A 922,746-nucleotide genomic window follows, 5' to 3' on the forward strand; every position below is an offset into this window, starting at 1 on the left:
TTTTGAAAGAAATGGGCACTGGACTGCTTGTCACAGAGCTACTGGGACATGGCATTAATCCGGTTACCGGCGATTATTCGCGAGGCGCCTCCGGATTCTGGGTTGAACGCGGCGTTATCAGTCATCCGGTGGAGGAAATCACCATCGCCGGCAATCTCAAGAAGATGTTCCACGGAATCATCGCAGTCGGCACTGATGTTATCGTTCGCGGTTCGAAGCAATGCGGTTCGGTATTAATCGACCGCATGACGGTTGCAGGCGGCTGACGACGCTAAAAAGCTGTTACATCAGAGGGTCGGTAACGCCTAATGCGCTTATCGCAATCATTGCGATTGCCCCGGCTGCTATCAAATAATACAGTGTCGGGATAATGGTCATGCGGATAGTTTCCCCTTCGCGGCCGAGCAAGCCAACTGTCGCAGAAGCAGCGACCACATTATGAATCGCGATCATATTACCGGCGGCTGCACCGGCTGCCTGCACCGCCACCAACAGTGCGCTGGACACTCCGATCAATTGTGCGGTATCGAATTGAAACTGCGCTAGCATCAGGTTCGACACGGTGTTGGATCCGGCAATGAAAGCACCCAACGCTCCCACTGCCGGCGCAAAGAACGGATAGATTGCGCCGACGCTGTCCGCGACAAGTTGCGCCATCGCCTGCGGCATCGCTGGCAAGCCTGCCAGGTTCTCGCCGGAATTGATCAGGATACGCACCATCGGTACCGTGAAAATTAATACAAAACTGGCGCCGAGCAGTGTTCGGGCTGATTCTTTGGCCGCCATTTTGAGTTCGGTGAATTGCATGCGGTGCAGGAAAAAGGTTATCAGCACCACCAGAATCATCAATCCGCCGGGCTGATACAATAGCGCAATACTCCCGGAAATGCCGGTTTCGCCGAGGATATCGTCCCAGATCAACACGCCATGCTGATTCAGAAACGCTTTGATCCCGTCATTCACCCGTGACAACACCAATAACAACGCCAGCAAGAAATACGGGCACCACGCCAAAACGATCGGCATCGGAGTTTTTGCAGCTAAATTCTCCAGCCTGAAATCAATACTACCGAGCCATACCGGGGGCCAGTCGGCAGGCAGCGGAAAGTCCCAGGATTGTTTGGGAATCAGAAAACCGGCACGCGCCGCTGGGACCACGATTGCCAATCCAACCATAGCGCCTATCAACGAAGGGAATTCCGGCCCTAGAAAAACACCCGCCAATGCATACGGCACCACAAACGCCAATCCGGCGAAAATCGCAAACGGCGCGACTGCCAGCCCTTCCCGCCAGGAACGATGCGTGCCGAAAAAGCGCGTCAGCATCAGACACATCAACAGCGGCATCAGAACGCCTGCAACCATATGAATCAGTGCAACTTCGGACGAGATCAGGCGATAAAACACCTCCCAGCTAGAGTTCTCGGCGGCCAGACGGTCACTGATGGCAGCCTGATCCAACCCACCGGTAATACCGACCACGATCGGCGTACCGACGGCACCGAACGATACCGGTGTCGACTGCACCATCATCCCGGCCATTACCGCCGCCAACGCCGGAAATCCCAGCGCCACCAGCAGCGGCGCAACCACTGCCGCCGGTGTGCCAAACCCGGATGCGCCTTCGATAAAACATCCCAGCAGCCACGCCACAATCACCACTTGCACGCGCCGATCCGGGCTGATGCCTGAGAATCCGAGACGGATTGCGGTAATCGCACCGGAGTGCTTCAACGTATTAAGCAGCAGAATCGCGCCGAAAATGATCCACAAAATCGCTCCGGTCAGAATCAATCCCTGCAAAGCGGATGCGATCACCCGATTGACAGTCATGTCCCACACTGTCAGCGAAATGATGACGGCAACGGCAAACACCAGTGGCATCGCCCGCCGCGCGGGCCAATTGAATCCCACCAGCAATACCGCAGCCAAAAGCAGCGGCAAAAACGCCAGCATTGAAAATATCGACGGTGGCATGATTGAGTCCGGTTAACGTTTTTTCAATACAAAAACGAATTCATCCGCATCTTGCGATATGGATAGCAGTTCATGACCGGTTTGTTCGGCGAATACCTGAAAATCAATGACCGAGCCTTTATCGGTGGCGGTAATCCTTAATAGCTGCCCACTCGACATCGTGGCAAGCGACTGCTTGGTACGTAAAATCGGCAGTGGACATAGCAATCCGCGCGCGTCCAATTCCTTATCGATAGCTTGCATTTTTTAACTTATTTGTTGGGTTAGAAATTCAAGAATAACCGCTATTAGCAGGCAGACAACCAATTTAACATGCCGTGAGATTTTTATCACAGACTGCAACATTGGTTCTTTTTATACTGGTAAAAACTACTAAAAGCTTTCCCACCTTTATTGCACACTTCTCTTAAGCAGGGGGCTATATGTCATTCTTCCACCGCTTTCTAAAATCAACAGACAGTAAATTCAATCGAATCTTCCTGCTGGCATTGCTTTCAATCAATCCGGCACACGCAGCGTCGCTCTTATTGGATAGTTTCGATGCACCGGCGCCAAGAGAATTCACCGTGATTACCACAGCCGGGGATTTTGATACACCGGGCGCAACCGGTGAAATTCAAACCGCAACGCCATTCGTGCCCGGAGGTATTCGTGAAACCTTTTTGCACGTCTACAACAATCCGCTACATAGCGCATCCGTGCTGCAAGTTGGCGAAGGTAATCTCAGTGTCGCGCAAGGAACGGGCGCTATGGCTGAAACGCTGATTAATTACGGCGCTTTCACCCGGCCAACGGGCGATCCGTTGGTCGGCGGACCGCTATTAAACCTGGATCTGTCTGATTATAACGCGTTGCAATTCAACTTCACCGGCGTGGAAGATGCATTAAACCTTGTCGCGGTGTTTTATACATCTGCTCCGTTGGATCCATCCAGCCCTCTTTATTATTCGCAGTCCGGACTCAATATTGCCCCCGGCATTCCGGGAGGTCCGCTGTCGGTAAACCTCGGCGTGTCCAACAATGCAAGTTTCAATTGGGATCAGGTGGATGGTATCGCGATTCTTATCAATCGTTCCGGACCGATACCGAGCACTTCCTATACGCTGGATCAAATCAGTTTTGAGACCATAACGCCGGTTCCGGAACCGCAAGCCTGGATCATGCTGCTGATCGGACTCAGTGTGCTCCCCTTATTCAGATCCCGTAGCTCCCGACATTTACTCGCCGGATCCTCGATCAAACGCTGATCACCTCCTGGCTGGGCATTGAAGAACCTATCGCAATCTGTCGTCGCAACGATCACAAGCAGGATAGCACCACGACAATCCGGTAGTTGCTATTCGATGTCCAGCCAATTTTTTTCTGTCCTATTCTTCGCTGAAAAGCGTAACTACGAGATTTGCCAAGTTCGATGATAGAAAGGGCTTATACAAAATACCCCAGTTGCTATCCGCTTCGATCTCTTTTAAGTATACGGAATCCGTCTGATTGGCTATCAGCAGGATTTTGAGGCTGCAAGATTCCGTAAGCATTTCTTTTATCGTATTGAACGCTTGCTGACTCTCCGTGCCAGCGACGTGCAAGTTAAACAGCAACAAATCGTACCTCGTCAAACCTTCGCCAGACAATTGTTCAACTGCCTGTCCGATACTTTCCGCAGCAGTTGCCTGCCAGCCGCACGATCTCACTATCTCGGCCAGCACTTCCCGCGTCACCGCTCGATCATCCACAACGATCGCGTTTAATCCGCGCAACTTGTCCGGGATCGCAAACCAAGACTGAACACCGGTTTCCGGCAATTGCAATGTGACAGAGCAGCGGAAGCAACTGCCTTTGCCATATTTGCTTTCGACCGAAATATCCCCCCCATTTGCCGCGCCAATCTGCGCGATATGGCAAGCCCTAGGCCGGTTCCGCCAAACCGGCGGGTAATGGAGGAATCCGCTTGTGAAAATGCTTCGAAAAGATAATCCATTTGTTCCGGCTTGATCCCGATACCACTGTCGCTCACGCTGAAAACCAATCGCATGGCACCCGGATCATCCGTATCTTCGATGGTAATGCGGATAATCACTTCACCCTGGTCGGTAAACTTGATCGCATTATTAATCAGGTTCACCAAAATTTGACTCAACCGCAACGGATCTCCGGAAAAGTATCTGGGTACAGCAGGCGCGACATAAAACATGACATCGATAGCCTTATCCTTTACCGCCGTTGCACCAATCGCGGCTAAATTCTCCAAAATTTTTTCCAAATCAATCGGAATGTGATCCAATTCAATTTTGTTGGCTTCGATCTTGGAATAATCCAGTATATCGCTGATAACGCCCAGCAATATTTTGGAGGACCCTTCGATATTCCGGAGAAACATGCTTTGTTGAGAGTCGAGCGTGGTTTTTCCCAATAAATAGGCCATGCCGATGACTGCGTTCATCGGGGTGCGAATTTCGTGTGACATCATCGCCAGAAAACGGGTTTTCGCAATGCTGGCAGCTTCTGCCTGGTGACGCGCTTCAATCAGCATTGCTTCACGCTCTTTTTGTTCTGTAATATCCTGATGCGTGCCAAACATCATGAGCGGCTTACCATCGCTTGTCCAGCTCGTGACCTTGCCGCGGTCTAATACCCATACCCAATGCCCCGCCTTATGGCGCATGCGGGCTTCACATTCATAAAATGGAATCTCTCCGGCGAAATGCGCTTTAAGCAATGCTTCGGATTGCGTCAAATCCTCCGGATGCGCGTAATCAAGCCAAGTTCCGATCGACGTTGGAGCCAATTCTTCCAGTGTGTAACCGATAATTTCAGCCCAACGTTGGTTGAAAATCACTTCTCCGGTTTGCACATTCCATTCCCAAGTGCCGACATTCGTGCCTTCAATGATGTTGGATAGCCGCAGGCTTTGATACTGCATCTCCTTTTCACGCAGTTTCCTTCCGGTGATCTCCCTTGAGGAGGCATATATCAATTGTTTTCCTGAGATTTCGATTCGTTGCGCGTTGATCTCAACGTCGATAATGGTGCCATCCTTGCGGCGATGCAGTGTCTCGAAAACCCGGGGGGTTTTCGAGACCTCGCGCACGGCATCGATCAGTTTATCTTTCGGGATCATGGCATCCCAATCCATAACATTGAGCCGGGCGGTTTCTTCGTTGGAATACCCGAGCATCTTCGCAAAAGAGTGGCTGAATTCCACAATATTGCCGTCTTCATCCAGAATATGCACGCCATCACTGGCATGCTCCAGCAAAGCGGAGAATTTTAGCGAGATATTTTTCAGCTCGGTAATATCCGTTGCATAACCGTTCCAGATAATACTGCCATCCGCTTGCATTTCCGGTTTTGAGTGCGCATGTATCCAGCGAAATTCTTGATGAGCTGTAACAATGCGAAAAACAGCCTGCCAATCGTCTAAAGTATTGGCGGATTCCTGGATCGACCGGTTGATTGGTTCGGAATCTTGCGGATGAATAATCGTAAATATCACTGAGGCATCAGCCACCACACTCTCAGGTGTCAAGCCGAAAATTCCGGTAATGCCTTTACTGGCATACGGCACACACATGCTCCCATCCGGGAAACGCTGAAACTGGTAAATAAAACCGGGGATACTGTTGGATAAGTCCTCAAGAAATTTGTGGCTCTTGATGAGTTGCGTCTCCAAATTCTTACGCAGGGTAATGTCAACCAGAGTAATTAAAAATTGCTTTGACGCCATATCTGACCCCAAAGGTGAGGCCGAAGCGATTACGCTACGCTGAGATCCATCTTTACAACGGATAACAACATCTAGCGGCTCAAATATAGTATTGTTCTTTGACGAATTCTCAAGACGATCCTTCCAAGTGTCCTCCACCCATTGGCGATAGACCGGGTCCGGGTATGCTTTGGGCCACCAATCAGCCAATTTCGGAATATCTTCCAAAGTATAACCAAACACCCGGATAAAAGCCTTATTAAGAAAGACGATATTCTGTTGATCATCATTGATTGCTTTTGGTACTGGTGATGAGTCAATGATGGCATAAAGCCTGGATTCAGTTTTTCGTAACTCCGCTTCAACCCGGCTACGTTCGGTAAATATCACGCTGACAAATTGTGCTGTCAGCGAAATTGCCAGGATAAATACATTCATGTCGAGAATATGCAGGATTTGTTCGGCGACAAAAGGACCGTATCCGCGCGTTGTCTCAAACAATGCAAGGATAGTAATCACGCAACAGATCAGTGATACCAAGGCCAAATCGCTTTTGATCGCAATCCACAGTAACAGCGGCACATAGATAATCAGCGCCAGCGCGATGCCGCTGAAAACGGTATCGCCAAAAATCAGCCAGGTCGCCGGTAACATCGAAATCAGGGGCCACATCGCACTGGCGATGGACCGGGAAAAATTTTTCAAGCCGCCGGTAGAAGAAAACAGCACCAGCAGCAAGGGCGCGACCAGGAATTGACCGAGGCAATTCCCAAACCACCAGTTGATCCAGACCAGGAATAAGCCTTGCGAGGGTTGAATGGCATCAAAATAATACAGTGCCGCTGTGCCGAAGGTGGCGCTGAACGGTTGCAGAATAAAAAAAATCATTGCAACAAAACGCCCAAAGTGCTGCATGCTGTTCAACCCTGGCTCTATATTCCAGCGCTTGAACAAGGCCACTCCCAGAATCGCTTCGATGCTATTGATCAGCGCAATAATCATCGATGGCAGCACGCCCAGCCCGGTACTGATCGCGAGCGCCAGTTGTCCAATGAAAATACCTGGCCAAACACGCCGCCCGAATAAAATAATCATCGACAGCGCAATGCCTTCGGAAATAAAAAAAACCGGGGTGACAATATAATGCGATACGGCGATAAAAAAACTGAGATGACCGAATACAAAATATAAACAGGCAAGCCCGCAAAGCGGAAAAAAATAACTTCGAGTGAAAAGATGATCGTTACTTGCCATTCAATAAATCGGTTGTAACATCGCGGTGATAGTTTTTTTGAATATGAAAAATCTTTGGTAGATTACCACGAGTACCGGTATTGACAGCAATGTGCGTTGATGTGATTGTTCGGTCAACCGGCAAAATCAACCGCAAGATCACAAAAAGCGCCTTTTGCCTTTTCTGATTACGCAATCGAAGATAAAATTTTTTGTTATGCTGGTAAGCAATTATCTTGAGGTTCAAGACGGCGGATCCCGTTCAATATCGGGAAAATCGCGGATGGAACCATTTGCCGGCGTCTATATCACAGCGTTATGCTTTATTTGATACTTATTGTCATTATCATCGCCGTCATTGTCGGGCCTTCTTACTGGGTTAAACATACGCTCACAAAATACAGCACTCCGGAAGACCGCTATCCCGGCACCGGTGCGGAATTGGCGCGTATCCTGCTGGATTGGGCAAAATTGCAGGCCGTGAAGGTAGAACTAACGGACCAAGGCGATCATTACGATCCAATCGCAAAAACAGTGCGATTGACGGCGGATAATTTTAACGGTAAATCGTTGACTGCGATCACCGTCGCCGCGCATGAAGTCGGTCATGCAATTCAGGACCGCGATGGTTATGCGCCATTGAGGTTACGTACACGCTTGGTAGAAATCGCTGCACCGGCGGAGAAGCTGGGTGCGGCCATTTTGATGATCGCCCCGGTCATTACCGTCGCTACCAAAGCTCCGGTCGCAGGCGCGCTATTTCTGGCAGGTGGTCTGTTAACATTAGGGTTTGCCACCATTATTCATTTCATCACCTTGCCGATGGAACTGCATGCCAGCTTCGCTCGCGCATTGCCGATGCTGGTGCAAGGCGGATATCTGATTGAAGGCGATGAACCGCATGCCCGGAAAATATTGCGTGCAGCCGCCTGGACTTACGTTTCGGCATCCCTGATGACACTGCTCAATATCGCCCGGTGGTGGGCAATTCTCCGGCGATAGTTGCAGGCAGCCAACAAAATCCATTGCCTTGTGGCATGCCTTCTTGACCCTGTCATATAAGCAACTTACCATGTGAAAGTTAACACTATAAATCTTACTAGTTAAAGGAAAAATATGATGTATTGGGTTAGGCATCAAAAAACAAATAATATGCGCGGTTTTACGCTGCTTGAGTTGCTTGTAGTCATGGTTATTATTGGTTTACTCGCTGCCTATGTCGGACCAAAATACTTTTCTCAGGTCGGCAAGTCCGAAATCAAAATGGCGCAGGCGCAAATCGATGCGCTCGAGAAAGCTTTGCATCAATACCGCTTGGACGTCGGCAGCTACCCGGCCACCGAGCAAGGCCTGGCGGCGTTGGTAACACGCCCCAGCAACGAAGCAAGATGGCAAGGGCCCTATCTATCCAAACTGCCTCCAGCCGATCCATGGGGACGCCCCTATGTTTATAAATATCCGGGGGATCGCGCCGAATTTGATTTGCTTTCCTATGGCAAGGATGGACAACCCGGCGGCGAAGGTGAAGCGGCTGATATCACGAATTGGTAAAAATATCTAATGCGGTTTGAAATAAAAGCAGTCATCTCCGGACAAGGAACCGTGCATCTGGAACTGGAAGCGAACAGCGAGGAAGAAGCGCGCCGCCAGGTCATCGAGCAAGGCGGGATGGTATTGAGCATCCGCCGCAGCTTCTCCGGTTTCTCGCTGAAATCGAAAACACGCTTTCCGCTGGTTCACTTCAGCCAGGAATTGCTGTCGCTGCAGACCGCCGGATTAAGTTTGGTCGAGAGTATCGAAACGCTCTTGGAAAAAGAGCAGGATGCCAGCAATCGCAAAACCATTCAAAACATCCTCGCACGGCTGTACGAAGGGGTCACTTTCTCGCAAACGCTGGAAGAATATCCGCAGGCATTCCCGCCGTTGTATATCGCCACTGTTCGAGCCAGCGAGCGCACCGGCGATCTGGCGGAAGCGTTGACGCGGTTTATCACCTACCAGACACAAATGGATTTCGTCCGGAAAAAACTGGTCGGCGCTTCGATCTACCCGGTATTGCTATTGGCGGTCGGCTTGTTGGTGTCGGTGTTTCTGATGGTCTTTGTCGTTCCCAAATTCAGCGCCATTTATGACGACATGGGCAGCGACTTGCCTTGGCTTTCGCTGTTGCTGATCAAATGGGGGCAATTCGTGCATGATCGCGGCTGGGAATTGGCTATAACATCGTTCACGATACTGGGTCTGTTAATTTATACCGTCAGCCGCCCGGCATTCCGCGCTAAAGTCATGCAATTGCTATGGCGCATCCCCGCCATTGGCGAACATATGCGGGTTTATCAACTGGCGCGGTTCTACAAAACCCTGGGAATGTTATTACGAGGCGGCATCCCGATCACGCAAGCGTTGGAAATGGTCGGCGGTTTGCTGCAATCGCATCTGCGCCCCAAAGTAGCGGCCGCTGCCAAGCACATCCGCGAAGGCAGAACCATCTCCAGCGCAATGGAAATGGAAGGTTTGACGACTGCGGTCGGCAATCGCATGCTCCGTGTCGGTGAACGTACCGGATTAATGGGCGATATGATGGAACGCATCGGCAACTTTCATGATGAGGAAATCGCCCGTTGGGTCGAATGGACAACCAAACTGATTGAGCCGCTATTAATGGCGTTCATCGGTATCGTGATCGGCGGTATTATTATACTGATGTATATGCCTATCTTTGAATTGGCAGGAAGTATTAATTGATGGAAACTTCCTCGCAAACAGCCAACAATCCGGTTCTTGATCTCAACCGGTTAGCCGAAATCAGGCGTAAGGCGGCAATGCAAGGCGTTTCGGTGATCCAGATACTGGAAGAAGAAGGCTTGTCTCCCGATGCATTGATGCAGCAGCTCGGCCAATTGATGCATATGCCCGTCCTCGAAATGAGGGCCATTCATACATTGCAGCCAGCCTTCGATATCCTGCCGTTTGCGGAAGCATTGGCGCATGAATGCGTACTCTTTCATCGCGGCGAGCAGCTGGTATTCGCGATCAGCAATCCTTTCTCGGGAAGACTGCGTTCCTGGGCCGATGAGCGATTCGACCGCGCGGTTGAATGGCATCTGGTTCATCCGGCGGACTTGAGCGCTTTCTTCACCCAGCAGGAAAAAACCATGCGCGCGATGGATCAAGTCCTGCCATCTGCTGAACTGAGCAATATACAAAGCGGCGTGGAAGACTTATCGCTGAAAAGTATCAATGAAGGCACCAGCCAGGTCGTTCGTCTGGTGCATTCTACGCTGTATGACGCGCATAAATCACAGGCCAGCGATATACATTTGGAAATGACCATCGGTGCATTGTCGATCAAATACCGGATCGATGGGGTGTTGACACATATCGGCGTCATCCAGGGAGGTGATTTGGCCGAGCAAGTAATCTCCAGAATCAAAGTAATGTCTGAATTGGATATCGCAGAACGCCGGGTGCCGCAGGATGGACGATTCAAAATCTCTATTCAGGGGCGGGAGATCGACTTCCGGGTCTCGATCATGCCGAGCATTTTCGGTGAAGATGCGGTATTACGGATACTCGACCGCCAAGCGTTATCGGATCAACTGGAAGGTTTAACGCTGAATCAATTGGGATTCAGCCAGTCAGCCATCGCCAGTATCCGCCGTTTAAGTTCGGAACCCTATGGCATGCTGCTGGTCACCGGCCCGACCGGTAGCGGCAAAACCACTTCGCTCTACGCCGCTATTTCGGAAGTCAACAAAGGCAACGACAAGATCATTACCATCGAAGATCCGATCGAATACCAGCTTCCCGGCGTTTTACAAATACCGGTGAACGAGAAAAAAGGCTTGACCTTCGCCCGTGGCTTGCGCTCCATTCTGCGGCACGATCCGGACAAAATCATGGTCGGCGAAATCCGCGATGCGGAAACCGCGCAAATTGCAATCCAGGCGGCCCTCACCGGTCATTTGGTATTTACCACCGTGCATGCCAATAACGTTTTTGACGTGATCGGCCGGTTCTCCCACATGGGTGTGGATCCCTACAGTTTCGTATCGGCTTTGAACGGCATTGTAGCGCAACGTTTGGTGCGGCTGCTTTGTTCCCACTGCGCCGTCGACGAACGGCCCGATGACGGTTTGATTGAAGAATCGGGGATTCCATTGGATCAAGCGCATCTCTACCATTTCCGCAGCGGCAAGGGATGCGGGCAATGCCGCGGCAGCGGATATCGCGGCAGAAATGCGATCGCCGAGATACTCCTACTGAACGATGAAATTCGCGAACTGATCGTGGCGCAAGAACCGATCCGGCGCATTAAAGAAGCAGCTCGCGACAACGGCACCCGCTTCTTGCGCGAAGCCGCATTGGATATGGTCAAACAAGGGTTAACCAGTCTGGAGGAAGCCAATCGTGTTACCATTGTGGCGTGATCGGATTCAGGTGTTTCTGGCACCCTCAAGACTGGATTGGGTGCGCCTGAAACGTGGCTTTAAGCCGGTCCAGCTCGACAAAGCAACGCTATTTTTTGAACCGGATGGGAACGCCCCGGATTGGGATGCAGCGTTACGGCAACTAGACCAGGTGCTCTCCGGAGGATCCGGGACCCAGATAGCCATCGTGCTATCCAATCATTTTGTGCGTTACGCGGCGCTTCCGCCGCAAAGTGAAATCAACACACCGGAAGAAGTAAAATCCTATGCGCAATTCCGCATGCAGGAAATCTATGGTGAGCGGGCGGAATCCTGGGTACTCAGCGTCAGTAACTGGAATCCGGTGGATGGCGCGGTTTGCGCTGCGATTCCACGGGATTTGCTGACGCGGCTGGAACAGCTGATGGTTACTCATGGATGCAAGCTGCAACACATCGAACCGTATTTGGCGTCGGTCTACGATCATTGGTGCGCGCATTTGCAAAATGAAAAAGTTTATTTGGCAGTGATAGAAACCGGCCGCATTTGTATCGCCATATCCTATAATGGCAAATGGCAAAGCATCCGGAATCAACGAATTCTGCATAACGCCGCCGATGATTTACTCGCTGCTTTGGATCAAGAGGTTATTTGGTCCGGTACCAAAGAAACGCTGGAATCAGTGTATTTATTTGCTCCCGAATACCCGGGTTTGACATTGCCATCGCAAAGCGGCTGGCAGGTTGTTACCCTACCGCAGAAAAATCTGCCGGTGCCGGCTTATTACCCCACCGTTACTGCTCATCAATCCGACCAAAATCAATGTCCCGCTTAAGATTAAGATTTCCTTATCGCGAACAAGCCGCACCGCAGCTTGACATGCTGCTGTTAGTGCTGGGTTTGGCAGCCATCGCGGGCATATTTCTTCAGTTCCGCCATCAAGCTGAAGAAATCAATTTCTGGAGCAATCGGGTCGAGCGGATGGAAAAACAACAACAGCAAAAAACTGCGCCGCGCACGCGCGCGACTTCGCGCATACGTGAATTCAGCCAGGAAATCGGCAAGGAAGTTGCGCAAGCCAATACTGTGATCGATCAGCTTAACTTGCCCTGGGAAGAATTGTTCGACTCAATCGAACATGCGGCAACCGAAGATATCGCATTGTTATCGTTGCAACCCAATTTTGCCAACCGGACATTACGGTTGAATGGTGAGGCCAAAAGCATGGCGGAATTATTAGATTTTGTCGAAGCATTGGAACGTGAATCGGTATTTGAAAATGTGCACCTGTTGAATTACAAAATCAAACAAGATAATCCGCAACGGCCGATTATATTTCTGTTACACGCCGCATGGATACAAGCTTCCTAAAAAAAGAACTGCCGTCTATTCCGTGGAACCGGATCCTGTTGCTGCTACGATGGCATACGGGACGTTTGGGCAATGCCGGCAAGATCGGCTTCGGTTTGATCGTCGCTGCCGGTATTTATTTTGTTCTCGCGGTACTACCGCAAGAGACGGAATTGCAGAAACTCAAGGACCGGGCAATTTCCCTGCAAGCGCAAGCTATTTCGAAAAAATCCGCCACCGACACTACCGATCTTGAAGCGGGGAAAAAAATGAGCAGCGATCAAGCGTTACAAGTGTTTTATGATTTTTTCCCGCGCATTGATTCATCACCCTTCTGGATCCGCGAGTTGACCGGATTAGCCCAGAAACAAGGTGTCGAACTGGCAAGCAGCGAATACCGCTTAATCAATGAAAGTGATGCCCGCTTAGCACGCTACGAAATGATTTTGCCGGTTAAAGGCAGTTATCCGCAAATCCGCGCTTTCATCGCGGAGGCCCTGGAAACCGTTCCGGCAATGGCCATATCGGCGATTGCCATTAAGCGTGAAAGCACGGTGTCTGAAAGGCTGGATGTGCGCTTGGAAATTAACCTTTATTTGAATAAATAACGACATGGATGCCGCTGAAAGAAAACGGAAAATCATCATCGGAAGCGCATTGATCGCAACATTAATCGCGGCGTTACTAGTCGAAGACGAGGAAGAACTCGCATTCCAAATGCCGGAAGCGCCGCTGCAGCCATTCAGGACAACGCAGGAAAAAAACCGGAAACCGGAACCCAATACTGCACAACTGGACGTTAGCAAGCTGGGGCAACGGAAATTTAACCCTCAGGCAGGGGAATTATTTGCATCAACCACCTGGATGCCGAAACAAGTACTCATCAACGATCCTGAAGAGCAGGAATTCAAGCTCGCACAGCCGGTCAAAATCGCACCGCCGGCCCCAACAGCGCCCCCTTTACAATTTAAATATACCGGCAAAACCATTGCGGACAATCAAACCTGGGTTTTTCTTTCTCGCTCGGGAGAGAATTTCATTACTAAAATCGGCGGAAAAATAAACGATCAATACCGTTTGGATGCCATCAACGACGATACGGTAACCGTTACGTATTTACCGCTCAATGTGAAACAAACCCTCACGATCAATCAAAAACTGGCAGGAAACTTCCGATGAGAAGCTGGAAACTAATCGTTCTGATCATGGTGTACCTGGTTCAATCGGGATGTGCGATCAACAACAAAACCTTCAGTCTGCGCAACCAGGCATTTGACGATGGTAAGAAACTGATAGAACTCGGTCAGATTGAGGAAGGTATCGCAAAATTGGAACAAGCGCGCCGCGAAAAACCGGAAAACCAGGAAATCCAGGCGGTAACCGCCCGCTTACGCGATGAAGCAATCACCAAGCTGTTGTATGAAGCTGAAAGTATCCGGTTCGGCGGCGACTTAACGCGCGCCGAGCAAGCGTATCAACGCATTTTGAATCTTTATCCCTACAACGAACGCGCCAGGGAAGGCATCGAGTTAATCGTATTGGAGCGCCGCCATATCGCTAAAGTCGATACCGCAAAAGCACTGCTGGAACGCGGCGAATTGTCTCAAGCAGAGACGCTCGTCCGTGCTGTGTTGCAAGAAAATCCCCAGCAATCGCATGCCCGTCAATTGATTTCGGAAATCAATTTACGATTAGCCCGGCCAGAGGTAACCGACCTGGCGCTCGAATCCGCTTTCAAGAAAGCAGTGACCATGGAATTCAAGGACACCGATTTGAAAACAGTTTTCGAACTGATGTCGCGCACTGCCGGTATCAATTTTGTGTTCGACAAGGATATTCGTCAGGAGGCGAAGATTTCCATATTTGTACGGCAAAATACCATCGAAGATATCCTGAAATTGATACTGGCAACCAATCAGCTCGCATACAAGGTGCTAAACAACAATTCGCTGCTGATTTATCCCAACACGCCTGCCAAACAAAAGGATTATCAGGAACTGGTGGTAAAAAGCTTTCAGGTCACGCATACCGACGTCAAACAAATGGTGGCGATGGTCCGGGGCATCGTCAAAGCCAAGGACATTTACGTGAATGAGCAGCTCAATCTGTTTATCATGCGCGATACCCTTGAAGCCATTCGTTTAACCGAGCGTTTAGTCAGTTTGAATGATTATGCTGAGCCCGAGGTGATGCTGGAAGTAACCATTCTGGATATCACTCGTACCAACAAATTTTTATTAGGTCCCAATTTTCCGCAATCATTGCAGTTTAACTACGCCGGCAGCGCCGTCGCCGGTGCAGCGCCTGCCACGCTTCTCAGTAACTTCGGTTTTTCCGGCCTGAAGAGCTTCGGCATGACCAATCAGGCAAAAATCGATTTTCTGCACAATCTATCAACGGGGGATATCCTGGCGAACCCCAGGATTCGCGTGAATAACAAGGAAAAAGCGAAAATTCACGTCGGTACCAAGCAACCTTTTTTCACCGCCAATGTGCAACCGGGGGTAACGGCGATCGTGACGTCCACACCGACATTTATCGACTTAGGCGTTAAGCTCGATGTGGAACCGCGTATCGGATTAAACGACGATGTCACGCTTAAAGTGACTTTGGAAGTGAGCTCCCTGCTAAACACAATAACTGGCCCGGGTGGGGCAACCGCTCCTGTAGTCGGTACGCGGAACGCCGAAACCATTCTGACGATCAAGGATGGTGAAACGCAAGTCATCGCCGGACTCATCGATAACCGGGAATCCAGAAAAGTCGGCGGTCTGGCTGGCTTATTGAATATCCCTGGATTGGATCGCCTGACGTCCAATCAAGATATCGAGAGAACAAAAAATGAAGTAGTGCTACTTATTACCCCGCGCATTGTGCGTAACATCCCAAGACCGACCAACCTGGAAAGCGAATACCATTTCGGCACTGCCAGCGAAGCGGGCAAGTTGCCGGTGGCGATCAAGAAAACCGAACCGCAATCGTTAGCCATCGCACCGGCAGGTTCCGGTCCGGGGGCTGGACGGGCGATGCCGAATCCGTTCGCTGCTGCCGCCGCAGACGAACTCCCTCCTGAAATGCCGAATCCGTTTGCCAGTGTTGCCGCCGCTTCTTCGCCAACGTTGACGTTGCAGGCGCCGACCAATGTCGGCATGGGTAAAGAGTTTTCCGTCAATGTCCGGTTGGTGGGCGCGAAAGCGACGGTCAGCTCCGAATTGCAACTCAATTATGAAGCCAGCGCGTTGGAAGCACTCGATGAAGGCGACAAATCCGGCTCTCGCACCATCCGGCTGGGTAAAGACCAGCCTGCGGGTATGGCAACGCAGATCCGTTTCAAAGTCATTGCGGCTAATCCCGGCACGACCGAAATCAATCTCCAGAATGCAGTCGCGGAAGATAAGGAAAATGGCGAAGCCGTCGAAGTGACGTTACCGTCGCCGGTCACTGTTAATATGAAATAAAACGGATGTGTTTGTTTAAAATTTCTGCAAAGCATCGAGGCTTTACTTTGATCGAGCTGTTGGTCGTGGTGGCGATTATGGCCATTCTTGCGACCGCTGCGCTGCCGCTGCGCGAACTCATGGTAAAACGCGAGAAAGAACAAGAATTGCGGGTTGCGTTGCGGCAGATTCGAACAGCGATCGATGCCTACAAACAAGCAGCCGACGAAGGAAAAATCGCCAAAAAAGCCGACGAATCCGGCTACCCTCCGCGGCTCGAGGAGTTGTTTATGGGGGTGCAGGACATCAAGAGCATCGACAAAAAGATCATCTATTTTCTGCGCCGCCTGCCGCGCGACCCGATGTTCACTGAGCTGGATGTAGCCGGTATCGAAATCACCCCGGCTGCCGATACCTGGGGTAAACGCAGTTACGAAAGCCCCTGGGACAGCCCGAAAGAAGGCGATGATGTTTATGACGTCTACTCACGTTCCGAAGCCATTGGCTTGAACGGCATCCCCTACCGCGAATGGTAATCAGCATGCCTCCCCCTCGAAAAGTTTCAGGTTTTACGTTGATCGAGCTGCTGGTAGTCATGGCGATCATCGCGACACTGCTAAGTATCGTTGCACCCCGCTATTTCGGCGCCATCGACAAAACCAAGGAAACCGTTCTCCGCCAGGATCTTGGCATCATGCGCAATGCCATCGATCAATTTTATTCGGATACCGGCAAATACCCGATCGACCTCATGGAACTCGTTGATAAAGGCTATATGCGCAAGGTGCCCATCGATCCATTTACTGAAAGCGACCAGACCTGGATTGCCATTCCTCCCAAAAATGAATCCGAATCCGGGGTTTACGATGTGCATAGCGGCTACAACGGGCGGGCGCTCGATGGCTCGTATTACGAAGAATGGTGACAGCGCCAGTACCCACCCATCAGCCATTGCTTCAGCGCAAACCATGATTCAACGATCGCAAGGTTTTGTGTATCTCTGGGCCTTGTTCGCAGTCGCCGTTGCGGGAATTATCATGGCGGGAACCGGGCAAGTCTGGCAAATCAAGTTACAGCAAGAAAAAGAAGCCGAATTGCTGTTTATCGGAGAACAATTCCGCAAAGCGGTAATGTCATACTATAACAGCCCGGGCGGCACCAAAGAATATCCGAAATCATTGGAAGACTTGATCGAAGATACGCGCCTGCCCGTGACCCGGCGGCATTTGAGAAAAAAATTCATCGACCCGATCACCAACACCGCTGAGTGGGGGCTGGTCGAAGAAGCACCGCCCAATACCGGTTCCGTCGCAACTTCCAATGTTAATGTGCGGATTACCGGGGTGCACAGTCTTTCCGAGAAAAAACCGGTCAAAAAAGAAAAATTTCCGGAACACTACAAAAAATTCTCCGAAGCATTGACTTATCGCGATTGGAAATTCGTTTATAAACCGGGTGATACCTCCAGCTCAACCACCCCCGCCTCCCAGCAACAAAAAACCAATACACCTGGCGCTCCTTCACCATTTGCGCCGCAGTCCCCAACTGCAACCGGCGGATCATCGCCTTCAAGGCCTTCATCCAGCGGGGGTGCTTCCCCCTTTTCGCAGCAACAATCAACAACTCCCAACGCAGGTACCGGCATACCCAGTTCCCCGTTCGGTGATTGATATATCACCCCTCTTCTAGGACAAATGTCCTATTTTTAATGATCAATCAGTGGTACATTTGCACTGCAATTTAAGTTGCTTTTGACTATTTGTAGAATGGGGTTATTAAGCTATTCTCCACAAAGCAATATTAGGTTGCCGAAAATAAAAATGAAAATTGAAATAGGGTCATGCATTTTTTACGGCGGATGCTTTACCAACATTGCAAAAGGGACAAGACGGTTAATAGACTTATTCCAGTGATTATCTCAATTACGCAGTGAATGGTTTCTCATTCATAATTTTTGAAATTCCTCGTCAGAGGTTATTAGCAATACAGTTGAATTTTATTAAAAATTTTCTTGGAGATTGGAAATGAAACTAGGTTATCTCGTTACCATTGCTGCCACTGCAGCTATTTTCTCAAACACCGCACTGGCTTTAGGCACCGCAACCATCCATCTGAATGGCGGAGATTATATTCAATCCGGATCGGTGACCAACACATCGGCACCGGGCGTTGACATCGTAAAAGTTGTATACGATCTCGGCACACAAGCTGACGGCATCGCCATTTGGGAAATCTTTGGCAGCACCGGTTCACATTCAAACTTCCTGACCGGAACTCATTATTCGACCGAAACCTGGGATGGATTAAGCGTCATCAGCGGTAATACTTTCAATTTCAGCGGTTTGGATATCGATTTGATCGTAACCGTAGCGCCGCCGGTTGTTTCCAGTGGCACCATACCTTCACCTGGTGGTCCTAGCCTTGCAAATGCAAGCTTCAGCGTTTACTTCAGCGATGGTTCGTTTGGCACTGCGGAATTGCTGGAACAAGATTGGAACGTAAGCCAGGATCTGGTCATCACCGCCGTTCCGGAACCTGAAACCTATGCCATGTTACTGGCAGGTTTAGGATTATTGGGTTTTGCTGCTCGCCGCAGACAACAAAACGTTTAATCGCAACTGAAAACAAACTAAGCGTTATACCGCATTGAATGATGAGTTTCTGAAGGCTATAACGCTTAGCAAGCTATTGATTTATAAAGTTAAAAGGAACATCCCGATAAGTAAGGAAACACTTGACTGTTTCAGGCAATAGAGTAGTGTAGCAACCGTAATCAATACGAGAAAAATCTAAATACTCTCATCTTGATTGCACAAACTTTCAACAATATTAATTATAAACAAAACACGGAGGAAATGATGAAATCAAAAATTCTAATGTCTTTATTGGCGTTATCTTTTGCAGGATTTACCGGCGCCGCAAGCGCAACAACTATTTATTTTAATAACACCGAGTGCCCTACATGTTCCAGCGGATCAAATGTTGTCGGCAATGAATGGAGTTCTTTCGGCATATCGGTAAGCAATGCTTATTGGTACATCGACGGTCGTGACACCTTTGACACCATGGGGTTATCGGTATCGCCTACCCCAGGGATCATCACCTTGTCATCCGTTTCTAACGGCGCAACCATTGATTACTGGGTAATCAGCGGACATCGCGGTGTTTATGAAGCATTTGACTCGGCTCACGTTTCACTGGGAAGTCTCGCTGTTGATGCAAGCTCTGGCGATGTATTAGGCACCCACTCATTCTTAGGCGCTGTTGCATCCATTGAATGGACAGGCTCTACCGGATTTTCACAAATTTCTACGCTGACCATTTCTCCGGTTCCAGAACCTGAAACCTACGCAATGTTACTCGCCGGTTTAGGATTATTGGGTTTTGCAGCTCGCCGCAGACAACAAAACGTTTAATCGAAATCAGTCTTAAAAAAGAGCACCCAAGTTTGGGTGCTCTTTTTATTTCATGCTTCCCTATCTCTCCCGGATTTTACTCGGTTCCAGCGTTCCGATATGCCGTCACTTGAATCTCGATCTTCATTCTCGGATCCGATAATCCTGCTGTCAACATCATCGCCGACGGTCTGACATCGCCCAAGTATTTGCGCATCACCGGCCAGCATTTCTCGAAATCGTCAGTCTTGGGAAACACGTAGGTCACCCGCACCACATCTTTCATGCTCGAACCCGCTTCTTGCAACGCCAATTCGATATTCTTGAAACATTGCTCAGCCTGTTCCAGCAAGTCATCCGAAATCGTCATCTTACTGTAATCAAAACCGGTGGTGCCGGAAACCAACACCCAGTTATCCACTACGACTGCGCGCGAATAGCCGATTTCCTTTTCAAAGGTTGAACCTGAGCTGATGAGTTTTCGTGTCATACTGTATTTTCCTTATTCGGGTTAAAAATAATTGCGTAAGATACTACACTAACAATGCAATGAACCACTCGCGAAGCAAGTTTTTCACGACCCTCTCCAATTGATCGACAATCATGGCCTTCACTTTCTATTGGCATGACTATGAAACATTCGGCGCCGACCCCCGATACGACCGTCCGGCCCAGTTTGCTGGCGTGCGCACCGATGATGCATTGCGCGAAATCGATGAACCGCTGGTAATTTACTGCAAGCCGCCGCGCGATTACCTGCCGCACCCGGAAGCTTGTCTATTGACCGGCATCACACCGCAGATTGCCGATGCGCAAGGATTACCGGAACCGGAATTTATTGCGCGCATCCATGCCGAATTTTCGCAACCGAATACCTGCGGAGTTGGTTATAACTCGCTGCGTTTCGACGACGAGGTCACGCGTTTCACGTTGTACCGAAATTTCTACGATCCCTACGCACGCGAGTGGCAGCAAGGCAATTCGCGCTGGGACATCATCGATCTGGCGCGCATGACGTACGCATTGCGTCCCGCCGGAATCACCTGGCCGCAACATGAAGACGGACAGCCGAGTTTCAAACTGGAAGATCTGGTCGCCGCAAACGGTATTGTTCACGAATCGGCGCATGATGCATTGTCCGATGTACGCGCCACCATTGCCCTGGCGCGCCTACTGCGTACGCAACAACCCCGCCTCTTCGATTGGCTTCTGCAGTTGCGTGATAAACGCAAGGCGGCCGCGCAACTGGATCTCACCAGCCGCAATCCGGTGCTGCATACGACGCGCATGTACCCGGCCAAAACCGGTTGCACGTCGCTGGTCATGCCGTTGATCACTGAGCCGGGCAACAACAACAGCGTGCTGGTGTATGACCTGCGCCACGATCCGGAACTGTTCTTACCGCTGAATACCGATGAACTGAGTCAACTGCTGTTTACCCGTAGCGATGAATTGCCCGAAGGTCTGCAACGGTTGCCGGTGAAATCGGTAAAAATCAACAAATGTCCGGCATTGGCGCCGCGCAACACGCTTGATCCCGATGCCGCCGGGCGCATCGCGCTCGATCTGGACAAATGCTACCGGCACTGGCAGACACTCTGCGCCTATCCTGATTTCTTTCAGCGCGTGGGAACTGCGTATACCCTTCACGCATTTGAACCTTCCGGCGATGTCGATGTGGCGTTATACGACGGCTTTCTGGATAATGCCGATGCCGCATCATTAGCCCAAATCCGGCGCGCGTCACCAAGACAACTGGCCAACATGCGTTTCGATTTTCATGACCGGCGATTGCCCGAACTGCTGTTCCGCTACCGTGCTCGCAACTGGCCGGAAACCTTAACGCCGGATGAAAGGGAGCGATGGGAACGCTTCCGCTTGCAGCGGTTGACGCAAGCAAACAATGGAGGAAATCTGACGGCAGATACATACAGCACGCACATTACGCAATTGCGTGACCGCTATAAAACCGATGGGAACGCACTAATCATCCTGGATGAACTGGAAACATGGCGTAGAAACCTGCTAAATGCATGAATTTCTTCAATTGACAGGTATTCCGTTATCAGCAAAGCTGTTGATCCGGATAACCATAACAGAACGCACGCCATCCATGATCATGATAAAATTTTGTTTTTTAGATCCAAACCGGCTTTCGCCCTGCCACACCCGCTTTCCATCATGAAAAACAATTACCTTGAGAGAATATTGACCGCGCAAGTTTACGATGTCGCGATCGAGAGTCCGCTGGAACTCGTCGCCAATTTGTCCGGGCGTATCCACAATCAGGTGCTGTTGAAGCGGGAAGATTTGCAGCAGGTGTTCTCGTTCAAGTTACGCGGCGCGTATAACAAGATGATCAAGTTACCGCCTGCCGTGCGAAATCGCGGCATCATCGCGGCTTCCGCTGGTAATCACGCGCAAGGCGTAGCGCTGGCCGCGAAAAAACTGGATTGCTCCGCCACCATCGTGATGCCGGTAACCACGCCGCAAATCAAGGTGCAAGCGGTGATGGGACATGGCGCCACCGTCGCGCTGCACGGCGATTCGTATAACGATGCTTATGAACATGCCATCCAACTGGCCAAAGAAGAACAGGCGACATTTGTTCATCCGTACGATGACCCGGATGTCATTGCCGGTCAGGGAACCATCGGCATGGAAATTTTGCGCCAGCATACTGGCGCGATTCATGCGATTTTCGTGCCAATCGGCGGTGGCGGGCTGATCGCCGGTATTGCGGCGTATGTCAAACGGTTGTATCCGAAAATCAAAATTATCGGCGTCGAGCCGGTCGATGCCGATGCCATGTACCGTTCGTTGCAAAGCGGCCGCCGGGTCAAATTAACGCAAGTCGGGTTGTTCGCCGATGGCGTAGCCGTGCGGCATGTCGGCAAGGAAACCTTCCGCTTGTGCCGGGAACTGGTCGATGAGGTAATGCGGGTCGATACCGACGCCATTTGCGCGGCGATCAAAGATGTGTTCGAGGATACCCGGACCATTCTGGAACCCTCTGGCGCCTTGTCGATCGCCGGTATCAAGGCGTACGTCGCGCGTGAAAAAATTCAGCATAAAACGCTGGTGGGAATCGCTTCCGGCGCCAACATGAATTTCGATCGGCTGCGCCATATTTCCGAGCGCGCCGAAATCGGCGAGCAACGCGAAGCGGTGATGTCGGTCACGATTCCGGAACAACCCGGCAGCTTCAAAAAGTTTTGCAATCTGCTCGGCGCCAAAAGCATCACTGAATTCAATTACCGCTATTCCGATCCGAAAGTCGCGCATGTCTTTGTCGGCGTATCGGTGCGCAATCAGGAAGAAACGCAGCAACTGATCAAGGAACTCAAACAAAGCGGCTTGGCGACCGAGGACATGAGCAACAACGAAATGGCCAAATTGCACGTGCGTCATCTGGTCGGCGGACGGACGCATGCGGTCAAGAATGAAATTGTTTACCGGTTTGAATTTCCCGACCGCCCCGGCGCATTGATGAACTTCCTCAACAACATGACCCACAACTGGAACATCAGCCTGTTCCATTACCGCAATCACGGCGCCGACTATGGCCGTGTGCTGATCGGCATCCAGGTCCCGCCGGAAGAGAAAACCGATTTCCGGATGTTTCTCGACCAACTCGGCTACCGCTATTGGGATGAAACCAAGAATCCCGCATATAAATTGTTTCTTGGGTAACGCCAAATACTCTAAAAATCTGTTTCAAAGGTAGCCTGTCGAGTCACAGGCCTGTTCGCTCTCCATCATTTATAGATAGGAAGAGTATTTAGTGTTACAACAGCCCCCCCCTGGCGTTATGATCTTTTACTTTCTGCGGGAGCAACAGATCTTCTAGCTAAGCGAAACGCTGTATGTATCATACCATCCAGCATGAACAGCCAAGCGCACCCCAGAAGCCGCGCTGATCGCTGGCAGCCACGGTGTTTTGATAGGCACGCCCATGGGCGTGGCCGTGCACAGCGCAACGGGATGCGCAGCCGCAGTTTGTTTGAGCGGCTTGGTGTGACATTGCGGCACTGACTGCCGGTTTAAAATAACCGCCGAAATGATTGACGGGCGACCAATCCGGCATGGCGGGTGGCAAGGATGGAGAAAGCGTACTGAATTCATCATCGCCATAAACAATCCGTCCGCCAACCATTGTGAGTACAGAGACAAGCTGCCGGATTTCGCTTTCCGGAATGCTGAAATAATCCGCGGACAACACGGCGAGGTCGGCATATTGACCAACCTTAATTTGACCTTTGATACCTTGTTCGTTGGAGAACCAGGTATTTGCCTGTGTATAAAGCCGCAATGCGGTTTCACGGTCGACAAGATTGGCCGCCGGATACAACGAAAGATCACCTAGAGTCTTGCCGGTAATAAGCCAATACAGCGTATTCCAAGGATCGTAACTGGCAACGCGGGTAGCATCAGTGCCTGCGCCAACGTTCACACCCAATTCCAGCATACGCTTATAAGGCGGCGTGCGTTCTGCGGCTTTACGCCCGTAGCGTTGCACGAAAAATTCGCCCTGATAAGCCATGCGATGCTGGATAGCAATGCCGCCGCCCAGTTTGGCGATACGCTCAAGATTAATGTCGGTGACGGTTTCTGCGTGATCGAAAAACCAGTGAATGCCATCGAACGGAATGTCGCGATTCACTTTCTCGAACACATCGAGCGCGCGTGAGATGGTTTCATTGTAGGTGGCATGCAAGCGGAACGGCCAGCGATTGCTGACGAGAATGCGCACCACGGCTTCCAGATCATTTTCCATGTTTGGTGCCATATCCGGGCGTGGCATGCGGAAATCCTCAAAATCCGCTGCGGAAAACACCAGCATTTCACCCGCACCGTTGTGGCGGTAATAACCATCGCCGTCGCCAGGCTTCAGCATGTTGGTCCATTTGGTGAAATCCGCAATTTCTTCTCCGGGTTTCTGTGTAAATAAATTGTATGCAATTCGTAACGTCAGCTCGCCAGCTTTGTGCAGATCTTCGATGATTTTGTAATCGTCGGGATAATTCTGATAGCCGCCACCGGCATCAATCACGCTGGTCACGCCCAGGCGATTCATTTCCCGCATAAAGTGGCGCGTCGAGTTGATCTGATAGTCATACGGCAGCTTTGGACCTCTGGCGAGTGCTGAATATAAAATCAATGCATTGGGTTCCGCCAACAACAGCCCCGTCGGCTCTCCATTGGCATCTTTAGCAATCAAACCGCCTGGCGGATTGGGCGTGTCGCGATCGTAGCCGCAGGCGCGTAATGCCGCGCGGTTCAGCAGAGCGCGGTCGTAGAGATGCAAAATAAAAACCGGGGTATCCGGCGCTACGGCATTGATTTCATCGAGTGTCGGCAAGCGTTTCTCGGCAAACTGCATTTCTGTAAAACCGCCTATAACTCGTACCCACTGCGGTGCGGGCGTGCGCGCCACCTGCTCCTGCAGACGGCGCATGGCATCGGCCAACGAAGGGATGCCGTCCCAGCGCAATTCCAGGTTGTAATTGAGTCCGCCGCGAATAAGGTGTAGATGCGAATCGATCAAACCGGGAATCACACGGCGGCGGTTAAGATTGATCACTTTTGTCTGGTCATTGGCAAAGCGCATCACTTCGCTGTCCATTCCTACCGCGATGAAATGGCCATCCGAAATAGCAGCAGCCGTGGCCTGTGGATTCTGCCGATCAAGCGTGGTGAATTGGCCGTTGCGCAATATCAGTTGCGCTTTAAGATTATCCATTGAAGACCCTTCTGAAGGTTCAGCCGCAAACGTGCCAGTTTTCGAAAGCAGAAAAGATGCACTCGCTGCCTGCAAAATACGGCGCCGGCGCAAATTTATCCCACGCTCACTCATGAAAACCGGTCTCCCGTTGTAAACTTGCTGACTTACTTCTTAGTGATGGTGAAGTAACTCGTCATTAGGTTCCGATAGTTAGGTATGTAACTAGAGAACAAGGCACCTAAGCCTTCAACATCGTTACGCCAATCTCGATGCAATTCGCAAGCCACGCCAAACCAGTTCATCAATTGTACGCCGGCCGATTGCATACGCGCCCAGGCTGCATCGCGTGTTACTTCATTGAAAGTACCGGAGGCATCAGTAACTACGAATACTTCATAACCTTCCTCGATTGCAGATAGCGCCGGAAAAGCGACACAGACTTCGGTAACCACGCCGGCGATGATTAGCTGTTTGCGGCCGGTCTTTTTGACTGCGTTAACAAAATCCTCATTATCCCAAGCATTGATATTACCGGGGCGCGCAACATAAGGCGCGGTTGGGTGCATTTCCTTAATTTCCGGCACCAGCGGACCATTGGGACCATCTTCGAAACTTGTAGTGAGAATGGTTGGCAATTTGAAATACTTGCCACAAGCGGTTAGTGCCAGCACATTGTTTTTGAACTCATTCGGTGAGAAATCTTGTACCAGCGAGATCAATCCCGCTTGATGGTCTACCAGTAATAAAACCGCATCATCCTTGGAAAGCCGGTTGTATTTAAATGTCTTATTCATTGTTATGCTCCTTACGGTAGTTGGTTGTGAAATGATTGTTTAATACAACGCATAGAAGCGGTCACTGATGATCTTGCCATCCTTCCAGTGCTGTACCGCTACTTGATCGAATTTCTTGTGACCGAAATCTTTATGCTTGTATTCATAGTGCCACTCGGTCATCGTTACGTTCTCACCTATCGCGGTCGATACAATTTCCGATTTAAGCCATGCCTCAACGCCTTTGAATAGCTCAGATTCCCGGTCTTTGGCTTGCTTTAAACCTTTTGCTACCACATCGTTTTTTTCGATAACGATGCAATCGGAGTGGTAATACTTGTCCATTGATTCCAATATCTCACCTTTTAGAATCATCCTATTGAAGTCATTGAGTTTTTCTTCTAAGTTCATTTTGAGCGCCTATACAAAATCGTGATGATCTCTCTTTCATTGAAGAAGCATAATGCTCCCTTAAGCACGACTGTCACCGTTATAGCCATTAAGTGCGGCAAGGCCCGCCAATTGCTGGTTCATAAGCACAAACTCCAGAAATTGATTAGTCTGCATGATAGAGTAATACCACCAGAATTAATTACAAGTACGCACAAAAAGGATACTGCCAAAAACAAGGGGATTCAGAAATGCCAACTAAAGCAGTGTGTTGTCCCGTTGAAGTGACATTGAAGGTCATTGGAGGGCGATGGAAAGTTCTGATTATTCATAACTTGTTGGGAGGTGCTATGCGATTCAATGAGCTCCAAAGAAACTTGACTGGAATTACCCACCGCACTTTAAGCCGACAGTTACGCGAAATGGAAATGCATCAATTAATTGTCAGAAATGATTTCAACGAAATTCCTCCGCGTGTTGAATATTCGCTATCTCCATTAGGGCATTCGCTTAAATCCATCTTGTTTGTGATGGATGAATGGGGAAGGAAATATCGTGTCGGAACCAAATAATTCGCCACAACAATTTGCAGACTTTCTCTAGCTACGGGCTATGCCGTTAATGAGGCGGCGCTCGCCATCCGCAGCACAATCCTTCGCATCCACACTTTAGCAATCACTCAGGCAATCTGACTTGATGGGGGACGATGAACGCATAGCCGCTTCCATTTCTAAAAGACCTTGCTTTACGGTCTTTATTCCGCCTTTGATTAAATTTGATAACAGTTAAGCTATCGTCAATACCGGCAAACCGGGCATCAAATGTCATTGATTAGCATGCTTAATTGAGCAAGTCAGGCAGTACTGGAGGAAACGATGGAAAACAATTTTTCTAAATTTGGATTAACAACCGGATTGGTTGCGATCGGCAAAAAATTGCCCGCGATTACGCTCCCCGAGAAAAAAAACATTCCAAAACAGCTTTCGTCGCTCAATCATTATTGGATGGCAGGCGGTGCCGTGGTCATTCTCACCGTATTGCTGATCGTCACGCTTATTATCGGTTTGCAGCAAGCCCGGCATTCCGCTACCCAGCCGGAGCTCGCTTCGCAATTAAAAATTCAGCATTTACAACTGGCAAAAACCGCGCGACAGACACTGACAGGCGGCGAATCAGCATTTACGCAACTGCAAGATCAGCAACAACGGCTCAATCAACTGGTGAATTTGCTGAGCGCAGGGAGCATTTACTCGAACGGCGCCGTGATTAATGCTACCGATGACTCCTTATCACAAAGCTTGGAGGCATTTCAGAAAAGCTGGCTGCAGAATAACCAGAGAATACAATCGATTATAAACCAGAAAGATGCGCTGCTGAGACTTCGCCACAGTATTAAAGCAATCCAAAGCATTGATAGTCAGTTACGCCGGCGCAGTGAAGAAATTATCGGCCGCATGTCGCAAATCGGCAATATGCCGCAGGAAATCCGTGCAATCGAAGCTATCCGGATGCACGCGCGCGACGTGGCCAAAAATGTGAAAGCGATGCTGCCGGTCGAAGTGACAGTGACGGAGCTATCGACGCAATTGACACATGATCAAGCGCAAATTTCAGCGCTGATGCAAGTATTAAGCTTGGGTGCAAATGGATTAGGCGCCGCTTCCAGCAAAGATGAAACGATCCAGGATTTGTTATCGCATCTGTATGCCTCGCTGCGGAAATTTGACGACCATTTGCGCATCATTCAGCAAGAACTACCGGCGGCGTTATCGATTCAGTCTGCAATCGACGAAATAGCCGACCATGGCGATACCATGCTAAACAGCACCGATGCGCTGGATCATCACATTCGCGCGCAAATCTCATACACGGCGTCACTGTTCGACGGTCTGCTGCTGTTTCTGGCCGCATGTACCGGATTGGCATTGATCTATTTTATCCGCGCCATGCGCCGCAACGCGCTGGATCAAGACCTCTGCAGCAGAAATGAAGTGGTGAAAACACAAAAGGCCATGGTAAAGCTACTCGACGATATGAAGAAAATAGCAGACGGCGATCTGACCGTGCGCACCGACATTATCAACCCGACAACGGGCGCTATTGCAGATGCCATCAATTGTACGATTGAAGAACTGCATACACTGGTGGAACAAGTCAACCAGGCCAGCATGCTGGTAGTAAAAGCCTCCAACCAGGCGCAACAGGTTTCTTCCGGATTATTGACGGCGGCCCAGCAACAAACCGCCAAAATCGAACAAACCACCATTGCGGTTTTAGGCATGACCGATTCGATCGGAGAGATTTCGGACATGTCGACCGAATCCGCCAAAGTTGCGAAGCAATCGCTGGCTGCTGCGGAAAAGGGCACCTTGGCGGTACGCGAATCAATCGCCGGTATGAATGAAATCCGCAGCCACATCCAGGATACTTCAAAACGGATTAAGCGCCTGGGCGAGAGTTCTCAAGAGATCGGCGAAATCGTTGCATTAATCACCGATATCACCGAGCAAACAAATGTATTGGCTTTAAACGCCGCGCTCCAGGCAACCGCTGCCGGAGAAGCCGGCCAGGGATTCACCGTGATCGCGCAAGAAGTACAGCGTTTAGCCGAACGTTCGGCGGAAGCCAGCAAACAAATCAGCGAATTGATCGCCACGATTCAAGGCGACACCCAGGATGCCATTACTGCGATGGAAAGAAGCACGCTGGGCGTGGCCAAAGGCACCAAACGCTCCGATGCTGCCGGACGGGCTTTGGAAGAAATTGAGAAAGTTTCAGCGCACCTTGCACAGCTCGTGACAAACATTTTTGAAGTCACCAACACCCAAACCCGGGCGGCGCACAAGGTGGTTGCCAATATGGAAGAAATTCTTCATATTACCCGGCAAAATACTGAAGGAACCTTGAAAACCACTGGATCCATCAAACAAATAACCGGCTTTGCATCCGAATTGAAAGCTTCGGTCTCTAATTTTAAGGTTTGATGCTGTTTTGATCTCAACAAGAATTGACGGTACTGAATAATGAGTGCTCAACCGAAACTGAATATTGCTTCGATTATTGGTATCAAAGACGGAATCCATCAGGTTTTCGCCTTGATGGACCAGAATCTGGAGGTATATCGCAAGCATCCCGATAACGATAAATTTATCAGGGATTGCCGCAACTATATCCATCAACTGGATGGATTGCTGGAGATGCTGAACTTAAAAAGCATTACCGTCGTCACCGAAAAAATGGAGCAACTGGTCGATGCGCTTATTTTTAAGAAAATCGAACCCAATCCGGCAATATTCGATGCATTGAAGCTGTCCACCAAGGCGCTGTTATTTTATTTGAACGAGTTGATCGACGGCGCGGAAGAAAATCCGTTACGGCTATTCCCGGCGTATCGCGAATTAATGCAAGTTTACGGTTATCAAAATGCGCCTGAAAGCGATCTATTTTTTCCAAGACTGACCGGAAATCCGGCTTTAAAATCCGAAGCAATCCATATCGATGCTGCCGCTGCCAAGCTATTGGCCAAGAAATTAGCCGCGGATTTTCAGGCAGGCTTGCTGAAATGGTTGCGCGATCCTTCCAATCAAAGCGGTTTGCAACAAATGGCTGCAGCCGTTGGCGCCATCGAAGAATTTCCGGGAACAGCCGAGCAGCGTTCATTTTGGTGGGTTACCGGCGGTTTTCTGGAAAGCTTGATGTCTCTCGAAGCCGAGCAGATCGATTTACCGGTTCGCCGCTTATGCGGAAAAATCGAACAGACGATCCGTCATCTGGCTGCGGGCACGGCCAGCGAAACTTCCGTGTTATTGCGTGAATTGCTGTATCACATTTCCCAGAGCGAATCGGCTGGACAGCGCATTAACGACATCAGGCAGTGTTATGTCTGGCCTGGCCAAAACTCCCGGGATGATGGTCGCACTTTTGAAGAAACGGAATCTTTAAACCCAATCCTTGAACGGTTACGTAGTACGCTGATGCAAACCAACGATATCTGGCGTGAATTTTGCGCCGGACAAGAAAGCAGCTTACCGTCGTTACTCGAGTACATCGATTGGCTTGAACATCAAGCCAAGCAAACCGATTGTGCGCCATTGGTCAAATTAATTGATGCCATCGGTAATACCGTCGCTTATCTGCACGCGCAGCCGCAAGATATGAATGAAGAATTGGCTATGGAAATGGCCACTGCGTTGTTGCTGATTGAAAGCATCATCGACGACTTCGACAAATTGTCGCCCGACTTGCCGCGTCAAGTGGACGTACTCACGTCGCGCTTGATCGGAATCACCGCCGGCGATATCAATATCAATGAACTACCGGCATCACCGACATTCAATACGATCTCCAGCAAAACCCAGGAAGTCGATATTCAATCACATGTCGCACAAGAAATTCTGGCGAATCTGAATCAAATCGAAAGTATCCTGGACAAGTTCTTTTTTGAACCGTCCAAACGTTCGGAATTATCCCTGCTTCCTGAATTCTTCAAGCAAATATCCGGCGCGCTGATCATGCTCAATCTGGAGCGTGCCAATACTTTATTGAACCACTGCCAGAATTTGGTCAATAAGCTGCTTAACCCGCAATATCAAATCGTCGAAGCCGAGCAAATTTTGCTGGTCGATGGTTTAAGCAGCTTGAGCTTTTTCATCGAAGCTAGCAAAAGCGGTCAACCCGATAGTTACCACATTATCGAAGAAGCGCTGGCGTTATTCCGCATCAAACCGATCCTGACAAGTTCACCTCAGCCGGCGGAAAAATTGGAAGCTGCACCCACCATCGCAGCAGATACCGCAACCGCGCAACCGCAGGCTACGCAGAAAAATCCTGAGTTACTCGCGATTTTCCTTGAAGAAGCGGAGGAAGTGCTGGCCGAAATCGCCCATGAGTTGCAGCAATGCCGTCCCAATGCAAGCAATGAGGACGCATTGCGCAATTTGCGGCGCGGATTTCATACGCTCAAGGGTAGCGGCCGCATGGTAAAACTGGAGGAAATCAGCGACATCGCCTGGAAAGTGGAACAAGTATTAAATGCCTGGTTGCAGGCAAGCAAGCCTGCTTCTGCAGCATTCCTTGATTTCATCAGCCATGCGCATCAGGCTTATTCCGGCTGGTGCCAAGACTTACGCCGGCAAGACACCACCCAGGTAGATGCCGGTGCTCTATTGCTCGAAGCGCAAGCACTGTTGGCTGAGTTGACAACACCGCAACCGTTGCCGGCGGAAACGCAAGCACCGGTTACTCATCCTGCAGCCGCTAAGCAAACTGTGAACGACGCAACTGAAGTGCAACCGGAGCAAGCGCCTGCATCGCCGATTCCAGCTGCTGTTGAAGCACTTGTACCGGCTAAACCGCCGGTTACCGAATCGCTCAATCCGGAATTAATACAGGTATTCCTTGAAGAAACTGAGGAATCCGTTCCTCAAATCGGCGGTAAACTGCGCGCCTGGCGCATGTTACCGCAAGACGAAGATATTCACCGAGCCATGCTGCGATTGTTGCACACCTTGAAAGGAAGCGCCCGCATGGCTGGGGCTCTGCATCTGGGTGAGTTAATCCATGCCATGGAAAGCCATGTTGAATCGGCATTCCGTGAACGCAATATTTCGGATACTGCATTAGATCAATTAGAAAGCCAATTTGACGCGATTTGCGATCAGATCGAGCAACTTCACAGCCATGAGATGGGAACGGCGGCAGTCAAGCAACAACTGGCTCCGGTGGTCATTTCCGAGCCCGTGCAGCCGCCTGCCGAGAAAGCCGAGGCGTTGCATTCCAAAACGATCGTGCGCATCAATTCCGGACTTATCGACCGGCTGGTTAATGACTCGGGAGAAGCGAGCATTTTGCGCTCCAAAATAGAAGCGCAATTACAAAGCTTCAAACAATCGTTGCAAGATCTGGCTGAAAGCACCCACCGGCTACACGACCAGTTGCGCGAAGTCGAAATCCAAGCAGAAACGCAAATGCAAACACATCTTGCGCAACAACAGGACAACGAACCCTCCTCGTTTGATCCGCTCGAATTCGATCGTTTCACCCGCTTCCAGGAATTGACGCGCATGATGGCGGAGAGCGTCGATGACATCATCACCGCACAAAAAAGCTTGCGGTCAACCCACACTGTCGCCGAAGAAGCAGTCGCCCAGCAAGCATCTGTCAATCGGCAGTTACAACAATCGTTATTGCAAATTCGTACCATCCCGTTCAGCAACTATGCCGAACGGTATTATCGTATTGCCCGGCAAGTCGCCGAGGATATGGATAAGAAAGCCCAATTGGATATCCAGGGTCTGGATGTTGAGATTGACCGCAATATCCTGGAGAAAATCAATCCGCCGCTGGAACACATGTTGCGTAACGCCATTGCACACGGTATCGAAGCTCCGGTAGAGCGGCAGCAAGCAGGAAAACCGGAAGCGGGACAAGTGTCGGTTCAACTGCGCCAGGAAAGCAACGAAGTCATCATCACCGTCAGTGACGATGGCCGCGGTCTTGATTTACCGCGCATCCGCACCGAAGCACAAAGGCTTGGATTAATTCAACAGGATGAAGTCCTCGATGAAGACAAAATCATCTCGCTGATCTTTAAACAGGGACTCTCAACCACCGATACCGTCAGCGATATCGCCGGCCGCGGTATCGGCCTGGATGTGGTCAAGAATGAAATCTCGCTGCTAGGCGGCCGCATCAGCGTCGCTTCCGTTCCCGGTCAAGGAACGGCTTTCACCATCCACTTGCCGCTGTCGTTATCAGTCACACAAACTTTTATGGTCAAGATCGGCAAACAAATCTATGCAATTCCGGCTTTCATCGTCGAACATCATCGCCAGTTCGATCCGGGCACTTTGAACAGAATCTATCAGAGCCATTCGATTGAATTCAATGGCAAGAAATACGGTTTCGCGCATCTGTCGCATCTGCTGGGCGAACCCAGCACCAATCCTGCCACCAATCAATCCGGCCCGGTCTTGTTCCTGCACAGTGGCACGCAACATCTCGCCATCCAAGTTGATGAACTGATCGGTGACAGTGAAATTGTCGCCAAGAGCATCGGCGATCAGCTTGCGCAAGCACCGGGCGTTGAAGGCGCGACCATCACCGCGGACGGTGAAGTCATTCTGGTTCTGAATCCGGTCAAGCTGATGCAACGAAGCGATGTGCAGCAAGTTTTCAGTACGCCGGTATCCGTTTCAGCCGCTGCAAATCAAAACCCGGTCAAAACACCGACGGTACTGGTTGTCGACGACTCTCTGACAGTGCGAAAAGTAACTTGCCGTTTGCTCGAACGCGAGGGCTGCGATGTCTTGATTGCCAAGAATGGCGCGGAAGCAATCAGCATCCTGAAAGAAAGTATTCCGGATGTGATGCTGATCGATCTGGAGATGCCTAAAATGAACGGCTTCGAACTCATTAAAAACGTTCGCAGCAACCCGCAAACTGCCGCCATTCCGGTCATTATCATTTCGTCCCGCACCGCGGAAAAACATCAAAAAATCGCTAAAGACTTAGGGGTTAACGTCTTCCTCGGCAAGCCATACAAGGAAGAGGAATTGCTCGGCCACTTAGCGAGTTTTGTAGCGCGATGATCTTAAGGAAACGCTGATTAATTCGGCGAACGAGATGAAGCACGAGGCGCACGGCGCACAGCAATCGAGACATATCAACAAGATAGGCGAGGGAGCGAGTACCGCGCAACGAAGTGATTCGCTCGTATAGTCAATTAATCAGCATTTCCTTAAACCATGCTTGCCATCAGTTATTACCGTCACACCTGGCATTGAGAATTCCGGGAATCTATCATGATTCTCTGCAGCGCATGCTGATTAACTCCACTTCTTTCGCACAAATTAATTCACACCGGTTATACATAAATCTTTAAAATCTCGTGTTTTGGCTAAGGCCAATTTGGCAACTGAAGCGTGCATGATGAGTTGCACGCTGATTCAATCAATCCACGAGAGGTTACTTTATGAATAAACATCTTTTATCAACAATATTCGCCGCGTCTTTAGGCTTAGCAGGAATACAACCGGCACTGGCAGAACCGGTTGCAGTGGACGGCAATAGCATTTTTATCATCGATAACAGTGTAGCGGGCTCCCAAATAGTCGTCCGAAATCTCAATAATGGCAAGTTAAACGCCTGTTTAGCGAATGCCGGCCAGAATCTGCTTGAATTGAGCACCAATACCGTCGCGACTGATATTCTGATCAAAAATGGAACTGCAGTTGTGACGACTTATAATGATTCCAGCTTGGTGACCGACGTTAAATTAGTCGATGTCACGAGTTGCCCGATTGTCAGCGCCATTGATATGAGCGAATGCTATGCCATTATGGACGATGACCGGTTAACCATACCCTGTCTCAAATATGGCTCTAGTGTGATTTCGGTTATTATGAAACAGCGCGGTCATTCAATGAACTTCGAATTTGATTCTTATAAACCCAATAAAGGTAAAGGCCGGAAACACGACGATTAATTTTATAAGATGCCGGAAAAAATTTACCCGGCATTTTCACTCAAGTGGTAGTCCGATTGTTCGCTCATAGCGACCTGCGTCTGACTACCATTTTCTCTTGCATTCCCGCACTTCAACTGGTTAGTTGCGCCATCAAAATTAACATTTGTTGCTAAAATTTTCACTTGACAAATAAAATAATCCACAGATTTAAAAAGTGACAAATGTCATCATCAGATCCTCACATAGAAATCAAGAATATCTTATAAGATACTGATAATAAATATATAATTATAGTGTTAAATTATTAATCAATCTAAGGAAAACCCTTAGAATATCAAGACATAATCGATTCAAGTCGGCAATTATTCACAAAGTTATCCACAGAAATTGTGGATAATGAAAAAAATCTTATGTGAAATAATGCGATAACTCAATTTGAAAAGAAATTCATGCTGGATAAGTAAATATTTTTCGGAATCATGAAGTTGAGCCAGAACGAGATTTAAATACCTCACCCCAAGAAATTTAAGAAAGTCATTCCTATTTTCAATAGCATAATTTTTTCCGTTTGATCTGTTGATAGCGACACAATAAAGCACCCCACCGCAAGCAGCGAGGTATTAAAAGCGCTCTTCAGACTGCTGGTTTTCAACCAGCCTTCGCCCCAAGGGGCGAGGAATTAAACCCGGAAGAGATTAAATGCTTCTGCGATAAATCGAGATCCGCTTTTCTATCATTGTAAATTTATGCAATTATATGATTTATAGAAATAATTAATTAAATATGGGAAAAGCACGACTGAAAAAAGGAAAATTCTGATAGACGCGTTCATGACTTTACATATATTTATTATGTCCTCCGTTAATTTATTTGATTCACGACCCCGGTCAATAAGAAAAATTATCAAATAAGATTTCAAGAGATAGTTCGGACCCAATACGTAAGCAGAATTTTTCTGCCGGTAAAAATGAATTATCTCTGACACCCCAAATTCACGGCATGATGCTGGCCGGCTCAAGATTGACTCGATTTTTATTTTTTCAGCGAAAGGAGGAACCACAAAGCTGGCTAATCATCTCTATTCACAGTGCACCACAATTCTATGCATAAAGATTTGGTCATTTTCGCGTTGGAACAAATGTGCTTCGAAACTTCCAAATGGCAATGACCGTAATATTCTAAATAATCCTATTCGAGGAGGATCTCATTATGAAAAAAAACATGCTATCAGCAATATTCGCCGCATCTCTGCTTGCACCAACCACCCAGTCTGTACTTGCTGAAAGTGTCGCAGTGGAAGGTGACTCCATTTTTATTCTTGATAATAGTGTAAGTGGCTCTCAAATAGTTGTTAAGAACCTCAACACTGGTGCACCAAACTCTTGCCTTGCCACTGCTGGCACCAATCTTCTCGCTTTACCCGATGGCACCCAAGCAACCGATATCCTCATTAAGAAAGGTACCGCAGTTATTACTACTTATAACGATACAACGCTAGTAACTGACATTAAATTAGTTGATGTTGCAAGCTGTCCACTTACTTCAACAGTTGATCTCAGTGAATGCTATGCAACAGTCGAGGATGGTAAATTGACGATACCATGCCTCGAATATGGTTCCGACATAATTTCTGTCGTACTCCGACAACGCGGCAGTTCAATGAATTTCGAGTTTGAATCTTATAAGCCTAAAGGCCGTTAATAATGCAAAGGCACAAAGGACTGTTAACACTAGATTAAAAACCCTCTTTATTTAATCTGTACTAACAAAAAATTTAATCAACATTTTATTAATAAGACGGGTAAATTGAAGTAGCAATTTCCCGTCTTTTTTCAAAACATCACATCTCAGATACTTTGTATCAGCTTCCTAAAAGAAGAAACTTTTTCTTCTTGACTTTTTGAATCATCCACAATTCAAAAAAATGACAAATATCCCTTCCAGAACATCTAATCAAAATGAAATTAAATTAATAAATATATGATAAGTATCACATAATTAATATGTTAGATATTTAATCAATCTAGGAAAAACCCTTACAGTTTAGGGAGGTTATCAATCAAAAAAAGGAATTATTCACAAAGTTATCCACAGAATTTGTGGATAATGAAAAAAATCCCATGTGAAATAATGTGATAACAATTTTTATGGTTAACTAAGAGTCAATCACTGAAGCTTTAAACCATTCGGTGCTAATCTTTCCGATCCTTAAGCAGCTTTTATTTACCACACCCAAATCTACCAACCAATTAATTATTAGCGTTCAATTGTTTCTAAGGAAGCACTGATTAATTCGCCGAGCAAGATGAGATGCAAAGCGGATGGCGCGCAAGAAACGAGACATATCAATCGGATAGGCGAGTTTCTGAGTACCGCCCAACGCAGCAAATCGCTTGCGCAGGCAATTAATCAGTGTTTCCCTAATTGATTTCTCCGGAAAAATAAATCAAAAGCTTATTTGTGATAAACCATTAATTCAATTCATATAACATATGACTTGACACCAAATTCCAAAACTCTTTTACTCAGTCTTTTTCATGTAGTTGTATACTCCCAACCATCTTTCCGGCAGCAAATTACTATGGAAGCATTCATACAGAAACTCAGACGTCGAGCTGCAATCCAGAAATACCTTGCATTTCTTGCTCTAGCCGGTGCGGTGGTTATTGTCTGGATCGGTACCGATTACTTTATCCATGAGTCTCCCAAAATTGCTGCACAAGACATCGAACAACAAAGAAAACTCATTCCTTCACAAGATATCATTGCCCGATTAGCCAGTCTGAGCATGAGCATTTTCAACAATGCCAAGCAATTGGATGATGCGGAAAATGAACTGTATAGAATCCAGAATATTGTAAGTTATGACGGAAATTATAATTTAGGAGATATTCAAAGCACTTACTACTTCAATTTCACAGAACCGCGCAACCTTTTTTTCTCCAGAACCTATGGACCATTCGGTCCCTTAACGCAAAAGAAACTAAGTAACTATGATTGGGAACTTGGAGGTCTCACAAAAAAGAAATTAAATGAAATAGATTCTCTTTTGAATGATATAAGAAATGCCAATACCTTGCTTGGAAGCGAGAGTGCTATCGACAAATATCATACAGACTTGCAAATCTTGCAAGATAGGAACAAGAAACGCCTTGAAGAACTCATTCATAGAACTGACAAGTTCAAAAAAGACCTTGAATATATGCGGAATACAATGAAACAAATTGGAGAACCCAACATAGATGCTAATCTTAAAAATACATTCCTACTCAACGACTTTGAGGAAATACGGGATTTAGAACAAGTTATCAAAGAATTCGATAAAAAAATGAACAGTGGCGAATTTCAAAGGGAAGCCGAAGAACATATAAAAACGATGTTGCAAACCAACAGAGCGGTTATTGAACAAATTGAGGCGTTTAAAATTAAGGTTATCAGCAATCGGGATTTGTACCAGGAAAAATTGCGGAAACAAGAAGAATTGGTCAATAAACTCCGCACCGAGAAAGCCAATCTGGAAGCGGAAAAGGAATTTATCGTGTCCCTTCGAAGTGGAGACGAGCCGGTCATGGCCGATAGCAAAGTGGCATTCCATGTTTCCACGAACATTGCCCGCCTTGGCATCATGATCGTCACACTATTTCTGGCTCAAGTATTCATTTCAATCTACCGGTATTTGACGAAGATCTCGAATTTTTACCACGCCAGAGCTGACGCACTTGAGATATTGACGACGGACACGCTAAAAAATACCGATTTGCCAGGCTCAATCGAAATGTTTTCCAATATCTTTTCACCGGAAAAGGTTGACTTCGGAAAAATACCCCAAGCACCGCTTAATGAAGCGATTAAAAGCGCGCAATCGGTTTTTCCCAAATCCTAGCAGCACCAATCACGCACAGCTTTTCCACTGATCTTGCTGCTTGATTAACTACTTCCACGATACAAGCGATGTAGGTGTTCCTGAAAACTGCTACTGGTGCCGAGAGGGGGAATCGAACCCCCATGATGTCACCATCGCGGGATTTTGAGTCCCGTGCGTCTACCAATTCCGCCATCTCGGCCTGCGGTTGAACTGTCTGATTGAATCAACAGAAGGCGCAATTATCACTGAAATCCCGAACTACAGCAAGCCGCACCGGTGGAAAACCCGGCGCAGCCGGTATAATAGGCAGCATGAAAACTCAGGATTTCGATTTTTACCTGCCTGCGGAGCTGATCGCACAATTCCCCGCCGAACAACGCACTAGCAGCCGTTTGCTCTATCTGGATAGTACCGCTCAACGATGGCAGGATACGTTTTTTTCCAGCTTGCCGCAGTTTCTGCGCCCTGGAGACGTGATGGTGTTTAACGATACTCAGGTGATTAAAGCTCGCTTGTTTGGCAAAAAAGACAGCGGCGGTAAAGTGGAAGTACTGGTGGAGCGGATTTTGGATGACCGTCATGTGCTGGCAGTAATTCGCGCCAGTCATGCTCCCAAGCCGGATTCCCGGTTGTGGCTGGCAAATGCGATACCGGTCACCGTGATCGAACGCGCGCAGGAATTTTACACGCTGCGTTTTGAGCATGTGCAATCAGTGACAGAATTACTGCAATGCTACGGCCAATTACCGCTACCCCCATATATCAACCGGCCTGCAACCGATTCCGATGCGGCACGCTACCAAACCGTTTACGCCCGCAACGCCGGAGCAGTCGCGGCGCCAACCGCCGGCTTACACTTTGATCAGCACATGCTGGATCACTTGCAATCGCTCGGAGTTACAATTGCCTATGTCACATTGCATGTCGGTGCGGGCACGTTTCAACCAGTGCGCGTTGACAATATCGCCGAACACACCATGCACAGCGAGACCTACCATATTCCGCAAACCACAGTAAATGCGATTCAAAACGCCCGGTTATCAGGCGCCCGGGTTCTGGCGGTCGGCACCACGTCATTGCGTGCTTTGGAAGCTTGCGCATCGACGAATCAAGGACAATTGGCCGCCGGTTATGGCGAAACACGGATTTTTATTACGCCGGGCTATCGATTTCAAGTGGTTGAACGGCTGCTCACTAATTTTCACTTGCCGCGCTCAACCTTGCTCATGCTGGTATCCGCATTTGCCGGCATGGATAATATCCGGCAAGCCTATCAACACGCTATTAATCAACGATACCGTTTTTTCAGTTATGGAGACGCCATGCTGATCGAGAGAGAACAATGATTTTTCAATTACATGCTACCGATCATGGCGCCCGCCGCGGTACCCTGACATTAGCCCACGGCACTATCGAAACGCCGGTTTTCATGCCGGTAGGAACCTACGGCGCGGTTAAAGGTATGTCACCCGATGCGCTGCAAGCCATCCATGCTCAAATTATTTTGGGCAACACGTTTCATTTATGGCTACGCCCAGGTCTTGAAGTTATCGAAGCGCATCAGGGATTGCACGGCTTTATGGGATGGCAAGGACCGATTTTGACCGACTCCGGCGGATTTCAAGTGTTCAGTTTAGGTGATCTGCGAAAAATCACTGAGGAAGGCGTACATTTTCAATCGCCGGTAAATGGCGATCGTTGTTTCTTATCGCCGGAAGAATCGATGCGGATTCAACGTGTGCTTAATTCCGATATCGTGATGATCTTCGATGAATGCACACCTTACCCGGCGGAAGAAACAGCCGCGCGGCAATCGATGGAACTCAGTCTGCGCTGGGCGGAGCGCTCCAAGCAGGCGCACAGTAATAATCCCAATGCGCTCTTCGGTATCGTGCAAGGCGGCATGTACGAACATCTCCGTGAACAATCGCTCGCAGATCTGGTTAACATCGGCTTTGACGGCTACGCCATCGGCGGATTGTCGGTCGGCGAACCTAAAACCGAAATGCAACGCATCCTCGAACATACTGGACCGCTGTTGCCTGTCGATAAACCACGGTATTTAATGGGCGTCGGCACACCGCAAGATATCGTGCATGCCGTAGCGCAAGGCATTGATATGTTTGATTGCGTATTACCGACGCGCAATGCGCGAAATGGCTGGTTATACACACGCGAAGGCGTGCTCAAGTTGCGCAATAGCAAATACCGGTTGGATACCTCACCGCCCGATGAACAATGCAGCTGTTATACCTGCCAGCATTTCAGCCGGGCTTATTTGCATCACTTGCAACGCATCAACGAAATGCTGGGCGCTCACTTAAATACCATCCACAATTTATTCTATTATCAGCAGTTAATGGCGGATATACGAGCGGCGATCGAGAACAAACAATTTGAAGAATATGCACAAGAATTTCTGGCATAAGCGGTCATCATGCTAATATGTGCGCTTTTGGTATAAGGAGATTATGATGCTGATTAGTGACGCATTTGCTCAAGCCGCTTCGACAACACAGAATGAAGCCGGTTGGGTGGCATTATTACCGATGGTCGGTATATTGGTTCTGTTTTACTTTTTGTTAATCCGTCCGCAAGCGAAACGCGCGAAAGAACATAAACAAATGGTGGAAGCGCTGCAAAAAGGCGATGAAGTCATCACCAACGGCGGCATCCTAGGACAAATTCTCAATGTTAGTGAATCCTACGTGATTATCGAGATTGCACCAACCATTGAAATTACCGTTCTGAAGTCTTCGGTACAAACCCTATTACCCAAAGGCACACTGAGAAGTATTGAACCTAAAGGCAAATCCTCAAAAACCAAAGCACCCAAAACAGACAATAATAAAATCGAACCCGTTGCAGAAGCACAGGAAAGTAAAAATCCCGATGCTGAAAAACAATAAAGGACTCTGGCAACTATTTCATAATTGCCAAGCTTTTGTCTTAATAACTATTTTAATTTTCTAATTTTCGACTGATATCCATGAACCGCTACGCACTTTGGCAATATCTGATTATTGCGGTTTCACTACTACTAGGCTTGCTTTATACGCTGCCAAATTTTTATGGCGAATCGCCAGCTGTTCAGATTTCACCGTTACGGGTCAGCGTTAATACCGATACGGCTTTGATGCAACGTGTAGAAGACGCTCTCAAACAAGCCAATCACGAAACAACTGGAATTTATCTTGAGGAAGGTAGCGTCAAAGTACGATTCGCCGATACCGATACGCAAATCAAAGCGAAAGATCTTTTAGAATCGACGCTTGGCAATGACTACATTATTGCATTGAATCTGCTGCCAAATTCTCCGCAATGGCTGACAAATTTGGGTGCGCTCCCCATGTACTTGGGGCTTGATCTCCGTGGCGGTGTCCATTTCATGCTGGCAGTGGATATGGACGGTGCGCTGGACAAGTCGCTCGATCGATACAGTGCGGATATACGAGGCACTCTGCGCGAGAAGAAAATTTCCTACGCTGGATTGGAAAAACACGAGAAAAAGCTGACCATCAAGTTTCGCGATGCTGAAACGCGTAGCCAGGCTGAGGCGGAACTCAAAAACAATTTCACCGATCTCGGGTTCAGTTATGAAGATGCCGGTAACCGCTATCATTTAGTGGCAGCGATCAAACCGGACGCACAGCTTCGCATGCAAGATGCAACCGTGATACAAAATATTACTACGTTGCGTAACCGGGTGAACGAGCTGGGTGTTGCCGAACCCATTATTCAGAAAGCCGGTGCGGACAGGGTCATTGTTCAATTACCGGGGGTGCAAGATACCGCCAAAGCCAAAGAGATTCTCGGACGGACAGCCACACTGGAAGTCCGTATGGTTGACGATGAGCACGACCTGGATGCTGCAATCCGCGGAAAAGTTCCATTTGGCACCGAGCTTTACGAAGAACGCGGTGGTATCCCGATACTTGTTAAAAAACAGGTGTTGCTGACCGGCGAGCGCATCACAGATGCACAGCCCGGCTTTGACAAAGATAACCAGCCAGCCGTACATATCAACCTGGACAACAATGGTTCGCGCATTTTCAAGCAATTGACGCGCGAAAACGTCGGCAGAAGAATGGCGATACTTCTGATCGAAAAAAATCATACCGAAGTAGTTACGGCGCCAGTCATCCGCGAAGAAATCGGTGGCGGACGTGTACAAATCAGTGGCCGCATGACCAGTATGGAAGCTCGCGACGTCGCATTGCTGCTACGTGCCGGAGCGCTTGCCGCACCGATGGATATCATAGAGGAACGCACGGTTGGACCGAGCCTTGGTGCAGATAATATCGCCCGTGGTTTTAATTCAACTCTCTACGGTTTCCTGGCCGTTGCAATCTTCATAGCCGTTTACTACACGGCTTTTGGCGTAATCTCGGTACTTGCTCTGGGTTTGAATTTACTGTTGCTAGTCGGTTTATTATCCATTATGCAAGCCACATTAACACTCCCCGGCATGGCTGCGCTTGCCTTAACGGTGGGGATGGCGATTGATGCGAATGTGTTGATCAATGAAAGAATCCGCGACGAATTACGCAGTGGATTATCCCCGCAACTTGCAATTCATGCCGGCTATGAGCGTGCTTTCGGAACGATTTTGGACTCCAACATTACCACGCTGATTGCCGGGATTGCATTGTTCGCTTTTGGATCAGGCCCTGTTAAAGGATTCGCAGTGGTACTTTGTCTGGGCATTCTCACTTCTGTTTTTACAGCAATTTTCGTCTCTCGCGGCATGGTCAATCTGATGTACGGAAGCAGACGCAAACTGGACTATGTGCCAATCGGTAAAATCTGGATACCTGAGAATCAAACAAATCATAAAACGATTGCTCCTGAAGAAAAGGATGTTAAAAAGCTTCAAGCTTCAGAAACATCCGGCGCATTAGAAAAATCTGATGTCGAACAACCGGTTAAGACTTCAGATAATTCTGGTCAAAGCGATAATACTTCGTTTCAATCCGGAGAGAAGCCTGCAGTTAAAACTAAAGGCAAACGCAAATCTGCGGAAAACAAGCAGTCCAAGTCGTAATTAATCGGAATTTAAGGAAGTTACAATGGAATTATTTAGGTTTAATCGTGACATTCCCTTCATGAGCTGGAGGAAAACAGGGGCTGTGATTTCAATCACAACATTTGTTCTTTCTGTTATCTTTATTGCCACGAAGGGATTGAACCTCGGCGTCGATTTTACCGGCGGCACGGTTCTTGAAGTCGGTTATACCCAAACAGCCGATCTTCAAAAAATCAGAAGCGTTTTATCCGATCTTCAAATGCCGGATGCCAGTGTGCAAAACTTCGGTACCTCACGCGATGTTATGATACGTCTACCGCTTCGACCTGAAATTTCCAGCGCGCAGTTGTCCGAGACAGTTTTGGCCGCGCTTAAGCAAGCTGATAGTACCGTTGAAATGCGCCGCGTTGAATTTGTGGGTCCGCAAGTAGGTCAAGAATTACTCGAGAATGGCGCACTTGCGCTATTGTTTGTGTCATTGGGTATAGTCGCTTATCTCGCGATGCGGTTCGAATGGAAATTCGGCGTTGCGGGCATCATCGCTAACTTACATGATGTTGTGATTATCGTTGGTTTTTTTGCATTTTTTCAGTGGGAATTCTCGCTGACAGTATTAGCGGCAGTCCTGGCAATCCTGGGTTATTCAGTGAACGAATCGGTGGTTATTTTTGACCGAATCCGGGAAAATTTTAGAAAACAGCGTAGAGCATCAATATCTCAAGTTATTGATAATGCGATCACATTGACTATGTCGCGCACAATTATTACGCATGGCAGTACTCAGATGGTCGTCATTGCAATGTTATTGTTCGGAGGCGAAGTTTTGCATTATTTCGCGCTCGCTCTCACCATCGGTATTCTGTTTGGTATTTATTCATCAATAATGGTTGGCAGTTCCATACTGATGCTGCTCGGTGTGAAACGTGAAGACTTGGTGAAACTGGAAAAGAAACCACTCGAAAACGATGGCGCAGTGGTTTAGCTTATTTTAGCTCGATTTTCTCTCTATACACCATGAACAATCATTTCGTTATCGATTCATCAAATCAACAAGCAATTCCGCACGGAGATTAGATAGGTTTGATCACCGACATCATCACCTGGATTGTAAGTACAGTCAGCACCTTAGGATATTTAGGAATTTTTATCCTGATGCTGATTGAGTCAAGTTTTATCCCATTCCCCAGTGAAGTAATCATGATACCGGCAGGCTACTTAGCGTCTAAAGGTGAAATGAATATGCTTATTGTCATTGGGTGCGGAATTTTGGGTAGTCTATTTGGCGCACTCATTAATTATTATTTAGCAATCCGTTTAGGACGGCCTCTGCTCCTGCAGTACGGAAAATATGTGATGTTTAAGGAACATCATTTGCTGCAAATGGAAAGTTTTTTTGCACGGCATGGACATATATCGACTTTTACAGGCCGCTTAATTCCGATGATTCGTCAGTACATTTCGATACCGGCTGGCTTGGCTAGAATGAATTTGTCGATTTTCTGTTTCTATACCAGCCTGGGGGCCGGTATTTGGGTGATTATTCTTTCTCTATTAGGCTATTTCATCGGTGAGAATGAAATGCTGATCAAGGAATACTTAAGAGACATCATTATTGCGCTTGCTCTTAGCTGTGGAATCGGCATTACGATTTACTGGTTTTATCAACGACGCAATAATAATCGATGAGGAATCGTGGAAGCACAGTATTCGAGCAATACTCTGAATACTGTGTTCCTGTTTTGTTAACTTCTAATTGATTTAAGCAGGATTGGCGCCATCGGATTTACGTTTGCGCATCATGAAGAAGGCAGCTGCACCGGCAACCACTAACAAAATCGGTCCAATGATCACTATCTTAGGTGTTGGCCTTCCTTCCCCGACTGAGAACGGAAACCGTGATACATACTCTTGCGGTCCGCCCGACACTGTTACCAATCCCACAAACTTTCCCTTCTCCGGAAAGGTATGGTCTATCGTAATCGAGGCTGTCGGGTATACTTTTGGCGGCAAATGAAATACTGTGATCTCGTCAAGATTCGCTTCCGAACCGGTGTCACGAATTATCCTTACTTCCGTTTTCAATGGTCTCAGTTCTTCTTGTATATAATCCAGCGCTATCACGGTCTTGCCGATTTCCGGTATGTCTTCGCAAAATTCCTCTTCTTGCGACAGTGGCTGGTAGCCGGTAAAGTGCATCCGGTAAGGTCCTACCGTCAATACACACATATCCTCAGCCAGCGCCAGTCCGCCGTGCGCTTGTGCTTGTGAGGTAAACATGATGCTTGCTGCCACAAGGGCTGTTATTACTATTTGCTTTATTGCTGTGCTTCTTTCTACTAACATCGCTAGGATTCCCCGTCTTTAGTTTGTTTGTTGATTGATGTTTTTTCTTCCCCGACTGCCGGTGTCTTTTCTCCGCTATCGACTTTTTCAGTTCCTTTCGAGCTGCGTGAGGCTATCCAATCCCTGAATCGTCTTGAGCGGATGAGTTTATACCCAAGTATGGCTGTCAGCAATAGACCCACCACCGGCCCGATCGATGCTCTGAATACTTCCGCATAATTGATCATTTCAACTCGCAGATGATATTCATAGTGCAGGGGTGGCACGCCTTCGGCTGTGACTTGTATCAGGTATTTACCTTGTTCCAGCTCTTTCTGCATGCTGATCACTCCGTCCTGATATACCGCCGGACGCAAATCCGTGACAGTTTCTCCTTCTACCCGATCACCTCTGATTATCTTCAGCCCAATCGGCATTTCTCTTAGTGCAGGATCCACTAAGTCTATGACCATGATCGTACTTCCAATCTTGGGTATGTCAGTGCAGTAGTGCCCTGCTTTATCCACTTGAGGCTGATAGGTGCTCAGGTGGATTATGTTCTCGCCTATCCGGCGCATGCAACTGTCATCTTCCATGTCTACCTTGCCATGGGCGCCGGCTGTGCCTGTGTAAAATGTCATAATAAGCATAAAGGCCGCAATCCCTGCTCGTGCTATTTGCCTGACCACGACAAATCCTCCTCTCGCGTTAGTGCCTCTATTTTTGCCAGTTCTTTTGTCTGCATTCTTTTGTTGCATCTTAAGTTTTCTTTGTTCTCTACCCATATAAAAAAACCGGTACACCGGCTGTCTTGCGACAGTGGTGTACCGGTGTTTTGACTCGCCCTAGCTTATAGCTTGGTAAAGACTGGAATTACCGCGCCAGCAATACTGTTAATATAACGATTGCCTTCGTCATCCCATGTCATTAACAACCCGCCAAAACGGCTTTCAGGGTCACCCAACAGCGCCATCAAACGTTGTACTTCCCACAACGCGTCTTTGGCTTCCATCTTAACTTCACGGGTTTCTCCTGGTTCAATACCTCTTTCATCTTCCATCGTCAAACCTGTTGCTACCAGTTCGCGTGGATAGTCAGGATCCAGGTATTTACGTCCCAAGTCGTTTACAAAACGAACACCCGCTGTCGTGAACTCGCCAATGTTAACTGTCGAGTCACCGTTGTTGGTGATTTCCATCGTCACACGCAGTGCACGTCCAGGTACGTCGTAGTTAGCATGCGTTACCTTGATCGCAACCGGATTCGGTGCAATCGGCATCGGTTCTACTTTCGATTCACCCGCTTGGATCGGTACTGTGTATGGATGTACGCTTTCGGTATAACGATAGCCACCCCATACCAGTGCACAGGTCAGAATCGCTACTGCCATGCCTACTTTACGGTCCATTGGATCCAGCAGCAGTTCGTCACCGTACGCTAACAATACACGGCTACGTGGCAGGAACATCGGACGTGCTACATAGTAGCCAATCCAGAAACAGCCCAGACCTAACCATACCAAGTGCCAGAATACGCCATTGCTGAAGTTGAATGTTTCCAGATCAATGGTTTTACCTGTCAGGGTGGTCACCGGATTGGTGAAGTCATCCCAGTTGCCTGAAATGTTCATCCAAGATGCAGGGCCAGCAATCGGGCCTGCTTCTTTGACGTTCACCATTGCGTGCATGTGATGACGTCCTGGAATCCTTGCTTTCAGTCTGACTTCGAATTCATAGTCACGACCAATTTGCAGCGGTCCAGAAATGAACGTCGGTTCGCCGTTCAGTTTGGTGCTTAAACGTACAAACACCGGGCTCGGGCTACCAATGTTGAAAAATGCGCGTTCCGGTTTACCTACCGCACGTGGCCAATCTTCCGCCAGGTGAAATTTACCAGTGATCGTCGCAATGTCGTTCACTTTGGTGACTTTCGGTTGCCATTTCAGGTCGTACCATTGAATCGTACGCATACGGAGAAACGGTTCTTGTGAACGTTCACCGTGCGCTGCCGCTGTCTTGACATCTACCGTCAGCGTCAGTGCCAGTGAGGCCGCTCCAATCGCCGCTCCATACAGGCCTAATACGCCCAGCTTAAATATGCTTCTTATATTCATTATCTAATCCCCTGTGCAAAGCCTTTTTCACCAAATGCGGTTACGTCGTTCTTCATAGAGATGCGTCCTCTTTCTCCTTTAACATAGAAGAATGCGGTGCAGTAGATCTTGCCAAAGTACCACCATACGCAGTACATCAACATCGATACAAACGCTGCGAAGAATGCCGCGATTACCGTGGTGTGACCACCAAAGGTACGCAGTGAGCCTTGTTCAATCAGGCGTACATATTCCGGTGTACCGGTACGTACATATAAGAAGCCTGTGTAGTCAGCTACTGATAACAGTACGCCTTCTACTACCAGCGGTAAGTGGGTTGGTCCAAAAATCGGCCAGTTGCCAGGATAGAAGAATAATCCCCAGAATCCACCGCCTAACAGAGCTGTGATCAGCCAGTTACCCGTCAACAACAGAACGGTGTCCAGCATCAATGCGCCTGGTATCATCGTTGATGGCAGTACAAAATTCAACGGGTAGTGTGACCACCAGTAGAATCCCCAGTAACGGGTCAGCCATTCGCCTACTAACAGGCATACGATACACAGTGTCGCTCCGTACGATAAACGATAGTTTACCCACAGGTAATATTGCAGTGCTGCACAATACATTACACCTACGATCGGTGTTACTACCGGCCACCATTGACGGTCTTTCCAGTCAAGCCAGAAATCCCAGTCACCTGCCAACAACATAAAGTGCATGTGGAATGTACCTACCAACAAGATGCACAGAATCGGAAAATATACCGCGTCGATATATCTGGACATCCGGATCGCTTCCGGCGGCATCTTTGCCGCTGCTAAAATTTCGTCTGTTCTACTCACTAGACCCTCCCTTCTTCATTTCGTGTGATATTAAATATGAAAACTCGACGATTCCTTTTACTTCCCTTTTTATCGCCTGCCTTAGCTCGTTTCCATCAATTCTCTTTACAGCCATTTCCACTGCCACACCTCTACTACAGGTGTGGCAGTCTTCATTCAGAAATTAAGGAACAATTCTGTTGTTCAGAATTTCGCGGCTGGCGCCGTTCCAGGTTACGTCTGTCAGGTTAGAGTAACGGGTGATAATTTGTGCTGCGATACCACCTGAGAATAAACCTGCCCAACCCAGAATCACAAAGCCCCAGTGCAATGGCGCGCTAAACAGCTCTTCCATGAACCAGAATGCATGACCCCATTCGTTCAATCCTACGTTCGGCAGAATCATCAATGGGCCAGCAATTGCCATTACCAGCGGGAATGATGTGCCGCGGCTGTACAGTGGCAGACGGGTCATCGCGTACAGGTATGAAGCTACGCCACATACGATGTACATCGGGAATGAGCCATAAAACACCACTACGTGACTTGGCGTAAAGCTCGTGTCACGAATAATCACTTGGTGCCAGCTTGCATCTTGTTCGGTGAAGAAGCTGCCGCCCCAGTAAACACCAAACAGGTATACACCCAGCCACATCATCCAGTAGAAATAGCGTTTGATCTCTAACTTGGTATCCAGGTTGTCTAATTGTTCTTTGGTGTCACGGGTTTTTAAAATCCAACCCCAGGTGACCAATGCAAACAATGGCATCAGGGTCATGTGTACGCGCCACAGTCCCATCCACACTTTGTCAAATTCCGGTTCCATCGAGTCCATTCCGTGGGAATACGCAAATGTCCTTTGAAACCAGATCCAAAATATCGCTACCAGTAGCATGGTGCCCATGCCCAGTTTGTAGTACTTCGAGTCGTACCACAGCGACATGTCATAGCTCGCGCTCGACGCGCTACTCGTTGTGCCATACGTTGTTGCCATCTTTCTACCTCCTATCTGTTAATCAAAACTACTTCTCTTTTCTTCTACTGCTTCTAATACTAATTAATTAGTACTGCTTAAAATTTCGGCAGCTAAATTAAACTCCTTTTCCCTTCTAATTTAACTACGCCTCTCAGGCTAGTCGACCTTGGGGTCCAAAGTCAAGTCATTTGTCATAAAATTACCTTTTTCTAAGTCAGGTTTTATTCCACAAACTGCCTGTTTATACTTTGAAAACAAAAATTAATTTCATATTCCAGAAGTTAATTCTAATCGTTTGTATGAACTTGAAACAGGATAATTAATTTTGCTGCAAAGTATGGGTGCGTATTATGCTTAATAAACCCTCCGCAGTAAATGGTTTAGTCAGATATCCATCTGAACCCGCCAACCGACCCCGCGCTTTATCAAATAAACCATCTTTACTTGAGAGCATAATGACTGGAATTGATTGATAAGTTGGATTTTTCTTAATTAACATGCATGCTTGATACCCATCCAACCGCGGCATGGTGACATCAATAAAAATGATATCAGGTTGATTATCAATAATTTTCGACATTGCCACGAAACCATCTTCAGCCAAAATGACATCACACCCAAAGGGGCGCAAAAAAACTTCAGCACTTTTTCGTATTGTATTGCTATCGTCTATTACCATCACCTTAATGCCTTTTAAGACATCGGTATTATCCACTCAAACTCCTTAATACTTGCATACAATTTTAATAACTTACGATTCTTCCTTGCCTCGCATACGTGCCTACCTGACTAGCATTAATCTTATTTTCTCCAGAATGCCGGAATAAAAATTGCCAGTACCGTAAAAAATTCCAGTCTGCCTAATAACATGGCAAAACTGCATATCCAGATTTGAAAATCAGACAATGACGCATAGGTTGTCGCCGGTCCAATGCCTCCAAGACCAGGACCGAGATTATTTAGGCAAGCAACTGCAGCTGAAAAGGCTGTAATTACATCCAAGCCGCTCAGTGTCAACAGTAATGTCATTACAACAATGCTAGTGGCATACACAAACAAAAACACCAATACCGCGAGAATCACTCGATTTGCCAACAGACTTCGGCCCAATTTTGCTGGAATGACCGCATTGGGATGCATAATCGTAATAATTTCTCGATAAACTTGCTGGTACAAGATCCGCGCACGAATCATTTTGATGCCGCCACCAGTTGATCCGGAAGAAGTGCAGAAACCTGATAAAAACAACATCCATAACGGAATGAATATCGGCCAGAGGCTATAATCAGTATTGCTATAACCAGTTGTCGTCGCCACCGAAACGATATTGAAAGCCGCATAGCGCAGTGCTGTGAGCGGTTCCGGATAAAACCCGGCGAACCATAGATAAAAAGCCAATCCCAAGCAACTGACCAGGATAATTAAAATATACCAGCCGACTTCGGAATCATAACGATAAGAAATTAAGCTCTTTGCCCGCCAAGCCAGGAAATGTGTTGCAAAGTTGATCCCGGCAATCAGCATGAAAAAGATCGCAACCGCTTCAATCAATGGAGAATCCCAATAGCCATAGCTGGCATCGTGCGATGAAAATCCTCCCAATCCCAGCGTTGTAAAAGCATGCATCACGGCGTCAAACCATTCCATGCCGGCCCACCTATAAGCAACGATGCAAATCAAAGTCAAACAGGCGTAAATGGACCAAAGACCCTTAGCTGTCTCCGCAATACGCGGAGTCAGCTTATTTTCCTTCATCGGCCCCGGAATCTCGGCATTTAATAGCTGTCGGCCACCGACGCCCAGTAGCGGCAGAATTGCGACCGCCAATACAATCAACCCCATACCGCCAAGCCAGACTATTTCGCCACGCCATAAATTGATAGATGGCGGCAATTTGTCCAATCCGGACAAAACCGTGCCGCCGGTCGCAGTCAAGCCTGAAACCGCCTCGAAATAAGCCATACTGATACTGAGTTGCGGCAAATACAATAGTAGCGGTAGCATCGCAAAAGCGGGCAGCACTGACCATACCAACACTACCAGCAAAAAACCGTCCCGGGTTTGCAATTCACGTTTAAAAGGACGCGTAAACAACCACATCATCAAGCCGCATCCGAGCGTAATTAAAATCGATTGCTTAAAAACAAATCCTGCGCCGTCTTCACCCCATAGCGCCAAGCAAAGTGGAATCAACATCGTTAATCCGAATACCAACACCATTTTGCCAAGTACGTTAACAACAACAAGCAGTCGATACATGGATTATTTTTCTACAGAAAGCCGACATTAACCTGAAATAGCTTTTCCACTTCGCGAATCATCTTGCGATTGATCACAAACAAAATCACATGATCTCCCGATTCAATAACTGTATCATGATGTGCAATAACAACCTTGACCGCACCCTTAGAAGCATTTGCCGACTGGCCTGATTCATTGTTTAAACTATCACCGGACCATCCATCCGATTTGGCTAAACCACGGACGATAGCACCAATCGTTGCACCTTTCGGCAATTTGATCTCATCGATCCTGCGACCAACTACGTTGGACGATTTTGCGTCGCCATGCGCCACCAACTCCAGAGCCTCCGCCGCACCACGCCGCAGACTATGCACAGCGGCCACATCGCCATGCCGGACATAAGCCAGTAAAGAACCGATGGTAACCTGCGCCGGTGAAATTGCGATATCAATCCCGCTACTTTGAACCAAATCGACGTAAGCACCTCGATTGATGAGTGCGATTACCTTATGCGCTCCCATACGTTTTGCCAGCAGCGCTGACATGATGTTATTTTCATCATCATTCGTCAGTGCGCAAAACATATCCATTTCAGCGATGTTTTCATCTTCCAGCAAGGTTTCGTCGGTAGAATCCCCATGCAACACCAACGCATTACTCAGTTCACCGGCCAGTCGCTCACAGGCTTGATAATTGCGTTCGATGATTCTGACCTGATAATCTTTCTCCAACGTTCCGCCAAGCCGTCTGCCAATTTTGCCGCCCCCGGCAATCATTACATGCTTGACCGGTTCATCCATCCTGCGTAATTCCCGCATAACCGCGCGAATATCTTCAGTTGCCGCGATAAAGAACACCTCATCTTCTGCTTCGATGACAGTATCCCCCTCTGGAATTATCGGGCGGTCTTTACGGAAAATAGCCGCAACCCGGGTATCGACATTCGGAACATGCTTGCGTAATTCCTGTAGCTGCTGACCAACCAGCAATCCTCCTTGCAACGCACGAACCGCCACCAGACTCACCTCCCCCGACGCGAAATCGAGCACTTGCAACGCTTCCGGAAATTCAATCAGTTTTTCAATATATTCCGTGAGAATTTGTTCGGGGCAAATCGCAAAATCCACACAAAAATTCTCGGTCGAGAAAATTTCAGGATGTTCGAGATATTCCGTGGATCGGATACGGGCAATCTTCGTGGGGGTATTAAATAATGTAGCGGCGAGTTTACAAGCAACCAAGTTGGTTTCATCGTGTTCGGTGACCGCCAATATCATATCCGCGTCATGCGCACCGGCGCTAACCAGCACCGAAGGATGCGAAGCGTTGCCCGCAACCGTGCGTAAATCCAAGCGATCTTGCAAAAGCGCCAAGCGCTTCGGATCGACATCAACCATGGTGATATCGTTGGCCTCGCTGACCAGATTCTCTGCCACGGATGTGCCTACTTGACCGGCACCTAAAATAATAATCTTCAATTCAGCGACCTATTTCTTTGCGATTTTCCCGCACCCAATCCCGCCACTGCGCAAATAATACGGGATCCAGTGCGGCAATCACCGAGCGATGCCATATAGGGCTAGTCCAATAATCATCATGCTCAAAACCGCACATATTGCCGCCCGCTTCCGCCAGAATCAAAGAACCCGCTGCGTAATCCCACGGCTTCTGTCCACCGTGCAAGTACAAATCAAAATAACCGGCGGCGGTATAGCACAACTCCAATGCGCAAGCGCCAAAATTCCGCTGCGACGCAAATGGTGGATAAGCGGCCACTTTGGCAGCGAAACTCCGGTCCAGTCGCTTCAAATCCACATTCGCCATCGCACTCGACATTGGGGGCGCATGTTTCTTAAGAGGTAATGCGATACCATTTAAAAATGCACCATTACCTTTGGTCGCATAAAACATCTCATCCGTCACAGGGTTATAAATCACGCCAAGCACACTCTTTCCCTGCTCCATATAGGCCACGGACGTGGCGAAGTAAGGCAAGCCGTTATAAAAATTCGATGTTCCATCGATCGGGTCGATACTCCATAGTCCCGGCTCCCCCTTAATCCATTGAGTTTGCTGCTCCGCCTCGGTCATTTCCTCACCCATCGCTGCAGCTGGACGGATTTTCTGCAATTGATCTAATAGCGCATGTTGTGCGGCTACGTCCGCTTCGGTAAAAAAACTGCCGTCCGATTTGGTTTGCCGGCCCACTCGCAAATAGCGCGGCATAATCACTTCCTGAGCAACGTCTCTGACCGCCGAGATCACTTTTTCTAGCACAGCTACTCCGAACGCCATTTAATCGAACAACCGATACTGGGAATTTGTTCGGCCGGACCACGGCCAGTCTTGGCAACTTGCAGCATCGCTTCGAACAAATCCCGGCGCACATCCGCAGGCGCCGCTTCTTTACGGGAAGCATCGAGGCGTCCGCGATATTGCAATTCCAGATTGCCATTGAATCCAAAAAAATCCGGCGTACAGACCGCGCCATATTTCTTAGCGATTTCCTGCGTTTCATCCCACACATACGGGAACGGATAATTCAATCGCTGAGCCACGAGCTTCATGTTCTCAAAAGAATCTTCCGGATAATCCGCCGGATCGTTGGACATGATGGCGATGGCATTGATGCCATGCTGCCTTAATTCATTAACATCACGGATAATACGATCCTGCACCGCCTTAACATACGGGCAGTGATTGCAAATAAACATGACTAAAAGTCCGTTTTCCCCTTTTGCCGAAGCCAGGTTATAGCGTTTGCCATCGACACCCGGCAAATCAAAATCAATCGCCTTCCAACCGAAATCACAGACTGGCGTCTCTAAACTTGCCATATAACTTACTCCATCGATTAAAAATTATTTCAATAATTGTTTGCATAGCAGAATCATTAATATTACCAAGTCAATGCCTAGTGCATAACATGCTATATTATCATGACTCTATTTGTTGAAATCGCCGCTCCAAGGCAACGACATCGAACATGCACGCTCGTTTCTACCATCCTGAAGCTATCACCGCTGGACAGATGATTGAGTTATCGTCTGAAAACAAACATCATGCCGCGCGGGTACTACGCCTTAGAAATGGCGATGCGATCACGTTATTCAATGGTCGCGGCGGCGAGTATAGCGCGCGGATCGATTCCATCAGAAAAGATAACATCGCGGTATTGGTTGATAGCTATCAAGACATCGACCGGGAATCGCCATTACACATCGAACTGGCCCAAGCCATTTGTGTCAATGAAAAAATGGATTGGATCATACAAAAATCGGTCGAATTCGGCGTAACGCAGATCCAACCGGTATCCACCGCTCGCAGCATTGTACATCTGTCAAATGAACGTTCCGAGAAACGACTGCAACATTGGCAAAAAATCGTCATCTCAGCATGCGAACAATGTGGCAGAAATCAAGTGCCGCAAGTATTTCCACTGATCACTCTGCCGGAATGGCTGAGCCGAAAAAAAATGCATCGCACCACGCAAGATATTCTTATCATGTTATCCGCTACGGCGGCACAAAGCTTGAAAGATCTACCCGAACCGGCAGCCGATGCTAAAGTGGCTCTTGTTATAGGTCCCGAAGGTGGATTCACCGAGGAAGAAGAACTCGCGATTGAGCATTCGGGCTTCGTGCCACTGCATCTGGGCAGCCGCATTTTGCGCACGGAAAGCGCCGCGCTCGCCGCAATTGCGGCGATGCAAGCGCTTTGGGGAGATTACTGATGACGGCCGTCAATAATAAGCCGGATACAACCGCGGAATTTGTCGCCTGGTTTCGTTCCGTAGCACCTTACATCCATACCTTTCGCGGCAAGGTCTTTGTCATCGGTTTTAGCGGTGAAATGATCACCGATGCCAAATTCGTCAACTTCATTCATGACATCAACTTGCTTGCCAGCCTCGGTGTACGGCTGGTTCTGGTTCATGGTGCCCGGCCGCAAATTCAATTGCGTCTGGACGAATCGCAATTGGAAACGCAAACAGTCCAGGGTATGCGCGTCACCGATTCCGCCGCGTTGCAATGCGTCAAGGAATCGGTCGGACGAGTACAGCACGAAATTGCCGCGCTGCTTTCGATGGGATTGCCGAATTCGCCGATGGCCAACGCCGCGATTCGGGTCACCTGCGGCAACTTTGTTACCGCCTGTCCGTGCGGCGTCATTCAAGGCATTGACTTGATGCATACCGGCAAAGTGCGCAAAATCAACGCGCCAGCCATTCATTCGCGCTTGGAACAAGGCGACGTAGTACTGATTTCGCCGCTCGGCTACTCACCCACCGGCGAGATTTTCAATCTCACGATGGAAAATGTGGCGACCGAAACCGCCATCGCGCTCCGCGCCGAAAAATTGATTCTGCTGCTGGATACCGTCGATTGCACCGCATCCGAGGAAAATAAGACAGGAAAATTGCCGCGCGAACTGACCGTCGCCGAAAGCAAGTTATTGCTGGAGCATAAAATTCCAACTGCTACACCTCTTGTACCGGATGCCTTATTGCCCGCATTGCAATCAGCAACCAAAGCTTGCGAAATGGGTGTCACCCGCGCGCATTTGGTCAGCCGCCATTGCGATGGCGCCATCTTACAAGAGCTGTTCACCCATCATGGCATCGGCGCCATGATCACGCAAGAATCGTTGCAAGCCCTCAGAAAAGCAAAAATCGAAGACGTCGGCGGCATTTTACAATTGATCGAACCACTCGAAACCGAAGGCATTCTGGTCAGGCGCGGCCGCGAACTGCTGGAAATTGAAATCGACCGGTTTACCGTTTTCGAGCACGACGGCATCATTCTCGGCTGCGCGGCGCTGTACCCATTCCCCGAAGAACACGCCTGTGAACTCGCCTGCCTGGCGATTCACCCGGATTACCGCGATCAGGGGCACGGCGAGAGCTTGCTTAAACACATCGAAAATAAAACGATTGCGCAAGGCATCCACAAACTGTTCGTACTCACCACGCATGCCACCCATTGGTTCATCGAACACGGATTCAGCGTAGCCACACCCGCCGAACTGCCGAAAGTCAAACAGAATTTATACAACTACCAACGCCGATCAAAAGTACTGATCAAACACCTCAGCGATTAGCAAAAAATTTACACGAACGGTTTACGCAATGAAACGAACGTTTCATAATGCCGTTTTTTTCCAAGGACGTATCCACAATGGCAAGAATGGTGAATTGCATCAAATTGGGCCGCGAGGCCGAAGGCTTGGACTTCCAAACCTATCCCGGCGAACTCGGCAAACGGATTTTTGAAAACGTATCGAAAGAAGCCTGGAATCAATGGATCAAACACCAGACCATGCTGGTCAACGAAAACCGGTTGAACCTATCCGATCCCAAAGCACGCAAGTACCTGGCGGAACAAATGGAAGCTCATTTTTTTGGGGAGGGTGCAGAACAGGCGGCGGGTTATGTGCCTCCGGAGAACAAATCCTAAAATTGTTAGAGTTTTTCAAATCAAATATTAAATTTCATTGAGAAACTCACTCCTCAAAACAATTCTAAATTAATTTGCTATAAAGACTCGATTTCCTTAAGAGTTTTTCCGTTTTTGTCTTTCCAAGCAATAAGCCCGTTCGCATGTCCCCCATGAATCACAGCCGCCGCTGCACTCGGGCTGGTAAACTCCGCATCTCGTGAAAACACCAAAGTATCACCATTGATTTCGAGTACTCCATCTTCTCTTAGGCGATGTCTCATGTTCATAACCCAAGGCCATTTGTGCGATGAGGCTCGATCATTCAAAACAGCTTGCGAACCTTTAAGAACTACAAAACCGTTCGGAACCAGATGGCCTTCCGCTTTAATTCCTTTGATCTCGCATAACAGCTTTTTTTGCTCAGATTCAGCTACGGCCAATGCTGCAGCAGGCACGAGCAAATCAACACCAAGAACAGGCAATAGCTGGTTGATTTTCTCCAGAAATATCTCCATGTCCTCTCTATCGGATTCTGGCAGTCTCGCTCCGCTACTTTGACCGTTTGCGACCACAGCTCGTCCGGACTTACGTCCCTGATCTATCAGTTTTCCTTCAAGAAAGCGGATATGCGCCTTAGTCAAGTTCTCGTCTTTACTGATAAAAAAGATAATTTGATTCCAAAAATCTTTTTCCAAATGAGCTTTGATTCGATCGCGAATGCACTCAGCTTCACCGATATAGATAACTGATTTTCCAGATTCAGGATCAGAACCGGTCAGGAAATAGATACCAGCGCCTCCGGATTCTTCTCGCGAAAGAATACCTTCAAACTCACTTCTTGGGCCAGCAACAGCTTTCCCAGTCCAGTTCGACAATTCGGCAGTGCGAAGCCGCTTCGGATCACCCTGAGCTAGAAATATCTTGATTGTAGCGCTAGGCATGTAATAAAGCAGAAAGTGTTACAACAACTTTCCAACTTTCTGAGTTGAGATTCCTATGATTGACAATGCAAGTTGCACTATCAATCATAGAAAAATTGAGAACAACTAACTTAGGAATTACTTAATAACCGCGTTCAACTCGCCTTTGGCATAGCGATTGGCCATGTCTTCCAGCGAAATCGCCTTGATTTTGCTGGCTTGGCCGGCGCAGCCGAAAGCTTCGAAGCGCGCTTTGCAAATTTCTTTGGCCGCAGCGGTCGCTTCTTTCAGGAATTTGCGCGGGTCGAAATTGCTTTTGTCGGTTTCCAAGCTGCGGCGGATCGCGCCGGTCATCGCCAGACGGATGTCGGTGTCGATGTTGACTTTGCGCACGCCGTATTTGATGCCTTCCTGAATTTCCTCAACTGGGACGCCATAGGTTTCCTTGATGTCGCCGCCGAATTTGCGGATGATTTCCAGCCATTCTTGCGGAACCGAGCTGGAACCGTGCATCACCAGGTGGGTGTTTGGAATGCGCGCATGAATTTCCTTGATGCGTTGAATCGCGAGAATATCGCCGGTGGGTTTACGGGTGAATTTGTATGCGCCATGCGAGGTGCCAATTGCGATCGCCAAAGCATCGACGCCGGTTTTACGCACAAAATCGGCGGCTTCTTCCGGATCGGTCAGCAGTTGATCATGCGATAACACGCCTTCCGCGCCGTGTCCGTCCTCGGCTTCGCCCATGCCGGATTCCAGAGAACCCAGGCAACCCAGCTCGCCTTCTACCGAAACGCCAACCGAATGCGCAATGTTCACAACATCCGCCGTAACGTTGACATTGTATTCGTAGGTCGACGGTGTTTTAGCATCCGCTTGTAGAGATCCGTCCATCATGACACTTGAGAAACCACTGCGAATCGCATTCACACAAACGGATGGCGATGCACCATGATCCTGGTGCATCACGATCGGAATATGCGGATACGCTTCAACCGCTGCTGCGATCAGATGACGCAGAAACGCTTCACCGGCATATTTGCGCGCACCGGCAGAACCTTGCATGATGACCGGGCTGTTGCATTCGTCGGCCGCTTGCATGATCGCTTGAATTTGTTCCAGATTGTTGACGTTGAAAGCCGGCAAACCATAGCCGTTTTCCGCCGCATGATCTAGTAATTGTCTGAGTGATACGAGTGCCATTTAGATCTCCTTATAAAATATCGAAATAAAATTCTGTGATGCATAAGTATAAGCGATTATTCTGCATGATTGCTGCTTGAATCATCAACCTGTACGCATCGTGCCCGGACGCCAAGAGCTTCTGCTAGCTCAGGCTGGATCAAGGCCTTGTCTTGTTTTCCATTCACCGACTTTGATAATTTTCATGGTATTGGTACCGCCGGTTTTACCCACCGGTTCGCCAATGGTCATTACCATGATATCGCCGTTGCGTACCACTCCGCGACTGAGTAATTCCTGCTCGGCTAAATTCAGAATCTCTTCCGGATCATTCAATCCCGCGCCAAACTCCACCGGATAGACACCACGGAACAGGGTAACGCGCCGGCGGGTTTCTTCATTCGGACTCAGTGCAAAAATCGGCACTTTGGAGCTTCGGCGCGACATCAGCAATGTGGTCACGCCGCTTTGCGTCAGTGCAGCGATCGCACGAACGTGCAGACCGCCAGCCGTATACATGGTCGCTCTGGCAATGGCTTCTTCAATTGAAGACGGGTTGATGTTTTGCATGCGCCGGTCGACGTTCACCAGATATTCCTTTTCCGCTTCCAGGCATACTCTGGCCATCGCCTCAACGGCTTCAACCGGATATTCTCCGGCAGCGGATTCTGCCGACAACATTACCGCATCGGTGCCGTCCAGCACTGCATTGGCCACGTCCGAAACTTCCGCCCGGGTTGGGATCGGATTGGTGATCATGGATTCCATCATTTGCGTTGCCGTGATAACCGTTTTGTTATTCGCCCGCGCCGAACGGATCATGCGCTTCTGCAGCGCGGGAACCGCTGCATCGCCCACTTCTACCGCCAAATCACCGCGCGCAACCATGATTGCATCGGACGCATCGAGAATATCGTCCAACGCCAGAATTGCTTCGGAGCGCTCGATCTTGGCCATAACCATGCCTTTTCCGCCCGCTTCTTGCAGCAAAGAACGCGCCTGACGGATATCGTCTCCGGAACGGACGAACGACACCGCCAGATAATCCGCGCCAAATTCTGCGGCGGTTTTGATATCCTCCAAGTCTTTACTGGTCAGCGCTGGCGCGCCCAATCCGCCGCCCTTGCGATTGATACCCTTATTGTTTGACAGGATTCCGCCCTGCTCGACCACGCAAAATACCTGATGTCCTTTTACATGCGACACCCCCAGCACGATACGTCCGTCGTCCAGCATCAACGTGGCGCCGGTTTCCAGATCGTTCGGCAGCTCTTTATAATCGAGGCCGACTCTTTCTTGATTCCCGAGTTCGCAAGTCGCATCCAGAATAAACTGGTCGCCCACTTCCAGGCGGATTTTTCCATGCTCAAATTTACCGACCCGGATCTTCGGTCCTTGTAAATCCGCTAATACGCCCACGGTAACCCCGGCTGCCCGGGCAATCGAGCGGGTCATTTCAGCAAATTCTATATGTTGTTCCCGCGTGCCATGGGAGAAATTGATCCGAACAACATCGACGCCGGCCCGGATCATGCGTTCCAGTATTTTGGGATTGCTGCAGGCAGGTCCCAGCGTTGCTACAATTTTAGTTCTTCGGATCATGTTCTTCTTGACGGTTAGTTTGCACGCATTTCCAATATCTCTACTGCCGGCAATTTTTTCCCTTCCAGAAATTCAAGGAAGGCGCCGCCTGCGGTTGAAATATAAGAAACTTTGTCATAGATATCGTACTTCTGAATCGCTGCGATGGTATCTCCACCGCCCGCCAGCGTGAAAGCCTTGGTTTCCGCAATGGCTCGCGCGATTTTCTCGGTTCCTGCGCCGAACTGATCAAATTCAAACACGCCCACAGGACCATTCCATACCACCGTACCTGCTTTCATGATAATATCTACCAGTTCTTGCGCACTTTTCGGGCCGATATCAAAAATCATATCGTCGTCGGAGACATTGCCGGCATCTTTCAGTACCGCCGGTTCGTTGGCATCAAATTTTTTGCCGACGACAACATCAACCGCAACCGGAATCGATGCATTGCGTTTCGCCATTTTCTCCATCAATGCCTTGGCAGTTGGAACCAGATCATCTTCGCACAATGATTTTCCGACATTCTTACCGGTCGCTTTCAGGAAGGTATTCGCAATGCCTCCCCCCACTACCAGTTGATCGACTTTTTCGGATAACGATTCGAGCACCGTCAGTTTGGTAGAAACCTTCGAGCCGCCGACGATCGCGACCATCGGACGAGCTGGATTCAGTAATGCTTTCGTCAGTGCGTCCAACTCTTCTGTCAGCAGGATGCCCGCACAAGCAGTCGGCGCATATTTCGCAATGCCATGTGTCGAAGCTTCTGCACGATGCGCCGTACCGAAAGCATCCATGACAAAAACATCACATAATTTTGCGTATTTCTGCGAGGTTTCTTCAACGCTTTTCTTTTCGCCCTTGTTAAAACGGCAGTTTTCCAGCACTACCAATTCTCCGGCAGCCACATCGAAACCGCCGTCCACCCAATCCTTAATCAAACGAACAGGTTTGCCGAGACGATCCGCGATATTATCAGCAACCGGCTTCAGTGAATTTTCCTCAGTCCATACGCCTTCTTCCGGACGTCCCAAGTGAGAGGTTACCATCACTTTGGCGCCTTGCTTGAGACAATGATTAATCGTCGCCATGGAGGCGGTAATACGGGCATCCGAGGTCACTTTGCCATCTTTCACAGGCACATTCAGATCAGCGCGTATAAATACGCGTTTACCTTTCAGGTCAAGGTCAACTAGTTTAATAACAGACACGGTAAACTCCAGAATTGTCTTTAAGAAAGTACAAAGGATAGCAAACGCTATCCTTTATGTCTTAATGAATTAAAATTCAAAGTGGTGCGCGCAATCAGGATACAGACCACGATAACACCACTGAGGTACGAAATTACTTGGCAACGGTACGAACCATCTCCAGCACTTTGGTGGAATAGCCCCATTCGTTGTCATACCAAGCGACAACTTTGACAAAGCTTTTATCCAATGCCATCCCTGCTTCGGCGTCGAAAATCGACGTGCAGCTTTCACCGCGAAAATCGGTCGATACCACTTTTTGATCGGTATAACCCAATACGCCTTTCATAGAACCTTCCGATGCGTCTTTCATCGCTTTACAAATTTCGTCGTAGGTCGCTTCTTTTTCCAGTTCACACGTCAAATCGACGACCGAAACATCCGATGTCGGTACACGGAAAGCCATACCGGTCAGTTTTTTGTTCAGTTCAGGGATTACCACACCCACTGCTTTAGCCGCCCCGGTCGATGACGGAATAATATTTTCCAGAATACCGCGGCCGCCGCGCCAATCTTTATTGGACGGACCATCCACGGTTTTTTGTGTAGCGGTCGCTGCATGGACGGTGGTCATCAGGCCACGTTTGATGCCCCATTTATCGTTCAACACTTTGGCAATCGGCGCCAAGCAATTGGTGGTACAGGAAGCATTCGAAATAATCGCTTCGCCTTTGTACGATTTATCATTGACACCATAAACAAACATCGGCGTATCATCTTTCGATGGTGCCGACATAATGACTTTCTTCGCCCCGGCAGCTAGATGCTTTTCACAAGTCTCTTTGGTCAGGAACAAGCCGGTCGATTCGATCACGACCTCCGCACCCACTTCATTCCACTTCAATTCCGCCGGGTCTTTGATGGCTGTCAGACGGATTCTTTTGCCATTGACCACCAGCGTGTTACCGTCGATCGACACATCACCGCTAAAACGGCCATGTACCGAATCGTGCTTCAACATATACGCCAGGTAATCCGGTTCCAGCAAATCGTTGATCGCAACGATTTCAATGTCTGGAAAATTTTGTACTGCCGAGCGGAAAACCATACGCCCGATACGACCAAACCCATTGATACCCACTTTTATTGTCATTCTATGCTCCTTAAATAAAAAACCTGCGCACCATAGCTCAGATCAAGTCAAACGAGCCATTGTGCTTAAAATGTTATTGATTTAGAGAATGCTCTTAACCGTTTTGACGACATTCTCGACAGTGAAACCGAAATGTTTAAACAGCACATCCGCCGGCGCCGATTCACCAAAGGTATCGATACCGACCACTGCACCGTCCAAGCCGACGTACTTACGCCAGAAGTCGGTTACCCCCGCTTCGATGGCCACACACTTGATGCCTTTAGGCAACACACCATCTTTATACGATGATTCCTGGCGATCAAACACATTGGTGCACGGCATTGATACTACGCGTACATGAATACCTTCATCAGCCAATGCCTTTTGCGCATTCATCGCCAAACCGACTTCGGAGCCGGTAGCGATCAATATGGCTTGCGGTTTGCCATTACTCGCTTCAGACAATATGTACCCACCTTTATCGATCAACTTGATAGTCGCCGCATCGCGTTTCTGGAATGGCAGGTTCTGACGGCTGAAAATCAAGGTCGAAGGACCGTTTTTACGCTCAATCGCACGCGCCCATGAAACTGTGGATTCCACCGTATCGCAAGGACGCCAGACATCCATGTTCGGAATGTAACGCAACGTCGCCGTTTGTTCGACCGGTTGGTGCGTTGGTCCGTCTTCACCTAAACCGATGGAATCGTGCGTAAATACAAAAATATTGCGAATCTTCATCAATGCAGCCATGCGTAATGCATTGCGCGCATATTCCGAAAACATCAAAAAGGTCGCGCCATAAGGAATCAAGCCGCCATGCAGTGACAATCCGTTCATCATGGCGCTCATGCCGAATTCGCGCACACCATAGTACACATAGTTGCCGCCGTTATTTTTGCTAATTCCTTTGGAGCCTGACCACAACGTCAGGTTCGAACCTGCGAGATCGGCGGAACCGCCAATCAATTCCGGCAACACTGGTGCGAGTGCTTCAATCGCATTTTGTGAGGCTTTACGACTGGCTATGGTCTCTGCTTTGGCGTTGATCTGGTTAACAACGCTTTCAACGTGATTCTGCCAGTTAGCCGGTAGCTCCCCAGCCATGCGGCGATTGAATTCTGCTGCTTCCGCTGGATATTTCACGGCATACTCTGCAAATTTCTCGTTCCATTCGGTTTCCAGTCTTTGGCCTTTCGCTCTTGCATCCCACGCACTGTAAACTTCTTGTGGAATTTCAAAAGGCGGATGATGCCAGCCGATATGCGGACGAGCAGCAGCAATTTCCGCATCGCCAAGCGCCGCACCGTGAACGGAATGAGTGTTAGCCATGTTTGGTGATCCCAAGCCTATGACTGTTTTACAGCAAATCATGGTCGGTTTGTCGTTGACTTTTTTGGCAGCTTCAATGGCTGCTTCAATCGCTACCGGATCGTGGCCATTAACATTGGGCACCACGTGCCATCCGTATGACTCGAAGCGCTTCGGCGTATCGTCGGTAAACCAGCCTCCCACATGGCCGTCGATGGAAATGCCATTATCGTCGTAGAAACAGATTAATTTACCCAAGCCCAGCGTCCCCGCCAGCGAACATGCTTCGTGAGAAACGCCTTCCATCATGCAGCCATCACCCAAAAAGACGTAAGTATAATGGTCAACAATATTGTATCCCGGCCGGTTAAACTCGGCAGCCAGTACTTTCTCCGCCAGCGCCATGCCTACTGCATTAGTAATACCTTGTCCAAGCGGACCGGTCGTGGTCTCGACACCTGGCGTGTAACCATATTCCGGATGTCCGGGCGTTTTGGAATGAAACTGCCGGAATTTCTTGATTTCTTCCATCGGCAGATCGTAGCCTGTCAGATGCAGCAATGCATAAATCAGCATTGATCCGTGCCCGTTTGATAATATAAAACGATCGCGATCAGCCCATTGCGGATTGCCAGGATTATGACGCAGGTGATGAATCCACAGCACCTCAGCAATTTCAGCCATACCCATCGGCATACCGGGGTGACCGGAATTGGCTTTTTGCACGGCATCCATCGCCAATGCGCGAATCGCACTGGTTAAATCCCTAAATACCGGCGCGTCAAAATCCTTAAATGTCCCCATCGATGCAAACTCCCTAATATTTTCAAAAAACAATATAAAAGCGCGTATTATCGCTTAAGAAAAGGGAGATCACAACCATAGACAAGCAAATTACCCTTTAAAGCAATTTGCGTAACAAGCTAATTCCTAGATGGAATCAATTACCGCGCAATTTGATGCCCAGTAATTTAATTTTACGATAAAGATGAGTTCTCTCCAGTCCGGCACGCTCGGCTACCCGTGTCATATTGCCATTTTCTTGATCAATCAGCCTTTCAAAATATGTTTTCTCAAACAAATCCCGTGCTTCTCGTAATGACAAATCCAAAGGAATTTCAGGTGCGACCAATGTGGAAGATGATTCCGGAAAAACCATCGCTTGCTGAACCGCTTCTGCTGAGATTTCATCTCCAGAGCACGTCAACGCTAACGAATGCACCACACCCGTCAACTGTGTCAGATTGCCCGGCCAATCGTAATTCCGCAGGCAATTCAGCGCTGCTGTGCTAAATTGCAGCACCGAGGGCGCTTCACCCGATTCCACGAAACGCGACAATATCTGGCTGGCTAGCTCCGGAATATCCTCGCGATGCGCTCTCAGCGCGGGAATACCGATGCTCAGGCTGCTCAAAACTTCGTATAACTTAGGATGATACGCACCTTGTGCCGTTAATTCCGCCAACGGCTGAGAGGTTGCGCAAATAAGCCGCACATTGTATTTCTCAAGCTTGCTGAGCAGCAACAGCAAACCTTTTTGCGCTAACTTACTAATTTCTCCGACATCTTTAAGAAAAAGCAAACCGCCTCGCGCCAGTTCCAATAAATCCAGCGGCGATTCAGCCAACGATGTCAGGTTTTCAGGCTCCACCCACGGAGTATTCGGACGGTGCAAAAAACGGGCGCATATTTCGGCTCCCACACCAGGCTCTCCCATGAGCAGCACGGGTGTCTTCAAGTTGGCAACTTGCTCCAGTCTTTTCCTGAGATCGGCAATTAATTGTCCTTTGCCTAAACTGGCAAGAGAGAGCGCCGATTGATGCTTGCTCTGCCCGCCTCGTAATGCTTTACTGACAGTGCTGAGCAATTTCTGCAACGGGATCGGTTTCTCCAAATAACCGAACGCACCGATGCGAGTCGCTTCGACCGCGGTATCAATGGTTCCATGTCCCGACATCATGATTACCGGCATCGTCAACAACCCGTTGCTCGCCCATTCTTTAAGCAAAGTAATGCCATCGGTATCGGGCATCCATATATCCAGCAGCACCAGATCCGGACGCGTCTGATTTCTCCATACACGTGCTTGCTCGGCATTCTCTGCCAGCGCCACCCGGTATCCTTCATCACGCAAAATTTCGGATAGCAGCTCGCGTATGCCAATTTCGTCGTCAACAATCAGTATCGTATTGTTAGTTATCATTTACAGTTTCTCCGCATCCGAAATCTAATCAGCTTATCTTCAACTGTCAAATTTCACGATTACTAGCAAAAATAAATTCTTAGCACCGGAGGTTTCCGAATGCGATGATTTCATTGATCGTTTCTATTATTAGCAAGTTATTCCCATTTCTAGCCATTTACTAATTTACTGTTTCCGCTTGTTTGGTTTTTTTCTACTGCTGGTAGGATAATTGAAATTTGGGCGCCATGCGGTTTGATGTTTTCAATATGGATCAGCCCTTCATGTTCCTCAACGATTTTCTTGACGATCGGCAATCCCAGACCGGTTCCCTTAAGCTTAGTAGTCACATAGGGTTCAAATACCCGCGCCTTGATCTCGTCGGAAAAACCACAGCCGTTATCGCGTACGCTCAATTGCACGCCACCATGGACCATCTCGGTTTTCACCGTAATTAAAGGTTCTGGTTCATCCAGCAGCGCATCTTGCGCGTTTTGCAACAAATTGTGCAAAACTTGCCGCAATTGTGTCGAGTCTCCTTTAATCGCCGGCAAATCTTCTGCCAATTCTTGCCTGATTTGCACATGCTTGTTTGTTTCCGAGGCCATGCTGGCGGTTTCATACAGCGACAAAACCTCCCGGACCAATCGATTGAAATCAAGCTGGCGTAATTCCAGTTCAGGAACGCGCGCGTACTGGCTAAATTCATTGACCATCCTTTTGAGCGCTTCCACTTGATTGACGATCGTTTCGGTGGAACGCCTCAATATCTTCGCATCTTCTTCACCGAGTTTATTGATCAATTTATGTTGCACCCGCTCGGCAGAAAGTTGGATCGGTGTTAAAGGATTCTTTATTTCGTGCGCAAGGCGGCGCGCCACCTCACCCCAAGCAACTGCGCGCTGAACTTGCAAAAGATTGGTAATGTCATCAAAAACCACTACGCCGCCACCGCCCGACAGCTTGGGTAATCGAGTACCCCTCAAGAGCAAAACCTGATTATGACCATCCTCCGAGCGCGTCAATTGGCGCTGCCAAACACCCAATTCTTCGGAATTAAATCCTTCCCTGATTTCCGCAACCAATGCATCGAGCCGCGGTTCTTTGCCCACACACCCTTCAATGATTGAGCCATCCAGACTGATTAACGGCACTTGCAAAATTTGTTCCGCGCTTCGGTTCGCTTTGGACAAAACTAATTGTTCATCAAACACCAGTACACCGGATGAAAGATTAGCCAGTATACTTTCCAAATGCGCGCGCGCTCTCTCAACCGCCTGCTGATTGTGCTGAGCCGCCGCGCGCGCTTCTTCAAGCTGTTGCGTCATCAAGTTAAACGATTCCGTCAGCACGCCCAATTCATCCCTGCTCTGCACCAAATGCCGACGGCTGTAGTCACCTTGCGCGATCGCGCGCGTACCTTCCGCCAACATGCCGAGTGGCGCGCTTAACCGTTCACTCAATAACGAAGCGGACGCTAACGCAGAAAATAACGAGAGCAATAACGCCAGTGTCAGCGTAACGCTATATAACCGGGTTAAGCCTTGCCGGGACAAAGAAAGCTCTTGATAATCCTGATAGCCCGCTTGCACGCGTTCTGCATCTTTCGCCAATTGCCGAGGCACTGGCTGCAACAACTGCAACATGCGGATATCTTCTTCCAAACTCAGCACATTAACTGGAGAAACAACCCGGAGATACAATCCCTTGCCGGGAACCGATTCGATTGCGCTATACGCTTTCTGAATTCTGATATGGCGCAAGGCCGCGGCATTCGGCGCATCCGGAAACAGCGCCGAACTACTGTCACTGGAAAAAGCGATTACCTTGCCGTCTTGATTGAATAACGTCGCTTCTTCCACCTGTGATTGCAATAACAATTCGTTCAGCACCAGTAACGGCGGATTGGAGGATTCGGTCAAAACCAGCGCGGTTGCCTGTGCTTTTTTCCGTAACTCAGCCAATAAATTCTCCAGCATGGTATGCCCCAGATTCAAACCGCCTTCCAGCGCCCGGTCGACTTTAACATCGAACCACGATTCAATGCTCTTTTCGAGAAATTGCACCGACACGGCATAAACCAGTGCCCCTGGCAGTATCGCCATCAATGAAAAAATCAGCATTAAGCGAAGCGCCAGCCTGGAACCGAAAACACCCGACTTGAGCCGCCGCCTGAATCGCCACAACAAAAAACCCACGATCACCATGAGAAATAGTACAAAGGCGATATTAATCACAAGCAACAAACGGTATTTCCGCTCAAAAAATTCGGTATTGGCACCGGCTGTGGCTAACAGGAAAAGCATCACGGCTCCCAGCCCTGCTCCCACAATCAGCACGTATTTCATTACCGGTCCTTGTAGTAGAATGGCTGTTCGGGTGCCGGTAGCTTCATACGCCATTCCAGTTTTTCCGAGCGCAAACTCCATTGATTCGATCCAAGCGCTTCGACTTGAAATGGTTTCGGCATGCGCGTCAGATCGAGCCATATCCGTATAGACGCAAAATAATCAGCATCCTGTTTTAGCTCGGCTTTGACAGTCACCGGATAATCGCGTAATTGCCCCAATGCCTGTAAAGCTTCATTCAAAGTGTTATAGCTTTGTACGAATGAAGGGTGATTTAAATGATATTGCCGTGTCAGCGCATAGTAGCGAAGCCCCACGCGATATTTACTGCGCGCAACTTCTTCGTTCAACCAGTACCAGCGCGAATCAATCATACTGAATTTAGTAACAAAATAAAGCACGATGCCCTTCTCGAGCGCTTGTTCCAAAGTCGCATTCAGTGTAATTTCAGAGTCCAAACTCATTTCATAACCCTTGTCGGTTGCCGCCAGACTGAAGGATCTGATATGAATGTTTTCCGCTTGAGCAACGCTCAATGGAAGCAGCAGCAGTAACAGCACAAACAACCAAGCGATAGGCAGCGGTCCATCGCCCCGGCAAGTGTCAGTTTTTTTGCAGCAATGCATAGAAAAAACCATCATGTTGAATATTCGGTAACAGTTGACCATCGTCCAAGGCTTCCTCAGTTAATGGCAATAAACGCGCATCCAAATGCGATTTAAGAAACTTCTCGATCTGCAAGGCATTTTCTTCAGCAAAAATTGAGCAAGTTACATAAAGCAACTTACCATTCTTATTTAAAATTTGCCACAAAGCATTCAAAATTGATTGCTGCGTTTTTGCAAACCTGATCAAATCACTCTCGCGGCGCAACCATTTAATATCCGGATGACGGCGCACCACACCGGAAGCCGAACATGGCACATCCGCCAATATCCGGTCATAGTACCGCCCATCCCACCAGTCACTGGTTTTAGCAGCATCGCCGCAGACTAAATGCTCAGCAGTCAACTGCAAACGTTCAAGATTCTGCCGCACCTGTTCCAGCCTCGAAGAATCGTTATCCAAAATCGTTAGCAACACATTGGCCGATTCCAGCAAATGCATACTTTTCCCTCCGGGCGCAGCACAAGCATCCAGAATCCTCATCCCATCTTTAACATCCAGAAACGGCGCCGCTAACTGTGCACCGGCATCTTGAACACTGACCCAGCCTTTTGTGAAACCGGGTAATAGCTCCACCGCTAACGGCTGCTCCAATTGCAAAGTATTCGAACCAAGCCATCGGGCTTGAATCGCATTCTCCGCCAAGAGCTTACGATAATCCGCCAGCGGAATTTTGCGTTGATTAACTCTCAAGGTCATGGGCGGACGTTGATTACTTGCTTCCAGAATCACCTGAAAATGATGCGGATATTGCTGACGTAATTTGTCGACCCACCATTGCGGATGCGAATAACGTCCCAAATCTTCAGCCGCTGCTTGCGCCACGATGCTTTCTCGGTGCCTGATAAAATTACGCAACACTGCATTCACCAACCCTTGCATTCCTTTTCCACCAGCCAAATGCCGTGACGCCGATACTGCCTGGTCAACGATAGCGTAGGGTTGGGCTTTGCTGTAGCGCAATTGATATAAGCTTACCAATAACAGATGAGCGAGATTCTTATGATGAAGCGGTTTCTTTAGTAAACGATTCAGAATGGCTTCCAGTTGCCCATAAAATCGCAATACCCCATAACTGAAATCCTGTATGGCACCTTTTTCTTGCTTGGATAGTGCCGGATCAGTACGCCAGAGATGCGTCAAAACTTCGGTCAAACTAGCGCCGGCCAGTACTTTACCTACTACGGATGCTGCAGCCAGTTGTGTTTTAATCATGTGCAGATGCGGAATTACCGCTAGCTTCCAGAAACTCACCGAGAATTACCTGATTACCGGCCAGAAAGTCTGCGGCGGTCATTCTCTTGCCACCGGATTTTTGCATCGCTTCTATCCGCAATGAACCCGAACCGCAAGCCACCAGGATGCCATTCGCGCCGAATGCGACAATCTCACCTGGTTTACCTGCTCCTTCATGCGTTGCTGAAGCTTGCCAGATTTTCAACAAATTGTTCCGAAAAAAAGAATAAGCACCGGGACTCGGATTAAATGCGCGCACCATTCGATCAATTTGCTGCGCGGTCATCCGCCAATCGATCTCTGCCTCGGATTTGGTAATTTTAGCGGCATAGCTCGCTTGGTCCCCATTTTGAGGAATAGGTATCAACTGGCATTGTTGCAGTAACCGCAATGCTTCAACGATACTCTGTCCCCCCAACAAACTGAGTTTGTCGTGTAACGACTGGGTAGTGTCGTCCGGTGCAATTGCAATCGTGTGTTTCAACAACATATCGCCGGTATCCAATCCGGCATCCATTTGCATAATAGTAATACCGGTCTCATGATCACCCGCTAAAATAGCGCGCTGAATCGGTGCAGCGCCTCGCCACCGCGGCAATAGGGACGCATGAATATTCAAGCAACCAAATCGGGGAATAGCAAGAATCGCTGGCGGCAAAATCAATCCATACGCCGCTACTACCATGACGTCTGCATTCAACGATTGCAATTGCGTCTGTGCATCGGCGCTCTTGAGTGATGTCGGTTGCAATATTGGAAGATGATGTTGCTGCGCGAGCAGTTTGACAGCACTCGCGGTCATTTGCATGCCTCTACCCGCAGGCCGATCAGGCTGAGTTAGCACCATCACAATAGTATGTCCTGCCTGTATCAGCGCCTCCAATGCCGTCGCTGCAAATACGGGGGTGCCAGCAAAGATGATTTTCATATTTATGGAGAATAACTTGATAATGTGATAGCCGGGATTATTAAGTTGTTAGCGCAAAAATTGGCAATTCCAGCCATTTCCAGCGTTAAAACTTCGATTTTTTCTGTGAATCACATGCTACATAGTACTACGCTGTTTTTTCTTCAACTTCGCGAGCGTTCGAGTTTGCTTCAGTTTCGACCAATATTCAACAAACACTTTTCCTTCCAAATGATCCATTTCATGCTGAATACAGACTGCCAGCAGACCATCGGCTTCCAAAACGAACGATTCATTTTGTGCATTCATAGCTCTGACTGTCACTGATTCTGCGCGATTCACTTTGCCATAAATCCCCGGAACCGACAAACAACCCTCCTCATAATCTGAAAAACCGCTGCTTGCAATAATTTCAGGATTAATGAACACCATTAACTGATCTCTGGTATCGGAAACATCTATCACAATGACACGCTCATGCACATCGACTTGTGTAGCCGCTAGCCCTATACCGGGCGCAGCATACATCGTCTCCGCCATATCATGAATCAATGCGCGCGTTTTGTCGGTTATTTGATCAACGGGAAGTGCTTTTTTATGCAGCCTTTCATCCGGATATTGTAATATTTTAAGAATAGCCATAAAAAATTGTATAGTTTAGTAAACTCAGTTACCGATTTAGACCGTATCATTTGCAGGTTATTCTGTACCCTTACCAACCAGTCACCGGGAACACCCATGCAAAAGCTTATTATAGCTACGATTTTTCTTCTAAACTCGCTTAATATCGCTACTGCAAGCGCGAACGATAACATTCTGCGTAGCGACTCACCCAGTCGCTACGTCGTTGTACCCGGCGATACGCTGTGGAGCATCGCCTCAAAGTTTCTGAATGACCCCTGGCGCTGGCCTGAGGTTTGGGGTTTTAATCGTGAGCAAGTAAAAAATCCGCACAAAATTTATCCCGGCGATGTCATTCTCTTAGAAAAAACACTCCTGGGTACCCGTCTAAGGCTGGCGGGAGACGAGGAAGGAATCAGGACTGTAAAACTCTCTCCAAGAGTACGTAACGAGCAGTCAAGCACAGCGGCAATCCCAAGTATTCCGGCCACTGCCATAGAGCCTTTTTTAAGACAGCCGTTGGTTATAGAAAAAGACAGTCTGGCCAACGCACCCTACGTATTGGGATCCAGTGAAGGCCGTTTTGTTTTAACGATGGGCAGTAAAGCCTATATCCATGGTCTTCCCAAAGACAAAGGCATGACCTGGCAAATTTTCCGCCCCGGAAAAGCGTTAAAAGACCCCGATCAGAAAGGTCTGATTCTGGGATATGAAGCAATCTATTTGGGAAATGCCAAAGTCGATGTGTACGACACGATCAGCACAATGACGATTACGCGTGCGCCCGAAGAAATTCTGAAAGGCGACCGCTTGGTTCCGGCACCCGATACCCTATACAACAATTATGCGCCGCACGCACCCGACTTTCCGGTTAAGGGTAGAATTATTTCGGTATACGGTGGTGTCACCGAAATCGGGCGCGGCGACATCGTTACTCTTAATAAAGGCGAGGCGGACGGTTTGGAAATGGGGCATGTACTTGCCATCTACCGCAGAAGCCAGGTTAAATCACTTAAAGGTGAAATGCTCCAATTGCCCGATGAGAGAGCCGGATTGGTTTTTGTTTTCCGTGTCTTTGAAAAAGTCTCTTACGCCTTGGTTGTACAAAGCACACAACCCATCCGGACGCTTGATGCTGTCAGAACACCCTGAAGTTGCTCATGATGAAACAAGCAACAGATATCGAATCATGGTTAAGTCTGACTTTAATTGAGGGATTGGGCGGAGAATCCATCCGGCGGCTTTTGGTTGCTTTCGGCAACCCTACTGCAATACTATCGGCGCCTATTATCGCGTTGGAACGCTTTGTAAAAAAAAACATCGCCGCACGCATCAAGCAAGGTCCTGATCGCGACAAAATCAACCATACCCTGAAATGGCTCGAAGACCCGGCTAACGCAATCATTACCCTCGCTGATACGGATTATCCGGCACAATTACTGAATATTGCCGACCCGCCTCCCTTGCTGTACTTTAAAGGCAAACGTGAGTTATTGCAGCTCCCTGCTTTAGCGGTCGTGGGAAGCCGTAATGCAACACCACAGGGTTTATTGAACGCGGAGGCTTTTTCTGAAGCAAGCAGTAACGCCGGTCTATGCATCATCAGCGGCATGGCTTTAGGTATCGACACCGCCGCCCATCAGGGCGGTTTACGCGGTGCGGCTGCCAGCATCGCTATCGTCGGTACCGGATTGGATATTGTGTACCCGGCAAAAAACCATCCACTCGCTCACAGATTAGCAAAAGAGGGAGCATTGATCTCAGAGTTTCCTTTGGGAACTCCCGCGATCGGAAGGAATTTTCCGCGGCGTAACCGTATCATCAGCGGCATCAGTCAAGGCTGCCTTGTGGTCGAAGCGGCTTTACAAAGCGGATCTTTGATTACAGCGCGCCAGGCCTTGGAACAAGGCCGGGAAGTAATGGCCATCCCCGGATCCATTCATTCGCCACTATCAAAAGGATGTCATGCATTAATTAAACAAGGCGCGAAACTGGTTGAAAATACCCAAGACATTCTGGATGAATTAAATTTTTTGCCATTGATCTGCCCTCGGAACAACACCGGTAGAAAAGAAATTGATCCGGTAGAATCGTCTGAGGATACGGTATTACTTGAATACCTCGGTTATGATACCGTTGACATCGACACTTTATGCGCGCGTAGCGGCTTGACTGCGGAAGTCGTATCAGCCATGCTATTAACACTTGAGCTTGATGGCCGGGTTAGCAGTTTACCGGGAGGATGCTATCAGCGGATTCAATAATAACTACTGACAACTCGCTGCATTTATTTGGAAAAACTCCAGCAATCTACAAAGCACTATTATGTTCGACATACTTGTTTATTTATTCGAGAATTATTTTGATTCAGGAAGTTATCCTGATTCCGCCACATTAACGCGGAAACTAGCCATGGCTGGGTTCGCCGACGAAGATATCAGCGAAACCTTGAACTGGCTCTCTGAACTGGAACGCCACGATATCGGCAATTATCCTGCGAGTTTTGCTGAGAACGATTCGTTCCGTTGCTACACAGAGTACGAAATGGAGCGAATTGACACGGAAGGGCGCGGATTCATCTTTTTCCTTGAGCAAGCCGGCATTATCAATCCGTTGCAGCGGGAATTATTGATTGATCGGGTGTTGGCGATGAATGAGGATTCTTCCAGTCTGGAAAAAATTAAGCTGATTGTTTTAACTGAATTGTGGATTCAAAATCAGCTCACAGACGATGCAATTTTGGAGAAATTATTAATTGTAAGCGATTCTCATTACCGGCACTAAGTACGCGGAAAACTACCCACGCCATTCATAATGGTGAGTAGAGTTAACCATGCATCGACATCGTGCATGCTTGCAACTTTGAACAGAAACGCTTATCTACCTGCAACATCCGATCGTTACAGCGGATCAAGATTAGTAAACATTTTTCTCCAGAATATTCATGGGCAAATCATTAATTATTGCTGAAAAACCTTCTGTTGCAGCGGATATTGCAAAAGCGCTGGGTGGTTTCACCAAACATACTGATTACTTCGAAAATGATCAGTATGTCGTATCTTCGGCGATCGGGCACTTGCTCGAATTAGCCATTCCTGAGGAATTCGAAGTCAAGCGCGGCAAATGGAGTTTTGCAAATCTCCCCGTCATACCGCCCCATTTCGCCTTAAGTCCGATCGAAAAAACATCTTCCCGCTTGGCGCTGTTAAATAAACTGATTAAACGCAAAGATGTGGATGTGCTGATTAACGCTTGCGACGCGGGACGTGAAGGGGAGCTGATTTTTTACTATATCTTACGCCATGTCGGATCCAACAAGCCTGTCAAGCGATTATGGTTGCAATCGATGACACCGGATGCGATTCGTGAAGGGTTTACCAAATTATTAGATAACGCTGCCGTTCAATCGCTGGCAGAGGCCGCTGTTAGCCGTTCTGAGTCAGACTGGCTTGTTGGAATTAACGGCACACGCGCCATGACCGCTTTTAATTCCCAGGAAGGCGGATTTCATAAAACCACGGTTGGTCGCGTACAAACCCCGACGCTGGCAATCCTTGTAGAGCGTGAAGAAAAAATCAAGAAATTCCAGCCGCAAAAATACTGGGAAGTCCATGCTACTTTTGCAACAGCGACCGACCAATACGCAGGCAGATGGTTTGACGAGAAATTCAACAAGAATGCCAATAATCAAGAGTTGAAGCCCGAGCGGTTGTGGGAACAATCCAGGGCAGAATCCATTCGCGACAAATGCTTGGGAAAACCGGGAATAGTCAGCGAGGAAAGCAAACCCAGCAAAGAAATATGTCCTTTACTTTACGACCTGACAAGCTTGCAACGAGAAGCTAATAGCCGCTTTGGGTTTTCCGCCAAAACAACGCTCGGATTAGCGCAGGCTCTATACGAAAAACATAAAGTATTGACATATCCACGGACAGATTCACGTGCGCTGCCGGAAGATTACATCGCTACCGTCAAAGATATCCTGCAAAGCCTTAAAGATACGGACTATGGAAAGTTTTCCCGGCAGATTCTCGATTCCAATTGGGTAATTCTAAATAAGCGGATCTTCAATAACAGCAAGATCTCCGATCACTTCGCAATTATTCCGACGGCATTGACTTCAGCCAAGTTGAACGAAGCGGAAGCAAAACTCTATGACTTGGTCATGAAACGCTTTCTGGCTATTTTCTTTCCCGCTGCCGAGTATCTGATTACGACACGGATCACGCGAGTGGAAACAGAGCCTTTCAAAACCGAAGGAAAAGTGCTGGTCAATCCCGGTTGGCAAGCGGTGTATGGAAAAATGGCCAAATCCGATGAACAGGAAGAAACTGTTTCACTGGTTGCGATAAAACCGGGCGAAACCGTAGCCACCGAAGACGTCACAATTGCCGCCCACCAAACCCGCTCTCCCGCACGCTTTACTGAAGCCACGTTGCTTTCAGCCATGGAGGGCGCAGGAAAATTCGTTGAAGACGAAGAATTACGTGCGGCTATGAACGCCAAAGGACTGGGAACTCCGGCTACGCGCGCCGCCATTATCGAAGGGTTGGTCTTGGAAAACTACATCCAACGTGAAGGCCGTGAACTACATCCAACTGCTAAAGCTTTTTCGCTCATCACGTTACTACGCGGTTTGAAGATCCCGGAATTGATCTCCCCCGAATTAACCGGAAATTGGGAATTTCAGTTGCGCCAAATTGAGCAAGGTCAATTGAAACGCAGCTCATTCATGGACAAAATTGCTGAGATGACCCGGCATATCGTAGAGCAGGCCAAAAGCCATCGCGGTGAGACCATATCGGGAGATTTCGCGATACTGAAAACACCCTGCCCGAAATGTGGTGGCAATGTTCACGAAACCTATAAAAAATTTCAATGCCAATCCTGTGATTTTGCGCTCTGGAAAATACTGGCAGGCCGTCAATTCGAAGTTGCCGAAATGGAAACTCTGATCACCCAGCATGCAGTGGGCCCGCTTCAAGGCTTCCGGAGCAAAATGGGACAATCGTTTAACGCAATTATCCGGTTGACCGACAATTTTGAAATGAAGTTTGATTTTGGCAATGAAGATCAGAATCAGGAAGAAATCGACTTCAGCAATCAAGTTTCCTTAGGAAAATGCCCCAAATGCGGTCACGCGGTTTATGAGCATGGGTTGCATTATGTTTGTGAAAAAGCAGTGGGTGCAAACAAAACCTGCAGCTTTAAAACTGGAAAGATTATTTTGGAGCGCCCGATCGAACGCGAGCAGATATCAAAACTATTGGAAACAGGAAAAACCGATTTATTGACACGATTCATTTCCAAAAAAGGCCGGCCTTTTTCTGCGTACCTGATCAGAACCGCGGATGGAAAAATTGGATTTGAATTTGAACCGAGAGCTCCCAAAAAAACGATGGATACCAAATCCAAAATAAAGACTTCAAAAACCAAGACTACTCGCAAAACCGCGACTTAATCTAGAAACCAGGATGTTTGGCTTTTGGTTTATTGCCATCCTTGATTTTTTGCGGCAATAACCGGGGCCAATCAAACAAAACTTCCCGATCATTGCCATTCTATCCAGCAATACATCACTAGCTATAGAATTTAAGGATGTATTTGATAACGCCGCTCGAACCCATAATAATCATGATTAGCCCGCCGACAATTGCAGCACCTTCTACGATAATGGAAAAAAAAGCGCGCGACGCATTATCAAACTCTTCTTCTCCTTGGGCATTTCTCCGGTCTTCTCTGCGCTGTTTTACCCATAATTGCAACCAGATCGCAACCGGAATAACCAGCAAAGAGAACATTAAAGCAATTTCTGCATCTTCCATTCATTAACCTCTTTTACAATTAACTATTTTTAAAAACTTATGGTTACATACGCAAGTTACGAGCCGCACATGACATCGCCAGACTCATACTAACCCGTTCACTTATCGCTTATCGATCATCAAAAATCAATGATGATAGATTACCTTAAACTGCATAGTCTAATAAAGATTTTTTCCCGGCCTCGAATGATCCCTGAAAAAATATGTTTTTGATACGCCAATAAAATTGCGCTAAAAATATTCTTTATGGGATATCATCTACCAATTTCAACATTCAAGACACTATGAAATGGCTTGATCTTCCATTTTCAAAAGTAGCACGCGGCAGCGTAAAGCTACCGGGTTCCAAGAGTATCTCCAACCGGATTCTGTTGTTAGCCGCATTATCCGAAGGCACCACGTATATTCATGATTTATTGGCGTCTGATGATACTGCGCGCATGCTCGACGCCCTTTCTAAATTAGGAATAACCATTACGCAGTCATCCGGTCATGATTATTGCGTAGCTGGAACCAACGGCAAATTCCCAGTGATTGAAGCCGATTTATTTCTTGGAAATGCCGGTACTGCATTCCGCCCCTTGGTCGCTGTCCTATCTCTGATGCAAGGGCATTACCGTCTATCCGGTGTACCGCGCATGCACGAACGCCCAATTGCTGATTTGGTCGATGCGTTACGGCAAATCGGTGCAAGTATCACATACTTGGGCAACCCCGGTTATCCCCCTCTGGAAATCGGGCCCCCCAGCATGCAAAATCGGGATGAATCGCTGACAGTTAACGTGAAGGGTAATGTTTCCAGTCAGTTCTTAACGGGGCTTTTGATGGCTTTGCCATTAACCGGGAAACAGTCTGTCATCAATGTATCCGGCCATTTAATTTCAAAACCTTATATTGAATTGACGCTTGCTCAAATGCAGCGGTTCGGTGTTGAAGTCGAACAGCATGATTGGCAACAATTTGTTATCCCGCCGCAGCAAATATATCGCAGCCCCGGCAAGATTAGCGTTGAAGGTGATGCTTCTTCAGCTTCTTATTTCTTAGCTGCAGGCGCAATTGGACAAGGACCCGTTCGCGTTCAGGGAGTAGGTCGTGATAGTGTTCAAGGCGATATCCGGTTTGCAGCTGCACTAGAAATGATGGGCGCAACAATCACGATGGGAGATCATTGGATTGAAGCGAGTAGCCCAGCAGTCAATGGAAAAAAACCTCTGCACGCCATCGAACTCGATTGCAATCACATTCCGGATGCTGCCATGACACTGGCCGTTACTGCCTTGTTCGCCGAAGGCACTACCGTGCTACACAATATTGCCAGCTGGCGCCTAAAAGAAACCGACCGGTTGACAGCTATGGCTAACGAACTTCGCAAGGTAGGCGCGATCGTCGAAGAAGGATCGGATTACTTACGCATCACTCCGCCTGTTACCGGGTTAACCCCGGATATCGCCATCGATACTTATGACGATCATCGCATGGCGATGTGTTTCTCACTTGTTTCCTTTGGGGTGCCGGTTCGTATCAACGATCCCGATTGTGTTGCAAAAACCTTCCCAAATTATTTTGAATTATTCTCACAGCTTGTTCACACTTCATAAAATATACTTTGTTTGACAACCGATTTCATGCTCAAAACACCTGAATGAACATTCATACTATTCCCGTCATTACCATTGATGGCCCATCAGCATCCGGCAAAGGAACCATTGCACAGCTCGTTGCCAATAAGCTCGGATTTCATTATCTCGACAGCGGCGCGCTGTATCGATTAGTTGCATTAAAATCGTTGCAATCCCACGTTGATATTGACGATATTTTGCAACTTGCCGATTTAGCCAGAAAATTGGATACTGTTTTTAAGGATCAGCAAATTTACTTGGATGGAAAAATCGTTACCGATGAGATCCGCTCGGAACAATGCGGTAACTTAGCATCAAAGCTGGCGGCTTATGCGCAAGTCCGTACTGCGTTGACTGAGCGCCAGCGGGCATTTCGTCAACCTCCCGGGTTGGTGACCGATGGCCGGGATATGGGATCGGTTATTTTTCCCGATGCGATTCTTAAAATCTTTTTAACCGCAACTGCTGAAATTCGCGCACAAAGACGCCATAACCAGTTGATAGAGAAAGGAATAAGTGCTAACATTTCCGACCTTTTGCAAGATATCGAGAAAAGGGATGAACGCGATAGCAATCGTAGTATTGCACCTTTGCTGCAATGTAGTGACGCACGATTACTGGATACCTCATCGCTAACCATATCTCAGGCACAGGACACAGTGCTCGCCTGGTATAATGAAATCTGTGCGAAAACCAGCGCTTGAAAACAAAATTTTCAGTTATTTCTTAGAAAACTGACTTTTTGCATCAAGCATTTTTTAACTAACCCGGTCCGCTGGATTTTTTCCGGAAGGACTGTTTAACTAGGTATTTTACGAATGACTAATGCTTCCCCTGCTACCCAGAATTCCCCTGAAAGTTTTGCTCAACTCTTTGAAGAGAGCCTCACACGCCAAGAAATGCGCATCGGCGAAGTTATTACCGCCGAAGTAGTTCGCGTTGATTACAATATTGTTGTCGTCAATGCAGGGCTTAAGTCCGAGAGTTTTATTCCGGTCGAAGAATTCAAAAATGATCGCGGCGAAATTGAAGTAAAACCCGGAGATTTTATCAGTGTCGCCATCGAATCGCTCGAAGATGGCTTTGGAGAAACACGCCTTTCCCGCGATAAAGCAAAACGACTGACTGCGTGGCATGATTTGGAAGAAGCCATGGAAAGCGGAAAAATTGTGACCGGAATGGTCAATGGCAAAGTAAAAGGCGGCTTGACAGCGATGATCAATGGTATCCGTGCTTTTTTGCCAGGCTCGCTTGTCGATATACGGCCGGTAAAAGACACCACACCTTATGAAAATAAGGAAATGGAATTCAAGGTTATCAAACTGGACCGGAAGCGTAACAACGTCGTTGTTTCCCGGCGCGCTGTCCTGGAAGCGACGCAAGGCGCTGATCGTGAAACTTTGTTATCCAATCTGCAAGAAGGTGCTGTTGTTCATGGAATCGTGAAGAATATTACGGATTATGGCGCGTTTGTGGATTTAGGCGGTATCGATGGTCTGTTACATATTACCGATTTGGCATGGCGCCGCGTAAAACATCCTTCCGAAGTTGTCACCATCGGCGATGAAGTCACTGCCAAAGTTCTTAAATTTGATCAAGAAAAAAACCGCGTATCCTTGGGTATGAAGCAGCTTACCGAAGATCCTTGGGTCGGATTATCACGCCGCTATCCCGCACGTACCCGTCTGTTTGGAAAAGTTACCAACCTGACTGATTATGGTGCGTTCATCGAAATCGAACAAGGTATCGAGGGTTTGGTTCACGTTTCCGAAATGGATTGGACCAACAAGAATGTTTATCCGTCGAAGATTGTACAACTCGGTGACGAAGTCGAAGTCATGATCCTTGAAATCGACGAAGAACGGCGCCGCATTTCTCTCGGCATGAAACAATGCCAGCCGAATCCATGGGAGGAATTTGCTGCCGCTCATGAAAAAGGCGAGAAAGTTCGCGGGCAGATCAAGTCGATTACCGATTTTGGGGTATTTATTGGACTCCCTGGCAATATCGATGGCCTGGTGCATTTATCGGATTTATCCTGGAACCAGCCTGGAGAAGAAACGGTTCTGAACTACAAGAAAGGTGATGAAATTGAGGCGATAATCCTATCCATCGACGTTGAAAGAGAGCGTATCTCGTTGGGTATCAAACAGATGGAAGGTGATCCATTTACCAGCTTTGTCGCAGAACATGATAAAAACAGCATCATTGAAGGCACGGTTAAATCCATTGACGCCAAAGGCGCTGTCATCGCTCTGACCGATGAAGTGGAAGGATATTTGCGCGCTTCCGAAGTCTCTCGCGATCGCGTGGAAGATATCCGGACCCATTTGAAAGAGGGCGATAAAGTTGAAACCATGATTATCAACGTCGATCGCAAGAACCGGACGATCAATCTTTCTATCAAAGCAAAAGACAAGTCAGACGAAACCAGCGCCATGCAAAAAATTAAAGCGCCGACTAATGCTGGAACAACCAGCCTGGGCGCGCTTTTAAAAGCAAAAATGGATAGTAAGAGTACTGAGCAATAAGGAATTTTATGACAAAATCTGAATTGATTTCTCGACTTGCGGCACGTTTTCCGCAGCTAGTAACTAAAGATGCCGAACTTTCCGTTAAAACGATTATCGATGCTATGGCTAAAAGCTTAGCTAAGGGCGAACGTATTGAGATTCGTGGTTTTGGAAGCTTTGATCTCAATTACCGGCCGCCACGTATCGGTCGTAATCCTAAATCAGGCGAGAAAGTCAAAGTACCTGAAAAATATGTCCCGCATTTCAAGGCTGGCAAAGAGATGCGCGAACGTGTTGATTTCAAAGACAAGAAGTAAGTTTATTTCCGATCACGAGAAATTTCTGATGTATTACTTCAGTTTTTCGTGATCGGTTGTTGTAATGAGTTGCTTTTAGTTTTTTATCAAAATTCATAATTTGTGTGGGCTAATTTTATCATGCTGAAACTAATCACCTGGTTTTCTCGCATTTTTGTCTTTGTGGTGCTTGCGGTGTTTGCTTCCAACAATACGCAACCGATAACGCTGCAATACTATTACGACAAGTCAATCGAACTGCCTCTTAGTGTTGCTTTGCTGATATTCTTCGCTGCAGGCGCGCTGATTGCTGCTGTTGTGGTCCGATGCCGGTGTCATACTGAATAAACCGATTTTTCTATTCTTGCATGCCTGAATCACGCATCATTCTCGCACTGGATTTTTCATGTGAAACGGATGCGTGGCAATTGATTGACAGACTGGAGCCGGGATTATGCCGGTTGAAAGTCGGGAAAGAACTCTTCACTGCAGCTGGCCCCAGATTTGTGGAAAAACTTATATCCAAAGGTTACGATGTTTTTCTCGATTTGAAATTCCACGATATTCCCAACACGGTTTCGCAAGCATGTAAAGCCGCTGCTGCGCTCGGCGTATGGATGGTGAATGTACATGCGTTAGGCGGGCGGAAAATGATGCTGGCGGCACGTGATGCAATACAGACACCATCAACGAAATTAATCGCGGTCACTTTACTGACAAGTCTGGATAAGGAAGATCTCGCAGAAATCGGTTTACAAGGTCAACCTGCTGATATCGTTGGGCGCTTGGCGCACTTGGCAAATGATTGCGGAATAGATGGCGTTGTTTGCTCCGCTCAAGAGGCGGTTCAACTTCGTCAAACATTGGGGCATCGCTTCTGCTTGGTTACACCCGGAATACGGCCTGCGGATAGTCAGGCTGGCGATCAAAAACGTATTACGACTCCTACTCAGGCCATTATCAATGGCGCCCATTATTTAGTAATCGGCCGGCCAATCACGCAAGCACAAGATCCGCTCCAAGCATGTCATCGGATTAATGCCGAAATCGCGCTTTTGCAAGTGTGAATTAAATTTAACATCTTCTGAGTTATTACTTTCACGCATTCAAGCTAATGACCGGATTACACAATCTGCAGCGCTTTCAAAATAGGCAAGCGCTTTTCCGAGAACACAACTGCTTGGTGCGTTAATTCGGCGATATTTTCTTCGGATGTTGAAAGGCTCTTGCCTTCTTTAGTAAGCCGCTGATTCATGATCTCCAGATGCTGCCAGACAAACTTAGCCCATTCTTGCGGTTGCTTGAATCCTTGATTACGAGCCAGCAAAAATAATTGCTGAAAGCGGTTAACAGAGATGCCGCCGCCGGTCACCGGACTTGCAAGGTAAGCGATATCATTGCTGCTGCGACTCTTATTTAGAAAGGTAAGATTCAGTTTATCTGTGGTCCGCTTCGCTTTATGGCTGATTGTATCTTCTTGCACCGCCCCCAAATCGCCTTTACCTGTCAATATCATAACTGCTTGCAGCACTTGCGCAAACACCAGTCCCTCTCTTTTCATTTCATGCTCGATTTGACCGAGGCTGCGTGGCTTATGATCTGCCAGCAAGTCTAATATAGGACGGTAAACATTTTCGTTGAGTGTCGCTTCGCCGCGTGCACCGCCTACTTTTAACTCTACCAATGATTTCTCCGCTGTCAGCAGGACGCGCTGCGCTCTGAGTTGCTCACCTCGGTCAAATGTGCCTAATTGGCGCTCACCCTTAACCCAGTAATCACGGCGAAATTGTGTATTGCACATAAAATCCCGGACTGATTGCCGAAATGTAGTATCCTGTAATTCCTGCAAAAGGGCTTGTTGTTCTGCGCTGAGATTCACGGCGTCAACATGATCGGTATAGTGCGCGGAACATGCAAAACCAAGTTTTGCAGCCGAAAGCCATTCTGATATACGAGCAAACGACATTGGATGCCAGTCCCGATTAAAATATTCATGTGCCAGATAATGACGGTTCTGTTCTTTCATGCGCTTGATACGTTCAACTAGCTGTGGATTGACCTTGCTATAAAGCGGATCGGTAGCCAGCATCCGTTCCACAAAGTCTAATGCCGCATCAATACGGTTCGTGATCCCCTGTCCGCTGGAACCCATGACTTCCGTATGTAAGTTAAGTAACTCGCGCATCGGCACCATACCCGCCCATCCCGGCTGTGAGTTGTAGCTGATATACAATACCCCGCCAATTTTTAATTTACGCCGCAGAAAATCGACAATGACATGGCGATTTTGATCGTTTATCCAGCTCCATATCCCATGCAAGCCGATATAGTCAAATTCAGGCAAATCCGCGCGAGAACAAAAATCTTCAAATGCTTCATCGTAAAGCGTTGCATTTGTACCAGCAGCAGCTGTTATTTCTTGAGCAAAGCCAGCTTGGCTTGGGTTAAAATCTGTTCCATACCACGATACTTGCGATGCAGCTGCGTGAATTGCGATGCTTATTCCCTGACCAAATCCAAGCTCACATGCTGTTCCCACTTCAGGTAATACTTGTCCAGTTGCGAGAAATGGCAATTTGAGTCGCTGCGGATTCAATTCAGTGTAATACCCGTACGTGTACTCGATATCAGCCACGTACCCTGCGGTCCAGTCGGTCATCGAAATTCCTTCTACTTAATTTATGCTTTTGAAATGATAGCCGATTATCGGCAATGAAAAACCCCGCTTCTTTTACAAGAAGACGGGGTTTTAATTTTCATCTTAAAGGCAAAGCCGGGGCCCGCCTTTTATTGATTAGAAGTTGATGTCAACTTCAGAGATACTGGTGATACCCGTTAATTTGATAGCTATATCGTCAGCAGCCGTGAAGTTCCCGTCTTTATTAGCGTCGACAAATACGTAACTATCGCCGCCAATAAGTGTGTAAGCTACACCACGATCACCGGCCACAGAACTAAAGAGATCAGCAATGTTGGTTAGATCGGTTGTATTGCTAACTATCGCGCTAACATTCTCGACCCCGCGTTGCACACCCGTGAAACCAAAATTGGTGAGATCTAAGCGATCAGTTGTCGCGGTACCACCAATATCAAACTTGGTGATGTCATCAAAACCTGTATCGGCACCAAGCGTAATCTTACCGTCTTTGCTGGTATCGGTAAGCTGTGAATCGGTCGCAGCTTTTAATACGAAGGTATCGCGAGCCGAACCTGTTGATGCTGTCAGATCAATCACGTCAGCCCCTTTACCGGAATAAATCGTGTCACCGGTCGCCGTTGCTGTGTAGGTGTCCACTCCTTCGGAACCGGTATAGGCAACACTTTTAGCGTGTGTAGAAAAGTCTATCGTCACATTTCCAGTCGAACCACTTGCATTTACCTTGGTTACCACACCGATGGTAGTTGCGCCGGAAAGATCGACAGAAGCATCGCCGGTAATCGTTAAAGTTTCAGCCTCGGCTGCAACGATTTTCGCGGTCAGCGTATGTTCCGAAGCTTTCAATGCATCGGTACCACCATCTAACGTGCCGACTTTAGCTTGGATCGTTAAATTCTCAACACCAGCCACTGTCACAGTTTGTGCATTAATATCACCATCGGCCCCATTATCTTTGTTGCCGTCATTAATCGTGGCAACCAGAGTAAAGGATTCAGCGGTTCCTTTGGCAGTCGTACCGGTATAGTCCTTGCCGGTCACGGTAATATTTTTCACAACATCGAAACCTGCATTTGTTTCTGCTTCACTCGCAATGTTCAATACGAAAGTATCCGGTGCATTTTTGAAATCAATGTCACCAGCCAAAGCACCGGCAATCGCTTCATCGATCTGCACCGTAGAAAAACTGTTCAACGAAACATCGTAATCCCCTTTGCCGCCGGAAACATCCAGGGTTTCGAAACTAGTAATGTACTTGGAAGTGGTGGAATCTAATTTAGAACCATCGGTAATATTGATGATATCCGTACCGTCACCGCCATTCACGCCCTTATCGAAAGCCGCTAAGTTAGCGCCTACGAAAAGCGTATCGTTACCCGCGCCCAAATTTGCAGAAGAGCCGGTCGTAGCGATTGCATCGGCATCAATCACATCGTTACCGCCACCCGTCGTAATGGTTACGGCCTTACCAGCGGTAAGCTCGGCTTTGATAGCGCCTGTCGAGCCGGAAGCATCGAAGGTTGTAACTGCTGCCAGCGCCGCGCCTGTCAGATCCACCGAGCCGCTGCCAGTAATAGTAACCTTGGTCAAAGATGCACCACTGTCGGTAAAGGTAAGAGCGTTGTCACCAGACGCAGCGATCGTTGCAGTCGTAATCGCATCGGCATTCGTCGAATTAACATCCACATAGGCATTATTTGCCGTGATATTGGCGGTGGTCACTTTGCTGGCATTATCTTTACCCAAATCCAAAACAATATCTGCCGTATCGGTGCCAACCGTATTCAGATCCAAAGCGATCGTAGTCGCAGTGCCTGCTGTGCCGCCGATATTTACATTTTGCTTCTGATTCTTGACAGCCAAGGACGCGATATCACCGATATTATTTACAGTACCAGCCGTGGTGCTGTCAATAACGGTCACTGTGGTTGCGCCAGTGGTGTTGGCCAAATCCAGTTTTGCACCACCATCTGCAAACCGTACGTTAATCTTCTCGATATTTTTGATTGTCGAAGCCACTGTGGCATTTTCAACCAGCGTTGCATTGAGAGAATCAACACCAGCGCCCCCATCGATCGAATCGACGCTTTGCAGTGTATTGGTCAGTGTGCCGGAAACATTCTGCGCAGCAGCTTCGAAAACATCAACCCCTGCAGTACCAGTGAAAGCCGCACCGCTGTCTTGATTGACGGTAAGCGTAAAGGTTTTTCCAATTCCGCCAGATCCATCCAATATCGCTTGCACATCTTCATCTGTATAAGGCGCTGTACCGGTCACGTTGCCCAAAACTTTTTGTAGCGTATCAAAATCGGTCGAAGTACTTACTTTAGAAAAAGCATCCGCAACCTTGGCTTTATTTTCCAGCAAGGTCTTAGCTTCGGTAAATACCTCGTCTGTCGTATTTGATAGAAAAGTTACCGCATCGTAGACGATGTCGCCAAAGCTATCGCCTGCTTCGAGGCGATCATGAAAATAGTCATGCGCCTGCGCACCCGCAGTACCTGCATCACCATCCGTCAAACCAAAATTTTTCATCAGCACATCGACTTGATCTTCAACGGTAACTTTACCGGCCAAAATGTTTGTAGTAAAAATCGGGAGAGTTGCTAACGCGTTAGACAACTGCTGAATGGTTCCACCATTCGAAACAAAATTTGCCAAATCAGTCAGATAAACCCCGCCCGGTGCTGCATTGAACAAACCTGCAACAACCTTCAAAATTTCTGTTTTCTGTGCATCATTTATAGCCATGGGGAGCTCCCTTGATAAAAATTAAAATTAATTACGAAAGTAAATTACTTGCAAGTTTTCACTTTTCACTATGTCTCTTTGCAACCTCTGCGAAACCAGCAATTTCCCTAGCAGAAATTACCACAAAAGCCAAGTTAAAGTGCATTCTGCCCAAAACAATCTCTCAATGCAAGTCTGCTACGGAAGTTTTCTATTGAATTGTTGCTAATTTGCAACATTTTTGTGAAGAATAACAGCAATGATTTTAGGTCATTAATCTGAAAAACCATAAAGGCGGACGGTTTTTCCAACTTGAATTGCGAATCCCGACTACCGACGCTCAGTAAAATATGGTAAATGACCACACCCCAAGCTTTATCGCAAAAACACAAGCGTTCAAGAAGATGGCTTATTATACAACACAACATCCATACCTTGGCATTATCTAATGCAGACTTCCGAACAACCTTTATTGATTCTTATTTTTCGCATATTATACACACAAGCTTCTTGTTATATTCTTTATTCAATTTCTTGCAGCAATCCAAATTCTCTTCTCCAGGTAATATCATTAACCTGTGGCAACACCGCCCGTTGATCGTGCAAATGATCAAGCGGGAGATCATCGGCCGGTATCGCGGCTCTTTTTTGGGAATATTATGGTCATTCATCAATCCCATTTTGATGCTTGCTATCTACACGTTCGTTTTCGGTGTTGTTTTTAAGGTGCGGCTCGAACCGCAAGCTAATGATATTTACGAGGATAAATTCACCTTCGCACTGTTGCTGTTTACCGGTTTGATTCTATTTAATTTATTCTCTGAATGCTTATCCCGAGCGCCCGGATTAATACTATCGAATGTTAATTATGTGAAAAAAGTAATATTTCCTCTCGAAGTCTTGCCGTTGGTTTCTCTCGGATCGGCCCTGTTCCACGCTGGTATCAGCTTCCTGGTATTGATTATTTTTTTGTTGGTCGTTAATCATCCCGTTCATTTAACGATGATATTCCTGCCCATCATTGTGCTACCGTTTGTTTTACTCACGATGGGATTGTCCTGGATACTCACTTCGATCGGTGTTTTTGTACGCGACATTGGCCAATTTATCGGCCTGGTCTTAACCATGCTGCTGTTTCTGAGTCCGATCTTTTACCCTGCTTCGGCGCTGCCGGAATCCATTCGCGATTATTTATTCCTGAATCCCTTAACATTCATCATCGAACAAGCGCGAAGCGTCATTCTCTACGGTCAAACGCCTGACTGGATAGGCCTGAGCGCGTATTATGCTCTAGCTGCCTTCGTTGCTTGGACAGGATTAATCTGGTTTCATAAAACCCGGAAAGGTTTTGCAGATGTCCTTTAATATGGTTGATCCCGAGCCGGCGATAAAAGCCTGTAACTTATCGAAGTGCTATCAGTTGTATCAGCATCCCAAAGACCGGCTTAAGCAGTTTTTATGGCCTCACCGATGGTTAGGATTACGGGCTTTTTTTCGTGAAGTGCATGCGCTGCATGATGTCAACTTAACCGTTATGCCTGGAGAAGTGGTTGGAATTGTCGGTCAGAACGGCTCCGGTAAATCCACGTTGTTGCAATTGGTGTGCGGCACACTCACACCTACCAGCGGAGAAGTTAAAGTCAATGGCCGGATTGCCGCGTTATTGGAACTTGGCGCAGGCTTCAATCCGGAATTTAGCGGGCGTGAGAACATTCTGATGAGCTCGGTGATTATGGGATTGAGTCAAACAGAAATTGACGATCGAATGGAAGACATTATCGATTTTTCGGGTGTCCGGGATTTTATTGACCAGCCGGTGAAAACCTATTCCAGCGGCATGTATGTGCGTTTGGCTTTTTCCGTTGCGATTAACGTGGACCCTGATATCCTGGTGATTGATGAAGCTTTGTCGGTCGGTGACGGCGCTTTCGCCCGTAAATCATTTGCGCGCATCATGCAAATGCGCGATGCCGGAAAAACCATCTTGTTTTGCTCGCATTCGTTATTCCAGGTGGAATCGCTGTGCGTCCGGACGATCTGGATTAATCACGGCCGGGTAATGATGGATGGCGACTCAGCCGGAGTCGTGACAGCCTATCAAGCATTTCTTGACCGGAATACCGCTAACTCCGCAAGTGAAGCGCCTGCCATCCCGACCAGCAGCACCATCGCCACAGAAAGTACTGAACAACCTGCCGGCACTGCCCGGTTGCTGAAAGTAAAGCTGCAAGAAATTGATACGGGCGCACAGCATGCTATCATCATGAGCGGTGAATCCAACGTGCAAGTTTCGATTGCCTTCGCTTCCGATCCCTTGCTGCCTTGTCCCAATGTTGCAATGACATTGCAAACACCGGATGGCCGCACGATTGCAAGCGCAGCCACGTGGGAAGATCAGTTTATGCTGGAACGGACAGCGGAAGGAATGGGCGCAGTCAGTCTTAAATTAGATCAAATACCGTTACTGAAAGGTGATTATCTGATTAATATCTATCTAATGTGCGAACGCGGCATCCACATATACGATACCGCAGTTGCGGCAGCAACGCTTCAAGTCAAACAATCAGGCCGCTTACAGGGTTATTTTGCAATCCCGCATCGATGGGAAAATACGCTGAATGGTTAGAGTATGACGAAATCAGTAGAGCAGAAAATAATCAAACCGGATTTGCAGCTGTATCGGCACACGGATCATGGGGTGTCCACCGGCGCAATTTTGCCGCCACCATACAGGAATCTTCCCTTTCCGTTAAACGTGTACGCGTACGCCACGATGCTGCAAGAAGGCGAAGCCGCGGAGTATTATGATGGCCTATTCCCTACCCGCATTCCCCATTTTCTCGCAGCACAACGAGAGTTTGCGGATTTGATTTTGAACAAACTACCACCGCCCCCGGGCCAGATCCTCGAAGTCGGCGCCGATCTGAGCACCGTGTCGTCACTGCTAAACCAACACGGTTACAAAGTCCAGAAAATGCCCCCCGCTGTTCAGCAGACAGCTTATCCTCAGGGCTTCTCAGCAACGGATATTCCTGTTACTAATCAGGCACTGGAGACGTATAAAGCGGAGCAGGAAAGTTTCACTGCCATGCTGTTGCGAGACGCAACACAAGCTATCGAACCGTTAACAATACTCAACAAAGCGCAAGATTTGCTGGCACTCTCCGGGCATCTGCTGATAGCGGGTGAATTCCTGCTGAAAAACGATGCAACAACATGCAATATCAAGAAACTTCCACAGCTTGATCATCTGATCACATTGGCCGGCCGGTTCGGTTTTGAACTCATCGGAACCACCGATCTATCCGCTCGAGCCACATCGGCACTGGATTATCTGCTGCAACTCGTCGCCACGCATCGGCAACGATTAATCAAGGATTTGTCACTAAGTCATGAACAACTTGCAGAGCTCGAACAATTCAACCGGACTTGCCGCGGCTTGTACAGCAACAATCAAATTGGCTATGCGCTCTTGCAGTTCAGAAAAAAAACGCAACCGAAATGGCGTTTACAGCTTCTGAAAAAAAATCAGATCCCGGAACTGTTTGAGCTGTTCAAGAGAACATTCAACCATGACATGACCCCGGCAATCTGGCATTGGAAATACAATTCCATCCCCGGACGGGAAATCGGCGTGTGGCGGGAGCGTCAATTAATCGCTCATTATGGCGGTATCGCGAGAAAAATTCTTTTCTTTGGCCAACCGCAAACTGCGGTGCAAATCGGTGATGTCATGGTGGATAGCAGTGAGCGTGGCACATTGACGAAAAAAGGCCCCTTCTTCCTGATGGCCGCGACTTTCCTGGAACGCTACATCGGCTACAACAAACCCTACTTATTGGGATTCGGTTTTCCAAACGAACGTGCCATGAAAGTTGCGGAACGCCATGGATTATATGCAGAAGTCGGAAGAATGGCCGAATTCTCCTGGAATCCGCTACCGAAATGGCCACGCATCAAGTCCCGGCTGTACGCAATTGACCAAGCAGACGATCATTATGCCGCTGGCGCTGTCAACCATTGTTGGCAGCAAATGGCTAATGATTTATCCGAGTCTCTCGTCGGCATTCGCGATTGGTCTTATTTGCAGTATCGTTACCTGAATCACCCCTCGAATCACTATCAAATCGTACTCGTAAAAAGCCGCTTTGGCGGAAAAGCGCGTGGAATTATCGTGCTGCGTCATGATTCCAGCGGCTGCGAAGTAGTCGATCTGGTCGCAGCGCTCAACGAAATTCCTGAATTAATTGTACACGCCAGGCGGCTGGCGGGCATCAACGGCCATCGACGGCTTTACTGCCGGATCACGGAAAATTTTGCAACACCATTTGCCGCCACTGGCGGCATCCAGCAAGCTTTGGATTTCCGCATTCCAGCCAGCATCTGGGACTGCGCGCCAGCCATCGAATTGTTACGCGACCGTTGGTGGCTCATGTCCGGAGACATGGATTTCCGTTGAACCATCCGCATTCATGAAAATTCTCATGGTTACCCGCGAGACGAGGGCCGACCAGCGCTACGGCCTTGGCCGCAGCCTTGCGCCTTTGCTTCAGGAGTTTCGCTGCCGCGGAATTGCTATCGATTATCTATGCCAAGCTGACTTGGGACAACGTGCTTTAATTTGGCAACGCCGCTGTTTTGCTATCGGCTCCTTCCTGTTTGGCAAATGGCCGACACGTACGAATTTCCCCGTGCTGCTCCAAGTTCTGCTGGAACGGTTCAACATGGGACGCCTTGCCGCCAAACTTTCAGCCACGCAGCGATATACGCACGTGCATTGTCATGACCCTTTTATCGCCGCCGGCTTGCGTTTTTTTTTGCATTTCTACTCTGGCCGCTCCATCGTTTGGGGCATCACCGAACATGGCTTCGGCTGCTATGCGCAAGCAATTCATGAAGACGGCGTGCACATGAATCCGAGCGTCATGCATATTATCCGCCGCTGGGAAGCACGCACATTGCGCGCTGCATCCTGGGTAATCGCGCCGACTCGCCGGTGCCTTAACCAGATTGCGAACGACTTGAGAATTTCTCCACTTCCTGATAACTGGCATTCCATCGTACATGCCCGGCCACCGGTCAATCGCTATAGCCGTCAAGAAGCGCGGCAGCGGCTTGGCTGGGATGATACCGCTATCTATATTCTCAGCGTTGGCCGCATCGCTCCGGTGAAACAGTTTGCCATGCTCATCGAAGCATGCTCCAAATTGACTCTGGAAAAAGATCTGCAACTGGTCATCCTCGGCGAAGGCGATCACCGGCTATTGCAACAGCAGGCACGGCAACTGCAATTTCAACGTGAAATCCTGTTCGCGGTCACCGACGATATCGGTTTGTATCTTTGCGCCGCCGACTTGTATGTCAGCGCTTCGGCGTCGGAATCGTTCGGCCTGGCAAATCTGGAAGCGCTAACCGCAGGCACTGCCGCGGTGTGCACCGCAGTAGGCGGCGTTCCGGAAGTTACCGGCGATGGCGCATTATTATCCGCACCCGACACCAATGCGCTTGCAGAAGCGATGCAGCGCATGTTAAACGATGCTCCACTGCGCCAAAGGATTGCCCGGAAAGGCCGGGCAAGAGTTGAAGCGTGGCCCGATATCGCTAAAATCACCGATCACTATGAAACAATTTATCGCCAAGCTGCAGCAAGCTAGAATCGCCCGCCTGGATCTGTGTCCCTTACCAGCCATGCTCACTCCGATTGAACATGGCGCCGTACTTGTTTTCGCGCCACATCCGGATGATGAGACTCTAGGTTGCGGCGGCGCCTTGGCGTTGCTGCGGCAGAAACAATGTGCGATAAAAGTTGTTTTCGTCACCGATGGCGCAGGCGCGGGCAGCCTGGACGCCGATGCCCCCGCCATTCGCCGCAAGGAGGCGATAACTGCCTTGGCAGTGCTGGGAATTGACGATATCGAATTTCTCGATGAGCCCGACGGGAATTTTCGTAACTCCACTCGCTTTGAAAACAAAGTCCGCGATTTACTACAGCAATTTCAACCGGATTGGCTGTTCGTGCCTTCGGTGCTTGATTATCATCGCGATCATGTCGCTATTGGCCAAGCCGTTCTATCCTGCTGGAAGAAATGGAAAACATCGGGGCGTGCATTCATCTACGAAATCTGGTGCCCGCTGCCTGCTACCCATGTCATCGACATCGGCAGTGTGATCGAAATCAAGCGGCAGGCCATTTCCTGCTACGCCTTACCGCTCGCGCATTGCGATTATCTTTCCGCCAGTTTGGGTTTAGCGAGCTACCGGGGTCTTTACTTGCCTGGCAAGCGAGACGGTAATTATGCCGAAGCTTTTACCGAAGTGGAAAAAAAAGCCACTTTTGAAAGCTTACAACAAAAAATGCTAAACTTACGGCTCTATCTTGAAAGCCTATTGAAGCGTTAAACTTGGCTTACCTCACGCGTTTAAGTGTTTTCTTTCCTAAATAATTCCGGAATTCCAAGATGCCTGTAGAAAACGGCGTTGTGCATCCTCTTGTGAGCGTCATCATCCGTAGCATGGATCGACCAACGCTATCAAAAGCACTGGATTCTATAGCCGCGCAAACCTATCCAAATATTGAGATTATTATTGTCAATGCGTTTGGCAAGAATCATAGGGCTTTGAGCACTGAATGCGGCAATCACCCGATACGGGTAGTGAATAATCAGGAATCTCTGAATCGCTGCCAAGCTGCCAATATCGGATTGCACGCTGCTAGTGGCGATTACCTGATTTTTCTCGACGACGATGACTGGTTCTTACCGCATCACATTGAAATATTACAGCAGATTCTTTCCTGCAATGAAGCTGCCATCGCCGCCTATGCCGGAATACAATGTATCAACGAGTTTGGCGAAGAAATCAGTCGTTACGCCGAAAACTTCGACCCCATCCAGTTGCGCATTGAAAATTTCATTCCGATTCATGCCGTACTGTTCAAACGCAAAGCATTGAATAACGGCGCTCACTTTGATGTTGCTTTGGAGCTATGCGAAGATTGGGACTTCTGGCTACAATTAGCGGAAATGGGTAATTTCAAATTCGTTCCGGAAATTGGAGCGGTTTATCGTATTCAAAAGGGCGCAGGATCGGGCATACGAGACAACAAGGTCCGTACCCGGCAAGTGATGACCGCAATATACAGAAAATGGATCTCGCGCTGGAGCGATGACACATTATGGTCCGTTCTGGAATACGCTCGTTACCATAAAACCGCTATCGCTAGTGAACAGGCGCGACTGAAACTCGAGCAGATTATCGCTGATCGTGATCATCAAATTGTAGCATTGATGAATTCCACCAGCTGGCGCATAACCAGACCAATGCGCGCTATCAGTTCGCTTTTCAAGAAAATATTGACGAGTGATTAATGTTAAGTACAAAAACATTCTTAATTCAATCAGAATATTTTCTAATCACTTTCCGCAATTGATAGAGGAACAATGATAGACACTGAGGTACTCAACTTAGACGCAACCGTCGGCATCATCACGCGCACAAAGGACCGGCCTGTGCTATTAAAACGGGCGTTGGAGAGCGTCGTCAATCAAAGCTACGAAGACTGGCAATTGGTAATTGTCAATGATGGCGGCGATCCTGCGGCGGTTGACCGGCTCGTGAATCATTTTGCAGTACAATTGCGTGACCGAGTGTCCGTCATCCACAATCCAGTTTCTCTCGGTATGGAAGCTGCCAGTAACAAAGGCATACAATCGATTAAAACACGTTACCTGGCGATCCATGACGATGACGACAGCTGGGCGCCGGAATTTCTGACGATCGCTGTTGCTGAAATCGAGCATATCCGTCAAAAATTTCCACAAGTTGCCGGTGTCGTCACCCTTGCAAATGTCATTTATGAACGGGTCGAAGGCAACATCGTTCATATCGACAGAACCGAACCTTATTGGAGTTCCGGAAAACGCGGATTCGTGTCATTTGCCGAACTATTGGCTGATAACCAGTTTGCGCCAATTCAATTACTGTTCCGCTATGATGCAGCAGAAGCAATCGGTTTTTTTCGAGCGGATTTGCCCGTCCTCGGTGACTGGGATTTCAACATCCGTTTGTTATCGCGCCATGACATTTTCATCATCCCGCAATTTCTAGCGTTTTATCATCACCGAATTACGGATCAGAGCGGATACGGCAATACCATCCACGCTGGCAAGAGTCAGCATGAATTGTACGCCAAGATGCTTAAAAACGAATGGTTGCGGCAAGACATCCAGGACCGGCGATTTGGTATCGGGATGATGATCGCCTTGCAGCAAGGAATGCGCTCGTTGACTGAGACCACACAGTCACTCCCTCAATCAATTCAGCCACGCCAGGCAATCCGCATGCGGCGTTTCTTTAAATTGATCGGGCTGTGGTTGTTGTCCGATCAGAAAATTGCCAGCATTAAAAAATTTTTTCAAATTTTACGCTCGGAGGGCCTTCGCAATACGGTGCATCATATTAAGGCCTGGTATATCAGCCGCGGTGGTAATTAATAGTGTTTCAGGAATAGATCGCGCATGAATAATGACGAGTTACTCAGACATTACACGGCCAAACTGACGAAATTCAAGATTGTTTCGTTCGATATATTTGACACGTTGATCCATCGTGCCGTCCATCGGCCAACAGATCTATTTGACACCCTCTCGGCCAGGTTGCGGCACAATGATTTCGGCTTGATGTATCCGGAAATTGCGAGCGGTTTTGCTCACAAAAGGATCGCGGCGGAAACTGAAGCACGAGCTCGATTAACAGCAACGCTTGGTACGCCGGAAGTTGGATTACAGGAAATTTATGACGTCCTTGCGGAACATCTCGACTTGTCGCAGGAACAGCGACAATATCTGATCGAACAGGAGCTGGAGCTGGAAGAGCAGTTCTGCCATCCGAATCCAATCATGCAGATGCTTTTCCCATTGGCCGGGCAAAATGACCGGCGCATCGTGTTATGCTCGGATATGTATCTTCCGCCTGATTTCATCGAAAAGTTACTGACGAAATGCGGCTATATCAAGCCTTACACCTTGCTGGTTTCCGGAGACCGGCGCAAAAGCAAGCATGAAGGATCCATGTATCATGAAGTACTGCAGCATTTCTCCGCGCAACCGCACGATGTGATTCACTTTGGTGACAACGCACATGCGGATGTCAAGATTGCAAAAAAAATCGGCATTCAACCGGAATTCTTCAATTATCTACAAGACCGTGTCGAACCCCGGCTTCGGATACCGTTGCAGAAACCCGCACAAGACGGACATGTATGGTCGCTGATGGCGGGTTCGATCCGACAGTTGCTGATGGAAAAAACGTATGACTTCTGGGAAGATGCCGGACTGCAAATATTCGGTCCGCTCATTCTCGGAAAAGTTTTATGGATGACGCAGTTGGCACGTCGGCATCGTATTGAACGCATGTTGTTTTTTGCCCGTGACGCCTATTTATTTCATAACATTTTTGAACGCTATCAAGAATTACTCGGTCGACAGGTTGAGTTAAAATATTGTTTTTTTTCTCGCGCGGCATTACTGCTTCCTAGTTTTGTGGATATGCCACCAAACCGCGTTCTACATTTATTCAGCGGTAAAATAACCCGTTCGGTTAGCTATCACCTCCGTAAACTGGGTATCAATCCAAATCTTCATTTGCTGCAAATTAAGCAAGCTGGATTTGAATCAGAAGATGAAATGGTCTCCAACGGAGATACGCGGATGCTCGGTTTACTGAACTCGCTATGGCACAATATTCTTCTCGAAGCCAAAAGAATCCGTTCACTCCCACTACGCTATGTGAACGAGCTTGCCGAGGGAGCGACGAATTTGGGAATAGTTGATATCGGCTGGACTGGCAACATGCAAGGCGGATTCGCCAGGTTGCTACAACTCACGCGGGTGGATTTCCAAATTTATGGATACTATCTGGGAACATTCGACATGTTGTCCCAAAATTATTTACCGAGAAATAATTACCAAGGCTACCTGGTTAATGAGAATAAACCGGCGGAACTGTGTGAGAGCCTTATCAACGGCGGCGTGGAATTACTCGAGTTCGCTTTGATGGCCCCTCACGGCACTACGCTCGGTTACCGTGAGCAAGATGGCCGAATTGTTCCGGTGCTCGAAGAAAACAAAGCGGATCAGGCGGTCCAGGAATTAGCCCAGCGCGTGCAAAGCGGTGCGTTGGATTTCATCGACCGGGTTTTACCGCAAGTTCTGGCAATCGGTATCGATAGCTTTGTTTCCCAGCGATGGGCCGACCCGTTCTTCCGTTTGGTCAACGATCCATCCTGGGAAGAAGCCAATATGCTGGGTGAACTAACCCATTCCGACACAGCCTCCGATACCAGCAAACGTTTATTCATCGCTGAAAAGTTGCCGGACAACCTTATCCGCAAACGTGGCAAGGAATTTCGCGAAGCACGGCAGCGCGCTTATTGGAAAAAAGCATTCGACCTGCGCAATGCATAGACCCATCCCATGAATACTTCACTGAATAAACCGCTCATCAGCGTTGTCATGCCGGCCTACAACCACCAGGCTTTTGTAGCTGAGGCGATCCGCAGTGTGCTGACACAAACGCTGCAAGACATCGAGTTGATTATTGTCAATGATGGTTCCACCGACGATACTGAAAAGGTGATTCTGGAATTTGCAGATTCGCGCATCCGCTATTTCACGCAATCCAATCAAGGCGCCCATCATGCGCTCAATCGCGGCATCTCATTAGCGCAAGGCGAATATCTCGCTATTATCAATTCCGATGACGTGTTTATCACCAATCGATTGGAAATTCTACTAAACACATTACAGGACAGTAATCTGGATTTCGTTATTTCAGATATCAATTTGATTAACGAGCATTCCGAAATCATCGCCGATTCTTCCCATTGGTGGCTGACATGGTATGAAGATCTCAAACGAAAATATCAGCAAACTTCATCGCCAGCCGCCACATTACTTACCGGAAATTATGCAATATCATCGTCCAATTTTTTCTTGCGCATGAACTTGGCAAAAAAGATCGGCGGCTTCCGGCCGTTTCGTTATATTCTCGATTATGATTATGTATTCCGCGCAGCACTGATCAATCCGCAGACTTTTTCCTTCCTGATTAATCAGAAGTTACTCAATTATCGCTTGCATTCCAGCAATACCATTTTAGAAAACCGGCTTCTCGCCAATATCGAAACCCGTTATTTTATCAAGCAATCGATCAGTAAATACTTCGGTGATGAACTGCGCACGCCCGTTGCTTATTTGAGTAAAGTCGACAATTACATCAAAAAGATTCAACAGAATAACTTTAATCAACATCTTGATTCGTTACGTCATCAATATGATCAACTGCAACATCAATATCATCAACTGCAACATCAATATCATCAACTGCAACATCAATATCATCAACTGCAACATCAACACCATCAGTTGCACGACCGCTGCGAACTGTTGATGCAACAGTTGGCGTTATTCGAAAGCTCTAACAGTTATCGAATCGGCCGCATGATGACCGCGCCTTATCGCTGGTTCGTGTCAAAGTGGTCAAAAACGTGATTTCCAAGCGCCCGCAAGTCATTCGTACCGCAGCAGATTTACGCATAGAAATCGAACGGCATAGTCCGCAAATAAAAGCCATCGCGATAGATATTTTCAATACCGTTCTGGAACGGGATACTGTTACGATCGAGGACTACCATAAAATGTTAGCCCGCCGGATCGTCCGCACCCTGATGGATCGTTTCGACATCGATCGCACCGTTGAAGATATCATCGAATTGTTTAAAATAATTGAAAATAATTCAGAACCCTCAGCGATAAATGCACAACCATTTAGTCCCTATCGATTTACCGGTTTTGCAGAAACATTAGCCAACGATTTAATAAAAAACGACCAGATCCGGATAACCGCACTCACCGAAAGAATCAGCGCACACCTGCTTGCGGTTGAAACCGAGACATTTTTTGCCAGGCTCGACATAGCCAGGATATTGGAATGGCTCAATTATCAAAACATACGAGTTATCGCCATTTCCGATATGCCCTTTGATCCCGCGCATTTACAAAACATCTTCAAGCGTCAAGGATCTGCTGTTCACTTTGATCACGTTTATGTTTATCCGCCGCACAATTCCGTAAATCAGTCACAGCAATTTTTTACAGCCCTATTGCAGCAACAAGAGCTACACCCGCATGAATTGTTTTACATCCGCAGTGCTCGCCCATCCAATGCGCGGGTACCGGCAACAATGAGTATCCCTACCGTTATTTATGAAGACATCGCCTACAGCAGACAAACTCAAACCATACGGATTTACCGCCACCTCGCCCAAAAAAACGCTTACTGGCGTGGCCGCCATTTAATGCAACTTATCCGTCCTGCAGCCGCCCGGTCGTTTCACTTTAACTATGGTTATGAAATTTTAGGACCGATCTATGCAACCTTTATTCTGGGTGTTATCGAAGTAGTAAAACAACACCATATCAAGCGGGTTTTCTTCCTGGCCAGGGAAGGCGAGTTGTTCATGAAGCTATTCAATGAGCTTTGCCCTGATTTTTTTGAGCCGGATCAAATACCATCCGCGCATTATCTTTATGTATCCCGGCAATCGACTGCTTCTGCGGCAGCACACCGCGGATTAAGTCATGAAGTGGCGATCACCCCGTTATTCAATCCCAAACAACAAGGATGGCACTCGATCTTTCAAGCATTTAACCTACCGCCGGATGCATTTACGTCGGTTTGCCGGAATCACGGCTATCCTGAAATCCGGCAGCCTATTGCCGATTGGGAATCGGTTCAATTCAGAGAAATGCTGGATGACGGGGATTTCCAAACGACAGTTCGGCAGCATGCTGAAAAGAACTGGCGATTACTACAGCAGTATTTGATACAACAACAATTTTTTACTGAAAAAAAAATAGCGATCGTGGATATCGGCTGGAATGGCACGAGCCAGAAATTTTTGCAAGAAGCTTTTGGGCAAGATGAAAATTATCCCCATGTAATGGGACTTTATTTCGGATTCATTGGCGGCAGAAAATACCAGTTTGACTCTAAAAAAAATACCCTATTGGGAATCCTGTGCGATGAACGGAACAAAACCAGACCAGGGGATATTTTTAGCCGTTTTGAAGAAATCTTTGAAGAAGGTGCGCGTGCGCTTCACCCCACCACGATCGGCTACCAATTCGATCAACAAAGCGATACGATAATACCCATTTTCAAACCGCCATCCGGTGACACTGGCAATATTGAATCGACTAACAATCATCGCATTGCTGAAATTCAAGCCGGGGTCCTGGATTTTACCAGCGAGTTTGCGCGTGCAATTGATTTGACCGGTTATCGCCTTGATGATATCAAGCCTTTCATACTCACCTTGGCGGAGAGAGCGGTCGCATTTCCAACTGCTGAAGAGTGCAGTCAGCTCATGCAACTAGAACATTCGGAAGATTTCGGCACAGAAAATACCATGAATTTTCAGCATGAAAAATTCAACAACAGAAGCGTCTTGTTAAAACCAAGAAATTTCATCCGGACATTGAAAAACGCCAATTGGAAATATGGCACTGTCGCATCGCTGAGCTTTCCGGGATTCAATACCATTCTGAGACTTTACGATTTGTTTAAATCAAAATGATTAAGAAATTACTGTTTAACAACCAGCTCGATCTTAATGCATGTCCCAGTGGGCAGTTACTCAAAATTTTTTTGATTCATAGAATCTCTTGCTTCCTCTCCAGGAACCCCAAAAAACAACTACCTGTAATGCCACAATGGATGGATTTTGTGCTAATCCTGCTGATACACCGCTGCTATCCGATTTTTCCCTTTTTGTTCCGCTGGCCCTCGATTTTTTCACAATGGATAAAACACCAATAAAGCACCCCGCCGCAAGCGGCGAGGTATTAAATGCGCTCTTCAAACCGCTGGTTTTCAACCAGCTTACGCCCCAAGGGGCGAGGAATTAAACCCGATAGAGATTAAAACGCCCGCAAGTTACAGACAGGAACATATACATTGAAGCCATTGTATGAGGACATCGTACCGATTATCGTTACTTATAACCCTGACGAAAAAACGCTGATTGCCAGCATTGACGCATTGCTTGATCAGGTTAAAACCATCGTCATCGTCGACAATGGTTCAATCAAGGAAGTTGCGACGATACTGCAACAATTGCGGCCAACACAACCCGATGCACTCTGCCTCCTGGCATTGCACCAAAATTTTGGATTGGGAAAAGCCTATAATGCCGGTATTGCAATTGCACGCAAGTTGCGTGCGGTGTTTGTACTGCTGATGGATCAGGACAGCATTCCGGAACCGGCAATGTTGCAAGAATTACGACGGGTTCATGCGAGCCTGTTCCATCTGGGAAAACAGGTTGCCGCAGTCGGCGCGAGCTATCGAAACCAAACTCATCAAGGGTTAGCACCTTTTACCCGGTTAACGCCGTTCGGTCTCGCAAAGATTCATTGTGAGGCACACAACGATTACGTACCCACCGATTTTCTGATATCTTCCGGGTCCTTGATTTCGATCCAGGCATTGGATCAAATCGGCGGTATGGATGAAGAGCTTTTTATCGATCACATTGATACCGAATGGTGCTTCAGAGCACGATCCAAAGGATATGAAGTATTCGGTGCGTGTCGTGCGGTCATGTCCCACGCTTTGGGAGAACGCCAGATTCGTATCTGGCTGGGTCGGTGGAGAATCATCGCGTTCCACCAGCCGTTTCGCTATTACTATATGTTCCGGAATAGCGTGTTACTCTGGAAACGCGCCTATATGCCCGATACTTGGAAGCGAGCGGATAAATTGCGCATTCTGTCGGCTTTTATTTTTTTTACGATATTTTCACCCAACCGCCTTTCCAATCTTCAAATGATGTTGAAAGGCCTGTGGCACGGATTTAATCATCGCAGCGGAAAACTCTAGTAATTGCTTATTATTAATCCAGATGGATAATAAAACAGATCACCGTCAACCGGTATCCATCGTCACCGTCAATTACAACGGCGGCTCGCTGCTGAGTCAGTGCGTGCACGCTGTTCGTGACCAAGCGCGGGAAGTCATTATTGTTGACAATGCTTCGTCCGACTCAAGTCTGACGGAGCTCGAGCACCTTTTTTCCTCCAACGATCACTTCCAAATCATTCGTTTGCCCCATAACCACGGATTCGCCGCCGGTTGTAATACCGGCCTTAGCGCATCAACGCAACCTTATATTCTTTTCCTGAATCCGGATTGCATCCTGCAGGAAAATTCATTACAGCGCATGGTACAAGTAATGGAATCGGATCTGCGGATCGGCATGGTTGGCGGGTATCTTGTTAACCCCGACGGTTCCGAACAGGGCGGCGGGCGGCGTGCCATTCCTACGCCGTGGCGGGCTTTTGTCCGCGCTTTCGGTTTATATCGTTTGGCAAAATTCTGGCCAAAAGTGTTTTTTGATTTTCATCTGGATCAACAGCCTCTCCCCCTAAAACCTGTCGAAGTGGAAGCGATCTCCGGCGCATTGATGCTGGTGCGGCGTCAAGCGATTGATGATGTCGGTTCCTGGGATGATCACTATTTTCTGCATTGCGAAGATTTGGATTGGTGCATGCGGTTCAAACAAAAAAACTGGAAAATCGTTTTTGTGCCGGATGCGCCGGTAATACATCATAAAGGCACCTGCAGCCGTTCCCGGCCTTTTTTTGTTGCTTGGCATAAACATAAAGGCATGGCACGGTTCTATAAAAAATTTTTCCGTCAGCAATATCCTATTGGATTGATGGCCATTGTGACGGCAGGCATATGGCTCCGCTTTGGCGTCACCGTCATTTATTACGTTCTCAGAATGTTACCGAAAATGGGTACCCGGACATGAATGAGAAACAAGCGGGAGTTTTGGGTGCGACCAGTTTAGCCGGTGAATGCATCCTGCGGCAATTGGTGCAAAATGGCTGGCATGTAAATGCGTTTTCCCGGCGCGCAATCACTCACAGTCACCCGCAAATTACTTGGAAACAGATTAATGCACCCCGCCCGGCAGGCTATGATAATGATCCCATTCCCTATTGGTTATGCGCGGCTCCCATCTGGGCTTTACCCGAATACTTTAATTTACTAATAGCCTACGGCGCACAACGAGTTGTAGTATTATCTTCCACCAGCCGCTTTACCAAGGAAATTTCATCCGATCCATTAGAAAAGAAAATTGTGCAGCAATTGATAACGGGCGAAGGTGAAGTGCAAGCATGGGCAACCAGGCATAAAATTGATTGGATTATTTTGCGGCCCACATTGATTTACGGATACGGACGCGATAAGAATATCAGTGAAATCGCTGTATTCATCCGCCGGTTTGGTTTTTTCCCTTTGTTTGGCGCTGCGCAGGGATTGCGGCAACCTATTCACGTCGAAGATGTTGCTTTGGCTTGTTGTAGAGCACTTGATACTTTAAATTTGACTAATCGTTCCTATAATCTTAGCGGTGGAGAAGTATTATCATTTCGGGAAATGGTCCGGCGCGTATTCGAAGCGCTGGATCTTCCCCCAAGAATGTTCACGGTGCCAATGGGACTATTTAAACTAGCACTTTGGGGATTGAAGTGGCTGCCTCGTTATCGCAATTGGTCGCCAGCAATGGCTGAAAGGATGAATCAAAATTTAATGTTCGATAGTTCGGAAGCGCAGCGGGATCTTAACATTACACCCAGACGGTTTAAAATCATGGCAGCAGATCTGCCATGTTCATTCAAGCAGTAAACAATTCATATCCATGCAATGTATTTTCGCAAGCAATCAGAAAAAGCACACCTTCATGACGATTAATAACCGATGAAAATCAAATTGAAAGCGCCGCAAAATGAAGTTGCGCTTGCATTAGCCAGCTTTAAGAAAACCTTCCGGAACATCGGTGTTTTTAGCGCGGTGATCAATATGTTGATGCTCATGCCAGCCATCTATATGCTGCAGCTCTATGACAGCGTATTGACCAGCCGTAATGAAATGACATTGTTGATGTTGACACTGATCATGCTCGGCGCGTACGTTTTTATGGGCGCGCTCGAATATGTGCGCACCTTTGTTTTGATACGCGTAGGTGCACAACTCGACATGAAACTGAATCGGCGTGTCTATACCGCCGCCTTTGAAGCCAGTTTGAAGCATGGCGATACTAACGCCGGTCAGGCTTTGAAAGATTTAACCAACATCCGGCAGTTTCTTACCGGTAACGCGTTATTTGCTTTCTTTGATGCGCCTTGGTTCCCGATTTATTTATTCGTGATCTTTATGTTCCATCCGGCGCTGGGTGTGTTTGCGCTATGCGGCACCACCATATTGATTATATTGGCTTATATCAACGAGAAAATCTCACATCAACCGCTGGCCGATGCAAACTCGGTCGCAGTTGCTTCCACCAATTTGGCCACGAACAATTTGCGCAATGCTGAAGTCATTGAGGCGATGGGCATGCTGCCCAATCTTCAATCCCGCTGGTATCAATTGCACAGCCGTTTTCTTAATTTGCAAGCAGAAGCCAGCGAGAAATCCGGCATCGTCACGGCCCTATCCAAGTCTTCCACTGTCGCATTGCAGTCCATGATGCTGGGCCTCGGCGCATTATTGGTGCTGGATAACAGCATTACTCCCGGTATGATGATCGCCGGATCGATTCTGCTGGGCAGAGCGATCGCCCCGGTTCAGTTATTAATCAGTGTATGGCGACAAATCGGCGGGACTCGCAGCGCTTATGAACGGTTGGTCAAACTGCTGGATGACAACCCGGCGCGGAAAGCCGGAATGGCGTTGCCCAAGCCCCAGGGACAGATTACTGTTGAGAATGTCACAGCAGCGCCGCCCGGCAGTAAAATACCGGTGATCAAGGGGCTTAGCTTTTCTCTCCCTGCTGGCGAAATTCTGGGGATCATTGGTCCGAGCGGTTCCGGAAAATCAACCTTGGCACGCTTGCTGGTCGGCGTATGGCCGGCTGCTGCCGGAAAGGTCCGGCTCGACGGCGCCGATGTGTATCTTTGGAACAAAGATGAGTTAGGACCGCACGTGGGTTATCTGCCTCAAGATATCGAGTTATTCGCAGGGTCCGTATCAGAGAATATCGCCCGCTTTGGCGAAGTCCATGCGGAAAAAGTAATCTTGGCTGCCAAGCGCGCCGGTGTTCATGAAATGATTCTTAACATGCCGGAAGGTTACGATACGCAACTGGGTGATGGCGGCGCCGGATTATCCGGCGGACAAAAACAACGTCTTGGTTTGGCCCGGGCAATGTACGACGACCCTTCTTTGATCGTTCTTGATGAACCCAATTCGAATCTTGATGACACCGGCGAGCAAGCGTTGCTGGCGGCGATTATCGATTTGCGCAAGCGTGGCAAAACCATTGTGCTGATTACGCATCGCACCAGCATCCTGAGCGCAACCAATAAATTGTTGCTTTTGCATGATGGCACCGCAAAGATTTACGGCCCTACGCAACAAGTTATTGAAGCGCTTACCAAGCAACAACAGGCGCAATTGGCTCAGAAAAAAGAAAACGCGCCAACGCAAAACCAAGCGCCCCAAGCAAACGATACGAGCAATACTTAACAAAACGATATAAATATATGACGGCTTTTCTTACCATTGAAAACACTCTGATACTCGACCGGAAATTTTCATGAAGCTTGTGGCCGATAAAAAAGAAACAGTGACCGAGAGCACTCCGGTCCATCTACCCAACCAGGTCCATACCGACGATACCGTTTATACTAAACTCGGTTGGTGGATCGTTTTAGCCGGTTTTGGCGGATTTATTCTATGGGCAACCTTTGCACCGCTGGATAAAGGCGTACCGATTTCCGGTACCGTAACAGTTTCGAGTCACTTGCAGGCCGTGCAGCATCAGACCGGCGGCATTATCGACAGCATCCTGGTCAGAGAAGGCGATCATGTGAAAATTGGCCAAGTACTGGTTCGTATGAATGATGTACAAATCAAAGCAAAAGCGGAAATAACCAGAAATCAGCTTTATACCGCGCGCGCCATCGAAGCGCGGTTATTGGCCGAACGCGACGGCAGCAACGAGATCATTTTCCCGGATGAATTGCTGGTGCTGCATAGCGATAACCGCATCGCCAATAACATGCTCATCCAGAATCAGTTATTCACAGCACGCAAATTGGCCTTGCAACATGAAATAGCCGCTCTCGACGAGAGCATCTCCGGTTTTAAATCACAGTTGCGAGGTCTGGAAGCGGCACAAAGCAGTAAAAATCAACAATTAAAGCTATTAAAAGAACAATTGGATAATCTAAGGGAACTGTCACAAGACGGTTTTGTGCCACGAAACCGCGTTTTGGAGATCGAGCGCACTTACACGCAGCTTCAAGGTGAAATTTCATCCGATATCGGCAATGCAGGCCGCATTCAACGCCAAATAGCGGAGCTTGAGCAACGCCGCATTCATCGGTTGCAGGAATATCAAAAGGAAGTACGCCAGCAGTTATCCGACATCAAAAAAGAAGCGGATGCGCTCAGCAGTCACTTGCAGGCACAGGAATTTGAGTTGGCGAGTGTCGAGGTCAAAGCACCGGTGGACGGCACTGTAGTCGGAATGAATGTGTTTACCGAGAGCGGCGTTATCGGTCCAGGATTCAAATTGATGGATATCGTACCGAGCGATGACGTACTCGTTGTCACCGGACAGGTTCCGGTTCATTTGATCGACAAAATTTACATCGATCTTCCGGTCGATCTCATTTTTACGGCTCTCAATCAGAAAAAGACCCCGCAAATTCCCGGCATTGTCACACAAGTATCGGCTGACCGGCTGATCGACGATCGAACCGGATTACCATTTTTCAATATTAAAGCCAAGGTCACTCAGGAAGGTATGAAACTGTTGACTGATCAGCAGATCCGCGCGGGTATGCCGGTGGAAGTATTCATCAAAACCGGCGAGCGTTCATTGATGAACTATTTATTCAAACCGATCCTTGATCGTGCCCACTCAGCGCTGAGCGAAGAATAATCACAATGAAGTCTGTCTTTCTTAAGCTGTTGCTAATTATCGGTATATGGATCTTTCTGCATACTGCAACGCCCGCCGTTGCTATGAGCCTACTGGATGCTTATGAAGCGGCATTGAATCATGACCCGACTTTCCGCGCGGCAATGCACGAAAACGAAGCGGGACAACAAGCAGAAGCTATCGGTCGCGCAGGACTCTTACCGAGCCTGAACGTCACGCATGCGCAAAATAAGAATTCGGGTACTTTGACACAAGGTAATGTCACCGAACCTCTCAATTTTGACGGTCAGGTCAGCACCCTAACGCTACGCCAACCTTTGTTCAATATGGAAGCCATTGCGGGCTACCAGCAAGGCAAAGCAAAAGCCGATTCCAGCCGCGCTAAATTTGTCAGCAATAGCCAGCAACTCGTTGTCCGGTTGGTTGAAGCCTATGTGGAAACATTATTGGCACAGGATCATGTGACTATCGCCGAAGCCCAACTGGAAGCCCTCGAAGAACTTAAGCGCGTAAACGAGCGCATGTTACAGAAGGGTGAAGGCACGACCACGGATGTACTGGAAACGCTATCGAAACATGCGATCGCGCAGGCTAAATTGATTGAAACTAAAGACGAGCTGGAAATCGCAAAGCTTAAACTCGAGGCCATTGTCGGACAAAAAATTACAAAACTGGACCGGCTCTCTCCATCTTTTAGCACGCAGTCGGTTCAATTGCCGGATTATGATAATTGGCATAGCCTGGCACTCGAGCAAAATGCGGAATTAATAACTCAGCGACATACGGTCATTTCCGGTAAAGAAGAAATTAAGAAAAACCGCGCAGGCCATATGCCCCGTCTTGATTTTGTGGCCAGTCTTACAAAAAATCAACGCGGTTCATTTATTAATCGTGGCCTGGATGCAGAATTCGGTACAGTGGGCATCGAAGTTAATATGCCGCTTTATTCGGGAGGCCGCGTTAGCGCCCTTACTACGCAAGCCACAGCAAATCATGCTCGTGCTGAGGCTGATCTTGATGCGATGACCGATAAGGTTCTCGTGGAACTTCGCAAACAATACAATCTATTGATAAGCGGGGTTAAAAGAATCGAATCGCTGGAACTTGCGGTTAAATCAGCGGAGCTATTGGTAGAAGCAACGCAGAAAAGCATCCGCGGCGGCATCCGCATCAATTTGAATTTACTGGAAGCTCAGCAGCAATTGCATACCGCACGGCGTGATCTCGCTCAGGCAAAATACGGCTATTTACTCACTTTCCTTCGCTTGCAACTGGTTGCCGGCACGCTGGCACCGGAGGATTTAAGAAATATTGCAAGCCACTTCAAGACTGGGGGATATTGATCTAGTAACTGATCGATTCTTTCAATAACCATTCATTGCCAATGCAATCAACCACAATTCATAGCCAATCAAAATCGCATAACCGGCAAGAACCGAATAGTTAATATGCCGTACTCGAATCCCCTTGAACAAATAGACTTCATGATGGATTATCAACATGACAAGAGCCAATGACGTGAGGGCAAGCTTAAAGGCCACAAACTTTTCTGTACTATCTTCGATTAAAACCTCCATAAACCAATTCAATTCTTTACCGCCATTGGCAAGAATATTGAGCGTCAGAAATGCATCCATGGCACTTAAAAAAAGGACCGCGATCGCACACAGCATTAGATGGCCGGCATAACGATCAACATATACCGGTTTCCCTCTAGAAGTTATTCGACGCTCGCCCATTCTGCGGCCATTTCTGATTCCCAAATGATAGGCGCAAAAGAATGGCATCTCTTGACGCCGCTCTTGCCCCCGAATATTTAAAACTGCAATTGAATCTGTCATGTATCACCCTCCCTTTTATCATCTAAAACTTATGTCCCTAAGTTTTAGACCGAACTTTAGTTTGAGAAACTAATATAAATAATACAGCGCATTATGAAAAACGTTAGTGTAAAACTACATGTTGAGCATTGCAATAACCTTTTTTCAGGTTTTCCAACAAAAAAATTGACATAGAAGGTCATAACAAGTTCTAATACGCGGTTCTATATTGACTAAATTATGAGACTAAGATGAAACGCACATATCAGCCATCAGTTACAAAAAGGAAGCGTACGCATGGTTTTTTGGTTCGTATGAGAACGCGCAGCGGTGCTGCGGTGATTCGCGCTCGCCGTGCAAAAGGGCGTGCTCGCCTCAGTGTATAATTGCCAGTTAAATTTCTAATAATTTACTGAGAATCACTTCTGTTAAAACGATGCAAATTACGCCGAGCAACAGATTTCGCTGCGGTCATAAATTTTAAGCATCAAATTAGTGGAAATTTAATCCAAATTTACGCAAAACCGAACGAACTCGGTTGCGCGCGGTTTGGATTAATAGTTTCTAAGAAAATTGAACAGCGCGCGGTCAAACGAAACTGGATTAAGCGAATATTACGCGAAGCCTTTCGGAAGCACCGGTTTGAGTCTGGCACTCAAACATTGGACTGGGTTTTTCGAATGAGGCGCTCAATAAACAAAAATGAGTCGATAGAACTGATCTCGGAAATGCAATTACTAATGTTTCAATTACAGCAATGTCACGATTAGTTATCGCTTTGATTAAATTCTATCAGTATTGTATCAGTCCTTTCTTCTCACCCTCATGCCGTTTTAGCCCAACCTGTTCCCAATACGCTTGTGAGGCATACAAGAAATATGGTTTCATCCGGGGAACACGTTTAAGTGTCTGGCGTATTCTGCGATGCAATCCCTGGAATAAAGGTGGTTACGAGCCTGTGCCCTAGCGATTTTCCAATCACACTATCTTTGAACTCATCAACAAAATTATTGAGATAAAATCTATAGAACAGTAAATGCTCATTTTATCGCTTGCTTAACTGTCACTTTATGGGATGTTTGTTCTAGAAAAACAACTTGATTAGAAATAATGGAAACAAGAAAACTTATATTAATTATCATCTTCTCCACGTCATTACTTTTTTTGTGGGACTCATGGCAGAAAGAAATTTATCCTCCAGCCTCTCAAGCACTGCCTGGAGGAACTTCGAGCGCCACCAATCAGCACCATGATCCTTTACCAGTACCCGGCGATGAATTAACTTCCGCGACAAACGAATCCGGTGTGGCTTCCAAAGTGGAAGGTGTCAGTCCTTCAGTCACCCCCAATCTGTTTACCATTGGTGAAAAAATACAAGTGCAGACGGATATGGTTGTCGCTGAAATTGATACGGCAGGCGGCGATATCCGGCAACTCGGTTTGATCTTGCATCCGTCCAGAGAAGACATTAACAAACCCTATGAGTTATTGCTAGATAAAGCAGCACGATTCCAGGTATCCCAATCAGGCCTAATCGGCGACGGATTACCCAATCATAAAACCAAATATTCCGCAGAGTCTAACAGTTACCAGCTGGAAGCTGGCCAGGATAAAATTGTCGTGCGCCTGACGGCTCCCGAAGAAAATGGTATACAAGTAACCAAGTCATATACCTTTCATCGCGGCAGTTATGTTATCGATGTCGGATTTGAAATTGCCAATCATGGCGAATCAACGATTATTCCGTTTTCCTACTTCCAAATGCTCCGGGATGCGAACGAACCTGCTGGAGCCGGCGCATTGGTTCATTCCTATACAGGCCCAGCGATGTATACGGACACGGAAAAATTCCTGAAAATTAAATTTTCCGATCTGGATAAAGGAAAAGCGGAGTATCCGACCAATGACGATAATGGCTGGATTGCCATGCTGGAACATTATTTCCTGACAGCCTGGCTACCAACTCCTAACACGCCCCGTGAATATTTTGCCAAGCGTTTGGCGCCCAACCAGTATACTGCCGGTGTAATTGCACCTGTTGGCGCGATTGAGCCGGACCAGGTCAAGAATATCTCTATGCCGTTTTATGCCGGTCCGCAAGAACAGGACAAACTCGCCGAATTAGCCCCCGGACTTGAATTGACCGTGGATTACGGTTGGCTAACAGTACTTGCCAAACCCTTGTTCTGGTTACTATCCTTCTATCACTCATGGACAGATAATTGGGGAGCGGCGATCATTCTCTTGACTGTCACTGTCAAGCTTCTGTTCTTTCCATTGTCCGCCGCTGGTTATCGCTCAATGGCAAAACTCCGGGTTGTCACACCGAAATTGCAACGTATCCGTGAGCAATACGCCAGTGACCGGCAACGCATGCATCAAGCCATGATGGAATTTTACAAAGAAGAAAAAATTAATCCCATGGGAGGCTGCTTACCTATTCTGGTGCAAATACCGGTATTCATCGCGCTGTTCTGGACACTCATGGCAGCCGTAGAGTTACGATACGCACCGCTTGCGCTATGGATAACCGATATGTCGGTACCCGATCCCTATTACGTTTTACCCGTAATTATGGGGATCTCGATGTGGGTGCAATCGAAACTCAGCCCCACTCCGACCGATCCGATACAAGCGAAAGTCATGCAAATAATGCCCTTTGCTTTCAGTATTTTCTTTTTCTTCTTTCCAGCAGGGCTCGTGCTTTATTCGTTGTGCAACAATATCCTTTCGATCGCTCAGCAATGGCAAATCACCCGCATGTTCGAAAATAAAGCGGAAAGCGAATCCAATAAGGATAAAAATAACAGAAAAGGCAAGGGCAAGCCTGAGCCGGTTTCCGAAAAGCCTCTGCTGACCGCCAATGCGGAAAATGAAACAACGGCAACCGAGACAACTGCGGTTGTAAGCACCGAACAAGAGGTGAAAAAACAAACTCAGCCGGCGGCAGCAACATCCAATAAAGCTAAAGCACCTGCAAAAGCTAAAAGCGGAGCTACTCCTAGGAAAACCAGAAAGAAATAGCGCTTTCGTTCCACATGGCCGGTTTTTCTCCTGAAGAACCGGCCGGATATTTTCAGATGCAGTCTTTCGGAGTCTATTGATCTTAAGCACTGATATCATTGCAGCCATTGCAACCCCGCCAGGTCGCGGTGGGATCGGGGTAATTCGCATTTCTGGCAAGAATTTAACAAATCTTGCAAAAGTAATACTCGGACAGCTTCCAAAACCACGTTTCGCCAGTTTCTGCAATTTTCTGGATACTGAAGGTCAAATTATTGACCAAGGCATCGCCCTCTACTTTCAAGCACCTCATTCATATACCGGTGAGGATGTGTTGGAACTGCAAGGCCATGGCGGCCCCGCCGTGATGAATCTACTGCTCACCAACTGTCTTGCAGCAGGCGCACGTTTAGCGCAACCGGGTGAATTTACATTTCGTGCTTTTCTCAATCATAAAATCGATTTAATTCAGGCCGAAAGTGTAGCAACCATTATTGAAGCCAGTACCAATGAAGCTGCCCGGTGTGCGCTAACTTCTTTGCAAGGCCATTTCTCAACCAGAATAAATGAATTAGTCAGCGCATTGATAACACTGCGCATGTTTGTCGAGGCAACCCTGGATTTCCCCGAGGATGAAATCGATAATATTAACACCTTAAAAATTAACGAGAAGCTGTTGCAAATTCATAGCAAATTGGAACAGATAACATTGTCAGCGCAACAAGGAAATATATTGCAGGAAGGTATCCGGGTGGCGATTGTCGGTGCTCCGAATGCAGGAAAGTCGAGTTTATTGAATCAGTTGATACAAGAAGAAGCGGCCATAGTCACCGACGTACCCGGTACTACTCGCGATACCATCCAGCGTACCATCAGCATCGCCGGTATCCCGATTCATATCATCGATACAGCAGGTCTTAGAGAAACGGCTGATATCGTCGAAAAAAAAGGCATTGAACGCACGCATGCCGTGATCCAGAACGCTGACATGGTTCTCTATTTGATTGACATTAACCAGAACCGAATCAATTCCGTAGATCCAATCCAGCAAGCGCTCCCAAGCGACAAGCCGCAAATCACGATATTCAATAAAATTGACTTAATTAACCAGCAGCCTGAAATTAGAGAGCTGGCAAAGGGTCCCGCTATTTATCTTTCTGCGAAAACCGGAACCGGAATCGAGCTGTTGCGACAGAAAATACTGGATTTAGCCGGATGGCGATCCGGGGTGGCGGGAGAGGGTTTATTTATGGCTAGACAACGTCATCTTGAGGCTTTGAAACTGGTTCAATCACATATCATGACTGCGCAGTCAATGACCATGCAAGAATCTCCACTGGAAATTCTTGCTGAAGAATTGCGGCTGGCGCAAGATACTTTATCATCCATTACCGGGGAATTCACTGCCGATGATTTACTGGGTGAAATTTTTTCCCGCTTTTGCATCGGAAAATAATTAGCAGCTTTTATGTGTAGTAATTCAGACTTGATCTGACAGCAGGGTCTTGCCAAGAGGTGGGATTACCCGGTTTGATAGAGGTGCGAAACTTTATCAACCAAACGCGAAAGCGAAAAGGAGTAATCCCATGAGTAGTGTTCAACAGAAAGTCATCAAACACAAGATTGGTCTGCTTAATTTGGCAGCCGAACTTGGCAATGTATCCCGCGCCTGTAAGGTGATGGGTTTTTCCCGCGATACTTTCTATCGCTATCAAGCAGCGGTAGAAGCAGGGGGCGTTGAAGCGCTGATCGATGCGAATCGACGCAAGCCCAACATCAAGAACCGTGTAGAAGAAGCGACGGAGGTGGCGGTCACTGCTTTCGCCCTGGAGCAACCGGCTTTTGGTCAAGTCCGAGTTTCCAATGAACTGCGCAAACGCGGAATCTTTGTTTCTCCGTCTGGTGTTCGTTCGGTGTGGCTGCGCCAGAATCTGGAGTCGTTCAAAAAGCGTTTGTCGGCTTTGGAAAAGCATGTCGCCGAGACCGGAACGGTGCTGACTGAGGCGCAGGTGCAGGCGCTAGAGAAAAAACAGGACGATGATGTGGCCCATGGTGAGATCGAGACCGCTCATCCTGGCTATCTCGGTAGCCAGGACACGTTTTATGTCGGCACCCTCAAGGGTGTGGGGCGGATATACCAGCAAACCTTCGTCGACACCTATTCCAAATGGGCGGCCGCCAAGTTGTATACCACCAAGACACCAATCACAGCGGCTGATTTGCTCAATGACCGGGTACTGCCGTTCTTCGCTGAGCAAGGTATGGGCGTCATCCGCATCCTGACCGACCGTGGCACCGAATATTGCGGCAGACCGGAGAGTCACGATTACCAGCTCTATCTGGCACTGAGCGAGATTGAGCATACCAAAACGAAAGCCAATCATCCTCAGACCAACGGTATTTGCGAGCGTTTCCACAAAACCATCTTGCAGGAATTCTACCAAGTGGCATTCCGGCGCAAGATCTACCACTCGATCGAGGAGTTACAACACGATCTGGATGAATGGATGGCGTATTACAACAGTTCGCGTACTCACCAAGGAAAGATGTGCTGCGGACGCACGCCAATGCAAACTTTAATTGACGCAAAGGAGGTATGGAACGATAAAATCACCGCATTGAATAACTGAATTTGATCTAACAGGCACATCGTCAAATCGGGGGGGCTGTCAGATCAGGTCGCGATTACTACATTTTATGCAAACCGACTCGCTGCAAGCCGATACCTTGATTTAGAACTTTTCTTTGAATCATGCGGCAATTGTTCATATTCATACCAGCGTTGCTTGATTTCTTGACGCTTTTGAACCGGCAATTGCTCCAATTTCTTGAATCTTTCCCTAGCTTGTTTTCGCTGCTCAGCGGTCAATGAGTGCCAGCTTTGCATTTGCGATTGAACACGCTGTTGTTCGTTCGGATTCATCTTGGGATAGCGCTTGGCAACACCTAACCATTTTTTCTTGCGAGCCGACTCCATACCATCCCATGACTCCCTCAATGGTTCCAAGATTTTCTGCTGTTCAAGTGTCAAATCTTTCCATCGCGGCTTGCCTGATTCAGCGAAAGCTTCAAAAGAAAAAAATAAAAAAAGACTGAGAAAGGTAATTAATCGATATCGAGCCATTTCTCAAACTCATTATCAATATAGGCATCTACCGGTAAGTCGTCCGCTAAAATTTGAACATCAATTGCTGCGTTACGATCGTGTTCAAAAAATTGTGTAATAAACACATTCATCACGACAAAAATAATCGTCAATAACAACAGCAACTTCCCAGAATCGAAATGAACACCATGACGCCCATAAACCGAATTGCCGCGACCGGAATTGATTAACTTCAATGGTTCAGGTTCACATTGTTCCAGCGCTGCCCGGCGGGCGGATTGCAGCCGGTACAAAGTACTTTGCTTTACCGTTTCGTCAGCACTTTGATCCAATAGCTTGGCAACTTTCTTCCCAAATTCATGCTCGTTCATAATTCCACTCCTTTTGCTTTGAGTATTGTAGCTAAAGTATGTACTGCACGGGAACAATGTGTTTTAACACTTCCTTCCGAACATTTCATAATAATAGCCGTTTCCGCTAAACTCATCTCTTCCCAATAACGCAATATAAAGGCTTCCCGTTGACGAGGCGGAAGAATTTGAAGCGACTCTTCAATTAGCGCAATAAGTTGTGCTTTCTCGATTTGCGCATCGGGACTATTGTGATCCTGATTAACTTGTAAGGTTTCGAGAATATCGAATTCTTCTTGATTCTTATCCTGGTCCTTAGGGGTAAACGATGAAAATAGCGTAGTCCAAAGCGTGCGGATTTTTTGCCGGCGGTAATAATCACGAATGGTATTCTGCAAAATGCGTTGAAACAGCAGCGGCAACTCCTCAGGGGGTCGAGCAGCATAATTCACTGTAAGTTTCATCATGGAATCCTGCACGATATCCAGTGCGGCCTGCTCATCATGAACTGCAAACATGGCTTGTTTATAGGCGCGCCTCTCGGTTTCAGCCAGAAAATCTGAGAGTTCTTGTCGAGTAGCCAGGATACCAACCTTTAGGAATGTATAAAACGCATGCGTGAAAGTTTAGAATAATCAATGTAAAATTTTTGTAAAATGGGTGGTAAATTGCTTCATAAAAACGCCATTTCTTTAACCCAAGTTAATAAAATATAACTTGATAGTCTTTCCCAATAAATCCAAGGCGAACATCATTACCAACCAGTCTAAAGGCTTGCTATCATGCAACAACGCATCGTTCACTGCCCACAATGCGGTAAACCTGTGATTTGGCAGACTTCCAGCTTTTTTAGGCCGTTTTGTTCCGAACGCTGCAAGTTGAATGACCTAGCACAATGGGCGCAAGAATCATATCGCGTTCCGGATTCTCGAACAGACCCGGAAGACAACAATAGCACTGAATAGAAATGATGAACGAATCAATCTATGATCAGAATCGGGAACTTCAGCGCAAGCTGGATCAACTGTTAAAGCAAGCCAGAGCCAATGAAAAGAAACAAGAATTATATGAAACATTCGGCTTTGAAATCATCGGCGCCAGCACTCCAAAGCAGTTGCGCGATTTGTTGTTATCTCAAATCGTTAGCCGTTTCCAGCTATTAGATGGCGTGTTATGCCTTATCGATCATCACAAAGATACAGAACGATTATTTTTTGAGCGGGACGAAGAAGCACGCTTACAACTTGAAAACAAGCTGCTGATACTAGACACCCTAAAAGATGCAGGAATCATCCAATCGCTGGTGAACCGCCCTTTGCTAGGAGCGGAAGCGCTCAAAAAATACCCTTGGATGATTGCCAATCTGAAAACCAGAAATCAAATCCGTAGCGCCGCATTCCTACCCTTACTGCGTAGCGATCGAATCATCGGTGCATTATTATTGCTCAGTCAAGATCCGCATCGTTACCAAGAAGGCATTGGGACACTTTTTTTGCAAAAGTTGTCTGCAATGACAGCGGTAGCGGTGGAAAACTGCCTGAATCAACAAAGACTGAAAGAAATCAGTTATCAGGACGTGCTTACTCAAGCCTATAACCGGCGTTACTTTGATCTGAGATTTAAAGATGAAATCGCCCGATGCGTCCGTTGGGACGATGATTTGATCTGTATGTTTCTCGATGTCGATTATTTCAAGAAAATAAACGATACGCATGGTCACCAAACCGGTGATTTGGTACTGCGACGGATGGTCAGTTTAATCAAGGAACAGGTAAGATCGTGCGATATCGTAGCGCGCTATGGGGGTGAGGAATTCGTGGTCGCGCTACCTTCCACCTCCTTGCAGGCAGCGCATGAAATCGCGGAACGCTTGCGTTTGGCGATATGTTCCACACCCATGAGCTTTCTGAACAAACAGTTTAGAGTGTCAGTTTCAATCGGAATGGCCAGCCTGAGAGGTCTGTTAACTGCACAACAGCATGATCTTGATTATATCTGCTCAACGTTGCTCGACAGCGCGGATAAGGCCCTTTATGAAGCCAAAGAAGGCGGCAGAAACCAGGTGGCGGTATACGCAAACCGCATTCTCTAACTCGGCTCCCCGATTCCCCGCATCATTGCAATTCCGTGCGCACCAAACTCTTGCGCTATCGCGAGATCGGCTAAACACATTCCTCCCAGCGCGTAAACCGGCAACGAATAATCGCGAATCAAAGCAGCAAACCTGCGCCACCCCAAGGGCGGCATGCCGGGATGTGTCAACGTCGGCTGCACCGGCCCCAGCACGGCAAAATCCAAGCCCAGCCGGACGGCTGCATCAAGCTCTTCAATGTTATGACAAGACGCTCCGCACAATCCGTATGTCGGCTCCGGGCGGCACGGTATAGTCATCAGTTGCGACGCAGTCAAATGCACGCCATCCGCCCCAAGCTCCCGTGCCAATTCAAAATCGCCGTTAATCAATACCTTTGCTTGTGAGCGACGCGCCATTGTCAATACATCGCTCGCAAATTTTTTTAAATCGTCTTTAGCCATCTGCTTCTCTCGGACTTGCAACAAACGCACACCATGCAGCAACGCTTGTTCAATTCTTTCCAATGCTGACTGAACGCCCATCTCAGCAGCATGAGTAATGGCATAGACAGGTGGCAGCAACAGCGACTGCAAAACCGCGCCATTGGCGGGAAGCATAGGGGACACCTCGATCCGATGCGGCCATTGCCAGCTTACTTCCTGTTTCTCCCTTGGCGTCAAACTGCCTTCCCATTCCACTACCCGGAAAAAATGCAAACGCACCGTCGCATGCGAATAAGCGAAAACTCTCGTTATCCAGGGAAAAGCATGATTCACATGAATACCGAGCTCTTCCCACAGTTCACGGGCCAACGCTTGCATCAGCGACTCACCTGGTTCAACCTTGCCGCCGGGAAACTCCCAATAGCCGGAATACACTTTGCCTTCGGGCCGCTGTGCCAGCAAAAACCGTCCATCCGGCTGAAAGATCACCGCTGCGACGACCTCCACGACCGGAACCGAATGATTGTCATCAACGTGTGTAACGGAATTCATGAACGCCTGATTCTAATGCCGGGTTTTCTGTCGACCTGAAAAATCTTTTGCAAATTGCCACGCCACTCGGCCACTGCGTGAACCGCGCTCAATCGCCCATTGCAAGGCTTCGGTGCGAGCCCGCTCGGTCATTTTTTCGGCTATTCCGAAATAATCCAGCCAGTAACGCACAATATCCAGATATTCATTCTGATTAAACGGATAAAACGACACCCACAAACCGAAGCGTTCCGATAGAGAAATCTTTTCCTCAATCGCCTCGCTCGGATGCACCTCATCGCCCAAATGTTTTGTATCGAGATTATCATGCATAAATTCCGGCACCATGTGACGGCGATTCGACGTCGCATAAATCAGCACGTTATCCGAAACTGTCGCAATCGAACCATCCAGCACCACTTTCAATGCTTTGTACCCCGGCTCGTCGGTTTCAAACGATAAATCATCGCAAAACAAAATAAACCGCTCCGGACGCTGATAAATTCTTTGCACGATATCGTGCAAATCGACCAGATGATGTTTCTCCACCTCGATTAAGCGCAAACCATCTTTGGCATATTGATTCAGCAATGCTTTAATCAACGATGACTTACCAGTACCGCGCGCACCGGTCAACAACACATTATTCGCTGGAACCCCACGCACAAACTGCCGCGTATTCTGATCAATACGCCGCTTCTGCTGGTCGATGCCGCACAATGCATCGAGCGTAATGAGATGCGGATGCGTGACCGCTTCGATAAACCCGGTGGATCCCTGACGGCGCCAGCGAAAAGCCGGTGATGCCTGCCAATCCGGTTCCGGATGAGAGTGCGGCAGCAACTGCTCCAAACGGTCCAATAGCTTGTTCGCCCGTTTATACCATTTATCCCAATCACTCATCGCATTTTCTACCGGTAATCAACTGCGGTAGCTGGCATTGATTTTCACGTAATCGTAGGAAAAATCGCAAGTCCACACCGTAGTCGAAGCACTGCCGCGATTCAGCACGACACGAATGGCAATCTCCGCTTGGTTCATTACCCGCTGGCCATCTTCTTCACGATAATTCGACGCTCGCCCGCCCTTTTCCGCCACCAGCACATCATCGAGATATAGTTGAATGCCATCAACGTTTAAATCATCGACACCGGCATAACCGATTGCCGCCAGAATACGGCCCAGGTTGGGATCAGATGCGAAGAAAGCGGTTTTGACCAGTGGTGAATGCGCGATGGCATAAGCTACTTTGGCGCACTCATCCTTGCTTTTACCGTCTTCGACTTGCACGGTAATGAATTTGGTTGCGCCTTCGCCATCGCGCACAATCATTTTCGCAAGCTCTGCCGCAACCTCGGTGACTGCATCCTGCAGCAAACAAAACTCTTCGGTATGCGGATTATAAATTTCTTTATTTCCCGCCTTACCGGTAGCCATCACAATAAAGGCATCATTGGTCGAAGTATCGCCATCCACAGTGATGCGGTTGAACGAACGATCGGCTGCATGTTGCACCAGCTTCTGCAACAAGGGTTGAGTGATCGCCGCATCGGTCGCGACATACCCCAGCATCGTCGCCATATTCGGGCGGATCATCCCGGATCCTTTGGCAATGCCGGTAATCGTAATGGTTTTGCCTTTGATGGGTACTTGCTTGGAAACCGCTTTCGGCACGATATCAGTGGTCATGATCGCGTGCGCCGCATGGAACCAGTTATCTGCTTTGCGATCCGCTACCGCAGCGGGCAATCCCTGGATAATACGATCCACCGGCAACGGTTCCATGATCACGCCAGTTGAAAACGGCAACACCTGTTGCGGAGCCAAACTCAATAGTTTGGCCAATGCCGCACAGGTCGTTTGCGTATGGGCTATTCCCGATTCTCCGGTGCCGGCATTGGCATTGCCAGTATTGATCACCAGCGCCCGCACCGATTGCGCCAGATGCCGCTTCGCCACAATCACCGGCGCCGCGCAGAAACGATTCTGCGTAAACACGCCGGCAACCTGGGTGCCTTCAGCCAATGCCATCACCAGCAAATCCTTGCGGCCGGGTTTCTTGATACCGGCTTCGGCAATGCCAAGCGTTACACCCGCAACGGGCAACAACTGTTGAGGAGATAAAGAGGGAATATTGACAGGCATAGTAAAATCTTTGCGATGTTTAAAATGCCGCTATGCTACCGTATCTTTGCCGGATTTTCAGAATTTCGTAAAACTGTGGCTTATCCGGCACATGGAACCTCTTATCAGTGATCCAGCCAAATTCTATTACACACCTTGTTTAAGGCTCGCTTCGATAAAGCCATTTAAATCGCCATCCAGCACGCTTTGGGTATTTCCAACTTCAACATTGGTTCGCAAATCCTTAATTCGGGATTGATCCAAAACGTACGATCGAATTTGATGACCCCAGCCAATATCCGTTTTAGATTCTTCCACCGCTTGTTTCTCTTCATTGCGCTTACGCAATTCCGCCTCATACAATCGCGATTTCAACATCGCCAGCGCGTCTGCCTTGTTGCGATGCTGCGAGCGTCCGCTTTGGCATTGAACCACGATTCCGGTTGGATTGTGCGTAATGCGAATGGCCGAATCGGTCTTATTAATATGCTGCCCGCCCGCACCGGAAGCACGGAATGTATCTATCCTTAAATCGGCAGGGTTAATTTCAATTTCGATATTATCGTCCGCCTCCGGATACACAAATACACTTGCAAACGATGTATGACGGCGATTGCCCGAATCGAAAGGTGATTTTCGCACCAAACGATGTACCCCGGTTTCCGTGCGTAAATATCCATACGCGTAGTCGCCCGTCACCTTTAACGTTGCACTTTTGATGCCGGCAACATCTCCCGGTGATTCTTCCATGACTTCTACTTGCAATCCTTGCCTTTCACAATAACGCAGGTACATACGTTCCAGCATTGCGGCCCAGTCTTGCGCTTCCGTCCCTCCCGAACCCGATTGGATGTCTAAAAAACAATTACTTGGATCCATCGGACCGGAAAACATCCGCCTGAATTCAAGATTGGCGACGGCTTTTTCTATATCCCCGACATCAACTGCAATGCTCTCAAGCGCCGATTCGTCATTTTCCGATTTAGCCAGATCAAACAATTCCTGAGCATCCTGCAATTGCCGATCAACAGACTCCAGGGTTAGCACAGTGTCTTCTAATGACTTTTTCTCGCGGCCGATTTCCTCAGTTCGCTTGCTATCGTTCCAGATAGCCGGATCCTCAAGCAGTAATGCCAGTTCACTCAGTCTTGTCTGCTTGTTCTCGAAGTCAAAGAAACCTCCGTAATTCTTTGGCCCGGCCATCGAGATCCGCAAGTTGACTCGATAATGCATTAATACGTTCAGCTTCCATAAATTTCACCCCATTTAAAGGCAGGTATTATACCTGTTACGGATTTCCAATATCGTAACCATGCTCGTAAGCAAGTGGCTGACCCCAAAAAAGGTCATAAATTCCAAGCAATCGCAAGCCAAAAAAAATATAATAGCTCCTTAGATTGCTAGTAACTCAATTATTTCGTTGATAAATTTATTTTCGCTGAAGATCCCGCCATGTCTAAGTTCATCGCATTAATTCCGGCTGCAGGCTCGGGATCCCGGATGGGCAACGATGTTCCCAAACAGTATTTATCGTTGAGCGGCAAACCGATGATCTATCATGCAATCAATACCCTATGCAGGAATCCATCGATCGCTCATGTTTTGATTGTGCTCGCCCCTCACGATTCAGAGTGGGATAAATTCGACTGGTCTGAGTTTTCCGATAAATTAAAAGTGTTGAAATGCGGTGGCGCAACACGGGCCGAAAGTGTCCTTAATGGTCTGATAACTGCTCAAAGTGCGCATAACATCGATCCGGAAGATTGGATTCTGGTGCATGATGCAGCCCGGCCATGTCTATCACAATGGCAGCTCGACAACTTAATTGACGAACTGGCGGAAGATGCGGTGGGAGGACTACTCGCCATTCCTGTAGCTGATACGCTCAAACGCAGCAACAATGAAACCCGTGTAGCGCGCACCGAACCTCGAGAAAATCTGTGGCAAGCGCAAACACCTCAAATGTTTCGTTATGCTCTGCTTGCCCAAGCATTGCAAAATGCCATCGGAATACCCATCACGGATGATGCCAGCGCGGTTGAAGCCATTGGATTTCACCCCAAACTTGTTGCAAGTGACTCATACAATTTCAAAGTCACCTACCCCAATGATTTGGCATTAGCAGAATTAATATTACAACAAAGGAATAGCCAGTGACCGCAATGAGAATAGGACAAGGTTTTGATGTACATCAATTGGTTGAAGGGCGTCAATTGATTATCGGCGGCGTTACGATTCCGCATGACAAAGGATTGCTGGGTCATTCGGATGCGGATGTACTTTTACATGCAATCTGCGATGCGCTGCTGGGCGCTGCTGCATTAGGGGATATCGGCCAGCATTTTTCCGATACCGACCCTCGTTTTAAAAACATCGATAGCCGCTTATTGCTCCGCGAAGTTTACCGCTTGCTGGAAAACAATCACTATACGCTCAGCAACCTGGATGCGACCATAATCGCCCAATCTCCCAAAATGGCGCCTTTTATTCCTGCCATGCAGCACAATATCGCGCAGGATCTTAATACTCACATCGGCAATATCAACATCAAAGCCAAAACAGCGGAAAAATTGGGAGCGCTTGGGCGTAAAGAAGGCATCGCTGCGGAAGCGGTCTGTTTGATCATTCGTACACAACAATAAGCGTGACTGATCACAACGCCGCACCTGAGAAACAATCAAGCCGCGTTTTTTTTGCTGCCTTTCCAAATAAAATCATTCAAAATAAACTGACACGGAAAGCCGAAGAATTCCAGGCTATGTGTGGCGGCCGCATCATTAAAGCGCATCACATTCATCTCACATTATTATTTCTCGGCAACGTAGACACGGATCGCATTGATGCCCTACTTGAAGCCGCAAAAAAAATTTCTGCGAAAAAATTCGAGCTGGAACTCAATAAAATCAGTTATTGGAAACACAACCAAATCGTTTTTGTTGGAACGGAACATTATCCCGATGAATTGTTCGCGCTGGTTGAATCACTCAAGAATTCGCTCACAAAGGCCGGATTCTTATTTGACGGGCGAGACTATAAACCGCATGTCACACTTATCAAAAAGGCTTCTCACCGCGTTGATAGTCAACCGATAAAACCGGTTGTGTGGCCTGTCGGCGAATGGCATCTGATACAGTCGCAATCCGGCCCCAACGGGGTCGATTATATTCCTCTCGCACACTGGCCCTTGAAATAGCTTACGCATGTATCTTAGCAACTTCATCCATTTTAGCGAGTATTGCCCTTGAAACTCCTTGCCATTGAAACTTCAACGGAATTCTGTTCCGTTGCATTATTGTCAAACAATGGAATCATTGCAAAAGAACTCCAGGCCGGCCAACAGCATTCTGAAATGCTGCTGGATATGATTCAAGAATTATTATCAACTGCCAACTCAAATTTACGCCAAATGGACGGAATTGCTTTTGGCGCCGGTCCAGGCTCCTTTACAGGCTTACGCATCGCATGCGGCGTAGCACAAGGCTTAGCCTATGCCGCCAACCTGCCCATCGTTGGAATTAATACGCTCGAAGCGTTAGCGCAGAAAACGGCAGCGCCATTTGCGGTTGTAGCGCTTGATGCTCGCATGGGTGAAATTTATCATGCCGCGTATCAGAAAATTTCCGATTCCCATTGGAAGATTATTAGCTCGCCTATGCTGTGTTCACCAGAAGATGCCCCTTTACTACCGGGTAATGAGTGGGTAGCGTGCGGCAGCGGTTTTGATGTTTATCACCAAAAGTTATCCACATTTTATTGTGATACTATCCAGCAAATTCACCGTGGATTTCATCCTCATGCCGCAGAAATAGCGCAACTCGCGAGGTATCAATTCGGCGAAGGAATCCGCTGGCATCCTGCTGATGCCAGTCCGGTTTATATACGTAATAAAGTCGCTTTGACAGAAAGAGAACGAAAAGTATGACTTTGCAACAAGCCTTTGAAATTAGAGCAATGCACCCGACCGATTTGGATCGAATCATCCTGATCGAAAGGGAAATCTTTCTTTTCCCGTGGTCACCCGGAAATTTTGCGGATTCAATTAAAGCCGGTTATCTTTGTCACGTCATGGAGCTGGCCGATGCTATCGTGGGTTATGGAATCATGATGATGAGTCCCGATGAAGCACATATCCTCACATTAGGAATCGCCGCAGACTGGCAAAAGAAAGGTCTTGGAAGAAAATTGCTGCAATACCTCATCGAAAGCGCCCGCAATTTGAATGCTAAATCGATCTTGCTGGATGTGAGAGAATCTAATCACGGCGCAGCGCAGCTCTATCAACAAATGGGTTTCCAGCAAATCGCGACGCGTAAGGGCTACTACCCGGCGATGTGTGGACGTGAAGATGCGCGCGTCATGCAATTGATACTATGAATAGCAGACGCACGCGCGTCCTCAAAGAACTGAACTTGCTTCCGGTATGGCAGCAGAAATCGAATGTTTCAGAGCGGGATAACCGTTCGCGTGAAGCATCAGATACCCAGGAAGAATCCTCCGGTATGATTCACTCAGCCGGGGACCACCAACCCATCCAAGCATCCGATCAAGCGACTTTGATTATTTTAAAACAGGCAGTTACCGATTGTTTCCGCTGTCAATTAAGTGCTACCAGAACTCATACGGTTTTCGGTATTGGCGATGAAAATGCGGATTGGCTATTTATTGGTGAAGGACCCGGTGCGAAAGAGGATGAAACCGGAGAACCTTTTGTCGGACAGGCTGGCAAGCTGCTCGATCAAATGTTAGCGGCGATCCGGTTAAAAAGAGGTGATAACGTCTATATTACAAATATCGTCAAATGCAGGCCGCCCGGCAACAGAAACCCTTCTTTAAACGAAGCCCGGCAGTGCGAACCCTATCTCATGAGTCAAATAGAATTAATCAAGCCCAAACTCATCGTTGCATTGGGTAAGGTTGCTGCGCAAAACCTGCTCAAATGTGACGACAGCATCTCAAGTTTGCGCGGAAAAGTGCATCATTTCTCTAACATCCCGCTGATTGTTACCTATCATCCGGCTTATTTGTTGCGATCGCTGCCGGAAAAAGCAAAAGCATGGAAGGATTTGTGTTTCGCAAATGCGACGATGCAATCATTAAAATAAAATTCTCGAGCCGAAGCTGTTGGTTATTCGCAGAAAATTAATGAACCTTTCTCGCACCAATCAAATGCAGCGAGTCTTCTTTACTTTGATTCGTTAAATGCCATTTCCTGATCAAAGTCATCATGACTGACACGAACAAACCGAACGCTGCGATCACAATATAGATATGTACTTCAAAGAAAATCAATAATGCGTAAAGTGACAGCATCATCAAGATGCTTAAATTCTCGTTAAAATTTTGTACCGCAATCGAGTGTCCGGCGCCCATCAGGATATGGCCGCGATGCTGCAACAACGCATTCATCGGCACGACAAAGAAACCCGCCAAGCCACCGATTAACATTAACAACATAATCGCAATCCATAAATCTCTAACAAGTATCATCACGATTACGACAATCCCCATTGCTATTCCCAAAGGAATAACTTTTACCGATTGCCTCAGTGAAATCCACTTGGCGGCCAAGATAGCGCCTGCGGCGATACCCAAAGCCACCACCCCTTGAAGCTGGGCTGCCTGGTTTAATGGATAATCCATCGCCACTTCGGCCCATTTCAGCACAATAAATTGTAATGTGGCGCCGGCTCCCCAGAATAAGGTGGTTACCGCCAGCGATATCTGGCCGAGTTTGTCGGACCATAATAACTTCACGCAGTGACTGAACTCATGCACCAGATAGAGCGGGTTTTTTTTGGGAATTCGATGATCGACACCGGTATTCGGAATATACAGATTAAATGCCGCTGCTATGGAATAGATCACAGCAATGATGAGAATACTGCTTTCCAGCACATTATCGATACCTGTATTGATCAAAGGAAAGTCAATCTCCAAAAGCACACTAGCCACGGTTGGCGTAATCAGCACCCCGCCCAAAACTGTACCCAGAACGATCGATGCCACTGTTAACCCTTCAATCCAGCCATTTGCAATCACTAATTTTTCGGGTGGCAATAACTCCGTCAAGATGCCATATTTGGCGGGAGAATAAGCAGCCGCTCCCAAACCGACTACTGCATAGGCAGCCAACGCGAAATACTGATTCATGGCCATGAATAGCAAACCACAGCCTGCTATTTTGATGGTATTACTAACAAACATGACCCGCCCTTTCGGCATGGAATCTGCAAAAGCGCCGACGAAAGGCGCGAGAATGACATAAAACACCACAAAAACAAACTTCAGCATCGGTGTTAGATAGGCTGGAGCATGTAAATCAATCAACAATGCAATTGCCACAACCAACAGCGCGTTGTCCGCCAGCGATGAAAAAAATTGCGCTGCCATGATTGTATAAAAACCGCGTTCCAAACTTTTTCCTTAATCTGTAATTTTTTTATTTTAGACAAGCCATTTAAGATCCGACTTTCCCATGGAACCAGTCAGAGTGATAGTATTAGCCACCTAACGTTTTTCAGCCCGAGAGATTAGCACATTATGCTGATTATCATCGCATGAACGCTTCAAAGAATATTTGGTGCACCAAATGAAGGTTACGATCGTTATATCCTGGCTTAGTTGAATTATTTATCTTTCTAAATCGATGCCACGTCCAATACAAGCAACAATTGATATTTCCGCTTTGAGTCAGAACTTAGCAGTTGTCCGTCAATATGCAACAAAAGCACGAATCATGGCTGTGATAAAAGCGGATGCTTATGGACATGGACTATTTTCGGCAGTAAGCGGACTCAAAGCTGCAGATGGTTTGGCGCTGCTCGAACTGGATGCGGCCATCGAATTACGGAAGGCCGGTTATCAGCAACCGATTCTTTTATTAGAAGGTTTCTTTTCTTCTGAAGAATTAGCTGAATTTCAGCATTATCAACTGAGCGCGGTTATTCACCACGAGGAACAAGTTGCCATGCTGACAAAGTCAAAGCATGCATTGGACATCTTCCTGAAAATCAACACCGGGATGAATCGCCTTGGCCTAGTTCCTGATAGATTCTCTAAAATCATCGACCGCCTCATCGAGAGTCGCTGTACCAAAAGCCTAACGTTAATGACGCATTTCGCGAGCGCAGATATCCCTGCGGAAAAAGAAAATGTAATTCGTCAATTTGAAAGTTTTCTCTCCATTACTCAGGGCTATCATTTTCCCCGTTCTGTCGCAAACTCTGCGGCAATTATCCGCTATCCAGAAGCGCAATCCGATTGGGTACGCCCTGGAATCATGTTATACGGGTCTTCACCTTTTTCAGATAAAACCGCATCCGAACTTCAGCTAAAACCAGTAATGACGCTCGCGAGCAAAATTATTGCGGTTCATGATTTACAGAGCGGCGACAAAGTCGGTTATCACGGTCTCTTCGAGGCAGATCGACCAATGCGCATCGGAGTCGTAGCATGCGGCTATGCTGACGGATATCCGCGACACGCACCTACTAATACGCCAGTACTAATCAACAATCAGCGGAGCAGATTATTGGGGCGGGTATCTATGGATATGATCGCGGTAGACCTCACAGATATCAATAACGCAGGGCTGAATAGCCCGGTGATCCTATGGGGAGAGGGATTGCCTGTTGACGAAGTAGCTCACTATGCCAACACTAACAGCTATGAGCTACTTTGCGCTGTTGCTCCAAGGGTTGAAAGGAAAATTGCGTCGTAGGAGCGCATCCGACCCCATTCAACCCCGGTAACAACAAATTATTCGACTTTTGCTTTACTACGCAAATCTTGCACCACCGTTGCGAATTCACGTTGTAACACGCGTTGTTGAATATTTTGTTTAACTTCCTCAAACGGCGGCACCGCCATCGGACGGATATCCATTAACTCGATCACATGCCAGCCAAAAGAAGTTTGAACGGGTAAATCCGTTCTACCCCCTTTCGATAATTTCACCAGCGCTTCAGAAAAAGGCCGGACATAGGCAGCCGGTGGACTCCAGTTAAGTTCACCGCCATTCTCTTTACTACCGTCATCCAGTGATTTTTGTTCCGCTAATTTAGCAAAGTTGGCGCCTTTTTTCAGCTGAGCAATGATATCCAGTGCTTCACTCTCGCTACCGACCAGAATATGGCGGGCTCTGTACTCTTTATCCCCCATTTGCACCTTTAGCATTTCATATTCCTTCCGCAAGGTATCGTCACTGACAATATTGTGTTTAATATAGTCGGCTTGATACGCTCTTACCAATACGGCCTGACGCGCGATTTCAAGTTGCGATATGACTTCCGGATCCAGATCCAATCTTTTTTTAACGGCTTCCTGCGCCAGAATTTCTTCAGCAATTAAATTTTCACGCAGCGCTTTTCTCATTTCAGGTCCATCAGGTTGCCCTTGTGCTACATTTGCTTTAACCATCAATTCCAAACGCGCTTGCGGAATCGCAACACCATTAACTTTTGCCATCACCCCCTGAGAATGAGCCGAGACGGCGGTAAAGCCTAGAAAACTAGCTACTATTATTTGTGAGACTCTCATCAAACGCATGGAATTTCCTCTACTGTAATTAAAAAAAATTTCTTAAAAAACTAGTGCATGGAAAGTATACGCTTTAACCGAATGCACGTGAATATTTACCTAACCTGTTATCTTCATAAGTATTTTAAGTTCCTGAAAAAGCAACACTCGGTTAACACTCATCAAAATTTAGCTTGGTAAAACTTTTTTAAAGGGCTTAACAGTAACTTTTTGATACACTCCGGCACTAACATAGGGATCCGCATTTGCCCAAGTCTTCGCAGCTTCCAAAGATTCAAACTCGGCGACGATCAGGCTGCCTGAAAAACCCGCGGGGCCCGGTTCCAAACTATCAATTGCTGGAAATGGGCCCGCTAAAATTAACCGGCCTTCATCCTGCAATGCTTGAATTCTGCTTAGATGTTGCGAACGAACCGCCATCCTTTTTTCCAGGCTATCCGGCACATCCTCTCCGTTGATCATATATAACATCTTTATTTTTTACTCACTTGATTATTGATTTCGCTTTTCACTGTCCCTTGATCGATATCATCCGCATTCTCGGTTGCCAATAGCGTTGTATCTTTTAAATATTTTCCTAGGAAAATTATCTGCGCCACTATAAAAACAAGCATTAAGCCGGTCGCTCCAAAAAGCTTAAATGATACCCAAGTATCTAAAGGAAAACTAAAAGCGACAAAGAGATTGATGCAGCCCATGATCGCGAAAAAAACAATCCAGCTAAGATTGAGGATATTCCACACAGTCGTTGGCAATATCATCTGTTTCTCAAGGGCCGTCTTGATCAGATTCTTACCAAACAACAAATTGGATATGAGCAGCACTGATCCAATCAACCAATAAAAAACTGTCGGCTTCCATTTTATAAAGGTCTCATCTTGTGAAATTAAAGTTGCACCGCCAAAAACGATAATTACTGCCAAATTGATCCACATCATTTTCTCGATTTGACGATGGCGTATCCACAGCCAGCCAATCTGCACAAAAGTTGCAGCTATTGCAACAGCGGTTGCAACAAAAATATCGTAATATTTATAAGCTAAGAAAAATAATACAACTGGAAATAGATCAAACAACAGTTTCATCAAAATCCACCATCAATTGTTTGCAAAAGTCACCAGAGGAGTAGCCGTGTAATTTCGTTTTACAACAATACCGCGGGTAATCGCGCAGTCAAACTGTTTCTTTCCTTCGTTGCTTCACCCATTAATGCATATCCGAGTAAATTCCCAGCATTGTCTTCATAGAACGCTTTAATGCCATGCTCATCTGCTTCCACCCTCCATGCACCGTTAATCCCAAAATCAGGCGGTGAAACAACGGTCGGGCATGACGGAGTTTTCACAATCACAGGCATTGCCGGATAATGAACAGGCGTAGCGTGTCCAGCAAGTGTTGCAGCCAGCGCCCGAGCTGCATGCGATATAGGCATCACGAACGGCAATACCTTTCCTTCAACCTCAGCACAATCACCCAAAGCATAGATATCATTTACCTGAGTTTGCAGCAACCTATTCACAACAATTCCTCGATTCACCGGAATCCCCGCTGCTGCCGCGAGATGAGTACGCGACCGCAATCCAACTGCTGATAAGACAACGTCCGACTCAATAGAGTTGCCATTTGCCAGAATCAAACGCAAATGTTCTTGCACTTGATCAATCGCGTTCGTTGAAGTGTTTAGATGAAAGACAACACCCACATTCTCAAGCCTTTTCTGCAAAAACGCCCCACTATCAGGAGGTAAAAGGCGCCCTAGGGGTTGTGTGCCAATATCAATAATATCCACGTGATGGCCGGTTAATGCCAAGTCATTTGCAAATTCACACCCGATTAAACCCGCTCCAATAATGCTTACTCTTTTTCTCTCATCCAATGCTGCGCGAAATTTTTTGTAATCATCCAAATCGTTAACCGTCAGCACTTTTTCTACACCACTGCCAGTTAACGGCAAACGAACTTGATCCGCACCTAAAGCTAAAACCAACCGGTCGTAAAAGACGCTCTCATCATCAGCCAAAATCAACTCTTTTTTTAGATGATCGAGCGCTTTCACACGACAGTAAGGACGTATCACAATTTTGAGTTGCGTCGCCATTTGAGTGGCGTCGCTATTCAATAGCATATCAGGGGTTTTTCCTGATGATAGAGCATTCGACAACATTGGTTTGGAATAAAAACCACCATGATCGGCTGACAACATTAATATTGGTATCTCGGCATCAAGCTTACGAAGTTCCCGTGCTACTCCATAGCCAGCCAAGCCACTTCCAACTATCACTATCTGATTGACCATTAACTTATTTTCCAAATATTCTAAATTCTCTAAATTTCTTACAAATCTCTAAGGAACCCGACTTTTAAGCCCCTTTATTCATCACTGCTCATTGAATGCTCACATAACGAATCAATGTGTCATCCATTAAATCACAAATTTTATATTGATAATTTTTTATCATTTCTTACTACACCACAAAAACAAAACACACTGGTTAATGGATATTAATCCAAAAAACCAGTGTGTTTTGTTTTTAAACCATTAAACTTGAATACACATCCACAATAGATAAGCATTCAAAGTTCAAAAGAAATTATTACCCTATTTATCCTCTCCACTGTTTTTAACCAGACTTTCCCGCCTCTGGGTATAGGCATCGCGAATAAATTCATATTTATCTAAAGCAGCTTCTTCAAGTGTCTTGTCTTGTTCAAGGAATTGCGCACGATTGTTAAATGTCCGAGCTGTTGCAACTGGGAAGCGTAATGCCGGTGAGTTAATATAACTGACATTATTCAAGAACACACCTGTCACCCCTTGTGTAACGGGATCCATGAAGAAGCTATCCACCGCCAGTCCGAATGTATCACGAGCCGAACTTGGTCCCAAGAAGGGCAATACAATATAAGGCCCGCTTGCGACTCCATAACGTCCCAAAGTTTGACCGAAATCCTCATTTCGTTTATTCAGATTAACATCACTGACCGCGCTGATATCACTTGCAATATCAATCAGACCAAATACTCCGAATGTTGTATTAACCAACAGTCTTGCGCTACTAGCCAGCGCACTTTCATAATTTAATTGCAACACGGAGTTGGTGATCACCACAACTTCATTGAGATTTGAGAAAAAATTCCCCACCATCAATTCCAGTGGATCCGGCATGATCCTCTTGTATTGCCTAACTGCCGGATCAAACACATTATCGTAGACCCTTTCGTTGAAATTAAAAACCGCGCGATTCATTGGCTCCAGAGGATCATAGGGACCATTTTGGTCATTCATCTTTGTTGAAGCGCAGCCACTTAAAAATAAGCCGGAAACAAGTATCGCAATAGCTTTGGAACGAAAAATATTAGTCATGTTCTTATTTCTTTTAGTAAAAATTTGGCAGATCTTGCCACATTTATAAAACGGGTTCAATAGGCTTAAATTTTAAGGCATTTTGAACCTTAAGCTGATTCACTCTTCTTTAATCTCAAAAATTTATTAGCATTTATTAAACCAAACATTAAGCATTATGTATATACGACAATGCGATTATGATACTTGATTAAATTATTAATACGTTAAATAACGCCGTAACACAATACCATTTTAGCCTCAAGACACTTCCATTCCATTATGCCTCAATAACGCGTCCAGTTCTGGTTCGCGTCCGCGAAAAGCAATAAATGACTCCAATGCAGAACGGCTGCCACCCACGGCAAGAATTTCCTCAAGAAAGTGAGAACCTGTTGAAGCATTGACCACACCATCGGCAGCAGTTTCTTCGAACATGCTATAGGCATCGGCCGATAGTACTTCCGCCCATTTATAACTGTAATAACCGGCCGCATAGCCTCCTGCAAAAATATGCGCAAAGCTGTTCGGAAAACGGTTAAAAGCTGGCGGGATAACCACCGCGACTTCACTACGGATATCATCGAGCAACTGCAGTACTGTCTTATCGACATGCGCTTTATACTCGAAATGCGCAAGCATATCAAACAGAGCAAACTCAATCTGCCGCAGCATTTGCAATCCACTTTGAAAGTTTTTTGCCTTCAGCATCTTATCGAACAACATTCTGGGCAGAGTTTCTCCGGTGTCAATATGCTGGGTCATTCCAACTAGCACATCCCATTCCCAGCAAAAATTCTCCATAAATTGGCTCGGCAATTCGACTGCATCCCATTCTACGCCATTGATACCGGATACCCCGAGATCTTCAACTTTCGTTAATAAATGATGCAATCCGTGTCCAAATTCGTGGAAAAGAACAATCACCTCCGCATGCGTGAATAATGCCGGACGCGATTGACCGTTTATTGCAACAGGCGCTGAGAAATTACACGTAAGATACGCAACGGGTATCTGTATCGATTGCTGCTCGGCCTCTTGTCCATCAATCCGTCTGCGTGTAATTGCATCATCCATCCAAGCTCCGCCACGCTTATTCGGGCGCGCATATAAATCCAAATAAAATTGACCGATTAATTGGCCATCAGCATCATGAATATCAAAAAACTTAACATCGGGGTGCCAGCATTGGATATTACGCGTAGGGTCCGCTTGGGTAATGCGGATACCATAGAGTTTTTCCACCACACTGAACATACCAGTTAACACCCTGTTTTCAGGAAAGTATTGTTTAACTTCTTGGTCAGAAAATACATAACGCTCTTCGCGAAGTTTCTCGCTAACATAAGCCAGATCCCAAGCTTCGAGTGTTGTCAGATTTAAGTTCTCCGCAGCAAATTCCTGCAGTGCTTGCAGATCCCGCATAGCGTGCGGTTTAGCCTTATCCGCCAATTTTCTCAAGAATTCTAGAACTTGCTGGGGAGACGTCGCCATTTTCGTAGCTAATGAAACTTCCGCATAATTTTTATAACCCAGCAATTGAGCCGCTTCCTGCCGGAGCTCCAATATTTTATTGATAAGCGGCATATTGTCTTTGCCTAGACCGGCTTGGTTATCAAATTCACTGGCTCGGGTTGCATACGCTCGATACATCTGCTCACGAAGCTTACGGTTATCCGCATATTGCATTACTGGCAGATAGGATGGCATATGTAAGGTAAATTTCCAGCCTTGCTTAGCATCCGCTGCCGCTAGTTGCTGCGCTGCTTCTAGCACATCTGCCGGAATACCTGCCACAGATTCTTCATCTTCAATGATCAATGAATATGCATTGGTAGCATCAAGCAAATTATCACTGAACTCGGAGGACAACTTCGACAATTCTTCCTGGATTTGCAAAAACCGCTGCTTTTTCTCCACCGACAATTCCGCACCACCCAAACGAAAATCTCTCAGCTCATTGTCTATGATTTTTTTGCGTGCCGGTGCTAGCTGTTGATATTCTTCGCTTGCTCGTAATTTCTTAAATTTTTCGAATAACAGCACATCTTGCGATAACTCGGCATAGAATTGCGTGATTGCTGGAAGATTAGCATTATAAACTTCACGTAATTGCGGACTATTCATGACCGCATTCAAGTGCGATACCTGTCCCCAGGCTCGGGATAATCGTTCATTAGCATTTACAATCGGCTGGACAAATGTTTGCCAAGTCGGGTTGCCGCTGTCCGTTTTTACTTTTTCGATTACTGCGCGATTTTCTGCTAACAGTATCTCAATGGCTGGCGTAATGTGCTCATTTCTAATATCAGCAAAATGCGGCAACCCGGAAAAATCTAACAAAGGATTTGACATAAGAGTTTCAACTACTCAGTTAATAACGAATGATTAATTTATTTGAGATTGCACAAAAGTGTGTCAGTTTTCATAAACAATTTGACCGTTCACCAAGGTATATTTAATAACCCCGGGCAATTCCATTCCCATGAACGGCGTATTTTTCCCCTGGCTCGAAATCGCGGGTGCAGTCACCTTCCAATACTGATCCTGATCGAAAATACAAATATCCGCAGCGCTTCCAACCGATAGATGACCGGCATCAATCCCCAATATTTGGGCTGGTTCGGAAGTAATCTTAGCTAATACTTTCGCTAACGGCCAACGCATTTCTTGACCCCATTTCAACGTAAGGGGCAACAGCAATTCCACTCCTGTCGCACCGACCTCGGATTGTCCAAATGGCAACAATTTCGCATCTTCATCAACCGGCGCATGATCCGAACAAATGGCATCGATAGTACCGGCCAACAGACCATAACGCAATGCATCCCGATCACTGGAGCTTCGCAACGGCGGCATCAGATGACAGTTGGAATCAAAAAACCCGATATCCATATCCGATAAATGTAGATGATTAATCGATACATCACATGTCACCGGCAATCCTTGTTGCTTCGCCACGCCTATCATTGCCAGGCCTTCGGCGCTGGAAATCCGGCACAAATGCACCCTCACACCTGTCTCTTTAGTCAGCAGAATAATATTGGAGATGGCGACAGTTTCGGCGCAAACCGGAATAGTCGGCAAGCCCAAACGGGTTGCAACCTCTCCGTCATGAGCGACACCGTCTCTCGTAAGACTGATATCTTGAGGGCGTAACCATACACTAAACCCGAATGTCGACGCATAGCGCATTGCCTGCATCAATACCCGCAAATTATCCAATAAACCATCCGGTTGTCCAAAAACCACACATCCGGCATCATTTAACTCGGCCATTTCTGTCAATCGTTCGCCCTTTAACCCTTGCGTCAAAGCACCAATCGGGTAAACATGCGCCTGATTCAAACTTTTCGCGCGATGTTTCAGCATTTCCACCAGACCGGGTTCATCCAGCGGCGGATCGGTATCCGGCGGGCAAGCAATACTGGTCACACCCCCGGCAACCGCTGCATTCATTTCGGACTCTAAAGTTGCCTTATACTCAAACCCGGGTTCGCGCAAACGCACGGACAAATCAACCAGCCCCGGACACACGATCAATGATTGCGCATCGATGACGCGATTCGCCTGAAATTCATGCGGCGCTGCACCGATGGTTAAAATTTTACCTTTGGATATGAACAGGTCTTGAATACCATCAACCCCATTCTTAGGATCAATCAGCCGTCCGTTTTTAATATGAATTTTCATCGTATAACGTTAAGCACCTGCCAAGATAGACATCACTGCCATGCGAACAGCAATGCCGAATGTCACCTGCGGCAAAATCACCGATTGCGCGCCGTCAGCGACAGCGGAATCGATCTCTACCCCACGATTCATCGGCCCGGGGTGCATCACAATAGCATCGCGCCGCGCTAGGGACAGTTTCTCCGGGGTCAATCCGTAATATTTGAAATATTCCTCAGCACTGGGTAAATTGGCGCCCTTCATCCGCTCATTTTGCAGGCGCAACATCATTAGCACATCGATATCCTTTAACCCTTTCGACATGTCATGGTAAACATGCACACCAAGACGCTCGACCATTTTCGGGAGCAATGTTTTTGGTGCAATTACACGCACTTCCGGCACCCCCAAAGTTGTCAACGCATGGATCTGCGAACGCGCTACCCTGGAATGCAGGATATCGCCGATTATCGCCACACGCAGGCTACGGAAATCTTGTTTATAACGGCGGATCGTGAACATGTCCAGTAACGCTTGCGTCGGATGTGCATGACTGCCATCACCCGCATTAATGACATGGATGTCCGAACGAACATGTTTTGCAATTAAATGGGCTGCGCCGCTCTGCGCATGCCGGACAACGAACATGTCGGCATTCATTGCCGAGAGGTTATTCACTGTATCGAGCAATGTTTCACCCTTCGATTGTGCCGATACCGCGATATTCAAATTGATGACATCCGCGGACAACCGCTTTGCAGCAATTTCAAATGTTGTTCGTGTACGTGTACTGGGTTCAAAAAACAGATTGAAGATCGATTTACCTCGAAGCAAAGGGATTTTTTTAACATCCCGCTCGGTCACGCCTACGAATGATTCCGCAGTATCCAGAATATTCAGCAAAATTGAAGCCGGCAAACCTTCCGTGGTCAGCAAATGCTGCAACACACCATGCTCATCCAACTGTGGGTTTCTATTAATCATTCAGGGAGGTTCTTATCGTATAGATCAAAACTCAACTTCCCGTTTTCATCACGCTTGAGCTCCAACATCTTATCCGCTGGCAATGCGAGCTCGATCCCGACATATTGCGCAGCAATCGGCAGTTCTCTGCCTCCGCGATCTACCAGAGCCGCCAAACTGATTGAGGCAGGGCGGCCATAATCGAATAGCTCGTTGATCGCTGCGCGAATCGTACGCCCGGTATTCAACACATCGTCCACCAGCAAAATGTGCGCCCCCTCAACTTCAAACGGTATTTCTGAAGGCTTCGTTTGTGAGTGCAAGCCGATCTTGTCAAAATCATCCCGGTAAAAAGATGCACTGAGTATGCCAAACGGCTTCGCAATAGCCAATTCCCGGTGCAACCGCTCCACCAGCCAGACACCGCCGGTGCGAATACCCACGAGTGAAAAATCTTTCGATTGATTCACCCGAATCTTTTGTGCAAAGCTTCTGAAAACTTCCTCAGCGTCTGGCAGTTGCATGTTGTTCATCAAAAAATGATTGCAGAATTTGTTGCGCAGAAAATTGATCCAAAAAAGGTTTTTGCTTTATTCCGAATATCCCGGCCGCATTTAAAGAAGCACTTGCGATTTCGCTGGTATACCGCTCATCAATCATAATCACTTTAATTTTAAATCGGCCTTCTAATCGGCGCGCAAAACGCTGACTAAGGTGCGTTAACTCATGTACGGTTCCGTCGCTATACACGGGCAATCCCACCACCAGCAACACAGGCTGCCAGGTTTCAATCAATGTTGCAATCTTGGCAAAGCGCCGCTCCGTCACTTCCGTGTCAATGGTCGATAACGGATTTGCCACACCTAGTGCCGTATTGCCTATCGCAACACCAATACGCTTCTTGCCAAAATCAAAAGCCAAAACGACCCCGTCAGACAATTGTTTCTCTGTTTGTTGATACTTGGTCAAACTTCGGGAAAAACAATCCGTCACCGTCACGACGAATTGTTATGCATGTCCGACTTCATTGGAGATATTCGCATCTTGAATCCCCAGCAACTGCATTGCTGCCGGCAGCCGTTCCTCCGATGGCAAGTCAAATAAAACATCAGCCGTGGCCGGTACGGTCAGCCATGCATTTTGCGCTAATTCATGCTCGATTTGGCCAGCAGCCCAGCCCGCATAGCCCATTGCTATAAGAACTTGATCCGGACCTTCTGCATTCGCAATCGCTTTCAAGATATCCAGGGATGTCGTCAACCCCACTTCCTTATTAACCACAAGCGTCGACTGCCAGTTTCCTATAGGATGATGCAACACAAATCCGCAATCCAATTGCACTGGACCACCGAACAACACCGGTATTGCTTCGGCTTGTGAAATGGTTTGCGGAATTCCGAGCTGTTTAAAAAGATTCACCAATGTTAAATCTGTAGGACGGTTGATGACAATACCGAGCGCTCCTTGTTCGTTATGCTCACAAATATAAGTCAATGTTTTGGAAAAGACAGTGTCCACCATTGTTGGCATCGCAATCAAAAAATGGTGTGTCAAATTGACATTTTTCATAGCAAAGACTCTAAATTGTGACGTGAATATTCACTGCCTAACTTCCCGTCTAAATCACGAAGTTAGCTTATACCCAATATGACGTATGAGTCATTACTTTTGATCCAAGTTTCATCGTAATTTTTATTGGGAGCGGCAATTCCGCCCCACCATAAGACAACGCCATTGTTGCGTGGCTCGCTTCATCAATTTTCATTTGCGCGACAATTGCACGGCTTTTTTCATCCTGATCGGGTAAACGTTGCAAATGTCCTGCCAAGTGTTCCCCTACTTGATGCTCGGTTTCCGCAAGAAACCCAAGATTCCATTTATCCCCGAGCAATCCAGCGATAACACCGATTGTAAACGATCCACCATACCATAATGGATTCAAAAAACTTTTACGGCCACCCAGCTCCGCAATCCGGCGTTCAGTCCATGCCAGATGTTCCGTTTCTTCTCTGGCTGCTTGCATCAAGGTCTGCTGCACCACTTCGTTTCGCGCCGTTAAACCTTGCCCTTGGTACAGTGCTTGAGCACAAACCTCACCAACATGATTAATCCGCATCAATGCACATGAAAGCCTTTTCTCAGCATCGGTCAAATCGGCTTCCGGCAAATTATTGCCGGGCACAGGCCGGGCGGTTTGAGCCGGGGTCAATAAAGTTCGCAAAGCACTATCAAAGCCAATGATTAATTTATCAATATTGATCATAATCTTTAAAATCCACGTAAGGAAAGAAAGGTTCTGCTGCGACACAAGATGGTTATTCAAGTATCTAGAATCTCTGAGATACCCCGACTAAAAATCTGTTTTTATTATAATTCCAAACCCATCTGTCTTGCCAGTAATGTAACCGAATGCAATACTTCAACTTCTATTCCATTTTCAAGCAATCCGTTTGCGATATGCATGCTGCAACCAACATTTGACGTTACCAAGTAGCGGACTCCACTCTCCTTGATCGCAGTTATCTTGTCATCGCGCAACATTTCTGAGATTTCCGGTTGATCTATAAAGTAAGTTCCGGCAGCACCGCAACATTGATCGTTATTGGCTAGCGGTTCTACTTGCACACCCGGTATGCGTTCGAGCAATTGATACGGATATCGCTGCCCATCGTGTACGTTACGAAGACTGCAAGGATCATGCACTAGAATCTTCTCCGCCAACGGGGTGATTTCAATGCGCTCCCATCCTTCACTAAATACAAGAAACTGACTGATGTCGACTATCCGGCCGTTGTGCTTGTCAACGCCAGACTCGATCAGTTGCGTTGCACATCCGGATGCCGTGCTGATAATAGCTTGAATATGGGAACCGGCAAAGGCAGTTTGATTGATTCTCGTAAATAAGCCGGCTTCATTGATCGCACCGCGATGCTGATGCAACGCACCACAGCAAGTCTGATCGTTGGGCACATGTACGGTATAACCCAAGTAATTCAACACAGCGATACTCGCATTTAATGTTGTAACATCCGTCAACCTTGCCACACAGCCTAAAAACAATCCAACCTCGCCGCGACAGTTTCCAATCGCGGGATATTGCTTCTGCCATTGATTCCCGATTGTAGCTTCGCCTTTTTTTACTGCCGCAAGCGGAAACTTTACCGGCGGAAGTTGCGACATCAATTTAAGCAACGTATTGTCCGCTAGAAATTCTATTTTTCTGGCCAACTGAAACCAGGCTTTTTCTTGTGCCAAAGAAAATAAGCGGCGCAAGTAATCCAGCCGAGCCGGATGGGATAGCAACAACCGCAAGAACCAATCTTGCAGACTCGTTCCTCCGCCTGAATTTTCAATTTTTGATTGCCGTATCAGATGCCGTGCTTCATCGATCAATACGCCATAACGAACATCATTCGGACAAACAGCCTCACATGCTCGGCATGTCAAGCACCGGTCCATATGCTGAATAAATTTCGAATTTAGCGGAATCCGGTCACTTGCAACCCCATTCATTAAAGCAATACGCCCGCGTGGAGAGTCGGCTTCCGATTTCAGCAATCGATAGGTTGGACAATGCGGCAAACATAATCCGCAAGATACACATCGATTGGATTCTTCAATAATTTTATTTTTTGTTATATCTTGAGACAATTAAACAATTCTTTTAGAAAATGGCTATTTATCGCAGTGTTATCTATCCTTGAAAACCAGAACATGATAACAACCAAAGGTATCTTATTACTTGTCAATTTTACAAAAATTATTGTAAAATAGAAGATTACATAACACTTTTGCTACAAAATTCTATGGTTATTATCAGATTGGCGCGCGGTGGTGCAAAGAAACGTCCTTTTTTTAACATGGTGGTTGCGAACTCACGTTCACGTCGTGATGGTCGATTTTTAGAACGTATTGGATTTTATAATCCCAGAGCAGCAGGTGGTGAAGAACCGCTGCGAGTTCAGTTGGATAGAATTGCGTACTGGCAATCGCAAGGTGCGCAATTATCGGCAACCGTATCCCGGCTCGTCAAACAATTTGTCGCCAATAAAGAAGCTTCCTCCAGCAACACCAACAAATAAGCCAACTGAATCGATGGTCATCATGGGCCACATCATGGGTCCATTTGGTGTATATGGTTGGATAAAGATAAATCCATACACGGAACTCATTGATGGTCTCATGGATTATTCAACCTGGTGGCTCGGCAACGATGATATAGAATGGCAACAAGTACATGTAACAGACGGCCATATTAATGGCCAAGTACTGGTAGCGCAACTAAGAGAATACTCTGATCGTACGCAAGCTACAAAACTTAAAGGATTGCAGGTTGCGATTCTGAGAAGCCAGTTACCAGCGCTTTCTCAAGACGGTACAGATGGTTATTACTGGTCTGATTTAATCGGGGTTGAAGTTATTAATTTAAAAGGTGAGCGGTTAGGTAACGTTGTCGGTTTGTTTGAAACGGGCGCCAACGATGTGTTACGTGTTCAAGCAGCTGATAGAGAACAAAAAGAAATCCTCATTCCTTTTATTGAGCAGTTTGTTATTGAAGTAAATCTGAAACTTTCCAGAATTACGGTTGATTGGGGCATGGATTATTAAGGTACCCGAATAATGCCTTTTGAATGCGATGTCATCACGTTATTTCCAGAAATGTTCGATGCCGTTACCAATTACGGTGTAACAGGAAAAGCTTTCAGAAACGGTATCATCAACCTTAATACCTGGAATCCGCGTAGCTTTGCATACGATAATCGTCATAGCGTAGATGACAGCCCCTACGGCGGAGGGCCAGGTATGGTGATGATGGCGCAGCCGTTGGAGGATGCCATTGTTCAGGCAAGAACGAGACAAACCGGATTAGGCATTTCGCAAACTGTAGTCGCTTATATGACGCCTCAGGGAAACCGGCTTGATCATCCTAAGGTTACAAAACTGAGCAGGATGCCGGGCCTGATTTTATTATGCGGCCGCTATGAGGGTATTGACGAACGTTTAATCAGCCGCCAAGTGGATATGGAAATCTCTATTGGTGATTATGTTGTTTCCGGCGGCGAGTTAGCCGCGATGGTTCTAATTGATTGTATCATTAGACAAATACCGGGTAGCTTAGGTGATCCGGAATCGGCAAATCAAGATTCATTCGTTGATGGATTACTGGATTTCCCGCATTACACGCGTCCTGAAGTATATAAAGATGATCATGTCCCTGAAATATTGATGTCTGGAAATCACGCGCAAATCCGGCGCTGGCGTTTGCAGCAGGCACTGGGTAGAACATGGTTAAAACGCCCGGATCTATTGGAGCGAAAATTAGAACAGTGCGGTATAACCTTAGACGAAAAAGAGTTGTTGGAAGAATTTAAACGGACTTGTAAATTTAGATAGAATCAGCTGAGAGGAGAAAGAAGGAAATGAATATTATTGAACAATTAGAAGCAGAAGAAATAAAACGCCTAAACAAAGAAATACCTGATTTCTCCCCGGGCGACACTATCATTGTCAACGTCAATGTGGTTGAAGGCGATCGCAAACGTGTACAAGCGTATGAAGGAGTTGTTATCGCGAAGCGCAATCGCGGCCTTAACTCAGCTTTTACAGTTCGCAAGATTTCAAGTGGAGAAGGCGTGGAGCGCACTTTTCAAACATATTCTCCATTAATATCAAGCATTGAAATCAAACGCCGTGGCGCCGTTCGCCGCGCAAAACTGTATTACTTGAGAGATCGCGCTGGTAAATCGGCCCGTATTCGCGAAAAACTTCCGGCCCGCCTTGGCAGTACCACCAATAGCGCACCAGTGGAACAAGATTCTGCTGCATCAGAATAAGTAATAGACCAAACAAACGCAGCAACAGCAGTAGAAAGCCAATCACATCAATAAAAAATCCCCGTCATTATTCCTAATAACTGACGGGGATTTGATAGTTAGCCGCTGTTCTTATCTTACTTGAGTAACTCCTTCACATTCTCGGGAGGCCGGCATAGTTTAGCCTGATCGCCCCGGACCACGATAGGGCGCTGCATCAAATCCGGATTCTCGACCATTGCTTTGATAATCTCGTCATCGGACGCCCCAGCTAAGTTACGCGCCGCGGGCTCGTCCTTACGGAGCACATCACGCACCGGCAAATTCAGTTTTTGAATAAGCTTGCGCAATTCCTCGACTGTTAAAGGAGCTTCATAATAATTAACAGAGTCAAATTCCTGGCCGCTTTCTTGTAACAAGGAAATGGTCGCCCTGCATTTACTGCAAGTAGGTTTCTGATAAATGACAATCTTTTCACTCATAGCAACGCAACTGATACAGAGAGATAGTAATAAAAAAGCATCTCTTTAATATTATTTAATACCGCATTCCGCCGAGATTGCTTTATAGGCCGCAGTCGATCCGCTCAACCCAAAAGTATCAACCGTGCTTGTTCCGCGCGCCGATGCCCCCTTAACTACCAGTGAATTACCGCGCTTGATCGCGTCCGTAATTTTATTGTCAGTGGCTTGATCAGGCGCCCAGGCTGAATCATCCTGTGTAAAAAGCCGGAAGCTTTGATTATTCACAGTTACAGTCGCATCGCTGCCCGGTTTATAGGGATAGCCGGCGATATAACTGAAAACATTCGTACTTTTTTCCGCAGGGCGGTGCGTAACCAGCGCATAAACATCACCACGTTTTGTGTAATTGCCTTCAGACTTTTTCGGCTGACTCACCATATAACAAACTTTACTATTGTTCTCCATGAACATATAGGCGGTCCAGTCGCCATGCTGTCCTAAAAGCTTCGGTTCGGCGGCTTGTATCGAACCAGAAAATGCTAAAACAGCACTCGCAAATATCAATTTTTTAAATTTCAGCTTCATTTTCTAATGGCCTTGAAAACTATATCGTTACGACTTCAGCAATTGACCGACTTAAGACGCCAGCCCTAAGTCCAACTTACCAGTCATGGGTAAGCAATGATCAACAGCCTTCCATTTTATATATGAAAAAACCATTTTTGTTAATTTCATCAATGACATTTGGGGGCGCGCTTTGGCTATGACAAAAGCTGCATTCCCTGCTCGTAACGACAGCATCACCTTCTCCGACCGTTGCAAGCCATTGTTTAGCGTATTCAACTGCTTTTTGATCATCTTTCACGGCAGTAAACACATCGAAGTGCATCGTATGCCCATCTTTTGCCTTTACATAGGTATCATAAACATGAATTTGCATAACATTCCTTCCAAATAAATAGATTGATAAATAAATCTTGTGCAGCGCTACGACATACCGCTCCGTGCATTTTTCATCCCCAACTATACCAATTAATACACCAAACTGCCAGGAGATATAGTCAGACTACCAATGCCTGAATTGTCTTCGAATCACCGCGCTTGCATGAAATCCGCGCGCTTGTTGAACCCAATTACCGGAACAAAGCAGGAAGACGATAACGGCGGATTTCTCCCTGGAAAATTCGGAAAAATTCTGAATGCGAGATAAAATGTAAGACAGATGGCTTGCTGTCCCCGAAACCGGCCAAAGTGATTTACGAGTACACCAAATGTAGCGGATCATTTTCCCAATCAACGATTCAATACTTTTCTCGAAAAAAATTTTACGATGATTGATGATGAACCTAACTCCGTTGATGGTTTTATGAAAAAATGGACCAATATCCTATTGCCGATCCCGGATTGGCTAAATATCTGGGTTGCGAACAACCCCACGCACTTTCCCACGATAGACCAGCGAATGGCATTGATAATCGATTTGGCAAAAATCAACGTGCAACAAGGGGGTGGCCCCTTTGCGGCGGCTGTTTTTGAATCTGCCACCGGAAAGCTGATAGCGCCGGGTGTCAATTGGGTTGTCCCGGGAAAATCCTCGCTGCTGCATGCCGAAATTATGGCGCTCGCTTTGGCTGAGCAATCGCTCGGCGATCATGAACTGGCTCAGTCTGGTGGATTTGAACTGATCACCAGCGTGGAACCTTGCTGTCAATGTCTGGGAGCTTTAATATGGGCTGGTGTCGCTTCGGTCGTTTGCGGCGCCCGCTCGGAGGATGCGCAGGCAATCGGATTTGACGAAGGTCCTCGTCCCGCAAATTGGATTCAGGAACTGCAGAGAAGAGGCATTGCTGTAACCACCGGAATCATGCGGCCGCAATCATTAGAAATATTACAAAGCTACACTGGAGAGCTTTACAACAGCCGTTTGCTGGGTTCAAATCCCAAGAACTGACGGTCGCACGAGCGGCATGTAAGATATCCCACGTAACAACGCAAAGAATAATAAGGATAATTTTTTGAAGCGCAAATTGTTACAACACTGCCTCTATTGTTTCATCATGTCGGCAACGATGACCGGCTGCGTATCTGCAACCGTAACCGCCGTCAATCTCGGTTTTTCTGATGAATATCTCGAACAGTGGCTCTATTCCTGGAGCATTGCTTTCCCTGTCGGATTTATCCTCTTATTATCGCTATCCCCGGTATTCCGAAGCATGATCGATAGAATTTTTCGCTAGGAAAGCGCGTAACAAAACCCGCGAACACTACCCGGTCTGATTGATTTCATTTCGGAAAATCTGCCGTAGCAGCGTATAATTGCGCGAATTATTTCGTGGCTGCGATCATTGAAAAAATTGTTGCAGCCACTGCCTGAAAGACATCTCATACAAATAAATCGAATATGACTCAAGAAAACCAATCGGCGGCTACACCACTCGATGAAAATCAAATTATTGCCGAGCGCCGCGCCAAACTGACCGAATTACGCCGAGCAGGCAATGCCTTTCCGAATACTTTCCGGCGCGAGCATTTGGCAGCGGATCTGCATCGGCAATACGATGACTTAACCAAGGAACAACTGGAAGAATCGCCGGTTACCGTCAAAGTGGCCGGGCGCATGATGCTCAAGCGCGTCATGGGCAAAGCCAGTTTCGCCACCATTCAGGACATGAGCGGGCGCATTCAGCTGTATGTCTCAAACGATCTGACCGGCGAAGCGACGCACGCAGCCTTTAAACATTACGATCTGGGTGACATTCTATGGGCGCAAGGTTCGTTATTCAAAACCAAGACCGATGAGCTATCGATCCGCGTCACGGATTTACAATTACTGACCAAATCGCTGCGCCCGCTGCCGGAAAAATTTCATGGTTTAACCGATCAGGAACAAAAATACCGCCAGCGCTATCTCGATCTGATTACCAACGAAGATGCGCGCAAGGTTTTTACCGTACGTTCCAAAGTGATCCAGGCGATGCGCGAGTTTTTTGTCGCGCACGACTATCTCGAAGTCGAAACACCGATGATGCACCCGATTCCTGGTGGCGCTACGGCGCGGCCTTTCGTCACCCATCACAACGCGCTCGATATGGCGCTGTATTTGCGCATCGCACCTGAACTGTATCTGAAGCGGCTGGTAGTCGGCGGCATGGAAAAAGTATTTGAAATCAACCGCAATTTCCGTAATGAAGGCATCTCGACCCGGCACAATCCGGAATTCACCATGGTGGAATTCTACGAGGCGTATCAGGATTTCACCTACTTGATGGATTTCACCGAGAAAATGCTGGCGCAAATCGCGCAAAAAGTGCTCGGCACCACCGAAGTAACCTATCAAGGCAAAACCATGGATCTGGCGAAACCGTTCGCCCGCTTGACCATTACCGCGGCGATCAAGCAATTCCACCCGGAATATACCGACGCGCAATTGAACGACCGAGACTTCCTGATCAACAAGCTGCAAGCGCTCGGCATTCATTACAACCCCAAAGACGGCATCGGCGGCTTGCAACTCTCATTGTTCGACGAAACCACCGAGCATTTGCTGTTCGAGCCGACATTCATCGTCGATTACCCAGCGGAAGTATCCCCTTTGGCGCGGCGCAACGACAGCAATGCCGAAATCACCGACCGTTTCGAACTCTACATCGCCGGACGCGAAATCGCGAATGGATTCTCGGAATTGAACGACCCGGAAGATCAAGCCGCGCGCTTTCTGGAACAAGCCAAAGCGAAGGAAGCCGGCGACAGCGAAGCCATGCACTACGATGCGGATTATATTCGCGCTTTGGAATACGGCCTGCCACCGACGGCGGGAGAAGGCATCGGCATCGACCGGCTGGTCATGCTATTGACCGACAGCCCCAGCATCCGTGACGTGATTTTGTTTCCACAGTTGCGGCGCGAGGATTAGGGAAATGCCGAGTAATTCGCCATCGACTATGAAGCACACTATTTAAGGATGAATGATGTTTAGACATGGCTTCGCATGGCGCGACTAACAAAGATTCCTCACTTCATTCGGAGTGACGAATAAGGATTAAGGATAAATTTAGCTAATTTTAGTTAAGCGCTTATATCTTACGTCGAAGACTTATGCCAGTATCAGTAAACGCACAGCAAACAGATATTACAGCCTATGCGAACATTCTTGATGAGGTGCGCATACGGATACTCAGCATAAACACAATCGTATCTGGAACGAAATCGCTTCCGACATGGATCACTGCTGAACTTTGCTATGTTCAACTGCGCATGCTGTGTGAACTTGTTGCATTGGGGTGCCTATTGGCCCATGGTGACATCGAGGCCTCCAAGGAAAAGAAACTTCAAAAGGAATATGGGGCTGACGACATCCTCAAACGTCTCGAACAACTTCACCCAAACTTTTATCCTCATCCAATCATTTGCACGTTCTCTCCAGATAGTATCCATATTGAGCGCGTCGAGTCGGGATACTTAACCAAAGAAGAATTAATCTCCCTCTATCACAAGTGTGGTGGCCACCTCCACCGGGGTAGTCTATCGAGCATATTCCACACTGCGAAACCGAAGCAACCGCCAGCGGTTGAGCGTGCACTCTCATGGGGTATGAAGTTCTCAAGTCTATTAAGCCAGCACCACATCGCCTCGCATACTAATCAAAAGCACTTCTTGGGCTTCTTGTCGCATCATCAAGCCAATGGAAACGCATTTGTAGCAATCGCGCAATCGCCCGAGCTCGATCAGAATCTTTAGCACGGTAGGTTGGTCTGCCGAAGCAGGTAGCCCGGATAAGCTTGCGTCATCCGGGATAAATTTTCAAACTTCAATACCGGAATCAAACTCGTCATTCAATGATAAACTGCCTGTTAATGAAGGTTTCGGAGAGATATCATGCCCGATAAGATGAAATGGATTCTGGAAAATATCAAGACATTGTCGCTCCATGAAAAAGCGACGCTTGCGCATTGCCTGATTTCAAGCTTGGATGATGCCAACGAGGAACATGTCGATGAAGCGTGGATTCAAATCGCAGAACGCCGGTTCGCGCAACTTGAATCCGGTGCGGTGAAACCGGTTAGCTGGGAAGGAATAAAGCTGAAATTGAACCGTGAGCTGTGACAAACGTTTACTTTCATCCTGAAGTTGCACGAGACATAAATGAATCGATCGTCTGGCATGAATCGCAGGCAAAAGGATTAGGCGGTGACTTCATCAATGAGCTTGAAAGCGCTTATGCAGCCATCGCCGAACTTCCTGGTGTATGGCCTCAATTCGGAAAAGGGTTCCGGCGTTATATCCTTACCCGCTTCCCATTTGAATCGACGCAACCCATGCCAATTCGTCACACAACTTGGTGCGCACTTCAATCTATTACTCCGTTTTTTCAGATTGCCGGGTTAATTTGGACAAAGTTTTCACTTCTTCCAGCAAATGCCTCAATGCCTTGTTAACCGCTTCATCGTTGGGGAAAGCTTTCGCAACATCAGGCTCAAGAACCACGACATTGGTTTCTGCTTTGATACGGCTTGCATATTTGCCGCGTATAATTTTATCGAAATCAGATCGTTTGTACTCTGGCCGGAGTTCGTCCGTCATTTCAGGTTTAACCTTCTTCATAAATTTTCCTCTCAGAATTTGTAGCCAATCGCGCTGATATGATCCGGATCGAATTGCCGCTTTCTGTGTGTGCCACCGCCAGTAAACGACCTTGAGAAGAAATGCCAAACGTTACATATCTTTCTTCATCTTCCGAATGATCGGGGTCGCGGGTAGTTGCGGAAAATGCATCACGCAATACACTGGATGCTTCTTCAAAAGTGACGCCATGTTTACGGTGATTAAGCACAGCTTTCTTCGCATTCCACTCAAAATGCATAAATACCGATGTATCCTTGCTATTAGTGCAGTGCAGCAGGTTGGGCTGCCGAAGAAAGCCCAACATCACACTGTATGGGAATGTTATGCAGCAGCTTCAATATCCCACCCGGGAAAAACCAGTACCGCAGGGTGGCATTTGAGGGCTTTAGCCAATATTTTGGCGCGCTCAATTCCCAAGTTGATTTTGTCATGCTCGATGGCGGAGAGGGTCGATTGCGGAATGCCGGTAAGGGCAGCCAATTCATTCTGGCTTAATTCCTGGAGTTCGCGGATAATTTTTACCGACTCACCGACCGATACGTCGCATGTTTTTTTTGCCAGTTGATATTCGTTCATTTTTTCCTCCGGTAATCGTGCGGTGAAATTTGTTCAACGAGAACATACACTTCATTGTTGATGATTTTATAAATAACCCGGTACTGCTGATTTAGCCGTGAAGATCGATAGCCATTCCATTCACCGGCTAACGCTTCGTCAGCAAAGCCTTTGATCAGCGCTAATCCTTGTTGTCCGGAGATTGTGACCACATCCTTCCATTTCTCGTATTTCTTCAATACCGCTATCGGACATAATCTTAATTGCTTTTCAACACGTTTATGCTCGTAAACTTTCCACATACCATGAATGGTATGTCAGGCTTTTGATAAAAGCAATGATCTTTCGTTCACTCCACATTTCAACCGACACTTCCTCCGCATTCACCCCATCAACGCAAGCTAATAATCGGCCAGCTATTTCTTTCCGCGTGGCTTTTTAAGGTCGGATCGGGATCGACCGCGACCGGGTGCGTGACTTTACTGAGTAGTGGTAAGTCGTTCAACGAATCGCTGTAAAACCAGCTGCGCAAGAACGACAGCCAGGTCAAATTGTGCGCATCCAGCCAGGCTTCCAGCCGTTCGATTTTGCCTTCTCGGAACGACGGCGTGCCGGTGACCCGGCCGGTGAATTCACCGTCTTTCTCTTCCGGTTCGGTGGCGATCAGATGTTCGATGCCGAGTGCGTGGGCGATGGGTGAGGTGACAAAGCTGTTGGTGGCGGTGATGATGATGCACAAGTCACCGTCGAGCTTGTGCCGTTCGATCAATTGGCGTGTTCCGCGCGCGATCAGCGGCGTGATTTTTTTCTGCATGAATTCTTTGCGCCAGGTTTCCAGTTGCGTGCGCGGATGACGCGCCAGCGGCTTGAGTTGAAAGTCGAGAAATTCGTGAATATCCAAGGTTCCGGCTTTGTATTGCTCGTAAAACTCGATATTTTTCGCTTCGTGCAATTCGCGATCCAATGCCTTCTTTTCAATCAAAAATTGCGCCCATTGAAAATCACTGTCGCCGGCGATCAGCGTATTGTCCAAATCAAATAAAGCTAAATTCATGTAGCCACCTGTAATAATTCTCTTAATAAAGGAATGGTAACGGGACGCTGATGAACCAGCGAATAGCGGTCCAATGCTTCCAGCGTCATCAGCAGTGACGGCAAATCGCGCCGTCCGTGCCGCAGCAGATACCTGCAAATGTCGTGTGATAACTCAAAGCCGCAATCCGCAGCATGCGTTCTCATCGCCTGAATTTTTTCTTCGTCGGTCAATTCGTGAACTTGGTATACCAATCCCCAACCGATGCGCGTCACTAAATCCTGACGCAGCTTGAGAAACATGGGAGCGGCGGAGCCGCTCATCAGCAATCGTATACGGCCTTCGTCGCGTACGCGATTATAGAGATTAAACAATGCGATTTGCGACGGCTCATCCAGGCTATCGATATCGTCGATTGCAATGCAATCGGCATCGCTTTCATCGACAATCGAGAAGTTACCGTGTTTCTGGGGTTTGCAATATATCGCTTTTAAGTTCATTTGGGTATAGGCCGTGACGGTTGCCTGCAGCAAATGGCTTTTACCGCAACCGCCCGCGCCCCATAAATAGACAAAGCGTTCCGGTTCGCGTTCCGCCAGAAGATTGTGCAGCATCTGGAGTAATTCAACGTTGCGGCCGGGTTGGAAATTTGCCAGTGTTGGCGACGGCACCGGTTTAATGTCTAACAGCAATTGGTGCATGATCGTTGCGCAATGCGTGTTACGTAACCGCCTAATTATAGAAATTACTGCTGATATAGCGTTGATGCAGATGGCGCAACCAAACCAGCATGATCGCGCTGACCGGCAATGCCAGCAAAATGCCGAAGAACCCGAATAATTGCCCGAACGCCATCAACGCAAAAATGACCACGACCGGGTGCAAGCCGATACGATCGCCGACCAGCCAGGGCGTAATCAGCATGCCTTCGAGCAATTGCCCGGCACCGAAAACAATCCATACTGGGATCACGCCTGACCAATCCTGGAATTGCATGATTGCGGCGAAGGTTGCCAGCGTCAAACCGACGATCATGCCGAGATACGGCACGAACACCAGGATTCCCGCCACTAACCCGATCGGCAGTGCAAATTCGAGCCCCACCAGCCATAGGCCGGTGATGTAGCAAATGCTCATCAATACGATAACCGCTAACTGGCCGCGTAGAAATTCCGCCAGAATCCGGTCGGTTTCGTGCGCCAGTTTCGAGACTTGCTGGTGCCAATAGCGCGGAATCATTTCATCGATTTGTGCGATCAGCACATCCCAATCGCGCAGCAGGTAAAACAATACCACCGGCACCAGCAGCAAATTGACCAAAAATTCCACGACCGCCATGCCGCCGCTGGTTAACGACGGCAGGATTTTAGCCGCGACGCCGCCCGCGCTTTGCCAATGCTCCGATACCGCTTCTTTCAGAACTTCCATATCCGGTTCAAGGCTGATGTCCAGCCTTGCTTCCAGCCACGGAATAATATGATTTTTGAGCATGTCGAGAAACGCCGGCATTTTATCCAGCAATCGGCCTGCTTCTTTTTGAAACAGCGGGACCATGATCAGAATCAAAGCGCCGAATGCGACGAGCGATAACAACATCACCAAAATAGTCCCCGCGGTGCGCGGGATGTTGTTGCGAGCCAGCCGCGATACCATTGGATTGCAGATGTAAGCGATCACTGCGGCGAGCAAAAAAGGCGTCAAGATCGGACTGAGCAGATACAGCAACCCGCCGGACACACATGCCAGCAGCAACCACCAGAGATAATGCAAGTCGTTGGAGTGTTCTTCGCTATTCATCGGCAGAGTTAGCTTTGGCCTGCTTTGGATTTCAGCGCATGGCTGGCGAGATTTTTACCGAGCTCCCAGATCGAGCCCGGTACTTGATGCGTATCGGCAATGGTTTCAGTCAATGCCCGCACGACACGGTCGCAATCTTGCTGCGTCAGGATCAGCGGCGGCAGCAGCTTGATCACGTTCATGCCGTGTCCGGCGACTTGCGTCAGGATGCGATGTTCTTTGAACAACGGTATCGTGATCATCTGGCAGAACAATCCTTTGTTAGCCGCTTCCAGCATCATCCATGCAGCTTTGAGCGAGAAACTATCGGGTGATTTGAACTCGACCGCAATCATCGAGCCTTTGCCGCGCGCTTCTTTCAGAAATTCGTATTGATCGGTTAATGCATTGATCCGGCCGATGATGTCCGCGCCAATTTTAGCGCTGTTCTCGACCAGCTTTTCGGTTCGGATCACTTCCAGGCTTGCTAGACCTGCAGCCATCGCCATATTATTTTTCGAGAATGTCGAACCGTGCACCACTGCGCGATCCATGCGATTAAACACGCTTTCCATGATCTGTTGCGTCATCATCACCGCACCGACCGGCACGAAACCGCCTGACAGCGCTTTCGCCATGCAAATCATGTCGGGTTTCACGCCCCAATGTTCGACTGCCCAGAATTTCCCGGTACGGCCCAGGCCAGTCTGGATTTCGTCGGCGACAAACATCGTGCCGTATTTTTTGCACAACCGCTCGACTTCGGGCAGGTAATGATCATCCGGGATGTTGACGCCCTTGCCCTGGATCGGTTCGACCACAAACGCCGCGACATTGCGGCCGCTGAGCGCTTGTTCCAACGCTGCCAGATCGTTGAATGGCACCGACCCGCAATCTTGCAGCAATGGCCCGAAACCGTCCTTGAAAATCTGCTCGCCGTTCAGCGACAGCGCGCCCATGGTCAAACCGTGATACGCGTGATCGCAGCAAATGATGCGGTTACGCCTGGTTACATAGCGGGCGAATTTAATCGCGGCTTCGACCGCTTCGGTACCGGAATTACAAAAAAACGCACGCTCCAGATTATCCGGCACCGTCGCCAGAATCTCCTTGGCCAGCAAACCGCTCAGAATTGACACGTCCATCTGCACCAGATCCGGCATTTCCAGCGACAGCACTTCTTTCAATGCATTGACAATCACCGGATGGTTGCGTCCGAATGCATACACACCGAACCCGCTCAACAAATCGAGATATTCGTTGCCTTGATCGTCGTAAATATACTGCCCCACCGCGCGCTGATAGTTTCGGTCATAACCGATCGTCTTCAGCACACGCACCATCTGCGCATTCAAATAATGCTCGTGCAAATCAAACTTATCGGTACGATGTTGGGATAACAAATGAGCGATACTGAAAGACATGAACAACCTCGGTGTAGGAAGAACGGCCAGCAAAGCTGGAAAAAGAATTGATCGGCTCCACTAAAGAACTGCTGCAATGTAATAAGTTGACAACAAAAATTAGCGCAGATCATACCATTCCTACACATATTTTTGCTGTTAAAAACATGAGATCGTTCGGGAAAAGAAAGTCCGCTTGCGTCTATCCGGATGTCGATGTAATAAAACCACGAATTCAATCATCTAAACTATTTTTTGCTCAAACACGAGCGATGCGATCAATTGAAAGGCTTTAAAAAGAAGTATGACTGTTATTGAACTGGATTAAAACCCTTTTTTTAAGGGATCAGCAACATTATGCGGCAAGAAAAAATGCAATCCAATCTTTGGATTTCAAGAATTGGATTGCATCATCGATCCGTGGATGTTGATGAGGCTCGGCTCGCTCAGCAACAATCAAACAATCTTTTTTTATTTAAACAAATCACTGTCGACAAACTCTGCTTTGACCAGTGACCAGAAGTCGTCGGCGAGGCCGTTTTCGATATAGGCATATGGCAGCCAGCCGTAGCCGTGGTCGCCCCAGTCCTTGCCCCATGAGTTGCGAATTAACAATGCGCCTTTGGTGGAGCCGATCTTTTTCTGATCGTCGTAACCGACCGCCAGCACTGCGTGTCCGCCTTCCAGCGCGTCGCCCTTGCCGGGATATGGAATCTCTCCCTTGCCGTCACCAGCGCCGGGTATCGAGCTATAAACGGAGAATCCGAACATCGATGGCAGATTGGCCGCCAGATTCTTTTTGACATTCGCAAGTAACGCGCTGGTTGAAGTACCGGGCGGGTCAAGCCGGTAGTAGTCGATCGCTTGGTAGCTTTGCGCGTATGAAAAGCAGAAACTGGACGGATCGTCGTTGAACCGTTTGACATCGTACGGCCAGTATTTTTCCGGCGGCACGCCGAACAGCACCAGCGCTTTCATAGTGTCGCGCAGGTAAGCGCCGTCGTCGCCGGTAAAACCGATCAATTGACGCGTAACCTTGTAGAGGAATAAGCGCGAGGCGTCGATGTGCTTTCCAAAAGCACGGCGTTCAAAATACTCGACCATACCCACTCCGGCATGCGCGGTGCAAGAACCGATCGAGCCTTGATCTTCGATCGGTGAACAATATTTACGCAGATCGACGCTGGCCGGTAACGATTTGGCCGCTTTTTTCAGCGGCGAAGATTTCGCTAATACTTTGGCGACGGATTCGGTCGATTGCGTATGATCGCGCATATCCGGCAAATCTCTGTGCCAACCTAAACTAAGACCATGAATTGATTTCATTTTTAATCTCCAAAAAAAGTGGATCACTTGCCTCACTGGTACAGCGCCAACACCGGGGCCGAGTAATATACCCGCCTCATAAAATTTATAAAAACTTTTGATCTATCATGCACTTAATCATATATCTTCAGTTGAATTATCAGTCTAATCCCTTGGAGAACTGAAGTAAAGTAAATTAAGCGCTGCTGATCGCGCATTTCCGTACCATGAGGGTCCGGCATTTGCGGTAAAATTGCGCTTGAGCGTAACACAAATCTTTTATTCGTTTGAGAGTTCAACTTGACTTCCAGCAATTCCAATCCCCCTGACGCGAAACATCTTTCTTATCGTGACGCCGGTGTCGATATCGATGCCGGCGATCGCCTGGTAGAAAATATCAAACCACTGGCCAGGCGCACCTTACGCCCCGAAGTTCTGACCGGCATCGGCGGTTTCGGCGCATTGTTTGAAATTTCCAAGCAATACCGTAATCCGGTGTTGGTGTCCGGCACGGATGGCGTGGGCACCAAGTTAAAACTGGCTTTTCAATTGAACCGGCATGATACGATCGGTATCGACCTGGTGGCGATGAGCGTAAACGATATTCTGGTACAAGGCGCAGAACCGCTGTTTTTCCTGGATTATTTCGCCTGTGGCAAATTGAATGTAGAGACTGCGACCCAAGTGATCGGCGGCATTGCAAAAGGCTGCGAATCGGCCGGTTGTTCGTTGATCGGCGGCGAAACGGCGGAAATGCCGGGCATGTACCCGCACGATGAATATGATTTGGCCGGGTTTGCTGTCGGCGTCGTCGAGAAAGATCAGATCATCAGCGGCGCGTCGATCAAAGCCGGCGATTGTGTGCTGGGCATTGCTTCCAGCGGCGCGCATTCGAATGGTTATTCGCTGATCCGTAAAATTATCGAAAACAGCCGCGCCGATTTATCGATGGATTTTCATGGTCAAACGCTGGCAGATGCCATCATGGCGCCGACGCGCATTTATGTGAAGCCGGTGCTGGCATTGATCAAACAATTACCGGTGAAAGGCTTGGCGCACATTACTGGGGGCGGGCTAGTAGAAAATGTGCCGCGTATTTTGCCCGATTCGCTCATGGCGGAATTACAAAAAGATGCGTGGCGGATTCCACCATTATTCCAATGGTTGCAACAGCAAGGCAACGTAGCCGATGCGGAAATGGCGCGGGTGTTTAATTGCGGTATCGGCATGGTGATCGTCGTTGCGCCCGAGCATGCGGCTGATGCACTCAACAGTTTGCGTGCGAATGGTGAAACCGCTTGGCAAATCGGTGAAATTAAACCGCGTATGGCAGATCACGCAGCTACGGTGTTGGTGTAGCGAGTGATTGCTCCGAAATGAAATCCCTAGTGATCCTGATCTCAGGCCGCGGCAGCAATATGCAAGCACTGCTGGAGGCGGGTCATCCTTTGGATAGCATTACGGTGATCTCTAACAATCCTCATGCAGCCGGGCTGGAAATTGCCAGAAGGTATGGTGTTGCGACGATTATCCTCGATCACCGTTCTTTCCCGGATCGAGAGACTTTTGATATCGCTCTGGCGGAAAAAATTGATGCCTGTAAGCCCGAATTGGTTGCACTGGCCGGTTTCATGCGTATACTGAGCGATCGCTTTGTACAACGTTATCAGGGCCGGTTAATGAATATTCACCCTTCCTTGCTTCCGGCATTTCCCGGTCTAGGAACCCATGCGCGAGCACTACAAGAAGGCGTCAAGATCCACGGTTGCACGGTTCATTTTGTCACGCCGGCACTGGATCATGGTCCGATTGTGATTCAGGCCGCCATCCCAGTGCTGCCGGACGACACCGAACAAACCTTGGCCAATCGTGTATTGACGCTCGAACATCGCATCTACCCGCAAGCGGTCCGCTGGTTTATGGACGGCAGCATCCGGCTGGCCGATAACTGCGTGGAAGTCATGCATTCCAGCATCAACAAAACAGTGCTTTATTCTCCGGAATTGCCCGAATGAAACTCGCGGCCTTGTTGGCTATTACATGGTTGCTCAGTTTTCCGGCATCTGCGACGGATCTGCCGTCCCGTATTGAAATCAACTATCACGTGGTAACCGATATCGGCGAAGGTGAAATCCATGAAGTCATGGAAATTCATCATACCGGCGATCACTATCGTTATACGATTAACAGCGTTGCACAGGCAACCGGTATGTACAAGTTGATCGAGCCGAATAGAATCGTTCGCCATAGCGAAGGTTTTGTTTTTGAACAAGGCTTGCAACCGGCCCGCGCTTACGAAAAGCGCGGAAAAGACACACCCAGCGTGGCTGTTTTCGATTGGGCAGATGACAACATCGCGCTCAGTCACACGGGTCACGAGATCACGCAGAAACTACCGTACGGTACGCTGGATCGTTTGAGTTTCTCGTATAACTTTATGTTTACTGCGATTCCTAAAAAGCATGTGGAACGTTACGTCGCCGAAGGTCATAGTTTGCGGTTATCACGTTTCACCGTGACCGAAGAAACCCTCGATACACCAATGGGTGCAATCAAAACGATCGCATTAACCCGGCAGGAAGAAAAAGGCTCCAAGCTTAAAAGAAAAATATGGCTGGCCTTGAACAATCACATGCTGCCGGTGCGCATCGTTTCGGTCGAGGAAAACGGCCGTGAAATCGAGAAAATAGCTAGACGAATTAATATCAGCTATAAACCGGGACGTTAGTCCTACCCCGTAATTGATCTCAGATATTTAATAAAATTCATGCGTTTAACTTCTTTTCAACTAGATACAGCGATCGTTGCCACGCGCACCGTATTGCCTTTGGAATATCCTGCCGATGCGATCCTGCGGCGTTTTTTTCAAGACAATCCGAATCTAGGCGCGCAAGATCGCGCATGGATTGCAGAAACGGTCTTCGGTATTCTGCGTCACCGTTTTTTTCTTGAACGCCTGACAGAGCTGCCGACACCCCGTGCGCTGGTATTGGCTTATCTCGTGAAGTTTCAAGGAGTCAATTTGCGTGAACTGACATCGCTGGTGAGCGAAGCGGAAGCAAAGTGGCTGACAGAAATTAAGGCCGTCAAAGTGGATACCATGCCGCTAGCGATCCAAGCGGAATTCCCCGCATGGCTTGTGGAGAAATTGCAGGCATTTATGCCCGATAGCGGGATTCTGGACCTCGGCTTATCGCTACAGAAGTCGGCGCCACTTGATTTACGTGTCAATACGTTGCTCGCGAAACGTGCCGAAGTGCTTGACAACCTTCAGCAAGAAGGAATTCAAGCGCAAGCGACGCCCTATTCTCCATGCGGTATCCGCTTGAATGGCAAACCGGCGATTAACCGGCATGCTTTGTTTTTATCAGGAAAAATCGAAGTTCAGGACGAAGGCAGTCAATTACTGGGGTATTTGCTGGCGCCCAAACGCGGTGAAATGATCGTCGATTTTTGCGCCGGAGCGGGTGGCAAATCACTACTGCTAGGAGCTCTGATGAATTCCAAGGGTCGCCTGTACGCCTTTGATGTTTCGGAAAAACGATTGAATAATCTGAAGCCGCGTTTCAAACGTTCCGGTTTATCGAACTTGCACGCGCAGCGGATAGAAAATGAGAATGATCTTAAAATTAAACGCCTGTCCGGAAAGATCGATCGGGTATTGGTCGATTCGCCGTGCAGCGGACTTGGCACGCTGCGCCGCAATCCCGACTTGAAATGGCGTCAATCGCCGCAAAGCATCGAGGAACTGAAAGTCAAACAAACGGCAATTCTGAATGCCGCCGCTGCTTTGCTCAAACCGGGCGGGCGTTTGGTATATGCCACTTGCAGCTTTTTGCCGGATGAAAACCGGCAAGTGGTACGGGGTTTTCTTGACACACATCCGCAATTCAGACTCCTGAACTGCGCAGAAATCCTGGCGCAGCAAAAAATTCCATTAGATACCGGCGAATTCTTGCAATTGTTTCCTAAGCAGCACCAAACCGACGGCTTTTTTGCCGCAGCGTTGGAACGCATCGGAAATCTTTAACCCGAAAACGATTTTTCAGAACTTTCCGACGATTTGTCCGCGGATTGCAGCAATACCGGCAAAATAATCAGCACGCAAACAATCGTTATCAACAATCCGATCGTCAACAACAACCCCATGCTGGAGGTGCCCTGGTGCATGGAAAATACCAGACTGCCGAATCCGACCAGAGTGGTCAATGCGCTGTAAAAAATTGCACGCGCGGTGCTGGTATGCAACAGGCTCTCATAAACCACGCCGGAACGGCTCCGGTGCACCATGTGCAAGCTGCTGTCGATCCCGATTCCGAGTAACAGCGGCAATGCAATGATATTGGCAAAATTGAAAGGTAAATCCAGCAAAACGGTACCGGCGCCGGTGAATAACGCCGACAACAGCAACGGTATCAATACCAGTACCGTGGAACTGATGCTTCTGAGCATGATCCACAGCGCCACGATCACACCCAATAACGCCAAGCTAAATGCATGAATAAAAGCATCCACGACCGCTTCGCCGGCCTCCAGGCTGATCACCGGAATCCCGGTAGCTGACGGTGCAATCTCTTGCACAGCACGAACAAACCGTCGCAGCGCATCGTTATCATTGATGTTTTCTCGCGGGTACACAGCGATGCGATAAACGCCATCGTTGCCATGCCAAAGCTCCCTAATCGCGATGGGCAGCGCCGCTTCGTCGAAAGGCTGCGCTGAAAGCGCCAATTGCAATCGCTGGATCGAGCCTGGCAGTAAGCTCAATAAATCATCATTGAGCACACGAAGCTGTTGCGCTTTTCCATCACTGACACCCCCTGTGGCGGTAGATTCATCCAAATGCCGCGATAAATTAATGAGCGATCCGTGCAGTTTGCGGGCGGAATTGGCCGCCACATGCTCCGGCTGTTCATTAACAAAGCGTTCGAGTGAGATTCTCAGCCGCTCCAGCGCACCACGCTGCTCTGCAACCGTATAGTGATCGGCAATCAAGAACGCTGTCGGCGAAAACGAGATCGGTCCCAAAATCATCGCCATTTCTTCAATCAACAGGCTTTTTTCTTCCTGTTGTTGCGGCACCATATCCAGCATGCTGATCACGCTTTTAACTTCCGGCAAGGCGCTGACGCGTTTCACGATCGGTTCGATTTCTTCAGGATCATTCACCAGAATATTAATATGCCAAGGAGAATCCTCGGTGCTGCCGAGTAGTTCCTGGAATGTCTGCACAGATTCCGCGTGAGGGTTATTTAAATTCAGCAAATTATAGTCGAATCTGATTTTCGGCAACGCCAGGATCGATGCTGCAATCGCTACTACGGTCAGGCTATAGACTAATTTGCGCGAATGTCGCGGCAAATCCAATAAATGATTGATAGATTGGGTTGAGTCCGGTGATTTTCTGGTTTTTATCGGAAAAATTCTTTGTAATGCAGGTAGCAATGTCATTGTGATCAGGAAGCTGATCAGCATGCCGGTGCCGGAAATCAAACCCAGCTCTGCAACTCCGCGATACGTGGTCGGCATGAAAGCATAAAACCCGATCGCTGTTGTAATCGCGCAAGCCAGCAGCGATTGCCCCATATCACCGCCGGTTTGGTTCAACGCCTCAGCAAATGGTTGATCAGGATTTCTTAGTTCTTCCAACCGCAGCAGGAAATGAATCGCATAATCGACCCCAAGACCAATATATAGCACTGCAAAAGCAATGGAAATCAGATTCAAGTGCCCGACGGCGACGGTCGCAAATGCCGCGGTCAATAATAATCCAAGAATCAGAGCAATAATCACTGAGACGATTGCTCCGGCAGAGCGAAAAGCCAGTAATAAGACTGTAGCAACCAGAGCCAGCGCCAACAAGCCGGCATCTTGCGCTCCGTGCATCGCGCTGTTAAGTTCGTCATGTGCCAACGCGACTTCGCCGGTAATACGTAGTTTTTTAAATGCATCGGATGCAAATCCCATCTTTTCGGCTTCGCTTCGAATAGCGGCGATGGGTTCTTCGGCGGCAAAAATTTGCGAATAATCCAGTTTAGGCTTGGCAATGATCAACTCTTGATAGGTATCTTTTTGCGCTTCGCCGCCCAGCAACGCCTGCCAGGATAAGGCACGGGATTGCCCTGCAACCCGGGCATCCAGTGTCGCGCTGACCGCTGTGAAGACGGATTCCAGGTCGAGTTTCCGCCCTTTGCGTAATTCTTCCGCAGCGTCCGTCAAGACGGCAGAAAACGTATAAAGTGTCGGGCTTTCCGCGATACGGGCAATCAACGGTTGGGCCGCTGCCAGATAATCGGAAATGCGGCCTAGCTCATCTAGGTCTTTAAAAAATAAGCCATTCTTCTCGAGGAAAGGCTCACCCGCCAAATAATAGATACCGGAAAAATGCGGATGATCATTATTCAGAAAAGCAGTGAATGTTTTGGCAACCTCGTGCACCTGTTCAGGGGTGGGTGCATCCAGCGCGATCAACAGGGTATCTTCATACTGCGGAAATGATTTGATATAGCGAATATGGTTCGCGCGGAAAGGAACTTCCTCAGAAAGCATATCGGTGGTATCGGTATGCACACCAAGATTTTCAGCGGTATACATCGCGCTGAATGCTGTCAGAGCCAAGATTAATAAAATAATCCAGACCGCATACCGGTACGAAAATATAGCCCAGCGCGAAAAAAACCGGACACTGAAGCTTTGCTGGCTAGGCACTTTTTACTGCGCCTGGAGAAAAATGAATAATCCTCATTGCGGATTCTGCCGGGTCGATGCGATTTTTTCCTTCAGCATATCGATTAACGCTTGAATTCCGCTGCGTTGCATGATGGCGCGATATTCACCACGTTTGATCGCGAGATCACTGACACCATCGAATAAAATATTGGAGATGCGCCATTGGCCGCGATCCTGATGAAGCACATAATCAAAATTGACCGTTCCACCGTCCGATTGAGTTAATTGACTGCGCACCAGAACCTGCTCGCGCGGCAATTCGCGCTGTTCAATGATTCGGAATTGTTCACCTTCATGATGCGTAAATCGTCCGGCGTAGGTGGCGATACTGAGCTGGCGGAATGTGTCCACCATCAGATCTTGTTGCGTTGCGTCTAATTGCGACCAATACGTCGCGCCCAAGATCGTCTTGATAATGAGATCGACGTCGTGAGATTGATCGATCACTGGTTCCAGATATTTATAACGCCCGTCATAACCCAGTTTCTCGCCATCCTGCATGACGTGCAATAACGATGATTGCAAATATTGAATCACCTGTTCCGGGTTTCTGTTTTCTGATTCAGCGGTGCCAAACGCCGATGAAATCGGCAAAAGCATAACCAGTACCAAGCACCATCCAAAAATATTAACCATTTGTTTTGCTTTCATAACGGCGGTCTTTCCAGCTAGCGCGTTCTCCACGCCAGTAACGCAGCGCTGATGTCCATGTCATTGCTAAATATAACGTGCCAATGACAGGTAATCCAAGACACCAGAAAGGAGAACGCTGATAATAAGATAAAGTCGGTAGATAGGTAAAAAACATGGCGGCCCACACCAGCATGCACATCAAGAGAATTTCTTGCTCGGGCGCAAACACAAATGCAAAAGGAGCCGCCCAAAACATGGCGGTCATGATCAATGTACAAATAACCAGCAAGGTTATCGAATATCTTAACTGGGTATAAGCGGTTCGGGCAACCATTTCCCAAATCGGTTTTAATCCATCATAACCACGGTGACTGCGCGCGGCATGACTGAGTCCGAGATAGGTACGTAAACCGGCATGCTTGATACGAGCGGCTAATGTGCAATCATCGATCAAGGCATCGTGCAGGTTTGAAAAAGCCCCCACCAAACGCAGCGCTTGAGTCTCGACCAGAATACACCCGCCGGCTGCGGCTGCTATCCGCGAGGAGGGTTTGTTTGCCAATGCGAAAGGATACAACAGTTTGAAAAAGAAAATAAAAGCGGGCATTAGCAACCGTTCGATAAAATTCAGCATCGGCGGTTCAGCCATCAGCGATACCAAAGAAAGATTTTCCTGGCGGGCTTTTTGATGCAGCTCTGAGATTATTCCTGGAGCAAGTTCAATGTCAGCATCCAACAATAACGTATAAGGCGTTTTGACTGCTCTTAATCCTTGTTCCAGCGCCCATAATTTGCCACTCCAGCCTGCCGGGGGCGCTGTACCTAAAATGACCGTGGCACCGCCTTGCCGGGCTTGTGCGGCAGTATCATCTGTCGATTGATCGTCAATTACTATGATCGTCATACCGCTACCCTGGGACCCGATACCACGGAGGGTCTGCTGAATATACGGACCTTCGTTACGAGCCGGAACAAGCACGGTGATATCCTGCAGGGCTTGGTTCAATGCTCCTGTCCGTTGCGCTTCAATTTTTTCCCGAGTGCTCCAAGGTTTCCACGGCAATAGCATCAATGACCACCAGCATATTGCACCGAAAATTGACAGATATAAACCTACCTCCACTCTGATTCCCGCATTCAGTAGACCCAAAAAGCGCTTGCGTATCTTTTCCTGATTACTTATTGATTACAGATACCCTGATGTCAGAGAGCTTTTTGGCTGTTTGCGCATCTTCCGCGGCCCATTTTGGAGCAGGTTCCTCAACCATCGGTCCGGTTGTTCTCGGGCCTTTCATAGAAGCTATGAGCGCCTTCCATGGATGCCTCAGGGTATCTTCAACAGCGGTGGCTTCATATCCGCAATGGGCCATACATTGAGCACATTTGGGATTATTGGCGGTGCCGTATTTTTCCCAAGGCGTATCGTCCAGAAGCTCTTTAAACGTTTTGGCGTACCCTTCGTCTGATAATAAATAGCAAGGTTTTTGCCAGCCGAAGACATTGCGAGTCGGATTGCCCCAAGGGGTGCAATTATAATTTTGATTACCAGCCAAGTAATCTAAATACAGCGCGGAATGATTCAAGCGCCATTTGCGTTTCAGTTTTTTACCCAATTCAAAAATGCCGCGGAACAATTTTTTGGTATCCTGGCTTTTGATAAAAACATCTTGCTTGGGTGCCTTTTCATAACTGAATCCAGGTGCGATGGTCGCAGCTTCAACACCAAGCTCCATAGCGTAATCAAGAAATTCAGCCACATCTTCCGGTGTTTCTCCTTGAAAAAGCGTGCAATTCACGGTAACCCGGAATCCTTTTTCCAAAGCTAACTTGATTGCTTCAACCGCACGGTCAAAGACACCTTCCTGACAAACCGAAGCATCGTGACGCTCTTTCATGCCATCGAGATGAATGGAAAAAGTTAGATAAGGAGAAGGCGTGTAGTCACTGATTCTTTTCTTCAGCAGCAATGCATTGGTGCACAAATAAACATATTTCTTACGTCTAATGATGCCCTCGACAATTTGCGGCATCTCCTTGTGCAACAACGGTTCGCCACCAGGAATCGAAACCATCGGAGCTCCGCATTCATCGACGGCTTGCATACATTCCTCATAGGAAAGCCGCTGATCGAGAACATCTTCCGGATGAGCGATTTTTCCACATCCGGCACACGCCAGATTACAGCGAAACAAAGGTTCAAGCATCAGCACCAGCGGGTACTTTTTAACACCTCTTATCTTTTGTTTAATGAGATAAGTACCGACCGCAATCTGCTGGCGTAAAGGAACACCCATGAATATAACCTCCCAAAATACTTCTAAAGCAAAAGAATGACCAAAAATTTTGGTACGAAAAAAACCGAAAGGCAAACATAACCTGGTTTGCGCGGTAGCAATCAGACGATCTGGCGTTGCTACATGGCTTCTTGAACACTGAAAAGGCGCTGTAATAAATGTAACTACAATCTGAATATTCCGAACATTTACAGCTCTATAATTAGCTGAAAAGGCATTAAAATCAGCATTCCAAATTCAACTATAGAACATGAACCCTTCGATAGCAAATATTTTATAACAGCTTAGAGAATTTATTACGTGCAACTATCAAAAAAACCAATCAAGCGTAAATTTATTATGAAACAAAACAACACACCAGGAACTGTAAGCTCCTGGTGTGAATGATCCTGCAATAAGGCTTGACGCGTTATTCGAACGAAACACCGAGTGCGCGAAGCGTTCTCTTGTTAATTTTTCCGGGAGCTATACCATTTTGTTTCTGGAAACTTTCGATGGCGGCAACTGTTTTGGCACCACTCACTCCATCAACAGGTCCGGGATTCAATCCTGCATCCACGAGCGCTTGCTGAATTTTTTTCATCAATGCCGGGGTCGTTTTGACAACATCATCACCGTCATCCGCTACTTCAACAGCGGCAACACTAGCGGATTCCTCTTCAGTAGCAGCGGCGGCTTCGTCGGTTGATTCGATACTTTGTAAACTCTGCACGTCTTCAATCGGAGTTGATTCCGCAGCTGGTGCAGCAGCCGGTGCCGGCTCAGGTGTTGCGGGTGCTGCAGCCGGTGCAGCAGCAGCTTGATCATCCTTTGGGGGTAGCGGTTTTTTTTCAAAAATAGGTTTGCAACCAAATAACAATCCCACTGACAAAAAAAGTATCGTGTAAGTTGTTAATTTATTGGTTTTACTAATTCTCATTACTATTCTCCATGAAAAATTTAAAAAAATCATTAAATGACGCAAGTTACGCATTCTAATGACCAGCTTCTTTATCTTCCATCTGTCTCCGAATAATCCACGAAACCATATTCATTTAATTGTTATATTTATAGCGTCATGAACTAACGCATCCTACTGCGATGCGAACTATCACACTTTTCTAATCATAACGCAATCTAAAAAAAATTGACCAATGAGGGGTTTAACGCCACAAAAAATAGAAGAATCATATGCTTAGTTGGCGGTGGACATAGTCATATTGCCGTCATTAAGCAGTTTGGAATGCACCCGTTTCCGGGCGCAAGTTTAACGCTTATCAGCCCGGATGCGTTGACATCCTATTCCGGAATGATTCCTGGATTGATCGCTGGACACTATGCGTTTGATGAATGCCACATAAACTTAAAGAAACTTTGCCGATGGGCCGGGGTGCAATTTATCGAAAGCAAGGTTCATGCGCTGGATCTTCTAAGCAGACAGGTAGTTTGTGATCGCCGCCCTCCTGTGCATTATGATTTGCTGTCCATCAATACAGGTTCACAACCGGCGCTTCACCAAATTCAGGGAGCCACGCACTATGGTCATCCCATCAAACCGATCAAAAGTTTTTTACAAGGATGGCAATCCTGGCTCGGCTCAAGCTGGTATTCCCATCAGCCGCCGCGCGTGGCGGTAATCGGAGGAGGAGCTGCCGGAATCGAAATACTACTAGCCATGCACTACAAAATGCATCGCCAGTATTCAAGACAATCGGATTTCACACTGGTCTGCGCCGATCGGCAAATTCTCGGCACGCATAACAAGCAAGTTCAGGATTTTTTTGACCAAAACTTACGATCGGCGGGTATTAAAATAATCCGCGGGAAGCGGGTCATAGCGATCGACGGGCAGCAGATATTTCTCGATGATCAGACTTCACTGCAATACGACTTCGCTGTCTGGTGCATTCATGCAACAGCCTCACCTTGGTTGAAAGAAAGCGGTATTCAATGTGACGAAAAAGGATTCGTCATGGTGGATCAGAATCTACGGAGTATTTCGCATGCGGAAATTTTCGCCAGTGGCGATGCAGCGTCGTTTTGCCCAGTCTCATTGCCCAAAGCGGGAGTATACGCGGTACGGCAGGGCCCCGTCCTGGCGAAGAATATTGCCGCGCTGTTACAGAATCAGCCACTTTCTCCTTATCAACCTCAACGGCGTTATTTAAACTTATTAACCGCGGGTGAGCGTTATGCCGTTGCTTCCTGGGGAAACTTCTTTGCCAAAGGTAAGTGGGTATGGTATTGGAAAAATCTGATAGATCGCTCATTCATTTCACGATTCAACCCATAATCACCGGACGGTAACGATAGGCCGGATGCAGCTATTCGATATAATCCCGTAAATTTTAAGCTTCTAGGCATCCAGCAACGCCGTAACCAGCTTGGTTTCTATTTCCTGATATTGCGCGTTGCCATTGCGGGATGGTGAAGGCTCCTGCCATGAGGGGTTCTGCCGCAAAGTGCTGATCATCTTTTGCCACTGATCCGGTAATTTCTCGGTATCCGCTTTATCCACATGCAGCGTATCTTGCGCGGCATGACCACGATGCATCAATTTCTTCAGCAAGTGTTTCTGGCGCAGGTACAAAATTTGTACCGTGGTTTCATCGGCGCATTGCCATTTGGCACCTTTGACGGTTGCTTTGATTTCATCGCCGTATCGCTTGAAAGTGGACCAGCCGGCGCCGGCAAGCGCACCCAATGCACTGGCAGCTCCAAGACTCATGCCACCAACCATTAAATCAATCCCGGCACCGGCAGCAGCGCCTTTGGCGGCCGCGCTACCAACATCCAAGCCATAAGCTTTTAGAATACCGGGTGCGAAAATATCCAATTGCCATTGACCATTGCTAACAGGAATGTTCTGAATCGCCACATCCTTTTCCGAGAAGTTGAAAATCGTCAATAAATCATGCAGACACTGCCGTTCTGCTTTGCGGACAAATTCCTGCAGCCGGTCTTCAAGCAAAGTATGCGCGATTGCGTGATTGTTAACCGTTTTGCTTTCACGGTAGCAGGCAACCTCGACAATCAATTCGACAACGCGCCTGGCGCCCGATAGGCACAACTGATTCCAAAGCCTGGCGCGGTAGTCGATGAGTTTTTGCAAATGACTGTACTGCGATTCCAGCAGCGATTGCATTTTCTGATACAACCGTTTTTCCGCTTCAAATGCAAAAGCGACCGTATCGAATTCCAGTGTTGCGTGCATTTGATAGGCCGACAGATATTCACGCCATTTGCCAAGCTCCCGTTCATGACCGGCAATGAAATTGAAGACCGGGATTATCGGTTTTCCAGCCTGCGTCAGAACTTCCAATTCCAGGCGGTATTTTTCCAGGAATGGTTCGCGGACATCAATGATGTATAACAAAATGTCGCTGCGTAACACTTGGCGCAAGACCTTTGCCTCCTGCTCCAACGGATCGTTGACCGTGACCTGTGTAACGAATTGCTCCAGAACTTGCGAAGGCCGTAATGTTGCTGATTTAGCCTGAAGTTTTTTTATATGGGCAAATAATGCCCGGGAATCCTCCAAACCGGGGGTATCGTACAAATTCAAAACCGGTGTATTGTCGGCGGAAATCGTGGCTTGCTCCACATGCCGGGTGGTGCCCGCAGCATCTTCAATCACGCCAAACTCCGTGCTGCGGAGCATGGTACGGATTAGCGATGTTTTGCCGGTATTGGTATGACCGACCACCGCAATGTGCAGGAGCACATCGGTTTGCGTTTGCCGGGGATTATGGACAATCATGATTTATCGCGTAATAACATGTTCTGCGGGAATACCGCAAGCCTCGGCCAGCCGGAACCAGGCAAACTCACGAGCGCTGGTGACCGTTGCCGAAGGTTTGTTCAACAAAATCAACCAGGGTTTCGCATGGCTGCTATCGACCAATTCTTTGATCATGCGCTGAATTCCCCGATCGGGTAAGCGATGCGCAGCGACACCCAGCAGCAAGGGAGCGCTTAAGTTCCTAATCATTGTTATGGCTTGATCATGCGAATCTTGATCAATGATATTAAGACGGCAAGTGACCGATTCCGGCCAATGCGTACTGTCGTCCAGTTCCACGCCAATCGCTTGCGCATTGGCTGGAATGGCCACATGTTCCGGCGGTCGGGCAATTTCCGCAGGCTTAATGCCGGCCAGCGGATCGGCATCGATGACTTCGGCTTTCACTTCACGCGCCATGAGGCGCTGACGCAATTCAATGTAATAAGGCAGGTAGAGATCCAGCTTAAAGCGTCTTTCAGCCCATTGCTGCATGATCCATGAAAAACCAAGCAGGAGCAGCCGCGGAAAAATGCCATAAACCAGCAATGCGCCAATTAAGAAAACCGCCCATGCCGTGCGCGTTTCCGCGTCTTGTTTACCTGCTCCAATGCGGCTCGCCGCGGTCTGCGGATCATTCGGTATTTTTAATCCCAATGCTTCCAGCGGCTTACCAATTATTTGCGTCAATTGCGGCAAAGCGCTATCGGGCAGAATGGTTGTACCCCAGATGAAGTTGTATTGTTTAGCCATCATGATCATGATCAGCAAGACCAATCCTGCTGTCAGGTAAGCCAGCCAAAACTGATGCGTAAGAACGCTGATGCGCCATTTGCCGACAGCGCCGGTTAAACAACTTTCCCACCAGGCATGTGACGCCAATGAAGAAACCGTGGGGTCTTTTTTGTGGCGGTAAGGCCACCAACTGACAAACTGTGCCACGATGCCGCTACTCAAGCTTTGCAAATTTAACGTGATGCCCGATAGCCACAATAATAAAGAAATCGTGTTAAATCCGAGCAGCACTGCAAGCAACCAGTAGATATTCAATGTCGTCGACTCGCTGACCGCCTGGCTGGCCGCCAAGCCGCCTAAAACCACCGCGAGCGTCCAGCAAATCCAACGTGCACGGACAAATTGCTTATTTGGCTGCTGCAACGCATCCTCCAGCGCATTTTCGCGGATCAACTGCTGGGCGCGAAAAGTAAGCCGGTTAACAAACTGACGATAGTTGAAATTCCCGTTGACGGTACCAGGCATATCGCGAATACCGGCATACGATAATTGCTCCGGCTTCGCCGATTCGATTGCTCGCAATTGTTCAATGCGTACCAGATCAGCAAAAACATACTTTTTTACAGACATTTCCCGGTTAATTCCAAATGGTGAGAGTCAAAACATTACAGCGGCTGATTGGAAGACACTTCACGGTTCAAATACAATAGGCATCAGATTTTTGCGTAAAACAGGCTAAAATTCGTAATCAACATTCAAAATTATGGCAGGAAATTTCATGAAACCGGTAGTAATTTTCAGACATATTCCGATCGAAGGGCCCGGCTATTTTGCCACATTTCTCGATAACAATCATATTCCGTGGCGCTTGATCAAAATCGACGCCGGAGAAAAATTACCGGACAGTGTCGAAGAATTCAGCGGCCTCGTATTTATGGGCGGGACCATGAGTGTCAACGACGATTTGCCGTGGATCGAACAGGAATTATCGCTGATCCGTCAAGCGGTCGCCGCGGATGTGCCGGTGCTGGGTCATTGTCTGGGCGGTCAGCTCATGGCCAAAGCCCTGGGTGGCGTCGTTACCGCCAATCCGGTCAAGGAAATGGGCTGGGGCGAGGTTACCGTGCCGGACAATCCGGTGGCGCGTGAATGGTTCGGTGATTTGACCAGCTTCAATTCGTTTCACTGGCACGGCGAAGCGTTTAGCATCCCGCAGGGCGCTACCTGTATTATGTCGAGTCCGTATTGCGAAAATCAGGCATTTGCAATGGGCATGCACATGGGCATGCAATGCCACGTCGAAATGACCGAACGCCTGGTCATCGACTGGTGCAGCGTCGGCGCGGAAGAACTCGCCAGCCTGAATCAACCTTCGGTGCAGTCGTTGGAGGAGATTGAAAAGAATCTGCCGGAACGTATCGCTGCACTGAATACGGTAGCAGAGGGGTTGTACCGCAAATGGATTAGAAATTTGAAATAATTTATTTGAAAAATAAAGCACCCCGCCGCAAGCAGCGAGGTATTAAAAGCGCTCTTCAGACTGCTGGTTTTCAACCAGCCTTCGCCCCAAGGGGCGAGGAATTAAACCCGGAAGAGATTAAAAGAAAATGAAATATTGTATTGCAGAATTCAATCCGTTCATTCCAAGCTCGCTAACCATTCAAGTGGAAGTTCTGAATTACCCTTATTTGTCATTTCGAACACAGAGAAAGATGCTGACAATCAAAACTATAAATTTTCGCTGTACTCGAAATGACAGATATCTGTACATTCTCCCGGTTACACTCAAACTACCATTTCAGCAACACCCACGATGGTAACTGTAATTTCTTGATGCGCTAAACCATCGAAACTAGAAACGGTAAAGCTATCAGTCAGCGTTTCCCCGGTATCCAATTCTTGAATAGCGCTTTGATTATTGTCAGCCATGTACTGCCATGCACCCGAAGCATCGATGCTGAATCGGCCATAACCGTGATTACCCAGCGTGTTGGTTTGCTGTATAAAGCTGGATTCTCCGGCATCTAGGTCACTAATACTCAACGACCCGATCGCGAAAAGATCAGCCCGGCTATCGTTTAATAGCACTGACACAGCATGACTATTTGCATCGGTTGTAACGATGTCAGGACGATAATCTCCATTAACATCTGCCAATGCAACGCTATTGGGACTGAATGCACCCACGCTATATACGTTCGCGGCACCAAAGCCGCCTAGTCCATCACCCAGCAGTACCGATACGTTGTTACCAACATAATTCGACGTGACAATATCTGCATTGCCATCACCATTCACATCTGCCAAAGCAACACTTCTGGGTTGGACCGCACTCACGCTATAAATATTGGCCGCGCCAAACCCGCCAATGCCGTTACCTAACAGTACCGACACATTGTTACTACCTACATTTGTCGTAACAATGTCAAGCTTGCCGTCATTATTTACATCACGCATTGCGATATCAAAAGGAAAGGCGGAACCCACGCTATACAGACCTGTCACACTAAAACTTCCGAGACCGTTACCCAATAACACCGACACGTTGTTGCTATTATAATTTGAGGTAACAATGTCCGGCTTGTCATCGCCATTCACATCGGCCACGGCAAGGTTATAGGGGATGGATGCACCTACACCAAATACACTGGGCGGGCTGAAAGTGCCTGGACCATTGCTCAATAGCACCGATACGGCGCCACTTCCAGTATCGGCTGTAACAATATCAGGTTTGCTATCGCCATTAATATCCGTTATTGCTACTCCAAAGGGACTAACTGCCCCCACACCATAGAGACTGGCTGCGCCAAAACCACCATGACCGTTACCAAGTAATACGGACACGGCGTTGCTACCTGCATCAACCGCCACAATATCCGGTTTGCCATCCCCGCTTACATCTGCTACCGCGACATTTTGTGGATAAGAAGCGCTCACACTATGTACGCTGGGCGTGCTAAAAGATAAGATTTGATTAGCCAGATTGGTATCTTCCGTCACGCTGGCGCTGGACACGCCGGAAATAACCGGCACTTCACTTGTACCGAGAATATTCATGGTTACATTTGTCGTTGTACCATCGGCACTGGTAACAGTAAAGCTATCCGTATAAGTGGTGCCGGCTGCAAACTCATCATGTGCGCTGTCAGTTGTGTAAGTCCAAGCACCGGCATTATTGACGCTGAAAATACCGTACGCACCTGCCGTAGCGACTTGGGCAACAAAGGTATTCGGACTATCAATATCGCTAATACTGAGTATGCCGCTGGTGGTCAATATTGCGTTGCTTTCGGTCAGCGGTACGATTGCCGAGCTCAGCACCGCAGCATCATTGGTGCCGACAATGTAGAGCGTTACTGTGGAGGTGGAGCCGTCGGTACTGGCAACATTAAAAACTTCTGTGTAAATAGTGTCCGCGACAAACTCGTTGTGCGCACCAGCCGTATAAGTCCAAACCCCGCTGGCATCAATTGCAAAAGTACCATAAGTGCCCGCAGTGCCTGCTTGCGCTAAGAAAGACTCAGTCGTATCAATATCACTAATGCTAAGGGTACCGGAAGTACTCAGTGGTGCATTGGTTTCGGCCAAAGGAACGATTGCCGAACTTAAAACGGATGGATCGTTTATCCCATTGAACTGTACTGCTGCAGTTGCCCAACTGAGCGTGTTGCCGCGCGTAACTGCGTAGGTAAAAGTATCTGTGAGCGTCTCGCCTGTTGTTAGTCCCTGTAGCTGAGTCTTAAAGGATTCGGAAACCGTACTGATATCATAGCCAACCCTGCCATCGGGTGTGATCCAGATAAGGGCGCCGTTGTTACTCCGGTCTGTGCTGGTTTCCCGGGTTCTTGCGGCATCTTGAGTTAATAGATCAGTAGCAGCATTAACACCATCATCTAAAGACCATAGTGATATTCCTTTTCCACCGCCATCATTGCTCATCACATCGAGCGTTACAATATTGCTTGAATCTTCCGTCAATCCTGTATTAGTGAACAAATCATTCTGTGCTTGCAGTTTATTTCCGGATTTTGGATTTTCAGTTTTTGCCATGACAGTTCTCTCCATTTAAGATTTAATTTAATTCAACAATTCAATGAAAAAACTTCTAATCACAAAGAGTAATCACAATTTTTTATTGTATTATTTATCTTTGTAGAATAATTATATTGATAATTATCAATATAATTAGATTCAAGGTTGAAATGCCATTTTTAATCAAATGAAGAGAGCTATAAGAACTGATAAATAATGAGTTATCAATGAAATTCTATTATCCAGAACTTGCTCAGTCTAAAAAATGCTCACCCAGCAGCAACTTCAAAAACTTCTCTCGCGTCGCACTGGATGAATCGCGATAGAGTTTGTACTGCGCATGCTGATCGGGTTGTTCCGGGTTGATTTCGATACCCCACAGCGGTGCGGTTGTCGTCGGTAAATTGGAATAGCGCACATCGACCAGCACGTCCGGTTGTTGCGGGCGAATCGCGAGGAAGCCAGACGAGAAATGACTGAAGCGCGCGATATCTTGCGCCAGCACCGATGATGCCGGTAGTCTCAGCAAGTCGCGCTCAAGCACAAATTTTTTGACCGATTCGCCAGAGTAGATAAGCGGCTCGGAAAATAAGCCGACACGGATGGCATCCACGTAAAACCTGCCTTCAAATTCGTAGATGGATCGCCATAACACCAGATTAGCGAGTGTCGGTTTAACCAGTAACTGTTCAGCTTGATGTCCGCGCTCGGCAATTAATGTTTGAGCAACGGTTTCGGCGCGATGCATTTGTGTCCAGCCAAACGACAAATAAGCAGCAGCAAGCATTAAACCGATGCGTGCCATGGCATGGTTGTATTTTTTAAAAGCGATCACAGCTGCGATTAGCAAAATCAGCGTGAAGGCCGGGTCTAGTACCGAGATGATATTCAGCGCAATGCGTGCATCGCTGATCGGCCAGAGCAGATTCGTGCCATAGCTGGTGAATGCATCAAGTACGCCGCTCAAGCAGTAACCCAGAAAAGCAAACAAATATATTCGAGCAAACGGCAAGCGCTTACGCAAGAATGGCCATAGCACCAGTGCAACCACCAAAGCGCCGAGCGGAACAAAAAATAAAGAATGGGTAAAATGCCGGTGAAATTCGATATTCAACAGCGGATCGTTTTCTGACTGAATCAAAATATCCGCATCCGCTGCAATCCCTGCAATAAAACCGATGCCTGTTGCTAAGCGAATTTCATCCCGATGCGCATTCGATTGCGCCATCGCGGTTCCCAGTAACCCTTGAGTCAATAAATCCATAGCGGTGTTTAGTGTTATTAAGCTGGTTTAAATGCTAAAAAGAAAAAAATCGTTTAAAATATCAAAAGGGGTAAAGGTTATAGTTTAATTGCTTTTTTCCCTTTCATCCGATGGATGAACGAAATTCAAGCAAACATTTCGTTTGCGATTATCATCGACACCAGGACAATTTCTAGTACAAATGTCCTAGATAAAAGGTTGTACAGTACTATTTTTTTAATCTAATAATTAAGTTAGCATTCTCAGCGTAGTTAATAAACTATATTTGGCTTCAAAATTCAACGGTTTTCTGTTTTATTTGCTGTAAATGCTTTAACCTTAAGAAAAAGGAGTTTCAATTATGACTTTCAAGAAAAATACTATTTCACAAGTGGTAGCGGTTGCATTATGCGGAACCTTCGCGGCTGCAGCTCAAGCTGCACCAGTTGTTATCAGCAATTTCAATACTTCAGCTGCAATCGCTGACGCAGGTTACTTTTCTGCTACAGCCCCAGGCGGTTTAGGTATGAGCTTCATGGGCCGTGAGTTTGTTAACCACGGCACTTGGGCTTCCAACTATTCTTTAAGCGTTGGTGGAGCGCTTGTTGCAGTGGCTGATGAAGCTGTTGGTGGCGATACCAGCAACCCATTGGGTGCTGTTGCAATACCGGTTGGCACTGCAGCTGAAGTTAATACCAATCTGCCTTTTGGCGTGAATGGCTGGACCTTTACCCAAACCGTATCAATTCCTGCTGATGGTCACGTTTCCGTAATGGTTAACCTGACCAACAATTCTGGCGCAACTGCTTCGGATGTGTTGTGGGGCGTTGGTGTTGATCCGGATCAAGGTATCCCTGTCGGCGGCGGCTTTGGTACAACCAATGAAATTCTGGCTACTGGCGTAACCGGAACCGCAGTTAGAGCAACAAGTTCCGATGGCTATTCCTTAACGCTGAGAAATACCACCAGCGCGGGTGCGGACGATATTGCTGCTTATGTTGATACGGTTTTCGGCAGCTGCTGCGCACCAATCGATCCAGCATTTATTTTCACAACTGCACAAGGTGTAGGTTCTTACGGTTTTGCTGATCATTCTATCAATCTGGCGTTTGATCTGGGCGACATTGCTCCAGGCGAGACGGTTACCTTTGGCTATGAATATGTGATGGCCGTACCAGAACCAGAAACCTATGCCATGTTGCTGGCTGGTCTTGGTTTGATTGGCTTCTCATTGCGCCGTCGTAATGCTTAATTCTTAGTTAGATATACAAAGAAAAAAGCTAAGAGATGTAATTTAAACAAGCCACAGAGAGAATATCTCTGTGGCTTGTTTTTTAGTGTTACTAGATCTTCTATGGTTCTAGGAAGTAATTGATATCCACGATTGGTTCTAAAATTTTGGGTTGATCGCGAGCTGTTACATTAAAAGAAGGCAGGACTGTTTCAAGAAAAGGGACTATTGAACTGGTTGATCCGCTGGTATGCGTAAAACCACGATTGCGCACGATATTTTTCAGTTTAAACATAGACCCAGCAGCGTTGTATTCCAATATCAAGTTATTGGTGAATGCAAAAATGAGGCTGGTGTTAAATGTTGAAAGCGGATTTCTTCTGGCACTCAAGTCGGTATAGATTGAACTGACAACGATTAATAAATCTTTGCCATTAAAAAAAGCGGTTGCAGTTATTGAGTCAAGCGGTTTCGGCAGGCCGTCAAATTCGGGAATCCCAGCATATCCAATCGCAGTTTCGCTATCAATACATATCACCGGATTATTATTAACTATTCGCGGAATTCCACCTGTTAAATTGAGTCGATACAGTCCGCTGCCAACATCTTCTATCACTTCGAATCTGCTTTGAACGACAATGCTGCTGGGGGTTGGATCATTTGCATCCGTCGCGTTCAAACATTTGAATCCGCTGTAAGTAATGCTGGTTCCCAAAGCAGTCTCATGCAATAAACAAGACACTAACAACAGTATTAGCGGTAATTTCATTGAATCGCCCCCATTTCTGCTATGTAAACGCTTGGGATTATATACTCAACGTGGAGAACGGAAAAACTATATCAGAGCGCGTAGACGGGCAAACACATCGCCGACGTATTGAATTTGTTCCTGTGTATGCGCTGCATTAACACTGCAACGAACCAGAGACTTCCCTTCCGGTGCTGCTGGCGGGAGAATCAGGTTGACATAGATATTGTTTTCAAGCAATTTTTGCCAAAGCATCAAAGCCTGTTGAGGGGTATCGACGATTGCTGCAATCACCGGTCCTGGATCGGGGCCGAGCGCATATCCGGCTTCTTTAAGCTGCGTATAAAGTTGTGTACAATTTCGCCATAACTGCTCGCGCAAATGATTTCCTTTTCTCAGCAATTCCAGTGCGGCACGAGTGGAAGCGATCGTTGCAGGGGATGGCGAAGCCGTGAAAATATAGGGATGACTGACATAACGCAGTTGTTCGAGTTGCGGATGATTACTGACACAAAAGCCACCGATGCTACAGAGGCTTTTACTGAAAGTGCCCGTGATAAAATCAACGTCTGCCAGCAGTCCGGTTTTCTCGACCAGTCCTTGCCCGGTTTCTCCTAATACCCCCAGAGAATGTGCCTCGTCGAGAAGTAAAATACAACCATAATCTTTCTTTAATTTCACGATCTCTGCCAAAGGCGCTTGGTCTCCAAGCATGCTGTAAATTCCTTCAGCGATAACAAGTGTCGTTTCAACCCGGCTACCCAGTCTGCGTAACCGCTTTTCCATGTCGGCCGGATCATTGTGCTTAAAACGAATAATATCCGCGCCGCTTAAAATACAACCATCATAGATGCTGGCGTGTGAATCTCCATCGATCAGTACTGTATCTCCTGGTCCGACCAATCCGGAAATGGTACCCAAGTTAGCCTGGTATCCAGTCGTAAACACAATGCCGGAATTGCACTGATAAAACTCGGCGAACTCACGCTCAAGCGCACGATGGCCGGAATAACTGCCATTAGCCATTCTCGATCCGGTTGTTCCGGTCCCCTCGTTATCAATCGCTTCATGAGCAGCTTTGATACATTCAGGTGCAAATGTTAATCCCAAGTAATTATTGGTACCCAATAAAAGCACGCGACGATTCCCAATTCTGGCTTCGGTTGCGGAATATACTTCTTCAATCGGAACCCCGAATGCGCCGACACCATCGGGTAGGAGTGCTTTTCTTGCTGCAGCCGCAGCATCCAGTTTCTCAAGCAGATTCATTATGATGCAAATTTAATTTTATAAACTAAGTCAGCGAGTTCTCGTACTGTTTGAACATCCGCTAATGCATTAATTGGGATTGAAACATCAAATGTGTCCTCAATTTCCATAATAAGATTAAGTAACTTAATTGAGTCTATTGATAATTGGCTTATCAGGTTAGTGTCGGGTGTAATATTTACATCAGAATTGGTCAGAGCGCTTAGCCGATCACAGAGAAGTATTGTGATCTCGTTATAATTACTGTCAGTCATAAATAGAATGATTATATTTTTGAATAATTAGACCATTTCCGTCAGAACATCCTGCAAGCGAATTTTGGGCTTCCATGCGGGTAGCGCTTGCATTAAAGGAGCATTGTCGCAAACCCAATTGCTATGTTGCAATTCATTTACTTTCCCCGGTGTCAGCATCGGAGAATAACGAAATATACGGGACAGCATGAGATTTGAGTACGCAATGCAGCGAATGAGTCTATTTGGTATCGTAACACAGCGTACCGGTCGCTTCCATCTTTGTTCTGCTATATTCGCCAATTGCTGGTAACTATAACCATGCGGTATACCATCATCAAGCTCAAAGATACCGCTAACATTATTTTCTGCTGCGAGCCAAGCCAGAATGGCAGCAACTAAATCAAACACGTGAAGTAATCCAACCCGATTATTGATACTTCCCACGACGGGTAGAAGCCCGCGATGCATGGCGGAAAATAGCGGCTTAAGCTCTTTATCGCCCGGTCCATAAACGGCCGTAGGACGTAAGATAAGCCATTGCAGTTCATCTGAGAATTTCATCAGTTTCTGCTCAGATAAATATTTGCTGCGTGCATACCAAGATAAATCAGGTTGACGTGCTGCCAAGGATGAAACTAATAAAAAACGCGGATAGGGTTTCCGATTGGGAAGAACAGAAAGAATGTTTTCCATTCCTTTGATATTGACTTGTGAAAAGTCTTCGAGGGAGCTTCCTCTTACGCTAGCTGCGCAATGAATGACTGCCGTTGCATCTTTGACTAATTGATCCAAAGCGCTGAGATTATCAAGATCACCATGAATCCATTGAATTTCTTTTTTCAGGCAAGGTCGGTCTGTTCGTGTGAGTGCTCGAACCGACCAACCCTCCCGGATTAATTCTTGTACTAGTACGCTTCCTATGAAACCAGTAGCACCTGTAACGGCTACTAATTTAGGCATATACCGCTTATCTGTCGCCCGATTCTACAAAAGAAAGCTGGCTAGAAACATTTGTTCTTTGAATATAGCCTTGCCTAGCGGCAAAGCGAGAAAGCTTTCCAGACGAAGTTCTTGGTAAAGTATGAGGTGGAACCAGTTCAACAACACAATTTACACCAAATGCCATATAAACAAGTTGTTGCAACCTGGTTGTCAATGATTGTCGCTCTGCAACTGTGGCAAGCCTGCATTCAATCACTAACACAATAGTTGTGATGCCATCTTCGTCGTTGATACCAAAAGCTGAGGCTTCGCGTGATCTTACTTCTGGTTGCTGTTCCGCCAGTTCTTCAATATCTTGTGCACGAATATTACGGCCATTGACTATAATGACATCTGTCCGGCGCCCTGTAATATACAGATCTCCTTCAAATAAGAAACCAATGTCTCCAGTGTCGAGCCAATTACCAGCTTTAAGCGCTTTATCGGTTTCTTCCGGATTATTGTAGTATCCGGTCATTAGACTATCACCCTGTACCAACACACTACCAACCATCTTTTCAGATAACTGCTGGCCTTCTTCATCTACAATCTTAACAGTATGACCAGGCAAAGGACGTCCACAATTAACGAATTCATTGTATTTGCGCCCATCTGCTTGCAGCCTCGCAGCCATCTTCTTATCGATCAGTGTCTTACTGTCAACTTGAATACTTTTGCATCCTTCACCAATTGTTGAAAAGGTTACAGCCAGTGTTGATTCTGCAAGACCATAGCATGGAAGAAATGCGTTTTTGTCGAAACCCGCCGATGCAAATTTCTCAGCAAAGTTTCTTAAAGTGTCGGGACGTATCATTTCAGCGCCAATACCGGCCGCTCGCCAGCAATTTAAATCGAGTTCCTTAAGATCAGATTCTCTCACCCGTAAGGTACAAAGTTTCAAGCCAAAAGGTTGGCTAAACGCAACGGTACAACGATTCCGACTAATTAATCGAAGCCATTGTAGAGGTCGAATTGCAAAATCCCGGGTTGCCAAATAGTCGACGGAAATTTGTGTCACCATTGGAGCCAAAACCAATCCAACCAATCCCATATCGTGATAAAAAGGCAACCATGATGCTGAGCGATCAGTAGGTCTGATTTGCAAGCCATTCCGAACAATCCCCTGCAGATTGCTCATTAAAGCACGCTCAGTGATAACAACCCCCCGAGGTGTGCGAGTACTACCCGAGGTAAATTGCAAATATGCAATTTCATCAGGATGATTCGGAAGGAAATCAATCTCTTTCGCTGGCGCTTCACCGAGTTTTCCAGGCGTTCCAACCCATTTGACATGACTTGCTTCAGCAGCCGCTTCTTCAAGGAAACTAATATAATCAAGATTTGCTAATGCAATACTGGCCTGACTGCTGTCAAGCATACCGCGCAACTGTTGAACATAGATTGCATGACTACCGAGATTAACAGGTATAGGCATTGCAAAAGGTACTAAACCAGCATAGCGACATGCAAAAAACAATTCGATAAACTCTGGCGAAGTATCAGCAATTATCGCAACACGACTACCCGGCAGCAAATCAAAACCAGCTAGATTTTGCGCTAAAGCGCGAGCATTTTCTCTGAGTCTGCTATAGGGCAGTACCGAGCGTAAATTACCTTTGGCATCGTAAAAATTATAACCTGTCGTGCCTTTTGCTGCGTATTCCAATGCACTCGTAAGAGTATCAAAACCAGCCAACCTCTGAGACAGCGAGTTAAGGGTTGGTGTTGGCGTTAGTTGAATTTCGCTTGAAGGTTGAAAATCAAACGCTTGCGTTAGCGGAGCGTTCAACTTGGTTATTGTCGAACTCAAGATCTTCCCCTCGAAGTAATAGTGCTTGTTATCTTACTTTCCAAAGCAAGATATACCGGTTGAGCGTGCCAACTCTTATTATTAATTGCTGATGACGATTTTATTGCTGGCTGAAAAATTTTCATTCAAACGCTCACCACTTTACATTGCTTAAAAATATGAGTGTGTCATATTTGACCACACCGCAGCTTATATAAGGAGCTTTTTCATGTCAAGGCAATATTGGGAATAGTGTTGCACCAAAACAACATTTTCGATAACTAGGTCTTCTTTAATGCGACACAAAAACCTTCGATTTATTTATGGCCATTCAGGCAACTCTCTTCCAGATTATTTTCTAATGCAATCTCAACACGATTTCTACCTCGATGCTTCGCTGAATAGAGTGCTTTATCAGCACGACGTAATAGCGTAGTAGCGTCTAAGGTGTCTGGAAGTGAACCAATGGCAATGCCTAAACTTATGGTGACCGGAATCAATGAATGGTCGGCTTGAATTGCCTTGCATGCAACGGCAGCACGAAGCCTTTCGGCTGCTTTTATTGCACCATCCCGATCATAGGGAGAAATGATCGCCAGAAATTCTTCACCGCCGTAGCGGCCTATATACTCATGCGCACGCGCTGACTGGGTTAATCGGTTGGCGATCTCGCATAATACAGCATCGCCAGCAAGGTGGCCGTATGTGTCGTTGATATTTTTGAAATGATCAATATCAATCATGATGACCGCAACCTCATAACCGCCGCGTTTAGCTCGCTGTATTTGCTTGTACAAAATATCGAATATCGCCGTGCGGTTAAGTAATCCAGTCAACACATCATGAGTAACGCGCTGTTCCAACGATTTTTTTTGCGCCATGAGTTGCTTGTTCTGCTTGATACCTCGATACAACTGTGTTTTCTCAATTAAGGCAGACAGCTGACTGGCGATTTGTAATGGCAAGCCTTGATGCAGGTTCGAATCTTTAAAGACATTTCTTTTACGACTGGAAAAGAAAACAAATCCAATTACCTTTCCCGCTGCAAGCAATGGACAAATGAGACATGAACGTATTCCTTCACGCAAAATTGCCTGTGTCAGCCGGGACGAGGAATACTCTTCAAGGTGGGAACTCAGATCATTAATAATCAACATTTCCTCAGAATTGAGGATAGCCCGCAGCGCCTTGTCGGTCATTGGAATTGATTGACCAATATTCAATATCAAATGCTGATAACAAGCTCGCGACCAATGCACCTTCAGTTTACTCCCTTCACCCTCCAGTAACGCCAGAGTGATGCGGTCATAAGATAAATGTTGCTTAAATGACTCAAAAATATGATTCAATACATCAATCAAGTGAAGATTGAGATTGCATTCAAGCATTATTTGATAAAGCGACTGTGTTCTCTCCGACTGTCTCTTAAGATAATCGGAAAGCGCTCTCAGAGACCTGCCCAAATGTCCGATTTCATCGTCGCCAACTGGAATATCCGGCGCAAAATCACCGCGCGCCATCGCTTCCGCAGCTTTTTGCAAGGCAAGAATCCGATCATTCTTTTTCATTTTTTGCTAACCGCTCATGGAGTAAGTTAGAACAAATCGCTGCCAATCACCCTCATTTACAAATTCAATTGATTTGAGTTTTTCTCAAATTATTAATTCAAAAATATACCGCAATGAATCGCTCTGCTGTTAAGAAAAACGCGCGCTTCAAAAAGATTTTCATAATGGTGCTTGATAGTTGAATATTTATAAACTCTCTCAATGCTAAAATGAACCAAAACACGGTTTTATGCAAACAATAAAATGATAGGAATTTTAGTGATTACACATGAAGATCTGGGCGAACATCTAATTCGCTGCGCCAGTCATGTTCTAGGAACGAGACCGCCGCAGCTCGCGCATCTCGGTGTTTTTGTGGAAGATGACCCCGATACCGTGCTTGCCAAAGCGCGCGACTTATTAACACAACTGGATAGCGGAGCAGGTACGCTGGTCATTACCGACATGCTTGGTGCAACACCCTGTAATATCGCCAGTCGTTTGATTCAGGCGGGAAAAGTGGAATGTCTAGCAGGGGCTAACTTGCCAATGCTAGTAAGGGTATTGACGTATCGCACCGAGCCGCTTTCGATAGTAACTGAGAAGGGATTGAGCGGCGGTCAGTGCGGGGTGGTGCACATCAAAGCGGAATCGTGATCATGCAAATCAAAGAAGTTGAAATTGTTAATAAACTCGGTTTGCACGCACGCGCATCGGCCAAGTTGACCAAGCTGGCCAGTCAATTTAAATGCGAAGTCTGGGCCACCCGCAATAACCGGCGTGTCAATGCAAAAAGCATCATGGGGGTGATGACGCTTGCGGCCAACAAAGGCTCCCGCATTCAACTTGAAACCGAAGGAGACGACGAAGTGGAAGCAATGGCTGCTTTAACTGCGCTGGTTGAAGATTATTTTGGTGAGGGTGAATGAGCTTTATTCTGCAAGGCATCGGCGTATCGGAAGGCATAGCCATCGGGCATGCGCATTTAGCTGCACCCGCTGCGCTCGAGGTAATTCATTACCTGGTTCCCAAGCAGCAAGTCGATAAAGAAATCGCTCGGCTCGATAGCGCATTTGCGGTAGTACGCAAAGAGTTTGAAACCATGCAAAAATCAGTGGCTGACGGGCATGCACGCGCTGAATTCAGTGCTTTTCTGGATTTGCATTTAATGATTCTGGATGATCCGACACTGTCAGAAGCCACGCGCAGCATCATCGCACAAACATACTGCAATGCGGAGTGGGCTTTAACGCAACAAATGCAAGTGTTATTGGCGCAGTTTGAAGAAATCGAGGACGCTTACTTGCGTGAACGCAAAGCCGACGTGATGCAAGTGGTTGAGCGTGTGCTCAAAGCCATGCTGGGTCATCCCGGTTACTTGCCGGTCGCATCGAAATTGACCGGTGACAGCATCCTGGTTGCACATGACTTAAGTCCCGCCGATGTGATGCAATACAAACAACACCAATTCACCGCATTCCTGACCGACTTGGGCAGCCAAACCTCGCATACCGCGATCGTCGCACGCAGTCTTAATATCCCGTCAATTGTCGCCCTGCATCACGCCCATCAGTTGATTGTAGAGAATGACTGTCTGATCGTCGATGGCACGCAAGGCATCATCATCGTCAACCCCGATAAATGCGTGCTGGATGAATACCGATTGCGGCAAAGCCAGCTTGAACTGGAAAAGAAAAAGCTGCAGCGTCTTAAAACCGTCGCGGCGGTAACATTGGATGGCACACCAATCGATCTCTTCGCCAATATCGAGCTACCTGACGATATTGTTCAGGTCAAAGAAAGCGGTGCAACCGGTATAGGATTATTCCGCAGCGAATTTTTATTTCTCAATCGCGACGATCTGCCGGGAGAAGATGAACAATTCGAAGCTTATCGGACGGTTGCCGCAAAAATGCAAAAACAGCCGGTGATCATCCGCACATTTGATCTCGGAGCGGATAAAAATCTGAAAGGCAGTGAACAAGTGGCAGCCAATCCGGCGTTGGGCTTACGCGCAATCCGCTTAAGTCTGGCGGAACCAAAAATGTTTCATACGCAACTACGCGCGATTTTGCGCGCTTCAAAATATGGCGATGTGCGCATTCTGGTGCCAATGCTGTCGAATGTCACAGAAATCGATCAGACCATGCATCACATCAACTATGCAAAACAAACGCTAAGAGACGACAAGCTTCCATTCGACGAGCACATTAAGATTGGCGGCATGATCGAAATTCCTGCAGCTGCGCTAAGCCTGGAAATTTTCATGCGCAAACTGGATTTTTTGTCGATCGGCACCAATGATCTCATTCAATATATGCTGGCAGTCGATCGCATCGACGATACCGTCGCACATCTTTATGATCCGCTCCATCCTGCTGTTTTATGGATGATTTCACATATTATTCAGAGCGCCAATCGCGCCAAAGTGCCGGTATCGATTTGCGGAGAAATGGCGGGTGATAAACACTTCACCCGGCTGTTACTGGGATTCGGATTAAAGCAATTTTCCATGTATCCGGCACAGTTATTGAACGTCAAGAACCAGATCCTGAAAAGTCATTTACCCGATATCATTCCGTTAGCACAAAAAATTTTGAAAGCCGATCAGCCTGAAAAAATGAACGCATTACTTGCCAAAATGAATGAGCATTAAATGTTTCACAGGGTCGAATCAGAGTTTTCCTTAGTGAATGTCCTTTTTTTTGGCGATATAATGACCCGTCTGTTATTCAGCCGTTACTTAGAAATTTCCCGGTAAGCAATAAGATAAATGCAAGATTCAAAATCAGTCGGTGTCGTAACACCGCAGTATGTACAGGTCGACAAACCGCTGCTTCTGAAAAGCGGCGCATCGCTCGACAGTTATCATTTGGTGTATGAAACCTACGGACAACTCAACGCCGCGCGCTCTAACGCGGTATTGATCTGCCATGCGCTGTCCGGCAATCATCATGTAGCGGGCTATTACGCGGATAACGAGAAAAGCATCGGCTGGTGGGATAATCTGGTGGGTCCTGGCAAGCCGATAGATACCAATCGTTTTTTTGTGATCGGCGTGAACAATCCGGGCGGTTGTCACGGTTCGACCGGCCCAGCCAGCATTGATCCGCGCACCGGCAAGCATTTCGGCGCGAATTTTCCGATCGTCACAGTGGAAGATTGGGTCGAGGCACAAGCGCAACTAGCCGAGCATTTGGGCATTGAGCAATTCGCCGCAATCGTGGGCGGCAGCCTCGGCGGTATGCAGGCCATGCAATGGACGCTGGATTATCCGGACAAAGTGCGCCATGCGTTGGTAATTGCGGCAGCACCCAGGCTGACCGCCCAGAACATCGCGTTTAACGATGTCGCCCGTCAGGCAATCATGACCGATCAGGAATTTTACGGCGGCAATTTCTATGCACACAACACGCTGCCGCGACGTGGCTTGCGGCTGGCGCGCATGCTGGGACACATCACTTATTTGTCCGACGATTCCATGGCGGCGAAATTCGGCCGCAGTCTGCGCAAAGGCGAACTGTCTTTTGGTTTTGATATCGAATTTGAAATCGAATCGTATCTGCGCTATCAAGGTGACAAGTTTGCCGATATGTTCGATGCCAACAGCTACTTGCTGATGACCAAGGCACTGGATTATTTTGATCCGGCGGCAGCGTACGACGGCGACTTGAGCGCCGCTTTCCGGGTGGCCAAGGCGAATTTTCTGGTAATCTCGTTCACTTCGGACTGGCGTTTCTCGCCCGAACGCTCGCGCGAGATTGTCAAAGCGCTATTGGATAATGAAATCAATGTGAGTTACGCGGAAATCACCGCCAGTCACGGGCATGATTCGTTTTTGATGGAAACGCCTTGTTACCATCAGCTTGTTCGCGCCTATATGGACAATATTCCTATTTAAGCAATGTTATGACTGAAACCACTCCTCCCTCGACTGCTGCGTTACGCCCGGATTTTGCCGCGATTGCCGAATGGATCAAACCGGGATCGAAAATACTCGATCTGGGCTGCGGCGACGGCTCACTGTTGCGCTATTTGCGCGATACCCGCAACGTTTTCGGCTACGGTGTGGAAATCGACGATAACAATTTGCTAAGCTGTTTCCGTAACGGCATCAATGTCATCCAGAATGACTTGGAAGCCGGGCTGTCGAGTTTTGCATCGGGTTCGTTCGATTATGTCATCCTGTCGCAAACCCTCCAGGCGATGCGTCATACCGAAGGTATCATTCAGGAAATGCTGCGTGTCGGCAAGGAAGGCATCGTGTCGTTTCCCAATTTCGGTTACTGGAAAAACCGCATGCAGGTGATCGCCGGTCATATGCCGGTATCGGAAACATTGCCGTATCGCTGGTACGATACCCCCAATATTCATCTTTGCACCTTGGGCGATTTCGAGGCGTTATGTCAGCAATGCGATGCGCGGATTCTGGAACGGAAAGTGATGAACAATCTGTACCGCCCGGTTAATTTTTTGCCGAACCTGCGCGGCATGCTGGCATTCTACCGGTTCGAACGGCATAGTTGATCAGTGCTGTGCGCTTTAGAAACACCAGCACCATTACATACTGCTAAAACGCGCTTGCGACGATCCTAAACTTTCCAATGCATTTATTTCCGCCGCGCTAAAACCCGCTTGCTGTCTGGCCTCATAATGAAATGGGCCAGCAATTTGTCCGCTGAAATGCTGCGATACCAAATGATGGAACGTTTGCTCGGCATCGAGTCCGCGTTGTTCGCACAAATACTTGAACCAATGCGAACCGATCGCGACATGCCCTATCTCATCCCGTAAGATGATTTCAAGGATAGCCGTCGTTTTACCATCGCCCGCTTGCCGCAGGCGTTGGATCATCCCCGGCGTCACATCCAATCCCCTGGCCTCCAAGACGCGCGGCACCAGCGCCATGCGCACCAAGGGATCGGATGCCGTGCGCACCGCCATATCCCACAAACCGTTGTGCGCCGGAAAATCGCCGTAATCGTGGTCAAGCTCGTTCAATCGCCGGCGTAACAATTGGAAATGGTAAGCCTCCTCCGCGGCAACCTTTACCCAATCGCTATAGAACAACTCCGGCAAGTCACGAAAACGATACACCGCATCCCAAGCCAGATTGATCGCGTTGAATTCGATATGCGCGATCGCGTGGATCAACGCAATAAGCCCTGCTTTGGTGCCAAGCCGACGTTTCGGCACCTCGCCCGGCATTACTAACTCCGGTTTGGCCGGATGCCCCGGTAACGAAATAGACTCAGGACTATTTGCCGGTTGTAATGTTAACAATCCCATCCGCCATGCTTCCGCGGTTTGCTGTGTCAGCCGCAATTTTTCCTCGACATCGCCAGTCATTAAACAGCGTTTCGCGGAATCGAACAAAGTACTCATAGCGCAATAACAAGGTGGCTAGCTACGCAAAAAAAAGGGCAGCTATCAGAGAATTAGTACAAATTTAGCATAAATGTACTACCAAATCAGTAACATCAGACTATAGGTTTTAATTGAACGTGTAGATAGAATCGTGCCAGCATTTTGGTTTCCTATTTTCCAATACTGCCTAACTATTTAGCAAGCATTTGATTTCTTATTATTTTAGAGTGATGAAAATGAAACAATCAAAAACAATCATAACAACTGCGCTTGTACTCGCAGGCTTATTCGCTGCTTCGCAAACGCAAGCAGCGGTGGTTACATTTAATTTCTCCAGCAGCAATGCATGGACAACCAGCGATTTGGTATTCACTTCCGGATCCGACTCAGTCACCGTTGGCGGTTTCCGCGGCGGAAATAATACTACCGTTTCAAGCACTCGGTCATTCATCGGCGCCAATTCCGCAGGATTGGTCGTATGTTCTGGCGGCGGTTCCAATGCCGGCGGCTCGGCAACTGGTTGCTCCGGAGACGAACATACCATCGACAGCAATGGCTCGGATGAAGATGTGAAATTTACTTTCTCGCAAGAAGTGACACTGCTTTCAGCGACTTTTAAATATTGGGACGGCAAAGGAACCAGTACCAGCAACATGGACGATTTTTCCTTGTTCGTGGGTTCTACGCCGGTATTTACCGATCAAACCATCGTAACCGGCGCCAGCAATGGAACGGCGACGTTCGACTTTACTTCCGTAGGCGGTGATTTGACCGATTCCGTTTTTTATATCGGTGCTCGCGGCAGCGAAGATAACTTCAAACTGTACAGCCTGACCGTGGAAATTCCCGCAGTACCGGAACCATCGACCTATTTGCTGATGTTATCGGGCTTGGGTCTGCTCGGCTGGAAATTCGGACGCAAAAGCTTGCAAGCATAAGTTAGCAATTAGTTAAGTAAAAAGCTCAAAGGAAAACGCGAAGGTGAATTCACCTTCGCGTTTTTATTTTGACTTTGGACAAGCAGCGATAATCTGCTAGTCTGTCATCTTTCCAACCACATACCTGCCGCCATGCATAACATTCCTCACGATCCGGCTCTGCATGTCTGCTTGCCGGAAGGACAACCGGTTTTACGCACGGTGCCAATGCCGGCGGATACCAACTACGCAGGAGACATATTCGGCGGCTGGATCATGTCGCAAGTCGATATCGCAGGCAGCATCCCAGCGATCCGCCGCGCCCGCGGACGGGTGGCAACGGTTGCAGTCAACTCGTTTGTATTCAAGCAACCGGTCTTCGTTGGCGATCTCGTCAGCTTCTACGCCAGTATCGTCAAAATCGGCCGCACCTCGATCACCGTCGACGTCGCCGTCTACGCCCAGCGCGGCGTGCGCGAAGGCGGCGAGGAAATCTGCATCAAAGTCACCGAAGCGGTGCTGACTTACGTCGCCATCGACAACAACCGTAAGCCAAGGGTGGTGCCGGAGGAGTAAATTTTGACGCGGCTTAACCATCAACGTGATGGGGTTACACAACGAGAATATCATGGGTCTAATTTTATTAACGGTTAGTGATGGTAGCTGAGACATTGAACAAGCTTCGTTCTGAAGTAATGCGACCGGAAGCAGAACGTGCCGAATTGGCGCATGCTTTGGTTAAAAGCTTCGATGCACCTAATTTTGACAATGCTTTTAAATCTGCACTCGATCTTCTCGAAGATGAAGTTGTTCCTCTCACAAACTTATCCAGTGCAACAGGTGTCAGCGAGATCAAAAGACCCATGCTCAGACGTTTTCCCTATGATATAGCTGTACGGGACTTCCGATAAAATTATTGCCATTGCGATGGCGCACTATTCCCGGTAGCAGGGTATTGGCGGAACCGTTAATGTGAATAACGTCGTTATTGAGCAAATATCATCCGGAAACAAAAGGAAGTGAAGGTGCTTTTTCCTTAATATCGGTACCAATGATGTGATTTGTGGTTTAGTCTCTATCGCGAATAGTAGAGCAATAAGCAAAGGTATTGCACCGGAATTTGCTGGGCTAAGCAGAAGCGACTCTTAAAAGCAATTCGTTGAGCGGTATTTGCATTCTTGGAAGTCCAATAATTTCAAAACCACGTATGGTAACTATTCTTTGAAAGTCAAATTCTACCGTATGAAATTTGCAATTCGGTGGAATCTGAATTTGTGAAAGATCGAGTGTAACGAAAACGTCATTTGAGCATTGAGTTATTTCAAATTCGCCTAAATCGATCTTTTCAACATAAGCATCCCGCATAGTAGGCTCTATCTTTGGTGCAGCATAAGCGACTACTGATGGAATTCTGAGTTCTTGTTTTCGTAGTGTGAAATTTGCGGAGAAATCTAAAGCAGCTACCGGCTTCCCATTAATTACTAATTTTTCATCGCGAAGTTTAGCATTGAACTTGCCGGGATACCTTTTGGGGTTATTTTCATTAATTTTTTTAGATGCTATTTCAAAAATACCGTAAATTGCATCAGACTCTGCATGCAAATATTGCTCTATTTGAGTAATCGTCACGCTATCGAGGTGTTCCTGGAGGAATCGGAAGATCAGACTTACTTCTGTAAATTCGAAGAAGGTTAACCATATCTGTGTAAGTTGGCCCCAGGAGGAAATTTCCTCTTCTGTTAACGTTACTAGGTCACGCAATATGATTCCAAATGCTTCTGCTTTTTTTATTGCGCCTTCTGTGAATCCAGTTGCAGATACAGCAATGACAGCATCTGCCCTAAGACTGATCCGACGTCCTATCAACTCTTCAATCCACTTGACGTTCTGTTTCTCTCGATGAATTCGACATTCAACAAGAGTTAGTTTTTCTTCACATCTAATGGTTATATCGATCTGCCTAGGTTGCCCAGAGTTATCGGGATCTGAAATACGTTCGTTCCAAGTAACCTCGGATCCCGGTTGCTCCAATAAGTCATGAATACGTTTAATACACTGCTCGAACTTTTTGGGTGTCTTAACTTCTCTAGTTGTCATATTTCAAGTGACTAATATACTTATTTTAATGAGTATTTGTCTCTAAAAATGTAATATGCGATTGGCTATGTTGTAACAACCAAATAATCGGTAACCCAGGATTAGGATTCTTACCCAACTGATCCAACAACCGCCGCTTCTTTTCTCCCGTCACCACCAGCACAATCCGTTCGCTGTTTGCCAGCATTTCCATTGAAAGACTCACACGCAGCGAAGGCGCAATCGGTGGGGCGACGGCGACGCAGTGATGCGCCGACAACGAATTCGGGTTCATGCCGGGGAACAGCGAGGCGATGTGGCCGTCTTCACCTAAACCAAGCACGGTCAGGCTGACCGGTAACGGCAGACGATCGAGTCGTTGCTGAATCGTTTCGATGGCGTCGAATGGAGTGTCATGCTGGGTCTTCAACCCGACGAACGTCGCGTGTTGCGGAAGGTACTGCATCAGGCACTGTTTTACCAGCCGTTCGTTCGATTGCTCGTCATCAACATCAACCCAGCGCTCGTCCGACAATGTGACGGTGATCCGGTCCCACGGCAGTGGGCGTTTGGCAAGTACCGGCAGGTAATGGCGCGGGGTACTGCCACCAGGGACGACGAGCGTGACTTGCGGTTTTCGGCTCAAGCTATCGAGCAGCGCGGTTGCGGCGAAGTCGGCAAAAGCCTGGCTGAGCGATTCAATATCGGGATAAACCTGGCGCTGCAGCGGCATGTGAGCGTTATTGCACCAGACCGCGCAGATCCGGCACGGTTTCGATATGCGCCGGGAATGGATTGGGATCGCCGGGAAAGACGCGCCCCAGGAATGCGGTGTTGTTGGCTTGCGCGCCTTCCAGATCGGCCATCGCGTCGCCGATCATCAGTACCGACTCGGGCTTCAGGCTGTGCGCCGACAGGATTTCCGCGATGATGGTTTTTTTCAACGCCGGAGCGCCGCGCACATCGGTGAAATAAGGCGCGAGGCCGCGGCGTTCGACGATGGCTTTAAGTTCGATTTCCGGCGTGCCGGAAGCGACAAACAGCGGGATTCTGTCAGACTGCTGACGGATCAATTCGATCGCGCCGGGCACTGGCTCGGCGGCGATCACCGCTTCGACGACCAATTCGGAAAAGCGGATATCCAGTTGTTGCTCTTCCGCTTCGGTCAATGGCGGCTGGTGCAGGAAATGTTCCTGGAAGTGGCGGAACTTGCGATAACGCGACATGCCGCCGTTTTGCGTATGGAATTGCACTACTTGCGCGACGATTTCCTCGCCGTAAGCGCGATACAGTTCCGCGAACGCCTGTGTTTTGATTTTTCCCGATTCGACCACGACGCCGTCGAAATCGAAGATGATGGCTTGCCAGTCGAAGTGTTTCATGCGTTATGCGCGGTTATCCGGGGTTGCCGGCGTGGTATCGTCGCTGCCGTTACCGACATGCAGATCCTGATGGATTTCGCGCAGGCAATCGAGCAAGCCTTGCCCGAGATCGACGTGTTCGTTCAACACCAGCTTGCGGCCGATGCGCGGCTGAAACGCGTACGGTGTGATTTTGTAATGATGCACGGTGTTGGCTTCGTCAAAATGCAGTTCCACCGGCCACGGCATCATTTCAGAAATCATCGTCATCACATCACGGATGCGCAGTTTCTCTTGACCGGTCAGTATCAGGTGGCGATTGGCGAATTCCGGTGCCAGCACTTGTACGCTCATGCGCGCGGCGTCTTCGACGTGGATATATTCGCGCATCGCTTCGCCACTGCCTTTATAGGTAATCGAATGGTGTTCCACCGCTTCGCGCAACATGCGGTAAATACCGTTGCGGCGGTCGGAACGGCGTCCGTACAGCGAACCGTAACGCAGGATGTTGTATTCCAGGCCGTAGCGATCGAAATAAGTTTCGGTAAAACGTTCCGCCGCTTGCTTGCTGGCGCGGTAAAACGAGCCGGATTCGGAATAAACATACACCGTGCTGGCAAACACAAACCGCCGGGCGCCGGCGACGCGGGCGGCCTCGAGCGCGTGCATGTTGCCCAGCACATTGATGGTCGCGGTCGGAATCGGCTTGTCGTGCGCTTCGTCGATGTCAGCAATCGCGGCAAAGTTATACACGATCGAAGTTCCTTTGGCGGCTTCGACAACTTGTTCGAGATTCATGATGTCGCCGACGATCATTTCCTGGTTGCCTTTCAGAAACGGCGACGCCACCCGGTCGAACAACCGCACCTGATAACCGGCTGCGGTCAAGGCATCGGCGACATGGCTGCCGAGAAAACCGCTGGCACCAAACACAATTACTTTTTCATTGGAGATTGCTGTCATGAGATGACGCCTGTTTGAATGAGTCCTTGCAATAAATTGTCCGCCGCTTCAATTTCCATGCGCTGACGCGATTCCCGCGCCAACGATCCGACATGCGATGTCAGGGTGATATTGCCGAATTCAAGCAGTGGACCTTGATACGGTTCCTGCTCAAACACGTCGAGCGCGGCGGCGCTGACCTTACCCGATTTGAGCGCATCGACCAGCGCATTCTCGTCGACTAGTCCACCGCGCGCAGCATTGATGACAATCGCTTCCGGCTTCATTGCGGCAAAAGCCTTGGCGCCCAACAGATGATGGCTATCGGCGGAATACGGTAAATGCAATGTGATGATGTCGGCGCTGGCCAGCAACTGCTCCAGCGATACCCGCTCCACCCCATCCGGCACTTGCGTTGTGAACGGATCGTGCGCGATCACGCTGGCTTCGAATGCCTGGCACAAGCGTGCAACGCGGCGGCCGATATGGCCCAAGCCGACAATGCCGACAGTTTGCGCCGCCAGCAGCCGGCCTTGCGTCCGCGGCCACTCTTTCTGGCGGACAGCGCGGTCGATGGCAGCGGTTTGCCGCAACAAACTCAGAATGAATGCCATCGTCAATTCCGCGACCGCTTGCGCCGGTGCTTCCGGCGTGTTCAACACGGTAATGCCGCACTGCTTGGCGGCATTCAAGTCGACGCTATCCAAGCCGGCACCGCAGCGGGAAATGACTTTCAGTTGCGGCGATGCCTGAAATACCCGGTCAGTGAGCGGCTCGATACCGGCGATCAAACCGGTTGCGCCATTACTCAGTAACTCGATGATTTCATCTTCGGTGAGTTTGCGTTTGTGCGGATTGGTGACGATACGCATGCCTTTTTGCAACAGTTGTTGCAGCGGCGGATTGTTGTCGATGTCGAACGACGAAGTGGAAATAACCAAAGTATTCATTATTTTTTCAGTGCAGCGCGAATGATTTGTAAGTGATTGCGGCAAATGGCGTCGAGAATGCGGATATCCAATGCGTATCCGAGGAAATTGAAACCGGCTGCGATGCGCTGCTGCAAGGCTTGCGGATCGGGTTCGATGACATGAATACCACCGGGTTTTCCAGCGCGGCATCCGGCTTCCAACACATTCGCGATGGCGGCTTGCACGTCGGGATGATTCAAGTCGCCGGGGCGGCCCATCGAACCGGATAAATCGTACGGACCGATGATATACGCATCAATGCCGGGCACCGCAAGAATTTCATCGATGGCTTTGACAGCATCGACATGCTCGATCATGACGACGATCACCGCATTGTCTTCCAGCCAGGCGCGGTATGCCTGAAAGCTCGCGCCGTAGCCTTGCGCACGCGCCAGCCCGACGCCGCGTTGTCCGCGTGGCGGGTAATAGACGCCGTCGACTGCCGCTTTGGCATCGGCGGCCGATTTGATCATCGGCACCATAACACCGGTCGCACCGGCATCCATGACGCGCTTGATCTGATCGGGATGGTTCGACGTCAGGCGCACTATCGCCGGACATTGCTTGGCATCGAGCACCTGGATAATCGCTTGCACTTCGCTCAGTTCCAGCACGCTGTGTTCGGTATCCAGCACCAACCAGTCGAATCCGGCGGATGCCATGATTTCGGCAATCGACGGATGCCCCAGCGTGACCCACGAACCGATGGTTAATTCCGAGCGATTCAATTTTGCTTTTAATGACATGGCGATCCCTGATTCTAGTAATGGGAGAGCAACGGATCGGACGCCATCAATTTCTCGACGCGCTGCAGATCGGCCATAGTATCGACCGCTTGCGTGTTGTATTCGGTATGCACCATACGCACCGGCAAGCCGTGTTCGAGTAACCGCAACATATCGATCGACTCCAGTTGTTCCAAAGGCGTCGGCGTCAGGCGGGTGTATTGAAACAACAGATCGCGGCGGAACGGAATGATGCACACTTGCTTGTACGCGGCGGTATTGGCAAATCCGCTTTTGGCCAGCGTCGGAATCGGACGGCGCGACATATACAACGCATTACCTTTCTGATCCATCACAACTTTGATGGTATTGACGTCAAGATAGTCGGCTTCCTGGTCGATTTTTTTGACCAAATTGACACAACCCAACTGCGGATCGTGTTTGAACGGCGCAACAGCGGTATCGACCATGTTCGGGTGCGTCATCGGCTCGTCGCCTTGCACCATCACGATCAAATCCGCATCCAGGTTTGTTACCGCTTCGGCAACGCGGTCGCTGGCGCGTTCGTGGGTGTCGGCAGTCATAATGACTTTGGCGCCGAAACCTTCCGCAATCTCACGGATTTCTTCGTCGCAAGTCGCGATATAAGTAGCATCGATCGATTGGCTCATAGCGACGCGCTTGTAAATATGTTCGATCATCGGGCGGCCGAGGATTTTCGCGACCGGCTTGCCCGGAAAACGGGATGAACCCATGCGGGCGGGAATAACAGCGATTGTTTTCATGAAAATTTCGTAGGTTGAATGAATGGGCGGGTTAATAAAATTAGGTGAAAAACGATGTGCTGATTATCAGGTTTTTCTACTGTTCTGAGCAATATTTATTGTTGATTTTTGCGGGTTTGTTGCATCGGTGGCATTATTTTTCGCAGGAGTTCGATGCGCTGCTGGTAATTGAGAGGTTGCCAGAGTAAAATGGCGCGCTTTACGGAATCTACTGTTAAATCTAGGAAAAACTTGAGATGTTGCGTTTCCTGAATATTATGACCACCGAAACACAGTCATGAAAGCTCTTTTTTTTCTACGTCACTATAACGATATCGATCATGTGACACCGGTCATTTACAAATGGATCAGTTCCGGCCATCAATGCGATGTGGTGTTGATCGGCTCCACGCAATTCCGCCGCGACTTCCGCGTCAAATATTTGAGTCAACTACAGGGCGTGCGCGTTGCGCACATGAAAGAACTGTTCCCGCTGCTCGAGTACGTCAAATGGCGCTTGCAAATGCTGATGCTGACGCGCAATGTCCGGCGTATCAAAGTGATCGGCAGAATCGCTGAAAAACTCGCCGAACGCTTCGACGAACGCCAACGCGAACCGCTGTGGCGGCACACCGCCGAATTTCTACTAAACCGCTGTTTTGGCAACGATACCAAAGGCGTGGTGGCATTTGACTGGATCGAGCGCAATTCGGTGATCTGTGTCGAATGGGTGGAAGTCGTCGTGGCGATTGCCAGGCACCGGGGTTTCGGCACGGTTTCGCTGCCGCACGGCGACAGTCCGCATTACAGTCAATTGATCCGCCGCGGCGAACGGCGCGTCGAACCCGATGTCACGTTTTCGGCAGCAACCATCTTCGATCGGGTGGTCGTGCCTAATGAGTTATGTTCGGTGCGTTTCCGTCCATTCATGAACGAGCGCCAGTTGGCCGTATTAGGCTCACCCCGCTATTGCGAAGAATGGCTGAAAATTCTGTCCGGCTTGATGCCGCCGTCGCCGCTGGTGCGCTCCAACAGCCGGTTGAAAATTGTCATGTTCCTGCGCAAAGCCAACTTCACCACCTTCTGGGAAGAAGTCAGCGAGGTAGTACATCTGATCGCCGAGTTTCCCGATGTCGAACTGATTATCAAACCGCATACCCGTAGCGGCTGGAAACAATCTCTGACGACCGACAGCTCGATCAAGAAACTGCCAAATATCCGGGTTGCCAGCGACGATGCACATTCGGTGCATTTGATGAACTGGGCCGATGTCATTATCGATTTAGCCACGTCCGTGGTATTCGAAGCAGTCCGCGCGAAAAAACCGGTGCTGGCTGCGGATTATCTGATTGCCGCACGCTCCGCCGTGGCCTATTACATGCCGGAAACGGAACTGAAATGCCGCGACGATGTGTACGAAAAAATCAACGGTTTTCTAACCAATGGAACCGATGCTTTCTACATCGAAGAGCACCGGCAACGTTTCTTGGATGAAATGCTGGATTATCCGGATGCCAACGTATTGCCGCGCTATGTAGCGCTGCTGGAACAAGCGGCGGGCTGACTGCATCTTCTTGGCCAAGATTTACCCGCTAACAAAACGTCAGACCCTGAGGTGGTGAAATGCGAGCAAAAGATATACTGAACGAGCTGGTGGTGGCGGCTTACAAATTAAAAGGCGGCTATACCGACGTCACGGTCAGAGGCCAGCATCTGCGCATTTCCGTCGACCACTTGCGCACGCTTAATCGCGCCCAAACCTATTCGAAAAAAGAACCCGATACCCTCGACTGGCTGGATAGCTTTGAACCGGGGTCGAATTATTTCGATATCGGCGCGAATATCGGCCAATACTCATTGTATCCGGCGAAGAAATACGGCAGCCAGGTAAAAACGTTTGCGTTTGAACCGCAGAGCAATAACTATTACGCGCTCAACAAGAATATTTATCTGAACAATCTGAGCGAACATATTTTGTCCTACTGCGTCGCGGTGTCCGGGAAAAGCGAATTTTCCAAATTGTATATTCCCAAATTCATCCCCGGCGGCAATCGTTCGCAATTCGGACACGAAGACCTGACGAACATGAAAATGGCGGCCACGCATGTGCAAGGCATGTTCGGCGTGACGCTGGATGATTTGTGCAGTTGCTGGGGGTTTCCGTACCCGAATTACATGAAAATCGACGTTGACGGCATCGAAATTCCGATCCTCGAAGGCGCAGCGGCGGTGTTGAAAAACCCGGCGCTGAAATCGGTCATCATCGAACTCGGCACCGCGACCGAACAGGAAAAAGCCATCGCTTTGATGCAGCAAGCCGGTCTGATAGTCACGCAACGGCCGTCGAAGAACTGGGGTGAATCGTATTTGATTTTTGGCAGAGCATGATTCTCAGGGAACCTCGAGAAATTCAGAGTTTTAAACAAAGCGTGGCGGGAACAAAAAATATTGACGCAGCACATGGACGATATGTAAGGAAATAATTTTTGTGAGCAACGATGTATTGTGACGAAATATGAGAGACCTTTGCACGGTGTCATGAGCGGTACGAGAATAAGGCAAAAATTTGCGAAAAAGCGGAGTTTACACGAGGTAAATGAGCATTTTTCGCGAATTTTTAACGCAATTATCGTGTCGCGCAGTAACCGTGCAAAGGTCTCTATGAATTTTTAGGCTAACCGATGAGTGATCGCATTGCTCCTGTCATCGATGTTGTCATTCCTGTTTACAATGCGCCGGAATTGACCCGGCGCTGTATCGATTCCGTTATCACCCACCTCAGCTCGTCGATCCGCACCATTCATATCCAGAACGATTCATCCGGCGAAGAAACGCGGTCGATGCTCGATCATTTACCGTATCCGTCAGTGCAGGTTTTTCACGCGCCGGTCAATCAAGGCTACGGCAAATCGGTGAACGATGCGGTGGCGCGCTCCGATGCCGAACTGGTGCTGGTGCTCAATTCCGACCTCGAAATCAGCTCGAATTTTCTGCCGCTGCTGTGCGGCGCATTGGCGGCCGATCCCAAGTTGGCTGTGATCAGTCCGAGTGAAACAGCGATGCCTGCGGAAAAAATCAACCGCTACCAGCGGCAACCGGGCGGTTATATTGCGACTTATCGCTTCAGAGGTTACGGTTTCCTGATCCGCCGCGCGGTTTTCCTGGCGATGGGCGGGTTCGATGCGCAATTTGGCCGAGGTTATTACGAAGATACCGATCTCGGACGCCGCTTGGATCAGCAGGGCTGGCGCATGGGGTTGCATCCGGAAGCAATAGTGCGGCATAAAACCGGTGCTTCGTTTGGCCGCGGCAAAGCATACCGGGAATTGGTGGAGCGCAACCGCAAGCTGTATTTCTCACGCTATCCGCAAGCGCAACACAATGTGCTGGTGGTATCGGGCGCCGAAGTATCGGCTGAATTAAGCAACGCGATCGAACAAGTGATGCGCCAAGGCGGACGCTTGCATTGGCTGACGCCGGAACGGCTGCCAAAATTATCTTGCTTGCAAATGCAGAATAGTGAATTGAGTTTGCGCGGGCTGCTGAAAATCCTGTTGCGCGGCTGGTCGCGAGAAGATAAGCGCATCACCGCCATCTGGTTATCGCCACCGGTTGCTTTTTGGGCGCGAGGATTGTTGATGCTATTTGGCCGTTTGCGGCGGCTGGAAATACGACCATGGCAATGACCGGATCGATACTGACTGACAATCGCCGGGAGTGGTTGATCCGCCTTGCATTGGTGGTTTTTTGCGCCGGCCTTTGGCGTAACGAACTGAATTTCGTTGCTTTTCCTTTGCTTGTCATTGCCTGGGTACTCGACGGTGGTTTGAATCGATTGCTTCACGCACTTAAACAACCGCTGATGCAGGCGATTTTGATACTCTGTTTATGGTTGCTGGGCGGTTTGATGTGGAGCGACGAGCCTTGGGATGGCCGGTTAAAGTGGCTGAAATATTTTATCTGGCTGCTGCTGATTCCTCTTTTTGCACTGCTGACCAAAGCACGTTTGCCGTGGGCAATTGGGGCTTTGATCGCGGGTTATCTGACGGCGCTGGGATTGGGTATTCATCAGTGGCTGGTGATCGGCGAACAAGGTATCCAAGCATTGAACATGTCGTATTTGAGTTTCTCCGCCATGCTCGGCGCCGGAGCGATCGTGCTGGCCGGGCTTGCCTGCATGAGCCGGTCGCTGCTATTGCAACTGGTGTTGTGGACGGCGGCCATCGCGTTGATTTACGTTCAATTTCATCAGTATGGGCGGGTGCTTTTGCTGGCTACGCTGGGCGCCATCGTGCTGCAGGTTTATTGGCGCTATCGTATCAACCTGCGTAAATTTGCCGCAATTTTTATCGCGATTGTGATCACCGCCGGAATTTTTGCCTACACCAGCCCGGCTTTTCAGGAGCGGATAAAACTGGCGCAAGGCGATATCGAATTGCTGCAACAAGGCAATTTCAGTTCCAGTCTCGGTTATCGTTTGGCGATGTGGGATGTGGGATTGCACGCGATCGCCGAGCATCCGTGGACAGGACTCGGAACCGGTGCGCCAGCGCGTTATTTCGATACCACGATCCAGACGTACAAAGACGGCTTGTACCGTGATTTACCGGCGTTTCAGAAAACCTCGCATTATCACAACGATTGGATCGAGATCGGCATGCATATCGGGATACCGGGAATACTGATCTTGTTGTTATTTTACTGGGGCTGGTATCAGGCTTTTCACCGGAATGGGCTGGTGGTGCTCGGCATCGGCTTGGTGAGCTATGCGATGCTGGCGGGGCAAACCGATGCTTTTCTGATTTTTAGCCGGATGCCGGTGTTATTGCTGAGCATTACCGCCATTGCAATGGCCTGGCAACGGCAACCAGCGGATACTTGAACGCGATGCAACCAGAACCGATCGCTACTGAGTCAAACCCGGTTTGTTATTTGTGCGGACAGCCGGGTGAAGTGTTATATCCCCATCTGACCGACCGGTTATTTGGCGCACCAGGTGAGTGGACACTTAAACGATGCCCGTCACCAAGTTGCGGTTTGGTCTGGCTGGATCCCCGGCCAACCATCGCAGACATTGGCAAAGCCTATAAAACTTACTATACCCACGATCATGCCGGTCACCGGCAGCTCACGCGCATGGCGCGCATCGTGCGCGGCCTGTTGCACCCGCTCAGCGTGATCTTGTTGGGATTGCGCCAGGAACGCCGCCGCTACAAACGCATTTATCTCGATCAGACATTGCCGGGACGGTTACTGGAAGTGGGCTGCGGCAACGGCAAGCGCCTGGCGCGAATGCAAAAATCCGGCTGGCTGGTCGCCGGACAGGAAGTCGATCCGCTCGCGGCAGATCACGTGCGGCAAAAATATGGAATCGCGGTGCATTTGGGATCGCTGGAAACGATCGACGCCACAGAACCCTACGATGCGATTATCATGAGTCACGTGATCGAGCATGTGCACGACCCGCTGGCAATGCTGCAAACCTGCCACCGCTTGCTCAAAAAGGATGGCGTGATCGTGCTGCTGACGCCGAATACCGCCAGTTACGGTCATCGCACCTTCACCGCCGGTTGGCGCGGCCTCGAACCACCGCGGCATTTGCATTTGTTCAATCGTGTAACTTTATCGCAGCTCGTGGAAAAAGCCGGATTCGGCGGCGTGCAAACCTGGACCACGCCGGTCGGCGCGTACGGCATCGGGCAAAGCAGCCGGTCAGCGGCGGAATTAGCGGATACCGCGCAGCTAAACACCGGTCGTATCACGGTTCGCGATGTGCTACGGGGATTCCGGTTTCAAGTCGCTGCCAGCTTGCGTTTCCGGTTCGATAAAAACTCTGGCGAAGAATGTGTGCTAATCGCCAAGAAAATTTCTTAAGGGCATCTCTGAAAATTCATATTTTGTTACAATACTTCGTTGATCACAGAAATATTCCCTTACATATCAATTATATGCTACGAAAATATTTTTAGCTCTTGCCTCGTCTTGTCTAAAACTCTGAATTTGTAGAGACGCCCTTAACTTTCGCTGATTTTAAAAATGAACAATCAATCTAACCGATCCGGCATTGCCCCGGTCGATCCGCTCATCGAAACTTATATGCGCGAGCTGTTGGCGCATACCGATCACCCGGTGTTGCTGGATATGGAAGATTATGCACGGCGCAATAATTTTCCGATCGTCAACCGGCTGGCGGGTGTTTTTCTCGAAACCCAGGCGAAAATGATCGGCGCCAAACGGGTATTCGAATTCGGCAGCGGTTATGGCTATTCGGCCTACTGGTTCGCGCGCGCGGTCGGCGACGATGGCTTGGTGATTTACAGCGACTCAGACACACAGAACCGCGAGCGCGCGCAGCAATACTTAACGCAAGCGGCGCTGTGGCAACGCGTGCAGTTCAACACCGGCATGGCGCAGGAAGTTTTTGCCCAAACCGAAGGACTGTTCGACATTTGCTATAACGACGTCGACAAACACGCCTACCCGGAAGTCTGGCGGCTGGCGAAAGACCGGATCCGCCCGGGCGGACTGTATATTGCGGATAACGTGCTATGGCGCGGACGAGTCGCGATGGACACGTATCAAGACGCGTCCCCAGGCTCCACCGCAGCCATCGCCGAACATAACCGGCTGATTTTCAAAGACCCGGACTTCGACGCATTCATCAATCCAACGCGCGATGGATTGGTGGTAGCGCGGAGGAAGTGAGTTGAAGGTAAGGGTACCCGTTGCGAGATTTGAAAAACTGTAGGCTATGTGATTGTTTGCAGCCCTTGCCAAGAACCCATCGACGGCTCCCTGAAGCTCCTGCTTCGTGAACGGTGGGGTCAGTGTTCCCAGGTCTGTGGATTCTGTTTTCGCTAAGTACGGGAACATCGGTATCGCATTGCGCGCCCAATAAAGCAAGCGCCCAGCTACCGGAAAGATGTCGATCAGCTTCGTAACAACGACATGCCCCTCAGGGAAGGGCTGAAAGTCCAGGCGGTGGAGATGATTACCGATCCACCACCGCAGCTCAATATTGAAAGCGTCATAGTGCGTGTCCCGAGCGATGGACAAATTGCGTCACTGTGCCGCTACGGCGACAATGACGGCGTTCAGATCGAGTGGCACTTCAACTGGTTGCATAACTTCCAAGCTCAGGGGTGCTGCGCGATGAAAGCCACGCAGCGCCCGTGTTGATCAACAGGTTAATCGTTAAACAATGGTTGCCGCCTTTTCATCCAGCTTGAACTTGAGCAACTCGATATTGAGTCGCTCCAGTGCTTCCTTCAGGTCGGAAGCTAGGAGTTCATCTTTTGGCAGAACTATCACTCTTCTGCATTCATTCGATGTGCCGTGAACCATAAGCTGTCCGATAGCTGCGTAAACGTCGGAGCGCGCTGTGCTGGTTTTAACTTCAAAGACCTCCACTAATTCGTCGGAAACCGCAACCCCCATGTCTATTAGGATATTTTTGACCAAGCGACCACCTTTTGGCAATAGGCTCGAGCTTCGCCAGGAATAAAGTGCATCAACAACCTCACCATGTCGCGACAGGTAGTCAATTTCTTGTGATCGTTTGCCTTTACGCCTACCTCGGGACTCAGAGAAAAAGTCTTCGAGTTCTTTCTTCTTGCTCTGGAACGCGGGCGAATCCAAATCACCCGCCCGCACGGCTTGTTTGAAATTGGCAATAATGTCGATGTAACGAACAGCAGATCGGCTTGCTGCGACACCTTCGATAGGCATTACCACTACGCCCTCTCTGATACCCCCAGACGAGTCCACAACGTCGATTGGGCGCTGATCGCTCCATGCCAAGAAGGCAGCCTTCCCAACCCCCTTGGTCCCACCGCCAACACGACCCGAGTGCAGGAGATAAATTGAGCCTGTGTCGCTGTCGCGAGCGAAGAAGCCGGCAACCTGGTCATTACGGCCTTCGTATGCGGTATTGATCTCGACAGCAATTTGTAGATCGGCGTCATTTCTAAATATGCCGAACCAGTTTAGTCGTCGCGGATTCGGGATATCTTCGTCATCGTAATCCGAAGACCAGTACCAGTAGCTTCCGTCGGTAAGAACTTTCGCATCGAAAGTTGTACCACCGGGGTAGCCGATGTTCTTTACTGATTTCGTTTTGAATTCGTGGCGAATGGTCATTTCCAATTTGCGCTGCGCCTTCGCGATTTCTTCTTTGGATTCTATGAGTGAAAACATCGGATTTCTTTAACTTCCTTATGTGCTGTGCTACAGCCGCTTTGATACCTAACTTGAACTAGATGTCTGAAATGAAGTAATCATATTGCATCATAAATCACATTCAGTAATGTAAGATTCCTTTACTTCCTTAATGCAACTGATTCAGATTTCATCACATGAAGACATTACGGAGGCATCGATTCCACCGGTGCCAATGGTTTTTTGGTGACATTAGGGCTCAGTAATTTTATGCCGGATTGGCCGTCGACCTTCAACTGCTTTCTATCGATCTTGCCATTCTGCAGCGCTTCTTCGCTATAGGTATAATGCAATTCGGCGGTAAATCCTTGCACGGTCACGCCAAACACATCCGCCAGATACTGAAGAAAATCCTCGGACAGAGCTGCTTTGCAGGCATAGACGACTATCACCGCATCTTTCGCGAAGCGGGCTTTAACGTCTGACCAGGGGACCACGGTTCCGTCATCCTTCAAAATCCCATTTTCCTTAAATCCTTCCAGAACCCCGGCTTCCAATTCTTCGTCGAAATAGACACCGTCGTTTTCGATCCGGCCTTGCAACCCGATGCTGTCGCTGGCGCCGTGGGTTACAAAGTTTAACCGGGCAATGCTGCCTTTGGGTTGCAGGTATACCAGGTTGATGAAGCTGGCGGAGTGATTAACGATGTCATAGCTCTTTCCCTTCGCGCCGCTGTTTTTGATTGCCGCGGCAAAATCCTTGGTGCTGGGAAACCATTCGTCGTTTAGTAATGCATCGATTTCCGCTTGTTCCGACGGCCAGGGATTCGGAAAATCCCCCACCGCCCAGATTTCCAGTGTTTGCACCCGTTTTTTTGAGCCGAGCACTTCTTCCGCTCTATCCGTCACCCGGTCGCGGACGGCATCGAAACGGATAGCCGCTTTGTTTAGAATGCGTTCAAGCGTTGTTGTCATCCTGCCCGCCTTGTTCGCCTTCCTTCACGGCTTCCGGTTCACAGCAGAAAACCTTGCGGAACCGTTCCGCTTGCTGCTCGTCGCCATTGGCTACGACATCGCGCCCCAGCGCTATCCTGGAAATTTCTTCCTGCTGCAACGAATTCTTCAGCGCCATTTCGCGGATTGTCTCGGTTTGCAAGCTCGCCGAATACGTATCGAGCAGCCCTGCTTGCGGATCGCCGCCGCGGCCCAGGAATCCATCGACCACAACCCCATCGGTGCGCATGGTGATGACGTTTTCCTTAAGCACCACGCCTGGCACTTCGATGAATTCGCGTCCTTCCAGCCGTGTTTTCAGCGATTTATTCACCCGCAAGTAGGATACGTTCCTGGGCAAGCGGATATTCAATCCCGCAATCGAAGCCGCCGGAAATTCGAGATTCACTTGTTCCAGAAATTGCTGCGGCGTATCGCGGTAGTCGAAGATAAAGAACAGTTCGCGGATGATGCCGCTCAGGATGCGTTGCCGTGTCTGCGGATCGTCGGAGAAATACGCATCCAGGAATTTATCGAGCTCGTGGATCGCATATTGCGGATAGGGCCCCGGCGATTCATCGTACAACGCGATCTTCACGTCGGTCAGATGCAACACCGAGATGTATTCCTGCACCATCTGACGGAACACGAGATTCAGCGTGCGGCTGACGTTGACGTTTTCGATCTGGCGTTCGATGGTACTTTCCGAGCCCGCTTCCGAAGTTGTCGAAGAACTTTGTTCCTGACTGGTATTGATTTCCACGTCGCGCTTTGACGAAGCGCGGGCGGAATGTTTGAACAATGCATTCGATACCGTGTTGGCAAAGGATTCACGCGCGCTTCGCGTGCCCCATTCCCCGCTGACTTCTTCCGAGGATTCCGAGCCGCCGCTGCCGCCGGCTTCGACCAACCCCCACAGCACGTTGGCGCTGCCGCTCCCTTCTTTTTTGTTATAGTTTTTCTGCGAATTCAGAATATCCGCTTCGGTTTCGGTGTATTTGTTCGACGACTCGCTTTGCAGGCTATTCTCGAAGTCGATGGCCGCTTCCTCGGTCACGGAATCCAGCACCGACGATCCGAAATTGACCTTGGATTCGTCCTTCTGAATGGTTTTCTGGTAGGTCTTGAGCGAGATCTTGGTTTTCTCGCCGGGAAATAAAGAAAAGGTTTTAATCACCCGGCCCGCGCCATAGTTGCCTAAAAAAGTGGAAATCTGCAGCTTCTCGAAGAACAGGATTTTTGGAAACACCCGCGATGGCGGGCGCGGTTTCGGTTGAATAATGTCGAAATTTCCGGAAAACCCGAGCATGCCTTCGCTCGGTTTATAAATGAAGCTCGCGGGATATTGCTCGTAAACTTCCGCAACCGCCTTGAGCGTGTTCACCGTCGCTACGCGATCGCTCTTGGATACCAATGTCAGATTGTCGATGCGTAAATCCGGTCCGACCGGCCGAGGCCGCTTGACCTTCTTTTTCTCAACATTCTCCCGGAGTTCTTTCAGAGTTGCGGCGTTAAGAACATTCTCATCGATATCGATGGAAATGACGCTGACACCGACATGGTTGGTGGATTCAGGGATCGAGTAATTCAGCCGGGGCGCTTCGTCAGCATCCTCTCCCAAGCGAATAAAAGGGGCACCGTTCTCGCTCATTGCAACCTCCTGTGATTCAGTGTTATCAAAAACGCCAGATTAGAGATCTTCGGCTAATCAATGATTTACAGACAGCAATTGCACGACTTTCAGAAATGAGCTGTTAGTGTAGAGAAATGTTGATTGAATGTAAATTTAGCAATGACTCGATAACCTCCGGTAAAGGCTGCTTGCATCATGAAATTCACAGACCACGAAAAGCGCGACATCATCCGCGTGGCAATCACCCTTGAGAAAAAAGGGGACCTATGCAGAACCCAAAAGGCGCTTCACCTCGTTTTTCCAAATTCCCCTTCTGCCATTCTAAATCCGGGTACCCGTTGGTTTCCGACCGATGAGCGTTACGCAAAGACAGCATGGACAAGCTGGCACCGGCATGAACGGTTGATTTGGGCGGCAAAATTTCACTGCGAAAGAACATCTCTTGCTGCCTGCAAGCCACTCAAGTACGCACCATGGGCTGTTCCAAAATAGTCCTCGCTGCATGCTTCCCCAGCAAAAAAGAGCCTTCCCTCAAGAGGACGCGCCAGTGCGTTACGCATAGCGGGTGTTGAGTTCAGCGCATTGAATGAATACGAGCCGCGGGCAAAGCGGTCGGATGCCCAGCGCGTGATCTGATAGTCAACTGGATTGGGTATGTTGTTTCCGAAGATCGTTTTCAGCGTCGCCATAGCGCTTGAAACAATGCTTTCGTCTGACCACGCTTCAATTTCGCGCCCATGGTCAGCTGCGTTGAAACCTAGCAGTACGGGCAATTGTGTTGCACGTTTGAAGCTCACCCACTCGGTCCATTCACCGTGGCGTTCCGGGACATACTCAAGCCAATCCATGTCATCGGGCCAAAATGCTTGCGGAAAGCGAAGGTAGCACTTGTTCAACACCCCCATACCCAGCTTGCTGATGGCATTTCGCTTCGCTTCGGGCAACTCCGGAACGAAGCGCACATCATTGTGTTGCAACACGCCAAGTGGCAGCGTGACAACAACGCGGTCAGCGACAAACTCGTTGTCTGCGGTGTGGACTCTGACCTCCGGCTCCTGCCGCTGGATTTCCTTGACGACCTGAGATAGCTTAATGTCAACATCCTGCGCCAAATGCTCGGTGATGACCTTGAATCCCTGAGCAAACAGAGCGTCATCACCGTCGAATTCTGTTGCGCTGTCGTACCAGTGTGATGAAAGGCGATTGGCACTCCCCGCATACTCTTGCTCAATTTCCCCCGATATGCAGAAGTTCAGGAAGCGCAGCGCTGCCGGATCGCCTGCAAAGTTTCGCTCCAGCAAAGCGACCGCCTGCCTGACAGAAGTATCTGCATCCGAGTTCTGGGCTTTGCGCAAGCTGTCGAACACCTGTTTCCTGATACTATCTAGCCGGGACTCTTCCGCCTCCGAGAGTAACCGGCCATCGGTATTGTAAATGGCTGTTCGCTCGTAGCTTGTGGCCAAGCGCTTCGCTCCCAATTGATCGGCCAAATCCGTAATCGGATTGCCTGTGACCCCGTGTATCCAGGTTGCCCCTAAATCAAGGGGCAAATCAGGCCATTTGTTGCTGGTCCAGATGCGTCCACCAATCCGGTCTCGCGCTTCCAATACAACCACCTGATGTCCTGCCCGCTTGAGCTCTCTCGACGCAGCAAGCCCGGCCAGCCCAGCACCGATGACCAGAACTCGCTGACTTCCTTTCATAACGCCCTTATCACGCCCGCCGCCAAATGCGCCGGTACTGCCACCCAGCAGTACCAAGGCCAGCAATTTCAAAAACTCACGCTTATTCATTCCGAACCTCACACACTGACATTGCCGTTCAACGCCTGAGTTAAGCCGCCCCGCAGCGGGGTGGCGGACGCGTGCTAGCGTAGCGTAGGCACGTGGCCGACGCCACGATGCGGGGTCGGCTTGAACGAATTGTTAGGCCTTTGCCGGTTTTCCAGCCTGAGCCTTCTTTGCGGCGCGCTCGGCCTTTCTTTTCTGAAACTGCTCAAACTTTTGCGCAAGCAGAAAAACGTAGTCAATGATTGCATATGTAAAGGTCATGACATCGTTCGCATCCTGGGCGCTGATTTCGGTGTCGGTAGCGTGCGCAGCATTATTACGTTGATCCCGAAGCTCTTCTCCCCATTGATAAAGCCGAGCATCAATAACTCCTAGGTCACGCAATTCTTTCAAGCCTCCGCCCAAGTAACTATCTTTTGTCTTGTAATGTCTACAAATCGCCTCAAGTGATCTTCCGCACATTGCTGTTGCGGCTAAATAAGCGCCGGACTGGATGCACTTTTCAGCCTCTTCGATTGATTTTTTTACAATTTCAGGAATATCCGATCCGAGAGCGCGTGTTGGCCGAGGATAAACCCGAACGGGGCGCGACCAAACGGACTTGTCATTTACATAGTCTTCTTCAGATTTCGCTACGAGAGCCGAATTACATGAAGGGCATTTTAGGAGAAATGTCTTTGTTGCGAACAGGTCTTGATCGTTGTGCTCAAATAGCACTTCTGCATCAACTTTTGCTCTGCAAAGGTTGCAATCTATGAGCATTTAAAGATTCTCCACAAAGGCCTAACTACAATTAGACGTCCGAAATGACGTGATATATCGCGTCAGAAGTCATGTCTAATAATGCAAAATTCATTTTATCCCCTTAATTTTATTGCGTTGCTGTAGATTTAGGTTTCATTGCATGAAAATGTTAGATCCACAGCTCAAAACTCTAACTTTGCGAGATTGAGGGTATTTATGCTGATAATTGATAAAGTTTGATAGTAATCGCTTGCGCGAGTATTTGGAAGTGTTTATGGAGCGAAAATACCTCGCAATGATTAGCCTTAGCAGGCCATTGAAAAACTATCTGCATTGCCGCTACGGTGTTAAAAACAAGCTCAAAATGCTCATTTATTACGCATAAACTGCGCTTTTTCGCCTGCTTTTGCCTTGTATCGGCTGCCTCGAAAACGTTTTTCAACGGCCTGCTAGGGAAACATTGAAATTGCTTGCACAAGCGATTTGCTGCGTTGGTTGGTGCTCAAAAACTCGCCTATCAGATTGATATGTCTCGTTTCTTGCGCTCCATCCGCTTTGCATCTCATCTTGCTCAGGCGAATTAATCAGTGTTTTTAGCATTTTGCACAATGATGAAATAACTCAATTCGGCGGATTGCTGGCCGCTTCGGAAATAATCGATCCATACTGAAGTATCCACCAACATCGCCATTACCAGTGCGACCGAAGATTGTCGAGGTCGATAAAATGTTTGCCGTGGCCTGTAAATACCACGTCGGAAAATTTCATAATAACTCTGGATAACGCAAGATTATCCGGCTACTTGCTGTACTGTCCTTCATTTCCTAGTTTTCCATTTAGCCACCATGCCCGATATGGGCCGTGATATTCGACCTTGCCATCTCTGACGATTTCACGCCAGGCTTCAGAAACATCCGGGATGGTCTCGCCGTTCGGTTTAGTACCGGCAGGACAACCGATACCCTCACCGGCAAACGAGTTGCCACTGAGCGTAAGCAATGCAACGAGAATTACAGCAAGAATGGCGCGCATGGAAAAACCTAACGCTCAGCATCAGCAGCGGCGCGGCAGCGCCGTTCGCATAGCCCACTGCACGGTTAGTCCATGCTCCACAACTTACCTGGCTTTCGCTTTTGCTCATGAAGATCGGCACCGGCAATGCGGTCCCAGAATCGACCACCCACCTTCTGCTCGGCGTCGTAGGTTGCAACCAAATAGTCCTCGAGACTTCCGGTGAGCTTCTTGTTCTCCATTTCAAAGGTCCAGAGACTGAGACGGCCTCGGTTGTCCTCCGCCAGTATGCTCTTTACGAACGCATGGGGGATCGGTACATCAATTCCATACTTGTCGTTGGCGTCTCCAATCGTTTCAACCGCTCTGTCGAAGTAGAAAACCGGGGCCGTTAGGACGTAGGTTTCGAGAATGCTTTTCTTGTCGTTCAACTTGCGAACGGCGCTCTCAAGCTCACGCCACATGCCTCTATTGAAGTCTGGTTGCTGTGGCGACATATTGGAGAGAAGAAACGTTTCGCTGTTCTGAATTTCCAGCTCATCATGATTTGCGCTCCCGACAAGGTGGCCGCGATCGTATCCGCTACCCTTGTACGCATTAAGGCCGGCACGGAATCTGCGAGGAATTCGAATGTCTGCCCGGAAGTTATCGCTTCGATCCTCTACTTCCCACTCGAACATTGCGTTCGGATTGACAATTTCGAGCACCCATTTGGCCTGCCTGAAGTACCACGAATAACCGATGGTAAAGTACCGCCCAGGCAGTATTTCGTCGCACACGGGGGCGCCGTAGCGAAGTTCGCGTTGTATCTGAAACAGATCCATGACTATCTCCTCATTGGTTAATTGGCTAATGGGCGAAGACGTTGCGCAACAAGCCTATCATAAAGCTAACGGGCGCGCCGCTTTTGGCGCGCCCCCTTGAGCACCATGTTGGACAATGCCCTCTCAGATGGTCGCATACGTGATCCGTGCTCCTGGGTTCAATCGTCATGCTCCAGAGTTATGACGACATTTCCCTTCTTGCGCCCGGTGTCGACGTAGCGGTGCGCCTCGGCGATCTGCTCGAACGGATAGCGCCGGTCAATAACCGGTTTGAATTCTCCCGCCTCAGCCAGCCCCGCGAGAAAACGCAAATCTTCCGCGCGCCCGGTTGCTGGCCCAGCGATGACTTTCTTGCTGCTCGTCATCGACACCCATGGAATCCGAAGCATGTCTGGCAGCCCGGCTAAAACCATAAGAAGGCGTCCTCCTACCTTCAACGAAGCTTTGCTACGGGAAAACGGGGCCGTGCCGACGGTATCGACAATGACATCATAGGTTTCACCATTCTGTGCGAAGTCTTCTCGGGTGTAGTCGATGACATGACTGGCACCCAACGATCTCACCAGTTCCATGTTCGCGGTACTGCACACCCCAGTGACAATTGCCCCGAAGTGCTTGGCAAGCTGCACCGCAGCTGTGCCCACCCCTCCGGAAGCGCCATTGATGAGCACTCTTTCCCCGCTCTGAAGTTTTCCTCTTCGGAGGAAATCCAGCGCCGTTGTTCCGCCAAAAGATAGTGCAGCGGCTTCGTCGTAGGTCAGATTGGCGGGTTTTAGCGCCACCGCTCCGTCCCCCGGCATGCATTTGTACTCCGCATGACACCCCATGGCGGCATCGCTGAACGCAAAAACTTGGTCACCGGCTTTGAATTTCCTGACACCTTCGCCGACCGATTCAACAACCCCGGCCAGTTCCGACCCTAGTATGGGTTGCTTGGGTTTCGAGACTCCAAATACCAGACGCATGATGAGCCTGAAGCCGATAGGTACATTGAGACTTCGCACCCTCCAGTCGCCTGATGTGACCGTTGTCGCATATGTTTTTATCAGGATTTCATTGTTCTTGGGCGTGGGCTTTTCGACCTCCTTCAATTGAAGGACCTCGGGCGACCCATATCTTTCATACACAACTGCTTTCATGCGTTATCGCCCTCGAGAGTTTGCTTTGATCCGCAGTCTTCCACGTTGTCCAACACAGCAATTTAGCGGCTGCACGCTGACGTATCACGGTCCGCTGCAATTGCTTGTTCGGCGGCTGGCACCGCACTCGACTCTTCAGCCGAAGAAACACGCATAGGCGTCCTCATCGACAAGCGCACAGAATTCCTCGATCGAGTCCACTTCCAAGGCCGGCTCGTAGCCGTGCCATTTGAGGTCGCCACGCATCCAGAATACCCGCCACACCCTGCGGCTGCGCACAAACGTTGCCTTTGCAACCGGACTCTCATGCTTCTCCCCCGGCTTGCCATGCCATGCAGGTCGCACCTCGAAAATCTCAACGCTTTGACCGGAGATACGTGAACCAAGGTCCAGTTTTTCCCGGATGTGAACAGGCGGCCTACGCTTGACCATGAACGCATCCAGCGCCTTCCGAACACGAGCCAGCTCGATCTCGCTGAGAGCCATTACTGTGTCGCCGAATGTTTGAATTCACCGGACTTGCGCGGCTTTATGCGCAAGGTCCGGTGGAATGATGGGTTAGAACTCGCGTGAGTCATTCGCCGGTGAGAACCAAAACATCATCGCCGTCGACCCGCAGCCAACCGGCATTTGACAACACCAAGACGCGGGCGCTTTCCGGTGTTTGCTTTGCACAAAGAACAAGGCGAAGCAAACCAAGGAGATCAATGGTTCGCATTACCAAAACACGCATATGAACAGCGTGCTTAACCTGTTCTGTGGCAATCTCCTGATTCTTCTCCGCAAGAGACCGAGCAGCCTTAATGTTCGTATTGGCGATGAGAATTGCCGGAAATCCCTCGTCAAACCCAGACCGTTCTCGATGCGAGTCTGTTTGATTGATATTTTCGCGCTTGACGCCGCGGTTAATGCCTTTGACTTCGCAGACGGCAATTACCTTGCCGTCTTCCCCGATAAGTTTCACGTCTTCGCGGAACTCATCGACGTTGTCGACTTTTATTCCAAGGGTGGCCGTTAGCATTGCACTGACATTTGAAACTAGCTCAGGCCCCGTTTGCACTAACGCAGCCTTGAATGCTGTCAGTTGCTCAATTCGCTGGTCAATGCGTGATATCTCTTTCGATAGTGCGGCTCGCTCTTTGTCTAGCGAAGGTTCTTCGGAAAACTGAAAATCAGTTGCCCATTCAGGTACAACTACGTGGATCTTGTTGTGGATAGACGTAATCGCGTCAATGAGCAGATTGAAATACTCGGAGACAACCTCAGGGCGTGCGTCGGGTACTAGAGATGGTACGAAATACTCTGCCCGTTCAAGTAATAAACCTACAGGAGCTTGCCCCACCGTAGCTAATACGCGACATTCGAGGGAGTCGTTGTGGTTCTTGAAATAGGTGCTAGCAGCGCCAAAGACCTCAAGGAATCGCTTGAATTCATCAAGTATTGGCTTGACGTGCGCAGCGCGGTTGCGGAAATTCTCACGATAGAAGTGAGAGTAGTTGAGGTGGTATTTTGCGAGATCAGTACCCGAGAAGAAGGCGAGCTTCCTTCTTTCGCTTGTCCAACTCATCCACGTCGTATGCATGGCTCAAGTACGAGTTCATGTAGTCGGATTTGCGTTCAAACTTCTCAAATACGCCTTGGAACACTACAACCCCGTCGTACTCATGGAATCTACGAGGGGTTCCATATGCCTCAAAGAATATTGAGAAATTGCGCCCTCGAAGGGGCTCTGCGGGTACAGGAAGGCGCAGCTTTTCGATTCCGAAAGCAAGAACGTTGTATTGCCGTTCAGAGGGCGCGGTCTCGGTCATTTTGGCAAACGGAAGCGAGTTCTAACTACAATTAGACGTCCGAAATGACGTGATATATTGCGTCACAAGTCATGTCTAAAAATGCAAAATTCATTCTATCTCCTTAATTTTATTGCGTTGCTGTAGATTTAGGTTTCATTGCATAAAAATGTTAGATCCACAGCTCAAAATTCCATCGTTACAAGATTAATGGTATTCATCCCGATAATTGATAAAGTTTGATATTAATCGCTTGCGCGAGCATTTGGAAGTCCCGCATTGATTAGCCTTAGCATTTTGCGCAATGATGAAATAACTCAATTCAGCGGATTGCTGGTCGCATCGGAAATAATCGATCCAGACGGAGGTATCCACCAACACCGCCATTACCGGCGCGCCCGAAGATTATCAAGGCCGATGTCCAGTCCGATTTTTCCCTTGAATTGCTTGAGTTCCGAGATTCTTTCCTTACGAATTAACTCTTCCAGCGCCAATATGATCACCGCCGTTTTAGTTTTAGTGCGGGTTATTCGCATGGCCTCGCTTAAAAGGTTTTCCGGTATATCCAGGGTGGTTCTCATCATGTCTCCTATATCATTCCTATGAGCATAGACAATGATGCATATAAGATCAATAAAATTAAATCCTTATCACAATTATTTATCGCAAAAAGCTACCACCGTTTTAATTTGCCTTGCAACGCTTCGCTCAAAAATGTTTGCCGTGGTCTGTTAATACCACGTAAGCAAATTTCATAATAACCTCGGATGACGCAAGCATATCCGGTCTAGTTACTAACCCAATATCCCCTTTATCCAAGCAGCAGTGACAAAAATCCCCTTTTCTGACAAAAATACAGTGCGCCCGGTGCATTTATTTGGCAAAATTGCCCTATTTGCAGATAACCTTTCACTTACCGGGGGAATAAAAATGAAATATAAGAGTCTCGACGAGTTCAGCGCCTACGTGGCTGAGCGCAATCCGAATCAACCAGAGTATATGCAGGCGGTTACGGAGGTCATTGAAAGTTTGTGGCCGTTTATCACGGAACATCCGCGCTATGCCGAACATGGTTTGCTGGATCGGCTGGTTGAACCGGAACGGGTGATTATATTCCGGGTTTCCTGGGTGGACGATCATGGCGAAGTGAAGGTTAACCGGGGTTATCGCATTCAGCACAGCTCGTCGATTGGTCCGTATAAAGGCGGTATCCGTTTCCATCCATCAGTGAATTTGTCGATTCTTAAGTTCCTGGCATTCGAGCAGACTTTTAAGAACGCGCTGACAACGCTGCCGATGGGCGGCGGAAAGGGCGGTTCCGATTTCGACCCGAAAGGTAAAAGCCCCGGCGAAGTGATGCGTTTCTGCCAGGCATTTATCAGTGAGTTATTCCGTCATATCGGTTCCGATACTGACGTACCGGCCGGAGATATCGGCGTGGGCGGACGCGAGGTCGGTTTTATGGCGGGGATGATGAAGAAATTATCCAATCGCGCGGATTGCGTGTTTACCGGCAAAGGCTTGAGTTTCGGCGGATCGCTGATTCGCCCGGAAGCAACCGGTTACGGCACGGTTTATTTTGCGCAGGAAGTGTTGCAGCATGCCGGGCGCTCGCTCGAAGGCATGCGTGTATCCGTGTCGGGTTCCGGCAATGTGGCGCAGTTTGCAGTGGAAAAAGCCATGTCGCAAGGTGCCAAAGTGGTGACGGTATCGGATTCCAGCGGCACGATCGTCGACGAAGCGGGCTTTACGCCGGAAAAACTGGCGGTGCTGGCGGAAGTGAAAAATCATTTGTACGCGCGCCTGGATGAATACGCCAAACGTGTCAACGTCACCTTCCTGCCGGGCCAAAAACCGTGGCATATCCCGGTGCAAGTCGCGCTGCCATGCGCCACGCAAAACGAATTGAACGGCGACGACGCCAGAACGCTGGTCAAGAACGGCGTGATTTGCGTGGCCGAAGGCGCGAATATGCCGTCGACTGCCGAAGCGGTCGAATGTTTCATTCATAACAAAGTGTTGTATGCGCCGGGCAAAGCCAGCAATGCCGGCGGCGTTGCGACTTCCGGCCTGGAAATGAGCCAAAATGCGATGCGTCTTTCTTGGACACGCGAGGAAGTGGATGCACGCCTGAAGGAAATCATGCAGGCGATTCACCGATCCTGCCTGAAATACGGCACCAAGCCTGACGGCAGCGTCAATTATGTCGATGGCGCGAATGTTGCCGGATTTGTCAAAGTGGCGGACGCGATGCTGGGACAAGGCGTTATTTAACAGGCTGTTAAGGGAATTCTGAGAACCGCCGTCTGAATTCCTAGATTTGAACGAGATATCGGGCTCTTTCCGCGCCGCCGGAAGAGCCCGATTTCATTGTAGAATAGCGATACAACGTTTTTTTCATCCTGTCAGTGAATCCGCACGGTTAATCGCTATGAAAAATTTTGTTTTCACATTGATACTATTAGCGTTCGTTGGCACATCAACGGCAAGCCAGGACAGCGATTTCCTCATTGCTCGCGAAGCGTTTCAGTCCGGTAATGCCAAACGCCTGGATGAATCCGCTGCGAGACTGAAACGCCACGTGTTGTGGCCGTATGTCGATTATTATCAGCAGCGCATGTTATTGCGCACCGCCGATACTGCGGCGATCCGCTATTTTATTGCGCGTTACGATGGCACTTTGGTCGCCGACCGGATGCGCAGCGATTGGCTTAAGGTTTTAGGCAAGAACCAGCAATGGCCGTTATTCGACGAAGAATACCCGTTGGTGGTCAACAAGGATACCGAGCTGCTGTGTTATTACTATCATCGCCAACTCAACCATAAAGATATTTCGGTGCTGCCGGATATCCGCGCGTTATGGCTCACGCCGACCAGCCTGCCCGATAGCTGCACGCCGGTGTTTCAGTCACTCATCTACGGCGGGCAACTGACCGCAGATGATATCTGGAAGCGCATCCGGCTGGCGCTGGAAGAGGGTCAGACGAGTGTTGCCACGCACATCAACCGTTATCTTTCCGGCAGTGAGACGCTCAACAGCGCCGACTTGAACAATGCCGCCAAAAATCCCCTCCGCTATCTCGAGTCCTTAAAAACCATCAAGACCCGCAGCGACCGTGAGATTGCCTTATTCGCGTTATTGCGCCTATTGCGCAACGATACCAATCCAACGTATGTGCAATGGCTGAAAATAAAAAATCAGTTGACCGCTTCCGATCGTTCCTATTTCTTGTCGCGATTGGGTTATCGCGCAGCCATGCGGCACGATCCTCGTGCTTTGGATTGGTTCAGTGAAGCGCAAAACACCACGCAATTGTATCCTCCCTCGGATTTGGTGCTCGGCTGGCAGGTGCGGGCGGCGTTACGAGTTGGAAACTGGGATGAGGTGTTGAGAACCATTAACCGCATGTCCTTGACCGAGCAGCAAGTGGATACCTGGCGCTACTGGAAAGCGCGCGCTTTGTTGGTGAAAGGTCATACGCTGGACGCCAACACGATCCTGATGCCGCTCAGCGATGAGCATAGTTTTTATGGACAATTGGCGCGGGAAGAGCTGGGCACGATGCTCACCATCGCCGACAAAACTTACCGCGTCAGCAATGCAGAAGTTGCAGCGATGGAACGCAACCCGGGGATCCAACGCGCGCTGGCGTTTTCGCGCATGAATTTGCGCACCGAGGCGATGCGCGAGTGGAGCTGGACTATCCGCAATTTCAGCGACGCCGAATTGCTGGCGGCTGCCGAAGTCGCGCGCCGCCAAGGTTTATACGATCGCGCGATCAATACCGCCAACCGCACGGTGGCGCAGCATGATTTCAGTCTGCGTTTTTTATCGCCGCATCGCGAAATGCTGCGCAAGGTATTGCAGCAACATGAACTCGACGAAGCGTGGGTGTACGGATTGATCCGGCAGGAAAGCCGTTTCATCGCCGACATTAAATCGCACGCTGGCGCCGCCGGTCTGATGCAACTGATGCCGGCCACTGCCGAATGGGTTGCCAAGCAATTGGGAATACCGAATTTCCGCCAAAGCCTGGTGGTCGATGTCAATACGAATTTGCGGCTGGGAACGTATTATTTGAAACATGTGCTCGGCACCCTGGATAACCAGCCGCTGCTGGCCTCCGCCGCGTACAATGCCGGGCCTGGCCGGGCCAGGCGCTGGCGTGACAATTTCCTGCCGCTGGAAGGCGCGATTTACGCCGAAACCATCCCATTTAACGAAACCCGCGATTACGTCAAGAAGGTTCTGAAGAATTCGATGTATTACGCCAAAGTTCTGGATCACCGGAATGAACCGACCCTCAAACAGCGCCTTGGTGTCGTGCGGGCTGCAAAATAACCGCCGGAGCAGCGCTCCGTCCTTTTTAACTTGAGAAAAAACTGTGAAAACTTATCTGGTGGGTGGTTCGGTTCGTGACGAACTGTTAGGGTTGCCTGTCCAGGATCATGATTACGTGGTCGTGGGCGCTTCGCCCGAGGATATGGAACGATTGGGTTACCGTCCGGTAGGGAAAGACTTTCCGGTTTTTCTGCATCCTCAAACCAATGAGCAATACGCGTTAGCACGTACCGAACGGAAAATCTCACGCGGCTACAAAGGATTCGAAGTATTCACCTCCCCGCAAGTCACGCTGCAGGAGGATCTGGCACGGCGCGATTTGACGATCAATTCGATCGCCAAGGATGAAACCGGTCATATCATCGATCCATTCAATGGCGTTGCCGATCTGGAAGCGGGAATATTACGTCATGTCAGCCCGGCTTTTTCCGAAGATCCGGTGCGTATTCTCAGAGCCGCGCGTTTTGCCGCGCGATTCGGCTTTCGCCTTGCGCCGGAAACATTGGCATTGATGAATGACATGGTGCATAACGGCGAAGTCGATGCGCTGGTACCGGAACGTGTGTGGCAGGAATTGGCGCGTGGATTGATGGAACAACATCCGTCGCGCATGTTTTATGTGTTGCGGGAATGCGGCGCGCTCGCGCGGATTATGCCGGAAGTCGATGTGCTGTTCGGTGTGCCGCAACCGGCGCATGCGCATCCCGAGATCGATACCGGCGTGCATATCATGATGGCCATTGATTATGCGGCATCGAAACATTTCTCGCTGCCGGTGCGCTTTGCAACGCTGATGCATGATCTCGGCAAAGGCACCACGCCGCCGGAAGAATGGCCGCGCCATATCGGGCATGAAGCACGCAGCATCGAATTGACCAGAAATTTGTGCGAGCGCATCCGGGTGCCCAAGGATGCCCGCGATCTGGCGTTACTGGTCGCCCGTTATCACGGCGATGTCCACCGCGCGGAAGAATTGCGGCCGGCAACCGTTGCGGATATGTTGCAAAGCGTCGATGCGTATAGAAAACCGGCCAGGTTTGAAGAATTTCTGCAAGCTTGCGCTTGCGATTTTCATGGCCGCCCCGGATATGCCGGCAAACCTTATAACCAGGCGGAGCGTTTAAAGAAAGCATTGGGGGCGGCGCTACAAGTCGACGCCGGCGCGATTGCCGCCGAACTGAGTCAAGTGGTCATCAATACTGCGGAATTACCCGCCGCCATCCACAATAAAGTGCGCGACGCGCGGGTTGCCCGCATCAGAGCTGAATTCTCCAGTGACAGCGCTGATAACCCGGGATCCGCCAGTTTATGATGTTCCCGGAATCTTTATTTGCGGCGCTCCAAAATAATACCCTTGCGCAAGATCAATACCCAGGTTTTTCACCATTTCCAGAGTAGCGGCATCTTCGACGAATTCCGCCACCGCTATCTTGCCGAGTCCGCGCGCGACTTCAGCCATGGATTTGACGAAAATTTGATTGTCGTGATTATTGGGCAGATCACGGATAAAACTGCCATCGATTTTCAGAATCTCGACGCCTAAATACTTCAAGTAACCAAATGTTGCAAAACCGCTGCCGAAATCATCCAGGCATACGAGGCAACCGGCTTGGTGAACGGCTTCGATAAAGCGCTGCGCGTCTTGTATATCCGATACCGCCGCAGTTTCGGTTAACTCGATGATAAGCCGGAAAGGATCTACGTTTTTTTCGTTGAGCAAATGGCGGATATATCCAGGAATCGTCGGATCATCGAAAGTCCTTCCTGAAATGTTAATGGCCACCGGTGATATGTCCGGATGCTGCGCCAGCAATTCTATGCTGCGCTGAATCACCCACCGGTCAATGGCGGCAATCTGCCCGTTTTTCTCTGCAATCGGAATGAATTGGCCAGGTAATATCAAGTTATCAGGATCATTGGCATCACGCATCCTTACCAATATCTCCAAGTGAGACAACGTATGATTGGCGGTGTGATACACACCTTGGAAATGAATTTCGAACAAATCCTGTTCAAGCGCTTGCGCAATTCGGTTATACCACGTCAAGCGATGCATCATGGCTTCCGAGGTTTTCCGGGCCGGATCGTAAATCGCCCAGGTATTTTTGCCTTGATTTTTTGCTTGATACATGGCGGTATCGGCATGGGCGACCAAATCATCCGCTGTTTCGCCATGATCCGGAAAAATCGCAACTCCGACACTGGTTGTCAGGCGAATATTGGTTCCGCGAAAATGTAACGGAATGGATGCAATTGATTCAACAATTCTGCCCGGCAGCCTGCTGAGATCATCATTCGGTTGCAGCAAGCTGAGAATGGCAAACTCATCGCCACCCAAGCGGGCGAAAATTTCGATATGACGGACGATGCTGGAAACTTCACCTGCGGCGCGAATCAATACCGTATCGCCAGCACTGTGACCAAAGGTATCATTGATGTATTTGAAGTCGTCCAGATCAAAATACAGCAAGGCGAATTTTTGATGGCTGCGTAGCGATACCGCAATCAGGCTATCGAGTTCTTGCTGGAAACGATGACGGTTAAACAAACCGGTCAACGGGTCGCGCTCGGCCAAGTATAGCAGTTGCTGCGCGGTTTGCCGTTCTTGGGTAATATCTTCAAAAATCCATACCCGTCCGATCATTTGCCCCTCAATATCATTGACGGGGTACGAAAACTGTGTGAGCAGCCGGCCGTCATTGAGCTCAAATTCAAACTGCTCACTGATTTCGCGCAGATCCGGCGCTTTAAAGATATGTTCCGATGCGTGCATCGGCTGCACGACATGTTGGAGAGAGTGTTCCAGCACAGTTTGGGCTGATTGCGTTAATAAGTTTTGCTGATCAATGATATTCCACATGCGCAGAAAAGCCGGATTGACATATTCAATCCTCTGCTCGATATCCTCAAACAAGATTCCGATCTTCATGGCGGAAAGCAGCGCGCTCATGCGGCTTTGTTCCCTCTCTGCAAGTATCCGCAATTCACGTTGACGGGATATTGCAAGCCTGAGCTGCTCATCAGTCTGCCGTTGGTACGTGATATCCACCATTATGCCTTGCAGCAATGAGGGCTTGCCTTCCGTGTCTTTCAACCAAACCGCCTCGTCACGAACCCAGGTAACATCGCCATTCTTTTTAAAAATACGGTATTCAGCGCGATAAGGCAAACCAATGGTCGAACTGGCCGACAAACTGGCTGTAATGCGCTCCCGGTCGTCGGCATGTATTTGGTCCAGCCACAATCGCGGATTATCAAGCCATTCTTGCACGCTGAAACCAAGCTGTGATTCAATCTGCGGGCTGACGAAGATTGTCAGGACATCAGGATTAAAAGCCGCGATATAGGTCACTGCAGGAATCTGTTCAATCAATGTGCGGTATTTCGACTCAATGCTCATGCGTTCGGTTATATCGCGTGCATAACCGACGATGCCGATGATCTCACCGCTGGCCGAGTTACGCAGCGGTAATTTGATGGTATCGAAACAACGTAACTGCCCATCCGCTAAAGTAGCGAAATCGTTCGGGTTATGGATACGCTGACCGGCAATGGCCCGATCGTCATCCGCGTGAAAACCGCGAATATTCTGGAGAGGATCCCCATAACACAAATAATCAGGCCAGAAATCGGTGTCGGCTCTGCCAAGCATGGCTTCCGGCGTCAACCCCCGACTACTGGCGCAGGCTTCATTGACGAGGATAAAACGATGCTGCTTGTCTTTTGCAAAAATCCAATCCGGCGTGGCATCAATGATAGTGCGCAATAGATTTTTCGCTTGATTGATCGCCTCTTCCGCACGTTTGTGGTCGCTGATATCCTCCACCGTACCCACTGCTTCAGTGGCTACACCAGCATGATCGAAGGTAATCTCAGCGCGCTCCCTGACCCATTTAATTTGTCCATGTACATTGATGCGATGATCGATATCATAAGCAGCGCCTTTTAAAGCGGCTTGCCAGGATTGATTGACGAGCGCCCGGTCTTCCGCAACGACATATGCCATGAAGTCTTCGTAGGTCAGGGGAATGTCTTTTTCGATCCCGAACATTTGGTATGTTTCTATTGACCATGTAATGATATTTTGCACCAAATTTATATGCCAGCTGCCAACTTTTGCGATCGCTTGGGCGCGATTGAGTGTTTTCTCACTTTGCTGCAAAAAAATTTCTTTGGCTTTCCGTTCACTGATGTCGGTATGCGTCCCCAACATGCGTAATGGCCGGTCTTGTTGATCCCATTCAACGATTCTTCCTAGCGAGAGAATCCACTTCCAATCGCCTTGCTTTGTCAACTGGCGGAATTCCACTTGATAATCGTCGCGCTTACCATGGATATAGTCTTGGTAAATTTGATAGACAGGATGACGGTCATCGGGATGCATGCGTTCGCGCCAGCTGGCGTTTGTTTCGGTGAAGGTTTGCGGATCATAACCGAGCATTTGCGCATACTCAGGATTAACAATGGCTTCACCGGTTTGCACATTGAGATCATAAAGACCTTGATTTGCTGCTTGCAAGGCTAAACGCAACCGGGATTCACTATCGCGCAAGTGCTGCTCTACTTGACGTCGGCGTGACTGAATGCCGATCATCATCAGAGTGATCAATGTGATGGTTAATACGAAAATACACAATATCAATTGATCAATTCGCGGATTTCCCAAGGCAAAAGGCCCGGAACCGTTCGCGGTTCCGATGACAGCAAAGAAGGAAATAGCCAAAACCGCGATATATGCACCGAGCGCGTTAAATCGTAAACCTGCCCATACCAACGCGGGAAATACCATAAAAGCCAGCGGCAGCATGAATTGATCGGTCATTAAGATACCGCCAAATATCAGCCATGCCAGAACAACACAGATTCCTAAAGCAATGAGATATTCCAACCGGATTGGTCTCGAATGAAATAGGGAAATGATCCGCCGAGTGGAACAAAATAACAGCAATGGCGTAAATACCATAATGCCAACCGTATCCCCAAGCCACCAGCCGAACCAAGCTTGCGGTATTGAATCCGCTGTTATTTTTTCATCTGCAAACAGCGCGGCAACGCCAATACTCGCGGTAAGAATCATACCGGCGGGCGCAGACAGCAAGAAAGCCAAAACATCCCGCCCGCGCACAAAATTATTCTCAAACTTGCTCAGCCGCTTGAGCATCAAGGCGCCGAGCAACGGGCCGGCCGCATTACCGAAAGCGATTTCCATTGCGGTCAACAAACCGAGACCGCCTATCGAGTAATTAACCGCAAACGCCCCGAGCGCTATGGCAGGCCAATACCACAATCCCCACATTAGTAGTGCTGCAAGTGCAATGCCAGAAGGCGGCCAGAACAGCGTAATGCTGGAACCCATGTATGGAATGCTTAAGCCGAGCTTTCCCCCGATGAAATAAGCTGCGGTCAGCAATAAAAACCGCGATGCAACGATAGTGAAGGATTTCTTGGGGTGATGACCCATACAAAACCAATATCTTAAGCGGAATTTATTTTAACATTGATTCAGAACGGGCTTGCTTTCTAAATTGTGGTTTACCCGAGGGAAATGCTCATTAATTTGCAGCACAGGCGCATCACTTTTTAGTGCGACACGCTCTCTTTTCCGTGTGCCAGCAATAACCACTTTCAAAAGAAAATTTCTCTAAAACCTGCAGGTATCGGAAGAATCTATCAAACAATACCCGCCGGATTCTTGAGACAGGATTCACCAAGGTACTGCGGGTGTTAAATAAACTCCACACCCGTTTGTTGCAAACCGGTAAGGTTGATATTGATTTCGTTGATATCGGTATTGGCGGCAATTTCCAGCAACTGCGCTTGACTCAAGGTTCCGCCGCTGCCGGATAATAACTTGACGTAAAAATCATGCTCGGAAGCAGACGGTAGACTGCCCACAACATTCTGGTAGACCTTATCGACAAAGGCATCATTGGACAACCCTATGACGCCAACCACCAGTTGCGATACCGCAAGCATACTTTGCCCGGAATCAAATAGATTCAATCCGATACCGACATAATCCGGATGTTGCGCAATGGTCGGCGCATCGAAAGCCGCACCGATAAGGCGGACCGTGTTGCCAGCGGATTGGCCATCGCTAAGATCCACGGCTATTTTCTTATCCGTGAATCTAAACCGCTCTATTCCAAAAAGCGTGTCATTACCATCGGGACCGGTCACGCTAAAACCGGTGCTGGTGCCAGCAACGGTATAATTCCCCCGGCTGCTACTGAAGATCGCGGTGTCTGCACCGAAACCACCGCTTAATTTATCGTTGCCGCTGTTACCATTCAGTGTATCGTTGCCGCCTGATGCGACAATAAAATCATCTCCGGAGGTACCGGTCAAATTATCGGGGCCGTCTGTTCCCGTAAAGATATTACTCGGCACCGTTCCGGTACTACCTGCGAAGTTTTTCGGCGAGTTGATGCCGGTCGAACTATCCGGATTTAAGGAAGTCACTCCATCCACCGGCAAATTGGCATACGACAATCTGCCGTTATCCATCCCCGGAAAATTGACAGTGCCTCCGGATAAAAACAGAAAACCGTTAGGGATGATATAGTCCGGCGTCACGATGCCTAAGTCTGCAAATCCTTGAGTTGCAACCAGCACCGTTTTGTTGAGGGTTGCAGCACTGGGAAGATTGGTCGTAATGTTGTAAGTCTTAGTAACGCTGCCATCAGTTGATGTAATGGTACGTCCCGCCCACAAATGCTGCGCATCAGCGTCACCCATGAACTCGATAAATTGAATGGTGCCATCCGCATTTGAATAGACTTCGTTGAGGTGGAAAACGTGGTATGTCATGGTATTGCCCTCCAGAGGTAAAATTAGGGAAACGCTGAGTAATTGGCTACACAAGCGATCTGCTGCGTTGGGCGGTGCTCGAAAATTCGCCTATCACTATGATATGTCTCATTTTCTGCGCTCCATCCGCCTTGCATCTCGTCTTGTTCTCCGAATTTTTCGGTATTTCCTTAGGTAAATAAGTAAGTTTTAGGGTTTTTTGTTAAACATCAGTGGCGTTACTTTTTTTTCCACTGCCCGTCAATTTGAATCCAGGTCCCCGCAGGAACGGTTTTAAAGATTTCAGCTGCATATACCTTGGCCACTTCGTCAACATCAATACCCTGAGCAGCGGCTTTCTCTTGATAAATGGCCCGGCGTTTTACATTGATCGCATCCGCTTCCGCTTGAGCCTCGGGTTGCCGCGCAATGACATAGCCATTATAACCTTCGCCAATCGCACCTGAAGCACGGAGATCCTCAAGACTTCCCGCTTGGATCGGTGAAGTAAACAGTGTCAGAATCAATACAAAAACGATCGTAAGGCTGGGTAATGGTTTCTTTAAATTTGTTGTCTCAATAGGCTGCACATTAGTCTCCTTGTAATATTACTTCTAGAAGATGCCGGGATTGGCTGCAATATCTTTTTTGGCTTCTTCCTCAAGCTTGACTCGGATATCAGCATCCAGTTTGATATTCAAATTAATCGTGATGGGTTCCTGCGGCGATTCCACTTTGACTGTTGGCGCGCAAGCTGTGATTACCAAACAGACAAGAATCAGGCTAACCTTCGCGATCACTATTTTAGCCACTTGATCAATGTTGCGCATGATTGCACTCCTTTTTTGTAATGAGCCCCTGTTGTACTTTTCGATGGGAGCCAGTTATGAACATTATGTGCTCCATGGCTACAATTTAGCGCCGCCAGAATTAACGGAGTATGAATGAGCCGCGCAGAATTTCATGGGACAGGTTATACCCTTGGTTAATCGTTTGCAGAATTTTATCAATATCGGTTTCCAGTTTAATATTGAGCCGGAACGGCTGTCCATTTTTAACGTTGGGATTATTCCCCAATACTGAGAGTTTGACCACCAAATCATGCAAATCCGACTTATCAAGATTCAATGAAAGTTCTGTGTAATGAAACTCTTGCACCGCTTGCAGCAATAGATTCATTTCTTTCCCCGCGGAAGATAGCATTTTCGAGGCTTTCTCTGATTTAAAGCGCAAAATTCCCGGTGATCTCGCTGCAAGGTGCCCGTTTGTGACCGTCAATACATTATTTTTTAATGTGATCGGAATTTGACCATCGAGCTGCCCGCTTCCGGCCAACCCTTCGATCTTAATCAAATTGAAGAAGGTTTCGAGATCGATATCTTCGATGCGAAGCAAGATATCGGTCTGTGCCGCCGCCGGATCAATAATCGTCGGCACCAAAGACACCATACCGTTGATCACGGAAAATTGCGCTTTTTGTATTGCCAGACGGGGTGGCGTCGTACCTTCGATATGATAAGAAATCAACACGTTCTCCAACGGAATTCCGGAATCAATCCGGCGGATCGTAATCGATTGATGCCGCGCACTGCTTAAGGTGATTAAATTATCCAAATTGAGCAACACATTCAAATCGCTTAACTTTAGAGTTTCACGCGTCAGAGACAGATCCCGTATTTCGAATTCGGCGCCGCTACTTTGCACCCCGTCTTGGTCCCATCGGAGCTTTGCGGATGCATTAATTTTTCCACTGACATCTTGCAACTCTGCCAGGACTGGCAAAAGATCGCCGGGCTGCAAAGCACCTGGTGAAAAACTGAGCGGCACGATCTCAGCTTTCAATCTGCCTTTGCCTGTATCAGTCGAATAATTCCCTGTCAGTTTGAAATAGTCCAACCCGGGTACGCCGCCCGAAAACGCCAGCGAATAAACAGCAGGTTTGCCGCTCTTAGCAATATCACGAATCGCGCCGGCAAAAGACATTGCCGCAAACAACGGTTCCGGCGCGAGGTGATGCAAGCGGCCAATCGCAAAACTTGCGACTTCGTCATCTTCCTGATCATTCAGGCGCAGGACAACCGAAATATCAGATGCCTGCACCTGCGATGGCAAGTTAACAGCTGCATCACTGATCGCCAATGTTCCCCGGTATTTTTCATCCGCATCCAGTTCTCCAATCAGAGAAATTTTCCCAGGGTAAATCTGAACTTTGGTCAATTTTGAATCGGAGCGTTCATCTTGTATTGTCAAATTGGCAGGAAGAATCGAAATAGTATGCTTGACCTTGAGTCCATGCGTATCTTTCGCGAGTTCCAGGTCTGCCCGATCGATAGAAAGGCCTTGAAAATCCCTGATTTGCAGGGGATAGCCGGTATGGATTGCTCCCAATATGATGCGCCCTGGTTCGCGCAATCCCATTTGCAAGGAAGATGGATCGAATTTGATCTGAACCGGAATGGAAACTGCGAGTTGCTCGAGTTTCAGTGTATCGGCAGTGACTTGACCGTCAACGATTCTGAAATCCACATCACCCAGCATCGCATCGGATGATCTCTGCAACTCCCCGGTCAGGGAAATTTCATCAAATGACAATTCGGACGCGAATGTTTCTACCTTTTGCAACAACTGGATACCCGATAATGTCGTATTTGTGAGTATTTGCTGCGGTTGCAACGCTGAAAATGTAAAGGATGTTTCACTGGAGAAATTTGCGATTTTAGCTTCCGGTAAATCGAGCTTACCCTCCGAAACAATGACTTTGCCCTGGAGATTCCCCTGAAGATCAAAAGAGGCTTTAAAAATTGTCGTTACCTGAAAAAATGCAGCAGCAGTTGCCGCGCTCAAGTGTATCTCTTGCTTACCGGATTGTATCGCGCCGATATGACCGGATAGAGCCAGCGTGATGTCTCCCGCTGCGGTGCGCAGATAAATGGCGGCGTCGCTGAGATCTAATTCCGGCAACCACGGTATGGAAATTTTTAATTGTGCAGCCGATGTCTGGGATTGTGGTATGGTGAAATTGAAAGCGCCATCAGTTAAATCGATAGTGACTTGCAGACCGCTGATCAAAACCAAAACCGGCTTTCCTGCCAGGAGATCTTGAAAATTCCACGCAATTTGAAGTTTCTTGAGGCGAAATTCGCTGTTTTTCCCAGCCGCTATCTCCTGCAATTGCAGAGAATTAAAAGAAACATCTGGAATTTCAATCGACTGCAACGGAAAACCACGCTGACGCAATTGATCGCTGATAATGGATTCAACGATGGCGTAACGGAATAAATAAAGCCCTAATACGGCCACAATGATAAGGCTGATGAACGCCAGCAATACGGCTTTTAGTAGTTTGCCCATTGAATGGATTAAAATAATGGCCGTGAAAATTTTTATATTATCGTGATTGACGGTTTTCCTATTTTTGGGAAAACCTTAACTAACAGCGCGCAAGCAATTTCCTTGAATCTTAATCCGAAGCGCTGCAATCGCACGATAGAGCTATACAGTATCGAAGAAGTTAACAAACCTTGCAACAAGGATTTTACAAACCCTGTGCGGTTTATCACACAGACTTAACTGATTTCAGGAATTTATAAATGTTTATCGTCGCTGACATGCCATGCTAACGATCCAGTCGTTGACTTACTTGCAAGGCGGTGTCCCGTTATTGGAAAACTGTAATCTGCAAATTTTTTCCAATCAGCGTATCGGCCTGGTCGGCCGGAATGGTTGTGGAAAATCCACATTATTCAAGTTAATCCGGGGTGTTATCAAACCGGATAGCGGCGAGGTAAGCATGCAATCGGGCAAAACAATTGCTTTTGTTGAGCAGGAGATCATCAATTCCGAGTTGCCCGCAATAGAATTTGTGTTGGATGGCGATGTTGAATTGCGGCAGCTCGAAAGCATATTGTCGCGGGCGCAGCACGATACCGCCTGGTTTGAAGCGCAGCAGCGTTATGAAGCGATCGGCGGTTACACCGCTCGATCACGGGCGGCGCAGCTACTCGATGGGTTAGGGTTCGAGAATTCGGCGCTGGAACGTACAGTCAACCATTTTTCAGGTGGCTGGCGGATGCGCTTGAATCTTGCGAGATCATTGATGCACCGCGCCGATCTGCTGCTGCTTGATGAACCGACAAATCACCTGGATCTGGAAGCGATTCTTTGGTTGGAACAATATTTATTGCGCTATCCGGGCAGTTTGATAGTGGTATCCCATGACCGCGAATTTCTCAACACCTGCGTTAATCGCATTGCCAGCATTCATAACCGGTCGATTGAAACTTATAGCGGCAATTACGACGATTTTGAACGCGCTCGTGCGGAACATCTGGCGCAACAAAATCAGGCCTGGCAACTGCAGCAAAAACAGATTGCACACATGGAAGATTTCGTGCGGCGTTTTCGCGCCAAGGCCACCAAAGCCAAACAAGCACAGAGCCGCATCAAAGCCCTGGAACGTTTGGTGCGTCTTGCGCCAGCTCATGTGCAAGATGGTCATTTCGATCTTGAAATAGAAGCGCCTGAACGAAGCCCTGATGTACTGCTACGCATTAAAAATATCAGCTTCGGCTATAGCAATGTCATGTTATTCCAACAGGTTCACCTCACATTGCAAGCGGGTTCGAGGATTGCCCTCATGGGCCCCAACGGCGCTGGAAAGTCGACATTTATTAAATTGCTGACCGGGGAGATAAAACCGCTCTCCGGCACTTTGGAACACGCCGAAAATATTCAAATTGGATATTTCGCACAACATCAATTAGAAAATCTGGATGGTTCGAAAACACCGCTGCAACATCTGCAGGAAATCGCGCCACTGCGAACCGAACTGGAGTTACGAACTTTTCTGGGACGGTTCGGGTTGGGCGGCGATAGCGAGAACCGCCCGGTTGGCAGTTTCTCCGGTGGTGAAAAAAGCCGGTTGGCACTGGCCATACTCGCCTGGCAAAAACCGCATTTATTGTTGCTGGATGAACCGACTAACCACCTGGATTTGGATATGCGCGACGCACTGACGCTGGCGCTAGAAAATTATACCGGCGCGGTCATATTGGTTTCGCATGACAGGAGTCTGGTACGCGCAGTCGCCGATGAATTGTGGCTGGTCGCAGACGGTAAAATACAGCTACTGGATGGTGATCTGGAGGAATATAAAAATTGGCTGGAAACCCGTCGCGCGACGGAAGAAACAAAAACGAAACCTGCAGCGCAGCAAAAACAATCCCTGGCCGCAGCCAAGCCAAACAAAAAATCATTGTTGTCGAAACAATCAAAACTTGAGACCGCCTTAGCCAACGCACAGCAAGAATTATCCGAGATAAACCGGCGGTTAGCGGATCCGGCTACTTATGCGAATTGCCCGCGGGAAGAAATTGACCGACTTAATGCAGTTTACTCGGCGCTTGAGAAAAAAATAGCGGATCTGGAAGAAAGTTGGCTTGAGCTGGAATCAGCCCTGGAAGAATAAGTCAACGGCATAAGCCGTTACGTAACAAGCCGCTACGGATTAGACCTGCATATTCATGATTTCCTGGTAGGCGGTGACTAATTTATTCCGCACCTGGACCATGGACTGAAACGACACGTTGGCTTTTTGCAGGGAAATCATTACTTCATGCAAATCAACATTGGCTTGATCGCTGACAAACTGCTCAGTCATCCTGTCCGCATTCTGCTGCGATTTATTGACCTGATCGACCGCCGTTTTCAACTTTTCGCTAAAATCAACGCTTGCAACCTCATCGCTTTTCGGTTGTTTCTTAACCCCGGAAGCCAGCTCCGAAGCTGCTTGCAGTTGCTGCAATATATTGTCAATCCCTGATTTATCCATGATTTATCCCTACGCGCATCTTAAAAGCACCGGCAACCCCTAACCCGGCCGAAAATTCTATCAAATCAAGTTTATCTGTCTATAGGAAAATGATAGTTAACTTGTCATGCGATACTGCTGTAATTTGTATCGTAATGTTCTTTCCGAAATTCCGAGCTTCTTAACGGCCAGTTTCCGGGAACCATTAACCGCAGCCAATGTTTCCAAAATATGTTTGCGTTCCAGCGATTTAATATCTGCTTCCGCTGCTGGCTCAGCTGTTTGATTTTTTGCCTCAGCTATCTCGGCAATTTCATTTGCCGCCACCGGCAAATGAATATGTTCCGCATCAATTAGATTGTCTGTCGCCAGAATCATCGCTCGCTGCATGACATTTTCCAATTCCCGCACGTTGCCGGGCCAGGCATACCGGGTCAGTTTATCAATGGCTGCCGGAGTCATCCTGTACGCCGGTTTATCTGTATTGGAAGAACTGCCAGACAGCGCACGAAGTGCCAAAGGCTCGATGTCCAAAGGTCTTTCGCGCAATGGCGGAATTTCGATCGGAAACACGTTGAGACGATAATAGAGATCTTCGCGAAACCGGCCGCTTTTAACCATCGCCGGCATATCGCGGTTTGATGTTGCCAGCACCCGGATATCCAGCTTAATCGTTTTGTGCCCGCCGACTCTTTCAACTTCCCTTTCTTGCAGCACTCGCAGCAATTTTGCCTGTAGTTCCAGCGGCATCTCTGAAATTTCATCCAGCAATAACGTGCCGCCCTCCGCCTGCTCGAATTTTCCCGGTTGAGCCTGCGAAGCTCCGGTAAATGCGCCTTTTTCGTAACCGAATAAAGTCGCCTCGAGTAAATTTTCCGGAATAGCAGCACAATTGATTGCGACAAATGGCTTAGCCGAACGTGAAGAATGCAGATGAATGAATCGGGCTATTACCTCCTTGCCACAACCGCTCTCGCCTGTCAGCAACACCGTCGCAGGCGATTGCGCAACACGCCGGGCAAGGGCTAACAACGATCGTGTCCGCGGATCTTTGGCGACTACTTTATCATCTTGTTCAATCTCCGGCAGCGCATGGCGCTTGACATGCGCTAAAAGGCTCCCTGGATCAAACGGTTTTAGCAAATAATCGCAGGCCCCAGTTTGCATTGCAGCCACTGCCCGCTTGACGTCACCATAGGCGGTCATTAACAAAACTGGCAACTCGGGTTCAAAAGCTTTAATTTCCTGTAGTAGCGCAAACCCGTCGATAGGCTTCATTTGCACATCGCTGACAACCATCCCGATTTGACGCTCTTTAAGTATTTTCATTGCATCAACACCATTAGATGCAGCCCACGTCTGGTAACCGGATAGTTTCAGGGTAGCACAAATTGCCTCTTGTAAATCCTGATCATCTTCTACCACCAGAATCGGCAGTGTTCTCATACATTAATCTCCTTTGCTTCTGGGCAGATGCACGATAAATTCAGTTCCCGTGTCAGGCGCAGAATGAATCTGGATGCTGCCGCCCATTGACTGGACAACACTTCTGGCAATAGCCAAACCAAGCCCGGTGCCCTCTGATCGGGTAGTAAAAAAAGGCTCGAACAACCTTTCCTGCAGTGACGAATCAATACCAGGACCAGTGTCATGAACATTCAGGGTAATGCGCCCCTTTTCCAAGCTGGCGGACAGTGAAATCACACCACCAGTCGGTGTTGCCTGTACAGCGTTCTCGAGAAGATTCATCAATGCTCCGAACAGTGCCGGCCGATCCGTCATGATCTTTTCAGATCCGCAACAATCCGAAATATTCAGTTGCAGTTTCTTTTGCTTCACCTGCGGCTCAATGACTTGTTGCAATTCTGCTATCAGACTGCTTATCTCAACCGTTTCAAGCTGATTTGACTCGCCTTTTACAAAGCGGAGCATGTCTTTGGTTAATTGCTCCAAATGCAATAAGCGCTCAATTGTTTTCGCTGCAAATTTTTGCCGTTCACTGGAAGTCAGCGCATCGCTACCGAGATGGTTCGCATAAATGAGTGCGGTTGACAGCGGCGTACGCAATTGATGCGCAAGATTCGCCGCCATTTCCCCCATAGCAGTCAACCGCTGATTTCTTCTGAATTGTTCCTGCAATGCGTATGCATCCGTAATGTCATTAATCAGCAAGATTCTTCTGCCAAGCGTATCCGCGGCGCTACTTTCTACGCGGATCCGGCGAGACTCTGAAGGTTTATCCGATTTGATCAACCACTCATTGACGAGCATCGTAGCTGTCAAGCGTTCCTGAACGACCCGACTCCATCCCAGACCAAGCAAAGGTTCTCCCAACAAGCTGATAGCTGCAGGATTTACTTGTTCAATACATTCCTGCGCGTTCAATGCGACAACCCCTCCTGGCAGTGCATTTAATAACAATCCCAATCGTTGCGACAGATTCTCTTTAGCAACCAGTTGCTTATGCAATTCTCCATTGGCAAGTGCTAATTCCCGGGTCAGGTGCGCAACTTGACCCTGCAATTCCTGATAGACGCTCGATAACTGCTCGGAGACCTCATTAAAAGCTGCAAATGCGCGTTGCAGCTGCGCTTGATCATCCAATATATTATTGATTTTGCTAATTTTATTTATCTGCACGAAATTTAAATTCAGTGAGTAGAAACTAACTGTAGCTTAGCATTGAAGACTATCCCGCTATTGATGCGAATAAGGCGGACAAACCTATTCTTTTTAAACAATCAGAACTTACAAAGTTGCCGATAATCATCAATTCTAAAAAGTCTATTAAGACTGAAAGATTGACAGCCAATTTTTTTACGGCAGCGCAATAGCAAGATTGAGGATTCCAGTTCGATTGATAAAGCCTATTTTCGAACGAACTGGATTTCCATATTGAACGGAAATTGAGCATTTAAGCAGGAGAGCAGCGCGTGGCAACAGTACCCAGTGAACCTAATACGACAACACCTACCTCCGCATTCAGGCTGGAACAGTTCAATCAGTTGTCGAATCAAAAGAAACTCGGGGTCATTTTATCTGCTGCGGCAGCTATCGCGTTACTCGTGGGCGCTTTGATGTGGAGTCAAACACCGGAATATCGCGTACTTTATTCCAATATCCAGGACCAAGACGGCGCGGCGATTATCAGCGCACTCCAGCAGATGAACGTGCCTTATAAGATTTCTGATAATGGCGGCGCTATCCTGGTTCCTGATAAACAAGTCCATGAGGTGCGGTTGAAATTGGCAGGGCAGGGATTACCTAAAGGCGGCCTTACCGGTTTCGAAATCATGGAAAATCAGAAGTTCGGTTCGAGTCAATTCCTTGAACAAGTGAACTATCAACGGGCACTGGAAGGTGAATTGGCGCGCTCGGTGCAATCGTTGTCCGCAGTACAAAGTGCACGCGTGCACTTAGCCATCGCTAAACCTTCAGTATTCTCCCGGGAACGGCAGCAACCCAGCGTTTCCGTTTTACTCAATTTGTACCCAGGCAGAGTGCTGAGCGTAGAACAAGTCAGTGCCATTGTGCATCTGATGTCAAGCAGCGTCCCCAATTTGCCCGTAAAAAATGTAACGGTTGTGGATCAGAACGGCAATCTATTAAGCACTCAAAACGACAAAAAACACGATTCCAGGTTCGATGCCAAGCAATTAGAGTATATCCAAGAAATTGAAGAAAACTATATACGCCGAATCGAAGCCATTTTGTCGCCTATTACGGGAGCGGCCAATGTCCGGGCTCAAGTAACCGCCGATGTCGATTTTTCCCGGGTTGATCGTGCCGAGGAAATTTACCGGCCCAACAATACTGAATCCGAAGGCGCTTCGATTCGAAGTCAGCAAACTCATGAATCAACTTCGATTGGTTCAAAGTTCGACGGCGGAATCCCAGGCGCGTTGTCTAATCGTCCTCCTGAGCCAGCAACTGCGCCAATTGAAGCCGGAGGAAAAAAACCCGGGGATGAAAATGCGGAAGGTGAAGAAGGTGCCAATAAGGAAGTGCCTCCGATTCCTACCGACAAGAAAAAAGAATCGACCACTAATTACGAGGTCGATAAAACCGTTCAACACACCCAGCAATCCAGCGGCAACATCAAGCGATTATCAGCGGCTGTCGTAGTCAACTACAGGAAAAAAGTCGATGAAAACGGAGAAGTCACTTACGAGCCGCTCAGCGCGGATGAAGTTAAGGAGATCAATAATCTTGTCCGGGAAGCCATGGGCTTTAACGAAAAACGGGGAGATTCATTGACGGTTACGAATAGCATATTTACCGACGACACCGCGCCGGTACTGGAAGTACCGCTGTGGAAAGATCCGGATGTCGTTATGTTCGCGAAAGATTTTGGAAAACAATTGTTAATAGCCGCGGTGGTATTATTTTTCTTGTTGAAAATTTTCAAGCCGTTCTTGAAAAGCCTGGCACCCCCTCCACCGCCGGCTCCTGAATTAACGGATCAGACTGCGGCTTTAGCAGCCGATGGAACACCCATAGAAGGATTGCCCGAACAAATGGATGGCGCCTCCATGCAGCAAGCATTACAAAGATCCATATTCGAAGAAAATTTGAAACGAGCAAAACAGCTCGCGATGGATGAACCTGCCATCGTGGCGAATGTTGTCAAGGATTGGATGACTAAAAATGGATGACGAAGGAATTAAAAAAAGTGCAATTTTGCTGATGACCCTGGGAGAACAGGAAGCCGCATCTGTCATCAAGCTGCTCGGACCTAAGGAAGTACAACGGTTGGGCGAAACGATGTCAAAATTACAAAACATCACGCGCACTGAGATTGAAACCGTCGTCACCGAATTCTGCAGTGAGGCGGAAGGAAGAACAACACTCGGACAGGACTCCGCCGATTATATCCGCAAGGTACTAACCAGTGCGCTAGGAGATGAAAAAGCGGCCAACTTGATCGATCGCATTTTGCAAGGCGGCGATACCAGCGGCATTGAAGGATTGAAATGGATGGATGCGCCATCGGTAGCCGAATTGATCAAAAATGAACATCCGCAAATCATCGCAACAATTTTAGTGCATTTGGAACGAGATCAGGCCAGCGAGATTTTAAGTCTTTTCACCGAGCGATTGCGTAACGACGCTTTATTACGTATTGCTACACTCGATAGTATCCAACCAAATGCATTGCGTGAACTGAATGAAGTATTAACAAAATTACTGTCAGGCAGCACCAGCATTCGCAAATCCGCCATGGGAGGGGTGCGGGCAGCGGCTGAGATTCTCAACTTCGCGCCATCCGCTCAAGAAGCCAGCGTCATTGAAAACATCAAACAGTATGACGAAGAACTGGCTCAGAAAATTATGGACGAGATGTTCGTGTTCGATAACCTGATCGACATCGACGATCATGGTATCCAATTACTGCTCAGGGAAGTTCAATCGGAATCCCTGATTATCGCGTTGAAAGGCGCGCAAGAAGAATTGCGTCAGAAAATCTTTAAGAATATGTCGCAGCGTGCCGCTGAGGCTCTCCGTGAAGACCTTGAAAGCAAAGGACCGGTTCGTGTCTCTGAAGTTGAAGCCGAACAGAAAGAAATTCTTAAGGTGGTTCGCCAGCTGGCTGACGATGGACAGATTGTGCTGGGTGGCAAGGGCGATGACGGATTCATATAATCGACCGGCTCCAATATTTACCTGCTATTCGGCACAAATTTGAAGGTTGAGCAAAATGATTACAAGCGACTTTATTCCGAAAGACAAACAAAACGGCTATCAGCGCTGGGAGCTGGATTCCTTGGAAACGCCCGAGTTCCAGGAGAAAGATCAAGATCATGAAACCGAAAATCCTATCGAGGAAGAACTGAACAAGGTTGTACCTCCTACCGAAGAAGAAATAGCAGCGGTTTTTCAGCACGCTAAAGAAGAAGGTTATGAAGCCGGCCTCCAGGAAGGTAAATCAGCGGGCTATAAAGAGGGCAGAGAAATCGCGGAAACCGAAGTTAAAGCGGAAATTGCGCGGCTTCAAATGCTGTTATCAAAGCTGGATCATGATCTTCATGAGATCGATCAACAAGTCGCCAATGATTTACTCGATCTGGCTATCGCACTTGCCAAAAAGGTCGTAGCACAAGCACTGGAATTAAATCCCAAGCTGATCATTCCGGTCGTACAAGAAGCGATCCGAAATTTGCCTAACGTCATGAATCATCCCCGGCTTTTTTTACACCCGGACGATGCAGCCCTGATCAATGCGCATCTAAGCGATCGGATGGAACAGGATAACTGGCAAGTTCGCGAAGATCCACAAATCGTCAGAGGCGGATGCCGTATCGAAGCGGGCGGCAGTGAAATCAACGCAACCCTGGAAACACGTTGGCATAGAGCGCTTGCTGCGATCGGTCAGAACAGTGACTGGTTCGATGGATCAGAATAATATGACCCGCCTTGAACAATGGAGCGGTTTCCTGCGAAACTCTGCACAACTGGTTGCACCCGCAAACCCATATCTATTGAGTGGAACAATTACTCGAGTTGCCGGATTGGTCATGGAAGCCGTCGGACTCCGGTTAGCGGTCGGCAGCAGCTGCATAATATCTCTCTCAAACGGTCACCAGGTATCGGCGGAAGTAGTCGGATTCGCGGGCGAGCGGATTTTTTTGATGCCGTCTAGCGATGTCTACGGATTATCGCCGGGCGCCAAAGTTGTGCCGGCCGAAATCACTGTAGAGCCGCCGCAGCTTGGACACTTGAAACACCCGCGAAGACGTGCGGCCGACCGGGCCAAACATATCACCGCCGGACCTGAGCTGTTAGGCCGGGTATTGAACGGCTTAGGCGAACCGCTTGATCGCCTCGGTCCAACGCATGCGCAACATAGCGTACCCTTATACAGCCGCCCTTATAACCCCTTAGAGCGGATCCCCGTGACTGAACCGCTTGATGTCGGTGTGCGCGCGATCAATACGCTGTTGACTGTCGGACGAGGTCAGCGCATGGGATTATTTGCCGGTAGCGGCGTTGGCAAAAGCGTGCTGCTCGGCATGATGGCGCGTTACACCTCTGCGGATGTCATTGTGGTGGGATTGATTGGCGAACGCGGACGCGAAGTTAAGGAATTCATTGAAAATATTCTCGGTGAAGAAGGACTCGCTCGTTCCGTCGTCGTAGCGGCACCTGCCGATACTTCGCCGCTACTGCGTTTGCAAGGTGCGGCCTACGCCACCGCAATCGCAGAATACTTTCGCGATTCCGGCAAGCATGTCCTGTTGATCATGGATTCTTTAACCCGCTACGCGATGGCGCAACGGGAAATTTCCCTGGCAATCGGCGAACCGCCCGCGACTAAAGGCTACCCGCCATCGGTTTTTGCCAAACTGCCACAATTGGTCGAGCGCGCCGGCAATGGCAATCAGAAAAATGGCTCCATCACTGCTTTCTATACCGTATTGACCGAAGGTGATGATCAGAATGATCCGATCGCCGATAGCGCACGCGCCATTCTGGACGGTCATGTGGTGTTATCGCGCAGACTTGCTGAAGCAGGCCATTATCCTGCCATCGATATAGAAGCTTCAATTAGCCGCATCATGACCAGCATTGTCCCGCAACAGCAGGTCGATATGGCACGGCAATTCAAATCGTTGTATTCACGTTATCAACGCAGCCACGATTTGATCAGTGTCGGTGCCTATGTTGCTGGCTCTGATCCTGAATTGGACCGGGCGATCAGACTCTACCCAGCATTTGAGAGATTTTTGCAACAAACGATGACGCAGCAGGAAAGTTTTGATACGAGTATTGCAAAGCTATCGAAGCTATTTGAGTTCGATGGCAGCCGCTAATCGAACGCTTCAGCAAGATGTCCAAACCGTCATCTCTAAAAATTCTGCAGGATTTAGCCAAACAGCAAGCTGACGCCGCGGCCAAACAGCTTGGCAAGCTCAATTACCAACAGCAGGAAGCGGAAAAAAAATTACAACTGCTTTTGCAATATCGCAGCGGCTATCAATCAAACCTTGAAAATACCAGCGGACAAGGAATTGACCATATCCAGTGGCGCAATTTCATTGCTTTCATGAGTAAATTGGATGCTGCGATTGCCGAACAACAGCAAGCAGTACTGTATATGCAAAACAAGAAAACAGCGGGAAACAACGAGTTTTTGTCCTGCCAACGCAAGTTAAAGTGCTACGACACACTCGTTCATCGCCAGCAGCGCACCATGATGCAACAGCAACTGAAAATTGAACAAAAATTGCAAGACGAATTTGCCTCAAACACGACGCGACAAGCTCCCTATCCGCCTAAATCCGATTCATAATTTAACTGGGTTCCATTGAACTGGTATGGATATTGCAGGACTTCATCTGAAATTAACCCAATCAGCGAGAAAAATTTATGCTAAACATGTCGGTTGCACCTTCAATAAAAGCGCCAGCAGGTAATCCCGCCGCCATGCCGGATTCTGGTTTACTCGGCGCCTCGGAGCCTGTTTCGGAAGAATTCAGCAACATCTTGGAACGTGAAGTTTCACAAACAGCCGATTCGCGCCAGCAATCCACTAATGGCAACAATGCCAAAACCGAAGATCAACCCAAAGAGGCTGAAACTACGACGGCTGAGAATGTCAATGTCGAGACAGCCAAGACTTCAACGGCTGAAAACCCCACCAGCTTTATCCAGAATCTGTTGACCGATCCAACACTGGGATTCAGATCCAACCAACCAATCGATCAATTGAGTAAACTGCCGGAGCCGGTATTGAAAGCGCCTTTAGCGGATATATTGGGAACAAAGCTACCAACCCAATTGAATCCAATGGCTTCTCACAACAGTGAAGCGGCGCTCAATCCAGCATTTCCTGCCGTTAACCAATTGTTGCAGCAAACCCAAGCTGCTGGGAATTTGAATTCCCAGGCCAACCAATTCTGGCAAATGATGGAAACGGCAAATTCTGCCGCCAACGGCAGATTATTACCGTTAGCTAATGAATTGAGCGAAGCCATCACAATTGATACCAATGAATCGCTTCCGTCAATTTTCGAAGAATCGAATGCTTCACAATCGCAGGGTTTAAGTAATACAACGATCACGAGCTCATCCACCGCTTCCACAAGCGAAGTTCACGTGCATCAGCCTGTTGGTCAAGCCAAGTGGGGAGGCGAATTTGCGCAGAAAGTTGTATGGTTGACCTCACAGCAGCAGCAAGTTGCTGAAATTCATCTGAATCCTGCGCATCTAGGCCCCGTTGAAGTAATGCTGACGATTACCCAAGATCAGGCAACTGCACAGTTTTTATCACCTCATTCAGCGGTACGGGAAGCCATTGAACAAGCCTTGCCGAAATTACGCGAAATGATGGCTGAGAATGGCATTCAATTAGGTAATGTAATGGTCGGCTCCGATTCGTTTCAGCAGGAAAATAGACAGCAGCACGCCGGTTACTCCGATCGGGGTAATCCCCATATGACGGATTCGACCCAATCAAAATCCACCAATCAAATCGAAGCAATAGCGGCACCTGCCAGACATCAAGGCATTGTGAACACCTATGCGTGATCATCGGAGACCTTTGCACGGTGTCATGAGCGGTACGAGAATAAGGCAAAAATTTGCGAAAAAACGGAGTTTACATGAGGTTAATGAGCATTTTTCGCGAATTTTTAACGCAATTATCGTGCCGCGTAGTAACCGTGCAAAGGTCTCCATCGATGAATTCGAGTTTAACCACTGGCGCGACTTACCACGCGCTATCAATCGCTGATAGCGCGCTGAATATCTCCATCTCAAAATCTCAACCTTAATTCCATCTGAGGACGATAGCTCAGCGACTTCAGGCCGTGATTCACGTAAATCGGGATAACTGGAAATAAGCGATATTATTTCATTGTTATTTGCGGCATCAATGGATGCCACAGTCAAAGATAATTGATTTCGTCAAATTTGGAGTTAAACAAATGTCGAAATCAAATACCGCAACAGCAGCACCAGCCGCCGAAGGCGGCAAAAGCAAAAAAGGACTCATCATAGTCATATTGATCGCAATCCTCGCAATCGGCGCAGGCGCAGGCGGCACTTGGTACTTCATGCAGCAGGCTGGCGATGAGGAAGCCGAAGAGGAAAAACCAAAACCGAAAGCAAAACTAAAACCCACTACCTTCATTGACCTGGAGGTGTTTACGGTCAATCTCCAACCGGAAGAAAGCGGCCAGTATTTGCAAGTCGGTTTGACTGTGAAAGCCAGAGAAACCGAAGTAGTGCAAGAAATAGCCAAGCAGATGCCGTCCATACGCAACCGCATCCTGATGCTACTGTCCAGCAAGAAAGCCGTGGAAATCTCCGGGATTAACGGAAAACAGCAGTTAAGCCAGCAAATTGCCGATGAAATCAGGCAATCGCTCGATTCCGAAGACCTTCAGGAAGACGTCCGGGAAGTATTATTCACTTCCTTTGTAATTCAGTAATTCGCAAATGTCCGAAGATTTCCTCTCACAAGAAGAAGTCGATGCACTCCTCAAAGGTGCAACGGGTGATAGCGATGAAGCTCAGGAAGAGGAAGATAAAGGTGGTGTCCGTCCGTACAACATCGCGACACAGGAACGGATCGTTCGCGGACGGATGCCGACCTATGAAATCATCAATGAACGCTTTGCGCGGTTACTGCGCATCGGGTTGTTTAATTTCATGCGGCGTACGGTAGATATTGCCGTCGGTCCCGTAAAAGTAATTAAGTTCAGCGAGTTCGTGCGCAACTTGGTGGTGCCGACAAACCTGAACATGGTTCACATGAAACCGTTGCGCGGTACTGCCTTACTGGTTTTCGATCCCGATCTGATTTTTCTGATCGTTGACAACCTGTTCGGCGGTGACGGCCGTTATCACACGCGGGTTGAAGGAAGAGATTTTACTCAGACCGAACAGCGAATCATTCAACGCTTGTTGGATGTCGTCTTCGAAGAATATGAGAAGTCCTGGAAATCAGTCTATCCGGTCAATTTCGAATACATCCGTTCCGAAATGAACCCGCAGTTCGCCACGATCGCCACGCCGAATGAAGTGGTCGTTTCCGTTACATTCGATATCGATATGGGAAACAAAGGGGGCGGACTGCATGTGTGCATTCCTTATTCCATGGTGGAACCGATCCGCGACATTTTGTATAGCGCGCTGCAAGGCGATCATATGGAAGTGGATAAACGCTGGATCAAGCTAATGTCACAACAGGTTCAAGGCGCCGAAGTTGAACTGGTTGCAAATCTTGGGCATACGAAGGTCACCTTCGAGCAAATTCTAAGCATGCAAGTGGGGGATATCATTCCACTGGAAATCCCTAAAACGATTACCGTTAATGTCAGTGGCGTACCGGTACTGGATTGCCGCTACGGCACAATGAACGGGCGCTATGCGCTAAAAGTAAATTCTCTGATTTCACAATCGGAAACTGAAAATTAATTGGAGCAAATATGACTGAACCAACCACCAGCGATCAAGCGGAAACCGATGACTGGGCAGCTGCTATGGCTGAGCAATCAGCCGCCACACAAAGTGATGCGCAAAATGAAGAAAATCCGGCTGATGATTGGGCGGCTGCTATGGCTGAGCAAGAATCGGCCACCAACCCATCGGATTCGCAATCCTCAGGTTCAGCGCTCAATGCGCAATCGGCATCAGCATCAGTTTTTCAGGAATTTTCAAAAGACGGCGGTGACAATAATACCCGTCATGACATCGATCTGATTCTCGACATTCCCGTTCAGATGACGGTTGAATTGGGCCGCACCAAGATAGCCATTAAGAATTTGCTGCAGCTTGCGCAAGGCTCTGTGGTCGAGCTCGACGGCATGGCCGGCGAACCGATGGATGTGCTGGTTAATGGCTGTTTGATCGCACAAGGCGAAGTCGTTGTGGTCAATGACAAATTCGGTATTCGATTGACCGACATCATTACCCCCAGCGAACGCATCCGCAAACTCAACCGCTAGAACTGAACCATGTTGAACCGATCCCCGGCTTTACTGTTAATGCTTTCCCTTCCGGTATTTGCCGATACCGCAAAACCAAATTATGTGCCGCCGCCTTCTGTCATATCCACGGATAACATGCTGCAAATGATGGGCGGCTTGTTATTGGTGCTGATGATCATCGGCGCCGCTGCGTGGTTGCTGAAACGCTTCTCGTTGATACCGGCAACCGCAGCGGGCGTCATCAAGGTTGTTGCGGCCAGCGGTGTCGGCCAGAGAGAACGCGTGGTCGTGGTCGAAATTGATAACACCTGGCTGGTATTGGGCGTGGCGCCGGGCCGGGTAAACAAGCTGCACACCCTACAAAAGCCTTCAGAAACCCCCGGTCCCGCTCAAGCGAATCCAGCGGCGGATGCTTTTGCCGATCAACTAAATCAGAGTATCCATAAAGATCATGCTTAATCGAGCCAGTATAGCCCTTCATACCTGTTTTCTGCGCATCATGAATCTTTTCCGCTGCAAAGCGAATACTTTACCGTGCGGAAATGTCCGCATCCTGGGTAAGCGCCGGTTGTTACAAATCCTATTTCTTGCACTCGGTTGCGTGGCTGTTCCGGTTTTTGCGCAAAAATCCGGCTTCCCGGCATTTACCAGCTCACCCAATCCTGACGGTAGCGCAACCTATACGCTGAGTCTGCAGACGCTGCTATTTCTGACTACCTTGACGTTTCTACCCGCCGTGGTGCTGATGATGTCGAGTTTTACCCGGATCATCATTGTATTGTCCTTACTTCGCCTTGCGTTGGGCACGCAATCCTCACCACCGAATCAAGTGCTGCTCGGCATCGCGCTGTTTCTGACTTTTTTTATCATGTCGCCTGTAATCGACCGGGTTTATCACGAAGCCTATGTGCCGTTTTCCGAAGATAAAATCAATATCATGCAAGCAGCCGAACAAGCCAGTATCCCGATAAAATCGTTTATGCTGCACCAAACTCGGGAAACGGATCTGGCCCTTTTTGTGCAGATCTCCGGCAGCGAGGAAATCGAAAGTCGTGACAACGTTCCGCTGAAATTATTGGTGCCCGCATACATCACCAGTGAATTAAAAACTGCATTCCAGATCGGTTTTGTCGTATTCATTCCCTTTTTAATTATCGATCTGGTGGTATCCAGCGTGTTAATGGCCATGGGTATGATGATGTTGTCACCGATGATTATTTCATTGCCGTTCAAATTAATGCTTTTCGTATTAGTGGATGGCTGGCACCTGATCATCGGTTCTTTGACGCAAAGCTTTTTTACTTGAGAGGAAACTTATCATGACTCCAGAAGGTGCAATGACAATCGGCCGGCAAGCGCTTGAGATTACCTTCATGATTTCCGCGCCTCTACTACTGTCGGCGCTGGCAACCGGCTTATTGGTGAGTATTTTCCAAGCGGCCACGCAAATCAATGAAATGACCTTATCTTTCATTCCCAAATTATTGGTGATGTTTCTGGTAATGGTATTGGCCGGGCCATGGATGATCGCGATCATGACGGATTATATGCACCGGCTGTTTTCCGGCATTCCCTGGCTGGCGGTCGGTTAGTATCCGTACGGCCATTTCGCAGATCCGATTCATGAGCGGTTGCACCGGCCATCCAATTGAATCCGTATCATGATTAATATTTCAACAGCGGAGCTGAACGTTTTACTCGCCGCCTTCCTGTGGCCGCTCAGCCGTATTCTCGCATTGGTAGCCTCCGCGCCGATTCTGGGAAATCCCAGCATCCCGGTTCGGGTAAAACTGGGATTGGCGGTCATGATCACCATTCTGGTTATGCCGATGGTAGAGAAATCGTTGCCGCAAATTGACCCCGCATCCGGCGCCGGCCTAATCATTCTGTTGCAACAAGTGCTGATTGGCGTCGCCATTGGTTTTGTCATGCGCATCGTTTTTGTTGCAGTAGAAATGGCCGGTGAAATAATCGGTTTGCAAATGGGTTTAGGGTTCGCCATCTTCTTTGATCCGCAAAACTCCGGTCAGATCGATATCATCGGCCGATTCCTCGGTGTAATAGCGAGCCTCGCATTTCTGGCGATTGACGGTCATTTGATGATGATCGCGTTGATTTCGCAAAGTTTTAGCACCTTACCCGTCGGAGTCGATGCAACAACCGATGCAACCTTTTCGACACTGGCGCAATGGGGTAGCGAAATTTTTAAATCCGGCTTGCAATTGTCGCTACCGGTATTAACCGCATTATTAATCACCAACCTGGCATTAGGGGTTCTGACCCGGGTGGCGCCGCAATTAAATATTTTCGCTGTTGGTTTTCCGTTAACACTATCAATCGGGCTTCTGGTCCTGGCGATCAGCATGCCTTTTTATACCCCCATCTTGGAACAGTTGGTGCATGAAGGTTTGAATCTCATGATGGGCGTTGCGAATGTGACCGAAATCCCTATGCCATAAAATTTCCGTTTCTTTTACAAGCAATTATCGCGAATCGGAAAAACACAGGTTTTGCAAAAGATATACAGACATTTTCCCCTGTTTATCATCACAAGCCCATCGCTCAAATACTGTTACAGTGATTCTCTGTTTGGTAAAAGTTGCAAATACCAGCAACAAATTCGATTTTACGCTTTGGTTATAGACATATGACATTTAAGTCACGGCTCTTCAGCTCGTTGCGCAAACTTTCCGCTTCGCAAGAAATTCATTTCGGCGAAGATACTGCTGCGTCCACGAACGATACCCCATCCGGCGATACACCGGATGGTGAGCCACAATTAGCGTCGGCTGATGATATCAAGCATCTCCTCGACACCGCCTATCGCGATCGCATCAACGCCCAAGATCATGCGATCAAAGAAGCGCATAAGCGGATCGAAGCGGAAAACCGTGCGCGCGTAGCTGCCGAAGCCAGGGCGCGCGCTGAAGCAAACGCCAGAATTGCAGCGGAGACAAGGAATCAGGCCGAAACCCTAGCAACCGACCAAGCCCGGGCTAGGGCAAAAGCAGAGACATTAGCGGCGCGGGAAGCCAACGCCCGGCGGGAATTGGAATTAAAAGCCAAAATACTGGCGGATGAAAAGATAAAAGCCGAGAAGGCGCTCAGCGCATTGCTCGAAGCCAAGATCAAAGCAGAAGCTTCGATCGTCGAGAAAACGCAAAACCGTATCGAGCAAGAAGCTGCCGAATTAGATGCGGCACATGCGACAGCACTCAAAGAAAACGAAGCTGCCGAAGCTGCCAGAATACGCGCCCAAGCAGAAGCAACAGCGCGTCTTGCAGCGTCTGCGGCCATCGAAGCTGAAACCAACGCGGCTGCATTAGCTGCGGCAAAGATTCAGGAATCGCAAAAGCAACTGGCGTTGGCCCTCGCCTGTGAAGAATTGGAAAAACAAGCACTGGAAACCCTTCAAATCCGCACCGCATTAGAAGCGCAGCGGCAAGCGCAAGCAATCCAACGCTTGGAAGCCGAGCGCAAAGCCAAAGAACGGGAAGAAGCGCGGCTGGAAGCAGAAGCGGCAGCCACCCGGACAGCTTTGGAAAAAGTCGAAGCGGAGGAAACCGCAGCGGAACAAGCACGAATCCGGGTCGAATTGGACAAACAAGCGATCCTTGCCGCACGGGATCGCGCTGAAGCCGAAAAAGCTGCAGCGGAAATAGCAGAAGCCATTACCGCAAAAGAGCGCGCAACGGTGGATGCTATCAACATGAAGCTGCAAGCGGATAACCAATTGCTCGTGGAAACCGAACACCGGAGGCAGCTTGCAGCGGAAGCGTTGGCAGTTGCCGAAGCAGCTTTGCTAACCGAACAAGCCGCCAATCAAGCGGCTTTGAAAAAAAACAAGGCCGAATCTGCTGCGACCAAAGAATATCAAAAGCGCATCAAAGCCGATGAAGCTGCTCTTCAGGCGGAAACATTGCGCAAAGAATCCGAGAAAGCCGCAAGAATTGCCGCCAATGAAAGGTTAGCTGCGGAAAAACGATTAAAAGCAGCGGCAGAATCAAAAGCCCAAACAGACACGCTGATCGCGCAAGAAATTCAGGCAAAAGCGGATTTGGAACTTCGTTTGCAGGAAGATGCCGAGCTGCGCGCCAAAGCCATGACCGATGCCAAACAAGCGGTTGCCGAACGTTTGGAAATCGAACAAAAAATTACCGGTTTGGCGATCACCAGAGCACAAGCGAAAATCATCGCAACCAATAAGGCCAGAGCGCAACTGGAAGCGGAAAAAAACGCCACCCGCATTGCGCTTGAAAAAGCCCGGAAAGAATCGGCAGCGCTCGCCGCCATGCAAGAACGCATCACGCTGGAATCCGCAGCTTTGGAAGTTGCCGCAGCACGGGAGGCTGTGGAGTCGATGGCGAAAGAAGCGCTTTTTGCACGCTCGCAAGCGGATAAGGAAGCGACCGCAGCCGCGACCGCCAGAATCCGCGCCGAAATCGCCGCCGCCGAACGCTCCCGTAACCGCATCGATACAAACACAGCCAAAAAACCGCAAACGGTTGGATCGTTAACCGGAACACAAGCAACTGCTCGCGTGCCGATCAAATCCAGGCGCTAACAGGCCGTTGAAAAACTATCTGCGTTACCGCTACGGTGTTAAAAACAAGCTCAAAATGCTCATTTATACCGCATAAACTGGGCTTTTTCGCCTGTTTTTGCCTTGTATCGACTACCTCGAAAACGTTTTCCAACGACCTGCAAACTATTCCACGCGCCGTTACTGACCGCCTGACAACGATTAAACCAGCCACAATAATGCCAGACCGACACCGGCAGCAGTTGCCAGCATGCCGGAAACGCATTGTTTCGCCAGTAACGGATTGCCGACGAAGAAGATCAAACCGAGCTTGAAACCGGTGTTGGAGATAAATGCCAGAGAAATAGCGGTGATCGCTTGCGTGGCCTCCAATTTATCGAGTTCATACAAACGCAAACTCGAGAGCGTGATGGCATCGACATCGGTCAAGCCGGAAATCAACGCGACGGCGTACAAACCGCCGCTCCCGGCAATGTCCGACAACCAGGTTGATAAAAACAGCACGCTGCCGTAGATCAATCCAAAAGCGGCGGCGGCTCGGATTTCGGTAGGGTTTTTGACTTCCGGCAAGGTGACTTCATGTTGCTGGTTGAGTTTATGCCACCAAAATGCCATCACGCCGGTTCCAAGTAAGAAACCACTGCCCAGTACCGGAATCAATTGCGGCAAAATAGCCGGAGATGCGACCGCGCTCAGAATCGCCAAACGGATCAGCACCGTTAGATTGGCAATCAAGATGACGACGACCGCAAGCTGGGTGAAATCCTGGTTTTCCACGCTGCGGCGGGCATAAACCAAGGTCGTGGCAGTACTGGATACCAGCCCGCCGAACAAACCTAGAACCGCACCGTGACGTTGACCGATTAATTGCATCGCTACGTATCCGGCCAGACTGACGCCGGAAATTAACACCACCATCAGCCAGATTTGATGCGGATTGATCGCTTCATAAGGCCCCAGATTCTTATCCGGCAACACCGGCAAAATAATGAACGTCAGCACCGCGAATTGCAGCGCGGAAATCAGATCACGGCGGCTAAGTTTGGCGGTGATGCCGTGCAATTCCGCTTTGAAGTACAGCAACACCGTAGTAATGATGGCCAGCATGATCGCCAGCGTATCGTTGCCGTACCACACCGCCGCGCCCAAACCATAACAAACCAATGCGGCGGCGATGGTGGTGGTTCCGGGGTCGGCGCTGTCGTCTTTGGCTCGCGCATAGGCGGCAATCATCATCACGCCGACAATCAATAAGCCGCCTAACAGCAGCCACGGCGTGGCTTTTTCCGACAGCATTGCGGCCAATGTGCCGAACAGCGCGACCAAAGCGAATGTCCGCAACCCAGCCCGAGACCCCGGGCTGCGCTCGCGTTCCAGTCCGATCAGCAAACCGATTGCAAGGCTGGTTACGAAATGCGGCAAAGCTTCCAATTCGCCATTCAATGTAAATTCAGTGTGCATCGTCAATTACCTGGTTATCCGTATAAAACCAATGCTCCAGCAGAAATTGCAAGGATGTCTTGCCATTATATTCATTGATTTGTAAGCGATAAACCGCATCGATCACATCCGGCAGCGGATCGTGATGAAAAAACAGAATGCCGTCGAAAGATTCCGGCGATTTTTGCGGTCTTTGCACCGATTGATCCTGGTTACTCGATATTAGTTTGCGTAATTTCAGCTTCAAGTGTTTTTCGCCGACGATGCGCTGGCTTTCGACAAAAAAACGCGCGTTAAAAGAAGGCTGCGGAAAACCTTGCCCCCATACCTGGCGTTCGAGCGTTTCCGCCAACTCCAGATTGATGTCAGTAAACGCCAGGTCGCCGTCGGTTTCGATCACTCGCGTCAGGTCGGCGGGCGTCAGCAAAGTTTGCGCGACTTGTTCAAAAGCTTCGTGGAATGCTTCGAAATCGTTACTCTGGATGGTCAATCCCGCCGCGGCGGCGTGACCGCCGAATTTACGCAGCAATCCGGGATGTTGTTTCGAAACCAGATCTAACGCATCACGCAAGTGAAAACCATTGATCGATCGCCCGGAACCCTTCAGCTCACCCTCGTTGCCGGGCGCGAAAATGATCACCGGCCGGTGATATTTGTCCTTGATGCGTGACGCTAGAATACCGATCACACCTTGATGCCAATCGTGATCAAACAAGCAGATGCTATAAGCAGCCTGAAATTCCGCGCGACGGTTTTTAAGCTGCTCGTCGAGCTTGAGCAACGCACTATCTTGCATGTTCGATTCGATTTCGCGACGCTGCCGGTTTAGATCGTCCAGTTGCTTGGCAATGTTGGCGGCATAAGCGTCATCATCGGTAATCAGGCATTCGATGCCAAGCGACATATCGTCCAGCCGTCCGGCGGCGTTCAGACGCGGCCCGAGCATAAACCCCAATTCATACGTCGACAACTGCCGGAAATCGCGCCGCGACACTCCGATCAAAGCATTAATTCCGGTACAAGCACGGCCTTTGCGGATCCGCTGCAAACCTTGCTGCACCAGAATCCGGTTGTTGCTGTCGAGCTTGACCACGTCAGCGACGGTACCCAACGCGACCAGATCGAGAAAACCGGCCAGATTCGGTTCCGGCAATGCAGGCCCGAATGCGCCACGCTGCCGCAGCTCCGCGCGTAAAGCCAGCATCAGATAGAAAATGACACCGACACCGGCGATATTTTTGCTTGGAAACTCGCACCCCGGTTGATTGGGATTGATGATGGCTACCGCGGCAGGCAGTTCGTCGCCAGGCAGATGGTGGTCAGTAATGACCACTTGCAGGCCCAAGCGGTTGGCTGCGTCAACGCCGGCAACGCTGGCAATGCCGTTATCGACAGTAATCAGAATATCCGGTTGCTTAGTTTCATGCGCCAATTGCACGATTTCCGGCGTCAGGCCGTAACCGAATTCAAACCGGTTCGGCACCAGATAATCGACGATCGCGCCGAATTTACGCAAAATGCGGATGCCAACCGCGCAAGCGGTGGCACCGTCGGAATCGTAGTCGGCGATGATCAGCAAACGCTTCCGTTCCGCGATGGCGTCTGCGAGAAAAGCAGCGGTGGTTACGATATTCTTCAGCTCCGCGAATGGAATCAGTTGCGCCAGTTCGGTTTCAAGCTGATCGGGATTGTCGATGCCGCGTGCGGCGTAAATGCGCGCCAGCACCGGCGGCAAACCGTTGCCGCGGAGTGTCTCGAACGATTGCGGATCATACGGGCGAGTAGTGATTTTGGACATGTCCGGGCACTTAAGAAAAAACTGAATAATTGGCTAGACAAGCGATCTACTGCGTTGGGTGGTGCCCGAAAATTCGCCTATCACTATGATATGTCTCATTTTCTGCGCTCCATCCGCCTTGCATCTCATCTTGTACTCCGAATTATTCAGCATTTCCTTAACGAACGTACAGAAGTTATCGGGATAATCCCGTTATTTTGCCGGGGATTCGGCAGCCGCCGCAAGTTTTTCCACTTTGAGAACATGCAAGCGGCGGCTATCGACACGCTGTACGGTGAATTTGAACGGCTCGATCACCACTGATTCGTTGCGGTTCGGCACGCGGCCAAACTTGTTCATTACCAGGCCGCCAATCGTATCGTAATCTTCGTTGCTGAAATTCGCGCCAAGCACGTCATTGAAGTTTTCGATCTCGGTGATTGCCTTGACGCGATAGCGTCCGTCCGCTTCCATGACAATATTGTCTTCTTCCTCATTGAAATCGTATTCGTCCTCGATTTCGCCGACAATTTGCTCGAGCACATCCTCAATCGTCACCAAACCGGCGACGCCGCCGTATTCGTTCACCACGATCGCCATGTGATTGCGGTTGCTGCGGAATTCTTTCAGCAACACATTCAAGCGCTTCGATTCCGGGATAAAAACCGCCGGGCGCAACATGTCGCGGATATTGAATTCTTCGGGGTCGGCGTAATAACGCAGCAGGTCTTTCGCCAGCAGAATGCCGATGATTTCGTCTTCATCGCCTTCGATCACCGGAAAACGCGAATGCGCGGCTTCGATCACAAACGGAATGAAATGCTCGGGCTTCTTGCTGATGTTTACGATGTCCATCTGCGAGCGCGGCACCATGATATCGCGGGCCTGCATTTCGGAGACTTGCATGACGCCTTCGATCATGCTGAGCGCGTCGGAATCGAGTAAATTGCGCTCAAAGGCGGAGTGTAACAGGGTAATCAGTTGTTCGCGGTCTTCCGGTTTGCGGATCAGCAGTGCGCCAAGCCGTTCAAACCAGCCGCTTTTAGGTGGGGGTTCGTCCATAGTTTTAGTGTTTAAGTAAAAAAACCTGATCATGAGGCCTTGCACGGTTACTACGCGGCACGATAATTGCGTTAAAAATTTGCGAAAAATGCTCATTTACCCCGTGTAAACTCCGCTTTTTCACAAATTTTTGCCTTATTCTCGTACCGCTCATGACACCGTGCAAAGGCCTCATCATAGTAGTCTGTGTGTTAACGCTGCTCTGCGTAAGGATCGGGATAACCGAGCTTCGCCAGAATCGCTATCTCCAATTGTTCCATTTCGGCGGCTTCGGCATCCGCCATATGATCGTAGCCCTGTAAGTGCAAAATGCCGTGCACCGTCAGATGCGCATAATGTGCAATCACGTCCTTATGCTGTTGCTGCGCTTCTTGCTGCACCACCGGAGCGCACAACACGATATCGCCCGTCAGGGGTTGGGTATCGTCGTACACGAAAGTCAATACATTGGTGGCATAATCCTTGCCGCGGAATTGCCGGTTCAAGTCGCGGCCTTCGGCTTCATCGACCAACCGCAGCACCACTTCGGCGTCGCGCTGCAATGCGGCTTTAACCCAGCGGCGGAATTGCGGCCGCGCCGGCGCTTCACTGGATTCTGTCGCATATTGCACCATCAGCTTGAGCGATTTCAATGTCAGTCGGAATTCCGCTGTTGTTTGTCGCGCTTGTCATAAGCATTGACAATCCGCTGCACCAGCGGGTGCCGCACGACATCATCGGTCAAAAAATGCGTGAACGCGATGCCGCGGATCTCTTTAAGCACTTGCTGCGCATCCACCAGTCCGCTTTTTTGATGCTTGGGCAAATCGATCTGCGTCACGTCGCCGGTAATCACCGCCTTCGATCCCAGTCCGATCCGCGTCAAAAACATTTTCATTTGCTCCGGCGTGGTGTTTTGCGCTTCGTCGAGAATGATGAAGGATTGATTCAGCGTGCGTCCGCGCATAAACGCCAACGGCGCGATTTCGATGGTATTGCGTTCGAATTGCTTGCTGGTTTTGTCAAATCCCATCAGATCGTACAGCGCGTCGTACAACGGCCGCAAATACGGATCGACTTTCTGCGTCATGTCGCCGGGCAGAAAACCCAGCCGTTCACCCGCTTCCACCGCCGGGCGCACTAAAATCAGCCGCGATACCAAACCGCGTTCCAGCGCATCAACGGCACTGGCAACCGCGAGATAGGTTTTGCCGGTCCCGGCGGGCCCGATCGCAAAAGTGATGTCGTGCTCCTGAATTTGCTGCAAGTATTGCGTCTGACGCGGGGTTCGGCCGTGCAAGTTGCTGCGGCGGGTCAACAGCGATGGTGATGCCGCTGGTTTCTCCATGAGATTACCCATCGGATCATCGCTTTTTTCCGGCGCTTCTTGCGGGTTCAGCGCTTCGATCAAACCGAGTTGGATCTGCTCCAAGCTCAGATGCTGTTGCGATTGGTCATAAAAATTGCGCAACACCTGCGCCGCCAGTCTGGTTTGACCGGTCTTGCCCGATACGCTGAAATGTTCGCCACGCCGTGAAATGGTGACATCCAGCGCGGTTTCAACCTGTTTCAGGTTTTCATCCAAAGCCCCGCACAAATTGGCAAGGCGTTGATTGTCGGCCGGTGTGAAAGAAATTTCGAGAGGTGCTGGTTTCAAAATCTAGCTGTGTTATTACAATAACGTGATTCTCTCAGCGGTTGCGATACTTTGCAAGTACCAAAACCCTGTTTAAAACAGGCCTTTTCCCCGGAATGGCTTCATCGATGGCGCTGCAAAGGGCTATTCATCGACCATTTCGCCGCGCAATGAATGCGCGCGCGCTTCGGTAATGCGCACGTCGACGAAACAGCCGATCAACCCCGGATCACCCGGCAAATTGACGACGCGATTGTTGTCGGTGCGACCGGCCAGCTCTTCGGGATTTTTCTTCGACGGCCCGTCGAGCAACACGCGCTGCACCGTCCCCACCATCTGCTGGCTGATTTTGCGCGCTTGTTGCTGAATTTGCGCTTGCAGCCGCTGCAACCGTTCCAGCTTCACTTCTTGCGGCGTATCGTCGGACAGATCCGCCGCCGGTGTACCGGGGCGCTGGCTGTAGATAAAGCTGAACGATTCGTCGAAATTCATTTCCTCGATCAGTGCCATGGTCGCTTCGAAATCGGCTTCGGTTTCGCCGGGAAAGCCGACGATAAAATCCGACGATAACGAAAGATGCGGACGGATTGCGCGCAGCTTGCGAATGATCGACTTGTATTCGAGCACGCTGTAACCGCGTTTCATCGCCGCCAGGATCCGGTCGGAACCGGATTGCACCGGCAAGTGCAAGTGACTGACCAATTTCGGTAATTGCGCATACGACTGAATCAGGCGCGTGGTGAATTCTTTGGGATGCGAGGTGGTATAGCGGATGCGCTCGATGCCGGGAATGTCGTGCAAGCATTCCAGCAATAACGAAAAATCGGCGATTTCGCCGTCATCCATCACGCCTAGATAAGCATTGACGTTTTGCCCGAGCAAATTGATTTCCTTCACGCCTTGATCGGCGAGCACGGCGATCTCTGTCAGCACGTCGCCAAGCGGGCGCGACACTTCCTCGCCGCGCGTGTACGGCACCACGCAATAACTGCAATACTTGCTGCAACCTTCCATGATCGAAACAAACGCAGTGACGCCTTCGGTGCGCGCAGGCGGTAAATGATCGAATTTCTCGATTTCCGGAAACGTGATATCGACTTGCGAACGGCCGGTGGAACGGCGGGTTTCGATCAATTGCGGCAAGCGATGCAACGTTTGCGGCCCGAACACCACGTCGACGAACGGCGCGCGGCTCACAATCGCCTTGCCTTCCTGGCTGGCGACGCAACCGCCGACGCCGATCAATAAATCGGGATTACGCTCTTTCAAGTGACGCACCCGGCCCAGGTCGTGAAACACTTTTTCCTGCGCTTTCTCGCGCACTGAACAGGTATTGAACAAAATAATATCGGCTTGCGCCGGATCGTCGGTTGCTTCCATACCGTACGCGGCATGCAGCACATCGGCCATTTTCTCCGAGTCGTACTCGTTCATCTGGCAACCGAAAGTTTTGATATAAAGCTTGTTACTCACGAATCCACTGACATCCACTTAAAAAAATAAAAACCGCCGCTGCGGCGCGGGCAACTGCTGACCTTGACTTTCCGCATCCTTGACCTCGTCCGGCGTCAAAAACCACACCCGCTGCAAATAACCGGTCATATCGAGCTGATAGCGGATCAACCCGGAATAGCTCGCCATCGACGGCATAATAATCAGATTATCCACCCCGCGAATCTGCCCGCCCGGCCCCATGATGAACTGCATCCCGTCGATGGTGAACTGCGGAAACGACACCGCCGTCAAATTGCCGAGCCTGCTGTCTTCCGGAAACTTGCGCGTTTGCTGCGCCATCGCCGGTTGCACCAACAAAGCGCACAGCACCACCAGACCCCATAACCGGATTCGCAGGTGTATCATCATATCAGCACTCGCACAGAAACCATCGGAACTCGAGAAAACAGTCAAGAAACATGGATTTGGATTCTAAATCACTGTCAGGTCTTTGAGGGCGTAATGATACGCGAAAGCGAAAATCGATAGCAATGATTTTGTCGCGGTGAACACCTTGCACTTCCACTGATTGAAACAAAATAGCGCATTTCGCCGCACCGGTTGGTATATGCTTATCACCTCAATTACCGTACCCATCCACTCCAGCGAGGACAAAGCGATGACAAAACCCGGTCAGCCTGATGCCAACGAATTGAATATCCCGGAACCGATCAGAATGCATCCGGCATGGCAACGCCTGGAAGAGCAGCGCAAATGGTATGCGAGCAAAAGCGCATCCTGCAAAAATAGGTACCAAGGACTCCGCATTGCACAAGTCGCCTGCGCGGTGATGATCCCGGTTTTCAATCTGGCCGAACCGAGCATTGCCAAATGGCTGACTGCTTTGTCCGGTGCCGCCATTGCGCTCCTCGCGGGTATCGAGCAAATCAACCAATATTCCACCTTATGGACGGCCTACCGCTCAACCGCCGAGCGCCTCAAACACGAAAAATTCCTGTTCCTGTCTGCCGCCGGCCCGTATCGTGACCAGGATGAACCCGCGCGCCTGACCTTGCTCGCCGAACGAATCGAAGAACAAATCTCGACCGAGCATGCCAAGTGGATCAATGCCACCAACCAAGCTACGCAAGATAAGAAACAAAACCCTGGCGCATGACGCTGCACGGGATGCCTCTGCATGGCCTTTTTATATCAGAAAATACAGATTACCGATGAATATATCTTTTATAGCGAAATCATTTGCCTTAAAATAAAATTTCCAAAATTCGCATGCCAGTTTTTCCACCGCCTCAAGACGAGGCAAATGATCTCATGGCGGTTCTGGGTACCGAGAGAGAACTTAATAAAAACCAATCGAAAAGGATAAAAGAAATGATCAAAAACCATTATTCAATACTGATTGCCGGAATTTTATCGGCATCAATCGCAATGTCTGCCAATGCAGGAACAGAATGGACCATCAAAATATTTGATGGCGTTGAACTGGCGGATATTAATAATTCTGGGCAAATTGTTGGCAGATATACCGGAACAAACCAGCATTTTATTACCGGACCAGACGGTGAAGGAATCATCAAGACTTTTGATTTGAGTGGTGGGTGGGTTAGCGCCATTAATGATTCAGGGCAGATCACTGGTATCGGTGGTGGTATCGGCGCATTTATTACCGATGCAAATGGCGAAAACTTGCGTTCTATCGGAACACTTGGGGGAAAGGATTCTTTTGCATATGATATCAATAATTCTGGGCAAGTCATCGGTACATCAAGTACGCTCGGGGGTGATTCCCATGCGTTCATGACCGGACCGAACGGTGTTGGAATGATTGATCTAGGGACTCTTGGCGGGAAGAACAGTTATGCACGGGCGATCAATGAATCAGGGCAAGTGGTGGGATGGTCAGAAACCGCTGATGGATCTGTTCATGCATTCATGACAGGCCCTAACGGGATCGGCATGAGAGATTTAGGCACTTTGGGTGCACGTAATAGCTATGCTAGCTCTATTAACGATCATGGGCAAGTTGTTGGCAATGTAGATGATCCGTTCTATCCCAATGCCTATACTCCATTTATCACGGAGTCAAATGGTGAAGATATGGATTATCTAAGCCCAATCATGGATACTACTTTTTCTCCATCGGACGGAGAAATCAATAATTTCGGGCAAGTAATATTTAATCCCGGCGAATTCAGTAATGCAATGTTATATAGTGATGGAATTTTCACAAATCTACTAAGCTTACCCATTCTTTTCGAATTTTTCATGCTATTTGCAAATGGAATCAACGATGAAGGTCAAGTTATCGGTAACGGACTCATTCCGTTTACAGGTCAATCTGCATTCTTGCTAACGCCTATAACCCCAGTTCCAGAACCTCAAACCTACGTGATGTTGTTGGCGGGGCTTGGATTGATGGCATTCAGGAGAAACAGGTTGTTTAAGCTGACAAACTATTGATCCCGCAAACAGCAAGTATCCCGGAATTCTGCAAGTATCTTAGCCTGTCATTTATGAATCAAGGTTTTTCCAATCCCGCCGGTTCAAACACCGCCAGCGATTCAATATGCGCGGTGTGCGGGAACATATTGACGACGCCGGCGGCGCGCAGTTGCCAGCCGCCTTTCTGCACCAGGATGGCGGTATCGCGCGCCAGCGTTTCCGGGTTGCACGAGACGTAAACAATGCGCTGTGGTTTAGTGGGTGTCGCCGCCAGTGTTTCGGCGACGGCCAAAGCACCGGCGCGCGGCGGGTCGATCAGTACGCGGTCGATACGGCCGTGGATTTGCAGCAGTTGATTCCAGTCACCCAGCGTCCATTTAAACAGATCGCGTGCAAAGAATGCAGTTTTTTCCGCCAGACCGTTTTGCCGTGCGGCTTGTCCGGCGCGCGCGACCAGCGTATCCGCGCCTTCCAGACCGATTACCTGGCGCGCACGGGTGGCGAGTGGCAGGGTGAAATTGCCCAGACCGCAAAAAAAATCGGCGACGACCTCGTCTGGCTGCGGTGCCAGCAGTTCAACCACGCGGCTGACCAACTGCCGATTGAGTTGATGATTGACTTGGGTGAAGTCGGCCGGTACGAAGGGCAGGGTAATGCCGAATCCGGGCAATTCCAGCGTTAACAGATCGGCATCGGCTTCCAGCATCGGTGCCGCGGTCTGCGGATTGCCGGGTTGCAGCCACATCGACACGCCATGCTGGCGGCCAAACGCGAGCAGCGCTTCGCGGTCTTCATCGCTGGGCGGATCGAGCACGCGCGCCACCAACACGATGGCATGGGCGCCGACCGCCACTTCGATCTGCGGCAAGCGGTCGCGTATCGACAAACCGGCGATCAATTCGCGCAGCGGCATCAATAAGCTGGAAACCTTTTCCGGCAACACCGCGCACGATTGCATATCGGCGACAAAACCGCGCACGCGTTCATGAAATCCGATCAGTTGGATACCCTTGCACCGCACGAAACGCACCGACAATCGCGCCCGGTGGCGATAACCCCAAATAGGGCCGTCGACCGGCGGCAGCAGACTTTCCGGCTGGATTTTGGCGGCATGCCACAGCATTTCTTCCAGCGCTTGCTGTTTCAGCGCCAGTTGCGCCGTTGCATCGAGATGCTGCAACGAGCAGCCGCCGCACGCGCCTTGCGAGAAACCGAAATGCGGACAACTTGGCGTTACTCGTTGCGAACTCGGCTGCAGCAGTTCGATAAGCCGACCGATATGGTTACGCGGTTTCGATTTCACCACTTCGTACCGGATCCGCTCGCCCGGCAGCGCGCCACCGATGATCAGCGGTTTGCCGCCGTGCTGCGTAATTCCTTTGCCGTCGAGTTTCAGCGACTCGACATTCGTTTCGAACCAATCGGTCATGACGGTTTACGGTTAGGGAAACGCTGATTAATTGTCTGCGCAAGCGATTTGCTGCGTTGGGTGGTGCTCAAAAACTCGCTTATCCGATTGATATGTCTCGTTTCTTGCGCTCCATCCGCCTTGCATCTCATCTTGCTCAAGCGAATTAATCAGTGTTTCCTTAGGTTGATAGAACAAGCCGGTGTTTCAGTTTGCCGCTCCCGCATCGTTGCCCGATTTACTGCCGTTGCAGCGGATGGTAAACACATCGACCAAGCGGAAAACCGGCGATTTTTCCTGGGTAAAATCTTCAACCGGCTGATCGATGCCGATGACATAGCCGGTCAAGCTATCGTCAGTCAATTTGAAACGGATCATGTGCCGGTAACGTTCGGAGCGGCTGCCGCCGCCGGCTTCGTTATTGTGACCGTTAAATGCTAAAGCGGCGGCAAAATACCAGCCCAGCCAAATACAACTAAAAACCGCACCTGCGAGAAATGCAGCCAGCAGCCGCAATCCGTCGACCGGGATAGGCTGGCCATGAGTTGCGGCGATCAACGCAAAAATTCCGACCACAAACCATGCAGCCAGCAGAAAATATCCCAGCCTGGTTTGATCGCTCAAAGGAAATTCTTTATTTACCAAATGATCCAGCGCAAAAATCCGCCCGGCCAGCCATGTTGCCGCTGCTGCTGCGGCGGCGATGATCAATAAGCTCATCCAATCGGCATATAGCGCCAAACAGACCGGCACCGTTAACAACAAAAACGTGCACCAAGCGGCAATCAGCGCCAGCCGGATTTTACCGGCTGCCTTGCTGAATAATTGTCCGCCCCAGAAATAGGCAACCGCGATCAAGCCGGCTGTCATGATTAACCACACGATGACGATCAACAAATTGAATGTCATGACGGACGTCGAATAGGTCCCATAACGCAACATGCCGAAAATCAGATAGGCGGCGGCTAATACGCCGTATCCCCAGAAGGGTAGCGCTTCCAGAGCCATCTCCGGTGCGATTCCAAGTTTTTCATAAAAACCGGCAGGAAAAACAGAGGTGTCACGGTGCGTTTTGTTGCGTTGATTCAATATATCCCGGTAGCGGCGGCTTATACAAAGCAGTAATATCGCGACCACACTCGACATCACCATCAGCAGACCGGCCATCAACGGATGCGGCTGATCACGGTTGATCATCAGTAACATCAATAACAACATACCAACCAGCACCGGTGCCATGAATACTGCAACGCTTTTCCGCCATGCATCGGCGTCGGCCTTAAGGTTGGCTTCCAGCAACACAACCGGCGCCGTGACTTTTGCCATGAATTTCTGCAGCTTGCCGGATTCCTTTTGCTCACCCGTCTGCTTCGGAGGTTTCGCCGCTCGCCACATGATGAGTAGCAAAGCCGCGAATAAGCCGATGGCGATTAGATGGAAGCAATAGCTGCTATTAAAAAAGCCGGCATTCGCCCCGGAAAGATCGACGTGCAGGGCCGATTGGATTCGTGACAATAGCCCGTCATTATTTGCAAGCACCGGATGAAAACCGTTAAAAATCTGCTGAAAAACCGATACGGTGCTTTGCGGAATCGTCAGCGCAAAATAACTCAGGAATGCCACCAGGCCACCAAACAACCAGATATAACCGCCTTGCCAGACCGTCAGCGGATTGAGCAAAGCCCGCGTAAACAACTGGTGCGAATCTCTGCGGTGCGGATAATGCACGCGCCTTGGCACTTCCGCCATATCGGTATGGCTCGGATGCAGAAACGCGCCACCGCCACCGGCCACCACCGACGCATAATTGGCAGACGTGGCATTTTTTTGGTCGCTGCCCCAATAGCGCTCGTAGTGATGCGTATCCCCGGCAATATCGAGGCGGCATTTACCGTCCTCCAATTTGCCCGCGTGGCTTTCGATGAAACTCGGCTCCAGGCCGAGTCGCTGGAAGGTATTCACCAGCGCGCCATCCGGTTTCGCCCATTTGCCGAAAACCGTGCTCGGTTCGGGGGTCACGACGATTAATTTTGGCGGAACGTGCTGCTGCAATTCCCGCTGCACAGCCTCCTCACGGCTGCTATCGAACAGTTCGCCGGTTTCGACCAGCTTCTTACAAAAGCTGGACACGAAAAACGCTTGCTGACGCTTGTCCAGCTTTCCATCTTGCGAATCGAGCCCCCATAACCGCCAGCCGAACGGCAATTGCATATCGACATAGCTCGCATCTTGCGTACGAACGAAACCTTTCAAACCAAGCTGCGGGTCTTTCTCATCGTTGTCAGTTCCCGTATCCAGTGAAACCGGCTCGCGGAATTGCCGGTTAAAGCCATCCAGCGCATCGTAATAATCATGGTTGGCGGGAATACCGTAAATCGGCCGCCGGTCGACGATTTGACCGTTTTTGACCAGATCGTCGTAGGCGCAATTGAACGGGGTTTGAAAGCGCTCCATCAACGAAACCGTATCGGCGACATGATAGGCAGTATCGCCGCCGACAAACAGAAATTCCCCGCGCGGCAGCCGTTGCGCGTGGCCGGCGTCCCCGGATAAGGCAACGGCGTCTTCCGGGCGCTGGTCGGTGCTGTCAACGACCCAGAGATCGCTCATGCACAAATAACCGATGTTGTAGACAGCCCGCATGCCATCGCCGGTATCGGCGATGAAATCGAACCAGTAAGCATCCTGGGCGTGGTCTTTATCCGGCGCTTGAATGACCGTCGCTTTCATCCAGTCTTTGGGATCTTGCTTGTCCCCCATGAAGGTGTAAGCCGCGATCAATTTCAGCCCTGCCAGCAGCTCTCGCCCCAGCAACCATGCAACAGGCGGTTTAAACTTGGATTTATTACAATTGCCGGTATCGTTCATGGGGGGTAACCTTCGATTCGGTAGTTGAAGACAATGGCGATGTTCACACTCAAGAAAAGCTCAAGCATTGTAGCCGATATTTACACTTACTTTACCCAGCATCGGCCTTGTCGCCCGGAGGAAATAAATCCTCCGGAAGGTCTAGCAGGCCGTTGAAAAATGTTTTCGAGGCAGCCGATACAAGGCAAAAACAGGCGAAAAAGCGCAGTTTATGCGGTATAAATGAGCATTTTGAGCTTGTTTTTAACACCGTAGCGGCAACGCAGAGAGTTTTTCAACGGCCTGCTAGGGAAAGTTGCTCAGACTATCGCCAGCTCAGCACCACATAACGCGATACGTCTTCGTCACGCACCAGCAGCAAGACTTTATTGTTGGTGCTGCTCTTCACCGCCTGATCAAACTCGGCGGCGCTGTTAACACTTTTGCGGTTGACTTCGAGAATCACGCTGCCGCGGCTGATACCAGCCATCATCGCGACCGATCCGGGCGCCACTTCGGTGACGATGACGCCTTTGCCGGGTTTGATACCAAACTGCCGCGCCACTTCGGCGGTAATCGACTGCACCGTGATACCCAGCTTGTCACTGGCTTGCGAGCCTTCCTGCGCCACTTGCTTGCTGTCGGGAAGCTTGTCGATATTCACTGAAACCGTGCGCTGCTTACCGTCGCGGATGATGTCGAACGTTACTTTGCTGCCCGGTTGTTCCGCCGCGACGCGATTGCGGAACTCACCGGTATCGCTGACCGGACGGCCCTGGAAATTGAGAATGACATCGCCGGGCTTGAGACCCGCTTTTTCAGCCGGTGAATTCTTGGTCACTTGCGCGATGAGAATGCCTTTGTCGGTGCTCAAATCGAACGATTTCGCCAGATCCGGCGTCAATGGCTGGATCATGATGCCAAGATAACCGCGCACCACTTCGCCCTTCTCGATCAACTGGTTGGCAATGCGTTCCACCAGGTCGATCGGAATGGCAAAACCGATCCCCATATAACCGCCGCTGCGGCTGAAAATCGCGGTATTCATGCCGATCACTTCGCCGTCGAGATTAACCAGCGGCCCGCCGGAGTTGCCGGGATTGATCGCCGCGTCGGTCTGGATGAAATCTTCATAATCGTTGATGCCGAGCGAAGTGCGGCCTTTGGCGCTGACCACCCCGACTGTCAGCGTATGGCTCAGGCCGAATGGATTGCCGATCGCCACCACCCATTCACCCACCTCCAATTCGGAATAATTGCCAAGCGGAATGGCCGGTAAATCACTCGCGTCAATTTCGATCACCGCGATATCCGATTTCGGATCGGTGCCTTTGATGGTCGCATCGAATTCCCGGCCATCGAGAAACTTGACGCTGATTTTGTCGTTGCCCTCGACCACGTGATTATTGGTCAGGATATAGGTTTTTTTACCCGGCTTGGCCGCGGCAAATACAAACCCCGAGCCTTGCCCGACCACGGAACGCTGCCGTCCCGGTTGTTTCTTGCCCGGCTCGTTAAAACGTGGCATGTCGGGAAAGCGGTCGCCAAAAAACCGCTTGAAAAAGTCATCGCCGAACGGAAATTGCTGACCGTCTCCAAACGGAATGCCAAACGGTGTCATCTGCGCCGCCTGGGTTTCCCGCTCAACCTGGATCAGCACCACCGACGGTGATACTTTGCGCGCAACCGCGGCAAACGCCTTACTGGTTTGCCGCAGACTTTCAACGCCGTTTCCTTGCGCCTGCAATTCGAGCGGCATCAGCAAAACGGCAATTAACACAATGAAAAAATTACGATACCGAATCATTTTATTCGCTCCTATGTTCAAATTTCGTTACGATCCCAGCTTGCCATAATTGGGGGTTTTGGTTCCAAATTACAAGCAAGCGATATGCAATCAGCAAATCTGGTAGTATTTTTTCATTTTAGGGGAAAACGCATGATCATTGTTATTTCACCGGCAAAAACACTGGATTTTGAAACGCCTTTGTCGACACAAACGCATACACAGCCGGATTTTCTCGACGATTCAGCGCTGTTGATCGATGCCTTGCGGAAACTGGAGCCCAGCGAAATCGGCGCACTGATGTCGATCAGCCCAAAACTGGCAACGCTCAATTCCAATCGCTATTTCGCCTGGAAACGGCCGTTCACGCTGAATAACGCCAGGCAGGCGATCCTCGCGTTCAAAGGCGATGTGTATACCGGCCTGGACACCGATACCCTAACAGCCGCTGATCTGGCGTTCGCGCAAAATCATTTACGCATTTTGTCCGGGCTTTACGGCGTGCTGCGGCCGCTCGATTTGATGCAGCCGTACCGGCTGGAAATGGGCACCGCGTTCAAGAACCCGCGCGGCAACAATCTTTACGAATTCTGGGGCGACACCATCACCCAAGCATTGAACCGGGAATTGCAAAAACAGCAGGATGCCGTCTTGATCAACCTGGCGTCGAACGAATATTTTCACTCGATCAAGCCGGACCAACTGAACGCCCGTATCATTACGCCGATCTTTAAGGACGAGAAAAACGGCGTATACAAAATCATCAGTTTTTTCGCCAAAAAAGCCCGCGGCATGATGAGCCGCTATATCATTCAAAACCGGTTGACCGACCCGGAAGGCATCAAGAATTTCACCGTGGCCGGTTATCGCTTCAGCGCGAGCGACAGCGGCGCTGACGAATGGGTGTTTACCCGCGCCGAAGTTAAAGCAGCCTGATTATCGTAATCATGATACGTTTTTTATCCGACACACCATGAGTAACCGATCGCTCATCGAATGGGCCAGAAACTACGTGAACTTATCCAACGATCACCGGCTCGATCTTATTCATTCATTATTCGCGGAAGATGCCACGTACACTTCCGCCTTCTTCGGCGAATACCGGGGACGCGAGGCGATCCACGACATGATGGTTCGCTTTTTTAGCCGTTTTCCCGACGCGCATTGGTCTGTTCCCGATTATCGGGAGATTGAAAACGATGGTGTTGAATTCGCCTTCACCATGACCGGCAGCAATGCCGAATCCGGCGAGAAAGCCGAGCGGCACGGCTTGGAGAGGATTTATTTCACGGCGGAAGGATTGATCCGGCATATTGCCGTGTTCAAACCGGAGGAATAATGCAGATGTGACCTCAACTTCAAACGAACATAACAACGGCGGTAATCGGTCATAGGCCGTATATGTTTCAGACTCAGTGGAATAACAATTGGGCGCGTTCCTGGCAATTTGCCGGGAGCGGTTATCAACTTCGCTTACTATTGATCCGGCCAGATTAAGTTTGAAGTTTCAAGCGGCATATTTGACCCTCGGATCTTGAAAGAAGCTTTTGACCCGTTCGGGTGATTGTTCAAGTTTAACCATGTGTTCGGTGGCAGCGAGTTTGAGTTTGGCCTTGGTGCGCACCGGCACTTTCGTCCCGATGGCATGCTTGAGGTCGGCATTGAGGCGTTCCTCCGGATTCAGTTCCGGGCTATAGCTGGGCAGGTAGAACAGCTCGATTTTGTCTTGTCGTTCAGCGACCCATGCCTTGACCTGTTTGCTGTGATGAACCCGCAGATTGTCGAGAATCAAGAATACCTTCTTCCCGGCATCCTTGATCAGCGCTTCGAGGAATTCGATCAGCCTGTCGGCGTTGAAGGCCTCGTCGATGATCATCCAGCGTGTTTTGCCCTGATTCGTCACTGCGGCAATCATCGATAGCTTCTGTCGCGCACCACCAGTCGCGTAGGTGACTGGCGTCTTGCCTGCCGGAGCATAGCAACGACCGCGCACATCGGTATTGACCAAGGCAGTTTCATCGCCCCAGTGAATCTCGCCGCCTTCCGCCTTGGCGCGCTTCTCAATTTCCGGGTATTGCTCGTTGAGCCAGGCTTGTACGGCTTCAGGCCGCTGCTCATAGGCCTTCTTGATCGGCTTCTGGGGAGTGAAACCCCAACGTGACAGATAGTTGCCTACGCCGCGCACCGACAGCTTGATGCTGTACTCCCGCTCTATCAGTTGCATGACCGCCGCCCGATTCCACAGCGCAAATTCCATCTTCAGTTGCTCCGGGCGCTTGTCACAAATGATCTTGCGGATGGCTTGTTCCTGTTCCTCTGTCAGTGCCCGCCCTTGACCAGCACGCTTGCCTCGCATCCCTGGCTTCAGGGCGGAAAATCCGCCTTCTTCATACCGATCTATCGCAAACCGAACTGTCGGATACGAAAGCCCACTGAGCTCAACAATTTGCATCACGCCGTAGCCCTTGCGATGCAACCGCACCACTTGCTTGCGCCGTTCATGCAGTTGCTCCAGCGTCGAATATCTTGCGTCGTCTTTTTCCATTTCAACAAGATGGGGGGCGATTCATAAATTTCAAGTATTATTGTGCCGAGTCAATAAGGAGTTTCTGAAAAGGTAGCGAGCGACGGCCAGACAAGGCGAAATCAGGTTAAAAAGCGCAATTTACAAGAAGTAAATGAGCATTTCGAACCTGATTTCAACGCAGCATGACCGAGCGCAGTAGTTTTTCAGATCTTCCCTAAGGAAACACTGATTAATTCGGCGAACGAGATGAAGCACGAGGCGCACGGCGCACAGCAACCGAGACATATCAACAAGATAGGCGAGGGAGCGGGTATCGCGCAACGAAGTGATTCACTCGTATAGTCAATTAATCAGCATTTCCCTAAGTTCCGATCACGCCGCCATCATCCTTGGTAATCACAATCACCGAGGAGCGCGGTTTCGCTACGGACGTACCGGTAAAGGTGGTCGGACCGTTGTTTCCGTTATCCGGCCAGGTTGAATGATCGGTAAAGCTGGTTCGCCAGTCTTCACCCGGATGCTGAATGCCGACAAACATGCTACGTCCGTCCGGGGTAGTGACCACGCCGGTTACCTCGCAATTCGGCGGGCTGGTCAGAAAACGCTTGGTTTCGCCGGTGGCAGGATCGGCGCACATCATGACGTTGCCGCCAATGTTGACCCAATCGCCTTTGGCATCGCCTTGCTGATCGGTCTGAATCCACAAGCGGCCATCCCGGTCAAACCACAAACCGTCGGGAGCGCCGTAATCGTCACCGTTGATATTACCTTTGTAACCGTCGGCGCCAGTGGAATTGTAGCTGCCGCCCAGCACTTTGACTGACGCCTTATCGCCGCATTGCGCGAAGATATCCCAGCTAAAACCGCTGGCACGGACATCCGCATTGTTTTCCCGCCAGCGGATAATATGACCGTAATCGTTATCCGGCCGCGGATTGGCGGCATCCACCGGCGGATTGGAACTGCCGGCATTGCTGGTGCCATCGGCCTTGTTACTGGAAGCGGGCTTATTGCCGCGGCGGCTGTTATTGGTCAGCGTCATATAGATTTCGCCGGTGGCCGGGTGCGCCGCACCCCATTCGGGGCGATCCATCATGGTCGCGCCAAGCCGGTCGGCTGCCTGACGGGTTTTAATCAATACTTCCGCCTGGCTGCCAAAACCGTTTTCGGGGGTCAGCCCGTTCTGACCCCAAACCAGCGGCAGCCATTCGCCGCTGCCGTCGGCATTAAAGCGGGCAACGTACAGCGTGCCCTGATCCAGCATATTGGGATCGGTGGCTTGCGGGTTGCCGTTCCATTTCTTGGCGCAAACAAACTTGTAAATATACTCATTCCGCTCGTCGTCGCCCATGTAAAAAGCGACGTTGTTATAGCGGTCGATCACCACTTGCGCGCCTTCGTGCTTTGTGCGTCCCATTGCCGTGCGTTTGACCGGCATACTCCAGGGATTGGTCGGATCGATCTCAACCACCCACCCGAAACGGTTGGGCTCATTAGGGTGCAAATCTGCGCGGAACCGTTCGTCCACTTCATGCCAGCGATAGCCGAAGCCGCCTTTCACCACGCCGTAGCGTGTTTGTCCCTTGAGAATATTGAATTTGCGATCGATATCCAATTCACCGACAACATCGCCGGTTTCATTGGAAAAATAACCGTTCCAGTTTTCTTCGCAGGTCAAGTAAGTGCCCCACGGTGTGAAACCATGCGCGCAGTTGTTCAAGGTCCCCAATACACGCTTACCGCTGGAATCAGCAGCGGTTTTCATGAGCGCGTGACCCGCTGCCGGACCGCTGATCCGGCACGGCGTGTTGCCAGTAATGCGGCGATTAAGCGGCCAGTTGCGATTCACCGACCATTGATTGCGTTTCTTCTCTACCATGACGATATTCACGCCGTGCGCCGCTTGTTGCGCGCGCACCATTTCCAAAGTAATAGAAGTTTTGGCGTAATCGGAAGCCGGAGCGATATTGTTGACCAACGGCGGATCGCAGTATTCGCTATTGCTGACCAACAGCCCGCGGCGGTTGCCTGCCAATCCCGGCAACGGAAAATAATGCATGCCGTCGGTATGCGCACCGTAGCAATGCAACTGAGTGGTTTCGTCCATCGCCGAAACGGTATCCCAATGCGGTTCCTTGGTAATAGAATCACCCCAGGAGATCAATACCTTGGCGGTGTAACCTTCCGGTACGGTCACTGCATCCGTCATCGGTAGTAAATTCGGCGCAACCGGGTTGAAACTGATCGGCGCAAGCGGGGATGGCGCAGCTTCGGCAAGATCGGTCATGCTGCCAACCACGGCTGTTCCCAATACGGTGATTGCGGTAATGCCCGCAGTGGTGCTGACGGATGATTTGAGAAAATCACGGCGTGACAACGTATGTTGTTCGATAATCTCCAACATCGATAGATTGCCGCTGTCATTTGTTGTCGAATCATTGGTTTTTAATTTGCTATCCGGGTGCAAGTTGCTGCTCATTGTTTCCTCCTTAATTGAGTCAAAGCCCAGTAGCACTTTACCCGATGAAGATGGCAGCTTAATTACACCCAGATTAAAGTTTCCTGATAGATATCTGATTGTTTAATGATCACAAAAAAGAGAGGAGCTTACGCCATCCCAGCTGATTTGATCCGGCATATTGCGGTTGATAAGCCAGTAAACAATTCTGAAATGGCAAAGTAAGCACTCAATCGGCAGCAGTCACTGCCTTGAAGAATCAAAACGCAATTTGCATGCGAGAAAGCAAGACTTTCTCGGTAGGCCGATGACTATCGACTGCCCCCTGGTTAAAATGCGTTTGATTGTAGTCTATTTGAAATTTCACATTCCGGTTGAGATACCAATTGATACCGACACCGTAATCCTGGGCTTTACTCACCGAGTGGTCCCAATCGAATAAACCATGCGCAGATGCTTTGGTATCAAGGTTCAGCACCGAGTATCGCGTCACCAATTGCACAGCGCCAAGCGATCCGATACTTTCCAGAGACAAGGGATTGTTAGGCCGCATTCTTCGAAAAGAAGCGTTGCCATTTAACAGCACCCACGATAGTTGAACTTGAAAAGCATCATTCGTAACTTTGTCGCTAGCCGCGCCGAGCCTAATATTCTGCTGAGAGATCGTGTACTCACTCATAATTCCAAACGGCCCTAAATGATAATAGAGTTGCGGGCCAATTCGCTCCCGGCTGCCATCGGCATAAGCCCCCGGCACGTATGTAGCAATCAATTGTTGTCCCGGTGAAATAAAGACGGGTAAGTTTGCATCACCGGCCTGGCTGCTGCCGTGCTGTGTTCCATAACTATAGGCAATACCCAGTCCCAATCCTTCCAGAAATTCCGGTCCGCTATGTTTCAACGGATGCGCAAATACGCGAGCGACAAAATCAATGCCGCTGCTATCTGAATTGATGATACTGCCACGCAAACCGGAACTGTTATCAACGTTTCCGCTAAAAATGCCGAGCTGATACTCGGTCGTGTCCCAAAGAATTTCACCGAAAATTTGTGCACCGATTTCACGATTGGGCGCCAAATTAGTTGGAAAGGCGCGTTCGTTAAAAGCCAGCGCCGTAGCTGATTGCAAACGCTCCAAGCCAAACGGCGGTTTGAACTTGCCGGCGCGTAAGTTTAACGACTTCACGAAACGGCGCTCGGCATAAACATCTAAAATGCCCGGTGTTGCGGCAAAACTCGGCATGATATAGAAACTATAGGCCTTGCCAAATCTAACTTCTAGCGATGGTTGAATACGCCGTAACAGCAAATTATCTTTTCCCAGGTCGACACCATCTTCAAAGTAACTGCGCGAATCCAATTGCAGAAAACCACCTAACCGGATTTCATTGCGTCCTTTGTTCCAGCGATATCCGGTACCGGAGTCTCTAAAGAAAAATCCGGATTTTCTTCTTTTGCTTTTTTTCTTGTTAGCAGTATTTTTCTTGACCGACGGGTTTTGGAAGGTATCGGATGTATCTTCTTGCGCATATCCGTCCGTTGATCCGAGTAAGCAGTATGCAATAGCCATCAGCATGCTTATCAGAAAAATTTTCATCATGAACTCTAGCTTCCGGGTGCATGACTACCGCATGCTTAGATGCAATTAATTGTCAATGCGCTTGAAAAAGTAAGCTGACGACGCTCGCAGGAGGGAATGGTTGCATCGTCAGCAAACAAAAAATCAAAGGCTCTCTCACCCATTTCACCACGCCGCATGCTGATGGAAAACGAATGCGGCGAATCGGGGAGCAGTTGCAACGAATAATTTGTCGACAATCCTAAAGCACGGGCTTGTATCGTCATCGCTTCAATCCATCGTTCTCCTCGCTCGATGCGGGTGCTGCCTTGCAAGTGGTCAATCTTCGATGACTGATTAAGCTCATTATCACGGCGGCTATCTCGTTCTCCGATCAAAACACATACGGGAATCTGTAAAAATTGCTCCGGATCGAAGCGCACCAGCGGCAGGCTATAGGATTGCATGATCCCTTTCGGAAATTTCAACGATTGATCGGGGAAGGTATACCAACCTGCGGCTCCGAGCGCGGCTTTGGCTACACGGTGCGGGTAAACCATCATATAACGATGCGCAAACTGAGCGCCGCCGGAATAACCAAACAAATAAAACTTACTTGCATCCGCACCAGTCAGCCGAGCAACTTCCGCTACGATGGCATTGAGTGCAATATCCGCGCGCTTCCCTTTACGTCCCAAGCGCTGATAATCGGGAAACTGATCTTCTGGAAAATACGGTGCAATCAAAACAACACCATATTTTTCAGCAAATGCAGCGAATTTCCTGGCGTGCTGCTTGGCATTCCGGGAAATCCCATGCACGGTGACAAAAATTTTAGCGTGATCCTCGACCCGCTGCGGGATGTAAAGAAAATAGCTTTGCTGCAAATCGCTTTGCAAGCGGCGTTTCATTGCAACTCCACGCTCCAGTGCCACCCGCGAAAGAGCTGCACTCTGTTTACCATCCGTAGTCGTGGCATTTGCGGAAGACATCAAGAAAATCATCAACGTTACCCTCCAAACAATTCGTTTCAAACAGCAACTGCTTGTTGAATCCCGAACAACCGCGCGGCCGGACCGTTTCCGGCAAGAATTTCTGCGGGCGGACCTGCTTCGAGCAATTGCCCTGCAGCTACATACCAGATCACGTCAGCCGCCATTAGACGTTGCAACTGGTGTGTAACCATTAGTACTGTTCCTTGAAAATCCGCAAGAATCACATCCAAGACTTTGCTGGCCTGTTGATCCAGATTGGCATCCACTTCGTCAAGCAGCAGCAACGCCGGATTTCCTAATAACGCGCGCGCTAATGCAATCTTTTGCCGCTGCCCAACCGACAAACTCAACCCTCCTTCGGTAACGCGTGTTTTTTCGCGATTTGGTAATTGCGCCAACAGCTCATCAATACCGCACAACCGCCAAACTCGTGCAACCTCTCTATCCGGTGCTTTACGCCAACGGTAGCGCAGATTGCGATCAATAGTGCCGCGTAATAGCGGCAAATCAGGACTGACCATAGCGATCGCACGGCGGATTGAATCCAGGCTATGTTCAGCAAGATTCTGACCGTCAAGCATTACGCGACCTTCCTGTGGATCCATCAACCGGGCTGCCAGCGACAGCAGCGTAGATTTACCCGCTCCGTTTGGCCCGACAATCGCGACTATCCTGCCGGACTCAGCTACCGCGCTAAATTTGTTCAACCCCCCGGTAACGCAAACCGCATCAAATTCCAATCGCCCGGAACCCTTGATTAAATCAGGTGCATTTCCCGATTGTGAAGCAAGTGAAGGACTGTCCAAAAATTCCTGAATCCTCTCTCGTGCAATCGATGCGCTATGCCAGTACTCCTGAACACGCCCCAGATCCCGCAATGGCGGCAACAGTATTCCAACGATGCTGATAGCAGCCATTACCGCACCGACACTGGCGATACCGGCATATATGGCAAACATTCCTGCCAGTAGTGTCATTGCCGACGTCATCGCCACCGAGAATTCGGTAATTCCCAAAATCTGACCGGCCACGCGCGCACGCGCGATCATCGACTCTTGTAAAAACTGTCCCTGGCGGATAAGGCGTTGCCGCTCCCGATCGACTTGACCAAATACCTGAACCACCGCGATACTTGCAACTTTCTCGTTAACATTGGCAGCCAAATTGCTTAGCCGGCGACGCGATTCAATCGCAGCAGCCCGCATCCGTTTCCCAAAAAGATACGTAAGCCAGACACCTGTGGCCAGCGATACAGTCACAGTTAAAGCTAATTGCCAGTGAATAATCCCAAGCAAAACCAGTGCTGTTACGGTCGATACCCCCGCAACTGACAACCTGGCGAGCCCCATGCTGATCCAACGGCGCAGCGAAGTCATATCGCCGACGAATCGCAAGGAAACGCCACCACGACTCCGTCGTCTGCAAGATTCTAGGTGTCAACAAACTAAGGCAGTCGTACAGCAACACCCGGACCTCCGCAGCATAATGCTGTCCTATCGATTCTGCGTCTACACGCTCAAGCATGCGTAACCAGCTAATGCTAGCTGCTGCAACAATCAAACCAGCCATCAGCAATAATACGTAAAGATTGAAGGCCGGATACTCAGAAGTCAAAAACCCATCAAACAATTCCTTGACCGACCAAGCGGTTACAACCGCCAGTGCGGCTTGTGCCAAACCATTGCCAACCAGCCGGATAAACAAATTTCGGCGATATCCGTGGAAAACCGAAGGAATTTTCATATTATTCATTATGATATGAACATGAATCGGATTTAGTGGCTGAGACTGGATGCCGCTAGCCGGCCAGCACACTATAACCGAGCGATTGTCTCTGCTGCACTTGTAAAACATCAGCAATAGTACCCGATGAGAGTGCTGCCTTATCGAGTACCGGCAATCCAAGCGCCTTTTCTGTTTCAAAAATCGCTAGCGGCGATGCGGTCAATCGGCCACTGATCCCTTTGAGCGGTAATTTTTTTTGCTCTAACAGTTCTGCTCCCGCCACGGCTCCCATGGCATCGCCTGCCGCAAAAATCAGGCTGTCAATGTTTTTTGCAAAAACCTTCGAATTCAGCAATGCGGCTGTCTCCCGTTGCAATAAACCATCCGCGATTTCAAAACAATTGCGTTGATATTGGCGGCGCTTAGATTTGTCACCAGGATTTCAATAATCTGGTCGACTTGCTCGGCCGATAACAGGTAGGTTGATGGATAGCCGGCATGCGTGAAATCCAGTGTTAATTGTGAACCGGCATCGGTCATGAGCCATGTATCCCGGCCAGAACCCGTGCCTGTGATTTTGGCGGCCCCCACCCGGAAACCCGCATTCGCCAGACCACGAATCATGCAAGTAGCCGTAGTCGTTTTACCAGCATTCATTGAGGTACCGAAGACCCCGACGGTATACGGCCGGGGAAACAAATTGACGAGTTTCGGCAGCGCCGTATCTTTTATGTTGATCCGGCAGTGATTGCTATCCGCTAATAAACCAATCGGCTCAATTTCCGTTGGTGTTTTGACACTTGCATGACGGTAATTCATGCGCGCCGCTAGACCTCCGGAAGCAACCAGATCACAGGATCCCAAATCGTCCGGCACATGCGCTTCATACTGATCCGGCGCATAACGATTGCCATAGCATACGATAATCTCATCGCCTACGAACAACGCTGCCCGCCGCCCGTGCGACAGCTCCAGGCCGGAATGATGGCCAATCTTGGTGACCTTAGCCAGCACCAAATCACCGACATGAGGAATCACATTCGCTCCACTCATCAATGCTACCGCTGTATCCAATTTCTGATTTCGTGGGGTGTACGCCAATTTGGCTTTCAATAGGCGCTCTTGGGTAATAAAAGAGAGGTTCATTTAGTTTTTCCTTTATAAACAGAATCCCACTCCATTGGAATTCATTTGATCAATTTAAGAGAATCGCCTCTAAAACTTTCCAATAAGCCTTTAAGCTTTGGCGAGTTACTGAAAAAAGGCGCAACAATCCCCTCTGCGGCAACATTCCCTAGTGAATGACCGCGCTATTACTATCCGGTTAGAAACGATTTTTGGATGGAAGGGGCTTGCGCCCCTTCCGATTGACTGTTGATGGTTAGCTCAACACACTCACATCATCCCAGCTGATTTGGTCCGGCATGACACCGACAAGGGTGATTGAAACATCAGAACCAAAGTCGACGATGAAGTTTTGGCCGTCATGGCGTAAGTTTGTGACGAAACTGGCCAGATGATCGCGTGAGGTCAAACCCAAACCAGTATCGAATACCAAATCATCATCCAGCGATTTAAAATCGACAATGCGCAAGTGCGATGCTTCGCGAATCACAAAATCGTCGGAACCATTGCCGCCGCTGCAGTCTTCACCCGCGCGTACCGCGATAAAATCATCACCGTCCGTAGGTGAATACCGCAGCGTACCGGGAAACTTCGGCACGACACCTGTGGCATCTGACGATATTTGCCACTGTTCTGAAATACGCACAAACAACTTATCGCCATCCGCATCTGCATAGCGCGTAATCTCAGTACCAAAAGGTTTTACTTCGGTACGCACAACATCACCATTGGCTTCTACGACATACGTCTCGGTGCCGTCGTCATCGATGGATTTTGGCTTCAGAACGCCATCCTTCAGTTCATACACCGCAGTGACTTTACCGTCCACAATGTCGAATTTAAATACTTTATGACTGTGTCCGGATGAACTGTCATCATCATCAAAATCATCACTTCCTGAACTCATGATTATCTCCTTCGCTATTAATGTGATAAATACAACTTTGCATCTATATTACACCTATTTATAAACTATCCCGCCCAGATTGCTAAGAATCACTGAACCGGATTTCGTTGCGCCGCTGTCAGTTGGCGGCCCCATTGGGCCGGTAAATTTTGCACCCAGCCGTTATAAACCAGCGGAATTGGCAATATCCCTTGTCCGCCCATGCCCGGATGCGCCGAAATGGTGTCATCAATGGCAGTGTTACCTGCCGCAAAGAGCCCCACTGCGCCGACAATGACCGCATCGGCTGGATTCCCATCGTTGTTCGGATCGACATCGATGATCAGCATCCGATTCGAAAATTTGCTGGTGACGTAGGCATAATAACCGCCGCCTTGCTTAGCGCCGTATTGCACGCCGTGACAACCCGGATCGCAAGGTAACATGGCTACCACCTCATCGGTTACGGTGTTCACGATTGTGATCGTACCGGTCAGCGTATTGGCGGTTACCATGTTTTTTCCATCCGGTGATACCGGTGTTTGAATCGGCAATGCGCCAACCGGGCCTGTAATGGCTCCAGTAATGGGATTGTAGTTTGCTATCAGATTGATGTGTTTTATTACCCGATGGGTGTCCATATTGATGACCGTGATGGTGCTATCGAGCAGATTCGCCACGTAGTACTTGCTGGCATCCGGCATCATCCCGGTGGCCAACGGATGGCTGAGCGGACCACTGACCGGCAAAATGGCTTCGATGCGATCGCTGTGGAAATTGTATTGCGTGGAATCGCCGTTCAATACATTAGGGGTTACCATGATCTTGCCGTCATGACTCATCCAGTGCGCATGCGGATTGCCTCTGCCGATATCGACGCGGCGCAATACTTGCGTGGCAAGCGGCGTAAGTTCCATCACCGAATCGGTCCGCACGTCGCCATTGTTGGTGATATGAATCAGATCGGAATCGGTCAGCGTCATGACATGAGCCGGCGCTTCGCCGACCGAAACATTGCGGATCAACCGGCCGGTTGCGCGATCATAGACCGTCAATTTCTTATCAAACCACTGCGTCACATAAATCACGTTTTGATCTTTATCGGTCCACATGTTATGCGGATTGTTCATTTTGATCGACGGTAACGCCACTTTGCGTTTGACCTGCCAGGATGCGCCATCCACTGCAGTCACCGTTCCCGGTTTTGATTTTCCCATCGTTTCTTCGAACTGCGTGGCGACCCAAATTTCACCCACAGCAGGTGTCGCTGGCTTAGCTAGGGGTTTGAGCGCAATATCGTTGCCGTAACGGGCATTGAGTACCGCGGGCAGGTTCACAACGCCAATGTCGACCCGTACATCGACATTCGGGTAGGTGATATGCCAAGGCGCATTGCTTGCATAGTTCTGCCAGTTTCCCGGATTGGTCGCGATAAAGAAGGTGCGCAATAACCGCGTGGCCAGATCGCTACTGCTGGGAATCTTGATACCATTGATCAGACTGAGATTGGCTCCGAGATCCAAACCTGCGGTGCTTGGATCGTCGACAATCACTGCACCGAACATGTAGGGATGAATGCTGCAAGTGAAGACGTACAATCCCGGTGTTGTCAGCGTCAAACTGTCGCCGCCTTTCTTGGGTTTGGTGTTAAAGGGCATGCCGGTCGCTCCGGTCGGGTAGATCAAACTGGTCCGGGTATGCACCGTATTCGAATTACCAGAAAAATTAACCCGCACCCCGGGTGCCGCAATGGCAATTGAACGATTACCGGCAACTACCGTGCCGGTGTCAAACCAGCGCCCCGGATGATCGGTTAATTCAAAATTGACTTCATTAGCGCCAGCAAAAGCGGTATTTGCCAGCAACATTATTAGCGATAAGGTCAGCAACGCAATCGAGATACAAGCCTTCTTTATTGCGGACACTTCGAACATAAAAACCTCCCTCTTTAAAATATGCAAAAAGCATGATTGGGTTTACCGGATAACAATCCGCTTAAAATTTGCCGGCAGATAACCGTGTAAAAATCTCCCGCACAACTGAACTATACGTGGGAAAAATTTCCATGTCAATATTCTGTGTAACAATTTCCCACAATCAACTATAATGCTTGCATTTTTATGTGAAATTGTTTTTCATCCATCAATCAATTTATGCATGGCGTTCGTACCAATTCCTATTCAACAATTGTGATCGTGGCATTGCGCCGGATATTGCGGCCGTTGGTGAAACTGATGCTGGCAAAAGGCATTACCTTCCCGTTCTTGTCTGAATTACTAAAGGGTTTATTTGTAGAAGTTGCTGACAGCGAATTCAGAATCGACGGTAAGCCTTCGACTGACAGCCATTTGAGCTTATTGACCGGCATACACCGTAAAGATATCAAGCGGCTACGAACTTGTTCGCATAGCGATGCCGAAACAATCCCGCAGGCTGTATCTCTGGGTACGCGTCTGATTAACTTATGGAGCAGCGATCCGCGTTTTCTCGACGAAAATAACCAACCCAGACCATTGCCGCGTTTTTGCAAAGACGGCGGTGACATTTCTTTCGAAGGATTGGTCACCAGCGTGAGCTGCGATATCCGCTCACGGGTGGTGCTGGATGAGTGGCTCAGGCTGGGTGTTGCCCATTTTGACGAAAACAACCGGGTGTGCCTGAATACCGCAGCATTTATCCCAGCCAACGGATTCGAGGAGAAAGTTTATTATTTCAGTCATAACCTGCACGATCACACAGCAGCAGCAACCAGTAATCTGCTCGGCGACAATCCGCCATTTTTAGAACGAAGCGTATCTTACGACGGACTCAGCGCCGATTCTGTCAAGAATCTTGCAGAAATATCGGAACGACATGGAATGAAGGCGCTGCTCTCCATCAACAAATCGGCAATGGAGTTTGAAAAAAACGATACCGGCAAAAACATACCGCAGCATCGTATGACCTTCGGTATTTATTACTACACCGAACCGTTTAAACCCGAAGCACCGGTCGATGAAAAAACAAAAGAAACATCGCCCACGCCAGACGATCACCCCCAAGCCAGATGAACAATAACCTCCCGCCCGCCCTTCGGCTTTTCATTGCACATTTCACAAGCGCTGTAGCGATCACCCTGTGCTTTTCTGGCAGTGCATTTGCCAAGAATAATTGCGATACCCATGCGTCAACAATTAACCCTGCAGTGATTGCGCAGGCGGATTCCGGGATCGGCGGTACCGGCATAGCGCCCGCCGAATCGGGCATTGGCGGCACTGGGCTGCATGCAGGCGGTATCGGTGGCACCGGCAACCTCGCCGGCGGTATAGGAGGAACCGGCCAGGTTGCAAGCGAGGGCGGTATCGGCGGTACTGGCATCATCGGTATTATCACCGGTTTCGCCAGCATCTGCGTGAACGGTATCGAAGTACATTACGATAACACCACGCCGATTCAAATTGACGGCCGTTCGGCGACCATTCGCGATCTCGCGGCAGGGCAACTCATCGCCGCTCAAGCGCTTGGCAGTGGAACGGAACTTACCGCCCGTCACATCGCAGTCACTCATGCCGCGATTGGTCCAGTCAGCTCGATCGATCATGACAAAGGTGAAATACGCGTATTAAATCAGACCGTACAAATTACCCGCCCGGAAGATCGCGACAGTCTATCCGCTTTAAAAACCGGCGACTGGGCTCAGGTCAGCGGCCACAGGCTTACCGGCGGCGCAATCGTTGCATCGCGGATTGACGCCATACCGCCACGACCGGAAGCGAAAATCAATGGCTACATCACCCACATCGACAGCCACGGCTTTGAAGTCAACGGCACGCGTGTCAATTATGGAACGCAATCGCCAATTGCGGAAATTTCCCGTGGCATGGAAATCTCGGTTAGCGGTCACTGGCAGGGTGACAACTTGCGAGTACACGATTTCGCATTAGAGCCGACCCGCCAAAGCATCGGAAATGTGCAAAACATTGTCATTGAAGGATATATTCATGCGCTGGATGACAAATCAATCAGCCTGGGCAACCGGATTGTGACACTTGATTCCGGAGCTCAGATTGCGGGTGCCTCAAGAAACGAACTGCGGCCTGATCAGCGTATTCAAATCAGCGGTCCGGTAGGATCTGATCAGCGCATTACCCCCGAACGAATTGAAATAAAACAGGAACAATCGCTGTATTTGCAGCAGCGAATTGATCACGACACCATCGATAGCCGTCAGCAAGATCAAAACAAGTCTAGCAAAGACGAGCCGGCGCTCAAGTCGCTCGATAGCGGCAAAGACGGAAAAGACCGTGGCGATAAAGACAGCGATCAGAAAAATTCCGGCAGCGGCGAATTGAAAAAGGAAAGCGGTCATTCGTCCGACAAACAAGGTAATTCTGACAATAACGCCCGCTTAAACGATCACGACAAGCCATCCGGAGATGAAAGAAAATCCGATCGATCCGAATCGTCCGGACACGAAAAATCAGGTGACAGTCAAGTCTCAGACAGATCTGAAAAAGCCAGCGATTCGCTCCGTGATGGGGAAAACCAGGATCGAAACGATCGGGATCAGGTCGGACACTCCGATCGGGATTCCGGCCATCGCGATACCGATCATCTTCGCGATAATATCCGCGATATCGATGTTCGCGAGAACGTCAGTGATCGCCCCGAAATTCCCGACCGGGATTTTAGCCATCGTGACAGGGATTTCGATCGATAACCCACAAAGTTACTTATCACTTATGAATTAATATTTTAGTATTCAATCAATTAGATTGCATCTGCGGAAACTATTCATTTACTTTTTAATAAAATATATTTATCCTGCGTAGGAATATGAGCAGATAATTTGTAGGAAACGCTCCTTTCTTTATTTCCAGCAAATATTCATTATTCATTCTCGAGAAAATCCGAGTACGCCAATCAGCTTTGAAGTAACTGCAAACATTACTAGATTCTTATGTATCGCTCTTTATCAACACTTGCTCTTGTCATACTTTTGTTAGTTCCATTCTCTGCCGTTGCCAATGGATTAAGTTTCAGTACGGCAACCGATTTCACCACCGGTAATTACGGTGGCGCCAGTTCAACAGATATTTGGTACGTCCCTTTTACCGCGCGCTACGACAAGGATCGCGCTTCTTTTCGGTTAACGATCCCCTATCTCAACATCTCGGGGCCCGGAAACGTACTGGGACCCGGTATCGGTGGCGTTGATGGGCGCGGAACCATTATCGGTGGCGGGCTTACCGGAGTGAGTTCTGGCAGTGGCGGTGGTGTCGTCGTCTGCGATGAAGACAAAGAAAATTGCTCAGGAAAAAACCCGGGGCGGAGCGACGACAATTCGGGGCCTGGCGGTGGCGGAGATGACGACGATGATGATTCTGGTGGCGGAGGCGGTGACGACGACGATGACTCCGGAGGTGGCGGTGGCGGTGATGACGACGACGATTCCGGCGGTGGTGGCGGAGGCGGAGATGACGACGATGATTCCGGCGGTGGTGGCGGAGGCAGCGATGACGACGACGATGATTCCGGCGGTGGTGGGAGTGGAGGCGGCGGTGACGACGATGATGATTCCGGCGGTGGTGGAAGTGGAAGCGGCGGTGACGATGACTCCGGTGGTGGTGGTGGCGACGATGACGATGAAGACGCCGGCAGCGGAGTTTCCAGAATAAAACTCAGCAAAGTCAATGCTGCCGGTTTAGTTGGCGGCATCCCACTGGGAGGACCGGATCTGCCGAATTCCACACGCTCGGGTTTAGGTGACATCATCGCCGCATTCAGTTACAACCTGATTGATCACGCACCGACCGGCATCATTTTCGATATTACCGCACGCTTGAAAATCCCTACTGCCAGCGAAAGTCAGAATATGGGAACCGGCAAGGTCGACTACGCGATTCAGGGCGACTTGTTTAAAACAATCTCCAAATTCACGCTCAGCGCAACCTTGGGGTACCGTTTTCTGGGTAATCCCAGCGGGATTACGTTTCATAACGTGATATACGGTGGCGCGGGTGTCGGCTATCAACTATCACCGACGGTCACTGTCGGTACCAGCTACCACATGGGGCAATCACCTGTGAGATTGGAAGACAGCAGGGATTTAACACTGTATTTGTCGCAGCGAGTAACCAATCATTTCAGGCTCAATATTTACGGTTTACGCGGTTTCTCGGATCGCAGTCCTGATTGGGGCGGCGGCATCAATCTGCGCTATGTTTTTTAGAATAAGGGCCGCTCGCGAACGCTTTTATTCAATAAATGCAATCATGAACCCAGTAAACCGTCCGCTTTGCGCTTGGCCAGCAAGCAAATGAGATCGCAACCAATATGTGCTGCGGCTAATGCAGTGATTTGACCATGATCATAAGGCGGCGACACTTCTACGACATCCATACCGGCGAGATTAATCGCAGTGAAGCCACGGATAATACTGAGCGCTTGCGCAGTCGAGAGACCGCCGCAAACCGGTGTACCGGTGCCGGGCGCGAAAGCCGGATCGAGACAGTCGATATCAAAAGTCAAATAGGCTGCACGATTCCCCACAATCCGTTCAACTTCGGCGATGACCGCATCGGTGCCATGGCGGTGTACCCAGGTCGCATCCAGAACATGAATGCCCATAAAATCATCATTCCAAGTGCGAATACCGATTTGCACCGAGTGCCTCGGATCAATCAAACCGTCCCGGACAGCTTTATAAAACATCGAGCCGTGATTCAATGAATTTGGCGATTCGTCTGACCAGGTATCGCTATGTGCGTCAAAATGAATCAAAGCCAGTGGCTCTCCAAATTTCTCCGCGTGCGCTTTGAGCAGCGGGTAAGTCACATAATGATCGCCACCAAAAGTCAGCATGCGCGCCCCGGAATACAAAATATGCCGGGCGTGATCGGCAATCGTTTCGTGAATCGTCATCGGATGATGCACATCGAGATAGCAATCGCCATAATCGATCACGGCCAGATTTTCAAATGGATCAAATCCCCAAGGGTATGGCTTCAGAGAAGCAACCTCGGCAGATGCCAAACGGATTGCTTGCGGCCCGAACCGGGTGCCGGAACGATAAGTCACCGCCAGATCGAACGGAATACCGCTGATCACTAATTCCGCTCCGCTCAGGTCCTTGCTGTAATTGCGCCGCATAAAAGAGAGCACGCCCGAAAAAGTCGGCTCGCGTAACATGCCATAGGGATTATCACGCGCGATCGCGCCATTGATCTTGATTGAATCATCGCTTGTCATAAGGGTTCCTTTGCTAACTGCGGCATAAATTTCTCGGTTAATTTGCATCCCAAGTTGTCCATCATATGTTTTTGCACGCAACAGATTCAAGTGCTGCTGTTCAAATAAAGAACCGTGGTTGGATCTCTATGATGGCTTGACGTTATAATCATTGCGTTTGAGCAATGAATGTTTCTAAATGTTATGCAATTTCCAATTAACCCCAAGTATATCGTTACGATGTTGCTATCAGCCGGATTAGTGAGCGGTTGCGCTTCGATGTTTCCCGGCAGCTCAACGCCTGGCCCTGAAATACGCGATCATCGCACTCCGAATCTTAATGCAGCTTATAACAGGCCCTATAAAGTCAAAGGGGTTACCTATTATCCATTACGTTCTGCATCCGGTTATCGGGAAATCGGCCATGCTTCCTGGTATGGCTCGGAATCCGGCAATCGCACCGCCATGGGCACTCGTTTTGTGCCGCATGGTTTAACAGCCGCTCACAAAACACTACCGCTACCGACTCGGGTCAGAGTCACCAATTTACACAATGGCCGTTATGTAGATGTTATAGTGAACGATCGGGGGCCTTTCAAAAAAGGCCGGATCATCGACTTATCGCACGGTGCGGCGAAAAAAATTGGATTGCACGGGATCGCCAAAGTAAGAGTCGAACATCTGAGCGATAAAATCAGTCAAATTGAAAAATAAACCCTGGCAATCGCACTTGAAGTAGCTCTTCTAGCTCAGCGCTAAACATTCTTTTCAAAGATATATCATTATATTACCTCTTTAAGCGATTCTCAGAGTTGTTTAGAATGAATAGACAACATTAGTTTCTCTTAAAGGTGGGTAATAACAATGACGACACGAAATATACCGCCTGAACGTGCTACCGCGATGCTATCGCTGATCAAGGAATTTCAATATCTAGCGCCCGGAGACATTGAAATCATTGCCAATGCCTGCCAGTGGCATCGCTACGAGGCAGGCTGTGAAATCGTACGCTATCATGATCATACCAACAGCGCCTTTTTCATCGTGCAAGGTGAAATTCGCGTGATGTATCACGGACTATCGGGACAAGAAGTCATTTTGTGTGATTTACCGACTGGCGAAATGTTTGGAGAGCTGACCGCGATTGACGGTCACCCGCGCTCGGCCACTGTCAAAGCAAGAACCAGCGTATTATTGGCATCGATGTCTGCAACCGATTTCCAGAACTTGATATATTCTAATCGCCAAATTGCGGAAACCATCCTTAAACGCTTAACGGGCCAAGTGCGCCGCCTGACCGAACGTGTTTATGACTACAGCACCTTGGCGGTCCGTAACCGCATCCAGGTGGAATTATTACGCCTTGCAAGGGATCACGTCACTTCGTCAAACACCGCCATCATCTCTCCGGCGCCAACACAAACTGAAATCGCGAATCTGGTGAGCACTCACCGGGAAGCGGTATCACGAGAGCTGAATAATCTGGTCCGAGACAAGTTGATTATGCGGCAGGGACACGATCTGCATATTCTCGATGTCGCCAAACTGATCGAAATGGTCAATGAAGTACGGGGCGGTTTCTAATCGGAATCTTTTCGCCACAACGCCTAATTATTTGTGAGGGCACGCCTAAATGTGGCAAACTTCGTTGTCAAATTAAATTACGGGTATTTTATTCGTGTCCCCCTATGAACTGTTCATTGGATTACGCTATACGCGCGCCAAAAAACGTAATCACTTCATCTCGTTTATTTCATTAATTTCCTTGATGGGCATCACATTGGGAATGACAGCGCTGATTACTGTCATGTCGGTGATGAATGGATTTCAGAAAGAAGTTCGCGCCAGAATTTTAGGGGTTGCGTCGCATGTTCAAATTGGCAGTTTTCAAGGCAATGTGCGCTATTGGCAGCAGATTGCCGACGAAGCAATCCAGCATCCGGCGGTGGAAGCTGCGGCGCCTTTCGTCAGCGCTCAAGGCATGGTGTCGCACAATCAAGTGGTACAAGGCATTCTGGTGCGTGGAATCCTGCCTGCAATGGAAGATAAGGTTGCTGATTTCTCCAAGACGATGGTCAGCGGTAAACTCGATGATTTGGTGCCGGGAGAATTCGGTATCATCATCGGCATGGAACTGGCACGCACCATGGGTACATTTGTCGGCGAAAAAATTGTATTGATCTCGCCGCAAGGACAAGTGACACCGGCAGGTATTCTGCCCAGATTAAAACAATTTACCGTCGTCGGAATTTTTGAAGTGGGTCATTTCGAATATGATTCGGGTCTGGCATTGATTCACATGTTCGATGCGCAAAAACTGTACCGCATGGATAACGATGATGTGTCCGGAGTGCGTTTAAAATTGACCGATTTGTTTTTGGCGCCAAAAGTAGTGCAAGAATTACCCGCGATGCTGTCAATCGACAGTTATATCAGCGATTGGACCAAACAACACGCGAACTATTTCCGCGCCATTCAAATTGAGAAACGCATGTTATCGTTAATTCTGGCATTGATAATCGCAGTTGCTGCATTCAATATTGTCTCCACCTTGGTAATGGCGGTCACCGATAAGGAATCGGATATCGCGATTCTCAGAACGCTGGGCGCCAGTCCGCGCAGCATTATGAAAATATTCATCGTTCAAGGCACGTTTATCGGTGTCTTCGGTACCGTGCTCGGCGTTGCCGGCGGTATGCTGCTGGCGTATAACGTCGGTGAGGTAGTCGCTTTTATAGAAAGCTTATTCAATATTCAATTTCTGTCTCGTGAAATCTACTACATCAGTAAGATTCCAACGGATCCGCAGATGTCGGATATTACCACCGTTGCTGTTACTTCATTTATATTGAGTCTGCTGGCAACTATTTACCCTAGCTACCGGGCTTCCAAAGTTAATCCGGCGGAGGCGCTCCGCTATGAGTGATGCCGTTATTGCTTGCCGCAATCTGACCAAACAATTTTCACAAGGCGATTTGTCGGTACCAGTGCTCAAAGGGGTCAACCTGGACCTGCAGAAGGGAGAGATGCTGGCAATCGTAGGCGCTTCCGGTTCCGGCAAGAGCACCTTGCTGCATGTACTGGGAGGATTAGATGCGCCTACAAGCGGAGACATCAGCATCCTCGGTCAAAATATCGCAACAATCAATGAAGAGGCGCGTTGCCAGTTACGCAACCGCTCACTTGGTTTTATCTATCAATTTCATCACTTGCTGCCAGAATTCAGTGCATTGGAAAATGTAGCGATGCCTCTGCTAATCCGTCGCTTAGCCTCCGGAGAAGCCTACGATCGCGCGGCAGAGATGCTGAAACTGGTTGGTTTAGGTCATCGTTTTACGCACACACCCGGTGAGTTATCGGGTGGCGAGCGTCAACGCGCTGCCGTTGCCCGGGCGCTGGTCACGAACCCGTCTTGTATCCTGGCCGATGAGCCAACCGGAAATCTGGATCGGCAAACTGCGGAAAAAGTATTTGATCTGATGCTGGAATTGAATCATAAAATCAGCGCCAGTCTGATCATCGTGACGCACGATCAGCGCCTGGCCAATCGCGCGCAACGAATTCTGCAACTTATTGACGGTGTGTTAAGTGATGTTCCCAGGTCGTAAGGATCGTTTCAATCAATGATGACTTCATTTATGTAACTCCCTCAAATGCGTACACTCTTTACGTACATTATGGTTTTTCCCCGGCGCAGTATTTTTGTGCTGGCGGCGCTATTGATTGCCGGTATTGCAGAAGGTTTGAGCCTGACTGCTTTGTTGCCTTTAATCTCGATTGCGGTAGGTGACTCAGGCAACACCAGCGATTCCGGTATTGGCAAGTTTATGGAAAAAACACTCCAGGATATTGGAATTGAGCCGGCTCTGGATACAATTTTAATCATTATTGTCGGCGGTATGTTTTTTAAAGGGCTGGTATTGCTGTTAGCGAACCGCCAGGTCGGATATACCGTCGCGCATGTCGCCACCGCTTTGCGGCTTGACCTGATCGAGGCTTTGCTCGCCAGCCGCTGGCAATATTACTTACGCCAACCCGTCGGCTCACTTGCCAACTCGGTCGCTACGGAGGCTTACAGAGCAGCTAACGGCTTCGAACACAGTGTCAATGTCTTAGCACTCGCCATTCAAGTACTGGTATACGCCGTCGTAGCATTATTCATTTCATGGGAAGCCACCCTGGCATCTTTAGTCATCGGCTTATTTTTATTGATCGTGCTGAATCGTTTGGTCAGCGCAACCCGCCGCGCCGGAAACAAACAAACCCGGCTATTGCGCGATTTGCTGACTTATCTGTCCGATGTGCTGGGCTCGGTAAAATCGTTAAAAGCCATGGCAAGAGACAATGTCGCTGATGCCATATTGCACGAACAGACGCAGCACCTGGAAAAAGCCACGCGCCGTGAAGTGATGAATAGAGCCGCTCTAACTGCTCTCCAAGAGCCGATCTTGGCTGCATTAACAGCCAGCGGCTTATACATTGCCTTGGTAGTATGGGAATTGTCTTTACCCGAAGTAATGCTGATGGTTTTTTTGCTGACTCGCATACTGGGATTACTCAATAAAACACAGCGCCGCCATCAGCAGCTTGCAGCGCAAGAAAGCGCTTATTGGGCTTTGAGAAAAGCCGCCGAAGAAGCGCGTAAAGCAGCGGAAAGAACAACTGGCGTAATACAGCCAACGTTATATCAAGGTATTACCCTGCATCATGTTAAGTTCAATTATGGGCAAAAAGTCATATTTAACGACTTAAACATCGAAATACCGGTCAATTCGTTTACAGCAGTCATGGGACCTTCGGGTACCGGTAAAAGCACATTGCTGGACTTACTATGCGGATTGACCGAACCACAGTCCGGCGAAATCCGGATTGATAATGTTCCTTTACAGGATGTCAACTTGCGGCAATGGCGCCATATGATCGGCTATGTTTCGCAAGACACGATTTTATTGCATGATACCGTGATGAATAATATCCTCGTCGGAGAACCAGCCTTGACGGCTGCCGATGCTGAGCGAGCGCTGCAGCAAGCCGGTGCATGGGATTTTGTCAATGCCTTGCCGGAAGGGTTGCAGACGGTTGTCGGGGAACGTGGCGGACTGCTTTCCGGCGGACAACGTCAACGTATCGCTATCGCTCGCGCATTAGCGCATAGACCGTCATTCCTGATTCTGGATGAGCCTACCAGCGCACTGGATCCCGAAAGCGAGCAAACGATTTGTGAAACATTGCAGAATCTGGCCAAGGATTTAACGATTATTGCAGTATCTCACCAACCGGCAGTCATCAATGCTGCCGACCGAGTCTTTATGCTGTCTGACGGCAAAGCGGAACCATTGTCGCAACCATCCAGTCTGCAATAGTAAATAGTAATCACCAAAGCTTTGCGTAAGAACAATAGACACTAACGCAAAGTTACATGAAAAAAACCAATTCAAGAGTATTTCCCGAACGATGAAATTACATTTACTGATCCCGGATCTATTCTGGCCCGATAGATTTCAGCCTGAAATTTATCAGGACCTGCCAGCTCCGTGCTTATCGAAGCTACTATCTAAAAGTGATCTTGCCGTCGAACCAGCGGAAGATATGGAATCATGGCTTTGCAAGCAATTCAATATATCCCAGCAACAGTGCAATTGGCCAATTGCGCCTCTAATGTTGCATCGGGACGCCCCCGAATTGACAAAATCCAATAAAGATTTCTGGTTACGTGCCGATCCTGTGCACCTGAGGATCGAGCAAAATCATATTATGTTAGCGGATAGTCAAGCCTTCCAAATCTCGCAGCAAGAAGCCGAAGAAATAGTCGATAGCATTAATCGCAATCTTGCGGATCAGGATTTTTCTGTCATGCCATTGCGCCCTGATCGCTGGTACGCTCGAATGCCTAACCTGCCAGTAATGCGCACATTTTCCCTTGATCAAGTAACTTGCAGAAATATCAACAGCTATCTTCCTTCCGGCAGCGACAGCATCCGCTGGCACAAATTATTCAATGAAATTCAGATGTTGTTGCATGATCACCCGGTTAATCAAGCGCGAGCATCCCGAGGAGAATTGGCCATCAATAGTGTTTGGTTTTGGGGGGCGGGACAAATGCCGCAATCAGTAACTACAGTGTTTGCACATATTTATAGCAACCATGATTTACCGCAAGCGCTTGCATTGGCAGCAGAAATCAATAGTTCTGAGCTTCCCGGCAATGTTTTCGAGTGGATACCAATACAACATTCCGGCACCCAGCTGGTCGTCTTGGATGCTTTACACAGCAAAGCAAGATATCGAAATGGTTACGATTGGCGAGAAACACTCAGAACACTTGAGCAGCAATGGTTTTCACCTATCTACCGCGCATTGAAAGAGAGAAAAATTAGTCAACTAACAATTACCGCATTAAATGAAACCGGCACTTTGAATTTTACTATCCGACCGGCTGATCTGTGGAAATTCTGGCACCTCAATCAACCACTCACGGCACACAGCCAGAAACATTAGTTTAGTGTACATAATAATTTGACGATACTGATAATCAGAATTTCAACTGCTTGACCAGTTAAAAAAGCAGTCATTATAGAGAAGGAATTACAGTGCAAAAGAACAATCCAGTCATTAAGATAAAACCCTATATTGCGATCTCGTTCGCACTCATACCCGCAATAATTCTTGCACTCAATTCATTCTTTTCAGCAGAACTGGATTTATCATTTTATGGATCGGCTGCATTATGGCTTCTTTTGATACTGGCAATCTTAGCTACCATCGCTCAAATATCGCGTGCAGAAAAAAATATCACAGATTACTCCGTGCAACTCCAAATCAGTAAAGAAAGGCTTGGTAACGAAATAAAACATCGACTGTGGGCAGAAAAAACCGCTTCTGAAAATAAAATAAAATCACAGTTTATCGACGAAAATATTCCGGTGATGTTAGCTTATTTCAATACTGAATTTCGTTGCCGTTATCACAATCGCATCTTTCGTCGATGGTTTGGCCTCACAGCAGATCAAATTGACGGCAAGCCATTAAAGGAATTCTCCGGAGAGGAATTTTCTTCTGCAATCGTTAATCGTTCGAAAGAGATCCTGGCAGGAAAAACGATTCATAATGAGCGCATCCTCAAATCAACGAAAGGATTCCCATACATATTCACGGAACAATATCTCCCGCATCTCGATAATAAAGGGAAAACGGTCGGGTTTTACACATTGCATACGCCACGTGCCCAGGAAAAAAGCCGAATATCTCCCAAGAGTAAAGCTGAAGCCTCAAATGATATCGTATCAGCCAAGCCTAGTGAATCTCCTGGAAGTGCTACAAAAGACAACGCCAGTATTCAACAAATCGATACACAAGCTGCAAGCTCAGGGATTTCAGCAGCACGGATAGCTCAAGCGATTGAAGGTGGAGAATTTAATCTTTACTGTCAACCAATAGCCTCGATAAATTCGTCTACCGCATCGTCACATTATGAAATTTTAATACGCATGCACGAAGAAGAGAGTAATCTGATGCCAGCCGGCTCATTCTTGCCTTTGGTCGATCAATTTAAAATGATGCCGAAATTGGATCGCTGGATAATGAATCACATCCTCCAATGGCTCGCGGCTCATCCTAATTCCGATCGGGTTTTTTATATCAATGTGGCAAAAGATACCTTGAGCGATCATACTTTTCCCTTGTTTATTCAAGACCAGATTAATAAAACAAAAACTTCAGCTGCCAATATCTGCTTTGAAATCGAAGCTTCTGATGTTGAATCCGATGTAAACAATACCGTTAATTTTACTCAGAAAGTCCGAAATATTGGCTGTCTCGTATCGCTATGCAGCGTCAGCGATGATTCAGAAATATCCGGGTTACTGAGTAAATTCACGGTTGATTGTTTAAAAATTGATGGCAGCTTAATCTGCAATATTTTGCGCGATGAAGAAGATCTAGCCAAAGTACAAGCGATTAATAGCTTTGCTCACCAAAACAACATCAAAACAATCGCCGAACTGGTCGAAACCGACGAGATTATTGCAAAGCTTCGGGATATAGGCGTTGATTATGGGCAAGGATTCGGTATTGGTAAACCGCACCCATTCACGGAACTTGATCAAGAAAATCAAAAAGGGTGATGATCCTGATCGGATAATCACCCTTTGCTGAGACGCAATTAAAGAATGCTTTCTTACAAGGCCTTGACCATATTTTCTACAACTTTCTTCGCGTCACCAAAAATCATCATTGTCTTATCCATATAAAACAGATCATTATCCAAACCGGCATATCCAACAGCCATACTTCTTTTAACAACCATGACTGTGCGAGCTTTATGCGCATCCAAAATGGGCATACCATAGATAGGGCTTCCAGGCACGTTTGCAGCAGGATTAACTACATCGTTTGCACCTAAGACCAGCACGACATCCGTATTAGAAAAATCGCTGTTGATCTCTTCCATTTCCTGAACTTGCTCATACGGGATTTCAGCTTCAGCAAGCAGCACGTTCATGTGACCAGGCATACGGCCTGCAACCGGATGTATCGCAAAACGAACATTAACGCCTTTTGCATGTAATTTCTCAGCCAGCTCCTTAACAGCATGTTGCGCACGAGCTACTGCCAAACCATACCCTGGAACGATGATCACACTATCCGCATTTCCCATCAAGAATGCTGCGTCATCTGCGCTACCGCTGCGATAGGTTTTCTGAACGCCACTATCAGCGGCTGCCGTACCGCCATCACTACCAAAGCCGCCTAAAATCACCGACAGGAATGGTCGATTCATCGCTTTACACATGATGTAAGAAAGAATCGCACCGGAGCTGCCCACAAGCGATCCGGCAATGATCAGCATGGGATTGCCCAAGGAGAAACCGATACCTGCCGCAGCCCAGCCGGAATAAGAATTCAACATTGAAATGACTACCGGCATGTCGGCGCCGCCGATCGGGATGATAATCAGGAACCCCAATACAAATGCGATGGCTGTCATCGCTATGAAAGCTGTCCAGTTGGTGGTATCGCTAAAGAAAAACCACAAACCGAATCCGATCATCACAAGCGCTAAAATCAAATTGAGTGCGTGCTGTCCACCAAATACAATCGGTGTGCCACTCATCCGCCCGGAAAGTTTCAGAAACGCAATCACAGAACCGGACCAGGTCATGGCACCGATAAACGTACCCAGAAATAACTCCAGCTTGCTTCCGGCAGGCAGTACCTCCGGCAAGCCGAACGAAACCGGATTATTGACCGCCGCAATCGCAATGAAAACTGCCGCCAAGCCCACCAGTGAATGCATAAATGCGACGAGTTCGGGCATTGCAGTCATTTGCACACGCTGCGCGACAATTGCGCCGATAATGCCGCCGACTGAGATACAAGCGAGGATCAATAACCAATTCTGGGTAAGCGTTAAGGTTGTGGCAACCGCTATCGCCATACCAACGATACCGAACAAGTTTCCACGACGGGCGGATTCAGGCGAGCTTAAACCTTTTAGTGCCAGTATAAAAAACACTGAAGCTACTAAATATGCAAGTGCTACCATATTTGCTGACATTTATGCGCTTCCTTTTTTATCTTTTTTCTTGAACATTTCCAGCATTCGTTGACTCACCAGAAATCCACCAAATACATTAATCGCAGCGAGCGTTACTGCCGCAGCGCCTAACCAAACGCCCCAGTCGGTTTCCGCCGGTCCCGCCGCCAACATCGCACCGACAAGAATAATCCCTGAAATCGCGTTGGTCACGGACATTAATGGGGTGTGCAATGCTGGCGTAACGTTCCAAACCACATGATAGCCAACAAAAACTGCCAGCACAAAAACCGTTAGATTGATAATAACTGGATCAACGTCACCAATCATATTGACTCCTTAATAATTCGTTTACTGATCGATCGCAATGAAACAAATGAAATTAATAAATTAACCAGCAACTGCTCCATCCGAACAAAGCAATGTCCCGGCGATAATTTCATCCTCTCGATCGATTTTGAGAGCGCCATTTTCTGGATCAAGCATCAAGTTAAGAAAGTTCATCAGATTTCGTGCGTACAATGAACTCGCATCCGCTGCCACCAGTCCGGGAAGATTCGCAATGCCGATCAAATGCACACCATGCTTAACAACCGTCTGGTTTAATTCAGACAATGGACAATTGCCGCCCGCTTCAACCGCCATATCGACAATCACCGACCCTGGTTTCATGACTCTCACAGTTTCTTCTTTAAGCAAAACCGGAGCTGGACGGCCCGGAATCAAAGCAGTTGTGATGATAACGTCTGCCGCAGCTGCTCGTTCATGAACCAGCTCGCCCTGACGGCGTTTGTAATCCTCGGACATTTCTGTTGCATACCCGCCAGCAGTTTCGGCTTTTGCTTTTTCCTCATCGCTGAGCGGCACTTCTACAAACTTAGCGCCCAAACTTTCGACCTGTTCTTTCACTGCAGGTCTGACATCGAAAGCCTCGACCACGGCACCCAGCCTTTTCGCTGTTGCGATCGCTTGCAAGCCGGCAACACCCGCCCCTAAAACCAAAACCCGTGCAGCTTTCACGGTTCCTGCCGCAGTCATCAGCATCGGAAAGAATTTTTGGTATACGTTTGCCGCCATGATGACAGCTTTATAACCTGCAATATTCGCTTGCGATGACAACACATCCATACTCTGCGCGCGGGAAATACGTGGCAATTTCTCCATCGCAAACGCCGTTAACCCATGCTGAACTAAAGCCTCTACACCCTCTTTCTGATGAGGTGCTAACAAACCGATCAAAACCGCATCTTTACGCATCATCGCTAATTCCGCAGCCTCCGGACCTCTCACTTTAAGGACAATTTGCGATTGCGCATATAATTCAGCAACATCGGTTACTATTGTCGCACCTGCTTCTTGATATGCCGAGTCCGGTATGCTGGCACCCGCGCCAGCGCCTGACTGTACCGATACCTTATGAACACCCTTGGCAGTATATTTTTTCACGGTCTCCGGTGTCGCCGCTACGCGCGTTTCACCACCGCGAATCTCTGCTGGTATGCCTATTTGCATTGATTATCTCCCTATTCTTTCCAACCTGCTCGCAAAAAATAACTCTATTGTGTTCATTTTTTAATGAATTGCGGATTATAAATCAATTTATGCGCAATGCATTAATTGGATCTGGAAAAAACTTTGGTATGGCTTGATTTTTTGACTGTTTTCAACTTTTTTAAGAAACTTCACCGAACTCATTCCGGAATTGCTGAGTAATCCGGTCTAATGCAGGTGGAATTTTAGTCAACAACAACTCTGCTTCATCCCAGTTATTATTCAAACCTGCTTTTTCGAGCGCCTCACAAAGTTCTGCAAAACCCGATGCACCGATGGTTCTAGCCGATGATTTGAGCTTATGCCCCAAACGTCCAAGGGCGGATAAATCTTTTTCGGCCTGCGCCAACCGCATCTCTATTAAAGTGCTATTGGCCACTTCAATGAATTTAAGTGCAAATTTCGAAACCAGCGTGGCATTGTTATGAAACATCTGGCGCATTACCGCGATATCAACGGGTGAAACATCATCCGGCATTGCTTCTTTATTACCTGTCACTTGAATTCACACTCCAGTTTTTAAGCAACGGTCGATCCAACGGCTTGTCAATTTTTCCTGTACCGTATTCTGACGCAAACGTGTTGCCAATCCTGGAAAATCAACTTGATCCAATGGTTGATCTTGATTGAAACACGAAAAGACGTAAGTAATTTTTCCGGTATCTGGATCCTGATGCGGCTGCAAACATTGCGCGCAGACCTCTTTCATCATGCATTGCATCGGCGAATTGATTGAGCCGATCGCAAAATGATCCGCTTTCAAATACGGTTTTAACTGATGATGGCGGGCAACTCCGACAGCGGCCATCATGCGATCCGAACCAATTGCGATGATATGATCGGCATCCGACAATGCCACTGGTTGTTCACCTAATTTTCCGCTGGCGTAAGCTTCCATGGCTTGCACAATATTGCCTACATAGCTTTTATCCTGTGGACGGGTAACGGTGAAACCGGGCGATTCATCGCAGCACCAGACTACGATATCCGCCGCCGCTTCAATTTCAGCGACTTTATAACGATCGATCAATTTTTTATAACCCGCGAAGTACAATACTCTCGACCCGGCTGCACGTGCCGCGGCGCCGATAGAAAAAAGCACCGCATTGCCAAGTCCACCGCCAACCAAGACCACAGTTCCATTCTCCGGAATTTCCGTCGGTGTACCGGTAGGTCCCATGAGCACAACCGGCTCACCCGGTTTTACCAATGCGCAGAGATTGGATGATCCTCCCATTTCCAATACAATGAGTGAAACCAGGCCACGCGCAACATCTACCGAAGCACCGGTTAAAGCGAGCCCCTCCATCGCCAATCGGGTATCTTTGGCGACCGGCGCTAATGTTGAAAAATTCTGGAAACGATAGAATTGCCCTGGCTGAAAATGTTCTGCTGCCATTGGCGCATGAACCACCACTTCAATAATATTCGGAGTCAGCCTCTCCACTTTGTGGATCGTTGCACGCAACCGGTTATTCAGTTGTGCAAAGAACTGTTCCGCCGATTGGCCGGATGCCGGTTTGATACGCTCCAGCACGCGATTGACGACCGGATAACCCTGTTTCGCACTCGACATCGCCTTCACGACATTTCCCGAATACGAAGGATGCAAATCACCGAAGAAACTAATAAAACGACCATCCTGACTATCCCTGTACCGGCTCATCAATACAATCGGCACCTCCGGTTTGGGATTGCCGTAAGCCGGTTGCGCCGGATTGCCATCTTCGTCGCACGCTGCAAAATAGCGGCCATCCAGTTTGAATAATTTTTCATCTTCCCTCGCCAGCACCGTGTTAGGTTGCGTACCCGCGGCTACCAGCAATGCCCGTACCGGTAGTTGCACTTTGCCGGCGTCATGCCATTGCCCGCTGTCGTCGCATTTCTGCACGGCAAACTGCACCGATTGCGCATGACCCCAGACATCGACATCCACCCGCACAGGCGTCATACCTTCAGCAAACCAGATACCTTCCTCCAATGCTTTTTCCACTTCTTCGTGATTCAGCGTATAAGACGGGCTGTCAATCATGCGTTTGCGGTAAGCCAGGGTTGCACCACCCCATGACTGCAATAATTGAACAATTCGCGCCGGGCGCTGTTCCTGTTCGGCCGCCTGCCGCTCTGCACGGATCGCGCGCGCATGCGCCAGGAACTCATCGGCGATTTCTTTTTCTTCCTCATCCCATAGCTCACGAATTGCCGCTTCGCCTTGCGCCGCCGACAAAATTTCATAGCGCTGCAAGAATTTTTCAACCTGCACCGGGTAATAAGCCAATGCTTCAGTCGCGGTATCAATTGCCGTTAAGCCCCCGCCAATCACGACAACCGGCAAGCGCAACTGCATGTTCGCAATCGAATCGCTCTGCGCGGCGCCCGTTAACTGCAAAGCCATCAGAAAATCCGATGCCGCGCGGACTCCCCGGGCCAATCCGTTCGGTAAATCCAGCACGGTCGGCTTTCCCGCGCCAGCCGCTAAAGCAACGTGATCGAAACCCATGGCAAAAGCGTCATCGGTTGTCAAAGTCCCGCCAAAACGAACACCGCCGAACAAAGCGAATTCCTCTCTACGCTCAAGCAGCAAGCGGATCAATTTCAAGAAATTCTTGTTCCAGCGTACCGTGATGCCATATTCAGCCACACCGCCAAAACCGCCCGCTATGCGCTGATCCAGATTTTCTTCAAGTATGCTGGCCTGTTGAATTGCCTTGAACGGCACCCTTTGGCCTAATTGATCCACGCCTGAGATATCCGCCGGCAACGGCTCAATTTTAAGGCCGTCAATTCCAACCACGGTATGCCCCTCGTTCATCAAATGATGTGCCAGCGTATATCCGGCCGGTCCCATGCCCACCACCAGTACTTTACGACCGGAGGCAGGCTTCGGTACGGGCCGGCGCAAATTCAAAGGATTCCATCGGGTTAGCAAGCTATAAATTTCAAAACCCCACGGCAACGCCAGCACATCTTTTAGCGTTCGTGTTTCAGCTTGCGGAATATCCACGGGTTCCTGCTTCTGATAAATGCAGGATTTCATGCAATCGTTACAGATTCGATGGCCGGTGCCTGCACACATCGGATTGTCCAGCACAATCATCGCCAAACTGCCAATCGCCACACCTTGCGTCTTCAGTTTATGAAACTCGGAAATGCGTTCTTCCAGGGGACAACCGGCAAGTAAAGCGCCCAGTTCGCTGCGTTTAAAAGTAACGGGTTCATCCGGCGATTTGGGTTTTTGTTTGAAGCCTTTCGAGCAGGAATCCTTGCCTTGTTCATGACACCAGATGCAATAATTCGCTTCATCCAACGCGCCCATTAAATCCGTTCCGGCATCGGTCAGAGCAAAGCCATTACGTTCGCGCACATGGCTTAAACGATGCACCGGATAGCCTGCGGAATCATCTGTCTCCAGAGACAGTAAATGCTTGAAATCCAGCTTCGCGGGTGATTTGAATAAAATACCTTGCCGTGTATGTTGCTGCCCTTCAGGTGTTCTCAATGCCCAAGCGGCATAGTGCAATGCCTTATTCAAACGCGATTCATTGTCAGCTTCCGCATCCATCCATTGCGCGACTTTGGTCGCAAAAGCCAGCTCCGAAAAGGATTCGCCAAATTCCGCCGCCAGCTCTTTTTCCAAAGCGATGCCATCAATGCCCGCCAATTCTTCATCACTGACTTTTCCTTTGGCGCGGCGCTGAACAAACTGACGCTTACAAAAATAGAGCGGGGCAAGCTCATGATGTTTTGCGGCCAGTTGCTGCACGTCATTTTCGATATTGAACAGCCGGGCAATAAAATCTTCCAGCCAAGGGGCAATATCGATCAATAAAGCCGACTCGTCTTTTGGCAATAATTCATCGGGACTCTTGCGCGCAGACTCAAGCCGCTTGTACAGCGCGTCATCACCGGTACGCAAAAAATCCAGAAAAATTTGATCCAATTTTGCCAAGCCATTGCGCTGGTACAAATCGGAAATTGCAAAACCAAAGCTAAAGTTCGAAGAAGCGGTTTTTCCCTGTTGTGTGTGCAACGTTGCATCCATGTTTGTCATTAATCCAATTTTTAATCGTTATTATTCTATCCTCACCTGAAAAATCAATCGATCATAGGCATTGCAAACAAATGCCTTGTACCATCCCTGATTTTTCATTCAATATCGCTATTACCATTTGTTCTCATTGTTATTATCAATAATTTAACCTTTAAACCTTCCCAAAGGAAACACTGGCAATTACCTGCCGCATCGTACGAGAAATCGCAGCGCAATTGAAACACGCAGTTCCGTTAATCGGCGCTTCCCGGTTTCAGCCATTTCAAAAGAACTTCAACCAGCAGATCGGGGTCGATTGGCTTTGCTAAAAAATCATTCATTCCCGCAACATGGCATAATTGCTTGTGATGCTCATCGGCATTCGCTGTCATTGCGATAATAATTAGCTCGGACCATTGCGGATTAGCGCGAATCATGCGAGTCGCTTCCAGACCATCCAGAACCGGCATTTGAATATCCATCAAGATGCAATCAAAAACTTCTTTTTCCAGAATATCCAACGCTTCCTTACCATGATTCGCAATTGCAACCGTCGCTTCGTGATATTCCAGAAGCCATTTTGCAACCTGCTGATTCAGCTCATTATCTTCGACTACCAGGATATTAAAGCCTTTTAACCGCTGATGCATAATTCTCAGTCAATCACTGGGATCTCAATCGCCAGAAACTGAAATCATACCGGCTGCAACCGTATTATTGCTGCTTTCATCGATAATAATAAAGCTTCCCGTTGCGTGGTTTCGCGCATAATCATCGCAAACAAGCGGAAGTTGCACTTTTATCCCGACATGCGCGATGTCGTTCATTTTCAGTGAGCTGACCGTCTCTCGATCCATGGTGTTGACATCGACACGATAATCAATTCGAGTGATTACCGCCTTTACAATACGCGTCGTCTGCTTGATCAGGTACTTGCGAGCGGTATCCAGCGGCTGCTCGGATAGCCAGCAGAGCATGGCATTGAACTCTTTGTTAACCAGAGGCGTATCACCGGTTTTGACTAATAAATCACCGCGTGAAATATCCAAATGATCTTCGATTGTCAACGTAATTGACTGAGGAGCAAATGCTTCATCGACGGGACCTTCATAGTTGAGAATCTCTTTGATGCGGGATGTCAAGCCCGAAGGTAAGACGGTGATGGAATCACCGGCTCGGATCGAACCCGATTCGATGCGCCCCATGTAACCGCGAAAGTCATGCAACTCCTTGGTTTGCGGCCGGCATACCCACTGAACCGGAAAACGGAAATCGTCGCGATTGATGTCATCCTCGATCGACACGGTTTCGAGCAAATCCATGAGCGTCGTGCCTTGATACCAATCGAGATGATCGCCGCGCTCAACCACCATATCGCCGTTGAGAGCCGACATCGGAATGTAAGTAATATTCCGCAAATTAAGGTTAACCGCAAAAGCTGAGAAATCCTCGCGAATTTTTTCAAAAACCGCTTGCGAATAATCGACCAAATCCATTTTGTTGACGGCAACCACCAAATGCGGAATGCCGACCAGATTGGCCAGGTAAGCGTGACGGCGGGATTGCGTCAGCACTCCCTTACGCGCGTCAATCAGAATGATTGCCAGATTAGCGGTGGATGCTCCCGTGACCATGTTACGTGTGTATTGCTCATGGCCTGGCGTATCCGCAATAATAAATTTACGTTTCGGTGTCGCGAAATAGCGATAAGCCACATCAATCGTAATTCCTTGCTCGCGTTCGGCTTGCAGACCATCGGTCAACAGCGACAAATCAACGCCCTGCAAACCGCGTTTACGCGTGGTATTGGCAATGGATGTCAATTGATCTTCGAAAATAGATTTCGAGTCGTGCAGCAGACGGCCGATCAGGGTGCTTTTGCCATCATCAACACTGCCAGCCGTGATAAAGCGTAGTAATTCTGTTTGATCAAGCGATATTTTTTCAATGATCGACATTTAGATATCCTTCGGAAAATCGTAGCGCGTAATATTAAATTTCAAACAAACCGTTTGATTTGTTAAGCATGAAAATGGAAGTAATTGGCTGAAAGCGGCACGAGCCCGGTCATCGGTTTCCGTCACTGCAACAATGCTAGAAATATCCTTCTTTTTTGCGTAATTCCATCGATGCTTCCGATGTTTGATCGTCCATACGCGTAGCACCGCGCTCAGTAATCCGGGTCATTGCGGTTTCAGCGATAATCTCGTCTACGGTAGCTGCTTCCGATTCCACCGGACAGGTACAGCTCATATCTCCCACGGTGCGGAACCGCACCATGATTTTTTCCGTTTGCTCGCCTGCTTGCGGCTGCACCAAATGGGATACGGGGAGTATCCCGGCATCGCGCCGGATAACATCGCGTTTATGCGCAAAATAAATACTCGGGACTTCCAGTTTTTCGCGCGCAATATATTCCCAAACGTCCAATTCCGTCCAGTTACTGATTGGAAAAACCCGGATATTTTCACCTGGATGCGTGCGGGTATTATAAATATCCCATAATTCCGGGCGCTGATTTTTCGGATCCCATTGCCCAAATTCATCCCGGAAAGAAAAAATCCGTTCTTTCGCCCGCGCTTTTTCTTCATCCCGGCGCGCACCGCCGATACATGCATCGAATTTGAATTCGGCGATAGCATCCAACAGCGTGACCGATTGGAAAGCATTCCGGCTCTGTGTCTCTGAACGCAACACCACCCGGCCTTTCTTGATCGAATCTTCCATACTGCGCACGATCAAGCGTTCCCCCAATTGCTTGGCGCGGTAATCGCGAAACTCGATGACCTCGGGAAAATTGTGCTCAGTATCGATATGCATGAGCGGAAACGGGAAGCGGCCAGGGCGGAACGCTTTTTCAGCCAGCCTTAACATCACGATGGAATCCTTGCCGCCGGAAAACAGCAGCACCGGATTGGCACACTCTGCCGCCACTTCACGCATGATATGAATCGCTTCGCTTTCCAATGCGTCAAGATGGGTAAATGTGTGATGACTCATTATTTTTTTCTCTCAACTGATAAAAAAGGATCATTTCTGATCAGATTGCAGTAAAGATTTACCACAATCCAACCCTATTATTTTAATGGAATGACTTTCCCGGTATGCAGTCCGCATTCTTTGGTTTCCGGCGCTTCCCACCACCAGCGTCCGGAACGGATATCTTCGCCAGGTGTGACTGCACGTGTACAAGGCGCGCAACCGATGCTGGGATAAAATTTATCATGCAACGCGTTATATGGCACATCAAAGTGCTTGAGATATTGCCAAACCTCCGCATTCGACCATTCCAGCAACGGGTTTACCTTCTGCATGCGGTTATCCACATCATAAGCCGAAACCTTCAAACCGGTCCGGGTAGCCGCTTGCTCACGGCGAATTCCTGTTACCCAGGCGCGTTTTCCTTGCAAGGCACGGCGCAATGGCTCGACTTTGCGCATATGGCAGCATGCTTTACGCAATTCGATACTCTCATAAAAACCGTTAACGCCGTGCTCCGCAACGTAGGACTCAACTTGTTTTACATTAGGGAAAAGAATGCGCAGCGGTTTTTTATACTTGTTCCGCACGATTTGCATCAAATCGTAGGTTTCTTGCGGTAAACGGCCGGTATCCAGGCTGAACATATCAATATCCAGTTGAAAACGTTCAATGATATCGGTCAATACCATATCTTCCGCCCCCAAGCTATTGGCAAACGTTACGGGCGCGAAATCCGAAATAGTTTCTTTCAGAATTGCCACCACTTGATCAATTTTTTCTTGTAATTCAGTCATTAGTGGTGCCCGCAACCAAGTTACCCTTACGCTTCACGCGCCGAAATAGCGGTAATTTTTGATCGATCGCAGTTTGATAAACCTCGGAAAAATCACTTAACCCTTTTAATGCCTCTTCAATGCTTCGATCCGGGCGTGTTGCAAAAGCGTCAAAGCCGATACGCTGCATGTAAAACAACTGGTCGCGCAACACATCACCGATGGCGCGCAATTCGCCGCTATAACCCAGGCGGGCGCGCAGATTGTACGCAATCGAATAACCGCGCCCATCGGAAAATTTAGGAAAATCGACTGCAATCACCGAGAATTTTTGAATGTCACCCTTCAATTCTTCGGGACGTTCATCACTGGCGAGCCACACCCCGATTTCCGGACGCTGCTGCAATGTTTCGCGTTGCGCTTGCCAGACTTTCAACGGAACGATGATCTTTCCCGGCGCGACAGTCACATGCTCAGGCGCTTGATCCGCTTCCAGCCGTAATACCACCCAATCATCCGTCACAATGGTTTTATTTTTAATGATCGCACCCATTAGAACCTCGGTGAATAGTAGGGAATATCATATTGCGCGGGGACCACGACGTGCGGATCCGTTACTTCTTCTTGCGCGACAAATTCCGATGCATATACATGGTCTTTGAAAGGCGCATGACCAATGCGGCGCACCGTGTCAATAAAGCGTTCCCCGTCGACGCGCTCGCGCTGATACACTTGGATCAAGCGTCCAATCACTTCCGGAACTTGATAAAAGGTAAACGACGGACCGAGAATCTTGCCGATGGAACTGTCGTTGCCTTCCGATCCGCCGATCGATACTTGATACCATTCGTCATGATCTTTCTTTTCCACACCGGTTATACCGATATTGCCGATATGATGCTGCCCGCAGGCATTCACACAACCGGAAATATTGATCGAAATTTCACCGATGTCATACAAATAATCCAAATCTTCAAAGCGCTCGGCAATCAACTTCGCCAACGGGATTGAACGGGCATTGGCCAGCGTGCAGAACTCCGCGCCCGGACAACTGATCATGTCGGTTAACATGCCGATATTCGGAGTCGTCAATTCGTAGCGGGTGGCTTCCTGCCACAGGCTGATCAAATCCTTCTGGCGTACATCCGCCAAAACCAAATTTTGTTTATGCGTAATACGTAATTCGCCAAAGCTGTAACGATCCGCCAAATCGGCAACCGCATCCATCTGTTCGGCCGTGGCGTCACCCGGCGCATTGCCCGGTTTCTTCAATGACAAAACCACAATGGCGTAACCAGGAACCCGGTGAGGTAGAACATTCTTCGCCAGCCAATGCGAAAATGACCGGCTGTCCGCTTTAAATTCGTTCAATCGCGAATCGTGATCAGGTAATGTCTCATACGCCGGATCGGCAAAGAATGAGACAACGCGATCGACTTCCTCGGCTGTCAATGTGCCCGGCCCATCCTTGAGATCGGCCCAATCGGCTTCAACCTGGCGCTTAAACTCGTCAATCCCTAATGCTTTCACCAAAATTTTGATGCGCGCCTTGTATTTGTTATCCCGGCGGCCGTATTGGTTATATACCCGCAGAATCGATTCGACGTAGGTCAGCACATGTTGCCACGGCAAAAAATCCCGTATTTCACTGCCGATAATCGGGGTACGGCCCAATCCGCCACCGACCAGCACGCGAAAACCGATTTCACCTTGTGCATTTTTGGTCACTGCCAAGCCTATGTCATGTGCGTATATCGCGGCGCGATCATCTTTCGCGCCACTGATGGCGATTTTAAATTTACGCGGCAAATAGGCAAATTCCGGATTGAAAGTGCTCCATTGTCGCAAGATTTCAGCATAAGGACGCGGATCAACGATCTCGTCTTGCGCCACGCCGGCAAATTCATCCGAGGTAATATTACGCACACAGTTTCCTGAGGTTTGTATCCCATGCATCTCCACTGACGCGAGATCCGCAAGAATATCCGGCGTGTCTTCCAGCTTCAACCAATTGAACTGGATATTCTGGCGCGTTGTAAAATGGCCGTAACCCCGGTCGTATTTGCGAGCAATATGAGCAAACATGCGCATTTGTTTCGATGAAATCAAGCCATACGGCACCGCGATACGCAGCATATAGCCGTGAATTTGCATGTACAAACCGTTCTGCAAACGCAAAGGAATAAACTCCTCCTCCTTTAATTCACCGGAAAGGCGGCGGCGTACCTGATCACGGTACTGTTTTACCCGTTCATTCACAATTGTCTGGTCATATTCATCATAGCGATACATCGTTGTTTTCCTCACTAAGGATTCATAAAGTTAGGAACTAAGGCACTAACTGTTCTCATTGCTATAGGTTTTGGACACCGGCAGTTTTAGCGCAGCTTCCAACGGAAATTTGGCGCCGTACTTCATGATATGGTCGACATCATCATCTTCATCATGCCTCAATGCCATGCCAATATAGGCATGCTCGCCGGATTGGCCAACTACAATGCCTATGCGTCCACCGCAACCATTAAACCAGGTTACCTGTTTAGGCTTATTCTCAATATTTGTACTCATCTCAATCCTTGTTTGTTAACTGATTGCAATATTATTCTTTTTGTTCGATTGTAATGAACAATCGAGGGAAAATTCATCAAACTGCTTCCGTGCCACAACATTCTGCGCGTGAAACCCGGCATTTTACCAAAAAAAACATACCTCAACCGCTAAGGATCAATATCATTGGCACGAACCGCGCCGCTTTCAAAAAAACAATTGGATCCTCATCCAAAACGCAGCTACAGAAGCACTACAATCAGTTATATTCTTATTGCCTTTTTAACCGGGCTGCATCATAGCAATTCATTTTTATAATTCAAAATAATATTATATTAGACTGATATAATTTTTTATTATTACCGAACATCATTTAATGAAACTACAACAACTCCGTTATCTCTGCGAAACCGCCAATCATAATATGAACTTATCCAGGGCGGCCAAGAATCTGCATACTTCGCAACCCGCCATCAGTAAGCAAATCCAGTTGCTGGAAGAAGAACTCGGCGTCGACATTTTTCTGCGCAATGGCAAACGCATCGTCCGCATTACCCCTCCCGGCGAACAGATCATAAAAATCGCAACGCGAATGCTCCGCGACGCAGATAATTTGAAAAGAATCGCCCAGGAATTTACCGATGAAGCCGGGGGCACATTGACTATCGCGACAACCCATACCCAAGCACGCTACGCACTGCCGCCCGTGATCAAGCAATTCACCGCGCGCTATCCCAAGGTCAGACTGATTCTGCGGCAAGGCAATCCAATGCAAATTTCATCATTGGTTTCTTCCGGAGAAGCGGACATTGCGATTGCGACCGAGGCAATCGAACATTTTCAAGAGCTCGTCATGCTGCCTTGCTACGAATGGAACCGCTGCGTCGTGGTGCCACCGAAACACCCACTATTAAAGCTAAAAAAACTCACATTGGAAGCAATTAATCAATATCCAATCATCACTTACGATTTTGCCTTTACGGGACGTTCAAAAATCAACCAAGCATTCGCCCGTAAGGGATTGGAACCCAATGTCGTACTCACCGCCATTGACTCCGACGTCATCAAAACTTACGTGGAACTAGGGTTAGGGATCGGGATTCTGGCCAACATGGCTTTTGACGCCAAGCGGGATAAGCAATTAAAGTCAATCGACGCCAGCCATCTCTTCGAACCGAGCACAACGCGCATCGGTATCAGCCGTAACAGCTATATCCGCGGTTACGTTTTCGATTTTATCGAAATGTTCGCACCGCATCTCGACCATGCGGCGATCCAGGCAAAACTCAAAAACCATCAAACCGAAAATTAACGAATCCACGCGTACTGTCGGTATTCACAATTGCCAACATGGATATCGCGCAACTGCGCGTCCTCGATACCGCCCTCGAAATGGGCGATAAAAACCCGCATGGTCTCTTCATGCGCAACCACTAGCAGCGCTTCATCTCGCTGAACACGCAGCCAGTCGATAAAACGCAATACCCGCTGCTTGTGATCCAGCAACGATTCGCCGCCATTTATCCGAGCGCGTAGCGGATCATGATCAATTGCCGCAAAGTAATCCGCCACCGGCTGACTTTCAAAACCCGAACGAATGTCGGCCAAATCGTCATGCACCTCAATCGGAACGGCATGATAGCGACTTACAATCTCCGCCGTTTGCCGGGTGCGCGGCAACGGCGAAACCAAAATACGGCTTAAAGCTACATGTCGTAACCGCTGCGCCGCCGTTTCCGCTTGTGCAATCCCCGTTTCGGTCAAATACACATCACGAGCCGGATCGTCGTTACATAATCCCAGATCATTATAATTCGTGCGCCCGTGGCGCATACAGTAAAAGTGCATGATTCCTTTCCAACCCAATATTTCCAATCAACCGGAAACGCATTTCAGAAGTGTTCTCCCGCCGATTCCCGGTAAGATTCAACGAGCATCGAAGTGATCGCCCAAGACGCTCTTCCAATTCAAATCCACTGACATACTTCAAACCCGCAAATCGTTCAACCGGAAAAAAATTACGCTGCACCTGCATCCAAAAAAACAGTTACTGCGTATCTCCTAATGACGGTGACAACAATCGCAAATATGCACCGCTTGTATATCCGATTAATCATTCAGGGGAACCATCATGAAACTCGCACGAACAGTATTACACCCGATGATCGCTTTCGTTGTGTTAATGAACGCCACCAGTCTCTACGCATTCAACCCACCGGAAGGCACCCAAGGCCGTTTCTTAGTGCCGCGCACGTTGTTGCTGCAACCCGGGATTACCAACTCCGACATTTCTCCCTCCTTTGGTAATCCCGGTTCTTTTTCTGAGTTTGTTAACAATATCACGCAACAGGAAGGATTGCGCATTTGCTTCTACGAGCTTGAAGTCGACGTACGCAACTGCCAGTATGCTTTTCAGAACAATATCCCTGGCTATAACGAATGCGTCACGATGGCAGGCGAAGCCCACACCAGTTGTTTGACCTGGGTGCAAAAACTGCCGGTGGAAGAAAATCAGAATTAGCAACCTCCGAACTGACTCCCTAGGGATAGCGCCTGACTCAATATCGCAGCAGCAGTCAGGTGCTATTTATTGAAGATAATAAATTCTAAGAAGCTGAATATTCCAGCCCTCCATTGACATATCCGTTTATCAATCGTATATTCAATCGCATTATTAGGAATGCGATTGATCATGATTACAGCCAACGATTTAAAAACCAAAGGGATCGCCTGCGTGGAAGAAAGTCTGACGGATAAAACGGAAGACATCATCACCGTGCGCGGCAAAGAGTGTTACGTCGTAATGAAAATCGAGCAATACCACTATCTACGCGAAATGGAGCTGGAAGCCGCCGTTCTCGAAGCTCGGCAGGACATCGCAACCGGACAATTCAGCAAAGAAACTGTCGATCAGCATGTCGAAGATATTTTCGCCAAATGAGCTACACGCTCATTTTCACCGATAGCTACAAAAAACGCGCGCGCCGCTTCGCGCAAAAACACCCGGAACTTAAAGAACCCTACCGCAAAGTGCTGGAGTTGCTCAGCTACAACCCTTTTCACCCTTCACTGAGAATCCACGCACTTTCCGGCAAGTTAACCGGATTGCACTCGGTATCGATCAATCTCAGTTACCGCATCACGTTGGAAATCATGATTACTGAAAAAGAAATCATTCTGGTGAATGTCGGCAGTCATGACGAAGTGTATCGGAGAGAATAGCGAGGCTTCTTTACAGCAACCCATCATTCCAGCGCTAGCTATTCTTGGATGATGGTTCGATAGCGCCACTCTGAAATTGCAACACCACCTCCCCAGGCAATGCAGCATCAAAATCTCCCGGTATTTTCAATTTTCCTTGGAAAATGCCCAAACTTCGAGCAGAAGGTGCACTATGCAACGGCACTAATTTGGCAATCGGCTTCCCGGCTTTCGCGATGATAATTTCTTCGCCGGCTGCTACCTTTTCGATAAGTCGGGATAAATGAAGCTTTGCTTCATGTATATTGACGGTCAGCATATTGATTTCCGTATTGTGTGGGCTAACTTAGCTAAGTTCAGTCACTTCAACGTCTTAAACCGCTGATCAACTATTCGAATTCGTAGCGTTGTTGGCGGTTGCATCGTACAAACTTCCGGAAGCATATTTATGAATAATACTGGCGATTAAAGTTTGATAGGGTATGCCTTCTTCCATGGCTCTTTTTTGGATTGCCATGAGGTCTCTGCCGGATATCCGGATATTAATCCGCTTATCTTTTTTAAATGTTTGCGCAGCGGCTGTTTCAATAAATTTCTTGCGGTCAAGCGAAAGCTCCGATTGAAATTCCCCTGACTCAAATGCCGCAACAAGCGCTTGCTCTTCTTTATCGAGTTGAATTTTTTTCATCATTTACCTCCAAGGTATTGCTTGGTTGCCTTCCGACTGGGTACCACGGTTTTAAGGAAAATTTCTTCTTCGGTTTCCACATAGGGAACTAAAAAAGCATAGTCACCGATCGCAACGACAAAAATCCGCTGATGCGGATACTTGTCTTGATTCGGGTGAAACATATCATCCAGCAATCCACCGGATTGCAGAGAAAAAATAACATTTTCGAATGAAATACCTCGCTCTTCAATTAGTTTGCGATTCTTATCGGAGTCCCAATTGATTGGTTTCATGGTCAAAACTGTAGCACAATTGTGTGCCTATCGCCTTCAAGAAGCTTTTATTAGAAAACAAATTGAATTTAGTAGTATAGCAATCGCAAAATGCAAAACTCTTATCAGAGATTTTTTATTAATTGGTTAAAATTCTAAAGAAACTAAGGCTTTTTCTTTGATGAATTGTTTGTGTCATCAAAAGGAACGCGAGTCGCTCCAAGAAATTGTGCAGAATAATGACCACTGCGTGTTGCTTGATCGCTTTTCCAGTATCTATAACTAATTCCATCGATATTTCGATACTTTTCTGCAAGCTCATTTTTTCTCGAATCATCTTTATAGTACAAACACAATACGTAATCACCATCGGCTGAAAAACCCTTCAGTGGAATTTTAGCTTTATGAAATCCATTGTTTTCTATTTCATTTATTGCAATCCGCTGCAAGAAATCGCGATCGCTTGAAAAGAAAAGATATTTTCCTGTGATTTTGTACGATGGCATTTCTTTACTTAAAAGATAGAACCAAGTATCACATACAGAAGTATCAATCTTGTCTGTAAACTTTACACGCCCTTTTTCAATAAACTCGTCTCTATCCATAAATAATTTAACTCCAGTAACACTTGATCCACATTACAAATAACTCTGTTAGCTGTTAAGACAACTACCCCGCCTTCCCATCCACCCTTGCACTCCAATAAATCGGCGCAAACTTGGCCGCCCACAATCCAAAGCATGTTAGCCAAACGAACGCCGCAAGCACGTAGAACATCGGCGCAATCGCCGGGATGAGATCCGCCAGAATGCGGATTACGGCGGTTGCCTGGAAACCCAGGAACAGCAGCCAGGTGAAGCGGTCGAGTTCGAGTGGCCGGCCGGAGTGGCCGAGGGTAACGCGCGAAGCCATCGCGAGGATCATGCCGGAGAAGAAGCCGATACCGAGCGCGTGCAGCGGGGCGAGTCCCAAAATAAAGCTGCCGGAAGTGAAATACACCAGGCTTTGCACACCATACATGAGCATGGCGACGCCGAGCCAGGCAAACGAGATGTGCAGCACCGCCAGCAGGCTGACTTTAAAGCTGCGCTGCAATTGCCAGCGGTACGACAAATACAGCGCGCACGCGGCCAACGGGAAGTCAACGAGCCACTGATAGGCGGTGAGTTCCAAGCACTGCAGCAAACCGTGCCCAGCAATGCAGCCGAGCATCAGCCACAGCATCCAGTACGGCCGCACCATTTCGTAGTTATCCAATACGCGGCTGGAGAAAAACGGAATCATGCGGTGCGACACCGTGAGCACAATCGGTAGCAGGAAAAACCAGAACCCGGCAACGCGGGCGAAATCGATAAGCGCGGGGCTGTCACTGACCAGCCACAACAAATACGCCGCGACACCAAACCAACCCATGACCAGCGCGACGCTGGTGACGCGAGCATGACGCTTGTCCTCCGCCGGCGCGGTGAACAGGATACGCAGCAGCACGTAAACCGCGATGCTCCAGCCGGTCAGCATCAGTTCCACGCCGGTAATGCTGATGATCCGGTGTGTGAATAATCCCACATAGAACAACGCCACGCCGCCTGCCATCAGCACGCAAGTCGTGACATATTCGCGCGGCTTTACTTTGTCGCCGTTCATCCAGTTCGGATAGGTGGTGAACAGAAAACCGAAAATAAAAAACGGGAAAAAACCATAAACCATCAGAAACGCATGCGCCCAGGTCGGCGCGACGTTCCAGAAGGTCATCGAACCGGCGATGCCGTAACGGCCAGCCAGATCGAAAATCCACCACAGCACCGTCAGCACGCCTTGCAATGCGCCCGCCAGAAACAGGCTGCGATGCGGCGCAGCAGAGAGGTAATCACGAAAGTTGAGCGGTTTGTCGATTGGGTTTTCCATAGCGTTTTTTCTGCCATTGTAAGTGGTTGATGGAGCTAACTATCTGTTTCATTATCCAATCCAATTATTTCTCTTCACTGCGGATATTTGCTATCATGCGTGTCCCGCTGGTGTTCAACGAATTTTCATGCTTAATATCGATCTGCATTGCCACTCCTCAATTTCCGATGGTGTATTAACCCCGGCCGAATTGGTCGAGCGCGCTGCGCAGCGCGGCGTTGAAACATTGGCCTTGACCGATCACGACGATATTGCCGGACTTGCGGAAGCGCGTCAGATCGCGGAAGCCAAAGGCATTGATTTTATCAATGGTGTTGAGATATCCGTCAGTTGGCGCGGACGCACGATCCACATTGTCGGATTGGATATCGACCCGAATTATGCCCCATTGGCCGAGGGTTTGGCAAAAGTGCGGGAGGGCCGCGCGCAGCGTGCCCGGAATATCGCCGCGGAACTGGAAAAAATCGGCATTCAGGGCAGCCTGGAAGGCGCCTACACCTTTGTCGGCGTCCGCAGCCTCATCGGCCGCACGCATTTCGCACGTTTTCTGGTCGAACGAGGCTATGCCAAAGATGTTAAAACCGTGTTCAAAAAATATCTGGTCAAAGGGAAACCCGGCTACACTCCGCATGAATGGGCGCCGTTAAGCGATGCCATTGATTGGATACGGGGCAGCGGCGGCCGGGCGGTCATTGCACATCCAGGGCGTTACGATCTAGGTAAAAACGTGTTGAACGATCTGCTCGATGAATTTTCCGCGCTGGGCGGCTCGGCCATTGAAGTGGTCACATCCAGCCACACCCGAGAACAAATGCAGCTTTTTGCACGTCATGCCAACGACAGGAATTTATTGGCCTCCTGCGGTTCGGATTTTCACGGGCCGGGAGAAAGTCACTTCGATCTGGGACAATTACCGGAATTTCCGCTGGAGTGCACACCCGTCTGGCATCACTTTAGAACCTCAGCCACCGCCGAGCTTATCGATTGACGCACTGATTTAACTCTCTTATCCACCGTACAACCGTTTGCCGTGGCCCAATTTTTCGCGATTCATACCGACACCCCTCATTTGCGCTTGATCAAACAAGCGGTCGCCATCGTGCGCAGCGGCGGCATTATTGTCTATCCGACCGATTCTTGTTATGCGCTGGGTTGCCATTTGGGCGACAAAGATGCGATGACACGCATCCGTGCCATCCGGCAAGTGGACGAGCGCCATCATTTCACGCTGGTTTGCCGCGATCTGGCGGAAATCGCCACCTACGCCAAAGTCGACAACAGTCAGTACCGCTTGCTGAAGGCCACGACACCCGGCAGCTATACCTTTATTTTGCAAGCTACCCGCGAAGTGCCACGGCGCATGCAGCATCCGAAACGCAATACCATCGGTCTGCGTATTCCGGATCACCCAGTGGTTCAGGCATTGCTGCAAGAACTCGACGAACCCTTGCTCAGTTCCACGTTGATTCTCCCTGGAGACGAATACCCGCTGAACGATGCCGAAGAAATCCGCGAACGCCTGGAACATCAGGTGGAGCTGATCATGGACGCCGGATCTTGCGGGATCGACATGACTACGGTTATAGACCTGACCACCGATGTGCCGGAATTGGTGCGTCTTGGCAAAGGCAGTCTTGAGCCGTTTGGAATCGACCATGGATGAAATCATTCAAGGCATCGCCATTTATGCATTGCCGGTCATACTCGCCATTACCATGCACGAAGCAGCGCATGGTTATATGGCCAAGAAATTCGGCGATTTGACCGCCTTCAATGCCGGGCGTATCAGCCTCAATCCGGCTCGTCATATCGATTTGGTCGGCACGATTCTGGTGCCGATGACATTATTCATACTCAGTAAATTGACCATCGGCGCCGGATTCTTATTCGGCTGGGCCAAACCGGTGCCGGTTAATTTCTCCAATTTGCGCCATCCGAAACGCGATATGCTCTGGGTGGCCGCCGCCGGGCCGGGCGCTAATCTGCTCATGGCATTCTTCTGGGCGCTGATGATCAAATTGGCGTTGCTAATGCCCGAGAGCAGCTATGCAAAACCGCTCGCACTGATGGGAATTGCGGGAATCGAAATCAATGTTATCCTGATGGTGCTGAATCTGCTGCCATTGCCGCCGCTGGACGGTGGCCGGATGACGGTCAGCCTGCTGCCGCATCGCTTAGCCTATCAGTTTTCCCGGATCGAACCTTACGGCTTCATGATTCTACTGCTATTGTTATTCAGCGGTGTATTGGGAGCCTTGATCGGACCGGTCATTCTGTGGGTGAAAATTTTTATCGTCTCTTTTTTTGAGTTATATATTTAAGGAAATGCTGAATAATTCGTCGAACATAATGAAGCGCGAAGCGCGCGAAACGCAACAGCAGAGACATAGCAATCAGATAGAGAAGGATGTGAGTACCCCGCAACAAAGCGTTTCGTTTGTGCAGTCAATTAATCAGCATTTCCTTAGCAGGTCGTTGAAAAACGTTTTCGAGGCAGCCGATACAAGGCAAAAACAAGCGAAGAAGCGCAGTTTATGCGGAATAAATGAGCATTTTGAGCTTGTTTTTAACACCGTAGCGGCAACGCAGATAGTTTTTCAAAGACCTGTTAACAACATTTCAATACTAGGATATCCATATGTTTGCTGATCGCGTTTTATCGGGTATGCGTCCCACCGGGAGCTTGCATTTAGGACATTATCACGGCGTCTTGAAAAATTGGGTGAAACTGCAGCAGCAATATGAATGCTTGTTTTTCGTAGCGGATTGGCACGCGCTGACGACCCATTACGACTCGCCCGAAATCATCGAACAAAATGTCTGGGATATGGTGATTGACTGGCTGGCCGCTGGCGTCGATCCGGCCCAGGCGATTTTATTCATTCAATCCAAAGTCCCGGCGCACGCCGAGTTGTATTTATTGCTGTCGATGATGACGCCGCTCGGTTGGCTGGAACGTGTTCCCACATATAAAGATCAGCAGGAAAAACTATCGGAAAAAGACCTGAGCACCTATGGCTTTCTTGGCTACCCCTTGTTGCAAAGCGCCGATATCCTGATTTACCGCGCGAACTTGGTGCCGGTTGGCGAAGACCAAGCGCCGCATCTGGAATTTACCCGCGAAATATCCCGCCGTTTCAATCACATCTATGGCAAAGAGCCCGGTTTTGAAGAAAAGGCGGAAGCCGCCATCAAAAAACTCGGTTCGAAAAAATCCAAACTGTATACCGAGCTGCGCACGCTGTATCAGGAGCAAGGTGATGAGCATGCATTGGAAGAAGCGCGCTCGTTACTCAACGAACAACAAAACTTAAGTCTGGGCGACCGGGAACGCCTGTTCGGTTATCTCGAAGGCGGCGGCAAAATGATCCTGACCGAACCCGAAACCCTGCTGACCGAAGCTTCACGCATGCCGGGACTGGATGGTCAGAAAATGTCCAAGTCGTACAACAACACCATCAGCCTGCGTGAAGACCCTGAAAGCATCCGCAAGAAAGTACGCACCATGCCGACCGATCCGGCGCGGGTGCGCCGCAGCGATCCGGGTGATCCCGCCAAATGCCCGGTGTGGCAATTTCATCTGGTCTACTCCGACGACGCCACCCGCGATTGGGTGCAGAAAGGATGCAAGAACGCCGAAATCGGTTGCCTGGACTGTAAATCGCCGGTGATCGATAAGATTCTCGCGGAACAAGCACCGATGCATGAACGCATCAAAAAATACGAAGAAGATCCGACGCTGGTGCGCAACATCATCGCCGACGGCTGCGAAAAAGCCAACAAGCTGGCGGAAGAAACCATGCGGGACATCCGTGAAGCGATGGGATTGAATTATTCCTGAGCCGGATTAACCGTTTGCCAATGGTGAATCCGATCATTGATTCCCCCGAACCACAGCCGGTTGCGCGGATTTGCGGCGAACCGTTACTGGAAATTCCGCACGACTTATATATCCCGCCGGATGCGCTGGAAGTCTTTCTCGATACCTTTCAGGGGCCGCTCGATCTGCTGTTGTACCTGATCCGAAAGCACAATCTCAACATTCTCGACATCCCGATGGCGGAACTGACACAGCAATATATGACCTATGTCGAAATGATGCGGATCGAACAATTGGAACTGGCAGCGGAATATTTACTGATGACCGCGCTATTGATTGAGATCAAATCGCGCATGCTACTGCCGATACCCAAAACCGTCACGGAAGAAGAACGCGATCCACGCGCGGAGCTGGTACGGCGCTTACTCGAATACGAGCAAATGAAGAAGGCGGCGGACCGGCTTTACGGATTACCCCAGGCCGAGCGTGATTTCAACATTGCCCAGATCTGGATTGAACGCCATGAAACCATTCAATTGCCAAATATCAATAGCGACGATCTGCGGAATGCCTGGATCGCCATTTTGACGCGCGCCAAAGTTAACCGGCATCACCAGATCAAGCGTGAAACGCTTTCCGTACGCGCTTATATGAGCCAGGTTTTACGCGACTTGCGCGTGCGGAAACAATTGGAATTCTGCGATTTATTCAGTCCCGCCGCCACCATCGCGGAGGTCGTTGTGACATTCCTGGCAGTGTTGGAGCTTGCCAAGGAATTGCTGCTGGAAATTTCACAATCTCAAGATTCCGGAACAATCTATGTCCGTGCCGTCGACGTCCCGTAATCCTGTCACTTTAGAATCTCTCAATCCGGAAAAAGCAAAACAAATTCTGGAGGCGGCTTTGCTTTCCACGCAAGAGCCGCTGCCGATCAGTGAATTGCGGAAATTATTCGACCAGGAATTAAGCAATCCGGTGATTTCGAAACTGTTAGAAGAAATTCGTGACAAATGGCGCGACAGCGGGATTGAACTGGTGACTGTCGCCAGCGGCTGGCGCTTCCAGACCAAACCCGAAATGCAACCGTTCCTGGAGAAGCTCGCGCCGCAAAAAACACCTCGCTATTCGCGGGCGGTGCTGGAAACGCTTGCCATCATCGCTTACCGGCAACCGGTTACGCGTGGGGATATCGAAGAAATCCGAGGCGTCAGCGTCTCCGGTTCAGTACTTAAAACGCTGATGGCACGCGGCTGGATTGAAGAAGTCGGGCATCGCAATGTGCCGGGAAAACCGTCGCTATTCGCCACCACGCTGCACTTCCTCGATGATCTCAATTTACGGACTTTAGACGAACTGCCGCCGCTGGACGAAATGAAATCCTTGATCGAACCGGATAACCGGAATCAAGCGCTGCCTTTTACCGAAACCGATTCAACGGATCATAAGGAAAACGCAGATTAAAACCGCGGGCGAGACCTATCTGCAAGATAGGCGAAGAAACGAGCACCGCGCACCGCAGAGTAAGTTGCTCGAATAGTCAATTTACAGCGCTAGGATTTAGCGGCGCGCTGCGCTTCAATCAATGCAGGTGTCAGATGCGGCGTGATCAACTGCAGCAGTTGCGAGAATACTTTAGGGCTGCCGGCTATGATCTGACCGCTTTCCAGAAATGTGCCGTTGCCTTCCAGATCACCCACCAAGCCACCGGCTTCGGTAATCAGCAAGCAACCGGCCGCCATATCCCAAGGCGCCAAACCAATCTCCCAGAAACCATCATAGCGGCCCGCCGCTACATAGGCCAGATCCAGCGCGGCGGAACCAGGCCGGCGGATGCCTGAGGTACGCGGCACGATATCCTTAAACATGGCAAGGTACGCGTCTAAATGCGTCAAGTCGCGGAATGGAATCCCGGTTCCGATCAGACAGTCTTCTAACTTGGTGCGCTTGCTGACACGAATGCGGCGGTCATTCAGAAATGCACCCGTTCCTCTGCTCGCTGTGAATAACTCATTCATGTTCGGATCGTAAACTACCGCATGGGTTAATACGCCTTTATGCTTGAGCGCAATCGAAACCGAGTACTTGGGAAAACCATGCAAGAAATTAGTGGTGCCATCCAGCGGATCGATGATCCACAAAAATTCCGATTTTTCGTGATCACCTTGCCGCCCGCTTTCCTCCGCCAGAATCGCATGATCCGGGTAAGCCGCATGCAGCACCTTAATAATCGCCGCTTCCGCTGCACCATCCACCTCACTCACATAATCACTATGCGATTTTTTCGATACCGTCAGCAAATCCAGATTTTGCGAAGCTTGATTAATAATACTACCGGCACGGCGCGCGGCTTTCACCGCTATGGTCAACATCGGATGCATAAACTTGATTCGTAAAAATTAGCAAAGGCTGCGATTCTAATATGAATCGATTATGCCTGCTTGTTTTTGTAGGATTTTGAACGATCCGGTTACGAATTTCGGACAAGGATACAAATTACAATTCTCATACTGCTTCAGGATAGTTTTCTTCCGATTCCGTCAGCTTTTGTAAGCTTCACCAACAATCGGGATATTTTCTGAAGCGAAACCCAGAAAATGGTCATTTATCGGGATAAACATCATCTATTTATTGTTAAATGGATTTGCTAAAATTGCTTTAGAGAATAATAGATTATAAAAATTTTCACAAGTATTTGATTAAATTAATTAATTACTTAAGAACAACGTGGCCCGGTCAATAATTAATTAAGTCCCGCTAAAAGGGATTTATTCAATTTATAAATACAATAACAAACATGGTTGAGCCGTCTAGTACAAAAATACGCATTCTGGTTGCCGAGAGTTTTGAGTTAGTCAGTCTTGGTTTACGATCGTTGTTTGAAAAGGACGCTGTTGTCCGTCTGATTGCGGACACGAATTCCATAGAAGATCTGTTCGATTTAACGTCGCAGCATAACCCCGATGTGATTTTGATGGATTTACTCCTCTGCGACCAGAATTATGCTGAGGATATCGCCAAGTTACTGCAAATTAGCCCGCAAAGCAAAGTGCTTGCTTTTTCTCATCACAATAACGAACAAACGCACCTGCAAACATTCCGCTCGGGTGCCGCCGGCATTATCAGCAAGCAACATCCTTCGGACATGCTGCTTAAAGCCATCTATGCCATTCATGCCGGGCAAATCTGGTTTGATCGCAATGTCACCAAATTGCTTTGGCAAGCGCAATTTACCCCAAAACCCAGCACGGAACCGCACCCCGCTGCAAAACTGCCCAATCAGCCTAAACTGAGCGACAGCGAGCGCCATATTGCCTACCTGGCATGTAAGGGCTTATCCGCCAAGGAAATGAGCGCGCAATTGCTGGTCACCGAGAAAACCGTGCGGAATCAATTGTCGGTTATCTATAAGAAAATCGGCGTCAAGAAGCAAATCGAACTGTGCCTGAAAGCACCTTTGTACAATTACTTCAAAGAATCCTACTTAATCGGGACATTTAACCCGACGGATACGGATAATTAACCCATATAAAAGTTATTTATCCTGCAAGATACTGAAAATTAGCGGCATCTTAGGGACAAATGACATCTACTTAGCCGAAGTTATCTTTGCTAAAATCCCTCTCTGATTAAATAGATAGCAATCTTTTACCTCTGCTATCTATTACTCAAATCGTAGGTTTCAAGAGAATTGTGAATTTCATTCAAAGTACCCGCACGAACCAACCGCGATGTATTTTCCCTTCATGATTCCCTGACTACGAAATATTTTTCACCACAGGAGGGAACCTAAATGTCGTTTCAAATAAATCAATCGAGTTGTGACATGCCGCTCTCGCAGCGCGGCATCGAAACAGCGAAGATTTCATACCGCTCGTTGTGCATACGAGCTGCCGCCGGTTTTACGTTGGCAATGTCGATCGCTTTTATCGGCATCGACAAAAGCTATGCTGCCGAACATGTTATCGAGATGACTGCAGAAGATATTGCAGACGATGGCTTCGGCAACAAATTGCTGGCTTATAAAATGCTCAGCCATAAAGTGGATGGCCTGGACGTCACCGACCGATACAGTCCCAATGCCACCATTCCAGGACCGATCATCGAATTAACCGAGGGCGACAAAGTCAAGCTGACACTTTTTAATGCGATCTCGGGTGATTATCCGGTCAAGGGAATCAGCCAGCAGGTGAGCGTACACGTGCATGGCGTTCATTACAGAATCCTGAGCGATGGCACACTCAAAGTCATCAATCGGATCCTCGACGAGGGCGCCGGTGAAGGCCCGGAAAACACCTTCGTATCGTACGAATATGAATGGGACGTCGCGCCCGGAACCGCAGGAACCTGGGCATACCACGATCACAATTACGAAAACCATAATGGTGCGGAGCATAAAGGTTTATTCGGCGCAATCATCGTCAATCCGGCAGCCAATCCCAAACCCCACAATGCATTTAAATATTCGAAAGAATATGTGCTCTATCTCGGGGACGATGCTTTCTGGGGTGTGGAAATCGATAGCGCCACCAAAAAGCAAACCAAGCACGGTGTCAATCCAACGCTCAACGCACCTAAAAACACTGATGTCCGGTTTCATCTCATTGCTTTAGGCACGGATCTCCATCAATTCACATTGAACGGTTATAAATGGCTCGATCCGGGTACACCCAAGCTTATCAATCAAGCCGCAATCGGCCCTCTGGAAAAACACGTTTTCTATGTCAGAGCCAAAAACAGCACGCAATACATGGATAACAACTTTTCAAACAAATTACTGGGCATGAAAGGCAACTTTATTGTTGATTAATAAGCAAATACGCATCCCAATATTAAGGATCACATCATGAATGAACAGATTATAAGATTCAACAAACACATTGCGGCAATGGCAATCCATATCCTATTTGCCATCGCTTTGTTGTCATCATCGATGGCAATGGCCGCGATTCATAGTTTTAGTTTTACCGCCAAAACCTTACCTAACGGGCAATTAGGCTACGCAGTGGGCGCTGCCGAAGCCGTGATTCCCGGGCCAGCCGTATTCGTCAAACAAGGCGATACCATTCAGGTTACGCTGACCAACACCACCGCAGTCGACGTTGGATTCAATGTGCCGGGGCTAGTCAACAGCAATACCGCAAAAGCCAAACCGGGTGAAACCCAGAGCTATACGTTACATGCCAACAAAACCGGTACCTATGTGTATCACGGCGACAACAATGGCAAAGAGTTGCTAGGGCTGTTTGGCGCCATCATCGTCGACAAGAAGAACGGTCCGATCGACAGTTTCGTCGATGACAACGGCAGCATCGTTCCGGTCACGCAAGCCGATCTGGATAAACAATTTGTATTGTTTATGGTCGGTTCGACCTTCTGGGGTACCGAAATCTCAGCGGATGGCGCGCAAAAACCGCTTTGGGCAGCCCCCGATCTGGGCGCCGTTGAGAACGATCTGGTACGTTTCCATGTGTTGTCGGTAGGACCTGGACACACCTTCCATCTACATGCGCACCGCTGGCTCAAGACCGGCACTGCCACCGTGATCGACACCAAATTGCTGGCCGATGGCACCGATACCCACAGCTTCACGATTAAAGCCGGCAGCGGCGTCGGTCCCGGCGATTGGCAATTCCACTGTCACTTGATCGCGCACATGGAAGCCGGCATGCACGGCAGTTTCCGGGTTGATCCTGCCGGTGGCGACGGCCACAGCGTTGTTGGCGCATCGCCTTATGGCAATATTCTGCTGGGCGCGCGTCCTTCAGAACCCGGTTTGGTGACATTGGAAGTCAGCGACGAACCAGCGAGCTGGTTTAGAAGTCCACGTGGCGATGCCATCGTTGGATTGCCTTTCGATATCAAAACCAAATCGCTGGAAGTGATCTATCCAGGCAGCAGCGTAAACTTCATCATGTCCGATACCCATGGCGTGCACACTATCAGTACGCTGTTATGGCCTACCGGCGCGCACCATATGCCATTCGATCAAAGTGCCGCCTACCGTGGCGGCGGTATCGTCAAACTGACGACACCGGGACTGTACGTGTTTACTTGTAAAGTGCATCCGTACATGTTCGGCGCGGTGATTGTCGATGATCCTGAAACCGAAGGGCTCGATTTAGGTAATCCGGCAATGGACTATAAGATCGATCTGGTGACCGGCATCAGCGGCTTGCCAACCAGCAGCGATCTCGCAGTTCGTTTGCTCAGAACGTTCTTCGTGGCTACATCACCCAGCAATTGGCAGGATTATTCATCCGGTATCTGGAACTTAAAATTTCCAACCCTGCCGGTTAGAATTTCCGGCGCTCCGTTTGGAAACGTTACGGATGGCGGCCTAGCCTTGGCGTTATCCGCGTTGAATGTGATCGATGCGCCTTTAGACGCTGGTACCGTACCGGCAGTGCCTGGCGTTGGGGAAGTATGGGTTAACACGCAATTCGAGAAAACCGCCGGTAAGTACAAACCCGGTACCACGACCGTTATCGATACCAGCAACTGGACGGTTAAACGCAAAGTCGCATTGCCGGAAATCAACAACAACAATCCGCATAATATGTGGCCAAGCCGCGATCAATCGGTGATATATCAAACCCAATGGTTCGATACCAAATTATCGATCATTGATCGTGAAACCGGCGCATTGATTAAAAACATCAGAGTTGGCGATACCCCGTCGCATGTGGTGACATTGCCTTCCAACGATGACCTTACCATTGCAATCAATGGCGAGAACGGTATTGCAATCATGCCTGCCGGCACGACCACGCTGAGCAAAATGCTGCCGACGCAAGCGCATGGCCATACCTCAGCCAACCCGCATGGTCATTGGGTAAGCGCTGACGGCACCAAGATTGTGACGCCGAACATCAATACCAATGACATTGGTGTTTATGGTTCTTCCGGCGGCATACTGGCGCGCACGCCAACCGGTAATAATGCACCGGGTGCTCATCCGATCGCGATTGGCATGATGCCGGATTCGAGCAAAATCTATGCAGCCAACTTGTTGCATCATTCGCTATCGGTGCTTGATGGCGCAAGCGGCGCATTGCTGAAAACCATCAATCTGATCGCGGACTACAATCCGATCGATGGCAGCTTTGCCGATAATGACGGCAACGGCGCGATAGCCGTTGGTGTATTGCCGATTCAAACGCCGGTTTCTCCGGATGGCAAAGCCGTGGTGATCGCTTCAACCGGCGGTCAAATCGTGATCGTCGATACCGCAACCGATGCCATTGTCAAAATGCTGCCGTGCGATCCGGGTTGCCACGGCGCCAACTTCGGCGCGAAACAGGGTGGCGGCTATTACGCATACGTGACGACCAAATTCGGTAACCGGTTGACGGTGGTCGATGTGGATCCGAACGGTGACGGCAATCTCAGCGACGCCGATATTGTCGGTTATGTTTCTCTGGTGGATACCGCAGCTACTGCCAAAGACGATACCGTCAGCAGCTTGCCGGGATTCGGCGGACAAGGGGTACTGGCGGTTCCTAACGTCTACAACGGCTGGGTGCAAAACCTGCCGGACGAATGGAAAGCCGGTTTGACTGCGGCCCAAAGAAATCCGATCGGGGATTAAGTCTAAGTCACCAACACCGCTCAAGCAGCCAGCTGCTTTACCACTGATAGCTGCTTGAGCGGTTTCCAATTGAATGAAGGGCGTCTCTAAAAATTCAGTTAGATGTAAGGAAATATTTTTTGATTAACGAAGTATTGCTTAGAGATGCCCTGAAGCGGTTAACACGGAAGTGTTAGCCGCTTTGCACTTTCGGTTGAGGTGAAAATTCTCTCACCGGCGCAACACTCACAATCAATCGCGCCCAAAAAAACACCCCACTAAGCAAATAGTGAGGTGCTAAGGCTTCGTTTCGCGCTATCTGGCTGCGAACGAACAAAATAATCTAATAATTCAATCAAACATAAATTAGTTGATTCTGAATGATGCGGATCTTAGAAGCCGATACCGACATAACCACCGGTGGTCAAACCGCTAAAGCTGGAACCGTCCAATCCGCCGGGAACATAATGGTAGCGCGCATCGACACCGACGAAGAAATCGCGCCAAATATTGTATTCAACACCACCGCCGAACATAATGCCGGGAGAAATATACGTAACCGACTCGGACGGCGGGCTGATCACATGAATGCCCAAACCGGCCGGTATGAGCCAGGGTCTGATCTTATATTTCGCAAAATGATTAAACTTGATTTTGGGCGCAGCGGTCAAGGTAAATTGATTCACCGTCACACTTCGCGGGTTGAGCGGCGCGCCCGCCAAGATGCTGGGCTCGTTCGCCAGCGCATTACCAGGAACATGTCCAAATTGTTTGTATTCAAACATCAACTCCGCATCGATCTCGGTTTTAGGAATAAAGCCCCAGCCATCGCGGGTCAATTGATAATCAAAGCCGGCACCGACATACCAGGCATCCCTTCCAGCTTGTTCTTGCGCACCCAGCGGTACAACACGGCTTTCCAGCGTGGCGCCGTTGCGAAGCGAATCGCTACGCGCATAACCGCCCCGGAAAAACAGCATGGTCCGCTTTTCGCTGACCCCTTCGAAATCCATTCCTGCTGGCTGACTACGTTCGGTGACTTGTTGAATTCTCTCAACTTTCTGCGTGGTTTGAGCCGATTCCGCTTTTACCCGGTTGAGTTCATTCTGAATTTCCTGCGTCTTAGCCGCTTCCGCTTTGATATTAGCTAGCTCTTGCTGAATTTGTTGCAACGCATTTTCCAATTGCCGGATACGCTGATTAGCCGCATCCTGTGCAAACAATTGCGGTGAGGCCAGTGTAAAAGTCAATAACAGCGAACTTGCCAGCATATTGTTGGCAAGCTTTTTCTTTTGTAAAAAATACTTCATATAATTTCCCTTTCTTAGGTTTCGTTATTGAGGTGTGACAATTTGCCCTAGTCGATGGAGAATAAGAAAATATTTTTGGTGCAACCTTGATCTATATCAACTTAGTAGCAATCAGCGATTTTACATAAATTTATGATCAACGAAAAAAACCTTTATTCATCGTTTCCTCCGCTTGAAAAAGCCCTGGATGATCCCAATGGTTTATTGGCGGTTGGCGGTGATTTGTCGCCGCAACGATTAATCGAGGCGTATCGCAGCGGTATCTTTCCGTGGTTCAACGAAGACGAACCGATTTTCTGGTGGAGTCCGGATCCAAGAATGGTGTTGTTTCCGGGAGAACTGAAAATCTCCCGGTCATTGCGCAAGACCCTTCACAAGGAGTATTACCAAATTCGCACCGATACGGCGTTTACGCAAGTCATGCAAGCTTGCGCTGCGCCTCGCAAGGGACAATCCGGTACCTGGATCCATCCGGAAATGATCGCAGCGTACACGGCGCTGCACGACATGGGCTTGGCGCATTCGGTGGAAACCTGGATCGACGGCGAGTTGGTTGGCGGTCTCTACGGTGTTGCTTTGGGAAAAGTGTTTTTCGGCGAATCAATGTTTTCGCGCAGCACCGATGCATCGAAAATTGCCTTCGTACATCTGGTGAAACAACTACAATATTGGGAATTCGGTTTGATCGATTGCCAAGTGAAAACCCATCACCTGTCATCGCTTGGCGCACGGGAAATTTCCCGCGCCAGCTTCAGCCGACAATTGGAAACTTTGATAAGCAATTGCATAAGCGGCGCCAAATGGAACTTCGATCGCATGCTACTTGGAACATCCGGATAATGCCGTGATTAAATTTCATACCACGAACCCTTATTCCTGCAGTTATTTACCCGGCAAATTGGCTTGCTCGGAAGTCGTTACGCCGGAGCATAGCATCGACATTAGCGCTTACGCGAAATTAATACAAACCGGCTTCCGGCGCAGCGGACATTACATTTATCGCCCCCATTGCGAGCATTGCCAAGCCTGCCTGTCGGTGCGCGTCAAGGCGAAATCCTTTGTGCCCAAACGGTTTCAGCGCCGTGCCTGGAAACAGCATCAGCATTTGCAAGTTACCGCTCATCCGCTGCATTACGATCCGGCACATTTCGCGCTCTATCAGCGCTATCAAACGATACGCCATGCAGGCGGCGGTATGGATCAGGATTGCCGCGAGCAATATCACAATTTTTTACTGCAAAGCCATGTCGATTCCATGTTGATTGAGTTTCGCGACCTTGATCAACTGCGCATGGTGAGCATCATTGACTTGTTGCCAGATGGTTTTTCATCGGTCTACACATTCTTTGATCCGGATATTGCCCATGCAAGTTTCGGCACGTACAGCATTCTGTGGCAAATTGAACAATGCCGGAATCTGGGAATGGATTATTTATATTTAGGCTATTGGATCCAGGAAAACCGGAAAATGCGCTACAAAATTAACTTCCAGCCGCTGGAAGTATTGCTGGATGGTCGGTGGCAACTGCTGGACGACAGCATTTTCTCGTAATTTTCATAGGACAAAGGTCATTTCAGGATAAAATCCGGCATGCTCTATCAATTTTTCCGTCCGCTGCTGTTTCAACTGAATCCCGAGTCCGCGCACCGATTCTCCTTGGCTGCGCTCGATCAGCTAACAAGATTAGGTTTGCTGCCCCGCGCCGAGATTGACTGTCAGCCCCGGAACGTCATGGGACTCACTTTTCCCAATCCGGTCGGATTGGCGGCCGGTTTGGATAAGAATGGCGAGCATCTCGAGGCGCTCGCCAGGCTCGGATTCGGTTTCATCGAAATCGGCACGGTCACGCCCCGACCGCAACCTGGAAATCCGGCGCCCCGCCTTTTCCGCGCGCCCGAAGCCAATGCCATCATTAATCGCCTCGGCTTTAATAACCACGGCGTCGACCGGCTGATCGAAAATGTCACGCGCTCAAGCTACCACGGTATTTTAGGGATCAATATCGGTAAGAATTTCGATACACCGATTGACAAAGCGGCCGAGGATTACCGGATCTGCCTGCACAAAGTCTATCGCTATGCCAGTTATGTAACAATCAACATCTCGTCACCCAATACCAAGAATTTGCGGGATTTGCAGTCTGCCGATGCATTGGATCAATTGCTCAGTCAACTCAAATCCGCGCAGCAAGAACTGTCGCAGACTCATGGAAAATACGTGCCGGTTGCCGTTAAAATCGCCCCCGATCTCGATACCGCACAGATCGAATCAATCGCGGCGTTATTGCTGAAACATCGCATGGATGCGGTCATTGCCACCAATACCACGCTTTCACGCGATGGCATCGCGCATTTGCCGGTTGCGCAAGAAAGCGGTGGACTGAGCGGTGCGCCGTTGAAACAGAGATCGACATCCATCGTTCAGCAATTGCACGGCTTCCTGCAAAATGCAATTCCTATCATCGGTGTCGGCGGCATACAGTCACTTGCAGATGCAGAGGAAAAACTGAACGCCGGTGCCAGCCTGATTCAGCTATATACCGGGCTGATTTATCATGGTCCGGGGCTGATCCGCACGATTGCGCAGGGACTCTGCACCGATCGGATTCCGCTCAAATCAAATTCCCATGAATCAACCATTGATTGATCAAATAGACGCGGTTTTGCCGCAAACACAGTGCGGCAAGTGCGGTCACCCTGGATGCAGACCTTATGCCGAGGCCATTGTTGAAGGCCGGGCTGATATCAATCAATGTCCTCCGGGAGATCAGGCCGGCATTGTTAAAATCGCAGAATTGCTGAATGTACCGCCTAAACCGCTGAATACTGCACACGGTTTTCCATCGCCTTGCAGAGTCGTTGCCATGATCGATGAGCGTTTGTGCATCGGCTGCACTTTCTGCCTCAAAGCATGCCCTGTCGATGCCATCGTCGGAGCCGCCAAACAAATGCATACCGTCATTGCAGCGGATTGCACCGGTTGCGAGTTATGCATCGCGCCTTGTCCGATGGATTGCATTCGCCTAATCCCAGCCGCTAAAGACGCTGCCGGCACGAACAGCCTTGACGCCGCGGAGCGCAAACAGCAAGCTGCGGATCGTGCGCGTATCCGGTTTCAACGCAGGCAGCAACGGCTCGAACGCGACAAACAGCGCGCCGCAGAAAAACCGATCAAATCCAAACCCGGCTCTACGGCTGAAAACACCAAAACAATCACTGATGAACGCAAGAAAGCCATGATCGAAGCAGCGCTGGCACGCGCTAAAATGATCCGCGCACAAACGCATACCGGCAATCCTGCAGCAAAACCGCATGAACTCAGCTAAACGGCATGAAATTTTCGCTTGCCTGAAAGCAGTCAATCCGTACCCAACCACGGAATTGGAGTATCGCACGCCTTTCGAACTGCTCATTGCCGTCATTCTTTCCGCGCAAGCGACCGACAAAAGCGTCAATTTGGCGACTCGGCAACTCTTTCCGCAGGCGAATACCCCGGAAAAAATCCTGGCGCTCGGCGAAACCGGCTTGACCGAGTGCATCAAGAGAATTGGCCTGTATAAGACCAAAACCAAGAATATATTGGCAACTTGCCAGTTATTGATACAACTGCACGATAGCAAGGTGCCCCAAACCCGCGAGCAACTGGAAAAATTACCGGGCGTCGGGCGCAAGACCGCTAATGTGATTTTGAATACGGCGTTCGGTGAGCCTACAATTGCGGTGGATACGCATATTTTTCGCGTTGCCAATCGCACCGGACTCGCTCGCGGCAAGAATGTGCTGGAAGTCGAGCTGAAACTGCTCAAAGCCGTTCCCAAGGAATATCGCCAGGATGCGCACCATTGGCTGATCCTCCATGGTCGCTATGTTTGCAAGGCGCGAAAACCGGAGTGCGCGATTTGCAAAATCAATCACTTGTGTGAATTCCCTGATAAAACTATCTGATTCCGATCATGTTTAAACCGACACGAGACCAAGCGCGGCAATTATTTTTTGAAACCTGGCGCAAATACCGCCAACGAGAAATTTTATCCGGCATCGAAACAATTGCGCTGGAAGTCATCTTGCAACACCCCGAATATCATGCGATTCTCGACGATTCCGAGCGCTTTCTGGATAAAGATTACTTACCCGAAATGGGCGATACCAATCCTTTTCTGCACATGAGCATGCATGTTGCAATTAAGGAACAGTTATCGATTAATCAGCCAATTGGAATTTGCGAACGATTTGCGCGCTTGCAGAAAAAAACCGGGAGCGAACATGTTGCCGCTCATCAGGTCATGGAATGCTTGGCAGAAATGATTTGGCAAGCGCAGCGCAATCAATCCGCACCGGACGCGGATATTTACTTCGCCTGCCTGGACAAGCAGCTCACTCGGCCAGCAAATTAAAAAAAAAGCCCTAGCAATATATGCTAAGGCTTTTTAGATTTTAACCGGGTAGATTAAAAACCCAGTTACAGATTATTTGTTCGAATTCAGGTTGCCAGGCAGGCTTGAATAATAGAAAGCCAGGTTGTCAATATCCGCTTCGCTTAAATTTGCTGCCATTCCAGCCATGATAGGATCTTGCCGCGCACCGGATTTATAATCTTTCAATGCTTTTACCAGGTAAGTTCTATATTGGCCGCCAATTTTTGGAAAATTAGGAGCAGGGCTGTTACCATCGGCGCCATGACATGAAGCACAGGCTTCGGCTGCTTTACTTTTACCAGCTTCGATATCCGCAGCCACTGCTTGACTAGAGATTATCAAGGCTGCACCGCTTAATGCGGCTATTACATAATTCTTCATAATTCCTTCCTTGCGTAGTTAACTCAATTAATTTTTAGAATAATAAGCAGCGAAATCTTCGAAATCTTGTTGCGATAATGTCTTAGCTAAACCGGTCATGGTCGGATGGCTGCGTGTGCCGTTTTTATATCCTTCCAGTGCCTTAATGATATATTCTGCGTGCTGCCCGCCCAGTTTCGGTACGTGATAAGCGGTTGGAAATGCCGTTTTATAATTTGGAATTCCGTGACAACCTTCACACATGGACAGTTTTTCTTTTGCCGCTGTTGCATCTCCAGCCGCTTGGGTCATCCCTGAAAATGCCAAGAGCAAACCCACAGTAAGTAATAAATTCATAACCAATTTTTGTTTCATATACGCCTCCTTCTCTCAAAAGTTGAACTTTAAACGATGCGCTCGATTTGGTCAATGAAAAGTGTAAGCATGTCCATGTTGTTTATAGGGAAATTGCCGTTCAAACATTACATTTTTGAGGTGGATTTTGACTCCAATTCTTCCCATCTGACTAAACAATCGGCCAGTTCTTTTTCAATCGCAGCATACCGTGTTTGTAATTCTTTCACTTCATCCGGAAAATCGCGATAAATGATCGGTTCATTTAAACGCAACGTAATGTTCGCTTGTTCTTGTTCCAAAAGATCAATCTTACTGGGCAAGCCTTCGAGCTCACGCGCCTCTTGGTAACTCAATTTTTTAGTTCGAGTAGACCTCGGTAATTTGGAAATACCGGCTGTTGAAGCATCTGGCTGCTTCGCTGCAATTTTCTGCGGAATGGTAGAATCTTCAAAATGTTTTGCACGATTCCAATCTTCATAACCGCCAATATATTCACACAATTTTCCATTTCCTTCAAATGCAATTACTTGCGTAACCACGTTATCCAGAAATTCCCGGTCATGGCTGACCAGAAACAAAGTACCGGAATAGTCCTGCAACAAAGTTTCCAGCAACTCCAGGGTTTCTATATCGAGATCGTTGGTCGGTTCATCCAGCACTAGCACATTGGCGGGACGGGTAAATAGCCGCGCCAGCAACAACCGGTTACGCTCACCGCCCGATAGCGATTTAACCGGCGAACGCGCACGCTCCGAGGGGAACAAGAAATCTTCCAAATAGCTGATGACATGCTTGCGTTTGCCATTAATCTCAACAAAATCCGATCCTGGGCTGATGGTATCCGTCAATATCATTTCTTCATTGAGCTGCTCGCGCATCTGATCGAAATAGGCCACCGTCAGCTTGGTTCCCTGCTGGATCGTGCCGGAATCAGGCTGCAACTCACCCAGAATCAATTTTAACAGCGTCGATTTCCCGGCGCCGTTGGGTCCTAGTAATCCTACCCGGTCACCGCGCAGAATGCGGCAGGAGAAATCGTTGATGATCACTTTATCGCCAAAACGCTTGCTGACATGTTCCAGCTCTGCGACCAGTTTCCCCGAGCGCTCGCCAGCATCCAGGCTGATATTTGCAGTGCCGGTTTTATCCCGCCGCGCCGCGCGCTCCAACCGCAACGCTTCCAATCTGCGCACCCTGCCTTCATTGCGCGTGCGCCGCGCTTCGATGCCCTTGCGGATCCATACCTCTTCCTGCGCCAGGATCTTATCGAATTTCTGATTGTGAATCGCTTCCACTTCGAGCATTTTGGCTTTTTCCCGCTGATAATCGCTAAATTTGCCTGCAAATGACTGCAAATGCCCGCGATCGAGTTCGACGATCCGGGTTGCGACATGATCGAGAAAGCGCCGGTCATGGGTAATGAACAACACACTGCCGGCAAAACTCTGTAACAATCCTTCCAGCCACTCGATCGAAGAAAAATCCAAATGGTTGGTCGGTTCGTCCAATAGCAATACATCCGGAGAAATCACCAATGCACGTGCCAATGCCACGCGCTTTTTAAGCCCGCCCGACAAATGCTCAATCAATGTATCCGCAGGCAGATTGAGTTTATCGATCACGGTTTCTATTTGTGCTTGCAGACTCCAGCCGCCTTCCACTTCCAGCGCACTTTGCAGCGCTTGCAAACGCTGCAACAGCGCCTCGGTATTTTCCGGCGTTTCGCTTAAAGCATGCGATACCGCATGATACTCCTGCAAAACACGGCTGATATTGCCCAAGCCGGTTGATACTTCCTGGAACACGGTATTGGCAGGATTCAGCAGCGGTTCTTGCGGCACATACGCCAACTTGATGTTCGGTGCACGCCACAATTTACCGTCATCGAGCTTGATTTCAGCCGCCAAAGCACGCAGCAGACTCGATTTGCCGCCGCCGTTGCGACCGATCAAACCGACTCGCTCACCCGCATCGAGTTGCAAGCTTGCATGATCGAGCAAAGCGTGATGACCAAAGGCTAAACAGGCATTTTCCAGCGTGATGAGGGGCATATAAGAAGATTACAGAAGCGGTTGCATGAGATTATAAGTAGGGGTGCAATTTTGTCATGCTTCAGCCGGCTTGGCAAAACCAGCGGACATAAAAATGGAGCCCGAAGGCTCCATTCGTTACCGCGGTAATTCAACGATCGCCGGTTAGTTCATTCGACCGTTGAAACATTAATTTTCTTGGGCAATACCGCTTCCCGTTTAGGAATCACGATTTCCAGGACGCCGTTTTTGGACGAAGCCGAAATGGCATCGGGATTGGCAGTATCAGGCAAGCTGAAACGTCTATAAAACGAGCCATAAGTACGTTCCACGCGTTTGTAGCCTTCTTTTTCCGTTTTGCTTTCCGAGCTTTTCTCGCCCTTGATAGTCAACACGCCATCATGCATGCTGATATCGATTTCTTCCGGTTTTACGCCGGGAATATCCGCGTAAATCACAAAGCGGTTTGCTTCCTCTTTGATATCCACGGCCGGCGCCCATTCGGCAGTTGCAGTGGAACCTTCGGCAGCGCCGCGCTCCAATTCTCTTTGCAGTTGACTCAACAATCCCCAAGGTTCATAACGTGTAATAGCCATGATGAAATTCTCCTAGTCGATGAAATTAGCACATTCTGTGTATTCGCTTCCGCATCACTACTTTCGTAAATCATGCGGTCGATGTATTAATCATCTGCAATGCAATACACTTCATCTCCGGATATAGGGATCTTTCGCTTTTTTTCAAGCCTTACAAACTGCTAATTGGAATCAGCCGGATCATCAGTTATCTGAATTTATTGCGCAAATCGCCGCCGCACCGCATAAAAAATACCGACCGGCACCAACAACGCCAGTACAACCCACAGGATATTGCGCTTCATCCATTCCGTGGTATTGCCCTCGACCGCAAAATTGGTCTCCGCCAGCTCCAGCACTCGGCTATCGAGCTGCACATTACTCTGTGTCGATAAGTGCAAACGGATTGTTAACGCCTGCGCGCCGGATGACCCCGGTGTCACGCGCCAACGCCATCTTGCCGTGCCGTCATAATCCGAGAACGGCTCTTGCGGTCCTACCTTGTCGATTTCAAACGCCGCGCCATCAATCTCAGCTTTCATATTGGCCGACACCACACCGGTGATCCCTTGAATCGACGTGCCTTCGGAAGCAGTGGACACAAGTTCGTTCAAAAACTTCGCCAAACGCTTGGTTTCCAGATTCAATGCCACGTCGAAGCTCTCGTATTGCTTCACTTCCGACGGGATTGAAATCATCGAACTGTCCACCGGCAATTTCATCACCACTGGATTCATTACCTTCTTGCTCGCCATCAAATGCAACAACGCATTGATCGAAAAAGGCACGAGCAACAAAACCGCCAACATCGCGACGGGCACAAGAAAGTTAAAATTCAAACCGGATTGAGGTTCCGTTTCACGCATGATTACTCCAGCAATAGTTCGTTTTAGGAGCAAATCATAACATTGTTGGAGAGGAAGCTGAGTAAATCAGAACAGTAAGTTTTGCTGATTATCGAAACTCATCTTAGAAATTTTTTGCAAAACGGCTTGCAGACGGCCAATTTTCTTAATCGCTAAAAACCGCTAAGTAATCAGCAAAAATAAACACGCGATTACGGCTCTGTCCGGTAATCTCACGCAAAATGCCGTGTTCGCGCATTTGCGCAACCAATTCATTCGCCGCCTTGTAACTAAGATCGCAAATTTTCTGAACTTCCTCGATGCGGATGGCGGGGTGCGTAAACAATGCATTCAGTAATCGCTGCGCGCTTGCAGTTCTGCGCCCGAAGCTCGTCTGCAGATTCTGTTCCAAGCCGGCTTTTAAACTAATGATGCGAGACAAGGCGTTCACTGCCAAGTTTGCCGTTTGCTCGATCCCGACCAGAAAATACTTAAGCCATTGTAACATATCGTTTTTTTCACGAACCCACATTAAATTGTCATAATACAGCCCTTTATCCTTCTCAAAATAGCTGGAAAGATAAAGCAACGGTTTATCCAAAATCCCCTCACTCACCAAAAACAGGGTAATCAATAGCCGCCCGATACGCCCGTTGCCATCCAGAAACGGATGTATGGTTTCAAACTGGTAATGCGCGATTGCGATGCGGATCAATGCCGGAACATGAATAGCCCGGTTGTGCAAGAATTGCTCCAAATCCCCCATTAACTCATTGACATATTGGTGATGAGGAGGAATAAACACCGCATCCGCCAAACTATGGCCGCCGATCCAGTTCTGGCTGGTACGAAACTCGCCTGGAAGCTTGTGCTCGCCACGCACGTTCTGCAGCAGAATCGCGTGCGTTTGCCTTAATAAACGTGATGACAAAGGCAATGTTTGCAAATGGCCGATTGCCTGATTCAACGCTTGCGTGTAATTTTGCACCTCACGCCAATCGTTACGGTGCTCGGGCAGAATTTCCGACTCGGGCAGCACCGCTTCCTGAATATTGGTTTTCGTCCCTTCGATACGGCTGGAAACCACCGCTTCCTTGGTGACATGTAATTGAATGAACAAATCGATATTCGGCACCAAGCGTGCAAATGAATTGAGTTCCCCGAGCTTGACCGCCGCCTTCTCCAGCAACAGATTTATCTGCGGCGTTTGCCACACCCATTCATCGTTAATCGTGGATGGCAGGAAATACCGGTATTCATAACCTTTCTGGTAGTGACCGGACTGATACTGCTCAAGTTGAATCGTCATGGCATATCCGTAAGGAAAGTAATATACAAAATCCTTTATATTAGTTTTATAGTCAAAAGTAAAATATAAATGGACTTATGTTACTTTTATCACTTTAGGGCGCTATGATTTTGCATTGTTGCGGCAAAAATAATCTCCACTGGTTGATCGGATGGTTTGCAGAATTGCATTGACCTGACTATACTTGTACATCTTATTGATCATGTTAGATGGGATTTTATGAAAGTCGTCACCTATACCTATGCGCGTAATGCGCTCAAAACCATATTGGACGAGGTAGTTCAAGACGCGGATGTGACGATCATCAGCCGCCGCGATGCGGAGGGAGATGCCGTGGTGATGTCGCTCGACAGCTACAACAGCATCATGGAAACGCTGCACCTGACCGGCAGCCCTGCAAACGCAGCAGCATTGGCCAGAGCCATCGCACAAGACAAAGCCGGAATGGCTCAAGAACATCCGCTGCATTCCACCGATTAATCTTGCGTACCATTCGATTCGTTCCCGATGCCTGGGAAGATTATTTGTACTGGCAGGATCAAGATAAAAAAACACTCAAGCGAATCAACCTGCTGATTACCGCCGCCGCGCGTGAACCATTCGCGGGAATCGGCAAGCCCGAACCCTTGCGCGGCGACCTCTCCGGCTACTGGTCTCGGCGCATCGACGAAGTTAACCGGTTGGTGTACCGAGCGACCGATACCGATCTGGTGATCATTGCCTGCCGCTTTCATTATTAAAGCTCAGAAATCATACATTTATAGAGAAGTCAGCAGGTGTCTTCGCAATGGATTGCACTTAAGAATTCAGGGCAAAGTTAATTCATGGATTAGAAGTGAAAGCTGGCAGTATAATTCGGCTTTATTAAAACTTGCTTTCTTATCGCTTCACTTCTCTGAGTTGAAAGCTAAATAAGAATGCGCTTTTTTGTACTACTTTGATTGAAATAAAATAAACACTCTACGTCATAATTCCAGAAAATCAATTGGAGTAACCCGTATGTCAAATAGCGCACTAAATTTTTCTGGCAAAGAAGCTCTCCATATTAATTTAACAAAGGAATTACTGTTAACCAATTACTTAGCTGATAATCGACCTTGGGTTGTTGCTTATTCCGGTGGTAAAGACTCAACGTTGGTACTGCAATTAGTTTATGAACTGATCTACAGCCTGCAACCATCGCAAAGAAAACCAGTATTCATTATTGCTTCCGATACGAAAGTAGAAGCACCTAATGTTGAAACCTATTTAGATCAGCGCATTTCAGAAATCAATCTGCATGCATCTGCAAATGCCCTGCCTATACATGCAAAACTGGCTCAACCCACTGTAGAGCTTAGTTTTTGGCCTAATTTGATAGGCAAAGGATATCCTCCACCAACAAGGTGGTTTCGTTGGTGTACTTCGAAAATGAAAATCAAACCGGTAAAAGCAGCTATTGAAAATGTAATTACTCAATACGGTAGCGTTATTATACTGCTGGGTACCCGCATGTCGGAAAGCAGTCAGCGTTCAAAAAGCATGAGCAAACGAGAATTAAGCAGTAGAAAACTTAATCCTCATCATGAGATTGCCAATGCTTTGGTTTTATCACCGATCGCCGATTGGTCAAGCGACGAAGTATGGGAGTATCTTTTTACCAATAATCCTCCGCCTTGGGGCGGCAGTCACGACTTTATGCTGAATTTGTATCGGCAAGCGAATGGCGGCGAATGCCCTGTCGTTATGGATCTAAACACACCATCTTGTGGCGGTAGTCGTTTCGGTTGCTGGACATGCACGGTCGTAAGAGCCGATAAATCCATGGAAAGCTTCATAGAAAACGGTGAAGAATGGATGAAACCGCTCAACGATTACAGAAATTGGCTCAAAGTTATCCGTGAAGATAGCTCGCGACGAAGTACAGTGAGAAGAAATGGTACTGATGGTTACGGTCCTTTCATAGCTTCCACCCGCAAGGAAATGCTGCAACGTTTGTTGATGACCGAGAAGCTCGTTAATCTCCCTTTGATTTCGGATGAGGAAATTGTTGAAATTCAGAAACAATGGACAGAGGACTTCGATATTATGGATAGTGCTTATACTATCGCGGAAGAATTTGGAAGGGAACCATGGAAGATATTACACAACATCAACTAAGCGCTGCGGAATTACTCAAATCCTTGGCTAAGGAGCATCAGGTTCCTATAGAAATTGCTGAGCAAATGGCTCATCTCATGGCACGTTATCCGGACTTGAGTTTAACGGGTAGCAGAGCCGAGCTAATCGATGAATTAGAAAAAATCTTAGAGTCGGCTTTCAAAAATAAGGTCGTGGAAGTGGAATGATTTTTAAGACACTCACGCTGCACAATATTTTTTCGTATTATGGCATTCGTACTTTCGATTTAACACCTTCTGCCAATAAACACGGCAATATTGTTGTGATCATGGGGCGCAACGGTTTTGGAAAAACCAGCTTACTCAACAGTGTCAAGTTATTGTTTGGTGGGGTAACCGAGGAATTACGCAATAATGTCCAGCGCGACAGAATGCCTTCTCCTAAAAGCTATATTCGTGGTGACAATAAGGACTGGTGGGGCATTTTGAATCATCGAGCGAAAAGCCAAGGCGACCTGAAATGCTCCGTCTCTGCCATCCTTCTGGATGAAAATAATCGCGAAATAGAAATAGAACGTTCTTGGGATTTACACAACGAAAATTACGAGAGTCAACTTCGCGTAAAAGCGCCAAGAGTTCCTCATTTGATCGATGAGGCTGCCCAGAAATATATCTCCGGATTGCTGCCGAAGGATTATATTCCATTCTTTTTTTTTGATGCCGAGGACATCGGTTATTTAGCCGAAGCCAATCGCAACCAAGTGATTGAAAAGATGGAGCAGCTGTTAAATATTCGCCCCGCAGAGAATCTTAAGGAGTGCTTGAAAGAATTAAGACGAAGAATCGAAAGTAAATACATCGCCAAAGATGTTCATCAACGCCTACAAGAAGCCGAGAATCGTAAAAAGCTAATAGCAATTCAACGTGCTGAACTGCTGTATCAGCAACAAACCCTTAACTCCGATCTTGAAGCACTTGAAGATGAATTGCGCGAAACTCGACAAAAAATCCGATTACTTGGCGGACAAGGAATTATCGAAAACAATGCCAAACTGGAAGCTACCAAAGCAATCGAATTAGCCAATCTGGAAACTGCATTAACCGCGCTCTCCGAAGCATTTGAACGAGATGCTTTTCTAAGGCTGAATGCAAAGCTGATCCAAAAATCGCTCTCGAAAGTCGAGCGCTGCGCTCATAGTCAACAAGGCGCAACTGCGGAAATGCTACAATCGCTTCGAGAACCGCTCAAGGCGATTTTTACCACGCCTCCTTACCCGGAACACCGTTTAGACGACTCGCAAGTGGTCTTTTACCAAAAGCGCATTACCAAGCTGCTCGATTCTCGCGATGTCGATGATGAGGAAAAAAAACCATTTGAACTGGATTCCAGTCGAGCGAGAAAATTGCTGACTGTCCTTGCAGCTTATTCCCCTCAACATCATCCCGAAGCACTATTACACGACGAATTATCTCGTGCCTTGCAAGCCGATCATAAAATTACTGAAATCGACAAAACGTTAGAAGATGTACATCAGCTTTCCGATGAAAATAAACGGCAATTTCAATTGTTGAAAGAGAAGGAAACCCGACTACAAGAAGAGTTTCTGAAATTGAAAGATCACGAACGCAAAATTTTGCACGAGCTGTCGATTATTGATCGAGAAATAAAACCATTGGACGAAGAAACCAATAAGTTACGCAATCAGGCGCGTCAATCCGAACAAGGCCGTGCAAGACTCGATGTGCTGGAAAATATGCAGAAATTATTGGATGCCTATAAACAAACGCTTAAAGAACAGCAGCGCGAAGCACTGGAAAAACATTTCAATCGTCATCTCAATAGCTTATTGGACTCGAATCGCTTAATTGTCAAAACCAAAATTGATGAACTTTTTCAACTGCATTATCTGGATGCTACCGATAATCCGGTTGCGATGAGCAGCATATCCGCCGGAATGAAACAACTTTCAGCCACCGCTTTATTATGGGCGTTAAAAGATGCCTGCGGTAAGCAATTGCCAGTCATTATCGATACCCCTTTGGGGCGTATCGATAAACAGCATCAAGACAATTTACTGACTCGCTATTATCCGCATGCAGCCAAGCAAGTCATTTTGTTGCCAACGGACTCCGAATTGGACGAACGCAAGCATCGTGTACTCGAACCACACATTTATCGGGAATTCCATCTGCATAATCCGGATGGAGAAAATACCGAGATTGAGCTCATAACACCGATTAAGGAGCCTCACCATGGCTGATATTTATACCAGTCATGATGACGAGAATATCGTTGAACAAGTTAAAACTTATGGCTTTCGTACCCCCAAGGCACCGAAATATCGGGTATTGCGATTGGCTTTGGCCAAGTCGTTGTCGATAGAAACACCACCGGATGACGATCTGGATACGCTTATCGGCAGAGGCTCGGAATATTCTTTGGAACAGATTACCGGTTATAGCAAAACGGAACATGGCAGTGTATTGGATTACGACGATGCGGTTCGCGCCATATTAAGCGTTTATCATAATGAAGACTTGTTCGGATCTGATAGTCTTTATAAAAAACTGCTGCAACGACATATTCGGCGTGGATTGAGAGAAATTCGCACCAGTTGGAATCGCAGTCATAGCTTTATTAACTGGTTGCGCGAAGAATTGATTTTACAATCTCCTTTAGATAATGAGAGTACCGACAAAAATACAGTTACGCAGGAAAATCTGGAAGCCGCTTTAAAAGAAATCGGCCTGACAGTACAAATCAAAGAGATCAAGCAAGGCATTCGGCTTAACAAATATGCACTCTATCTAGCGAACATTCATCATCTGGACGTGTTGAAAAAAGGCTTGAGCAAATTATCTTTTCGGCTCGGCGTACCGGATGACAGCGTCACTTTGGAAATCGGCTCGGAAGCGGGTATTGCCAATCTTTATATTCCCAGAGCGCCAGAATTTTGGCGAATTGTTTCACCGCAACGTTTGCATGAGTGGGCTGCAACGGGCCGAACGGAAAAGCTTCCAGTATGGTTGGGCTGTACGATTATGGGTGACGATTTTTCCATGGACCTAGCTGAAGCGCCTCATGTCTTGATTGCCGGTGCAACTGGGAGCGGCAAAACCGTATGTCTGCACAGCATGCTATGTTCGTTGTTGCATACTTTAACACCCAGCCAAGTCCAGTTTGCTTTGATCGATCCTAAAGGTACGGAATTTTCGTTGTACGAAAAATTGCCCAATTTGTTTGGGGAAAAGATTGCCAGAAATATTCTTGAGTCCTCCGAAATTCTTAACACCTTGGTTGACGAAATGGAGAAACGCAATCAACGATTTGTCCAGTTGGGTGTTAGGAATTTCGAAGAAGCAAGTTTGAAAACCTCATTGCCTAGAATTGTTGCTGTGGTAGAAGAATTAGCAGACTTGCTATTGCAATCGCGTGACTTGGAAACTCCGCTTGTAAGACTGGCGCAAAAAGCAAGATCAACCGGCATTCATTTGATTCTTGCAACTCAAAGACCGGATGCGGCCACCTTCAGCGGATTATTGCGCAGTAATATTCCGGTAAGAATTGCGCTACGTGTTCAGAAACATACCGAGTCCAACATTATTCTGGATCAAAAAGGCGCAGAATCCTTGCTGGGTAAAGGCGATATGCTGGTTAAATTAACCGACCGGCCCGATCCGATACGTTTGCACGGCGCTAAACTCACCGATGATGATATTGCACAAGCGATTTCACATTATTGCCAATAACCGAATCAGAAGAGGGAACTAGTAATGGATGAACTTACGATTCATGAATTCAAACCACTGTTCCTAACTCTGGATCGAATTGGGCCTTTTCAGAATATTTATACCATCGATTTTACCGACGCTAACCATCGGTCTTGTAATTTCTACATGATGGTCTCACCCAATGGGCTAGGTAAAACCACCACCTTGGAAATTTTCTCATATCTCATGAGCTTACTCGGACAGAAAAGTATAGAAAGCTATGGTCATGAGGATTTGGATAGACGTGGCGGCCGCGCACAACTCGATTTTTGGGTTAGACTTCACTGGCAGGGCCGAAATATCGGCATTGTATTGTCAGTATTGGCGGGAACGCTCGGCGAAGAAATACTTTTAAAGCCGTGGACACCCGATGAATTGCAAAAGTATAACGCAGAGAGTTGGCATAAATGTGGTTTCCGTAGCCAGGTTATTGGTCGTTACGAAAGTGTGGCACTAAGAAATGATGACTTGTTGCAGGATTTACTGGCGACTTTGCGTACAGCTAGCGAATCGGTAGCGGAAGAGAATTTTCTGCAACCAAGCTTTCATTTGCCGACTGTTTTGTATTTCTCCGCTTATCGGGATATCCCCTATCCGAACAACGAGAGCAACGATTGTATTCAGCATCCTGCACTAGATCAGCGCGAGCGCAGTATCACGACCCCGAATCACTGGAATTATCGTCCTTTGCATGCATTTGAAGCGCATAGCGCACATTGGAAGGATTCGCTGGATAATTTACTGGTTTGGTTGAAGTGGTTGGATAACGGTTCGTTTGAGAAAGCGCAAGAATTAATCAATGAACAAATATTTGTCGGTACCGTAAAAAACCTAAAAGGTGTTCGAAAGAATCCTCCGGAAGCAATTGTCGATACCGGTAACGATCAAACACATCGACTGGACAGACTAAGTAGCGGTGAAAAGAGCTTAACAAATCTGTTTCTGCGTATCGGTGCGCATAGCACTCGCAATACGATCATTCTGATCGACGAAATGGACATTCATTTGCATATTCGTTGGCAACATCGACTTTATAATGCGTTGGAAAATTTAGTGAGAGATAATCCCGGTTTTACGGTGATTATGACCACGCATTCCATTGAAATATTGCGTCGCTTTACTGCCGCCATGGGACAAGAAAGAGAGAAACTTTTTCTTGGCGGAAATCTGATTGAAGAAACTGATTTGAGGTAAAACCATGCCCAGTTTTAAAAAAGTACAAGCAGAATTCGTTGATGACAAATATGAAGGCGGTATCAAAATATTTCTTGAATCGGCGGAAGATGTCCGAATTTTCAGTGAGCATTGGTTTAGCGACAAACAAGACAGATTGCGTTTTGTTAGCGCGGAAGGTGATCAATCAGGGGGTGGCGGTTGTCAGGTTGTTATCAGTAAAGTAAACGAAGCAAATACGCATGACATAAAAGCCTACGGTATCGTGGATCGAGATGTTTTGCTAGCAGATAAAAAGCTTGATTTATTTTGGGAAACTGACGATACGAGATTCCATGCTACTCGACCCTATGGCGATAAAATTTATGTCCTGCGTCGCTGGGAATTGGAAAATTATTTACTCCAGCCGGAGGCATTTTCTACGGAAGTTTCCAAAAGAGTTTCCCGTTCTCCTGCACCGAATATTTCAGCACAAACATTATTGGACCAATCTGAGGATATTATCAAGATAACTGCCCTAACAACAATTTCAGTAACTAACGGTAAAGCATCCCCAAGCCCCGGTTTTGGTAGCCAGTCATCTGGTCAGAGTTTGAATGATGAGATTAGAAAGTATCTGAGGCATCAATTTCCTGTTGATAGTTGTCCAGAAATAGATGACGATTCAAATAGAATTAAAGCATTTGATCAAATTTCTGGCAGTCCAGAGGAAAGATGGAATAAGCTCTCGCGAATTTTGGATGGAAAAAAAAGTTTAATGCGATTATGCCGCCATCTTTCCGAAAGTCTCCAAATTGACAGTATCCGCTCGTGGGAAGAAATGCGTGGTTGCCTTGCCAATGTGATTGCATCGAAAGGGGCAATTGACACTGAACTGATTCATTACATTAATAGCCTTGATAATGTTTAGTTTTACTAAAATCGACCATATCCTCTGAGCGCTTTCCGCGCCACCCGATACCCCGGAAAAACCTTCTCCACCACCGCCCAAAACGCCTTCGAATGATTCATCTCAATTAAATGTGCCAATTCGTGGGTAACGACGTAGTCGATCAAGTGCAGCGGCAATTGGATCAAGCGCCAGTTTAACGTGATGAAGCCGCGGCTGTTGCAACTGCCCCAGCGGGTTTTGGCTTGGGAGAGGCGGAAGGGCGGGGGAGTTAAATTCAATGCCGGAGCGTAGATTGCGATACGCTGCTGGAAACAGTCGATGGCTTGCTGTTGATACCAGTTCATCACAAAGATTTCGATTTGGCGGGGCGTGGGTTCGATGACAAGCGGCTGCAGCGGTTCATGGCCGGATGATTGCGCCATTACGATTTCGCCGGTCGGCTTCAATGCGATGCGCCAGGGTTCGCCGAGCAGGGGATAGGTGGAATCCAACGACCAGTCGAGCACCAAGCTTTTTTTCTCATGCCATTGCGCGAGCTTCTTCGTGATCCAACCGGCTTTTTGCTGCAATACGCTGTCGATATGGGAAAGCGGGGTATGCAACGGCGCGCTGATGCGCAGGCCATGTTGACTGATTTGTAAGCCGATCGACTTGCGCCGGCTGCGGGTGAGGGTGTAACTGATTGCCTGACCGTTAAGCGTAGCGGTTTGTGTTGGCACGGTTACGGTTGTTGCGGATTAGTCTGGCCGATGCGCAGCATCTCAGCCTCGATCCAGGCTTCCACCTGCGCGTTCAATTCCCCGGCTTCCATGCCGGTGGGGTCGATCGGCTGGCCGATGCTGACGGTGATGGTGCCGGGATGTTTGACAAACGAATTCTTGCCCCAAAATTCCCCGGCATTATGCGCGACCGGAACCACTGGCACGTTGGTATGCGTCGCCAGCCAGGCGCCGCCGATGCGGTATTTGCCGCGCTGTCCCGGCGGAATGCGCGTGCCTTCAGGGAACACCACGATCCAGAAACCTTGTTTGATCCGGTCTTTACCTTGATCGACGATTTGTTCCAGGGCTTTTTTCTTTGCGCTGCGGTCAATCGCAATCGGGCTGGTCATCGCCAAACCCCAGCCGAAAAACGGGATACGCAGTAATTCTTTTTTCAAAACCCATACTTGTGGCGGAAAGATTTCCTGAAACGCCAGCGTTTCCCACGCCGATTGATGTTTGGACAGAATAATGCTCGGCGATGCCGGAATGTTTTCTTTGCCGATGATGCGGTAACGCAGCCCGCACAGGTGCCACAGTAGAAACAACATGATGCGCGTCCAGCTCGAGGTGACGCGGTAGCGGTTATGCGGCGACAGCGGGAAACACGCCAGCGTCAGAATCGCATACGGCGGCGTGATGATGAACTGCAGCAGCATATACAGCGCCGAACGCGCAACGGCCGGCCACTTGCTCATTCTTCGCCAACCAGCTCATCGGCCACCGCCGCCAGATCGTCAAAAATCTGCGTGTGCACCGGAATTTCCGTGGAGTCGCGCGTGAACTGCCCATTACCCGTCAACACCAGCACCGGAATTGCGCCGACCGCCGCCGCGGCTTGCAAATCTTTCAACGAATCGCCGACTGCCATGACATTTTTCAGATTGACGCCGTAGCGTTGCACGATTTCCTGAAATAACCCGGTTGCCGGTTTGCGGCAATTGCATTGATCCGCATTGGTATGCGGGCAGAAAAAAATCGCGTCGATGCGCCCGCCTGCGTGATTTACCGCTTTGTGCATCTTGTCGTTGATGGCGTTGTAAGCCGCCATATCGAGCAACCCGCGGCCAATGCCCGATTGGTTGGTGGCGATTACCACGCGGTAACCGGCATGTGTCAACCGCGCAATCGCTTCCAAACTGCCAGGGATCGCAATCCACTCCTCCGGCGTTTTGACGAAAGTTTCGCTGCTCTCATTGATGACACCGGCTTGGTCGAGGATGATCAGTTTCATATCAGGACGCGAGTTTGGAAAGATCGGCGATGCGGTTCATGATACCGTGCAATTGCGCCAATAATGCCAGCCGGTTGTTACGCAGCTTCACATCATCGACATTTACCATCACGTGATCGAAAAACGTATCGACTGGAGTTTTCAGCGTTGCCAGCAGTTGCAGCGAAGCGGTGTAATCACCGGCGGTAAAAGCTTTTTCGGTTTGTGGTTGGATTTCTTGCAACGCTTGATAAAGCGCCTGCTCGTCGGCTTCCTGCAATAAACCGGTATCGACGGTGTCACTAATAGTGCCTTCGGATTTCTTGAGGATATTGCCGACCCGCTTGTTAGCCGCCGCCAGACTAACCGCTTCCGGCAATGCGGCAAACGCCCGCACGGCAGCGAGACGTTTGGGGATGTCGCTGAGCAATTGCGGGTTCAGACTGAGTACGGCATCGACTTCCTGCGGCGTGTAGCCTTGGTCGCGTAAATTGCCAGCGAGACGTTCGTAAACAAACATGTGTAAATCATGTAAATCTGATGTACTTTCACTTGTATTGAATTCTAGTGGATCAAGGATTTCTTTTTTTACTAGATCAACCAATTCATCCAGCTGAAGCGGCAAGTCTTTCTCGATTAAAATTCTTATAACGCCCAATGCATGACGGCGCAACGCAAAAGGATCCTTGTCACCGGTTGGCACTTCGCCAATCTTGAACATATTCACCAAGGTCTCCAGTTTGTCTGCCAATGCCAGGCAAACACCCACCGAGTTACGCGGCAATGTATCACCGGCAAAGCGCGGTTTGTAATGATCTTCGATCGCAAACGCAACATCGTCGCTTAAACCCTCATGCTGTGCATAGTAGCGCCCCATAATGCCTTGCAGTTCGGGAAATTCACCGACCATATCGGTCAGCAAATCCACCTTGGCTAACGTAGCAGCTTCATAAGCCCGATCACCCAGGGTATCTCCATTCAATTGATGACCGATCGCAGTTGCGATATTTCGAACAAAAAACATACGTTTGCCCTGCGTGCCCAGCTTGTTGTGATAAACCACCTTATCCAGTTCAGGCAAGCGTGACTCCAGCGTTTTCTTGCGATCCTGATCGAAGAAAAACTTGGCATCGGCCAAGCGCGAACGTACCACGCGTTCGTTACCGGCGATGACTTGCGCCGGATCGATCGGGCAGATGTTGGAAACCAGCAGGAATTTGTTGGCCAGCTTTCCGTTAGTGTCGAGCAGCGGAAAGTATTTCTGGTTCGCTTTCATCGTCAGAATCAGGCATTCCTGCGGCACTTGCAGGAATTCGGCGTCGAATTGGCCAACCAGCACATTCGGATGTTCGACCAGCGCGGTGACCTCGTCGAGCAGCGCCTCGTCGTCAATCGGTGTCAGGTGTTCATGTGCTGCAGCAGCTGCCAGCTGGCGCGCAATTTCGGTGCGGCGCTCGGCAAAGCTGGCAACAACAGCACCTTCGGTTTGCAGTTGTTGCGCGTAGCTGTCGGCGTTGTGCAGTTCGATCGGGCTGACTTTCGCTTCAAAGCGGTGTCCCTGCGTTTCCCGCCCGGCTTGCAGGCCAAGCACACTGACCGGCACCACATCTGCGCCGTGCAGCGCCACCAGAGAATGTGCTGGGCGCACGAAATGCACGCTTTGCCAGCCGTCCGCCAGCTGATAGGTCATCACTTTCGGGATCGGCAATTGACTGATCGCGTCTTGCAAGGCTTTTTGCAGCCCGTCGGCCAACAACGTGCCTTGCACAACAACGTCCAGAAACAATGTTTCGGCTTTACCATCCAGCGCGCGTTTCAGTTGCGGCACGACCGAGGCATCCGCGCCGAAGCTGGCCAGTTTTTTCAATAGAGGGGGTGTTGCCTGACCTTGAGCGTCCAGGCCGACTTTGACTGGCATCAGTTTTTGCGTAACCGCTTGATCGGCGGCTTGCGCAGCGACACTGGCGATATGCACCGCTAATCGTCTGGGGGTGGCATACGGCGTGACGTCTGCATCGGGCGTGATTAAGCCTTGCACTTTTAAACTCGCGGCGAGTAATTCAGAGAAACTTGTGCCCAGTTGTTTCAATGATTTCGGCGGCAGCTCTTCCACCAGGAGTTCGACGAGCAGGTTTTTTCTCATGATGCAACTTCCTGCATATCGGGCATTTGCGCGACCCACTCGCGCGGCGCCAGCGGGAACGGCGGATTGAGGTTTTTACGGCTGTCGTAATACGCTTTGGCGACTTGGCGCGACAGGTTGCGGATACGGCCGATATAGGCCGCGCGTTCGGTCACCGAAATGGCGCCGCGCGCATCGAGCAGATTAAAAGTATGCGCAGCTTTCAATACTTGCTCGTAAGCCGGTAATGCCAGTTGCTTTGCGATCAGATGATTGGCTTGCGCTTCGTGCTTGCCGAACGCCAGAAACAAAAACTCGGCATCGCTTTCTTCAAAATTGTATTTCGATTGTTCGACTTCGTTTTGATGATACACATCGTGATAACGCAGTCCCTTGGTCCAAGTCAGGTCGAACACGCTTTCCACGCCTTGCAAATACATCGCCAGACGTTCCAATCCGTAGGTGATTTCGCCGGTGATCGGCTTGCAATCAATGCCGCCGACTTGCTGGAAATACGTGAATTGCGTCACTTCCATACCGTTCAGCCAGGTTTCCCAGCCCAATCCCCACGCGCCCAGCGTCGGATTTTCCCAATCGTCCTCGACCAGCCGCACGTCGTTTTGCGTCAGGTCGAATCCCAGTTCGCGCAACGAATCGAGATATAGATCCAGAATGTTTTTCGGTGCCGGTTTCAGCACCACTTGAAACTGATAGTAATGTTGCAAACGGTTCGGATTTTCGCCGTAGCGGCCGTCTTTGGGGCGGCGCGAAGGTTGCACGTACGCCACTTTCCACGGTTCCGGGCCGATAGCGCGCAAGAAAGTGGCGGTATGGCTGGTACCCGCGCCGACTTCCATATCGTACGGTTGTAGAATGGCGCAGCCCTGTTTGGCCCAGTAGCGCTGCAGGGTAAAAATGATTTCCTGAAAGGTCAGTGTCGGCATGAAATGTCGAGTTATATCGTTAAATTAAAAACATGCGGATTTTACCGGGTTTTCTGCGCGGCGCGGAAGGCGGATAACAATCCGATGCTCAATAACAACACCGCCAATCCCAGCACCGGATAATTACCCATGCGCACGTACGGGGTTGCGCCGGTAAACCCTTGCGCCACACCGTGCAACGCCGCTGTGGTGAAAATTTCGATAGCCTCGAGCACGCGTCCGCGCTCGTCGATGATCGCGGTCACACCGGTGTTGGTCGCGCGCAACATGTAACGACCGGTTTCCAGCGCGCGCATTTGCGAAATCTGCAAATGTTGCTGCGGCCCGATCGAACGGCCGAACCAGGCATCGTTGCTGACGTTGACCAGCAGCGTCGCTTGCGGTAGCTGATTGATGATTTCCTCACCGAACACGTCTTCGTAACAAATATTGATCGCTACGCGCTGCCCGGCGATGGCCATCGGCTGTTGATCCAATCCGCCGCGCGAGAAATCCGACAGCGGAATTTGCAGCACTTGAATCACCCAGCCGAACAGCGGCTTGAACGGAATGTATTCGCCGAATGGCACCAAATGATGTTTGCGGTAGCTTTGTTCGGGCGAAGTGCCGAAGCTGAACATGGTGTTGTAATACGCATCGCCGTCTGTATGATCGCGCTCGGCCAGGCCGATCAGCACATCGCCTTTGACACTGCGGGCGTGTTCGGCGATATACGTCAGATACGCTGGTGGCACCACGTCGTTGAATAGCGGAATCGATATTTCCGGTGTCACGATCAACTGGCTGTCACTCTCCAGAATTAGCTGTGCGTAAGTTTCCATTGAATATTCGATCTGATCCGCACGCCATTTCAGATCTTGCGAAATATTCCCTTGCAGCAGACTCACCGTGACCGGCTCGCCTTCGGGTTTTACCCAATCAATTAATTGCAACGCAAAGCCGCATAACCAGATCGTTAGCAAAGCCGCTCCCCAGCGCCAGTTTCTGCGAACATTCTCGATCCAGAAAAATAACAAGGTGGCGCTGAATACGATAATCAAAGAAATGCCATACACGCCGACAATCGGCGCAAAACCTGCCAGTGGGCTATACGGTGCTTGCGAGTAGCCCAGCGCGAGCCAAGGAAAACCGGTAAACAATGTGCCTCGCAGCCATTCGGATAACATCCACAATGCCGCAGCCAATGCTCCCCAAAGCCAGGGCGAGGCTACGCGCAGCCGGGTTAACAGCCACAAACCGCAAGCCGGGAACAACGACAGGTACGCGCATAAAATGATCAATGCCACCACCGCGATCGGAACCGGCATCGCGCCAAAATCGTGCAAACTGACATAAATCCAGGTAACACCGGCGCTAAATAATCCCATGCCGAACCAAAATCCCAATGCGGCATTTTTGATCGGGCTTTGGTTTTTATGACACAATGCCAGCAACCACGCCAACGTCATGACCGGCACCGGAAACAGATAGAAAGGCGCAAAACCAAGTACCGTCAGTGCGCCCGCCAGATAGACCAGCAGCAATTTGAAATAGGGATTCTTCAATGGTGTCTAAGGTAGAAAATGAATCAAAAATACATCGCGGAAATAGTACGCTTCTCCACACGCGGTAACACCTGTGAACTTTCATAAGCTAATATTGTTCTCAGCGTTTGATGAATCATAAAGTATCCTGCGATTCCCGTTCGCATAATTTTTAATCTTGCTTTTCGTGATGACAATCAGTACTACTTATGCTAAATAGCTATTTATTCACTTTATTATCCGGCAATAGTAATCGAAGGCCTTTGTTACAATAGCACCCAGCCTCAAATCGCAGCGATATTAAACGATATGCAAATAGATTGATGAGCTTTAATATATTTCTCTAGCGCTGTAAATAACTGATACGGTTTACCCAATATTCGAAAATCAAACGGATTTCTCATGAAATTTAAACTTCTATATGTGTTATTGCTATCTGGACTTTCTGCCTGCGCGCAGATGCCTGCGAATCAGGCAACAGATAAAAACGGGGAATCCGCCGAGCAAGATGACGAGGGTCATCGAAACCTACCCAAGCAAGAGCTGACGGCCCCGGTCCTATTCGATTTTTTAGTCGGTGAAACCGCATTGCAGCGCGGCAATCTGGATATCGCGGTCAATCGCTACGTAAAACTTGCCAAGACCACGAAAGATCCGCGGCTTGCCAAACGCGCAACAGAAATTTCCCTGCACGCGGGCAATCCCATAGCTGCCGAGCAAGCGGCAACGATGTGGGTTGAGCTGGAACCGGATTCTTCGGATGCTCGCCAAACCATTGCCGCGCTGTTGGTAAATCTTGGCAAACTGGATGCAGCCAAACCGCACCTTGAAAAATTATTGGCATCGCAAACCGATCAAGTCGGCAATGCATTCATGCAGCTCAATCAACTGTTGTCTCGCAATCCCGACAGAGCGGCGACGCTGCGGCTGGTGCAACACTTGTCCCAGCCTTATAAAGACTCACCGGAGGTCCATTTTGCACTTTCGCAGGCCGCCTGGTTCGCCAATCAGCATCAGCTCGCACAAGACGAAATGCAACGTGCCTTGGCGCTGCGCCCAGACTGGGAAGTTGCGGCTGTTCATAATGGCAGAATACTGCAAAAAGCTTCAATCGCCGATGCCAGCAATTTCTACCGCGACTATTTGCAGAAATTTCCTGCCTCCAACGAAGTGCGGATTGCTTACACACGGCTATTGATCGGCAATAACCAGTTGGAGCAAGCACGCGAACAAGTGCAATGGTTATTGGACAAGAATGCATCTGACCCGGAAATTACGCTCGCAACAGGATTATTAGCCGCGGAAATGGGCGATTTCGACGTAACCGAATCGAGTTTCAGAAAGGCATTGGATTTAGGCTATAAAGATGCCAACGCCGTGCATTTTCACCTTGGCCAGATTTACGAAGAAACCGGCCGCGCGGATATGGCGATGCAATCGTATCAAATGGTAAAAAGCGGCAGCCGCTTTCTACCGGCGCAAATCCGCTATGCCGATTTGCTTGCAACCAAGGGCTTTTTAAAAGAAGCGCGGATGCATCTGCAAAACCTGCCGGCCGCCAATGATCAGCAAACGGCGCATTTAATTCTGGCGGAAGCGCAAATCCTGCGCAGAACCAAAGCCCATCAAGAAGTATTCAACTTACTGAACGACGGCTTAAAGAAACTGCCCGATTATCCCGAGTTGCTCTATGACCGCGCCTTGGCTGCCGACAAACTGGGCAAATTCAATATCCTCGAAGGAGATTTACACAAACTGATTCAGCTCAGGCCCGACAACCCCCATGCCTACAATGCGCTGGGGTACAGCTATGCCGACCGCGGCAAGCAATTGCCCGAAGCTCTGAATCTGATCAAAAGGGCTCTGGAACTGTCACCCGAAGATCCCTATATCATGGATAGTCTGGGGTGGGTATACTACCGCATGGGTAATATTGCAGAAGGTCTGAATTATTTGAATCTGGCTTTTGCCGCCAAGCCTGATCCTGAAATTGCCGCCCATTTGGGCGAAGTGCTTTGGATACAAGGCGCAAAAGAAGATGCTAAAAATATCTGGCGCGCCGCTTTGGAAAAAGACCCGGATAACGATGTCTTGCTGGAAACATTAAAAAGGCTTACCAAAAAGAAAATCATCGATTAAGTTTTCATAAACCGGGCATGTTCGGTGATATCATCCTGACAACGGCAACGGCTCCGACAAGCCGTGAATTACCCGTGCCCTTATCGATCGTAAACCCTGAAAATGTTAAATACTTCTTCAACGCCAGCACTGGAATTTAAAAGCAGCACTTTTTTTTCTCCCATCCTGATTCTTTTTACCAATAACATCGCTGCCATTGAACAAACTTTGCATGAAAAGATAAATCTGGCTCCGGAATTTTTCAAAGATTCTCCGGTCATCGTCGATTTGCGGGAACTTAATAAGCAGAATCTGGAATTGAATCTTTCCAATATCATTGATCTGCTCCGCAGGATAGGTTTTTTCCCGGTCGGCATCCGCGGCGGCAATGAACACCAAAACCAGCAAGCTCGCGCCTTGTTCATTCCTATCGATACCGTACGCGATCTTGGGAGTTCCATCGTCATTGGCGAACCACCCAAACAGGAACCCGTTCAACAAGCCAGCGTTCAACCTGAAATCAAGCCGCCTAAAGAACCGGTAAAACCGGTTGCGATTCCCCCGGTACCAGCGGCCGCAACCTTGGTGACTCATCCGATCCGCTCCGGGCAGCGTATCTATGCATCCGGTGATTTGATCATTCTGTCGCAAGTCAGCGCCGGTGCCGAAATAATGGCTGAAGGTAATATTCATGTCTATAATACCCTGCGTGGACGTGCATTGGCGGGTGTGCATGGCAATACCGCCGCCAGAATTTTTTGTTTTGATTTACAGGCGGAGCTTATATCCATCGCTGGCGACTATAAAACCAGTGAAGATATCAACAAGCAAACCTATAAAAATCCGGTACAGATCTATCTACAGGATCATGCATTGATCATTAAAGAAATCGCTTAATACCAAACAGTAAAGGAGGCGCAATTGGCAAGAATTATAGTCGTGACATCAGGCAAGGGGGGCGTCGGTAAAACCACAACGAGCGCAGCGATTGCCATGGGATTAGCGAAAAAAGGCCACAAAACGGCTGTTATCGATTTCGACGTGGGATTACGCAACCTGGATTTAATTTTGGGCTGCGAACGCCGGGTGGTTTATGATTTCATCAATGTAATCAATGGTGAAGCCAGTCTCAATCAAGCGCTTATCCGCGATAAAAACTGCAATTTGCTCTATATCCTGCCGGCCTCGCAAACGCGCGACAAAGATGCATTGACGCAAGAAGGCGTCGGTAAGGTTTTAGATGAATTATCCAAGGATTTTGAATACATTGTCTGCGATTCACCCGCCGGTATTGAAAAGGGCGCCAATTTAGCGCTTTATTACGCGGACGACGCTTTTGTCGTGACCAACCCTGAAATTTCATCGGTGCGGGATTCCGACCGCATGCTCGGTATTCTTTCCAGTAAATCACGCCGGGCTGAGAGAAATGAAGAACCGATCAAGGAATATTTATTGCTGACCCGCTACGATCCGGATCGGGTCAGATTGGGAGAAATGCTAAGCCTGGAGGACGTGCAGGAAATCTTGTCCTTGGAATTATTGGGCATTATCCCCGAGTCAAAATCAGTCTTATCCGCATCCAATGCCGGGATGCCGGTCATACTGGATGAAAAAAGCGAAGCCGGTCAGGCCTACGCCGATGTCGTGGCGCGATATCTTGGAGAGAAACTTCCGCATCGGTTTATCGATGGCAAACAAGGGTTTCTCAAGCGACTTTTTGGAGGAAGAAAATGAGCTTACTTGACTATTTCAGATCTTCCAAACCCAAAACTGCGCCAGTAGCCAAGGAAAGGCTGCAAATTCTTGTCGCGCACGAGCGTAAATACCGTAATCAGCCATCTTATTTACCGCAATTGCAAAAGGAATTGCTCGAAGTCATCCGCAAATATGTGAATGTCGATCAAGACGCGATATCCATAAATTTTGAACAGGACGAAAATCAGGAAACGTTGGAACTGAATATTATCCTGCCGGATTATCAACAAACCAATAGAACCGCCAATAATTAGCGTCTCCCGCTTAGCGAGCGCTGCCTGATGAAGCGGAATTGATGATCGTTGCAATGATTGAGAAAATTCAAACGGCCTGCGATGCGGCTTCGAATTAACCAGCGGAACGTTCTTCCGGGAATTTTGATCGGCTGCCTGATAATTCTGCTGCACGGGTGTAAAACCATCCCGACGGTCACACAAACCGACACGGTTGCAACCACCGTATTATTCGACCCCGCAACCTCCGCACAGAAAACTCCAGCCTACGATTTTAATATCTTAGGCCGCATTGCCATTCAAGATGAGAAACAAAGTTTTTCCGGCAGTTTCCGCTGGGAACATCAGACCACCAATGACGTTATTCTGCTATTTGCACCGTTAGGCCAGGCAGTGGCGGAAATCACCAAAGACGAAGAAGGGGTTCGTTTGATTACCTCCAAAATGGAAGGTTACTATGCCAACGATACGGAGGCTTTGACGGAACAGATTCTCGGCTGGCGATTGCCGCTCGATGGCTTGAAATACTGGATTCAGGGAATGCATTCACCGCTGACCGCCGCTGAAAAAGATCTGGACCGGCAAAATCAGTTGCTCGCAATCCGGCAAGACGGTTGGCACATCCATTACAACAGTTTTACCCAAACCTCGTTCAGTTCGGCGCCATTACCAAAAAACATCCACTTGTTCTTCGAAAATCAGAAGCTGAAAATCCGCTTGATTGTTGATAACTGGAAAGTCAACTAATCCGCCTATGCATACCTTTCCCGCTCCGGCAAAACTGAATCTTTTTTTACACGTGACCGGCCGCAGACCGGACGGTTATCATTTGTTGCAAACCGTGTTCCGCCTGATTGATTACTCGGATCAACTGAGTTTCCGGTTGCGACCCGACGGTATTATCAAACTGCACACCCCGATTCCGGGCGTGCCCGAAGACAAGGATTTATGCGTTCGCGCCGCCACGTTATTGCGGCGTGAAGCCGCTGTCACGGCCGGCGTCGATATCTTTTTGCACAAACAAATCCCAATGGGCGGCGGTCTCGGTGGCGGCAGCTCGGATGCAGCGACCACCTTACTGGCGCTGAACCATTTATGGCAAGCCCGTGTGAGTCAAGCACGCTTGCTCGAACTGGGATTGCAATTGGGCGCCGACGTTCCGGTGTTTATTTTCGGTCAAAATGCGTTTGCCGAAGGTGTCGGCGAAAAGCTGTCCGCGATCGAACTGCCGCCGGCCTGGTATCTGATACTGGTACCGCCGGTGCATGTATCGACCGCAGAGATTTTTACCAGTAAGGAATTGACACGAAACACAATACCGATCACAATACCGCCCTTTTCCGTCTGGCAAGGACATAACGATTTGGAATCGGTCGTTTGCCGCTTATACCCTGAAGTCGCTCGATGTTTGGAGTGGCTAAAGAAACTGGAAAATACTACAATAGCGGCCATGAGCGGTTCGGGAGCGTGCGTTTTTGCAGAATTTGCTTCAGAGCCGGCAGCACAAGCCGCATTGGAAAAAATTCCAAAGGATGTCAAAGGGTTTGTAGCAAAAGGGTTAGATTACCATCCGATTCATAAAATCATTGAATCAAAGATTTAGGGGAGTCGCCAAGTGGTAAGGCACCGGATTTTGATTCCGGCATTCGTAGGTTCGATCCCTACCTCCCCTGCCAGCTTCTTTTATTGAGAAAAATTCGAGTTAAGTGAAAAACCTTTACTATTTTTCAAACTGATTATTGCAGAAAAATAATATGGCCTATGACAGTTTGATGGTTTTTACCGGCACCGCCAATCCTAAATTGGCGGAAGATGCTGTCAAGCATCTCAATATCCATCTGGGGCGCGCCACCGTCGGGCGTTTCAGTGACGGTGAAGTCATGGTTGAAATACTCGAAAACGTGCGCGGCAAAGATGTGTTCGTGCTGCAATCGACTTGTGCACCCACCAACGACAGCCTGATGGAAATACTGGTGATGGTGGATGCCCTGAAACGCGCATCGGCGAGCCGCATTACCGCTGCCATTCCCTATTTCGGATACGCGCGCCAGGATCGCAGACCGCGCTCAGCCCGTGTGCCGATTACCGCAAAAGTCGTCGCCAATATGCTCACAACGGTGGGCATCGACCGCTTGCTGACGATGGATTTGCATTCGGATCAGATTCAGGGTTTCTTCGATATGCCGGTTGACAATATCTACGGCATGCCGATTTTGCTGGGCGACATCTGGAAACACAATTACCAGAATCTGATCGTGGTATCGCCCGACGTTGGCGGTGTGGTTCGGGCGCGGCACTTGGCCAAGCGCCTGGAATGTGATCTGGCCATCATCGACAAGCGCCGCCCCAAGCCGAATGAAGCAAAAGTCATGAACATCATCGGTGAAGTCAAAGACCGCACCTGCGTGATCATTGACGACATGGTGGATACCGCCAATACGCTCTGTCAGGCGGCCAACGCCTTGAAAGAACACGGTGCAAAATCGGTCATTGCGTATTCCACCCATGCGGTTTTATCCGGCAATGCCGTGGATCGGATTCAAAACTCCGCATTAGACAAGCTGGTCGTCACCGATACCATTCCGCTGCGCGCGGATGCGATGGCGTGTGACCGCATTTGCCAGTTAAGCATCGCCAGCTTGCTGGCAGAAACGATGCTGCGGATCAGCAATGAAAGTTCATTAAGTTCGCTATTCATGGAATAGCCATAATAGTTTTATTAACCGGTTTGTTTGGTCGCGAACAAACCATCACTCAGGAGTCTTACCATGAAAATTGAAATCAGCGCCGACAAGCGCACAGTGCAGGGAAAGGGTGCGAGCCGCCGCCTGCGTCGCAGCGGCGTCGTTCCGGCGGTTATTTACGGCGGCGAAGCCCCAGCGCAAGCAATCGAAATGAATCATAAGGATTTGTTTTACAATCTCAAACTTGAAGCTTTTCATGCGTCAATCCTGACGCTCAGCGTTGACGGTAAGAAAGAACCCGTGCTGTTGCGCGACATCCAAATGCACCCCTTCAAACAGCAAGTGCTGCATGTTGATTTTCAGCGCGTCGACAAGAATAAGAAAATTCATATGAAGGTGCCATTGCACTTCATCAACGAGGAAATTGCACCCGGTGTGAAAACCTCCGGCGGGATCGTGTCGCATATTCTGACCGAAGTGGATATCAGTTGCTTGCCAGGGGACTTACCGGAATTCATTTCGGTGGATCTGGCCGAGCTGACGGCTGGTCACACGCTGCACTTGAGCGATTTGACACTGCCTAAAGGCGTTGAAACCGTATCGTTAGCCAAAGGTGAAAATTTACCGGTGGTAACGATCGTGATTCCGCGCTCGGCGCTCTCTGAAGAAGCAGCAGCTACGGCTGAAGGCGGCGAGAAGAAATAAGCGGTATCGGAAAACAATCACGCGTTGTACTGAAAATTGGGAGAATCTGCTGGCGTTGATTATCAATCCAGCAGATTTTTCTTTTATGAGTGTTGGTCTCAGTCAAATCAATGGTTGCCATGAAATTAATCGTTGGATTGGGTAATCCGGGCAGGGAATACGATGGAACCCGGCATAACGCCGGTTTCGATTGGGTCGACCAGCTCGCCCGCATGCTGCAAGTATCGCTCAAGCTGGAAACGCGCTTTCACGGCTTGTGCGCGCAAGTCCGCCAAAAAGATCTCGACGTGTGGCTGCTGGAACCGCAAACGTTTATGAACCGCAGCGGACAATCGGTTGCCGCGCTGTGCCAGTTTTATAAAATCCTGCCGGATGAAATCATCGTGGTGCATGACGAACTGGATCTGCAGCCCGGCGTTGCCAAGCTAAAAAAAGGCGGCGGTTTGGGTGGACATAACGGCCTCAAGGATATCGCAGCCAAATTGGGCACTCAGGATTTCTGGCGATTGAGGATCGGCATCGGTCATCCGGGCGAACGTAGCGCTGTAGTCGGTTATGTGCTGCATCCGCCGCGCAAGGAAGAAGCACCGCTGATCGACGAAGCCATCGCCCGCAGCCTGGAAGTCTGGCCGCTCATTGCGCAAGGCGCGTGCGAAGCCGCGATGCTGAAGCTTCATACCAAAGCATAACCCCATCATAATTTTGTTATTTAACCCTTTTTAATGAGAAACCGGTCATGAGTCTGAAATGTGGAATCGTAGGCCTGCCCAATGTCGGCAAATCCACTTTGTTTAATGCGTTGACCAAAGCGGGCATCGCCGCGGAAAATTATCCATTCTGCACCATCGATCCGAATGTCGGCATCGTCGAAGTGCCTGATCCGCGCCTGCAAAAACTCAGCGATATCGTCAAACCGCAAAAAGTGCAACCGGCCATCGTCGAATTCGTCGATATTGCCGGGCTGGTCGCGGGCGCTTCCAAAGGCGAGGGGCTGGGTAACAAATTCCTCGCCAACATCCGCGAGACTGACGGCATCGTCAACATGATGCGCTGCTTCGCCGATGACAATGTTGTGCACGTCGCCGGCAAAGTCGATCCAATCTCCGATATCGAAGTGATCCAAACCGAACTGGCGCTGGCCGACCTCGCCACGGTGGAAAAAACACTGCTGCGCGAATCAAAAGTCGCCAAATCCGGCAACAAGGATGCAATCAAGTTGTGCGCCTTGCTGGAAAAAGTGCAAGCGCACCTGAACGAAGGCAAACCCGCCAGAACAATGGACTTGGATAAAGAGCAAAAGCTCTTATTGCAGCCGCTGTGTTTATTGACCGCGAAACCGGCGATTTACGTCGCCAATGTTGACGATCATGGCTTTGAAAACAATCCGCTGCTCACCCGCGTGCAAGAATACGCCGCCAAGGAAGGCGCACCGGTCGTCGCCATCTGCGCCGCGCTCGAAGCGGAAATCGCGGAACTATCCGACGAAGACAAAAAAGTCTTTCTAGCCGACTTGAACCTCGAAGAACCCGGTCTCAACCGCCTCGTGCGCGCCGGTTACGACCTGCTCGGACTGCAAACCTACTTCACCGCCGGCGTCAAAGAAGTCCGCGCCTGGACCATCCACAAAGGCGACACCGCCCCGCAAGCAGCCGGCGTCATCCACACCGATTTCGAAAAAGGCTTCATCCGCGCCGAAGTCATCAGCTACGACGACTTCATCGCGTACAATGGCGAGCAAGGCGCCAAAGAAGCCGGAAAAATGCGCCTCGAAGGCAAGGAATACATCGTCAAGGATGGCGATGTGATACATTTCCGCTTCAATGTCTGATTGTGATGTGTCGCAAAAACAAGAAATTTGCGACATATTTCATTGATCTGTCGCTGCGAACGACACAAACTGACAATGCGTTACTATTGACTCGGCACAATAATACTTGAAATTTATGAATCGCCCCCCATCTTGTTGAAATGGAAAAAGACGACGCAAGATATTCGACGCTGGAGCAACTGCATGAACGGCGCAAGCAAGTGGTGCGGTTGCATCGCAAGGGCTACGGCGTGATGCAAATTGTTGAGCTCAGTGGGCTTTCGTATCCGACAGTTCGGTTTGCGATAGATCGGTATGAAGAAGGCGGATTTTCCGCCCTGAAGCCAGGGATGCGAGGCAAGCGTGCTGGTCAAGGGCGGGCACTGACAGAGGAACAGGAACAAGCCATCCGCAAGATCATTTGTGACAAGCGCCCGGAGCAACTGAAGATGGAATTTGCGCTGTGGAATCGGGCGGCGGTCATGCAACTGATAGAGCGGGAGTACAGCATCAAGCTGTCGGTGCGCGGCGTAGGCAACTATCTGTCACGTTGGGGTTTCACTCCCCAGAAGCCGATCAAGAAGGCCTATGAGCAGCGGCCTGAAGCCGTACAAGCCTGGCTCAACGAGCAATACCCGGAAATTGAGAAGCGCGCCAAGGCGGAAGGCGGCGAGATTCACTGGGGCGATGAAACTGCCTTGGTCAATACCGATGTGCGCGGTCGTTGCTATGCTCCGGCAGGCAAGACGCCAGTCACCTACGCGACTGGTGGTGCGCGACAGAAGCTATCGATGATTGCCGCAGTGACGAATCAGGGCAAAACACGCTGGATGATCATCGACGAGGCCTTCAACGCCGACAGGCTGATCGAATTCCTCGAAGCGCTGATCAAGGATGCCGGGAAGAAGGTATTCTTGATTCTCGACAATCTGCGGGTTCATCACAGCAAACAGGTCAAGGCATGGGTCGCTGAACGACAAGACAAAATCGAGCTGTTCTACCTGCCCAGCTATAGCCCGGAACTGAATCCGGAGGAACGCCTCAATGCCGACCTCAAGCATGCCATCGGGACGAAAGTGCCGGTGCGCACCAAGGCCAAACTCAAACTCGCTGCCACCGAACACATGGTTAAACTTGAACAATCACCCGAACGGGTCAAAAGCTTCTTTCAAGATCCGAGGGTCAAATATGCCGCTTGAAACTTCAAACTTAATCTGGCCGGATCAATAAGATACAAAAATTAAGCCCTATCCACCCAGCACGCAAAGGTATTCATTTTTTCCCTGAATTAGGTTTCGTTCTTTTGGATTTCTGATTTCCATTCTCCAGAGTTTTGGCTGCTTTCAACACTCGATCAAAATCGGATTCGATGTTCTGTGTCCGATTGAATTCCGCATATTCGGATAAAGCTTTCTGATCAGCTTGCGTCTTGCTCACATGGCCTTTATGTGTCAGCACTTCAAATTCGTTAAAGCTTAGAAACTTGTCTACACTTTCGGCCATATCAGCCATTCTCATTTGAAGCCGGTTTTCAATGATGTTTTCGATATAGTCGAAAAAACTGGAAATGGTACGTTCTAATCGCTTGATTTCCGGTTCGGTCAAATAGTTCTTAGCGACCGTTACATCTGAGGCGAGGATACGGCCATGAGGTGCATTTTTCCAAGTAAGTAAGCCCATATGAGGAGCAGTACGATCAGCCTTCTGCAGAATGATCTCGGCTGCGGTCTGGCCGGTAATGGCGTAGTGAAACTTGTTTTGCACCATGGCATAGAAGTTTTGCGTGATGTCCGATTTTGGATCGTAATCAATACTGCATTCGGCAAAGATGTCAGTGATTTGCTGATAGATACGCCGCTCGCTGGCCCGGATAGAGCGGACCCGCTCGAGCAATTCTTGGAAATAATCTTCGCCGAAAACCCGCTTTCCCTGCTTTAACCGCTCATCATCCAGCACAAAGCCTTTACGAATATATTCTTTGAGGATCTGGGTTGCCCAGATGCGAAACTGGGTAGCGCGCTTGGAGCTCACACGATAGCCAACGGCAATAATGGCGTCAAGGCTGTAGTGTTTGAGCTTGCGCCGGACAGCTCGCCCACCCTCATTCTGAACTACCGAGAAATCCTCGGTAGTTGCCGATTCCTCCAGCTCACCCTCAGCAAATATATTCTTAAGATGTAAGTTTATATTGTCCGCGCTAGTCTGGAACAAATCGGCCATAAGGCGTTGGGTCAACCAAAGAGATTCAGCGTGGATGAGCACTCGCACATGTACTTTCTCATCATCGCCGAAATAAAGCAGAAAAGGAGCTTCGGCACCTTCAGTAACCATGATGGGTTGTTTCTCGGTTGGAATCTTTTTTTCAGACATATACTCTCTCCAATATAATCTGCACAAGATTATCGGTTACGACAACCATTGCAACTCACTGTACCAGCCAGCGGGCGCGAGCTGCGAGTCGATGAGTTCAGTTCGTGTATGAGCTTCGTTGCGACCTGCCTGGATCACCGGATTAGCGACGGAAGGAGGGTATCGTAATTGCCGTTCATTTGTCCCTCCTCTTGTTCAGTACTACAAGAAACTCCATAGAAACACCTGCATTGGCTCACCGTCAATCCGATTCCGTCAGCGCCGCATTGCTATCTAATTTTTGCTACCGGGAGTGCACCCCATCCTTGAGCAACAAGGCTTTTCTGGTGCTCAGCATTCGACTACTGGATTGCAATACCTTCATAAAAATAATCTAGGACATAGCGATCAAAATCATCAAGTCCTTCGATTTTTGCAAGAATTTCAGGCTTCAATTCGCGCAAAAGCTTGATTGCAGAATGAAGGTCAAGTTTTTCATCTTCGAAATTGATAAGGCCGGATGCAGTGATCCGTTTAGCCAGCATTCGAGGTAATCCGTACTCTTCAAGTTCCATCACACATGATAGCAGGAATGCCTTGGACAACTTTGCGATGAAGGGAGAGATATCCACCTTGTGTTCGGGCGTTATTTCCTTCTGGATAACGTTGATGTCGTTCAGCAATGCGGTCAATTTGAACGTTGCATTGCGTTCCATCTTGAAGAAATCGTCGATCGTAACGTCATGCTCTGATAGCTGATCTAGAAGTTCAGGGATTGAAAGGCTCCAATTATTGGATAACGCCCTCACGAATTCAGAAATTTCGTGTAAGTAGTATCCCATCCACTAGGGACAAGCTTTAGGACTTTATTAGAGAGCGCCCAACCCCAATAGTCGTTTGATGACGCATGTAGACTAGCAAGTGCTCTTACAAATTTGGGGTCGTTCTTGATCGCAAGAGCTATCGTGGCAATTAGTTCCGTGTCACTGGAAATCAGCATCCCTTCATTTCTCAGGCGCTCAAATGACTCTTGCCCCATTAGCTGTGCCATCTCCTCCTTGTAGTGCAAGAGCTTTGCCAACTGTTCCTTGGTGAGTTCCTGTTTGTATTTCTCATCGTTGACATCAGCAAGCAATTCATCGGGGAATGTCAATTCCAATTGGATTTCTACAGGAGATGGAGGCTCTTCAAGAATAAAAATATTGCCGACAAAATGCCTGAACATCCGTCCACCTCGCCCTATGATGTTACGATAGGTGAAGTCGTCAAGTTTCAGGTGTCCCTTCTTGTTGCTCCAGACAATGATGTTTTCCGCCGATGTATTCACCCCTTCAATGATGGATGAAGTTGAAACCAGCGTTTGCAGCCCACCTTTCTCTTCCTCAAAGAGTCGAACCTGTATTTGGCTTAGGGAGCGATGAAGCTGACCGGTGTGGATGCCGACACCTCGCTTCACCAAATTGGTCAGCTTCCAGTTCGGATGGTAGTTCGTCGCAAGCCAAGCCGAAAAATCTGAAAGCAATTTGCTGTGTTCCCTTTCAGTGTTTTCTATGAGCAGTGTTGCTACGCTATCGACGTTGGAATAGCTGCCTGCGTATATCAGGGACTTCGTTTCTTGCTTACCAAGAATCTCCAGCAACGCATTATTTTTCTTTTGCGCGTCCTTGTTGATCTCCTTGTATAGCTCATGCTTTTCAAGGAATACGGTGTTGAAATCCATAGGTAAGAACCGCATGCCCTTTGTAAATGGATTGTCTTTCAACTCAGAAATATTCGGCGCCAAGTAATACTTCTGTGCAGCTTTCTCGCCCAGTTTGAGCATGGCTTTCAAGAGAGCTGGCGACCTTTCCTCGTCGAACGCTCGGCTTGCCTTGTAAAACTCGTCGACGACAAGCAAATCCAATTGCTCAAGCTTGTCGCAATAATGAATCGCCCTTTCCTGTGGAAAGATGAGAATGTTTTTCTCTCCAAGCTCGACCTCCGATGTTGTCACGATCTTGTACTCGGCAGAAAACTTCTTGCTCAATCGACGCCTGGTCTCATCGGTCAACGCAATGGTGGGAACCAAAATCAGGACGTTCGTAGGCTTTTTGATTGCGATGTAGGCATCAATGATCAAGCTTTTGCCAAAGCTCGTCGGTGCGCTGACTGCAAGATCGTCGCCATCCAAAAGATGTTTCAAGACTAACGATTGTTCGCTGTGAAGCGTTACAGGCTCATCCTGCCCAATGTCCACTTTGAACGACTCGTAAACGAACCGATCTTGCCAACTCGATGTTTCGGGCTCGAGATAGGGATAAAGCCCTGACTCTCGAATCAGGTGGTTTAGCAACGGATCGTAGGATTGATTTTCTTTGCGGAAGTTATCAAGCAAAAGAATAAGACGGTTTCTTGCCTCAACTCCTTTATCGGCTTGAAGCAAGTCATTAATGACAGAACATTCCTCGAAGATATCCATCGCTCGTTATCCCTTGTGATGCGTGACCGCACTTGAGAACCGCTCAACCAATTCTTTCCTGTCTGGAACAGGAAACAGAATGATGTGGAATTTGATTGATGAATACTTGGCAACCTTGTCGGATAGCTCTTCGATTTGCTTCTTGAAATAGGCAGTAGCACGGTCAAGGTGGTGCTCTCGAATTTCTTCCCTATACTTGTCACCCATCTCCTTTGCTTTGGCTGTAAGTGTGCATTCATGCAGGAGCAGGATGGAGATATGAAGTATCGGCTTGATGTTGTCCATCGAATTATCGGGGGACAAAGCAAGCTTAATCTTGGCAACCAGATCCTTGTTCTCGACCAGTCGATCAACGTCTGCCATGTTGGTGATGATGCTGTTTTCTTTTTTCAGCTTTTCAGTTTTCAGAGAATTCCCGACAGATTCGACGACAGATGATAGCCTTGCGTTTTCAATGCTGTTGTAAAATTTCGCCTCTCCGAACCAAAGCGAAAACCGTCATCGCCCTCGAGGACGATATGAACACTGTCAGCCCCTTTGGCGTTGTCTTGCGTGTTTTGCTTGTAGAAAATCTTGGGGACGACGGGCAATGCCTCGTAGTAGTGATGCATGATTCCATAGAGCACGATTTCGGCAAGCTCGCTGCCCTGCCCAATGTCGCCTTTATCGGTTAGCCGCAGGTTTTTTGCTGCTGCCCGTAGAGTCGAAGCACTCTTGCCTGCCAGTTTTTCCCGCTCCTGTGCCGACAATGCGGTCAAGGCTATGTTGTCCCAGACGAAATTCTCAAATTTTTCACGTCGCCACTTCTCATCCTCAAAATCGTTAACGAGGCTAAGAACGGTCTTGTTATCGACAGGAGTAAGCTCTGTGTTCTGAACCAGATTCAGGTAGTCGTCATTGATGAGAATTTCGAAGTCCATCGAGTTCATCCAATTAAAGGATCAATCGCCTTTTTGTGTCACGCACTTCTTGTAGGAGAAACCTTCCTTAGTTCCATCCTTTAATACCGCGCAAAAGCATTGAGAACCAAATTTTTCCGGCATGACTTCGAAATAGTTGACGCCAGGTCCAATCTTTGTTGGATAACTCGGGTGCCTCTTGAACAGTTCAGCAAGATGAATTGTGTCCTCAGGTGAAACCAACTCTCCCGGTACATAGCGTTGAAGCATTTCCTGGAAAAAGGTATGAGCTAGGCTTTGATTGTCGAAGCTTATGGTTTCAAGAACCACTGGTTTTCGTTTTGCCATTTTTGGTTCCTTATTTATTGTTAGGTCACATGCAGCCAGAAGGAGAATTTCGGGATTCACGCGTGTTTCTCCCTGCTTAGCAGTAAAATGGAATATCGCATCGGACCGGCATTAACCCAGTATTAACAAAGATTTTGCATTATAGCCGGATTGATCGGCGCAGATTACTCTGCATTTTGTTACGTCGCCACAATCACCCGCACGGCATCGAGCCGCAAATTGCTGGATTTCAGCGCGCCAGTCAGTTGCGCCAACTGTTGTTCAAAGAATTGAATTTCTTCGTCGCGCACGTTCAGGTTGACTTGTTGCGGCGCTTTGAGGCGTTCGATTTCCGGGGCGAAGGTTTGCCGGATGCGTGTTTCGGCTGCGGCGATAAGTTGCGGGGCTTGCGCGCTGGCTTGTTGTTCGCTGGTAGCTAACAGTTCGCGGATCGCGTCTTAACCCACCAACGCCGAATACTAAGTGAAAACGATGAAAATCGTGAACAGCCTGCCACCACTGGACATCGCCGGCGATTGAGGCAACCGCTTTTCTCTCCGTCACTCCCGCGTCGCTACATTTCTTTTCATCATTCCCGTATTACCGCTTCACTTCTCGTCATTCCCGCATCGCCACTTTACTTTTCGTCATTCCCGCGAAAGCGGGAATCCAATCGCGGGAGCGTGTCCGGTGGTTCTGGGTTCCCGCCTTCGCGGGAATGACGGGTATATGCGCGGGGATGACGGTATATGCGTGGGGATAACAGCCATGTGTGCGGGAGATGACGGGCCGTAGAGTTGCGGGAGAGTAATGAAATGTACAGTGCGGGGAGATTAAGGTTCGGTCTCTCCGTTTATTTCCGGCCAGAGATCCCGCCATTGCGGATTGGTTTCTTCAATCAGTTTTAATTTCCAGGCGCGGTTCCATTTTTTCAATGCCTTTTCCCGGGCAATAGCGCTTTCCATCGTCGCATGCTGTTCATACCAGACCAGGGTTTTCACCCCGTATTTTTGGGTAAACCCTTCCGCCAAACCTTCGCGATGCTGCCAAATGCGCTGGATCAAGTTCGATGTCACGCCAATGTAGAGCGTCCCGTTTCTTTGACTGGCCAATAAATAAACGTATGGATCCTTCACACCCTCTCCTGTTTAACATCGCCACCTATTTTCGTCATTCCCGCGCAGGCGGGAATCCAGTGTTTTCGACTCCGCAGCCCGCCTCAGCCTTTACGTCGCCACAATCACCCGCACCGCATCAAGCCGCAAATTGCTGGATTTCAGCGCGCTGGTCAGTTGTTGCAGTTGCCGCTCGAAGAATTGAATTTCTTCGTCGCGCACGTTCGGGTTGACTTGTTGCAGCGCTTTGAGACGTTCGATTTCCGGGGTGAAGGTTTGCCGGATGCGCGCTTCGGCGGCGGCGATGAGTTGCGGGGCTTGCGCGCTGGCTTGTTGTTCGCTGGCGGTTAACAGCTCGCGGATGGCGTCTTCTTTCAGTTGGATCACTTGCTTGGCGATGCCGGTTGCGACCGGTTGCAGGTGCTGATTGATCGAGTCGTGATCGAGATACGGATAATCGCCGCTGCTTTGCTCATCGAGCAAAATGCGAATCACCGCGGGCGGCAGATAGCGGTTGCTCTGTTGCACGTTGTGCCCGCTGGCTTCAAGCACAAACAGAGTTTCGAGCAGCAAGGTGCCCGGCTGCACACGTTTGTGTTTCATCATGGTCACCACGGCGTTGCCGTTTTCGTGGCTCAGAATCCGCTCCATCGCGTGCGTGACCATCGGGTGTTCCCAGGTCAGAAAATGCACATCCTCATTGCTCAGCGCCACGGCGCGCGAATAGGTAATGATCGAGCCTTCGTCGTCCAGGCCGGGAAACGGCATGCTCATGTGTTCGCTCGGTTCGATCAGAAAACTGCCGGCGCGGTGTTCTTCGATATGCACGCCGCAGCAGTCGAAGACTGTGTCCATGTACTGCGGCAGCAGCGCATCGTCATCCTGCGCCTGCGCTTGGCCGGTCAAGCGGTTGGCGATGTGCGGCCGGAACGAGTTATATTCCAATAACTTGTCGCGCCCGCGATCGAGCGCTTCGTTCAATTCCTGAAGCGCCGTTTGCGTGACACCGATCAAATCGCTCAATGCTTCGGTCTGGGTCTGGCGTTGATGCAGCGCGGCGATGAGCTGCTCTTCGACTTTGACAAACACCGTTTGACCGGCCGGGCAGGTTTTTTCGAACGCGTTCAGGCCTTCGTGGTACCAGTGGAACATCACCGCCAATGCGCTGTTTTCCAGGTAGGGCACATGGATCTGGATAGTGTCGGTCTGGCCGATGCGATCGAGCCGGCCGATGCGCTGCTCGAGCAGATCGGGATTGAGCAGCAAATCGAACAGCACCAGATGATGCGCAAACTGGAAATTGCGGCCTTCGCTGCCGATTTCCGAGCAGATCAGCACCTGGCCGCCGGTTTCCTTGTCGGCAAAGAACGCCGCAGCGCGGTCGCGTTCGACCAGGCTCATGCTTTCGTGGAATACCGGGATGAATTGCCCGGTGGTTTCTTTCAGCGCTTGCGCCAGATCGCGTGCGGTTTGCGCATTGGCGGCAATGACCAGCACTTTTTCCGGCTTTACCCGCTTGAGCGTGGCGATCAGCCAATTCACGCGCGGGTCGATTTCGGTCCAGTACGGCTGACCGTCTTCGGAGCGCACTTGGTAGATCAATTCCGGGCACAGCAGCAATTGCGGTTTGGATAACGGCGTGGTTTCAAACGTTACCAAGCAGGGCAGGTATTCCGCCGGTATCGGCAACGGACTGGCGACCAGCTTGCGCTCGGGGAATCCTTTGACCGCCGCGCGCGTGTTGCGGAACAGGATGCGCCCGGTGCCGTGCCGGTCGAGCAGTAATTCCGCGAGCTGATTTCGGGCTTGTTCGATCTGCGGCTGATCCGCTGAAGAATCTTGCAGTTGCGTCAGTAAGCTTTGCGCTTGATCCGATTCGAGCGTTTCGGCGATCAATTGGCTAATGTCAGCATTCAATGCTTGGCCTTCGAGCAAGGCTTCAACCGCACGGGCGATCGGTTCGTACGATTGCTCCTCGGCCACAAATTCGGAAAAACTGCTGAAGCGGTGCGGATCGAGCAAGCGCAGGCGGGCGTAGTGGCTGGCTTTGCCTAATTGTTCCGGGGTTGCGGTTAACAGCAGCACACCGCGGGTGCGCATCGCCAACTGCTCGATCATGGCGTATTGCGGGCTGGCGGCTTGCGGCGACCAGTGCAAGTGATGCGCTTCGTCAACCACCAGCAAATCCCAGCGGCCTTGCAGCGCCTGCTTGAAGCGCTTCGGATATTGCCGCAGAAAATGCAGGCTGCACAGCACCAGTTGCTCGCTATGAAACGGATTTTCGCCGTTTTCATTTTTTCTGCTGCGGTTATCTTCCCCGTCTTCGTCTTCTTCGCTTTCTTCCAGCGACAGACAACGTTCTTCGTCAAAAATACTGAATTGCAGATTGAAACGCCGCAGCATTTCCACCAGCCATTGATGTACCAGGGTTTCCGGCACCACAATCAGCACGCGCTTGGCGCGCTCGGTGAGCAATTGCTGGTGCAAAATCAGTCCGGCTTCGATGGTTTTTCCCAGTCCGACTTCATCCGCCAACAGCACGCGCGGCGCAAAACGGCGGCCCACTTCGTGGGCAATATACAGTTGATGCGGGATCAGGCTGGTGCGGGTACCCACCAGGCCGTACAGCGGCGCTTGCGCCAGTTGGTTGCGGATTAGCAACGATTGATAACGGATGCGGAACCATTTGTCCTGGTCGAATTGACCGGTGAATAAACGCTCGGACGGGCGGTTCAACTGCACCTGCGGCGCCAATTGGTCTTCCGTGAGTTCCATCTTACTGCCGTCTTCGCGGGTACCGGTGTAGACGGCCAGCCCATTGCGTTCGGTCACGCCGGAAACAATCATCGCGACGCCGTCCTGGCTGTTGACGGTATCGCCCGGCTTGAAGATCACCCGCGTCAGCGGCGCGGAATGTTTCGCGTACGCACGGCTTTCGCCGGTTGCTTTAAACAAAATGGTGACAATCCGGTGTTCGACGGCTTGCACCGTACCCAACCCTAATTGTAAATCGACATCGCAAATCCAGCGTTGCCCTGGCTTAAACTCTTGCATCATGATAGAGAATTCCGGTTGAAATGGCAGCGAACTTGCCAAAACCGCTTATGATAGCCGAAGCAAGCGGCCTTGCGCAGCCGATGTCACGCGCTAGCAGGCCGTTGAAAAACTATCTACGTTGCCGCTACGGTGTTAAAAACAAGCTCAAAATGCTCATTTATATCGCATAAACTGCGCTTTTTCGCCTGTTTTTGCCTTGTATCGGCTGCCTCGAAAACGTTTTTCAACGGCCTGCTAGGATTCAGCACCCGCGGAATTTGCCGGGACCGGAAAAAACTAAGCCGGTTAACTTCCTTTAACTCAAGGAAGTTAACCGGCGAAAATTACAACGGTTTTAAATTAAAGGATCAATGATGAGACATCAGATTCCTAGAAATTCAGGAACAAACTCGCAATAAAGTTATGCATCATTTGATCGGGACGGGCGCTGTGCGGCCGGTTGATAAATTGGTTCATATACCCCATTTCAACCGTGGCATATTGATTTAATTTATACCCCAATCCGACGAATGCGCGGTTTTGATCATAGCCACGAGAAATAAAGCCAGGATTATCAACCGTATTCATCGCAATAAACAACTCGCTTTGAACGATAAAACTGAGATTCGGATCTATTGAAGGCATTGGAACCGCCAGTTTAACCAATTGGCGGAATCGATGACCTACATCATCCCCACCACGAAGGGGTGCATCATTATCAAAAAAGCGCTGCTCAAAACGGCTACGCGCCGACAATCTGCCAAATGAAAAATTATCGGCCCAAGTCACTTGTTGCCAGATGCGTTGCTCATCGAATGGATGTCCTGTTTTTAATGTTAACGGTTCAGCAGTTGGAGCCCAAGCGTAGCCAACCCATGCGACCACCTTATCTGTCAAGGCATAACCGACACCCGGGCGGATCAGCGATTGGGTGAATTGCGTCGCATCATTACCAAAACGGCCTTGGCCTTCCATCCACCATCTGAACTTTTTTAAGTCCGGATTGTTTGGATTCACAAAACCAAAATTACCTTGTGAGAAAATACCTCCCCACACTTGAAAATCTTCGGCTGTTGCATCGGCGGCAGCTGGATTACTGAATGTCAAACCAAGCGCTGCCAATAAAATAAATTTATTTAGCTTCTTAAACATGCAATCTCCCTAAAAATATGTTGTGAATTACTTAAGCTATTATTTTCGGTTGCCGGTTAAACCTCATCACACCTTGGATCACCGTTAACAACCAGTTTCGTTTCCTTCCTGCAATTGACTCTTTTTCAACAATTATTGCAGCTTAAGTTGATCGAGGCGAACAGTAACATAGTAAATGTTAAGAAATTGTTAAGAATTAGGCATATTTGCATTGGTGTTTTTGCCGCCAATCATCAATGTTTTTCAAGTATTTAACTCGACAAATGGCAAAATGTGCAAAAATTTTTGTGGCAATAAAACAACGATACTGTCGAGGAATTGTCAAGAAAAATGCACACAATTAATCAGCATTTCACCCAACATTCGTTTGACAAGATGTCATGAGAATGGGTAAGGTAGAACCGTAAGGGCGATCAAAATTGCTGGTCGAATACCGAAGTAACATCTTACAATTCAAAAGTATTTTCGAACGAATGAAATCAATCAACTGGAGTTAGTAAATGAAAAAAATAAGCATTGCTTCAACCATCGCAGCATTATTCATTCTGACGGGTTGCGGCGCGAGCAAAGACTATACGCCGCCTGCCGATGCAACCGGAGAACAAATTTTCAGCACCGCTTGCACGGAATGTCATAAGCCTCTGAGCGCAAATGTTGCCATGATATTGAGCGAGAAAGTTGCGAATAAAGACGCGATCATCAAGAAATTTCAAGGCGGCAGCATGAGAATGCCGGCATTCAAAAATATCCAGGGAGAGTCAGCCAATCGATTGGCTGAATATATTCTGACGAATAGCGAAGTTAAATAATCCAAGCCCCTGAGGATTGACAGATCCTCAGGGAACATCGCTTCAGATAAGAATTGAATGATTCCGGCGTTGCTGGTGATTGCGCGAATATTTATCAAAAACCTTGCAGATGTTGCCAATAAACAATTGACCCTTCGGCGTGACGGTCACTTCTTCATCATCCAGCGTAATCAATCCAGCCCTTTCATAAAATAACAATTCCTGCAATTCCGTCGCAAAATAGCGCTTGAAATCAATCGGAAAAAATGTTTCGACCGATTCAAATATAAGCACGGAATGACAAATCAGCGCTTGCATCACGGAACGGCGCACCAGGTCGTCGGCGCTCAGCTCAATGCCGCGCATCACCGGAAGTATGTCCCGCTCGATGCTGTCATAATATTTCGAAAGATCGCAATGATTCTGACTCAACGTCGGACCAATGCTGCCAATGGCTGAAATGCCCATCGCAATGTGATCACTCTCGGGATAGACAGAATAACCTTGCAACCCATAGTGCAGGCGTCCTTGGCGTTGCGCCTGGGTTAATGAATGGTCTTTTTGCGCATAGTAATTCATGCCGATATGCACATAGCCGGCCTCCAGCAATTGATTAATCGCCAGTATTTGCATTTCTTGCGAGGTTTCGCTCGCTGGCAAATTAGCCAGATCAATATGCCGCTGCGCTTTAAATTTTTCCGGGGAGTAGTTGTAATTTGTTAAATAAATTTGGTTCGGACTGGATGCAATAATCTTTCCTAAGGTGTAGGCAAACTTCTCCACCGTTTGATTCGGCAACCCGAAAATCAGCTCCACCCGTATCGTTTTAAATCCGGCTTGCCGGGCATCGCGGATCGCATGGAGCGTTTCCTCTTCCGTTTGGTTGCGGTGTATCGACTGCTGTACCGATCGATCAAAATCCTGAACACCGATGATGGCGCTGTTAAACCCGATTTCTTTGAGTGCTTGCATTGAACGATTGGCCATTAGCCGTGAATCAATTTCAATACTGAATTCACCGGGTTCGATCAAATTAAAATGTTGGTGGATTTCCTGCATGAGACTGTGCAATTGAGGTTCTTCCAAAACCATCGGGGTTCCGCCGCCAAAATAAATTTGCTCGACTCTCGGATCATTTTTCAAATACCGCCCTTGAAGCCTGATTTCACGCGATAGATAGTTCAGATAATTCTCAATCATGTCACTATCTTGTGAAACGATTTGATTACAATGGCAGAAATAACACAAAGAACTGCAGAAAGGGATATGCACATACAGCGATAGCGGACGGCGCAAATACCCCGATTTGCGGCGACCGAGCCAAGCCAAATAGGTATGCACATCGATTGCTTCGATAAAATATTCGGTTGCCGGATAGATACGATAATCGGCACTATCCGCGCCGAAACAACGAAACAGATCGGAGTTGATGGTTAACAAATTTGATGACGGTTGTGAAAATGATAATGGGCGCATGGATCACACACTTCACTGGATAACGATCTTAATCAGAAGATAGGATGCAAAAAACTGCAAATCTCAAGCCCTTTCAAATATTTACTGATATCTGCTTGGATAACGCTCGCAAAAAAGAATATCCATCCTTCTGGATATTCACGTAAAATTATGGGGCTAGATGTTGCAAAATAGTTTGATTCAGATCAATTCAAATCTTGAAATGTAATTTACTCGTCTCAGGGATATTAATTTGCTTCACGACATTCCTTCACCCCATCTGGATATTTCACACATCAGATCGAGTTGCGCAACTTGCAGTTTGCGGGAGTTATGCTTGCCGGTAGGGTTAAACGATCAGGAAATCCATATACTTGGCGATGTTGTCAGCCATAAACGCAGAATCCCGCGCGGTGGATATTTGCATCGCACCGGCATTAAATTTCAGTCGCTTTTTGCCATTCGCAGCGGTTTTTTTAAAACCAGCGTACTGGAAGAAGATGGACGCCAGCAAGTCACCGGCTTTCACATGACCGGCGAATTACTGGGACTGGACGCTATCAGTTCGGATCTTCATACTTGTGACGCGATAGCGCTTGAAGACAGCGAAGTCTGCGAAATTCCCTTTGCCAAACTGGAAGAAATCAGCCTGGTTATTCCATCGCTGATGCGTCATTTTCATAAAATCATGAGCCGTGAAATTGTGCGGGATCATGGCGTGATGTTGCTGCTCGGCAGCATGAAAGCGGAAGAACGCCTGGCAACCTTTTTATTGAATTTGTCGCGCCGCTTTTTGATGCGCGGATATTCCGAAAGCGAATTTAACCTGCGCATGACGCGGGAAGAAATCGGCAGCTACCTGGGTCTTAAACTTGAAACCGTTAGCCGTGCTTTCTCAAAACTGCAAGATGAACATATCATAACGGTTGATAACAAACGCATTCAAATTAACGATATTGCCCGTCTGCGTTTGAAAATGGGAAACTCATCCTGCGTTACGTGATCCGGACTCAACAATCTCCGCTGAAGGCCTGCCAAGATAGTACCCCTGAACATACTGGATGCCAAGATTTTGAATCATTTCCAGCGTTATCGCGTCTTCGACAAACTCTGCCACGATATCCTTGCCTAACCCACGCGCGACATCGACCATCGCCTTGACGAAAATCTGATTGTCACGGTTATTTGCCAGATCCCGAATAAACATACCGTCGATTTTCAAAATTTCCACACCCAGGTATTTGAGATAGCTGAATGTTGAAAAACCGCTGCCAAAGTCATCGAGACACACCTTGCAGCCGGCTTGATTAATCGCTTCAATGAAGCGCTGCGCATCCTGAATATCCGATACCGCGGAGGTTTCGGTCAATTCGATGATCAACCGCCCCGGATCAACCTGATGCTTATTCAGTTGCGTTTGAATAAACCGCGGCAGCGATGGATCGTCAAACGAACGCCCGGAAATATTGACCGCTACGGGCGGCATCTGCGGATGCTTTGCCAGCACCTCGATACTGCGTTGCACCACCCATTTATCGATATCGATGATCTGGCCGCTCTTCTCCGCTACCGGGATAAATTGTCCCGGCATGACCAATTGATTCTTCTGCCGCGGATCCCGCATGCGAACCAGCGCCTCCATATGCTGCAGGCTGCGGTTCCGGGTTTCGTAAATGCCCTGAAAATGAATTTCAAAACAATTCTGCTCAAGCGCTTGCGCGATACGGCTCTTCCAGGTCATGCGAGTGGCCATCGCCGCCGACATATCCCGGTCTGCATCGTAAATACACCAATTATTCTTACCCAAGGATTTGGCTTGATACATCGCGGCGTCGGCATGGGCTCCCAAATCCTCCATCTCCGTACCGTGATCCGGAAATAGCGCGATACCCACGCTTGCCGTCAGACGGATGTTTGCGCCACGAAAACGGAACGGTATCGACGAGACTGCATTCACGATGCTCGCCGCCAGCATCGACGGCTCGGTCTCCTGCTTATGCTCGATCACGATGGCGAATTCGTCGCCGCCCAGCCGCGCAATGATCTCTCCGGACTGCACCAGCGCAGCAATTTCTCCGGCGATGCGGACTAAAACCGTATCACCCACCCGATGCCCGAAGGTATCGTTGACATACTTGAATTCATCGAGATCAAAATATAGCAACGCAAATTTGATGTGATGGCGTTTGGCCATGCGCAAGTATTGCGCTAACTGTTCCTGAAAGCGATGGCGATTCAACAATCCTGTCAATGGATCGCGCTCCGCCAGATAAAGCAATTGCTTCGCGGTCTGACGCTCTTGCGTGATATCTTCGTAAATCCATAAGCGGCCCAAAATCGTGCCGTCGTAGTCTGCCACCGGATAGGACAGTTGCGTCAGAATTCGCCCGTCGTGCAGTTCAATTTCAAAGCGCTCGCTTGCTTCGTTACTGTCCGAAACTTGCATGACAAGCTGCGAAGCGTGCTCCGGGCGCGCCAGGCGATGAGAGGAATGGGTCAGAATATCCCGGGATGGAAATCCTGTCAGATCGAAGGTATCGCGGATTGCCCACAATTGCTTGAATGCCGGATTGACGAATTCGATGCGCCCGGCTTGGTCTTCAAATAACACCCCGATATTCATTGCCGACAGCAACGCACCCATGCGCTGTTGTTCACGTTGCGCCGTAATCTTCAATTCGCGTTGCAGTTGTTCCGCGCCTCGTAACAACACCACATTGCGCTCCAGTTCCGATTGCGCTTTTTTCAATTCGCTAATATCCTGAACGAAACCGATCAGCTTGGTAGGGAGGTTTTGCTTGAATTGGACAGCCAATCCTTCCGCTCTCAGCGAGCGTGTCTGATCATCCTTCAGCCGCACGCGATACTCTATCGGTTCCCAGATACCATGCACCAATGCCTGCGTGATATTCGCCTGCACTTGCTCCAAATCGGCCGGATCAACTTTTGACGTTGCGATTTCCGGGGTCAGCGTGGGATGTTCCACTGAGTCGATCTGATTCAAGCGGTACATCTCCGGCGACCAGTAAATAACCCCATCAGGAATATCCCATTCCCAGCTTCCCACTCTGGCTAATTGTTCCGCCTGCAGCAGCATCGCCTGAATCTGGCGCAAACTCTCTTCCGATTTGAGACGCTCGTCGATATGCCGCTGGCGCTCAAGCTCCATAGAAATCCGCTGACCGAAAATGCGTAACAGCGCCTGATCTTCATCGGTAAATTCATGCGGCTTATCGTCCAGCAGGCAGGTAATCGCGACCACATTCTGATGATTATCCAGCACGGGAAAGCCGCAATAAGCCTGAGCATTGTGCTCTTGCAGAAACGACGCTTCAGGAAAAAGCTCGCTGACGCGATCATAGACACGGATATCTTTGCTCTGCTCAACCGTGGCGCACGGTGTTATCGCCAAAGCGCATTGACCCGCATCCTGGAAAACCGCGCCGTCAACGTACACAGAAAGGAAGTGAAGCTGATCGCCACGAATCTCCGATAAGCACACCACACGAACGTTAAACAACTCGGCAATCATGCGAGCGACATGCTTAAACACTTCCGCAGGATCGCCGGACAAGGTCATGCTCAACTCATAGAGCTTTTTCAGCCGCTTTACGTGCTCTGTTTCGGAATTTTTTGCAGAAGCAAACCGCTGCCGTTTACCGTTTACTTCATGCGCACCCATGCTTTCCAACCATTTCAGCAACTTTTGATAGTAATTTGAAAAAATATTTTCTCATGAAAATCAATGTCCTGAAAAGTAGATTTAAAGATAAAACTTACTTAAGGAAGAAAAAAAGCGGAAAAGCGCCCATTTCAGCATACAAAATAAATCCAGCCGTCAACCACTGTCGACAGTGGCGGCGGCTGAATGTAATACAACAGAATCAAGCAACCTTTAGCGGCGGCGCGCTGACACTCCAATCAATGCTAACCCGGTGATCAGCAGCGCCCAGATATCGGGTTCCGGCACAGGGCTTAACAATCCGCGGATTTCGCCCCCCGGGAACAGATTCGTGTGAAGGTTAAAATACGCTTTTCCGGCATCAAGACCAAGCACTAAATCATTAAAAGCCGTGCTCACCAAGCCGCCGTGATTTATGACAAAGGTTGGGTTATAACTGGAAGCCAGCGCCATATCAAAAGTATGATCGTACGTGCCTGTTGTGACACCCAGAGGGAAACCGATGAAAGATGGCAGTTGGGTTGCAACACCGACATTGGTCCCGGGATCCGTGCAGCAATGGATATGCGCTGCCGTTACATTCCCCAGCAAACCGCTGAAATTGGCTTCGACTCGCATCGTTACCAAGTCAAAGTCGATCGTAACCAACACCGAGCCGATAGCAGGCGACCCATTTGCGGGTACTTCACTGCTGCCGAGCAAAGGCGCGGCGTATTTCGCCTAATGCGCTGCGGCCGGTAGCGCTGTGCTGATCAAAACAAAGAAGCCTAAAATTAATTTATCAATATTCATGATTTTTATCTCCGCGTTATAGGAAAAAACATATTTTCCCACGGACAAATGTACTGAAAGCCCAACAAAGCGTCAAACACATAGCAGGCCGGCGATCACATCTCCGACCAGCCGATCACGCCGGTATAAGCCGTGACTAAAATCACCAGGCCAAACACGATCCGGTACCAGGCGAAAATCGTGAAGTCGTGATTGCTGACAAACTTTAGCAGTCCACGCACGGCGAGCAAGGCGCTGAAAAATGCGGCGACAAAACCCGCCGCGATCAAACCCAGATCGTTTGCGTCCAGCAATTCACGATTTTTGAACAAATCATAGAATGTGGCGGCGAACATGGTCGGAATCGCGAGGAAAAAAGAAAACTCCGCCGCCGCTTTGCGCGACAAGCCAAAAAGCAAGCCGCCGATGATCGTGGCGCCCGAGCGCGAGGTGCCGGGAATCAACGCCAGACATTGTGCGCACCCGACTTTCAAGGCGTGCTTCCAATCCATGTCGTCGACTTGCTCAACCTCGATCACATGCTTCCTGCGTTCCGCCCATAAAATCAGCACCCCGCCGACAATCAATGCAGTTGCTACCGGAATCGGGTGAAACAGGTAGAATTTGATCGTTTTAATGAACAGCAGCCCCAGGATCGCAGCCGGTAAAAACGCGATCATGATATTGATGACAAACCGGTTAGCCGATGGGCTAGTGCCAATGCCGCGTACCACCTCAACAATCTTGCTGCGATATTCCCAGCAAACCGCCAGGATCGCGCCAAGCTGGATCGAAATGGTAAAAACTTTGGCGCGTTCGCCGGTGAAATCGAGCAAATCGCCGAACAATATCAAGTGCCCGGTCGACGAAACCGGCAAGAATTCGGTAAGCCCTTCCACCACGCCGAGGATCAGCGCTTTTAACAATAATAGAGGATCCATGAGAATATCAAAATATCATAGGGTGTCTCTAAAAATTCAGATTTTTAAACAAGACGAGGCGGGAACATAAAATATTGACGCAGCATATGATTGATATGTGAGGAAATATTTTTTGTGAGCAACGATGTATTGTAACAAAATCTGATTTTTTAGAGATGCCCTATAGTTTGCTGTAAATTTCCGCACCCTTTTCCTTGAACTCCGCCGATTTCTGCGCCATGCCGACCGCCAGCGCTTCATCGGCGGCAACCCCCTGGTTGGCGGCATAGTCGCGCACATCCTGGGTGATTTTCATCGAACAGAAATGCGGGCCGCACATCGAGCAGAAATGCGCGACTTTGGCGCCTTCCTGCGGCAAGGTTTCGTCGTGGAATTGCTGCGCTTTATCGGGATCGAGGCTCAAGTTGAATTGATCTTCCCAGCGGAATTCAAAGCGCGCTTTGGATAGGGCGTTATCGCGGATTTGCGCGCCGGGATGACCTTTCGCCAAGTCGGCGGCGTGCGCGGCGATTTTATAAGTGATGATGCCGTCCTTAACGTCGTCCTTATCGGGCAAGCCTAAGTGTTCCTTCGGTGTCACGTAACACAGCATCGCGGTACCGTACCAGCCGATCATCGCCGCACCGATCGCGGAAGTGATGTGATCGTACCCCGGCGCGATGTCGGTGGTTAATGGACCGAGCGTATAAAAAGGCGCTTCGTCGCAATACTTCAATTGCAGTTCCATGTTTTCCCTGATCAGATGCATCGGTACATGACCGGGGCCTTCGATCATGGTTTGCACGTCGTGCTTCCACGCGATTTGGGTTAATTCACCGAGGGTTTTCAATTCGGCGAATTGCGCTTCGTCGTTGGCATCATAGATTGAGCCGGGGCGCAAGCCGTCGCCGAGCGAGAAGCTGACATCGTACGCTTTCATGATCTCGCAAATCTCTTCGAAGTGCGTATACAGAAAACTTTCCTGGTGATGCGCCAGACACCATTTCGCCATGATCGAACCGCCGCGCGACACGATGCCGGTCATGCGCTTCGCGGTCATCGGCACGTACGCCAGACGCACACCGGCATGAATGGTGAAGTAATCGACGCCTTGTTCGGCTTGTTCGATCAAGGTGTCGCGGAAAATTTCCCAGGTCAGCTCCTCGGCGCGCCCGTCGACTTTTTCCAGTGCCTGATAAATCGGCACCGTACCGATCGGCACCGGGCTGTTGCGAATGATCCATTCGCGGGTTTCGTGAATGTTCTTGCCGGTCGACAAATCCATCACCGTATCGCCGCCCCAGCGGATCGCCCAGGTCATTTTTTCCACTTCTTCCTGGATGCTCGAACCGAGCGCCGAATTACCGATATTGGCGTTGATTTTGACCAGGAAATTGCGGCCGATGATCATCGGTTCCGCTTCCGGGTGATTAATGTTCGCTGGAATAATGGCGCGTCCGCGCGCGACTTCCGCGCGGACGAATTCCGGTGTGATCGTTTTCGGGATCGCCGCGCCGAAATCCTGGCCGGGATGCTGTCGCGTCAATAACTCGTGGTGTTGCGCGTTGAACGTGTCGACGCGCTGATTTTCGCGGATCGCGATAAATTCCATTTCCGGCGTGATGATGCCGCGGCGGGCATAATGCATTTGCGTCACATTCATGCCGTCTTTGGCGCGGCGCGGCAAGCGCTGCAAGTTGAAACGCATTTCCGCCAGCTTTGGATCTTGCAACCGTGCCTGGCTATACGTGGAATTGTGTTCCGGCAAAATATCCGTGTCATTGCGTTCAGTAATCCACTGTTCGCGCAATGGCGCCAGACCGCAGCGGATATCGATTTTAGCAGCAGGATCGGTATACGGTCCGGACGTATCGTACACCCAGATCGGCGGGTTCTTTTCTCCGCCTGCCGAAGTATGGGTATCGGTCTGAGAGATTTCGCGCATCGGTACTTGAATATCGGGCCGCGATCCTTGCACGTAAATTTTCCGGGAATTGGGCAGCGGCTTGATGGCGGCTTCGTCGACTTGCGCGGTCGCGCTGGAAAAACTTTTTTGGTTTAAAACTGTAATGCTCATAAAATGGAAGCTCCTTAAGAAATTGCCATAAAGAGCGGGAAGATAAATCCCAGCTTCCCTACGGCGGCATTATCCGCGTCAGGTAAAAAGGGACTCTCTCACCAGATTATCAGAGAATTCTGAAAACGGACCCCTAGCTGATGCTGTGAAGCTAATGGAAATATGAAATAATTGCAAGTCTTACCTTAATTGAAGAATACGGAACAGAAATGGATATTGAACAAACCCGGTTTAATATGGTTGCGCAGCAAATTCGTCCTTGGTATGTGCTGGACGATAATGTGCTGGATTTGTTGTACAAGCTAAAACGCGAGGAATTCGTGCCGGCGGAGAGCCGCACGGCGGCTTTCGTTGACATGGAAATCCCGCTCGGTCACGGTCAAGTCATGCTGACGCCGAAAATGGAAGCGCGTATCGTGCAAGAACTGCATATCCGCAAAACCGACAAAATTCTTGAAGTCGGCAGCGGTAGCGGTTATATGACGGCACTACTGGCGGAGCGCGGCGAACATGTCTACAGCGTTGAAATCATCCCGGAACTGAAAGCCATGGCGGAAGCCAATCTAAAAGCGCACGGCATTACCAACGTTACGCTCGAACAAGGCGATGCGGCACGCGGCTGGCCGCAGCATGCACCCTATGATGTCATCGTTTTAACCGCTTCAACCCCGGTGTTACCCGAAGCTTTTCAGAACAGTTTAAATCCCGGCGGCCGGTTATTTGCGATCGTCGGCGAAGATCCGGTGATGGAAGCCATGCTCATTACCTGCGTCGCACCCGGCGAATTCACTTCGGCCACGCTGTTTGAAACCAGCACTGCGCCGCTGATCAATGCACTGCAACCCACAAGGTTTACCTTTTGAGTATCCATGCAACCACGTGGCGATACATCTGCAGCGATCACTGGATTGCTGAGACTTTAGCAGCACCGGATTGCTACCGGAAAAATCCATGAAGCTGGCGCAATGGGTTTTCACCGCCGTCATCGGCATCCTGCCGGTTTCCGTGCTGCAAGCCGCAGACTTGATGAGCATTTATCAGGAAGCGCTGGCGCAGGATTCGCAATACCGTTCGGCACGGGCGGCGTACCAAGCTTCGCAGGAAAAATTGGTGCAAGGGCGCGCCGGTTTTCTGCCGAATGTCACGTTATCCGCTAACCGCACCGAGCAACAGGTCAACGCTGACAATATTTTTTCCCCGGCGACCGGCACCTCGATCAATCCAGCGCCGGTCACAATTCATGCCGGAGGCATGACGATATCGGCGACGCAGCCGATTTTCCGCATGGAAAATTTCGTCATCTACCAGCAATCGAAAACCGAAGTCAATAAAGCGGATGCCCAATTTATCGTGGCCGGGCAGGATTTGATCCTCCGTGTCTCGCAAGCCTATTTTGACGTGCTGGACGCGCAAGTCGATGTCGAAGTTGCCGAAGCGCAGAAAAAGGCGATTCTGAAACAACTGGAACAAGCCAAACGGAATTTCGAAGTCGGGGTTGCCACCATTGTCGATACCAACGAAGCACAGGCGCGTTATGATCTGACGACGTCACAGGAAATTGCCGCGCGCAACGCCTTGGAAATCCGCAAACGCACGTTGCAAGGCATTATCGATCGTTTTCCTGAAAATCTCTTGGGCGCCAGGGAAATCGCCGCGGATCTGGCCAAATTAAACTACAGCACCATGGACGAATGGGTGCGCGCCGCCGAGGATAAGAATTTCACGCTGCAAATGCAGCAATCCGCCTATGAATTCGCCAGCCAGGAAGTCAAAAGAATCTGGTCGCAACATTATCCGACCGTCGATCTGGTCGCGCAGTACAGCGAACAAACCGGCGTCGGCGGCGCGATCACCGGCCGTGGTATCGATCTCACCTCGAAATCCATCGGCGTGCAACTGAATGTCCCGTTATTTCAGGGCTTTTCAGTGCAATCGCGCGTGCGCGAAGCGCTCTCCAATCAAAATAAAGCGCTGCACGACCTGGAAACCACCCGCCGCAACATCACCCTGCAAGCGCGGCAGCAATTTCTGAATGTCACCAACGGCATCGCCCAGGTCAAGGCGCTGAAACAAGCGTTGATCTCCAGTCAAAGCCAGCTGGATTCGACCGTTCTGGGTCAACAAGTCGGCGTGCGCACTGAAGTCGACGTGCTCAACGCGCAGCAGCAACTATATGCCGCCAAACGCGACCTGGCCAAAGCCTACCACGGTTATCTGATGTCAAGACTGCGCCTCAGCGCCGAAGCCGGTGAATTGGACGAAGAAACGCTGGTGCAAATCAACGCAATGCTGATCAGGTAGCATATCCTCGCACGCCTTTGCCGGATGCTTGCGGCACATCAGGCTTTTTCTGTTTTCGCCGTGCCATTGATTGTGGCAGGCAGATCGCGGACATGCAAATCGAGCTGCGGGAAAGCAATTTCGATATGGTGCTCGGCAAACAGCGCTTTAATCCGGTTGTTAAGGAAATTCTGAACTTCCAGCCGATGGCTGATGGTGTTGACGAATACGCGCAGCTCAAAATCGAGCGAACTGGCACCGAAAGTCAGGAACCAGCACACCGGCTCCGGTTCCGCCAGCACCCGCTCATCCTCTCTGGCCGCCTGCAATAGCAGCGTGCGAACTTTGTCGGTATCGGCATGGTAGGCAACCCCGACGCGGATGACGACGCGGGTAACCGTATCGGTCAACGTCCAGTTGATGAGCTGGCCGGTGATGAATGTCTTGTTCGGAATGACGATTTCCTTGTTATCGAAATCAAGAACCGTGGTTGCGCGAGTACGGATACGGGTAACCCGGCCGGAAAGATCGCCCACCGTGATGATATCGCCCACCCGGAACGGCCGTTCAAACAATAGAATAATACCGGATACAAAGTTGGCGAAGATCTCCTGCAAGCCGAAGCCGAGCCCGACCGTCAAAGCCGCGGCCATCCATTGCAACTGCGACCAGCGCATACCGAGAAAACTCAATCCCACCAGGGTACCGCCTATCACGATCGCGTAGCGCAGCACGCTGGTAATTGCATAGCGCGAAGCCGCATCGATGCGGATATGGGATAACAGGCTGATTTCGATCAATCCCGGCAAGTTTCTGGCGCCAGCCGTGGTCAAGGCCAAGACAAAAATTCCCAGTAATACCGCCATCAGGGTAACCGGCTGCTGAATCGGGTTGCCATCGGCTCCGGTGTCACTGAAATGCCACAGGGCGATTTCATCCAAACGCCCAATCGCCGGTAATATGGCAACCCAGACCCAGATCAGACCGAGTGTCAGCAAACTGTAACGCAGCACCCGCAATAACCGCCGCGTCTGTGTGTTGACTTGCTCCAGTGTAATGTTATCTTCCGGCTCCGGTATGACTTCACCGGATTCTTGCACGGCCTGCGCCGCCGCCGCGCGGCGCTCTTCCAGCCGATGCAGCGCCAGTCGCCGTTCACCAAGCAGAAACCAGCGCGCCAGCAATCCCATCACAACGGCGACCATGACAATGATGTTAAAACTGGCCAGCAACGATTGCAATATCATACCGGCGGAATACACATACCCGGCCAAGGCCAATACCGCGGTTACCAGCAACACCGCAGGCAGCAGCAGACGCAACAGCTTGCGTAGCGCCGACGGCTCGTTGATCACACCTCTGACAACCCACACACGCCCGGCATCCAGCAAGCGCCACAATGCCCAGGCAAGAATCAGACAGCTCAGGACAATCGCCACGCGCGCCTGTATGTCGATCGCCAGGTCAACCCTGCGGATGAATGCCAGTGAACTGATGAAATACAGTGGAATCACCGTGGCGGCGACTCCCGGCAGCCAGCGATGTAATGCTGTGCGGCGCTGCCGTGTCCAGCGGAAATGGGCGTGCCCAAGACCACGCTCCATGCTGACCCAGCGCATCAGTTGCACGGCCAGCAGCGGCAGCACCAGCAGCATGCAGGCTTGGCCCAGCGAATGACTGAATCGCCCGGGATTGCCGATATCCTGCAGCAATAGACCTGACAGCGCCAACGCAACCGGCCCGGGCAGAGCGGCTAATAAGGTCCAGCCGAATGTCTTGAGCGTGTTTTGATAACTGTCGTTGCGGATCTGATAGGTGTTCAATGCCAATGCTTCAATACGCGCCGGGGCACGGCGCCGCAATTCCAGCAAAATCAGCACCAGCAGCAAGCTGCCCGCCCAGGACAAGGGTTGCTGGCGGAAGTCGCGCAAGCTCAGAGTGATCGAAGTCACGAAACGCGACGGTTTGACCAAGTCGTACAATCCTTCCGGCAGCCGCTGAATCCAGCCGCTATTGATCATGCTGTGACTAGGAATCCATAACAGGTGGCGATCCAGCATCTGCTGCAATTCCTGTGTCACTTGCAGTTGCTCTTGCAGCGTTTGTTCGCTTTTTTCCAGCGCCGCGATCCGCCGTTGCAGCAACGGTTCCATCAAAGCCAGCAGCTCGGCGCGCTTGTGCAGCAGCGGAAGCAGCTGATCTTGCGCAGCGGTATCCCTGCGTTCCTCATTACCTTCCTCCACATACGCCTGAGTCAGCATCCGGGCAGCAATACCGATATCCAGCAACTCCCGCTGCTGCTCGCTCAGCAGCACCCGCTCCAAGCGTAAATCGGCCAAGTCATTACGGATCGATTTCAGGCGCTGCAAAAGACCGGCATGAGACTCCAGCCGGCGCCGCTCGCTCCACAACCAGCGGCCGACGCGTTCACTGGCTCCGCCCACATCCAGCCGGGTCCGGCTATCGCGCAATATGGCCGCAATATGCTCGCGCGCCTGTTCCATTTTAGCCAGCGCAACGCGATCCCGCGCCAGATGCTCATTTTGCTGTATCAACTGCTCGCCGGTGAGACGATTAGCCGCTGCGGCTGTTGCCAGAATCGCGGCACCGCCCGCCAGTTCTTGTTCACGCTTGACCAATTGCTCAACCAGTGATTCCAGCTCGCGCCGGCCGCGATCGACAATGCGCTGCTGTAAATGCCCAACTCTATTTTCATGCAATTTCAACTGGTTACGAAATTCTCGCAAGGATAACTCATACAAACGCTGCCGCTGAATAGCGGTATCCTGTTCGGCCAGACGTAATTCCAATGTGGCCTGCAACCTGTGCTGCTCGCCGCTGCGGCGCAGCCGGCGGGATTCGAACACGGCGGCGGGCTCGTCTTTCTGGGCGGCGAAGGGCATGGACAATTCATCGATGCGGCGATGCAACGCAGTGATTTCATCCGCCGTTTGCGCCGGACGCGACAGCGCCAGCGCCAGGTCCGCGCCGACTGCGCTGATCTGACCGCGCAGATCCGCGATGATGGTGCGTTCCTGCTCCAGTAGCTGCTCGAGGGTTTCTCCATCGGCGTCGGCGGGAATGCGCCGGGACCATTCCAGTAACTCCCGTTCGCGATCGATCGCCAGATCTTTATTCAAACGCGCCACGCGCGCCGGTTGATCCGCCGTCTCGGCGCGCAGCTTGACCAAACTTTCCCGCAATATCTCGGCTTCGCGTTCGTCCGCTTGCGCGGCATCCAGATGACCCATCGCAGCCTGCCGCTGCGTTTCATCCATTTTGCCGCGTGCGGCTGCGGCACGCGCAGCCTCAATGGCTTTAAGTGCGGACGGCTGGTTTTTTGAGTAAGCGCCGCCGGGCCATAAGCACAATAGCGCTAACGTGCAAAACAAAAAAACAAAGAAAACCGGTTTATAAAAGCATCGAGATTTTGACAACATGAATGTAAATAGCCGTGATAAAAAAGTGAAACCATCAAACAAACCGGAACAAATCCGCTGGCCCGGAAGGAGGCATTCTTCCACATAGCCCGCGATACGGACGTCTGGAAGATACCGCATTTTTGATTCCGACAACAAAACTGATTGATTGATAAAAAATACGGCCGGTTCAAAAATTTTTAAGTAAAAATCCGCTTAAAGCATAAAGCGTGGCGTATTCAAGCGGCCATCCGGAATTTTGTCAGCGCTACAATCGGCCCTATTATTTGATCCATCTTCCATTCTTGCAAATGATAGAATAACCGGAGAAGCCAGCCAGACAGTCGCCGCCTGCCGTTCTTTTTGAACGCAGGGGGAGGAAAGTCCGGACTCCACAGAGCAGGATGGCGGCTAACGGCCGCCCGCCGTGAGGCGAGGAATAGGGCCACAGAGACGAGCGTATTCAGTTACGGTGAAACGCGGTAACCTCCATCCGGAGCAAGACCAAATAGGCAAGCGATGATGCGGCTCGCGGAGCTTGCGGGTGGGTTGCTTGAATGCACGGGCAACCGTGCGTCTAGAGGAATGACTGTCCACGACAGAATCCGGCTTACCGGCTGACTTCACTTTTTTTGATTTTCTGGAGAAATGCTGAATAATTCGACAAACGGAATGGCTCGCGAAGCGCACGGAACGCAAGAAACGAGACCTATCGGTATGATAGGCCGGTTTTTGAACACCATCCAACGCAGCAAATCGCTTACGCAGTCAATTCATCAGCGTTTCCCTAGGAGGCCGTTGAAAAACGTTTTCGAGGGAGCCGATACAAGGCAAAAACAGGCGAAAAAGCGCAGTTTATGCGGTATAAATGAGCATTTTGAGCTTGTTTTTAACACCGTAGCGGCAACGCAGATAGTTTTTCAACGGCCTGCTAGGATAATCTGCGCCGGACACATATAACCACAGCGATGATCCGTAAATTACTCGACAAAGTATTCGGTCGGAATTCACCCTCTTCCGTAGCGGCAACACCGGCCACCAAGCTGACGGTGATACCTGGCAAACGGCACGGCGTCCGGCGGAACCAAATCAGCCCGTGCGCCTTGAAAATTACCCAGCAATTGCAAAATGCCGGATACGCGGCGTACATCGTCGGTGGCGCGGTACGCGATCTTTTATTGGGGCTGGTTCCGAAAGATTACGATGTCGCCACCAACGCCACTCCCGAGGAAGTGCACAAACTATTCCGCCGCTCACGCATCATCGGACGGCGCTTTCGCCTGGTGCATGTCATGTGCGGCGCGGAAACCGTGGAAGTGTCGACTTTCCGTGGACCTTCCTCGGACAATGACGACGATTCGATTGCCGTTCCACTAACCGACCAGCACGGCCGGTTATTGCGCGACAACGTGTTCGGTACTCAGGAAGAAGATGCGCTGCGCCGCGACTTCACCATCAACGCGCTGTACTTCGATCCGGTTAAGGAAGAAATCCTCGATTATCTCAACGGTTTTAAAGATATCAACGCCAAAGAAATGCGCATCATCGGCGAACCGGAACAACGTTACCGCGAAGATCCGGTGCGTTTGTTGCGTGCGGTGCGTTTAGCGGCAAAACTCGGATTGCAAATCGAAAAAGCCACCGCAAAGCCGATCGGCGATCTCGCGCCGCTATTGCAAAACGTGCCGCCATCGCGCCTATTCGACGAAATGCTGAAGCTGCTGCTGTCCGGCCACGCGTTGCCGTGCCTGGTGGAATTGCGCGCCCGCGGACTGCATCACGGTTTGCTGCCGATGCTCGATATCATTCTGGAACAGCCCTTAGGCGAACGTTTCATTACCATCGCGCTGAAAAATACCGATGAGCGCATCCGGCAAGACAAACCCGTCTCGCCCGGCTTCCTGTTTGCTACGTTACTATGGCATGAGGTGCTATCGAGCTGGAATGCGCGCCAAGCTGCCGGTGAAAAACCGATGCCGGCTTTATTCAGCGCGATGGATCAAATCCTGTCGCAACAGCACAAAAACCTGGCGATACCCCGCCGCTTCGATGCCGTGATGCAAGAAATCTGGTCTATGCAGCCGCGTTTTGAAGCGCGGGTTGGCCGCAAGCCTTTCCGGTTGCTCGCGCATCCACGTTTCCGCGCCGCCTACGATTTCCTGCAGTTACGCTGCGAAAGCGGTGAACTGGATATGGAAATTGGCCAATGGTGGAAAAAATTTATCATCGCAGACCCGGATGCGCGTGAAAAAATGCTGATCACGCCATCCACCGGCAAGAAAAAACGCAGAAGACGCAGCCGCAAAACCGCAGCATCCGCCAAGCCTGCCGCTTCAACGGCTGAAACCACGAATCAAGAAACCGGCTGAACTGTTTTTAATGAATACAAAAACCGCTCAAGCGTTTATCGCGTTAGGCAGCAACCTGGAAAATCCGATTGTGCAACTGCAACGTGCTTTCGGCGAACTGGCGCAACTTCCGGAAACCCGATTGCAGAAACGCTCGTCGCTCTATCGAAGCGCACCGGTTGGACGGCTCGATCAACCCGACTTTATCAACGCCGTCGCCTTGGTTGAAACCGCGCTTCCGCCGCAGCAACTGCTGCAAGCCTTGCTGGCCATCGAACAACGGCACGGGCGCGTGCGGGAATCGCTCAACGCGCCGCGAACGCTGGATCTCGACGTATTACTGTACGATAGCTTGCAATGCCAGGATGCCGACCTGACCATCCCGCACCCGCGCATGACGCAACGCGCCTTTGTGTTGATGCCGCTGTTTGAAATTGCGCCGGATTGTCATATCCCGGGATACGGACAGGTTCGGCATTTATTGCCATCATGCCAGGATCAAAAACTCGAGCGGATTGAATCATGAAAATGTCATTGAGTACCTTACAAAAAATGGCGGAAGGCCATGAGAAAATCGCGGTGCTGACTTGTTACGACGCGACCTTTGCTGCGGTGCTTGAGCATGCGGGTGTGGACGTGTTGCTGGTCGGCGACTCCCTTGGCAATGTGCTACAGGGCCACACCACGACTTTAGCGGTTACGCTCAGCGACATGATTTATCACACCCGCTGCGTGGCCCGAGGCGCCAGCAATGCCTTCATCGTCGCCGACATGCCGTTTGGCAGTTATCAAAGATCACCGGAACAAGCTTTCGAAAATGCGGCAACGCTCATGGCCGCCGGTGCGCAGATGGTCAAAATAGAAGGTGGCCAGTTGATGGCTGAAACAGTCAGTTTCCTGACGCAACGCGGCATTCCGGTTTGCGCGCATATCGGCTTAACGCCGCAATCGGTTCATCAAATCGGCGGATACAAGCTTCAGGGCAATACCGACAGAGCTGCCAAGCAATTGCTGGAAGACGCCAAAGCCCTTGAAAAATCCGGGGCCGGCATGATAGTTCTGGAGCTCATTCCGGCAAAGCTGGCGAAGAAAATCACGCAGTCCTTAGCCATACCGACCATCGGTATCGGCGCCGGACCCGATTGCGCCGGCCAGGTTTTGGTTTTGCACGATATGCTGGGTTTGTCGCAAGGTAAAAAACCGCGCTTTGTCCAAGACTTTATGGTTAATTCCAACAGTATCCAGGAAGCCATAACCCAATACGTAAGCGCTGTCAAAACCGGGCAATTCCCCGGCAAGGAACACCAATTTTAACCGGCAGGCTGACTTGAAAATAATCACCGGAATTACAGAATTGCGTGATCATTTGCGCAATAAACCGCGATTTGCCTTTGTTCCTACCATGGGCAATCTTCACCAAGGTCATTTGTCTTTGATTGATCAAGCAAAACAGCGATGCGACGACGTGGTCGTAAGCATTTTTGTCAATCGCTTGCAGTTTTTGCCGCACGAAGATTTTGACCGTTATCCGCGCACGCTCGAAGAAGATTGCAGGTTGCTGTCCGCAGCAAATGTCAAGACTGTTTTTGTACCGAATGAGAAAATTCTTTTTCCAACGAAGCAGGAATTCTTGTTAGCATTACCACCTGTAGCAGATATCTTGGAAGGAAAATTTCGGCCAGGATTTTTCCGTGGCGTTGCGACTATTGTATTGAAATTATTCAATATAATTCAACCTGACCTGGCTGTATTTGGCAAAAAGGATTATCAGCAGTTGCATATCGTGCGTGAAATGGTTCAACAATTAAACATTCCCATTGAAATTGTTGCTGGTGAAACCGTACGGGCCGAAGATGGGCTGGCTTTAAGTTCTCGCAATCAATATCTAAGCGCAACGCAGCGATTACAAGCCTGCCAGCTTTATCAAACACTGCTACAGATCAAACAAGAAGTCATTGCCGGTCATAAAGACTTTCATGCTTTAGAAACCAGCGCAATCAACCATCTTGTTCAGCATGGCTGGAACGTCGATTACATCAGTATTCACAATCGCGACTCGCTGATGCCGGCTCACGAACAAGATCGGGATCTAGTCGTTTTAGGCGCCGCATGGCTCAATTGCACGCGGCTGATCGATAACCTGGAAATTTAACGTTACTTTTTAACCCGGCCAGACATAAAAAGATCAAAAAATGACGCAATCACTGAATACTTTCTGGTTATCTTGCTTAGATCATTTCAGAAGAGAACTCAATGCGCAGCAGTTTAATACCTGGATCAAACCGTTGCAGATCGACTCCGCCCTGGATAACGAAAATGAAGTCGTGTTGATCGCGCCAAACCGCTTTGTATCGCAGTGGGTCAAGGATAATTTCATCGCGCATATCGAAAAGATGGCGCAGTCTTACTTCGACAAAAAAATCCAGTTTCTGCTGAAACTCTCCGAACCTGCGGAAACCAAAATCAGCCAAACCGAAGCGCAACCCGGAGAATCACAGCAAGAATTCAAACCGGCGCCCAAAGCGATCCATCACCCTCCACGGAAAGATCCTAACGGCCTGAATCCGCAATTCACATTTGATAACTTCGTGACCGGCAAAGCCAATCAACTGGCCCGGGCGGGCGCCATTCAAGTGGCCGAATCACCGGGTATCGCCTATAACCCGCTGTTTATCTACGGCGGAGTTGGTTTGGGAAAAACCCATCTGATTCAGGCTATTGGCAATTACGTATACGAAAACGACAAAAGCGCAAAAATCCGCTACGTGCACGCGGAAAAATACGTGTCGGACGTGGTAAGCGCCTATCAGCACAAAGCATTCGACAAATTCAAGTTGTACTACCACTCGCTGGACCTGTTACTGGTCGACGATGTGCAATTCTTCGGCGGCAAGAACCGTACCCAGGAAGAATTTTTTTACGCGTTCAACACCTTGATCGAAACCCACAAGCAAGTGATCATCACTTGCGATACCTATCCCAAGGAAATCACCGGGCTGGAAGAACGGCTGGTTTCGCGTTTCGGTTGGGGTTTGACCGTTGCCGTCGAACCGCCGGAACTGGAAATGCGGGTCGCGATTTTATTGAAAAAAGCCGAGCTGGAAAAAATTCAGCTGGAAGAAAATGTTGCATTTTTTATCGCCAAGCACATCCGCTCCAACGTCCGCGAACTTGAAGGCGCGCTCAAGCGGGTCATGGCCTTTTCCCGTTTCATCAATCAGGAAATCACGCTGGATCTGGCAAAAGAGGCATTGAAAGATTTACTTGCGGTACAAAGCCGGCAGATTTCGATTGAAAATATTCAGAAAACCGTCGCCGACTATTACAAAATCAAAGTCTCTGAAATGTATTCGAAAAAACGGTCGCGCATCGTTGCCAGACCACGGCAAATGGCCATGGCGATCGCCAAGGAATTGACGTCGCTGAGCCTGCCGGATATCGGCGAAGCATTTGGCGGCAGGGACCATACGACGGTATTGCACGGTTATCGTAAAATTAACGAACTGCGTGTTTCCGATCCAATCGTCAATCGCGATTTTAATGCTTTAATCCTGATTTTAAGAGGCTGATAACCGCTGAATAGTTTGTGCATAACTGTGGAATAAAAAAAATAACCGATTTTATCCACAATTTGTTCACGCGATATACAGCGCTCATACAAGCAAGGAATTTATGCTATCTTTTTGAAACTTCGTTGAAGTTATGAATTATCCCGTAGTTTGAAAACATTAATTAATCACTATTATTTTTTAAATAAATGCTTTTAATTAAAACCAATCGAGATACGTTGTTGAAACCGTTACAAGCGGTAACCGGTATTGTGGAACGTCGCCAGACATTACCCATCCTATCAAATGTACTCATTCGTCAAAATGGGAAAAAAACGTCCTTTTTGACCTCAGATCTCGAAATTCAAATCAAAACCGAGACCAGTGAAGACTTAGCGAGCGAGCAGCCCTACGCGTTAACCGTCTCCGCTAAGAAACTTCAGGATATCTTGCGTTCGCTATCAACCGGCGCGGAAGTGAGCCTAACGCGCAAAGACGATCATCTCTACGTCAAATCCGGAAAAAGCGCGTTCAACCTGCAAATCCTGCCCGCCGAGGATTTTCCGGAAGTCGCGGATGAGCCCGAATCCGAATCGGCGATCACGCTATCGCAAAAGGAGCTCAAAAACCTTTTTCATCACGTGCAATTTGCCATTGCGCAACAAGATATCCGTTACTATTTGAATGGTTTATTATTGCTGGCCGACGGCAAGCAACTCATCAGCGTCGGCACCGATGGCCACCGCCTGGCTTATATCGCAACGCCATTGGAAACCGCGCAGAAAAAACAGGAAGTGATTTTGCCACGCAAGGCGGTTTTTGAATTGTCCAAGCTGCTCGAAGACAGCGAAGATCCGGTCAAGATCGAATATTTACAAAATAAAATCCGCTTTTCGTTTGCGGACGTTGTGCTCACCTCGAAAGTCATCGACGGCAAATTTCCCGATTACAATCGGGTCATTCCAACCCGCAACAACAAAGTGTTCGATATCGACCGGCTGATATTTTTACAGGCATTGCAGCGGGTTTCGATTCTCTCGAACCAAAGCGATAAATTCCGCGGCGTGCGCTTAATCGTCGATAAGGGCAGCCTGCGCATCATTTGCAAAAACAACGAGCAGGAAGAAGCTGAAGAAGAACTGGAAATAGCCTATCAGGATGAGCTGGTGGATATCAGCTTGAACATCACTTACTTGCTGGATTTGTTGAACAACGTGTCCAGTGAAACCGTGCAATGCGCCTTTGAAAACGCCAACAGCAGCGTGCTGATGACGATTCCCGGCAATAAAGCCTTCAAATACATCGTCATGCCGATGCGGATTTAGTCTCAGGCAAGCTCGATAAAACCCGCCGCCGCGGTTGCAAAACCTTTTTTCAATATTTCATAGACAGATACATAAAACCCGATGACTAATCACAATTCCAATCCAAGCGACTATGATTCCGAAAGCATCAAAATCCTGAAAGGCCTGGATGCCGTACGCAAACGCCCCGGCATGTATATCGGCGATACCAGCGACGGCACCGGCTTGCATCACATGGTGTTCGAAGTGGTCGACAACGCCATCGACGAAGCACTCGCCGGACATTGCGACGAAATCACCGTGACCATTCATCCCGATAATTCCATCAGCGTGCTCGACAACGGCCGCGGTATTCCGACCGGCATCAAGCAAGACGACGAATTGAAACGCTCCGCTGCGGAAATCGTTATGACCGAGCTGCATGCCGGCGGCAAGTTCGACGACAACTCGTACAAAGTCTCCGGCGGTTTGCACGGCGTTGGCGTATCGGTGGTGAATGCGTTGTCGGAATGGTTGAAATTGACCATCCGCCGCGACGGCAAGGTGCATCACATGGAATTCCGCATGGGCGTGCCGGTCGAGCCGCTGAAAGTGATCGGCGAAAGCGAACGTCACGGCACCGAAGTGCATTTTCTCGCCAGCAAGGAGATTTTCGGCCTTGTCGAATTCCATTACGATATTTTCGCCAAACGCCTGCGCGAGCTGTCGTTTTTGAACAATGGCGTGAAAATTCATTTGATCGACCAGCGTACCGGCAAGGATGAAAATTTCGCCTTTACCGGCGGCATCAAAAATTTCGTCGAATATATCAACCGCAGCAAAACTGTGCTGCACCCGGCGGTTTTTTACACCAGTGGTGTGAAAGACAATATTACCGTCGAAGTTTCGATGCAATGGAACGACAGCTATACCGAGCAGGTGCTGTGTTTTACCAACAACATCCCGCAAAAGGACGGCGGCACCCATTTAACCGGCTTGCGCGCGGCGATGACGCGCACGCTGAACAGTTACATTGAAAAGAACGAACTGGCGAAAAAAGCCAAGGTGGAAACCTCCGGCGACGACATGCGTGAAGGCTTGTCGTGCGTGTTGTCGGTAAAACTGTTCGAACCCAAATTCTCGTCGCAAACCAAGGAAAAGCTGGTGTCGTCGGAAGTGCGGCCGGTCGTCGAAGAAGTGGTCTCGCAAAAGTTTTCCGAATATCTCTTGGAAAACCCGGTCGACGCCAAAACCATTTGCAACAAGATTATCGACGCCGCCCGCGCCCGCGAAGCGGCGCGTAAAGCCCGCGAACTGACGCGCCGCAAAGGCGTGCTCGACAGCATGGGATTGCCGGGAAAACTGGCCGATTGCCAGGAGAAAAACCCGGCATTGTGCGAACTGTATCTGGTCGAGGGTGATTCCGCCGGCGGCTCCGCCAAACAAGGGCGCGACCGTAAATTCCAGGCGATCATGCCGCTTAAGGGCAAGATTCTGAATGTGGAAAAAGCCCGCTTCGATAAACTGATTTCATCACAGGAAATCATTGCGCTGATCACCGCGCTGGGCACCGGTATCGGCAAGGATGAATACAATCCGGACAAACTGCGTTATCACCGCATCATCATCATGACCGACGCCGACGTCGATGGCTCGCATATCCGCACGTTGCTGCTAACGTTCTTCTACCGCCAAATGCCGGAATTGATCGAACGCGGCCACGTCTACATCGCGCAACCGCCGCTGTACAAAATCAAGCACGGCAAAAAGGAACGCTACGTCAAGGATGACCATGAGTTGAAGCAATACATGCTGAGTCTTGCGCTCGACGGCGCGGAACTGCACACCAGTGAAGCTAAGCCGCCATTGAGCGGCGACACGCTGGCGCAAATCGCGAATGAATATATTCTCGCCGAAGCGGTGATTGAGCGCATGAGCCAGGCAATCGACAGCACCGTCATGCACGAATTGCTGCGCCAGCCCGATGTTGACCTGAGCAACGGCCAAGCCGCCAGTGATAGCGCAGCCCGCTTGACCGCGCGCGTCAAGGATGTGGAAATCGTCGCGGAATACGACGAGGTACATGAACGCTACCGCCTCAAAATCATGCGCTTGTCGCACGGCAATATCGTCACCAGCTACCTCGACAGCGATTTTCTCGACAGCGGTGACTACGCGCAAATCCAGAAAACCGCGCAAGTATTCGACGGCCTGGTCGGCCAAGGCGCTTATGTGCAACGCGGCGAACGCAAGCAATCGGTCAGCGAATTCAAACAAGCGCTGGAATGGCTGCTGGACGAAGCCAAAAAAGGCGTCAACATTCAACGTTATAAAGGCCTTGGTGAAATGAACCCAAGCCAGCTCTGGGAAACCACCATGGACCCGCAAAACCGCCGCCTGCTGCGCGCGCAAATCGAAGACAGCATCCTCACCGACGAAATTTTCACCACGCTGATGGGCGACGTCGTCGAACCACGCCGGGCATTTATTGAGAAGAATGCGCTGAGGGCGACGAATATTGATATTTAAATCCGGTTTATCCAGTCATTAAGCGGTTACCGGGATTTTCAAAATCCTTCAAGGATTGACAGAATCAAATAGTAAAGAGGGTCGTTGTTGATTACGAAACCGCAATTAACACCGCATCAAAGTCAGTATTTTGCTTGGCTGCTCACGCGCCGGGCTGCCAGTGATTCGGTCGAATCGTTAGCTTCGACGTTGGTCGATTCGCAAGTTGACCTCAATCCCCATCAAGTCGAAGCAGCGCTCTTCGCATGCCGTAATCCGCTCTCTCGCGGCGTGATCCTTGCCGATGAGGTGGGGCTGGGTAAAACCATCGAAGCAGGTTTGGTGATTTCACAGCGTTGGGCCGAGCGCCGCCGCCGCATTCTGATTATTGTTCCAGCTAACCTGCGCAAGCAGTGGCATCAGGAATTACAGGATAAATTCAGTTTGCAAGGCCGGATCCTGGAAGCCAAAAGCTACAAAGCCATCCGCAAGCAGATTGATCGGAATCCGTTTGAGCATGGTTCTGGCCCGGTGATTTGCTCTTATCAGTTCGCCAAGGCCAAAGCGGATAATGTAAAAACCATCGAATGGGATTTAGTCGTGCTTGACGAAGCCCATCGGTTGCGCAACGTCTATAAAACCAGCAATGTCATCGCCAAAACACTGAAGGAAGCGTTGGCGCACGTCCATTCCAAGGTGCTGCTCACAGCAACGCCGCTGCAGAATTCCTTGCTGGAACTTTATGGGCTTACCAGTATGATCGATGACCGGATTTTTGGCGACATCGATAGTTTTCGCACCCAATTCACTGCGGCTGGAAAAGATCAAAATTTCGCCAACTTGCGTCATCGCTTGGCACCGGTCTGTAAGCGTACTTTGCGCAAAGAAGTACAGCCCTATATCTCGTATACCTCTCGTAAAGCGATTGTTGAGGAATTTACACCTTCAAGTGAAGAGCAGGAGCTGTCCCATCTTGTGTCGGACTATTTGCGCCGCCCAAACCTTAAGGCATTACCGGAAGGCCAACGCCAACTGATTTCTCTGGTGCTGTGGAAATTGCTGGCATCGTCGACACCTGCGATTGCAGGTGCGCTGGATACTATGGCAAACAGGCTTCAGAAAATACTGGATGATACGGTCAATCTGCCTGATTTAGCGGAAGATCTGGATGAAGACTATGAATCGCTAGACGAGACCGCCGACGAATGGAACGATTTAGCGAGTAATGCCCCCTCTTCTATATGCAACGAACGTGAAGCCATTTCACAGGAAATCGCCGATTTGCGCCATTTCAAAACATTGGCAAGCGGCATTCACGAAAATGCCAAGGGTAAAGCGTTACTCACCGCGCTGGATCGTGCTTTCGCCGAATTGGATCGGCTCGGCGCGGCCAAGAAAGCGATCATCTTTACCGAATCGAAACGAACGCAGGATTATCTGCTTTCTTTGTTAGAACAAACCCGCTATGGCGAGAACATCGTGCTCTTCAACGGCACCAACAGCGATGCACGGGCGCAGACTATCTACAAAGATTGGTTGAAGCGCCACCAAGGCAGCGACCGCGTGACTGGCTCCAAGACCGCCGATACGCGAGCGGCGCTGGTCGAACACTTTAAGGAATATGGCAAGATCATGATTGCCACCGAGGCAGGCGCTGAAGGCATCAACCTACAATTCTGCTCGCTGGTGATTAATTATGACCTGCCTTGGAATCCGCAACGTATCGAACAGCGCATCGGGCGCTGTCATCGCTACGGGCAAAAGTTCGACGTGGTGGTGGTGAATTTCGTTGACCGCAGCAACGAAGCCGATGCGCGGGTGTACGAACTGCTGGCGCAGAAATTCCAGCTTTTCGAGGGTGTATTCGGCGCCAGCGACGAAGTGCTGGGCGCTATCGGATCCGGAGTGGATTTCGAGCGACGCATTGCTGGGATATATCAGAACTGCCGAGCACCCGATGAGATTAAAGCCAGCTTTGAGCAACTTCAGCGCGATCTATCCGGAGAAATTAACGAGGCGATGGTCAAAACGCGCCAAATTTTGCTTGAAAACTTCGATGAGCAAGTGCAGGAAAAACTGCGCATTCGTGCCGAGGATAGCCGCAACACCCGCAACCGCTTCGAACGTATGCTGATGGATTTGACCCGGGCGGAATTGGGCGATTGTGCTGCATTCGACGATGGGGGGTTCAAGCTCCATCGTGTTCCGTCTAGCATAGAGAACAGCGGTTTGGCAGGGGTCGAACTTGGACGTTACGAACTGCCGCGCCGCTCCGGCGATGCGCATCTATACCGCATCGGTCATCCGCTTGCTGAATGGGTTATTCAGCAAGCGAAAACCCGCGATCTTCCTGCAGCTCGGCTGGTGTTCGATTACGAGGCCCACGGCACAAGAATCAGTACCCTTGAACCGTACCGCGGCAAGAGCGGATGGCTAAGTGTGAAGCTGGTTTCAGTCATGGCGCTTGGACAAAATGAACAGCATCTGCTGGTTGCTGCCAGTACCGCCGAAGGCGAGGTGCTGGCTGAAGACGATCCTGAAAAACTACTGCGCTTGCCTGCAATTATACAAGATGCAAACTTGTATAATAATGTCGAAGTTTTACAAGTCGAGCTTGAAGCTCGTCAGACCACGCTGCTGCGCGACATAAACCAGCGCAACCTCGGGTACTTCGAGCAGGAAGTCCAGAAGCTCGACGCCTGGGCGGACGATCTGAAGCTGGGATTGGAGCAGGAAATCAAGGCTATCGATGTCGAAATCAAGGAAGTACGCCGCATGGCTGCGGTTTCTGCCACATTGGAAGAGAAATTGGTGCAGCAAAAGCATCAGCGCGAGCTGGAAAGCAAACGCAGCAAACTGCGCCGCGAGCTGTTTACCCGGCAGGATGAGGTCGAAGAGCATCACAATGACCTTATCAGTCAGTTGGAAGAACAGCTTCAGCAGCAGGTGCAGATGCAGACATTGTTCACCGTGGAGTGGGAGTTGGCATGACTATTATTGCCATTCCTCCAATGCTGACTTTTGCAAAAAATGGTAAAGGTAGTGTTTGCTGTCGAGTGGAAGCTGATGTTAGACGGGGGAACGTATGAGGACACCTTCAGAAGAAGTAGCCGAAGTGGTTATTCAAGTCATAAAGAGAAAGAAGTTGTTGCTGCCAGATGATAGCGACAAGATTAAAGCCAAGATTGCGGCAGGAACTATGAAGTCTGAGGATTGGCTCCTTGTGGCAGAAAAAGCAGTAGAAAAAGGGGAAAACCTATGACAATCCCTTCGCTCATCAGCTTGGTCGTCGAAAACCTCAGAGGTTCTGTGACACCTTTTACCTTAATTTTCGAGAAGGGAAAGAAACTGACTATTGTCTATGGCGAAAACGGAACTGGAAAGTCAACGATTTCAGATGCCTTTGACCTGCTTGGAAACGGAAAGGTCGGATCTTTGGAGAATAGAGGCATTGGTGGTGCTACGCGTACATATTGGCCGTCCGTTGGGAAAATGCATGGTGATGTCAAAGTGATCTTTTCGACCTCATCCGGTACATGCACTCTATCGCTTGGAAAAACAAATGTGGCGGTGGATAACGAGCAACTCAAACCAAAGGTGGCCGTGTTGCGGCGCAGCCAGATATTAAGCTTAATTGCAGCCCAACCAGCCGATCGCTACAAAGAAATTAGTCGGTTTGTCGATTTGTCGGGGATCGAGACTTCCGAGATGACCTTGCGCAAGTTGATTAATGACAAGACTAAGGATTACGAGGCTGCAACAACTCGCCTTGGTGCAAACAGAACGACTATCGAGAACTTCTGGAATCAAGTCGGTAATCCTGCACCTGATGCCTTCTCATGGGCAAAGCTCGAAGTGCTGAAAGACCACCAAGAATTTGATCGAAAGAAGGTCGCTGTTGATGACCTGATTTTGCATTGGGACAAAATCGTTCCTCATCCTGGGAAGTTGGAAGAACTGGCTAGCAATCTCAAGTCATCTAAATCTTCATTAGAAACTGCCAAGACTTCTATGGAGGTAATAACCAGTGATGCAGCCAATGACTATCTAGAGGTTCTAGAGATCTTGAAAGCAGCACAGAAACATTTTGCGACACATCCCTCCCCTGATGTTTGCCCACTTTGTGAAAGCGGTGAGAAGGTCGAAGGTTTGGTTGCTGAAGTCAATCGCAGAATTGAAGTGCAAGGGCTACATACGAAGCTGAATACAGCCAGAAATTCTGTTGCCAGTCATGGTGCTGTTGTGCAGAGGGAAAAACAGCGTCTGGAGGATTTTCTGGAAGGTGCTGCAAAAGACTTTGCAGCACTGGAATCCTATTGTGCTAATTCCAAGGAGATTTCCGATCTAAAGCTTCCTGCATTTCCTGTACCCAGTGAAGCAGAAAAATGGGCAGGCTGGATTGATGGTAACAAGGACAAGCGTGATAGCTGGAAAAAGGCTGCAGATGCTTGTGTAGATAGTAAGAATTTCGTGGAAACACTACGGCGATCACTGAAAGACCTAAATGAGAATGAAGCGGTCGCAAAAGAATTGGAGGTCGTACTTCCCCGTCTTCGTGAAATCCTGAGGATCATGGAGGAGGAACGGAAGAAATACACTGATGCAGTTCTCGGAGCTATATCGACTCGTGTAGGTGAACTTTATGAAGCTATTCATTCGGGCGAGGGATTGAACAAGATTGTCCTGGCACTAGATGCAGCCAAGCGTGGTTCCTTGGATATCGCTACCGAGTTCGCAGGACGGCAGGATACTCCGCCGCAGGCGTATTTTAGCGATTCCCATCTGGATACTTTAGGTCTGTGTGTATTCATTGCATTGGCCGAACGTGAAGTACCAGAACAGAAAATTCTGGTGTTGGATGACGTGTTGGGCAGCGTTGATGAGCCACATGTCGAACGAATCATCAGCGTGATTTACGATGTGAGCCAAAAGTTCAGGCACTCGATCGTCACTACGCACTACCGGCCTTGGCGGGAGAAATTTCGATGGGGTGTCCTCAAACCGGATCAGACTTGTCATTTTGTGGAACTCAATCAATGGGCATTCGGTAAAGGCATTACTCTAAGCGGTGCAATAATTCCTGAAATCTCACGTCTCAAAACTCTACTGGCTGATCCGAATCCTGATGTTCAGGCGATATGCGGTAAGGCAGGGGTCGTTCTGGAGGCTCTGTTGGACTTCATTACGCTGCAATATGGTTGTGCTGTTCCAAGACGGCATGGGAATGCCTATGTGCTAAGTGATTTGCTCGGTGCGGTTAATGGCAAATTGTTAGCGGCGTTGAAGGCGGAAACGCTAGACCAAAATACCCCTGGTCAAGTTTTAGTGTCTACAGAGCTTAAGCCAATCTTTGACGATATAGCGGAGATTGCTCAAGCCAGAAATGTGCTTGGTGCACATTTCAATGCGATGGCTTTCGATCTGTATCCTGCCGAAGGTATTAGATTTGCTAAATTGGTTGAACAACTGTCTGATGCGTTGGTTTGTCCCGATCATGGTCGTCCAATGAAGGACACAGGAAGTTATTGGAGAAATGGCGGTGATACTCGCCGTCTGCATCCATTGAAGAAGCCCACCTGATCGAACAATGACTACCAAAAACTCCAACCCACCAAGCTCGGCAAGGATAAGCGCCAAAATCCAGAATCGCGTGTCCTGCGTGAAGAACAGACGCTATTCACCGTCGAATGGGCGTTGAAATGAAGCACATCCCACCTCCGCAACACGACACCTTGGAATTCCTGGCCAGTCAGATTGCCGAGATCGTTCAGCAGGCGCGTAACCAGGTACGCCAAAGCGTTAATCAGGCCATGGTAGCCAGCTACTGGGAAATTGGCCGTCTGATCGTCGAGCACGAGCAGCAGGGGCAAGCGCGAGCTATCTATGGCCAACGCCAGCTGGCCGAGTTATCCATCCGCCGTACAGATCTGTTTGGTAAGGGGTTTGACGTCAGCAATCTGCGCAACATGCGCCGGTTTCATCTGGCTTTTCCGATTCGGGAGACAGTGTCTCCTGAATTGAGCTGGTCGCATTACAACGTCTTGACCAAGGTGGAAAATCCATCCGCCCGCCAATGGTACCTGCGCGAAGCCATCGATCAGAACTGGAGTGTGCGGGCGCTGGACAGGCAAATCGGCGTGCTCTATTACGAACGTCTGTTGAGCAGCAAGGACAAGGCGCTGATCGAGGCCGAAGCGGCGCAGCACACGGAATCCCTGGCGGAAACCCGCAAGGATTTCCTGCGTGATCCGTATGTGCTGGATTTTCTCAACCTCAACACCGGCCGCTTTCTGGAAGGCGATCTGGAGCAAGCCATCATGGACAACCTGCAAAACTTCCTGCTGGCGCAACGGCAAGAGGCACAAGAATGAGCGGCAAACAAAAACTCGAACTCACCTGGATCGGCAAGGACAAGCGGCCCAAGCTGGAGCCGCGCATCCTGCTCGAAGACACTTCGCTGTCGTATCATGCCAGGCATCGGGTGTCGGATAACGACAGCTTCGACAACCGGCTGATCTTCGGCGACAACCTGCTGGCGTTGAAGGCGCTGGAGCAGGAGTTTTCTGGTAAGGTGAAGTGCGTATTCATCGATCCGCCGTACAACACCGGCAGCGCGTTCACGCATTACGACGACGGGCTGGAGCACTCGATCTGGCTGGGATTGATGCGTGACCGGCTGGAGATTATCCGGCGGTTATTGTCGGAGGATGGTTCGTTGTGGATCACGATTGATGATAATGAAGCGCATTATTTGAAGGTGTTGTGTGATGAAGTGTTTGGACGGGTGAACTTTGTTGCGAACATGATATGGGAAAAGCGCACATCGCGTGAGAATCGTCGCGTCTTCTCCTTCAATCACGACCACTTACTTGTATATGGGAAAAATAAGCCTGAGTTCGAGAAAGTTCGCAATGCTCTGGGATTGAACAGTGAAGTGCTTTCTCGTTACAAGAATCCCGATAACGATCCGCGTGGTCCTTGGCAATCCGTATCTGCTAATGCACAGGCAGGACATGCAACACCTACTCAGTTCTATAAGTTAAAGCTACCGTCTGGCCGAGAAATCGATCCGCCTAAGGGTCGATGCTGGCTTTATACGAAAGAACGCATGGAGCAAGAAATTGCAGGCGGTAATATATGGTTTGGTGTAAATGGCGACAACGCACCTCGAATCAAAAAATTCCTACGTGATAACGAGGATAAAGGTCTCACCCCGGAAACGATTTGGCCAGCAGCAGAGGTGAACACAAACGATGAGGCAAAGAAGGGATTGCTTCAGTTACTGCCACACGTTTCAGTTTTCGATAATCCAAAACCCGAAGGTTTGCTTGAGCGTGTTTTGCACATCTCCACCAATCCCGGAGATCTCGTCCTCGATTCCTTCGCCGGTTCCGGCACCACCGGCGCGGTGGCGCACAAAATGGGCCGCCCCTGGATCATGGTGGAGCTGGGCGAACACTGCCACACGCACATCATTCCCCGCTTGAAGAAAGTCATCGATGGCGAAGACCAGGGCGGCATCAGCAAGGCGGTGAATTGGCAAGGCGGCGGCGGGTTCCGCTACTACAAACTCGCACCCAGCCTGATCGTCAACGACCGTTGGGGCAATCCGGTGATCAACCCGGAATACAATGCGGCGATGCTGGCGGAAGCCTTGGCCAAGCTGGAAGGCTTCACCTACGCGCCGTCGGAAACCCGCTGGTGGCAGCACGGCCATTCCAGCGAGCGCGATTTCATCTACGTCACCACGCAAAATTTATCCGCCGCGCAGTTGCAGGCGCTGTCCGATGAGGTGGGCGGCGAACAAAGCCTGCTGGTGTGCTGTGCCGCGTTCCGTGGCCTGGGTGCGAATGGCGCGGCGCAAGCCGCCGAGCGCTGGCCGAACCTGACGCTGAAAAAAATTCCCAAAATGGTGCTGGCGCGCTGCGAGTGGGGCCATGACGATTACAGCCTGAATGTCGCGAATCTGCCGATGGCGCAGCCTGAACTGACCGAGCCTGCCGTGAGCAAAGGAAGGCGGACCAAGACGGATGGGCGCATCGCCGATCTGTTTGGCGATGGGGAGGAGGCGTGATGGCGAAGAAAAAGAAAGAAGTCTCCATCGTCCGCTCTTCGGCGGCGGAGTATCTGACCTTTGTGGCGGCCAGTGGCCAGGGGGGTGTGGAGACGGTCTATGCCGACGAGAATGTCTGGCTGACGCAGAAGATGATGGCCACGCTCTATGATGTGGATGTGCGCACCATCAACTATCATCTAAAAAAAGTATTTGAAGACAACGAGATGCAGCAAGATTCAGTTATCCGAAAATTTCGGATAACTGCCGCCGATGGCAAGAACTACGACACCAGGCACTACAATCTGGCCGCCATCATTGCGGTGGGCTACAAGGTCAATTCCGAACGGGCGGTGCAATTTCGCAAGTGGGCCACGGGCATCGTCGAGGAATTCGCTATCAAGGGGTGGGTCATGGATGTGGAGCGCCTAAAGCAAGGCGGCTCTGTCCTGACAGATCAATACTTTGAGGAACAGCTACAGCGTGTCCGTGAGATTCGCCTTTCGGAGCGCAAGTTCTATCAAAAAATCACGGATCTTTATGCCACGTCGCTTGATTACGATGTGGCTGCACAGGCCACCAAACGATTTTTCGCCACCGTGCAGAATAAACTGCATTGGGCCATTCATGGACAGACGGCGGCGGAAGTCATCGTCGCACGTGCGGATGCGGAAAAGCCCAATATGGGGTTGACCACTTGGCAGGATGCGCCACGTGGAAAAATTCAGAAGTTTGACGTGGTTATTGCCAAAAATTACCTGAGCGAAAGCGAAATGGCTCAGCTTTCCCGGCTGGTGAACGCCTACCTGGATATGGCCGAGCTGATGGCGCAGAACAAGATTCCGATGACCATGCAGGATTGGGAAATTCGATTAAACCGATTCATTGAAATGACCGATCGTGAGGTATTACAGGATGCCGGTAAGGTCACGGCGGAAATCGCACGCACTCATGCTGAAGCTGAGTTTGAAAAATACCGCATCGTGCAGGACAGGCTATTCGAGAGCGACTTTGACCGCATGCTGAAGCTGCTGGACAACAAGGAGAATGAAGCATGAGTGTCCGCATCCAGAACCATATTATAGGACGTTTGTCGCTGCGCCCGCCGCAAGCCGAATCGTTGGAAAGACTGAAACAGGCGTTGGATGCCGCGCCGGAGATGCTGACGCAGGAGCGCAATGTTCCGGCGGTGCTGGCCACGCTCAAGGCGCAGTTTCCTAAGCTGGAAGACTTCGAGCGCGAGTTTCCCTCGCTTTGCTTTGCGCTGGCGACCGGTGTGGGCAAAACGCGGTTGATGGGGGCTTTTATCGCTTATCTGCATCTGGCACACGGCATCAATAACTTCTTCGTGCTTGCGCCCAATCTCACGATCTACAACAAGCTGATTACGGATTTCACGCCGAATACACCGAAATACGTGTTCAAAGGCATCGGTGAATTTGCCATCCATACGCCGCGCGTCATTACCGGTGACAACTACGATCAGCAAAACATCACAGGCGGTGAGTTGCTGGGTGAAGTTCGCATCAATATTTTCAACATTTCCAAGATCAATTCCGAAGTGCGCGGTGGCCGCGAACCGCGCATCAAGCGCATGAAAGAGGTGCTGGGCGACAGCTACTTCAATCATCTGGCCAATTTGCCGGATCTGGTGCTGTTGATGGACGAATCGCACCGCTACCGCGCCCAGGCGGGGATGCGGGCGATCAACGAGTTAAAGCCGTTATTCGGCTTGGAAGTGACGGCCACCCCGTTTGTGGAGGCAAACCCAAAGCCGATTCCGTTCAAGAATGTGATCGTGGACTATCCGCTGGCGCGGGCGATGGAAGACGGCTTCGTCAAAGAGCCAGCCGTTGTCACGCAGCGTAATTTTGATGCGAAAGCACACACGCCGGAGGAAATCGAAAAGATTAAGCTGGAAGACGGCGTGCGTCTGCATGAAACGACCAAGGTCGAGTTGCTGACCTACGCTCGTGAGAACGGTGTCAAACCGGTCAAGCCTTTCATGCTGGTGATTGCACGCGATACTACGCATGCAGGGCAACTCCGGGAATTGATTGAAGAGCGATTATACGAAGGAAGATATAAGGGCAAGGTGATTCAGGTCGATTCCAGCCGCTCAGGCAGCGAAGAGGAGGAAATGATCGCACGCCTGCTGGCGGTAGAAAGCGTCGACGAACCAACCGAGATTGTGATTCACGTCAATATGCTCAAGGAAGGCTGGGACGTGACCAATCTTTACACCATTGTGCCGCTGCGCGCTGCCAATGCCCGCACGCTGATCGAGCAATCCATCGGCCGGGGCTTGCGCCTGCCTTACGGCAAGCGCACCGGTGTGGCGGCGGTGGATCGCCTGAACATCGTCGCACACGACAAGTTTCAGGAGATCATCGACGAAGCCAACCGGGGCGATTCACCGATTCGTCTGAAGCAGCTCATTCTCGATGCGCCAGGTGCGGACGACCGGAAGGTCAGCGTTCAAGTCGGATCGGGCGCGATGGCCCGGCTCGGCTTGACGGATATGCCGTTTGCGCAATCCGGAACAGCAACTCAGGCGGACGAACCGGCAATTATTGCTGCATCGGTGCCGGTGTTTACCAGCGAGGCGGAAAAACAAGCCGCGCGCGTGGTTATGGAGGTGATCGGTAAATACGAGGTCAAGCGCGACCTGGTGCCCGCCAGTAGCGCACTGCTCAATCGCGAAGTCCAATCGGCAATCCTGGCCGAAGTGGCTGAGCGGCTGAAACCCGTGCAGGGGGATTTATTGGCAGGCGTGGATGAATCGGTTCCTGCACTCGATCTATCCGCTGTGGTGGCAAAAACCACTGCAATCGTGGTGCAACAAACCATCGACATTCCGCGCATCGCCGTGGTGCCGACTGGCGAAGTCACCACGGGTTTTCATCCGTTTGCACTGGATGTCAGCCAGCTTCACTTGCAGCCTGGTGAGCGCGAGATCGTCGGTCAAATGCTGCGCACCAACGAGCAATTCACCTTAGCCGCAGAAGCCGGACTGAAGGAGCAGCGCCTGGAGGATACTATCGTTCATGCCCTGGTGGATTTCGACGATATCGACTACTTCACGCATGCCGATTTGCTTTACGATCTTGCCAGCCAAATGGTGCAGCACCTGCGTGGCTATCTATCCGAGGAAGAGGCTATCAACGTGCTGGGTCGGGATCGCCGCCTGATTGCACGCGAAATCCATGCACAAATGTTGACTCACTTTTGGGAGGAAGCGACGGAATACGAAGTACAAGTCAGCCGTGGCTTCACCGAACTCAAGCCCTGCAACTATACGGCGATTGCCGGGCAGACTATGCACCACTTCCGCGAAACCGTGGCTGAAACTGGCCGCATCAAGCAGATGCTGTTCGGCGGTTTCACGCGCTGTTTGTATCCGCTGCAGAAATTCGATTCGGATACCGAACGCCGCTTTGCCATTATTCTGGAACGTGACGCTCTCAAGTGGATTAAACCGGCGAAGGGGCAGTTCCAGATCTACTACAAACTGGGTTCCGAGCAACCGGAATACATTCCCGACTTTGTCGCCGAAACCGATTCGGCAATCTTCATGGCGGAAACCAAAGCGCGTAACGATATCGATACTCAGGAAGTTGAAGCCAAGGCGGCTGCGGCTATGCGCTGGTGCAAGTACGCATCGGATTATGCCGCAACGGTTGGCAATAAACCCTGGAAGTATTTGCTGGTTCCGCACGATGAGATTACCGAATCAAAACGTCTGAGCGATTTCTTGCGCTTTGAAGTGAAGTGCTAAAGGTAGTCTTGCTGGGGATATCATGCCGATTCATAGCGTTTATTGGCGCAAATTTTGACAAATCGCGCCAATAAAGTTAATCTTTTGGCGTAATAATCTTTCTATCGCGCCAAATAATCTTGTTATGCCCAAAAAACTGACTGATGATCTGAACGAGCGGATCGAAGCCGAGATTGCCCGGCACATCGAAGGCGTTGGTATCGACGCGCTGCATGCGGCATTGGCAGAAATAGTCAGCCGCCGTACGTTGCAGCGCCGTCTTGCAAACTTGGCCGATCAGAAAAGGGTATTTGTTTCCGGTAAAGGCCCGAGTCTGCGTTACCGCCAATCCCAAATAATCTACGCCCGGACACATGAACCGGCTTTAGTCGCAGCCTCGCCGGGCATCGAGGTTGATATCCCGGTATCGCCGGAAGGGGAAGAAATCCGGCGTTATGTGCGTCAGCCCCGGCAACAGCGGGCGCCGGTCAGTTACAAGCAGTCTTTCCTGGAGCAATATATCCCGAACAGTACGGCCTATCTCCCCGAATCCCTGCGCACGCAATTGCACAATCTCGGCCGTCCGTCCGTGACGGCGGCTGACGATGCTCCGGCGGGTACTTTTGCCCGTGACATTCTCAATCGTTTGTTGATTGATCTTTCCTGGGCTTCGTCGCAACTGGAGGGCAACACCTATTCGCGGCTCGATACCGAACGCCTCATCGAATACGGGCAAGCCGCCGCCGGTAAGGATGCGCTGGAAACCCAGATGATCCTCAATCACAAGGCGGCGATTGAATATCTGGTGCGCGATACCGAGCATGTGGGTGTTAATCCGGAAACCGTCATTGCGCTGCATGCCTTTTTGTCGGATGGCCTCATGCCCGATCCCGCAACTTGCGGCCGCCTCCGTAACCGGCCGGTCGAAATCGGTGGCAGTGTTTATCTGCCAATTGCCCTGCCCCAGCGTATCGAAGAGCTATTCGGCGTCGTTATTGAGATGGCGGTCGAAATTCTCGATCCCTTTGAGCAAGCTTTCTTTCTGATGGTGCATTTGCCGTACCTGCAACCGTTTGAGGATGTCAATAAACGGGTTTCCCGGCTGGCTGCCAACATTCCCTTTATCCGGTATAACCTCTCGCCACTGTCTTTCATTGACGTCGCCGCGAAGGATTACATTGAAGCCTTGCTCGGCGTCTATGAACTTAATCGTATGGAATTGCTACGCGATATCTTCGTGCGCGCCTACGAGCGTTCCTGCCAGCAATACGTCGCCGTGCGCCAGCAGCTGGTGCCGCCGGACGCTGTGCGCCTGCGCTATCGCACCCAGTTGTCAGCACTTGTTGCAGCTATTGTCCGTAGTGGCGCTAAAGCCGATTTAGCAACGATCCGCGCCCAAGCACGCGGTACCGTGGCCGAGGCCGATCGTGAACGTTTTGTCGCGCTGGCGATGGAGGAATTTCAGAATCTTCATTCCGGTAATGTTATTCGATTCGGTCTGCGACCGTTGGAATTTGCGGCATGGCAGGAAAAGAATAGCGATAAAAATTGAATTGCAATAACAAACACACCAGCCTATTCTTGTAAAAGCATATTCGCTGAAACAGGAGGCCTATCAATGAAAAAGCAATTTATCAATCTAAAACTTTTAGCCGTGCCGCTGGCATTTGTTGTGGCGCAGAGCGTTTCCCACGCCGTGCCCGGTATGCACGGTTCCGGCAGCGGCGCGGCGACGGAGCATCCGCGGGTGTCGAACAGCATCGCCGGGAAAATCAATTCGACCGGTTCGGAGATGGAGATTACTTACAGCGCCGACGGCAAGACCGCGATTTTTGTGTCGACGCGCGAGGGCAGCATCCAATCGCCCGGCGGTAATTACAGTTTCGATATCTGGATGTCGCGTCTGGTCGACGGCGAATGGCAGGAGCCGGTTCATTTGGGGCCGGGCATCGATCCTAAGGTGGGACCGAACATCAATACTTCGGCGTGGGAGCTGGAGCCGAGCTTTTCCGACGACGGCAATGTGATTTATTTCACCCGCTACGAGCCGGGCAATATGTTGTCCGGCGATTTGTACGTGGTGCAAAAAGTCGATGGCGTGTGGCAAGAAGCCAGAAACTGGAACGATGTGCCGGAATTGCCGAACATCAACACGCCGACCGGCGAGGAGCATTGCCCGATTATCGCGTCCGACAGCCTGATTTATTTCAGCTACCACCAGCCCGGCGTGACCCAGGACAGCGATATCTGGAAGGTCGAGAAAAAGGACGGTGTGTGGCAAAAACCGGAGAGCCTGGGGCTGAAAATCAATTCGCCGCACCGCGACCATTTGCATTGGACCGGACTGTCGAAAGACGGCAAGAGCCTGATCATCACCAGCACACGGCCGGATTTGGGTTCGCGCGGCGGGCATGACGAGTGGATTTCGCAGCAAAACGCCAACGGCGAATGGCAGCAGCCTGTGAATCTTGGCGATGCGGTCAATACCGGCGGCGAGGATATGTGTTGGACGTTTACGCCGGACGGCAAGCAATTTACCGGCAGTTGGGGACCGCACGGCACCTACGATATGGACATCCGTTCGATTAATAAAAACGATGTGCCATTGCTGAAGGATTTCGAGCCGATGGGATTGCCGCCTAATTTGCTGAAGCGCAGTGCAACTAAGGCGGACTGAGACGCCGCTGCTGCAATAAGATTTAAATGCGCCGGTACGGGTGATACCGGCGCAGTCGTTTGAAGATCAGCGATTATGCCGCTGCTCGTGAAGCACGTTTGCGTTCGTGTTCGAGCAAGTAACGTTTGCGGATGCGGATGGTTTTCGGGGTGATTTCCACCAATTCGTCGTCGGCGATAAATTCAATCGCGGATTCCAGCGTGAGTTGAATCGGCGGGATTAACGTCACCGCTTCATCGGTTCCCGATGCGCGGATATTGGTCAGTTGCTTGCCCTTGATAGGATTCACGACCAAATCGTTATCGCGGGTATGGATGCCGATCACCATGCCTTCGTACAGACGATCGCCGGGGCTGACGAACATGCGGCCGCGGTCTTGCAGTTTCCAGAGCGCATACGCGACAGCTTCGCCTTGTTCGGCGGAGATTAGTACGCCGTTTCTGCGCGGCGGGATTTCCGGGCGCATCGGTGCGAATTCGTCGAATACGTGGCTCATCAAACCGGTGCCGCGCGTCATGGTCATGAATTCCGATTGGAAACCGATCAAGCCGCGCGCCGGAATACGGTAATCCAGCCGCACGCGCCCTTTGGCATCCGATACCATGTCTTGTAAATCGCCGCGGCGCGCGCCCAATGCTTCCATCACTGCGCCTTGATTGGCTTCGTCGACGTCGACAGTAAGCATTTCAAACGGCTCGCATTTGACGCCGTCGATTTCGCGGATCACCACGTGCGGGCGCGATACCGCGAGTTCATAGCCTTCGCGGCGCATGTTTTCCAGTAGAATGGTCAAGTGCAATTCGCCACGGCCGGAAATCAGGAACGAATCGGTTTCATTGGTTTCTTCCATGCGCAGCGCGACGTTGGTCAGCAATTCTTTTTCCAGGCGTTCGCGCAATTGGCGGCTGGTGACGAATTTGCCTTCCTGGCCGGCAAACGGCGAGGTATTGACCTGGAATGTCATGGTCAGGGTCGGTTCGTCAACCGCCAGCATCGGCAGCGCTTCGGGTTGGTCGATATCGGCCAGCGTAGCGCCGATGCTCAGCTCTTCCACGCCGTTGATCAGCACAATGTCGCCCGCCAAGGCTTCTTTCATTTGTATCCGCTCCAGACCGCGGAAACCGAGCACTTGATTGACTTTGGCTTTTTTCGGCGGTTTATCGCCCGCGAGCACCATCACTTCCTGACCGGCTTTCAGCTTGCCGCGATGAATGCGGCCAATACCGATGCGTCCGACGAAGCTAGAATAATCCAGCGCGCTGATTTGCAGTTGCAGCGGTTCATCGGGATTACCGGTAGGCGCAGGCACATGGTTGAGAATGGTATCGAACAACGGGCGCATATCCGGGCTGGATTTATCCGGGTCCAAGGTGGCAAAGCCGTTCAGCGCGGAAGCGTACACCACCGGAAAATCAAGCTGCTCGTCGCTGGCGCCGAGTTTATCGAACAGATCGAAGGTTTGATCGACTACCCAACCGGCGCGCGCACCCGGACGGTCGATTTTGTTGATCACCACAATCGGGCGCAATCCTTGCGCCAGAGCTTTTTTGGTCACAAAGCGGGTTTGCGGCATCGGACCTTCCACGGCATCGACCAACAACAGCACACCGTCGACCATCGACAATACGCGTTCCACTTCGCCGCCGAAATCGGCGTGGCCGGGGGTATCGACGATGTTGATGTGAACGCCTTCGTAGTCGATGGCGCAATTCTTGGCTAAAATGGTGATACCACGCTCGCGCTCAATATCGTTGGAATCCATCACGCGCTCGGAAACTTGCTGATGCGCGGCAAAGGTGCCGGCCTGGTGCAGGAGCTTGTCAACCATGGTAGTTTTGCCGTGGTCGACGTGCGCGATGATGGCGATATTGCGGATAGGACGAGACATAATAATTCCTCAAAAAATAAGCTGTTAGTTGATACTTTGGGGGCGGTATTATAGCAGCCGATGGTTAAAATACGATGACAAATTTTCAAAAACCCGGAAGCGCGGCAGGAATCTTGCATGAATCCGGCGGTCAGCCGCAAAGTTCAAATCCGCGCTATCTATCGGCAGATTCGTTGCAATCTTTGCAGTTAAATCCCCACGAAATTGCCGCCAGTATCGAACATTTGCTACTGGCACGCAGCCGTCAACAGTCATGGAATGCACCCAAAGCAGTCATTACCCCGCCGGATGGCCGCTACATGATGGCGACATTGGCGGCTGCCGACGATCCGCCGTTTCTGGCCGTCAAGGCGCTGGTACTGAATCCGGATAACCCGCAGCAAGGCTTGCCGAGCATCAATTCCCTGGTGACGTTGCTCGATAGCCGCAGTGGATTACCCTTAGCGGTAATCGACGGCAATTGGGTCACGGCGATACGGACAGCCGGTTTGAGCGCGGTCGCAGCCAAACGGCTGGCCCGGCCGGATGCTTCCGTCGCGGCGTTTATCGGTTGCGGGGTGCAGGCGCATAGCCATTTGCAAGCATTTGCCGCATTGTTTCCGTTAACCGGGGTGCGTGCGTATGCACGCGGCCCGAGCCGCGATAGCTTTTGCCAATTCGCTGAAAACATGGGATTGCCCGCAATTGCCTGCCAAGCAGCCGAAGCAGCGATCCGCGATGCGGATTTGATCGTTACATCGGTGACCTTGTCGCCGCAATTGGTTCCGTTTCTCGATGCGCATTGGTTGAAACCCGGCGCGTTTGTCACCATGACCGACCTGGCAGCGCCGTGGCTGAAGGACAGCATGTCAGCGCTCGATCGCATTATCGTCGACGATCTGGAACAAGAGGCCAGTATGCCCAAGCCGCTGGTCGATCCGGCGTTTGTAAGCGGCGATCTGACCGATTTGGCGACGGGAGCTGCACTACCCCGGCAAACTAATGTTGAACGGACAGCCTTCGTATTTCGCGGCATGGCATTGGGAGATCTGGCCGTCGCCGGGTTGGCTTACCAACGTGCTTGCGAGCAGTTGCCGGATTCTCCGGTGTAATAATTACTCAGCAGCTAATTATTCCTTATTGGTTTCAGCGCCGGTCATCAGGAATTTAACCAACAGCGCGAAAATCAGCGGAACCATGCTCAAGCCCGTCACCATATAATGTTCTGATGTGAATTGATCGCCTTCGTCCATGATGATGTAACCGAAGAAAATGGTGACCGGGGTAATAATTGCCAAGACAATGACTAATCTGAATAATCCTTTCATGGTATATATCCTTTCACTAAATTATTATTAACAGGCCGTTGAAAAACTATCTGCGTTGCCGCTACGGTGTTAAAAACAAGCTCAAAATGCTCATTTATACCGCATAAACTGCGCTTTTTCGCCTGTCTTTGCCTTGTATCGGCTGCCTCGAAAACGTTTTCAACGACCTGTTAAAGTATATGCCGATTGCGGCCATGAACAAAATCACGCTTTCCCAATGCAACGCCAGGCAAGGTAAAATATAACCTTTGACGCAGCAATCTTATGTATGGAATCCGTACTGATCATTTCTAATTTTCCCGATCACGAGAGCGCCGATGCGTTGGCGAAAGCTCTGATTGATCAGCATTTGGCGGCTTGTGTCAATCTTTTGAGCCCCTGCACTTCGGTTTACCGCTGGCAGGATACCATTGAATCCGCGGCGGAGATTCCGGTGCTGATCAAAACCCGCCATCAGCATTATGACCGGGTTGAACAGTTGATCAAGTTGATGCATCCTTATGAACTTCCGGAAGTGATTATGGTTCCTATATTGGGCGGATTACCTGCCTATCTGCAGTGGGTAGCCGACGAAACTCACTTATCAGACTAAATACTACAGAATACCGATGCGATTAATTCAATTATTGTTACTGTTATTAGCGATGTCCTGTACGCAAGCCGTTGCGCAGGAAAGCGGTTCTTTCAGCCTGTTGCAGAAATTGCAAGGATTGGGCATCAATCTCGGGCAAAGCAATCCGCAGGAACTGCTGCCGCCGGATGAAGCGTTCAAAATCACGGTGGAAGTACGTGACGGCCAGACGCTGATCGCCCATCTGACACCGGCCAAGGATTATTATCTGTACCGTGACAAGATTACTTTTGAGCCGAAGCAGGAAGGATTGACCGTCGAGAAAGTGACGTTGCCGCCGGGCCAAATGAAAGACGACATGACCTTCGGTCAAATGGAAGTTTATTTCAACCCGATTCAAGCGGTGATTTCGTTAAAACGGGAAGACCCCGCCAGTGAACAGCCGCTGACGCTGGTGGCAAATTATCAGGGTTGCAATGAACCGGTCGGCGTGTGTTACGCACCGATTCACAAAGCCATCGAATTAACGCTGCCGGCAGTGGCCGCGGCGATCGGCGCAGTTGCCGATGCCGTCAGCAATCCGGCAACGGCGGCACCGGTCGATGCAACCGCGGAATTGTTTCAAATGCCCTCCCGCGCTCCGGCCATCGAAACCGAATCCTACAAAATCGAGCGGATGTTCGAAACCGGCGATTACTGGCTGATCCTGACCGGGTTTTTTGGCATTGGTTTGCTGTTGTCGTTTACGCCATGCGTGTTTCCGATGTTTCCGATTTTGTCAGGCATCATCGCCAATCGCGGTAAGCATGTGACCAAATCGCATGGCTTTATCCTGGCGCTGGCGTATGTGCTCGGCATGGCGATTACCTATGCCATTGCCGGCGTTGCGGCGGGATTGTCGGGCGCGATGCTGTCGGCTGCGCTGCAGAATGCTTGGGTTTTAGGTTCTTTTGCAGTGATTTTCGTGCTGTTGTCGTTTTCGATGTTCGGCTTGTATGAATTGCAATTACCGGGGGCATTGCAGACCAAATTATCCGAGGAAGCCGGGCATCTGAAAGGCGGGCATTTGACCAGCGTATTCGGCATGGGTGCGTTATCCGCGTTGATTGTCGGCCCCTGTGTTGCGGCACCGCTGGCGGGTGCGTTGCTCTACATCAGTCAAACCCGCGATGTTGTGCTGGGCGGTTCGGCGTTGTTTGTCATGGCGCTGGGCATGGGCGTGCCACTGCTGCTGCTCGGCACATCGGCGGGTGCGTTGCTGCCCAAGGCGGGGCCGTGGATGGAATCGATCAAGCGCTTTTTCGGCGTGCTGCTATTGGCGGTTGCACTCTGGATTGTCTCGCCGGTGATTAACGAGGTGGTATACATGTCGCTGTGGTCGGCGCTGCTGATCATATCCGCCATCTACCTGCATGCGATCGATCCTTTGCCGGAAAGAGCGACGGGGTTGCAGAAATTTTTTAAAGGTGTCGGCGTTATTGCGCTGCTGATCGGCGTTGCCATGCTGGTCGGGGTGTTATCCGGCAGCCGCGATGTGCTGCAGCCACTCTCCAAAATCGGTATCGTCCAGAGCAGTGTGGATACCGCGGAATTGAGAGCTGCCGGAAATCCGGCTTTACCGTTTCAGCGGGTAAAAAGCCTTGCGGAGCTTGATGAGCAGATTGAACGCTCCAAGAATAAATACATCATGGTGCGGTTTCATGCCGATTGGTGTGTTTCCTGCAAGGAAATGGATCGCTTCACTTTTTCCGATACCAAAGTGCAGGCCCGGCTGAAAGATGTGGTGCTGCTGGAAGTCGACGTGACCGACGGCACGCCGGATGATACCGCGCTGCTGAAACGCTTTAAGTTGTTCGGGCCGCCGGGTATTCTATTTATTGATCGTCAGGGCCGCGATGTGCCGGACATCAAAGTCATTGGATTCCTCAATCATAACGATTTCCTGACAGTGCTGAATGCAGTGCTGATTTGAGGAATATTCAAACCGGATTGCAAGCTGCGATTCAGGAAGAAAAAATAATTTTAGGATGGGTCGATGTCAAAATTTAAGCAGATTCTTTTGTATCTTTGTATTGCCGTCATTGCGCTGGGGGCGGGTTCGTTTTTCCGTTCATTGTTGTCGGATATTTATCAAACGGAATTAACCAGTGAAGAAAGTCAGCAAGGCGCGAAAGCGATTCTTGAAGCCAGTTTACCGGATTTAAAAGGCGACGATCAGGCGGTTTCGCAATGGCTTGGAAAGGTCATGGTGGTAAATTTCTGGGCGACTTGGTGTACCCCCTGCCGTGAGGAAATTCCGGAGTTTATCGAAGCGCAGAGTAAATATGGCGATCAAGGTTTGATCTTTGTGGGTATTGCGATTGATCAGCCTGACAAAGTGAAAATGTTCAGTCAGGAGTTCGGCATCAATTATCCGGTTCTGATCGGCAGCTTTAATACTTGGTCGTTGCTCGAAGCCGCTGGAAACCGCATGTCCGCACTTCCATATACGGTTGTTTTAAACCGCTCGGGTGAAATTGTTGACACCTATCTAGGCCGCGTTAATTTGAAAAAGCTGGAAAAACTGATTGAACCGCTGTTGAAGCAACAACCCGTGCCCGAGCAACCGGTGCAGTCTTAAACAAGAAGCTGTTGCAGTCGAGGGGAATGCCGTCGTAATCATTGCCTCTGCTGGAACGAATCATGTAATATGTTCAACAGGAATGGAATGCTTTAATCGTTAGCATACAAGCGAGCTACTCTGTCCTTGCAAGGCCTCGCGCATTCTGATGTTTGCGAATACTTACCAGAGGATTCAAAAGCTGCTGATTTTGATTGGATAAGGGACTGAAGGTAGGAAAGCAAGGGTTTATATCGCAATGTGATGGGGTTATTTTTTCCGTAATCATTTGGGAGAACCTTATCATGACACAGCTCACGGTTAATCATCGTTTCATCGTTTTATTCTTGTCGTTTCAAGTGCTGTTTTTCCCTGCATGCGCATCCACTCAGAAATATGAGGGCAGCCGCGAGCAATTCAGCGATATTGTCATTACCACGAAGGTACATGAAGCCATTATCGACGAACCGTCCTTAAGACCGTTCGATATCAATGTCAGAACCATAAAAGGCGTGGTGGAATTGAGCGGCCTGGTCAATTCCCGGGATGATATGGATAAAGCCATCGCCATTGCCCGTAAGGTAGAGGGTATTAAGCTGATCAAAAATGATATGCGAACTTATGGAACCGGCGATTATTGATCAGAGGATCGATTGCAAGATGAGGATGCATCGATCCGGTTCGATTTGCAATAAACCGACATCACCGGCATCGGCGACCGAATGATCGTCATCAATAAAACAGACAAATAAAATGAGTGCCGATCTTGTTCTGATCGTTCATTTTTTGTACGTGCTGTTTGTCGTCGGGAGTTTGCCGGTGATCTGGATTGGCGCTTGGCTGGGGCTTACGTTTGTGGCTAATCCGTGGTTTCGCTATTTGCACCTTGCCGCTATTTTATTGGTGGTGGCCGAGTCATTGCTCGGAATTGTTTGTCCGCTGACTGTTTGGGAAAACAACCTGCGCCAAATGGGGTCGGACGTCAGTTTCATTCAGCACTGGTTGCACCGTATCATTTTCTATCAAGTGTCTGAATCGGTGCTGACAGCGGTTTATATCGCGTTTGCCGCTTTGGTGGCGATGACTTTCAAATGGGTTCCGCCGAGGCGTAAAAATAGCGATCAGCTCCCAGAAGCCAGGAATTGATTGCCGATTTCCATGGCGTCTTCGCTGCCGGGTTGCAATAATTCTTCAATGTTGGGTTCGAAGGTTTCCTCATCGAAGGCGATATCGCCGTTCTCAAACGGCCGATCCTGTACTTTGAGGTTTGCAAAATCATAGCGGGAAGTATCGGCCAGATGCGACAGTTGCACGTTTTGCAGTGAACGGAACATGGTTTCCAGCCGGCCCGGAAATTTTTTATCCCATTGCTGCATCATCTCTTTAATGACCTGACGCTGTAAATTCGGCTGCGATCCGCACAAGTTACATGGAATGATGGGAAAATCGGCGACGGCGGCGTACGCTGCCAAATCTTTTTCCTTGCAATAAGCTAATGGCCGGATCACGATATGCTTGCCGTCGTCACTCACCAGTTTAGGCGGCATCGCTTTAAGTTTGCCGCCATAAAACATGTTCAAGAACAGAGTTTCCAGGATGTCATCGCGATGATGCCCCAAAGCGATCTTGGTAGCGCCCAGCTCACCGGCAACCCGGTACAACACGCCCCGCCGTAATCGGGAGCACAGGCTGCAGGTGGTTTTGCCATCCGCGATGACGCGTTTTACGACACTGTAAGTGTCTTGTTCGACAATGCGAAACGGCATACCGATGCGAGTCAGGTAGGTCGGCAGCACTTGTTCGGGAAACCCGGGTTGTTTCTGATCGAGATTGACGGCGATCAATTCAAAATCCAGCGGCGCGTGCGCTTGCAGATTGCGCAGGATATCGAGCAGTGCATAACTGTCCTTGCCGCCGGACAGGCATACCATCACCCGGTCGCCGGCTTCAATCATATTGAAATCTGCGATTGCCGAGCCTACTAATCTTCGCAAGCGTTTTTGCAGCTTGTTGACATTATATTGTTGTTTTTTTTGCATGCTGGACGATAAATTTGATGAAAGAATAACCAATAGGATTGTTCAAACGATATCAGGGGCGTTGCAGATATTCGACAAACGGTTTGGAACAATTTAGCATAGCCGAATTCTAATCAGGACTGATAGTTGGATCGAGGGTTGTTATTCAGGAGAATTCGATGAGCAGAATTATACCATTGGTAATCTTGGTCTTGTTTTCAACCAATAGCTATTCGACAGCAAATCATTCCCAATTGGAACTCGATTTCGGCAAGCCAGGCGATGCCGCTAAGGTAACGCGTATTATTAAGCTGACGCAGGTGGATAACATGTTTCTACCGGCTGAAGTGAAAGTAACGGAAGGCGAAACGGTGCGGTTTGTGGTCAAAAACGGCGGTGATCACAAACATGAAATGTTGATCAGTTCGATGGCGGAACTCAAGAAGGCTGCGAATATGCGGCGCATGTATCCGGATAAGGAACATACGGAAGCGCATTTGCTGCAATTGGAACCCGGAGAGCAAAAAGAATTGGTTTGGCAATTTACCACCGTTGGCACTATTGATTTTGCTTGCCCGTTGCCCGGCCATTTTAAAAAGATGCGTGGAAAAATTATTGTGGAGAAGAAATGAACAAACAAATCAAAACCCTTTTAGTTGGATCATTGATGACGGTCGGATTGTTGAGCGTTGCATCGCAGGCTGCGGCTACCACGACTGTTGAAGTGTATAAAAGTCCAACGTGCGGTTGTTGCGCGAAATGGGTGGATCATATGCGGGATCATGGGTTTACCGTAAAAACGCATGATGTCGGTAACAAGGAAATCAGAAAAAAATCCGGGCTTTCCGAATCCGTCGGCTCATGCCATACGGCATTAGTGAATGGCTATGCGATTGAAGGTCACGTGCCGGCGCCGGATATTATCCGGCTGTTGAAGGAGAAACCCAAAGCAATCGGCCTGTCGGTGCCCGATATGCCGCATGGTACGCCTGGCATGGAAGGCGCACGTAGCGACCCCTATAATGTCTTATTGATTACCGAGCGCGATCAATCCCGTAAGGATGCAACCATCTACAACCGCTACGATCCTTATGCCAAGAAAGCAATGCAATCGGAGCCTGTCAAACCTGAAGCCGAGAAAGGCGGTTCTGTGATGCGCATCAAGTAATGCCGGTTTTAGATGAGCATACGTCGTAATAATTTTATGGGCGGCATTGCTGCCGCAGCATTGGTAATCGGCTGCGGCGATGCGGCGCCGCCAGTGCCGTTGTCTTGGAAGCAGTTAAGCGGTGCTGATACCGCGTTGGTTGAAAGAAATTTCGATCCGGCGCAAATCCAGCGTGGTGAAGCTGTTTACAACGCTAACTGTGTTGGCTGTCATGGTCCTGGTGGCACCGCCACGCCGGAGTGGCGCAAACCGGGACCGGACGGAAAATACCCGCCTCCGCCGTTGGATAGCTCGGCGCACGCTTGGCACCATTCAACGGAAGTGCTGAAAAAAACGATTCTGAAAGGAACTCCCCCAGAGATCGGTTCGATGCCCGCATGGGAAGGCAAATTAACGGAACAGCAAGTCGACGATGTGGTCGTTTGGATCAAATCACTCTGGTCTGACGAAATTTATGATCTCTGGTATAAGAATTTTGAAGGTAAATAACCCTCCGGCACGGATTTAATACGCAGACAAAAAGCTATTCCTCCGGTTTCTTGTTTTTCAGTAAACTCATTTGTTCCAAAATCTGCTGCTTTTCATTTTCCAACTCCTGATAGCGCGCATAAAGCCGGTCTAAGTCAGCGGAATATTGATTGACGCGTGCTTGTCTCGCTTGTTGACGTTGCATCAAATCGTTATAGTTCGGTATCGGAATGCTTTGCCCGGGTGTGCTGGGCAGCGGCACGTTCATCGAAGGCTCGGAAGCATCGTTGCGGCGTAATTCCTGAACCATCAAGAATTGCTGATAAACTGATTGTGATTCTTGATGCACCCGGTCCAATGCAGTTTCCAACTGCTGCAACTGCTCTTGTTCGGCAGTTTTTTCAACATCGGCGAACGCTGGATGTGCCATGATCAACAAGAGTAACAAAAGGATTATTCGCATGGATATTGGTGAGCGCTTCATATTGTCAGTGTGTCAAAGCATACAATAGATTCATCACTCTATGACAGCAAATATTCATTGATCATTCAGCTCGTTTATTAAATTTTAGTGACAGATATCGACAAAATAAGGTTTTTTGCGCCAATTTAAACGCTTTTTCAGGCTCTCTCAACTCTGTATCCACGGCAAACCAGCCGCTTTCCAGCCGGAAGCTTTGCCGCGCTGACCGTTCTCATCCCGGTCGCCTTCAAAACCTTCCAGAATGTTGTAGCACTCGGCGAAATCCATGTCGGTGGCCATCGCCGCGGCCTGATTCGAGCGCGCGCCGCTGCGGCAGATGAATAATACCGGTAATGATTTATCAACTTCGCTGGCCAGTTGATCGAAAAAATGCGGATTCGGTTGCATGCCGGGGTACGAGCGCAATTCGATTTCGGTCGCACCAGGGATGCGGCCAACCCAATCGAGTTCGGCGCGCGAACGCACATCGACCAATTGTGCTTGCGCATGCTCTTGCAATACCCGGTATGCTTCCATCGGCAGTAATGCGCCTTTGTAGGGAAGTCCCAGTTCTTGCGCGCGTTGCTGCGCTCTTGCCAAAATTGTTTCGGTTGTTTCCATAAGTAACTCGCTGAGGTTATAAAAAATGACGCTTGGAATGGCTTTATAATAGTAGCCGCCAATTTTCCAATTACCGTTAATTCCTCAATATTATAGCGCTTCATGGAAAAAATCCGCTTATCCAAACTGATGTCGGAACAAGGTATCTGCTCGCGCCGTGAAGCCGATCGGTTTATCGAACTGGGCTGGGTGTTTGTCGACGGCGAGCGGGTGTCCGAGCTCGGCACCAAAATTTACCCGACGCAAAAAATTACCCTGAACAAAGCCGCGCAAGCGCAGCAAACCGGGCTGGTCACGATCTTGCTCAACAAACCGGTCGGTTATGTATCCGGGCAGCCGGAACCGGGTTATCAGCCCGCCGTGGTGCTGATCAAGCCGGAAAATCTGTTTACTCCGAAGCAACCGGTGCAGCCGGCCAAACGTTTTCAACCTGCGCACCTGAAAAACCTGGCACCCGCAGGGCGGCTCGATATCGATTCGCAAGGTTTGCTGGTGTTCACGCAGGATGGCCGTATCGCCAAACAACTGATCGGTGAGGATTCCCGCATTGAAAAAGAATACCTGGTGCGGGTCGAAGGCAACCTGCCACCCGCCAAGCTGGCGTTGCTGAATCACGGCTTGAGCCTCGACGGCCAGGCATTGAAACCGGCGCAAGTGAGCTGGCAAAACCGCGATCAATTGCGTTTTATTCTGCGCGAAGGCAAGAAACGCCAAATCCGCCGCATGTGCGAACTGGTGGGTCTTAAAGTTACCGGCTTGAAGCGGGTGCGCATCGGCAAGATTGGATTGCGCGATTTACCGGAGGGAAAGTGGCGTTATTTGCAGGATGGTGAAATTTTTTGATGTGGTAGTTTATTGCTGGTGCACTGCATTTTCTTAATGACAGGGCACAAATCACTCCTTTCAAGCGGGAACAAGCAATGGACGAATCAAAAATAATTTCCTCGGTAAAGCAGCAGTATGAAGCATTACCGTATCCCCCCAGAAATCCCGGCGATGAAAAAAGCCGTTTGTTGCGCACCGTGGGCGATTCGCTGACTGAGTTGAATCATTACTGTTTCAAAGGACAAAGAAATTTCGACCGGGATTTCCGTTGTCTGGTCGCGGGTGGCGGCACCGGAGACAGCGTCATTTATCTGGCGGAACAACTGCGCGGGACTTCGGCGGAAATTGTTTACCTGGATATGTCGGAAGCATCGCGCAGTATTGCCGAACAACGTGCTGCGGTTCGTGGATTGAACAATATTACCTGGTTGACCGAATCCCTGTTGTCCATCCCGGAACTGGACATCGGAAAGTTTGATTACATCAACTGTTCGGGGGTTTTGCATCATTTGAGTGATCCCGTGGAAGGCGCCCGGGCGCTGGCAAGCGCGCTCAAGGACGATGGCGCGATGTACCTGATGGTGTACGCCGAATACGGCAGACACGCCGTATATTTACTGCAGACGCTGTTTCGCGAATTGATTCCCCAGCACTTGAGCATTCAAGAAAAAGTGAACATGGCGCGCCGGATTATCGGATCGTTGCCTGCGCATCATGCCTTTATCAAAGACTTGGATAAGTGGGCGAACGAAATTACCGCCAGCGGCTATGGCGATCCAGGTTTATATGATTTATTGCTGCACAGCGTTGACCGCTGTTACAACGTTAAAGAAGTCTATGAACTCGCGGCAGCGGCAGAGCTAAGGCTGGTGACCTTTCTCGGCACCGACAAGCGATATTACGATCCGGCGCATCTGATCGCCGAGGAAAGTATCCGGACGGCGTGGCGAGAAAAGAGCTTGCAAGAGCAACAATCCATCGCGGAAAAACTGTTTTCCAATCACATCAAGCATCAATGCTATCTTTCCCGGCAAGCGGTTTGCATGGCCTCGATGGACGATGAAGACAATGCGATTATTCTGGAGCACGAGCTGGCGAATCAAAACATGGCCATCCATGAAGCGATCAAGCCCGGAGAAACCCTCAGCATTACGTTTACCATCAATCATGAAAAAACGGTTTTTCAGTTAAGTGGCAACAAAGTCAATAAAGCGTGCTTCCGCTATATGGATGGAAAAACGCCCATTAGCAGCATCATTCGCAAAGTAAAAATGAAATGCGGTGACAGTGAACAAAAAATTCGCTCGGAATTGCGGTCCATTTTTGAAACCCTTTTTCCGATGGGTTGCATCTATCTTCAACGTCCCTGATTTTTATGTACGCACATGCATCAACGCGTCCACGTCGTGCTGAAAATCCCGGCGTATCAACTTGAGCTTTATTACGACGGCACTATCGATACCGTAGCGGCTGAAACCACCGACGGCCGTGTTATCTATTTCCCGGCGAATGTGCTGCGGCAGGTGGTGCAAAGCCACGGCGTGTATGGCACGTTTGAGCTGGTGTTCGACGAAAGTAATAAGTTTGTGTCGATCCGCCGCGTCGGTCACGCTTCGCAAGCGGGCTGATCGCGGCTTTCATTGCACGGTTACGTGCGCTACACTTTCGCTGTTTCCTTAATTCCTTTCTATTTTCAATCAATCAACAAAGATCACTCTCATGGCTCAATATGTAATGTCGATGCTCCGCGTGAGCAAAATGGTTCCACCAAAACGTCAGATTATCAAAGACATATCGCTCAGTTTCTTTCCCGGCGCCAAGATTGGCCTGCTCGGTTTGAACGGTTCCGGTAAATCCACCGTGTTGCGCATCATGGCCGGTGTCGATAAGGAATTTGACGGCGAGGTGCAGCGCTTGCCGAATATCCGCGTGGGTTATCTGCCGCAGGAACCGCAACTGAATCCCGAACACACGGTGCGCCAGGAAGTCGAGGAAGGCATGGGCGAAGTGATGCAGGCGCAGAAAAAACTCGACGAAGTGTATGCCGCGTATGCCGAAGAAGGCGCGGATTTCGATGCCTTGGCGGAAGAGCAAGCGCGGCTGGAAGCGATCATCGCCACCGCGGGCAGCGATACCGCGCATCAAATGGAAATCGCCGCCGACGCGTTGCGCTTGCCGCCGTGGGACGCGGTGGTTAAAAACCTGTCCGGCGGGGAAAAACGCCGCGTGGCATTGTGCAAGCTGCTGCTGGAAAAACCCGACATGCTGCTGCTCGACGAACCGACCAATCACCTGGACGCCGAATCGGTCGAATGGCTCGAACAATTTTTGGTGCGTTTCCCCGGCACCGTCGTCGCGGTGACGCATGACCGCTACTTCCTCGACAATGCTGCGGAATGGATTCTCGAGCTCGACCGTGGTCACGGCATCCCGTGGAAAGGCAATTACTCCAGCTGGCTAGAGCAGAAAGAAGCGCGCCTGGAGCAGGAAAACAAGCAGATCGATGCGCACATGAAAGCGATGAAGCAGGAACTGGAATGGGTGCGGCAAAATCCCAAAGGCCGCCAGGCCAAATCCAAAGCCCGTCTGGCCCGTTTTGAAGAACTCAATTCGATGGAATATCAAAAGCGCAACGAAACGCAGGAAATTTTCATTCCGGTCGGCGACCGCCTCGGCAATGAAGTCATCGAGTTTGACAGCGTATCGAAATCCTACGGCGACCGGCTGCTGATCGACAATCTGAGCTTCAAGATCCCGCCAGGTGCGATCGTCGGGATCATCGGCCCGAACGGCGCGGGTAAATCGACCTTGTTCAAACTGATCACCGGTAAGGAACAACCCGATTCCGGCGAAGTGAAAATCGGCCCGACGGTCAAAATCGCGCATGTCGACCAGGCGCGTGACACGCTGGAAAACGATAAAACCGTGTTCGACGCCATTTCCGGCGGCAACGACAACCTCGTGGTCGGTAAATACACCACCCCGGCGCGCGCGTATCTGGGCCGTTTTAACTTCAAAGGCAGCGACCAGCAAAAAATCATCGGCCAGCTCTCCGGCGGTGAACGCGGCCGCTTGCACCTGGCGCAAACCCTGATCGCCGGCGGCAACGTGCTACTGCTCGACGAACCGTCCAACGACCTCGACGTCGAAACGCTACGTGCACTGGAAGACGCCTTGCTCGAATTCGCTGGTTGCGTGCTGGTGATCTCGCACGACCGCTGGTTCCTCGACCGTATCGCCACCCACATCCTCGCCGCCGAAGGCGACTCGCAATGGACCTTCTTCAACGGCAACTACCAGGAATACGAAGCCGACAAGAAAAAACGCCTCGGCGAAGAAGGCGCCAAACCGAAACGGATACGGTATAAGCCGATTAGTAGGTAAACTTTGGTTTTTCTATGTAATAGACAGATCAACGCAGGAGAAGAACATGCTGGCAATTAAATTACCGGAAGAAATTGAAAATCGTCTGGCTGAACTTGCTGCAAAAACCGGCCGCACTAAAACTTATTACGTGCGCGAAGCGATTTTGGAGCATCTCGATGAATTGGAAGATAAATACCTGGCGATAGAGCGTTTGGAAAAAGCGGATAAACGCTGGACATTGGACGAAGTGGAGAAAGGTATTGATCTGGAAGGTTGAGTTTGATGATGCGGCAGTAAAAGAGCTGCGAAAACTTGATCATCCAGCGCAACAGGATATTCTGCGATATTTTCGTGAGCGTATCGCAACCGATGAAGATCCGCGCAGATTTGGAAAACAATTGACTCACAATCTTTCCAATTTGTGGCGCTATCGTGTGCGAGACTATCGCATGATTTGTCATATCGAAGACGAGAAACTGACAGTATTGGTATTAACTGTTGGTCATCGTAAAGATGTATATAAATAAGCAACTTGAATTAATGCCGACAGAAAAAGTTAACTCGCCATCCAGCACCAGTGAAGTAACGGCACCAGCGCCGTGGCGAGCACGCACTATTGCTGTACTGCCTGATTATTGCCTTTCAGTGACTTGCAACGATGGTACGGCTGGTACCGTCGATATGTCGCAACTTATTTTCAGTGAAAAAGCCGGTATTTTTTCAGCATTGAAAGATGTGCAATTATTTAATCAGGTTCGTATAGAACTCGGTGCGCTTACATGGCCGAACGATGCGGATCTTGATCCAGTATGGTTGCGCGAGGAGATTGTGAAAAATGGAACTTGGTGTGTTCCAAGATAATCACTTTTATTTCTTCTAAACCATTACAAAAAAACTCTAATCCTGAGAGGCACAAGTAAGGCAAGTGCAATCACCTAAAGATATAGCTCAATTCTTAGAAGAATATTGGCACAAAAAAATCGGGTTAATCAGTACTGAAATATTTTCTATATGTGCAGTATTTTTTCTTTTAATATCAGCAAATGCAGAATTTATTTGGTGGATTTCAATACCAGTAATTAGCTTCGTTGTTTGGTTTATATGGTTTTATACAACGAAACCGCCGGTTGTTCCAAAAAACAAAATTGGATTCTTGGTATGTATAACATGTTCGGATGAGAAAGAATTAAAAGCGATTACTGAGGATTTTATTATTCCGCTTAGACAGCTTATTAAAACCGGTATAAGCGGGAATTCCTTTCACTTTATCGAAATACCTCAGCGATTGGCTAACCAAGTAATTGATGTAGATTCTGCTCTTGAAATGCGAATTCGATGTAAAGCGCATTTTATGATTTATGGACGCGTACGTCGAAAATTTATCAACAAGCAAGAAAACCACATTATTGAGCTAGAAGGAGCTGTAGCTCATCAGCCAGTTTCAGATGAAGTTCGTGAAAATTTGACAGCAGAATTCTCAGAACTTTTACCGAGAAATGTACATATACCAACTGAAAACGATCTTTTTGCTTTTCAGTTTACCTCTGAATGGGCTGAGATTGTAGCTCGTTACATAATTGGCGTTGCTTCCGCGTACTCAGGAGATATTAGCTATGCTGAAAGGCTATTTCAGGATGTTCAATTAGGGCTTAAAAGCAAAGATCAAAACTTTCCAATTTATAGGAAACTAAAAGAACGCATTCCATATAGATTGGCAGAGCTTTACGAAGCAATGGCCTCTACTTGTTTTTCCAAATGGTCTGAAACGCGCGATCCAGATTATTTGACTGAGGTCGATGAATGGCTTGATAAGATTGATGAGGTGATAAAAGATAGTAAATCGGTTTTATTTCTGAGAGCAATAACTACATTCTTAACTACTCGTTCTGTTGAAGAAGCTATCGCCATGTTAAGAAGAGTAAATGAAAGTAATAATCAAATCTGGCAGTGTAATATGGCCTTCTTATATGCGTATAAGGGAGACTTAAAAAAAGCCATTCAACATTATCGTTATGCAGATCGTTGTGATCATCAACAAGAAAAATTATTTCAAATTGAAGATTTCATTCATTGGTTAATTGAACAAGAGCCTGCTAAATATCAACTATATTATTGTCTTGGTTTTATAAATATGAAAATTAAAGGCGATCAGATTTTGGCGGTAAAAAACTTTAAGAAATTTTTAGAAATGTGTGATGAATCAGAATATATTAAAGAAAAGGAGTTAGCTCAAAATTGGGTGAGTGAATTGCTTATTTAAAATACTTCTATAAATAGTATTTCTATGAATACAATCAATTTCCCAATCACCCGTACCAATTTGACCATAATGATGGAACGGGTTTGTAGCGATCACTTGCCTGTTATCATCACGCGCAAGCGACAAGCACCGGTTGTATTGATATCGCTGGAAGATTATCAAGCATTCGAAGAAACCTTGTATTTGCTCGGTTCGCCTGCTAACGCACGGCGGCTATTGGACTCAATCGCCGAGCTGGAAACCGGAAAAGGCGCTACACGATAGCAGATCATAAAAATGAACGACATCCAGCAACTCACCGAAACATTACGTAAGTTCCGCGATGAGCGCGATTGGGCGCAGTTTCATAATGCCAAAGACTTGGCGATGGCGTTGAACATCGAAGCGGCCGAGCTGCTCGAGGTTTTTTTATGGAAAGCGCCGGAGCAAGCGGATATCGGCAGCGTGAAGGAAGAGCTGGCCGATGTGATTACCTTCGCTTTGCTGCTCGCCGACAAATACGAGCTGGATGTGAAGCAAATCGTGCTGGAAAAAATGGAGAAAAACGCGCGCAAGTATCCAGTGGAGAAATCGAAGGGTAGCGCTAAAAAATATACGGAATTGTAAGTGTATCGCGGTTATTTTGCTGCAAACCGCCACAATGACGTCAATTCCGCCGCGCGGGCGGCGTGCAGCGGGTCGCTGGTGTCGGCAACTTTGGGATGGCGCGGTTTGACGTCGGATTTCGATAAAACCTGTAAACCTGCGGCATCGATCATTTGCAGTAATTCTTCGCGGCTGCGTAACCCCAGGTGTTCGGCAATATCCGACAATATCAGCCAGCCCTCGCCGCCGGGCAGCAGGTGATCGCGTAAGCCTTGCAAGAACCCGCGCAGCATGCGGTTTTCCGGGTCGAAAATGGCATGTTCCAGCGGTGCGCTCGGACGCGCCGGTATCCACGGCGGATTGCATACAATCAATGCCGCTTGTCCTGGTGGAAACAGATCGGCTTCAACTAATTCAATCGCATCGGTCAAGTTCAGCCGCGCCAGATTGTCGCGTGCGCATTCGAGTGCACGCGGGTCGTGATCGGTGGCGACGATGCGCTGAACGCCGCGCTGCGCCAGTGCTACGGCCAGAACGCCGGTGCCGGTGCCGATGTCGAAAGCGATCGATTGCGCGGACAGTATTTTCGGCGGCGCGGCTTGTGCGACAAGCTGGATGTACTCATTGCGGATCGGGGCGAACACGCCGTAATGCGGATGAATCGTGATGCCAAGCGCCGGGATGTCGATGCCTTTCTTGCGCCATTCGTGCGCGCCGATCAGTCCTAACAATTCGCGCAGCGGCGCGATAAACGCTTCGGTACGTGAACCGTATGCATCCGCGCAAGCATTCTGCACATCCGGTGCGCGACGCAGTGGAATGCTGAGATCGGCGTTGAACGGGATCAGCAATTTTTCCAGAATGCGGGCGCGTTGCGATTGCACCAGGCGGTGCCGGTGAAATAATTCTACAGGCGTCAGGTTTTCCGGCTTTTTCCTGCGAGCCGGTTTTTTGTTGTCGATACGCCGCGCGATGGCTTGCAGCAATAACTTGGCGTTCTGGAAATCGCCGCGCCATAACAGGGCGGTTCCTTCGCAAGCCAAGCGGTAAGCGGTATCGGCGGGCATGCGATCGTCGGCGGCTTGCACGCGTTCCGGCGGCGGCAAGCCTTTTTCGCTTTGCCAGCGGGCGGATTGCTCCTCGTCGGCTTCGTGCCAGCGGATAATCGGATAGTCGCTCATGATCGCGCTGATGGTGCTATCAGCAAAGTTGCCGCAGATAAATACATGGAAGAATTAGAAATTTATTGAGGATAGTTGAGATTTTAAATTCGATCCGTATTATACTCCTTACAAGATTTGGATTTACGAACATCGCTAATGATCACAAATTTGTGAGCAAACCGAATGTTGATTGCCTGCTTAGCCTGTTTCGCTAGAATGCTTCCTTACCTATCAACTTGATGCTGCGACATCTCTGTTAACACCTCTTATTGCGTAGCACTTTGATTTTTGATGCCCTTTTGGCAGTTTTCCTCATCCGTTTGCCCTATTGTCCTCCCATTGCGGGATGACAGCTTTTAATCCTCTTTGGAGTACTATGTCTTTTTCTACTTTCGGCTTGTCCGATGAAATTATCCGTGCCGTAACCGAACGCGGCTATACCAACCCAACACCTATCCAGGCGCAAGCCATTCCAGCCGTGATGGCGGGCGGCGATTTGCTCGCCGGTGCGCAAACCGGAACCGGCAAAACCGCCGGTTTTACCCTGCCGGTTCTGCACCGGCTTTCCGACAAAAGTATCAAGGGGCCGTCCAGCGGACGTCCGCCGATACGGGCGCTGATTCTGGTGCCGACGCGCGAACTCGCGGCTCAGGTTGAAGAAAGCGTGCGCGACTACGGCAAATACCTGAAATTGAGCTCGATGATGATGATCGGCGGCGTGAATATCAACCCGCAAATCACCCGCCTGAAAAGCCGTGTCGATATTTTGGTAGCCACCCCAGGGCGGTTATTGGATCATGTGCAGCAAAAAACGCTGAGTCTGTCGAACATTGAAATCCTGGTGCTGGATGAAGCCGATCGCATGCTCGATATGGGATTTATCCGGGATATTAAAAAAATACTGGCGCTACTGCCGAAGCAACGGCAGAACCTGCTATTTTCGGCGACCTTCTCGGATGAAATCCGGGCGCTGGCGGATAGTCTGCTCAACCAGCCGGTTTTGATCGAAGCGGCGCGCCGGAATGCAGTTGCCGATAAGGTAACGCATGTGGTGCACCCGGTGGATCGTGAACGTAAGCGCGATCTTCTGGCGCATTTGATCAAGCAACATCGCTGGTCGCAAGTGCTGGTATTTACCCGCACCAAGCATGGCGCCAATAAATTGTCGGAATTCCTGGTCAAAAACGAAATTCCGGCGCTTGCGATTCATGGCAACAAAAGCCAGTCGGCGCGCACCTTGGCATTGGCAAAATTTAAGACGGGCGATTTGCAAGTCTTGGTTGCTACCGATATCGCCGCGCGCGGTATCGATATCAGTGAGCTGCCGCATGTCGTGAATTTTGAACTTCCTAACGTTCCCGAAGATTATGTTCACCGCATAGGCCGCACCGGCCGAGCTGGCGCGGAAGGTGATGCGGTATCGCTGGTATGCGTCGATGAAGTAAAACTGCTTTCCGCGATTGAGAGATTGGTCAAACATGAATTGCCAAGCCGGGTTGTGGCCGGTTTTGAACCGGATCCCCGGATTAAAGCCGAGCCGATTACCAACGGCCGTGGCCGTGAGCCTCGGAGTGCCGCGCCATTGCGCCAACCTCCCAAAAACCAGAGCAGCAAAAAGCAATTCGGGCAAAAACCGGCGAACGGGAATGTTGCAAATTCATCCCGAAGACGTTTCAGCGAACCACGCCGCGCCGCGGCGGGACGCGGATCCAGCCATGCCGCTTGAAACCGGCAGCATCAGGATTTGGTTGGGATTACAAACCGATCCTAGAAACAAGCGGGATACCGCGTAATCTAAAACCTGGTTTGATGCCGCGCTGATCAAACCAGCCCTGATTCATTTCCAGCGCGTAGCGCACCGGTTTGACCGAGCAGTTCGAGCGCTCGGTGCGCGGTTCCATATCTTTCAGGTATACAATCGTGCCGTCATCGTCGAGAAACGCGATGGTCAGCGGAATCAGCGTGTTGCGCATCCAGTAACAGCGTATTTCCGGCGCTTGATAAACAAACAACATACCCTCGTTGACCCCCATCGACTGCCGGTGCATTAGGCCGATGCTGTGCTGTTGATGCGTTTGCGCCACTTCAGCCTGAATCACGTACATCCCGGCGGTCAATTCGACTGTCGGCAGGCGCGGTTGCGGGTCGTCTTGTGCGATAGCATGAGTCGTCATCAGCAAGCTCCACGCAATAACAATGAGCCGCAAACCAGGGTTTTTCATGTTGGCTTTCCTTCATCGGTTTGATCGGGCGCATCGTGTTGCGGTTGCGGTAGTGCAACGGCTTGCGGCGGTTCGGTTTCCGCCAGTGGTGGCTTGTTACGCCGTGTCAGTTTGCCGATCAGCACAAAAAACAACGGCACGAAAAAAATCGCCAGGAATGTCGCCGCCAGCATACCGCCGAACACGCCGGTACCGATCGAATGGCGGCTCGCCGCACCGGCGCCGGAGGCGACCACCAATGGAAATACGCCGAGAATGAAGGCCATCGACGTCATGATGATGGGGCGGAAGCGCAGCCGTGCCGCTTCCAGCGCAGCGTCGATCAATGGCATTCCTGCCGCATGCCGCTGATTGGCGAATTCCACGATCAAAATGGCGTTTTTGGCCGCCAATCCAATCAAGGTCACCAATCCGATTTGAAAATAAATATCATTGGTTAAATCCCGCGCCCAAATTGCCAGAAAAGCGCCCAGAATTCCAAAAGGGATCGCTAAAATAACCGCGAATGGAATAGACCAGCTTTCGTACAAGGCAGCCAGCACCAGAAATACCATCAGCAAGGCGAAAGCGAATACGTAAGTCGATTGCCCGCTCGCCTTCCGTTCTTGCAAGGATATTCCGCTCCAATCGATCGAATATCCTTTGGGTGTCAAAATTTCGTCGGCGACTTGCTGCAACGCTTCAAGCGCTTGTCCCGAACTGTAACCGGGCGCCGCGCCGCCCAATATGAGCGCTGAATTGAATCCGTTGAAATGCGTCACCGGATCCGGCCCGCTATTGAACTCGGTGGTGACCACCGAATCCAGTGGAATCATGGTGTGTGTGGTACCCGACCGGGCACGTACATAAATCTTGCTGATGTCATCCGGGTTGGAGCGGTATTCAGGCAATGCTTCCGTCTGCACCCGGTAAATGCGGCCGAATTTCACAAAATCATTGACATACAGATTACCAAAATAAGCCTGCATGGTATCGAACACCTCCGAAATCGGAACACCCAGTGCCTTGGCACGTTCGCGATCTACCGTCGCGAACAGTCGCGGCGCGCTGATGCGGAAATTGGTGCTGGCGACTGCGATTGCCGGATGTTCCGTGGCTTTGGCGACAAACTCCTGCGCCACTGCGGCAAATTCAGCGAAATCGCCGCCGCCGGGATCCTGCAATTGCGCTGAGAAACCGCCGGTGGAGCCCAAACCGGGGATCGAAGGCGCATTAAAAGCCAGAATCAACGCTTCCGGAATTTTGGCGAATTCCTGATAAGCTGCCGCGATCAGGCCAGGCACTTGTTCGTCGGCATGCGCACGTTCGTCCCAATGATGCAACGGGATGAACATCGTGGCTTGATTGGTTCCGCGAGTACCGAAAACAAAATTCTGTCCGGCCAGCGTGTCGGTGGAATGCACCGCCGGATTGGCTTGAAAGTACCCTTCAATTTTTTCCAGCACCTCGATGGTACGCGTCATGGAAGCGCCTTCGGGCAATTGCACGACGGTGATGAAATACCCTTGATCCTCTTCCGGCAGAAAGCTTCCTGGAATGGTTTTGAACAGACCTACAATAACCAGTATCAGCATCGTGAAAATGGCAAGCGAAATCACGGATCGTTTGATGACGGCCCCGACCGCTCCGGTATACCTTGCCTGAGCCCAATCAAAAAACCGGTTGAATGTTTCCCAGAATCGCGCGGGCGTGCCATGGTTTGGCTTGAGCACCAAGGCGCACAGCGCCGGGCTGAGCGTCAACGCGACAAATCCGGAAATGGCCACGGATAGCGCAATGGTGATGGCAAATTGCTTATACAATTCGCCGGTGATTCCACCTAAGAACGCCACGGGCACAAATACCGCGGCCAGTACCAGCACAATGGCAATTACCGGTCCGGTTACCTCGGTCATGGCTTTTATTGCGGCATCCCGGGGCGAAAGCCCGCCTTGAGTCATGTGCCGCTCGACATTTTCCACGACGACAATCGCATCATCCACCACGATACCGACGGCCAGAACCATACCGAAAAGCGTGAGGGTATTGATCGAGAATCCCAGCATATCCATGCCGGCCAGCGTTCCGATCAGTGAAATAGGCACGGCGAGCGCCGGAATCAGCGTGGCGCGCCAGCTTTGCAAAAACAGAAAAACAACCAGAATGACCAATATCAATGCTTCGGCGAGTGTCTTGACCACTTCCCTGATAGATACATCAATGAATGTCGTCGTGTCGTAAGGGATGTCGTAAGACACCCCGGCCGGAAAGCTGTTGGAAACTTTATCCATTTCATCGCGAACCCGCCGCACGGTGTCGAGCGCATTTGCGCCCGGCGACAGAAAGGTGAGTAAGAACGTATTGGGCTTTCCATTCCACCGTCCCTGCAAATCATAGGATTGCGCACCCAATTCCACGCGCGCGACATCGCGCATGCGCACCATGGCGCCATCCGGATAAGCACGGATAATCATGTCTTCAAATTCCCTGACTTCGCTCATGCGGCCGCGGGTAATCACCGGGATGGTCAATTCCGTGCCATTGGGCGTAGGTTCGCGGCCTATTCTGCCGGCTGGAAAATCCCGGTTCTGCTCTCTGACCACGGATGCAATTTCGGTGGGGGTGATATTGAGTTGCGCCATGCGGACGGGATCGAGAATCAGCCGCATGGAATAATTTTGTCCGCCGAAAATAATCGCATCCCCAACACCGGGAAGCCGTTTGACGTTATCGAGAACGCGCAGCAAAGCATAGTTTGAGAGAAAAACGGTGTCATGCTTGGGATCGGAGGAGCTCAACGCAATCACCGCTAGTAAATCGGGCGATGTTTTTTTGACGGTAATACCCTGCCGTACAACTTCATCGGGCAGTTGCGGTTCAGCCAAGCGTTGCCGGTTCTGCGTTTGCACCTGCGCAATATCCACGTCGGTTCCAATCTCGAACGTGAGCTTCATGGTCATATGCCCGTCGTTCGTGCTGGTCGATTCATAATACAAAAGATTATCGATGCCCGGCAGTTGCACTTCGATGGGCCGCGCCACCGCTTCCGCCACGACTTCCGCGCTGGCGCCGGGATAATCCGCGTCGATCTGCACCATCGGCGGCGTAATTTGCGGAAATTGCGCGACGGGTAGCTTCTGCAAAGCAACTAAGCCGATGACGACAATGATAATGGACAGGACCGAGGCGAAAATGGGCCGGTCAATGAAGAAATGAGAATTCATGGCGTACTTTGTTGATTGGGTTCCTCGGCGCTATGGGCTGATGAGGCTGTTTCTTTCTGACTGGTTACAGGATCGACCTGGGCGCCTGGAAGGATCCGGAAGAAACCTTCCACCACCACCCGCTCCCCAGGACGCAGACCTTCTTCGATCAGCCATTCCTTTCCACGCCACATGCTGGCGCGGATAGCTCTGAGTTCCGCTTTGTCTTCCTTGTCGATGACATACACAAACGAACCGCTGGGTCCTTGCTGTACAGCGCGTTGCGGAATCAGGATGGCCTCGGTGCGGGTATAGCCTTTAATGCGGATCTTGACGAACTGGCCGGGATAAAAATAGGATTGCCCCGGCGCAAAAGCGCCTTCAGGGTTGGGAAATACAAACCGTCCCTGCAATGTGCCCGTTTCAGGCCGCAAGGCAACATCCGCAAAATCGAGCACGCCTTCCTGCGGATAGACACTGCCATCCGAGAAAGTCATGACGCCGCGTAACTGAAAAATATCCGGCCGCTGCACCTTTTGCTCAGCGAGCTCGCGGCGGCGGCGCAGAAGATAGCTCTCGGGAACGCTGACGTTGACATACATCGGATCCAGCTGGTCGATGGTTGCGAGAAGCGTTTCCTGAGCGGAAATCAACCTTCCTTCATAGAAATGGCTGCGGCCAATGCGTCCGTTGACCGGCGCGGAAATCGCTGTATTATCCAGGTCAAATTTGGCTTTGATCAGATCGTTCTGGGCCGCTTCCAGGAATGCTTTGGCACCTCGAACCTCGGCTTGCGCGTCATCGACATTTTTTTTACTGACCGCTTGCTGTTCCAGCAATGGCAGCACGCGCGCCAAATCCTGCTTGGCCAGATCGAGCCGCGCTTCAGCCTGCGCCACTTTGGCTTTGGCGCTAAGATAGATGGCTCTGAACGGAACCGGATCGATCAGGTATAGCTGATCGCCCTTTTTGATATTGCGGCCTTCGGTAAAGAAAACCTTTTTGATGATCCCGCTAACTTGCGAGCGGATCTCAACCGGGCGGAAAGCTTCCGTTTGCCCGATGAATTCCGGTTCATCCTGGATCACTTGCGTGATTACCGTGATGACTTCGACTTGCGGGGCCGGCGCAGCAACATTCATCGGCGCTTTCTCGGCGCAGCCGGTCACAAGAATCAGGCAAAGCCCGATACACCAAAAGATTCTATCCATATTTCGCCGCATCGTTAACTTCATGGTTCTACATTCTTTATTAAGCATCATGTTCAATCATCAGAATTATAAAATCACGCGCCGGCAACATGTTTCTTAACCCAGGCGATATAGCGATCCATCCAGTTTTGCAGGAATTGTCTGCTGCCCGCGCCGATATCCCCGTTTGCATCGAATAACCCCTCTTTCATTTGGATAAACGCTTCGGGCTGCCCCAGTGTGGGCATATCCAGATACGCCAGAATATTGCGCAAGTGCTGCTGCGCCATCGCTGTGCCAATAGCGCCTGCCGATACGCCGAGAACACCGGCGGGTTTGCCCGGCCAGGCGCTTTGGCCATAGGGACGGGAAGCATGATCAATGGCATTTTTAAGTACGCCGGGGATTGAGCGGTTGTATTCCGGTGTGACAAACAATAACCCATGCGCTGCGCCGATCTCGGCTTTTAACCGTTTTACCGGTTCCGCCGGATTGCTGTCATCATCTTGATTATAAAGCGGTAGATCATCAATCCGGATGTGTTTGAATGAAAACCCCGGGGGCGATAATTTTGCCATGGCGTGCGCCAGCTTGCGATTAAATGAATCCCGGCGAAGACTGCCCGTAATGACAGCGATTTGATAGTCATTCATGATGATTCCCTCCGTGTTGATGCGTGTGAGTTCAGTATAGTTTTACTTGGTATCATTATCGCGGCCGCTTTCCGGTGTCCATCCGCCACCCAGCGCATTGTATAACTGAACAACGGATACCAGATGAAAGCGCTGTGCCGCGCTCAGGGAGAATTCAGCGTCAAACAGGTTGCGTTTGGCGAGCAGCACATCGACATAGCTGGTAATACCGCCCTGATAGCGCAGGTTTGCAATGTGCAAAGCTGAGTGCAGCGCGTCAACTTGCTGCCGCTGCGCCTTAAGTTGCTCGCTGATGGTGCTGATCGCCACTAATGCGTCTTCGACTTCTTTGAATGCAATCAGGATCGTTTGTTCATATTGCGCTAACGCCTGTTTTGCCTGCGCTTCCGCGGCACGCTGCTCAAAACCGAGACTCTGCGCATTGAGCAATGGACCCGCTAAACCCAGACCACCGACACCGAACTCGCTGCTAGAAAGGAGCAAATTGGATAAAGCCGGGCTGGCCACGCCGAGAAAACCGGTAATCGAAAGTTTTGGAAATCGTGCGGCTTTGGCCATGCCGATTCTGGCGGTGGCGGCTGCCAAAGCTTGTTCCGCCTGAAGAATATCGGGGCGGCGTTGCAGCAATTCGGACGGCAGGCCGGCGGGTACTTCCGGCGGAACCACCTGTTCTGTCAGCAGGTGCCTGCGTGCTATCGTTACCGGGTTTCTGCCTAGCAACACACTGAGTTCATTTTCTTTTTGCACCACCCGGCGTTCAAGTTCGGCTACCCGGGAAGCTGCATTCGCGCGCTCCGCTTCGAATTGATCCAGATCGAGGCGCGAAATGATGCCGCCTTGCAGTTGCGCGCGCGAAATAGCAACGGATTCTTCCCATGAAGACAATGCGCGATGCGCAATATCCCGCTGAATGTCAAATTGCAAAAGATCGAAATAGGATTGCGCGACTGCGCTGATGAGCGCCAGGACGATCGCGCGGCGATTCTCCTCCCGTGCCATCAGTTCGGCGCGGGCGGCTTCGTTGGAGCGACGAATCCTGCCCCAGATATCGATTTCCCAGTTTAGCGTGCCTCGCCCGAAATAGTTGAAAGGCGTCGGGAAGCCGGGAATTCCAAAACCCCCCAGTGTGCCAAATGCCGGTGCGTTCGCATCGTAATCCACATGAGGTACAAAATCCATGAACGCAATGCGCGATTTCGCCTGAAATTCCTCGACACTGGCGATAGCTCGTTTGAGATCCTTATTCTCCTGCAACGCCTGCCGGATCAGCTGCTGCAGCGTTTCATCCTGTAGCAACTCCCACCAGCGCATGTTGGCAATCGATTCTCCCTCGACCGGATCGAGCCGGAATTTCTCCGCGACATCGACTTGCGGGCGAATAAAATCGGGTCCCATCGCGCAAGCGGTGAGGAACAGAATGGGGAAGACGATTAAGGTGCGAAACCAGCGGTGCATGGGATTTATTTAAGCGTTAAAGATGACGGCTAAATGGATTACAAAAATTGATAATCACGAGATTATAAACCATCGACGAGATCTGGACGTGTTTTCTGGGATTGTGTAAGAATCAGTATGCATTTTTAACTATTGATACAGTCGCTTACTAAATCTGTTTGCATGTAAGCGATTCGCCGCTTCGACAAATTGAAGATTAGATCATGAACGAACAATCGGCTACCAATTCCAGTGGTAATATTTTTGCCGATCTGGGTTTCTCCGCCGAGGAATCCACACTTCTGGCCATGCGAGCGGAATTGATGGCGCGTTTGCGCGATACTATCAAGCAACGCGGCTGGACCCAGCAAGAAGCCGCAGAAAAATTGGGCATCGGGCAATCCCGCGTATCCGGCTTTATGCGCAGTAAATGGGAAAAATTCAGCCTGGACGTGCTGATTACATTGACTACCCGCACCGGCCAGCGTGTGGAGTTGGTTTTTGGGTGAGAGTGATTGAATTTCACTATCAACGTATTCCCGACACTTTTATCGTAGAATTATCAAATTGCAAATCAGTCATTTCAACTTTTTATTCGAGATAAAGCAGGAATTTATCTCTTTTATTTATTATTTACATTTGACCATAATCATTGACAATATTAACCTATAGGTTAATATTTACCTAAACTAGAAATAATGAAAGTAAAAATCCTGGCGAATGGGAAATTTACAATAGCTGCGATCATGAAGGGCGATAGCTGTCCAACATATGATTCATTAAATGGTGGTTTGCAGTCTCAATATCAGAAACATGGAAATGCGTTATTATTGACTCGGCACAATAATACTTGAAATTTATGAATCGCCCCCCATCTTGTTGAAATGGAAAAAGACGACGCAAGATATTCGACGCTGGAGCAACTGCATGAACGGCGCAAGCAAGTGGTGCGGTTGCATCGCAAGGGCTACGGCGTGATGCAAATTGTTGAGCTCAGTGGGCTTTCGTATCCGACAGTTCGGTTTGCGATAGATCGGTATGAAGAAGGCGGATTTTCCGCCCTGAAGCCAGGGATGCGAGGCAAGCGTGCTGGTCAAGGGCGGGCACTGACAGAGGAACAGGAACAAGCCATCCGCAAGATCATTTGTGACAAGCGCCCGGAGCAACTGAAGATGGAATTTGCGCTGTGGAATCGGGCGGCGGTCATGCAACTGATAGAGAGGGAGTACAGCATCAAGCTGTCGGTGCGCGGCGTAGGCAACTATCTGTCACGTTGGGGTTTCACTCCCCAGAAGCCGATCAAGAAGGCCTATGAGCAGCGGCCTGAAGCCGTACAAGCCTGGCTCAACGAGCAATACCCGGAAATTGAGAAGCGCGCCAAGGCGGAAGGCGGCGAGATTCACTGGGGCGATGAAACTGCCTTGGTCAATACCGATGTGCGCGGTCGTTGCTATGCTCCGGCAGGCAAGACGCCAGTCACCTACGCGACTGGTGGTGCGCGACAGAAGCTATCGATGATTGCCGCAGTGACGAATCAGGGCAAAACACGCTGGATGATCATCGACGAGGCCTTCAACGCCGACAGGCTGATCGAATTCCTCGAAGCGCTGATCAAGGATGCCGGGAAGAAGGTATTCTTGATTCTCGACAATCTGCGGGTTCATCACAGCAAACAGGTCAAGGCATGGGTCGCTGAACGACAAGACAAAATCGAGCTGTTCTACCTGCCCAGCTATAGCCCGGAACTGAATCCGGAGGAACGCCTCAATGCCGACCTCAAGCATGCCATCGGGACGAAAGTGCCGGTGCACACCAAGGCCAAACTCAAACTCGCTGCCACCGAACACATGGTTAAACTTGAACAATCACCCGAACGGGTCAAAAGCTTCTTTCAAGATCCGAGGGTCAAATATGCCGCTTGAAACTTCAAACTTAATCTGGCCGGATCAATAGTTAAATTGGATAGGATTGCTACTGATGGATTTGATAATTTTTCAAGTAGTTTATCTCATCTCATTCATAGGAACCCGAATATTTATGAATTAATCCATGGGCAATTAAGGCTTGTTTACTTCCATGGAGAGGGTAAAACCATAGTTGTTTGCACTGAAGTAATTATAAAAAAGAGCCAGAAAGCAGACCCGCATGTTGTAGATAGAGCTAAAAGTGCATACAGAGATTATTTTCATTCGGTAATGAAAAATAGTTTGATAGAAATAAGGGAGGAATAGCATGGCATTAAGCAAATCACTCAAAGAAAGATTGGAAGAATTCAAAAAAACAGATGATTACTGGATAAATTCTGCAAAACTTGATTTTGCAATCACTATTGAAGCTAAACGCAGGGAATGCGGCATGAGTAATGCTGAATTAGCTCGTGCATTGAATACAAGCAATGCCTATATCTCCAAAGTACTACGAGGAGATACCAATTTAACCATTGAAAGTATGGTCAAACTTTCTCGCGCGGTGGGCTACAATCTGGAAATAAAACTTCAATCGTTATCTGAAAAAAAGATGATATCAACAACTGAATCTATATTGAGCAGTGAATATCAAAAATTGACCACTATAAACCAATCTGCTAACGATCCAACTTATTTGTATGCAGCCTAGCCCAATCCATCTCATGGAAATGTACTACCTTGGGATTTCAGTAGTACCTCAGTTTCCGCAAAATGCTGATGAAGTTCCCGGTCCTGGATTTGCAAGAGGCTTTGATTTCAATGGAGTAAATATTGGGGAAACAATCAAATTCAATATTTTCTCAACTAAGAATAATGAATTAACTTATGGCGTGAATCTTCGTATCGTCATTAGCAATAATGAAGGCAAAATTGCACCTTATGCGATCGATATTGAGGCTTCAGGACTGTTTGTGATCAGTGAATCAGTGCCAAAAGAAAAGCATGAAGAAATGGCTATTGTAAATGGTTGCGCTATTCTTTACAGTGCAATCAGAGAGCAAGTGATGACGATTACCTCGAGAAGTTATGGCGGCTTATTTATTCTCCCAACTGTGAATTTTCTTGACAAAATCAAGAAGGAAAATAATCAGAACATGACTTCAGAGCAATCACGCGGGATTAAGAAAAAAAGAACCTCAAAATCTGCGCCTTAGATTTCCTAATCATTAAGAGAGAAATATGCATTCAAAAGGATCGGAAAGTTAAGGCGTGTAGTAAGCTTTAATTATTTTACATTACTGACTTCATTTAAGAAATTCAACCGCGGTACGAATTGTAGAAATTATCTTGCTGGGCTCTTGCCTACCACCTATAATTGCACTCAGATATTTCACCTTTTGGCTAATCATGCAAAAAGGTTTCACGTGAAACATTCCACATAATATTCTTTCGTATCACACGGATTTTCAACAGCTTTAATACAATGAATCATCATTCGGATTTTGACATTATCGTAGTTGGCGGCGGGCATGCCGGGACGGAAGCGGCGCTGGCAGCGGCGCGGATGGGCTGCAAGACGTTGTTGTTGACGCATAATATCGAAACCATCGGGCAGATGTCGTGCAATCCGTCGATCGGCGGTATTGGCAAGAGTCATCTGGTGAAGGAAATCGATGCGCTCGGCGGTGCGATGGGATTGGCGGCGGATGAGGCCGGGATTCAGTTTCGCGTGTTGAATTCAAGCAAGGGTCCGGCAGTTCGGGCGACGCGCGCACAGGCCGATCGGGTATTGTATAAGCAAGCGATCCGCAGCCGGGTTGAGAATCAGCCGAATTTGCGGGTGATGCAGCAAGCGGTCGACGATTTGATTATCGAGCAGGATCGCGTGGTTGGCGTGGTGACGCAGTTGCAATTGCAAATCCGGGCGCGCGCTGTGATTCTGACGGTCGGCACGTTCCTCGCCGGATTGGCGCATATCGGCAAAACCCATTTCAAAGCGGGTCGAGCGGGTGATCCGCCGGCGTTGACGTTAGCGCAGCGGTTACGGGAAATGGAATTTCCGGCGGGACGTTTGAAGACCGGTACGCCGCCGCGCATCGACGGCCGCAGCATGGATTATTCTAAGCTGCTGGAGCAGCCCGGCGATCAACCGGCGCCGTTTTTTTCGCTGATCGACACCGGCATTCAGCATCCGCAGCAGATTTCGTGCTGGATCACGAATACCAATGCCGATACGCACGACATCATTCGCGATGGTTTAGTCGATTCGCCGCTGTATACCGGTAAAATCGAGGGCGTCGGGCCGCGTTATTGCCCGTCAATCGAGGACAAGGTAGTGCGTTTTTCCGAGCGTGCATCGCATCAGATTTTTCTCGAACCGGAAGGGTTACATACGCATGAAATATACCCGAACGGCATTTCGACCAGTTTGTCGTTCGACGTACAGGTTAAGCTGATTCATTCGATCGCCGGGTTGGAAAATGCGCATATCACGCGCCCCGGTTACGCGATCGAGTACGATTACTTCGATCCGCGCAATTTGAAGCGCTCATTGGAAACCAAAACCATCGAGAATCTGTTTTTTGCCGGACAAATCAACGGCACCACCGGTTACGAAGAAGCTGCCGCACAAGGCTTGCTGGCGGGCATCAATGCCGCGCTGAAGATTCAAGAAAAAGAGGCTTGGTCGCCGCAGCGTCATGAAGCGTATCTTGGTGTGCTGGTCGACGATCTGGTGACGTCCGGCGTGACCGAACCGTATCGCATGTTCACCAGCCGCGCCGAATACCGCTTGCAACTGCGCGAGGACAACGCCGATTTGCGCCTGACCGAAACCGGCAAAAAACTGGGTTTGATCGACGATCGGCGCTGGGAAGCGTTTTCAACTAAACAGGAAGCAATTATCAAGGAACAGCAGCGGCTCGATTCAATCCGGGTATTGCCCGGCACGCTACCTGAGCAGGATGCGATCCGCGTGCTCGGTAAGTCTATCGAGCGCGAATACACTTTGGCCGAATTGCTGAAACGTCCGGATGTCACGTATGCCACATTGATGACCCTGCCCGGCGCGGGTGAAGCGGTCACCAACCCGCAAGTCGCCGAGCAAGTTGAAATTCAAGCCAAATACCACGGTTATATTCAGCGCCAACAGGAAGAAGTAGCGCGCCAGGCGCAGTACGAAAATACGCTGTTGCCGAAGGATATCGATTACCGCGCGGTAAAAGGCTTGTCGAACGAAGTGCAGCAGAAATTGAATCTGCACAAGCCGGAAACCGTCGGGCAGGCATCGCGCATTTCCGGCGTGACCCCGGCGGCGATTTCGTTGTTGCTGGTGCATTTAAAACGCGGATTTGCGCCGGACGGCAAACAACAGACTGCATGAGTCTGTTGCTGCAAATCGAACAATCGTTGCAGGCGCTGGATGTCCGTTTCGGCGTTGAATCCAGGCAGCTTGCCGAAAGCATTGAGCGCTATTTATTGCTGATTGAGAAGTGGAACCGGGTGCATAACCTGACGGCGATCCGCGATCCGCGTGACATGCTGATACAGCATGTGCTCGATAGCCTGGTGGTATTGCCGCATATTCACGGGCCGCAGATCGTCGATGTCGGCACCGGCGCGGGATTGCCGGGGATTCCGATTGCGCTGGCAAGGCCGGATTGGCAGGTGACGCTGGTGGAAAGCAACCAAAAGAAAACCGCTTTTTTACAGCAGGCGAAGATTGAATTGAAATTGCATAACGTTCAGATCATGGCGCAACGCATCGAGCAGGTCGAAGCAAAACCGGTGAATACCATCATCTCGCGCGCCTTTTCAGAATTGGGTGAATTTATCGCACTAACCCGGCAATGGGCGGCGGCAAACAGCGATTGCCGCTGGGTGGCGATGAAAGCGAAATGTTCAGACCAAGAGCGGCGGCAGGTGCAAGCGCCGTTTGCAATTGAAAATATCGTGACGCTGCATGTGCCGGGACTGGATGCGATGCGGCAATTAATCATCATCAAGCACGAACAGCCATGACCAAGATACTTGCGATTACCAATCAAAAAGGCGGTGTCGGTAAAACCACTACCAGCGTGAATCTGGCGGCCAGTCTGGCCGCAGTGGATAAGTGCGTGTTGCTGGTCGATCTCGATCCGCAAGGTAACGCCACGATGGGCAGCGGCACCAACAAGCAAACGGTGAAAACCACGGTTTATCATGTGTTGCTTGGCAGTGCGAATATCCGCGAGGCATTGGTGAGCGACACTCAGGGAAAGTACGATTTGATTCCCGCCAATCGCGATCTGGCCGGCGCCGAAGTCGAAATGGTCGATTTCGAGCAGCGCGAAGCGCGGTTGAAAACAGCCTTGGAAGAAATTCAGTATGAGTACGATTATATTTTGATCGACTGCCCGCCTGCGTTGAATTTGCTGACGCTGAACGGGTTATGCGCGGCGCATGCGGTGATGATCCCGATGCAGTGCGAATATTATGCACTCGAAGGTTTGAGCGATCTGGTCAACACCATTAAGCGGGTGCGCAGCAGCTTTAATCCTGGGTTGCGCATCGAGGGCTTGTTGCGCACCATGTTCGATCCGCGCAATATCCTGGCGCAGCAAGTATCCGATCAATTGCAAAAGCATTTCGGCGATAAAGTCTACCGCACCGTGATTCCGCGTAATGTGCGCTTAGCGGAAGCGCCCGGCTTCGGCTTGCCGGTGTTGTATCACGACGGGCAATCGAAGGGCGCGCAGGCCTACTTGGATTTGGCGAAGGAGATTATAGATGCGTGATGACGATAACAAGGAACCGGCATTATGACCAAACAAATAGGTTTAGGACGCGGTTTGGATGCATTGCTGGCGAGCACCGGCGCCGAGGGCGTGGTGGACGAGCCGCTGCAAAATTTGGCCATCACCCGGTTGCAACCGGGTAAATATCAACCGCGAACCAATATGGATCAGGCGGCGCTGGCGGAATTGGCGGAGTCGATCAAGGCGCAAGGCATCATGCAGCCGATTCTGGTGCGGCCGGTCACCGATGATCGTTTTGAGATCATTGCCGGTGAACGCCGCTGGCGCGCTGCGCAATTGGCCGGATTGGCGGAAGTCCCGGTATTGATCCGCAAAGTGCCGGATGAATCGGCGTTGGCGATGTCGCTGATCGAGAACATTCAGCGCGAAAACTTGAATCCGCTTGAACAGGCGCTCGGGATTCAGCGCTTGATCAACGAATTCGGCATGACCCATCAAACTGCCGGGGAAGCACTGGGCAATTCGCGCAGCACCATTTCCAATTTGTTGCGCTTATTGAATTTATCCACGCCGGTGCAGGAATTGATGATGCAAGGCAAGATCGACATGGGGCATGGCCGGGCGCTATTACCGTTGAATGCCGCGCAGCAGATCAAAATCGCCAACGTGATTGTGCACAAGCAATTGTCGGTGCGAGAAACCGAGAAGTTGGTCAATCACCTGGAACATCCGGTGGCGAAAAAAATGACCAAGCCCGACCGCGATCTGCTGCGTCTGCAAGAAGATGTGTCCGAACGTCTGGGGGCGCAAGTAGCGATCAAACCGAAGAAAAATGGCCAAGGCAATATTGTGATTCATTATACGAGCCTGGATCAGCTGGATGACATCCTAGGCAAGCTATAATATAGCCGGTCAATAAATTTAAGAGAGCAAGGAAGATTATGGACGCACGATTATTGGATATTCTGGTTTGCCCGCTGTGCAAGGGGCCGCTGATTTACAAAAAGGAAGACAAGGAATTGATTTGCAAACCGGACCGGCTGGCGTTTCAAATCAAGGATGGCATACCGGTGATGCTCGCCGACGAGGCGCGCCGGATTCCCGATGAAGTTGAGATTCAGTAAGCGATGAACACCGCTATCCGGCTGGAACCGCGCGTTGCCGCGATTATTGGCGCATTGACAGCGGATGCTGCCGCGCTCGGGTTGCATTGGTTATACGATACCGAGCGCATCGCACAAATAGAGAAAACCAAAGGCTTGATGTTTTTGCCGCCGTGCGCGGATGATTATGCCGGTGTCAGCGGTTACTTTGCGCACGGCAAGAAGCAAGCAGGCGATTCATCGGCTTATGGTGAATTATGCTTGTTGATGCTGCGGCATATTGCGCGGCACGGCAAATTCTATCGCGTCGATTATCAAAGCGAATATCGTAGCTATTTCGGCCCTGGCGGCGGGTATCAAGGCTATATCGATTCGCCGACGCGGCAAACCTTGCAAACGTTGTTACCACTCAAACCGGAAGATTTTCCGCTGCAATCCGGCGCCGACGACGATCAATTTGCAGCACTGGCGGCATTACCGGCGATCGTCGCGACCCATCGGGAATCGCAGGATGCGTTGAACGCCAAAATCGAGCAAGTGGTGCGATTGACCAATCATAACGATACCGCCGTTGCGGCGGCACAATATGCCGGTTGCGTATTGCTGGGGGTGTTGAACGGTCAATCCGTCCAACAGGCATTGGCCGATTCGCTTCCGCATGCCGGCGAGAAATTAAAACCGTTGCTGGAAGAAGCGTTGCAAGTCAAAACACTCGATTGCGCGGCGGTTGCCAAGCATTTCGGTAATGCCTGCCATGTGCCGCAGGGTTTACCGGTGATTGCGCACATCGCCAATCACGCGAACGATTACCGCACCGCCATCGAAGAAAATATTCGCATCGGCGGCGATAGCTGCGGCCGTTCGATTATGCTCGGTGCGATTATGGCTGCGCATACCGCGCAGCAAAACGGTTTCAATTCGATACCGCTGGAGTGGCTGGGCCGTTTGCGTAATTTGAAGATTGCTGCGGATTCTTGCGCGCGGCTTTCTTCTTAGTAATCGTTTCTGGAAACGCTTCTTCTTATCAAACGCCAACGCGAGAAGTTGTTGTCGAATAGAATCACGCCATTTATTTGAATTGGGAAGGTGTTACGAAAGGCTGAAATAGCCGGATAAACCGATTCATCAAGAACATCTCCACTTACAACGCCAATGTGCAAGATTAGTACATCATCACGACTGGTTCGTTAGCTCCAGGCTTTTTTTATCTTCTACGGTCTTGCCAGGAAATTGAGCGGAAAACGGCAGGATAGTGCTTTGTCCGCCATGTCTGTAAGTGGTTAGCAGGCCTTCTTCGGTAATCCATAAGTTTTCATCTATGATAAATATTAGAATTATTGATTTGTTAATATGATTCTATCCCGCTATAGTTCGCACATAAAATCTGAGTAGTTACAGTCAGTAGCTCCAGATTAAAGTTTCTTAATCCCGTTTTTTATTTGAAAGGTGTTTTTAATTAGAGGAGTAAAACAAATGAAACTAAGACTTATCACATTGTTAGCTGCATCGGCTTTCTTATCTGCATGTTCAACGATTCCTGAAGCACCTCAGAGCCAGAGCAACATTAAAGTAGGTAAAAGCAATGTCTACTGGATTGATCCGGCTACAGGTAAACCAGGTGGATACATTGTTCCAAGAACGGCATCGCAAAAAACTAAAAATGACAGCTATGCCGATGCAAATGAATCAGTAGTAATCAGCCGGTAATTTACCACTGGCTAAGGCTTTGTAAATATTCTGGCAATATGCGTTTGTTAACTGGTAATAGTTTGGTGAATTGTTCGTCACAAGCAAGGTAAGGAACGATCAGCATTAACCAGTTGCGAGAACATAAAAAATTAGCAGTAAAAACCATTCCTATCCAAGGAGTGGATCAAATGGGCGGGAGTGACAGGCTTGATAGCTTCAGTTCCGCCCACATCAAATATAAATACAACAACAATTAGAATTTGAATTGTCGGTGATACCGAATTAAAACGGTATCACCGTCATTATTTCACCGTTGCTTGCCTGACAGGCATTTCCATTCCGACCAACACCTGGTCACGCAATTCAGTTCTCAGAAATAGCGGGTTAAGTCACCGTTATTCAGCGTTTTCCCAGCGATCTTCTATCTTATCATCGCGGAAATCATCAAATAAGAAAATTCTTAAGTAATTCTGGAAATTTGCACTTCTTGTGGTTTCATGTGTATGCCGATTGCGGCCGAATAAGTATTGGGTCGCTATAAGTCTGTCCTTATAAAGGAGAATTCCTATGGCAAGAGAAATAGTATGGGTTAACTGGAAGAAGTATCTGGTTAATGTCATTGGTTTGTTTTTCTTGTGCGGGAATTCACTTGTTTATGGGTTTGAGCGGGGGCCGATTTGGATGGCATCAAATGGCCCAACCACTTTTGAATATGTATCAAATCCACAAATTGCTTGTGAAATCACAGTAGCTTCTTTCCGAGGTAAGCCTTGGTATCCTGTTCTGGGCCCCGATGATGCAGAAATTCTTAGTATATGGACATATCCTGTAGATCAAAATGGTCATCCAATTACATCTGGTCCAGCATCTTATTACCGTTGTGCCGTAAAGATTTTACGAATTTATGGCCCAACTTATAATCCACCGACTCAGATTATTGACATTAAATATGCAGGAGGAGCTCTGTCTGCATGTAACACGTTGGGGCAAGTTACTCAGCTGATATCACAAGTAATACCATCTGCACCATTCCTAACACCATTCCCGACAAAGCCCTTAACGCAGGCCCACCTGAGCTAGGTTCATGTGCCGGTAATCCCGTGAATACTGCTACCGGTAATAAATACGCTGAAGAAGTCGACATTGTTTCCTCCGGTAACTTAAGCTTTTCCCGCTACTACAATTCGCTCGGCCTATCCGGCAGCTCGCAGGTCGGTTCTGCCTGGAGCCATAATTATCAACGCAGCTTCTTTATCAATGCTGCGACAGCAACGGCCACACGTCCTGACGGAAAATCTGCTTACTTCCGATTGGTTGGAACTTCTTGGGTAAATCAACAAGCCGGCGGCGATCGGCTGGTTCAGATTTCTGGTAGCGGTTGGCAGTTGATAACAGCCGACGATACGATCGAGACCTACAACACGACCGGCAGATTGTTGACCATCACGACTCGCGAAGGCCGCACGCAAACGCTGTCGTACGATGACTATGGGCGTTTAAATACGGTCACCGACGATACCGGGCGCACACTGAGTTTCACCTACGATGGCTCCAGCCGCATCCAAACTCTGACCGATCCAGCGGCTGGTATATACCAGTATGCTTACGATGCGATCGGCAACCTGGCTTCAGTCACCTTTCCCGACGGCAAGGTTCGCAGTTATCACTACAACGAGCCGGCCTACACCAGCGGCGCGAATCTTCCGAATGCGCTGACCGGCATCACCGATGAGAACGGAATGCGTTTTGCGACTTATACCTACGATGCGCAAGGCCGTGCGGTGGTAACCGAGCATGCGGGTGGAGTGGAACGGTATGTGCTGGGCTATAGCGGCGATCACAGTCACACGCTTGTCACCGATCCCCTGGGCAGTCAATACACGCATAATTTTCAAACCATTTTGGGTGTGGCCAAAAGCACCGGTCAATCGCAACCGGCGGGTTCCGGATGCAGCGCAGCGTCGAGCCACATCAGCTATGATGTGAACGGCAATGCGATTAGCCGCGCCGATTTCAACGGCAACAAGACCTGCTATGCCTACGACCTGGCCCGGAATCTCGAAGTCGCCCGGATCGAAGGCTTAAGCAGCGGCAGCAATTGCCCGGGCGACTTGCTGGGCTATACACCCGCCGCCAACAGCAGCGAGCGTAAGATTCTCACGACTTGGCATGCAAACTTCCGGTTACCAACGCTCATCGCCGAGGCGGGCCGTGAAACCAGTTATGTGTATGACGCATACGGCAACGTCACGCAGCATCAAATCAAGGATACCGCCACCAACGACGTACGCATCTGGAATACCAGCTATGCCTACCATCCGGGTATTCCCGGCGTGATCTTGCAAAAAACCGACGACGGTCCGCGCACCGATGTAGCCGATATCACCATCACCCAATATTACGCACCGGATGCCGCCTGCAGCGGCGGCCATTCGGGTTGCCGCGGACAAGTCGCCAGTGTCACCAACGCCTTGGGTCACGTCACGCAAATCACCCGCTATAACGCTCACGGTCAGCCCGAAGAAATCGTCGACCCGAATGGTCTTACCACAACACTGGCTTACGATGTTCGTCAACGGTTGCTATCGCGCACCAGCGGCACGGAAATCACCCAGTATCAATATGACAACGCCGGACAACTCAAGAAAATCACCTTCCCGGACGGCAGTTTCCTTGGTTATAGCTACGATGCCGCGCATCGTCTGACAGCCATTGCCGATAACTCGGGTAACCGCATTCAATACACGCTGGATGCGATGGGCAATCGTATCCGCGAAGAATTATTCGATGCCGGCAATAACCTGGCCAGAACCCAACAGCGCGAATACGATGCGCTGAACCGGCTGTGGAAAGACATCGGCGCGCAAAGCCAGACCACGCAGTACCAATACGACGCGCAAGGCAACCTGAAGCAAATGGCTGATCCGTTGCTGCGCGCGGTCAATTTCCAATTCGACGCACGTAACCGGTTGAAAGAAATCACCGATCCGGCGAACGGCTTCACCCGGCAAGCATACGATGGACTCGATCAAATCACGCAACTGACCGATCCGCGCAATATCGCCACAACCTACAGCTACAGCGGTTTCGGCGATGTGACGCAAGAAGTCTCCGCCGACCGCGGCACGACTACGTACACCTACGATTCCGCCGGTAATCTCAAAACTGTGCTGGACGCACGAGGCGTCAAGCACACCTACACTTGGGATGCGTTAAACCGTCCGACCAAACGCACCCACACCACCGTCACAGGAGTACCGGGAGCTATCCAACTTACCTGGAGTTACGATACCGGCGCGAACGGTATCGGACGGCTGACCGGCATGACCGATGAATCCGGCTCGACCGGTTTCAGCTACGATGCGTACGGCCGGTTGCTCACCAAGACGCAAACCGCCAAAATTGCGAGTGGTGGTGCTGGCAATACCATCAACTACATTCAAACATTGAGTTACCAATACGACAGCTTTGAATGTGTTGCTCAACAACATCAGCTATCATCCGTTTGGCGAAGCCAAGAGCTGGGTATGGGGCAACGGGCAAGCCTACATACGCAGCTTTGACTTGGATGGGCGACTTAGTACCCATCCGGTGGGCAACGACACCCGCACGCTGATCTACGATCTTGCGAGCCGCATCACTCACACGACCGATACCAACTATCCGGTCTATAACCGCAGCTATGATTACGATGCGTTGGATCGTCTGATCAGCCAATCGGACAACGATGGATTCAAATTGTGGGCGTATGACGCCAACAGCAACCGCACGGCGGCGCAATTTGGCGGCACCACTTATCCGTATGCCATCGCCGCTGCCAGTAACCGTCTGACGAACGTTGCCGGGCCGGTTGCGAAGAACTATACCTACAATGCCGCCGGTCATCCGCTGAGCGACGGTACTGCGACCTTCACTTGGAACGCCGCCGGTAAACTCGCGACTACGGTCAAAGGCGGCAAGACACACACCTACAAATACAACGCGCTGGATCAGCGTATCATCAAAAACGGCCCGTTGAGTCCGAGGTTTTTGTTCTTCTATGATCCATCGGGGCAAATGATCGGAGAATATCAAGACAATGCGGCTACCACGACACCGGCTGACGATTGGCTGGTGCGGCAAGAAACCGTCTGGCTGGGCGATATTCCGGTCGGCGTGATCACGAAACCCACCGCTACCAGTGAAATACAGGTGCATTACATCCACGCCGACCACCTCAACACCCCGCGGGTAATCGTGGATCAGACTAACACCATTATCTGGCGCTGGGAAAACACCCACGCCTTCGGTGCAAACTTACCCAACGAAGATCCGGACAGCAACGGCCAGTTATTTGAATACCACCTCCGTTTCCCCGGGCAGTATTTCGATAAGGAAACCGGCCTGCATTACAACTATTTCCGCTATTATGAACCGGAGACCGGAAGATACATTTCACCCGACCCAATTGGGTTGATGGGAGGGATGAATGTTTGGGGGTATGTGGGGGGGATCCGCTGAGTTTTGTGGATCGACTTGGCTTAGATAAGACAATTTGGTTTCCACTCGGTGACGGGCGAAGTATTGTTGATGGTCCTCGGAATGGAAATTGGGGTGGAGGCAAGTGGAGTGGCGGAATATCAGGTAATGGCACAGGAAATGCTTTGCCGCTCGACAGTGCGGATGCTTGTTATATGAGACATGATCTATGTTATGACTCAGGAACTGCAAAGAAGTTATGTGATGCTAGATTAGTTAGTGAGCTGAAGGCATTGCCTACGAATCCAAGGAAATGGCCAGTGCCGCCAAAACTTGGAACTGAAGTCGATACGATATTATTTCTAATGGGAGCGATTTTGATTTTTAGCCCATGAGCATTCCAAAAAAACCATTTACCTTATACGCAGTAAGTGTGTTTATTGCTTTGAGCACCATCTTGGCTGAAAGATTTTTTTGGCATATTGGCTATTCAAATTTTTTTCTGCTACTGAGTGTTCTTGCTTTGCTGCATGTCATTGTTAGTATCGTGATGATCAAAGAAAATCCGGATAAATTTCTGTTGCGGCTAGGCGCTGTAGTTATATTTATCACTGGTCAATGGTGGCTCATTGAGCTGATTGCAATGCTAATCATTTGGAATGTACGCGGATTTGCACCATAGCTAGTAGCCTGGATAAGTTTGTGCCATCCCGATCTCCAATGAGCATGCAACAAATACAACATCTTGGATCAACGTATCATCAAGAACGGCCCATTGAGTCCGAAGTTTTTGTTCTTCTATGATCCAAATGGACAATTGATCGGTGAATGCCGGAATAGTGTATCGACCACGTCACCGGCCCGATTCAGGTGCACTACATCCACGCCGACCACCTCAACACGCCGAGGGTGATCGTGGACCAGACCAACACCATCGTCTGGCGCTGGGAGAACACGCATGCATTTGGTGCTAACTTGCCCAACGAAGACCCGGACAGCAACGGCCAGTTATTTGAATACCACCCCCGATTTCCAGGGCAGTATTTTGACAAGGAAACCGGCCTGCATTACAACTATTTCCGCTATTATGAACCGGAGACCGGAAGATACATCTCGCCAGACCCGATTGGGTTGATGGGAGGGATGAATGTTTGGGGGTATGTGGGGGGGAATCCGCTGAGTTTTGTTGATTACTCAGGAATGTCAACGGCTTTAGTAGATCGAGACAACAATACAATATCAGTTACTTTCAAAAATGGTCAGATCGTTACTTAGTCGGTCCTGAAATATTCCTAAGCACTTGATATTAGTTATAAATACACTGTTCATTAGTGATCATAACGACCTGGAATGTTAAAATAGTGCTGTATTTCTGGTCGAAATGGTGATTAAAAATGCTAAGAAATAGCAGTACGATTCATCAACCGAATCTGTTTGGAACAGATTTACTGATGCAGCTTGATCCCGGTGATCCATTGCTGAAGCTTGCATCAGCGATACCGTGGCAAGGATTTGAGGAATCATTTTCGGTTCATTACACAGCAGCGACAGGAGCACCGAGTAAGCCGATCCGTTTGATGGTTGGGTTATTGATTCTAAAACAGTTAGAGAATTTGAGTGACGAATCGATAGTACTGCAGTGGAAGCGTAATCCTTATTACCAGGCTTTTTGCGGCATGAAAGAGTTCCAGCAGAAGTTGCCTTGTCATAGCACGGAGCTGGTACATTTTCGTAAGCGCATAGGCGCGGAAGGCGTAGAGCGGATTTTCCGGATGAGCGTTGGTTTGCATGGGGAATCGGCGCTGGAAGACGTCATTCATATTGACACGACCGTGCATGAGAAGAACATCACGTACCCAACGGATAGCAAACTGGCGATCAAGATTATCAATCGCCTCAACAAGATTGCCAAATCCCATGGTATTTTACAGCGGCGTACTTTTGTCAAAGAAGTGAAGTCACTGCGCCTGGATATCCGGCACTACCGGCATGTGAAGAAAAGAGCGAAAGCGAAACGAGCGTTGAAGCGACTCAGAACCATTGCAGGTATTCTGATGCGGGAGCTCAGGAGAGAACTGCCGCAATACTGTTTGTTTGAATGCTACCAAAAGGATTTTCTACGGTATGAGGGAGTATTACGGCAGCGACAAAACGATAAAAACAAGATCTACTCATTGCACGAACCGCAAGTGTACTGTGTCGCCAAGGGAAAAGACCACAAACAATATGAATACGGCAGCAAGGCATCGATAGCCAGTACCGCAAAAGGCAATCTGATTGTCGGGGTTGTCAGTCACGAACAGAATCTGCATGACAGCCATACATTACCGGAGATATTGCGACATGTTGAGATTTCGCGAGGGAAAGCTGCCAGGCAGGCCGTATGCGATCGCGGCTACCGCGGCAAACGTGAAGTCAATGGAACCCAGATCATTTTGCCCGGAAAGGCGCTCAAGAAGGATACCCGGTACCAGAAAGACAGGAAGCGAAAACAGTGCAGGAGGCGCGCCGCGATTGAACCCATTATCGGTCACCTGAAGTCGGATTATCGAATGGCAAGGAACTATCTGAAAGGCGCTGTCGGTGATCGCATCAACCTGCTGATGGCTGCTTGCGCCTGGAATCTGAAACAATGGCTGCTGGCCATTTTTTGGCTCTTTTTCCCGTGGCGAGAACGGATTCCTTGATGGAAATTTAAACTACAAGGGTATGCATTTTGATAGGTAGCCGTTTCCTCGGGCGGCTTTTCCAGATCAACAACTGTTGTCTGATACTTTTTCAGGGGCGACTACTTATGCAGCTGGAAATAACACGATAAATCCATCAGGTGATCCCAATAAAATAGGAAGTAATGGTCCTGCTCCGGCAGGCACCTGGCCTGTTCAGTTACCGATAAATAGTCAGTCCTGCAAAACGCTTGGAGACCCTATAAATATTGGAATTCATGCGAATTAGCAAACGCTGAAATCCCTGGGAAATTATAATATAGGCATCAAAACCTGAGGGAATTAGAGGAAATTTAAATGCCGACTGATGATTTTTTTCGTGCACGTCTCGACCAGATGATCGATCTGCACCATCCCTTGGCGGTATTGGCAAATCGACTACCGTGGCCCGCTATTGAAGCAGCCCTTGCACCAGCTTTCGAGCGCAAGAATCGTCAAGGCCGCATGGTAGAGTTCAGCGATATTTTCGGTACAACGTTAGCGACTGCGGGCACAGGAGTGAGTGCTGCGGGCCGGCCTCGTTTGCCCATCCGGTTGATGGCTTCCTTGCTGTATCTGAAGCACGCATTCAATCTGAGTGATGAAGAACTGGTGATTCGCTGGTCCGAGAATGTGGTCTGGCAGTATTTCAGCGGGCAGGCGTACTACACACCGAAGCTGCCCTGTGATGCTACTCAGATAGGCCGCTTTCGCACCGCGATTGGTGAGTCCGGTGTCGAAAAGCTGCTGCAAGCAACCATTGACGCAGCTGTGCGAGCGAAGGTGGTCAAACCGGCTGAATTCGAACGTGTCATCGTCGATACGACAGTACAGGAAAAAGCGATTGCGCATCCGGTGGATAGTCGCTTGCTGGAAATTGCGCGCAGCAAAATCGTACAGGCGGCCAAACGAAGCGGCATCACCTTGAAGCAGAGTTACGCCAAGGAAGGCAAGGAATTGCGCCGCATGCGCAAAGCCGTTAAACGCCAACGCACGATCCTTGGTATCGTGCTGCGAGAGATCAATCGGAAACTGGCGACGGCAGAACTGGAGTGCTCCGCATCGTTCCAACATCTGAACACGCTGCTGGAGCGAGTACAGCGGATTCACCAGCAGCAACCGAAAGACAAAAACAAACTCTACGCACTGCATGCCCCGGAAGTCGAATGTATCGGCAAGGGCAAGGCGCGCAAGCCTTACGAGTTCGGCGTTAAAGCCAGCATTGCGATCACGCACAAGAACGGCCTGATGGTCGGTGCAAAAACCTTCCCCGGCAATCCCTACGATGGCCATATCCTTCATAAGCAACTCACACAGACACAGACGTTACTCGAAAACGCAGGATCAACGCCGAAGAAGGTCATTGTCGATCTCGGATTTCGAGGCGTGGATACCGACAACCCGGACGTGAACATCATCCATCGTGGCAAGTACAAGTCACTCACAATGCCGCAGCGGCGCTGGCTCAAACGTCGTCAGGCCGTGGAACCTGCGATTGGGCATTTAAAGTCGAATCACCGAATGGACCGCTGCTGGTTGCAGGGCAAGTTGGGAGATGCGCTCCATGCTGTGTTGTGTGCGGCGGGATACAACCTGCGCTGGCTGATGAGGGCAGTACTCCGCTTGGGGCTAAAAGGTATTTTGTTGCCCTTTGCCTTGCTGCAGTTGATCAACCGCTTCCGCGCAAAACAACCATATATGGGCGAAGCTTTCTTGTATACAAAGCTACCACCACGGTCATGTGAATTTTGCAGGGCCGACTAAATACTTCCGGGGATTCCGGGGATATTAGGTATGGGCCTTACTTCTGGCCTATTGGGGCGGTTGATGCACGGGGTAACCGCGCAGACGTCGCACGTCAATGTGGTATCGGTTTACATGGAGGGCGTCGTAGCTATCAGTCTCGCACAGAAGGATGCATTCGAATGAATGATGCAGATATTCTTGATTTGTACCAGCGCACCATCAACGATCCTTTGACCACTATCGAAATTCGTTAGAAATTATGGCTATAGGTTATCGAGTAGTTTCAGGTTTTGTTTTTTTGTTTTCCATTATTACCTGTTCTATGGCAGCAACGGCATTGAAGGAACAAGGCGCTTATCCATCCCCTGGGAGGATGTGCACAGCGGTATTAACAGTGTCTGCACAAGGTGGTTTTCTGCAATTATCAGTTCAAAGCATTAATGGAAAATTGACTCATGTGGCAGATGATGTTGCCGGTTTCTTATGGATAAACGAAGAGTCTCTAGTATTTTCGTCAGGTCCAATTTATGGAAAACCTGGAATTTTTGAAATTACTTGTGCTCATGAGCAGCCATCTCTAAGAAGGCTCATTGGTCCTCAAAATATCAATTTATCTTACCCAGATGGGGCAGATTATTTTGAATTGAAAGAAATTAATGATCGAAGGCTTCATTTTTTTTATGGGATTGATGTTGATGAAATTGATTTTGATGAGTTTCGTACAGAAAAAAATTTGCAGTCGATAGAGTTGATGTTGTGATAATTTTGGAAAACAAACAACCAAGCTTGAGCCATCCAGGATTAACGCGACATCGAACATAACCCGTTGAGTCCAAAGTTAGATCCCAATGGACAATTGATCGGGGAATACCGGGACAATGCATCGACCGCGACACCAGTGGATGATTGGCTGGTACGGCAAGAAACCGTCTGGCTGGGCGATATTCTGGTCGGCGTGATCACGAAGCCTATCGCCCTAGCGCGATCCAGGTTCAGTTACTCACGATTTTACCTCTATGGGGTTGGGTATTATGCATTCATAGGACCAGGTCATGGATTGCCTGGTATAAACACCGCCATCGGATTCACAAGCTTCTTTTTCGTTATTGGCGTATACAAACGAAGCAACAAATAAAGCTAATAAAAGGAGTGTATATAAAAAAACTTTTGTCTTTTCGCTCATAATTTATTCTCGTTGAATGAAGTGAAATTGTGCTCTGGATCTAAACGCACACAATTTTATGCGCTGCATGGTTTTTTCATGAAAAAACGACATTGGTGAGCTTGTTGCAATATAGCTTGATACAGTTACGATTCATTCCGGGTAATTACTAGAATTGTCAATAATACTACTAAACCATAAATATTTTGTTAATCACTTCGCTACTCTTTGTGGCAATTAGGCTTTAGGTCCGGAATCATGCGTTACTCAATGCATAAATTCTTCGATAATTATGCTGCCACAGAGCAAGTAGCAAGTAGCCTGGATAAGTTTACGCCATCCAGGATTAACGCATCATCAAAAAAGACCCGCTGAGTTCGAAGTATTTATTCTTCTACGATCCCAATGGGTGATTGATCATCGAATACCTTGACGATGCAACCACGGCACAACCCGACGATTGGCTGGTCAGACAAGAAACCATCTGGCTATGGGCGATATTCCGGTCGGCGTGATCAAGAAACCCGCCGCCACCGGCCCAAATCTCTTTGGACTGTGATTCCTTTCTCAATAGTACTTCGTCGATCAATTTGATCTGTATTAAGTAATTCCTTTGCAAGCTCGGTGCCCGCATCGAATTCTAGTAAACACCCAGAGATCATTAGATCAGATCGACATATTTGTTTTTCTACTTCCTCCACCTTATATCTCATCTTACCCGACGAATTAATTAGCATTTCCTGAGAGGTAAGTCGAATTTCTCCTAAATATCAGCTATCTGCCAAGCAAAGGCTTCAAAGAAAATTTTGTCGGTGAGAGTAGGTGTAATAGCTATACTTGCATAATACAAGTCATAAGCTTATACTGCAGTAACTTGTCATTTGCAAGTTACTTTAATTCGTTAAACCAAAAAGAAATGCACGGTACCACGATGAGAAGGTGAGACATTTACTGAGGAATGCGAAGAGGAATTACCGGAAAAGATCACTGGCGTACAGGCAATAAATCTGGGTGCTAATGGAACTCAACTTAACTGAAAAAATATCGAGGCAACCGCTTATTAATCAGGTGTTTGATTAAAGGCTTAATTCATTTCGAGGAGTCATACAAATGAAACAAAATCTTCTTACATTGTTAGTGGTATTGGTTTTTTTGTCGGCATGTTCATCACTGCAAGAAGCCGCTCACGGCAACATCAGGTCAGGAAAGAGCAAAGTTTATTGGATCGATCCAGTAACCCGGCAACCAGGTGGATATGTTTACTGGATTGATCCGGCCAGCGGAAAACCAGGCGGTAACATCGTCTCAAGAACGGTATCGCAATAAGCTGAATTGATAACTATGAAGGTTCTAATGAATCGTTGGTAATGAAGCGGAAATTTAATCTGCGTTATGCGGATTCATTTGCTGGTAAAAGAGTTCTTAACAGGAGGTAAAGAACGATCAGTTCGCTATGATCAAATTAATGCAAGTAAGCAAATAACCGGACAAGCTTGTGTCATTCAGGATCAACCGTGGCAAGCAAACACGTACAAAACTGACGCAAGCATCGCCCGGGTCGGTTGCAGAATCCCGAATATAAAGAACAAAATAGCTCGTTCATCGGGTCAACTCTAATCGCAAACCGACCTTTAACGTAATCAATAGGGACCGGGGGGAGGCGGTGAAACGGGGCCGATTGCCATGTAAGTGATTTCCGCGATCCGCGCCTTGTCTTTTCCTTTCCAAGAAATCGTAAGCCGCTGGCTGTCGGCGCTTGAGTTTATCTGGTACTCATCTTCGATCAAAATGAGTGTCGTCGGCCCTATTGTATTATCCTGTATCGTGCGAGCTACGCTAATTTCTCGCAAACCTACGGTATGGCACGGGGTTTGATCGAAGTAGCTGCGTCTCAAATCTACCGGTTCCCTTGGTGCAATCGTTACTTCTTTCTGCAAATCTTCGGGAGCTAAGTCGCTGCTACCGATGACGATACTATTCGAGCCAAAATCGATTACGACCCGGCCTTCTTGATGCCCTCTTGTCACGATTACTCCTGATACGATCTTTAGGTCCATACTTTCCTCCATTTGGATGATTCGGTGTCCTCTGGACGACTATCGAATATTCTGTTCATCAGAGAGGGAAGGGATTCATTCATTGGTTAAGCGTTAAAAACGCCGAGTAACCACCTCTCATGAGATCCTCAGAGAATATAGGCGCGTAGAAAAAAATACCTCCATTCCCCTTTTTCATTATACGCAAACCAAATGTTGAGGCAACCATGCTGCCCGAACAATCAAGGAAACATCATTTTCCGCCAAAATATTCAATAAATCCTGACAACTAACTAACAGCCGGATAGCCTTGCGCCATTTAGGATCGTAAACGCTGCTCACGCAAATAATAATGCCCAGGCTCCGCGCATCATCAAGAATTTGCCGTTGAACATGCGGTTTTTCCCTGCATATTGCCGCGATCAGCTATTTGAATACCCTTTCCGCTTCCCCCGGCGGTATTCCACATGGACGGCTCAGTAGATATATTCTTGCAGAATGGATATAATCCGCTGAATAAATAGCCTTAAAAGAAGCATAAGAACATCAATCCATTCTCTCTTCACAATTGCCTGCGTTGTTAAATCACGAACCACCGTATGTTTCCTTTCCTTTTTTGCTTTTAAGCGGATCCGGTGAAATGACACTGCGAAAACAAGCCATGTGTCCGGCAAGTTGTTGATGGGCCTTTGATCATAGATAATTTATTAATTCTGGAGGAAAAATGAGTCACACGCTTTATGAAACCAAGATTCAGCGAGTACAGCGCTGCGAACTGGCGGTTCCAGGTTCCAGTCCCGGCATGTTTGAAAAAGCGCTGAATAGCGGTGTTGATTTTGTTTTCCTCGATTTGGAAGACGCGGTTGCGCCGGACGATAAAATTCAGGCGCGTAAAAATGTCATTCAAGCGCTCAACGATTTGGACTGGAAAGGCCACGGCATTACCGTATCGGTGCGTATCAACGGCCTGGATACACAATACATGGTGCGCGACGTGGTCGATCTGGTCGAACAAGCCGGAAGCAAGATCGATACGCTGCTGATTCCGAAAGCCGGCGTGTACGCGGATGTCTACATGGTGCAAGCGATGGTTACCCAGCTTGAAATGCAGCAAGGATTGAAAAACCGCATCGGACTGGAAGCATTGATCGAAACCGCGCTCGGCATGGCGAATGTCGAAGACATCGCGCGTAACGGCTCGTTGGGCCGGTTGGAAGCGCTGCATTTCGGCGTCGCCGATTATGCCGCCAGCAATCGCGCCAGAACCACCAATATCGGCGGCTTGAACCCGGATTATCCCGGCGATCAATGGCATTTTGCCATCAGCCGCATGATCGTGGCTTGCCGTGCTTACGGTTTGCGTCCAATCGACGGTCCGTTCGGCGACATTAAAGATCCTGACGGTTACGTACTGGCGGCCAAACGTGCTGCCGCGCTGGGTTGCGAAGGCAAATGGGCGATTCATCCGACGCAGATTCCATTAGCCAACGACGTGTTTACGCCGCCGGAGCGCGAGATCGAAAAAGCCAAGCGCATTCTCGCAGCGCTCAAGGAAGCCGCCGCGCAAGGCAAAGGCGCTGCGGCGCTGGATGGTCGCTTGATTGATGCGGCATCCGAAAGAATGGCCAATAATGTGGTGAAAATCGCCGATGCGATTGCCGCCAAAAACGGTTAACGTTTAATGACTGAAGGCCGCGCTGAGCGGCCTTTATCTTTATGCTGCAATGAATTGAATAATTAACGCAGTAATAGCAACTAGTGGGGAAATTGAATTGAATATTCATGAATATCAAGCAAAAGAAATACTGACGGAATACGGCGTCAAGATTGCGGAAGGCGGTCTGGCTTACACCGTTGAGGAAGCGGTGCAACGCGCACGCGAAATCGAAGGCGACGTCTGGGTCGTCAAGGCGCAGATCCATTCCGGCGCACGCGGTAAAGCAGGCGGTATCAAAGTTTGCAGAACACACGCGGAAGTCGAACAAGCCGCCGAAAGCCTGCTTGGCAAAAAACTGGTGACGCATCAAACCGGCCCGGCAGGAAAAGTCTGTTCCCGCTTATATGTTGAAGCGGGCACCAACATCGCCAAGGAAATTTATCTGTCGTTCATGATCGACCGCGTCAGCGAACGCGTCATCATGATCGGCTCGGCGCAAGGCGGCATGGAAATCGAAAAACTGGCGGTGACCAATCCGGAAGCGATTATCAAGATTTATGTCGAACCCGCGGTCGGTTTGCAGGATTTTCAGGCGCGCAAAATGGCGTTTGCCTTGGGTATCGATCCGGCGCAACTGAATCATGCCGTTAAAACCATCAAAGGCTGTTACCGCGCGTTGCGCGACTTGGACGCCAATATCCTGGAAATCAACCCGCTGGTGATTACCGCCAATAACGACATCGTGGCGCTGGATGCGAAAATGGTATTCGACGAGAACGCATTGTTCCGCCGCCACCGCATCGCTGAATTGCGCGACAACACCCAAGTCGATCACCGTGAAGTTGCCGCAGCGGAAGCCGGATTAAGCTACGTCGGCTTGGATGGCGACATCGGTTGCATGATCAATGGCGCAGGCCTGGCGATGGCGACGATGGACATGATCAAACTGGCCGGTGGCGAACCCGCCAACTTCCTCGACGTTGGCGGCGGCGCATCCGCCGAGCGCACTGAGAAAGCGTTCCGCCTGGTGCTCGCCGATTCCGGCGTCAAAGCCATGCTGGTGAACATTTTCGCCGGGATTAACCGCTGCGACTGGATCGCCGAAGGCGTGGTGCAAGCGGTCAAAAACATCGATATGAAAGTGCCGCTGGTGGTTCGCTTGTCGGGCACCAACGTGGAAGAAGGCCGCCGTATCATAGCGGACAGCGGCCTGCCGATCATCACCGCCGATACGTTAGCGGAAGCCGCGGAAAAAGTCGTGCGCGCCCGTAACGAAGTCGTCGCGAAAGCTTAGGAGTATAAAGTGGCGATATTAATCAACGAAAAAACACGCATCATCGTTCAAGGGTTTACCGGCAGAATCGGTACTTTTCATGCGCAGGAAATGATCGACTACGGTTCCAACGTGGTCGGCGGCGTCACGCCGGGCAAAGGCGGACAAAAACATTTGGGATTGCCGGTGTTCAATACGGTTAAGGAAGCAGTCGATCAAGTCGGCGCGGAAGCCAGCATTGTGTTCGTGCCGCCCGCATTCGCCGCGGATTCGATCATGGAAGCCGCCGACGCCGGTATCAAATACTGCGTGTCGATCACCGACGGCATCCCGACGCAAGACATGATGACAGTGAAAAACTTCCTGCGCCGTTTCCCGAAAGAAGACCGCATGCTGCTGACCGGCCCGAACTGCGCCGGCACCATCAGCCCCGGCCGCGCCATGCTTGGCATTATGCCTGGTCACATCTACATCCGTGGTAATGTCGGCGTGGTCGGCCGTTCCGGCACACTGGGCTATGAAGCTGCCGATCAAATGCGCGCGCTTGGTATCGGCATTACCACGTCCGTCGGCATCGGCGGCGATCCGATCCCCGGCAGCTCGCACCGCGATATTTTGGAGCGGCTGGAACAAGATCCCGAGACTAAAGTCGCACTCATGATCGGCGAAATCGGCGGCCCGCAGGAAGTCGAAGCCGGACGATTCGCCAAGGAAAACATGAGCAAACCGCTGGTGGCCTACATCGCTGGCTTAACGGCACCGGAAGGCCGCCGCATGGGCCACGCCGGCGCGATCATTTCGTCTGCTGGTGAAAGCGCAGCGGAAAAAGTCGCGATGCTGAAAGAACTCGGTGTCACCATCTGCCCAACCCCGTCGTTGATGGGACAAACGGTTGCGGAAGTGCTGGCGAAGCTGTAATTCTGTAATTGTAGTTGTTGTTAAAATAAAAACCCGGGAGCTGGTACTTCCGGGTTTTTTGTTTGGTTGGATGCCAAAAAACTTAGTTGTTTTTCCTTTAGTTTGAAGGTCACATGAAGTGAAGAAGTTATAAGAAATCAGCTTTATTGTTTTTTCAGAGTAAATATTTTTCTTGAAGATGTGGAGCCTGATGCGCTTACTTCCTGAAGTGTAAGCGTGTTTTCAATTTGTAATACTCGTAAATAAGTATTGTCTGAATCTAACCCATAAGCGTATGTCAGCGACGATGCTTTTACAAAACTATTTAATTCTGAAGCTCCAACTGAACCGATAATGTTGTTTTTGAAAGCGGGGCCAGTTTGCCAAGTATATGAGGTTATCCCTTCTGGACAACCAGTGCCGTTGGATGTCACAGTCAATAAGTAAGTGCGACGCCCATCTGCGCCAATCGAGGGTGCATCCAAATTGAAAAAGCAGGGTAAGGCGGAGTCAGCAGATCCCGGGGCAATACCAGCATAAGTTCCGGGCAAGAAATTCATAGTACTTACGGAAGTTGGTGAGGCGGCCCCGGTTGAGGGTGTTGCTGAAATAAGTTTCGCTCCGAATGATCCATCAGATAATCGAGTGAAGTCCATTTCAACATCATAGTAAACAGTAGTACCTGCAGACTCAACCGGAATGTTTGTTGCTCGGATTAGACGGCCAGCGCCAGAAAGAACTGACTCTGCAAAATCTACCGCTAAACCCGTTCCCGGGATTTCCTCAGGAGCCGCATTAATATTTGATACACCAAATGAAAGCAGCAATGTAAGTGCAATATGTTGTTGGAATTTGTTCATCTTTTTCTCCTTTCAAAAAATATTCTAGGCTTTAAATTAGTAGGTTAATAGTATCTAATGGGTTACCATCGCGCAAACATCCGTAGGATGTGCCGATCGCAAGGAGGCGCATCAATCAAAAAAACGTTTAATAACAGGAAAACAAACGAAATGACGGAATACCGGCGTGCCTATATTCCCGGCGGTTCCTGGTTTTTTACGGTCAATCTTGCCGAACGCAAGACCAATCGGCTGTTAGTCGAGCAAATCGATTTACTGCGTAGCGCATTTGAATACACCAAACATCGCCACCCTTTCCGCATGGATGCGGTCGTTATTTTGCCGGATCATTTACACTGTATCTGGACGCTGCCGCCAGCCGATGCGGATTTCTCAACCCGATGGAATCTGCTCAAAGGTTACTTTTCCCGTCACATAGCAACCGGAGAGAGAATTTCCACCAGCCGGAAATCGCGACGGGAAAGAGGGCTATGGCAACGCCGGTTCTGGGAGCATCTTTTGCGTGACCAAAATGATTTTAACCGGCATGTTGATTATAGGCGGATTCAATTTCGAAGTGCAACACCTAACGGTAATTTAGTGTAACGCACCGTCTTCCCGAAGAATATCTCAAACGGGGTTCTGAATCCAAGCACTTTGCGTGGCCGGTGGTTGAGTCTATCCACCGCCCATTGCACTTGTTCCTGGGTAACCTCAATCAGCTCCATTGCCTTGGGGAAATACTGGCGCAGCAACCCGTTGCTGTACTCGTTCAAACCACGCTCCCATGAAAGGTAGGGACGGGCGAAATAGACATCCGCATCCAGTTCTGCCTCGATGGTTCTTGCCGATCACGGTGTCGCCTTCCCAGTCGCCTAAGCGGCTCTTCTGATCGACAATCCCCGGGCGCTCGTCAATGCCAATCCGGTTCTTGATCGTGCCCCGGCGCTCTTGACCGCTCGCGTAACGTTTTCTGCGTGGTTTCTGGCAGCGCAAATGTTGCCACAGATCGCCACCACGGCGTTTGTCTTCATAAATGTGCACGTAAATCGTCTCATGGCTGATTCTCAACCCGCATTCCAGTGTAAGTCGGCAAGATGCTTGTTCCGGGCTCATGTCCAACCGGATCAACCGTTCAATCTCCGCCCATTCCGGCAACGAGAAACGCTGGGCATTGACGCATTTCTTTCGACGCTCATCCCGCAATTCCTGCGCCTGCTTTGGACGCCAGCCACGCCGGCCTTTGTTCCGCCCGAATTCCCGGGATATCGTCGACTTGTCTACGCCTATTTCAGCCGCAACTTGCGATTGGTTCAATCCCGCTTTCTTCAAACCAGAAATCTGGTATCGTTGTTCTCGGGTGAGCTGCTTGTAGTGTTTCATCTGTGCTCCTTTTACTTGGCGTTTAAGCAGCTCCGATACTACCGCAGCTTGCCTATAAACTTCCTTACAAAAGTTGCACTTCAATGTTGAATCCGCCATATTCATTGGAACCCTGTTAAGCATGGCTGGGTAAAAAGTGTGCGCGATTGGCCTTATTCCAGCTTTCATCGTTATGTTGAACAAGGTGTTTATCCAGAAAATTGGGGTGGTCATGTGAGCTATGATATCGAGGGGGTTGAATGATACGTTCGATGCGCCTCCTTGTGGTCGGCACATCCTACCAGGCTACCGCAGGACGATACGGATTTTCAACCCATGGGACATATTGAAAGCAAGGCAGCGCGCAATTGTTATTGCGCCGAATTATAATAAGGTATGAGATGGCGAGCAGCCTGATTAGCGGGCGATAATATGGATTTTTCGTTTGTTACCTTTTGCCTGGTTGCCCTATCCATGGGGTTTGCCAATGTTTGCGGTACGCTGTATTTCATCAACCTCAGTAATAAAAACCCGCATGCTGCGGCGTTCTGGTCGGCGACGCTGATTCTTGCCAATGCATTTACTATTACCAGTTATGTTGAAAATCACGCGTATGTGGTCGCTGCATTCATCGGTACTTATCTGGGCGCTTACGGGACGCTGAAGTGGCAACAGAAGCGGGAAAGCAGTTGATCAACTTGTCGCCCGTCGTATTTGGAAGCGATGCGATGCGTTATTAGCACGCACCGACTCAATCAAAAAAGCAGTTCAAAACCCAATGAAACATCATTTGGTCTTTATGGCTTGCGAAAGGGCGGTATATGCCAGCGCGGACGGTTTGGTTCTCGCCCAGAAAACCCATTGTCAACCACTGCGCATCAAATTTCGTTTTAGTAAGCACTATGATAATCTTGCGCACTTTTTAATGAACTATGAACAACATGGAACCCAACAATAATCCCGACAATACGCCTCGTAAAAGAATACCTCAGATTGCATATTTTTTATTTCTAACCCGCTGGCTGCAATTGCCATTGTATTTCGGATTGGTACTGGCGCAGTGCGTATACGTGTTTCACTTCTGGGTTGAGTTGACGGATCTGATCAGTGCCGTGATGGGCAACAAGGATGCGCTGGATCATATCCTCGACATAGTCACCATTGAAGGTACGGCTCGTCCAGACCGGCTGACCGAAACCACCATCATGCTGGTTGTTCTCGGTCTGATCGACGTGGTGATGATTTCGAATCTGCTGATCATGGTCATCATCGGTGGGTATGAAACTTTTGTATCGCGGATGAATCTGGAAAGCCATCCCGATCAGCCGGAGTGGTTGTCCCATGTCAATGCCTCGGTACTAAAAGTTAAGCTGGCAACTGCAATTATCGGTATTTCGTCGATTCACTTATTGAAAACATTCATCAATGCGAGCGCTTACGACGAAAAGTCGCTGATCGCGCAAACCGGTATTCACTTGGCTTTTTTACTCTCGGCGATTGCGATTGCGTATTGTGATCGTCTGATCGCACAAACGGCGCAGCAATCCGGGAATCACTGAGAAATCAGAACGGCAACACAAAATCCAAAGAGAACAATATTTGGTCTTTATGGCCCGCAAAAGGGCGGTAGGCTTCAGCGCGGTAGGCATCGACCCGGTCGTAGCGGATGTTGGGGCGGATGCGTAATTTCTGTAATAGTTTGGATTTAAGTCCTAGCGTTTTGGCGGCTTTCCAATTTAAACCGACAGTCACATCGTAATAGTCGGCGGGGGTGATCGTAACCCGGCTCAGGTTGCCTGCGTAACTTTCTGCGGCGCCGTTGACGATGTTGGTGGCGGCGGCGATACGGAATGGCGACGGATTGCGGAAGCCGTCTTGATCGCGATACCATTCGGCGCGCGCGCCGATGGCCAGATTGTCGGTGACATCGTAGTACAAGTGCGCAATGGCGCTCATCCATTCGGCATCCTGGACAACATTGGAGTATTTGAGGTTGTTCAGCAGTATCCCGCTGGCTTCGCCATAGACGTGATGCAAAACCAGTAAGGTTTTCGGAGTGATTTTGTGTTGCAGGACGACGTTGTAGAATGCCCAGATTTCATCGCTGCGGCTGGATACTTGGCCGTAGGTTCCGGAAAAATGAAACGTGGTGGCTCTGCTATCGCTTTTCCAAGTAAAACCGGCGAGTCCGGACCAATTTCCTAATTGCTTGTCCCAGCCGCCATCCCAACCGCCGTTGGCGCTGCCGGTCAGTGGCCCTCCCAGGATTTCCCAGTTTTTATTGACGATGTAATTGGCGAGCATGCCGGTGTGCGTGAAAGGCTCGCCGACATTCAAGGTGTAGGCGCGTGTATAGAAGAAATTATCCGGCGCCGGAACGGTTTCAAAGCCTGTCGGGGTATAGAAATGCCCGAGCTTGACGTTCAATCCGTTACCGACTGGCACGAAGGTTTCCAAATACGCTTGCGGTAATGCAATACCGTAGGTTCGCGATGAATTGCAGCATAAATCCAAATCCCAATTGCTTCTTTTCATCGTTTCGCCGGAATTGACATCGAAGGTTGGCACACCGAAGGCTTGCGTGAAAATGGCATCGGTTCCGAACATGAAGTCGAAGCGCCCGCCGAAATCCCATGTTTTTCCTTCGGATACGACCGAGCGGCGTAAAAATAGATTGAATTGGTTCAATTGAAAGCGGTTTGCTTGATCGGCAAATATCACCGGGCCGTTGTATCCGCCCGATTGGCTTGGATTGAAGGTTGCGCCGCCATTAACCCAGCCGCCCAATTCCAACCGGCTGTATTTGATAAAATTTTGTAACGAATCGGCTTGGCTGGTTCCTGGAAAAAAAACACAAAGCAAGGCGCTGAGTAAGGCACTGCTTGCTACTGCATTCAGCAGTTTAAATGTTCGCATCATTTCTTGGTAAGCATTGTATGGTTTCCGGCATACGCAAAAATTCCATTCCCCTGCTTCCAGCCTTATTAAGACCGGAACAGCAAGGGAATGGAATTTTCTAAATTCGCGCTTAGCTACGCTTCTTTATAATCGCATAGATAATAAATCTATTATTTCATCCGCAAATTAATTCAGGTTGTCTGAATCTGATTTCAGTTTCACTTTAACTTTACGTGCTGCCGCAGGATCGGTTGTGTCCGACGGTTGAGCGAATTCACGTTTCAGCAATTCGGCTGCGATCTTGCGGTGAAACTCGGCTTTCCTCAGGGCATCTTGTGCTTCTTGCTCATAATGACGAAGATTCGCGGTTGCATGCGAATGGAAATCCTGCCCGCGTCTACCATAGTATTCGCTATGTCCTTCGTAATCATTAAGCAATGCTTTATTTTGCGCCGCTTTGCTATCCATTTCTTTAGCCACGTTATCGTAGTATGAAGCCAGGCTATTATGCTCTTGATGGGTTTTGGCATTTTTGGCAGCAACGTCTTGCGGATTGACCGGACCGACTTGCGCGCAGCCGATCAATAGCATGAAGATAGGTACAATAGCGAGATAGAAAGATAGTTTTTTGTTCATGATGGATGGCTCCAAATTGATCATGGTGCGCATCATAACGAGGTGAGTGAAGAATTCATATTGGGGAAACTCTGGTTTTGTTCTAGGGGAAACCCTTAGAAATAAAGTGACCGGTGTTAATTGCTGGTTAATGCTCATGCTCGTCAAGCAATCAATGGTGTCTCCTCAATCAGTTTTAACACACCTTGCAACGCGATGATAACCGCCTGACCGCGGATGGTGTTGCGATTCCCGCTGAAGTAATGCGTTTCTTGCTTTACCAAGCCGCATTTATGCGCCCAGGCAAAACACACCATGCCGACCGGTTTTGCGGCTGTGCCGCCATCCGGGCCGGCAATGCCGGTGATGGCGACGCTGATTTGAGCATGGCTCCGGCCAAGCGCACCCGCTGCCATTTCAGTGGCTGTTTGCGGCGAAACCGCGCCGAATTGATCCAATGTACTTTGTTGCACACCGAGCATTTCGTGCTTTGAAGCGTTGCTGTAGGTGATGAAACCGCGCTCATACCAAGCGGAACTGCCGGATATCGCAGTGATTGCCTGTCCGGCCCAACCACCGGTGCAAGACTCCGCCGTTACCAGCATCCAGCCATGAGCGGCAAGACGTTTACCGGCTTCGGCTGCGATATCAGTGATCGTTTGCTCGATTGCTTGCGGTGATGAATTCATGGATTGTTATCAAAAAATTGTTTTAATACCGATAGCGATTACCGGTGCAATTGAAAACACCGGGAACCGGCATTGCATCCGTCATGGGTGAACATTGAGCTGCCCATCCATAAAAACGCCCAATGCTTTTTTCCATATCGGTTGCATGAAAATGAAGCCGGTATTGTGGCTGCCTTCCAACTCCAGAAACTGCTTGGGTTCATGAGCGGCTTGAAACAGCCGCTGGCCATGATGAAACGGCACAATATCATCCTCCGGGCTATGCGCGATAAAAACCGGGCAATGAACCGCTTGCAAGGTTTGTAAGGTATTGTAATTAAATTGGCTGATCCAGCGCACCGGCAAAAATGGATATAGTTCCGAAGCCAGCTCGGGAACGGAAGTAAATGCCGAAGCCAATACCAGTAATCCCGGCTTTTCCTTAGCCGCCAGCCAGGCGGCCACTGCGCCGCCGAGCGATTCGCCGAACAAAACGATGCGTTCCGGTGCAATGCCTTTGGTTTCAGTCAAATACCGCCACGCTGCTTGCGCGTCCAGATAGGTGCCGGATTCGGACGGTTTGCCGCTGCTTTGGCCGTAGCCGCGATAATCGAGCAATAAAACATTGTAGCCAAGCTTGCTAAACATCGTCAGGTAGTTGATACGATGAGAGATATTGCCGGCATTACCGTGGAACAGCAAAACCGTTCCTTTGGCGCCGGTCACCGGCACCCACCAGCCGTGCAAGGTTTCGCCATCACTGGTTGGGATGTCGACCGAAGCGTATTCCAGGCCGAATGCGCTGGGCGTGTTGCTGAGCTGCTTGTCAGGGAAGTACACCAAATGAGACTGCACCCAATACACCAGTAACACCAGAGATAAATAAGCGGCCAGCAGAAAAATAAAAAAATTGATTACCATGCGCATGGCGTTAAGGATTCAGCGGTTGTTTCAAGTCGATCGTTATATCCGCGCCGAAGCGGCCGGTGGTGAAAGCCGAATCGCTGAATTTGGGAAAACCGAAGCGCTGCTCCGGGTTGTTCGATAAGCCAAACGGCTCAAGCGGGAGCTGATTCCACTGTTTTTTTAATTTGCGATTGCCATCCATATCCTGATAGACCGCCACGGCGTAAGTACCTGGCTGGGCCAGGTTCATACAGACTTTTTGCTGTCCTTTAATGGCTGGAGTACGGGTTTTCCGCAAACGTCCTTTTTTGAACAAAAAATAATCCGGGTCATGGTACAGCTCGACATTGAGCACGCCACCCGCCCCTACGCCGTTTACGGTTACACGGATTTGAGGAATATTTGGATTGCAGACATCCGGTTGCTCATGCGGATTGATATTGAACGATCCGGAAGCATTGGCCTGCGCAAGAATCCATAAGTTCATGGCAAGAATTAGAATTAACTTAACAGGCTGTTGAAAAACTATCTGCGTTGCCGCTACGGTGTTAAAAACAAGCTCAAAATGCTCATTTATACCGCATAAACTGCGCTTTTTCGCCTGTTTTTGCCTTGTATCGACTGCCTCGAAAACGTTTTTCAACAGCCTGTTAACGAATCTGCTGAGGGATTGAAAAGTTACATTAAGTGGCGAGGTTTTCATCCAATCAAGAATTATCATAACGCGGCATGAATGATTTACTATAACTGCGTATTTTAGACTAATAAGAATAATCAGCGGGATTCATGAACAAAGAGCAACTGAAAAAACTAGAAGCCGATCTGTGGAGCGCCGCCGACAAATTGCGTGCGAATTCCGACCTGAAATCGAGCGAATATGCGACCCCGGTGCTGGGATTGATCTTCCTCAAATTTGCCGACAACAATTACCGCCGTCATGAGAAGGCCATTCTCGCCGAATATCAGCAGTTGCAGGGCACCCGGCGCGAGAAACCGGTTTCCGAAATCGCCATCGAGCAATGCGGTTTTTACCTGCCGGATCATACCCGCTACGATTATCTGCTGAATCTGCCGGAAGAAAAGGACATCGCCAAGGCGCTCAAGGAAGCGATGAAGGCGATCGAGGAATACAAGCCGGAACTTGAAGGCGTGCTGCCGAAGGACGAATACGCCGCGCTGACGCGCACCGACAAAACCATCCCGCAACAATTGCTGAGAACGTTCGCGGACATTCCCGCCAACGCGACCGGCGATCTGTTCGGGCAGATTTACGAATACTTCCTGTCCGAATTCGCACGCAGCGAAGGGCAGAAAGGCGGCGAATTCTTCACGCCGCGCTCGGTGGTGCGTCTGATGGTCGAAATTATCGAGCCGCACGGCGGCAAGGTGTTCGATCCCGCCTGCGGCTCCGGCGGCATGTTCGTGCAATCCGCGCAGTTCATCGAAGCGCATCGCGAGGAATTGAAAGGCGCGGACAGCGGCGTGTATGTCTGCGGCCAGGAAAAAACCCAGGACACAGTCAAGCTCGCCAAGATGAACCTCGCGGTCAACGGCCTGCGCGGCGAAATCAAACAGGCCAACACCTATTACGAAGACCCGTATGACAGTTTCGACAAATTCGATTACGTACTCGCCAATCCGCCGTTCAACGTCGACGACGTGAGCCTTTCCAGCGTGGAAAAGGACCGGCGCTTCAACACCTACGGCATCCCGCGCAACAAATCGAAAGTGAAGAAAGGCGACGAAGGCAAGGAAACCGTGCCGAACGGCAACTACCTGTGGATCAGCCTGTTCGCCACCTCGCTCAAACCGCAAGGCCGCGCCGCATTGGTCATGGCCAATTCCGCCTCCGATGCGCGCCATTCCGAAGCCGACATCCGCAAAACACTGATCGAGCAAAACCTGATCTATGCCATGCTGACACTGCCGTCGAACATGTTCTACACCGTCACGCTGCCCGCCACACTGTGGTTTTTCGACAAAGCCAAGCGTGACGACAGGATTCTGTTCATTGACGCGCGCAACATTTTCACCCAGATCGACCGCGCCCACCGCGAATTTTCCGAAGAACAGATCCAAAACATCGCCGTCATCAGTCACCTGCACAAAGGCCGACACGAGAAATTCATCCGGCTCATCGACCGTTATTTCGCTGCCGGTATGGAGCGGCTGGTTGAAAACAACGAAAAGATCGAACCCGTGTGCGCGCAATTGCTCGATGTGCTGGACGATGCGGGCGGCAAACAGGCGGTGGCTGAACTGCTACAGCATTGGAAAGAACTGGGAAAGCTACAGACCCATTACACGCAATACCGCGAAGAACACGCGATTGCGGCAGAAATCGACAAGCAAAACCAGGCACAACACCAGTTGCGCCATGCATTCGATCCTTTCTTTTCCACGCTGCACGAAGGCTTGAAGTGTCTGGATAAAACCGTGCGCCAGCACGAAAAGCAGCAAACCGAGCAGGCACAACGGGAAGGCAAGCGCACCGCATCCGACCGCAGAACAAAAGCGCTCAAATCCGCGCTGGAAGAACTGCATCAGGATGTGAAAAATGCTGAACTGTACTTTCAGCATATTCACTGGCTGCAAGAACGCTTTCCCAATGCCCAATACGAGGATGTCACCGGCTTGTGCAAACTCGCCACGCCCGAGGAAGTGCAAGAACAGGATTATTCGTTGAATCCGGGGCGCTATGTCGGCGTGGTGATCGAGGAGGATGGCAAAAGCGAGGAGGAGTTTATTGCGGAGTTGCTGGCGATGCATGAGGAGTTGTCCGGCTTGAATAATGCTGCACGAGGATTGGAGGCGGTAATTGCACATAACATCGTGCAAATCGCCGGAGAGGAGTAATTACCCGATGGAACCTGCTCACTTTCTAAACTATGGCCAGCTACTGACCGGACTAAAACAGCGTATCTTCACCGCGCAATACGCCGCGCTCAGAGCTGTTAACAAAGAGTTGATTGCGCTTTACTGGGATATAGGCAAAATGATTGCCGACCAACAGGAACAGCAAGGATGGGGCAAATCAGTCGTTGAGCGGCTTTCCATTGACCTCAAGGCGGAGTTTGGCGAGCGTAGCGGGTTTTCTGTGCAAAACCTCTGGTACATGCGCCAGTTTTATCGCGAATATCAGAACGAGAAAAATCTCCAGCCGCTGGTTGGAGAAGTCAGTTGGAGTAAACATCTCATCATCATGAGCCGCTGCAAATCTCCGTTGGCGCGTGAATTTTATCTCCGCTCCACGGCTCGTTTCGGTTGGAGCAAGCGTGTTCTGGATCATCAGATAGACAATAAAACCTACGAAAAATATCTGCTGAACCAAACCAACTTCGATGCCACTCTGCCTGTGCCGATGGCCAAGGAGGCAAAACTTGCGGTCAAGGATCATTATACGTTCGAATTTTTGGAGTTGGCCGAAGAACATGAAGAACGCCAACTGGAGCAGGCTCTGGTAAGCAACATCCAGCGCTTCCTTATTGAAATGGGCGCGCAGTTTACCTTTGTCGGCAATCAATATCGGCTGACCGTTGAGGGCAATGATTATTTTATTGATCTGCTGCTTTATCACCGTAGTTTGAAAAGCTTGATTGCCATCGAACTTAAGATTGGTGAATTCCAGCCGGAACACAAAGGCAAGATGGAGTTTTATCTGACCGCGCTCAACGAACAGATCAAATTGCCTGGCGAGAATGATGCCATCGGTATCATTATCTGCAAGAGCAAGAAAAAGACTGTTGTTGAATACGCGTTGAAAACCTCAACCCAACCTATCGGTGTTGCCACCTACAGCCTGACCCCGCATTTGCCGGACAGCTATCACAAGCTGCTGCCAAGCGAGGACGAGATTGCGGAGCGGTTAAGCGGATGGGGTGAAATGGGAGAGGAAGAATGAGCCTTGCAAACAAATGGCCCATAGTGTGTTTAATGTCAGGATACCGAATCGTCACCGGCCTGTACAAACTGGACATCAAAGAACAGGATTATTCGCTGAATCCGGGGCGCTATGTCGGTGTGGTGATTGAAGAGGATGGCAAAAGCGAGGAGGAATTTGCTGAAGAACTCGCAAAGCTCACCGACGAGTTCGTGGCGTTAAATCAAGAAACCGTTTCTTTAGAACGAATCATTGTCAGTAATATTCGCAACCTTATTGGTGAATAGCAATTATGTGGATCGAGAAAAAACTGGGTGATTTATGTGACGTAAAGGGCGGTAAGCGACTACCCAAAGGTGGAGAGTTTTCCAATAAGGGTTATCCATATATCCGAGCCAGGGATATACGAGGTGGGCGCGTTACTTTTGATCAACCGGTATATATCGACGAGAAAATACGAGCAAAGCTGAAGCGATATAAGGTAAAAAAAGACGATATTTGCATAACGATTGTCGGAATTAATATTGGAGATGTTGGAATTATTCCGGTGTTCTTGGATGACGCCAATTTAACAGAAAATGCTGCGAAATTAACGAACTACAAAAATACTTTTCCACCATTTCTAAATTATTATCTGCAGACTCAAAACGTTTGGGAGTTAATGCAGTTAATTGCATCTGGGGCAGCTCAAGGAAAGTTGGGGTTGTACAAGATCCAGCAAGTGCCAGTGCCAGTTCCAGATCTTTCTGTTCAGAAGAAAATTGCAGCAATTCTCACGGCCTACGACGAGCTGATCGAAAACAACCGGCGGCGCATTACGTTGTTGGAAAAGATGGCCGAGGAAATCTACCGCGAATGGTTTGTTCGCATGCGTTTTCCCGGTCATGAGAAGGTGAATAAGGTCAAAGGCTTGCCGGAAGGCTGGAAGATTCAGAAGCTCGGCCAACTTTTTAATACATCATCTGGTGGCACGCCGCCAAGAGAAAATACCTCTAACTTTAATGGAGAAATTTGTTGGGCAAAGACTGGTGAATTGAAGTCTACATTTGTTCTGGATACGGAGGAAAGAATTTCGCAATCTGGTATTGATAGTTCAGCTGCTAAGATTTATCCCCGCTATACCATTGTGATTGCCATGTATTGTGCGATGCCTGATATCAGCATACTTGCCGTAGATTCTGCGACTAACCAAGCTTGTTGTGCATTTTTTCCCAAAAACGACTACTTTCATTACTCTTATAGTTACTTACTCATCAAATTCGCACAAAAGCATATGATCAACTTTGCGCATGGTGCTGCGCAACAAAATCTCAGCCAGGAGTTGATAAAGGGATTTCCGCTACTGACGCCAACCAAGGATTTAATCACTGAGTATTCTAAAGTGGCAGAACCAATATTCATCCAGGTTGAGCAATTAATGAAAACAAATACCTATCTCCGGAAAATACGGGATCAACTGCTTCCCCGCCTGATCTCCGGCAAACTCTCCGTCGAGCATCTCGATATCCAGTTCCCACCCGGCATGGAGGAATCGGCCTGTGTTTGATGGCATCATCAAACGTGGTCGCAAATCGCCTGTCATTTCGACAGCATGGAGAAATCTTATGGTGTGTGGTTAAGATTCCTCACATTCGTTCGGAATGACCGTATAAGGTCGGAATGACAATACGGAGATGGGATGATAGTGTGGGGACGAAATGACAGGTTTTACGACTGGGGTGCATGAAATGAGGGGTGAAGCTGATGGAAAAGACCTATTATGTTTACCTGTTGACCAACTGGAACAATCAGGTGATGTATGTCGGTGTCACCAATAATCTTGAACGCCGGATCTATGAGCACAAAAATAAGCTGATTGATGGATTTACCAAAAAACATAACGTTGAGAAGCTGGTTTACTTCGAGACTGCAAGCGATGTGCTGGCGGCTATTGAACGGGAAAAACAGATCAAAAAATGGCGGCGTGAGAAGAAGAATCAGTTGGTAGTCGGAATGAATCCTGAATGGAGAGATTTGAGTGTGGAGTGGGAGTAGGGTTTCTTCTGGAGTCTGTTCCGGGTGAAATCGAGGGAATCGAAATGACAGGTGGGGACGCGCTTACGTGTTTGATCGTTACTTAAGTTTGTTCACTAGTTAAGGGAAATCGATTTCCCTTAACTTAGACGGCGATTAAGTTAAAGCAAAAACAATCCGGATAGAAAACTGAATGCCTAACTTTATTTCCGAAAATCAGCTTGAACAAGCGCTGGTGCAGAAGCTCCAGCATCTGCACGGCTTCGACGTGCTCGATTGCCATACGGACAACGCGGAGGATTTGAACGACGGTTCCAACCGCGCCAGCAAGCGCGATGTGATCCTGGTGGACCGGCTGCGCGAAGCCGCGCTCCGTCTAAACCCGGGTATTCCGCAAGCAGCCATCGAAAGCGCCTTGGAAAAACTGTGCGAGCGGCGGCAGGCGATGACGCTGATTGCGGCAAACCAGGAAATCTACGGCCTGTTGCGCGACGGCATTGCGGTAACGTTCGACAATGCGCAGGGGCAGTCTCAGCAGGAGCGCGTGCGCTTGCTGGATTTTAACGTGTCGGGCAATAACCGTTTTCTGGCCGTGACGCAGTTGTGGATCAAGGGCGAGCGCGGCTTCCGCCGCCCGGATGTGTTGCTGTACGTGAACGGTATTCCGCTGGTGTTCATCGAGCTGAAAAACTCGAATGTCAGGCTGCGCAACGCTTATGACGACAACCTGACGAATTACAAGGCGGAGATTCCGCAGCTTTTCCTGACCAATGCGTTTTGCGTGCTGTCGAACGCCGTCGAAACCAGGGTCGGCAGCATCACGGCGCAGTGGGAGCATTATTTCAACTGGCTGCGCACCGACGATGAGAAACAAAAAATTGACCGCGCGGCAATTCGTGCGCAAGGCACCAGTCTGGAAGGGGTCATCGAAGGCTTGCTGCCGCAGCAGAAGCTGCTGGATTACGTGGAGAATTTCGTTCTCTTTTACAAAGACACGCAGAAAATCATCGCGCAGAACCATCAGTTTATCGGCGTGAATCGCGCGTATGACGTCTTCCTCAAACGCGAGGAACTGGCGGGAAAGCTCGGGGTGTTCTGGCATACGCAGGGGTCGGGAAAAAGTTTTTCGATGATTTTTTATGCGCGCAAAATCTTCCGCAAACAAACCGGCCATTTCACGTTCGTGGTAGTGACCGATCGCGACGATCTGGACGGGCAGATTTACCGTAATTTCCTCAACACCCGCACGGTGAGCGAGGCCGAGGCGGCGCAGCCGAAGAACAGCGAGGAGATGCGCAAGTTTCTCGGGCAGAACAAACGCATCGTTTTCACGCTGATCCAGAAATTCCGCTGGGACAAAGGCCGGGAATATCCCGAGCTGTCAGCGCGCAACGACATCATCGTGATCGTCGACGAGGCGCACCGCACGCAATACAAATCGCTGGCGGAGAACATGCGCAAGGGGCTGCCTAGGGCGAACTATCTGGCATTCACCGGCACGCCGCTGCTCGGGCGCGAGCGCAAGACCAATGCGTGGTTTGGCGATTACGTGTCGGAATACAATTTTCAGCAGTCGATGGACGACGGTGCGACGGTGCCGCTGTTTTATGAGAAGCGCGTGCCGGAGGTGCTGATTCAGAATGAAGAATTGAGCGAGGAGTTTTATCAGATTCTGGAAGATGAGAATCTGGACGAGGCACAACAGGCCAAGCTGGAAAAGCGTTTCTCCACGGAAATAGAAGTCATCAAACGCGACGACCGGCTGGAAAAAATCGCGCGGGACATCGTTTATCATTTCCCCCGGCGCGGTTATCTCGGCAAAGGGCTGGTGGTGTCGGTGGATAAATTCACCGCCGTGAAGATGTACGACAAGGTGCAGCGGTTGTGGAAGGAAGAGATAAGAGTCCTGAAAGGGACTATCAGTAAAACCGCCAGCGAAATTGAGAAGCGGCGTCTGGAGCAGCGCATTGAATTCATGAGTTCTGTTGAAATGGCCGTGGTGATTAGCGCAGACGCAGGCGAGGAAGAAAAATTCGCCGAGCAGGGCTTGACCATCAAGCCGCATCGCGAACGCATGGACAAGCTGGATGAACATGGGCACGATATTGAATACAACTACAAAGATCCAGAGCATCCGCTGCAACTGGTGTTTGTCTGCGGCATGTGGCTGACCGGTTTTGATGCGCCGACACTTTCCACGTTATATCTCGACAAGCCGATGCAAGGCCATACGCTGATGCAGACCATCGCCCGCGCCAATCGCGTGACGTCGTGGAAGATCAACGAAGTGGAGAAGCGCAATGGCGAAATCGTGGATTACTACAATGTATTCCGCAACATGAAACTGGCGCTGAAAGATTACGCGCAAGGCGGCGACGAGACCGAACCGCCAGTTAAGGAAAAAACAGAATTGTTTCGTTTGCTGGACGATGCGATTGAACAGGGCTTTGCGTTTTGCCACGAGAAAGGGGTTGCGCTGCGTGAAGTCTTGGGAAGCGGCGATGTCTTCAAGCAGGTCGGGCGATTTGAGTCTTTTGCTAACACCTTGCTGGCAAACGATGAATGGCGCAAGAGTTTCAACGTGTATGAGAACACCATCACGTCGCTCTATGAGGCATGCAAGCCGGAGGCTCTGGGGTATGGCAAGGGGCGCGAGGTGGCAGCGTTTCAGTATCTGCGCGGCGTGATCGAGGCGCATATCGAGCAGAAGGACATCGACGCGATCAGCTTGAAGATTGCCGAGTTGCTGGATGAAAGTGTGGTGGTGGATGGTACGGATGCACATACAGCGCAACAGAAAGATCCAGAGTATCGGATAATTCAGAAAGGTAAGACTTGGGATTTGAGCAAAATCAATTTCGATAAGCTGCGTGAGGAATTTAAACAGGCGGCTTACAAACATATCGAGATCGCCGATCTGCGCGCTTTTTTGCAACATAAACTGGAATTAATGCTGCAACAGAATGCAACGCGAATAGATTTCGCCCAGCGCTTGCAGCAGATTATTGACCAATATAATGCCGGTGGTTCTTCCACTGAAAACTACTATGAAGATCTGATGCAATTCACCGAGGATTTGCGCACGGAAGACAAGCGCCATATTCGCGAAGGCTTGAGCGAGGATGAGCTGGAATTGTTCGATTTGCTGAAAAAAGACAAAATGACGCAGGACGAAACACAGAAAGTAAAACTAGCCGCGAAATCGTTACTGCGCCGCTTACTGGAAGAACGTCCCCGCGTGCTGGTGCAAGATTGGTACAAGGATACGCAAACGCAGAAAACGGTGCGATCGGCGGTCGAACAAATACTGGACCGCGATTTGCCGGAAAGTTATGACCGTGTGCTGTTTCGCGAGAAATGCGACAATGTGTTTCATCTGGTGCTGGAATATGCCAGTCATGGCAGGAAGTGGGCGGCGTAAAGAAACTGAATAACTTGCATTTGTCATTCCGAGCGCAGTGAGGAATCTTTAATAATCAGCGCAATAGATTTTTCACTCTTGCTTGAAATGACGCTTGTTCAGGGTTTTCTGAACAAAGCGCCTTCTCACTTCAATACAAACTCGACCCGGCTGCCTGGGCGCTGTTCGCTGCCGGTGTCTTCGTGACTGCCGACGACGAAAACCCGATCACTGCTGATACCGCCGTTTTCAATAAGCCAATCCCTGGCAGCGATCGCGCGATTCTCCGCCAATACTTGCAAATCGTTGTCATTGACGGTGATATGCGCCAGCATGAGTTGTTCCATTTCCGCGCTGGGCAGTGATTTTGCCAGACCGATGGCGTTCTTGGGTTTCTCGAAGTTTTCTTTTTTGTAAGCAATTTCAAGATACTTATCATAATCTTCCGGCGTTAATGTCAATTGCGCGATGGTGCCGCCGGCAACGCCTTTCTTGGCATCGTCCGCCAATTTATGCGCTTTAATGGTGTTCTGCAGAATGGCCTGTTTGAGTCCTTCATGATCGTTTACCGGATCATAGTGACCGGAAATTTCCAGTTGCAGCGATGGCCGGTCTTTTAGCACGTCGGCTAAGGCTTGCAGCCGTTGCACGGATGATTCATCGATGGTGGCTAAACCGGGTGTAAACGGTATTTCCGAAAGCTCTTCGCTACCTTCCATAACCGAGCCGAGCAGCGAGAACGGCGAAGTGATCGCTTTGGTGATCAGATTGATAAATGCCTGAAAAATAATGTCTCCGAGATTGAAATCGGGGTCATTGATCGATCCTTTGAGCGGCAGGTGAATGTCGATTTCACCACGGCGGTTTTTCAACAGCGCAATTGCAAGACTGATCGGAAGCGATCCGCCGGCTTCGCTGTCGATTTTCTCACCAAGCGTGAATTGATCCAGAAAGATTTTATTGTCGGCGGTCAATGCACCGTTCTCGACCTGGTAATTCACATCGGCGGACAATTTCCCTTTCTCAATCGCATAGCCGATGTATTTTCCCGAATAAGGACTCAACGGCGGCAGATCGATGTCTTTCACTTGCGCAACGATATCCAGCAACAGTTCGGCGCTGAATGGATCTATCGTTCCGCTGATTTGCAATGGCGCGGTTTTACTGACCAGGCCGCGGATATCGATTTTGCCGGATTTGCCCGGATACAGCGGACCGACTTGGCCAGTAAGCGCGGTCAGATTGGCATGGTAATTCGGTTTAATGAAGCGATCGTTAAAGTTGATGCGGCCATTTTGCAGGAAAATTTTGTCGATATGAACCGGTGTGTCATGTTTGGAACTGGCCGGTTGGGCGCTAGCGGTGGTTGTGTTTGCTGTTCCATCTGGCGTTTTTTGTTCCTGGCGGATAATTTGTTTCAGATTGAGGGTGCCGTCCGGCAGGATGGTCATGCGTGCAAAAAAATCACTCAGATGAATGGAGCCGATGTTGACGCGAAGCGGGTCGTTGATAAAATCGAGCTGGCCGATATCCAATTTTTTCCAATGCAACAGATCATGTGCTTTCTGGCTGTCGATCAGATTGAAATTGGCCAGTTTGCCTTGTCCCTTGACTTCAATTTTCAACGGATTTCCGCCCGCTTTAACATTGCCGTTAAAGGAGACATCCCCGCTCGTTAATAACGCAGTCAATTGATCGCCCAGCCAGCTTTGCAAGGACACAATATCCACGGAATTGAGATCGAGCGATAAATCCGAAGCCAGCGGCGACCATGCCAGAGAACCGCTGGCTTTAATACTTCCGTGCTGATTGACTTGTCCCTGTAGCGTAAGATGGAGCGGGTTGATGCCCTGTGGATCAATATCTTCGAGACTTAAGTTTAACGAGTCGATGATCATCGGCGTGACTTTCGCCAGTGAAAGGTCTTCATAGCGGAGTGCGGCGTTATTGAGCCGAATGCTTTTAATCTCGGGTGTCCACGGGTTGTTGCCCGGTGCTGCTTGCGCACTGGCGGTAGCTGTTGCAGCAGGCTCGCTCTCGGCGGTTATCGCGCTGCTTGAACTTGGGGAAGGCTTGCGCGGCGGAATTGGGATGCGTGATTGTGACATTGCAACGGTAACTTTAGCTTCCGGCTCAGTTGCGGTCTGCGGGCTAAATAGTTGAGCGATATCGATCGCGCCTTGAGCGTCGCGCCGGAGTGATGCTTTGAGCTCATCCAGCACAACGTCACCCAGTGCGATGCGTTGTTTATTAATATTGACGCTGAGGTTATTGATGCTTAACTTGCCCAATGCCAGTACCGGTTCACTGTCGCTTTGACGGGTCAACGTAATTTGATGGCTGTTTATTCGGACGCGGAATGGCGCTGCTCCCGTAAGATCGGTTTTTGCGAAAGCGATTTCGAGTTTCTGCATTCCGGCTTGATAAGGAGTTGCCACCGCGGAATTACTGAAAGTGAGCTGCCGCAGTGTGGTCGTGCCGTTAAGCAGATACTTTGGCGCTTGATCGGGTTCTTGATTGATATTGAAGGACAAATCGCCGTCATAGTAACCGGTCAGCAGCTGCACACCCTGCGGTAATGTCAGGTAAGGTTTATAACGTGCGATGTCGATCGCATCGAATTTTAAATCCAGTGTTGCTTCCTGGTTTGCGGCAAAGGGTTGTAATTTACCGGTCAATAAAACCGGTGCGTTATTGATTTTGGCATCGAATCGTGGCTCGATCCAACCCGTTCCGGTACCGTGCAAGCGGCTGATGACGGGAATGCTCAGATTTATTTCCGAGATGGTGTGCTCGCTGTTTTTATTGCGATCGATCCATTCGACACGGCCATTCTGGATATTGATATTACTGATAGAAAATGGGCTTTGTTGATCACTGGCTTCGGTTTCCTGGGTGTCGGTAGTTCCGAATTTTTCCAGCAAATCAGCGATATTGAACTGCCCGCCGGCTTCCCGGATCAGGCGTATTTGGGGATTTGCGAGCGTGATTGAAGAAACGACGGGAGCGCGATATTTCAACGATTCGATACTCAAGTCGACATGCAATTTGTGGAATGACAGCAGCGGAGCGGCCGTTTCTGGAGAAGATGCATGGTCGTTGACTTGGAGATCGTTAACGGTCAACTCAAGCGTATGAAACTTGAGTTCTACCGATGCGACGGTAACCGGGCGCTGCAGTATTTCGGTCAAGTGTGTTTCCAGTTGCGATTTGGCAAAACCGGGCAACCAGAACACACCAAGTGCGGCCAGCAGCGCAATCAGCGCGCTTGCTATGCCAAGACCGATCCCGAGTCGGCGGAATCGTTTATTGTGTAACTGCTGTCCGGTTGAAGTCATCACGCAATTCCCTCAATTTCTGCAGCCGGTTGATCAATTTGTATGCTGCTGTCATCAGCTAGCGATGGTGAAACTTGCTCCGTTATGGATACTGTGAAGCGATCGGGTCATAGCTAAGGAAGCGCTGATTAATTGACTGCACGAGTGAATTGCTTTGTTGCGCGGTACTCGCTCCCTCGCCTATCTAATTGATAGGCCTCGGTTACTGCGTTCCGTGCGCCTCGCACTTCATCACGTTCGTCGAATTAATCAGCTCTTCCCTAATGAAGATCGCAACCCAGATGATTCATCCGTCCAGCGGATGAATCATTCAGGCAACGGCTAGTGATACGCGCCGGATTTTAAACCGATTAACTCCACTTCAAAAATCAACGTGGCATCTGGCGGGATAATGTTGCCCGCACCGCGTGAGCCATAGGCCATCGACGGCGGGATGATCAATGTGCGTTGACCGCCGACTTTCATGCCTTGAACTCCTTTATCCCAGCCTTTGATCACCCGCCCAGCGCCCAGCATGAACGAGAAATGTTCTTTGCGATCATGCGAGCTGTCAAATTTTGGGCCTTTCTTGTTCGGAGCATCTTCATCATATAACCAGCCGGTATAATGTACATTGACGGTTTTTCCAATTTCCGCTTCTTCTCCGGTACCGATTTTTGTGTCAATTTTTTGGAATGCCGGATCGTCCGCGCTGCTGGCCGAATCCTTATAAGCGAAGGCCGCTTGCGGTATCGTCAGTGCAAGCAGGATGATAATAAAATTCAACAATGATTTTGTCTTATTCATGGTGTCCTCAACAATTAAATAAATCTGGTTAATATGAATGAATAGCGCTTTAATATTATAGCCGGTAACGTCGCGTCAATCTCAGCGATAGTTTTCAAGCGATATCGTGTGCTGATAGTGCTTGATTTATATTGTCTAACTGGCAATAATTTGTTGTCCTATTTCAAACCGTTCAAAAAGCTGATCCATTGCAAATGCGTATGACAGAGCCACGTGATTCAAATCAGAATGTGCAACTGGCCGAAGATTTCCAATCGGCGGACTTGTTGTGCTTGCATGAGTCGCCTTTCGTGCGCTTGTTATATTTGGGAGCGGGGTTTTTAGCATTATTCCTGGCAGTATTGGGTGCTATTTTGCCGGTGTTGCCAACGACTCCTTTTGTTTTGTTAGCGGCCGCTTGTTTTGCGCGAGGTTCGGAACGATTTCACCGGAAATTGCTGGCAAATCGTATTGCCGGACCAATTATTCGAGAGTGGCAGCTTTATCACAGTATTCCAGCACGTGTTAAGCGCTGGGCTTATTTATTGATGGCAATTTCATTCGGTAGTTCCATTCTGATTGTTCCGGAACTTTGGCAGAAAGTGATGCTGGTTGTAATCGGCAGCGTTTTAGCATTTTATCTCTGGCGTATTCCCGAAAGAAATTCCGCAACCTGATCTGTAATTATTCCTACAAGCGTGTAGTTATTGTTGGCGTCAAAATTCTGCTTATTTTCGTGGAGTGAAAATTACAGACTTGCCGTCGACTCTGAATATCAGTCAACTGAATAAACTTGTTTTTTCGCGTTATTCTACGTATTCATTATTGTTTTCTCCTTTAGCATTGCAAAAAACTAAAGTCATTGAAGTTTTTGTCGTAAGAAAAAACTTACTTTTCTTGTCCATTAGAGTGAGAATTTGCTATGAGAATTAATGAACCCGTTACCCAGCGCGATATGGGAATGAATAATGATTGTGTGATCATCTCGACGACCAATATGAAAGGTGCGATCACATCGGTGAACGAAGATTTCATCCGGATGAGTGGTTACACCTGGGAAGAACTCGAAAATAAAAATCACAACATCATTCGTCATCCCGATGTGCCGCCTGAAGCCTATGCGATGCTGTGGGAAGCGCTTAAAGCGGGAAATCCATGGATGGGGATGGTGAAAAATCGTCACAAGGGAGGCGATCATTATTGGGTTGATGCGTTCGCCAGTCCGCAGTATGAAGATGGTAGGATTATAGGTTACCAATCGGTCCGGGTTAAAGCTGAGAAAATCTGGATAGATCGGGCCGAAGCGTTATACGCGAAGATCATGTCCAAAAAATCACCGGACGACAAAAAGCGTTCAAAATTGGATGCAGTCAAGCTCACACGATTTCCAATTGGAATTTCGACCAAAATTGCATTGGCAGTGACAGGTGTTTTTGCATTGCTTTTTACCGGGTTGGCAGTGGTAGAACAAGTTTCATTACTTGTTGCATTAATTGGCTTTGCATCGGGCAGCATGATCAGTTTTGCAGCGATTCACCAGATGTTGAGCCCGCTCCGGGCATTAGCCGCGAAATCGGAAAAAATTGCCAACGATCCGGTGGCGCGCTATATCTATTCTGGACGGACTGATGAACTCGGGCAATTGGAATATGTTCAAATTTTCCAAAATGCAAAACTGCGTACCGCTATTGGCCGAGTAAAAGAATCATCAGTAGTGCTCGAAAATGCGGCTGATGAAATTGCTACAGGTAGCGTTGATTTGTCTGGCCGTACTGAAAATCAAGCATCCAGTCTGGAAGAAACTGCTTCCAGCATGGAAGAAATTACCTCAACCGTGCAACAGAATGCTGAAAACGCTAAACAAGCCAATATATTGGTTATGGAAGCGCGCAAGCAGGCTGAGAAAAGCGGCGATGTGGTTTCCAGCACCATTCAGGCGATGTCGCAAATCAACGAGAGCAGCAAGAAGATTGCTGACATTACTAATGTCATCGATGAAATTGCTTTCCAAACCAATTTACTGGCGCTTAATGCAGCCGTGGAAGCGGCGCGAGCCGGCGAGCAAGGACGGGGGTTTGCAGTGGTTGCCAACGAAGTGCGTACCTTGGCGGGCCGAAGTGCAGAATCTGCAAAACAGATCAAGGAACTGATCAACGATAGCGTTTCCAAAGTGGAGGGTGGTACGGAGCTGGTCAATCAATCCGCTGAATCTTTGAAGATGATTACCAACAGTGTCAAGAAAATCTCCGATATCGTGGGTGAGATTTCTCAATCATCCATGGAGCAGGCTAATGGAATCGAGCAGATCAATCAGGCGATTTCACAGATTGACGAGGTTACTCAGCATAATGGGCAGTTGGTTGAAAAATTGTCGACTTCAAGCCGGGCGATGACTGAAAAAGTTAAAATGCTCTCTGGTTTGGCAGATCAATTTAAATAACCTGCAGCTAAGCTGCATCCAACAAAAAGCCGGATTTCAAATGATACTGGACTCCGGCTTTTTTATTTTTCGCATATAATGATTTAGACACTGCTCAGACTTTAATCGAGTTAGTCTGGTAATTTTGGAATTCCCAAGATAAAGTTTTTACTGGCTTTCTCGATTAGCTGCAGCGGATATCATTAATCAAATGCAAGCGTATTCGATCAGGATAAGCTGGTGATTTTTTATGGATGAAGAAAAAGCTTCAGAGTTTGATTTTGATCTGTGGTCACAGCTTGCACGGCAGGAACCGGAAAAATTCGAAGCCATGCGGCAGCAGATGATTGATGAGTTGATCGCTCAGGCGCCGTTGCATTTAAAGCAGCGGATGACCGGGCTGCAATGGCAAGTCGATCAAATTCGCAAGCAAGCAAATAATCCAATGGCTGCCTGTTTGCAGATATCCCAGAAGATGTGGGCCAATGTCCTTGGGGATAATGGACTTCTGAAAGTACTTCAAGAGCCGAAAGAATTACTTAAAACGCTTGAAAATGCGCCGACCGCGAAAGTATTGACTTTCGAGAGACCTAAATCCAGCAAATAAATCTGATACATTAATTCGATGGAAATAAACCAGTTTCATAATTCGCTAAAAAAGGTTTTGATTGCGTGTTGCTTTGCAGGATTCTGCAACCATGCAGCAGCGACTGCCGAAACGGGTGAGTTGTTAAGCACTCTGAAAGAACAAAAATCGGTAGCCGTCACAATTTATAACAATGACTTGGCACTGATAAAGGATCTGCGGCATATAGACATTGCCAGTGGCGATTTTAATTTGGCTTGGCGCGATGTCAGCGCGTTGATCCGGCCCGAAACCGCTTTGTTGCGAAGCATCATTGATCCAACCGGTCTCACGGTCGTGGAGCAAAATTTCAATTTTGACTTGTTGACGCCGCAAAGTCTTCTGAATAAGTATGTAGGGAGGTCGGTGTCCGTGATGCGGATTAATCCGGCTACCGGTGTGGAAACTAAAGAAAGTGCGACGGTATTGGCCGTCAATGATGGCGTCGTGCTCAAAATAGCCGACCGTATCGAAACCGGCATGCCGGGTAGAATCACCTTCGAGAATGTGCCTGAAAATTTGCGCGATCGTCCTACTTTGGTCATGAAAGGAATGGTTACCGGTCAATCAACGCAACAGCTCGAGCTCAGTTATTTGACCGGCGGTTTATCCTGGAAGGCGGATTATGTTGCGGAACTGAACGATAGCGATGAGCGGATGGATCTGTCCGGTTGGGTTACATTGGTCAATACCAGCGGCACCAGCTATGCGAATGCAAAAATGCAATTGGTGGCTGGCGATGTCAATCGGGTCCAGCCCGAAATGATTAAGCCGCTGGCGATGCATGCAAAAGGCGCGATGGATGTTGCCGCATCGATGACGCAAGAATCCTTGATGGACTATCACTTGTACAGCTTGGAAAGATTGACGACGATCAATGACAACCAATCCAAACAAGTTGCATTACTGAATGCCTCCGGCATTCCGGTGCGCAAAGAACTGATTCTGACGGGAAACGATCATTATTACTATTTCGGTCATAGTGATCTGGGTCAGAAAAACAAAGTAAGCGTGATCGTGCAGTTTGATAATAAACAAGCGGACCGGCTAGGCATGCCGTTACCCAAGGGTATCATCCGGGTATATAAGCGCGATCAATCCGGCAATGCGCAATTTGTCGGCGAAGACAGCATTGATCACACGCCAAAAAATGAGACGGTGCGTCTAAAACTAGGCCACTCATTCGATGTGACGGCTGCGAAAAAACAAATTGATTTCAAAAGCTTGAACATAGGTAACAATGTCAATCAATTTGAAAGCGCCTATGAAATTGTGATCAAGAATGCCAAGAAAGAGGCAGTGGTGGTGATTGTGCAAGAACCCATTCCGGGCGACTGGAAAATATTGGAAGAAAGTCATCCGCACCATAAACCGGTAAGCAATACCGCGGAATGGAAAGTGACTGTACCTGCAGAAGGGTCATCCGCGCTCAAATATCGTGTGCGGGTGAAGTTTTGAGCGACTCTTCCGTTGGGGAAGGGAAAGCGCGATTGGATTAATAGTCGCGGTTCATTTCCCGGCAATAACGACTTTTTTTCCAATAAAACCCAGGAATGTTGCCAACGCGATACCGGCAACAGCACCCGCGGTATCAATATAAAAATCGCTTGGCAACGGCGTGCGCCCTTCAATATATAACTGAGTTATTTCAGTTCCGGCTGCCAGCATCAAAATGACTACAATGATCTGAAAAATTGATCCATTGGCCATCATCACACGGAGAATCAGTCCTAAGAGAAAAAAGAAAAGCACATGGCCGGCTTTATCCAAATCCCACGGGATCATTGCTTTGAAAGCTTGGTTGTCCGCGCCGATCAGTGTGTTGATGCCGTCTAACAACGAAATCTTGATATCGTTCGGGAGGGTGGTGCCAGCCAGGATAGCAATCAAAGCAGCCAGCAACAGCACACGAAGCATCCGGGCGTTTTGACGTGTAAAAAGCAGTGAGCCGGTGAGAAGTAAGAAAAACCCACCCCAAGCCGTCAAAATAGTTTTTTTCACCGTTGGATAGATTTCGTTTTCCAGCACCGGAAAAACTTGAAGTTGTTTGACTTTCATAAGCCCGGTTGACTGACTTAATTGGGCATACAATGTGATCGTCTGGGTATCTTTGGCAATTGGAAAAGCCGCTTGATAGGTTTTCCAGTCTTTGTCGCCAGACAATTGGACAACGGTATGCGGCAGTCCCCAACGATCTGTTATTCCGTCATTTTGCGCCAGCAAAATTCTCGCCTTGCTCCAGGATTGTTTGCCTGGAATAACATTGATGCATTTAACCTCCGCAGATACCAGAATCATGGTGCCTGGTTTGACAGGAAATAAATCGTGCTGCACGCTGATAGCGGTTTTTGCATCATTGGAATGGATTGTGAGGACATTGCCCGAAATATCGACGTTATCGCTGCGGGCAGGGTGATATTTCCAAGTACCATCGCGTATATCCGGTCCGATGGGCTCATATTGATCAATCTGGGTATGCAATACCAGCGTTATTAGGGCTAGGAAGACAAACAGCAGGCAATTGAAATTAAATAGGGGCATATATCCGCATGGAAGAACCGTTGCTTGTTTGACGGCATGAGCCGTGAAAGTCAGTTATTAACATGTAGTGCGCAATATGCCCCTTTGATATGAGCGATTAAATAAAAAAGCTTCATCAAAAATATTGAATCATCAACGCCACATAGCCGGCTGCAAATATGACAAAAGCAATAATGACGAGTTTTTTCATTTCACGAATCCTCCCTGTTTTGAGTTGGAAATTAATTTGATTGCGGGCATTAGTTAAACGTATTCCATGCTGAGACGTCAAGTATTCCCGTTTTGTGTTTTGGGGATTGAAGCATCCGATGCTAACACCCGGTTAATGGTTTCATGCCAGATTTTAATCTTGTCTTCAATCGACCATCGGGCATTTGCCGGGCTGGTCGATGGTAAGCGCGATAGCTTCATGAACGTCAGCGTATGCGGCAACAGGACGTGGCGTTTAAAGCAGGCTTCGGCTTTGCTGCCGTTGAACAATATATGAGAGATGGCGGGGTGGTGTGAGAAAAAGCTGTGGAAGTCATTGATTGATTGGGTTCCGGCTTCTATGCTGGTATCCAGGCTGCCGGATCGTTTGCAGGATTTCAGCACGTCCCAGAGTGCGATTGGCGAAGCTTGCAAAACAGCAACTTTTTTATGATACGGCGCATCCGCCGGAATCCGCAAGAAGGCCGCCATAATTGGCCAGAAGGCATTGCGTTGATGGGCGTAATATTGCTTCGCAGCGAGTGAAGCTTCTCCGGGCATGCTGCCGAGGATCAGGATTCTGGCGTGACTGCCGGCAATCGGGGCAAAGCTGTGAATCAGCATCTTCTCTAATCAAAACTCAGCGCTGTTGATCCACATAAAAATGCCGCAATGCCCGGCCTTGATGATTCAATTCATAGACCAGGGGCCGTCCGGTGGCGAGTTTTTGCTTCATCACTTGCAGCGGTGTCAGCTGATCCAGCAGCATCCGCATCACCCGCAAGGTATTGCGGTGAGAAACGATCAAGATGCGTTTGCCCGCCTGGATTTCCGGCAGCAGGGTATCCAGCCAGTAGGGTGTAAGGCGCGCCAGTGTCTGCTGCATGCTTTCTCCAGCTGGCAGTTGTGATGGATCGATCCCTTGATACAACCGCTGATGACCCGGGTATCGGATATCGTCGCGGTGCAACACCGGCGGCATGGCGTCAAATTTGATTTGGCAACCGAGAATCGGCCAGATGCCGAATTGCTTGATGGCTGGCCAGCGCGCCATGCCTTCCAATGCGCCGTAATGCCGTTCGTTCAGCCGCCAGTTTTGAATAACCGGAATATCGAGCCGCATGGTCTCAAGCACGATACGCGCCGTCGTCGTGGCGCGTTGCAGCATCGAAGTAAAGCACAGATCAAAAGTGAATCCTGCTTGTTGCAATAACAGAGCGGCTTGTCTGGCTTCCTGCTCGCCTTTCGGACTTAAGGCGACATCGCTCCAGCCGGTGAAGATTTTGTCGCGGTTCCAGATGCTCTGGCCGTGCCGTAGCAATACCAGTCTGGTCATCAAGGATTGCACATTATCAGTTGCTGCTAGCGCTTGTCGCATCAGCCGTTTTGCTGCTGTGAAGCTTTCGCGGCGGCTTCCGAGGATTCCCGCCAAATTTGTTTAAGTGCCGGCCAAAGACCGCTGCGGAGGGTTTTGATGTACTGTGAGTTGTCGGTCAGCCGGGTGACCAAGCGGCGTTGCGCCCGGCCCAGATTATGGTACGGCATGCTCATGAACAAATGATGGGTGGCGTGATAACGCAACCCGACCGGCGCCCATAACGGCGTGACCAGGATATTGCCGGGAATGTTCACCGAATCGAGGTATTGCTCCGGCAATGTCATTTTGCGGTCGCCGGGGTTGCGGTATGCGTGCGCCGCCAGTGTGCGCAGCGAATTCAGAATGAATACGGATACCGCGATCAGGTACCACAATATCAGCACCGACAGCGGAAATACGCCGAACCAGACCAGCGCGATGACGCTGGCGCCGAATACAAAAGCACCGAGTTCTTGCTGTTGCCAGTTGAGATCGTTGCGGATAGCATCCGGCGCACGCCGGTAGGCCGGATCGATAGTTAACGATGAGGCGCGTTCCCACACAATTCTGCGCAATGGCGGTATCAGATAGGAAATGGGGGTGAGCAACACGAAACGGGCCGCCAATGCAATCGGGATCAAAAACGACAGCAGCACGTAAACCACCATTTCCGCCGGCTTGCGCGTGGCGAATGGCAGGTATTCGCCATCCGCGGTCGTGCCGTAGACATCCGGCTTGTGGTGGTCGTTGTGGACGCCATCGTAGGTAAACGACGGGATCATGAACGGAATGCCGCTCAGAATATTCCACACCAGGCGGAAATTGCGGAACGTGCCTTTTTTTAAATGCGCCAGCTCATGCACAAAGATCGCGGAGCGGTACAAGGCCAAGACCGCGACCACAAAACCGCCCAATTGCCATAACGAAAACAGCGGGGAAAACAGCGCCGTAAAAAATGCTGCCCAGCCGAGCGTGATATGAAACAGAAAATCGGTCCAGTAAATCCACGGATTCGGCGTCATCAAGTCACGCACCAGATGATGCGCTTCGCGCAACGGGAATTCCTTGACGTAAGGCTTTTTTTCTTCGGCAGCAGCCGGTTGCGCAGTGTCGTTCATGGCCAGCAAGACTGCAAAACATTGATGATCTGCTGGTTGACGGCGGCATCGGTGGCATTGACGTGACCCAGATTCGGCGCTGCCGGCCAACCGGCGTCGGTAAATTCCAAACCAGCGAAGGTTTCCGGCTGCGCGTAACGCGGTAGCACATGAAAATGCACATCCGGGTCGACCATCATCAGCATCAGATAGTTGATCTTGTCATAGTGAAACGCTTTGGTCAGCGCTGTTTCAATTGCGCGCGTGACTTCGTGCAGTTCGGTGAAGCTTGCTGTGCTCAACTGCGAGAACGCGGTGGCCGGTTCGTGCGCGGCCAGCACCAATGATCCCAATGTGACTTGCGCCGGGCGCAACAGTACCGACCAGTGCTGATAAGACCGGATAATCGTGTGCGGTGCGCCGAATTTGCGCATCGTGGCGTTGAATTCTGATGGAATCGAATGGCTTGTCATGTCCGGTTACTAACTGAAAATGATGCCCGCGCGCGATAAGTCCTCAATAAAATCGATCTCGCACCAGCGCAATCCATTGATTGAACAGGAATTGACTCGATGATCTTTGGCCAGCCGGTCGATGATCGACAGATACCATGACTTCAATTCCGCCGGGTGGCGCAGCGCTTCTTCCACCGCTTGCCGAAACAATCGCACACCGTCACCGCGAAAATAAATCAAGCCGATCGATTCCGCATTGACCTGATGCGGTGGCACGATTTTACTGACTTGTTGCACCCAACCAGCGGTATCCAGTTGTACTTTCATATCGTCGGCGTCGTAGCTGGTCTTGAAATCCACGCTGAGTGTAATCGGCGCCGGGGGTGAATTCAAGACTTTGCTCAGCAGAGCCGGTTCGATCACGGTATCGCCATTCAGGATCAAAAAATCGCTGTCCATTTCGCCACGCGCAATCCAGCAACTCGCGAGATTATCCGCGACTTCGTAAAAAGGATTGAACAGGATTTTGATGCCGGGATACTCCGCATACTGTTGGTGTAACAGCGCTTCGATCAATCCCACCTGGAAGCCGGTAATGACGGTAATGTTGTCGATCCCGGCGGCAAGTAATGCGTCAATTTGCCACGCCAGCACCGGTCTATCGGCGACCGGCAACAGGCATTTGGGTGTGTTCTCGGTTAGCGGCAGCAGCCGCCGTCCTTGTCCGGCGCTGAGAATGATGGCTTTGATCGGTTTCGCAGTTGGAATGGTCATGACTGGGTCGATGAATTGATGCGTTTTTATCAATCCGGCATTGTAGCGAAGTTTGATCGCCGCGATGCGTTTTTAAAGCGAAATGCTGCCAATTTGCCGTAAATCCGCAACAATGCGTTGCGCCGCGCGCAAAAAATCATCCACTTGCTCCGGCGTGTTGTCGCGGCCCAGGCTCACGCGCACCGCGCAGCGCGCCAGCATCGGATCGACACCCATCGCACTCAGCACATGGCTTTGACCCGGATGGATACTGGAACAAGCCGCCCCGGCAGCAACGGCAAAACCGGCTTTGTCGAGCTTCACCACCAGTGTATCGCCTTCGATATCCGGCAAGGCAAAATAGCAGGTATTCGGAATGCGCGCCGCCTGTCCGCCGAAAATCGTGGCGCCCATGCCGATCAATCCGGCTTCGAGTTGTTCGCGTAGCCGGGCGGTATGCTGCTCGGTTTCCGCCAGGCGAGCAACCGCCAATTCGCACGCCATGCCGAACCCGACGATCGCAGGCACGTTCTCGGTGCCGGAACGCAGGCCGTTTTCGTGTCCGCCTCCGTAAATCAAGGGTCTCAACAGCAAGCGTTTATCCACGATCAACGCCGCCGCGCCTTTTGGGCCGTAAATCTTGTGCGCGGATAGGGTCAGCGCATGAACATGAAGCGCGGCAAAATCCAGCGGAATTTTGCCCAACCCCTGCACTGCGTCGGTATGCACGTATCCACCCTGTGAACGCGCCAGCCCAGCAATCGCGGCGACATCCTGAATCACGCCGGTTTCGTTATTTGCCAGCATCACCGATACCACCCCCGGTTTATTCGCTTGCATTGCGGTTTCGGCAGCGGCCACATCGACTTGTCCGTCCGCATTGACCGCTAACTGATGTATGTTCCATGCCTCGCAACTACGCCGCGCAATCGCCTGCGCCGGTTTCAGCACGCACGGATGCTCGATCGCGCTGATGAATAGATTCCCCGGCTTCAAACTATCCACCGCACCGCGAATGAACAAATTATTCGCTTCCGAACCGCCGCTGGTGAAAATCACCTGCACCGGCTGCACCCCGACTGCCTCCGCTACTTGCTTGCGCGCCTTATCAATCGCCCGCCGCGCTTGGATGCCATAACTATGACGGCTCGACGCGTTGCCGAATTGCTGCTGAAAATACGGCAGCATTGCCTCCAGTACAGCATCGTCGACGCGGGTGGTGGCGTTGTGGTCGAAATAGACTGGTTCCATAAATTTTGAATGTGATCAATCGGTAAAGACCGTATGATAAACCTGAAGAGTGAGTTATGACGAACGCGCATTGACCAAAACCACATGCGCCTGTTGAATATTGTCGCGAAACTGTGCCGGGATTTCATCCCAGACGAATAAATCGACCCGGAACGGCAGCTGACTTTCTTCCAATGCTTCTTTCAATGCGGCGACAGACCGCTTGTGCTCCGCGGATGCAAAAACCGCCAAATCCAAATCGGATTGCGGGCGCACCGTTCCTTTGATGCGCGAACCGTAAGCCCAAACCGTCACGCCCGGCAGATAGTCATTCAGCAGATCGAGCAGGATTTTGCGCTGATCCGGCGTAACATCAAGAGCTTGCATTACCGCGCTGCCTGCTTGCTGAGCGACTGATAAAGCGCAGTGGCATCGCGAATAAAATCGCCCATCAGCGACAAACACGCTTTTGCTTTCTCACTTGCCAAATTAGCCCTATGGTACGAGAGAAAATCGAGATCGCCTATCGCTGTTGGCACGGATAGGTGGCTACGAGTGCCTTGAGGACAGCCGCGCGAGCTGAAATGTCTGCGACTGTTGGATTTTGCTGTAACCAACGAGTGACGGCCTTGAGTGTTTGTTCGCCGGAAATTTCACTCGGCGGGCAAATGAATTGCCTTTGATCTGGTTTCATACTTTGCATTATGAGAATACCATCCACTATCCCGGTGAGGTAGCCAGAACAATGGAGGCTTTTCATCGCTTCCTGAACGCCAGCACCCGGATTGGCACTGCAGTTCGAATAGATTTCCTCAGCACGGTCGTAACCGAACGCGCTGAGGGGAAATGATAGGGCTAAAACCAAAGCTAGGGTACGCATGATGAAGTCTCCAATAAGGGGCTAACGAAAAGCTTGAGCACCGATGTAGCGAGTCCGTCTCGTAGCGCTTGTGGGTGCTGCTATTTGCATGTGCCCGAGTAGACTGTGCCGGATGATAAACCGATAAACGCCTTTTCGTGATCTTTTTGCCATTCATGGACAATCACGAGATCGGTCGTCGCCTTGCCGGTCGGTGAAGAAGCAGACAGCACTTCAAAGTTCCGAGAACTGTCACCTTGGGTAATTATTTTTACCTCTCTTGCTGTCGAATTACTGAGGGGGCGGCCAATTATTTTTCCTGTTCTTCGATCGATACCAAATGTATTTCCGACCTCGATAGGATTTTCATATGACTTTAGATTTCCATCGTTGGTCACGGAAAGTTCTTGTTTGATCGTACAAACATACTCTAATGGGCCGGCATCACAAACTACCGGCGCCAATAACGAGAAGAATAAGAAAGTGCGATTTATGCGATGCCTAATGTCGAAGGTAACGAGGATACAAGCAGCCGGATTCGTCAACTGTTTGTGTGTTTCTGTTTTTGCAGTGTTATGCATTGTCTTCCAGTGGTATGGGGTGTAGAGCAACATAGACCTGATCTGAAAAGTGTTCAAGAAATTTCTTAACGCTATCGAGGCTTTCTTTCGCGTACTCAGCTGACGGTACTGCGTAACTATGGTGAAGGTCTCTGTATACGAATAGTCCCTTGCTTTTGTATTCGGATTCGCTCTTGCAATGGAGAGAATTTGGAAGCTTGTCGACACTGCCATCGTGGTGAGCTAACGCGTGCCGAAAATTCATGATCTCGTCAAGGCGGGTACGGAGGTCCTTGTCGGGAAATGCGGTCAAGTTCAGTGTTCTTGAAAAGAATAAATCCATCTGATTGAGGAAGTTCCCGGCGCGTAGCTCTTGAAGACTAAAAGGTAGCTTTTTTTCGCGGCGAGTGTATTCGGCGAGATCCTTAACACATGACTCAAATACGGACCAGAGAGATACGATGAAACCCCCGCGAAGGACCTTCGGAAATAGCTCGTCCACTATGCTTTTCAACTGATGTTGTTCGTACTTGATGTCCTCGTCAGCCATCATGCGAGCTTTGTGTTTGAGACGTGCATCTAGGCGGATTGTGTGCTGGCCCTTAAGGTGTTCAAGTTGTTCTTCGATTGCTTCGCGAACCTTTTGGAGCCCGGCCATTCGCAGGCTTGGGCCTGGAAATGTGATGCTCTGCCGACACAGTTCTTCAAGCGATACAGATGACATACTGTTGCCTAAGACGCATAACTAGAATTAGAACGTTAATTTTTATAAGAATCATAAATAATCAATAATTTAGAAATGATGTTATTTTTATTGTACCTTACATAATTGATAGCATATAACCAAATCCCTTCAATACGCCACCGGCAGCGGATCCAGGCTGCGCCATAAGTACCAGGTGGCAACCGAACGCCACGGTTGCCACGGTTTGGCGGTTTCGATCAGGGTGTTTTTGTCGACGGCTTGCTTGTCGAAGTAATGCAGGCTGATTGCGCGTTGCAGGCCGATGTCGTCGAGTGGCAGCACGTCCGGGCGGTGCAGGTAGAATATCAAAAACATTTCTGCGGTCCAGCGGCCGATGCCTTTGACCTGAATCAGTTGCTTGATGATGGTTTCATCGTCCAAGTTTTCCCATGCGGTTTCATTCAAGTCGCCTTCGCGGAAGTGCCGCGACAGGTCGTGCAGGTACATCACTTTTCGCGCGGACAATCCACACGATCTCAATAATTCTTGTTCGGCTGCAGCGATCGTGTGCGGGGTGATTGCGGGAATCGCTGCGATGACCCGTTGCCACACGCTTTCCGCGGCTTTGACGGAGATTTGCTGGCCGACGATCGAACGCGCCAGCGTGGTGAACGCACAGCCGCGCGATTCCAGCGTGGCATCGACGAATTGCGCGATCAAGTGCTGCATGACGGCATCGCGGGCGGCCAGTTCTTGGGTCGCTTGCGTCCAATAAGCGGGTGTCATCGGCGGTTAAAGTGGGAAATTGAAGCCGCGAGTGTGCATTTTTTTACCCGAGAAAACAATCCCGCTCTTTCCCATTGCTTCCATCAAATTGATAACTCACATTTCATTTTTCTCCTATCTATCTTATTTATTTGAACATTTTATTGCCTTCCGGGCGGCAAGCCGCAACAGCATTAAGTCTTTGTCGCATAACTATAAAAACCCAATTTCCTGCTTGACTAACGCGGATTTTTTGATTAAAGTGGGGGTTAGTGGGAGAATGTGGGAAAATTTGGTGGGCCTCGATGAATTTTCCGTAATATGAGGAGACAGCATGTTTCGTGGCGTCACGCAGCTCAGTCTGGATGCAAAAGGTAGGCTTGCGATACCCGCAAGATATCGTAGCGAGCTGATGTCTTCTTGCTCTGGGCACTTGATCGTGACGGTTGATCCTTCCAAGTGTTTGCTGATTTATCCCCAGCCAGCCTGGGAACCGATAGAACAAAAACTCAATAATCTTTCCAGTTTTGATCCAGTAATCCGCAACTTGCAAAGGCTGTTGATGGGTAATGCTTGCGATGTCGAGATGGATGGCGCCGGACGCATTTTGGTAGCGCCGCCGTTGCGTCAATTTGCCGGTTTATCCAAGGACGTGGTGCTGGTGGGGCAGGGCAACAAATTTGAACTGTGGGATGCCGTGCAGTGGGGTGTGCAACTTGAAACTGCAGTGACGCTCAAGAGCGGCGATATGCCACCTGAGCTGAATGGATTTTCGCTGTAAGCGATCCAGAAAAAGCAGCGGATGCATAAGCCGGTATTGTTGCATGAAGCCGTTGATGCCTTGGCGGTCAAGCCGGAGGGTGTATACGTGGATGCAACCTTTGGCCGCGGCGGGCATAGCCGCCTGATTTTGTCAAAATTGGGTGAGCGCGGCCGGTTGATTGCGCTGGATAGAGATCCTGCGGCGGTCAAAGCGGCGGAAGCAATTGAGGATTCTCGGTTTTGCATACGCCACGGCAGTTTCTCGCAAATGCGGCAGGTGGTAGAGATGCTTGGTGTGACTCAGGTTGATGGCATCTTGCTGGATTTGGGCGTGTCGTCCCCACAATTGGAAGAAATATCGCGCGGTTTCAGTTTTCGTGCGAGCGGGCCACTGGATATGCGCATGGATACATCCGCCGGTGAAACGGCGGCGGAATGGCTGGCGGTGGTGACTGCGGAGCAATTGGAACAAGTAATTAGGGAATACGGCGAGGAACGGTTTGCAAAATCCATCGCGCGGGCAATTGTGGCGGCGCGAGTGCAGCAACCGATTGTTACGACGAGCCAGCTTGCCGGAATTGTTGCGACAGTGGTGCGCGTCAAACAACGTGAAGGCGAGCATGGCAAGCATCCGGCGACGCGAACCTTTCAAGCGATACGGATTTATCTCAACCGGGAGCTGGAGGAGCTGGCGCAGGTGTTACCGCAGAGTGTGGACATATTGAAGCCGGGCGGACGGTTGGTGGTGATCAGCTTCCATTCGCTGGAAGACCGGATGGTGAAACAGTTTATGCGGAAAGCAGCGAGCGCGGACGAGCTGCCACGTGGCGTGCCGTTGCGGCAAAGCGAACTGAAAAGATTTAGCAAGCAATCGTTGCGGATGGTCGGTAAGGCAATTCGCCCCGGTGCGTTGGAAGTGGCGGAAAATGTCCGGGCAAGGAGTGCGGTGATGCGTGTGGCTGAAAAGATTCAATTTGACGGATCGGCGGAATGTTTAAGTTGAATATTTTTTTTGTCTTGATACTGATCGTATGCGCTCTGGGAGTGGTGACATCGCAGCACAGCGTGCGCAAGCTTTTCATGGCATTGGAGAAAGAAAAAGAGATCGAGCAGAAACTGGAAGTTGAATGGGGTCGATTACAACTGGAGCAAAGTACTTTAATCATGCATGGACGTATCGAACAGATCGCGAAAGAACATTTGAAGATGGTGGTGCCACCAGCTTCGAGTATTCAGATCGTGTCGATTAACGTCGCCGAAGATCGATCCAAAGCAGGAGGGCGTGATGATTAAGATGAAAACCGCGATCCCGCAAATCAAATTGTCGGCATGGCGTTCGATCCTGCTATTCAGCCTATTGGCGCTCGGTCTTATCAGTCTGGCGGTGCGCGCGGCGTATCTTCAGGGCATGCACAACGACTTCTTGCAGAAGAAAGGAGAGTCGCGCTATAGCCGGGTTGTCGAGATGAATGCGGACCGTGGCATGATTACCGATCGCAATGGCCATATTCTAGCGATCAGCTCACCGGTCGCTTCGATTTATGCCGATCCGAAAATGATCGAAATCGATCCAGAGAAACTCAAGCATTTAGCGCGTTTGCTGGAGATGGATAGCGCAGAAATCAATGCGCTGATCAATAAAGAAAACAGACGTTTTGTCTATCTTAAGCGGCATATTGTCCCGGATACCGCCGAGAAAATCATGAAGTTGAAGATCCGCGGGATCCATTTGCTCTATGAATCCAAGCGTTATTATCCGGAAAGCGAGTTTGCCGCGCATGTTTTGGGATTCACCGATATTAATGACGAAGGTCAGGAAGGCGTCGAACGCGGCTGGCAGGATTTGCTCGCGGGTGAGCTGGGCCGCCGCCGGGTATTGAAGGACAACAAAGGCCAGATTATTGAAGATGTCGAAAACATCCGCCCGCCCAAGCCCGGTCAAGATCTGGTGTTATCGATTGACCGCAGGATTCAATATCGTGCGCATGCGGAATTGAAAAACGCGGTTCTGGAAAATCGCGCCAAAGCCGGCAGCATCGTTGTGCTGGATGCGCAAACCGGGGAGATTTTGGCGCTCACCAATCTGCCCGCCTACAATCCAAACCGGCGGTCGTCGATCACCAATGAAAGACTTCGTAATCGGGCATTAATCGACACTTTTGAACCCGGCTCGACGTTAAAGCCATTTACCGTGGCGATGGCGATGGAAGTCGGAAAAGTAAACTCGAATACCGTATTTCATACAGCACCGGGGACGTGGCAAGTCGGTAAAAAAACCATTCGGGATGTGAGCAACAAAGGCGATCTGACGGTTGCGCAAATCATTCAGCAATCGAGCAACGTCGGAACTGCCAAGATCGCATTGTCTCTGGAACCGCAGACCATGTGGGAAATGTTTAATCGCTCCGGTTTCGGCGCCTTGACTAACTCCGGTTTTCCCGGTGAAGCCAGCGGCATTCTTCGGCCTTACAACAAATGGCGTCCGATCGAACAAGCCACCATGTCATACGGACACGGCATTTCCACCAGCCTGATGCAATTGGCCCGAGCCTACACAATCTTTGCCAGCGGTGGCGAATTGAAGCCGGTTTCGCTATTGAAACAAAACATGCCGGTGATGGGACAGCGGGTTATTTCCCGTGATACCGCTACGGCCATGAGCCAGATGCTGGAAATGGCGACGAAACCTGGCGGAACTGCGCCATTGGCGCAAATCAGCGGATACCGTGTTGCCGGTAAAACCGGAACGGCGCATAAACTGGTTGATGGCAATTATGCTAACAAACGCTATATCTCAACGTTTGTTGGTTTTGCTCCGGTATCGAATCCGCGCCTGATTATTGCGGTGATGATCGATGAACCTTCCGCAGGTAAGTATTTCGGTGGCGCAGTCGCAGCTCCGGTTTTCAACAGGGTAATGTCAAGCGCGTTGCGCATTTTGAATATACCGCCCGATGCGCCCGCAAACAATGTCATTACTTTTACCGCAACGCCGGAAATAGGTGACGAGGGATGAGCGTAATGACGGCAAATCGAAACACACCAAGCGTGTTTGATCCCCAGCGAATTGATGAATTGGGGGTTGTGATCAAAAATCTGGTTGTTGACAGCCGGAAAGTAAAACCCGGGGATACATTCCTGGCGTACGCGGGTGAGACAACCGATGGCCGGAAATACATCCCGCAGGCAATAATGGCGGGCGCCAATGCGATATTATGGGATCCGCACAATTTTTCCTGGAATCCGAATTGGCATATACCCTCGTTGCCGATCGAATCATTAAGGGCGAATGCCGGGTTGATTGCCAGCCATGTTTATGGGCATCCATCGGAAAAATTATGGATGGTCGGAATTACCGGGACGAACGGTAAAACCTCTTGCAGTCATTGGTATGCGCAAGCAATGTCGAGCTTGGGAAGGAAAACCGCCGTGATTGGGACGCTTGGCAGCGGATTTTGCGGCGATCTGGATATTTCGGAAAATACCACGCCCGATGCGACGGTACTGCAGCGATCGTTAGCGCAATATGTCGAACAAGGCGCGCAAGCTGCCGTGATGGAAGTTTCTTCGCATGGCCTGGTGCAAGGACGGATCAACGGTACGGCTTTATCCATCGCGATGCTGACCAATTTATCGCGCGACCATCTGGATTATCATCAGGATATGGATGCCTATGCTGCCGCCAAGGCGCGCTTGTTTTTCTGGCCGGGATTAAAATACGCGGTGATCAATATGGATGATGTGCTGGGTGTTGAGTTATCACGGCAGATCACTGATAAATCGACAAAAATCCTGGGTTACGGCTTTTACTACCCGGAAAAGCGTTATCCCGATTCATTGAGTATGGTCTATGGTTCCAATCTAAAATTTGATATCGATGGGCTGGAGTTTGATATCGAATTTGAGGATAATCACGGACATTTAAAAGTCGGTTTGCTGGGTAAATTCAATGCATCCAATTTGCTTGCAGTCGCTGCGGCGTTGCTGGCAAGCGGAATTCGATTGCCCGATGTGGTCCGGGCGCTTCAATCTGTGCAACCCATACCGGGAAGGATGGAGAAATACGGAGGGGTTGACCAGCCGATTGTCATAGTGGATTACGCGCATACTCCCGATGCTCTGGAGAAGGTACTGTGCACCTTGCGGGAATTATTGCGGACAATGAACCAAACCGGCGAAATAACAAAACGAGGAAGATTGTTTAGCGTAGTCGGCTGCGGCGGCGATCGCGATAGAGGAAAACGCGCGTTGATCGGAGAGGTTGCAACCCGGCTGGCGGATGAGGTTATTTTTACCAGCGACAATCCGCGTTCGGAAGATCCCATGGGGATTATTAAAGAAATTGTTGACGGCACCGCGAAAACGAATTACCAAATTGAAATAGAACGAGCGCTGGCAATCTATCAAGCCATCGCCAATGCGCGCAAAGGGGACATTGTCCTGATTGCCGGCAAAGGCCATGAAAAATTCCAGGAAATCAAAGGTAAGAAAATTCCATTTAGTGATGCGGATGTGGTGCAGCAAGTATTGAAAGATGTGGCCGAAAAGGTGCGGGTGCAGCCATGATGACGGTTCATGAAGCCGCATCGATCCTGCAAGCCGAGTGGAACGGCCTGGATGCGCTGATTAAGGGAGTCAGTACCGACAGCCGCACGCTTGCAGCAGGCGATCTCTTCGTGGCATTAACCGGTGAGAAATTCGACGGCAGCCGTTTCGTGCAGAGCGCCAAACTTAAAGGCGCGGTCGCCGCGATGATTCCGCTGACAACCGCGAGTGCTGATCTGCCGCAGGATTATCCATTGATCCGCGTGACGGATACGCGGGTGGGTTTGGGACGGCTGGCGGCACAATGGCGGAATCGCTTTGTAATGCCGGTGATCGGTGTTACCGGCAGTAACGGAAAAACCACCACCAAAGAAATGATCGCAGCCATATTGCGCAAAGCAACAGCGGCGGAATTCACTTTGCTTGCCGGGCAGAACGAAGGAGTGCTGGCCACCGAGGGCAATCTGAATAACGATATCGGCGTGCCGCAAATGCTACTGCGGATGCGGCATCACCATCGCTATGCCGTGATTGAAATGGGCATGAATCATGTCGGTGAAATTGCTTACTTGACGAAATTGACCAGACCCGATGTCGCGGTGATTACCAATGCCGGATCAGCGCATATCGAGGGTCTAGGCTCCATTGCAGCCGTAGCGCAAGCCAAGGGAGAAATATTCAACGGACTGGGGCCGCAAGGAATTGCAGTTATCAATGCCGATGATCCCTATGCCGCATTGTGGCGGGAGCTGGCCGGTGACCGTCAAATCATCGATTTTGGTTTACAGGAACCAGCGCAAGTGCGCGCGCAGTTTCAAACCGGACTGGAAAACAATCAAATGCAGTTTCATTTGCCAGGCGGAACTGTAGAATTAAAACTGTACGCATTAGGAAAACACAATATCTACAATGCGTTAGCAGCTGCCGCCGCTACCTATGCAATCGGCATAACGAATGCATCGATTGCCGCCGGATTGGAGTCGTTCCGTGGAGTTCAGGGACGCTTGCAGAAGAAATGCGGTTTGCATCATGCGTTGCTGATCGACGATACCTATAACGCTAATCCTGATTCGGTGAGAGCGGCATTGGCGGTATTGGCCGCCGCGAAAGGTAAAAAAATATTGGTGCTGGGTGATATGGGAGAGCTGGGCCATTCGGCGATTGATTTACATCGCACCATCGGACGCGATGCGCGCAATGCCGGATTGGATCAATTGTTAACCTTGGGCGAATTGAGTGTCTATGCTGCGGAAGAGTTCGGTAAAGGCGCGCGGCATTTCGAATCGATCGATGAATTGCTGGGCGTTACTGAGAATTTACTGGCAGAGGATGTCACTTTGCTGGTGAAAGGTTCACGCTTTATGCATATGGAACGGGTGGTTAAACAGTTGGAACAGCCAGAGGGGCTGCCATGCTGCTGACATTATCGCAATGGTTGGCACAGGATATTCGAGCATTCAATGTTTTTAGCTACATCACCCTGCGAACAGTCATGGCGACATTAACCGCGCTGGTGCTATCGTTCATTATCGGCCCGTATATGATACGCAAGCTGACCGCCTACAAGATCGGACAATCCGTGCGTGATGACGGTCCGCAGACGCATCTGGTAAAAATGGGCACCCCGACAATGGGAGGCGCGTTAATCCTGATGTCGATCGTTTTGACCACCTTGCTGTGGTCGGATCTGAGTAATCGCTATATCTGGGTGGTTCTGTTAACCACCCTGGGTTTTGGCGTGATAGGCTGGATCGACGATTATCGCAAGGTCGTGCATCGTAATCCGAAGGGTCTTTCGGCGAAATCAAAATTCTTCTGGCAATCGGTTATCGCTACCGGCGTGGCGATGTATCTGGTTTCTACCGCTGAATTGCCGGAACAAACCGATATGATCGTGCCCTTTTTTAAGGAAGTGGCGATTTCTTTGGGGACAATCGGGTTTGTCGTGTTGACCTATTTTGTCATTGTCGGTACCAGTAATGCGGTGAACCTGACCGATGGGCTGGACGGATTGGCGATCATGCCGACGGTCATGATCAGCAGCGCGCTCGCGGTTTTTGCTTATGTCACCGGTCATGTGGTGTTTGCCAAGTATTTAGGTATTCCTTATATCCCCAACGTTGGAGAATTGTCGGTATTTTGCGGAGCAATGGCCGGCGCAGGTTTGGCGTTTCTTTGGTTTAACGCTTATCCCGCGGAAGTGTTCATGGGCGATGTCGGCGCGTTGGCGTTAGGCGCCGCATTGGGGGTGGTGACCGTGATTGTGCGCCAGGAAATCGTGCTGGTGATCATGGGGGGCGTTTTCGTTGTGGAAGCGCTATCGGTGATGTTGCAAGTGGCATCGTTTAAATTGTTGGGGCGGCGCGTGTTTCGCATGGCGCCGCTACATCATCATTTTGAATTGAAAGGCTGGAAAGAGAATCAAGTGGTCGTGCGCTTCTGGATTATCACCATTATTTTGGTATTGATAGGTCTGTCGACATTGAAATTAAGATGAACCGATGAATGTAAGAGGTAAAAAAATCTTGGTGCTTGGAATGGGCGAAACTGGTTTATCCATGATGAAGTGGCTGATACGGCAAGGCGCGGACGTGCGCATTGCTGACAGCCGCCAGCAGCCTCCGGCATTGCAGGAAGTAAAGGAAAAATATCCGCAGGTGAAAACTTTTACCGGTAAATTCGACAATGCCATTTTGGAGGACATTGAAATGATCGCGATCAGCCCGGGTGTGCCGGTTGCGGATCCTTGCGTCCAGCAAGCGGTAAAACAAGGGTTGCCGGTAATTGGCGATATGGTGCTGTTCTCGTGGGCGCTGGAAGAACTGGATTTGCCGAAGCCGAAAGTGCTGGCTATAACCGGATCGAACGGGAAAACCACGGTGACCTCGATGGTGGGCGCGATGTTGAAAAAATCGGGCTGGAATGTCGAAGTGGCTGGCAATATTGGTCCTGCGGTTTTGGATGCGCTGTTGCACCGGATCGATGCCGGTGATTGGCCGGAAGCGTGGGTGCTGGAAGTTTCCAGCTTTCAATTGGAAACCACGCATAATCTGAATGCCGATGTAGCAGCCGTTCTGAATGTAAGCGAAGATCACCTGGATCGCTATGCCGATATGCAAGACTACACTGCTGCCAAAGCAAGGATTTTTCTGCACGAAGAAGAAGGTGTTGGCGTACAGATATTAAACCGTGACGACCCGGTAGTTAAGAGCATGGCGCTAGCGGGACGGAGGCACATCTCTTTCGGAGTGGATATTGCACCGACGCCATCGGATTTCGGCATGCAGCATAATGGCGATGATCTGTGGTTGATGGAAGGTGACCGGCTGCTGATGAAAACCAGCGAGCTCGTCGTCAATGGTTTGCACAATGCCACTAACGCGCTGGCTGCATTGGCAATCTGCCGCGCACTGGCGCTCCCGCTGGAACCATTATTAGCGGCTTTACGCGAATTCCGCGGCTTGCCGCACCGGATGGAAAAGGTTGCAGCATTCAATGGCGTGACTTTCTTTGATGATTCCAAGAGTACCAATGTAGGGGCAACGATCGCAGCCCTAAAAGGCATGAGAAAAAATGTCATTTTAATCGCCGGCGGGGATGGTAAAGGGCAGGATTTTTCGTTAATGCGCGATGCTGTGGCCAATAATGCCAGGGCGGTGGTGCTGATTGGCCGTGACGCAGGGATTATCGCCAATGAATTGAAAGATTGCGGGGTTCCGTTGCATTTTGCGGTTACGATGGAAGAAGCGATGCAGAAAAGCTTCTTATTGGCGCAAGCGGGTGATGTGGTGCTGCTTTCGCCTGCGTGCGCCAGTTTTGACATGTTCAGGAATTATATCCATCGGGCGGAAGTATTCGTAGCAGCAGTTAAGGATATTGAGAACAAATTTTTCAGTTTTGGACAAAAGAAGCATTAAGCAATGATTTATCAAGCTAACAGCCAAAAACCGAGAGTCATGAGTGATTTTGATCAGGCGCTGGTCTGGTCGGCACTGTTGCTGCTGAGTATTGGCTTGGTAATGATTTATTCTGCTTCGATTGCGATTGCAGAAGCGCAATTCGGAGCCGATCGCGCAGGACATTACCTGTTGCGGCATAGCGCATATCTCGGAGTCGGCCTGTTGCTGGGGGTGATCGCTTTCCAGGTGCCCATGCAGGTATGGCAAAAATATGTGACTTATTTGCTCATGATCTGTTTGTTGATGCTGGTGTTGGTGCTGATTCCGGGTATCGGTCATGAGGTGAATGGCAGTCAACGCTGGATATCGTTGTACGTGGTTAATATTCAACCATCGGAATACATGAAATTCTGCATGGTGTTGTATGCGGCGGATTACGTCAATCGCAAGGTGATCGACCTTAATTCTTTTTTCAAAGGCTTTTTGCCAATAACCGCGGTGTTATCGGTTGTCGGCGCTTTATTGCTGCTGGAGCCTGATTTCGGGGCATTCTTTGTAGTGACGGCGCTGGCTATGTCGATCCTGTTTCTCGGCGGTGTCAGTCTGAAAATCTTTATCAGCTTGATCAGTATCCTGGCGATTGGTCTCTACGAATTAATTTTGAGTTCACCATACCGGTTGAATCGGGTCATTGCGTTCATGGATCCGTGGGCGGATCCATACGGCAAAGGGTATCAATTGAGCCACGCGTTGATTGCGTTTGGCCGTGGTGAGTGGCTTGGTGTGGGCTTGGGCGGCAGCGTCGAGAAGTTATTCTACTTGCCGGAGGCGCACACCGATTTCTTGCTGTCGGTACTTGCCGAAGAACTCGGTTTTGTGGGTGTGGCTACGGTGATTGTGCTATTTATCTGGCTCATAACCCGCGCTTTTGTGATCGGGCGTCTGGCCGCCAAGTTGGGAAGTCCTTTTTCCGCACTGGTGGCGCAAGGGATCGGCATCTGGATCGGTGTGCAGGCACTGATCAATATGGGCGTCAATATGGGGGTTTTACCGACCAAAGGACTCACATTGCCTTTGCTAAGTTTCGGCGGCAGCAGTATTACAGCGATTTGCATCGCGCTGGCGGTTTTGCTGCGGATCGATTGGGAAAACAGGCAGCGCTTGCGGGGACTGAACGTATGAATACGCGCACTATCCTGATTATGGCGGGCGGAACCGGCGGGCACGTTTTTCCGGGTCTGGCGGTAGCCGACTATCTGCGGCAGGCCGGTTGGCATGTGGTGTGGTTGGGAACCGAAGCGGGAATGGAGTTAAAACTGGTGCCGCAAAGGGGTTATCAGACCGAGGTGATCAATTTTTCAGGATTACGCGGCAAGCGGTTGCTGACTTGGGCATTATTGCCGTGGCGTTTGCTCAGGGCATTTTTGCAGAGCCTGCGCATTATCCAGCGGGTTAAGCCCGATGTGGTGCTGGGAATGGGCGGTTATCCGGCATTCCCAGGTGGCATGATGTCATCATTGCTGAATAAACCGCTGGTGATCCATGAACAAAATTCGGTACCCGGATTAACCAATAAAATTCTGGCAAAGCTGGCAGAAAAAGTTTTTCTCGGATTCCCCGATGCTTTACAAACTGGAAAGGGCAACGCCGTGTGGTCAGGAAATCCGGTGCGCGCCGAGATTGCGCAGATAGATGCGCCGGAACATCGCTATCGGGAACGGCAAGGAAATTTGCACGTGCTGGTGATGGGTGGCAGTCTGGGGGCGCAAATCCTGAATGATACTGTTCCCCAAGCGCTCAAACTTATTCCGGAACATTTGCGCCCAATCGTTGTACATCAGACCGGCGCCGCTCATTGGGAAAAAGTTAAAAAAGTCTATGCCGATTTGCATCTGCAAGTGGATGTTGTGGCGTTCATTGAGGACATTGCCAAACGCTACGCCCTGTCGGATCTGGTAGTGTGCCGTGCAGGTGCGTTAACGGTTGCCGAATTAAGCGCCGCAGGGGTTGCCAGCATTCTGGTGCCGTATCCGCATGCGGTGGACGATCACCAAACCGCAAATGCGCGGTTTCTCTCCAGTCGAGGGGCTGCGGTGCTTTTGCCGCAAGCGGAGCTGGATGCTAAGAAATTGGCGGATTTGTTGATGAGCATCACACGGGAAAAACTGCTCGAGATGGCAAAGGCCGCACGCAGCCAGGCAAAACCTGAAGCTACTCAAGTTGTCGCGCAAGCATGTATCGAATTAAGCGGAGCCCTTCATGAAGCATAAAGTAAAACACATTCATTTTGTTGGTATTGGCGGCGCAGGCATGAGCGGGATCGCGGAGGTTTTTGTGAACCTGGGGTATCAAGTCAGCGGCTCGGATTTGATGAGTAACCAGGTGACGCAGCGCTTATCGAAGTTGGGCATTCAAGTGTTTATCGGTCATGCCAAAGAACAAATCGCCGGCGCCGATGTAGTGGTGGCATCGACTGCGGTCAAGCCGGATAATCCGGAAGTAATTGCAGCAAAAAGTAAAAATATCCCGGTCGTGCCGCGTGCGATGATGCTGGCTGAATTATTACGGTTACGCAGCGGAATCGCGATTGCCGGAACTCATGGAAAAACTACGACAACCAGCCTGATTGCCAGTATATTGGCGGCTGCTGATATGGATCCGACATTTGTCATCGGCGGGAAGCTGGAGGCCGCAGGTTGTCATGCCAAGCTGGGCAGTGGCGAATTCATAGTGGTCGAAGCCGATGAATCCGATGCATCGTTTTTGTATTTGCAGCCGGTTCTGGCTGTTGTGACCAATATCGATGCGGATCACATGGAAACCTACGGGCACGATTTCAACCGGCTGAAGCAGACTTTTGTGGATTTCGTCCAGCATTTGCCCTTTTACGGAATGGCGGTGATCTGCGTGGACGATGCCAATATCCGCGAAGTGATGCCATCGATTACCAAACCGATTACCACGTATGGGCTTTCCGAAACTGCGCAGGTCCGTGCGATCAATATTTCACATCACCATCATCAAATGAAATTTACCGCAGTGATCGGTGTCAACGGTTCGGCTCGCCATGTGGATATCACGCTCAATTTGCCCGGTCTTCACAACATTCAGAATGCACTGGCGGCGATCGCGGTTGCCAACGAGATCTGCGTGCCGGATGCTGCGATCGTCAAAGCGCTGGCGGAATTCAGAGGCGTAGAACGGCGGTTTCAGCAATTCGGGGACATCCGCTTGTCCGTGCATAAAAGTTTTTCCTTGGTCGATGATTACGGTCATCACCCGGCAGAAATGGATGCGACCATTCTAGCGGCGCGCGGCGCATTTCCAGGCAGGCGGTTGGTGGTGGTTTTTCAGCCCCATCGTTACACCCGGACGCGCGATGTTTTTGAAGATTTTACGCGGGTATTGTCGCAAGCTGATCTTTTGTTGTTGACCGAGGTGTATCCGGCGGGTGAAGAACCGATCATCGCAGCAGATAGTAAATCACTGGCGCGAGCTATCCGGGTGCATGGCAAAGTAGAGCCGATTTACATCGAAGAAGTCGATAAGCTGGCGCATGCGGTACTCGGCGTAGTGCAGGACGGCGATGTGGTATTGGTGATGGGAGCCGGTTCGGTGGCGCGAGTGGCGCCGCAAATCGCGCAAATGGGTAGTAAGCTGACAGTTGTGAATGGATATTAAAACAGGGGCTTGATGGGAAATGACCGCATTGTTGCTCGATTCGAGGCCAATTATGGCGCCAATGGACCGAATGACCGGTGAAGCTGGGGCGGTTCAATTGCGTGGCGAGATGCGCTTCAGTGAACCGATGCGTGATCATGTCACCTGGCGTGCGGGTGGCGTTGCCGATCAGTATTACATTCCGGCGGATCTGGACGATTTTGCCAATGCTCTGCGGGCGTTTCCGTATCAAGCGGTTTATGTGATCGGCTTGGGAAGCAACTTGCTGATCAGGGATGGTGGTTTGCGCGGTATTGTGATTGCTTTACATGCGCGATTGAACGATCTGCAGTTGATCGAAAGAAATGAATCCAGCGGACTGGTTTATGCGGGCGCCGGCGTAGCTTGCGCGAAGGTTGCGCGGTATGCTGCCAAGCTTGATTTGACGGGCGCCGAATTCTTGGCCGGAATCCCAGGAACAATTGGCGGTGCTTTGGCGATGAACGCCGGATGCTATGGATCTGAAACCTGGGAATTTATTGAGCGGGTGAAGGTGATCAATCGTAGCGGTGACATCTTTGCGCGTCAGGCGGCGGAGTATGCGATCGGTTATCGCAGCGTGAAACTGCAGCAACAGTCCACAAAAGACCCGGCAGAATGGTTTGTCGGCGGGTTTTTCAGATTGGCTCTGGGTAATCAGGAGGAATCCCGGCAAAAAATTAAGCAATTGCTGTCGCAACGCGTGACCAGTCAGCCATTGAATCAACCGAATGCCGGTTCGGTTTTTCGTAATCCGCCGGGCGATTTTGCCGCACGATTGATAGAAGCCTGCGGCTTAAAGGGATGCCACTTGGGAGGAGCCATGGTGTCACCGAAGCATGCCAATTTTATCGTCAATACCGGCAATGCTAACGCAGCGGATATCGAGGCCTTGATCATGATGGTGCAACGCAGGGTGAAAAAAGCAATGGCCATCGACTTGATTCCGGAAGTAAGAATCGTCGGTGAGCCGAGGAGGTTGGCATAGTGACAATCGATCACTTCGGCAAAGTTGCGGTGTTGTTGGGCGGCCGATCTGCGGAACGGGAGATATCGTTGCAAAGCGGAGAAGCGGTACTGGCTGCGTTGCGACGCAGCGGGGTGGATGCGTATCCGTTCGATCCAGCCGATCAGGGATTGGAAATGTTGATGCAGCAAGGTTTTAAACGGGCTTTCATTACGCTGCACGGACGTTTTGGCGAAGATGGAACGGTGCAGGGCGTGCTTGAATGGATCAGATTGCCGTATACCGGTAGCGGCGTGATGGCGAGTGCTTTGGCGATGGATAAATGGCGCACTAAATTGATCTGGCAAGCCGCCGGGATTCTCTCCCCGCGATATGCCCTGCTGCAGGCCGATAGCGATTTTGCTGCGGTTGCAGAAGCACTGGGGCTACCGCTAATTGTCAAGCCGGCACGCGAAGGATCCACGATAGGCTTGAGTAAAGTGTTCGACAGCAAGGATTTGGAAGCTGCCTATCATTTGGCGGCAGAACACGATTCTTTGGTACTGGCAGAAGAGTTTATTGCCGGTCAGGAATTGACTGTGGCGGTGTTGGGAGATGTGCCCTTGCCGGTCGTCAGAATCGAGATAGCCGGGGATCTTTACGATTATGAAGCGAAGTATTTCTCAAACGAAACTAAATATTTTTGCCCCAGCGGCTTACCGTCTGATGTGGAAGAAGAAATACAAAGGCAAGCACTGCACGCCTACCAGGTATTGGGTTGTCAGGGCTGGGGCAGGGTTGATTTGATTTTAACGCCATCGGGCCAGTTTTACTTTCTCGAGGCTAATACATCGCCCGGGATGACCAGTCATAGTTTGGTGCCGATGGCTGCTAAGGCTGCTGGAATCTCCTTTGAGGAATTGGTAGTAAAAATATTGGAACTGGCGCATGTGGAATAATCCTTACGCATTGGATTTATTATCAAAGCTTTTGATCGGCATGGTTGTGATCGCGGTGTTGTACGCCGTCAGCCTGCAGTTGATCAGGCCGCCATTTTTCCCAATTAAGGAAATTAATATCAAGGTTGTTCGCGGTGAAGCAAAAAATTTGGCTTTACAGAGTGTTACCAATGAACAAATTGAGCAGCTCGTGAAAAATGAGATTGATGGAAATTTTATTTCGGTAAATTTAACCGCTGTGCGCGAAGCTTTTGTAAAATTACCATGGGTGAGAGAAGCTAAAGTTAATAGGGAATGGCCACACGGATTGAATGTGACGTTGGAAGAACATCGCGCGTTTGCGTATTGGGGAAGCCAGGCCCTGGTGAATACTTATGGTGAGGTGTTCCGAGTGAGCGCTGATATGGATCTGCCGGTTTTTACAGGTCCCAATGAAGCAAGTGCGCAGGAGGTTACGCGGCAATATCAGCGCTTTAATCAAATATTAGCGCCATTGCAGCAAAAAATTGCCGAGCTGAGCCTTACACCTCGCTACGCTTGGCGCATTCAATTAGATACCGGAACAATCTTGGAGCTGGGCCGGAATGAAACTGAGGAACGATTGACCCGCTATGTTTCAGTATTCAATCACAGTATCGCTTGGTTAAATCAACAAGGGCCATTGGCCTATGTCGATTTGCGTTATCCAAACGGTTTTGCGATTCGTATGCCTGATACGACACCGCACGTACCTCGTAAATCCGATACGAGGAGAGAGACGTGAGACCAGGGAGATGGGACTAGATGAATAAGGCTAGAGAAAATAGGAATTTGATTGTTGGGCTGGATATCGGCACATCAAAAATTGTCGCCATTGTCGCGGAAGTCATACCGGAAGGCGGTTTTGAAGTGATCGGTTTGGGCAGCCATCCGTCACGCGGATTAAAAAAGGGCGTGGTAGCCAATATTGAAACCACCGTGAATGCCATTCAGCGCGCGCTGGAAGAAGCGGAATTGATGGCGGATTGCAAAATACAGGAGGTGTATACCGGGATAGCCGGCAGTCATATCAGAGGATTTAACTCCAATGGCATGGTGCCTATCAAAGACAAGGAAGTCACCGAGAAAGACGTAGAACGGGTGATGGAAGCGGCGAAGGCCGTGAATATACCTGCCGACCAGCAAATATTGCACGTGCTGAATCAGGAATTCATCATCGATGGCCAAGAAGATGTGCGCGAACCGGTAGGAATGAGCGGCATCCGCTTGGAAGTGAAAGTGCATATTGTCACCGGTGCTGTTTCTGCGGCGCAAAACATCGTTAAATGCGTTCATCGTTGCGGCCTGGAAGTGCGCGATTTGATCCTGCAACCGCTCGCGTCCGCGATGGCGGTGTTATCCGATGATGAAAAGGATTTGGGCGTTTGCTTGGTGGATATCGGTGGCGGCACGACCGATATCGCGGTATTTACACATGGCGCCATAAGGCATACGGCGGTGATTCCAATCGCCGGCGATCAGATTACCAATGACATTGCGATGGCGTTACGCACCCCTACAAAAAGTGCTGAAGATATCAAATGCCGCTATGGCTGTGCGCTCAGGAGTCTCGCCGATACGCACGAGATGGTCGAAGTTCCGGATGTCGGTAACCGCGGATCCCGCCAGCTCTCAAAACAAACATTGGCGGAAGTCATCGAACCCCGGGCGGAAGAGCTGTATTGCATGGTGCAAGCTGAATTGCGCCGCAGCGGATTTGAAGAGCTGCTATCTTCCGGGATCGTGATTACCGGAGGATCCGCTTCGTTACGCGGTATGGTGGAATTGGGCGAAGAGATCTTTCATATGCCGGTAAGGTTGGGTTTGCCCAATTATCACGGCAACCTGAAGGAGGTGATCCACACCCCGCGTTATTCAACAGGAATCGGGCTAATTTTAGCGGGAATCGAACAGTTGCAGCATCAACATGGTTCAAGATTGCAAGGAGGCTCTGCGAAGCAGATTTTTTCCAGGATGAAAGGGTGGTTCCAAAGGAATTTTTAGAGGGAAAGTTACGGGTATTAACGGGTAGGGTTTGTAATCAAGCGGCTTTAATTTCAATGTACTAAAGGAGAAACAATATGTTCGAAATCATGAATAACGAAACTCAAGAAGCAGTCATCAAGGTTGTCGGCGTTGGTGGATGCGGCAGCAATGCTGTGGATCATATGATTCAGAACGGCATGCAAGGCGTTGAGTTTATCAGCATGAATACTGATGCCCAAGCATTGAAAAGTAATAAAGCGCCAACGGTACTGCAATTAGGTACAGGCATTACCAAAGGGTTGGGTGCGGGAGCCAACCCGGAAATTGGACGCGAAGCCGCGTTGGAAGATCGTGATCGTATAGCTGAATTGATTCAAGGCGCTGATATGCTTTTCATTACCGCCGGTATGGGTGGTGGCACTGGCACCGGAGCCGCGCCGGTTGTTGCGCAAGTAGCCAGGGAAATGGGCATATTGACCGTTGCCGTTGTGAGCAAGCCGTTTGCATTTGAAGGAAAACGCTTGATAGCCGCCAAGGCAGGCATGGAAGCGCTGGCGCAACATGTCGATTCGTTGATTGTGATTCCTAACGACAAGCTGATGATGGTATTAGGCAATGATATTTCGATGCTCGACGCTTTCAAAGCGGCCAACGATGTGCTGTATGGCGCGGTAGCGGGTATTGCGGAAGTGATTAATTGTCCTGGCTTGGTGAATGTGGATTTTGCCGATGTTAAAACGGTGATGTCTGAGATGGGCATGGCCATGATGGGTTCTGCGGTTGCAGTGGGCGTGGATCGTGCGCGTGTTGCAGCGGAGCGTGCGGTTTCAAGCCCATTGCTGGAAGACATATCCTTGACCGGTGCACGCGGAATCTTAGTAAATATCACCGCGAGCCAGTCACTCAAAATGCGCGAAGTTCATGAAGTGATGAACACCATTAAAGATCTCTCCGCCGAAGATGCAACGATTATTGTCGGTACGGTTATCGATGAGGAGATGGCTGATAATCTGCGCGTAACTCTGGTAGCTACGGGACTGGGCAGCGTTGCAAGCCAGAGCCAAGGTCAAAGTTCTCCATTGACGGTTGTACATACGCGCACTGGAACCGATGACCGGGATTCAATTTTCTCCGCGGAAGAGCCGGCGGTCATGAGAACGGGCCGGAGAAGTAATGCCACCATCGCAGCGATGCGTCAGTCAGGTGTTGATCCAATGGATATTCCAGCTTTTTTAAGAAGACAAGCTGATTAATTAGAATGGATGGGATGTTTTAACCCTGCTAAGAATATTTGGCAGGGTTCGTGCAGTATATATATCTATCTGAATTTAAAAGTTGTTGAGGTGAGTTGCTAAATTAATTTCTGCGGCATCCGTTATCACCCCGACTTGCGTTCATATAAACTTGGGCGTAAGTATTTTTTAACAAACAAAAACTGAAGGGCGTAATTCCGTTCATCAGTATTTGTTTTTGATAAAGGAGATGCCATGAAGAAATTATTAATTTTTGTAACTCTGCTATTCCTGTTCTCTGGTACAGCGTTCGCAGCGGTCAATCTTAATACGGCTACGCAAGCGGAACTGGAAACCTTGCAAGGGATCGGTCCTGCTAAAGCAAAAGCAATTGTTGAGTACCGTGAGAAAAATGGCGCTTTTACTTCGGTAGAAGATTTAGCCAAGGTTGCTGGTGTGGGACCTGGCATTATCAAGCAAATACGCGATGCGGTAACGGTTACAGTTACAACGGAACAAAGCGCAGAGGCTCCTGAGAAGAAGTAGCGGTTTAGATATCACAAATCAAAAACCCCCTCTGGCAATGTTCAGAGGGGGTTTTTTATTGGGGTAAAAAAATGGAGCACTGTAGTGATCCGGAAAAGTTTCTTAAATATTAGCGAGCCCTGACACACATGCATAAAACGATTGAGAATTTTGTTGGAAATACCCCTTTAGTCAGGCTGAAACATCTTCCTGGATCAACCAGTAATGTAGTGCTTGCGAAGCTTGAAGGAAACAATCCCGCCGGTTCGGTGAAAGACAGACCGGCATTGTCGATGGTCTTACATGCGCAGCAACGTGGTGAAATACGACCGGGCGATACCTTAATCGAAGCGACCAGTGGGAATACCGGCATTGCATTGGCAATGGTAGCGGCAATGATGGGTTATCGGATGGTGCTTGTCATGCCGGAAAATCTTAGTATCGAGAGACGGCAATCGATGAGTGCCTATGGCGCCAAGATCATTTTGACGCCAAAGTCCGGGGGGATGGAGCAAGCCCGCGATGTCGCGGAAAAAATGCGCGATGAAGGACAAGGATATATTCTTGATCAATTTGCCAATCCGGATAATCCGCTGGCGCATTATCAAGGCACGGCCCCTGAAATTTGGCGGGATACCAGTGGCACGATTACGCATTTCGTAAGCAGTATGGGAACGACAGGCACCATCATGGGGTGCTCCAGGTTTTTCAAAGAACAATCAAAGCAAGTGAAGGTGATCGGCGTGCAACCGGAAGAAGGCGCGCAGATTCCGGGAATTCGGAAATGGTCTCCGGCGTATTTGCCGAAAATTTTCGATGCGTCTCGTGTGGATGAAATGATTTATGTATCGCAACCGGAAGCGGAGGAAATGACGCGACGTCTGGCACGGGAAGAAGGGATTTTTGCAGGTATATCATCAGGCGGGGCGCTGACTGCCGCTCTAAGATTATCCGCACAAGTGGAAAATGCAGTCATTGTTTTTATTGTCTGCGATCGCGGCGATCGCTATTTGTCCACCAATGTTTTTGCATCGGAGTAAATCAGCCGGATAAATGCGTTTATGGATAAAGCGGCCGCTAAAATTGATTTTTCATTTCCGGTGCGGGTTTATTACCAAGATACCGATGCGGGTGGGGTTGTTTACCATACCTGCTATCTGAATTTCATGGAACGCGCGCGGTATGAATGGCTGCGGGCGCTTGGGTTTAATGTTAATTCGTTGACTGCGGTACACAAGGCATTATTCATGGTGCGGTCGATTGACGTTGTGTATTTTAAGCCGGCGGTGCTGGATGATTTGTTGAATGTGACAGTGACGGCGAATGAAATAGGTAGAAGTCGTATTACGTTATTACAAGAAATAATTTGCAATCATGTCAAGTTAGTGAGTGCCACAATACATGTGGTATGTGTCGGCGCGGAAACGCTCAAGCCCGTGAGCATTCCTGCGCCATTACGTGAAAAAATTAGGAATTCCGCATGAGTACAACCGTTACGCAAGATATGTCATTTCTGCATCTGATCACTAGCGCCAGTCTGTTGGTACAACTGGTGATGCTGATTTTAGTAATGATTTCGTTTTTTTCATGGTGGTATATTTTCAGAAAATTATTCGTCATCCGCAGTGAAATAAAGAAGACCGATGATTTTGAAGATATTTTCTGGCGAGGTGTCGATCTGAACGCGTTTCATCAACGCATCACCAGTTCGCGCTATCAGTCAGGTTGTTTAGAGCGCATTTTCGCAGCCGGTTTCGCAGAGTTTACCAAGCACCCGAGCGGTTCCGATCTGGATGCGGTCATGGAAAGCACGCGCAGAGCCATGCGTGCGACCTACCAGCGTGAGATGGATTATCTGGAATCGCATTTATCGTTTCTCGCCACGGTGGGATCCGTAAGCCCCTACATTGGTTTGTTAGGCACCGTATGGGGAATCATGAATTCATTCCGCAGCTTGTCGAGCGTGACGCAAGCAACGATCGCGCATGTCGCTCCCGGTATTGCCGAAGCTTTGATCGCCACTGCCATGGGGCTGTTTGCCGCGATCCCGGCGGTGGTTGCCTATAATCGTTATGCCAGCAGCACTGACCAATTGGCGACCCGGTTTGAAAGTTTCATGGAAGAGCTATCCAATGTATTGCAACGGCGTGCCGCCGAATAACCGGATTGAGAGTGGATTATGACACGTCGAGCCAAGCATAGATTGATGAATGAAATCAATGTAGTTCCGTACATTGACGTGATGCTGGTGTTATTGATTATTTTCATGGTGACTGCGCCCATGATCAATCATGGCCAAATTGAGTTGCCGCAGATCGGGAAATCGCTAGCGACACCGGCAGCGCCGCTGGAAGTCATCATCAAGGCGGATGGCAGTCTCACGTTACGTGACCGGGCCGTATCCGCTACTGAACAGCCAGTCGACCGGGTGCAGTTGATCAACGCGATTAAACAAAAACAAGCGCAAAATGCCGATCAGCCGGTTGTAATTGCTGCAGATAAAAACGTACGCTACGAAGAAGTCATTAAAGTGATGGATATTCTGCAACAAAATCAGGTGTCGAAAGTGGGATTACTGGCACAACAAAAATAATGAATTTGTAATGAATGTGAGTGTGCAAAGGAATACCCCTCATGCAGAACCCAAATCGCTAACGGCAGGTGTGCTGGCAGGGCTGGTTCATTTATTGTTTGTCGCATTGTTGGTTTTTGGGTTGCATTGGAAAGACCATCCGCCTGAAGGCATGATGGTCGAGATTTGGACGGAATTGCCTAAACCGGTACCAGAACCGGTGAAAACACAACCACCGCCCAAACAACCGGAGCCGCAGCCAACGCCACCGAAACCAGAACCACCAAAGCCAGAACCACCAAAGCCGGAACCTCCTAAGCCTGAGCCCCCTAAACCGGAACCGCCGAAACCGGAGCCGGCTAAAGCGGAGCCGCCCAAGCCTGCGCCGCAGAAAGCTGCCGCGACGCCACCGGTGAAAAAACCGGATATTGCGATGAAGGAAAAGCCGGACCCGGAAGAACAGAAGAAAAAAGAGCAAGAAAAGCTCAAAGAGCAGGAGCGCTTAAAAGAAATCGAGAAACAGAAAGAACTCGAGAAAAAGAAAGAGTTAGATAAGCAGAAAGAACTGGAAAAACAAAAAGAACTGGCGCGACAAAAAGAGCTGGAGAAACAAAAGGAAATAGAGAAACAGCGGGAACTCGAGAAGCAAAAGGAAGCCGCGCGGCAAAAAGAGTTGCAACTCCAGAAAGAAAGAGAACAGGCTGCGCAACGTCAACGTGAGCAGGCAGCCAAAGCGCAGCGGGAAGCCGAAGCGCAACGCGCCGCGCAGCAAGCTGCCGCCAGAAATCAGGTGACGAATGAGATCTCAAAATATAAGGCCATGATTCTTGCCAAGATCAAGAGCAGAATCGTCATGCCGCCCGACTTGCCGGGCAATCCTGTCGTTGAGTTCAACGTGACTTTACTGCCGGGGGGAGATATTTTGGACGTGCGGCTTAGCAAGAGCAGCGGACATGCAGTTTTCGACAGCGCGGTGGAGCGTGCCATTCATCTGTCCAAACCGCTGCCGATCCCGCCCGACCCGGCGTTATTTAATGAATTCCGCAATCTGAATATTACGGTGCATTATCGTGAATGATTGTTATAATCCATTGGTAATTTTTGCATTATTAATTAGTTAATCACTATGTCAAATCTTTGCTCCCAATCACATCGCGTCATCTGGATCGTTTTTTTCTGGTTATTTTCACTGCCGTCTTTCGCGCAACTGAACATCGAAATTTTCGGTGGCGGGGCTTCACGGATTCCGGTCGCGATTGTGCCTTTCGCCGATGAAAATGCGCTGCCGCAAAACCTTACGCCGGTGATTAGCGCCGACTTGCAGCGCACCGGCCTGTTCCGGTTGATCGATCCAGCCGGATCGTCGCCTCATGCGCCGGTCGAAGTGGTGTATTCCGATTGGGCCGATCGTGGCGCCAACGCGCTGGTTATCGGGCGGGTAACGCAACTGTCTGCCGGTCAAGTGGAAATTCAGTTCCGTGTGATGGATGTTGCCAAGAAGTCTCAACTGACCGGCCTGGCGCTTACCGTGCCGACCACGCAATTGCGCGCGGCGGCGCATCGTATCGCGGATGTCATTTATGAAGCGCTAACCGGTGATGTCGGGGTATTCAGCACCCGCATTGCGTATGTGTTGAAGCGCGGTGAGCGGTACGCATTGCAGGTTGCCGATTCGGATGGTTATAACGCGCAATCGATCATTGAATACACGGAACCCATCATTTCTCCGGCCTGGTCGCCGGATGGTAGCCAGTTGGCGTATGTCTCGTTTGAAAACAAAAAGCCGGTCGTCTATGTGCAGAAACTGGCGACACGGGAACGCAGAGCGGTCGCCAGCTTTAAAGGCAGTAACAGCGCACCGGCGTGGTCGCCGGATGGCAAAAAGCTGGCTGTGGTGCTGACTAATCAAGGCGGTTCGCAAATCTTTCTGGTCAATGTGGACGGCAGCGGTCTGCAGCGGTTGAGCAGAAGTTCCGGAATCGATACCGAGCCGAATTTCTCGCCGGATGGACGGTACATTTTATTCACATCCGATCGCGGCGGCAGTCCGCAAGTTTATCGCATGGCGGTGGGGAGTTCGGAGTCCGGCAATGCCGAACGGATGACGTTTGAAGGCAGTTACAATGTCAGTCCGGACTATAGCCAGGATGGCAAAAGCTTTACGTTTATTCACCGGCATAACAATCAATTTAATGTAGCGGTTCAGGAGATTGGTTCCCGTCAAGTTCAGATATTGACCAACTCCCGGTTTGATGAATCGCCAAGCTTTGCGCCGAACGGCAAGATGATTCTGTATGCGACCGAGATAAACGGGCATGGTATATTATCGGCGGTTTCCAGAGACGGACAAACCAGGCAGCATCTCACTGTCCAAACGGGCGATATCCGCGAACCGGCTTGGGGTCCTCTACCGAAGTGGAAGTAATGTTTTATTAATCAATAGGAGAATTAAATGAAAAAAATATTGGGAATTACACTGATTGTGCTGTTAGCAGGATGTGCCAGCCAAACAACGCAGCCGGATGAAGAATTAAACGCGGGTTCCGGGTATGGTGACGGGATGGGCGGTAGCGATTTGATGGGATCGGGATCCGGTAGACCCGGCTATTTCAGCCAACTGAATGATCCCAACAGCATTTTGTATCAACGCAGTGTTTACTATGACTATGACAGCTATACCGTCAAAAGTGAATACCGCGAACTGGTGCTGTCGCACGCCAGATTCCTGCGCGACAATCCCGATGCCAGCGTCATTCTGCAGGGTAATACCGACGACCGTGGCAGCCGCGAATACAATCTGGCACTCGGTCAACGCCGTGCCGACAGCGTCAGAAACATGATGACATTAGCGGGTGCGCGGGATTCCCAAATCGAAGCCGTCAGCCTTGGAGAAGAAAAACCGCGTGCGCTCGGTCATGGCGAATCGGCATGGAGTCAGAACCGCCGCACCGATATTCTGTATCGGGGTGAATAATGCTGATACGCGCTTTCCTTCTTGTAATGTTGTTGAGCAGCCATGCCGCTTATGCATCGCTGTTCGGCGACAACGAAGCGCGCGAGCAGATCAATGCGCTACGTAAACAGGTCAGTGAGATGGAAGCGCGTATAGCCAAGATGGAGCAGGCACTAAACAGCCAAGCTTTGCTTGAACTTTACGCGCAAGTTGAAACGCTCAATCAGGAATTGGGCAAGCTCAACGGCCAGATCGAAATGCTCAGTAACGACAATGCCTTGCTGCAGAAACGCCAACGCGATTTTTATATCGATTTGGACAATCGGTTGCGCCAGATTGAGCAACCATCGGGGAAACCGCGCTCATCGTTAACGGATCAGCCGGGAATTCAGGGCGAAAGCCATGCTGCAATTGCACCATCGGCGCAGGAGCAAGCAGCGGCATCGACAGCAAATGCCGCTGCTGCTGAACCGACACATGAGGAAATCGAGTCATCAGCGGCTGCCGGTGCAACCAGTGCCTCGGCGAAAGAATTGCTGCCTAGCGGTCCTGCGGAGAACAGCGTCTATCAGGCTGCTCTTGATCGATTCAATGGTGGTGAATATGTGGATGCCATCGCGCAATTCGAAAACTTTCTGCAGAGTTACCCGCAATCAAATTTAGCGCCGGCTGCTGCGTACTGGATCGGCAACGCGCATTACGCGTTGCGCGATTATCAGCTAGCGATTGCCGCGCAGCAGAAACTGATTGCGCAGTATCCGGGGAGCAACAAGGTGCCGGATGCCTTGCTGAATATCGCCACCAGCCAAAATCAAATGGGCGATAGCAAGGCAAGCCGGCAAACCCTGGAAAAGATCCTGGCAAAATACCCTAATAGCGAAGCCGGCAAGAAAGCCAAACAACGCCTGGCCAATCTCAAGTAACGCCGCACGTAATCAGCCGCAGCAGTCAATTGCTGTAGCCGTCACAACGTAGTACAGTCCGCTTTTTCTTTTTCCTTTGGTTAATAGCTCAACATCATGCAAGCGCTAGAGACGACAACCTTGCGCATCACTGAGATTTTCTTTTCGTTACAAGGCGAAACCAGCCGGGTGGGGCTGCCGACGGTATTTGTACGCCTGACCGGTTGTCCATTGCGCTGCGGGTATTGTGATACCGCGTATGCTTTTACCGGTGGCAAAACCCTATCGATCGCGGAGATTCTGGAACAAGTAGCGCACTATCAAACCCGGTATGTGACCGTGACCGGCGGCGAGCCGTTGGCGCAGAAAGCTTGTCTGCTGCTGTTGACAGCATTGTGCGATACGCATTACTCGGTATCGCTTGAAACCAGCGGCGCGCTGGATTTATCCCAAGTAGACGCGCGAGTATCGAAGATCATGGATATCAAAACACCCGGCTCGGGAGAAGTGTCCAAAAATAACTGGAACAACCTTGAATATTTGACGCCGCAAGATGAGGTCAAGTTTGTGCTATGCGACGAAGCCGATTACCGCTGGGCTGGCGATGTGATTCAAGACAAGCAATTAGCGCAACGATGCCCGGTGCTATTGTCGCCGGTGCATGGCCATCTGAATCCGGCAACGTTGGCCGAGTGGATTTTGCGCGATCAACTGCCGGTGCGGATGCAGTTGCAACTGCATAAATTGCTCTGGGGCGAAGGGCCGGGGCGATGAAGCAAGCAGTGGTATTGTTATCCGGAGGCTTGGATTCCGCAACCTCGCTGGCGATTGCGCGCGATCATGGTTTTCAGTGTTACGCATTGAGTGTCGATTACGGCCAACGGCATCGCTCAGAGCTGGAGGCTGCAAAAAAAGTCGCACAATCTATGGGTGCGGTTGCGCACAAAATTATTAAACTGGATCTCTCCGCTTTTGGCGGATCGGCGCTGACCGATCAAGCAATTGAAATTCCCATAGCCGGAGAGAAAACCGAAATTCCAGTGACTTATGTGCCGGCCAGGAACACGATCATGCTGTCGCTGGCGCTGGCTTGGGCGGAAACGCTGCAATGCCAGGATATTTTTGTGGGCGTGAACGCGGTCGATTATTCCGGCTATCCCGATTGCCGCCCGGAGTACATTGCAGCGTTCGAGCAGATGGCGAATCTGGCGACCAAGGCGAGCGTTGAAGGCAAGAAACTGACGATTCATGCGCCGCTGATGCATTTATCGAAAAAAGACATCATTCAAACGGGATTGCGATTGGGTGTCGATTTCAGTCTGACCGTTTCGTGCTATCAGGCGGATGAAGCGGGGCGCGCTTGCGGTGTGTGCGATTCCTGCCGGATTCGCAAAGCAGGGTTTGCGGCGGTGGGAAAGATCGATCCAGCGAGTTATTATGCGTAAGTATTTTTTAGAATGAATTTTATTTGTTATCACTAAATCTGAGGGAGCTTATGAAGTTAAGAAGTTTTATAAAAATAATGGGATTGGCGAGTTTCTTACTTGTTGCACCAGTTGATGCTGACATTAAGCTGGTTGCTAAAGTTGATCAAACTGCAGCGGGTTTTCCATCGCATTATAGTTATAAGGATTTGAAAGAGCCGGTCATTGGACCATCCGGTCATGTCGCTTTTGCAGGGTTAGCTTTTGATGGAAGAACTTATACAAAGGCGGTTTGGGCAGGATTGCCGGGGGAGCTGGAGGCGATTATCAAGGAAAATGACACGATTGCGGGGTTTCCCGGGAACGTGTTTTTTAGCGATGTGGTGCCGCCTAGAACATTTTTAATAAGTCGCTCAGGAGCGGTTGCCTTTTTAGCAACATTGAAGGGAGCGATTACCCGCAATACCGCATTGGTTTACCGCAACGGTGTTACGCAAGGAATTTTAAAGGCAACCGATCAAGCACCTGGTTTTCCGCCAGGAACAGTCGTTGGTGAAGTTACCCCGCTTGCCATTTCAGACGCAGGACTTGTATTGGGCGGCATGACTACTGGCGGGGGTGCGTTATGGCTCTGGGATTTTGAAAAAATTGAACGTATCTCCGCAACGATAGGCGAGTGTAGTTATTCTTCTGTTGCTTCTTTTGCTCCTGACTTACTAAGTATTATTGATCCGGCCAGATTAAGTTTGAAGTTTCAAGCGGCATATTTGACCCTCGGATCTTGAAAGAAGCTTTTGACCCGTTCGGGTGATTGTTCAAGTTTAACCATGTGTTCGGTGGCAGCGAGTTTGAGTTTGGCCTTGGTGCGCACCGGCACTTTCGTCCCGATGGCATGCTTGAGGTCGGCATTGAGGCGTTCCTCCGGATTCAGTTCCGGGCTATAGCTGGGCAGGTAGAACAGCTCGATTTTGTCTTGTCGTTCAGCGACCCATGCCTTGACCTGTTTGCTGTGATGAACCCGCAGATTGTCGAGAATCAAGAATACCTTCTTCCCGGCATCCTTGATCAGCGCTTCGAGGAATTCGATCAGCCTGTCGGCGTTGAAGGCCTCGTCGATGATCATCCAGCGTGTTTTGCCCTGATTCGTCACTGCGGCAATCATCGATAGCTTCTGTCGCGCACCACCAGTCGCGTAGGTGACTGGCGTCTTGCCTGCCGGAGCATAGCAACGACCGCGCACATCGGTATTGACCAAGGCAGTTTCATCGCCCCAGTGAATCTCGCCGCCTTCCGCCTTGGCGCGCTTCTCAATTTCCGGGTATTGCTCGTTGAGCCAGGCTTGTACGGCTTCAGGCCGCTGCTCATAGGCCTTCTTGATCGGCTTCTGGGGAGTGAAACCCCAACGTGACAGATAGTTGCCTACGCCGCGCACCGACAGCTTGATGCTGTACTCCCGCTCTATCAGTTGCATGACCGCCGCCCGATTCCACAGCGCAAATTCCATCTTCAGTTGCTCCGGACGCTTGTCACAAATGATCTTGCGGATGGCTTGTTCCTGTTCCTCTGTCAGTGCCCGCCCTTGACCAGCACGCTTGCCTCGCATCCCTGGCTTCAGGGCGGAAAATCCGCCTTCTTCATACCGATCTATCGCAAACCGAACTGTCGGATACGAAAGCCCACTGAGCTCAACAATTTGCATCACGCCGTAGCCCTTGCGATGCAACCGCACCACTTGCTTGCGCCGTTCATGCAGTTGCTCCAGCGTCGAATATCTTGCGTCGTCTTTTTCCATTTCAACAAGATGGGGGGCGATTCATAAATTTCAAGTATTATTGTGCCGAGTCAATAATCAGACTGGTAGTGTAGTTTTCAATGCTTTCCTCACGGCAGGGGATAAAAAAAGCTGTTCTTCCGGAGGTATCTTTAAGTGGAGTAATGGAAAAACAGAATTAATTGTTGCGGATGGTGATCCGGTGCCCGGCATGCCGGACGCAGTATTTGGGGTAAGTTTGACCGAGTCTCCACCAAAAATTAATGACCAGGACGAAATCATTTTTAACGCAAAATTGATTCAAATGACCACTCCTAGATCTACAAATAATAGTGTATGGGTTAAAAGCGGTCTGAATGAACCTAGATTACTGATCTTGAGTGGGGAAGGATTGAAAGAAAAACCGGATCATATAATCTTCTCGTCTATTTTTCCTATGCCTATTCTCGATTTCAATCATGCTAATTATGGTTATTCGATGCTTCCCGCTATTGCAAACGGTTTAGATGTATTGTTGGCCGGAAAGCCAAGAGAAATACAACCGTACGATGATCCGAAAGGAACGGGCGCCTCCCAACTGACTACGATTGCGTCTAAAAATGATCAACCACCCGGTTTCGATTCGAGCTGGTATTACAGTGTTTTTTCAAACCGAGCCATCAACAATGCCGGGCAATATGTGTTTGCGGGTTTTTCTAGTAATGCGCTAGAAAATCGCAGTGTTTTTGCCTTGTGGCGTGGAACCGGTACGGATCGGCCCAGATTGATTGCCAAGGACGGAATGAAATGGCCTATAAACAACGTTGAATACGTACTTAAAGATATCGATTTTTTTCCTACCGAGGCTGTGACCTTATCGACAGCGGGAGGGCAGTCATCGTGGTTTAGCGATGATGGTGAGATTGTGTTCCGTGCTTCTTTAAACAACAGCGCCAATTTAGCCATTCTGTTGATTACGGATGACAGCAAGGAACAAAGAATCTTCGGTCTGGCGGAACAGTTATTTCCCGGGCATTTTTCTCCATCGAATGTTGATAATCAACTCCTGGAAGGATTTGTCTACCGTTACTATCCAGCCACTAAAACTTATATCGGCATCAAGAATGGGGAAGTATTCGTTCTCGGCGATGCATTCGGCTCCGGCCCGCAGCGCATCGATACCGTCGACAACACCCTTCAATTCCTGGAAAATCTAGCGGGCTCATAATTTCCAGAAGCAGCTAATAAGCGCGCCATGCTCGTTTCGTTAAATGCGGGTATGGCGCTTTCATTTTATCGAGAACATTCATAATTTTAAATTCAAGGAGACGTAATGAATTTAATGCGATTATCGTTAACAATATTATTTTTTGTTTTGTTATTCTTTTCTGCGCAGTTATTGGCTGAGGTTCAAGTGATTGCCAGAACTAACCAGGCAGCAGCGGACTATCCTTCTGATGTCAGTTATTCTGGTTTTTTTGAACCGGTTATCGGTTCGTCAGGCCATATTGCATTTATTGGATCAACAGTAGACAGTAGAAGAACTAATACCCGTGCTGTGTGGGCCGGATTGCCAGGGCAATTGAAGGCAATCATCAAGGAGAACGATATTCCAGTTGGTTTTCCAAGAGAATTGTATTTGGGGCCATCATTTAATCAAACTCAGCCTGTGCTAACACAATCGGGGGCAGTGGGTATTTTGGCCTCGTTGGAAGGTGGTGCACCCAATACAAAAGGATTGTTAGCACATGTTGACGGGATAACTTATGGTGTCATGAAAACAGGCGATCAAGCGCCAGGATTTCCAGAAGGATTTACGGTTAGCGATATTTTGGATTTTGCATTTACCGATGCTGGAATGGTGATTGTAGGTTCAATTTCTGAGCTTATATTAAGTGGGCGTATGGGTATCTGGCATTGGAGTGAGCAAGGTATGAAGCTTATTACTTCGCCGATAGCCGATTGTTATTTCGCATATCCAAGTTTTGTCAGTATCAATCAGACTGGTGCAGTTGCTTTTTCGGCAAAACTGATAAAAGAAGATAATAAACCATGCACTCCATCTGCGGGAGTTTTTATTGACTCGGCACAATAATACTTGAAATTTATGAATCGCCCCCCATCTTGTTGAAATGGAAAAAGACGACGCAAGATATTCGACGCTGGAGCAACTGCATGAACGGCGCAAGCAAGTGGTGCGGTTGCATCGCAAGGGCTACGGCGTGATGCAAATTGTTGAGCTCAGTGGGCTTTCGTATCCGACAGTTCGGTTTGCGATAGATCGGTATGAAGAAGGCGGATTTTCCGCCCTGAAGCCAGGGATGCGAGGCAAGCGTGCTGGTCAAGGGCGGGCACTGACAGAGGAACAGGAACAAGCCATCCGCAAGATCATTTGTGACAAGCGTCCGGAGCAACTGAAGATGGAATTTGCGCTGTGGAATCGGGCGGCGGTCATGCAACTGATAGAGCGGGAGTACAGCATCAAGCTGTCGGTGCGCGGCGTAGGCAACTATCTGTCACGTTGGGGTTTCACTCCCCAGAAGCCGATCAAGAAGGCCTATGAGCAGCGGCCTGAAGCCGTACAAGCCTGGCTCAACGAGCAATACCCGGAAATTGAGAAGCGCGCCAAGGCGGAAGGCGGCGAGATTCACTGGGGCGATGAAACTGCCTTGGTCAATACCGATGTGCGCGGTCGTTGCTATGCTCCGGCAGGCAAGACGCCAGTCACCTACGCGACTGGTGGTGCGCGACAGAAGCTATCGATGATTGCCGCAGTGACGAATCAGGGCAAAACACGCTGGATGATCATCGACGAGGCCTTCAACGCCGACAGGCTGATCGAATTCCTCGAAGCGCTGATCAAGGATGCCGGGAAGAAGGTATTCTTGATTCTCGACAATCTGCGGGTTCATCACAGCAAACAGGTCAAGGCATGGGTCGCTGAACGACAAGACAAAATCGAGCTGTTCTACCTGCCCAGCTATAGCCCGGAACTGAATCCGGAGGAACGCCTCAATGCCGACCTCAAGCATGCCATCGGGACGAAAGTGCCGGTGCGCACCAAGGCCAAACTCAAACTCGCTGCCACCGAACACATGGTTAAACTTGAACAATCACCCGAACGGGTCAAAAGCTTCTTTCAAGATCCGAGGGTCAAATATGCCGCTTGAAACTTCAAACTTAATCTGGCCGGATCAATAAATGGAGCAACGGTAGCAGTCAGCTTCTGATCAGTGAGGGTGATCCGGTACCCGATATGCCTGGTACACGCTTTGTTCGTACCAGTATCAATAATCGTAGTGTATCGCCTATGATTAATGATCAGGGTTCGGTTATTTTTTATGCAGAATTAACGACAGACCCTAGCTATGATATAAAGAGAGCAAGTCCCAGTGCATGGGTGGCAGATGGAGCAAGTGAGCCAAGATTGTTCGTGCTGAATGGGGAAGATTTTACTACCCGCTCAAATACAGTTGAATCAATACTTTTTGGAGAGATTTTTGCATTATCCAAAGACAGTATACTGCGAAATTTTACCAATGATGATTTTGCAGTTATTCATGCATTTCCTCGTAGAACGAGTCGTATGCTATTGGCAGGAAAACCAAGGGAATTGCAGCCATATACCAACTTTGAAGCGCTTGGAGAAACGCAACTTGGTGTGATTGCGACTTCTTTTGATGCTGCATTTGGCTTTAGTGCCGATTGGCAGTTTCTTTCATTCCAAGAGCAAGCAGTTAATGAGAAGAAACAGTATGTGTTTGTAGGAAGCGCTCAACACTCTGTAGATAGAAGCAGAGTTAACGGTATTTGGCGTGGTGAAGGCGAAAACCGTCCGAGACTGATCGCCAAGGAAGGAATGAAAATATTTCAGAATGGTACGGAGAACACGCTTGATACAATCCGTTGGTTGGATCTTTCTCGTAGTTCATTGGATTCAAATTTGCCCAGGAATAGGTATACCCGGATAAGTGATAACGGCCAGATTGTATTTAGAGGTTTGCTGGATGATAAAAGTATGGGCATTTTCCTAATCACTGACGACAGCAAAGAACAAAAAATATTCAATTTGGCCGAACAGCTATTCCCGGAATATTTCTCTCCTGCCAATGTGGATGATCAACTATTGGAAGGATTTGTCTATCGCTATTATCCCGCGACCAAAACTTATATCGGCATTAAGAATGGGGAAGTATTTGTGTTAGGGGATGTATTTGGTTTCGGCCCGCAGCGTATAGATACTATAGAGAATACGCTGCGATTTCTGGAGGGAAAAGCAACTGGTTTGTGAGTAATCTTCCATGATCCGCTGAGAATGTTAATAAAAAATCCATTATCTTTCTCAGCGGAAAAATTTTGTGTATAAATCAATGCGGCAATAAGTGCGTGGCGTTTATTTTTTTTGAGTATTGCTCTTATTATTTTGCTGACGCATCTTGTTTTCGAGCTTATCCATTTGCTCCGGCGTCAGTATCGCCTGCAGGCTGATGCGGGTTTGTTCCTGGATTTGCTGCAGCTTGTTTCTTTCTTCATTAAACACCGCTTCCACCTTTTTCCGTTCGGTGTTGAAAATGGTTTCAACCTGATTGCGTTGTTCTTCACTGAGCTTCAGTTCTTTCGCCATACGGTTAACGGCTTCGCGACTGTCAGCAGGCTGGTTTTTCTGGGCGTGCGCAACAGTCATGCTACAAGATAAAATTAATACCATCGCTGCCGGAATGAATGGTCGTTGCATCGTTATCTCCTGATTAATGGAAAGGCATTTGGAAGATTTTTGCCGGTTGCTAGGGAAATGCTGATTAATTGACTATACGAGCGAATCACTTCGTTGCGCGGTACTCGCTCCCTCGCCTATCTTATTGATATGTCTCGGTTGCTGTGTGCCGTGCGCCTCGTGCTTCATCTCGTTCGCCGAATTAATCAGCGTTTCCCTAAGCAACCGGCATGCCGCATGGTTTAGAACAATCCGGAAATCGAGCGCGCCAAGCCATTTGTCAGCTCAGGCGCTGCTTCTTCGTACTGCAAATTAGCTTTATTGGCAGTGCTAACCACGCGAGTGCGGTATTTATTCATTTCACTGACTTTGGTCGAGGATTGCCGTCTGGCGCCACCAATGCCTTGTTTTGCATCTTGCTGCCGGTCTTCACGCACAATTACGCCATCTTCGACCCGTTCGGCGATTTCCACATCGGTAATTGCCATAAAAGTCACATCCTTCACTGCTGCGTCGGCAAGCGTGCTCGCCAAACCGAACGCCGCGGCACCGGCCAAGCCGCCGATACCGGCGCCGCTCCAACCGTCAATCGCAGCACCGGTCGCGGTACCTACTGCAGCGCCTAGCGCGGCGCTGCCCATGCCGCCATAACCGGCGCGCAATGCAGCCTCAGCAGCGGTCGGACTGGCTTTATCGACGCTCAACACATTGACTTGCAACCAATAATGCGCTTCTTTCGGATTGTTGAGGATGCGATAACCTCTTGCTTCGAGTGCACGAGCCACAGTCGCAGTGATGTCGAAGTTGGTTTTATCGGAGGTGTTGCGAACATTGATATAAATCGTTCGCTGATCCGGCTCGACGGGATCGAGAAAAATCGTATCGCTCATTTTAGTTTGGACATCCAGGTCTTTTTTGGCAATCGACGTATGAACCGCCGCGCAGCCGCTCAAGATCAAGGAAAAAACCAGCATCGCTGCCACTGCCCAAGTTGTCTTGTTGCTTACGTATCCCATCGCATCTCCCGTTTGTTAGTTTGAAAAGAAAAAACGCTTACTTAATAGCGGCCACTACAATCGGACGCTATTGTAAATGACTTTAAGCCGCGTGATGAGAGCGAATCCGGGTTACCAGCCGTAATAGTACGGCACATAGCTGGAGACGCCATACAGACCGCCATAATAGGGCCGCGCGTAACCACCGAAGTAACTGCCGTAACCGAAATTACCATAACCAAGCCCGCCGCAACCCAAACCGACGCACCCCGGTGTGAACCGTTGCGTTCTTGCCGATGGCATGCCGCGTTGCGTGGCTTCCTTCAGTGCCGAGTTCAAAGCCGCATCGGTCGGCACGCTGAAGCGTTTATTGACGGTTTCGGCGTTGAATTGCCGCTGTATCTCGCTGACATCTTGCCCTGCCACTGCAATATTGACCATCGAAATTGCAAATGCGGCAATGAGAATGGTTGGGATGGTGCGCATGGTATGCCTCCGTATCATGGACGTTTGAAAGCTATTATCAACTATCAGGCAAATGGTTGTAAATTTTCCAGTTGCGAAATAGCTGAGTTTCCCGGTTATTGTGCTGATCTGACAACGCTAACAGCGCGCCAACCTTGTTCCTCAGACTGTTACACGAATTAATTGTTCATCATGACGCCTCGACATTTTGCGCCGGTAAGTATTGCATCGATTCCAATCGATCTGAAGATGTCAGCGTGAAAAACGCTATTGTTTGTTTATGCTGCTACGTTCGATGCGCACGCCGAGCCGTTTGACGCCGCGGAGGATGCCGAGCTTGGCGACGCTGACTTTGACCCACGGCGAATGAAACTCGGTCAAAATGGTTTGCGCGATATGCTCGGCCAGTGCTTCCAGCAGCGAAAAATGTTGGTTCGTCAGAATGTCGTTGATGCGGCCGACGATCAATGCATAATCGAGTGCGTCGTCGATGTTGTCGGTCTGGCACGCGCGGCTGGTCGGTAGTGCTATTTCCAGGTCGATGCGGATGGTTTGCGGGACGATGCGTTCCCACGGGTAGACGCCGATCAGCGTTTTGGCTTTGAAGTCATGCAGAAAAATAATATCCATCGGTGATTCAGCGGTAAAATGGGCGTCATTGCGTGAGCGATAGCGGATTCTAATCTATTTTTTCCCTGTGGTACTGATGACATGACATTATTGCTATTTGCCGTACTGGCTTATGTGCTCGGCTCCGTGCCGTTCGCGATGATTTCAAGCTGGATTTTTCAATTGCCCGATCCGCGCACTTACGGCTCGAAAAATCCCGGCGCGACCAACGTGCTGCGCAGCGGCAAGAAGGCCGCGGCGGTGCTGACTTTGCTCGGCGACGCCGGTAAAGGCTGGCTGGCGGTGTTTCTGGCGCAAACTTACGCGTCGCAATGGGGATTGGGCGATGAAGCGGTCGCCGTGGCGGTGTTGGCGGTATTTCTCGGACATGTATTTCCAGTGTTTTTGCGTTTTCAAGGTGGCAAAGGCGTGGCGACCGCGGTCGGTGTATTGCTCGGCTTGAATCTGTGGCTCGGATTGCTGGCGATGGCGACTTGGCTGCTGGTGGCATTCGTTTGGCGCATTTCGTCGCTGTCGGCGTTGGTTGCGGCGGCATTAGCACCGCTGTACAGCATCGGTCTGCTCGGTTTTGAAGCCGCCGGTACGCTGGCGGTTTCGGCGATGTCGTTGTTGCTGATCTGGCGTCACCGGTCGAATATCGTCAATTTGCTGGCGGGCAAGGAAGGGCGTATCGGCGAGAAAAAATCCCCTGAGTAGTCTCAATCGCTCTCGGGCGTTCGCAGCATTTCCAAATTCCAGCGCGCATGCACATTGAAACTGCGCGCCGGTTGCCGGGCGGATTCCGGCATCGCTTGCAGCCGCATGGCACCGGCAAACGCGATCATGGCGCCGTTGTCGGTGCAGAATTCCAGTTCCGGGTAAAACACCGTGGCGCCTTTGGCTGCCGCTTTGCGGGTCAGCGTGTGGCGCAGCTGTTCGTTGGCGCCGACGCCGCCAGCCACCACTAATTGTTTCAGTCCGCTTTGCGCCAATGCGGCCAGCGATTTTCCGGTTAATACTTCGACAACCGCTTCTTGAAACGCCAGCGCGATATCGGCGCGGATTGGGTCGGTGAGCTCCTGCTTGTTGAGTAAGGTCAGCACCGCAGTTTTGAGGCCGCTGAAACTGAAATTCAGATCGCCGCTGTTGAGCATCGGGCGTGGCAGTTTGAATTGCCCGGGCCGGCCTTGCCGGGCGAGTTTCGATAACGCCGCGCCGCCCGGATAGCCCAATCCCAGCAATTTCGCGGTTTTGTCGAAGGCTTCACCGGCGGCGTCGTCGACGGTTTCGCCGAGCAAACGGTAATGTCCGACGGCATCGACTTGCATCAACTGGGTATGCCCGCCGGACACGAGCAAGGCGATGAACGGAAAAACCGGCGCCGGTTTCGAGAGCAGCGGCGACAGTAAGTGACCTTCGAGGTGGTGGATGCCGATCGCTGGAATATTCAACGCAAAACTCATTGCAGCGCCGATACTGGCGCCGACCAGCAACGCACCGGCTAATCCCGGGCCTTGGGTGTAGGCGATCGCATCGACTTGGCGTAATTCGCAATTGGCCTTGGCGAGTGCTTGCGTAATCAGCGGCAGCACGCGGCGGATATGATCGCGCGAAGCCAGTTCCGGCACCACACCGCCGTATTCGCGGTGCATGGCGATTTGCGAATACAGCGTATGGCTGAGCAGGCCGTGTTCAGTGTCGTAGAGCGCAATACCGGTTTCATCGCACGAGGTTTCAATGCCTAGCACCAGCATGGCAATCGTGAGCAACTGTGATTTTTGGGTGTCGTCATGCCGGTATTTTATCACTAAGGTGAATGACTAAGCGCTTCCCTCGGTGTTGACAAGGCTGTATCGAAATACCGAGCTATGTTAAAGTTCGCATTTTTATAGTTTCTAAGCAGGAGATCATCATGGATTACAGTTACGAATCGGATCACACCAAATTCATGCGTGAATTTTTGGATAAAAACCCGAAGATCCAGGAGAAGCGGATAGAAGCGCGTAGCCGCTGGTGGGATCGCGAACAGAATCTTGAGGAAAACAAGCGTTTTCAGGAATCGGCTGAGCCGATGAAACCGTATGTATACTTTGGTGGCTGGGGAAAAACTGATTAACCGCTTGCGCAGGCCATTAATCAGCGTTTCATTGGCATCGATGTCATTGAGGGGTTGGCGTAACAGCTATTGACCATGAAAATATTAAGCATCTTATCGGTTGTAGGGCTGCTGACAGCCTGCGCCAATTTTCCGGATACGCAACAAAACACGCAGCGTTTTGAGGAAAAATTTTCCGGAGAACACGCTGTGCTGGCACAATGCGTCGTTGTTAAATTGCAATCCGACGGGCGTTCATTTTTGCGCCCGCTGCAATTCAGAAACCGGCAATTCCCCGATATTCATGCTTCGGAAATTCATGCATACGATACCCGCTACTTGCGCGGCGCTATTGCTACCTATGCGCCTTCCAATCCCGATGCGGTGCTGATTTATGGCAGCCCGGAAGTGGAAGTGCAATCGGCCGATCAACGTAGCAAAAACGACCAAGCGCCTTACGCATTCGCGTTGCTGCTGCAGCAAACCGATGACCGCAGTGTGCAAGCTTCGCTGCGTGGCGATACATTTTTCGGTCAGATTGCATGGAAAATGCTGCAGAGCTGTGCGGCGTCTGCAACAAATCCTTAGTTGCTGTTGCCGGATTTGGCGAGCAGCACATCTAATGCGCGCGTGCTAAGAATACGCTTGAGAAAGCCAAACAGATAGGTTGGTACCGTGACGTAGTAGCGCGGCTTTGGATTTTCCGCTTCCAGCGCATGGATGACGCGTTTCAGCACCGCTTCGGGCGGTAAGGTGAACGGCACGGCGGGTCCGGGTTTGTTCAACCGGGCTAGCACTCCCTGGTATTTTTCGCGGTGGAAGCTATTCTCGATGTCGATATACTTTGCCAGCGCTTCAACCGCATTGGCGCGGAATTTGCTGGCAATCGGACCGGGTTCGATCAGGCTGACATGCACATTGCTGCCGCGCAGTTCCAGCCGTAACGTATCGCTTAGTCCTTCAATAGCGTATTTGGAGGCGTTGTACGCGCCGCGGAAAGGCAATGCGACAAAACCCAGCACCGAGCTGTTCTGGATGATTCGCCCGTAGCCTTGTTTGCGCATTACGGGCACCGCTAGATTGGTTAATTCTTGCCAACCGAAAACATTGGTTTCAAATTGCGCGCGCAATGCGTCGCGATGCAAGTCTTCAACTGCGCCAGGTAAGCCGAATGCGCCATTGTTGAACAACGCGTAGAGTTCCCCGCCGGTGCGCCGCAACGTTTCTTCAAAGGCAAAATGAATCGAATTGGAATCGTTTAAATCCAGGCGGAAACTCTCGAAGCCTTCGGCAAGCAATGATTCGACACTATCGCGTTTCCTTGCCGTGGCAAATACCCGATAGCCTCGTTCTCGCAGTCCTTTTGCAACGCAATGGCCAATGCCGCTGGAACAGCCCGTGATCAGTATGGTTTTTGTCATTGAAGTAATCAGTTAACTGTATAATTTTTAGCAAGAAGGTTGCTGGCTGCTTAAAGTCGCTTCCCGTCGCTAAGCCAACCTTCGCCGCTATTGCGGCTCTGCTTTTTTAGAAAATAACACAACCGACGAGGATTCATGGCAAAAATTTTATTCCGGTTAAACGGTGTTCCTGACGACGAAGCACACGATGTGCGCGAGTTGCTGATCGAAAATGCGATTGATTTTTATGAGACATCGGCGGGGAATTGGGGCGTGTCAATCGCAGCGATATGGTTGGCGGATGACAGTCAGTACGAGAAAGCCCGCGCGCTCGTGGATGCGTATCAGCAGGATCGCAGCACACGAATGCGCGAAGCATACGAACGTGCGAAACGCAATGGGGAAAATCAAACCTTTCTTGGATCGGTTAGAGATAAACCGGTCAGTTTTGCGGTGCACCTGGCGCTTGCTGCTTTGGTTCTTTATTTATCGGCAAAATTGGTGCTGGATCTGGCAGCATAGACAAGTTTTATCGAGCCAACAATTTTTATCGCTTTATGCGGTATGATACCGATCGAAAATCTGTTTTACCTCGTAACCTTTAATATTATTTAGGAGAAAAGACATGAAAAATATATTTAGAACAGTGGCTTCTTTATTGGCTTTTACACCATTGCTGGTTCAGGCAGGTGGCGATCCTGAACACGTTAAATTTCCTAAAGATTACGATAAAAATTTCACCCTGTATGCCACGATGAACCGTGCAAATCAGACGCAACTGGCGAAGCTGTATGCCAATGAAGCCACCATTTCCAGCTATAAGCAAGGAAAACATGGCGGGTCGGGTGCAGTTGTGGTAATGGAAATTTATACGCCGAAAAAAGATGCAGAAGGTAAGCCGATTCCCGGTAGCGATGGTCTTTTTGAAATCGATTCTTTGGCAGCAGTGGCTGTAATGGAAAACAGAAGTGATTGGGACGCATCTTTTCCAAAAGAAAACCGGACGGGCGATTGGGGTTTTGCACTTTACAATCCGGATGGCAGCGTGAAAAGCAACGAACTGAATTGTGTTCAATGCCATACGCCATTGCAAGCGCAGGATTTCCTGTTTACTTACCAGAAACTGGTTGATTTTGTGAAAAAATAATCAACTGCTGAACAAATTTGGCGGATAGTACTGCTATCCGCCGATCATGCAACGGATAGCGCCATTTCGGTATGAGCTTTGATCCTGACGGTCGGATGCCGGTGACTGCTGTAATCAATTTGGATAGATTGAATGCGTTACGGCAACTGGATCCGAATGGTAACACGGGGTTTCTGAAGAGATTAGTCAATATTTTTTTAGCGTCTACCCCCGATTTTGTCAAGAACATCGAAACAGCCATTCAAGCGGGTGATCGTGCTGAGCTTGTACGAGGAGTTCATTCACTGCGATCGAGCGCGGCCAATGTGGGCGCTGAGAAACTTTCCGAGATTTGCCGGTTGTTGGAAGAATCCGGCGATCATTTGCAAAGCGATAACATCGTTAATTTGCTGTTGCGATTGCAGAATGAGTTCCGGTCAGTGACAAACGCGCTGCAGCAATTGCAGGGGGATTTGTGATGTCGACTGAGATTGCAGTGATGCTGAAATTGTAACGAGAAGTTAAAGCCTTAATGCTATGCGAGAAGTTGTCATATTAAGTGGTGTGCGAACGGCAATCGGTGATTATGGCGGTTCATTGAAAGATATCGCGCCCGCTGACTTGGCGGCTAAAGTGGTTGACGAAGCTGTCCGGCGTGCACAGGTAGATGCAGCAGAGATCGGGCATCTGGTGTTCGGTAATGTTATTCATACCGAAGCGCGTGATATGTATCTGGCCCGCGTCGCGGCTATTCAAGGCAAGCTGCCGCAGCATGTATCAGCGCTGAGCGTGAATCGGCTATGCGGTAGCGGGTTACAGGCGATTATTTCAGCGGCGCAAACTATCCTGATGAATGATACCGATGTGGCTGTGGCTGGCGGCGCTGAATCCATGAGTCGTGGCGGTTATTTGTTGCCGTCGTTGCGCTGGGGCCAGCGCATGAATGATGGCAATGCGGTGGATATGATGGTGGGCGCACTAACTGATCCTTTTGATCGTGCGCACATGGGCATTACCGCAGAGAATATCGCATCGAAATGGGAGATCAGCCGGCACGAACAGGATGTTTATGCGGTTGAAAGCCACAAACGTGCGTTACACGCAATCAAAAACGGTTATTTCAAAGAACAAATTCTGCCGGTTGAAATTTCCAATCGTAAGGGAACAATTGTTTTTGATACGGATGAGCATCCTCGAGAGAATATGGACATTAAGGAACTTGCTCAATTGAGACCCGTGTTCAAACGGGATGGAACGGTTACCGCGGGCAATGCTTCAGGTATTAATGATTGTGCTGCTGCTTTGGTATTAATGGAACGGGGCGCGGCATTGAAGCGAAAATTAAAACCGATGGCGCGTCTTGTTTCCTATGGCCATGCCGGTGTGGATCCGAAGTTCATGGGCATGGGGCCGGTGCCCGCTGTGCAAAATTCGCTTCAGCGGGCAAGTCTTAAAATTACCGATATGGATGTTATTGAATCCAACGAAGCATTTGCGGTGCAAGCATGTGCTGTAGCAAAAGAATTACATTTTGATCCTGATAAAACCAATCCAAACGGTGGTGCTGTAGCATTAGGTCATCCAATAGGCGCGACTGGCTCAATCCTTACCATCAAAGCCATTTATGAGCTGAACCGGATTGGCGGGCAATATGCATTGGTTACGATGTGTATCGGCGGCGGCCAAGGGATTGCGGCTATTTTTGAAAGACTCGAATCCTAGTTTCTATTCGGTAGAAAAGGGTTTTAAAGGAATTCTACGTTGACTGTGTAGCGTTATTAGACTATAGTTGCGGTTTTTTTAAGTGTAGTTATGCTGTCTATTCCAAAGGCAGGTGGAAAACATGTCTTGGATAAAGAGTAGGCCGCTCAAAATTGTTCTTCGCATACAATTCCTGGTTACGCTAATAGCAGTGTGCGGATTTTGGTTGTTAGTAGATAGGCACGGCGGGGTTTCAGCATTGCTCGGAGGGATGATAAGCGTGGCTACTACAGCGGTTTATGCAATTATTGTTTCTCAACACAGTGGTTATACGGCAGGTGCAGCACTTAGAACTGCGCTGAGAGCTGAAGCCGTCAAAATAGTATTGACGGTCGGCTTGTTGTGGATTGTGTTTAAATATTACGAAAGTGTTAATGCGTTTGTATTTATTGGAACATTTATACTAACGGTTCTGATTTATAGTCTAGCGCTTTTAATAGCTGACGAAGCAAAGTCAAAATAAGATAAATTCATCATAGCGAAGTAGGCAGTACATGGCATCCGAAACAGAACTTACTCCAACATCATATATTGATCATCACCTAACCTATTTAACAACCCAAGTAAGCGAAGGCTCGTTCTGGGTGCTTCATGTCGATACCTTGGTAACTTCGGTTATTCTGGGCATTATAAGCTTGGGTTTCATCTGGTTGGTTGTTCGTAAAGCGACCGCAGGAGTTCCTTCTAAAACTCAAGCATTTGTAGAATTGGCTGTAGAGTTTATCGATAATGAAGTGAAGAATACTTTTCATGGTAATAGGCATGCGCTGGTTGCGCCGATGGCTTTAACTATATTCATCTGGGTATTAATGATGAATGCCATGGATATTTTGCCGATTGATATCATGGCATGGATTACTGAAAATGTTTTTGGTTTGCACAATTGGAAGATCGTGCCCACGACTGATGTCAATACAACTTTTGCTCTGGCTCTTTCCGTTTGGATTTTAATGCTGTTCTTTAATGTAAAAGTTAAGGGATTTGGTGGCTGGATGCATGAGCTTTTCTGTACGCCATTCGGAAAGAATCCATTATTATGGATATTAAATTTACTGTTCAACTTTATTGAATATGTATCCAAGCCGCTTTCGCACTCGTTGCGATTATTTGGAAATATCTACGCGGGCGAGATTATATTTTTATTGTTGGGAATGTGGGCTGCGACCGGAATCTCGGGAACTATTTTTGGAGCGATTCTCGGTGCGGGATGGGCGATATTTCACATTTTGATTGTGACCTTGCAAGCTTTTATTTTTATGATGCTGACGGTAGTTTATATTTCAATGGCACACGAATCCCATTAAAATCCAAAGTTTTATTTGTTGTATTTTATTAATCTTTTAGAAGGAAATTAAAATGGAGAATTTGCAGTTTTTAGCAATGATTCAAGCATATACTGGAATTGGTATTGGTTTGATGATCGGGCTCGGTGCGGCGGGAGCCTGTATCGGTGTGGGTGTAATGTGCAGCCGTTTTCTTGAAGGTGCAGCACGTCAGCCAGAAATGATTCCGACCTTGCAAGGCAAGGTATTTTTGTTGCTGGGGTTAACTGACGCGTCTTTCATTATTGCTGTTGGTTTAGCGATGCTGTTTGCATTTGGTAATCCATTGTTAGCAGTGATTCAGTAAAGAGTTGTCATTTCAATCTGAATTTATAGGCTTGTCATGAATATTAATTTTACTTTAATTTCTCAGGCGATAGCCTTCTCGGTTTTTATTTGGTTCACTGTTAAATTTGTATGGCCGCCGCTGTTGCGGGCGATTGAAGAAAGGCAAAAAACAATTGCTGATGGGCTGGCAGCAGGTGAACGTGGTCGTCATGAATTAGAATTGGCGAACCAACGATCAGCCGATGTTTTGAAAGATGCGAAACAAAGGGCATCGGAAATAATAGTGCAAGCTGAGAAGCGTGCTTCAGAAATTATTGAGGAAGCAAAAAAAGTTGCAAAAGAGGAAGGCGATCGTATTGTTGCTGGAGCAAAAGCTGAAATCGAACACGAAATGTTCAGTGCAAAAGAGGTCTTAAGGCAACAAGTTGCGGATATTGCGCTTGCTGGCGCAGCAAAAATTTTGCGTCGCGAGATAAATGCGAGTGCTCATGCTGAATTACTTGATACGATACGGGATGATCTAAAATAATGGCTGAAGCAATTACAGTTGCCAGACCTTATGCAGAGGCTGTATTTAGGCTAGCCTTAGAAAATAAGGGATTGTCGCAGTGGTCTAAAATTTTGCAAATTGCTGCTGAAATCGCTGAGGATACACAAATTAAGATGCTGATTGGTAATCCGATAGTCCCAGCAACGCAATTAAGTGAACTAATCCTTGAAATTGGCGGAAAAAAATTTACGCCGGAAGCCCGTAATTTCATCAAGCTGATGGTTGAGAACAAGCGAGTATTTGTGTTGCCTCAAGTTAGGGATTTATTCGAGCAACTTAAAGCACAAAACGAAGGGATCCTTGAAGCGAAGATCATTACGGCTTTTAAACTAGAAAGCGGTCAATTAGATAATTTGGTGGCTGATTTAGAAAAAAAATTCAATCGCAAGGTTGAAGCTCAAGTGAGTGTAGATCCCGAGATAATCGGCGGAGTGAAGGTTGAAATCGGTGATGAAATCTTCGATGCTTCAGTGCGCGGGAGACTTGAAGCGATGACCATTGCCCTTAAAAGCTAGGAGTTAAATAATATGCAGTTAAATCCATCCGAAATCAGTGAATTGATTAAGAAAAGGATAGAAGGACTAACAGATACAGCGGAAGTCCGAACGCAGGGTACGATAGTTTCTGTAACCGATGGTATTGTTCGCATCCATGGTTTGTCGGATGTGATGCAAGGTGAAATGCTGGAGTTTCCAAATAATACTTACGGATTGGCATTGAATCTGGAAAGAGATTCTGTGGGTGCGGTTATTTTAGGTGCTTACGAACATATCCGTGAAGGTGATACGGTCAAATGCACGGGGCGTATTTTAGAAGTTCCTGTGGGGGAAGGTTTGCTGGGAAGAGTTGTTAATGCTTTGGGTCAGCCAATCGATGGCAAAGGTCCAATTACAGCGGCAAGATCAGAACCAATCGAAAAAATTGCTCCAGGCGTAATCTGGAGACAATCTGTGGATCAGCCAGTACAAACTGGGTTGAAATCAGTGGATTCGATGGTGCCAGTTGGACGTGGTCAACGCGAATTGATCATTGGAGATCGTCAGACAGGTAAAACCGCAGTGGCGATAGATGCGATCTTGAATCAAAAAGGGCAAAATATGCTCTGCATATATGTTGCTGTAGGACAGAAAGCATCATCAATTGCCAATGTGGTTCGTAAATTGGAAGAGCGCGGAGCAATGGCGTATACAATCGTTGTGGCGGCGACTGCTTCGGAATCAGCGGCAATGCAATTTATTGCTCCGTATTCAGGTTGTACTATGGGCGAATATTTTCGCGATAGAGGACAGGATGCACTCATCATTTATGACGATTTGACTAAACAAGCATGGGCTTACCGTCAAATTTCGTTGTTGCTAAGGCGCCCGCCAGGACGGGAGGCTTATCCTGGAGACGTATTTTATCTCCATTCGCGTTTACTTGAACGGGCAGCTAGGGTTAGCGCAGCTTATGTTGAAAAGGAAACGAATGGTCAAGTGAAGGGAAAAACTGGTTCATTGACAGCTTTGCCAATTATTGAAACGCAAGCAGGTGACGTAACAGCTTTCGTTCCTACAAATGTAATCTCTATTACCGACGGACAGATCTTTCTTGAAACTGATTTGTTTAATGCTGGCATAAGGCCTGCAATTAATGCGGGTGTTTCTGTTTCACGTGTGGGTGGTGCAGCACAAACAAAAGTAATTAAAAAACTGGGTGGCGGTATACGGTTGGCGCTAGCACAATATCGGGAACTTGCTGCATTTGCTCAATTTGCTTCGGATCTGGATGAAGCGACTCGCAAGCAGCTTGAGCGTGGAAAGATGGCTACCGAACTGATGAAACAACCTCAGTATGCAACGCTCAGCGTATCCGAAATGGCGCTAACATTGTATGCGATCAATAATGGCTATTATGATGATGTTGAAGTAAATCGGGCTTTGGCTTTTGAAGCTGCCTTGAAGGGCTATATTCGTGCTCAGCACGGCGCAATTTTAGATAAAATCGAGCAGAGCAAAGAGCTGGATGCCGAGACCGATAAGGCTTTAGCAGCAGCAATTCAAGAATTCAAGCAAAGTGGAACATATTAGCAATGGCTGGTAGCAGAGAAATACGAAATAAAATAAAGAGCGTTAAAAATACGCAAAAAATAACGCGCGCCATGGAAATGGTAGCCGCGTCCAAAATGCGTAAAGCTCAAGATCGTATGAAAAAAGCAAGACCGTATGGTGAAAAGATTCGTAATGTCGCCGCACATATGAGCGGAGCGAATACAGAATATCGTCATCCGTTTCTGATCGAACGTGACACAGTTAAACGTGTCGGGATCATTGTCGTTACATCTGACAAAGGTTTGTGCGGTGGCTTGAACACTAATGTACTGCGTAAAGCTCTTAATCAGATGAAGCGTTGGGAAGCCGAGGGAGAGCAAATAGAAGTGTGTTGCATTGGCAATAAAGGCTTAGGATTTATGAGTCGAATTGGTGCAAATGTAATTTCACAAGTTGTAGCGCTAGGAGATACCCCCGATATTGCGAAGTTGATTGGAGCAGTCAAGGTTGTGCTGGATGGGTATACTCAAGATCGTTTTGACCGCGTATTTATTTTTTATAATCGCTTTGTCAATACAATGAAGCAAGAGCCAGTTATGGAACAGTTGCTTCCACTGACCGATGAAAGAATGCAGGGTGCGGACTCAGCCAACGATAAACCTAAATCTTCATGGGATTATATTTACGAGCCTGAAGCAAAACCAGTGATAGATGATGTAATGGTTCGTTATGTCGAAGCTTTGATTTATCAGGCAGTGGCTGAAAATATGGCATCAGAGCAATCAGCCCGAATGGTGGCAATGAAAGCGGCATCGGATAATGCCGGTAATGTTATCGATGAACTGACTTTAATATATAACAAGTCGCGACAGGCAGCAATCACGAAAGAATTATCCGAAATTGTCGGCGGTGCTGCAGCCGTTTAAAAATTTTTGTATTAGTTTAGGGAACAACAATGAGCCAAGGAAAAATTGTACAGTGCATTGGTGCAGTAATTGATGTGGAGTTTCCGCGAGAATCTCTTCCGAAAGTATATGATGCATTGATTATGGAAGGATCAGAACTAACGCTTGAAGTACAACAGCAATTAGGCGATGGAGTGGTGAGAACAATTGCGCTCGGTTCTTCCGATGGTTTAAGACGTGGAATGATAGTCACGAACAGTGGAAAGCAAATTTCAGTTCCAGTAGGCGCCAAGACATTAGGGCGCATCATGGATGTGTTGGGACGGCCCATTGACGAGATGGGTGATATTGGCGCAGATCAGCAAATGTCAATACACCGGGAAGCGCCTGCATTTGATGAACTCTCCGCTTCAACCGAATTATTGGAAACTGGTATTAAAGTGATTGACCTGATCTGTCCATTTGCTAAAGGTGGTAAAGTAGGGTTGTTTGGTGGTGCGGGTGTAGGTAAAACCGTCAATATGATGGAATTGATCCGAAATATTGCAATTGAGCATAGCGGCTATTCGGTATTCGCAGGAGTAGGAGAGCGAACTCGTGAAGGTAATGACTTCTATCATGAGATGAAAGACTCAAAGGTTTTGGATAAGGTTGCATTGGTTTACGGGCAAATGAATGAGCCACCCGGCAATCGTTTACGCGTTGCTTTAACTGGCTTGACAATGGCTGAAGCATTTCGTGACGAAGGAAGAGATGTTCTGTTTTTCGTAGATAATATCTATCGCTACACCCTCGCAGGAACTGAAGTATCCGCACTGCTGGGACGTATGCCTTCCGCTGTAGGTTATCAACCGACATTGGCCGAAGAGATGGGACGTTTACAAGAACGGATTACTTCAACTAAAACTGGGTCAATCACCTCGATTCAAGCGGTATATGTACCGGCGGATGATTTGACAGATCCGTCACCAGCAACAACATTTGGTCACTTAGATGCAACAGTTGTGTTATCGCGGGATATCGCTTCGTTAGGTATTTATCCGGCGGTTGACCCGCTTGATTCGACGTCACGGCAATTGGACCCGCAAGTGGTGGGAGAAGAGCATTACAATACCGCACGGTCCGTACAGCAAACTTTGCAACGCTATAAAGAATTACGCGATATTATTGCGATTTTGGGTATGGATGAATTGTCTGCCGAAGATAAACTAACTGTTAGTAGAGCGCGGAAAATTCAACGCTTTTTATCTCAACCATTTAACGTGGCAGAAGTATTTACCGGATCACCAGGGAAATATGTATCATTGAAAGACACGATTAAAGGTTTTAAAGGGATTGTAGAAGGCGAATATGATGACTTGCCTGAACAAGCTTTTTATATGGTTGGCAGTATCGAAGAAGCAGTCGAGAAAGCTAAAACACTTCAATAATTTTCGAGTGATGTAATGGGAACAGTATTTCATCTGGATATTGTAAGCGCTGAAGAATCTATTTATTCCGGACCAGTGGAATTTTTGGTTGCACCAGCTCAAATGGGTGAAGTGGGTATTTATCCACGACATACACCACTATTGACTAGAATTAATTCAGGCATGGTTCGTATCAAAGCGCAACTAAAAGATGAAGAATTGGTATATGTATCTGGAGGTGTGCTCGAGGTGCAACCGGATGTGGTAACTATTCTTGCAGATACTGCGGTGAGAAGCCACGATCTGGATGAAGCCAAAGCGATTGAAGCGAAAAAAGCTGCTGAAGAAGCTATGAAAAATCGGGAATCCGAACTGGATTATGCGAAAGCACAAGCGGAATTGATAGAGGCTATGGCGCAGTTAGCGGCGATTGATAAGTTAAGAAAACGTAGACATTAAAAATTAGCTACTTTTATTAAAAAGGCGACTTTGGTCGCCTTTTTTGTTTCTATCGTATACCAGTGATTATAGAATAGATACTTTCGTTCATATGTAATGAAGATAATGAGTAAGTTACAGGAGACTACTATAAAAATTAACGTCGTAGTGCTTGCAGCCGGTGCCGGAAAACGAATGCACTCTTCGCTGCCAAAGGTTTTACACGAAATTGCTGGGCGTTCGTTGCTACAGCACGTTGTCGACACAGCGCAATCGATAAGACCAGAAAAAATATGTATCGTCATTGGCCACGGAGCTGCACAGGTCAAAGAATCATTAACTTCTGCGGAAATAAGCTGGGTTAATCAAGCTCAGCAACTTGGAACTGGACATGCGCTTTTGCAAGCGTTGCCGCATTTAGATGCGGATGGTATTACGTTGGTATTGTACGGCGATGTGCCTCTAATTAGTCAAAATACACTAGAGGAAATGATTCTTGCATCAGCGGGCAAGTATGTGACGCTCCTTACGGCAACATTTACAGATCCATTTGGTTACGGAAGAATTGTTCGAGATCCGGCTACTTCAAAAATCTTAGCGATCGTTGAACAAAAAGATGCCACGCAGAAACAGCAAAAAATTTGTGAGATTAATACAGGTATTATGATGATACCGAACTCTCTTTTACATTCTTGGTTACCGCAGCTAAATAATAATAATTTGCAGAAGGAATATTATCTAACAGACATTATAGATTTTGCGGTCAGAGATGGTCTCGATATAAAATCAATCGAGGCAGAGAAAAAATGGGAGGTTTTAGGCGTTAACAGCAAATTGCAGCTTGCTGACCTTGAACGGATTTATCAGAAAAATTGTGCTTTGAATTTAATGGAAAAAGGTGTGAGATTGCTGGATCCAGCTCGAATTGATATTCGAGGAGAACTGCAGTGCGGCTCAGATGTTTCAATTGATATTAATTGCATTTTCGAGGGCTCTGTAACTCTTGGTAATTCAGTTCAGATTGGCGCGCACTGTGTTTTAAGAAATGTCATGATTGCAGATGGTGCAATTATTCAACCTTTCTGTATGATCGAAGACGCGGAAATTGGAGCGGAATGTAGAATTGGCCCTTATGCAAGGATTCGCCCGGGTACAAAACTTGAAAGCCAAGTACATATTGGAAATTTCGTTGAAGTAAAAAATAGTCAAATCGGAAGATCAAGTAAAGCTAATCATTTAAGCTATATAGGGGATTCCACAGTTGGTCATAATGTCAATATTGGGGCGGGTACCATAACTTGCAACTATGACGGCGCAAACAAATATCGAACGATTATTGAAGACGATGTATTTATCGGCTCTGATACACAATTGATTGCGCCTGTAAAAATAGCTAAAGGCTCAACAATTGGTGCCGGATCAACAATTACTAAAGAAACACCGGAAAATCAGCTTACCTTGTCAAGGTCGAAGCAAGTCACAATTGCTAACTGGAAGCGTCCTACAAAAAAGAAATAAAACACGGCGCACAAATTATCCGAGTAAGCTGCACTAATACATATAAGTAAGAAGCAAAAAAGCGAAAGCACTTCCAAAATCTCAAACAAGTCTTAACTGCGATTTCAATTAGAATAGTATAAATTTACACTAACAGAGTGATCTACAATTTTCAATTCAATAGAAATAGCGATGTGTGCACAAATCAGCAAGCAATTGGGCTTATTGGTGATTATTAATTATTAATTTAAGGACAAATAGCAATGGCTGGCCATAGTAAATGGGCGAACATCAAACACAAAAAAGCCGCACAAGATGCCAAACGTGGCAAGGTGTTTACCAGGCTTATCAAAGAGATAACTGTGGCGGCAAGAATGGGCGGCGCAGATCCGGAAAGTAACCCACGGCTACGTTTAGCAGTTGATAAAGCATATGACCAAAATATGCCCAAAGATAATATCGAACGGGCGATTAAACGTGGTAGCGGGGCTCTCGAAGGGGTGGATTACGAAGAGATTCGCTACGAGGGGTATGGCATAGGAGGAGCTGCTGTCATGGTAGATTGTATGACGGATAATCGAGTTCGCACGGTTGCAGATGTTCGCCATGCTTTTACTAAATATGGCGGTAATCTGGGAACCGATGGCTCAGTTAGTTTCCTATTTAAACATTGCGGTCAACTTATTTTTGCCCCCGGTACCAATGAAGAGGAACTCATTGACGCAGCGCTTGAGGGGGGGGCCGAAGACGTCCTCAGCAATGAAGATGGCAGTATCGAAGTTATTACTGCGCCTTATGAATTTATTAATGTGAAACAAGCGTTGGAAAAAGCGGGATTCAAGGCGGAGCATGCCGAGGTGACGATGAAGCCAAGTAGTGAAGCGTTGCTAACTGGAGACGATGCGGTAAAAATGCAAAAACTGTTGGATGCTTTAGAGAATCTTGAAGATGTTCAGAATGTTTATACTACAGCCATGATGAATCTGGACTAATTGTCAGTTTAGATAGGTGAAAAAATTCGTATTCTCGGGATAGATCCAGGTTTGCGCATCACCGGTTTTGGAGTGATCGAGAAAAATGGCAATCAATTGATTTATGTCTGTAGCGGAAGTGTTAGAACCTCAGAAGACGATTTACCATCGAGACTCAAAGAAATTTTAGATAATATCCGTGATGTGATTGAGCAGTATCAACCGAATCACGTTGCAATCGAGCAAGTCTTTGTCAATCTTAATCCTAAGTCCACACTTTTGCTGGGTCAGGCGCGAGGCGCTGCTATTTGTGCAGCTGTGTCGAATAATTTGAAAGTGGCAGAGTATACTGCATTGCAAATCAAACAGGCAGTTGTTGGAAGGGGGCACGCAAGCAAAGATCAGGTGCAGCAAATGATAATGCGCCTACTGAATCTTACCGCCCATCCTAGCCCCGATGCTGCTGATGCTCTGGCATGTGCGGTGTGTCATGCGCATGGGGGGCTTGGTTTAGGCAAAATTTCAACAACAGGATATCGTATGAAACGGGGGCGGTTAGTTTGATAGGACGTCTGACTGGGGTATTGATTGAGAAACATCCGCCGCAGGTTTTGTTGGACGTGCACGGCATTGGCTATGAAATCGATGTTCCAATGAGCACTTATTATGATTTGCCGGCGAATGGGGTGGAAGTGACACTTTATACACATCTGTCGATCCGTGAAGATATGCATTTGTTGTTTGGTTTTGCGACGGAATCGGAACGGCAGGTTTTTCGGCAGTTGATAAAGGTGTCCGGTATCGGAGCAAGAACAGCGCTTGCGCTCTTATCCGGATTAAGTGTTCGAGATCTGTATCAAGCTGTTAGCGTTCAAGATAGCGCGCGTTTAATAAAAATTCCTGGGATAGGGAAAAAAACTGCGGAGCGGTTATTATTGGAGTTAAGGGATAAGCTTGATTCTGAAGTAATCGGAACGGATACTATACCTTCGTCATCGAGAAACGGTAACGATCTGCTAAATGCATTGTTATCACTGGGATACAATGATCGGGAAGCAAATTGGGCTATCAATCAAATTGCACCAGAGCTATCACTTACGGACGGAATTCGCCAAGCACTGCAGTTACTATCCAAGGAAAAGTGACTTGATTCTAATGAGATTGAGACATGATTGAAGTTGATCGGTTAATTACCGCAACGCCTGTATCCTCACAGGAAGAAGTTCTAGAACGAGCGCTTCGTCCTAAGCAATTACAAGAATATATTGGACAAGAGAAGATTCGCGAACAATTGCAAATTTTCATCGAAGCTGCAAAAAAACGCCATGAAGCTCTCGATCATGTGCTGCTGTTTGGCCCGCCTGGGCTCGGGAAAACAACCCTTGCGCACATAATTTCAAAAGAGATGGGAGTTAATCTACGGCAAACCTCCGGTCCGGTTCTGGAGCGTCCGGGTGATTTGGCTGCTTTACTGACCAATCTCGAACCGAACGATGTATTATTTATTGATGAAATTCATCGCCTTTCCCCAATGGTTGAAGAAATTCTTTATCCAGCGTTAGAGGATTATCAATTAGATATCATGATAGGAGAAGGGCCGGCTGCTCGGTCCGTTAAACTGGATCTTCCTTCTTTTACACTGGTGGGTGCTACGACACGGGCAGGAATGCTTACAAATCCGTTACGTGATCGATTTGGGATCGTATCTCGATTAGAATTTTATAGCGCGGAAGAGCTTTGCAAGATTGTAATGCGATCGGCCGGATTGCTGAATGTAAAAATTTCAGCGGATGGCGCATTTGAAATAGCTCGACGCTCGCGAGGGACTCCGCGAATAGTAAATCGTTTGTTGCGCCGTGTCCGTGATTATGCGGAAGTGAAAGCAGACGGAAATATATCACGCGAACTGGCTGATGCAGCCTTATTTATGTTGGATGTCGATGCAATCGGCCTGGATGTGATGGATCGTAAATTGCTGCTGACAGTTTTAGAGAAATTTGAGGGAGGTCCTGTGGGTGTTGATAATCTGGCTGCAGCCATCGGTGAGGAACGAGATACGATTGAAGATGTGCTTGAGCCTTATCTGATACAGCAAGGATTCTTGAAACGGACATCCAGGGGCCGTGTGGCGACTGCAGCGGCTTTCAAGCATTTCGGTTTCGTGATTCCAGCCAATGGTGCAATAAGTAATCTTTGGGGAAACGATCCTCAATAATTTTTGACATAGTAATAGTATATGCAAGTTCATACACTGCGTTTTGTTGTAGCCGTATTGTTAACATTGGTTGTTATGCTGTTTTTTTATACCAGCCGGGAGAAAGATTACTATAGTAAAAGTGCGGAACCTGCAATCAAGCAGATACTCACTGAAATTTCCAGTTGGGAAAAACAAGTTTTCTTACATCATCTGGCACCAGAGGCCAAACAATCGATCAACGATAACGAATTGGATAAATTGATGGACTTCTATCGTGGTTTTGGTCGGCTTCATTCGATTGATGAACTTAATTTTTCACGAACAATCAGCGCTTTTTCGTTGATTGGGGAAAAGCGTATAAATTACTCTGGTGAAGCGACATTTGACTCTGGATTAGCGAGTTTGAATATTACTTTAATCGAACGTGGCGGGTACTTCCTTGTCTATAATTTTGCTTTGGCGAAGGCAGTCAAGTAGTAGTTGCGATAAATAACGACAAAATTCATGATATTATCGCTTGAACTATATCGCAGATATAGTAGTCTTATTTGCCATTAAAGTCGTTCGTTTTTTAATTTGGAGGCGATATCACAATGAACCAAAATTTCTCTTCAGTAGCTCAAAGCTCTTCATCGGCAATAGCTACTAATAAAGTTTTACGTAACACCTATATGTTATTGGCAATGACACTAATGTTTAGTGGATTTACTGCTGCAATTTCAATGGCATTGAAAATGCCGCCTATGACTTATTTGATTTCGGTCATCGGTGGTATGGTGATTGCGATGTTTGTTTTGCCGCGATTTGCCAATTCACCGTCTGGCATCGGAATCGTTTTTCTGATAACAGGTCTTCTGGGATTTGGTTTGGGTCCCGTATTGACAATGTATGCTTCATTGCCGAATGGTGGCAATATCATCACGCTGTCACTAGGAGGCACGGGTGTTATATTCATGGGCCTGTCCGCGTATGCGTTGGCTACTAGAAAAGATTTTAGCTTTTTGGGCGGTTTCTTGATGGTAGGTTTCTTGTTGGTACTTTTGGCGGCGTTGGCAAATATTTTTCTGCAAATACCGGCAATGTCACTGATGATATCGGCGGTGGTTATCATGATAATGAGCGGCTTCATTCTTTACGATACAAGTCGCATCATTCATGGCGGTGAGACCAACTATGTATTGGCAACAATCGGTTTGTACATGACAATTTTTAATATCTTTATTAGCTTGCTGCAAATTTTAGGCATCATGAATAACGATGACTGATGATTAATGCTTAGTTATTACCGAACAAAACCCCGGCTTGCCGGGGTTTTGTTTTTATTCGCTAACCACAGTTGCTCGACAGGGTGAATTGAAATGGATTGGATGCAAATTGTTTCAGCTTTGGCTTTGGTGGCTTTTATTGTGCTTCTGTTGCCGTCAGCACGTGCGATGGTAAATAATAGTCCGAAGGGTACAGCATCCGACTGGATAAGCTTTATTATTCCAATTGCTGCAGTAATTTTGTTTATCATGCTTTTAATAAAGCTGGTATGAGCTGAATATTTATTGAGTTGTAAGACTAATATTAATTGGTTTTCGATAGTCATTTATAACAATACCATTTTGTAAACATGGGAATATTGCTATAAAAATCATGATTTTCCCTTGTTTGAGTAACTGCGGCATGCTAGAATTTCTATTCGATTAATTAGCATGTAGAAGTGTTCTATAACTAATAAAATCTAAGTTGCGGATAAAAAGGAAATTCGGCCAAGGAAATGAAATTATCGTCAATCATGGTGTGGTTTTAACGAAACAGGATTCTGGCGTATGACTTCCGTGAGCTGGCTGAACAGGGTAAGCGTTCAGGTTTGTAGCGTTCTAAGTCGTACCTGAAATCTGTAAAATTAGTAATCATGTGGGGGGAAATATGAGAAGTAAATCAGCAGCAGCCCTGGCGGGGGTATCCGCTCTCGCTTTGTACTCAAGTATGGCGGTAGGGTCCAAATATAATTTGCCCGAACCTCAGAGTGTAATAGCGAAAGATATCTATGATCAGCATATTATGCTGTTGTGGATATGTTTGGTTATTTTTATTGGTGTGTTCGGTGTTATGTTTTATTCAGTACTAAAACACCGCAAGTCGCTTGGTTATAAAGCGGCAAATTTTCATCATAGTACTGCCGTTGAAATTGTTTGGACAGTAATACCTTGTCTTATTCTTTTAGTAATGGCATGGCCGGCAACAAAAACCGTTATTGCGATGAAGGATACTTCAAGTCCTGATATAACTATTAAAGCAACTGGATATCAGTGGATGTGGGGGTATGATTATTTGCAAGGTGAAGGTGAAGGTATTAGTTTCTTTAGCAAGTTATCCACTCCGCGGTCGCAGATAGAAAATAAAGCGCCTAAAGGGGAAAATTATTTGCTCGAGGTGGATAATCATGTGGTTGTGCCTGTAGGTAAAAAAGTGCGGGTTATCTTAACAGCAAATGATGTGCTTCATGCATGGTGGGTGCCGGCTTTAGGAATTAAGCAGGATGCAATTCCTGGTTTTATACGTGATACATGGTTTACTGCAGATAAACCTGGTATTTATCGTGGACAATGCGCTGAGCTATGCGGTAAAGATCACGGGTATATGCCGATTGTGGTTGAAGTGATGGAAGCAGGTGAATATAGCAAATGGGTAGCAGCAAAATCATCTGCGGTAAAAACATCAATGCATGTAGAAAACAAGTAAAAGGAGATTAATTATGGCAGCAGTACATGGTGACGCACACGGTCACGAACATGATGATCATCATCATCCAAGCGGAATAATGCGTTGGATTACAACGACCAATCACAAAGACATTGGAACAATGTATTTGTGGTTCAGTTTCGCGATGTTTCTGGTTGGTGGGACTTTGGCAATGGGGATTCGTGCTGAGCTTTTCCAACCGGGCATTCAAATCTTAGAACCAGAATTATTTAACCAATTTACAACGTTGCATGGTTTGATAATGGTGTTTGGCGCAATCATGCCAGCTTTCGTGGGTTTTGCTAACTGGCAAGTGCCGCTGATGATCGGCGCGCCAGATATGGCGTTTGCACGGATGAATAACTGGAGTTTCTGGTTGTTGCCGGTAGCTGCAACACTATTGGTTAGTTCATTCTTTGTGCCAGGTGGAGCAGCGGCTGGTGGTTGGACATTCTACCCGCCATTGTCAACGCAAGGTGGTTTGGGTGTTGATCTGATGATTTTCGCGGTGCATATCTTAGGTGCATCATCAATCATGGGTTCAATTAACATCATCACAACCATTCTGAACATGCGAGCGCCTGGTATGACATTGATGAAAATGCCAATGTTCGTTTGGACATGGTTAATTACCGCCTATTTACTGGTTTTGGTAATGCCGGTTTTAGCAGGTGTAGTAACCATGCTGTTAACCGATCGTCATTTCGGCACCAGCTTCTTTAATGCGGCGGGCGGTGGTGATCCGGTGATGTTCCAACATATTTTCTGGTTCTTCGGACATCCGGAAGTGTATATCATGATTCTGCCATCTTTCGGGATTGTGTCAGAAGTGATTCCTACTTTCTCACGTAAGCCATTGTTTGGATATTCGTCGATGGTGTATGCAACTGCATCGATCGCGATTCTGTCGTGTGTAGTTTGGGCGCATCACATGTTTACCGCAGGCATGCCGACTGTAGGCCAGTTGTTCTTTATGTATGCAACCATGTTGATTGCAGTGCCTACAGGCGTAAAAGTATTTAACTGGACAGCGACCATGTGGCGTGGTTCTATGAGTTTTGAAACACCGATGTTGTTCTCGGTTGGTTTTATTTTCTTGTTTGTGATTGGTGGATTCAGCGGCGTGATTTGCGCGATTGTGCCAATTGATATTCAAGTACAAGATACCTATTACGTGATCGCTCACTTCCATTATGTTCTTGTTTCGGGCTCCTTGTTTGCATTATTCGCAGGTGCTTACTACTGGATACCGAAATGGACGGGACGTATGTACAATGAGACATTGGGTAAATGGCATTTCTGGTTGTCAATGTTCTTCTTCAATTTGACATTCTTTGTGCAACATTTCTTGGGCTTGGCAGGAATGCCGCGTAGAATTCCAGACTATAACTTGCAATTTGCAGATTTCAATATGATTTCTAGCATCGGTGCATTTGGATTTGGATTAACACAGCTTCTTTTCCTCTACATTATGATCAATTGCATTCGTAGTGGAGAAAAAGCACCTCAAATGCCTTGGGATGGAGCTACAACTCTGGAATGGACGCATCTGCCAACACCTGCGCCATATCATAGTTTTGAAAAACCACCTATTGTTAAGTAATACAAAGCAAGTAGGAGTTTCGTATGTCACAGGAAACAGATTCAAAACGCAAAAAACTTAAAACAGCGATGTTTTTGCTAGTAACAGTTGTTGCGCTTTATTTAACGGTAATTATCAAGCAATGGGAATGGTAACCAACAATACCAAAGTAACAAATGTGTTGATGATGAAAAAGTTGTTGATTTTCACATTAATTATGTTTGCATTTGGATATGCTTTGGTACCGTTTTATGAGAAGTTTTGTGAAGTTACCGGTATAAATAATCTGTTAAAACCGGATGTACTAAGCAAGGATAACTGGGTGGATGAAGGGCGCTGGTTGGCAGTTGAGTTTGATGCCAACACAAGAGGATTACCGTGGAGCTTTAAGCCATTGCAAAACAGCGCCCGAATCCATCCCGGTGAATCGATCGAAGTGATGTACGAGATTACAAATAACTCAGATCGCGAAATTGCTGGGCAAGCGATACCCAGTTATAGTCCGCGAAATCTGGAAAAATATTTGAAAAAAATCGAATGCTTTTGTTTTACGAAACAAGTGCTCAAGCCAAATGAAACACGACAAATGCCAGTACAGTTTGTAATTGAACCAGGTTTACCTGCGGACATTAATACTGTAACTATTTCATATACATTTTTTGAGTTGCCCGAAGGTGTGAATGTCATTAAGAAGTAAGAGTTTAAGTTGAATAAGCAAACAGCCAAACCAGCAAAAGCGGGTGTAATACAAATAGCAAAAGCTGTAATGTTTGCTTTTATGGGAATTCGAAAAAAAAGTGACCTTGAGCATGATGCTGCAACACTCACTCCGGCTCAAGTGATTGTAGGTGGAATTATTGGTGCAGTACTTTTCGTACTTGGCGTAATGTTAATAGTCAGATTGGTTGTTAGTTAGAAATTAAAAATCATAAGTAAGAGGAGAGAAGAATGAGTCAAGAAACAGGACACTATTATGTCCCAGCTCCATCGTCGTATCCGATCATTGGATCGACTGCAATTTTGTTCATGGGGTCTGGTGCCGCATTGACCATGAATAAAATGGAAACGGGCTACTGGCTTTTAGCAATTGGTTTTGCCATCTTGATCTATATGTTATTTGGATGGTTTGGAGCCGTTGCTAGAGAGAGTGAAGGCGGTAAATACGGAGAACAAGTTGATAAATCCTTCCGTTGGGGGATGAGCTGGTTTATTTTCACAGAGGTAATGTTCTTCTGTGCTTTTTTTGGTGCGTTATTTTACATGCGCAATCTCTCGATACCATGGTTAGCAGAAGAAAGTACCGTTTTGGGAAATAGTTTCTGGTCAGCGTATGATGGTAAGTGGCCAACAACCGGACCTGGCGCTTATGATCCATTCACGCCAATGGGTGCATGGGGATTGCCAGCATTTAACACGCTGTTACTGTTAACATCTGGTGTGACATTGACAATCGCACATTGGAGGCTGAAAGAAAACAGACGAGATGGATTAAAGCTCTGGATGTTGGCAACGATCGCTTTAGGCGCAACGTTTATTGCTTGCCAAGCATACGAATACGTTCATGCATATCAAGATTTAAATCTGAAATTAACGACCGGTGCGTACGGCGCAACATTTTTTATGTTGACGGGTTTCCATGGTTTTCACGTGACAATTGGAACGATTATGCTGATCGTAATCTATTTCCGTTGCGCGGCTGGCCATTTTACTCCCGAGCATCATTTCGGCTTTGAAGGTGTTGCATGGTACTGGCACTTTGTTGACGTTGTATGGCTGGGACTGTTTATTTTCGTATACCTAATGTAACGAATAAACACAGTTTCCTGCACAGGATTCCAGCTTTTGCACTAAATGGCTGCACGGTGAAAAAGCTGGAATCTGTCATTAAAGAATGTAAAAAATGACAGTGCCGCTTTCATGCTGAAAATGTACCCTTAGGATTTAATAAATCCGTTTCTAATCTAAGACAGTAATGATAAATGAATATTCTGGGGTATCAGTTTGAGCCAAAGGCATGGTCAATTGTCTTAACCCTAATTGCAACTGTTGTATTTTCAAATCTTGGGTTATGGCAATTATCGAGAGCGGAAGAAAAAGAAACGCAGTACCAGCAATTAGAACAATTTGCAAAACAACCGCCGGTCTTATTGCCTGCAACACTTGTCAAATTGGAAGAGTTTGAATATCGGGATGTTGAAGTGGAAGGTGAGTTTGTCAATGAAATGACAATTTACCTGGACAATAAAACATACCAGGGTAGAGCGGGGTATCATGTGATTACACCGCTGAGAATTGATAATAGTTCACTTTATGTCGCAGTGAATAGAGGTTGGGTAGCCACTGGGTACGATAGGTCGATTTTACCGCCTGTTCCTAATACCGAAGGCGTAGTTCATATTACTGGAACGGCTGTTTCACCGAATATTAAAACGTTTGAGTTATCCGACAAGCAAATGGATAAGCAAGTTTGGAACAGCTTTTCCCATGAAAGATATCAACAAGTACTGGGAATAAAACTACAGCCTTTGTTGATTTTGCAAAAAAGCACGATAGAAGACGGATTAATCAGGGATTGGCATAAGCCGGAGTCTGGGTCTTCGAAAAACATAGGTTATGCGGTTCAGTGGTTTTCATTAGCAGCAACAACGATAATTATTTTTATAGTATTGAATGTCAAACGCAGAAATAAAGAAGAGCAACAGACGTAAATTTATTCTTCTGTTGGTTTTGATGTGTTCACCGGTTTTTATTTCATATGCACTGTTTTTTATGGAATATAGACCGGAGAGCAAAAATTATGGTGATTTAATACCGATCGTTAAACTGACCGGTAAAGGAACGAATCAGTTAGATAGCACTATTCTTAGAATTAAAGATTTACATGGGAAGTGGGTGTTAGTCACCATCGATTCGGCTGAACATTGCGATGAGGCATGCAAAAAAAAGCTTTACTTTATGCGGCAAGTACGGATGGTACAAGGGAAAGAGAAACATCGTATCGAACGGCTTTGGTTAATCAACGATGACACCAAACCCAGCGATGAATTATTAAAAGAATACGAAGGAACTTACTTCGTTAGCGCTAAAGATAGCGAGATTCTGGAATCAATCGAAACGAAGGAATCGCAAACTAAGCATATTTATTTAATTGACCCGATTGGCAATTTAATGATGCGTTTTCCTGAAAATGTTGATGGAACTAAAATGGGGCATGACTTGAAACGCCTGCTTCATGTATCCCAACTAGAGCATTGAATTTAAATTATTAAATCGTAACGAAAAGTTAGTCTGTAATAACAGAATAGTTAGAAAAGGAGATCAAAGATATGGCTTCCAGTATTACTTGGCAAGAGACGGCATCGAGAATAAACCAATTCTACCGATTGACCAAACCGCGCGTGGTATCGCTGATAGTGTTTACTGCCGTAATTGGCATGTTTTTAGCAGTACCCGGGGCTGTACCATTAGATACCCTCATACTGGCAACAATAGGTATTGCTTTGGTTGCCGGTGCCGCTGCTGCATTAAACTGTCTGGTCGAGCACAAGTTGGATGTAGTAATGGCTAGAACAAAGGGAAGACCGCTACCGCAAGGAAAAGTCAGCGTTCCAGAAACATTATTTTTTCTGTCAATCGTGGGTGGTTTGGGTTTGTTCATTTTGTATTACTGGGTCAATGAACTGACCATGTGGCTGACGTTAGGAACATTTGTCGGATATGCCATTATCTATACCGTGATATTAAAACCACTGACGCCGCAAAATATTGTAATTGGTGGGGCATCTGGCGCTATGCCGCCGGTGTTGGGCTGGACAGCGGTTACCGGCGAGATAGCAAGCGATGCTTTATTGTTATTCTTGATTATTTTTGCATGGACACCGCCTCATTTTTGGGCGCTGGCGTTGTATCGTAAAAACGAATACGCCTCTATCGGCATGCCTATGTTGCCAGTAACGCACGGCGATCAATTTACCAAATTGCATGTATTGCTCTACACATTCATTCTGTGCGCCGTCACGATTCTTCCATACGTTACTCAAATGAGCGGTTTGATTTATTTAGGGAGTGCCCTGATACTGAATAGCATTTTCTTATACTATGCTATCGAAATTTATCGCAATTACAGCGATAAATTAGCGCGTGAAGCTTTCCGCTATTCAATTCTGTACTTGGCATTGCTGTTCGTTGCATTGCTTGTAGATCATTATTTCCATTTCTAAAACGAACTGATTCATTAATTAAAAAAAAGCGCCTGCAGTAGCATTTCAGAAGCTACTGCAGGCGCTTTTTTATTTCGAGGCGTGACTTTAAATTCAGTCCGTAGCGGGAAACAATTTTCCCGGATTAAGAATATTATTGGGGTCGAACACCCGTTTGATAGCACGCATCAGATTCAGCGTCGATGCATCAATTTCCTTGGTCACAAAAGCGCGCTTTTCACTGCCGACCCCATGTTCGCCTGACAAGGTTCCGCGTAGATTAATCACCAAGTTGAAAACTTCATCCAAGCACTGTTCAGCCCGCGCCACTTCTTCTGGGTTATCCGGGTTGATTAGCAAATTAACATGGATATTGCCATTGCCTGCATGGCCGAAATTAACATTGTGCAATCGGTACTGATTGCTTAATTGCGTTAATCCCGCCAAGAATTGCGGTAAGGTATCGACCGGTACCACGACATCTTCATTGATTTTCTTCGGGGCAATCTCGCGGAGGAGTGGTGACAAAGCTTTGCGCGTTTTCCACAGCGCCGCTATGTTGTCGACTTCTCCTGCAAAAATTAAATTCTCAGATTGACAAGCGGTTAAGATGGCCGCGACCGATTCGGCCATGTCGCGGCCTGAACCATCGACTTCGATCATCAGCATTGCATGTGTATCAGCCGGAAGCATGTCGGGGTAACGGCCACGAATCAAATTAAGCGATCCGGCATCGAGAAACTCAAGAGCGCTGGGCAATTGCGGTAGGGTCATAATTTTAACAATCGCAGCAGTGCAACTGGAAAGATCGCGATAATGCGCGGTAATGCCGGTAACGGCATGAGGCAATGCGGTTAATTTCAACGTGGCTTCGGTAATCACCGCCAGCGTGCCTTCCGAACCAATCAACAAGCGAGTGAGATCATAACCGACCACTCCTTTGGTGGTATAACACCCGGTTGTAATAACCTCCCCAGCGCCGGTGATCGCTTTCAAACCCAAGACATGCTCGCGCGTGGTGCCGTATTTAACAGCATGCGGGCCACCGGCTCCCGTCGCAATATTGCCGCCGATGGTGGAGAATGCCGCGCTCGATGGGTCCGGCGGCCAAAAGAACCCGTGCGGTTTGGCAGCGTCCTGAACCGACTGATTCAAGGCGCCGGGTTGCGCGACGATGACCCGATTTGCGGGGTCAACCGCTAATATTTGGGTCATCCGTTCCAACGACAATGCGATACCGCCGAATTCAGGCAAGCTGCCACCGGCCGTGCCTGTTCCGCGGCCGCGAGGAATTAATGGCACTCGGAATTGGTTGCACAATCCTAAAATTTTCCGGATTTCATCGGCTGAGGCTGGAAACAGCACCGCATCCGGCGGAAAAATCTTGCGGCTGTTGTCGTAGGCGTACGCGTAACAATCCACCGGATCGGTATAGAAACGCTCGGGCGGGAAGATTTTCCCTATTTGTGTGATCAGCTCGGCAGGCAGCATCGTAAAAAACGGCGCAAGCTAATCCGTGTATTCGAACTCTTTCACCACTTTACGCACGCCGGAAGTGGTGCTGGCAATTTTTGCAGCATGATCGGCTTCTTGACGCTTCACGATACCCATCAAATACACAACGCTATTTTCAGTCACGATTTTAACGTGGCCAACGTGAAATTTCCGCTCGGCAAGAAACCGCGCTTTTACTTTGGACGTCAGCAATACGTCGTTACTGCGCGAAGCCAGCGATGTCATCGAAGCGACGGCGATTTCGTTGTGAATGCGCCGCACGTTATCGACGCCCATGACCACGCGTTCGATGTTTTGCTTGAGCTCTTCCGACGATGCCTCTCCGGTTAACAAAACCACGCGGTTATAACTGGTAACATTGACATGCACGCTATCGCCGAATTGTTGGTGAATACGCCGTGCGCTTTTAAGCTCAATGCCTTCATCCTCAATGATAATGCCGCTGGTTCTGCGGTCTTCAGCGATATACGAACCCGAACCGGGTGCAGTGTTCAGAGAATACATCGGGCAGCCTGACAGTAATGGCAGGCAGAGTAGCAGTAACAACCCATTCCTATTGAGAGATTTCATTTGCAGGACTCCATAGAATTCAAAATTCAAGGGCGATAATACAGTAAAATAACGCGATCACGAATAAACAATTGGCGGCGTTATCTGCGATTAACCATCATGAGCGCAAAAGAAACGGATGCCGCGCAAAGCGGACAAGAACACAGTGCCGATAAGTACGCCGATGAATCAGCGGTTATCGGCGTGACAGCCGGGGAAGAACGTTATTTGATTCCGATGACGGAAGTCAGCGAAGTCATCGTCATGCCGAAGCTTGCGCATGTTCCGTTGACGCAACCCTGGTTTCTAGGATTGGCCAACGTGCGCGGCAACCTTTACGGTATTACCGACCTGGGTGTGTATCTCGGCGATAAACCGGTGCCATTCAATTTGAAGTCGCGGGTGTTGTTGTCATTCACCGACAACAAAGCTTATGGCGGCTTTGCTGTGCATAGCATGCTCGGAATCCGCAAGCTATCGGAATTCACTCAAGTCAAATCGTCCAAAAAGAAACTACCCGCCGGGATCCGGGCGCACTATCAAGATGCCGAGGGGCGGATCTGGAAAGCGCTCAGTTTATATGCGCTGATTCGTGACGATAAATTTCTGCAGATTGCCCGGTGAATGCCCCGCGTTTTTTTACAACCCGTTAACATCAAAACTACAACTCTATATTATGTCGATATCTTCGATTGCTGCAAAAGAAAAAGCCAAGATTCTGGCGGAAGCGTTGCCTTACATTCAACGTTTTCACGGTAAAACCATCGTTATCAAATACGGCGGCAACGCCATGGTGGAAGAAAATCTTAAGCACGGATTCGCGCGCGATGTCGTGCTGCTGAAACTGGTCGGCATGAATCCGGTGGTGGTGCACGGCGGCGGTCCGCAGATCGACGACATGCTCAAGCGCGTCGGCAAGCAGGGTGAATTCATTCAAGGCATGCGCGTCACCGACGCGGAAACCATGAACGTCGTCGAAATGGTGCTCGGCGGCTCGGTCAACAAGGACATCGTCAATCTGATCAACCGCCACGGCGGCAAGGCGGTCGGACTAACCGGCAAAGATGGCGCGTTTATCCGCGCCAAGAAAATGCTGATGCCGGATCGCGAAACCGCCGGCAAATGGATCAACATCGGACAAGTCGGCGAGATCGAATCGATCGATCCGGCGCTGATCGCATTACTTGATACTCAAGACTTCATTCCGGTGATTGCGCCGATTGGGGTCGGCAGCGAAGGTGAAGCCTACAACATCAACGCCGACCTGGTCGCCGGCAAGCTGGCGGAAATTTTGCAAGCGGAAAAATTAATTTTGCTGTCGAACATACCCGGCGTCATGGACAAGGAAGGTAAGCTCCTGACCGGCCTGACCGCGCAACGCGTCGATGAATTGTTTGCCGACGGCACCATTTCCGGCGGCATGCTGCCGAAAATCGGCTCGGCGCTGGATGCAGTGAAGAAAGGCGTCAAGTCGTGCCATATCATCGACGGGCGGGTCGAACACGCCTTGTTGCTGGAAATTTTGACCGATCAAGGGGTCGGTACCCTGATCAAGGAAAATTGACAGACCGGTGTTACCAGCGTTTACCCAGCGCCGTTAAAATCCCGCGCAGAATTTGCACTTCCTCTTTCTCCAGCCGCGCCTTTGAGAACAGGCGGCGGATACGCTGCATCAGCAACTTGGGTTTTTCCGGATCGAGGAAATCGCTGGCAATCATCGCCTGCTCCAGATGCGCATAGAATAGTTCCAGGTCATTAAAACTCGCCGGCGACCCAATCGGAGCTGCAGGTTCTTCATGTTCTACCAGCGCCATGCGTAACTCATACGCCATGACTTGCACCGCGCTGGCCAGATTCAGCGACGTGAATTCCGGATTCGCGGGGATATGAATGATCATCTGGCACTTACTCACTTCCGCGGTCGTCAGCCCGGAGGTTTCCGCACCAAACAGCAAAGCCACCGGTTGATGCCGGGCATAGCGCAATAATTCCCGCGCGCCCTGCCGCGCATCAAACACATCGGGCGAAAGATCGCGTGACCGCGCGGTGATCGCAGCACTCAGCACGGTATTATCCAATGCTTCATCCAGCTCGGTACATACCTTAATTTTTTCCAGAATATCGCGCGCTCTGACCGCGCGGGCATCCGCTTCTCTATCTGGAAACGACTCCGGATTAATCAAATACAGCGAGCTGAGCCCCATCGTTTTCATCGCCCGCGCCGCCGCGCCGATGTTACCGGGATGGCTGGTATGGCTGAGTACAATGCGGATATGGTCGAGCGGGCAAGGGCTATTCATATTACAAGCAGGTGAGTGTCGAGAAACAAAGCGGGTGATTCTAACAGAGGAAGGAATCCGGTACATGACGTCCGCGAGGTCAGATTGATCATTCAAAGTTATAATGCGACTAATGACCCGGTGGGCAGCAGCCATGCATTTGCTTTATTCTCGTGCCGCTCATGACAGCGTGCAAAGGTCTCGATTACTTATTTTGGAGTTATTAATGGCGAAACCAGCAACAACCAAATCTTTGCGTTCAATTTATCAATTCAAGGTTACATTGAGCGACATCCGCCCGCCGGTATGGCGCCGGTTCCTGATTGCCAGCACCGACAGCCTGGCGGATCTGCATCTTGTGGTACAAATCGTGATGGGCTGGACCGATTCGCATTTGCATGAGTTTGTGAAAGGTAAAGAATGCTACGGTGTGCCGGACGAAGATTTTCCGTCGGATATTCACGATGAATCCAAATTCCGCATCGATCAGGTGTTGAAACAGGAGAAAGACAAACTGCGTTATACCTACGACTTCGGCGACGGCTGGGATCATGACATCGTGCTGGAAAAAATCCTGCCGTTTGATACCAAAACCAAATTACCGGCGTGCCTCAAGGGAAGCCGCGCTTGTCCACCGGAAGATGTCGGCGGAACGCCAGGGTATGAAATGTTCCTCGAAGCGATTGCCGATCCCGATCATCCGGAACATGCCGAGATACTGGAATGGCTCGGCGAACCGTTCGACCCCGAGCATTTTGATTTGGCGGAAGCGAATAATTTGCTGCAAAACTGATGCGTGATAACACCAGGCCGGCACTTGAATCAATGTTTCTTTGACAAAGAATCCCGCGATGACAACAAACGATAACAAAACCAACCCACCCAGCGGTAGCCGGGGATCACGGCAGGAAATACTGCCGGATAATGAATTCGGTCTTGAACCGCAGTTGTCATCACCAAGCACACCGGCTGCGAAGAAAGCACCGGCGGCAAAAACCGTAACCGGGCGTGCAACCACCGGCCAGCAAGCCGCCGAAGTGCTCAGCTACCGCCACGGCGACAAACGCACCAACAATCCGCATGTCGGCATGGTCGACACGCATTCCGACAGCGTGGAAGGCAAAACCGTGTGGCAATACGATCCGCATATCGATCCGGCGCTGCAATTCGACAGCCAGCGCTCCCCTATTGAAAACCTGATCGACGAGGCGCTCGCGTCCGGTGATAAAGACCAAATGCAAGCGGCGCTGGAGCAGTTGAAACGCATGCAGTCGCCGTATTTGAGCTGGACGGGCAAAGCCGAACGTACCAGTTTTGACGTCGACACCGTGTCGCTGCACGTGCACGAACGCATCGACCCGGCGACGATTCTGGCGGCGGCGCAGAAAAAGCTGAAAGATGCCAAAGGCAAAACCGGCAGCGCCAGCAATTTGATTCAGCCGGATTTGTTTCACGCACCGTTTGAAAACCTGCCACTGCGGGATGCCATCGACTTTTACAAGCACGAACGCGACTGGTCGAACCGCCTGATCGCCGGGGATTCGCTGCTGGTGATGAATTCGTTGCTGCAAAAGGAAGGCATGGCCGGGCAAGTGCAGATGGTCTACTTCGACCCGCCGTACGGCATCAAGTACGGCTCCAACTTCCAGCCGTTCGTCAACAAGCGCGACGTCAAAGACCGCAAGGACGAAGACCTGACGCAGGAACCGGAAATGATCAAGGCGTTTCGCGATACCTGGGAACTCGGTATCCACTCGTATCTGACCTACCTGCGCGACCGGTTACTGCTGGCGAAGGAATTGCTGCATGAGTCGGGTAGCGTGTTTGTGCAGATTTCGGATGAGAATGTGCATCTTTTGCGAGATTTGATGGATGAAATATTTGGTGCTGAGAATTTTTGTTCTTTAATTTACTTTGCAACCACAACTGGTCAATCTAGCAAATTACTACCATCAGCTGGTGACTATATTGTTTGGTATGCAAAAAATCGAGATGAAATTAAGTATTGTCAACTATTTCATGATAAATCAAGCGGAGATTTAGCTAGTTATTCGAATGCTAGACATCAGACAGGATTCGATCGATCTTTAACAAAAGCGGAATTATCAAATTTTGAAAAAATAACTGATGAATGGAATGTATTCTCTGCACAAAATCTACGATCACAAGGAGGTGGAGATGATTCAATTCGCTATTTTGAGATTTTTGGCCGTAAGTTTGATTGTGGAGTGAATCATCATTGGAAAACTCCTCCAGAACCTGGTTTGCGAAGACTAGCTAGCGCAAATCGTATTGTTATTAATGGTGCTACTCCAAATTATGTCAGGTTTATAAAAGATCATCCTGTTTATCCTATAACTGATAGATGGTTGGATACTGCAATTGCTGGTTTTTCAGGTGAGAAGAAACAATATGTTGTAGAAACACCCGCCCGAGTTATCGAACGCTGTCTCTTAATGACCACCGACCCCGGCGACTTGGTACTCGACCCGACCTGCGGTTCCGGTACTACCGCTTTCGTCGCCGAGAAATGGGGACGGCGCTGGATCACCACCGACACGTCCCGCGTCGCCGTGACATTGGCTAAGCAGCGGCTGATGACGGCCAGTTACGATTATTATGAACTCAAATACCCGCACGAAGGTTTGAAAAGCAGTTTCATCTACAAAACCGTGCCGCACGTCACGCTCAAATCCATCGCCAACAATCCCGAGATCGATGAGATTTATGCCCGAATGCACCCGGCGATTGAGACTGCGCTGGCGGCGTTGAATGCCACCCTTTCGGATTCACCGTCATTCCCGCGCAGGCGGGAATCCAGCGATCCGGCAAAGGCTGTGGATGCCCGCCTTCGCGGGCATGACGATCAAGGAAATGGCCGGCATGATGATCACGTAGATACCGTCTTTCAAGTCAAGCAATTTTTGGATAATTTGGGTGATAAGGGAGTTGTGTTTTTATAACGCCGAAACACAAATGGACCAGTTTGCGCATAGCAGCTCCGATAGCGGACATTTTGGATTTGCCTCTGGCGAGTAACCGTTCATAAAGTGCCTTGACGTGCGGATTGTATTGTGTGGCGACTACCGCCGCCATGTATAGCACAGCACGCACTCGTGCCGGGCCAGCTTTCGACAATCGGGCCCGGCCCAGCACAGTGCTTCCAGACTGCCGTTCTACGGGCACTAAACCCAAATAAGCTGCCACTTGTTCGGCAGATTCGAAACGGTTGCCGTGCATGATCGCCAGGAGGTTATTTCCCACTCGCTCACCTACTGCCGGAATACTGGTCAGCAGAACCATATCCCGCTTCAGACCGGGATGCCGGTCGATGTGATCGTCTATCGCTTGTTGCAGCCGTTTCAATTCTGCTTCAAGAAAGGCGATAGATTGAGCGATAGACTGGACAATCAGTTCAGGCGTCTCGATAGCTTCGCTCTTTTCTTGCCGGTTCAATTCTCGGCGCAAATCATCGGCCACCGCATTACGCCGGGCTAGTAGTGCTTGTAATGTACGGACTTCCACCGATGGCGGCTGCCATGCCGCAGGCTTGAGCAGCGCCCCATATTTCGCCAGTACAACACTATCCATACCATCCGTCTTGGTGCGTATCCCTAAGCTTCGACCAAAATCTTTAACTTGCGCCGGATTGATGATCGAAACCATTACCCCAGCATCTACTATTGATCCGGTCAGATTAAGTTTGAAGTTTCAAGCGGCATATTTGACCCTCGGATCTTGAAAGAAGCTTTTGACCCGTTCGGGTGATTGTTCAAGTTTAACCATGTGTTCGGTGGCAGCGAGTTTGAGTTTGGCCTTGGTGCGCACCGGCACTTTCGTCCCGATGGCATGCTTGAGGTCGGCATTGAGGCGTTCCTCCGGATTCAGTTCCGGGCTATAGCTGGGCAGGTAGAACAGCTCGATTTTGTCTTGTCGTTCAGCGACCCATGCCTTGACCTGTTTGCTGTGATGAACCCGCAGATTGTCGAGAATCAAGAATACCTTCTTCCCGGCATCCTTGATCAGCGCTTCGAGGAATTCGATCAGCCTGTCGGCGTTGAAGGCCTCGTCGATGATCATCCAGCGTGTTTTGCCCTGATTCGTCACTGCGGCAATCATCGATAGCTTCTGTCGCGCACCACCAGTCGCGTAGGTGACTGGCGTCTTGCCTGCCGGAGCATAGCAACGACCGCGCACATCGGTATTGACCAAGGCAGTTTCATCGCCCCAGTGAATCTCGCCGCCTTCCGCCTTGGCGCGCTTCTCAATTTCCGGGTATTGCTCGTTGAGCCAGGCTTGTACGGCTTCAGGCCGCTGCTCATAGGCCTTCTTGATCGGCTTCTGGGGAGTGAAACCCCAACGTGACAGATAGTTGCCTACGCCGCGCACCGACAGCTTGATGCTGTACTCCCGCTCTATCAGTTGCATGACCGCCGCCCGATTCCACAGCGCAAATTCCATCTTCAGTTGCTCCGGGCGCTTGTCACAAATGATCTTGCGGATGGCTTGTTCCTGTTCCTCTGTCAGTGCCCGCCCTTGACCAGCACGCTTGCCTCGCATCCCTGGCTTCAGGGCGGAAAATCCGCCTTCTTCATACCGATCTATCGCAAACCGAACTGTCGGATACGAAAGCCCACTGAGCTCAACAATTTGCATCACGCCGTAGCCCTTGCGATGCAACCGCACCACTTGCTTGCGCCGTTCATGCAGTTGCTCCAGCGTCGAATATCTTGCGTCGTCTTTTTCCATTTCAACAAGATGGGGGGCGATTCATAAATTTCAAGTATTATTGTGCCGAGTCAATAAAGCCAAAGCAGCTTGCTCGTGATATACGCCAGTGGCATCCATTACCGCGTGCAGTTGCGCAGCCGACACACCTTGTTTGGCCGTCCACTCCAACAGTGCGCTCACGCCTGCTTTAGTGTTGGGAATGACCTTGGATTTACGTTTATCACCTGCTTCGTTAAGTAAAAGGCAACAATCCAATTTTGCCTTGGCAATATCCATACCGAGATAAAACATGATGTTCTCCTGTTACAATATTTACCAACCTCGCCCACTTGCCTTGTGCATGCAGGGTTTATCCCTTGGCTACCGTTCAGTGTCTGTGCTGGCGTGGAAGATGAGAAGGAGGGCTTGATCTACAGAACAAGGTCTTGCCTTAAGGGTGGACACAAGCTGCCTCCAACTCGGGTAGTGGTAGCTAACCACTACGGAAAGAAAGATACAAGGGTGGGTTAGCGATGCGGCAGCAGCGCGTAACCCACCGAGAGTCACGATGAATGATACCGCGCATGGCGGGTTACGCGATGAAACCGCTCACCCACCCTACAATGAAATGTTGCAGGAATGGCAAGTGCCGTTCGACTTCCCTGCGGATTGGCCGGAAACGGCGAGAAAACCGTTCGATGCCTTCCACGCCGCACGGCAGGCGATGCAAAAGCAAATGGACGCATCGATTGCCGCGCATGCGGATACGGAAATTCTGTACGACCAACCGGCGGTATCGAAAAGCAAATTGCGCATCACCGGGCCGTTCACGGTCGAGGCGGTGCCGTTTGCCACCGTGCTGGGGCTGGACGAAGCCGAGCGGCCTAAGCAGGCGGATGTCGCCGTGGCGCGTTCGGGCGCAACCTGGCGGCAGAGTCAATGGCGCGACGAGTTGCTGAAAACCGGCATCCGCGGCAAGGGCGGGCAAAAAATTCAACTGCTCGATCTGGCGCCGCTGCCGGGCGCGAAATATATTCACGCCACCGGCACCGTGGCCGAGGGTGGCGATAAGGTGGCGGTGAGTTTCGGGCCGGAACATGCGGCACTGGAACAGCGCCAGGTGGAAATCGCGATGCGCGAGGCGGGCGAATTGTTCCCGCTGCCGAAATTGCTGGTGTTCTGCGCATTTACCTTCGACCCGGAAGCGGCCAAGGATATCGACAACATCAAGGGCATCACCGCGCTGAAAGTGCAGATGAATACCGATTTGCTGACCGAGGATTTGAAAAAAGGCCGCGCCAGCAACGAATCGTTCTGGCTGATGGGCCAGCCGGACGTGATCGTCAAACAAATCAAAACCGGATGTTACCAAGTGGAAGTGCGCGGTTTCGATTATTTCGATAGCAAAACCGGCGAACTGAAATCCGGCGGTAAGAAGAACATCGCCATGTGGGCGCTGGATACCGACTACGACAACCGTTCGCTGTATCCGCGCCAGGTGTTTTTCCCGATGGCCGGGAGCGGCGATGGCTGGCGCAAGCTGCGCAAGGATATCCGCGCCGAACTGAACGAAGAATTGCTGGAGCAATTCCACGGCACGGTGTCGTTGCCGTTCGAGGCCGGGGAAAACGAGTGCATTGCGGTGAAAATCGTCGATGACCGCGGCATCGAGTCGCTTAAAGTCATCCGCCTGGATCAAGTGTAAGCGCCGCCATGACCGGCAAGCCGTCTTCGCTGATCATCAATTCGCCGTATCTGAAGCCCGACCGCTATTGGGACCAGGACGACAACGGCAAGCTGTTGAGCATCCGTGCTGGCCGCCGTCCGGCGGCATACGAGTTGTACGACACGCGCACCAACACCCGCCGAGTGGAAAAACTGGAGCGCGTCAACGCTATCCGCGAGCGTCTGGATAGCTGGCGCAATGCCGGTTGGCCCGGCATCACCAGCGTGACGAGGCAATTACTGGAACATTGGCATGAACGCGGCGAATGGGACAGCGATGAAAAACGCTGGAACGGCGGGCCGCGCCAATATCCGCTGTATTTTTGCCAGTTGGAAGCGATCGAAGCGCTGATCTGGTGGCTGGAAGCGCCACAGGATTTCAAGCAAGGCATTTTTCTGCCAGGCGATGGCGGGCCGTGGGAGCGCATTTGCAGCAAAATGGCGACCGGTTCCGGCAAAACCTCGCTGATGGCGTTGATCATCACCTGGCAAAGCTTGAACGCCATCCATTACCCGAAGGATGCGCGTTACTCCAAAGCGGTGCTGATCGTCACGCCGGGATTGACGGTCAAAAGCCGGCTGCAGGTGCTGTATCCCGGCAATGATAAAAACGTTTACGACGAATTCCGCCTGTGCCCGAACGAGGCGCTGCGGCAGCAACTCAATCAAGCCGAGTTACTGATCGAGAACTGGCATACCTTGATGCCGCTGAAAGAGCAAGACCGCTCGGTAGTCAGAAAAGGCCGGGAAAGCGACGAAGCGTTTACCCGGCGAGTATTGGGCAGACTTTCCGCGCGCAAGGATTTGATCGTGATCAACGACGAAGCGCATCACGCCTACCGCAAACCGGCGGAAATCAAAGTCAGCAAAAAAGACGCGGAGGAACTGGGCATCGATCTGGACGAAGCGACGCGCTGGATCGAGGGACTGGATCGCATCCATAAAACCCGGCGCATCCGCCGTTGCTTTGATCTGTCGGCGACGCCGTTTGCACCGACGGGCAAAACCAATACCGAAGCCGGGCTATTTGACTGGATCATTTCGGACTTCGGCTTGAACGACGCGATTGAGGCAGGGCTAGTCAAAACACCGCGCATCGTGGTGCGCGACGATGCGCTTCCGAATGCCAAGAGCTATCGCAGCAAGCTGTACCATTTGTACCGCGAACCTGAGGTCAGCCAGGATTTGAACCGCCGGGCCGATGTTGCCGATCCGCTGCCGGATCTGGTGCAAAAAGCGTACGCGATTCTGGCTTACGATTGGCGTGAAACGGCACATGCGTGGGCGGATAGCGGGCACACCATTCCGCCAGTGCTGCTGACGGTGTGCAACCGCACCGAAACAGCGGCGCGCATCGAAAAATTTTTCAATGGCGGCGATTGTTTGATCAAAGGCACGCAAGCACCGGAAAAAACACTGCGGGTCGATTCGCGCGTATTGGAAAAAGCCGAACGCGGCGAATCGGTGACCAAGGATGCCGACTATGAGGCACGGCTGACGGCGATCATCGAGGCATCCGGCTTGCCATCCGATAAGACGCAGGATTTGCTGAGTTTGAAGCAACAGGAACAGTTGCGTGCGCTGGTCGATACCGTCGGTAAGCGCGGACAACCGGGGCAGCAGTTGCAGAATGTCATTTCGGTGGCGATGCTGTCGGAAGGCTGGGATGCGGCGAATGTCACACATATCATGGGATTGCGTGCATTTACCAGCCAATTGCTGTGCGAGCAGGTGATCGGACGTGGCTTGCGGCGCGTGGCGCATGACATGGATGAGCAAGGTTTGCTGCTGCCGGAATACGTCAATATTTTCGGCGTGCTGCTGTCGATTTTTCAGGAGATCAGCGAGGGTGGTGAGATCGATATTCGACCACCGAAACCGAGTGTGCGCGTCGAGGTGGAGCCGGACCGCAATCACCTGGAGATCCGCTGGCCGAATATTCAGCGCATCGATGCGGTGTTGAAGCCGGAGCTGGTGCTGGATTGGCAGAACGTCGAAGCGCTCACGCTCGATCCGATGCACACGCCGTTGAATGCCGAGGTAGCGCCGTCACTAACGGGTTTCGCCAATCTGGCGATGGCATCGGAAATCGATCTGGAGCGGGCATTGGACGACTTCCGTTTGCAAAACCTGATCTTTCGCGCGGCACGAAAGTTGTTTTTGCAAAACGCCGACAGTTTCGGCGGCGATAAGCAGTTTTTGGCGGTGCAATTGATCCGCATCGTCGAGCAATTTCTCCATAGCGACAAATTGCATATTCCCAGCGTGTGGCATCAAGACCCGATGCGTCAGCAGATTTTATTTGCGTTGAATATGGATACCGTGGTCGGGCATGTGAACCGGTTTGTCCGATTGCAAAATACCGAGAAGCTCGAAGCCGTGTTCGATGAATTGCAACCGATCGGCTCCACATCCCGCATGCGCTCGTGGTTGACCACCCAACCCTGCCAGGCGACGGTGCGGTCGCAGATCAGTCATGTGGTGTACGACAGCACGTGGGAGAAAGCAGTAGCGGATTTGTGCGAGAAAGTGCCGCAGGTGGTAGCGTGGGCCAAAAACGACCATTTGGATTTTGTTATCCGTTATTTGTGGCGAGGTTCTTCCCGCAATTTCGTGCCGGATTATTTGATCCGATTAAATAACGGCAAAACGCTGGTGCTGGAAGTGAAAGGTGTTGACGATGAGCGCAACCGCATCAAACGCGCGGCGATGGTGCTTTGGATCAAGACGGTCAACGAACAAGGGGGTTTGGGCAATGGTGCTTTGAGGTGGTATTCGAACCGGCGAGAGCGCGGGATGTGATCATGCAGCATGCGGGGATTGCGATCTAGTACATTTGTCCTAGAAAAAGAGTTCGTCATTCCTATAGTCGTTATTAAACAATTGTTTTACATTACGAGCACAAAGGTGATGGTGCAGCAGTTTTTCTAGCCGGAATTCAATCGATAGCAGCGGTACTGATTGTTTTGGCAAATATAACGATGGAGATTGATCGATGAAAACTAAAATGATTGCAAATTTATCAATGCTGGCATTTGTCGGTGCAGCAAGCAGTGCTTATGCGGGGGGTGCGCCGGATAGCTACGACATGCTGAACGGCAATACCGGCAGTTATAACTACTGGGATGAAACCTATAATGGCAGCGGTTGCGTAACTTGTGACAATGCGGCTTTGTCGGGCGGACGTGGTGATTTGACCGATGGCATCATCGCGACGGAAAACTGGTTTATCACCGAAGCGCCGGTGGGCAACGGTCCTTATGTCGGCTGGACCATCGATCCGGTGATCACATTTCATTGGAATACGCCAGTGAATATCACCTCCGTAACGTTTCATTTTGATGATTCCAATGGAGCGGGCGGCGTGAGTGCACCAGCCAGTGTAACGGTGGGCGGTACTAATTTTGCGATTGCCGATCCGATCGGGTCCGCACCATTTGCTTTTGTAGCAGATGGCTTATCGTTTAGCGGTAACGATCTGGTGGTGTCGATTGCCAGAAACAATGCTTGGGTGTTCCTCAGCGAAGTTGAGTTTAATGCTGCACCCATTCCGGAACCTGAAACCTATGCGATGCTGTTAGCGGGTCTTGGTTTGCTTGGTTTTGTAACGCGCCGCAGAAAAGCAATGGCGGCTTAGTTGCAAGTATTTTCGAATGTAAAACGGGAGCATCAGCTCCCGTTTTTTTTGCGGCTATAACAACGTTACGCGAGTTCCGCGATCTTGGCGTTTTGCAGCCGGTAGCCGTAACCGTAAATGGTGACGATGTCCCATTGACTTTGCGGGGTAAACTGAAGTTTGTTGCGGAGGCGGCTAATATGCGTATCAACCGTGCGTGTATCGATTTCAGCCGACAATCCCCAGATTTTTTCGAGTAAGTGAATTCTAGATAGAAGTTTGTTTTGGTTCTGAAAAAGATAGTTTGCGAGTGAGAATTCTTTTTGTGTCAGACCGGCGTTTTTACCTGCAACGGTGATTTCTTGATTGTCGTAGTTAATGGCGTAGGATCCGAATTGCACGACAGATGATTGTTTTTCGCGATTGCGGCGTGTCAGTGATTCGATTCTGGCGAGTAATTCGAAGTGCCGGGTCGATTTAACAAAGTAATCGTCGGCGCCCATATGCAGAACATGCACAACATCGGATTCACTATCGCGCGATGTGACGCAAATGATCGGAATATGCCAGGTGTAGTTTTCTCGAATCCATTTAAGCACTTCTTCCGCGGTGCCATCTGGGAGCATCCAATCCAGTACCAGCAAGTCGAATTCTTTTTCTTTCAGTGCATGGAGAAATGTGGCGATCGAACTATAAATCTCACAATGGTAGTGCGCGTGGGAAAATAACAGCTCATAGATGGCTATTTGAGTGGGTTCGTCTTCAAGTATTCCTAATCGCATAAAATTACTATTTATAACTGACAAATTTGAGAAACAATGTATTGCATAAAATGGTGTTTTGGTGCGTGTGACAGATAATACACATTCGGCTTTTGTAATCGGGAATTCATAATAATTCTTGAATAGTATAAGTTTTTTGTAGGCGTATGCGGTTCGATAAGGTTAGGAAAATAAATAAAATTTAACCCATTTTGATCAGAGGCAAATATTTTTTCTCAATAAGATATGGTTTTTGATTGTAATTAAATGATTTAATTTTCCTGATAATCGTGTATCGTATTCAGGTCTTTTGAATTCAAGTTGTTAAATGTGATGCTACGGGTTGACCCTTTTCCCTTGATATTCGATGACCGATGCGGCATGCCGCGGAAGTAGTTTTTATTCATTATTAAGGAAAAATATGGCAACAGGTACAGTAAAGTGGTTCAATGATTCTAAAGGTTTTGGTTTTATTACTCCGGATGATGGTGGAGAAGATATATTTGCTCATTTCTCTGCAATTAATAGCGGAGGTTATAAATCTTTGCGTGAAGCTCAACGCGTGACCTTCGACGTTACCACAGGTCCAAAAGGCAAGCAGGCTGCGAACATCATGCCGCAGTAAGTTACTGCAAGAAGTATCAATCAATAAAAAACCCCGCATCGACGGGGTTTTTTATTGGAGGGTAGATCAAGTTACAAATTTCAATCCGGAAATGCCTAAGAAAACGGCATCAGGTATATGCCTTAAGAGTAGTAAAAAAATTAGTTTAGCAAAATTGCTATGGCGTATCAGAGAGAAAAAATGCTAGATATTATTAGAAAGGATTATTTTTAAAGTGAAATTTGCGCATCAGTAATCATCGCAATAAAAGCTATTTCATAATAATTGAAAAAAAATGTTGACCGATGCTTTAGAGTCTGTATAATTCCGCTTCTCGCTGCTTGAGCAACTTAAAAAAAGTAGCGATGCTCTTTAAAAAAATACAATCGATAGGTGTGAGTACTTAATAAGTTAAAAGGCATAAAGCCGAAAAGTTAAGTATTCGCAAGAATGTAGAAATTGGTAAATTAATCAATATCGACGTCAAGCGAGAGTTTTACCAGAATTAAACTTAAGAGTTTGATCCTGGCTCAGATTGAACGCTGGCGGCATGCTTTACACATGCAAGTCGAACGGCAGCACGAACTTCGGTTTGGTGGCGAGTGGCGAACGGGTGAGTAATGCATCGGAACGTGTCCTAAAGTGGGGGATAACGCATCGAAAGATGCGCTAATACCGCATAATCTCTGAGGAGGAAAGTAGGGGATCGAAAGACCTTATGCTTTTGGAGCGGCCGATGTCTGATTAGCTAGTTGGTAGGGTAATGGCCTACCAAGGCGACGATCAGTAGTTGGTCTGAGAGGATGGCCAGCCACACTGGGACTGAGACACGGCCCAGACTCCTACGGGAGGCAGCAGTGGGGAATTTTGGACAATGGGCGCAAGCCTGATCCAGCAATGCCGCGTGAGTGAAGAAGGCCTTCGGGTTGTAAAGCTCTTTCAGTTGAGAGGAAAAGGTTGTAACTAATAATTACAATTCATGACAGTATCAACAGAAGAAGCACCGGCTAACTACGTGCCAGCAGCCGCGGTAATACGTAGGGTGCAAGCGTTAATCGGAATTATTGGGCGTAAAGGGTGCGCAGGCGGTTCTGTAAGTCAGATGTGAAATCCCCGGGCTTAACCTGGGAATTGCGTTTGAAACTACAGGACTAGAGTGTGGCAGAGGGGGGTGGAATTCCATGTGTAGCAGTGAAATGCGTAGAGATGTGGAAGAACATCGATGGCGAAGGCAACCCCCTGGGTTAACACTGACGCTCATGCACGAAAGCGTGGGGAGCAAACAGGATTAGATACCCTGGTAGTCCACGCCCTAAACTATGTCAACTAGTTGTCGGACCTTAATAGGTTTGGTAACGTAGCTAACGCGTGAAGTTGACCGCCTGGGGAGTACGGTCGCAAGATTAAAACTCAAAGGAATTGACGGGGACCCGCACAAGCGGTGGATTATGTGGATTAATTCGATGCAACGCGAAAAACCTTACCTACCCTTGACATGTGCAGAATTTATCAGAGATGAGAAAGTGCTCGAAAGAGAACTGCAACACAGGTGCTGCATGGCTGTCGTCAGCTCGTGTCGTGAGATGTTGGGTTAAGTCCCGCAACGAGCGCAACCCTTGTCATTAATTGCCATCATTTAGTTGGGCACTTTAATGAGACTGCCGGTGATAAACCGGAGGAAGGTGGGGATGACGTCAAGTCCTCATGGCCCTTATGGGTAGGGCTTCACACGTAATACAATGGCGCGTACAGAGGGTCGCCAACTCGTGAGAGGGAGCTAATCTCATAAAGCGCGTCGTAGTCCGGATCGGAGTCTGCAACTCGACTCCGTGAAGTCGGAATCGCTAGTAATCGCGGATCAGCATGTCGCGGTGAATACGTTCCCGGGTCTTGTACACACCGCCCGTCACACCATGGGAGTGGGCTTCACCAGAAGCAGGTAGTCTAACCGCAAGGAGGGCGCTTGCCACGGTGAGGTTCATGACTGGGGTGAAGTCGTAACAAGGTAGCCGTAGGGGAACCTGCGGCTGGATCACCTCCTTTCAAGAAATAACTTTTTTAAGTACTCACAACCTATCGATTGTTAAATAGACAGAGCTAAGAACCAGGGTTTTGCTAAAGGAAGTTCTATGATCAATGGTGCTTAGACTATTTGGGTCTGTAGCTCAGTTGGTTAGAGCACACGCTTGATAAGCGTGGGGTCGGTGGTTCAAGTCCACCCAGACCCACCAACATCATAACTGGGGGTGTAGCTCAGCTGGGAGAGCACCTGCTTTGCAAGCAGGGGGTCATCGGTTCGATCCCGTTCACCTCCACCAATAGCTTGAAATCAGATCATTGGTGAAAATGCAAATTTTCTCAACGAAGCTTATATGTCTATAGAAATTTTGTTCTTTAAAAATATGGAAAATAAATACTATCAATTTAAAATTGAAAAGTAAGGGTTAGATTGTATCTTTGTAAAATAAAGATATCAAAAAAGTAGCATGCCTATAACTGCAATTTTTGAAGTTATAGGATCAAGTGAATAAGTGCAAGTGGTGGATGCCTTGGCGATTACAGGCGATGAAGGACGTGGAAGCCTGCGAAAAGCTTCGGGGAGTTGGCAAGCAAACTTTGATCCGGAGATGTCCGAATGGGGAAACCTGACTCTTGTCTAATTGGCTCTTAAATTAAAATTGAGAGCTTATTAGGCAAGAGTCAACCTTAATTGAATATATAGATTAAGTGTGGCGAACCTGGAGAACTGAAACATCTAAGTATCCAGAGGAAAAGAAATCAATAGAGATTCCCAAAGTAGTGGCGAGCGAAATGGGAAAAGCCATCAATATTTAGCATTTGAATTAATCGAATTATCTGGAAAGTTAAACCATAGTAGGTGATAGTCCTGTAGGTGAAAATTCAAATGTGGAACTAAGATTGAGAAAAGTAGAGCGGGACACGAGAAATCCTGCTTGAAGATGGGGGGACCATCCTCCAAGGCTAAATACTCGTAATCGACCGATAGTGAACCAGTACCGTGAGGGAAAGGCGAAAAGAACCCCGGAAGGGGAGTGAAATAGATCCTGAAACCGCTTGCATACAAACAGTGGGAGCCCGTAAGGGTGACTGCGTACCTTTTGTATAATGGGTCAGCGACTTACATTCAGTAGCAAGCTTAACCGAATAGGGGAAGCGTAGCGAAAGCGAGTCTTAATAGGGCGTTCAGTTGCTGGGTGTAGACCCGAAACCAGATGAGCTATTCATGGCCAGGATGAAGCGAGGGTAACACCTCGTGGAGGTCCGAACCCACTAGTGTTGAAAAACTAGGGGATGAGCTGTGAATAGGGGTGAAAGGCTAAACAAATCTGGAAATAGCTGGTTCTCTCCGAAAACTATTTAGGTAGTGCCTCATGTATCACCTTTGGGGGTAGAGCACTGTTATGGCTAGGGGGTCATCGCGACTTACCAAACCATTGCAAACTCCGAATACCAAAGAGTGCGAGCATGGGAGACAGACATCGGGTGCTAACGTCCGGTGTCGAAAGGGAAACAACCCAGACCCTCAGCTAAGGTCCCCAAGATATAGTTAAGTGGTAAACGAAGTGGGAAGGCATAGACAGTCAGGAGGTTGGCTTAGAAGCAGCCATCCTTTAAAGAAAGCGTAATAGCTCACTGATCGAGTCGTCCTGCGCGGAAGATGTAACGGGGCTTAAACTATACACCGAAGCTAGGGATTTACAGCAATGTAGATGGTAGGAGAGCGTTCCGTAAGCCTGCGAAGGTGGCTTGTAAAAGCTGCTGGAGGTATCGGAAGTGCGAATGCTGACATGAGTAGCGATAAAGGGAGTGAAAGGCTCCCTCGCCGAAAACCCAAGGTTTCCTGTGCAACGCTAATCGGCGCAGGGTGAGTCGGCCCCTAAGGTGAGGCAGAAATGCGTAACTGATGGGAAACTGGTTAAAATTCCAGTACCTTTGATTAATGCGATGTGGGGACGAAGAAGGTTAGCTCAGCCGGGTGTTGGATGTCCCGGTTCAAGCAAGTAGATATGTTGCTTAGGAAAATCCGGGCGACTAAATCGAGATGTGATAACGCAACACTCTTCGGAGTGCCAAGTGAGTGATACCATGCTTCCAGGAAAAGCCGCTAAGCTTCAGTTAATCGAAGACCGTACCGCAAACCGACACAGGTGGGTAGGATGAGAATTCTAAGGCGCTTGAGAGAACTCAGGAGAAGGAACTCGGCAAAATGACACCGTAACTTCGGGAGAAGGTGTGCCTTTAGTATGTGTAGCGCCTCGCGCGCAAAGCAGAAAAAGGTTGCAAATAATAGGTGGCTGCGACTGTTTAATAAAAACACAGCACTCTGCAAACACGTAAGTGGACGTATAGAGTGTGACGCCTGCCCGGTGCCGGAAGGTTAAATGATGGGGTGCAAGCTCTTGATTGAAGCCCCGGTAAACGGCGGCCGTAACTATAACGGTCCTAAGGTAGCGAAATTCCTTGTCGGGTAAGTTCCGACCTGCACGAATGGCGTAACGATGGCCACACTGTCTCCTCCTGGGACTCAGCGAAGTTGAAATGTTTGTGAAGATGCAATCTCCCCGCGGCTAGACGGAAAGACCCCGTGCACCTTTACTGTAGCTTTACATTGGACTTTGATAACATTTGTGTAGGATAGGTGGGAGGCTTTGAAGTAGATTCGCCAGAATCTATGGAGCCGACGTTGAAATACCACCCTGATGTTGTTGGGGTTCTAACCTAGATCCATTAGCTGGATTGGGGACCGTGTATGGTAGGCAGTTTGACTGGGGCGGTCTCCTCCCAAATTGTAACGGAGGAGTACGAAGGTACGCTAGGTACGGTCGGAAATCGTGCTGATAGTGCAATGGCAAAAGCGTGCTTAACTGCGAGACTGACAAGTCGAGCAGGTGCGAAAGCAGGTCATAGTGATCCGGTGGTTCTGTATGGAAGGGCCATCGCTCAACGGATAAAAGGTACGCCGGGGATAACAGGCTGATTCCTCCCAAGAGTTCATATCGACGGGGGAGTTTGGCACCTCGATGTCGGCTCATCACATCCTGGGGCTGTAGCCGGTCCCAAGGGTATGGCTGTTCGCCATTTAAAGTGGTACGTGAGCTGGGTTTAAAACGTCGTGAGACAGTTTGGTCCCTATCTGCCGTGGGCGTTGGAAGTTTGAGTGGACCTGCTCCTAGTACGAGAGGACCGGAGTGGACGCACCTCTGGTGTACCGGTTATGACGCCAGTCGTATCGCCGGGTAGCTAAGTGCGGACGAGATAACCGCTGAAAGCATCTAAGCGGGAAACTTACCACAAGATGAGACTTCCCGAGGGTTAAACCCTCCTAAAGGTTCGTCGAAGACTACGACGTTGATAGGTCGGGTGTGGAAGCATAGTAATATGTTAAGCTAACCGATACTAATTGACCGTGAGACTTGATCCTATAACTACAAAAATTGTTATAACTATAGTTTTAATTATCTAACCCTAATTTATTTTCCATTTACGTTTTCGCTTGGCGGCCATAGCACTTTGGACCCACCTCTTCCCATTCCGAACAGAACCGTGAAACGAAGCTGCGCCGATGATAGTGTGCATACGCATGTGAAAGTAGGTTACCGCCAGGCATTCAATAAAATGACCCTTTTGCATTTCAAATTTTAGAAATGTAAAAGGGTTTTTATTTTTTATCAATCCATATTTAATTTAATAAGATAATTTCTATATATTCTGCCAAAATTGTACTTAAACCAGAAACTTTTGGGAGCAATGAGTACTCCGTTAGTGTTAGCTATTTATAAGGAATTAAATACTCATAGCTAACCCATATTTATCTGCAAGCCGAGCATGTCTTCAATACTGTGGTCATAACTTCATTTTTGTAATCAGTAGTTACCCCGTTGCCATTAAGAGTTTGCTACAAATCTCTTCCTTCATTACCGCTTAGCGATCCAACCAAGATTATTAGCGTGTATGCTCTGAATAAAAAAACGATCGTAGGTTTCAGTTAGGGCTGTGGTCTCGGGATATTGGCCACTTGGATCTTGCATATCATCAACGATGTCGCCAGATTCGGTAAATGCCATGACATGGCCGTAGGCCTCAGGCATAGGCCAAAGTGCCCGTGGAAAACGCAGAACCAGCTTCCTTAAGAAGGGCTTATCGCTTAAAAAGTCGATGATCGAGTTACGCGGCTTGGCGAAGCCGAGCCATATTCTTCCTTCCAATCCACGCATTAAATTATCCGGATAACCAGGTAAATTATCTAAAAGAATAATGGCTTGCATTGAATCTAAGTTAATATCAAGATTTTCAGCTGCTGTTGCGATTTTCCACACCCGGTAACGGCCAGTCTCATTAACAAATAGCGACAATTCGTTTTGCGAAAGTGCGATACCATTAGCGAAACTTAAACCTTTGGCTACGATTCTCACTTTTTTTTCTGTTGGGTCATATTCCAATACGCGACCGCTAGCCGATTGTTCAACGATATCGAGCATGCTCGCTTCAAAAGTGCCGCCCCATTGCGATGGCGCGAAGCGCGTAGAAGAATCGGTGATATAAATTTTCCCGCTTTGCGCAACAACAATACTGTTAGGATAGCGTATCGGGTCACCATTGACATGGTCGATCAGTACACTGATTTCTCGATCTGGTGTAATTTCTAAAACACCACGCATTGCATCGGCTGCGATCAGGTTTCCGGCGGCATCAAAATCGAATCCTAATACTCGACCCCCGGTATTTACGAATACTTCCAGCGCATTACCGTTAGGCTCCATACGCAAAATCTTGCCGCTTGCCACAGCTGTATAAAGCAATCCTTCTTTCGACAATGCCACATGCTCCGGACCTTCTTCGCCTCCGAGAGAGATCAATTGTAAGCCTGATAATCGCTCATTGCGTGCATGAGAGGCCGTATAACCTGGAGCGGCGGGAGCTTCCCAGCTGACTGGCTCAATTGGTACAGGCCAAAAACAGAAGTAAGCAATGATACTGATCGTTGTTGCATACAACAGCGACGCTGATGCTTTCATAAGAATGCGCGCCTCAAGAAAACGCGAGTCTGTAAAAATTGGATTCGATAAGTACGGTGCCCATTTGTAAAGCCATCAATATCCCATGAATTTTGATTCACGCAAAAAATCATCCCAAACAAACACAGGGTCAACCGATGGTTTGGTTGGAAACATGAAAGTAAGTAAATCGAAGGCGCCGCATCCGGTTCGATTGATCGTATACCACCCGCCCTGAAGCACACCAAGGCCAAAAGCAGCCATACCTGACGCAGGTGTATTTTCTTGTTGTCCTACGATATTGATATTTTTTGGGAATTCCATCCACCCTGTCGCAATATTGGCTAAGCCGCTTATCAATTTGGTTCTTGACTTATCAAATTGTGAACTCTCGGTAGTTTCAATTTCTGCCATAGCAATACTTGAGATAAGGAATGACGAAATTATTATAAAAGCCTGCCTTGAAATTACATGCATCAAAATCTCCTATTGATTTGACGCTTCCAATTGAAGCAATCATTCGATTAATGAAAGTGTTACAAAAAATGCTATAGTGCTGATCAATATGAAAAATAACCAACTTGTCTTACTCGATCTTGCCAGTGGCTGTTCCGGTACAGATTTTCTTGCTGATTTCTTTGATCAAAATGTGTCATGTTGCTACAGCACACATGAACCCTATGTCGTTGCTGGCAAGCCTATCGAATGGAATGCACAATAAAATGATAGCGCGTTAATGCCCGCGTTGGAACGCAAATATTACTTTATCAACAGCCGTTATCAGTTTTATTGAGTCGATGTTGATCTCAAGCGAGAAACGGTATTACGTAACATGATCCGTTTATTGAATTACTGTCTCAAGCGGAATTTAACCTCAATTAACGCCATAATACCCGTTCATAGAGCCAATCGTTATCACAGCATAGAACAGGATAAAAAATATTGCAGTTGAATTTACCCGGAAGTTACCGGAGATTGATCCATCTCTCTTGCAATTGCAGTTGGTTTTCCGGGATTAATCAGATAACTGAATTAGTAGTTTGTTGATTTTTTCATAGCATCTTTGTAAGGAATGAGTGAATCATGGTCAGTCTTACCTTAATCAAAACAGAAGCTGAAGAACTGGTCAGGCGTATACCAAGATCGAATAACCAACAGTTGCAAAGCGAATTAGTGAAGCTTTGCGAAGCGCACTGGCGTACTGTGCGCGGTCCGCAGCCGAGTGCGCCACTGGCGCAAATACTATGGTCCTCAACGCCACCACTGGCGGATCTGCTAGTCGATCTCTACACGCAAGGGGATACGCCTTTGAGCAACATTTTGCCAAATTTAGATTTGGCCCGGGGACTGGCGGTTATCGTCCTTGCTGAGATTCAGCAAGGCAATGAATTCGGTGTGCATATCGCACATGAGCCGATGAAGGCCTATGAAAGCAATGTGCCGCCACCAGCCTGGCTCAACAAAATAAGCGCCATGCTGCATGGCACACTTGATGCACCGCTTTTGCATTTGCATGACCGGCATAACGCTTTGTGGAAATCACTCGCGGTAATAGCTGCACAAACCAAGCGGCTCGATTTGGCCGCAATACAAGCTGTGATTCAGTGGCTTACAATGGATGGCCCAACGAATGGCCCCAGTGATCCGGCGCTGGAAAAATTACGGCAGAGTGTGGCGGATGCCGGGATTCTTTTCCTGAAAATGGACAAAAATCTGATCCAATACGAACAACACCATAAACCCCACAAACCGGTACGTACGCGACAGCTTGGCGAATTATTATTGGAGATCAGACAACTGTGGCTGCGGTAAACCGGTAGCAGTCGGCTCACACTGCAATTCTCATATTCAGTGCTCTGGCTTGCAAGCGCGGATCAGCACAACTGTCCCAAAAATTGTCCGGTAATAAGCGGTTTCTTGTACTGGATTAAATCCGGCATTCGCTGCGAAATCCGGGATTAAGCCCAGGATATTGTCGTAAACTTCTTCAAACCAGCGCGTCACCCAGGAAACAAGCTGCATCGTAAAATCGCGAGGCTGGCCAAAATCGGCGATATGCAATTCACCGCCTGGTCTGAGCACGCGGAATATTTCTTTCAATGCTTGCTGCTTATCTTCTCGAGTCAAATGATGCAGCAGTAAACTTGAAAAAACGCGGTCAAAAGTTTCATCGGCATATGGCAAGCAAGTCGCTAAGCCTCGCTGGAATAGAATAGTTTCATTATTTTTTCGGATTTCTGCCGGGCGATTTCCAAGATCTTCGGATCGACATCCAACCCATAGAGAGCCGTGTCAGGATTGGCTTGCTTGATCAGCAATGCCAGTGTGCCGGTACCACAGCCGATATCCAATATCGATTCCCCGGGTTGGATACCGGCCTGTGCGATCAACGCGGCGCTGATCCTACCCTCGGGAAATAACCAACGCATCACAGGATCGTACCAGCGGGTCAGCCAGTGAAAATGAAATGCCGGAATAAAATGAGGTTGATTATTCACATAGGTTGCGGACAAGTGAAATAAAAAAGCCGCGAGGAATAACTCCTCGCGGCTCTAGTCTAGATTAAACCGGTTAATTAAGCGAATTTACGTTTGCGTGCTGAGAAACCAACCAATCCCAAACCGGCCAGCAACATGGCATAGGTTTCAGGTTCTGGTACTGGTAACGCTTGCAATGAAACGGAATATTGACCTAAGTTAGCACCAAATGTACCGCTAATATCCAAATGATATTGGCCAGGAAGAAGATCGCCGAGCGAATGGGTTAAGCCGTCATCGGTAAAGGATGCGATCAAAGTCGTGCCGTTTGGATGGGTGTTATTCCACACTTCAACTGCAAAGCCGGTGATATCGTTAACAACAAAACCGCCTAAAGACAGGAATAGGGTTGAAGCAGAACCCGTAGTGGATGAAAAGGTTGGAATTGTGAAATTTGCATATTCTTCAAATGAGCTTCCGGTGCTACCGATCAACAATGCGGACAATGTTGTTGGGGCTGGGCCGATGTTACCTAATTCGTATGGATTTCCAACAGATCCGTCTCCTGGAAAGTTGCCAAAACCGGCAAATGCGGTTGAGCTAAACAGTAAAGCGGCTGCTGCAACAAGTTTCAGTTTGATGTTTTGTAGCATTGTCTTCTCCTAGAATTATCATTAATTGAACTGCTTACTTTGAATTCTTAAAAATAACTTTCGTCATTTCTAGGTTGTGCATACTAAAGCGTTGTGTTTTGACTGACTATGGTAAGGTTGTGTTGAATTCGTACTAATAACTTCAGTAATATTTCCTATAAAACAACTAGGAAGCTTAATAATCTGAGAGTGTTTCGAGATAGCTTTTGCAAGATTTCATGCGGGTTTTGCGTGTCATGCCATTACAGGAATCTTAAGCTGGAAATTGAGATATCGCTTTGTGGATATTGAATGGTGCAAGGCCCTTTGACTATTGCCGCAGAAGCTGCATCACATCATTCTGTTAGCTTTTCATCACTTTATTCGAAGCTAAGCGGCTAGCGATCAAGTTGATGCACAAGCCAGCCATGATTAAAGCGGCGGCGCCGAGTTTCCAAGGATGAATGGGCTCATTCATTACGATCGCTGCGCTTCCGAATCCAAATACCGGTACCAACAGCGAGAATGGCGCCACGGTTGCGGCCGGATAGCGGCTCAAAAGCCAATTCCATGCCGCAAACCCTAATAGGGTAACCGGATAGGCATTGTATCCAATCGACGCAGCTGATAGCCAAGTAAGCCTGGATAGACTGTCAAGATTCCAAGCGCTGTACTCAACCATGAACGATACCAGCAGCAGCGGAGGCCACGCGACGAAACTACCCCAGATCACGAGTGCGAACATATCGATTTGACCGAGCCGTTTGGAAATCAAATTACCCGCGCCCCACGAGGCAGCCGCTGCAATGATCAACGCCATGCCCAATGCCGAAATATCCCCGCCGACATTGGCAGCGACCAAACCGATGCCGCAAAATGCAATGCTCGCACCGGTGATTTGCCAGCCCGATGGTTTCTCATCCAAGAAAAACACCGCCAGCAACACCGTGAAGAATACTTGCACCTGAAGCAACAATGACGCCAGACCAGGGGAAGCACCGGCAGCCATGCCGAAGAATAGCAGGGTGAATTGCAATGCGAACATGGTGAACCCGAAAGCCATCAACTGCCGGAAAGCGATTGCCGGTCGTCGAACAAAAAAGATCGCGGGAAATGCGGCAAAAAAGAAACGCAACGCGCACAGCAGGATCGGCGGCAGCTCCTCAAGCCCCGCTTTGATCATCACAAAATTAAATCCCCAAATCATCGCTACCGCGATGGCCAGTGCAATATGACGCAAATGCATAATTTTTTGTGCTTAATGTAAATTAAATTCCCGGAATCATAAGCCATCAAGTATTGCATCATATCTCATGACCAATGGAGCGCAGATCATTCAAATTTCGCGACAGCATCGAAGTTGAGGGCAATAGGCACACAATTGTGCTATGGTTTTGGACGTGAAGCCGATCAATCGGGTGGATTGCTGGACGATATGTTCCATCCGAATAAAGATAAGTATCCGCAGCAACGGATTTTTGTTGTCTTGATCGGTGAATGGTTTTTTTGGTTCCTTATGTGGAAACCGAAGAAGAAATTTTTCTTAAAACAATCATACCCAGCCGAAAGGCGACCAAAATATACCTTGGTGACAAACGATGAAAAAAACAAAACTGGATAGGGAAGAAGAGGCGCTGCTTGAAGCATTCGAAGCGGATGAATTTCAATCCGGATTGACGCCGTCGCGCAAAAAAATGATTGAGGCAGCGGCAGCGCAAACGTTCAAAAAAGACAAACGGATCAACATCAGAATTTCCGGCAGAGATCTGACGGCAATTCAAAGACGGGTGATGGAACAAGGCATGCCGTATCAGACCTTGATTGCCAGCATCATTCACAAATACGCTTCCGGTAGTTTGTGCGACGCGACGGTAAAGAATGCCGTCGATACAAGTAATTAAAAGAAGTTGCTGGCTTTTAATGAATTTGTGGCAGCAATTTGCTAAGAGTAGTGGAAAACAAGGCCGGGGCCAGAATATCGATTAGAGATCCATTATCAGGATCAATTGAGTCTGACCCTTATGATTCGGGAAGCGTTATTTAAATGATAATGCTTGATCATCAGGGTGTTGTGCATCGTTATTCCCGCGCAGGTGGGAATCTAGGATTGCGAGCGGCATGACGGAAATGCTGGAGTCTCTTATGCCGCTCCAACCTACTGTACTTTAATAGATATTTAACAGCACACAAAAAAAGGATAGTAAATGTATCAACAAGTAATCTTTGCAATAGCAATCTTTACTATCATAACACTAGGTTCAAATAGTTTCGCTAACTCAGGCAAACACAGTGGCGTGTGCGAACTTTGGGTTAAAGATGGTAAATGGAAAGAGGCAGGAGCTGCGTACATTACAAGCATTGAAACTGGTAGTTATTACGGCCTAAAGCTTAATGACAAGAGAAGAGTCTTTGCAAGCTTACATCAGTTATTTGATCAGGATAAAGAAATACCAAAATTGGTAAAAGACAAACAACATCAGTCAATGCCTTTTAGAGAAACAAAAATAAAATGTGATCAGGATGAGTACGAAGTAAGATTTATTCCACTTAATCACAAAAGGTTTTCATACTTTGATTTAGATGACGTAAATTCAAAATTTTGTAATATGGATAAAAGTTTAAAAGATGACACAAAGCTTAGCCCAAAACTAATAAAGCGAGGGTGTGATACAGCTATTTTTGATATTATCTTAAAAACAGGGGATAAAGAAAAATTGGAAAGAATTAAAGGATTTAGCCCATTAGTAAACAGAGAAACTAGAGAAGGGTTTAAAAATAGACACGTCTATCTTGGCGTAAATCAGACTGACATACTCACTGGTAGAGAAAATTTTGATTGTATTATTGAGAAATCGTACATAAATTATTTCACGCTTAAATGTTCAAATTTAACTAAAGAATTTGTCTGTAATAATAAATCACTTAGGGTAAACATGAACAATAGAAATTTATATTCAGGTACACCAGTCCTCCTCGCTGAAAAAAATAATCCTAAAAATATTCAAATCAGTAATAATAATAATCCCTTAGCTATAGGTAGTATAGTAAATTTTTCATGTAATATCGATGGTTCAATTTCAGTCGGTGTTGACTCTTTAGAACTCAGCAATGAAGCCAATCAAATTTTAGGCGAAGAAATTACTCATATTGAACATAACGATTAATCATTTTAGTATCGTGGTTACAAAACACACTAGACCTTTGTCATGTAAGTTGTAAGAAATCTCAGGGTTGTTTACAGAGAGGTTGATTGAAATAAGCGATGAGTATTTCATAAGGGGTGGCATTATTCAAACTCTTATGGGGTTTTACAGTGTTGTAGAAGTTAATGAAACGGAAAAGCTGAATACGCCGATCGGCGCAGTCTTTAAAGGAAATCTGGCTGTGCCACATGTCCATCAGGGTGCGGATGACTCGTTCGGCTTTGCCGTTGGTTTGCGGACGATTGATACGGGTAAACTTCTGACCGATACCGTGCTGCCTGCAAGCTTTGCCGAAAGCATGGTCGTCAGTTCCTTTATATTCCGTACCGTTATCGGAATAAGCGCAATCGATCTGGTAAGGACATTGAGCAACGGTGTTTGTAAGAAAGGAAGCAGCGCTATGCTGGGTTTTATCGGGAAAAATATCGGCATACAACTCCCTGGAGAAATCATCGATGGCCACAAACAGGTACTCGCGAGGTTCATTGGCGGATTGCCCTTTCAAGAAGGGAAGTCGCTTGGTATCGAAGTGAACAAGCTCACCTGGGTAAGATTTGTTATAGCGCTTGGCTTCACGCTTGAGACGTTCCTGGATGGTTTGTTCGATCTTGGCCAAACGTTTAAGGCCATACTGCAACGTCTTGAACCGCTGATTGGTACTGTCACGCGGAGTAAATTCCTGTAGCCTGGCGCGTTTCAGTACGTCATAAATCGTTGGACGGCTGACGTGGAAGTGTTCTGCCAAATGCGCTACCTTCCACAGCCGGGTTTGATATAGCCGCCAAATTTCCTGACGATCCAATAAGGTTAGGCGAGTACGTTTGTGTATGTTCATCTACAGTATTCTCCTGAATACTGTAAACAACGCTAGAAATTCTTACATGTAAGTAGATAGAGAACAATAGCGAATGGGCATTACATCTATATTTTTACAAGGGGTCAGGCTTTACAACTGAAATCCTAATACCCATCCACACTAACGCATAATCTTCGGTGGATGGCGCTACGCTTATCCACCCTACTGCTGCCTTCTTTTCTGCCCCATTTGCCGCAACGGAATCTCCTTCACCACCGCATAAACCGCCGGGAAAATAATCAGCGTCAGGATCGTAGCGGAGACCATGCCGCCGACCATGGGAGCGGCGATGCGGCGCATGATTTCGGAGCCGGTGCCGGTGCTGAGCATGACCGGGAGCAGGCCGATGACGCTGCCGGCGATGGTCATCATTACCGGGCGGATGCGGTATACGGCGCCTTGAATCACGGCGTCGTACAAATCCGCTAACGTTACTTGCTCGGCCATCGCTTTGCGCTGCCGCGCGATGGTGGTCAGCGCCTGGTCGATGAATGCCAGCATTACCATGCCGGATTCGGCGGCGATGCCGATCAGGCCGATGAAGCCGACTACCGCGGCAATGCTCAGGTTGTAGTCGAGCCAATACATCAGCCAGATGCCGCCGACCAGCGAGAACGGCACTGACAGCATCACGATCAGCGTCTCGGTCAGGCGTCCGAAATTCAGATACACCAGCAAAAACACCAGCGACACCGTCAGCGGCACGACGATTTTGAGTTTTTCGGTGGCGCGTTGCATGTATTCGAACTGTCCGCTCCAGGTGGCGTAATAACCTTGCGGGAATTGCACTTGTTCGCGCACCGCCCGTTGCGCGTCGGCGATGTAGCCGCCGATGTCGCGGTCGCGGATGTCGATGAAGATATACGCCGACAACAATGCGTTTTCGGTGCGGATGCTGGGCGGGCCTTGCATCAGCTTGACCGCGGCGAGCTGCCCGAGCGGGATCATGGTGCCGCCCATCGCGGGTACCAGCACTTGCGTGGCAATGGCTTGCGGGTCGCTGCGCAGTTCGCGCGGATAGCGGATGGCGACGTCGAAACGCTCGCGGCCTTCTACCGTGGTGGTGATCACTTCGCCGCCCAAAGCCACCGATATCACGTCGAGCAAATCGCCGACGGTCAGGCCGTAGCGCGCCAGCGCCATGCGATCGGGTTCGATATCGAGGTAATAGCCGCCGGTGATGCGCTCCGCGTAAGCGCTGGTGGTGCCGGGCACGGTTTTGACTACCGCTTCGATCTGTTTGGCAATGGCTTCGATCTGGTTCAAATCGTTACCGAACACTTTGATGCCGACCGGCGTGCGGATGCCGGTCGCGAGCATGTCGATGCGGTTTTTGATCGGCATGGTCCAGGCGTTGGCGACGCCGGGGATTTGTAACGCCTGGTCGAGTTCGGCGATCAGCTTGTCGATGGTCATGCCGGGCCGCCAAGCGTTTTCCGGTTTCAAGTTGATAATGGTTTCGGTCATCTCCAACGGCGCCGGGTCAGTGGCGGTATCGGCGCGGCCTGCTTTGCCGAACACCGACGCGACTTCGGGAAAATTCATGATGAGTTTATTTTGCGTTTGCATGGTTTCCGCCGCTTTGGTCACGGAAATGCCGGGCAGGGTCACGGGCATGTACAGCAATGTGCCCTCGTTCAGGGTTGGCATGAATTCGCTGCCCAGCCGCATCGCCGGATAAACCGTCGCGGCCAGCACGCCGAGTGCGATCACCACAATCGACTTTTTCCAACGCAACACCCAACCGACCAATGGTTTATAACTGCGGATCATGATGCGCCCGAGCAGGTTGTCTTCCTCGCGCGGAATGCGCCCACGGATCAGCAGCAAGATCAATACCGGCACCAGCGTGATCGACAGTAGCGCCGCGCCCGCCATGGCAAAGGTTTTGGTATACGCGAGCGGCTGGAACATGCGGCCTTCCTGCGCTTCCAGCGCGAATACCGACAGAAACGACACCGTGATGATCAGCAGGCTGAAAAACAGCGATGGCCCGACTTCCTGGCATGAAGCGATCACTGCGCGAACGCGCGATTCCCCCGGCCCGGCGCGCGCCAGATGCTTGTGTGCGTTTTCCACCATCACGATCGCGGCGTCGGTCATTTCCGCAATTGCCAGCGCGATACCGGCCAGGCTCATGATATTCGAATTGATCCCCAGATACGTCATCGCGATGAACGCAATCAACACGCCGATCGGCAGCATGATGATCGCGACCAGGGCGCTGCGCACATGCATCAGAAAAATTGCGCACACCAGCGCGATGATGACGATTTGTTCGATGAACACTTCGCGCAACGTTTCGATGGCGCGATGAATCAGTTCCGAGCGGTTGTACACCGATTCCACCGACACGTTGTCCGGCAAGCCGATACGGATTTGTTCGAGTTTCTGCTCGAGATTGTGAATCACGTCCAGCGCGTTTTCGCCGTAGCGAGCTACTGCAATTCCGGAGACCGCTTCGCCTTCGCCATTCAGTTCGGTAATGCCGCGCCGCTCGCTCGGCGCCAATTCCACCCGGGCAACATCGCGCAGCAACACCGGCATGCCTTGATGCGCGTTGACCACAAGATTATCAAGATCGGCGATGCCGCGCAAATAGCCGCGCCCGCGAACCATATATTCGGTTTCGGTCAATTCGATCACGCGCCCGCCGACGTCGCGGTTGCTCTCGGCGATAACCTCGGTGATGCGTTTCAGCGGAATGTTGTAGGCTTGCAGACGTCGCGGATCGACGGTGATTTGGTAAGTCTTGACGAAACCGCCGACGCTGGCGATTTCCGATACGCCCTCGGTGGTGGTGAGTTGATAGCGCAAGAACCAATCCTGCAATGTGCGCAATTCGTCGAGCGTGCGCTCTTTGCCTTGCACCACGTACTGATAAATCCAGCCGACGCCGGTGGCATCAGGCCCGAGCGCCGGACGCACGTCGCGCGGCAACTGGTTGGCGGCGAAGCTCAAGTATTCGAGCACGCGCGAACGCGCCCAATAAATATCGGTGCCGTCCTCGAAAATGACATAAATGAATGACACGCCGAACGCCGACAAGCCGCGCACTACCTTGGCGCGTGGTACCGCGAGCATCGCCGTGGTCAACGGATAAGTGACCTGATCTTCGACCACTTGCGGCGCCTGACCGGGATATTCGGTATAAATGATGACTTGCACGTCGGACAGATCGGGAATCGCATCGACCGGCATTTTCCATAGCGAATAAATCCCCCAGCCGACGATAAAAGCTGTGCCGAGCAGCACCAGAAACACATGCCGGATCGACCATGCAATAATTGTTTTCAGCATGATTCCCTCGCTCAATGGGCTGAATGATCGTGATGCGCTTCGGCGGCTTCGATATGCACCAGCACGAATTCGCCGGCGGATTCTTCCGCCATCTCAAAAACGATGTGTTGCCCCGGCTTGAACGCTGACAGCAGCGACGGTTCGAGCACGCGGAAATCCATCGTCATCGCAGGCCAATTCAAACTGGCGATCGGTTCGTGCGCCAATGTAACCACGCCGTGCGCGAAATCCAGCGCGCGGATCAGGCCTTCGCCGCGATGCGTGGTGCGGGTGGATTCACCGGCGTGCGATCCGGCAGCATCGTGTTCGTGCGCCACCGCTTCAAAACTGCTGTGGCCGAAGCCGCTGAGAGCGCCTTTGAAATTGCTTTCCGCGTCGATCAGGAAATTCGCCTTGATCACGACCGCTTCGCCGAGACGTAATCCGCCCAGCACTTCGGCGTAGCCGTCGGCATGAAAGCCGAGTTTGACGGTGCGCGGTTCAAACAGGCCAGCGCCGCGTTCGACCAGCACCACGCGCCGGGTGCCAGTATCGAGCACGGCGGAATCCGGCACCGTCAGCACCTTGTCCTTGCTATGCGAGGAAGCGAACTCGACGCGCGCGTACATTGCCGGTTTCAATAAACCGTTTGGGTTGGGTAATACGATGCGCACTACCGCAGTGCGTGTCTCCGGGGTGATCGACGGATAAATGAACGCCACTTCGCCGTTGAACACGTTACCGGGATAGGCGTCGACGCGCACCGTCGCCGATTGTCCGGTGTGGATCATGCCCAGATCCTGCTCGAACACATCGGCCAGCAGCCATACCTGCGACAAATCGGCGATCTGGTACAAGGTATCGCCGGGCATGAAGCGTTGGCCTTCGACAGCCATCTTTTCCAGCACCACGCCGTCGGCTTTGGAGCGCAGCGTCAGGTATTGCTGCACCTGGCCTTCACGTTGCAGGCGGCGTATTTCGGTTTCCGCGATATCCAGGTTGCGCAGCCGCTGCAACGCGCTTTCCACTAGGCGCTGCATTGCCTGACGCACGTCGGGCGTACCGTCGGCGGTCGATTGCAGGCCTTTCAGCGCAATCAGATATTCCTGCTGCGCGGTAATCAAGTCGGGGCTGTAAACATCCATCAATGCATCGCCCTTTTTCACTACTTGACCGGTGGTATTGACATATAGCCGCTGTATCCAGCCTTCGAACTTGGTCACCAGCGTGAATTGCCGGCGCTCATCGGTTTGCACCGTTGCCACCGCACGCACCGTGCGCATCAGCTCGCGCATCGCGGTAGTCTCGGTGCGCACCCCGAGTTTTTGCACTTTATCGGGACTGATACTTACCCAGCCGGGATCGCTGGATGATTGTTCTTCGCCTTCGTAAACTGGCAGATAATCCATGCCCATCGGGTCTTTTTTCGGCACCGGCGACGTATCCGGCAATCCCATCGGATTGCGGTAATACAAAATTTTTCTGTTTTTCCCCGTGTCCTCGGCAACACCGTTTGCGGCATTTTGGGATTGCGTGCTGCCCAGCCAATAACCGGCAAACAGCAAGGCTGCCATGGTTGAAACTGTCAGCAAAATTTTAGCTGTTGATTTCATGATGATCTCCCTTACCGGTGCTTGTCGTGACGCTTGCCGACCAGCAGTTCGATTTCGGCCAGCGATTTGTGGTAGGTGGCGACTGCGGTGACCAGGCTGGTTTCGTAATCGAACACCGTCATTTGATTATCGAGCAAGGTCAGGAAGTCGACGCGATTGACTTTATAAGCCGCCAGCGACGATTCGACGGTCAGCCGCGCTTGCGCCAGGATGGTCGATTGATACAGTTGCGCCGATTTATAGCTTTGCTCGGCGATAGCCAATTGCTGCCGCAATGTCGCGGCAATTTCGTTGATTTGCGCTTGGTGCAGGCTCATCGCCTGATCGCGCAGCGCCAGTGCTTCGGAAACGCGCGGCTCCAGTTTGCTCTTGCGCCACACTGGCAGATTCATGGTCACGGTGAAACTGACTTCATCGGCGCGTCCGGTGCCGTCCAGGCGGCTGTCGCGCTGCCCGTACATCACCCGCGGCGTGAAGTCGGGGTAATAATCTTTCTTCGCCAGCTCCAGTACCTTGTCGCTGCGCGCGATCAGACTTGCCAGCGCCAGCAAACGCGGACGTTGAATCAAAGCGGCTTGATACAGCGCCTCGAATTTCAGCGCCGGTTCGTGATAAAGCTGTACCTGCGACGGCACCGGCGCTTGGCTGCCGAAACCACGTCCCAATGCGCGCAGCAAATTCGATTCGAATATGCGTTGCTCGCGCCCGAGGTCGATCAGCCTGTCCGTCATGCGCGATACTTGGGTTTGCGCTTTTAATACATCCGCCTGGCTGCCTTGCCCGACTTGATAACGTTGTTCCGCGATGCGTAAGAAATGTTCGAGCGTTTGCTTGTTTTTCTCGACCAGCTTGATCAGTTCCAGCGTTAATCCAAAATCGAAATACGCGGTTTTGAGGTCGTGCACGATGCGGTTAACGGTTTCCTGATAACCGAATTCAATGGCCTCTGCATCCTTGCTGGCCACCGCTTCTCGCAGATCGCGCTTGCCCGGAAAAGGCAATGTTTGCGCCAAGCCGATCATTTTCATCGTCATATCCTCGGTACGGAACGGCGATGCGGCAATTGGCATATACAACACGCCGATTTCGACTTGCGGGTCGTCCAGCGCGCCGGCCGGGGCGATGCGCTGCTGCGCAGCCTCGCGCTCCTGCGCTGCCGCACGGATTTCGGGATTGTTTGCCAAGGTTTCTGCGATTAGATCCGACATCAACGGTACATCATGCACTACTAGGGCTGCATCGGTGGTCTCCTTGATCAACGGTGAAAAAACGCGGGAATCCGTGCCGTTAGGTGGGATGTTTTGCTCTTGGGCTTGTGCGAGCGCTGTGGTAGCAATCCACAATAAAAACAGCATCTCGGTGCGGTTCATCGCAACCACCCAGTGAAATTTTGCAATTGCTGATGCTTATCCTTAATTGGAAGGAACATGTTTGCCTCCTGACCATCATTTGATCGATTCTGCCAATGATGCACCAAAACCAGTGATCATCGCTGCGCTGCATTTTCCGTGACATAAAGAATGCACGGAATGAATGCGAATTAACTCGTTTTTCTTTCGCCTGAACGACCGGCAAGCTGTTACAAGGAAACGATCAGAGGAGGGTGTTGCGGTTGATCCGGTACAAAAGAAGTGAAGCCGGATTCATAGGGAGTAATTGCGGAAATCGCATGAGCAGTCACTGATGGCGCGGTGCCGGAAACAATTGGCGTGCTGCTGTAAGCATTACAAGAAGTATCGTCGCACGGCAGACTATCAAGCCAATGATCGGTTGTATTCTCAGCCGCTTGCTTGTGGCAGCCATCGTGGTGATGAGGATTGTCGATGGCCGCGCGCGGTTGATCGAATTTGGTTTCTTGCACACACACCGACAAAATAGCCGCGACGGCACCCTGCACCGGGAACCACAGCATGAAAAAGACCAATAGCCATTTGAAATTGTGCGCTTTCATGGTTTTCATTATAAACAATCCGAAAATTTTACAAAGAAAATTTATCGCAATGGTTTCAACCTGCCGGGAGTTTGAGCGATCGGTATTAACTTTGTGGTTTCCGGGTTAAGCTGTCAGTTAAATTCCCGGGATCATAAGCCATCAAGTTTTGCAGCATATCTCATGACCAATGGAAACCGATCATTCAAATTTGGCGGTAGCATCAAAGTTGAGGGCAATAGGCACACAATTGTGTTATAGTTTTCCGCATGAAGCCGATCAACTGGGATGCTGACAAAAATCGCAAGCTTATCGAAGAAAGAAATATTTCATTTGAAAGCGTTATTTTTTCGCTTCAATCGGGTGGATTGCTGGACGATATGTTCCATCCGAATAAAGATAAGTATCCGCAGCAACGGATTTTTGTAGTCTCGATCGGTGAATATGTTTATTTGGTTCCTTATGTGGAAAACGAAGAAGAAATATTCCTTAAAACAATCATCCCTAGCCGAAAGGCGACAAAACAATACTTTGGTGACAAACGATGAAAAAAACAAAGCTGGAGTTGGAAGAAAAAGCGTTGCTCGAAGCTTTCGAGTCGGATGAATTTCAATCCGGATTGACGCCGTCGCGCAAAAAAATGATCGAGGCAGCGGCAGCGCAAACGTTCAAAAAAGACAAACGGATCAACATCAGAATTTCCGGCAGAGATCTGACGGCAATTCAAAGACGGGCGATGGAACAAGGCATGCCGTATCAAACCTTGATTGCCAGCATCATTCATAAATACGCTGCTGGAAGTCTGTACGACGCGACGGCAAAGAATGTCGTCGATACAAGTAATTAACACTTCCTGGTTTATTCAAGATGCGAATGTGTAGTATCAGTAATCTCTGTAGATAATTTATGCAGCAAGCAATACGGGTACTTTCGGAGGGCAGGAAATTATCTGGATTGTGTTCTGAGAACATATTAGAAATACTAAAGGATCGCCATGGATACTCAACACATTGAAGATTTGATTAAAGAGGCACTTGAAAAGCGGCAAGTCGAGTTCGAAATATCTGAACTAGGGGGTGTAAATAATTTTGTGTAAATGGTCATATTGCAGGAAACTGCTTCTATATTTTTGGAGTAAAAATGACCACACCCAAACCCCTGCCGACCGGCTTAATTGATAGCCTGCTAGCCGATTACAAAAAGCCAGAAGATTTAATCGGTGAGCATGGTCTTCTCAAGCAACTCACCAAAGCGTTGGTTGAACGTGCCTTGCAAGCAGAAATGGCCGAGCATCTTGGTCACGATAAGCACGAAACGGTAAACAATGCCACTGGCAATACCAGAAATGGTAAAAGCCGTAAGACCCTGAAAGGTGAATTCGGTGAGTTACCCATCGAGATCCCCCGTGACCGTGAAGGCAGCTTCGAACCTCTGATCATTTCCAAGCATCAGACCCGCTGGGCGGGTTTTGATGACAAGATCCTCTCGCTGTATGCCCGTGGCATGACGACGCGTGAAATCCAGCAGCACCTCACTGAAATGTATGGCACAGAAGTATCGCCTACGCTCATTTCTACGGTCACTGACGGTGTAATGGATGAAGTAAAACAGTGGCAATCGCGGCCTCTCGATGCGGTGTATCCTGTGATCTATCTCGATTGTATCCATGCCAAAGTTCGTGACGCTGGTAGCGTTCGTACCAAAGCGATTTACCTGGCGATCGGCATTAACATGGAGGGTCATAAAGAAATACTGGGCTTATGGATTGCTCAGACCGAGGGTGCCAAGTTCTGGCTCAGCGTTGTCACTGAACTCAAGAATCGTGGCGTGCAAGATATCTTTATCGCCTGTGTTGATGGCTTAAAGGGCTTTCCCGAAGCGATTGAAACCGTCTATCCACATGCCATTGTACAACTCTGTATCGTGCACATGGTTCGTAACAGTCTCAACTACGTCGGCTGGAATAAACGCAAGGAAGTAGCTGCTGATTTACGTTTGGTCTACAGCGCCGCCACGATTGATGAGGCTGAGCAAGCGCTAGCGGACTTTGAAGATAAATGGAACAATGCTTATCCACCAATCGCCCGATCTTGGCGCAATCATTGGCAACGCATCATTCCATTCTTCGACTACCCGCCTGAGATACGGCGCATTATTTACACCACCAATGCGATTGAGTCAGTCAATATGAGCCTACGCAAAGTCAGCAAAAACCGCGGATCGTTTCCCAACGATGAAGCCGTGATCAAATTGTTCTATTTGGCTCTCAGCAATATCGCCAAAAAATGGTCTATGCCACTAAGAGATTGGAAACCTGCACTAAACAGGTTTACTATTCAATTTAACGAAAGAATGCCTCGGCATTATTAACAACCGTTTACACAAAATCTAGGACACCCTCCTGAACTACGCAAAATTCTCGTTCTGTCAGTTCCAAATAATTCAAAGTTAGTAAATCTGCTCGACCAAGTTTTTAACTTGGGTATGGCGTCGTTAATTCCCGACAGGGTGGTTGAACCAACGCCTTCGTTTCGGATAGAGCGCTACATCGTCTCACCGACACTTCGAGGAATGGCTAACTAGCATTGGATGTAATGAGACAGATCAGTACTTAATCATGGATAAACCAAAAACCAATTCCAGCGCACATTTGCGGTATTTGCAAATAGCACGGAATGCACGTGCGTGAACTAAACACTACTCCGACAGAGCTAGCCAATTTTTGGTAGCTAGTTCATGCCGGTTCAGATTTTTTTACAACAAAAGCGAATCTATTTCGTATTAATGTATTTATATGATGAGTAGAATTAGTTATTTTCAAATAATTTCTGATATGTTCAAAAGAGAATTTTTCCAGCAGTCTTATAAATGCCGCATTTATAAAGGCGGAAGGAACAGAGTCGATCCCATCAAAAGATACAGACACACTCTTATTTTTAGCTATTTCAGGATATATTAAGTTAAATATTTTTTCCCCATCCTCGTATGAGGATGTCGTTCTTACATGATTTTTAATAATAATTACCATTTAAATTGCTCCTCTTTGGTGTCCTCCATAAATTTATCGAAATTATTAGTTTTTAGTATTATTCTCACTAATGTTCCTGGATAGTAACCTCGTGATGGCCTTGCTATTACTTTGTAAGAATCCGTGTGTTTCACTGCTGATATTTCACCTCTTCCGGAAGCAATCAATATAGTCCCATCGTTCTGTTGAGTAACATATTGGATCAAATTGTGTAGCCCCGCCCCTCTGTTTCTAACATTTGATTTTGTTGTAAATCCTTCCTTCCATGCCATACCGATAGCTTCGTGATCCAATAACTTTAAACTAGGATTATTTTCTCTTACTACAGCAGGGATAGTTCTTCCAAAATCAGAAACTGCGATTGTCATTTTTAATTCTTTTGGGTCAAATTGAGTATAGGTACATCCCATATCAACTCCAGAATGATCGTTAATATTAAGGAACACTTCCTCAATGCAACTCCTTAAAGGAGCTAATGAACCTTCGCCCCCCAATCTTGCTTGCATTGCGATCCATGGTATTAATTGAAAATGCACATATCCAATATAATCATCCTTAGCAATCAGCTCCAAAGGCATATTTTTAAATTTAGAGTTATTTGCTCTTTCTAAATTTTGACCAACATATAGTTTAAAAAAACCTACATCATCTAGAAAACTGATTGCGTCGAATTTAGACTCATAATTTTCAAATTCAACTCTTACTCTATTTTTTTTGAAAAATTCAATTAGATTGCTAAAAACAATCACTCCAGTAGGTGTAATTGTTTTTAATTTTCTTAAATCAAAAACGACTTTGCCAGCTTTTGATTCATTTTGACTCGTAATCGCCGCGTCAATAAATGGATACATACTTACACGATCAAAACTAACTGGTAAGGATATTATAATTTTTTTCCAGAAATATGTCTCTGTAAACAATGCATTATAAACCACAGAATTATTTAAATGTACTTTCTGTACGCTTCCATGCGCATATTCTAGCTCTAGAAATGTTATTAATAAACTCGAAAAAAGTGTGTTAACTAGCCCATCATTTCAAATGAGCTCCCATGATGTTTAATGGCTCAGAAACATAGCAAGGCTAATCATATTTCAATTGTCTTATTTCGTCGTCGAAATCCACAACACCTAATAAATTGCAGTGCATAAAGTAACACCTTCACTCGTAAGAAAATAGAAGGTACAGCTGGTTTAATTGTTTTCATCATCCGCGAAAAGATAACAATTAAAAACGCCTATAACTTATCTAATTCAGCCATAGCGGCTTGAAAAGTTATCTTATGAATAAGCTGGCTGCGATATTGCTTCATTTCCATATTGTTTCAGAGGTTTCGATTTTTAAACCTCCATAGTAAGTTGATCTCATTCTGCCTACATGATGCCTACACAGAATCATAAAATGAAAAAGCACTTAGGCAATTATGCGCTAAGTGCTTATTTTTTGGTGGGTCTGGCTGCACAGCAATGGGGTCACACAGCAATGGGGTCAGACTCGATAGGTCTTTTCGGCGTATGTTGTACTACCGCATGGTGCATTGCGCTGCGCTTAATGACATCCTACTTGCGTGCCACCCGCCGCAGCGGAATCCCCTTCACCATCGCTACCTCGCCTGAAATTCGATGTTCATTATCGGCGATGCCTGAATTTGGCAAATCGAATCTGTAAAAACTGCTGATTGGTCAATGCGATTAACTGGTTTGCGTCAATTCATGCAATTGCTGCTCATAGCGAATTATTTTTAACTCGTTACCGGCTTCTCTCGCCGCTTGGGCTGCGCGATACAGCGCATTGCGGCGGTTTGGGGTGCGCTGCAGCGAGGCTTCCAGTTCCTTCAGTCCGGCGGCAGGCTGGTTCAGCGTCAGCAGCAATTCGCCGAGCAATTCTCGTGCAGGAATGATGGCGCCGGGGGTGACGTTGTCTTTCTCGGTCGAGTCTTCCAGATCGGCGGATGCGCGCATCAATCGCAATGCCTCTGCGGGCCGATTCTCGGCAGCCGCGATCCAGGCGGCAACCGCCAAGCGTTGAATTTCGATTTGATCGGCGGTGTAGTTTTTATCAGCGGAGCGGTCTCTATCGCGCAATGCTTCCAGACGTTTCAAGCTGTTTTTGGCGTCTGCGAGGTTACCGGTTCTGGCGGCGCCGACCCCCTTGGCAAAATGGATAATCGCTTCGCACCAGCCGAATCGTTGCCACGGGAAGTCCGCTGGCTGGATGCTCAGTTTTGCCGCCTCGTACCAGTCACCGCGTTCGACCGCGAAGCGCGCCGGAATAGCGGCATAGGCATAGGCAACCGTGGTATTTTGCGGTTGCGCGTTATGAATGGCTTGCAGTTGTTGCACAATTTGCCGGGCTTTATCGGTTTCAGCCATTTGTAAATATGCGTACAACAGATAGTCCATGAAATGAAAGCGCTGATCCCAGTGATTATCCGAAGCGTTCAACCGTGCGTGTTCTTGTGCAGTCTCGTACGCCACCCAATTGGATTGCGCTGCATCCGGCCATTGGCCGAGGCGGATAAAGATATGCGATGGCATGTGCAGGGCATGCGGCACGGCGGGAGCGATTTTCGTATACCCCCGGGCGGCATCGAGTCCAAGTTCCGCCAGTTCCGGGTAATCGCTGCTGTGGATGATGTAGTGCGCGACGCCGGGGTGTTGCGGCTCGTCCTTCAAGATACGCTGCAGCAATTGCAGCGCTTGTTTTTGCCTGGCAAAGGTTTTGTCATTCGGCGAAGCATTTGAAATCAGCGCCAGCGCATAAAACACCGCCGCTTCATGATCGTCTGGAAATTCTGCGACGATGCGTTGCATCGCTTGCTCATACGCCAGCTTCCGGGCGCTATAATCGTTGCTGGTGTTCGCCGGATACAATGTTGCGGCAGCTTCCAAATAGGCTTTCTCACGCGCGGTTTGAACATTTAATGACTGTGCTTGCTGAATGGCGTCCCGCCCTTGCTGTAATTCGCCAAGGCTCGGAGTCGTGGCCCACAATTGCTGGTAAAGGCTCATGGCGATGCCCCAATAGCCCATGGCGCATTGAGGATCGGCAATGGTGACCTGGCGGAAGGTTCTTTCGGCTTCGTCGTACCAGAACGAATGCAGCATCGCCACAGCCTGGTTGAATTGTGTTTGTGCAACAGGCGTGCAGGAAACCGGAAAGTTAACTTTACCGAGTTTTTCCTGATCGAAGCCCCCCGCATGGTGATGATCATCATCGGCAAGAGCCACTCCGGTCAGTAACAGCAAGCTTGCGGAAATAAAAAAGCGTGTCAGTGATGTCATAGTCAATCTCCAAATTATAGGGATCAGCGGCCGGTATCGTCACCGGCCAGATTATCAAGTATTGGACATTGCGGGCGCTCATCGCCGTGGCAATGCGCGACCAATTGCGTTAATGCCTGCGCAATCGATTCCAGTTCGGTGATGCGCGTTTGCAAATCAGCCAAATGCGCTGCCGCCAGTTGTTTCACCTCGCGCGCAGGCCGTTGCTGGTCCTGCCATAGCGATAGCAGTTTTTTGATTTGCGCTGTGCTGAATCCGGCATCTCGCGCCCGGCGTATGAAGCGCAACAGATGTATGTCGCGCGCCTGATAATGCCGGTAACCGGCTAATGAGCGCGATACTTTCGGAATCAATCCGATCGCTTCGTAGTGACGGATCATTTTGACTGATACGCCGGAAGCGCTTGCTGCTTGTCCAATGTTCATTTCGTCCTCTCAATGATGACAGTGTGCCAGCGCATGTCCGCGACCGCGTGCTATTAGCCAACGGTTAAGCGGAAAAGCGGCGATACCGGCGATTATCAGCGCAGCCAACAGACTGCTCCAGAACAGCCACGAATCAAGCGGCGCATCCATCGCACCCGGAATGATCACCATCAACAGATTATCGACGATTTCCATGATCGTGATCGAAGCCGTATCCGCGGCGAGTGCAATTTTCATCGCGGTTCGAAGCGGGTAGCCGCCACGCAGCATTGGTAACATTGTAAGCGCATAGCCGGAGAAAAAGGCGAGTAAAACTGCCAGCACAATGGTTTCGGTATTACTCCAACCGAGCACTGTTCCGATTACCATACCTGCAACTTCGCCGATGGCGCAACCCGATAAACAGTGCAGAGTGGCGATTGCTGCTATCTCATTGAGCGATGGGTTTTGATGATGTAAATGAGTTTTCATGTTGAGCTCCAAAGGAAATGCTGATTAATTGACTATACGAGCGAATCACTTCGTTGCGCGGTACTCGCCCCCTCGCCTATCTTGTTGATATGTCTCGGTTGCTGTGTGCCGTGCGCCTCGTGCTTCATCTCGTTCGCCGAATTAATCAGCGTTTCCCTAAGTGATGAGTTAAAGGAGTCTCGATCATGATCCTTGCCATGATGGGAAGGTCAAGGGGAACGTTGATTAATTGCCTGCGCAAGCGATTTGCTGTGTCGGGTGGTGCTCAAAAACTCGTCTATCCTATCGATATGTCTCGTTTCTTGCGCTCCATCCGCCTTGCATCTGATCTTGCTCGGTGAATTAATCAGTGTTTCCCAAGCAGATTTTTTCTGAGGATGTCGATTTAATTTCTCAGTCGACATTCCTTAAAATGACGGCATAGCGGAATGATGCTAATCTGAGTTTCCAATTATTAGTCACAAATAACAATTATGGCCATTTGGCTTAAACACCTTTATCTGGGCGTTTTTATCGGTTTGCTGGGCGTTATGGTTTATGTATCTCCCGCAGGTCTCTGGCTGGAAGAGAAATATGGGCTGTATTGGCTTTTTCACCTACGCGGCGCGGTGACAGCGCCCGAGAAAGTCATGGTTGTGGCGATCGACCAATATTCTGCAACGCAATTGGATTTACCGCTGACGCCACGGTTGTGGCCGCGCAATTTACATGCGCAACTGATAGAGCGGCTCACGCAAGCCGGTGCGCGCATTGTGGTATTCGATCTTATTTTCGATAAACCAGGGGAGATCATTGCGCATGATGAACAGCTTGTTGCCAGTATGGAAGCGGCAGGCAATATTGTTCTGGTGGAACGCTTGGTTCATGACGACAGCGCGTTTTACCCCGATTTGCAGGAACGGAACGAACATCGGGTAACCAAAGAGGGGCCGATTCAGTTGCTGCCGGCGGTAGCAAATGCGATTAAGGCTCATGCTCCGTTCCCCTTGCCTAAATCCGCAAGGGTTGATCATTATTGGGTGTTCAAAGCCGATGCCGGAGATATTCCGACAATCCCCGCAGTGGTTTTTCAGCTGGTTACAATGCCGCTTTACGATGATTTTGTGCGGCTGCTGCATAAGGTAAATCCAGCGTATGCCGAGGCACTAGCCATTCGAGAAGAAACAACGATTGATATCGAAGACCTCATTTTTTCTCTGCACGATCTATTCAGTCACGATCCTCAAATCGCTGCCCGCTTGCAAGCGGAATTAAATCGCGATTCCGTTCTGGATTCCACTGACAAGCAAACGATCCAGGCATTGATCAGTTTGTATTCGGGAGGGGATACGCGATACCTGAATTTCTATGGCCCGCCGCGCAGTATCAAAACTATTTCATATGTTCAGGCATTACACGGTAAAGGCGGCAATGCCGGCGACATGCAATCCGAAATCGATGATTTTAAGGATAGTGTGATATTTGTCGGTTTCTCGGCTGCAAATCAACCGGAGCAAGATGTGGTCCGGGATGATTATCATACGGTTTTCTCGAATCCGGACGGGCTCTACATCAGCGGTGTCGAGATTGCAGCAACGGCATTTGCCAATTTGCTGGAAAACAGGCCGATTAGACCACTCTCCCGGGTGGGAAGCTTGGGGTTATTGTTTGTTTTTGGTTTTGCGTTAGGCGTCATTTTTTTAATCCGGCAGAAACAGGGCGTAGCGATTGCCTGTACGGCGTTGGTACTGCTTTACGTAGGTGCTGCGTATTATTACTTTAAAGATGCCGGCATTTGGTTGCCTTTGGTGAATCCGCTTTGTGTGCAGATACCCGCGGCATTCTTTTGCGCCGTATTGCTAAGATATTACGAAGCTAAGCTCGATCGTCAGCAGCTGAAAGAAGCATTTGGCTACTTTTTGCCGGAGCGAGTTGTCAACGACATCGTCAAAAATGCGGGCGCCATGGCATTTTCGAATCAATTGGTTTATGGCGCTTGTCTGGCGACTGACGCGGAGAAGTATACCGCGCTTGCGGAAAAGCTTGAGCCGCAGCAGCTGGCGAAACTGATGAATGATTATTATGCGGCTTTGTTTGAGCCTGTCAGGCGGCATCACGGCATTGTTTCCGATGTGGTTGGAGACGCGATGCTGGCTATCTGGTCAAAGACTTCATCGAAAACCGATCTGAGAAAAGAAGCCTGCTATGCCTGTCTCGATATTGCAGCGGCCATCGATCACTTTAACCAGTTCAGTACGCATTTACCTTTGCCGACGCGGATAGGTTTGCATTTCGGTGAGATGCTATTAGGGAATATCGGTGCGCTTCATCATTACGAATACCGTGCGATCGGCGATATCGTCAATACGACTAACCGCATCCAGGGCGCCAACAAATATTTGGGTACCCGCATTCTAGTATCCAGCGAAGTGATCACAGGGCTGGACGAATTTCTAACGCGTCCGCTTGGTGATTTTCTCTTAATCGGAAAATCAACGCCGGTTAATTTGTTTGAATTGATGACGCACAGAGATTCAGCCAGTGAGCGGCAATTATGGCTATGTGAAACTTTCAGCCGAGCTTTAAATGCCTACCAGCGCCAGCAGTGGGGAGAAGCCTCCGAAGGTTTTAATAAAATACTGGATGCAATGCCCGAAGACGGTCCTGCCCGTTTTTTCTTGGCTGCTTGTCAGCAATATCGATCGACTGTTCCAGCCGATTCATGGGATCCGACTATACGCATCAGCAACAAATGAAGCGGTTGATTTTCTGTTAAAGCGATTTATGTGAGTTTTGTCACAGGCAGTTAATGCGATCCCGCCTAAAATTCGAGTTAGTTTGATTATTATCAAAAGATTAAATATCCAAGCTAGTGCCAAGGTTATTTCTCTCGTATAATTCGGATTCTGTCTAAAGAGGGGTTTTGTAAAAGCGCTTTCCTTTGGACTGAGGGCCACGCATCACAACATACTTCAGATCTGGAAGAATAACAATAATGAGACCGAGCCAGAGCATTAAGCCTAACTTAAGTTACCGGAATTGTCTGGCGCGCTTACTGGCTGTTGTTTGTTTGTCCGTCATGCTGCTGACGGGCGCTGATGAATCTTTCGCTGGAGAAGCTTGTGAACCGGCTGTGGCAGAGATTATTTCAATTCAAGGAATCATCGAATTGCGTCGTGCTTCCAGTTCAACCTGGCAAGCGATGACGCTTCATACCGCTATCTGCCCGGGCGATAGTGTTCGTGCCAGGACGCACAGCCGCGCGGCATTTTTGCTGAGCAACGCGAGCGTGCTGCGGTTGGATCAGAAAACCAGTATGACTTTTTCAAAACCGGAGAACCCGGAAAAGGTCCGTTCGATACTGGAATTATTTTCTGGCGCTATTCATATCATTACGCGCACGCCGAAACCTTTTAAAGTCAGAACGCCGTTTGTCAATGCGGGTGTCGACGGTACCGAATTTTTTGTCGGCGTCGATGAAACCAGTACGCAACTGGTGATTTACGAAGGAAAGGTTACCGCCAGCAATGAACAAGGCAGCTTGGTGCTGGAAGATCATCAGGCCGCAATTGCTACGCGCAACGCTGCGCCGCAGCGCGTAACTACTATTAATCCGACTGATGCGGTGCAATGGGCGTTGTATTATCCGGTAATCATCGATTATCAACTTGCTCAATTGACCAATGAATTGGCGCTACATCCGGAATTGAGGCAGTCGGTCGAGCTTTATCAGCAAGGTAAAACATACGAGGTGCTGTCAATACTCGAGAACATCCCAAAGAGCGATTCCGGCATTAATCTCCATTTATTCCAGGCTGGACTGTTATTGGCAGTGGGGCAGGCCAGCGAAGCCAGAGTGGAGATTGAAGAGATACTTCGCACCCGACCGGATAATAGTGATGCGCATGCTTTATTAGCAATGATTGCAGTCGTTCAAAATAATAAAGATCGGGCGCTGGAACTTGCCACGCGTGCCGTTACCTTAAAAGGGGATTCTCCGGCTGCAAAACTAGCGCTTTCTTATGCGCAGCAGGCGCATTTTAAAATAGATGATGCGCTGGCAAGCACTCAGCAAGCCATTGCAATCGATCCGGACAATGCGCTGGCGTGGGCGAGATTGGCCAAGCTGCAAATGTCGCATGGGGATCTCGATCGTGCGCTAGATGCTGCACAACGTGCGGTCAACTTGAACCCCCGTTTTGCCAGGACAAAGACAGTCTTAGGTTTTGCACAGTTGTTGCAGGTGCGGACAGAGCGAGCCAAGGCTGAATTTTCTGAAGCAATCGCATTGGATCAAGCTGATCCGATGCCAAGGCTGGGGATGGGGTTGGCGCTTATCCGTGAAGGTGAAATCGACGCTGGCCGGGTTGAGCTGGAAATAGCGGCTAGTTTGGATCCTGCCAATTCCTTAATTCGCAGTTACCTGGGTAAAGCCTATTTCGAGGAGAGACGCTATCCGCTGGCCGCTACACAGTTTGATTTAGCTAAGGAAAAAGACCCGCAAGATCCAACGCCATGGTTTTATGACGCTATCCAAAAGCAAACGCAAAACAGACCGGTCGAGGCTTTGATGGATTTGCAGAAATCCATCGAGCTCAATAATAACCGTGCAGTATACCGGTCGAAATTCTTGCTGGATCAGGACGAAGCCGCGCGCGGTTCAAGTCTGGCGCGGATTTATGATAATTTGGGATTCGAAAAGCGCGCGCTGGTGGAAACGGCCAAATCGCTGAGCATCGATCCGGCGAATCACTCTTCGCATCGTTTTCTTTCAGATGCTTATGCGAATATTCCGCGGCATGAAGTGGCGCGCGTCAGTGAGTTATTGCAAGCGCAGTTATTGCAACCTATTAACGTGAATCCGGTACAACCGCATTTGGCGGTCGCGGATCTTAACATTATCAACAATACCGGTCCGGCCAGAGCAGGATTTAATGAATTTGCACCGCTGATGGAGCGCAACAAGCCGCAACTGGTTGCTTCCGGGGTTGCCGGCAGTAACAGCACGTTTGGAAATGAAGCAACGCTTTCGGCGGTTTATGACAAGGCGTCGATCAGCCTTGGTCAGTATCACTTCCAATCCGATGGGTTCCGTCCCAATAATGATCAGAATCATAATATCTACAATGCTTTCGCGCAGTATGCACTAACCCCGAAATTGAATGTCCAGGCTGAGTTTCGCAGGCGAAATTCGGATCACGGCGATTTGCTGCTCGATTTCAATCCGTCATTCCATTCGCGAGATCGGAGGCAGTTGGATCAGGATACCGCTCGTGGCGGTATCCGCTATTCGCTCTCTTCCAAGCAGGATTTTCTGATTTCTGGTATTTATTTTGATCGTCGCGAGAATACGGCACATCCGGCGGAACTGATGAAAATCGCGGGGATTCCGTTCGATGTTCTCTTTCCCTCATTCAATAACAGGCTGAAAGATCAAGGTTATCAACTGGAAGGACAATTTTTGCACCGGGATAAATTTATGAATCTGGTGACCGGCGCCGGCGCTTATGATATTGATGCGAAGCTTCGATGCAATGGTGATGTGTGTTCTTCCAATACCGTGAATTTCACCCGGGAACGAGAAAATGCCTATTTTTATTCGAATCTGAATTATTTTCAGAATATTAATGCAACCTTGGGAGTGAGTTACGATGCTTTCAGAGATGCTGTCAATCAGAATTTTGACGCGGTAAATCCGAAGTTCGGATTGCAATGGGATCTTACGCCTGGTCTTCGGCTGCGGTTAGCTTGGTTCGAGGCGGTGAAATCCGCGCTGATCGCGAATCAGACGCTGGAGCCGACGCAGGTAGCCGGATTTAATCAGATGTTTGACGATTTGAACGGCACACGATCGAGGCGCATGGGCGCCGGATTGGATGCTGCTTTTAGTAAAAATATATACGGCGGCATGGAAGTATCGGATCGGGATCTGAAAGTTCCTTACCTCAATGGCGATTTCAGGCAATTTGCCGGTGAGCAGCAACAGGAAAGGCTGTATCGCTCGTATTTGTACTGGCTGCCGCACGCGCATTGGGCGGTTAACGGGGAGTTCCAGTACGAACAATATGATCGTGCCGCAGTCACTGTGAACGATCCCAACAAACCTTATGAAATCCACTCGCTCAGCGCCCCGTTTACAATCAATTATTTTCATCCGACCGGGTTTTTCGGCAAAGTTAGCACGACCTATTTGCAGCAGAGCTTGAAGCGTTTGCCGGATGCAGATCCTCGCCTGGCGGAAGGCAATAGTGATTTTGTGCTGCTGGATACGGCGCTGGGTTATCGATTACCCAATCGCAGGGGAATTCTGAGTTTTGAAGGAAGAAATCTCAGCGATGAGCAGTTCTACTATCGCAGCTATAACTTCCAGTTTAACGAGATGAATACTTCTTCCCGTTTCATTCCGACTCGTACGTTCTTTGTACGCCTTACTTTAAACTATTAATAAAGGAGTTTTGAAATGTCTAAACCATCTATTCCTGCTGCTGCCTTAAATGCGCTAAAGAGTGATGCCGGTATCAGCGACGTCGTTGTAATGTTGTGCATCGATAAAACCGGTAAAGTCCATCAACTGAAAGGAGCAGGCGTGAATGACAGTGACCAAACGGCCGCTCGTCCACTTACAACCACAACAACCGGGGTTCAGACCATCAGCATCGTCGAACATGCGGAGCCATCGGCAGCCACTGCTGCTGCGTCACTCAATCCGGCAGGTGGCCTCGGAACCCCTCCAGTTGCGAGTACGCGTCCTTGTAAAACCATTATCATTGGCGGTTCATCGGTTACCTATTGCTGGTAGATTTTAGTTCTTGTTTGGAAAATTAGTTAGTATGAGTCGGATCCGGGAACCGAAGTAGATTTTGCATTTTTCTCATTGTTATTGGCGCGGCATCTTTTGCGTGCAATGCTTACCAATAAAACAAAAAAGCACATCAGATTTCTGATGTGCTTTTTTTATTACTGCTTAAAACAATCGGATTACAGCAATGGAATAATTAGCAATGCCACGATATTGATAATTTTAATCAATGGATTGATTGCTGGACCAGCGGTGTCTTTGTAAGGATCACCCACGGTATCACCGGTTACCGATGCTTTGTGAGCTTCGCTGCCTTTGCCGCCAAAATGACCATCTTCAATATGTTTTTTAGCGTTATCCCAAGCACCGCCACCGGTTGTCATTGAAATTGCAACAAACAAGCCGGTTACGATCGAACCCATCAATACGCCGCCCAATGCTTGCGGTCCCAGAATTACACCCACCAGCAGCGGAATCAATACCGGTAGCAACGAAGGAATCATCATTTCCTTAATGGCGGCCTTAGTGAGCATATCCACTGCACGGGAATAATCCGGCTTGGCTGTGCCTTCCATGATTCCTGGGATTTCTTTAAATTGACGACGTACTTCGATCACAACAGAACCTGCCGCACGTCCAACCGCTTCCATCGACATCGCACCGAACAAATAAGGAATCATACCGCCGATAAACAGACCGATAATGACCATGTGGTTGGATAAATCAAACGATAACTCCAATCCAGCATGCTCCAATGCGTGGGTGTAGTCGGCAAATAATACCAATGCCGCCAAACCAGCAGAGCCGATTGCATAACCTTTGGTAACCGCTTTGGTGGTGTTACCAACGGCATCCAGTGGATCGGTAATGGCGCGAACTGAATCCGGCATTTCCGACATTTCGGCGATACCACCGGCGTTATCGGTAATCGGACCATATGCATCTAATGCGACGATGATACCGGTCATTGATAACATCGAGGTAGCTGCAATAGCGATACCGTACAAACCCGCCAACGCATACGCCAGCAAGATGGTGATACAAACAGCCAGCACCGGCGCAGCGGTAGCGCGCATTGAAACGCCGAGACCTGCGATGATGTTGGTCGCATGACCGGTGGTCGATGCTTCAGCAACGTGTTGTACCGGCGGAAAATCGGTTGAAGTGTAATATTCGGTGATGACAACCATCAGTCCGGTTAACACCAATCCAAGTGCAGCCGCCAGGAAAACGCGCATAACCAGCATGCCGCCCGCAACTTCGGTACCATCAAGATCCAACGACATGCCGCTCATGAACCAAACTGTCACGGGAAGATACGCCAATAATGCAATACCGCCGGCAACTGCCAATCCGCGGTAGAGCGCATTCATAATCTTGCCGCCTTCGCGCATTTTGACGTAGTAACAACCGATAATCGATGCAACAATTGAAACCGCACCCAGCATCAGCGGGTAAATCACGGCGTCGATCGCATTCGCTGTAAACAACAACGCGCCCAAAATCATCGTAGCAATGATGGTAACAGCATAAGTTTCGAACAAGTCAGCGGCCATACCGGCACAATCGCCAACGTTATCGCCTACATTATCTGCAATCACTGCCGGATTACGAGGGTCATCTTCAGGAATACCGGCTTCTACTTTACCTACCAGATCCGCGCCAACGTCTGCGCCTTTGGTGAAAATACCGCCACCCAGACGCGCAAAGATGGAGATCAGCGATCCGCCAAAGGCAAAACCTACCAGAGGTTTAATGATATCGCTGACTGCCTGATCGGCATCCGCGCCGTTGAATAACATCGCGCAGTAACCAGCCACACCCAGCAGACCAAGCGCGACAACCAGCATACCGGTTACCGCACCACCCCGGAAAGCAATCGCAAGTGCTTCATTCAATCCGACACTCGCTGCTTGGGCTGTACGGACGTTCGATTGCACCGATACCGTCATTCCCAGGAAGCCTGCGGCACCGGAAAGAACCGCACCCAGTGCGAAACCAACAGCCGTATCCCAGCCTAATGCCAGCCAAAGCGCGAAAAACAAGATAGCGCCAACCATCCCAATCGTCATATATTGACGCTTGAGATACGCGGAAGCGCCTTCCTGAATCGCTTTTGCAATTTCTTGCATCCGCTGATTACCTGTAGATTGTTCAAAAATGCCCTTAATCCATATACCACTGAATACAAGGGCTACAATCGCGCTAATAATTGCGATAACTAAACCACTAGCCATAGAGAACTCCAATTAAAATCAGACCATAAAAAAGAGATGTGAAATCTTGGCCTCATTAATTTCACATTATCAACCACTTATTTTCAGACTAAAATCAAAACGTATTTTATCTGTTCTTGTTCGTTGAGTGCATCAAATATTTATAAAATTTAGATCGTTAGGTAATTGCATTTAGCTAAGTTTTGCTTCCTTACAACACCCGGAACCGTGATCGTTTTTATATATTTATAGTTAAATTTTGAATTCGCTCAGTTTCTTTGGAACAGCTACATTTTTTAACCGTACATAATCCGGCAAGCCGTTCTTGTAAGGCGGATAATCTTCGCCTTCAATCAATGGTGCGAGGTATTCCCTGCAAGATTCGCTAATACCGAAACCATCGGCGCTTATGAAATCCGCCGGCATCATTTTTTCGACATTCGCAACATTTGAAAGCTGTGCCATGCCGACTGACCACTTATAGGGTGAATTGGATTCACGAACGATTGTTGGCATTACTGAATTATGGCCGGCGATGGCGTACTCAACTGCGGCTTTACCCATTGCGTATGCTTGATCGACATCGGTTTTGGATGCGATATGGCGTGCGGCACGTTGCAGATAATCCGCAACCCCCCAGTGGTATTTCAAGCCCAAGCCATCTTTAATGATATTGGCTACGACCGGTGCGACACCGCCCAATTGCGCGTGCCCAAACGCATCGCGTAACCCCTGATCGGACAGAAAATTACCGTCCGCGCCTTTTACACCTTCAGACACAACCACGGAGCAATAACCATATTCCTTCACGCAACGATCAACTTTTGCGAGGAATTTTTCTTTGTCGAATGTAACTTCCGGAAATAAAATCACGATTGGAATTTCACAATCCGGGCTTGATGCCAAACCGCCTGCGGCGGCAATCCAGCCGGCATGGCGTCCCATGACTTCCAACACAAATACTTTGGTCGAAGTTTTGGCCATGCTGGCTACGTCGAAGCTTGCTTCACGTGTGGAGACTGCAATGTACTTCGCGACTGAGCCAAAACCGGGGCAGCAATCGGTGATCGGCAAATCATTATCGACAGTCTTGGGCACATGAATTGCCTGAATCGGATAACCCAGAGTACTGGATAATTGCGAAACTTTTAAGCAGGTATCCGCCGAATCGCCGCCGCCATTATAGAAGAAGTAGCCGATGTCGTGTGCTTTGAAAATTTCGATCAAGCGCTCGTATTCGCGCCGGTTTTGCTCAAGGCTTTTGAGCTTGTAGCGGCATGAGCCGAATGCGCCCGATGGGGTATAACGCAATGCGGCAATCGCTGCTGCGGATTCCGCGTTGGTGTCGATGAGATCTTCGGTTAAAGCGCCGATGATGCCGTTGCGGCCCGCATAGACAGTGCCAATCTTATCTTTATGCTGGCGCGCTGCTTCCAATACTCCGGCAGCGGATGCGTTAATTACCGCGGTAACGCCACCGGATTGCGCATAAAATGCATTTTTTGTTGCCATATTTTTCTCCTGAACGGTCAAATCAAAGTCGTAAACCTATAAAAAAATTGTATAAATTGGTACGAACAAAAACCCAGGCCGCGGAGGATCACAGCCTGAGTTTCGAGTTTCAAAGTTATTGATAAATCAGCTAAATAAGCTTATTTTAGCGCCGTGAGGATCTGATCACGAATATCCTCAACCGTGCCGATACCGGCGATTCTTATATAACGAGGCGCACCGGTTTCACCATTTCTCGACCACGCGGAATAGTAATCAACCAGCGGTTTCGTTTGTTGATGATACACTTCAAGCCGCTTTCTGACTGTTTCTTCTTTATCATCATCGCGTTGAATCAACGGTTCACCCGTTATGTCGTCGACTTCATTATTTTTGGGCGGATTAAAATCGACATGGTACGTACGGCCTGACGCTGGGTGCACTCTTCGGCCAGACATCCGCTTGACGATCTCGGCATCCGAAACATCGATTTCAACGACGAAATCAATCTGCACGCCTGCTGCTTTCATCGCATCGGCTTGCGGAATCGTCCGGGGAAAGCCGTCGAATAAAAAACCCTTCGCACAATCCGGTTCCGCAATGCGCTCCTTGACGAGATTGATAATAATATCATCCGAAACCAACCCGCCGGCGTCCATAATTTTTTTCGCCATTACGCCGAGTTCGGTTCCTGCTTTAACCGCAGCCCGCAGCATATCGCCGGTGGAAATTTGCGGTACTCCAAAATGTTCCTTAATATAATTGGCCTGAGTGCCTTTTCCGGCACCGGGGCCTCCTAACAAAATGACGCGAATGATTGTTCTCCCTGAATTACCAATGATTGCTGAAAACCGGGGCAGCGCAATTTACTATCCGTTGCTGCATGATTTCGCGCAATTATAGCGCACGTGCGGTTGATTCTCGAGTTTTTTACTATGTTATTCTTTTTCTTGTTTAAACAATGATATAAAACAAGTTAGATAGACCGGATACGGTTATGCGATAATTTCCCCCACTCATCAAATAGGATTCATTTGGCATGGACGATAACAGAAGCAAAGCTTTAGACGCGGCATTGGCGCAAATCGAGAAACAATTTGGGAAAGGCTCCATCATGCGGCTCGGTGCGAATGATGTTGCCTACGATATACAGGTCGTTTCCACCGGTTCGCTCGGGCTGGATATTGCATTGGGCGTCGGAGGATTACCTCGCGGACGGATCATCGAGATTTACGGCCCGGAATCTTCCGGTAAAACCACGCTGACTTTGCAAGTCATCGCGGAAATGCAAAAGCTGGGCGGCACGGCAGCGTTTATCGACGCGGAACATGCGCTGGATCCGCAGTATGCGCAGAAGATCGGTGTCAACGTTCAGGAATTGCTGATTTCGCAACCGGATAACGGTGAACAAGCTTTGGAAATCGCCGACATGCTGGTGCGCTCCGGTTCGGTCGATATCATCGTGATCGATTCGGTGGCCGCTCTGACGCCGCGTGCCGAAATCGAAGGCGATATGGGCGATCCGCAAATGGGCTTGCAAGCGCGGCTGATGTCGCAAGCGTTGCGCAAATTAACCGCCAACATCAAACGCAGCAATACCATGGTCATTTTCATCAACCAAATCCGCATGAAAATCGGCGTGATGTTTGGCAACCCCGAAACCACGACCGGCGGTAATGCGTTGAAATTTTATGCATCGGTGCGTCTGGACATCCGCCGTACCGGTTCGATCAAAGACGGTGAGGAAACCATTGGTAACGAAACCCGTGTCAAGGTGGTTAAAAACAAAGTCGCACCGCCGTTCAAGCAAGCCGATTTTGACATTTTGTACGGCGAAGGCATTTCGCGCGAGAGCGAAATCATCGAATTGGGTGTGCAGCATAAGCTGATCGATAAATCCGGCGCCTGGTACGCTTATAAAGGCGAGAAGATCGGTCAAGGCAAGGATAATGTGCGCGAATATTTGAAAGAACACAAAGACATGGCACAAGAAATCGAGCAAAAAATCCGTGCGATCGTCGGCATTCCCGACCAGGCCAAGCCGATTAAGGAAAAAGCCGGAAAAGATAAACCCGGTAAAGAGAATTAACCCGAATGGATAGCCGCTCGCCGATTGAATTACGCGCCTTGCGCTATTTGGCGCAACGCGAGTATTCACGCCGGGAGCTGGCGCAGAAACTATCGGCTGACCGGGATAGCCGTGAAACCGGAGAACTGGCAGCGGTTTTGGATCAATTGGAACAGCAGGGTTACTTGAGCGAGCAACGGATGGTTGAACAAGTCGCGCGAGTCCGGCGTTCCCGTTTCGGCAGTCAGCGTATCGTGCAAGAACTCAAATCCAAAGGGGTCGACGACGGTCTGATCCGCAATATCTTGCCAAATTTGAAAGAAACCGAGCTGGAAACGGCATCGCACATTTGGCGAAAGAAATTCGATCATCCGCCTGCCACCCGTGAAGAACGCGCTAAACAAATACGATTCATGATGAATAGAGGTTTCTCGATGGAGACAATTCAACAAGTACTGACGCAAGCGAGCGAGGAGAATCCATGAGGTTCCGTTTTGTACTTATCCTGCTGATGCTGGTATGCACAATGATCGGTATGCCGGTCAGCGCCGATACGGTGACCCCGATCAACGCGATCATTTCCGCACCGGTCAATTTTGACGGCAAGGAAGTGATGTTGCGCGGCATTCCCAAAAGTCCCACGCGGTTGCCGCTGATCAACTTCAAAGCCTACGTGCTGGAAGACAGCAGCGGTGAGATCATGGTTTTAACCGAAGCCGATCTGCCCAATATGAACGAAGAAATTACCATCCGCGCAGTCGTCAAAAGCCTGGCGATTGTCAAAGGCGAAGCGGTTGGCTTGACCGTTACCGAACTTGAACGATACGAACAGATACAAAAATTATGAAAAGCAGCGAAATACGACAAAAATTTCTGGAATTTTTTGAATCGCACGGCCACACCATCGTAGCATCGAGTCCGCTCGTGCCTGGCAACGACCCGACCTTACTATTTACCAACGCCGGCATGGTGCAATTCAAGGATGTATTCCTCGGTCAGGACAAACGGCCTTACGCGCGCGCGGTCAGCTCGCAACGCTGCGTACGAGCAGGCGGCAAACACAACGATCTGGAGAACGTCGGCTACACCGCGCGGCACCATACTTTTTTTGAGATGCTCGGCAATTTCAGTTTTGGCGATTATTTCAAACGCAACGCTATTTTGTTTGCCTGGGATTTTCTGACCAACACCCTGAAGATTCCGCGCGACAAACTGTGGGTCACCGTGTACGCCGAAGACGACGAAGCCGCGGATATTTGGCTGAATGAAGTCGGTGTCGAACCGGCGCGCGTGGTGCGCATCGCGACCATGGATAATTTTTGGCAGATGGGCGATACCGGCCCGTGCGGCCCATGTTCCGAGATTTTCTACGATCACGGCCCGGACGTTGCCGGTGGCCCGCCGGGTTCCGCCGATGCCGACGGCGACCGCTACATCGAAATCTGGAATCTGGTGTTCATGCAATACAACCGTGACAGCGCCGGTACATTGCATCCGCTGCCGAAACCATCGGTCGATACCGGCATGGGGTTGGAGCGTATTTCCGCGGTGATGCAGCATGTGCACAGCAATTACGACATCGACTTGTTCCAAAGCCTGATCAAAGCAGCAGCGCGTGCGACCGGCACCAGCAATCTCGCCGATAATTCGCTCAAGGTCATCGCCGACCACATTCGCGCTTGTTCGTTTTTGATCACCGACGGTGTCATTCCGGGCAGCGAAGGCCGCGGCTATGTGCTGCGCCGCATCATCCGCCGTGCGATCCGCCATGGATACAAGCTCGGGCAGAAGCAACCATTCTTTCATCAATTGGTAGAAGACTTGAGTCAAGCGATGGGGCAAGCGTATCCCGAACTGATCGCAGCCAAAACCCGCGTAGCAGCGGTGTTGCTGCAAGAAGAAGAACGCTTCGCCGAGACGCTGGAAAACGGCATGCAAATTCTGGAAGCCGCGCTCAGCCAGAATATTAAAATGCTGGACGGCGAAACCGCGTTCCGTCTCTATGACACCTTCGGTTTCCCGATCGATTTAACCGCCGACATCGCCCGCGAGCGCGGCATCACCGTCGATCATGATGGGTTTGAACAAGCGATGGCGCGTCAGCGTGAACAAGCGCGCGCCGCCAACAAGTTCGCGATGCAGGAAGGTCTCGACTACAAAGGCGGCCAAACCACGTTCTACGGTTACGATACTTTGCAGCACGACGGCCAGGTACTGGCCATTTATAAACAAGGCAGCGCGGTGGATTTTGTCGAAGCGGGCGATGAAGCCGTGGTGGTGCTCGATCAAACGCCGTTCTACGCCGAATCCGGCGGTCAGGTCGGCGATTGCGGCGAATTGCTCGCTGCCAACGGTACCTTTGAAGTTACCGACACGCAAAAAATCCAGGCCGGGGTATTCGGACACAAGGGACTATTGCGCAGCGGACGCTTGGTCATACGAGACAGCGTGCAAGCCCGGGTCAATCCGCAAACGCGCGTCAGCACCGCCAACAACCACTCCGCGACGCATCTGCTGCACGCTGCGCTACGCAAAGTACTCGGTACGCATGTCACGCAAAAAGGCTCGCTGGTCGATCCCAACCGGCTGCGCTTCGATTTCTCGCACAACGCGCCGATGAGCGCCGACGAAATCCGCGAAACCGAACGCCTGGTCAACGAACAAATCCGCAACAACTGGGTAGTGGAAGCGGCTTCGATGAAATACGACGACGCGATCAAGCGCGGCGCGATGGCGTTGTTCGGTGAAAAATACACGGACGTGGTGCGCGTCATCGGCATGGGTGAATTCTCTACCGAATTATGCGGTGGCACGCATGTGCCGCAAGTCGGGCAAATCGGCCTGTTTAAAATCGTCGCCGAATCCGGTGTCGCCGCCGGTATCCGCCGCGTTGAAGCGGTGACCGGAAAAGGCGCGATCGATTACGTGCAGCAACGCGAAGCGCAATTGCTCGAAATCGCACACACGCTCAAAGCCAACCCGCAAGAAATCACGCAAAAAATCGCGCAAATCATCGACAACGTGCGGCAAACCGAAAAAGAACTGGCGCGCCTGAAAACCAAAATGGCCAGCTCGCAAGGCGCCGACCTGGCCTCGCAAGCGCAAGACGTCAACGGCATCAAAGTGCTCGCCGCCAACCTGGAAAACGCCGACGCCAAGACGCTGCGCGAAACGCTCGATCAACTCAAAGACACACTCAAATCTTGCGCGATTGTGCTGAGCACTGTCACCGACGGTAAAGTCACGCTGATCGCTGGCGTCAGCGCCGATCTGACCGGCAAAGTCAAAGCCGGAGAATTGGTCAACTTCGTCGCGCAGCAAGTCGGCGGCAAAGGCGGCGGACGCGCGGACATGGCGCAAGCAGGCGGGACTCAACCGGAGCGGTTGCCTGCGGCGCTCGGAGGTGTGAAAGATTGGGTTGAAACGAAAGTCGTGCAGTAGTCAAAATTGCCTGAATCATCGCAATATTCTTGATTCTGCATCCAGTTCGTATCACGATCGGATCATTGTGATACGTAGCTAAATTTGGATAATCAAAATGGGAAAGTATTCAAAACTCAGAATAAAAATTCTGACGGGTAGTACTGACGCAGACATTACATTTTCCGAACTTTGCCAATTATTGATCCGATTAGGATTCACTGAGCGGATAAAAGGAAGTCATCACATTTTTACTCGCGAAGACATTGAAGAAATTATCAATTTGCAACCGAAACACAGTAAAGCAAAACCGTATCAAGTCAAACAGGTTAGAATGCTATTGACGAAGTATCATATGGGAGAATGTGACATTGATTAAATACGAATTAATCATTTACTGGAGCGAAGACGATCATGCTTTTATCGCCGAAGTTCCAGAATTACCCGGTTGCATGGCGGATGGTGAAACCTACGAACTGGCCGTTGCCAATGTAAAAACCGTCATCGAACAATGGATAGAAACCGCCCGCGAACTGGGCAAGGTGATCCCGGAACCTAAAGGCAGGTTAATGTTCGCGTGATGGAATTGTAAAAACAACAAAATCAACAAAATCAATCCTCTGTTTATATCAAACCTAATTACAAGCTCACAATTAAATTTTTGTTTATCAAATGCTCAATAATCACACTGCTAGTGTGTTTACTCAGTTGGGAGTTATGTAGTGCAAAAACCACTTATTCAAAAAATAGAAATTAATTATTTTCGTTCTATTTATGCAGGAATACTCAATAATTGCGCGCCGCTTAATATTATTGTAGGTGGGAATGATTCGGGAAAATCGAATGTTCTTCGGGCATTAAATCTATTTTTCAACAATCAAACGGACCTTAATCAAGCGTATGATTTTGATCAAGATCTATCAATCAAACGTATCCAACAGACACAAATAGGTAAAACCAAAGCATTTATCAGTGTAAAAATCACATTCAATAATATTTTTAACTATAGTTCTTTGCCAGAAACATTTGCAGTTAAAAGACAATGGAATAGATATTCAGATAATGCGGAAACTTATATTTTTCCAAAGCAAATAAAACAAAATATTCTTTACAGATTTCTTAATAAAGTCGAGTTGCATTATGTTCCAGCAGTAAAAAGCAAAGAAATTTTTAAACATTATTTGCGATTACTTTATGACACCCTTGTTCAGAAGGATATTAGATTGTCAGAAGCATCAAGTGGTATCACAGAAGTTATAAACACTGCAACCGCACAGATGACCGAAAGAATTAAAGAAGGTATTGGAGTTACTAGTAATATAGCAGTGCCAAGAAATTTTAGAGATTTATTTGGGGATCTTGATTTTCTAACACAAATAGGTAAAACAGAAAAGCTTTCTTTAAAACAGCGAGGTGATGGAATTCAAGTAGGACATATTCCTTATATTTTAGATTTTGTTTCGCAAGAAAATAGTGGTAAACATTATATTTGGTTGTATGAGGAACCAGAGAATTCATTAGAAATGAGAAAAGCTTTTGAATTGGCAGAGAAATTCCAAAAAGATTTTTCTAGGAGAAACCAAATATTTGTTACTACGCATTCACCTGCATTTTACAGCCTGGATCACTCAAGCGTAGGTAAATGGGGAGTAAAAAAATCAATTAATAACTCTGATGATAATTCGTTTAGCATATCAGAAATTAATGAACTTCAAAAATTTGATGAAGTAGATGAAAATCTCGGAATTACTGCGCTTGTCGCTGAAAGAGCCAGGGAAATTTATGAAGAAAATGCTTCTATCAATAAACAGCTTGATAATTTTAAAGAAATTACTAAGCCAATAGTGCTTTGCGAAGGGAAAACAGATGTTCTATACATTAAAAAGGCTTTAGAACTTAACGGAAAATCAGAACTATTGGAAAGTATTAAGATTATTGAGGCAAACTCGAATGGGGAAGGCTCTGGATGTGATTTATTAAAAGCAATTGTAAAGCTTAGAAAAAATAAATCATATCACTACCACTTCAAAGCCTTACTTGTTTTCGATTGTGATGTTTCGGGAGTTCCATCAGGTTCACTTGATGAGAATACTGAAATTTTTAAATTTACTAAACAAGACAATCATCATTTTCCAAGTGGTATTGAGAATGCTTTGTCAAATGAGATTGCCAACTTGATAACGGGTAATCCTGAATTATGGTCTAAAACAAAAAACGATAAAGGGCATATAAAAACAACTAAAACGGAATTAAGGAAATTGGAAGCATGTGAGTTTGTTTGTAGCAGAAATAATCTTGATGATTTTCTTCCTTTTGAAAGTTTGATTAAAACTATCGAAAATTTCGCAAAAATTTGAAGAGACTTATTTGTTTTTTTAACTTGTAACTCGTAAAGCAGAAGTCCATTAGAGCGCTATGGAAGCTATTCCATGACACAGCACAAGATGCTGGCAAAAAATTCCAAAAGACTGGTTGCAGAATAATAATCAAGAACACCGATGAAATTTGAACGGCTGATTACCATCATCACTAACCTCGCCGTGGTAGCAGGTATGGTGCTGGTGGTATTGGAATTGCAACAAAACCGCGAGGCGATTCAGATTGCGCATCAGTTATCCCTCGCGGGATTAGTGAGCCAAGCACATCTGGCGGTTGCATCGGATCAAGAACTGGCGGACTTGGTCGCCCGGGCCAAGCGGAACGATGTGCAGGATTTCAGTCCCGCGGATATTGAGCGCGTCAATCAATGGGCATTGGCATTCCTTGAGCCGCGAATCAGCTCGTACCATCTCAGGAGCAACGAGTTCGTTGTGCTGGAAGATTGGTGCGATCTCATGCGCGATTTTACCGATCTCTACCGGCACCCCTACTTTGGCGCCATCGTGAAGTCAGACCTCAGTTACGCCGATGCCGTCGCGGCGGATATCGAGAACCGCTGTACTATGAATAAATAACCCATAAAGCGGAATAGCCTAGCGGGCTTCCGCTCTGCAGTTGCTTTGGTAAAAAAAGAAGTAATTTCTTTGGGGTCACGTACGGTATCAAACTGATGCGTTGTGAAATCCAATCATGCAGGAACTTCGATGTATTGAACGATGCTGGTTGGCTGTGGTATGGGTAAACCGTCTTCCATCATTCCTTCGATATGAAGTTCGATAGCTTCGCGAATTTCCCGCTCCGTTTCTTTAATGGTCGATCCGGTTGCAACGCACCCCGGTAAATCCGGGACGTAAGCCGAATAGTTATTTCCTGCTTTTTCAACAACGATTGCATAACGCATGATTTACTCCTTGAGTTTTGCTTGCTTCAGTATGCTGTTTAAAGTGCCGGGTGCCAAATCATCTCCGGGTTTACCGGATACGGTTACGCGGCCGCTTTTTACGGAGTGTTTGAATTGACGATGACTTCCGCGCGTAGTGGCAAGATACCAGCCATCCTGTTTCAGGATATTTAAAACTTCGTTGACTTTCATGCCGATACGATATCAGGTTGCAATAAAAAAATGGAGTTTTCACAAAAATAAGCCTGTAAGGTGGAAATCCTTGTCAGGCTTCCGTTCTACGTGGTGATTTCCCGTGTTCTTGCCACGAGGTTGCTTATTGAGGCCACATCGGAGTGCCCGGTTAATCGGTCGGCCGAAGTGGCGGGATTGAATTATTACGTGATTTCCAAATGCGCAATGCCGGAATTGAGATCCTGCGATTTGGCTTCGTTGCTTTCCAGTTTGATTCTCAGACGCAATTCGTTTACCGAGTCGGCGTTGCGCAGCGCGTCTTCGTAGCTGATTTTCCCGGCTTCGTACAGTTCAAATAATGCCATGTCGAAGGTTTGCATGCCCAGTTCCTTGGATTTGCGCATGATGTCCTTGATTTCATGCACGTGACCTTTGAAGATCAGGTCGGCGATCAGCGGCGAGTTGAGCATAACCTCAATGGCGGCGGCGCGCCCTTTGGCGTCTTTCAGTGGAATTAAACGTTGCGCCACGATGGAGCGTAAATTCAGTGACAAATCCATCAGCAATTGCGGGCGGCGTTCTTCCGGGAAGAAGTTGATGATCCGGTCGAGCGCTTGATTGGCGCTGTTGGCGTGCAATGTGCCCATGCACAAATGGCCGGTTTCGGCAAAAGCAATCGCATGTTCCATGGTTTCGCGGTCGCGGATCTCGCCGATCAGGATGACGTCCGGTGCCTGCCGCAGGGTATTTTTCAGCGCCGCTTCCCACGATTCGGTATCGACGCCGACTTCACGCTGGGTGATGACGCAGTTGATATGTTCATGCACATATTCCACCGGATCTTCGATGGTGATGATATGGCCGTAGCTGTTTTTATTGCGATGCCCGATTAATGCCGCCATTGAGGTCGATTTTCCCGAACCGGTGCCGCCGACAAAAATCACCAGGCCGCGTTTGCTCATCACAACTTCTTTCAAGACTTGCGGCAAGCCCAAATCGTCGAAATCGGGGATTTTGGTAGTGATGGTCCGCAATACCATGCCGACGCGCTGTTGCTGCACGAATGCATTCACCCGGAAGCGTCCGATGCCGGTTGGATTAATCGCAAAGTTGCATTCTTTGGTGGCATCGAACTCCGCCGCTTGTTTGTCGTTCATGATCGATTTGGCGAGCATTTCGGTATGTTGCAGCGATAGCGATTGTTGCGATACCGGCGTCATTTTTCCGTCGATTTTCATCGCCGGTGGAAAACCGGTGGTGATAAACAGATCCGAGGCTTTTTTACTGAGCATTAAGCGTAGTAAATCCGACATGAATTTGGCGGCTTGTTCTTTATCCATTGCGTGTTCCTTGATTTCGGGTTGGGCGGAAAGGATGGCTAGATTCTGAAATTATCTTTATTGACCGCTTGCGCTCTGGCATCGGCGACGGAAATGAGATTGCGTTTGACCAGATCGTTCAGATTCTGGTCCAGCGTTTGCATCCCGGCATTCTGTCCGGTCTGAATCGCGGAATACATTTGCGCGACTTTGCCTTCGCGGATTAAGTTGCGGATTGCCGGGGTGCCGATCATGATTTCATGTGCCGCAACCCGGCCTTTGCCATCTTTGGTTTTGAGCAGAGCCTGCGAAATAACCGCGCGTAGCGATTCCGACAGCATCGCCCGGATCATTTCTTTTTCTTCCGCTGGGAATACGTCGATGACACGATCAATCGTTTTAGCGGCCGAGCTGGTATGCAGCGTGCCGAAAACCAAGTGACCGGTTTCAGCCGCCGTCATCGCCAAACGGATGGTTTCCAGATCGCGCATCTCACCGACCAGAATGATGTCCGGATCTTCCCGCAGCGCGGAGCGCAGAGCATTGGAGAAACTGTGCGTATCCCGGCCGACTTCGCGCTGGTTGATCAGGCATTTTTTACTTTCGTGCACGAATTCGATCGGATCTTCCAGCGTCAGGATATGGCCGTATTCATTTTCGTTGATGTCGTTGATCATCGCCGCCAAGGTGGTCGACTTACCGGAACCGGTCGGGCCGGTGACCAAGACTACGCCGCGCGGTTGTTTGGCGATTTCGGCGAATATTTTCGGCGCTCTTAAATCTTCCAGACTTAGAACTTTCGAGGGAATGGTCCGCATAACCGCTGCGGCGCCGCGCTGGGTATTGAAAGCATTAACCCGGAAGCGCGCCAGGTTGGGGATGGCGAAGGAAAAATCACATTCCAGATTTTCTTCGTAAAATTTGCGCTGGCTGTCATTCATGATGTCGTACACCATCGCATGAACTTCCTTGTGATCCATTTCCGGTAAATTGATGCGGCGGATATCGCCATGCACCCGGATCATCGGCGGCATGCCGGCGGATAGGTGAAGATCCGAAGCGCTGTTTTTAACTACAAATGCGAGCAACTCAACTATATTCATCGCGATACCTCTTATGGCTGGTCATTACTAGACATGTTTGGAAAGCTACGGGTCCTGAATAAACGATTGGAACTGAATGATTCAGCCGTCAACGGAACGAAATGCTAAAAATTAAGCGAAGCGGATCAACGAAGATTATGTTTTGGACGTTTGATTTAAAGTGTCACTGATTCGATTCGCCCAAGCGGTGGCTTCCAGTTCCATTGCGGTGAAATCGTTCAGGCTGAGAAAACCGAGGTCAGCCAACATGGCGGTGACAATTTCGATTTCGCCTTTTTCGTAGGCTTCTATCAGTGCCAATTGCCGTCCCAAGTATCCGCGCCGGGAAACCAGCGCTTCGCTCATGTCCTTCTGGATGCTGAGTGTTCCCACTAGTTCGGACATTTCCATGCCGAGCAAGGTATCGAGTAGCGACAGAATGCCGACCATGAAAGCGCGGTCCTGGTGATTTTTGTCGTGCGGACGATCGGCTTTGGCGATCGACTCGAGCAATTTACCGCGGACCGTCGCAACCTGCATGAGCGCGTCCGAGGTGCTGCCATCCCGTTGTTTGGCGGCGTAGAGCAATATTTGCACCCAGCGCTGCAATTGCTTGCGGCCGATGATCATGATTGCCCGCTTAATCGAATTGATGGTGCTGGGGAGGCCGCTTGCGGCGGAATTGACCATGCGCAGCAGGTTATAGCTTAAACCGGGTTGATATTTCAGTTCATTTTCTATTTCACCGACTTCGCTATCGCGCACCACCAGCAATAATAGTTTTAACAGCGATAATTTGGATGGATCGATGCGTTTGCCGGAAATGATTTCCGGTTGCGCAAAATAAAATCCTTGCAGCATTTGAAAATCTAATGCGATGCATTGCTTGGCAATCTCCTGGCTTTCCACCTTTTCGGCTAATAAAAGCACAGGCCAGCGTCGCAATGTTCTTATCAGACCGGTGAGCTTTTCATGGCTCAGCGCAGCGACATTTATCTTGACCACGTTGATCAGCGGCATGAGCCGATCCAGCCGGCTGTCGATGTCAATCACATTTGAAAGCGCCAGTTGGTATCCTTTATGTTTCAGAAAGATGCAGCGCTCGATCAGCTCGTCGGTAATTTCGATGTTTCTTAAGATTTCGAAGACGACATGTTTTTTCGGGAGCATGCAAATGGCATCATGCATGAGCATCTCTGTATCGACCTTGATGAAGCCGCGCCGTTTACCAATGACGTTTTCGATCCCTAATTGACCGTATGTATCAATGATGACATTCGCGGAAGCGGCAGAATTGTCTGAAACAGAGACGGCATTATCATGATTGGCGCGAAACAAGAGTTCATATGCGACCAATTTCTGCTTGCAATCAAGGATTGGTAGCCTGCCGAGATAAACTTCCTTCATAAATTCTCCAGTGTTACCTGTCTGCGCTGCTTTTCATTCCTATCGTATGACGTTCATAATTTCGGTCACTTGCAATTTGGCAACGGTCATGAGCGATTCAACAATTTCGGCGGTTAATCCCATATCACTCCATAGTGCGAAGGCCCGGTCGGATACCGCTTTATCCAGAGTAACTTGTTGATTGGTGCAAGGGCTGATCGACATGGCAATATAGATCGCGGCACACAATGTTTTGGCATCGTATTCAAATTCTTTGTCTTTCGGGGAATTACATTGGCATTCGACCAACTTCCAGATATTGGGCGGCAACTTCCACTGTCTTAGAAGCTCGGCACCCAGTTGCGCCTGAGTAAAACCGAAAATCTTGCGTTCCGCTGCTGCAACCGCCTCTTCTCCCTTATGCATATAACTCAGCACCTCAACGGATTCTTTCGGATACTGATTAAAAAGGACCAATCGTCCAACGGCATGTAACAAGCCGGCAATAAAGAATCGTTCCCTGCCAGCCACACTGGACGACAGTAACCGGGCTGTTACACCGCAAGTAATGCTATGATTCCAGAAGGTATCCATGTCGACCAGTTCGGTGGAAATACCTTTGAAGGCGGAAGTCACGGAGGTGGCGATGACGATGTTGCGCAATTCCTTATGGCCAATGATGGCGATGGCTTTTGATATGTTTTCCACTTTGCCGGAAAAGCCGAAATAAGAGCTATTGGCAAATTTCAGTAATTTTGCGGTCAATGCAGGGTCGCTGGAAATTACACGCTCCAATTCGGAGTTGGTTTCTTCGCCTGAGTCGATTAGCTCGTTGACGCGTATGACTACGTCAGGTAATGAAAAGATTGAGCGAACGTTTGCAACTATCGTCTGTGGATCCATTTGAATTAAGCAAAGGTTATTTTAATCAATGGCTTCTTGAATTCCATAGAAAGGCTGTCCAGACATTGCAGAGCAATTAAATCTGGCCCGATCTAATGAAAGGTTCAAGGGAATAATTAACCTGTGAAGCAGGATTATTTTCCTGCGTAAGATTAATTCAACCGACCCGGAATGCAGTCAAAGATTAAGCGGTGAAAATGACCGGATTTCAAAAAGAGTGACGAAGAAAAGCGCTAATTAGCTTTATTCTCTGTGGATTTGGTGGAGATCAGCCCAAGGTATTTTGCGTGGAGTTGTTCCTTGCTTTCTACTTTATTGGGATTGGTTGTGATGCAATCGACCGGGCATACTTCCACGCATTGCGGCACGTCGTAGTGCCCGACGCATTCAGTGCATAAATCCGGATTGATTTGGTAAATTTCTTCACCTTGCGAGATGGCGCCGTTCGGGCACTCAGGTTCGCAGACATCACAGTTGATACATTCGTCAGTAATGATTAATGCCATGGTTACACTTAAAAAGATTGGGTTATCTTGTCACGCAGCTTTTGCGCGACCAGCGGATGAACAAACGCGTCCGCATTACCGCCTAAAGATGCGATCTCCCGGACGATCGTTGCGGAAATAAACATATATTGCTCGGATGGCGTCATGAATAACGTTTCAACATCCGGATACAAGCTGCGGTTCATGCCCGCCATTTGAAATTCATATTCAAAATCCGAAGCGGCGCGCAAGCCGCGCAGAATAATCCGTGCGTCCTGTTGCTGCAGAAAATTCATCAACAAACCGGAGAAAGCCAGGATTTTAACATTAGCGCAATCGGATAGCACTTGCTGGGCCATTGCCACTCGTTCTTCCAACGTAAAGAAAGGTTTCTTGCTGCTGCTAACCGCCACCGCTACCACGACTTGGTCAAACAATCGAGATGCTCGCCGGACAAGATCTTCGTGACCTCGTGTGATCGGATCAAAAGTCCCGGGATAAATGGCTTTATCCATGATTAACATACTCCATCAGTTTGTAATGAACCGTTCCTGCTTTGGCACTGCGAAAAGCGCGCCACTGCTGATCGATAGCCCAGTCGCGATTGGCTTCGGCATAAACGAGTCCGCTTTGCTTGAGATGCGGTGGCAGTAAAGGCATGATTTGGTCAGTTAATTCAGCGCGGTAAGGCGGATCAAGAAAAATGACATCAAATGTACGGGTATCGGAATTTAGAAACTTGAGTGCGTCCATCATTACCAGTTCCACCTGACTGGCTTGCAATTTTTCCTTGTTTTCCCGCAATGCTTGAATATTTTTGGCATCCTTGTCCACCATGACAACCAATGCAGCGTCGCGGGATGCGGCTTCAAAACCCAATGCACCGCTGCCTGCAAACAGATCCAGGCAAGCCAGGTCACTTAAATCCTGCCCAAGCCAATTAAATACCGTTTCACGAATCCGATTGGCAGTAGGCCTCAGATCCGGGTGCTCAGGAAAAGTTAACAGCCGGCTGCGCCACTGGCCGCCGATAATGCGGATTTTCCCCCGGACTGCCATCACATTATGAATTATTCAACCGCGCCAACGATGACGGCGACCATGCCATCCGGTTGAATCCTGCGTTGAAAGGCCTGCCGGATTTGTTCGACAGTCACCGCTTCAACAGCTACCAGATAATCCGTTAGAAACGTCAGTGGTAATTGATAGAAGCCGATGACCGACAAGAATCCTAATATTTTGTTGTTACTGTCGATCCGCAGTGGAAAGCCGCCGATAATGTTTTGCTTTGCCGCCACTAATTCCGCTTCGGTTGGACCGTTCTCGACAAAATTTTTCAATACTTGCTGCACCAGTGCGAACGCATCTTCGGATTGTTCTTTTTTAGTCTGCAGGCCCACTAAAAAAGGCCCTTGTTCTTTAAAAGGTGAAAAGAAACTGTAAACGCTATAAGCCAAGCCGCGTTGCTGCCGGACTTCCTCCATCAGACGGGAAACAAATCCTCCGCCACCCAAAATATGATTTCCAACCAACAGCGGGAAATAGTCGGGATCATTCCGGCGCAATCCTGGGTAAGCCAATTGAATGTGGCTTTGGGCTGCCGGATGCGATATCCGCTTGATGCCTGCCTGAGGGATGGATACTGCGGGAATCATCGTTTCAGCTTCTTTAGCAGGCAGTTTTTCGGTTAACCGTTCCGCTATAGCAGCCGCTTCTTGCCGGGTTACATCACCGATCATCGCGATAATCGCGTTCTTTGCAACATAATGGGTGCGGTAAAAGGCGATCAGATCTTCCCGCTGCAAGCGGTTCAGCGTTTCGATTTCACCCGTTTCAGTAAGTCCGTAAGGGTGTTGCCCGTACAACATTTTCATCAGTTCGCGATCGCCGATATAGTCCGGCTTGGTGCTCGATTCTTTGATGCTGGCAGCGATTCGTGTTTTTTCACGTGTTACGACGTTTTTGGGAAACTCAGGTCGCTGAATGATGCGTGCAAATATGTCCAGTGCTTGTGTCCGCTCTTTTTCGCTACTGAGTGTGCGCAGTGAAACGCCGGCGCGGTCCCGGTCAAATTGATTCTTTAGCTGCGCGCCGACATCTGCGAGTGCAGTGGCGACCTGGTCTTCCGATAATCCGCCGGCTCCCAGACTCAGCAAATGTTGCACGAGACCGGCGCGTCCTGATTTATCGGGGGAGTCCATGCTACTGCCCGCAGCGAACTCGATACTGACATCCAAAATCGGCAGATCATGGTTCTCCACGAAGTATACCCGTGCGCCGCTGGATGTTTCCCAGTATTGAATTGATAATGAAGCTGAAAGCCAAGGTGAAAATAAACCAATCAAAACGGCTAAAAAAAATTGCTTGATTTGCACTAAAATCTCCTAAAGTGCGCTCAGTCAGCGCAAATAATTTTGAAACCTCGATTGCATTTAACCACTATTGCGAAGCCCGGCTGTGACGCCGTTGATCGTAAGGTGGATGGAGCGCTTGACATCCTCGCTGTCTTCTCCGGAACGGTAGCGGCGCAATAATTCGACCTGCAAATGATTCAGCGGATCGATATAAGGCGTCCTGTTGCGGATGCTTCGAGCCAGGGTCGGATTATCTTGCAGTAATTCTGTTCGGCCGGTTATCGCAAACAGCCATTTCTGGCTTCTGTCACGTTCTTCCTGAATTCGTTTAAAAATCTGTTGGCGCAATGCCACATCTTCGACCAATTCCGCATAGCGGGAAGCAATACCCATGTCAGTCTTGGCCAGAACCATATCCATATTCGATAATAGCGTTTGCATAAACGGCCATTTCTGGTGCATTTCCTGCAACAGTGCAAGCCCGTCATGACCGGATTGCGATACAAACGCTTCCACCGCATGGCCAAAACCATACCAACCCGGCAACATCATGCGGCTAAGGCTCCAGCTGAATACCCAAGGGATTGCTCGTAGATCCTCGATGGTATCGGAGTTTTTCCGGGACGGAGGGCGGCTGCCGATATGCAGGCCCGCCATTTCCCGGATCGGTGTTGATTCCAGAAAGAATTGCTTGAATCCCGGTGTTTCATAGACAAGATTCCGATAAGCCGTGAATGATGCGGATGCCAGTTTCTCCATGACAGGATAAAAGCGATCCGAATTCGTGCCAAGTGAATCGTGACTGAGCAGCGTCGCTTCCATCGTCGCCGCCACCAGGGTTTCCAAATTGCGCCGCCCGATTTCGGGTTCGGCATATTTGCTGCTGATGACTTCGCCTTGTTCAGTCAACCGTATTTGACCGTTGACGCTACCAGGCGGTTGCGCCAGAATACTTTGGTAACTCGGTCCGCCGCCTCGTCCCACGGTGCCGCCACGGCCGTGAAACAACCGCAATTCAATCTGGTGCTTGGCAAAAATTCTTGTAAGCTCGATTTCCGCTTTATAAATTTCCCAATTCGAAGTGATAAAGCCGCCGTCTTTGTTGCTATCCGAGTAACCAAGCATTACTTCTTGCACATTGCCGCGCGAAATCAGAAGCTTGCGATAATAGGGCAATGAAAATAACTGATCGATGATTTTGTTGCAGTTTCGCAAATCCGAGATCGTTTCGAACAATGGAATGATGTTAAGGTGTAATTGCGGAGATTCACCGCTTTGTAATAGACCGACTTGTTGCAGTAAATAAGCGACTTCCAGGACATTGATGATGCTGGTTGTCATGGAAATAATGTAGTTCGGCAGGGCGGCACGGCCGAATCGCCGGTGAATGTCGGCTGCACAGTGCAAAATGGATAATTCCGATTGAGCCAGTTCGGAAAAATCATCATATGACGATAGTATCGGCCGGGGTTGGCTGATTTCTTGCAACAGCCACTCGATGCGCTGGGTCTCGTCAAGTTGCGCATAACCGTTTTTGCCGCTGTGATGTTCGTATAATTCGCTGACTACTTGCTCGTGGATCTTACTGTGCTGCCGCATATCCAGCGGAGTTAAATGAAATCCGAATACATCCGCTGCACGCCGCAAATTGCGTAGCGCTCCTCGGGCGATCCAAGCGGATTTGTGCTGTTTCAATGAGTCAATGATGATATCGAGATCGCGCAAAAACTCCGCGCAATCGGAATACGGTTCTCTCTTTTCCGCCGTACTCAGTTGCAAAACTTGGTGTCCGAATTGTTGCGCGGTTGCCACCAAACGTGCAGCGATACTGAGAAAGATCCGGCGATAAGGCTCATCGGATCGGTTGGGAATATCGGGGGCGCTGGCCACTAATCGCTTGACGTCATCGCTGACGTTAACCAATTGTTCGGTTAGACTCATCGAACGGCCGATTTTTTGTGCTGTTTCTATGTAATAAGTTAGCGCAACTGATGATTGCCGCTCAACCGCGCGCAACATTACATCATGCGTGACAAATGGATTGCCATCGCGATCGCCGCCAATCCAGCTGCCAATTCGTAAGAAAGAGGTAACCGCAGGAATATCGTGCTTATTCAGGCGATGTTCGAGAAAATCCTCGATCTTTGCATAAATATGGGGAATTTCGGACAAGAATGTATAACTGTAAAAAGCCAGGCCGTTTTCGATTTCATCGTTAACCGATAACCGACTAGGCCGTAGCATACGTGTTTGCCACAGAATCTCGATGGTTGCACGTAAGTTTTCTTCGTTATGACGTAATTCGTTAGGTGTCAGCTCGGTTCGCGCCCGTTCTCTTAACAATCGCTCAATAGTCAACTGGCAATCCAATATACTCCGGCGCTGCACTTCTGTCGGATGCGCTGTTAAAACAGGCGAAACAACCGCTTTCTTAAAGAAATCGAATAGAATAGCGGGTGCGTTGTTGTCGCTGGACAACACACGTTCAAGCGCCAGTGTCAAACTACCGTCCTGAAGCGGTGAACCAGCACGCAGGTGCGCGCGGCGGCGGCGGTTATGATGAACATCCTCAGCGATATTGGAAAGCAGTGAAAAATAACTGAATGCGCGCACAACCGGCAATGAGTCATCATCGCTCAAACGTTTCAGCAGCGTATCCAACTCTTGGCGAGCAATCGGGTCCTGGTCCCGGTGAAAACGAATCGCGGTTTGACGGATATTCTCGACGAGTTCGAACGCATCATCCCCTTCTTGCTCGCGCAAAGTATCACCCAGCATGCGCCCAAGAAAGCGGATGTCTTCGCGCAGGGGTAAATCTTTGTCGTCTAAAATGTTATCACTCACGCTATATTTTCCTGAATCGGCAGCTTCCATTTCATGACACTTCCACGGTTAAAAATGAACCCGGTGTGTACTTCCGGCAAGCCAAGTGAGCACCAGCCATGCTAAAATTACTTACTTTAGGAATTTCTTGATTTTTTTTCATCTTATATCGTAATGCCCAATTCACTATTAATACCCCGGAAAATCGTCATTGCTTCCCGGGAAAGTTTGCTTGCAATGTGGCAAGCCAAATACATCCAGAAACGTTTAAGCGAATTATACCCGCAAACTGAAATCAGCATACTTGGTATGACAACCCGCGGAGATCAGATTCTCGATCAGTCGCTATCAAAAATTGGCGGGAAAGGCTTATTTATCAAAGAGCTTGAGCAAGCTTTGGAAGACGGTCGTGCCGATATTGCGGTGCACTCCATGAAAGACATGCCGATGAATGTGCCGGAAGGGTTTCAGTTGGCCGCTATTACAGAGCGGGAAGATCCGCGCGATGCGTTTGTATCAAATCGCTACACTTCATTAGATGCATTGCCGCACGGAAGCGTGGTGGGAACTTCGAGTTTGCGGCGTGAGAGTCAATTGCGCGCAAAGTTTCCACAGCTTCAGGTGCAACCGTTACGCGGCAACGTGCAGACCAGGTTACGCAAGCTCGATGAAGAGCAATATGCAGCGATTATATTGGCAGCGGCGGGTTTGAAACGCCTTGAGCTTTCCGCCCGTATCACTGCATTGCTGGATCCTGATCAAAGTTTACCGGCGGTTGGGCAAGGCGCGCTTGGGATCGAATGCCGGGCGGATCGCGCCGACTTGGTGGAGTTGCTGCAACCGCTCCATCACCAGGAAACAGCGTACTGTGTCGAGGCTGAACGTTCCATGAGCCGCGTGCTAGGAGGTAGCTGTCAGGTTCCACTGGGTGCTTTCGCAGAAATTATCGGGGATTCCCTTCAGTTGCGCGGTTTCGTTGCGCAACCCGATGGGCGGCGCATCGTCACCGGCGCTTTGGCTGGAAAACCGGAAACCGGTATTGCGATGGGGCAGCAGTTGGCTCAAAAATTGATTGCGGACGGTGCTGACGAGATTTTAGCGGCGCTAGTGCCAGCAGATGGATGGTAATGACATCCTCAGACAATAAACAACTCGCCGGGCTGAATATATTGGTAACCCGCCCAATTCATCAGGCGACTGTTCTCGCCGCAAGTATCCGTTCTTTAGGCGGCAATCCGATAGTCCTTCCAACATTGGAAATAGCGGATATCGATGATTATTCTCTGTTATGGGAAATAATTGACCGGCTGAACAAATTTGACTGGGCTTTGTTCGTTAGTCCCAATGCAGTAAACAAAGCAATGCCGTTAATAACTTCCCGGTGTACCTTGCCGTCTCATTTGAAAATAGCCGCGGTCGGTAAAGGCACCGCAGATACCTTGTTGCAATATGGTATCAGAGACATTTTGATTCCCAAAGGTAAGTTTGACAGCGAAGCATTGCTTGAGTGTAGAGAGTTTGCGGATATGACGGGCAAGCGCGTCGTTATTTTCAGGGGCTTAGGCGGCCGCCAATTGTTGGGAAATACACTCACACAACGTGGCGCAGTTGTTGAGTATGCCGAATGTTATATCCGCAAAAAACCCGAGATTGATACCACTCTGTTGCTATCCGATTGGTCGCAAGGCCAGCTTCATGCGGTCATTGTCACCAGCAGCGAAGGGCTTCATAATTTATTTGACATAATAGGTGGGCTTGGCCAACAATTACTGAAAGTAACACCAGTAATTACAACACATGAACGTATTGCGCAAGCAGCAAAAAAATTGGGATTGGAAAAAGTTGTTATAGCGCCGTCACCAGGCGATGCCGACGTGTTGGAAAGTATCTGTACATATTTTCAATCGACTGAGAATAGCTCTGCATAATATGACATGAAATAAGCATTCAAATTAATAAGAATGCGCAATCATAATATTGGATTAGTCGTTTGCATTTGTTTTTGGTATTAAGGTAGTTTGCAACCTGTAGTTCAATATAAACAATGATCGACTCTACTGCAATGAGGGGAATATATGAAACTAATACTTTGGCTATTGGCGCTTTTTGCTGCCGCTGTAGCTGTCACTTTAGCTGCTAAAGACCTGACCGGGCGAGCTTTGCTCGAGATGCCGCCCTATCAAATTGAATTGTCGCTTGATCACTTTGTTATTGGCGCTATCGTAGCTTTTTTTGTATTTTACATTCTTGTTCGCTTAATTCTCGGGATATTTCAGTTCAACGAACGGCATCGGCATAAAAAAACTGATGAAATGTTACTTTCGGGAATGAAAGCCTTTTTTGACGGAGATTTCACTAAAGCGCAAAAAAATGCTGCAATTGCATCAAAGTTGGCGGATTCATCGATTGCCAAAGCACTCGGTGCTGTCATTGCTGCTCGGTCAGCACAGGTACTCGGAGCAACCGCAGATCGTGATCAATATCTACGATCGGCACTAGCAGAAGCCCCAGATGAGAAATCGTTGTGTCTTGCAGCAAAAACAGAGTTTTTGCTGGATGAGGGACGTTATCAAGATGCTTTAAATACTTTGCATGCTTTGTATTCTGAAGGTGGGTTGCAGTCAACGGCTGTATTGCAACTGGAATTGGAAGCTCAGAAACAGGCGGGCAATTGGGATGCGGTGATCGAGTTAGCTGAAATTCTAGCAAAACGCGCCTCGACTAATAAAGCGTGGGTAAAAAAAATTAAGCATGAGGCGCAAATAGAGAGTATTCGCAGCAAAGCTACTGATTTACAGTCATTAAACCAATATTGGCAAAGTATTTCCCCTATTGAGAAAATGGATAGCAAAATATCCGTCGCAGCGGTTCGTGCTTATGTTGCGCTAGGGAACTGCACCATGGCTCATCAGATTATCGAGCAAAACGTTCCCATGACTTGGGATAATGAGCTAATAGCACTTTATTCGGAATGTTTGGACTATCATGTTCACCGACAAATTGAATGTGCCGAGGTATGGTTACGATCTCAACCCAACAACGCACAATTATTATTGACGTTGGGTAAATTATGTACGCATTGTGAGCTTTGGGGTAAGGCGCAGAATTATTTAGAAGCCAGTTTATCAGTTGAATCCGGACATAAAGCGCATTTTGCGTTGGCCCAGTTAAATGAGAAGTTAGGTAAACATGAGCTGGCAATGAGTCATTATAATAAAGGACTTGAATTGACTCTGAAGCATCTGAGCTAGGTTATTTGGGTTCGTTCTGCACAGCGGAAGGGTTGCTGGTTGAAGGTGTAAATACATCGGAGAAGAAAGCATCTTTGGGTAAATTACGATGGCTGGTGAAATCTTGATAAGCAGCTTTAACCATCGCAGGGGCGCCGCAAGCGTACACTTGATGGTTTGCTAAAGTTTCGAAGTCTTGCATAACCGCTTCGTGCACTAAACCGGTTCTTCCCTTCCACTCATCGGTAGCTAATGGCTCCGATAATACCGGAACGAAAGAGAAGTTTTCGTGTTGTTGCCAGCTAGCCGCTAAATCGGCTAAATATAAGTCGGCTTTTGTGCGCGCACCCCAGTAAAGGATCATTTTGCGTTTGTGGTTTCGTTTGTTTTCTTGATAAAAAACATGCTCGAGAATGCTTTTGATAGGTGCGAAGCCTGTACCACTTGCCAAGAAGATGATCGAAGTAGCTTTCTCATCAACTGCCTCACGCAGAAAGAATGATCCAAGTGGTCCGGTAAATCGAAGGATATCCTTTACTTTCATGTGATTGAAAACAAATTCGGTAAACGCGCCTCCGGGGTAGTTACGTGCATGTAATTGCAATAACTCATCGTCATGGGGTGGGTTGGCTAAAGAGAAGCTTCGACGTTTACCATCTTTGAGAAGAATGTCGATGTATTGGCCCGCTAAAAATTGCAATCGTTGGTTCGCAGGAAGTTTGAGAGAAATAACCATGACATCGGGGGCGACAAGCTCAAGTTTTTGCACGCGGCACGGTAGTGTCTTGATTTGTATTTCTTTTGTGGCATCGATTTCATGGCATTCTATGATCAAATCGGATAATGGAATGGCGCAACAAAATAAGGCGCTGCCTGATTTTTTTTCATCCACTGTCAAAGCTTCATCGCTATGATCCCCGTAATCAACTTCTCCTTGGATGATTTTTCCCTTACAAACCCCGCAAGATCCATTCCGGCAACCATAAGGCAGTGCAAAGCCTTCACGGAGAGCAGCTTCAAGAATGGTTTCACCGGGTTCTGCAGATAACACATGTCCGCTTGGTTGAATGATGATTTGATGCGCCATTGAGCACTGATTAAGTATTGGTATAGAAGAAAAATTATTTAAATGAAAAAAACACTATTAATGGTTGGTTGCGGTGATATTGCTCTAAGAACAGCACCATTATTGCAAGATAGATACCGGGTGCTTGGTTTGTATCGTAATTTGAAAAGCATTGACCGTTTGCGATCACATGGCATTATTCCAATCTACGGTGATCTCGATTTCCCGAAGACTCTAAAAAAACTTGCAGGAATAGTGCAAGTTGTTTTGCATTTGGCCCCGCCGCCCGGTTACGGATTGCACGATCTCAGAACGACACATTTGCTGTCCGCCCTTAGCAGGCCAACCAAAACCCATAAACGGATTCTACCACAACAGCTTATCTATATCAGTACCAGCGGGGTGTATGGTGACTGCCATGGGGCCTTAATCGATGAAACATATCCTGTTCGTCCTGTAAATGAACGTGCGATTCGTAGAGTTGATGCCGAAAAACAAGTACGTCGTTGGGGAGAGCGAGAACATGTCCATGTGGCAATTTTACGCGTGCCAGGTATTTATGCGGAGAACAGATTGCCCCTGAATCGTTTGCGAGAAAATCACCCAGCACTTATCGATGTCGAGGATAGCTTTACAAATCATATTCATGCGGATGATCTTGCTCGTATCATTTGTGCTGCTATCAATTATGCGAAACCTCATCGGATCTATCATGCGAGTGATAATTCACAGCTTAAAATGGGGCAGTATTTTGATTTGGTTGCCGATCATTTCGGCTTGCCACGGCCTCCCCGTATTTCGCGCGATCAAGCACAGCAACAAATTTCTCCAGCAATGTTGTCTTTCATGAATGAATCCAGGCTTCTCAATAATCTTCGGATAAAAAAAGAATTGCGCGTCAAATTTATGTATCCGACCGTGAGTGATGGCGTAAATGTTGTAGAACCAGAGATTTAGCAAAGATAAATTGAATTAAGATCCAGCATTTTCTTTTCAAATATTTTTTCTCAGTAAGACTTTAAACTGTGCCGTTAACCTGGGACAAGATTGAATAACCATCCGCGATTATCGAGCAGAAGTGAAGCTTGATTTTGCTTGTTTGGTTATTTTGTTCTGTTGATTTCATAAATTCCGGAGTTTTAAGGAGTTAAATTATGGCGACTCTCATAGCACAATCAGAAAAGAAATTAAAAGAAACTAATTATTCATGGGAAGGTAAAGACAAAACTGGGAAGCAACTAAAAGGTGAAATGCGTGCTGCAGGAACTGTTGTTGTAACCGCGACATTACGTCGGCAAGGCATAAAAGTAACAAAAATCAAGAAAACGCAGTCTGGCGGTAAAATTACCGATAAAGACATCACGCTGTTCACCCGTCAGTTAGCAACCATGATGAAATCCGGTGTGCCGTTATTACAAGCTTTTGATATCGTTGCCAGAGGACATACCAATCGTGCTGTAAGTAAGCTTCTGATTGATATTAAAACAGATGTGGAGACGGGTAGTAACTTAACGGATGCATTTCGAAAATATCCGCTTTACTTTGATGCACTCTATTGTAACCTGGTCGGTGCAGGTGAGGCTGCAGGGATACTCGATAGCATTTTAGATCGTTTGGCGACCTATAAAGAAAAAATTCAAGCGATCAAAGGAAAAATAAAATCCGCACTTTTTTATCCGATCTCCATCATCGTGGTAGCTTTTATCATTACTGCCGTGATAATGATTTTTGTGATTCCGGCGTTTAAAGATTTGTTTGAAGGCTTTGGTGCTGACTTGCCAGCTCCAACACTCTTGGTCATGACAATTTCCGATTTTTTTGTGGATTATTGGTGGGCCATTTTTGGTATTGTTGGTGGTAGCGTTTATGGATTCATGTATGCATGGAAGAGATCGGTTCCGATGCAACGCATTATGGACCGTTTCATGTTAAAACTGCCGATTTTTGGGGAAGTTATCCGTAAAGCGACTATCGCACGTTGGTCACGTACGCTTTCCACAATGTTTGCAGCCGGGGTTCCACTAGTTGATTCATTGGATTCGGTTGCTGGAGCAGCTGGAAATTATATTTATTATGAAGCAACAAAAAACATTCAGCTTGAAGTCAGTACTGGCAATAGTCTGATGGCCTCAATGGCTGGCGCCAATGTATTTCCAAGCATGGTTATCCAAATGGTCGCTATCGGTGAAGAAGCTGGGTCACTGGATTCGATGCTGGGTAAAATTGCCGATTTCTACGAAGCGGAAGTTGATGATGCGGTTGCCGCGCTTTCAAGTTTGATGGAGCCAATGATTATGGTTGTGCTGGGAACATTAATTGGTGGCATGGTAGTCGCCATGTACTTGCCAATTTTCAAAATGGGATCAGTCGTTAGTTAAATCAAATGGTTGATAATCCGATTGAGTTCATTCGCATATGACTACGACTTATCTTACTATGTTGCAAGAGGAGCCTGGAGTATTCATCACGGCGGTTTCTATCCTTGGGCTAATGGTTGGGAGTTTTTTGAATGTCGTCATATATCGTTTGCCGGAAATGATGCGAAGAAATTGGTCAGAGCAATGTGCGGAATTGCGAGGTGAGGTAGTCGAGAGACAGCCAACGTTTAACCTTATTTCCCCAAGATCCACTTGCCCCAAATGCGGACATAAGATATCTGCATGGGAAAATATACCGATTGTCAGTTATCTGGCGTTGCGAGGACGTTGTTCGCAATGCCATGAACGGATTCCTTTGCGTTATCCACTTGTTGAAGCGGTTACAGCTTTTCTAAGTGGAGTCGTTGCCTGGCATTTTGGTTTCGGCGTTATGACTGCAGCGGTTTTAATTTTTGTGTGGGCGCTCATGGTTCTGGCAGTTATTGATTTAAACACACAATTGCTACCGGATGATATAACGTTACCGTTGCTTTGGTTAGGATTGCTGATCAATTTGAACGATGTTTTTACGGATTCTCAATCATCAATTATTGGTGCTGCAGCCGGTTACTTATCATTGTGGTCAATTTATTGGAGTTTTAAGCTTTTGACAGGCAAAGAAGGAATGGGGTATGGCGATTTTAAATTGCTGTCAGCGATTGGGGCATGGTTAGGTTGGAGTATGCTCCCAGTGGTGATCGTTTTTTCTTCCTTTGTGGGGGCTGTTGTAGGTGTTGGATTGATTGTTGCAGCTAAACTGCATAAAAATATCCCGATACCCTTTGGTCCTTATCTGGTTGGTGGTGCTCTAATCGCTTTATTTTGGGGTGAAAAGCTAAACCAGAGTTACCTTGGTTTGTTCTAATTTATGACTTTTGTCGTTGGTTTAACCGGGGGAATCGGGTGTGGAAAATCAAGCGCGAGCGAATTTTTCGCTGAACTCGGTATTGTGGTTATTGATACGGATGTCATTTCCAGGCAATTAACTCAACCCAGCGGGCCAGCTATCGATCAAATCAGAAAAACATTCGGGGATACTTTTCTTGCTCGCGATGGATCGCTGGACAGAGAAAAAATGCGAAACTTGGTTTTTTCGGATCTTGAATCGAAGATAAAGCTTGAAAAGATTCTTCATCCACTCATCCTCGGTGAAGTTGTTCGGCTTGTAAAGCAGGCCCAGTCGCCATATGTCGTCGTCGTAATTCCGTTATTATTAGAAACAAACGATTACGACAAACTGATTGATCGTGTTCTTGTTATTGATTGTGAAGAGCAGCAGCAGATTTCTCGCACCATGGCGAGAAATCAGCTTTCTGAACAATTCGTCAGAGCGATTATAGTGAGCCAAGTTACCAGAAAGGATCGATTGCACGAGGCCGATGATGTCATTTTCAACGGACAGGATATTGAGTTCTTAAAAATGCAGGTCGCCCAGATTCATCGTAAGTATATGATTATGAGTGGGAATTTATAACTTTTTCAAGTTGTTCACTGAGAAATAGTTTGGGAAAATTATTTTTTTTATGAAATAATCCCATTAAAAATCGATTTTGGGAATCGCGGATTAATTCGCCAAGCAAGTTGAGATGCAAGGTGGGCAGAACGCAAGAATCGGGACCTATCATAATGATAGGTGAGTTTTTGGGGTGCCACTCAACGCAGCAAATCCCTTATGCCGGCATTTTTAGTGTTTCCTTAATTTTGGCTTTAAAATTCCTTTACTCTTCTTTGGATGCATTAATATTGTGATTTGTTACGAACACCCGCTTAATGAGCGTATCCGTACACTTCTCAGGCTTGAGGATTTATTTAATAAAATAGATTTTTTTTCTAGCAAGGATACCGCAACAGAACACCATGCTTCATTGGTTGCACTATTTGAAGTGCTTGAGATTACAAGTCGAGCCGATATTAAATCGGATCTTTTGCAAGAGTTGGAACGGCAAAAGCAGATCCTTGAGATGCTGAGGAAAAACCCGGAAGTTTCGGAAGCGGCATTGGATAGTGTGCTTACCGATATTAAGACTACTTTTCGGGAAATGCTGGTTTTCCCGGGGAAGGTTGGTGAGCATTTACGTGAGAACGAGTGGTTAATGGCGATCAAGCAGCGCATGGGCATACCTGGCGGTTGCTGTGTTTTTGATTTACCGTCGTATCATTATTGGCTTAACTTGGATCCTGCTCTGCGGCATCAAGACTTCAGTGAGTGGTTGACACCATTCAAGCCTATACGGAATGCCTTTGGGATTGTGCTGCACCTCTTAAGGAAAAGCGGTAAAACACTTCAAGTCATAGCAAACCAGGGGGTTTTTCAGCAAGCTGGATCAGAGTACTCCGCGCATTTGCTGAGAATCAACTTGAGTGACCAGTTGGCATGTGTGCCAGAAATCAGTGCTAATAAATATGCCCTGAATATTCGTTTTATCCCAACACAGTCTGGGCAAAAAAGCAGAGTTTATGAAGGTGATGTTAATTTCGAACTGACTTTCTGTAATCTTTAATATCACTTATCCTGTTTACTCAATATTGAGTTACTTTTTTTCTATCCACTGTCAGTTTGTTTACCATCGATAGGAAAAAGTGTTACAAATTGTCCCACTTGAACAGCCTGCAAGTATAAAGAGAATCCCATATTGTTCCGTAAAACAGATTCATAATTACGAGCGAAGAATCTTATTAGCAGTGAGAGCTTAAACAAGAACCTTGATAGTAGTTTAGGTGTGTCTGTACGATTTTAGATTCTAATTAAGGTGAGTTGCCTTGCCAATATTTTTATTTGGGTAATGCTTTTCGAAGAATCATGAGTTTAATTGTCGGGTATTCAATTAGCTTGTGTTGTTGATTGAAAATCCCATCAGCTGAGTGTGTAGTCTCTATGAGAGTGGTATGAATCAAAACATGAATGCAAATCCTTCTGTTATTGCACGCGAAACGTTGAAGCAGCTTGCGATACTTAAAATCCCGCCTACGCCAGACAGTTATCACAAGCTATATGAACAAATTGCCGGAAATCCTGGCCATCAAATTTCAGTTTCGACAGCAAAAATGCTTGCGGAGCTTGCGAAAGAGTTTCCACGTCATACAACACCATTGCTTAACTGTGCAAATAATTTGGAACAAGCGGTTACCGAGAAAAGCTGGTTGAAATTTAAATCTGCTTTACTAAAATTTTTGACTGCGGAAAATTTGGATACGGATAGCGCAACACTTCCGGGTCCAGCAAAAAATAAGGCATCTCTTAGTTGGGCGGAAATTATCAGGCAGCTAGTTAATGAAACCAGTAATTCCACCAATAGTGCCATTGCGGCGAAGAAAAAAGAATCGATAGAAAAAATACTCAACGAGTTTTCAGATAACTCTGAGTTGCTTCATGCCAACTTCGTTGGGCTTATTCATTCATGGAAGACTTCTACCGGAAACAAGCAGCAATCCGGAGTAATCGAAGGAAATTTATCGCACGATGAGTTGGTCGATCCTCAATTACAAGGAACGAGTGAAAAAGAAGATATCCTGGCAAAAGAATATGATATTGGCGGGTATGTTGATCAATTGCTTGAATTGATGGCTCAGGTGCTTGATCGTATTATCGCAGGCCAAATTCAGGATGAAGTTCTGGCAGATGAAGCAAAACGATTGGCCCGCCAAGTAACCGGCATACAAAATAAGCTTGGCATGGAACGATTTATTGCTGCTTTTCAGGAATTTTGCAGTAAATGCGAATCCAGTGAAAATAGCAATAGCGAAGTGCAACAGGGCTTGCTTAAATTATTAAATCTGCTGATGGACAGCACGGGGGAATTACTTTCGGAAGATCGTTGGATTAAATCTCAACTGACAAAGTTAAGGAAAGCGATGTCCGGTTCGCTGGATATGAAGGTGATCACCCAAGCAGAAAATTTACTGGAAAAAATAGTTCAAAGGCAAATTAATATCAAGCAAAATCTGGGTGAGACAAAGGAGACCATGCGGAAAATGGTCACTTCACTGATTTCGAGTCTTGAAGAATTATCGGATGCGACAGGTGGCTATCACGATCAGCTAGGATATTATTCAGAGAAGATTAAGCAAACTAAAGATATTAAGGGCCTTAATCAGTTACTTGCCGAATTAGTACAAGAAACTCAGAAAGTACAAAAGAGCGTGCTGAATCATCGTAACGATTTATTGGCTGCACAAAGCGAAATGAATGCTGCGCAGAATCAGATTAATCTGCTTGAGGCGCAGTTGCAGGAAATGAATGAGCAGGTACAGGAAGACCACCTGACTGGTGCATTGAACCGGCGTGGCTTTGATAATGCATTTCGACGTGAAGTGAACTACCTGAGCCACACTCAAGGACTTCTTTGTTTTGCACTGCTGGATATTGATAATTTCAAGCAATTAAACGATACCCACGGCCATCAGGTTGGAGATGATGCGCTGATATATCTAGTAGAAGCAGTTAAGGAAACATTGCGCCGGGAAGATGTGATATCACGTTACGGCGGAGAAGAATTTGCAATTTTGCTTCCAAATACCTCGCTTAAAGAGGCGATATCTACGATTGCAAGAATAAAGCGTTATTTAACCAAGAAATTTTTCTTGCACGGGAACAATCGGTTGCTGATAACGTTTAGTGCCGGTGTGGCTCAATATCAACCTGGTGAGTCTCAAGATAATGTGTTTAAACGGGCTGACGAAGCTTTGTATCGAGCCAAGAGTAATGGAAAGAACCAAATTGTTGCTGCTGAATAATCAATTCTGGGTTCAAACAAACCACATTTTTTCCAGGGTTTTTTCCAAATCATCCAGAGCTGACCCCATAACCAACCCGGCGCAACTATGATATACCCATAACTCGCATGCAATCGGCTGATGCAAGTTCTCTCTTCCACGAATCTTAAATTTGCGCCAAGCCATCACCGGTTGATCTTCCGCAGTGCTATCGACACATAACCACTCGGTCTTATCCAATATGATTTCCAAACCGCGATGCTGTAGCAAGGGGACACGCAGCGGACAACCTAATCGCAGCAACGCAAGGCGTCCCCGGTTATAGCAGAAAGCATCAATTTGCTTGGGATAAATGCGCAATGGGTGAGATAACGTATCGTCCAATTGACTCGATTCCCTTATGTTTTGCTACGTGTTGTATCAGTATCTTTCTTTCCTTCAACAAAAACCCGGCTGGCCCGGATGTCTTCAGCCTCGATTGTCATTAAGTCAATACTGGTCAGCGATTTTTTCCCTCCCGTAAATAGCCGGTTGGCTTGCCGCAGACGGGCTCGATCCAGAGCATTCCTGACCGAGCGAGCATTTGCAAAATATTCCTGAGTCATTCGCAACTGGATATATTCGACGAATGCTTTCTCGCCATCAGAGCTGAATCGGTAATTTTGTGCCGCCAGCATTAGCTTAGCGATTGCAACCAATTCATCGGCGCCGTAATCAGGGAAATCAACGTGATGGGCGATGCGCGAACGCATGCCCGGATTGCTTTGAAAGAATTTATCCATCCGGTCCTTGTATCCCGCCAAAATAACCACCAGATCATCGCGATTGTTTTCCATCGTTTGCAGCAGGATTTCGATCGACTCGGCACCGTAGTCGCGCTCATTTTCCGGCTTGTAAAGGTAGTAGGCTTCATCGATAAATAGCACGCCGCCCATGGCGCGTTTGATCACTTCTTTGGTTTTCGGGGCTGTGTGACCGATGTATTGGCCCACCAAATCATCCCGCGTGACCGAAACCAGATGGCCTTCCCGGACATAACCCAGGCGGTGCAAAATTTCCGACATGCGCGATGCGACCGTAGTTTTGCCGGTACCCGGATTGCCCGTGAAGCACATGTGCAAGCTCGGAGCGCCTGCTGACAATCCCAATTGGTTGCGGACTCGATCCACGAGCAATAAAGCGGCTATTTCATGAATGCGGGTTTTCACCGGTTTTAGCCCGATCAGTTCACGATCCAGTTTATCCAATACTTCATGGATGTTGGATTGCCGAAATTCCGCATCCAGGTCGACCGGTTTTTCGAGTGTTTGCACTTTCAGATTTTCAGATTGCTTAACCATGATAGATCCTTTGAGCCGGGTGATTAGATTCTGAGTATTTTTTTAAGTAACCAAAGCAAATTCAACTTGAAACTGTCAATCGATCGATGGAATTCAGCTTTCAAGTCAACTGAGAGATTGCCAGCCTTGTCGAATTTATTGAATTTGCGATACATCTTTGTGACCCTCTTGCAAGAAAAATGATCGGTTTTGCGATCGGCCGGTAAGCTGATAGCAGTTTTCATACCCTTCTCTCAACAAGCCTGAGAAACGATCGCGTTGGGCGCGATGCTCATTTATCGGGCGTAAGCTCTGTTCTTCCGCCTGTTTTTCATACATCGGCTGTCAAAGAGAAGGGTATTTATTTCAGTAGCGCTCTCCTTCCGGTTTGTCCGTTGCATAAGAATGAATGGAATATTGAACATGCCTGCCTGCCGTTTCCTGGCGAACCAAACCGAAACCGGGCTCTTTATCCGGCCGGTTAACGATGTATGACATCGTCGGGCTTTCAACGCCGCGGGTCGAATTGAAAGCCGTTACGCGGATATAATGATTAGGAAACGTTTTGCGGCAATTGTTAATTTCGAGCAGAATTCCCGCGGGATCTTTCAAGTCGAACATGGGATTGCCATACATTTCCCAGAAGGTATTGCGCGGATGCGGATCATCGGTATATTCGATGCCGATCGCCCAACCGTTGTTTAACGCATATTTGATTTGCGCGGAAATTTGCTTATCCGTGAGCGGCGGTAGAAACGAGAATTGGCCTTGCGTAAGGCAATTTCCGGTATTTGTCATCATGATATTGTCTCCTTGAGCAGATTACACATTGGCGGTCGCGGATGGCACAAAGTCTGCAGTATCCGTGGATTCGTAATTGAAGGTAATATCCTTCCAGGTATCTAGCGCCAGTTTCAGCGGTGTGCACCATTTGGCGGCGTCGGAGAGAATCTTCGGCCCCTCTTTGACGTAGTCGCGGCCTTCATTGCGGGCCAGGATCATGGCTTCGAGCGCGACGCGGTTTGCCGTTGCGCCAGCCTGAATACCTTGCGGATGACCGATGGTGCCGCCGCCGAATTGCAGTACTACATCTTCACCCAGATAGTCGAGTAACTGGTGCATTTGGCCGGCATGAATACCGCCGGATGCGACAGGCATCACTTTTCTCAGCGAGGCCCATTCCTGATCAAAGAACAAGCCGTGTTCAAGGCTCGTTTGAGTGTTGCTTTCACGCAAGGTATCGTAGAAGCCTTTGATCATTAGCGGGTCGCCTTCCAGTTTTCCGACTACGGTACCGGCATGGATGTGATCAACCCCGGCCATGCGCATCCATTTACAGATTACCCGGAAGTTCATACCGTGGTTCTTCTGCCGCGAATAGGTCGAATTTCCGGCACGGTGCAAGTGCAGGATCATGTCGTTCTTACGCGCCCACTTCGCCATGGACTGAATGGCGGTGTAGCCGACCACCAGGTCGATCATGATAATGACCGAACCGAGCGATTTGGCGAATTCGGCGCGTTCGTACATGTCTTCCATAGTCGCTGCAGTAACATTCAAATAATGCCCTTTGACCTCCCCGGTAGCAGCCGAAGCCTTATTAACCGCTTCCATGCAGAATAAGAAACGGTCGCGCCAATGCATGAAAGGCTGGGAATTGATGTTTTCATCGTCTTTCATGAAATCGAGTCCGCCTTTCAGGCCTTCGTAGACTACCCGGCCATAGTTACGTCCCGATAATCCCAACTTAGGCTTGGTGGTGGCGCCGAGCAGTGGCCGGCCAAATTTATCCAGGCGCTCGCGTTCGACCACAATACCGGTAGCCGGTCCCTGAAAGGTTTTGAGGTAAGCGACCGGAATGCGCATGTCCTCCAGGCGCAACGCTTTAACCGCTTTAAAACCGAATACATTACCGATGATCGAGGCGGTTAAGTTGGCGATCGATCCTTCTTCAAACAAATCCAGATCGTAGGCGATATAGGCGAAATACTGCTGATCGGTTTTCGTGCCCGGGCCGGTATTGGGTACCGGATCAACCCGGTAGGCTTTGGCGCGATACAGTTCGCATGCAGTCAGGCGATCGGTCCAGACGACCGTCCAGGTCGCGGTGGAAGATTCACCGGCGACAGCGGCCGCCGCTTCTTCCGGCTCAACGCCAGCTTGAGGCGTAATCCGGAACAATGCGATGACATCGGTATCTTTGGGGATATAATCCGGCTCCCAGTAACCCATCTTTTTATAAGGGATGACGCCGGATTTGTAACGTTCTTTACCTTCTTTGATCGTTTCTGAAGCCATAATGATCTCCATGTGGTTGTGAAATGAACCCGCACGGTAGATGGTTTGAGTCAGGAGGTTTTTACCAGCGGGTTAAAAATAGTGTAGAATTTTTGAACCATAAACAAAAATAAATTGTTTCAATGATATTGATAGATTAAAACCTATTGTATCGAAATGAGGAGGCTGCTATGCGTCACAGTACAATCCGGCAACTGGAGGTTTTTGAAGCGATTGCGCGCTTAAAAAGCTTTACTCGCGCGGCGGAAGAATTGTTTCTGACGCAACCGACGGTGTCGATGCAAATCAAGAAACTGACCGATGATATTGGTTTGCCGCTGTTTGAACAGGTCGGCAAAAAAATTTATCTGACGGAGGCTGGTAAAGAGTTATATCAAACTTGCCTTGGAATTTTTGAACACTTTTCCCGCTTCGAGATGACTGTTTCGAACATGAAAGGCTTGAAATCGGGGAAATTGCGTCTGGCGGTGGTAACGACTGCAAAATACTTCACGCCGCGGCTATTGGGCACATTTTGTCAACAGTATCCTGGCATTGATGTTTCCTTAAAAGTCACCAATCAAGAGCGAGTTTTGGAGCGTTTGACCGGAAACCAGGATGATTTGTGTATTCTAGGGCAGGTTCCGGAATCGATTGATGCGGTTGCCGAAGTTTTTCTGGATAATCCACTGGTCATGCTGGCGACAGCAGATCATCCACTGGCCAATCAAAAGAACATTAGCATCGATCGGATTTGCGAAGAATTTTTTATCATGCGTGAACCGGGTTCCGGAACGCGCATGGCAACCGAGCGGTTTTTCAACGACCATAACAAGAAACTGAAAGTCCGGATGGAATTAGGCAGCAACGAAGCGATCAAGCAAGCGATCGTCGGACGATTGGGCATAGCGGTGTTGTCTCGTCATACGTTGGCGCTGGATGCGCCGATGGGGCAACTGGCGGAATTAGACGTTGAAGGTTTTCCGATCCAACGGCACTGGTATTTCGCGTATCCGGCGGGTAAGCAACTATCGGTTGTGGCGCAGGCATTCCTGGAATACCTAAGGCATGCCGATGATTTTCTCGAGGATTTATCGTGCCGCCATGCCATTTCCGGGCATTGTCCGCTGCTTAAGAATAGTTAAGCGATTAAATCCAATGACTTGCTGAATTTCTCGAATAATCACTTTAACTTGTTGAAATAGGGAGGGTGCGATGACTCAGTATATCGCTTGGTTTGATCAGTTGAACATGCACGATGTCGCTTCGGTCGGCGGCAAGAATGCTTCGCTGGGGGAAATGATCAGCCGTTTGTCGCAAGCCGGCGTTAATGTACCGAACGGTTTTGCTACGACAACGTTGGCGTACCGGGAGTTTTTGCAAACTAACGGCTTGGTCGAGCGCATCAACAGTTTGCTGGCCGGGTTGGATGTCGATGACATCAACGCACTCACGGCCGCCGGTAAAACGATTCGCGGTTGGGTACTCGACGCTGTAATACCGGACGCTATTCAGACAGCAATTACGCAGGCGTATGAGAAACTCGCCACCAGCAGCGGCGAAGATATTTCATTTGCGGTGCGCTCCTCTGCGACGGCCGAGGATTTGGCCGATGCGTCGTTTGCCGGGCAGCAGGAGACGTTGCTGAACGTGCAGGGCATACCGCATATTCTGGCGGCGGTCAAAACGGTGTTCGCATCGTTGTATAACGATCGCGCTATCGCCTACCGCGTGCATCAAAATTTCCCGCATGAAAAAGTGTATTTGTCTGCCGGTATCCAAAAAATGGTGCGTAGCGATCTTGGCGCCAGCGGGGTGATGTTCACGCTTGATACCGAATCCGGCTTCCGCGATGCGATTTTTATCACGTCGGCGTATGGGTTGGGTGAAACCATCGTGCAGGGCACAGTCAATCCCGATGAATTTTATGTGTATAAACGCGCCCTCGCAGACGGAAAGCCTGCGATCCTATCACGGCGGCTAGGCAGTAAAGCGATTGAAATGGTGTATGCCGACAAAAACAATGGCAGCGATGCTTTTACGTTGACGCGCGAAGTCGAGTCCGCCCGGCGCAATCGCTTCTCGCTCACAGATGCGCAAGTTGAAGCCCTGGCGCGTCAGGCAGTGATCATTGAGCAGCACTATGGCCGTCCGATGGATATCGAATGGGCGCTGGATGGCCGGGACGGGCAGCTGTATATCGTGCAAGCGCGGCCTGAAACAGTCGAAAGCCGTGCTGCGCCAGTGCTTGAGCGATTCAAACTGAGCGGCAGCGGGACCGTTTTGGCGGAAGGCCGCGCCATCGGCAGCAAAATCGGCCAAGGCACAGCCCGCTTGATTGCCGGAGCCGATCAAATGCACTTGGTAAAACCGGGTGATGTGTTGGTGACCGATATGACCGATCCGGACTGGGAGCCGATTATGAAGCGTGCATCCGCAATCGTCACCAACCGTGGCGGGCGCACCTGCCATGCGGCGATCATCGCGCGCGAAATGGGCATTCCGGCGGTGGTTGGCTGCGGTAATGCCACGGCGTCGATTAAAGATGGAGCGCCAATAACGGTTTCTTGCGCGGATGGCGACACCGGACTGGTTTATGAGGGTCTGCTGCCGTTCGAGCATAGCGTGGCGGATTCCGGTGAGTTACCGGATGTGCCGCTAAAAATCATGATGAACGTCGGCAATCCATCGCACGCTTTCTCTTTTGCGCGCATGCCGAATCAAGGCGTGGGTCTGGCGCGGTTGGAATTCATTATCAACAACATGATCGGCATTCATCCCAAGGCGTTGCTGGAATTCGAACGCTTGCCGGACGACTTGAAACAAACGATTGGCGGGCGCATTGCTGGTTACGCAAACCCCATCGATTTTTACGTCGAGAAATTGACCGAAGGCATCGCCACGCTGGCGGCGGCGTTTTATCCGCACCCGGTGATTGTGCGCACTTCCGATTTTAAATCGAACGAATACGCGAATCTGCTGGCGGGGAACCGTTACGAGCCGCACGAAGAAAACCCGATGATTGGTTTCCGCGGCGCTTCTCGGTATGTGTCGCCCGATTTCCGCGATTGTTTTGAGCTCGAATGCCGGGCGTTGCGCAAGGTGCGCGATGCAATGGGTTTGATTAACGTCGAGATCATGATCCCGTTTTGCCGCACGCTGGAAGAAGCCGCGCAAGTAACCGAGTTGCTGGCGTCGCAGGGATTGAAACGCGGCAGCAACGGCTTGCGGCTGATCATGATGTGCGAAATTCCGTCGAATGCCGTGCTGGCAGAGGAATTCTTGCAGTACTTTGACGGCTTCTCGATTGGTTCGAACGATATGACGCAACTGACGCTCGGTGTTGACCGCGATTCCGCGCTGGTGTCGCAGGTGTTCGATGAGCGCAATCCGGCAGTGAAAAAATTGCTGAAAATGGCGATCGATGCGTGCCGCAAGCAAGGCAAATATATCGGTATTTGCGGCCAAGGGCCATCCGATTACCCGGATTTTGCCGCCTGGTTATATGAGCAAGGCATTAGCAGCCTGTCGCTGAATCCTGATACGGTGGTGCAAACCTGGTTGGATATTGGCCGCTTGAGCAAGCACTGATGACGCAAAAAAGGACGGTTTTTTATTTATCCGACCGCACCGGCATCACCGCGGAAACGTTGGGCCACAGTTTGTTGACCCAGTTTGACGGCATCGCCTGGAATGCCGTGAACGTGCCGTTTCTGGACGATCTCGACAAAGCCAGGATGGTATTGATGCAAATCAATCAGGCTGCGGAGCGCGACGGTCACCGCCCGCTGGTTTTCAGCACGTTGCAGCAACCGGAAATACTCGATGTGATTAAACAAGGCAATTGCCGCGTTTACGATTTTTTCGAAGCGTTTACCCATCCGGTCGAAGAAGAATTGCGTCAACCATCCGCGCGCAAAGCCGGACGTTCGCACGGTTTGCAGGATGACCTGACGTACTTCAAGCGGATCGACGCGATTAATTATGTGCTGGCGCATGACGACGGCATCAATCCCAAGCATTTCGCGCAAGCCGACATTATCCTGATTGGCGTGTCGCGTTCCGGAAAAACGCCGACCTGCCTGTATTTAGGCTTGCAATATGGCATCGCCGCTGCCAATTATCCGCTGACACCGGACGATATGAATGTGCAACAGCTTCCCGTTGTACTGCAACCGGTTAAACACAAACTATTTGGTTTAACGCTCACCCCGGCGCAACTGCACTCCATCCGCCAGCAACGCCGCCCAGACAGCCAATACGCCTCGCTGACGCAATGCCAACAGGAAATCCAGTGGCAAGAAGCGCTGTTCAACCGGTTCGATATCCGGTATCTGAATACCACGCGCATCTCCATCGAGGAAATCAGTGCAATAATTCTCGACCGCTGCGGGTTAAAACGGCAGTTGTATGGATAACAATCTTTTAGAGTGTAAATGTTAAACATGCACCTCCAATTAATCTTCTTCTTCTACTTGTTATTTTATTTTTTGAATTAACAAGTTCCTGAGTTCTTTTTAACTGATTAAATGCTTGTGTTGCACTGGATATATCAGATTTTGTATTTTTTGCTTCAATAATTGTAACTGTTACTTTTTCATCATATATTTCCAAAATTACTCCATCCCAATCATCCTTGATGCTGTTGTCACCACCATCTTTTTTACTGATGTGAAACTTCTCAATCGAGCATGCAAGAAATAGAGCTTTTGATTTTTTAATATAATTTAGTAATACATTAAGTTCATGAATCCTATCATTTTCTAATTTCTGGGGATTGTGATTTATTATTTCTAATAAGTTGTTTGTAATTGAGTCGTGAACACTACCATCAACAAGTTGTAACTTTAATCCAATTGAGTCAACTCCTTGTTGGGGTATTGCTTCGGAGACTGTGCCAACAAATTCTTCAGGAAGAATATACTTAATAAGGCCGTTAAATATACTTTCCAGAGCTGGATGAGTTGGTTTAATAATCTCATCCTGAAACTTTCTTCTAAATTCATGTAAGACTTTGTTTTTAAGTTCTTTATCTACGTTCGGCGGAAATTTTATGTTTCGTAATCTATGCTTTATTTGAGCTTCAATTAAACGAATAATCCATTTTGAAGTTCTGATACACAAATTGGAGATAGAAGCAGTCCCTTTGGAAAAATTATTGTACAAAAGATCTATATGTATCTTTCTTGAGTAAGGATTACGTACCACTGAAACATACGTATCACCCTCTGTACTAAGTAATTTTTCTAATGTACTTGATATTTCATATAAATCTTTTCCCAAGATATGACCTAAACGTGTATCTGGAAAAGTCAATCTAGCTAAGTTACCCAGCTCGTTTACTTTAGGTTGCCCGAAACCGTTACTCATAAGGTTGGGAAAGAACTCATTGAAAGAGTCAATTGTTGACAATCGTGGAGCATATTTTTTATTCAGCTTTATCTTGGAGTTAACTTCATACAATTTTTGAGCTGCAACAGAACGTGGATGTAAATAAATTTCATCTGCCAACCAAGATGCTGTTTGTTCTAGTAATCTCAAGAACTCTGTTTTCTCGTTAGTTCCTTGCATTAAAGAATCAAGATCCATCAAAACACCTGGAATTTGATATCTAATCGGATGGTGTGAGTAATACGCATCTAACGCAACTATGCTTATAAGTCTTATTCTAGAAAATAAGCTTCGTAATCGATAAATTTTGTACCTATCGCTAGAATTTTTTATTTCTAGTTCTTGGATTGGTAATAATAAGGCTTCGAGTATTCTGAACAATTTGCTTTTAAGTCTTGATCGTGGAGGTAAGCGGAGTACTTTGTGGAATGATAATATCCAGTGAAAGTTGTCATCCTCATAGTTATCAATGACATTTTGTGTCCACTTTTTAAGTTTCGAAGGAATGCTGGAAACAAGTACGTTTCTAAATATTTGGTTATCGCGCGCATGATTTAGTAAAGATTTCTCTACACCAAAAGTATATTGTGCGTGTCCCGCATTACTAAGAAGCGCCCAACATTTCAATAATTCTTCACCAGAGGAAATTTTATTGCTTAATTTGGGGACAAAAACTTTACCACTTAAAGCATATCCTTCCTTACCTCTGTGAAACTTTGGCAATAAATTAATAACTGCACATTGAAGCAACAAATACTCCAATCGAGAATGATTTACTCCCGTGAAGACTTTTGCAGTAATGCCTAAATGAGGAACTCTATCTAATCGACTTAATTCATTGTCACTAAGAAACTCGAGAACTTCTTTGGATTCATCATAAAAAGGGATAACATAACTTCCCAATGTAGGTAGCGTAGCTTCTATTCTTTTCATACATTAAGAAGTAAGAAAATTTATTAATTCTTTCTGGGTTCTCCCCGCGCTTTTTGGAGATTAGTAGCTTGGGGATCGTTTTAGTAACTTACTGTGTACAGAAAGGGGTTTAATTTCATTCCAAGAGATTCAACTATATAATATATTTATTTTTTTTGTTGAAGTTTGATCTATTCCAGTTTGCACGGAGTAATATCCGATGCATGTCACTATGTTGTTGTCAATTCTGAACTCAATTTAAATAAGTAAGAACAAATGCTGCGAGCCAATTGGATGCTAAAGTTATAATCGCACTAATTATTTGTCTTCAACCACCACATTCTTCTTAACAATCGCTTGCGACCGTTCGATTTTCACCGTGTCTTTTTTGATCTGCTCGACTGTTTTGCTGTCCACCTGAGTGGTGTATTTGATGCTGATGCTGTGTTCGCCGACCGGGACGTTGCTGAGCATGAAGAATCCTTGATCGTCGGCTATCGTATGAATTTGCGGCGATTCGGATAGGAAAACCTCGGTTTTCAGCGGGGTGACGTTCTTGAATGCTATTACCCCGGCAATCGCGCCGTATTGCGGTCCTTCGGCGCTTGCGGGAGAAATTTTATTGGCGACCGAGCGTACCATCAGCAGGATGGTTTCCGACGCGAATCCGGCGACGAATGCCAACGCGACCGAGTTAGTCAGATTGCTCGGTTCGATCAAGTAATAGGCCAGAATCGCCAGGAAAGGCGCGGAGATGAATTGCACGATCTGAAAAATCAGGTGCTCGCGGAATTCGTATTGCGTCAGGCGCGGTTGATGTTTGGTGGCGATATGTTCATCGCTGACCTGCTTTTGCAATTCCGGTAAGCGGCGGGTCAGACTGATGCTGCCCCCCATCAATGCCAGAATGATGAAATAAAGCGGGATCATCAAACCATCGCTGACCTGGCAGGCCGCTGCTTTTTTGTTTCCCGGTTCTTCTTCGTCGCAATGGTTAATATAGCCGCCGATGTTAATCACCCAGGTGCCGACCACTTTTTCCGGCGGTTGTTGTTCTCCTTTGGTGTTTATCCGCGGTTTGAAGCAGCTTAAATGCTTATCTTTGTTGTCGAGCGAGCAACCGATAAATACTGCAATCGGCTGATCGCGCAGTGTTTCTATGGGTTTGTTTTTAAATTCATTGATAAATGGATAAAAAGTCAGCAGCAGCGACAGCAGCATGAAGCTATAAGCAAAGATCATCCATTTATAACGCTGATGCGACCGTTGCTTTTCCAGTGTTTCCTTTTCCTCCGGTGTAATTCCTTCAGCCGGAATATAAACGATGGGGTCGGCGAATATTTGCACGAAAATGATGCAGGTGAAAATGACACCCGGCAAAATCGGAATGGCGAATGCATCCGATTCCTGGTTGGCGCGAAACAGGGCGATGGCAAAGTACACCAGATTAAAGCCATACGCCAGAAACCAAAACCATTGCTGGCGGACGATTTTCGGTAAAAGCGTTATCAGGGGGTCGAACAGGTTACCGGCTTGATCGGGCTGCTTGACTTCAGCTTTTGCGGTGTCGGGCGTTTTATGGTCATTCATCGTCTTGATCCTTTCTTATTGTCCACGGTGAGTCAAACAATCCGGTGAAGCGATTAGCCGTCCAATTTCAACGGGCTTGCCAAGGTTTTTATCGTATCTTCGCAAAATTGGCAATATGCAGTTGATATTTTTTGTAAAATTCCGTAGGCCGCATTGCCGGGAATTCTCCGGAACCGCTCATTTTAGGAACTATTCATGATGAACTTTACCTTCATTCCGATCACTGTCGGGATCAGTCTGTTTTTCGGCATGTTGCTGTTTTATGTAATGGGCAGGCGACTCGGATTCAAGCATTTGAACAAAGATGCGGAAACAGACGGCAAGCCGAGTGCCGGTACCATCGAAGCCGCCATTTTCGCGCTATTCGGACTGCTGATTGCGTTTACATTCTCCGGTGCCGCATCCAGGTTTGACGACCGCCGTCATCTGATCGCCGAGGAAACCAACGCCATCGGTACCGCGTACTTGCGGCTGGATATCATAGATGCGAATGTGCGCGATGAATTGCAGACTTTGTTTCGCCGTTATACCGATTCCCGTTTGGCGTACTATAAAAAAATTCCCGATATGGCTGCTGCACAGCACGAATGGGATAACAGCATGACGCTGCAGAATACGATCTGGACGCAAGCGGTAGCTGCTTGCCGCATGCAAAATACTCCGTCCGCTTGCGTGGTGCTACTTCCGGCGCTGAATGCGATGATCGACATTACCACGACGCGTAAGATGGCGATGATGATGCATCCGCCCAAGATCATTTTTGTGTTGTTGTTTGTGTTTGCCTACGGCTGTTCGTTCATCGCCGGTTACGGCGCGGCCAGAAATCGCCCGCATCGCTGGGTTCATCCGGTGGTGTTTGCGACGATGACGGCGATTGCGGTGTATGTTATAGTTGACATCGAGTATCCGCGGTTTGGCGTGATCCGCGTCGATGCGGCGGACCAGATTCTGATCGAACTGCGTGAGAGCATGAACCGGAAAGATGATTAATTCCGGGTAAACCGGGATTTCATCAGCGAAACCGGCTATTTTCCGCGCATAAACAATTTATCCAGCTCCGCCAGATTGGTTTCAAACCAGGTTGGACGGCCGTGATTGCATTGATCGGCGCGTTCGGTTTGCTCCATTTCGCGCAGCAGCGCATTCATTTCTTCAAGTGTTAATTTGCGGTTGGCGCGGACTGCGCCGTGACAGGCCATGGTGGCAAGAATTTCATTACGCTTGGCGGTGAGAATCTGGCTGGCGCCGTATTCACGGATCTCTTGCAATAGATCGCGAGCGAGCTGAACGGCATCGGCTTCTTTCAAAGCTGCTGGTACAGCGCGTACAGTCAGGGTGGTGGGTGACAGGACGGCGATATCGAATCCCAACTGCGCCAGCGCCTCATGATTCTCTTCCACCGCGGCGACTTCCAAGCTACCGGCATGAAACACAGCGGGGATCAACAACGGTTGCATCGAAATCTGATCCCGATTGAACGATTGTTTCAATTGTTCGTACAGAATGCGTTCGTGCGCGGCATGCATGTCGACCACCACCAGCCCGCGGGCATTCTGCGCCAGGATATAGATGCCATGTAATTGCCCCAGGGCAAAGCCAAGCGGGTAGTCGTCTTTTTCTTCATCGGTTGCGGCAGGCCGCGGAGATGCCGCAGTGGCGGCGGCAAATGAAGGATTTCTCGGTGTTGTTGGCGTGCGCGATTCCGTACCGAACAACGTACCGTAAAAACCGGCCGGTTGCGATACCCTGGCGGGCTGCATGGGATCGGCTCTCGGGTACGCCGCAAACGGCCGGGTTCCAGGCGCAGGTTCGCTGGTGTGCGTTTTTTGTTCTCTTTGCGGCGATGCCAATACCTTGTTGATCGCGTGAAAAATGAATTGATGCAATGCGCGCGCTTCGCGGAATCGGACTTCGGTTTTACTCGGATGTACATTGACATCAATGCTTTCAGGATCTATTTCAAGAAACAACACAAATGCCGGATGCCGATCCAGATGCAGCACATCGCGATAGGCTTCGCGCAATGCATGTGAAATCAGCTTATCGCTGACGAAACGGCTGTTGACAAAAAAATACTGCATATCGCGCGATGATCTGGCGAAAGCGGGCAATGCGACCATACCGGTCAGGCGCATACCGGCGGATTGCTCATCCACCAACGCGGCTGCTTGATTGAATTCATCGCCAAGAAGCGCAGAGATTCGTTGCGGCATGCCGGCGGCGCGCAAATGGCGGCGTACCTTGCCGTTGTGCTGCAACACGAACTCAATATTGGCTTGCGAGAGCGCAATGCGTTTGAAGGTTTCGTCGCAGTGCGCGAATTCGGTGGCTTCAGACTTCAGGAATTTGCGCCGGGCCGGAATATTGAAGTACAAATCGTTGACATCCACAATGGTGCCTTGCGTCAACGCCGCCGGTGCCGGTTGGGAAGCCACAGGGCCTTCGGCACTAATTTCCCAGGCATGTGCTTGACCTTGCTGTTGGCTGGTGAGTGTCAACTTGGCAACGGCGGCGATACTGGCCAACGCCTCGCCGCGGAAACCCAGGCTGGTGATTTTGTGCAAATCTTCCAGCGTGCTGATTTTGCTGGTGCTATGGCGCGTCAGCGCCAGTAGTAATTCATCTTTGGCAATACCTGCACCGTCATCGGCGACACGGATTTGTTTGACACCGCCTTGTTGCAGTTGCACGGTAATTTTGCCCGCGCCAGCGTCGATGCTGTTTTCAAGGATTTCCTTGAGTGCCGAAGCCGGGCGCTCCACCACTTCGCCGGCGGCGATTTGGTTAATCAGTAATTCGGGCAGCGGTTTGATCGACGGCATAAGAAACTGTAACTTAAAATTTGTGATTATAATGCGGAAGGACAACGCGTTCATTGTACGTTGGACGAATATTCAACTGTCAACAATCTGGGAGGGTGAAAATGTTATCCGTAGACAAGCTGAAACCGCATGTTCCCGATGCCGTACTGGTTCAAATTCCCGATTGCGCCGCCAAATTCGCTATCGATTCACCGCTGCGTCTGGCACATTTTCTCGCGCAGTGCGCGCACGAAAGCGCGGAATTCAAGGCCCTGGAAGAAAATCTGAATTATTCCGCGGATGGGTTGAAAAAGGTGTTTCCCAAATATTTTCCCGATGATCTGGCGAATGGGTACGCCCGTCAACCGGAAAAGATCGCCTCGCGGGTGTATGCCAATCGCATGGGTAACGGCGACGAAGCCAGCAAGGAAGGTTATAAATACCGTGGCCGGGGTTATATCCAGCTCACCGGTAAAGACAATTACAGCGCGTTTTCCAAAGCGATCGGCGATGATGTGATAGCCAATCCGGATTGGATCAAAACCAAATACCCATTGTTGTCTGCCGCATGGTTCTGGAGCACCAAAGCACTCAATGAATTGGCCGATCAAGGCGCGAGCGACGATGTTGTGACAAAAATTACCAAGAAAGTGAATGGCGGGACGCTGGGATTGGATGACCGGATCAGTCATTTCAAAAAATATTATGCATTGTTGACGTGAGAGCGATCACTTATCTCGGCGGTTTGATCGGTTTGATCGTGACACCATTTGGCGCAGCGGAGACACTCTGCAAGCAACAGGAACAAGTCATTTTTTCTTGCTCGCTGGGTAAGAAAACGGTTTCGGTCTGTGCTTCGAACGATTTATCCGCAAACAGCGGCTATTTGCAATATCGATTCGGACAAAAAAGCAAAATTGAGTTAAACCTGCCGGCAGCGCCGCAATCAACATCCAACGCTCAATTCGTACAAGCCCGGACTTTGATGTTTTCCGGCGGCGGTGGCGGCTACCTGCGATTTATCAGCGGACCATACCACTACATTGTTTATACTGCGATCGGCAAGGGCTGGGGACCGAAAGACGGGGTTGCGGTGGAAAAGAACGGACGATTGATCACGAATCACGAATGCCGGGATATTCCGGTGTCAAAATTCAGTGAAACGTTTTTTTCTGAGGCTGGCTTGTTGATCGATCAACGTGAATTTAACATTCCGGGAATCGATTGATAACCGTTTGCGGATTCGGGCGCTACCGGTTGAAGAAATTCGAAGGATTGCTGGCTGACGGTTTTGATGAAATCCGTGAGCGGCATCGGTTTGCCAATCAAATATCCTTGGATCACATCGCATCCAAGTACCGCCAACCGTCTGAAGGTATCGAGGTCTTCCACGCCTTCCGCAACGACGGTTAAATTCAATTGATGCGCTAGGTTAATAATGGAGTCGACAATTCTCTCGTGCTTCGGGTGTTTTGTCATTTCCCTCACGAAAATCATATCAATTTTGACCTCGTCCAATGGCAGCTCCAGCATGCGCGACATTGACGAATAACCGGTACCGAAATCATCCATGGAGAGTTTCAATCCCATGTCTTTCAGATGGTTGAGTGTGTCAAGAATATTCCGGTTGGTTTCCATTACAGCGGTTTCTGTAACTTCAACGGTAATACGGTCGGGAGGAACGTTCCAGATTTCCAGTGCTTGCGCAGTCAAATCGATGATGTCCGGTTCGCGCAAATCGTCAGCGGAAAAATTGATAGATACTCCCGCATCAATCCCTGCTGTGCGGAACGCAGAACATTCGCGTAATGCGGTATGTAAAACCCATTGCGTAAGTTTGGGCATCAGTATCGTGCCTTCCGCGACCTGAATCAACTTATCGGTTCTAATAGGTCCATGCTGTGGATGTGTCCAGCGCAACAGTGCTTCCGTCGATTCAATTTTGCCGCTGGCAGTGTTGAATTGCGGTTGGAATTGTAAATGCAGCGCATTTGTTTCGATTGCTTCGTTCAAGTCAGACCAAAGGTGGAGTTGGGTCAGATAGGCATCTTCCGGGTTCTCCACAAAAAGCTTAATCTGATCTTTCTCTTGCAGCGCTTGCTGTATGGCGAGGCTTGCGTTGCGCATCATCAGATCAATCGTGCTATTTTTCTCGCTACCGTACGCAATTCCGATGCAGGGATTCAACAGTATGTTGTGCGCTCCAAGAGTAAACGGCACGGTCAGAATTCTAGTAATCTTATGAGCAGCTAAAAGGGCATGGGCATTCGCGAGTAAATTAACCAAAAGGCAACTGACTTGATGACGTCCAGTAATACCGATCAGATCGCCGGGATTAAGCGCGTCTGCCAGTTGCTTGGAAATAGTCTGTATGATTTGATCGACTGCGGCATAACCCAGTATGCCGTCGAGTTCAGCAAGTCGTCCTAGATTTACGGTCAAAACAGCATGATTTCCGCAGGCACTGCGGTTATCCGATAACTTGCGCTCTGCAGCTTGGAAAAAATTTGAGTAACTTAAAACCGGCATAGTGGAAGGTGCTACAGATAGAATCTCTTCGGATCGATCCCGTAAGCGCCCTGGGGTAAGTCATTGATGATTTTATAGGGAACTCCGGCCGGACTGAGGTCGAATTTTTTTAGATCGATAGTAGCGGGATTATCGTAAGGTTTTTTCTTTGCATCACAAATGATCATAATGCGCGGCAAGAACCGTTGAGTCCGATTCTGCGAGAGTACAATCGCAACTTCTCCGGTGTTGAGCTCGACCAAGCAGCCAACCGGAAAGATACTGATGCAATGGGCGAATTGTTCCACCAATGCAAAATTGAGACCATTCTGGGCATTCCCTTTTAATTCCTTGATCGCCTCGAATGGCCGCAATCCAGGCATTCCAGGCTGGCCCCAGATCAATTCTTCATAGCTATCAACGACTGCCGCCATACGGCCGTAGGGGTGGATTTGATTGGCATATAAACTCAGCGGATAGCCATTACCATTCTCGCGTTCATGATGTTGAGTAACGATCTTGATGACATCATCGGTGACATTGCATAAACGAGTGACGATTTCCTGACTGTAGGCAATATGCTGTTTCATCAATTTTCGTTCCTCGGGTTTGAGATACATGCTCCTTTTAACCTGTATTTCTTTAGGCAGGCGTTGCTTGCCAATATCCATCAGCAATCCACCCAATCCAAGTACCGATAGTTCCCGGCGCGGAAGGCCCAAGTGCCTGCCGAATGCGAGCATGTGTACCGAAGTTTTGACTGCGCTGTCGTATAGTTCCTTTCCGGTTGATTTTAGCTGAGCCAGCAGCAGTGCTGCATCCGGGTTGCGTATAACACTTTCGCATAAGGTATCCACGACTTCATGTGCAGCGTGTATATCAAATTTAATGTCGCGTTCGATATTGTTTGTAATATCGTCCAGCAAGCTGAGTGTGAAATTGTAAGCTTTTGTGGCAGCAGGTATTTCCTGTTCGGCAGTACGGAAGTCCTCGTATGTTTTTACGCGTTGCAGCAGTGGATCCAGTTGAAGCTGTTTCTGGCTATTATTCGGGTGTGAGGGAACCCGATTCGCTGCGGATGCTGCGATGTTAGAAACGGCGAAAGGTAAATGTTTCTGTACCACGAAAGGCTCGCTAAGTTCAACGTCGACAAAAACAAACTGGCAAATATTTTTTAATGCTTGAATATCTTTTTCTGTCCGCATCAGCACCCCTTGCAGTGGAAATGGTGTGTCTAGCCATGGACGATCCAGTTTGCTGACATACATACCCACTTTTAAATCCAGAATGGGGATTTCTATACTTGAGCTGCTGATCATTATGGACAATTGAAAAAGTTAGAATGATTAAATTTCAAAAAAACAGTTGTTTCTCAGATGAATCCAACGAACTGTAAAAGCGAAGAGTTCTATTAAATACGACGCGCTGAGAGGAACCTTAAAATATTTTTATCGAACGGGGTTTATAAAGAACTCGCGCATCAAAAAATCCTCCAACGCAGCGGTATCTTTTTCTCGCGCCGATAGCACAACCACGCGATGCAAACGGTGCGATTCCCAGTTGAAATCTTCTTTGTAATACTCCCGGATCAATTGGATCATGCGGCGGATGATAGCGCGCTCGATATCACCCTCCGGGCCAGCGGTGACTTGAATCATTTGTAAGCGCGGATTGCTCTGTCCCGTTGTCCAGGCGCGGAACGAAAATTCGGCAGTGCGGGGGCCTATGCGCATAATTTGAAATATTCCGCTGGTGCCAGGATTCTGCAAATTACGCCGGATATTGGCCATGCGGATTTCATCTGCGGAAGGCTGTTTTGCGGCGCTACTAGGAGCCGCTGTTTCCGGGTTATCGAAAACTCCTGCTGCTTGACGGCGGGCCTTAATATATTCGGATAAGTCGGTTGGTGCATCGGTGGGTGGTTGCGCTGAAGGTGCAGATTTCGTAACTTCTTTTGCCGGTATGGGTGTCTTGAGTTTAGGTTGCTCGGCGGCTTTCGGTTTGGTTTGCGGTCGCGATGACGGCGCTGGAGCCGGCCGGGGTAGCGTTTTTGGGGCTGGTTTCGGTTCCTCTACAGTTTTCGGTTTTTCCGGTTGCGGCGGGGGCGGGCTGGGTGCAGCAGCGGGCATGGAGCTGTTAGCGTTTTCATCTTCGTGCAGGTCGATGAAACTCGCCGCGATAGGCGGTGGTGTCTCAATTTCAACTTCCGGCATTGATAAAAAAACCCCCAAAGCCCAGACGATCAGCAGCCAAATGAGCGCGGCTAGCGGCAATGGCCACCATAGGCGAACTTCTCTCGATCGTGAACTTGCCATGTATTTGCGCTATTTGTGTCTTACGGCGATCAAGAAATGCTGTGCGCCGGCAGTACGGGCACGCAGCATGGCTTGTACCACGATTCCTTGTGGAGCCTCAGTATCTGCGGATACGATCAATTTTTGCTTGGAGTCCGCAAGCAGTGGTTTTAGAGTGCTAGCCAGCGTATCGAGCGTGACGGCCGTTTGATTAATGTAGATTTTGCTGTCTTTGGTCAATGTCAGCGTGACCGGTTTTTCCGCACTCAGCTTTTCCGCTTGTCCTTCAGGCAGATCGACTTGCAACGAGTCCAAGTTTTGCATCGATAACGAAGCCAGCATGAATGTCGCCAGCAAGAAAAACATCACGTCGATCATCGGGATGATCTCGATTTTGCCTTTCTGGATTGATCGGGATTTACGCAGTTTCATCGAGATTACCCTGTTGATCCAGACGGATGTTGTCAATCAACCGAGTGCCTAGGCGCTCCATTTCATCCATGGTCAGCGACTGCAAACGGGAGAAATAATTGAAACCAAATAATGCAACCAGCGCAATGGCCAGTCCAACGACGGTAGCGATCAAAGCTTCTGCAACGCCGCCCGTAACAGCAGTCGGATTCACCAAGCCTTCACTGCCGATTACCTGGAATGCGCGCATCATGCCGATCACGGTTCCGACCAGACCCAGTAACGGTGCAGCAGTGACAATGGTTTCCAAGGCCCAGAGCCGGCGCGCCAGCGCTTCTTCAATGATTTGAGCTTCATCGGCGGCGCGTGATTCCGTCCACCAGGCAGGTTGATGGCGATTGGAAATGACAACTTCAAAAAAACGTTTGTAATAGTGACGGCTGTCCAGCCCGGAAAGAATTTTTTCCAGATCGTTCCATTTGAAGCCATAGGTTTCGACCAGATTAAGCAAATCGCTAGAAAGCCGCGCATACCGCCAATAGATAAATGCCTTTTCGAGCATAATCGCGACTGCGACTACACCCAATAAAACCAGCGGGATGATGATGATCCCGCCAAGTTTCAACATTATCCAGGCCTGATTTAATTCTTCCATCATATTCAACTCCAGATTAAGACTATCCATGATTTTTGTAGTTACCAGTACCTTTGAGAATTCATAAGAAGAGCACCGCAAACCAGATGCAACGCAGTATTTTCCATAAAAATTGTCGTGTCAGAAATTTTCAAATCCATAACAGATCTATGACCGTGATAATTCGAGAGAATTTTGCGAATTAAGTGATCGGTTTGACCTGCCTGATTGGATGATAAGAATAGTGGAAAAACGCCTGCAGTTAAAACTATTTAATGGCAAAATGGTTCACTATTATTGCATTGTTGCAGAAAGGCACGAAGCGTGCATGAATGACTGCGTACTTGGGAGTACAAACGGATGAAGAAGCTAAAAAACTGGATTTTAATCGTAAAAATATGAGAAATTGCTTATCTATGTTGTTGCTGCTGTTGATCGCCAACCCTGTCTATGCGAAATGGATCAAATTGGATATTTCAGCAGAAAACAACGAGTCGCATTTTTTTGATCCGGACTCGATTCATAAGGATGGGGTAATGCGCAAAATATGGGTGTTATCCAGTTACGAAGAAATACAAAAAGGCGGTTTCCGTGCGGTTAAAACTCAGTATGAGTTTGATTGTGAACATCACCAAGCACGCTCGATCACACTGCTGCTTTATCCCGATCGGGACGCCACAGGTGATGTAATCGGTGCACATCGCACCGAGTCCTCTAAATGGTTCGGCTTTTCTGCCAACTCGATGTTCCGGCAAATCGAGGAGACAGTTTGTATTGATTGATTTGGTGTGCTAGCCGAAAAGTGATCGACTATTCTGAGGTGTTATGGAATTGGCCGGTTATTGGTGAATTCGTCAATCAGGACTTGTATACGCGAGTGGTGGCTGCCTTGCCAGTATATCTGCCCGCAATTTGGGCAAGTTAAAAAGTTGCTGTAGTATTTTTTTGTGAGGGGCTGCAAGCGGTGTTCTATTTGTTGTTTGTGGATTTTCGCTAAATTGCCGTTGCAATGCGTGCAGCGTGTCAAAGGTTTGATCGTCGAGTACAAATCAAATTTTTTTAAAACTTCGTGAATCTGTATTTTGGGGTTATCCGCTCTTACAAAATAACCAAAGGTAATAATTCTGCGTTGCAAAAGTGATCGATCCCGGGTTAGCAGCATCCGTTCCTGATCATGCGAAATTTCAGCGATGCTTTTGTCGTCATAATCGTTCCGATAGAGACAGTCAAAACCAAGCAACCGTAAATAACGCGCCAGTTTTCCGAGATTGGTATCGACCACAAATGTCAGCGGCTGCGGTATTTCCGGACGAAGGCGCAACCGTGTTGATGGCGGGCAGTTTTCGAGAGTTGGATAAACTTGAATATGATCGGTATCTTGCACAAGATAGTCAAAATCAACTGCATGGCCATTGACCAGAATCAGTGCAACTTCGGTATGCGGCACGTTAAACGATTCGATCATATCCTTTATCGATGCTCTGCGAAAAAAACGGTGATTGATTTCTTGGTCACGGATTGCCGGTGCGATGAAATCATTGAGCGTTTGATAAAAATGTATTCCGATCTGGGCCATCGAATACGAAGTCTATGAAAAAGCGTAGTCAAAGATGGAGTATTTAAATCCGAGATTGCGTTAATTTGATTCAGATCAAAGTTTCAACCTGTCTTACCCGGTACTCTTCCCACTGTCGTAACAAAAAATTGAATTATTAACATACAGACAGAAGGTTTCTAAATGAAAATCACACATTTATTGGCAATTTCAGCAGTTTTGATTTTAGTTGCGTGCGGTGGCAAACCAACAGCTCCCGAATCTCCAGATCCTGAGGCTTATGGCAAGACCATCCAACCTTTCCATCAAATTCCTTCAGGGGATCAGGAAGGCGGCGGAAAAGCTCGCTCAACTGAAGAGAAATCCAACTACTAATCGTTGGTGGGGGGCAATTAGTGTTCCTTGGATAAATTGCAAACAATTTTTTCCAGGGAACACTAATTTTTTATTGTTACCAGTAGTTTGATATCTGCTCGAAAAAACAGTACTTCAATTCCTGCTGCCTGAAAAACATTATTGTGTAGTCCAGGACAACTGATACGCTTCCGGAAACGGGCCGGCCTTATAATCAATTTTCCCTTTCGCTTCGATGTTTTTCTGTAACAATACTTGGCGAACCATTTCGGGAATCATCACCATACCGACATAACGTCCCAGGCATTCGTGGTTTCCGAATCCAAAGTGGAAATAGTTGTACCAATTACGCTGCGGGATGAATTCATCCGGGGACTCAAACGCACGCTCGTCGAACATCGCCGACAATGTCACCGGCAGCACATAGGTTCCGGTACGCAGAACGGTTTCATAATTGGTTCCCTTTGCCGCAGTATAGTCGCTCGCGGTCGTGCGGAATAAATAAGGAGTGATCGGTGAGAACCGTAACGCTTCCCAAACGATACCATCGAATTCCGTGGTATCTTCTTTTTGTGCAGCTGCTTTTGCGGATTCGAGCCATTGCGGGTGCTGAAACAGATACTGCAATACCTGCGCAACAGCTTGCGAAGTGGTTTCAATTGCACCGATCAGCAGGCCGCCAGCATTCACGCCCAAACGCTTGATGTCAAAATCCAGTTCCTTGGCAAAGCTGGTTCGTAACATTCTGGTCACGATATCGTCCCGCAATCGGATGATGGTCGAGAAAGTAAGTTTTTCAGCTTTGACTGCGAGAAAACGTTTTGCAATCAGCATAGTGATGTACTCACCCAGCTTCTTGGAGGTTTCATTATGGCGATCGATGATACGCTGCGACAATTCCGGAGGCACCAAGTCAAATGGATGATTGTGAAAGGTATCGTATTGATTCCAGTAGGACCATTCGATCAGGTCTTCCCGGTTAGCGCCGGTCAGTCCGAAGTAGTCTTGGACGAGTGTGGCTGGAACCATGCGGCAGAAGCTGTTCACGATCTCGATCTGGCCGTTGGCTTTGGTAAGAATGCCGCGAGCGATATCCGCAACCATGTTGCGCACTTTCGGTAAGTCATCGCGATTGAGCATAAATTGCATGAGTGACTTTTCCCGCGTATGCAATGCATCGTCATCATGCGCCATTAAATAATTATCCATTTTTGGAACATAAGGTTTGACGGTAAAAACCTTATACATTTTCAGGATCTCCCTGACATCGTCAAACCGGGTGACCAGCGTGCAATCCGGTGTTACCAAAATGGGGCGTTTTTCACGCAATTCTTTGAAGAAAGGCAACGGTTCGGTATCTATCCATCGGCGCACCAACGGAAATTTCTCTGTATCAGGGACTGCATCGTACTGCTCAAGATAATTGGTACTCATTTGTATCGCTCCCTATTCGTTGATAAATAAGCTCAGATTACAAAGTCTTCAAATATTCCAGCAAATCCAACCGCTCTTCCTTAGTGAGCGGTTTCAAGATCTTTCCGTTGAGTTGCGCCGTTTTGCCGGTGGTATATTCGTGACCCGCGTTACTATTGCCTTTTAAACTGGTGTCGAAAGTAGAACCTGCGTATCCGCTGCTTTTAAAGCCTACTTTACCGGGATCGAATTCTCTCGAACCTACTTCAAATCGATCCGGGCGATATTCTCCATCTTCCGGATCGCCATCACTTTTTTTCGGTAACAGCAGATCGTACAAGGTAGGCACGGAACCGTTGTGTAGATAAGGCGCCGTTGCCCAGATGCCATTGAGCGATCGTGCCTTATAGGCATTTAAAGATGCCAGCGGCTTTGCAGTGGTATCTGGATCGTAATTGCCATGCTTGATCGATGGTTTGATTTCATTGTGAAAAAATGCCTTGGCGATATCGGTGATCCAATCCCCCCAACGCTGGAAGAACAATTTATCGGGATCCGGTGTGGCGACCACATTCAACGTTGCTTTGGTCAGTAAAGCAGCAACTGGTGCTTTTTGATCCAATAGAATACTGCCTACACCGACATCGACATATTGATTACGCAATATGCCCGAGTATCCGGTTCGGTTGAAACTGTTCTCAGCCATGACCGGATCGGTACCGACATCACTAACTCTCGACATGCTGGCAATTACCCGGCGATCCGAATCATCGCGTACGATATTGGCGTGGCAGCTCGCGCAGTATTGGTTGAACAACGATTGGCCGCGGGAAGCACGCTGCCGGTCTATGGCGCCGAGAATATCTTCCGGCCATTTGGGTGATTGCAGTTTCTGCAAGTGCGATTCAATCTTACGCAGATTGTGGACGTTCACTGAAGAATCGAAGCTGATCTTGGTGCTGGTATTTTGTCCGCCGATCAAGGTGGAAATCGTCATTCCTTTTTCTTCATTCCAATCCAATGTGCCGAACACACCGATTACCTCACCGGTATTCCGTCCTACCGGGCCAAGTCCGGCATTGGCTGCCAAGCCGTTCCATTGTACGTAATCGTGTTGCGGAATATCCCATAAGAACGGATAGCTGACGGGTGCATCGGCAGGGTTATAGATTGCTTTCCGTAATCTTCCCAACTGCCATTTTGTGAGATTCTGGGTCAAGCGTTCCACCATCCGGTCGCGTTGATCGCCGGTAGGAATCTTATCCAGATCGGCCATGATTTGATCGAGCTCTTCGTCGCTCATGCCTTTGTCGCGCATGATCTTGCGGTCGCGCAATAAATCCCTGAGTTCTCTTTCGTTGATGAGATGCTCAAGAACCCGGTTGTAAATGCGCCCAAATGCATCCAACCGGGCATAACCATAAGGGGTTGGGCTGCGGTTGATGATGGTGTAGTTGGTGAGACGCTGTTCGTATTTCGCCAGATCACCGAGCACTTCGGTCTCGGACTTGTAATTGCCGCGCGCCAGTACATTTTTGACAAACCGGGCTTTTGCTTCTTCATTCTCTCGTACGTATTTCAGTGCTTTTGAGAGACCGATCATGATTTCTTCCATATCGGCGCTGGCCGGGCCGCCATCTATCCGGATACCGACACCGTTGTAGTTTACTTGGCCGGTATGGCACGCTGCGCAGGTAAGACCAATATACTGCTGACCTTTATAGTCGTCTTTGACCCAACCGACTGGCAATGCATCCGGATTGTAGGAAGTGGCTTTTTGCGGCAGGTAGCGATAGGCATTCATGTTCTCGTTGGAACGGAACAACTCGGATTCCCCTGGTTTTTCCAGTACCATGAAAAAATCATAAGGCATCAGGTTGGAACCTTGCGTTGTGGTATAAAACCATAAGCTGTCAGTAATATCCCAGCCTTGATCCAGATATTTGACAGTTGTATAACTGTCACCGAATGGATCTTGTTGGACCGTGGTTGCGCCGCGATCAGGATCTGTTTCCGGAATAAGTGTGCAGGAAGATATTCCGAATAAAAGAAACAAAACTGAAATAAAAGATAGAAACCGCTGATATGATGACACAAATGATTGTTCCACGTTGATTCCCCTTTTAACTAGAATTTGTTGAACTGGTATGGCAGGAACCTGAAATAGAGGCATGACAGTGAAGAAGTTTTGTCTGAGACTATTTTCCAGCTCCAATCATTACTTGATTCCGGATTATCGATCCACGAGCCCCGCCTGTTGCTTCTAACCTTGATGAAATGTATTAAACCTTATAAGCAGCATCAGCCTTGGATTATATTCAGAAATTGCTGCAGATGACAGTAAAACTCGCATGTGCTGTGAAATAGATCACTCGCCGTTCAAAAAATGACAATTCGAATAGGATTGCTGGCATAAAATTTTGAATGGTTGAATAATAGCAGCGAGCTTTGTTTAACACTTGATATTCAGATAGAAACCATTTATTACCATGAGAAAAATTATTCCCGCGATATTGTCTGGCATGCTGGCTGTCCTATTGATAGCTTGTGCGACAACATCACCACCGGTATCTGACGATGATGGCAGGATTCATGTCACGATTCTGCATTTTAACGATATTTATGAAATTACACCGGTCAGCGGCGGTAGAGAAGGCGGTATCGCGCGAGTCGCTTCCTTGCGTCAGCAATTACAGGCGCGCAATCCCAATACGATTACAACACTGGGAGGCGATCTGTTTAGTCCATCGGCAATTGGCACAGCACAGTATGATGGCGACCAGTTGGCTGGGCGCCAGATGGTTGATGTATTGAATCACTTTGCGCTCGACTACGCCACCTTCGGCAATCATGAATTCGATCTCAAGGAACATCAATTCAATCAGCGCTTGCAAGAAACCAAATTTACCTGGGTTTCAAGCAATGTGCTTGCTGTTGATGGCAGACCGTTTGCAGGTGTGAAACAACACCTGGTGATTCCAGTCGTGGATAAAAAAAGCGGAAAAACCTTCAGGGTTGGTATGTTCGGGCTGACACTGTCAGCCAATCAGCCGGGTTACGTCCGATATTCCGATCCGTTGGCAGCGGCAAGCGAACAGATTGGGCAACTGAGCGGTCAAGTGGATTTTATTATTGCGCTGACGCACCAGGCCATCGATGACGATATTGAATTGCTGGAGAAATATCCACAAATCGGATTACTGCTCGGTGGGCATGAACACGTCAATTACCAGAACTGGCGCGGTAATTTCACACCGTTGCTGAAGGGGGATGCCAACGTCCGTTCCGTTTATGTCGTTGATCTTTACTTTGATCCGCAAACCGGTAAAACCGAAGTCAAACCCATGTTCGTTCCGATCAACGACAGCTTGAAGGAAGATGCTGCTGTCAAAGCGGTGGTCAATAAATGGATGGCTATCGCTTTTGATGCATTCCGGAAACAAGGATTTGAACCCGAAGCGGTAATCATAACTACCACGGAAGCATTGGACGGACTGGAATCCAACGTGCGCACGCGTAAAACCAACTTGACCGAATTGATTGCAAAAAGCCTGCTGCGACCGTATCCGGAAGCTGAACTTTCACTCTATAACAGCGGCTCGATCCGTATCGATGATGTGCTGCCCCCTGGGCAGATCACTGTGTACGATATCATTCGTGTGCTGCCGTTCGGTGGTAAAGTCCAATTGGCCGCGATAAAAGGCGAATTATTGCTAAAAGTTTTGAATCAAGGCATCACCAATACCGGCTCCGGCGGCTTTTTGCAGTCCGCCAACGCCCGGCAAGTGAATGGTGTCTGGCAAATTAACGGTACCGCAATCGATCCGAAGAAAACTTACCAACTAGCGATTAACGATTTTCTCGCTTCCGGGAGAGAACGTGGCTTAGATTACCTGAAACCAGGAAAACCCGATTTTGTAATTATGAATGCCGGGGACAACACTGACATCCGCCAGCAGGTGATTGAACAACTTAAAAATAGATAGGATTTTTTTCTGAAATCCTTTTATTCAACTGTCACCGCTTTGGCCAAATTTCTGGGCTTATCGACATCCGTGCCTTTTACGAGGGCGACATGATAAGCCAGTAATTGCAACGGAATGGTATGCAGAATTGGACTCAACAACCCGGCGTATTCGGTCAAGCGGATCACATGGAGATGATCGCTGGGTGTAATTTGTGAATCCGCATCCGCGAACACGTAAAGCTCGCCGCCACGAGCTTGCACTTCTTGCAGGTTCGACTTGAGCTTACCTAGTAGTTGATCATTAGGAGCAATGGCGACAACCGGCATTTCATTGTCGACCAATGCAAGCGGTCCGTGTTTGAGTTCGCCTGCAGCGTAAGCCTCTGCATGAATATAAGAGATTTCCTTAAGTTTGAGCGCGCCTTCCATTGCAATCGGATAGTGCACGCCGCGACCCAGAAAAAGTGCATGACGTTTCTGCGCAAAGCTTTGCGCCCAAAGCTTGACTTCCGGCTCCACTTTTAGCGCTTGTTGCAGTGCTTTGGGTAAATGGCGCATGGTCATTATCAATTGGTTTTCTTCGGCAGCCGATAGTTTATGCCGCATTTTGGCTAAGGTAACGGTAAGCAACAAGAGGGAAGCAAGTTGGGTTGTGAATGCTTTGGTTGAAGCTACGCCAATTTCCGGACCCGCACGGGTTAGGAAACGTAAATCGGCCTGGCGGATCAATGCGCTTTCCGGCACATTGCATATTGCCAGGCTGTAAGTGTGACCGAGCTTTTTCGAATAATCGAGCGCCGCCAGCGTATCGGCGGTTTCGCCGGATTGCGAGATAGCGACAACCAGCGTTGATGGATCCGCAGCGGGACTGCGGTAGCGGTACTCGCTGGCGATTTCAACGGTGCAAGGCATGCCTGCGACTGTTTCCAGCCAATATCGAGCGACTAATCCGGCGTGGTAGCTGGTGCCGCATGCCAGAATCAGAATCTGCTTGGTGTTGGTAAATACGGCTTCTGCCTCGCTTCCGAATAAATTGGGGGTGATCGACTGGGTATTCGATAGCATTTCCAAGGTATTGGCGACCGCAGCGGGTTGCTCGAAGATTTCCTTCTGCATATAGTGCGCGTACGAACCTAAATCGATTTCATCATTGGATAAATGTGATTCGTGTACCGCTCGTTTCACTGGCTCACCCAATTGATTTTTCAAGCAATTAACGATATGAAAGCTGTGATTGTTAATTTCCGCAATATCGCCTTCTTCAAGATAGATTACATCGCGTGTTACTTGCAGTAGTGCCGAGACATCCGACGCCACGTAGTTGCCATCTTTGCCTATTCCTAATATCAGCGGTGCGCCATGGCGGGCGACGACAATTCGCTCCGGGTGCGCTTCTTCCATGACTGCAATGGCGAAAGCACCTTGTAGTTCAGCGACTGCTAAACAAACTGCTCTGAATAGATCGGGCGATTCCATGAGTTTTAAGGCGATTAAGTGAGCAATCACTTCGGTGTCGGTTTCCGATAAAAAACGGTAACCATGATCCTTAAGACTGGATCGGATAGCTTCGTGGTTTTCGATGATACCGTTGTGAACCACAGCGATGCGTGAATCTTCCCCGGAAAAGTGCGGGTGTGCGTTGCGTTCGGAAGGCTCGCCATGAGTTGCCCAGCGGGTATGCGCAATACCTGCAAATCCATGAGCTTTTTGTTGCTCTACTAATTTGCCGAGTTCATTGACGCGTCCCGCCGTGCGTAATCGTTTTAGGCCGTAATCGGTAAAAACTAGTCCGGCGGAATCGTAGCCTCGATATTCAAGCCTTTGCAATCCTTCTAGTAGAACGGGGACAACATTTGCTTTTGCGATTGCACCAATAATTCCACACATATACGAATTTTCTCCTTTGTTCGATCAAGAAATATAATAATAATTATATTTCAATATGTTGTTTAATCCTCCGATCTGAGCGGTGTGTGTCATTCGGGATTACTGAAAAAGTAGAGGGAATTTAATAAATTGAAAGAAATCTCACATACGTTTTGGGTAGCAAGGGAATAAGTTCGGAAATGCACTGGAACTCTATCATTTACTCTCGGTATTTAAAACAATTAGTACGAGCATCAATACTCTGTAATTTCAAGTTATAAATTTTGGCAAATTGGGTGAACTGCGAGTAGAAGTGAAGCAATTCATAGGATTTCAATTTAATTTACCAAATTGGCATTGGAACGATTGGATCAATATTCAAGATTGGAAACAAAGTGATATTGAATGATTTGAAGGATTAAGCAGCTTCCTTGGTAATAAATACTGTACAAGATGAATATTGATAAAAAATGCAGATAGCGGGATTGCTAAATCTATGCTAAATCCTATTTTACCAAATCAACATCTGTATTTTATTCAGTATTTGTTCAGAGTTTTTTTCTTAACATGTTTAGCAAGAACATAGTAGTTTTTATTGATAGTCAAGTGGGTAGCAAAAAATAATCAATGAAAACTGAAATTATTGAAGGGTGCAATTTATTATGCAGAGGTTGACATGAAAAAGTTCAAGTTAACATGTTTGGCCGTCGTGCTTTGCGGGTTGTTTCTAACGAACAATTCAGTTGCAGATGGTGACGGCGGTGGGGGCGACGGTGGAGGCTTTGATGGTGGCGGATTCGATGGTGGAGACTTCGGCGGTGATTATGGCGGGGACTTCGGGGGTGAATATGGTGGCTATGAATCCGACTTTAATGGCGATTATGGTGATAATTACGACGCTGGGGGATATTCAGACTATCCTGATCAAAGTGGCTACGATCAAGGTGATGCTTTTTACCAGGAAAATGATTTTGGTCAGCCGGATGACTTCGGAATAGCCGAAGATCCGAGTCAATTTGGTGATCAACAACAAGCTGACACAATCAATCAAACAGACGATCTTTCTTCGGAAAGTAATTCAGCTCAAGGAGATGGTTCGCTATCGAATAGCATGGAATCTCCACAGGAACCGCTCGGAAAAGAATTGGCGGATCCAGCTACTGATGCTGCGGTAGCAAATGAATCGGTTGAGACTAGTGAGACAACTCCTACTTCAGAAGCCACCGGAACAGGCGATGTTGTATCGACTACTGAACAATCCGCTCAAGATGGAAGTACCGGTCAAACTCAAACTCAAACTTCGGACGGAACTGTGATTAACAATAATGTAAACGTTGATCAGAATACTGGGCATCATGATCATGATGGGCATGGTCATCATCATCACCATCATGATGGGTTTGGACTGGGATTCGGCCTGGGGCTAGGATTGGGTTTGGGGTTTGGGCCTTTTGGTTACTATAGCCCATTTGCGCCATTTGGCTATTATGGATTTGGCATGCCTTTTCCTGGATTCGGTTTTTATGGTGGTTGGCGCGGAGTTGGGGTATATAGCAACTATGTAGGTTTTGGTCCGAGTCGATATTTCGAACCTTACTATCCTTTAGGGGGTTACCCTGCATTGCTTGCCGCTTCCCCAGTAATTTCAGGGCCGTTAGTTACAACACCAGTGAGGGCGCCTACTTACGTACAGCGTAACGATAATTCAGGGCCTGCAGCAGCCCCGGTTCAGAAACAAGCCTATTGGTATTATTGCCGAAATCCAGAGGGATATTACCCTTATGTGAAACAATGCTCGGGAGAATGGATAAAAGTACCGCCTCGACCTTCCTGATATTATGAAAGTTTGTAACTTTATACGATGATTTGCAGTCATAAAAAACGGATAGGATTATAAATCGTTTTGTAAGGGGCGATCATGAGAACCAAGCGACTGTTAATTGCAAGTATTTTTGTTGTGGTAGTTCCATTCTTATCGGGGTGCTGGACGATTGCGGCAGCAGGGGCAGGCGCCTACGGTGGTTATAAAATGAAAGAAGAAGGCTATACCCTGCAGAACCCTGTTACTAAGGAGAAGGAAAAGAAATCATCCAAGTAAGAGTGAGCGCCTCGCGAGTCGAATATAAACTCGATGAAAATCTGCTCGTGCATGAGATTATGTCGCATTGCCGAGATCGCGTTTTGCTGCGGCAATGAATGACTTGAGGCAATGATCGGTGATCTCGTAGTCATGTTCCAGGTACGCGTGCCAAGATTCAATATGTTTTGTATCTCTGCTACGCCGCTCGTACTCTCCGATGATCTCTAGCGCCTGAGCCGAAAGGATAAAACCTCCAATGTCCGCAACGCGGCTGATCTCATCTTTAGCTTCCTTCGCCAGTTTGCGTAGTTCTTCGTCACGCTCATCGGGTAGGTCACGCGAGCTATGATTATTTCTGGTGTATGACAAGGGAGAAGGAAGCGGTGTAACCTGTTGTAGAGGATCTCGGCAGATCAATCAACAAAACGAGGAAAACACCGCATGACAGATAGTAATGTTTTTAATCTGAATAAACCAGAACAAAATGATCCGTTACAGGAAGTGCTGCGAGAAGGCGCGCGTAAGATGCTGGCCACCGCTATTGAAGCGGAAGTGGCTGTTTTTCTCAAGCAACATGGCGGTTTAAAAACTGACGAAGGAAAATCGGTAGTAGTCAGAAATGGTTATCTACCGGAGCGCTCGATTCAAACCGGTCTTGGTGATATTGGGATCAAAGTGCCGAAAGTACGCGATCGCAGCGGTTCCGGCATCAAATTTAACAGCAATCTGATTCCTCCCTACTTGAAACGAACGCGCAGTATTGAGGAATTTTTGCCCTGGTTGTATCTGAGAGGTGTTTCAACAGGAGATTTCACAGAGACGTTAAAGCACCTGCTGGGAGCAGATGCGCCCGGATTGTCGTCTGCAACGATTGGCCGTTTAAAGCAGAACTGGGAACAGGATTATCAAAACTGGATTCGCCGTGATCTGACTGGCAAACGGTATGTTTACGTCTGGGCTGATGGTATCTACAGTACGGTGAGAATGGATGACCGGTTATGTTTTCTGGTGATTATCGGCTCTGATGAAACGGGACGTGAAGAATTGCTGGCGTTGTCTGACGGTTATCGTGAGTCTGAAGCAAGCTGGACTGAAGTATTGATGGACTTGAAACAACGTGGCCTCAAAGACGCTCCCAGATTGGCTGTCGGTGACGGCGCATTGGGATTCTGGAAAGCTGTAGCTCAATGCTGGCCGGATACCGGTCAACAGCGCTGCTGGGTGCATAAAACCGTAAATGTAATGGAAAAGCTGCCCAAAGCCATGCAACCCAAGGTCAAGGAAGCATTGCATAACATCTGGCAGGCGGAAACACGGGAAAAGGCTTATAAAGCGTTTGATCACTGTGTTGAACGGTTCAGTCCGAAATATCCAAAAGCGATGGAATGCCTGGCAAAGGATAAAGATTCCATGCTGGCCTTCTATGATTATCCTGCAGAAAACTGGCAGCACATTAGAACAACCAATCCAGTCGAATCAGTTTTTGCAACTGTCCGACTGAGAACAGCCAGAACCAAAAACTGTGGAAGTCGGACAACAACCTTGACGATGGCGTTTAAACTGATGGAAACGGCGCAGAAGAAATGGTTCCGGCTGAGAGGCTATAAACTGTTAGCGGACGTTGTGCAGGGCATCAAGTTCGTTAACGGCGTTAAACAAAAAGGAGATCAAAAACAGCAAGCCGCTTGATTCTCCGTACACCAGATTTGACTATAGCTCGCATTTTGCAGTCGAGCGGAATGCAATTGCATTGGCGCAGAAACGGATGAAAGCGGTCTGGTTGTTTTTGCGATCTGCTGCGTTAGTTGGTGTTCGAAAATTAACTTATCGCTTTGAAAAGTCTAATTTTCTGCACATTACTTGTCTTGCATCTCATCTTGCTCGGCGAGTTGTTCAGCACTTTCTTAATTTTATAATGGGAGCTGGAATGAAAAGGAAACAGATAGTAAGCGCAATTGCTTGCATGATGATACTGCCGCTGTTATCAGGCTGCTGGACCTTGGTGGCAGCAGGTGCGGGCGCTTACGGCGGGTATAAAATGAAGGAACATGGCTATACTTTGCAAAACCCGATTACCAAGGAAAAGAAGTCGAAGAAATGAGGCTTCGAATGATAATGTCGGTTTAAACGATATTATTCGGGTTTTTCTGCGGGGTTTTCTTGGTCTTTTTTATTGCGAAAACTGTCATAAATCATAAGAGCAGCTCCGACAAAAATGGCTGAGTCGGCAATATTAAAAGCTGGCCAGTGATAACTGCCAATGTAGAAATCCAGAAAATCGACGACGTGTCCCAGTGTGATGCGATCGTATAAATTTCCAGATGCTCCTCCAAGAACCAGGCTTAATGAAAAGCAGAATAACTGCTCATGCTTGTATCTATTTAGAAAAAAAATGATCAGCAGAACCGCTGTTCCAGCAATACCACTTAGGAACCAACGTTGCCATCCTGATTGATCGCTCAGGAAACTGAATGCCGCACCTGGATTGTAGGTCAATACCAAGTTGAAGAAACTGGTAAGCGGGATTATCTGCCCGAATTCTAATGAGGACTCAACCCAGTATTTACTGGCAAGATCCAGGGTTAGAATGAACGCTGCAATACTTAAACTAATAGATAGCTTCATAGAAAAATTCCATGATCAATGTGTGTTGGTATTAGGCATAATGGCGCTGTTCACCGGCGCCATAAAGATTGGTGACACAACGTGTACACAAAGTAGGATGTTCTGCATGTTGACCTACATCTTCACGATAATGCCAGCAACGCTCGCATTTTTTATGAATACTGGATGTTATCGTGATGCCTTCCTGAATTGGGTTATCAACCTGTTTCAGACTGACTTCGGAAACGATCAGTACAAAACGTAAATCCCCTTCCAGTTCGCTAAGTAAGAGAAAGTCTTCGCTGCTGGCGCATATTTCAACCGTTGCAGCTAACGATGATCCGATTTCACCTTGTGCACGGGATTCTTCCAGTTTTTTCAGAACTTGCGAGCGTAACATCCGTATTCTTGCCCAGCGCTGTTGTAATCTCTCCGTTGCCGATTGAGTAGGGAAGGTATGCCACTGATGCAATAAAACGCTATCACTGGCATCTTTAGCCAGATATTCCCATACTTCTTCGGAAGTGAAACTCAGAATCGGCGCAAATAACCGTACCAGACTGTGGGCGATATGGTGCAGCACGGTTTGTGCGGAACGGCGCGGGAGGCCTTTTGTTGCTGACGTATAAAGACGGTCTTTAAGAATATCCAAATAGAAACCGCCTAAATCCTCCGAGCAAAAATTGTGCAGCTGGTGAACAACTTGATGAAACTCGTAACGTTCATAGGCTGCGATCAGTTCTTTTTGGAATGTTTCGGTAAACGATAGCATATAGCGATCGATTTCCAAGCAGTCAGTAACGGCGACTGAGTCGTTTCTCGCATCGAAATCGGTCAGGTTAGCAAGTAAGAAGCGCAACGTATTGCGGATACGCCGGTAGCTTTCAACAACCCGCTTCAAAATTTCTTCTGAAATCGAGAGCTCACCGGAATAGTCAGTTGAAGCTACCCATAATCGCAATATGTCAGCACCGGAAGTATCCATCACTTTTTGTGGAGCAATGACATTTCCCTTTGACTTACTCATCTTATGACCTTGTCCGTCTACTACAAAACCGTGCGTAAGTAACGCGTGGTAAGGTGCTAGGCCGTCAATCGAGCAGCTGGTCAATAGTGAAGACTGGAACCAACCACGATGTTGGTCGGAGCCTTCCAGATAAAGATCGACAGGAAAATCAAGCTGTTCGTTTGTCTTAACGACCGTGTCGTGCGTAGTGCCGGAATCGAACCAGACATCCAGGGTGTCGGTTGATTTCATGTAATCCTTAGCTTCTTCGCCGAGCAACTCGCTAGCATCCAATGAGAACCAAGCTTCTATACCTTGTTGTTCTACTTTTTGCGCAACCAATTCCAACAGTTCATGAGAACGCGGGTGGGGTGCATGGGTTTCTTTATGCACAAAAAAGGTCATTGGGACCCCCCAATTCCGCTGGCGCGAAATGCACCAATCCGGGCGATTCTTGATCATTGCTTCCAAACGAGATCTCCCCCAGCTGGGATAGAAATCGGTGTCATCGACTGCTTGCATTGCTAATTCGCGCAAGCTTTTTTGATGTTCCGATGTATCGCATAGATTGTGGAGATTCATGCCAATAAACCATTGCGGTGTCGCACGAAAAATAATGGGGGTTTTGTGGCGCCAGCAATGGGGGTAGCTGTGATCAATTTTTTTATGACAAAATAAGTGAGAGTTGGAATTAAGAGCGTCAATAACGACGTCGTTTGCTTTCCAAACCGGGAGACCGCCTACCAAAGGCGTGTGGGCAATAAATTTGCCGCTGCCATCCACCGGACTCTCACTCGGTAATCCATAATGCTGGCCGACAAAATAGTCGTCCAAGCCATGCGCGGGTGCTGTATGCACTAGGCCGGTGCCAGCATCCAGTGTCACATGCTTGCCACAGATAATTTTTACAGTACGCGCTTCAAATGGGTGTTGCAGGGGTAAATGCTCTAAAGCTTGGCCTTTGCAGCTAGCCAATGTCGCGCCAGTGAGCTGGTAACGCTCCAGGCATGCTTCGAACAGTTCGCTGGCAAGTATCAGTAAGCCACGCGATGTTCGCACTAATACATAATCAAACTCCGGATGAACACAAACTGCCTGGTTTGCCGGGAGAGTCCATGGCGTCGTGGTCCAGATGATGGCAAAAGTTTGAGTTTCGGCGGGAATGTTGACGCCAAAAGCATTACTTAGTAATTCGTGGAATTCCGCTTTAACGGTAAAGCCAACATCAATGGCCGGTGAAGTTTTATTTTCATACTCGACTTCCGCCTCCGCCAGTGCCGAACCGCAGTCAATGCACCAATTAACCGGCTTTTGCCCTTGATATAAAAAACCGTTCTGATAAATTTTTCCAAGGGCGCGAATGATTCCGGCCTCGGTTTTGAAATTCATGGTGAGATAGGGATTCTCCCAATCTCCTAGTACGCCCAACCTTATAAAGTCGGCTTTCTGGCGTTCAACTTGTTGAAGAGCGAAGGCGCGGCAAAGCTCCCTGACTTTATCAGCGGGCAGATTCTTGCCGTGTTTTTTTTCAATCTGATGTTCTATCGGTAATCCATGGCAATCCCAGCCGGGGATGTAAGGTGCGTCGTATCCCGACAATGTTTTGCTTTTAATGATGATGTCTTTAAGAATTTTGTTAACGGCATGACCAATGTGGATGTCTCCGTTAGCGTACGGAGGTCCGTCATGCAAGATGAACTTTGGACGGTTTTTGCATGCGGTGCGAATCTTTTGGTAAAGATTTTTTTCTTGCCAGGCTTTCAGCATCGCGGGTTCCCGGCTGGCGAGATTGCCGCGCATCGGAAACGGGGTGTCGAGTAAATTCAACGTATTCTTATAATCGGTCATGGAATTTTCAGATTAATGGGTTAGTGTGCAATGCAAATACTACTGGAATTGTGCGCATTGGGTTTTGTCATGAAAAAATTTTTTGTTTGCACAATATCTTTTTCAATTTGCTGAATAAGCGCGCTGATATCGGAAAATTTTTGCTCATCACGCAGTTTGTGCAAGAAATCAACTTGCAGCCGTTGTCCGTATATTTCCTGGTTAAAGTCAAACAAGTGCACTTCCAATACATAACTGCCATTCTGATGAGTGGTTGGCCGTACTCCGAGACTGGCAACTCCAGGTAGCGGTGTCATGGGAGATGATGGAATGGCGCCACGGACTGAAACAGCAAAGATACCCGATAATACCGGGCGATTATGCTTTAATTGAATATTGGCAGTCGGGAAACCGATTTTCTTGCCAAGTTTATCGCCATCGATAACCCGTCCGCTCATGCTGAAAGGCCTGCCCAGAAAATTATCTGCTGCTGCCAAATCTCCATTTGCCAATGCCTGGCGGATAACTGTGCTTGAAACACGTGTATCATTGACCGTTATGTTTGGCATTATTTCGACGGTATAACCGTTTGCAGCCGAAAGAGTTTGCAGCATGGTTATATCGCCGGCCCGGCGTGCACCAAAACGAAAATCATCGCCCACAAGTAGCCAACGCACGTTTAGCTCTTCGCTGAGAATCCGCGTGATAAATTGTTCCGGAGGCATTTTTGCAAACTCGTAATCGAAGCGACAAATGTATACACGATCGACATTTGCTTGAATAAGGTACTGCAATTTTTCCCGGATACCCGTTAAGCGGGTTGGTGCTTGATCGGGTGAGAAGAACTCTCGTGGGTGGGGTTCGAAGGTCATTACGCAAGCAGGCAATCCGAGCATTTTGGCAGTTTTTTGTAAGTGTTTGAGCATTGCTTGATGCCCCATATGCACACCATCAAAATTACCAATTGTTAGCGCGACAGGCGTTTTAACACGGGACGATGTTTTTCGCCATATATGCATGAACAGGAATCCAAAAAATGTTGATTTTATCTTGATTAATGCGCAAAGGTCTAGGTTCATACAGGGTTATTGTGTGCTACATTAGCTTTATAATTGATTGATGTCCTTTGTTTGGTATGGTTAATAAATTGCGGCGTTCCGATCATTTAGAAAAATCATCTGATAGAAAAGATCAGATTTTGCAAACTCTGGCAGAAATGTTGGAGCACCCCCATAGCATGAAAATTACAGTTGCCGCATTAGCAAAGCGGCTGGAGGTATCGGAATCTTCGGTTTATCGCTGTTTCCCGAGCAAGTCGGAAATGTTCGGGGCGCTGATCGAGTTTATCGAAAAAACTCTGTTTGTATTGGTTAATAAAATCCAGCAAGAGGAAAGTTCTGGTGTTAAGCAAATTGAGAATTTATTATTGCTGTTAATGGGTTTTTCGCAGAAGAATCCTGGAATGACACGTCTCTTGATCGGTGATGTATTGGTTAACGAGAATGAGCATCTGCAAATACGCATTAATCAATTACATGATCGTCTGGAAGCAACGCTCAAGCAAGCATTGCGATTTGCTATCAGTGAAGGGAAAATAAGCAACCAGATTGATGCAGCGGCCTATGCTAATCTGCTTATGTGTTTCGTGATTGGTTGCTGGCATCAATTTGTTAAAAGCGAATTCAATCGAAGCCCTTTAGCTGGTTGGGAAATCCAGCGTTTGGTTTTGTTACCGGGCGGTATCGGCTGATATGGCTGGTAATGAAAGCTTATGGAGAAATGGTTGTTGTAGAGGACTGCATTTGACATACCGGGCATCTTGGATCTTTGTTTACTTTGGCTGAACGCCAATTCATTGTCAGGGCGTCAAGTAACAATAGCCGTCCGTTCAGACTTTCTCCGATATTCAATAAAGTTTTAATTGTCTCCGCAGCTTGAACGCAACCGATGATGCCGGCAATGGGAGAAAATACCCCCATAATTGCACATGGCATATCTTCCTGCTCTCCTTCCATTGGGTATAAACAGTGATAACAAGGGGCTCCGGGCTGGCTTAAATCAAAGACGCTAACTTGACCTTCAAAACGCACAACCGCACCGGAAATCAATGGTTTTTTATGGATGACACATGCTTGGTTAATGAGGGAGCGTGTCGCGAAATTATCGCATGCATCAATAACCGCATCCGCTGTGGCTACTAAATGCAGTAATTGTGCAGCATCAACTTTTTCTTGAACAGTCGTGACATTAATTTCCGGATTAATTTTTGTGAGTGTTTGTTTCGCTGAGAGCGTTTTGGCTAAACCAATCGACTGATTATCGTGAATGATCTGACGTTGCAAGTTGGTTAGATCTACCTGATCACCATCACAAACAATTAACTTACCAATACCGCTAGCAGCGAGATACATGAGCGCAGGCGAGCCGAGCCCGCCCGCGCCAATAACTAAGACGCTTGATTGGCAGAGTTTTTCCTGCCCCTCAACATCAATCTGAGGTAGCAGGATATGACGGCTGTAGCGAAGTAGCTGATGATCATTCACAATCCTAAAGATCAGCTTTCTGTCTTGGCATCACTCTTTTTTTCTGGAAGCGTCACAATGCCTTTGAAGTAATTCATGGCTTGTTTCAGCAAGAGATCATCTTCTGAGCCGAATTCGATAGGTGCTTTATTTTTCTTATCTTTATTCTTCTTCTCATTTTTCTCATCGGTTGGTTTCAGTTCTGTTTTTCCAGTTTCGGAAACTGATTTTTTCTCTGTTTTTTTGCCGTTGGAAAGGTGGCGATTCAAATCCGCTTCCCGCAGCCGCTGTTCATCGTTGTTTCCTGTTTCATCAAGAATATCAGGTGTGATGCCTTGTGCTTGAATGGATTGACCATTAGGCGTGTAGTATCTGGCGGTCGTCAGTTTGATAGCTGTATTGTTTCCCAACGGTAGTATGGTTTGCACGGATCCTTTGCCAAACGTCTGGGAACCCATCACAATGGATCTCTTATGATCTTGCAAGGCGCCAGCAACGATTTCTGAGGCTGAAGCAGATCCTCCATTGACAAGCGTAATCATTGGAACAGTTTTTACTTCAGCAGGTAATCCCTTTAAGTAGTCTTCATCAGGTCCCCGCAAATAGAACTCAGGATTAGCATGCAATTTCATTCTCGCATCCGCACTGCGTCCTTCAGTGTAAACAACGAGCGAATTTTCAGGGAGGAAAGCTGCGGAAACGGCTACTGCACCGTTCAGCAATCCACCGGGATCGTTACGCAAATCGAGTATTAATCCTTTCATATCACCCTTGTTTTCGGCAAAGAGGGTTTTGATGGCGGTAGCGAGATTCTCACCAGTCTGCTCTTGAAACTGTGTGATGCGGATATAAGCATATCCAGGCTCGATTATTTTTGATTTTACGCTCTGTATCTTAATAATATCCCGAACCAGATTAAACACCAGCGGCTCTGATTCACCCTCGCGGACTATCGTGATTTTGATGGATGTATTGGGCTTACCACGCATGAGCTTGATTGCTTCATTGAGCGACATGCCTTTAACGACTGTATCGTCGAGCTTTACGATCAAATCTCCGGTCTTAATACCAGCGCGAAATGCTGGCGTATCTTCTATAGGAGAGATTACCTTGACGACCCCATCTTCCATTGTGACTTGGATACCCAAACCACCAAACTCACCTTGTGTGCCGATTTGCAGTTCTTTGTATTCGTCTTTATCGAGATAAGATGAGTGGGGATCAAGCCCAACGAGCATGCCATTAATGGCTTCGGTGATCAGTTTTTTATCTTCGACGGCTTCTACGTAGTCGCTTTTAATGCGACCAAATACTTGCGCGAATGTTCGTAGTTCTTCAATTGGCAGCGGATGAATCGCATCGATGTTATCTTTCTTGGCGATAGCGGAAAAATTCAAACTCAGCATCATTCCAGCGATTACGCCGAGCAGAATTAAACCAGTTTTTTTGATTATGTTACTCATTATGCTATCTCCGCACTGATCAAGTTTATGTAAAAAAACATTAAGCTCATTCTATTTTTATCCACGTCAAAGGGTCAAACGGCTTACCTTTATGACGAAGTTCAAAGTAAAGACCTGAATCTGAGTTACCGCCGCTATTTCCAACCGTTGCGATCGTATCTCCGCCCCGGATCGTATCACCGATTTTTTTTTGGAGTGTTGCATTATTGCCATAAAGACTCATATAGCCGTTTCCATGATCCAAAATGATCAAATGACCAAATCCTCTAAGCCAATCCGCAAAAACAACTTTTCCTTCTGATATCGCTTTAACATCGCTTCCATCCGGTGATTGGATGAATAAGCCTTTCCAAGTTAGCTGCTTGTTTGTACGCTGACTACCAAATCTATTAACAATTGATCCTTTAACCGGCAAATTTAATTTACCCTTTAGTGTTGAGAAAAGCGCATCATTCGTTAAATTAGCATCGGGTAATTTATTGTTAATTAATGTAGTATCAGATTTTTCGACAATTAATTTATTGATTTCTTTTACTAAACGGCTAAGGCGTCTTTCGTCATCATTAAGTTTATTCAATTCTTGCTGTTGTTTTGAAACTTGATCACTTAACTGCGATAGTAAAATTTTGTGCTTATTTTTCTCTTGTTCAAGTTTTTTTCTTTGATTGAAGTATTCTGTTTGAATGGCTGAAATTTCGTCTTTCTTTTGACGGCTAATCTGAATCAGAGTTTCAATTTTTTCTTGATTGATTTGAAGATTATTAATGATTTCTGAACGAGCTTGTGATACCTGATTGTAATAATATAAACTTCGAGCCAATTGATTGGGATTTTGCTGATAAAGAGTCAACTTGAGATAAGTATGATGTCCGCTTGTGTATTGTTGATAGAGCAATTTTTCTAGCTGCCCGCGTTCAGTATCAATATCATTTTTGATTTGCTTATATTGTAATTGTAATTGCTTGTAATTCTCAGTAGCTTGCCGATCTTCTTCAAGTAGTTTGTTTAATCTCTGCGTGATTTTGCTGATCGCTAGCTCGGTTTCTTGCAAGGCATTTGCTGCTCCCTGCTTGATTGTTACTTTCCTGTTTAATTCTTTTTGTAATATATCAATGCGTTCTCGCAACAGTTTTAAGTTTTCATTATTATCAGGAAAGATTGATGCCGGATAAGATAATGCAACCACTAAAACAAATCGTAAGATTTGTTGCCGTTGAATGCTGAATTTACTGTCCGAATCGATTCTCGAAGAGAAGCTCTTAATGAGTAAGGATGCAAGATTTTCACTCGTCATCGGGGATCTGTGCGCACTTTATACGGTTGATCTTCCCTGATTAGCGACAACTTGCATCGCTTCATTAACAGCTGTCAAGTCTCCTAGATAATAGTTTTGGATCGGTTTCAGATTGTCATCCAGTTCGTAAACCAGTGGAATGCCCGTCGGAATATTGCAATTAAGAATTTCTTCATCCGAAATATTATCCAGGTATTTCACCAATGCTCTTAATGAATTCCCATGTGCTGCAATGATAATACTTTTCCCGGATTGAACTTGAGGTGCAATAATGGAGTTCCAGTAAGGAAGGAATCTTGCTACTGTATCGCTAAGACACTCTGTCAAAGGGATATCGCTTTGTGCTAAGCCTTTGTATCTAGGATCGTTGCCAGCATAGCGATCATCATCAACACTCAAAGCCGGCGGTCTTACATCATAGCTTCTGCGCCAGATCAGAACCTGCTCATCGCCATATTTTGCTGCGGTCTCTGCCTTGTTAAGGCCTTGAAGTGCGCCATAATGGCGTTCGTTCAATCGCCAAGTATGTTGGATCGGAGTCCACATTTGATCCATTTCATCCAATACAATCCATAAGGTACGGATGGCCCGTTTAAGAACGGATGTATAAGCAATATCGAATGTAAAACCTTGTTCGCGCAAAAGCCGCCCTGCTTCTTGAGCTTCTTTTATGCCTTTGTGGGTCAGGTCGATATCCGTCCATCCCGTGAAACGATTTTCTTTATTCCAGGTACTTTCTCCGTGCCTCAGGAGAACAATTTTTTTCATATTGATCTTTACTAATAGGGGATGCGTGAGTGTTGCAGGATTAAAAACAGTGATATTTTATTATATTTTCAGTTGTAAACACAGTATCCGACTGATTCTTTTGTGTGAAAAAATTTTAGTAATGATCAACGCCACATTGCTTACTTGATCTTGAATGAATAGGGAATTAACACCCAATTTAACTACAGATAGATCGGTGGAGAAAATGTTATAAAATTAGTGCGTTGCTTATCGTGTAAACGAAGTGAGATCCGAATCGCTGATGTTTCTGTTAAAATTAACCATTTAATGAGTTAAAGCGGGCTATATGGAATTATCAATATTTCAAGACCATTTTCTATTAAGGCTGGAAAATCTGTTTTTTGTAATTGCTGCAGTAGTCAGTGCAATATTGCTACTTATCCCGATGTTTACACAAGGTGGGATCAAAGAAATTGATACACGCGAGGCTGTGCGATTGATCAATTATAAGGATGCTCTAGTTCTGGATGTTCGGGATGATAGTGAGTATTTGGCGGGTCATATACCGAATGCAAAACATGTGCCTTCGCAGAAGATAGCGGACCGATGGGTTGAATTGGAAAAGTTTAAAGATAAGCCTATTGTTGTCATTTACCCCGGTGGTGTTCGGTCTAATAATCCAAGCCTTGTTCTTAAAAAGAATGGTTTTACTCAGATCGTTAATTTAATGGGCGGGATTGATGCTTGGAAACGTGCGGGTTTACCGATGGTTAAGAGGTAAATTGATCAATGCCTAGAGTAATCATGTACACAACTGGGTTTTGTCCCTATTGCAAGATGGCAGAAAGCTTGTTGCGTTCAAAAGGCGTGCAAGAGATTGAGAAAATTCGCATTGATCTTGAGCCCGATCAACGCGGTGAAATGATGAATAAAACCGGTCGTCGTACAGTTCCGCAGATCTATATCGGTGATATTCATGTGGGCGGCTATGACGATTTGGCGCAACTTGACCGAAAAGGGGAGTTGACTGAGTTGCTGGCAAATTAACAATAGATTTTGCATTTATTCGTATTAACAAATTGCCAATAGTTTCATATTAATTTTTGACCTTAGGATATAAAGATGAGTGAGCAACAGCAACCAGTTTTTGTGATAGAAAAAATTTATGTAAAGGATTTATCTCTAGAAATCCCCAATGCGCCAAATATTTTTTTGGAAAGAGAGACTCCCGAAATTAATTTGCAGCTTGGCACTAAAAGCCAAGGCATTGACGTTGGACTCTATGAAGTGCTGCTGACAGTGACAGTTACCGCAAAAATTAAAGACAAGATTATGTTTCTAGTGGAAGCGCAGCAATCCGGGATTTTCAGGATTCGCAACATTCCGAATGATGAGATTGATCCTGTGTTGGGAATTGGATGTCCGAATATACTTTTTCCTTATTTGCGTGAAGTGGTCTCAGACATAGTTACGCGCGCAGGATTTCCCCCGGTTATATTGAATCCTGTCAATTTTGAGGCTATCTATCAGCAGAAAAAAGCCGAAGCAAAAACAAGCTCTAATTAGTTCAATATTCTAAATATTCATAAATCAACAAGTTCAGTGAAGATAACTCCGGATGAGCAGTAAAGTTACAGCATTGTTGTTTTTTAGCATGTTAATCTTGTCGATTACGGCTAAAGCAGAAATGGCGTTTTTCTCGATCGCGGAGAAATCTGTCGTTATGTATGATGCTCCTTCACTGAAAGCCGACAAACTCTATGTAGCAGACAGATATCTACCGATTGAGGTAGTTGTTGATGTTGAAGGTTGGGTGAAAGTTCGTGACAGCAGCGGAAGCCTTGCATGGATTGAGAAAAAATTTTTGAATCAACAGCGCTATGTCATCGTCACAGTTCCGCTTGCAAATATCCATCGATCAGCTGATAGCAATTCTGAACTACTATTCCAGGCGGAGGAAAACTTGGTCATGGAATGGTTGGAGTCTGATGCGCTTGGATGGGTGAAAGTGCGTCATATCGATGGTCAAACTGGTTTTGTAAAAGTCACTCAGGTTTGGGGTTCATGAGAATAGCAGTACTGGGTGCAGGTGCATGGGGATCTGCGCTTGCAATCAGTCTATCAAGCCGGCATTCCATTTGTATGTGGACTAAAGATCTGGATCATGCGTTTGAAATGAAAACGCAGCGGATAAATCAAAGATTCTTTCCCGGCTATTCATTTCCCGAAACGCTAGAAATAACATCGACGTTCAGCGAAGCACTGGATTGCGCTGATCTTGCAATCATTGTTGTGCCGGTTGCCGGCATGCGCGAGACTTTGCAAGCTATTGCGGCTAATAATGTCAGCATGCCGATTGTTTGGGGGTGTAAGGGATTTGAGTCTGAAACCTGTTACTTGCCTCATCAAATCGTAGAGGAAGAGATAACGTTATTGCAGAATTGCGGTGTTTTATCGGGTCCAAGTTTTGCGGAAGAAGTTGCGCAAGGGCTTCCTACGGCTTTGACTCTGGCCTCGAGCGATAGCAATTTTTCCAGCAGGATTGCTGCAGAACTGCACAGCTCCAGATTGCGCATTTACACCAGTCCAGATGTTATTGGCGTAGAAACGGGCGGTGCAGTCAAAAATGTAATTACAATAGCTGTTGGGATTTCTGATGGTATTGGATTCGGACATAATGCGCGAGCAGCCTTAATTACCCGTGGATTGATGGAAATGACTCGATTGGGGCTGAGTCTGGGCGGAAAAATGGAAACCTTCATGGGGTTGGCGGGGGTTGGCGATTTGATTCTTACAAGCACGGGAGATCTATCTCGAAACCGGCAAGTAGGGTTGCTGCTTGCTTCAGGGAAATCGCTGCGAGATATTTTGGGTGAATTGGGGCATGTCGCCGAAGGGGTGCATACGGCGCAGTCGGTATCAGAACTTGGGAATCGATTAAACATTGAAATGCCGATTACCGACGCAGTGTGCGGCATATTGCAAGGCCGTCTTTCGGCTCGAGCCGCTGTAGAAGTGTTGCTAAATCGCGAACAAAAATCAGAAGTTTATTAATTTTGGTGAATTTGCCTGATACTTAATGTTTTTATTTGTCTGTCTTTTGTAACGGTATGTTCTGATTGAGTTTTGATTTTTTTGAGAAAATTGACAGCATTTTGAATTGTTGTGCGAATTGGTAAAAAACCTACGGAAAACCTCAATTTGCTTGACCAGGCGTTAACAGCTTGATATAAGAGCGACTGCAGTACTTGCTTGTGATTTAATTACCATTAACTAAGAAGGGGAATTATATGAACAAATCCGAACTCATTGAAGCGATCGCTAAATCGGCTAAAATCTCCAAAGCCTCGGCAGGCAGTGCATTGGATGGCGCATTAACTGCAATAAAGGGAGCACTGAAAAAGAATGAAAGTGTTACATTGGTCGGATTTGGAACTTTTAAAGTAGGTACTAGAGCCGCTCGTACAGGCCGTAATCCGCGCACTGGCGCCGCCATAAAAATTAAAGCTGCAAAAGTTCCTAAATTCAGTGCTGGCAAAGCACTCAAAGATGCAGTAAACTAGCGGACTTTCTGATCGGGTGCTTAGCTCAGCTGGTAGAGCGTCGCCCTTACAAGGCGAATGTCGGCGGTTCGATCCCGTCAGCACCCACCAGCCAAATTGCTGGTTTGAGGAGTGGTAGTTCAGTTGGTTAGAATACCGGCCTGTCACGCCGGGGGTCGCGGGTTCGAGTCCCGTCCACTCCGCCAAACTTTTTTCTGGGTTTTTGATTTCTTCTTTCGTCTTTTACACACTCACAGGTTTTAATTGTGTTTGACTTAGTTAACCGTAAAAAGCGGGTTGTGCAAGTTATTTTAGGCTTGGCAGTGCTGCCTTTTTTGTTTTGGGGGGTCGAGTCCTACCGAGACGGAAGTGAGGGTTTCGTCGCAATAGTCGAAGGTGAGGAGATCTCTCGCCGTGAATATGAGCAGGCAATGCGGGATCATCACGAAAGAATGAGAGCTATGCTTGGCGCAAATTTTGATAGCGCGATGCTTGATACGTTTGAAGTCAGAAATTCAGTGTTAGAAAGGCTGATCCAACAGCGATTATTACACCGTGAGGCAATAGATAATGGCTTCACGGTGCTTGACTCTCAGCTTGCCAAAACAATTCGCGAAGTACCTGCTTTTCAGCGGGATAATAAATTCTCTAAGCAACAATACGAAGACTTGTTGCGCGCTCAGGGATTAACGCCGGTAATATTCGAGTCGCGAGTGCGTCAAGAATTGTTATTGCAACAATTGCTCGATGGTTATAGTGAAATCGTATTTGCACCCAAAACGGTGGTCGAAAAAGTACGTTATTTAAGTGAATTACAACGAGAGATCAGTCAATCAAAAATTTCACCCGAGCAGTTTCTGTCGGATATGTTTCCAGAAGATGCGGAAGTAGACAATTACTATGAGCAGCATCAAGCTGATTTTACTTTGCCGGAGCGTGCAAAGATCGAATACCTGGTATTGTCGCTAGAGGCAGTAGCCAAGAGTGAAACTGTGAGTGAGGATGCAGTTCGTCATTTCTTTCAGGAGCATGAGGAAGAATTTATTCAACCAGAAGAACGGAGAGCCAGTCACATTTTGATAGGTGTGGCTGCAGATGCACCTGATGATGAAAGGCAATCGGCAATTGCAAAAGCAGAGAAAGTTCTGGAACAAGTGAGACAGGATCCTGATCGATTTGCAGAAATTGCGAAGGAGCAGTCGGATGATCCCGGTTCTGCGACGCAAGGTGGAGATCTTGGATATTTTGGTCGCGGTGTCATGGTAAAGTCATTTGAGGATAAAATTTTTTCAATGCAACCGGACGAAATCAGCGATCTGGTGGAAACCGATTTTGGTTTTCACGTAATTAAATTGACTGATATTAAGCAAGAAGTTCGCCGCAATCTCGCAGATGTGCGGGAACAGATTGAAAAGAAACTGAAGCTGGAAGCAGCCGGTAATATTTTTGGAGAGATTGCGGAAGATTTCAGCAATGTAGTTTACGAGCAAGGTGAAAGTTTACAACCTGCAGCTGAGAAGTTTGAATTAGCTATTCAGCAAAGCGATTGGATTACAAGAAATGCAGCTCAGCCGGCAATTTTGTCGAATGAGAAACTGCTATCCGCGGTATTCTCTGAAGATAGCGTTACCAATCATCGTAATACCGAAGTAATTGAGGTTCAACCGGATACCTTTGTGGCTGCCCGTATCGTTGAATATAAACCAGCAACAAAACAATCGCTGGCAGTAGTTAAAGATCAGATCGTTGAGAAACTCAGGAAACAAATGGCGGAAAGAAAAGCGATTGAAGAAGGTCAAGCCAAACTTGCACGTTTACAACGCGGGGAAGACCTGGATGATGTAGTCTGGAGTGAGCCACAGTTAATTTCTTACTTGCAATCCCGCGGATTAGATATCGAAACGATGCGAGTTATTTCTCGAACCGAGACAAAAGGCTTCCCTGTATATACCGGCGCAATTGACCCCAAAGGTGGATTTAATTTAATACGAATCAGTAAAGTCGTAGCGCCTGAGATAGAGGAAAAAGACAAAGATAAGAATGAGAATTTCACAAAACAGTTACAGCAAATGATTGCTCAGGAAGAGATGGCATCTTATCTATCAGCAATCAGAAAGCGATACGATGTAAAAATCAAGCAAGATAACTTTTAATTTTTTATGGTTGTTGCACGAACTTTCATTCGTCAAACAGATTGAAGGCAACCGTGTTAAATCCAGCATCAACGTAAGTTATTTCACCTGTAATACCACTCGCTAAATCACTGCACAAGAAGGCGGCTACGTTTCCGACTTCATCAATGGTTACATTGCGGCGAAGTGGCGAAACCTTTTCCGTGTAACCTAATAGCTTACTGAAGTTTCCGATACCGGCTGCAGCCAGAGTCTTGATCGGTCCCGCAGAAATTGCATTGACTCGTATTCCTTTGGAACCCAAGCTCGAAGCCATGAAGCGCACATTGGCTTCAAGACTCGCTTTAGCCAGACCCATTACATTATAGTTCGGCATAACCCGGATAGCACCGAGGTAGCTCAGTGTCAGAAGCGCACCATTCCGACCCTGCATCAAAGGCAGTGCAGCTTTAGCAAGCGCGGAGAAGCTGTAGGAACTGATATCATGGGCAATCTGAAAAGCTTCTCGACTAATGCTATCGAGAAAATCTCCGGTTAAAGCTTCACGAGGAGCAAATGCAATTGAATGAATAATGCAATCCAGACTATCCCAATGTTTGCTAAGATTCTCAAAACAAATAGAGATTTCTGAGTCACTGGCGACATTACAGGGAAATAACAAATTGCTGTCAAATTCTTTGGCTAATTTCTCGACTCTATCGCGAACTTCTTCGCCTTGATATGTGAAAGCCAGCAAAGCACCTTCACGTTTCATTGCTTTTGCAATGCCGTACGCAATGGAGCGGTTGCTGAGAAGCCCGGTTATGAGAACACGTTTGTTTGCGAGAAATCCCATGAGTTTTCCTTGTAAAATGGATTGAATTGATAAATTATAGCGTAAGGGGGTGATAGGGGGAATTCCGTCTAATTCAAGCATAAGAGATTGTAGATGCACAACCAATGGAAAATTTCTATAATTCGAAGCCTTCAGCAATGACAAAGTCGTGTATTTCAAACTGTTTATTAGTGATAGTGTCCTTTTTATTTACCGCCTGCGGTGAAAAGAATTGGAATAGCCCTTATGCAACAGAAGATGGCGAGAAAAATATTCTTTATACAGTTTTTACGGAACGGCCTAAACATCTGGATCCGGTACAGTCATACAGTTCCAATGAAATTCAATTTACCGCGCAGATCTACGAACCACCTTTGCAGTACCATTATTTGAAGAGGCCTTTTGAACTGATCACTGCCACAGCCGCTAGAATGCCCATCGTGACATTCTATGATGCGATGGATCAGCAGTTATCAGCCGATGCGCCCGCCGACAAGATTGCTTACAGTATTTATGAAATCTCGATCAAGCCTGAGATTTATTACCAACCACATCCCGCTTTTGCAAAAAACTCGAGTGGAGATTTTCTTTATCATAATTTGAATCAAAAAGAACTGGCTTCGATATTTAAGCTGTCCGATTTTTTGCAAACCAGCTCCCGGGAGTTGTCGGCAGAAGATTATGTTTATCAGATCAAACGGCTGGCCCATCCAAAGTTACACTCGCCCATTTATGAATTGATGGCGGATTACATTGTGGGATTAAGGAACTATGCGGATGAGTTAAGGCAGGTAGTTCAAAATTATCCTTCCAAGGATACATTTTTAGATCTTAGAAATCATCAATTGGAAGGTGTGCAATTAGTTGACAGGTATACCTATCGAGTAAAAATCAATGGCAAATACCCTCAGTTCATCTATTGGTTAGCGATGCCTTTTTTTGCGCCGATCCCTTGGGAAGCTGATCAATTTTTTTCGCAGAGCGGTCTGGTGCAAAAAAACATAACGCTGGATTGGTATCCGATCGGAACCGGGCCTTATATGTTAACAGAGAACAATCCTAATTTAAGGATGGTGCTGGAAAAGAATCCGAATTTTCGGAATGAATTTTACCCTGCAGAAGGAATGCCAGAAGACGAAGAAATGGGTTTATTGGTGGACGCAGGTAAGAAATTACCCTTTATCGACAAAATTATTTTTACTCGAGAAAGAGAAAGTATTCCCCGATGGAATAAGTTTTTGCAAGGGTATTATGATGCGAGCGGAATCGGCTCCGATAGTTTCGATCAAGCTGTACAACTGGTTAGTCAAGGAGAGGCGACAGTCACGGATGCGATGGCGGAACAAGGGATCAGACTGGAAACGACAGTTGCAGTATCGACCTATTATATGGGATTCAATATGCTAGATCCGGTGGTGGGAGGTAGAAATAGCGAAGGGATTGAAAACGCAAGAAAGCTTCGGCAAGCGATTTCAATTGCAGTTGATTATGAGGAATTTATTTCAATTTTTGCGAATGGACGCGGCATACCCGCACACAGTCCGATATCACCTGGAATAGCCGGGTACCGTGAAGGCAGAGAAGGTATAAATACCATTGTTTATGACTGGGTGAAGGATCGGCCGCGGCGTAAATCGATTCAAGTTGCCAAAAATTTGCTTGCTGAAGCCGGTTACCCGAATGGGATTGATCAAAAAACGGGTGCGCCCCTAATTCTGTATTTTGATGTAACCGCAAGAAGTTCCGAGGATCGATCGAAGCTCGATTGGATGCGCAAACAATTCCAAAAATTGAACATTCAATTGGTCGTTCGAAGCACTGATTACAATCGGTTCCAAGATAAAATTCGCAAAGGGAATGCGCAGATTTTTGAATGGGGGTGGAATGCGGATTATCCGGACCCAGAGAATTTTTTGTTTTTATTATATGGCCCTCAGAGCAAAGTGGCCAATAGTGGCGAGAACGCAGCCAACTATCGTAATCCTGAATATGACTCTTTATTTGAACAAATGAAAAATTTAGAGAATGGGATTCAACGTCAGCAAATAATTGATCGAATGATAGAAATATTGCGCTATGATGCGCCTTGGTTATGGGGTTATCACCCCAAAGATTACGGCTTATATCATTCATGGTATCAGAATGTTAAGCCAAACAGATTGGCCAATAATAACTATAAGTATTTTAAAATTGATGCGAAACTAAGGTCACAGAAACAACGCGAATGGAATGATCCGGTGTTATGGCCACTTATGCTTATTTTTGCGGTAATTGTTATTGGTGTTGTTCCTGCATCGGTAGCATTGCGGCGTCGGGAGCGCAGTATTGGTGTTCGTGCGTTATCATCTTAGTTGTTAATGATTAACTTTCTTTAACAATGCTTACCTATATCATTCGACGCATCATTTATGCTATCCCGATTCTAATAGGCGTTAATCTAATTACTTTTACTCTTTTTTTTGTTGTCAATACACCGGATGATATGGCTCGTATGCAATTGGGTATCAAATATGTGACGCCCGAGGCAATTGAGAAATGGAAAAAAGAACGAGGTTATGATAAACCGTTGCTGCTAAATGAGGATGAAGCGGGATTGCAGAGACTGACGCAAACAATCTTTTTTGAGAAATCACTTTCGATGTTTGTTTTTGATTTTGGAAGAGCAGACGATGGAAGAGATATTGCGCATGAGATCAAGTCGCGGATGGTGCCAAGTCTTGCCATTGCGCTGCCTGTTTTTGTCCTGGGATTATTTGTTTATATTTCTGTGGCGCTATTGATGGTCTTTTTCCGTGCGACGAATATCGATTTCTGGGGAGTTGTATTGTGTGTGGCGCTAATGTCTATTTCCAGCCTTTTTTACATCATCGTTGGGCAATTTTTAGTGAGTAAAGTATGGCACTGGGTACCGATCTCGGGTTTTGGGAGTGGTCTGGATGCGACAAAATTTTTGCTGCTACCGGTTATCATCGGGATCATCAGCAGCGCAGGATCGCATATTCGCTGGTATCGAACAATATTTCTTGAAGAAATGAACAAAGAATATGTTCGTACAGCGAGAGCCAAAGGACTGTCAGAGCGTCTTGTTTTGTTTCGACACGTCTTAAGGAACGCATTAATTCCAATTTTAACAGGTGCTGTAGTGGTGATTCCTTTATTATTTTTAGGCGGTTTGCTGGTTGAATCTTTTTTTGGCATTCCCGGGCTTGGGAGCTATACCATTGATGCGATTAATTCTCAAGATTTTGCGATAGTCAGAGCAATGGTCTTTTTAGGGTCGATGCTCTACATCATTGGATTAATATTGACCGATATTTCATATACGCTTGTAGATCCTAGAATTCGTTTGGTTTAACGCATGCTCTAGTCGATGTGATTTAATCATCTATGTTGCTAATATGTCTGTTCTGAAAATAAAGAATAGACGTCAAAATTTATTATTAAGACATTTTTCGGGATTTACAAAGAACCTAATTGACTTATGATCGCAATCTATTCATAATCACCGGTTTATTTCGGAGGGGTTCCCGAGCGGTCAAAGGGATCAGACTGTAAATCTGACGGCTCTGCCTTCGAAGGTTCGAATCCTTCCCCCTCCACCAAGTTATATAAGTATTTTGGGAATGAGATTGTGGCTCGTTTTTCGTCCTAATCTTGTGCATTCCTTACCAGTAGATAGCGCGGGTGTAGCTCAATGGTAGAGCAGAAGCCTTCCAAGCTTACGACGAGGGTTCGATTCCCTTCACCCGCTCCAGTTGATGATGTGGGTCATATGGTTGTATTGTAACTGCTTGCCCATGTAGCTCAGTGGTAGAGCACTCCCTTGGTAAGGGAGAGGTCGCCAGTTCAATTCTGGCCATGGGCTCCATAGGTTTTATGATGGATTGATATGGTTTAAGCACGCATAGGGGAAACATAATGGCAAAGAGTAAATTTGAGCGGTCGAAGCCACATGTGAATGTGGGGACGATAGGGCATGTGGATCATGGGAAGACGACGCTGACGGCGGCAATAACGACGATATTGACGAAGAAATTTGGAGGTGAAGCGAAGAGCTATGATCAAATCGACTCGGCACCTGAGGAACGGGCGCGAGGTATTACCATTAATACTGCGCATGTGGAATACGAAACCGCCAATCGCCATTATGCACATGTTGATTGTCCCGGTCATGCGGATTATGTGAAGAATATGATTACGGGAGCGGCGCAGATGGATGGAGCGATCCTGGTTGTGTCCGCTGCGGATGGTCCGATGCCGCAAACCCGTGAGCATATTTTATTAGCTCGGCAAGTAGGTGTGCCGTACATCATCGTGTATATGAACAAAGCAGACATGGTAGATGATAAGGAGTTGATTGAGCTGGTAGAAATGGAAATTCGTGAACTGTTATCGAAATACGAATTTCCTGGAGATGATACACCGATCATCATTGGATCCGCCTTAAAAGCATTGGAAGGAGATCAAAGTGAAATCGGTGAGCCCTCGATTCTGCGGCTGGCGGAAGCATTGGATAGTTATATACCGCAACCGGAACGTGCAATCGATGGCGCATTCATTATGCCGGTTGAAGATGTATTCTCGATATCAGGCCGAGGAACGGTGGTAACGGGAAGGGTCGAGAGAGGGATTATCAAAGTAGGCGAAGAGATAGAGATAGTTGGATTGAAACCGACACTGAAGACGGTATGTACGGGTGTTGAAATGTTCCGTAAGTTATTAGATCAAGGGCAAGCCGGGGATAATGTCGGTATATTGCTGCGTGGTACGAAGCGGGAAGAAGTGGAACGTGGTCAAGTATTGGCGAAGCCGGGCAGCATATCGCCGCATACAAAATTTACAGCCGAAATTTATGTATTGAGTAAAGAAGAAGGCGGTAGACATACACCATTCTTTCCAGGTTATCGTCCACAATTTTATTTTAGAACCACAGACGTGACTGGGGCGATTGAATTGCCGGCAGGAACGGAGATGGTGATGCCTGGAGATAACGTATCAGTAACAGTTAATTTGATAGCGCCAATCGCGATGGAAGATGGGTTGCGATTTGCAATACGCGAAGGCGGCAGGACTGTCGGAGCTGGTGTTGTTGCTAAAATTATTGAGTAATCCTGAATTTTTTCGAAATAATAATTGTTTGGTTATTTTACTTACATTATAAAAGAGGTTAAAGGGTATAGGCCAGTAGCTCAATTGGCAGAGCGTCGGTCTCCAAAACCGAAGGTTGGGGGTTCGATGCCCTCCTGGCCTGCCATATTTTTTAACCTGAATTTCTGAATATAATTGTAATAGGCTAATCTAAAGTCAGATAATAATAGATAACCTGTATTGGTTTTAGTATCTGTAATTTGTTGCATAATTTTTTTGTGAATTGATACCGTAAAGTCAAGAAATCCAGTCCGAAGGATAAAATTGTTGTGATGAATAAATTAAAGCTTGCGCTTGTAATCATTTTTATTTTAGTGGGTATAGCTGGTTTCATTTACCTAAATGAAAGCGCGATGGTTGTCCGTGTTTTATCCGTACTTATAGGTTTGATTCTGGCTGCAATTACTGCACGGTTTACAACACAAGGGCAGGATTTTTTTGTGTTCTGCAGAGAATCGATTGAAGAAACCAAAAAAGTGGTTTGGCCGAACCGTAAAGAAACACTCCAGACATCCGGCGTAGTATTCGCGTTTGTTATTGCAATGGCTTTATTTCTATGGCTCATAGATGCGGCATTAATGTCTCTAGTAAAGTTGATGATGAATCAGGATGCCTGACGTTCTCTCAGAGGAAAGAATGAGTAAGAAATGGTATGTAGTTCACGCTTATTCGGGGTATGAGAAAAGTGTGCAGCGTGCTTTGAAAGATCGCATTGATCGTGCTGGTATGCAGGATAAATTCGGTCAGATCTTGGTGCCGGTGGAAGAGGTAATTGAAATGAAGAGTGGTCAGAAAAATATCAGCGAGCGGAAATTTTTTCCTGGCTATGTTCTGGTTGAAATGGAAATGTCGGATGATACATGGCATTTAGTGAAGAATACAGACAAAGTGACCGGATTTGTCGGTGGTTCAGCGCTTAAGCCTACACCAATCAGCCAAAAGGAAGTTGATAGTATACTGCATCAGATTCAAGAAGGAGTTGAAAAACCTAAGCCGAAGATATTATTCGAGATTGGTGAAGCTGTGCGTGTAAAAGATGGACCCTTCACGGATTTTCACGGTAACGTGGAAGATGTGAATTATGATAAAAGTAAGTTGCGAGTGTCTGTATCAATTTTTGGCCGTCCAACACCAGTAGAGTTAGATTTTAATCAAGTAGAAAAGACCTGATTTTTTATATCTTCAAAAGTTTAAGAACTTTCTTAATATTTTCATTTATAAACGGGGAGAGTGGGCGACCATTCGTATGGACCCAACAAGGAGATTTCTGTGGCAAAAAAAATAACTGGCTATATTAAATTACAGGTTCCGGCAGGGAAGGCGAATCCAAGTCCACCAATCGGTCCGGCTTTAGGTCAGCGGCAATTAAATATTATGGAATTCTGTAAAGCTTTTAATGCGGCTACTCAGAAGATGGAACCGGGATTGCCGGTACCGGTAATAATTACAGCTTATGCTGATAAGAGCTTTACATTTGTAATGAAAACAACCCCTGCTACAGTTTTAATTAAGAAAGCAGCAGGTGTAGGAAAAGGGAGTCCAAAGCCGCATTTGGATAAAGTTGGCAAGTTGACTCGTAGCCAGGCGGAAGAAATAGCAAAAACGAAGATGCCCGATTTGACAGCTGCCAATTTAGATGCAGCAGTACGTACTATCGCTGGCAGTGCAAGAAGTATGGGCATTGAAGTAGAGGGAATATAAAATGGCACGTTCATCAAAACGTTATAACAATCTTATTGCAAAAATTGATCGTAACAAAGTGTATCAGATCGAAGAAGCGTTAGGGATTGTAAAAGAATCGGCAACTGCTAAGTTCAACGAATCTATTGATGTGGCAGTTAATTTGGGGATAGATGCCAAAAAATCGGATCAGGCGGTGCGCGGATCAGTGGTGTTGCCGGCCGGCACAGGAAAGACTGTGCGAGTAGCAGTCTTTGCACAGGGTGATAAGGCTAAGGAAGCGCAAGAAGCCGGTGCAGATATTGTTGGGTTTGAGGATTTGGCCGCCGAGATAAAGTCAGGAGTAATAAATTTTGATGTGGCAATTGCAAGCCCCGATGCCATGAGAGTAGTGGGTCAACTGGGCCAAATTTTAGGTCCGCGGAGTTTAATGCCGAATCCGAAAGTTGGCACGGTTACTATGGATATAGCGGGGGCTGTAAAAAATGCGAAGGCTGGCCAAGTGCAGTTTAGAGCGGATAAGACAGGTATTATTCATTGTACGATTGGACGAGCTTCATTTGAAATCGCAGCTCTGAAACAAAATTTATTAGCTCTGATTGATGCACTCAACAAAGCTAAACCAGCCTCGTCAAAAGGCACTTACCTTAGAAAAGTATCCGTATCGAGCACCATGGGGATCGGTGTGAGGGTCGATCAAACAAATATTGTGTAGTAAATAGAACTTTGGGCTGCATGGATGATATTCAGCAACATTCATGCAGATTATCAAAGACCACTGGGGCAATTTTAGAACAGATAAGCAGTTGATTGTTTATATATTCTTTTTGTTGCTTAATAATTCCGCAATTAGAAATAAATAGGTCGATTAGGATTCTTTTTTCTAATTAAGTTGAATACCCAGCGCAGATGGTGTACCCAGAACAGGAGTTTTTTCCTGGTTTAAGGTCGCCAGTTTGTAGTAATTTGGATTTTTAATTTATCCAAATGCTATTTTTACTGATGGAGAGTGAACCTTGAGTCTTAATCTTGATGAGAAAAAAGCAATAGTAGCGGAAGTAAGTGCGCAGGTCGCAAATGCTAAAGCCATAATTATTGCTGAGTATCGAGGGATGGAAGTTGGTCAAATGACGCAGTTAAGAGCGAAAACTCGGGAATCTGGAGTTTATTTTCGTGTTATCAAAAATTCACTGGTTCGTCGAGCTGTTGCAGAAACACCTTATGCAGGATTAGCCAAGCATATGGTGGGTCCCTTGGTGTACGGTATAAGCGCAGATCCGGTAGCAGCAGCGAAGGTGCTTCATGAATTTTCGAGAGACAACGAAAAGTTAGTGATTAAGGTAGGTGCGCTTGGCGAGCATGTTATGTCGGTTACAGAGATTGTTGCACTTGCTTCGTTACCAAGTCGCGAAGAGTTGTTAGCCAGATTGCTTGGAACAATGCAAGCGCCAGTAGCTAAATTCGTTCAAACTCTTAATGAAGTTCCAACAAGATTTGTACGTGGCTTGGCAATGATTCGTGATAGCAAGTAATTGTCGATATCATTTGATCCAAATTTAGTTTAAAAATAACCAGGAGAGAAATAATGGCTGTATCAAAAGATGAAATTTTAGATGCAATTGCAAGTATGTCGGTACTAGAACTCTCGCAATTGATTAAGGAAATGGAAGAAAAGTTTGGAGTGTCGGCTGCGGCGGCGGCTGTAGCAGTTGCTGCACCTGCTGGTGGGGCGAGTAGTGCGCCAGCTGCTGCAGAACAAACAGAGTTTACGGTGATTCTTTCTTCCGCAGGTGAAAGCAAAGTCAATGTGATTAAAGTTGTAAGAGCAGTGACTGGATTAGGCCTGAAAGAAGCTAAAGATTTGGTGGATGGCGCTCCTAAGCCTCTCAAAGAAGGTGTATCGAAAGATGAAGCTACCAGCATCCAGAAGCAATTGGTAGAAGCTGGAGCAACCTGCGAAATCAAATAAAAAATATCGTTAGATCGGGCTGGTGTGCAATTTAAGCCACCAGCCTTTGGTATTTTTATAAATTGAGTTGATATGTAGAAGCGGGCCTTAAATAATTTAAAATTATTTAGCCTTACCCCCTCGAACCGCTATCTTCTTCTCTCGGAGATAATTCATGAGCTATTCGTTCACAGAGAAAAAACGTATTCGTAAAAGTTTTGCTAAACGAGCAAGCGTCTTACCGATTCCTTTTCTTCTCGCTACTCAGCTCGAATCTTATGCCACATTTTTACAAGAGAATGTGGTACCCAGCAAACGTTTAAATTACGGATTGCAGGCAGCTTTTAATTCAATATTTCCCATTGAAAGCCACACTAAGAATGCACGATTGGACTTCATAAGTTATGAGTTAGGAACTCCGGTCTTTGATGTGAAGGAATGTCAACAGCGTGGATTGACCTACGCATCGCCGTTGCGGGCGCGAGTAAGATTGACGATTATGGATAAGGAAACATCCAAACCGACTGTCAAGGAAGTCAAGGAACAAGAAGTTTATATGGGTGAAATTCCTTTAATGACGGAGACGGGATCGTTTGTCATAAATGGAACGGAGCGTGTGATAGTTTCGCAGCTGCATCGCTCACCCGGTGTATTTTTTGAACATGATCGCGGCAAAACCCACTCTTCAGGAAAGCTTTTATTTTCAGCAAGAATTATTCCTTATCGGGGATCCTGGCTGGATTTCGAATTTGATCCTAAGGATTGTTTATTTTTTAGAATAGATCGCCGTCGTAAAATGCCAGTTACAATCTTGTTAAAGGCTATCGGTTGCACTGCAGAGCAAATATTACAAGAGTTTTTTATATTTGACACGTTCCATTTCACTGATAAATCTATCCAGTTTGAGTTAGTTCCCGAACGCTTGCGTGGCGAAGTGGCGAGTTTTGATATCCTCACCAAGAATAAAAAGCTAATTGTTCAGAAGGATAAACGTATAACTGCCAAACATATTCGGGAGATGCAGGAAGCTAAAATTGATCAATTGGATGTTCCCGAAGAATTTTTGTTAGGAAGAATCCTTGCTCAGAATATAGTTGATAAAGAAACGGGAGAGATTATAGCTTTAGCCAACGACGAAATTACTGAAGAAAGCTTGGTTAAGTTGAGAAATGCTAATATCAGTAAGATCAATACGTTGTACGTGAATGATCTGAATCATGGCGCCTATATTTCGCAGACGTTAAAAATTGATGAAACAACTGATGAAATGAATGCACAGGTTGCCATATATCGTATGATGCGACCCGGAGAGCCTCCAACTGAAGAAGCTGTTAAGGCGTTATTTTTTGGATTGTTTTATTCACCAGAGCGATATGATTTATCAGTCGTAGGCAGGATGAAATTTAACCGCAGGGTGGGTAGAGCTGAGCTTACTGGAGAACAGACGCTTTCCAATGAAGATATTATTGCGGTGATTAAAATTCTAGTCGAATTGCGGAATGGCCGAGGAGAAATTGACGATATCGATCATCTTGGAAATCGGCGTGTGCGTTCGGTGGGAGAATTAGCTGAAAATCAGTTCAGAGCAGGTTTAGTTCGAGTAGAGCGTGCTGTGAAAGAACGCCTGAGTCAAGCAGAATCAGAGAATCTAATGCCGCACGATTTGATAAATGCCAAACCGGTATCGGCGGCTGCTCGTGAATTTTTTGGATCAAGCCAATTATCTCAGTTTATGGATCAAACAAATCCGCTCTCTGAAGTTACACATAAACGGCGTATTTCGGCGCTAGGACCGGGCGGTTTGACTAGAGAAAGGGCCGGATTTGAAGTGCGAGATGTGCATCCTACACATTATGGTCGCGTATGCCCTATTGAGACACCCGAAGGCCCAAATATTGGATTGATAAATTCGTTGGCTTTATATGCGCGAACCAATGAGTATGGATTTATTGAGACGCCGTACAGCAAGGTAAAAAATGGCAGGGTAACCGAAGAAATTGATTATCTTTCAGCGATTGAGGAAGGTAATTATATGATTGCGCAAGCTAATGCTGAATTGGATCAGGATAATCGGTTAATTAGTGAAATCGTTTCTTGTCGGCACAAGAATGAATTTACACTTTCATCTCCTGATCGAATTGAATATGTAGACGTTGCGCCCGCTCAGATCGTATCTGTTGCAGCTTCACTGATTCCTTTTCTGGAACATGATGATGCAAACCGCGCCTTGATGGGATCCAATATGCAACGGCAGGCAGTGCCATGCTTGCGACCCGAGAAGCCGCTCGTAGGAACTGGGATTGAACGGGTAGTGGCAGTACATTCTGGCACTACTGTAAGAGCTAAGCGTGGCGGGATCGTAGATTATGTAGATGCAAGCCGGATCGTAGTTCGTGTACATGATGCCGAAACCCGTGTCGGCGAGGTCGGTGTTGACATTTATAACCTGATTAAATACACGCGCTCGAATCAAAATACCAATATTAATCAACGTCCGTTGGTGAAGGTGGGAGATAGTATCAGCAGGGATGATGTAATTGCGGATGGAGCTTCCACCGATATGGGTGAACTGGCTTTGGGGCAAAATATGCTAGTAGCCTTTATGCCGTGGAATGGTTACAACTTTGAAGATTCAATTTTGATTTCTGAAAGGGTTGTTGCGGAAGATCGTTTTACCTCTATACATATCGAGGAGTTGTCAGTCGTTAGCCGGGACACTAAATTGGGGACTGAAGAAATAACCGCTGACATACCCAACTTATCCGAACATCAACTGAGCCGGCTAGATGAATCAGGTATTGTTTATATCGGCGCAGAAGTTGAAGCAGGCGATGTTTTGGTCGGTAAAGTCACACCGAAAGGAGAAACACAATTAACTCCTGAGGAAAAATTATTACGCGCAATTTTTGGCGAGAAAGCATCTGATGTAAAAGATACTTCATTGCGGGTTCCGTCTGGAATTTCAGGGACGGTGATCGACGTGCAAGTATTCACCAGAGAAGGTATTGAACGTGATAAGCGCGCTCAAAGGATTATCGACGATGAGTTGGTCCGCTATAAAAAAGATTTAGCTGATCAGATGCGTATTGTGGAAGAGGATGCATTTGAGAGACTAGAACGCTTATTAGTCGGGAAAGTTGCAACGGGAGGACCGAATAAGCTCGGAAAAGGAAAAGAAGTTACCACTGAGTACTTAAAAAGTATGGATCCGCACTATTGGTTTGATATTAGACTATCCGATGAGGATGCAAGTATTCAGCTTGAGCAAGTACGAGAGAGCATGGCTCAGAAACGAAAAGCATTTGATGCTGCTTTTGATGAGAAGAAGAAGAAACTTACTCAAGGTGATGAGCTTGCACCGGGTGTTCAGAAAATGGTCAAGATTTATATCGCTGTCAAACGGCGGTTGCAGCCTGGTGACAAAATGGCTGGAAGACATGGAAATAAAGGCGTGATATCCAAGATTGTGCCACTGGAAGACATGCCTTATATGGCGGATGGAACGCCTGTAGACGTGGTGTTAAATCCACTGGGTGTCCCTTCTAGGATGAATGTCGGTCAAATTCTTGAAGTTCATTTAGGATGGGCAGCAAAAGGGTTAGGTAAGAAAATCGATGAAATGCTTAAATCGCAACGAAATGCGAGCGAAATAAGAGATTTTCTGGATAAAATTTATAATGCGAGTGGTAAGAGAGAAGATTTGTCAGAATTGTCAGATGACGAAATCCTATCATTGGCAAGCAATTTAACTGAAGGTGTTCCATTTGCTACGCCAGTATTTGATGGAGCAACTGAGGATGAGATTAAAAATATGCTGGAACTGGCGGGGCTACCCAGATCGGGGCAAGTCACATTGTATGATGGACGTACCGGGGAAGCATTTGATCGTCCGGTGACGGTTGGATATATGCATGTCCTGAAATTGCATCATTTAGTCGATGATAAGATGCATGCCCGTTCGACAGGCCCTTATAGTTTAGTGACACAACAACCACTGGGTGGTAAAGCTCAATTTGGCGGTCAGCGCTTTGGCGAGATGGAAGTTTGGGCGCTGGAAGCATATGGTGCAGCTTATACGCTACAAGAAATGCTGACAGTGAAATCGGATGATGTAACCGGTCGTACCAAAGTGTATGAAAGCATAGTGAAAGGTGATCATAAGATTGATGCTGGAATGCCAGAATCATTTAATGTATTGGTAAAAGAGATACGTTCACTGGGAATGGATATCGATCTTGAACAACATTGAAATTTCTGAATTCAGAAAATAGATTTAAGCCTTAACCGGCTGTTCATGTCTTTTAATTATGAGTTGATAGCCCCCTGAATATTACAGGAGTGACGAATGAAAGCACTGCTAGATTTATTTAAACAAGTTACCTATAAAGAAGAGTTTGATGCCATCAAGATCGGGCTTGCTTCTCCAGAAAAAATTCGTTCGTGGTCGTATGGAGAAGTCAAAAAACCAGAAACTATCAATTACCGTACATTTAAGCCAGAACGAGACGGATTGTTCTGTGCCAAGATTTTTGGACCCGTCAAGGATTATGAATGCCTGTGTGGAAAATATAAACGCCTGAAACACCGCGGCGTAATTTGCGAAAAATGTGGCGTAGAAGTGACATTATCGAAAGTACGTCGGGAGCGGATGGGTCATATAGAATTGGCATCACCCGTATCACATATCTGGTTCTTGAAATCGTTGCCATCCCGTTTGGGTATGGTATTGGACATGACGCTCCGGGATATCGAAAGGGTTCTCTATTTTGAAGCATATGTCGTCACCGACCCTGGTCTGACACCTTTGACACGCTGTCAGTTACTTACTGAAGAAGATTATTTGATCAAAACTGAAGAATACGGGGATGATTTTAGTGCCAGTATGGGTGCGGAAGGGATTCGTGATTTGTTGAGTAATCTCGATATTCCTGCCGAAATCGAGAATCTTCGGCGCGAGATGGATGCAACCGGTTCTGAAACAAAGATTAAGAAAATCTCGAAACGTTTAAAATTGCTTGAAGCTTTCAATAAATCCGGAATTAAACCGCAGTGGATGATATTGACGGTTTTACCAGTGTTGCCGCCAGATCTGCGCCCTTTGGTTCCTTTGGATGGTGGAAGGTTTGCGACTTCGGATTTGAATGATTTATACAGACGCGTGATCAATCGGAATAACCGGTTGAAGCGGTTGCTTGAATTAAAAGCGCCTGAGATCATCGTACGCAATGAAAAACGTATGTTGCAAGAGGCAGTTGATTCATTATTGGATAATGGTCGCAGGGGTAAAGCGATGACTGGGGCCAATAAGCGTGCGCTTAAATCCCTCGCGGATATGATCAAAGGAAAGGGCGGTCGTTTTCGTCAGAATCTGCTTGGTAAACGTGTTGATTATTCTGGGCGCTCTGTTATTGTTGTGGGGCCACAGTTGAAACTTCACCAGTGTGGATTACCCAAGAAAATGGCACTGGAATTATTCAAGCCGTTTATTTTTAATAAGCTCGAAATTATGGGAATCGCCAGTACCATAAAAGCTGCGAAACGTGAAGTAGAAAACGAGAGTCCGGTGGTGTGGGATATACTTGAAGATGTAATTCGCGAACATCCGGTTATGCTAAATAGGGCACCGACTCTCCATCGGCTGGGCATTCAGGCTTTCGAGCCAGTTCTGGTTGAAGGTAAAGCAATTCAATTGCATCCGCTAGTGTGCGCGGCATTTAATGCAGACTTTGACGGTGATCAAATGGCCGTTCATGTGCCGCTTTCGTTGGAAGCGCAAATGGAATGCCGCACGCTAATGATGTCGACAAATAATGTGTTATCTCCGGCAAACGGAGAACCAATCATTGTCCCGTCGCAAGATATTGTATTGGGATTGTATTATTTAACGCGTGAGAAAGTGGGTGCGCGCGGTGAGGGAATGCTTTTCCAGAATTTTAGTGAAGTCTCGCGCGCCTATGAAAGTAGGAATGTCGAATTGAATGCGAAAATCACAGTTAGAATCAAAGAATACGATACGAATGCCGAAGGCGAACGTTATGAAAAAATTACACGCTATGAGACGACCGTAGGACGGACATTATTATTTGAAATTTTTCCTCCTGGTTTGCCGTTCTCATTGCTTAATAAGACCCTTAAGAAAAAAGAGATTTCGAAACTTATTAATGCCAGTTTTAGACGTTGCGGTCTGCGTGAGACCGTTATTTTCGCAGATAAATTGATGTATGCTGGTTTTAGTTATGCAACAAGAGCCGGCATCTCAATTTGTGCTGACGATATGCTAGTACCGACTCAGAAGGGAGAAATTATCGCCGCAGCTGAGAAAGAAGTTAAAGAAATTGAAGGTCAATATACTTCTGGTTTGGTAACGCAGGGTGAACGCTATAACAAAGTCGTCGATATCTGGGGGCGTGCAGGTGATCAAGTGGCTAAGGCTATGATGAATCAACTGGGGGTAGAGCCGGTGATTAATCGGGTGAGTGGCGAAGTACAACTCGGAGGAGATGGTAAACAGCTGACTCAAGAATCATTTAATTCAATTTATATGATGGCCGATTCCGGGGCGCGCGGTTCAGCAGCGCAGATACGTCAATTGTCGGGTATGCGCGGATTAATGGCAAAACCAGATGGATCGATCATTGAAACGCCGATAACTGCTAATTTCCGTGAGGGTCTCAATGTTTTGCAGTATTTTATTTCGACGCATGGTGCACGTAAGGGTTTGGCGGATACTGCGCTTAAGACCGCTAACTCAGGTTACTTGACAAGACGTCTAGTCGACGTTACCCAGGACTTGGTCGTAACAGAAGATGACTGTGACACCGGTAATGGCGTTGTCATGAAAGCGCTTGTCGAAGGTGGTGAGATTATTGAAGCTTTGCGAGAAAGGATACTTGGTCGGGTAGTAGCGAGTGATGTGATCAATCCTGAAAACCAGGAAGTCGTTTTTTCAGCAGGTGTTTTACTTGATGAAGATGCCGTCGAGTTGATCGAAACGCTTGGTATTGATGAAGTGAAGGTCCGTACACCGCTGACATGTGAAACACGCTATGGATTGTGCGCAAAATGCTATGGCCGGGATCTTGGGCGAGGCACTCCAGTTAATGTCGGTGAAGCAGTTGGTGTTATAGCGGCGCAATCGATCGGCGAGCCCGGCACGCAATTAACGATGCGTACTTTCCACATTGGTGGAGCTGCATCAAGGACTGCGGTAGTTAGTCAAGTTGAGAGTAAATCCAGTGGAACGGTGCATTATTCATCGACGATGCGTTATGTAACCAATGCTCAAAATGAATTGATTGCCATTTCGCGAAGCGGCGAGATCATTATCCAAGATGAAAATGGTCGTGAACGTGAGAGACATAAAGCTTCTTATGGAGCAACACTGCTAGTTCGCAATGGTGAAACAGTTAAAGCGGGTCAAATATTGACAACGTGGGATCCGCATACTCGTCCGATTATTACTGAGTATGCCGGTAAAGTTCGTTTCGAGAATGTGGAGGAAGGAGTTACCGTCGCTAAACAAATTGACGAGGTAACCGGTTTATCCACATTGGTGGTTATCGATCCGAAACGTCGCGGTGTTACTCAGTCGAAAGGGTTGCGGCCATTGGTAAAATTTCTGGATGATGACGGTAATGAAATCAAAATGGTTGGCAGCAATCAACCCGTAAGTATTACTTTCCAGATTGGTTGTATTATTACGGTCAGGGACGGGCAGCAAGTAAGTGTCGGTGAGGTATTGGCTCGGATTCCTCAGGAAACTTCTAAAACAAGAGATATCACAGGTGGTTTACCTCGCGTTGCAGAACTGTTTGAAGCAAGATCACCAAAAGATGCGGGCATGCTGGCAGAAGTAACTGGAATAGTTTCCTTCGGAAAAGATACCAAGGGTAAGCAACGTCTAATAATTACTGATCTTGAAGGAGTAACGCACGAATACTTGATTCCGAAAGATAAGCACGTAATGGCGCATGATGGGCAAGTTGTGAATAAAGGCGAAATCATCGTTGACGGACCTGCGGATCCGCGGGACATCTTAAGGTTACAAGGGGTAGAAGCGTTAGCCAGGTACATCACTGACGAAGTTCAGGATGTCTATAGACTTCAGGGTGTTAGAATTAACGATAAACATATTGAAGTTATCGTGCGCCAAATGTTGAGGCGTGTACAAGTCGTTAGTCCCGGAGATTCATCGTTTATCACGGGTGAGCAGGTAGAACGCGCAGATTTACTAATAGAAAACGAGCGATTGATAGCCGAAAAGAAATTGCCAGCTACCTATGAATTTATGTTGCTCGGTATCACAAAAGCATCACTCTCTACGGATTCGTTTATTTCAGCCGCTTCATTCCAGGAAACAACTCGTGTCTTAACTGAAGCCGCAATCATGGGTAAAAAGGACGAATTACGCGGACTGAAAGAGAATGTGATTGTTGGTAGGCTAGTCCCAGCAGGTACAGGATTGACGTTCCATAGTAAACGTAAGAGTCAAATTAAAACTGTGGAATTTGGATTCGAATCGAATGTATCAATTGATAGCGCGGTTTAGAAGTTTTTTAATTGAGTTCGATTAGTTTTGGCTAAAAATCTTGACAGTGGCTATCTGACTGAGTAGTCTAGTCGGCGGACCCTGGGAAGGGTATGGAGTAAGGAAGGAAGAAGTAGGGACAGGTTAAGAACAATAAGAAGATTGGAAGAATAGGAGAAGAAAATGGAAAACCAAAGGAGAGAGAGATGAATGCCAAGAGATGGCTGAAGAGCGGGGCGCTGATGTTAGGGCTTTTGCTAGGAGGGGGATTACAAGCGGGCAACATACCGACGGTACCGAACGAGCTTTACGAAGCGCTGAAGCTGGATCGTGAGAAGGTATCGCCGAAGGAATTATATGAAGCGGTAGTGAAGCGTTACAAGGATCCTGAGCAAGGGGCTGGGCGCGGGACACTGGCGCAATACTGGGAACCGATACCGTATGGAATCTATTTGGACCCAGCGACATTTTACAAATCGCCGACCACGAACAAAGAGATAGCGAGCCGCAAGGAATGCGTAGAATGTCACACGGACGAATCGCCGGTATGGGTACAAGCATGGAAGCGCAGCACCCATGCGAATTTGGACAAGGTACGTAATTTAAAACCGAGCGACCCGACATTTTACAAGAAAGCGAAGTTAGAAGAAGTAGAAAAGAACTTGCGCTCGATGGGCAAACTGGCGGAAGGCGAGAACCTGAAAGAAGTAGGGTGTATTGACTGCCACGTAGAACCGAACGCGAAGAAAAAAGCGGATCACACCAAAGACATCATCATGCCGACAGCCGACGTATGCGGAACCTGTCACTTGGCGGAATTTGTCGAACGTGAATCGGAAAGAGACACGATGATATGGCCGCACGGACAATGGCCGGATGGACGTCCATCGCACGCGCTGGACTACAAAGCCAACGTAGAAACCACGGTATGGGCGGCGATGCCACAACGTGAAGTAGCGGAAGGCTGCTCGATGTGCCACACCAACCAAAACAAATGCGACTCCTGCCATACCCGTCACGAATTCTCGGCAGCGGAATCCCGCAAACCGGAAGCCTGTGCTACCTGCCACAGCGGTGTAGACCACAACAACTGGGAAGCGTACTCAATGTCCAAGCACGGCAAGATGGTATCGATGCTGGGCGACAAATGGAACTGGGAAGCGCCGCTGAAAGACGCCTACGCAGTAGGTGGACAAAACGCACCGACCTGTGCGGGCTGTCACATGGAATACGAAGGCGAATACAGCCATAACATGGTGAGAAAGATCCGCTGGGCGAACTACCCGTTTGTACCCGGTATTGCGGAAAACATCAGAAGCGAATGGTCGGAAGCGCGTTTGGACTCATGGGTAGTTACCTGTACCCAATGCCACTCCGAGCGTTTTGCACGTTCTTACCTGGAACTGATGGACAAAGGCACCCTGGAAGGACTGGCGAAATATCAAGAAGCCAACGCAATCGTACATCAACTGTATAAAGAAGGCCTGTTGACAGGACAAAAAACCAACCGTCCTGCACCACCAGCACCGGAAAAAGAAGGCTATGCCTACTTTGCGCAACTGTTCTGGTCGAAAGGCAACAGCCCGGCAGCGATCGAGCTGAAAGTACTGGAAATGCACGAAAACGACCTGGCTAAAATGCACGTAGGCTTAGCACACGTTAACCCGGGCGGCTGGACTTACACCGAAGGCTGGGGTCCGATCAACCGTGCCTACGTTGAAATTCAAGACGAAAACACCCGCATCCGTGAAATGGTTGCACTGCAAGAACGTGTTAAAAATCTTGAAACCAAGAAAACCAGCTTACTCGACTTGGACGGCACAGCAGAGAAAATCTCTCTGGGCGGTTTAGGTGGTGGCATGCTACTAGCCGGAACACTGGCATTAGCAGGCTGGCGCAGACGTAAGCAAAGCGAAGCTTGATAGGCGCTGATACGACAGATCGCACTACCCCGGTAGTGCGATCGGGAGACAAGCTGCTCCCGTCATTAGGGATACTCCTGGTGACGGGAGGTTTGCTTTTACTGGGCTGGTTTGCGTATCTTTGGTTTAAACCGATTCCGGCCCCCTATCAATACCAACTGGTTGAAGAAAGCGACGCGCAGACACAGAAATTCAGCAAAATGGGACTGGATGACTGGTCCGGGCTGAAGCTCAGCGAATACAAAGTCAAAGCGGAAGGCGTAGACAAACCGATCGCGGAATTTATCGTAGCCAAACAAAGCGATGGACCGCCAGTATTGATTTACTGGAAGAACAGCACCAACGAAGTACTCTATAACTTTGACCGCAAGCCATCGGAACTAACGATACTGGCGACCGCGATCAACAAATATGCACCGAAAGACGCACTGATACTCTCCTGGTGGGACACCTCGCGGCAAATCAAACTGCTCACCGGACGCGACACTTTCTTTACCAACCACCTGAACGAACCGCTGATGATACCGGTTCCATGGCTGGAACAAAGTGAAGCGATACGCGCGTATGAAAAGCAATTCTGGGAAAGCAAACCCGACGCCAAAGAACTGGAAAGTTTCAAACGATTCAGCCATGCCCTGGCGTCACCTGCGGAAGAAGGCATCAAACAACTGCGGCAACTGATAGGATCGGACCGGGAAACCTACCTGATAGTGCACGTAACCGACCTCTACAAACTGGGACTCATGTACCCGGACGAAATAGGGGTAGCCTATCAAAACTTCCCGATGACAGGCAACATGCACGGCCTGATCAATCAAATGAAAGTGCAAGTAAAGGAAAACAACTTTGACACCTACACCCTGCAATCGGTGTCGGACAATGAAATCAGAGTATTCTTCCTGAGCGACGAAAAGAGCAGCCAAACGCTACTGGCCAGAATGCTGCCGTTTGTAGACAAGCAGGCACCGACAGAACTGGAGCTGGCGCAACTGATCTATCAACAAGGCGGCTACTGGGTATACAAGCTGCCGTAGAAAGAATAAAGAACTCGAAGAAGCCGGAAGAACTCAAAGAAAGTACAACACAGGCACAACAAAAAGGCGCAAAGCAGCCACATAGTCATTTACACAAACGGACGATAGCGTACAATACGAAGCCATCGGAATTGGATTAAAAAAGCATAAAGGAGGAAGGATGAAACACCCGATCGTATACATACTGTCAATAATGGCAGCGGTATTTTTTTCCAGCGCAGCACATGCTGATTTTGAAGGACGCACCAAATGCAGCTCCTGCCACAAATCGCAAGCGAAATCATGGAAAGACACGGCACACGCCAAGGCGATGGAATCATTAAAGCCTGGCACTCGCAAAGAAGCCAAGATCAAAGCGAAATTGGATCCGGACAAAGACTACACCCAAGATAAAGACTGCGTAGGCTGTCACGTTGACGGTTGGGGCAAGAAAGGCGGCTACACCATTGAAGCGGCGAAAAAGCCACTCGCGGCAGTTGGCTGTGAATCCTGTCATGGTGGCGGCAAGAACTACCGTGGGGATCATCGCAAAGCAGGCCAGGCATTTGAAAGCAAAGGTACCACCACACAGCGTAAAGTGGTTGCAGACAAAGGACAAGACTTTCATTTTGAAGAAGCCTGCGCAGCCTGTCACTTAAACTACGAAGGTTCACCGTGGAAAGGCGCGAAAGCCCCGTATACACCGTTCACACCGGAAGTAGACGCGAAATACAAATTTGACTTTGACAAGATGGTCAAAGACGTCAAAGCGATGCACGAACACTACAAGCTGGATGGCACCTTCGTAGGCGAACCGAAATTCAAGTATCACGATGAATTCCAAGCGAGCGCCAAGGAAAAGACAGCAGACAAAAAAGGTAAAGGGAAAGAGTAATGACAGGGATACAAAAAGGAGCGATAGGGACGCTACTGACAGGCGGGTTACTCGGGATATTGCTGGTAGCGGTGGTATTTGGTGGAGAAGCAGCGCTCTCGACTGAAGAATTCTGTACCAGCTGTCACTCGATGACCTACACACAGACGGAACTGAAGCAATCGACGCACTATGGCGCGTTGGGCGTGAATCCTGGCTGTAAAGACTGTCATATACCGCAAGGTTTCAAGAACTTCCACTTAGCGTTATACACCCATGCGGTGGATGGAGCGCGTGAATTGTACTTGGAACTGATCAACGACTACTCGACGCTGGAGAAGTTTAACGAACGGCGGTTGATCATGGCGCATGATGCGCGGATGAATCTGAAGAAATGGGACAGCGTGACATGCAGGGATTGTCATAAAGACCCAAATCCACCGGGAGCGGATGCACAGGAAGCGCATAAGAAGCTGAAGACGGAAGGCGCGACGTGCATAGACTGTCATCAGAATTTGGTACATGAAGAAGTAGCGAAGACGGACTTGAATGCGAGTTTAGCTGCGGGCAAGATGGTACTGATGAAAGATGAAGACAGTGATGAAGGTGGAGACGAGGAAGACGAAGAAGATGAAGACGAGGGAGAGGCTGGAGCGAGTGCAAGCGAGGCTGAATCCCAAGGTGATGAAGAAGATGAGGAAGATGAGGAGTAAGTGGTCGACTATCGTCTAAGTTTTGATTCAATCGTCATTCAGCGTAACAAAGAATCTGAGTGAGAACAGTTCTTCTATCAAAGAACCCGTACAAATTTAGTTTGTACGGGTTCTTTTCGTTTTGAAATCGAAGTAAATCTATGTAAATAAGAACATAAAACTAAAAAAGGTAAAACATTCGTAAAATATGAGTAGTAATAAAATTGAATCTTTTGAGCAGCTTGATCTGGCGACTAATTTGTTGCGCGCTGTTTCCGAAGAAGGTTATACAACACCGACGGCAATTCAGACACAAGCAATTCCGGTGATACTAGCAGGTAAAGATGTAATGGGTGCAGCACAGACGGGAACGGGTAAAACCGCAAGTTTTACTTTACCGATGCTGCAAAGATTGGAGATTCATGCGAATAGCAGCACTTCGCCAGCACGACACCCGGTTCGAGTATTGATTCTGGTACCAACCAGGGAACTTGCGATACAAGTCTACGAAAGCGTTAAGACGTACGGAAAATATTCCTTGCTCAAATCCGCTGTGATTTACGGTGGTGTCAATATTGACGCGCAAATAGAAGAGCTCCGATCAGGTGTAGAGATCTTGGTGGCGACACCGGGAAGGTTAATGGATCATCTCCAGCAAAAAAACCTAGTACTTTCAAAAGTAGAGATATTTGTATTAGACGAGGCAGACCGGATGTTGGATATGGGGTTCTTGCCAGATATCAAGCAAATAATTGAATTATTACCGGAGAAGCGCCAGAACTTGATGTTTTCTGCAACATTTTCTGAAGAAATTAAGAAACTCGCGAGTAAAATTTTAATTGATCCTGTAACGATAGAAGTCGCGAAACAGAATTCAGTGAGCGATTTGATTTCTCACGTCCTATATCACATTGATAGCAAGAGAAAACAGGAATTCCTGGTAGAGTTAATCTCACAACAAGCATTGCAACAAGTATTGGTATTTACAAGAACCAAACACAGCGCCGATCGGCTGGCACAACAGTTATGCCGTCGAGACATAACATGTGCTGCGATTCACGGAGATAGAAATCAGTTGCAACGAACCAAAGCACTGGAAGAATTTAAACAAGGCGTGGTTCGCGTACTCGTAGCGACGGACGTCGCGGCCAGGGGATTAGACATTGAAGAGCTGACGCACGTGATTAATTTTGAATTGCCAGGTAATCCGGAAGATTATGTCCATCGGATCGGACGCACTGGTCGGGCCGGAAGAAAAGGAACCGCCATTTCATTAGTTAGCAGGGAAGAAAGTAAGCTGGTTGTGAGCATTGAGAAACTTATCGGATTTAAGCTGAAAGTCGAACAAGTGAATAGAAGAGATGAATCAGACTTAATACAATCGCTGGATTCTAATGATAAAACCGCAGTAACTGGCCAGAAGAACAAATCCGGTGCACGCCGCAATAAAAACGATTTAACTTCAGTGAAAAGCATTGAAAACGTGGTGCGACTCAATAAAGGGCAAACCACAAGGAATACCAATCGAAAGAACAAAACCAACAAAATTATCGATCCGTTATTCACAGAACCTTATGTTTCAAGTTATCCGGATATCGACTCAGTATTAGCTGGCGGTGATGGAAAGGTACAAAAAGCAGCGCATCGGCAACATCCAAGAAAACCAATACCGGCTCTGTTCATTTCTCCTGCAATTAGAAATAAAGTGGATTAATCCAACAGTGTTCAGTTTTCTCCCAAGATAACCCGGAGTGCGATTCTGCTTTTCTCAGAATAGGATCGCATAAAAAGAATTTGAGGAGAAAGATCTGTGTGTTTCGATGTGGAATAACAGAGTTAGCGTATATAATGCCAAGTTTTACAGCCAGTAATTTTTCTCTGCGGTTCATGCTATTACCATGCGTCCAATTCTAAAATCCAGCAAACTTACCAATGTATGTTATGACATCCGTGGTCCGGTAATGGAACGCGCCAAGCAAATGGAAGAAGAAGGTCATCACATTATCAAGCTCAACATCGGCAATCCGGCGACTTTTGGCTTTGATGTACCGGAAGAAATTTTGCAGGATGTCATTCGCAATTTGTCCGATGCATCAGGCTATTGCGATTCCAAAGGTTTGTTTGCCGCACGCAAAGCGATCATGCATTACACGCAGGAAAAGCAAATCAAAAATGTGCAGCTCGACGATATTTTTATCGGCAACGGCGTATCCGAGCTGGTGGTGTTAACGATGCAAGCATTGCTCGATAACGGTGATGAAGTGTTGATCCCGATGCCGGATTATCCGTTATGGACGGCGGCGGTGGTACTTTCGGGGGGCGTCGCGCGGCATTATGAATGCAACGAAGCAAATGGTTGGCTGCCGGATCTGGATGACATTCGCGCCAAAATCAATTCGAGAACGCGCGCCATCGTTATCATCAATCCGAACAATCCAACCGGTGCGCTGTATCCGAAAGAACTGTTGCTCGACATCATCGAGATCGCTCGCCAGCATCAGTTAATCATCTATGCCGATGAAATTTACGACAAGATTCTCTACGAAGACGCGGCGCATACGTCGATTGCTTCATTGGCTGACGATGTATTGTTCATCACGTTTAACGGGTTGTCGAAAAATTACCGTGCTGCAGGTTTCCGTTCCGGCTGGGCGGTGGTATCCGGAGAAAAAACGCACGCGCGCGATTACATTGCCGGGTTGAATATGCTCGCTTCGATGCGGCTCTGTGCCAATGTGCCGTCGCAATTCGGTATTCAAACCGCGCTCGGCGGGTATCAAAGCATTTACGATTTGACCATGCCGACCGGCCGGTTGATGAAACAACGCGATGTAGCGTGGCAACTGTTGACCGAAATTCCGGGTGTGACGTGCGTCAAGCCGAAGTCGGCGTTGTATCTGTTTCCAAGGTTAGATCCGGAAATTTATCCGGTGTCAGACGATCAACAATTGGTACTCGATTTGCTGCTGGAAGAAAAAGTGTTGCTAGTGCAAGGCACCGGTTTCAACTGGAAACATCCGGATCATTTCCGCGTCGTATTTCTGCCCAACACCGACGATTTGACCGAAGCAATCGGACGCATCGCGCATTTCCTGCAACGTTACCGCAAACGTCACGGTACCAATTAGCCGGCTTTCATCCAGCTTTCTCCACTTTCACAGGTTCGCGAGGTAAGTTTTGGTGCTAACCGGGCACTAATTCTATTTCTCGCTTATAATTCGGTACCGCATCATTTTCAGTTTTTTTACGATACAACATTATGAATCCGATACAAATAGGTTTATTGGGCGTTGGAACCGTCGGTGGCGGAACCTACACCGTTTTAAAACGCAATCAAGAAGAAATCGCGCGTCGCGCAGGCCGGGGAATTGTCGTCAAAATGATTGCCGATACTAACTTGGAAAGGGCGCGCAGCCTGGCCGATACCGGCGTCATCGTCACTGGCGATGGTCACGAAGTGACCCGGAATCCGGAAATCGACATCGTCGTCGAATTAATCGGCGGTCAGACCATTGCCAAGGAACTGATTCTGGAAGCGATCGCTAACGGCAAGCACGTGGTGACCGCGAACAAGGCATTACTGGCCAATCACGGCACCGAGATTTTCGCGGCTGCGCGCGCCAAAGGCGTCATTGTTGCTTTTGAAGCGGCGGTAGCTGGCGGTATTCCGATCATCAAAGCGTTGCGTGAAGGATTGACCGCCAACCGTATTACCTGGGTTGCGGGCATCATCAACGGCACGTCAAACTTCATCCTGTCGGAAATGCGCGATAAAGGCTTGCCGTTCGATCAAGTGCTGGCGCAAGCGCAGAAACTCGGTTATGCCGAAGCCGATCCGACCTACGATATCGAAGGCATCGACGCCGCGCACAAAATTACGTTGATGTCGGCGATTGCGTTCGGTATTCCGGTGCAATTCAGTAAGGTTTACATTGAAGGCATTACCAAGCTGACCGGCGAAGACATCCGCTACGCCGAAGAACTCGGTTATCGCATTAAACTGCTCGGCATTACCAGGCGTGTCGAGAAAGGCATCGAATTGCGTGTGCATCCGACATTGATACCGATGAAGCGTTTGATCGCCAATGTCGAAGGCGTGATGAATGCGATTGTGGTCAAAGGCGATGCAGTTGGCGCGACATTGTATTACGGCGCTGGTGCGGGTTCGGAACCGACCGCGAGTTCTGTGATTGCCGATCTGGTCGATATCACGCGCCTGCACACCGCCGATCCGAAACACCGCGTGCCGCCGTTGTCGTTCCAGCCGGATTTGCTGTCCGACACACCAGTCATTCCGATGGACGAAGTCGAAACCGCTTACTATCTGCGTATCCAAGTTGTTGATAAGCCCGGCGTGATGGCGGAAATCACCCGCATCGTCGCGGAACAGAATATTTCGATCAGTGCATTGCTGCAAAAAGAAGCGAGCGACGAATCCGAACAAGTCAGCGTCATTATGCTGACGCATTTGACGATTGAGAAAAACATCAATGCAGCCATCAGCCGCATCGAAGCGCTGCCGGTTGTTACCGGCAAAGTATTCCGCTTGCGTATCGAAGAACTGAATAATTAATGTGGGAACCGGCGACAACGCGGCAAACTGCATCGATGGTATTTGCCGTATCCCCGGCCTCTCGCTGCTGCATAATCTGAAGAGACAAACCATGCGTTATATTTCAACCCGCGGCGGTATGCCACCCAAGCCTTTTTCTGAAATTCTGTTGAGCGGACTGGCGCCGGACGGCGGTCTGGCGATTCCGGAAACGTATCCTCAAATTACCGCAGCGGAACTCGCTGCCTGGCGGGGATTGAGCTATCCGGCACTGGCTTTTGAGATCCTGTCGCGCTTTATCGACGACATTCCGGCGGATGATTTGCGTAGCATTATCAACCAGACTTACACCGCTGAGGTATTCGGCACGCCGGATATTACACCATTGAAAACGCTGGAGCCGGGACTGCATATCCTGGGATTGTCGAATGGCCCGACACTGGCGTTCAAGGACATCGCGATGCAATTGCTCGGCAACCTGTTTCAGTATCAACTGGACAAAACCGGCGACGAATTGAACATCCTCGGAGCGACCTCGGGCGATACCGGCTCCAGCGCCGAATACGCGATGCGCGGTAAACGCGGCATCCGCGTGTTCATGCTGTCGCCGCTCGGCAAGATGAGCCGTTTCCAGACCGCGCAAATGTTTTCACTGCAAGACAAAAACATATTCAACATCGCCATTCGCGGCGTGTTCGACGACTGCCAGGACATCGTCAAAGCGGTCAGCAACGATCATGCTTACAAAGAAGCGCACCGCATCGGCACCGTCAACTCGATCAACTGGGCGCGCATCGTCGCGCAAGTGGTGTATTACTTCAAAGGCTATTTCGCCGCGACCAAAAGCAACGACGAACAGGTGTCGTTTGCAGTGCCATCCGGCAATTTCGGCAATATCTGCGCCGGGCATGTCGCTCGCATGATGGGATTGCCGATCAAGCGCTTGATCCTCGCAACCAACGAAAACGACGTGCTCGACGAATTTTTCCGCACCGGCGTGTACCGTCCGCGTACCACCACCGAAACCCAGCACACCAGCAGCCCGTCAATGGATATTTCCAAAGCATCCAATTTCGAGCGCTTCATCTTCGACCTGACCGGACGCAACGCGCAACAAGTCAAGGAACTCTGGTCGGCGGTCGACAAAGGCCAGCCTTTCGATCTATCGCAAACGGCGCTGTTCGCGAGAATCAAAGATTACGGCTTCATCTCCGGCAGCAGCAACCACGCAGCGCGCATCAGTACCATCCGCGACATCTACCAACGCTATCAGATACTGGTCGACACGCACACCGCCGACGGCCTCAAAGTCGGCCAAGCGCACCGCGAAACCGGCGTGCCGCTGATTTGCCTGGAAACCGCATTGCCGGTGAAATTCGCCGAGAGCATCCAGGAAGCCATCGGCCGCGAACCGGAACGCCCGGCAGGTTTCGAGAATCTGGAGAGCTTGCCGCAACGGTTTGTGGTGAAGGATGCGGATATGGCGGCGGTGAAGGCGTATATTGATGAGCACTGCGAGACGTAAATCTATGGATTTCTGGTTGAATGTTTATTCATTGTGATTGAATACTCTGGTCAATGACAAAGCGCGCAATACTTCCGATCGAAGCATTATCTGCTGACACTCAAAAATTCTATGATGTTCTAAATAATGAACCGGATTTTTCAGTAGTTGTTGTATCTTGTGCTTATCTTGATGCTTGTCTTGGTGCGATATTAGAAAAACATCTGATTCAAAGCGGCGTGTCAGCAAAGCTGCTGGATGTACGTAGTGGGGCGCTTGGCTCATTTTCTGCCCGCTCTGATATCTGCTATGCATTAGGGTTGATATCTAAGCGTATCTATCAGGATCTTCTGGTGTTGGCGGGATTAAGAAACCAATTTGCACATCATCACATTATGCTGGACTTTGATGTGGCAGATATTTCCCAAATATGTGCCTCTCTCAAGTATGCCGAAACCCTAGAACGCTGGGATATGGATAATGGCGAATTGATGTTTAAACCAGGACAACTCGACGATGCTCGTACTCGCTTTGTTATGAATGCCGTACTTATTAGCCAACATCTTTTATCGATAGCACTTGGAGTAAAACGTATCGAAAAAGTAGGTAGTAATTAACCCGAACAAACTTGCATAATCCGTGGACAATGACATAATTTTTTCAAGCAATTCTTCATGATCGTCTACCACTTCATGTCTTCCGAATTCGCACTCAAAGCCTTGCGTGACCGCCGTTTGAAAATTTCGCGCATCAATGAACTGAATGATCCGTTTGAATTTTGTGCTGCCGATTTTTCCGATAGCGATACTCAAACCAAATTGGAAACATTCAAAAATCAGGCGAACGAGCACTATGGTGTGATTTGTTTTTCAGAACAATATCAGGATCCGGTGTTGTGGAGTCATTATGCAGATGGGCATCGCGGTGTTGTGTTGGTGTTTGAAATTCCCGACGATAAAGCTATTGCCATCAATTATCAGCCTGAACGCTTCAAGTTGGATGTTGATGCCGCACGTAAACGCTGTAGTTTTGAAGAATCTGACTTGAATCAATTAATCTCGACAAAATTCTCAAGCTGGGGTTATGAAAGAGAAATTCGAATGATGTGCCACCTGCACGATCATTTCTGCCAAATCGACTCCAAAGGCAAAAAAGTCTATTTTGAATCGTTGAGTCTGGAATCGTTTGGCGTGGATGCGTTGAAGCTGATTGGATTGATCCGCGGCGTCCGCTGCGATTTGAATGCTGGGGATATTGCGACTGAACTACTGGCGGTCGATACGTTGCCGGTACAGGATACCCGATTGGATGTATCGTCTTTTCAAATCGTTGCCGGTGAAACTTATCCGGTCAATGGCGTGCGATCGTTCTCCGCTTGCTGCTTCAGGGTCTGATCGCTTCATCAAATGTTCATGAATATTTCATCAACTGTTCAAATGCGCTTAACAATACCGCTCTAAACTTCCGTGTCATCAATATCCTATAAGGGCATTCATGATGACAGATAAAGCGCCGATCAAAGTTAGAAGTGTGTGGATTTCCGATGTGCACCTCGGTTTCCACGGTTGCCAGGCGGAAGCATTGTTGCATTTCTTGCATTCGGTGGAAACCGATTATCTTTTTCTGGTTGGCGATATCGTCGATTTCTGGAGCATCAAAAAAACGCCTTACTGGCCGCAGCAGCATACCAATGTGATCCGCTCCATTCTGGGGAAAGCCAAGCACGGCACCAAAGTGATTTATGTGCCGGGAAATCATGATGAAGCGTTACGTGATTGCGTCGGCCATGTTTTCGGTAATGTCGAGATCCATCAGGATTACGTGCATACCACCACGGACGGCAGAAAACTGCTGGTGATGCACGGCGACGAATTCGATATGATCGTCAAACATAGCCGATGGCTGGCAAAGCTCGGCAATGTCGCGTATGACACGTTGCTGGATCTGAGCCATTATTTGAACGGTTTGCGCAAATTCTTCGGCTATTCCTATTGGTCGCTATCGGCGTACCTGAAGTTGAAAGTAAAAAATGCGGTCAGTTACATCAGCAGTTTTGAAGACGCGCTGGCGCATCTTGCCAAGGAACGGGGTGTCGATGGCGTGGTGTGCGGCCACATTCATCATGCCGAATTGCGGGAAATCAACTCGGTTCTATACTGTAACGATGGTGATTGGGTGGAAAGCTGCTCGACGCTGCTGGAACATTCGGATGGTTCGCTTGAACTCGTATTCTGGAACGAACGCTTTGAACAATACCAGAATTTAGTGCAGGAACAGTTGCTTGCCAGCAGAGAAGCCGCCTAGATTCTTGCTGAGTCTGGACGGCGGCGGCAGCCATCTGCTGATACAGCTGAGCGTGTTGGCGTGTTTGGAACAAGACAGCGGCGTATCGACTTATGAGCGGTTCGATATGATTGCGGGCTCTTCCTCCGGCGGGTTGATCGCTTGTTTGATTTTAGGTCAAAAAACCAGCGCCGAAGCACTCGTTCACAAAATTGTCAAAGATCGGCTGCTGCAGGAAATGATGATTGAGCATGGCATGAGCCGTTTTCTCAGCAGATTGCAGCTACGTCCAAAGTTTCAAAGTGAGCCTAAAAGAAAAGTGCTGCAAACGGAACTGCAAGATTGCAGGCTTTCCTCGCTAGAGAAACCGCTTTTTATCCCTTGTTTCAATCTGAGCCGCGATTCCCTGGAGGTTTTTACCAATTTCGTGCAACCGGATTTTTTGTTGCATGAGATTGCGGATGCTTGTACCGCAGCGCCTTCGTTTTATGCACCGGTCCGGTTACAAGACGGCGATTGGCGCATCGATGGCGGAGTCGGGATGAATAATCCCGGGTTGAGCGCTTATTTGCATGCGCAGAAAAACTGGCCGGACGCCGGCGTCAGAATGCTTTCGATCGGATCCGGCTGGCGCAGATTTGCGTTGGATGGCCTAAAAGCCTGCCGCTATGGCGGGCTGCAATGGTCCGCATCGGGTATCGCCTCGTTGATTCTTCGCGAGAAGATGATTTCCAATGCCAATAATACGATGCAAGTGCTTGGCGATCAGATGCTGTATATCAATGGCTACTTGCAGGATTACAACATGCCGGATCACATGGATTCGGCCAAGGATCCGGCAATTCAGCGGAAAGCGCTGGATATCGGTGTGTCATGGTTTCACCGGCACCGGGCGCAAATCCAGCAGTGGTTGAACAACGCGTACTAAATGGCTGGGTCGTGTGATTGCAACCCAATTGTCATGCGGTTGCCAACAATCGGTCATTGGATTGTCATGCAGGGCCGCTAGAATTTCTCGTCTTCATAATTTCTAGAATAATTAACTCTGATCTGAAATGACATAATGAAAATTTTTTACGGTATTCAAGGAACAGGTAATGGCCATATTACGCGCGGACGGATTATGGCGAAGGAATTCCGGGCGGCTGATCTGGAGGTGACGTATCAATTTACCGGGAGACCGCAAGATAAGTTCTTCGATATGGAAGTTTTTAATGGCCATCAGTGGCGTGAAGGACTAACCTTCAGTACCAATAACGGCAAGATCAATCATCTGAGGACTGTACTTCAGTCAAAGCCGCTGCGGTTTCTGAAGGATATCCGCGCACTGGATTTGAGCCGCTACGATCTGGTGATTTGCGACTTCGAGCCGGTTACTTCTTGGTCGGCGAGACGGCAAGGTAAGAAAACCGTTGGTTTCAGCCACCAATACGCGTTTCAATACGCCATACCGCGCGCCGGTAGCGATCCGATGTCCGAGTTGGTATTAAAAAAATTCGCGCCGGTCGATTTAGGTATCGGTCTGCATTGGCATCATTTCGATCAACCGCTGCTGCCGCCCGTGATAGAAACGCCTTTTAATGCGGAGCAACTGCGCAAAAACAAGATTGTCGTTTATTTACCGTTCGAAAATCAGCCACATATCATCAAGCTTTTCTCGCGCTTTAAAGATTTCGAGTTTCATATTTATTCGCCGGAGGTGATCCCGTCGCCTTTTGCACATATTTTCTGCAAGCCCTTATCACTCACCGGATTTCAAAAAGATCTGGCGGATTGCGCCGGTATTATTTGTAATGCAGGATTTGAATTGGCGAGCGAATCGTTGCAGTTAGGCAAGAAAATTCTGGTAAAACCCGTACATGCGCAAATGGAACAGGCATCCAATGCGGCTGCCTTGAAGGCGTTGGGCTATGGGCATACGATGCAGACAGTCGATGCGGCGATTATTGAGGAATGGCTCTATATCAACAAAGCGCTCCGCGTGACTTTTCCCAATACCGCCAAGCATTTGGTGGAGTGGATTAAAGCCGGGATGCCGCCGATCGATCAGTCCTGGTGTCATCAGATTTGGTCGGAAGTCAAAATAATTCCAGTGGATCTTGCTTAGATACTTTTGTGCTATGTCGCTTTCTTTGATAAATGAGAATTTATTATTTCAATCGAGTCCATTGGTCATCAAGATTCCAACGCCACAAAAAATCCTGATTATTTTCAATCCGATTTCCAGTGCCGGAAATACTGAAGCAACAGCGGCTGAGCTGGCGAAAGAACTGATTCGTCAGGATAAAGTTGTGGAGATTTTGCCATCCGAGAAAAAAACCAAGGGATATTCGCGTATTGTTGACAAGATCTCGGAAAATGATCTGATTGTGGTTGTCGGCGGTGATGGTACGGTTAGAAAATTGCTGAATCTGATCGATAAAACCGATATGCCGATTTATGCTATTCCCGGCGGCAATGAGTCATTGTTTGCCCGCTCTTATGACATGAGCGCCAATGCCGGTGATCTTTTGCAGGCGATTGCTGCTGGCTCCTGTATACAGCAATATTATGGCTTGATCAGCGGCCAAGGAATTAAAGGCAGCAAGCCTTTCTTTCATATGGCTTCGATGGGTCTGGATTCGTTAACCGTCAAAAACATTGGCAAACGCAAAGGCCCATTAAACGATTCGATTTATCTTTGGCACGGCTTGAAAGCGTTGTGTTCGCTGCATCATCCGAAGGTCTCCGTGCAAGTGGACGGGCAAACCGTTATCGATCATCAATCCGGTTATCTCATCGTAGCCAATAGCTCGGCATACGCCAGAAATTTACAACTGGTGCCGAGTGCCAATCCTTCGAGAAATGAACTGGTAGCCGGTTTTTTACCGGGCGCGCGGCATCAGCATGAACTGATCAAGGCGCTGAAAATCTTACAACGCAAACCTGCCAATCTGCCGATGCAATACTATTCCGGCAAACATATCGCTTGCACTTTGCATGAACAATCCTATCCGTTACAGGTGGATGGCGATTATTTCCGGAATCGGGATATCGAGGCTGAAAGTACTATCGAGTTTGCCATCAGTTCCCGCCCGATCCGGGTGCTACTGCCTTCGCGCTTGGGGTGAATGCAGTCAACCGGTCTGAAGGTCGCTGAATACTGGCTTTTTCGTTACGGAAGGAAGCGACGTGTAGGGTGAGTAATCTTAATTTCTTGAGACTAAAACTGCGATTGTGAACAATCCGGTTTATTCACCCTACATTGACTGAGTTGTAGAAGCTGAAAATCACTGAGAAAGTGATTTCAATTTAAAACTTCTCAAAAGTTACTTTCCTTGGTTTATTTCGTTGCATTTATCTAAGAATGCTTGCCGTGCGGCTTCATTGTTTTTGAACTCGCTCAGCGCCTTCTCCATGCCGCGCCCAGCACAATTGACTGAATCGGCTTCGGGAAGACCGCCGCCACTACATCCAACTAAAGCGGCTCCAAGAACAATAACGCCAACAACATTTTTATTAAACTTCATTTATTTTTCCTCTATAGAAATTACTTTTTTTGATGAATCTATTGATTTATCAGTTTCTTGATGTTGGCCCAGCCACATGAACCTAACCGCATCATTTTACCTTAATCCCATTGTCTGTGTACTTTGTTTGTAACACCATTTGATGTGGATCAAACCTTGTTGTTCTTATGCGAAAGAACTGACATCAGTAGATTCTTCCCACGATGCGGATGCATGCCCCTACGATTTTGAAGATGATTGCCGTTAACCAAGCGAAACAAATAAACTTCATCGTAGGAGAGAAAATGCTGAAAATCGATATGCGCAAGATTTATAATTTCTATCCCATTGAACCCGCTCCAGATCCGGCGGAACTTCCAACCAGCGGTGATATCTATTATGAATGTTTGAATTGCACGGAAATCGTTAATTCAGTGCCATTTATCAAATCAGCTTGTAGCTGTGGAAATCTGACAGGGTGTGATGGCAAACTATTTGTGAGAAACCCGGAATCTGTTCGGGTTGTGCGCGGTAAATTGCGCTAAGTCGCTGTCAATTCCAATTTTTATTCTTGTATCTTAACTTGCATGTGCTCAAGTTTGTCCATCCGAATCATATCGGCATAGATTGCTTCTAAAATACAGCGAAGAACTGAAGGTTGAAAGTTGCGAATGCCATTATCGCACGAAGATCTGGGTTCTTCCTTATTATCAATTGTTTATAGTGCTACAATCCAATTCAATCTTAGAGAAACGCTGATTAATTGATTGCACGAACGAGTCGCTTTGTGCCGTAAACTTCGCACTTCATTACATCCGTCAAATTTTTCAGCATTTTCTTAGAAAATATCGCGATGCTTCGAGTAGGGAGTTATTCGATGCACTGCAGAAATTGCTGAATATCAAAAATTGTGGTTTGAACAAACTGCGGTTAATGCCATCAAAATTATTGATTAAACAAATGCGGTTCAGCAACCATTTGATTAATAATTCTGATTTTTTTGAGTTTGGTGAGTAGTTTTCCCACACAGACTGATAATTAAGTTCAATGAAAAAATATTCGCGCAGAAAATTACTGCAGTTAAGTCTGATGAGCAGCGTAGCCGGGTTTTTAGGGATGGGCAGTCGTTTTGCAAAGGCTTTAGCGTTAATGCCTACACCCAGTGAAACGGAAGGTCCATTTTATCCGGTGATAAATCAGAAAGATAAAGATGCCGATTTGACACGCATTGAGGGTTATCCAGATCGTGCGACCGGGCAATATATTGTGATCAGTGGCCGTGTTACGGATGTTTTTAGTCAGCCGATTGGAAATGCACTGCTTGATATTTGGCAGGCGGACGCCAACGGGCGCTACCGCCATCCTCGTGATCCCAACAAGTCCAAGCTCGATCAAAATTTTCAAGGTTGGGCGACGATTCGAACAGATGATGAGGGTTTGTATCGATTTAAAACCGTAATGCCCGGCGTTTACCCGGCTAGCAACACTTGGACAAGGCCGCCGCACATTCACTTGAAAGTTTTTAAACCTGGTTATGAAGCGTTAACGACCCAAATGTATTTTCCCGATCAGATACTAAATAAAAGTGACTTACTTTTGAGCCGGAAATCGGTTAAGGAACAATCCGCGATGATAGCCACGGAAAAAGCCCGGGAAGGAAATTTGATCTTTTACGAGTACAATATCGTTCTTGATTTACTCCGTAACTAAACTATGACAACAAAACACAGTACATTGCTAATCCTTGGTTCCGGACCAGCGGGATATACTGCGGCGGTTTATGCGGCGCGGGCGAATTTAAAACCGGTATTAATCACCGGATTGGCGCAAGGCGGCCAATTGATGACGACAACGGATGTTGATAACTGGCCAGCCGATGCCATGGGGGTGCAAGGGCCGGAGTTGATGGATCGATTCCAGAAGCACGCCGAGCGCTTTGAGACCGAGATTATTTTTGATCATATTCATACCGCCAAGCTGACTGAAAAACCGATTATGTTGATCGGTGATCAAGCAAGCTACACTTGTGACGCGCTGATCATTGCAACAGGAGCTTCTGCCCAATATCTTGGAATACCATCGGAAGAAGCATATATGGGGCGAGGCGTCTCGGCATGCGCGACTTGTGATGGTTTTTTTTATAAGGGGCAAGATGTTGCTGTCATAGGGGGCGGTAACACCGCGGTGGAGGAAGCTTTATATCTTGCTAACATTGCTCGAAGTGTTACGGTAGTGCACCGGCGTGATCAATTCCGCTCGGAAAAAATTCTAATCGACAAATTGATGGAAAGGGTTCAAAACGGCAATATCAAGCTGGCGTTGAACCATGTGCTGGATGAAGTGATCGGGGATCAATCCGGTGTCACCGGCATGCGCATCAAGAGTACACAAGATCAATCCACGAAAATAATTGACTTGCAGGGGGTTTTTATTGCCATCGGCCACAAGCCGAACACCGATATTTTTACTGGGCAATTGCAAATGGAAAATGGTTATATCGTGACTCGTGGCGGAGGCCAGGGAAATGCGACAGCAACCAATATCCCTGGGATATTTGCAGCAGGGGATGTTCAAGATCATATTTACCGGCAGGCGGTTACAAGTGCAGCCAGTGGTTGCATGGCCGCATTAGATGCAGAAAAGTACCTGGATGATCTCAAAAAATAAATTCGAAACTGGATCGATGTGAATCTGTGATAAGGCAATGACTCATAACGGCTCTACCAGCGACGACGATGATGAGTCGCTATTTCATACTGCGATGTGTGATGTAGCGCCATTACCAGTTTCCGACAAACTGCCGCAAAGCCGTGCGAGGATTTTGCCAATTCCGTATAAATCTAGAAATGAAACACTCTTGGCGGACAATTTTTCCGACCATATTGCGATCGCGTTGGAAACAGGTGATTCGTGGTCTTTTATGCGACCGGGTTTATCGGCTCAGACGCTGAAGAGATTACGCCGCGGTTACTGGAAAATCGATGACACATTGGATTTGCACGGATTTACTCGTGATGAAGCAAGGCAAGAATTGACTTTTTTCCTGGAAAATTGCTTACGGAATCAATACCGTTGTATTCGTATTATTCACGGGAAAGGATTAGGTTCAAAAGACCGTGAACCGGTTTTGAAGACAAAAATCGGTAATTGGTTGATTCAGTGCGCTGATGTGCTGGCCTTTTGCCAGGCAAGGCCAATTGATGGCGGAGGAGGGGCTCTGTTGGTCTTGCTCAGAAGTAAAAAATGAATTCGGTAAACAGCAACTCTATAGCGAAGGCGTCGATTTTTTCGGGAAGTCCTTTTCATACTTATTCTGACATTGAATGCAACGTTGTGCGGAGGGCTGTGCAAGCAGACGCTCAAATCCGATTTCGTTACCACAATCAATGCAATCGCCAAACTCAAGTTCACTGAGGTATTTCATTGATATTTCAAGCTCGCGCATTTCATTGATTTGCCGGTCAACCAAGGCAGTGTCGATTTCGTCTGGGATATTATTGAGATACTCGGCCAGTTCAGAATCGCTGATATCTTGAGTATGCGCGAGTTCGTCACGGATTACCTGTTGTAAATCCAGATACCGTTTGTGAAGTGCAGCCTTCAATTGAATTAATTGTTCTTCGGTAAAATTAGCCATTTTTACTTATATGGACACCTCCCGGTTTGGCAAGCAATATTTCGTGTTTTGGTAAAAAGGAAATCGGCTGCAGTCTTATATCCGGCCTTATTGCAGATTGGATTTCTGTCTGCGGGCCCTGGTGGAATTCGCCAAGAACGCCCTCATCTCCTCGTCGTGCTCGAAGCACTGGTAAAAATTCAGGTTTACGTTCTTGCGGTCCGACCTGTTTCGCCATCACACGGATTTATCTACCTGCGCAACCTATCAGCATTCCACTCCTTTTCAGTGGTTGTTCTTTGTTATGTGAGCACTTGGCTCACATAACCCTTTTGGTACTCTCGATCATGCGCTAAAATCGCCCACGCCGTTCGCGCCATCTTGTTGGCCATCGCAACAATGGCCACATTCGTCGGGCGCCTCTGGAGCAGTGCTTCACTCCACGCGCCTTTATCTTTGGCGTTGAACATGACGGCCCTGGTGCCATGGATCAGCAAGGTGCGTAAATACGTGTCGCCCCGTTTGCTGATACCTAACAGCTTGATCTTGCCGCCCGTGCCGCTCTGCCTTGGAACAAGCCCCACAAAGGCAGCAAATTCCCGCCCAGATTTAAAGCTATCTGCTTCACCCATCGTGGCGACAAGGGCAGTTGCCGTCAGCATTCCCACACTGGGGATCTCAGCAATCTTCCTGCATGCAGCCTGCTGTTTCTGCCAATCTTTGATTCTGCGTTCAATGTTCTTCACGTCCGCTTCGATTTCATCGAGCCGATTCAATTGCTCCTTGACTGCTTCAAACAGCACACCAGGTACGATTCCTTCCAGTTCAGTCATGCGCTGCTGTATTTCTGACAGACCTGCTTGTCTGCCGCCCTTCAACGTAACACCAAATTCGTAGAGTAAGCCGCGCAGCTGGTTCACTTGCATGGTACGGAACTTGATTAGCGATAATCTCATCCGGTGCAGTGCCAGCAGCGCTTGTTGATCTTCTGTTTTACCCGCAACCATGCGCATCCCCGGTTGCCGTACCGCCGTCCAGATTGCCTTGGCATCCGCCGCATCGGTCTTATTGCCTTGCACAAAGGGCCGGACAAACTTGGCGTGAATCAGTTTAACCTCATGTCCCAGTGCCATCAGTTTGCGTCGCCACCAGTGCGCGCTTCCGCATGCCTCAATTGCAATCAGCCCAGCTTCACGTTGCGCAAAAAATTCCAGCAATTCCTGCTTGCTAAACTTGCGGTTGTGTATCTCGCCGCTCTCGTGTGTCACCCAGCACAGTTGAAAAACTCGCTTTGCGATATCCAACCCATAGGTTGTAAAATTCATTTCAGCCCCTCCATCCGTTTGTGGAAAGATTCTATTATCTCCACCTTGGCACGTAGATGCCGTCAGGTCCGCGAGGGGCTCTAACTCAATTTCTATTGCTTACCCCGACTCCCCGGTGGGGAGGGAGGCGTCCATACCATCTCCTTAATTGCTATCTATTCATTCCCAATAATATTGCCGGAATCACTATTTTCAATCCTTTTTTAACCAGTAAGATGTAAGTCTTAAGAATTTTTATATGATTCTTTTGCTTGTAATCTTCTCAAATCAGCGAGTACCTCGGTTGAATTGCGTGATGCGTTCGCTGATAAATACATTCGAGCAATTTTTCCTTCCGGATCGATCAAGAAAGTATTTCTCCTGGCAAACTTGACGAATCCGAGATTTATCAGAGAGTGATAGTCAGCAGCGGTTCGGGTAGTGGTATCCGCCAATAGTGGAAATTGCAACTGATATTTCAGTGCGAATTCGGCGTGACTATTGCTGTCATCCACGCTCACACCGACGACGGCAGCTCCTAAATGAACCAAATCCTCCAAACCATCGCGAAAAGAACAGGCTTGTTTGGTGCAACCCGGCGTATCGTCTCTAGGGTAAAAATACAAAGCCAGCCATTTTCCATGAAAATCCGAGAGAGTATGGATCTTTCCCTGCTGGTCGGGAAGCCTGAAATCCGGTGCATGCTGGCCTAATTGGAGTGTTTTGTTCGTGGAAAAAAACCAAAACATGAATCCCAGCACTAGTAATGACGAGATGATTGTAAACGATTCCATGGGATTGATTCCTTAATCGGTGTGTTGAGTTTTGTCAATTTAATTCGGGATCAAATTCAAAATAATCAAACAGTATAAACAATCGTAGCGAACATTAATGCGCTGTATCGGATGCTGTTGGTATATTGTGTTTCCGCGATGGGTGAACTGGGATAGCACTCTACATCAGGACCAAGCAATAAAATGAAAGTTTCAGATAAGGCGCAATTAGAATACAAACCGTTTTACTGTACAGAAATTTAATCTAGTCAGTATCAGAACAATAGTCACTTCTCATGAGTAAGCGACTCGTTGCAGCGTTATTTGCAAATATGGTCAGTTCAGCGATTTATTAGTTGGATCCTGAAACTAGTGACTCAGAAGCTTTAAAGAAATCCATATATCCGGTTTATTCATTCTGTGAGATTAGCGTAAAATGCCGAATTCGCCCTGGTAGCTCAGTGGATAGAGCAACCCCCTCCTAAGGGGTAGGTCGCACGTTCGATTCGTGTTCAGGGCGCCAGTGAAGTTGGCTTAGCAATGATAGTGGGTAGAGCGCTTGTTTTGTATCTAAGAAGATCTATGTAAAATCATTGAAGAAGAGTCGGGTTTAATGATTTCATTGGGTATGTGTTCATTAGAGTTATGGTAACTATTAATTTCTTCGTTTAGAATTCGCAGCTCGGCAAAAGTTATGAACATCGGGATTCAGCGGGGGCTTGAGTTCTATTGTTGTAGAATTAAGGGAATAGCAAATCTCTGTATAGCTTTGATGCAACCAATCAATGTGCAACTAGGCAAGCACTGACCAGCTCTAAGGCTACAAAAAATGTTGCGCTATTTACCGAGATTGAGCAATCAATGAGTTTTATTTATTTTTAGATACATATTGTGTGACTTTAAACGTATGCACGCAATAAAAGAACAAATATCCATTGTTGGAGGGATAATCAAATGATCAAAGTACTACTTTCAAATCCGCGAGGGTTCTGTGCCGGTGTGGATCGTGCAATCGAAATTGTTGAACGTGCGCTAACGATGCATGGAGCGCCGATCTATGTTCGTCATGAAGTAGTGCATAATCGTTTTGTGGTTGAAAACTTGGAGAAAAAAGGTGCCGTGTTTGTGGAGCATTTGGATGAAGTGCCGCAAGACAGCATTCTTATCTTTAGCGCGCATGGTGTGTCGCACGCAGTACGCCGTGAAGCTGCGGAGCGCAAGTTAAAAGTTTTTGACGCGACTTGTCCGTTGGTTACTAAGGTTCATGTTGAAGTTGCGAAAATGCGCAAGGAAGGAAAAGAAATCATCATGATTGGCCACCAGGGGCATCCCGAAGTGGAAGGCACGATGGGGCAAATCGAGGGTGATGACAAGGGTATGTACTTGGTGGAAACGGAAATGGATGTCGAAACCCTGAATGTTAAAGATGAAGCTAACTTGGCGTATGTTACGCAAACTACCTTGTCCGTTGATGATGCTGCAAGGATTGTCGATGCGTTAAAAAAACGGTTTCCGATGATAACCGGTCCTAAAAAAGATGATATTTGTTACGCTACCCAGAATCGGCAGGATGCCGTGAAAAAAATGGTCAATCAATGTGATTTGGTCATTGTGGTTGGTTCTCCAAATAGCTCTAATTCTAACCGGTTGTGCGAAGTGGCTAGAAATGCGAATGTTGAGGCATATATGGTGGATCGTGCCGAGCAGTTGCAGGAAAGATGGTTTGTCGGGAAGAAAAATATTGGTATTACAGCAGGGGCTTCAGCTCCCGAGATTTTGGTCCAGCAAGTAATATCCCGTCTTAAGCAGATTGGCGCTGAACAAATCGGTGAAGATGTAACGATCGAAGAACTCAGTGGTGTGGTTGAATCCGTGGTGTTTCCTCTTCCCAAAGCTTGAATTGATCAATGGCCATCCCAACCGGCCTGATAAAAAGTGGTATCAAATGGCTGTGCTGTTCCCGTTAATTCATTAACCAGTATTTCAGCGCTACCGGGGGCCATAGTTACTCCATAGCGAAAATGTCCGCAATTAACTGATAAGTTACGGATTCTTGGGTGCCGCCCAATAGTCGGGATATTCTGAGGTGACCCGGGCCTTAGCCCCGACCAATGTTGTTTCACAGGCATTTGATATAGTTCTGGCAGGATTTTTCCTGCATTTCCAATTAGATATTCGAACGCGGCTGCGGTCGTTTGTTTGTTAAATCCCACATCTTCCAGAGTGCTGCCGATCAGGATATGGCCATCCTTGCGAGGGATAATGTAGAAGTTTTCCTTAACAATAATGTGATCTATCGGTGGAGTGTCAAATTTAAATAACAGCATTTGACCTCTTATCGGCTTGATGTCCAGTTTGAGTGCATGAATTCCTAATGTCTCTTTACTCCAGGCGCCGGTGCTGATGATTGTATGGTCGGCTTTAAATTTTCCACAAGATGTTTTGATAGACGTAATCTGTTGAGACTTTGTATTTAATGGGTAAACATTGCAGTCTTCAATAATCTTCCCGCCCAACTGTTTAATTCGGTTGTATAACGCGTGCAATAATCTTGGGTTTCGTACTTGAGCGATATCCGGCAGATATAATGCGCGATCATTATTCTCTGCGTTAGTTTGAGTGTGGGGTGCGATGGTGTGTTCTATTTTTATGCCGCGTGCTACGCACCAATCCTTCGCAATGTTTATTTGAATAGGCGGTAATATCAGCATACCGGATTTGTGGTATTCAGGATCTATCCCAGTATTTTTCTTCAGGCTGGACGTCCATGCTGGAAATAGTCCAGCACTATAACTGGCAAGCTGAGTTACCGCATTCGGATAGTTCCAGGGTAAGAGCGGTGACAAGATACCACCACCAGCCCAGGAAGACTCCTGTCCAATTTTGTTTCTTTCCAAAATCGTCACATTGGCGCCTTTTGCCAAAAGGCGCTCAGCTGATGTAAGACCAATGACCCCAGCGCCAATGATAATAATGTCCTGTTTCATGAAAATTGATTATCTGTATATCCAGAATGGAAAGTCTAGGTCAATCTAATTCTAACTCATACCGGTCATAGTAAAACCTAACTGATTATCCATGTCATCAATGAAGTAATTCATCTGTACTTCGCTAAAGTTTTTTGCAATTACATCCGCTAAAAAAAAAGACAAAAATAAGCTGGCTTAATTTAAAAGAAAGTAGTGAGAGTGACGGGAATCTCGGGAATGAATAAGGATCATATTTTTAATCAGTGGCAATATCAATGTGGTTTTACCATGGTTGAGTTACTTGTTACGTTAAGTCTGGCAAGTATTTTGCTTACCGTAGCGATACCCAGTTACCGTACGTTTATCCAAGATAATTTATTGGTTGCACAAAGCAATAACTTCGCATCTTCGATTGCATTAGCCAAGAGCGAGGCAATTAAACGTAGTAGTCAAACAACCTTGTGTCCGAGTACAAATGGTACCAGTTGTACCGGAGGTAACGTGTGGTCGAATGGCTGGTTAGTTTTTGCGGACGCTAACGGCAATGGGGTTGTTGATGCCGGAGATCAAATCTTGCATGTAAATGCGGCTTTTTCTGGTGGGAGCACTTTGAGATCAGGGCTGCGCACAAGAGTTACATTTGCAGCAAATGGTTTTTCATCAGGATTTAATGGCACCTTTTTATTATGTGACAGCAGGGGGATAACGCATTCAAAAGCATTGGTGTTAAATAATCAGGGCCGTCTTCGCACTGAAACAGGCACGGGAACATGCGAATGAAATGTGTATATTCGATACGAAAGCCGCTGAATGACAGCGGCTTCAGTCTAATAGAAGTTCTCATTACGATCTTGGTCGTATCTTTTGGCTTACTTGGTATGGCGGCGTTAATTTTGTCGGGGGCGCGAAGCAATAATATCGCACACTATCGTTCAATCGCTAGTAAGCAAACTGAAGACATAGCCGATCGAATGCGTGCGAATTTGGCCGGGGTTACTGCCGGGTCTTACAATGCACTTACAGCAACTATCCCCGCAAGTGACGACTGCTTGACGAATACTTGCAATGCAACACAAGTAGCAGCTTATGACCATGCGCAATGGAATACTGCCAATTCCAGGTTACTACCTGGCGGCATGGGAACGGTAAATGGCAATGTGGCAGCTGGATTTCTGATTACGCTAATGTGGACTGAAAAAGAAATGAATGGCGAGGCAGATCCCGCATGTCCAGGTGGAACGCCGGTCAATACTCGTTGCTTCTTGACAAGATTTTCTCCATAAAATGAATACTAATAAATTTGAATATTCCAGTCTTCGAGGCTTTAGCTTGGTTGAACTGATGATAGCTATGACGTTGGGGTTGATTTTGCTACTAGTTATCGGGACAGTCTTTGTCAGTAGCCGCCAGATTTTTCGTGAGCAAGAGGATAATGCCAGGCTTCAAGAAAGTGGCCGATACGCACTAGAAATTATTGGACGAAGTATCAAGCAAGCAGGTCATGTGGAGGTTCCTTTTACAGGCTTTAAGGTTGCCTTCGAAGGAACCGCTATCAGTGGTACAAATGGAGCAGGAGGTACATCTGATACTTTAACTATTCAATATGAAGGCGCTGTTGGGGATAGGGATTGCGAGGGTACTGGAGTGACTGTTGCCGGAAGAATTATTCAGAATCATTTTAATCTTGACACACTTAATGCACAGTTACAGTGTAAAGGCGATATTGCAGATATAGCTCCTGCACCAGCAGCAGCACCATCCGGAAGTGTTCTGCTGGAGAATGTCGAGGATTTACAAGTGCTTTACGGGATAGATACCAGCGGCAATCAATCCATCGATCAGTACACGGTGATGCCGGCAGATTGGAATCAAGTCGTGACTACGCGTATTTGTGTATTGATTCGTTCTGAGAAACTAAATGTGGTATCTGCTGGAAATTACCTCAATTGCAACGGCGATTCCGTAGCGATCCCATCTGATAGACGGCTAAGACGCGCATTTACGGCAACTATCAATTTGCGCAACCGTATAAATTCGGCGCCATGAATAAAAATCTCAATTTCCAATGTAAGCAAAAAGGGGCCGTGTTTGTTACCGGCCTGATCTTTCTTATGGTGCTAACCCTTTTGGGTACCACTGCGGTGAGAATGGCGACAGTAGAAGAACGGATGTCCGGAAATATGCGCGACCGCATGTTGGCAATGCAAGCGGCTGAAATGGGATTGCGTTACGCTGAACAACATATTCGGGATAACGATCCTACAACGAATTCACCGAAACCTATTGAAGGGATATCCGAATTTGATACCGGTTGCACGGATGGACTTTGTTATTACGGTTCGGGTGTTGAGGCTCCTGGAGCGGTGGTTGATACTGTGCCGTCATGGACTAGCTATTGTACGCCGACATGCCCGATTTCCTATGTCGAAGGGACTGTCTTCAGGGTTGACGGTGTGACATATACAGCGCCTTTGCTGCCTGTCGGAGTGCCTGCACCAACCTATCTTATTGAGGGAATAAGAAAAACACCACCTGGCGGTGTGTTGCGGCACTATTATCGGATAACAATTCGTGCTCAAGGTGCAAAACAAGGTACGGTTGTGTGGTTACAAGAAATATTCAGACCATAGTTCTAGAGATAGAAGAAAGGGGCTTAATATCATGAAGAGAAAATTCTTTAGCAATTCCTTATCAGATAGTTTGACAGGTGCAGCCTTACTTTTTGCCGTTAATTTGTCCCATGCACTTCCACCGTTATCAAATGGCCCGCTTTTTTTAGGAGGAAATATTTCTCCGAATGTGATGTTCACACTTGATGATTCAGGATCCATGCAGTTTGAAATCATGCCGGAAGAGTTGATCATCCAAGAAGTGCGTTACATGTTTCCACGTGCATCAGGTGTGTACGGAGCTGATGATTACAACAGCTACGTAGTCGATTTTGATCCAGCAAATAGGTATGCCGCAAAGTTACGTTCCAGTTATGCTAACAAAATTTATTACAATCCAACGGTCAGATATTTGCCTTGGAGTAATGCGGATGGATCATTGATGAGTAACGCCAGTCCCACATGTGCTTACCATAATCCATTTAACACTGGGGCGGGTTGCCGGAATCTTACCGTTAACAATACGCAAACAGCACGCTGGTTGCAAGATAATGGAACACGATCTTCGAGCACTTCTAGAACCTTCTATCCTGCAGTCTATTTTAATTACAATTCTGGCAGTATCAATGCTGCCAGCAGTTATACGCAAGTTCAGATTATATCAACAACTTCAACCTATACCGGCGGACCCAATCGTACCGATTGTGCGGCTGCCCCAACTTGCACTTATGCTGAAGAAATTCAGAATTTTGCTAATTGGTATACCTATTATCGATCTCGCATATTGTTGGCACGCGCAGGGATTGGACGGGCTTTTGCTGCGCAAGGTAATACTATGCGGGTTGGTTTTGCTGCGATCAATAAAGGTTCTACAACGGTCGATGGCGTAGCTACGACGGTTGTAAAAACAGGTGTTCGGCAATTTACCGGAACAGACAGAACAAATTTTTTTAATAATCTTTATGATCATGATATTCCGAAAGAAGGTACGCCGCTTCGGGAAGCATTGATGGCAGTCGGTGAATACTTTCAACGGACCGATGATAAAGGGCCTTGGGGGCTAACGCCGGGATCGACCGGCGGTACACAGCACGAATGCCGTCAAAATTATAATATCTTAATGACGGATGGTTACTGGTCCGAAACTTCTTTCACGAGCGTGGGAAATTCCGATAATGAGTCTGGCTCTTCAATTGTTAACAACTCATCTCCGGCTGTTCCAGCAACTTATAGTTATGTTCCGGGACTTCCTTACTCTGATGCTTATAGCAATACTTTAGCCGATGTGGCAATGCGTTATTGGAAGAATGATTTACGTACAGATTTATCCAATAAGGTTCCAACCAACCCGCATGATCCAGCTTTCTGGCAGCATTTGGTAAATTTTACCGTCGGTTTAGGCGTCCAAGGTTCCCGCTCTTCATTGCCAACTGGGTCAGAAGCCTGGCCAGATCCAACCTTAAATGATGCGAATAAAATTGATGATTTATGGCATGCGGCAGTGAACAGTCGCGGGGAATTTTTTAGCGCCGCTGATCCGGCAGCGTTTACGAATGCTTTAACGAATGCGCTCAGAACCATTGTTGCCAGAACAGGTTCTGCTTCCGCAGTAGCAGCTAATTCAAATTCATTGATGACGAATGGTCGTGTGTATCAAGCAAAATTTAACAGCGGTGATTGGAGTGGCCAGCTTCTATCAATTCCAATCAATTCCTCAGGTGTAATGGGAACGACCGAATGGAATGCCGGGGAAGTATCTCTTGCTTCGGGATCTATAAGTCCTTCTTCCCGGGTAATCATTACAAAAAGCAGTAGCGATGGGGTTTCATTCGAGTATGGTAATTTAACTTCTACGCAAAAAGATTTACTCAACAAAAATGCTTCGGGAGTTACCGATAATTGCGGACCTGAGAGAGTGGCATTTCTGCGAGGAGATGCAGTGCGGGAAAATGCAAGTGGAACATTTACTTGCGCCAGCTCGACAGCTATCAATAATTTTCGTGTTCGTCCCACTACAAAACTGGGGGATATCATTAATTCAGGTCCATTGTATGTAGGGAAACCGATCGCTGGTTATTCAAATGTAGATCATCCTGGGTATGCAGCTTTTAAAAATAATTATAAAGATCGTGTACCCATGATTTACGTGGGAGCTAATGATGGGATGTTGCATGGGTTTAATGCTTGTATTCCCGGCGTAACACCTGGATGCTCCAGCGCGGATGCCGGCAAGGAATTACTAGTCTATGTACCCAGCACAGCATATGAGAACCTAAGTAGATTATCAGATAGAGATTACACGGCTAATCATCGTTACTTTGTTGATGGTTCTCCAATGATGGGCGATGTATATTCAAGCGCTACTTCGACATGGAGAACTGTTTTAGTTAGTAGCTTAAATGGAGGGGGACAGGGTTATTTTGCACTTGATGTAACAAATCCGGCAGATGCGACAAAATCAGCTCCAACCTTTTCTGCGGCAAATGCAGCTAGTTTATTGTTATGGGAATTTACGAGTAATGATGATGCAGATATGGGGTATAGCCATAATCTTCCTCAAATCAATCCATTTACTAGTCAGGCGATGCAGATCGTTAAAATGGAAAATAATCAGTGGGCTGTGATTGTTGGTAATGGTTATAACAGTACGGGTGGCAAAGCAGTTCTGTATATTTTATTTATTTCTGGTGGAGAAGATGGTTCTTGGACAATAGGTACGGATTATATAAAGCTGATCGCTGATACTGGAACGGGAAACGGTCTTTCCACGCCGACTCCATTTGATTCAAACGGGAATGGTAAAGTCGATGTGATATATGCCGGTGATCTTAAAGGAAATCTATGGAAATTTGATGTAAGCTCTTCTACTCCAGCTAGCTGGAAAGTAGCTATTAGCGGCACACCATTATTTTCATCGGGTACAACTAAACCGATTATTTCTCCGCCATCGGTAAGCTTCCACCCCAAGGGGGGGCAGCTTGTCTTGTTTGGAACAGGTAAATATTTGGAGACAGCAGATACCACAACCACAAGTACCCAAACTATTTATGGTTTGTGGGATAACAATACAACTGCAACCTTAGCTGTGAGTTCACTTGTCCAACAAGTAATGACAGATGCTTCTATAAGAACACTGACACTGAATGCAGTATCGTACTCTACAACAGTTAAAGGTTGGTATATTAATTTACCAGTTAGCGGTGAAAGACTTACGGGCGTTCCTAGTTTGGAGGATGGTATTTTAGTATTCACCACGATTGTACCGTCCGCATCACCTTGTGATTTTGGAGGTAGAGGGTTTGTAAATGCAGTTAACTATCTGACAGGTGGAATGCTGCCATTTCCAGCATTTGATACCAATAGAAATCGAGTTCTGGCTCTTGACGATGGCTTATCCGCCGGGATGGAAATTGGTTTCTCAGTGGGTGGTGTTACGCGAATAAGAGGACATTCGAATGAACCACATGATATTTTCGTGTACTCAACCGCAGATGGTTCATTGAATCAAACGACTACAGCAAAGGGTGCGGCGGGGCTGAGAGGTAGAATTACCTGGCGTGAGCTAATTCAATAACAATCTGATCAATAGATATTTATTCACTTCTTGATATTATCAAAGCTATGAATTCAAAGTTTTCCACTATCAAAGCAACAGGGTTTACGTTAATTGAGTTGATGATTGCCGTTGCCATTTTAGGTATTCTCGCATCGGTTGCTTTACCTTCTTATCAAAATTACGTAAGACAATCTAACCGCGCTGTTGCAAAATCATTACTCTATGAAAATGCACAATTTATGGAACGATTTTATACACAAAATAATCAGTATGACGCGACTGTTGGCGCAGATGGTGTTGCGAATAGGGGGGGGGATGATATCGCGGTTGCATTGCCGATTACACAATCACCTAGAAATGGAACGGCTCAATATAATATTTCATTGCAAGCGGTAACGGATAACACATTTGTCCTCCAAGCAATTCCAACCGGGACAATGGCGGGTGATGTCTGCGGGACTCTAACGTTGACTCACACAGGCCTTCAGGGCGCTGATGGGAATGTCGCGGATTGTTGGAATCGCTAGCTTAGGCAAGAAAACGCTTATTTAGAGAAAGCTGTCGGAACAAGTCTACTGCTCTGAGAAGTTTCTGCTTATTCTCTGATTTCTTGTTCGATTTGATCAGCTGTTACATGGCGCACATCTTTGCCCTTTACCATATACACGACATATTCCGACATATTCTTGGCATGATCGCCGATACGCTCAATTGCTTTGGCGATAAAGACAATTTCCAAGCATGTGGAAATTTTTCTTGGATCTTCCATCATAAATGTAATTAATTGCCGCAAAATAGAGCGAAATTCTTCATCAACAAATTCATCCTGTCTTACAATTTGTGCGGCCGCGTTTAAATCCAACCGTGCAAATGAGTCCAGCGCTTTATGCAGCATATCCATGGCGATACTTGCTACATGTTTAATTTCATTAAAGCGAGGAATATGCATTCGATCCGAAGAATAAATTAATTTAGCCATCCGCGCGATTTTCGCGGCTTCATCACCGATACGTTCCAGATCAGTAATAGTTTTTATGACCATCATAATCATGCGCAAATCACTAGCAGTGGGTTGACGGCGTGCGATAATTTGATTGCAAATTTCATCGATCGATACTTCCATAGCATTTACTCGATGATCGCGGGTGATTACTTGATCGATCAATTCTTCATTTCCGCTGGTTAGCGCATCAATGGCATATTCGATCTGTTCTTCGACAAAACCACCCATTTGCAGTACACGAGTCCGTACTTCTTCGAGATCTGCATCGAACTGCTTAGAGATATGTTCTTTGTTTGCCATAAAATGTAGCCTTTGTCATTTCAAGATCAAATATGCGGGATTGAGCGGTTTACACTGATCAAACAGTAAGAGTGCGTACACCGTTATCTGTTCCCAGCAATAAGGTATTAGCTGGGCGTTGCGCAAAAAGTCCATTGGTTACAATACCTGTAATCTGGTTGAGTGTTGCTTCAAGTTCTACAGGATTCATAATTTGCAAACCATGGACATCCAAAATGACATTGCCGTTATCAGTTATAAAACCCTGGCGTAAAGCCGGATGTCCACCTAAATGAACGATCTCGCGCGCAACATAACTCCGCGCCATCGGAATCACTTCAATAGGCAAGGGGAATTTACCGAGAATGTTGACAAGCTTGGATTGATCGGTAATACACACAAATTTACGTGCAACTGCTGCAACAATCTTTTCCCGGGTTAATGCGCCACCGCCGCCTTTAATCATATGCAGGTGTTCTGTAATTTCATCGGCGCCATCCACATACACCGGCAAATCAGCGACATTATTCAGATCAAGCACTTCAATGCCATGACTCTTGAGACGTTGCGCTGTCGCGTCGGAGCTCGCAACTGCGCCTTCAATTTTGTGCTTAATTTTTGCTAATTCATCAATAAAATAATTTGCTGTAGAACCCGTACCTACACCCACGATACAACCGAGCGGGATATGTTGAATCGCTGCTGCTGCAACTGCCTTCTTTTGTTCATCTTGTGTCATTATGGCCATACTTTACAAAGAAATAATAATATAAGTTATCAGCATAGCGTTATCCGCTGAATTAGACAATGCTTCTGATAGTTGTAATAAATTGTTGTTTGATTACGGGTTGGAATAGAAGTACTATGGAAATGCTGAATTTTGGCTCTGCGATCGATTTGCTGTGCTTGCTTTTCCTGAGCGCCTATCGATCGTTTGTCCACGCGTACTGCACTCAATTTTCCTTGTATTTTTAGTTGTTTAACGGATTCTTGGGTTGTCCCACAACTTGATTACAGGAATATGTCAGTGATCCGGATACAAAACACTACACGAGGTGACAGAATGAAAAAAATCCTTAGTTTGTTGTTGATATCGGCAATTTTAGCAGCAATTATCATTGGTTCCGGCGTGTATAACATTGCGGCTACAGAGAAGCACTGGCCTATTACAGAAAAGTTAATTGAGTGGGTGCGCATCAGTTCTATCCATGCTCACTCAGAAAATATTGAAGTTCCATCGTTAGAAGATGGCGACGACATGCTCAAGATCGGTGCAACGCACTATCATGCAATGTGCACAAGCTGTCATTTAGCTCCCGGCATGAAATCAACCGAACTCTCGCTCGGTCTCTATCCGCAAGCGCCGGTTTTTTATCAACGTGAAACAATCGTTGATCAAGCTGAAATGCTGAGTTTGGCCAAGGCATACTTCTGGGTGATAAAAAATGGTATAAAAATGACGGCTATGCCAGCTTGGGGTTTGAGTCACGATGATGCATCCATCTGGGCGATGGTGGCATTTATTCTCAAAATGAGCGGCATGACTATGGAGCAGTATCAAGAGCTGACACATTCAACTCAGGATCATGGAACGAGTCATGAGCATCATGACCATGCACATTAACTTATCGCAATATTTGGAATTATGTTAGTTTCAACGGTAATAGCCGATGATCTTGTTGATAGCTATCGCCGTGCAATTTATCAGATTGATTCCGGTTCGGAATCAGTCGCTCTGCGAATCGATCAATTCTCACGATCCCTTTCAAATCTTTTAAGTGAACTTAAATGTACCCGTGCGGCAATTATCAGTGCGTATAATCCCTACAGTCAGCAATTAAGTCATGATGAAAACGAAACAGCGCATCAATCGCTGCATACGTTATTAATCCACCGGTCTTACCCTATCCTTGAATGCATTAATCTCGATCCATCGGAGAATTGGCCCGTGGAAAAAAGTTTTTTTGTGGCGGGTTTGGATTTTGATATCGCTAAATTTATCGGGCAACAGTACTCGCAGAATGCGATTTTATGGATTGATGAGGATGCTGTTCCTCGTTTAGTCTTGTTACGCTGACAGCATGTAAAATGAGTTGTAGCTCATTTGCAATTTTCTACGGAAATTTTTATCAAATCGATTCGGTATGGTTGGTAACGCAAACCGGATGTTATACTCATTTTTTTCAATAACAGTTTGGGAGACAACGATGAAAAAAACACTCACCTTTCTGACTCTGGCTTTTCTCAGTTTTGGATTGTTCGCTTTTGATGCTGAAGCAAAGCGCATGGGCGGCGGTAAAAATATCGGTACACAACGGCAAGCGGTAAACAAACAGCAAGCAGCACCCACGCCACAGCAAACGCCTGCTGCAGCACCTGCGGCGGCATCGAGTGGCAGCAAATGGGGCGGAGCATTGGCTGGTCTGGCGGCCGGCGGTCTTTTGGCGGCGCTTTTCATGGGTGGTGCGTTTGAAAACATCAATATGATGGATTTTGTTGTTCTGGCATTATTGATTGGCGCGGTATTTTTCATTATCCGCATGCTGCGCAAACCCAGAACTGACGGACAAGCAGCTTCCATGCAATATTCTGGCATGAATACCGCGACACAGGATCGTTTTCAAGCGCCTCCGTTTGCTGGGGGAACCGCATCAACAACGAGCAACAGCCCGTCAAATCAACCGAATATTCCTGCTGACTTTAAAGTAGAACCATTTTTGCGTAATGCAAAAACCTCATTTATTCGTTTGCAGTCTGCGCATGACCGCGGTGATGTGAATGAGATCCGTGACTATGCAACTCCGGAAATGCTCGCTGAAATCAGCGCGCAGATCAAAGAACGGGGTGATGAGCAGCAGCAAACCGAAGTCATGTTTATTGATGCCAATCTGCTGGAAGTTGAAACGACCAGCGATATGGCGATTGCCAGTGTCCGCTTTACCGGACAACTGCGTGATTTACCGGATGGCGAGCCTGAAGCGTTCGATGAAATATGGCACGTGCAAAAAGATCTGAAAGATCCCGATGCAACCTGGTTACTCGCGGGCATTCAGCAAGTTTCCTAAGGAAACACTGATTAATTGCTTGCACAAGCGATTTGCTGCGTTGGGTGGTGCTCAAAAACTCGCCTATCAGATTGATATGTCTCGTTTCTTGCGCTCCATCCGCCTTGCATCTCATCTTGCTCAAGCGAATTAATCAGCGTTTCCCTAATTTCAATTCCTACTAAAACCCGGGCGGCAAGTCGTTGCAAAATTCACTTGCTGCACCGGGTTTCACAATAGGTTTCCTGCGCTGCAGATACCACACGCTGGTGATTCCTATGAATGCTTTGTTCCCATGGAATGTGAGTTGAGATAGCGATCTACTTATGTATACGCGATGCTCGAAAGTCATACTGGTATGGTCGATAGCACTATTCGTGACATTGGTGACGTTCAGCAATATTACCGATTACGACTCGAATTTTTTCTTTGTCAGCCATGTGCTGATGATGGACACCACTTTTCCCGATAACAAAGGACTGTGGCGCGCCATCGACTCACCGCTGATCCATCATGCCGTGTATATTTTTATTATTGCAGTAGAAGCGCTGATCGCAGGGCTCTGCTGGCTCGGTGGCTGGCGCTTGTGCCGGTGTATCAAAGATCCCGTATCCTTTAATCAAGCGAAAAGCACAGCAATTCTGGGACTAACCCTTGGTTTTCTGTTGTGGTTTACCGGATTCATGACCATTGGCGGCGAATGGTTTCTGATGTGGCAATCGGAAGTTGCCAATGGACAGCAGGCCGCGTTCCGCTTCGCAATGATCATCGCTGTAACGCTCGTCTATCTGATTCAGGTTGATGACGAACGTCATGCCTAAATGATCATCGAGACCTGTTAAATCTTGCTCAGCCTAGCGTCAATTTGATTTGATACTATTATCTCAGCGAGATTCAAAGTGAGATTGCAGCGCAGCAATACCAGCCTGAGCAATCTGTGCGTCTTGGAATGACCGCACGCCGCTAACGCCCACCGCACCGACGAATTGATCATCGACAATAATGGGCAACCCGCCTTCCACGGGTAACGCGCCGGGCAATTTCAGGTAATGCAAGCGCCCCTCGGTGATGTTCTCTTCCAGAACTTTTGTCGGACGCTGGAAAGCGATCGCAGCACGGGCTTTTTCAATGGCAACAGTGACGCTGCCAAACTGGGTATTGTCCAACCGCTGCAGGTACAATAAGTGGCCGCCATCATCAACGATGGCAATTACTACCGGCCACTGATTCTGCAACGCTTCGCTTTCGGAGGCTGCGGCGATTAGCTTTACATCGTCCAGCGTGAGCATTATTTTTTGAGTCGTCATGATAAATATGGTAGATCGTCAGTGTTTATTTTTCGCAAACGGGTCAAATGCCGGCGCCATTTTCAAATATTTCATGCCGTGTATGGGCTTGCGTGATATTGCTGCCTGGCGGTACGCTCCGTGTCAGCCACACATTACCGCCTATGGTTGAACCCCGGCCAATGGTAATGCGGCCCAGAATCGTCGCGCCGGCATAAATCACGACATCATCTTCCACAATCGGATGGCGCAAGTTGCCTTTTACCAAGGCGCCGTTTTCATCGACCGGGAAACGCTTGGCGCCTAACGTCACTGCTTGATAGAGGCGGACATTCTGGCCGATGATGGCGGTTTCACCGATCACGACGCCGGTGCCGTGGTCGATGAAAAAGCTGCCGCCGATTTGCGCACCCGGATGGATTTCAATGCCCGTCGCAGAGTGGGCGATTTCTGAAATCATGCGAGCAATTAATGGTACGCCAAGTCCGTGCAGAACATGCGCTAGCCGGTAATGCGTGATCGCCATGATGCCGGGATAACAAACCAGCACTTCATCGACATTCCGCGCCGCTGGATCCCCTTCATAGGCGGCTTTGATGTCGCTCTCCAGCAGGCGGCGAACTTCCGGCAAGCTTTTAGCAAACGCTTGGGTAATGGCTACCGATTGCGCGCGATCTTCATCGCTTAGAATTTCCAGGCCGGAGTTGTAGTGTAATTCGTGCTGAATTTGCACCATCAACTCGCGCAGTGTCATATTCAGAATATGTCCGACATAGTGATCGATACCTTCGTCGGCCAGCTCTGCCGAACCCAATCGATTTGGAAACATCGCCGCACTGAGACCTTCTGCGACACTTGCCAGAATTTTACGCGATGGCAGACGAGGAGGCCGATCGTGGCGATTACGGCTTTCCAGCGATGCTATCCGCAGTGCGCGCAGCTCACCGACGATGCTATCGATATCCAGGTACGTGCTGCGCAGCAAGAGCTCTCGGGTTCTTTTACTATTGTTCACTATGCTGTCAAACCTTGTGCATCAAACATCCCTTCAAACAGGATGCTGCTGAGATAGCGTTCGGCGGAATCCGGCAGGATCACCACGATGGTTTTGCCGGCGTTTCCCGGACGTTTGGCATGGCGTACCGCAGCCGCTACCGCAGCACCGCAGGAGATACCCGCGAGTATGCCTTCTTCGCGAGCTAGGCGGCGAGCGTATTCTATCGCCTCTTCATTGCTGACTTGCTCGACTTCATCGACCAGCGACAAATCCAGATTATCCGGCACGAAACCCGCGCCGATTCCTTGAATCTTATGAGGCCCGGGTGCTAATGAAGCGCCGGCGCGTTTCTGCGACAACACCGGACTTGCGGTCGGTTCAACAGCTACTGAGGTGATCGCTTTGCCTTTGGTTTGCTTGATGTAACGGGAAACACCGGTAATCGTGCCGCCGGTTCCGACACCTGCGACAAAAATATCGACAGCGCCATCGGTGTCGTTCCATATTTCCGGGCCGGTGGTTTTTTCATGAATCGCGGGGTTGGCGGGATTCTTGAATTGTTGTAGCAACACATAGCGCCCGGGGTTGGAAGCGACGATTTCTTCCGCCTTGGCAATCGCACCACTCATCCCACGCGCGCCTTCGGTCAGCTCCAGTTTTGCGCCGAGCGCAACCAGCAGTTTCAGCCGTTCCAGGCTCATAGTTTCCGGCATCGTCAAGGTCAATGGTATGCCGCGAGCTGCTGCCACAAAAGCCAATGCGATGCCGGTATTGCCACTGGTCGGCTCGACAATTTCTTTTCCGGGGCCTAGTAATCCTTTTTGTTGCGCGTCATCGATCATTGCCGCACCGATGCGGCATTTAACCGAATAAGCGGGATTACGTCCCTCAATTTTTCCAAGCACCAGCGCGGGTGCGCCATCGGTTACCCGGTTGAGACGCACTAGCGGTGTACGTCCAATCGATAATGAATTATCTTCAAACCAATTTGCCATGATTTTCCTTTTAGTTGACGTTGCGCGAACTGCATGTTCATTCAGTCAGTAAATTTTGCCCCGGAATTCGTTGCCGGAGCCGGTGTGGCAATTACCATACGCTTGCCAGTGTTCTAATTAAGCGGACTGTTCTTGATAACTGAAGTTTGATCCAAAAACAGATTCTATCATTGTTTTCAGGGTGAGATTAAAGCGGTAATTTTACGGAAAACCCTTGCTGACCGGAGGTACATGCTTCGGTGGTATCAGCTATTGAAGTTTACTGCAAAACTTGCGGGTAAAAGCTACTGCCGAGATTGGTTCCGAAATCAAATAACCTTGCACGATGTCGCATCCTAACTCTTGCAAGGTTTTCAGTTGTTCCTGGGTTTCAACGCCTTCGGCGACAACCGAAAAACCTAAGGTTTTGCTCATGGCGATAATGGTCTGCGCGATCGCGCGATCTTGCCCTTGCTCGGTGATCTCATCGACAAAGCTTCGATCAATTTTCAGTTCATCAATCGGATAGCTCTTCAAGCGCGCAAGCGACGAATAGCCCGTTCCAAAGTCGTCGATCGAGATTTTAATGCCGAGCTCTTTCAGGCGAAGCAAGCTTTGCAACATAATCTGATCGTCATCGGCTAGAGTGCTTTCAGTGATTTCCAGCATAATCTTCTGGGCAGGTAATTGGTGGACTTTCAGCAGTCGTTCCATCATGGACAACACATTACCGCGGCGGAATTGATCGATGGAGATATTGATCGATAAATGAGGCAGTAAATAGCCTTTTCTTAACCAGCGCGACAGTTGCGCGCAAGCATTGTCGGCGACCCACTCGCCCAGTTTCTCAATTAATCCGCATTTTTCAGCAACTGGAATGAATTGGTTCGGGAGCCTTGAGGCCGGTTCTTGATCCACCCACCGGACCAAGGCTTCAACCCCGATCAACTGCCCAGTTGTCAGGTCGATTTGCGGCTGATAGTGGAGTGACAATTCATTATTTTCTAGCGCCTTGCGCAGGCTATTCTCCATGCGTAACCGTTTATCGACTTGTTCCATCATCGATTTGGTAAAGAATTGATAGGCATTTTTACCTTTTGCCTTTGCTTCATACATGGCGGTATCCGCATGTTTCATCAATATTTCAGCATCCTTGCTGTCTTCCGGGAAGACTGCGATACCAACGCTGGCGCCGACATGCACCGTTTGCTCACCAAGGAAGATAGCCCGGCCGATAGCGGCACACAGACGCCTGGCCGTGCTTTCTACTTCACCGACTGTGGTGTTTTCGATCAATAATGCGAATTCATCGCCACCGAAGCGCGCCACAGTATCTGCAGCGCGTACCAGGCTGCGCATCAGTTTTGCGACTTCTTTCAATAACTGATCACCGGCAGCATGCCCTAATGAGTCATTAACAATTTTAAAGTCGTCCAAGTCAATGAACAGTATCGCGAAGAGATAGTTGCCGCGATTGCCTCTGGCGATTGCTTGTCTGACACGATCTAGGAATAACAAACGATTCGGCAGCTCGGTTAATGAATCATGAGTCGCTAAAAATTCAACGCGCTGCTGAGATTCTTTGACAATCGTGATGTCGCTGAAAATAGCGACATAATTACTGGTTGTTCCGGAGTGATCCTGAATCGCATTAACAGTCAACCATTCCGGGTAGATATCGCCGCTTTTACGCCGGTTGAAAATTTCTCCTTGCCACCATCCTTGCGTTTCGACGCTGCTCCAGATCGCATCCAGAAACGCATTGTCTTGCAAACCGGAAGTCAAAAAGGATGGGAGATTGCCAATAGCTTCTTCGGGCGAGTAACCGGTGATCTTAGAAAATGCCTCATTAACCGTGAGTACCTGTTTTTGTGGATTGGTTACGATGATTCCTTCCGATGACCGGTCGAAAACTCTTGCAGCGAGCCGTAATTGACTTTCAGCTTTGATCCTGGTGGTGATATCGGTTGATTGCATGCATATTCCATAAGGCAGATTGTCTAATCCGATCAATGGGAAACGGATGGATAAAAAGTACAAATCTTTACTGTCGGAATGAATATGATCTTCGGTTTCGATTGCTTGCAATTTGCGGATAACTTCCAGTTCTTTTACCCGGAAATCATCGGCGACGGCTTGCGATAAAAATTCACTATCAGTTTTTCCAATAATATCTTTTGCTTGAATTTTGAATATCTTTTCAAACTGTTGATTGACGAATTCATAGCGGCCCGCGATATCTTTCAGAATAATAATCGACGTCGAATGATTCATGATCGATAACAATTTTTCCCGGCTGCTACTGATCTCTTCTTCAATGGCGCGGCGTTCGGTATCGTCTACTAATGTTACGATGACCCCATGTACATTCGGGGTGGTTGTTTCATAGGGAGCAGCATGAAGTAAGTAATGGCGCTCTAATGATGGGATGGCTGATTCGATAACTTTACTCTTTCGCAGCGCTTCTTGAATATGCTCAGTGAAGCTTTTCATCCCCACGGGCAATCGCAAACTGTCAAAGTGTTGCCCGATCATCGATTGGGTAAGCGAAAAAAGCGCGGCTGCCGGCGAATTGAAACGAAGAATTTTTAGCTGATCGCTGACGACAATAATCGGGAAACCAACGCTGTTTTGCACCTTCTCCAGATCATTGAGCGTTTCGGCCAATTCGTTGGTTCGGATTTGCAATTCTTCGTTGACAGTCGTCAATTCTTCATTGGTGGATTGCAGTTCCTCATTGGTTGCTTCCATTTCTTCATTGGACGATTGCAATTCTTCATTGGCCGATTGCACTTCTTCATTAAGCGCCTGCAATTCTTCGTTGGAGGTTTCCAGTTCTTCAATCACGGTTTGCAGTCTTTCCCGCGTCGTGATCAATTCGTCTTCAAGCTCGCGGATATTCAATTTGGCGTCAGCATTTATTTCCAGGCCATTACTTTGAGGTAACTGTTCCAGGTTAATTTGATTTGGAAGTTCCTCAAAACAAACCAGGAAATAGGCATTGACCAAGTTTTTTTCCGTCGGGTGAACTGCCAATCGTACCGATTTAACGGATTTTCCAAAGTCGATATCGCGTCGCCTGCCGATTGCCGAATCGAGTGACTGCTCAACTTTATGCTGCAGAAGCTGCAAGTCAGGACGCAGTTCCCGGCGTATCAGATGCATCAAATTCGTGCTCGGTTTACCCGAAGGGATTGCCAAGTAGTCGCTGACCTCACCGTAAATATGCTGTATGTCCAAATTGCCATTAACCAATATGGACGGTGGGATATACATGCGGATAGCCGCTTCCAGTAATTTGTGCTCGGTATTCTTTTTATTTGAAGGAGAATTCTTTTCGGAACTGGAATGCGGTAAGTAAATAGAGGTCACCGGAATTTTGCCGGCGCTTGTGCGGCGGCGGTATATGCGGTGGCTTTTGTCCACAACATCAAATAGATTATCCTGTTGGTAAACGCTCTCGGATTTTCCAAGAAACAAGTAGCCGCCTTCGGCGAGACCGAAATGAAACGTAGCCAGTATCTTTGCTTGTAACTCGGGTTGCAGGTAAATCAAGACATTGCGGCAACTGATCAGATCCAGCCGCAAGAACGGCGGATCCAGTACCAAATCCTGGCGGGCGAATACCAGCATATCCCGGATTGCGCGGCAGATTTCATAACGATCATTCATCACGGAAAAGTACCGGGAGATCAATTCATGGTCAATTTCCGCGAGCGAGCCTTCGATATAAGTTCCCTTCCGCGCGATATTCATGGCGTTGTTGTCGATATCAGTGGCAAAAATTTGGATTTTGTACCGGGAAATATGGCTGCCGAGTATTTCCATTAACAATATCGCAATACTGTAAGCTTCTTCCCCGGTCGCGCAAGCAGGAACCCAGATTCTGATTTCATCACCGATTTGTTTGTTGCTGACAATCGTTTTGATCGTTTGCTTCAGTTGAGAAAATGCTTCTTGGTCACGAAAGAAAGCGGTGACTGAAATCAGAATATCTCTGCTTAAACGTTCCAGTTCTTCAGGAGTTTCTTCAGTGAATTTTATGTAATCTTCAAAGCGGATGAAGTGATTCGCCGCCATGCGGCGTTCGATCCGTCTCCACAAAGTGCCTTCCTTATAACCGCCAAAATCAATGCGGGTTTTTTGTTTTACGCTGATCAGCAATTTTTTTAGTTGTGTGGCGATGGATTGCGGCTGTACAAGCTCAGTATGTTGCGAAATGGTCGTGCGGTTGCGGACAATGTTCGTGATTTCTGCAGCGATTTTTTCGGGCGCCAAAACCCAATCGACACACCCCGAATCGATTGCAGATTGCGGCATTCCGGTGTATTTTGCGGTACTTGGTTCCTGAGCGAAGGTAAATCCGCCATTTACCTTGATTTCCCGCAATCCGGCGGTGCCATCGGTACCGGTACCTGAAAGAATGACTCCGATGGCATCTTCGATTTTTTCGCTGGCGAGTGATGCCAGAAAGACATTTACCGAGGGCTTGGGCAGCGTTTCGCGCTTGGTTTCCAGCAGTGTGAACCGGCCATTTTGGTAGATAGTATTCCGGCTTGCCGGCGCAATATAAACGACATCGGCCTCGGGCGCCATTTGATCCTGAATTTCACAAACCGCCATGGAAGTTTCTCTACCCAGTAACTGCACCAGCATGCTTTTATGAGTCGGTGATAAATGCTGAATCACGACGTAGGAAATGCCCAGGTTGCTTGGCAGGGCGGCAAGCAATGCCGATAACGCTTCCAGACCGCCTGCGGATGAGCCGATGCCGACTATATAGGGGCGTGATTGTGGAGAGGCGGGAGGCGATAATTTATCGTTCGCAGTTTCGATATCTTCCATAGAGATCAAAGCTTCGCAAGTTCAATGAATAGTGTAACAAGATAAACAGAGATACAAATGTAGGAAAAATCCTAACGTAGAAGCGTTGCCGATCATAACAGAATGTTTAATTTGACACTATTTTTATCGTTGCCGTGGTTTTATTTCAAGGTATTAAGACAGTCCGGACAGACGCCATAAATAACTTTTGTCGGCATTGGGACCAATTCATGGCCAGCAAAGTGATCGACTTCTTGCCATTTGCTTGTATGATCGGCGATGCGATGCAGACGGTTGCACATACTGCAACGGACATATTGAATTGTTGAAATGTTGTCTTTTGTTGAAACCGGATGTAACGATTGAGTACGATTTACAATCGTTGTGAATGCCATTGGTTTTTTTATCGGTTCCGTTCGCAGCAACTCATGGGAAACTCGAATCCAGCCATTGCTTTCAGGCGTTATGATCATTTGCATGTAGCGCTTTGTATCGGGTGTATCGCAGCGATAAGGCCGGAATGAAGTGTGTGGAATCACTCGCACCGATTCAATCATTGTGGCGACATACATTCGTGTGACATCATCGCAGATGAAATCGGATAACGGTTTGCCGACAATCCCGTTGGCGGAAGCCCGTTCACTCCAACTCTTGCTATTCATCGCTTGATCCCAGTGATCATCGACTTTACGGATAATGTTACTGCTATCAACCCAATAACTGAGTTGAAGGTTCGCGTGTTTGGTAATATTGGAGGTCAATGTTTTTCCAATCCCTGATCCAAAACGGATGATTCATTGTTATCAAACAGTAAACATCGCTTAATCGAATGTTTTAAGCGGATGTGACGAATGAGCAATTTTTTTGCAATATAACCGTTAGCATTAAAAAATGAAATCCCAGCCAGAACAGCATACCCCGATGATGCAACAGTATTTACAGATTAAGGCTCAGCATCCGGACATGCTGATGTTTTATCGCATGGGGGATTTTTATGAATTGTTTTTCGATGATGCCGAGAAGGCGGCAAAACTGTTAGGGATCACACTGACACAGCGCGGTGCTTCCGCCGGGAAGCCGATCAAGATGGCGGGTGTGCCGTATCACGCGGCCGAGCAATATCTGGCTAAGTTGGTAAAAGCGGGTGAATCGGTTGCGATCTGTGAGCAAGTGGGAGATCCGGCTACCAGCAAAGGCCCGGTCGCGCGTAAAGTGATCCGCATCATTACGCCGGGGACATTGACCGATGCCGCGCTGCTGGATGACAAGCGCGATTGTATTTTGCTGGCATTATTTGTGCAGGATTCAACGCTGGGGCTGGCATGGCTGAATTTGGCCGCAGGCCAACTGAAAGTGCTGGAAACTTCGGTGAAGCATTTGCATAGCGAGTTGGAGCGGTTGCAGCCGTCTGAAATCTTGCTGCCGGAGTCATTGCTTTCTGATGATCTGCAAGGCCAGCAGTGGGCGTTGAAACGTTTGCCGTTATGGCAATTTGAGTACGATAGCGCGGTCAACGGATTGATTCGTCAATTCGAAACCCACGATCTTTCCGGTTTCGGTTGCGAAGATTTGCCGGTTGCATTATGCGCGGCTGGCGCTTTGCTCGAATATGTCCGTTTGACGCAAGGAGCGGCCGCGCCGCATATCACGTCAATGCAAGCCGAACGTACCAGTGTGTATGTGCGGATGGATGCCGCGACGCGCCGCAATCTGGAGATTTCCGAGACGATACGTGGCGAACGATCGCCGACTTTGCTGTCGTTGCTCGATACCTGTGCAACCAACATGGGCAGCCGCTTGTTGCAGTTTTGGCTGCATCATCCGTTGCGCGACCGGGTGGCGATACAACAACGGCTCGATAGCATCGCGGCTTTGCTCGGCGAAAATCAGCAAAATTACTACGTAGCATTGATGCGTGTGCTGCGGCAATTTGCCGATGTGGAGCGAATTACCGCCCGTATCGCGCTTAAATCGGCGCGCCCGCGGGATTTATCGGGCTTGCGCGACAGCCTGAAGCTGTTGCCTGAAATTATCCGGATACTGGCAACTTGTGCCAGCGAGCGTATCGATCAATTGTCGCTGGCGCTGCACATTGATGAGAGGTTGGCCGAGCTGTTAAGCAAGGCATTACTGCCGGAACCGGGTGTGGTATTGCGCGAGGGCAATGTCATCGCCGATGGTTATGACGCTGAACTCGACGAATTGCGGGCGTTGCAGAACAATTGCGGTGAATTCCTGCTGCAATTGGAAATGCGCGAAAAAGCACGCACCGGCATTCCGAATCTGAAAGTCGAGTATAACCGCGTGCACGGGTTTTATATCGAGGTGACGCACGCGCACAGTGAAAAAATCCCGGATGATTACCGACGCCGGCAAACGCTGAAAAGCGCCGAGCGCTATATCACGCCGGAATTGAAAGCGTTCGAAGACAAGGCATTATCCGCGCAGGACCGGGCGCTGGCGCGCGAAAAATATTTATACGACGAATTGCTCGATACGTTGGGACGGTATATTCAGGTGCTGCAGCAAGTGGCTGCTGGCATTGCGGAAATTGATGGGTTGTGTGCCTTTGCTGAGCGCGCGCAGGCATTGGACTACACCGCTCCGGAATTGACTGACGACGACGAGTTGGTGATTGACACCGGGCGTCACCCGGTGGTGGAGCGGCAAGTAGAGAACTTTGTCGCCAACGATGTGCAGTTGGGTTCCGAATATAGCGGTAAGCCGCGCATGCTGATCATTACCGGTCCGAATATGGGCGGTAAGTCGACTTACATGCGGCAAATTGCATTGATTGCACTGCTCGCGCATTGCGGTAGTTTCGTACCGGCAAAACACGTGCGTATCGGTATTCTGGATCAAATTTTCACCCGTATCGGTGCGGCTGACGACCTGGCCAGCGGGCGCTCGACCTTCATGGTGGAGATGACCGAGACCGCCAACATTTTGCATAACGCCACGGCGCGAAGTTTGGTGCTGATGGACGAAGTCGGGCGCGGCACGTCGACATTCGACGGCTTGGCTCTGGCATTCGCAATTACCCGGCATCTATTGACCAAGAACCGCAGTTTTACTTTGTTTGCGACGCACTATTTCGAGCTGACCAAATTAGCAGAAGAATTCAAGCAGTTGCAAAACGTTCATCTGGATGCAGTCGAGTACAAACATCGCATCGTTTTTTTGCATAAAGTAACCGAAGGACCGGCGAGCCAAAGTTATGGATTACAAGTGGCGGCGTTGGCCGGTGTGCCTGAACCGGTCATCCGGTTGGCGAAAAAACATTTGATTCAATTGGAACGGGAAAGCATTCAGTCCGCGCCGCAAATGGATTTGTTCGCTACTCCGATGCCTGACCTGCAGCGAGACCGCGAGCAGGAACATCCCGCAATCACCTTGCTGCAAAACCTTTCTCCGGATGATTTAAGTCCCAAGCAAGCGCTGGAACAACTGTATATCTTGAGAAAGGCGCTTGACGTTACAGAAAACCAATAAACGATTTTCCAAGTGACGGTTTCTCGCTAATGCGCATGGCCATGCGGTCCATGCACATGCTGGTGCGCGATTTCATCCGGGGTTGCCGGACGGACATCGGTTACCGTGCAAGCGAATACCACTCGCATGCCAGCGAATGGGTGATTGCCATCGACAATTACCGAATCGTCTGTAACATCGGTTACTTTGTAAATAATAAAATCGTCGGAGCCTTCCGCGCCGCCTTCAAAATGCATACCGACCGCAACATTGTCCGGAAATGAGCTGCGCGGTTCGACTCGAATCAATTCGGCATCGTACTCACCGAAGGTGTCTTCCGCTTCCATTGGAACCGAACAAGAATAACCGACCTCCATCTCATGCAGCGCCTCCTCGACCAACGGAAAAATTCCCCCATAGCCGCCATGCAAATAACTGATTGGGGTATCGGTTTTTTCCAGAATTTTTCCTGAGGCATCGGATAATTCATAATTCAGTGAAACCACGGTATTTTTTTCTACACGCATTTGATTGGGATCCTTTATTGAGTTTTTGATTGAAGCAAAATGAAAACAACGTTCAACACGAGTGACGATTTTTCGAATCACCCGGAATGATCAGCATTATACGCCTAAAGTTTTATTCCCTTATACGAGTGCTCAATGATCCCTATTTGATGCGGGTTGTTGTCTGGTTCTAGGACAATCCGTGACAACTGTCCTAAAGATATACTATTGATTGGGATACTCTAATTAGTTACCTTTGACTAGTCGACATGATCACTCGTTGACGATCAAATTGTGCTATTTCGTGAGGAGATGTATATGACAACAAACTATAAAACAATGTTAGGGATGCTCGCATTATCGGTATTGTTGCCAGCAACCGCAGCAGCTGCGGCAGTACCCTTAGTCGATAATCGGGTGATTATCGATCGCTCCCCTTTTTACAGCCAGGGAGCTGAAGATGGTCTGGGGACTGGAAATTATGCGCTGAACCACCCGAGCTTTATTGATATTCCTTATGCAATTTTTGATTTTGGTTCGGTGTCTTCAGTCGGAAGTGCGATCCTGAATTGGAATTTCGGTTCGTTATTCGGCGGATCGGGACCTGCAGAGATTAAGCTCTACGTTGGCAACGATGCGGATGGTGTTATTTCTACCAGCGATCGTTTCATGGGAAGTGCAATCGACACTTTTACTTACTCCGGCGGAGAAGTCCGTAACTTTGACGTGACTGCGTTGGTGAATGCCGCGCTGTCCAGCGGTCAGTATTTTGCTGCACGTTTGGAGGCGACCGTCGCGCCTGATGATCTGATCAGTTATTACGGCGGGCAATTCCTGGTCCCATCGCTGGAAATTTCTCCTGTGCCCGAGCCTGAAACCTATGCGATGTTCCTGGTAGGACTCGGATTGCTGGGTGTTGCTGCGAGACGTAGAAAATAGAGTATTTGAATTTTCTTAACTTACCGGAAAACCCGTCATTCTGGCGGGTTCTCTTTTATAAAAAGCCTACTTTTTTACGAATGATGTTTTTGACCGGCGCGAAACTTTGCCGGTGAATGGCGCATGGGCCGTGTTGTTGTAGAGCTGCAAAGTGTGCTTTGGTAGGGTAGCCTTTATGCCGGTCGAAGCCGTATTGCGGGTAAATATGGTGTAATCGCAGCATTTCTGCGTCGCGAGCGGTTTTTGCCAGAATTGAAGCAGCGGAGATTGCGGGAATCAACTGATCGCCATTGACGATGGTTTGCACTGCATAGGGGAGGCGCGGACTTTGTTTGCCGTCAACCAGAACCAGAGTGGGAACGTGAGGCAAGCTTGCTACCGCGCGTTGCATGGCGAGCAGGCTGGCTTGCAGGATATTGAGCCGGTCGATTTCTTCAACGGAAGCGGATGCAATTGCCCAGGCCAGTGCGTGACGCTTAATTTCAGACGTAAGGCTATCGCGTTGTTTTTCGCTTAATTGCTTGGAATCGGCCAAACCATCTATTGCATGTGCCGGATTTAACACTACGCAAGCGGCGTAAACCGGACCGGCCAGCGGTCCGCGGCCTGCCTCGTCGACGCCGCAGATGGTTGCATCGTTATCGTAAACCGGCAGCGGCTGCAATCGACGCTGATGGGATTAAACCGGGCGGGCGGTGCACATCAGTTGCGCTTCGGTGACCAATTGATCGTCCACTTCAGCGCGCGCCGAATATTTCCATAATCCTTTGATTTGACGTTCGATGGCGACTTTCAGAATAAGCTGGTCACCAGGTAGAACCGGTTTTTTGAAACGCACGCCATCAATACCGACAAAGTAATACACCGAGTCGGTGTTGTTAGCGTTATTTTCGGTTTTGAGCGTTAGCAACGCGGCTGCCTGTGCCAGCGCTTCGACGATCAATACACCCGGCATGACCGGATAATGCGGGAAATGTCCGGAGAAGAATGGCTCGTTGATGGACACATTCTTTAATGCGACGATATCTTTGCCCGCTTCGAGCGAGATGACTTTGTCCACCAGCAATATCGGGTAACGATGCGGCAGATATTTCAGGATTTCGTGAATATTCATAATATTGTTGGCCCTGTGTAGTTTTGCTCGATATTCTTTTTATTCGGCTAATTTTGTGTAGCTTGCTCGCTTTCGAGCACTTTGATAACTTTGTCGGTAATGTCGATACGCTGGCTTCGGTATACCGAGTCTTGTAATTGCAGAATCAAATCATAGTGCTCTTTCTCGGCAATATGATTGATAGCGCGATTGGTGCGCTCCAAAATGATGCCGTATTCTTCGTTTTGACGCACGCTGAGATCCTCTCGCATCTGTCTTTGAGCACGTTGATACTCCCGGCTCAGATTGGCAAGATTCCTTTCCAGATTCCGCCGTTCCGTTTCTTCCATGGCAATCCCGTCTTTCTCGAGTTTGTCTTGAAGATTTTTGGCTTGAAGCGCCATTTTCTTGATATCTTCATCACGTGGAATGAATTCCTGCTCGATTTTCTTCTGTGCCTGCACGGCTGGCATGGATTCACGCAGAATTTTCTCGGTGTTAACAACACCGATCTTGATTGCTTCCGCCAAAGCGATACCGGTTACACCGATTCCTGCGATCGTGGCGAGTATCATCGCTAGTGCATACTGCCGAATGCTGCTTATTAGTCTTTTCACGCGTGACAGGATCTCGACTGAATTCAGAACTGTTGACCGAACATGAATTGGAATCTTTGCAGATTATCGCTGGGGATATCGTTGAGCGGTTCAGCAAGACTCACTTTTAGCGGGCCCATCGGCGACACCCAGGTAAGCGCAATCCCGGTCGAATAGCGCAAAAGCTCGGTAAAATCATTTTGAGGACCAGGCTTGTTGAATTTGTTAAATACCGTGCCACCGTCTACAAAGAAACTGAAACGCAGGGAACGATCATCCCGCAGGAACGGTAATGGAAACATCAATTCCGCATTACCAACCACCCGTTTACTGGCGCCGATGGCGAACAGCCTTGAATTTACAGATGATATACCAGAGATAAGTTCGTCGCGAGGACCCAGGGAATTTAAGTCGTAACCTCTGATCGAGTTATTACCGCCTGCAAAGAAATTCTTGAAGAAAGGCAGGCTGTTGCCACTGTAGCCATCACCATAGCCAAACTCGGTGTTGATCATCAGCGTCATCCAGTCGGTAAATGAATAAAACCATTTTTGATGGTAGCTGACCTTGTAATAATCCAAGTCGCCGCCTGGGACACTGACTTCACCGAATAAGCGATGCGTGGTTCCAGCGGTGGTCCATATCGCACTATCACGGCGATCCCTCGCCCAACTGAGCGTGAGCGGGAAATTAACAGTGGAATTGCCGAATTCTCTAACAAATTCCGTATAACGCGCCGGGCTGTTCTTAAACGTACTGATGTCGGTATTTTCAGCGGCCAGGCCTAATGACACAATGTCATTTTCCGCAATTGGAATACCAAGCCGGAAACCCGCACCCATGGTTTCGGTTTTAAATTCACCGAATCGGGTCAACGGTCGGGTATCGATATCGCGTTTGTACACGTCAAAGCCGAGGCTCACGCCGTTCACCGTAAAGTACGGATTGGTGAAAGATGCCGCATAGGTTTTGTTGATCGCGCCGGTATTGACGTCCAAACTGAAGAAATTACCGGTACCGAAAATATTGTTCTGTGAGATCGAGCCATTCAAGATCAGCCCTTGGCGATCAGAATAACCCGCGCCAAACATGATCGACCCCGTGGGCCTTTCTTCCACTTTTACCTTTATGTCCACCTGATCGGTTTTATTCGGGACAGCGGGCGTTTCCACATTGACGCTGTTAAAGAAAAACAGACGATCGACGCGCACTTTGGAAAGATTAATTTTACTGGTTGAATGCCAAGCGCCTTCCATCTGGCGGAATTCACGGCGGATGACTTCATCACGGGTACGGTCGTTACCATCGATATCAATGCGCCGGACGTAGACGCGCCGGCCTGGGTCAATAAAGAAAGTGAAGGCCGCTTGCCGGTTTTCGGCGTCTATTTCCGGATTGGCATTGATATTGGCAAACGCATAACCGTCATCGCCCAAACGATCGGTGATCGCCTTGATAGATTCCGTTAGTTTTTGGCGTGCAAAAACCTCTCCCGGTTTGATTAAAATTAATTTGCGGATTTCTTCCTCACCGATCAAGGTTTCACCGGCAACTTTAATGTCGGAGACTTTGTATTGATCACCTTCGGTTAAATTGACGGTGATATAGATATCCTTTAAATCGGGTGTGATTGATACCTGCGTGGATTCGATATTGAATTCCAGGTAACCCCGATCAAGATAATGCGAGCGAAGCGTCTCCAGGTCGGCGGCTAGTTTTTGTTTGGAATATTGATCGTTTTTAGTGAACCAGCTCAACAAATCGGGTTTTCTGAGCACGAGCAATCCACGGAGTTCTTTATCAGAAAACTTCTCATTACCGACAAAGCTGATTTTTTTGATTCTCGCGGTACGGCCTTCGCTGATATCAAAATTGATGGCCACGCGATTACGTTCCATCGGCGTGGTGGTGGTGGTGATCTTGACGGCGTATTTACCCCGGCTGATGTACTGGCGTTTTAATTCCAATTCAGCACGTTCCAGCAGCGAACGGCTGAAGATCCGCGATTCTGAAATCCCCGCCAGCTTGAGGCCTTCAAGTAACTTGTCTTTTTCAAACTCTTTGGCACCATTGATGATAATCTGGGCAATCGCAGGACGTTCGATCACTTCCACGATCAATACATCATTTTCGTATTTTAAGCGGACATCTTTGAAAAAACCGGTGGCATAGAGTGCTTTGATTGCCTCGGTTGCCTTTTCTTCATTCATCAGATCGCCGACTTTTACAGGCAGGTAACTGAATACGGTACCTGCTTCGGTTCGCTGGATGCCTTCGACGCGGATATCTTTGACGATGAAAGAATCGCTGGCCCACGTTGAGAAAGTTTGGAAGAGACAAACAAGTGCAACCAAAAACCGGAATTTCATCATTTAACCAGTAATAAGCCGATTGATATCATTATAAATGGCAAAAGTCATCAGCATGAATAACATGGTTAAGCCGATTTTTTGTCCGATAAGCATGGCTTTGTCCGAGAGCGGACTGCCTTTTACAATTTCAATGAGATAATACATTAGGTGGCCGCCGTCCAGAATCGGTATCGGTAGTAAATTAAGAACACCGATACTGACACTGATCAATGCAAGAAACGCCAAGTACGATACCAAACCCATTTGGGCCGATTGACCTGCATAGTCGGCAATCGAAATTGGGCCGCTGACATTTTTCCAAGAAACATCGCCGGTTATCATTTTAACAAGCATTTGCAATGTCAGGACAGTTGTTTCCCAGGTTTTAAGAACTGCTTTCTGTAACGATTGGACGATTGGGTAGCTGACTGTAACGAGCAATTCGTCAATTTCAGCCTGGTTTACTACCGGTGCGACACCGATTTTACCTACTTGGATGCCATTTTCAGTGGATGCTTCGGGGGTCACCGTGAGGGTAAGCATTTGTCCATGACGTAAGATTTCTAGCTCCAGTGTTTTTCCCGGGTTTGATCGGATTTCTTTAACAAAGTCCATCCACGTCAGGATTTCGGAATGATTAGCGGCAATAATTTCGTCGCCTGCCTGTAATCCGGCCCGAGAACCAACGCCATCGGCAATCACCTGGCCAATGATGGGATCGAATGTTGGCTGATAACTTGTTAATCCGATAATTCCTGGGAAGTTTTCGTTGAGTTTATTCGGGTCTATTTGACTGAGGTTCAACTGCCGCCAATTGCTATTACCTTTTTTATCAATCGTTTGTATTTTTACATTGGGAGCTTGATCAACCGCATAGCGCAATAATGTCCAGCGCGCATCTTGCCAACTGGAAACAGGTTCGTTCTCGATCTGAACGATGGTATCGCCTTCTTCGAATTTCGCATAAGCTGCGGGACTGCCTGGTTCAACGGGTCCAAGAATGGGTTTCATGCCATGGACACCCAGGATAAATAATAACCAATATAAAACAATCGCCAGCAGAAAATTAGCAATCGGTCCCGCTGCCACTATCGCAAAACGCCGCCCGACAGGTTGACGGTTAAAAGCACGGGGTAAATCCGCAGTGGCAACTTTGCCCTCGTTCTCATCGAGCATTTTGACGTATCCACCCAGCGGAATGGCGGCGATTACCCATTCTGTGCGATCTTTTCCCCAACGCCGCCGGAAAATAGGTTGCCCAAAACCGATACAAAAGCGTAAAACCTTGACACCACTCCATCGAGCAACCAGGTAATGGCCAAATTCATGGAACGTAATCAGGATACCTAACGCAATTATGAAAGAAATGATGGTATAAGTTATTGACATATTAAACGATTAATATGGAAATGCTGATTGTTTGAAACTTTGATTGCATGCCCGTATAAATTCTAAATACTATCATTAATAAAAAAAAATGAAATCCAATCATTGCAACTCGGAATCATTTTTTACATTATTGCGCAGTTGCCAGCCATTCATGCGCTTTCTCACGGGCAAAATGATCGGTTCTTAATACATCATCCAAGGTTTTCAGTTCTTCAGGTTCGATCCTTTGCATGACATTCTCAATCATGACCGGGATAGCTGTGAAGGGCATACGCCTGTGCAGAAAAGATTCCACAGCGACTTCATTGGCAGCGTTGAGCACGGCTGGCATATTACCGCCAGTGGTCAATGCCTGGTAAGCCAATCTCAGGCATGGAAATCTTTTAAAATCCGGTTCTTCGAAATTGAGTTGGGCAACTTTGAATATATCCAAAGCCGAGACACCGCTTTCAATGCGTTCCGGATAGCCCATCGCATGCGCTATCGGTGTACGCATATCGGGGTTGCCGAGTTGTGCGATTACCGAGCCGTCGACATAAGAGACCATAGAGTGAATGACACTTTGCGGGTGAACTACAACCTGGATCTTGTCCGCTGGAGCATCAAACAGCCAGTGCGCTTCAATGACTTCCAGTCCTTTGTTCATCATGGTGGCAGAGTCAACTGAGATTTTCTTTCCCATATCCCAATTGGGGTGCGCACAGGCTTGCTCAGGCGTTACCTGTTCCAGTGAAACCGGCGCGCAACGAAACGGACCACCTGATGCCGTAAGCAGGATGCGGCTGATACCGGCAGTGGTGAAATTGCCATCGAATTGATGCGGCAATGACTGATAAATTGCATTGTGCTCACTGTCGATAGGCAATAAAGTGGCGTGGTTTTCCCGGACTAAGTCCATGAATATCCGTCCCGCCATCACCAGCGTTTCTTTATTCGCAAGCAAAACCAATTTTCCGGATTTTGCTGCGGCAAATGTCGGGCGAATTCCCGCAGCGCCGACGATGGCAGCCATCACTGCATCAACTTCCGGCAGAGACGCTACTTTTTCAAGCGATTCTATTCCTGATAGTACTTCGGTTTTGATTCCGTCAGCGTCAATGGCATCTGCCAATTGCTCAGCGCTTTTAGCATCAAGCATTACTGCGTAGCGGGGTTGGAAGCGACGGCACTGCGAAAGCATTTTTTCAACATTATGATTGGCAGTCAGTGCATAAGCTTTAAAACGATCGGGATGGCGCGCTATGACGTCTAGTGTGCTGTCTCCAATGCTGCCGGTTGAACCGAGAATGGTTATTTGACGAATAGTCTTCATATCGGAGGTGAGTAAAATACAAGGATGGCCAATATGCCAAAGGGTAGGGCGGAGGTCAAAGCATCGATTCGATCCAATATTCCTCCATGACCCGGTAGTATGTTGCCGCTATCTTTGACACCGGCTTGGCGTTTAACCAATGACTCATATAAATCGCCGATAATACCTAAAATAGCCATAATTATTAGTAACGGTACCAAAGCCAGCCCTAATAACGATTCCTCTCCTGACCAGAAAATCCACAGCAAACCATAGATTAACACTGCAAGGAGTGCTCCCGCGACGCCTTCCCAGGTTTTATTGGGGCTGATTTGCGGAGCGAGCTTATGCTTGCCTAATGAACGGCCAGTGAAATAAGCCGCTGTGTCGGATATCCAGATAGTCGCCATCAACCCTAACAACAACAGTGGGCTGATCGAGCGTAATTGATAAAGCGCCAGACAGGTGGGTAGCAATAAAATCCAACCGATCAGCATCCAGATCCAAGTTTTGGTAACTGTAAAAGATTGTTTCAGGTATAGCGGTGCTGCAACGATCCAGAAAATCGCAGAGATGTAGTAGATCCAAACCAGCTCTGCAGAAAGCGGGTTAATTTTTACTGTTTCGCTCATTTGAAGCAAGAGCTCGCCACCGAGCAGCGTGGTCAATAGCATGAAAACGATGGTGTCTCTTACGGAGAATTGCGCAAGCCGGCTCCACTCGCGTGAGCCGATGACGGTCAGCGCGAGTAACACGATGGCCCAGAAAATATCTTGAAAAAAGAATAATGCGGAAAGAAATAAAGGCAAAATGATGCCGGCTGTCAGGATTCGGGTCTTAAGCATGAAAAAAGATTCTATTAGCCTTCGGCAGATAATGCCATTTGCAGTTGCTCGCTGGTGCGCCCGAATCGCCGTTCGCGTTGTTGATAAGATTGAATGGCCAGTTCCAGTTCATGCGTGTCAAAATCCGGCCATAAGGTATTCGTGAAATACAATTCGGTATAGGCCAGTTGCCATAATAAAAAATTGCTGATCCGGTATTCGCCGCCGGTGCGGATGAATAAATCAGGATCGGGCGCGTAGCTCATCGATAGATATTGGGAAAAAGTCTCTTCATCAATGTGGGCGGGCAACTCTTTGGATTGAGCCATCATTTTTCGCATTGCTTGCATGATGTCCCAGCGCCCGCCATAGTTGGCTGCAATTGTGAATGTAAGCTGCGTGTTGTTCGCAGTGAGTTTCTCACCAATGTCGATAAACTCAACGATTTTAGGTTCGAATCTTGATAAATCACCGATGACTTTGAAGCGTATGCCATTTTCATGCAATTTGGTGATTTCTTGCTCCAATGCGCCCAGAAAAAGTTGCATCAAAGAGGCGACTTCATCGGATGGACGTCGCCAGTTTTCGCTACTAAAGGCAAACAGCGTAAGGTACGAGACACCGCGTTCCATGCATGCTTTGATGACACCGCGAACGGTTTCTACACCTTGTTTGTGTCCCGCGATTCTTGGCATGTAGCGGTTTTGCGCCCAACGGCCATTACCATCCATGATGATTGCGATATGCGTTGGTACTGAGTTTGCTTCAGGAGAGGGATGAGCTGAACTAGGGCCTTCAAGCATATCAGACAGCCATGAGCTCGGCTTCCTTGACTTGCAAAACCTTATCTATTTCGGATATGAAGCGATCAGTCAGTTTTTGTATTTCATCTTGACCGCGCCGCTCATCATCTTCGGAGATTTCTTTCGATTTTAGTAGCTCTTTTAAATGCGCATTAGCGTCACGCCGGATATTTCGCATTGCAACGCGTACTGTTTCCGCTTCATGCTTCACTACCTTGATTAAATCACGGCGGCGTTCTTCAGTGAGGGCGGGCATGGGAACGCGAATGGTGTCACCTACCGGCATCGGATTCAAACCTAAATCAGAGTCTCGAATGGCCTTTTCGATTGCATTAGCCATTTTTTTCTCCCAGGGAATGACGCCAATGGTACGAGCATCAATGAGATTGATATTGGCGACTTGGTTAATCGGAGTCTGTGCGCCATAATAATCCACTGTAACATGATCAAGCAAGCCTGTATGTGCTCTGCCACTTCTCACTTTGCTCAAATCCACTTTCAATGCTTCCAGGCTTTTTTGCATTTTCTGTTCAGCAGATTTTTTTACCTCGGTAATCATAGTGTCTATATCCCTTTTACAGCTATTCGCAAGCATTTACGATCAGTCAAAATCAAACAGTTACTAAAGTCCCTTCATTCTCCCCTGTTATTATACGTCTAAGAGCGCCAGTCTTAAAAATGCTAAATACACTGAGCGGTAATTTCTGATCACGGCATAATGTCAATGCCGTTGCATCCATTACTTGCAGGTTTTTTGAAATGGCTTCATCAAATGATAATTTCTCGAATCGTGTAGCTGCCGGATCTTTTTGCGGGTCGCTGGTGTAGACGCCATCAACTTTTGTTGCTTTCAGCATGATATCCACATTCATTTCCATACCGCGTAATGCTGCTGCCGTGTCGGTTGTAAAAAATGGATTACCCGTTCCGGCAGCAAAAATCACGACTTTTCCGTCTTTCAAGTAGCGCATTGCGCGGCCACGGATATAGGGTTCCACCACTTTCTCGATGTGCAATGCAGATTGAATGCGCGGAACCAATCCCGCCAGCTTCATTGCGTCCTGCAATGCCAGCGCATTCATGACGGTAGCTAACATCCCCATATAATCCGCAGTAACGCGTTCAAGTCCATCATTGGCTGATTTCATGCCGCGAAAAATGTTTCCACCGCCTACAACGATAGCAATTTCAACACCTAATTTACTGATTTCATGAACTTCAGAAACAATCCTGCCCATCACCGCATGATTGATTCCATATTTGTCTTCGCCCATCAGGGCTTCGCCAGACAATTTCAATAAAATGCGTTTATAAACTGCAGCGGTCATTGATAGTTATTTGATAAGTATGTGGAAAGGGAATCTTAATTTGATTGCCCCATCTGCGCCTTGACCTCTTCAGCAAAGTTTTCAACTTTCTTTTCTATTCCTTCACCTACCACAAACATCGTAAAACCATTCACTGCAGCGGATTTTTTTGCCAGCAATTTCTCTACAGTCTGTTCGGGATCTTTAACGAACGGCTGACCCAGCAATGTAATTTCTGCGAGATATTTTGTGATTCTACCTTCGACCATTTTTTCAACGATATTGGCGGGTTTGCCGCTCTCGGCAGCTTGCGCGGTAAAAATCTGGCGTTCGTGTTCCAATACCTCCGCCGGTACTTGATCTTTTGATACACAGATCGGCTTGCTGGCAGCGATATGCATCGCGATATCTTTTCCTAAGCTGTCATCACCGCCAGTATAATCAACCATCACACCGATCTTGGTGCCATGAAGATAATAGGCGAGCCGGCCTTTGGTTGTATGCTGCCCGCTGCGCCGGATGCTGATATTTTCCCCGAGTTTCATGATTAAAGCCTTGCGAGCTTCTTCAACGGTTTCGCCATTTTTTAACGGGGCATCGCTTAAAGCAGCAATATCGGTTAGATTCTTTGTGGCTACGAGTTCCGCCAGGCTCTTGGCAAAATTGATAATGTCCTCATTTCTGGCAACGAAGTCTGTTTCACAATTTACTTCAACCAGAGCGCCACATTGATTATCCGCAGAGACGTATGCACCAATCACGCCCTCGGCAGCAATTCTTCCGGCTGCCTTGCTTGCTTTAGCACCACTCTTAATTCGCAACAGATCTTCTGCGGCTTTCATATCACCATTCGTTTCAGTCAAGGCTTTTTTACATTCCATCATGCCAAGCCCTGTCATCTCACGAAGTTCTTTAACCATGCCCGCGGTAATTTCCGCCATATTTGCTCCAAATACAATGAAAAGTTTATGAAAAATTGCTGCTGGACTAAATCTGAAAAAATAGCGACGGTATTTTTAGTTCAATTAACTCAAAGCATTTTCTATTGCTGGCAAATACCAGAATACATAAGAATCAATGTGAAATGTTTGATCTTTCCGCCACGAATCGCCAGCAATTTCAGGACTGAATAGAGAAGGCTTAAGCTTATTGCTGCGCCTCTTCACTCATCTCAACAATCTCTTGGATAGACTGATTCCGACCTTCCAAAATGGCATCAGCAACACCTCGCGCATACAAGCGGATAGCTCTGCTTGAGTCGTCATTTCCTGGAATTATGTATTGCAGACCATCCGGATTATGGTTGGTATCGACGACTCCAATGACGGGTATACCGAGTTTGCTGGCCTCAGTAATAGCGCCTTTTTGATATCCCACATCAATCACGAAGAGCGCGTCCGGAAGGCCTTTCATTTCCTTAATGCCGCCGAGACTGCTGTTAAGCTTATCTAATTCTCTTTGCAGGTCCAGCGCTTCTTTTTTTACGAGTTTGTCCAATGTCCCATCGCTCAGCATCGTTTCCATATCATGCAGGCGTTTAATGGATTGTTTGATCGTTTTAAAATTCGTCAGCATTCCACCTAGCCAACGCTGATCTACGTAAGGGGAGCCGCAGCGCATGGCTTCCTCGCGCACGATGTCGCGAGCTTGCCGCTTGGTACCGACGAATAGAATGACCCCTCGCTTGGTTGCTATTTGGCGGACGTATTTCATGGCTTCTTCATACATCACCAAGGTTTTTTCAAGATTGATGATGTGAATTTTATTGCGGTGACCGAAAATATACGGTGCCATTTTGGGATTCCAGAAGCGTGTTTGATGACCGAAGTGAACACCTGCTTCCAGCATTTGCCGCATTGTTACTGACATAAATTTCTCCTATAGGATTGAGCCTCCACCCGCGTTTAGCGACTTCCAACTTTAACAGGCCGTTGAAAAACTATCTGCGTTGCCGCTACGGTGTTAAAAACAAGCTCAAAATACTCATTTATACCGCATAAACTGCGCTTTTTCGCCTGTTTTAGCCTTGTATCGGCTGCCTCGAAAACGTTTTTCAACGGCCTGTTAACTCGAAACCACAAAACGGGATGTGCGAATTTAATTTGATTAGCACGATGCATTTATCAAATTATCTTGTAATTATAACATTTTCTGAAACCTACTCAAGTTAGCGCTACGCAAAGGAACAGCACTCTTTGTTAATTCGATGGATGTACGATCAACGCGGGACTGAATGCAGGCTATTTTGACGGTGCTCATTAATCTCTAAAAGTTTTCAGAGCCAAAGCAACAAGGTTCATAGATGGTTCAAGACTATTTTTACCTATACCGGTCAATTCGCGCTGAAAACTACCTGAGACAATTTGTCGCATAGCCAAAACAAAGAATTTACGTTAATGTTCCAAAGATAACCGGAAAAATTTTGTTGTGCTTACCATCGAATGTTCAGTGATCTAAGTCAATCGCCTCTCAGCAAGAACCTGCAACGCTTATTTCTGCTTCGCAATATTGCCATCATTGCTCAATGTCTCACATTTGCCATCGTCTATTGGACGATTGATATTGTAATACCCTGGACTGAGATGATTTGTGTCGTGGTCTTGCTGGCTTTACTGAATTTGTTAACGTGGATTCGATTACGCCGGAAATGGCCGGTATCGCACTTGGAGTTTTTTGCGCAACTGCTGATTGATGTTTTAGCGTTAAGCGCTCTGTTATATTTCAGCGGCGGATCTACCAATCCGTTTATCTCTTTGTTTCTATTGCCGCTTACCATTGCGGCTGCGACGTTGCCATGGCGCTATACGTGGAGCATGGCGATTATTACGATCGCTTGCTATACCTTGTTGCTATTCAACTACATACCGCTGCCGCATGATCACAACAAGCATTTGATTGAGTTTGCGTTGCATGTATCCGGGATGTGGCTGGCTTTCGTGTTGAGTACCGTGATCATAGCCTGGTTTGTCGTAAGAATGAGCGCTTCCATTCGCGAACGGGATCAAGACCTCGCCAAAGCACGTGAACATGCGCTACGCAATGAACAGATCATCGCACTTGGAACGCTGGCAGCCGGCGCCGCGCATGAACTGGGCACCCCGTTGTCAACGATGGCGGTCATTACCGGAGAATTGCAACAAGAATACCGGGATGATGCAGAGTTTCAAAACAATGTTCATATTCTCCGGGATCAGATTACGCATTGTAAACAAACATTAACCCACTTGCTGGCCAAGGCGGGGCAAAGCAGGACCGAACAAGGCAGCGAGTTGCCGATTGATGAGTTTTTACGGCAAGTGCTCGATAAATGGAAGTTGATCCGGCCTTCCGTAAAGTTTACTTATCAGCCAAGCGGCGAGCAACCGGTACCAAAAATTATGGACAGTCAATTATTGAGCCAGTCATTGCTGAATCTACTGAATAACGCAGCCGACGCATCTTCCGAATGCGTCACGATCAACAGTCATTGGGATCAATCGGTTTTGAATCTTGACATTATCGACGATGGCAAGGGATTGTCACCCGAAGCCTTGCAGCGTGCCGGTGAAGCATTCTTTTCCAGTAAAGCGCCTGGGCAGGGGTTCGGGATAGGTTTGTTTCTTGCCAATGCCAATATTGAACGATATGGCGGCAGTGTCAGATTGTTTAACCTGGAAAATGGCGGTGCTTGTACGCAAGTCGTATTGCCGTTGATAGGAGGGGCGCAGCTATGAATGATCTGCTGGCCGCCGACAATAGCGAAAAACCCAGTTTGCTAATCGTCGATGACGATACCGTATTCTGTGAAGTATTGACCAAAGCAATGAAAAAAAGGGGCTTCGATGTCACCTGCGCGCATACCATTGAAGATGCGTTGAATTTTTCCGAGCAATCGACACCGGAATACGCGATCGTTGATCTGAAATTATCCAGTGAATCCGGTCTGGTACTGGTGGAAAAACTCCGGGCGCTGGATCCGGGAACCCGCATTGTGATGCTCACAGGCTATGCCAGCATCGCGACTGCGGTTGAAGCGATTAAGCTGGGAGCTACCCATTATCTTGCGAAACCGGTTGATGCAGACCAGATTATGGCTGCTTTTGAACGGATCACCGGTGAATCCAGCATACCGATCAGTGCCAATCCGTTATCGGTTGGCAGATTGGAGTGGGAATATATTCAGCGGATACTTACCGAAAATGACAACAATGTTTCAGTAACTGCCCGGATACTGAATATGCATCGCCGTACATTACAACGAAAACTCGCCAAAAGGCCGCTCAAAGAATAGTGAACGATCAATTTGCACTGAAAGAAGCGATTATGCGGATATCCGTGCCGATTAACCGCAAGTCCTCGATCCTCAGTGATTTTTTTTGATTCAAGTTCGTCAATTCAGGAAGCTGGATCATATCCCTTGCGGCATCACCAAGGAGATGCGGTGCGAGGTAGATAATGATTTCGTCTGCCAATCCGGCTTCGATTAAAGCACCGTTAAGGCCGCTGCCGGCTTCTACCAGTACTTCATTGATTTCCAATTCGGCAAGCAGGGCCATCATTTTATTCAGGTCCACTGATCCCGCAGTGTTCCGGAAAATGAATGTGCGGATTCCCATATTTTCCAGCGCGGTGATTTTTTCCGGGTCGTGATCGCACGCTGTAAAAATGAAAGTTTCGGTTTCGCCTTGCAGCACTTTAGCGTCCAGCGGTATCGCCAAGCGACTATCGACAATGATTCTTTGGGGTTGACGGGGTGTTTCGATATGCCGGACGGAAAGTTGCGGATCATCCGAAAGAATGGTGCCAATACCTGTCAGAATGGCGCAAGAACGCGCTCGCCACCGATGTCCGTCGCGTCGCGCGGCTTCACCGGTAATCCATTGACTGATCCCATTATTCAATGCCGTTTTGCCATCCAAGCTGGCGGCGGTTTTTAGCCGGATCCAGGGTTTCTTGCGCACCATGCGCGAAATAAAGCCAACGTTTAACGCTTCAGCTTGTGCTTGTAATAGACCTGATTTAACGGCGATCCCTGCGTGCTCCAGCATCGCGCAGCCTCGCCCGGCTACCCGTGGATTCGGGTCTTGCATAGCAATAATGACTTGCGCAATACCGCTATCAATCAAGGCATTGGCGCATGGCGGGGTGCGCCCGAAATGACTGCAGGGTTCCAGAGTCACATAGGCGGTTGCGCCTCGCGATGCAGTTCCAGCATTTGCCAATGCATTGACTTCTGCGTGTGGCTGTCCAGCTTTCTCATGCCAACCGCTGCCAATGATTTGTTCATTGCGAACGATGACGCAGCCGACGCGCGGATTCGGTGTCGTGCTATACAGCCCCTTTTCCGCCAAACGCAGGGCATGAGACATGAAAGCATGATCGGCGGAAGAAAACATCTAAGAAACGCTGAATAATTGGCTACACAGGCGATCTGCTGTGTTGGGTGGTGCTCGGAAATTCGCCTATCACTATGATATATCTCATTTTCTGCGCTCCATCCGCTTTGCATCTCATCTTGTTCTCCGAATTATTCAGCGTTTCCCTAGGAAGTTGTGGTTGAACTACGATCCGTATGTGGCGTCGTGATGATACTTTGCGGAATCAAGATACCTTTTTTGTCGGTATCGTGGGGTATTGCTTTTGCGCTTCTTTGATCGCATCGCGGAAATCGTCAACGTCTTGGAAGCTTTTATATACCGATGCAAAGCGGATATACGCGACTTTGTCCAACTTATAAAGTTCTTCCATTACGCTTTCGCCGATGCTTCGCGACGAAACTTCACGCTCACCCATCGCTAACAGCTTTTGAACGATACGATCAATCGCTTCATCGACATAGCTGGTAGGGACGGGCCGCTTATGCAATGCCCGCTGAAAACCTGTCAGCAATTTGTTACGGTCGAATTCCGCACGGCTGCCATCGTGCTTTACAACTTGCGGCAACCGTAATTCGATGGTTTCGTAAGTTGTAAAGCGTTTGTCGCAAGCGGGGCAGCGGCGGCGGCGGCGGATTTTGTGACCATCCTCGCTTACCCGTGAATCAATCACGTTGGTGTCATCCGCGTTGCAGAATGGACATTTCATAATTGATTAACGACCACAAGCATCAAGCCAGATTGATGTTTCCACGGGAAATTTATCCATACACAGGAAATTTCTCGCACATTTTTTTGGCTTCGGCAGCCACTCTGGAAATGACCGCAGAATCTTCAGGCGCTGCTAAGACATCCGCGATCAGATTCGCCAGTTGCTCAGCCTCGAATTCTCTGAAGCCTCGTGTCGTAATTGCCGGTGAGCCGACGCGGATACCGCTGGTAACAAATGGTTTTTGCGGATCGTTGGGAATGGCGTTTTTGTTGACGGTAATGTGCGCATGTTCCAGCGACTCTTCGGCTTGTTTACCCGTCAAATTCATCGCGCGCAGATCGACAAGAAACATATGGCAGTCGGTCTGGCCCGATACTATCCGCAATCCGCGGCTGGTTAGCACTTTCGCCATGACCCGGGCATTTTCGATCACTTGTTCCTGGTAATCCTTAAACTCTTTGCTGGCAGCTTCTTTAAAAGCAACCGCCTTGGCCGCGATCACATGCATCAACGGACCGCCTTGGGTTTGCGGGAAAATCGCTGAATTCAATGCTTTCTCATGCTCCGGCTTGGCCATGATGATGCCACCCCGTGGTCCGCGCAGCGTTTTGTGCGTGGTGCTGGTGACGAAATCGGCAATGCCGACCGGATTGGGATAAAAACCAGCCGCGACCAATCCCGCATAATGCGCCATATCGACAAACAGATAAGCGCCGACAGCATCGGCAATCTTGCGGAAACGTTTCCAGTCGATGACGCGAGCATACGATGAAGCGCCTGCCACGATCATTTTAGGTTTGTGTTCATGCGCTAAACGTTCCACCTCGTCGTAATCGAGTAACTCCGTTTCGGGATGCAATCCATAAGAAATAGAATTGAAAATTTTTCCGCTCATGCTGACGCTCGAACCGTGTGTCAAATGGCCGCCGTGGGCTAAGGACATTCCAAGCAATGTGTCGCCCGGTTTTAACACCGAGAGGTAGACTGCGGCATTGGCTTGTGAGCCGGAATGCGGTTGCACATTGACATATTCCGCGCCAAACAAAGCTTTCAGGCGATCGATCGCCAATTGTTCCACTTGATCGGCGTACATACAGCCACCGTAATAACGCTTGGTGGGATAGCCTTCTGCGTATTTGTTGGTGAGCACGGATCCCTGCGCTTGCATCACGGCAGGGCTCGCGTAATTCTCGGAAGCGATTAATTCGATATACTCTTCCTGGCGTTGCATCTCGCCTTTAATCGCTTGCCATAGATCCGGGTCTACATTTTCAATCGTGTGTTTTTGCGAAAACATGGTGATACCAATCCTTTGAAATTTTGAGAATCAATTATCGCATTTTATCACTACCTGTTAAAACGCTGATAGCTGATCGGAATAAAGTCTGATAATAGGGTGAGAACAAAATTTATAACCAGCTGAGGTGGTTTTTCGATCCCCATTCTTGTGAATTTCCTTGAAAAATAACTGTTTGCAACTGTCCATCGAAAATTCCGTTACGTAACATCGCTGCAATAACCACGTCATACCGGCTGCCTATACTGCCCTCCGTACTGTAAAGCCATCTCCGGCGTGAGCCGGTCACCGGAAAATCCAGGATCTGCATGACAAATCTATCCGTTCGGATAGCGCAGACAGCCGGATTGCCTGTACATCACTTCTTATCCACAAGAATTTTTTGATTACTTTTCGGGAGAACATGATGTTCCAGAAGAAAATACTGAATACATTAGTAACAGGTGCGATCGTCAGCATGGTTGCAGCAACACAGTCAATGGCGGCCAGCACCGGTTTTGATACTTTTACCCCGTTGGCCAGCAGCGTACCCGGCGGATCTTTACCGGAATCCAGCCCCTTAGAGCTTGGAAATGCATCCTGGACACAAATTTCAATTGCCAATCGTGCCAACCAGCTTGCACAGGGTCAAGCCAATAGCGGGAATTGGGATATGATTACCGCCAATGAAAGCGGTGTTGACGCGGGCCGCTATCTGTTCATGCCATTTGAAACCAGTACTGCGGGTGTGCAACGGGTTGATTTGTGGAATCCTGATTACAATACCCGCACCGTAACCCTGGTTGCACCCGGTGCGCAAGGGTTTGTAGCGGGAGATGCATCGCGCTGGACACCTTGGGGTAGTTATCTGACCGCAGAGGAATCGTGGGGCGCCGGTAGTACTAAAGGACGCTTGTTTGAATTGACCAATTCCGTGACTGCGACCGGCACCGGTGATTCCAACTTTATCCATCGCAGCCTGTTGCCACGCGTATCACACGAAGGCTTAGCGTTTGATAAAAACAATGCGATGTACTTTATCGATGAGTTTAATGGCGGTAGCATTTATAAATTTGTATCGGCCAATCCCAATGCAACTAACGGTGACGATTATTTTGCCGCAGGGCAAACATTCGTAATGCTGGTAGATGGTGGCAGCAATTCCAATGCAACCGGCGCTATTACTTGGGAACCGATATCCGATGTCAATGGCGGTGCGATTCCGGGCGTATCGGTACTCAACGCAGACGGCAGCATCGACGGCCGCTTGACTGCCGATGTCGTGCATGGTACCAATTATCAGCGTCCGGAAGATCTTGAAATTAAAACATTGGCGAACGGCGATCAGATCCTCTACGTGGCGACTACGACCACTGATGAAGTGTATTCTTTCAACTTGGCCAGCAATACCGCCAATCTGTTTGTCAATTCCGCTACGCTGGATCTGGCGACTGGTCTTGGTGTAGGCGGGGTATTCAACAATCCGGATAATCTGGCGATCGATGCCGAAGGCAATATCTATATTGTCGAAGATCAACCGGGCGGTTCCGCCGATATCTGGTTTGCTACTGATGCCAATCACGATGGTATCGCCGAATCGGTTGGCCGCTGGGCATCGTTATCGACTTTAGGCGCTGAACCGACCGGCCTTTATTTCGATAAATTCAATCCCAATATCGCCTATTTGAATGTGCAACATCCAACCAGCGGCGATGATCGCTTAATCATGCTGGCTGTTCCGGAACCCGAAACCTACGCCATGCTGCTGGCCGGATTGGGGTTGATTAGCGCATCAGCCTGGAAAAGAAGAAAGATTTAATCTCTTCGGGTTTAATTCCTCGCCCCTTGGGGCGTAAGTTGGTTGAAGACCAGCAGCCTGAAGAGCGCATTTAATACCTCGCCGCTTGCGGCGGGGTGCTTTATTAGTGATTTGAAAAGCGAAAGCTTTTATCTTCACTAATGTCTGATCACAGCAAGAAACCAAGAGTCAGTATTCCTTGGTTTCTTGCTGCCCACTGTATTTACTCAAGCTGGTTGAGTAGTTATTTGGCGGCAATCAAAGCAATTGATTCGCCAGATTGGCCAAATTGGATCGCTCGCCTTTTTCCAGCTGGATATGGGCATAGATGTCATGATGTTTAATTTTATCGATCAGATAAGATAAGCCATTGCTCTGCGAGTCTAAATAGTCGCCCCTGAAAAAGTATCAGACAACAGTTGTTGATCTGGAAAAGCCGCCCGAGGAAACGGCTACCTATCAAAATGCATACCCTTGTAGTTTAAATTTCCATCAAGGAATCCGTTCTCGCCACGGGAAAAAGAGCCAAAAAATGGCCAGCAGCCATTGTTTCAGATTCCAGGCGCAAGCAGCCATCAGCAGGTTGATGCGATCACCGACAGCGCCTTTCAGATAGTTCCTTGCCATTCGATAATCCGACTTCAGGTGACCGATAATGGGTTCAATCGCGGCGCGCCTCCTGCACTGTTTTCGCTTCCTGTCTTTCTGGTACCGGGTATCCTTCTTGAGCGCCTTTCCGGGCAAAATGATCTGGGTTCCATTGACTTCACGTTTGCCGCGGTAGCCGCGATCGCATACGGCCTGCCTGGCAGCTTTCCCTCGCGAAATCTCAACATGTCGCAATATCTCCGGTAATGTATGGCTGTCATGCAGATTCTGTTCGTGACTGACAACCCCGACAATCAGATTGCCTTTTGCGGTACTGGCTATCGATGCCTTGCTGCCGTATTCATATTGTTTGTGGTCTTTTCCCTTGGCGACACAGTACACTTGCGGTTCGTGCAATGAGTAGATCTTGTTTTTATCGTTTTGTCGCTGCCGTAATACTCCCTCATACCGTAGAAAATCCTTTTGGTAGCATTCAAACAAACAGTATTGCGGCAGTTCTCTCCTGAGCTCCCGCATCAGAATACCTGCAATGGTTCTGAGTCGCTTCAACGCTCGTTTCGCTTTCGCTCTTTTCTTCACATGCCGGTAGTGCCGGATATCCAGGCGCAGTGACTTCACTTCTTTGACAAAAGTACGCCGCTGTAAAATACCATGGGATTTGGCAATCTTGTTGAGGCGATTGATAATCTTGATCGCCAGTTTGCTATCCGTTGGGTACGTGATGTTCTTCTCATGCACGGTCGTGTCAATATGAATGACGTCTTCCAGCGCCGATTCCCCATGCAAACCAACGCTCATCCGGAAAATCCGCTCTACGCCTTCCGCGCCTATGCGCTTACGAAAATGTACCAGCTCCGTGCTATGACAAGGCAACTTCTGCTGGAACTCTTTCATGCCGCAAAAAGCCTGGTAATAAGGATTACGCTTCCACTGCAGTACTATCGATTCGTCACTCAAATTCTCTAACTGTTTTAGAATCAATAACCCAACCATCAAACGGATCGGCTTACTCGGTGCTCCTGTCGCTGCTGTGTAATGAACCGAAAATGATTCCTCAAATCCTTGCCACGGTATCGCTGATGCAAGCTTCAGCAATGGATCACCGGGATCAAGCTGCATCAGTAAATCTGTTCCAAACAGATTCGGTTGATGAATCGTACTGCTATTTCTTAGCATTTTTAATCACCATTTCGACCAGAAATACAGCACTATTTTAACATTCCAGGTCGTTATGATCACTAATGAACAGTGTATTTATAACTAATATCAAGTGCTTAGGAATATTTCAGGACCGACTAAATAGGGCGTATCGATTTGATAAATATCGCCGGTAAATATGATTTTGGTGTTTTCTCCAGCGCGGGTGATGATGGTTTTCACTTCATGTGGCGTTAAGTTCTGCGCCTCGTCGATTATGAAAAATACATTTGAAATACTTCGGCCTCTGATGTAGGCCAGTGGCGTGATTTTGATTTTTTCCTGCGAAACCGCTTCGGTTAATTTTTTATACTCTTTATCTTTTTCATTAAATTGGCTTTTAATGAATTTGAGGTTATCCCATAGCGGCTCCATGTAAGGCGCGAGTTTCGATGCGATATCGCCGAGCAGAAAACCGATATCCTTGTTACTGAGGGGTACTACCGGACGTGAAAGCAAGATCTGCTTGTAGTGTCTTTTTTGTTCCAGTGCCCCGGCCAATGCCAATAAGGTTTTGCCAGTGCCGGCCACGCCTTGTAAAGTGATCAGTTTGATGCCGGGATGGGTGAGTGCGTGCAGAGCGAAGACTTGTTCGGCATTTTTCGGCCAGATCCGGTACGCGGGTTGTTTCTCCAGTTGTTCGATTCTCTGGGTGACGGAATTATAAAATACCAGCACCGACGTATGGGAATTTTTCAAGATAAAGTAATGATTGGGAATAGGGTTCCGGATACCGATGTCATCGGCGGAGCAATAGCCGTGCGTATAAATATGGTCGATGATTTCCTTACTCAATCCCGTGATCAAAGTTTTTCCGGTATACAGCGACGCCAGATCGGTGATTTTCCCGGTTTGGAAGTCTTCCGCAGCGAGACTCAGAGATTTTGCTTTGAGCCTTAAGTTGATGTCTTTAGTCACCAATATGATTGGCTCTAGACTATCAGAGGTTAAAAATATTTAACGAGTTGCCATAATTCACTAGCAAGTTCATCAGGTTGTTTTTTCCAGCGCCATTCAGATTCTTTCAAATGCAGCTCAAAGTTAACTGATACGCCGTTAAACTTTGCCAATCGTCGCTTGGTAAAACTCCAAAACGATTCAATACCGTTAATGTGGCAATGCCCATCTCGGGCAAATTCATTGTCACCATGCGATACTCGAAAATGCTTGGAGTATCCTACATCTACCAAACCGTTATAACCACGCCAGCCATCACTATAAATGACACTTTCAATGGACACTTTACCTAGTATTACTGCTTGTAAAGTTAAGCGCTTACAGTCTGGTACTATTTCGGTGTATACCCTGCCATCTCGCTCAAACACTCCGAATACAGGTTGTTTTAATGTACCGCGACCGCGTTTGAGTTTGCCGTGATAACCACGATGCCGTTTCGCACCAAAATAGCTTTCATCAACTTCCACTCTACCTAACAGCTTGTCTTTAAGGGCAGTCTGATGGCGGTATATTACTTGCCTGAATATGCCATACCAGCGATTAATCGTGTTACGATTTTTACCCAGCAGCAGCGCTGTTTTGCTGGCTGGTATATCAATGCTAAAACATTGAATTATTTTTTTAACAGAATAATCACTTAATTTACTATTTCTTAACATCTTTCTAAACTAACAGATTGTTTCTGCTAGTCTAGAGCCTATGATTTTATGCTTGGAGCAAGATTTGCTCAGCGCAATGACGGTATTCAGGATGCGATGATCGGCGTTGTTTTCACCGAAAATCTTGATTGCATCGAGGCCGTTTGTCGGCTTTTGCATAATCACTTTGAATTTGCCGTGACCTGGCCGATCGATGGGAATCCAGTTTTGCAGCGAGCTTCCCTCCGATAGTTTGTCCATGATGCGAATGAATTCCCTGGCTTCGAAATTCTTGGTCTCATTGCCCTTTTTGAAGTGATCCAATTCTTCGAGCACAGTGATCGGAATAGCCACATCATTGTTCTGGAAGCTGTAGATTGCATGGTGGTTATAGAGAATGACCGAGGTATCCAGCACGTAAATTTTTTTGGATTTTGTCGGCATACGTCGGTGATTCAATCTGCGCTTCGCGAGCGGTTGACGCGTACTGTTGCCAGCCGGGGCGATAAGCGATCGCATTGTTTAATCATGAAGCCGCTATGCTGCGGCAGGAAAAGTAAATTCGTTCTTTTGGAATTATTCACAAGTTTGAATGACAGTGATCCGGTCGTTCCGGAAGGTTCAAGCGGAAAAGGCGCCTCCTTCGTCCATCCAGTTGGCGCCTTTCTTGCGTAGCTTACAAACCTTAATTCAGCGCATTGCCCAAATTAAGAAATTGCGTTTCACCGGTTGAATTATCGACACCGTCGTTGTCGGTGACGACGTACACGGTTCCGTCGATCGTTCTTGCCAAACCTTCCAGCTTGTCATGCACCCAGCCTTTACCCGCTTGCATGGCCGGCAGTACATCGATTGCCAGGCTTTTATTGAGTATCGGGAAATTGCCTTCCGTTTGGGTTTTGGGGGTTAATCCCGAGATGTCGACGGTATAGACGCGCTTGATGCGTGCATCCGGTCCCGCTTGATTATCGCGCTCGATGATCGCAAATTTACCGTTGCCCAGCGCTGTAATTTCGGACAATCCTACCCAGCCGCCGGTGGGAGACTCGACGGGGTCGAGCGGATAATAAAAGAATTTCCATTCGCCTTCGTCGATCGCCGGATCCAGGTCCAATGACGGCGTGTATTGCCCGATGCGCACCATGCCAAGCGGATCGTCTTTCCATTCCCGTTGAAAGGCGACATAAACTTGTTCGTCGGCACCGGCGCGGCCAGTGACTGCAACACCTTCATAGCCATTGCTGACTTGCAGCGCATCAACTGCAGCCGGTAAGCGGACTTCGCGGATGACCGTGCCGTCGCTACTGGCCTCAATCAGAAGATTACGCGTGGTCGATGTACCGGCGCCTTCCGAAGCCAGCCAAAAACTGCCATCGCTGCGTTGCGCAATACCTTCCAGATCGTAATTGACCGCTGCGCCACTTTTCAGAATCGGCGTAACCGCAGAAATCTTAGCCGGATGGCTGCTTACATCGATCGTATAGATGCGGCTTTTGTTGTAGAAACTGTCATGAACGGTATACAAGCGGTTGGCATCATCTTTATCCGCGGCGAGCGCCGACAGCGCGCCCCAAACGATCGGTTTACCATCAGCCAGCAGCTCGGATTCGATCTGCGGATAACCGGCCGGTTTCCGTTCTAACCGGAAAATGTTGATTTGAGAACGGATGGGCGAATCCACCTCGGTGGATGCGATGAAAAGCTGGCGATGCGGGATAGCCAGCAATCCTTCAGGACCCGCACCGGTCGGCAGTGCTTGTTTGTAATCCACCGAGCGGCCTTGGAAACTGTACACACCGACAAAATTGGCGCGTTCGGAGCCGACGAAAACCAGATTTTCATTACCATAGCGGGCAGCCGTGATGCCTTCCGGTTCGCTGCCTTTATTGTCGGAGCGTTTTTCCGGATAATGGCCGATCCTGGCGGCAAGGTAATCGAATTCCATACCGGAGTCATATAGAACCGTACCGTTGCGATTGAAAAAGGTAAAGCCGCGGCTGCCGCCGAATAAATCCCCCTCGTTGGCGGTGATGACCATGTGGTTCAGCCAGGTGATGGCGTCGGGTTCCCGGGGAGTGTTTTTCAAAGTGCTGGAAAAATCGATTAATTTGTTATCCGCGATGTCCACGCCTTCAAGTGTTACTTTACCTGCGTTAAAGTGCTGCAATATCTTGCCATCGACGAGATTGACGAAAACGATGTGGTTATTCTCCTGCAATGTGATTGCGGCAATATTGCTCTGATTGATGCTGACAAATTCCGGTTCCGGATCGTCAATGCCATAGTCCGCCAAGCCGGTTAAATCCACTGGCCGTACTTTCCAGTTTCCGGGTTTGCCGATCAAGTCGATAATATTCAGGTACCCGGCGGGGGATTGCGGTAATCCGCCTTTGACACCGGCAACAGTCACGGCCTCATCGCGCTCGTTTTCGATCACGACCGCCGCATAACGGCCATTGGGGCTGACAGCTACCGAATCCGGCTGGCCGCCCATATCGATGTCCCGGACCGGCGCGCAATTGGCGACATCAACCAGACAAGACGGCAGGTGATAGACCGAGAGCATGCCGGAGGGTGTCACGAAGCTTGAAGAGGTGTTCACACCAACCAGGGCATAGTCGCCGGAAACGGTGACCGAGGTCGGTTCACCGCTCGTATCAACGGTGCCGAGACCGATGGGGTTGGCTGGGTCGCTGATATTGACGAATCCTATTTTCCCGGTCGGGCTGTCGGTGTAAATCAAGATATTGCCGTCTTTATTGACGGCAATGATTTCAGCAACGGTTTCTTTAACGGAGTCCCGGTCGCAGCTTGTATTTTCGCAAACGAGGTAGGTTGCGATACGCTGAAAGTAGGGTGTTGCGGGGGACGCCGCGTTCGACGGCGTGGTGGCCGCGATGACCGGAAGTGCGGCCAATATTGCGGTATTCAGGGCCTTTTTGGTCAAGCCCAGTATTTGGTTATACGGTTTCATGGTAAGAGATCCCAGATGATTTGAATTTATGAGTCAAATTTTTGTTATATCAATGGCGCAACAGCCGCCGGTAATGGCGTGGCGGCGACGCGGTAAAATATGGTAGTGTGTGATTGTTGCGCAGGTATTGCGGCAATGTGTCAGCCCTGACGGTTACTTGTCTGTCAAATATTTATCCGTTGTTTTATTTGATATTATTTTGATGTGACCGGCAATCGGTATCGTTAAATTGAGAAGAAAGAAATGAAAGAAAACAGCTCGATCGTGCATGATTGGTAATGACGCCGGGAACCAGCGAATGAGCAGTGGCTGAATGAAGTCGCCGAGCGCGGTGCGCATGTGATGCCGTTCGATCTGAGAATGATCGCGGCTATTTTTTTCAAAACCGGTACCGGCGGCATTCAGCAGGTGATTGCGAGAGATAAAGCGGATTTTGAAAGCCTGTTGATGCGATCTAATTGGCGATTTCATAAACTATCTCTCAAGCCGGAATCAGACAATTGAGGCTAACATTTTTATACTCAGAAGTAGTGAGATAGCGGCCAGTGTTTTTTTCAAGAAGGCTTCAGGCAAACGATGCGAACAACGAGCGCCATAGTGCGCCGCAATGGCGCCGGCTACCGATATCGCCAAGAATGCCGGCATATAAATGAACCCCAAGGTATAGGGATTGCTTAATGTGATAGACCAGCCGCTTATCATATAACCGGCAGTTCCGGCGATGGCGATGGGAAATCCGATGGCGGCTGACGTGCCAATCGCTGTTTTTATGTCCAAACTCTTATAGCTCAGGTAGGCAACGGTGAGAAAACCGCCGCCCACTGCGGTCAGTGCCGATACGGATCCGATCCCAACCCCGGCCGCGAGCAATCCGCGAAGCGTGATGGGTTGTTTGCTGGGTTCCGGTTTCCAATCAACAAACATTTGCAAGGCTATCAGTGCCATGGATAGCGTAAAAAATACGGCAATGAAGGTTGAGTTAAGATTTGTTGCGGCGTGAGCGGCCAGAAAGGCACCGGTGACGATTCCGGGCGCCATGCCGCCGGCGGCCCGCCACATGACCGCTCCTCGAAAAGCGTGTGCGCGGATGCTTGCCGTTGAAGAAATAATCATGCAAGCCAATGATGTTCCTAACGCTAAATGCACAACGTTATCTGCACTCATGCCTTGCATGGTAAAAATGGATGCCAGCAAAGGAACCAGCATCCCGCCGCCGCCAAAACCCAGCAATCCGGCTATAAAACCGGCAATGGCTCCCAAAGCCATGTACAACACAATCCATTCGATGTCCGGCATATCAATTTAGCCTATTACTTATTTTTCTGGAGTAACCAAACGATTTCCGTTGCCGCAACTTTTCCTTTCAATCCACCTTGAATTATCTTGCTACCGGCAGATTCCAATTGATAAGCATCCGCATAAAGCTGCTTGATTTCGTTCCCATTGACCGAAAATGGCGGACCGTCCATCTGTGATTGATTGTATTCATAAGTGATCAGCAATTGCGGTGCTGCATCGGTTAGATGCATCAGGTGCGAGGAATATTGCTTGCGCATGGGGGCGGGCAGCGCGACTAAAGCTGCTCGATCGTATATCGCGCTGATGGGTCCAAGAGATTCTGCGGATACATCGAAAAAATCGCCCGCTAAAATGTCCAGATTTTCAGCGCGGTAACGAGTCAGTTTTCCATCTTTGGAGATTTCCGGTGTTATGCCCAGTTCTGTAAACAGCTCGTTGATGGCCAGTTCGCTTAGCTCCGCGCCGATAATCCGGTATCCATTGGCAAGGAACCATCCAATATCGCGCGTCTTGCCGCACAACGGCAAGAATATTCGGCCGCCCTTTGGCGGATTTAAGGCTTCAAAATGCTTTATTAAAAAAGGATTTATTTCGTTTTCGTGAAAACCGGTCTCACCCCGTTCCCATTTCTGATGCCAAAAACTTGCTTCCATAGCGGCTCCTTAAATTCTTAAAAGATTAATCACAAGCCATCATCTGAATGACTTAAGTGTTGTACTAAGTTGTGTACTGCGCTAGGATAAAAGCTCAAGTCGGCTTGAAGTCAAGTATTAATTACAACAGGTGAAATAGTGGATATCACTGAAGTCGCAAAAGTATCCGGGCTGCCAGCTTCAACAATACGATTTTATGAAGAAAAAGGATTAATTAAATCATGCGGGCGGAGTGGTTTGCGGCGTTTATTCAGCGCTCATGTGATTGAACGGCTGGCTTTAATATCACTGGGGCGTAGCGCCGGTTTCTCGCTCGATGAGATTGCGGAAATGTTTACCCCCGAAGGGCCTGACATTAATCGCGCATTGCTGATAGCCAAGGCGGATGAACTGGATAGAACAATTGAAGCACTGTCCGCTATGCGGGATGGGCTTCGTCACGCTGCAGTCTGCAAAGCGCCCAGTCATTTCGAATGCCCGAAATTTCTCCGGCTTCTCCGGATTGCCGGTAAAAACAGGTTTAGGCAACCCAATAAATTGAAGGAAAACAAGGTTAAGCGAGGCAAGAAAACAACCTAAACCATGTTTTTCAGATAGGATTGCATGCACAATTTCGGCACTGATTGATGGTTTACCTTGATAATGAATTTCCCAATGGTTTTTACAGGCAATGGATATCTATTTGTATAACCCGCTTGAGAAAAATCCCAGAAATAAATAACTAAAATTATGAAAATAGCATGCATCGTAGCTGTCATGGCGCTTATTACCGTGTGTTTTGTCTCCAGCTGCTCAGGTGGCGTTAACCACATCGAAAAAGACATCGCCTACGGGCCCTTTACCATCCGCGCCACGGCGACTAAGAGCAAGCAGTTCAATATCAATTACGGCATGGTCAACCATACGAACGTGGCCTACACGATTTTGTACAACAGAAAGCCGATTGCCTTTCCCGGTGCGCTACAAAGCAATACGGGGTTGCCTTACTTGTGGCGTGTCTATGCGCTTCCCGGCGCACCCGATCCGACTTTGATAGCAGGCAGCCAAAGTTTGTACCTGATTTATCTGAAGAATGGCGCGCCTGTCGTCGAATCCATTCTGGAGCAGCATCACGATTTTGCTTCCATGCAATTTCTGGACAGCGAGAACGGTCAACCTGGGGACTATCAGGAGGTGTTTGCCAGGAACAATACCGACGATCTGGATAAATTGGACAGCCTCGCAAACGGGCGTTTTCTGCTGGTCAGCGGGCACGCTGTTCTCGATGTACAGACTCGCGGCATCCGGCGCTTTAATCCCAACAACAACGATGTTGAAAATTACTCCTTTCCTTCGCCGCGCGGGGCGTTGGCGTTCTCACCCGACCGCAAGAGTATCGTATTCCGGGGCGCATTCCAGAGCTGGAACACTGCGGACGAGGATTTGCCCGATTCCGAGCATGCCCTTGTGGTGTATAACATTGAACAGGACAGTGGCTATGCGGTTAAATTTAACGATACCGAATTGCGCCTGATCAACGTGAGTGACATGGATTTCCCCTGGTTTGAAAAGTTTTTCGAGTGGGAGAAATCGGCACAAGCTGACCGCTTGCGTCTTCGCAAATTGGAGAAGGCGCCCTACTGGACGGGTAGATTCAAGGTTGAATACGCTTTTCCTTATTACACGCTCTTCCCGGTGAAGGCGTCGATGTTGCCAACGTTTCTGGCTTTTTTGGAGCAACAGACGGGATGGACAAAAGCCAACATCGTCGAGGACAAATTTCACGAATATACTGGCCGTATTCTTACTTTTGCTTCCGGTGAATTGAAATTCGATATCACGATGAAGGAAGACGCGCAAATACTGCAATTCAGCAAGCACATTTACGCTGAGGCCAATCCTGAATATACGTCTTTAGTGAAAAAAATAGCCGATGCTTTCGAGGCAGCGTTGGCTTCGGGTAAATATCAGGAGCATTTCGGACGAATCGAGAGCGAGACCAAGAAAATCCGCGGGGTTGGCAATAATAAAGCAGACCAGTAAGCTCTCTTGCTTTCCGAATTTTCGATATTCTCTTGAAATGATCGTCATCGCTGAATAAAGGAGAAAGCAATGAACAATCGCTTGATCGTGCTTGGCTGGCTGGCTTGGTTGATAACGACGCCGGTTCACGCTGCGGAACCGGCAAGCGAGCAGCGTCTGGATGAAGTCGCTGAGCGCGGGACGCATGTAATGCCGTTCGATTTGGATAAAACCACGCATATTTTTTCCAAAACCGATACCGGCGGCATTCAACAAGTGATTGCGAAGGATAAAGCGGATAGCGGACAAATCAGCTTGATCCGGCTGCATCTGTCTCAGATTGCCGAGGAATTCCAGCAGGGCGATTACTCCAACCCGGAAAAGATTCACGGCGCCACGATGCCCGGGTTGGCGGCATTAAAAGCGGCAAGCCCCGTTCAAGTGAAGATCGTTTACCGGGAATTGCCGGATGGCGCGGAAATTGCTTATGCCACTCACATCGAGAAGCTCAAACGGGCAATTCACCAATGGTTTGACGCGCAGTTAAGCGATCATGCCCGGCACGCCGTGCCGGGGCATCACCATGATTCCGGCCATCGCCACCATCCGTGACAATACGATCTTGGTAAATTGCGAATTCAATTGACTGGAGGTTCGTTTATTTTCAATTCTCTCTTAGCCATCTGTTTGGGCGCATCGCTCGGCGCCGTGCTGCGCTGGATGTTGGGCATGTCGCTCAACGCATTGTTTCCGGCGATTCCGCCTGGCACATTGGCGGCGAATCTGATCGGCGGTTACTTGATCGGTGTTGCACTTGCCGTCTTTGCCCATCATCCCGGTTTGATGCCTGAGTGGCGTTTGTTCGTCATCACCGGTTTTTTGGGCGGGTTAACCACGTTTTCCACATTTTCCGCCGAAGTCACGGTGCTGATCCAGGAAGGGCGCATACTGTGGGCTGCCGGTGCGATCGGCGCGCATCTGATCGGTTCTTTGCTGATGACAATGTTGGGGCTGGCGACCGTGGCCGCGTTTAAAACCGTCTGATTTCAAGGAGAATGCCATGAAAGGCTATCAACTGACGTTTTTCACCCAGCAAGACCGCCGGCACAATCACCAGCCGCTCGGAGAATGGTTGCTGCAATCGGCGATGAAACTGGGTATCGGCGGCAGGAAGGCGTAAAGGTGTTTTACGTCAAAACGCCGATCGAGTTCGGCATGACCGGAGAAACCTGATGCCGGAAAACGGCGTTCAAACGACTGATACAAAAGGCTGGTTTAACCGCACGGTCGCGGGTGCGGGCATTACCAGCGCATTGGGCGATTTCTGCTACGAAACGACGACCGTAATTCTGCCGGGTTTTCTCGCGGTGCTTGGCATTCCGGCTGCGGTGCTGGGTCTTATCGAAGGCATTGCCGATGCGGTGGCAAGTTTTACCAAAATGGTTTCGGGTTACATCGCCGACAAGCTCGGGCACCGCAAGCTGCTGGTGCTGATCGGTTATGGATTGACGCCGTTTGGCCAGATATTGATTGCGCTATCTTCAGGGTGGTTGCTCATTCTCCTCGGGCGTATGGTGTCGTGGTTCGGCAAGGGCTTGCGCGGCCCGTTGCGCGACGCCATCGTGATTCAGGCGGTAAGCCCGGCCACGCGTGGACGCGCTTTCGGCTTTCATCGCGCGGCGGATTCAGTGGGTGCGGTGCTCGGCCCTTTGCTGGGTGTGGCGTTGCTGGGATTGGCGCAAGATTGGCACTGGGAAGATGCCGCCGGGCCGTTCCGTTTCGTATTATGGTTGTCGGTGATTCCCGGTGTGCTGGCGGTGCTGGCGTTTCTGTGGCTGGTCAAGGATCCGCAGCATTCGCCGAATCCGGCGCTGAAGTTTTTCAGCACGCTGCGCGGATTGCCGGTACGCTTCAAACGGTATCTGGGCGCAGTGACTGTCTTCGGTATCGGCGATTTTTCCCATGCATTGCTGATCCTCGCGGCGACCACGTTGCTCACCCCGTCGATGGGCGTGGTGCAGGCGGCGCAGGTGGCGGGATTGCTGTATGTATGGCGCAATGTCGTGCAGGTTGCGGTTTCCTGGCCGGTGGGATGGCTGGCCGACCGTATCGGCCATTTGCCCGTTCTTGTAGCGGGTTATTTTCTGGGCGCCGCCACGGCGGTGTCGGCGGCGCTGGCGTTCTGGTTCGCGGTTGACAGCACCGCAGCGCTGGCGGGTATTTTCTTCCTCGCCGGGTTGTACATGGCCGTGCAGGAAGCGCTGGAATCGACCGTGACCGCGGACATGGTGCAGGCGGAGACCATGACGATGGGTATCGGCGCGCTCGGTACCGTCAACGGAATTGCCAAGTTTGTGTCGAGCGCGACCGTCGGCGTGGTTTGGACTGCGGTTTCTCCGGAAATCGCCTTTACCCTGGCCGCCGGGTTCATGCTGGCCGGCACATGGCTGATCCTGCGGGTGCGCAATTAATGGATCGCGTGATGCTGGAACGGCGGCAGGTCTGGATTTATCTTGTTGCGATCCTGTGCGGATTGCTGCTGGGTGGGGCTTGGCCCGGTATCGGTCCGTATCTGGAAATGTGGCTTTGGCCGGTGCTTGCTGTGCTGCTTTACGCCACCTTTGTGCAAGTACCGCTGCTGCATATCCGCGATGCCTTTGGCGACCGGCGCTTCGTGCTTGCCGCGATGACCGGTAATTTCGTGCTGATACCGTTGGTAGTCTGGTTTCTTCTGCAATGGCTGCCCGATGACCCGGCTCTACATCTCGGCGTGCTGCTGGTGCTCCTAGTGCCCTGTACCGACTGGTTCATCACCTTCGCACAATTCGGACGCGGCAACACAGCGCGGGCGGTTGCCGTCACGCCGCTGAATCTGCTGGCGCAGTTGCTGCTATTGCCGGTTTATCTGTGGCTGATGCTGCCGACGGCGGATTTCAGCGCCGCGCTGCGAATCGAAGACATGTTGCCCGCCGCGCTTGTTCTGATCGGCATACCGTTGCTGGCCGCGGTATTCACGGAATACTGGGTCGAAGCCAAACCCGCACGCGTGGTCTGGCGCGAACGTTTAGGCTGGTGGCCGGTGCCTTTGCTCTCAGTGGTGGTGTTTCTGATTGCCGCTACGCAGATCGGCACGGTACGCCACGCCGCATCGCTGTTGCTGACAGTACTGCCTGTTTTCGTGAGTTTTTTAGTGCTGGCCGCGCTGATTGCTCGCCTGCTCACCCAGGTGCTGCGGTTGCCGATGGATTCCGGGCGTACATTGGCGTTCAGTCTCGGCACGCGCAATTCCTTCGTCGTGTTGCCGTTCGCGCTGGCGCTGCCAGCCGGGTGGGAGGCGGCAGCGGTAATCATTGTGTTCCAGTCGCTGGTGGAATTGTTCGGGATGGTGTTTTATCTGTGGTGGCTGCCAGACCGGTTGTTCAAGGAAGCTTCCGCCGCTATTGTTGAACCGGAAGATCTTACTTGAGCGTTATTGGAAAAGATTAAATGCAGCAAGTCCAATCCGCTATCAACACTTGCGGAATATCACATCTGAATCTGTTGCAGTCAAACGCGCCAGACTGGTAAAGTCGGGCTTCGACCTTCACTATCAAGGAGCATCAAGTGCGGAAAATTCAAATGATTATTGCCTGTTTGCTGATTGCCACCTCAGCAATCGCAGCCGATATAGACAACCGTCAAACCCTCTCGCTTTCCGAAGTACAACGCGGTCACGTGCTGGAAGAAATGCGGGCATTGTTGTCGGGTACGCAAAGCATACTGGCAGCGCTGTCAACCGATGACATGGCGTCGGTTTCCAAACATGCACGTCCTTTGGGGCTAGGCATGGCGCATAAAGCCGAGGATCACCTCAAAGGCATGCTGCCCAAAGAATTCATGCAGCTGGGCATGTCTTTGCATCGGGACTTCGATCAAATGGCTGCGGATGCTGAATCCAAAAAGGATTCCAAGCTCACGCTGCGGCAGTTGAGCGACGCGATGATCAAGTGTATCGCCTGTCATGATACCTATCAAATCAGAACCGCATTACCATCTGGACAACCGGTGCAAACCCAGGAACACGAGCATCACCACCATCATTAACACTTGGTGAGGTGGATACAAGCCCCGAGTGTTGATACTTGAGAAAGGAACGCTTCATGAGCACTGTCATTCTTGAATCCACGCTGACTTGCCCGGTGTGCGGCCATGTGAAAACGGAAACCATGCCCACGGACGCCTGCCAATGGTTCTACGAATGCGAACAATGCCACACTGTGCTTAAACCGAAGCCTGGCGACTGTTGTGTCTATTGTTCCTATGGCACGGCGTCATGCCCGTCTATCCAGATGAGAGATAAAAACAGCGGCAAGAGCTGTTGCGGTTAGGCAATACGCTGCACTTTTGCTTGGATTTATCAATGCTGGATCAACGATCGACTGCTGCCGGACAATGCCAATAACTTTTCAATGCCCACAGGCTCTTCCTTGAGCAATGGTGCGACGGCGTAGCGTTTTGCGTGAACAGTGGATACCGCTTCGATATCCTTAAGTTCATTTATAGCGCGTTGGCACAACAGCGGCGACCGGACGTTCGTGGCGGCGATGCTGTTATTGATAATCCAGGCCCAGGGTTCGATACCGGCGCGGCGCAAATCCGCTTGCAGGCTGGCAGCTTCTAGCACGGGTGTGGTTTCCGCCAAAGTCACCAGCAGCATTTTAGTTTGTTTGGGGTTTTGGAGTTGCATCATCGGCGTGGTGTAGTGCGCGATGGCATGGCTATCCATTTGTTTGACAATCTCGCGATGATAAGCGCCGGTGGCATCCAGTAATAATAACGTATGCCCGGTTGGCGCGGTATTCATCACCACGAATTTCTTTCCCGCTTCACGGATAATGCGCGAGAATGCCTGAAATACCGCAATTTCTTCGGTACAGGGCGAGCGTAAATCTTCTTCCAGTAACGCCTTGCCTTGCGCATCCAGATGCGCTCCCTTGGTTTGCAGAATGCGCTGGCGGTAACGCTCGGTTTCCACCTGCGGATCAATCCGGTCGACCTGGAGATTTTCCATCGTGCCGCTAAGCGTCTCGCTTAAATGCGCGGCCGGATCGGACGTGGTGAGATGCACCGGCAAGCCTCGATGTGCCAGATTGACCGCGATTGCCGCTGCCAGCGTGGTTTTGCCGACACCGCCTTTGCCCATCAGCATGATCAAGCCGCAACCATCCTTGGCAATATCATCGATCAGGCCGGATAAGCCGGGGAATGGCATGGCTTGATGCGCCGCATTATTACCGCCGACAGCGGTCAATTCATCCAACAGTAATTGCCGTAAAGCAGCCAATCCAACCAAATTGAACGGTTTCAGCGCGATGTGATCGCGCGGTAAGGGTTTGAGAATTTCAGGGATGGCCGCCAAGGTTTTTTGCTCACGTTCGAAAATTGCAGCTGCTAAATCATCTTCTGTTGCTTCCGACTGTGGCAATAAGCCATTGATAACGAGAAATTGATTGATCAAACCGATGGCCGTGAGTTCTTCCTGTGTGCGCGCTACTTCGCGTAACGTGGTTTGCTGCGCGCGGGCTACCAATACCAGCCGGGTGCGTTGCGGATCGGCGAGCGCATCCACGGCTGCTTTGTATTGTGCGCGTTGTTTTTCCAGGCCCGCCAAAGGGCCAAGGCAGGATGCATCGCCTTTGCCTTCTTCAAGAAAATCACTCCATGCGCCGGGCAGTTGCAGCAGCCGGATGGTATGGCCGGTTGGCGCGGTGTCGAAAATAATATGATCGTAATCCGCAGTCAGCACTGAATCGACCAACAAAGCGGTAAATTCATCGAAAGCGGCGATTTCGGTCGTGCAAGCGCCGGATAATTGTTCCTCAATACCTTTCACCACCGTATCCGGCAATACGCCGCGCACCGGATTGACGATTCGATCGCGGTAAATTTGCGCCGCTGCCTGCGGGTCGATTTCCAGGGCGGCCAAACCGGGCACCATGCTGATCGCGGTAATTGTGTTGCCGATCGTCATGCCGAACACCTGGCCGACATTGGAAGCCGGATCGGTACTGACCAGTAAAACCCGTCGGCCAGCATCGGCTAATGTGATGGCCGAAGCGCAGGCCAACGAAGTTTTGCCAACGCCGCCTTTACCGGTAAAAAATAGGAAACGTGGCGGTTGATCAAGGAATTTCCGGTGTGCCATGAAATTGGCCCGGGTATGCGTTAACAACAACCGCCGCAGCAACTCGATTCTTCCTCTTTCTCTTGCAGCGGAACTCCCGCCCAACGTGCCAGTTCACCGCGCTGCGGATAACGGCCTGTCAATGCCACTTCACCATCCACCAGAATAAGTGGCAGCGCTTCCGCACCAGATCGTTCCAGGAATCCTTTCACCGTAGCATTATCTGCAAAAGCCATGGGTTGCTGCGCCAGATTGAAACGCTCGATGGCTACGTCGTGCTGCTTGAGCCAATCGACATCGGCGGAAAAAGCGGTCAATGCCTGGTCTACGTCGGAACCGCAGACGCCTGAGCTACAGCACGAAGCAGGATCAAATACTTGAATAGTTGCCATTTTGATTCTCCATTAAAAAAGTAACGAGGTTGATGTAATTCACTTTGTTCGGTTGTTGTGATTTTGCGATGATAATCTCATTGAACACTCAGCCACATGGCCAGGGCAGCCAGCGTAACGAGCAATACCGGAACCGTCAACACAATCCCTACTTGGAAGTAATACCCCCAGGTGATCAGCGTATTTTTCCGCGCCAGTACATGCAACCACAACAGAGTTGCCAGGCTGCCGATCGGTGTGATTTTCGGACCCAAATCGCAACCGATGACGTTGGCGTAAATCATTGCGTCTTTTACCACACCGCTCGCGCTGGTTGCATCGATCGACAATGCGCCGATCAGCACCGTAGGCATATTGTTCATGATGGACGATAAGAAGGCGGCCAGAAAACCGGTGCCGAGCGTTGCACCCCACACGCCATAACCGGCAAAGATATCAAGCAGACTGGTAATGTACCCGGTTAAGCCTTCATTGCGCAAACCATATACCACCAAATACATACCCAGTGAAAAAATGACGATCTGCCACGGCGCTTCGCGTACTACCTTACGCGTGTTAATCACATGACCACGCGCTGCCACCGCGAGCAGTATTAGCGAGCCGGTGGCGGCCACAAGACTGATGGGCACACCCAAAGATTCGAGACCAAAGAAGCCGATCAGCAGCAATGCCAACACCACCCATCCAGCACGGAACGTTGCTAGGTCGCGTATTGCTTTACTGGGGGGCCTAAGTTGACCGACATCATAGTGCGACGGGATACTGCGGCGGAAATAGATGAAAAGCACGCCTAGGCTTCCCGCTACTGAAGCGAAATTGACCGGAATCATCACCGCAGCGTACTCGGTAAAGCCGATCTTGAAATAATCAACCGAGACAATGTTCACCAAATTGGATACCACAAGCGGCAAGCTGGCCGTATCGGCGATAAAGCCCGCCGCCATGACGAAAGCGAGCGTGGCCGCCGGGCTAAAACCAAGCGCCAGCAGCATCGCCATAACAATTGGCGTTAGAATCAAAGCTGCGCCATCGTTGGCGAACAGCGCTGCAACCGCCGCACCCAGTAATACAATATAGGCAAATAATAGATACCCATTGCCGCGCCCCCAGCGCGCCACATGCAATGCTGCCCACTCAAAGAATCCCGCTTCGTCGAGCACTAGGCTGATAATAATGATGGCAATGAAAGCTGCTGTTGCATTCCAGACAATATGCCACACCACCGGAATGTCACTGAGCTGCACCACGCCAAGAAGCAATGCCGTAGTTGCGCCAATCAGCGCGCTCCAGCCAATGCCGAGACCGCGCGGCTGCCAGATGACCAAAACGAGTGTTGCTATGAAAATGAGTACGGCTGTCAGCATGTCAGTATGTCAGTATGTCAGTATGTACACATTGCTATCTCGTCTTGGATAGTGGTTATCACGCTTTGTGTGTCTGTTTAAATTTCAAAATACCGATGTAGTCCAGTTTCGTCCGGAAGGCGGAAGGATTTTGCTGCAAATCATCGAGCGGCAGCGATAAAAAAGTCTCGATGCCCTCGCGCAAGGTTTGATAAGCCTGCATGAACGCCGCGTTGATTTCTTCCTCGGTTCCAGTGGCTTCGGCTGGATCATCGACACCCCAATGCGAACGCAGTGCAGGGCGAAGATACGTCGGGCAGGTTTCACCGGCTGCATTACCGCACACGGTAATCACAATATCCGGCGTTGCCGGCAAGTTATCCCATGATTTACTGTAAAGTCCTTCGGTTGCAATACCTTCGCGTTCAAGTAGCGCGAGTGAGCGTGGATGAACTTTTCCGGTCGGTTTGCTGCCTGCGCTCATCGCTTTCTAGCCGTCGGGTGCAAGATGATTAAAAGTGGCTTCCGCAAGGATGGAGCGGCAGGAATTTCCGGTACAAAGAAATAGTACATCCATGATTAGGCCGCGCAGCAGCTTTCGGTTTTCGTGGGAATGGCGGTATCTTGCCCAAAGACCGGGATGGTTGTCAGTGTGTGAAATGCTTCCCAGGCAATATCTTGCGGATCGACGGTCCAGTATTTATTTGACGAGGCATAACAGCATTGCGCATTCTGTTGTTCCGCAGCAGGCAAACCGGCTTGAACCAATCGTCGATTCATTTCGTTTAATGCTTCTTCCGAGTCAACTTGGATTCCCACATGATCCAATCCCGGTTTTGCACCTCTTGCTGAAATCGCGAAATTTATTAATGGATCGTCCAGCATCCATTTGGCGTAGTCTTGCTTACTGACGGATGGTACGATGCCGAAAAGCGCCGAGTAGAAGCGGATATTATCCTGCAAGTTATCCACAGCGATATGGATATGAAAACGTTTCATTGCGTTGTCTCCTTTGTTGAATCGATAGCGGTTGATGTGGGATCGGGATTTTCAGCACAGCAAAATTCATGCGGGCTGCATGGAATCCCGGCACAACAATTCTCGGTGAGATAGTGCAATAGCGCATTCATCGTTACGAAATTTGGCGAATAATAAATAAAACGGCTTTCCTGGCGGGCAGTTACCAGTTCCGCATGAGTTAATTCTTTCAAATGAAAAGACATTGTTGCATTCGGAATACCCAATTCTTTCGCCAATTGTCCAGCCGGAAGACCGGATTCGCCGACTTGAACCAACGTCCGAAATATCGTCAGGCGGGTTTCATGCGCCAAAGCTGTCAGTGCTTTTATTGCAATTGTAATTTCCATGTTTCCATTATATTGGAAATGTAGAATGTGTCAATTAGTTTTTTGTGACCCGGTGAAAACTGCGGCTATCGTTGATAATCAGTGAGGATGTTACTCGGCATCAATGAGAGGATTCACGCGTAAGCGGATGTCCGCTTCGCTTAGAGAGGGGATGCACAGCTCGATAAAACGGTAGGCATAGCCGCGCAGATAGTGATTGCGGCGGACAGAAATGAACGTGGTGTTTTTCTCAAATAAATATTCGCTATCCAGTTTTACCAGCGTGGTATCGCGATCACCGGTAAACGCCACTGAAGCGATAATGCCAATCCCTAAACCCAATTTCACATAGGTTTTGATCACATCCGCATCCAGTGCCGACATCGCGATATCAGGGATCAATCCGGCTTTGGCAAAAGTTTGATCGATTCGCGAACGTCCGGTGAGTCCGTGATGATAAGTGATGATCGGATATTCCGTGATAGCTTCGAGTGTGAGCGGTTGCACGGATTGCAGCGGATGTCCGGCAGGAACGATGACAATGTGCTGCCAGGTATGAAATGGAAAGGAAACCAGGTCGACGGCATTTTCCAGTGCCTCGGTTGCGATCCCGATGTCCGCCCGTCCGTCGACCAGCATCGATAAAATGTCGCCGGGTTTCGATTCGTTCAGGATTAAGTGGACTTTGGGGAAAGCTTTCTTAAATTCGGTAACAACCGGCGGCAGGATGTATTGCGCTTGCGTATGCGTGGTGGCAATCGTCAATTGACCTTGATCGTGATTGCTGAATTGCTCCGCCAAGCGCTTGATATTTTTGGTATCGAACAAAATCCGTTCGACGATGGTGACCAGCTCCTTGCCGGGTTCGGTCAGACCGACCAGCCGTTTACCTTTGCGAATGAAGAGTTCGAGATTCAGTTCGTCTTCCAGATCCTTGATATGCTTGCTGACACCCGATTGCGATGTAAACAGGGCATTTGCCACTTCAGTCAGATTGTAATTCCGCCGTACGGTCTCGTTGATAATGCGTAGTTGTTGAAAATTCATTACCTGTCTCTCGAATAGCGGAGTATTAGCAATCGATCGCTCTCATAAGCGGGAGCCATCTAGTTTTTAGTGTTTTAACTGACTGTGAGAATAATTCGGAAACACATCAAGCCGCTTGGGTTTAATAAAGACTTTATCACCTTTTTTCAATTGTAATTCACGAAAACGTTCTTTTCTGATTTCGGCGTGTACCGGATTCCTGTGCTCATCGTTGTCGCGCACCATTTCCAAGCGCACGATCGGTCCAACGGACAAAATGTGCACGATTTGCGCGGCTAATGCTGTTTCGCCATTGCGGGTGCGCTCGACTTCGATTTCATGCGGACGAACATACGCAATCGCTGCCAATTCTTCGGCCTCGGCGTGTTCCGGCGCATCGACTTCGAAATCGCCAATCCAGGCGCGGCCGCGATGCAAGCGGCTATGAAACAAATTCACGTTGCCAAGAAATTCGTACACAAAGGGGTTAGCGGGTTGCTCATAGACTTCATCGGGCGTGCCAATTTGTTCGATTTTGCCTTCGTTCATGACGACCACGCGGTCGGCGACTTCCAGTGCTTCCTCCTGGTCGTGCGTGACGAATACGCTGGTAATGTGCATATCGTCGTGCAGCCGTCTAAGCCATGCGCGTAGCTCCTTGCGTACTTTGGCATCCAAGGCGCCGAAAGGCTCGTCGAGCAACAGCACTTTCGGTTCTACCGCCAATGCCCGTGCCAGGGCGATGCGCTGACGCTGACCGCCGGAAAGCTGGTGCGGGTAACGATCTGCCAGCCAATCCAATTGCACCAGGTGCAGCAATTTCATCACGCGCTCGCGGATTTCCTCTTTCGCCGGGCGGAATTTCTTCGGGCGCACGTTCAAACCGAAAGCCACGTTGTCAAAAATCGACATATTGCGGAATAGCGCGTAATGCTGAAAGACAAATCCGACCTGACGATCACGTACATGCTGATCGGTTGCGTCTTCGCCGTGAAATAACACTTGACCGCTGTCGGCGGTTTCAAGTCCTGCGATCACGCGCAACAGCGTGGTTTTACCAGAGCCGGAAGGACCGAGCAGCGCGAGCAGTTCACCCGAGTGGACTTGCAGATTAACATCGTGCAATGCGGTAAAACTGCCAAATTGTTTGGAAAGATTAAGAACTTCAATGCTCATGCATCACCTCGTTGTGTTTGATGTTGTTGGGTGTGAAATTCAATCGCCGTTTTAAGCGCCAGTGTGACCAAAGCCAGCAAAGCCAGCAGCGAAGCCACGGCAAATGCGGCGGCAAAGTTGTATTCGTTGTAGAGGATTTCGACGTGCAGCGGCATGGTGTTGGTGCTGCCGCGGATATGGCCGGATACCACCGATACCGCGCCGAATTCGCCCATCGCGCGCGCATTACATAAAATGGCGCCATACAACAAGCCCCATTTGATATTGGGTAACGTGATCTGCCAGAAAGTTTGCCAGCCGCTGGCGCCCAGCACGATCGCCGCTTCCTCTTCCTCGGTGCCTTGCGCTTGCATCAAAGGAATCAATTCGCGGGCAATGAACGGCACGGTTACAAACACTGTCGCCAGCACGATACCGGGCACGGCAAAAATGATCTTGATATCGTGTTCCGCCAACCACGGCCCCAACCAGCCTTGCAAGCCGAACACCAATACATAAATCAGTCCGGAAACGACCGGTGATACTGAGAAGGGCAAGTCGATCAAGGTAATCAACAAATTCTTGCCACGGAATTCGAACTTGGCGATCGCCCAGGCAGCCGCAATCCCGAACACCAAGTTCAGCGGCACCGCAATCGCGGCTACCGTCAGGGTCAGCTTGATCGCCGAAACTGCATCGGGATCGGTGATCGCCGCCAGATAGACATCCACGCCTTTCTTGAACGCTTCATAAAAAACCGAAATCAGCGGTACGAAAAGGAATAGCGTTAAAAATATCAGCGCGATTCCGGTCAAAAGCCAGCGTATCCAGGCCGGTTCTTCGGTAGCGCGTTGGCGGAAGGTTTTACCGGATACCGGAAATGTAATCGTCGTAGTCATCGTATCCTCAAGTTTGCGCACTGCGGCGGCTCCACCATTGCAGCAGATTAATGATCAATAACAGAATGAAAGAAATCACCAGCATCACCACCGACAGCGCCGTGGCTCCCGCGTAGTCGTATTGTTCCAGTTTGGTAACGATCAGCAGCGGCGTGATTTCGGAAATCATCGGCATGTTGCCGGCAATGAAAATGACCGAGCCGTACTCGCCGATCGCGCGTGCAAAGGCGAGCGCGAAGCCGGTCATCAAGGCGGGAAAAAGCACGGGAAAAATAACGCGCGAGAAGGTTTGCCAACGATTAGCGCCGAGCGTGGCCGCCGCTTCTTCCAATTCGGCTTCGATGTCCTCGAGCACCGGCTGCACGGTACGAACCACGAATGGCAAACCGATAAAAGTCAGCGTTACAAAAATACCCAGCGGCGTAAACGCCACTTTGATGCCGAGCGGTTCCAAATGCTGACCGATCCAGCCATTGCCGGAATACAGGGCGGTCAGTGCAATCCCGGCCACGGCGGTTGGCAATGCAAACGGCAGGTCGACTAAGGCATCGACAATTTTCTTCCCGGGAAAATGGTAACGCACCAGCACCCACGCCACTAACAAACCGAATACCGCATTGACGAGCGCGGCTGCGAATGACACACCAAACGTCAAACGGTACGAAGCCAATACCCGTGGTGTCGTGACAATCGCCCAAAATTCCGGCCAGGTTAACTCAGCAGTCCGGATGAATGCCGCTGACAGTGGGATCAATACGATCAGACTGAGGTACAGCAAAGTAAATCCCAGTGCCAGATTGAAGCCGGGCAGAATGCTGTGTTGCTTGAGGCTGTTCATTGTTTGATTATTTCAAGTAAATCTGATCAAAGTGACCGCCATCCGAGAAGTGTGTTTTGTGCGCGTTTTTCCAACCGCCAAAAGCATCGTCGATGCGGAATAACTCGAGTTTAGGAAATTGGGCGGTATACTTTGCAGCAACTTTTTCATTGGTCGGGCGGTAAAAATGCTTGGCGGCGATTTCCTGTCCTTCATCGGAGTACAGGTATTGCAGATAGGCTTCGGCGATCTGGCGGGTGCCGCGTTTGTCGACCACTTTGTCGACGATTGCAACCGGCGGTTCCGCCAATATGCTGAGAGATGGAGCGACAATTTCCAATTTATCCGTGCCGTATTCTTTCAACGCCAGGAATGCTTCGTTTTCCCAAGTAATCAGCACATCGCCCACGCCGCGTTCGACAAAGGTTGTGGTGGAGCCGCGTGCACCGGAATCAAGCACCGGCACATTTTTATAGATATTGGTGACGAATTCCTTAGCTTTATCATCGCCGCCCAAGTGCCGTCTGCCGTATTCCCAGGCGGCCAGATAATTCCATTGCGCACCGCCGGAAGTTTTGGGGTTCGGCGTGATGACGGCTACGCCGGGACGCGCCAGATCGGCCCAATCCTTGATGCCTTTCGGGTTGCCTTTACGCACCAGAAAGATAATCGTCGATGTGTACGGGGTACTATTGAGCGATAAGCGTTGCTGCCAATCTTCCGGCAGCAGTTTGGCTTTCTCGGCGATGGCGTTGATATCGTTGGCCAGCGCCAATGTGACAACGTCCGCTTCCAGACCGTCAATGACGGAACGCGCTTGCTTGCCGGAACCGCCATGCGATTGTTGAACTTTGACGGTTTCATTGTTTTTGCTTTGCCAAAATTTAGCAAAAGCGGCATTGAATTCCTGGTAGAGCTCGCGGGTTGGGTCGTATGAAACGTTCAGAATGGTTTTTTCTGCGAGTGCGTGACCGCTAAGGACGAGGCCTGCGGTTAAAATGCTTGTTGTGAACAGTTTTCTAATATTCATACTATTTCTCCATTAAAGACAGGGTTTATAAGAGGCTGATGAGTACTTCAAAGTACAGAAAGTCGGTATCTCCAGAGCGGTGGTCAACGCAAGGATGCACGTGACCGGTTGCGCATGACGGGCTTGCGGCGATGCGGTTCTTGACGAAATCTTCCGCGGTGAAATGGGTGTAGCCCAAGACGGTATTGATTTTTGGCGATACTTGGTAGCGTATCCGGCCTTCGAGCGCATGGCCGGCGTAATCACCGCTTTGGCCGGTACGATCCCGGTTGAAACCCGGATCTCTGACGGTTTGGCTGATATTGCCGTCGAGAATATCGAACATCCGGTCGCGTTTGCTCGCCAGAAAATACCAGCCATACGTCAGTTCAAACCCTAGTTTTTGCGTGGGCTGCAAGTCCATCCGGATTTTTGGCGCTTTCAAGTTTTCGTAGACCACGTAGTGATCCGCCGACCAAGGCCGGGCGAAACCGAAGAAGCGGTCGAAACGGTTGTCGACGCCGTCATTGGGGTCTTTATCACCGCTGGCGTAGCCGTAGAAGCCGGTGAGGCGAGGTTTCCACGGGTGATTGAAGGTTTTGCCGACTTCAATGGTGTAACCTTGCGCATCTTGCCGCAGCGGCCCGCTGTAGCCGAATTGGTGGTTATAGCTGACGTCAAAATCAAACAAATCAAGAACCTTTCCATAGGTGCGGAAACCCGGCATATAAATTTCCCGGTCCAGGCGGTTGGCGGCGGTAAAGCCATCGGGGTCGGCATTTTGTTTTTGACCCATGAAGTACGGCTGTATCGTGAGGATGTCAGACCATCTGCGCCAGTGGCCGATGGCGCCGAAGAACCATAGCCGTTCGTTGGACATGTCGAATTTGGTTTGCGCGCGCCTTACCGGTTGGTAACCGAATAAATCCAGTTCCCAATCGTTTGCTTCACGGCCTATATTCAAGCGGAAACCTTCAAAGGTATTGGTGGTGTTACGCCACTCGTTACGGGCAATAAAGCGCCGGTCGGTGGTCTCGTAAGCCATCCGGCCAACTCTAAACCGGATTGGGCGGTCATTACCCCGGTCGTCGGCGCCGAGTGCTTTTTTGAAGTTGAGTTCACCGTAAGCATTGATCAGGTCGTATTCGTTTCTTTCCTGGTCGGTTGTTACGTATTTATTGTTAATAACCCGGGAATCCTGAAATTCCACTGCAAAACGGAACGGATCCAGAATATCGCGGATGCCCAGCCAGGCGCGATGACGGAAAAAAATCGGATTGTCTTCTCCGCCTTCGACGCGCCGGAGGTCATTGTTGCGCCACTCGTAGCGGGTGCGATGCTCGAAACCGATATCCAGCCAGGTGATATCCTTGAAAGCAGGAACCCCGATATCGCTTAACCGGCGGACATAGCGGGGCGGATCCGATTCCGGGTTGGTGGCATAACTGTCTGCCCGCCGGTGATAGCTGGTTGATTGCGCAGCCGCAGCTGCTGGTGCTGTCGCCGGTTTTTGCGCTTGCGGTTCTATCGCCGGTAAAGATTTTTCAACTTCTTTTGCTTTGTCCGTCGATGGCTTGCCGGGTTCGGCAATAATTTGCTGCGCCAATTGAACAATGCTTTTCTGTATGCCTTGAAAGTCTATGCCGGGCTTGCCATCCGAAGACGCTGCTGCCGGAATGGCGGTGAGTAAGCCTACTGCCGCTGTAGATAACGAAAACCAAAGAAACTTCACTGTATTCTCCTGAGTAAGCTCTCCGGTTTGCCGGTTGAGTTACTGATATTGTTTTTGTTTTTACCTCCAGTGTTACTGGCCGGTATTACTGATTGCTGGTGCCGGTTGATTTGCCGTGTTCGAATCCGGGTGGTTTATCAAGCGCCCGGTTTCAATGCTTTGCGCCCGGATCCGCTGTGATTGACGCGGATTTTTTTGCGGCACTCTATTTGCACGACTTTGCCGTCATGAATCACCACTTCCACTGATCCGTAGTCGATGCTGGTGACGGCATCCACAATTTCCTGGATGACATCCGCATTGAGCTGGCTGCTTTTGTGTGAGGTTGAAAGTTGTGTCATTTCTGCAAGGATCGTAGTTACGAGAGCCGCAAATTTACACAGCTTTCTTTATATTAGGAACTAATAGTTTTTCATTTGCTTATCATTTTTTCGTATAAGAAAACTTGCAGTAATGAGTATTTCTTTTTTAAGGAAACGCTGATTAATTCGGCGAACGAGATGAAGCACGAGGCGCACGGCACACTGCAACCGGGATATATCAATAAGATAGGCGAGGGAGCGAGTACCGCGCAACGAAGTGATTCGCTCGCATAGTCAATTAATCAGCATTTCCTTAAGCGAGGATAGTCTCTACGGAAAAGTAATTAGTCCGTCCTGAACAACGCATTTCAAAGCCGGGACCAGGGGATTGATTTTGGACACTGATGCGATTCGCATCGCTGATTCCTCTGAAAATAGAAACAATAATGGAAATTATAAAATATCAGAATATATGGGTATTTTTAATAGTGATTGACCCCTTTATTGTTGTTACTTGAATTTGATTTATTTGCTTAGCCAGACTAGACTAACACCCTAGCTTAAATATAGGAGTGCTATGATGAGCACAGTGAACATGTTGCAAGCGAAATCCAACCTTTCGCGTCTGGTTGAAGCCATTGAGCAGGGCGAAGAGCGGGAGATTATTATTGCCCGAAATGGACATCCAGCGGCAAAATTGGTCCCCATAGATAAGTTTGCACCAGGACAGCGTATTGGCGTGGCTAAAGGTGCGTTTGAGGTTCCTGACAATATCGATGGGAGTAATGATGAGATTGCAAAGCTTTTTACTGGCCGAGTTGAAGTTTGAATATTTTGCTCGATACGCATGTGGCTTTATGGGCCATAACGGATAACAAAAACTTATCAGATAAAGCTCGAGAGCTGATTCTAGCGCCTCGCAATACGGTTTGGGTAAGCACTGTCAGTCTATGGGAAATTACCATTAAACACAGTCTCGGTCGGGGAGATATGCCGGTGTCAGGACGGGATGCCTTGTATCATTTTAATCGGGCAGGATATCGAATACTTGCCATTGAGCCTGAACATGCTTTAGCAGTAGAAGATCTTCCATTACACCATCAAGACCCTTTTGACCGGCTTATAATCGCTCAGGCCGTTGTCGAGCCTATGCGTCTTATAACCCACGATGGAGCGGTGTCCAGCTATAGCGATACCATTATTTATATTTAAATCCACGATTAGCGATCAGATATTGGTCAAATATTGGTGATAGCTGGTAGGTCAGCGATGGGGTGCTGATCCTAATCGGGAATTCACCATTCCACACAGGTACAATTGGATGCTAATTTGTTCTAACAGGCCGTTGAAAAACGTTTTCGAGGCAGCCGATACAAGGCGAGTTTGGCTATGTTGCGGTGATATCTCGGCCGAGCAGACGGCGGGAAAGTCTGGCGATGCGTTGATTGGAACGGAAATCCCTGAGTGTCATGCCGTTGCCATAAATATCCAGAAATTTTCCATCGGCAGGATTGAACAAGTGTTCGCGCAAATAACTTTCTTGAATAAAACCGAGCGCTAACGTGTTTTCTTGCGAATAGGCGTTAGTGGCATAAACGTTGGTCGTCAGCTTGTTCAATCGGACACGGTTAAACGCATAATCAAGGATCAGCAAAGTCGCTTCAAGGGCGGTGCCACGTGCGTGATCTTCGGGATTGGGTAAACCGATCAGAAATTCAGCACGGCGATGCGGAAAGTTAATGTCAACGAGATTCGCGATGCCAACCGGTTGATTGGTATTTTTCCGGATAATGACCCAATCGACAGTCTTGGTTTGGCACGGATGCTGTGCTTGGGTTTGGCTTAACTTTGCCGCCAATTCATCGATCGGTTGATTGCGTGGAATATATTGATTGTACTGCCTCATGAAGACATCGTTTTGGTGGCAATGATGGATGTAAGCGGCATCCTCTGTTTCGTAACGGCGAAGAAAAAGCTTTTTTCCTTGCAGCGGTTCGAGCCAGTTGGAATCGACCTCGGCAAGATTATGGCGGGCTTGGCTGAAGTTGGGCATCGACAGGAGCGCTTTATGGAAACAAGCCCTGGCTTCGTCGATTCTTCCGAGGCTTTTTAGCGCCTGCCCCAGATTATTGCTGGCTTCGGCGTAACCACCCTGCAATTCGAGCGCTCGTTGATAGCAGCGAATCGCATCGTCAGTTTTATTCAATTTTTGCAGCGCATTTCCAAGGTTATTGAGCGCATGCGGATATTGCGGACGTAGTTGCAGTGCCCGGCGAAAGCATTCGGCAGCCTTTTCATTACGACTCCGAGCCATATACGCATTGCCCAATATATTCAGGACTTCAGCTTGATTGGCGTTGAGTGCGAGTGATTTCTCGCAATAGCCGATCGCTGTTTCGATTTGATTTTGCTCCAAAAGCGCATTGGCGTAGTTGCCGATAAAGTCTGCGCGTGTTGGCGCTGCTGCAATTGCTTTCTGGAAATAATCATTGGCCAATTGGTAACGCTGGGTTTGTGCGTAAATGATAGCCAACAGATGCAAGGTATCGGGTTGATTGGGGATCGCTGAGCAAATTTTAAGACAGATCGCTTCCGCCTCGGAAAATTGCCCGGAATGCTGGTGATGGACGGCCTTTTGGAGAGCTTCGGAAAGTTGTCGCATGCCGTTGAATGGTGAAATCAATGATTCATGTCCAAGCGATGATTGACAGCTTGATTGTAGCGTAGTTTATCCGGGTAAGCGGTGCATCCTGATTGCGATAACACCGCTTACTGGTTTATTTTTCTGCTAAATAATGGGGAAATGAGATCCGGCAATATCAGAAACTGTCAAACCGGGCGATCCGACGATTACCGGACTAACCAGCAGGAATCCATCATCAGCGGCAGTCGTGAAATTAAGCGCGGTATCGTCGCTGATTCCGGTGTAAGCATTTCCGTCTATATCCCTAACTGCACCGCTATCGATCAGGATACTGTAACCCGTATTGGGAACGAGATCCAAAATCGGATTAATGGTAACTTTGCTGCCGTTAAATGTGACCTGACTGGTATCACTAGCCGCGATCGTTCTGGTATCGGAACCATTCGAGATAATGATGCTGCCGGTACTGCCAGCCTGAACCCATTCGTTGAAATACAGTTCGATATTCTGATCAACCTGGAAGCCGGTGTAATCGTCCCAAGGATTGCTCCACGTTAGTCGCGGCTCGGTTGTGATCGTGAAGAAATCAAGTGCGGTATCGTCGCTGATACCGGCATAAGCATTTCCGTCCAAGTCGGTGATGGCGCCGCTATCGATCTTGATATTGTAATGAGTGCCAGGAATCAAATCGGCAGTAGGGTTGATAGTTACACTACTGTATCCATCGAAGCTTACTTGGCTGGCGTCATCGATGGCGATAGTGCGCGTATCGGAACCATTGCTGATAATGATGTTGCCGCTAACGCCTTGTTTGACTGTTTGATTGAAAGACAACATGATGTTCTGATCGGCCTGGAAATCCGTGAAACCATCCCAAGGATAACTCCCAGATAACCGTGGCTCGGTTGTGACCGTGGAAAAGTCAAGTGTCGTGTCGTCACTGATGCCGACGTAAGCGTTACTATCGAGATCGGTAATGGCGCCGCTATCGATCTGGATGTGGTAATGGGTGTTGGGAATCAGATCCGCTGAAGGATTGATGGAGAGGCCGTAGCCATTGAAACTGACCTGACTGCTGTCATTGATGGCGATAGTGCGGGTATCGGAGCCATTGCTGATGACCATGTTACCGGTGTTGCCCGCTTGGACCAGTTCGTTGAAGTACAACTCGATATTCTGATCCACTGGGAAATCTGTGAAACCATCCCAAGGCTTGCTCCAAGATAACCGTGGTTCAGTCGTAACGGTGGAGAAGTTAAGCGTGACGTTGTCACTGATACCGGCATATTTGTTACCAGCCAGATCGGTGATGGCGCCGTTATCGATGCGGATGCTGTAGTCGGAAAATGGAACCAGATCGTCCGATGGGTTAATCGTTACCATACTACCGTTAAAAATCACTTGGCTGCTGTCACTGATCGCGATGGTGCGTGTGTCGGAGCCGTTGCTGATGACGATATTGCCGCTGCTTCCAGCCTGAATCTCCTCATCGAAATACAGCTCGATATTGTGATCAACCTGGAACTCGGTGGAGTTGTCCCAAGGCGTGCTGCCGGTTAGCCGGGGTTCGCTTGTAACCGTGGAAAAATCAAGCGTGCTGTCGTCGCTGATGCCGGTGTATGCATTTCCAGCCAGATCGATGAAAGCATCATTATCGATGCGGATGCTGTAGTGCGTATGTGGAACGAGGTCAACGGATGGATTAATGGTTACCTTGCCGCCATTAATTGTGACCTGACTGCTGTCATTGCTGGCAATGGTACGTGTGTCGGAACCGTTGCTGATCACGATATTGCCGCTGGCGCCAGCCTGAACCGCTTCATTGAAATGCAGTTCGATATTGTGATCGGCCTGGAATTGCGTAGCGTTATCGAAGGGGTTGCTCCACGTTAATCGAGGTTCGCTTGTGATCGTGGAGAAGTTGAGTGTCGTATCATCGCTAATGCCGACATGGGCATTGCCATCCAAATCGGTAATAGCGCCGCTATCGATCTTGATGTGGTAATGGCTGTTGGGAATCAGATCGGCTGTCGGATTAATAGTAACACCGCCATAACCATTAAATGTGACCTGGCTCGTGTCATTGATAGCGATGGTGCGGATGTCAGAGCCGTTACTGATGACAATATTACCGGTGCTGCCCGCTTGAACCCATTCGTTGAAATACAGATGGATATTCTGGTCCACTTGAAAGTCGGTGGAGTCGTCCAAAGGATAGCTCCCGGATAACCGTGGTTCGGTCGTGGTGGCGAAGAAATCCAGTGTCTTGTCATCGCTGATACCGGCATAAGCATTGCCGTCCAAGTCAGTGATAGCGCCGCTATCAATCTTAATGCTGTAGTGGGTGCCAGGTACCAGATCGGTGAGCGGATTGATGGTGACAGTGCGATCACCATCAAAATTGACTTGGCTGGCGTCATCGATGGCAATGGCGCGGGTGTCGGAGCCGTTGCTGATAATAATATTGCCGCTGGCACCTTGTTTAACTGCTTGGTTGAAATACAGCACGATGTTCTGATTGGCCTGGAAATCGGTGAAACCGTCCCAAGGATTGCTCCAGGACAGCCGCGGCTCGGTCGTAACCGTGGAGAAATCGAGCGTGGTGTTGTCGCTGATGCCGGCATAAGCATTACCCGCCAAATCGGTGATCGCGCCGTTGTCAATCTTGATGTGGTAATGGGTATCAGGGATCAGATCGGCTGAGGGATTGATAGTGACGCCGCTATAACCGTCAAAGCTGACCTGACTGGCATCATTAATAGCGATGGTGCGGGTATCGGAGCCATTGCTGATCACAATATTGCCGCTACTGCCAACCTGAATCGCTTCATTGAAAGATAACTCAATATTGCCGTCAACCGGGAAATCCGGCGTGTTGTCCCAAGGATTGCTCCAGAGTAGCGACGGTTCCGATGAGGTAGTAGAGAAGTTGAGCGTGGTATCGTCGCTGATACCGGCGTAAGCATTTCCAGTCAGGTCGATGATTGCGCCGCTATCGATCTTGATGTGGTAATTGGTGCCCGGAATCAGATCGGCAGACGGATTGATGAAAATGCCACTGTAACCGTCAAAAGTGACTTGACTGGCGTCATTGATGGCGATGGTTCGGGTATCAGAACCGTTGCTGATGAGGATGTTGCCGGTGTTGCCAGGTTTTACTGCTTCATCGAAGTATAGTTCGATATTGCTATCAACCTGGAAATCGATGGCTTCATCCCCAGGGTTGCTCCAGTTCAAAAGCGGATCCGAACTGATCGTGGTAAAACTCAGCTCATCACTGAATCCTTCCCATGCGTTACCTGAAGTGTCTGTAATGGCCCCACTGGTAACTTGAATGCGATAGGTGGAGCCAAGAATTAAATCTTCCTTAGGATTGATGGTAATGTAACCGCCATTGACTGCGCTGCTACTAGAATAGTTAGTGATGGTTACTTGGCTGGCGTCATTCGTGGCAATGGTATGGCTATCAGAACCATTGCTGATAATGATATTGCCGGTAACAGCCATGATCTCTTCATTGAAGCCGATGGTGAAATTGTCATCAAACTTGAATGATGCTCCATCGTACGGCCAGCTCCAAATTGCTTGTGGAGCTGCGGTGTCGGCGATGGTGGTAAAGTTGAAAGCTGAAGGATCGGTAATGCCTGCAAAGTGGTTTCCGGATAAGTCAGTGATTACGCCACTTGCAATCTCGACATGATAGGTCGTATTCGGCACTAGGTTGACACTCGGGTTGATGGTGACCTTGCCGCCGCTGAACATCACCTGATTAGGATCGTTAATTGCAATGGAACGGGTATCTGAGCCATTGCTGATGATAATGTCGCCGGTACCGGGTATGACTGCCTCATCAAAGTGGAGGATAATGTTATTGTTAACCGGAAATGCTTCAAAATCATCAATGGGTTCGGAAGCGATCAGGCTTGGCGATAAATTATCTGAAAGGGAAGGTGCTAGCGTGAACTGCAATGCTGCACTGACGTTTCCGCCATGACCGTCAGCAACGTCATAACGGAGTTCGATATTGCCTGTATAGTTTTCTTCCGGCGTAAAAATCCACCCGTCGGTGGTTTCCGTCAACGAACCATGAGTTGCCGTTAGATTGATGATCGATAATGAGTCATTATCCGCATCGGTGAATCCTTGCAGCAAATCGCGGGTAAGAATTTTATAGTCAGTATTTTTTGTTCCGCTGGGAAGGATAACCGTTGTTCCGGTGAGCTCTGGTGCATGATTCAATCCGCTCAACGTCACTGTGGCTTTGGCCCAATTCAGCGGACTACTGCCTTGACCCTGTTTCATAGCGTAAATAAAGGTATCTTCTAAACTTTCGCCAACCGCTAAATCCCGAAGCTTCGATTGCAACTCCGGGGTTATGACATAAGCAACTTTACCATCCTGGGTGATCGAGATTTGCGCGCCTAATTGGCTGGAATTGGTGCTATTGATGTCATCCCTGCTCAATAAATCGGCGGGTTCATTCCATACACCGCTGCCTTCATCTAACGACCATAGAACTTTGGATTGATCGCCCAGATCGTTTTTCAGTACATCCAGGATGTAGCTATTCCGGCTATTTAAATCCGGGAAATTATCATTTTGTGCTTTTGAATTTTGCGCAAATGAATTTAGTCTTTCGATCGTTAAATCAGCAGGCATAACATTTCTCTCCAGAATGTGGCAGTAACTACTTGTTTAATTACGATGAATTCTCTGCTTGCATGGAACCGATCGAGTATACGCTAATAAAAATGCTATTGATGTGAGAAGAATCACGTTTTAAATGAGCCTATTTGCGAGATTGATTAATGCAGTTTGTGAAGTGATACTGGGCACGATTCAGTTGGTTGAGAGGCATTCAAGGAGATTGCCGCAAACGAATCGGGTCGGCCACTCGAATGAACATTTCTTACGCCTTAGCGCCTTCGATGAACAATGTGACAACCGCATCAAATTCGTTTTTCAGCTTGAGATCGGGATTTGTGATCCAGCGCATCAGCGCTCCAAAATAAAGATAATGGAAATAGATTGCCAATTGTTCAGTTGGTTGGCGGGTATTCAACTCGCCGATGCGTTGTCCCTGCGCGATTAGCATGATCCAGGTTTGCACAATATCGCCGCGGCTCAGCCGCTCGGCTGCTGGATCGAAAGTAGCGAACTTGTGGCGTATATACGGCAGCAGATAGTCGGGATGCGCCTCGCACCATGCGGCCGATTGTTCGAACAGAGCCGAAACGCTGCCGCGAAAAGTCGATTCCTTGCTCAGCTTCAGTTCGAAAGTAGCCATGTCACGATCCAGTTCGGCCTCTAGCATGTAAGCCAGCACCGCATCCTTAGATGGGAAGTGTTTGTATAGCGTACGCTTGGATACATCGGCCTCGGCTGCAATAAGTTCCATGGTTACCGACTCGAAGCCCCGGGTTTTGAACAAATGGGTCGCAGCCCCTGAGATTTGTTCCAGCATCGCTTCACGTTTCCGGATCCGCCTGTTTGTTTTTTCTGTTATTTGTATCATGTTGACTAAAAAGTATACGATGTGATAAAGTATACGACGTATACTTATCGGAGGTCAATGAGGTAGAAGCATGAAATTTTCAATCGTGACGTACGGCACTGAGGGGGATACTCGTCCGCTAGCGGCTCTAAGTCGTGCGCTTATGGATGTTGGCCATGACACGCTGATGCTGGCCGATATCGGTACTTTTGAATCGATACATGCTTTGAATGTGCCCGTTCAAGCATTGTCCGGCGATATTCGTAAAACCTTGGCCGCGGGCGTGGCGGGTACAAACATGATGCCGCGAAAATCCGATTTTAAGGGTACGGCCAGGTTGCTAGCGGATATCGCCAACGAGAACACTGAAGCCTGGATGGCCGAGCTTCTGGCCAGTGCTCGCGGCAGCGATGCGATCATTTTTTCCGGGATGGCCGGATTTGTGGCTCTTTCGGTTGCCGAACGTCTAAATATTCCGGCGATTGGTGCAGCTCTAATTCCAATGACGCCGACGTGCGAATTCCCATCGCCGTTCTTATCGCCGAATCTGGTGCCCGGTTGGTTGAATCGTGTCAGTCATAATCTTGTGAATGGTATGTTTTGGCGGGCATTTAAGGTCAAACTGAACAAAGCGCGAGCGGCTGTGTGCGGCTTGCCCGCGCGCAATAAACTTTGGAATGATTTTCCGTTGCTCTACGGTATTTCCCCAAACCTGTTGCCACAGCCAGCCGATTGGCCGGAACATGTCCGCATGTGTGGACAATGGTTGCATTCCGCGGAATCCTGGACACCACCACTTGAATTGGAAGACTTTCTACTTGCAGGATCGCCGCCACTTTACTTCGGCTTCGGCAGCATGAGCGGATACGATCGAGCGCAGATGCTTGATATATTGGTGCGTTCACTACGTGGCCGCCGCGCGCTTTTCTACCCTGGATGGAATGGCATGAAGCACAGTGAATTACCAAGCAATATTCTCGCCATAGGCAATGTGCCGCACGATTGGCTATTCCCGCAGACTGCCGCAGTCATTCATCATGGCGGGGTCGGCACTACACACTCAGCGACACGCGCAGGAAAGCCTTCCATCGTTGTGCCTTTCATCGGCGATCAATTTTTTTGGGCGGATCGGCTGGCTAAACTGGGCGTTGCGCCCGAACCAGTCACAGCGGCCAAAATGAACGTGACGGGACTGACAAGGGCTATCGAGTTTATAGAGCGCGACGAAGTCAGGGTGCGTGCTGCAAAATTAGGCGAAGCGATTTCAATGGAAAACGGTTTGGCGATGGCGGTCCGAATCATCCACGATTTGTGTCGAAACTAAGAGGATCAACTTGTCTGATACGTATACGCTTAAACTGAACGATGGCAGGACGCTGGCTTATGCATGTTACGGCCGGGCTGATGGAAATCCGCTGTACTTTATGCATGGTTTTCCCGGTAGCCGTTATCAGGCTGCACTCATTCAAGAACAAGCCAAATCCGCCGGTGTTTTCGTGGTTGCGCCGGAGCGACCGGGCTTTGGAAAAACAACTTTAATGCCGAATCGGAAAATAACCGATTGGCCGAACGATATGAGCCAGCTTGCTGATAAGCTCGGGCACGTAAGATTTGGCGTGCTAGGAACTTCCTGCGGTGGACCTTATGCGCTGGCATGTGCCCACAGCATTCCGTCACGGCTGAACTTTGCCGGTGTGGTGGCGGGGATGGCGCCGAGACAGGATGCCACCATTCGCAAGGGTGAATTACCCGTGCTCAAAGTAATGTTCGCGCTTGCGCGCATTTATCCTTGGTTGATTGCTCCTTTGATGCTTATAGATCGCACGATGTTCATGCGCGATGCGCAGAAAGCAGTGAAGGTATTGGCCGGGATGCTGTCGGAACCAGACCGCCAATTGCTTGAGAGCAATACAATGGCGATGATTCGTTTGAGCATTAGTCTCAAGGAAGCTTACGAGCCGGGAATCCGTGGCGCCATGCAGGAGGCTGCACTGATTGCACGAGATCACGGCTATACCCTGGAAGGGATACGTATGCCGGTTCATTTGTATCATGGCGGTAACGACCGGCATACGCCGCCCGCAATGGCCAGACACATGGCGGATCGGATTCCGGATGCCAGCCTTAAAGTTTATCCGGAGGATGGACACCTGTCGGTGCTGGTGAATCGCGCAGCAGAAGTCTTCAGTGATTTTGTGGCAAGCGCTTCAAATTGAATCCGCCATAGGAGAACTTCATGAAAACTGATGTACTCATCATAGGTGCAGGCCCGACCGGCCTGGCACTGGCTCTATCGCTTAAAAAAGCAGGTATCGATTGCATCGTTGTTGAACGCAGGCTGGATATAGAGAACACATCGAGAGCGGCGGTTATTCATGCGCATACATTGGATGTGCTTGATGAACTCGGTGTGGCGCAGCCGCTGGTGGAGAAAGGCTTGAAGGTCACCCGTTTCTGCATGCGAGACCGCGGCCAGAAATTGCTGCAATTAAATTTCGATAAGCTCCCAACCGAGCATCCTTTTCTTTTGATGATTCCGCAGGATCGCACCGAACGGATTCTGCTCGAAGCTTTATTGGGAGCAGGCGGGATGGTGCGCTGGGGGACAACCGTTGAAGCGATAGAGCAGACACCGGAAGGTGTGACGGCGCGAATTGCAAGTCAACAGAGTGTCAGTGCCGTTCAGGCACGTTATGCAGTGGGTGCGGATGGCATGCACAGTTTAGTGAGGCAAACGGCAGGTATTGGTTTTGCAGGCGGAACCTACGATGAGTCTTTTATACTGGCAGATGTCGACATGGATTGGCCCTTGTCGCAAAGTGAAGTATCGTTGTTCTTATCACCCGAAGGCATGGTCGTGGTGGCGCCGCTTCCCGAGGAAAACCGTTACCGCATTGTCGCAGCGGTTGATACTGCGCCGGAGCGCCCGCAGCTTGTGGATATTCAAGCGTTGATTGATAGCCGCGGCCCGGAATATGACGCCAAGGTTCGAAATGTGATCTGGAGTTCGCGCTTCCGGGTGCATCATCGCTTGGCCGAGCGCTATCGTAAAGGGCATTTGTTTTTGATGGGCGATGCGGCGCATGTGCACAGTCCTGCTGGCGGGCAGGGTATGAATACCGGGTTGGTGGATGCTTGCCTTCTCGGTCGCATTCTGGACGATGTTTTATCGGGACGTTGCGACGAACGCTACCTTGATTGTTACGAACTCAAACGCAAACCGGCGGCGGAAGAAGTTCTACGGATCGCGGAGCGGTTGATGGGGGTGGCCACGATGCATAATGTTGTGAAACGCTGTGTACGAAACATTGTTTTGCGCATCTTGAACCGGCTGCCATCGTTGAAGCGTAAGTTGGAAATGAACCTTTCGGGGTTAAGCCGTAGGCACGCTGCCAAGATTTAGGATGTTGCCGGATTAAGAGAGGTTGCCGCAGCAAGTAGCAGCGGAATATCGTCCCGCAGTAGCGGTGGTTCGGCAATGCGGATTCAAGTAACATCTGAATTTTCTAATAATCGGGATTCCGGTAAATCAATTATCGACAATGCGCGCACCCTCTACCACTAGCCGGTCGTTTCCCGAACTCGAGCAAATTGAAGCGATTGTTCAAGAGCCGCATGCCGGGTTTTTACAGAGCCAAATACTCTGTCAGGTTCCTTGCCGTGACGATTTGCTGCCGGTTTACGCGCTGACATTGGGTAACCCCGATCCGGGTGTGCCAAGCGTGACGTATGTCGCCGGTGTTCATGGACTGGAGCGTATCGGCACTCAGGTTGTTATTGCGTATCTCGAGGGACTGTTGGAGCGGCTGAAGTGGGACCGGGTTTTGGCTGACATCCTGCAGCGGGTGCGGATTCATTTTCTGCCGATCGTCAATCCTGCCGGAATGTTGAATAACACCCGCGCCAATTCACAAGGCGTCGATTTGATGCGTAACGCACCGGTCGATAGTCTTGAGAAAACCATTTTACTGGCTGGTGGACACCGGATCTCACCCGCTTTGCCGTGGTATCGCGGTAAAAGCAATGAACCGATGCAATTGGAAGCGCAGGCGCTGTGCGATTTTATTTCACAGGAAGTGTTTCCGGCGCCGTTCAGTCTGGTGCTCGACTGTCATTCCGGCTTCGGATTCCGCAATCAAATCTGGTTTCCGTATGCCCGCAGCCGGATGGAACCGATCAAGCATCTGAAGGAAGTGTGCTACTTGCGAAACCTGTTCATGCAAACCTATCCGCATCAGGATTATTTGTTTGAGCCGCAATCGCAGCATTATCTGGTGCATGGCGATTTGTGGGATTTTTTATATTTGCAATCACTGCAAAATGACGCGATTTTTCTACCGCTGACGCTGGAAATGGGTTCATGGCGTTGGATCCGCAAGAATCCGCTGCAACTGCGGCAACTGCTCGGGCTGTATCATCCGATCAAACCGCACCGGCTTAACCGGGTATTAAGAAGTCATTTGATTTTGATGGAATTTTTACTGCACGCCACATTGTCATACCAGAATTGGCTTGACCGCAGCGATGCGAAGCAATTGGAACAACAAGCACTGGCGCTATGGTATCCATGAACCGTCCGGCGCATTTCGTGCTGCTGCGGGGGCTATGGCGCGAAGCGCGGCACTGGGGCGAGTTTCCTGCCCAATTGCAGCAACAATTCCCCGGTGCGTTGATCAGTATGCCGGACATTCCTGGCAACGGTTTACGCAATCATGAAACCAGTCTGAATACCATTGCCGCTATGACGGAAGCGCTACGACAGCAAGTCGATTTAAGCCAGCCGATCCGGCTGGTCGCTTTGTCGATGGGTGGCATGATCGCCATCGATTGGATGACGCGCTATCCTGCCGAAATCGAAACGGCCGTGCTGATCAATACCAGTGCCAGACCGCTGTCACCGTTTTATCATCGCTTGCGCTGGACGGCTTATCCACATGTTCTACCCCTGATTGTTCATTCCGCCGAGCAAAGGGAAGCGGACATTCTGCGGTTGACTTCCAATCGCCATCTACACGATATAAAACTGCTTGAATCCTGGCAGCAATGGCAACGGCAAAATCCGGTATCGTCAGTCAGCGCTAGAAACCAATTGCTTGCTGCCATGAAATTTTCAGTGACAGCCAAACCGCAGCAACTGCTGCTCGTTGTCGCCAGCCGGGCGGATCGCTTGGTCGATTACCGTTGCAGCCGCAAACTGGCGCAAACTTGGAATGCTGATTATGTCGAGCACGAATCCGCCGGACATGATTTGCCGCTGGATGAGCCGGAGTGGTTGACTCAGCGCATTAAGCAGTGGTTTGATAAACGGTAAATCAACTTCCGGGCAGTAGTAACGTGTGAACTATATGTTAATTGTGTATTCTATGTGTAGAATAAAGCATAACGATACACATGGAGGTTTGATGAGAACCAATATTGTTATTGACGACGAATTGATGGAAGAAGTCATCAAACTTACGGGAGTAAAGACCAAAAAGGAAGCGGTAGAGCTCGGTTTGTTAACGTTGATCAGAATAAAAAAACAGGAAAAAATCAGGCAATATCGAGGTAAGTTGAACTGGGACGGCAATCTCGATGACATGAGAACGGACTGATGGTATTGGTTGATACCAGCGTATGGGTGGATTTCTTCAACGGCAAGATGACTGATGAGACCGAGAAGCTCGATCACTATCTGTCCAGCACGGTGATTGTCGTGGGGGATTTGATCCTGGCGGAAGTGCTGCAAGGATTCAGGAGCGACAAGGATTACCGGATCGTCAAATCATTACTGACCGAGCTTGAGCAAGTGCCGCTGTGCAATACCGATCTGGCGATTAAGTCTGCTCAAAATTATCGCGCACTCAGGAAACAAGGCATTACCATCCGAAAAACCATCGATTGCCTTATCGCCACGTATTGCGTCGAAACCAAAACGCCTTTGCTTTTCTCCGATCGTGATTTCGATCCATGGGTTGCACATCTTCAGCTTAAAGATGCATCGGTTTTGTGATTTTCACATAAATACTCAACTGCCCGAAACACTTTCCCTTTCTTATGTTTGAATAATCGGCAGAGAAAGTTTCATATTTCCTGTGACAACATTATGTCATTCACCAGAAACAGACCGTTCAAGCCGCTCGGCTAACCAAATCTTAATAATCGATTGTCGAGTGACGCCGAGCCGTTTAGCTTCTTTATCAAGAGAATTAATCATCCAATCAGGAAAATTGACATTGATTCGTTTTTGTTTTTGCAGTGGGCGCTTTGCCTGCGCAATATCCAGAACCGCAGTCATATCTTTGTGATCGTCAAAGTCGGTATCAAATTTCTTTGCTTTCATAAATCATAATCTCCTCAGTACGAGAACGGCGGACGGAAATAATTCGAATCTTCCGGTTGCGATATGTGATTGCCGCTGACCAATGTTTTTCTGCAATACGGCCAATAACCATAAACCGGGGTTCATCAATCGTTTTTGCCGGAATTTCAATGAAGCATGGATCGCTCCAGAGTTTTTGCGCCTGTATAAAGTCGATGCCATGTTTTTCCAAATTGCTTTGACTTTTCTCTTCATTGAATTCAAATGAATACATTATAAAAGTATATCACTGTCAGTGGCCGGTATGACTTCAGTTAGAGCTCATCATGAATTCCCTAATTTCATTAAGTTTCAGTAAATAAATCAATGTGAGTATCAATCGTCATCATTCTGTCACAAAACTTCACTATCGTATCCAGCATTCAATTTTTATTATGGAGTCATTGGATGTTGGATGTCGATGCGATGTTGAAAGGTTATTTTCCGGGAGCGGTTACGCAGGATGATAAGCCGCTGATGAAGGCGGCGTCTTCGCTTCTGAAACGCGTGCTGCATCAGGATGAGATCAATCGTTTCATCGAGACGCACCGGCATTTGGAAGGACTTGAGTTCAACGACGCAGTGCTGGAGCATTTCAATTTTTCGTTTCAAGTTTCCAGCAAGGATCGTGCGAAGATCCCGGACCAGCGGCGGGTGCTGATTGTGGCCAATCATCCGTTGGGTTCCTTGGACGGTTTGGCGTTGCTGAAACTGGTATCGGAAATTCGCACCGATGTGAAAATCGTAGCGACCAGTTTGTTGAATTGCATCGAGCCGTTGAAAAGCTTGTTGATATCGGTTGATAACTTTTCCAAGGTTACAAAGCATCGCGACAGCATGAATCAGATTATTGCGGCACTGGAAGCAGAGCAGGCAGTCATTGTGTTTCCTACCGGCGAAGTGTCGCGTATTTCGCCGCTGGGCGTACGCGACGGCAAATGGAAGTCGGGTTTTGTTTCGCTGGCGAAGAAAACCAAAGCGCCGATTGTGCCGGTGCATATCGGCGGCAAGAATTCCGCGATGTTTTACGGCCTATCGAGTATCTACAAGCCGCTTGGCACGATGATGCTGGTCAACGAAATGTTCAACAAGCAAGGCGGCGAGATTTCGTTCCGTATCGGTAAGCCGATTCCATGGGAATCAATCGTTGCGATGGATTTGTCGAAAAAAGACGTGGCCAAGCTGATGCGTAAGCAGGTCTATTTGCTCGGCAAGAAAAAGAAAAAAGAGTTGTTCAAGCCGGTTGAAAATATCATTCATCCGGTCCGCACCAAGCAGATCCGCAAGGAATTGAAAGCATCGCAGCTGATCGGTAAAACGCAGGATGGCAAGCACATTTATTTGTTCGATTACCTGCCGAATTCCAGCGTGATGCGGGAAATCGGCCGGTTGCGCGAGCTATCGTTCCGTCAGGTGCAGGAAGGCACCGGTAATGCGCTGGATATCGACAGTTACGACCGTTACTACCGCCACCTGATTTTATGGGACGAAGACGAGCTGGAAATCATCGGCTCGTATCGCATCGGTGAAGTGGCGGAAATTCTTAAGACACGCGGGGAAGACGGTCTGTATACGCATAGTCTGTTTAAGTTCGGCGCCGATTTTTTGCCGTATCTGCAACAGTCGATTGAATTGGGGCGCAGCTTCATCCAACCCCGTTATCAGAATAAACGCAGTTTGGATTATTTGTGGTACGGCATAGGCGCATATTTGCATCAATACCCGGAAATACGCTATTTGACCGGGCCGGTGTCGATGAGCACATCGCTGCCCAAACCGGCGCAGCAGACAATCGCCGGTTTTTATCATGCATTATTCGGTAATCAAGAATCACTCGTGAAACCAAGGCTGCCATTTAATTTTGACCCGGCAGCGGAATTTTCCCAATGCCGCAAAGTGGCCGACGAAGCTGAGTATAAGCAAGCAGTTGCAGCGCTGAAAGAGAGATTGGAGGAATTGGATGTCAAGCTGCCGGTGTTGTACAAACAATATGTCGAATTGTGCGAACCGGGCGGTTGTGAATTTCTGGGATTTAATATCGACCCGCAATTTTCAAATTGCGTCGATGCGCTGATTCTGGTGCATATCGATGCTATCAAGGAAAAGAAATTTCAGCGCTATATCGGTTGTCATGGGGATAGTGCGCAACAACGCCGCTCGGCCTAATCCACTGTGCTTGTGTTTTTTTCGGAAGAAAAAGCAACGACTGTTGGATTTAGTCAAAGCTCAATCCGGTTTCTTCCATGAAGACCACCAGTTCTTTAAGAACTTTTTGAATATGAGCTGGTTCCAGTCCGATGGATTTGGCCGTACGTTCTACTTCCCCATCATCTTTTTTCGGGTTGTATAGGCCGTATCCGGCACGTTTCGCGAGCAGGTTACCCAAAGCGACCGCCAGTAATTCACGGGTAACCGTGGTTGCTTGCTCGAGCGCTTCGTGAAACTGCGCTACAACCGCGATTTCAGCGGGCAATTTCCATATCTCAAGGAGTTTCCGGCCAAACAATCCATGATGTTTTTCCAGGAAATCGTCCAGTGATTTCTTCGAAGAAGGCGGATCGATCACATTGCGGGCTTGCAGTTCCGAAATGACTTGAATCAGAAACAGCTTGCCGATATCGTGCATCAGACCCATGAAAAACACTTCTCTCGGTCTCGACAGCTTTGCCAGTCCCGCGATCAAGTAGGATGCGTGCGCGCAGGCGACACCGTGTTTCCACAAATCTTTGAGAATTGCCTGGTATTGTGGATTTCTTGCCATATATAGAGCGCGGTTCGCGATGATGTCGACGAATTCTTTCGAAGTGTTAAGACCCAGGACGTTGATTGCTTGCTCGACCGTGCTGCTCTGGCGAAGTCCGCCATAACGCGGTGAATTGGCAACGCTGATCAATTTGGCGCTGACAGCCATGTCTTTTCTGAGTAATGTGGCGATCGCATCTATGCCGGCATCTTTCCGAACCAACTCTTCTAATTCGTAGCTGATGCTAGGTAAACTGGGTAAGTTTATTTCTCCATTATTCAATCGTTTGGCAATTTCCTGCAGCATGGATGCGCGTTGCTGCTGAGAATTCGGTTGCGTCTTCGCAGCTGCCGGTGCTGCTGGCGTTTGGGTTGTTTTTTCTTTTAACTGTCCTTCCAGGATTGCAATCCGCGCCTTAAGCGCCATGATCGTATGCTTTAATTCTTGTTGATCGCTGTAAGCAAAGATCATTTCCCGCACAGCCATTTCCAGCACTGAATGAAGTCTTTCGGTTTTGACGCAATAATTGAATGCGCCGATGCGGCGTGCTTCGATGGCACATTGTGGATCGTCCGGCGGGGAAATGAGGAGCACCGGAATATAGTGATTGCTGCATACTTCCATCAGGAAATCGAGTCCCTGCGCTGGCGTGAAATTAACATCGAGGACAATCGCATCAACTCCTTGAAGATTCAAAGGCGCTTTATCCCATGACGACATTAAATGCACTGCATAGCTGTTTCGCAGCACTTCTTGAATGGCTTCAAGTTCACCGCGTTGACTGTTGCAAACTAGAACACGATTCATCGATATTCCTTAAGCTGTTTATTATTAGTTAGAATTTTTCAGAGCTTTCTTAAGGAAATGCTGATTAATTGACTATACGAGCGAATCACTTCGTTGCGCGGTACTCGCTCCCTCGTCTATCTTTTTGATATGTCTCGGTTGCTGTGTGACGTGCGCCTCGTGCTTCATCTCGTTCGCCGAATTAGTCAGTGCTTCCTTAAGTTTTACTTGCGTGGTTTTTTCGGACAGATCGTAAAAAACTTTACGGTTAAATTTACCGGTTTTCCTATGTTTATTAAAACTGGGAGGTTTTCATCCGGAACGTCGATGGATTCGAAGAAAATTGGATAAGCGAGAGGAACATAGACAATTTTCCCGTGATTTCAAAGCAACGATGAAACAGACAGGGGCCACCGGAAATTTCGCAGTAACGGTGTCGCTCTTAAATCGGTACAATAGCGGCAAGCGGTGAAATATCATCGCGTTATTGTGGCTAAACAACATGTCGACTCAATCCCTTGATTCATCCCAGCTACGCCTTACCATCGATTCTGCTTCTTTAGGATTTCCGGATACTTCGGCGCTAAGGCAACGCCCATTATCGTGGATCGGCCAGGAGCGTGCGGAACTGGCGGCACGTTTTGGATTGAGCATGATGCAGCCGGACTATCATCTATTCGTGCTCGGAGAGGAGGGGTCGGGGCGATCTTCTTTGTTGCATCAAGCGATGCTAAGCGCTGCGGCAAATCTACCTGCGCCGCCTGATCTATGCTACTTGTATAACTTTGTCGCACCGGAAAAACCGCAAGCCGTGCGATTACCCGCAGGCCAAGGGCGTGTATTACGGCAATCGTTGCTGCAATTGGCTAAATCACTGCCGGCGGAAATCACTCAATGCCTTAGCGGACAGGATTTCAAACTTAAAAGTGAACGCGCCGAAAAAAAATTCAAGCTGGAAACAGGTCAGGCTTATAACAAGCTGGATAAGTTCGCCGAGTCGCTGCGCTTTGCGATACATCGCGAAGATGAGCAGATTGTTTTCACTTTGCTGGACGAAAAAGGCGAGATTCTGACGGCGGAAAATTTGTTGAAGCTTCCCAAGACGCGCCGGATTGCGATCGAACAATCCGAACAAGCGCTGCGAGATGCGATCCTTCTGTATTTCGAGGATTTCAAACGCATTGAGAGGGATAAAGACCAGGCGCTGGCGATGCTACGGCAGCGCATCGTGCAACCGATTGTCAATCAGGCATTAAAAAAAGTGCAAAATGGTTTGCATAAACAGCTCAAGCAGCACAACCGGCTAAAAAGTTATTTTGAGCAGATGGAGGCGGATATTCTTGCTAACTTGGCGTTGTTTGACGCTGATAATAGCGATGAAGAAAAGCGGCAATCGGAATTAAATCAAATCTTTTCGCGTTATCAAATCAATTTGGTAGTGGACAATGCGGATGAAAGCGGCGCGCCGGTCATTATCGAAGACAACCCATCGGCCTATGCTCTGTTTGGCAGCATCGACTATCAATTCGAGAATGGAAAACTGAAAACCGATTTCATGCGCATTCGCGCAGGTAACCTGTTGAAGGCGCATGGAGGGTTTTTAATGTTGCATATCAACGACTTATTGACCGATGGCCCATTATGGGTGAAGTTGCGGCGGTTCTTGCGGAGTAAGCGATTACTAATTGAAGAACCGGGATCCGCTTGGGCGTCCAACGCTCCGGTTGCGCTCGAGCCGGAAGCAGTCGAAGTGAACGTCAAAATCGTTTTAATCGGATCGCGTGATCAATACTACGATTTGCAGGAAATCGATCCGGAATTCATGCGCCGTTTCCGGGTGAAAGTGGATTTTGCCGGAAGCTTTATCGCCAGCGCGGATACTTATCTGGCATCGGCGGTTTTTGTTTCACATGCCTGCGAGGTCGCTAAATTGCCGCATTTCTCCGCTGCTGCGGTCGCGCGTTTGCTTGAAGAATCGCACCGGGAAGTGGAAGACCAGAAACGCCAAAGTGCCATTTTTGCTCGCACGGAAATGCTGATTCTGGAAAGCGCGGCGATATGCAATGCCCGCCATGGCCGCTTGGTGGAAGTGATGGATATCGACGCAGCATTGCAGGCGCGGCTGCAACGTCACAATTATCCGGACTTACGCTTGCAGGAAGCCATTCTGGAAGATGAAATCACGATTGCGGTCACAGGATCGGAAATCGGGCAACTGAATGCATTGACGCAAATCGACTTGGGCGATCATAGTTTTGGCACGCCGGTGCGGGTGACGGCGCGCACGTTTGCCGGTGAAGACGGTGTGCTCAACATTGCCCGCGAAGTGGATATGTCCGGGCCGATTCACGACAAAGGCATGTTGATTCTGCAAAATTACCTGACCGGATTGTTCGCGCATATCGCGCCGCTGGCGCTCAGTGCATCGATTGTGTTCGAGCAGGAATATACCAGCATCGAAGGCGATTCGGCATCGTGTGCGGAGTTTTATGCGTTATTGTCGTCACTGGCGGATGTGCCACTGAAGCAGGGGATCGCGGTGACGGGTGCGCTGAATCAATATGGTGAGGTGCTGCCGGTAGGCGGCATCAACGACAAGATCGAGGGTTTTTTCAAACTGTGCGAGAAACGGGGTTTGACTGGTGATCAAGGCGTGCTGATCCCTTATCAAAACCGTCAGCACTTGATGCTGGATTACGCCGTGATTGAGGCAGTCAAGCAAGGACAGTTTGCCATTTACACCATGGAACATGTCACGCAAGGATTAGAATTGCTCGCCGGTTTACCGGCGGGAAGCGGAGAGTCGGCGCACCTGCATGGCTATTCGTCAGATACCGTGATGGGACACGCGCAGAAGACATTGCTGGCTTTCCGCCGCGCCTGCCAATTGACGCAGCATCCTAAAACCGAACACCGGCGGTTGCCGTCAAGGCTGGATAAGTAGCAGCGCGTACTATTTTTGCACAAGTCAAACGCTGTGATCACAGCTATCGAGGTGCCAGGATGAATATTTCGCAGGAAACCGCCCACCAACAACGCTACCGGGAAGTGCGCAAAGTCACGCTGATCGGCTCGGTGCTCGATTTTGTTTTGGGTATCGTGAAGATTCTGGTGGGCTGGTTAGCCAATTCGCAAGCGTTGATCGCCGATGGCATTCACTCATTTTCGGATTTGTTGACAGATTTCATGGTGCTCTACGCCGCCAGGCACTCGCATCAAGCCGCCGATGAAACGCATCCGTACGGTCACGGCAGGATTGAAACGGTCGCAACGGTCAGTCTTGGCTTGGTGCTGACCGGCATCGGCATCGGCATCGCCTACAGCGCCGTGCAACGGCTCAACGAACCTGATGTTTTATTGGAGTTCAGCGTGGTTGCCGCGCTGGTTGCTGTGGTGTCGATCGTCTCGAAAGAATGGATCTACCGCTATACCATGGCTGCAGCCCGCCGCTTGCGTTCGGAAATGCTGATGGCGAATGCCTGGCACAGCCGCTCCGATGCATTCTCGTCGATTGTGGTACTGATCGGGATTGCCGGTGTCATGCTCGGACATGCGTATCTCGATGCGGTAGCGGCGGTTATCGTGGCGGCGATGATCGCCAAGATCGGCTTCGATCTGGTGCGCTCGAGCACGCAAGAATTGATCGATAGCGCGCTCGAACCCGATAAGGTTTCCGCGATCCGCGATCATATTCATGCCGTCAACGGCGTGCGCTCAGCCCACACCCTGCGTACGCGCAAAAGCGCCGGGAATGCGTTTGTCGACGTGCATATCCAGGTCGATCCCCGCTTAAGCGTGTCGGAAGGTCATCAGATCGCCGATGCCGTGCGCCAGCGGTTACTTGAGCAAATCGATGAAGTCACCGACGTGACCATTCATATCGATCCGGAAAACGACGAATCCAGCTCACCCAGCAGCGATCTGCCGCCACGCGAACAAGTTATCAAAGAACTCAAACAACGCTGGCCGCAATTACCGGAGGTGTCTGTCGAAGCAGTGACGCTGCACTACCTGAGCGGACGGATCGATGTCGTCATCGACCTGCCGATCACTATCTTGCAAAACATCGATCAGGCAGCGGCTTTGGTACAGGAACTGAGACAGGCCATTGCGACCTGGTCCGTGATTGGTGATGTGCAGGTGCGATTTAAGGTTTGCTGAAAACGACGGAAGTTGAATGGTCGCAGGTTAAATACCGGTAGATGTTGAATAGTTGTACGGGAATCGTTTCAACCGGTTGATTGATCCGAATAATATTTCTGCATACTCGTCTTCCAAGCTGAAAATTAATTTTAAAAATAGGACAAATTTAGTATTTTATTAGGACAAATGGATAGCCAGGATGATTGGTTAAAAGTTAAACTTCTGGTTATATGGAGAAAAGCTTATTTTTCCATAGGTGTGAGTTATCAATATCAATAAGACGAAGAGATTCTTCGAATATTAACGAGATTTTGAGTGAGTGGGCTTTGCTTTGAGATCAATGAAATATTGATGGATTTGCAATTGGTCTGATGAATCATGGTTTAAGAAATTGGGAGTTAAAATGAAACTAAAAACAGTTATTTTGTCATTGGGATTACTTTCGGCGACCGGTGTCGTAGCGGCGCCGGTGCAATGGGCCGGAAACGGTCACTGGTATGAATTGGTAACGACTCCGCTTAGTTTTGGCGATGCGGTGGCGGAAGCTTCAACACGCACACATCTGGGGCTGGGTGGGCATCTGGTTACTATCACATCGGCTGACGAAAATGCTTTTGTGCATGGACTCACGGGCGGCGGTGCTGCTTGGTTGGGCGCCAGCGATGCAGCGGTGGAGGGCGAATGGCGCTGGGCGAGCGGCCCGGAAGCGGGAGATTTGCTGACTTATACTAATTGGGGCCCGGGAGAGCCGAATAACGTCGGTAACGAAGATTTTGCGGTTTATAACAACCCGTGGGGCGGCGGACTTTGGAACGATCGGCCGGACGCTGGAATTGCTTATATCGTCGAATATAGCGCGCCGGTTCCGGAACCCGAAACCTATGCCATGTTGCTGGCAGGTTTGGGCATCATCGGTTTTGCCGGTCGCCGGATGAGAAAAAGCAGTTAATTTTTATTAAGCCGGTACAATAAAAAACCTCGCTGTCACGAATGGCGGGGTTTTTTTATTTTTTTGGGGCACAAATATCGAAAATGACAAATAAAAAGGCCGGTTGTATCGTTACAACCGGCCAGTGAGTATCGATCCGGAATTTACTATCCTACGATTTATTTTCTTTGTTGCGGCGCAACGGGATTTTACGGATCAACGGAACGCAGAATAATCCCAACAGCAGACCGGCCAGCATCATGCCGTAGGTTTGCAGATTGTCGGTAGTAAATTGCGTGATCTGCCTGACCATTTTGCTTTGCTCGGCCTTGTCCGAGATTTTTGGCAGGTTTTCCGCTTCGTAAGTATCGTTGATATTGTAAGGGGTTAATCCCGGGATGCTTGGTATATCCGTCCCGCCTTTTCCAACGACCAGTTGCGCTTTCATACCTTTCTCCATGTGATGGGAAATATCGCAGTGGACCAGGTAGGTGTCGTCCCCGCCAGGCACAATGATCGTGCCGGATACCGTTTTGGGGCCGGTTACTTCCAGATGGAACATACCGTATTTGTAAAGATACTTAGGCAGCCCGTGCATCATGAATTGATGGCGGATGTTGTCCTCGTTGATGAAATGAAATGTGACTTTGGCGCAAGGCTTGACGCGCCATTCTTGCTGATCAAAAGCGAAAGCGGTTCCGGGAAATTTCGCGGAATATTTTCTGCCGGCGCGGACGGTAATTTCCACTTCCTCGGAAATGCTGCGGCAACTGCTCGGCAATTGATCCAGATTTTGCCCCATGATCATGGTGCCTTCGTGATCCATGATATGGTCGTGATCCATGTGGTGGTGGTGATGCATGTCACCGTGTTCCGTTGCTTGCACGCCGTGTGTGCTGTGATCGACGTCATGATCGTGCTCATGGTCGCTGTGATCCATTTTTGAATGATCGATGGCGGCGCCGCTTTGCTGACTCATGCTGTGACCGCTATGATCATGTCCGTCATGACTCATGTCGTGACCGCTATGGTCATGTGCATCCTGTTCCGTTGTTTTGTGACTGCTATGGTCGTGTTCGCTAGGTTTGGTTGATTGCTGCGCATAACTGTTCATGCTGATAGCAAAAATACCGGCGAATAAGTAAGTAAGAGTTGTAGTCTTAGCCATTATTGATTACCCCCTTTAGGGCTTCTTAAACGTGAAACGGCCGCTAACGTGCTTTGTTTGATATGTTCCCGCTTGGCGAAAACCAGATAGATTAGCAGCCCTGCCAATAGGCCGATAAATGCATAGATCGCTGAAGTTTGCCCGGCAGGTGTCAACCCTTCGCGTTCGCCCGGTGATCCGAGACTTGCCCAATCGTCAAGGTCCTGCCAGATCGGATACCTTCTTTGGTAATATTCCTTGGTAAAATATTCACTCAAGTCGATGCCGAAATGACTGACTTTGGGCAGGCCGTTGCCATTCAAATAGGACTTGTAAACTATCGAACTCATGCTGCCACCCTCGGCCATGCCGTTAGTGGTAATCCCTTTTTCACGGTGATCGTGGATCAACCAATCGCCTTCACCATAACTGTGTTTGCCGTCATCGATAGTTTCTAATTTAAGATCAAGTCGTTGCGCTGGTGCCATGTCAAAGACATCGCGCATGATCTGCGCAACCGGATTGTGTTCAACGCCATCATAATGCGTGATCGTGGCATGATGTCCGTGGGTATGGACGGCGATCAGTTCGCCGCCGCTATTCAACATGCGTAGTTTGATCTTTTGATCCTGTTCCACGATGATCAGCGATTCCCTGAGTGTGTAAGGGAAAGATAAACCATTTAACGTGTAATAATCTTCGCTGGCATCGGTAATGTCGTAACGCTGATTCATATCGCGCGCGATCAGCCGGGGGTCGTTATATTTCTGGATGATTTCACCCAATTCCTTATCCATCGCGTGATAATGCAAATCGTATTCCTGATCGTATTGTTCTTTCACCGCGACGGATGGGTGACGCACATGACCGGCGCCGATATTTAGGGTTTGCAGCCAGTTATTCGGGCGGTTTTCTTCGATGACGATCATACCTGCCAGCCCCATTGCTAAATGGGTATGCGTTTGCACATGGCAGTGATAGAACATCGTTCCTGGCTGACGCGCTTGGAATTGGTAAATGCGGCGTTCACCGGGCATCAATTCAACTTCGCTGGTTTGCGGGACACCGTCTTGACCGCCATGTTCGCCGTGAGAAAACGGATGATCGACGCCATGCAAGTGGATGCTATGCGGGAAATAATGCGTGTTTTCCAACACGATTTGTACAATATCACCCACTTCAACGCGGATAACCGGGGATGGCAGTCTTAGCAAGGGGTTGGCTCTAACACTTTCGAAATTTTCGGTCGACATGCCGCTGGTTTTAGGAGCGAATACCCATGCTCCAGGCTGAATCCCTGGTGCAATGTCGAATGTCGGTATCAATCCCGGGAAATCGGGCGATTTGCCGTTCAATTCCATGATTTCCAGTTTGATGATGATCCGATCCGGGTCGCCATCGCCGTCCAAATCGTCGGTTTTTATGATGGCATCCGGTGACAAACCGGTTTTCATCAGAGTATCCATGGAAATATTATTGGTGCCTTTGACCGCTGCCGCGATCCAAGCCGGGTTATCAGGACTGCAGCCAGGTGATGCTTCGATTTTCACGCCTTCAATTTCTTGCGCTTCACGCCAGGCTGGTGAAATAATCGGATCGCATGGTTCTTCCGAAGTTAATGCGGCTCGATCAACTTTTACCGTCTTGGGCAGCTTCAGAGATGCTTGCGCGGTCATTGCTGTTGACATGAAAAAAAAAGTCAATAGGGCAATAAATATAGGGTTAGGCATATCAACGCACCTTTAGTAATCTAATCACAATAAAAAAATTTAACTGGGTTGTGAAATTCTTTAACTTAGTTATCAGTTCCAATAGCCGAAATTTACTGCGTAGGACAGTTCTGAAAGAATAAAATTCGTATAGCAGCGTATTCACAGGCAGGCGGAATTACGAGGAATGTTTTTTCTTTACATGTGCAATACTTCATCATCTATCACGCTATTGTCATAGGTTATTATACAGAACCCTATTATGGTTTTGTGGTTTTCCATTATCGAATTGATGTTAAATTTTAATTCTTGAAGAAGATTTCCGGGTGACGAATCATTATTTTTTGATTGCTGGAATTCACCAGCAATATTTGCAGAATATTAAGTTAATACCGAGGAAAAATGTGATTTCTCTCGGATGTTGCTTGATTATTTTATTGCTCGCTGCTTGCAATGCGAGTGATACAAACCAGTCAAAGGCGCCTTCTAACGCTGCTATCCCAGTGACCTATATTACAGCGCAACCGATTGACCTTCCGGTGAGCCTCGAAACAATCGCGCAGGCGGAAGGCGCGAGAGAAGTGGAGATTCGCCCGCGAGTCAGCGGAATTATCCTCAAGCGCCTGTTTGCGGAAGGATCCGAGGTGGAAGCGGGCCAAACGTTGTATCTCATTGACCCGGAACCTTTCCAGAATGCTTTGGCTGAGGCTAAAGCGGAATTTCGTGAACAGGATGTGCGTGTTATGCGGGCTAAAAGCGATGAGCAACGTCAACGGCAATTATTGGCGCAAAACTTCGTCAGTCAGCGGGCTTATGATTTGGCCACGGCGGATCTGGCGATAGCAGTAGCCGGCTTGCAAGCAGCGAAGGTTCGTGTTCAGCAAGCGGAACTCAATTTGTCGTACACCACAGTCAAGGCCCCTATTCATGGTGTTACGGGCCGGTCGCTTTTCTCCGAAGGCGCATTGGTATCGGCTAATAGCAGCGTGTTAACGACACTGGTGCAATTAACTCCAATCTGGGTACGATTCAGTTTTTCGGATAATGAGTTAACGAAATTCGGCGGTCATTTACATAGCAAAAACGTTGAGAAAGTCATCATGATTTTACCGGATGGTTCGGAGTATCAGCAGGAAGGGGAAATTAATTTCGCCGCCAGTAAAATTGATTCGTTGCTGGGTACGCAACAATTACGCGCAACTTTTGATAATGCCGATCAACGCATTCTACCTGGCCAATTTGTGCGTGTTCGTGTGATTGCAACAAAATCCAGAGCAGTTTTCGTAGTGCCGCAGGTTGCGGTTTTGACTTCTGATTTTGGACGGTATGTTTATGTAATTGATGATGCTAATACGGTTATGCAACGATCGGTGACCGTAGGAGATTGGATCGGCAAGGATTGGATAATCATGGATGGGCTTAAAACAGGGGATCGCGTTGTAGTGGATAACCTCATCAAATTAGCGCCTGGAAAGCATGTGACACCGCAATTAAAAGAAACTGCTTCTTCTTAGGTTACAGATGCATAATACAAATCAGCCTCAAGGCATGATATAAAATTCGCCACTGAATCCGGCAATCGGTATTTTTCTATAGTTGTTGGCTATCGCATATTCGATCAGAGGTTTATTTAATGGGAGCATATCGGCCTCATCATTGGAGTCAATAACTATTGCTGCGGGAGGATCCTTTGAAAGAAGCTCGTGTATACTTTCAGGTGAAGTTCCCACGTAGTGTTTGCGCTGTTCAGCGGTTAAAAAATCACCTACTCGATATAGAAATATGCCTGTCGATAATTTAGGATAGATTGGAAGATTGGTTTCTAGTGCATAGATTGGATGCAGAGTTGCGATCTTGTTATTAGTATCAATATCATTTTCTATAAGAGTTTTCCGTATCATGGTAGAGATATTATGTACTTTTATGCCTGTCCAAGCGTCTACATTAATTAATCGAGAAATAGGCAATACAGTTTGCGGTCCATTGGAAGCCATGATCATTAATACAAGAATCAACATCAATCTCTTTTGAAAATTTGATGTAATTCCCGAGTTCGCAGCGAAAGAGAAGATGAGCAAAATAAGTAGGAAACTTAAAGGAGTGACATAATAATGGGGCCATGAAGGAGTTGGAAGCACGGCGGTTATTGCAGTAATGCAAAATAAGAAAAATGCCAAGTATGCGCCTGCAGGGAATTGTTGTAGAAATTGTTCAAATGATTGCGGTTTTCTGAATGCCATTCCATATGTGCACATAATTCCGAACAGTAAAATCAAATTATCGGACTTAAAATATTGTTTGTGCGCAAATACTATCTTCTTGTAGAGTGACATCGGCCCTTCAAAGTCGGTCGTCCATCGCCATTCTGTGGTGACATTATGAAATCTCAAATTGTTAAATATGAAAGTGTCAATATCAGACATAAAAAGAAGTATAGGCAGCAACCCAACGGCGAGTCCTGCTGAATAACAAAAGAAACTTTTTGCTATGCACTTTCTGACATCACTAGCAGGATCTTTATTGATCGCAAAGTAGTAAATCATTATTGCTACAAACGGGATGACGGCAGTGATATTTGTCAGTCTTGTTCCAATCGCAAGAGCCAGAAATATTCCAGCAATCGTAATTCCGAAATACTTGATTTTATTTTCGAGAAACGAAATATAAAATAAGTAAAAGCTGATAAATGAAAAAGTCACCGGTGCTAGAGTGTTTGTGGCATATCCTGCCGCGCCAGGTGCGCCAATAATCGTAATGTTAAATAAAAAAAGTGTCGTGATGCCGAGAGCAAGAAAACGATCTTTCAGAATTCGCTTTGCGAGTACGAATAAAACAAGGGAAGCAATAAGAAGAAATACTAGGTTGGTTAGTTTTCCGATTAATAAATAATGAGATTCGATGCCAGCTATTCGATAAAAATTCCCAAGAAAAATAGGGAGATATGGTGTTTGTAGGTAAGAAAAGTCTTTGTATAACTCTTCTCCATGTGCAACGAGGACACTTGCGGCAATATACATTTGCTCATCACGCATAACGTCAATGGTCATGCTTATCGCAAATGATCCCAAAATTGCAAACATTAAGATAACAATTATTATTTTAAATTGTAATCTATCATTATTCATTATAAAGGTACCTTTAATATTTTGTAACTACTTACCGGGTCATTACATTTCAATGAGTTGAAGGAAAACCTATAGCTATCGGAATCAGATCTAACCTCCGCTTGCTAATCTTGAATAGCACTAATTTTTATTAACTTACAGTGAATTCTTTATGTAATAGAATCATTGGTTAGGACTAACATCTATTTTATAGTTACTAATCTTAGATCAATATGATAACTGCTGCTACTGCAGTACCCACCAAAACACCCGCAACGATTTCGATACGAGTATGGCCCATGCGTTCTCGCAGGGTTTGGTGATCCGGCATGGCGATCGCCAGCTTGTTGATAACTACAGCGTGCTTTCCAACTTGGCGACGTAGACTATTGGCGTCCAGTATCACAATGAACGCAAGCGTTAAGGCCACTCCAAAAGCGGGATGGGCGATGCCTTCTTTAAGCGCAATGAGAGCGGCCATGCTGCTGACAATAGCGCTATGATTGCTTGGCAAACCGCCATAACCGATTTGACCGAATGCCAGTTGCTTCGCTTTGATGCTATTAATAATAAATTTCAGGCTGCCAGCCGTTAGCCAAGCAAGAAATGGCGTTAATGCATAAGAAAAGTCCATATAGTTATATCCTTAAGCCGGCCAGAGAGCCCAGCTGCAAGCAGCAACCCAAAGCGCAACCGTGAGCAGTAATTGCCAGTCCGTTAATAATGCATCAGTGGGTGATTCGCCACCTTCGAATTTTTCTACGATATACCAATAGCGAAACATCCCGAACAATACCAAAGGTACAGTGATAACCAGTTGGGGTTTGGCCGACATTACGAACATGCTATAGAAAATCAGTGCACTGGTTGCTGAGATTTCAGCATATCGATCTACCAGCGATACCGAGTATTTTTCCAAAACCTTACGGCTTTTAACGCCTATCTGACTCAATTCCTGGCGTCGTTTGACTGCGGCCAGGTAAAGTGCCAAACTGAGGGTGGTAATAAACATCCAGTCCGAAACTGGCACCGACAAGGCGATAGCGCCCGCGTAGACTCAGAGCACAAAACCGATGGCGATCGTGAAAATATCCAATACCGGTTGATATTTTAGTATAAATGTATAGGCCAGGTTGAGAACGAGGTAAACAACGATCACCCATACCACGTTTGAGAAGTAAAACCATCCCCAGATTAATGATGCGTATAACACGCCCAGTGTGAATAATGCAGTGGGAATCGTCACGGTACCGGCTGCCAAGGGGCGTGTTTTGGATTTTTTCGGATGACGGCGGTCATGCTCGATATCATGCAAATCATTGATAATATAAGTGGCTGAGGAAGCCAAACAGAACAGCAATGTTGCCAGTAATGCTTGTTGCACCGCTTCGGGATTAAGAAATTCACCGGTAAACAAAAGTGGGGCTAGGACAAAGCTATTTTTTATCCATTGCTTCGGCCGCATGAGTTTAATTACACCGATCATCTGCTGTGAAAACGTGTAAGTCTGTTTGGTATCGTTCATAGGTATACGCTTTTTGGTCCTGATATTATTGCTGGAGGTAATATTATTCTTTATTGTCAATGGCCATGATTATTGCAGTATTTTTATTAATACTCAAAGTATTAGGATAGCAAATGTAATAAAATAAAGCTTTTTACAAGTTTTCTTTCCATACACTTATACCTGCAAGATCTTGCAGTTTAATTAAAATCTTACTTGATGAAACTGGCAATAACCTATGCGATTCTCGCGCTGATCGCGACTGCAGCGAATATTGGCGCCCAGGATCTGGTCATTCGCGTGTACTCCGGAGCGTTTGATGTCTTGCTATCGGTGGCGATAGGAACCGGGGTAGGGTTAGTGGTGAAGTATGTTCTCGATAAACGGTATATTTTCAACTTTCGTGCCCGTAGCGTGGCGCATGACGGTCAAGTTTTCACGCTCTATGTGTTAATGGGGGTGGCTACAACCTTAATTTTCTGGGGGTTTGAGTTTGGCTTTCACTATCTTTTTGGAACAAAAGAGATGCGTTATTTAGGCGGTGTCATCGGTTTGGCTATCGGCTATTTGACTAAATACCATCTTGACAAGCGTTTTGTCTTTCGCGACAAGGGGGAATCGTGAGAGTAGTTTCCTCTTGGGGTCGTCTCAGCGCACCTCTTCACCGAGTTGTTGTGCTGAATGATCCGGGGAGGGTAAAGAGCATCGTTTCCCGTGAATATCCCTCAGGATTGGCTCATGGCATGGGGCGAAGTTACGGCGACGCTTGCCTTAATCCAGATGGCGTGCTTTGGCTTACTACCGGCCTGGATCACTTCATTGCTTTCGATGATAAAACCGGAAGGCTGGTTTGCGAGGCCGGTGTATTATTGCGAGATATCCAGCGGCTGGTGATTCCGCGAGGCTGGATTTTGCCTGTTACGCCGGGAACACAGCTCGTAACCGTTGGCGGCGCGATCGCTAACGATGTACACGGCAAGAATCACCATCTTCTTGGTTCGTTCGGTGACCATGTTCAGAGAATCAAATTGATTCGTACCGATGGTGAAATAATCGAATGCGGCCCTCAAACTCAACCGGACTGGTTTGCTGCAACTGTTGGCGGGTTGGGGCTGACAGGTGTAATCGTGGAAGCGGAGATTCAATTGCGCCGGATTGCGAGTCCGTGGTTGCAGACCGAAACGATTCCCTATGACAATCTGGATGAGTTTTTCCGGTTGGCCGACGGCTCCGAAGCTGATTGGGAGCATACCGTATCCTGGATTGATTGTGTCTCCGGTGGGGGCGGGCGGGGGCTTTTCATGCGAGGTAATCCATGCGGTCAAAGGCAGCAGACGGAACCCAATAAACGTCAACTAACCATGCCCTTTGTGCCACCTGTTTCGCTAGTAAATAGTTTATCGCTGCGGCCGTTCAATGCGGCCTACTACAATCTCAAGAAATCGAAGGCAGGATCGGAAATCGTGCACTACGAATCTTTTTTTTATCCGCTGGATAATCTTTTGGAATGGAACCGGATGTACGGCCCCAAAGGTTTCTTTCAATACCAGAGCGTGGTTCCACGAGAAGCCGGGCAAGAAGCGATCCGGGCTATGTTAGACGAGATTGCTAAATCCGGTGATGGATCTTTTCTGGCCGTGTTAAAAACTTTTGGCGACAGACAGCCGGTTGGAATGATGAGTTTTCCGCGGCCTGGTGTTACCTTGGCGCTCGATTTTCCGAATAAGGGCGCGAAAACAATGCGGTTGTTTGAGTGCTTGGATGCGATTGTGCGAGAAGCCCGGGGCAGAATCTATCCGGCCAAGGATGCCCGCATGCCGCGAGATTTGTTTGAATCAGGCTATCCGCGGCTCAATGAATTTTTGAAATATCGTGATCCTGGCATCAGCTCGGGACTATCACGCCGCTTAATGGGAGTGTGAATTGAATAATAAGAAACGGATTGTTATCATCGGCGCCACATCGGCTATTGCCGAGCACTGCGTTAGGCTTTGGGCGCAAGAGCAACCGCTGGACTTGACTTTGGTTGGAAGGGATATCAATCGGATAGAACGAGTTGCTGCAGATTTAACTGCGCGTAGTCCCGGCTCTGATATTCATGTGACTCAAGTGGATTTTCTCGATGTTGCTGCCATTCAAGCGGCGGTCGATGAAATTGCCAAGCCGCATGCCATTGATATTGTTTTGATCGCACATGGTTCTTTGCCGGAGCAGGATACCTGTCAGAATGATTTGAAGGCATGCCGCGAAGCGCTGGAGATCAATGGGATTTCTCCGCTGCTGTTCGCCGAGGCTTTTGCGAAGCACATGGCAAAAGCGGATTCTGGAACCTTGGTGCTGGTGGGGTCGGTAGCTGGGGACAGAGGGCGGAAATCCAATTATGTGTATGGCGCGGCTAAAGGTTTGGTGACACGCTATGCGCAGGGCCTGCAACATCGTTTCGCTGGAACCGGTGTTAAAGTTGTTTTGGTTAAACCGGGTCCGACAGATACGCCCATGACTGCTCATCTGAAAGCTCAGGGCGCTAAATTGGCGCCTGTCGAAGAGATTGCGAGAAATATTGTGGACGGCGTTAAACGTGGTCGACCGGTTGTCTATGCACCGCCAAAATGGAGGTTGATTATGTTGATTATTCAGCATTTACCCAATTTTATCTTCCATAAATTGAACATCTAGCGAAATGCTGAGAAATCCAAAGGAAATCAATATAAAGTCAAGATTTTCTAAAAATAGGAGTGACTGCAATAATTATTGCCGCAGCTTATATTATTGATAGGCGGGAGAATAATTTTTTTGAATAACGATGCTTTGGGAGAGGCCGCTTAGGCAAGCAATTTAAGGATCGGGTCTCGTAAATAAAAATATTTAGAGATACCTCTAATAGAAAACGGCCCCTGAAAATTGACAGGAGCCGTTTGGAGTCAATTGGCCAATTATTACTTGGCCCCTGCAGGGGCGCCCAATCTTTCGCCTGATTCAGGATCTTGATATAAGCTTGGTGGTTTATTATATGGCTTAGGTTCGCCACATCCAGATAATGCGGCTGTACTAATAAAGGCTAACAGGACGGCTGCGAAAAGTGTGTATTTCATGAGAGTCTCCTTTGTTATTAAAATAAAAATGTTTATCAACAAATTTAATGTCACGTTGAAACTTCATCAGCTACTAGCCATATCCCAAAAATCTTAATCTGGAATGAGTTTCTCTTTCACAGAGAAAGATCTTCTATTAGAAGATCATTATTATGCAACCTTCGATCTCCTTAACTAGAGAGACATGGTTTCTTAATGAATAAGAAAACGACTTATTCATATTAAGCATAACACTAAAAAAAAAAGGATGGAATTGAAATTCATCAGATAATTGCAGATTATTGATTGTAGTTGCCTAACCAAAAGTAAATTGCCGCTTTGGCGCTTGTAAAGTTTTCTCGTAAGAAACGTTTTTTTGTCATTGATATTACGGAATTAGAATCGAGGTGAGAAGCGCGATTTGATAGCGATCTCAAATGCGATGCGGCTTTGGAGGGAAGTTGAAGGGCAATCAAAGAATTTCAGATTGCCCATGAATCTCGATGGCAAGCTGAGGCGACTATTTTGCGATAACTGGCACCGATACCGGAACGGGATTGGTGACGAAGTCAAAAACCGGCGAATTTTTCGAGAGTGCTTCCAATGTCTTGGCATCGGCATCCAGGACAAACGGTTCGGTGTGCGCGATGTCTTCCGTTCCGCCGCCATAAAATCCATGGATTGCCATTTGATTGTGACCGCCGGATACCCAGCGGTTTCTATGAAGGCGGTTATAAAAAACTTGTTTCATGAAGGCGCTTAACCGACTGCTAGCCGGTAGGCTTTAAGACAGCGTTCGCGCGCAGCTGCGTGATCAACCATCGGCGCCGGATAGGAGAGGGTATGCCAGTCGTGAATCCAGGTTTGGATGTAATCAAAATGCGGGTCGAATTTCTCGATTTGCGTGGTTGGATTAAAGATTCTGAAATAAGGCGCCGCGTCGACACCGCATCCCGCGACCCATTGCCAATTGCCGACATTGCTGGCCAACTCGTAGTCCAGTAATTTTTGCGCAAAATAAGCTTCCCCCCAGCGCCAATCGATTAGCAGATGCTTGCACAGAAAACTGGCGGTGACCATGCGGATGCGGTTGTGCATTTCACCAGTGGCATTGAGTTGACGCATGCCGGCATCGACCAAAGGATAACCGGTAGTACCCTCGCACCAGCGTTGAAACTCGGTTTCATCATTGCGCCATTGGATGCGATCGTAGGGTGGTTTGAAGCTCTTGTTTACTGTCTGCGGGAAATGCCAGAGAATCTGGCTGAAGAACTCCCGCCAGATCAACTCATTGCAAAAACTATCGCTGATATCGAGTGTCTGCTGCACGATTTGACGGATACTGACGGTACCGAAGCGCAAATGCGGTGACAATTGCGACGTGCCAGGCCGAGCCGGGAAATCCCTGCTGGCCGCATAGTTTTGGAGCATATCGACTCTCAACCGGTAAGATGGAACGGTAATTGATGCTCGGACAAAGCCGATATCAGCCAGCGTCAGATTCGGTAATGGTAGTTGCTTGACTAGTCCGGATAATCGCTCGAAGCTCGGATGCGCCGTTAATGCGGTCTGGTTCAGCAACGACCGCCATTTGCGCATGTACGGGGTATATACCACATAGGGATTGCCGTCGTCTTTGACGACTTCGTTTTTTTCAAATACTACCTGATCTTTGAAACTGTAAAACGCTACCGATCGCGCATTGAGCGATTGCCGGACGGCGTCGTCGCGCTCGCGCGCATAGGGCTCATAATCATGGTTGGTGTAAACCGCAGTAACCGGGTACGAATCCATGATGCGCTCGAAAACTTCCAACGGCTTGCCATAGTAGAGTGCAAGCGGGCTGCCATAATCTTGTTCCAGTTGTGTGCGTATCGCTTGCAGGGTGTCGAAAATAAACGTGACGCGGGCGTCGTCGTGTGGCAGCCCGGTGAGGATGCTGGTATCAAAAATAAAAATCGGCAGCACTGCATGACCGGAAGCCAGCGCTTGCGCTAATCCGGCGTTGTCGTGCAAGCGCAAATCACGCCGGAACCAAAAGACAGCAAGCGGTTTAGTCATACGCTGCGAAGCGGCCTACTGCTGCCGGTACAAATCCGCCAGAGCCGCCGGTAAGTCGGTAAATTTGAATTGAAAGCCGAACTCTTTTTGCAATCGTTCCGGTAAGATGCGATAGCTGTTTAACGCCAAAGCCGCTGCCTCACCCAGCACCAGTTTCAGGATAAACGCCGGGGTCGGGAAAAACGCCGGGCGCTGCAATGCGTGACCTAAAGCTTCGGCGAACTCCCGGTAACGCACCGGATTGGGCGCTACTGCATTGACCGGACCTTGATAGCGCGAATCCAGCGCGGCTGCAATGTAAACTGATACGATGTCATCGATATGTATCCACGGTAACCATTGCTGGCCATTGCCGACGGGGCCGCCGAGACCGAGTTTGAAAACCGGCAACAGTTTTTGCAGCATGCCGCCGTGACCCAGCACTACGCCGGTACGGATGCTGACCCGGCGTACACCGTTACTTTCGACTCTGGCCGCTTCTTGTTCCCAATCGTGGCAAACCGTTTGCATGAAACTGAGCTGTTCCGGTATGGTGTACGATTCATCGTAGGATTCGTCATCAGTGCCGGGATAAATGCCGATCGCCGAACCGCAAACAAAGGTATGCAACATATCCGGCGCGGCGGCAACCAGCTTACGGGTGCTGAGGATACGCGATGCATAGATCTCGTGTTTGCGCGCTTTGGTCCAACGGCCTTCGCCCAAATTCTCGCCCATCAAGTTGATGATAACCTGACAATCCTTAACCGCTTCGACAGGGACATCCTGCGTGGCATAGTCCCAATCGAACGCAGGCACACCGAGCTGTTCGCTGGCACGCTTGCCATCGCGGCTCAGCACGGTGAGGATGTGATGCCCCTGCCGCAAGCGCCGTACCAATTGTTGGCCAATGAATCCCGTTGCGCCTGTGATCAGAATATTCATGATTGAAAGTCCTTAAACAGGATAAAGATTTATTCAGAATACGCCTATTTTAGGCTTTTTCAGTTGAGCACGGCTAGTTTCTGAAATGCTTGCCAGCCGGGATGATGAGGTTCACGCGTGAATAATCATGATCCTCATCTTCATCAACGGTCGGTTAGTATCTCAATCATTGACCGATCGCATCAACCAGAAATGTCTCGCCGCAATTCGATTTACCCTGTACCGGCGCGTTTTGTAGAAGTTTCTCCAGATCAATGCCTGGCACCAGTTCGGCGGATAGATTCAATTGGATCTCGATCAGCATGCCTTGGCTGCAACTGAGTTTAATCCGGTCTTTGGCGGCCGGTCCAAGCACTGCAGCAACGCGAGTGATGAAATCTTCGGTGCGAACTTGCTGACCGATTCTGCGGTTCATGAAATAAGCCATGCCGGCATCGTTAAACTGCCGAGTCAAGTCGGCTGCCAAATCGAAGTAGCCTTCCATTGACCACTGAGCGCAGGTGCCGTGCTTGTGCCATTCATGCCGTTCCAGACAAGAGCCGGCGGTTACGCTCGGCATCACTTCGGCTAATGAAGTGTGCGAATCGTTATCCAATTGAACTGCCGGGTAATCGCAGAATTCGTCTTTCTTACTCTTAACCTCGCCGCAGAAACCATATTGCGTGCCACAGCTTTTCTTGTTCGGCCATAAACCATGTAACGTAAAATGTTTGGCCTGATACACTTTGGGATCTGAAATGTTGCATTCTTTTTTATCCGGCTTGGTTTCGCAGAAGGCTGGCTGCCATGATAATGCCAGCACATAGCTATCGCCTTGTCCCGCAGTATTGCAGCTACCGCCATTGCCACCGTTATTACCACCACCTCCACCACCTCCACCACCACCGCTGAGTTGCGCCTGCCCGCAACTGGCATTGATCCAGCGTTCTTTCGGTGTGGCACTCGGCACTACAACCCGAAACCAGCTGGGATTATTGGCGGTCAGCACTTCGATAATATCGTACTTATTGCCGGTCAGAATTTGCGCATTATCCGGATTGGTCGATTTATTTTTTGATACGAAAGCTGGGCACGTTTGCTGTGCGGTAAATTCGCCGGATGCTTTTTCTGCCCACACAGGCTGAAAATAGCTGAGCGCTACAAAAATCAGAAAAACTTGGAAAACGGTGTTTTTTCTAAGAATCATCATGATTGTCTCCTATAAGGCCAGGATTGATTGAACTGCTGGAACAATGCTGGGCTATTATGCGGCATGTGCTACTGACAGGCTATGGTATTTGTCACACAACCGCGATGCAATGGTATTGACGCCGCCTCTAGCCAAAAAAACCGCATACCGCTACACTCAGTTGCCATGACGACTCCGTCGCACCTTCCTTCCCCAAAGCATTCCTTTCTTAAACAAGAATGGCGCGGCTTGCTGCTCGCAATCGGTTTTTTTACACGCATCCCGGTACCGGCATTGCCGGATTTTCACGAACAGGAGCTGAACACGGCTGCCAAGTATTTTCCGCTGGTGGGCATTATCGTAGGTTTTTTTGCAGCTATTGTTTACCTGCTGACCAGCGAAGTGTTACCGCAAGACATTGCGGTACTGCTCAGCATGGTTGCGACGATATGGCTTACCGGCGCTTTCCACGAAGATGGCTTGACCGATGCAATCGATGGTCTCGGCGGCGGCTGGGAGAAAGAACAAGTACTGCAAATCATGCAAGATTCCCGTATCGGTAGCTATGGCGTGGTGGGTCTTGTGATGGTGCTATTGCTGAAATTTACCGCATTGAACCATTTTTCACCGCTACTGGTGCCGGTGTTATTGATCGCGGGCCATAGTTTGAGCCGTTTATGCGCGGTGCTGGTGATGGCAACGCAGCGCTATGTGAAATATTCGGGTAAATCCAAACCCCTTGCGACCAGCATGCCGCTTACTCATCTTGCCGTTGCCGCTCTATTGGGTTTGTTACCGTTGCTGTGGCTGCCGCCTTCCTGGTATTGGGGTATTGTTCCCGTGGCGGTTATGTGGGGGTGGTTTAGCCTTATCCTGAAAAAGCGCATCGGCGGCTACACTGGCGATTGTTTAGGCGCCATGCAACAGTTGACCGAAGTTTCCTTTTATCTGGGTGTACTGGCATTCGCCGCTATGTAATGGTTTTGCCGTGACCTCTTGCGAGATAAGCTTCCGACTGCATTTCGGTTAAACGTGAAACGGTGCGTTCAAATTCAAAACCGATGTCGCCGCCGGTATACAGTTCCGGTAATGGCACGGCCGCGGAGCAAAGGAATTTGACACCATGTTCATACAATGCATCGATCAAATGAATAAAGCGCCGCGCCTGGTCGCTGTTTTGTTCGTTGAATTGCGGGATCGCGACCATGATCACGGTGTGATAAGCGCGGGCGATGGCGAGATAATCGGCAGTGCCGAGCGGATTGGCGCACAGCCGCTTAAACGAGAATACCGCGACGCCGCGGGCTGACTTAGGCACGAACAAAGTCCGGCCTTGCACATGCAGCTCTTCGCTCGGCACCTTGTCGCGGTCTTTGATTTGGCGGTCGGTTAAACGAAAGAAAATCGTTGCCAGCTGCATGCTGGTTTCTTCGTTCACCGGGTAGTAATAGGTTTGCGCGCCTTGCAGCCGGTCGTAACGATAATCGACCGGGCCTTGCAGAGGAACAATTTCCAGTTTCTCCTTCACTTGCTCGATAAATGGCAAAAACCGCTGGCGGTTCAAACCGTTTTTGTACAATTCATCCGGCGGCCGGTTAGACGTTGCAACGACGATCACGCCTTGTGTGAACAATTCTTTGAACAACCGCGTGAGCACCATGGCGTCGGCGATGTCGGTCACTTGGAGTTCGTCGAAACACAATAATCGCGCTTCCTGGATGATTTTTCGAGCAATGAACGGCATCGGATCGTCGTCATTGGCACGCCCGCCTTGCTGTACTTTCTCGCGTGAGGAAAGCTCGTGCCAGGTTTTGAGGCGATCGTGAACATCGAGCATGAATTCGTGAAAATGCACGCGCCGTTTCGATGTGATCGGCGTCGCGGCATAAAACAAATCCATCAGCATCGATTTACCGCGACCGACACCGCCGTAGAGATAAATGCCTTTCGGAACCGGTTTGCCGGTGTTGAGCCAACCAAACAAAACGGTGGACCAGTTGGATTTGGATCGTTCCCCGCGCGCGCTGTTAAGCGGTAAATCGACCAGTTCCTGGTGCAAGCGCTCTAATGCATCGACTGCATTAGTCTGATCGGCGTCCGGTTTCAGTTCGCCGGCCTGGATTAACGATTGGTATTCGGTTTTAGGGCTTGTTGTGTGTGAAACTTCAGACATATTAAATGCAGCAATATCTAATCGGTGATGGTAAAAGTCGCTTGCCCGGCGAGCCAGACCAATACCAACACCGGTAAACCCAAAATGGCAGTGGTTATGAAGAATGTTTCATAACCATAAGCATCGACAAATTGCCCGCTGAAACCGGCGATGAATTTAGGCAGCAGCAACATGACCGAACTGAATAATGCGTATTGGGTAGCCGAGTAGGCTGAATTGGTTAAGCCCGACAAATAAGCGATAAATGCGCAGGAAGCGATCCCGGCGGACAGATTGTCGGCGGAAATGGTAAAAATCAAACCGCTGACATCGTGGCCGCGTCCTGCCAGCCAAACAAATAATAAATTGGTGGCGGCGGATAATACCGCGCCCAGAAACAAGGTGCGCATGACGCCGATTTTCGCGGTGAGCACGCCGCCGATCGCAGCGCCCACAATCGTCATGATGACGCCGTAGACTTTGGAAATGGTAGCAACCTCGTCTTTGCTGTAACCCATGTCGACGTAAAACGGATTGCTCATGACACCCATGACGACGTCGGAGATACGGTAGATCGCAATCAAGCCGAGAATCAGCAGCGCTTTGCGGCCATGCCGAACAAGAAAATCGCGGAACGGCGCGATCAACGCACCGTACAACCAAACCAATAACGCTTTGACACGCTCGGGTAAGCGCCAATGCGCCAGCGTGCGCTGCGCGATTTGCTCGTTTTCGCTGACGGTGCGGCTATAAGGCACATCCGGTTCGCGGATGATGAGCGTAGTGATGATGCCGACCGCCATGCTTGCCGCCATGATCAAATAAGCGAAGCGCCACGGCGCGTGATCGTACACATCGGCGCTGACATCGACCGCCGCCGCGATCCACAATACTCCGGCGGAAGCCAGAATCATCGCAACGCGGTAACCGGCTTGATAAGTCGCCGCCATCGCACCTTGCAGTTCCACCGCGACCGCTTCGATGCGGTAAGCATCCAATGCGATGTCCTGTGTCGCAGACGCAAACGCCACGGCCAACGCGAAAAACACCAAGTGCTGAAGGTTCATAACGGGATCGGTCATGGCCATCCCTACTAAAGCGCCAGCAATGACGATTTGCGATAACAATAACCACGCACGCCGGCGCCCCAATAGCGATGTCAGCAATGGCAGCGATAACCGGTCGACCAGCGGCGACCATAGCCATTTGACACTGTACGCCAGTCCGATCCAGCTTAAATGGCCGATAGTGGTGCGATCGATGCCCGCTTCGCGCAGCCAGAACGACAGCGTGCCCATGATCAGCAGCAGCGGCAATCCAGCGGAGAAACCGAGCGACAGCATGCCAAGCACGCGTGGATGGGTATAAACCCGCAACGCTTGCAACCAACTGGCAGATGTCGAGGCAGTCATAGGGTATGGTCGTAATCAACGATCAGCGGCGCGTGATCGGAAAACCGCTCGTCTTTGAAGATTGAAACGCTCCGTGCAGTTTGTGCAATCTCAGGCGTGGCGATCTGATAATCGATGCGCCAGCCGACATTTTTCGCCCAGGCCTGTCCGCGGTTCGACCACCAGGTGTATTGCTCGGGTTCGCTGTTCAGGCGGCGGAACACATCAACAAAGCCGATCTGGTCGAACACATTCGTCAGCCACGCGCGTTCTTCCGGCAGAAAACCGGAATTTTTCTGATTCGAGCGCCAGTTTTTCAGGTCGATTTCCTGGTGCGCGATGTTCCAGTCGCCGCACAAGATGATTTGCCGCTTGCTTGCCATCAGGCTTTGCAACACCGGAAAAAAATGCTCCATGAAATAAAACTTCGCCGCCTGCCGGTGCTCGCCGCTCGAGCCGGACGGCAGATAAATCGACACGATGCTCAAATCCCCGAAATCCGCTTGCAGATAGCGCCCCTCAGCATCGATATCCGCAACGCCAACGCCCTCGACGATGCGATCCGGTTTTTTGCGCGTATAAATACCCACGCCGCTATAGCCTTTCTGCTCGGCACAATGAAAATAACCGTGATAACCGTCCGGTGCTTGCATTTCGGCGGAAAGATCGGGTAACTGCGCTTTCAATTCCTGCACACAGACCACATCCGCGGTTTGTTGGGCCAGCCAGGGGAAAAAGCCTTTCTTCGCCGCCGCACGGATGCCGTTGAGGTTAAGCGTTATGATTTGCATGATTTGGAAATACCGTAGGGTGGATAAGCGAAGCGCCATCCACCAGGGCAGTTATTTCAACCGGATTATCGGTGGATGGCGCTGCGCTTATCCACCCTACAATGCCGTTTAAGTTCAGCGTTATAATTTGCATCTTTTTATTATTAAGAGTGATTCTGGTTATGTCCGACTTCCGGCAAGCGTTTATCCAATTCGCCATCGAACGCAATGTGCTGTGCTTCGGTGAATTTAAAACCAAAGCAGGGCGCTTGTCGCCGTATTTTTTCAACGCCGGATTATTCAACGACGGCGAATCGTTGCACAAACTGGGGCAATTTTACGCCAAAGCGATCGTTGATGCCGAGCTTCCGTTCGATACTTTGTTCGGTCCGGCGTACAAGGGCATTCCGTTGGTCAGCACCATCGCCATTGCGCTGGCTGAAATGGACAAAAACTATCCGTTTTGTTTCAACCGCAAGGAGGCCAAGGATCACGGTGAAGGCGGGGTGCTGGTCGGCGCGCCGATGGCCGGGCGCGTGCTGATCGTCGACGACGTGATTTCAGCGGGCACTTCTGTACGCGAATCGGTCGAATTGATCAAAGCCGCGGGCGCGACACCCGGTGGTGTCGTCATCGCGCTCGACCGCATGGAACGCGGCACCGGCGAACTTTCGGCAGTGCAGGAAGTGCAGCAACTGCACGGCCTGACGGTCACACCGATCATCGATCTGGACGATTTGGTCGCGTATTTGCATCATCACCCGGAGCTGTCGCAACATTTGCATGCGGTGCAGCGCTACCGGGATCAATACGGCGTAAATTACTAGGTAAACGCCGATTAGTCCGTCACACCGGCGAAATCTTCAGACCGTTGATTTCTCTGGATTCCGGCCTTCGCCGGAATGACGGATTCTGAATAATTCCGCAATTTCCCCGGGGAAACTATTGCGCTGGATCATGCCGGGTTTGACTCTGCATTCTTCTTTCGCTACATTAACTTCTCGCAACAAAGTGTTTATTTTTAAAAACTTTCCAATAGGAGCGTTTCATGAAAAGAACCATCGTTAGTGCGGTTATGATGTTGGGATTGATCGGCGGGACATCGGCCCATGCCGCTGTCACACTCTATACTTCTCAAGCCGCTTATCTGGCTGCCGTGGGTGCCACCAGCACCTATATCGACTTCGCTGGATCTCCGGCAGTCACTGTCGGCGGCGGCAGCTTTAGCCCGGCGATCACCTTCGGCACCTGCGATCTCGGGCTGGCAAGCTGCAGCTCCAGCGTGTTTCATAACAGCGACGGCATCACCGATACCGGCGGTGTCGCCGCGCCGAATTTTGTCGCAGCGGTCGGCGGCTACTTCTCCGATCCGGTGTACGCCTTCGGTTTTAACTACATCAGCGGCGGTATGGGCTCCATCGAATTGAACGGCTCGACGATCGTGCCGGTTGGCAGCGAAGCCTCGGGATTCGTCGGCATCGTATCGACGGACCCGATCGACGGTTTTGTCGGACTCAATTACGTTTTTCCAGCTACCGGTGGCCGTGACCGCTATTTCATCGACGATTTCTACATCAACCCAGTGCCGGAACCCGGCGTATGGGCGATGCTGCTCGCCGGTTTGACCTTACTTGGATTCGGCGCTGCCAGAAACCGCGGATAAGTTTTAGTCTTTGAATCGGGTGGAGCCAGAAGCCGTTCGGACGGCTTCTGGCTCTATTTTCATTCTATTGAGCTAGCTACGAAACGACGATTCACGAAAATTTTTTGCAGAGAATGATTTCACATCTGGTAATCGCTCGGGTTAGCAGTAAGCGTGAGCAGTTTGGATGTTATTATTGCGTGAATTAATGTATCCGATTCGCATGGGAGGTAATAACGATGAATCCAAAAAAAATGATCGAAGAAATTACCGCACTTCCAATAGAAGAACGCGTGATGATCGTCGATTCGCTGCTTCGCAGCCTCAACCAACCTGAATCCAAAATTGATAAAAAATGGATTGCAACCGCCCGCCAGCGTTTGATGGAAATGCGTACCGGATCGGTTGGTGCAGCAATACCGGGTAACGAGGTTTTTGACAGGATTTGGCAGCGTTTTCAAAAATGAGCTACTGGTTTCACCTCGATGCGGAAAGTGAATTTAACCAAGCGATCGACTATTACGAGGAGATTGAAACCGGACTTGGTTATGATTTTGCCATCGAGGTATATGCAACGATTCAACGCTCGCTTATTTATCCGAACGCATGGCCTGTTTTGGAAGGCGATATCCGGCGTTGTCTGGTCAGGCGTTTCCCGTACGGTGTTTTGTATTCGATTGAACCCAATGGATTGTTCATTCTGGCCATTATGAACCTGCATCGCGATCCGGATTATTGGAAACATCGCAGATAATTGCCTGTCCATTCCACTGTTCCGGTGCAATGCCCTGCGGTTATTGCACCTCACTTTTGTCGGGTTTTGGTAGGGTGGATTAGCAGAGCGTCATCCACCATGATGCGGTTTTACGCGGCGCCGCTTCGCGGCGCACAGTGAACAGCATTGCAGCGCATCAGCGTTCAGCGCGCCAGCGAACCGCTATTCGATGGGGGACTCACATAACACCCGGAAACCGACAAAGTCGAAGCGATAGTCCGGATGGAAGTCGAAGCGCGCCGCCGAGCGCGCGAAGCCCGGAACAAAGTACCAGGAACCGCCGCGCACCACGCGGAATTGCGAGTCAGCATTATCATCGTTGCAGTGTTGTTCGCCGCCATCAAACCGCTCGCGCCAATTAGAACAGGTCCACTCCCAAACATTGCCGGACATATCGTGCAAGCCGTATTGGTTGGCGGGAAAACTGCCTGCTGGTGCCGCTTCCTGGTTATCCCAGGAACTGCCGCAGCCGTTGCAATTGGCATTGTTGCTGCCGGGTTCGTCACCCCAATGGTAAGCGCTCGTGGTACCGGCGCGTGCCGCAAATTCCCATTCCGCTTCGGTCGGCAAGCGGCATTGCTTGCCTGTTTGTTCACTTAACCAGCGTGTATAGGCCATTGCTTCAAACCAATTGACATTGACGACCGGCCGGTCGCCGCGTCCGCCTTTGGCAGTATTCGGAAAAGTAATCGCCGTATTACCCGAGCGGTGTTGCTGCCAAACATGATAATCGTATTGCTCGTAGGTGATCTCGGTTGTGCTCAGGTAGAAAGGTTGTTCGATAGAAACTGATTTACCGGGTACTCCGAAGTGTTTCTCATATTCGCCAAGACTGGCGATGAATGCCGCATCTTGCTCGCCCATATTGAAGGAACCGGAAGGAATGGCGGTTAAAGCTGGCAGTATGGGGTCTCCAAAACGAAAACGCTGCAACGTCCAGATCATATCCGGGGATAGGTCGTGCTGCTGTATCCAGGCAATGGATTCCATGCCATATAAAGCAGTTATCGCGAGTATGGATGTCAATCCAAGCTGTACTCGCCGGCTCCATGCCAGAAAACGCCCCTCGATCGAATGCTTGGGAGTGCGTAATTGGCGAAATTTATTGAGTCCGAACCAACGCAAGTTCCAGATGCGCCCAAAGCCTTTGCTGTGCTGCCATTGCTTGCTTTCGTGCGCTAATAGTTGACGGTATTGGTCGCGATCGCGGTTGTTGTCGATGTAATCGAATAGCGTCGGCCAATAACCGGTTAATTTTCCCGTTGCGATGTCTCTGCCGCGTGCGCGGATCAGCGTTTCGTGGATCAGGTCGGCATAGTGCCGGTCTTGCTCTTGATTGATCGTGATCAAACGGAGCACGTCGTGGTGTTCAGTCTGCATGACAGAATGGTCGTGTTGCCCGGAAAGCATTTCGACCACTTTGCGCCCGGTCTTGTCATCACCATTGCCTGCGACAAAGACCGCTTCGTCCAAGGTAATACGCTGACGGGTATGGCGGCCTTCATCGTTGATACGCGTCAGACGCAGCAGCAATTCAAGCGCGGCCAATTTGCCTTGCGGAACGGCTTGATCGATACGAGCCAGCAATGCATCGGCTTGATTGCTGAGCATACCGGCAATGCCGCCCAGTTGTTGATATAACTGACCGCTGAGCTTATGGTCTTGCCGCTGCTGCCACAGCAGCAACAATGCATTTTCCACCAGCGGCAATGCGCCGATTTTGTCTTGGGTGTCCGTCAGGATCGCGGTGGTGATTTCGCTGACATCGAGACCTGCCAGCTTGGCGGGTTGCTCGATGCAGTCTTGCAAGCCTTGCGCGGAAATCAGCGGCAGGAAATAGCGCTTGCAATTTTCGTTATAGGCTGTTTGCAGTTGCGGCAGATATTCGAACCGGTCGAGAAAATCCGCGCGCACGGTGTTGATCAGAAACAAAGGACACTCCGGATCGGCCAGCGCATGGGCGAGCAATGCATCGAACTGTTTGCGCTCGGTTTCATCGGCGAAAGTGAACAATTCTTCGAATTGGTCGACGATTAAAAGATAAGCGCTGTTGGACTGCTTAAAATCCTTGAGGGTAAACGCCAGCGCGCGTGCATCTTCTTTGAGCCGTTTCAATCGACCCAACGAATCGCGCCGGGCGGGATCCTCGATCAATCCTTGTTCCAGCGTTTCCGCGAGTTTTTCCAATGGCGTCTTGCCGGGCATCATCGGTCCGAGGATGCGCCATTGCGCAAAACCGGTGCGTTCCAGCAAGAAACCTTGCTCGACCAGCGGCAGCATGCCGGCGTTGACCAGCGACGATTTGCCGGAACCGCTGTTGCCCTCGATTTGCAGCCAGCGAGAATATTTCTCGCCGTGGCTGCGCTGCGTTCTTTGCGGATCGATGCGTTGTTGGTCGCCCAAACCTTCCAAGGCTTTTAGCGTTTCCTGGCGGCGCCCGAAGAATAAAGCCGCATGTTGCCTGCCAAAAGCACTTAAGCCCAGAAAAGGACAACCCTCGAACGTTATGGCGTTTCCGCTGCGGGTGGCGCGGTTTTTGATTGCTGCAATCAACTGAGGCGGTAACGATTCGGATGCGTTCCAGCGAACCGATTGGAACGACGACAGAAATGCGGGGAGCGACACCGATTGCGCGTCTTGCAGCAGAACCGGAAAAATCGGTAACGAATTCGCCGCATCGGTCTTGGCATAATGCCGCCGCAGCGCCACATGGTACTCGGCGCTCACCCAGCGTTGCACACCGTCTTTACCGATCAGCAATATGAACGCCGTGCATTGCTCCAGTGCTTTCTCCAACTCGGCAATCCATTCATCACCGGGTTGGATGTTATCTTCGTCACGAAACGCGCTTAAACCGGCTTTTTCCAGTTCGGTGCGTAATTGCACGCAAGCTGCGCGGTCGGCTCGGCTGTAGCTGATGAATACCTGATCTGTTGGCATAATGGATGCTAGCGATGTCTTGGTTTTGCGATTATAAGCAAATTTCAGATTGATCGAATTGATGATTTTGGGTGTTGATGCGGGAAGCCTGGAGTGGATTCGGAAGGATGTTCCAGACTGACGCAGTAAGTTATTTTTCTTTGCAATAAATAGTAACCCCAACCCTATCGATATGCGCGATCAAACCGGTGTTTTCAAGCTGGCGGTATTGCGACAAATCGACGGTATACGGCAGCATCAGATCGTCAATTTCATTTTCGATTTGCATCAATTCATCGAACGGAATTTCGCTGCCTTTGATGGTCAGGTCGATATCGGAGCCGGCACGGTAATTTCCCTTGGCGCGCGAGCCATATAGCAGCACCGAGTCGATGGCGGCGTGTTGCGCGAATACGCTGTTGAGCTTTTCCAATGTGACGGGCGGTAAGCCGAACGGACGTTCTTCGGTCATGATAGGTATTTTCCCATTTCGTCTTTTAACGCGACGAACAAGGGGTAATACTGATGGATGATCGCATCGGTCAATCGCTCGGCGGTACGTTCATCGTAAGTGTGCGACGAAACATTGCGGCTTTGTATCATCGCCATCCATTGCTCACCGTCTTGAATCAATTCAACCTTGAAAGCTTCCCGGGTGGCATCCCTGGAGCCTTTGATATTTTGATTGCCTTGCGCTTGCAAGAAATCTTTCAGAAGATTCCAGGCCAATTCATGCGTGAATTCGAATGCCTGGATGACACCTTGTTTTTCCAATCCGCTAAGCGGGCGTTGTTGGCTGAGCTCAACGGCGCTTTGCAGCTGCAGCAAGGCTTTTTGGTAGCTGTTGAAACGCTGTTGCCAGCGGATATCGAAGTCATTCATGGTCATTTACTTTTCACGCAGCATCGCGGATGTTTGCATTGTCTTGATTTAACGATTATAAGCAAATTTCAGATCGATCGAATTGATGATTAATGCTTTTAATAATGTTTTGGATATTGTTGTAAGGAGCATATTAAATGATGTTTAAGCCGCTTGAGATGTTAAAACCTTTTCTGCTGATAGTCTCGATTGTTATCCTGTCCGGCTGCACAACGTTCCAGCATGACCCCACCACCGCTTACACCCGCGCAGTCACGGACGCGGTGGTGGCGGAGGAAAGTGAGATCAGCGACCGGCTGTTTGCCATCAATTCAGAGAATCAAGCATTGAAATGGCGGGATGGCAAGGTGCTGGTGGTGACGTGGAAAAGTTGGAAGTCGTTTGGTGAAAATTTCAATGAGAAGGCTCATACCTCGCTGGAAGAAAAGTATGTTACTTGGGTGACTGCGGTGCCGCAGGTACAGGATTTTTGTCAAAGCTTTGTAAAAAATAATCCAGATGGAGACTTGAATTTACGCTTGAAACAGTATTTAGGGCTCAATGCCGAGCGGGATTACGATGTGTTTATCGAGTTGTGGGTCGATCCGGCGGATGTGTTCCGGCCTTGCGTTGATCCGGAGATTCATGACAATCGTTGTGAATTGAAATTTGCCGAGAATGAAGTGCCGCAGGTGCGGAATATTGTCAATTATCCGGCGTTTTACAAAAATCTTTATTTTGACGATTTCCGCTCCCGCCCCGGCGTGCCGTGGACGGGGCTGGGGTATACCTACGATTGGGGCAATCCGCATAACCGAGTCGGCGCTAGCGAATATATCTTGCGCCCAGGGGCTCCTTATGAAATCAAGCACCCCGTGACAACGGCCGAGTATTGCCGCTGAATTTCTCGGTGATAGGCAGGTTGGATGCTCCAAAACCCGTAAAATTAGGACAAATGTCCTAGTAAACTAGGAGCGTTGTTCTATTGGGTTGGCCAGTGGCGTCGATTAAGATTCTTTTCAATATCCTTATGGATATTGCATTTTTCAAAAGACTATGATGGCTGAGGATATAGAAACTGATCAGCCGTTACGAGCAGCCTACGAAAGCTTTCTTTACTTCAGACTTGAAGGAGTATCAAATGAAAAAAACGCTTTTAACAACCACATTTTGTTTATCGCTCTTGGCGTTTACGTCTGTTACCCAAGCAGCGCCCGTTTTAATCGATTTTGACGATGTGTCCGGCTCCAGGGTTGAGATCACCAACCGCTACGCGGCATTGGGAGTGACCTTGAACGCCATCGACAATCCTTTCCCGCTTTCCGGCGCTTTTCCGGCGCCAGCGACATTGCCAACTATCCGCGGCGGCGTGTCGACCTGGACCGAAGGGTTTGCCTCCGCAGTTTCACCGCCTCAGGTCGCAGTCAGCATGCCGTATCCCGGAATCACCGAGTATGGGGATGGCGGCATCTTGATCAGCTTTGCGTTTGACGTGAACAGCGTGTCGCTGGTTGGGGTCGATAACGGCACCAGTGGCGGTGCGGATGACGAATCGGTAACGTTAACGGCTTATAACGCGGCGGGAAATCAAATCGGCCAGGTTTACAGCACTACCAACCTGCCAGGTTTGTATGATCAGACACCGGCTTCCATCGCTATGGACGGTATCCGCTATGTCGCGTTTAACTATACCGACTCCAATTTCGGTTTTTATTCCATCGATAATCTGGAATTTGTAGCAGCACCGATTCCTGAACCCAATATGGTGTTCATGCTTGGCGCGGGTTTACTCGCGTTATTCGCATTCCGCAGAAAGCTTAGCCGGGTTAACGTTCGATAATTTTTCACTGGAATCGGGACGCGATTCCATTCAATCAGATTCAACAATCATCGGCTAAGGCCGGTGGTTGTTGCCGTCAAAAACAGATCAGGCATTCGCTGTTGCTCAATAACTCAAGCCTGTGGCTTGAGTTCTCAGCCTTGCTGCCTCCGCAGTTTGCCGCGCAGTTCATGGCATAAGCCGGTATGATGCCGGTTGGGGAGGTGACGATGGTTAAAATTCTGGTGACCGGCGCGACCGGTCAGATCGGCGCGGAATTGACGCAGGCTTTGCGCCAGCGCTATGGCGCGGATAACGTGATCGCGGCGGGGCATCGACGTGAGCCGTCCGGTGCTTTGGCACAAGCCGGGCCGTATTGCAGCCTCGATGTGCGCGACGCGGCGGCGCTCGAAGCGGTGGTGGCCGGGCAGGGCATTACATTGATTTACCATTTGGCTGCGCTGCTTTCCGCAGTGGCGGAGGAACAGCCGCTGCGTGCCTGGGATATCAACATGAACGGTTTGCTGAATGTGCTGGAATGCGCGCGGCAGCATCGTTGCCAAGTGTTCTTTCCGAGTTCCATCGCCGCATTCGGCCCCGGCACGCCGCCATTCAATACGCCGCAAGATACCGTGCAGCATCCGTCGACCATCTATGGCATTACCAAAGTTACCGGAGAATTGCTGTGCGACTACTATTGTCATCGTTATGGCGTCGATGCGCGCGGCGTGCGCTATCCCGGATTGATTTCGAACCAGGTGCTGCCGGGCGGCGGCACCACCGATTACGCTGTCGATATTTTTTATGCGGCAGTGAGGAAGGGGCATTACGATTGCTTTCTAAGTGCGGATACGCAGCTCGACATGATGTACATGCCGGACGCCATCGCGGCGGCGGTGCAATTGATGGAAACCGATGCCAGCCGGTTGACACATCGCAATGGTTTTAACGTCACCGCGATGAGTTTCACGCCGGCGCAACTGGCGGCAGCGATTCAGCAGCATTTGCCGGATTTCACCATCGGCTATGCCGTCGATCCGCTGCGTCAGGGAATCGCCGATTCCTGGCCGCGCCACATGGACGATAGCGCCGCCCGCGCCGAATGGGGCTGGCAGCCGCGCTACGATTTGGCGGCGATGGTGGGCGATATGCTGCGGCATATCACGGCGAAATTGCGTAACGAATAAACGGAGGGCGACATGACGCTTGCAAGAATCGAACCGTTGTTCCAGGCAAAACTCAATCAGTTGCAGCAACAAGGCGTACGCAAGGGCGACGAGAAAATTGTCAGCGGTGTATTGCCGCCGTCCGATGGCTTCGGGCCGCGTTACCGGCTGCAAGGTTATGAGGATCGCGCGTTTTTGCGCATGAACTCGAATTCTTATTTGGGATTGGCGCGGCATCCGGCGGTAATCGAAGCGGAAATGCGGGCAACCGAGGAATTTGGCGCCGGGCCCGGCGCGGTGCGCTTCATCAGCGGAACCTACGCACCGCATGTGGAATTGGAGCGGCGGCTGGCAGCGTTTCATGGGCGCGAAGCGGCGATGTTGTTCAGCGCCGCGTATGCCACGATGGTCGGGGTATTGCCGCAATTGATTTCCGAGCAAACCTTGGTGGTCAGCGATGCGCTCAATCACAACTGCATTATCAACGCGATCCGGCTGGCGCACTCCGCCGGTAAAGCGATTTATAAACACAGTACCATCAGCGAACTGGAAACCATTCTGAGCACCAACCGCGACCGCTATCAGCGCGTGTGTGTCGTCACCGACGGGATTTTCAGCATGCGCGGCGATCATGCGCCGCTGGCCGAGCTAGCTGCATGTTGCGAACAGCATCAGGGCGATTATCCGGAAGGGATCGTCACCATCGTCGACGACTCGCACGGCATCGGCGCATCCGGTAAAACCGGGCGCGGCACCGAAGAAGTCACAGGCGTTCAGGCGGATGTATTGATTGCCACGCTCGGCAAGGCGTTCGGTGTCAACGGCGGTTATGTCGTGGCCAGCGCGACCACCATTGCCTATTTACGCGAAACCGCGCCGCTGTATATTTACTCGAATCCGATTACACCCGCCGAAGCGGCTGCTGCACTGGCAGCGCTGGATATACTGGAAAGCGAGGAAGGTTCGCGTTTGCTCGAACGGTTACGCCATTTCAGCCGCAAACTCCGGACTGGCTTGCAGCAGCTCGGTTTTGAAACACTCGACGGCGAACACCCGATCGTGCCTGTCTTCATTCGCGACACCGCCAAAACCGCTGCGCTGGTGGCGCATTTGTTCGAACACAACATCCTTGCCACCGGTTTGAATTATCCGGTCGTGCCGCAATGCGACCAGGAAATCCGCTTGCAGGTCTCTGCCGAGCATACCGCGAAAGATCTGGATTATTTGCTGGAGGTGCTTGACTGTTCTAGGGAAGTGCTGAGTAATTGACGATACGAGCGAATCATTGCGATGCGCGGTGCTCGCTCCCTAAGATACAGCGGCGAAATCGCAATCGAAACAGTATCAAGAATTATTATCGTTTATAATCAACAATTTGCCTATTGTAATTGTGTTGCATCATTCATATAATGCCGGGTGTTTGCATGAAACGTCGCTGACGCTTGCCCGTTTGAACAATCCGCAGGTGTTGGCAGTTATCCAATAGAATGAGAGGGTTACGATTATGAAAGGCAATCCAAAAATTATCGATTTGCTGAACAAGCTGCTGGCGGAGGAATTGACCGCGATGGATCAATATTTCGCCCACTCGCGGATGTACGAAGATTGGGGGTTCAACAAACTGTACGAACGCATCAATCACGAAATGGACGATGAAAAGCAACACGCGGATCAGTTGATCAAGCGGATTTTGTTGCTGGAAGGCGTGCCGGTGATCGGCAACCGCAGCCCATTGCGCATTGGCCGGGACGTGCCGGAGATGTTGCAAAACGACCTGGCGCTGGAACGCTCGGTGATTAACGAATTACGCAGCGCCATCGCAATTTGCGAACAGGAACGCGACTATCAATCGCGGGAGATTCTCGAAGGCATGTTGGCCGAAACCGAGGAAGATCACGCGCATTGGCTGGAACAACAGTTGGGATTGATCAACAGAGTAGGACTACAGAATTATTTGCAATCGCAGATGTGAGTGTAGCGGCATCGCTCATGACGCAATTAGCCATTTGTGCCATGAGCGATAGATTCAAACCGATCGCGAATTCATGAAATTAATATCAACCCGGATTCTCCGGGAGGCCGAGAAATAAACCCCAATTAACCGCCTGCTTGTTGTATTAAAGCACACCCGCTGGATCTATCATTGTTTCCGGTATCAGAAAAATCCATAACCGTTTACTTCAAGATTGTATTTCCGAATATAATCGCATCGTTCGCAAGGCTTAGCTCGCTATCGATCATTTAATTCTCTTTTATAACAGAGTGTTATTTGCATGTTGGATTAGATCCAAACATCAATTGGAGCATCTTTGAAGATCATCCGGCACAATGCTTATGCAGCTACTGGTTATGCCCTACTGGGCTTCCTGGGATTGTTGCTCGCGATCCCGCCGGGCTATGCGAGTCCGGTGTTTCCAGCCGCAGGTTTGGCGCTTGCACTGACTCTGGTGTCGGGTTATCGCTCGCTACCGGGTATCTGGATTGGCTCGTTGGGGCTCAATACCTGGGTTGCTTGGAGTCAGAACGAACTCACAACCGACAGTGTTCTGATTGCCGCACTTTTAGGCGTGGGTGCATTGTTGCAAGCCGCGATCGGGGCTTGGCTGATTCGCAGATTCGTCAAAGATCGCTGGCAAATTTTGATGCGGGAACAAGAGATTTTCATTTTTTTCCTGCTGGGCGGTCCGTTGTCGTGCTTGATCTCAGCCAGTGTCGCGCATCTGACACTGTTTTTTTCTGGTGCTGTCAGTGCTACCGATATCTCCTGGTCATGGTGGAACTGGTGGGCTGGTGATACCTTCGGCGTGCTCGTCTTCGCACCGTTGTCACTGGCTTTCTTAGGCAATCAATCCTACTGGAAAACGCGAAAGGCGGTTATTGCACCCATTACGCTGATACTGGTGGTGTTGATCGGGACGGGGTTTGTTAATACCTCGAAACTCGAGAACCGGCAACAGCAAGCAGAAATTCAAAGCGCTGGGCAAAACATTGCTTTTCAGCTACAGGAGCGTTTCAACGCTTACAACGAAACGCTATCGGCGTTGCGGCGCTTGGCCGAGTTGAATCCGGATATGAGCTACCAGCAATTCGATTACTTTACGCAAGAAATATTGCAGGAATCTCAAGGTATTGCAGGATTAAGTTACAATTTTCTCGTACGCGACCAGGATCGGACGCGCTTCGAACAAGCTCAATCCGGAAATATTCCTGGGAAGCCGTTCCGGATAACCGAAATGGATGCACAGGGCGAGTTGACAATAGCAAGCAAGCGGCCGGAGCATATTGTTGTCACCTACATCACGCCGCTTAGCAGCAATCTAAGAGCGATCGGTTACGATATTTATTCCAATCCGGTTCGGGCAGAAGCCATTGATCGCGCCCGGCAATCCGGCCATCCGGCGGCGACCGGTCTCATCAATCTGGTGCAGGATCAACGGAATAAAGCCGGCATATTGGTGCTACACCCGGCTTACCGCCAGAACTTTGACCGGAATGAAACGGAGCATCCGCCGGAATTTTTCGGTTTTGTGGTAGGTGCATTGAAAATTCCCGATATGGTCAACTCTGCTGTTGGGAACCTTGCAACACCGGGCATTGTTTTTCAACTGCGGGATTCTGCCGCTCAACACGGCAATCAATTGTTGTTCAGTTCAGCGCCAGGAATTGCAACAGATGCCGATCTCGATTGGCGGACAACGTTGACGATGGCCGACCGTAACTGGGAACTAATTTTTTTTCCGGATGCAAAATGGCTGAGTGCGCACCGGCCATGGCAGGCATGGGCGCTGACTTTTGCCGGGTTGCTCGTGGCCAGCATGCTGCAGATGTTGATGTTAGTTACGACGGGCCGAACCATGCTGATTCAGGAAACCGTGGATGAGCAGACGGCGCAATTGCGTGCGAACAGTGAGGCGCTACAGCTGGCTAAGGTTGCGGCAGAATCGGCCAATTTAGCCAAGAGCCAGTTTCTGGCTACCATGTCGCATGAAATTCGAACGCCGCTGAATGGCATTCTGGGGATGGCCTACCTGCTCCAATTGCCGGACATCAAAGATAGCGAACGGTTGGATTATGCCCGGGTGATCGTAACATCCGGAAACAACTTGTTGGTCGTACTCAACGATATCCTTGATTTGTCGAAAATTGAAGCCGGGCAGATCAAGCTCGAGAGTCAAGTTTTTGACCCCGAACAACTGATGCTGGAAGCGGCGGCTCTATTTGCCGAAAATGCCAATGAGAAAGGACTGGCGCTCAATGTATCATGGCACGGAAAGCCTCGAATGCGCTACAGTTCCGACTCGGTCAGAATCAGCCAAATGCTGGCTAATCTGATTAACAACGCTATCAAGTTTACGCCGAAAGGTTTCGTGCGGATCGAAGCGCGCGAATTCGAGAGCCCGGCTGCGGAAACTTTTCTGGAATTTACCGTGACCGATAGCGGGATCGGTATTCCCGCCGACAAGCAAGATAGATTGTTCAAGCCTTTTTCCCAGGTGGATGCTTCGACAACCCGTCAATACGGCGGCACCGGTCTTGGTTTGTCGATCGTGCACAATTTGGCCAAATTGCTGGGAGGAAGCGTCGGTATCGAGAGTCAAGAAGGCAAAGGCACGAGAATATGGTTCCGGGTTCGTGCTAATCCGGCCAACGCCGGCGATGCCGGCAAACTGGCTACAGGCGACGCCATTACCGGAGAAATAGCGGTAAGAAAAGCTTCTCCGGAAGCCGGGTTGATTCTGGTAGCTGAGGATAATGCAATCAGCCGCACGGTCATCGTGGCTTTATTGGAGAAACAAGGATTCCGCTGCAAGGTGGTTGAGAATGGCGAAGAAGCGGTGAATGCGATCATGCAGGGAATGCAACCGGCGCTTCTGCTGATGGATTGCGAAATGCCGGTGATGAGTGGTTATCAAGCGACAGAAAAAATCCGCCAATGGGAGCGGGAGACCGGAAACGCCCGCCTGCCGATTATTGCGTTGACTGCAAATGCCTTTGAGGATAACCGTCAGCGCTGCTTTGCAGCAGGCATGGATGACTTTCTTTCCAAGCCCGTCAATATGAATCTGTTGGTGGCGATGCTAAACAAGTGGGACAATCGGCACGTCGGCAACTAGGCGCTGCGGGGTTGCTGCTTAAACGCCGAGCAAAAGCGTGACAGTCATCCCCCAGGCTGCTAGCATCTGAAACATGCTCTACAACGTCAATATTCCGGCAATGTCGGAATTAAACTGGTCATTGCTGGCGCCTTATGATTTTGTGATCACGGTGGCGCCGAAAGTGCGGCTGGAAATCGGCCGATTCTCGCTTGGTTTGCTGCCGCGCATCCGCTTGATCGCCAATCCCGCCGATGAGCGGGTGTTTTCCGCCGGCGCCTTTTGCGAAATTGCGCACGATGCAACCATCGTGATCGGCGGTGAACATCGCAACGAATCCTTGTTGAATTACACCTTCGGCGGTCCGGCGAATGTTTTCAAGCATTTCATGACGGAACAGGATTGGTCGCTGTGCACGGTCGCACCGGTCAAGCCGGTTCACATCGGCGACAATGTGGTGATATCGACCGGTGCAATTGTGGTCGGTGGGGCGCATGTCGGTTCCGGGTCAATCATCGGCGCCGGTGCGGTCGTAACCGGCCAGTGCGAGCCGCTGGGCATTTATGCCGGTGTACCGGCCCGGCGCTTACGCGATCGTTTTGATCAACGCATGGCCGATTTATATACACAAGTGCAGTTACCTCGCATCTCCGCCGAGGATGTCAGCAAATTGCCGGCGTTACTGGCTCGGCTGGCCAGCGGCGAGATGACGTTGGGCGAATATGCGAGCAGCATCCGGCTGTTGCAGGACAGGCCGAAGGTGCTGCTGGAAGGTTCGATCGGGCCGGGCAGCACGGTCAATCCGGTGAAAACCACCGGATATATCGTCGCCGGACAAACGATCGCCAACCCGGAGCTGGATGCGTATTTCGCTCAGATTTGGCGCAAACAGGGAGACAGCGTGCGCTGGAGTCCGGATATATTTACCGAACTGAAACTGACACCACAAACCAACTGATGAGCGCTATCTGAGCGTTCTATCCGCATTCGTTGCTGAAATTGATTGATTTGCTACGTAAAATCAAGCGGATACGCCATTACGCTACCAAAAGCGCACGCGTCCGGAATCCAAGTGGATAAAATTGGAAGAAGGGTAATAACCGACGCCGCCCATTTGCAATGACAATGCGGCGCTGCGCAGATCGGCCAGCTTACGGCCCGGCAGGCGGATATCGATGGCTTTACCTTGGGTATGCAAACTGTTTTTGGCGACACCGTCGCTGAGTTCGGCAAGTTTGGCGTTGGTGGCGGGGGAGCGGTAGGCGGAGATGACGTGAAATTCTTGGTTGGTTCTGAGGCGGTATTGCAATTGGTGCAGAAAATCGACTAAGTAGGGATCAATCGACATACGCTCATTGGTGCGATGGTCGCGCAACACATGATTGATCGCGCGTAATCCTTCCGGAACATAACGGCCATTCGCCCAAAAAGTTGCTCGGGTGCGTTCGCCGGTATGCAAATTCAGAAAGCTCAGCTTTTTCTCGTAAGGTTTTTTGATGGCGGCGTGCGCGGTGGAGGCCGTCATCGGCAGCGCCAGCATGGCGCAAGCGCCCAATCCCGCTTGAATCAACCGGCGGCGGCTTTGCACAGGTTCTGTTTCTGATAAATAAGCTTGCTCTAATAGTTTTCGTATCATCGTATTCTTTCTCCTGAAAAATCTGCGAATGTGTGCGAAAAAACAATTTACCAGCGAGCATAACGCAATGCGCGTAAATCACGGTCGTAAATATCGGGTGAAAAATGCACCATTTCGTGCTCATCAACCCAGGCGGTAATATACACTAAGAAGATGGGTAATGGCTTGGGTAAATGCACGGTTTTGGTGTTTTCACTGTCCAAATCGGCCATGAATTTTTCCGGAAGGCTTTGTTCTTTAAGTGCAAAAGCTGCCAGCTCCATTGGCTTTTCCAAACGGATGCAACCCGAACTGAAGGTGCGGATGTCTCGCTGGAACAGCGATTTCGACGGCGTATCGTGCAGATAAATGCTGAAAGAATTCGGAAACATGAACTTGATCCTGCCCAGCGCATTCTGTTTGCCGGGGTCTTGGCGCAGGAAATAGGGGAATCCGCCTTTCAGATCGTGCCAATCGATTGCATCCGGGTCAATCGGCTCGGCATTGCGGTTATTGCCGGGAAAAATCTTGAATCCGCCGTTGGAAAAGAAAGCCGGATCGCTTTTCTGCTTCGGCAGCAAATCCTTGGTGGCGATGCTGTGCGGCACATTCCAATAGGGATTCAGCACCATGTGCGACATCGCGCTGTTGAACGTAGGTGTCGAGCGGTAGTCGCGCCCGACGATGATGCGCATCGACAAGACTTCCTGATCCTGTTCCGCGGCGGTCAGCATGAATCCGGCGGTATTCACCAGCAAGTAGCGATCCCCCAGTTTCTTCGGCAACCAGCGCAAACGTTCCATGTTGATGCGCAACTGGCGGATTTTCCACGCCAGCGGCCGGTTCAATGCGCGCAAGGTGTTTTTGCCGATCACGCCGTCAGTATTGAGATTGTGCTGCGCTTGAAACGCTTTGACCGCGCTGACCAATTCCGCGTCGTAATGCTCGCTTTTCGAGGATTTAACCTGGAATCCGGCGATACCGTCGGCGTCGTATGCTTGCGCGATGCGTTGGCGGATCAACGGAATATGCGGATGCGTGTCGCCCGGATGGATTGATGCCGCATCCGGAATTTTCAGCCATTCAACTTGTGCTTCCGCCAGTTTGTGGTAGCGCGCCAAGGTTTGCTTCAATAACCGGTAATGCAGCTTGGTTGGCGGCAATTCGTCAAACGCCTGCGGCAACCGGTCGGATTGCACCGCAGTCTGCAAAAATCCCGCCGCGTCAAAGTCCGGCTGAGTGATATGCCAATCCGGGTCGGCTGCGGTCGCGGTCAACCGTCCGCGCGACACATCCCGCGCCAAAGTCAGTACCGCCTGCGTGACGCGCAGCTCCAATGCCACCGCCGCAGCATCCGATGGATCCGCCTGCTGCCGCAATTGCTGCAACTCCGGCAAACCGTAATCGCGGCTATCCAATCCCTCGTCATCGGCGCTGGCGATAAACGTCATCGTGGATTCGAGCAACGACGGCCCGGGATTATCCGTCAGCCAAACCGGTTGATAACCGCGCTGCGCGTAGAATTTTTGTAATTCGGCGGTTTCGGTTTTATTCAATCCCAGCGCTGCGGGGTTCGAAAGCTGTTGCTCAATAGCTTTGGCATCCACCCGCGCCGCGCGGGAAGTGGAGGCATCGAGCAGCAAAAAGGCACAGCAAAAGAATTGGATAAACCATAAAAAAGCGGCGGATTGGTCACGTCTCATGCGGAAATTCCTTGGTTGGAGCGGTTCTTGTTTGTGTTATGGCCGGGATTCTAGCATCAAAGACCGGCGGTTATGCGAGTAGCGGCTTTTCAGGTAGCAGTTTTGAACGGAATATAATTGTTGAATCTCTACGGTATAATCCTGAGAAACTGAATGAGGATGAAATCATGGAATTATCCGCGGTATTGACACCGGAACCGGAAGGCGACTATGTTGCTTTCAACCCCGAAACCGCATGGCTACGCAAGGGAGAGACTGTCTAAGAAGCTTATTAAGGGAAGTGCAAAAATTCTGTGTAAAAGGTATTTAGCAGGGAGCTGTTTAAATATTTTAGAACGCGGATTCAATTTTGGAGTGCAACGCCTAAGAGCTTTTCTAATACCCCGTGGTCTTGCCACGGGGTTGTTTATTCACTCGAGTATTGTTTGGTTTCTTGCTCATGTTTACGATCTCTTTACTGTTCATAACAGAGCTTGGTTACTTGTACAGTTTTGCGGCACCACTTCAAATCAGCTCGGTATATAACCCAGAAGCGGTACATCAGCCTGCAGATGCTTCCTAACGCGCCGGCGCGCCTGCCATGCAACCAGCAATCCGCCCACGAGCATCATAGCCCATGCCTCGGGTTCCGGCACTGGGGTGGCATATGCTTCAAACGTCAGGCTAGAACCCACTCTGCCAGATGCAATGCCCGGAAGTGTAAAGGGAGGAAAAATAGAAACAAGTGTTCCCCACGCATGCGTATCTACAAGAGCCGTAGCAGAGCCTGTGATATGAAATATTGTTCCACCTAAATAGTGCCCGGGGAGATGCACGGTATCGAGATAAATTGGATTCCTATCATCAAAACCTGTAGTGCCGTCTGGTAGAAGATTCGCTGTCCGTGTTTCTGATAGCTCTACTAGCGTTACGGGCGCGGAACCTTCTTCATTCATTTTAAGCTTGACTTCGTAATGGTCTGTCGCTTCACTCCTAAAAACTGTTTGAGCCCATAAATCATAATGATTTGGACCTTCCGTGCCAGGCACAAACTTAACCCACACATCGTTGTACGCAGAGCTATCGCCTCCCAGTTTCAGTGTTATGTCCCATGTCAGCGTAATACTGTTAGTTATTCGGCTTCCCGTAATTAGATCAAAAGAAAAATTATTTTTTACTTCAGCATCCGCAAGTATTTCACCATGGAAATAGGGTACTCCTTCCCAAAAATAAACATCAGTTTTTAATTCAGCAGATGTAGCAGAAGGATCTCCAATCCGATTAATCGAAGTAACAGGATCTCCAACTCTTTCCAATGGAGTCAGAGTCATTGCAGATGAAGTAGAAACAGATCCTATGAAGAACAAAGCAGTTATGAATAATTTCGGTTGGGTGTTCATTCTTTTTTCTCCTAAAAGTTAGGGAAACGCTGATTAATTCGGCGAACGAGATGAAGCACGAGGCGCACGGCGCACAGCAACCGAGACATATCAACAAGATAGGCGAGGGAGCGAGTACCGCGCAACGAAGTGATTCGCTCGTATAGTCAATTAATCAGCGTTTCCTTAGGTCAGTTGTGATCAAAAAATGAATTTACAAATATCGAATGCGATTTGAATTCCAAAGCATTTTTACCGTTCTAATCAATAACGAACGGCACTTCATATTGCCACAATAAATAGCTCATTGATATAGAATTTTGTTTATTTCTAAAAGCATTAAAGTAGGCGATAACTTTTTAGTTTAGAAAAATATTTTTTAGAAATAAAATTTTAAGCAAGTGCCACAATACAATAAGAAAAATAATTCAATGCTTTTGCATTTATATTTTGGTCAGCAAATCTGCCCTGCTAAAAAGGGCAAGTTTATGCCCTTCGTTTGACGCCCCTGCCACTTTCTCCTATAGTCACCAGTAGAGGTTCCTCTTCATCGCAATGACAATCGTCAACCATAAGGAGCGCCGGTCATGAGAAAAATCAGCGACTATTCCAGGTATCAGAATATCCTCCCCTACGACAGCGAAATTTTTGGTGTGTATCAGCCGATGATCGGGTGGAAATCGAAGCGCATTCAGCAGCGTATCGATAAGGGTTTCCGCGCGGATTTGCGCAAGGTGCGTGATCAGTTGTTCAAGGGCTATCGCGGCAATTTCGAGATGGCGTTGAATGAACGCGGCATGCTCGACAAGATTACGCGGCTGGACGCCGGCAGCAACGAGGTGCCGCGCAAGGGGGCGATGGGCAGTTTCGTGATCGAGAATCTGACGCGCGAGTTGCCGCCACTGGAGCGTTACGACGAGCGCATTTGGGACCGGTTGATCGACGAGGAACGCATCAAGACCACGTTGAACCGCGAGGTGATTCCGAACATCATGGAATGGTATCGCGGCGCGCAAGAGCCGCGCGCAAACAGTCGCGTGGAGCAGACCAACGCACTGGCAGCCGAGCAATTGCAACGCGAGTCGGCAGTGGCGGGCTATGTGCTGCACCTGAAGCAAACCAAGCAGTTTGAAGCGCTGAAACAGTTGTTCTACAAGCCGGGCAACCACTGGGCGAATTTGCAAAAGCTGCTGAGTTTCAAGGATCCGCTCGATTACATGGATCCGTTCAAGGATCTCGGCCGCGCCGGGCTGTCGCCGATCGGCATCGTGCATTTGTTCCGCCAGTATTTTTTCGAGTTCGATACCTTTCTCGGCCCGGCGGTTGGACATGTGTGGCTTAGTCCCGGCAGCAGCGTCGAGCTGGTCGAAGTCAGCACGCGCCGCACACTGGTTGAACGCACATTGGAAACCTCGCTGGAAACGGTGCTGAAGACCGAAAAATCGCTGACCGAGGAAGACGAATTGTCGCAAGCAGTGAAAGAGGATAACAAATCCGATACCAAATTCGGCATGAACGCCACCGCCAACCAAAGCTGGATCGGTGGCAGCGCCAGCGCTTCAGCGAGCATCGACATGGCCAGTACGCAATCAAAAGCGCGCGAAGTGACGCACAAGCACATGCGCCAGCAAACTGAGAAAATTTCCACCGAAATCCGCAAGAACTACAAATCCACCTTCCGCACCGTCACCGAAACCACCGATACGTCGAGCAAGCGTTACGTGCTGAACAATACCACCGCCGAGCTGCTCAATTACGAGATGCGCCGCAAAATGCGCCAGGTCGGGGTGCAAGTGCAGGATATCGGTACTTACTTATGCTGGCAAACGTATGTCGACGATCCGGGCCGGCAGTTAGGAATTTCCAAACTGGTGCATTTGGCCAAAGGGCCTGAAGTCGGCGAAACGCCGCCGCCGGAAGCGATTCCGATGCCGCAGGCGGTCACTACCGAATTGAGCATGGATATTCCATTCGTGCCGAAAACCGAAGACACCTTGCCGGAAGACGATATGGACGAAGTCTACGCCGAAGGCAAGGAAGTGAACCTGGATGACAACGAAGGCGAACCGGAGAAGGTTCAATGGCATTTCGGCGGCTTCAAAGCGCAATGCGATCAACCGGGTTACGAATACGGCGAGGATGGCTTCATCACCTTCGATTACGGTGGCAACGACATCCGCTTGCAGCTCGATGACGTCGACGAGGTCTCACCCGGTTCGATCCGCTTTTCGGTCAAGGTTAAGCACGTCAATTTCCGCAACGTGTCGCCGCTGCGCGTGATTGCCAAGATTACCTGGCAGCCGACCAAGAAACTGCGCGACGATGTCACTGCGCAGAACGATCAGAAAATCAACGAATTCAACGAAAAAACCCGCATGGAATTCGAGCAGGCATTCGTCGAAGCGGCGCGCGACCGCATCAACAAAATGTCGCGCATCGAATCGCGCAAGTACGAGGATTTGCGCGAGGAAGAGCGCATTGTGGTGTACCGCTGCCTGATTCAGGACATGCTGACCAAGGGTCTGCCGATGCCGGACGACCGCACGCGGCATGTGGTGTCGGAATTGCTCAATACGATTTTCGACATCGACAAAATGCTGTATTTCGTCGCGCCGGAATGGTGGCGTCCACGCTTGCATCAAAGCCATCAAGGCTTGGGCGGTATCCGCAAACCTTCTACGGTCGAACCCGTACCCGCTACTGCGAGCGGTTCGGTTTACACGCAGATCAAAGGCAAGCTGAGCAAGAATCTGGTGACGTCCGCTGCGATCAAAGCCGAAGATGCGCAAATCGCGGCGACCGACACCGTTACCTGGGGCGGGGCGCACGATAACCGCGTCGACAATTATTACATCACCGAAGAATCTGCGCCCGCCAAGCTCGGCGCGTCGCTCGGCTGGTTGCTGCAACTCGACGGCGACAACATGCGCAACGCGTTTTTGAATGCGCCGTGGGTCAAAGCGGTGATTCCGATCCGGCCCGGTCAGGAACGCGCGGCGATGAATTGGTTGCAACGCTTGCATGTCGAGGGTACCGATGGCCTGGACGACAATTACGTCGCGCCGCCGCAAGAACTCGCCAAAATCCCGCACAGCGGCCCGAACGTGACGATCCGCGACGCCATCAACCACTTGTGCGACGTGGTCGCGGAGAAACACGCCAAGTCGATGCAAGTGGGACGCTATCCCGGCGACGAGATCAACGACGATAACCGTGTCTCGGCTACTCCGGTCGACAAGGTCTACGAGCACGGCTTTTATCCGCTGCAGGGCGGCTTCCGCGCGTTGCAGGCGGGCGAGGATTTCGAAGTGTTCGATCAATGGGTGGAAGTGCTGCCGACCGATCAGGTTGTGCCGGTGCCGGTCGCGTACGATCCGAAAACCGGGCGGCAGTTGTAGGCATGGCGGATTTCGAGGTTCAACTGAGCGATCCGTCGTTCATTGAGCCGTCAGCGAAAGAAGCGGCATTCGGCTGGAAAAATAACGAAATCGTCGTGTCACGCGGCGCACAGGAATCGCGAGTGTTGAAACCGGATACCAACGGTGTGTGCAAATGGTCTAGTGACAACGCGGAACCGTGGCGCTTAACCGATATCCGCCGGCAGGTGCAAAATGTGTCGAGTGCCTGGCGCCTGCTGGATCAGGCTGCATTCACCCCTCGCGTCGAAGCAGGCACGCCAGTGCAAGCGGCGGTTTCGGCGCGAGCCCGGTTGTCACAGTGGACGGGATTGGCCAATTTTTCCAAGCGTGTCGCCTTGGCGCATAAAATCGACGGACAAGTCCCATCAGCCCAGCAATACGAGTCGTTTATGAACAAATTTTGCGCGGGACTGGACGATCTTTCGCTGATCGCGACGATCGGCCGCCGTGCTGACGGGTCGGTCGATTTGTCACCGGAATTGGCGGTGTTCGGTCACCAAGTGGGCAAGCAGGCTGGCACAGAACGGCGTTTTGTCGAACGCGTGCTGCGCAACCTGATTGAAGCCTGTCATGCATTGGGCATTCAGATCACCGCTGGTTACGAAGTGCGTGACGATGAAAAAAAACAAACGCAAGGTGATTTTGTATCGTTCATCACTTCACCGGATTCCGATATGACCGATCATGCCAATCGCATTCGCGATGTGCTCGATACCTGGGGTTTTGATGGTGTCGGTTTTGATATCGAAGTCAATGGGATTGGTCCGAGCGAAAAAAGCGACACTATGAAAAACTGGTTTAAGCAAGGCAAAACCATCAAGGATTGGGTTGCAGCCAGACCTACGTCATCCGATCCGGCGGCCAAGAAAGAGCAAGCGGCTGCGGATAATCTACAAAATCTGTATCGCACGCTGGGGCAGTTGTTGCTTCCAAAGAAACGGTTCGTGTCGTATGCGACGGCGGCGTTTGTCGATGCCAAATCCGGGAAATTCGAGGACGGGGTTTATATTTTCGGGCATACCCGGGTGCAGCCGCTCAGTCTAGCGGCAGGCCAGGCCAATGTGATCGCGCGCATCATGGCGTATGACGAAGGTGTTCAAGCGGGCAGTTATAAGGTTTCGAAAACAGCCACGGCGCAAGATGGATTGACGAAGCGTCACTTGCAAATTCTTCAATCGATCACTGCCGCCGGTATTCATCCCTCGACCGTGCAACTCGGAATCAAAATGGAAAGCTTGAAGGATCTGGGGATGAAAAGCGGTCACATGACAGTTGCGCAGGCGGTGGAGCGCTGCGCTCAATTAAGACGTTTTCGGACGGGCTTGATTACTTTTTCCGGCAGCGCCGGTTCACCCGCAGATGAGGTTGCCGCCTTCGCGCGTTATGACAAAGTGTTGAACGAGTCCGAATTTGACCGGCGGCATTTTCGGGGAGTGCCTTTCCAAGCGCCGCATCGGTGGTTTTTCCAGGTAGCCCCGGATAACCCAACATATTGGACCTGAAAAAGCCGGATTGCTGTTGCCATGGGGATTCCAATCAGCCATTGCCTTGATGCGATTGGCTGGCTGCTTCAATTTTTTGAGGCGAAGATGGTAAGATGGCTCAATGAAATGGGACGATTCAAAAAACTGGACGGGATACTGGGAGCAACTGCGGGCCGCTTTGCTCGAACCCAAAGTCGATCCGGCGTTGCTGGAGGCTTCGCTGCGCGATGCGCGCGCGAAGATGTCGGTGCCGGTGATTTGGTTGCTGGGTAAAACCCAGTCGGGCAAGACTTCGATCATTCGCGCGTTAACCGGCAGCGAAACCGCCGAGATCGGCAACGGCTTTCAGCCATGCACGCGCAGTTCGCGCTTTTATGATTTTCCTGCAGAAACCCCCATCGTTAAATTTCTCGATACGCCGGGTTTGGGCGTGGTGTCTTACGATCCAAGCGACGATATGCAATATTGCGAGGCACAGGCGCATTTGCTGGTGGCGGTGATGAAAGTGGCGGATCTCAATCAAGCCGCGATTTTTGACGTGTTGCATGCGATCCGCAAGCGTCACCCGGAATGGCCGGTGTTGCTGGTGCAAACCGGTCTGCATGATCTTTACCCGGACGGTTGCGAACACGTACAACCGTGGCCTTATGGTTCCGAACCGCTGCCGGAAACGATACCGCTGGATTTGCGCCGCGCGATCCAGGCGCAACGCGAAGCCTTGAAGCCGCTGCCGGGTTTCGGGGCCGTGAGCTGGGTGGCGGTTGATTTGACCTTGCCCGAGGATGGTTTCGAGCCGCCGGATTACGGTCTGGAAGCTTTGTGGCAAGCGATTGAAACGCTGACTTCGTTGGGATTGCAGCACCAACTGAGCGGCGAGAAAGATGTGCAGGATTTATACGCCCAGGCAGCGCATCCGCACATTGTCGGTTATGCACTGGCGGCTGCCGGATTGGGTGCGCTGCCGGTGGTCGATTTGGTTGCGGTATCGGCGGTGCAGGCGAAGCTGCTGCATAGTTTGGCGCAATTGTACGGACAACGCTGGGATCGCAGCACCGTCACCGAGTTTCTGGGCCTTGCGGGCGCCGGGATCGCGTCCAGTTATGTGGCGCGATGGCTCAGCCGGGCAGTGGTCAAGGTAATCCCGTTCTGGGGGCAAACGATCGGCGCGGTGTGGGGCGCGAGTTCCAGCGGCGCGACCACTTATGCATTGGGTAAAATCGCGATTTATTTTTTCGAACGGCGCAAGGATGGTTTGAACGTCGATGCCGATACCTTGCGCCGCATTTATGCCGAGGAACTGGAACGCGGCGCTGCCTTGCTGAAAAGCCGGTTACGGGGGCAATCCTAGATGAAGCCGGTGCTCGCGCGAATCGATCCGTTACGGTTGCTGGTATTCATTCTGATGCTATTGCCGCTACTGGCTTTGCTGGGCTTTGGCTTTTTCTGGTTGTGGCAAAGCGGTAACCTGCAATATTGGCTGATTGCGATGGTGATCTGCGGCGGCTTGGGTTATGGTTTGCAGCAATGGCTGGTGCGGCAGCAGCGGCAATTGCTGAATGCGCCCGTGACCGAGCCGAATCCGCAGTGGCCGCCGAGTGCGGATACGGTATGGCAGCGGGTGGAAGCGCTTGCCGAAACCTGTAATCCGCAGGATTGGCCGCTCGAGGAAGGTACTTGGATGCTGGCATTGGGACAGAAGACCTTAGAGACGGTCGCGCATTGCTATCATCCCGATGTCGAGAAGCCGCTGCTGGAGCTGACGATTCCGCACACCTTGCTGATCATCGAACGCGCGAGCCGCGATTTGCGCCGTGATTTCGCTGAAAAAATCCCGTTCAGCACGCGCCTGACCATTGGTGATTTTTTCCGGATTCAGCGCTGGAAAGCGAAAGCGGAAAGGATCGTCGACATCTATCGCGCCGGCAGCATTCTCATCAATCCGCTTAACGCATTGCTGGGCGAAGCGTGGCGGCATTTGCGCGAGCGCAGTTTCGATCAGGCCAGGGATGAGCTGCACCGTTGGCTGCTGCGCGCGTATGTGTGCAAGGTCGGCTATTACGCAATCGATTTGTATAGCGGCCGCTTGACGTTAACGGATGAAGCATTGATCGAATCAACCACGCCGGAATCCCAAACCGACCTGGAACAAGCGCAAGAAGCGGCGGCAACCGTGGAACCGCTGCGGATTTTGGTGCTCGGCAGAACGAACGCGGGCAAATCGAGCTTGATCAATGCGATGTTTGGTAATCTGGCAGCCACTACCGAGCCATTGCCCGACGGCAAGCAGACCTTTAAACCGTCTGTGCTGACGCGTGAGGGATTCACGCAGGCGTTGATTTTCGATAGCCCGGGATGCGATAGCGCCGGATTCGATCCGGCGAAAATGCTGGCAGCCGCAAGAAACGCCGACTTGATCTTGTGGGTCAGCGCGGCCAATCGCCCGGACCGGCAGAGCGAACGCGAATGCCTGGAGCAATTGCGATCGGCCCAAGCGGCGTGGACCGACCGGCGTTTGCCGCCATTACTGGTTGCCGCCAGTTTTATCGACCGCTTGCGTCCGGTGAATGAATGGCAGCCGCCGTATGATTTGATCCAGCCGTCCAATACCAAGGCATTGAATATCAACGCGGCGGTGCAAGCGATTGCCGCCGATCTGGCGGTGCCGGTTGAAAAGGTGATTCCGGTCTGTTTATTGAAAGGTAAAGTTTATAATGTCGACGATACCTTGTGGGCGGCGATCCTGAATCATCAGGACGAAGCGTTACGGGTGCGCATGATGCGTTGCATGGATGCCAGGAAACGCGCTGAGGATTGGGAATTGCTGCGGCGGCAAATGCTGGATGCCGGACGGTTTTTGCGGAATTTGCCAGAGATACTGGGGAAGCGCACCGGACTGTAAGACAGTTTAAGTCAATGATTGAATGAAACGGATCACTATCTTTTTTTCTATACTGCTGACACTGGGGGTGGTGCTGATTGCAGCGACGCCGCACCGTGCGCAGGCGCAATACTGGTGGAATGCTAGCCGCGAACCAGCCGGTATCGCGCCGGATCCGGCCACAACGCCGGAAGCGGTCGTGCAAGTGTATGGCGCACGCGCATTCAGCTGGCGTGGCTATTTGGGGATTCATACCTGGATTGCGGTGAAACCCACTGCGGCGCAGTCGTTTACGATTTATGAGGTGATCGGCTGGATGCGGCGCCGCAAATTGCCGGTTCTGGTGATTTATGACAATGTGCCGGACCGGCGCTGGTACGGCAATATGCCCGAACTGCTGCTGGATAAGCGCGGCGAAGGCGTGGACGCGCTGATCGCAAGAATCGACGAAGCGGCGCGCAATTATCCGTATTCTAAGAATTACACGATCTGGCCGGGACCGAATTCCAATACTTTTACCGCCTGGGTTTCCCGCGCTGTGCCGGAATTGCAGTTGGACTTACCGCCGACGGCGATCGGCAAAGATTACCTCGGCTACCGGATTTTTGGGCAAGCACCCAGCGGCAGCGGTTTCCAGGTTTCGTTATTCGGTTTGATGGGGGTATTGGCCAGTGAAGTCGAAGGCATCGAATTCAATTTTCTCGGGTTGTCTTTCGGTGTCGATTTGGATCCGCTCGCGGTCAAGTTGCCGCTGGTCGGACGCAAGGAACTCAACGGTTGGTTTCAACCGGTGGCGGATAATTGATAATTATTCTTATCCATACTATAGTACCGGCCATAGGTTAATCCGGTTTTTCAACATTTTTGCTTGGAAGTTTTTCATGTCACGTTTTATTAAATGCCATTTCTTGGCTGCGTTTTTTTTCCTGTTTACGTTCGTTGCTATTCAACCGGTTCATGCGGAAGAAGTGGTCGTTTATTCCGCGCGTATCGAACAACTCATAAAACCGATGTTCGATGCGTTTACCAAGGAAACCGGCATCAAAGTCAAATACACGACCGACAATGAAGGCGCGCTGCTGGCGCGGCTCGAAGCCGAAGGAAAAAACACGCCGGCTGATATGCTGATCACCGCCGATGCCGGAAATCTTTGGGCGGCAGCGCAGGCGGGGCTGTTGAAACCGGTCAAGTCGGATGTGCTAGAGAGCAATATCTCGGCGCATTTACGTGATCCAGCCAATGAATGGTTCGGTTTGTCGATCCGGGCGCGGACGCTGATTTACAACACCAAGAAAGTGAAACCGGAAGAACTATCGACTTACGAAGATTTGGCCGATCCCAAATGGCGCAATCGTTTATGTTTGCGCACTTCAAAGAAAGTTTATAACCAGTCGCTGGTGGCGATGATGATCGCCGAACATGGCGAAGCCAAGACCGAAGCAATCGTGAAAGGCTGGGTGGCGAATCTGGCCACCGATCCTTTATCCGACGATACCCGTGCATTGGAATTCGTGGCCGCCGGAAAATGCGATGTGACGATCGTCAATACCTATTATTTTGGCCGGTTGATGAGCAAGGATCCCAAGCTGCCGCTGGCGGTTTTCTGGCCGAATCAGAATGACGGCGGCGTGCATGTCAACATCTCCGGCGCCGGTGTCACGCGTCACGGCCGTAACGAAGCCGCCGCGATCAAGCTGCTGGAATTTTTATCGTCGGATAAAGCGCAAAACCTTTTTGCTGACGTGAACATGGAATATCCGGTTAATCCGAAGATTGCAGCGGATCCGTTTGTCGCATCATGGGGCAGTTTCAAACAGAATCCGATGAATCTGGCGAAAGCGGGTGAGTTACAAACGGCTGCCGTAAAGCTGATGGATCGCGCGGGCTATCGCTAAACGAGCGGTAATTCATCGCGTTATCAGCCAATTGCAGCGTGTTCAAGCATAATGCTCTTTCTGGTGAAAAACTGTCCGCGCTGTCTCCTCGTTATCGGTTCTTAACATTCTGGCGCTTGGTGCCTTTTATCGCAGCCGCGCTGGTGTTGGCGCCGGTTGCTGTAGTAGTGTCGTCATTGCTGGCGCCTGCCGGCGACATCTGGCGGCATCTGCTTGAAACCACGCTTCCGGATATATTAATCAATACCTTTTGGCTCGCCGCGGGGGTTATCTGCGGCACCGCGGTGGTCGGTATCGGGTTGGCCTGGTTTATCTCGGTCTATGAATTTCCCGGGCGGCGGTTCTTCGCTTGGGCATTGTTGTTACCGATGGCCATGCCGGCCTATGTGACAGCCTTTGTCGCATTGGGTTTGTTTGATTTTACCGGACCGGTGCAAACGACTTTGCGCGCATGGCTGGATTCTGATTTGCCGTGGTTTCCGGAAATACGCGGCAGAGCGGGCGTGATCCTGGTCATGACATTGGCTTTTTATCCCTATGTCTATTTGCTGGCGAAAAATGCTTTCTTAAGTCAGGGTAAGCGTTCGCTGGAAGTCGCTCAATCGCTGGGTTTAAACAAAGTGCAGGGCTTTTTCAAAGTGGCGTTGCCGATGGCGCGTCCTTGGATTGCCGGCGGCTTGATGTTGGTGCTAATGGAAACACTGGCGGATTTTGGCACGGTAGCCGTGTTTAATTACAATACTTTCACCACCGCTATTTACAAAGCATGGTTTAGCATGTTTTCCTTGCAAGCGGCTTCGCAACTTGCTTCCTTGTTAATTATTATCGTCTTTGTGGTGATTGTGCTGGAACAGCAATTCCGCGCGCGCATGCGTTACGCAGAATCCAAACGAAGTGCACGTGCGCAGCGCATCACCTTAAGCGGATGGCAGGGGGGATTGGTGAGCGGATCCATGTTCAGTGTGCTGTTTCTGGCTTTTTTGCTGCCGGTCATGCAGTTAAGCTATTGGGCGGCCGATTCGTTTGCGCATGATTATGATTTTGCCCGCTATCTGGATTTTCTATGGCATTCGCTGTCGTTGTCCGGCATGGCGGCATTGTTGATTTGTGCGATGGTGATTGCGATGGTCTATGCGGCGCGGCGATACCCGGATGCCGCGACCAAAAATGCCGTGCGCATCGCGACCATCGGCTATGCATTACCCGGCGCGGTTCTCGCAATCGGTGTTTATCTACCGTTGACGTGGCTGGATGCGCGACTCAGCGAACTGGCGCTGAACTGGTTTCAGATGGATACCGGCCAGATCTTGCAAGGCACGCTGGTTGCAATGCTGATCGCCTATTTGATCCGTTTCATGGCGGTCAGCCATTATCCGATTGATAGCGCAATGCAGCGGATAACGCCGAGTATCGACGAAGCGGCGATGAGTTTGGGCGTGCATGGTTGGACTATGATCCAGAAAGTGCACGCGCCGATCTTAAAACCGGGCATTTTTACCGCGGCTGCCTTAGTGTTTGTCGATGTCATGAAGGAGATGCCGATCACGCTGATGACCCGTCCGTTCGGGTGGGATACGCTGGCGGTCCGCATTTACGAAATGACTTCCGAAGGACAGTGGGATCAAGCGGCTTTGCCTGCCGTCACCCTGGTATTGGCGGGATTGATACCGATTTTCTTATTGATGCGCCAAACTGAAAAGTAATTGTATGGGTAACGTTCTGTTGCAACTGAAAAATATCCGCCAGGCCTATGGTTCGCAGGTCGTTATTCATGATTTGTCGCTGACCCTGGAGCAAGGACAAATCGGTTGCTTACTGGGTCCGAGCGGGTGCGGAAAAACCACGGCGTTGCGCTGTATCGCCGGATTTGAGCCGGTATCGGCGGGAGAAATTTTGCTGAATGGCGTGTGCGTCAGTGATCCCAAGCGTCAGGTGCCGCCGGAACGCAGGCGGATCGGGATGGTTTTTCAAGATTATGCGTTGTTTCCGCATCTCGACGTCGCTGCAAATATCGGTTTTGGCCTGCATCGGTTAACCAAAAACGAACGCGAACAGCGTGTTGAAGAGTTGCTGCATGTTGTTCATCTCGCGTCCGTTGCGAAAAAATATCCGCATGAGCTTTCGGGCGGCCAGCAACAGCGCGTGGCGCTGGCGCGGGCGTTAGCGCCCAAACCGGCGTTATTGTTGTTAGACGAGCCTTTTTCCAATCTCGATGTCAGCTTGCGCGAACGCTTGAGCATGGAAGTTCGCGAGATTCTGAAGCATCAGAAAATAACCGCAATTCTGGTAACGCATGATCAAGCCGAAGCCTTTGCAATCGCAGATGAGATCGGCGTTATGAACCACGGCGCAATGCAGCAATGGGATACTGCTTTTAATTTATACCATCACCCCGCCAACCGGTTTGTTGCTGATTTTATCGGGCAAGGGGTCTTTGTGACCGGCACTGTGAAAAATCCCCAGCAAGTTGAGATCGAACTCGGGGTGATTAATGGTGAAGTTCCGCGCCACTGTGTAACAGGCGATGTCGTCGAGGTCTTGCTAAGACCGGATGATATCGTTCACGATGATGCCAGTCCGTTACAGGCAACCATCATCAGCAAGGCGTTTCGGGGCGCGGAGATTTTGTATGCCTTGCGTCTTGCCGGGGGTGAGCGGATTCTGGCGTTGGTTCCCAGCCATCACAATCATCTGGTTGGTGAGAAAATTGGCATCAAACTTGAAACGCATCATTTGGTAGTTTTTCCGCAATCGTTGCCGTGACGATCAGCGGTTTTGTCATCGGTGTTGACAATTTTCGTATATTTGACTCCCGGATTGAATTTTTAGGGGGAGTGCCACTTCCCTTTTTGCAGGTTTTTCTATAGCATTGCCAATTCGTATTAATACCTTTCTTTTACAGCTTTTTTCCAAGCGATCAAGTAAACCCATCTCAGCGATAATACTGAGGTAACTATTCCTGAAACTAATAATTTAATAAAAGAGGATTTTATGAGTCAGCATATTCATTATGTAACCGATGCAAATTTCGAAGCGGAAGTGTTGCAGTCGACAGTTCCCGTTTTAGTGGATTATTGGGCCGAGTGGTGCGGTCCATGCAAGATGATCGCCCCGATTCTTGACGAAATCGCGAATGAATACGGCGATCGCTTGAAAGTTGCGAAACTCAATATTGATGAAAATCAGTCGACACCGCCTAAATATGGCATTCGCGGAATTCCGACACTGATGTTGTTCAAGAATGGCAATATTGAAGCGACAAAAGTGGGAGCGCTCTCTAAATCGCAGTTAACCGCGTTTATTGACAGCCACATTTAACCCACTGACCCTGTTGAATAATGAGTCTTGTGGACTAACTTTGATGTAGGCCACGGTCGTAATTAATACTTTCCCGTCTGTCATAGCTTTCCTCCCGGCACTTTAATCTTTTAATACGTAAACCCCCTTTTCCGAGCCCATCCATGCGCTTATCTGATCTTAAAAATTTACATGTCACCGAATTAGTAAAAATGGCTATCGAAAACGAAATTGACGGAGCCAACCGAATGCGAAAGCAGGACTTGATTTTCGCATTGCTAAAGAATCAGGCTAAAAAGGGTGAAAATATCTATGGACATGGGACTTTGGAGGTGCTCCAGGATGGCTTCGGGTTTTTACGTTCCCCGGACACTTCGTATCTTGCCGGTCCTGACGACATTTATATTTCTCCAAGTCAGATCCGCCGGTTTAATTTGCATACCGGTGATTCGATCGACGGAGAGATCCGTCCGCCCAAAGACGGCGAGCGTTATTTTGCGCTGGTCAAGGTGGATAAAGTCAATAACGAACCACCGGAAAACTCCAAGCAAAAAATTCTATTTGAAAATCTAACGCCGCTTTTCCCGGATGAACGGTTGATGCTGGAACGCGATATCAAAGCCGAAGAAAATATTACTGGCCGGATCATTGATTTGATCGCGCCGATCGGTAAAGGCCAGCGCGGTTTGCTGGTTGCTAGTCCCAAGTCCGGTAAAACCGTGATGCTGCAGCACATTGCGCATGCCATCGCGGCCAATTACCCGGATGTGATCCTGATCGTGCTGCTGATTGACGAGCGTCCCGAGGAAGTGACCGACATGATCCGCTCCGTCAGAGGCGAAGTGATTTCATCGACATTCGATGAAGCTGCGACACGGCATGTGCAGGTTGCTGAGATGGTGATCGAGAAAGCCAAACGCCTGGTCGAGCATAAAAAAGACGTAGTAATCTTACTCGATTCGATTACCCGTTTGGCGCGCGCGTATAACACGGTGGTACCGGCTTCCGGCAAAGTATTGACCGGCGGTGTCGATGCCAATGCCTTGCAACGGCCCAAACGCTTTTTCGGTGCGGCCCGTAATGTTGAGGAAGGCGGCTCGCTGACTATTATCGCCACCGCGCTGATCGATACCGGCTCGCGCATGGACGATGTGATTTATGAAGAATTCAAAGGCACCGGTAATATGGAAATCCATTTGGACCGGCGCATGGCCGAGAAGCGCATTTATCCGGCGATTAACGTGAATCGCTCCGGCACTCGCCGCGAAGAGTTGTTGATTCCCCCCGAAGTGCTGCAAAAAATATGGGTATTGCGCAAATTGCTGCACCCAATGGATGATATGGATGCAATGTCGTTTTTGCTCGATAAAATCAAGGCAACCAAGAACAATTCGGATTTTTTTGATTCCATGCGGCGGGTATAGGTTTGGATCACGGCAGTTGCGCCGGCATCCGTAATAAAGGATAATACACAACTTTTTAATTTTCCCTTTTGGGATCAGTCATTGAGGAAGCAGTAAATGAAAGCAGAAATTCACCCAGACTACCAGGAGATTACCGTTACTTGCAGTTGCGGCAATGTGTTTAAAACGCGTTCGACCATGAACAAGGCTTTAAGTATCGAAGTATGTTCGCAATGTCATCCGTTTTATACCGGAAAACAGAAAATTGTGGATACTGCCGGCCGGGTTGAAAAATTCCGCCAAAAATACGGTTATTTGTCGAGCAAGTAATTTTTGATTCAGCTTAAGCCGGATCGGCTGAAGATACCTGATCGGCTTAATAATGAATCGCCAGCCAAATCGTTTCCTGATCGGGATCCGTCCAAGAAACCCGATGTTTTTTATGAGAGGGGATATTGATGAAATCGCCCTCTCCAAGCTGTACCGACGTTTGATCGTCGAACGATAGTACCGCTTGTCCTTTCAGAACCATGACCCATTCGTGTTGCGCCTGATCGTACCAAGGCGATTGCTGGCCTTTTGATACGATGCGCTCGATCTTGATCGAATTGCTTTCGACCAATGTCTCAAAAACTTCGCCGGATAAATCGCGCGGAATCGCTGAAAAAATGTTTTGCAGTGGCATAAAATACTCGCAGGATTGCTGAATTAACAAGCATTGGTTTATTGTATCCCGGATTTCCCGGGAAGATCGATAACCTGCATTGTGAAAAAGGACTGATATGCAACGAATTGCATTGGTGACTGGCGCATCGAGCGGAATCGGCAAAGCTACGGCTTGCTTGCTGGCGCAGCATGGTTTTTATGTGTTTGCGATGGCGCGCCGGGAACATCGGCTGGAGCAAATCCGTTCGGATAATATCGAGCCGCTTCCGCTCGATGTTACCGATATCGCAGCGGTCAACGCGGCGGTGGCGCATGTCATCTCGACCAAAGGCCGCATCGATGTGCTCGTCAATAATGCCGGTTACGGTCAACTAGGCACGCTCGAATGCGTCTCGATGGAAGACGCGCATCGTCAGTTCGAAGTGAACGTGTTCGGTTACGCGCATTTCATCCAAGCCGTCTTGCCGTATATGCGCGAACAGCGGTCGGGCTGCATCGTCAACATTTCCTCGATTCTCGGAAAAATCGCACTGCCGGGTTTCGGCTGGTATGCCGCGTCGAAACACGCGGTCGAAGCCTTATCGGAATCGCTGCGCGGTGAAGTCAAAGCGTTGGGAATCGATGTCGTTGTCATCGCACCCGGTCTGATTAAAACCGAATTCGCCGAGAAGGAATTCGCGTTGCTCGAGACTGTTACACATCCCCCGGTGTATCGCAATATCATCGATGGTTTGCATCGGCTGCTCGCTGGAGGGCCACAAGCACCCGGTCCGGAAATCATTGCCAGAGCAATTCTGAAAGCAGTGAACCGGTCGATCCGGCCCGTCCGGCACGCATTGCCGTGGGATTCGAAAACCGCTGTGATTTCCCGCTGGTTGTTAGGCGCGCGGCTGTTTGCCTGGGCGGTGCGAAAGCAGATGAGGATTTAAGGAAACACCGGTCGTTATTTGAAGCTGCGGCTGTCTATTTAAAAGGCAGCCATGTACAATAGGCCGCAATGCCCTTGTAAATCCTGTCCTACCGAGACCCAATTTCTTTCAAGTTAACGGTTATTGAGTGAACAGACTGTTGACGTTTCATTGAAACCCTTCGATAAGTCCAAAAATCTGCCAGGCGCATATTCAATAATTCTAGAGAGGTTATATGTGCTGGAGTGGAGAAGCGTCGGCGGTGTTAGCAGTGGCCGGCATTGCGAGTACCGCATATTTTTACCGGAAAGGCGAATCCGGCGTATTATGCGCCGCGCTGGCGTACTTTTCGTTGATGGAATTGCTGCAAGCGTACACTTATACGGTGATCGATCAATGCCAGGACCCAAGAAATCAGATTGCGACTTTTCTGGGATATATGCATATCGCGTTCCAGCCCTTTTTTGTCAATGCAGTCGCGATGCATTTCATCCCAGAAAACTTGCGCCGCCGCATCGCACCGGCGGTTTACACATTGTGCGCTGCTGCTGCGATCATTTTCATGATGCGGATTTATCCGTTCGATTGGGTCGTTTACTGTTATGAACGAAACTACACCATGACATTCTTCACCAACGCAAAATTCACCATGCCTTTCTGTGGTGAGCAGATTTGTTCGACCTCCGGCGATTGGCATATCGCCTGGGCCATTCCCGCCAACGGCAATGTCTTTATGGGAAATGTTTACGGTTATGCCGCTTTTGTGCTGCCATTGCTGTACGGATCCTGGAAAATGGTGAGTTATCACTTCCTGTCGGGACCGTTGCTGGCATACATGACCACTAACGACTTGAACGAAGGGGTGGCGGTCTGGTGTCTGTACTCCATCGGATTGCTGTTACTGATGATTAAAACCCCGGTGCGGCGATATCTGTATGTTAAAAGCTGGTACGGATTGCCGCTGCCGAAATTTCTGCGAGATCCCTCGAAAACTTGAATGTCAAGCGAGCGCAAGCCTAATGGTGAGGCGGCTTCGCTATGGTTCCGCGACGGGCGGCTGGGCCGGGAGGTTGATGGGGATCTCGGTCGATTCGTTCAAATGCTCGATTTTTAGAACGGCAGATCGAGCGGTTACCGGAATGACAAACTCGATCTCTCCCTCTTCAGCGCTGCGGCTGTGCAGCAGCTTGTTCAACCCGCTCACCGGCGCGATGGGTGCGCCGTCAATCAACAACCGGAAAGATTCATCCCAAAAATTGACCGGGTAACGGTCGTTATTCGTCATGCGCACAGTAAACCGCAGACTCAATTTTTCCACGTTACCCCCAGGCGTTTACCTAACAAATAACTGGTTTCAGTAATGACAGGCCAGGTAGTTAGTCGGTCCTGAAATATTCCTAAGCACTTGATATTAGTTATAAATACACTGTTCATTAGTGATCATAACGACCTGGAATGTTAAAATAGTGCTGTATTTCTGGTCGAAATGGTGATTAAAAATGCTAAGAAATAGCAGTACGATTCATCAACCGAATCTGTTTGGAACAGATTTACTGATGCAGCTTGATCCCGGTGATCCATTGCTGAAGCTTGCATCAGCGATACCGTGGCAAGGATTTGAGGAATCATTTTCGGTTCATTACACAGCAGCGACAGGAGCACCGAGTAAGCCGATCCGTTTGATGGTTGGGTTATTGATTCTAAAACAGTTAGAGAATTTGAGTGACGAATCGATAGTACTGCAGTGGAAGCGTAATCCTTATTACCAGGCTTTTTGCGGCATGAAAGAGTTCCAGCAGAAGTTGCCTTGTCATAGCACGGAGCTGGTACATTTTCGTAAGCGCATAGGCGCGGAAGGCGTAGAGCGGATTTTCCGGATGAGCGTTGGTTTGCATGGGGAATCGGCGCTGGAAGACGTCATTCATATTGACACGACCGTGCATGAGAAGAACATCACGTACCCAACGGATAGCAAACTGGCGATCAAAATTATCAATCGCCTCAACAAGATTGCCAAATCCCATGGTATTTTACAGCGGCGTACTTTTGTCAAAGAAGTGAAGTCACTGCGCCTGGATATCCGGCACTACCGGCATGTGAAGAAAAGAGCGAAAGCGAAACGAGCGTTGAAGCGACTCAGAACCATTGCAGGTATTCTGATGCGGGAGCTCAGGAGAGAACTGCCGCAATACTGTTTGTTTGAATGCTACCAAAAGGATTTTCTACGGTATGAGGGAGTATTACGGCAGCAACAAAACGATAAAAACAAGATCTACTCATTGCACGAACCGCAAGTGTACTGTGTCGCCAAGGGAAAAGACCACAAACAATATGAATACGGCAGCAAGGCATCGATAGCCAGTACCGCAAAAGGCAATCTGATTGTCGGGGTTGTCAGTCACGAACAGAATCTGCATGACAGCCATACATTACCGGAGATATTGCGACATGTTGAGATTTCGCGAGGGAAAGCTGCCAGGCAGGCCGTATGCGATCGCGGCTACCGCGGCAAACGTGAAGTCAATGGAACCCAGATCATTTTGCCCGGAAAGGCGCTCAAGAAGGATACCCGGTACCAGAAAGACAAGAAGCGAAAACAGTGCAGGAGGCGCGCCGCGATTGAACCCATTATCGGTCACCTGAAGTCGGATTATCGAATGGCAAGGAACTATCTGAAAGGCGCTGTCGGTGATCGCATCAACCTGCTGATGGCTGCTTGCGCCTGGAATCTGAAACAATGGTTGCTGGCCATTTTTTGGCTCTTTTTCCCGTGGCGAGAACGGATTCCTTGATGGAAATTTAAACTACAAGGGTATGCATTTTGATAGGTAGCCGTTTCCTCGGGCGGCTTTTCCAGAACAACAACTGTTGTCTGATACTTTTTCAGGGGCGACTAAGTAGTCGATAAATCTTCCGGACCTTTAGCCGTACCCGCCAACATTTCTATTAACTTCTGGTTTTTTTCCTTTGCGCTCAATTCCGCCTTCTCATACCTCAAATCAATGGCCTGTTTAATGACGTCCGTGGTATTGAGGTGTGTTCTCTGTTGAATGACTTTGATTTTTTGCTCATAACTGTCATCAATCCGCACCGTTATTCTCATCATTCGCTCCTCGTCTGACTGATTGTCGGACAGACTATAACATTATGTTCTGGCGATTAAAAGTAGATCGAAGAACCGAAGCTAGGTTTTAATCCTCGCCCGGCTTTGGGGCCGGGCGCTACAAAAGTGCAGCTTGCCGGGGTGCAGGAAGTGGAAGTTTCAATCCTCGCCCGGCTTTGGGGCCGGGCGCTACGCAAATTTTCAGCTCCCATCTGCACGCCGCCAATGTTTCAATCCTCGCCCGGCTTTGGGGCCGGGCGCTACATTTTCAGTGCAAAGAGTACCCGCACGGCATGAAAGTTTCAATCCTCGCCCGGCTTTGGGGCCGGGCGCTACCGCAGCGGCTACGCTGTATCGCGCCGATATCGGAGTTTCAATCCTCGCCCGGCTTTGGGGCCGGGCGCTACAGTACAACTGCAACCCGATCATACAACAAAGAAATTTTTTGTTCACGCGCGAACTGGGGGTTTGGGGAATGATTTTGGGATGTGATTGCGAACAAGGTTTTCAGGAAGTTACGATTTTTCATGAGGTTATTCTTTGCGCGAACTGGCCGGTATTTTGCCGTTGCTTGTGACTCGCGGATGTTAGATGATGAGCGATCCATCGAAATCGACGGCTTTGAATTTTCCATATTCCTTGACGTGCAGATCGACGGGTTCCGTCAAACGATATAGCCGCAGGTTGTCTTCCTTTTCGTCTATTTCGGCCAGTAATCTGCGTTCCAAATCTTCATACTGCATCAAACTGACTTTACACTCGAATACCGATTTTTGCACGCGCTGCCCGATACCTTCGCAGATTTTGGCAACGCGCCGCAATCTTCTGCGGCCTTCCTTGGTTTCGGTTGAAACATCGTAGGTGACGATAATCAGCATGGTCATTTCACCAGAAAGGGAATATACGCTTCCATGTCGCCGCGAATGGCGCGCGCCATGAAGCGCGCTTGCAGTTGCGGCAATAGCCCGAACGGCACTTTGGTATCCAGCAACGGGTGATTGATTTCTTCCTGCTTGCGTTCCTGGTAAGCGGCTACAACGATTTTCCGCGAATCATCCTCCAGATACACCGCGCCGCCTTCGCGTATCTGCAAATTGCGCTCGGTGATCTGGCCGCGGTTGACCAGCGTGAGCGCCAGCCGATCAGCCAAAATCGACCGGAATTCTTCCATCAAGTCGAGCGCCAATGCCGCTCTGCCTGGGCGCACTGCGTGCAGAAAACCCAATTGCGGATCAAGTCCGACGCTTTCAATGGCCGAGCGGCAATCGTTCATCACCATCGAATAGAGAAACGACAGCAGCGCATTGAAACGGTCGCGCGGCGGTCTGCGCGTGCGTCCGTCCATGGTGAAATATTCGCGGACATTACGCCGCACCAAATTGGGCAATGCGGAGAAATACACTTTGGCGGCGTCGCCTTCAATGCCGCGCACCACGTCCAGATCCGCCGCCACCGCCAGATTGCGTATGGAACCGGCCAATGCATCGGCGGCTTGGCTGAGTATTTTTTGATCCTGCTCATCGTTTGTTTCGCGCGCGCCGCGTAGCAATACCTGGCGGGAATTGCGCAGCTTCCCGGCTATTGCCGCTTTCGCAACCGCAACGGCAAACGACGTATCCGCAGCCAAGCGATGCTGCGCCTGACGCAGCAAAATATTACCGCTGACCGCGCCTTCCAGCCGCGCTTTGAATCGCCCATTGCCATCGAGTAACACCAAACCGATGCCGTCGTCGGCGCAGCGATGCATTAGCGCCGGGGAAATCATGACATTGCCAAAACAAACGAGCGTGCCCAAATGATGCAGCGGCACTTGGAGTTTCTTTTGCCGCTCCACGTCGATACGCACGGTATCGTTTTCCAAGTGCGCGTAGGCATTGGGTGTCATGATATAAAGTGTGTTGAGGATTTGATACATTATGTATTACAATTTGTGAAATTTATCCAAGTTATCGGGAGTTACAATATGACGACGCTCAACATCCGGCTGACCGAGCAGATTGAACAGCGGCTTTCGGAAGAAGCCGAACGCGAAAATAAAACCCGTTCCGAAATCGCTCGCGATGCATTGAACTGGTATCTATTGGAAATCGAGAAAAAACGTTTCATGGATCAACTCCTGGAAGAAGCCCGCGCAGCATACTCAAACGAAAGCATCCGGCAAGAAGCGCGGATCATTTCCGAAGAGTTTCTGCCTATCGAGAACGACATGCTGGAGAATACCGAAGACCGGATATCCGGCGATTTACCAGCAACCGGATCTTCCGGAAAATGGTGGAAGTAATCCGCCGTGGCGAAATCTGGGTCGCCAATCTGAATCCGCCGCGCGGTCAGGAAGCCGGCAAAATCCGTCCGGTTCTGGTTTTTCAGGATAACGCACTGACCGCGATCGGCACACCGATGATCATCATCCTGCCGCTGACAACGCAAGTTTATCCCGCTTTCAAACAATGGCGCATCACCGTCACCGCCCGCCACCGCTTGCTGAAGGATTGCCAGATCATCGTCGATCAACCGCGAACCCTGGATCGTTCCCGCTTTGAAGAAGGGCCGCTAGCCACTCTCGACGATAGCGAAATGGAAGCTGTCGAGCGGGCATTTCTTGGCGTGTGCGGTATGATTCATTACGCTATTCGTCCACGTTAAACAATTCATCCCCACGGGTGTGGGGAACGCGCGTTAAAAAATGCAAACCAGAATCCAGTATCATTTAATACCATGCTTCTCTTTCCAGTCCTGGTCGAGATATTTTTTATAATTAATCGATAGATCTTTCGGTCCATGACCGATTCCCGCCAGTTTAGCCAGCAGTTCTCTGTTTTTTTCCTTTGCGTTTGATTTCACTTTTTCATACATCAGATCGATGGCCTGTCTGATGATATTTGTAGTTTTAAGCTGTGTTTTCTGTTGGATGACTTTGATTTTTTGCGCATAACTATCATCAATCCGTATCGTTATTCTCATAATTCACTCTTTGGCTGAGTATTTGTCATGCCGACTGTAACATTATGTTATGGCTATGGAAAGAAGCCGGAGGTCAGGAGTTAAGATACGGTTACTCAAGTTCAACAAATCAACATTGCCTGGTTATTGAAAGATTTATAACCTGCGAATCAATAATCTTGCTCGGTTAAATGCAGTGTTATTTATGCTGCCTGTGCGGCAGCGAACAGGCGTACAGGTCGGTTATCTTGTCGCCGGTGTTTCTAAGCTGCCTGTGCGGCAGCGAACAGCCGATCGCGCCCGTTTTACTGCGCTCGTACTTTCTAAGCCGCCTGTGCGGCAGCGAACTGTATTGACTCTCAGTTTGCGTTGATTCGTTTTTTCTAAGCTGCTTGTGCGGCAGCGAACTCTGGCAGGTAAAAATGGATAATCGTGCTAACTTTCTAAGCTGCCTGTGCGGCAGCGAACCGCGCAATCACGCGGGATGAAACTCACAGACTTTTCTAAGCTGCCTGTGCGGCAGCGAACAAAACACAATTTCAATAAAAAGATATGTAGCTTTTCTAAGCTGCCTGTGCGGCAGCGAACCGCCAAGCCAATAACATACCAGCCCTGTAGTTTTTCTAAGCTGCCTGTGCGGCAGCGAACCTGGTAAATTGATCCGTGCCGATCAGGCAGATTTTCTAAGCTGCCTGTGCGGCAGCGAACGCTCCGCTGATCCGCAAGATCGGCGCGTTGCTTTTCTAAGCTGCCTGTGCGGCAGCGAACTATCGTCATTCACTGTTCCGGCACGCCGAACGTTTCTAAGCTGCCTGTGCGGCAGCGAACGCGGTCGAAGAATGGCTGTCTGATGCGTTAAATTTCTAAGCTGCCTGTGCGGCAGCGAACATCCCTGGAACAAACACTAGGTATTCTTACTTTTTCTAAGCTGCCTGTGCGGCAGCGAACTATCCCAACCACCGCCATTTTTCTTTGCCCTTTTTCTAAGCTGCCTGTGCGGCAGCGAACATGAGAAAAGCTAAGATCTTGGTGCTTGAAAATTTCTAAGCTGCCTGTGCGGCAGCGAACTGAAGCGTTCCGCTACCGGCCCGCTGGCTTTTTTTCTAAGCTGCCTGTGCGGCAGCGAACCCATGTAACCCATAATTCAGACCCTTCTTCGCTTTCTAAGCTGCCTGTGCGGCAGCGAACATCGGCTTGGTGGCGGCATATCATACCTGCCATTTCTAAGCTGCCTGTGCGGCAGCGAACAGATAATAATAGCAGGCATAGGAGCCTTTATTTTTCTAAGCTGCCTGTGCGGCAGCGAACCATGGGGAATTACACCAACGCAATGGCGTCGCTTTCTAAGCTGCCTGTGCGGCAGCGAACCTTAAATGTTCACGCATCTTTAATTAGTCAATTTTCTAAGCTGCCTGTGCGGCAGCGAACCTCCGCCAGTTGCTTAATGCCGGTCCCGTCGCTTTCTAAGCTGCCTGTGCGGCAGCGAACTTCCATCTGTTTCGCTTTCAAATTGGCGTTACTTTCTAAGCTGCCTGTGCGGCAGCGAACCTACAAAGCTGAATGCCTGCAGTGCGGATCATTTTCTAAGCTGCCTGTGCGGCAGCGAACTATCAGATCGTTTCAGGTCCGGCGGTGCTTGGTTTCTAAGCTGCCTGTGCGGCAGCGAACTTTTCGCCGTTTGTGCAGCAGCCTGATCTTGTTTTCTAAGCTGCCTGTGCGGCAGCGAATCATTTAAAAGACGCCATTCGTCACTGTTTTCATTTCTAAGCTGCCTGTGCGGCAGCGAACTTATACTGAATGAATTGCGGCGTTAATGAATCTTTCTAAGCTGCCTGTGCGGCAGCGAACCAGATCCGGATTGTTTTACCAGAGCCGTTGTCTTTCTAAGCTGCCTGTGCGGCAGCGAACACATCGGAACGATATGCACAGGCTTTTGCATATTTCTAAGCTGCCTGTGCGGCAGCGAACCATGGTTGATAATGTCCTGGTTAGTTGTTGGTTTTCTAAGCTGCCTGTGCGGCAGCGAACTGCTCCGCTCAGTCAATGCCGCATACTTCCCATTTCTAAGCTGCCTGTGCGGCAGCGAACATGTTTTCGCCGATCATGCGGCGGCCCCATTCTTTCTAAGCTGCCTGTGCGGCAGCGAACTCCAATATGCGGACCGCTTAACCGGATCGTTTTTTCTAAGCTGCCTGTGCGGCAGCGAACCATACAAAAGAGAATTGTATTGGGATTCTGACTTTCTAAGCTGCCTGTGCGGCAGCGAACTGCGCGGTAGTTTTTGTAATCAAGTTGCATCATTTTCTAAGCTGCCTGTGCGGCAGCGAACAAGAGAAAGAACCGGCCAAGCAGGTACCACAATTTCTAAGCTGCCTGTGCGGCAGCGAACTAACGATAAAAAAACTTAAAGCCAGTCGTGGTGCAGTATATAAGATGTTTCCTAATCAATAACCATCCTGTAAATACCTGCATCGCAACTGGCTGATTTATTTGAATTGTTAAAGATCATCAAAAAAATGGGTCAAAATTCGGGTACGGATGCAGCAGAGCTGAGACCATAGGTGGTAAAAATTCCGCTAACGCTGTTTTCTATTTCCCTTTTTTTGATCCACAAGCAGAACGTATTGCCGCTACTTAAACTTTTTAGCCGGATAAACGGTGTGGTGATGGTTTTGTGCGGCATTTCGCTGTAGCTCATCAACATTCGTTGACATTCGGCTACATTATCGTACTTTGCACACAATTCAACTTTGCCAGTGAACGCGGCTTCAAAATCTAGGTTGTGCCGTTTCGCATAACGCCGGGCTAAACGTTCCCGGCCAGTTTTGTGTTGTTCGCGCTGATAAACCGCATAACCTTTGACTGTACTTGGTACCGGGCGGATACCAGTACAATGCACGTAATCGCTCAGGCAGCTTAATCGGCTGGCGACATCAAACTGTGTCAGCGCAGTTTCGTCTGGAGCAAACAAACGAAGCTTGCTGCCCAGGACACTGAATTTTTCACCCATCTTGTATTCGGGAAACGATAGACCAATCGGCACGCGATTTTGTGCATCTTGTGTTTCAACTAACCCAAGGTGGATTTGCTGGAAGGTTTTGGACCAGAGAAAATGCCGATTGATATCGGCATTGGGAATTAAAGTAATTTCCTGATAGTACCTCATAACCTATTCCTTGCCACTCTGGCCAAAAACCCCGCCGCGTACCAGAACAGCCATGACGTAATGTTGCTGAGTTTTATCGGCAAGCGATTCACCCAATGCAAAGCTGTCGAATAAAGTATAGAAATCAGCTTTATCTTTAGGTGTCCGGAAAGCTTTTCCAAGGTTTGTGACTGCTCCGTAAGGTTCGATAGCGATTGGCCCAATACCAATTTCCAAACTGGCATAACCGGGATACCAGGTATCGATTGTGCGCAAAGCATTGCCTATTTTTTGAGAATGCATTGCCGCCACGCCATTAACTTCATACAGGATTTTGCTTTTGTTACCTTTGCCTTTGTCTAAAACCAGTTCTTCACTGGGATAAACTTCCTGCGCTTTTCCGAGCAATGCATAAGCTTCGATGCTAATGAGCAAATAAGGCAAGCGTCCGCATAATGCCTCGGCAATTTTATTTGCGAGTGCCTGTAAATCCGGATTACTTGAATCGAAGCGATTTAGCGCAAAATCTCTGGCGTTAAAGGTGAATGCCTGACCGTCTCCGGTATCGGCAATTACCTCGATTTTTTCCGCGCCTACCCGGTTGCGCCATAAATACCGCCCATTAGCAATGTTAGTGGCATAACGCCTGGATAATTCTTTAAAACCTTCATGTTCGATGTAAGTTTGCGCAACTTTCGGATAGGATTCATTGAACTTAGGGCCGTTACTGGCGGATGGTTTTTCTACTCCTCCAAGAATTTTTAGAGTGAAATGCAGCTTCAAGGTATCTTGATTCTCACTCAAAGCGCAGGCATCAACGGTTTGCAAATTAGGTTTTTCAACTTCTGCATTAAGTTTTAGTGGATCATTTTGTTGCGCCGGTTTTAATCGATTGGAGATCGTGCCGCGCACGGATTTCTCATTCAGCTTCAATGCAGTCGCTTTATCCCTCTGATGGCGTTCATTCCATGTTGTGCCATACAGATAGCCATCCGAAGGTACCAGTTTCTTTTCAAAAGCCAATACGGTTGCGTCGTTCTTAACAGCCATGTTCAGTCTCCATAGGTTGATGATAAGGTTTGGCAAAGATACAAATTTTGTTCAGGTACAACACGATATTGCCAAAGCATGTCGTCCAGTTTGGTAATGCGATAAGGCATCTTGAATTCGCCCAATGTGATTACGCTTTCAGCAAAACGATGCGGTGTATTGCGGTCACGTTGATTTCTGGCTATGCCAAGCTCGGAAATACCCTGAAAGCCGACGGCAATCGGTACTAACCAACCCGGTATTTTGCGTTGACTGCTCCAGGTGGCTTTGCCGTTCTCGTCCTGAGTACTGCGATGCATGACCTTTAAGTGATCGAGTAATGTATCCAGAGCATCTTTGTTTTCTTCTTGCATAGTTTTCCGCATCAGATCGCGGCGTTCGACCAGCACATGCCCAAGCATCAAGCGATTGAGCAATTTTTTTATTTCGTGCTCGTCATCTTCATCCACCGGCAGGACTTCGATCGGTTTGACGGCCAATACGTCACCACTTGCCCATTTCATACGCTGCAGCTGAGTATCAACTAAATTTTTAAAACGATCATGATCGTCACTGTCCAATCCATGAAATTCGACTAGCAAAGAAACTTCCAGATGACAGCGCGCTTCTTCAACGAAAGCAGGGCGACTGCCGTCTTTATCCAATGGATTAGCTGTGGCGACAATCGAATGTACGAAGTCACCCGAGCCTTTGTAAGTTTGCAAATCGAATTTATGACAACTTACTGCGGCACCGATCAATTCAACCTCATTCAAGCTTTGTTGGCGAAGATGTCTCTGCAAGGCATGCACCGCACCCAGCCAGGCTGTCATTGCCGGAAAGCCAATGGTATAGGGACTGCTCATGGCATTGGCGTTGTGGATTTTAAGATGTGGTATTAATAAAAAACGTCTCATGTTCATTTGAAAAACTCCTTGTCACTATCCAGTGCCTCCAATACGAGTTTTTTCACTTCAAGCAACTCATCGTCGCTTAGTTTCACTTGAGTATCTTTGTGCAGATATTCATAACTATCCAACAGCCACTTCGCGAAAGCTGATACAACCTCCTTCAGCCAATCGTTTTGATTCCGCCGCAGTTCCAGTTTGGCATCGTCTAGCCATATCCGCTGAGCGAGTGGTAAATTCCGGTAATGCTCCGCCTCCGACCAACCTGAACCGGTCGCCCGAATCTGGAAAGCGCGTTGCATAACCTGATCAATCAAAAATTTAAGCGTGTTGTGAATACCGTCTCGAATCGATTTATTATTGATGCCGCTTTTGATGAGACGATCCAGAGTCTGGAAATTCTCCTGGAACTGCCGCAACCGTAAACTATTCCTGAAAAAGTTGCTTGTTGGGAGTCGAATCTGGCGGTGATGCAAAGTAGGCGGAATGCTTGGCAGCAAATAGGCCAACCCAGCATTTTGATTATTGAGAACGCTGATATTTTGCGGCTTAGTACCGCCATACGCAGTAACGGTTAGCTCCAGCAAATCGTCATAACCCTGTTCGTGGAACTCGTTTCTTTTACGATTCTCTTTGGCTTGCTGAGTAGCTTCTGAGAAACGCATATAATCGATTTTAGTCTTTAGCTTTGTTAGCAAACCCGAAGGAGTCATCAGAGAAAGCAAGTGATAAGTGTCATCGACTGGAAAGTAAACCTGCTTGACCAGTTGATCGGTTTTGTTCCTATCGTCCACTTGTTTGACAGTCATAAAACCTTCTCTAAGGCTTTCATAACTGGCAACCTGTATAGCTAATAAAGCTTGAATTTCAGGACTGTCACGTTCTAAATGTTGTAAGACGGTTTCCCCATCTTCCATAGTTAAGCTAAGGAATTTGTATACATCCATCGCAGCCGCGTTACCGAGCACATCAAGTTCATACTCGACATTACCACTCCGCAAATAGCCATCGTGCCCTGGTTTACCTATTGCAATAATTGAAGTTGTTTTCGCACTTGGATGACTAAATTTTCCCGGGTGACTAACTATCGATAACCAAGCAGCACGTTTGGCTGCATCTGGTAACCAAGTAGCCGGGAAAAATTTCTCATTTGCTTCCGCGATAAGATTTTCTTGCTCTTCATCGCTCATTGATGCTTTTACTCGAGCTTTTAACCAATTCGCTTTTCGTTCTTCAAAAAAGGATTTAATATTTTGATTCATAATAATATTCCCGTTTAATTGTGTTGTGCTTTTTACAATTGAAACAAACCCAGTTGATCCGAATAAAACCACTTGCGATCATTGTTATCGCGTTTGGGAAACGTAATTTCTCCGTAGCGCTCCGATTGTTTTGTGATTAACTGCTCAAAGTCATCAATAAATTGACTTTCAGTACCAATTTGTTCAAGCAATGCTTGCCGGTAATCTCTTTCCAGCCACAACCTGGAACGCATTGTTTCTGTCATTGCATCGTGTTTGGTAATGTCATTTCTTGATTGACGAGGAATGAATTCGCCACGTTCGTCCTTTTCACAGAACACTGCTTTACCGTCTCGCCAAACCAGATACAAATTCATGTCCGGCTCGCTCTCACGAAACCGGTTCAGTTGTTGCGGTAAGGCAGTCAACCACCAACATTCGTTAAGCCACGCTTGCAAGCATTGCGGGCCTTTTTGGTCATATCGCGTTAATACCAGATGCATTGCCTGGTGTTCCAGATCGGCCAGACGCTGTTTGGGCTGCATGGATTCCGGTTGCTGGATGCGGGGAATGGCATTAACCACACGGTTTAAAGCAGTTTCATCGACTAACTGGCAAAGATCAGCCGTAGCCAGCCGTAACGTTTTCGCCGTTTCGTAGCCGGGGCGGCAATAAACCGGTCTGTCATCCTGACGCAATGCCCTCAGGTTGTATTGCATGACAGCGATATTAGCCTGCTCGACGCTGCCTTGCCGGTGTCGCCGCACGCGTCCGGCTAATTGAATGATGGAGCGGAAGGAAGACGGCTCGATGATTGCCCAATCGAAATCGTGGTCCCGCCCAACTTCTTCGACTGGCGTAGCTACCAAGATAAACATGACATGCTCGGCATGTGTATTATCAAGGTGATGCCGGATAAGTGGATCTTTTAATCCTTCCGATATCTCGCCGGGTTTCTCCTTACGCTTTAATACATTATCTAGGTGCTTTTCCTGTTCATGACGCAAAAGCAAAACCTGTCGACTGTGATAGGCCATAATCCTGGGAGTACAGTTTTCTTCCCATTCGGCTTGCAATAGAAATTGGGTTAGCGCCACACAAGGTGAAATATTTGCTGTGCGTACAACACCAAAAGACACCTTCTTGGCGGTTTTCTCATCAATCGTATGATGGCTGCCGTGAAGGTGATAAATGGTCTGGCGGATTTTTTCAAAATAGCGCTGTTGCCGGGACAACTGATCATTTTTTTCTGCGAGCAGATCATCGCAACGTACGATAAAAGCTTTGCGCTTAGCCACTTGTTGCTGCAAATTGGCTACCCGTTTATCGATAAATTGCCGGTGCAGGCTCTGATACTGGCTGCAACGCTTCTCTGCATCACTCTGATCGACTCGCTCCACGCGGGCAGTGAATTCATCAACCCACGCACAGGCAATTATGGGGCTTGCTTGCTTGAAATGGACGTGCAATTGCCATCCAGCCTGATAGGCATTAAAAAAACCTTCAGCCAATGCTGGGGGAATAGTGGCCGAGGAAATCATTACTTTCCGTCCGAGCATACCGGCGAGATGAATTAGGCGACCGATAGCGACTAAATCGGCACCGTCAAAATCATCAACCTCATCAATCACTAAATCCGATGACAGCAACCTCAGGCAGGGCAGAATATATTTCCCGCCACGGAAAGTCTCGGTGGCAGCAATGATATGGTCGATGGTACAAGCCAGTACCGGTTTATATAAAAACGCTTTGTGTTTTTCGGCGAGCTTCGGTTGTTTTTTGGGAAACAATACATCAAGAAATTCTGCGGTAGGTGCATCGCCGTAATCCAAATCTTCTTCTAACAGTTGTTCCAACGATTCCGCGCCTAATTCCTCAAAAGCCGGTTTTGGTTCATGCTCTTTCTGTGCTCGCTCATGCAACTCTTTAACTGCTGCCGAGCCGATTAAAACAGCCAATTCATCGTTTTTCAAACCAATTCGGTAGCGGTATTCGTCACCGGTTTGCAGTGTCAATGTACGCAAACCCAAAGCTAAAATGTAACGCAAGCTTTCACCATCATCGGACAGCGCGCGCATGATCTTGGCATTGGCAATGGTTTTACCGCATCCGGTGCTGGCCATGTTCACAGTAAACCAGCCATAGACTTGCTCTTGCAAAGCTGCGTGTTGTATCTTGAACTGCTTGATGTTTTCAACGGCTTTATCTTGCCACTCAAATCCGACAGGGCTTTTCTGCTTTAGAGCTTTAATATCGAAGGCTGACTCCATTTCCGATGAAAAACGCGATAGAGTCTGACTGATTCTCAGTGCGTGTTCACAAACACCCACCAGATGTTCGTCGAGTTTTTGCTTGTAATTACGATTTTCATCGGTATTTGCAAACAGTGTTACAGAGCCTTGCCAAGCATTGTTCGCCGGGCAGGAAGAGTAATAATGATCACCTAGCATCAAGCACAAGCGCGCATGGTGCAATAGCAACCGGTAACCGCTATTGTCGAGTAATTGCTGAATTTGCGGCTGCGTCTGCAATAAGCGGGTTGACCATTTTTTCAAGTATTTGAGCCATTGCGGAGATTGAGAAAGCAAGCCATCGGGAAATTCAAAACAATCGGCCACGCGTTTTTTATACTCCGTTTCGTCGAATTTGTTTTGATAACCCCACATTGCTGCGATACTTTTCATCAAAGTGTTTAATGTGTTTTTTTCTTCGCCCTGACGCAAGTTACGTTCCGTTTTATCCAGAAGCTGCGGCAAACGGTGATGTGAAACTACCAACCAGGCAATCAGTTGCGCCATCGGCGGCAAATCCGCCAAGGGTTTGGTAGCATTCTGCGTGACAATTGTTTTTAAAGCTTGCTCATCCAATTCACCCGATTGCAATAAGCCTAACCAAGCCTCATCGCTATCGCCCGCATGTCGAACCAAAGCATTTAATAACAAGCATGAAATCCATTCATGGCGTAAGGGATCGCCCTTGGCAGTTCCGGATTTGAGCTTGGCTTGAAACAAAGCGGTTGCCTTACCCCAATCGTGCAACAAAGCAGAAATAGCCACCAATGCCTTGATAGCAGGCAAATAACTCCAGTTATTCTCCCATTGATTGTTGAGCAGATTTTTAGCTGTGGAATTCACGGGAACAATCCCCTGTGCATTAAACCGCCTGCGATTCCCCACAATCCAAACCAATTCGCTGCGGCTCCGTGATCTGATCCAATGGCAGGCTACGGCAGTATTCTTGGTTGCGGTTTTGCGCAGCAGGGTTTTGACGGCGATCAACCCTTCTTCCGTGATCACGGTTTGCCAAGTATTGTCGCCGATACGGTTGGCGAAAGCATCCAATACCCGGCGGGTACGATTGAGCGCTTTTTTCTCGCATTGGCTGATGAAGGTGACCATCATGGTCGTGATTCCCGCAGCGCTTGCTGCTTGACTTGCTCGAACATGAAATCCATGGCTTTGTGTTCGGTAAATTTTTGCAGAATTTGCTGACGGAATTCCTGTTCGCTCATTTTTTCCTTGGCGCAAACGAAAGCCCAAGGCAGGACGATGGCGTCTTTGACGAGATCGGCAATGTCGAACACCAATGCGCCTCGGCGGGTTTTGCCGTGCATCACGGCAAAACCATGCGGAATGCCCAGTACCCAAAGTGTAGTCGCAGCTAATCCGTAGGCTAAATAATTGCCGTGATTCAGAAAAGCATTGGCGCTGTCGGTGCTGTCGTAATTGCGCACGAAATCTTTTTGCAGGGTGCGGCTGACGGCGATTTTGTAAAGGTTTTTGGTGAGTTGCGCTTCGATCAGCAATAATTCGGTGACATTATTTGCTTGCTCAACCTTGTTTGAGAAACCTGAAAACGCTTGTGTAACATCTTGGTCGTCGATAAAGAAGCTCTCATTTTTTAGATCCTTATCCTTGCGCCATACGTCTTGCAGGTAATTGATGCGCATAAGCTGGAAGCGTTTGGCAACCTGCAGTCGCTTCGCTTCATCAAACCAGAATGAAAGCCATCCTTGCACGTATTCGGTCGGCCTGTATTCGCTCTGCGGCGTGAGCCATTCAATTTCACTGGCGGCCAATAGCGGCGTGCCACCGCCGCCGCTGAAACCGATCAAGACGCCAGCCGATGCCAGCATGCGCACAGCCGCCTGTGTTATGGAAGTGCCGGTGCCTAATAAAATGACCGTGGTATTGGCAATCGGGATATTCCAGTACAGTTGCTCGTCTTTGGCTTCTGTTAAATAGAGAACGCGGCCATCTTTCTGCATGACACGGCATTTTTCGAGATAGTAAATATTGGCTCGCTTGGAATGCAGAATTGCTTTCAGATCGGTCAATTGTTCCATCTTGTTGCGGTCCTTTTATCTTGATTTCAGGAAGTTCATGATAAATGTATGATTCATGTCCACCACCTCACCTCCACCTCAATCCGTTCCCACGGATTATTGCTTTTTTTCAACCCTACGATCAAAGCCGATAATTTTTCTCCGCGATCCAGTAGTTGCGAGACGGCGGCGTTGTCTCTTGCGGGGATGTTAATTGCGTTAAAAATTCGCGAAAAATGCTCATTTACCCCGTGTAAACTCCGCTTTTTTGCAAATTTTTGCCTTATTCTCGTACCGCTCATGACACCGTGCAAAGGTCTCATCCTTGCATTATCCAGAGTCACAGGCTCAAAACGTGAGGCTGTGAATTTGTTTTTCTGATTTTTCTTGAAGAAACGTTGGGCAAGTGTCATTTTGAGTAAGAGCGAGAAATCTATTTTGTTGATTATTAAAGATTCCTCGCTGCATTCGGAATGACGCATGCGGATTTAGCGTTTCTTTAAGCCCAATCGCTCGCGCAGTTCGTCGAAAATGGATGAGTCGACCGGTAAATTGGAATCTGCATTGCTTAACTCGAAATCCCGCAGCAGCGCTTCGACCATTTCACGGCCATCTTCGGTTTTGATGGCTTGCAGCGGTGTTTTGCCGTTCAGCGCGGGCAGTTTTTCATGCGGCCATTGGCGGTAGTGTTCGCGCATGAGTTCCGTAATTTTTTTCCGTACTTCCGGGTGGTTGTTAAGTTTTTCCTACTCTTCCCGGCGTTTCCTGGCTTGGGCGCTTTCGCCTTGATCCTGCATGTGCTCTAGCTTTGCTTGCGGAGATTCGATGACGCTGGTTTTGTAGCGGGCTTCCGGTAATAATTTTTTGATCAGTTTCTGGAATTGTTGCGCGCGTTTGTCGGAATTGACTTCGACGGTGAGCTGGCGGCCGTTGATCTTGATGTGGCCGAGGATGGTGTTATCCCAGGATTTGTTCTTGGTATTGTTTTTTTTCAGCCATGGAAATTCGATGCGGTGCAGTCCGCCTGCCGAGTCAAATTCGGCGTCTTGCAGAAGTTCGTCTTCGGCGCTGTCGATGCAAAGCTGTTTGAGCGCGGTGAAAGCGGCTTGCGGAGACTGTATGTCGTAAACGAGTTTTTGAAATACCATCGCATCGCCGTCGGTATTGCGCAGTGACGGCGTGGGTGGATTGAATAGCCGGTCGTAAACTACTTGATAAATGGCGAGCATTTCATGTTCGTATTTTCCGAGCAATGCGGGCGACGGCGGATTTTCTGATTCGAGTAATTTTTTGCGCAGCTCCAGAATGGCAAATTTTTCTCCGGGCGGAATAAAGAAAGCGGCGCTGGCTTCCAGTATCGCGACGTGATCGACTTTAACCAGCTTGCCAAATACGATTTGCCAGGCTTCGGCGTGCACCGAAGCGGAATGCTCGGTGGCGTAACATTCTTCGCCGGTCAGAATGTCGCGCAGCAGGAATCCATCGCCGGGGCGCACCGACACAATGTCGAAGAAACTGAATGGCGTTACGCAGCATTGTTCGATGTAGCGTTTCAGGAGCGGATCGAGCTGCCGGCCATGCTTGCCGAGAAATGCTTCCCCGGTTGTTTTTTTACGCGGGGTATCGGGGATTGAATCGTCCGGGTGCCAGTTAAAAAAGAACCAAGGCATGAATAACTGCAAGTGCGGCGTGTTCGGAGAAAATTCCTCTTCACTCCATAACGTAAAGTCTCCCCATGCTTCCAGCAAGGCGTGCTGGCCCCAATGGTTTTGCGAGAATTTCAGTAATTTTTCAGGCAGTCCATTAATTGCACGGCGTATCTGGTGCCATAAAAAATCCTCGGTTTGTTGTGTTTCTTGCGCCTGCAAGCAGCATTGTTTGTATTTTTTGCCGCTGCCGCAAGGGCAGGGGTCGTTACGTCCTGTTTTCATGTTTGTTCCTTGTCACATAATATTCTTGCGCTTGCTGCAAGTTTAACAGGATGGTTTGGCGTAATGTCTCCGGCGCGATGACTTCAACCGCCGCACCGTGCTTGAGAATGTCCATTACCAGTTCGGTTTTGCTGGCGTAGGGGATGTGGAGTTCATAGCGGCCATCGGGCAGGAATTTTCCTTGCTGCCGCGGGTGCCATTGCTCGTCGGCGACCCAGCGGGCGCGCTCGGTTGTGAAACGTAAAATGGCGGTGCGGGTGGCTTTGCCGGCGAAGATGCCGTAGCCGGTGGCGAAGTGTTCGTCGAGTTCGGCTTCCGGAATTTCGCGCGCGGCGGTATCGAGCAGGGTTGACGCGGCGATGCGTTCCACCGCGAAACTGCGCAAGGCTTCGCGTTTGTGGCACCAGGCGTCGAGATACCAGTTGTCGCGGTAATGTGTGAGGCGTTGCGGGGATACGGTGCGTTCGGTTTGTTGATCGCGGCTGCGGCTGTGGTAGGTAATGTTGAGTTGTTTGCGTTGCAGCACGGCGCTGGCGGTTGTTTGAAAATGTTTCAATCCGGTTTGCCTGCCCATCATCCTCAGGATGCGGATGCGATGGGCGGTGATTGGCGGATTGTTCGAATGTTGCGCTGCGAGGATTTTTTCCAGCCGGTCTTTGACCGGTTTGAGTTGCGCGCCGAGCAGGTCCGGCTCGATTTGTTCGAGCAATTGCTGCGCGGTCAGCAATGCGTGCAATTCGTTGGCGTCGAACCAGACGTCGGGCAGTTCGAAAACATTGCTTTCTTTGGTGTCGTAGTGATAACCGTTACGGTCGCGGTCGTATACCAGCGGGGCGTTGAAATTATCCCGCAGCATATCGATGGCGCGAGTAACCGTCGCGCGTGAGCATTCCAGCAGTTCTTCGAGGCGCTTATGCGAGACCGGCAGGCGATGGGCCGCCAGAATGCGGTGTAGCTGATAGAGCCGTTGAAAAGGATTCAATCGCGTAGTCCTGTCGTTTTAAAGTGTCATTTTCCATACCGGTATTGCCCTCCCTGACCGGCGCTTGCCACCTTCCTGAAAGTATTCTTCGCGATTATATCGCCGCGATCATGATGCGGCGGAATAGTTTATATTAATCTTAGTTGTTGATTAAATATTGCTGGTGTTTGCTTTAAACAGAATTAATCTGGTTTATTTTAATTTATCCATTAATATTCAGCAGTTTATTATATTAATATGTTGTGTGAAGGAATTATCCTACAGATTTAAAGGAACTTTTCTTAGAAAAAATAAGAAATTACTGGCAGAACCTAATGAATGAGGTTCCGTAATTAACACTTCGTTTTAATTGATTCTTCTGGTTTTAAGATAGCACAAAAGGAGCACTAATCCATGTTTCAGGAACAAACGGCAAATAAAGCGACGGAATCCGCTGATGCAGTAGTTGCAGGCACAACAAACGAGTATCTGACTTTCCGCTTGGGAAATGAAGAATACGGGATTGAGATCCTCAAAGTGCAGGAGATACGTGGATATGAAGCCATCACACAGATAGCCAACGCACCGAACTTCATAAAAGGGGTGGTGAATTTACGCGGCATCATAGTGCCGATCATCGATATGCGGATTAAGTTTAATCTGAGTGACGTTAATTATGATCAATTCACGGTGGTGATTATTCTGAACGTTGCGGGTCGGGTAATGGGTATCGTGGTGGATGGCGTATCTGATGTGATCAATTTGACAGCGGATCAATTACGGGCGGCGCCAGGATTGGGGGCGGTTATTGATACCGAATATATCATGGGGTTAGGAACCATTGATGATCGAATGCTCATTTTAATCGACATCGAAAAAATGATGAGTAGCAGTGATATGGGTTTGATCGAACCAAGCACTAATTGATTATAAAGGCTAGTTGGATATTGGTAGGTTACTTTGAGGAGAGTTAAATGTTTAATAATATGACGATTAAATCAAAACTGATGTTGGTCATTGGCATGCTGTCAGTGCTACTCGCTGGTGTTGGCGGTTTGGGCATTATGGGCCTGAATCAAACAAATGATTCTTTTAAAGGTGTATACGAGGATCGCGCTGTTCCCCTGGGAGATCTAGGCTTAGTTCTGGATCGTATGCAGCGGGTTCGTCTCAATGCGGCAATCGCTGCTTATGCCAGGAGCGCGGAAATTGTAAAGGAACGTCAAAATATGACGAATCAGCGAGACGCGGAAATCTCGGAGATGTGGAAAAAATATATGACTACAAATCTCACATCTGAAGAGGGGGCGTTAGTCGAAAATTTTAACCAGCAATGGCAAATCTATACCGAATCGCGCAATCGCACTATGGCTTTAGCTGCCGCAGGAAATTTTGATGCTGCAATTGAGAATATGGTGAATGATGCTGGACCAAAATTTGATGCAGTTCATGGAACAATGATCAAGTTACTCGAACTGCAACGTACTGAGTCAGCAAAAGAATATGCTGCTGCGCAAAGCAATTATGAAACGATATTTATGATTACCGTTACAACGATCGTGCTTGGAACGCTTCTCGCGGGTGTGATTGGATTCTTGCTAATTCGCGCCGTGATAGGCCCGCTCAACGAAGCGGTAGCGGTAGCCAATGCAGTAGCAGCCGGTGATTTGACTAGCCGGATTGATGTGAATTCGACTAATGAAACAGGACGATTGCTGCAAGCACTTAAAACTATGAATGACAATCTGGTTGACTTAGTTGGAAAGGTACGCATGGGTACAGACCAGATTGCTACGGCATCAGGAGAGATCGCATCGGGCAACTCGGACTTAAGCCAGCGCACCGAAGAGCAAGCATCGAGCCTGGAAGAAACTGCATCGTCGATGGAAGAACTGACATCCACCGTGAAGCAGAATGCCGATAATGCCCGCCAAGCGAATCAACTGGCGGCAGGTGCATCGGAGGTTGCGGTCAAAGGTGGTGCGGTAGTTGGTCAAGTGGTGCAGACCATGAGTTCGATCAATGAAAGCTCGAAGAAAATCGTCGACATCATCAGCGTGATTGATGGCATTGCGTTCCAAACCAACATTCTGGCATTGAATGCCGCAGTCGAAGCAGCACGGGCTGGGGAACAAGGCCGCGGATTTGCAGTGGTGGCAACGGAAGTACGAACCCTGGCGCAACGCTCAGCGGCGGCAGCGAAAGAGATCAAAGAACTGATCAGCGACTCGGTTGCAAAAGTAGAAGATGGAACACGGCTGGTCGACGAAGCAGGTGCGACGATGGACGAAATCGTGAGCGCGGTGAAACGCGTAACCGACATCATGAGCGAAATTTCCGCGGCTTCGCAGGAACAAAGCTCAGGTATCGAACAAGTCAATCAAGCGGTAACGCAGATGGATGAAGTGACACAGCAAAATGCAGCGCTGGTGGAAGAAGCGGCAGCGGCGGCTGAATCGATGCAAGAGCAAGCGCAATCGCTCACGCAAGCGGTCAGCGTATTCAGACTGGCAAGTGGAAGTGCTGCGTCGGTGCCAGTAACAAGAAGTAGCCGCACCGGTTCAGTAGCGAAGCTACCGAATCGCGGTCCGGCAACGAAGAGAACAGCCGTAGCACCCAAAGCAATCACAGCCAGTGAACCGGCGCCTCGCAAAGTTGCAGCCGGTGGCGGTGGCGATGATTGGGAAGAGTTCTAAAGATGCCTTGGAGTATCACTGAAGGATCGGGGATACTCCATTTTATTAATAATAAATCCTATCCAATTAAGCTCGTGCCGGAACGATCCCGGCACAGCAATTTATGATAAAAGCCTAACCGCTTCTCGGTAATTTTTCCTTGTTTCACCGCTGCTAGCACTGCACACTCAGGTTCTTTGAAATGGCGGCAGTTGCTAAATTTGCATTGTCCGAAATAGGGGTGAAATTCGAGGAATCCCCACGCTAGATTTTCTTCCTTAATGTGATTCAAGCCAAACTCCTGGAAGCCGGGGGAATCGATAATGGCGCTGTCACTATCAAAGTGATAGAGCTGTGAATGCGTAGTGGTATGGGTGCCAGAGTCCAGCGCCAGGGATATCTCAGCGGTGGCGCGTTGTGCTTCCGGAATCAAGGCATTGAGTAATGTTGATTTGCCCATGCCGGATTGTCCGGCGAGAACACTCAAATGATTTTTTAAGAATGGGCGTAGCACGGAAACATCCTGTAGAGCGCTGACCGGCAGAACGCGGTAGCCTAAATCCCGATACAGCGACAGCGTTGAAAGTGCGTTTTGAGTCGGTTCGATTAAGTCAGCTTTATTTAGTGCAATCAATACTGCGATATTTTCACTTTCGGCGGCGACCAGACAGCGGCTGATCAATTCTTCACTAAAACTTGGAATAGCCGCGACGACAATGATTACTTGTGTAACGTTGGCGGCGATGATTTTTTCCTTGTAGGCATCACTGCGGTAGAGCAATGAGGTGCGCGGTTGCACTGTCTCAATTACACCTTGTCCGATGGTGGTTAATTGGTATTCAACCTGATCACCGCATGCGACACCGCTTTTTTTGCCGCGCATGACACAAGAGACAATTTCACCGTTAGCTGTTTCAACTGAAAAGTGTCTGCCAAATGCAGCAACAACCAGCCCGGTCTGGCAGGGCGGTTGTCGCTTGTGATTGCGGCTAATATTCAAATTGCGAATAACTTGTCAATTTTCGCCGCGCAAATGAAATCATTTTCGGACAATCCGCCAATGGCATGGGTGGTGTAGGTGACTACGCACTGATTGTAGCCGACCAGCATATCGGGATGATGATCCTCGCGGTGCGAAATCCATGCAACTGCATTTACGAATGCCATGGTTTGATAGTAATTCTTAAAGGTATGGGTTTTACTGATTTGTTTATCCTGTAATTGCCAACCCTCAATTTGCTGCATGAAGGTAGCTATTTCACTGCTGGATAGCGATGGAACACCGCCTTCGCAAGGTTTACATTGTTTCGATGATAAATCGCATACGGTTGTATTCATACTTGTCCCTGGTTTTGTAAATGCGCGACACGGATCGATGCTGGCGGGTGTGAATCGTAAAATGCCGAATGCAATGGATCAGGTGTCAGTGTCGCGGCGTTGTCTTGATAGAGTTTTACCAACGCATGTATCAAATCATCCGCGGAAGCGTTTTGCGCAGCATAGGCATCGGCTTCGAATTCATGCTTGCGGGAATACAGACTGGAGATTGGATGCAACAGGAAAGTGAATACCGGCATCACCAGAAAGAACAGCAATAACGCCATCGCGGTTGACGGCACGCTGTCGACAGCTACGCCCAATCCTTCGTAAAACCAGGTTTGTTGCATCGAATAACCCAATAGCCAAAGGAATCCGAGGCTGATGATGAAGGATACCGCGATGCGTTTGATGACGTGGCGCAGTTTGAAATGACCCAGTTCATGCGCAAGTACAGCCTCGATCTCGCCTGGATCAAGGCGCGACAACAGGGTATCGAAAAACACGATGCGTTTGGTTTTGCCAAAACCGGTGAAGTACGCGTTGCCGTGATTGCTACGGCGTGAACCATCCATTACGAACAAGCCACTGGCGGTGAAACCGCATTTATCCATCAACCGCTCGATGCGCGTTTTCAAAGCGGCATCTTGCAACGGTGTGAATTTATTGAACAGCGGCGCGATCCAGGCGGGATAAATCGCCAGCACGAAGAGGTTGAACACGATCCACGCAAACCAAGCGTACAGCCACCAGAGATCCCCCATTTTTTCCATCAGCCACAGTATGCAAAATAACAACGGTGCACCCAGGAGCAGGCCGATAGCAGTTTGCTTGACCAAATCGATGAAAAACATCAGCGGGGTCATTTTGTTGAAGCCGAAGCGTTCCTCGATGACAAACACGCGGTAATAGCTTAATGGGAGCTCAGCTGCGCTCATGATCATGAAAGTGCTGATAATCAACGCCATGCCATGAACGACCGGATCGCTAAACCAGCCAGCCCAGATTTCGCTTAAAGCATTCAAACCGCCACCGAGGGTAAATGCCAGCAGCAGCACAACATGCAGAAGGATACCGGGATATCCGGCAGCGGTTTTGGCGCATGTGTAGTCCGCTGCTTTTTGGTGATCAGCCAGGCTGATCGTGCTGGAAAATTCTTCCGGTACTTTGTGCTGATGTGCCCGAACATGGCGGATGTGCCGGAAAGATAGCCAAACTTGCGTCAGTGTGGTGACCAGAAGTGCAAATAAGAATATCAAAGTAAATGTTTGCATAGTCATTATCTAAAGTTTATTGATTTGAATTCAAGATAGATTCAAGCGGAGTTGCAATCTTGAGTCTGCATTTTCAGTCTGATTAAAAGTGACTGTATGTCGTCGATATGACACAATTCAACGCTTAGCATTCAAAAATTTTATAAACATTATGGCACAAGATAACAATAACCTCATCTGGGTGGACATGGAAATGACCGGACTCAATCCGGATACCGATCGCATCATCGAAGTGGCTGTCGTGATTACTGATTCGCAGCTGAATACGGTCGCAGAGGGGCCTGTGCTGGTTGTGCATCAGCCTGGTGATGTGTTAAACGGTATGGATAAATGGAATCAATCGACACATTCCAAATCCGGCCTGATCGATAAGGTGAAAGCTTCGCGTCTGAATGAAGCGGAAGTGGAATCGCAGTTGCTGGAATTTATCAAGTTGCATGTGCCGCCCGGTGTATCACCGATGTGTGGAAATTCAATTTGCCAGGATCGGCGCTTCATGGTGCGCTCGATGCCGCAACTGGAAGCTTATTTTCTTTATCGAAATCTCGATGTCAGTACCTTGAAGGAGCTGGTGAAACGCTGGAAACCGGGGATCGCATCGGGTTTTAATAAAGAGAGTAAGCATGAAGCGCTAGCGGACATATATGACTCTATCAATGAACTCAAATACTACCGCCAGCATTTTATTAATGTATAAGGTGCAATTTCCCATGAACTTTCATGGAACCCTCATTTCTAAAGGGCTTGCTTCGCCGGTCTTTGGTTAATCACTGTTATGGAGAAATAAAATGTTTCATAAAAGAAGTAATTGGGTTCTGGCTGCTATTGCGCTATTGACATTCTGTGTTCCAGTGGCTTTTGCAACTAAGGCAGATAGCCATCAGCATCAAAGCGGACAGCACGACGGACACGGTAACTCAACATCCGGTCACAGCCACGATCAGCATGACGGTCACCAGTGCGAGCACATGGTGGCGGTTGATGCCAATAAAGATGGAAAGATCAGCAAAGAAGAGTTTATGAAACATCACGAGCAGATGTTTGATAAAAAGGACATCAATAAGGATGGTTTTATTGATAAAAAAGAAATGCATCGCATGATGGAAAAAATGCATCAGCATATGCAAGAGCACAAACACGAACATGAACATGGTGACCATCAAACGAAAAAAGGTCACGCGCATGGCGATACCAAAGAATAGTATGTGTTAGCGATTTTGGCAGCGGCTTTTTTCTCCTCTTCTCCTTTAGGCCGCTGCCAAAATTTGACAATCGGTTAGTGTCTTAATCCGACCGGCGCCCGTGAAGGCGTTTTTTGTTCCAAAGGTTGTGGATCCAATACCGCAACGGTCAAGCTGTCATCATTAAAGTACTTTCGAGCAACATCGCGGACTTGTTCCGCAGTGACTGCTTTTAGTTTCTCCAAAATAAGATCCGTGTCCCGATAGGATAGCCCGATGCTTTCCAATCGACCGATTTGCATGGCCTGCGAGAAAATGGAATCGCGCTGATAAACATGACCGGCAATTACTTGTGCTTTAACTCGAGACAGTTCTGCTGCGGTTATTCCGTTTTTAGCAATTTTTTCAATTTCCCCTCGTAATGCCTGTTCCAGCTCCGCGATAGTTTTACCTGCGCTTGGTACCGCGCTAAGGAAGAAAAAACTCGGCCCACGCGCCATAGCGCCATAGCCTGCGCTCGCCGAGCTGGCAATCTGGCTTTCACGCACTAGTGATTTATTCAGCCGTGCGGATGCGTTGCCATCCAATACTCCTTCCAGAATTTCCAAAGCGTAAGGCTCCCAATCTTCCTGGGTATTTTTGATCGCCGGAGCGTGGTAACCCATAATCAGATAAGGTAATTCCGCCGGTGCCTTGACGGTTATTCGTTTCGAACCGAGTTGCGGCGGTTCTGATTGTGGTTTCCGCTCATTGAAAGAAAACAATGGGCGAGACTCAATTGCACCGTAGTATTTTTTTGCTAACTGATGCACTTCTTCGGCATCAACATCGCCGACCACTACCAATATTGCATTGTTCGGCGCATACCAGCGATCATACCAGTCTTGCACATCCTCGGCAGTCATGTTTTCTAGATCATTCATCCAGCCGATGATTGGATTTTTGTAAGGATGCGCTTGATAGGCGACTGACATCATTTTTTCGTACAGCAATGAACGCGGTTGATCATCGGTACGCAATCTTCTTTCTTCCATGACGACTTTGATTTCTTTTTCAAACTCTTCTTTGGTAATCAACAAATTGCGCATTCGATCCGATTCCAGTTCCATTGCCATGGGCAAATGCTTTTTGTGCAATTGCTGATAATAGCCGGTGTAGTCGTAACTGGTAAAAGCATTTTCGCGTCCACCAGCCGCTGCGATTTTTTTTGAGAATTCACCATTCGGAACTTTTTCCGTGCCTTTGAACATCATGTGTTCCAGTACATGCGCAACACCGGTAACACCATTGACTTCATCGATACTGCCGACTTTGTACCAGATTTGAGTGACCACCACTGGTGATCGATGGTCTTGTTTCACAATTAACTTCAGGCCATTATCGAGCAAAAATTCATGCGGATTGGCCAGTGTGCTGGAAGCGATCGTTAAGCCGATGATCAGTAGAAAATTGTAGATTGAAAAGACGCTAAAAAAAGTGTTACGGTTATCAGAATTCATTTTTACTAACCAAAATGTGAGTAAACAGACTAAAATCGCGTTTTGAGAATATCATTACTCTTAGAGCCTACCAGAATGTTTAGTTTTTTTAAATCTAAAAAAGATCCAGCAGATTCAACTGAAATTCCGGCTCCATCAGATACGGTATCCGAATCCAACCCGGAAGAACCGGTCAGTTTTGCCAGTAAGCTCAAACAAGGTCTTGCCCGAACCCGGCAGAATTTGGGCAGGCAGTTATCCGGTCTGTTCGGCGGTGGTAAGATCGACGAAGCATTATACGAAGAACTGGAAACTATACTTTTGACATCCGATATTGGCGTCAGCGCAACGCAGCAACTCCTTGAGGATTTGCGCAAGCAGGTTAAGCGCGATGGTCTGACCGATTCCGCGCAATTGAAGCAAGCACTGAAGGATTCTTTGACCGCTATGCTGAAACCGTTGGAGCAGTCATTGGATATTAGCTCGCATAGCCCGTTCGTTGTTATGATTACTGGTGTGAATGGTGTGGGAAAAACAACATCGATCGGTAAGCTGGCCAGGTACTTCCAGAATCAAGGAAAAACGGTGTTGCTGGCAGCTGGTGATACGTTTCGTGCAGCGGCGCGGGAGCAGTTGATCGCATGGGGTGAGCGCAATAATGTTGTTGTCGTGGCACCTGATAGCGATCCTGATAAAAAAAGCGATCCGGCGGCAGTGATTTTTGATGCTGTTAATTCTGCCAAAGCGCGCGGCATTGATATCGTGCTGGCGGATACTGCCGGACGGTTGACGACGCAATTGCATTTGATGGAAGAAATCAAGAAAGTAAAACGCGTAATCGCTAAGGCTTTGCCCGATGCGCCGCACGAAGTGCTGCTGGTATTGGATGCAAACACAGGCCAGAATGCGCTGGCGCAAGTGAAAGCGTTTGACGAAGCGCTCCAGGTAACCGGTTTGATTCTTACTAAGTTGGATGGTACAGCTAAAGGCGGGGTGGTCGCGGCAATTGCCGCGCAATATCCGCAAAATCCCCCGGCTCTGCGCTTTGTGGGAGTCGGTGAAGGCGTGGACGATTTGAGGCCGTTTGACGCGAAAGAATTTGTCGAAGCGATGTTCGATTAAGCAAACTGAGAATTTAAAGCCGACCATGATTGTTTTTAAAAATGTCAGCAAACGCTATCCAGATGGCTACGTTGCGCTGAATAATGTTGATCTGACAGTGCAAGCCGGTGAAATGCTTTTTCTCACCGGTCATTCAGGGGCTGGCAAAAGCACTTTGTTAAAGTTGATCGCAGCCCTTGAGCGGCCGACTTCGGGCACGATTTCCATCAGCGGGCAAAATATTGCACAGCTCAAACCGGCTGCCATTCCATATCTGCGCCGCAAAATCGGTTTTGTTTTTCAGGATCACAAGTTGTTATTCGATCGCACTGCATTTGAAAATGTGTTGCTGCCGCTGCAAATTGCTAATTTTGAAAGCAAGACTGTGGCTTCCCGGGTACGAGCCGCGTTGGATAAAGTTGGGTTGCTGAAAAAAGAAAAATCCATGCCGATCGCATTGTCCGGTGGAGAGCGTCAACGGCTCTGTATTGCGCGTGCGGTGGTGCATCGTCCGTCGATATTGATTGCGGATGAACCAACCGGTAATCTGGATGTGGAATATGCCCGCGATATCATGGCGATGTTCACATCATTCAACCAAGTCGGCGTTACCGTGCTGATTGCTACTCATGATGCATCGTTGCTGGAAGATACACAGCATCGGATTTTGTCACTCAAACAAGGAAAGTTGGCTGCATGATGCGCGCATGGCTGACACAACATGCGTTTGTATTTTTTCATACGCTAAAGCGATTGGTCTCTGCGCCGGTCACAAGTTTGCTGAGCATTACGGTAATGGGTATTGCGTTGAGTTTGCCAACCGGAATTTATGTGCTTATGGAAAACTTGCAATCCATGTCCGGGCAAGCAGCCGGTGCACCGCAAATGAGCGTGTTTCTGCAACAGGATGCGCAGCAAAGTGATTTCAACCGTGTCAAACAACGATTGCAGGAAGAATCACGAATTGTAAGTTTTCAATTCATTTCCAAAGAAGCTGCATTGAAGCAGTTACAGCAAGATAGCGGTTTTGCTGATGTCATGGCAGGATTGGTGCGAAATCCGCTACCCGATGCATTCATTGTGCATTTGGAGCACAATTCTTCTGATGCGCTGGAACAGTTGCGCGCGCAGATGCAAAGATGGCCGGAAGTGGCCCATGTGCAATTTGATTCCGAGTGGATAGAACGGCTTAATGCACTGCTTCAACTGGGACGCGCGGTAATTCTAATGTTGGCGACACTGCTGAGCGTCGCCATCATAGCCATCATGTTTAATACCATTCGCTTGCAAATCCTGACTAAGCGCGATGAGATCGAAATTTCAAAACTCATTGGCGCAACCGACAGTTTTATTCACCGGCCTTTTTTATATTTTGGCACTATTCAAGGATTGGCCGGAGGTATCGCAGCGTGGTTGATTGTGACTTTCTTCATTGGTGCTCTGAATGAAGAGCTTGGGGTGCTTGCTGGCATGTATGAAGTGGATATTCATCTGCAGCATTTGTCGTTACAGGATAGTTTGAGCTTGCTATTGTTCTCAGCCTGGCTTGGATGGCTAGGCGCACGCATTTCCGTTGCAAATCATCTCTGGCAAATCGAGCCACGTTAAGCTTGCTTATTGCTGTGAAACTTTTCAAAAGTTTGGCACTCTCATCTAGGGAGTGCTAGAATGAAAATATTAGAAGCTCGCACAATACCCTTACAGGAGATTATTACAATGACGAATGCTTTGACACTACCGGCTGTTGGTGGAAGTATTGAAAGTTATATTCAGTCTGTAAATTCTTTCCCAATTCTCTCACAAGAGGAAGAAACGAATTTGGCGCAGCGTTTATGGAATTATGGTGAAATCGAAGCTGCGCAAAAACTGATTTTGTCCCACTTGCGTTTTGTCGTGGCCATAGCGCGCGGCTATAAAGGATACGGACTCCCGCAAGCGGATTTGATTCAAGAAGGCAATATTGGCTTGATGAAAGCGGTCAAACGCTTTGATCCTGAACGTGGTGTTCGCCTGGTGTCGTTTGCAGTACATTGGATTAAAGCTGAGATACATGAATTTATCATGCGCAACTGGCGGCTGGTTAAAATAGCGACAACCAAGCAACAACGTAAATTGTTTTTTAACTTGCGGAGCATGAAGCAAGGTTTGGATACCATGAATCCGCAAGAGGTCGAAGCCATGGCAACGCAATTAGGCGTTAAATCGGAAGAAGTGGTGGAAATGGAAAAACGTTTCAATGGCTCCGATATTTCTTTGGAGCCGCTTTCCGATGAGGAAGACGATACATTCAGTCCGATCAGCTATCTGACCGATGGCGCTGAACCATCGCAAATTTTGGAAAATGTACAAATTACCCAGTTGCGTGAACATAGCTTGCAACAATCGTTGGAATGCCTGGATGATCGCAGCCGGCACATCATCGAATCGCGCTGGTTACGGGAGAAAGACAGTGCAACACTCCACGATCTTGCCGCAGAACTGGGTGTGTCGGCGGAGCGGGTGCGCCAAATCGAAGCCAAAGCCCTGCAAAAAATGCGCGGTAGCATGACGTCAGCAGTTTAAAAACTATATAATTCTATTTAGCACCCGTTTGGCGTTAACCAGTCAAACGGGTGTATTAATTCCAGCATACCGGAGAGGTACCGAAGCGGTCATAACGGCGCTGACTCGAAATCAGATGGTCAGGGTAACCTGGCACATGGGTTCGAATCCCATCCTCTCCGCCAAATATCCAGTATTCACTCTACTTTCATACACATAAGACTTATATTCCTATCAATAGTACCATCAAAAAAAATAAACAGATATTGATCTTAATTCCTAACGCTTGGTCATTTCAAAACGCAAATTAGCTCATCCCAGTTCGTGGTGTAACAAGGGCTTTTGTTTTTCTGCTTCATCTTCCACGGTTGCCTGAAGCCCTCGGAAGCGAGTTTGATCGTTCCTCTGCCCATGCGGGCATTGATCTGATCGACGATGTTCATCATATTCGTGGATTTTTTGTCTGCCACCGTTGTTGATGCCGGGCCGAAGAGATCCAGTTGCCGGTATTGCCGGGATACGAGTTCGGATAACATCACCCCTGCCTTTTGATAGCAGTAGCCCCGGCGATAAATGCGGCGTAATCCCCATAGCGCGGCTTTGGTCAATAGCAAGGTGCTGTCGGTTGGCGGTGATAATGGCAGGCTAATGCCATTGGCATAATATTTTTGCTTGGGATTGAACGGGCTGGTGCGGATACTGACGTACACCGATCCGGCATACGACTGTTGCCGTCTTAGCTTCTCTGCAGCGTGGCTGATATAGAGCGACACTGACTCTTCCAGACTGGCCAGATCGGATACCGGAATGCCGAATGAGCGCGAGCTGAGAATCTGTTTTTTGGGCAAATGCATTTCTTCCAGTTCAATGCACGATGTGCCATTGATTTCCCGGATGGTCTTTTCCATGACTACCGAGAAATGAGATCGCATCTGTGCCGGATCGGATTGTTTGAGATCAAGAACGGTGCGGATACCCATGTCATGCAGCCTGGGCGCGAGCCGTCTGCCGATACCCCAAACTTCGCTGACTTCGATGCGGTTGAACCATTCGTCTTGTTGTTCGCGCGAGGCGCTATTCAGGTCGCACACGCCGTTGAATTGCGGATTTTTCTTGGCCATGTGGTTAGCGAGTTTGGCCAGTGTTTTGGTCGACCCAATGCCGACGCACACTGGCAACCCGGTCCATTGCTTGATACGCTGCCGGATTCGCTGGCCATAATCGGCATGATCGATTCTTTTGAATCCGGTAAGATCCAGGAAACATTCGTCAATCGAGTAGATTTCCTGGTCGGGACTGAACATCCCTAGAATGCTCATGACGCGATTGCTCATGTCGGCATAGAGCGCATAGTTGGATGAATAAGCGATGATGCCGTGCTTTTTAGCCAAATCTTTTAGTTGAAACCACGGCTGCCCCATTTTGACGCCCAGCGCCTTGACCTCGTTGCTTCTGGCGACTGCGCAACCGTCATTGTTGGATAGCACGACAACCGGCTTACCTTCCAGTTTGGGATTAAACACCCGCTCGCAACTGACATAGAAGTTGTTGACGTCGATCAAGGCGATGGCACGGTGCGACATATCAATGCAGCGCAATGATTTCCAGATTCTTTTTGCTCAGGAATTTAAGCAGATAGCGGTAGGTATCGTGGTCAAAACACGGGCGTGCCGACAATTCGTTCAATTCCTGCTGATCCTTGACGCTCCCTAGGTGGCACCATTGGTCAAACACGTGTATTTCCGTGATGTCGTAGTGCGGGTTATACTCCCGGATGCCGATGCGGCCTGCATACGGCCATGCCAGTAACTTATAGTGGCGTAATGCGGTGAGCAGGCGCAGCCAATGCGATTCGGCAGATTCCAAACCAGCACACAAGCCTTTGCAGTGTTTTAACTGATGCGCGAAACACACACCGGCCCCCTTTTCCAATCCCAGCGCCTTATCGCACAGCCCGTATTCGTCGGCCAGCTTGTTTAAAACCTCGATAGCCTGCCGTTTGGTTTTGAAAGTGCCATAGACATTGTCTACGATACGCCAGTCGATGTCGCTGTCATTGATCAAAGTCACCAGCGGCTTGGCATTGGGATCGCTCGATATTTGCCAGGCGCAGAGTTGCCGCTCGCGCCTGAGCTGCCGGTTATGAATGGGCTGGTGCTCCTTGATCAAACGCGACTCCAGTAACAATGCGCCGAGCTCCCCGCTGGTGATGCGGTATTCGACTCGCTTGATTTCCTGGGCAATGCGCATTTCCTTGGCGGAACGGTGATCACCCTGGAAGTGATTGAATACCCGGGAACGCAGCGAGACGCTTTTGCCGACATATAGCAATGCGCTATCGCCATGAAATAAGTAAACACCGCAGGTTTCCGGAATGGCATGAATATCCAGATGATCGAGTCCCGTTGGAGTTGCTTGCTGTTTCAGCAGTGTTTTTGCGGTTTCCTGAACGGTTGATTCGCCGAATTCACCGATTGCGACAGCAATGAACGCCGCCATCATTTCGGTATCGTCCATGGCACGGTGGCGCTGGTTACAGATCAACTGAAACCTATCGATAATGGCACTAAGACTATGCGAGTGATGCTGCGGATAAAGTGTTCTGGAAAGTTTGACCGTACATAGCAGCTTCTTCTGGAAAGTAACGCCGATGCGCTTGAATTCGTTTTTGAGAAAACCATAATCGAAACGCACATTGTGCGCGCACAATACCGCTTGATCGAGCCATTGCAGCAGCGTTTCACATACTTGCGCAAAAGTGGGTGCACGATCGACCATGTCCTGAGTGATTCCTGTCAACCGCTGAATGAATGGTGAGATACTGACTTCCGGGTTGACAAGCGTACTCCAGCGCCCGACTTCAACGCCGTTTTCATAACGGATCAAGCCGATCTCAGTGATGCGATCCTGGGTTGGCGTGGCTCCAGTCGTTTCCAGATCCAGCAACACATAACACGGTAACAGTGTGCTCATTTAAAACGGCGGAACGATCCTATTACTACGCCAAATATCTCAAACTGCGTATCAGGACGAATGTAGATCGGCCGGTAAGCACCCGTAGAATTGGCCGGCAGCAGACGCGGCATTTTGTTCGCGCCATAATCGAGTATTTTGATGGTGAATTCCTGATCGACTACAGCCAATACAATGTCCCCGATATTCGCGGTTTTGGAACGATCCACCACTACCTTATCGCCCGGCAGCAAACCGACATCGATCATCGAATCTCCCTTGATCGTGACGAAAAACGTAGAAGCAGCATGATCGATCATGAATTCGCTAATATCCAGGCGCTTCTCAACATGATCATCGGCTGGACTGGGGAACCCCGCAGCAACTTTGGTAGAAAACAATGGCAATAGCATCGGCTGCTCACTGATCGCAGGCGCGAAAAAATCATCAACTTCACTTTCGGCATTCGCTTTTTTACGCTGCAAGGCTTCCAGAAAGTTTTTGACCGTTGCCGTCTGGCTTTGCGGTATGCGCATCACTTCCGTTGGTTCGCCAAATTTACCCTGGCCTCGTGGCCTACCTGCGTTTTCCCGTTTTCCACCTCGATTGGACATGTTTGAGTGCTCCCATACTTGATATTTGTATCAGTATTCAAACACACCAATTGTAGCGATGTCAAATTGCAAAATAATGACCCAGAAGATCTGATAGTGATAACAACTTCTAAAATTGTAATCGGAACTTTTATTATGGTGCATCCGATATGGCAATAATTGCCATTTTAAAGAGGATTTACCCATGCAAAGTATGAATATTTCTCTGCCCGACCCTTTGAAACAATTTGTAGATGGACAAATCGCCCAAGGCCGTTATAGCAGTGCCAGCGAGTATATTCGCGAATTGATTCGTGCTGATGAAAAGCGCAAAGCGGAAGAACAGCTTGAAGATCGGCGCACCATAATCACTGCACGATCCAGCATTAGCCGGTATGTGCAAATGGCCTGTTAGAGACTTTGAAAATCACTGAATCTTCTATCTTCCACACCCTGACGGCATATCAGTTGTGCGAGTACTGTATGCAACGCGTGACTGGTAGAGCTTGCTAGGGATCAAGGCTTAATTTAAGCGGGAGAGCAAAAAATTGTCAGATCCTTGGAAAAAGCCAAAAGTGGGTTCAATAAGTGCTTGCAGAGAATTTTATGACTCCCATCCTCGTTTCTAAATCCACAAAAGCATTTTCTGTGATTCATTCTTGTTTGAGCAGAAAATCATCACCTTACCAATTCTCCCTGCAGTCGGTTATGCACGAATAAATCCTTTGCCGGGACGATTAATCGTTCTTTGAGAATCGCAATCCAGTACTGACTGAACGGATTCATGGATGCGTCCCCGCACTTGTTAAATGACATCGAATTGTCATGAAAGTGAAATATTCGCCTTGTAGTATTCACGGCAACGTAAAAGGGGATGTATGCAGATTCAGTTATCAAAAAAAATCGTGGTGATGGGCAGTTGGATGCTGCTTGGTTTTGCATCGCCGGTCTTGGCCAGCAATATTGAGAATCTTGCAAAGTCGCTGGCTAAAATCCGTGGAGAAGTGGAAACGCTTCAATCACAGCTCGATATCGAGAAAGAAAAACACAGCAGCAAAATGTCCGCGCTCAATTCGCAATTGGCGGATTTAAGCGTTGAAGAGCGCCGCCAGAAATTGAGTGTCGAGAAGCTGCAACAGTCGATCGATAAACTGGGTGTGACCACTCAACAAGCCGAGCAATCCGGCGAGCATTTGAAACCGGTCTTGCTTTCCGCATTGGCGGAGTACAAACGCCATATTCAAGGCGGTTTTCCTTTCAAAGTCGACGATTGGATTAAAGCTATTAACGATCTGGAAAATAACTTGGTGAATCAGCAAATTGACCCAAGTAAGGCGATCAATCAAACCTGGTCATTGATCGAAGACGAAGTGCGGCTGAGCAAGGAAAACGGGATTTATCAGCAAACGATCCTGCTGAACGGCGAGAAGGTACTGGTTGACATTGCCAAAATCGGTACGGTGTTTATGTTTTTCCAGACCAAGGATAACCAGGGCGGGATGGCGAAACGATCCCAGGACGGTGGCTGGATTTTTGAAACCGTGAGCGATAGCGCCGATCGCGAACGTATCCGCAATCTATTTGATTCACTCAAAAAACAAATCCGTCAGGGTTATTTCGAATTACCTAACCCATTAAGCAAATGAAAAGATTGTTAATTACCATACTGTTGCTGATGGCGGCCTGGGCCGGTTCCGGTTATTCCCAACAACCCAAGGATGCGGCCGCCGGCGAGAACGTCACGGTATCAACGCCGGAAGGGAAATCCGACGCAGCACCTGCCAAAAAACAACCCGAGGCAAAACAGCAAGCCGTCAGCCTGGAGACCGCTTACAAGCGCGAATACGCATTTCTGGAAGCGCAGAAGCGTGAACTCAGTGAGCGTTTAAGGAATTACCAGGCCAGCGCGCAACGTGAAGAACAAGCGCTAAACGCCAAGGTTATCGCACTCGAACGCACATCCGTTGAACGCTCATCAAAAATTGATCAGCTCAATGCACAACTTGCTGAGTCGGAGCGCAGGGAGGCAGCGGTATCGGAGCGTCATGACGCGCTCGAAACCACTTATTTGCAGGCAGAGCTGACACTCAAAAATCATGGGATTGAAATGCCTCAGGCAATGAAGGATGCAAAAGGTAATGATCCGGAAAAAGTCGATTTCATTTTCAAGCAAGCACTAACGTTGCTGCAGAAGCTTGGCGGCATTCAAACCAAACCGGGTCATTTTTTCCTTGCGAACGGTAAACAAGCCGAAGGATCGCTGATTCATCTGGGCAATATTGCAGCATTTGGTATCAGCGCGGAAGGCAGCGGCAGTTTGGTGCCTGCAGGCGGCGGCGATTTCAAGGTATGGAAAAACGCCGGTGCGGAAAGCGCCGCAGCATTGAGTAAAAACGAACAACCGGCGGTGTTGCAGTTGTATTTATTCGAATCACGTTCCACTTCGATTGACGAAGCACCGGAGAAAACACTGCTGAGCATCATTGATTCGGGTGGTCCGATTGGCTGGGTCATCGTGATACTGGGCGGGCTTGCGGGGATACTGGTGATGATACGGGCGCAATTGTTGCGGACCAATAGCGCCGATAACGCGCAATTGACCGATCAAATCATTCAACAACTGACTGCCGGCGATCTCGAAACGGCCAAGAAGCACTGCGAAAGCAATACCTCTGCAATCGGCCGGGTGTTGCACTATACCTTGCGTCATCTGAAAGACGATCGCGATCACATGGAAGGCATTGTCTATGAAGCGATTCTGCAGGAATCGGGGCCGCTCGACCGGTTTGGCCCGGCGATTCTGGTGATCGCCTCGGTCGCGCCGCTGTTGGGGCTGCTCGGTACGGTCACCGGCATGATCGAAACCTTTGACATGATTACCGAATTCGGCACCGGCGATCCGAAGTTGTTGTCGGACGGCATTTCGATTGCATTGGTTACCACCCAGCTCGGTTTGACGGTCGCTATTCCGACGCTGTTGCTGGGTTCCCTGTTAACTGCGTGGGCGAAAAATATCAAGCGCGATATGGAGCATTCGGCGCTGCGGATTATTAACATCTTTTTGGGTGGCGGTGTGGATGTTGACGAAGCAATTGAAACGAACACCGGCAACTCTTCACTCGCGTTAGGCAGTGCCTGATATGGATATCGCAGAGCATTGGTTGATCATCAAAGAGATGTTCGCAGCGGGTGGAATCGTGATGCCGCCGTTGGTGCTGTGCACGTTATTGCTCTGGTACGGCTTGGGTTATCGCTTCTGGGTGATGAAAGAGCCGAAACGCATGGGTGTGCGCGATCTGTTGCAATACTATCAACAAGATATTGACCGGCCAGCGGTGAATATCGTCGCGCGCGCGATTCGGCAAGGCGTGCGGTTGCAAAAAAAAGGGGTGCGGAATTTGCGCCGTCATCTGGATGCAGCATTTTACGAATACGAACGGGAAATCGGGAAGTTTGCCGTGCTGGTCCGCGTTGTGATTCTCATTGCGCCGCTACTTGGATTGCTGGGTACGGTGATCGGCATGATTGAGACTTTCGATTCGCTGGCGACCATGACGCTGCATTCGCAATCCGGCGGTATCGCAGGCGGCATTTCGCAAGCGCTATTTACGACACAAATGGGGTTGACCGTGGCGATCCCGGGGCTGCTGGTTCATAGCATCCTTAGACGCAAACAGCAGCAGATCGAACTCGATCTGTCGCAAGTCAAGGATTTGCTGTGTCATCAAAGCCATCCTCAATCTTCAAGCGGGAGTCATTCATGATGCGGAATAACGAACCGGCGGAAGCCGAAACCACCATCGACATGGCGCCATTGATCGACATCGTTTTTATCTTGTTGATCTTTTTTATGGTGACCACGACTTTCGTCAAAGACATGAAGCTGGATTTGGAACGGCCCAAGGCCAATAGCGCGGTCGCTGCATCCAGTAAGGCGATCCGGCTGTTTATCGATCGTAACGGCGATACCTATGTCGACGGCGAGGCGGTGCGGTTGTGGCTGATACAAAGCAAACTTCGGGATTTATTGAGTGCGTCTTCCAACAAAATCGTGTTGGTTGTTACCGATGAAGGTGTGCCAGCGGGGCGCTTGGTGGAAGTCGTGGATCAGGCGCGCTTGGCGGGTGCCGAGAGCGTGGGTGTGGCAACGAGAAAAGAAGCGGGGTAATGAGTATGACTACGATGACAATGAAGCGGCATGTAGCCGGTGTGGTATCCATGTTTTTCGGTGTGGCGATGGTGTTTGCGTTGATTGTGATTCTGAATCACTACATGGGAAAAATCGAACGCATGCCGCCGCAGGAAGTGACGGAAATCGCCATGACGCGGGAAATCAAACAAGAACCGAAAAAAGAAATCAAGAAAGTGGAACCCAAAAAACAGGTTACCCGGCCGCAAGCGCCGGCGCCTTTCAAGGGACTGGATACCGCTCTGTCCGGTATCGATCTGGGGTCGCTCGGGCTGGATGGCGGTTCGCGGGATGTCGACGACAGTTTGCTTGGCAAAACCGGCAATGTCGTGATGACGGCCGATCTGGTCGATGTGCCGCCCAAACCGATCGCACGCGGATCGTTCAAGTATCCGCCAACAGCGAAAAAGAACGGCATCAAAGGTTATGTGCTGCTGTCGGTGCTGGTTGAAGCTGATGGTTCCATCAATCAAGTGCAGGTTCTGGAATCCAGTCCGTCCGGCATTTTCGAAGCTGCAGCGCTACAAGGTATCCGCGCTTGGCATTTCGAACCGGCTAAATACAAAGGCGATAACGTTCGTGTTTGGGCCAAACAAAAAATTCGCTTTGATCTGTCCTGATCGACCAATATGAGAGACCGGTCGTTCTGGCATTTGCATTGCCTCATTTATATTGCGATAGCGTTCAGTTGCTACACGCACGCGGTGCAGGCGGCGGATAACAAAGCGGCATCGGCCGATTTTATCGAACTGGCGGCAGTGATGTTGCGAGACGGTCATCATGACCGGGCGCTGATGGCTTTGCAAAGCGTCGATCTCAGCAATAAGAAAACCGATCTGGCGCGGTTTTATACCTTGCAGGGATTGGCGTATCTGGGATTGAACGATCTCGAAGCTGCCCGGGACAGCTTGCAGCAAGCGATCAAGAACGGCCAGCAGGATCGCTCGATTTTCATCTATCTGGCGCAAGCCCATTTTGGACTGAAAGACTACCGCAATACCGTGAATGCGATTGGCAAAGCGGGCGATTTGGTGAATAAAGACGCGATGCTGATCAGCTTGAAAGCGGAATCGTATTGGCATTTGCAGCAGCCGGATGCGGCGATCAGCGCTCTGAACGACGGTCAACGGGCATTTCCATCGGATTTCCGCTTTCTGAAACGCAAAGTGTTTTATTTGGTCGAGCTGGGACTCTATCAGGAAGCCGTTCGGCTGGGCCGGGATTTTTTGCAGCGTTCCAAAGCCAGCGCGGCTGATTACGTGGCTTTCGGCAATGCCTTGCGGCTGAGCAGCGAGTTTCAGGAAGCAATCAATATTCTTGAAATTGCCCGTCTGCAATACCCGGATGACGAACTGGTCGCAAAATTGCTGGCGCATACTTATTTGGATCAAGGGCAATTGAATTCCGCAGCGTTTATTCTGGAACAAGCGGCACTGCTCAATCCCGCCTTGCAATCGGAAGCGGCGGAAATTTACCGGCGGGCCGGACGGCTTCATAAAGCGTTGACGTTGAATGAAAGTATTCTGGATCAAAAGATAAAGCTCAAACAACGGTTATCGATCTTGCTGGCGCTCAAGCAGTTCGAGCGTGCCGCCAATATGGAAAGCAGCTTGTATCGCACCGGTTTATTGGAAGATCAAAGCGTCCGCTATGCCTTGGCGTACGCGCTTTTTTCCACGCGCCGTTTTGCTGAAGTCGGCAAACATCTCGATCATCTCAAGGATGCGGAATTGTTTCGCAAGGCGACCGAGTTACGCCGACTGATGGAAGTCTGCAAAACCGAACCTTGGCAGTGCACCTGAAACAATTGATCCTCATCCCGCCATAACGAACCGCAATACGTTTGCAACATTTAAAAATTAAAATTTTATCTCCATCTGCGATTGCAAGAAATTTGGAGAGGGGCTGATTACGCCGAATGGATACAGAAATAAAAAAATTTTTCCGGTTATATTGTTTACTCTTGGTTGTTTTATTCAGTAATTCAGCTTGGGGAAATGAAGAAAAAGCGGAGTTCTCGCTGCATTTGTTTCAAAGCGGTTTGCCGATTGCCGATGCGGAATTGTTGATTACCAGCGAATCTTTCGAGAAATCAAGCGCCATTCTGATCTTTGAATCTACGCCAACATCCTATGCATGGAAGCCGCCGGGCGATGCGCCGCTCAAGACCAATGACAGCGGCAGCCTGGCAGGAAAATTACCGCCGGGACAATATCAGTTTACGATCCGCACCACCGATGGCCAGCAGTTTAAATTTGATTTGCCTTTAACAGCTGCTGAGAACGTGCAAATTCTGATCACCTTTTATGAGGGCAGAAAAAAGCCGCTGCTCAATATCGAAAGTTCGGCAGCTGGTACGCTGGCCGGTACCGATGCCGCAGGTACTATCGCGCGTGATCAGGGCGAAGGTGTGATTTCGGTGCAAGTGCTCTCGGTGGAAACGCAGAAGCCGCTTAAGGATGTGCAAGTATTTTTGAGCGGATTGAAAGAAAAACTGAGAACCGACGATCAGGGGCGCGTAACTGCAACCGTTCCGGCGGGAAGCTATAGCGTGTCGTTGCTGCATAGCGCCTACAGCAGCCAGACACAAGACAATGTTCAAATAACCGATAAGCAGACCACGGAACTCGGCTTCAAACTGACGCCGGCCGGGGTGGAGCTTGCCGAATACGTGGTATTGGAACCGCATCTGGCGGGCACCATTGCTTCGATCATGGAAGAACAACGCACCGCGACATCTGTCGCAACGGTGCTGGGCGCGGAACAATTCAGCCGCAGCGGCGACGGCGATGTCGCCAGTGCGCTACGGCGTGCCTCCGGGTTGACGCTGGTCGGCGGGCAGTATATTTTTATTCGCGGTTTGGGCGAACGCTTTTCCACTACCTTGGTCAACGGCGCGGCGATTCCCAGTCCCGATCCGACCCGGCGCGTGGTGCCGCTGGATTTATTCCCGACCAATATTCTGGAAAGCGTGATGGTGCAAAAATCCTATTCGCCCGACCGGCCTGCGGAATTTGCCGGCGGTACGCTGGAAATGCGCACCCGCGGTATACCGGATGCGTTCTTTTTTAACCTCAATTTACAAGCCGGGGTGAATGACAACACCACTTTCCAGGATGGTTTGACCTATAAAGGCGGTGGCCTGGATTTCACCAGTTTTGACGATGGCGCGCGGGCATTGCCGGATTCGATTGCGGATGCAACGGCGGACGGCCGGCCGTTGCAGCAACAGACACCGTTTAATCCGCGGGGTTTTACGCCAGCGCAGATCGAGAGATTCGGTGAGGATTTATCGGGTGTTTGGAATATTAACAAACGCACGCGCGGACCGGATACTGGGATGCAAGCATCGATGGGCGATCGATTCACTTTTGGTGACTTTACCGTCGGTTATATCGGTGCGCTGGGCTGGAAGCAGGAATTTCGCAATCAAAATGAGATTAACCGTGAATTCGCCATTACCGACGGTGAGTTGGTCAAGAAAACCGATTTCGATGTGAAGCGATCGCTCCGTGAAGTGCATGTAACGGCTTACGGCGGCACCGAATTGCAGTTCCGCGATACCCATCGGTTGTTCGCAAGAACCATGTTTTTGCGGCAAATGTTCGATGAAGCCCGGATCGACCAGGGATTTACCGATGCCGAGACTTTCGATATCCGCCGCAGCAAATTGAAGTTTTTCTCGAACGAATTATTGATGACGCAGGTTGGTGGTGAGCATCGCGCCGATTGGTTGAAGGATTTCACGCTGAACTGGTTGTTTACCGATGCCACCGCGAACCGCGTGGAACCGAAAACACGCGATTACCGCTTTGACGATACCGGCGGTGGCGGGCGATTTTCATTCTCGCGGCAAATCGACAGTAACCGCACCATGTATTCGAATCTGGTCGACCGTGATCAAAGCTGGCGCGTCGATGGCAAGTTGCCGCTGGAACCGAACTACAACCATAAAATCGCGTTGATCGGCGGGATGATCACACAACAAAAAACCCGCGATTCGGAAATCCGCAGCTTCAATTTCTTTCCCGCCGGACCCGATGGAAGAAATAATGCGATACTCGGACAATCGTCGCTGGAAAGTATCCTCAATCGTAACTATATCGGTCCGAACGGATTCCAGTTACGCGAAGGCACGCGCGCCAGCGATAGCTACAATGCTTCGCAACACTTGCTGTCGTATTATGGCAAGCTGGATTGGACGTTCTACGACCGCTTGAATATTTCCGGCGGTTTACGCTGGGAGGATAACAATCAGAAGGTCAATACTTTCACCGGATCGGGTAACGCGTTGACGCCGACGGTGGCAGGGCTGAATCGTATCGACATGCTGCCTTCGGTAACCACGACCCTGTTTATTTCGGATAAGCAGCAATTGCGCGCCGGATTCAGTCAATCGCTGTCGCGGCCGGATTTCCGCGAATTATCCGTGGCGCCGTTCACCGATATGAATATCAATCAGGAAGTGATCGGTAACCCGAATCTGAAACAGACCAGCATTACCAATTGGGATGCCCGCTGGGAATATTACCTATCGCCTAGTGAAAACATTTTTGCGGGTTTCTTCTGGAAAGATTTGACCAATCCGATCGAACTGGTGACGCAGGTTGGATCCGGCGTGCTCAATACCTATCAGAATACCGACAAAGCCAATCTCTACGGTTTTGAATTCGAACTGCTGAAGAAACTCGATGATGTGCATCCGCTGCTGCAGAATTTTTACGTCGGCGGCAATTACACCTGGTCGAAATCGAATGTCAAATTGAGCCAGGAAAATCTGGCTTCGCTGACTACCGCTGAGCGGCCGTTGCAAGGACATTCGTCGCACATCGTCAACTTTCAGTTCGGCTA

At 48.7% G+C, this 922,746-nt stretch carries 866 protein-coding genes, 12 tRNA genes, 3 rRNA genes, 1 other RNA gene, 7 pseudogenes, 2 CRISPR repeat arrays and 1 riboswitch (2 of these 892 running past the window's edge); of the genes and pseudogenes, 506 read left to right on the plus strand and 383 right to left on the minus strand.

Annotation, left to right across the window (positions count from 1 at the left end; genetic code table 11):
- Window positions 1-266 carry the final stretch of a metalloprotease PmbA gene (gene pmbA / locus ACV7NC_RS08145; RefSeq protein ID WP_458152025.1) on the plus strand. The gene continues 1,093 nt to the left of window position 1, outside the view, so only the last 266 of its 1,359 coding nucleotides appear in the window; the start codon falls outside the window, past its left edge; it ends in the stop codon at window positions 264-266.
- A 16-nt stretch (window positions 267-282) separates the two neighbouring features.
- Here pmbA and ACV7NC_RS08150 read toward each other — a convergent pair whose 3' ends face one another.
- Together ACV7NC_RS08150 and ACV7NC_RS08155 are read right to left on the minus strand one after the other, a co-directional pair.
- A complete protein-coding gene (locus tag ACV7NC_RS08150; RefSeq protein WP_458152026.1) occupies window positions 283-1,977 on the minus strand; it encodes an L-lactate permease in 1,695 nt (564 codons plus the stop codon).
- A gap of 12 nt (window positions 1,978-1,989) precedes the next feature.
- Window positions 1,990-2,220, minus strand: a complete 231-nt coding sequence (locus tag ACV7NC_RS08155) for a sulfurtransferase TusA family protein (protein ID WP_458152027.1) — start codon at window positions 2,218-2,220, stop codon at window positions 1,990-1,992.
- A 179-nt stretch (window positions 2,221-2,399) separates the two neighbouring features.
- Between ACV7NC_RS08155 and ACV7NC_RS08160 the strand changes: the two genes are divergently transcribed.
- On the plus strand, window positions 2,400-3,224 hold the full coding sequence (locus tag ACV7NC_RS08160; protein ID WP_458152028.1) for a hypothetical protein: 825 nt from the start codon (window positions 2,400-2,402) through the stop codon (window positions 3,222-3,224).
- Window positions 3,225-3,344: 120 nt separating this feature from the next.
- On the opposite strand, the gene ACV7NC_RS08165 is transcribed toward ACV7NC_RS08160, so the two are convergent.
- Both ACV7NC_RS08165 and ACV7NC_RS08170 read right to left on the minus strand, forming a co-directional pair.
- Entirely contained in the window at window positions 3,345-3,731 is a 387-nt protein-coding gene (locus ACV7NC_RS08165; RefSeq protein ID WP_458152029.1) for a response regulator, read from the minus strand.
- Window positions 3,719-6,931: a PAS domain S-box protein gene (locus tag ACV7NC_RS08170; protein WP_458152030.1), complete on the minus strand. Its 3,213-nt coding sequence runs from the start codon at window positions 6,929-6,931 to the stop codon at window positions 3,719-3,721. Before ACV7NC_RS08170 ends, ACV7NC_RS08165 begins: the two co-directional genes overlap by 13 nt.
- Before the next feature lie 297 nt (window positions 6,932-7,228).
- Between ACV7NC_RS08170 and ACV7NC_RS08175 the strand changes: the two genes are divergently transcribed.
- The 14 genes from ACV7NC_RS08175 to ACV7NC_RS08240 all read left to right on the plus strand — a co-directional run bounded on the left by ACV7NC_RS08175 (window position 7,229) and on the right by ACV7NC_RS08240 (window position 19,522).
- Window positions 7,229-7,912 carry a zinc metallopeptidase gene (locus ACV7NC_RS08175; protein ID WP_458152031.1) on the plus strand — a complete coding sequence of 228 codons (684 nt, stop codon included), beginning with the start codon at window positions 7,229-7,231 and terminating at the stop codon, window positions 7,910-7,912.
- A 114-nt stretch (window positions 7,913-8,026) separates the two neighbouring features.
- Complete coding sequence (gene gspG / locus ACV7NC_RS08180; RefSeq protein WP_458152032.1) at window positions 8,027-8,461, plus strand: type II secretion system major pseudopilin GspG; 435 nt, start codon at window positions 8,027-8,029, stop codon at window positions 8,459-8,461.
- A 9-nt stretch (window positions 8,462-8,470) separates the two neighbouring features.
- On the plus strand, window positions 8,471-9,655 hold the full coding sequence (locus tag ACV7NC_RS08185) for a type II secretion system F family protein (RefSeq protein ID WP_458152033.1): 1,185 nt from the start codon (window positions 8,471-8,473) through the stop codon (window positions 9,653-9,655).
- Window positions 9,655-11,340, plus strand: coding sequence for a GspE/PulE family protein (locus tag ACV7NC_RS08190; protein WP_458152034.1), 1,686 nt, complete (start codon window positions 9,655-9,657; stop codon window positions 11,338-11,340). The genes ACV7NC_RS08185 and ACV7NC_RS08190 overlap by 1 nt, the downstream gene beginning before the upstream one ends.
- Window positions 11,321-12,154 (plus strand): hypothetical protein, encoded by an 834-nt coding sequence (locus ACV7NC_RS08195; RefSeq protein WP_458152035.1) that lies wholly within the window; start codon window positions 11,321-11,323, stop codon window positions 12,152-12,154. Before ACV7NC_RS08190 ends, ACV7NC_RS08195 begins: the two co-directional genes overlap by 20 nt.
- On the plus strand, window positions 12,142-12,690 hold the full coding sequence (locus ACV7NC_RS08200; RefSeq protein WP_458152036.1) for a PilN domain-containing protein: 549 nt from the start codon (window positions 12,142-12,144) through the stop codon (window positions 12,688-12,690). The genes ACV7NC_RS08195 and ACV7NC_RS08200 overlap by 13 nt, the downstream gene beginning before the upstream one ends.
- Window positions 12,672-13,277, plus strand: a complete 606-nt coding sequence (locus ACV7NC_RS08205; protein WP_458152037.1) for a hypothetical protein — start codon at window positions 12,672-12,674, stop codon at window positions 13,275-13,277. Before ACV7NC_RS08200 ends, ACV7NC_RS08205 begins: the two co-directional genes overlap by 19 nt.
- 4 nt (window positions 13,278-13,281) lie before the next feature.
- Window positions 13,282-13,848: a hypothetical protein gene (locus ACV7NC_RS08210; RefSeq protein WP_458152038.1), complete on the plus strand. Its 567-nt coding sequence runs from the start codon at window positions 13,282-13,284 to the stop codon at window positions 13,846-13,848.
- A complete protein-coding gene (locus ACV7NC_RS08215) occupies window positions 13,845-16,127 on the plus strand; it encodes a secretin and TonB N-terminal domain-containing protein (RefSeq protein WP_458152039.1) in 2,283 nt (760 codons plus the stop codon). Before ACV7NC_RS08210 ends, ACV7NC_RS08215 begins: the two co-directional genes overlap by 4 nt.
- Before the next feature lie 11 nt (window positions 16,128-16,138).
- Window positions 16,139-16,642: a type II secretion system protein gene (locus tag ACV7NC_RS08220; protein WP_458152040.1), complete on the plus strand. Its 504-nt coding sequence runs from the start codon at window positions 16,139-16,141 to the stop codon at window positions 16,640-16,642.
- Window positions 16,643-16,647: 5 nt separating this feature from the next.
- Entirely contained in the window at window positions 16,648-17,031 is a 384-nt protein-coding gene (locus ACV7NC_RS08225) for a type II secretion system protein (protein ID WP_458152041.1), read from the plus strand.
- The gene (locus ACV7NC_RS08230) at window positions 17,006-17,776 is read left to right on the plus strand and encodes a hypothetical protein (RefSeq protein WP_458152042.1); all 771 of its coding nucleotides are present in this window, start codon (window positions 17,006-17,008) and stop codon (window positions 17,774-17,776) included. Before ACV7NC_RS08225 ends, ACV7NC_RS08230 begins: the two co-directional genes overlap by 26 nt.
- Window positions 17,777-18,130: 354 nt before the next feature.
- Entirely contained in the window at window positions 18,131-18,718 is a 588-nt protein-coding gene (locus tag ACV7NC_RS08235; RefSeq protein WP_458152043.1) for a PEP-CTERM sorting domain-containing protein, read from the plus strand.
- A gap of 243 nt (window positions 18,719-18,961) precedes the next feature.
- Window positions 18,962-19,522, plus strand: a complete 561-nt coding sequence (locus ACV7NC_RS08240; RefSeq protein WP_458152044.1) for an FxDxF family PEP-CTERM protein — start codon at window positions 18,962-18,964, stop codon at window positions 19,520-19,522.
- Window positions 19,523-19,598: 76 nt separating this feature from the next.
- On the opposite strand, the gene ACV7NC_RS08245 is transcribed toward ACV7NC_RS08240, so the two are convergent.
- Window positions 19,599-19,991, minus strand: coding sequence for a RidA family protein (locus tag ACV7NC_RS08245; protein ID WP_458152045.1), 393 nt, complete (start codon window positions 19,989-19,991; stop codon window positions 19,599-19,601).
- A 113-nt stretch (window positions 19,992-20,104) separates the two neighbouring features.
- Between ACV7NC_RS08245 and sbcB the strand changes: the two genes are divergently transcribed.
- The gene (gene sbcB / locus ACV7NC_RS08250) at window positions 20,105-21,538 is read left to right on the plus strand and encodes an exodeoxyribonuclease I (RefSeq protein ID WP_458152046.1); all 1,434 of its coding nucleotides are present in this window, start codon (window positions 20,105-20,107) and stop codon (window positions 21,536-21,538) included.
- A 144-nt stretch (window positions 21,539-21,682) separates the two neighbouring features.
- Window positions 21,683-23,194, plus strand: coding sequence for a threonine ammonia-lyase, biosynthetic (gene ilvA, locus ACV7NC_RS08255; RefSeq protein ID WP_458152047.1), 1,512 nt, complete (start codon window positions 21,683-21,685; stop codon window positions 23,192-23,194).
- 178 nt (window positions 23,195-23,372) lie between these two features.
- Here ilvA and ACV7NC_RS08260 read toward each other — a convergent pair whose 3' ends face one another.
- The 3 genes from ACV7NC_RS08260 to ACV7NC_RS08270 all read right to left on the minus strand — a co-directional run bounded on the left by ACV7NC_RS08260 (window position 23,373) and on the right by ACV7NC_RS08270 (window position 26,410).
- On the minus strand, window positions 23,373-25,244 hold the full coding sequence (locus ACV7NC_RS08260; protein WP_458152048.1) for an amidohydrolase: 1,872 nt from the start codon (window positions 25,242-25,244) through the stop codon (window positions 23,373-23,375).
- A 146-nt stretch (window positions 25,245-25,390) separates the two neighbouring features.
- Entirely contained in the window at window positions 25,391-26,020 is a 630-nt protein-coding gene (gene ycaC / locus ACV7NC_RS08265; protein WP_458152049.1) for an isochorismate family cysteine hydrolase YcaC, read from the minus strand.
- Between the two features lie 39 nt (window positions 26,021-26,059).
- A complete protein-coding gene (locus ACV7NC_RS08270; RefSeq protein WP_458152050.1) occupies window positions 26,060-26,410 on the minus strand; it encodes a SnoaL-like domain-containing protein in 351 nt (116 codons plus the stop codon).
- A 230-nt stretch (window positions 26,411-26,640) separates the two neighbouring features.
- On the opposite strand from ACV7NC_RS08270, the gene ACV7NC_RS08275 reads away from it, so the two are divergent.
- From ACV7NC_RS08275 to ACV7NC_RS08300, 6 genes are all read left to right on the plus strand, one after another.
- Window positions 26,641-26,961, plus strand: a complete 321-nt coding sequence (locus ACV7NC_RS08275; RefSeq protein WP_458152051.1) for a winged helix-turn-helix transcriptional regulator — start codon at window positions 26,641-26,643, stop codon at window positions 26,959-26,961.
- Window positions 26,962-27,264: 303 nt separating this feature from the next.
- Complete coding sequence (locus tag ACV7NC_RS08280) at window positions 27,265-29,373, plus strand: methyl-accepting chemotaxis protein (RefSeq protein WP_458152052.1); 2,109 nt, start codon at window positions 27,265-27,267, stop codon at window positions 29,371-29,373.
- 39 nt (window positions 29,374-29,412) lie between these two features.
- Window positions 29,413-33,978, plus strand: a complete 4,566-nt coding sequence (locus tag ACV7NC_RS08285; protein WP_458152053.1) for an Hpt domain-containing protein — start codon at window positions 29,413-29,415, stop codon at window positions 33,976-33,978.
- 383 nt (window positions 33,979-34,361) lie between these two features.
- The gene (locus tag ACV7NC_RS08290) at window positions 34,362-34,874 is read left to right on the plus strand and encodes a hypothetical protein (RefSeq protein ID WP_458152054.1); all 513 of its coding nucleotides are present in this window, start codon (window positions 34,362-34,364) and stop codon (window positions 34,872-34,874) included.
- Window positions 34,875-36,065: 1,191 nt separating this feature from the next.
- Entirely contained in the window at window positions 36,066-36,557 is a 492-nt protein-coding gene (locus tag ACV7NC_RS08295) for a hypothetical protein (protein ID WP_458152055.1), read from the plus strand.
- An 880-nt stretch (window positions 36,558-37,437) separates the two neighbouring features.
- Window positions 37,438-38,739 carry a hypothetical protein gene (locus ACV7NC_RS08300; protein WP_458152056.1) on the plus strand — a complete coding sequence of 434 codons (1,302 nt, stop codon included), beginning with the start codon at window positions 37,438-37,440 and terminating at the stop codon, window positions 38,737-38,739.
- Window positions 38,740-38,833: 94 nt separating this feature from the next.
- On the opposite strand, the gene ACV7NC_RS08305 is transcribed toward ACV7NC_RS08300, so the two are convergent.
- Window positions 38,834-38,920, minus strand: a tRNA-Leu gene (locus ACV7NC_RS08305).
- Between the two features lie 112 nt (window positions 38,921-39,032).
- Between ACV7NC_RS08305 and queA the strand changes: the two genes are divergently transcribed.
- From queA to ACV7NC_RS08335, 6 genes are all read left to right on the plus strand, one after another.
- A complete protein-coding gene (queA, locus tag ACV7NC_RS08310; RefSeq protein ID WP_458154879.1) occupies window positions 39,033-40,067 on the plus strand; it encodes a tRNA preQ1(34) S-adenosylmethionine ribosyltransferase-isomerase QueA in 1,035 nt (344 codons plus the stop codon).
- Entirely contained in the window at window positions 40,064-41,149 is a 1,086-nt protein-coding gene (tgt, locus tag ACV7NC_RS08315) for a tRNA guanosine(34) transglycosylase Tgt (RefSeq protein ID WP_458152057.1), read from the plus strand. Before queA ends, tgt begins: the two co-directional genes overlap by 4 nt.
- Window positions 41,150-41,192: 43 nt before the next feature.
- Window positions 41,193-41,630, plus strand: a complete 438-nt coding sequence (gene yajC / locus ACV7NC_RS08320; RefSeq protein ID WP_458152058.1) for a preprotein translocase subunit YajC — start codon at window positions 41,193-41,195, stop codon at window positions 41,628-41,630.
- Window positions 41,631-41,710: 80 nt separating this feature from the next.
- Complete coding sequence (secD, locus tag ACV7NC_RS08325) at window positions 41,711-43,765, plus strand: protein translocase subunit SecD (protein WP_458152059.1); 2,055 nt, start codon at window positions 41,711-41,713, stop codon at window positions 43,763-43,765.
- Between the two features lie 25 nt (window positions 43,766-43,790).
- Window positions 43,791-44,729 carry a protein translocase subunit SecF gene (gene secF, locus ACV7NC_RS08330; RefSeq protein ID WP_458152060.1) on the plus strand — a complete coding sequence of 313 codons (939 nt, stop codon included), beginning with the start codon at window positions 43,791-43,793 and terminating at the stop codon, window positions 44,727-44,729.
- A 98-nt stretch (window positions 44,730-44,827) separates the two neighbouring features.
- Window positions 44,828-45,433, plus strand: a complete 606-nt coding sequence (locus ACV7NC_RS08335) for a DedA family protein (protein WP_458152061.1) — start codon at window positions 44,828-44,830, stop codon at window positions 45,431-45,433.
- 72 nt (window positions 45,434-45,505) lie between these two features.
- Here ACV7NC_RS08335 and ACV7NC_RS08340 read toward each other — a convergent pair whose 3' ends face one another.
- The 10 genes from ACV7NC_RS08340 to ACV7NC_RS08385 form a co-directional block, all read right to left on the minus strand.
- A complete protein-coding gene (locus tag ACV7NC_RS08340; protein WP_458152062.1) occupies window positions 45,506-46,024 on the minus strand; it encodes a hypothetical protein in 519 nt (172 codons plus the stop codon).
- 68 nt (window positions 46,025-46,092) lie between these two features.
- Entirely contained in the window at window positions 46,093-46,758 is a 666-nt protein-coding gene (locus ACV7NC_RS08345; protein WP_458152063.1) for a hypothetical protein, read from the minus strand.
- Window positions 46,759-46,919: 161 nt separating this feature from the next.
- Complete coding sequence (locus ACV7NC_RS08350; RefSeq protein WP_458152064.1) at window positions 46,920-48,182, minus strand: methane monooxygenase/ammonia monooxygenase subunit B; 1,263 nt, start codon at window positions 48,180-48,182, stop codon at window positions 46,920-46,922.
- Window positions 48,182-49,006 (minus strand): methane monooxygenase/ammonia monooxygenase subunit A, encoded by an 825-nt coding sequence (locus tag ACV7NC_RS08355; protein ID WP_458152065.1) that lies wholly within the window; start codon window positions 49,004-49,006, stop codon window positions 48,182-48,184. The genes ACV7NC_RS08350 and ACV7NC_RS08355 overlap by 1 nt, the downstream gene beginning before the upstream one ends.
- 163 nt (window positions 49,007-49,169) lie before the next feature.
- Window positions 49,170-49,979 carry a methane monooxygenase/ammonia monooxygenase subunit C gene (locus ACV7NC_RS08360; protein WP_458152066.1) on the minus strand — a complete coding sequence of 270 codons (810 nt, stop codon included), beginning with the start codon at window positions 49,977-49,979 and terminating at the stop codon, window positions 49,170-49,172.
- A gap of 301 nt (window positions 49,980-50,280) precedes the next feature.
- Window positions 50,281-50,676, minus strand: coding sequence for a response regulator (locus tag ACV7NC_RS08365; RefSeq protein ID WP_458152067.1), 396 nt, complete (start codon window positions 50,674-50,676; stop codon window positions 50,281-50,283).
- A gap of 86 nt (window positions 50,677-50,762) precedes the next feature.
- The gene (locus ACV7NC_RS08370) at window positions 50,763-52,220 is read right to left on the minus strand and encodes a TrkH family potassium uptake protein (protein WP_458152068.1); all 1,458 of its coding nucleotides are present in this window, start codon (window positions 52,218-52,220) and stop codon (window positions 50,763-50,765) included.
- 11 nt (window positions 52,221-52,231) lie between these two features.
- Window positions 52,232-53,683, minus strand: a complete 1,452-nt coding sequence (gene trkA / locus ACV7NC_RS08375; protein WP_458152069.1) for a Trk system potassium transporter TrkA — start codon at window positions 53,681-53,683, stop codon at window positions 52,232-52,234.
- Between the two features lies 1 nt (window position 53,684).
- Complete coding sequence (locus tag ACV7NC_RS08380) at window positions 53,685-54,482, minus strand: inositol monophosphatase family protein (protein ID WP_458152070.1); 798 nt, start codon at window positions 54,480-54,482, stop codon at window positions 53,685-53,687.
- Window positions 54,483-54,484: 2 nt separating this feature from the next.
- Complete coding sequence (locus ACV7NC_RS08385) at window positions 54,485-55,042, minus strand: thioredoxin family protein (RefSeq protein ID WP_458152071.1); 558 nt, start codon at window positions 55,040-55,042, stop codon at window positions 54,485-54,487.
- A gap of 149 nt (window positions 55,043-55,191) precedes the next feature.
- Here ACV7NC_RS08385 and ACV7NC_RS08390 point away from each other — a divergent pair, with 149 nt between their 5' ends.
- From ACV7NC_RS08390 to ACV7NC_RS08400, 3 genes are all read left to right on the plus strand, one after another.
- The gene (locus ACV7NC_RS08390; protein WP_458152072.1) at window positions 55,192-55,938 is read left to right on the plus strand and encodes a 16S rRNA (uracil(1498)-N(3))-methyltransferase; all 747 of its coding nucleotides are present in this window, start codon (window positions 55,192-55,194) and stop codon (window positions 55,936-55,938) included.
- A complete protein-coding gene (argA, locus tag ACV7NC_RS08395) occupies window positions 55,938-57,305 on the plus strand; it encodes an amino-acid N-acetyltransferase (protein WP_458152073.1) in 1,368 nt (455 codons plus the stop codon). The genes ACV7NC_RS08390 and argA overlap by 1 nt, the downstream gene beginning before the upstream one ends.
- Before the next feature lie 77 nt (window positions 57,306-57,382).
- A complete protein-coding gene (locus tag ACV7NC_RS08400) occupies window positions 57,383-57,661 on the plus strand; it encodes an oxidative damage protection protein (RefSeq protein WP_458152074.1) in 279 nt (92 codons plus the stop codon).
- Window positions 57,662-57,738: 77 nt separating this feature from the next.
- Here the strand turns inward: ACV7NC_RS08400 and ACV7NC_RS08405 are convergent, their stop codons facing one another.
- The 12 genes from ACV7NC_RS08405 to def form a co-directional block, all read right to left on the minus strand.
- A complete protein-coding gene (locus ACV7NC_RS08405) occupies window positions 57,739-58,584 on the minus strand; it encodes a GIY-YIG nuclease family protein (RefSeq protein ID WP_458152075.1) in 846 nt (281 codons plus the stop codon).
- A 117-nt stretch (window positions 58,585-58,701) separates the two neighbouring features.
- Window positions 58,702-59,766: a class II fructose-bisphosphate aldolase gene (gene fba, locus ACV7NC_RS08410; RefSeq protein WP_292924935.1), complete on the minus strand. Its 1,065-nt coding sequence runs from the start codon at window positions 59,764-59,766 to the stop codon at window positions 58,702-58,704.
- 129 nt (window positions 59,767-59,895) lie between these two features.
- A complete protein-coding gene (gene pyk, locus ACV7NC_RS08415; RefSeq protein ID WP_458152076.1) occupies window positions 59,896-61,347 on the minus strand; it encodes a pyruvate kinase in 1,452 nt (483 codons plus the stop codon).
- A 14-nt stretch (window positions 61,348-61,361) separates the two neighbouring features.
- The gene (locus ACV7NC_RS08420; RefSeq protein WP_458152077.1) at window positions 61,362-62,540 is read right to left on the minus strand and encodes a phosphoglycerate kinase; all 1,179 of its coding nucleotides are present in this window, start codon (window positions 62,538-62,540) and stop codon (window positions 61,362-61,364) included.
- Between the two features lie 133 nt (window positions 62,541-62,673).
- Entirely contained in the window at window positions 62,674-63,672 is a 999-nt protein-coding gene (gene gap / locus ACV7NC_RS08425; protein ID WP_307932445.1) for a type I glyceraldehyde-3-phosphate dehydrogenase, read from the minus strand.
- An 81-nt stretch (window positions 63,673-63,753) separates the two neighbouring features.
- Complete coding sequence (tkt, locus tag ACV7NC_RS08430; RefSeq protein WP_458152078.1) at window positions 63,754-65,769, minus strand: transketolase; 2,016 nt, start codon at window positions 65,767-65,769, stop codon at window positions 63,754-63,756.
- A gap of 136 nt (window positions 65,770-65,905) precedes the next feature.
- Complete coding sequence (locus tag ACV7NC_RS08435; protein ID WP_458152079.1) at window positions 65,906-67,168, minus strand: sigma-54-dependent transcriptional regulator; 1,263 nt, start codon at window positions 67,166-67,168, stop codon at window positions 65,906-65,908.
- 149 nt (window positions 67,169-67,317) lie between these two features.
- The gene (locus tag ACV7NC_RS08440) at window positions 67,318-69,495 is read right to left on the minus strand and encodes an ATP-binding protein (protein WP_458154881.1); all 2,178 of its coding nucleotides are present in this window, start codon (window positions 69,493-69,495) and stop codon (window positions 67,318-67,320) included.
- Window positions 69,495-70,121, minus strand: a complete 627-nt coding sequence (locus ACV7NC_RS08445) for a DUF4390 domain-containing protein (RefSeq protein ID WP_458152080.1) — start codon at window positions 70,119-70,121, stop codon at window positions 69,495-69,497. The genes ACV7NC_RS08440 and ACV7NC_RS08445 overlap by 1 nt, the downstream gene beginning before the upstream one ends.
- Window positions 70,099-71,376 (minus strand): 16S rRNA (cytosine(967)-C(5))-methyltransferase RsmB, encoded by a 1,278-nt coding sequence (gene rsmB / locus ACV7NC_RS08450; protein WP_458152081.1) that lies wholly within the window; start codon window positions 71,374-71,376, stop codon window positions 70,099-70,101. Before rsmB ends, ACV7NC_RS08445 begins: the two co-directional genes overlap by 23 nt.
- The gene (gene fmt / locus ACV7NC_RS08455) at window positions 71,369-72,325 is read right to left on the minus strand and encodes a methionyl-tRNA formyltransferase (RefSeq protein ID WP_458152082.1); all 957 of its coding nucleotides are present in this window, start codon (window positions 72,323-72,325) and stop codon (window positions 71,369-71,371) included. The genes rsmB and fmt overlap by 8 nt, the downstream gene beginning before the upstream one ends.
- A 117-nt stretch (window positions 72,326-72,442) precedes the next feature.
- The gene (gene def / locus ACV7NC_RS08460) at window positions 72,443-72,946 is read right to left on the minus strand and encodes a peptide deformylase (RefSeq protein WP_458152083.1); all 504 of its coding nucleotides are present in this window, start codon (window positions 72,944-72,946) and stop codon (window positions 72,443-72,445) included.
- 96 nt (window positions 72,947-73,042) lie between these two features.
- Between def and ACV7NC_RS08465 the strand changes: the two genes are divergently transcribed.
- From ACV7NC_RS08465 to ACV7NC_RS08480, 4 genes are all read left to right on the plus strand, one after another.
- The gene (locus tag ACV7NC_RS08465) at window positions 73,043-74,077 is read left to right on the plus strand and encodes a LysM peptidoglycan-binding domain-containing protein (RefSeq protein ID WP_458152084.1); all 1,035 of its coding nucleotides are present in this window, start codon (window positions 73,043-73,045) and stop codon (window positions 74,075-74,077) included.
- Window positions 74,078-74,088: 11 nt separating this feature from the next.
- Window positions 74,089-75,189 (plus strand): DNA-processing protein DprA, encoded by a 1,101-nt coding sequence (gene dprA, locus ACV7NC_RS08470; RefSeq protein ID WP_458154883.1) that lies wholly within the window; start codon window positions 74,089-74,091, stop codon window positions 75,187-75,189.
- Between the two features lie 61 nt (window positions 75,190-75,250).
- A complete protein-coding gene (locus tag ACV7NC_RS08475; protein WP_458152085.1) occupies window positions 75,251-75,709 on the plus strand; it encodes a DUF494 domain-containing protein in 459 nt (152 codons plus the stop codon).
- Window positions 75,710-75,869: 160 nt separating this feature from the next.
- The gene (locus ACV7NC_RS08480) at window positions 75,870-78,386 is read left to right on the plus strand and encodes a DNA topoisomerase III (protein WP_458152086.1); all 2,517 of its coding nucleotides are present in this window, start codon (window positions 75,870-75,872) and stop codon (window positions 78,384-78,386) included.
- Between the two features lie 118 nt (window positions 78,387-78,504).
- Here ACV7NC_RS08480 and ACV7NC_RS08485 read toward each other — a convergent pair whose 3' ends face one another.
- Window positions 78,505-78,750 carry a hypothetical protein gene (locus ACV7NC_RS08485; protein WP_458152087.1) on the minus strand — a complete coding sequence of 82 codons (246 nt, stop codon included), beginning with the start codon at window positions 78,748-78,750 and terminating at the stop codon, window positions 78,505-78,507.
- 284 nt (window positions 78,751-79,034) lie between these two features.
- Between ACV7NC_RS08485 and aroA the strand changes: the two genes are divergently transcribed.
- The 6 genes from aroA to pyrF all read left to right on the plus strand — a co-directional run bounded on the left by aroA (window position 79,035) and on the right by pyrF (window position 84,245).
- Window positions 79,035-80,348 (plus strand): 3-phosphoshikimate 1-carboxyvinyltransferase, encoded by a 1,314-nt coding sequence (aroA, locus tag ACV7NC_RS08490; RefSeq protein WP_458152088.1) that lies wholly within the window; start codon window positions 79,035-79,037, stop codon window positions 80,346-80,348.
- 44 nt (window positions 80,349-80,392) lie between these two features.
- Window positions 80,393-81,073, plus strand: coding sequence for a (d)CMP kinase (gene cmk, locus ACV7NC_RS08495; RefSeq protein ID WP_458152089.1), 681 nt, complete (start codon window positions 80,393-80,395; stop codon window positions 81,071-81,073).
- 114 nt (window positions 81,074-81,187) lie between these two features.
- Window positions 81,188-82,900 (plus strand): 30S ribosomal protein S1, encoded by a 1,713-nt coding sequence (rpsA, locus tag ACV7NC_RS08500; RefSeq protein ID WP_458152090.1) that lies wholly within the window; start codon window positions 81,188-81,190, stop codon window positions 82,898-82,900.
- Between the two features lie 8 nt (window positions 82,901-82,908).
- Complete coding sequence (locus tag ACV7NC_RS08505; protein WP_458152091.1) at window positions 82,909-83,199, plus strand: integration host factor subunit beta; 291 nt, start codon at window positions 82,909-82,911, stop codon at window positions 83,197-83,199.
- Between the two features lie 120 nt (window positions 83,200-83,319).
- Window positions 83,320-83,526, plus strand: coding sequence for a LapA family protein (locus ACV7NC_RS08510; RefSeq protein ID WP_458152092.1), 207 nt, complete (start codon window positions 83,320-83,322; stop codon window positions 83,524-83,526).
- Window positions 83,527-83,546: 20 nt separating this feature from the next.
- The gene (gene pyrF, locus ACV7NC_RS08515; RefSeq protein WP_458152093.1) at window positions 83,547-84,245 is read left to right on the plus strand and encodes an orotidine-5'-phosphate decarboxylase; all 699 of its coding nucleotides are present in this window, start codon (window positions 83,547-83,549) and stop codon (window positions 84,243-84,245) included.
- Between the two features lie 56 nt (window positions 84,246-84,301).
- On the opposite strand, the gene ACV7NC_RS08520 is transcribed toward pyrF, so the two are convergent.
- Entirely contained in the window at window positions 84,302-85,837 is a 1,536-nt protein-coding gene (locus ACV7NC_RS08520; protein ID WP_458152094.1) for a class I SAM-dependent methyltransferase, read from the minus strand.
- Between the two features lie 135 nt (window positions 85,838-85,972).
- Window positions 85,973-88,585, minus strand: a complete 2,613-nt coding sequence (locus tag ACV7NC_RS08525) for a beta strand repeat-containing protein (RefSeq protein WP_458152095.1) — start codon at window positions 88,583-88,585, stop codon at window positions 85,973-85,975.
- 513 nt (window positions 88,586-89,098) lie between these two features.
- Between ACV7NC_RS08525 and ACV7NC_RS08530 the strand changes: the two genes are divergently transcribed.
- From ACV7NC_RS08530 to ACV7NC_RS08575, 10 genes are all read left to right on the plus strand, one after another.
- A complete protein-coding gene (locus ACV7NC_RS08530) occupies window positions 89,099-89,929 on the plus strand; it encodes an ABC transporter permease (protein ID WP_458152096.1) in 831 nt (276 codons plus the stop codon).
- 1 nt (window position 89,930) lies between these two features.
- A complete protein-coding gene (locus tag ACV7NC_RS08535; protein WP_458152097.1) occupies window positions 89,931-91,190 on the plus strand; it encodes an ABC transporter ATP-binding protein in 1,260 nt (419 codons plus the stop codon).
- A gap of 3 nt (window positions 91,191-91,193) precedes the next feature.
- A complete protein-coding gene (locus tag ACV7NC_RS08540) occupies window positions 91,194-93,023 on the plus strand; it encodes a GNAT family N-acetyltransferase (protein WP_458152098.1) in 1,830 nt (609 codons plus the stop codon).
- 13 nt (window positions 93,024-93,036) lie between these two features.
- Window positions 93,037-94,218 (plus strand): glycosyltransferase family 4 protein, encoded by a 1,182-nt coding sequence (locus ACV7NC_RS08545; RefSeq protein WP_458152099.1) that lies wholly within the window; start codon window positions 93,037-93,039, stop codon window positions 94,216-94,218.
- Window positions 94,184-94,963: a PIG-L deacetylase family protein gene (locus tag ACV7NC_RS08550; RefSeq protein ID WP_458152100.1), complete on the plus strand. Its 780-nt coding sequence runs from the start codon at window positions 94,184-94,186 to the stop codon at window positions 94,961-94,963. The genes ACV7NC_RS08545 and ACV7NC_RS08550 overlap by 35 nt, the downstream gene beginning before the upstream one ends.
- A 59-nt stretch (window positions 94,964-95,022) precedes the next feature.
- Window positions 95,023-95,931, plus strand: a complete 909-nt coding sequence (locus ACV7NC_RS08555) for a glycosyltransferase family 2 protein (protein WP_458152101.1) — start codon at window positions 95,023-95,025, stop codon at window positions 95,929-95,931.
- A 72-nt stretch (window positions 95,932-96,003) separates the two neighbouring features.
- A complete protein-coding gene (locus ACV7NC_RS08560; RefSeq protein WP_458152102.1) occupies window positions 96,004-97,056 on the plus strand; it encodes a glycosyltransferase family 2 protein in 1,053 nt (350 codons plus the stop codon).
- Between the two features lie 24 nt (window positions 97,057-97,080).
- A complete protein-coding gene (locus ACV7NC_RS08565) occupies window positions 97,081-99,027 on the plus strand; it encodes an HAD family hydrolase (RefSeq protein ID WP_458152103.1) in 1,947 nt (648 codons plus the stop codon).
- Between the two features lie 9 nt (window positions 99,028-99,036).
- Window positions 99,037-100,113, plus strand: coding sequence for a glycosyltransferase family 2 protein (locus tag ACV7NC_RS08570; RefSeq protein WP_458152104.1), 1,077 nt, complete (start codon window positions 99,037-99,039; stop codon window positions 100,111-100,113).
- The gene (locus ACV7NC_RS08575; protein ID WP_458152105.1) at window positions 100,098-102,200 is read left to right on the plus strand and encodes a hypothetical protein; all 2,103 of its coding nucleotides are present in this window, start codon (window positions 100,098-100,100) and stop codon (window positions 102,198-102,200) included. Before ACV7NC_RS08570 ends, ACV7NC_RS08575 begins: the two co-directional genes overlap by 16 nt.
- Before the next feature lie 60 nt (window positions 102,201-102,260).
- Here the strand turns inward: ACV7NC_RS08575 and ACV7NC_RS08580 are convergent, their stop codons facing one another.
- Complete coding sequence (locus ACV7NC_RS08580) at window positions 102,261-102,500, minus strand: hypothetical protein (RefSeq protein WP_458152106.1); 240 nt, start codon at window positions 102,498-102,500, stop codon at window positions 102,261-102,263.
- A gap of 80 nt (window positions 102,501-102,580) precedes the next feature.
- Between ACV7NC_RS08580 and ACV7NC_RS08585 the strand changes: the two genes are divergently transcribed.
- The 6 genes from ACV7NC_RS08585 to ACV7NC_RS08610 all read left to right on the plus strand — a co-directional run bounded on the left by ACV7NC_RS08585 (window position 102,581) and on the right by ACV7NC_RS08610 (window position 109,924).
- Complete coding sequence (locus ACV7NC_RS08585; RefSeq protein WP_458152107.1) at window positions 102,581-103,504, plus strand: glycosyltransferase family 2 protein; 924 nt, start codon at window positions 102,581-102,583, stop codon at window positions 103,502-103,504.
- 22 nt (window positions 103,505-103,526) lie between these two features.
- Window positions 103,527-104,438, plus strand: coding sequence for a glycosyltransferase family 2 protein (locus ACV7NC_RS08590; RefSeq protein WP_458152108.1), 912 nt, complete (start codon window positions 103,527-103,529; stop codon window positions 104,436-104,438).
- Window positions 104,435-105,319 carry an NAD-dependent epimerase/dehydratase family protein gene (locus ACV7NC_RS08595; RefSeq protein ID WP_458152109.1) on the plus strand — a complete coding sequence of 295 codons (885 nt, stop codon included), beginning with the start codon at window positions 104,435-104,437 and terminating at the stop codon, window positions 105,317-105,319. Before ACV7NC_RS08590 ends, ACV7NC_RS08595 begins: the two co-directional genes overlap by 4 nt.
- A gap of 72 nt (window positions 105,320-105,391) precedes the next feature.
- Window positions 105,392-107,158, plus strand: a complete 1,767-nt coding sequence (locus ACV7NC_RS08600) for a type I secretion system permease/ATPase (protein ID WP_458152111.1) — start codon at window positions 105,392-105,394, stop codon at window positions 107,156-107,158.
- Window positions 107,159-107,228: 70 nt separating this feature from the next.
- Window positions 107,229-108,581, plus strand: coding sequence for an HlyD family type I secretion periplasmic adaptor subunit (locus ACV7NC_RS08605; RefSeq protein WP_458152112.1), 1,353 nt, complete (start codon window positions 107,229-107,231; stop codon window positions 108,579-108,581).
- A 5-nt stretch (window positions 108,582-108,586) separates the two neighbouring features.
- Window positions 108,587-109,924: a TolC family outer membrane protein gene (locus ACV7NC_RS08610; protein WP_458152113.1), complete on the plus strand. Its 1,338-nt coding sequence runs from the start codon at window positions 108,587-108,589 to the stop codon at window positions 109,922-109,924.
- A gap of 21 nt (window positions 109,925-109,945) precedes the next feature.
- Here ACV7NC_RS08610 and ACV7NC_RS08615 read toward each other — a convergent pair whose 3' ends face one another.
- Entirely contained in the window at window positions 109,946-110,422 is a 477-nt protein-coding gene (locus ACV7NC_RS08615; RefSeq protein ID WP_458152114.1) for a DUF5658 family protein, read from the minus strand.
- A gap of 230 nt (window positions 110,423-110,652) precedes the next feature.
- Between ACV7NC_RS08615 and rpmH the strand changes: the two genes are divergently transcribed.
- The 6 genes from rpmH to ACV7NC_RS08645 all read left to right on the plus strand — a co-directional run bounded on the left by rpmH (window position 110,653) and on the right by ACV7NC_RS08645 (window position 116,034).
- Window positions 110,653-110,787, plus strand: coding sequence for a 50S ribosomal protein L34 (gene rpmH, locus ACV7NC_RS08620; protein WP_458152115.1), 135 nt, complete (start codon window positions 110,653-110,655; stop codon window positions 110,785-110,787).
- 39 nt (window positions 110,788-110,826) lie between these two features.
- Window positions 110,827-111,171: a ribonuclease P protein component gene (rnpA, locus tag ACV7NC_RS08625; protein ID WP_458154885.1), complete on the plus strand. Its 345-nt coding sequence runs from the start codon at window positions 110,827-110,829 to the stop codon at window positions 111,169-111,171.
- Window positions 111,159-111,368 carry a membrane protein insertion efficiency factor YidD gene (gene yidD, locus ACV7NC_RS08630; protein WP_458152116.1) on the plus strand — a complete coding sequence of 70 codons (210 nt, stop codon included), beginning with the start codon at window positions 111,159-111,161 and terminating at the stop codon, window positions 111,366-111,368. Before rnpA ends, yidD begins: the two co-directional genes overlap by 13 nt.
- A 143-nt stretch (window positions 111,369-111,511) precedes the next feature.
- Entirely contained in the window at window positions 111,512-113,425 is a 1,914-nt protein-coding gene (gene yidC / locus ACV7NC_RS08635) for a membrane protein insertase YidC (RefSeq protein ID WP_458152117.1), read from the plus strand.
- Between the two features lie 79 nt (window positions 113,426-113,504).
- The gene (gene mnmE, locus ACV7NC_RS08640; protein WP_458154887.1) at window positions 113,505-114,860 is read left to right on the plus strand and encodes a tRNA uridine-5-carboxymethylaminomethyl(34) synthesis GTPase MnmE; all 1,356 of its coding nucleotides are present in this window, start codon (window positions 113,505-113,507) and stop codon (window positions 114,858-114,860) included.
- Window positions 114,861-114,990: 130 nt separating this feature from the next.
- Window positions 114,991-116,034 (plus strand): IS481 family transposase, encoded by a 1,044-nt coding sequence (locus ACV7NC_RS08645; RefSeq protein ID WP_458152119.1) that lies wholly within the window; start codon window positions 114,991-114,993, stop codon window positions 116,032-116,034.
- A 65-nt stretch (window positions 116,035-116,099) separates the two neighbouring features.
- Here ACV7NC_RS08645 and ACV7NC_RS08650 read toward each other — a convergent pair whose 3' ends face one another.
- From ACV7NC_RS08650 to ACV7NC_RS08660, 3 genes are read right to left on the minus strand one after another with little or no spacing between them, the layout of a single operon-like run.
- Window positions 116,100-116,528: a DUF3106 domain-containing protein gene (locus ACV7NC_RS08650; RefSeq protein ID WP_458152120.1), complete on the minus strand. Its 429-nt coding sequence runs from the start codon at window positions 116,526-116,528 to the stop codon at window positions 116,100-116,102.
- Window positions 116,510-116,881, minus strand: coding sequence for a DUF3619 family protein (locus ACV7NC_RS08655; RefSeq protein ID WP_458152121.1), 372 nt, complete (start codon window positions 116,879-116,881; stop codon window positions 116,510-116,512). Before ACV7NC_RS08655 ends, ACV7NC_RS08650 begins: the two co-directional genes overlap by 19 nt.
- Window positions 116,878-117,444: an RNA polymerase sigma factor gene (locus ACV7NC_RS08660; RefSeq protein WP_458154889.1), complete on the minus strand. Its 567-nt coding sequence runs from the start codon at window positions 117,442-117,444 to the stop codon at window positions 116,878-116,880. The genes ACV7NC_RS08655 and ACV7NC_RS08660 overlap by 4 nt, the downstream gene beginning before the upstream one ends.
- A gap of 198 nt (window positions 117,445-117,642) precedes the next feature.
- Between ACV7NC_RS08660 and ACV7NC_RS08665 the strand changes: the two genes are divergently transcribed.
- Both ACV7NC_RS08665 and ACV7NC_RS08670 read left to right on the plus strand, forming a co-directional pair.
- The gene (locus tag ACV7NC_RS08665) at window positions 117,643-117,825 is read left to right on the plus strand and encodes a DNA gyrase inhibitor YacG (RefSeq protein WP_458152123.1); all 183 of its coding nucleotides are present in this window, start codon (window positions 117,643-117,645) and stop codon (window positions 117,823-117,825) included.
- 2 nt (window positions 117,826-117,827) lie between these two features.
- A complete protein-coding gene (locus tag ACV7NC_RS08670; protein WP_458152124.1) occupies window positions 117,828-118,952 on the plus strand; it encodes a GGDEF domain-containing protein in 1,125 nt (374 codons plus the stop codon).
- Here ACV7NC_RS08670 and ACV7NC_RS08675 read toward each other — a convergent pair.
- The 4 genes from ACV7NC_RS08675 to prfB all read right to left on the minus strand — a co-directional run bounded on the left by ACV7NC_RS08675 (window position 118,949) and on the right by prfB (window position 123,284).
- Complete coding sequence (locus ACV7NC_RS08675) at window positions 118,949-119,929, minus strand: Nudix family hydrolase (RefSeq protein WP_458152125.1); 981 nt, start codon at window positions 119,927-119,929, stop codon at window positions 118,949-118,951. The genes ACV7NC_RS08670 and ACV7NC_RS08675 overlap by 4 nt on opposite strands.
- A gap of 12 nt (window positions 119,930-119,941) precedes the next feature.
- Window positions 119,942-120,811: an ATP-binding protein gene (locus tag ACV7NC_RS08680; RefSeq protein WP_458152126.1), complete on the minus strand. Its 870-nt coding sequence runs from the start codon at window positions 120,809-120,811 to the stop codon at window positions 119,942-119,944.
- Between the two features lie 18 nt (window positions 120,812-120,829).
- A complete protein-coding gene (gene argJ, locus ACV7NC_RS08685) occupies window positions 120,830-122,053 on the minus strand; it encodes a bifunctional glutamate N-acetyltransferase/amino-acid acetyltransferase ArgJ (RefSeq protein WP_458152127.1) in 1,224 nt (407 codons plus the stop codon).
- 126 nt (window positions 122,054-122,179) lie between these two features.
- A protein-coding gene (prfB, locus tag ACV7NC_RS08690) for a peptide chain release factor 2 (protein ID WP_458152128.1) occupies window positions 122,180-123,284 on the minus strand; the annotation gives its coding sequence in 2 pieces (ribosomal slippage) (window positions 122,180-123,202 and window positions 123,204-123,284; 1,104 coding nt in all).
- A 200-nt stretch (window positions 123,285-123,484) separates the two neighbouring features.
- Here prfB and ispD point away from each other — a divergent pair.
- Genes ispD through ACV7NC_RS08720 form a run of 6 tightly spaced genes read left to right on the plus strand, consistent with a single transcriptional unit; the run spans window position 123,485 to window position 127,134 of the window.
- On the plus strand, window positions 123,485-124,189 hold the full coding sequence (gene ispD, locus ACV7NC_RS08695; protein ID WP_458152129.1) for a 2-C-methyl-D-erythritol 4-phosphate cytidylyltransferase: 705 nt from the start codon (window positions 123,485-123,487) through the stop codon (window positions 124,187-124,189).
- Between the two features lie 5 nt (window positions 124,190-124,194).
- Complete coding sequence (gene ispF / locus ACV7NC_RS08700) at window positions 124,195-124,674, plus strand: 2-C-methyl-D-erythritol 2,4-cyclodiphosphate synthase (protein ID WP_458152130.1); 480 nt, start codon at window positions 124,195-124,197, stop codon at window positions 124,672-124,674.
- A 2-nt stretch (window positions 124,675-124,676) separates the two neighbouring features.
- Window positions 124,677-125,225, plus strand: coding sequence for an RNA 2',3'-cyclic phosphodiesterase (gene thpR, locus ACV7NC_RS08705; protein WP_458152131.1), 549 nt, complete (start codon window positions 124,677-124,679; stop codon window positions 125,223-125,225).
- A 48-nt stretch (window positions 125,226-125,273) separates the two neighbouring features.
- Entirely contained in the window at window positions 125,274-125,954 is a 681-nt protein-coding gene (gene tsaB, locus ACV7NC_RS08710; protein WP_458152132.1) for a tRNA (adenosine(37)-N6)-threonylcarbamoyltransferase complex dimerization subunit type 1 TsaB, read from the plus strand.
- Entirely contained in the window at window positions 125,951-126,406 is a 456-nt protein-coding gene (gene rimI, locus ACV7NC_RS08715; RefSeq protein WP_458152133.1) for a ribosomal protein S18-alanine N-acetyltransferase, read from the plus strand. Before tsaB ends, rimI begins: the two co-directional genes overlap by 4 nt.
- Window positions 126,403-127,134: a uracil-DNA glycosylase gene (locus ACV7NC_RS08720; protein WP_458152134.1), complete on the plus strand. Its 732-nt coding sequence runs from the start codon at window positions 126,403-126,405 to the stop codon at window positions 127,132-127,134. The genes rimI and ACV7NC_RS08720 overlap by 4 nt, the downstream gene beginning before the upstream one ends.
- Before the next feature lie 37 nt (window positions 127,135-127,171).
- Here the strand turns inward: ACV7NC_RS08720 and lplT are convergent, their stop codons facing one another.
- On the minus strand, window positions 127,172-128,446 hold the full coding sequence (gene lplT, locus ACV7NC_RS08725; protein WP_458152135.1) for a lysophospholipid transporter LplT: 1,275 nt from the start codon (window positions 128,444-128,446) through the stop codon (window positions 127,172-127,174).
- 232 nt (window positions 128,447-128,678) lie between these two features.
- On the opposite strand from lplT, the gene alr reads away from it, so the two are divergent.
- A complete protein-coding gene (gene alr / locus ACV7NC_RS08730) occupies window positions 128,679-129,752 on the plus strand; it encodes an alanine racemase (protein WP_458152136.1) in 1,074 nt (357 codons plus the stop codon).
- Between the two features lie 38 nt (window positions 129,753-129,790).
- Here the strand turns inward: alr and ACV7NC_RS08735 are convergent, their stop codons facing one another.
- From ACV7NC_RS08735 to ACV7NC_RS08795, 13 genes are all read right to left on the minus strand, one after another.
- Entirely contained in the window at window positions 129,791-130,498 is a 708-nt protein-coding gene (locus tag ACV7NC_RS08735) for a peptidylprolyl isomerase (RefSeq protein WP_458152138.1), read from the minus strand.
- Between the two features lie 240 nt (window positions 130,499-130,738).
- Window positions 130,739-131,041 carry a YciI family protein gene (locus ACV7NC_RS08740; RefSeq protein ID WP_458152139.1) on the minus strand — a complete coding sequence of 101 codons (303 nt, stop codon included), beginning with the start codon at window positions 131,039-131,041 and terminating at the stop codon, window positions 130,739-130,741.
- A 2-nt stretch (window positions 131,042-131,043) separates the two neighbouring features.
- Window positions 131,044-131,655 carry a septation protein A gene (locus tag ACV7NC_RS08745; protein ID WP_458152140.1) on the minus strand — a complete coding sequence of 204 codons (612 nt, stop codon included), beginning with the start codon at window positions 131,653-131,655 and terminating at the stop codon, window positions 131,044-131,046.
- Between the two features lie 59 nt (window positions 131,656-131,714).
- Window positions 131,715-132,866: an FAD-dependent oxidoreductase gene (locus ACV7NC_RS08750; RefSeq protein ID WP_458152141.1), complete on the minus strand. Its 1,152-nt coding sequence runs from the start codon at window positions 132,864-132,866 to the stop codon at window positions 131,715-131,717.
- Between the two features lie 303 nt (window positions 132,867-133,169).
- The gene (locus tag ACV7NC_RS08755) at window positions 133,170-133,934 is read right to left on the minus strand and encodes an MlaA family lipoprotein (RefSeq protein WP_458152142.1); all 765 of its coding nucleotides are present in this window, start codon (window positions 133,932-133,934) and stop codon (window positions 133,170-133,172) included.
- 240 nt (window positions 133,935-134,174) lie between these two features.
- Entirely contained in the window at window positions 134,175-136,268 is a 2,094-nt protein-coding gene (locus ACV7NC_RS08760) for a M3 family metallopeptidase (protein ID WP_458152143.1), read from the minus strand.
- Window positions 136,269-136,331: 63 nt separating this feature from the next.
- Entirely contained in the window at window positions 136,332-137,606 is a 1,275-nt protein-coding gene (locus ACV7NC_RS08765) for a dihydroorotase (RefSeq protein WP_458152144.1), read from the minus strand.
- 9 nt (window positions 137,607-137,615) lie between these two features.
- Complete coding sequence (locus ACV7NC_RS08770) at window positions 137,616-138,569, minus strand: aspartate carbamoyltransferase catalytic subunit (protein ID WP_458152146.1); 954 nt, start codon at window positions 138,567-138,569, stop codon at window positions 137,616-137,618.
- Window positions 138,566-139,072 (minus strand): bifunctional pyr operon transcriptional regulator/uracil phosphoribosyltransferase PyrR, encoded by a 507-nt coding sequence (gene pyrR, locus ACV7NC_RS08775; protein WP_458152147.1) that lies wholly within the window; start codon window positions 139,070-139,072, stop codon window positions 138,566-138,568. The genes ACV7NC_RS08770 and pyrR overlap by 4 nt, the downstream gene beginning before the upstream one ends.
- Window positions 139,053-139,517 carry a Holliday junction resolvase RuvX gene (gene ruvX, locus ACV7NC_RS08780; protein WP_458154891.1) on the minus strand — a complete coding sequence of 155 codons (465 nt, stop codon included), beginning with the start codon at window positions 139,515-139,517 and terminating at the stop codon, window positions 139,053-139,055. Before ruvX ends, pyrR begins: the two co-directional genes overlap by 20 nt.
- Window positions 139,518-139,556: 39 nt before the next feature.
- Window positions 139,557-140,117: a YqgE/AlgH family protein gene (locus ACV7NC_RS08785; protein ID WP_458152148.1), complete on the minus strand. Its 561-nt coding sequence runs from the start codon at window positions 140,115-140,117 to the stop codon at window positions 139,557-139,559.
- A 67-nt stretch (window positions 140,118-140,184) separates the two neighbouring features.
- The gene (gene coq7 / locus ACV7NC_RS08790; protein WP_458152149.1) at window positions 140,185-140,811 is read right to left on the minus strand and encodes a 2-polyprenyl-3-methyl-6-methoxy-1,4-benzoquinone monooxygenase; all 627 of its coding nucleotides are present in this window, start codon (window positions 140,809-140,811) and stop codon (window positions 140,185-140,187) included.
- A 104-nt stretch (window positions 140,812-140,915) separates the two neighbouring features.
- Window positions 140,916-142,199, minus strand: a complete 1,284-nt coding sequence (locus ACV7NC_RS08795; protein ID WP_458152150.1) for a (Fe-S)-binding protein — start codon at window positions 142,197-142,199, stop codon at window positions 140,916-140,918.
- Window positions 142,200-142,354: 155 nt separating this feature from the next.
- Between ACV7NC_RS08795 and rpsP the strand changes: the two genes are divergently transcribed.
- Genes rpsP through rplS form a run of 4 tightly spaced genes read left to right on the plus strand, consistent with a single transcriptional unit; the run spans window position 142,355 to window position 144,382 of the window.
- On the plus strand, window positions 142,355-142,630 hold the full coding sequence (rpsP, locus tag ACV7NC_RS08800) for a 30S ribosomal protein S16 (RefSeq protein ID WP_458152151.1): 276 nt from the start codon (window positions 142,355-142,357) through the stop codon (window positions 142,628-142,630).
- A 13-nt stretch (window positions 142,631-142,643) separates the two neighbouring features.
- The gene (rimM, locus tag ACV7NC_RS08805; protein WP_458152152.1) at window positions 142,644-143,156 is read left to right on the plus strand and encodes a ribosome maturation factor RimM; all 513 of its coding nucleotides are present in this window, start codon (window positions 142,644-142,646) and stop codon (window positions 143,154-143,156) included.
- 12 nt (window positions 143,157-143,168) lie between these two features.
- Window positions 143,169-143,942 (plus strand): tRNA (guanosine(37)-N1)-methyltransferase TrmD, encoded by a 774-nt coding sequence (gene trmD, locus ACV7NC_RS08810; protein WP_458152154.1) that lies wholly within the window; start codon window positions 143,169-143,171, stop codon window positions 143,940-143,942.
- Window positions 143,943-143,968: 26 nt separating this feature from the next.
- Window positions 143,969-144,382: a 50S ribosomal protein L19 gene (gene rplS / locus ACV7NC_RS08815; protein WP_458152155.1), complete on the plus strand. Its 414-nt coding sequence runs from the start codon at window positions 143,969-143,971 to the stop codon at window positions 144,380-144,382.
- Between the two features lie 116 nt (window positions 144,383-144,498).
- On the opposite strand, the gene ACV7NC_RS08820 is transcribed toward rplS, so the two are convergent.
- The 3 genes from ACV7NC_RS08820 to ACV7NC_RS08830 form a co-directional block, all read right to left on the minus strand.
- Window positions 144,499-144,843: an arsenate reductase family protein gene (locus tag ACV7NC_RS08820; RefSeq protein WP_458152156.1), complete on the minus strand. Its 345-nt coding sequence runs from the start codon at window positions 144,841-144,843 to the stop codon at window positions 144,499-144,501.
- 51 nt (window positions 144,844-144,894) lie between these two features.
- Window positions 144,895-145,410, minus strand: coding sequence for an invasion associated locus B family protein (locus ACV7NC_RS08825; RefSeq protein ID WP_458152157.1), 516 nt, complete (start codon window positions 145,408-145,410; stop codon window positions 144,895-144,897).
- Window positions 145,411-145,510: 100 nt separating this feature from the next.
- Complete coding sequence (locus ACV7NC_RS08830; protein ID WP_458152158.1) at window positions 145,511-145,765, minus strand: DUF2024 family protein; 255 nt, start codon at window positions 145,763-145,765, stop codon at window positions 145,511-145,513.
- Window positions 145,766-146,155: 390 nt separating this feature from the next.
- Here ACV7NC_RS08830 and ACV7NC_RS08835 point away from each other — a divergent pair, with 390 nt between their 5' ends.
- The 5 genes from ACV7NC_RS08835 to ACV7NC_RS08855 all read left to right on the plus strand — a co-directional run bounded on the left by ACV7NC_RS08835 (window position 146,156) and on the right by ACV7NC_RS08855 (window position 149,928).
- A complete protein-coding gene (locus ACV7NC_RS08835; RefSeq protein WP_458152159.1) occupies window positions 146,156-146,776 on the plus strand; it encodes a nucleoside deaminase in 621 nt (206 codons plus the stop codon).
- A gap of 64 nt (window positions 146,777-146,840) precedes the next feature.
- Complete coding sequence (locus ACV7NC_RS08840) at window positions 146,841-147,062, plus strand: DUF2798 domain-containing protein (protein WP_458152160.1); 222 nt, start codon at window positions 146,841-146,843, stop codon at window positions 147,060-147,062.
- A gap of 164 nt (window positions 147,063-147,226) precedes the next feature.
- Complete coding sequence (gene lysS, locus ACV7NC_RS08845) at window positions 147,227-148,738, plus strand: lysine--tRNA ligase (RefSeq protein WP_458152162.1); 1,512 nt, start codon at window positions 147,227-147,229, stop codon at window positions 148,736-148,738.
- A gap of 182 nt (window positions 148,739-148,920) precedes the next feature.
- Complete coding sequence (locus tag ACV7NC_RS08850; protein WP_458152163.1) at window positions 148,921-149,562, plus strand: hypothetical protein; 642 nt, start codon at window positions 148,921-148,923, stop codon at window positions 149,560-149,562.
- 138 nt (window positions 149,563-149,700) lie between these two features.
- Complete coding sequence (locus ACV7NC_RS08855; protein WP_458152165.1) at window positions 149,701-149,928, plus strand: addiction module protein; 228 nt, start codon at window positions 149,701-149,703, stop codon at window positions 149,926-149,928.
- A 252-nt stretch (window positions 149,929-150,180) separates the two neighbouring features.
- On the opposite strand, the gene ACV7NC_RS08860 is transcribed toward ACV7NC_RS08855, so the two are convergent.
- The 9 genes from ACV7NC_RS08860 to ACV7NC_RS08900 form a co-directional block, all read right to left on the minus strand.
- A complete protein-coding gene (locus ACV7NC_RS08860; protein ID WP_458152166.1) occupies window positions 150,181-150,426 on the minus strand; it encodes a hypothetical protein in 246 nt (81 codons plus the stop codon).
- Window positions 150,413-150,751 carry a BrnT family toxin gene (locus ACV7NC_RS08865; RefSeq protein WP_458154892.1) on the minus strand — a complete coding sequence of 113 codons (339 nt, stop codon included), beginning with the start codon at window positions 150,749-150,751 and terminating at the stop codon, window positions 150,413-150,415. Before ACV7NC_RS08865 ends, ACV7NC_RS08860 begins: the two co-directional genes overlap by 14 nt.
- A 17-nt stretch (window positions 150,752-150,768) precedes the next feature.
- Window positions 150,769-151,023 (minus strand): helix-turn-helix domain-containing protein, encoded by a 255-nt coding sequence (locus ACV7NC_RS08870; protein ID WP_458152167.1) that lies wholly within the window; start codon window positions 151,021-151,023, stop codon window positions 150,769-150,771.
- Window positions 151,020-151,304, minus strand: coding sequence for a type II toxin-antitoxin system mRNA interferase toxin, RelE/StbE family (locus ACV7NC_RS08875; RefSeq protein ID WP_458152168.1), 285 nt, complete (start codon window positions 151,302-151,304; stop codon window positions 151,020-151,022). The genes ACV7NC_RS08870 and ACV7NC_RS08875 overlap by 4 nt, the downstream gene beginning before the upstream one ends.
- A gap of 89 nt (window positions 151,305-151,393) precedes the next feature.
- Window positions 151,394-152,056, minus strand: coding sequence for a histidinol-phosphatase (locus ACV7NC_RS08880; RefSeq protein ID WP_458152169.1), 663 nt, complete (start codon window positions 152,054-152,056; stop codon window positions 151,394-151,396).
- Window positions 152,053-152,736 (minus strand): DnaA regulatory inactivator Hda, encoded by a 684-nt coding sequence (hda, locus tag ACV7NC_RS08885; RefSeq protein ID WP_458152171.1) that lies wholly within the window; start codon window positions 152,734-152,736, stop codon window positions 152,053-152,055. The genes ACV7NC_RS08880 and hda overlap by 4 nt, the downstream gene beginning before the upstream one ends.
- 31 nt (window positions 152,737-152,767) lie before the next feature.
- Window positions 152,768-153,832, minus strand: a complete 1,065-nt coding sequence (locus ACV7NC_RS08890) for an AI-2E family transporter (RefSeq protein ID WP_458152172.1) — start codon at window positions 153,830-153,832, stop codon at window positions 152,768-152,770.
- Window positions 153,833-153,840: 8 nt separating this feature from the next.
- Window positions 153,841-155,235 (minus strand): aspartate aminotransferase family protein, encoded by a 1,395-nt coding sequence (locus tag ACV7NC_RS08895; RefSeq protein WP_458152173.1) that lies wholly within the window; start codon window positions 155,233-155,235, stop codon window positions 153,841-153,843.
- Between the two features lie 450 nt (window positions 155,236-155,685).
- On the minus strand, window positions 155,686-156,540 hold the full coding sequence (locus tag ACV7NC_RS08900) for a C1 family peptidase (RefSeq protein ID WP_458152174.1): 855 nt from the start codon (window positions 156,538-156,540) through the stop codon (window positions 155,686-155,688).
- A gap of 279 nt (window positions 156,541-156,819) precedes the next feature.
- Between ACV7NC_RS08900 and purM the strand changes: the two genes are divergently transcribed.
- Genes purM through ACV7NC_RS08920 form a run of 4 tightly spaced genes read left to right on the plus strand, consistent with a single transcriptional unit; the run spans window position 156,820 to window position 160,549 of the window.
- Window positions 156,820-157,878 (plus strand): phosphoribosylformylglycinamidine cyclo-ligase, encoded by a 1,059-nt coding sequence (gene purM, locus ACV7NC_RS08905; RefSeq protein ID WP_458152175.1) that lies wholly within the window; start codon window positions 156,820-156,822, stop codon window positions 157,876-157,878.
- A 17-nt stretch (window positions 157,879-157,895) separates the two neighbouring features.
- Window positions 157,896-158,534 (plus strand): phosphoribosylglycinamide formyltransferase, encoded by a 639-nt coding sequence (gene purN / locus ACV7NC_RS08910; RefSeq protein WP_458152177.1) that lies wholly within the window; start codon window positions 157,896-157,898, stop codon window positions 158,532-158,534.
- Window positions 158,531-159,247, plus strand: coding sequence for a DUF3108 domain-containing protein (locus tag ACV7NC_RS08915; protein WP_458152178.1), 717 nt, complete (start codon window positions 158,531-158,533; stop codon window positions 159,245-159,247). The genes purN and ACV7NC_RS08915 overlap by 4 nt, the downstream gene beginning before the upstream one ends.
- Before the next feature lie 39 nt (window positions 159,248-159,286).
- Entirely contained in the window at window positions 159,287-160,549 is a 1,263-nt protein-coding gene (locus ACV7NC_RS08920) for an RsmB/NOP family class I SAM-dependent RNA methyltransferase (RefSeq protein ID WP_458152179.1), read from the plus strand.
- Here ACV7NC_RS08920 and ACV7NC_RS08925 read toward each other — a convergent pair.
- From ACV7NC_RS08925 to ACV7NC_RS08945, 5 genes are all read right to left on the minus strand, one after another.
- On the minus strand, window positions 160,546-163,227 hold the full coding sequence (locus tag ACV7NC_RS08925) for an MMPL family transporter (RefSeq protein ID WP_458152181.1): 2,682 nt from the start codon (window positions 163,225-163,227) through the stop codon (window positions 160,546-160,548). The two genes, ACV7NC_RS08920 and ACV7NC_RS08925, sit on opposite strands and share 4 nt — an antisense overlap.
- A gap of 33 nt (window positions 163,228-163,260) precedes the next feature.
- Window positions 163,261-163,899, minus strand: coding sequence for an ABC transporter substrate-binding protein (locus ACV7NC_RS08930; RefSeq protein WP_458152182.1), 639 nt, complete (start codon window positions 163,897-163,899; stop codon window positions 163,261-163,263).
- Window positions 163,877-165,004 (minus strand): glycosyltransferase, encoded by a 1,128-nt coding sequence (locus ACV7NC_RS08935; protein WP_458152183.1) that lies wholly within the window; start codon window positions 165,002-165,004, stop codon window positions 163,877-163,879. Before ACV7NC_RS08935 ends, ACV7NC_RS08930 begins: the two co-directional genes overlap by 23 nt.
- 52 nt (window positions 165,005-165,056) lie before the next feature.
- A complete protein-coding gene (hpnH, locus tag ACV7NC_RS08940; protein WP_458152184.1) occupies window positions 165,057-166,175 on the minus strand; it encodes an adenosyl-hopene transferase HpnH in 1,119 nt (372 codons plus the stop codon).
- 409 nt (window positions 166,176-166,584) lie between these two features.
- Window positions 166,585-167,094 carry a peptidoglycan-binding domain-containing protein gene (locus ACV7NC_RS08945; RefSeq protein ID WP_458152185.1) on the minus strand — a complete coding sequence of 170 codons (510 nt, stop codon included), beginning with the start codon at window positions 167,092-167,094 and terminating at the stop codon, window positions 166,585-166,587.
- A gap of 207 nt (window positions 167,095-167,301) precedes the next feature.
- Here ACV7NC_RS08945 and ACV7NC_RS08950 point away from each other — a divergent pair, with 207 nt between their 5' ends.
- Window positions 167,302-168,447: an FAD-dependent oxidoreductase gene (locus tag ACV7NC_RS08950; protein ID WP_458152186.1), complete on the plus strand. Its 1,146-nt coding sequence runs from the start codon at window positions 167,302-167,304 to the stop codon at window positions 168,445-168,447.
- Between the two features lie 63 nt (window positions 168,448-168,510).
- On the opposite strand, the gene ACV7NC_RS08955 is transcribed toward ACV7NC_RS08950, so the two are convergent.
- Window positions 168,511-169,914, minus strand: a complete 1,404-nt coding sequence (locus ACV7NC_RS08955; protein WP_458152188.1) for a GTPase/DUF3482 domain-containing protein — start codon at window positions 169,912-169,914, stop codon at window positions 168,511-168,513.
- Between the two features lie 3 nt (window positions 169,915-169,917).
- Window positions 169,918-171,300, minus strand: a complete 1,383-nt coding sequence (locus ACV7NC_RS08960; RefSeq protein ID WP_458152189.1) for a DUF2868 domain-containing protein — start codon at window positions 171,298-171,300, stop codon at window positions 169,918-169,920.
- 148 nt (window positions 171,301-171,448) lie between these two features.
- On the opposite strand from ACV7NC_RS08960, the gene ACV7NC_RS08965 reads away from it, so the two are divergent.
- The gene (locus tag ACV7NC_RS08965) at window positions 171,449-172,150 is read left to right on the plus strand and encodes a type 1 glutamine amidotransferase (RefSeq protein ID WP_458152190.1); all 702 of its coding nucleotides are present in this window, start codon (window positions 171,449-171,451) and stop codon (window positions 172,148-172,150) included.
- Between the two features lie 305 nt (window positions 172,151-172,455).
- On the opposite strand, the gene ACV7NC_RS08970 is transcribed toward ACV7NC_RS08965, so the two are convergent.
- Together ACV7NC_RS08970 and ACV7NC_RS08975 are read right to left on the minus strand one after the other, a co-directional pair.
- The gene (locus ACV7NC_RS08970) at window positions 172,456-174,720 is read right to left on the minus strand and encodes a VCBS domain-containing protein (protein WP_458152191.1); all 2,265 of its coding nucleotides are present in this window, start codon (window positions 174,718-174,720) and stop codon (window positions 172,456-172,458) included.
- A gap of 235 nt (window positions 174,721-174,955) precedes the next feature.
- On the minus strand, window positions 174,956-175,966 hold the full coding sequence (locus ACV7NC_RS08975; RefSeq protein ID WP_458152192.1) for a metal-dependent hydrolase: 1,011 nt from the start codon (window positions 175,964-175,966) through the stop codon (window positions 174,956-174,958).
- A gap of 340 nt (window positions 175,967-176,306) precedes the next feature.
- On the opposite strand from ACV7NC_RS08975, the gene ACV7NC_RS08980 reads away from it, so the two are divergent.
- Window positions 176,307-177,197, plus strand: a complete 891-nt coding sequence (locus tag ACV7NC_RS08980) for a PEP-CTERM sorting domain-containing protein (RefSeq protein WP_458152193.1) — start codon at window positions 176,307-176,309, stop codon at window positions 177,195-177,197.
- Between the two features lie 100 nt (window positions 177,198-177,297).
- Here the strand turns inward: ACV7NC_RS08980 and ACV7NC_RS08985 are convergent, their stop codons facing one another.
- The 6 genes from ACV7NC_RS08985 to ACV7NC_RS09010 form a co-directional block, all read right to left on the minus strand.
- Window positions 177,298-177,792, minus strand: a complete 495-nt coding sequence (locus tag ACV7NC_RS08985; RefSeq protein ID WP_458152194.1) for a hypothetical protein — start codon at window positions 177,790-177,792, stop codon at window positions 177,298-177,300.
- Between the two features lie 219 nt (window positions 177,793-178,011).
- Entirely contained in the window at window positions 178,012-179,193 is a 1,182-nt protein-coding gene (gene spt / locus ACV7NC_RS08990) for a serine palmitoyltransferase (protein ID WP_458152195.1), read from the minus strand.
- Window positions 179,193-179,447: an acyl carrier protein gene (locus ACV7NC_RS08995; protein ID WP_458152196.1), complete on the minus strand. Its 255-nt coding sequence runs from the start codon at window positions 179,445-179,447 to the stop codon at window positions 179,193-179,195. Before ACV7NC_RS08995 ends, spt begins: the two co-directional genes overlap by 1 nt.
- Before the next feature lie 27 nt (window positions 179,448-179,474).
- Complete coding sequence (locus ACV7NC_RS09000; RefSeq protein WP_458152197.1) at window positions 179,475-180,389, minus strand: NAD-dependent epimerase/dehydratase family protein; 915 nt, start codon at window positions 180,387-180,389, stop codon at window positions 179,475-179,477.
- 7 nt (window positions 180,390-180,396) lie between these two features.
- Complete coding sequence (locus ACV7NC_RS09005; protein WP_458152198.1) at window positions 180,397-182,220, minus strand: fatty acyl-AMP ligase; 1,824 nt, start codon at window positions 182,218-182,220, stop codon at window positions 180,397-180,399.
- A 296-nt stretch (window positions 182,221-182,516) separates the two neighbouring features.
- Entirely contained in the window at window positions 182,517-183,767 is a 1,251-nt protein-coding gene (locus ACV7NC_RS09010; protein WP_458152199.1) for a diguanylate cyclase, read from the minus strand.
- Between the two features lie 243 nt (window positions 183,768-184,010).
- On the opposite strand from ACV7NC_RS09010, the gene ACV7NC_RS09015 reads away from it, so the two are divergent.
- From ACV7NC_RS09015 to metW, 5 genes are all read left to right on the plus strand, one after another.
- Window positions 184,011-184,403: a PTS sugar transporter subunit IIA gene (locus ACV7NC_RS09015; RefSeq protein WP_458152200.1), complete on the plus strand. Its 393-nt coding sequence runs from the start codon at window positions 184,011-184,013 to the stop codon at window positions 184,401-184,403.
- A 2-nt stretch (window positions 184,404-184,405) separates the two neighbouring features.
- Complete coding sequence (locus ACV7NC_RS09020; protein ID WP_292922518.1) at window positions 184,406-184,675, plus strand: HPr family phosphocarrier protein; 270 nt, start codon at window positions 184,406-184,408, stop codon at window positions 184,673-184,675.
- Complete coding sequence (gene ptsP / locus ACV7NC_RS09025; RefSeq protein ID WP_458152201.1) at window positions 184,672-186,402, plus strand: phosphoenolpyruvate--protein phosphotransferase; 1,731 nt, start codon at window positions 184,672-184,674, stop codon at window positions 186,400-186,402. Before ACV7NC_RS09020 ends, ptsP begins: the two co-directional genes overlap by 4 nt.
- A gap of 117 nt (window positions 186,403-186,519) precedes the next feature.
- Window positions 186,520-187,647 (plus strand): homoserine O-succinyltransferase MetX, encoded by a 1,128-nt coding sequence (metX, locus tag ACV7NC_RS09030; protein ID WP_458152202.1) that lies wholly within the window; start codon window positions 186,520-186,522, stop codon window positions 187,645-187,647.
- An 8-nt stretch (window positions 187,648-187,655) separates the two neighbouring features.
- Complete coding sequence (metW, locus tag ACV7NC_RS09035; RefSeq protein WP_458152203.1) at window positions 187,656-188,273, plus strand: methionine biosynthesis protein MetW; 618 nt, start codon at window positions 187,656-187,658, stop codon at window positions 188,271-188,273.
- Between the two features lie 33 nt (window positions 188,274-188,306).
- Here the strand turns inward: metW and ACV7NC_RS09040 are convergent, their stop codons facing one another.
- On the minus strand, window positions 188,307-189,131 hold the full coding sequence (locus ACV7NC_RS09040; protein ID WP_458152205.1) for a ferritin-like domain-containing protein: 825 nt from the start codon (window positions 189,129-189,131) through the stop codon (window positions 188,307-188,309).
- A 218-nt stretch (window positions 189,132-189,349) separates the two neighbouring features.
- Here ACV7NC_RS09040 and ACV7NC_RS09045 point away from each other — a divergent pair, with 218 nt between their 5' ends.
- The 3 genes from ACV7NC_RS09045 to ACV7NC_RS09055 all read left to right on the plus strand — a co-directional run bounded on the left by ACV7NC_RS09045 (window position 189,350) and on the right by ACV7NC_RS09055 (window position 190,941).
- The gene (locus ACV7NC_RS09045) at window positions 189,350-190,051 is read left to right on the plus strand and encodes a PEP-CTERM sorting domain-containing protein (protein WP_458152207.1); all 702 of its coding nucleotides are present in this window, start codon (window positions 189,350-189,352) and stop codon (window positions 190,049-190,051) included.
- A gap of 132 nt (window positions 190,052-190,183) precedes the next feature.
- Window positions 190,184-190,606: an acyl-CoA thioesterase gene (locus ACV7NC_RS09050; protein WP_458152209.1), complete on the plus strand. Its 423-nt coding sequence runs from the start codon at window positions 190,184-190,186 to the stop codon at window positions 190,604-190,606.
- Between the two features lie 80 nt (window positions 190,607-190,686).
- A complete protein-coding gene (locus ACV7NC_RS09055; protein ID WP_458152211.1) occupies window positions 190,687-190,941 on the plus strand; it encodes a hypothetical protein in 255 nt (84 codons plus the stop codon).
- A 217-nt stretch (window positions 190,942-191,158) separates the two neighbouring features.
- Here ACV7NC_RS09055 and ACV7NC_RS09060 read toward each other — a convergent pair whose 3' ends face one another.
- From ACV7NC_RS09060 to ACV7NC_RS09090, 7 genes are read right to left on the minus strand one after another with little or no spacing between them, the layout of a single operon-like run.
- Window positions 191,159-192,127, minus strand: a complete 969-nt coding sequence (locus ACV7NC_RS09060) for a restriction endonuclease (RefSeq protein ID WP_458152213.1) — start codon at window positions 192,125-192,127, stop codon at window positions 191,159-191,161.
- Window positions 192,128-192,152: 25 nt separating this feature from the next.
- On the minus strand, window positions 192,153-192,839 hold the full coding sequence (gene pgl, locus ACV7NC_RS09065) for a 6-phosphogluconolactonase (RefSeq protein ID WP_458152215.1): 687 nt from the start codon (window positions 192,837-192,839) through the stop codon (window positions 192,153-192,155).
- Window positions 192,840-192,846: 7 nt separating this feature from the next.
- Window positions 192,847-193,488 (minus strand): HAD family hydrolase, encoded by a 642-nt coding sequence (locus ACV7NC_RS09070; RefSeq protein ID WP_458152217.1) that lies wholly within the window; start codon window positions 193,486-193,488, stop codon window positions 192,847-192,849.
- Between the two features lie 3 nt (window positions 193,489-193,491).
- Window positions 193,492-194,430, minus strand: coding sequence for an NAD-dependent epimerase/dehydratase family protein (locus tag ACV7NC_RS09075; protein ID WP_458152219.1), 939 nt, complete (start codon window positions 194,428-194,430; stop codon window positions 193,492-193,494).
- Complete coding sequence (locus ACV7NC_RS09080) at window positions 194,427-195,359, minus strand: phosphoglycerate dehydrogenase (protein ID WP_458152220.1); 933 nt, start codon at window positions 195,357-195,359, stop codon at window positions 194,427-194,429. The genes ACV7NC_RS09075 and ACV7NC_RS09080 overlap by 4 nt, the downstream gene beginning before the upstream one ends.
- Window positions 195,359-196,126: an HpcH/HpaI aldolase family protein gene (locus ACV7NC_RS09085; protein ID WP_458152222.1), complete on the minus strand. Its 768-nt coding sequence runs from the start codon at window positions 196,124-196,126 to the stop codon at window positions 195,359-195,361. Before ACV7NC_RS09085 ends, ACV7NC_RS09080 begins: the two co-directional genes overlap by 1 nt.
- 14 nt (window positions 196,127-196,140) lie before the next feature.
- Window positions 196,141-196,890 carry a 3-deoxy-manno-octulosonate cytidylyltransferase gene (locus tag ACV7NC_RS09090; RefSeq protein ID WP_458152223.1) on the minus strand — a complete coding sequence of 250 codons (750 nt, stop codon included), beginning with the start codon at window positions 196,888-196,890 and terminating at the stop codon, window positions 196,141-196,143.
- A 277-nt stretch (window positions 196,891-197,167) separates the two neighbouring features.
- Here ACV7NC_RS09090 and ACV7NC_RS09095 point away from each other — a divergent pair, with 277 nt between their 5' ends.
- The 7 genes from ACV7NC_RS09095 (at window position 197,168) to ACV7NC_RS09125 (ending at window position 204,048) form a co-directional block, all read left to right on the plus strand.
- Window positions 197,168-198,433, plus strand: coding sequence for a hypothetical protein (locus tag ACV7NC_RS09095; protein WP_458152225.1), 1,266 nt, complete (start codon window positions 197,168-197,170; stop codon window positions 198,431-198,433).
- A gap of 59 nt (window positions 198,434-198,492) precedes the next feature.
- On the plus strand, window positions 198,493-199,257 hold the full coding sequence (locus ACV7NC_RS09100) for an FkbM family methyltransferase (protein WP_458152227.1): 765 nt from the start codon (window positions 198,493-198,495) through the stop codon (window positions 199,255-199,257).
- Between the two features lie 293 nt (window positions 199,258-199,550).
- Window positions 199,551-200,555: a glycosyltransferase family 2 protein gene (locus ACV7NC_RS09105; RefSeq protein WP_458152229.1), complete on the plus strand. Its 1,005-nt coding sequence runs from the start codon at window positions 199,551-199,553 to the stop codon at window positions 200,553-200,555.
- Window positions 200,546-201,751: an O-antigen ligase family protein gene (locus ACV7NC_RS09110; RefSeq protein WP_458152231.1), complete on the plus strand. Its 1,206-nt coding sequence runs from the start codon at window positions 200,546-200,548 to the stop codon at window positions 201,749-201,751. The genes ACV7NC_RS09105 and ACV7NC_RS09110 overlap by 10 nt, the downstream gene beginning before the upstream one ends.
- 5 nt (window positions 201,752-201,756) lie before the next feature.
- Window positions 201,757-202,743 (plus strand): class I SAM-dependent methyltransferase, encoded by a 987-nt coding sequence (locus ACV7NC_RS09115; protein WP_458152233.1) that lies wholly within the window; start codon window positions 201,757-201,759, stop codon window positions 202,741-202,743.
- A 162-nt stretch (window positions 202,744-202,905) separates the two neighbouring features.
- On the plus strand, window positions 202,906-203,574 hold the full coding sequence (locus tag ACV7NC_RS09120; RefSeq protein ID WP_458152235.1) for an O-methyltransferase: 669 nt from the start codon (window positions 202,906-202,908) through the stop codon (window positions 203,572-203,574).
- A gap of 243 nt (window positions 203,575-203,817) precedes the next feature.
- Window positions 203,818-204,048 (plus strand): hypothetical protein, encoded by a 231-nt coding sequence (locus ACV7NC_RS09125; protein ID WP_458152236.1) that lies wholly within the window; start codon window positions 203,818-203,820, stop codon window positions 204,046-204,048.
- Window positions 204,049-204,063: 15 nt separating this feature from the next.
- Here the strand turns inward: ACV7NC_RS09125 and ACV7NC_RS09130 are convergent, their stop codons facing one another.
- The 11 genes from ACV7NC_RS09130 to ACV7NC_RS09180 form a co-directional block, all read right to left on the minus strand.
- Window positions 204,064-205,065 carry a hypothetical protein gene (locus ACV7NC_RS09130; RefSeq protein WP_458152237.1) on the minus strand — a complete coding sequence of 334 codons (1,002 nt, stop codon included), beginning with the start codon at window positions 205,063-205,065 and terminating at the stop codon, window positions 204,064-204,066.
- Between the two features lie 167 nt (window positions 205,066-205,232).
- Window positions 205,233-206,000 (minus strand): hypothetical protein, encoded by a 768-nt coding sequence (locus tag ACV7NC_RS09135; protein WP_458152238.1) that lies wholly within the window; start codon window positions 205,998-206,000, stop codon window positions 205,233-205,235.
- Window positions 205,984-207,669 (minus strand): hypothetical protein, encoded by a 1,686-nt coding sequence (locus ACV7NC_RS09140; protein ID WP_458152240.1) that lies wholly within the window; start codon window positions 207,667-207,669, stop codon window positions 205,984-205,986. The genes ACV7NC_RS09135 and ACV7NC_RS09140 overlap by 17 nt, the downstream gene beginning before the upstream one ends.
- Before the next feature lie 404 nt (window positions 207,670-208,073).
- Window positions 208,074-209,444, minus strand: coding sequence for a flavin monoamine oxidase family protein (locus tag ACV7NC_RS09145; protein WP_458152242.1), 1,371 nt, complete (start codon window positions 209,442-209,444; stop codon window positions 208,074-208,076).
- A gap of 132 nt (window positions 209,445-209,576) precedes the next feature.
- Window positions 209,577-210,203: a DUF4145 domain-containing protein gene (locus tag ACV7NC_RS09150; RefSeq protein WP_458152243.1), complete on the minus strand. Its 627-nt coding sequence runs from the start codon at window positions 210,201-210,203 to the stop codon at window positions 209,577-209,579.
- Window positions 210,204-210,983: 780 nt separating this feature from the next.
- Window positions 210,984-211,217, minus strand: coding sequence for a hypothetical protein (locus ACV7NC_RS09155; protein ID WP_458152245.1), 234 nt, complete (start codon window positions 211,215-211,217; stop codon window positions 210,984-210,986).
- Window positions 211,218-211,282: 65 nt separating this feature from the next.
- A complete protein-coding gene (locus tag ACV7NC_RS09160) occupies window positions 211,283-212,020 on the minus strand; it encodes a DNA/RNA non-specific endonuclease (protein ID WP_458152247.1) in 738 nt (245 codons plus the stop codon).
- A 158-nt stretch (window positions 212,021-212,178) separates the two neighbouring features.
- Entirely contained in the window at window positions 212,179-213,159 is a 981-nt protein-coding gene (locus ACV7NC_RS09165) for an NAD(P)-dependent alcohol dehydrogenase (protein ID WP_458152249.1), read from the minus strand.
- Window positions 213,160-213,294: 135 nt separating this feature from the next.
- Window positions 213,295-213,645, minus strand: a complete 351-nt coding sequence (locus ACV7NC_RS09170; protein ID WP_458152250.1) for a DUF3024 domain-containing protein — start codon at window positions 213,643-213,645, stop codon at window positions 213,295-213,297.
- Window positions 213,646-213,733: 88 nt separating this feature from the next.
- A complete protein-coding gene (locus ACV7NC_RS09175) occupies window positions 213,734-214,741 on the minus strand; it encodes a hypothetical protein (RefSeq protein ID WP_458152251.1) in 1,008 nt (335 codons plus the stop codon).
- 594 nt (window positions 214,742-215,335) lie between these two features.
- The gene (locus ACV7NC_RS09180) at window positions 215,336-215,533 is read right to left on the minus strand and encodes a type II toxin-antitoxin system VapB family antitoxin (RefSeq protein ID WP_458152253.1); all 198 of its coding nucleotides are present in this window, start codon (window positions 215,531-215,533) and stop codon (window positions 215,336-215,338) included.
- A gap of 346 nt (window positions 215,534-215,879) precedes the next feature.
- Between ACV7NC_RS09180 and gdhA the strand changes: the two genes are divergently transcribed.
- From gdhA to ACV7NC_RS09195, 3 genes are all read left to right on the plus strand, one after another.
- On the plus strand, window positions 215,880-217,223 hold the full coding sequence (gene gdhA / locus ACV7NC_RS09185; protein WP_458152254.1) for an NADP-specific glutamate dehydrogenase: 1,344 nt from the start codon (window positions 215,880-215,882) through the stop codon (window positions 217,221-217,223).
- Between the two features lie 157 nt (window positions 217,224-217,380).
- The gene (locus ACV7NC_RS09190) at window positions 217,381-219,291 is read left to right on the plus strand and encodes a transglycosylase SLT domain-containing protein (protein WP_458152255.1); all 1,911 of its coding nucleotides are present in this window, start codon (window positions 217,381-217,383) and stop codon (window positions 219,289-219,291) included.
- A 43-nt stretch (window positions 219,292-219,334) separates the two neighbouring features.
- Window positions 219,335-220,603, plus strand: a complete 1,269-nt coding sequence (locus ACV7NC_RS09195) for a multifunctional CCA addition/repair protein (RefSeq protein WP_458152256.1) — start codon at window positions 219,335-219,337, stop codon at window positions 220,601-220,603.
- Here ACV7NC_RS09195 and ACV7NC_RS09200 read toward each other — a convergent pair.
- From ACV7NC_RS09200 to ACV7NC_RS09220, 5 genes are all read right to left on the minus strand, one after another.
- Entirely contained in the window at window positions 220,598-224,752 is a 4,155-nt protein-coding gene (locus ACV7NC_RS09200; RefSeq protein ID WP_458152257.1) for an EAL domain-containing protein, read from the minus strand. The genes ACV7NC_RS09195 and ACV7NC_RS09200 overlap by 6 nt on opposite strands.
- Before the next feature lie 263 nt (window positions 224,753-225,015).
- The gene (locus ACV7NC_RS09205) at window positions 225,016-226,101 is read right to left on the minus strand and encodes a calcium-binding protein (protein ID WP_458152258.1); all 1,086 of its coding nucleotides are present in this window, start codon (window positions 226,099-226,101) and stop codon (window positions 225,016-225,018) included.
- 218 nt (window positions 226,102-226,319) lie between these two features.
- Entirely contained in the window at window positions 226,320-226,670 is a 351-nt protein-coding gene (locus tag ACV7NC_RS09210; RefSeq protein WP_458152259.1) for a YdbL family protein, read from the minus strand.
- A 24-nt stretch (window positions 226,671-226,694) separates the two neighbouring features.
- Window positions 226,695-226,910, minus strand: coding sequence for a YnbE family lipoprotein (locus ACV7NC_RS09215; RefSeq protein WP_458152260.1), 216 nt, complete (start codon window positions 226,908-226,910; stop codon window positions 226,695-226,697).
- Window positions 226,911-227,010: 100 nt separating this feature from the next.
- On the minus strand, window positions 227,011-229,431 hold the full coding sequence (locus ACV7NC_RS09220; protein WP_458152261.1) for an intermembrane phospholipid transport protein YdbH family protein: 2,421 nt from the start codon (window positions 229,429-229,431) through the stop codon (window positions 227,011-227,013).
- A gap of 262 nt (window positions 229,432-229,693) precedes the next feature.
- Between ACV7NC_RS09220 and abc-f the strand changes: the two genes are divergently transcribed.
- A complete protein-coding gene (abc-f, locus tag ACV7NC_RS09225; protein ID WP_458152262.1) occupies window positions 229,694-231,547 on the plus strand; it encodes a ribosomal protection-like ABC-F family protein in 1,854 nt (617 codons plus the stop codon).
- Between the two features lie 39 nt (window positions 231,548-231,586).
- Here abc-f and fliE read toward each other — a convergent pair whose 3' ends face one another.
- The 3 genes from fliE to ACV7NC_RS09240 form a co-directional block, all read right to left on the minus strand.
- Window positions 231,587-231,910, minus strand: coding sequence for a flagellar hook-basal body complex protein FliE (fliE, locus tag ACV7NC_RS09230; RefSeq protein WP_458152263.1), 324 nt, complete (start codon window positions 231,908-231,910; stop codon window positions 231,587-231,589).
- Between the two features lie 96 nt (window positions 231,911-232,006).
- The gene (locus ACV7NC_RS09235) at window positions 232,007-233,335 is read right to left on the minus strand and encodes a sigma-54-dependent transcriptional regulator (protein ID WP_458152264.1); all 1,329 of its coding nucleotides are present in this window, start codon (window positions 233,333-233,335) and stop codon (window positions 232,007-232,009) included.
- A 3-nt stretch (window positions 233,336-233,338) separates the two neighbouring features.
- On the minus strand, window positions 233,339-234,493 hold the full coding sequence (locus tag ACV7NC_RS09240) for a sensor histidine kinase (protein WP_458152265.1): 1,155 nt from the start codon (window positions 234,491-234,493) through the stop codon (window positions 233,339-233,341).
- 329 nt (window positions 234,494-234,822) lie between these two features.
- Between ACV7NC_RS09240 and fliF the strand changes: the two genes are divergently transcribed.
- The 14 genes from fliF (at window position 234,823) to ACV7NC_RS09310 (ending at window position 248,386) form a co-directional block, all read left to right on the plus strand.
- Window positions 234,823-236,544, plus strand: coding sequence for a flagellar basal-body MS-ring/collar protein FliF (gene fliF, locus ACV7NC_RS09245; protein WP_458152266.1), 1,722 nt, complete (start codon window positions 234,823-234,825; stop codon window positions 236,542-236,544).
- Window positions 236,537-237,532, plus strand: a complete 996-nt coding sequence (gene fliG, locus ACV7NC_RS09250; RefSeq protein ID WP_458152267.1) for a flagellar motor switch protein FliG — start codon at window positions 236,537-236,539, stop codon at window positions 237,530-237,532. The genes fliF and fliG overlap by 8 nt, the downstream gene beginning before the upstream one ends.
- Window positions 237,533-237,587: 55 nt before the next feature.
- Window positions 237,588-238,292 carry a flagellar assembly protein FliH gene (locus ACV7NC_RS09255; protein WP_458152269.1) on the plus strand — a complete coding sequence of 235 codons (705 nt, stop codon included), beginning with the start codon at window positions 237,588-237,590 and terminating at the stop codon, window positions 238,290-238,292.
- A 1-nt stretch (window position 238,293) separates the two neighbouring features.
- Window positions 238,294-239,700, plus strand: a complete 1,407-nt coding sequence (gene fliI, locus ACV7NC_RS09260) for a flagellar protein export ATPase FliI (protein ID WP_458152270.1) — start codon at window positions 238,294-238,296, stop codon at window positions 239,698-239,700.
- Window positions 239,701-239,717: 17 nt separating this feature from the next.
- Window positions 239,718-240,179: a flagellar export protein FliJ gene (gene fliJ / locus ACV7NC_RS09265; RefSeq protein WP_458152271.1), complete on the plus strand. Its 462-nt coding sequence runs from the start codon at window positions 239,718-239,720 to the stop codon at window positions 240,177-240,179.
- Between the two features lie 77 nt (window positions 240,180-240,256).
- A complete protein-coding gene (locus tag ACV7NC_RS09270) occupies window positions 240,257-241,417 on the plus strand; it encodes a flagellar hook-length control protein FliK (RefSeq protein ID WP_458152273.1) in 1,161 nt (386 codons plus the stop codon).
- 398 nt (window positions 241,418-241,815) lie between these two features.
- Window positions 241,816-242,322, plus strand: a complete 507-nt coding sequence (fliL, locus tag ACV7NC_RS09275) for a flagellar basal body-associated protein FliL (protein WP_458152274.1) — start codon at window positions 241,816-241,818, stop codon at window positions 242,320-242,322.
- A gap of 7 nt (window positions 242,323-242,329) precedes the next feature.
- Complete coding sequence (gene fliM, locus ACV7NC_RS09280) at window positions 242,330-243,310, plus strand: flagellar motor switch protein FliM (RefSeq protein WP_458152275.1); 981 nt, start codon at window positions 242,330-242,332, stop codon at window positions 243,308-243,310.
- Between the two features lie 11 nt (window positions 243,311-243,321).
- On the plus strand, window positions 243,322-243,840 hold the full coding sequence (gene fliN, locus ACV7NC_RS09285) for a flagellar motor switch protein FliN (protein WP_458152276.1): 519 nt from the start codon (window positions 243,322-243,324) through the stop codon (window positions 243,838-243,840).
- 9 nt (window positions 243,841-243,849) lie between these two features.
- Window positions 243,850-244,281 (plus strand): flagellar biosynthetic protein FliO, encoded by a 432-nt coding sequence (fliO, locus tag ACV7NC_RS09290; protein ID WP_458152277.1) that lies wholly within the window; start codon window positions 243,850-243,852, stop codon window positions 244,279-244,281.
- A 40-nt stretch (window positions 244,282-244,321) separates the two neighbouring features.
- Window positions 244,322-245,128 (plus strand): flagellar type III secretion system pore protein FliP, encoded by an 807-nt coding sequence (fliP, locus tag ACV7NC_RS09295; protein WP_458152278.1) that lies wholly within the window; start codon window positions 244,322-244,324, stop codon window positions 245,126-245,128.
- Window positions 245,129-245,141: 13 nt separating this feature from the next.
- Window positions 245,142-245,414, plus strand: a complete 273-nt coding sequence (gene fliQ, locus ACV7NC_RS09300) for a flagellar biosynthesis protein FliQ (RefSeq protein ID WP_458152279.1) — start codon at window positions 245,142-245,144, stop codon at window positions 245,412-245,414.
- Window positions 245,415-245,483: 69 nt separating this feature from the next.
- A complete protein-coding gene (gene fliR / locus ACV7NC_RS09305) occupies window positions 245,484-246,281 on the plus strand; it encodes a flagellar biosynthetic protein FliR (RefSeq protein WP_458152280.1) in 798 nt (265 codons plus the stop codon).
- A gap of 188 nt (window positions 246,282-246,469) precedes the next feature.
- Window positions 246,470-248,386, plus strand: a complete 1,917-nt coding sequence (locus tag ACV7NC_RS09310) for a hypothetical protein (protein ID WP_458152281.1) — start codon at window positions 246,470-246,472, stop codon at window positions 248,384-248,386.
- A gap of 180 nt (window positions 248,387-248,566) precedes the next feature.
- Here the strand turns inward: ACV7NC_RS09310 and ACV7NC_RS09315 are convergent, their stop codons facing one another.
- From ACV7NC_RS09315 to ACV7NC_RS09345, 7 genes are all read right to left on the minus strand, one after another.
- Window positions 248,567-249,826, minus strand: coding sequence for an MgtC/SapB family protein (locus ACV7NC_RS09315; protein WP_458152282.1), 1,260 nt, complete (start codon window positions 249,824-249,826; stop codon window positions 248,567-248,569).
- Window positions 249,816-251,603 (minus strand): single-stranded-DNA-specific exonuclease RecJ, encoded by a 1,788-nt coding sequence (recJ, locus tag ACV7NC_RS09320; protein WP_458152283.1) that lies wholly within the window; start codon window positions 251,601-251,603, stop codon window positions 249,816-249,818. The genes ACV7NC_RS09315 and recJ overlap by 11 nt, the downstream gene beginning before the upstream one ends.
- 192 nt (window positions 251,604-251,795) lie before the next feature.
- On the minus strand, window positions 251,796-252,644 hold the full coding sequence (locus tag ACV7NC_RS09325; protein WP_458152284.1) for an HlyC/CorC family transporter: 849 nt from the start codon (window positions 252,642-252,644) through the stop codon (window positions 251,796-251,798).
- 191 nt (window positions 252,645-252,835) lie between these two features.
- On the minus strand, window positions 252,836-253,258 hold the full coding sequence (ybeY, locus tag ACV7NC_RS09330; protein ID WP_458154894.1) for an rRNA maturation RNase YbeY: 423 nt from the start codon (window positions 253,256-253,258) through the stop codon (window positions 252,836-252,838).
- Between the two features lie 20 nt (window positions 253,259-253,278).
- The gene (locus tag ACV7NC_RS09335) at window positions 253,279-254,280 is read right to left on the minus strand and encodes a PhoH family protein (protein WP_458152285.1); all 1,002 of its coding nucleotides are present in this window, start codon (window positions 254,278-254,280) and stop codon (window positions 253,279-253,281) included.
- Between the two features lie 123 nt (window positions 254,281-254,403).
- A complete protein-coding gene (gene miaB / locus ACV7NC_RS09340) occupies window positions 254,404-255,732 on the minus strand; it encodes a tRNA (N6-isopentenyl adenosine(37)-C2)-methylthiotransferase MiaB (protein ID WP_458152286.1) in 1,329 nt (442 codons plus the stop codon).
- An 18-nt stretch (window positions 255,733-255,750) separates the two neighbouring features.
- Window positions 255,751-256,122: a hypothetical protein gene (locus tag ACV7NC_RS09345; protein ID WP_458152287.1), complete on the minus strand. Its 372-nt coding sequence runs from the start codon at window positions 256,120-256,122 to the stop codon at window positions 255,751-255,753.
- Between the two features lie 199 nt (window positions 256,123-256,321).
- Here ACV7NC_RS09345 and ACV7NC_RS09350 point away from each other — a divergent pair, with 199 nt between their 5' ends.
- Together ACV7NC_RS09350 and ACV7NC_RS09355 are read left to right on the plus strand one after the other, a co-directional pair.
- Window positions 256,322-256,870 (plus strand): DUF4231 domain-containing protein, encoded by a 549-nt coding sequence (locus tag ACV7NC_RS09350; RefSeq protein ID WP_458152288.1) that lies wholly within the window; start codon window positions 256,322-256,324, stop codon window positions 256,868-256,870.
- Between the two features lie 155 nt (window positions 256,871-257,025).
- Window positions 257,026-258,174 (plus strand): PEP-CTERM sorting domain-containing protein, encoded by a 1,149-nt coding sequence (locus ACV7NC_RS09355; protein WP_458152289.1) that lies wholly within the window; start codon window positions 257,026-257,028, stop codon window positions 258,172-258,174.
- A 58-nt stretch (window positions 258,175-258,232) separates the two neighbouring features.
- On the opposite strand, the gene rlmD is transcribed toward ACV7NC_RS09355, so the two are convergent.
- The 3 genes from rlmD to ACV7NC_RS09370 form a co-directional block, all read right to left on the minus strand.
- Window positions 258,233-259,585, minus strand: a complete 1,353-nt coding sequence (gene rlmD / locus ACV7NC_RS09360; RefSeq protein ID WP_458152291.1) for a 23S rRNA (uracil(1939)-C(5))-methyltransferase RlmD — start codon at window positions 259,583-259,585, stop codon at window positions 258,233-258,235.
- A 186-nt stretch (window positions 259,586-259,771) separates the two neighbouring features.
- Window positions 259,772-262,432, minus strand: coding sequence for a hypothetical protein (locus tag ACV7NC_RS09365; RefSeq protein WP_458152292.1), 2,661 nt, complete (start codon window positions 262,430-262,432; stop codon window positions 259,772-259,774).
- A gap of 304 nt (window positions 262,433-262,736) precedes the next feature.
- Window positions 262,737-264,218 carry a DegQ family serine endoprotease gene (locus ACV7NC_RS09370; RefSeq protein ID WP_458152293.1) on the minus strand — a complete coding sequence of 494 codons (1,482 nt, stop codon included), beginning with the start codon at window positions 264,216-264,218 and terminating at the stop codon, window positions 262,737-262,739.
- Window positions 264,219-264,350: 132 nt separating this feature from the next.
- Here ACV7NC_RS09370 and yaaA point away from each other — a divergent pair, with 132 nt between their 5' ends.
- Both yaaA and ACV7NC_RS09380 read left to right on the plus strand, forming a co-directional pair.
- Complete coding sequence (gene yaaA / locus ACV7NC_RS09375) at window positions 264,351-265,133, plus strand: peroxide stress protein YaaA (protein ID WP_458152294.1); 783 nt, start codon at window positions 264,351-264,353, stop codon at window positions 265,131-265,133.
- A 37-nt stretch (window positions 265,134-265,170) separates the two neighbouring features.
- Window positions 265,171-265,536, plus strand: coding sequence for a nuclear transport factor 2 family protein (locus ACV7NC_RS09380; protein WP_458152295.1), 366 nt, complete (start codon window positions 265,171-265,173; stop codon window positions 265,534-265,536).
- Window positions 265,537-265,704: 168 nt separating this feature from the next.
- On the opposite strand, the gene ACV7NC_RS09385 is transcribed toward ACV7NC_RS09380, so the two are convergent.
- The 9 genes from ACV7NC_RS09385 to ACV7NC_RS09425 all read right to left on the minus strand — a co-directional run bounded on the left by ACV7NC_RS09385 (window position 265,705) and on the right by ACV7NC_RS09425 (window position 277,405).
- Window positions 265,705-266,742 carry an IS630 family transposase gene (locus tag ACV7NC_RS09385; protein ID WP_458151853.1) on the minus strand — a complete coding sequence of 346 codons (1,038 nt, stop codon included), beginning with the start codon at window positions 266,740-266,742 and terminating at the stop codon, window positions 265,705-265,707.
- A 343-nt stretch (window positions 266,743-267,085) separates the two neighbouring features.
- The gene (locus tag ACV7NC_RS09390; RefSeq protein WP_458152296.1) at window positions 267,086-269,203 is read right to left on the minus strand and encodes a PhoX family protein; all 2,118 of its coding nucleotides are present in this window, start codon (window positions 269,201-269,203) and stop codon (window positions 267,086-267,088) included.
- 238 nt (window positions 269,204-269,441) lie between these two features.
- Complete coding sequence (locus tag ACV7NC_RS09395) at window positions 269,442-270,782, minus strand: OprO/OprP family phosphate-selective porin (protein ID WP_458152297.1); 1,341 nt, start codon at window positions 270,780-270,782, stop codon at window positions 269,442-269,444.
- A gap of 35 nt (window positions 270,783-270,817) precedes the next feature.
- Entirely contained in the window at window positions 270,818-271,744 is a 927-nt protein-coding gene (locus tag ACV7NC_RS09400) for a hypothetical protein (RefSeq protein ID WP_458154896.1), read from the minus strand.
- 26 nt (window positions 271,745-271,770) lie between these two features.
- Complete coding sequence (locus tag ACV7NC_RS09405; RefSeq protein WP_458152298.1) at window positions 271,771-273,111, minus strand: ABC transporter ATP-binding protein; 1,341 nt, start codon at window positions 273,109-273,111, stop codon at window positions 271,771-271,773.
- A 422-nt stretch (window positions 273,112-273,533) separates the two neighbouring features.
- Complete coding sequence (locus ACV7NC_RS09410) at window positions 273,534-273,836, minus strand: hypothetical protein (RefSeq protein ID WP_458152299.1); 303 nt, start codon at window positions 273,834-273,836, stop codon at window positions 273,534-273,536.
- Window positions 273,809-274,606 (minus strand): DUF1611 domain-containing protein, encoded by a 798-nt coding sequence (locus ACV7NC_RS09415; protein WP_458152300.1) that lies wholly within the window; start codon window positions 274,604-274,606, stop codon window positions 273,809-273,811. Before ACV7NC_RS09415 ends, ACV7NC_RS09410 begins: the two co-directional genes overlap by 28 nt.
- Window positions 274,607-274,841: 235 nt before the next feature.
- Window positions 274,842-275,492: a hypothetical protein gene (locus ACV7NC_RS09420; RefSeq protein WP_458152301.1), complete on the minus strand. Its 651-nt coding sequence runs from the start codon at window positions 275,490-275,492 to the stop codon at window positions 274,842-274,844.
- 89 nt (window positions 275,493-275,581) lie between these two features.
- Window positions 275,582-277,405 carry a copper oxidase gene (locus ACV7NC_RS09425; protein ID WP_458152302.1) on the minus strand — a complete coding sequence of 608 codons (1,824 nt, stop codon included), beginning with the start codon at window positions 277,403-277,405 and terminating at the stop codon, window positions 275,582-275,584.
- 219 nt (window positions 277,406-277,624) lie between these two features.
- Here ACV7NC_RS09425 and ACV7NC_RS09430 point away from each other — a divergent pair, with 219 nt between their 5' ends.
- The 3 genes from ACV7NC_RS09430 to ACV7NC_RS09440 all read left to right on the plus strand — a co-directional run bounded on the left by ACV7NC_RS09430 (window position 277,625) and on the right by ACV7NC_RS09440 (window position 281,682).
- On the plus strand, window positions 277,625-278,521 hold the full coding sequence (locus ACV7NC_RS09430) for a DUF6502 family protein (RefSeq protein ID WP_458152303.1): 897 nt from the start codon (window positions 277,625-277,627) through the stop codon (window positions 278,519-278,521).
- Window positions 278,518-280,170: a DUF5666 domain-containing protein gene (locus ACV7NC_RS09435; protein WP_458152304.1), complete on the plus strand. Its 1,653-nt coding sequence runs from the start codon at window positions 278,518-278,520 to the stop codon at window positions 280,168-280,170. Before ACV7NC_RS09430 ends, ACV7NC_RS09435 begins: the two co-directional genes overlap by 4 nt.
- 240 nt (window positions 280,171-280,410) lie before the next feature.
- The gene (locus ACV7NC_RS09440) at window positions 280,411-281,682 is read left to right on the plus strand and encodes a hypothetical protein (RefSeq protein WP_458152305.1); all 1,272 of its coding nucleotides are present in this window, start codon (window positions 280,411-280,413) and stop codon (window positions 281,680-281,682) included.
- A gap of 41 nt (window positions 281,683-281,723) precedes the next feature.
- On the opposite strand, the gene speB is transcribed toward ACV7NC_RS09440, so the two are convergent.
- The gene (gene speB, locus ACV7NC_RS09445) at window positions 281,724-282,701 is read right to left on the minus strand and encodes an agmatinase (protein ID WP_458152306.1); all 978 of its coding nucleotides are present in this window, start codon (window positions 282,699-282,701) and stop codon (window positions 281,724-281,726) included.
- Between the two features lie 183 nt (window positions 282,702-282,884).
- Between speB and ACV7NC_RS09450 the strand changes: the two genes are divergently transcribed.
- The 7 genes from ACV7NC_RS09450 (at window position 282,885) to ACV7NC_RS09480 (ending at window position 290,803) form a co-directional block, all read left to right on the plus strand.
- A complete protein-coding gene (locus ACV7NC_RS09450) occupies window positions 282,885-283,394 on the plus strand; it encodes a septal ring lytic transglycosylase RlpA family protein (protein WP_458152307.1) in 510 nt (169 codons plus the stop codon).
- Between the two features lie 150 nt (window positions 283,395-283,544).
- On the plus strand, window positions 283,545-284,264 hold the full coding sequence (locus tag ACV7NC_RS09455; protein WP_458152308.1) for a Crp/Fnr family transcriptional regulator: 720 nt from the start codon (window positions 283,545-283,547) through the stop codon (window positions 284,262-284,264).
- Window positions 284,265-284,358: 94 nt separating this feature from the next.
- On the plus strand, window positions 284,359-285,606 hold the full coding sequence (locus ACV7NC_RS09460; protein ID WP_458152309.1) for a lipoprotein-releasing ABC transporter permease subunit: 1,248 nt from the start codon (window positions 284,359-284,361) through the stop codon (window positions 285,604-285,606).
- A complete protein-coding gene (gene lolD, locus ACV7NC_RS09465) occupies window positions 285,599-286,288 on the plus strand; it encodes a lipoprotein-releasing ABC transporter ATP-binding protein LolD (protein WP_458152310.1) in 690 nt (229 codons plus the stop codon). The genes ACV7NC_RS09460 and lolD overlap by 8 nt, the downstream gene beginning before the upstream one ends.
- A gap of 45 nt (window positions 286,289-286,333) precedes the next feature.
- Entirely contained in the window at window positions 286,334-288,043 is a 1,710-nt protein-coding gene (locus ACV7NC_RS09470) for an ABC transporter ATP-binding protein (protein WP_458152311.1), read from the plus strand.
- Window positions 288,044-288,362: 319 nt separating this feature from the next.
- Window positions 288,363-289,178, plus strand: a complete 816-nt coding sequence (locus ACV7NC_RS09475) for a phosphoglycerate mutase (RefSeq protein ID WP_458152312.1) — start codon at window positions 288,363-288,365, stop codon at window positions 289,176-289,178.
- 92 nt (window positions 289,179-289,270) lie between these two features.
- A complete protein-coding gene (locus ACV7NC_RS09480) occupies window positions 289,271-290,803 on the plus strand; it encodes a sensor domain-containing phosphodiesterase (protein ID WP_458152313.1) in 1,533 nt (510 codons plus the stop codon).
- 53 nt (window positions 290,804-290,856) lie between these two features.
- On the opposite strand, the gene ACV7NC_RS09485 is transcribed toward ACV7NC_RS09480, so the two are convergent.
- From ACV7NC_RS09485 to ACV7NC_RS09540, 12 genes are all read right to left on the minus strand, one after another.
- A complete protein-coding gene (locus ACV7NC_RS09485; RefSeq protein WP_458152314.1) occupies window positions 290,857-292,236 on the minus strand; it encodes an NAD(P)(+) transhydrogenase (Re/Si-specific) subunit beta in 1,380 nt (459 codons plus the stop codon).
- A complete protein-coding gene (locus tag ACV7NC_RS09490; protein WP_307932624.1) occupies window positions 292,237-292,545 on the minus strand; it encodes an NAD(P) transhydrogenase subunit alpha part 2 in 309 nt (102 codons plus the stop codon).
- Between the two features lie 60 nt (window positions 292,546-292,605).
- Window positions 292,606-293,727: a Re/Si-specific NAD(P)(+) transhydrogenase subunit alpha gene (locus ACV7NC_RS09495; protein WP_458152315.1), complete on the minus strand. Its 1,122-nt coding sequence runs from the start codon at window positions 293,725-293,727 to the stop codon at window positions 292,606-292,608.
- A 160-nt stretch (window positions 293,728-293,887) separates the two neighbouring features.
- Entirely contained in the window at window positions 293,888-294,265 is a 378-nt protein-coding gene (locus ACV7NC_RS09500) for an Hpt domain-containing protein (RefSeq protein WP_458152316.1), read from the minus strand.
- 6 nt (window positions 294,266-294,271) lie between these two features.
- Window positions 294,272-297,808 carry an FAD-dependent oxidoreductase gene (locus ACV7NC_RS09505; RefSeq protein WP_458154898.1) on the minus strand — a complete coding sequence of 1,179 codons (3,537 nt, stop codon included), beginning with the start codon at window positions 297,806-297,808 and terminating at the stop codon, window positions 294,272-294,274.
- Window positions 297,809-298,050: 242 nt separating this feature from the next.
- Window positions 298,051-298,446, minus strand: coding sequence for a response regulator (locus ACV7NC_RS09510; RefSeq protein ID WP_458152317.1), 396 nt, complete (start codon window positions 298,444-298,446; stop codon window positions 298,051-298,053).
- Window positions 298,447-298,470: 24 nt separating this feature from the next.
- Window positions 298,471-299,754, minus strand: coding sequence for a sulfate adenylyltransferase subunit CysN (gene cysN / locus ACV7NC_RS09515; protein ID WP_458152318.1), 1,284 nt, complete (start codon window positions 299,752-299,754; stop codon window positions 298,471-298,473).
- Between the two features lie 136 nt (window positions 299,755-299,890).
- Window positions 299,891-300,796 carry a sulfate adenylyltransferase subunit CysD gene (cysD, locus tag ACV7NC_RS09520; RefSeq protein ID WP_458152319.1) on the minus strand — a complete coding sequence of 302 codons (906 nt, stop codon included), beginning with the start codon at window positions 300,794-300,796 and terminating at the stop codon, window positions 299,891-299,893.
- 77 nt (window positions 300,797-300,873) lie between these two features.
- Entirely contained in the window at window positions 300,874-301,572 is a 699-nt protein-coding gene (locus ACV7NC_RS09525) for a phosphoadenylyl-sulfate reductase (protein WP_458152320.1), read from the minus strand.
- Window positions 301,565-302,104, minus strand: a complete 540-nt coding sequence (locus tag ACV7NC_RS09530) for a DUF934 domain-containing protein (RefSeq protein ID WP_458152321.1) — start codon at window positions 302,102-302,104, stop codon at window positions 301,565-301,567. The genes ACV7NC_RS09525 and ACV7NC_RS09530 overlap by 8 nt, the downstream gene beginning before the upstream one ends.
- Entirely contained in the window at window positions 302,104-303,843 is a 1,740-nt protein-coding gene (locus ACV7NC_RS09535) for a nitrite/sulfite reductase (protein ID WP_458152322.1), read from the minus strand. The genes ACV7NC_RS09530 and ACV7NC_RS09535 overlap by 1 nt, the downstream gene beginning before the upstream one ends.
- 45 nt (window positions 303,844-303,888) lie before the next feature.
- On the minus strand, window positions 303,889-304,119 hold the full coding sequence (locus tag ACV7NC_RS09540) for a hypothetical protein (RefSeq protein WP_458152323.1): 231 nt from the start codon (window positions 304,117-304,119) through the stop codon (window positions 303,889-303,891).
- A 355-nt stretch (window positions 304,120-304,474) separates the two neighbouring features.
- On the opposite strand from ACV7NC_RS09540, the gene cysB reads away from it, so the two are divergent.
- Window positions 304,475-305,410, plus strand: coding sequence for an HTH-type transcriptional regulator CysB (gene cysB, locus ACV7NC_RS09545; RefSeq protein WP_458152324.1), 936 nt, complete (start codon window positions 304,475-304,477; stop codon window positions 305,408-305,410).
- On the opposite strand, the gene ACV7NC_RS09550 is transcribed toward cysB, so the two are convergent.
- On the minus strand, window positions 305,407-305,946 hold the full coding sequence (locus tag ACV7NC_RS09550) for a histidine phosphatase family protein (RefSeq protein WP_458152325.1): 540 nt from the start codon (window positions 305,944-305,946) through the stop codon (window positions 305,407-305,409). The genes cysB and ACV7NC_RS09550 overlap by 4 nt on opposite strands.
- A 283-nt stretch (window positions 305,947-306,229) precedes the next feature.
- Between ACV7NC_RS09550 and ACV7NC_RS09555 the strand changes: the two genes are divergently transcribed.
- The 3 genes from ACV7NC_RS09555 to ACV7NC_RS09565 all read left to right on the plus strand — a co-directional run bounded on the left by ACV7NC_RS09555 (window position 306,230) and on the right by ACV7NC_RS09565 (window position 307,320).
- Window positions 306,230-306,619, plus strand: coding sequence for a hypothetical protein (locus ACV7NC_RS09555; RefSeq protein ID WP_458152326.1), 390 nt, complete (start codon window positions 306,230-306,232; stop codon window positions 306,617-306,619).
- Window positions 306,620-306,790: 171 nt separating this feature from the next.
- A complete protein-coding gene (locus ACV7NC_RS09560; protein ID WP_458152327.1) occupies window positions 306,791-307,039 on the plus strand; it encodes a type II toxin-antitoxin system Phd/YefM family antitoxin in 249 nt (82 codons plus the stop codon).
- The gene (locus ACV7NC_RS09565) at window positions 307,036-307,320 is read left to right on the plus strand and encodes a type II toxin-antitoxin system RelE/ParE family toxin (protein ID WP_374563150.1); all 285 of its coding nucleotides are present in this window, start codon (window positions 307,036-307,038) and stop codon (window positions 307,318-307,320) included. Before ACV7NC_RS09560 ends, ACV7NC_RS09565 begins: the two co-directional genes overlap by 4 nt.
- A gap of 34 nt (window positions 307,321-307,354) precedes the next feature.
- Here ACV7NC_RS09565 and ACV7NC_RS09570 read toward each other — a convergent pair whose 3' ends face one another.
- The 5 genes from ACV7NC_RS09570 to ACV7NC_RS09590 form a co-directional block, all read right to left on the minus strand.
- On the minus strand, window positions 307,355-307,618 hold the full coding sequence (locus ACV7NC_RS09570; RefSeq protein ID WP_458152328.1) for a type II toxin-antitoxin system Phd/YefM family antitoxin: 264 nt from the start codon (window positions 307,616-307,618) through the stop codon (window positions 307,355-307,357).
- A 66-nt stretch (window positions 307,619-307,684) separates the two neighbouring features.
- A complete protein-coding gene (locus ACV7NC_RS09575; protein ID WP_458152329.1) occupies window positions 307,685-307,990 on the minus strand; it encodes a CopG family antitoxin in 306 nt (101 codons plus the stop codon).
- Window positions 307,987-308,262 carry a BrnT family toxin gene (locus ACV7NC_RS09580; RefSeq protein WP_458152330.1) on the minus strand — a complete coding sequence of 92 codons (276 nt, stop codon included), beginning with the start codon at window positions 308,260-308,262 and terminating at the stop codon, window positions 307,987-307,989. Before ACV7NC_RS09580 ends, ACV7NC_RS09575 begins: the two co-directional genes overlap by 4 nt.
- Window positions 308,263-308,405: 143 nt before the next feature.
- Window positions 308,406-308,846: a hypothetical protein gene (locus ACV7NC_RS09585; protein ID WP_458152331.1), complete on the minus strand. Its 441-nt coding sequence runs from the start codon at window positions 308,844-308,846 to the stop codon at window positions 308,406-308,408.
- Window positions 308,847-308,910: 64 nt separating this feature from the next.
- Window positions 308,911-310,146 (minus strand): NnrS family protein, encoded by a 1,236-nt coding sequence (locus ACV7NC_RS09590; RefSeq protein WP_458152332.1) that lies wholly within the window; start codon window positions 310,144-310,146, stop codon window positions 308,911-308,913.
- A gap of 127 nt (window positions 310,147-310,273) precedes the next feature.
- On the opposite strand from ACV7NC_RS09590, the gene ACV7NC_RS09595 reads away from it, so the two are divergent.
- The 7 genes from ACV7NC_RS09595 to scpB are packed head-to-tail and all read left to right on the plus strand — an operon-like array spanning window position 310,274 to window position 315,427.
- Window positions 310,274-311,134: a 3',5'-nucleoside bisphosphate phosphatase gene (locus ACV7NC_RS09595; protein ID WP_458152333.1), complete on the plus strand. Its 861-nt coding sequence runs from the start codon at window positions 310,274-310,276 to the stop codon at window positions 311,132-311,134.
- 42 nt (window positions 311,135-311,176) lie between these two features.
- Window positions 311,177-311,809, plus strand: a complete 633-nt coding sequence (locus tag ACV7NC_RS09600) for an L-threonylcarbamoyladenylate synthase (protein WP_458152334.1) — start codon at window positions 311,177-311,179, stop codon at window positions 311,807-311,809.
- Window positions 311,802-312,467, plus strand: a complete 666-nt coding sequence (locus tag ACV7NC_RS09605; protein WP_458152335.1) for a site-2 protease family protein — start codon at window positions 311,802-311,804, stop codon at window positions 312,465-312,467. Before ACV7NC_RS09600 ends, ACV7NC_RS09605 begins: the two co-directional genes overlap by 8 nt.
- Window positions 312,468-312,495: 28 nt before the next feature.
- Window positions 312,496-312,795, plus strand: coding sequence for a hypothetical protein (locus ACV7NC_RS09610; protein WP_458152336.1), 300 nt, complete (start codon window positions 312,496-312,498; stop codon window positions 312,793-312,795).
- Window positions 312,785-313,987: a tryptophan--tRNA ligase gene (locus tag ACV7NC_RS09615; protein ID WP_458152337.1), complete on the plus strand. Its 1,203-nt coding sequence runs from the start codon at window positions 312,785-312,787 to the stop codon at window positions 313,985-313,987. Before ACV7NC_RS09610 ends, ACV7NC_RS09615 begins: the two co-directional genes overlap by 11 nt.
- Before the next feature lie 20 nt (window positions 313,988-314,007).
- Entirely contained in the window at window positions 314,008-314,811 is an 804-nt protein-coding gene (locus ACV7NC_RS09620) for a segregation and condensation protein A (RefSeq protein WP_458154900.1), read from the plus strand.
- Window positions 314,786-315,427: an SMC-Scp complex subunit ScpB gene (scpB, locus tag ACV7NC_RS09625; protein WP_458152338.1), complete on the plus strand. Its 642-nt coding sequence runs from the start codon at window positions 314,786-314,788 to the stop codon at window positions 315,425-315,427. Before ACV7NC_RS09620 ends, scpB begins: the two co-directional genes overlap by 26 nt.
- An 89-nt stretch (window positions 315,428-315,516) precedes the next feature.
- Here scpB and ACV7NC_RS09630 read toward each other — a convergent pair whose 3' ends face one another.
- Window positions 315,517-316,344, minus strand: coding sequence for an inositol monophosphatase family protein (locus ACV7NC_RS09630; RefSeq protein ID WP_458152339.1), 828 nt, complete (start codon window positions 316,342-316,344; stop codon window positions 315,517-315,519).
- A gap of 416 nt (window positions 316,345-316,760) precedes the next feature.
- Here ACV7NC_RS09630 and ACV7NC_RS09635 point away from each other — a divergent pair, with 416 nt between their 5' ends.
- The 3 genes from ACV7NC_RS09635 (at window position 316,761) to ACV7NC_RS09645 (ending at window position 321,554) form a co-directional block, all read left to right on the plus strand.
- Window positions 316,761-317,486: a response regulator gene (locus ACV7NC_RS09635; protein ID WP_458152340.1), complete on the plus strand. Its 726-nt coding sequence runs from the start codon at window positions 316,761-316,763 to the stop codon at window positions 317,484-317,486.
- Between the two features lie 270 nt (window positions 317,487-317,756).
- Window positions 317,757-318,773 (plus strand): multicopper oxidase domain-containing protein, encoded by a 1,017-nt coding sequence (locus ACV7NC_RS09640; protein ID WP_458152341.1) that lies wholly within the window; start codon window positions 317,757-317,759, stop codon window positions 318,771-318,773.
- 36 nt (window positions 318,774-318,809) lie between these two features.
- Window positions 318,810-321,554: a multicopper oxidase domain-containing protein gene (locus tag ACV7NC_RS09645; protein ID WP_458152342.1), complete on the plus strand. Its 2,745-nt coding sequence runs from the start codon at window positions 318,810-318,812 to the stop codon at window positions 321,552-321,554.
- Window positions 321,555-321,925: 371 nt separating this feature from the next.
- Here ACV7NC_RS09645 and ACV7NC_RS09650 read toward each other — a convergent pair whose 3' ends face one another.
- A complete protein-coding gene (locus ACV7NC_RS09650; protein ID WP_458152344.1) occupies window positions 321,926-322,843 on the minus strand; it encodes a porin family protein in 918 nt (305 codons plus the stop codon).
- 132 nt (window positions 322,844-322,975) lie between these two features.
- Between ACV7NC_RS09650 and aat the strand changes: the two genes are divergently transcribed.
- From aat to ACV7NC_RS09680, 6 genes are read left to right on the plus strand one after another with little or no spacing between them, the layout of a single operon-like run.
- Window positions 322,976-323,683 carry a leucyl/phenylalanyl-tRNA--protein transferase gene (aat, locus tag ACV7NC_RS09655; RefSeq protein ID WP_458152346.1) on the plus strand — a complete coding sequence of 236 codons (708 nt, stop codon included), beginning with the start codon at window positions 322,976-322,978 and terminating at the stop codon, window positions 323,681-323,683.
- Window positions 323,684-323,687: 4 nt separating this feature from the next.
- A complete protein-coding gene (locus tag ACV7NC_RS09660; RefSeq protein ID WP_458152348.1) occupies window positions 323,688-324,395 on the plus strand; it encodes an arginyltransferase in 708 nt (235 codons plus the stop codon).
- A gap of 39 nt (window positions 324,396-324,434) precedes the next feature.
- Window positions 324,435-325,490 (plus strand): quinone-dependent dihydroorotate dehydrogenase, encoded by a 1,056-nt coding sequence (locus ACV7NC_RS09665; protein WP_458152350.1) that lies wholly within the window; start codon window positions 324,435-324,437, stop codon window positions 325,488-325,490.
- Window positions 325,471-326,169, plus strand: a complete 699-nt coding sequence (locus ACV7NC_RS09670; RefSeq protein ID WP_458152352.1) for an RnfABCDGE type electron transport complex subunit B — start codon at window positions 325,471-325,473, stop codon at window positions 326,167-326,169. Before ACV7NC_RS09665 ends, ACV7NC_RS09670 begins: the two co-directional genes overlap by 20 nt.
- Window positions 326,156-326,788, plus strand: coding sequence for an endonuclease III (nth, locus tag ACV7NC_RS09675; RefSeq protein ID WP_458152354.1), 633 nt, complete (start codon window positions 326,156-326,158; stop codon window positions 326,786-326,788). The genes ACV7NC_RS09670 and nth overlap by 14 nt, the downstream gene beginning before the upstream one ends.
- Window positions 326,789-326,796: 8 nt before the next feature.
- Window positions 326,797-327,237: a DUF1841 family protein gene (locus ACV7NC_RS09680; RefSeq protein WP_458152356.1), complete on the plus strand. Its 441-nt coding sequence runs from the start codon at window positions 326,797-326,799 to the stop codon at window positions 327,235-327,237.
- Window positions 327,238-327,309: 72 nt separating this feature from the next.
- Here ACV7NC_RS09680 and ACV7NC_RS09685 read toward each other — a convergent pair whose 3' ends face one another.
- The 6 genes from ACV7NC_RS09685 to ACV7NC_RS09710 form a co-directional block, all read right to left on the minus strand.
- Window positions 327,310-327,639, minus strand: a complete 330-nt coding sequence (locus ACV7NC_RS09685; RefSeq protein ID WP_458152357.1) for a c-type cytochrome — start codon at window positions 327,637-327,639, stop codon at window positions 327,310-327,312.
- Window positions 327,640-327,666: 27 nt separating this feature from the next.
- A complete protein-coding gene (locus tag ACV7NC_RS09690; protein WP_458152359.1) occupies window positions 327,667-327,993 on the minus strand; it encodes a c-type cytochrome in 327 nt (108 codons plus the stop codon).
- Window positions 327,994-328,100: 107 nt separating this feature from the next.
- The gene (locus ACV7NC_RS09695; RefSeq protein WP_458152360.1) at window positions 328,101-330,026 is read right to left on the minus strand and encodes an ATP-binding cassette domain-containing protein; all 1,926 of its coding nucleotides are present in this window, start codon (window positions 330,024-330,026) and stop codon (window positions 328,101-328,103) included.
- 149 nt (window positions 330,027-330,175) lie between these two features.
- Window positions 330,176-330,601 carry an Hsp20/alpha crystallin family protein gene (locus ACV7NC_RS09700; protein ID WP_458152361.1) on the minus strand — a complete coding sequence of 142 codons (426 nt, stop codon included), beginning with the start codon at window positions 330,599-330,601 and terminating at the stop codon, window positions 330,176-330,178.
- Window positions 330,602-330,798: 197 nt separating this feature from the next.
- Window positions 330,799-331,446, minus strand: coding sequence for a hypothetical protein (locus tag ACV7NC_RS09705; protein ID WP_458152363.1), 648 nt, complete (start codon window positions 331,444-331,446; stop codon window positions 330,799-330,801).
- Window positions 331,447-331,591: 145 nt separating this feature from the next.
- Window positions 331,592-332,734 carry a Fic family protein gene (locus ACV7NC_RS09710; protein WP_458152365.1) on the minus strand — a complete coding sequence of 381 codons (1,143 nt, stop codon included), beginning with the start codon at window positions 332,732-332,734 and terminating at the stop codon, window positions 331,592-331,594.
- Window positions 332,735-332,953: 219 nt separating this feature from the next.
- Between ACV7NC_RS09710 and ACV7NC_RS09715 the strand changes: the two genes are divergently transcribed.
- From ACV7NC_RS09715 to ACV7NC_RS09750, 8 genes are all read left to right on the plus strand, one after another.
- Window positions 332,954-333,214: a type II toxin-antitoxin system Phd/YefM family antitoxin gene (locus tag ACV7NC_RS09715; RefSeq protein ID WP_458152367.1), complete on the plus strand. Its 261-nt coding sequence runs from the start codon at window positions 332,954-332,956 to the stop codon at window positions 333,212-333,214.
- A gap of 2 nt (window positions 333,215-333,216) precedes the next feature.
- Window positions 333,217-333,474, plus strand: a complete 258-nt coding sequence (locus ACV7NC_RS09720; RefSeq protein WP_458152369.1) for a Txe/YoeB family addiction module toxin — start codon at window positions 333,217-333,219, stop codon at window positions 333,472-333,474.
- Window positions 333,475-333,733: 259 nt separating this feature from the next.
- Window positions 333,734-334,873 carry a DNA phosphorothioation system sulfurtransferase DndC gene (dndC, locus tag ACV7NC_RS09725; RefSeq protein ID WP_458152371.1) on the plus strand — a complete coding sequence of 380 codons (1,140 nt, stop codon included), beginning with the start codon at window positions 333,734-333,736 and terminating at the stop codon, window positions 334,871-334,873.
- Window positions 334,846-335,061 (plus strand): DNA modification system-associated small protein, encoded by a 216-nt coding sequence (locus tag ACV7NC_RS09730; RefSeq protein WP_458152373.1) that lies wholly within the window; start codon window positions 334,846-334,848, stop codon window positions 335,059-335,061. The genes dndC and ACV7NC_RS09730 overlap by 28 nt, the downstream gene beginning before the upstream one ends.
- Window positions 335,058-337,094, plus strand: a complete 2,037-nt coding sequence (gene dndD / locus ACV7NC_RS09735) for a DNA sulfur modification protein DndD (RefSeq protein ID WP_458152375.1) — start codon at window positions 335,058-335,060, stop codon at window positions 337,092-337,094. Before ACV7NC_RS09730 ends, dndD begins: the two co-directional genes overlap by 4 nt.
- Window positions 337,087-338,583: an FtsK/SpoIIIE domain-containing protein gene (locus ACV7NC_RS09740; RefSeq protein ID WP_458152377.1), complete on the plus strand. Its 1,497-nt coding sequence runs from the start codon at window positions 337,087-337,089 to the stop codon at window positions 338,581-338,583. Before dndD ends, ACV7NC_RS09740 begins: the two co-directional genes overlap by 8 nt.
- A 24-nt stretch (window positions 338,584-338,607) precedes the next feature.
- A complete protein-coding gene (locus ACV7NC_RS09745; protein WP_458152378.1) occupies window positions 338,608-339,798 on the plus strand; it encodes an AAA family ATPase in 1,191 nt (396 codons plus the stop codon).
- A 4-nt stretch (window positions 339,799-339,802) separates the two neighbouring features.
- A complete protein-coding gene (locus ACV7NC_RS09750; RefSeq protein WP_458152379.1) occupies window positions 339,803-340,687 on the plus strand; it encodes a hypothetical protein in 885 nt (294 codons plus the stop codon).
- A gap of 5 nt (window positions 340,688-340,692) precedes the next feature.
- Here ACV7NC_RS09750 and ACV7NC_RS09755 read toward each other — a convergent pair whose 3' ends face one another.
- Genes ACV7NC_RS09755 through lnt form a run of 6 tightly spaced genes read right to left on the minus strand, consistent with a single transcriptional unit; the run spans window position 340,693 to window position 347,253 of the window.
- Window positions 340,693-341,388 (minus strand): M48 family metallopeptidase, encoded by a 696-nt coding sequence (locus tag ACV7NC_RS09755; protein ID WP_458152380.1) that lies wholly within the window; start codon window positions 341,386-341,388, stop codon window positions 340,693-340,695.
- Window positions 341,389-341,390: 2 nt separating this feature from the next.
- Window positions 341,391-342,128 carry a lysophospholipid acyltransferase family protein gene (locus ACV7NC_RS09760; protein WP_458152381.1) on the minus strand — a complete coding sequence of 246 codons (738 nt, stop codon included), beginning with the start codon at window positions 342,126-342,128 and terminating at the stop codon, window positions 341,391-341,393.
- Window positions 342,125-342,664 carry a D-glycero-beta-D-manno-heptose 1,7-bisphosphate 7-phosphatase gene (gmhB, locus tag ACV7NC_RS09765; protein ID WP_307932670.1) on the minus strand — a complete coding sequence of 180 codons (540 nt, stop codon included), beginning with the start codon at window positions 342,662-342,664 and terminating at the stop codon, window positions 342,125-342,127. Before gmhB ends, ACV7NC_RS09760 begins: the two co-directional genes overlap by 4 nt.
- Window position 342,665: 1 nt before the next feature.
- The gene (gene glyS, locus ACV7NC_RS09770; protein WP_458152382.1) at window positions 342,666-344,786 is read right to left on the minus strand and encodes a glycine--tRNA ligase subunit beta; all 2,121 of its coding nucleotides are present in this window, start codon (window positions 344,784-344,786) and stop codon (window positions 342,666-342,668) included.
- Window positions 344,783-345,709 carry a glycine--tRNA ligase subunit alpha gene (glyQ, locus tag ACV7NC_RS09775; protein WP_458152384.1) on the minus strand — a complete coding sequence of 309 codons (927 nt, stop codon included), beginning with the start codon at window positions 345,707-345,709 and terminating at the stop codon, window positions 344,783-344,785. The genes glyS and glyQ overlap by 4 nt, the downstream gene beginning before the upstream one ends.
- 41 nt (window positions 345,710-345,750) lie before the next feature.
- On the minus strand, window positions 345,751-347,253 hold the full coding sequence (gene lnt / locus ACV7NC_RS09780) for an apolipoprotein N-acyltransferase (protein ID WP_458152386.1): 1,503 nt from the start codon (window positions 347,251-347,253) through the stop codon (window positions 345,751-345,753).
- A 381-nt stretch (window positions 347,254-347,634) separates the two neighbouring features.
- Here lnt and ACV7NC_RS09785 point away from each other — a divergent pair, with 381 nt between their 5' ends.
- The 12 genes from ACV7NC_RS09785 (at window position 347,635) to ACV7NC_RS09840 (ending at window position 357,733) form a co-directional block, all read left to right on the plus strand.
- Window positions 347,635-349,371 (plus strand): tetratricopeptide repeat protein, encoded by a 1,737-nt coding sequence (locus ACV7NC_RS09785; RefSeq protein ID WP_458152387.1) that lies wholly within the window; start codon window positions 347,635-347,637, stop codon window positions 349,369-349,371.
- A gap of 102 nt (window positions 349,372-349,473) precedes the next feature.
- Entirely contained in the window at window positions 349,474-350,247 is a 774-nt protein-coding gene (gene minC, locus ACV7NC_RS09790; protein ID WP_374565797.1) for a septum site-determining protein MinC, read from the plus strand.
- Between the two features lie 24 nt (window positions 350,248-350,271).
- Window positions 350,272-351,084: a septum site-determining protein MinD gene (gene minD, locus ACV7NC_RS09795; RefSeq protein WP_458152389.1), complete on the plus strand. Its 813-nt coding sequence runs from the start codon at window positions 350,272-350,274 to the stop codon at window positions 351,082-351,084.
- Window positions 351,081-351,359 (plus strand): cell division topological specificity factor MinE, encoded by a 279-nt coding sequence (minE, locus tag ACV7NC_RS09800; RefSeq protein WP_458152391.1) that lies wholly within the window; start codon window positions 351,081-351,083, stop codon window positions 351,357-351,359. Before minD ends, minE begins: the two co-directional genes overlap by 4 nt.
- A 57-nt stretch (window positions 351,360-351,416) precedes the next feature.
- A complete protein-coding gene (lolB, locus tag ACV7NC_RS09805) occupies window positions 351,417-352,085 on the plus strand; it encodes a lipoprotein insertase outer membrane protein LolB (protein WP_458152392.1) in 669 nt (222 codons plus the stop codon).
- Window positions 352,086-352,092: 7 nt separating this feature from the next.
- On the plus strand, window positions 352,093-352,941 hold the full coding sequence (gene ispE, locus ACV7NC_RS09810; RefSeq protein WP_458152393.1) for a 4-(cytidine 5'-diphospho)-2-C-methyl-D-erythritol kinase: 849 nt from the start codon (window positions 352,093-352,095) through the stop codon (window positions 352,939-352,941).
- Window positions 352,940-353,014 (plus strand) — tRNA-Gln (locus ACV7NC_RS09815). The genes ispE and ACV7NC_RS09815 overlap by 2 nt, the downstream gene beginning before the upstream one ends.
- 78 nt (window positions 353,015-353,092) lie before the next feature.
- Window positions 353,093-354,043: a ribose-phosphate pyrophosphokinase gene (locus ACV7NC_RS09820; protein ID WP_458152394.1), complete on the plus strand. Its 951-nt coding sequence runs from the start codon at window positions 353,093-353,095 to the stop codon at window positions 354,041-354,043.
- Window positions 354,044-354,106: 63 nt separating this feature from the next.
- On the plus strand, window positions 354,107-354,727 hold the full coding sequence (locus ACV7NC_RS09825) for a 50S ribosomal protein L25/general stress protein Ctc (protein ID WP_458152395.1): 621 nt from the start codon (window positions 354,107-354,109) through the stop codon (window positions 354,725-354,727).
- A gap of 119 nt (window positions 354,728-354,846) precedes the next feature.
- Window positions 354,847-355,416, plus strand: coding sequence for an aminoacyl-tRNA hydrolase (gene pth / locus ACV7NC_RS09830; RefSeq protein WP_458152396.1), 570 nt, complete (start codon window positions 354,847-354,849; stop codon window positions 355,414-355,416).
- Between the two features lie 47 nt (window positions 355,417-355,463).
- The gene (gene ychF, locus ACV7NC_RS09835) at window positions 355,464-356,555 is read left to right on the plus strand and encodes a redox-regulated ATPase YchF (protein WP_458152397.1); all 1,092 of its coding nucleotides are present in this window, start codon (window positions 355,464-355,466) and stop codon (window positions 356,553-356,555) included.
- Between the two features lie 140 nt (window positions 356,556-356,695).
- Entirely contained in the window at window positions 356,696-357,733 is a 1,038-nt protein-coding gene (locus tag ACV7NC_RS09840) for an IS630 family transposase (RefSeq protein WP_458151853.1), read from the plus strand.
- 73 nt (window positions 357,734-357,806) lie between these two features.
- Here the strand turns inward: ACV7NC_RS09840 and ACV7NC_RS09845 are convergent, their stop codons facing one another.
- The 9 genes and pseudogenes from ACV7NC_RS09845 to ACV7NC_RS09885 form a co-directional block, all read right to left on the minus strand.
- Window positions 357,807-358,904 (minus strand): virulence RhuM family protein, encoded by a 1,098-nt coding sequence (locus ACV7NC_RS09845; protein ID WP_458152398.1) that lies wholly within the window; start codon window positions 358,902-358,904, stop codon window positions 357,807-357,809.
- Between the two features lie 341 nt (window positions 358,905-359,245).
- A complete protein-coding gene (locus ACV7NC_RS09850) occupies window positions 359,246-359,575 on the minus strand; it encodes a hypothetical protein (protein WP_458152399.1) in 330 nt (109 codons plus the stop codon).
- A 113-nt stretch (window positions 359,576-359,688) separates the two neighbouring features.
- Window positions 359,689-361,341 (minus strand): DEAD/DEAH box helicase, encoded by a 1,653-nt coding sequence (locus ACV7NC_RS09855; protein WP_458152400.1) that lies wholly within the window; start codon window positions 361,339-361,341, stop codon window positions 359,689-359,691.
- Window positions 361,342-361,347: 6 nt separating this feature from the next.
- A pseudogene (locus tag ACV7NC_RS09860) lies at window positions 361,348-362,270 on the minus strand (HamA C-terminal domain-containing protein).
- Between the two features lie 12 nt (window positions 362,271-362,282).
- Complete coding sequence (locus ACV7NC_RS09865; RefSeq protein ID WP_458152401.1) at window positions 362,283-362,588, minus strand: DCL family protein; 306 nt, start codon at window positions 362,586-362,588, stop codon at window positions 362,283-362,285.
- Between the two features lie 179 nt (window positions 362,589-362,767).
- Complete coding sequence (locus tag ACV7NC_RS09870; RefSeq protein WP_458154902.1) at window positions 362,768-363,019, minus strand: hypothetical protein; 252 nt, start codon at window positions 363,017-363,019, stop codon at window positions 362,768-362,770.
- A gap of 381 nt (window positions 363,020-363,400) precedes the next feature.
- Window positions 363,401-363,703, minus strand: a complete 303-nt coding sequence (locus ACV7NC_RS09875; protein WP_458152402.1) for a GIY-YIG nuclease family protein — start codon at window positions 363,701-363,703, stop codon at window positions 363,401-363,403.
- Window positions 363,704-363,793: 90 nt separating this feature from the next.
- Entirely contained in the window at window positions 363,794-366,739 is a 2,946-nt protein-coding gene (gene rapA / locus ACV7NC_RS09880) for an RNA polymerase-associated protein RapA (protein WP_458152403.1), read from the minus strand.
- Between the two features lie 369 nt (window positions 366,740-367,108).
- On the minus strand, window positions 367,109-367,870 hold the full coding sequence (locus ACV7NC_RS09885; protein ID WP_458152404.1) for a DUF2490 domain-containing protein: 762 nt from the start codon (window positions 367,868-367,870) through the stop codon (window positions 367,109-367,111).
- 500 nt (window positions 367,871-368,370) lie between these two features.
- Between ACV7NC_RS09885 and ACV7NC_RS09890 the strand changes: the two genes are divergently transcribed.
- Complete coding sequence (locus tag ACV7NC_RS09890; protein ID WP_458152405.1) at window positions 368,371-368,679, plus strand: c-type cytochrome; 309 nt, start codon at window positions 368,371-368,373, stop codon at window positions 368,677-368,679.
- A 42-nt stretch (window positions 368,680-368,721) separates the two neighbouring features.
- On the opposite strand, the gene hemN is transcribed toward ACV7NC_RS09890, so the two are convergent.
- Window positions 368,722-370,098: an oxygen-independent coproporphyrinogen III oxidase gene (gene hemN / locus ACV7NC_RS09895; protein ID WP_458152406.1), complete on the minus strand. Its 1,377-nt coding sequence runs from the start codon at window positions 370,096-370,098 to the stop codon at window positions 368,722-368,724.
- 280 nt (window positions 370,099-370,378) lie between these two features.
- Between hemN and fnr the strand changes: the two genes are divergently transcribed.
- A complete protein-coding gene (fnr, locus tag ACV7NC_RS09900; RefSeq protein WP_458154904.1) occupies window positions 370,379-371,116 on the plus strand; it encodes a fumarate/nitrate reduction transcriptional regulator Fnr in 738 nt (245 codons plus the stop codon).
- Here fnr and ACV7NC_RS09905 read toward each other — a convergent pair.
- The 4 genes from ACV7NC_RS09905 to thiC form a co-directional block, all read right to left on the minus strand.
- Window positions 371,099-373,816, minus strand: a complete 2,718-nt coding sequence (locus ACV7NC_RS09905; RefSeq protein WP_458152407.1) for a sensor domain-containing phosphodiesterase — start codon at window positions 373,814-373,816, stop codon at window positions 371,099-371,101. The genes fnr and ACV7NC_RS09905 overlap by 18 nt on opposite strands.
- 192 nt (window positions 373,817-374,008) lie before the next feature.
- Window positions 374,009-374,497, minus strand: a complete 489-nt coding sequence (locus tag ACV7NC_RS09910) for a CHRD domain-containing protein (RefSeq protein WP_458152409.1) — start codon at window positions 374,495-374,497, stop codon at window positions 374,009-374,011.
- Window positions 374,498-374,682: 185 nt separating this feature from the next.
- The gene (locus tag ACV7NC_RS09915; RefSeq protein WP_458152410.1) at window positions 374,683-375,507 is read right to left on the minus strand and encodes an undecaprenyl-diphosphate phosphatase; all 825 of its coding nucleotides are present in this window, start codon (window positions 375,505-375,507) and stop codon (window positions 374,683-374,685) included.
- Between the two features lie 160 nt (window positions 375,508-375,667).
- On the minus strand, window positions 375,668-377,563 hold the full coding sequence (gene thiC, locus ACV7NC_RS09920; protein ID WP_458152411.1) for a phosphomethylpyrimidine synthase ThiC: 1,896 nt from the start codon (window positions 377,561-377,563) through the stop codon (window positions 375,668-375,670).
- 38 nt (window positions 377,564-377,601) lie between these two features.
- A riboswitch (TPP riboswitch) is annotated at window positions 377,602-377,708 on the minus strand.
- Between the two features lie 64 nt (window positions 377,709-377,772).
- On the opposite strand from thiC, the gene ACV7NC_RS09925 reads away from it, so the two are divergent.
- Together ACV7NC_RS09925 and ACV7NC_RS09930 are read left to right on the plus strand one after the other, a co-directional pair.
- Complete coding sequence (locus ACV7NC_RS09925; RefSeq protein ID WP_458152412.1) at window positions 377,773-378,426, plus strand: protein-L-isoaspartate O-methyltransferase family protein; 654 nt, start codon at window positions 377,773-377,775, stop codon at window positions 378,424-378,426.
- An 88-nt stretch (window positions 378,427-378,514) separates the two neighbouring features.
- Window positions 378,515-379,864, plus strand: a complete 1,350-nt coding sequence (locus ACV7NC_RS09930) for a TolC family outer membrane protein (RefSeq protein WP_458152413.1) — start codon at window positions 378,515-378,517, stop codon at window positions 379,862-379,864.
- 38 nt (window positions 379,865-379,902) lie between these two features.
- Here ACV7NC_RS09930 and ACV7NC_RS09935 read toward each other — a convergent pair whose 3' ends face one another.
- A complete protein-coding gene (locus ACV7NC_RS09935) occupies window positions 379,903-383,403 on the minus strand; it encodes a mechanosensitive ion channel domain-containing protein (RefSeq protein ID WP_458152414.1) in 3,501 nt (1,166 codons plus the stop codon).
- Window positions 383,404-383,590: 187 nt separating this feature from the next.
- On the opposite strand from ACV7NC_RS09935, the gene rnpB reads away from it, so the two are divergent.
- The 17 genes from rnpB (at window position 383,591) to ACV7NC_RS10020 (ending at window position 407,436) form a co-directional block, all read left to right on the plus strand.
- Window positions 383,591-383,891: RNase P RNA component class A (gene rnpB, locus ACV7NC_RS09940), an RNA gene on the plus strand.
- A gap of 339 nt (window positions 383,892-384,230) precedes the next feature.
- Window positions 384,231-385,631, plus strand: a complete 1,401-nt coding sequence (gene pcnB / locus ACV7NC_RS09945; protein ID WP_458152415.1) for a polynucleotide adenylyltransferase PcnB — start codon at window positions 384,231-384,233, stop codon at window positions 385,629-385,631.
- A gap of 10 nt (window positions 385,632-385,641) precedes the next feature.
- A complete protein-coding gene (gene folK / locus ACV7NC_RS09950) occupies window positions 385,642-386,136 on the plus strand; it encodes a 2-amino-4-hydroxy-6-hydroxymethyldihydropteridine diphosphokinase (protein WP_458152416.1) in 495 nt (164 codons plus the stop codon).
- Entirely contained in the window at window positions 386,133-386,924 is a 792-nt protein-coding gene (gene panB / locus ACV7NC_RS09955) for a 3-methyl-2-oxobutanoate hydroxymethyltransferase (RefSeq protein ID WP_458152418.1), read from the plus strand. The genes folK and panB overlap by 4 nt, the downstream gene beginning before the upstream one ends.
- A 13-nt stretch (window positions 386,925-386,937) precedes the next feature.
- Window positions 386,938-387,762, plus strand: a complete 825-nt coding sequence (gene panC / locus ACV7NC_RS09960; RefSeq protein WP_458152419.1) for a pantoate--beta-alanine ligase — start codon at window positions 386,938-386,940, stop codon at window positions 387,760-387,762.
- Window positions 387,763-387,802: 40 nt separating this feature from the next.
- Window positions 387,803-389,179 (plus strand): chromosomal replication initiator protein DnaA, encoded by a 1,377-nt coding sequence (gene dnaA, locus ACV7NC_RS09965; protein ID WP_458152420.1) that lies wholly within the window; start codon window positions 387,803-387,805, stop codon window positions 389,177-389,179.
- 188 nt (window positions 389,180-389,367) lie between these two features.
- Window positions 389,368-390,483, plus strand: coding sequence for a DNA polymerase III subunit beta (gene dnaN, locus ACV7NC_RS09970; protein WP_458152421.1), 1,116 nt, complete (start codon window positions 389,368-389,370; stop codon window positions 390,481-390,483).
- 81 nt (window positions 390,484-390,564) lie between these two features.
- Entirely contained in the window at window positions 390,565-392,970 is a 2,406-nt protein-coding gene (gene gyrB / locus ACV7NC_RS09975) for a DNA topoisomerase (ATP-hydrolyzing) subunit B (RefSeq protein WP_458152422.1), read from the plus strand.
- A gap of 87 nt (window positions 392,971-393,057) precedes the next feature.
- Entirely contained in the window at window positions 393,058-395,940 is a 2,883-nt protein-coding gene (locus tag ACV7NC_RS09980) for an SNF2-related protein (RefSeq protein ID WP_458152423.1), read from the plus strand.
- A 94-nt stretch (window positions 395,941-396,034) separates the two neighbouring features.
- Window positions 396,035-396,211, plus strand: a complete 177-nt coding sequence (locus ACV7NC_RS09985) for a hypothetical protein (protein WP_458152424.1) — start codon at window positions 396,035-396,037, stop codon at window positions 396,209-396,211.
- A complete protein-coding gene (locus tag ACV7NC_RS09990; RefSeq protein ID WP_458152425.1) occupies window positions 396,208-398,529 on the plus strand; it encodes an AAA family ATPase in 2,322 nt (773 codons plus the stop codon). The genes ACV7NC_RS09985 and ACV7NC_RS09990 overlap by 4 nt, the downstream gene beginning before the upstream one ends.
- Window positions 398,530-398,648: 119 nt before the next feature.
- Window positions 398,649-399,320 (plus strand): DUF1016 N-terminal domain-containing protein, encoded by a 672-nt coding sequence (locus ACV7NC_RS09995; protein ID WP_458152426.1) that lies wholly within the window; start codon window positions 398,649-398,651, stop codon window positions 399,318-399,320.
- Entirely contained in the window at window positions 399,317-401,023 is a 1,707-nt protein-coding gene (locus ACV7NC_RS10000) for a site-specific DNA-methyltransferase (protein ID WP_458152427.1), read from the plus strand. The genes ACV7NC_RS09995 and ACV7NC_RS10000 overlap by 4 nt, the downstream gene beginning before the upstream one ends.
- Window positions 401,023-402,060 (plus strand): virulence RhuM family protein, encoded by a 1,038-nt coding sequence (locus ACV7NC_RS10005; RefSeq protein WP_458152428.1) that lies wholly within the window; start codon window positions 401,023-401,025, stop codon window positions 402,058-402,060. Before ACV7NC_RS10000 ends, ACV7NC_RS10005 begins: the two co-directional genes overlap by 1 nt.
- Entirely contained in the window at window positions 402,057-404,780 is a 2,724-nt protein-coding gene (locus ACV7NC_RS10010; protein ID WP_458152429.1) for a DEAD/DEAH box helicase, read from the plus strand. The genes ACV7NC_RS10005 and ACV7NC_RS10010 overlap by 4 nt, the downstream gene beginning before the upstream one ends.
- Before the next feature lie 124 nt (window positions 404,781-404,904).
- Complete coding sequence (locus ACV7NC_RS10015; protein ID WP_458152430.1) at window positions 404,905-406,311, plus strand: Fic family protein; 1,407 nt, start codon at window positions 404,905-404,907, stop codon at window positions 406,309-406,311.
- Between the two features lie 66 nt (window positions 406,312-406,377).
- Complete coding sequence (locus ACV7NC_RS10020; protein WP_458152431.1) at window positions 406,378-407,436, plus strand: hypothetical protein; 1,059 nt, start codon at window positions 406,378-406,380, stop codon at window positions 407,434-407,436.
- Window positions 407,437-407,509: 73 nt separating this feature from the next.
- On the opposite strand, the gene typA is transcribed toward ACV7NC_RS10020, so the two are convergent.
- A complete protein-coding gene (typA, locus tag ACV7NC_RS10025) occupies window positions 407,510-409,324 on the minus strand; it encodes a translational GTPase TypA (RefSeq protein ID WP_458152432.1) in 1,815 nt (604 codons plus the stop codon).
- 74 nt (window positions 409,325-409,398) lie between these two features.
- On the opposite strand from typA, the gene ACV7NC_RS10030 reads away from it, so the two are divergent.
- Window positions 409,399-410,415 (plus strand): ornithine cyclodeaminase family protein, encoded by a 1,017-nt coding sequence (locus tag ACV7NC_RS10030; RefSeq protein ID WP_458152433.1) that lies wholly within the window; start codon window positions 409,399-409,401, stop codon window positions 410,413-410,415.
- Between the two features lie 18 nt (window positions 410,416-410,433).
- On the opposite strand, the gene ACV7NC_RS10035 is transcribed toward ACV7NC_RS10030, so the two are convergent.
- Entirely contained in the window at window positions 410,434-410,631 is a 198-nt protein-coding gene (locus ACV7NC_RS10035) for a hypothetical protein (protein ID WP_458152434.1), read from the minus strand.
- A gap of 268 nt (window positions 410,632-410,899) precedes the next feature.
- On the opposite strand from ACV7NC_RS10035, the gene cutA reads away from it, so the two are divergent.
- The 5 genes from cutA to ACV7NC_RS10060 all read left to right on the plus strand — a co-directional run bounded on the left by cutA (window position 410,900) and on the right by ACV7NC_RS10060 (window position 414,947).
- Window positions 410,900-411,223 carry a divalent-cation tolerance protein CutA gene (cutA, locus tag ACV7NC_RS10040; RefSeq protein ID WP_458152435.1) on the plus strand — a complete coding sequence of 108 codons (324 nt, stop codon included), beginning with the start codon at window positions 410,900-410,902 and terminating at the stop codon, window positions 411,221-411,223.
- 16 nt (window positions 411,224-411,239) lie between these two features.
- Window positions 411,240-413,174 (plus strand): protein-disulfide reductase DsbD, encoded by a 1,935-nt coding sequence (dsbD, locus tag ACV7NC_RS10045; RefSeq protein ID WP_458152437.1) that lies wholly within the window; start codon window positions 411,240-411,242, stop codon window positions 413,172-413,174.
- A gap of 63 nt (window positions 413,175-413,237) precedes the next feature.
- Entirely contained in the window at window positions 413,238-413,822 is a 585-nt protein-coding gene (locus ACV7NC_RS10050; RefSeq protein WP_458152438.1) for a TlpA family protein disulfide reductase, read from the plus strand.
- A 284-nt stretch (window positions 413,823-414,106) separates the two neighbouring features.
- Entirely contained in the window at window positions 414,107-414,442 is a 336-nt protein-coding gene (locus ACV7NC_RS10055) for a BON domain-containing protein (RefSeq protein ID WP_458152439.1), read from the plus strand.
- 112 nt (window positions 414,443-414,554) lie between these two features.
- Window positions 414,555-414,947: a DUF2784 domain-containing protein gene (locus tag ACV7NC_RS10060; protein WP_458152441.1), complete on the plus strand. Its 393-nt coding sequence runs from the start codon at window positions 414,555-414,557 to the stop codon at window positions 414,945-414,947.
- Here ACV7NC_RS10060 and ttcA read toward each other — a convergent pair.
- Window positions 414,923-415,840, minus strand: coding sequence for a tRNA 2-thiocytidine(32) synthetase TtcA (gene ttcA / locus ACV7NC_RS10065; RefSeq protein WP_458152442.1), 918 nt, complete (start codon window positions 415,838-415,840; stop codon window positions 414,923-414,925). The two genes, ACV7NC_RS10060 and ttcA, sit on opposite strands and share 25 nt — an antisense overlap.
- A gap of 158 nt (window positions 415,841-415,998) precedes the next feature.
- Here ttcA and ACV7NC_RS10070 point away from each other — a divergent pair, with 158 nt between their 5' ends.
- From ACV7NC_RS10070 to ACV7NC_RS10080, 3 genes are read left to right on the plus strand one after another with little or no spacing between them, the layout of a single operon-like run.
- Entirely contained in the window at window positions 415,999-416,451 is a 453-nt protein-coding gene (locus tag ACV7NC_RS10070; protein ID WP_458152443.1) for a cupredoxin domain-containing protein, read from the plus strand.
- Complete coding sequence (locus tag ACV7NC_RS10075) at window positions 416,448-416,987, plus strand: DUF411 domain-containing protein (RefSeq protein ID WP_458152444.1); 540 nt, start codon at window positions 416,448-416,450, stop codon at window positions 416,985-416,987. Before ACV7NC_RS10070 ends, ACV7NC_RS10075 begins: the two co-directional genes overlap by 4 nt.
- A gap of 12 nt (window positions 416,988-416,999) precedes the next feature.
- Window positions 417,000-417,476 (plus strand): c-type cytochrome, encoded by a 477-nt coding sequence (locus ACV7NC_RS10080; RefSeq protein ID WP_458152445.1) that lies wholly within the window; start codon window positions 417,000-417,002, stop codon window positions 417,474-417,476.
- A gap of 34 nt (window positions 417,477-417,510) precedes the next feature.
- On the opposite strand, the gene ACV7NC_RS10085 is transcribed toward ACV7NC_RS10080, so the two are convergent.
- Both ACV7NC_RS10085 and ACV7NC_RS10090 read right to left on the minus strand, forming a co-directional pair.
- On the minus strand, window positions 417,511-417,885 hold the full coding sequence (locus ACV7NC_RS10085) for a hypothetical protein (RefSeq protein ID WP_458152446.1): 375 nt from the start codon (window positions 417,883-417,885) through the stop codon (window positions 417,511-417,513).
- Window positions 417,886-418,086: 201 nt separating this feature from the next.
- Window positions 418,087-418,539, minus strand: a complete 453-nt coding sequence (locus tag ACV7NC_RS10090) for a rhodanese-like domain-containing protein (protein WP_458152447.1) — start codon at window positions 418,537-418,539, stop codon at window positions 418,087-418,089.
- Window positions 418,540-418,641: 102 nt separating this feature from the next.
- Between ACV7NC_RS10090 and ACV7NC_RS10095 the strand changes: the two genes are divergently transcribed.
- The 10 genes from ACV7NC_RS10095 (at window position 418,642) to ACV7NC_RS10140 (ending at window position 425,596) form a co-directional block, all read left to right on the plus strand.
- Window positions 418,642-419,382 carry a pseudouridine synthase gene (locus ACV7NC_RS10095; protein WP_458152448.1) on the plus strand — a complete coding sequence of 247 codons (741 nt, stop codon included), beginning with the start codon at window positions 418,642-418,644 and terminating at the stop codon, window positions 419,380-419,382.
- Between the two features lie 77 nt (window positions 419,383-419,459).
- Complete coding sequence (locus tag ACV7NC_RS10100) at window positions 419,460-420,734, plus strand: class I SAM-dependent methyltransferase (RefSeq protein ID WP_458152449.1); 1,275 nt, start codon at window positions 419,460-419,462, stop codon at window positions 420,732-420,734.
- 15 nt (window positions 420,735-420,749) lie between these two features.
- On the plus strand, window positions 420,750-420,992 hold the full coding sequence (locus ACV7NC_RS10105; RefSeq protein WP_458152451.1) for a DUF2835 family protein: 243 nt from the start codon (window positions 420,750-420,752) through the stop codon (window positions 420,990-420,992).
- Between the two features lie 91 nt (window positions 420,993-421,083).
- A complete protein-coding gene (gene ettA / locus ACV7NC_RS10110; protein WP_458152452.1) occupies window positions 421,084-422,748 on the plus strand; it encodes an energy-dependent translational throttle protein EttA in 1,665 nt (554 codons plus the stop codon).
- A gap of 46 nt (window positions 422,749-422,794) precedes the next feature.
- The gene (relB, locus tag ACV7NC_RS10115; RefSeq protein ID WP_458152453.1) at window positions 422,795-423,007 is read left to right on the plus strand and encodes a type II toxin-antitoxin system RelB family antitoxin; all 213 of its coding nucleotides are present in this window, start codon (window positions 422,795-422,797) and stop codon (window positions 423,005-423,007) included.
- Window positions 422,991-423,257, plus strand: a complete 267-nt coding sequence (locus tag ACV7NC_RS10120; RefSeq protein WP_458152454.1) for a type II toxin-antitoxin system RelE family toxin — start codon at window positions 422,991-422,993, stop codon at window positions 423,255-423,257. Before relB ends, ACV7NC_RS10120 begins: the two co-directional genes overlap by 17 nt.
- Window positions 423,229-423,591 carry a DUF2442 domain-containing protein gene (locus ACV7NC_RS10125; protein WP_458152455.1) on the plus strand — a complete coding sequence of 121 codons (363 nt, stop codon included), beginning with the start codon at window positions 423,229-423,231 and terminating at the stop codon, window positions 423,589-423,591. The genes ACV7NC_RS10120 and ACV7NC_RS10125 overlap by 29 nt, the downstream gene beginning before the upstream one ends.
- A 64-nt stretch (window positions 423,592-423,655) precedes the next feature.
- Entirely contained in the window at window positions 423,656-424,990 is a 1,335-nt protein-coding gene (locus ACV7NC_RS10130) for a tetratricopeptide repeat protein (protein ID WP_458152456.1), read from the plus strand.
- 24 nt (window positions 424,991-425,014) lie between these two features.
- A complete protein-coding gene (locus ACV7NC_RS10135) occupies window positions 425,015-425,254 on the plus strand; it encodes a type II toxin-antitoxin system Phd/YefM family antitoxin (protein ID WP_458152458.1) in 240 nt (79 codons plus the stop codon).
- A gap of 12 nt (window positions 425,255-425,266) precedes the next feature.
- Complete coding sequence (locus tag ACV7NC_RS10140; RefSeq protein WP_458152459.1) at window positions 425,267-425,596, plus strand: nucleotide pyrophosphohydrolase; 330 nt, start codon at window positions 425,267-425,269, stop codon at window positions 425,594-425,596.
- Window positions 425,597-425,607: 11 nt separating this feature from the next.
- On the opposite strand, the gene ACV7NC_RS10145 is transcribed toward ACV7NC_RS10140, so the two are convergent.
- A complete protein-coding gene (locus ACV7NC_RS10145) occupies window positions 425,608-426,756 on the minus strand; it encodes a 50S ribosomal protein L11 methyltransferase (protein WP_458152460.1) in 1,149 nt (382 codons plus the stop codon).
- A 358-nt stretch (window positions 426,757-427,114) separates the two neighbouring features.
- Between ACV7NC_RS10145 and ACV7NC_RS10150 the strand changes: the two genes are divergently transcribed.
- Complete coding sequence (locus ACV7NC_RS10150; protein WP_458152461.1) at window positions 427,115-428,464, plus strand: DEAD/DEAH box helicase; 1,350 nt, start codon at window positions 427,115-427,117, stop codon at window positions 428,462-428,464.
- Between the two features lie 28 nt (window positions 428,465-428,492).
- On the opposite strand, the gene ACV7NC_RS10155 is transcribed toward ACV7NC_RS10150, so the two are convergent.
- The 5 genes from ACV7NC_RS10155 to ACV7NC_RS10175 all read right to left on the minus strand — a co-directional run bounded on the left by ACV7NC_RS10155 (window position 428,493) and on the right by ACV7NC_RS10175 (window position 435,440).
- Window positions 428,493-428,960: a DUF192 domain-containing protein gene (locus tag ACV7NC_RS10155; RefSeq protein ID WP_458152462.1), complete on the minus strand. Its 468-nt coding sequence runs from the start codon at window positions 428,958-428,960 to the stop codon at window positions 428,493-428,495.
- Entirely contained in the window at window positions 428,957-432,163 is a 3,207-nt protein-coding gene (locus tag ACV7NC_RS10160; protein ID WP_458152463.1) for an efflux RND transporter permease subunit, read from the minus strand. The genes ACV7NC_RS10155 and ACV7NC_RS10160 overlap by 4 nt, the downstream gene beginning before the upstream one ends.
- Entirely contained in the window at window positions 432,160-433,353 is a 1,194-nt protein-coding gene (locus ACV7NC_RS10165; protein WP_458152464.1) for an efflux RND transporter periplasmic adaptor subunit, read from the minus strand. Before ACV7NC_RS10165 ends, ACV7NC_RS10160 begins: the two co-directional genes overlap by 4 nt.
- A gap of 74 nt (window positions 433,354-433,427) precedes the next feature.
- Window positions 433,428-433,985 (minus strand): NADPH-dependent FMN reductase, encoded by a 558-nt coding sequence (locus ACV7NC_RS10170; RefSeq protein WP_458152465.1) that lies wholly within the window; start codon window positions 433,983-433,985, stop codon window positions 433,428-433,430.
- Window positions 433,986-434,027: 42 nt separating this feature from the next.
- A complete protein-coding gene (locus ACV7NC_RS10175) occupies window positions 434,028-435,440 on the minus strand; it encodes an efflux transporter outer membrane subunit (protein ID WP_458152466.1) in 1,413 nt (470 codons plus the stop codon).
- 203 nt (window positions 435,441-435,643) lie between these two features.
- Here ACV7NC_RS10175 and ACV7NC_RS10180 point away from each other — a divergent pair, with 203 nt between their 5' ends.
- The 23 genes and pseudogenes from ACV7NC_RS10180 to ACV7NC_RS10290 all read left to right on the plus strand — a co-directional run bounded on the left by ACV7NC_RS10180 (window position 435,644) and on the right by ACV7NC_RS10290 (window position 454,898).
- Window positions 435,644-435,928: a helix-turn-helix domain-containing protein gene (locus ACV7NC_RS10180; RefSeq protein WP_458152467.1), complete on the plus strand. Its 285-nt coding sequence runs from the start codon at window positions 435,644-435,646 to the stop codon at window positions 435,926-435,928.
- Window positions 435,929-436,303: 375 nt separating this feature from the next.
- Window positions 436,304-437,341 (plus strand): IS630 family transposase, encoded by a 1,038-nt coding sequence (locus ACV7NC_RS10185; protein ID WP_458152468.1) that lies wholly within the window; start codon window positions 436,304-436,306, stop codon window positions 437,339-437,341.
- 36 nt (window positions 437,342-437,377) lie between these two features.
- Entirely contained in the window at window positions 437,378-437,650 is a 273-nt protein-coding gene (locus ACV7NC_RS10190) for a type II toxin-antitoxin system RelE/ParE family toxin (protein ID WP_458152469.1), read from the plus strand.
- Between the two features lies 1 nt (window position 437,651).
- The gene (locus ACV7NC_RS10195) at window positions 437,652-438,035 is read left to right on the plus strand and encodes a helix-turn-helix domain-containing protein (RefSeq protein ID WP_458152470.1); all 384 of its coding nucleotides are present in this window, start codon (window positions 437,652-437,654) and stop codon (window positions 438,033-438,035) included.
- A 13-nt stretch (window positions 438,036-438,048) separates the two neighbouring features.
- Window positions 438,049-438,540: a protein-export chaperone SecB gene (locus tag ACV7NC_RS10200; protein ID WP_458152471.1), complete on the plus strand. Its 492-nt coding sequence runs from the start codon at window positions 438,049-438,051 to the stop codon at window positions 438,538-438,540.
- Between the two features lie 269 nt (window positions 438,541-438,809).
- Complete coding sequence (mnmG, locus tag ACV7NC_RS10205) at window positions 438,810-440,708, plus strand: tRNA uridine-5-carboxymethylaminomethyl(34) synthesis enzyme MnmG (protein ID WP_458152472.1); 1,899 nt, start codon at window positions 438,810-438,812, stop codon at window positions 440,706-440,708.
- Window positions 440,705-441,346 carry a 16S rRNA (guanine(527)-N(7))-methyltransferase RsmG gene (gene rsmG, locus ACV7NC_RS10210; RefSeq protein WP_458152473.1) on the plus strand — a complete coding sequence of 214 codons (642 nt, stop codon included), beginning with the start codon at window positions 440,705-440,707 and terminating at the stop codon, window positions 441,344-441,346. Before mnmG ends, rsmG begins: the two co-directional genes overlap by 4 nt.
- Entirely contained in the window at window positions 441,343-442,101 is a 759-nt protein-coding gene (locus ACV7NC_RS10215; RefSeq protein ID WP_458152474.1) for a ParA family protein, read from the plus strand. Before rsmG ends, ACV7NC_RS10215 begins: the two co-directional genes overlap by 4 nt.
- Before the next feature lie 24 nt (window positions 442,102-442,125).
- On the plus strand, window positions 442,126-442,965 hold the full coding sequence (locus ACV7NC_RS10220; RefSeq protein WP_458152475.1) for a ParB/RepB/Spo0J family partition protein: 840 nt from the start codon (window positions 442,126-442,128) through the stop codon (window positions 442,963-442,965).
- A 38-nt stretch (window positions 442,966-443,003) separates the two neighbouring features.
- Window positions 443,004-443,186, plus strand: a complete 183-nt coding sequence (locus ACV7NC_RS10225) for a Trm112 family protein (protein WP_292922205.1) — start codon at window positions 443,004-443,006, stop codon at window positions 443,184-443,186.
- A 3-nt stretch (window positions 443,187-443,189) separates the two neighbouring features.
- On the plus strand, window positions 443,190-444,161 hold the full coding sequence (locus tag ACV7NC_RS10230) for an ADP-ribosylglycohydrolase family protein (protein WP_458152477.1): 972 nt from the start codon (window positions 443,190-443,192) through the stop codon (window positions 444,159-444,161).
- 477 nt (window positions 444,162-444,638) lie between these two features.
- Complete coding sequence (locus tag ACV7NC_RS10235; protein WP_458152478.1) at window positions 444,639-444,872, plus strand: hypothetical protein; 234 nt, start codon at window positions 444,639-444,641, stop codon at window positions 444,870-444,872.
- Window positions 444,873-445,421: 549 nt separating this feature from the next.
- On the plus strand, window positions 445,422-445,934 hold the full coding sequence (locus tag ACV7NC_RS10240; protein WP_458152479.1) for a hypothetical protein: 513 nt from the start codon (window positions 445,422-445,424) through the stop codon (window positions 445,932-445,934).
- Between the two features lie 20 nt (window positions 445,935-445,954).
- A complete protein-coding gene (locus tag ACV7NC_RS10245) occupies window positions 445,955-448,417 on the plus strand; it encodes a DUF6531 domain-containing protein (RefSeq protein ID WP_458152480.1) in 2,463 nt (820 codons plus the stop codon).
- Complete coding sequence (locus ACV7NC_RS10250) at window positions 448,329-449,354, plus strand: RHS repeat-associated core domain-containing protein (protein WP_458154906.1); 1,026 nt, start codon at window positions 448,329-448,331, stop codon at window positions 449,352-449,354. The genes ACV7NC_RS10245 and ACV7NC_RS10250 overlap by 89 nt, the downstream gene beginning before the upstream one ends.
- 349 nt (window positions 449,355-449,703) lie before the next feature.
- A complete protein-coding gene (locus ACV7NC_RS10255) occupies window positions 449,704-449,994 on the plus strand; it encodes a hypothetical protein (protein ID WP_458152481.1) in 291 nt (96 codons plus the stop codon).
- 233 nt (window positions 449,995-450,227) lie between these two features.
- A complete protein-coding gene (locus ACV7NC_RS10260; RefSeq protein ID WP_458152482.1) occupies window positions 450,228-450,587 on the plus strand; it encodes an RHS repeat-associated core domain-containing protein in 360 nt (119 codons plus the stop codon).
- A gap of 119 nt (window positions 450,588-450,706) precedes the next feature.
- Window positions 450,707-452,105: pseudogene (locus ACV7NC_RS10265) on the plus strand (IS5 family transposase); the annotation flags it as partial.
- A 230-nt stretch (window positions 452,106-452,335) separates the two neighbouring features.
- Window positions 452,336-453,781 carry an IS5 family transposase gene (locus ACV7NC_RS10270; RefSeq protein ID WP_458152483.1) on the plus strand — a complete coding sequence of 482 codons (1,446 nt, stop codon included), beginning with the start codon at window positions 452,336-452,338 and terminating at the stop codon, window positions 453,779-453,781.
- A gap of 30 nt (window positions 453,782-453,811) precedes the next feature.
- Window positions 453,812-453,946, plus strand: a complete 135-nt coding sequence (locus ACV7NC_RS10275) for a hypothetical protein (RefSeq protein ID WP_458154961.1) — start codon at window positions 453,812-453,814, stop codon at window positions 453,944-453,946.
- Window positions 453,886-454,017: a L,D-transpeptidase family protein gene (locus ACV7NC_RS10280; protein ID WP_458154908.1), complete on the plus strand. Its 132-nt coding sequence runs from the start codon at window positions 453,886-453,888 to the stop codon at window positions 454,015-454,017. Before ACV7NC_RS10275 ends, ACV7NC_RS10280 begins: the two co-directional genes overlap by 61 nt.
- Window positions 454,018-454,022: 5 nt before the next feature.
- Window positions 454,023-454,523, plus strand: coding sequence for a hypothetical protein (locus ACV7NC_RS10285; RefSeq protein WP_458152484.1), 501 nt, complete (start codon window positions 454,023-454,025; stop codon window positions 454,521-454,523).
- Window positions 454,524-454,589: 66 nt separating this feature from the next.
- Entirely contained in the window at window positions 454,590-454,898 is a 309-nt protein-coding gene (locus ACV7NC_RS10290; protein WP_458152485.1) for a hypothetical protein, read from the plus strand.
- 421 nt (window positions 454,899-455,319) lie between these two features.
- Here the strand turns inward: ACV7NC_RS10290 and ACV7NC_RS10295 are convergent, their stop codons facing one another.
- Window positions 455,320-455,559, minus strand: a complete 240-nt coding sequence (locus ACV7NC_RS10295) for a hypothetical protein (protein ID WP_458152486.1) — start codon at window positions 455,557-455,559, stop codon at window positions 455,320-455,322.
- Window positions 455,560-456,035: 476 nt separating this feature from the next.
- On the opposite strand from ACV7NC_RS10295, the gene ACV7NC_RS10300 reads away from it, so the two are divergent.
- Entirely contained in the window at window positions 456,036-456,251 is a 216-nt protein-coding gene (locus ACV7NC_RS10300; RefSeq protein WP_458152487.1) for a hypothetical protein, read from the plus strand.
- Between the two features lie 314 nt (window positions 456,252-456,565).
- On the opposite strand, the gene ACV7NC_RS10305 is transcribed toward ACV7NC_RS10300, so the two are convergent.
- On the minus strand, window positions 456,566-456,982 hold the full coding sequence (locus ACV7NC_RS10305; RefSeq protein ID WP_458152489.1) for a hypothetical protein: 417 nt from the start codon (window positions 456,980-456,982) through the stop codon (window positions 456,566-456,568).
- Between the two features lie 703 nt (window positions 456,983-457,685).
- On the opposite strand from ACV7NC_RS10305, the gene ACV7NC_RS10310 reads away from it, so the two are divergent.
- From ACV7NC_RS10310 to sucD, 3 genes are all read left to right on the plus strand, one after another.
- Window positions 457,686-458,636 carry an HpcH/HpaI aldolase/citrate lyase family protein gene (locus ACV7NC_RS10310; protein ID WP_458152490.1) on the plus strand — a complete coding sequence of 317 codons (951 nt, stop codon included), beginning with the start codon at window positions 457,686-457,688 and terminating at the stop codon, window positions 458,634-458,636.
- Window positions 458,637-458,733: 97 nt separating this feature from the next.
- Complete coding sequence (locus ACV7NC_RS10315; RefSeq protein WP_458152491.1) at window positions 458,734-459,912, plus strand: malate--CoA ligase subunit beta; 1,179 nt, start codon at window positions 458,734-458,736, stop codon at window positions 459,910-459,912.
- Window positions 459,913-459,921: 9 nt separating this feature from the next.
- Window positions 459,922-460,809, plus strand: coding sequence for a succinate--CoA ligase subunit alpha (gene sucD / locus ACV7NC_RS10320; protein ID WP_458152492.1), 888 nt, complete (start codon window positions 459,922-459,924; stop codon window positions 460,807-460,809).
- Window positions 460,810-460,952: 143 nt separating this feature from the next.
- Here sucD and ACV7NC_RS10325 read toward each other — a convergent pair whose 3' ends face one another.
- Complete coding sequence (locus tag ACV7NC_RS10325; protein ID WP_458152493.1) at window positions 460,953-461,648, minus strand: hypothetical protein; 696 nt, start codon at window positions 461,646-461,648, stop codon at window positions 460,953-460,955.
- 150 nt (window positions 461,649-461,798) lie between these two features.
- Between ACV7NC_RS10325 and ACV7NC_RS10330 the strand changes: the two genes are divergently transcribed.
- Window positions 461,799-462,233 carry an REP-associated tyrosine transposase gene (locus tag ACV7NC_RS10330; RefSeq protein WP_458152494.1) on the plus strand — a complete coding sequence of 145 codons (435 nt, stop codon included), beginning with the start codon at window positions 461,799-461,801 and terminating at the stop codon, window positions 462,231-462,233.
- On the opposite strand, the pseudogene ACV7NC_RS10335 reads toward ACV7NC_RS10330, so the two are convergent.
- Window positions 462,194-463,010 (minus strand): annotated as a pseudogene (locus ACV7NC_RS10335) (IS30 family transposase). The gene ACV7NC_RS10330 and the pseudogene ACV7NC_RS10335 overlap by 40 nt on opposite strands.
- A 411-nt stretch (window positions 463,011-463,421) precedes the next feature.
- On the opposite strand from ACV7NC_RS10335, the gene ACV7NC_RS10340 reads away from it, so the two are divergent.
- Both ACV7NC_RS10340 and ACV7NC_RS10345 read left to right on the plus strand, forming a co-directional pair.
- Window positions 463,422-463,682, plus strand: coding sequence for a hypothetical protein (locus ACV7NC_RS10340; RefSeq protein ID WP_458152495.1), 261 nt, complete (start codon window positions 463,422-463,424; stop codon window positions 463,680-463,682).
- Window positions 463,683-463,921: 239 nt separating this feature from the next.
- Window positions 463,922-464,548 (plus strand): YqhA family protein, encoded by a 627-nt coding sequence (locus tag ACV7NC_RS10345; RefSeq protein WP_458152496.1) that lies wholly within the window; start codon window positions 463,922-463,924, stop codon window positions 464,546-464,548.
- 4 nt (window positions 464,549-464,552) lie between these two features.
- On the opposite strand, the gene ACV7NC_RS10350 is transcribed toward ACV7NC_RS10345, so the two are convergent.
- The 5 genes from ACV7NC_RS10350 to ACV7NC_RS10370 all read right to left on the minus strand — a co-directional run bounded on the left by ACV7NC_RS10350 (window position 464,553) and on the right by ACV7NC_RS10370 (window position 468,563).
- Window positions 464,553-465,908: a porin gene (locus ACV7NC_RS10350; RefSeq protein ID WP_458152497.1), complete on the minus strand. Its 1,356-nt coding sequence runs from the start codon at window positions 465,906-465,908 to the stop codon at window positions 464,553-464,555.
- Between the two features lie 165 nt (window positions 465,909-466,073).
- The gene (locus tag ACV7NC_RS10355) at window positions 466,074-466,523 is read right to left on the minus strand and encodes a hypothetical protein (protein ID WP_458152498.1); all 450 of its coding nucleotides are present in this window, start codon (window positions 466,521-466,523) and stop codon (window positions 466,074-466,076) included.
- Between the two features lie 143 nt (window positions 466,524-466,666).
- A complete protein-coding gene (locus ACV7NC_RS10360) occupies window positions 466,667-467,191 on the minus strand; it encodes a CinA family protein (RefSeq protein WP_458152499.1) in 525 nt (174 codons plus the stop codon).
- Between the two features lie 81 nt (window positions 467,192-467,272).
- Window positions 467,273-468,097: an alpha/beta hydrolase gene (locus ACV7NC_RS10365; protein ID WP_458152500.1), complete on the minus strand. Its 825-nt coding sequence runs from the start codon at window positions 468,095-468,097 to the stop codon at window positions 467,273-467,275.
- A gap of 4 nt (window positions 468,098-468,101) precedes the next feature.
- Entirely contained in the window at window positions 468,102-468,563 is a 462-nt protein-coding gene (locus ACV7NC_RS10370) for a DUF2141 domain-containing protein (RefSeq protein ID WP_458152501.1), read from the minus strand.
- 299 nt (window positions 468,564-468,862) lie between these two features.
- Here ACV7NC_RS10370 and ACV7NC_RS10375 point away from each other — a divergent pair, with 299 nt between their 5' ends.
- The 6 genes from ACV7NC_RS10375 to ACV7NC_RS10400 all read left to right on the plus strand — a co-directional run bounded on the left by ACV7NC_RS10375 (window position 468,863) and on the right by ACV7NC_RS10400 (window position 477,390).
- Window positions 468,863-470,932: a type I restriction-modification system subunit M gene (locus ACV7NC_RS10375; protein ID WP_458152502.1), complete on the plus strand. Its 2,070-nt coding sequence runs from the start codon at window positions 468,863-468,865 to the stop codon at window positions 470,930-470,932.
- A 7-nt stretch (window positions 470,933-470,939) separates the two neighbouring features.
- Window positions 470,940-471,977 (plus strand): PDDEXK nuclease domain-containing protein, encoded by a 1,038-nt coding sequence (locus ACV7NC_RS10380; RefSeq protein ID WP_458152503.1) that lies wholly within the window; start codon window positions 470,940-470,942, stop codon window positions 471,975-471,977.
- The gene (locus ACV7NC_RS10385; protein WP_458152504.1) at window positions 471,974-472,243 is read left to right on the plus strand and encodes a hypothetical protein; all 270 of its coding nucleotides are present in this window, start codon (window positions 471,974-471,976) and stop codon (window positions 472,241-472,243) included. Before ACV7NC_RS10380 ends, ACV7NC_RS10385 begins: the two co-directional genes overlap by 4 nt.
- Window positions 472,244-472,248: 5 nt before the next feature.
- Window positions 472,249-473,502, plus strand: a complete 1,254-nt coding sequence (locus ACV7NC_RS10390; protein ID WP_458152505.1) for a restriction endonuclease subunit S — start codon at window positions 472,249-472,251, stop codon at window positions 473,500-473,502.
- A 197-nt stretch (window positions 473,503-473,699) separates the two neighbouring features.
- Window positions 473,700-473,990, plus strand: a complete 291-nt coding sequence (locus ACV7NC_RS10395; protein WP_458152506.1) for a GIY-YIG nuclease family protein — start codon at window positions 473,700-473,702, stop codon at window positions 473,988-473,990.
- A gap of 172 nt (window positions 473,991-474,162) precedes the next feature.
- Window positions 474,163-477,390, plus strand: a complete 3,228-nt coding sequence (locus ACV7NC_RS10400; RefSeq protein ID WP_458152507.1) for a type I restriction endonuclease subunit R — start codon at window positions 474,163-474,165, stop codon at window positions 477,388-477,390.
- Window positions 477,391-477,515: 125 nt separating this feature from the next.
- On the opposite strand, the gene ACV7NC_RS10405 is transcribed toward ACV7NC_RS10400, so the two are convergent.
- Complete coding sequence (locus tag ACV7NC_RS10405) at window positions 477,516-480,707, minus strand: DUF748 domain-containing protein (RefSeq protein ID WP_458154910.1); 3,192 nt, start codon at window positions 480,705-480,707, stop codon at window positions 477,516-477,518.
- A gap of 321 nt (window positions 480,708-481,028) precedes the next feature.
- Window positions 481,029-481,493 carry an FKBP-type peptidyl-prolyl cis-trans isomerase gene (locus tag ACV7NC_RS10410; RefSeq protein WP_458152508.1) on the minus strand — a complete coding sequence of 155 codons (465 nt, stop codon included), beginning with the start codon at window positions 481,491-481,493 and terminating at the stop codon, window positions 481,029-481,031.
- A 200-nt stretch (window positions 481,494-481,693) separates the two neighbouring features.
- Between ACV7NC_RS10410 and ACV7NC_RS10415 the strand changes: the two genes are divergently transcribed.
- The 4 genes from ACV7NC_RS10415 to ACV7NC_RS10430 all read left to right on the plus strand — a co-directional run bounded on the left by ACV7NC_RS10415 (window position 481,694) and on the right by ACV7NC_RS10430 (window position 485,974).
- Complete coding sequence (locus tag ACV7NC_RS10415) at window positions 481,694-482,149, plus strand: YbaN family protein (RefSeq protein ID WP_458152509.1); 456 nt, start codon at window positions 481,694-481,696, stop codon at window positions 482,147-482,149.
- A 245-nt stretch (window positions 482,150-482,394) separates the two neighbouring features.
- Window positions 482,395-483,912, plus strand: a complete 1,518-nt coding sequence (locus ACV7NC_RS10420) for a methyl-accepting chemotaxis protein (protein ID WP_458152510.1) — start codon at window positions 482,395-482,397, stop codon at window positions 483,910-483,912.
- Between the two features lie 229 nt (window positions 483,913-484,141).
- On the plus strand, window positions 484,142-484,498 hold the full coding sequence (locus ACV7NC_RS10425) for a DUF3135 domain-containing protein (RefSeq protein ID WP_458152511.1): 357 nt from the start codon (window positions 484,142-484,144) through the stop codon (window positions 484,496-484,498).
- Window positions 484,499-484,516: 18 nt separating this feature from the next.
- On the plus strand, window positions 484,517-485,974 hold the full coding sequence (locus ACV7NC_RS10430) for a DUF4139 domain-containing protein (protein ID WP_458152512.1): 1,458 nt from the start codon (window positions 484,517-484,519) through the stop codon (window positions 485,972-485,974).
- 51 nt (window positions 485,975-486,025) lie between these two features.
- Here ACV7NC_RS10430 and ACV7NC_RS10435 read toward each other — a convergent pair whose 3' ends face one another.
- The 12 genes from ACV7NC_RS10435 to ACV7NC_RS10490 form a co-directional block, all read right to left on the minus strand.
- A complete protein-coding gene (locus ACV7NC_RS10435; protein ID WP_458152513.1) occupies window positions 486,026-487,057 on the minus strand; it encodes a VanZ family protein in 1,032 nt (343 codons plus the stop codon).
- 267 nt (window positions 487,058-487,324) lie between these two features.
- Window positions 487,325-487,870 (minus strand): DNA-deoxyinosine glycosylase, encoded by a 546-nt coding sequence (locus ACV7NC_RS10440; RefSeq protein WP_458152514.1) that lies wholly within the window; start codon window positions 487,868-487,870, stop codon window positions 487,325-487,327.
- 16 nt (window positions 487,871-487,886) lie between these two features.
- Window positions 487,887-488,624 (minus strand): 2,3-bisphosphoglycerate-dependent phosphoglycerate mutase, encoded by a 738-nt coding sequence (locus ACV7NC_RS10445; RefSeq protein WP_458152515.1) that lies wholly within the window; start codon window positions 488,622-488,624, stop codon window positions 487,887-487,889.
- On the minus strand, window positions 488,624-489,721 hold the full coding sequence (locus ACV7NC_RS10450) for a fatty acid desaturase family protein (RefSeq protein WP_458152516.1): 1,098 nt from the start codon (window positions 489,719-489,721) through the stop codon (window positions 488,624-488,626). Before ACV7NC_RS10450 ends, ACV7NC_RS10445 begins: the two co-directional genes overlap by 1 nt.
- Window positions 489,718-490,173: an HIT family protein gene (locus ACV7NC_RS10455; protein ID WP_458152517.1), complete on the minus strand. Its 456-nt coding sequence runs from the start codon at window positions 490,171-490,173 to the stop codon at window positions 489,718-489,720. Before ACV7NC_RS10455 ends, ACV7NC_RS10450 begins: the two co-directional genes overlap by 4 nt.
- A gap of 9 nt (window positions 490,174-490,182) precedes the next feature.
- The gene (locus ACV7NC_RS10460; RefSeq protein WP_458152518.1) at window positions 490,183-490,929 is read right to left on the minus strand and encodes a phosphocholine cytidylyltransferase family protein; all 747 of its coding nucleotides are present in this window, start codon (window positions 490,927-490,929) and stop codon (window positions 490,183-490,185) included.
- 72 nt (window positions 490,930-491,001) lie between these two features.
- Window positions 491,002-492,159 (minus strand): cysteine desulfurase family protein, encoded by a 1,158-nt coding sequence (locus ACV7NC_RS10465; protein ID WP_458152519.1) that lies wholly within the window; start codon window positions 492,157-492,159, stop codon window positions 491,002-491,004.
- A 54-nt stretch (window positions 492,160-492,213) separates the two neighbouring features.
- A complete protein-coding gene (locus ACV7NC_RS10470; protein WP_458152520.1) occupies window positions 492,214-492,525 on the minus strand; it encodes a nucleotidyltransferase family protein in 312 nt (103 codons plus the stop codon).
- Between the two features lie 136 nt (window positions 492,526-492,661).
- A complete protein-coding gene (locus tag ACV7NC_RS10475) occupies window positions 492,662-493,018 on the minus strand; it encodes a Rap1a/Tai family immunity protein (protein WP_307932794.1) in 357 nt (118 codons plus the stop codon).
- Between the two features lie 80 nt (window positions 493,019-493,098).
- Window positions 493,099-493,578: a hypothetical protein gene (locus ACV7NC_RS10480; protein WP_307932795.1), complete on the minus strand. Its 480-nt coding sequence runs from the start codon at window positions 493,576-493,578 to the stop codon at window positions 493,099-493,101.
- Entirely contained in the window at window positions 493,571-494,281 is a 711-nt protein-coding gene (locus tag ACV7NC_RS10485; protein ID WP_458152521.1) for a hypothetical protein, read from the minus strand. The genes ACV7NC_RS10480 and ACV7NC_RS10485 overlap by 8 nt, the downstream gene beginning before the upstream one ends.
- Before the next feature lie 129 nt (window positions 494,282-494,410).
- A complete protein-coding gene (locus ACV7NC_RS10490) occupies window positions 494,411-495,028 on the minus strand; it encodes a DNA-3-methyladenine glycosylase family protein (protein WP_458152522.1) in 618 nt (205 codons plus the stop codon).
- 313 nt (window positions 495,029-495,341) lie between these two features.
- Between ACV7NC_RS10490 and mraZ the strand changes: the two genes are divergently transcribed.
- The 28 genes from mraZ (at window position 495,342) to ACV7NC_RS10630 (ending at window position 522,214) form a co-directional block, all read left to right on the plus strand.
- On the plus strand, window positions 495,342-495,788 hold the full coding sequence (mraZ, locus tag ACV7NC_RS10495) for a division/cell wall cluster transcriptional repressor MraZ (RefSeq protein WP_458152523.1): 447 nt from the start codon (window positions 495,342-495,344) through the stop codon (window positions 495,786-495,788).
- 21 nt (window positions 495,789-495,809) lie between these two features.
- Window positions 495,810-496,772, plus strand: coding sequence for a 16S rRNA (cytosine(1402)-N(4))-methyltransferase RsmH (gene rsmH / locus ACV7NC_RS10500; protein WP_458152524.1), 963 nt, complete (start codon window positions 495,810-495,812; stop codon window positions 496,770-496,772).
- Entirely contained in the window at window positions 496,760-497,062 is a 303-nt protein-coding gene (ftsL, locus tag ACV7NC_RS10505; RefSeq protein ID WP_458152526.1) for a cell division protein FtsL, read from the plus strand. Before rsmH ends, ftsL begins: the two co-directional genes overlap by 13 nt.
- The gene (locus tag ACV7NC_RS10510) at window positions 497,055-498,785 is read left to right on the plus strand and encodes a peptidoglycan D,D-transpeptidase FtsI family protein (RefSeq protein WP_458152527.1); all 1,731 of its coding nucleotides are present in this window, start codon (window positions 497,055-497,057) and stop codon (window positions 498,783-498,785) included. Before ftsL ends, ACV7NC_RS10510 begins: the two co-directional genes overlap by 8 nt.
- Window positions 498,786-498,790: 5 nt before the next feature.
- Window positions 498,791-500,335, plus strand: a complete 1,545-nt coding sequence (locus ACV7NC_RS10515; RefSeq protein ID WP_458152528.1) for a UDP-N-acetylmuramoyl-L-alanyl-D-glutamate--2,6-diaminopimelate ligase — start codon at window positions 498,791-498,793, stop codon at window positions 500,333-500,335.
- Window positions 500,332-501,735, plus strand: a complete 1,404-nt coding sequence (locus tag ACV7NC_RS10520) for a UDP-N-acetylmuramoyl-tripeptide--D-alanyl-D-alanine ligase (protein WP_458152529.1) — start codon at window positions 500,332-500,334, stop codon at window positions 501,733-501,735. Before ACV7NC_RS10515 ends, ACV7NC_RS10520 begins: the two co-directional genes overlap by 4 nt.
- A complete protein-coding gene (gene mraY, locus ACV7NC_RS10525; protein WP_458152530.1) occupies window positions 501,726-502,811 on the plus strand; it encodes a phospho-N-acetylmuramoyl-pentapeptide-transferase in 1,086 nt (361 codons plus the stop codon). The genes ACV7NC_RS10520 and mraY overlap by 10 nt, the downstream gene beginning before the upstream one ends.
- 4 nt (window positions 502,812-502,815) lie before the next feature.
- Window positions 502,816-504,231 (plus strand): UDP-N-acetylmuramoyl-L-alanine--D-glutamate ligase, encoded by a 1,416-nt coding sequence (murD, locus tag ACV7NC_RS10530; RefSeq protein ID WP_458152531.1) that lies wholly within the window; start codon window positions 502,816-502,818, stop codon window positions 504,229-504,231.
- A 3-nt stretch (window positions 504,232-504,234) separates the two neighbouring features.
- Complete coding sequence (gene ftsW, locus ACV7NC_RS10535; RefSeq protein WP_458152532.1) at window positions 504,235-505,395, plus strand: putative lipid II flippase FtsW; 1,161 nt, start codon at window positions 504,235-504,237, stop codon at window positions 505,393-505,395.
- Complete coding sequence (gene murG / locus ACV7NC_RS10540) at window positions 505,392-506,483, plus strand: undecaprenyldiphospho-muramoylpentapeptide beta-N-acetylglucosaminyltransferase (RefSeq protein WP_458152533.1); 1,092 nt, start codon at window positions 505,392-505,394, stop codon at window positions 506,481-506,483. Before ftsW ends, murG begins: the two co-directional genes overlap by 4 nt.
- Window positions 506,473-507,894, plus strand: a complete 1,422-nt coding sequence (gene murC, locus ACV7NC_RS10545) for a UDP-N-acetylmuramate--L-alanine ligase (protein ID WP_458152534.1) — start codon at window positions 506,473-506,475, stop codon at window positions 507,892-507,894. The genes murG and murC overlap by 11 nt, the downstream gene beginning before the upstream one ends.
- 52 nt (window positions 507,895-507,946) lie before the next feature.
- Window positions 507,947-508,900 carry a UDP-N-acetylmuramate dehydrogenase gene (gene murB / locus ACV7NC_RS10550; RefSeq protein ID WP_458152535.1) on the plus strand — a complete coding sequence of 318 codons (954 nt, stop codon included), beginning with the start codon at window positions 507,947-507,949 and terminating at the stop codon, window positions 508,898-508,900.
- A complete protein-coding gene (locus ACV7NC_RS10555; protein ID WP_458152536.1) occupies window positions 508,900-509,817 on the plus strand; it encodes a D-alanine--D-alanine ligase in 918 nt (305 codons plus the stop codon). Before murB ends, ACV7NC_RS10555 begins: the two co-directional genes overlap by 1 nt.
- Window positions 509,807-510,580 (plus strand): cell division protein FtsQ/DivIB, encoded by a 774-nt coding sequence (locus tag ACV7NC_RS10560; protein ID WP_458152537.1) that lies wholly within the window; start codon window positions 509,807-509,809, stop codon window positions 510,578-510,580. Before ACV7NC_RS10555 ends, ACV7NC_RS10560 begins: the two co-directional genes overlap by 11 nt.
- Window positions 510,581-510,600: 20 nt before the next feature.
- The gene (gene ftsA / locus ACV7NC_RS10565; RefSeq protein ID WP_458152538.1) at window positions 510,601-511,839 is read left to right on the plus strand and encodes a cell division protein FtsA; all 1,239 of its coding nucleotides are present in this window, start codon (window positions 510,601-510,603) and stop codon (window positions 511,837-511,839) included.
- A 77-nt stretch (window positions 511,840-511,916) separates the two neighbouring features.
- Complete coding sequence (gene ftsZ, locus ACV7NC_RS10570; protein WP_458152539.1) at window positions 511,917-513,074, plus strand: cell division protein FtsZ; 1,158 nt, start codon at window positions 511,917-511,919, stop codon at window positions 513,072-513,074.
- A gap of 234 nt (window positions 513,075-513,308) precedes the next feature.
- Window positions 513,309-513,599 (plus strand): ComEA family DNA-binding protein, encoded by a 291-nt coding sequence (locus tag ACV7NC_RS10575; protein ID WP_458152540.1) that lies wholly within the window; start codon window positions 513,309-513,311, stop codon window positions 513,597-513,599.
- A 128-nt stretch (window positions 513,600-513,727) separates the two neighbouring features.
- Complete coding sequence (gene cysM / locus ACV7NC_RS10580; protein ID WP_458152541.1) at window positions 513,728-514,618, plus strand: cysteine synthase CysM; 891 nt, start codon at window positions 513,728-513,730, stop codon at window positions 514,616-514,618.
- Between the two features lie 21 nt (window positions 514,619-514,639).
- Window positions 514,640-515,062 (plus strand): tol-pal system-associated acyl-CoA thioesterase, encoded by a 423-nt coding sequence (gene ybgC, locus ACV7NC_RS10585; RefSeq protein WP_458152542.1) that lies wholly within the window; start codon window positions 514,640-514,642, stop codon window positions 515,060-515,062.
- Complete coding sequence (gene tolQ, locus ACV7NC_RS10590) at window positions 515,059-515,739, plus strand: protein TolQ (RefSeq protein WP_458152543.1); 681 nt, start codon at window positions 515,059-515,061, stop codon at window positions 515,737-515,739. The genes ybgC and tolQ overlap by 4 nt, the downstream gene beginning before the upstream one ends.
- Before the next feature lie 18 nt (window positions 515,740-515,757).
- The gene (gene tolR / locus ACV7NC_RS10595) at window positions 515,758-516,171 is read left to right on the plus strand and encodes a protein TolR (RefSeq protein ID WP_307932815.1); all 414 of its coding nucleotides are present in this window, start codon (window positions 515,758-515,760) and stop codon (window positions 516,169-516,171) included.
- 10 nt (window positions 516,172-516,181) lie between these two features.
- On the plus strand, window positions 516,182-517,228 hold the full coding sequence (tolA, locus tag ACV7NC_RS10600; protein WP_458152544.1) for a cell envelope integrity protein TolA: 1,047 nt from the start codon (window positions 516,182-516,184) through the stop codon (window positions 517,226-517,228).
- A 48-nt stretch (window positions 517,229-517,276) separates the two neighbouring features.
- A complete protein-coding gene (tolB, locus tag ACV7NC_RS10605; RefSeq protein WP_458152545.1) occupies window positions 517,277-518,575 on the plus strand; it encodes a Tol-Pal system beta propeller repeat protein TolB in 1,299 nt (432 codons plus the stop codon).
- A gap of 27 nt (window positions 518,576-518,602) precedes the next feature.
- Entirely contained in the window at window positions 518,603-519,124 is a 522-nt protein-coding gene (gene pal / locus ACV7NC_RS10610; RefSeq protein WP_458152546.1) for a peptidoglycan-associated lipoprotein Pal, read from the plus strand.
- Window positions 519,124-520,026: a tol-pal system protein YbgF gene (gene ybgF, locus ACV7NC_RS10615; protein ID WP_458152547.1), complete on the plus strand. Its 903-nt coding sequence runs from the start codon at window positions 519,124-519,126 to the stop codon at window positions 520,024-520,026. Before pal ends, ybgF begins: the two co-directional genes overlap by 1 nt.
- Window positions 520,027-520,122: 96 nt before the next feature.
- Window positions 520,123-520,779, plus strand: coding sequence for a 7-carboxy-7-deazaguanine synthase QueE (queE, locus tag ACV7NC_RS10620; protein WP_458152548.1), 657 nt, complete (start codon window positions 520,123-520,125; stop codon window positions 520,777-520,779).
- Entirely contained in the window at window positions 520,776-521,450 is a 675-nt protein-coding gene (gene queC, locus ACV7NC_RS10625; RefSeq protein ID WP_458152549.1) for a 7-cyano-7-deazaguanine synthase QueC, read from the plus strand. The genes queE and queC overlap by 4 nt, the downstream gene beginning before the upstream one ends.
- 50 nt (window positions 521,451-521,500) lie before the next feature.
- Window positions 521,501-522,214, plus strand: a complete 714-nt coding sequence (locus ACV7NC_RS10630; protein ID WP_458152550.1) for a DUF7453 family protein — start codon at window positions 521,501-521,503, stop codon at window positions 522,212-522,214.
- Here ACV7NC_RS10630 and ACV7NC_RS10635 read toward each other — a convergent pair.
- Window positions 522,184-523,221 carry an IS630 family transposase gene (locus ACV7NC_RS10635; protein ID WP_458151853.1) on the minus strand — a complete coding sequence of 346 codons (1,038 nt, stop codon included), beginning with the start codon at window positions 523,219-523,221 and terminating at the stop codon, window positions 522,184-522,186. The genes ACV7NC_RS10630 and ACV7NC_RS10635 overlap by 31 nt on opposite strands.
- Window positions 523,222-523,261: 40 nt before the next feature.
- Between ACV7NC_RS10635 and ACV7NC_RS10640 the strand changes: the two genes are divergently transcribed.
- The 4 genes from ACV7NC_RS10640 (at window position 523,262) to ACV7NC_RS10655 (ending at window position 527,470) form a co-directional block, all read left to right on the plus strand.
- Window positions 523,262-524,407 carry a DUF7453 family protein gene (locus tag ACV7NC_RS10640; protein WP_458152551.1) on the plus strand — a complete coding sequence of 382 codons (1,146 nt, stop codon included), beginning with the start codon at window positions 523,262-523,264 and terminating at the stop codon, window positions 524,405-524,407.
- Between the two features lie 105 nt (window positions 524,408-524,512).
- Window positions 524,513-525,274 (plus strand): DUF7453 family protein, encoded by a 762-nt coding sequence (locus tag ACV7NC_RS10645; protein ID WP_458152552.1) that lies wholly within the window; start codon window positions 524,513-524,515, stop codon window positions 525,272-525,274.
- A gap of 37 nt (window positions 525,275-525,311) precedes the next feature.
- On the plus strand, window positions 525,312-526,349 hold the full coding sequence (locus ACV7NC_RS10650) for an IS630 family transposase (protein WP_458151853.1): 1,038 nt from the start codon (window positions 525,312-525,314) through the stop codon (window positions 526,347-526,349).
- Window positions 526,350-526,435: 86 nt separating this feature from the next.
- Window positions 526,436-527,470 (plus strand): DUF7453 family protein, encoded by a 1,035-nt coding sequence (locus ACV7NC_RS10655; RefSeq protein WP_458152553.1) that lies wholly within the window; start codon window positions 526,436-526,438, stop codon window positions 527,468-527,470.
- Window positions 527,471-527,572: 102 nt separating this feature from the next.
- Here the strand turns inward: ACV7NC_RS10655 and ACV7NC_RS10660 are convergent, their stop codons facing one another.
- The 4 genes from ACV7NC_RS10660 to ACV7NC_RS10675 form a co-directional block, all read right to left on the minus strand.
- Window positions 527,573-527,914, minus strand: coding sequence for a hypothetical protein (locus ACV7NC_RS10660; protein ID WP_458152554.1), 342 nt, complete (start codon window positions 527,912-527,914; stop codon window positions 527,573-527,575).
- Between the two features lie 221 nt (window positions 527,915-528,135).
- Complete coding sequence (locus ACV7NC_RS10665) at window positions 528,136-528,909, minus strand: complement resistance protein TraT (RefSeq protein WP_458152555.1); 774 nt, start codon at window positions 528,907-528,909, stop codon at window positions 528,136-528,138.
- Between the two features lie 111 nt (window positions 528,910-529,020).
- Complete coding sequence (locus tag ACV7NC_RS10670) at window positions 529,021-529,374, minus strand: hypothetical protein (RefSeq protein WP_458152556.1); 354 nt, start codon at window positions 529,372-529,374, stop codon at window positions 529,021-529,023.
- Window positions 529,375-529,620: 246 nt separating this feature from the next.
- Window positions 529,621-529,983, minus strand: coding sequence for a dihydroneopterin aldolase (locus ACV7NC_RS10675; RefSeq protein ID WP_458152558.1), 363 nt, complete (start codon window positions 529,981-529,983; stop codon window positions 529,621-529,623).
- An 81-nt stretch (window positions 529,984-530,064) separates the two neighbouring features.
- On the opposite strand from ACV7NC_RS10675, the gene plsY reads away from it, so the two are divergent.
- Window positions 530,065-530,679, plus strand: coding sequence for a glycerol-3-phosphate 1-O-acyltransferase PlsY (plsY, locus tag ACV7NC_RS10680; RefSeq protein ID WP_458152559.1), 615 nt, complete (start codon window positions 530,065-530,067; stop codon window positions 530,677-530,679).
- Between the two features lie 2 nt (window positions 530,680-530,681).
- Here plsY and tsaD read toward each other — a convergent pair whose 3' ends face one another.
- A complete protein-coding gene (gene tsaD, locus ACV7NC_RS10685) occupies window positions 530,682-531,716 on the minus strand; it encodes a tRNA (adenosine(37)-N6)-threonylcarbamoyltransferase complex transferase subunit TsaD (protein ID WP_458154912.1) in 1,035 nt (344 codons plus the stop codon).
- Window positions 531,717-531,874: 158 nt separating this feature from the next.
- On the opposite strand from tsaD, the gene ACV7NC_RS10690 reads away from it, so the two are divergent.
- Together ACV7NC_RS10690 and ACV7NC_RS10695 are read left to right on the plus strand one after the other, a co-directional pair.
- Entirely contained in the window at window positions 531,875-532,078 is a 204-nt protein-coding gene (locus tag ACV7NC_RS10690; RefSeq protein WP_458152561.1) for a DUF3460 family protein, read from the plus strand.
- Window positions 532,079-532,153: 75 nt separating this feature from the next.
- Window positions 532,154-532,645, plus strand: coding sequence for a hypothetical protein (locus tag ACV7NC_RS10695; protein WP_458152562.1), 492 nt, complete (start codon window positions 532,154-532,156; stop codon window positions 532,643-532,645).
- Here the strand turns inward: ACV7NC_RS10695 and ACV7NC_RS10700 are convergent.
- Complete coding sequence (locus ACV7NC_RS10700; RefSeq protein ID WP_458152563.1) at window positions 532,642-533,478, minus strand: SDR family oxidoreductase; 837 nt, start codon at window positions 533,476-533,478, stop codon at window positions 532,642-532,644. The two genes, ACV7NC_RS10695 and ACV7NC_RS10700, sit on opposite strands and share 4 nt — an antisense overlap.
- Before the next feature lie 135 nt (window positions 533,479-533,613).
- Between ACV7NC_RS10700 and ACV7NC_RS10705 the strand changes: the two genes are divergently transcribed.
- The 20 genes from ACV7NC_RS10705 to ACV7NC_RS10800 all read left to right on the plus strand — a co-directional run bounded on the left by ACV7NC_RS10705 (window position 533,614) and on the right by ACV7NC_RS10800 (window position 549,216).
- Complete coding sequence (locus ACV7NC_RS10705) at window positions 533,614-533,979, plus strand: DUF6164 family protein (protein WP_458152565.1); 366 nt, start codon at window positions 533,614-533,616, stop codon at window positions 533,977-533,979.
- A gap of 103 nt (window positions 533,980-534,082) precedes the next feature.
- Window positions 534,083-534,604, plus strand: a complete 522-nt coding sequence (locus ACV7NC_RS10710; RefSeq protein ID WP_458152566.1) for a cytochrome P460 family protein — start codon at window positions 534,083-534,085, stop codon at window positions 534,602-534,604.
- Between the two features lie 71 nt (window positions 534,605-534,675).
- A complete protein-coding gene (locus ACV7NC_RS10715; protein WP_458152567.1) occupies window positions 534,676-535,062 on the plus strand; it encodes an Hpt domain-containing protein in 387 nt (128 codons plus the stop codon).
- Between the two features lie 58 nt (window positions 535,063-535,120).
- A complete protein-coding gene (locus ACV7NC_RS10720) occupies window positions 535,121-536,305 on the plus strand; it encodes an acetyl-CoA C-acyltransferase family protein (protein WP_458152568.1) in 1,185 nt (394 codons plus the stop codon).
- Window positions 536,306-536,426: 121 nt separating this feature from the next.
- The gene (locus ACV7NC_RS10725; RefSeq protein WP_458152569.1) at window positions 536,427-536,807 is read left to right on the plus strand and encodes an ATP synthase subunit I; all 381 of its coding nucleotides are present in this window, start codon (window positions 536,427-536,429) and stop codon (window positions 536,805-536,807) included.
- Window positions 536,808-536,838: 31 nt separating this feature from the next.
- Window positions 536,839-537,648 carry a F0F1 ATP synthase subunit A gene (gene atpB / locus ACV7NC_RS10730; protein WP_458152570.1) on the plus strand — a complete coding sequence of 270 codons (810 nt, stop codon included), beginning with the start codon at window positions 536,839-536,841 and terminating at the stop codon, window positions 537,646-537,648.
- 52 nt (window positions 537,649-537,700) lie between these two features.
- A complete protein-coding gene (atpE, locus tag ACV7NC_RS10735) occupies window positions 537,701-537,973 on the plus strand; it encodes a F0F1 ATP synthase subunit C (protein ID WP_046848906.1) in 273 nt (90 codons plus the stop codon).
- A gap of 36 nt (window positions 537,974-538,009) precedes the next feature.
- Window positions 538,010-538,483, plus strand: a complete 474-nt coding sequence (locus ACV7NC_RS10740) for a F0F1 ATP synthase subunit B (RefSeq protein ID WP_458152571.1) — start codon at window positions 538,010-538,012, stop codon at window positions 538,481-538,483.
- On the plus strand, window positions 538,483-539,019 hold the full coding sequence (locus ACV7NC_RS10745; protein ID WP_458152572.1) for a F0F1 ATP synthase subunit delta: 537 nt from the start codon (window positions 538,483-538,485) through the stop codon (window positions 539,017-539,019). Before ACV7NC_RS10740 ends, ACV7NC_RS10745 begins: the two co-directional genes overlap by 1 nt.
- Window positions 539,020-539,031: 12 nt before the next feature.
- A complete protein-coding gene (atpA, locus tag ACV7NC_RS10750; protein WP_458152573.1) occupies window positions 539,032-540,573 on the plus strand; it encodes a F0F1 ATP synthase subunit alpha in 1,542 nt (513 codons plus the stop codon).
- A 2-nt stretch (window positions 540,574-540,575) separates the two neighbouring features.
- Entirely contained in the window at window positions 540,576-541,460 is an 885-nt protein-coding gene (gene atpG, locus ACV7NC_RS10755) for a F0F1 ATP synthase subunit gamma (protein WP_458152574.1), read from the plus strand.
- Between the two features lie 29 nt (window positions 541,461-541,489).
- Complete coding sequence (gene atpD, locus ACV7NC_RS10760; protein ID WP_458152575.1) at window positions 541,490-542,869, plus strand: F0F1 ATP synthase subunit beta; 1,380 nt, start codon at window positions 541,490-541,492, stop codon at window positions 542,867-542,869.
- A 15-nt stretch (window positions 542,870-542,884) separates the two neighbouring features.
- Window positions 542,885-543,307, plus strand: coding sequence for a F0F1 ATP synthase subunit epsilon (locus ACV7NC_RS10765; protein ID WP_458152576.1), 423 nt, complete (start codon window positions 542,885-542,887; stop codon window positions 543,305-543,307).
- Window positions 543,308-543,412: 105 nt separating this feature from the next.
- Window positions 543,413-544,804, plus strand: coding sequence for a bifunctional UDP-N-acetylglucosamine diphosphorylase/glucosamine-1-phosphate N-acetyltransferase GlmU (gene glmU / locus ACV7NC_RS10770; protein WP_458152577.1), 1,392 nt, complete (start codon window positions 543,413-543,415; stop codon window positions 544,802-544,804).
- 242 nt (window positions 544,805-545,046) lie between these two features.
- Complete coding sequence (locus ACV7NC_RS10775; protein ID WP_458152578.1) at window positions 545,047-545,775, plus strand: YebC/PmpR family DNA-binding transcriptional regulator; 729 nt, start codon at window positions 545,047-545,049, stop codon at window positions 545,773-545,775.
- 24 nt (window positions 545,776-545,799) lie between these two features.
- Window positions 545,800-546,318 carry a crossover junction endodeoxyribonuclease RuvC gene (gene ruvC / locus ACV7NC_RS10780; protein WP_458154914.1) on the plus strand — a complete coding sequence of 173 codons (519 nt, stop codon included), beginning with the start codon at window positions 545,800-545,802 and terminating at the stop codon, window positions 546,316-546,318.
- A complete protein-coding gene (ruvA, locus tag ACV7NC_RS10785; RefSeq protein ID WP_458152579.1) occupies window positions 546,315-546,899 on the plus strand; it encodes a Holliday junction branch migration protein RuvA in 585 nt (194 codons plus the stop codon). The genes ruvC and ruvA overlap by 4 nt, the downstream gene beginning before the upstream one ends.
- 23 nt (window positions 546,900-546,922) lie before the next feature.
- Window positions 546,923-547,969: a Holliday junction branch migration DNA helicase RuvB gene (gene ruvB / locus ACV7NC_RS10790; protein ID WP_458152580.1), complete on the plus strand. Its 1,047-nt coding sequence runs from the start codon at window positions 546,923-546,925 to the stop codon at window positions 547,967-547,969.
- A gap of 21 nt (window positions 547,970-547,990) precedes the next feature.
- A complete protein-coding gene (locus ACV7NC_RS10795) occupies window positions 547,991-548,428 on the plus strand; it encodes a hypothetical protein (RefSeq protein ID WP_458152581.1) in 438 nt (145 codons plus the stop codon).
- A 116-nt stretch (window positions 548,429-548,544) separates the two neighbouring features.
- A complete protein-coding gene (locus tag ACV7NC_RS10800; RefSeq protein WP_458152582.1) occupies window positions 548,545-549,216 on the plus strand; it encodes a Bax inhibitor-1/YccA family protein in 672 nt (223 codons plus the stop codon).
- 17 nt (window positions 549,217-549,233) lie between these two features.
- Here ACV7NC_RS10800 and ACV7NC_RS10805 read toward each other — a convergent pair whose 3' ends face one another.
- Window positions 549,234-549,542: a hypothetical protein gene (locus ACV7NC_RS10805; protein ID WP_458152583.1), complete on the minus strand. Its 309-nt coding sequence runs from the start codon at window positions 549,540-549,542 to the stop codon at window positions 549,234-549,236.
- 323 nt (window positions 549,543-549,865) lie between these two features.
- Between ACV7NC_RS10805 and coxB the strand changes: the two genes are divergently transcribed.
- The 8 genes from coxB to cyoE all read left to right on the plus strand — a co-directional run bounded on the left by coxB (window position 549,866) and on the right by cyoE (window position 556,483).
- Entirely contained in the window at window positions 549,866-550,681 is an 816-nt protein-coding gene (coxB, locus tag ACV7NC_RS10810) for a cytochrome c oxidase subunit II (protein WP_458152584.1), read from the plus strand.
- A 13-nt stretch (window positions 550,682-550,694) separates the two neighbouring features.
- On the plus strand, window positions 550,695-552,284 hold the full coding sequence (gene ctaD, locus ACV7NC_RS10815; RefSeq protein ID WP_458152585.1) for a cytochrome c oxidase subunit I: 1,590 nt from the start codon (window positions 550,695-550,697) through the stop codon (window positions 552,282-552,284).
- Between the two features lie 127 nt (window positions 552,285-552,411).
- Window positions 552,412-552,960 (plus strand): cytochrome c oxidase assembly protein, encoded by a 549-nt coding sequence (locus ACV7NC_RS10820; RefSeq protein ID WP_458152586.1) that lies wholly within the window; start codon window positions 552,412-552,414, stop codon window positions 552,958-552,960.
- A gap of 9 nt (window positions 552,961-552,969) precedes the next feature.
- Window positions 552,970-553,179: a DUF2970 domain-containing protein gene (locus ACV7NC_RS10825; protein ID WP_458152587.1), complete on the plus strand. Its 210-nt coding sequence runs from the start codon at window positions 552,970-552,972 to the stop codon at window positions 553,177-553,179.
- 32 nt (window positions 553,180-553,211) lie between these two features.
- Window positions 553,212-554,069: a cytochrome c oxidase subunit 3 gene (locus ACV7NC_RS10830; RefSeq protein ID WP_458152588.1), complete on the plus strand. Its 858-nt coding sequence runs from the start codon at window positions 553,212-553,214 to the stop codon at window positions 554,067-554,069.
- A 173-nt stretch (window positions 554,070-554,242) separates the two neighbouring features.
- Window positions 554,243-554,971, plus strand: a complete 729-nt coding sequence (locus tag ACV7NC_RS10835; RefSeq protein WP_458152589.1) for an SURF1 family protein — start codon at window positions 554,243-554,245, stop codon at window positions 554,969-554,971.
- 61 nt (window positions 554,972-555,032) lie between these two features.
- Window positions 555,033-555,518: an SCO family protein gene (locus ACV7NC_RS10840; RefSeq protein WP_458152591.1), complete on the plus strand. Its 486-nt coding sequence runs from the start codon at window positions 555,033-555,035 to the stop codon at window positions 555,516-555,518.
- Between the two features lie 71 nt (window positions 555,519-555,589).
- Complete coding sequence (gene cyoE, locus ACV7NC_RS10845; protein ID WP_458152593.1) at window positions 555,590-556,483, plus strand: heme o synthase; 894 nt, start codon at window positions 555,590-555,592, stop codon at window positions 556,481-556,483.
- Window positions 556,484-556,576: 93 nt separating this feature from the next.
- On the opposite strand, the gene ACV7NC_RS10850 is transcribed toward cyoE, so the two are convergent.
- The gene (locus ACV7NC_RS10850) at window positions 556,577-557,953 is read right to left on the minus strand and encodes an FAD-binding oxidoreductase (protein WP_458152594.1); all 1,377 of its coding nucleotides are present in this window, start codon (window positions 557,951-557,953) and stop codon (window positions 556,577-556,579) included.
- Between the two features lie 18 nt (window positions 557,954-557,971).
- The gene (locus tag ACV7NC_RS10855) at window positions 557,972-558,547 is read right to left on the minus strand and encodes a BON domain-containing protein (protein ID WP_458152595.1); all 576 of its coding nucleotides are present in this window, start codon (window positions 558,545-558,547) and stop codon (window positions 557,972-557,974) included.
- A gap of 99 nt (window positions 558,548-558,646) precedes the next feature.
- Between ACV7NC_RS10855 and ACV7NC_RS10860 the strand changes: the two genes are divergently transcribed.
- Together ACV7NC_RS10860 and argB are read left to right on the plus strand one after the other, a co-directional pair.
- The gene (locus tag ACV7NC_RS10860; RefSeq protein WP_458152597.1) at window positions 558,647-559,150 is read left to right on the plus strand and encodes a chemotaxis protein CheW; all 504 of its coding nucleotides are present in this window, start codon (window positions 558,647-558,649) and stop codon (window positions 559,148-559,150) included.
- A gap of 52 nt (window positions 559,151-559,202) precedes the next feature.
- Window positions 559,203-560,090 (plus strand): acetylglutamate kinase, encoded by an 888-nt coding sequence (argB, locus tag ACV7NC_RS10865; protein WP_458152598.1) that lies wholly within the window; start codon window positions 559,203-559,205, stop codon window positions 560,088-560,090.
- A 10-nt stretch (window positions 560,091-560,100) separates the two neighbouring features.
- On the opposite strand, the gene ACV7NC_RS10870 is transcribed toward argB, so the two are convergent.
- A complete protein-coding gene (locus ACV7NC_RS10870; protein WP_458154916.1) occupies window positions 560,101-560,826 on the minus strand; it encodes an RNA methyltransferase in 726 nt (241 codons plus the stop codon).
- Window positions 560,827-561,031: 205 nt separating this feature from the next.
- On the opposite strand from ACV7NC_RS10870, the gene ACV7NC_RS10875 reads away from it, so the two are divergent.
- Both ACV7NC_RS10875 and ACV7NC_RS10880 read left to right on the plus strand, forming a co-directional pair.
- Window positions 561,032-561,598, plus strand: a complete 567-nt coding sequence (locus ACV7NC_RS10875; protein ID WP_458152599.1) for a plasmid pRiA4b ORF-3 family protein — start codon at window positions 561,032-561,034, stop codon at window positions 561,596-561,598.
- Window positions 561,599-561,656: 58 nt separating this feature from the next.
- Complete coding sequence (locus tag ACV7NC_RS10880; RefSeq protein WP_458152600.1) at window positions 561,657-563,768, plus strand: site-specific DNA-methyltransferase; 2,112 nt, start codon at window positions 561,657-561,659, stop codon at window positions 563,766-563,768.
- On the opposite strand, the gene ACV7NC_RS10885 is transcribed toward ACV7NC_RS10880, so the two are convergent.
- The 3 genes from ACV7NC_RS10885 to ACV7NC_RS10895 are packed head-to-tail and all read right to left on the minus strand — an operon-like array spanning window position 563,719 to window position 565,827.
- On the minus strand, window positions 563,719-564,501 hold the full coding sequence (locus tag ACV7NC_RS10885; protein WP_458154918.1) for an IS110 family RNA-guided transposase: 783 nt from the start codon (window positions 564,499-564,501) through the stop codon (window positions 563,719-563,721). The two genes, ACV7NC_RS10880 and ACV7NC_RS10885, sit on opposite strands and share 50 nt — an antisense overlap.
- A 15-nt stretch (window positions 564,502-564,516) precedes the next feature.
- Entirely contained in the window at window positions 564,517-565,554 is a 1,038-nt protein-coding gene (locus ACV7NC_RS10890) for an IS630 family transposase (protein ID WP_458151853.1), read from the minus strand.
- Between the two features lie 30 nt (window positions 565,555-565,584).
- Window positions 565,585-565,827, minus strand: a complete 243-nt coding sequence (locus ACV7NC_RS10895; RefSeq protein ID WP_458152601.1) for an IS110 family transposase — start codon at window positions 565,825-565,827, stop codon at window positions 565,585-565,587.
- A 256-nt stretch (window positions 565,828-566,083) separates the two neighbouring features.
- Between ACV7NC_RS10895 and ACV7NC_RS10900 the strand changes: the two genes are divergently transcribed.
- The 3 genes from ACV7NC_RS10900 (at window position 566,084) to ACV7NC_RS10910 (ending at window position 570,877) form a co-directional block, all read left to right on the plus strand.
- Window positions 566,084-567,220: a hypothetical protein gene (locus ACV7NC_RS10900; RefSeq protein ID WP_458152602.1), complete on the plus strand. Its 1,137-nt coding sequence runs from the start codon at window positions 566,084-566,086 to the stop codon at window positions 567,218-567,220.
- An 8-nt stretch (window positions 567,221-567,228) separates the two neighbouring features.
- Complete coding sequence (locus ACV7NC_RS10905; protein ID WP_458152603.1) at window positions 567,229-570,042, plus strand: BPTD_3080 family restriction endonuclease; 2,814 nt, start codon at window positions 567,229-567,231, stop codon at window positions 570,040-570,042.
- Between the two features lie 193 nt (window positions 570,043-570,235).
- A complete protein-coding gene (locus ACV7NC_RS10910; protein ID WP_458152604.1) occupies window positions 570,236-570,877 on the plus strand; it encodes an FxDxF family PEP-CTERM protein in 642 nt (213 codons plus the stop codon).
- Window positions 570,878-570,942: 65 nt separating this feature from the next.
- On the opposite strand, the gene ACV7NC_RS10915 is transcribed toward ACV7NC_RS10910, so the two are convergent.
- Window positions 570,943-571,638 (minus strand): response regulator transcription factor, encoded by a 696-nt coding sequence (locus ACV7NC_RS10915; RefSeq protein ID WP_458152605.1) that lies wholly within the window; start codon window positions 571,636-571,638, stop codon window positions 570,943-570,945.
- A 400-nt stretch (window positions 571,639-572,038) separates the two neighbouring features.
- Between ACV7NC_RS10915 and ACV7NC_RS10920 the strand changes: the two genes are divergently transcribed.
- The 6 genes from ACV7NC_RS10920 to rrf all read left to right on the plus strand — a co-directional run bounded on the left by ACV7NC_RS10920 (window position 572,039) and on the right by rrf (window position 577,848).
- Window positions 572,039-572,242: a cold-shock protein gene (locus ACV7NC_RS10920; RefSeq protein WP_292922015.1), complete on the plus strand. Its 204-nt coding sequence runs from the start codon at window positions 572,039-572,041 to the stop codon at window positions 572,240-572,242.
- A 486-nt stretch (window positions 572,243-572,728) separates the two neighbouring features.
- Window positions 572,729-574,264, plus strand: a 16S ribosomal RNA gene (locus ACV7NC_RS10925).
- A gap of 111 nt (window positions 574,265-574,375) precedes the next feature.
- Window positions 574,376-574,452 (plus strand) — tRNA-Ile (locus ACV7NC_RS10930).
- Window positions 574,453-574,463: 11 nt separating this feature from the next.
- Window positions 574,464-574,539, plus strand: a tRNA-Ala gene (locus tag ACV7NC_RS10935).
- Between the two features lie 199 nt (window positions 574,540-574,738).
- Window positions 574,739-577,664 (plus strand): 23S ribosomal RNA (locus ACV7NC_RS10940).
- A gap of 71 nt (window positions 577,665-577,735) precedes the next feature.
- A 5S ribosomal RNA gene (rrf, locus tag ACV7NC_RS10945) occupies window positions 577,736-577,848 on the plus strand.
- The 16S, 23S and 5S rRNA genes sit together here with 2 tRNA genes alongside, the layout of an rRNA operon.
- Before the next feature lie 309 nt (window positions 577,849-578,157).
- Here rrf and ACV7NC_RS10950 read toward each other — a convergent pair.
- A complete protein-coding gene (locus ACV7NC_RS10950; RefSeq protein WP_458152606.1) occupies window positions 578,158-579,258 on the minus strand; it encodes an SMP-30/gluconolactonase/LRE family protein in 1,101 nt (366 codons plus the stop codon).
- Window positions 579,259-579,333: 75 nt separating this feature from the next.
- Window positions 579,334-579,714, minus strand: a complete 381-nt coding sequence (locus ACV7NC_RS10955; RefSeq protein ID WP_458152608.1) for an exosortase system-associated protein, TIGR04073 family — start codon at window positions 579,712-579,714, stop codon at window positions 579,334-579,336.
- Between the two features lie 88 nt (window positions 579,715-579,802).
- On the opposite strand from ACV7NC_RS10955, the gene ACV7NC_RS10960 reads away from it, so the two are divergent.
- Window positions 579,803-579,958, plus strand: coding sequence for a hypothetical protein (locus ACV7NC_RS10960; RefSeq protein ID WP_458152609.1), 156 nt, complete (start codon window positions 579,803-579,805; stop codon window positions 579,956-579,958).
- 362 nt (window positions 579,959-580,320) lie between these two features.
- Entirely contained in the window at window positions 580,321-581,049 is a 729-nt protein-coding gene (locus ACV7NC_RS10965) for a hypothetical protein (RefSeq protein WP_458152610.1), read from the plus strand.
- Window positions 581,050-581,085: 36 nt separating this feature from the next.
- Here ACV7NC_RS10965 and ACV7NC_RS10970 read toward each other — a convergent pair.
- From ACV7NC_RS10970 to ACV7NC_RS10980, 3 genes and pseudogenes are all read right to left on the minus strand, one after another.
- Window positions 581,086-581,558, minus strand: a pseudogene (locus tag ACV7NC_RS10970) (class I SAM-dependent methyltransferase); the annotation flags it as partial.
- A 254-nt stretch (window positions 581,559-581,812) separates the two neighbouring features.
- Window positions 581,813-582,367, minus strand: coding sequence for an FxDxF family PEP-CTERM protein (locus ACV7NC_RS10975; RefSeq protein WP_458152611.1), 555 nt, complete (start codon window positions 582,365-582,367; stop codon window positions 581,813-581,815).
- Between the two features lie 343 nt (window positions 582,368-582,710).
- Window positions 582,711-583,592 carry an EamA family transporter gene (locus ACV7NC_RS10980; RefSeq protein ID WP_458152612.1) on the minus strand — a complete coding sequence of 294 codons (882 nt, stop codon included), beginning with the start codon at window positions 583,590-583,592 and terminating at the stop codon, window positions 582,711-582,713.
- Window positions 583,593-583,727: 135 nt separating this feature from the next.
- Between ACV7NC_RS10980 and ACV7NC_RS10985 the strand changes: the two genes are divergently transcribed.
- The 3 genes from ACV7NC_RS10985 to ACV7NC_RS10995 all read left to right on the plus strand — a co-directional run bounded on the left by ACV7NC_RS10985 (window position 583,728) and on the right by ACV7NC_RS10995 (window position 585,510).
- Window positions 583,728-583,967, plus strand: a complete 240-nt coding sequence (locus ACV7NC_RS10985) for a hypothetical protein (RefSeq protein ID WP_458152613.1) — start codon at window positions 583,728-583,730, stop codon at window positions 583,965-583,967.
- Entirely contained in the window at window positions 583,945-584,247 is a 303-nt protein-coding gene (locus tag ACV7NC_RS10990) for a hypothetical protein (protein WP_458152614.1), read from the plus strand. Before ACV7NC_RS10985 ends, ACV7NC_RS10990 begins: the two co-directional genes overlap by 23 nt.
- A 303-nt stretch (window positions 584,248-584,550) precedes the next feature.
- Window positions 584,551-585,510 carry a hypothetical protein gene (locus tag ACV7NC_RS10995; protein WP_458152615.1) on the plus strand — a complete coding sequence of 320 codons (960 nt, stop codon included), beginning with the start codon at window positions 584,551-584,553 and terminating at the stop codon, window positions 585,508-585,510.
- 61 nt (window positions 585,511-585,571) lie between these two features.
- Here ACV7NC_RS10995 and ACV7NC_RS11000 read toward each other — a convergent pair whose 3' ends face one another.
- The 5 genes from ACV7NC_RS11000 to ACV7NC_RS11020 all read right to left on the minus strand — a co-directional run bounded on the left by ACV7NC_RS11000 (window position 585,572) and on the right by ACV7NC_RS11020 (window position 593,257).
- Entirely contained in the window at window positions 585,572-586,384 is an 813-nt protein-coding gene (locus ACV7NC_RS11000; protein WP_458152616.1) for an integrase core domain-containing protein, read from the minus strand.
- 183 nt (window positions 586,385-586,567) lie between these two features.
- Entirely contained in the window at window positions 586,568-589,705 is a 3,138-nt protein-coding gene (locus ACV7NC_RS11005) for an efflux RND transporter permease subunit (RefSeq protein WP_458152617.1), read from the minus strand.
- Window positions 589,706-589,716: 11 nt separating this feature from the next.
- Window positions 589,717-591,297, minus strand: a complete 1,581-nt coding sequence (locus tag ACV7NC_RS11010; RefSeq protein ID WP_458152618.1) for an efflux RND transporter periplasmic adaptor subunit — start codon at window positions 591,295-591,297, stop codon at window positions 589,717-589,719.
- Window positions 591,298-591,308: 11 nt separating this feature from the next.
- The gene (locus tag ACV7NC_RS11015) at window positions 591,309-592,667 is read right to left on the minus strand and encodes a TolC family protein (RefSeq protein WP_458152619.1); all 1,359 of its coding nucleotides are present in this window, start codon (window positions 592,665-592,667) and stop codon (window positions 591,309-591,311) included.
- 209 nt (window positions 592,668-592,876) lie between these two features.
- Window positions 592,877-593,257, minus strand: coding sequence for a hypothetical protein (locus ACV7NC_RS11020; protein WP_458152620.1), 381 nt, complete (start codon window positions 593,255-593,257; stop codon window positions 592,877-592,879).
- A 239-nt stretch (window positions 593,258-593,496) separates the two neighbouring features.
- Here ACV7NC_RS11020 and ACV7NC_RS11025 point away from each other — a divergent pair, with 239 nt between their 5' ends.
- The 3 genes from ACV7NC_RS11025 (at window position 593,497) to ACV7NC_RS11035 (ending at window position 595,597) form a co-directional block, all read left to right on the plus strand.
- On the plus strand, window positions 593,497-593,775 hold the full coding sequence (locus tag ACV7NC_RS11025; protein ID WP_292916965.1) for a BrnT family toxin: 279 nt from the start codon (window positions 593,497-593,499) through the stop codon (window positions 593,773-593,775).
- A complete protein-coding gene (locus ACV7NC_RS11030) occupies window positions 593,772-594,074 on the plus strand; it encodes a hypothetical protein (protein WP_292916966.1) in 303 nt (100 codons plus the stop codon). The genes ACV7NC_RS11025 and ACV7NC_RS11030 overlap by 4 nt, the downstream gene beginning before the upstream one ends.
- Window positions 594,075-594,367: 293 nt before the next feature.
- Window positions 594,368-595,597, plus strand: a complete 1,230-nt coding sequence (locus ACV7NC_RS11035) for an IS256 family transposase (RefSeq protein ID WP_458152621.1) — start codon at window positions 594,368-594,370, stop codon at window positions 595,595-595,597.
- A 364-nt stretch (window positions 595,598-595,961) separates the two neighbouring features.
- On the opposite strand, the gene ACV7NC_RS11040 is transcribed toward ACV7NC_RS11035, so the two are convergent.
- Together ACV7NC_RS11040 and ACV7NC_RS11045 are read right to left on the minus strand one after the other, a co-directional pair.
- On the minus strand, window positions 595,962-596,255 hold the full coding sequence (locus ACV7NC_RS11040; RefSeq protein ID WP_458152622.1) for an STAS-like domain-containing protein: 294 nt from the start codon (window positions 596,253-596,255) through the stop codon (window positions 595,962-595,964).
- The gene (locus tag ACV7NC_RS11045; RefSeq protein WP_458152623.1) at window positions 596,249-597,175 is read right to left on the minus strand and encodes a hypothetical protein; all 927 of its coding nucleotides are present in this window, start codon (window positions 597,173-597,175) and stop codon (window positions 596,249-596,251) included. The genes ACV7NC_RS11040 and ACV7NC_RS11045 overlap by 7 nt, the downstream gene beginning before the upstream one ends.
- Before the next feature lie 481 nt (window positions 597,176-597,656).
- Between ACV7NC_RS11045 and ACV7NC_RS11050 the strand changes: the two genes are divergently transcribed.
- On the plus strand, window positions 597,657-597,923 hold the full coding sequence (locus tag ACV7NC_RS11050; protein WP_458152624.1) for a hypothetical protein: 267 nt from the start codon (window positions 597,657-597,659) through the stop codon (window positions 597,921-597,923).
- A gap of 23 nt (window positions 597,924-597,946) precedes the next feature.
- Here ACV7NC_RS11050 and ACV7NC_RS11055 read toward each other — a convergent pair whose 3' ends face one another.
- Genes ACV7NC_RS11055 through ACV7NC_RS11065 form a run of 3 tightly spaced genes read right to left on the minus strand, consistent with a single transcriptional unit; the run spans window position 597,947 to window position 600,435 of the window.
- On the minus strand, window positions 597,947-599,539 hold the full coding sequence (locus ACV7NC_RS11055) for a hypothetical protein (protein WP_458152626.1): 1,593 nt from the start codon (window positions 599,537-599,539) through the stop codon (window positions 597,947-597,949).
- A gap of 23 nt (window positions 599,540-599,562) precedes the next feature.
- A complete protein-coding gene (cueR, locus tag ACV7NC_RS11060; RefSeq protein ID WP_458152627.1) occupies window positions 599,563-599,964 on the minus strand; it encodes a Cu(I)-responsive transcriptional regulator in 402 nt (133 codons plus the stop codon).
- 9 nt (window positions 599,965-599,973) lie between these two features.
- On the minus strand, window positions 599,974-600,435 hold the full coding sequence (locus tag ACV7NC_RS11065) for a DUF4396 domain-containing protein (protein WP_458152628.1): 462 nt from the start codon (window positions 600,433-600,435) through the stop codon (window positions 599,974-599,976).
- A gap of 473 nt (window positions 600,436-600,908) precedes the next feature.
- Between ACV7NC_RS11065 and ACV7NC_RS11070 the strand changes: the two genes are divergently transcribed.
- From ACV7NC_RS11070 to ACV7NC_RS11080, 3 genes are all read left to right on the plus strand, one after another.
- The gene (locus ACV7NC_RS11070; protein ID WP_458152629.1) at window positions 600,909-603,170 is read left to right on the plus strand and encodes a CHASE2 domain-containing protein; all 2,262 of its coding nucleotides are present in this window, start codon (window positions 600,909-600,911) and stop codon (window positions 603,168-603,170) included.
- 239 nt (window positions 603,171-603,409) lie between these two features.
- Window positions 603,410-606,859, plus strand: a complete 3,450-nt coding sequence (locus ACV7NC_RS11075) for a TonB-dependent receptor domain-containing protein (RefSeq protein ID WP_458152630.1) — start codon at window positions 603,410-603,412, stop codon at window positions 606,857-606,859.
- 15 nt (window positions 606,860-606,874) lie between these two features.
- Window positions 606,875-607,213, plus strand: coding sequence for a hypothetical protein (locus ACV7NC_RS11080; RefSeq protein WP_458152631.1), 339 nt, complete (start codon window positions 606,875-606,877; stop codon window positions 607,211-607,213).
- A gap of 179 nt (window positions 607,214-607,392) precedes the next feature.
- Here ACV7NC_RS11080 and ACV7NC_RS11085 read toward each other — a convergent pair whose 3' ends face one another.
- From ACV7NC_RS11085 to adk, 3 genes are all read right to left on the minus strand, one after another.
- Complete coding sequence (locus tag ACV7NC_RS11085) at window positions 607,393-609,450, minus strand: sodium-translocating pyrophosphatase (RefSeq protein WP_458152632.1); 2,058 nt, start codon at window positions 609,448-609,450, stop codon at window positions 607,393-607,395.
- Between the two features lie 231 nt (window positions 609,451-609,681).
- On the minus strand, window positions 609,682-610,941 hold the full coding sequence (locus ACV7NC_RS11090; protein WP_458152633.1) for a 6-phosphofructokinase: 1,260 nt from the start codon (window positions 610,939-610,941) through the stop codon (window positions 609,682-609,684).
- Window positions 610,942-611,081: 140 nt separating this feature from the next.
- Window positions 611,082-611,735: an adenylate kinase gene (gene adk / locus ACV7NC_RS11095; protein ID WP_458154920.1), complete on the minus strand. Its 654-nt coding sequence runs from the start codon at window positions 611,733-611,735 to the stop codon at window positions 611,082-611,084.
- A 224-nt stretch (window positions 611,736-611,959) separates the two neighbouring features.
- On the opposite strand from adk, the gene recA reads away from it, so the two are divergent.
- The 8 genes from recA (at window position 611,960) to ACV7NC_RS11135 (ending at window position 619,362) form a co-directional block, all read left to right on the plus strand.
- A complete protein-coding gene (recA, locus tag ACV7NC_RS11100) occupies window positions 611,960-613,009 on the plus strand; it encodes a recombinase RecA (protein ID WP_458152634.1) in 1,050 nt (349 codons plus the stop codon).
- 5 nt (window positions 613,010-613,014) lie between these two features.
- The gene (recX, locus tag ACV7NC_RS11105; protein WP_458152635.1) at window positions 613,015-613,473 is read left to right on the plus strand and encodes a recombination regulator RecX; all 459 of its coding nucleotides are present in this window, start codon (window positions 613,015-613,017) and stop codon (window positions 613,471-613,473) included.
- The gene (locus ACV7NC_RS11110) at window positions 613,470-613,835 is read left to right on the plus strand and encodes a hypothetical protein (protein WP_458152636.1); all 366 of its coding nucleotides are present in this window, start codon (window positions 613,470-613,472) and stop codon (window positions 613,833-613,835) included. Before recX ends, ACV7NC_RS11110 begins: the two co-directional genes overlap by 4 nt.
- The gene (gene alaS / locus ACV7NC_RS11115; RefSeq protein WP_458152637.1) at window positions 613,832-616,429 is read left to right on the plus strand and encodes an alanine--tRNA ligase; all 2,598 of its coding nucleotides are present in this window, start codon (window positions 613,832-613,834) and stop codon (window positions 616,427-616,429) included. The genes ACV7NC_RS11110 and alaS overlap by 4 nt, the downstream gene beginning before the upstream one ends.
- Window positions 616,430-616,526: 97 nt before the next feature.
- The gene (locus ACV7NC_RS11120) at window positions 616,527-616,787 is read left to right on the plus strand and encodes a type II toxin-antitoxin system HicA family toxin (RefSeq protein ID WP_458152638.1); all 261 of its coding nucleotides are present in this window, start codon (window positions 616,527-616,529) and stop codon (window positions 616,785-616,787) included.
- Entirely contained in the window at window positions 616,774-616,989 is a 216-nt protein-coding gene (locus tag ACV7NC_RS11125) for a type II toxin-antitoxin system HicB family antitoxin (protein WP_458152639.1), read from the plus strand. Before ACV7NC_RS11120 ends, ACV7NC_RS11125 begins: the two co-directional genes overlap by 14 nt.
- Window positions 616,990-617,130: 141 nt before the next feature.
- Window positions 617,131-618,765, plus strand: coding sequence for an ATP-dependent nuclease (locus tag ACV7NC_RS11130; RefSeq protein WP_458152640.1), 1,635 nt, complete (start codon window positions 617,131-617,133; stop codon window positions 618,763-618,765).
- A gap of 141 nt (window positions 618,766-618,906) precedes the next feature.
- Window positions 618,907-619,362, plus strand: a complete 456-nt coding sequence (locus ACV7NC_RS11135; RefSeq protein ID WP_458152641.1) for a hypothetical protein — start codon at window positions 618,907-618,909, stop codon at window positions 619,360-619,362.
- Between the two features lie 113 nt (window positions 619,363-619,475).
- Here ACV7NC_RS11135 and ACV7NC_RS11140 read toward each other — a convergent pair whose 3' ends face one another.
- The 11 genes from ACV7NC_RS11140 to ppc all read right to left on the minus strand — a co-directional run bounded on the left by ACV7NC_RS11140 (window position 619,476) and on the right by ppc (window position 630,265).
- Window positions 619,476-619,688 (minus strand): type II toxin-antitoxin system HicB family antitoxin, encoded by a 213-nt coding sequence (locus ACV7NC_RS11140; RefSeq protein WP_458152642.1) that lies wholly within the window; start codon window positions 619,686-619,688, stop codon window positions 619,476-619,478.
- Window positions 619,689-619,691: 3 nt separating this feature from the next.
- Window positions 619,692-619,880, minus strand: coding sequence for a type II toxin-antitoxin system HicA family toxin (locus ACV7NC_RS11145; RefSeq protein WP_307932900.1), 189 nt, complete (start codon window positions 619,878-619,880; stop codon window positions 619,692-619,694).
- A 185-nt stretch (window positions 619,881-620,065) separates the two neighbouring features.
- Entirely contained in the window at window positions 620,066-621,202 is a 1,137-nt protein-coding gene (locus tag ACV7NC_RS11150; RefSeq protein ID WP_458152643.1) for a PilT/PilU family type 4a pilus ATPase, read from the minus strand.
- Between the two features lie 38 nt (window positions 621,203-621,240).
- Window positions 621,241-622,284, minus strand: coding sequence for a type IV pilus twitching motility protein PilT (locus ACV7NC_RS11155; protein WP_458152644.1), 1,044 nt, complete (start codon window positions 622,282-622,284; stop codon window positions 621,241-621,243).
- Between the two features lie 135 nt (window positions 622,285-622,419).
- Window positions 622,420-623,670, minus strand: a complete 1,251-nt coding sequence (locus ACV7NC_RS11160; protein WP_458152645.1) for an EAL and HDOD domain-containing protein — start codon at window positions 623,668-623,670, stop codon at window positions 622,420-622,422.
- 39 nt (window positions 623,671-623,709) lie between these two features.
- Entirely contained in the window at window positions 623,710-624,552 is an 843-nt protein-coding gene (locus ACV7NC_RS11165) for an HDOD domain-containing protein (RefSeq protein WP_458152646.1), read from the minus strand.
- A gap of 233 nt (window positions 624,553-624,785) precedes the next feature.
- The gene (locus ACV7NC_RS11170) at window positions 624,786-625,058 is read right to left on the minus strand and encodes a YfhL family 4Fe-4S dicluster ferredoxin (RefSeq protein WP_458152647.1); all 273 of its coding nucleotides are present in this window, start codon (window positions 625,056-625,058) and stop codon (window positions 624,786-624,788) included.
- 8 nt (window positions 625,059-625,066) lie between these two features.
- Window positions 625,067-625,552 (minus strand): pantetheine-phosphate adenylyltransferase, encoded by a 486-nt coding sequence (gene coaD, locus ACV7NC_RS11175; protein WP_458152648.1) that lies wholly within the window; start codon window positions 625,550-625,552, stop codon window positions 625,067-625,069.
- The gene (gene rsmD, locus ACV7NC_RS11180) at window positions 625,545-626,096 is read right to left on the minus strand and encodes a 16S rRNA (guanine(966)-N(2))-methyltransferase RsmD (RefSeq protein ID WP_458152649.1); all 552 of its coding nucleotides are present in this window, start codon (window positions 626,094-626,096) and stop codon (window positions 625,545-625,547) included. Before rsmD ends, coaD begins: the two co-directional genes overlap by 8 nt.
- 11 nt (window positions 626,097-626,107) lie before the next feature.
- Window positions 626,108-627,412 (minus strand): M16 family metallopeptidase, encoded by a 1,305-nt coding sequence (locus tag ACV7NC_RS11185; protein ID WP_458152650.1) that lies wholly within the window; start codon window positions 627,410-627,412, stop codon window positions 626,108-626,110.
- Between the two features lie 57 nt (window positions 627,413-627,469).
- A complete protein-coding gene (gene ppc / locus ACV7NC_RS11190; RefSeq protein WP_458152651.1) occupies window positions 627,470-630,265 on the minus strand; it encodes a phosphoenolpyruvate carboxylase in 2,796 nt (931 codons plus the stop codon).
- 123 nt (window positions 630,266-630,388) lie between these two features.
- Here ppc and hemC point away from each other — a divergent pair, with 123 nt between their 5' ends.
- From hemC to ACV7NC_RS11205, 3 genes are all read left to right on the plus strand, one after another.
- Window positions 630,389-631,342, plus strand: a complete 954-nt coding sequence (gene hemC / locus ACV7NC_RS11195) for a hydroxymethylbilane synthase (RefSeq protein ID WP_458152652.1) — start codon at window positions 630,389-630,391, stop codon at window positions 631,340-631,342.
- Window positions 631,342-632,142: a uroporphyrinogen-III synthase gene (locus ACV7NC_RS11200; protein WP_458152653.1), complete on the plus strand. Its 801-nt coding sequence runs from the start codon at window positions 631,342-631,344 to the stop codon at window positions 632,140-632,142. Before hemC ends, ACV7NC_RS11200 begins: the two co-directional genes overlap by 1 nt.
- A gap of 147 nt (window positions 632,143-632,289) precedes the next feature.
- Window positions 632,290-633,465 carry a heme biosynthesis HemY N-terminal domain-containing protein gene (locus tag ACV7NC_RS11205; RefSeq protein ID WP_458152654.1) on the plus strand — a complete coding sequence of 392 codons (1,176 nt, stop codon included), beginning with the start codon at window positions 632,290-632,292 and terminating at the stop codon, window positions 633,463-633,465.
- Between the two features lies 1 nt (window position 633,466).
- Here ACV7NC_RS11205 and ACV7NC_RS11210 read toward each other — a convergent pair whose 3' ends face one another.
- The gene (locus tag ACV7NC_RS11210; RefSeq protein ID WP_458152655.1) at window positions 633,467-634,531 is read right to left on the minus strand and encodes a CDP-6-deoxy-delta-3,4-glucoseen reductase; all 1,065 of its coding nucleotides are present in this window, start codon (window positions 634,529-634,531) and stop codon (window positions 633,467-633,469) included.
- A gap of 42 nt (window positions 634,532-634,573) precedes the next feature.
- Here ACV7NC_RS11210 and ACV7NC_RS11215 point away from each other — a divergent pair, with 42 nt between their 5' ends.
- The 6 genes from ACV7NC_RS11215 to ACV7NC_RS11240 all read left to right on the plus strand — a co-directional run bounded on the left by ACV7NC_RS11215 (window position 634,574) and on the right by ACV7NC_RS11240 (window position 641,661).
- The gene (locus tag ACV7NC_RS11215) at window positions 634,574-635,467 is read left to right on the plus strand and encodes an SDR family oxidoreductase (protein WP_458152656.1); all 894 of its coding nucleotides are present in this window, start codon (window positions 634,574-634,576) and stop codon (window positions 635,465-635,467) included.
- 197 nt (window positions 635,468-635,664) lie between these two features.
- Window positions 635,665-636,888 carry a type II secretion system F family protein gene (locus tag ACV7NC_RS11220; protein WP_458152657.1) on the plus strand — a complete coding sequence of 408 codons (1,224 nt, stop codon included), beginning with the start codon at window positions 635,665-635,667 and terminating at the stop codon, window positions 636,886-636,888.
- 37 nt (window positions 636,889-636,925) lie between these two features.
- Window positions 636,926-637,792, plus strand: coding sequence for a prepilin peptidase (locus tag ACV7NC_RS11225; RefSeq protein WP_458152658.1), 867 nt, complete (start codon window positions 636,926-636,928; stop codon window positions 637,790-637,792).
- Between the two features lie 3 nt (window positions 637,793-637,795).
- A complete protein-coding gene (gene coaE / locus ACV7NC_RS11230) occupies window positions 637,796-638,401 on the plus strand; it encodes a dephospho-CoA kinase (protein ID WP_458152659.1) in 606 nt (201 codons plus the stop codon).
- A 271-nt stretch (window positions 638,402-638,672) separates the two neighbouring features.
- Window positions 638,673-639,428, plus strand: coding sequence for a cell division protein ZapD (gene zapD, locus ACV7NC_RS11235; RefSeq protein WP_458152660.1), 756 nt, complete (start codon window positions 638,673-638,675; stop codon window positions 639,426-639,428).
- 385 nt (window positions 639,429-639,813) lie between these two features.
- Window positions 639,814-641,661, plus strand: coding sequence for a diguanylate cyclase (locus tag ACV7NC_RS11240; RefSeq protein ID WP_458152661.1), 1,848 nt, complete (start codon window positions 639,814-639,816; stop codon window positions 641,659-641,661).
- Window positions 641,662-641,673: 12 nt separating this feature from the next.
- Here ACV7NC_RS11240 and ACV7NC_RS11245 read toward each other — a convergent pair whose 3' ends face one another.
- The 4 genes from ACV7NC_RS11245 to ACV7NC_RS11260 form a co-directional block, all read right to left on the minus strand.
- Window positions 641,674-642,024, minus strand: coding sequence for a hypothetical protein (locus ACV7NC_RS11245; protein WP_458152662.1), 351 nt, complete (start codon window positions 642,022-642,024; stop codon window positions 641,674-641,676).
- 14 nt (window positions 642,025-642,038) lie between these two features.
- Window positions 642,039-642,980: a CbbX protein gene (cbbX, locus tag ACV7NC_RS11250; protein WP_458152663.1), complete on the minus strand. Its 942-nt coding sequence runs from the start codon at window positions 642,978-642,980 to the stop codon at window positions 642,039-642,041.
- Window positions 642,981-643,325: 345 nt separating this feature from the next.
- Complete coding sequence (locus ACV7NC_RS11255) at window positions 643,326-643,760, minus strand: ribulose bisphosphate carboxylase small subunit (protein WP_458152664.1); 435 nt, start codon at window positions 643,758-643,760, stop codon at window positions 643,326-643,328.
- Between the two features lie 21 nt (window positions 643,761-643,781).
- Window positions 643,782-645,257, minus strand: coding sequence for a ribulose-bisphosphate carboxylase large subunit (locus ACV7NC_RS11260; protein WP_458152665.1), 1,476 nt, complete (start codon window positions 645,255-645,257; stop codon window positions 643,782-643,784).
- Window positions 645,258-645,427: 170 nt separating this feature from the next.
- Here ACV7NC_RS11260 and ACV7NC_RS11265 point away from each other — a divergent pair, with 170 nt between their 5' ends.
- The 3 genes from ACV7NC_RS11265 (at window position 645,428) to ppsR (ending at window position 649,654) form a co-directional block, all read left to right on the plus strand.
- Entirely contained in the window at window positions 645,428-646,381 is a 954-nt protein-coding gene (locus ACV7NC_RS11265) for a LysR substrate-binding domain-containing protein (RefSeq protein ID WP_458152667.1), read from the plus strand.
- A 70-nt stretch (window positions 646,382-646,451) separates the two neighbouring features.
- Window positions 646,452-648,827 carry a phosphoenolpyruvate synthase gene (gene ppsA, locus ACV7NC_RS11270; RefSeq protein WP_458152668.1) on the plus strand — a complete coding sequence of 792 codons (2,376 nt, stop codon included), beginning with the start codon at window positions 646,452-646,454 and terminating at the stop codon, window positions 648,825-648,827.
- On the plus strand, window positions 648,827-649,654 hold the full coding sequence (ppsR, locus tag ACV7NC_RS11275) for a posphoenolpyruvate synthetase regulatory kinase/phosphorylase PpsR (RefSeq protein ID WP_458152669.1): 828 nt from the start codon (window positions 648,827-648,829) through the stop codon (window positions 649,652-649,654). Before ppsA ends, ppsR begins: the two co-directional genes overlap by 1 nt.
- 7 nt (window positions 649,655-649,661) lie before the next feature.
- Here the strand turns inward: ppsR and ACV7NC_RS11280 are convergent, their stop codons facing one another.
- Together ACV7NC_RS11280 and ACV7NC_RS11285 are read right to left on the minus strand one after the other, a co-directional pair.
- The gene (locus tag ACV7NC_RS11280) at window positions 649,662-651,560 is read right to left on the minus strand and encodes a hypothetical protein (protein ID WP_458152670.1); all 1,899 of its coding nucleotides are present in this window, start codon (window positions 651,558-651,560) and stop codon (window positions 649,662-649,664) included.
- Between the two features lie 297 nt (window positions 651,561-651,857).
- Complete coding sequence (locus tag ACV7NC_RS11285) at window positions 651,858-653,129, minus strand: hypothetical protein (protein WP_458152671.1); 1,272 nt, start codon at window positions 653,127-653,129, stop codon at window positions 651,858-651,860.
- Between the two features lie 195 nt (window positions 653,130-653,324).
- On the opposite strand from ACV7NC_RS11285, the gene ACV7NC_RS11290 reads away from it, so the two are divergent.
- Window positions 653,325-654,119 carry a bestrophin-like domain gene (locus ACV7NC_RS11290; protein ID WP_458152672.1) on the plus strand — a complete coding sequence of 265 codons (795 nt, stop codon included), beginning with the start codon at window positions 653,325-653,327 and terminating at the stop codon, window positions 654,117-654,119.
- A gap of 35 nt (window positions 654,120-654,154) precedes the next feature.
- Here ACV7NC_RS11290 and mutL read toward each other — a convergent pair whose 3' ends face one another.
- Window positions 654,155-655,951, minus strand: coding sequence for a DNA mismatch repair endonuclease MutL (mutL, locus tag ACV7NC_RS11295; protein WP_458152673.1), 1,797 nt, complete (start codon window positions 655,949-655,951; stop codon window positions 654,155-654,157).
- Window positions 655,952-656,052: 101 nt separating this feature from the next.
- On the opposite strand from mutL, the gene ACV7NC_RS11300 reads away from it, so the two are divergent.
- Window positions 656,053-656,652 carry a glycoside hydrolase family 19 protein gene (locus ACV7NC_RS11300; RefSeq protein WP_458152674.1) on the plus strand — a complete coding sequence of 200 codons (600 nt, stop codon included), beginning with the start codon at window positions 656,053-656,055 and terminating at the stop codon, window positions 656,650-656,652.
- Window positions 656,649-657,158, plus strand: a complete 510-nt coding sequence (locus ACV7NC_RS11305) for a hypothetical protein (protein WP_458152675.1) — start codon at window positions 656,649-656,651, stop codon at window positions 657,156-657,158. The genes ACV7NC_RS11300 and ACV7NC_RS11305 overlap by 4 nt, the downstream gene beginning before the upstream one ends.
- Here the strand turns inward: ACV7NC_RS11305 and ACV7NC_RS11310 are convergent.
- The 5 genes from ACV7NC_RS11310 to ACV7NC_RS11330 all read right to left on the minus strand — a co-directional run bounded on the left by ACV7NC_RS11310 (window position 657,125) and on the right by ACV7NC_RS11330 (window position 661,801).
- Window positions 657,125-658,459 carry a putative bifunctional diguanylate cyclase/phosphodiesterase gene (locus ACV7NC_RS11310; protein ID WP_458152676.1) on the minus strand — a complete coding sequence of 445 codons (1,335 nt, stop codon included), beginning with the start codon at window positions 658,457-658,459 and terminating at the stop codon, window positions 657,125-657,127. The two genes, ACV7NC_RS11305 and ACV7NC_RS11310, sit on opposite strands and share 34 nt — an antisense overlap.
- 11 nt (window positions 658,460-658,470) lie before the next feature.
- On the minus strand, window positions 658,471-659,757 hold the full coding sequence (locus tag ACV7NC_RS11315) for an HD-GYP domain-containing protein (protein WP_458152677.1): 1,287 nt from the start codon (window positions 659,755-659,757) through the stop codon (window positions 658,471-658,473).
- Between the two features lie 129 nt (window positions 659,758-659,886).
- Entirely contained in the window at window positions 659,887-660,753 is an 867-nt protein-coding gene (locus tag ACV7NC_RS11320) for a hypothetical protein (RefSeq protein ID WP_458152678.1), read from the minus strand.
- A gap of 9 nt (window positions 660,754-660,762) precedes the next feature.
- Entirely contained in the window at window positions 660,763-661,164 is a 402-nt protein-coding gene (locus ACV7NC_RS11325) for an ExbD/TolR family protein (protein ID WP_458152679.1), read from the minus strand.
- Entirely contained in the window at window positions 661,151-661,801 is a 651-nt protein-coding gene (locus ACV7NC_RS11330; RefSeq protein WP_458152680.1) for a MotA/TolQ/ExbB proton channel family protein, read from the minus strand. Before ACV7NC_RS11330 ends, ACV7NC_RS11325 begins: the two co-directional genes overlap by 14 nt.
- 308 nt (window positions 661,802-662,109) lie before the next feature.
- On the opposite strand from ACV7NC_RS11330, the gene ACV7NC_RS11335 reads away from it, so the two are divergent.
- Entirely contained in the window at window positions 662,110-662,559 is a 450-nt protein-coding gene (locus ACV7NC_RS11335) for a surface-adhesin E family protein (RefSeq protein ID WP_458152681.1), read from the plus strand.
- Between the two features lie 41 nt (window positions 662,560-662,600).
- Here the strand turns inward: ACV7NC_RS11335 and ACV7NC_RS11340 are convergent, their stop codons facing one another.
- Complete coding sequence (locus tag ACV7NC_RS11340) at window positions 662,601-663,353, minus strand: Mut7-C RNAse domain-containing protein (RefSeq protein ID WP_458152682.1); 753 nt, start codon at window positions 663,351-663,353, stop codon at window positions 662,601-662,603.
- A 162-nt stretch (window positions 663,354-663,515) separates the two neighbouring features.
- Here ACV7NC_RS11340 and ACV7NC_RS11345 point away from each other — a divergent pair, with 162 nt between their 5' ends.
- Window positions 663,516-663,707 carry a hypothetical protein gene (locus ACV7NC_RS11345; protein WP_458152683.1) on the plus strand — a complete coding sequence of 64 codons (192 nt, stop codon included), beginning with the start codon at window positions 663,516-663,518 and terminating at the stop codon, window positions 663,705-663,707.
- Between the two features lie 138 nt (window positions 663,708-663,845).
- Here the strand turns inward: ACV7NC_RS11345 and ACV7NC_RS11350 are convergent, their stop codons facing one another.
- On the minus strand, window positions 663,846-665,120 hold the full coding sequence (locus ACV7NC_RS11350) for a cytochrome P450 (protein ID WP_458152684.1): 1,275 nt from the start codon (window positions 665,118-665,120) through the stop codon (window positions 663,846-663,848).
- A 37-nt stretch (window positions 665,121-665,157) separates the two neighbouring features.
- Complete coding sequence (locus tag ACV7NC_RS11355; RefSeq protein ID WP_458152685.1) at window positions 665,158-667,209, minus strand: di-heme-cytochrome C peroxidase; 2,052 nt, start codon at window positions 667,207-667,209, stop codon at window positions 665,158-665,160.
- A gap of 379 nt (window positions 667,210-667,588) precedes the next feature.
- Here ACV7NC_RS11355 and ACV7NC_RS11360 point away from each other — a divergent pair, with 379 nt between their 5' ends.
- Window positions 667,589-669,085, plus strand: a complete 1,497-nt coding sequence (locus ACV7NC_RS11360; RefSeq protein ID WP_458152686.1) for a bifunctional metallophosphatase/5'-nucleotidase — start codon at window positions 667,589-667,591, stop codon at window positions 669,083-669,085.
- Window positions 669,086-669,105: 20 nt separating this feature from the next.
- Here ACV7NC_RS11360 and glmS read toward each other — a convergent pair whose 3' ends face one another.
- Window positions 669,106-670,953 (minus strand): glutamine--fructose-6-phosphate transaminase (isomerizing), encoded by a 1,848-nt coding sequence (gene glmS / locus ACV7NC_RS11365; protein ID WP_458152687.1) that lies wholly within the window; start codon window positions 670,951-670,953, stop codon window positions 669,106-669,108.
- Between the two features lie 655 nt (window positions 670,954-671,608).
- Here glmS and ACV7NC_RS11370 point away from each other — a divergent pair.
- The gene (locus ACV7NC_RS11370) at window positions 671,609-672,766 is read left to right on the plus strand and encodes a hypothetical protein (RefSeq protein WP_458152688.1); all 1,158 of its coding nucleotides are present in this window, start codon (window positions 671,609-671,611) and stop codon (window positions 672,764-672,766) included.
- A gap of 84 nt (window positions 672,767-672,850) precedes the next feature.
- Window positions 672,851-673,030, plus strand: a complete 180-nt coding sequence (locus ACV7NC_RS11375) for a hypothetical protein (protein WP_458152689.1) — start codon at window positions 672,851-672,853, stop codon at window positions 673,028-673,030.
- Between the two features lie 57 nt (window positions 673,031-673,087).
- Here ACV7NC_RS11375 and ACV7NC_RS11380 read toward each other — a convergent pair whose 3' ends face one another.
- Entirely contained in the window at window positions 673,088-673,381 is a 294-nt protein-coding gene (locus tag ACV7NC_RS11380) for a hypothetical protein (RefSeq protein WP_458152690.1), read from the minus strand.
- A 72-nt stretch (window positions 673,382-673,453) separates the two neighbouring features.
- Between ACV7NC_RS11380 and ACV7NC_RS11385 the strand changes: the two genes are divergently transcribed.
- Together ACV7NC_RS11385 and ACV7NC_RS11390 are read left to right on the plus strand one after the other, a co-directional pair.
- Window positions 673,454-674,701 (plus strand): IS256 family transposase, encoded by a 1,248-nt coding sequence (locus ACV7NC_RS11385; protein ID WP_458151994.1) that lies wholly within the window; start codon window positions 673,454-673,456, stop codon window positions 674,699-674,701.
- 76 nt (window positions 674,702-674,777) lie between these two features.
- Window positions 674,778-675,113 (plus strand): hypothetical protein, encoded by a 336-nt coding sequence (locus ACV7NC_RS11390; protein ID WP_458152691.1) that lies wholly within the window; start codon window positions 674,778-674,780, stop codon window positions 675,111-675,113.
- 32 nt (window positions 675,114-675,145) lie between these two features.
- Here ACV7NC_RS11390 and lspA read toward each other — a convergent pair whose 3' ends face one another.
- The 3 genes from lspA to ACV7NC_RS11405 are packed head-to-tail and all read right to left on the minus strand — an operon-like array spanning window position 675,146 to window position 679,468.
- Window positions 675,146-675,637, minus strand: a complete 492-nt coding sequence (gene lspA / locus ACV7NC_RS11395; protein ID WP_458152693.1) for a signal peptidase II — start codon at window positions 675,635-675,637, stop codon at window positions 675,146-675,148.
- A gap of 31 nt (window positions 675,638-675,668) precedes the next feature.
- Window positions 675,669-678,470: an isoleucine--tRNA ligase gene (gene ileS / locus ACV7NC_RS11400; protein WP_458152694.1), complete on the minus strand. Its 2,802-nt coding sequence runs from the start codon at window positions 678,468-678,470 to the stop codon at window positions 675,669-675,671.
- A 20-nt stretch (window positions 678,471-678,490) separates the two neighbouring features.
- The gene (locus ACV7NC_RS11405; protein ID WP_458152695.1) at window positions 678,491-679,468 is read right to left on the minus strand and encodes a bifunctional riboflavin kinase/FAD synthetase; all 978 of its coding nucleotides are present in this window, start codon (window positions 679,466-679,468) and stop codon (window positions 678,491-678,493) included.
- Window positions 679,469-679,584: 116 nt separating this feature from the next.
- Between ACV7NC_RS11405 and slmA the strand changes: the two genes are divergently transcribed.
- A complete protein-coding gene (gene slmA / locus ACV7NC_RS11410; RefSeq protein ID WP_458152696.1) occupies window positions 679,585-680,199 on the plus strand; it encodes a nucleoid occlusion factor SlmA in 615 nt (204 codons plus the stop codon).
- A 19-nt stretch (window positions 680,200-680,218) separates the two neighbouring features.
- Here the strand turns inward: slmA and ACV7NC_RS11415 are convergent, their stop codons facing one another.
- The 4 genes from ACV7NC_RS11415 to gpmA are packed head-to-tail and all read right to left on the minus strand — an operon-like array spanning window position 680,219 to window position 684,496.
- The gene (locus ACV7NC_RS11415; RefSeq protein WP_458152697.1) at window positions 680,219-680,992 is read right to left on the minus strand and encodes a HesA/MoeB/ThiF family protein; all 774 of its coding nucleotides are present in this window, start codon (window positions 680,990-680,992) and stop codon (window positions 680,219-680,221) included.
- 11 nt (window positions 680,993-681,003) lie between these two features.
- On the minus strand, window positions 681,004-682,434 hold the full coding sequence (locus ACV7NC_RS11420) for a S41 family peptidase (RefSeq protein ID WP_458152698.1): 1,431 nt from the start codon (window positions 682,432-682,434) through the stop codon (window positions 681,004-681,006).
- A 46-nt stretch (window positions 682,435-682,480) separates the two neighbouring features.
- Window positions 682,481-683,728: a murein hydrolase activator EnvC family protein gene (locus ACV7NC_RS11425; RefSeq protein WP_458152699.1), complete on the minus strand. Its 1,248-nt coding sequence runs from the start codon at window positions 683,726-683,728 to the stop codon at window positions 682,481-682,483.
- Between the two features lie 18 nt (window positions 683,729-683,746).
- Entirely contained in the window at window positions 683,747-684,496 is a 750-nt protein-coding gene (gene gpmA / locus ACV7NC_RS11430) for a 2,3-diphosphoglycerate-dependent phosphoglycerate mutase (protein WP_458152701.1), read from the minus strand.
- Between the two features lie 307 nt (window positions 684,497-684,803).
- On the opposite strand from gpmA, the gene ACV7NC_RS11435 reads away from it, so the two are divergent.
- The 9 genes from ACV7NC_RS11435 (at window position 684,804) to ACV7NC_RS11475 (ending at window position 690,152) form a co-directional block, all read left to right on the plus strand.
- Window positions 684,804-685,238, plus strand: a complete 435-nt coding sequence (locus ACV7NC_RS11435) for a rhodanese-like domain-containing protein (protein WP_458152703.1) — start codon at window positions 684,804-684,806, stop codon at window positions 685,236-685,238.
- Between the two features lie 8 nt (window positions 685,239-685,246).
- Window positions 685,247-685,504 carry a glutaredoxin 3 gene (gene grxC / locus ACV7NC_RS11440; RefSeq protein WP_458152705.1) on the plus strand — a complete coding sequence of 86 codons (258 nt, stop codon included), beginning with the start codon at window positions 685,247-685,249 and terminating at the stop codon, window positions 685,502-685,504.
- Window positions 685,505-685,579: 75 nt separating this feature from the next.
- Window positions 685,580-686,023 carry a protein-export chaperone SecB gene (gene secB, locus ACV7NC_RS11445; protein WP_458152707.1) on the plus strand — a complete coding sequence of 148 codons (444 nt, stop codon included), beginning with the start codon at window positions 685,580-685,582 and terminating at the stop codon, window positions 686,021-686,023.
- A 52-nt stretch (window positions 686,024-686,075) separates the two neighbouring features.
- Entirely contained in the window at window positions 686,076-686,525 is a 450-nt protein-coding gene (locus ACV7NC_RS11450; RefSeq protein ID WP_458152709.1) for an SH3 domain-containing protein, read from the plus strand.
- On the plus strand, window positions 686,522-687,511 hold the full coding sequence (locus ACV7NC_RS11455; protein WP_458152711.1) for an NAD(P)H-dependent glycerol-3-phosphate dehydrogenase: 990 nt from the start codon (window positions 686,522-686,524) through the stop codon (window positions 687,509-687,511). The genes ACV7NC_RS11450 and ACV7NC_RS11455 overlap by 4 nt, the downstream gene beginning before the upstream one ends.
- 236 nt (window positions 687,512-687,747) lie before the next feature.
- Entirely contained in the window at window positions 687,748-688,020 is a 273-nt protein-coding gene (locus ACV7NC_RS11460; protein ID WP_013648000.1) for an HU family DNA-binding protein, read from the plus strand.
- Between the two features lie 14 nt (window positions 688,021-688,034).
- Window positions 688,035-688,110, plus strand: a tRNA-Val gene (locus tag ACV7NC_RS11465).
- Window positions 688,111-688,128: 18 nt separating this feature from the next.
- A tRNA-Asp gene (locus tag ACV7NC_RS11470) sits at window positions 688,129-688,205 on the plus strand.
- Between the two features lie 60 nt (window positions 688,206-688,265).
- A complete protein-coding gene (locus ACV7NC_RS11475) occupies window positions 688,266-690,152 on the plus strand; it encodes a SurA N-terminal domain-containing protein (protein ID WP_458152714.1) in 1,887 nt (628 codons plus the stop codon).
- Window positions 690,153-690,177: 25 nt separating this feature from the next.
- On the opposite strand, the gene fabI is transcribed toward ACV7NC_RS11475, so the two are convergent.
- The gene (gene fabI / locus ACV7NC_RS11480) at window positions 690,178-690,966 is read right to left on the minus strand and encodes an enoyl-ACP reductase FabI (RefSeq protein WP_458152716.1); all 789 of its coding nucleotides are present in this window, start codon (window positions 690,964-690,966) and stop codon (window positions 690,178-690,180) included.
- A gap of 137 nt (window positions 690,967-691,103) precedes the next feature.
- On the opposite strand from fabI, the gene ACV7NC_RS11485 reads away from it, so the two are divergent.
- From ACV7NC_RS11485 to ACV7NC_RS11625, 29 genes are all read left to right on the plus strand, one after another.
- Window positions 691,104-693,296 (plus strand): ABC transporter substrate-binding protein, encoded by a 2,193-nt coding sequence (locus tag ACV7NC_RS11485; protein WP_458154922.1) that lies wholly within the window; start codon window positions 691,104-691,106, stop codon window positions 693,294-693,296.
- A 26-nt stretch (window positions 693,297-693,322) separates the two neighbouring features.
- On the plus strand, window positions 693,323-694,300 hold the full coding sequence (locus tag ACV7NC_RS11490; protein ID WP_458152718.1) for an ABC transporter permease: 978 nt from the start codon (window positions 693,323-693,325) through the stop codon (window positions 694,298-694,300).
- 162 nt (window positions 694,301-694,462) lie between these two features.
- Window positions 694,463-694,547: transfer RNA gene (locus tag ACV7NC_RS11495), tRNA-Tyr, on the plus strand.
- Between the two features lie 78 nt (window positions 694,548-694,625).
- Window positions 694,626-694,699, plus strand: a tRNA-Gly gene (locus ACV7NC_RS11500).
- Between the two features lie 39 nt (window positions 694,700-694,738).
- Window positions 694,739-694,813 (plus strand) — tRNA-Thr (locus tag ACV7NC_RS11505).
- Between the two features lie 50 nt (window positions 694,814-694,863).
- A complete protein-coding gene (tuf, locus tag ACV7NC_RS11510) occupies window positions 694,864-696,054 on the plus strand; it encodes an elongation factor Tu (protein ID WP_458152719.1) in 1,191 nt (396 codons plus the stop codon).
- 69 nt (window positions 696,055-696,123) lie between these two features.
- A tRNA-Trp gene (locus ACV7NC_RS11515) sits at window positions 696,124-696,199 on the plus strand.
- A gap of 166 nt (window positions 696,200-696,365) precedes the next feature.
- On the plus strand, window positions 696,366-696,710 hold the full coding sequence (secE, locus tag ACV7NC_RS11520; RefSeq protein WP_458152720.1) for a preprotein translocase subunit SecE: 345 nt from the start codon (window positions 696,366-696,368) through the stop codon (window positions 696,708-696,710).
- A 19-nt stretch (window positions 696,711-696,729) separates the two neighbouring features.
- Window positions 696,730-697,263 carry a transcription termination/antitermination protein NusG gene (gene nusG, locus ACV7NC_RS11525; protein ID WP_458152721.1) on the plus strand — a complete coding sequence of 178 codons (534 nt, stop codon included), beginning with the start codon at window positions 696,730-696,732 and terminating at the stop codon, window positions 697,261-697,263.
- Window positions 697,264-697,362: 99 nt separating this feature from the next.
- Window positions 697,363-697,794 carry a 50S ribosomal protein L11 gene (rplK, locus tag ACV7NC_RS11530; RefSeq protein ID WP_458152722.1) on the plus strand — a complete coding sequence of 144 codons (432 nt, stop codon included), beginning with the start codon at window positions 697,363-697,365 and terminating at the stop codon, window positions 697,792-697,794.
- A gap of 1 nt (window position 697,795) precedes the next feature.
- Entirely contained in the window at window positions 697,796-698,488 is a 693-nt protein-coding gene (rplA, locus tag ACV7NC_RS11535) for a 50S ribosomal protein L1 (RefSeq protein WP_458152724.1), read from the plus strand.
- 301 nt (window positions 698,489-698,789) lie between these two features.
- Window positions 698,790-699,305 carry a 50S ribosomal protein L10 gene (rplJ, locus tag ACV7NC_RS11540; protein ID WP_458152725.1) on the plus strand — a complete coding sequence of 172 codons (516 nt, stop codon included), beginning with the start codon at window positions 698,790-698,792 and terminating at the stop codon, window positions 699,303-699,305.
- A gap of 53 nt (window positions 699,306-699,358) precedes the next feature.
- Window positions 699,359-699,742 carry a 50S ribosomal protein L7/L12 gene (gene rplL, locus ACV7NC_RS11545; RefSeq protein WP_458152726.1) on the plus strand — a complete coding sequence of 128 codons (384 nt, stop codon included), beginning with the start codon at window positions 699,359-699,361 and terminating at the stop codon, window positions 699,740-699,742.
- A 154-nt stretch (window positions 699,743-699,896) separates the two neighbouring features.
- The gene (gene rpoB / locus ACV7NC_RS11550) at window positions 699,897-703,970 is read left to right on the plus strand and encodes a DNA-directed RNA polymerase subunit beta (protein ID WP_458152727.1); all 4,074 of its coding nucleotides are present in this window, start codon (window positions 699,897-699,899) and stop codon (window positions 703,968-703,970) included.
- Window positions 703,971-704,066: 96 nt separating this feature from the next.
- Window positions 704,067-708,269, plus strand: coding sequence for a DNA-directed RNA polymerase subunit beta' (gene rpoC / locus ACV7NC_RS11555; protein WP_458152728.1), 4,203 nt, complete (start codon window positions 704,067-704,069; stop codon window positions 708,267-708,269).
- Between the two features lie 185 nt (window positions 708,270-708,454).
- Window positions 708,455-710,170, plus strand: coding sequence for a multiheme c-type cytochrome (locus tag ACV7NC_RS11560; protein ID WP_458151916.1), 1,716 nt, complete (start codon window positions 708,455-708,457; stop codon window positions 710,168-710,170).
- Window positions 710,167-711,204, plus strand: a complete 1,038-nt coding sequence (gene haoB / locus ACV7NC_RS11565) for a hydroxylamine oxidation protein HaoB (RefSeq protein WP_458151915.1) — start codon at window positions 710,167-710,169, stop codon at window positions 711,202-711,204. The genes ACV7NC_RS11560 and haoB overlap by 4 nt, the downstream gene beginning before the upstream one ends.
- Window positions 711,205-711,364: 160 nt before the next feature.
- The gene (cycA, locus tag ACV7NC_RS11570; RefSeq protein ID WP_458151914.1) at window positions 711,365-712,078 is read left to right on the plus strand and encodes a cytochrome c-550 CycA; all 714 of its coding nucleotides are present in this window, start codon (window positions 711,365-711,367) and stop codon (window positions 712,076-712,078) included.
- Window positions 712,078-712,770 carry a NapC/NirT family cytochrome c gene (locus tag ACV7NC_RS11575; RefSeq protein WP_458151913.1) on the plus strand — a complete coding sequence of 231 codons (693 nt, stop codon included), beginning with the start codon at window positions 712,078-712,080 and terminating at the stop codon, window positions 712,768-712,770. Before cycA ends, ACV7NC_RS11575 begins: the two co-directional genes overlap by 1 nt.
- Window positions 712,771-712,957: 187 nt before the next feature.
- A complete protein-coding gene (locus tag ACV7NC_RS11580; protein WP_458152729.1) occupies window positions 712,958-714,463 on the plus strand; it encodes a DEAD/DEAH box helicase in 1,506 nt (501 codons plus the stop codon).
- A 184-nt stretch (window positions 714,464-714,647) separates the two neighbouring features.
- A complete protein-coding gene (locus ACV7NC_RS11585; RefSeq protein WP_458152730.1) occupies window positions 714,648-715,877 on the plus strand; it encodes a pyridoxal phosphate-dependent aminotransferase in 1,230 nt (409 codons plus the stop codon).
- Window positions 715,878-716,008: 131 nt separating this feature from the next.
- Window positions 716,009-717,322, plus strand: a complete 1,314-nt coding sequence (locus ACV7NC_RS11590) for a homoserine dehydrogenase (RefSeq protein ID WP_458152731.1) — start codon at window positions 716,009-716,011, stop codon at window positions 717,320-717,322.
- A 91-nt stretch (window positions 717,323-717,413) separates the two neighbouring features.
- A complete protein-coding gene (thrC, locus tag ACV7NC_RS11595; protein WP_458152732.1) occupies window positions 717,414-718,826 on the plus strand; it encodes a threonine synthase in 1,413 nt (470 codons plus the stop codon).
- Between the two features lie 53 nt (window positions 718,827-718,879).
- Window positions 718,880-719,422, plus strand: a complete 543-nt coding sequence (locus tag ACV7NC_RS11600) for an MltR family transcriptional regulator (RefSeq protein WP_458152733.1) — start codon at window positions 718,880-718,882, stop codon at window positions 719,420-719,422.
- Between the two features lie 57 nt (window positions 719,423-719,479).
- The gene (locus ACV7NC_RS11605; protein WP_458152734.1) at window positions 719,480-720,199 is read left to right on the plus strand and encodes a DUF2971 domain-containing protein; all 720 of its coding nucleotides are present in this window, start codon (window positions 719,480-719,482) and stop codon (window positions 720,197-720,199) included.
- 100 nt (window positions 720,200-720,299) lie between these two features.
- Window positions 720,300-721,109, plus strand: coding sequence for a UDP-2,3-diacylglucosamine diphosphatase (locus tag ACV7NC_RS11610; RefSeq protein WP_458152735.1), 810 nt, complete (start codon window positions 720,300-720,302; stop codon window positions 721,107-721,109).
- Window positions 721,087-722,016 (plus strand): patatin-like phospholipase family protein, encoded by a 930-nt coding sequence (locus tag ACV7NC_RS11615; RefSeq protein ID WP_458152736.1) that lies wholly within the window; start codon window positions 721,087-721,089, stop codon window positions 722,014-722,016. The genes ACV7NC_RS11610 and ACV7NC_RS11615 overlap by 23 nt, the downstream gene beginning before the upstream one ends.
- A 135-nt stretch (window positions 722,017-722,151) precedes the next feature.
- Complete coding sequence (locus ACV7NC_RS11620) at window positions 722,152-723,195, plus strand: MJ1255/VC2487 family glycosyltransferase (protein ID WP_458152737.1); 1,044 nt, start codon at window positions 722,152-722,154, stop codon at window positions 723,193-723,195.
- Between the two features lie 13 nt (window positions 723,196-723,208).
- Window positions 723,209-724,198, plus strand: a complete 990-nt coding sequence (locus ACV7NC_RS11625) for a diacylglycerol/lipid kinase family protein (protein WP_458152738.1) — start codon at window positions 723,209-723,211, stop codon at window positions 724,196-724,198.
- Window positions 724,199-724,396: 198 nt separating this feature from the next.
- Here the strand turns inward: ACV7NC_RS11625 and trbK are convergent, their stop codons facing one another.
- Window positions 724,397-724,597, minus strand: coding sequence for an entry exclusion lipoprotein TrbK (gene trbK, locus ACV7NC_RS11630; RefSeq protein ID WP_458152739.1), 201 nt, complete (start codon window positions 724,595-724,597; stop codon window positions 724,397-724,399).
- Window positions 724,598-724,881: 284 nt separating this feature from the next.
- On the opposite strand from trbK, the gene ACV7NC_RS11635 reads away from it, so the two are divergent.
- From ACV7NC_RS11635 to ACV7NC_RS11650, 4 genes are all read left to right on the plus strand, one after another.
- Window positions 724,882-725,121 (plus strand): hypothetical protein, encoded by a 240-nt coding sequence (locus tag ACV7NC_RS11635; RefSeq protein WP_458152740.1) that lies wholly within the window; start codon window positions 724,882-724,884, stop codon window positions 725,119-725,121.
- 502 nt (window positions 725,122-725,623) lie between these two features.
- On the plus strand, window positions 725,624-726,286 hold the full coding sequence (locus ACV7NC_RS11640) for a dioxygenase family protein (protein WP_458152741.1): 663 nt from the start codon (window positions 725,624-725,626) through the stop codon (window positions 726,284-726,286).
- 3 nt (window positions 726,287-726,289) lie between these two features.
- Complete coding sequence (gene trxB / locus ACV7NC_RS11645) at window positions 726,290-727,243, plus strand: thioredoxin-disulfide reductase (RefSeq protein WP_458152742.1); 954 nt, start codon at window positions 726,290-726,292, stop codon at window positions 727,241-727,243.
- 37 nt (window positions 727,244-727,280) lie between these two features.
- On the plus strand, window positions 727,281-727,823 hold the full coding sequence (locus ACV7NC_RS11650) for a Smr/MutS family protein (protein ID WP_458152743.1): 543 nt from the start codon (window positions 727,281-727,283) through the stop codon (window positions 727,821-727,823).
- Window positions 727,824-727,841: 18 nt separating this feature from the next.
- Here the strand turns inward: ACV7NC_RS11650 and ACV7NC_RS11655 are convergent, their stop codons facing one another.
- The 3 genes from ACV7NC_RS11655 to ACV7NC_RS11665 form a co-directional block, all read right to left on the minus strand.
- Complete coding sequence (locus ACV7NC_RS11655) at window positions 727,842-728,213, minus strand: TraR/DksA family transcriptional regulator (protein WP_458152744.1); 372 nt, start codon at window positions 728,211-728,213, stop codon at window positions 727,842-727,844.
- A gap of 281 nt (window positions 728,214-728,494) precedes the next feature.
- A complete protein-coding gene (locus tag ACV7NC_RS11660) occupies window positions 728,495-729,517 on the minus strand; it encodes an IS110 family RNA-guided transposase (protein WP_458152745.1) in 1,023 nt (340 codons plus the stop codon).
- A 224-nt stretch (window positions 729,518-729,741) separates the two neighbouring features.
- Window positions 729,742-730,290 (minus strand): peroxiredoxin, encoded by a 549-nt coding sequence (locus ACV7NC_RS11665; RefSeq protein WP_458152746.1) that lies wholly within the window; start codon window positions 730,288-730,290, stop codon window positions 729,742-729,744.
- A 426-nt stretch (window positions 730,291-730,716) separates the two neighbouring features.
- On the opposite strand from ACV7NC_RS11665, the gene ACV7NC_RS11670 reads away from it, so the two are divergent.
- Window positions 730,717-730,792, plus strand: a tRNA-Arg gene (locus ACV7NC_RS11670).
- Window positions 730,793-731,223: 431 nt separating this feature from the next.
- On the plus strand, window positions 731,224-732,168 hold the full coding sequence (gene ispH / locus ACV7NC_RS11675) for a 4-hydroxy-3-methylbut-2-enyl diphosphate reductase (protein ID WP_458152747.1): 945 nt from the start codon (window positions 731,224-731,226) through the stop codon (window positions 732,166-732,168).
- Window positions 732,169-732,173: 5 nt separating this feature from the next.
- On the opposite strand, the gene thiO is transcribed toward ispH, so the two are convergent.
- Window positions 732,174-733,256 (minus strand): glycine oxidase ThiO, encoded by a 1,083-nt coding sequence (thiO, locus tag ACV7NC_RS11680; protein ID WP_458152748.1) that lies wholly within the window; start codon window positions 733,254-733,256, stop codon window positions 732,174-732,176.
- A 219-nt stretch (window positions 733,257-733,475) separates the two neighbouring features.
- Between thiO and ACV7NC_RS11685 the strand changes: the two genes are divergently transcribed.
- Genes ACV7NC_RS11685 through ACV7NC_RS11710 form a run of 6 tightly spaced genes read left to right on the plus strand, consistent with a single transcriptional unit; the run spans window position 733,476 to window position 739,930 of the window.
- On the plus strand, window positions 733,476-734,018 hold the full coding sequence (locus ACV7NC_RS11685) for a GspH/FimT family pseudopilin (protein ID WP_458152749.1): 543 nt from the start codon (window positions 733,476-733,478) through the stop codon (window positions 734,016-734,018).
- Window positions 734,015-734,521: a type IV pilus modification protein PilV gene (gene pilV, locus ACV7NC_RS11690; RefSeq protein ID WP_458152750.1), complete on the plus strand. Its 507-nt coding sequence runs from the start codon at window positions 734,015-734,017 to the stop codon at window positions 734,519-734,521. The genes ACV7NC_RS11685 and pilV overlap by 4 nt, the downstream gene beginning before the upstream one ends.
- Window position 734,522: 1 nt before the next feature.
- Window positions 734,523-735,284 (plus strand): PilW family protein, encoded by a 762-nt coding sequence (locus ACV7NC_RS11695; protein WP_458152751.1) that lies wholly within the window; start codon window positions 734,523-734,525, stop codon window positions 735,282-735,284.
- Complete coding sequence (locus ACV7NC_RS11700; protein WP_458152752.1) at window positions 735,281-735,868, plus strand: pilus assembly PilX family protein; 588 nt, start codon at window positions 735,281-735,283, stop codon at window positions 735,866-735,868. The genes ACV7NC_RS11695 and ACV7NC_RS11700 overlap by 4 nt, the downstream gene beginning before the upstream one ends.
- Window positions 735,869-735,899: 31 nt before the next feature.
- Window positions 735,900-739,421, plus strand: coding sequence for a pilus assembly protein (locus ACV7NC_RS11705; protein WP_458152753.1), 3,522 nt, complete (start codon window positions 735,900-735,902; stop codon window positions 739,419-739,421).
- Window positions 739,422-739,468: 47 nt separating this feature from the next.
- Window positions 739,469-739,930, plus strand: a complete 462-nt coding sequence (locus tag ACV7NC_RS11710) for a type IV pilin protein (protein ID WP_458152754.1) — start codon at window positions 739,469-739,471, stop codon at window positions 739,928-739,930.
- Between the two features lie 68 nt (window positions 739,931-739,998).
- Here ACV7NC_RS11710 and phoU read toward each other — a convergent pair whose 3' ends face one another.
- Both phoU and rpiA read right to left on the minus strand, forming a co-directional pair.
- Window positions 739,999-740,706, minus strand: a complete 708-nt coding sequence (phoU, locus tag ACV7NC_RS11715) for a phosphate signaling complex protein PhoU (RefSeq protein WP_458152755.1) — start codon at window positions 740,704-740,706, stop codon at window positions 739,999-740,001.
- A 58-nt stretch (window positions 740,707-740,764) separates the two neighbouring features.
- A complete protein-coding gene (gene rpiA, locus ACV7NC_RS11720; protein ID WP_458152757.1) occupies window positions 740,765-741,424 on the minus strand; it encodes a ribose-5-phosphate isomerase RpiA in 660 nt (219 codons plus the stop codon).
- A 324-nt stretch (window positions 741,425-741,748) separates the two neighbouring features.
- On the opposite strand from rpiA, the gene ACV7NC_RS11725 reads away from it, so the two are divergent.
- From ACV7NC_RS11725 to ACV7NC_RS11740, 4 genes are all read left to right on the plus strand, one after another.
- Window positions 741,749-742,309, plus strand: a complete 561-nt coding sequence (locus ACV7NC_RS11725) for a c-type cytochrome (protein WP_458152758.1) — start codon at window positions 741,749-741,751, stop codon at window positions 742,307-742,309.
- A 21-nt stretch (window positions 742,310-742,330) separates the two neighbouring features.
- Window positions 742,331-742,762 (plus strand): DUF3293 domain-containing protein, encoded by a 432-nt coding sequence (locus ACV7NC_RS11730; protein WP_458152759.1) that lies wholly within the window; start codon window positions 742,331-742,333, stop codon window positions 742,760-742,762.
- A 130-nt stretch (window positions 742,763-742,892) separates the two neighbouring features.
- Window positions 742,893-743,750: a Tim44 domain-containing protein gene (locus tag ACV7NC_RS11735; RefSeq protein WP_458152760.1), complete on the plus strand. Its 858-nt coding sequence runs from the start codon at window positions 742,893-742,895 to the stop codon at window positions 743,748-743,750.
- Between the two features lie 305 nt (window positions 743,751-744,055).
- Complete coding sequence (locus ACV7NC_RS11740; RefSeq protein ID WP_458152761.1) at window positions 744,056-744,550, plus strand: DUF2165 family protein; 495 nt, start codon at window positions 744,056-744,058, stop codon at window positions 744,548-744,550.
- Between the two features lie 63 nt (window positions 744,551-744,613).
- On the opposite strand, the gene ACV7NC_RS11745 is transcribed toward ACV7NC_RS11740, so the two are convergent.
- The 5 genes from ACV7NC_RS11745 to ACV7NC_RS11765 all read right to left on the minus strand — a co-directional run bounded on the left by ACV7NC_RS11745 (window position 744,614) and on the right by ACV7NC_RS11765 (window position 752,571).
- Window positions 744,614-745,036: a GlcG/HbpS family heme-binding protein gene (locus ACV7NC_RS11745; RefSeq protein ID WP_458152762.1), complete on the minus strand. Its 423-nt coding sequence runs from the start codon at window positions 745,034-745,036 to the stop codon at window positions 744,614-744,616.
- 43 nt (window positions 745,037-745,079) lie between these two features.
- Window positions 745,080-746,030: a serine O-acetyltransferase EpsC gene (gene epsC, locus ACV7NC_RS11750; protein ID WP_458152763.1), complete on the minus strand. Its 951-nt coding sequence runs from the start codon at window positions 746,028-746,030 to the stop codon at window positions 745,080-745,082.
- Window positions 746,030-747,007 carry a cysteine synthase A gene (gene cysK / locus ACV7NC_RS11755; RefSeq protein ID WP_458152764.1) on the minus strand — a complete coding sequence of 326 codons (978 nt, stop codon included), beginning with the start codon at window positions 747,005-747,007 and terminating at the stop codon, window positions 746,030-746,032. The genes epsC and cysK overlap by 1 nt, the downstream gene beginning before the upstream one ends.
- Before the next feature lie 249 nt (window positions 747,008-747,256).
- A complete protein-coding gene (locus ACV7NC_RS11760) occupies window positions 747,257-751,831 on the minus strand; it encodes an EAL domain-containing protein (protein ID WP_458152765.1) in 4,575 nt (1,524 codons plus the stop codon).
- A 140-nt stretch (window positions 751,832-751,971) separates the two neighbouring features.
- Window positions 751,972-752,571: a hypothetical protein gene (locus tag ACV7NC_RS11765; protein WP_458152766.1), complete on the minus strand. Its 600-nt coding sequence runs from the start codon at window positions 752,569-752,571 to the stop codon at window positions 751,972-751,974.
- A 130-nt stretch (window positions 752,572-752,701) separates the two neighbouring features.
- Between ACV7NC_RS11765 and mutS the strand changes: the two genes are divergently transcribed.
- A complete protein-coding gene (gene mutS, locus ACV7NC_RS11770; RefSeq protein ID WP_458152767.1) occupies window positions 752,702-755,302 on the plus strand; it encodes a DNA mismatch repair protein MutS in 2,601 nt (866 codons plus the stop codon).
- Between the two features lie 26 nt (window positions 755,303-755,328).
- Here mutS and ACV7NC_RS11775 read toward each other — a convergent pair whose 3' ends face one another.
- The gene (locus ACV7NC_RS11775; RefSeq protein WP_458152768.1) at window positions 755,329-755,808 is read right to left on the minus strand and encodes an FKBP-type peptidyl-prolyl cis-trans isomerase; all 480 of its coding nucleotides are present in this window, start codon (window positions 755,806-755,808) and stop codon (window positions 755,329-755,331) included.
- 297 nt (window positions 755,809-756,105) lie between these two features.
- Here ACV7NC_RS11775 and ACV7NC_RS11780 point away from each other — a divergent pair, with 297 nt between their 5' ends.
- Window positions 756,106-756,726 (plus strand): PEP-CTERM sorting domain-containing protein, encoded by a 621-nt coding sequence (locus tag ACV7NC_RS11780; RefSeq protein ID WP_458152769.1) that lies wholly within the window; start codon window positions 756,106-756,108, stop codon window positions 756,724-756,726.
- Window positions 756,727-756,781: 55 nt separating this feature from the next.
- On the opposite strand, the gene rnhB is transcribed toward ACV7NC_RS11780, so the two are convergent.
- From rnhB to rpsB, 12 genes are all read right to left on the minus strand, one after another.
- On the minus strand, window positions 756,782-757,390 hold the full coding sequence (gene rnhB / locus ACV7NC_RS11785) for a ribonuclease HII (protein WP_458152770.1): 609 nt from the start codon (window positions 757,388-757,390) through the stop codon (window positions 756,782-756,784).
- Between the two features lie 15 nt (window positions 757,391-757,405).
- Complete coding sequence (gene fabZ / locus ACV7NC_RS11790) at window positions 757,406-757,840, minus strand: 3-hydroxyacyl-ACP dehydratase FabZ (protein WP_458152771.1); 435 nt, start codon at window positions 757,838-757,840, stop codon at window positions 757,406-757,408.
- 47 nt (window positions 757,841-757,887) lie between these two features.
- A complete protein-coding gene (locus tag ACV7NC_RS11795; protein ID WP_458154924.1) occupies window positions 757,888-758,394 on the minus strand; it encodes an OmpH family outer membrane protein in 507 nt (168 codons plus the stop codon).
- A 65-nt stretch (window positions 758,395-758,459) separates the two neighbouring features.
- Complete coding sequence (gene bamA / locus ACV7NC_RS11800; protein WP_458154926.1) at window positions 758,460-760,784, minus strand: outer membrane protein assembly factor BamA; 2,325 nt, start codon at window positions 760,782-760,784, stop codon at window positions 758,460-758,462.
- Between the two features lie 3 nt (window positions 760,785-760,787).
- Entirely contained in the window at window positions 760,788-762,155 is a 1,368-nt protein-coding gene (gene rseP, locus ACV7NC_RS11805) for an RIP metalloprotease RseP (protein WP_458152772.1), read from the minus strand.
- A 127-nt stretch (window positions 762,156-762,282) separates the two neighbouring features.
- Window positions 762,283-763,467 carry a 1-deoxy-D-xylulose-5-phosphate reductoisomerase gene (gene ispC / locus ACV7NC_RS11810; RefSeq protein WP_458152773.1) on the minus strand — a complete coding sequence of 395 codons (1,185 nt, stop codon included), beginning with the start codon at window positions 763,465-763,467 and terminating at the stop codon, window positions 762,283-762,285.
- The gene (locus tag ACV7NC_RS11815) at window positions 763,464-764,291 is read right to left on the minus strand and encodes a phosphatidate cytidylyltransferase (protein WP_458152774.1); all 828 of its coding nucleotides are present in this window, start codon (window positions 764,289-764,291) and stop codon (window positions 763,464-763,466) included. The genes ispC and ACV7NC_RS11815 overlap by 4 nt, the downstream gene beginning before the upstream one ends.
- 14 nt (window positions 764,292-764,305) lie before the next feature.
- Window positions 764,306-765,073 (minus strand): isoprenyl transferase, encoded by a 768-nt coding sequence (locus ACV7NC_RS11820; RefSeq protein WP_458152775.1) that lies wholly within the window; start codon window positions 765,071-765,073, stop codon window positions 764,306-764,308.
- 1 nt (window position 765,074) lies between these two features.
- Complete coding sequence (gene frr, locus ACV7NC_RS11825; RefSeq protein ID WP_458152776.1) at window positions 765,075-765,632, minus strand: ribosome recycling factor; 558 nt, start codon at window positions 765,630-765,632, stop codon at window positions 765,075-765,077.
- 52 nt (window positions 765,633-765,684) lie between these two features.
- A complete protein-coding gene (gene pyrH / locus ACV7NC_RS11830) occupies window positions 765,685-766,401 on the minus strand; it encodes a UMP kinase (RefSeq protein WP_458152777.1) in 717 nt (238 codons plus the stop codon).
- Between the two features lie 35 nt (window positions 766,402-766,436).
- The gene (gene tsf / locus ACV7NC_RS11835; RefSeq protein ID WP_458152778.1) at window positions 766,437-767,321 is read right to left on the minus strand and encodes a translation elongation factor Ts; all 885 of its coding nucleotides are present in this window, start codon (window positions 767,319-767,321) and stop codon (window positions 766,437-766,439) included.
- Window positions 767,322-767,526: 205 nt separating this feature from the next.
- Complete coding sequence (rpsB, locus tag ACV7NC_RS11840) at window positions 767,527-768,249, minus strand: 30S ribosomal protein S2 (protein ID WP_458152779.1); 723 nt, start codon at window positions 768,247-768,249, stop codon at window positions 767,527-767,529.
- Window positions 768,250-768,821: 572 nt separating this feature from the next.
- Between rpsB and ACV7NC_RS11845 the strand changes: the two genes are divergently transcribed.
- Entirely contained in the window at window positions 768,822-770,093 is a 1,272-nt protein-coding gene (locus ACV7NC_RS11845; RefSeq protein WP_458152780.1) for an ATP-binding protein, read from the plus strand.
- On the plus strand, window positions 770,090-770,650 hold the full coding sequence (locus ACV7NC_RS11850; RefSeq protein ID WP_458152781.1) for a response regulator transcription factor: 561 nt from the start codon (window positions 770,090-770,092) through the stop codon (window positions 770,648-770,650). Before ACV7NC_RS11845 ends, ACV7NC_RS11850 begins: the two co-directional genes overlap by 4 nt.
- A gap of 7 nt (window positions 770,651-770,657) precedes the next feature.
- On the opposite strand, the gene ribD is transcribed toward ACV7NC_RS11850, so the two are convergent.
- The 4 genes from ribD to ACV7NC_RS11870 all read right to left on the minus strand — a co-directional run bounded on the left by ribD (window position 770,658) and on the right by ACV7NC_RS11870 (window position 774,053).
- A complete protein-coding gene (gene ribD / locus ACV7NC_RS11855) occupies window positions 770,658-771,755 on the minus strand; it encodes a bifunctional diaminohydroxyphosphoribosylaminopyrimidine deaminase/5-amino-6-(5-phosphoribosylamino)uracil reductase RibD (protein WP_458152782.1) in 1,098 nt (365 codons plus the stop codon).
- A gap of 205 nt (window positions 771,756-771,960) precedes the next feature.
- Complete coding sequence (nrdR, locus tag ACV7NC_RS11860) at window positions 771,961-772,443, minus strand: transcriptional regulator NrdR (protein ID WP_458152783.1); 483 nt, start codon at window positions 772,441-772,443, stop codon at window positions 771,961-771,963.
- A gap of 52 nt (window positions 772,444-772,495) precedes the next feature.
- On the minus strand, window positions 772,496-773,743 hold the full coding sequence (gene glyA / locus ACV7NC_RS11865) for a serine hydroxymethyltransferase (RefSeq protein ID WP_458152784.1): 1,248 nt from the start codon (window positions 773,741-773,743) through the stop codon (window positions 772,496-772,498).
- Between the two features lie 112 nt (window positions 773,744-773,855).
- Entirely contained in the window at window positions 773,856-774,053 is a 198-nt protein-coding gene (locus ACV7NC_RS11870) for a hypothetical protein (RefSeq protein WP_458152785.1), read from the minus strand.
- A gap of 96 nt (window positions 774,054-774,149) precedes the next feature.
- On the opposite strand from ACV7NC_RS11870, the gene ACV7NC_RS11875 reads away from it, so the two are divergent.
- Window positions 774,150-775,541 carry an alkaline phosphatase PhoX gene (locus ACV7NC_RS11875; RefSeq protein ID WP_458154928.1) on the plus strand — a complete coding sequence of 464 codons (1,392 nt, stop codon included), beginning with the start codon at window positions 774,150-774,152 and terminating at the stop codon, window positions 775,539-775,541.
- Between the two features lie 362 nt (window positions 775,542-775,903).
- Here ACV7NC_RS11875 and ACV7NC_RS11880 read toward each other — a convergent pair.
- The 8 genes and pseudogenes from ACV7NC_RS11880 to tmpT form a co-directional block, all read right to left on the minus strand.
- A pseudogene (locus tag ACV7NC_RS11880) lies at window positions 775,904-777,305 on the minus strand (IS5 family transposase).
- Window positions 777,306-777,395: 90 nt separating this feature from the next.
- Window positions 777,396-778,247: a PhoH family protein gene (locus ACV7NC_RS11885; RefSeq protein ID WP_458152786.1), complete on the minus strand. Its 852-nt coding sequence runs from the start codon at window positions 778,245-778,247 to the stop codon at window positions 777,396-777,398.
- Window positions 778,248-778,273: 26 nt separating this feature from the next.
- On the minus strand, window positions 778,274-778,942 hold the full coding sequence (locus ACV7NC_RS11890; protein WP_458152788.1) for an IS1595 family transposase: 669 nt from the start codon (window positions 778,940-778,942) through the stop codon (window positions 778,274-778,276).
- Window positions 778,943-778,951: 9 nt separating this feature from the next.
- Window positions 778,952-779,440 (minus strand): PIN domain-containing protein, encoded by a 489-nt coding sequence (locus tag ACV7NC_RS11895; protein WP_458152789.1) that lies wholly within the window; start codon window positions 779,438-779,440, stop codon window positions 778,952-778,954.
- Between the two features lie 166 nt (window positions 779,441-779,606).
- On the minus strand, window positions 779,607-781,895 hold the full coding sequence (locus ACV7NC_RS11900; protein WP_458152790.1) for an esterase-like activity of phytase family protein: 2,289 nt from the start codon (window positions 781,893-781,895) through the stop codon (window positions 779,607-779,609).
- A 153-nt stretch (window positions 781,896-782,048) separates the two neighbouring features.
- Window positions 782,049-782,366: a hypothetical protein gene (locus ACV7NC_RS11905; RefSeq protein ID WP_458152791.1), complete on the minus strand. Its 318-nt coding sequence runs from the start codon at window positions 782,364-782,366 to the stop codon at window positions 782,049-782,051.
- A 21-nt stretch (window positions 782,367-782,387) separates the two neighbouring features.
- Window positions 782,388-783,191 (minus strand): sulfite exporter TauE/SafE family protein, encoded by an 804-nt coding sequence (locus ACV7NC_RS11910; RefSeq protein WP_458152792.1) that lies wholly within the window; start codon window positions 783,189-783,191, stop codon window positions 782,388-782,390.
- 14 nt (window positions 783,192-783,205) lie between these two features.
- Window positions 783,206-783,847, minus strand: coding sequence for a thiopurine S-methyltransferase (gene tmpT, locus ACV7NC_RS11915; RefSeq protein ID WP_458152793.1), 642 nt, complete (start codon window positions 783,845-783,847; stop codon window positions 783,206-783,208).
- 138 nt (window positions 783,848-783,985) lie between these two features.
- Between tmpT and ACV7NC_RS11920 the strand changes: the two genes are divergently transcribed.
- From ACV7NC_RS11920 to ACV7NC_RS11955, 8 genes are all read left to right on the plus strand, one after another.
- Entirely contained in the window at window positions 783,986-784,426 is a 441-nt protein-coding gene (locus ACV7NC_RS11920; RefSeq protein ID WP_458152795.1) for a helix-turn-helix domain-containing protein, read from the plus strand.
- Window positions 784,427-784,576: 150 nt separating this feature from the next.
- Window positions 784,577-785,869: a hypothetical protein gene (locus ACV7NC_RS11925; RefSeq protein WP_458152796.1), complete on the plus strand. Its 1,293-nt coding sequence runs from the start codon at window positions 784,577-784,579 to the stop codon at window positions 785,867-785,869.
- 69 nt (window positions 785,870-785,938) lie between these two features.
- The gene (locus tag ACV7NC_RS11930) at window positions 785,939-786,460 is read left to right on the plus strand and encodes an aspartate carbamoyltransferase (RefSeq protein ID WP_458152797.1); all 522 of its coding nucleotides are present in this window, start codon (window positions 785,939-785,941) and stop codon (window positions 786,458-786,460) included.
- Window positions 786,461-786,490: 30 nt separating this feature from the next.
- Window positions 786,491-786,892 carry a fluoride efflux transporter CrcB gene (gene crcB, locus ACV7NC_RS11935; RefSeq protein ID WP_458152798.1) on the plus strand — a complete coding sequence of 134 codons (402 nt, stop codon included), beginning with the start codon at window positions 786,491-786,493 and terminating at the stop codon, window positions 786,890-786,892.
- Between the two features lie 188 nt (window positions 786,893-787,080).
- A complete protein-coding gene (locus tag ACV7NC_RS11940) occupies window positions 787,081-788,319 on the plus strand; it encodes an MFS transporter (protein ID WP_458152799.1) in 1,239 nt (412 codons plus the stop codon).
- The gene (locus ACV7NC_RS11945; protein ID WP_458152800.1) at window positions 788,292-789,314 is read left to right on the plus strand and encodes an arsenic resistance protein; all 1,023 of its coding nucleotides are present in this window, start codon (window positions 788,292-788,294) and stop codon (window positions 789,312-789,314) included. The genes ACV7NC_RS11940 and ACV7NC_RS11945 overlap by 28 nt, the downstream gene beginning before the upstream one ends.
- A 152-nt stretch (window positions 789,315-789,466) precedes the next feature.
- On the plus strand, window positions 789,467-789,931 hold the full coding sequence (locus ACV7NC_RS11950; protein WP_458152801.1) for a hypothetical protein: 465 nt from the start codon (window positions 789,467-789,469) through the stop codon (window positions 789,929-789,931).
- A 56-nt stretch (window positions 789,932-789,987) separates the two neighbouring features.
- Window positions 789,988-790,215: a GDCCVxC domain-containing (seleno)protein gene (locus ACV7NC_RS11955; RefSeq protein WP_458152802.1), complete on the plus strand. Its 228-nt coding sequence runs from the start codon at window positions 789,988-789,990 to the stop codon at window positions 790,213-790,215.
- A gap of 29 nt (window positions 790,216-790,244) precedes the next feature.
- Here ACV7NC_RS11955 and arsA read toward each other — a convergent pair whose 3' ends face one another.
- The 13 genes and pseudogenes from arsA to ACV7NC_RS12020 form a co-directional block, all read right to left on the minus strand.
- Window positions 790,245-792,032, minus strand: coding sequence for an arsenical pump-driving ATPase (arsA, locus tag ACV7NC_RS11960; protein WP_458152803.1), 1,788 nt, complete (start codon window positions 792,030-792,032; stop codon window positions 790,245-790,247).
- Between the two features lie 20 nt (window positions 792,033-792,052).
- Window positions 792,053-792,403: an arsenite efflux transporter metallochaperone ArsD gene (arsD, locus tag ACV7NC_RS11965; RefSeq protein WP_458152804.1), complete on the minus strand. Its 351-nt coding sequence runs from the start codon at window positions 792,401-792,403 to the stop codon at window positions 792,053-792,055.
- A 77-nt stretch (window positions 792,404-792,480) separates the two neighbouring features.
- Entirely contained in the window at window positions 792,481-793,767 is a 1,287-nt protein-coding gene (locus ACV7NC_RS11970; RefSeq protein ID WP_458152805.1) for an arsenic transporter, read from the minus strand.
- Between the two features lie 58 nt (window positions 793,768-793,825).
- Window positions 793,826-794,323: pseudogene (locus ACV7NC_RS11975) on the minus strand (arsenate reductase ArsC).
- A 2-nt stretch (window positions 794,324-794,325) separates the two neighbouring features.
- The gene (locus ACV7NC_RS11980; protein ID WP_458152806.1) at window positions 794,326-794,745 is read right to left on the minus strand and encodes an ArsI/CadI family heavy metal resistance metalloenzyme; all 420 of its coding nucleotides are present in this window, start codon (window positions 794,743-794,745) and stop codon (window positions 794,326-794,328) included.
- Window positions 794,742-795,113, minus strand: a complete 372-nt coding sequence (locus tag ACV7NC_RS11985) for an ArsR/SmtB family transcription factor (protein ID WP_458152807.1) — start codon at window positions 795,111-795,113, stop codon at window positions 794,742-794,744. The genes ACV7NC_RS11980 and ACV7NC_RS11985 overlap by 4 nt, the downstream gene beginning before the upstream one ends.
- Window positions 795,114-795,203: 90 nt before the next feature.
- Complete coding sequence (locus ACV7NC_RS11990) at window positions 795,204-796,139, minus strand: CysB family HTH-type transcriptional regulator (protein WP_458152808.1); 936 nt, start codon at window positions 796,137-796,139, stop codon at window positions 795,204-795,206.
- 66 nt (window positions 796,140-796,205) lie between these two features.
- Window positions 796,206-797,294 (minus strand): sulfate/molybdate ABC transporter ATP-binding protein, encoded by a 1,089-nt coding sequence (locus ACV7NC_RS11995; protein WP_458152809.1) that lies wholly within the window; start codon window positions 797,292-797,294, stop codon window positions 796,206-796,208.
- Complete coding sequence (gene cysW, locus ACV7NC_RS12000; RefSeq protein ID WP_458152810.1) at window positions 797,291-798,172, minus strand: sulfate ABC transporter permease subunit CysW; 882 nt, start codon at window positions 798,170-798,172, stop codon at window positions 797,291-797,293. Before cysW ends, ACV7NC_RS11995 begins: the two co-directional genes overlap by 4 nt.
- Window positions 798,173-798,179: 7 nt before the next feature.
- Window positions 798,180-799,010 (minus strand): sulfate ABC transporter permease subunit CysT, encoded by an 831-nt coding sequence (gene cysT, locus ACV7NC_RS12005; protein WP_458152811.1) that lies wholly within the window; start codon window positions 799,008-799,010, stop codon window positions 798,180-798,182.
- 7 nt (window positions 799,011-799,017) lie between these two features.
- Window positions 799,018-800,019 (minus strand): sulfate ABC transporter substrate-binding protein, encoded by a 1,002-nt coding sequence (locus tag ACV7NC_RS12010; RefSeq protein ID WP_458152812.1) that lies wholly within the window; start codon window positions 800,017-800,019, stop codon window positions 799,018-799,020.
- A gap of 25 nt (window positions 800,020-800,044) precedes the next feature.
- A complete protein-coding gene (locus ACV7NC_RS12015; protein WP_458152813.1) occupies window positions 800,045-801,730 on the minus strand; it encodes an alginate export family protein in 1,686 nt (561 codons plus the stop codon).
- A 137-nt stretch (window positions 801,731-801,867) separates the two neighbouring features.
- Window positions 801,868-802,071: a YezD family protein gene (locus tag ACV7NC_RS12020; protein WP_458152814.1), complete on the minus strand. Its 204-nt coding sequence runs from the start codon at window positions 802,069-802,071 to the stop codon at window positions 801,868-801,870.
- Window positions 802,072-802,609: 538 nt separating this feature from the next.
- On the opposite strand from ACV7NC_RS12020, the gene ACV7NC_RS12025 reads away from it, so the two are divergent.
- Both ACV7NC_RS12025 and ACV7NC_RS12030 read left to right on the plus strand, forming a co-directional pair.
- The gene (locus ACV7NC_RS12025) at window positions 802,610-802,861 is read left to right on the plus strand and encodes a type II toxin-antitoxin system Phd/YefM family antitoxin (protein ID WP_458152815.1); all 252 of its coding nucleotides are present in this window, start codon (window positions 802,610-802,612) and stop codon (window positions 802,859-802,861) included.
- Window positions 802,858-803,244: a type II toxin-antitoxin system VapC family toxin gene (locus ACV7NC_RS12030; protein WP_458152816.1), complete on the plus strand. Its 387-nt coding sequence runs from the start codon at window positions 802,858-802,860 to the stop codon at window positions 803,242-803,244. Before ACV7NC_RS12025 ends, ACV7NC_RS12030 begins: the two co-directional genes overlap by 4 nt.
- A 175-nt stretch (window positions 803,245-803,419) precedes the next feature.
- Here ACV7NC_RS12030 and ACV7NC_RS12035 read toward each other — a convergent pair whose 3' ends face one another.
- The 3 genes from ACV7NC_RS12035 to ACV7NC_RS12045 form a co-directional block, all read right to left on the minus strand.
- Window positions 803,420-804,694 (minus strand): GNAT family N-acetyltransferase, encoded by a 1,275-nt coding sequence (locus ACV7NC_RS12035; RefSeq protein ID WP_458152817.1) that lies wholly within the window; start codon window positions 804,692-804,694, stop codon window positions 803,420-803,422.
- 126 nt (window positions 804,695-804,820) lie between these two features.
- On the minus strand, window positions 804,821-809,335 hold the full coding sequence (locus tag ACV7NC_RS12040; RefSeq protein ID WP_458152818.1) for an Ig-like domain-containing protein: 4,515 nt from the start codon (window positions 809,333-809,335) through the stop codon (window positions 804,821-804,823).
- 250 nt (window positions 809,336-809,585) lie between these two features.
- Window positions 809,586-810,191: a TetR/AcrR family transcriptional regulator gene (locus ACV7NC_RS12045; RefSeq protein ID WP_458152819.1), complete on the minus strand. Its 606-nt coding sequence runs from the start codon at window positions 810,189-810,191 to the stop codon at window positions 809,586-809,588.
- Window positions 810,192-810,261: 70 nt separating this feature from the next.
- On the opposite strand from ACV7NC_RS12045, the gene ACV7NC_RS12050 reads away from it, so the two are divergent.
- The 7 genes from ACV7NC_RS12050 (at window position 810,262) to vapC (ending at window position 816,162) form a co-directional block, all read left to right on the plus strand.
- The gene (locus tag ACV7NC_RS12050; protein ID WP_458152820.1) at window positions 810,262-811,494 is read left to right on the plus strand and encodes a glycosyltransferase; all 1,233 of its coding nucleotides are present in this window, start codon (window positions 810,262-810,264) and stop codon (window positions 811,492-811,494) included.
- Between the two features lie 10 nt (window positions 811,495-811,504).
- Window positions 811,505-812,386 carry an alpha/beta fold hydrolase gene (locus ACV7NC_RS12055; protein WP_458152821.1) on the plus strand — a complete coding sequence of 294 codons (882 nt, stop codon included), beginning with the start codon at window positions 811,505-811,507 and terminating at the stop codon, window positions 812,384-812,386.
- A 20-nt stretch (window positions 812,387-812,406) separates the two neighbouring features.
- On the plus strand, window positions 812,407-813,573 hold the full coding sequence (locus ACV7NC_RS12060; protein WP_458152822.1) for an FAD-dependent oxidoreductase: 1,167 nt from the start codon (window positions 812,407-812,409) through the stop codon (window positions 813,571-813,573).
- Window positions 813,574-813,712: 139 nt separating this feature from the next.
- Window positions 813,713-814,741 (plus strand): M14 family zinc carboxypeptidase, encoded by a 1,029-nt coding sequence (locus ACV7NC_RS12065; protein WP_458152824.1) that lies wholly within the window; start codon window positions 813,713-813,715, stop codon window positions 814,739-814,741.
- Entirely contained in the window at window positions 814,729-815,481 is a 753-nt protein-coding gene (locus ACV7NC_RS12070) for an alpha/beta fold hydrolase (protein WP_458152825.1), read from the plus strand. Before ACV7NC_RS12065 ends, ACV7NC_RS12070 begins: the two co-directional genes overlap by 13 nt.
- Window positions 815,482-815,572: 91 nt before the next feature.
- Complete coding sequence (locus ACV7NC_RS12075; protein ID WP_458152826.1) at window positions 815,573-815,764, plus strand: type II toxin-antitoxin system VapB family antitoxin; 192 nt, start codon at window positions 815,573-815,575, stop codon at window positions 815,762-815,764.
- The gene (gene vapC / locus ACV7NC_RS12080; protein ID WP_458152827.1) at window positions 815,764-816,162 is read left to right on the plus strand and encodes a type II toxin-antitoxin system VapC family toxin; all 399 of its coding nucleotides are present in this window, start codon (window positions 815,764-815,766) and stop codon (window positions 816,160-816,162) included. Before ACV7NC_RS12075 ends, vapC begins: the two co-directional genes overlap by 1 nt.
- Before the next feature lie 96 nt (window positions 816,163-816,258).
- Here the strand turns inward: vapC and brnA are convergent, their stop codons facing one another.
- Window positions 816,259-816,492: a type II toxin-antitoxin system BrnA family antitoxin gene (gene brnA, locus ACV7NC_RS12085; protein ID WP_458152828.1), complete on the minus strand. Its 234-nt coding sequence runs from the start codon at window positions 816,490-816,492 to the stop codon at window positions 816,259-816,261.
- Window positions 816,473-816,745, minus strand: a complete 273-nt coding sequence (locus ACV7NC_RS12090) for a BrnT family toxin (protein WP_458152829.1) — start codon at window positions 816,743-816,745, stop codon at window positions 816,473-816,475. Before ACV7NC_RS12090 ends, brnA begins: the two co-directional genes overlap by 20 nt.
- 173 nt (window positions 816,746-816,918) lie before the next feature.
- On the opposite strand from ACV7NC_RS12090, the gene ACV7NC_RS12095 reads away from it, so the two are divergent.
- Window positions 816,919-818,676, plus strand: coding sequence for a GNAT family N-acyltransferase (locus tag ACV7NC_RS12095; RefSeq protein ID WP_458152830.1), 1,758 nt, complete (start codon window positions 816,919-816,921; stop codon window positions 818,674-818,676).
- Between the two features lie 49 nt (window positions 818,677-818,725).
- Here the strand turns inward: ACV7NC_RS12095 and ACV7NC_RS12100 are convergent, their stop codons facing one another.
- Window positions 818,726-820,060, minus strand: a complete 1,335-nt coding sequence (locus tag ACV7NC_RS12100; RefSeq protein ID WP_458152831.1) for an HDOD domain-containing protein — start codon at window positions 820,058-820,060, stop codon at window positions 818,726-818,728.
- 481 nt (window positions 820,061-820,541) lie between these two features.
- Between ACV7NC_RS12100 and ACV7NC_RS12105 the strand changes: the two genes are divergently transcribed.
- The 3 genes from ACV7NC_RS12105 to ACV7NC_RS12115 all read left to right on the plus strand — a co-directional run bounded on the left by ACV7NC_RS12105 (window position 820,542) and on the right by ACV7NC_RS12115 (window position 825,131).
- Window positions 820,542-822,983, plus strand: a complete 2,442-nt coding sequence (locus tag ACV7NC_RS12105; protein ID WP_458152832.1) for a Lon protease family protein — start codon at window positions 820,542-820,544, stop codon at window positions 822,981-822,983.
- Between the two features lie 59 nt (window positions 822,984-823,042).
- Entirely contained in the window at window positions 823,043-824,200 is a 1,158-nt protein-coding gene (locus ACV7NC_RS12110; RefSeq protein WP_458152833.1) for a cation diffusion facilitator family transporter, read from the plus strand.
- A 385-nt stretch (window positions 824,201-824,585) separates the two neighbouring features.
- Window positions 824,586-825,131 carry a PEP-CTERM sorting domain-containing protein gene (locus ACV7NC_RS12115; protein WP_458152834.1) on the plus strand — a complete coding sequence of 182 codons (546 nt, stop codon included), beginning with the start codon at window positions 824,586-824,588 and terminating at the stop codon, window positions 825,129-825,131.
- Window positions 825,132-825,282: 151 nt separating this feature from the next.
- On the opposite strand, the gene ACV7NC_RS12120 is transcribed toward ACV7NC_RS12115, so the two are convergent.
- Both ACV7NC_RS12120 and ACV7NC_RS12125 read right to left on the minus strand, forming a co-directional pair.
- Entirely contained in the window at window positions 825,283-826,278 is a 996-nt protein-coding gene (locus tag ACV7NC_RS12120; protein ID WP_458152835.1) for a copper oxidase, read from the minus strand.
- The gene (locus tag ACV7NC_RS12125; protein WP_458152836.1) at window positions 826,278-827,987 is read right to left on the minus strand and encodes a multicopper oxidase domain-containing protein; all 1,710 of its coding nucleotides are present in this window, start codon (window positions 827,985-827,987) and stop codon (window positions 826,278-826,280) included. Before ACV7NC_RS12125 ends, ACV7NC_RS12120 begins: the two co-directional genes overlap by 1 nt.
- A gap of 482 nt (window positions 827,988-828,469) precedes the next feature.
- Here ACV7NC_RS12125 and ACV7NC_RS12130 point away from each other — a divergent pair, with 482 nt between their 5' ends.
- Window positions 828,470-829,480, plus strand: a complete 1,011-nt coding sequence (locus tag ACV7NC_RS12130) for an efflux RND transporter periplasmic adaptor subunit (RefSeq protein WP_458152837.1) — start codon at window positions 828,470-828,472, stop codon at window positions 829,478-829,480.
- A 27-nt stretch (window positions 829,481-829,507) separates the two neighbouring features.
- On the opposite strand, the gene ACV7NC_RS12135 is transcribed toward ACV7NC_RS12130, so the two are convergent.
- From ACV7NC_RS12135 to ACV7NC_RS12150, 4 genes are all read right to left on the minus strand, one after another.
- The gene (locus ACV7NC_RS12135; protein ID WP_458152838.1) at window positions 829,508-831,013 is read right to left on the minus strand and encodes a hypothetical protein; all 1,506 of its coding nucleotides are present in this window, start codon (window positions 831,011-831,013) and stop codon (window positions 829,508-829,510) included.
- A gap of 280 nt (window positions 831,014-831,293) precedes the next feature.
- A complete protein-coding gene (locus ACV7NC_RS12140; RefSeq protein ID WP_458152839.1) occupies window positions 831,294-831,704 on the minus strand; it encodes a divergent PAP2 family protein in 411 nt (136 codons plus the stop codon).
- Window positions 831,705-831,716: 12 nt separating this feature from the next.
- Window positions 831,717-832,082 (minus strand): hypothetical protein, encoded by a 366-nt coding sequence (locus ACV7NC_RS12145; protein ID WP_458152840.1) that lies wholly within the window; start codon window positions 832,080-832,082, stop codon window positions 831,717-831,719.
- Between the two features lie 45 nt (window positions 832,083-832,127).
- Entirely contained in the window at window positions 832,128-832,595 is a 468-nt protein-coding gene (locus tag ACV7NC_RS12150) for a UbiA family prenyltransferase (protein WP_458152841.1), read from the minus strand.
- Between the two features lie 198 nt (window positions 832,596-832,793).
- Here ACV7NC_RS12150 and ACV7NC_RS12155 point away from each other — a divergent pair, with 198 nt between their 5' ends.
- The 3 genes from ACV7NC_RS12155 to ACV7NC_RS12165 are packed head-to-tail and all read left to right on the plus strand — an operon-like array spanning window position 832,794 to window position 835,250.
- Complete coding sequence (locus tag ACV7NC_RS12155) at window positions 832,794-833,198, plus strand: GtrA family protein (protein ID WP_458152842.1); 405 nt, start codon at window positions 832,794-832,796, stop codon at window positions 833,196-833,198.
- Window positions 833,195-834,496: an FAD-binding oxidoreductase gene (locus tag ACV7NC_RS12160; RefSeq protein WP_458152843.1), complete on the plus strand. Its 1,302-nt coding sequence runs from the start codon at window positions 833,195-833,197 to the stop codon at window positions 834,494-834,496. Before ACV7NC_RS12155 ends, ACV7NC_RS12160 begins: the two co-directional genes overlap by 4 nt.
- A gap of 1 nt (window position 834,497) precedes the next feature.
- Window positions 834,498-835,250, plus strand: coding sequence for an SDR family NAD(P)-dependent oxidoreductase (locus ACV7NC_RS12165; RefSeq protein ID WP_458152844.1), 753 nt, complete (start codon window positions 834,498-834,500; stop codon window positions 835,248-835,250).
- Window positions 835,251-835,510: 260 nt separating this feature from the next.
- Here the strand turns inward: ACV7NC_RS12165 and ACV7NC_RS12170 are convergent, their stop codons facing one another.
- The 5 genes from ACV7NC_RS12170 to ACV7NC_RS12190 form a co-directional block, all read right to left on the minus strand.
- Window positions 835,511-835,666, minus strand: a complete 156-nt coding sequence (locus ACV7NC_RS12170) for a hypothetical protein (RefSeq protein WP_458152845.1) — start codon at window positions 835,664-835,666, stop codon at window positions 835,511-835,513.
- 499 nt (window positions 835,667-836,165) lie between these two features.
- Window positions 836,166-836,396 (minus strand): hypothetical protein, encoded by a 231-nt coding sequence (locus tag ACV7NC_RS12175; RefSeq protein ID WP_458152846.1) that lies wholly within the window; start codon window positions 836,394-836,396, stop codon window positions 836,166-836,168.
- A gap of 8 nt (window positions 836,397-836,404) precedes the next feature.
- Window positions 836,405-837,706 (minus strand): cryptochrome/photolyase family protein, encoded by a 1,302-nt coding sequence (locus tag ACV7NC_RS12180; RefSeq protein ID WP_458152847.1) that lies wholly within the window; start codon window positions 837,704-837,706, stop codon window positions 836,405-836,407.
- Window positions 837,707-837,721: 15 nt separating this feature from the next.
- The gene (locus tag ACV7NC_RS12185; RefSeq protein ID WP_458152848.1) at window positions 837,722-838,630 is read right to left on the minus strand and encodes a TIGR01777 family oxidoreductase; all 909 of its coding nucleotides are present in this window, start codon (window positions 838,628-838,630) and stop codon (window positions 837,722-837,724) included.
- Between the two features lie 166 nt (window positions 838,631-838,796).
- A complete protein-coding gene (locus ACV7NC_RS12190; RefSeq protein ID WP_458152849.1) occupies window positions 838,797-839,819 on the minus strand; it encodes a ribonuclease T2 family protein in 1,023 nt (340 codons plus the stop codon).
- Window positions 839,820-839,984: 165 nt separating this feature from the next.
- Here ACV7NC_RS12190 and ACV7NC_RS12195 point away from each other — a divergent pair, with 165 nt between their 5' ends.
- Window positions 839,985-840,776, plus strand: coding sequence for an adenosylcobinamide-GDP ribazoletransferase (locus tag ACV7NC_RS12195; protein ID WP_458152850.1), 792 nt, complete (start codon window positions 839,985-839,987; stop codon window positions 840,774-840,776).
- On the opposite strand, the gene zapE is transcribed toward ACV7NC_RS12195, so the two are convergent.
- The 3 genes from zapE to ACV7NC_RS12210 are packed head-to-tail and all read right to left on the minus strand — an operon-like array spanning window position 840,769 to window position 844,132.
- On the minus strand, window positions 840,769-841,971 hold the full coding sequence (gene zapE, locus ACV7NC_RS12200) for a cell division protein ZapE (RefSeq protein WP_458152851.1): 1,203 nt from the start codon (window positions 841,969-841,971) through the stop codon (window positions 840,769-840,771). The two genes, ACV7NC_RS12195 and zapE, sit on opposite strands and share 8 nt — an antisense overlap.
- A 17-nt stretch (window positions 841,972-841,988) precedes the next feature.
- Entirely contained in the window at window positions 841,989-843,362 is a 1,374-nt protein-coding gene (locus ACV7NC_RS12205) for an AmpG family muropeptide MFS transporter (protein ID WP_458152852.1), read from the minus strand.
- Window positions 843,359-844,132 (minus strand): exodeoxyribonuclease III, encoded by a 774-nt coding sequence (locus tag ACV7NC_RS12210; RefSeq protein ID WP_458152853.1) that lies wholly within the window; start codon window positions 844,130-844,132, stop codon window positions 843,359-843,361. The genes ACV7NC_RS12205 and ACV7NC_RS12210 overlap by 4 nt, the downstream gene beginning before the upstream one ends.
- Window positions 844,133-844,293: 161 nt before the next feature.
- Between ACV7NC_RS12210 and pyrE the strand changes: the two genes are divergently transcribed.
- Window positions 844,294-844,938 (plus strand): orotate phosphoribosyltransferase, encoded by a 645-nt coding sequence (gene pyrE, locus ACV7NC_RS12215; RefSeq protein WP_458152854.1) that lies wholly within the window; start codon window positions 844,294-844,296, stop codon window positions 844,936-844,938.
- Between the two features lie 36 nt (window positions 844,939-844,974).
- Here the strand turns inward: pyrE and ACV7NC_RS12220 are convergent, their stop codons facing one another.
- A complete protein-coding gene (locus tag ACV7NC_RS12220) occupies window positions 844,975-845,121 on the minus strand; it encodes a hypothetical protein (RefSeq protein ID WP_458152855.1) in 147 nt (48 codons plus the stop codon).
- A gap of 38 nt (window positions 845,122-845,159) precedes the next feature.
- On the opposite strand from ACV7NC_RS12220, the gene ACV7NC_RS12225 reads away from it, so the two are divergent.
- The 3 genes from ACV7NC_RS12225 (at window position 845,160) to ACV7NC_RS12235 (ending at window position 846,507) form a co-directional block, all read left to right on the plus strand.
- Window positions 845,160-845,774: a PEP-CTERM sorting domain-containing protein gene (locus ACV7NC_RS12225; protein ID WP_458152856.1), complete on the plus strand. Its 615-nt coding sequence runs from the start codon at window positions 845,160-845,162 to the stop codon at window positions 845,772-845,774.
- Between the two features lie 218 nt (window positions 845,775-845,992).
- On the plus strand, window positions 845,993-846,220 hold the full coding sequence (locus ACV7NC_RS12230) for an addiction module protein (protein ID WP_458152858.1): 228 nt from the start codon (window positions 845,993-845,995) through the stop codon (window positions 846,218-846,220).
- Window positions 846,217-846,507: a hypothetical protein gene (locus ACV7NC_RS12235; RefSeq protein ID WP_458152859.1), complete on the plus strand. Its 291-nt coding sequence runs from the start codon at window positions 846,217-846,219 to the stop codon at window positions 846,505-846,507. The genes ACV7NC_RS12230 and ACV7NC_RS12235 overlap by 4 nt, the downstream gene beginning before the upstream one ends.
- 183 nt (window positions 846,508-846,690) lie before the next feature.
- Here ACV7NC_RS12235 and ACV7NC_RS12240 read toward each other — a convergent pair whose 3' ends face one another.
- From ACV7NC_RS12240 to ACV7NC_RS12250, 3 genes are all read right to left on the minus strand, one after another.
- A complete protein-coding gene (locus tag ACV7NC_RS12240; protein WP_458152860.1) occupies window positions 846,691-849,468 on the minus strand; it encodes an nSTAND1 domain-containing NTPase in 2,778 nt (925 codons plus the stop codon).
- Between the two features lie 130 nt (window positions 849,469-849,598).
- Window positions 849,599-849,919, minus strand: coding sequence for a nucleotidyltransferase domain-containing protein (locus ACV7NC_RS12245; protein ID WP_458152861.1), 321 nt, complete (start codon window positions 849,917-849,919; stop codon window positions 849,599-849,601).
- The gene (locus ACV7NC_RS12250; RefSeq protein WP_458152862.1) at window positions 849,916-850,329 is read right to left on the minus strand and encodes a nucleotidyltransferase substrate binding protein; all 414 of its coding nucleotides are present in this window, start codon (window positions 850,327-850,329) and stop codon (window positions 849,916-849,918) included. The genes ACV7NC_RS12245 and ACV7NC_RS12250 overlap by 4 nt, the downstream gene beginning before the upstream one ends.
- Window positions 850,330-850,466: 137 nt before the next feature.
- On the opposite strand from ACV7NC_RS12250, the gene ACV7NC_RS12255 reads away from it, so the two are divergent.
- The 7 genes from ACV7NC_RS12255 to ACV7NC_RS12285 all read left to right on the plus strand — a co-directional run bounded on the left by ACV7NC_RS12255 (window position 850,467) and on the right by ACV7NC_RS12285 (window position 859,344).
- The gene (locus tag ACV7NC_RS12255) at window positions 850,467-851,210 is read left to right on the plus strand and encodes a hypothetical protein (RefSeq protein WP_458152863.1); all 744 of its coding nucleotides are present in this window, start codon (window positions 850,467-850,469) and stop codon (window positions 851,208-851,210) included.
- A gap of 239 nt (window positions 851,211-851,449) precedes the next feature.
- A complete protein-coding gene (locus ACV7NC_RS12260) occupies window positions 851,450-852,148 on the plus strand; it encodes a PEP-CTERM sorting domain-containing protein (RefSeq protein WP_458152865.1) in 699 nt (232 codons plus the stop codon).
- A gap of 209 nt (window positions 852,149-852,357) precedes the next feature.
- Window positions 852,358-853,314: an NAD-dependent epimerase/dehydratase family protein gene (locus ACV7NC_RS12265; protein ID WP_458152866.1), complete on the plus strand. Its 957-nt coding sequence runs from the start codon at window positions 852,358-852,360 to the stop codon at window positions 853,312-853,314.
- A gap of 12 nt (window positions 853,315-853,326) precedes the next feature.
- On the plus strand, window positions 853,327-854,562 hold the full coding sequence (locus ACV7NC_RS12270) for an aminotransferase class I/II-fold pyridoxal phosphate-dependent enzyme (protein ID WP_458152867.1): 1,236 nt from the start codon (window positions 853,327-853,329) through the stop codon (window positions 854,560-854,562).
- 235 nt (window positions 854,563-854,797) lie between these two features.
- Window positions 854,798-855,265, plus strand: a complete 468-nt coding sequence (gene bfr / locus ACV7NC_RS12275; RefSeq protein ID WP_458152868.1) for a bacterioferritin — start codon at window positions 854,798-854,800, stop codon at window positions 855,263-855,265.
- Between the two features lie 337 nt (window positions 855,266-855,602).
- Window positions 855,603-858,407, plus strand: coding sequence for a CHASE domain-containing protein (locus ACV7NC_RS12280; protein ID WP_458152869.1), 2,805 nt, complete (start codon window positions 855,603-855,605; stop codon window positions 858,405-858,407).
- 73 nt (window positions 858,408-858,480) lie between these two features.
- Window positions 858,481-859,344 (plus strand): hypothetical protein, encoded by an 864-nt coding sequence (locus ACV7NC_RS12285; RefSeq protein WP_458152870.1) that lies wholly within the window; start codon window positions 858,481-858,483, stop codon window positions 859,342-859,344.
- A gap of 84 nt (window positions 859,345-859,428) precedes the next feature.
- Here the strand turns inward: ACV7NC_RS12285 and ACV7NC_RS12290 are convergent, their stop codons facing one another.
- The 4 genes from ACV7NC_RS12290 to ACV7NC_RS12305 form a co-directional block, all read right to left on the minus strand.
- Complete coding sequence (locus ACV7NC_RS12290; RefSeq protein WP_458152871.1) at window positions 859,429-860,022, minus strand: DUF882 domain-containing protein; 594 nt, start codon at window positions 860,020-860,022, stop codon at window positions 859,429-859,431.
- 47 nt (window positions 860,023-860,069) lie between these two features.
- A complete protein-coding gene (locus tag ACV7NC_RS12295) occupies window positions 860,070-861,704 on the minus strand; it encodes a L,D-transpeptidase family protein (RefSeq protein WP_458152872.1) in 1,635 nt (544 codons plus the stop codon).
- A gap of 509 nt (window positions 861,705-862,213) precedes the next feature.
- Complete coding sequence (locus ACV7NC_RS12300) at window positions 862,214-863,083, minus strand: PEP-CTERM sorting domain-containing protein (protein ID WP_458152874.1); 870 nt, start codon at window positions 863,081-863,083, stop codon at window positions 862,214-862,216.
- A 506-nt stretch (window positions 863,084-863,589) separates the two neighbouring features.
- Entirely contained in the window at window positions 863,590-864,078 is a 489-nt protein-coding gene (locus ACV7NC_RS12305) for a hypothetical protein (protein WP_458152875.1), read from the minus strand.
- Between ACV7NC_RS12305 and ACV7NC_RS12310 the strand changes: the two genes are divergently transcribed.
- The 11 genes from ACV7NC_RS12310 (at window position 864,055) to rpmE (ending at window position 877,768) form a co-directional block, all read left to right on the plus strand.
- Window positions 864,055-866,460: a hypothetical protein gene (locus ACV7NC_RS12310; protein WP_458152876.1), complete on the plus strand. Its 2,406-nt coding sequence runs from the start codon at window positions 864,055-864,057 to the stop codon at window positions 866,458-866,460. The genes ACV7NC_RS12305 and ACV7NC_RS12310 overlap by 24 nt on opposite strands.
- 2 nt (window positions 866,461-866,462) lie before the next feature.
- The gene (locus ACV7NC_RS12315; RefSeq protein ID WP_458152877.1) at window positions 866,463-867,983 is read left to right on the plus strand and encodes a hypothetical protein; all 1,521 of its coding nucleotides are present in this window, start codon (window positions 866,463-866,465) and stop codon (window positions 867,981-867,983) included.
- 103 nt (window positions 867,984-868,086) lie between these two features.
- Window positions 868,087-869,313: a YcjF family protein gene (locus tag ACV7NC_RS12320; protein ID WP_458152878.1), complete on the plus strand. Its 1,227-nt coding sequence runs from the start codon at window positions 868,087-868,089 to the stop codon at window positions 869,311-869,313.
- Window positions 869,314-870,864 (plus strand): GTPase family protein, encoded by a 1,551-nt coding sequence (locus tag ACV7NC_RS12325; protein WP_458152879.1) that lies wholly within the window; start codon window positions 869,314-869,316, stop codon window positions 870,862-870,864.
- Between the two features lie 22 nt (window positions 870,865-870,886).
- Complete coding sequence (locus tag ACV7NC_RS12330) at window positions 870,887-871,648, plus strand: DUF3750 domain-containing protein (protein WP_458152880.1); 762 nt, start codon at window positions 870,887-870,889, stop codon at window positions 871,646-871,648.
- Window positions 871,649-871,724: 76 nt separating this feature from the next.
- Window positions 871,725-872,738 (plus strand): Fe(3+) ABC transporter substrate-binding protein, encoded by a 1,014-nt coding sequence (locus ACV7NC_RS12335; RefSeq protein ID WP_458152881.1) that lies wholly within the window; start codon window positions 871,725-871,727, stop codon window positions 872,736-872,738.
- A gap of 80 nt (window positions 872,739-872,818) precedes the next feature.
- Entirely contained in the window at window positions 872,819-874,441 is a 1,623-nt protein-coding gene (locus ACV7NC_RS12340) for an ABC transporter permease (RefSeq protein ID WP_458154930.1), read from the plus strand.
- Between the two features lie 4 nt (window positions 874,442-874,445).
- Complete coding sequence (locus ACV7NC_RS12345; RefSeq protein ID WP_458152882.1) at window positions 874,446-875,501, plus strand: ABC transporter ATP-binding protein; 1,056 nt, start codon at window positions 874,446-874,448, stop codon at window positions 875,499-875,501.
- Between the two features lie 228 nt (window positions 875,502-875,729).
- Window positions 875,730-876,056, plus strand: a complete 327-nt coding sequence (trxA, locus tag ACV7NC_RS12350) for a thioredoxin TrxA (protein ID WP_458152883.1) — start codon at window positions 875,730-875,732, stop codon at window positions 876,054-876,056.
- Window positions 876,057-876,199: 143 nt separating this feature from the next.
- Window positions 876,200-877,459 carry a transcription termination factor Rho gene (gene rho, locus ACV7NC_RS12355; RefSeq protein WP_458152884.1) on the plus strand — a complete coding sequence of 420 codons (1,260 nt, stop codon included), beginning with the start codon at window positions 876,200-876,202 and terminating at the stop codon, window positions 877,457-877,459.
- A gap of 96 nt (window positions 877,460-877,555) precedes the next feature.
- Window positions 877,556-877,768 carry a 50S ribosomal protein L31 gene (gene rpmE, locus ACV7NC_RS12360; protein WP_458152885.1) on the plus strand — a complete coding sequence of 71 codons (213 nt, stop codon included), beginning with the start codon at window positions 877,556-877,558 and terminating at the stop codon, window positions 877,766-877,768.
- 46 nt (window positions 877,769-877,814) lie between these two features.
- On the opposite strand, the gene ACV7NC_RS12365 is transcribed toward rpmE, so the two are convergent.
- Window positions 877,815-878,123, minus strand: a complete 309-nt coding sequence (locus ACV7NC_RS12365) for a cupin domain-containing protein (RefSeq protein WP_458152886.1) — start codon at window positions 878,121-878,123, stop codon at window positions 877,815-877,817.
- Window positions 878,124-878,220: 97 nt separating this feature from the next.
- Here ACV7NC_RS12365 and ACV7NC_RS12370 point away from each other — a divergent pair, with 97 nt between their 5' ends.
- Together ACV7NC_RS12370 and ACV7NC_RS12375 are read left to right on the plus strand one after the other, a co-directional pair.
- Complete coding sequence (locus ACV7NC_RS12370) at window positions 878,221-879,033, plus strand: SDR family NAD(P)-dependent oxidoreductase (RefSeq protein ID WP_458152887.1); 813 nt, start codon at window positions 878,221-878,223, stop codon at window positions 879,031-879,033.
- Window positions 879,034-879,247: 214 nt separating this feature from the next.
- Entirely contained in the window at window positions 879,248-880,009 is a 762-nt protein-coding gene (locus ACV7NC_RS12375; RefSeq protein ID WP_458152888.1) for a DUF5765 domain-containing protein, read from the plus strand.
- Window positions 880,010-880,048: 39 nt separating this feature from the next.
- Here the strand turns inward: ACV7NC_RS12375 and ACV7NC_RS12380 are convergent, their stop codons facing one another.
- Entirely contained in the window at window positions 880,049-880,297 is a 249-nt protein-coding gene (locus ACV7NC_RS12380) for a hypothetical protein (protein WP_458152889.1), read from the minus strand.
- 214 nt (window positions 880,298-880,511) lie between these two features.
- Here ACV7NC_RS12380 and ACV7NC_RS12385 point away from each other — a divergent pair.
- Window positions 880,512-881,913, plus strand: a pseudogene (locus tag ACV7NC_RS12385) (IS5 family transposase).
- On the opposite strand, the gene ACV7NC_RS12390 reads toward ACV7NC_RS12385, so the two are convergent.
- The 3 genes from ACV7NC_RS12390 to cas1c all read right to left on the minus strand — a co-directional run bounded on the left by ACV7NC_RS12390 (window position 881,906) and on the right by cas1c (window position 884,030).
- A complete protein-coding gene (locus tag ACV7NC_RS12390) occupies window positions 881,906-882,118 on the minus strand; it encodes a hypothetical protein (RefSeq protein WP_458152890.1) in 213 nt (70 codons plus the stop codon). The pseudogene ACV7NC_RS12385 and the gene ACV7NC_RS12390 overlap by 8 nt on opposite strands.
- A gap of 82 nt (window positions 882,119-882,200) precedes the next feature.
- A CRISPR array of direct repeats spans window positions 882,201-882,522; the repeat unit is 37 nt; unit sequence GTTTCAATCCTCGCCCGGCTTTGGGGCCGGGCGCTAC.
- Between the two features lie 180 nt (window positions 882,523-882,702).
- Window positions 882,703-882,993 carry a CRISPR-associated endonuclease Cas2 gene (gene cas2, locus ACV7NC_RS12395; RefSeq protein ID WP_292918399.1) on the minus strand — a complete coding sequence of 97 codons (291 nt, stop codon included), beginning with the start codon at window positions 882,991-882,993 and terminating at the stop codon, window positions 882,703-882,705.
- Between the two features lie 2 nt (window positions 882,994-882,995).
- Entirely contained in the window at window positions 882,996-884,030 is a 1,035-nt protein-coding gene (gene cas1c / locus ACV7NC_RS12400) for a type I-C CRISPR-associated endonuclease Cas1c (protein ID WP_458152891.1), read from the minus strand.
- Between the two features lie 48 nt (window positions 884,031-884,078).
- Between cas1c and ACV7NC_RS12405 the strand changes: the two genes are divergently transcribed.
- On the plus strand, window positions 884,079-884,396 hold the full coding sequence (locus ACV7NC_RS12405) for a hypothetical protein (RefSeq protein WP_458152892.1): 318 nt from the start codon (window positions 884,079-884,081) through the stop codon (window positions 884,394-884,396).
- Window positions 884,384-884,758, plus strand: coding sequence for a type II toxin-antitoxin system PemK/MazF family toxin (locus ACV7NC_RS12410; RefSeq protein ID WP_458152893.1), 375 nt, complete (start codon window positions 884,384-884,386; stop codon window positions 884,756-884,758). The genes ACV7NC_RS12405 and ACV7NC_RS12410 overlap by 13 nt, the downstream gene beginning before the upstream one ends.
- A gap of 60 nt (window positions 884,759-884,818) precedes the next feature.
- On the opposite strand, the gene ACV7NC_RS12415 is transcribed toward ACV7NC_RS12410, so the two are convergent.
- The 11 genes from ACV7NC_RS12415 to ACV7NC_RS12465 all read right to left on the minus strand — a co-directional run bounded on the left by ACV7NC_RS12415 (window position 884,819) and on the right by ACV7NC_RS12465 (window position 898,615).
- Window positions 884,819-885,076, minus strand: a complete 258-nt coding sequence (locus ACV7NC_RS12415) for a ribbon-helix-helix domain-containing protein (RefSeq protein ID WP_458152894.1) — start codon at window positions 885,074-885,076, stop codon at window positions 884,819-884,821.
- A gap of 179 nt (window positions 885,077-885,255) precedes the next feature.
- Window positions 885,256-887,444: direct repeats of the CRISPR family, unit length 28 nt; unit sequence TTTCTAAGCTGCCTGTGCGGCAGCGAAC.
- A gap of 132 nt (window positions 887,445-887,576) precedes the next feature.
- Complete coding sequence (gene cas6f, locus ACV7NC_RS12420; RefSeq protein WP_458152896.1) at window positions 887,577-888,221, minus strand: type I-F CRISPR-associated endoribonuclease Cas6/Csy4; 645 nt, start codon at window positions 888,219-888,221, stop codon at window positions 887,577-887,579.
- A 3-nt stretch (window positions 888,222-888,224) separates the two neighbouring features.
- The gene (gene csy3, locus ACV7NC_RS12425) at window positions 888,225-889,250 is read right to left on the minus strand and encodes a type I-F CRISPR-associated protein Csy3 (RefSeq protein WP_458152897.1); all 1,026 of its coding nucleotides are present in this window, start codon (window positions 889,248-889,250) and stop codon (window positions 888,225-888,227) included.
- A 2-nt stretch (window positions 889,251-889,252) separates the two neighbouring features.
- The gene (gene csy2, locus ACV7NC_RS12430) at window positions 889,253-890,152 is read right to left on the minus strand and encodes a type I-F CRISPR-associated protein Csy2 (protein ID WP_458152899.1); all 900 of its coding nucleotides are present in this window, start codon (window positions 890,150-890,152) and stop codon (window positions 889,253-889,255) included.
- Window positions 890,149-891,399 (minus strand): type I-F CRISPR-associated protein Csy1, encoded by a 1,251-nt coding sequence (gene csy1 / locus ACV7NC_RS12435; RefSeq protein ID WP_458152900.1) that lies wholly within the window; start codon window positions 891,397-891,399, stop codon window positions 890,149-890,151. Before csy1 ends, csy2 begins: the two co-directional genes overlap by 4 nt.
- Before the next feature lie 32 nt (window positions 891,400-891,431).
- Complete coding sequence (gene cas3f / locus ACV7NC_RS12440; RefSeq protein WP_458152901.1) at window positions 891,432-894,779, minus strand: type I-F CRISPR-associated helicase Cas3f; 3,348 nt, start codon at window positions 894,777-894,779, stop codon at window positions 891,432-891,434.
- A complete protein-coding gene (gene cas1f, locus ACV7NC_RS12445; RefSeq protein WP_458152902.1) occupies window positions 894,776-895,723 on the minus strand; it encodes a type I-F CRISPR-associated endonuclease Cas1f in 948 nt (315 codons plus the stop codon). Before cas1f ends, cas3f begins: the two co-directional genes overlap by 4 nt.
- 53 nt (window positions 895,724-895,776) lie before the next feature.
- The gene (locus ACV7NC_RS12450; RefSeq protein WP_458152903.1) at window positions 895,777-896,184 is read right to left on the minus strand and encodes a hypothetical protein; all 408 of its coding nucleotides are present in this window, start codon (window positions 896,182-896,184) and stop codon (window positions 895,777-895,779) included.
- Window positions 896,185-896,190: 6 nt separating this feature from the next.
- Window positions 896,191-896,400 (minus strand): MbcA/ParS/Xre antitoxin family protein, encoded by a 210-nt coding sequence (locus tag ACV7NC_RS12455; RefSeq protein WP_458152905.1) that lies wholly within the window; start codon window positions 896,398-896,400, stop codon window positions 896,191-896,193.
- Window positions 896,401-896,448: 48 nt separating this feature from the next.
- Window positions 896,449-897,633 carry a YecA family protein gene (locus ACV7NC_RS12460; protein ID WP_458152906.1) on the minus strand — a complete coding sequence of 395 codons (1,185 nt, stop codon included), beginning with the start codon at window positions 897,631-897,633 and terminating at the stop codon, window positions 896,449-896,451.
- Window positions 897,617-898,615, minus strand: coding sequence for a helix-turn-helix transcriptional regulator (locus ACV7NC_RS12465; protein ID WP_458152907.1), 999 nt, complete (start codon window positions 898,613-898,615; stop codon window positions 897,617-897,619). The genes ACV7NC_RS12460 and ACV7NC_RS12465 overlap by 17 nt, the downstream gene beginning before the upstream one ends.
- A 393-nt stretch (window positions 898,616-899,008) precedes the next feature.
- On the opposite strand from ACV7NC_RS12465, the gene ACV7NC_RS12470 reads away from it, so the two are divergent.
- Both ACV7NC_RS12470 and ACV7NC_RS12475 read left to right on the plus strand, forming a co-directional pair.
- Complete coding sequence (locus ACV7NC_RS12470) at window positions 899,009-899,521, plus strand: chemotaxis protein CheW (protein WP_458152908.1); 513 nt, start codon at window positions 899,009-899,011, stop codon at window positions 899,519-899,521.
- A 47-nt stretch (window positions 899,522-899,568) separates the two neighbouring features.
- On the plus strand, window positions 899,569-901,290 hold the full coding sequence (locus ACV7NC_RS12475; RefSeq protein WP_458152910.1) for a methyl-accepting chemotaxis protein: 1,722 nt from the start codon (window positions 899,569-899,571) through the stop codon (window positions 901,288-901,290).
- Window positions 901,291-901,348: 58 nt separating this feature from the next.
- Here the strand turns inward: ACV7NC_RS12475 and rsgA are convergent, their stop codons facing one another.
- The 3 genes from rsgA to ACV7NC_RS12490 form a co-directional block, all read right to left on the minus strand.
- Window positions 901,349-902,152, minus strand: coding sequence for a ribosome small subunit-dependent GTPase A (gene rsgA / locus ACV7NC_RS12480; RefSeq protein WP_458152911.1), 804 nt, complete (start codon window positions 902,150-902,152; stop codon window positions 901,349-901,351).
- A 113-nt stretch (window positions 902,153-902,265) separates the two neighbouring features.
- Window positions 902,266-902,607, minus strand: a complete 342-nt coding sequence (locus tag ACV7NC_RS12485) for a 4a-hydroxytetrahydrobiopterin dehydratase (RefSeq protein ID WP_458152912.1) — start codon at window positions 902,605-902,607, stop codon at window positions 902,266-902,268.
- Complete coding sequence (locus ACV7NC_RS12490) at window positions 902,604-903,860, minus strand: M48 family metallopeptidase (protein WP_458154933.1); 1,257 nt, start codon at window positions 903,858-903,860, stop codon at window positions 902,604-902,606. The genes ACV7NC_RS12485 and ACV7NC_RS12490 overlap by 4 nt, the downstream gene beginning before the upstream one ends.
- 151 nt (window positions 903,861-904,011) lie before the next feature.
- On the opposite strand from ACV7NC_RS12490, the gene orn reads away from it, so the two are divergent.
- Window positions 904,012-904,557, plus strand: a complete 546-nt coding sequence (gene orn / locus ACV7NC_RS12495) for an oligoribonuclease (RefSeq protein WP_458152913.1) — start codon at window positions 904,012-904,014, stop codon at window positions 904,555-904,557.
- 91 nt (window positions 904,558-904,648) lie between these two features.
- Window positions 904,649-905,062, plus strand: a complete 414-nt coding sequence (locus ACV7NC_RS12500; RefSeq protein ID WP_458152914.1) for an EF-hand domain-containing protein — start codon at window positions 904,649-904,651, stop codon at window positions 905,060-905,062.
- A 74-nt stretch (window positions 905,063-905,136) separates the two neighbouring features.
- On the opposite strand, the gene ACV7NC_RS12505 is transcribed toward ACV7NC_RS12500, so the two are convergent.
- Window positions 905,137-906,540: a M16 family metallopeptidase gene (locus ACV7NC_RS12505; RefSeq protein WP_458152915.1), complete on the minus strand. Its 1,404-nt coding sequence runs from the start codon at window positions 906,538-906,540 to the stop codon at window positions 905,137-905,139.
- Window positions 906,541-906,615: 75 nt separating this feature from the next.
- Here ACV7NC_RS12505 and ftsY point away from each other — a divergent pair, with 75 nt between their 5' ends.
- The 5 genes from ftsY to ACV7NC_RS12530 all read left to right on the plus strand — a co-directional run bounded on the left by ftsY (window position 906,616) and on the right by ACV7NC_RS12530 (window position 910,346).
- The gene (ftsY, locus tag ACV7NC_RS12510) at window positions 906,616-907,641 is read left to right on the plus strand and encodes a signal recognition particle-docking protein FtsY (protein WP_458152916.1); all 1,026 of its coding nucleotides are present in this window, start codon (window positions 906,616-906,618) and stop codon (window positions 907,639-907,641) included.
- Between the two features lie 25 nt (window positions 907,642-907,666).
- Entirely contained in the window at window positions 907,667-908,320 is a 654-nt protein-coding gene (gene ftsE / locus ACV7NC_RS12515) for a cell division ATP-binding protein FtsE (protein WP_458152918.1), read from the plus strand.
- The gene (ftsX, locus tag ACV7NC_RS12520) at window positions 908,317-909,228 is read left to right on the plus strand and encodes a permease-like cell division protein FtsX (RefSeq protein WP_458152919.1); all 912 of its coding nucleotides are present in this window, start codon (window positions 908,317-908,319) and stop codon (window positions 909,226-909,228) included. Before ftsE ends, ftsX begins: the two co-directional genes overlap by 4 nt.
- A gap of 108 nt (window positions 909,229-909,336) precedes the next feature.
- Window positions 909,337-910,182, plus strand: coding sequence for an RNA polymerase sigma factor RpoH (gene rpoH, locus ACV7NC_RS12525; protein ID WP_458154935.1), 846 nt, complete (start codon window positions 909,337-909,339; stop codon window positions 910,180-910,182).
- A 71-nt stretch (window positions 910,183-910,253) separates the two neighbouring features.
- A tRNA-Ser gene (locus ACV7NC_RS12530) sits at window positions 910,254-910,346 on the plus strand.
- Between the two features lie 105 nt (window positions 910,347-910,451).
- Here ACV7NC_RS12530 and ACV7NC_RS12535 read toward each other — a convergent pair.
- From ACV7NC_RS12535 to ACV7NC_RS12545, 3 genes are read right to left on the minus strand one after another with little or no spacing between them, the layout of a single operon-like run.
- Window positions 910,452-911,744 carry a Y-family DNA polymerase gene (locus ACV7NC_RS12535; protein WP_458152920.1) on the minus strand — a complete coding sequence of 431 codons (1,293 nt, stop codon included), beginning with the start codon at window positions 911,742-911,744 and terminating at the stop codon, window positions 910,452-910,454.
- Window position 911,745: 1 nt separating this feature from the next.
- The gene (locus ACV7NC_RS12540; protein ID WP_458152921.1) at window positions 911,746-913,134 is read right to left on the minus strand and encodes an exonuclease domain-containing protein; all 1,389 of its coding nucleotides are present in this window, start codon (window positions 913,132-913,134) and stop codon (window positions 911,746-911,748) included.
- Entirely contained in the window at window positions 913,131-913,727 is a 597-nt protein-coding gene (locus ACV7NC_RS12545) for a LexA family protein (RefSeq protein ID WP_458152922.1), read from the minus strand. Before ACV7NC_RS12545 ends, ACV7NC_RS12540 begins: the two co-directional genes overlap by 4 nt.
- Before the next feature lie 184 nt (window positions 913,728-913,911).
- On the opposite strand from ACV7NC_RS12545, the gene ACV7NC_RS12550 reads away from it, so the two are divergent.
- The 8 genes from ACV7NC_RS12550 to ACV7NC_RS12585 all read left to right on the plus strand — a co-directional run.
- The gene (locus ACV7NC_RS12550) at window positions 913,912-914,121 is read left to right on the plus strand and encodes a type II toxin-antitoxin system ParD family antitoxin (RefSeq protein ID WP_458152923.1); all 210 of its coding nucleotides are present in this window, start codon (window positions 913,912-913,914) and stop codon (window positions 914,119-914,121) included.
- A 463-nt stretch (window positions 914,122-914,584) separates the two neighbouring features.
- Window positions 914,585-915,352, plus strand: a complete 768-nt coding sequence (locus ACV7NC_RS12555; protein ID WP_458152924.1) for a DUF3450 domain-containing protein — start codon at window positions 914,585-914,587, stop codon at window positions 915,350-915,352.
- Window positions 915,349-916,845 (plus strand): MotA/TolQ/ExbB proton channel family protein, encoded by a 1,497-nt coding sequence (locus ACV7NC_RS12560; protein WP_458152925.1) that lies wholly within the window; start codon window positions 915,349-915,351, stop codon window positions 916,843-916,845. Before ACV7NC_RS12555 ends, ACV7NC_RS12560 begins: the two co-directional genes overlap by 4 nt.
- Before the next feature lies 1 nt (window position 916,846).
- Window positions 916,847-917,470, plus strand: a complete 624-nt coding sequence (locus ACV7NC_RS12565) for a MotA/TolQ/ExbB proton channel family protein (RefSeq protein WP_458152926.1) — start codon at window positions 916,847-916,849, stop codon at window positions 917,468-917,470.
- The gene (locus tag ACV7NC_RS12570; protein ID WP_458152927.1) at window positions 917,467-917,874 is read left to right on the plus strand and encodes an ExbD/TolR family protein; all 408 of its coding nucleotides are present in this window, start codon (window positions 917,467-917,469) and stop codon (window positions 917,872-917,874) included. Before ACV7NC_RS12565 ends, ACV7NC_RS12570 begins: the two co-directional genes overlap by 4 nt.
- Window positions 917,875-917,879: 5 nt before the next feature.
- Window positions 917,880-918,515 (plus strand): TonB family protein, encoded by a 636-nt coding sequence (locus ACV7NC_RS12575; protein WP_458152928.1) that lies wholly within the window; start codon window positions 917,880-917,882, stop codon window positions 918,513-918,515.
- Window positions 918,516-918,524: 9 nt separating this feature from the next.
- Window positions 918,525-919,697: a tetratricopeptide repeat protein gene (locus ACV7NC_RS12580; RefSeq protein WP_458152929.1), complete on the plus strand. Its 1,173-nt coding sequence runs from the start codon at window positions 918,525-918,527 to the stop codon at window positions 919,695-919,697.
- A gap of 116 nt (window positions 919,698-919,813) precedes the next feature.
- A protein-coding gene (locus ACV7NC_RS12585; RefSeq protein ID WP_458152930.1) for a TonB-dependent receptor domain-containing protein crosses the window boundary here: on the plus strand, window positions 919,814-922,746 show its 5' portion. 277 nt of this gene lie beyond the right edge of the window; only the first 2,933 of its 3,210 coding nucleotides appear in the window; its start codon is at window positions 919,814-919,816; the stop codon falls past the right edge of the window.

It is taken from the genome of Nitrosomonas limosa, from assembly GCF_054188085.1.

Excerpts from the sequence above, each read along its gene's own strand:
- ACV7NC_RS08150 (WP_458152026.1), bottom strand. The coding sequence starts at position 1,977 with ATGCCACCGTCGATATTTTCAATGCTGGCGTTTTTGCCGCTGCTTTTG.
- ACV7NC_RS08155 (WP_458152027.1), bottom strand. The coding sequence starts at position 2,220 with ATGCAAGCTATCGATAAGGAATTGGACGCGCGCGGATTGCTATGTCCA.
- ACV7NC_RS08160 (WP_458152028.1), top strand. The coding sequence starts at position 2,400 with ATGTCATTCTTCCACCGCTTTCTAAAATCAACAGACAGTAAATTCAAT.
- ACV7NC_RS08170 (WP_458152030.1), bottom strand. The coding sequence starts at position 6,931 with ATGGCAAGTAACGATCATCTTTTCACTCGAAGTTATTTTTTTCCGCTT.
- ACV7NC_RS08175 (WP_458152031.1), top strand. The coding sequence starts at position 7,229 with ATGCTTTATTTGATACTTATTGTCATTATCATCGCCGTCATTGTCGGG.
- gspG (WP_458152032.1), top strand. The coding sequence starts at position 8,027 with ATGATGTATTGGGTTAGGCATCAAAAAACAAATAATATGCGCGGTTTT.
- ACV7NC_RS08185 (WP_458152033.1), top strand. The coding sequence starts at position 8,471 with ATGCGGTTTGAAATAAAAGCAGTCATCTCCGGACAAGGAACCGTGCAT.
- ACV7NC_RS08190 (WP_458152034.1), top strand. The coding sequence starts at position 9,655 with ATGGAAACTTCCTCGCAAACAGCCAACAATCCGGTTCTTGATCTCAAC.
- ACV7NC_RS08200 (WP_458152036.1), top strand. The coding sequence starts at position 12,142 with ATGTCCCGCTTAAGATTAAGATTTCCTTATCGCGAACAAGCCGCACCG.
- ACV7NC_RS08205 (WP_458152037.1), top strand. The coding sequence starts at position 12,672 with ATGGATACAAGCTTCCTAAAAAAAGAACTGCCGTCTATTCCGTGGAAC.
- ACV7NC_RS08210 (WP_458152038.1), top strand. The coding sequence starts at position 13,282 with ATGGATGCCGCTGAAAGAAAACGGAAAATCATCATCGGAAGCGCATTG.
- ACV7NC_RS08215 (WP_458152039.1), top strand. The coding sequence starts at position 13,845 with ATGAGAAGCTGGAAACTAATCGTTCTGATCATGGTGTACCTGGTTCAA.
- ACV7NC_RS08225 (WP_458152041.1), top strand. The coding sequence starts at position 16,648 with ATGCCTCCCCCTCGAAAAGTTTCAGGTTTTACGTTGATCGAGCTGCTG.
- ACV7NC_RS08230 (WP_458152042.1), top strand. The coding sequence starts at position 17,006 with ATGGCTCGTATTACGAAGAATGGTGACAGCGCCAGTACCCACCCATCA.
- ACV7NC_RS08235 (WP_458152043.1), top strand. The coding sequence starts at position 18,131 with ATGAAACTAGGTTATCTCGTTACCATTGCTGCCACTGCAGCTATTTTC.
- ACV7NC_RS08240 (WP_458152044.1), top strand. The coding sequence starts at position 18,962 with ATGATGAAATCAAAAATTCTAATGTCTTTATTGGCGTTATCTTTTGCA.
- ACV7NC_RS08245 (WP_458152045.1), bottom strand. The coding sequence starts at position 19,991 with ATGACACGAAAACTCATCAGCTCAGGTTCAACCTTTGAAAAGGAAATC.
- sbcB (WP_458152046.1), top strand. The coding sequence starts at position 20,105 with ATGGCCTTCACTTTCTATTGGCATGACTATGAAACATTCGGCGCCGAC.
- ilvA (WP_458152047.1), top strand. The coding sequence starts at position 21,683 with ATGAAAAACAATTACCTTGAGAGAATATTGACCGCGCAAGTTTACGAT.
- ACV7NC_RS08260 (WP_458152048.1), bottom strand. The coding sequence starts at position 25,244 with ATGGATAATCTTAAAGCGCAACTGATATTGCGCAACGGCCAATTCACC.
- ycaC (WP_458152049.1), bottom strand. The coding sequence starts at position 26,020 with ATGAATAAGACATTTAAATACAACCGGCTTTCCAAGGATGATGCGGTT.
- ACV7NC_RS08270 (WP_458152050.1), bottom strand. The coding sequence starts at position 26,410 with ATGAACTTAGAAGAAAAACTCAATGACTTCAATAGGATGATTCTAAAA.
- ACV7NC_RS08275 (WP_458152051.1), top strand. The coding sequence starts at position 26,641 with ATGCCAACTAAAGCAGTGTGTTGTCCCGTTGAAGTGACATTGAAGGTC.
- ACV7NC_RS08280 (WP_458152052.1), top strand. The coding sequence starts at position 27,265 with ATGGAAAACAATTTTTCTAAATTTGGATTAACAACCGGATTGGTTGCG.
- ACV7NC_RS08285 (WP_458152053.1), top strand. The coding sequence starts at position 29,413 with ATGAGTGCTCAACCGAAACTGAATATTGCTTCGATTATTGGTATCAAA.
- ACV7NC_RS08290 (WP_458152054.1), top strand. The coding sequence starts at position 34,362 with ATGAATAAACATCTTTTATCAACAATATTCGCCGCGTCTTTAGGCTTA.
- ACV7NC_RS08295 (WP_458152055.1), top strand. The coding sequence starts at position 36,066 with ATGAAAAAAAACATGCTATCAGCAATATTCGCCGCATCTCTGCTTGCA.
- ACV7NC_RS08300 (WP_458152056.1), top strand. The coding sequence starts at position 37,438 with ATGGAAGCATTCATACAGAAACTCAGACGTCGAGCTGCAATCCAGAAA.
- queA (WP_458154879.1), top strand. The coding sequence starts at position 39,033 with ATGAAAACTCAGGATTTCGATTTTTACCTGCCTGCGGAGCTGATCGCA.
- tgt (WP_458152057.1), top strand. The coding sequence starts at position 40,064 with ATGATTTTTCAATTACATGCTACCGATCATGGCGCCCGCCGCGGTACC.
- yajC (WP_458152058.1), top strand. The coding sequence starts at position 41,193 with ATGATGCTGATTAGTGACGCATTTGCTCAAGCCGCTTCGACAACACAG.
- secD (WP_458152059.1), top strand. The coding sequence starts at position 41,711 with ATGAACCGCTACGCACTTTGGCAATATCTGATTATTGCGGTTTCACTA.
- secF (WP_458152060.1), top strand. The coding sequence starts at position 43,791 with ATGGAATTATTTAGGTTTAATCGTGACATTCCCTTCATGAGCTGGAGG.
- ACV7NC_RS08340 (WP_458152062.1), bottom strand. The coding sequence starts at position 46,024 with ATGTTTACCTCACAAGCACAAGCGCACGGCGGACTGGCGCTGGCTGAG.
- ACV7NC_RS08350 (WP_458152064.1), bottom strand. The coding sequence starts at position 48,182 with ATGAATATAAGAAGCATATTTAAGCTGGGCGTATTAGGCCTGTATGGA.
- ACV7NC_RS08360 (WP_458152066.1), bottom strand. The coding sequence starts at position 49,979 with ATGGCAACAACGTATGGCACAACGAGTAGCGCGTCGAGCGCGAGCTAT.
- ACV7NC_RS08370 (WP_458152068.1), bottom strand. The coding sequence starts at position 52,220 with ATGTATCGACTGCTTGTTGTTGTTAACGTACTTGGCAAAATGGTGTTG.
- ACV7NC_RS08385 (WP_458152071.1), bottom strand. The coding sequence starts at position 55,042 with ATGGCAAGTTTAGAGACGCCAGTCTGTGATTTCGGTTGGAAGGCGATT.
- ACV7NC_RS08390 (WP_458152072.1), top strand. The coding sequence starts at position 55,192 with ATGCACGCTCGTTTCTACCATCCTGAAGCTATCACCGCTGGACAGATG.
- argA (WP_458152073.1), top strand. The coding sequence starts at position 55,938 with ATGACGGCCGTCAATAATAAGCCGGATACAACCGCGGAATTTGTCGCC.
- ACV7NC_RS08400 (WP_458152074.1), top strand. The coding sequence starts at position 57,383 with ATGGCAAGAATGGTGAATTGCATCAAATTGGGCCGCGAGGCCGAAGGC.
- ACV7NC_RS08405 (WP_458152075.1), bottom strand. The coding sequence starts at position 58,584 with ATGCCTAGCGCTACAATCAAGATATTTCTAGCTCAGGGTGATCCGAAG.
- fba (WP_292924935.1), bottom strand. The coding sequence starts at position 59,766 with ATGGCACTCGTATCACTCAGACAATTACTAGATCATGCGGCGGAAAAC.
- pyk (WP_458152076.1), bottom strand. The coding sequence starts at position 61,347 with ATGATCCGAAGAACTAAAATTGTAGCAACGCTGGGACCTGCCTGCAGC.
- gap (WP_307932445.1), bottom strand. The coding sequence starts at position 63,672 with ATGACAATAAAAGTGGGTATCAATGGGTTTGGTCGTATCGGGCGTATG.
- tkt (WP_458152078.1), bottom strand. The coding sequence starts at position 65,769 with ATGGGGACATTTAAGGATTTTGACGCGCCGGTATTTAGGGATTTAACC.
- ACV7NC_RS08435 (WP_458152079.1), bottom strand. The coding sequence starts at position 67,168 with ATGATAACTAACAATACGATACTGATTGTTGACGACGAAATTGGCATA.
- ACV7NC_RS08440 (WP_458154881.1), bottom strand. The coding sequence starts at position 69,495 with ATGAAATACGTGCTGATTGTGGGAGCAGGGCTGGGAGCCGTGATGCTT.
- ACV7NC_RS08445 (WP_458152080.1), bottom strand. The coding sequence starts at position 70,121 with ATGCATTGCTGCAAAAAAACTGACACTTGCCGGGGCGATGGACCGCTG.
- rsmB (WP_458152081.1), bottom strand. The coding sequence starts at position 71,376 with ATGATTAAAACACAACTGGCTGCAGCATCCGTAGTAGGTAAAGTACTG.
- fmt (WP_458152082.1), bottom strand. The coding sequence starts at position 72,325 with ATGAAAATCATCTTTGCTGGCACCCCCGTATTTGCAGCGACGGCATTG.
- def (WP_458152083.1), bottom strand. The coding sequence starts at position 72,946 with ATGGCTATTCTTAAAATATTACAATATCCGGATGAAAGGCTGCATAAA.
- ACV7NC_RS08465 (WP_458152084.1), top strand. The coding sequence starts at position 73,043 with ATGCAAAAGCTTATTATAGCTACGATTTTTCTTCTAAACTCGCTTAAT.
- dprA (WP_458154883.1), top strand. The coding sequence starts at position 74,089 with ATGAAACAAGCAACAGATATCGAATCATGGTTAAGTCTGACTTTAATT.
- ACV7NC_RS08475 (WP_458152085.1), top strand. The coding sequence starts at position 75,251 with ATGTTCGACATACTTGTTTATTTATTCGAGAATTATTTTGATTCAGGA.
- ACV7NC_RS08480 (WP_458152086.1), top strand. The coding sequence starts at position 75,870 with ATGGGCAAATCATTAATTATTGCTGAAAAACCTTCTGTTGCAGCGGAT.
- ACV7NC_RS08485 (WP_458152087.1), bottom strand. The coding sequence starts at position 78,750 with ATGGAAGATGCAGAAATTGCTTTAATGTTCTCTTTGCTGGTTATTCCG.
- aroA (WP_458152088.1), top strand. The coding sequence starts at position 79,035 with ATGAAATGGCTTGATCTTCCATTTTCAAAAGTAGCACGCGGCAGCGTA.
- cmk (WP_458152089.1), top strand. The coding sequence starts at position 80,393 with ATGAACATTCATACTATTCCCGTCATTACCATTGATGGCCCATCAGCA.
- rpsA (WP_458152090.1), top strand. The coding sequence starts at position 81,188 with ATGACTAATGCTTCCCCTGCTACCCAGAATTCCCCTGAAAGTTTTGCT.
- ACV7NC_RS08505 (WP_458152091.1), top strand. The coding sequence starts at position 82,909 with ATGACAAAATCTGAATTGATTTCTCGACTTGCGGCACGTTTTCCGCAG.
- ACV7NC_RS08510 (WP_458152092.1), top strand. The coding sequence starts at position 83,320 with ATGCTGAAACTAATCACCTGGTTTTCTCGCATTTTTGTCTTTGTGGTG.
- pyrF (WP_458152093.1), top strand. The coding sequence starts at position 83,547 with ATGCCTGAATCACGCATCATTCTCGCACTGGATTTTTCATGTGAAACG.
- ACV7NC_RS08520 (WP_458152094.1), bottom strand. The coding sequence starts at position 85,837 with ATGACCGACTGGACCGCAGGGTACGTGGCTGATATCGAGTACACGTAC.
- ACV7NC_RS08525 (WP_458152095.1), bottom strand. The coding sequence starts at position 88,585 with ATGGCTATAAATGATGCACAGAAAACAGAAATTTTGAAGGTTGTTGCA.
- ACV7NC_RS08535 (WP_458152097.1), top strand. The coding sequence starts at position 89,931 with ATGGTTGATCCCGAGCCGGCGATAAAAGCCTGTAACTTATCGAAGTGC.
- ACV7NC_RS08540 (WP_458152098.1), top strand. The coding sequence starts at position 91,194 with ATGACGAAATCAGTAGAGCAGAAAATAATCAAACCGGATTTGCAGCTG.
- ACV7NC_RS08545 (WP_458152099.1), top strand. The coding sequence starts at position 93,037 with ATGAAAATTCTCATGGTTACCCGCGAGACGAGGGCCGACCAGCGCTAC.
- ACV7NC_RS08550 (WP_458152100.1), top strand. The coding sequence starts at position 94,184 with ATGAAACAATTTATCGCCAAGCTGCAGCAAGCTAGAATCGCCCGCCTG.
- ACV7NC_RS08555 (WP_458152101.1), top strand. The coding sequence starts at position 95,023 with ATGCCTGTAGAAAACGGCGTTGTGCATCCTCTTGTGAGCGTCATCATC.
- ACV7NC_RS08560 (WP_458152102.1), top strand. The coding sequence starts at position 96,004 with ATGATAGACACTGAGGTACTCAACTTAGACGCAACCGTCGGCATCATC.
- ACV7NC_RS08565 (WP_458152103.1), top strand. The coding sequence starts at position 97,081 with ATGAATAATGACGAGTTACTCAGACATTACACGGCCAAACTGACGAAA.
- ACV7NC_RS08570 (WP_458152104.1), top strand. The coding sequence starts at position 99,037 with ATGAATACTTCACTGAATAAACCGCTCATCAGCGTTGTCATGCCGGCC.
- ACV7NC_RS08590 (WP_458152108.1), top strand. The coding sequence starts at position 103,527 with ATGGATAATAAAACAGATCACCGTCAACCGGTATCCATCGTCACCGTC.
- ACV7NC_RS08595 (WP_458152109.1), top strand. The coding sequence starts at position 104,435 with ATGAATGAGAAACAAGCGGGAGTTTTGGGTGCGACCAGTTTAGCCGGT.
- ACV7NC_RS08600 (WP_458152111.1), top strand. The coding sequence starts at position 105,392 with ATGAAAATCAAATTGAAAGCGCCGCAAAATGAAGTTGCGCTTGCATTA.
- ACV7NC_RS08605 (WP_458152112.1), top strand. The coding sequence starts at position 107,229 with ATGAAGCTTGTGGCCGATAAAAAAGAAACAGTGACCGAGAGCACTCCG.
- ACV7NC_RS08610 (WP_458152113.1), top strand. The coding sequence starts at position 108,587 with ATGAAGTCTGTCTTTCTTAAGCTGTTGCTAATTATCGGTATATGGATC.
- ACV7NC_RS08615 (WP_458152114.1), bottom strand. The coding sequence starts at position 110,422 with ATGACAGATTCAATTGCAGTTTTAAATATTCGGGGGCAAGAGCGGCGT.
- rpmH (WP_458152115.1), top strand. The coding sequence starts at position 110,653 with ATGAAACGCACATATCAGCCATCAGTTACAAAAAGGAAGCGTACGCAT.
- yidD (WP_458152116.1), top strand. The coding sequence starts at position 111,159 with ATGTCACGATTAGTTATCGCTTTGATTAAATTCTATCAGTATTGTATC.
- yidC (WP_458152117.1), top strand. The coding sequence starts at position 111,512 with ATGGAAACAAGAAAACTTATATTAATTATCATCTTCTCCACGTCATTA.
- ACV7NC_RS08645 (WP_458152119.1), top strand. The coding sequence starts at position 114,991 with ATGAGTAGTGTTCAACAGAAAGTCATCAAACACAAGATTGGTCTGCTT.
- ACV7NC_RS08650 (WP_458152120.1), bottom strand. The coding sequence starts at position 116,528 with ATGGCTCGATATCGATTAATTACCTTTCTCAGTCTTTTTTTATTTTTT.
- ACV7NC_RS08655 (WP_458152121.1), bottom strand. The coding sequence starts at position 116,881 with ATGAACGAGCATGAATTTGGGAAGAAAGTTGCCAAGCTATTGGATCAA.
- ACV7NC_RS08665 (WP_458152123.1), top strand. The coding sequence starts at position 117,643 with ATGCAACAACGCATCGTTCACTGCCCACAATGCGGTAAACCTGTGATT.
- ACV7NC_RS08670 (WP_458152124.1), top strand. The coding sequence starts at position 117,828 with ATGATGAACGAATCAATCTATGATCAGAATCGGGAACTTCAGCGCAAG.
- ACV7NC_RS08675 (WP_458152125.1), bottom strand. The coding sequence starts at position 119,929 with ATGAATTCCGTTACACACGTTGATGACAATCATTCGGTTCCGGTCGTG.
- ACV7NC_RS08680 (WP_458152126.1), bottom strand. The coding sequence starts at position 120,811 with ATGAGTGATTGGGATAAATGGTATAAACGGGCGAACAAGCTATTGGAC.
- argJ (WP_458152127.1), bottom strand. The coding sequence starts at position 122,053 with ATGCCTGTCAATATTCCCTCTTTATCTCCTCAACAGTTGTTGCCCGTT.
- ispD (WP_458152129.1), top strand. The coding sequence starts at position 123,485 with ATGTCTAAGTTCATCGCATTAATTCCGGCTGCAGGCTCGGGATCCCGG.
- ispF (WP_458152130.1), top strand. The coding sequence starts at position 124,195 with ATGAGAATAGGACAAGGTTTTGATGTACATCAATTGGTTGAAGGGCGT.
- rimI (WP_458152133.1), top strand. The coding sequence starts at position 125,951 with ATGACTTTGCAACAAGCCTTTGAAATTAGAGCAATGCACCCGACCGAT.
- ACV7NC_RS08720 (WP_458152134.1), top strand. The coding sequence starts at position 126,403 with ATGAATAGCAGACGCACGCGCGTCCTCAAAGAACTGAACTTGCTTCCG.
- alr (WP_458152136.1), top strand. The coding sequence starts at position 128,679 with ATGCCACGTCCAATACAAGCAACAATTGATATTTCCGCTTTGAGTCAG.
- ACV7NC_RS08735 (WP_458152138.1), bottom strand. The coding sequence starts at position 130,498 with ATGGCAAAAGTTAATGGTGTTGCGATTCCGCAAGCGCGTTTGGAATTG.
- ACV7NC_RS08740 (WP_458152139.1), bottom strand. The coding sequence starts at position 131,041 with ATGTTATATATGATCAACGGAGAGGATGTGCCGGATAGCCTGGAAAAA.
- ACV7NC_RS08745 (WP_458152140.1), bottom strand. The coding sequence starts at position 131,655 with ATGAAACTGTTGTTTGATCTATTTCCAGTTGTATTATTTTTCTTAGCT.
- ACV7NC_RS08750 (WP_458152141.1), bottom strand. The coding sequence starts at position 132,866 with ATGGTCAATCAGATAGTGATAGTTGGAAGTGGCTTGGCTGGCTATGGA.
- ACV7NC_RS08755 (WP_458152142.1), bottom strand. The coding sequence starts at position 133,934 with ATGACTAATATTTTTCGTTCCAAAGCTATTGCGATACTTGTTTCCGGC.
- ACV7NC_RS08760 (WP_458152143.1), bottom strand. The coding sequence starts at position 136,268 with ATGTCAAATCCTTTGTTAGATTTTTCCGGGTTGCCGCATTTTGCTGAT.
- ACV7NC_RS08765 (WP_458152144.1), bottom strand. The coding sequence starts at position 137,606 with ATGAAAATTCATATTAAAAACGGACGGCTGATTGATCCTAAGAATGGG.
- ACV7NC_RS08770 (WP_458152146.1), bottom strand. The coding sequence starts at position 138,569 with ATGATTAATAGAAACCCACAGTTGGATGAGCATGGTGTGTTGCAGCAT.
- pyrR (WP_458152147.1), bottom strand. The coding sequence starts at position 139,072 with ATGCAACTGCCAGACGCTGAGGAAGTTTTCAGAAGCTTTGCACAAAAG.
- ACV7NC_RS08785 (WP_458152148.1), bottom strand. The coding sequence starts at position 140,117 with ATGAAAAATGTCAATTTGACACACCATTTTTTGATTGCGATGCCAACA.
- coq7 (WP_458152149.1), bottom strand. The coding sequence starts at position 140,811 with ATGATCAATATTGATAAATTAATCATTGGCTTTGATAGTGCTTTGCGA.
- rpsP (WP_458152151.1), top strand. The coding sequence starts at position 142,355 with ATGGTTATTATCAGATTGGCGCGCGGTGGTGCAAAGAAACGTCCTTTT.
- rimM (WP_458152152.1), top strand. The coding sequence starts at position 142,644 with ATGGTCATCATGGGCCACATCATGGGTCCATTTGGTGTATATGGTTGG.
- trmD (WP_458152154.1), top strand. The coding sequence starts at position 143,169 with ATGCCTTTTGAATGCGATGTCATCACGTTATTTCCAGAAATGTTCGAT.
- rplS (WP_458152155.1), top strand. The coding sequence starts at position 143,969 with ATGAATATTATTGAACAATTAGAAGCAGAAGAAATAAAACGCCTAAAC.
- ACV7NC_RS08820 (WP_458152156.1), bottom strand. The coding sequence starts at position 144,843 with ATGAGTGAAAAGATTGTCATTTATCAGAAACCTACTTGCAGTAAATGC.
- ACV7NC_RS08825 (WP_458152157.1), bottom strand. The coding sequence starts at position 145,410 with ATGAAGCTGAAATTTAAAAAATTGATATTTGCGAGTGCTGTTTTAGCA.
- ACV7NC_RS08830 (WP_458152158.1), bottom strand. The coding sequence starts at position 145,765 with ATGCAAATTCATGTTTATGATACCTATGTAAAGGCAAAAGATGGGCAT.
- ACV7NC_RS08835 (WP_458152159.1), top strand. The coding sequence starts at position 146,156 with ATGATTGATGATGAACCTAACTCCGTTGATGGTTTTATGAAAAAATGG.
- lysS (WP_458152162.1), top strand. The coding sequence starts at position 147,227 with ATGACTCAAGAAAACCAATCGGCGGCTACACCACTCGATGAAAATCAA.
- ACV7NC_RS08850 (WP_458152163.1), top strand. The coding sequence starts at position 148,921 with ATGCCAGTATCAGTAAACGCACAGCAAACAGATATTACAGCCTATGCG.
- ACV7NC_RS08855 (WP_458152165.1), top strand. The coding sequence starts at position 149,701 with ATGCCCGATAAGATGAAATGGATTCTGGAAAATATCAAGACATTGTCG.
- ACV7NC_RS08860 (WP_458152166.1), bottom strand. The coding sequence starts at position 150,426 with ATGAAGAAGGTTAAACCTGAAATGACGGACGAACTCCGGCCAGAGTAC.
- ACV7NC_RS08865 (WP_458154892.1), bottom strand. The coding sequence starts at position 150,751 with ATGTTGGGCTTTCTTCGGCAGCCCAACCTGCTGCACTGCACTAATAGC.
- ACV7NC_RS08870 (WP_458152167.1), bottom strand. The coding sequence starts at position 151,023 with ATGAACGAATATCAACTGGCAAAAAAAACATGCGACGTATCGGTCGGT.
- ACV7NC_RS08875 (WP_458152168.1), bottom strand. The coding sequence starts at position 151,304 with ATGTGGAAAGTTTACGAGCATAAACGTGTTGAAAAGCAATTAAGATTA.
- ACV7NC_RS08880 (WP_458152169.1), bottom strand. The coding sequence starts at position 152,056 with ATGAATTTAGCTTTATTTGATTTGGACAATACGCTGATCGCCGGCGAC.
- hda (WP_458152171.1), bottom strand. The coding sequence starts at position 152,736 with ATGCACCAATTGCTGTTAGACATTAAACCGGTGCCGTCGCCAACACTG.
- ACV7NC_RS08890 (WP_458152172.1), bottom strand. The coding sequence starts at position 153,832 with ATGAATAGCGAAGAACACTCCAACGACTTGCATTATCTCTGGTGGTTG.
- ACV7NC_RS08895 (WP_458152173.1), bottom strand. The coding sequence starts at position 155,235 with ATGTCTTTCAGTATCGCTCATTTGTTATCCCAACATCGTACCGATAAG.
- ACV7NC_RS08900 (WP_458152174.1), bottom strand. The coding sequence starts at position 156,540 with ATGAAATCAATTCATGGTCTTAGTTTAGGTTGGCACAGAGATTTGCCG.
- purN (WP_458152177.1), top strand. The coding sequence starts at position 157,896 with ATGAAATCCCTAGTGATCCTGATCTCAGGCCGCGGCAGCAATATGCAA.
- ACV7NC_RS08915 (WP_458152178.1), top strand. The coding sequence starts at position 158,531 with ATGAAACTCGCGGCCTTGTTGGCTATTACATGGTTGCTCAGTTTTCCG.
- ACV7NC_RS08920 (WP_458152179.1), top strand. The coding sequence starts at position 159,287 with ATGCGTTTAACTTCTTTTCAACTAGATACAGCGATCGTTGCCACGCGC.
- ACV7NC_RS08930 (WP_458152182.1), bottom strand. The coding sequence starts at position 163,899 with ATGAAAGCAAAACAAATGGTTAATATTTTTGGATGGTGCTTGGTACTG.
- hpnH (WP_458152184.1), bottom strand. The coding sequence starts at position 166,175 with ATGGGTGTTCCTTTACGCCAGCAGATTGCGGTCGGTACTTATCTCATT.
- ACV7NC_RS08945 (WP_458152185.1), bottom strand. The coding sequence starts at position 167,094 with ATGAGAATTAGTAAAACCAATAAATTAACAACTTACACGATACTTTTT.
- ACV7NC_RS08955 (WP_458152188.1), bottom strand. The coding sequence starts at position 169,914 with ATGATTGTCCATAATCCCCGGCAAACGCAAACCGATGTGCTCCTGCAC.
- ACV7NC_RS08960 (WP_458152189.1), bottom strand. The coding sequence starts at position 171,300 with ATGTCTGTAAAAAAGTATGTTTTTGCTGATCTGGTACGCATTGAACAA.
- ACV7NC_RS08965 (WP_458152190.1), top strand. The coding sequence starts at position 171,449 with ATGAAACCGGTAGTAATTTTCAGACATATTCCGATCGAAGGGCCCGGC.
- ACV7NC_RS08970 (WP_458152191.1), bottom strand. The coding sequence starts at position 174,720 with ATGGCAAAAACTGAAAATCCAAAATCCGGAAATAAACTGCAAGCACAG.
- ACV7NC_RS08975 (WP_458152192.1), bottom strand. The coding sequence starts at position 175,966 with ATGGATTTATTGACTCAAGGGTTACTGGGAACCGCGATGGCGCAATCG.
- ACV7NC_RS08980 (WP_458152193.1), top strand. The coding sequence starts at position 176,307 with ATGACTTTCAAGAAAAATACTATTTCACAAGTGGTAGCGGTTGCATTA.
- spt (WP_458152195.1), bottom strand. The coding sequence starts at position 179,193 with ATGAATCTGCTTGAGAAACTGGATGCTGCGGCTGCAGCAAGAAAAGCA.
- ACV7NC_RS08995 (WP_458152196.1), bottom strand. The coding sequence starts at position 179,447 with ATGACTGACAGTAATTATAACGAGATCACAATACTTCTCTGTGATCGG.
- ACV7NC_RS09000 (WP_458152197.1), bottom strand. The coding sequence starts at position 180,389 with ATGCCTAAATTAGTAGCCGTTACAGGTGCTACTGGTTTCATAGGAAGC.
- ACV7NC_RS09010 (WP_458152199.1), bottom strand. The coding sequence starts at position 183,767 with ATGAAAAAGAATGATCGGATTCTTGCCTTGCAAAAAGCTGCGGAAGCG.
- ACV7NC_RS09015 (WP_458152200.1), top strand. The coding sequence starts at position 184,011 with ATGATAGGAATTTTAGTGATTACACATGAAGATCTGGGCGAACATCTA.
- ACV7NC_RS09020 (WP_292922518.1), top strand. The coding sequence starts at position 184,406 with ATGCAAATCAAAGAAGTTGAAATTGTTAATAAACTCGGTTTGCACGCA.
- ptsP (WP_458152201.1), top strand. The coding sequence starts at position 184,672 with ATGAGCTTTATTCTGCAAGGCATCGGCGTATCGGAAGGCATAGCCATC.
- metX (WP_458152202.1), top strand. The coding sequence starts at position 186,520 with ATGCAAGATTCAAAATCAGTCGGTGTCGTAACACCGCAGTATGTACAG.
- metW (WP_458152203.1), top strand. The coding sequence starts at position 187,656 with ATGACTGAAACCACTCCTCCCTCGACTGCTGCGTTACGCCCGGATTTT.
- ACV7NC_RS09040 (WP_458152205.1), bottom strand. The coding sequence starts at position 189,131 with ATGAGTACTTTGTTCGATTCCGCGAAACGCTGTTTAATGACTGGCGAT.
- ACV7NC_RS09045 (WP_458152207.1), top strand. The coding sequence starts at position 189,350 with ATGAAACAATCAAAAACAATCATAACAACTGCGCTTGTACTCGCAGGC.
- ACV7NC_RS09050 (WP_458152209.1), top strand. The coding sequence starts at position 190,184 with ATGCATAACATTCCTCACGATCCGGCTCTGCATGTCTGCTTGCCGGAA.
- ACV7NC_RS09055 (WP_458152211.1), top strand. The coding sequence starts at position 190,687 with ATGGTAGCTGAGACATTGAACAAGCTTCGTTCTGAAGTAATGCGACCG.
- ACV7NC_RS09060 (WP_458152213.1), bottom strand. The coding sequence starts at position 192,127 with ATGACAACTAGAGAAGTTAAGACACCCAAAAAGTTCGAGCAGTGTATT.
- pgl (WP_458152215.1), bottom strand. The coding sequence starts at position 192,839 with ATGCCGCTGCAGCGCCAGGTTTATCCCGATATTGAATCGCTCAGCCAG.
- ACV7NC_RS09070 (WP_458152217.1), bottom strand. The coding sequence starts at position 193,488 with ATGAAACACTTCGACTGGCAAGCCATCATCTTCGATTTCGACGGCGTC.
- ACV7NC_RS09075 (WP_458152219.1), bottom strand. The coding sequence starts at position 194,430 with ATGACAGCAATCTCCAATGAAAAAGTAATTGTGTTTGGTGCCAGCGGT.
- ACV7NC_RS09080 (WP_458152220.1), bottom strand. The coding sequence starts at position 195,359 with ATGAATACTTTGGTTATTTCCACTTCGTCGTTCGACATCGACAACAAT.
- ACV7NC_RS09085 (WP_458152222.1), bottom strand. The coding sequence starts at position 196,126 with ATGTCATTAAAAGCAAAATTGAATCGCTCGGAATTAACCATCGGTTCG.
- ACV7NC_RS09090 (WP_458152223.1), bottom strand. The coding sequence starts at position 196,890 with ATGAAAACAATCGCTGTTATTCCCGCCCGCATGGGTTCATCCCGTTTT.
- ACV7NC_RS09095 (WP_458152225.1), top strand. The coding sequence starts at position 197,168 with ATGAAAGCTCTTTTTTTTCTACGTCACTATAACGATATCGATCATGTG.
- ACV7NC_RS09100 (WP_458152227.1), top strand. The coding sequence starts at position 198,493 with ATGCGAGCAAAAGATATACTGAACGAGCTGGTGGTGGCGGCTTACAAA.
- ACV7NC_RS09105 (WP_458152229.1), top strand. The coding sequence starts at position 199,551 with ATGAGTGATCGCATTGCTCCTGTCATCGATGTTGTCATTCCTGTTTAC.
- ACV7NC_RS09110 (WP_458152231.1), top strand. The coding sequence starts at position 200,546 with ATGGCAATGACCGGATCGATACTGACTGACAATCGCCGGGAGTGGTTG.
- ACV7NC_RS09115 (WP_458152233.1), top strand. The coding sequence starts at position 201,757 with ATGCAACCAGAACCGATCGCTACTGAGTCAAACCCGGTTTGTTATTTG.
- ACV7NC_RS09120 (WP_458152235.1), top strand. The coding sequence starts at position 202,906 with ATGAACAATCAATCTAACCGATCCGGCATTGCCCCGGTCGATCCGCTC.
- ACV7NC_RS09125 (WP_458152236.1), top strand. The coding sequence starts at position 203,818 with ATGCCCCTCAGGGAAGGGCTGAAAGTCCAGGCGGTGGAGATGATTACC.
- ACV7NC_RS09130 (WP_458152237.1), bottom strand. The coding sequence starts at position 205,065 with ATGTTTTCACTCATAGAATCCAAAGAAGAAATCGCGAAGGCGCAGCGC.
- ACV7NC_RS09135 (WP_458152238.1), bottom strand. The coding sequence starts at position 206,000 with ATGACAACAACGCTTGAACGCATTCTAAACAAAGCGGCTATCCGTTTC.
- ACV7NC_RS09140 (WP_458152240.1), bottom strand. The coding sequence starts at position 207,669 with ATGAGCGAGAACGGTGCCCCTTTTATTCGCTTGGGAGAGGATGCTGAC.
- ACV7NC_RS09145 (WP_458152242.1), bottom strand. The coding sequence starts at position 209,444 with ATGAATAAGCGTGAGTTTTTGAAATTGCTGGCCTTGGTACTGCTGGGT.
- ACV7NC_RS09150 (WP_458152243.1), bottom strand. The coding sequence starts at position 210,203 with ATGCTCATAGATTGCAACCTTTGCAGAGCAAAAGTTGATGCAGAAGTG.
- ACV7NC_RS09155 (WP_458152245.1), bottom strand. The coding sequence starts at position 211,217 with ATGCGCGCCATTCTTGCTGTAATTCTCGTTGCATTGCTTACGCTCAGT.
- ACV7NC_RS09160 (WP_458152247.1), bottom strand. The coding sequence starts at position 212,020 with ATGGATCTGTTTCAGATACAACGCGAACTTCGCTACGGCGCCCCCGTG.
- ACV7NC_RS09165 (WP_458152249.1), bottom strand. The coding sequence starts at position 213,159 with ATGAAAGCAGTTGTGTATGAAAGATATGGGTCGCCCGAGGTCCTTCAA.
- ACV7NC_RS09170 (WP_458152250.1), bottom strand. The coding sequence starts at position 213,645 with ATGGCTCTCAGCGAGATCGAGCTGGCTCGTGTTCGGAAGGCGCTGGAT.
- ACV7NC_RS09175 (WP_458152251.1), bottom strand. The coding sequence starts at position 214,741 with ATGCATACGACGTGGATGAGTTGGACAAGCGAAAGAAGGAAGCTCGCC.
- ACV7NC_RS09180 (WP_458152253.1), bottom strand. The coding sequence starts at position 215,533 with ATGATGAGAACCACCCTGGATATACCGGAAAACCTTTTAAGCGAGGCC.
- gdhA (WP_458152254.1), top strand. The coding sequence starts at position 215,880 with ATGAAATATAAGAGTCTCGACGAGTTCAGCGCCTACGTGGCTGAGCGC.
- ACV7NC_RS09190 (WP_458152255.1), top strand. The coding sequence starts at position 217,381 with ATGAAAAATTTTGTTTTCACATTGATACTATTAGCGTTCGTTGGCACA.
- ACV7NC_RS09200 (WP_458152257.1), bottom strand. The coding sequence starts at position 224,752 with ATGGGTCATCACCCCAAGAAATCCTTCACTATCGTTGCATCGCGGTTT.
- ACV7NC_RS09205 (WP_458152258.1), bottom strand. The coding sequence starts at position 226,101 with ATGACATACCACGTTTTCCACCTCAACGAAGTCTATTCAAATGCGGAT.
- ACV7NC_RS09215 (WP_458152260.1), bottom strand. The coding sequence starts at position 226,910 with ATGCGCAACATTGATCAAGTGGCTAAAATAGTGATCGCGAAGGTTAGC.
- ACV7NC_RS09220 (WP_458152261.1), bottom strand. The coding sequence starts at position 229,431 with ATGGGCAAACTACTAAAAGCCGTATTGCTGGCGTTCATCAGCCTTATC.
- abc-f (WP_458152262.1), top strand. The coding sequence starts at position 229,694 with ATGCTAACGATCCAGTCGTTGACTTACTTGCAAGGCGGTGTCCCGTTA.
- fliE (WP_458152263.1), bottom strand. The coding sequence starts at position 231,910 with ATGGATAAATCAGGGATTGACAATATATTGCAGCAACTGCAAGCAGCT.
- ACV7NC_RS09235 (WP_458152264.1), bottom strand. The coding sequence starts at position 233,335 with ATGAGAACACTGCCGATTCTGGTGGTAGAAGATGATCAGGATTTACAA.
- fliG (WP_458152267.1), top strand. The coding sequence starts at position 236,537 with ATGGATGACGAAGGAATTAAAAAAAGTGCAATTTTGCTGATGACCCTG.
- ACV7NC_RS09255 (WP_458152269.1), top strand. The coding sequence starts at position 237,588 with ATGATTACAAGCGACTTTATTCCGAAAGACAAACAAAACGGCTATCAG.
- fliI (WP_458152270.1), top strand. The coding sequence starts at position 238,294 with ATGACCCGCCTTGAACAATGGAGCGGTTTCCTGCGAAACTCTGCACAA.
- fliJ (WP_458152271.1), top strand. The coding sequence starts at position 239,718 with ATGTCCAAACCGTCATCTCTAAAAATTCTGCAGGATTTAGCCAAACAG.
- ACV7NC_RS09270 (WP_458152273.1), top strand. The coding sequence starts at position 240,257 with ATGCTAAACATGTCGGTTGCACCTTCAATAAAAGCGCCAGCAGGTAAT.
- fliL (WP_458152274.1), top strand. The coding sequence starts at position 241,816 with ATGTCGAAATCAAATACCGCAACAGCAGCACCAGCCGCCGAAGGCGGC.
- fliM (WP_458152275.1), top strand. The coding sequence starts at position 242,330 with ATGTCCGAAGATTTCCTCTCACAAGAAGAAGTCGATGCACTCCTCAAA.
- fliN (WP_458152276.1), top strand. The coding sequence starts at position 243,322 with ATGACTGAACCAACCACCAGCGATCAAGCGGAAACCGATGACTGGGCA.
- fliO (WP_458152277.1), top strand. The coding sequence starts at position 243,850 with ATGTTGAACCGATCCCCGGCTTTACTGTTAATGCTTTCCCTTCCGGTA.
- fliP (WP_458152278.1), top strand. The coding sequence starts at position 244,322 with ATGAATCTTTTCCGCTGCAAAGCGAATACTTTACCGTGCGGAAATGTC.
- fliQ (WP_458152279.1), top strand. The coding sequence starts at position 245,142 with ATGACTCCAGAAGGTGCAATGACAATCGGCCGGCAAGCGCTTGAGATT.
- fliR (WP_458152280.1), top strand. The coding sequence starts at position 245,484 with ATGATTAATATTTCAACAGCGGAGCTGAACGTTTTACTCGCCGCCTTC.
- ACV7NC_RS09310 (WP_458152281.1), top strand. The coding sequence starts at position 246,470 with ATGACATTTAAGTCACGGCTCTTCAGCTCGTTGCGCAAACTTTCCGCT.
- ACV7NC_RS09315 (WP_458152282.1), bottom strand. The coding sequence starts at position 249,826 with ATGCACACTGAATTTACATTGAATGGCGAATTGGAAGCTTTGCCGCAT.
- recJ (WP_458152283.1), bottom strand. The coding sequence starts at position 251,603 with ATGTCCAAAATCACTACTCGCCCGTATGATCCGCAATCGTTCGAGACA.
- ACV7NC_RS09325 (WP_458152284.1), bottom strand. The coding sequence starts at position 252,644 with ATGGACGAACCCCCACCTAAAAGCGGCTGGTTTGAACGGCTTGGCGCA.
- ybeY (WP_458154894.1), bottom strand. The coding sequence starts at position 253,258 with ATGGTGCAATATGCGACAGAATCCAGTGAAGCGCCGGCGCGGCCGCAA.
- ACV7NC_RS09345 (WP_458152287.1), bottom strand. The coding sequence starts at position 256,122 with ATGATGATACACCTGCGAATCCGGTTATGGGGTCTGGTGGTGCTGTGC.
- ACV7NC_RS09350 (WP_458152288.1), top strand. The coding sequence starts at position 256,322 with ATGCTTATCACCTCAATTACCGTACCCATCCACTCCAGCGAGGACAAA.
- ACV7NC_RS09355 (WP_458152289.1), top strand. The coding sequence starts at position 257,026 with ATGGCGGTTCTGGGTACCGAGAGAGAACTTAATAAAAACCAATCGAAA.
- rlmD (WP_458152291.1), bottom strand. The coding sequence starts at position 259,585 with ATGACCGATTGGTTCGAAACGAATGTCGAGTCGCTGAAACTCGACGGC.
- ACV7NC_RS09365 (WP_458152292.1), bottom strand. The coding sequence starts at position 262,432 with ATGAACGATACCGGCAATTGTAATAAATCCAAGTTTAAACCGCCTGTT.
- ACV7NC_RS09370 (WP_458152293.1), bottom strand. The coding sequence starts at position 264,218 with ATGATTCGGTATCGTAATTTTTTCATTGTGTTAATTGCCGTTTTGCTG.
- yaaA (WP_458152294.1), top strand. The coding sequence starts at position 264,351 with ATGATCATTGTTATTTCACCGGCAAAAACACTGGATTTTGAAACGCCT.
- ACV7NC_RS09380 (WP_458152295.1), top strand. The coding sequence starts at position 265,171 with ATGAGTAACCGATCGCTCATCGAATGGGCCAGAAACTACGTGAACTTA.
- ACV7NC_RS09385 (WP_458151853.1), bottom strand. The coding sequence starts at position 266,742 with ATGGAAAAAGACGACGCAAGATATTCGACGCTGGAGCAACTGCATGAA.
- ACV7NC_RS09390 (WP_458152296.1), bottom strand. The coding sequence starts at position 269,203 with ATGAGCAGCAACTTGCACCCGGATAGCAAATTAAAAACCAATGATTCG.
- ACV7NC_RS09395 (WP_458152297.1), bottom strand. The coding sequence starts at position 270,782 with ATGATGAAAATTTTTCTGATAAGCATGCTGATGGCTATTGCATACTGC.
- ACV7NC_RS09400 (WP_458154896.1), bottom strand. The coding sequence starts at position 271,744 with ATGATTTTCTTGATGTCTTCCGCAAATGCCACGACTACGGATGGTAAA.
- ACV7NC_RS09405 (WP_458152298.1), bottom strand. The coding sequence starts at position 273,111 with ATGACTTCGCTGCGCCGTTGGATCAGCATGGGGCTCGCCAGGTTGTCA.
- ACV7NC_RS09415 (WP_458152300.1), bottom strand. The coding sequence starts at position 274,606 with ATGAACCTCTCTTTTATTACCCAAGAGCGCCTATTGAAAGCCAAATTG.
- ACV7NC_RS09420 (WP_458152301.1), bottom strand. The coding sequence starts at position 275,492 with ATGAGTTCAGGAAGTGATGATTTTGATGATGATGACAGTTCATCCGGA.
- ACV7NC_RS09425 (WP_458152302.1), bottom strand. The coding sequence starts at position 277,405 with ATGTTCGAAGTGTCCGCAATAAAGAAGGCTTGTATCTCGATTGCGTTG.
- ACV7NC_RS09430 (WP_458152303.1), top strand. The coding sequence starts at position 277,625 with ATGCATGGCGTTCGTACCAATTCCTATTCAACAATTGTGATCGTGGCA.
- ACV7NC_RS09435 (WP_458152304.1), top strand. The coding sequence starts at position 278,518 with ATGAACAATAACCTCCCGCCCGCCCTTCGGCTTTTCATTGCACATTTC.
- ACV7NC_RS09440 (WP_458152305.1), top strand. The coding sequence starts at position 280,411 with ATGTATCGCTCTTTATCAACACTTGCTCTTGTCATACTTTTGTTAGTT.
- speB (WP_458152306.1), bottom strand. The coding sequence starts at position 282,701 with ATGACAAGCGATGATTCAATCAAGATCAATGGCGCGATCGCGCGTGAT.
- ACV7NC_RS09450 (WP_458152307.1), top strand. The coding sequence starts at position 282,885 with ATGCAATTTCCAATTAACCCCAAGTATATCGTTACGATGTTGCTATCA.
- ACV7NC_RS09455 (WP_458152308.1), top strand. The coding sequence starts at position 283,545 with ATGACGACACGAAATATACCGCCTGAACGTGCTACCGCGATGCTATCG.
- lolD (WP_458152310.1), top strand. The coding sequence starts at position 285,599 with ATGAGTGATGCCGTTATTGCTTGCCGCAATCTGACCAAACAATTTTCA.
- ACV7NC_RS09470 (WP_458152311.1), top strand. The coding sequence starts at position 286,334 with ATGCGTACACTCTTTACGTACATTATGGTTTTTCCCCGGCGCAGTATT.
- ACV7NC_RS09485 (WP_458152314.1), bottom strand. The coding sequence starts at position 292,236 with ATGTCAGCAAATATGGTAGCACTTGCATATTTAGTAGCTTCAGTGTTT.
- ACV7NC_RS09490 (WP_307932624.1), bottom strand. The coding sequence starts at position 292,545 with ATGATTGGTGACGTTGATCCAGTTATTATCAATCTAACGGTTTTTGTG.
- ACV7NC_RS09495 (WP_458152315.1), bottom strand. The coding sequence starts at position 293,727 with ATGCAAATAGGCATACCAGCAGAGATTCGCGGTGGTGAAACGCGCGTA.
- ACV7NC_RS09505 (WP_458154898.1), bottom strand. The coding sequence starts at position 297,808 with ATGGATGCAACGTTGCACACACAACAGGGAAAAACCGCTTCTTCGAAC.
- ACV7NC_RS09510 (WP_458152317.1), bottom strand. The coding sequence starts at position 298,446 with ATGCATCAGCGGTTAAAAGGCTTTAATATCCTGGTAGTCGAAGATAAT.
- cysN (WP_458152318.1), bottom strand. The coding sequence starts at position 299,754 with ATGTCGATCATTGAAAAAATATCGCTTGATCAAACAGAATTACTACGC.
- cysD (WP_458152319.1), bottom strand. The coding sequence starts at position 300,796 with ATGAGTCATCACACATTTACCCATCTTGACGCATTGGAAAGCGAAGCG.
- ACV7NC_RS09525 (WP_458152320.1), bottom strand. The coding sequence starts at position 301,572 with ATGACTGAATTACAAGAAAAAATTGATCAAGTGGTGGCAATTCTGAAA.
- ACV7NC_RS09530 (WP_458152321.1), bottom strand. The coding sequence starts at position 302,104 with ATGGGTGCGATCATTAAAAATAAAACCATTGTGACGGATGATTGGGTG.
- ACV7NC_RS09535 (WP_458152322.1), bottom strand. The coding sequence starts at position 303,843 with ATGTATCGCTATGATGAATATGACCAGACAATTGTGAATGAACGGGTA.
- ACV7NC_RS09540 (WP_458152323.1), bottom strand. The coding sequence starts at position 304,119 with ATGAGTACAAATATTGAGAATAAGCCTAAACAGGTAACCTGGTTTAAT.
- cysB (WP_458152324.1), top strand. The coding sequence starts at position 304,475 with ATGAAACTACAACAACTCCGTTATCTCTGCGAAACCGCCAATCATAAT.
- ACV7NC_RS09550 (WP_458152325.1), bottom strand. The coding sequence starts at position 305,946 with ATGCACTTTTACTGTATGCGCCACGGGCGCACGAATTATAATGATCTG.
- ACV7NC_RS09555 (WP_458152326.1), top strand. The coding sequence starts at position 306,230 with ATGAAACTCGCACGAACAGTATTACACCCGATGATCGCTTTCGTTGTG.
- ACV7NC_RS09560 (WP_458152327.1), top strand. The coding sequence starts at position 306,791 with ATGATTACAGCCAACGATTTAAAAACCAAAGGGATCGCCTGCGTGGAA.
- ACV7NC_RS09565 (WP_374563150.1), top strand. The coding sequence starts at position 307,036 with ATGAGCTACACGCTCATTTTCACCGATAGCTACAAAAAACGCGCGCGC.
- ACV7NC_RS09570 (WP_458152328.1), bottom strand. The coding sequence starts at position 307,618 with ATGCTGACCGTCAATATACATGAAGCAAAGCTTCATTTATCCCGACTT.
- ACV7NC_RS09575 (WP_458152329.1), bottom strand. The coding sequence starts at position 307,990 with ATGATGAAAAAAATTCAACTCGATAAAGAAGAGCAAGCGCTTGTTGCG.
- ACV7NC_RS09580 (WP_458152330.1), bottom strand. The coding sequence starts at position 308,262 with ATGAAACCAATCAATTGGGACTCCGATAAGAATCGCAAACTAATTGAA.
- ACV7NC_RS09585 (WP_458152331.1), bottom strand. The coding sequence starts at position 308,846 with ATGGATAGAGACGAGTTTATTGAAAAAGGGCGTGTAAAGTTTACAGAC.
- ACV7NC_RS09590 (WP_458152332.1), bottom strand. The coding sequence starts at position 310,146 with ATGGAAAACCCAATCGACAAACCGCTCAACTTTCGTGATTACCTCTCT.
- ACV7NC_RS09595 (WP_458152333.1), top strand. The coding sequence starts at position 310,274 with ATGCTTAATATCGATCTGCATTGCCACTCCTCAATTTCCGATGGTGTA.
- ACV7NC_RS09605 (WP_458152335.1), top strand. The coding sequence starts at position 311,802 with ATGGATGAAATCATTCAAGGCATCGCCATTTATGCATTGCCGGTCATA.
- ACV7NC_RS09610 (WP_458152336.1), top strand. The coding sequence starts at position 312,496 with ATGAAGCGCGAAGCGCGCGAAACGCAACAGCAGAGACATAGCAATCAG.
- ACV7NC_RS09615 (WP_458152337.1), top strand. The coding sequence starts at position 312,785 with ATGTTTGCTGATCGCGTTTTATCGGGTATGCGTCCCACCGGGAGCTTG.
- ACV7NC_RS09620 (WP_458154900.1), top strand. The coding sequence starts at position 314,008 with ATGGTGAATCCGATCATTGATTCCCCCGAACCACAGCCGGTTGCGCGG.
- scpB (WP_458152338.1), top strand. The coding sequence starts at position 314,786 with ATGTCCGTGCCGTCGACGTCCCGTAATCCTGTCACTTTAGAATCTCTC.
- ACV7NC_RS09630 (WP_458152339.1), bottom strand. The coding sequence starts at position 316,344 with ATGCATCCGATGTTGACCATAGCGGTGAAAGCCGCGCGCCGTGCCGGT.
- ACV7NC_RS09635 (WP_458152340.1), top strand. The coding sequence starts at position 316,761 with ATGGTTGAGCCGTCTAGTACAAAAATACGCATTCTGGTTGCCGAGAGT.
- ACV7NC_RS09640 (WP_458152341.1), top strand. The coding sequence starts at position 317,757 with ATGTCGTTTCAAATAAATCAATCGAGTTGTGACATGCCGCTCTCGCAG.
- ACV7NC_RS09645 (WP_458152342.1), top strand. The coding sequence starts at position 318,810 with ATGAATGAACAGATTATAAGATTCAACAAACACATTGCGGCAATGGCA.
- ACV7NC_RS09650 (WP_458152344.1), bottom strand. The coding sequence starts at position 322,843 with ATGAAGTATTTTTTACAAAAGAAAAAGCTTGCCAACAATATGCTGGCA.
- aat (WP_458152346.1), top strand. The coding sequence starts at position 322,976 with ATGATCAACGAAAAAAACCTTTATTCATCGTTTCCTCCGCTTGAAAAA.
- ACV7NC_RS09665 (WP_458152350.1), top strand. The coding sequence starts at position 324,435 with ATGCTCTATCAATTTTTCCGTCCGCTGCTGTTTCAACTGAATCCCGAG.
- ACV7NC_RS09670 (WP_458152352.1), top strand. The coding sequence starts at position 325,471 with ATGAATCAACCATTGATTGATCAAATAGACGCGGTTTTGCCGCAAACA.
- nth (WP_458152354.1), top strand. The coding sequence starts at position 326,156 with ATGAACTCAGCTAAACGGCATGAAATTTTCGCTTGCCTGAAAGCAGTC.
- ACV7NC_RS09680 (WP_458152356.1), top strand. The coding sequence starts at position 326,797 with ATGTTTAAACCGACACGAGACCAAGCGCGGCAATTATTTTTTGAAACC.
- ACV7NC_RS09685 (WP_458152357.1), bottom strand. The coding sequence starts at position 327,639 with ATGAAGAATTATGTAATAGCCGCATTAAGCGGTGCAGCCTTGATAATC.
- ACV7NC_RS09690 (WP_458152359.1), bottom strand. The coding sequence starts at position 327,993 with ATGAAACAAAAATTGGTTATGAATTTATTACTTACTGTGGGTTTGCTC.
- ACV7NC_RS09695 (WP_458152360.1), bottom strand. The coding sequence starts at position 330,026 with ATGCCCCTCATCACGCTGGAAAATGCCTGTTTAGCCTTTGGTCATCAC.
- ACV7NC_RS09700 (WP_458152361.1), bottom strand. The coding sequence starts at position 330,601 with ATGGCTATTACACGTTATGAACCTTGGGGATTGTTGAGTCAACTGCAA.
- ACV7NC_RS09705 (WP_458152363.1), bottom strand. The coding sequence starts at position 331,446 with ATGCGTGAAACGGAACCTCAATCCGGTTTGAATTTTAACTTTCTTGTG.
- ACV7NC_RS09710 (WP_458152365.1), bottom strand. The coding sequence starts at position 332,734 with ATGACGATTCAACTTGAGCAGTATCAGTCCGGTCACTACCAGAAAGGT.
- ACV7NC_RS09715 (WP_458152367.1), top strand. The coding sequence starts at position 332,954 with ATGAAAGTCGTCACCTATACCTATGCGCGTAATGCGCTCAAAACCATA.
- dndC (WP_458152371.1), top strand. The coding sequence starts at position 333,734 with ATGTCAAATAGCGCACTAAATTTTTCTGGCAAAGAAGCTCTCCATATT.
- ACV7NC_RS09730 (WP_458152373.1), top strand. The coding sequence starts at position 334,846 with ATGGAAGATATTACACAACATCAACTAAGCGCTGCGGAATTACTCAAA.
- dndD (WP_458152375.1), top strand. The coding sequence starts at position 335,058 with ATGATTTTTAAGACACTCACGCTGCACAATATTTTTTCGTATTATGGC.
- ACV7NC_RS09740 (WP_458152377.1), top strand. The coding sequence starts at position 337,087 with ATGGCTGATATTTATACCAGTCATGATGACGAGAATATCGTTGAACAA.
- ACV7NC_RS09745 (WP_458152378.1), top strand. The coding sequence starts at position 338,608 with ATGGATGAACTTACGATTCATGAATTCAAACCACTGTTCCTAACTCTG.
- ACV7NC_RS09750 (WP_458152379.1), top strand. The coding sequence starts at position 339,803 with ATGCCCAGTTTTAAAAAAGTACAAGCAGAATTCGTTGATGACAAATAT.
- ACV7NC_RS09760 (WP_458152381.1), bottom strand. The coding sequence starts at position 342,128 with ATGAGCAAGTGGCCGGCCGTTGCGCGTTCGGCGCTGTATATGCTGCTG.
- gmhB (WP_307932670.1), bottom strand. The coding sequence starts at position 342,664 with ATGAAACTGATCATCCTCGACCAAGCCGGTGTCATCAATGAGAGCAGC.
- glyS (WP_458152382.1), bottom strand. The coding sequence starts at position 344,786 with ATGAGAAAAAACCTGCTCGTCGAACTCCTGGTGGAAGAGCTGCCGCCG.
- glyQ (WP_458152384.1), bottom strand. The coding sequence starts at position 345,709 with ATGCCGACACTGACCTTTCAGGAAATCATTTTTACCCTGCAGCGCTAC.
- ACV7NC_RS09785 (WP_458152387.1), top strand. The coding sequence starts at position 347,635 with ATGAAATTTAAACTTCTATATGTGTTATTGCTATCTGGACTTTCTGCC.
- minC (WP_374565797.1), top strand. The coding sequence starts at position 349,474 with ATGTTAAATACTTCTTCAACGCCAGCACTGGAATTTAAAAGCAGCACT.
- minE (WP_458152391.1), top strand. The coding sequence starts at position 351,081 with ATGAGCTTACTTGACTATTTCAGATCTTCCAAACCCAAAACTGCGCCA.
- ispE (WP_458152393.1), top strand. The coding sequence starts at position 352,093 with ATGCATACCTTTCCCGCTCCGGCAAAACTGAATCTTTTTTTACACGTG.
- ACV7NC_RS09820 (WP_458152394.1), top strand. The coding sequence starts at position 353,093 with ATGGCCTATGACAGTTTGATGGTTTTTACCGGCACCGCCAATCCTAAA.
- ACV7NC_RS09825 (WP_458152395.1), top strand. The coding sequence starts at position 354,107 with ATGAAAATTGAAATCAGCGCCGACAAGCGCACAGTGCAGGGAAAGGGT.
- pth (WP_458152396.1), top strand. The coding sequence starts at position 354,847 with ATGAAATTAATCGTTGGATTGGGTAATCCGGGCAGGGAATACGATGGA.
- ychF (WP_458152397.1), top strand. The coding sequence starts at position 355,464 with ATGAGTCTGAAATGTGGAATCGTAGGCCTGCCCAATGTCGGCAAATCC.
- ACV7NC_RS09840 (WP_458151853.1), top strand. The coding sequence starts at position 356,696 with ATGGAAAAAGACGACGCAAGATATTCGACGCTGGAGCAACTGCATGAA.
- ACV7NC_RS09845 (WP_458152398.1), bottom strand. The coding sequence starts at position 358,904 with ATGTCTGAAAAAAAGATTCCAACCGAGAAACAACCCATCATGGTTACT.
- ACV7NC_RS09855 (WP_458152400.1), bottom strand. The coding sequence starts at position 361,341 with ATGGATATCTTCGAGGAATGTTCTGTCATTAATGACTTGCTTCAAGCC.
- ACV7NC_RS09865 (WP_458152401.1), bottom strand. The coding sequence starts at position 362,588 with ATGGCAAAACGAAAACCAGTGGTTCTTGAAACCATAAGCTTCGACAAT.
- rapA (WP_458152403.1), bottom strand. The coding sequence starts at position 366,739 with ATGATGCAAGAGTTTAAGCCAGGGCAACGCTGGATTTGCGATGTCGAT.
- ACV7NC_RS09885 (WP_458152404.1), bottom strand. The coding sequence starts at position 367,870 with ATGTTTAAGAAGCTAAATAAATTTATTTTATTGGCAGCGCTTGGTTTG.
- ACV7NC_RS09890 (WP_458152405.1), top strand. The coding sequence starts at position 368,371 with ATGAAAAAAATAAGCATTGCTTCAACCATCGCAGCATTATTCATTCTG.
- ACV7NC_RS09915 (WP_458152410.1), bottom strand. The coding sequence starts at position 375,507 with ATGGATCCTCTATTATTGTTAAAAGCGCTGATCCTCGGCGTGGTGGAA.
- thiC (WP_458152411.1), bottom strand. The coding sequence starts at position 377,563 with ATGAGCATTACAGTTTTAAACCAAAAAAGTTTTTCCAGCGCGACCGCG.
- ACV7NC_RS09925 (WP_458152412.1), top strand. The coding sequence starts at position 377,773 with ATGGATATTGAACAAACCCGGTTTAATATGGTTGCGCAGCAAATTCGT.
- ACV7NC_RS09930 (WP_458152413.1), top strand. The coding sequence starts at position 378,515 with ATGAAGCTGGCGCAATGGGTTTTCACCGCCGTCATCGGCATCCTGCCG.
- ACV7NC_RS09935 (WP_458152414.1), bottom strand. The coding sequence starts at position 383,403 with ATGCGGTATCTTCCAGACGTCCGTATCGCGGGCTATGTGGAAGAATGC.
- pcnB (WP_458152415.1), top strand. The coding sequence starts at position 384,231 with ATGATCCGTAAATTACTCGACAAAGTATTCGGTCGGAATTCACCCTCT.
- folK (WP_458152416.1), top strand. The coding sequence starts at position 385,642 with ATGAATACAAAAACCGCTCAAGCGTTTATCGCGTTAGGCAGCAACCTG.
- panB (WP_458152418.1), top strand. The coding sequence starts at position 386,133 with ATGAAAATGTCATTGAGTACCTTACAAAAAATGGCGGAAGGCCATGAG.
- dnaA (WP_458152420.1), top strand. The coding sequence starts at position 387,803 with ATGACGCAATCACTGAATACTTTCTGGTTATCTTGCTTAGATCATTTC.
- dnaN (WP_458152421.1), top strand. The coding sequence starts at position 389,368 with ATGCTTTTAATTAAAACCAATCGAGATACGTTGTTGAAACCGTTACAA.
- gyrB (WP_458152422.1), top strand. The coding sequence starts at position 390,565 with ATGACTAATCACAATTCCAATCCAAGCGACTATGATTCCGAAAGCATC.
- ACV7NC_RS09985 (WP_458152424.1), top strand. The coding sequence starts at position 396,035 with ATGAGGACACCTTCAGAAGAAGTAGCCGAAGTGGTTATTCAAGTCATA.
- ACV7NC_RS09990 (WP_458152425.1), top strand. The coding sequence starts at position 396,208 with ATGACAATCCCTTCGCTCATCAGCTTGGTCGTCGAAAACCTCAGAGGT.
- ACV7NC_RS09995 (WP_458152426.1), top strand. The coding sequence starts at position 398,649 with ATGAAGCACATCCCACCTCCGCAACACGACACCTTGGAATTCCTGGCC.
- ACV7NC_RS10000 (WP_458152427.1), top strand. The coding sequence starts at position 399,317 with ATGAGCGGCAAACAAAAACTCGAACTCACCTGGATCGGCAAGGACAAG.
- ACV7NC_RS10005 (WP_458152428.1), top strand. The coding sequence starts at position 401,023 with ATGGCGAAGAAAAAGAAAGAAGTCTCCATCGTCCGCTCTTCGGCGGCG.
- ACV7NC_RS10010 (WP_458152429.1), top strand. The coding sequence starts at position 402,057 with ATGAGTGTCCGCATCCAGAACCATATTATAGGACGTTTGTCGCTGCGC.
- ACV7NC_RS10015 (WP_458152430.1), top strand. The coding sequence starts at position 404,905 with ATGCCCAAAAAACTGACTGATGATCTGAACGAGCGGATCGAAGCCGAG.
- ACV7NC_RS10020 (WP_458152431.1), top strand. The coding sequence starts at position 406,378 with ATGAAAAAGCAATTTATCAATCTAAAACTTTTAGCCGTGCCGCTGGCA.
- typA (WP_458152432.1), bottom strand. The coding sequence starts at position 409,324 with ATGTCTCGTCCTATCCGCAATATCGCCATCATCGCGCACGTCGACCAC.
- ACV7NC_RS10030 (WP_458152433.1), top strand. The coding sequence starts at position 409,399 with ATGACAAATTTTCAAAAACCCGGAAGCGCGGCAGGAATCTTGCATGAA.
- ACV7NC_RS10035 (WP_458152434.1), bottom strand. The coding sequence starts at position 410,631 with ATGAAAGGATTATTCAGATTAGTCATTGTCTTGGCAATTATTACCCCG.
- cutA (WP_458152435.1), top strand. The coding sequence starts at position 410,900 with ATGGAATCCGTACTGATCATTTCTAATTTTCCCGATCACGAGAGCGCC.
- dsbD (WP_458152437.1), top strand. The coding sequence starts at position 411,240 with ATGCGATTAATTCAATTATTGTTACTGTTATTAGCGATGTCCTGTACG.
- ACV7NC_RS10050 (WP_458152438.1), top strand. The coding sequence starts at position 413,238 with ATGTCAAAATTTAAGCAGATTCTTTTGTATCTTTGTATTGCCGTCATT.
- ACV7NC_RS10055 (WP_458152439.1), top strand. The coding sequence starts at position 414,107 with ATGACACAGCTCACGGTTAATCATCGTTTCATCGTTTTATTCTTGTCG.
- ACV7NC_RS10060 (WP_458152441.1), top strand. The coding sequence starts at position 414,555 with ATGAGTGCCGATCTTGTTCTGATCGTTCATTTTTTGTACGTGCTGTTT.
- ttcA (WP_458152442.1), bottom strand. The coding sequence starts at position 415,840 with ATGCAAAAAAAACAACAATATAATGTCAACAAGCTGCAAAAACGCTTG.
- ACV7NC_RS10070 (WP_458152443.1), top strand. The coding sequence starts at position 415,999 with ATGAGCAGAATTATACCATTGGTAATCTTGGTCTTGTTTTCAACCAAT.
- ACV7NC_RS10075 (WP_458152444.1), top strand. The coding sequence starts at position 416,448 with ATGAACAAACAAATCAAAACCCTTTTAGTTGGATCATTGATGACGGTC.
- ACV7NC_RS10080 (WP_458152445.1), top strand. The coding sequence starts at position 417,000 with ATGAGCATACGTCGTAATAATTTTATGGGCGGCATTGCTGCCGCAGCA.
- ACV7NC_RS10085 (WP_458152446.1), bottom strand. The coding sequence starts at position 417,885 with ATGGCACATCCAGCGTTCGCCGATGTTGAAAAAACTGCCGAACAAGAG.
- ACV7NC_RS10090 (WP_458152447.1), bottom strand. The coding sequence starts at position 418,539 with ATGGAAACAACCGAAACAATTTTGGCAAGAGCGCAGCAACGCGCGCAA.
- ACV7NC_RS10095 (WP_458152448.1), top strand. The coding sequence starts at position 418,642 with ATGGAAAAAATCCGCTTATCCAAACTGATGTCGGAACAAGGTATCTGC.
- ACV7NC_RS10100 (WP_458152449.1), top strand. The coding sequence starts at position 419,460 with ATGGACGAATCAAAAATAATTTCCTCGGTAAAGCAGCAGTATGAAGCA.
- ACV7NC_RS10105 (WP_458152451.1), top strand. The coding sequence starts at position 420,750 with ATGCATCAACGCGTCCACGTCGTGCTGAAAATCCCGGCGTATCAACTT.
- ettA (WP_458152452.1), top strand. The coding sequence starts at position 421,084 with ATGGCTCAATATGTAATGTCGATGCTCCGCGTGAGCAAAATGGTTCCA.
- relB (WP_458152453.1), top strand. The coding sequence starts at position 422,795 with ATGCTGGCAATTAAATTACCGGAAGAAATTGAAAATCGTCTGGCTGAA.
- ACV7NC_RS10135 (WP_458152458.1), top strand. The coding sequence starts at position 425,015 with ATGAATACAATCAATTTCCCAATCACCCGTACCAATTTGACCATAATG.
- ACV7NC_RS10140 (WP_458152459.1), top strand. The coding sequence starts at position 425,267 with ATGAACGACATCCAGCAACTCACCGAAACATTACGTAAGTTCCGCGAT.
- ACV7NC_RS10145 (WP_458152460.1), bottom strand. The coding sequence starts at position 426,756 with ATGAGCGACTATCCGATTATCCGCTGGCACGAAGCCGACGAGGAGCAA.
- ACV7NC_RS10150 (WP_458152461.1), top strand. The coding sequence starts at position 427,115 with ATGTCTTTTTCTACTTTCGGCTTGTCCGATGAAATTATCCGTGCCGTA.
- ACV7NC_RS10155 (WP_458152462.1), bottom strand. The coding sequence starts at position 428,960 with ATGAAAAACCCTGGTTTGCGGCTCATTGTTATTGCGTGGAGCTTGCTG.
- ACV7NC_RS10160 (WP_458152463.1), bottom strand. The coding sequence starts at position 432,163 with ATGAATTCTCATTTCTTCATTGACCGGCCCATTTTCGCCTCGGTCCTG.
- ACV7NC_RS10165 (WP_458152464.1), bottom strand. The coding sequence starts at position 433,353 with ATGGATAGAATCTTTTGGTGTATCGGGCTTTGCCTGATTCTTGTGACC.
- ACV7NC_RS10170 (WP_458152465.1), bottom strand. The coding sequence starts at position 433,985 with ATGAATGACTATCAAATCGCTGTCATTACGGGCAGTCTTCGCCGGGAT.
- ACV7NC_RS10175 (WP_458152466.1), bottom strand. The coding sequence starts at position 435,440 with ATGCACCGCTGGTTTCGCACCTTAATCGTCTTCCCCATTCTGTTCCTC.
- ACV7NC_RS10180 (WP_458152467.1), top strand. The coding sequence starts at position 435,644 with ATGAACGAACAATCGGCTACCAATTCCAGTGGTAATATTTTTGCCGAT.
- ACV7NC_RS10185 (WP_458152468.1), top strand. The coding sequence starts at position 436,304 with ATGGAAAAAGACGACGCAAGATATTCGACGCTGGAGCAACTGCATGAA.
- ACV7NC_RS10195 (WP_458152470.1), top strand. The coding sequence starts at position 437,652 with ATGGCATTAAGCAAATCACTCAAAGAAAGATTGGAAGAATTCAAAAAA.
- ACV7NC_RS10200 (WP_458152471.1), top strand. The coding sequence starts at position 438,049 with ATGGAAATGTACTACCTTGGGATTTCAGTAGTACCTCAGTTTCCGCAA.
- mnmG (WP_458152472.1), top strand. The coding sequence starts at position 438,810 with ATGAATCATCATTCGGATTTTGACATTATCGTAGTTGGCGGCGGGCAT.
- rsmG (WP_458152473.1), top strand. The coding sequence starts at position 440,705 with ATGAGTCTGTTGCTGCAAATCGAACAATCGTTGCAGGCGCTGGATGTC.
- ACV7NC_RS10215 (WP_458152474.1), top strand. The coding sequence starts at position 441,343 with ATGACCAAGATACTTGCGATTACCAATCAAAAAGGCGGTGTCGGTAAA.
- ACV7NC_RS10220 (WP_458152475.1), top strand. The coding sequence starts at position 442,126 with ATGACCAAACAAATAGGTTTAGGACGCGGTTTGGATGCATTGCTGGCG.
- ACV7NC_RS10225 (WP_292922205.1), top strand. The coding sequence starts at position 443,004 with ATGGACGCACGATTATTGGATATTCTGGTTTGCCCGCTGTGCAAGGGG.
- ACV7NC_RS10230 (WP_458152477.1), top strand. The coding sequence starts at position 443,190 with ATGAACACCGCTATCCGGCTGGAACCGCGCGTTGCCGCGATTATTGGC.
- ACV7NC_RS10235 (WP_458152478.1), top strand. The coding sequence starts at position 444,639 with ATGAAACTAAGACTTATCACATTGTTAGCTGCATCGGCTTTCTTATCT.
- ACV7NC_RS10240 (WP_458152479.1), top strand. The coding sequence starts at position 445,422 with ATGGCAAGAGAAATAGTATGGGTTAACTGGAAGAAGTATCTGGTTAAT.
- ACV7NC_RS10255 (WP_458152481.1), top strand. The coding sequence starts at position 449,704 with ATGAGCATTCCAAAAAAACCATTTACCTTATACGCAGTAAGTGTGTTT.
- ACV7NC_RS10270 (WP_458152483.1), top strand. The coding sequence starts at position 452,336 with ATGCCGACTGATGATTTTTTTCGTGCACGTCTCGACCAGATGATCGAT.
- ACV7NC_RS10275 (WP_458154961.1), top strand. The coding sequence starts at position 453,812 with ATGGGCCTTACTTCTGGCCTATTGGGGCGGTTGATGCACGGGGTAACC.
- ACV7NC_RS10285 (WP_458152484.1), top strand. The coding sequence starts at position 454,023 with ATGGCTATAGGTTATCGAGTAGTTTCAGGTTTTGTTTTTTTGTTTTCC.
- ACV7NC_RS10295 (WP_458152486.1), bottom strand. The coding sequence starts at position 455,559 with ATGCGGGCACCGAGCTTGCAAAGGAATTACTTAATACAGATCAAATTG.
- ACV7NC_RS10300 (WP_458152487.1), top strand. The coding sequence starts at position 456,036 with ATGAAACAAAATCTTCTTACATTGTTAGTGGTATTGGTTTTTTTGTCG.
- ACV7NC_RS10305 (WP_458152489.1), bottom strand. The coding sequence starts at position 456,982 with ATGGACCTAAAGATCGTATCAGGAGTAATCGTGACAAGAGGGCATCAA.
- ACV7NC_RS10310 (WP_458152490.1), top strand. The coding sequence starts at position 457,686 with ATGAGTCACACGCTTTATGAAACCAAGATTCAGCGAGTACAGCGCTGC.
- ACV7NC_RS10325 (WP_458152493.1), bottom strand. The coding sequence starts at position 461,648 with ATGAACAAATTCCAACAACATATTGCACTTACATTGCTGCTTTCATTT.
- ACV7NC_RS10330 (WP_458152494.1), top strand. The coding sequence starts at position 461,799 with ATGACGGAATACCGGCGTGCCTATATTCCCGGCGGTTCCTGGTTTTTT.
- ACV7NC_RS10340 (WP_458152495.1), top strand. The coding sequence starts at position 463,422 with ATGGATTTTTCGTTTGTTACCTTTTGCCTGGTTGCCCTATCCATGGGG.
- ACV7NC_RS10345 (WP_458152496.1), top strand. The coding sequence starts at position 463,922 with ATGAACAACATGGAACCCAACAATAATCCCGACAATACGCCTCGTAAA.
- ACV7NC_RS10350 (WP_458152497.1), bottom strand. The coding sequence starts at position 465,908 with ATGATGCGAACATTTAAACTGCTGAATGCAGTAGCAAGCAGTGCCTTA.
- ACV7NC_RS10355 (WP_458152498.1), bottom strand. The coding sequence starts at position 466,523 with ATGAACAAAAAACTATCTTTCTATCTCGCTATTGTACCTATCTTCATG.
- ACV7NC_RS10360 (WP_458152499.1), bottom strand. The coding sequence starts at position 467,191 with ATGAATTCATCACCGCAAGCAATCGAGCAAACGATCACTGATATCGCA.
- ACV7NC_RS10365 (WP_458152500.1), bottom strand. The coding sequence starts at position 468,097 with ATGCGCATGGTAATCAATTTTTTTATTTTTCTGCTGGCCGCTTATTTA.
- ACV7NC_RS10370 (WP_458152501.1), bottom strand. The coding sequence starts at position 468,563 with ATGAACTTATGGATTCTTGCGCAGGCCAATGCTTCCGGATCGTTCAAT.
- ACV7NC_RS10375 (WP_458152502.1), top strand. The coding sequence starts at position 468,863 with ATGAACAAAGAGCAACTGAAAAAACTAGAAGCCGATCTGTGGAGCGCC.
- ACV7NC_RS10380 (WP_458152503.1), top strand. The coding sequence starts at position 470,940 with ATGGAACCTGCTCACTTTCTAAACTATGGCCAGCTACTGACCGGACTA.
- ACV7NC_RS10385 (WP_458152504.1), top strand. The coding sequence starts at position 471,974 with ATGAGCCTTGCAAACAAATGGCCCATAGTGTGTTTAATGTCAGGATAC.
- ACV7NC_RS10390 (WP_458152505.1), top strand. The coding sequence starts at position 472,249 with ATGTGGATCGAGAAAAAACTGGGTGATTTATGTGACGTAAAGGGCGGT.
- ACV7NC_RS10395 (WP_458152506.1), top strand. The coding sequence starts at position 473,700 with ATGGAAAAGACCTATTATGTTTACCTGTTGACCAACTGGAACAATCAG.
- ACV7NC_RS10400 (WP_458152507.1), top strand. The coding sequence starts at position 474,163 with ATGCCTAACTTTATTTCCGAAAATCAGCTTGAACAAGCGCTGGTGCAG.
- ACV7NC_RS10405 (WP_458154910.1), bottom strand. The coding sequence starts at position 480,707 with ATGACTTCAACCGGACAGCAGTTACACAATAAACGATTCCGCCGACTC.
- ACV7NC_RS10410 (WP_458152508.1), bottom strand. The coding sequence starts at position 481,493 with ATGAATAAGACAAAATCATTGTTGAATTTTATTATCATCCTGCTTGCA.
- ACV7NC_RS10415 (WP_458152509.1), top strand. The coding sequence starts at position 481,694 with ATGACAGAGCCACGTGATTCAAATCAGAATGTGCAACTGGCCGAAGAT.
- ACV7NC_RS10420 (WP_458152510.1), top strand. The coding sequence starts at position 482,395 with ATGAGAATTAATGAACCCGTTACCCAGCGCGATATGGGAATGAATAAT.
- ACV7NC_RS10425 (WP_458152511.1), top strand. The coding sequence starts at position 484,142 with ATGGATGAAGAAAAAGCTTCAGAGTTTGATTTTGATCTGTGGTCACAG.
- ACV7NC_RS10430 (WP_458152512.1), top strand. The coding sequence starts at position 484,517 with ATGGAAATAAACCAGTTTCATAATTCGCTAAAAAAGGTTTTGATTGCG.
- ACV7NC_RS10435 (WP_458152513.1), bottom strand. The coding sequence starts at position 487,057 with ATGCCCCTATTTAATTTCAATTGCCTGCTGTTTGTCTTCCTAGCCCTA.
- ACV7NC_RS10440 (WP_458152514.1), bottom strand. The coding sequence starts at position 487,870 with ATGCTGATTCACAGCTTTGCCCCGATTGCCGGCAGTCACGCCAGAATC.
- ACV7NC_RS10445 (WP_458152515.1), bottom strand. The coding sequence starts at position 488,624 with ATGCGACAAGCGCTAGCAGCAACTGATAATGTGCAATCCTTGATGACC.
- ACV7NC_RS10450 (WP_458152516.1), bottom strand. The coding sequence starts at position 489,721 with ATGAACGACACTGCGCAACCGGCTGCTGCCGAAGAAAAAAAGCCTTAC.
- ACV7NC_RS10455 (WP_458152517.1), bottom strand. The coding sequence starts at position 490,173 with ATGACAAGCCATTCGATTCCATCAGAATTCAACGCCACGATGCGCAAA.
- ACV7NC_RS10460 (WP_458152518.1), bottom strand. The coding sequence starts at position 490,929 with ATGACCATTCCAACTGCGAAACCGATCAAAGCCATCATTCTCAGCGCC.
- ACV7NC_RS10465 (WP_458152519.1), bottom strand. The coding sequence starts at position 492,159 with ATGGAACCAGTCTATTTCGACCACAACGCCACCACCCGCGTCGACGAT.
- ACV7NC_RS10470 (WP_458152520.1), bottom strand. The coding sequence starts at position 492,525 with ATGCAAGCTCTTGATGTTACGCCGGATCAGCGCAAAATCCTGCTCGAT.
- ACV7NC_RS10475 (WP_307932794.1), bottom strand. The coding sequence starts at position 493,018 with ATGCGTACCCTAGCTTTGGTTTTAGCCCTATCATTTCCCCTCAGCGCG.
- ACV7NC_RS10480 (WP_307932795.1), bottom strand. The coding sequence starts at position 493,578 with ATGCATAACACTGCAAAAACAGAAACACACAAACAGTTGACGAATCCG.
- ACV7NC_RS10485 (WP_458152521.1), bottom strand. The coding sequence starts at position 494,281 with ATGTCATCTGTATCGCTTGAAGAACTGTGTCGGCAGAGCATCACATTT.
- ACV7NC_RS10490 (WP_458152522.1), bottom strand. The coding sequence starts at position 495,028 with ATGACACCCGCTTATTGGACGCAAGCGACCCAAGAACTGGCCGCCCGC.
- mraZ (WP_458152523.1), top strand. The coding sequence starts at position 495,342 with ATGTTTCGTGGCGTCACGCAGCTCAGTCTGGATGCAAAAGGTAGGCTT.
- rsmH (WP_458152524.1), top strand. The coding sequence starts at position 495,810 with ATGCATAAGCCGGTATTGTTGCATGAAGCCGTTGATGCCTTGGCGGTC.
- ftsL (WP_458152526.1), top strand. The coding sequence starts at position 496,760 with ATGTTTAAGTTGAATATTTTTTTTGTCTTGATACTGATCGTATGCGCT.
- ACV7NC_RS10510 (WP_458152527.1), top strand. The coding sequence starts at position 497,055 with ATGATTAAGATGAAAACCGCGATCCCGCAAATCAAATTGTCGGCATGG.
- ACV7NC_RS10515 (WP_458152528.1), top strand. The coding sequence starts at position 498,791 with ATGACGGCAAATCGAAACACACCAAGCGTGTTTGATCCCCAGCGAATT.
- ACV7NC_RS10520 (WP_458152529.1), top strand. The coding sequence starts at position 500,332 with ATGATGACGGTTCATGAAGCCGCATCGATCCTGCAAGCCGAGTGGAAC.
- mraY (WP_458152530.1), top strand. The coding sequence starts at position 501,726 with ATGCTGCTGACATTATCGCAATGGTTGGCACAGGATATTCGAGCATTC.
- murD (WP_458152531.1), top strand. The coding sequence starts at position 502,816 with ATGAATGTAAGAGGTAAAAAAATCTTGGTGCTTGGAATGGGCGAAACT.
- ftsW (WP_458152532.1), top strand. The coding sequence starts at position 504,235 with ATGATTTATCAAGCTAACAGCCAAAAACCGAGAGTCATGAGTGATTTT.
- murG (WP_458152533.1), top strand. The coding sequence starts at position 505,392 with ATGAATACGCGCACTATCCTGATTATGGCGGGCGGAACCGGCGGGCAC.
- murC (WP_458152534.1), top strand. The coding sequence starts at position 506,473 with ATGAAGCATAAAGTAAAACACATTCATTTTGTTGGTATTGGCGGCGCA.
- murB (WP_458152535.1), top strand. The coding sequence starts at position 507,947 with ATGGCGCCAATGGACCGAATGACCGGTGAAGCTGGGGCGGTTCAATTG.
- ACV7NC_RS10560 (WP_458152537.1), top strand. The coding sequence starts at position 509,807 with ATGTGGAATAATCCTTACGCATTGGATTTATTATCAAAGCTTTTGATC.
- ftsA (WP_458152538.1), top strand. The coding sequence starts at position 510,601 with ATGAATAAGGCTAGAGAAAATAGGAATTTGATTGTTGGGCTGGATATC.
- ftsZ (WP_458152539.1), top strand. The coding sequence starts at position 511,917 with ATGTTCGAAATCATGAATAACGAAACTCAAGAAGCAGTCATCAAGGTT.
- ACV7NC_RS10575 (WP_458152540.1), top strand. The coding sequence starts at position 513,309 with ATGAAGAAATTATTAATTTTTGTAACTCTGCTATTCCTGTTCTCTGGT.
- cysM (WP_458152541.1), top strand. The coding sequence starts at position 513,728 with ATGCATAAAACGATTGAGAATTTTGTTGGAAATACCCCTTTAGTCAGG.
- ybgC (WP_458152542.1), top strand. The coding sequence starts at position 514,640 with ATGGATAAAGCGGCCGCTAAAATTGATTTTTCATTTCCGGTGCGGGTT.
- tolQ (WP_458152543.1), top strand. The coding sequence starts at position 515,059 with ATGAGTACAACCGTTACGCAAGATATGTCATTTCTGCATCTGATCACT.
- tolR (WP_307932815.1), top strand. The coding sequence starts at position 515,758 with ATGACACGTCGAGCCAAGCATAGATTGATGAATGAAATCAATGTAGTT.
- tolA (WP_458152544.1), top strand. The coding sequence starts at position 516,182 with ATGAATGTGAGTGTGCAAAGGAATACCCCTCATGCAGAACCCAAATCG.
- tolB (WP_458152545.1), top strand. The coding sequence starts at position 517,277 with ATGTCAAATCTTTGCTCCCAATCACATCGCGTCATCTGGATCGTTTTT.
- pal (WP_458152546.1), top strand. The coding sequence starts at position 518,603 with ATGAAAAAAATATTGGGAATTACACTGATTGTGCTGTTAGCAGGATGT.
- ybgF (WP_458152547.1), top strand. The coding sequence starts at position 519,124 with ATGCTGATACGCGCTTTCCTTCTTGTAATGTTGTTGAGCAGCCATGCC.
- queE (WP_458152548.1), top strand. The coding sequence starts at position 520,123 with ATGCAAGCGCTAGAGACGACAACCTTGCGCATCACTGAGATTTTCTTT.
- queC (WP_458152549.1), top strand. The coding sequence starts at position 520,776 with ATGAAGCAAGCAGTGGTATTGTTATCCGGAGGCTTGGATTCCGCAACC.
- ACV7NC_RS10630 (WP_458152550.1), top strand. The coding sequence starts at position 521,501 with ATGAAGTTAAGAAGTTTTATAAAAATAATGGGATTGGCGAGTTTCTTA.
- ACV7NC_RS10635 (WP_458151853.1), bottom strand. The coding sequence starts at position 523,221 with ATGGAAAAAGACGACGCAAGATATTCGACGCTGGAGCAACTGCATGAA.
- ACV7NC_RS10645 (WP_458152552.1), top strand. The coding sequence starts at position 524,513 with ATGAATTTAATGCGATTATCGTTAACAATATTATTTTTTGTTTTGTTA.
- ACV7NC_RS10650 (WP_458151853.1), top strand. The coding sequence starts at position 525,312 with ATGGAAAAAGACGACGCAAGATATTCGACGCTGGAGCAACTGCATGAA.
- ACV7NC_RS10655 (WP_458152553.1), top strand. The coding sequence starts at position 526,436 with ATGCCTGGTACACGCTTTGTTCGTACCAGTATCAATAATCGTAGTGTA.
- ACV7NC_RS10660 (WP_458152554.1), bottom strand. The coding sequence starts at position 527,914 with ATGCAACGACCATTCATTCCGGCAGCGATGGTATTAATTTTATCTTGT.
- ACV7NC_RS10665 (WP_458152555.1), bottom strand. The coding sequence starts at position 528,909 with ATGGGATACGTAAGCAACAAGACAACTTGGGCAGTGGCAGCGATGCTG.
- ACV7NC_RS10670 (WP_458152556.1), bottom strand. The coding sequence starts at position 529,374 with ATGCGCACCATCCCAACCATTCTCATTGCCGCATTTGCAATTTCGATG.
- ACV7NC_RS10675 (WP_458152558.1), bottom strand. The coding sequence starts at position 529,983 with ATGGATATTATTTTTCTGCATGACTTCAAAGCCAAAACGCTGATCGGC.
- plsY (WP_458152559.1), top strand. The coding sequence starts at position 530,065 with ATGACATTATTGCTATTTGCCGTACTGGCTTATGTGCTCGGCTCCGTG.
- tsaD (WP_458154912.1), bottom strand. The coding sequence starts at position 531,716 with ATGCTGGTGCTAGGCATTGAAACCTCGTGCGATGAAACCGGTATTGCG.
- ACV7NC_RS10690 (WP_458152561.1), top strand. The coding sequence starts at position 531,875 with ATGGATTACAGTTACGAATCGGATCACACCAAATTCATGCGTGAATTT.
- ACV7NC_RS10695 (WP_458152562.1), top strand. The coding sequence starts at position 532,154 with ATGAAAATATTAAGCATCTTATCGGTTGTAGGGCTGCTGACAGCCTGC.
- ACV7NC_RS10700 (WP_458152563.1), bottom strand. The coding sequence starts at position 533,478 with ATGACAAAAACCATACTGATCACGGGCTGTTCCAGCGGCATTGGCCAT.
- ACV7NC_RS10705 (WP_458152565.1), top strand. The coding sequence starts at position 533,614 with ATGGCAAAAATTTTATTCCGGTTAAACGGTGTTCCTGACGACGAAGCA.
- ACV7NC_RS10710 (WP_458152566.1), top strand. The coding sequence starts at position 534,083 with ATGAAAAATATATTTAGAACAGTGGCTTCTTTATTGGCTTTTACACCA.
- ACV7NC_RS10715 (WP_458152567.1), top strand. The coding sequence starts at position 534,676 with ATGAGCTTTGATCCTGACGGTCGGATGCCGGTGACTGCTGTAATCAAT.
- ACV7NC_RS10720 (WP_458152568.1), top strand. The coding sequence starts at position 535,121 with ATGCGAGAAGTTGTCATATTAAGTGGTGTGCGAACGGCAATCGGTGAT.
- ACV7NC_RS10725 (WP_458152569.1), top strand. The coding sequence starts at position 536,427 with ATGTCTTGGATAAAGAGTAGGCCGCTCAAAATTGTTCTTCGCATACAA.
- atpB (WP_458152570.1), top strand. The coding sequence starts at position 536,839 with ATGGCATCCGAAACAGAACTTACTCCAACATCATATATTGATCATCAC.
- atpE (WP_046848906.1), top strand. The coding sequence starts at position 537,701 with ATGGAGAATTTGCAGTTTTTAGCAATGATTCAAGCATATACTGGAATT.
- ACV7NC_RS10740 (WP_458152571.1), top strand. The coding sequence starts at position 538,010 with ATGAATATTAATTTTACTTTAATTTCTCAGGCGATAGCCTTCTCGGTT.
- ACV7NC_RS10745 (WP_458152572.1), top strand. The coding sequence starts at position 538,483 with ATGGCTGAAGCAATTACAGTTGCCAGACCTTATGCAGAGGCTGTATTT.
- atpA (WP_458152573.1), top strand. The coding sequence starts at position 539,032 with ATGCAGTTAAATCCATCCGAAATCAGTGAATTGATTAAGAAAAGGATA.
- atpG (WP_458152574.1), top strand. The coding sequence starts at position 540,576 with ATGGCTGGTAGCAGAGAAATACGAAATAAAATAAAGAGCGTTAAAAAT.
- atpD (WP_458152575.1), top strand. The coding sequence starts at position 541,490 with ATGAGCCAAGGAAAAATTGTACAGTGCATTGGTGCAGTAATTGATGTG.
- ACV7NC_RS10765 (WP_458152576.1), top strand. The coding sequence starts at position 542,885 with ATGGGAACAGTATTTCATCTGGATATTGTAAGCGCTGAAGAATCTATT.
- glmU (WP_458152577.1), top strand. The coding sequence starts at position 543,413 with ATGAGTAAGTTACAGGAGACTACTATAAAAATTAACGTCGTAGTGCTT.
- ACV7NC_RS10775 (WP_458152578.1), top strand. The coding sequence starts at position 545,047 with ATGGCTGGCCATAGTAAATGGGCGAACATCAAACACAAAAAAGCCGCA.
- ruvB (WP_458152580.1), top strand. The coding sequence starts at position 546,923 with ATGATTGAAGTTGATCGGTTAATTACCGCAACGCCTGTATCCTCACAG.
- ACV7NC_RS10795 (WP_458152581.1), top strand. The coding sequence starts at position 547,991 with ATGCAAGTTCATACACTGCGTTTTGTTGTAGCCGTATTGTTAACATTG.
- ACV7NC_RS10800 (WP_458152582.1), top strand. The coding sequence starts at position 548,545 with ATGAACCAAAATTTCTCTTCAGTAGCTCAAAGCTCTTCATCGGCAATA.
- ACV7NC_RS10805 (WP_458152583.1), bottom strand. The coding sequence starts at position 549,542 with ATGACTATCGAAAACCAATTAATATTAGTCTTACAACTCAATAAATAT.
- coxB (WP_458152584.1), top strand. The coding sequence starts at position 549,866 with ATGAGAAGTAAATCAGCAGCAGCCCTGGCGGGGGTATCCGCTCTCGCT.
- ctaD (WP_458152585.1), top strand. The coding sequence starts at position 550,695 with ATGGCAGCAGTACATGGTGACGCACACGGTCACGAACATGATGATCAT.
- ACV7NC_RS10820 (WP_458152586.1), top strand. The coding sequence starts at position 552,412 with ATGGTAACCAACAATACCAAAGTAACAAATGTGTTGATGATGAAAAAG.
- ACV7NC_RS10830 (WP_458152588.1), top strand. The coding sequence starts at position 553,212 with ATGAGTCAAGAAACAGGACACTATTATGTCCCAGCTCCATCGTCGTAT.
- ACV7NC_RS10835 (WP_458152589.1), top strand. The coding sequence starts at position 554,243 with ATGAATATTCTGGGGTATCAGTTTGAGCCAAAGGCATGGTCAATTGTC.
- ACV7NC_RS10840 (WP_458152591.1), top strand. The coding sequence starts at position 555,033 with ATGGAATATAGACCGGAGAGCAAAAATTATGGTGATTTAATACCGATC.
- cyoE (WP_458152593.1), top strand. The coding sequence starts at position 555,590 with ATGGCTTCCAGTATTACTTGGCAAGAGACGGCATCGAGAATAAACCAA.
- ACV7NC_RS10850 (WP_458152594.1), bottom strand. The coding sequence starts at position 557,953 with ATGCTGCCTGCCGAGCTGATCACACAAATAGGGAAAATCTTCCCGCCC.
- ACV7NC_RS10855 (WP_458152595.1), bottom strand. The coding sequence starts at position 558,547 with ATGAAATCTCTCAATAGGAATGGGTTGTTACTGCTACTCTGCCTGCCA.
- ACV7NC_RS10860 (WP_458152597.1), top strand. The coding sequence starts at position 558,647 with ATGAGCGCAAAAGAAACGGATGCCGCGCAAAGCGGACAAGAACACAGT.
- argB (WP_458152598.1), top strand. The coding sequence starts at position 559,203 with ATGTCGATATCTTCGATTGCTGCAAAAGAAAAAGCCAAGATTCTGGCG.
- ACV7NC_RS10870 (WP_458154916.1), bottom strand. The coding sequence starts at position 560,826 with ATGAATAGCCCTTGCCCGCTCGACCATATCCGCATTGTACTCAGCCAT.
- ACV7NC_RS10875 (WP_458152599.1), top strand. The coding sequence starts at position 561,032 with ATGGCGAAACCAGCAACAACCAAATCTTTGCGTTCAATTTATCAATTC.
- ACV7NC_RS10880 (WP_458152600.1), top strand. The coding sequence starts at position 561,657 with ATGACAACAAACGATAACAAAACCAACCCACCCAGCGGTAGCCGGGGA.
- ACV7NC_RS10890 (WP_458151853.1), bottom strand. The coding sequence starts at position 565,554 with ATGGAAAAAGACGACGCAAGATATTCGACGCTGGAGCAACTGCATGAA.
- ACV7NC_RS10895 (WP_458152601.1), bottom strand. The coding sequence starts at position 565,827 with ATGTTTTATCTCGGTATGGATATTGCCAAGGCAAAATTGGATTGTTGC.
- ACV7NC_RS10900 (WP_458152602.1), top strand. The coding sequence starts at position 566,084 with ATGAATGATACCGCGCATGGCGGGTTACGCGATGAAACCGCTCACCCA.
- ACV7NC_RS10905 (WP_458152603.1), top strand. The coding sequence starts at position 567,229 with ATGACCGGCAAGCCGTCTTCGCTGATCATCAATTCGCCGTATCTGAAG.
- ACV7NC_RS10910 (WP_458152604.1), top strand. The coding sequence starts at position 570,236 with ATGAAAACTAAAATGATTGCAAATTTATCAATGCTGGCATTTGTCGGT.
- ACV7NC_RS10915 (WP_458152605.1), bottom strand. The coding sequence starts at position 571,638 with ATGCGATTAGGAATACTTGAAGACGAACCCACTCAAATAGCCATCTAT.
- ACV7NC_RS10920 (WP_292922015.1), top strand. The coding sequence starts at position 572,039 with ATGGCAACAGGTACAGTAAAGTGGTTCAATGATTCTAAAGGTTTTGGT.
- ACV7NC_RS10950 (WP_458152606.1), bottom strand. The coding sequence starts at position 579,258 with ATGAAAGCATCAGCGTCGCTGTTGTATGCAACAACGATCAGTATCATT.
- ACV7NC_RS10955 (WP_458152608.1), bottom strand. The coding sequence starts at position 579,714 with ATGCATGTAATTTCAAGGCAGGCTTTTATAATAATTTCGTCATTCCTT.
- ACV7NC_RS10960 (WP_458152609.1), top strand. The coding sequence starts at position 579,803 with ATGAAAAATAACCAACTTGTCTTACTCGATCTTGCCAGTGGCTGTTCC.
- ACV7NC_RS10965 (WP_458152610.1), top strand. The coding sequence starts at position 580,321 with ATGGTCAGTCTTACCTTAATCAAAACAGAAGCTGAAGAACTGGTCAGG.
- ACV7NC_RS10975 (WP_458152611.1), bottom strand. The coding sequence starts at position 582,367 with ATGCTACAAAACATCAAACTGAAACTTGTTGCAGCAGCCGCTTTACTG.
- ACV7NC_RS10980 (WP_458152612.1), bottom strand. The coding sequence starts at position 583,592 with ATGCATTTGCGTCATATTGCACTGGCCATCGCGGTAGCGATGATTTGG.
- ACV7NC_RS10990 (WP_458152614.1), top strand. The coding sequence starts at position 583,945 with ATGAAAAAAACAAAACTGGATAGGGAAGAAGAGGCGCTGCTTGAAGCA.
- ACV7NC_RS10995 (WP_458152615.1), top strand. The coding sequence starts at position 584,551 with ATGTATCAACAAGTAATCTTTGCAATAGCAATCTTTACTATCATAACA.
- ACV7NC_RS11000 (WP_458152616.1), bottom strand. The coding sequence starts at position 586,384 with ATGAACATACACAAACGTACTCGCCTAACCTTATTGGATCGTCAGGAA.
- ACV7NC_RS11005 (WP_458152617.1), bottom strand. The coding sequence starts at position 589,705 with ATGCTGAAAACAATTATTGCATGGTCGATCCGGCATGTGTTTCTGGTG.
- ACV7NC_RS11010 (WP_458152618.1), bottom strand. The coding sequence starts at position 591,297 with ATGAAATCAACAGCTAAAATTTTGCTGACAGTTTCAACCATGGCAGCC.
- ACV7NC_RS11015 (WP_458152619.1), bottom strand. The coding sequence starts at position 592,667 with ATGAACCGCACCGAGATGCTGTTTTTATTGTGGATTGCTACCACAGCG.
- ACV7NC_RS11020 (WP_458152620.1), bottom strand. The coding sequence starts at position 593,257 with ATGAAAACCATGAAAGCGCACAATTTCAAATGGCTATTGGTCTTTTTC.
- ACV7NC_RS11025 (WP_292916965.1), top strand. The coding sequence starts at position 593,497 with ATGAAGCCGATCAACTGGGATGCTGACAAAAATCGCAAGCTTATCGAA.
- ACV7NC_RS11030 (WP_292916966.1), top strand. The coding sequence starts at position 593,772 with ATGAAAAAAACAAAGCTGGAGTTGGAAGAAAAAGCGTTGCTCGAAGCT.
- ACV7NC_RS11035 (WP_458152621.1), top strand. The coding sequence starts at position 594,368 with ATGACCACACCCAAACCCCTGCCGACCGGCTTAATTGATAGCCTGCTA.
- ACV7NC_RS11040 (WP_458152622.1), bottom strand. The coding sequence starts at position 596,255 with ATGGTAATTATTATTAAAAATCATGTAAGAACGACATCCTCATACGAG.
- ACV7NC_RS11050 (WP_458152624.1), top strand. The coding sequence starts at position 597,657 with ATGAAAAAGCACTTAGGCAATTATGCGCTAAGTGCTTATTTTTTGGTG.
- ACV7NC_RS11055 (WP_458152626.1), bottom strand. The coding sequence starts at position 599,539 with ATGACATCACTGACACGCTTTTTTATTTCCGCAAGCTTGCTGTTACTG.
- cueR (WP_458152627.1), bottom strand. The coding sequence starts at position 599,964 with ATGAACATTGGACAAGCAGCAAGCGCTTCCGGCGTATCAGTCAAAATG.
- ACV7NC_RS11065 (WP_458152628.1), bottom strand. The coding sequence starts at position 600,435 with ATGAAAACTCATTTACATCATCAAAACCCATCGCTCAATGAGATAGCA.
- ACV7NC_RS11070 (WP_458152629.1), top strand. The coding sequence starts at position 600,909 with ATGGCCATTTGGCTTAAACACCTTTATCTGGGCGTTTTTATCGGTTTG.
- ACV7NC_RS11075 (WP_458152630.1), top strand. The coding sequence starts at position 603,410 with ATGAGACCGAGCCAGAGCATTAAGCCTAACTTAAGTTACCGGAATTGT.
- ACV7NC_RS11080 (WP_458152631.1), top strand. The coding sequence starts at position 606,875 with ATGTCTAAACCATCTATTCCTGCTGCTGCCTTAAATGCGCTAAAGAGT.
- ACV7NC_RS11085 (WP_458152632.1), bottom strand. The coding sequence starts at position 609,450 with ATGGCTAGTGGTTTAGTTATCGCAATTATTAGCGCGATTGTAGCCCTT.
- ACV7NC_RS11090 (WP_458152633.1), bottom strand. The coding sequence starts at position 610,941 with ATGGCAACAAAAAATGCATTTTATGCGCAATCCGGTGGCGTTACCGCG.
- recA (WP_458152634.1), top strand. The coding sequence starts at position 611,960 with ATGGACGATAACAGAAGCAAAGCTTTAGACGCGGCATTGGCGCAAATC.
- recX (WP_458152635.1), top strand. The coding sequence starts at position 613,015 with ATGGATAGCCGCTCGCCGATTGAATTACGCGCCTTGCGCTATTTGGCG.
- ACV7NC_RS11110 (WP_458152636.1), top strand. The coding sequence starts at position 613,470 with ATGAGGTTCCGTTTTGTACTTATCCTGCTGATGCTGGTATGCACAATG.
- alaS (WP_458152637.1), top strand. The coding sequence starts at position 613,832 with ATGAAAAGCAGCGAAATACGACAAAAATTTCTGGAATTTTTTGAATCG.
- ACV7NC_RS11120 (WP_458152638.1), top strand. The coding sequence starts at position 616,527 with ATGGGAAAGTATTCAAAACTCAGAATAAAAATTCTGACGGGTAGTACT.
- ACV7NC_RS11135 (WP_458152641.1), top strand. The coding sequence starts at position 618,907 with ATGAAATTTGAACGGCTGATTACCATCATCACTAACCTCGCCGTGGTA.
- ACV7NC_RS11140 (WP_458152642.1), bottom strand. The coding sequence starts at position 619,688 with ATGCGTTATGCAATCGTTGTTGAAAAAGCAGGAAATAACTATTCGGCT.
- ACV7NC_RS11145 (WP_307932900.1), bottom strand. The coding sequence starts at position 619,880 with ATGAAAGTCAACGAAGTTTTAAATATCCTGAAACAGGATGGCTGGTAT.
- ACV7NC_RS11150 (WP_458152643.1), bottom strand. The coding sequence starts at position 621,202 with ATGGATAAAGAACAAGCCGCCAAATTCATGTCGGATTTACTACGCTTA.
- ACV7NC_RS11155 (WP_458152644.1), bottom strand. The coding sequence starts at position 622,284 with ATGAATATAGTTGAGTTGCTCGCATTTGTAGTTAAAAACAGCGCTTCG.
- ACV7NC_RS11160 (WP_458152645.1), bottom strand. The coding sequence starts at position 623,670 with ATGAAGGAAGTTTATCTCGGCAGGCTACCAATCCTTGATTGCAAGCAG.
- ACV7NC_RS11165 (WP_458152646.1), bottom strand. The coding sequence starts at position 624,552 with ATGGATCCACAGACGATAGTTGCAAACGTTCGCTCAATCTTTTCATTA.
- ACV7NC_RS11170 (WP_458152647.1), bottom strand. The coding sequence starts at position 625,058 with ATGGCATTAATCATTACTGACGAATGTATCAACTGTGATGTCTGCGAA.
- coaD (WP_458152648.1), bottom strand. The coding sequence starts at position 625,552 with ATGGATAAAGCCATTTATCCCGGGACTTTTGATCCGATCACACGAGGT.
- rsmD (WP_458152649.1), bottom strand. The coding sequence starts at position 626,096 with ATGGCAGTCCGGGGGAAAATCCGCATTATCGGCGGCCAGTGGCGCAGC.
- ppc (WP_458152651.1), bottom strand. The coding sequence starts at position 630,265 with ATGGAAGCTGCCGATTCAGGAAAATATAGCGTGAGTGATAACATTTTA.
- hemC (WP_458152652.1), top strand. The coding sequence starts at position 630,389 with ATGCCCAATTCACTATTAATACCCCGGAAAATCGTCATTGCTTCCCGG.
- ACV7NC_RS11200 (WP_458152653.1), top strand. The coding sequence starts at position 631,342 with ATGACATCCTCAGACAATAAACAACTCGCCGGGCTGAATATATTGGTA.
- ACV7NC_RS11205 (WP_458152654.1), top strand. The coding sequence starts at position 632,290 with ATGAAACTAATACTTTGGCTATTGGCGCTTTTTGCTGCCGCTGTAGCT.
- ACV7NC_RS11210 (WP_458152655.1), bottom strand. The coding sequence starts at position 634,531 with ATGGCGCATCAAATCATCATTCAACCAAGCGGACATGTGTTATCTGCA.
- ACV7NC_RS11215 (WP_458152656.1), top strand. The coding sequence starts at position 634,574 with ATGAAAAAAACACTATTAATGGTTGGTTGCGGTGATATTGCTCTAAGA.
- ACV7NC_RS11220 (WP_458152657.1), top strand. The coding sequence starts at position 635,665 with ATGGCGACTCTCATAGCACAATCAGAAAAGAAATTAAAAGAAACTAAT.
- ACV7NC_RS11225 (WP_458152658.1), top strand. The coding sequence starts at position 636,926 with ATGACTACGACTTATCTTACTATGTTGCAAGAGGAGCCTGGAGTATTC.
- coaE (WP_458152659.1), top strand. The coding sequence starts at position 637,796 with ATGACTTTTGTCGTTGGTTTAACCGGGGGAATCGGGTGTGGAAAATCA.
- ACV7NC_RS11240 (WP_458152661.1), top strand. The coding sequence starts at position 639,814 with ATGAATCAAAACATGAATGCAAATCCTTCTGTTATTGCACGCGAAACG.
- cbbX (WP_458152663.1), bottom strand. The coding sequence starts at position 642,980 with ATGGTTAAGCAATCTGAAAATCTGAAAGTGCAAACACTCGAAAAACCG.
- ACV7NC_RS11255 (WP_458152664.1), bottom strand. The coding sequence starts at position 643,760 with ATGATGACAAATACCGGAAATTGCCTTACGCAAGGCCAATTCTCGTTT.
- ACV7NC_RS11260 (WP_458152665.1), bottom strand. The coding sequence starts at position 645,257 with ATGGCTTCAGAAACGATCAAAGAAGGTAAAGAACGTTACAAATCCGGC.
- ACV7NC_RS11265 (WP_458152667.1), top strand. The coding sequence starts at position 645,428 with ATGCGTCACAGTACAATCCGGCAACTGGAGGTTTTTGAAGCGATTGCG.
- ppsA (WP_458152668.1), top strand. The coding sequence starts at position 646,452 with ATGACTCAGTATATCGCTTGGTTTGATCAGTTGAACATGCACGATGTC.
- ppsR (WP_458152669.1), top strand. The coding sequence starts at position 648,827 with ATGACGCAAAAAAGGACGGTTTTTTATTTATCCGACCGCACCGGCATC.
- ACV7NC_RS11280 (WP_458152670.1), bottom strand. The coding sequence starts at position 651,560 with ATGAAAAGAATAGAAGCTACGCTACCTACATTGGGAAGTTATGTTATC.
- ACV7NC_RS11285 (WP_458152671.1), bottom strand. The coding sequence starts at position 653,129 with ATGAATGACCATAAAACGCCCGACACCGCAAAAGCTGAAGTCAAGCAG.
- ACV7NC_RS11290 (WP_458152672.1), top strand. The coding sequence starts at position 653,325 with ATGATGAACTTTACCTTCATTCCGATCACTGTCGGGATCAGTCTGTTT.
- mutL (WP_458152673.1), bottom strand. The coding sequence starts at position 655,951 with ATGCCGTCGATCAAACCGCTGCCCGAATTACTGATTAACCAAATCGCC.
- ACV7NC_RS11300 (WP_458152674.1), top strand. The coding sequence starts at position 656,053 with ATGTTATCCGTAGACAAGCTGAAACCGCATGTTCCCGATGCCGTACTG.
- ACV7NC_RS11310 (WP_458152676.1), bottom strand. The coding sequence starts at position 658,459 with ATGCCGGTTTTAAGTTACTCAAATTTTTTCCAAGCTGCAGAGCGCAAG.
- ACV7NC_RS11315 (WP_458152677.1), bottom strand. The coding sequence starts at position 659,757 with ATGATCAGCAGCTCAAGTATAGAAATCCCCATTCTGGATTTAAAAGTG.
- ACV7NC_RS11320 (WP_458152678.1), bottom strand. The coding sequence starts at position 660,753 with ATGGCAAGTTCACGATCGAGAGAAGTTCGCCTATGGTGGCCATTGCCG.
- ACV7NC_RS11325 (WP_458152679.1), bottom strand. The coding sequence starts at position 661,164 with ATGAAACTGCGTAAATCCCGATCAATCCAGAAAGGCAAAATCGAGATC.
- ACV7NC_RS11330 (WP_458152680.1), bottom strand. The coding sequence starts at position 661,801 with ATGATGGAAGAATTAAATCAGGCCTGGATAATGTTGAAACTTGGCGGG.
- ACV7NC_RS11335 (WP_458152681.1), top strand. The coding sequence starts at position 662,110 with ATGACTGCGTACTTGGGAGTACAAACGGATGAAGAAGCTAAAAAACTG.
- ACV7NC_RS11340 (WP_458152682.1), bottom strand. The coding sequence starts at position 663,353 with ATGGCCCAGATCGGAATACATTTTTATCAAACGCTCAATGATTTCATC.
- ACV7NC_RS11345 (WP_458152683.1), top strand. The coding sequence starts at position 663,516 with ATGAAAATCACACATTTATTGGCAATTTCAGCAGTTTTGATTTTAGTT.
- ACV7NC_RS11350 (WP_458152684.1), bottom strand. The coding sequence starts at position 665,120 with ATGAGTACCAATTATCTTGAGCAGTACGATGCAGTCCCTGATACAGAG.
- ACV7NC_RS11360 (WP_458152686.1), top strand. The coding sequence starts at position 667,589 with ATGAGAAAAATTATTCCCGCGATATTGTCTGGCATGCTGGCTGTCCTA.
- glmS (WP_458152687.1), bottom strand. The coding sequence starts at position 670,953 with ATGTGTGGAATTATTGGTGCAATCGCAAAAGCAAATGTTGTCCCCGTT.
- ACV7NC_RS11370 (WP_458152688.1), top strand. The coding sequence starts at position 671,609 with ATGAAAAAGTTCAAGTTAACATGTTTGGCCGTCGTGCTTTGCGGGTTG.
- ACV7NC_RS11375 (WP_458152689.1), top strand. The coding sequence starts at position 672,851 with ATGAGAACCAAGCGACTGTTAATTGCAAGTATTTTTGTTGTGGTAGTT.
- ACV7NC_RS11385 (WP_458151994.1), top strand. The coding sequence starts at position 673,454 with ATGACAGATAGTAATGTTTTTAATCTGAATAAACCAGAACAAAATGAT.
- ACV7NC_RS11390 (WP_458152691.1), top strand. The coding sequence starts at position 674,778 with ATGAAAGCGGTCTGGTTGTTTTTGCGATCTGCTGCGTTAGTTGGTGTT.
- lspA (WP_458152693.1), bottom strand. The coding sequence starts at position 675,637 with ATGAAGCTATCTATTAGTTTAAGTATTGCAGCGTTCATTCTAACCCTG.
- ileS (WP_458152694.1), bottom strand. The coding sequence starts at position 678,470 with ATGACCGATTATAAGAATACGTTGAATTTACTCGACACCCCGTTTCCG.
- ACV7NC_RS11405 (WP_458152695.1), bottom strand. The coding sequence starts at position 679,468 with ATGCATATATGGCGAAAAACATCGTCCCGTGTTAAAACGCCTGTCGCG.
- slmA (WP_458152696.1), top strand. The coding sequence starts at position 679,585 with ATGGTTAATAAATTGCGGCGTTCCGATCATTTAGAAAAATCATCTGAT.
- ACV7NC_RS11420 (WP_458152698.1), bottom strand. The coding sequence starts at position 682,434 with ATGAGTAACATAATCAAAAAAACTGGTTTAATTCTGCTCGGCGTAATC.
- ACV7NC_RS11425 (WP_458152699.1), bottom strand. The coding sequence starts at position 683,728 with ATGACGAGTGAAAATCTTGCATCCTTACTCATTAAGAGCTTCTCTTCG.
- gpmA (WP_458152701.1), bottom strand. The coding sequence starts at position 684,496 with ATGAAAAAAATTGTTCTCCTGAGGCACGGAGAAAGTACCTGGAATAAA.
- ACV7NC_RS11435 (WP_458152703.1), top strand. The coding sequence starts at position 684,804 with ATGGAATTATCAATATTTCAAGACCATTTTCTATTAAGGCTGGAAAAT.
- grxC (WP_458152705.1), top strand. The coding sequence starts at position 685,247 with ATGCCTAGAGTAATCATGTACACAACTGGGTTTTGTCCCTATTGCAAG.
- secB (WP_458152707.1), top strand. The coding sequence starts at position 685,580 with ATGAGTGAGCAACAGCAACCAGTTTTTGTGATAGAAAAAATTTATGTA.
- ACV7NC_RS11450 (WP_458152709.1), top strand. The coding sequence starts at position 686,076 with ATGAGCAGTAAAGTTACAGCATTGTTGTTTTTTAGCATGTTAATCTTG.
- ACV7NC_RS11455 (WP_458152711.1), top strand. The coding sequence starts at position 686,522 with ATGAGAATAGCAGTACTGGGTGCAGGTGCATGGGGATCTGCGCTTGCA.
- ACV7NC_RS11460 (WP_013648000.1), top strand. The coding sequence starts at position 687,748 with ATGAACAAATCCGAACTCATTGAAGCGATCGCTAAATCGGCTAAAATC.
- fabI (WP_458152716.1), bottom strand. The coding sequence starts at position 690,966 with ATGGGATTTCTCGCAAACAAACGTGTTCTCATAACCGGGCTTCTCAGC.
- ACV7NC_RS11485 (WP_458154922.1), top strand. The coding sequence starts at position 691,104 with ATGACAAAGTCGTGTATTTCAAACTGTTTATTAGTGATAGTGTCCTTT.
- ACV7NC_RS11490 (WP_458152718.1), top strand. The coding sequence starts at position 693,323 with ATGCTTACCTATATCATTCGACGCATCATTTATGCTATCCCGATTCTA.
- tuf (WP_458152719.1), top strand. The coding sequence starts at position 694,864 with ATGGCAAAGAGTAAATTTGAGCGGTCGAAGCCACATGTGAATGTGGGG.
- secE (WP_458152720.1), top strand. The coding sequence starts at position 696,366 with ATGAATAAATTAAAGCTTGCGCTTGTAATCATTTTTATTTTAGTGGGT.
- nusG (WP_458152721.1), top strand. The coding sequence starts at position 696,730 with ATGAGTAAGAAATGGTATGTAGTTCACGCTTATTCGGGGTATGAGAAA.
- rplA (WP_458152724.1), top strand. The coding sequence starts at position 697,796 with ATGGCACGTTCATCAAAACGTTATAACAATCTTATTGCAAAAATTGAT.
- rplL (WP_458152726.1), top strand. The coding sequence starts at position 699,359 with ATGGCTGTATCAAAAGATGAAATTTTAGATGCAATTGCAAGTATGTCG.
- rpoB (WP_458152727.1), top strand. The coding sequence starts at position 699,897 with ATGAGCTATTCGTTCACAGAGAAAAAACGTATTCGTAAAAGTTTTGCT.
- rpoC (WP_458152728.1), top strand. The coding sequence starts at position 704,067 with ATGAAAGCACTGCTAGATTTATTTAAACAAGTTACCTATAAAGAAGAG.
- ACV7NC_RS11560 (WP_458151916.1), top strand. The coding sequence starts at position 708,455 with ATGAATGCCAAGAGATGGCTGAAGAGCGGGGCGCTGATGTTAGGGCTT.
- cycA (WP_458151914.1), top strand. The coding sequence starts at position 711,365 with ATGAAACACCCGATCGTATACATACTGTCAATAATGGCAGCGGTATTT.
- ACV7NC_RS11575 (WP_458151913.1), top strand. The coding sequence starts at position 712,078 with ATGACAGGGATACAAAAAGGAGCGATAGGGACGCTACTGACAGGCGGG.
- ACV7NC_RS11580 (WP_458152729.1), top strand. The coding sequence starts at position 712,958 with ATGAGTAGTAATAAAATTGAATCTTTTGAGCAGCTTGATCTGGCGACT.
- ACV7NC_RS11585 (WP_458152730.1), top strand. The coding sequence starts at position 714,648 with ATGCGTCCAATTCTAAAATCCAGCAAACTTACCAATGTATGTTATGAC.
- ACV7NC_RS11590 (WP_458152731.1), top strand. The coding sequence starts at position 716,009 with ATGAATCCGATACAAATAGGTTTATTGGGCGTTGGAACCGTCGGTGGC.
- thrC (WP_458152732.1), top strand. The coding sequence starts at position 717,414 with ATGCGTTATATTTCAACCCGCGGCGGTATGCCACCCAAGCCTTTTTCT.
- ACV7NC_RS11600 (WP_458152733.1), top strand. The coding sequence starts at position 718,880 with ATGACAAAGCGCGCAATACTTCCGATCGAAGCATTATCTGCTGACACT.
- ACV7NC_RS11605 (WP_458152734.1), top strand. The coding sequence starts at position 719,480 with ATGATCGTCTACCACTTCATGTCTTCCGAATTCGCACTCAAAGCCTTG.
- ACV7NC_RS11610 (WP_458152735.1), top strand. The coding sequence starts at position 720,300 with ATGATGACAGATAAAGCGCCGATCAAAGTTAGAAGTGTGTGGATTTCC.
- ACV7NC_RS11620 (WP_458152737.1), top strand. The coding sequence starts at position 722,152 with ATGAAAATTTTTTACGGTATTCAAGGAACAGGTAATGGCCATATTACG.
- ACV7NC_RS11625 (WP_458152738.1), top strand. The coding sequence starts at position 723,209 with ATGTCGCTTTCTTTGATAAATGAGAATTTATTATTTCAATCGAGTCCA.
- trbK (WP_458152739.1), bottom strand. The coding sequence starts at position 724,597 with ATGAAGTTTAATAAAAATGTTGTTGGCGTTATTGTTCTTGGAGCCGCT.
- ACV7NC_RS11635 (WP_458152740.1), top strand. The coding sequence starts at position 724,882 with ATGCTGAAAATCGATATGCGCAAGATTTATAATTTCTATCCCATTGAA.
- ACV7NC_RS11640 (WP_458152741.1), top strand. The coding sequence starts at position 725,624 with ATGAAAAAATATTCGCGCAGAAAATTACTGCAGTTAAGTCTGATGAGC.
- trxB (WP_458152742.1), top strand. The coding sequence starts at position 726,290 with ATGACAACAAAACACAGTACATTGCTAATCCTTGGTTCCGGACCAGCG.
- ACV7NC_RS11650 (WP_458152743.1), top strand. The coding sequence starts at position 727,281 with ATGACTCATAACGGCTCTACCAGCGACGACGATGATGAGTCGCTATTT.
- ACV7NC_RS11655 (WP_458152744.1), bottom strand. The coding sequence starts at position 728,213 with ATGGCTAATTTTACCGAAGAACAATTAATTCAATTGAAGGCTGCACTT.
- ACV7NC_RS11660 (WP_458152745.1), bottom strand. The coding sequence starts at position 729,517 with ATGAATTTTACAACCTATGGGTTGGATATCGCAAAGCGAGTTTTTCAA.
- ACV7NC_RS11665 (WP_458152746.1), bottom strand. The coding sequence starts at position 730,290 with ATGGAATCGTTTACAATCATCTCGTCATTACTAGTGCTGGGATTCATG.
- ispH (WP_458152747.1), top strand. The coding sequence starts at position 731,224 with ATGATCAAAGTACTACTTTCAAATCCGCGAGGGTTCTGTGCCGGTGTG.
- thiO (WP_458152748.1), bottom strand. The coding sequence starts at position 733,256 with ATGAAACAGGACATTATTATCATTGGCGCTGGGGTCATTGGTCTTACA.
- ACV7NC_RS11685 (WP_458152749.1), top strand. The coding sequence starts at position 733,476 with ATGAATAAGGATCATATTTTTAATCAGTGGCAATATCAATGTGGTTTT.
- pilV (WP_458152750.1), top strand. The coding sequence starts at position 734,015 with ATGAAATGTGTATATTCGATACGAAAGCCGCTGAATGACAGCGGCTTC.
- ACV7NC_RS11695 (WP_458152751.1), top strand. The coding sequence starts at position 734,523 with ATGAATACTAATAAATTTGAATATTCCAGTCTTCGAGGCTTTAGCTTG.
- ACV7NC_RS11700 (WP_458152752.1), top strand. The coding sequence starts at position 735,281 with ATGAATAAAAATCTCAATTTCCAATGTAAGCAAAAAGGGGCCGTGTTT.
- ACV7NC_RS11705 (WP_458152753.1), top strand. The coding sequence starts at position 735,900 with ATGAAGAGAAAATTCTTTAGCAATTCCTTATCAGATAGTTTGACAGGT.
- ACV7NC_RS11710 (WP_458152754.1), top strand. The coding sequence starts at position 739,469 with ATGAATTCAAAGTTTTCCACTATCAAAGCAACAGGGTTTACGTTAATT.
- phoU (WP_458152755.1), bottom strand. The coding sequence starts at position 740,706 with ATGGCAAACAAAGAACATATCTCTAAGCAGTTCGATGCAGATCTCGAA.
- rpiA (WP_458152757.1), bottom strand. The coding sequence starts at position 741,424 with ATGACACAAGATGAACAAAAGAAGGCAGTTGCAGCAGCAGCGATTCAA.
- ACV7NC_RS11725 (WP_458152758.1), top strand. The coding sequence starts at position 741,749 with ATGAAAAAAATCCTTAGTTTGTTGTTGATATCGGCAATTTTAGCAGCA.
- ACV7NC_RS11730 (WP_458152759.1), top strand. The coding sequence starts at position 742,331 with ATGTTAGTTTCAACGGTAATAGCCGATGATCTTGTTGATAGCTATCGC.
- ACV7NC_RS11735 (WP_458152760.1), top strand. The coding sequence starts at position 742,893 with ATGAAAAAAACACTCACCTTTCTGACTCTGGCTTTTCTCAGTTTTGGA.
- ACV7NC_RS11740 (WP_458152761.1), top strand. The coding sequence starts at position 744,056 with ATGTATACGCGATGCTCGAAAGTCATACTGGTATGGTCGATAGCACTA.
- ACV7NC_RS11745 (WP_458152762.1), bottom strand. The coding sequence starts at position 745,036 with ATGACGACTCAAAAAATAATGCTCACGCTGGACGATGTAAAGCTAATC.
- cysK (WP_458152764.1), bottom strand. The coding sequence starts at position 747,007 with ATGGCAAATTGGTTTGAAGATAATTCATTATCGATTGGACGTACACCG.
- ACV7NC_RS11760 (WP_458152765.1), bottom strand. The coding sequence starts at position 751,831 with ATGGAAGATATCGAAACTGCGAACGATAAATTATCGCCTCCCGCCTCT.
- mutS (WP_458152767.1), top strand. The coding sequence starts at position 752,702 with ATGAAATCCCAGCCAGAACAGCATACCCCGATGATGCAACAGTATTTA.
- ACV7NC_RS11775 (WP_458152768.1), bottom strand. The coding sequence starts at position 755,808 with ATGCGTGTAGAAAAAAATACCGTGGTTTCACTGAATTATGAATTATCC.
- ACV7NC_RS11780 (WP_458152769.1), top strand. The coding sequence starts at position 756,106 with ATGACAACAAACTATAAAACAATGTTAGGGATGCTCGCATTATCGGTA.
- fabZ (WP_458152771.1), bottom strand. The coding sequence starts at position 757,840 with ATGAATATTCACGAAATCCTGAAATATCTGCCGCATCGTTACCCGATA.
- ACV7NC_RS11795 (WP_458154924.1), bottom strand. The coding sequence starts at position 758,394 with ATGATACTCGCCACGATCGCAGGAATCGGTGTAACCGGTATCGCTTTG.
- bamA (WP_458154926.1), bottom strand. The coding sequence starts at position 760,784 with ATGAAATTCCGGTTTTTGGTTGCACTTGTTTGTCTCTTCCAAACTTTC.
- rseP (WP_458152772.1), bottom strand. The coding sequence starts at position 762,155 with ATGTCAATAACTTATACCATCATTTCTTTCATAATTGCGTTAGGTATC.
- ispC (WP_458152773.1), bottom strand. The coding sequence starts at position 763,467 with ATGAAGACTATTCGTCAAATAACCATTCTCGGTTCAACCGGCAGCATT.
- ACV7NC_RS11815 (WP_458152774.1), bottom strand. The coding sequence starts at position 764,291 with ATGCTTAAGACCCGAATCCTGACAGCCGGCATCATTTTGCCTTTATTT.
- ACV7NC_RS11820 (WP_458152775.1), bottom strand. The coding sequence starts at position 765,073 with ATGCTTGAAGGCCCTAGTTCAGCTCATCCCTCTCCTGAAGCAAACTCA.
- frr (WP_458152776.1), bottom strand. The coding sequence starts at position 765,632 with ATGATTACCGAGGTAAAAAAATCTGCTGAACAGAAAATGCAAAAAAGC.
- pyrH (WP_458152777.1), bottom strand. The coding sequence starts at position 766,401 with ATGACCGCTGCAGTTTATAAACGCATTTTATTGAAATTGTCTGGCGAA.
- tsf (WP_458152778.1), bottom strand. The coding sequence starts at position 767,321 with ATGGCGGAAATTACCGCGGGCATGGTTAAAGAACTTCGTGAGATGACA.
- rpsB (WP_458152779.1), bottom strand. The coding sequence starts at position 768,249 with ATGTCAGTAACAATGCGGCAAATGCTGGAAGCAGGTGTTCACTTCGGT.
- ACV7NC_RS11845 (WP_458152780.1), top strand. The coding sequence starts at position 768,822 with ATGTTCAGTGATCTAAGTCAATCGCCTCTCAGCAAGAACCTGCAACGC.
- ACV7NC_RS11850 (WP_458152781.1), top strand. The coding sequence starts at position 770,090 with ATGAATGATCTGCTGGCCGCCGACAATAGCGAAAAACCCAGTTTGCTA.
- ribD (WP_458152782.1), bottom strand. The coding sequence starts at position 771,755 with ATGTTTTCTTCCGCCGATCATGCTTTCATGTCTCATGCCCTGCGTTTG.
- nrdR (WP_458152783.1), bottom strand. The coding sequence starts at position 772,443 with ATGAAATGTCCATTCTGCAACGCGGATGACACCAACGTGATTGATTCA.
- glyA (WP_458152784.1), bottom strand. The coding sequence starts at position 773,743 with ATGTTTTCGCAAAAACACACGATTGAAAATGTAGACCCGGATCTATGG.
- ACV7NC_RS11870 (WP_458152785.1), bottom strand. The coding sequence starts at position 774,053 with ATGCAGATCCTGGATTTTCCGGTGACCGGCTCACGCCGGAGATGGCTT.
- ACV7NC_RS11875 (WP_458154928.1), top strand. The coding sequence starts at position 774,150 with ATGTTCCAGAAGAAAATACTGAATACATTAGTAACAGGTGCGATCGTC.
- ACV7NC_RS11890 (WP_458152788.1), bottom strand. The coding sequence starts at position 778,942 with ATGTTAAGAAATAGTAAATTAAGTGATTATTCTGTTAAAAAAATAATT.
- ACV7NC_RS11895 (WP_458152789.1), bottom strand. The coding sequence starts at position 779,440 with ATGCGATCGCTTATCGCCCCGGCTGGCAACAGTACGCGTCAACCGCTC.
- ACV7NC_RS11900 (WP_458152790.1), bottom strand. The coding sequence starts at position 781,895 with ATGAAACCGTATAACCAAATACTGGGCTTGACCAAAAAGGCCCTGAAT.
- ACV7NC_RS11905 (WP_458152791.1), bottom strand. The coding sequence starts at position 782,366 with ATGAAATCGCCAATTAGATCGCATCAACAGGCTTTCAAAATCCGCTTT.
- ACV7NC_RS11910 (WP_458152792.1), bottom strand. The coding sequence starts at position 783,191 with ATGCCGGACATCGAATGGATTGTGTTGTACATGGCTTTGGGAGCCATT.
- tmpT (WP_458152793.1), bottom strand. The coding sequence starts at position 783,847 with ATGGAAGCAAGTTTTTGGCATCAGAAATGGGAACGGGGTGAGACCGGT.
- ACV7NC_RS11925 (WP_458152796.1), top strand. The coding sequence starts at position 784,577 with ATGAAAATAGCATGCATCGTAGCTGTCATGGCGCTTATTACCGTGTGT.
- ACV7NC_RS11930 (WP_458152797.1), top strand. The coding sequence starts at position 785,939 with ATGAACAATCGCTTGATCGTGCTTGGCTGGCTGGCTTGGTTGATAACG.
- ACV7NC_RS11940 (WP_458152799.1), top strand. The coding sequence starts at position 787,081 with ATGCCGGAAAACGGCGTTCAAACGACTGATACAAAAGGCTGGTTTAAC.
- ACV7NC_RS11945 (WP_458152800.1), top strand. The coding sequence starts at position 788,292 with ATGGCTGATCCTGCGGGTGCGCAATTAATGGATCGCGTGATGCTGGAA.
- ACV7NC_RS11950 (WP_458152801.1), top strand. The coding sequence starts at position 789,467 with ATGATTATTGCCTGTTTGCTGATTGCCACCTCAGCAATCGCAGCCGAT.
- ACV7NC_RS11955 (WP_458152802.1), top strand. The coding sequence starts at position 789,988 with ATGAGCACTGTCATTCTTGAATCCACGCTGACTTGCCCGGTGTGCGGC.
- arsA (WP_458152803.1), bottom strand. The coding sequence starts at position 792,032 with ATGGCACACCGGAAATTCCTTGATCAACCGCCACGTTTCCTATTTTTT.
- arsD (WP_458152804.1), bottom strand. The coding sequence starts at position 792,403 with ATGGCAACTATTCAAGTATTTGATCCTGCTTCGTGCTGTAGCTCAGGC.
- ACV7NC_RS11970 (WP_458152805.1), bottom strand. The coding sequence starts at position 793,767 with ATGCTGACAGCCGTACTCATTTTCATAGCAACACTCGTTTTGGTCATC.
- ACV7NC_RS11980 (WP_458152806.1), bottom strand. The coding sequence starts at position 794,745 with ATGAAACGTTTTCATATCCATATCGCTGTGGATAACTTGCAGGATAAT.
- ACV7NC_RS11985 (WP_458152807.1), bottom strand. The coding sequence starts at position 795,113 with ATGGAAATTACAATTGCAATAAAAGCACTGACAGCTTTGGCGCATGAA.
- ACV7NC_RS11990 (WP_458152808.1), bottom strand. The coding sequence starts at position 796,139 with ATGAATTTTCAACAACTACGCATTATCAACGAGACCGTACGGCGGAAT.
- ACV7NC_RS11995 (WP_458152809.1), bottom strand. The coding sequence starts at position 797,294 with ATGAGCATTGAAGTTCTTAATCTTTCCAAACAATTTGGCAGTTTTACC.
- cysW (WP_458152810.1), bottom strand. The coding sequence starts at position 798,172 with ATGACTACGACGATTACATTTCCGGTATCCGGTAAAACCTTCCGCCAA.
- cysT (WP_458152811.1), bottom strand. The coding sequence starts at position 799,010 with ATGAACAGCCTCAAGCAACACAGCATTCTGCCCGGCTTCAATCTGGCA.
- ACV7NC_RS12010 (WP_458152812.1), bottom strand. The coding sequence starts at position 800,019 with ATGAATATTAGAAAACTGTTCACAACAAGCATTTTAACCGCAGGCCTC.
- ACV7NC_RS12020 (WP_458152814.1), bottom strand. The coding sequence starts at position 802,071 with ATGACACAACTTTCAACCTCACACAAAAGCAGCCAGCTCAATGCGGAT.
- ACV7NC_RS12025 (WP_458152815.1), top strand. The coding sequence starts at position 802,610 with ATGATGAGCACAGTGAACATGTTGCAAGCGAAATCCAACCTTTCGCGT.
- ACV7NC_RS12035 (WP_458152817.1), bottom strand. The coding sequence starts at position 804,694 with ATGCGACAACTTTCCGAAGCTCTCCAAAAGGCCGTCCATCACCAGCAT.
- ACV7NC_RS12040 (WP_458152818.1), bottom strand. The coding sequence starts at position 809,335 with ATGCCTGCTGATTTAACGATCGAAAGACTAAATTCATTTGCGCAAAAT.
- ACV7NC_RS12045 (WP_458152819.1), bottom strand. The coding sequence starts at position 810,191 with ATGATACAAATAACAGAAAAAACAAACAGGCGGATCCGGAAACGTGAA.
- ACV7NC_RS12050 (WP_458152820.1), top strand. The coding sequence starts at position 810,262 with ATGAAATTTTCAATCGTGACGTACGGCACTGAGGGGGATACTCGTCCG.
- ACV7NC_RS12060 (WP_458152822.1), top strand. The coding sequence starts at position 812,407 with ATGAAAACTGATGTACTCATCATAGGTGCAGGCCCGACCGGCCTGGCA.
- ACV7NC_RS12065 (WP_458152824.1), top strand. The coding sequence starts at position 813,713 with ATGCGCGCACCCTCTACCACTAGCCGGTCGTTTCCCGAACTCGAGCAA.
- ACV7NC_RS12070 (WP_458152825.1), top strand. The coding sequence starts at position 814,729 with ATGGTATCCATGAACCGTCCGGCGCATTTCGTGCTGCTGCGGGGGCTA.
- ACV7NC_RS12075 (WP_458152826.1), top strand. The coding sequence starts at position 815,573 with ATGAGAACCAATATTGTTATTGACGACGAATTGATGGAAGAAGTCATC.
- vapC (WP_458152827.1), top strand. The coding sequence starts at position 815,764 with ATGGTATTGGTTGATACCAGCGTATGGGTGGATTTCTTCAACGGCAAG.
- brnA (WP_458152828.1), bottom strand. The coding sequence starts at position 816,492 with ATGAAAGCAAAGAAATTTGATACCGACTTTGACGATCACAAAGATATG.
- ACV7NC_RS12090 (WP_458152829.1), bottom strand. The coding sequence starts at position 816,745 with ATGTATTCATTTGAATTCAATGAAGAGAAAAGTCAAAGCAATTTGGAA.
- ACV7NC_RS12095 (WP_458152830.1), top strand. The coding sequence starts at position 816,919 with ATGTTGGATGTCGATGCGATGTTGAAAGGTTATTTTCCGGGAGCGGTT.
- ACV7NC_RS12100 (WP_458152831.1), bottom strand. The coding sequence starts at position 820,060 with ATGAATCGTGTTCTAGTTTGCAACAGTCAACGCGGTGAACTTGAAGCC.
- ACV7NC_RS12105 (WP_458152832.1), top strand. The coding sequence starts at position 820,542 with ATGTCGACTCAATCCCTTGATTCATCCCAGCTACGCCTTACCATCGAT.
- ACV7NC_RS12110 (WP_458152833.1), top strand. The coding sequence starts at position 823,043 with ATGAATATTTCGCAGGAAACCGCCCACCAACAACGCTACCGGGAAGTG.
- ACV7NC_RS12115 (WP_458152834.1), top strand. The coding sequence starts at position 824,586 with ATGAAACTAAAAACAGTTATTTTGTCATTGGGATTACTTTCGGCGACC.
- ACV7NC_RS12120 (WP_458152835.1), bottom strand. The coding sequence starts at position 826,278 with ATGGCTAAGACTACAACTCTTACTTACTTATTCGCCGGTATTTTTGCT.
- ACV7NC_RS12125 (WP_458152836.1), bottom strand. The coding sequence starts at position 827,987 with ATGCCTAACCCTATATTTATTGCCCTATTGACTTTTTTTTTCATGTCA.
- ACV7NC_RS12135 (WP_458152838.1), bottom strand. The coding sequence starts at position 831,013 with ATGACCATTGACGTTATGCGTGATGAGCAAATGTATATTGCCGCAAGT.
- ACV7NC_RS12140 (WP_458152839.1), bottom strand. The coding sequence starts at position 831,704 with ATGGACTTTTCTTATGCATTAACGCCATTTCTTGCTTGGCTAACGGCT.
- ACV7NC_RS12145 (WP_458152840.1), bottom strand. The coding sequence starts at position 832,082 with ATGTTTATTACCACCCTCAGTTTGGCACTTTACCTGGCCGCAGTCAAA.
- ACV7NC_RS12150 (WP_458152841.1), bottom strand. The coding sequence starts at position 832,595 with ATGAACGATACCAAACAGACTTACACGTTTTCACAGCAGATGATCGGT.
- ACV7NC_RS12155 (WP_458152842.1), top strand. The coding sequence starts at position 832,794 with ATGAAACTGGCAATAACCTATGCGATTCTCGCGCTGATCGCGACTGCA.
- ACV7NC_RS12170 (WP_458152845.1), bottom strand. The coding sequence starts at position 835,666 with ATGAAATACACACTTTTCGCAGCCGTCCTGTTAGCCTTTATTAGTACA.
- ACV7NC_RS12175 (WP_458152846.1), bottom strand. The coding sequence starts at position 836,396 with ATGAAACAAGTTTTTTATAACCGCCTTCATAGAAACCGCTGGGTATCC.
- ACV7NC_RS12180 (WP_458152847.1), bottom strand. The coding sequence starts at position 837,706 with ATGACTAAACCGCTTGCTGTCTTTTGGTTCCGGCGTGATTTGCGCTTG.
- ACV7NC_RS12185 (WP_458152848.1), bottom strand. The coding sequence starts at position 838,630 with ATGAATATTCTGATCACAGGCGCAACGGGATTCATTGGCCAACAATTG.
- ACV7NC_RS12190 (WP_458152849.1), bottom strand. The coding sequence starts at position 839,819 with ATGATGATTCTTAGAAAAAACACCGTTTTCCAAGTTTTTCTGATTTTT.
- ACV7NC_RS12195 (WP_458152850.1), top strand. The coding sequence starts at position 839,985 with ATGACGACTCCGTCGCACCTTCCTTCCCCAAAGCATTCCTTTCTTAAA.
- zapE (WP_458152851.1), bottom strand. The coding sequence starts at position 841,971 with ATGTCTGAAGTTTCACACACAACAAGCCCTAAAACCGAATACCAATCG.
- ACV7NC_RS12205 (WP_458152852.1), bottom strand. The coding sequence starts at position 843,362 with ATGACTGCCTCGACATCTGCCAGTTGGTTGCAAGCGTTGCGGGTTTAT.
- ACV7NC_RS12210 (WP_458152853.1), bottom strand. The coding sequence starts at position 844,132 with ATGCAAATCATAACGCTTAACCTCAACGGCATCCGTGCGGCGGCGAAG.
- pyrE (WP_458152854.1), top strand. The coding sequence starts at position 844,294 with ATGTCCGACTTCCGGCAAGCGTTTATCCAATTCGCCATCGAACGCAAT.
- ACV7NC_RS12225 (WP_458152856.1), top strand. The coding sequence starts at position 845,160 with ATGAAAAGAACCATCGTTAGTGCGGTTATGATGTTGGGATTGATCGGC.
- ACV7NC_RS12230 (WP_458152858.1), top strand. The coding sequence starts at position 845,993 with ATGAATCCAAAAAAAATGATCGAAGAAATTACCGCACTTCCAATAGAA.
- ACV7NC_RS12235 (WP_458152859.1), top strand. The coding sequence starts at position 846,217 with ATGAGCTACTGGTTTCACCTCGATGCGGAAAGTGAATTTAACCAAGCG.
- ACV7NC_RS12240 (WP_458152860.1), bottom strand. The coding sequence starts at position 849,468 with ATGCCAACAGATCAGGTATTCATCAGCTACAGCCGAGCCGACCGCGCA.
- ACV7NC_RS12245 (WP_458152861.1), bottom strand. The coding sequence starts at position 849,919 with ATGACCGAAGAACGTCCGTTCGGCTTACCGCCCGTCACATTGGAAAAG.
- ACV7NC_RS12250 (WP_458152862.1), bottom strand. The coding sequence starts at position 850,329 with ATGAATGACTTCGATATCCGCTGGCAACAGCGTTTCAACAGCTACCAA.
- ACV7NC_RS12255 (WP_458152863.1), top strand. The coding sequence starts at position 850,467 with ATGATGTTTAAGCCGCTTGAGATGTTAAAACCTTTTCTGCTGATAGTC.
- ACV7NC_RS12260 (WP_458152865.1), top strand. The coding sequence starts at position 851,450 with ATGAAAAAAACGCTTTTAACAACCACATTTTGTTTATCGCTCTTGGCG.
- ACV7NC_RS12265 (WP_458152866.1), top strand. The coding sequence starts at position 852,358 with ATGGTTAAAATTCTGGTGACCGGCGCGACCGGTCAGATCGGCGCGGAA.
- ACV7NC_RS12270 (WP_458152867.1), top strand. The coding sequence starts at position 853,327 with ATGACGCTTGCAAGAATCGAACCGTTGTTCCAGGCAAAACTCAATCAG.
- bfr (WP_458152868.1), top strand. The coding sequence starts at position 854,798 with ATGAAAGGCAATCCAAAAATTATCGATTTGCTGAACAAGCTGCTGGCG.
- ACV7NC_RS12285 (WP_458152870.1), top strand. The coding sequence starts at position 858,481 with ATGCTCTACAACGTCAATATTCCGGCAATGTCGGAATTAAACTGGTCA.
- ACV7NC_RS12290 (WP_458152871.1), bottom strand. The coding sequence starts at position 860,022 with ATGATACGAAAACTATTAGAGCAAGCTTATTTATCAGAAACAGAACCT.
- ACV7NC_RS12295 (WP_458152872.1), bottom strand. The coding sequence starts at position 861,704 with ATGAGACGTGACCAATCCGCCGCTTTTTTATGGTTTATCCAATTCTTT.
- ACV7NC_RS12300 (WP_458152874.1), bottom strand. The coding sequence starts at position 863,083 with ATGAACACCCAACCGAAATTATTCATAACTGCTTTGTTCTTCATAGGA.
- ACV7NC_RS12310 (WP_458152876.1), top strand. The coding sequence starts at position 864,055 with ATGGAATGGTATCGCGGCGCGCAAGAGCCGCGCGCAAACAGTCGCGTG.
- ACV7NC_RS12315 (WP_458152877.1), top strand. The coding sequence starts at position 866,463 with ATGGCGGATTTCGAGGTTCAACTGAGCGATCCGTCGTTCATTGAGCCG.
- ACV7NC_RS12320 (WP_458152878.1), top strand. The coding sequence starts at position 868,087 with ATGAAATGGGACGATTCAAAAAACTGGACGGGATACTGGGAGCAACTG.
- ACV7NC_RS12325 (WP_458152879.1), top strand. The coding sequence starts at position 869,314 with ATGAAGCCGGTGCTCGCGCGAATCGATCCGTTACGGTTGCTGGTATTC.
- ACV7NC_RS12330 (WP_458152880.1), top strand. The coding sequence starts at position 870,887 with ATGAAACGGATCACTATCTTTTTTTCTATACTGCTGACACTGGGGGTG.
- ACV7NC_RS12335 (WP_458152881.1), top strand. The coding sequence starts at position 871,725 with ATGTCACGTTTTATTAAATGCCATTTCTTGGCTGCGTTTTTTTTCCTG.
- ACV7NC_RS12345 (WP_458152882.1), top strand. The coding sequence starts at position 874,446 with ATGGGTAACGTTCTGTTGCAACTGAAAAATATCCGCCAGGCCTATGGT.
- trxA (WP_458152883.1), top strand. The coding sequence starts at position 875,730 with ATGAGTCAGCATATTCATTATGTAACCGATGCAAATTTCGAAGCGGAA.
- rho (WP_458152884.1), top strand. The coding sequence starts at position 876,200 with ATGCGCTTATCTGATCTTAAAAATTTACATGTCACCGAATTAGTAAAA.
- rpmE (WP_458152885.1), top strand. The coding sequence starts at position 877,556 with ATGAAAGCAGAAATTCACCCAGACTACCAGGAGATTACCGTTACTTGC.
- ACV7NC_RS12365 (WP_458152886.1), bottom strand. The coding sequence starts at position 878,123 with ATGCCACTGCAAAACATTTTTTCAGCGATTCCGCGCGATTTATCCGGC.
- ACV7NC_RS12370 (WP_458152887.1), top strand. The coding sequence starts at position 878,221 with ATGCAACGAATTGCATTGGTGACTGGCGCATCGAGCGGAATCGGCAAA.
- ACV7NC_RS12375 (WP_458152888.1), top strand. The coding sequence starts at position 879,248 with ATGTGCTGGAGTGGAGAAGCGTCGGCGGTGTTAGCAGTGGCCGGCATT.
- ACV7NC_RS12380 (WP_458152889.1), bottom strand. The coding sequence starts at position 880,297 with ATGACGAATAACGACCGTTACCCGGTCAATTTTTGGGATGAATCTTTC.
- ACV7NC_RS12390 (WP_458152890.1), bottom strand. The coding sequence starts at position 882,118 with ATGATGAGAATAACGGTGCGGATTGATGACAGTTATGAGCAAAAAATC.
- cas2 (WP_292918399.1), bottom strand. The coding sequence starts at position 882,993 with ATGCTGATTATCGTCACCTACGATGTTTCAACCGAAACCAAGGAAGGC.
- cas1c (WP_458152891.1), bottom strand. The coding sequence starts at position 884,030 with ATGTATCAAATCCTCAACACACTTTATATCATGACACCCAATGCCTAC.
- ACV7NC_RS12405 (WP_458152892.1), top strand. The coding sequence starts at position 884,079 with ATGACGACGCTCAACATCCGGCTGACCGAGCAGATTGAACAGCGGCTT.
- ACV7NC_RS12410 (WP_458152893.1), top strand. The coding sequence starts at position 884,384 with ATGGTGGAAGTAATCCGCCGTGGCGAAATCTGGGTCGCCAATCTGAAT.
- ACV7NC_RS12415 (WP_458152894.1), bottom strand. The coding sequence starts at position 885,076 with ATGAGAATAACGATACGGATTGATGATAGTTATGCGCAAAAAATCAAA.
- cas6f (WP_458152896.1), bottom strand. The coding sequence starts at position 888,221 with ATGAGGTACTATCAGGAAATTACTTTAATTCCCAATGCCGATATCAAT.
- csy3 (WP_458152897.1), bottom strand. The coding sequence starts at position 889,250 with ATGGCTGTTAAGAACGACGCAACCGTATTGGCTTTTGAAAAGAAACTG.
- csy2 (WP_458152899.1), bottom strand. The coding sequence starts at position 890,152 with ATGAACATGAGACGTTTTTTATTAATACCACATCTTAAAATCCACAAC.
- csy1 (WP_458152900.1), bottom strand. The coding sequence starts at position 891,399 with ATGAATCAAAATATTAAATCCTTTTTTGAAGAACGAAAAGCGAATTGG.
- cas3f (WP_458152901.1), bottom strand. The coding sequence starts at position 894,779 with ATGATGGTCACCTTCATCAGCCAATGCGAGAAAAAAGCGCTCAATCGT.
- cas1f (WP_458152902.1), bottom strand. The coding sequence starts at position 895,723 with ATGGAACAATTGACCGATCTGAAAGCAATTCTGCATTCCAAGCGAGCC.
- ACV7NC_RS12450 (WP_458152903.1), bottom strand. The coding sequence starts at position 896,184 with ATGCGTCATTCCGAATGCAGCGAGGAATCTTTAATAATCAACAAAATA.
- ACV7NC_RS12455 (WP_458152905.1), bottom strand. The coding sequence starts at position 896,400 with ATGCGCGAACACTACCGCCAATGGCCGCATGAAAAACTGCCCGCGCTG.
- ACV7NC_RS12460 (WP_458152906.1), bottom strand. The coding sequence starts at position 897,633 with ATGAAAACAGGACGTAACGACCCCTGCCCTTGCGGCAGCGGCAAAAAA.
- ACV7NC_RS12470 (WP_458152908.1), top strand. The coding sequence starts at position 899,009 with ATGTTTCAGGAACAAACGGCAAATAAAGCGACGGAATCCGCTGATGCA.
- ACV7NC_RS12475 (WP_458152910.1), top strand. The coding sequence starts at position 899,569 with ATGTTTAATAATATGACGATTAAATCAAAACTGATGTTGGTCATTGGC.
- rsgA (WP_458152911.1), bottom strand. The coding sequence starts at position 902,152 with ATGCGCGGCAAAAAAAGCGGTGTCGCATGCGGTGATCAGGTTGAATAC.
- ACV7NC_RS12485 (WP_458152912.1), bottom strand. The coding sequence starts at position 902,607 with ATGAATACAACCGTATGCGATTTATCATCGAAACAATGTAAACCTTGC.
- ACV7NC_RS12490 (WP_458154933.1), bottom strand. The coding sequence starts at position 903,860 with ATGCAAACATTTACTTTGATATTCTTATTTGCACTTCTGGTCACCACA.
- orn (WP_458152913.1), top strand. The coding sequence starts at position 904,012 with ATGGCACAAGATAACAATAACCTCATCTGGGTGGACATGGAAATGACC.
- ACV7NC_RS12500 (WP_458152914.1), top strand. The coding sequence starts at position 904,649 with ATGTTTCATAAAAGAAGTAATTGGGTTCTGGCTGCTATTGCGCTATTG.
- ACV7NC_RS12505 (WP_458152915.1), bottom strand. The coding sequence starts at position 906,540 with ATGAATTCTGATAACCGTAACACTTTTTTTAGCGTCTTTTCAATCTAC.
- ftsY (WP_458152916.1), top strand. The coding sequence starts at position 906,616 with ATGTTTAGTTTTTTTAAATCTAAAAAAGATCCAGCAGATTCAACTGAA.
- ftsE (WP_458152918.1), top strand. The coding sequence starts at position 907,667 with ATGATTGTTTTTAAAAATGTCAGCAAACGCTATCCAGATGGCTACGTT.
- ftsX (WP_458152919.1), top strand. The coding sequence starts at position 908,317 with ATGATGCGCGCATGGCTGACACAACATGCGTTTGTATTTTTTCATACG.
- rpoH (WP_458154935.1), top strand. The coding sequence starts at position 909,337 with ATGACGAATGCTTTGACACTACCGGCTGTTGGTGGAAGTATTGAAAGT.
- ACV7NC_RS12535 (WP_458152920.1), bottom strand. The coding sequence starts at position 911,744 with ATGTCGCACCGTGCCATCGCCTTGATCGACGTCAACAACTTCTATGTC.
- ACV7NC_RS12540 (WP_458152921.1), bottom strand. The coding sequence starts at position 913,134 with ATGAGCACACTGTTACCGTGTTATGTGTTGCTGGATCTGGAAACGACT.
- ACV7NC_RS12545 (WP_458152922.1), bottom strand. The coding sequence starts at position 913,727 with ATGTCCAATCGAGGTGGAAAACGGGAAAACGCAGGTAGGCCACGAGGC.
- ACV7NC_RS12550 (WP_458152923.1), top strand. The coding sequence starts at position 913,912 with ATGCAAAGTATGAATATTTCTCTGCCCGACCCTTTGAAACAATTTGTA.
- ACV7NC_RS12555 (WP_458152924.1), top strand. The coding sequence starts at position 914,585 with ATGCAGATTCAGTTATCAAAAAAAATCGTGGTGATGGGCAGTTGGATG.
- ACV7NC_RS12560 (WP_458152925.1), top strand. The coding sequence starts at position 915,349 with ATGAAAAGATTGTTAATTACCATACTGTTGCTGATGGCGGCCTGGGCC.
- ACV7NC_RS12565 (WP_458152926.1), top strand. The coding sequence starts at position 916,847 with ATGGATATCGCAGAGCATTGGTTGATCATCAAAGAGATGTTCGCAGCG.
- ACV7NC_RS12570 (WP_458152927.1), top strand. The coding sequence starts at position 917,467 with ATGATGCGGAATAACGAACCGGCGGAAGCCGAAACCACCATCGACATG.
- ACV7NC_RS12575 (WP_458152928.1), top strand. The coding sequence starts at position 917,880 with ATGACTACGATGACAATGAAGCGGCATGTAGCCGGTGTGGTATCCATG.
- ACV7NC_RS12580 (WP_458152929.1), top strand. The coding sequence starts at position 918,525 with ATGAGAGACCGGTCGTTCTGGCATTTGCATTGCCTCATTTATATTGCG.